The organism is Bacillus sp. AR4-2 (assembly GCF_008274865.1).
Taxonomy (GTDB): domain Bacteria; phylum Bacillota; class Bacilli; order Bacillales; family Bacillaceae_G; genus Bacillus_A; species Bacillus_A cereus.
Map to the genome: position 1 here is coordinate 1,073,000 of NZ_CP031062.1, position 922,746 is coordinate 1,995,745.

Below are 922,746 nucleotides of genomic sequence, written 5' to 3' on the forward strand. Positions count from 1 at the left end.
TAGGGGAGGAGATGAGTGTGAACCCGTTTCAAGTGATGCGAGCTAGATATTTTTTAATTGTATTTGCACTATTAATTTTAATAGCGAGAAGTAGTGGCGATTTGCTAACAAGTATATTTCATATACAAAATTCTTCTTTTATAAATATTCTTATATTCTATATCCTTCCGATGGTATGGATTTCTTATGAGTATAGAAAGCACCACATTTCATTTTCATTATTTGTTAATAAAAATGAAACATTTAACTTGGTACAAGTTTTATACATTACGGTTATGTTATGCATGTTTAGTTACGGGTATCTTATTTTGTATATGTATAGTTTTGCATGGATTACACCGGACTTTATTATGAACGCCCTGCATGAACCAATTGTAGATAGTACTGGGGGATATGTATCTCAAGTCATTAGGGTCGTATTCATCGCACCAATTATCGGGGAATTTGTTTTTCGCGGATTTTTACTTCAACGTTTTGCAACAAAATGGGGAACGAGCATAGCGACCATCGTTGTAGCAATATTGTTTGCGTTGTTACATGTTGATTTCCTCGGTGCAGCCATATTCAGCATCGTATTGTCAATCGTATATATTCGTACGAAAAGTTTACTCATGCCAATTGCAATACATATGTTAAACAATGCATTTGTAATAGGTGCGTCTTTTCTAATAAGTAGAGAAAAAATTATGAGTTTTGCCGATTTCTCAAATTATACGACATTCTTTCCTGGACTTATTATTTTTATAACAGGATTAAACTTAGTACTTATCTTTTTATTTGTTAATCGCAAATATTGGAGTAAAGAAGTGCCGGTTATATATGCAGAGCAGGAAAAGAGCTTTTCAGATGTAGTCGGGAGTAAATAAGATGAAGAAGACGGTTGAAAAAATATTAAAAGACATTATAGATTCTACGTCTATTACAGATATGTGTGATAAAAGCGTTTGTCATTGGCTTCAACCTGTAGTAGATACGATTGTGTTTCCAGAGTATTACTTATTTTCTAGTACTCATTTAAAAGAAAATATTATTTCTCTTCTTATTGTGTTCGGGGTTTTACTAATATTTGGTCTAATTGTAGAAGAAATGATGAAGCGCATCTTCAGAAAGAATGAAGAGAAGTATATGTGGATTCATAAAGTATTCGAGAAAGTAATGGTGGCTTTCCTTTTGTTTTATGGTATAAAAACAATCATTTACTTTATAGCTTTGAAACATCATTAATTCGAAATTTGAAAGGGATGTATAAAATTATATGAATGAAACGATATCATCAAATAAGTTTTTTTATTTGATTTTACTTAGTCTAGTGTTAATAACGACAGTGAATGTTATTTTGCGCTGGGAGGAAGCTTATTTTTTCATGTATTTAGCGCTCCATTTGCTAGGGATTTTATGTATAAGTGGTGGAGTGGTTACTGAAAAAAAGAATGAAGAAAGCGTTAACTATATGTGTGTGATCGGTCTTGTTTTACTTTTAGCTGTACAAGGTATTATGAAATATAGTTCTTTCTCTTTACAAGATTTTAGTTTATTAATAGATGTACTTCCTTAAAGAGGCTTTTTATTTTATCTAAAAAGCAAGTAGGGTACGTGTTGGTTTGTAAGTGTGATCCTTATTACGGATTGTGAACCGAAGAAAGTGTTTAAAGATAGGTAAAACTCTTCTTATGTAGAAGAGTTTTTTTATGTAAATAAAAAGATCCAGAGCAATTCACATAATAAGCTTGTTCTAATTTAGCGTGTACGAACTTACAATAATAATAGACAGGCAGCATAGAGGAGGGAATAGCGTGAGGAAGGTTATCGGTTGGTCGCTTTTTTTGTACGTTGGATTTGCGTTACTTATATATTGGTATTTATTTGGATGGAATCATGAACTTATTCCGGACATGTATAAGGGAACGAGTGCAGATCCAGAAACGTTTATGAGTACGAGAGAGCTTACGCTAAGCCAAGATTATTCGCGCGTGAAAAATTTACTATACTTTTTAGCGACGCCTCTTGAATGGATTATTTTATTATTTGTACTTGTGCTAGGTATTTCAAGAAAGTTTGAGAAATGGTCGAAGGAAACGACTAAAATAAGTGTTTTGCAAGTTGCGATTTATTTCTTTTATTTATCATTACTGACAACAGTGCTTGCCTTACCGATGCAATGGATTGGCCGGAAAGTGTCCGTTGATTACGGCATTTCAACACAAAGTACACAAAGCTGGATAAAAGATCATGTTATCGGTTTTTGGGAAAGTTATGCGACTATGTTAATCGTAGTTACCGTTCTATTATGGCTTATCCGTAAATTTCCGAAGAGATGGTGGCTCGCAGGATGGGCGCTCTCTGTTCCATTTACAATCTTTTTAACATTCATACAGCCTGTCGTTATTGATCCACTGTATAACGACTTCTCGACGCTGAAAAATAAAGAATTAGAAACGAAAATTTTAGCGATAGCAGACAAAGCGGACATTCCTGCTAAACACGTATATGAAGTAAATATGTCAGAAAAAACGAATGCATTAAATGCTTACGTAACAGGAATTGGCCCTAACGCCCGTATTGTAATGTGGGATACAACACTTAAGCAGTTAAAAGATAAAGAGATTTTATTTATCATGGCCCATGAAATGGGGCATTATGTTATGAAACATATATATTTTGGCGTTGCAAGTTATGTATTGCTATCGTTTATAGGTATGTTTTTAATTAGTCGTATTATAAATATGTGTATTCGCAAATGGGGAGATACATTGCAAATTTCAAAAGTAGCATGTTTCTCCATTTTACCTTTATTTTTCTTAATTTCTTCTGTCCTCTCTTTTGCAGCACAACCAGCAACAAACTACGTTTCACGTATAGAAGAAAGAGCGGCAGATCAATATGCTTTAAATATGACGAAGGATGGGAAATCTGGTGTGAAAACTTTTCAATATTTATCAAAAACAAGTTTAAGCCAAGTAAATCCGCCTGCGTTAGTAAAATTTTTCTTATACACGCACCCACCAATTTTTGAAAGAATTCATACGTTTGAACAATATGAGAAACAAAGAAAAAAGGAGTAGCTATTATGCTACTTTTTTTTATAGAGATATAAGTTTCATATTGGGAATATTTATCATTGCTTTTTATTGCGATTTTGTAAATAATAAGCTATAAAATTCTAAAAATCTATATATAAAGGAATAAAGGTGAAAAAATGTATTTTTTACAAAATTTAAAAGTGAAATATAAATTATTAGCGCTTATTTCATTAGCAGTTTTAGGTATGGTAATTATAAGCAGTGTAGCAATTAGTTCTATTAATAAGATTAAGCATGATACAGAGGTTGTAGTAGATGATTATCAATATTCTGCAATTTTATTAGAAGGAATGCTTCGCACACAAAATTCACTAGAATATAACCTACTAGAATTAATTACGGTATCACAAAATGAAGTGGCAAATAAAGAGGGAATAATTGATAATATTGAAAAGGATCTTAAAAAATATGATTCTTTATTAAAAGAATATGATGATGGTTTTAATTTAAGTAAGCAAGAGGATGAACTGTTTCAGAAGATGAAGAAATCTTTGCCAAGTTATAAAGATACATATAAAAAATTATTTGAAAAGGCAAAGGCAACAAACGAGCCACAAATGGTAAATGAATTTCAGAAGGAATTAAAACCGAAGGGAATAGAGTTAGCCGGTTATGCAGTGGATCTAGAATCGTATGTTTCAAATTTAGCTGACCAAGTATTTAAAGATTCTCAAAAAATGATTGATCGTTCCGTTATTACCTTTATCATTCTTGTAGTAGTTACTACAATCGTTATATGTATAGTAAGTTATATTATTAGCAAGCTTATAGTTGCTCCTTTACAAACGGTTAGTCGTATGATGGAAAGAGCGAAAGAAGGAGATTTAACCGTACATGGTGATTATAATGCTAAAGATGAATTAGGTGTATTAGTAAGTAATTTTAACGAGATGATTGCAGGGCTAAGAACAAATATGCAAGAAGTAGAGAATAATATTCAGCTTTTATTTCAACATGCAGACGGAGTAGTATCTGCATCAGAAGTATCTAGTAGTGCAGCAAAGAAAATCACTATGGATATTGAAGAAGTTGCAAATGGTGCAGAGAGTCAAATGCAAGCAATGGAACAAACTGCGGGTGCGATGGAAGAGTTGACACAAGGAATGCAGAGTATAGTCAATACATCGTCCTCTGTAAATGAATTATCTGCTCAATCAGCATTAGATGCAGAGAATGGTAACAAATTAATGAAACAAATGATTCAACAGATGGATACAATCCAAAATTCGGTACATAGTGGTGTGAAACAAGTAGAGACTATGAAAGAACAATCAGAAGAAATTGTTAAAATCATTGATGTTATGCAAGGTATTACCTCCCAGATTAACTTATTAGCATTAAACGCCGCAATTGAGGCTGCACGTGCTGGTGAAAGTGGTAGAGGATTTGCAATTGTGGCAGATGAAGTGCGGAAATTAGCAGAACAATCTAGTGATTCTGCAAAACAAATTGAGAATCTTATTACTCAAGTTATGGGAACAACGAACCATACGGTACATATGATGGGGAAGGTAGATAATGAGGTACAGGCAGGTACACAAGTAGTAATGCATACAGAAAAAGTATTTGGAACAATTACAGAAAAAGTACAACAAGTATCTGAGCAAATTCAAACGGTATCTATGTCTACAGATGAAATTGCAGCGAGTAGTGAGGAAATCTCGGCTTCTGCAGAAGACATGGCTCAAATTTCCCAAAGATCATCTGACCGAACTGATAGGGTAAAAGAGTCTATTCAACAGCAAGAAAAATCTGTTCAAGAGATTTCGGTTTCAATTGAACATATGCATAACGCAGCAGGAAAACTAAAACAAATAGTTGCCCAATTTACTCTTCAAAAGTAGTAGCATATTTGAGTGTTAATAAAGATAAAAAAATCATCCTCTTTTAAGAAAAAAGGATGATTTTTTTATCCCGCTATTTGCTGGGCAGTAAGACCTCCACCTCAAAATTCAGCGAAAGCGAGTTATCAGTGAAGGGGAATGCTACCTCTGAAATATAAACCATGAATATAGTAGCCTCCACTAGGTATCTCCTTTAGGTGCCAATAAAGGGAAGTTATAAAGTGAAAAGGAGTTTATAAAGAGATTGTAGAATGTTTTAGTATATAACACCTTAGATGTGACAACTTCCTTTTTGAAAAAGAAAGAAGGGAGTATAAAGCAGAAAGGTAGTGGAAATATTTCTTCTAGAAGATTTACATTTTATCTTACATTCACCAAAAAATAATACTCCTGAAACAATGAAGTTCATTTTATTTGAATGAAATAGGGAGAGAGGACAATGAAGAAAAAAATATTGGGTGTAATGATGATTGCGACAATGGCAGGAGGTATATTTGCAGGGACGAATGTGACGCCTGTAAAAGCAGAAGAGTATCCACAAATGATTGTGTTTGAAGATGTTCCATACGGATTTTGGGCATATGATGCTATTATGGACTTAGCATATCATAAAATTATATTAGGGTATGGAAACGGGAAGTATGGTGTTGGCGATCTTATAACACGTGAACAAGTAGCTGGGACTATTTACAGAACACTTGAGATAAAAGAAGAAGGGCCAGTAGCGAATCCATATAAAGATGTTTCTGATAGTACAACCACTTTTAAAAAGGAAATTTTGGCGTTAACAAAACGTGGTGTTTTTTCAGGGGATGGCCAAGGGAATTTTAGGCCGAAAGCACCAATCTCTAGAGCGGAAATGGCTGTCATTTTAAAACGAGCATTTCATTTTGAAACGAAACAAAAACATACATTTAAAGATATTCCAAAAGGCCACTGGGCAGAAGATGCAATTAGTGCGTTACAATCTAATAATGTTGTGAGAGGAACTGGGAATGACATGTATGAATTAAATCGCCCTGTACCTAGAGAACAATATGCTCAGTTTATTAATAATGCGATTATTAATTATCATTTGAAAGAGGATTGGAAGTAGAGTGAAATATGAAAGCACAAATAGAAATATTTGTGCTTTTTTGTTTGTTTAAAAAAGAATTATTATTCTCATTTATGTATTTTTATGGTTATACACAAGCTTTATAATCAACCCGATGAAAAAGACATGATGTGTAATATGATTCACAAAACCGTCACGAAATGTGTCGAAAAATATATTGTCACTATACCATTTATTCTGTATATTTTTAAAAAAACATATACATATTGGGGAGATAATTTGATGAGCAAAAAATTATTAAAAACAGCTACAGCATTAACAATTATGGGTGGGGTGTTATTCTCAGCAGAGAGTAACAGTGTAAAAGCGGAAAGTGCACCGTTGCAAAAAACAAATACAATTGTATTTAAAGATGTACCAAAAGGACATTGGGCATATGAGGCAATTCATGAATTAGCGGAACAAGAAATTATTTTAGGATATGGCGATGGAATATTCGGTTTTGGGGATAATGTAACACGTGAGCAAGTTGCAGCTTTAATTTACCGTGTGTTTGATATGGAAGAACAAGATGAATATGAAAACCCATATGAAGATATTGATGAAAATTCAACAAGCTTTATCGAGGAGATATTGGCTTTAACGGAAATGGGAATTTTCCAGGGAGACGAGAATGGAAACTTTAGACCGAAGGCGACGTTAACGCGTGCAGAAATGGCACAAGTTCTTACGAATGCTTTTGACTTACAGGCAAAGGGATCTCATAACTTTAATGATGTTTCAGCAAATTCATGGGCAACGAATGCAATTAGTGCAGTACAAACAAATGGTATTACAATGGGAATCGGAGAAGGTAAATTCGGTCCGTCTATGAAGGTAACGAGAGAACAATACGCACAGTTTTTACATAGAGCAATATTGCATGATATGGAACAAGGGCAGTAATAAAGTTTAACTAGTCAAAGTGAAATTTAAAAATAATACAAAAAGGTCGTTGTTGTATAACAGCGGCCTTTTTTGTATGAAATAAAGCGCGAAAGAATGGCGTTTTGAAAAAAATGAAATGAATTTTCAAAAAAAAACTTCCTTTTCTGAAGATTTGTTATATAATATAAAACATGAAATCAAATCTGTTATAAAACAGTTTAAGAAGGGGATGCTAATATGTCGACGCAAACTTCACGGGTTACATTGCCCGGAGAAATGTTACCAGCGTACAACGAAATATTGACACCTGAGGTGCTTAGTTTTTTGAAGGAACTACATGAGAATTTTAATGAGCGCCGCATAGAACTTTTACAAAAACGTGTAGAAAAACAAAAGAGAATTGATGCAGGGGAGTTTCCGAAGTTTCTAGAAGAAACAAAACACATACGTGAAGCGGATTGGACAATTGCCAAGCTGCCAAAAGACTTAGAGGATCGCCGCGTAGAGATTACTGGACCGGTAGATAGAAAGATGGTCATTAACGCTTTAAATTCAGGAGCGCATCTTTTTATGGCGGATTTTGAAGATTCGAATTCACCAACTTGGGAAAACGCAGTTGAAGGGCAAATCAATTTACGAGATGCAGTAAAGGGAACGATTTCACATAAAAATGATAAAGGGAAAGAATATAGATTAAATGAGAAAACAGCTGTACTCATTGTACGTCCAAGAGGATGGCATTTAGAGGAAAAGCATATGCAAGTTGATGGGAAAAATATGTCGGGTAGTTTAGTAGATTTCGGCTTGTATTTTTTCCATAATGCGAAAGCTCTTTTAGCAAAAGGGAGCGGCCCATACTTTTACTTACCGAAAATGGAAAGTTATTTAGAAGCGAGATTATGGAATGATGTATTCGTATTTGCTCAAAAATATATCGGCATTCCAAATGGAACGATTAAAGCAACTGTGTTACTAGAAACGATTCACGCTTCGTTTGAAATGGATGAAATTTTATATGAGCTAAAAGATCATTCTGCTGGCTTAAATTGCGGAAGATGGGATTATATTTTTAGCTTTTTAAAGAGTTTCCGTAATCATAATAAATTCTTACTACCAGATAGAGCACAAGTCACGATGACGGCGCCATTTATGCGTTCGTATTCTTTGAAAGTAATTCAAACATGTCACCGCCGTAATGCACCAGCAATTGGAGGAATGGCGGCACAAATTCCGATTAAAAATAATCCAGAAGCAAATGAAGCAGCTTTTGAAAAAGTGCGTGCTGATAAGGAACGCGAAGCTTTAGACGGTCATGACGGGACTTGGGTTGCCCACCCTGGACTTGTACCGGTTGCAATGGAAGTGTTTAATCACATTATGAAAACACCAAATCAAATTTTTAGAAGACGTGAAGAAATATGTGTAACAGAAAACGATTTACTAGAGGTACCGGTGGGAACGATTACAGAAGAGGGCCTTCGCATGAATATTAGCGTAGGTATTCAATATATTGCATCTTGGTTAAGCGGACGGGGAGCAGCACCCATTTATAACTTAATGGAAGATGCGGCAACAGCTGAAATTTCAAGAGCACAAGTATGGCAATGGATTCGTCATGAAGGTGGAAAACTAAATGATGGTCGTAATATTACGCTTGAATTAATGGAAGAGCTAAAAGAAGAAGAATTAGCAAAAATAGAAAGAGAGATTGGTAAGGAAGCCTTTAAGAAAGGGAGATTCCAAGAGGCGACAACGTTGTTTACAAATCTCGTTCGAAATGATGAATTCGTACCATTTTTAACATTACCGGGTTATGAAATTTTATAAAAAATGAAAAGGGGATGGAACAAATGAAAAACGAAAGAATCGAGAAGTTACAAGAAAGCTGGGAATTAGATGAGCGTTGGAAAGGGATCACACGTCCATATTCGGCAGAAGATGTAATTCGCCTGCGCGGGTCAATTGATATTGAACATACGTTAGCGCGTCGTGGTGCTGAGAAGCTTTGGACATCGCTTCATACAGAAGACTATATTAACGCACTTGGCGCATTAACAGGAAACCAAGCGATGCAACAAGTAAAAGCTGGGTTAAAAGCGATTTACTTAAGTGGTTGGCAAGTAGCAGCTGATGCAAACCTTTCTGGGCATATGTATCCAGACCAAAGTTTATATCCAGCGAACAGCGTACCTGCTGTAGTAAAACGAATTAATCAAACGCTTCAACGTGCGGATCAAATTCAGCATATGGAAGGAAGTGATGATACAGACTATTTCGTACCGATTGTAGCAGATGCAGAAGCTGGATTTGGTGGGCAATTAAATGTATTCGAACTGATGAAAGGTATGATTGAAGCAGGTGCATCAGGTGTGCATTTTGAAGATCAATTATCTTCAGAGAAAAAATGTGGCCATTTAGGCGGAAAAGTACTACTACCAACGCAAACAGCAGTACGCAATTTAATTTCTGCACGCCTTGCAGCAGATGTAATGGGAGTGCCGACAATTATCGTTGCAAGAACAGATGCGGATGCAGCTGATTTAATTACGAGCGATATCGATCCTGTTGATAAAGCATTTATTACAGGAGAAAGAACACCAGAAGGGTTTTACCGTACGAATGCAGGTCTTGATCAAGCAATTGCGCGCGGTTTAGCGTATGCACCGTACGCAGACCTCGTTTGGTGTGAAACGTCAGAACCAAATTTAGAAGATGCAAAACGATTTGCGGACGCAATTCATAAGGAGCATCCAGGGAAGCTACTTGCATATAACTGCTCACCTTCATTCAACTGGAAACAAAAACTAGATGAAAAAACAATTGCAAGCTTCCAAAAGGAAATCGCATCTTACGGTTACAAGTTCCAATTCGTAACACTTGCTGGATTCCATTCATTAAATTACGGTATGTTTGAACTAGCACGTGGCTATAAAGAGCGCGGCATGGCAGCATACTCTGAACTACAACAAGCAGAATTCGCAGCTGAAAAACATGGCTACTCTGCAACACGTCATCAACGCGAAGTAGGAACAGGTTACTTTGATGAAGTGGCACAAGTGATTACAGGTGGAACTTCATCAACGACAGCGTTAAAAGGATCTACAGAAGAAGCACAGTTTACGAAATAAAAGGAAAGGGCACCTTTTTGAAAGGTGCCCCTTGTTATTTTCTAAACGATTCGAAAAGAAATATCGATTTATCGGAAAAAAAACGATACTAACTTTTCTTTATTACTAAATCAACTCCACTCAGCTCTATGATCGCGAATAAACTTCATATCTTTCTTGTAATGCTCTAGATGTCCTTCATCAATCATTCTTTGGAAATTCAAGTCGCCTTCTTGTGCTTTTCGTTTCATATATGTACATAACCCTTCTAATCGAAGCAACACCATTCCTAAGTAATCTTCATCCATATTTTTACCATAGGACTGAACGAACAATTTGACTCTCTCTTTAATACGATCTGCATGTTGCGGTGAATCATAATGAACGGCTTCACCGGATTCTGTATAATATACTCTACTTAAAGGCACACAAGTATAAAGTGTATAAGCGATATCCCATAGTCTTGGGCCAGGAGCAGCAACATCGAAATCAATAATCCCTACTGGCTTCTCATTATTAAAAATAATGTTATATATGGCAAAATCATTATGGCATAAAACCTCAATGTTATTTGGCGTATGATCCATCGGTTTCCAATCATCTAATAAAGGAAAATCACTTACAGCATCATGGTAAAGGCGGAGCATCATTGCGATTTCTTTTAATACATCATTAGATCGCATATATTCTTTTAAAGGATAATTGCCAGCTTCTCCTTCAATAAAGGATAAAATCTCTCTATCCTTTTCATCTACACCTAAAAACTTTGGAGCATAATGAAATCCTTTGTTTTCTAAATGTTGCAATAGCTTATGAATCTTTTCACTGCCTGGCTTTAACTCTCGCCGAACAGTATTTTCAGAACGATATACGCTTGAGACGTTTCCCCCTGTTAGCCTTTCTTCTTTAGCGTAGTTTGACATGTGAAAATTCCCCCTGTAATTAAAAAATCCAATTCCAAATAGTGAATAGACCAACAATGGCAGAAAAGAGAAGGGAAGCAAGCAATGCTAGACAGCCAAAAGGGACTAGCTTATCTTGCCATGTTTCTTTATACTCATAAATTAACTCCTCTGCTACTTTCTTCTGCACTGAAGATAAAGGTTGCTCTTTATACAAACTTTTTATATGGTTAGAATCGCCTTTAAACTTTAAAGCACGTGCAATATGATGAGGACTATTTCCCATTGATTTTTCAAATAATAAACATGATTCATGCATAATGTCTGTTTTATGCTCCTCTAGATACCAGTAACGTCCAGCCATTTCTGGATATTGTAATGTATAATAAATATCTCCGAGTTGTTTTCGAAGATGTAATTCATTTGGGTATGTAAAGATGAGGCCATGCAATCTATCTCTTGCTTTTCCAAGATTATTATTTTCAATATCCTCTTCAATTCTTTTTAATGTTTTTCTAGAAATTTTATTGGTCATAAACTCCCCCTTATTTAGAATAGAGATAAGTATATTTTATAAGAAATACTAAAAATTAGAAATTCTATTTTCGAAAAAGATTGTACATTTTATTTTAATGTGCTATGATGATGTCAGTTGAATAGTTAAATTAAGCAATCCATATGTTATCAAGTGCTGGAAACGAACGAGAAAAAGTATGTGAGAACTAGTTTATGTTTCGTATTTGATAATGTGTGGATTCTTTTTTTAGACAGGAAGACTAAAAAATTTAAAATTTGTATTTTCTTAGGAGGAAATAATTATGGCAGTAACAGGACAAGTAAAATGGTTTAACAACGAAAAAGGTTTCGGTTTCATCGAAGTTCCAGGCGAAAACGACGTATTCGTACACTTCTCAGCAATCGAAACTGACGGTTTCAAATCTTTAGAAGAAGGTCAAAAAGTTAGCTTCGAAATCGAAGACGGTAACCGTGGACCTCAAGCTAAAAACGTAATCAAACTATAATTTTATAGTTGATGATGGAAAAAAGGATGGCTAATGCCATCCTTTTTTTGTTGTGGGGAAAGTTTTTTCAGAGCCTGTTTTTATATCTAAATCTCTTTTTCTATGTTACAACGGGTGAAAAATTATCTGGAATGCGTATTAGTTTCTGTAGAAGAATTAGTTCAGCAAGAGCATTTGCTGCGTATGATAGTAAATAACTATAAATTTGTATTCTCTATTGAAATAGGGGAATCTTTTCCAGATAGACCTTGAGTAACATCTTTTTTGTTAGCATTGTTGTTGGAATTTTGTACGTTTTGAGATGATGTTTCTAACAGTTGTTCTTGTTCCTTACTAGGGGTATTCAGAGCATCTGAGGGAATGCTATTAACCTGCTGATTTAATGGATTTTCTTTATCCATAGTATACAACTCCTTTTTAGAATTCGATAAAAAGCAATGTAATTATAAATAGCTACTTATATATATTGTGTTTTTGAATGACATTATATACAAAACTTATATTACAAAGTTAACTAATTAACGAATTGTTAGTGATGGATAAAGATGTACAAATTTGAAGTGTTTAATAAAAATTAAAAGCGGGTAACAAGTAATACTCTTTCTCATGTTTTATATAAGGATCATATTACAAATCAAAAAAGATGTAGAGAACCTTGGAAGAAAATATAGTCGTTTTTTAGGGGGAAGAATAAATAAAATGATACTACGAATGTAAAAAGGCATTCCATAAAGGAAGGCCTTTTATTGTTCTTGTCCTGATTTTTTCTTCTCACGTTTTTTACATTCTGGACATTTTGATTTACGAAACGGTTTGGCAAAGAATAGCAGAATGAAAAATAAACCGAATATAATACTAGCTGAGTTTTTCACGATAATGACGCTGCTATTTTTCATTTGAATCGATGGTTGGATCTCTTTTTCTTCCATAGTGGCCCTCCATATATTGGATTTACATTTTAATTATAGCAAAGTTAATTGTTTTCATGATGTGAAAATAGGAAGGGATAATAAATATTTATAGGTAGTATAAATGCTGTTTTTATAACTTTAAAATTAAATCATTACTATATCGTGATTTTTTTATTTAACAAATGTTTGATAAATGATAAAAAATTGTAAAAAAGCGGAACTTGTAAGCTATTTCCTTTTCATAGATGCTAAAATTATATATGCAGCTGCTAATATAAATGGAAAAAAGGAGATAATGGAGTATGGAAAGTAAAGTGGAACGCTATGTCGAAAATTATGTTGTAACGAAAAATACGATGGCCTTACTTCCTGTTATTCTAAGTGAAAAGAAAATTGTTACGCGAGTCGTTGAAATGAATGATTCTTTTTTCGTATTTCAAAAACCTCTAGATATTATAGAAAGAAGTTGCCGCAAGCATGGCTCTAGTTTCTTAGGCAGAAAAGAAGGAACGAAAGAGTTAACTCATATTACACATAAAGCACCGATTGCGATTAGTCCAGCAGATCAACTTTATTTTTTCCCTACCTATTCTTACTCTAGAAAAGAGTGCGCTTGGTTGTCTCATTTTTATATTGAAAGTAATAAAGAATTAGAAGATGGAAATCTTATTATTAGATTTATAAATGGCTTTGCTGTGAAATTAGAAATATCAAAAACTAGTTTTGAAAATCAACAAAATCGTACAGCGAAATTACGTACTGAATATGAAGATCGTAGGAAAAAACAAGGGAATCCTTGTTTTAAAGAGGTCGATAAAAAAGAGGAATCAACATTAAGACCCGCTTATGAGAAGGTGTATTTTGTGAAGGAAGGCGAAGTGTGAAAGGATGGGGGAATCCCCATTCTTTTTTTGTTTGTCAGTCAGTCTTTGTAGATAAGGCGATATATTAGAAAAAACGAGTTGTAATTGATATATTTAGAAAATCACCAGTATAATTTCATTTACCGATAAAAACCGAAAAACAATCTAAATAACAAAACGAACGACACGTCCTGTCGAATATTGATAGATTATCATAGCTAAATAATGAAGGAATTCTTATGAAAGATATGGAAACTTTAATAAATACATCTCCATATGTCGTATCTACCATTTCCTCTTTCATATAAGCAATGATACAGTAGGGATAGTATTTAGAGTAAAGGGGTAAAGTGTAGAATGGATTTTCAGACAATCAAAGAGTATTTTTCACCAGAAAATATGGATCATATTGTTGAGAGTTATAAAGCGTTCGGACCACTTCTTGGTATTGGTTTACCGATGATAGAGGCGTTGATTCCAGCATTACCGCTTATCGTATTTGTACTGGCGAATGCTGTTGCATTTGGCTTTTGGCTCGGTTTTCTTTATTCATGGCTTGGATCAGTAATGGGTGCATTACTTGTCTTTTTCATCATCCGCCATTTTGGTCGCAGTCGTTTCTTTTCGTTTGTAAATAAGCATGAGAGAGTACGAAAAGCAATGGGGTGGATTGAAAGGAAAGGATTCGCACCGATTTTTGTTATATTTTGTTTTCCGTTTACACCGTCAGCGCTCATAAATGTTGTCGCTGGTTTATCCCGAATTAGTGTAAAACAGTTTGGTCTAGCGTTAGCATTCGGAAAACTTGTGATGATTTTTATTTTAACGTATATCGGTCATGATTTAATGTCATTTATTCATAATCCGGTGAAATCAGTTATTGTAGCGATTGGTATTTTTATTTTATGGTATGTCGGTAAGAAAATCGAAGTAAAGTTAGAACTACATTAAGAATAGTCTTCTTTGTAAAGGAAAGCTTCAGTATTAAAGGATAAGGGGAGAAGCAGATGAAGAAAACTTTGAAAAAAGAAGGCATGGAGTGGATACGAACAATTTTAATTGGTGTATTATTAGCTGTATTTTTTCGAACGTTTTTCTTTTCGACGTATGTTGTAGAGGGGAAGTCAATGATGCCGACATTGCAAGATGGCAATATGCTAGTTGTAAATAAGGTGAGTTATCAAGTTGGGGACTTGAACAGATTTGACGTTGTGGTATTTCATGCGAATAAAAAAGAGGACTATGTAAAGCGGATTATCGGTTTACCTGGAGATCATATTGAATATAAGCAGGATAAGTTATATATAAACGGTCAATTTATTGATGAGCCGTATTTAGAGAAGTATAAGAAAGAGATAAACGGAAGGCAACTAACAGGTGACTTTACATTAGAAGAGTTAACGAAAGAAAAACTGGTGCCACCTGGGTTTATTTTTGTAGTAGGTGATAACCGGCTCGGGAGCTGGGATAGTAGACACTTTGGCTTTGTAAAAGCTGATACAGTCGTCGGTAAAGTTGATTTGCGATATTGGCCAATTCAAGAGGTGCAAACGAATTTTTCAAAAGGTTGATATAATAGATAAAAGTATAGAAAAAGGCAAACAACTCAGTTTGTCTTTTTTCGTGTCCTATAATACAATTATAGTAGCAAACTAACGTTCGTTATGTAAGTGAAAGGTGGGGTTACATGTCACTTCGATTTGTGATTGGTAGAGCGGGAAGTGGAAAAAGTACACTTTGTTTACGCGAAGTGCAAGAAGAGTTAAAACAATGCCCGAGAGGGAAAACAATATTATATCTTGTGCCAGAACAGATGACATTCCAGACGCAGCAGGCGTTAATTGGAAGTGAGGATGTAAGAGGTTCTATTCGGGCACAAGTTTTTAGTTTTTCACGATTAGCGTGGAAGGTACTGCAAGAAGTTGGCGGAGCGAGTCGTCTTCATATTGATGAAGCTGGTGTACATATGTTACTCCGTAAAATTGTAGAGTCTCGTAAAGATGGATTATCGGTGTTCCAAAAAGCAGCGGAGCAAAACGGTTTCTTTGAACATCTTGGCAGTATGATTGCAGAGTTTAAACGTTACAATGTAACGCCATCTAACGTATATGAAATGTGGCAACAATTAGATGCGCATAGTAGCAGTGCCGAACAAAAGTTACTAGCGAATAAAGTGTATGATTTACAGCTATTATACGATGATTTTGAACGTGCTTTAATTGGAAAATACTTAGATTCAGAAGACTACCTGCAATTGCTAGTGGAAAAGCTTCCGCAGTCTGAATATGTAAATGGTGCGGAAATTTATATAGATGGATTTCATTCATTCTCCCCGCAAGAGTTAGAGATTGTAAGACAGCTTATGATTTGCGGAGCGAGAGTTACAATCACGTTAACGATAGATGAAAAAACGTTAGCGCAGCCAGTAAATGAACTCGATTTATTTTATGAAACGACGTTAACGTATGAAAAAATAAAACAAGTAGCGCGTGAAGAGAAAATAGAAATTGAAAAAACAATTCCACTTATGGAACAGCCGCGTTTTCATTCTCCGGCATTAGCGCATTTAGAAGCTCATTATGAAGCGCGTCCGAATGAAAAATTTAACGGTGAAGCGAGTGTAACGATTAGTACAGCTGCGAATTTACGAGCGGAGGTAGAAGGTGTTGCGCGTGAAATTCGTAAACTTGTTGCGAATGAAAAATATCGTTACCGGGATATTGCAGTGCTTCTTCGTAATGGGGAAAGTTATTACGATGTGATGCGAACGTTATTTACAGATTATAATATCCCGCACTTCATCGATGAAAAGCGCCCGATGTCACACCACCCATTAGTAGAATGTATTCGTTCTGCACTCGAGATTATTAGTGGGAATTGGCGTTATGATGCGGTGTTCCGTTGCGTGAAAACAGAGCTTTTATATCCATTAGACGTAAGAAAAGAAACGATGCGTGAAGAAATGGATGAATTTGAAAATTACTGTTTAGCGTACGGTGTACAAGGAAAGAGATGGACTTCAGAGGATCCATGGATGTATCGCCGTTATCGTTCTCTTGATGATACGAACGGGATGATCACAGACAGTGAACGTGAAATGGAAGAGAAAATAAATAGGTTACGTGACGTTGTAAGAACACCTGTTATTCGCATGCAAAAAAGGTTAAAGCGTGCAGGAACAGTTATGCAAATGTGTGAAGCAGTTTACTTATTTTTAGAAGAACTGGATGTTCCGAAAAAACTAGAAGAATTACGTATACGTGCAGAAGAAAGTGGAGATTTCTTATTTGCGACAGATCATGAACAAGTATGGGAAGAAGTAATGAGCCTTCTTGATACGTTTGTAGAGATGCTTGGTGAAGAGAAAATGTCTCTTTCTATGTTTACGGACGTTATGTCGACTGGTCTTGAGGCGCTTCAATTTGCTAACATTCCGCCGTCATTAGACCAAGTGTTAATTGCTAATATTGATCACTCCAGGTTATCTGATGTGAAAGCAACGTTTATTATAGGTGTAAATGAGGGTGTTATTCCAGCAGCACCTATGGACGAAGGTATGCTTTCTGATGAAGAAAGAGAAGTTCTTGGTGCAGCAGGGATTGAATTAGCGCCAACGACGAGACAAAATTTGTTAGAAGAACAGTTCGTTATGTATCAAATGGTAACGAGAGCATCTGAGAAGCTATACATTTCATGCCCGCTTGCAGATGAAGAAGGAAAGACGTTACTTGCGTCTAGCTTTATTAAGAAAATAAAAAGAATGTTCCCTAATGTGAAAGATTCATTTATTACGAATGATGTAAACGATTTATCACGTTCAGAACAAATTTCATACGTAGCAACGCCAGAAGTAACGTTATCTTACGTTATGCAGCAACTACAAACGTGGAAGCGATACGGATTTGAAGGGAATTTAGACTTTTGGTGGGACGTATATAATTTCTACGTAACTTCAGATGAATGGAAACAAAAAAGCAGCCGCGTCTTATCAAGTTTATTCTATCGAAATCGTGCGAAGAAACTAAGTACAGCAGTAAGTAGAGATTTATACGGAGATATAATTAAAGGAAGTGTCTCTCGTATGGAACTATTTAACCGTTGTGCATACGCTCATTTTGCGCAGCACGGTTTATCGCTTAGAGAGCGTGATATTTTCAAGCTTGATGCGCCAGACATCGGCGAATTATTCCATGCGGCATTAAAGAAAATTGCGGACAAGTTATTGCGTGAAAACCGTACTTGGGCGGATTTATCCATAAAAGAGTGTGAGCATCTTTCTGTTTTAGTAATAGAAGAAATCGCACCGTTATTACAACGACAAATTTTATTAAGTTCAAACCGTCATTTCTATTTAAAACAAAAACTACAACAAATCATTTTCCGTACTTCAATCATTCTTCGTGAACATGCGAAGTCAAGCGGATTCGTACCAGTTGATTTAGAAGTGCCGTTCGGTATGGGTGGTACAGGATCACTTCCGCCGATGGAATTCTCATTACCAAATGGTGTGAAGATGGAAGTAGTCGGCCGTATTGACCGTGTTGATAAGGCAGAAGATGAAAACGGGACGTTCTTACGTATTATTGATTATAAATCAAGTTCAAAAGCGTTAGATTTAACGGAAGTGTATTACGGATTAGCACTTCAAATGTTAACGTATTTAGATGTCGTTACTTCGAATGCACAGACGTGGATGAAAAAAGGCCACGCAGCATCACCAGCTGGTGTATTGTATTTCCATATTCATAACCCAATCGTTGAGATGAAAGGTGACGCATCTGAAGCTGAAATTGAAAAAGAAATTTTAAAGAAATTTAAAATGAAAGGACTCGTATTAGGAGATGCTGACGTTGTTCGTTTAATGGATAACAAACTTTCAACAGGGAGCTCAGATATTATTTCTGCTGGCCTGAAAAAAGACGGTAGCTTTAGTGCGCGTTCAAGTATTGCAAGTGAGCAAGAGTTTAACGTACTGCAAAAATATGTACACCATACGTTTGAAAATATCGGAAAAGATATTACAGAAGGTGTTATCGATATTGCTCCTTATAAAATGGGAAATAAAGCAGCATGTACGTTCTGTAACTTCAAATCTGTTTGTCAATTTGATGAGTCACTTGAAGATAATCAGTTCCGATCGTTAAAAGATATGAAAGATAGCGAAGCAATGGAGAAAATAAGAGAGGAGGTTGGCGGAGAATGATAGAAAATTGGCCTGAAAAACCAGAAGGTAGTCAATGGACAGATGACCAGTGGAAAGCTGTTGTAGCGAATGGACGTGATATTTTAGTTGCGGCTGCAGCTGGGTCAGGGAAAACAGCAGTATTAGTTGAACGTATTATTAAAAAGATTATTAATGAAGAGAATCCAGTCGATGTCGACCGCCTGCTCGTTGTAACATTTACGAATGCAGCGGCGCAAGAGATGAAAAACCGAATCGGGGAAGCGTTAGAAAAGGTATTAATTGATGAACCAGGCTCTCAACACGTAAGAAAGCAGCTGAGCCTATTAAATAAAGCTTCCATTTCAACAATTCACTCATTCTGTTTACAAGTAATTAGAGGATATTACTACATGCTTGATGTTGATCCTCGTTTCCGTATTGCTAATCAAACAGAAAATGAATTGTTAAAAGAAGAAGTGCTAGATGATATATTAGAAGAAGAGTACGGAATCGAAGATAATACAATCTTCTTTGAACTTGTTGATCGTTATACGAGTGACCGTAGTGATGATGACTTACAACGTATGATTTTAGCGCTTCATACAGAGTCAAGAGCGCATCCAAATCCGGAAAAATGGCTTGATAAATTAGTAGAAGCATATGACGTAGAAGGAAAGACAATTGAAGATTTAGTATATGCTTCTTATTTATTAGAAGATGTGAAATTCCAGCTTGAAACAGCGGAACAGCATATTCGTAAGGCAACTGAACTCGCAATGCTTCCTGACGGTCCAGCGCCTCGCATTGAAACCCTGCAAGCAGATGTAGCTTTACTTGGAACGCTATCATCAGCTGCTCAGGAGTCGTGGACAAGTTTGTATGAAGCGATGCAAAACGTATCGTGGCAAACGTTAAAGCGTATTAAGAAAAGTGATTACAATGAAGATGTTGTAAAACAAGTAGACTCTCTTCGTAATAAAGCGAAAGATGAAGTGAAGAAATTACAAGAAGAGTTATTTAGCCGCAAACCTGAAAGTTTCTTACGAGATTTTCAAGATATGCACCCAGTATTAGAAAAGCTTGTTCAACTTGTAAAAGTATTTACAGAGCGTTTCCAAGCGATGAAGAGAGATAAAGGAATGGTCGATTTCACAGATTTAGAGCATTTTTGTTTACAAATTTTAAGTGAACAAAGTGAAAATGGTGAAATGAATCCGTCAGCAGTGGCGCTCCAATATCGTAATAAATTTGCTGAAGTATTAGTCGATGAATATCAAGACACGAACTTTGTACAGGAATCCATTATTAAATTCGTAACGAAAGATTCTGAGAGTGAAGGAAACTTGTTCATGGTTGGTGACGTAAAGCAGTCGATTTATCGTTTCCGACTAGCCGAGCCAGGACTATTCCTAGGAAAATATAAACGCTTCACACAAGAAGGATTGGGCGGCGGAATGAAGATTGACTTAGCGAAAAACTTCCGTAGTCGTCATGAAGTACTAGCAGGTACGAACTTTATCTTCAAACAAATTATGGGTGAAGAAGTCGGAGAAATCGACTACGATGCAGACGCTGAATTAAAGTTAGGTGCTACCTATCCAGAAGGTGAAGATGTAGCGGCAGAACTACTGTGCATTCAGCAAACGGAAGAAGAAGTAATAGACGGAGAAGAAGGTGCAGAAGTCGAAAAAGCACAGCTTGAAGCTCGTCTTATGGCGCAGCGCATTAAAGCGATGGTGGATTCCGGTTATGAAGTGTATGACCGTAAAAATGATAGTATGCGTCCGGTACAATACCGCGACTTCGTTATTTTACTTCGCTCCATGCCGTGGGCCCCGCAAATTATGGAAGAGTTAAAATTACAAGGAATTCCAGTATACGCTGACCTTGCGACTGGTTACTTTGAAGCGACGGAAGTAAATATTATGATGAACGTATTCCGCGTTATTGATAATCCGATGCAAGATATTCCGCTTGCAGCTGTACTTCGTTCTCCAATCGTTGGATTGAGCGATGAAGAACTTGCAACGCTTCGTGCTCATGGAAAGAAAGGCTCGTTTTATGAAGTAATGAGCTCATTCTTAAAAGGGGCACCACTTGAAGAGGAGCAAGAACTTCATGATAAATTAGAGTGGTTTTATAACTTACTGCAAGGATGGCGTGAATTTGCACGTCAACAATCACTTTCTGATTTAATTTGGAAAGTGTACGGTGAGACAGGTTATTACGACTTCGTTGGCGGTTTACCAGCTGGAAAGCAAAGGCAGGCAAACTTACGCGTACTATATGACCGCGCAAGACAATACGAAGCAACATCATTTAGAGGATTATTCCGCTTCTTACGTTTTATTGAACGTATTTTAGAACGCGGTGATGACATGGGTACGGCGAGGGCCCTCGGTGAACAAGAAGACGTTGTTCGCATTATGACGATTCATAAAAGTAAAGGGTTAGAGTTCCCGGTTGTATTTGTAGCTGGACTCGGTCGTCGTTTTAATACACAAGACTTAATGAAACGTTTCTTATTGCATAAAGATTTCGGTTTCGGTTCGCAATTTATCGATCCGCGTAAACGAATTAAATATACAACATTATCACAGCTTGCGATTAAGCGTAAAATGAAAATGGAATTAATTGCGGAAGAAATGCGCGTACTATACGTAGCGTTGACGCGCGCGAAAGAGAAGTTAATTTTAATCGGAACAGTTAAGGATGCAAATAAGGAAATGGAAAAATGGCTTGATGCGAGGGAACATAGTGAATGGTTATTACCAGATCACATACGTGCCGGGGCGTCTTGTTATTTAGACTGGATTGCACCTTCATTATATAGACACCGTGATAGTGAAATGCTTCTTGAATTAGGACAAGGAAGTATTCCAGATGAAATTTACGGGTATGACACTAGCTGGAAAGTAGAAGTTGTGGACGGTAATACGCTACTTGCACCAGAGCCAGTTCAAGAAGAGAAACAAGAATTGTTAGAAGCGCTTCGTGAGAAAAAGGCTGTGCCGTTAGAAAGTGAACGAAAAGATGAAGTGTACGATAGATTAATGTGGAAGTACGGATATGAGGAAGCAACATCTCACCGTGCGAAGCAATCTGTTACAGAAATAAAGAGAAATTATCAATCAGAAGATGGTAGTGATAACGCCTTTATTAAAAAACTACGTGCACCAATTAAAACACGTCCGCGCTTTATGGAGAAAAAAGGGTTAACGTACGCAGAGCGCGGAACAGCAGTCCATGCCGTTATGCAGCATGTTGATTTGAAGAAGCCGATTACGGTTGAAGTTCTTCAAGAGCAAATTGCTGGAATGGTAAATAAGGAATTATTAACATTCGAGCAGGCGGAAGAAATAGCGATTGAAAAAGTAATTTCATTCTTTGACAGTGACTTAGGTAAAAGGGTATTAGCGGCGAAAAGTGTTGAGCGTGAAGTTCCATTTACGATGATGCTTGCAGCAGAAGAAGCATATCAAGATTGGCAAGGGAATAGCGGGGAATCGATTCTTGTCCAAGGGGTTATCGACTGCATGATTGAAGAGGAAGATGGCATTACGTTAATCGACTTCAAAACAGATACGATTGAAGGGAAATTTCCAGGCGGATTCGAACAAGCGAAACCAATTTTAGAAGATCGATATAAAGTGCAGCTTTCGTTATATGCAAAAGCACTGGAGAAAAGCTTACAACATCCTGTAAAAGAGAAATGTTTATACTTCTTTGATGGGAATCACGTTGTAAATATTGAAGAATAGAGGGGCTTGAAAATGGTAACGGAAAAAACGTTAAGAACTTGTGAACAGGGACACGAGTACTATAAAAGTAGCGATTGTCCAACTTGCCCAGTCTGTGAGAAAGAGAGAAAACCAAAAGAAGGTTTTCTCTCTCTTCTTTCAGCGCCAGCAAGAAGGGCATTAGAACACCATGGAATTCAAACTGTAGAAGAACTCTCAAAATATAGTGAAAAAGAAATATTAAAACTGCATGGTATGGGACCTGCGTCTTTGCCGAAGCTTAGGAGGGCTTTGGAGGAGAGCGGGTTATCATTTAAATAAAATGAAATAGTGCCTCTTCACTACTTACTTGTTTATACCACTATTTGTGGACAGTAAAGTTCTTGCTTATTAAAATTTTATTTTAATAATTTTGAATTAGATAAAAGAAAAAAGTAGGAGAATATCTCCTACTTTTTTTACGCTGTTCCAATCTGATCTTGATCTGCCACATCAGAATCAAATGTATTCGTTGCACTAACACCGTTAAACGTATTCACGACAAACCCAACATTGGAAGCTCCAGATCCGTTATAGGCTTTCGTGTTTTCTTTCGGAGATACGTTATAAAAATCTCCTAAGTTGAAAGAGCCGTTACTGTTTTGCACGACGAGATTTCCTACAACCGAAGGCATACCATCCACCTACTTTACTAAGCTTTTTAATTACTATATGAATTATTGTGCGGAAGGTTCATCCGTAATATATTGGCGGATTTGTATAATACGAGAGTTATTAAAACCATAATCAACATTTCCAATTTGAAAGCAACCAGAGTTTAAAAGTGTGCGTAATTCAACGTTATTAACTTCAATAAAAGGGCATTCATTTACAATGTTTAATTTTACATCTGTCGTTCGTTTTGGAATTGTAATGTGTTCATCTGTAAAGATTTCAAAAGCATCAAAGCGACCTTCTCCCCGTATATAAAAAGGAATTTCACGGTGGACGGCAATAGCTCTACTTTTTAATTCCATTTGGTTTGCATCTCCAACTTGAAATACACCAGCAATCCCTAAAGAAATAATAGAAACATTTTGGACAATAGACACATGATGCAACATAATTTCTCAGTCTCCTTAACCTGGAGTAGGAGGGACATCTGTTACTAATGGTACAAATGGACCCTCTGTAACTGTTTCAAATGGTGTATCGAGAATAGAAGATAGAATGAGGAGATTTGCATCTCCAATTAAAAAGAGTGCGGACGACGATACACCGTTCATTTTAATCTGTCCGACTTTTAACTCACGGTTTACAACGTTAAGGTTCATACATACTTACTCCTTTCGGAAATTTCCCGGTATGTGCTGAATAAAGGAGAGAAAGGCTTTGTCAATATCTTGTTTCATTGCCTGAATAATGATATCTCGTAAATAATCTGGATCTGTTGAAATACCTTCATATGATTGCGCTTGTGATAAATAATAAGGGAGTCGATGCTCCATCTGTTTTTTTATGTCATCCACCATCATTTGTCGATACATTTCATCAAGCGGTGTTCGCTCTTCTTGTTCAAAATGGAGAATACGATTATATGCTTCTTCATCTAAGTATCGATGCATTTCTTGGAGGATACCTTGATAAAAGTCTGGGTTTGTTTCAGTTTCAGGGTTTACCTTCAATGTTTCTGTATCCACTTGAAAATCTTCAATTTGTTGTCCTTTTGCTGAAAATGGGTTTAAACCAATATTTAAAGTACCATTTAAATTTTCGACTTTTAATTGATCGAATTTGTATTCCACTTTTCCTACAGAAGAGGAGGGGCGATTTTTTAATTCGTTAAGCTCTTCTTGGAGTTGGCGCACTTGATCTTCTAAATTCAGGATGGCTGCTTGTTGTGTTTGAAGAGCTTGTTGAAGTTGGTGTAAGTAAGTATATATATCTTGATTCATTTGTGAAACCTCCTTTTCAATAGGGAGGGTAAAAATATTCCTGCTATATATTTATGACAAGGATGTCTTAAGAAGAACTAGTTGATGGTTTGATAGAAATAATTTGTCCTTTCGCCTGTAATGGGCGAAGCGGCTCCGTAAATCCGCCCGTATTTGAAAATTTAGATAGGGCTTTAATACTTCCGGCAGTACCAATTTGGAACACAGAAGAGGTTGTAATGCTATCAATTTTAATACTGTTGATGATGATACTTTGGTTTACATAAAAATTCAATGCAATTGCCTCCTTTAAGTTGAGCCAATTATCGCTTGATCGATTACATCTGAATCGTTGACAGTCGTTGCACTTTGATAATTGTAGACAGAAACATTGTCTCCAACGTTGAAAGAGCCGGCCCCGGCGAAAGCACGTGAGTAACTAATAGGCCTAATCGCAAATACATCTCCAATATGAAAAATACCACTTGATCCAATATTGACGATACGAATATGTCCGACCATAGCTGGCATACAAAACACCCTTCGTTTTTAAAATTTTCTTTTCTACTATTGTATGGGCGTTTTCAATAAAATGTGTGTTTTTTTGAAATAAAAGACACACACACGCTATTGCGTGTGTGTGTCGAGTGTTTGATTTGGGTGAAAATCCGTATGTACATGCCAAATTACATTTAAGAGCCTGTCCAGTTCTTGGCTACAATCCACTGTTTTTTGAGAAGTCATTCCATAGCGTTCAGCAAAATAAATCATTTTTTCACGTTTTTTTTCAATCGCTTGCTCAAACATTGAAATCGGCTCCATCTCTAAATGAAATTTTTAGTATATATGTAGTACATATTATACAAAAACTCCATAAAAAAGAAATACCTTCGCTAAAAAAAGTAAAATTTCTACATTTTATGCCAAATATAAAGGCGTAACGAATAGGGTATGAGAAGAATATTGTAAAAATTAGCGTGCATGAGAAGGTTTTTTTCTTGCGGATGCGAATACAATTAAAGGGTATGAGTTTTAGGATGGAGAGTGGAAATATTGCGTTTTGTAACGGCGAAGAAAGAAGAAAAGGTATTTGTAGGTATTGTAGATGAAGAAGAAGAAAAGGTATTACACTTAAGAGAAGCGCAAAGACAAAAAGGGGAAAAGGTTACAATCCCTATTACAATGTTAGAGTGTATTGAAAGAGGGACTGAATGCTTTGAGAAAGTATGTGAAATTGTAAATTGGGCAAAAGAGAACGGGGAAGCGGCGTATTATCCGTTAACAGAGGTGAAAATATTAGCGCCGATTCCAAGGCCAAGAAAGAATATTTTGTGCGTTGGAAAAAACTATCGTGAGCATGCGGTAGAAATGGGCGGAGTAGAGTCTATTCCAGAAAATATAATGATCTTTACGAAAGCACCAACAACAGTTATTGGCATAAATGAGCAAATTAATGGTCACCCTCATGCAACGGACGAACTAGATTACGAAGGAGAATTAGCTATCATTATTGGTAAGCGAGGGAAACAAATAAAAAAAGAAAAAGCGCTTGAGCATGTTTTTGGTTATACGATTATCAATGATGTAACAGCTCGAGACATTCAAAGAAAACATAAACAGTTTTTCCTTGGGAAAAGCTTCGATACATTTTGTCCGATGGGACCGTATTTAATTCATAAATCGGTGGTTAATGAGCCGAATGCATTACACATTGAAACGATAGTAAATGGAGAAGTAAGGCAAACTTCTAACACAAATAAAATGATTTTTTCAATAGAAGAAATTATTTCAACGATAAGTAAAGGAATGACTTTAGAACCAGGCGATATTATCGCAACAGGAACGCCGGCTGGTGTCGGAAAAGGTTTTACACCACCGAAGTTTTTACATGCTGGTGATGAAGTGGTCATTACAGTAGAAGGAATTGGTACTTTACGAAATGTAGTGAAATAAAGAAAAGAGCTATCTTGTTAAAAGATAGCTCTTTTTTATGGCCTTGGGTTATAGAGGTAATCGATAACGGCAAAAGTGTAAAGACCAATGAATGCAAGTGTACAAATGCCAAATAGTATAACCGTAAGTGCGCTTTTTTCTCGTCCAAAACCAATGATAGTAAGAATAACAGCAGTCCAAAATGATGCTTTCAGTAGTGTGAGTGTAGTAGGAGTTGAGTAATGAAGCCATGTTGTGGAAAGTAGGAAACCAAAGAATGTAACTAAAATAAAAGCTGTAGCTAAATAGTTAATATGTTTACCATATCTTAATAGCATGTCGCACCTCCTTTACGATTTTAAAATACAGAAAATTACAATTTCATCTTAATATAAATGAATATAAAAAGAAAGAGGTTGTCCCAACATGTCGGACAACCTCTCTATCATTACGATAATACAGCTTTAATTTTTTGGAATGCCCACTCTAAATCTTCTTCAGAGATTACTAGAGGTGGTGCGATACGAATTACATTTTCGTGTGTTTCTTTACATAGTAGACCAGCTGCTTTTAGTTGTTCACAGTAAGGACGAGCTGGCTCGTTTAATTCGATACCGATGAATAAACCTTTACCACGAACTTCAGTGATCATTGGGTTATCAATCTCTTTTAATTGCCCAACTAATTTTTCACCTAATTGAAGAGAACGCTCTGTTAATTTTTCTTCTTCTAACACTTCAAGAGCCGCGATAGAAACAGCACATGCAAGTGGATTACCACCGAATGTAGAACCGTGAGAACCTGGCTCAAATACACCTAAAATGTCGCGGTTTGCTGCTACGCAAGAGATCGGGAACACACCGCCGCCAAGTGCTTTACCAAGTATGTACATGTCAGGAGTTACATTGTCCCAGTCACAAGCAAATACTTTACCAGTACGGCCTAAGCCAGTTTGGATTTCATCTGCTACAAATAAAACGTTTTCTTTTTTACATACTTCAAAAGCTTCTTTTAAGTAACCAGCTGGTGGGATATTAATTCCTGCTTCACCTTGAATTGGCTCTAAAATGAATGCTGCTGTGTTTGGTGTAATTGCAGCTTTTAATGCTTCTAAATCACCGTAAGGAATTACAACGATGCCAGGAAGCATTGGACCGAATCCACGCTTGTACTCTTCATTTGAAGACATAGAAACAGAACCCATTGTACGTCCGTGGAAGTTATCTTCACAAACGATGATTTCAGCACGGTTTGCTTCTACTTTCTTCACATCATAAGCCCAGCGACGAACTGTTTTAATTGCAGTTTCAACAGCTTCAGCACCTGTATTCATTGGAAGTACCATTTCTTTATTAGTTAGTTTCGCAACTTTTTCGTACCAAGGACCTAATTGATCGCTATGGAAAGCACGAGAAGTTAACGTAACACGATTAGCTTGGTCAATTAAAGCGTTAATAATTTTCGGGTGACGATGACCTTGGTTTACTGCAGAATATGCACTTAATAAGTCCATATAGCGGTTTCCTTCAGGATCTTCTACCCAAACACCTTCTGCTTTAGAAATAACGATTGGAAGTGGGTGATAGTTATTTGCTCCGTATGTGTCTGTAAGTTCGATAATATCCTTAGTTTGAATCATGATTGTTCCCCCTTTTGTTATTACAAGAAGTTTGTAAATACTCTAAATATTATAGCATTTAAATGTAAAAAAGCGAAACATTTCCTGAAAATAAATGAACATGTTATCATATAGAGTGAAAAAGTGTGAAAAGAGGAGGTAAGGGATACGATGGTACATATGCATATTACAGCATGGGCGTTAGGTTTAATTTTATTCTTCGTTGCGTATTCACTTTATTCAGCAGGAAGAAAAGGGAAAGGTGTACATATGGGGCTTCGCCTAATGTATATCATTATTATTGTGACAGGCTTCATGTTGTACATGAGTATTGTGAAGACAGCAACAGGTAGCATGCACATGTGGTATGGCTTAAAAATGTTAGCTGGTATTTTAGTTATCGGTGGAATGGAAATGGTTCTTGTGAAAATGAGCAAAAACAAACCAACAGGGGCGGTTTGGGGCTTATTTATTGTTGCGCTAGTAGCAGTATTTTACCTTGGGCTGAAATTACCGATTGGCTGGAAAGTATTCTAATAAAAAATAAAGCCACCTTATAATCTCAAAGACTTGGGAGATTATAAGGTGGTTTTTTACTTTATCCCGTAAACATCAGATTGGTGAAGGCTAATAATCAGTGGGCTACCCCACTGATTAAAGTTTCACTTTATGTCGCATCGATATGCAACTCTTCTCCATTTACTTTCGTAAAACGGAACATATTTTTATTTGACGTAGTGTGACGGACGAAATGGTGCTGCAGTGTACAGATCATTTCTTCGTTATCAAACAAAAGAATATTTACTCCTTCGCGTGACTCCTCTTGCGGTAAGAAAGATAAATAATTATGACAATACATGCAATCATATAAAGAGTAGTGAAGTGATTGCAATGATTCGGTTAATAATGTGAAGACAGAGTCAGGTAATTCCTCCAGCCATTCATTATAGCTAAGAAGTAACTTTTTTCGAATACGTATCATTTCACCATTTTGCAAATGGTGTTGCTCGTTGGCGATTTGTAATACATCTTGTTCATAGAAACGGGCTGGTAGCCAATTGTTATTATACAAAATTTCAAACCCATCTTCGGCAATATCTTCTAATAAAAACGCTTCATCATTTTCATCATCAAAGAATACCCACTCATTGTTTATATATTCTACATTACCGACTGTATGAGCACGGGGCTGATTATATAAAATATGTTTACGTTGTATCATACACGATTTCTCCTTTATGAAAAGTAGTTATTCCTGTTATAGACAGTTCGTGCATTCTTTATAACTAGACACATATAGACATAGGTGGGCATACAATAAAACACGTTTTACTGAGTGAAAATGCTATTCCATATGTGGATAGTAGGTTATCGTCAAGTTTTTCATTTTTTTGATCCGCACTCTTAGGGTGGGGATTACTGCACGTTCAAGAAAAGAAATAAGATGGAAGGATGATTTATATGTGCGGGATTACAGGATGGGTGGATTATAAACGCTCATTAGAAGGAGAAAGAGATGTCGTTACGAAGATGGCTGAGACGTTAGCGAAACGGGGGCCGGATGATAATAAAGTTTGGATTAAAGGAAATGTCGCATTTGGGCATAAGCGGTTAATCGTTGTGGATCCTGAGGGCGGTAAACAGCCGATGACTTGTTTAAAAGATGAAACGAATTACGCCATTTGCTATAACGGTGAACTTTATAACACAGAAGACATTCGAAAGGAATTATTAAGAAGAGGATATACGTTCAAAGGTCATTCTGATACAGAAGTATTATTAGCTTCTTATATTGAATGGAAAGAAGAATGTGTCGATCATTTAAACGGTATATATGCGTTTGCAGTATGGGACGAACAGAAAGAACAAGTATTTATTGCGAGAGATCGATTAGGTGTAAAGCCACTTTTTTATAAATATGATAGCGGACGCTTACTATTTGGTTCGGAGTTAAAAGCGATATTGTCGCATCCAGATGTGAAGGCGGAAGTAACGTTAGAAGGATTATCAGAAATATTCGGGCTCGGACCGTCAAGAACGCCTGGCCACGGTATTTATGCTGGTATAAAAGAATTGCGTCCAGGTCATGCGATGACATTTTCAAAGAACGGTTTATGTATATGGAGATATTGGAATGTAGAAAGTAAAAAACATGAAGACTCTTTTGAAGAAACAGTACAGAAAACGCGCTTTTTATTACAAGATGCTATTACAAGACAGCTTGTTTCTGATGTACCACTATGTACTTTTTTATCGGGTGGTGTAGATTCGAGCGCTATTACAGCTATTGCAGCGAAAGAATATGAGAGATCGGGAAAAGGGCAATTACACACGTATTCTATTGATTACGAAGATAATGACAAATACTTTAAAGCGAATGCATTCCAGCCGAATTCAGATGCTCCGTTTATTAATTTAATGACTGAGACATTTCAAACAACCCATCATCGCTGCGTCATTTCGAATGAAAAATTAGCAGAGTATTTAACTGAAGCAGTACTCGTTCGTGATTTGCCTGGTATGGCAGATATCGATTCGTCATTATTATGGTTTTGCCGAGAAATTAAACAAGATTTTGTCGTTGGCTTATCTGGAGAATGTGCAGATGAAATATTTGGTGGATATCCGTGGTTTTATAGAGAAGATGATTTACAATCGAGTGCATTTCCGTGGATGCGTTCTACAGAGGCACGTGAACAACTTCTAAAAAAAGAATGGAGAAATAAATTAAATTTACAACAATATGTACAAAGGCGCTATGAAGAGTCGATTCAAGAAGTTCCTATTTTAGAGGGGGAAAGTCCGCTAGAAGCAAAAAGACGCCAATTATTTTATTTAAATATGGTATGGTTTATGACAACATTATTAGACAGAAAAGACCGCATGAGTATGGGAGCGAGCTTAGAAGTACGTGTTCCATTTGCAGATCATCGTCTTGTCGAATATGCGTGGAATATTCCTTGGGAAATGAAAATGTATAAAAACCGCGAAAAAGGTCTATTACGTAAAGCGTTAGAAGGTGTACTTCCACATGACATCTTATATAGAAAGAAGAGTCCTTATCCGAAAACGCACAATCCGCACTATACAAAAGCAGTAACAGTATGGCTTCAAAATCTATTAACGGATAAAGGTTCAATTTTACACGAACTGTTTGATAAAGAGCAGTTGAGCGGATTAATTCAGTCTGGCGGCAGTGCATTTCAAACACCATGGTTTGGTCAATTGATGACTGGGCCACAGCTTTTAGCTCATTTAGCACAAATTCATGTTTGGTTTAAAGAATATGGGGTAAATATTAAGGAATAAGGGAAAAGCGGCTTACAATTATGTAAGTCGCTTTTTATTAAAGAAATTGTCATATAAAATTCAAAATCATCTTATAAATAATACTTAATTAGAATTATTATTTTGACGTACTTATTATTACTTGTTATAATTGGAAACAAACGTTCTGAAAAAGATTCTCATTTATAAAATTGAGGTGTTATATAGATGACAAAGAAAAGAATAGGTTTACTCGTAATGGCGTATGGAACACCAGAATCATTAGACGATGTAGAGGCATATTATACACATATCCGTCACGGGCGTACACCATCAGAAGAAGCGCTTGAAGATTTAATTGGGCGCTATAAAGCGATTGGTGGAATTTCACCGCTTGCAAAAATTACGAAAGAACAGGCGCATAAATTAACAGATTCAATGAATAACATATTTACAGAGTATGAATTTACTTGTTACTTAGGTTTAAAACATATTGCACCATTTATAGAAGATGCTGTAGAAGAAATGAAGCGTGATGGGATCGAGCAAGCGATTAGTATCGTATTAGCGCCGCATTACTCTACATTTAGCATTAAAGCGTATAATGACCGTGCTATTCGTCTTTCAAAAGAAATCGGTGGTCCTGTTATTGAACCAATTGAACAATGGTATGATGAACCGAAATTTATTTCGTATTGGGCAGACCAAATAAAAGAGACGTTTACAGAAATTGATAATAAAGAGAAAGCAGTCGTAATTTTTTCAGCGCATAGTTTGCCAGAAAAAATTATTGCAGCAGGAGACCCTTATGTAGAACAACTAAAGCATACGGCAGATTTAATTGCAGAAGCTGCAAATATTCAAAACTATACAATCGGTTGGCAAAGTGCTGGGAATACTCCAGATCCGTGGATTGGTCCAGATGTGCAAGATTTAACGAAAGATTTATATGAAGAGCATGGGTACGAATCTTTCATATATTGCCCAGTTGGTTTTGTAGCGGAGCATTTAGAAGTTTTATATGACAACGATTATGAATGTAAAGTTGTAACTGATGGATTAAATGCCAAATATTTTAGACCAAATATGCCGAATGCACAATCAGCATTTATCGACTGTTTGGCTGAAATTGTTTCCAAAAAAGTGAAGGAAATAGTTGACAAAGATTTAGTTTTGAATAATAATTAATTTATAATAATTTTAAATAAATAATAATTACTAAGAAATAAAGAGGAGGATCCCCCTAGATGAATCCAAATAATCGCTTAACAACAAACCAAGGTGCTCCAGTTGGAGACAACCAAAATTCTCGTACAGCTGGTCGTCGTGGACCAGTATTATTAGAAGACTATCATTTAGTAGAAAAACTTGCACACTTTGATCGTGAACGTATTCCAGAGCGCGTTGTGCATGCACGTGGTGCAGGTGCTCACGGTGTATTCGTAACGAAAAATAGTATGAAGCAATATACGAAAGCGGCATTTTTACAAAATGAAGGAACTGAAACGCCTGTATTTGTTCGTTTTTCAACGGTTATTCATGGTCAAGGTTCTCCTGAAACAGCACGTGACCCACGTGGGTTCGCTGTTAAATTTTATACAGAAGAAGGAAACTACGATATCGTAGGTAATCATTTACCAGTTTTCTTCATTCGTGATGCAATTAAATTCCCAGATATGGTACATTCCTTAAAACCAGCACCTGATACGAATATTCAAACGCCAGATCGTTATTGGGATTTCATGACGTTAAGTCCAGAATCTACACATATGATGACATGGGTATTTTCTGATTACGGTACACCAGCAAGCTATCGTGAAATGGAGGGTTTTGGCGTCCATTCATTTAAATGGATTAATGAAGAAGGTAAAATTGTTTATATAAAATACCACTGGAAACCACAGCAAGGTGTACGTAACCTAAATGCGAAAGAAGTGCAAGAAGTACAAGGGAAAGACTTCAATCATGCAACTCGTGACTTGTTCGATGCAATCGAAAAAGGAAATCACCCAAAATGGGATTTACACGTACAAGTTATGCAATTAGATGAAATGGACTCTTTAGACTTTGATCCACTAGATCCAACGAAAGTGTGGCCAGAAGATCGCTTCCCATTAATGGAAGTAGGGACAATGACGTTAAATCGTAATCCGAAAAACTTCTTTGCAGAAGTAGAACAAGTAGCGTTCTCTCCAAGTGCAACTGTAAATGGTATTGAGCCATCGGAAGATAAATTATTACAAGGTCGTTTATTCTCTTACCCAGATACACAACGTTATCGTCTTGGGGCAAATTACTTACAAATTCCTGTAAACTGCCCATACGCAGCTGTTCATAACCAACAACGTGATGGTGCGATGCAAGTAAATCAAAACCCATCTACAATCAACTACGAACCGAGCCGTCATGCTGAAAATCCAGTTGAAGACCCAGCTTACCGCGATTCAACTATGAAAGTAGAAGGCTATGTATCTCGTGAAAAAATTGAGAAACCAAATGACTTTAAACAAGCAGGTGAGCGTTACCGTTCATTCTCTAAAGAAGAGCAAGATAACTTAATTGCAAACTTAACAAATGACTTGAAAGACGTAAATGAACGCACAAAATTATTAGCTGTTTGTAACTTCTTCCGTGCAGATCAAGAATACGGTATGCGTTTAGCGCAGGCATTAAATGTTGATATTACGCAATATGTAGGAAATGCTCCGAAATAAATAGGAAAAGACGACCGGGCTTCGGTCGTCTTTTTTGTATAAAGTTATGTGGGGTATTTCGCATGTAAAACATGTCGGAATTTGTTGGTAAATCGATATCTTGTGTCGAAACGTTGATATATTGAAAGAAACAATCGATATATTTGAAAAATCGTTGATATATCCAAAAAACCGTTAATATATTTCCGGTTATACTAGGTGGGGTATGTTGCCCGGTGTGCAAAAAAGAGATGCAATCTATCATCCATAGATTGCATCTCTTTTTTAGTTCACTCGCTCAGTATACTCATAAGCTTTCTCCCCATGCATCGAAATATCAAGTCCCATATGTTCCTCGTGCTCATCTACCCGGACAGGGAGGAAGAAGTTGATTGCTTTAATAATGGCATACGTCATTATAATTGTGAACGCATATGTTGCGCCGATCGCTACAAGTTGTTTCAACAGCAGCGAGGCGTTTCCGTAAAATAATCCGTTAGCGCCATCGCCGTTTACGGCAGTAGTTGCAAATAATCCTGTCGCAATACCGCCCCAAGTTCCACCGATGCCGTGACATCCGAATGCATCGAGTGTATCGTCGTATCCGAATTTTGTTTTTAAGAAAAAGACCGCTCCGAAGCATAATACGCCGCCAATTGCTCCGATAAGAAGAGCTGAGAAAGGTGTAACGAACCCGCAAGCTGGTGTAATAGCGACTAGACCGGAAACGGCGCCACAAGCAGCTCCCATCGCAGTCGGTTTTGATTGGAAGAACCACTCTGAAAGCATCCAAGTTAATGCTGAGGCAGCAGCAGCTATATTTGTATTAATAAATGCAGTTAAAGCTACATCATTTAAAGATAATGCGCTTCCGACGTTAAAACCGAACCAGCCAAACCATAATAAGCCTGCGCCTAACATTGTAAATGGCAAATGGTGAGGAGAAGAACCATTTATGTTTTTTCGTTTTCCAAGGAAAATAGCTAATACAAGACCAGCAACTCCGGAAGTGATGTGAACGACGTTTCCGCCAGCGAAGTCTAGTGCACCAAGTTCCCTTAGCCACCCGCCGACGCCCCATACCCAATGAGCGACAGGATTGTAAACAATCGTTGTCCATAGAAGGATAAAAATAAGAAAGGCAGAAAATCGCATTCTTTCAGCAAATGCACCTGAAATTAAAGCTGGAGTTAAAATGGCGAACATGAGTTGAAACATCATGAATAAATTGTGAGGAATAGTAGATGAGTAGTCTGGATTTGGTGCGTAGGTAACTCCGTTTAGACCGAACCAATCAAGTGTACCGATAAGCCCGTGCCAATCTGGTCCGAATGATAAAGAATAGCCGATAACAATCCATTGAATCGAAACGATAGCCATTGCACTATAACTATGCATCGTTGTACTGAGTACATTTTTGCTGCGAACCATACCTCCATAAAAAAGTGCCAATCCTGGTGTCATCAACATGACCATTACTGTTGTCACAAACATAAAAACTGTATCTCCCATATTCATGATCTCTCCTCCTGTAATGTTAGAAAAAATAACATCATTTTGTTATGTTTCATATCATATTCGAAATGGAACTAAAAATCAACTAAAAATTCAGAAAAATATATACACGATGTTAGAAAATGTAACATGGATTATTTTGTGAGGATTGAAATCGACATATGCGTTTCGCTTGGATAATTGGTATAATATTCTTACAATTAAAAAATTGGGGGATGCGTGTGGGAAAAATACGGACTAGGAAACTATTCATTTGTTTTTGCTTAGCTTTTGTTTTGTTTGTACCAATACATACTTTTGCAGACGAAAAAAGAGAGTGGCGAGATGAAGTTATATACTCCATTATGATTGATCGCTTCAATAATGGAGAACCGAAAAATGACAAACAATTAGAAGTTGGTAATTTAGAAGGGTATCAAGGCGGGGATATAAGAGGAATTATAAAAAGGTTGGATTACATAAAAGAAATGGGTTTTACTACCGTTATGCTTTCGCCACTTTTTGAAAGTGGAAAGTACGATGGATTAGACGTGCGAAATTTTAAAAAGGTAAATGAACATTTCGGGACAGAAAATGATGTGAAAGAACTTGTAAAAGAAGTTCATGCAAAAGGAATGAAAGTTGTATTTCAATTTCCGCTTGGAGAAAACGAACAACAGGTAATTGACGCAATGAAATGGTGGATAAAAGAAGTTGATTTAGACGGAAGTTATGTTATACATAGTGAAAAAAAGCCGCGTTCCTTTTGGGATAACGCGCAAAAAGATATGCAAGTGATAAAGAAAGGTTTTCGTATTATGACAAAGGAGGATAGCGAATACAACGAAAAAATAGTAGAATCGTTTTCCAAAGCGGATGTATCGGTGAAATCGTTATACGATGTGAGTAAAAAAGAAGGGGAATTTGTTACGTTTTTAGATGATCAAGAAACAAAAAGATATGCGCGTATTGCAAAAGAAAATATGTATTATCCGCCATCACGTTTAAAACTGGCGCTTACTTATTTGTTAACATCACCTGGAATTCCGAATTTTTATTACGGAACTGAAATTGCATTAGATGGAGGAAGTGTACCCGATAATAGACGATTAATGGATTTTAAGTCAGACGAAAAATTTATGCAGCACATAACAAAACTAGGTGAACTTAGGCAGGCGAGACCGTCTTTACGACGCGGTACGTTTGAGCTTCTGTATGATAAGAGCGGGATGAGCATACTAAAACGAAAATATAAAGATGAAGTAACTTTAGTAGCAATTAATAATACGAAAGAAACACAAAAAGTCTCCTTACCTGCAAGTGCAATTGGTGAAAAACAAGAGTTAAGAGGATTGTTGCAGGATGAAATTATAAGAGAGGAAAACGGAAAATTTTATCTCGTTTTAAAGCGTGAAGAATCAAACGTGTATAAAGTTAACGGAGAAACAGGTGTGAATTGGTTATTTATCTCCTTAATCGTTGGTGTGAATGTATTATTTATTGCGTTTTTAATTGCAGTTAAAAGGAAACGTAGATGAGATGAGAAGTTACTCACTCTATGTTCATGTCTTCTTATTGGATTTGTAAGTTTGTTCGGTGGGGCCAGGTTAGGGAGAAAGTCTTCTTCCTAGCCTGTTTTTGTGTCCATACGGATAGAGAAAGACCTTTGAAACGAACAATAATTGCAACTATATTAATTTTACATTACATTAAAAGTTAGAGAATACTCTTATACTAATATAGTGCTAAATAGTAGGTGGAAAAATGGAGTTTTACGATTTGGGTATTACCATTAAAGAGCTTAGAATTAAAAAAAATATATCACAATCCGAATTATGTCATGGAATATGTTCACAAAGTCAAATTAGCAAAATAGAAAAAGGTGTGATTTATCCGTCTAGTATATTATTATATCAATTATCAGAAAGACTTGGTATTGACCCAAATAATATATTTGCATTAACTCAAAACAAAAAATTTAAATATATAGAAAATGTAAAATGTGTAATAAAAGATTGCTTAAAGCAAAAACAATATAATGAACTTTATGAAATCGTGAAAAAAGAGAAAGATGAAAAGAATTTCCAGGCAAAAGAAGATAAACAATTTCTCCTATGGCATGAAGCAATTGCTATATTTGAGGTGAACAGATCCATAAAAACTGCTTTAAAGCTTTTAAATAATGCATTAAAACTAACTTTAACCAATGTTGATTTTTTATCAGAAAGAGAAATAGATATTATGCAGACAATGTCTATATTTTATGCGGAAAATAAAGAATATGATAAAAGTATTACTATATTAAGAAGGTGTTTAACTAATTTTAATAAGTTAGATTTCCCGAGAGATAAAGCGATTAAATTAAAAATCATTTTTAATTTAGCGAAATGTTTAGGTATGACCTATCAATATGAAGAGGCGGTAAAATACATTGATAAAGGAATCAAATTAGCTATTAATCTAAATACTTTATACTTATTAGGTGAACTTTACTATTTAAAGGGATGGAATTTATTAAGATTTAAACAACAGAATGAAGAAGATATTGCAAATAACATGAAAAAAGCATTATTTATATTTGAACTAACAGAAAAAGAAAATCTGATAAGAATGGTTAAAGAAAAATATTTTGAAAACCAAACTGAAAAACCCCACTTATAATTCATTTGGAAATCACTTGAAATATAATAAAACCTACAGGGAAAATCCCTGTAGGTTCTAAACTTCTAAACTTTCTTCTAAAATATTAAGTGTTTAATATAAATTTTTGAATAAGAGTTTACTTAGTGTACTTTTTATTTTGAAGTCTGCATCTTTATTAACCATTTATGCTTCTTTTTAACTCCATCCAAATATAATTAAAATTAAGATGTTTCAAGTCGGAGGAAGGCACTTTGAGGTGTCTTTTTTTTATGACCTTTATCATTAACTATTTAATGTTTTTTTAAATGATTACATGACATAGTTTTTTTGTACCAAGCTTTGTTGATACAGTTAGACTTATCCGTTAGTGTATTTGTATTATTAGAACATCCTACAGTATTTAGGGAGAATGTGGCCAATAAAAACCATAATATTAATTTCTTCAAATAACCACTTCTAACTCTTTTTTAATTAACATTTTTTAAAATACTTATTAATTTTACATTACATTAAAGGTTGGAAAATATTCTTATACTCATAAATTGTTACGTTTCGGCGAGGAGAGGAATTATGAGTTATAGCAATTTTTAAGATGACTTTGGCCTAGGATGTAATTGCTAAGAAAAGTAATTCAAATCGAAGGGAAAACGTCTTAAGGTGTCTTTTCCTTATTTTCAATTTACTTAGCGATTTTTACCGCACATACCCTTTTTTCTATGGTTTGTTCTTGTAATATTGTCTCTACAAGACAAAAAGAAAACTCCTCTAATTAAGAGGAGTTTTCTTTTTAGCGGTAGTTAATGAACTGTACGTCGATTGGTAAATCAGCGCTACGAACAGCTGCGATTACGGCTTGTAAGTCATCACGGCTTTTTGCTGTAACACGTACTTGATCATCTTGTACTTGTGTTTTTACTTTTAATTTCATTTCTTTAATGATGTTGTTAATTTTTTTCGCGTTATCTTTATCGATACCTTGTTGAAGTGTTGCGCGTTGGCGAACAGTGTTGCCAGTTGCAGCTTCAACTTTTCCGTAATCTAAGTTCTTAATTGGAACGTTACGTTTTACAAGTTTAGAGATAAGAACGTCTTTTACTTGCTCTAATTTAAACTCGTCATCAGAAGTTAAAACAAGTACTTCTTTTTCTAATTTAATATCACTTTTACTTCCTTTAAAGTCATATCGGTTTTGGATTTCTTTTAATGCGATATTAATTGCGTTTGTTACTTCAGGTAATTCTACTTTCGAAACGATGTCAAAAGAACTATCTTTTGCCATAGTTAGCACCTCCAAATAAATTTCTAATCTTGTTATGTACTGTACATACTAAAGTATAGCTGAAAACGAGTCTAGACTTAAGTGTTTTCGTACTTATATTCATGTAACCTCATTTTATTATAGTGAATTTTGGGCAGTTGGACAAATACAGGAAAAATCATGTTATAATTAACTTTTGTTTGGAATGATAAAAAAGATAATTTTATATATATAGAAGGGAATTAAAAAATATGTATTTGCAAATAGGATCGATTGAACAGGTAACTGTTTTACGCGAAACGGAAATCGGATATATGGTTGGGAATGAAGAAGAAGAAATTTTCCTACATAAAAACGAAGTAGCTGGAGAAATTGAAGAAGGCGATACGATTGATGTATTCTTATACCTTGATCACCAAAATCGTATTTCAGCAACAATGAAGGAACCAATTATTACAACTTATGATTGGAACTGGGTAAAGGTTGTAGAAGTTATTCCTAGTTTAGGTGTGTTTGTTGATATTGGTGTGTCAAAAGATATACTAATTCCAGCTGATGAGTTCCCGATTTATATGCCGGTATGGCCAGAAGTAGGCGACGAATTATATTGTACGTTAAAATTAACGAATCGTGATCGTTTAATCGCTCTTCCAGCGAGAGACAGTGATATGCAAGAAATTATCGTAGATGCAACGCCATCTATGCGTAATAAAAATGTAAATGGACGTGTATATCGTTCGCTTCAAGTAGGTTCATTCGTTTTAACAGATGAACATTTCCGTGCTTTCTTACACCATACAGAAAGAAAAGAACAAGTCCGCATCGGTCAGCGTGTAACAGGACGTATTATTGACGTCAAAGATGACGGTACAATTAACATTTCACTTCTTCCTCGTAAAGAAGAAGGAATGGAAGACGATGCTGCAGTAATTTATGCATATATGGAAGAACGAGGCGGAGCAATGCCGTTTTGGGATAAGAGCCATCCAGAAGATATTAAAGAACGCTTTAACATGAGTAAAGCTGCATTTAAGCGCGCACTTGGTAAGTTGATGAAAGAAGAAAAGGTTTACCAAGAAGAAGGTTGGACTTACTTTAAGAAATAAGATGAAAGATTAAAAAGCACACCCTTATCTAAAAAGATAAGGGTGTGCTTTTTTTAATTTCCTTGCGGAGAAACAAGAGTAAACGTATCTTTCAAATCACTATCATTTATTTTAATATTTGCCTTTTTTAATTCCTCTTGTAACAATTTTTTGCTGAATACAGGATCAGCAGTACGTTCTTCCTCTAAGTTTTTGCGAATAGAGTCTTTCACTTCATCATAAGGCTTTAAAGCTTTTTTATCAGTTAATTTAATAACGTGATAACCGTTTGATGATTTTACGGGATTGCTAATTTGTCCAACATTTAGTTTGTAGGCAGCCGTTTCGAATTCAGGAGCCATTGTACCTGAATTGAAGTATCCAAGGTCTCCGCCTTTATCTTTTGATAGTAGATCTTGTGATTCTTGTTTTGCTAATTCTTCAAATGAAGCACCAGCATCTAGTTTACTCTTTATTTCTTTCGCTTCATTTTCGTCACTTACTAAAATGTGACTCGCTTTAATTTCTGGCTTATAGTGGTCTTTTATGTCTTTTTCTGTAATGCTTTTCTTAATCGCTTCATTCATAGCAAGTTTGAACTTAATTTGATTTTTGAAGTCCTCTTCATCTTTTAAACCATAATTTTCTAATACTTTTTTGAATTGATCTCCATATTGTTTTTTTACTTTTTCTACTTCTTTATTTACCTCTTCATCAGGTACTTTATATTTTTTTGTGATGACGTCTTGTGCCATCATTTCGTATAGCATGTCTTTTCCGTAACGATCTTTCAATTGTTTTTCGAAGTTATCCTTTGTAATGGTCGAGTCTGTTGCTGTAGCGACTGTAGCTGAGCCATTCTTTTGTCCGCAAGCAGATAGCATCAATATACTTATTAGTGCAGTAATAATGAAAATATGTTTCCCTCTCATGCCAACACCTCATCCGAATATGTTATCGCTATTGTAGAATATAGAAGTGAACATGAAGTGAATTTTTAATGTTTTTTTCCTTTAAAATGTAAAAAAGTACATCAACATAATTGTTGATGTACGATGGAATCAAAGGTGATCGGTCTTTTTAGAATATGCACGTTTACCTTGCTGAATATTTTTTTGCTCTTGCTCATTTTTTTGTGTGCGTTTTGCGTTATTATCGCGTGCTTTTTTGTCGTTATCACTCGTATGTGGCATATGTATCAACTCCATTTCTAAACGTTGTACGTTTATCATTTCCTTTTTCGTAAAGACTATGTATAGCGGTGCATTTATGAAGGGTAAAGGTGGATTCGAAATGGATTTGAAGTTGAATTATACTGAACTTATAAAGAAGTTAATCGTTGTAATCATCGCAGGTTTATTAAATGCGATTGGGATGAATTTATTTTTAACGCCAGCAAAAGTGTATGCGAGCGGCTTTGCTGGATTGTCTCAATTATTATCACAAATATTAGGTGATTTTTTATCGATTCACATATCTACGGGAGTATTGTTTAGCTTATTTAATATTCCTGTCGTTATTTTAGCGTGGAAAAAGGTTGGAAAGGCCTTCACCTTTTTCAGTTTTCTTTGTGTTATATTTATGACTTTGTTTCTAGAAGTCATCCCTGTTAGAGCGGTTTCGAATGATATCATATTAAATGCGATTTTTGGCGGGATTATTTCGGCGATTGGAGTAGGGATTGCTTTAAAGTGGGGTGCTTCTACAGGTGGATTAGATATTATCGCCATGATTTTATCAAAAATAAAAGATAAGCCTGTCGGTACATACTTTTTCTTTTTTAATGCAATTATCATTATCGCTGCTGGCTATGTATATGGATGGGAAAAAGCGTTATATACGTTAGTGACTTTATATGTATCAACGAGAATTATTGATGCAATTCATACTCGTCATGTAAAGATTACAGCATTAATTGTTACGAAGAATGGGGCAGATGTAAGAAAGGCGATTCACTCGCGATTAGTAAGAGGGATTACAACGATACCAGCAACAGGTGCTTATACGAATGAAAATAAAGAAATGTTAATGATGGTTATTACTCGTTATGAGTTATACGAATTAGAGAGGATTATTAAACAAGTGGACCCAGGTGCATTTACAAATATACTGCAAACAGTTGGGGTGTTCGGATTGTTTCGGAAAGATTAAAGAGGACCGAAGTTGGTCCTCTTTTTTAATGTAAATTCGTAATGTTTTGCAATTGCTCTTGCATTTCACGGAGCTGAACTTTTTCAGCAGTTGAAGAGTTTGCGTAAGCGGATTGCAAAGCATTTTTTGCTCTATACACGAGATCTTGTTGCTCAGTACCGCTTGAACAAGATACGGCATTTTCAACAGCATCTCTAGCTTGTTGGAATAGTAAGTTCCCCATTTAAACCCCTCCAAAAGAAGAGTTACTTCTTGCTTTTTCTGCCTCAGCTAATGTACCTCTGTACGGGAATCTTGCATCATGCTTCATAACAGCATCGGCTCCTTGTTGGATAAAACGTTTTGATTTGTTCTTTTTACCCATTCGAAAAACCCCCTTTATTTAGCTGAAAACAATCGACGCAATGTCTCATGCGTCTACTTATAGTATGGACATTTGGCAGGAAACTATAAGTAGGAAATTTTTAGATTACAACCCAAGAACCTCTTCTAAATATAAAGCAATACCATCTTCTTCGTTCGTTAACGTCGTATGGTTTGCGAGTGATTTTAATTCAGGGATGGCATTTCCCATTGCGATGCCGTGACCAGCAAATTCAATCATTTCAAAATCATTATCTTCATCACCGAAAGCGATAATTCGCTCTTGTGGAATGTTGTAATGACTAGAAATTTTTTGTAATCCAACTGCTTTATTTAATCCGCTTTTCACAATTTCAATAATCGGCCAAGGTGCGCCCCATTTTCTATGGTCGATTACTTCCGCATGCATATCGGTTAAATGTTGACGAATTGCAGTAGAATGCTCGTCATGGGCGTCAATTAATAAGCAAGTTGGATGATCGTTTAAAATATTTAATAAGTCTCCCGTAAAAATCTTAGGAGAGCCGAATTCGAAAATATGTTTTTTATCTTCATCAATTTCACGAACATACACATCGTCCATTACTTCCGCGTATATATTTTTTACGCCAAAATCAAAGCAAGCTCGGACAATTTCTTGTGCTGTTGCTAGCTCAAGAGGAGAGTGATGTGTTCCCCAGTTTGAATCAAGAGGATGATGTACGTAAGCGCCGTTAAAGTTTACGATAGGTGTGTTAAGATCAAGTTCTTTATAGTAATCATAACTAGCACGGAATGGACGTCCTGTTGAAATAACGACAATATGTCCCTGTTCCTTTGCTTTTGCAATTGTATGTTTCGTTCGAGTGGAAATTATTTTGTTGTCTGTTAATAAAGTGCCGTCTAAGTCTAATGCGATTAAATGTTGTTTGTTCATAATTTCACCTCTTATAATAATTTTTTTGTATCTATCTGTATTTCCGTTTTTAATATGCAGAAATAAGAGGTTAGACTCGGTGGAATCACCATAGATGGAAATTTCACTATATATCCATCTTACGTCTCAAAGTGCTGTGGTGTCTACTATTTATCGTTGGAAATTAAGAAAAGTCAACATCTTTTTAGAAAGTTCAAACAATGTTTCTTTCATTATGTACAAATTGTGAAAAGGGTTACATTGCTCGTGTGATGAGGCATATAATGAACATGTAATCTTCTCGTATATGTTTGACTCTCCTTTGAAACTAGCCTAGAGTAGGTTGGTTTCTTTTTTTTTCTACAAGTAGGAAAGAAATCCCTGCTTACGCTTGTGTCATTCATATATATGTACAAGAATGAGATGTAGTACTGTTTCCTAAACATGACAGAAAAGCTTTCTTTTAAAATGGATATACTAATGAGGCAAGACGTCATGGAAGGAGAATGAAGATGGGACAAAATCGCAGGTTTCGTTCTGGACAAAAAGCGCCGAATGATGGCATTTACGTAGAAATTGGTGAAACGGGAAGTATGGTGAAAGATCCGCAAATGGTGAAATTAACTGCCGGTGAAAAGTTTCCGGATAACACGAATCATAACCGCCAGTGGACATATAAAAGAAAACCGTAACAGAAGCCGCAATCATTATTGCGGCTTTTTTGTCGTTACACATTGTAATTTCATTTACCGTATTTTTTAGCGGTATAATGAATGCTCTCTTTTTCTTTTTCAAATAATAAGTTTGAAAATACATAGGCAAAATTATTGTATAAAAAAGTCAGTTGGCGTATAATCAAATCAAAGGTCAAAGAAAGTCAAACTTTTGGAGGGCTGTAAAGATGGACTTAAATCAAATGACAACAAAAACACAAGAGGCGATTATGAGTGCCCAATCTTTAGCGGTATCTCATCATCACCAAGAGGTGGATACTATTCATCTATTATTTGCATTATTAGAAGAGCAAGATGGGTTAGCGGTACGTATATTTCAAAAAATGAATGTTGATATAGAAGCATTAAAGCAAGGTGCTGAAAGTTTAATTAAAAAGAAACCTTCTGTAACGGGGAGCGGTGCAGAAGTTGGAAAATTGTATGTAACGAGCGCTCTGCAACAACTGCTTGTAAGAGCAGGGAAAGAAGCAGAAAAACTGCAGGATGATTACATTTCAGTAGAACATGTATTGCTTGCTTTTTCTGAAGAAAAAGGCGATATAAATCAATTATTTACAAGATTGCATATTACGAAAGATAACTTATTACAGTCTTTAATGACAGTTCGGGGGAATCAAAGAGTGACGAGTCAAAATCCAGAAGCAACTTATGAAGCGTTAGAAAAATATGGTCGTGATTTAGTGGCGGAAGTGAGAGCAGGGAAAATTGATCCTGTAATCGGCCGTGATAGTGAAATACGACGTGTAATCCGTATTCTTTCACGTAAAACGAAAAACAATCCGGTTTTAATTGGGGAGCCAGGTGTTGGTAAAACAGCAATCGTTGAAGGGCTAGCCCAGCGTATTGTGAAAAAGGATGTACCTGAAGGATTGAAAGATAGAACGATTTTTGCGTTAGATATGAGTGCACTCGTAGCTGGTGCGAAATTCCGTGGTGAGTTCGAAGAGCGTCTGCAAGCTGTATTAAATGAAATTAAAAAGAGTGAAGGACGCATTTTATTATTCATTGATGAACTTCATACAATAGTTGGAGCTGGTAAAACAGAAGGAGCCATGGATGCAGGAAATATGTTAAAACCGATGCTTGCACGTGGTGAACTGCATTGTATTGGAGCCACAACACTAGATGAATATCGCAAATATATTGAGAAAGATCCAGCGCTAGAAAGACGTTTCCAACAAGTATTAGCAGAAGAGCCAACTGTTGAAGATACGATTTCCATTTTACGTGGATTAAAAGAACGCTTTGAAATTTATCACGGTGTAAATATTCATGACCGTGCGATTGTAGCAGCATCTGTTTTATCAGATCGATATATTTCAGATCGCTTCTTACCAGATAAAGCAATTGATCTTGTTGACGAAGCGTGTGCAACAATTCGTACAGAAATTGATTCTATGCCAACAGAATTAGATGAAGTAACGCGCCGCATTATGCAGCTGGAAATTGAAGAAGCGGCTCTTGGGAAAGAAACGGATCGTGGTAGCCAAGAGCGTCTAAAAACATTGCAACGTGAATTATCGGATTTAAAAGAAGTTGCCAGTGGCATGAGAGCGAAATGGGAGAAAGAAAAAGAAGACATTCACAAAGTTCGTGACTTACGTGAGCATTTAGAACGTTTGCGTCGTGAATTAGAAGAAGCAGAAGGCAATTACGATTTAAATAAAGCAGCCGAACTTCGTCACGGGAAAATTCCCGCAATTGAAAAAGAGTTAAAAGAAGCGGAAGAAATGGGCGCGCATAATAAACAAGAAAATCGTTTATTACGTGAGGAAGTAAGTGAAGAAGAAATTGCAGATATTGTTTCACGCTGGACTGGTATTCCTGTTGCGAAACTCGTGGAAGGTGAACGCGAGAAATTATTACGCTTAGAGCAAATCCTATCAGAGCGTGTCATCGGACAAGAGGAAGCAGTAAGCTTAGTGTCAGACGCAGTTCTTCGTGCTCGCGCTGGTATTAAAGATCCGAACCGCCCGATTGGTTCTTTCATCTTCTTAGGGCCAACAGGTGTTGGTAAAACAGAACTTGCAAAAACGTTAGCCCAGTCTTTATTCGATAGTGAAGAGCAAATGATTCGCATTGACATGTCTGAGTATATGGAAAAACACGCCGTGTCTCGCTTAATTGGTGCACCTCCTGGATATGTAGGATATGAAGAAGGCGGTCAATTAACAGAAGCGGTAAGACGTAAACCATATTCCGTTGTTTTATTAGATGAAATTGAAAAAGCACATCCAGAAGTATTCAACATTTTATTACAAATGTTAGATGATGGACGCATTACAGATTCGCAAGGTCGTACAGTGGACTTTAAAAATACAGTTATTATTATGACTTCAAATATTGGATCTGCTCATTTACTAGATGGATTAGAAGAAGATGGTTCGATTAAAGAGGAATCAAGAGACCTTGTAATGGGGCAATTAAGAGGACATTTCCGCCCTGAATTTTTAAACCGTGTGGATGAAATTATTTTATTCAAACCTCTTACAACGAATGAAATTAAAGGCATTGTTGATAAAATTGTAAAAGAACTACAAGGTCGTCTAGCTGACCGTCACATTACAGTAGAATTAACAGATGCAGCAAAAGAATTTGTTGTGGAAGCCGGTTTCGACCCAATGTACGGAGCTCGTCCATTAAAACGATACGTACAGCGTCAAGTGGAAACGAAATTAGCACGAGAATTAATTGCAGGAACAATTACTGATAATAGTCACGTAGTTGTTGATGTAGAAAATAACGAATTAGTCGTTCATGTGAAATAAAAATAAAAAAGAGTTCGGATAAAATCCGGACTCTTTTTTTAGTGTTGTTCTACTGGCTCGTTTGGAATTGCAGCTGAAATTGCTAGTACTAACACAGCAAGAACAACTGAGAAAATAGACGCTTGGTTAAAGTCGTATGTACCGCCAGTCATAGAGCCGATTACATAGCTCATCATATGTACAAGTAAGAACGACCAAATTAATGCCCAAATGAAACGCATATTTTACACCTCTATTCGTTCAATCTGTCCTTATTGTAACACAATTGAAAAAAGAATATAGAAAAATATTTGTAGATTTTTCAACGCAAATTTGCATTCCGTTCATACATTATAAAAGAGTACTTTTATATGTTTAGAAAATAAGGCGGGGGAAAAATGAGTATTACGGAACGTTTTTTTTACTTAGAAAAAGAACCATGTGTCATTTATTTACCGGAGAAGCCAAATGGATTTTCTGTTATGCTCCTCGGTGATTATAACTACTTTATTGAGAATGGTACAAGTTTATGGACACAACATGCGGGTAAATCTTATTTTTTACATGGTCTTATTGAACAAGGCTACACGGTCTTTTCCTCTAATTTATACGGAAGACATTGGGGAAACGATCAATCTGTTCGTCTGGCAAAACGTTTATATGATGTTGTTTTGAGAAAAGAGACGTTAAATGCGAAAATGCACATTATGGCAGATGGTATGGGAGCGCTTGTAGCACTTGAAATGATGAACAAATATCCTGAATGTATTCGTTCTGTTGTTATGCTAAATCCGTGTTTAGATTTACCGGAATATGTAAGTTTTGAGAAAGAGCATAAATTTTTTTACAAGAGACTCGTGAAGGAATTAAGTTTGGCGTATGATGCCAAAGAAGAAGAATTAGAATCAAAAATAAATAAGAAATCATTTACGCTTCTTCCATCTTGTGTACCTGTTAAAATTTTCGTATCAACACAAGAAAAAAGAGGAAGAAAACAGCAGTTGCGTAGATATGAGAAAATGAGGCAACTAAATCAATGTGATACTTCTGTCTTGTTCCATCTGCAAGATGTGAAATATAAAATGGTTAGGCAAACGACTGATTTCTTTAAAAAATATGAAGAAGAATTATGAAGCTCCCATATACATAAATGAGGAGCTATTTGTTTCAGAGGGAAAGGGTTGGTGGTATGGAACGCGTGCTGATAATAGGTGCACTTACGTTTGTAGGTTATCACCTTGTAAATAAAATGATTGCAGAAGAAGTGGAAGTCTATGGTCTTGATTTTGATGAATTCGATAGTATGACGAAAATTAATGAAGAGAAGTTATTATTAATTGGGCGAAATGCGTTATTTACGTATTATTCGATAAGAGATGAAGATGGATGGAGATCGGTTGAGGAAGAGAGATTCGATACTGTTTATTTTTGCTTATATGAGCCAAATCAGCAAAGTGGATTTCGGAATGAAAGAGTCATATTACAATATTTAAAGCGAATTATAAGAATGTGTGAAGAACAAAAAGTGAAGTTAAATTTAATTTCTTCTATTGAAGTAGGCAGTACAGATGAATCCGAAAATAAGCGCCTATTTTTGAAAGTAGAAGAAGGATTGAAAAAAGGGAATTTACAATATAGTGTATTTCGAGTTCCAACATTATATGGACCGTGGCAACCGTCCTTTATGATGTTTCATCAGCTGATTTTATCAGAATTAGGTGAAAAAGAGTGCCGTTGTACGATTGAGGAAAAGGGGAATGATTTACTTTACGTTGAAGATGTATGTGAATACTTATGGGAAAATGGAACGAACGGGGCGCAGCTTGGTATATACAATTTACTTAGTGGTAAACAGTCATTATGGGAAAAAGGTATGAATCTTTTACGCGCGGATGATAAAGTAAATAAAAATAATAACGAAGTAAGAGATGAGGCTATCGAGGTAATTTCAATAAAAAGAAATACTCCGTTAGAATACGGTTTAAATAAACAACTGGCACACATGAAAAAATATAAAGAGTTATACGAAGGGTAGTACGCGTGTTACACTATTGTATGTGAAAGTTTTAATGGAGAGGAAGAGCATAATATGAACGAAAAAAGCATGCAGTTTTTACAAATCGCAATGAAGCATTTACCGGAAGCAAAGGCAATTTTAGATGATAATGGAATTGCACTTGATATGGAGAAGGCACAGCCGGTGTTAGAGTTGTTAATGAAAGTTATGAACGAAGCTTATGAGCTTGGGAAAGCAGATAAAGAATAAAAAGAATAAAAAGCATCTTCTTAAGATGGAAGAGAGGCCCGAACCGTGGATAGAAGCGGTCAGGGCCTTTTTTATTCTCGCCTGGGGGGGAAAACCAGAGATATGAAGAGGATAAAGGAAAAGTAGTGAGGAGAACTCTCTAGTTTAGAAGGAAAGCAGATAAAGAATAAAAAGCATCTTTTTAAGATGGAAGAGAGGCCCGAACCGTGGATAGAAGCGGTTTGAGTCTTTTTATATTTTAGAGGTATGTTTCTGTTTCTTTTAATGAAAAATAACGTGAATAATGCGTTAGCTTTCTGTTTTATGCGAAATATATTCTAGACAAAAATACATTTATGTTTTAAAATTAGTACCAAGTCATAATATTTGATATAAAACGGAGGGCTGCGATGTGAACGTGGGCATTTTAGGGATCGGAAGATATGTGCCAGAAAAAGTAGTCACAAATCACGATTTAGAGAAAATAATGGAAACATCCGATGAATGGATTCGTACGAGAACGGGAATTGCAGAAAGACGCATTGCCGATGATACAATAGATACTTCATATATGGCCGTAGAGGCTTCTAAAAAAGCACTTGAAGATGCAGGAATTAGCGGAGAGGATATCGATCTTATTTTAGTAGCAACAGTAACACCAGATCGTGCTTTTCCAGCAGTTGCTTGTGTAATTCAAGAAGCAATAGGAGCGAAACATGCAGCTGCAATGGATTTAAGTGCAGCATGTGCCGGTTTTATGTACGGAATGATTACAGCGCAGCAATTTATTCAAACAGGAACGTATAAAAATGTATTAGTAGTTGGTAGTGATAAACTATCTAAAATTGTAGACTGGAACGATCGAAATACAGCAGTACTATTTGGAGACGGAGCCGGTGCTGTCGTAATGGGAGCTGTTTCAGAAGGTAAAGGCGTTCTATCTTTTGAATTAGGAGCAGACGGAAGTGGCGGCAAGCACCTTTATCAAGACGAGTATGTTATGATGAATGGCAGAGAAGTGTTTAAATTTGCCGTTCGTCAACTTGGTGATTCTTGTCTTCGCGTTTTAGATAAAGCTGGTCTTACGAAGGAAGATGTGGATTTCTTAGTACCGCATCAAGCAAACATTCGTATTATGGAATCTGCAAGAGAGAGGTTAAATTTACCACAAGAAAAAATGAGTATGACGATTGAGAAGTTCGGTAATACATCAGCTTCTTCCATTCCGATTGCAATGGTAGAGGAATTGCAAAACGGACGTATTCAAGACGGTGATTTAATTATACTTGTTGGTTTTGGCGGCGGATTAACATGGGGAGCAGTTGCTCTTCGTTGGGGTAAATAAGGACTGAGAGAAAAAAGGAGTGTATTTTGTATGGAAAAAAAGAGGGTCGTAATTACAGGACTAGGAGCTGTTACACCGGTCGGTACAGATGTTGAAACAGCGTGGGAAAACATTAAAAAGGGTGTATCTGGAATCGGGCGACTTACAAGAATTGATCCAGAACTATTTCCAGCAAAAGTAGCAGCGGAAATTAACGACTTTGAAGTCGAGAAATATATTGATAAAAAAGAAGCGCGCCGTATGGATCGCTTTACACAATATGCAGTAGCAGCAGCGAAAATGGCAGTTGCAGATGCAAAGCTTGAAATTACAGAAGAAAACGGACCTCGAATTGGTGTATGGATTGGATCTGGTATTGGCGGTATGGAAACATACGAAGAACAATTTAAGATTTTTACTGAGAAAGGCCCACGCCGCGTGAGCCCATTCTTCGTGCCGATGATGATTCCAGATATGGCAGCAGGTCAAGTATCAATCGCAACAGGAGCAAAAGGAATTAACACTTGTTCTGTAACGGCTTGTGCATCTGGTGCAAACTCAATTGGTGATGCATTTAAAGCAATTCAGCGTGGTGATGCTGATGCAATGATTACAGGCGGAGCAGAAGCGCCGCTAACAAGTATGGCATTCGCAGGATTTAGCTCAGCAAAAGCATTAACATTTAATGAAGACCCAGCAACGGCTTGCCGTCCATTTGATAAAAACCGTAGCGGTTTCGTAATGGGTGAAGGTTCAGGTATTCTAATTCTTGAAGAATTAGAGCATGCATTAGCACGCGGTGCTCACATTTACGCGGAAATTGCTGGTTATGGTGCAACTGGAGATGCATTCCATATTACAATGCCTGCTCCTGGTGGGGAAGGCGGAGTGCGTGCAATGCGTCAAGCTTTAGCTGATGCAGGCCTACAGCCAGAAGATATTGATTACATTAATGCGCACGGTACAAGTACGGATGCGAATGAAAAATATGAAACGATGGCAATTAAAGAAACTTTCGGCGAGCACGCGTATAAAGTAGCAATTAGCTCAACGAAATCAATGACAGGTCACTTATTAGGAGCAGCTGGTGCTGTTGAAGCGATTTTCTCTATTAAATCAATTACAGACGGAGTAATTCCTCCAACAATTAACTATGAGACACCAGATCCAGAATGTGACTTAGATTACGTACCAAATCAAGCGAGACACCAAGAAGTAAATGCAGTATTAAGTAACTCATTAGGATTCGGTGGTCATAACGCAGTGTTAGTATTTAAATCGTATAAATAATCGATGAAATAAGGAGTTTTTTCGCAATAGATTGCGAAAAAACTCCTTATTTATTTTTACGCCTTTTTCTCCTGTAGCATATACATAAGAAAAAGGAGGGATAAAGATGGGGATTGTTGAAACAGCTGAATGGCTACATTTATATTATGGACGGCCAGAAAAACTTTGTGAGAAATTTACGAAGTATATTCCGTTGCCAAAAGAAAGGTTGTATCGCTTTTTAATTTCAAAAGGGATGTATCGCCCGATCATGCGCGGAGAAAAGGAAATTAAAGAATTAGAGGAAAAGGAAATTTGGAAAGAATTGAGCCTGGAGTATGATAAACTGAAAAATTGGTTAAAAGGTCCAGATGTCCCTGTCTTTATTTTATTATCAGATTCCTATAATCGAACTGTACAAGAAGAGTATAACGGTAGGGCTGGATTATCTATGCGTCATGTTATTTTCTTATTCGTATGTGGGCGGAATTCGGTAGAAGAATTAAAAGTGTTATTGGCGCATGAATATCATCACATATGCAGGTTACATCAAATTGAGACGAAAGAAACAGAATATACATTACTTGATACGATGATTATGGAAGGGCTAGCGGAACAAGCAGTAACAGAAAGGTATACAGAAAAAAACAATGCACCGTGGACGGCGTATCTTTCAAAAGAAGAGGCTGTTTATTATTGGAAAAATGTTGTACATGAAAGAATAAGTATAAAACGAGGAACAAGGGAACATGACATCTTATTAAATGGCTTTCACTCTTATCCGAAGATGCTTGGCTATGCGCTTGGATTTCATATTGTCAAAGATTGTGTAACTTTGGAAGGAGAAGATACACTTTCTTTATTATCTATAGATGCAAAAGAAATATTGAATAAAGCAAGGACATTTCATATATAAAAAACAGGAGTTCTATTTCCTGTTTTTTTAGTATTAATAGAAGAAAAAATAATAATTAGAATATATTTCCTCAAGTGGAATAAAGTTAAGCAAAAATGAACATAATGATTGGTACAAACAGTAGTGAAGTGAGGGGTAGTGAATGTTATATCTACATGATGTATGGGTAAATTGGTTTGAAGGTGAAGAGAATGGGTATAACGTTTGTCATTTTTACGAATGGCGGAAAGATGATACGATTGAGCTATTAGATCAAGTGCCATTATTAAAAGTAGATGCCACATTATATCATTACATCGAGAACGAATTGTTAGAGCTTCCGCAAAAAATGCTGGAAGACGTACATCATAAGGCTTATATTCGTAAAAATCATGAACGTTTGCAGCAAGAGTATTGCTTTGTTGTTACAGATGGAAAAGGAATTATTGCGATTGACACAATTGGTTACAATGTACCAATTCGCAAAAGTAGACTTATACCACGCCAAGAGCAGATGGTATATGAGATGGTAGAAAACGTACAAGCAGAAAAGTATGAGTTCCAAGTAGAAGAAACAGAAAAAGAACATCATATTTTATCACCATCGCCTTTCATTATGAATGGCTTGACTCGTAAAGAAAGACAGCTAAAACAATTATTATTTATGGCGTTAGATCAATTACATACAACGAAAAACACAGCAGAAATTCGCTATTGGTTCACAGAGTGGGATCCATCAGCATATGGAATGGTTCAACATATGGAATTTGAAGATATTTGGGCTAAGCTGTATGATGAAGCGAAAACAGGCTGGTCTGATAAGCACGAACAATTATGCGAGCGTCTCGTAAAAGGACAGCCATTTTTTGAAAAGTTATGGGAAATGGAAAATGAGCAAAAGGTAAATTAAAAAACCGCCAATTGGCGGTTTTTTAATTTTGTAGTAATCTAGCTCCGGCAGCAAGAATGTTCGGTGGCTTCGCGCCTTCCTGCGAGGCAAAAAGCGCCTCTACGTCAGGAGCTCCATCCCCCTCACATTCTAAACGAGCCGCCTCCGCTTTTTGTAGAAATCCAGCTCCGGCAGCAAGCTCTTCGTGTCTAAGAACCTTTCGCATAAGAAGACAAAAAGCGTCTTCTATGCGAAAGAACCTTAGCCAGTCAGAGCTGAACGAGCTGCCTCCGCTTTATATGTTACCTACGTTTTCTGCTTAGTCCCATTGCGTTTTCTACTTTGCGTAGTTGTTTGAATGCGACGCGGTTTGCTTTTTCTGCACCTTTGTCTAGGATTTCGTCTAGTTCTGGTGAGTTGATTAGTTCGTTATATTTGTCTTGAATTGGACGAATAGCTTCTACGACTACTTGCGCTAGGTCGCCTTTGAAGTCGCCGTATCCTTTTCCTTCGTACATTGCTTCGATTTCTTCAACTGTTTTTCCAGAGAATGAAGAGTAGATTGTTAATAAATTAGAGATACCAGGTTTGTTTTCCTTATCAAATTTCACAATACCTTCAGAGTCAGTTACAGCACTCTTAATTTTCTTTTCAATTGTTTTTGGCTCATCAAGCATACTAATCATTGATTTTGGATTCGGATCAGATTTACTCATTTTTTTCGTAGGCTCTGTTAATGACATAACGCGAGCTCCTACTTTTGGAATGCGAATTTCAGGCATTGTGAAGATTTCGCGGTAACGTTTGTTGAAACGCTCTGCTAAGTCACGTGTTAATTCGATATGTTGCTTTTGGTCATCACCAACCGGCACGATTTCAGTGTTGTAAAGTAAAATATCAGCAGCCATTAATGGTGGATACGTAAGTAATCCAGCTGGAACTGAATCTCTACCAGAAGCTTTATCTTTATATTGCGTCATACGTTCTAATTCTCCAACGTAAGCAACAGATTGCATGATCCATCCTAGTTGAGCGTGTGCTGGTACTTCTGATTGTACAAATAAAGTAGCTTTTTCAGGATCGATGCCGCATGCTACATAAAGTGCAGCAAGACTGCGGATGTTTTTACGAAGCCCGACGGGATCTTGAGGTACTGTAATCGCATGTTGGTTTACAATACAGAAATAACAGTCGTGTTCATTTTGAAGCTCTGTAAACTGCTTCATTGCTCCTAAATAGTTTCCAAGTGTAATCGTTCCACTTGGTTGAATACCAGAAAAGATAACTGACATAAGTAATTCCTCCTAAAATAGAATGCGTGATGTGGGGAAGAGAAGGCAAACAAAAAAGCCCATTCATCCCAAAAAACTATAGGGACGAATGGACCGTGGTACCACCCTAATTATTTCACTACTGTGAAATCTCTCTAATCCATAATAACGTTTGGATATAACGCCAAAGCCTACTACTTTCGGTTCGGTTTGGTGCTCAAAAGCCCATTCCATACTGTACAATTACTTGTTCACACCAACCACAAGCTCTCTGAAATTGCCTCAATATGTACTCTTCTTTATCATCGCATACATATAAATTTATTTATTGTTACTTGAGCTCTTTTAATATGAAAGAACTAAAGTTTTATAACAAAATGTTTTGCTGATTATTATATCATATGGGATAGTGTTTGCAAACTACATCAAAATAGTAAAGCTAATGAGGGTCGAGAACAACCCAAGGAAGATACCTGTAATACAAATTGGATATGTCCATTTGAATGAATATGTTTTATAAATACGTTCTTTCTTATCTGTAGGTTCCTCGACTTCTTCAATTAAAGAGTCAATCTTTTTGTTCGTACCAAATACTCTTTGGAATGCGTAAATGGTTACATTGAAAAAACCATTTTGAAATATGTATAAAAAACCGCCGATAAGAATAAAAAACAGTGCAATATAAAACAAAATGTTGACAAAGTTCAACAAAAATTGAGATGAAATGAGGAATGCACCAATACTAGAAGCAATCATCGCTATAAAAATTAGTATACAAGTATGAAAAAAAACTTTATTCAAAATATTCCCCTCCGTCAAAATATTACTAGAATTATTATACTATAAAAGCTATAATAAGTACTAGGATTAATTTTTTGAAAATTATACGCAATTAAAGGTCTGATTTTAAGATGATGGTAGCAATGTTAATGTATCCCTTTACGAAAAATTAAAAATATAAATATTTTATTAAAAATTTTAACAAAAAAACAAAAAACTATATTCACAATTGTTATATTATATGTATAATGAAAATTGTAGAAACTTGGAGATTATTCTTTCAATTCTACTTTTTAACAAGTGAGGGTACAGGAAGTGCAATTAGGGGAGGCAACACAACATGAAGAAAAAGATACCGTTATTACTTGCATCAACTTTAACTGCAAGTATGTTGCTTAGCGCGTGTAGCTACCAAAAAGATGACGCAAAAGCAAAAGGGAAAGAGAACGCTACGAGTAGTAGTAACGGAAAACAGATTCTTAATTTAACAGAGTTATCTGAAATTCCGTCAATGGATGCATCATTAGCATCTGATTCTTCATCTTCTACAGCATTAAATAATACGATGGAAGGTTTATATCGTATTGGCAAAGATCAAAAGAGAATGCCTGGAGTTGCAGAAGATGTCGAAAAGCTAGATGATGGGAAGAAATACATATTTAAATTAAGAAAAGATGCGAAATGGTCGAATGGGGAACCTGTAACAGCTAAAGATTTTGTGTATTCATGGAAAAGAGCAGTAAATCCAGATACAAAAGCAACGTATTCGTACATTATGTTCGATATTAAAAATGCAGAGAAAATTCATAAAAAAGAATTACCTGCTGACCAATTAGGTGTAAAAGCGATTGATGATTATACATTAGAAGTAGAATTAGACAATCCCGTTCCTTACTTTATCGATTTAACAGTTTATCCAGTATTTTACCCACTAAATGAAAACTTTGTAAAAGCACAAGGTGATAAATTTGGTTTAGAGGCAAATACAACATTATATAACGGTCCATTCGTTATGAGTGATTGGAAACATGAACAAAGTTTCCAATTCAAGAAGAATCCTTCATATTGGGATAATAAAACGGTTAAAATCGAAGAAATCAACTTTAATATTGTAAAAAATACAGCAACTGATGTAAATTTATATGAGACAAACGCGATTGACCGAGCGGCTTTAACGTCTGAATTTGTTGATAAGTTTAGAAAAAGTCCAGAGTTCCAAACAAGAAAAGAAGCAGGGGTTGCTTACTTAAGATTTAATCAAAGTAATCAGTACTTAAGTAATAAAAACTTAAGAAAAGCAATTTCAATGTCCTTTGACCGTGATAACATTGCAAAAGTTATTTTAAATAACGGTGCAATTGGAGCTTACGGATTTGTTGGAAAAGATTTCGCTGAAGGTCCGAATAAAAAAGATTTCCGAGCTGAAAATGGAAAGCTAGTTGAAACAAATCCAAAAGAAGCGAAAAAGCTTTGGGAAACAGCGAAGAAAGAGCTTGGAACTGATAAAATCGAACTAGAATTCTTAAACTTTGATAATGAAGATGCTAAAAAGGTTGGGGAATTCTTAAAAGGTGAGATGGAAAAGAACTTACCAGGTTTATCAATTAAAATTAAACAGCAACCATTCGCACAAAAAAATAAATTAGAAGATTCTCAGCAATATGATATTGCGTTTGGTATTTGGGGACCAGATTTCCCAGATCCAATCTCATATTTAGATATGTTTGTTACGAATGGTTCTCAAAATAAAACAGGGTATTCTAATCAGAAATATGATGAGTTAATCCTAAAAGCTAAAACAGATACAAAAGATTTACAAGCTCGCTGGGACAACCTTCTAGAAGTAGAGAAGATGTTAATTAAAGAGGATGCAGTTATCACTCCAATCTTCCAAAAAGGTTCAGCGTATGTAGTAAAAGGTGCCGTAAAAGATATTATCCCAATTAACTATGGTGGTAAATTAACTTACAAATGGGCATCTGTTGAACAAAAATAATCTTTTTTTCCATCGTTTACAAGGGTATATGCCTATGATGGGCATATGCTCTTATTTTAAAAAAATAAAAGTAAGAATATTTTAAACTATCTTATTGCTTTTGAGAAAAACGGGGAGGTGCTTGATATGGGACGTTATGTATTAAAACGTTTCGTGTACATGGCTTTGACATTATTTTTAATTACTACAATGACTTTCTTTTTGATGAAATTACTTCCGGGTTCTCCGCTTAAAAACCAGGAGAAGCTATCACCGGCACAAAAAGAAATCATTCTTGAAAAATACGGATTGAATGATCCGGTACCAGTTCAATACGCACGTTACTTAGGTAACCTAGCAAAAGGTGATTTAGGGGTATCATTCCAATATGATAACCGCCCAGTAACAGACATGATTGTGGATCGTATTGGACCATCAGCCCAATTAGGTTTACAAGCGATTATATTAGGAACATTTATCGGTTTAATTTTAGGTATTGTTGCCGCACTTCGTAATAATACGTGGGTAGATTATAGTGCAACAGTTATTTCGGTACTCGGAATGTCGGTACCATCATTCGTATTCGCCGCATTACTGCAATATTTCGTAGGGGTAAAACTTGGCTGGTTCCCAGTAGCATTCTGGAAAGGACCAGAGTTTACTGTAATGCCTACAATTGCATTATCGATGGGAGTTATTGCAACAATCGCACGTTTCTCTCGTGCAGAATTAATTGAAGTTATGCAAGCCGATTACATTTTAACAGCGAAAGCGAAAGGAATTAGCCAAGGCGTTATCATTGTCAAACATGCACTTCGTAACGCGTTAATTCCAGTTGTAACAATTTTAGGACCAATGGTTGCGGCATTAATTACAGGAACACTTGTTATCGAGCAAATTTATGCTGTACCAGGACTTGGGGAACAATTCGTTAAATCGATTACTTTAAATGACTATACAGTTATTATGGGAACTACGATTTTCTATAGTGCAATCTTCATTTTAGTTATTTTCATTGTCGATATTTTATACGGAATTATTGATCCTCGTATTCGTTTAGCGGGAGGGAAAAAATGATGAAAGATGTACAAAAATTATCTCCAGATTTATTTCAACAAGCCAATCAAAATAATGTTGATAATGAAGTCATTGCCCGTCCAAGCCTAACGTTTTGGCAAGATGTAAGAAGACGTTTATTCCAACATAAAGGTGCGATGCTTGGCCTTGTATTATTAGTTATCATTGCACTATTAGCGATTTTTGGACCGATGGTAAGTAAACACTCGTATAAAGAGCAAGATTTAGGTCGAGCGAAATTACCACCAAAAATTCCAGTTATTGAAAATGTTCATTGGTTACCATTTGACGGTACAGATCAATATGGTGTTGACCAATATGAAAAACGTGATATTAAAGAGTACTTCTGGTTTGGTACAGATGATCTTGGCCGTGACTTATGGACAAGAACATGGGAAGGTACACGCGTATCATTATATATCGCTCTTTTAGCAGCAGCAATTGACTTAGTAATTGGGGTTGCATACGGAGGTATTTCAGCATTCTACGGCGGTAGAGTAGATAACATTATGCAACGTATTATGGAGATTATTAACGGTATTCCATACTTAATCATCGTTATTTTAATGGTAATCATTATGGGATCTGGTATTTGGTCAATTACACTCGCGATGGCGATTACAGGTTGGATAGGGATGTCGCGTATTGTTCGTGGACAAATCTTAAAGTTAAAAAACCAAGAATATGTATTAGCATCTCGTACATTAGGTGCAACAAATACACAATTAATTGTGAAACATTTAATTCCAAACGTAATGGGACCTATTATCGTAATGACAATGTTTACAATTCCATCAGCGGTGTTTGGTGAAGCGTTCTTAAGTTTCATCGGTTTAGGAATTCAGCCGCCATTTGCGTCACTAGGTTCTCTTGTAAATGATGGTTATAAATCTATTCAAACGTATCCGCATATGATGTTCATCCCTGCGGTTGTCATCAGTATATTAATTTTAGCGTTTAACTTAATGGCAGACGGATTACGCGACGCGTTAGATCCAAAAATGCGTAAGTAAAAGAGGGGAGAGGCAAAGATGAAAACATTGTTAGAGGTAAAAGATTTACAAGTCTCCTTTGATACACATGCAGGTGAAGTACAAGCTGTACGCGGCGTTACTTTTGATTTGAAAAAAGGAGAAACATTGGCGATTGTAGGAGAATCTGGTTCAGGGAAATCAGTTACTTCTAAAGCGTTAATGGGATTAATTCCGAATCCTCCTGGACGCATTAAAAATGGTGAAATCGTATTTGAAGGTCGTGACTTAACGAAATTAACAGAAAAAGAAATGCAGCAAGTACGCGGTAAAGATATCGCGATGATTTTCCAAGATCCAATGACATCATTAAACCCAACGATGACAATTGGAAATCAAATTATGGAAGGTCTAATTAAACACCAAGGGATGAGTAAAGCAGATGCACGTAAAGTTGCTTTAGAATTAATTGACCTTGTAGGTATTCCAAATCCAGAAGCTCGTTTAAAACAATATCCTCACCAATTCTCAGGTGGTATGAGACAGCGTGTAGTTATTGCGATGGCGTTAGCTTGTAACCCGAAATTATTAATTGCCGATGAGCCGACAACAGCGCTAGACGTTACGATTCAGGCGCAAATTTTAGAACTTATGAAAGACATTCAGCAAAAAACAGAAGCAGCAATCATTTTCATTACGCATGACTTAGGTGTAGTAGCAAACGTTGCGGACCGAGTGGCAGTTATGTACGCTGGTAAAGTTGTTGAAATTGGAACTGTAGATGAAATTTTCTACAATCCGAAACATCCATATACTTGGGGTTTAATCGCATCTATGCCAAGTTTAGATGGTTCAGAAGAAGAGTTATATGCAATCCCTGGAACGCCTCCAGATTTATTGAAGCCGCCAAAGGGAGATGCTTTTGCACCACGTAACCCGCAGGCACTGAAAATTGATTTTGAAATGGACCCACCTTTATTTAAAGTAAGTGATACGCACTATGCGGCAACTTGGTTACTTCACGAGCAAGCTCCAGAAGTAAAACCGCCAGCAGTCGTTGAAAAACGCATTCTTCAAATGAAAGCAGGTGAACAACATGACTAAACAACGTGAGAAATTAATTGAAGTAAAAAATGTAAAGCAGCACTTCGACGTGAGTGGTGGTGTTGTCAAAGCGGTTAATGATATTTCATTTGATATTTACCGCGGAGAAACATTTGGTCTTGTAGGAGAATCAGGTTGTGGTAAATCGACAACTGGAAGAACGATTATTCGTTTATATGATGCAACTGCTGGTGAAGTATTGTTCGATGGTGAAAACGTACATGGTAAGAAATCACGCGCAGAACTGAAGAAATTCAACCGTAAAATGCAAATGATTTTCCAAGATCCATACGCATCATTAAATCCTCGTATGACAGTAGGGGATATTATCGCAGAAGGTATTGATATTCACGGATTAGCGAAAAGTAAAAAAGAGCGCATGGACCGTGTTCATGAACTATTAAACACAGTTGGTTTAAATAAAGAGCACGCAAACCGTTTCCCACACGAATTCTCAGGTGGACAACGTCAGCGTATCGGTATCGCTCGAGCGCTTGCTGTAGACCCAGAATTTATCATTGCCGATGAGCCGATCTCAGCACTTGACGTATCGATTCAGGCGCAAGTTGTAAACTTACTGAAAAAGTTACAAAAAGAAAAAGGTTTAACATACTTATTCATCGCCCATGATTTATCAATGGTAAAATACATTAGTGATCGTATTGGTGTAATGTACCGTGGCCAAATCGTTGAGTTAACAACAAGTGATGAATTATATGCGAATCCAATTCATCCATATACGAAATCACTATTATCAGCGATTCCACTTCCAGATCCAGATTATGAGCGCAATCGTAAACGTATCGTATATGATCCATCACAGCATAATTATGGTAGTGAAGCACCAACAATGCGTGAAATTCGCCCAGGACATTTCGTACTATGTTCGGAAGCGGAGTACAAGAAATATAAAGAGATTTATCAATAAGAAAAAGAGCCATTCTTCTGTTATGGAAGGATGGCTCTTTTTCTACTATATAAAAGAATTGTATACATTTGTCGGTCAGTCGATATATTTAAAGAATCGCCGATATAAATCTCATGTATCATTAGTGATATCCATATGCAAAATTACTGAACTTGAACAGAAACATTCTCCTCTTGTTCTTCAGGTTTAACAAGTGCATAACGCTCCCATGCTCTACTTTTCCAGCGGAAGAACATAATAATGGCACGTGTCCATTCGTCGATGGCGATTGCTAGCCAAATACCAACGAGCCCCATATCTAAATGAAAGGCGAAAAAGTAACCTAGTGGTAAACTCATTAACACCATAGAGAATGCACCGATTAAAACAGGATATTTTGCATCACCAGCTGCACGAAGCGAATTAATGATGACGATGTTCATCGTACGTCCCGTTTCAAGTAGTACACTTAGTAAAAGAACACTTGCGCCTAACCCGATAATGTACGGATTATCTGTAAACAGTCCCATTAATTGTGTACGGAATGTAATAACGAGAGCGACCATACATAAAGTTACACCAATCGCCCATTTTACACTTTTCCACAAGCGTTCGTATGCTTCATCTTTTTCGCCACCACCAACGAGGCGGCCAATAATAATGGCTGTTCCCATACCAATTGCAATAGCGAATAAATAAGTGAACATAGAAATGTTCGTAGCGTATTGTCTAGCCGCTAACGATTCCGTTCCTAAATATGTTGCATAGTATAAGAAGACAATTTGACAAGCTTGATACATAACTTGCTCAAAAGCAGATGGAATCCCGATTTTTAAAATTTTCCCGATATATTCTTTTGATAAGGTAAAATAATATTGTAATTTTACACGATATTCCATAACGCGGTATAGTAACCAGAAGAAAACAATAAGTGCTATAAGTCGGCTGACAGCAGAAGAAATGGCAGCCCCTTGTACACCGAGCTCAGGGAAACCAAATTTCCCGAAAATGAGTACGTAGTTTCCAGCGATATGAATCATATTCATTCCGAGTGAAATAAACATCGCTTGCTTTGTAAAACCGTGTACACGGATAATTGCGGCTAATGAGTTAATAATAGCTTGTAGGAAGATGGCTCCTCCGACGATAGATAAGTAGTTTTGCGCATACGTTAGTACATCGCCTTGTAAGTTCATTGCGAGCATCATATGTTTCGAAAATAAAAGAAAACCAGCGCTTATAACGAGCCCAACTATTAAATTTAATGTGACGGCTAATGCTGATATTTTAGATGCTTCCATAAAGCGTTTGGAACCGAGGTATTGAGATACGACGATAGCTGCGCCGTTCCCGATGACTTCTAGTACCAAAATAGCGATATGGAGGTATTGATTCGCTGCACCAACCCCAGATACAGCATCGTCTGATAATGCACTTAACATGAAAGTATCAGCGATCCCCATTAACATAAAAAGAAAAACTTCTAGAAAAATAGGCCATGTTAATAAGAATAAACTTAATTTCTCAGTAGGCCCGTTTTTTGCCTGAATTGCTGCCATGTCCGTCCCCTCTTTACCGATATCTATTTTTAGCAAAATGTATCGTAACATACTTTCTTAACCTTTGCACTCATTTTAGCCTACATATTTTTATTATGAAGAGAGTGCTATTTTATGATAAAAACAAAAGGATAATTATACATAAAGTATTATGAGATATAAAATTCATTTTTCTCTGATAATTTAGAAAAGTATAAAAATGTTGTTTTTAACACTTTAGTAAGAATAATCAGCAATATGAAACGTTTACAAAGATTTATTTTTTAACAGGAAATTTTAATGAAATAGAAATATAAATATACAAAAAATATATTTGTGTGTATAATATGAATTATTAGAACATATATATATTTCTTTCTGTTTGAAAATGAAAGGGCTAACATTTTTGTGGAGGGTGGAAGTATGAAAAAAAAGATGCCAGTTTTTGTAGTATCAACAGTAGCAATGAGCATGATGTTAGGGGCATGTAGCTACCAAAAAGATGAACCGCAAGCGAACGCAAAAGGGGATAGCGGGAAAAGCGGTGCGAAGCAAGTTATTAACTTAATTGAAACGCAAGAAATTCCAACGATGGATCCAGCGTTATCAGCTGATGCAGTTTCTTCAAGAGTAATGGGTAATACGATGGAAGGCTTATACAGTTTAGGAAAAGATGATAAGCTAGTTCCTGGTGTAGCGAAGGAATTCCAAAAATCAGAAGATGGTAAAAAATATACATTTAAATTACGTGAAGACGCAAAATGGTCAAATGGTGATCCTGTGACGGCAAAAGATTTCGTATACGCATGGCAAAGAGCGATTAACCCAGATACAGCTGCGAAATCAGCGTACATTATGTATGATATAAAAAATGCAGAGAAAATTAATAAAAAAGAGATGAGTCCGGATCAATTAGGGGTAAAGGCGATTGATGATTATACATTAGAAGTGGAATTAGATAATTCAATTCCATACCTTGTAGATTTAATGGTATATCCAATCTTCTATCCTGTGAATGAAAAGTTTGTGAAAGAGCAAGGTACGAAGTTTGGTTTGGAAGCGAATACAACGCTTTATAACGGACCATTTACATTAAGTGATTGGCAACATGAACGTAGCTTTAAAATGACAAAGAGCGCGTCATATTGGGACAATAAAGAAGTGAAGATTGAAGAAGTAAACTTTAATATTGTAAAAGATACATCTACGCCAATTAACTTATATGAAACAAATGCAATTGATCGAGCGTCGTTATTAGCGGAGTTTATTGATAAATATAAAGGAAAACCAGATTTCCAAACAGTAGAAGATACATCTGTATTCTTCCTTCGTTTAAATCAAAAAGATCCAGCTTTAGCAAATAAAAATATTCGTAAAGCAATTTCACTTGCTTTTGACCGTAAGCCATTCGTGGATACATTATTAAATAACGGTTCTAAGCCAGCAACAGGATTAATTCCTGATAACTTCATTAAAGGACCAGATAAAAAAGATTTCCGTGCTGTAAACGGGGATATTGTAAAACCAAACGTGAAAGAAGCGAAGAAATATTGGGAAGCTGGTAAAAAAGAACTTGGTAAAAATGAAATCGAATTAGAATTATTAAATGAAGATGTAGAGTTATCAAAGAAAACTGGTGAATATTTAAAAGGTGAATTAGAAAAGAATTTACCAGGTTTAACAGTAAAAATTAAACAACAACCATTCGCACAAAAACTAAAATTAGAAGATGCGGGCGATTATGTCATGTCATTCTCTGGATGGAGTGCGGACTTCCCAGATCCAATTACATATCTTGATATGTTTGTAACAGATGGGTCACAAAATAAGATGAAGTACTCTAATCCAAAATACGATGAAATCATTATGAAGGCGAAAAAAGATGGAAGCGATGTAAATGCTCGTTGGAAGAACTTATTAGAAGCAGAAAAAATGTTACTTGATGATGCTGCGATCGTTCCAGTATATCAACGTGGTAGAGCATATTTACAAAGAGATTCAATTAAAAATATGTATAACCATAAATATGGCGGCGATTTAAGCTTTAAATGGGCGTCAGTAGAGAAATAAGAAAAAAAGCAGGCGATCGCCTGCTTTTTTTTAATACGTTCGTTTCTTATAAATGCCTTTTCCGCCAACTTGGTTCCAGCCAGATTGTACACCCAAACTTTTGTTAACAAACTTCATTTTTTCTTTTCCACCAAAGAGCTTTTCGCCGATGCTATTTGTAATGACACCAATCAATGCTGTTATTCCGATGATGAGGGCAGCAACCGTAATAAAATCAATAAAAAAAGCAATCATTTGAAAACTCCCCCTTTGCCTGTCTGTATGTTTATTGTATGAGATAAAAAATGAAAAAGAAAGAAATGTCAGAAAAATATTTAATTTACTTTAGAAATCGTGTAGACAGGAGGGAGGATATTTGTTAAAATAAGAACAAACGTTCCTTTTTATTCTCATTTGTATAGTCTTACATTTCTTAATTGATTTATCAAGAAAAAGTAAGAAAACGTTCTCTTTTTCATAGGGAAGATTATAGATAAATAACTATATATTATATGAAAAATCTATGAGAAGTGAGTAGTAAAAGGATTGAAAGTTATTGTTAAAGTACAGCTGAAGTGAGCGTAATCATGTTACATAGCAGTGAAATGCACGGAAGAGTTTTCTCAACTAGCAGGAAATTTACTGTATATTTCTTGCAAAATCTATTGTATAATGATTATAGAAGTTACTTATTAAAAGTAATTGTTGTTTATTATAAGTTGTTGCTTACATGAAATGCGATTTTTGTACTTTTCAATAAGACAAGTTATCGCGAAAAATTGCTGAAGTTAGAAATTAAAACTGTATTTAGTACAGAATTTGTACTCTTTAAGGAGAGTGAGCTTTGTATGGTAACATTATATAGTTCTCCAAGCTGTACGTCTTGTAGAAAGGCGAAATTATGGCTAGAGGAAAATCATATTCCCTATACAGAACGTAATATTTTCTCAGATCCATTAACGATTGAGGAAATTAAAGAGATTTTACGTATGACAGAAAGCGGAACGGATGAGATTATTTCTACTCGTTCGAAAGTTTTCCAAGAATTGAATGTAAACTTAGAGTCTTTACCACTTCAAGATTTATATAAGATGATTCGTGACTATCCAGGGATTTTACGTCGTCCAATTATGATTGACGAGAAACGCCTTCAAGTTGGTTACAACGAAGACGAAATTCGTCGTTTCTTACCACGTACAGTAAGAACGTTCCAATTACGTGAAGCACAACGTCTTGTAAATTAATTATAATAATATGAAAACCTTCTACCTATTATATAGTAGAAGGTTTTTTTTAATGTTTCACATTGCGTAATCGAACTTGTTGTACGATAAAGCCGATGCATAAAATAGTGAAAATGAACAAATAAGGAATGCTTGTAGTGAAACTTGGATTGTTATGAAAAAAGGTTGCAAGTCTGTCTTCATGTGTAACCATTTTTCCTGCAGTATAGGCAAGAATCGCTGCCCCGCAATAAATGAGGAATGGAAATCGTTCCATAAGTATTAAAATAAGTTTGCTGCCCCAAATAATAATCGGGATAGAAATGAGTAAGCCGATTATGACGAGTAAAAATCTCCCGTGAGCTGCACCTGCAATGGCAATAACATTATCAAACCCCATAACGAGATCCGCGAAAACAATTGTCCGCACAGCTTGAAATAAAGTTGTTTTTCCTTGAATAGAAGAAAGATCGTTGCTATTATCGGTTAATAAATTGACTGCAATTAATGTAAGTAAAACCCCGCCAATCAATTGTAGAAATGGAATGTCGAGTAAATAGACAGCTAGTATAGTAAGGATGATTCTTAGTACAATCGCTAAAAGAGTACCGATCAAAATAGCCTTATTTCGTTTCGATTCAGGTAAATTTCGGCTAGCTAGTGCGATGACGATTGCATTGTCACCACCTAATACAACATCGATACCGACAATCATTAGTACGGATGTTAAAAACTCTAAGTCCATTCGTCTGCCTCCATTTATGATGTTTTAATAAGCGAACTATATGTATGTGATGAAGAAAGTTGTTGTTAAATAATCTCTTCTAATAGAAGTTTCACTTTATTACAGTGTACGGGGGAATGTGGAAATGTATGTCCAAATTTTTTGTAAGTAAGAAATCGCTATAATAATATATTTATGTAGTTTATCGAGGAAAGATAGGCATATAACTATTTTTGTAAAATAAATCGATTTTATTTCCATTCTGGAGAATCTTATCATAAAATGAGAGTACAAGGATCTATTGATTTGTCATATGAGTGGGGAATCCCTTCATAACAATTCTAAGCAGGAAGGGAGAGTTGTATTTTGGATATTGAAAGAATTAATGATCATACGATGAAATTTTTTATTACGTACATTGATATAGAGGATAGAGGATTTAATCGTGAAGAAATTTGGTATGATCGCGAACGAAGTGAAGAGCTCTTTTGGGAGATGATGGACGAAGCTCGTGATCATGACGATTTCTTTATTGATGGACCGTTATGGATTCAAGTGCAAGCAGTCGATAAAGGGATTGAAGTACTTGTCACGAAAGCAGAGCTTTCAAAGGACGGACAAAAGCTGGAACTACCGATAGGGGTAGACAAAATTATAGATATTCCTCTAGATGAAGGCATCGAATCATTATTCCAACAAGAATTAGTCGAAGAGGTAGAAGAACAAACAGGAACAAACTTTAATGAAGATGGTACGTTTGGCTTTTTAATTAAATTTAATGATTTTGAAGATGTCATTTCATTAAGTCATCGTCTTATCTTTGAAGATATAAAAGATGAGCTGTATTCATTTGAGGACCGCTATTATGTATATGTGGAATTCGATGAAGTGCTACATGATGAAGAAGAAATCGATCGTATTTTAAGTATTATTTTAGAATATGGAGAAGAATCAACTTTAACAATTCATCGTGTAAGTGAGTATGGAAAACAAATTGTGAAAGAGCATGCGCTTGAAACGATTCGCAATAATTTTCCTGCTAAAACGTAGGCCGATTTCTGTAGTATGAAATCGGCTTTTTATATGAAGAATAGGAAAGCTTTCTTAGTTAGGAGGTAAGAGATGAAAAATACGTTAAAGCTGATTTTCTTTATACTGCTATTGTTCGCATTATTTGTTTCGTTACGTATGTTTATTGATGTAGCATTTTATTCAGATGTGATTGGGATAAAAGATGTTTCGATTTTAGGTATTATTAGTATTTTATTTACAGTATCTGCGTTTTTAATTGGTTGCGTTATTTTCTTAGAAAATCGACATCCATCTAAAACACTTACATGGTTAATTGTTTTAGGGATTTTTCCGGTATTTGGTTTCTTTGCTTATTTATTATTTGGACAAAATTTTCGAAGAAAAAGAATGTTCCAAAAGAAGGCGTTACTTGATGAACAGGCGTTTTTACAATATAAAGGGCATGAAGATTACGAAGAACGAATTTTACGCAATCATAAGCATCAAGAACTGTTATTTCGTTTAGCGGATCGATTAGGAGCTTTAAATATTTCATTTCAAACTGAAACGAGGACATTAACAAATGGAGATGAAACGTTTCGGGCTATTTTAAATGGGTTAAAACGAGCGAAACATCACATTCATATGGAATATTACATTGTGCGTGATGATAAATTAGGAACAGAAATTAAAGATATTTTAATACAAAAATCGAAAGAAGGCGTTGTTGTTCGCTTTTTATATGATGCGGTTGGAAGTTTTAAGTTATCGAAATCGTATATTGAAGAATTAAACGATGCAGGTGTAGAAATGATTCCATTCTTTCCTGTGCGCTTTCCGATTTTAAACGATAAGATTAATTATCGAAATCATAGGAAAATTGTTGTGATTGATGGGAACGAAGGGTTTGTAGGCGGATTAAATATCGGTGATGAGTATTTAGGGAAAAATAAATATTTTGGCTTTTGGCGAGATACGCATTTGTATTTACGTGGTGAAGCGGTTCAAAGTTTACAACTTATTTTCCTTCAAGACTGGTTTTATATGACTGGAGAGGCTGTGCTAGCCCCTGAATATTTACAAGCAAAAGCAGTTGAGGGTGATCATTGGGGAGGAGTGCAGCTAGTTGCAGGTGGCCCCGATAATAAGTGGGAAACGATTAAGCATTTATATTTCGCAATGATCGCTTCTGCTCGGAAATCAATTTGGATTGCAACGCCGTATTTTATTCCGGATGATGATATTTTATCCGCATTAAAGGTTGCTGCACTTGCTGGTATTGATGTTCGTTTATTAATGCCGAGTAAACCGGATAAGCGTACTGTCTTTTACGCATCGAGATCGTACTTCCCAGAGCTTTTAGATGCAGGAGTAAAGATATATGAATACGAAAAAGGTTTTCTTCATAGTAAAATTGTCATCGTTGATTCTGATTTAGCTTCAATTGGGACAGCTAATATGGATATGAGAAGTTTTCATTTGAATTTTGAAGTAAATGCCTTTTTATATGATACAGATAGCATTCGAAAACTTGTTCAAGACTTTAAAGATGATTTAGAAGAATCAAGTGAAATTCATGGTGATCATTTTCATAAAAGACGTCTTCATAGACGAATTGTTGAATCAACGTACCGATTATTATCACCTTTATTATAAAAAGAGATGTCCGAAATTGGGACATCTCTTTTTTAAAAGGAATTTGTAACAAATTGTAGAATATAAGGAGCTGAAAGGGTGTGATTACGATATTTATCGCTAAAAGAGAAAACGGTGAAAAAATTCATTTACTCTATAATTGTAATGAAGAGCTTTTGCGCCGTATGCGTCAACAAGAACGATTCTTTTGTGTAGCTTGCGGAAAGGAAGTGCAAATGAAATTAGGGAAACAAAAAAGTTGGCATTTTGCTCATAAAAAAGTGGATTCATGTCTTGCCTTTTATGAAGCGGAATCAAAGTATCATATGCATGGTAAAGAATTGTTATATAGATGGTTCAAACGTCAAAACTTTCAGGTGGATATAGAGTACTACCTCCCAGAAATTAAGCAACGACCAGATGTTTTTGTAGAGAGGGCGGGTAGAAAAATTGCAATTGAATACCAATGTGCAAACCTCGCTATAGAGCAGCTGTACAAAAGAACATATTCGTATTGGCAAGCTGGTATACAGGTCATTTGGATCGTTGGTGGAAATCAATTGAAAAAGCAATCTGCATATTGGATGAAATTTTCCTCACTTATGGCTTTCTCCTTACAATCTTATCCTCAGCCACTTCTTATTTTCTTCTGTCCGAAACAAAAATCATTTATGAAATGTGCATTTGTCACTCCCTTTTCTACAAATGTTTTTTTCTCACATACTATATATTTACCAACTGATGCGACTACTTTTGAAATGCTTTTTTCTCCTGTTCCTTTCGGGAAAGAAAGATTGGGTGAAGAGTGGAAGAAGAGAAAGAAAAACTTTCGCCAAAATGCCTTACCGATTTGGAATTATAATTATAAGTCATTATTACGCCTCTTATATCAATTTAAATGTACCCCAGCGAGCTTTCCTTCTGAAATTGGTGTTCCACTCCCTTCTGCATTTGCTTTTCAAACAAACCCATTTATATGGCAAGCTTTTCTATATATGAAGTGTATAGGGGAGCTTGCAGTGGGAGAGTGTATTTCTCTTCAATACGTGTGTAGTTATGTAAAAAGGTATACGAAAAGGCGGATACTTCCGTACTTTTCGCAGCACATATGGAAAATGGCAGTTACTGAATATATGACATTTTTATGCTATATAGGTGTTTTACGTAAAGTGGGAACTTATACGTACCGAAAAATAAGGGATGCCGTGATGTTAAAAACAGAGGAGGAAATTATGAAACATGATGAGATTTGCTTAATACATGCGCTATCTTTATTTGAGGCAAATTTTAACATGAGAGGAGGAAAAGCGGATATAATAAAGAATGATTGTGAAGGAATTACATAAGAAAAAAACGAATTGTACTTAAGTAGAGATATTTAAAGGAGGGCTTAAAGAATGTCTGAACAAAACAAAGCGAAAGCATTACCAGATCGCAACGAGATTGAAGAAGCAAGTACGTGGCGATTAGAAGATATTTTCCAAACGGATGCAGAATGGGAAAAAGAATTCCAAGCTATTAAAGAGCTATTACCGAAGTTAACTGAATTTAAAGGGAAACTTGGTGACTCTGCGGACAATTTACTTGAGGCATTGCAATATGAAGATGAAATATCAATGCGATTAGGTAAGTTATATACATATGCTCATATGCGTTACGATCAAGATACAACAAACTCTGTATATCAAGCATTAAATGATCGTGCAACAAATTTATATTCACAAGTATCTAGTAGCACAGCGTATATTGTGCCTGAAATTTTATCGATTTCAGAAGATACATTGCAAACATTCTTGAAGGAAAATAGAGATTTAAGTGTATATGAACATGCATTAGAAGAAATTACACGTCAACGCCCGCACGTATTATCAGAAGCTGAGGAAGCTTTATTAGCGGAAGCATCTGAAGTAATGAGTTCATCAAGCAATACATTTGGTATGTTGAATAACGCGGATTTAAAATTCCCATCTATTAAAGGGGAAGACGGAGAAGAAATAGAAATTACACATGGCCGTTACATTCAGTTCTTAGAAAGTGATGATCCTCGTGTTCGCAAAGATGCATTTAAAGCTGTATATGAAACGTACGGAAAATTTAAAAACACATTCGCAAGTACGTTAAGCGGAGCAGTAAAACGTAATAATTTCAATGCGCGTGTTCGTAAATATGATTCTGCTCGCCAAGCTGCACTGAGCAATAATAATATTCCGGAAGCAGTATACGATCAACTCGTTGAAACAGTAAATGACAACTTACATTTATTACACCGTTACATCGATATTCGTAAGCGTGCACTAGGACTTGATGAGCTTCATATGTATGATTTATATACACCACTTGTACCAGAAGTGAAAATGAATGTGAAATACGAAGAAGCGCAAGACCTTTTATTAAAATCTTTAAACGTACTTGGTGATGAATATGTTGATATTTTGAAAGAGGCATATGAAAATCGCTGGGTAGATGTGTATGAGAATAAAGGAAAACGAAGCGGGGCATATTCATCTGGTGCATATGGAACAAATCCGTATATTTTAATGAACTGGCATGATAATGTAAATAATTTATTTACACTTGCTCATGAGTTTGGTCATTCGGTGCATAGTTACTATACAAGAAAAACACAACCGCACGTATATGGTGATTATTCCATCTTCGTAGCAGAAGTGGCATCTACTTGTAATGAAGCACTTCTAAATGATTATTTATTAAAAACGACAGAAGATAAGAAAGAGCGTCTATATTTATTAAATCATTATTTAGAAGGGTTCCGTGGTACTGTATTCCGTCAAACGATGTTTGCAGAGTTTGAACATATTATTCATAAGAAAGTACAAGAAGGACATGCTGTTACGCCAGACATGTTAACGGAAATTTACTATGATTTAAATAAGAAATATTTCGGTGACGCTTTAGTAATCGACGAAGAGATTGGTTTAGAATGGTCTCGTATCCCACACTTCTACTACAACTATTACGTATATCAATACGCAACAGGATTTAGTGCTGCGACAGCTCTATCTAAACAGATTTTAGAAGAAGGACAACCAGCAGTAGAACGTTATATTAATGAGTTCTTAAAAGCAGGAAGCTCTGATTATCCAATTGAAGTGCTGAAAAAAGCAGGAGTAGATATGGCATCTCCTGAACCAGTAAAAGAGGCGCTACAAGTATTTGAAGAGAAATTAAATGAATTAGAAGCATTATTATTTGAAGAAAAGTAATGAAAAAAGACGAGGGATTGTATCCTCGTCTTTTTGTTGAATAGATTCAATGTCGATATTTGTCGGAGAGAAAGGTGAATTTCTTTGTTTTTCTAACTGAAAGGATAGTTTTACGACTGATTTTTAAAATTAAAACCCTTTGAATCGTTTTTTATAATTGAAATAAGAGAGAGTGATAACGATGATTCCGAATAAAAGAGGTAAGGCAATAATTTTAGGAAAAGCTTGTAGTAGAGAGAGGATGTACAAGAAAAAAGAAACGATGACAGCTAGAAAGAGAAGAGCAATATAAGATTTTTTCATAAATAAACCCCCTAAATGACCTTTTTTATAGCTTATTCAAAAATGAAAACGTTTAGAATGTGACAAAAGTGTGAAATTCGACAAAAGGGGTTGTCATCTGACGTCGAATCTTGTAATATAATAAGCGTGAACGAATTCACATACAAACATATACCCCTTTGTTTGAACGTGAAAATTTCTCCCATCCCCTTTAATATTTTTATAAGCCGTAAAGAAAAAGACCTGGTGTTTACACCAGGTCTTTTTCTTTTGCTATCCATTTCCAATAACGTTCGCATTTTACTTCTATCATTTGTACTTTTCGTTTCAGTTGTAATTTTTTTAGTTCGCGTTCAATTTCTTGTTGCGGACAATCATAAATAAATGCTACTTCTTTTGAAGATATAAATTGTGTTGCTTCTAGTAACACTTCTAAAGGTGGTAATGGTTCTGGCTCAATTTCACATTTTACAAGTTCTTTCAATAATTGTACGTATACATCGTAGGAATAATTTCCAGCGATTTTAATACCTTCTTCATCTGAGTTCGCATGAAAAAAGACGAGGGAAGGTATTTCTGTAATATGCATTTCATTTGTGAATTTCAAGTCACATTGGAAAGCTTTTTTTGCACTAGCAGAATGTAGATCTTTTTTAAATTCTTCTACATCAATATTGCTATCTTTCGCACATGCAAGTAATAGTTCGCAGTCAGGGTTTGATACATTTTCAAGGAAAATGTATTCTTGGAGTTTTCGCAAAAACTTCGAACCTGCTTTTCGGCCTTGCAACTCCGCTGCCTTAATTGCCATCGAAACTAAATATGGTGTTGACGATGCTTCTTGCATATGTACCTTTCCATCACATGAAAAACCTTGTAAACTGGTTGTCTTTTCCCACACAAATCGAATATTAGCAGGTTTATTCCATTTGTGTGAGGAAGCGTTCGTTCCATCCACTTTTCCTGTTACGATATGACGAATAGAGAAGTATTTCCCGTATTCAAGCCATAGTTTAATAATAAAAGGCTCAATTTCCCAGCAATCTTTACAAAGTGGATCAATAAATAAATATGCTTCTACAGACTTATGCTCGCATGCGGAAGGAGATGGCATATTTATATGCTTTGCTTCCTGCTTATCCATTACACTTCACCTGTTTCGTTTGGAGTATTAACCATATGCTGAGCGGTTAATGCTAAACGTTCAAAAACAAACTCTCTTATATGACCATGAACTCCAGTATCATCCATTGCTTGCTCCATACATGATAGCCAAGCCTCTGCTCGTTTTGGAGTAATCTCAAACGGAAGGTGGCGTGCCCTTAACATAGGATGACCATGTTCTTCAGTGTACAAATTAGGACCACCTAAATATTGTGTTAAAAATTGCTTCTGCTTCCTAGCGGTTTCTGTTAAATCTTCCGGGAAGATGGGAGATAAGTCAGGGTGTTTACTGACATAGGAATAAAATGTATCTACTAATATTGCAATGCATTGTTCACCGCCAATTGCTTCAAATGGTGTCATCGGTTGCTTGCTCATCCTTTATAAACTCCTTTTTCCATGAAATGTATATCTATTGTAGCAATGAAATGTTCGAGAGGGCAAATAAACAGCTTTCTCAAAGATTCTTTGCTTATTCTACGGGTGTAAACTTTTTTAGTGAGATGTATCCACTAGTGAAACATATTCACTAGTGGAATTTTCACTTTAGCGTGCTTTTTTTTGTTTGGCAAGGAAAAAGCGTTTTACTTTGTTATTTGTATGGCGAACAGGTATGTTATGTTGCGTTAATAAATGAATAAATGCAGCTTTTCCTGTTTCTTCATCTTGCACTTCAAATTCAATTTCATAATCATCGTGATTGTAATAGAAACTATGATCAAAGACAAGCGTTCCGCCTTTAAATAATGTTTCTGCTCTTTCTGTTGTTAAACTACCCATATATGTTAAAGCAGAAACAGGAATTTGTAATTTGTGTAATTGATCTACTACTGCTCCTTGAATGATTGTGTTTGTTTCCATCATCATTTTTGCTTCGTCTTCTGTTACGACTTGATGCGTTTCTAATAAACCGATTTCTGCAGGTTGTTTCAACGTTAACGTATAAGTTTCTCCTTTATGACGAATACGAAGTGCAGAGCCAGCTTCTTTTAACGAGAAGTCAGGTGTTTCAAAGTAGTGATTCACTTGTTTTGTAAATGCTTCAATAGAAAACGATTTACATAATGTATCGAATTCTTCTTTTGTAACGATATTTTTGAATTCAATTTCAATTTCTTGTGTCATTGTATAATCTCCTTTTGAAAAATAATTCTTTACACATTATCGCTTTTTCATAAATTTGGTTCAATGTTTTATTTGTTTGCGTCCATGTTATGATACAATAATACTGTTAAGTAAGACAGGAAGTTGAGATGGAGGAGTTAGAGCATGCAAAATAAAATCCAAGTTAAGAGCGTAGAAAAGAGAGAGAATGCTCTTATTTTTTGTGCGGAAAATAGTGAAATAGAGGTAAAGGAGTTAAGTGCGCGTAATCACGTACTTGTAGACTCAGACAATTTATCATTTTTATATATCTTAGAAAATGAATCATCTTTCATTTATGTAAGTATTCCGCACACATGCTGGGAAGCAATGCATGAAGCGATGAATAACGATGTGGTTATGTTCGTTCGCGTGAATGACATTGAAATGGAATTAGAAGGATTAAAAGAAGAAGTAGAATATTTAGTTGAAAATATTGAAGGTAATGCAAATTACGGAGAAGAATTAGTAACTGCTGTAGAAAAAGTATTTCTATAAGCAAATGGATTGATTTTGGTGGTGGTTGAAATGAATCGAAATTGGGAAGAATTTTTAGCACCTTACCACCAAGCGGTGGCAGAGCTAAAAGTGAAACTAAAAGGAATGCGTACTCAATTTGCAATGTTAACAGAGCATTCTCCAATTGAGTTTGTAACAGGAAGGGTAAAGTCGGTTGCAAGTATTATTGATAAAGCGGAGAAGAGAAATGTACCGCTAGACCGATTGAGAGAAGATATGCAGGATATTGCTGGGCTTAGAATGATGTGTCAATTTGTTGATGAGATTAAGCCTGTTGTAGAATATCTTCGAAAACGAAATGACTTTGAAATCGTGGAAGAACGTGATTATGTCACGCAAAAGAAAGATAGCGGTTATCGTTCTTATCATGTTGTCATTAGTTATCCTGTTCAAACGATTCAAGGTGAACAAAAAGTATTGGTAGAAATCCAAATACGCACGCTAGCAATGAACTTTTGGGCAACAATTGAGCATTCTTTAAATTATAAATATAGTGGACGTTTTCCTGAAGATATTAAAATACGATTGCAACGTGCAGCTGAAGCGGCGTTTTTATTAGATGAAGAAATGTCTTCTATTCGTCTTGAAATTCAAGAAGCGCAAAAGGCTTTTTCAAGAAAGCAAGAAACGAAAGATTCCGAATCATAAACTAAAGGGTGTTGGGCGATGAAATTTACAATTATGTCAAAGGGAGATCAATCATCAGATACACTGGCAAGCACGATGAAAGAGTACTTGCTAGATTTTGGATTTATAATGGATGAAAAGGAACCCGATATTGTAATTTCTGTTGGGGGAGATGGAACGCTTTTATATGCGTTTCATCGTTATTATAATCGATTGGATGAAACAGCATTTGTTGGTGTACATACAGGACATCTAGGTTTCTATGCAGATTGGTTACCGACAGAAGTAGAGAAATTAGTAATTGCGATTGCGAAAACACCATTCCAAGTGGTGGAATATCCGCTTTTAGAAGTTATTATTCGCTATGTGAATGGAAGTAAAGAGTCACAGTATTTAGCGATGAATGAGGCGACTGTAAAAAGTGCAGAAGGTACATTAGTAACAGAAGTAGAAATACGCGGAGAATATTTTGAAACATTCCGCGGAGATGGCCTTTGTATCTCTACTCCTTCAGGAAGTACCGCGTATAATAAAGCGCTTGGCGGAGCAATTATTCACCCATCTATTGAAGCGATTCAAATTGCAGAAATGGCGTCCATTAACAATCGTGTATTTCGTACTGTAGGATCGCCACTCGTATTGCCGAAGCATCATACATGTGTGTTAAAGCCAGCTGCAGGAATGAACTTACAAATTACAGTGGATCATTTAACGATGGTTCATCAAGATGTGAAATCAATCCAGTATCGCGTCGCAAACGAGAAAGTACGATTTGTTCGTTTCCGCCCATTCCCGTTCTGGAAACGAGTTCGTGACTCGTTTGTTGCAGATAAATAGAAAGGGTTATATATTTGAACAGATTTACATTGAAATGGGATATAGGGCCGGCTGAAGAGGGAACTTTAGTTAGGGAATTTTTGAAAACGAAAGGTATTTCTAAAGCCGCTTTAACGGATATAAAGTTTCATGGCGGAGCAATTGAAGTAAATGGTCAACATGCGAGTGTTCGTCATCAGTTGCGTGCTGGTGAAGAATTACGTGTCTTTTTTCCAGTGGAGGAAAGAAGTGAAGGGATGATGGCAGAAGATATTCCTTTATGCATTATATATGAAGATGACGCGGTTCTTATCATTAATAAAGAGGCGAATATGTCAACGATTCCGTCTAGAGAACATCCGGCAGGAAGTGTTGCCAATGCGCTGTTATCTCATTATGATAAGCAGCATCTTGCAAGTACAGTGCACATCGTAACACGTTTAGATCGTGATACTTCGGGGCTTATGCTTATTGCAAAAAATCGTTTCGTGCATCATCTTTTATCGAAGCAGCATCAACAAAAAGCTGTGAAACGAACGTATGAAGCAATTGTTCACGGAAAGATTGTAGAACGAGAAGGAATGATTGATGCACCAATTGGTCGAAAATCTGATAGCATTATTGAGCGAACGGTTTGTGAGGATGGACAAAGGGCAGTTACTCATTTTAAAGTAATTGATAGTACATATCATAAGACACATGTAGCGCTTGAGCTTGAGACAGGAAGAACGCATCAAATTCGTGTGCATATGGCTCATATAGGATATCCATTACTTGGTGATAGCTTATATGGAGGGAGAAGGGATGAAATGAAACGGCAAGCACTTCATAGTAAATCTTTGACGTTTTATCATCCTATTTTAGAGAAAGAGATGTCTTTCACTATAAAGCTTCCAAGCGATATGCAAGAAGTGTTGCGGCATACTTAAAAAGGGAACAAAATTCTTATATTATAAAGAATTTTGTTCCCTTTTTTCTTAGCGGAATAATATTAAAATTTGGTTTTCACCCGTACGCTTTATAACGAAAAATCCACTTTCGGCTTTTGTAGCAATGCCATTGTCATTTGGAAGACAAAATCCATGTGCTTCGCAAGTGCCGTCATCACGTACTAACATTTGTCCAATTAATCCGACAGGAAGCCACTCGTCGCGATCTTTTCTTGCTACATATTTGCGAGTTGGATCCCATTCTGTATTTAAAAGAGGTTGTATTTCTTCGGTTTCCGTCCATACATATTGGCGTTTTCCAAAGTTATCTGTTTTATAACGTTTTTCCCAACTTAAAGCCCCGCTATTTCCTATAAGTGCAGGGGTTGCACTAGATATTCCTAAAATGAACGAGTCGTGTGAAGTAGCTATCCGAATTTTTTCTTCGCTACTAAATGTAACGAAATAACCGACATCAATAGGTTTATGATCTTCGGTTTCAAACATTTGTGCAAAATCCGTTCCACTTGCATTGTAAGACGCACCCTCAATGTACATTTCTCCATTATGGGCAAGCCATTTAGCCCCGATATTATGGTCGGTGTCGCTTACACCATTTGCAATAAACCAAGAATAAGCTTCTTCTGCAGTGCCGAAGCGCCCCATAATATGGCTACCTGCAAAATGAGCTGTTGATGTATGATGACCTTCCGCATGAGAAGAGGATCCGTTAGCGATAGTTGCGGTTCCTTCTGCGTGTGCTGCTTCGCCTAAAGCAATCGTCTGTTTCCCCTCTGCATGAGAATAAGCTCCGCCTGCTGTCGTTTCACTTCCCTCACTATGGGAACTATGTCCGGTTGCTTTTGAGTTTGATCCCTCTGCATGAGAGAAAGAACCTTTTGCGTGTGTTAATAAGCCTTCCGCATGTGCTGCCATGCCCTCCGCATGAGAGTGAAGCCCTTCCGCATATGCATATCGGCCGCCCCTTTTAACTTTTGTATTTTCAGGTGTAGGTGTCTCAATTATGAGTGGTTTTTCAGTTTGTATATCATTCGATGAAGCCAATGCCTCTTTTATTTTTTTTACTTTGTTTATAATAGCAGCTGGAATTTCTGGTTCCACTTTTTTATTTATTGCTACAGAAATATTTTCTTCCGTCTTTTCTTCTGTTTGATTAGAATGTATTACCTGTTCATCTTGATTTGAGAGCTGTTTATTTTTTTGTTGCATCTTTATTTTTCTGCGATCGATTATGCGGCTCATCACAGCATTTTCTAAAGAGACATATGTTGGTTTTACTTTGCTTTTTTTTGATGACTCTTGTTCTTCCAGTTCTTCTATCGCTGCAGCCCGAATACTACACCAGTTGTTAATTCCGTACATGGGCAGATATAAAGGGGGAAATTTTCTTTTTTGTTTAGAAGATTTTTTCTTCATTCTGTCACCTCCTGCGACATTATATGTAGTGTAATTAAAAAAAGATGCACTTTATTGCATCTTTTTTTAATTACTTTATCTAGTTTTATATGAGATCTGCCTAAATAATACGGTAATCTTTCGCTAAGTAAGGTAGTTATGAAATTGGACGGAATTTCTCAGCGACAAAAGGTAAAGAAGAAGGAACAGAGATAGTCTCCATTTCAGGATAACGTAATCCGGTTAATTTGCCACCAAATACAGCACCAGTATCAATATTGACTGTCTGATTGACGAATCGAGGTTCTGCTACTGGTGTATGTCCATATACAATCCAAGCATGCCCCTTGTACTCTTGCGCCCAATCGCGACGGACAGGTGAGCCATCGGCATGCTTTTCTCCTGTAATATCGCCATATAATACAAAGGTTTGTACTTTTTTATCTCGTCTTCCTATGTAATCTTGCCGAATCCCAGCGTGACATACGATTACTCTTTTTTCATCTAGTATGTGGTAGAGCGGTGATTGTTCATAAAGAGTGATAAACTTTTCTTTTATAACGTTTTGCTTATGAGAAGGAAGTGCCTCATATTCAGCAACAGTTGTTTCAAGTCCGTGAGCGACTGTTACATTACGCCCAAGGAAAAATCGATATAGTTTATTACAGTGATTTCCAGGAGCGTAATAAGCTTCTTTTTTATGTATGACAAGTTCCCATACAATTTCAATCATACGTAATGAATGAGGACCACGGTCTGTAATATCGCCAACGAATGCAAGTTTACGTTGGTCAGGGTGAACCGGTAGACCGCTACTCCAGTTATATCCTAGCTTCTCTGTTAAATTTTGAAACTCTTGGAAGCATCCATGAATATCTCCTATAATGTCATATTTCATATTTAAACCTCCATCGTATTTTTCATTAGTATATCTAAAAAAGGATAGAGATAAAAATATAGCATTTTTGTGTTGTTCATTTAAACATAAAGATTTTCGTTCTTGAGCGAACATTTAAAATGAATCCAATCGCAATCATGTATGTAAGCAGTGAACTTCCTCCGTAACTCATAAGAGGTAATGTTATCCCTGTAATGGGAAGTAATCCGATTGTCATCCCGATATTTTGGAATACTTGGAAAGTAAACATTCCGATTGTACCAGCGCAAATGTAACTACCGAAAGGGTCATTACTTTCTAAAGCAATATGGATCATTCGAAAAATGAGTAAGAAAAAAAGAGAAATAATGACACTTGCGCCTAGAAATCCAAATTGTTCAGCGACATTAGTGAAAATAAAATCTGTATGTGGTTCTGGAAAATATACTTGTCCATTTTCCCACCCTTTTCCTTGCATTTCTCCGGATCCAGTCGCTAAGAATGCTTGTCTTAATTGATAGCCTTGTGCATCATATTTGTAAGGTGCTAACCATCCGTAGAAGCGATTTAATTGATATTCTTTTAAAATGTGTGCTTTAAAGAAATCTGTGTGAGTAAAAAAAATATATATTAATGTAGATCCAGCAACGAAAGTACCTGAAACTAATCCAAAAATAAAACGCCATCGGATGCCAGAAACTAGTATCATTGCTGCAAGCATCGCTGAAATGACCATTGTGTTTCCTAAATCTGGTTCTTTTGCAATAAGTAGTAGTGGTGGCAAGCTTGTCGCAAATATTTTTCCAAGTAGTAAAAAATCGTCATGTATCGTTTGGGAAAAATATTTCTCATTATGATTTGCTATAATTCTTCCAATGACGATAATTAAAAACAATTTCATAATTTCAGAAGGCTGAAAATTTCCAATGCCTGGGAGCCTGTACCAAGCGGTAGCGCCTTTAATTGTAACGGCACCTGGTACTTGAAGTTCTAGTCCAATAAGTAGTACCATTGCAAAGCTATACAAATACCAAGCAATTTTTTGATAACGATCGAAATCGATAATCATAATAACACCAATGGCTATAAATCCAATGAAGTACCATTGGATTTGCTTTAGTACAAAATTGACGTTTTGTAAAAATGGCGGTAAAGAGGCTTGCGCACTTGCAATAGCACAACAACTAACAATCCCAATGGCAAATAAAATAAATAGTAATACGTAGTCTATTTGATATTGAGAATTTGGATCTTTCAATGTAGGTATTCCTTTCTACTGCTCTTTATAGTAATGGATTTTATCCCGCATTAATGGGCAGTAAGACCCCCACCTCAAAATTCAGCGAAAGCGAAGAAGTTAGGTGGGGGATCAACTGCCCGTAAAAGCCCGATTGGTGAGAGCTGATTAAAGTTTCACTTTATAGTATGAGAAAGAATGTATGAACTATACGAATGATTCACATATAGTCCATACACTTTTAATTTTGCAGAGTAGTTTAATTGTTTAGCTCTTTAATAATTATATCCAAACAATGGGAGAGACGTACATGTGCGTCAGGAAAAATATCTAGTTGATGAAGATAGTATTTTAAGGAACTTTTACACCATTGGTAAGCACTAAGTAGAGCTGCTCTATAGTCCGTAGTATTTTGTAAAAAGCCATATTCTTTTGCTGTTATAACAAGGTGTGTGAAATCTTCACAACCTTGAAGGAGCTTATTGTGTATTTGTTGTCCAGCATGGTAGCGAAATTGACTTAAAGGCTCAGAAATGTATATTGCATTTCCTTTAGAAAGTAAAGAAATCCATGAGGCCATATCAACACTACAAGAATATTGTCGCTCTTTAAGGGTGCCAAAAGGTTCAGTGAGCAATTCCTTTCGGAACAAAGTAGTTGTAGGCTCACCGATAATGTTGTGTCCGCCCTTTAACATCCAATTACCTAAAAATATCCCGTTTAATGGGGTGTCTTCACTATATAACCTTTGTGTTGGATGGGAATCACCTATTAGATTTCCATGATCATCAATGCGTACTCGATAAGAAGTAACAAGAGCAAGATTTTTATTGGGATCTTGCTCAAAATAGGTCATCATTTTTTGTATTTTATGCTTATAAAACACGTCATCGTCCATTAAAAAATTTATATACTCACCATTTGATTTTTCTATGAGCATAAGGTCATTGTGAAATTGTCCTAGAGTAGGGGTATTTCGAATGTATGTTATATTTTTATAATTTGGTAAGTATTGTTCGCGTATTAAAGTTGCTGTTTCATCATTTGTGCTGTCATCTCCAATGATGATTTCAATATTAGAATAAGTTTGTGCCAATGCACTTTCTAGAGCAATTTTGAAATAATGAGGCCGATTATAAGTAGGAATAAGGATGGAAACGAGAGGTAGATTTTTTTCATTCATCATACATAACTTCCTTTCAGAAGCTTTTTTTTGTAAGAACAATATCTTGGTAACTTGTATATTCATGTCTGCCGCACCATAAACCGTAATGCGGCTTATTGATTATTTCTAGGCCGTACTTATTCAATAGATTGCAAATATCTGTCTCAGGATAAGCAACTGCGAAATTCGGAATATCTTTATTTACAACGTAGCAATTTTCGATTCGATGATAAAAACCTAATGTACTTTGTCCTGCATTTAAATAATAGGACGATTCAGGATTTATAAGAAAGAATGTAATGAAACATCTCCCGTCTTTTTTTAATACACGTACAATTTCAGATACGTAATGTTCTAATTCTTTTGGAAGAAGATGCGTAAATACAGAAGTTAAAAAGATAAAATCGAATGTCCCGTCTTCATAGGGAAAACGATATTGAGAGGCATCTTCTTTTCCTTCTGGATTATAGAATTGATTGTATATGTCAACATGTTCAAAGTGAAAATTATTACGCATAGTTGAAATGTTATTTTGACACCAAGCAATTCCATCTTTAAACAAATCAAATCCATAATACGCCCCATCATCATTTAAGTAATTCAATAATGGTACAGCCATTCGGCCGACGCCGCAGCCTACATCTAATACTTTTTCATTTGGTTTTAAAGCGCCAATTTGAATAAAATGCTTTAGGAACTCTTTTCCAACTCTTTTGAAGTCGCCACCTACATATTGGACGAGTTCAGGAGGGGGGAGTAAAGTCATTTCTTTGTTAATTTCGCTCATGAGTATACCCCTTTCTTGTATGAGAAGATGCAGTAAATCTATTAATAAAATTTTCAATTTGTAGTGAGAGAACACAGGAAAACAATTGTTATATGTAGGGAGATTCCGAAAAAGAATACTTAATTGGATTAGAAGTAAGAGAAGAATGAGTGAAAATGGAATCTCCTATAGATTAAATCTTTTTTATTCTTTTCTCCAATAAACGCCAAATACATCAATTTTAGTAATAGGGGCTTTTAAATTTCGTTGGTTTCTAAAGTCTGTCACAGCCTCAGCGCATGGCGGTAGCCCGTAGTCATCGATAATTATATAGCCACCTTTAGAAACTTTATCATATAAGTTCACGAGACCATCCATTGTGGATTCGTACATATCACCATCAAGCCGTGCAATTGCAATTTTTTCGATTGGTGCTGTTGGTAAAGTATCTTTAAACCAGCCTTTTAAAAATTTCACTTGATCATTTAGCAAATCATATTTTTTGAAATTCTCTTGTACTTGTTCTAAAGAGACGCGTAAGTAATCGAATGTGTGTAAATAATCACCGTAATCTTTTGGATATTGTTCTAGATTCGGTGCTGGCAAACCTTCAAATGAATCTGCAACCCACACATTACGATTCGTAATGTTGTTTGCTTGTAAAAAACCATTCATAAAAATGCATGAACCTCCGCGCCATACACCTGTTTCAATAAAATCACCTTCTATATTTTCACGAACAACGGTTTCCATCGCCTCTTGTAATTGGTTCATACGTTCTCGACCAATCATACTATGTGCTGCTCTTGGCCAATCCATTCCATCATGGCGTTCACTTTTTGAAACATTTGGTTTTACAATTTTTAAGTTATGGTTTTCAGCATATTGCTTAATGAATAAAGGGAGGGGGACTGTAACTGGCTCGAATTCTAGTTCTTTCGAAATATGTAGAGATGCGGGTAAGTATGCCTCATATTCTAACCATATTTCAAATAAAATGGTCTTCTTTAGCAATTCGAGATAAAGCTGAACAGCAGATTTACTTTCCATATTTGTGCCTCCTGCAAAATGTCATACAACAATATGATTATGTAGATAGCGAATGTTTCATGATTGAATTTGAAATTGAAAAAGCAGTAAAACTGATATCAGTTTTACTGCTAAGTAAAAAATTAAGCGATTTTTTCAATAATAATAGATGCATTTGTACCAACAGCTAATGATAGCCCAAGCCCTGTAACGATTACTTCAACTAATGATGGAGTTGTCGTAATTTGCGTAATTGCTTGAACAACGATAGGTGCTCCAACTGAGATTAAAGTGGCCCCAGTACCTGGAACAGATACCCCATTTACTTGGATTGTAAGTCCTCCTAATAGACTTACTGCTGCAGTGTATACGATAACGGTAATTTTATAGAATCCAGTTTGACTAATTACAAAAGTATCAGGATCTAATTGAGAAATTGCTGTACCAAACTGAGATCCAACAGTATTAAATGGTACTGGAGCATTAAGTCCAATATCCAAAGAAATCCCAGCGGAGTTAAATGCATACAATCCTGCTGGAAGTCCTAGTCCGGATGGTCCAGTCGGTCCAGTCGGTCCAGTAGCCCCAGTCGGCCCCGTAGGTCCAGTAGCTCCAGTGTCACCAGTCGGCCCCGTAGGTCCAGTAGCCCCAGTGTCACCAGTCGGCCCCGTAGGTCCAGTAGCCCCAGTGTCACCAGTCGGCCCCGTAGGTCCAGTAGCTCCAGTGTCACCAGTCGGCCCCGTAGGTCCAGTAGCCCCAGTGTCACCAGTCGGCCCCGTAGGTCCAGTAGTCCCAGTGCCACCCGTAGGTCCAGTAGGTCCAGTTGGCCCCGTAGGTCCAGTAGGTCCAGTTGGCCCGGTAGGTACAGTCGGCCCCGTAGGTCCAGTAGGTCCAGTCGGCCCGGTCGGCCCAGTCGGAAGGGTAAACGGTGGTATCGGTGGTAATGTAGGTCCTACAAGATTAGGGTCAAATGCACTAGCTGATAAAGATTCATCGGGATTTAATCCATTTGAATAATTATTATTTGACATAAATTCACCTCCATAAAGCGTTCATTATATAGTAGATGCAAAACCGAAAGAAAATGACACGGACATTTGAATTATTGAAAAGAAATCTTAAACTACTTGAACAATTTAAAAAAATGGAAAGTTTAGTATATGTATAACATATGATTGATTTGGAAGAGGGTGATTATGTTGAACAAGCAAGGAATTACAATTAGTTTATGTATGATTGTTCGAGATGAGGAGGAGACAATAGCCCGTTGTTTAGACACAGTTGAAAAAATTGTGGATGAAATTATAGTGGTTGATACAGGCTCCGTCGATCGAACGAAAGAAATCGTAGAGAAATACACTTCTAACATATATGATTTCCAGTGGATTGATGATTTTGCAGCAGCAAGAAATTTTTCTTTTTCAAAAGCGACGCAAGAGTATATATTGTGGCTAGATGCAGATGACGTATTATTAGAAGATGCTCAAGAAGCATTGAAACTTTTAAAAAGAGAATTAGATCCTAAAATTGATGCTGTTTCGATGCCTTATCATCTTGCGATGGATTCTAACGGGAAACCTTTATATTGTACAAAAAGAAATCGACTTGTAAAGCGTGAAAAACAATTCCAATGGTTTGGAAAGGTTCATGAGTATTTAGCTATTTCTGGTGAGGTTTTTAGTAGTAATGTTGCTATTACACATAAAAAAGAAAAAAAAGTAACAAATCGTAATTTGAAAATTTTTCAAAATACTGTAGCGGCAGGTGAAGAATTAAGTCCGAGAGATTTATTTTATTACGCAAATGAATCTACGGATAACCAAAAATATGATGATGCAGTTCTTCTATATGAAACATTTCTTAATCAAGACGAAGGATGGTATGAAGAGAAAATTTATGCATGTGGTAAGTTAGGAGATTGCTATGCAAAGCTCGGAATGTGGGAGAAGGCAATCGAATCTTGTGTGAAGTCGTTTCGGTATGGCGTCCCTAGAGGAGAGAATTGTACAAGAATAGGATATATATATATGGAACAAGAAAAATATAATGAAGCGATATTTTGGTTTAAACTTGCAACGGAAGTACCAATGGCAACGGAGAGTCCTTTCCATAGTCCAGCTAGCTACACATGGCTACCCTATTTACAAATGTGTATTTGTTATAGCAGGTTAGGGGAGCAGGATAAAGCGTATTATTACAATGAATTAGCAGCTTCTTATGTTCCGAATAATGCTGCAATTGAATATAACCGTAAATATTTTCGGGGAGTTTTTGATAAACCATATAAAGTGTAATAGGTTTCGTTTTTTAGAAATGATGTATCGTTATTCTAACTCTAATAGATTGGTTATATATTAGAGTATCAGTAACGTAACCAATATAAATAAAAGGTTTTATACTACTATTTGTGGGCTAATAATCAGTGGGGGATGAACAAAATCTGCACTTTATAGAATTCATATGAGATTTATATTTCTAATTCAATTTGCATAAGGAGTGTGTGAAATGAGTCGCGAAAAAAGTTCTTTATATGAAGAAAAATCCGAGCATTATTATAATGCAGCGAATCCGAATTTATTAAAGCATATAAAAAAGGAATGGAAAGAAGTTCTTGATATTGGTTGCTCGAGCGGTGTATTGGGAGCAGCTATTAAAGAAAACGGTACACGTGTATCAGGAATTGAGGCATTTCCAGAGGCGGCAGAAAAAGCGAAGGAAAGACTAGATCATGTTATTTTAGGGGATATAGAAAAAATAGATCTTCCTTATGAGGAGGGGCAATTTGATTGCGTCATATTTGGGGATGTATTAGAGCATTTATTTAATCCATGGGCTGTAATAGAAAAAGTAAAGCCATATATAAAGCAAAATGGTGTGATTTTAGCAAGTATACCAAACGTTGCTCATATTTCAGTATTAGCTCCCTTGCTTGCTGGAAATTGGACGTATACAGAATATGGTTTATTAGATAAAACACATATTCGTTTCTTTACATTCAATGAAATGCTAAGAATGTTTTTAAAAGCAGGATATTCAATTAGTAAAGTAGATCGTGTATATGTTGATCATAAAATGTATGAGCCGCTTATTGAGGAGTTATATGGAATTTGTAAAAAATATCGTCTTGGAAGTGGCTTCATGGCTGAGACAGTTGTATTTCAGTATATTATTGAAGCTGAAAAATCACAATTATGAGTGCTGCAGACAAAACAATATTATTTGTTACATGTATAAATGATCGGAAATTGTATGCAAACTGCGTGCGACATATATTGCAATTGTTAGTACCGCCAGGATATATTGTCCAATTTATGCCGATTCGAAATGCGAAAAGTATGACGAGTGGATACAATCAAGCCATTTCGCATCCAGCAAAGTATAAAGTGTATATACATCAAGATGTTTTTATTATAAATAGAGCCTTTTTATACGGATTACTTCAATTATTTGAGGAACATGAACATCTTGGTATGATTGGGATGGTTGGAGCGCAATATGTTCCTCCAACTGGTGTATGGAACGAAGGGCGTGGAATTGTAGGAAAGGTCATTGGTTATATGAATGATTTGTTTTATATGGCAAGTTTAGAACAACCGTATCATGAATCAAAAACATTTATTCCTGTAGAATGTATTGATGGTTTATTAATGGCGACACAATATGATGTTCCGTGGCGAGAAGACTTATTTGACGGATTTGATTTTTATGATGTATCTCAATCGTTTGAATTTAAAAAAGCAGGATATACAGTTGGTGTACCTGTACAGCGCGATGCTTGGTGTATCCATTATCATTTTGATGTGAATATGACGAACTATGAAAAGTATCGAAAAATATTTGTGGAACACTATATGTCAGATATAAATAAGGAAGAATAAAAGGGGGGACAAAAATGAAAGATCATACAATATTAGTCGTTGTTTGTGTAAATAATGAGGAGCTTTTCAAACAATGTGAGAGCCAAATAAGAAACATTTTTGTTCCCCCTGGTTATGTCGTACAAATTTTTCCGATACGAGATGCACAAAGTATGGCGAGTGCATACAACCGAGCCCTTTCATATCCAGCGAAATACAAAGTGTATATACATCAAGATACATATCTTATTAATCGAGACATGTTTTCTACACTTATATCTCTTTTTAAAGAAAATGAAAAGCTTGGTTTAATAGGAGTCGCTGGAGCTCAGTTTTTACCGAATAACGGGATATGGTGGGAAGGAAAAAATTTAGTAGGGAAAGTGATTGAGTATAGAAGACGGAATTATCAATTATTAAATTTAGATCAGGTTTTTTATGGTAATCAACCATTTTTGTCAGTTCAGGCAATTGATGGTTTATTCATGGCAACGCAGTATGATATTCCGTGGCGAGAAGATTTGTTTCAAGGGTTTCACTTTTATGATGTGTCACAGTCTTTAGAGTTTCAAAGGGCTGGTTATTTAATCGGTATCCCAAATCAAGCAAATTTATGGTGTATTCATTACAACGGGGATGAGTTTGATGCGGATACATATGAGAAGTATCGGAAAGTGTTTGTAGAACATTACAAAGATATATTATCTCCATCATAAAGGAGAGATGCAAAGTGAAAGGAATTATTTTAGCAGGTGGTACTGGATCGAGATTATATCCAATAACGAAAGTAACGAATAAACATTTACTTCCTGTTGGTCGGTATCCAATGATTTATCATGCGGTATATAAGCTAAAACAATGCGATATTACAGATATTATGATTATTACAGGTAAAGAGCATATGGGGGATGTTGTTAGCTTTTTAGGGAGTGGTCATGAATTTGGAGTGTCCTTTACGTATCGTGTGCAAGATAAAGCGGGCGGGATCGCACAGGCGTTAGGGCTTTGTGAAGATTTCGTCGGGAATGATCGTATGGTAGTTATATTAGGTGATAATATTTTTTCAGATGATATTCTTCCGTATGTTGAAGAGTTTGCAAATCAAAAAGAAGGTGCGAAAGTGCTATTGCAATCTGTAGAAGATCCCGAAAGATTTGGCGTAGCACATATTCAAAACCGAAAAATAGTTGAAATTGAAGAAAAGCCGAAAGAGCCGAAAAGTTCTTATGCGGTTACGGGAATTTATTTGTATGATTCGAAAGTCTTTTCTTATATTAAAGAATTAAAACCTTCTGCACGGGGAGAACTTGAAATTACAGATATAAATAATTGGTATTTAAAACGAGGGGTACTTACTTATAATGAAATGAACGGCTGGTGGACTGATGCGGGAACTCATGCTTCGCTTCAAAAGGCGAATACGTTAGCGCGTGATATTAATTTTGGGAAACAGTTTAACGGAGAATAGGTGAGAATATGAAAGTTGTAGAAACAAATTTTACCGATGCAAAATTGTTAGAACCGAGGTTGTTTGGAGACGAGCGTGGCTTTTTTTCAGAGAGTTATAATAAGCAGGTGCTAGAAACATTAGGGATAACGTATTCATTTGTACAGGATAACGTATCTTATTCGGCTAAGGCAGGAACGATTCGGGGACTACACTTTCAAAAAAAACCGAAAGCACAAACGAAACTCATTCAAGTTATGCAAGGGGCAATTTATGATGTTATCGTTGATTTACGAAAAAAATCACCAACATTTAAACAATGGAAAGGATATATTTTAAGTGGAGATAACCATCGGCAATTACTAGTGCCAAAAGGGTTTGCGCATGGATTTTGCACGCTTGTTCCGCATACTATCGTTATGTATAAAGTAGATGAATATTATAGCGCAGAGCATGACTCAGGATTACTTTGGAAAGATAAAGATTTAGCAATTCCTTGGCCAGTAACCGATCCTATATTGTCCGATAAGGATCAGATATTACCATTATTAGAGGAATATGAAGATAGTTTTTAAGTAGGAGCGTTGTTTATGAATATATTAGTAACAGGTGGGGCTGGATTTATTGGAAGTAATTTCGTTCATTACATGCTACAAAGTTATGAAACATATAAAATTATTAATTACGATGCATTAACATATAGCGGGAATTTAAATAACGTAAAATCTCTTCAGGATCACCCGAATTACTTTTTTGTAAAGGGAGAAATTCAAAATGGAGAGCTATTAGAACACGTTATAAAAGAGCGGGACGTACAAGTGATTGTAAATTTTGCAGCTGAATCACATGTGGACCGTAGTATTGAAAATCCGATTCCTTTTTATGATACAAATGTAATTGGGACGGTCACTTTATTAGAACTAGTTAAAAAATATTCGCATATAAAACTTGTGCAAGTATCAACGGATGAAGTGTATGGCTCTTTAGGAAAAACAGGGAAGTTCACAGAGAAAACGCCGTTAGCTCCAAATAGTCCATATTCTTCAAGTAAGGCGAGCGCGGACATGATAGCTCTATCTTACTATAAAACATATCAATTACCGGTTATAGTAACGCGTTGTTCTAACAATTATGGACCGTACCAGTATCCTGAAAAATTAATTCCATTAATGGTTACGAATGCACTAGAAGGAAAAAAACTACCGTTATATGGTGATGGTTTAAATGTAAGAGATTGGTTACATGTAACGGATCATTGCAGTGCGATTGACGTTGTTTTGCATAAGGGACGTGTCGGAGAAGTATATAATATAGGTGGAAATAATGAAAAAACAAATGTAGAAGTTGTGGAACAAATTATTACTCTTTTAGGAAAAACAAAAAAAGACATTGAATATGTTACAGATCGTTTAGGGCACGATCGTCGTTATGCGATTGATGCAGAGAAAATGAAGAATGAATTTGATTGGGAACCGAAATATACGTTTGAACAAGGATTACAAGAGACGGTGAAATGGTATGAAAAGAATAAGGAATGGTGGAAACCACTAAAAGACCAGTAAGGGGCATGTTAAATGAAAGAGAGGGTTATCATAACAGGAGCAAACGGTCAATTAGGAAAGCAACTATTTGAAGAGTTAGACTCTGAAGAATATGATATATATCCATTTGATAAAAAGTTATTAGATGTGACAAATATATCCCGAATACAACAAGTGGTACAAGAAATAAAACCACATATAATTATTCATTGTGCTGCCTATACGAAAGTAGATCATGCGGAGAAAGAACAGGATCTTGCATATAGAATAAATGCAATCGGAGCTCGAAATGTAGCGGTTGCTTCACAATTAGTAGGGGCGAAGCTAGTTTATATTAGTACTGATTATGTATTTCAAGGCGCCAGACCAGATGGATACGACGAATTTCATAGTCCAGCACCGATAAATATATATGGGGCCTCTAAGTATGCGGGGGAGCAGTTCGTCAAAGAGTTACATAATAAATATTTTATCGTTCGCACATCGTGGCTATATGGTAAATATGGGAATAATTTTGTGAAAACGATGATGCGATTAGGAAAAGAAAGAGATGAAATATCTGTTGTAGCGGATCAAGTTGGCTCTCCTACGTATGTGGCGGATTTGAATATGGTTATTAATAAGCTCATTCATACTTCTTTATACGGTACATACCACGTATCAAACAGAGGCTCATGCTCTTGGTTTGAATTTGCACAAAAGATATTTTCGTACGCCAATATGAAAGTGCATGTATTACCTGTTTCAACGGAAGAATTCGGGGCTGCGGCTGCGAGGCCCAAATATTCTATTTTTCAACATAACATGCTAAGATTAAATGGTTTTTCACAAATGCCGTCTTGGGAAGAAGGATTAGAGCGGTTTTTTATAGAAACCAAAAGTCATTAACAAATTTCTGTTAATGACTTTTTTGTTTGCCTTTAAGCGGTTTTATGGTACTATAATTATAGTATCAGGTACTAATGACAAGTATAAGTATTTCTGGGAGGATATATCATGGAACTATTACAAGGGAAAACATTTGTTGTTATGGGCGTTGCGAACCAAAGAAGTATTGCATGGGGAATAGCTCGCTCTTTGCATAATGCAGGTGCAAAATTAATATTCACATATGCAGGAGAACGTTTAGAAAGAAACGTTCGTGAATTAGCGGACACATTAGAAGGACAAGAATCACTTGTATTACCTTGTGATGTAACGAATGATGAGGAACTTACAGCTTGCTTTGAAACAATTAAACAAGAAGTAGGTACTATTCACGGTGTAGCACATTGTATTGCTTTTGCAAATCGCGATGACTTAAAAGGTGAATTTGTAGATACTTCTCGCGATGGATTTTTACTTGCACAAAATATTAGTGCATTCTCTTTAACAGCTGTAGCAAGAGAAGCAAAAAAAGTAATGACAGAAGGCGGAAATATTTTAACGTTAACATACCTTGGCGGCGAGCGCGTTGTGAAAAATTATAACGTTATGGGTGTTGCGAAAGCTTCATTAGAAGCGAGCGTGAAATATTTAGCGAACGATTTAGGTCAACACGGTATTCGTGTTAACGCTATTTCTGCAGGACCAATTCGTACGTTATCTGCAAAAGGTGTAGGCGATTTCAACTCAATCTTAAGAGAAATTGAGGAGCGCGCACCACTTCGTCGCACAACAACGCAAGAAGAAGTTGGCGATACAGCAGTATTCCTATTCAGTGATTTAGCTCGAGGTGTAACAGGAGAAAACATTCACGTTGATTCAGGGTATCATATCCTAGGATAAATATAATATTAAATTTTAAAGGACAATCTCTAAATGATGAGATTGTCCTTTTTATTTGTTCTGAGAAAGAACGATTTTTAACGAAAGTTCTTATCAGGTGATGAATATAACTATAATAGTACACGATTTATTTAGCTACGTATGGAAGTGGGAGGGACGAGTGTGAAGAATAAAAATAAAAGTTCAACAGTTGGAAAACCGTTGTTATATATCACGCAAGTAAGTTTAGAACTTGCTGCACCGAAAATAAAAAGGATTATCCTGACAAACTTTGAAAATGAAGATCAAAAAGAGAAAAGTAATAGACAAGAAAATATTGTAAGTAGTGCTGTGGAAGAGGTAATAGAACAAGAACAACAAGAAGAGCAGCAAGTGGAAGAAAAAATAGAAGAAAAAGAAGAACACGCAGAACAAGAAGAGCAAGAAGAGCAAGAACCAGAACCAGTAAGAACTGTCCCGTATAATAAATCATTTAAGGATATGAATAATGATGAAAAAATTCATTTTTTACTAAACCGCCCTCATTACATTCCGAAAGTAAGGTGCAGAATAAAAACAGCTACAGTCTCATATGTTGGATCGATCATATCGTATCGAAATGGCATTGTATCTATTATGCCGCAAAATAGTATGAGAGATATTAGGCTGTCTATAGATGATATCCAATCGATTAGTATGGCCGGTTTTTAAATATGTAAAGGTGGTAGAAAGCTTCTACCACCCCAATAGTTTTTTAGTTTACTTTACGATAGAAACGTCGCGTAAGCATTGAATCGCACAGAAACAGCTTAAATCAACAGTAATGCAAGTAGTTGTAGATATTAATCTTGCATTTGGTACAGCTAAAAACGTACAAATTGGATCGTCACCAGGTGGTACCGGAGAACTGTCACCTAAAACTACAGTTAATACACGTAGTACAGCACAGCTATCGTCATCTACACTTTCCACACGGAAAATTGGAGAACGGCAGCTAGTAAGGCTTGATGATGGTGCAAATGCTTCAAAAGGTTCTCCAGTTTTTGTGTATAAAATAAAAGGGCGTGTATTAGCTACTGATGCAGTATTGTGTGCACCTAAGAATGGGATTTCACAACCAGATCCACATGTTGTTGTAGAACAATCTTGTAATTCATTGATGAATTTTACAACGTCAACTACACAATGAGAAGAGCCATGGTGTTTATTTTCGTTACAACTCATTAATGTCACTCCTTATCTTCTTGTTTGTATTTACATTAATAAGATATTGGAGTCGAGGAGATTTGGTCACAATCTCAAGACCTTTTTTTTTAAATAGGCGAAAGAGGATAAGGGAAGGTGGAATCATGCTGTTTACAAGCTGGCTTTTATTTTTTATTTTTGCGTTAGCTGCTTTTAGGCTCACTCGTTTAATTGTTTATGATAAAATTACAGCCTTTTTGCGAAGACCATTTATTGATGAATTAGAGATTACGGAGCCGGATGGAAGTGTATCAACGTTTACAAAAGTGAAAGGTAAAGGATTAAGAAAGTGGATTGGCGAATTGTTAAGCTGTTATTGGTGTACAGGTGTATGGGTTAGTGCTTTTTTATTAGTCTTATATAATTGGATTCCTATCGTTGCAGAACCGTTACTTGCATTATTAGCCATTGCAGGAGCAGCAGCAATCATTGAAACGATTACAGGATATTTTATGGGAGAATAATATATTTTCATAATAAGAGAAAAAGCGGAGTTTAAAAGAATGAGGGAACGGAAATAAAGAGTTGTTCATATAGTAAATAGACAGAATTGACAGTAGAGGAGATGTTTGCTGTGAGCAATAATCCAAGGCAAAATTCATATGACCTGCAGCAGTGGTATCATATACAGCAACAACACCAAGCACAACAACAGGCATATCAAGAACAATTACAACAACAAGGATTTGTGAAGAAAAAGGGATGCAATTGTGGGAAAAAGAAGAACACAATAAAACAATATGAAGAATGAAACACTCATGCTACTGTGAGTGTTTTTTATTATATATAAAAAGCGGTATTTCTGTATTAGAAATACCGCTTTTTACTAGCTAATTTGTGCAACTGTTAATGCTGCAGCACGAATGTCTACAGTTCCAATTAACTGAACTGGCACAATTTGAATTAAGTCACCAGGATTTAAGTTAATAAGAATAACACCGCTGGATACGTCTACTTCACCAGTACCAATAACGTTAGAACGAACTGCTGTACCTGATCCAGGAATAATATTAGCTGGTGTATTTAATGATAAGAAGAAACGACCAGCTTCTGGTGCAACAGGTGAGTTATCAAGACTAATTGTTAATGTATAACTGATTTGATAAATACCAGCTCGTAGAATTCGAATGCCATCTCCGACACTTACTGTATCATTTATTACAGGAACAGTAATATTTGGGTTTGGACTTACGCTAGGTAATAATAGTGGTGTAAATAGTGAAGCAAACTGAGGTGCAGACGCGTTGAAAGCAAAACCAAAGGCAGGTAGTGTACTAGCTGGCTTCGCCTCGCAATCGATTTTAGTAAATTCGCAATCAGAAGAGAACATGTTTTTCACTCCTTTATCTGTTTCTACTTTCAGTTAATGAAAAGGACAGGTTCTATGTTCTAGACAAGTTCCCAATTTTAAGAAATTTACATAAGAATACTCTTTAAGCATGGATTGGGTGGCAGAATTATCTGCCACCCAATCCATGCTTAACTCATTATTTAGTTTTAAATAGAAACATCGCGTAAGCATTGAATAGCGCAGAAGCAACTTAAATCAACAGTAATGCAAGTGGAGGTTGATATTAGTCTTGCATTTGGTACAGCTAAAAACGTACAGATTGGGTCGTCACCAGGTGGTACAGCGGTACCATCACCTAAAACTACAGTTAATACACGCAATACAGCACAGTCATCATCATCTATACTTTCTACGCGGAAAATGGGAGAACGGCAGCTAGTAAGGCTTGAAGATGGTGCAAATGCTTCAAAAGGTTCTCCAGTTTTTGTGTATAAAATAAAAGGACGTGTATTCGCTACTGATGCATTGTTATGTGCACCTAAAAATGGAACTTCGCAACCAGATCCACATGTTGTCGTTGCACATTCTTGTAGTTCATGTATAAAACGAACAACATTCGATACACAGTTGAAATCACACTCATGTTGATGATCTTCATTACAATTGCAGCTCATTATGTTCACTCCTTCTCGTGAGTTCTGACATACACTATTACAATATGAGTGGAATATGGCTGATATTACGTTAATTCTCACGATAAAAACAAGGAATTTATATAGGAGGGATGTACATAACGTGATATAAAAAAAGACATCCTTATTTAGTGGATGTCTTTTCAGGTAAATCTTTTCGCACAGTATATAAAAAACGAGATATATCTAATTTCTTTCCTCTGAAAAATTGCGGAGAAGAAATATAAAGTTCTTCTTTCGCACGTGTAATGGCGACATACAGTAATCGGCGTTCTTCTTCTAACGCTTCAGAAGTTTCCGTAACACGATCATTTGCATCTTTTAAAGAAGAAGTATGAGGCAGGATTCCATCACTTGCTCCAAGTAAAAAGACACATGGAAATTCAAGGCCTTTTGCGTTATGGATTGACATAAGTGAAACGGCATCTTTTTGCGGCATTGTTTTTAATGCTTCCATTTCTTTTTGACCTTGAATCGCCTCGTCGATAAATTGTAAATAAGCTGGAATATCGGTGAAACGAGTTGCAGACTCCATTAATTCTTCCAACATTTCTTCTTGTATGTCTTTATGCATCGTAAAGGAAGAACGATCGTTACTTTGTAAGTACTCTAAATATTTTCCTTTACCATGAATGATTTCTTTTAATGCTTTTTTCGGTTCTAATTCTTTAATAAACTTAATAAAATCGATGCGCTCATTTACCTTTTTCACTTGAAAAGGTTTTAAGCTTGGATTTAATAGTAAGAAATGAAGAAGAGAAGGGAAGCGTCCCTCACCATATTTCCATTGTTCACGTTCAATAAATGAAATACAATCATCACGTCCGATATACATCGTCGGCAATATGTTTGAAAGTGATTCTAGTCGAAACGGCTCAATCACGAGTCTTAAATGATCTAATACAGGCTTGATTAAAGAATGTTCATAAAATGATTGGCTCGCCCCGTGTTTAATAAACGGGATTTTATGAATGGTAAGCTGATCAAGTAACGAACGACTTACAGAATGTGTGCGATACAGTAAACAAAAATCTTTAAAGTTACGTTCACCACTCTCTACTTTTTCTTGAATAAGCTGCAAAATTTGATTTGCTTCGTCAAGAGTCGTAGCAGGTCTTGCATAAAAAGGTTGTACACCTTCCTCACGAACAGAGTATAGCTCTTTATCAAAACGTTCTTGATTTAATTTTATAACTTCATTTCCAAGCCCGACGATAAAGGGATTGGATCGATAATTCGTATTTAGTGCAATGATTGTTGTGTTATCAAATTCTTTGGGAAAAGATAAAATAATTTGGTGACTTGCTCCTCGCCAGCCGTATATCGCCTGGTCGTCATCACCTGCGATAAATAAATTATTTCTTGGCGTGGCTAACAATTTTACGATTTCATATTGTGCATACGATGTATCTTGAAACTCATCTACTTCAATGTAGTGAAACCGTTGTTGTAATTGAGTTAGTAAAGGAGCATTATTTTCTAACATATAATATGTTTCCAATAAGATGTCATCGAAATCAATATAATTGTATCTTTGTTTTACCTCTTCAAAACGTTCGTATACTTCTTTAAATTCTTGTTCGACTGGTGTTTTCGCTTTTACATCTTTCGGACGATTTAATTTGTTTTTCTCAAGTGAAATCATCGCGAGCATCGTTTCCGCATCATAATCGTCTTTTAAACGCAATTCTTTTAAGATTTTCTTTATCATAATTTGTTTATGTTTTTCATTTGCTAAAATTTGCTGATTATACCCTTGGCTACGAAGCAATTTTAAGAAAACAGAGTGGAATGTACCAGCAACTACGTAGCTACTTGCTGCATGATTCATGCCTGGTAACTTCGCAACACGACTTCGTATTTCTTCAGCTGCTTTTTGTGTAAATGTAAGTAATAAAATATTTCGTGGATGAACTTGTTTTACATTTACTAAATAACCAACGCGAGTTGTTAAAACAGATGTTTTCCCGCTTCCGGCACCAGCTAGTGTAAGAACAGGACCTTCTGTTGTGCGCACGGCTTCTAATTGTTTTTCGTTTAAAAAAACATTTTGTTGTTCAAGAGCGCGGAAATAAGCCGCATCTACATCTTCTTCCATAATTAAATGGGTAGATGTTTTCGGAATATGATATGTCGCACGCGGAATATCAGCGTGTGTTAACGATTTTTGTGAAAATTTTTCTTGTGTCATATGTTCACCTTCAAAACTATAGCATCAACATTTAACTTTAGCGGAAGAAAAAGAAAATAGCAATGTAAAAAAACAGGAGGGGTCACCTCCTGCTTTCAAATTACAATTCTTTTATCATTACGACGTGCGGGATATTTGCTTCCATAAATACATCAGAACTTGTTACATATCCAAGTTTTTTATAGAAATCTTCAGCATGTGTTTGAGCGTGAAGTTTCAATTTTGGTAGCGAATTTTCTTTTGCATACGCTTCAAGCGAATCCATAACAATTTTTCCAATCCCTTTTTTGCGATGGGAATTTAGCACGCAAATGCGTTCCATTTTTCCTATACCATCAAGGATGCGAAAACGTCCAGCACCAACTGGAACATCATTGTCATATATAACAACGTGTGTTGAAGTTTCTTCAAACTCATCGTACTCTTCTTCAGCAGAGACACGTTGTTCATTTACAAACACTTGTTTACGTACAGAGAATGCATCTCTTAGTTGTTCGTCCGTTTGTACAATCTGTGCATGCAAATTAGTTGTTCCCCTTTCCAAGACGGAATGTTTCGTGTACAGTCCATGTTCCATTTTCTAATTGATATAGAAGATGGAAACGATCAATTGGTTGTTCATAATAGAAATCTTTCATACGTAGTCGGCCCAATACATCAGCATGCTCTGCGTCTGATAAGCCTTGTCCGATTGTTAAATGAGGTACGAAAGCATATTCGCGTTCTTGCGTGAATAACCCGCCATGCATTTCTTCATTTAAGAAAGTAAGTTCAGGTGTTTTTTCTACTTTAAAGTAAAGGACGTTATTAACAGGTGCGAATGAACCAACTTTCCCAACATGAAGGGTGAAAGGGTTCGTTTTACTTGCGATTGTATGTAACTCGTTTACAATCGACTCTAATTGTTCATCTTGCGCCTCAAAGGGTGTTTTCAATGTAATATGTGGCGGAACTAATGCGTAGTGCGGGTCATAACGTTTACGCAATCCGTTCGCTTTATCTTGAATCATTTTAGATGGAAAAATTACAATGCCTAATTTCATGTTCCAATTCCTCCCTTTGTAAGTCTAGTTAGATTTTGAGATAAATAAATCTCTTTATCTATTATATCAAATTATTCTGAATACTGCTCTCTATTATTTCATTGATAGAATATGAGAGAAGGCTTTCGGTAAATCAGTCTGCCAATATTTCCAAGTATGATTGCCTCCAAATTCCTCGTAATGCGTGATGAAGTTTCTATCTGTAAGAAGCGTATTTAACTCACGGTTCGGCCCTACGAAATCAGATACTTGTCCATCAGTACGCTTTACAGCCGTTTCTTCTGTACCGATGACGTGATACAGTTCTAACGCCTGTGGATCTTTGAATTCTTTTGCTAAGTTCATCACTGTCTCATCCACAAATGGTGATTGCATAACGACTTTACCGAATGTATGCGGATACATAAGTGCAGTCATAAAGGAAACTGTTCCGCCAAGAGAATCACCAATTAAAACACGACCTTTTCCCATTTGATACGTTGGATAATTTTCATCAATATATGGTGCAAGTTCATGAGCAAGGAAACGAATATATGCAGCATTTTTCACTTCATTTGGGAAATATTTTTCTTTACGATCATGTACATTTTTATATGGAATACCGACAATAATTGTACGGTCAATTTCTTCGGTTTCACGAAGGCGCTCAATTACACGGTGCGCTTTACCGAGCTGAAAATAATCTCTACCATCTTGTGCAATTACAACTGTATGTTTGTGCAGTGGTGTGTAATTTACTGGTAAATAAACGAGAAGTGTAACATCTTCTTGAAGTGATGCGCTATAAAATGAAATTTCTTCAATTCTCCCTATTGTTTGACTCATGTAGATCCCCCTAAATAAAAATTTACTGTAACGATTGTAAGAGCGACGCTTGTAGTGAAAAGGAAAGAAATATTCACTAATTGGTGCCTTAATTTCTATTTTACCATAATGGTACGAAGAATCTAAAAAATTAGTATTTAAGTTATGAAAGAAAACGGATATAATGAAGTGGGATTTTTGACAGGTGAGAGGGGAGACAGGATTTGAAACAAGAAAAATCAATCGCACTACCATTGGCTATTTCTATAATTGCCATTTCCTTTGCAGCAGTTTTTGTAAAGATGTCCTCAGCACCATCTTCAATATTAAGTATGTACCGCTTATGGATTATCGTACTTATTATGCTGCCTATCGTATGGAAAAAAAGAGAGGAATTTAATAGGATTCAAATGAAAGATTGGGGCTTTTTAATTGGATCTGGTTTCTTTTTAGCACTTCATTTTCTTTTATGGTTTGAATCTTTAAAGCATACAACAGTTGCTAGTTCAACAATTATTTTGGCGCTTCAACCAATCGTATCTTTAGTTGGAGGTTTTTTTCTATTTAAAGAAAGAACAACATATTCAGCCATTGCAACGATGGGAATCGCTATTTTAGGAGTAATGTGCATTGGTTGGGGAGATTTAGGTTTAAGTAAGCAAGCAATTTATGGTGACATATTATCCTTTCTAAGTGTAATAGCGGTTGTCGGTTATTTATTTATCGGGCAAACGACAGTGAAGAAAGTATCGCACTGGATTTATAGCTTTACAGTCTTTGCGTTCGCAGGTCTTTTTATGGGGATTTATAATGTCATATTACAAGTACCCTTTACAGGTTATACGAAGTGGGATTGGACTGTTTTTCTTTTACTTGCGGTTGTGCCGACAGTGTCACATGTAATTAATAACTGGCTATTAAATTATGTAAATGCAACGACAATTTCAATGAGTATTTTAGGAGAACCTGTTGGAGCATCTATACTTGCGTTCTTCTTACTTGGAGAAAAATTAAATGCAATGCAAATTATCGGTAGCATGCTCGTATTGTTTGGTGTATCTGTTTTCTTACTACAGCAACAAAAGCGAACAGCAAAAAATGTCGTAAACGAGCCGGTGTATACACAGGAATTATAGTGTTAGGGGAGAAAAGAGAAGTTGTGATACTTCTCTTTTTGTTTTATAGAAATACGGGTGTAGAAGGGGGAGGAAAATGGAAGAGATATTAAAGAAGTATATGAATGGATTTACAACACTAAGTGAAGAAGAGCAGCAAATGATCCTCAGTGAATTACAAATTGAAGAATATAAAAAAGGAACAGTGCTCCTAAGACAAGGAAATGTTCCGTTAAAATGTTATTTTGTATTAAAAGGATGCGTTAGGCAACATAGTATAGATGAAGCAGGGAAAGAAGTTACATCAAATTTTTATACAGAAGAACAGGCAATTTCGAATTTTTATACAGAAGAACAGGCAATTTCGAATTTCAACCATCATAAACAAGATAAATCTTCATCATATACGTTAACGTGTTTAGAAGATTGTACTGTAGTTGTTGGTGATCTACATAGTGAAAAGGACATGTATAATAAGTATTCACAATTAGAAGAAATGACGCGTAAAATGATCGAGTACAATTTCGGTGAAGTACAAGATGAACTTGCTGTATTTATCTCATCGACACCAGAAGAGCGATATAAAACATTGTTACGAAAACGCCCGTATTTAATTCATCGCGTTCCACAATATCAGCTAGCAAGCTATCTTGGCATGACACCAGAATCATTAAGTAGAATTAAGAAACGGCTTAATTAGAGTGTTTACCACCTTTCAATAATAGCCATATCGCAAGTCCTAATTCACCTGCAATCATAGGTAATTGGAATAGTGATTGTATGATTGAAATCATTGTATCGTATTGTGTAAACATTGTATTCATGACGTGAATTAGCATATAACCGGTAGCAGCAATGAACAGCAGTATACTAATAAACTTTGGTATCTGTTTAGAGAGAAAAGCTACATAGCCTAAAACGAAAAGATGCAATCCAAAAATGATCAGTCCTACAGACCGAATGTATTCGAATGCACTGAGAAACAACATTGTATATGTTTCTGGATTTGCAATTGTATTTTTTGAAAGCAATAATGCCAATATTAGATTGAATATAGCAATCCCAAGTATAGCTGTATACATAAGACGAAGTAAAGCGGCTAGTAATGAGAGGCTAGTATGAATTGGTTTTAGAAAGAAATAAAGAGCCCACGCGGCGACAATATCAGTGATAAAAATGATAATCCACCCAAAAACTTCCGCTTTGAAAAGTGAATTTGAAGTTTGGATATTATGGAATGTTGTACTCGCATCTCCTTGTATAACGAGATTTCCATGAACAAAACCGTAAGAAAAAAATGCAATGAATGCCATAACAAGAAGAGATGTGCTAGCAAATAAGGCGTACTTTCGTTCAGTCATAATACGTCCTCCTTTTCTAATATTGTTTTCATTGTAATAGGGAAGAGGAGGAGATTCATTGACTTAAATCAAGAGAGGGAAAGTTTAGTGGAATTTCCATCAAAAAAAGATGTATGGTTATATCCAAGTTTTTTATTAATCTTGTAAAAAGTAAAAACTCAAATATTGAAATCAAGTAAAAGAGTGGCTATGAAGCCACTCTTTTACTTTGGATTTGTCATATAAGGTTGTACATGAATGACACATAGGTCACGAAATTTGCCTTCAGCAGTTGTGACAATTACGACTGCTTTACCTGCACTTTTTCCAGTAATCGTCACGGTGTCACCTTTTGGATATATGGTGATGATATCAGAATTCATATTTGACCAAATAAGCTCTTTATTCGTTGCTTGTATTGGTAAAATGGAAGCTGATAACACAATGTTTTGTCCTGTTTTTATTTTTAATTTATGTTTTTCCATATGAACACCGATGACTGAAATAACAGAAGGAGCAATTGAAATTTTAGGCGGGTTAGGTTGCATGTTTAAACAAGACGCAGAAGTATTTGTGATAGGTGAAAATTTTCGTGTTTGTTGTTGCTGGAAAGCTGCTAACATGTTGGAGTCCCCTTTCTGTATAAGTGCTGATACTCATACTATAAAGGAGTAGTGTTATGTTAAATTTAACGAAACATAAAGAATTTGTTAAATTTGATAAGAAGATTGTCGAACTGTAAAAAATCTCTGCTGTTATGATAACAGCAGAGATTTTTTATAAATTATGACGATGTTGTTTTTCGAAATCCTCAAATTGCTCTTCAACTTCTTTTGAAGGTTGTGTTAGTAAACTAACAATTACGATGGCTAGTAAACTAATAGCGAAACCAGGAATCATTTCATATAAGAAATCTTTTAAGAATTTGAATTGAGTCCATATAATAACAGTAGCGGCACCAGAAATCATACCGGCAAGTGCGCCCCATTTCGTCATACGTTTCCAATATAAGCTTAATAAAATAGCAGGTCCAAATGAAGAACCGAACCCAGCCCAAGCGTATCCAACAAGAGCTAAAATTGTATCATTTTGTTTAAACGCTAAAGCGCATCCAACTAATGCAATAACAAGTACAGCCATACGACCGACAAATACAAGCTCTTTATCAGAGGCAGAGCGTTTAAAGAATGTACGATATAAGTCTTCCGTTACTGCACTTGAAGTAACAAGTAACTGAGATGAGATTGTACTCATAATCGCTGCTAAAATAGCGGCTAATAAGAATCCAGTAATAAGTGGATGGAATAAAATTTTTCCTAGTTCAAGGAAAATTGTTTCTGGGTTAGATAATGTTAACTCTTGTTGTGAATAGTAAGCAATACCGATAAGACCAGTAAACATAGCTCCGACAACAGAGAAAATCATCCAGCTCATACCAATTCTTCGTGCGCTTTTCAGTTCTTTTACGGACGAAATCGCCATAAAGCGTACGATAATATGAGGTTGTCCAACATAACCAAGCCCCCATGCGAATAAAGAAATCATTCCTAAAGTAGAGGCCCCTTTAAAAATATCTAAACGTGTTGGATCTACAGAGCGGATTGTATCAAATGCAGGTCCAAGTCCATTCGAATTCATAATTGTTACGATAGGAACAAGAATAAGAGCAACTACCATAATGATTCCTTGCACGAAGTCTGTCCAACTTACTGCTAAGAAACCACCAAATAATGTGTAAGCGACAACAACGCCAGCTACAATGAATAATCCAACATGATAGTTCATGCCAAATGAATTTTCAAATAATACAGCGCCTGAAACTAATCCTGAAGCTACATAGAAAGTAAAGAAAATCATAATAACAAGTCCAGATACTAAACGTAGCATATGAGATTTGTCGTGGAAACGGTGTTCCAAAAATTCTGGGATAGTAATAGAGTTATTTGCAATTTCTGAGTAGGTACGTAAGCGAGGAGCGACATAAAGCCAGTTTGCGTATGCGCCTAGTGTTAGGCCGATCGCAATCCAACTACTACTTAATCCAACGCTAAACATTGCACCGGGTAACCCCATTAAAAGCCAACCACTCATATCGGATGCTCCAGCACTTAATGCTGTTACTGCGGGGCCTAGTGTACGCCCGCCAAGCATATAATCTGTTAAGTTGGACGTTCGTTTATAGGCGAAATAGCCAATGACTAACATCCCGAGCATGTAAATTGAGATAGAAGTTAAAGTTAACATCTGCGTACTCATGTAGTTCCCCTTCCTTTTGTCATGTCTTTTGATGCGTTATGCATATTTATCCCGCATAAACGGGCAGTAAAACTCCCACCTTAAAATTGGCTGGGCAAGGAAATTAGGTGGGAGATCAACTGCCCGTAAATGCCCGATTGGTTCAACTAATAATCAGTGGGGAGAACAAAACCCTCACTGATTAAAGTTTCACTTTATAATCTATCATGATTATTCTGAAAAATCCATATAGAAATACGAATTTTCAGAAATGTAAGCGTTTTTTGATGTCATTTTACTTTTTTAATATATAATATTCATACAAAAAACCTTATTTTTAATAGAGTATTTATTATATTTACATAAAAAGAGGTTGTTTTGTCAATATAATATTGAAAGGAAAGAAAAATAAAATTTTTGGAAAAGTATTGACTTGTGAAAAAAGTTAGGTCTATAATGAGTGCAACTTAAAAAAATGCAAGCGTTGATGAAGAAGAGTACACATGATGAACATGTCAGAGAGCTGATGGTTGGTGCGAATCAGTATGGAATTGATGTGGAATGGGCTTCGGAGCTTCCAAACCGAAACGAAAGAAGTAGGCTTTGGCGACATGATCTCATCGATACAAGAGACACGTATTGTTTTTGATACGGTAAAGTGCGTTACATTTGTAACGAATTAAGGTGGCACCACGGGAGTACCCGTCCTTTCTATAGGATGAGTACTCCCTTTTTGTGTATAAAAAATTAAATAAGTGAAATCGTTTAAGTAAGAAGAGTACGTATATTGGAGACGTTACAGAGAGCCGGGAATAGGTGGGAGCCCGGTACGGTGCCATATACGGAATGGGCTTACGAGAGGTATGCTGAACAATTATTTTCAGTAGGCAACCCGGGTTCCGCCGTTACAAGGATAAGGTATAAATTTTGTACCTGAACAAAGCGGGATGCTTTTGCATCCAACACGAGGTGGTACCGCGGTATATTTATCGTCCTCTACATATTTTCGATATGTAGAGGACTTTTTTATTTTTCAGGGCGAGGTGAAGGACATGATGACGAAAGAAGAATTTATAAAACAAAAAAGAGAGAGAAAGACATTTTTAGTAATCACTGAAGAAGAAGGAGATAGCATTACGCCAATTTCTTTATATAGACGTATGAAAGGGAAGAAGAAATTCTTATTAGAAAGTTCACAGCTTCATCAAGATAAAGGGCGTTATTCTTACTTAGGATGTAATCCTTATGGAGAAGTGAAAAGCGTTGGTACGGAAGTGGAACGAACGATTTACGGCCGGTCAGAAAAGTTGCAAAGTAACGTACTTCAAGTGTTAGAAGAAGTGATCGCGTCAGCTCAAGTAGAGAGTCCATTTCCATTTTGCGGGGGAGCAGTTGGTTATATTGGATATGACGTCATTCGGCAGTATGAAAACATTGGAGCGGATTTACACGACCCATTAAATATTCCGGAAGTACACCTTTTACTATATCGTGAGTTTATCGTTTACGATCATTTACGCCAAAAGTTGTCGTTTGTATATGTATGCAGGCAAGATGATTCAGCAGATTATGAAGAAGTATACGAAAGGCTGCGAGTATACAAAGAGGAAGTGCTACAAGGAGAAGAAGCTGAAGTAAATGCAATACAATCCACATTATCATTTACTTCTTCTATAACGGAAAAAGAGTTTTGTGAGATGGTAGAAATTGCGAAAGAATATATAAGAGCGGGAGACATATTCCAAGTCGTACTATCACAGCGTTTACAAAGTGAATGTATTGGGGATCCATTCGGGTTATACCGAAAACTTCGAATTGCAAATCCATCACCATATATGTTCTATATCGATTTTCAAGATTATGTTGTACTCGGTTCTTCGCCGGAAAGTTTACTATCGGTAAGGGAGGATAAAGTGATGACGAATCCAATTGCTGGTACAAGGCCGAGGGGGAAAACGAAGAGGGAAGACGAGGAAATCGCAAAAGAACTGTTAGGCAATGAGAAAGAGCGAGCAGAGCATATGATGCTTGTAGATCTTGGGCGAAACGATATTGGTAGAGTGAGCGAAATCGGCTCGGTTACGATAGATAAATATATGAAAGTAGAAAAATACTCTCACGTTATGCACATTGTATCTGAAGTTTACGGAACATTGCGAAAACAAATGGGCGGATTTGATGCGTTAGCGTATTGCTTACCAGCAGGGACGGTTTCTGGAGCTCCGAAAATTAGAGCGATGGAAATTATAAATGAACTAGAGAATGAAAAAAGAAATGTATACGCTGGTGCAGTTGGATACGTTAGTTTTTCAGGAAATCTTGATATGGCGCTCGCCATTCGAACGATGGTCGTAAAGGATGAAAAAGCATACGTTCAGGCAGGAGCAGGAGTCGTTTACGATTCAGATCCAGTAGCTGAATATGAAGAAACATTAAATAAAGCGAGAGCGCTTTTGGAGGTAATGAAATGATTGTACTTATCGATAATTACGATTCGTTCACATATAACCTGTATCAACTGTTAGGCGAACATGAAGAAGAAATTGTAGTTGTAAGAAATGATGAAATAACGATAGAACAGTTAGAAGAGATGAATCCAAGAGGAATTGTACTTTCACCAGGACCAGGAAAACCAGAGGATGCTGGCATTTGTATCGATGTCATCCGTCATTTTTATAAGAACGTTCCTATATTAGGGATTTGCCTTGGCCACCAAGCGATTATAGCTGCATTTGGAGGAGACATTGTTAGAGCAGAACGTATTAAACATGGAAAAACATCGCGTGTGAAACATAACGGAACGTCAATCTTTTCATACGCTACACAGCCGCTAACGGCAATGCGCTATCATTCCCTTGTTGCAGAGCAAACGAGCTTGCCAAAGTGTTTTGACATATTAGCGACAGCGATGGACGACGGAGAAATAATGGCAGTCCGTCACAATTATTATCCGCTCTTCGGATTACAGTTTCATCCGGAATCAATCGCAACAGAAGAAGGCGGAAAGTTAATACGTGCCTTTTTAACAGAAGTAAAAGAGGAGGAAAGAGTATGAATAACTATCTTCGTAAATTAGTTGAGGGTCAACATTTAACAGAAGAGGAAATGTATAAAGCAGGATTACTTTTATTAAGTGAAAACATATTAGAAAGTGAAATTGCAGCTTTCTTAGTCTTACTGAAAGCGAAAGGTGAAACTGCAGAAGAAATATACGGTCTCGTTCGAGCTCTTCGCGAAAAGGCATTGCCGTTTTCGAACCATATACAAGGAGCAATGGACAATTGCGGGACGGGTGGTGACGGTGCTCAAACGTTTAATATTAGCACAACATCAGCATTCGTACTGGCAGGAGCAGGTGTAAAGGTTGCAAAACATGGTAATCGTGCTGTTTCTAGTAAAACAGGAAGTGCAGACTTATTAGAAGAACTAGGTGTAAATATTAGTAGTACGCCAAACGAAATTGATTATTTACTAGAGCATGTGGGCATTGCATTTTTATTTGCACCAGTGATGCATCCAGCACTAAGGCGCATTATGAAAATAAGAAAAGAGTTAAACGTGCCGACGATCTTTAATTTAATTGGTCCTTTAACAAATCCAGTGAATTTAGAAACACAATTTGTCGGTATTTATAAACGAGATATGTTATTACCAGTTGCAGAAGTATTACAAAAGTTAGGCCGGAAACAAGCGCTTGTCGTAAATGGAAGTGGTTTTTTAGATGAAGCGTCATTACAAGGGGAAAATCACGTAGTCCTTTTAAAAGATAATGAAATAGTAGAAATGAGTATTGATCCAGAAAAGTATGGTTTTTCAAGAGTGAAAAATGAAGAAATTAGAGGGGGGAATTCAAAAGAAAATGCAAAGATTACGCTTGAAGTATTGAGCGGAGAAAAGAGTGTTTATCGTGATACAGTTTTATTAAATGCAGGTCTAGCTCTTTTCGCAAATGGAAAAACGGAAACGATTGAAGAAGGAATTAAACTCGCGGCACATAGCATTGACTCTGGAAAAGCATTAACCAAATTAAACTTATTAATTGCAGCAAGCAACGAAAAATTAGAAAGGGTGAACTAAAGTGGGGACGATTTTAGATAAAATTGTAGAACAGAAGAAAAAGGAAGTTGCGGAGTTATATGAAATATATACACCAGTAAAAACAAAAAGAAAGGCACATTCACTTGTAGAAGCGTTACAGCAGTTTACTGTCATTGCAGAAGTAAAGCGAGCATCACCATCAAAAGGAGATATCAATTTACACGTTGACGTACGAAAACAAGTGGGAACATATGAGAAATGTGGTGCAGGAGCAGTTTCTGTTTTAACAGATGGCCAATTTTTTAAAGGATCGTTTCACGATTTACAAACAGCAAGAGAAGAAAGTAACATTCCGCTTTTATGTAAAGATTTCATAATCGATAAGATTCAAATCGATAGAGCGTATGAAGCGGGAGCAGATATTATTTTACTAATTGTAGCAGCGTTAACGAAAGAGAAGTTAAAAGAGTTGTATAGCTACGTGTTAGAAAAAGGATTGGAAGCGATTGTTGAAGTTCATGATGAACAGGAATTAGAAACTGCGATTGTATTAAATCCGCACGTTATTGGCATTAATAATCGTAATTTAAAAACGTTCGAAGTAGATTTAAGCCAAACGGAAAAGCTTGGAAAAAGATTGAATGAGGAGAAACTACTTTGGATTAGTGAAAGTGGCATTCATTCAAAAGAAGATATTATTCGTGTTAAAAGAGCTGGGGCCAAAGGTGTATTAGTTGGAGAGGCGCTTATGACATCATCTTCTATTAGTAGTTTTTTTGAAGATTGTAAGGTGAATATATGAAAGTGAAAATTTGCGGCATCACTGATGTGGAAACAGCGAAAAGTGCGTGCGAATACGGCGCAGATGCACTCGGATTTGTTTTTGCAGAAAGTAAACGGAAAATCACTCCAAAGAGAGCGAAAGAAATCATTCAGGAGCTTCCAGCCAACGTGTTAAAAATTGGTGTTTTCGTAAATGAATCAGTAGAAGTGATCCGGAAAATTGCAGATGAGTGTGGGTTAACACATGTACAACTACATGGGGATGAAGACAATCATCAAATTAGAAGATTGAATATTCCGTCTATAAAGTCGCTAGGAGTAACTTCAGAGAGTGATATGAAAAACGCTCAAAGGTATGAAACGGATTATATATTATTTGATAGCCCGAAAGAAAAGTTTCATGGAGGAAATGGAAAGACATTTTCATGGGAACTACTTGGGCATATGCCAAAAGAATTGCGAAAGAAAACGATATTAGCTGGTGGATTAAACGCTCTTAATATAGAAGAAGCAATTCGAACTGTTCGGCCTTATATGGTCGATGTGAGCAGCGGAGTAGAGACAGAAGGAAAGAAAGATGTAGAGAAAATAAAACAATTTATTATAAAAGCAAAGGAGTGTTCCAAATGAACTACGCATATCCAGATGAAAAAGGACATTACGGTATATACGGAGGACGATACGTTCCAGAAACGTTAATGCAATCTGTACTAGAACTAGAAGAAGCATATAAAGAAGCGATGCAAGATGAAGCATTTCAAAAGGAATTAAATCATTATTTAAAAACGTACGTCGGAAGAGAAACACCGCTTTATTTCGCTGAAAATCTGACGAAGTATTGCGGAGGTGCAAAGATTTATTTAAAACGTGAAGATTTGAACCATACAGGAGCTCATAAAATTAACAATACAATCGGTCAGGCACTACTTGCAGTGCGAATGGGCAAGAAAAAAGTTGTCGCTGAAACAGGAGCTGGACAACACGGAGTTGCAACAGCTACTGTATGTGCTCTTCTCGGATTAGAATGTGTCATTTTTATGGGAGAAGAAGATGTAAGACGTCAAAAATTAAATGTGTTCCGAATGGAATTACTCGGAGCGAAAGTAGAAAGTGTAGCGGCAGGTAGTGGTACATTAAAAGATGCGGTAAACGAGGCGCTTCGTTACTGGGTTTCACATGTGCATGATACGCACTACATTATGGGATCTGTTCTCGGACCACATCCATTCCCGCAAATTGTACGTGATTTCCAAAGTGTAATTGGAAATGAAACGAAAAAACAATATGAGGCGTTAGAAGGAAAGTTACCAGAAGCAGTCGTTGCTTGTATTGGCGGTGGCAGTAATGCGATGGGAATGTTTTATCCATTTGTACATGATGAAGAAGTTGCTCTTTACGGCGTAGAAGCAGCTGGAAAAGGCGTTCATACAGAAAAGCATGCAGCAACTTTAACGAAAGGAAGCGTTGGCGTTCTCCACGGATCAATGATGTATCTTCTGCAAAACGAAGAAGGACAAATTCAAGAAGCACACTCTATTTCAGCAGGACTTGATTATCCAGGTGTTGGTCCAGAACATAGCTTGCTAAAAGATATTGGCCGCGTTTCTTATCATTCGATAACAGACGAAGAAGCATTAGAAGCATTTCAATTATTAACGAAAAAAGAAGGCATTATCCCGGCGTTAGAAAGCTCGCATGCTGTCGCATACGCATTAAAATTAGCGCCGCAAATGAAGAAAGATGAAGGGCTTGTCATTTGTTTATCTGGCCGCGGTGATAAAGATGTAGAGAGTATAAAACGTTATATGGAAGAGGTGTAAAAAATGGGAGTAGAAAAAATTAAAGCAGCGTTTGAAAATGGCAAGAAAGCATTTATTCCGTACGTAATGGGCGGAGATGGTGGCCTTGAAAAATTAAAAGAAAGAATTCGTTTTCTTGATGAAGCAGGAGCAAGCATCGTTGAAATTGGTATCCCGTTTTCAGATCCAGTCGCAGATGGCCCAACGATTCAAAGAGCAGGGAAACGAGCGCTAGATAGCGGCGTAACATTAAAAGGCATTTTTCAAGCGTTAGCAGATGTAAGGAAAGAAGTACAAATGCCTTTTGTTCTTATGACATATTTAAATCCGGTACTTGCATTCGGAAAAGAGAGATTCATTGAGAACTGTATAGAAGCAGGTGTAGACGGCATCATCGTTCCAGACTTACCGTATGAAGAACAAAATATTATTGCGTCGTTACTTCGAGAGGTAAACATTGCGCTCATTCCACTCGTTACCGTAACGAGTCCTATTGAAAGAATTGAAAAAATTACGAGTGAATCAGAAGGGTTCGTTTATGCTGTTACAGTAGCGGGCGTAACGGGAGTACGTCAAAACTTTAAAGAGGAGATTCATAGTTACTTAGAAAAAGTAAAATCACACGTCAACTTACCAGTAGTCGCTGGATTCGGCATCTCAACAAAAGAACATGTAGAAGAAATGGTTACAATATGCGACGGAGTTGTCGTTGGAAGTAAGATCATTGAGCTTTTAGAAAATGAAAAGCGAGAAGAAATATGTGAATTAATATATGCAACAAAACAAAAAGAAGAGGCGTAGTCTCTTCTTTTTGTTTTGCGTAATAAATGTTAAAATATACAGAAAATACATATAATTCAGAGGGGGAGAAGGCATGCTAAGACGTAAATTACTATATCTATTTTTAACTGTACCATTATACGCTTGGCTTATTAGCATGACGAAAATAGAGTTAATGGCTCTATTTTTAGGGTATGTATTTATCTTTTCCAACTTAAATCGCATTCAAGAACAGTCTATTTTAGAAATATGTCTATTTTCGATTAGTATAGAATTATTTAGTATCGTTTCGATTGTATTATTAAACGAATTATTTCTACGGATTCATTCATTTACATTAATGAAATTTTGGAATATTATATTGCAAGCAATATGTACTTACATTGTGTTTGTTGTGTTGAAAGAAATAGTCGGAAAGCAGACAGTTTTTCAGGATAATAGAAAATGGGAGTGAATGAAAAGGAGCCGTTTGGTTCCTTTTTTGAATCTGTTGTAAAAACAATTGAAAATTATAGCATCTGTTATATAATAGTTAAAAATTGTATTTTAAAAGAAATGAGATGATAACATGGCCATATTGTTGGCACTTATCCCAATTATGATGATTTTCATTTGTTTATTTTTATTTAAACAAACGTCATTAAGGTCCTCGTTAATTTCTTATGCTGTGTCTGTTGGAATCGTTTTACTCTCGCCAACGTTTCAATTAGGGATAAGTGAAACTGTGCACGCAACGATTAAAGGATGGTTAATTTGTTTTATTGTCGGATACGTTTTATTTTTCGGTATTTTTTTATTTCACCTCATGAACAAAATGGGGTACATCGACCAAGTAGCACGTTTTCTAGAAGCAGTTACTCAGGATCGTTTATTACAAATGCTTCTTATGTGCTTTGGTATTTGCCCACTAATTGAATCGGTAAGTGGATTCGGTATTGGCTTCATGGTTGCAGCACCTATTTTTCTTTCATTAGGTTATAAACCGTTCCAAGCTGTACTGCTCTCATTTATCGGCTTATTAGCTAGTTCATGGGGGGCAATGGCAACGGGTACGATTATCGGTTCCCAGCTTATCAATATGCCGCTTACAATACTTGGTACAAATACAGCGCTATTAAGTATCCCGATGTTTGCTTATTTCGTCATTCTTTCTTTACATGTTGTTGGCGGTTGGCAGGCAGTTATTGAAAAGTGGAAGGAAGGATTCGGTTTCTTTCTATTATTTTCTCTCGGAATCTATCTTTCTAACGCATACGTAAGCGTGGAACTAGCAGGTATATTAAGTTCTATCGTTACGATTACATTTGGCTTTCTTATCATTAAATTAAAAGGAAAAAGTGGGCAAAATCTTATAACAGAACATGCGGCTGCAACGGAGAGAGAAGTATCCATTATAAAAATTATTAGCCCTTATATATTTCTAACAGTTTGTATTTTACTTTCTCGCCTCGTTCCTGCATTACATGACTTGTTCAGATCATATGCAGTCCTTGATTTGAAATCATACTCTTACAAATTAGAAATGCTGTATTCACCAGGATTTTGGCTCGGTATGACTTGCTTATTTACTATTATTTTCTTCCGCATCCCGTCTAATATTATTAAACAATCACTCTCACAAACGATTAAACAATGGATTCCTTTTGCGATTACGACGACAATGTTTATCGCCATTTCAGAACTCATGGGTGCATCAGGCATGCATTCATTACTCGCAAAGACAGCTGGTGATACATTTGGAACCTTTTTCGTTTTCGTTGCTCCGTTTATTGGCGCTATTGGTGGATTTTTAACAGGTAGTAACGCAGGATCAAATGCAATGTTTATAAAACTCCAAATGCAAACCGCACAAAACGTAGCACTCCCGTGGCAATATGTCACAACCCTTCAAAACACTGCATCATCAGTAGCGACAATCGCTTGTCCATCACGGATTACATTAGGTGCTTACTTATGTAATATCCCTTACCGTGAAAATGAACTATTAAAGAAGACGACGTTAATGATCTTTGGTGCGGTTTTACTTGTAGTGGTAGAGGTTATTGTTTGGTATATGTTGAGAAATTAAAAATCCTCCTAACATAGGAGGATTTTTTTTATGAGTGGATAATGATTTAAATATGAATAGCTGCTACTAAATGAATAGGAGATGAAATGTATGCCCCTAAAAAACTACGGTGTGTTAAAAGGTACAGTTATACAATCAAAGATTGGAAAAGGGAAAACACCTCATTATCAAGTTCATTTACAGGGCGAGACAGGAGTAGATTATCGTATTGCAATTAACGTAAAATCGCAAAGTTATCCGTCGGAAGTTTTATATTTTGCGAGTAACAATATTAGGTCAGAGGAGATTCATATTTTACCGACATTACCATTCGGTTTTACAGAAATAAAAAACAATGAACCGAAAGTAGCTTTAGATTATGTAAGAGGAAATTTATTTGACTCAAAACAAATGATTCCTTTGCCTCCCGAAAAAGCAGGAGCAGATAATGATTTAAATGAAAAAATAGAACGTTATATAAAACGAGCGATAGAAGAAAAAGCAATTATTTACGCATTTGGCGAAAGATGGGGACCAGAAGAAAATACACCAGATTCCTATTTTCATTTCAAACCAGGAAACGGTATACATGATATTCACATGAATCAAGGGAATGTAGAAAAATGGCAAGGTGATGATGGCATATGGCAAGACGGAGGAATACTCATTCACTTCGAGAAGGAAGAAGAATGGATTGGTATCTTTCTTGCATTCCAATCACAGTCATGGTGTACCGATGAAGAGGGGCATGCTCGTGTTCCGGTTGAGCATTGTGATTATAAGGGGAATAATTAATAAGAAGAGGGCGTTCAAAAAGAACGCCCTCTTCTTATTTTATAAAACCCAAAACTTACAAGTGTAGAAATACAAGAGAAAAGCAGTGCTACACTAGAAAACGCAATGAGATACATATTATATTTCATAACCTGTCCAAGTAGCTGGTTACTGTCGTATTGAAACAGTCCCGCGATGATGTTGAATAAAAATAAAACGATAAACATGACGATAACTCCGTCTATTGATCCTTTAATGTCTGGTTTACTTAAAGCGATATGTGCGGAAATGCAAATGGCGATAAATAAAAATAACCAAAAGGAAGGATTCAATAAATTACCGATTGTAAATAAGCTTTTCAATAATACAAACGTCGACAAGAGCATGTTTTGGATCATTTCTATATTAATAGAGGTAGAAGCAATCGTTTTTTCGAGAGTTGTATTAAATAAAAAATATGATTCTGGTACGAAATAGCGCATTAAAAGGATTAGTGCAGTAATACCAGAAATAATAGGCCCAATGCCGATGAAGAAATTCCCAATCCGTTGATACACACTTTTTTGATTGTATTGATGTTGTACGTAACCTAAAGCCCCTTGACTTGTATCTGTCGGGAAGAACTGCGTTGCTACAATCTTATGACGGAACAGCACGCACATAATGGCATGTCCAAGTTCGTGAATCGGAACACCGATCCAAGCCGTTAATAGGAATCCTTTTCTTCCAAAAGCTCTCGACCAATACATGCGTGTGAGAGATTCTAAATAGCCTAATAGAAATCCAATTACAATGATAACGCCAATTAAAGATAATAATTGGATTACGCTTGTAAGGAGTATTTGAAAAATTGAGTTTACCAATTCCATTGCCAGTCATCCAATCTGTTAAAAATATTATTTATTCTGTTTCATAATAGCATTTTTTTTCAAGATTACTAGCACATATATTTTCTTTCGGAAGAAGGATTTCAGAATCTTTTTCTTGTAGTCATGTTTTATGTCCAAAGTCATATATTGAACTTGTAACACCCTATATGGTATATGCTTAAGGAGGGATAAGAGAATGAAATGTCCGTCATGTCATACAGAAAATGCAGCGGAGGCAAAGTTTTGCGGGAATTGTGGACATTCGTTAACGGAAGAAGTAGTGGCAAGTAGTGGCCAAGAAGAAGGGCCGGAACAAGCACGTGCGGCACAAGCAAAGGAAGCTCGGCCAAATGAAACGGTAGAGCAAGCGAAGCGGTTCGCGAGCGGCTATTTTCATTTTTTTAAACATGCATTACAAGCACCGACAGCGATTATGAAAAGCGGCGCTATTGAAGTGCGAAATGGAATTGTAAGTCTTGTTCTTATTTGTTTTTTAGGAGCATGTATTTTTTATAGAATGATGAGTGCAGCATCAGCAGTTACGAGAACATTTGCACCAGATATATCTACTCCCACGTTTTTTGGAGAATCTATAACGGTCTTTTTCTTTTTATTAATTTTAACTTTATTTGTCGGATTTATTATTTTTGTAAGTGGCAAGATGATGAAATCATCTTTTTCGTTTCTTGAAGTATTTGGTATATGGGGAACGATAGCGACGCCGGCTATTGTCATATTAGTCCTTTCTTTTCTTTTTAGTTTCTTATTAATCTTTTTCTTACCTATATTATTATCCGTAGCTGCAACTTATATAGGGATTAGTATAACTGTAGCCGTATTAAAGCTAGACAATGGCGGATTAGATCTCGTTTACACACTTATTATTGCAAATGTTTTAATTGGAATTGCAACGTTCATTGTACTTTGGTCTTACATTAGCACGATAATTCAAGCCTTAACACAGGGAATAACTGGCTTCTAATGAAAAGGTGGTTGACTGAATGAATGTATGTACAAAGTGCGGAGTTCAGTTTGAAGATGGTTTGCAATTTTGTCAAAACTGCGGGTCGAAGAGGGGACGTCCTGTAGTAAAGAAGAACATGAGCGGTGGTGCAAAAGTTGGCATTACACTGTTAGCGCTATTTGTTATAGTGATTATTGGATTGTATTTGTACGGATCGTCGTATTATACGCAGCTGGCACAAGTAGACCGGATGATTACGATTTTACAAGAGAGGGACGGAGAGAAATTAGCTGAGATCGTTACGGCAGATGATCCATCGGTTATGATAACGAGAGAGAGTGTAACGCCTCTATTTTCATATATAAAAGAAAATCCATCTTACGTAAATGAATTAAAAGAATATTTGAGACAAGGTGAAAAACAACGGGACGGAATAGAAAGAGCTGATTTTTCATTAACGAAAGACGGAAAGTATTTTTTTATATTTGATCGGTATAAATTGAAAGCGAAGACGTACTATACAACTTTGCTTACAAATGAAAAAGGCGTATCGTTAAAAATGAACGGAAAAGAAATTGATAAGACAGATGACAAAAAGTTTGAGAAGCAATATGGGCCATTTCTTCCGGGAAATCAAGTGTTTCAATCAGATTATAAAAATGACTATGTAAAATTATCTCGTGAGGAAAAGGTTGTACTTATGAAACAAAGCCAAAATAACGTAACGATAGATTTAACGTTGCAAGGTCAATATATTACAGTTCAAACGAACGCGCCTGGTGCAACATTGTACGTAAATCAAAAACCGGTTACAGCGCTGGCAGGAGAAGAAATTACATGGGGGCCAGTAGCGACTGATGGAAGTGCGACGATTTATTTAGAACGAAATGGAGAAAGCGGACGGGAAACGACACAAGTAGAGACGGTAACGGCACTTTCGTCTTATAATCTTCCATTCCAAAAGAAAAGTACAGAAAAAACAGTTGTTTATAATGTTACTCCAACGCCTGCGACTGGGTATGTATATAATGGTTTCATCTTTCCTGATAGTGATATTCGAAAATTAACGAGCGCAGATTTAACATATTTATCGAAAGAGCAGTTGAAAATTGCTAGAAATGAAATATATGCAAGGCATGGACATATTTTTCAAACGAAAGATATGCAAGCGTATTTTGCAAAACAGTCTTGGTATAGAGAAAATCCTTACTTTACAGGAACGTTAACAGATATCGAAACTTATAATATTGAACTAATCAAATCAAGAGAATAGAACACATGAAAAAAGTACAGTGCATAACTGTACCTTTTTATGGTTTTTTATCTGAACCAGGATCCCTTGAGAAAAAGATATGAAAGAGAAATGTGACTTTACTTGCTCCTCCTGATGTACTTGCTTGCACATCAGATAAACCATTAGATGTTAAAACACCTTCAGAATGAGGGGGTACGACTATTTTGAGATTATCATCTGATTCTGATGATGCAGTAACTGTTATTGTATCATCAGATAAGTTCAAAATTTTTACAGTGCCGATTGGTAAGATGGACTTGCCAGCGTGTGATGCTGAAGCGAAGCGAGAGCCTTTCCAAATCGTTTGTGGGAAAGTCTCATCATTAGATAACCAAGCACGAGCACTATAGATGGTTGCGTTAATAGAGAATTCTTGATCAAGCGACAAGGCGGGTTTTGGTTCTTTCGGTTCCTCTGGAGTTTGAGCGAGAAGGCCGGCGCACATGTATGTTTCACCTACTTTCAATTGTTACTGTTATAGCATATTAAACATATTGTTTATAAGACACGACAGTTACCTATTCAAGCATAGGTTTGTGCACAAAATTTGAAGATGAAATTCTCTTTCTTTACAATGGAAGTAGGTGTTATTTCTATAAAATATGGAAAACGTAAAGAGTATGTAAAAAAGAAGGAGTGGTAAAGTGAACTATGTCATTATTGGCGGAGATGCAGCTGGTATGAGTGCAGCGATGCAAATTGTTAGAAACGATGAAAATGCAAATGTTGTAACTTTAGAAAAAGGTGAAATTTATTCATACGCTCAGTGTGGATTACCGTATGTCATTAGTGGTGCTATCGCTTCAACTGAAAAGTTAATCGCGCGTAACGTAAAGACGTTTCGTGAGAAATATGGAATTGATGCGAAAGTGCGTCATGAAGTAACGAAAGTAGATACGGAAAAGAAAATGGTGTACGCAGAGCATACGAAGACGAAAGATGTCTTTGAATTTCCGTACGATCGATTATTAATTGCGACTGGAGTGCGTCCTGTTATGCCAGAATGGGAAGGACGGGAATTACAAGGCGTTCATCTTTTAAAAACAATTCCTGATGCTGAGCGCATATTAAAAACGCTAGAAACGAATAAAGTTGAAGATGTAACGATTATTGGCGGTGGTGCCATTGGACTTGAGATGGCAGAAACATTCGTCGAACTTGGTAAGAAAGTAAGAATGATTGAGCGAAATGATCATATCGGTACGATTTATGATGCAGATATGGCAGAGTACATACATAAAGAAGCAGATAAACATCATATTGAAATTTTAACGAATGAAAATGTAAAAGCATTCAAAGGGAATGAACGAGTAGAAGCAGTTGAAACGGATAAAGGTACGTATAAAGCGGATCTTGTTTTAGTATCTGTCGGAGTGAAGCCAAATACTGATTTTCTTGAAGGGACAAATATACGTAAGAATCATAAAGGGGCAATTGAAGTAAATGCATATATGCAAACGAATGTGCAAGACGTATATGCAGCTGGTGATTGCGCAACACATTACCACGTTATAAAGGAAATTCATGATCATATCCCGCTCGGAACGACTGCCAATAAACAAGGGCGACTTGCTGGACTGAACATGCTGGATAAACGAAGAGCCTTTAAAGGTACGTTAGGTACAGGTATTATTAAATTTATGGATTTGACGCTTGCAAGAACAGGATTAAATGAAAAAGAAGCGAAAGGGCTACACATCCCGTATAAAACAGTTAAAGTAGATTCTACAAATATGGCGGGCTATTATCCAAATGCAAAACCACTTTACTTGAAATTACTATATCGATCCGATACGAAACAATTATTGGGCGGGCAAGTAATTGGAGAAGAAGGCGTAGATAAACGGATTGATGTGATTGCAATGGCACTTTTCAATAAAATGAGTATTCACGATTTAGAAGATGTCGACTTAAGTTATGCACCACCATATAACAGCGTTTGGGACCCAATTCAGCAAGCGGCAAGGAGAGCGGAATAGCACTTTTTAAAGTGCTATTTTTTTTACAATGAGGGAGTAAATAAAGTTTCACTTTATTTTGAATATACCCTTTCCCCTTGAAAACATATTACGTATCGCTTATATTTTCATATAGTATTTATTTTTTAAACGAAGCAATGAATGAACCAGGGGGCGCAGTATGGCAATTAACATGAAAACAATCGAAGAATGGATTGCTGAATCAAATGCAAGACATGAAGAAGACTTTGGACACGTTGTGGAAGAAATGAAAGAAGTATGTGTCGGACTTGATAACGCGACATTAATTTATACGAAAAATGTATTTTGTTTCGGTAAAAAAGTAGAAGTATTTTTCTTCTTCCAAGACCATGTCGTGATTGGACAAGAAAAAGACGAATATATTGAGATTGAAAAATTAAAGTATGATGACATTACAAATAGTAACTTAAAAACAAATGACAAAAATACTACGTTAGAATTAAAGTTTGCTAACGGACAATCTATCAATTTAGATAGTTTAAATGATAACTACGGTACGAAAAATTGGTTATTTGCTAGACAAATTAAGAGTATTTTTAAGTTAATCTAGTAAAAAAGCACGCCGATAGACGGCGTGCTTCTAACAATGCAAAGCCCCTTTTAACCAATTCCGCGCTCGATATGCCCCAACTGGAACTTGAATAAGAGATGTTTCATTCCCAGCATCTATTCCGTACAATTGATCACATGAATTTGTATCAAAACTAAGTAAAGGATGCCCGCCCATCCCCATCGCGGTCGCTGCAAAAACGAGTTTATGAACGAGTATACCTGCTTCCATTTGATGAATACGGTACCCTCTATAGCCTAATGCATTTGTATAATAATCTTTCTTTCCGACTACATGTAGGCAAAGTGGTACTTGAAAAAGGTTTACGTTATCCATCGTCATACTAGATTGAAGGAGATAACGAAGGTCTCCATATCGAATTGGTTGTATGGAATGTGTTTTACTGTTATAAGCGTAAGCTCCGTTTTCAATATTTTTCACGTTATAAAAACATCCATATAAGGAGACGCGTGTATTTTTATTTGTATACTTACCGTCAAGGTCGTTGTAATAGGGGAAGGAGAGGCTCGCTTCTTGTAGTAAAGTAGCGAGCTCGGCTGTATCCCATTTCGTTAAAGTAAAGTCAGCATCAGGGGAATACCGTTTTCTGCAAAGTTGCAAGAAATCATAAGATAAACGCTCTACTTTCGGCAGTTGTACAGCGTGCTCATGATGTTGATAGTGCTCTTCATGAGCAAGTGTTTGGAAGTGTGCTGTCGATTCGATTATAGAAGCCTCATTTATTTTTGTTATCATCGGATATTCATCTACATGTTTTGAGCGAACGAAATGTTCATGTGCGAGCGGCGGAATTTGTTGCAACAACTCATGAGAAGTAACTGTTTTATTTTCACGGTAATCATTGTGAAACCAATTAGTTTCTGGCTCTGTACTTAAAGGAATAACGGCATACACACTTTCTTCACCTTCTGACAATCCGAGTAAATGGTTCAGTGCACGGTCTAGAAATTGAAAGTATACGCCGTTCGTATAACCGAACTGATTTGCACATTCTAGTAATTGTCCAATGAGAACCCCGCTATCTAATCCTTGAAGTCGATATGAAAAGTTATTGTATTTAAAGAAGTTTTTCCAAAACATAGTGGATACGAATGCAGCACCGAAACAATCCTGTATGTTACAGCGATTACCGAGTGCGTCTGCTAAATAAGAATCGAAATTTCCTTCGCGAAGTAAAATAAGTCGGTGATGCGCGGCGTCATAATGGTAAATGCCGTCTGGATAATCGTCAATCTTTAAATAGATATACAATTCATTCGGGTATAAGGCACCGCCTGAAGGAATGGATCTACGTAATACATTTCTCTCGCTATTTAGCTGACATAATTGTGTTACACCAAATGAATACCAAAGGTAGTAACCAATCTCATTTAGAGTAGGTGTAGTAGAAGAGTTCGATAAAGATAACGGGATTTCTAAGGAGAGCGGGATGGTAGGTACATTTCGATATAATTTATAAGGAAGCGGTGCGTCTTTCCAGTCCACCTCATGATTTGGCATAATTTCATCGATAGAGAAATGGAGATGATGTAAAAAAGTATCTAGCTGCATGAAATCCCTCCTTTACTATGGAAACGGATGTGGATGTGGATTTAATCTTTCATTTGTTAAAGGTTCGTCTGTATATCCAAGTGTCATCGGTACGGTATATACCCGGTCCAGTCCTGTAACCCGAGTAAGATGGTGTCCGAACGTCATCGGTAACATACCTGGAATAATAACTTTTACACAGTGTAGTCCGTTCTTTTCTATAAGGGGAACGGTTTGATCTACAACGATTACTTCAAGGTCAGATTGATGCAAACGATTTAAAAGTTGGTGGAGATCGGATGTTAAATCCATATCAAATGATTGTGATACATTCATTTCTTGGAACGTTTGCACCGGTGCATCTTCTCGTAAAAGGAAGTGAAGACGTTCTTCCGTTTCTTTCAATCCGTACAGCATACTATGGTCTTCCATTTTATTAACGAAATAAGGATCTTGTAAGCACTTTTCGTAGTATTCTCTTTTGTGCTCGAGCTCATCGTCTGTTATAAGTAACATGCCTGCTATTTCTTGAATAGCGCTTTTTAAGGCTCGAATAGGATCTAAATGAGCGCCTCCCGCACAAACAACGTTCATTCCATTTTCACGCGTATTTTTTGCAATTACCCATAAGCTCGGGATGCCGTGTTCCATCGTCGCGTTAAAAGCGTGTAATTCATATCCGGTAATCGTACGTAACCGCTGGATCATTAATTGTAATTCTGTATCATTTGCTGAATTAAGATCAAGGCGGGGAAGAGGTAATTCGGCATACCAAGTGAGTAAGAAGGCATCACGCTCTACAATTTCTAAAATGCCGTGAAAAATCGCTTCTTCTAAACTACCGCCAATTGCACATCCATTTGATGTTTCATACACGAAAGCGTCTCGATGACCGAGGCTATAATAAGCAATTGATTCAGGAACTAAAAGCGGTCTGTTTTGTGATAAAGAATATCCCCATACCCAGTTTTGCTCATAATCAGGATCAAACGGTTTAAATGGAAAATTATCACGATTGTAATGTTCATTTGTATGTACACCGAGCGAGAGGGGATTTAGTGCATGTTCCTCTAAATCATGAAAACTACCATGCACATTTGTCTTTTTCCCGCGAGGCGACATACCGCAATATCGTTCTAAACCTTCTAAAATAGCAGTTGCTTCACTCACTGCAAATGAATGGGTTCGGCCTGCAACACCTTCATTTCCAAACATCAATGGCATGTTTATAATGACGTCAGCGAATGGTAATACAGAATGCTGCATTTTGCCGTTCAACATACCGACCCGATAATCTAAATAGTCTCTCGTTAAAAATGTGTTTAATTCATGAATGGAACGGCAGCGATACGTTTCGGTGCTTACTTTTAAACTCGGTTGTAAAGAAACTTCCGCCGCATCCGCAGTATCATCAGGTAAATTACTACATACAGGACAGAGAGGATCTGGAAGAAAAGAATGCCGCGTACATTGTAATGTTTGTAAGTTTAGTAAAATAAGTTCATTTTCTAAAGAAGAATGGTTATGAGTTAATATTTTTTCTGTTTCTGCGCAAATAAGATGGCACATTTGTAACATTCCATTTTGGGTGGCACGTACATCACGCCTCGTTACATTATCTGCTTTAAAGGCATATTTCCGCTGTAGTTCCCACATTTCTTTTTGATCAAAGCCAGCGATAAAACGGCGTCCATCAGAACAATGGGAACATCCGGGCGTAAGAGGATGAATGTAAGGACCGATAATACCTTCGCCAAATGAAGTAAAACCACGTAACCACGGAATATGATTTGACCGAAAAATTAGCTCAGCGTCATGATGAATAGTAGAAGGAGATCCGTCATGTAATACGAGAGCGAGATGAATATTTTCAGGAAGTTCTTCTGTAAGGGTATGCTGACGAATGATGGAATATTGTTTGCATAATTGATCATGTACATAGTCTGCAAGAAGGCCATCCCCTATAAGTAATATATTTTGAGTCATAGACCGTCCTCCTTTGCAATTAATACCCCATACACACCGTCTAAGTTTTCTTTCAAAAATGGTTCGATTGCTAAATCAAACACGAAGGGATAAAAATTATGTTCTTCTAAATGCTGTAAGGCAAGCTGTAAAGATTGCACACTTGGAATTTCTTCTTCCGCTTGTATTTCCACTCTAAAAGAATCCGTGTCATATAAAATAATAGATGATTCAGGCAAGATATTAGCTCTGTAAGGAGTCTCTTCACTTTGAATGTGGAGCAGTGATAGTTGTAGTGCGCTTCGTAACGCTAACGTCATATTAATATTAGATGCACCGTACCATCTATCATTTATACCAATCCAAATGACTGGAAAACTGAGAATCTCTTCACTCATTGCAATTTTAGGTGTTTCATGAATTGTAGCAAGAGCATCGTAATAAAATCTACAATGTTTATCGTGAATATCAGTTAAATCAATCGTTGTAAGTTCTTCTAGCATATGTGACTGCCGCTCATACAGTTTATTGTTTAAATGTTGTTGTAGTGCCCGGTAAAATCCTTCTGTCATCGTTTCTCCAGCACCGATACCGATATCGTTATGTTCAGGAATAAGGCGGTGAATGATTTCTGCTACATATGTTTCAATTCCTGTTAAACCGGCTTCTCGGCGTGCTTCATTATGAGTCAATCCACTGCAAGTCATAAGAGGCAGAAGGGGAGCTGGGCCATCTGATAGTGGAGTGGCTACTTGAATATAGCACTGTGATAACGGTAATTGATATGAATCTTGTTCATCCCATACATGGAATATACCGGCTTCTTTAGAAGTTAATGAGTCGAAAAAGCGGAATACATCAGTTGAAGTATGTTGGTTCGACCGATGCTCAAGTTTTTCAGAAAGATTTTCTATCGTATCAATTGTAAAACTTTCATCAGTTGCAAGAGGGTGTTTTATAAAAGGATGCCACGTTCCTTCAAGTGTTTCATAGTTTAATAAAAAGAATTGTGATTCTTTTTCACGATATGAATCATCCGCGACATGTTTAAACAATTCAAAAACGATTACATTTGCTAACATGGCAGATGTAATTGGTGAGAAGGAATCCGATGAATTTTCATTTTGCAAAGTCGTTTCATGTAGCCGATGCCATGCGGATTCCCAGCACTCATCACGATTTTCTGTTACGACAGGTCCAGCTATACCGAGTGTTGATAAACAAATAGCTGGTATGAAATTCTTTTTCGTTTCTCTACAAATAGTGTGAACTGTTTTTAAACCGTCAATGTCTCCGTTTTGAGAAACATATAAAATCCAATCAAAAGGTTCGAATACTTCATGCAAGGGACGGTCAATTGTAGTATCGATTTCTTGAAGGAGTACACTGTTATCAACTTCATATGCACGTTCTATTAGCTCATGTATTCTGTCATAGTTTGTTTCATCCCGATCTGTAACGAGGTAATGAAATGTAGGTAAACCAGATTCTAATAAAGAAGAAACTAAGGAAGTGAGCATATCCCCAGAACCAAGTACAAGGACATTTGCTCCGCGGTACGTTTCGAATTTTAAAGCACCTGAATGAGAATCGGCTTCTAAAAATTCAATTTGCGAAGCATATCTGTCGAGTAATGTACTGTTTAATTCATGAGGTGCATCTTGATTTGCATCACGAACGAAACCATTTTCATATAAAATCTCTCCAATTTCAAATACACGGTTTTGATAGGGGAGAGGGAGGCCATCGGTTATTTCGGCTAAAGAATAATTCCCGTTAAACATTGGCATTAATTTTTCAATCCATTCATAAATTCCATCACCGTCCATACGAAATGAACTGGCGTTATTTCGAAAATAGACACCCCCGTTTGAATCGGGGAGGAAGAAAGTATCCTTATTTACTTTAAGTTTTGCATGAATTGGAAGGTTATTCATTTTAATCCTCCTTACGTTTAGGCATACATTATTACTTTATGTCATGAAATTTGTCCCGTATGAACACAATAAAAAAAGGCTGTAGAATGAATCATTCTACAGCCTTTAATAGATTTTTAATCTATCAACCTTCTAATAATAATGACTTTGGATCTTCAAGCATATCTTTAACAGCAACAAGGAAGCTAACTGCTTCTTTACCATCAACAATACGGTGATCGTAAGATAAAGCAATGTACATCATTGGGCGGTTTTCCATACGCTCGTTATCAATTGCAACTGGGCGTACTTGGATTTTATGCATTCCTAAAATACCAACTTGAGGGCTATTTAGGATCGGTGTTGACATTAGAGAACCGAATACACCACCGTTTGTAATTGTAAATGTACCACCTTGTAGTTCTTTTAATGAAAGTTTGTTATCGCGTGCTTTTTTACCTAATTCACGAATTTCGCTTTCGATTTCAGCGAAGTTTAATTGGTTAGCATCGCGTACAACTGGAACAACTAATCCATCTGGAGCTGCTACTGCAATACCGATATCATAGAATTTTTTAATGATAAGCTCGTCACCTTGAATTTCAGCATTTAATAATGGGAATTGTTTTAATGCTGCAACAACTGCTTTTGTGAAGAATGACATGAAGCCAAGACGTACATCATGTTTTTTCTCGAAAGCATCTTTGCGTTCTTTACGTAATTCCATGATCGCACTCATATCAACTTCGTTAAATGTTGTTAACATTGCAGATGTTTGTTGAACTTCTACAAGACGTTTTGCAATTGTTTGACGGCGGCGGGACATTTTCACGCGCTCAACTGGTTTTTCGAATTCCGTTTTTGCAACTGGAGCAGGAGCTGGACTCTTTGGAGCAGCTGGTGCTTCTTTTGGTGCTGCAGCATGAGCTTGTACATCATGTGGTCTCACGCGTCCAAGTGGATCTGTACTACGTACGTCGTTTAAGTCGATTCCTAATTCACGAGCCATCTTTCTAGCAGCTGGTGATGCGATAGGACGGTTTGTATTTGGTAACCCTTGTAGTGTTGCAGTTTGCTCAGCACTTGGTGCCGCAGCTTTCGGTGCTTCAGCTGTTTCTTGTTTTGGTTGCTCAGCCACTGGTGCAGGTGTACTTACTGCAACTGGTGCTCCATTAGCATCTAAAATTGCGATAGTTGCGCCAACTTCAACTGTATCCCCAGGTTCGCCTAGTAACTTCGATACAATACCTGAATCTTCTGCAATGATTTCTACATTGACTTTATCAGTTTCAAGCTCAACAACGCTGCCACCTTTCTCAACTTTGTCGCCTACGTTGATAAGCCATTGTGAAATAGTTCCTTCAGTAATAGATTCTGCAAGCTCAGGTACTTTAATTTCGATCATTTTAAATGTCCTCCCCTTATTTGCCTAACGGTGTGTTTTTTCTTCTTTTGTCTTCGGTAATCTCCATTTGTTAGCCTGGCCTTGGGCAGAATATCTGCCCAAGGAACAAGCTAGAAACCTTCATTGTTACTTTTTAGTTGCTATAAACTTCAATTTCTTGTTTATCTTGACGGAAGTTATACTTCACATCTAAAGCATGTGCAACAATTAGTTCTTGCTCAGCTTTGTGAGCGAATGGATCGCCGCCAGATGGACTAGAGCGATCAGGACGTCCAATGTAGCCTGTTTTCACTTTATCTCCAGCAAGTTCGAACAGAATTGGAGCCATGTAATGCCATGCACCCATATTACGAGGTTCTTCTTGAACCCAAATGATTTCTTCTAAGTTTTTAAAGCGTTTAATAATAGATTGAACTTTCTCAGCAGGGAATGGGTACAATTGCTCAATACGAACGACATGAACTTCGTCTAAGTTGTACTCATGTTTACCAGACTCGATTTCTGCTGCTAAGTCAATCGCCATTTTACCTGTGCTTAAAACAAGACGTTTTACTTTATTTGGTTTCATGCCAAGGTTTTCTTGTTCTAAAGCAGGTTGGAAACGTCCTTCGCTTAACTGACTAGCAGTTGAAAGCGTAAGTGGGTGACGTAATAAACTCTTCGGCGTCATCAATACTAATGGTCGAACAGCTTCTGTTCCTAAGATAGATGCTTGACGACGCAGGATATGGAAGTATTGTGCCGCACTCGTTAAGTTTGCAACTGTCCAGTTATTCTCAGCAGCTAACTGTAAGAAACGCTCTGGACGTGCACTAGAGTGCTCTGGTCCTTGACCTTCATAACCGTGTGGTAATAGGAGAACTAAGCCAGATTTTTGACCCCATTTTGCTCTTCCAGCTGAAACATATTGATCAAATAATGCTTGCGCAGTATTTGAGAAGTCACCATATTGCGCTTCCCACATAACAAGAGTTTCTGGAGCGAATACGTTATAACCATATTCGTAACCAACAACAGCGGCCTCTGATAACGGACTGTTATGAACAGAGAACGATGCATTAATGTTTGGTAAGCGATGCAATGGTGAATATGTTTCGTTTGTATCAGTATCGTGTAATACGATATGACGGTGTGCGAATGTACCACGCTGTGAATCTTGACCAGTTAAACGAATTGGCGTACCTTCTTGTAAAATAGAAGCGAATGCTAACGATTCAGCAAGTGCCCATTCAATTTTACCATTTTCTTCAAGAGCATCTTTACGGCGCTCAAGAATTTTCTTCACTTTCGGATATACGTTAAAGCCTTCTGGCCAAGATAGTAGACCTTCATTAATTGCACGAAGTGAGTCAAGCTCAACACCAGTATCAATTGGCTGAATACCTTTTGCAACAACATCTGGCACTTTAACGTGAATTGTTGCGTCGCTCGTATCAGCTGGTGGTACTTGTGCATAGTCAGATTTTAATTGCTCTTGTATAAACTGTGTAATTGTTTCAATTTCATCTGCATTTAGAACACCAGCAGCTTGTAATTGATCTGCATAAATTGCCCTTACAGTTGGATGGTTTTTAATTTTTTTGTACACTTGTGGTTGCGTAACTGCTGGATCATCCATTTCGTTATGACCGTAGCGGCGGTAACCAATTAAATCGATTAAGAAATCTTTTTTGAACAACATGCGATATTGAATTGCAAGGTTAGCAGCTGCAAGACAAGCTTCCGGATCATCAGCGTTCACGTGAACAATCGGAATATCGAAACCTTTTGCAAGGTCACTAGAATATTTCGTAGAACGAGAATCATAGCTGTCAGTCGTAAAACCAACTGCATTGTTTGCGATAACATGAATCGTTCCGCCTGTTTGATACGCGTTCAATCTGCTTAAGTTGAGTGTCTCAGATACAATACCTTGACCAGGGAATGCAGCATCACCATGAACTAAAATTACGAATGATTTTGAAGTATCTTGATCTGGAAGACCAGATTTTTTACGATTCTCTTGAGCAGCACGTGCGAAACCTTCTACTACAGGATTCACGAACTCAAGATGACTCGGGTTATTTGCTAATGTCACGCGAGTGCTAACTTCTTCGTTACTAACGACTTGTTCTCTACCTAGGTGGTATTTCACATCGCCAGTCCAGCCAGAATTAGCCACTGCGCCTTCTATTTTAGCATGTTTGAACTCAGCAAACATGTGGCTATATGGTTTTTCTAATACGTGAGCAAGTACGCTTAGGCGACCGCGGTGAGCCATACCAATCATGACATCCTCTACGCCGTTCTTAGCACCTTCTAGAACAATTTCATCTAAAACAGGTACAAGCATATCAACGCCCTCGATAGAGAAACGTTTTTGCCCAACGAATGTTTTATGCAAGAATTGCTCGAAACCTTCAACAGCTGTTAAACGTTTTAAAAGAGCAGTTCGTTTTTTATTTGATAGTGGTTGACGCAATGAATTTGATTCCACCATTTGATGCAACCACGCGCGTTCTTCACTATCTTGTATATGAGAAAATTCATAAGCTAAAGATTTTGTATAAACGTCTTTTAATCTATGAATTACATCAAGTGCAGTGTGAATACCTTCTGGTGCATCTTGCCATACTGTTTTCGCTGGAATCGCTTTCAAGTCAGCATCGCTCAGTTCGCTCATTGCTTTCTCAAGAAGAGATTGTCCATTTGCAGCATCTTCCATCGGGTTGATGTGAGCCAACGTGTGCCCGAAAGAACGAATCTGCTCAACTAGTTGAACGACTTTAAGAATTTTTTCAATGTTACCTGTGTTTTGAGGAGAAAAATGTGTTGCTGTGTTGTCCCCTGTTACGACATCATCTTGAAACGAAGGAGCTCCAAAAATTTCAAAAAGCTCTTGTAATTCCGGATCAACAGAACCTGCTCCAGTTACGTAAAGATCATACTGTTCAATAACATAACCAAGGTTCGGACCGTGGAACTTGGCCCAAGGGTTTGTCGTTGTATTCTTCCTCGTCATTTGTTTAAACCTCCCAATGCATATAATCCTTTTCCATACAAAGGTGCATTTTGCTCTTTTTCAATAAGTAATGAATCAATAATCAATGTAAATGTTTTCTTTACTCTTATGTTATTACAATAATTTACATAATACCAAACACTATTACTTATCTGTTTTGTAAAAAAACATTCACAATAACTTATCACCCAAGTTAATCTTTCATGTTATAAAGTAATTTTACAGAAAAATGGGGTGGATATATTTGGTATGCCTATACTAATAGCTATAATTGTTGCATTTAAATATAGGTATAATAGTTAGAATGTTTCGATAAAATCAGTTTGAATTATGTATATTGAAATAATAAGCGCTTTCATAGATATTATACAACAATATAACGGAATATAGTATAAAAAATAAAAAATTATGAATTTATCGTAAACTTTATTTAGATAGTGTTAAATATTGAAAGGAAAGTGAAGGATTTCTACAAAAAAAGTTGCTAAACATAAAAAATGCTCCATAAACAGTTAGTTTCTATAAATATGACGAAAAACACCGTAAAACAAATAACGTATTTCGTGAAATAAAGAAATAAATGAAATATTTTAAAAGGATAAAACAAATATGGAGATATTAAATTTTAAAAAAAGAAGTGAGGAGATATAGTAACAGTTATTTACAGTGTTCCGTGTTTCGCTTCAAAATAGACGTGCTGAAATTGAAAAAAGTTTCTTCTATATAAATAGCGTGAATAATAATCAAAATATATGTAAAGGGAACTTGACGTAAAGTTTCCTTTACATATATACTCGGTATATGGAAGGAGGGAGAAATTTCCTTGGAAAATAAAATGGTCGAATACCGAAAAAAATTTGGACTATCTCAAGAAAAGTTGGCTGAGAAACTTGGAGTTTCCAGACAAACCATTATCTCAATTGAAAAAGGGAAATACGATCCATCACTTCCGCTAGCATTTGAAATAGCGAAAACATTTCAGACAACGATAGAACATGTATTTATTTATGAAGGAAAAGAAGAGGGGGAATAGGGATGAATTATTCACAAAAGTACTTTGTAATTATGGGGATTATTTTTCTATTTATGAGTGGATTTATGATATTAACAGGTATAATGACGCATTCTGCACCGCCAACCATAACGTATCCATTGCTTGGGATGATGATTATGAGTTTCTGTCTAAGCTACTTGCACCCGCAATTTAAAGAAAAAGACGAGCGAATGAAACTTATTCGTTATAAGGGAATGTTTGTAACCTTTTTTGCATTAACGGCATATTATCTTCTTTTCTCTATCGGCTTAAACTTAAAAATACTTACACTTTCTGCTACTGAATTATTAAATATACTTATGGCACTTACGATGAGTACAGTTTTTATCTCATTTGTTGTTTTATCAAAAAGATATTAAGATGGAAGAGAGAAAGGAAGATTAACATATGCAAATGATGTATGCTTTGGGCATTGGGCTTGTATTATTTTTAGCCGTATTCTTATTTATTCGTAAAGACGTTCAAGGCGGGACGTTAACGAAACGAGGATTTTATAAATTAATCGCCTGTTTAGTTGTTATGCTTATAGCGATTATTGTAATGATTGTTTTAATAAGTCAGTCACTATAGAATGTAAAAACGGAACCTTACTTCGGTAAGGTTTTTTTATATTATTCAACCTAAAAAATACCATTAAATCCATTTACTATAAATAACTTATATTATATAATCCAATGAAATGATAGATAAGGAGTGTAGTATATGAATAAAAAAACTATCTTCTATTTATTAACTTGTCTACTACTTGTAGCTAGTACTACTTATATAATATGTAACAAAAGAGAACAAGTGCCACCTATATTAGTATGGGACGAACAAGAATATTATGTTACGAATGAACCTGCCAAAGTAGAAGAAGTTGGGCGAAAACTTGGCGAAGTAACAAGGGAAATTAAAACAAGTAAAAAACCTACTAAAAATAGAGAATCTAATACATTACAAGAGAAAACAGAAGTATTCACAATGATTGAGGAAGAAAAAAGTGAATATCCGCCTTTAATCATAAAGGAAGCTTATAGTGATGAATATAGGGTAGTGAGGCCGATGTCGAAGCAGGTATTGTGATGAAAAGGAGAATCTTTTGTAGACAGTAATTTAGTATTCGTGGTCGTTAAGAAAAATATTTGTCTTTTCCTCCTATCGGTGCCGTTTACATTTTGATGAATAGAGGAGCAATGCAAAAGAGAGATTTCATTTTATATTTATTATTTACTGCTATTAATATATCGCTTTGGTTATCGTTTATGATTTTTGATTGGAGTATGTGGATGGTAGTAGGGCATTATTTGTTTGGAGCAGTTGTTATTGTTTTTTCGAATATGAATAAGAGCTAAGCCAGCAACCTTAAAGTTGCTGGTTTTTATTTTGCTATTTATAATGAAGAAACAAATTTTTAATAGAGAGTAGTGGGCGTTATGAGATGGAAAGAGGGAACGTTTGAAAAAATAGACACGAATGACTCATCTGTTGAGCAACTTATAAACACGTTTAAGGAACAAAACTTAATTGGTGGAACAATAATAAGCTGTTTTAAAGTGCATAACGAAAATTTTTTTAAAGAAATACCACATTCGAAAGATGGACATGAGCACTTCTTTAGAAGAATCTTCAACTCTTTAGACATAATCAATAACTTAGAAGAGTTAAAAATACATACATCAGACAAATATAAGTTTCGTTTTAAAGAGCAGCTGGCAGTTATGCTTGATGGTAGCATTGCTGCGCAAATTTTGTGGGGCGGAGCATATGAAGAGTTTAAGGAACGACCAGTTATCGCAAAACAATTAGCAGTCAATGTATGTCAATATATGTTCCAAGATCGATACGAAGATATTAAAGTGTTCGAAAGCTATCGCCCTTGGACAGATTGGTTTTACGATGTTGCGTGGGATGTTACTTGGATGGTGTTAGATAGTAGGGAACAGAAAATGTGGTTCATTTGTGCTACGGATACAGATTGATAGAAGAGGGTCTTGTAGGAATGCTGCAAGGCCCTTTATCTTTTGGGAATTAATAGAAAACGAATCATATAAATGCTATACTAAAAAATGTTTGTAATGTCAGTTTCATAATATTGTATGATGCTGACTTACTAGAAAAGATAAGAGGAGAATGAGCGTGCAAAAGATAAAGAAATTATTGCTATTAATGATGGTAGTAGGATTAACAGCAGGTGTTTTAGCAGGGTGTGCAAATCCCAAAGATACTACAGAAGAATTTTTAACAGCGATACAAAAAGGTGATGTAGAAAAGGCTCGTACATTTGTTGAGAGTGACAAGGAATTTAATAAGCTAAATGAAAAAACAGATGATGCTGAGGCAAAAGCAATGCTAAGTGCAATTACAAAGAACTTTAAATTTGAAAAGATAGAAGAAGTATCGAAAAAGGATGACAAAGCAGAAGTGAAAGTGAAAATTACATCTGCTGATCTATCCGTTGCTGTAACAAAAGCAGTGGGAGAAGTTATGCCAATGGCGTTCGCTAGTGCCTTTAGTGAAGACAAAGAACAATCTGAAAAAGCTATCGAAAAAACAATGACCTCAACTATCGTCAAAAACTTAGCAGATAAAGATGCAGCAATGGCAACTCGCGAAGTTACCTTGAACTTAAAGAAAGACAAAGATGGTGACTATAAAATCGTTGCTGACGATAACTTGAAAGAAGTATTGTTTGCCAATGCAAAGTCTTTGGAGAAGATGTTTGGTGGGAAGTAATTGAATGAGATAAAAAGAGACACCATATCACGTAGAAGGTTGATATGATGTCTCTTTTTTATATGACCCCGGAGAGGCTCGAACTCACGACCTTCACCCTGTCAAGGTGGCGCTCTCCCTGCTGAGCTACGGGATCCCAACTATAAATGTTACCAACAGCAATGTGTTTTCATTTCATTCGTGTAATCGGAGGATTTGTATAATCTGTTGAATATTGTAACATTTGATGTATTTCTATAATAGCAACAAACTTTAATAGTGTAAAGATTTAATTTTCTGAATATTATCATTCCAATTTGTATATAAAAAATAAGCCCCGAAGAGCTTATTTCAATAATAATAATAATAATAATAATATCACCGCAATTATCAATGATATCATCAAAAATACAAGTATAAATAATGGAGCTCGTTCATGAGCTATCTTCCTGTAAGTGTCATTGAAGCTGTATAAATTGTATCTACAGAACCGTCAGCATTTGTAATTTTAACTTTGTAACGATATTCCCCGTTTTCTGAAAGTTGTCCACCCCAACCAGTTGTATTGTAAAATTCTTCGTTTGTTCCAGCTGGTAATTCGGAGCCGAAATTGAAGTCAGTTTCATAGTAACCCCAGCCACTTGCCCATTTCTTTTCAATAGTTACACGATAGCGCACATCTTCAGCTCTATCATTTGTGATTTTTGCAATCATATTTTGGCCGTAGCTGTACTCTGTAGCGTGTACTTGAACTGTAACACCGTTCAACGTTTCGCTAGGACCACAAATATAACGACAGAACTCGCTTGCTCCGTCAGCATGTGCTTTTGGTGTTTCAATGTTCATAACCGTTAAACCGCCTAAAGCTAATGCGCCAGTTAATAATACTTTACTAAATGCCTTCACTTGAAATTCCCCCTAAGTATATTCTCAATTCGTTCGATAGGCGTCACATTAAATAGTTTTATAAGATTAATCTAATCGAACACTTTTTTCCTCGAGTGCATTCGCTATGAATCTTTCATCTTGTAGTAATCTAATCCCTACATAAAATTTCATAGTTTTGATTTCATATATGTATCATGATTTACATAGAACAAATCTGTTAATACGTTTTGGTTATTTGCTTATCCCACTACTCTTTATTACCTTTTATTGGTAAAATGTTGGTTTTATTATATACCATTATTATCTATTTACAAGAGAAAACAATACTGTATGCAAAAATGCATAATAAAAAACACTACTTGTATTCTGAATTACAGAATACAAGTAGTGTTGGGTTTCAATTAATATTTAATTGGAACCTAATGCTAATTTTTTATGTTTAACAGTATACATATATCACTGTTTTTTTAGTCATAATTGATAAAATTTGTTCAGGGGACGCTCTTCCTGTTGAGCTATGGGATCTTTAAAAGGGAAAGTATAAGCGATTATGAGAGTAATGTATGAAGGGATAATGATGAGAAGCGAATTTAGTAGAAAGTAGTCTTTGGATGTAGAGGTTATATTATTTCCGATACCAATCCAAAGGACCTTCATCACTCAAATCAACAAGAAAAGGGAACAAGAAGTGTAAAGGTAAGCTTATAAGTTCTGGCATAGCGTTCACTGTTTTCTTTGATAGATATTGCCTCCCAAAACAATACGGACAATCTTTTTCAAATGTCACGAGTATTGACCATACATCTTTTACTTTCCACTTCGTTTTACAATACGTACAACGCGCCATTGAGTTCCTCCTCAGTTTAAGGTGTTTTCTAATATATTCTACTTTATTGTACGAAAGTCATTTGAATTTGATGTGGTAAAATGCAAAACAAGCCTAACCTCGTTCTACATTCAGGGAGGGGTTAAGCTTGTTTTAATTCCGTTCAATGTCTCTTTGTATCAGGCTGTTTATACATTGCCTAGATAGCTTCGTGTTAAATTCGGGAGAATAATTTTTCCATCTTTACTGTATTTTTCGAATAGCTCTGATAGGAGAAAAATAAAGTTTTTATACTGTTCGTCATTTTCTTTCGGAGCATAAGATGCTGATAAATTCCTTCCCAAAAACCCTTCATAATCAAAAAGTAAATCATTTTGATATTCTTTAAAATCATACTTTCCATCTTTAAAAAAGTTGTTAAATACTTCTGGAGTTTCATCTATTCCACCGCTAAAGCCTTTAAAGTTTGGACAGGTTTTCTGGCAAATTTCTGCATTCTCTTTAATAAGTGGACTAGTTAAATCTCTACTATTCCAAACAAGTGCAACATTTGCTTTTTGTTTTAAAATTCGTTGGCATTCGATTTTGAAAGCCTCTTTATCAAACCAATGAAATGCTTGGGCAACAGTTACTAAATCTACACTATTTTCTTTTAAAGTGGTATTTTCAGCAGTTGCTTTTATGGATTGAAAACGAGAATATAGTTTTAATGATTGCTCAGCCATCTTTCTCATATCATCATTTGGCTCAACTCCAATAACATGTAAACCACTTTCAAGCAGCTGGTGGCTAAATATCCCCGTACCTGAACCAATATCAGCCACAATCCGATTCCCTTTCAGTTGGTTAGCTGAAAGCAAGTAATCAATATATTCATTAGGATAACTAGGGCGATATTTTGCATATATATCGGCCCTGTCAGTAAAATTTTCTGTTGTTTTCACAGTACTACCTTCTTTCTTACGATATGATGTACAGAAATAGAAATTAAATATGAATTCAGGCATCAGTCTTTAAGTCTACAACTTAAGAATCCAGCTAAATAGAGGGCCTCAGTTTCTTTATTCAAATATCCTTTATCCGTTTAGTATACTATTTTAGATAATATCTTCCAAAAGACTAGAATGGCTTACTCAATTATGTTTTAAAGTGTATATTTTTATGGATTTATTTAATAATTTATGAGCGATTGTATGTCGTATTACGTTTACGTAGGTAAGAGATTTTCATTTTTGCTATTTAAATTGGCCAATATATCCTTTTTACAATTTACTGAAAATCATGTATAACAGAGATACATGATTATTTTATCTCGCTATTTGCGGGCAGTAAGATCCCTTACCTCGAAATTCAGCAAAAGTAAAGAAGTTAGGTTCGGGTTGGAATGCCCGTAAAAGTCCGATTCGTGAGGGTTGATGAAAGTTTCACTTTATAAATATTCAGAAGTAGAGGGAGAAAAGTTGTAATGGTAAGAAAAACGTTCAAGATGCGCGTGTCTAAAAATAGAACGATTTCGATTAATGGATCGATTCTTGATGTGGATGTTACACATGATGAATTTTTACAAGAGTTTGTTGAGTGGGTCGATTCTAAAGGTTGGTCGTTTATGGGAATAACAGATGAGATTACGCCCGAGGAAGCTAGTCAAAAGTTAATAGATTCGTTGATTGATGAGAAGGATAAGAAAGAGTAATTCCTTCTTATTTTTATTGTATATTTATGTTCTTTATCGTAAAAGTATGATATAGTAAAAAATAGTGAAATTTCTTCCAATATAATACAAATTACATATGATTGGTAGATTTATTATTTTGTTAAGGAGTAAATGGAAAAGGGAGAGTCATATGGTAAATTTTAAGAAAATTTTGGTTTTTATTACAGTTATTTGTTCGTTTTTTTTGACGCCCATAACATTGCGTGCTGAGACGAATATTGGAGTAAATCCAGAACAAGTTGCACCACCACCTGCGGAAGGACCGAATGTTTTTAGTCAGTTTGCAACGACAATTGATGCGAAAACAGGAGATGTTTTGTATGATAAAAACGCATATCACCGAGCATATCCTGCTAGTACGACGAAGGTGTTAACAGCGATTTTACTCATGGAGCATACAAAGCCAGAGGATCAATTTACATTTTCACAATTAGCATTAGATCAAGAGAAGAGTAATTATCAAATTGAGTTTCAACCTGGAGAGACAATTAATAGAAATACTGCGCTTATGATTTTAATGGTGCTGAGTGCGAATGATGTGTCGTATGCGATTGCGGAGCGGATTGGCGGGAGTGTTGAGAATTTCGCTAATATGATGAATGAGAAAGCGAAGCAATTAGGGGCGAAAGATAGCCACTTTGTAACACCGAATGGATTACATGATCCGAACCATTATACGACGCCGTATGATATGGCTATGATTACGAAGGGTGTGCAAAAGTATCCTGAAATTTTACAAGCGATGAATACGAAAAGAACGACAGTTACGACGTCTATGCAGACGGTGTCTATTTTTAATAAATCTAATTTTTTTGAAAATCCATATAGCATTGGCGGTAAAACAGGGTTTACGAATGAAGCGCGTAATACACTTGTTTTATTAAATGAGAAAGATGGAAATCGTATTATAAGCGTAGTAATGGCTTCTCAAAGACCTGAAATTTATGAAGATTTGAAGCAGATGGCGGACTATTCTTTCGGTCAATTTACGAAGCAAATGGTGCTTGATAAACATAATTGGCATCAAAAAACAACATATTTAAATAAAGATGTTAATTCTGAGTTGGAACAAAGTGCAGAGCTTATGCTTAAGAAAGATGAAGGGAAAAATGTGAAAACTATTTTCCGGGCGGCTTCATTAGATAAAGAATCTTTATATCATAAAGGAATACATCGTGGTGAGGTAGTTGGTGCAGTTGATATTACGAAAAATAATCAAACAATTGCGACGGTAAATGTTCTTTCAACAGAAGATGTCACTTTTGCGATGCCTAAAAAAGATACAACTATGCCTGAAGTAAAAGACTCAAATATGAAAGTAATAAGTGTTGGGATAGGTGCGATTGTATTATTTGGAGCAATTTTATATGTAGTGTTGCGCCGAAATACAAAAGGAATGAAATCAGAAGGTAAATAAATTACTAATAAAAAGACTGTGTAAAATTTTGGAACAGTCTTTTTTATATATCTTAAATAACTAATAATTGTAAATTTTCTTATTGCAATAACTTAAAGTTCGTTATATCATTTACTTGTGTTCTTGTTAAAGAACGCAATGGATATTGCATACTTCAAATAATATAAAACAACGGAGAGGGAGAGAGACGATGAAATTAATATGGAAGATAATTAGCAACGCGATCTCATTTGTTTTATTTGCATTGATGGTTTTTTTAGCTTTTGTAGTTATTTCTTCAAAAGCAAGCGGTGGTGATCCGACAGTGATGGGATATCAATTTAAGAGCGTTCTTTCAGGATCAATGGAGCCGACGTTTTTAACAGGATCAATCATTGCAATAGAACCAAACAAAGATGGTTCTAAATATCAAAAAGGTGATGTTATTACCTTTAAAGAGAAAGATCAAAAAATTATCACTCACCGTATTATCGGTGTGAAAGATACAAATGGAAAAGTAATGTATGAAACAAAAGGGGATAACAACAACGGACCAGATTTAGAGCCAGTACTTGCAGAAAATGTAGTTGGAAAGTATGCAGATATTACAGTTCCATATGTTGGTTATTTACTGAATTATGCGAATTCGAAAGCAGGAGCAGCATTACTTCTTATTATTCCAGGAGTCTTTTTGCTTGGTTATTCCGCTATTTCTATTTTTGGTGCTATTCGTAGCATTGACGGAGAAAAGAAAGATAAAAAAGTAGAACAATCCGTCTAGTTCGTTTGGTTATACTTTCCGTTTAGGAAGTTAACAAATATATATTAAGGGGATATGGACATGACTTTAAAGAAAAAATTAGGAATGGGTATTACATCAGCAGTATTAGGAGCAGCTTTAGTTGGTGGAGGAACATTTGCATTTTTCAGTGATAAAGAAGTGTCAAACAATACATTTGCGGCTGGAACACTGGATTTAGCATTAAATCCATCAACAGTTGTTAACGTATCGAATTTAAAGCCTGGGGATACAATTGAAAAAGAATTTAAACTAGAAAATAAAGGCTCTTTAGATATTAAAAAGGTTCTACTGAAAACAGATTATAATGTAGAAGATGTAAAGAAAGATAATAAAGATGATTTTGGTAAACATATTAAAGTAACATTCTTAAAAAATGTAGATAAGCATGAGACAATTGTGAAACAAACTACTTTAGATAAATTAAAAGGTGACACACTTACAGCTGTAGATAATGATTTATCGGCTTGGTTCTGGGATGAAAAAGGTATTTCAGCAGGTAAATCTGATAAATTCAAAGTGAAATTTGAGTTCGTTGATAATGGAAAAGATCAAAATCAATTCCAAGGCGATAAGTTACAATTAAATTGGACGTTTGATGCACAACAAACAGCAGGTGAAGAAAGATAATAATAAAAAGGGCTATCACATGGATAGCCCTTTTTCTATTTTTCTAGTATTTGTCTATCAATTTTAATAGTTCTTTACTATAATATAGATAATGTTCTGTATAAAGAACGTAATGTTCGATGGGAGAGATTAAGATGCTGAAAAGACCGCGTAATTTTAAAAAGATGCTTATATTGCCGTGTATGTGTTCTATTACGTTTTATTTAGGATCTCAAATTATGACGCATACAGAAGCGGCGTTCATTCATGAAACGAAAGTAGAAGCGACGCTTTCTACAGCAATTATATTTCCGAAAACAGTTAATACGTTAAAAGAGCAATCTGAGAAACATAAACAGTTTATTGAGCGTGAGTATGGAACGATGAAGGGGAAATCGAAAGCAACTTCTATTGAAGAAATAAAACAGGCGATTTCTGTATGGCAACAAGGGCGTGAGAAAATTGTTGCTGAGAAGGAAGCTCTGCAAAATGTATATACTGAAATAGAAGCTCCTTACAATCAAATACAAGAAGAATTAAAGGTAAATAAAGATGAGTCGATGCAGCAAGTGTCCATATATGTAAATGAAGGCTTTCGCAGTATCAAAGAGAAGCGTGACTATATTGAGAAAGAAATTAGCTTGAAAGCTATTGATGAGCAAATTCAGGCTCTTCAGCAACAATTAAACGTTGCAATTGAAGCGGAAGGACAAAAGAAAGTAGAAGAACAAAAGAAAGCCGAAGAACAAAAGAAAGTAGAAGAACAAAAGAAAGCCGAAGAACAGAAGAAAGTAGAAGAACAGAAAAAAGTAGAAGAACAGAAAAAAGTAGAAGAACAGAAAAAAGTAGAAGAACAGAAAAAAGTAGAAGAGCAAAAGAAAGCGGAAGAACAGAAAAAGCTAGAAGAGCAGAAGAAAGCGGAGGAACTGCTTTAGTGAAACAGCTAGAAAACAAGAATGTGGTGTAAGAGAGAGTGAACGAATAAGCAAGACTAGTAATATTTATACGAGTGTGAGGGAACGTTAGCCCTCACCTCTTTGTTTTTCTTTTTTCTTCTAGTATTAAATGATTTGAGTGTGAAAAAAGTTATAAATTATCATCATTTTTTTCTGAAAAGTCTAAATAATATTGAGAAATAAAAATAACTGAAAATATTAATAAATATGTGTTGTGTTTATATAGGGTTGTTCGTTATAATGAACATAAGGTTTTTAAAAAAGAACACATATTAGCTAAGCTAATATAGTTTTCTTTACATCTCTTATTGAAAAATAAGTGATAAAAATATAAAAAAAAGCTAGGGGGAATTGATTGTGAGTCTGAAAAAGAAATTAGGTATGGGAGTTGCATCAGCAGCATTGGGGTTAGCTTTAATTGGTGGAGGAACATTTGCATTCTTTAGCGATAAAGAAGTATCAAACAATACATTTGCAGCTGGGACGTTAGACCTTACATTAAACCCTAAGACGCTTGTAGATATTAAAGATTTAAAACCAGGGGATTCTGTTAAGAAAGAGTTCTTATTACAAAACAGCGGTTCGTTAACTATTAAAGATGTTAAATTAGCAACAAAGTATACTGTTAAAGATGCAAAAGGTGATAATGCTGGTGAAGACTTTGGTAAGCACGTTAAAGTAAAATTCCTTTGGAACTGGGATAAACAAAGTGAGCCTGTATACGAAACAACTTTAGCAGACTTACAAAAAGTTGATCCAGATCTTTTAGCTAAAGACATCTTTGCTCCTGAGTGGGGAGAAAAGGGTGGATTAGCAGCTGGTACAGAGGATTATCTATGGGTACAATTTGAATTTGTAGATAATGGAAAAGATCAAAATATCTTCCAAGGTGATACATTGAATTTAGAATGGACATTCAATGCTAACCAAGAAGCTGGGGAAGAAAAATAATAAAAAAGCGGGTATCCCCCGCTTTTTTTATAAAGAAAAAGAAGTGCTACTTGTAAGCACTTCTTTCTATTTATTATTTTGCTTCCACTTTGTAAATTCAAGAAATTCACGAAATTGTTCTTTGGAGACACCAGAATTCATTGCATCTTTAACGAGTTGTGTCCATTCGGAGTCTAGGTTAGTTTCCTTTGTTGTTTCATCATGAAGTAAAGTATCAACTGGAATTTGTAGAACTGCTGCGATCTTTTCAAGAAACTGAATGGAAGGGTTTTTTTGTAAATTTCGTTCTATAGAACTAATGTAAGATTTAGCAACGCCAGCTTTTTCGGCAAGTTCAGTTAATGAAATCCCTTTTTGTAAACGAAGGCGTTTTATACGTTCTCCAATCATATTTGCGCACCTTTCTATCAATATGTAGTTGTCTTATGATGTCATTATTATAACATAAACTTCGTTAAAAAGAACAAACCTATTGAGCCTGACTGGATGGCTTCATACGTTGGAAAAATTGCTCGATGTCTTGCATGGCGATACCAGCATCTAGAGCTTCAAGTATTAAATCAATCCATTCTTGATCCAGTGCGTCTGTCTTATCTTTGTACAAATGTAATTCCTCCCTAATTATCGGTCATAATTGCTGCTACAGAATACATGATAATGCAATTGGATTTTGTGTTTTATATAGTGAATTATCAAATATTGTGTAGATGAAACAAAGATAAAATCCCCATTAAACTCCCTCTATGGAAATTATAAATTGTTCGATAAAAACTTTCAATATTTTCAGAAAACATTGTTGAATTGTGATATATTCGTATGCTAACTATGAAATTTTTACAAATATATTAAAAATATTACATAATATGACTAAATATTGAAAAAATATTGAATTTTTAATAAAATTCAATTTGTAATACATATTATTTATTAGGGGAGGAAATAAGGGATGAACAAGAAACCGTTCAAAGTTTTGTCATCAATCGCTTTAACAGCTGTATTAGGCCTTTCATTCGGGGCTGGCACTCAATCTGCATATGCTGAAACGCCTGCGAATAAAACGGCTACGAGCCCAGTTGATGATCACTTAATTCCGGAAGAACGTTTAGCAGATGCGCTAAAAAAACGTGGGGTAATTGATTCGTCAGCTTCAGAGAAAGAAACAAAGAAAGCTGTCGAAAAGTATGTAGAGAACAAAAAGGGTGAAAATCCTGGGAAAGAAGTACCGAATGGGGATCAACTTACGAAAGAAGCATCTGATTTTTTAAAGAAAGTGAAAGATGCGAAAGCAGACACGAAAGAAAAATTAGATAACCCTGCAACAGGAACACCTGCAGCGACAGGCCCAGTTAAAGGCGGTCTAAATGGTAAAGTACCAACTTCTCCAGCGAAACAAAAAGACTATAACGGTGAAGTTCGTAAAGATAAAGTACTCGTTTTACTTGTAGAGTACGCTGACTTTAAACATAATAATATCGACAAAGAGCCTGGATATATGTATTCTAACGATTTTAATAAAGAACATTATGAAAAAATGTTATTCGGCAACGAGCCGTTTACATTAGATGATGGAAGTAAAATTGAAACGTTTAAACAATATTACGAAGAGCAATCTGGTGGTAGTTACACAGTGGACGGAACAGTTACAAAATGGTTAACAGTTCCTGGTAAAGCTGCTGATTACGGTGCAGATGCTGCTAGCGGCGGTCATGATAATAAAGGACCAAAAGGCCCACGTGATTTAGTAAAAGATGCATTAAAAGCAGCTGTAGATAGCGGTCTTGATCTATCAGAGTTTGATCAATTTGATCAATATGATGTAAATGGTGATGGAAATAAAAATCAACCGGATGGTTTAATTGATCACTTAATGATTATTCATGCAGGTGTTGGACAAGAAGCAGGTGGGGGTAAATTAGGTGATGATGCAATTTGGTCACATCGCTGGACAGTTGGACCAAAACCATTCGCAATTGAAGGTACACAAGCGAAAGTTCCATATTGGGGTGGAAAGATGGCAGCGTTCGACTACACAATTGAACCAGAAGATGGAGCAGTTGGTGTATTCGCGCATGAATATGGTCATGATTTAGGTTTACCAGATGAGTATGATACACAATATAGCGGTGCTGGTGAGCCAATTCAAGCTTGGTCTATCATGAGTGGCGGAAGCTGGGCTGGTAAAATTGCAGGTACAACACCAACGAGCTTATCACCACAAAATAAAGAGTTTTTCCAAAAAACAATCGGTGGTAACTGGGCAAATATCGTAGAAGTAGATTACGAGAAATTAAATAAAGGTATCGGCCTAGCAACATATTTAGACCAAAGTGTTACGAAATCTAACCGTCCAGGTATGATTCGTGTTAACTTACCAGACAAAGATATAAAAACAATTGAACCGGCATTCGGAAAACAGTATTACTACAGCACAAAAGGTGATGATCTTCATACGAAGATGGAAACACCACTGTTCGATTTAACAAATGCAACGACTGCAAAATTTGACTTCAAATCATTATATGAAATTGAAGCAGAGTATGATTTCCTTGAAGTACACGCTGTAACGGAAGATGGTCAACAAACGTTAATTGAAAGACTTGGTGAGAAAGCAAATAGTGGAAATGCAGATTCGACAAATGGAAAATGGATTGACAAATCATATGATTTAAGCCAGTTCAAAGGTAAGAAAGTAAAATTAACATTTGATTACATTACTGATGGTGGTTTAGCATTAAATGGTTTCTTACTTGATAATGCTTCATTAACAGTAGATGATAAAGTAGTATTCTCTGATGACGCAGAAGGTACGCCACAATTCAAATTAGATGGTTTTGCTGTTTCTAACGGAACAGAGAAGAAAAGCCATAACTACTATGTTGAGTGGAGAAACTATGCTGGTTCAGATAACGCGTTAAAATTTGCACGTGGTCCAGTATATAACGCTGGTATGGTCGTATGGTATGCAGATTCAGCTTATACAGATAACTGGGTTGGTGTACATCCAGGACACGGTTTCCTAGGTGTAGTTGATTCTCATCCAGAAGCAATTGTAGGAACTTTAAATGGTAAACCGACAGTGGAAAGTAGTACACGATTCCAAATCGCAGATGCGGCGTTCTCATTTGATAAAACGCCAGCTTGGAAAGTCGTATCTCCAACGCGTGGAACGTATACGTATGATGGTTTAGCAGGTGTACCGAAGTTTGATGATTCTAAAACGTATATTAATCAACAGATTCCAGATGCAGGACGTATTTTACCGAAGCTTGGTCTGAAGTTTGAAGTAGTAGGACAAGCTGATGATAATTCTGCAGGTGCTGTTCGTTTATATCGTTAATACTGTAAAACTACCGAGAGATTTTCTTTCGGTAGTTTTTTTGTGAGCAATGAATTTTATATAGCTGAAAAAGTCATATATAATGTAACCTTAAGAATAGAAATTTGTTATATATGAAGTCTATATAAATAATGAAAGAATTGGATAAAAATAGTGGGAGAAGGTGAGTGAATGAGTATTTCCTCTATTGTAAGTAGGCAAAAGGAATATTTTTTAAAAGGGCATACGAGAAGCATCGAAATGCGAAAGAATAATTTGAAGAAGCTTTATGAAGGCATTCAGCATTTTGAAGAAGAAATATTTCAGGCATTGAAATTAGATTTAAATAAGTCAGTTCACGAGTCGTTTACAACGGAAGTTGGATATGTATTAAAAGAAATTTCCTTTCAATTGAAACATATTTCATCGTGGAGTAAACCGAAACGAGTTCGAACAGCACTTACTCATTTGGGATCAAAAGGAAAAGTAGTGCCAGAACCGTATGGTGTGACGCTTATTATTGCACCGTGGAACTATCCTTTTCAATTAGCAATTGCACCACTTGTAGGAGCACTGGCAGCTGGAAATACAATCGTTTTAAAGCCGTCAGAGTTAACACCAAGCGTTTCAAAAGTGCTTAAGAGAATGTTAGATGAATTATTCCCAGAAGAGCTTGTAGCGGTAGTAGAAGGTGGCGTTGAAGAGAGTACATCTTTGCTGAGGGAACCGTTTGATTATATTTTCTTTACTGGTAGTGTTGGCGTTGGAAAAGTTGTAATGGAAGCAGCAGCGAAGCAGTTGACGCCGCTCACTTTAGAACTTGGCGGGAAAAGTCCTTGTATTGTACATAAAGATGCAAAGATAGAGATGACAGCAAGAAGAATTGTTTGGGGTAAGTTTTTAAATGCGGGGCAGACGTGTGTAGCGCCTGATTATATGTATGTGCATTCTTCCGTGAAAGAAAAGCTAATTGAGGCACTGCGACATGAAATTATAGAGCAGTATAGTAAAGAACCTTTGCAAAATGAAAATTATGTGCGTATTGTAAGTGAGCGCCATTTCGAACGATTATGTGGATTTTTACAAGATGGTCAAGTCGTAATTGGTGGAAACTATAAGAAAGATACATTACATATTGAACCGACAGTACTAGCGGATATTACATGGAAAGATACTGTTATGGAAGATGAAATTTTTGGTCCGATTTTACCAATCATAGAGTACGACAACATAGAAGATGTAATTGGCACAATCCAGCAACATCCGAAGCCGTTAGCGTTATATGTATTTTCTGAAGATAAAGAAGTACAAAAGAAAGTGACGAGTAATATTTCATATGGTGGAGGCTGTATTAATGATGTTGTCTATCATCTTGCCACGCCATATTTACCTTTTGGGGGTGTTGGAAGTAGTGGATTAGGGGGTTATCATGGGAAAGAAAGTTTTCGGACTTTTTCACATTATAAAAGCATTTTAGCCCAATCTACAGCATTCGACATGAAAATTCGTTACTCTTCTACAAAAAGTGCTTTAAAATTCATACGAAAGTTGTTAAAATGATGATGGTGTTTATCAGTAGGCGTAGCCGTATGATAATAGCCCCTTCGCAATGGAAGGGGTTTTTCTGTTCGACGTTATGTATCATGCGAAAATGAATCAAACATACTACATAAAGAATAGAAACGAACGCTTGTTAAATAACCATTTTTGTTTGGATCGAAACAAAAAATAGTCTATAGAACATAAATATTTATTCATGAATATAAAAATTTAAAATTTAAGGTAGATAGGACGGGAAAATGAAAAAGATTATTAAAGTTGAAGCAGTTGAAAAACATTTTGGAAATCAAGTGATTATCCCACCTCTTTCTTTAGATATTAAAGAGGGAGAGTTTTTAACAATTTTAGGGCCGAGTGGCTGCGGGAAAACGACTTTACTTCGTATGATCGCAGGATTTGAAACTCCAACTAAAGGGAATCTTTTATTAGATGATGAAAGAATTAACGATTTGCCGCCATATAAGCGTCATATGAACCTAGTGTTCCAACATTACGCACTATTCCCACATATGACAGTAGAGAAGAATATTTGTTTTGGTATGAAAATGCAGAAAGTATCAGCAGCAGAGCAGAAAGAGCGTGCTGAAGAGGCAATGCGTTTAACGCAGTTACTTGAGTTCCGTAATCGTAAACCTGCGAAGCTTTCTGGTGGACAACAGCAGCGTGTTGCAATTGCAAGAGCGATTGTAAATAATCCGCGTGTATTACTATTAGATGAGCCACTTGGAGCGCTTGACTTTAAGTTACGAAAAGACTTGCAACGTGAATTGAAAAACTTACAACGTAATTTAGGAATTACGTTCATATACGTAACGCACGATCAAGAAGAAGCAATGAGCATGAGCGATCGTATTGTCGTTATGAATAAAGGACATATCGAACAAATCGGAACGCCGAAAGAAATTTATAATAAGCCGAAAACATTGTTCGTTGCGACATTCATCGGTGAAAATAATATTGTGAAGAACGGGGAAGGCTATGTAGCAATTCGCCCTGAAAATGTAAAAGTACGTTCGGTTGAAGAACCAATTTTAAAAGAATACCATCTTGGACATATTGAAGATATTGAGTTTGTCGGAAATATGGAGAAGCTTTATGTACGTGATGAGAAAACATCAGAATTACTAATGGCATATCAAACTGCTGAAGAGGCAGCGCAGTGGAGCATTGGAGATAATGTATATGTAGGCTGGGAGCAAGAGGACGAGGTGACCTTAAATTGAAAAAAGGGAAATTACTCGCACTACCTACAGTCGCGTGGCTGTTAATTTTCTTCCTAATCCCGCTCGTATTCGTATTAGGATTCGCCTTCATGCAGCGCGGAGCTTACGGGACAGTAGAAATGCAATTTACGCTGGAGAATATATCCCGTGTATTTGATCCATTGTACTTAGGAACGTTATGGGAAACTGTTAAGATCGCAGTTATTACAACAGTAATATGTTTATTAATTGGTTATCCGTTTGCGTATACAATTACAATTGTTGACCGCAAATACCGCTCTATTCTTTTATTATTGGCAACGATCCCGTTTTGGATTAACTTTCTTGTTCGTTCATACGCATGGATTGTTATTTTACGTTCACAAGGTCTTGTGAATACGTTGTTATTAAAGCTTGGCATTATTAGTGAACCGTTAAATTTATTATATAATACTCCTTCTGTAATACTCGGAATGGTCTATTCTTTATTACCATTTATGATTTTACCAGTGTATGCAGCAATTGAGCAGCTGGATAAGCGTAAGCTAGAAGCGGCTTATGATTTAGGAGCAACACCAATAAAGGCATTTTGGAATATAACAGTGCCGATGACGATGTCAGGAATTGCGACTGGTTCTATTTTAGTATTCGTTTCTTCTATCGGAATGTTTGTTGTATCAGACGTGATGGGCGGATCGAAAGTAGCATTAATCGGAAACGTTATTCAAAATCAATTCTTAGGTGCACGTGACTGGCCGTTTGGATCTGCGTTATCGATTATCGTTGTTCTATTCTCTGTTCTGTTAATTTACTTATATTATCGTGCAACGAAAGTATATAAATATAATGAGAACGGAGGGGAATAGGCAAAGATGAAGAAGTTTTTAGTTTCTTATTCTTGGTTAATTTTGTTATTCTTGTATTTTCCAATGATGGTTTTAATGGTCTATTCTTTCAACGACTCTCGCATTAATGCGGAGTGGGAAGGTTTTACATTCCATTGGTATACAGATTTATTTCAAAAACAAGATGTTATTGATGCATTTGTAAATAGTATTACGATTGCAGTTATAACAACGATTGTGACAACGGTACTTGGTGTATTCTTTGCAATTGCTTTACATCGTTATAAATATCGTTTCGAAGGGGCTATTAATGGCCTTGTATATTTACCAATTTTAATTCCTGATATTTTAATGGGATTATCTTTACTAATTCTTTTCAGTCAGTTAGGAATGGAACTTGGACAAACAACGATTATTATTGCACATATTACATTTAGTATTTCGTTTGTTGTTGTTATTTTAGCTGCGCGTCTTTCAAGTATGGGACGTGACTTAGAAGAAGCTGCAAATGATCTAGGAGCAACACCTTGGCAAACGTTTCGTTATGTAACGTTCCCAGCAATTGCACCGGGAGTTATTTCGGCAGCATTATTAACATTCACATTATCAATTGATGATTTTGTAATTAGTTTCTTCGTATCAGGACCAGGATCAACAACATTGCCACTATACATTTACAGTATGGTTAAGCGCGGAGTATCACCAGAAATTAATGCTCTTTCTACAATTTTAATTGTTGCTATCGTAGGATTAATGGTTCTATCTGAAATCTTCCGGAACAAAGGTGCAGATGGTGAAGAAAACTCTGGAGGACACCTTCCTTTATAATACGAACGATATAGAAAGTACAAGGGGGTAATAAACCGATGAAATTAATGAAAAGAATAGCTGGCGCAGCAATTAGCTTTAGCCTTGTTGCTGGTGTGCTTGCTGGTTGTGGTGAAAAGAAAGAAGAATTAAATATTTATAGTTGGGCTGACAATTTTGATGAGCAAGTGCTAAAAGATTTTGAAAAGAAGTATAATGTGAAAATTAACTATGACAAGTACGCAAGTAATGAAGAAATGCTTGCGAAATTACAAGCTGGTGGCGCAAAGTATGACTTAATTCAGCCGTCGGATTACATGGTTAAAACAATGGCGAAAATGGACTTATTAGCTCCGTTAGATAAAAAGAATATCCCGAATATCGAAAATATGGTTTCTAATTTTAAAACACCTGCGTTTGATCCAGAGAATAAATATTCTTTAGTGTACACTTGGGGTGTAACAGGGATTGCATACAATAAAAAGTATGTAAAAGAAGCGCCTACAAGCTGGGCGGACTTATGGAATGAGAAATATAAAGGACATGTAACGTTACTGAACGATTCTCGTGAAGTATTAGGAGTGGGTCTTAAGAAGCACGGGTTCTCAAACAGTACGAAAGACGATGCACAATTAAAGACAGCAGCAGATGATTTAAAGAAGCTGCTTCCAAACTTATTAGCATTTGATACAGATAACATTAAACAAAAATTCATTACAGAAGATGCTTGGATCGGAACAGTTTGGTCTGGAGATGCAGCATTTATCGCAAAAGATAATAAAGATGTAGAATATGTTGTACCAAAAGAAGGCGGCACAATTTGGGCTGATACGTTAGCAATTCCAAAAGGTGCAAAACATAAAGAGCTTGCTGAGAAATTTATGAACTACTTACTAGATGAAAAAGTAAGTGTGAAAAACTACGAGTCAATTGGTTACAGTAATCCAAATGAAAAAGCTCATCCTCTTCATAGTAAAGAATACCGTGATAATCACATGATTTTCTTAACGAAAGAAGAGTTAGATCGTACAGAATGGCTTGTTGATGTAGACGATAAGTTAAAAGACTATGATCGTTACTGGACAGAGCTAAAAACAAAAGGTAAATAAGCAAGGAAATGCGGTTTCTAAAGTAGAAATCGCATTTTTTCATAGTAGGAGGAAATCGTTTGAAGAAGAAGTTACATCAGTATGAGGTAATGTGTATCGGTTTGTTATTTGCTGTATTTGGTATTGTTGCTTGGCGCGTACATGCAGGTGGCGTTACAGTGATGGATACATATGTCCGTGGATTAGTAAGAGGGCTACAAACGGAAAGTTCTCTTACATTTTTCTCGTACTTTACAAAATTGGGATCAGCAATTGGGATAGTCGCTACGCTCGTTATAAGTTTGCTTGTTTTTTGGAAGAAGCGTTATTATGCTGCGATGATTGTATATCCAATGGGAATTTTAATAACACATCTTGTGAATAAAGGGATAAAAGAGATTGTAAAGAGAGAACGTCCGTCATTAAATGAAGCGCTAGATGCACTTGGATATAGTTTTCCTAGTGGACATGCAATGTTATCGATTATGACATTTGGATTTCTTACTTATATCATTGCTGCTAATTTGAAAAGCGTAGCTGGGAAATGTGTCACAACGATTTTGATGGGTATAGTAATTCTATCGATTGGATTAAGTAGAGTCATTTTAAATGTACATTACCCAACTGATATTTTAGCTGGTTACTGCGTAGGTGGTATTTTGTTAATTATCGCGATTTACTACCATCGTTTACTTACTGAGAGATTAGGGCTTAATAAAGAGAGATAGAAAAACGTCTGGAAAAACTATTATTATAGTTTTTCCAGACGTTTTTTGTTTATATCAAGATGTGATACAGTATAAGTGACAATTGAATTATGTAAAGTAGGTGAAAATGTGTGAAGACAAATGTACATAAAGTTGATAAGTGGGGGAAGTTAGGAGCCTTTTTGTATCAGTTTCGTTATACAGTAATTGTAGCGTTACTGTTGCTCGCAATCGCACTTGGGATTTTTGCTCCAAAGCTACCGGGAGTATTAGGTGGTGACGGTTTCCAAACGGAAGGCGACTATCAAAAAACGAAAGAAATTTTAGATAAAGATTTTAAGAAGTCTCAAGATACGCTGCTGCTCGTTTTTGAGAAAAATAAAGATGCTTCGCATGAGGAATTTAAAAAGCGAATAAATGAAATTGTAAAGAATGTTCAAGAGAAAGAGAACTATGAATCTTTCCATCACCCAATCCAAAATAAAGAAATGCTACAAGATGACATCGGCTATGCGACAATTTTATTTTCCGGGAAAACAAATAAGGAACGAATGGAAAAGACATTACAATTTGCTGATGAGATTGAGAAAGAAAGTAATATAGCATTAAAAGTAACACCTACAGGGTTTCCGAAAATTAATAAAGAGATTAATGAAAGAACGCAAAATGATTTAAAAGTAGCAGAGATGATTGGATTACCAATTGCGTTTCTTGTATTACTATTTTCGTTTGGTAGTCTTTTGGCATCAATTTTACCGATTTTGAATGGGGCGCTTAGTGTTATTAGTACGATGGGTATATTGTATTTCATCGGTGTTGATAAAGAACTATCTATTTTCGTGTTAAACGTTGCACCGATGATTGGACTTGCATTATCTATTGATTTTGCGCTATTATTTGTGAACCGTTTTCGAGAGGAAGTTGCTAAACGAACGGTAAAAGAAGCGATAGCAATTACATATCAAACGGCAGGACGTGCGATTGTATTTTCAGGATTATGCGTATTTGTTGGGTTATCCGGTTTGTTTTTCTTTAAGATAGATTATATTCAATCTGTCGCGATTAGCGGAATGATTGTTGTCATTATGAGTATTTTATTCTCACTCACACTTCTTCCAGCACTATTATCGTTAATCGGTAAAAGAATATTAAAAAAGAATCAAGTAGCACATACGCCGGCAAAAGCATGGCGTAAATTTGCACGATTTGTGATGAAACATCCAATTGCAATGATTATTGTTGTTACAACATTTATTGTTATTTGCTTATTACCGTTACGTACAGCTAATTTGCAGTTCCCTGGTGTTGAAGCTTTACCTGAAAAGAGTGATACAAGGATTGCATATGAAAAGTATGAAGAAGCATTTAATGAAACTGTCAAAACACACGCTGATGTTACATTAGTTGTAGAGACGAAAAAAGATATGAAAGAAAAAGAAAGTCTACAAAAGATAGAAGAAGTCGTTCAAAAGTTAAAAGATGATAAGAAAGTACATGAAGTAAGAAGTTTATACGACGGGTTAACTGGAATGAAAGCAGATCAAGTTGTTGGAATGTTGCAGTCGCCAGAATCAGCGAAACTAACTCCTGTATTTGAAGCATACACGCAAGGGAATAAGACGACGATAGAAATCTTTTTGAAAACAAAACCACGTACAGAGACTGCAAAACAGTGGGTACGTGACTTTAAAAAGAACTATAAAGAAACGGATGTTACGTATTATCTAGGCGGAATGACGACGTTTCAACAAGAATTAGAAGATGAAATTAAAGATAAAGTTGTAATTGGTATGTCTGTTATATTTGGATCGACCTTTGTTATATTATTATTTGCATTCCGATCTATACTCATTCCAATTAAGGCAATTGTTATGAATATACTTAGTTTAAGTGCAACCATTGGAATTGTTGTTTGGTTATTTGAAGGTGGTCATTTCGGTTTAGAAGCAAGTCCGGTTCTGTTTGTCTTACCAATCTTCATTTTTGGCCTCGTATTTGGGCTTAGTATGGATTATGAAGTATTTCTTATTTCACGTATTCATGAGCTCTATGAAGAAACAGGAGATAACGATCAAGCAACGTTAGAAGGGCTCGTTTCAACAAGTAGAATTATTACATCAGCTGCTTTAATAATGATTGTTGTAACTGGTGCATTCGCATTTACTGATATTTTACCAGTAAAGCAGATGGGTCTTGGCGTTGCATTAGCAATATTTCTTGATGCAACAATTATTCGTCTTATGCTCGTACCAAGCTTAATGAAGTTATTTGGAGACTGGAACTGGTGGTTACCATTTCGAAAAAAAAGAGAAAAAGCATCATAAAAAATGCTCATCAATATGATGAGCATTTTTTATGAATAGCAAAGCCTACATTTTGCAAATAGTATGTGATAAGAACATTACATAATAAGTAGGTGAAGGCAATGTTTCGTTATTTTAAGTTTAAGTTAAATGATACAGTACAGTTTGCCGAGAACGATGGGCATATGTATCGCATTGTCGGTTATCGGTTAGAAAAAGGGTTTTATCCAAAAGATGAATGGACTCATATCATTTATGAACTACTTAGAGAATTTGACGGGTATACGATGGATGCAGAAGAGGAAGAACTTGTAAAGGTCGTTCAAGTAGAGGATGAGTATTACAAAATACAAGAAGTATCAGGTTATCGCTATCCAGTAAAAATGAAACAAAAACAACAAGTGATGAAAATAGAAAAGATGGACGATTTATTAGATGCTTACAATGATTATAAAAGGTTGGCGGATTTCTTTAAAGATTTATCGTATGAACAAAAAGCTGAAGAAGTATTGTTAGAAATGAAAAGACTTAGAGCTTGAGGGGCAGTCTATTATAAGACTGTCCTCTATTTTTGACGGTGCATCAAAGTGTGTTTTCCGTTACAATGAGAGAATCAATAGAAATAAGGTGATAAACAGTATGGAAACAAAGAAAAAGGGTGAATGGTGTGAAATTACCGTTCCAGCTAAATGGAATGGTATAAGTATTGAATCGGTATTAAAAGTAGAATGGGAAATACCGAAAAAGCTATTACATCAGCTTCGTATGGAAAAAGGTGTTACGGTTAACGGGGAACAAAGAAGATGGAATGAGCTTTTAAAAGAGAACGATAAGTTACAAGTCCATATGTTTGCTGAGGAAGAGTACGGTGTAGATCCAGAATATGGTGAATTACATGTAGTATACGAAGATGATCACGTACTGATCGTAAATAAACCAGAGCAAATGGACACGCACCCTGCTGAAAAAGGTGGAACCGGGACGCTTGCAAATCTTGTTGCTTTTCATTTTCAAATGCAAGGTTTAGAGACGAAGGTGCGTCATATTCATCGTTTAGATAAAGATACGACAGGTGGTGTCGTGTTTGCTAAGCATAGAATTGCTGGTTCAATTATGGATCGCTTATTAATGGAAAGAAAAATTAAAAGAACGTACGTAGCGCTCGTTGAAGGGAAAGTAAAGAAGAAAAAAGGAAAGATTGATGCTGCTATCGGAAGGGATCGCCATCATGCTACAAGGCGTCGTATTTCTCCAAAAGGTGACCAAGCTATCACATATTATAAAGTAGAAAAGTATTTTAAGAAGCAAAACACGACTTTCGTAACGTTACAATTAGAAACGGGTAGAACACATCAAATTCGTGTTCATATGAGTCATAATGGTAATCCATTAGTTGGGGATGTATTATATGGTGGACAAACAAAATATATGTCCAGTCAGGCATTGCATGCGATGAAGATAAATTTCTTGCATCCAATTACGAAAGAAGCGATTGAAGTTGATGTGCCGTTTCCTACAAAGTTAAATAATAAAATAAAAGAATTTCAAAAAGAAAATGCGTAAAGTATAAGTTTTAACTTGAAAAAAGTAGATTTTTGCAGGGATTTCTCTAAAAGAAGCGAAGCCGTTAAGAGAAAAGAGAGGTGAGAATCACTTGATTAAATATAAGTATGTACTGGGAATATTTTTCGCTTGTCTTTTACTTACTCTATTTCTCTATCCCTATTTACCAAATCGTATGGCAGTACATTGGAATGTAAATGGTCAGCCAAACGAGTTTATGAGTAAACAAGTCGTTGTAGCATTTATTCCCTGTTTTATTATTTTTTCATATGGATTTTTGTATATTATTTCACATAATATATTTAAGTTTAATGAAAGAGAGCATGGTATTATAGGCGGATTTATAAAGAAAATTACGTTATTTATGTTGTTTATTCATACGCTTATCCTCTTTATTAATTTTGGGGATTTGATATCCTTTCAAACAGGATTAACGATTGGGATTAGTATGTTTCTTTTTATGCTGAGTAAAGAATTTAAGAAAATAAAAGGCAAAGAAAAAGAAAAAGATCCAATTAAATTACAAAAAATTTGTTTAGTGAGTAGACGGATTTTTCAAGTGATGGCATGCGGCATATTGTTTTCATTGTTTTTGAACTTAGAGTGGGGATTTTATGTATTGCTTAGTGTAATAAGCTGTGGATCTATGTTGTTTATGTTATATATTTTCTATTCATACATAATAGAAAGCTATGAAACTTAAAAAAGAGTCTTCTCATTATGAGAAGACTCTTTTAATCTATTTACTTCGTAATAAATTGTTGTGTCCAGTAGTTGCCGCTTTCTACATAACCAACACCGATGTGAGTGAAGCCGTTATTTAAGATGTTTGCACGGTGTCCAGCGCTGTTCATCCAAGCTTGTACTACTTCTTCAGGTGTACGTTGACCTTGAGCGATGTTTTCACCTGCAGATGTATAAGAAATACCAAATTTCTTCATCATGTCAAACGGAGACCCGTATGTAGGGCTGTTATGATCAAAGTAGTTGTTTTTTTGCATATCTTCAGACTTAATACGTGCTACTTTGCTTAATTCAGTATCGATTTTTAGTGCTGGTAAGCCTTGTTTTGCACGCTCAGCGTTTGTTAATTCAACAACACGTTGTTCAAACTCGCTTAAAGATTTTGCTTCTTCAGCAGGCTTTTGCTCAGCTGGTTTTTGCTCAGCTGGTTTTTGAGTATTGTTGTTTTCAGCAGGCTTTTGAGCTTCTGGTTTTTGAACTTCTTCAGCAGGCTTTTGCTCGGCAGGTTTTTGCTCAACTGGCTTTTGAGTTTCTGGCTTAGCTGTTGGTTGCTCAGTTACAACATTTTCAGTAGGTTGTTGACCAGGAATGAAGCAGTTTGGTTGGAAGTTTCCTTGTTGCCATTGTGCTAATGATTCAACTCCCATAGATTGTAAGAATGCTTGTAATTCTTGTTGGCTCATTTGTTTCATCATTACTTTTGAATGCTGAATATTTTGAACCTTTACGTTAGATGGTTGTACTGTTGCAGCTTGTGCATCTAGAGAAGATACTCCTAAAGTAAGAGCTGTTGCAGCAGCTACAGATAATAAAACACGCTTTTTCATGATGTGTGTCCCCCTATATAAAGTTTTAATTTGTTTTCACACGATTTGTTTTTGACAGCCTGTCTGACTGACAAATTCATCGTAGCATACAATTTGCGAGAAAAAAGATGGAAAAAAATTCATAGACTTTAAAATTACCTAATTTATCCTAAGAGAAGAAGGGGGTAAAAATAAGAGAAATATAGAGTATAAAAGGAATTTATAGTGTTTTTATACTTGGTTTTAAGAGGGGATTTTTGGATAAAGTTACCTAAATAGAAAATGAAGAATCCTATTGTATCAATGGTTTGAACGATTTTTAGAGGAATATAATGGATTGATTTTTACAAAACTGTAATGTTTCTGTTGTTCTTTTTTATAATAAAGTAACATATTTTTAATGTTGTAGCAGACAAAAAAGCGGCTATCTCTTTACATAGACGAAGGAGATAGCCGTTTTCCTATTATTACGTATGTTACGAGTTATTACGAGTTAGTTTCAATTGCTTCTAATAATAAATCCACAATGTGAATTCCTCTCATTTTATGAGAAAGCCCTTCTCGCTCAATGCCCAATTTCATTTGTAATAAACAACCTGGATTTGCAGTAACAATGGTTGCTGCTTCTGTTTCATGCACACGGTCCATTTTGTAATCTAGAAATTCCATTGATAACTCTGAATGAACAATATTGTAAATACCAGCAGAGCCACAGCAGCGGTCGGCATCTTTCATTTCTCGATATGTTGCACCTTGGATAGCCTCTAGTAACATACGAGGTTCAGAAGATGTGCGCATAACATTGCGTAAATGACAAGAGTCTTGATACGTAATAACCTGCGGCGTGAGTCGTAAGTCAGTTCGCTTATGGAAGTCTAGTTCTACTAGTATAGCAGTAATATCTTTAATTTTAGAAACAAACTGCTTAGCACGTTCAGCCCAATCCGGATCATCCTTTAAAAGATAATCATAGTCTACAAGATAAGCCCCGCAACCACCTGCATTCGTAATAATATAGTCGATGTTTAAATTTTCGAATGCTTTTATATTTCGCTTTGCTAATTCTTTTGCTCCACTCTTTTCACCAGCATGTCCATGCAATGCACCGCAGCAACTTTGTGTTTTCGGAATAACGATATCACAACCAGCTAATTGAAGAAGTTTCATCGTTGCATTATTTGTTTCTAAAAACATCGTATCCATTAAGCAGCCTGTAAAGAATGCAACTTGTTTTTTCTTTGTACTTTCTGCAGGTAAAAATGAAGGACGATCTTTCATCGCTTTCATTTTAGGGACTTTTGGTAAAACGAGATCCATCGTTGCAAGGGTTTCAGGGAATAACTTCATAATCCCTGTTTTATGTGTTAGCGTTTGTAAACCAGAACGTTGATAAAATCCGATTAGTCCAGTTAATGTTCTCATTCGATTTTGATGGGGGAATAATCCTTCAAAAACGACTTTTCGAACAGCTTTCACTGGCACTGAGAATTTTTTATTTTGATTAATAATATCACGAGCTTCTTCTAATAAATGTCCATAATTTACACCAGATGGACAAACAGGCTCACAAGCACGGCAACCAAGACAAACGTTTAATGTATTTTCAACATCTTCATCTGGTTCGATTAAACCATCAACGACTGCTTTCATTAATGCAATACGTCCGCGCGGTGAATGTGACTCTTTATATCCGGATTGAATGTAGGTAGGACAAGTAGGTAAACAAAAACCGCATCGCATACAGTTTAGTAATTCATCTTCACTTAATCGTTCTTTAAATTCTTTTTGAATATTTTCTTTATTTAATGTGGTCATCGCTCAACCACCACTCTTTTTCGAGTGTCTTTCGCGAACATTTTTCCAGGATTCATAATGTTATTTGGATCGAAAGCTTGCTTTATTCCTTGCATAGCTGCAATACCTTCTTTACCTAATTTCATTTCTAAATATGGAGCTTTCATTGCACCAACACCATGTTCACCAGTAATTGTGCCACCAAGTTCAATTGCTTTCGCAAATATTTCAGCAAAAGCTTGCTCAGCTCGGTGCATCTCTTCTGCATTACGAGCGTCTGTCATACAAGTTGGATGTAAATTACCATCACCAGCATGTCCAAACGTACAAATAGGAATATTATATTTTTTTGCAATGGCATTAATAGCTTCAACCATCGGAGCGATTTGTGAACGTGGTACAGTCGCATCTTCTAATATTGTAGTAGGTTTTAATCGTGCGAGCGCTGATAGAGCACTACGGCGAGCGGTACGAAGCGCATCTGCTTCTGTTTCACCTTTTGCAACGCGAACATCAACCGCATTCATAGAGTGACAAACGTTAGCCATTTTTTCAATATCTCGATTGACTACTTCGGGCGGACCGTCTTGTTCGATTAATAAAATTGCTTTTACATCTGTAGGTAAACCGATTTGTGCAAACGCTTCTACTACTTCAATTGTCGGTTGGTCTAAAAACTCCAGTGTTGCTGGAATGATTTTATTTGCAATAATAGAAGAAACAGCACGTGCAGCTTCATTAATATCTTCATATAGTGCAAGCATTGTTTTCTTTGTTTCAGGCATAGGAACAAGTTTTAATATAGCTTCTGTTACCACGCCAAGTGTTCCTTCAGAACCGATAAATAAACGAGTTAAATCGTAACCAGCTACATCTTTTGCTAATTTACCACCAGTGCGAATAATATCGCCATTTGGTAAGACAAGTTCAAGCCCCATTACATAATCACGTGTTACGCCATATTTCAAACCGCGTAATCCACCTGAGTTTTCATTAATATTACCGCCGATTGTAGAAATTTTCATCGAGCTTGGATCTGGTGGATAAAATAAACCTTTTTCTTCTACCGCTTTAATAATATCAAGTGTAATGACACCAGCTTGTACAGTAATTGTTAAGTTTTCTTCATCAATTTCTAAAATATTGTTCATATGGCGGAAAATAAGGACGATACCGCCTTCAAGTGGACATGTTCCTGCGCAAAGGTTTGTTCCAGACCCGCGCACATACACAGGGATTTTGTGAGTGTTACATACTTTTAACACTTCAGCTACTTCATTTGTATTACGAGGAGCAATGACTGCATCAGGCATTGCTTGGAAGTTTGGAGTGGCATCATAACTATAAGTTAAACGCCCCATATTGGATGTATCTACATTATCTTCGCCAACAATAGATACGAATGAATGAATAATTTGCTTTTCTAACATTGGAAATCCCCCTCAAACTGTTAACGTGTTTAGTTATAATAAACAACGTGGTAACAGTGCTTTCATTATAATGATAAAAAAGTCGAGGGATTCTTTCTATGTATAATCATCTAAAGATTAATCTGTTTTATCATTCTTTTTTGTATAATTATCTAATAGGAGAAGTGCGAAGTACAAAACGTTTAAGTCTTTGAATTGTTTTGGATCAAGTCCTGTATGTTCTTCAATCTTTTTTAGCCTGTAATGTAATGTGTTAATGTGTATATGTAATTGTTTAGCCGTCTGTTTATAAGATTGGTTATAATCGACAAATAAGCGTAAAGTTTGCATAAGCTCAGGAAATGATAATAAGTTTTCGATGGTACGCTCTAGAAATTGTTCACGCGTTTCGACAGAAATATCTTGTAAACACATTTCTAAACGTAAATCTTCATTAAATACAATTTTTTTCGTCTCCAATGATACAGAAAGAGCGCGTAATGCTTGTTCGTAACATATGCTCATATTGTTTGGGGTAACTGTTTGTCCAATCCCTATATATAAAGGAATAGAAAATAAAGTTTCGCAGTCTTGTTTTAACCGTTTTAAAAATTGATAAGTTTGTTCTTTGGAGCTCATCGCTGTAAATAAAATAAAACGATCATTTCCCCAGCGAACAAATAGATGCTCTTTTGTTAAAATATTACGTATGTGTTGCCATATTTTACGCTGGAGCATCGTGTCATTTTTGCCAATAGAAAACAAAATAAGTTGTTTTTTCTTATATAAATCAATGCCAAGTGTTTTGGCGCGATCAAGAAAACTTGGAGACCACTCTGTATTTTGAAGCCAATCAAAGACAAAAGCTTCATAAGAACGGTGCTCAAGTTCTAGTTGCTCTAAAAAGTAGTTTTCATGAATTAATAATTCGGTCATCTTACGCAATATTTCTCCGTAGCGTGAAATATTTTCAGGTTCTCCTGTAATTCCAATGACACCAATTACTTCATCATGAAATAATAAAGGAAGATTCATCCCAGCCTTTACACCTTGCAATCGCCTTTCATCTTCTTTTGTAATGATGACGGTTTTCTTTTGTTTGGCACAGCGGAGTGCACCTTCATGAAATTGACCAATTCTTTCTGTATCTGTACTTGCGATAATAACGCCTTCTATATTAATGATAATAATATTTTCTGTAATTAGTCTGCGTACTTCTCGTACAATTTTATTCGCTAAATCAGGAAATAGCATAATTGACACACCTCAAATTCTATTTGTTGTACATTATATATGTAAATTGAGTAAGAAAGGGAAATTTCACACTTTCCACACATTTATTTGTTATTTTACAATTATAACGAAATCATCCGAAGATGGAGGGAATCTTTTGAGAAAGTATGTTTTTCTTCTCTGTTTTTTATTTCTACTAGTAGGGTGTCAAGGAAGTTCATATACACCAATTGCTAAAGATAAAAATGTTATTATAACTACGAATATAAAAGAAGGCAGCATTAGTTTTATTGATAAAAAAGATAAAAAGTTAATTACGACATGGGAACTAAATGAGCCAATGGCCGGAATCACACTGCTTCCAAATGGCGATGAAATACTTGTATACGGTAAGCAATTAGAATATATGTATGTATATTCACTAGCGGAAGGAAGGCAAGTGGGAAAATATAAAACTGGAAAGGGCATTGTAAATGTGGTCGTATCAGCAGATAAAAAACAATTATTTGCTGCTGATCAAAATGTTCAAAAGGTAAGGTTCTTTACGATAAATGGGAAAGAGACAGGAAATGTTTCAACAGGAAAAGGGCCTATAACGATGGTAGAGTATCAGAATCGGTTATCTGTACTAAACTTTTATGATACGAAACTAACGACAATTGATACGAAGAAAAAAGAAGTTATTCAATCCTTTATGATTCCGCCAGCATCAACAGGAGCGACGATTAGTCCTGATGGGAAAGAAATATGGATTGGCGGACATGGTGATGGAAATCAAGTAAATGAGAAAGTGTTAGTGTATTCTTTACAGAGTGGAGAAATGGTGCGTTCTTTACACGCTCCATTTATGCCTGTGAATATAACGAGGGATAGTAAGTACGTATATGCACTCAGTCATGGGTCGAATACACTTAGAAAGTTTGATATTAGAACATATAAAGAAATAGCTTCTGTAGAAGTAGGGTCGAATCCATTTGCATTTTTTGAGAGCGGAGCAGAAGGGTATGTAGCCAGTTATGATAGTGATGAAGTGTGCGTTATAGATATGAAGAATTTGAAAATAAAACAAACAATTAAAGTCGGAAAAGGACCGTTTCAACTCATAGAGAGGGAAGGGAAGGACAATGAATAAATATAGAGTGCTAGTTGTAGATGATGAAAGTGATATGAGACAGCTTGTTGGAATGTATTTGGATAACTTTGGATATGAGTGGGGAGAAGCTGAGAATGGAAAAGAGGCTCTTAAAAAACTAGAAACGGATCATTATGATTTCGTTGTATTAGATATAATGATGCCAGAAATGGATGGACTTTCAGTTTGTAAAGAAATTAGAAAAACGTCAGATGTGCCGATTATATTTTTAACGGCAAAAGGTGAAGAGTGGAATAGGGTGAACGGCTTACGTATGGGAGCAGATGACTATATTGTAAAACCGTTTAGTCCTGGTGAATTGGTTGCCCGTATGGAAGCTGTGCTAAGAAGATATACAAAGCAAGAACAGCAAGAAGAGATTCAATTTGGACCAATTCTTATCAATGAAAAAAGTAGACGAATAGAGGCGGATGGTGAGTCGATTTCTCTTACTGTAAAAGAGTTTGATTTATTATATTTTCTTTGCCAACATACAGGACAAGTATTTAGCCGGGAGCAATTACTTGAAAAGGTATGGGGATATGATTATGCCGGAAGTACAAGAACGGTAGATACGCATGTGAAAACGATGCGCTTGAAGCTTGGAGAAAGTGGAAACTACATTCAAACTGTTTGGGGTGTAGGCTATAAATTTGAGGTGTAACGTATGTTTACGATGGTACAAAAACTTTGGCTTACAGTAGTATGTGCAGTATGTGTAACAGTGTCCTTTCTTTATTTCGTATCTTTATACTCGTATGAAAAATTATACGTTGATAATTTAAAAGCTTCGTTAGTAATGGAAGGAAAAAGTCTTGCTGCTCAATATGATAAGCGTGAAGGAATATCAACTTTTGAAGAGAAAGTAAGATCGTTTGATCAAATATCTAGTTCAGACGTTATTTTCGTGTCTAATCCGCGTGATTTAAGCGCATGTTTGCCTTTTGATGTGCATCATCATTCTCTTATAAGTGAAGGAGATAGGCAAACGCTATTAGACGGGAAAACTGTGACAAAAATAGGATATGAAGAACATTTTGACCGTAATATTATGGGGGTTGTCATCCCTGTATTGGAAAATAAAAAATTAGTCGGAATTGTCTATTCGTATATTCCTTTAAAAAGTATAAAAGATTTAATCTATGATATGGGTCTTATTTTAGCACCGTTAGCAATTGCTATGATTTTAATTACGATATGGGTTGGAAGGAAAATTATAATTGCAATTACGAAGCCACTTTCGCAAATGGAGCGGGTTGCAAATCATTTGGCTACGGGAGATTTTTCGGAGCGGATTACAGTTTCTTCAGAGGATGAAATTGGACGATTAGGAAAAGCATTTAATAAAATGGCAAATTCATTAGAAACAGAAGATGTAAAGCGTAAGGAATTTTTAGCAAATGTTTCGCATGAACTTAGAACACCACTTAGTTATATAAAAGGGTATAGCGAGGCTATTTTAGATGGTGTTGCAAAGGGACCGCAGCAGGAAAAAGTAACGCAGCTAATTCATAAAGAAGCAGGTCGTATGCAGCGTCTCGTTCATGACTTGTTAGACTTAGCACAATTAGAAGGTGAGCACTTTCCGTTAAAGAAGCAACCTATCGTTTTTTCACAGCTGATTGAAGACGTATTAGATACGTATGAGATTAAGTTTATAGAAAAGGAAATTCATATTTCAACTAATTTAAATCCAGAGGTCATTGTCATGATTGATGAAGATCGTATGCAACAAGTGCTTCATAATGTGTTAGATAATGCGATACGGTATACAAATCAAAAAGGAAATATCGTTATAACTTTAGAGCAAATCGATGATTACTGTGAATTAAAAATAAAAGATACAGGAATTGGTATTGATATAGAACATTTGGAGAATCTTGGAGAACGCTTTTACCGAGTTGATAAAGCGAGAAGTCGTCAACACGGTGGAACAGGTTTAGGCCTTGCTATTGTGAAACAAATTGTTCATATACATGGTGGACAGTGGAAAATTGAAAGTGAAAAAGATAAGGGAACAACGGTTATTATTAAACTGAATGTACAGGATGAGGGGAGCATGTTCTAATTTTTAGGACATGTTCTTTATATTGAAGAAAATATTTATCCCGCTATTCGCCGGGCAGTAAGACCCTCACCTCAAAATTCAACGGAAGCAAAGAAGTTAGGTGGAGGCCCTGCTGCCCGTAAAAGTCCGATTCGTGAGGGCTAATAATCAGTGGGCGATGAACAAAACCCCCACTGATTAAAGTTTCACTTTATACGTAAAAATATAAATTAATATGTAATAAATATCGAAAATTTGACTATTTTATGAACAAAACATTTGTACTTCTTATCAATTCGGTCTAAAATAGTTATGATGCAAAGTTCTTATAAATCGTTTCAATTGTTGTTTGGAAGATACTGAGGTGATTTAACTGGAGTACAAATCTATTAAACCGAAAAAAATTTACGAAGAAGTATCTGAAGCTATTTTAACAATGATTAAAAATGGTACGTTAAAACCTGGTGACAAACTACTCCCTGTGCATCAATTAGCTGAGCAGTTTCAAGTTGGCAGATCTGCTGTTCGTGAAGCGCTAAGTGCGCTAAGAGCGATGGGCTTAATTGAGATGAAACAAGGAGAAGGTACATATGTGAAGAACTTCGATTCTTCTTCATTAACGAAATCATTAAACAATAGATTATTAATGAAGAAAGAAGATATTTTGAATTTATTAGAAGTACGAAAGGTGCTTGAAGTGGGGGCAGTTCGAGTAGCGGCGGCAAAACGTACGGAAGATAATTTACAAAATATGAAACATTGGTTAGATGAAATGGCAAAGAGCATTGGAGATGAAAAGGCTGGCGAAAAAGCCGATTTTCAATTTCATATGGGAATTGCAGAGTCTTCGCATAATAACATTTTGCTTGAACTCATGAATCATGTTTCAGAGATGATTGCTGAAACAATTGGTGAATCAAGACGCATTATTTTATATGGTGAACAAACGACATCAGAACGACTTATAGAAGAGCATCAAGTTATATATGATGCGGTGTTAAAACAAGATGTAGAATTAGCGCAGCAAGCAATGCTAGATCATTTAACAAATGTAGAACATATTGTCACAGGTAAAAACGATATAAATTCGTAATTTAATCTTTTAAAAATTTAATTTTCTGATAAAATAGAGAAAGATTAAGTAAGCGTTTTCTTTAGAAGAGGGAGAGGATAGGCCACGGTTGAGCCTATTTCTTCTCTACTAAGTCATCTGATGACCATATGTTTGTTGGTGAAGTTGTAAAAAGGGGGAGTAATAGTTATGAAAGTTACTTTATTTGTTACTTGTTTAGTCGATATGTTTGAAACAAATGTCGGCAAAGCAACAGTTGAAGTGTTGGAGCGTTTAGGTTGTGAAATTGAATTTCCAGAAGCACAAGTTTGTTGTGGGCAGCCTGCTTATAATAGCGGCCATGTAGAAGCAGCAAAAGAAGCGATGAAACATATGATTGAAACTTTCGAAGATGCAGAATATATCGTTACGCCATCTGGTTCTTGTGCGACAATGTTTCATGAGTATCCGCATGTTTTCAAAGATGATCCAAAGTGGGCTAAACGTGCACAAAAAGTTGCTGATAAAACTTATGAATTTACACAGTTTATTGTAGATGTTTTAAAAGTTACAGATGTTGGTGCAAGTTTACCAGGGATAGCTACTATTCATAAATCATGTCATATGACGCGTATGCTTGGAGTAAAAGAAGCACCAGGAATTTTATTATCAAATGTAAAAGGATTAACTGTGAGAGATTTGCCAAACGTGCAAAATTGTTGCGGGTTTGGGGGAACGTTTTCAGTTAAGATGACTCCAATTTCTGAGCAAATGGTAGACGAAAAAGTAGATAGTGTCATGGAAACAGGTGCAGATTATTTAATCGGTGCAGATTGTGGGTGTTTGTTAAACATTGGCGGACGTATTGAGCGTTTAGGAAAAGAAGTAAAAGTAATGCATATTGCTGAGGTACTGAATAGTCGCTCATGAAGGGGGAACATAAGCTATGTCTATGAAAATCAGTGAGAAAAAATTTAATGATCGCGTTGGTGATGGAATTCAAGATTCGTTTATGCGCGGAGCAGTATCTTCTGCACAAACGCGTTTATATACGAATCGCTTAAAAGCTGCAGATGAATTAGGAAACTGGGAAGAGTGGCGTGAACTAGGTGAACAAATTCGTCAACATACGTTAGAAAATCTGGATTATTACTTAATGCAGTTAAGTGAAAATGTATCAAAAAGAGGCGGACACGTGTACTTTGCGAAGACGAAAGAGGAAGCTGCAAAGTATATTCAAGACGTTGCCAAAAAGAAACAAGCGAAAAAAGTAGTAAAATCAAAGTCGATGGTAACAGAAGAAATTAGTATGAACCATGCGCTTGAAGAGATTGGCTGTGAAGTGTTAGAGAGTGACTTAGGAGAGTATATCTTGCAAGTAGATAACGATCCACCTTCACATATTATTGCACCTGCACTTCATAAAAATAGAACGCAAATTCGCGATGTATTTAAAGAAAAGCTAGGCTATGAAAATTCTGATGACCCATATGAAATGACAAAGTTTGTTCGTAAACAACTTCGTGAGAAATTTATGGATGCAGAAATTGGTGTAACTGGTTGTAACTTTGCTGTTGCAAATACTGGATCTCTTTGTTTAGTAACGAATGAAGGTAATGCAGATCTTGTTATGTCAATTCCTAAAACACAAATTGCGGTAATGGGTATGGAACGTATGGTTCCGACAATGGAAGAATTAGATGTTTTAGTTGGTTTACTATGTCGTAGTGCAGTAGGTCAAAAATTAACAAGTTATGTAACAGTAGCAGGACCAATTCAAGAAGAGGAAGTTGATGGACCTGAAGAATTCCATTTAGTGGTTGTTGATAATGGTCGCTCTCAAATTCTTGGATCTGAATTCCGTTCCGTATTACAATGTATTCGTTGCGCTGCTTGTGTTAACGTATGTCCTGTATATCGTCACGTTGGTGGACATTCATATGGATCGATTTACTCAGGACCAATCGGTGCGGTATTAACACCGCTTCTAGGTGGATATGATGATTACAAAGAGCTTCCTTATGCATCTAGTTTATGCGGAGCATGTACAGAAGCTTGTCCAGTAAAAATTCCATTGCATGATTTATTATTAAAACATCGTCAAGTCATCGTTGAGCAAGAAGGTCGTGCACCACTTGCAGAAAAACTAGCGATGAAAATGTTTAGTATGGGTGCTTCTTCAGCTGCTTTATATAAAATGGGTTCAAAAATGGCACCAGCGGCAATGAGTCCATTTACATCTGGTAATCGTGTATCAAAAGGTGTTGGACCACTTAAAAACTGGACGGATATTCGTGAATTCCCAGCTCCAAGTAAAGAACGATTCCGTGATTGGTATAAAGATCATAAGAAAGGCGGGGATAAATAATGACAGGATTAATTCAAAACCGTGATGCCTTTCTAGATAACATTGCAAAAGAACTTGGGCGCGCACGTAAAACAGAAGGTGTAGAGCGTCCAGTATGGAAAAGTAATGTGAATATAGAAACGTTAAAAGATTATTCACAAGAAGAATTACTAGAAGTGTTTAAAAAGCAATGTACAAACATTCATACAACTGTAGTAGAAACGACAAATGACCGTTTAGGTGAAGACCTTCAAAAAGTAATCATGGAAAACGGCGGGGGACCTATTTTATTATCAGCAGATGATCGTTTTGATGCATATGGTTTAACATCTTTATTTAAAGAAGAACTTCCAAAGCGAGACGTTGAAGTAAACGTATGGGATCCAGAGAGAAAAGACGAAAATATGCGTTTAGCTGAAAAAGCGAATATTGGTATTGCATTTAGTGATTATACATTAGCCGAATCTGGTACAATTGTTGTACAAAGTCATAAAGGGCAGGGACGTTCTTTACACTTTTTACCGACTGTATATTTTGCTATTATTCCACGTGAAACACTTGTGCCTCGTATTACACAAGCAGTTCAGGATATGAACTCACGCGTAGAAAATGGGGAGACAGCGGCATCTTGTATTAACTTTATTACAGGGCCAAGTAACTCGGCTGACATTGAGATGAATCTTGTTGTCGGAGTACATGGACCATTAAAAGCAGTATATTTCATCGTATAAAAGAGGGGAAAGCAGGCCGGAAAATGGCCTGCTTTTTTAGTAGAATAAAGGATAATATGAAGTAGAAGTTCTCTCCTTTTTTTGCTATGTTTTTTTGGAAAGGAGAGGAAGGGATGTTCACTTATTTATATGCACTGTTAGCAGGGATGGTGTTTGGTTCTTTTTTTATGTTAGTTGCGGTGAGGGTTCCATTAGGTGCGTCTATTATTACCCCGCGTTCACATTGTTATTATTGCAAATATGTGCTAAGGCCAAAAGAACTAATCCCCATCATTTCATTTTATATACAAAGAGGCTGTTGTACGAATTGTAAGAGGAAAATTCCAATTATATATGTAGCATTTGAATGTATAACAGGAAGTATATTTCTTCTTACCGTGTATATGATTGGAATAGAACGAGAACTTATTATCATTTTATCCCTTTTTTCGCTACTTCTTATTATTTCAGTTACAGATTACTTATATATGTTAATTCCTGATTGTATTTTAATTTCGTTTGCCGTTTTACTCATTCTCGAAAGTATTTTTGTACAATTAGTTACTTGGACAGATAGTATAGTTGGTAGTGGTGTTATATTCCTTTTGTTATATTGCATGCAAAAGATATATCCAGAAGGGCTTGGCGGAGGAGATATAAAACTACTTTCGTTACTTGGTTTTATAGTAGGAGTGAAGGGAGTTTTTATCGTTTTATTTTTAGCATCTTGTTTTAGTCTTTGTTTTTTCGGGATTGGTATCGTATTAAAACGTATAGAAGTAGGAAAGCCAATTCCATTTGGTCCTTTTATTAGTCTTGGGGCAATGTGTTATGTATTGGCCGCATATTCAAATTAGAGAGGGAGTCAAAAATGAACGTATATATGGATGATCAAAGAAGTTGCCCGTTCGGGTATGTGTCCGCAACTACGGTAGAATGTGCCTTGCAAATGGTTCGGAATTATGATGTGAATATTCTTTCCCTTGATTTTAATATGGGGTGGAGAGCAAAAAATGGACTAGATTTTGTAGAAGCTTTTTGTACAGAGGGATTATATGTGAATGAAATTCACCTTCATACGAATGATGTCATCGGTATGCACAAGATGAAACAGAGAATGGATAAGGGAAAAGAAGAAGGAGAAATTAATCCTCACCTTGTTGTTAAATACGTGGGAAGCTAAAAACTCCAAAGTAAAACTTTGGAGTTTTTAATGTTTCATATGTGCTTGTAAAGGAATAATCTCTTCTTGTTGAGCTGCTGCGATTTCAGTTTCTTCCTGTTGAACTTCAGGTGTTTTCTTTGTTAAGTAGTGGTATACCATACCGACAAATACTGATCCGCCAATAATGTTACCGATTGTAACAGGAATTAAGTTATGAATAGCACCTGAAAAAGAAATTGTCTCAGGATGCGGTGAAACTAAAGATAAAGCAAAGAGTGATAAGTTTGCAATACTATGTTCGTAACCAGATAAGAAGAATGTGAAAACAAGTAGCATCATGACTATTATTTTTGCTGTGTCACCTTTAACCTGAGAAGGTAAGAAACAAGCAAGACATACGAGCCAGTTACATAAAATGGCTTTAAAGAATAACTGCATTGTAGGTGTGTTCATCTTTCCTTCAACGACTTTACTCATTAAGTGACCGTGATCAATTGCTTCAAAAATTCCAGTTGCGTAAAATAGTAAGGCAAAGAATAACGCGCCGGCTAAGTTACCTGCATAACAAGCAACCCAGTTACGTAGTGTATCAGAAATCGTTGTTTCTTTTCTTAAAGTTGCTACAGTAAAGTACATTGTGTTCCCAGTAAACAATTCAGCACCGCCATATATAATAAGTACGAGAGCAATCCCGAAAAACATAGAAGCAGCTAAATAAGTTGCTGGTGAATCTGCAATGTGAAAAAAGTTACCTAATTTAAAACATAGTACAATAATAAAACCGATATAAATACCCGCAAGTGCAGCACGAATGAAATATTGCATTGGGTTTGTATCTAGTATTTTCTTTTTGCTTTTAGCCAGTTTGACAACATAATCTAGTCCTTGTTCTAGCATGAGTAATACGCTCCTTTAGTAAATCTTCTATAAATACTCCTTATATGAATAAAGTACATGGAATTGTTCTCACTTTCAATAAGTTTGTGCAATGTTTCACAAAAAGGACATACATACATTAAGAAAACGTTTACAAAAGGTAGTATAATGGAATTTTTTCTGGACATTGGGAGGAAGAAAGAAAAAGAAAAAGCGCTGTAATTACAGCGCTTTTTCGTCTAAATTCTTTTCTACTTTTACTTCTACTTCTTTTGAGAAGAACCAACCACCAACTGCGATTCCGACTAATACAATCCAGAATGTAAGCTTCCACGGAGTGGATTCTGGGAATGAATGTGGAATTACATTTAATGCAGGGTGTGCTAATGTATAAACTGCTAGCTTCACACCAACCCAACCTACAATTAAGAATGCTGCGGTTTCAAGTCCTGGTTTACGTTTTAAGATTTGTACGAAAGCAGTTGCTGCAAATCGCATAATGATTAATCCGATAAGTCCACCTACAAAGATAACAACGAATTGCCCAGTATCAAGACTACCAATTGTACCTAATCCTGTTTTTGGTAAAGTCATTGCTAGTGCAACAGCAGCTAAAATTGAATCAACTGCGAAGGCGATATCAGCAACCTCAACTTTAAATACAGTCCACCAAAAGTTCTCTTGTTTTTTCTTTGCTTCTTTTTCTTCTGTTTCTTCATCTGTGTTCTTTTTAACATATGTTTTAAATAAGTGATTACCAGCGATAAACATAAGGTAGATGGCACCGATTGCTTGCACTTGCCATACATCGACTAAGAACGAAATCATAAATAACGATCCAAATCGGAAAACAAATGCCCCCGCTAATCCATAAAATAGTGCTTTCTTTCTTTTTTCTTCTGGTAAATGTTTTACCATAATTGCAAGAACAAGAGCGTTATCAGCCGCTAAAATCCCTTCAAGTGCAATTAGGATGAGTAATACCCAACCATACTCCAATAATAATGATACATCCATGTACATTCTCCTCTCATTTCTATAAGTTCTAAATAAGTGAAGAATTTCCCCACTATTTAGTTTCCCCATACTCCTGCCTATTAACTTTGGGAGAATCTGGAAGTGAATGCAAAAAAGACCTCTGCCGTTAATAGGCAAAGGTCTTGCTAGACATATGTAATAAAAAATGCCAACAAAGCCGGAAGAACTAAGTTCTACGTAATGACGACTTTGTTTCCAAGAAATATTCTTGGACGCTACTCCCCTTTGGAGATATGTTATTGTATTCTCATTATATGGATAATTTATACGGTTGTCAACCTGTTAAAATATCTTCATTCGGATATTTTATTTTCAGGTTCTTTTTACGAGCAAATGAAAAAGCCAATGTTAAAGGACCCATTTTCCCGAAAAACATCATAAAGATAATAATAGCTTTTCCGATTATAGTTAAGTGGGGTGTTAAATTCATACTGAGGCCAACAGTCCCAAATGCTGAAAATACTTCGAAAGCACTCATCAATAGAGGAACTCGCTCAGTAATACTCAAAATTAAAATAGCAAAAAAGATAAATGAAATTGAAATAATAGTAATGGTTAATGATTTGACAATGAGAGTATCTTTAATGGATTTTTTAAATACGACAATATCCTCTTGTTGTTGTAAAAATTTAAATACGCCAAAAAATATGATTAAAAATGTTGTTAACTTAATCCCACCACCAGTTGAAGCGCTACCAGCACCAATAAACATAAGGAGCATCATTAATAGAAGAGAAGGTTTTGACAATGTAGAAATATCAACTGTATTAAACCCGGCAGTTCGCGTTGAAATTGCTTGGAAATAAGAGGCTAATCCTTCTTCAAATGGGGTAAAACCTCTCATAGAAAGGGAGTTATGGAACTCGAATATAAAAATAAAAAGGGTAGCAATAATGTTGACGATTAGAGTAGAAGAGAGCATAAGTTTTGAATGTAGTGTAAGGTTTTTAAAGTTTTTCTTTCTTTTTATGTCTACGATTACTGTAAAACCAATTCCACCTAAAATGATGAGAGAGGAAATGACGAGATTGACAAGAATGCTATGAGAATGGGACATTAAATTATCGCTCCACACAGAAAAGCCAGCATTGTTAAAGGCTGAGATTGAATGGAAAAAACTATAATAGATCCCTTTCATAACCCCATATTTTGGTACCCATTCAAAAGAAAGAATTATAGTAGCGATACATTCGACTGTAAAAGAGAATAAAAATAATGCTTTGGCAAGACGGATGATGCCGCCGATATTCGTTTGATTTAATGCTTGTTGCAGTAAAATCCGATTTTGAAGACCGATTTTTCTTCCGAGCATAATCGCAATTAAGACAGCAAAGCTCATAATGCCAAGCCCGCCAACTTGTATAAGCGTTAAAATGACACATTGTCCAAACAAAGTAAATACTTTTCCAGTATCTACAACACCAAGCCCAGTAACAGTACAAGCGGAAACGGTTGTAAATAAGGCATCGAGCCATGAAATGGACGTTGTCGTAGCAATGGGTAGTTTTAATAAACATGTGCCGACAACTGATAATACAAGAAAAGACAAAGTAAGAACGCGGGGAGGGCTCATGCTAATATTAATCCGTTTCATTTCACATATCGCTCCTTTCGTTTTGCTTTGATTAGTATGTGAAAAAGCACCATTATGTATGTTGAAAATAGAAAGAGGCAGAGAATATCTGCCTCTAAGCCATATGTTATATTATTATCCACGTAATTGTTGTTGAGCTAAAGCAACAAGACGTTTTGTTACTTCACCGCCAACTGAACCGTTAGAACGAGATGCTGTATTAGATCCTAAACTTACACCAAATTCTTGTGCAATTTCATATTTAAATTGTTCAAGTGCTTGTTCTGCACCTGGAACTAATAATTTGTTTGTTTTTACCATGTTGATACACATCCTTATGAGTAGTCCAGTTCAGCTAAGTTCTTATCTAAACTGGTAACGTTATTTTATGTGGAAACGACGTACTCATACGCGGAAGTAATCGGTGCGATTAGAAGTTCTTGGATAGAAAAAAGAGTAGCAAATTTGCTACTCTTTTTTTAGTATTGTCGCTGTTCCTTCCACGACAATATCATCTGATTGATTATATATGTTTGTTTGCAGCGTAATGATTTTTTTATCATCACGCTTCTTAATAACCTCTGCCACAACGCGAAGTGTATCACCGATTTTGACAGGGGCACGGAATGAAACATTTTGGGATAAATAAATCGTATTTTTGCCTGGGAGTTTCGTTCCAAGGATGGTAGAAATAAAACTCGAAACGAGCATACCGTGAGCAATACGTTCTTTAAACATTGTCGTTTTTGCAAAAGAATCTAAAATGTGAATAGGATTCACATCCCCAGTCAATTTTGCAAAATTGATAACATCTTCATCTGTAATTGTTTTTGTAAGGGATGCTTGATCACCGACTTGAATCTCATCATAACGAAGCTCCGGAACAGTTTGTGCTTCTTGAAATGGATTCATTTTGTCCTCCTTCTTTTCCATATCGAAAAATGTTAGCCATCTTGATGTAGTAGGAGGAAGAAAGAGTTTTGTTTGTGCTGCGGTTAGCTCCCACATTTTTCTTACTTGATGGAAGTAAATAGATTTTTTGAGTTTTCCTCGAACTTTTTTGCGAGTTCCAACTGTTTTGACTTGAACTCTTCCAAAAAACCCTCTAACTGTTTTTGAGCCTCTTCACGTTGTAATTGTTGTTGCTCAATAAATTGTTTTGTTGTTTCTTCAAATTGGCCGCTTGTTTGGGTAAGAATTGACAATGATGTTTTTGTAGGAGAAACAGTAAGCTGATGCATATGAGCAGAAAGTTCCTTCCATTTGTCCTGCCACTCGTTAATTTGATCATTTAAGGAGTTTCCAGTTAATTGTTTCACGTAATCTGTATATTGGTTATTGAACTGAGCAGTGAGTTGTTGTAGTTCTTTTTCTAGTTCATCTACTCCTGATGTTAATTTATGCAAAGCGTCTTGTTGTTGTTTTAATGTTTCTAAAGTAAGTTGCTCTAATTGCTTCCCAGCTGAAGAGAAAAGGGAAAGTGATTGAGACCAGTTTTTCCAAAATGCATCGACTAATTCGTATGGTTTAGTTTCCATTGTTTGACCCCCAAATGTTTTTTTGCATATTGTGAACGCAGATTACTCTGCTGTACCACCAGGTGAAGATGAAGAATCCGTTTCATCCTTTTCTGGAGAAGTAGAAAATGGAAAGAATGCATTGGTGTATAACGTGAAAAACGTTCGCAACATATTTTGATAATGTTCAAAAGAAGTCGCACATGTTGTTAAATATTGCTCTCCATATTCAGTTAAAGAATAAATTCTTTTTGCCGGCCCTCCATCGCTTGTATCCCAAGTAGAAGAAATAAGGTTTTCTTTTTCTAATTTGCGTAGTGTTCTATAAACATTACCTTGGTCAACAGAAGAAAAGCCGATATCCATTAGCATTTGAATAAGTTTGTAACCATGAAGACTCCAGTCTTTTAGACAGAGAAGTAAGAAGGGAACTAAGAAGTTTTTTGGCATGGAGTTTGGTTGTTTCGCTTGGTTGCTCTCCAAACTTTCGCGTTGTTCTGGTTCATTTTGTAGCATGATTGTGCATCACCTCATGAATCAGTTAGATGGAATTTTTTGCTTATAAGTGCAATTTACACCTATCTGTTTTTAAAGTCAACACATTTGTTAGAAAATAGAAAAAAATAAAATATAGACTTGAAGTTTTATTCAGAATATTAGAAAATAGTGAATAGGTTGAATTGTTTCAAAAACGAAAAAGGGAGTGTAGGTAAAGTGATTGATCAAAAATTCGATCCACTACAAGCATGGAAAAATGCTTATGAACAAACCGAAACATTTTGGGGAAAAGCGCTCAATGAAACAATTAAAACAGAAGAATATTCTGCTTGGATGGGCAGCGTTCTAGATTTGAATTTGTTTTATCAAAAAGCATTAAATGATACGACAAAAAACTATTTAGAACAAGTAAATGTGCCGACGAAAGAGGATATCGCAAGAGTGGCTACGCTTGTTATTAACTTAGAAAATAAAGTAGATAACATTGAGGAGTTTCTAGAGGAGAAAGTAGATTCTTTAGGGCAAGCTCCTACATTAAAGCGTGATGTAACGAAAGTAAAACAAGATATTCGTACGCTTGAAACAAAAGTAGATCAAATTTTAGAATTGCTAGAAAAGCAAAATGCAGTACTAGCTAAACTACAAGTACCTGTAAAAGAAGAGGTAAAGCCTGCGAATAAACCAGAAAATAAAAAATGATAAAAGCGCTTGTTTATAACAGATAAAAGAGAGAGGGAGAATCTCTTTTCACGTATAAACAGCGAAACATAATTATATATGGACTCTATAGTATGAGTACCAAAATGATTCATAACACTCGTTCACAAATTCATTTAAGGGGGAAAAGAAATGGTTCAATTAAATGGAAAAGTAGCAATCGTAACAGGTGGAGCAAAAGGAATTGGAAAAGCAATTACAGTAGCATTAGCACAAGAGGGAGCGAAAGTAGTTATTAACTATAATAGCAGTAAAGAAGCAGCTGAAAATTTAGTAAATGAATTAGGAAAAGACGGACATGACGTTTATGCAGTGCAAGCGGATGTTTCTAAAGTAGAAGATGCAAACCGACTTGTAGAAGAAGCTGTGAATCATTTTGGTAAAGTTGATATTCTTGTTAATAATGCTGGTATTACAAGAGACCGTACATTCAAAAAGTTAAATCGTGAAGATTGGGAGCGCGTAATTGACGTGAATTTAAGCAGCGTATTTAATACGACAAGTGCGGTTCTTCCATACATAACGGAAGCAGAAGAAGGAAGAATTATTAGCATTTCTTCTATTATTGGTCAAGCAGGTGGATTTGGCCAAACAAACTACTCAGCAGCAAAAGCGGGGATGTTAGGATTTACAAAATCATTAGCGTTAGAACTTGCAAAAACAAATGTCACTGTAAATGCTATTTGCCCAGGATTTATTGATACTGAAATGGTAGCAGAAGTACCAGAAGAAGTACGTCAAAAAATCGTTGCAAAAATCCCGAAAAAACGTTTTGGTCAAGCTGATGAAATTGCAAAAGGTGTAGTATACCTATGCCGTGACGGTGCGTATATCACAGGTCAACAATTAAACATTAACGGCGGATTATATATGTAATGAAGTAAGAAAAAAGTGCATATCCATAGCAGGAATGCACTTCTTTTTTTTAAGAAGGAAATCGACCAAAAAGGAGATAGAAAAATGACTACATTCGCAACAGAATGGGAAAAGCAATTAGAGCTATACCCAGAAGAGTACCGAAAAGCATACCGCCGAGTGAAAAGGGCGAGTGAAATTTTATTACGTGAACCAGAGCCGCAAGTCGGATTAACGCCGAAAGAGGTTATTTGGACGAAGAATAAGACGAAGCTTTATCGCTACATTCCAAAACAAGAAAAAACACAAAGAGTTCCAATTCTGTTAATATATGCTCTTATTAATAAACCATATATTATGGATTTAACTCCTGGAAATAGTTTAGTGGAATATCTAGTGGATCGTGGTTTTGATGTATATATGCTTGATTGGGGCACATTTGGTTTAGAAGATAGTCATTTGAAATTTGATGATTTCGTGTTTGATTATATTGCAAAAGCAGTAAAAAAAGTAATGCGAACTGCAAAATCGGACGAGATTTCTTTACTTGGTTATTGCATGGGTGGAACGCTAACTTCTATTTATGCAGCGCTTCATCCGCACATGCCAATTCGTAATTTAATTTTCATGACAAGTCCTTTTGATTTCTCTGAAACAGGATTGTATGGTCCTTTATTAGATGAGAAATACTTCAATTTAGATAAAGCGGTTGATACATTTGGAAATATTCCGCCAGAAATGATTGATTTCGGAAACAAAATGTTAAAGCCAATTACGAACTTTGTTGGTCCATATGTTGCTCTAGTAGATCGTTCAGAGAATGAACGCTTCGTCGAAAGCTGGAGATTGGTTCAAAAGTGGGTTGGTGATGGTATTCCGTTCCCAGGTGAATCATACAGACAGTGGATTCGTGATTTTTATCAAAATAATAAATTGGTTAAGGGTGAACTCGTTATTCGCGGACAAAAGGTAGATCTTGCAAATATTAAGGCGAATGTCTTAAATATTTCCGGGAAACGTGATCATATCGCTTTGCCATGTCAAGTAGAAGCATTACTAGACCATATTTCTAGCACAGATAAACAATATGTATGTTTACCGACAGGGCATATGTCTATCGTTTACGGTGGAACAGCTGTAAAACAAACATATCCGACGATTGGAAATTGGCTTGAAGAGCGTTCTAATTAAAAATAAAAAATCCAACTAGCCTATGTTAGTTGGATTTTTTTATGAAAAATAACAAAACATAGAAAGGAGAAATTTATATTTTAGGAGTATAATTATGAAACTTATGATGGGTAAGTTGTTTTGGAATACAGGAGTTTCTGTACCTTGTTATCCACTGTTAGAAAATGATATGATATGTGATGTGCTCGTAGTCGGAAGTGGCGAAGCCGGTGCTCATATAGCGCATTCGTTAGCGAAAATTGGCATGAGTGTTACACTTATTGAAAAAAGAGTAATTGCATGTGGTAGCACAGCTGCTAATACAGGTTTACTACAATTTCTTCATGATAAATCGTTAACCTCTCTTATCCATACATTGGGTAAAGAAAAAGGGGTACGAGCATATAAGCTTTGTTATGAAGCGCTAAGAACAATGGAAGAGGTTATACCGACTCTTGATATTAATCCCCATTTTATTCCGCGAAATAGTTTATATTATGCAAGTAAAAGTGAGGATGTCTCATTTTTACAAGAGGAATATAATACGTTACAGAATTATGGATTTCCAGTTGAATATTTTACAGAAGCTGATATTAAGAAACGTTATCCTTTCATAAAACAAGCGGCATTATATACACACGGTGATGCCGAGGTGAATCCGTATTTATTAGCGCACAGTCTTTTGCATAAAGCAAATCAAATGGGAGCTAATATATATGAACATACAGAGGAAATACATATAAAAAAACGCAAAAATGATTTAATTTGTTACACGAAAACAGGAAATCAAATTGTAGCAAAGAATATTATTATGGCGACAGGTTATGAAGCGCTTTTTGGAAAGAAAGAAAGAAAAAATACAACAGTAGACACCTCTTATGCAATTGTAACAAATGAAATAGATCAGTTTGAAGGCTGGCATGAGCGATCGTTAATTTGGGAAACGGCACGGCCCTACTTATATTTTCGAACGTATCGAAACCGCATTATTGTAGGCGGATTAGATGAAGCGCTGCAAATTCAAACAATTGGTGATACGAAATTATTGCATAAGCGTGATATCCTTATTAATATTGTAAAAGAGATGTTCCCGCAGTATAAAAATATACAGGCAGACTACTATTGGGCAGCCGCATTTGGTGGTACTCATGATGGTCTCCCCATTTTAAAAGAAGACGAAAAGATACATAATTTGTTTTACGCATTGCCGTATGGAGGTAATGGAACTGTATATGGAATGGTCTTTGCTAAATTATTTGAGCAGTTATTTACAAATAAAGAAAGTAAAGATTTTTCTTTATTTAATCGATAGAAAAAAGGTAGCGAAGTGATGGAATGAGAGATATAAAAAAGTTTTTACAAAAATTACGTCCTGTACAACTCATCGTCTTGTTTTATTTATTAGCGGTAGTTGTATCGGTGATATTGCTTAGTTTACCGTTTGTTACGAAGCCTGGTGTGAAATGGACATTTATAGATGCGCTTTTTACATCGGTTAGTGCGGTAAGCGTTACGGGACTGTCTGTTATTACGATTTCAGATACGTTTACTACAGCAGGAATTATTGTTTTAGCCCTTATTCTACAATTAGGCGGCTTAGGAATTATGGCGCTTGGTACATTTGTTTGGATCATTACGGGGAAAAAGATTGGTTTGCAAAGAAGAAGATTAATTATGGCAGACCATAATCAAGGGAATTTATCGGGTCTTGTAGAATTGATGCGTTCTATTTTGATTGTAATTATTTCAATAGAACTTATTGGAGCAATCCTATTAGGTACAAGATTTTTACTTTACTTTCCGACTTGGCAAGAAGCTTATTTTCACGGTTTCTTTGCAGCTGTTAGTGCGACTACGAACGGCGGATTTGATTTAACAGGACAATCATTAATTCCGTATAAAAAAGATTATATTGTTCAAATGATTCATATGTTACTAATTATTTTGGGAGCGATTGGTTTCCCTGTGCTAATGGAAGTGAAACAATTCCTTAGTAAAAGGAGACAACAATTATTCCGTTTTTCATTATTTACAAAATTGACGACAACAACATTTTTTGCACTCGTTGTTGTTGGTACAATTATGATTTTTTTACTGGAGAGAAATCATTTTTTAGTAGGAAAGTCATGGCATGAAACTGTCTTTTATACATTATTCCAATCTGTGACGACGCGAAGTGGTGGACTTGCTACGATGGATATACGTGAATTGTCACAACCGACGCTTTTATTTATGAGTATATTAATGTTTATAGGGGCATCTCCAAGTTCGGTTGGGGGCGGAATACGTACAACAACATTTGCTGTTAGTATATTGTCACTATACACCTTTGCAAGGGGCGGTAGAACAGTTAGAGTCTTCAAACGTCAGCTACATGAAGAGGATGTACTGAAAGCATCTGTCGTTATGACGATGGGGATTTTGTTATGTGCTACTGCGCTATTCATTTTATCTATTACGGAAAATGTACCGCTTATGAGCTTAATTGTTGAAGTTTGTTCGGCTTTCGGAACGACGGGACTATCAACAGGTGTTACGCCTGATTTAACAACTGTTGGGAAACTTGTACTTATTGTGCTTATGTTTATCGGACGCGTTGGCATTTTAACATTTATTTTAGCTAGTGGTGGAAGGGAACAACCACCTCGCTATAAATACCCGAAAGAGCGGATTATTATTGGATAGTATGAAACCATTCTACCTACGTTAGGTAGAATGGTTTTTTAGTCGTTAATGCCAAATTGTGGATGCATAAAAGCTTCATTTTTATTATCCGCTTCGTTTTTTAGCAATTCTTGATTTTCTTCTGAAATCCAGCCAATATCATTTGTAGGATGGATCCACTCATCGCCAGCCATAATGGCAGGATCTACTTCATCACTCCAATTGTTAAGCGGACTGTTCTCGGAATTATATTTACTGTCTCCAATTACAACATCATATTGATTCACAAAAGGTTGTTGCATCGTTTTTCCTGTTCCTTTAAAAGATGGAAAATTCATTTGATGCGGGAGCGTTTCGTCTAAAATCGGTGATTGAATCTTTTCTTTTTTCTTCAAAATCATCGCTCCTTTTTATAATGGTTTCTTCATATGTAGTATTTCCATCGAACGCCTCTTATGTACTTGTTAACACTTGCCAGTAATAATTATTTTAAGTTGTTTCAAAATAGAGTAGAAAGTGATTTCTTGAGAGCAGGTGAATGTATTGGTAAAAAGAAAAGTGAAACAAAATGCGGCAATCAATAATAATAAAACTCCGAAAGAAAGCTTACCAGATGCAGAATTTGCATTAGAGTATGAAGGAGAAAATAGCGCAAAGTATGCTAATCGTAATTCAAAAAAAGGGAAACAAAAATGAGGCGTTTTTTACAAACGCCTCATTTTTTTGTGGGATTATAAAGGTTTTTTTAATTATTTGTAAATTTAGTGTTTTCTATTAGCAGAAAAATGCGAAAAAACATAGAAGTAGCAACGTATTACACAAAAACAAACAACAAACAAAAGATTAATGTTGGTTTAATACTGCTTTTACACTAGTTGTTTATATTTGAGTTGTACATAAGATTTGTAAAAGGAGAGAGAAACAGTGAAAAAAACAATCTTTAAAGCTGTAGCGACTGGAATGGTATTTTCGTTATTAATGGGGTGTGGTGCAAAGAAAGAAGAAAGTGCTGGAGCGAAAGTGAAAGATGACAAATTATCTGGATCATTAACTGTTTACACAGCCATTGAAGAAGAGCTTGTACCAATTTATCTTGATTCCTTTAAAAAGAAATATCCTGATGTGAAATTGAACATTGTACGTGATTCAACAGGAGTTATTACTGCGAAATTACTAGCTGAAGGGAAAAATACACAAGCAGATGTTGTATGGGGAACTGCGGCATCAAGTCTATTAGCTTTAGATAAAAAAGATATGTTAAAAGGATACTCTCCAAAAGGAGCAGATCGTGTTCTTCCACAATTTAAAGATGATAAGCAACCTGAAAAATGGGTAGGAAATACTGCATTTATGACGGGGATTGCTGTAAATAAAGAAGAGTTAAAGAAGAAAAATTTACCGATGCCAGAATCATATGAAGATTTAACGAAACCAGAGTATAAAGGAACACTTGTTATGCCACATCCAGCATCATCTGGAACAGGATTTTTAACAGTTTCTGCATGGCTACAAATTATGGGTGAAGATAAAGGCTGGGATTACATGAAGAAACTTCATGATAATATGGCAAGTTATACGCATTCAGGTTCAAAACCAGCGAAATTAGCAGGAGCAGGTGAATATCCAGTCGGTGTATCAATGGTTTATAGTGCTTTAAAAGAGAAACAAAAAGGTGCACCAGTTGAAGTTGTACTGCCGAAAGAAGGATTAGGATGGGAAGTAGAAGCGAACGCACTTATTAAGAAAGATAATGCGAAAAATGATAAATTAGCGCAAGCATTTTTAGATTGGGCAATTACTGATGATGTAATGAAGTTATACTTTGAGAAAAATGGATTTGCGACAATTAAAAATGACTATAAACTTCCAGAGGGATTCCCGAAAGATGTTACGGAAAAATTATATAAAAAGAATGACTTTAAATGGGCAGCAGAAAATCGTGACAAAATTTTAGAAAAATGGGAAAAAGAGTTTGGCCAAAAAGCAGAACCGAAAAAGTAAGTGAGTGGGAGAGAGAAAAATGAGCGAATATTTATCAATTCAACACATTCAAAAACAGTTTGATGCATTTACAGCGTTAAAAGATATTTCTTTTACTGTGAAAAAAAATGAGTTTGTTTGTTTATTAGGCCCAAGTGGCTGTGGGAAAACGACGTTGCTTCGCATTTTAGCGGGACTAGAGGAACCAACGACTGGCAGTATAGCTGTGAATGGAAAAGATATTACAGCATTGCCTCCTGGAAAGAGAAACTTCGGAATGGTTTTCCAATCGTATGCTTTATTTCCGAATTTAACAGCACTTGAAAATATTGAATACGGCTTAAAGACAAAAAAATATGGGAAAGCAGAAGTGAAAGAGAAAGCGCTAGATGCGTTAAAACTTGTAGATTTGCTGAATGTAAAAGATAAATATCCTGCTCAAATGTCTGGTGGACAACAGCAGCGAGTAGCACTTGCACGTGCGCTCGCTCTGTCTCCAGATATTTTGTTACTCGATGAGCCGTTATCAGCTTTAGATGCAAAAGTGCGTGAAAAATTACGTAGGGAAATGCGTGATTTGCAAGAGAAAATAGGAGTAACGACGATTATGGTAACGCATGATCAAGAAGAGGCATTAACGATGGCTGATAAAATTGTTGTAATGAATCATGCGGAAATTATGCAGATTGGAACACCAGAGGAGATTTATCAAAGACCAGCCAATCCGTTTGTGGCAGATTTTATTGGTTCTATTAATTTCTTTTCGAAAAATAACGAAGAACATGCAATTCGTCCTGAACATGTAACAATTGTACAAAAGGACGGTATTAAATCAGTTGTGGAAAGTATGGAATTTCGCGGATCTGTATATCGGACGGAAGTGCGAGTCTTAGAAGAAAACACACACCTTTATAATGAGAAAATTGTAGTGGATATATTAGCATCAGAAGTAGAAGCAACGGCTATTAGAAAAGGAAAGCCGATTCAAATCTCTTTCTCAGAAAATCATATGTTGTCATATGGAAAGAAGGTCATTGTATAGATGGAGATGTTAGAAAACTATAAGGTAGAAAGTACGAAAAAAAAGATTAAGAGAAGTATAGGGAAAGAGGAATGGATCCAAAGGCTCGTAATTATCGGTATGATTTTTTCTTTCCTTATCATACTTGTATTACCGCTATTACAACTATTTACACAAGCTTTTTATAATAAAGATGGAGTTTTCGTTGGTTTATCGAATTTCAGTAAATATTTCACAACACCAACTTTAGTTCAGTCTTTACAAAATACAGTATGGATTTCGGGCGCAACAACAATTATTTCAGTTGCAATCGCATTCGTTTACGCATATGCAATTGCCCGTACGAATGTTTTTGGAAAGCGTGTATTTCAGTATGTAGCGTTATTACCATTGTTTGCACCAACGATGATGCACGGTATAGCACTTACATATTTATTTGGTAATCAAGGGCTAGTAACGAAAGGAATGTTTGGTTTATTTGAAGGTATACAAATCCCTTTATATGGACCAGTAGGAATTGTAATAGCTGAAGTTATGTATACATTTCCGCAAGCCTTTCTCATATTGCTAATTGCCTTTCAAGGATCTGATTATCGTTTATATGAAGCTTCTAATATGTTAGGAGCCAGTAAAACAAAGCAATTTTTCACGGTTACTTTACCTAGTGTAAAGTACGGATTAATTAGTGCAATGTTTGTTGTGTTTACACTTAGTTTTACTGATTTTGGGGCACCAAAAATTGTTGGTGGGCAATATAATGTGCTTGCTACTGACGTATACAAACAAGTAATTGGACAGCAAAATATGCCGATGGGTGCAACTGTCGGAATGATTTTATTAATCCCAGCTATATTCGCATTTGTAGTTGATCGTATTACGCAAAGAAAGCAGGCGAATTTCTTATCTTCAAAAGCAGTACCATACAGAATAATAGCTAATAAGAAAAGAGATGTAATCTCATTCATATATTGTAGTGTGATTACCCTTATGATCATTCTATTATTTGTTGCAGTTGGTATTGCTGCAAGTGTGAAAGTATGGCCATATAATATGAGTTTTACATTTGAGCATTTTAATTTTTCAAGTTTAACAGGAGATGGACTTGAAGCATTTAAAAATAGCGTAATTGTTTCAGCAGTTACAGCAGTTATTGGGGCGATCTTAACATTTGTATTCGCATATGCAATTGAGAAAATAGACCAGCTACAATTTTTTAGAAAAACAGGTTACTTTTTCTCTATAGTGCCGTTAGCGATACCAGGTTTAGTACTCGGATTAGGATATGTCTTTTTCTTTAGTCAACCAACGATTCAAATTCTTGGACTATCAGTAACGAATCCGTTTCATTCTTTATACGGAACAATCGCTGTATTAGTACTAGTAAATATCATTCATTTTTATTCTGTAACATTTGTCACGGCAACGACTGCCTTAAAGAAATTAGACCGAGAGTTTGAGCTTGTTTCGCAGTCGATGGGTATTCCGTTTTATAAAACATTCTTCCGAGTAACAGTACCAATGTGTTTACCAGCAATTTTAGAAATGGTAATGTACTACTTCGTAAATTCAATGGTAACTGTATCGGCAGTTGTGTTCCTATATGCAGCTGATTTTAAACTAGCTGCCGTATCAATCGTAAATATGGATGATGCAGGAAATGTAGCGCCAGCAGCTGCAATGAGTGTACTTATTGTTGTTACAAATATTGTAGTGAGAGTTGTATATGAATGGGGAACGAAAGCACTTCGTAACCGAACTTCACAATGGCAAAAAAGATAAGTAAGAAGGGTGATGGACAGAATGAAAATTGAAGCAGTTATTTTTGATTGGGCAGGTACGACGGTTGATTACGGATGTTTTGCACCGCTAGAAGTATTCATGAAGATTTTTCAAAAACGCGGCGTTGAAATTACAGCAGAAGAAGCACGTAAGCCAATGGGATTATTAAAAATAGATCATGTAAGGGCACTAACAGAAATGCCTCGTATTGCGGATGAGTGGAAGCGTGTCTTCGGTCAATTACCAACAGAAGCAGACATTCATGAGATGTATGAAGAGTTTGAAGAAATTCTCTTTTCTATTTTACCAAGTTATGCTACGCCGATTGATGGGGTAAAAGAAGTAATCGCTTCTTTACGTGAGAGAGGCATTAAAATCGGTTCAACAACGGGCTATACGAGAGAAATGATGGGAATTGTAGCAAAGGAAGCAGCGTTACAAGGATATAAACCTGATTTTCTTGTTACGCCAGATGATGTTCCAGCAGGCCGTCCATATCCATGGATGTGCTATAAAAATGCAATGGAACTTGGTGTGTATCCGATGAACCATATGATAAAAGTAGGGGACACAGTATCAGATATGAAAGAAGGTAGAAATGCTGGAATGTGGACAGTTGGTGTAATTCTTGGAAGTAGTGAGCTTGGTTTAACGGAAGAGGAAGTGGAGAGTATGGATTCGGTAGAGCTTCGTGAAAAAATAGAAATAGTTCGTAATCGGTTTGTTGAAAATGGGGCTCATTTTACGATTGAAACGATGCAGGAGCTCGAAAACGTAATGGAACATATCGAGAAACAAGAACTTATTATTTCATAAAAGGGGCACGGGATCATGAATGAAAATCACTACTTATTATTAACACCAGGACCATTAACGACAACAAAATCAGTAAAAGAAGTTATGCTATACGATTGGTGTACGTGGGATGATGAATATAATACGATGGTGCAAGAAGTAAGAGCTAAACTTGTATCGTTAGCGACGAAGGAAGAAGAGAAATATACAACAGTGTTAATGCAAGGAAGCGGTACGTTTTCAGTTGAAGCAGTAATTGGTTCTGTTATTCCGGCAAATGGGAAGCTTCTCGTTTGTACAAATGGTGCGTACGGTAAGCGAATTGTGCAAATGGCAGAGATGTTACAGATTGATGTAGTGATCAGTCAAACAGAAGAGTGGGAACCTACTAATATTGTAGAAGTAGAAAAGTTATTGCAAGAAGATAAAGAGATTACGCATATTGCAGTTGTTCATTGTGAAACAACGACAGGAATTATAAATCCAATTGTAGATGTATGTAAATTAGGACAACAGTATGGAAAGGTTACAATTGTTGATGCGATGAGTAGTTTCGGCGGGATTGAAATAGACATTGCTGATTTACAAATTGATTTTTTAATTAGTAGTGCAAATAAGTGTATTCAAGGGGTTCCTGGATTCGGATTTGTAATCGCAAAACGTGATGAATTATTGAAGTGTAAAGGGCAAGGACGCTCTTTATCTCTTGATTTATATGATCAGTGGGAAACGATGGAAAAACAAAATGGGAAATGGCGTTTTACTTCACCTACACATGTTGTACATGCTTTTTATCAAGCGCTACTTGAGCTAGAAAAAGAAGGTGGAGTAAGAGCGCGTTACAATCGATATTACAACAATCAAAAACTACTAGTGAATAGAATGGGAGAAATCGGATTTAAGCCACTAGTAGATAAGAAATATCAATCTCCTATTATTACATCTTTCATTTATCCAAAAGAGGGGTTTGAGTTTCAACAGTTATATAATGAATTAAAGCGTTATGGATTTGTTATTTACCCTGGGAAAATTTCGAAAGTAGATACGTTCCGCATTGGAAATATCGGTGATGTACATGAAGAAGATATTAATCGCTTAGTTGATTGTATTGCTAAAGGAGCTGTTATTGGGTGAAAGTATTTTGCTTAGGTGGAGCAGGTAAAATTTGTCGTGAAGCTATTTTGGATTTAGTTCAATTTTCATCTTTTGAGACGATTACTGTAGCCGATTTTAACGAGGAAGAGGGCCGTAAAGTAGTAGAATGGCTCAACGATCCTCGTGTTGATTTTGTAAAAGTAGATGTAACGAATCACGAGGATACGGTTGCAAAAATGAAAGGTTATGACATTGTAATGGACGGTACGACGATAAAGCTAAACGGATTGTCGACTCGCTGTATTGCAGAAGCAGGCTGTCACGGTGTGAACTTAAATGGATTTGGTGAAGAAAATGAATCGCATGCTATATTTGTTCAAAATGAAAAAACATGTTTACCTGGATTTGGCATGACGCCAGGTGTAACGCAAATGATGGCAATGCATGCAGCAAATCAACTGGATACTGTAGAGTCCGTCCGTGTAAGTCACGGTTCGTATCGTCCGATTGCTTTTTCTGCTTCAATTACAGAGACAACGACATATGAATATGATCCACATTTATCATCGCGTATAGTGTATGAAGATGGTGAATTTAAGCAAGTACTTCCGTTTGCGCGTCCGAGAGAAATAGAATTGCCAGCGCCTTATGGTAAGGCAACACAGTATATCATTCCGCATTCTGAAACGATTACGTTAGCAAAGGCACTAGAAAATAAAGGTGTCAAACTGATAGAGACGAGAGGAACTTGGCCAAAGCAAAATATGCAACTTGTACGTGCTTTATATGATTACGGCATATTGCGTAATGATCAGATTGAAATAAACGGGAAAGAAATAGGAATTATGGATTGTATTTCGCAGTATTTATTGCAATCGAAAGAAGGTCAAGAAACAGAGCTTTATGGTTATGCACTTCATGTAGAAGTAATAGGTATGAAAAATAATGAGAAGCAAAGACATGTGTTATATCATACACATCCGTTATCTGATGGTTCTGTTGTAGGATGGGAAAAATTAAGAGCGTATACGAGAAACGTCGGTATTCCATTTGGGGTTGCTACAGAGTTAATTGCAAATGGAAATGTAAATAGGGTGGGTGTTGTTACGCCTGAAGAAGCCTTTGAAAATCCACAATTGATTTTTGATGAGCTAGCAAAGCGCGGTATTCATATTCATGAAGAAGTTTCTACTTATAAAGAAAATTATAACTTTGTATAAGTAAGGAAGTTTATAAGGGAGATATAAATGAGGTGAAGCTATGTCTGTAGTAGGAGAAGAAAGAAAGCGAACCATTCTTGAAAAGGTAGAATTTAAAGGGAAAGTAAAGGTCTCAGAATTAGCGAGAGAATTTGCTGTATCAACAGAAACGATTCGTCGATATTTAGAAGAATTAGATCGTGAAAAGAAGCTGAAAAAAGTGTATGGTGGAGCTGTTCAACTTCCAGGCGCTGGAGTAGAGGCACCAATGTTAGAAAGAGAAATGCTACATATAGAAGAGAAGAAAAGAATTGGTTATAAAGCAGCGACATTTGTAGAAGATGGTGATGTCATTGCAATTGATGATGGAAGTACACCGCTTCAGATGGTTCCATACCTTGTTCATCGTAAGAACTTAACAATTGTAACAAGTTCATTTCCAGTCGCAACACAATTAATTTCTTCTATTAATAAAAAGATGTTTCATGGTGAAGTTTTATTTATAGGTGGAAAAGTATCTCCAAAGCATTCGCGTGTATCAGGGTCTATTTCTCAGCAAGTCATACAGCAATTCCATTTTCATAAAGCGTTTGTTTCGATTGATGGGTTATTACCTAGTTTTGGAGTTTCCAGCTTTGAATTAGAGAAAGCGGAATTGTCAGAGGCGATGATGAAATTAGCTGAGAAAACATATATTTTATGTGATCATACGAAGGTAGGCGTGAAAGGGAATTATCGTATAGCAGCAATTTCGCGTATTCAACACGTAATTTGTGATAAAAAAATGCCATATAGCTTTGAAGAAGAACTTATGAAGCATAATATTCAGTGGACAGTTTGTTAAATACAGTGAAAGCACATAAACTCCCACCTAATTTTTAGGAGGGAGTTTTATTATCTGTAAATCGTAAAATAAAAGATTTGCAGTTATGCAAAAAGTGGACACATTTTCTCACCTCTTTCATATAATTTACCAATACAAAAAAAGTTGGTCGAAGGAAAGAAGGGAGAACATGTCAGAACGAATATATAATAAACTTGTATTGTACGCGAATATTTTGCAAAAAATAGGTGTCATCAATGAGAAGGAAAAAAGTGAAATTCTTCATACGATAGGTAAAAAAGCCCTTTGAATAAAGGGCTTTTTTATTTTGTACCTTTAAAAATATAAATTTAATGTAATATTCTCATTGACAATGATAATGAGATTCATTATCATTTATTTGTGATTAATTGATAAATATTATCAATTGTGAAAATTATATATGATAGGGGATATTATTTTGAAAAAAAATTATATGAAGGCGCTAGTAGTAGCGACAACATTAGCGATTCCATTTGCTACGTACTCTACTCCAGCATTAGCGGCATTAAAAGTTGAAGCAAATCAATCGGTAGCAGCAGCGAGTGATCGCACGTATGATACTGAGATTAAAATATATAAGGACCAAAAAGATGAGCCATCTATGGTTTCTCAATATATAAAAGATCCTAAAGTAACGATTGCAGCTGGCAAAAAAATTGTCACTGTAACAATGCAAGATAGCGATTATTTTCAATATCTTAGAATAGAAGATAAAAACCAGCCTGGTGTATTTCATGATGTGAAGGTTTTGTCAGAAGATAAGAGGAAGAATGGAACGAAGGTAGTTCAATTTGAAATTGGCGAGTTTGAGAAGAAGCACAATATGCAAATGCATATACTTATTCCAGCTATTGGATATGATCACAAATATCAAGTTCAATTTGAAATTAAAGATCCAACTGTAGGTAACAAAGAAACAGAGAAACCAGATGATAACTCTAATTCAGGAAATACGGAAACGGATAATCCAGTTGATAATCAAAATATGATAACAGATAACAAATTAAGAGAGCTTGTTAATAAAAAAGTATTTAATAGAAAAGATTTAAATACACCAATTACGAAAGAAGATTTATTACAAGTAAAGGATTTGTTTTTAAATACAAATGAGATACTTGATTATAGTGCATTAAAATATATGCCAAATTTAAAATCTTTAACAGTTGCGAATGCGAAGATAAAGGATCCGTCGTTCTTTGCGAACTTAAAGCAATTAAATCATTTAGCTTTGCGTGGTAATGAATTTGCAGATGTAATGCCACTTGTTAAGATGGATAATTTAGAATCCCTTGATTTAAGTAATAATAAAATTACAAACGTTGCACCACTAACTGAAATGAAAAATGTAAAAAGTTTATTTCTATCAGGCAACCAAATAGAAGATGTAACAGCATTAGCGAAAATGGAACAACTAGATTACTTGAATTTAGCAAATAATAAAATTACGAACGTTGCTCCATTAAGCAATTTGAAAAATGTAACATACTTAACTTTAGCAGGTAATCAAATTGAAGATATTAAACCGCTTTATACGTTACCGTTAAAAGATTTAGTATTAACACGTAATAAAGTGAAAGATTTATCAGGCATTGATCAATTGAATCAATTACAAGAGCTATGGATAGGGAAAAATGAAATAACAGATGTTACTCCTCTAAGTAAGATGACACAGTTGAAAATTTTAAACTTACCCAACAACGAGTTAAAAGATATTACTCCATTATCAAGTTTAGTAAACTTACAAAAGCTTGATTTAGAAGCGAATTATATTTCAGACTTATCACCAGTTAGTAATTTAAAAAAATTAGTATTTCTAAGTTTTGTTGCAAATGAAATCCGTGATGTCCGACCAGTTATAGAACTAAGTAAGACGGCTTATATTAATGTCCAAAATCAAAAAGTATTTTTAGAGGAAACAGAAGTAAATAAAGAAGTAAAAGTACCTATATATGAAAAAGATGGTGAGATTTCTACGAAAATCCGTCTGAAGAGCGATAATGGTACGTATAGTAATGGTGTAGTGAAATGGAGTACACCAGGTGAGAAAGTATATGAATTTGGTGTGAAAGATCCATTCGCGGATACAGGAATCTTCTTTACAGGATCTGTTATTCAAAATGTAGTAGAAAGTAAAGACGGTAATACATCTAAAGAAGATGAGAAAACAGAAGTGGTAGAATTTAAAGATGTACCAAAGGGACATTGGTCAGAAGAAGCAATTAATTACTTAGCGAAAGAAAAATTATTTATAGGCTATGGAAATGGTGAATTTGGATTTGGTGATAACATTACTCGTGGACAAGTAGCACTTCTAATACAAAGATATTTAAAATTAGAAAATAATCTAGAACAAAAAACGGCATTTACAGATACGAAAGGAAATATGTATGAAACGGCTATTGATGCAGTGGTTCAAGCTGGAATTATGACAGGCTATGGAAATGGTATGTTCCGTCCGGATGGAGTATTAACTCGATATGAAATGTCAGTAGTACTACAAAGAGTATTTCAGTTAAAAGAAAATGAAAATAGTGCAGAGAATTTTAAAGATGTACCAAATGGCCATTGGGCGAAAGGATATGTGAAAGCTTTAGTGGATAATAAAATATCAAAAGGCGACGGGGAAGGGAATTTTTTAGGAGATAATTTCGTAACACGTGAACAATACGCACAGTTTTTGTATAATGCAATAAAGAAATAAAGTGAAACTTTATTCAGTGGGGGTTTTGTTCATTCCCCACTGATTAGTAGCCCTCACCAATCGGGCTGCCCGTTAATGCGGAATAAAAAATGAGGAAAATACGCTATTCTTTAATTAAAGAATAGCGTATTTTTTATGTGCAAAATGAAATAGGAAATAGATAGGAGTATAGACATATGAATAGCCTATTTTAAAGAAGAACCACGAAACTATATTGACAAAAAAGCGTTCTCATGTGATAATTCAATTAAATTTTTAGAATAATCAAAAAATATTCCTTTTACATAGAAAGGATTCGAACCTTATATGAATATTATGCCGGGGGTGACGAAATGTTATTTTTTCTGAAGAAATGGAATGAATTAAAAGATGTGAAATCTGAATTGGCACTTCGTGATTGGTTTTATGGTACCAAAATTAGCTTATCGCTATGTACGTCAAAAGAGCCGTTAACATTTTTAGTAAATGTTGAGGGAAGAGATAAAGGGCTATTTTCGGAAGAAGATTTTATTGTCGTAAATTGCATGTGCGAGTCAGTATTTGAAAATGAAGAAAAACCAGCTGCAGAGTCATTTATGCATGCGGATATTTATAAAAAAAGTAGTGCAGGATGTATTTTACAAGTGCAGACTGTAGATAGTCATTTAATATCAGAGTTATATGGGGAAGAAGGAGAAGTAACGTTCGATAAACGCAGTGTGGAGCGTGTTTTCGGAAAAGAAGGTATAACAGAAATGACAATTCCAATTGTAGAAGATGAAAAAAAATTCGCTGATTTATTAGAAAGCAATGTTCCGAATTTCATTGAAGGTGGAGGAGTAGTTCTTGTTCATAATTACGGCATGATTGTGTGGGGAAAAACGCCAGAAGAAGCGAAAAAATGGCTAGAGGGTATAGAATATTTAATGAACTATCATGTAAAGTTATTAATGATTAAGGGTGCAAGGAGCTCTGTTATATAAAAATGGATGTGATATGGATACAAGTTAATAAACAAATGAAAGCGTTTTAAAAATAATTTCACTCATAAAATATAGGTCTCCTTATTATATATAGATTACATGTTGACATGTAAGGAGGAACATATTTTGCGAGTTAAATATCATTTTCTGCCAAAGCAGCAAGTAACATTTTGCAAGATAAATGATTCTGGTGAAGAGGCACTGCAAATGATGAACGAAACGGGATTTCGAGCCATCCCGGTATTAGCAGAAGATGAGAAGAAATTCACGGGGATTATTTATAAAGTAGATTTATTAGAAAAAAAATGCAGTAGCGGATTAGAGCATGTAAGTGCAGGGGATATGCTTGATGATTCCAATGCATTTATTTTTGAAAAGGATTCATTCTTCAGAGCTTTTTATGTAATTCGTCGGCTTCCGTTTTTAGCCGTGCTAAATGATTATAATGAATTTGTCGGTATGTTAACGCATTCGAATATATTTGATGTTATTGAAGATTCATTTGGTATGCGAACAGGTGGTTATATATTAACAATTGCAACACAAGATTGTAAGGGAACGATTAAAGAGCTTGGGACATTGTTAAAAGCATATAATATCGGTGGCCTATTTACGTTAGATAACGGTGATCAATATATCCGCCGCGTTATTGTAAATATATCAGATGAGTTAGATGAAACAAGATTAAAGCAATTAATCGGAAAAATAGAGAAAAAAGGATTCAGAGTGAGTCATGTAGATTATATTTAAGTTAAAAAAAGTACCTATCTGTTATATATAGATAGGTACTTTTTTGTCCCGCCATTTGTGGGCAGTAAAATCCGAGCCTCAAAATTCAGCGCAAGTAAAGAAGTTAAGTGGGGGGACGGATTGCCCATAAAAGCCCAATTGGTGAGGGCTGATTATATGTGAGTAATGAACTTTATTTTGAAACAGGAGGCGGGGATAATGCTAGATCAGATAAGAAAATAAAGTCTGCATGCTCACGAATTTTAGGGATAGAAGTTTCAATAACGCGTGATGTAATTTCACCTGGAGGGCCCACATGCCCGATAGCTACCATAATAGGTTTTTCTTGAATTTTTTTGATGAGTAATTGGGCTTGTTTTGAAATATGTCCTGCTGTATACACATCATCAAAAAATAGTTGGTTTTCAATAATAGGAACTCCTAATTCTTTTCCGATTTTTGGGACGACACTATTAGGATTCGTTTTACTATCTAAGTAAAATAAACCGTGTTTTTTACAAGCAGCAAGTATAAGGCGAACAATTCTTTCATCCGCTGTTACTTTTGACCCCATATGATTGTTCATTCCAATTGCATGCGGTACTTCTTGAATCGCTTGTTCAAGTCGGTTGTTTATTTCTTCATCGCTTAAATCAGTTGTAATTGCTTTCGGCCCAAGCCATTCTTTTTTACCTTTTATAGGTTCCATTGGCATATGTATAATAACTTCATGGCCTTTCTTATGGGCAGCTATTGCATCTTCTTTTGTGGAAGGAAGAAAAGGCATAACAGCAACAGTGAGTGGAATGGGAAGTGATAACATTTGATTAGTCCCCTTCATATTATTTCCGAAATCATCAATGACAATAGCAACTTTATTCGTATGAGCATTTGCTTGAATAGGAAATAAGAAGGACGGTAAAAACAAAACAATGATGAATAATGCAATCGTATATTTTCGCATATAAATATTTCCTTTCTATTGTTATCCCGCTATTTGTGGGGAGTAAGACTCCCACCTCAACATTGGGCTGGATAGGTGGGAGACCCACTGCCTATAAACGCCCGATTGGTGAATGCTAATAATCAGTGGGGGCTGAACAAAAAACACTGATTAAAGTTTCACTTTATCAATCATCATTATGTTTTGCTTTTTTATATAAATTAAACAAAAAATGTCGAAGAAAAGTAGATGGAAAATTAAGAATCCCCGGTTTACGTAGCATTTATAAAAAAACAAGATGAAAAAAATGTCTATTATTGCGAATGTATTTACAAAGATAGAATAATTTGTAATAATTCTCAAAGTGAGGGTAAAGATTTGTAAATTACAGGGAGAAAATGTTAAATTTTCTGATTCTTCAAATTTGCATATGATTAAGTAGTTAAAAAAGTCAATGGAGAAGTGAAGTTAAGAGCATGGAAGTATAATAAGGGGGATATGGATGTTTACTGTAAAAAGGAAGTACACATTAGAAAAGCTTTCACGTGATATTCATATGAAACGTGAAGAAATGATTCAACTAGGATTAACAAGTGGGCTAAATAGTAGGGAGACAATTCAAGTTAGTCAAGAATTGGACAAGCTTATTTTACAATATCAATGTTATAAAGAAAAACAAACACCGAAATGGTTTTCAATTATAAAAATACCTATTTTCCAAATCGGGTATGAAGGAAAATCAAATAATTTTTGGCGAATGCTTGTGGCTGGTTTTATGAAATAAGTATAATTACCCTTATAGGATAAGGATAATTATACTATGTGTAACGGAATTTCGATATGAACTGTTGTTCCTTCGTTTTCTGTACTGTCAATAAAAATATGCCCATTATACATCTCTACAATTCGTTTACATATGACAAGTCCAAGACCTGTTCCAGTATCTTTATTAGTAAAGAACGGATGAAAGAGGTGTTTTTGAATATGTTGCGGAATCCCTTTTCCAGTATCTATAATCTGCAATTGTGCGTGTGTTTCATTGTTTTTTACTACAATGGTTAGTGTATCACTAGAAGTCATGGCCTCAATTGCATTTTTTGTAATGTTTAAAACCACTTGTTTCATATGGTCTTTCGAACAACGGATATGAACAGGATGGTCTGGCAAATGTAAATGGAATACAATGTTATGTAAATTCGCCTCAGATTGAATAATTAATGCTACCTCATTTAGAATTGTTCTTACATCATACGTTTGTTCGATGATGGCGGTTGGCTTTCCGAGAATAAGAAATTCACTTACAATTTCATTGATTCGCTCTATTTCTTGTTCAATTACGGAAAAGTAGAACTGATCTTGCTCATCTTTATATTTCTCTTTTAATAGAGCGACGAGCCCTTTAATTCCAGTAAGAGGATTACGGATTTCGTGTGCTGTACTCGCTGCAAAAGTTCCAACTAATTCAATTTTCTGTAGTTCATTTTGTTGTCTTTCAAGTTTTGTTTGCCGTTTTAACAAAATATATTGAGCAAGTAAAAATAAAATAGACATTAAAAATAAAGTAGCTATACACTCTATTGTAACCCACTGGTATAAGGTTTTTTGATGAATAGTTAATGGAGAAACAGAGACCTTCCAATTTAATCTTTGGAGTGGGGTAGTAAGCATATTAGAATGCGTATCACTTGTGTCGTTATTATCATCGGTTAGAAAAACTACATCATGTTTATCAGTTACCTCAAAATGGTATTGTGGTTTAATGGCATTTAAAGAAGATGAAATGTAATCAAAGCGTAAACTAGCTAATAATAATCCTGAGAGCTCCTTCTGTTTATTAAATATGGGGGCAGCAATTATAATAGCTTTATGTCCAAGAACGCGATCAGTAATGACTGATGATACAGTGGTTTTTTTAGTTTGGAGCGCGTCTTGAATATATTTACGGTCTGAAACATCTATAGGCTTTGATTCATCTTCAGATGCGATTGTAATGACTCCTTCTGGTGTAGCGTAATATAGACCAGAAAAGCGTGCATCGTTTCCATCTGTATCATGTACAATTTGTTTAATGCCATTTATATTACCAGTCTCGGTGCCTACAACTTTTGCAAGCATGTCTAAAGCAGAAATTGCTTCACCAAGATGATGATCCAAATAATCTCTATATAAAAAGAGAACTGTATGAGCAGATAATTTGTTTTCCTGTTTCATTTTATATGTATGATACGAATAAAATGTAGCACCAATCCCTATTGTCGGTAGGATAACAAGCAATATATATACAATTATGCTTTGGAATTTGACTTTCAAATGTGGTACTCCTTCTTTTTTTATTATCATTATATATAAACTATGTTAAAATTGTCATGTTTTTATTCAAGAATGATTCTTAATATATTAGGGGAGAGGAAATGGATGAGTGAATGCTCATTCGGAATTCACATGAAGTATGAAGTGGCATTTTCTTTTTATTGCTGAGAATTTAAGTGAAGGGTTGAAAGTTGTATGACATCAAATAATGAACGAGAAGATATTTCTCAATCTTTAAAAGTATTTATTGCATTATCTCGTGTACATCGTTCTGTTATGGATACTACAAATAAATCTATACAAAGTAACGGATTAAATCCAACTGAATTTGCTGTATTAGAACTGCTATATCATAAAGGCGGTCAACCACTTCAGCAAATTGGTGAGCGTATTTTAATAGCTAGTGGCAGCATTACATATGTTGTAGATAAGCTGGAGAAAAAGGGATTAGTAAAGAGAATTCCATGTCCGAATGACAGACGTGTTATTTACGCGCAATTAACTGAGTCTGGCGAGAACTTTATTGCTTCTATTTTTCCGGGGCATGAGAAAGTTATACATCAGTCTTTTGAAATGTTAACGAAAGATGAAAAAGATGAATTACTTGATTTATTAAAAAAAATTGGGAAGTATGAAAAATAATATGTTCCAAAGGAGCTTTGGATAAATAAATCCAAGGCTTTTTTATTTGTAATGAACTCAGGGCAGTCACTGCCGAAATTTGTTGAAAATTAAGAGGGAATTCAAGAATACGTATTGAATTATAATAAAGGTATGTAATGGAGAGGAGGCTCGTTCATGTCATTTAAAGACTATGAATATAAACGCCCAAATATTGAAGAGTTAAAAGAGAAATTTACTGTTGCTTTAGAGAAGTTTGATAACGCAAAAACTGTAGAAGAACAAAAACAAGTCATTCATTCAATTAATGAGATTCGCAACGATTTTGGTACAATGGGAAACCTTTGTTACATTCGCCATTCTGTTGATACGACGGATACTTTTTATAAGGAGGAGCAGGATTTCTTTGATGAATTCTCTCCAGTTGTACAAGGATATGGTACAAAATATTATAAGGCACTCATTAATTCTCCATTTCGTGAAGAATTAGAGGCGTATTATGGAAAACAATTATTTGCTCTAGCAGAATGTGATTTAAAAACATATTCAGATGAAGTCGTGAAAGATTTACAATTAGAAAATAAATTATCATCGCAATATACACAGTTATTAGCATCTGCAAAAATTGACTTTGCTGGAGAAGAAAGAACGTTATCGCAACTGATTCCGTTTATGCAAGGAAAAGAAAGAAGCGAACGTAAAGCAGCAAGTGAAGCATACTACGGATTTTTAGCTGGAAATGAGGAAGAACTAGATCGTATTTATGATGAGCTTGTTAAAGTGAGAACGAAAATCGCAAAATCTTTAGGTTTCAAAAACTTTGTTGAACTTGGATATGCAAGAATGTACCGTACAGATTATAATGCGGAGATGGTGGCTAATTACCGTCAGCAAGTGCTAGATTATATCGTTCCCGTTACAACGGAATTAAGAAAGCGACAACAAGCACGTATCGGTGTAGAGAAGTTAGCTTATTACGACGAAAACTTTGAGTTTGCTACAGGTAACCCAACTCCAAAAGGAGATGCGGATTGGATTGTTGATCATGGAAAGACAATGTATAAAGAGTTATCGGCTGAAACAGATGAATTTTTCAATTTCATGCTAGATAATGATTTATTAGATTTAGTTGCGAAAAAAGGAAAAGCTGGTGGCGGATATTGTACATATATTGAGAATTATAAAGCGCCATTTATTTTCTCAAACTTCAATGGAACATCTGGTGACATTGATGTATTAACACATGAAGCAGGTCATGCCTTCCAAGTATATGAAAGTCGTAAATTTGAAATTCCAGAATATAATTGGCCAACATATGAGGCGTGTGAAATCCACTCTATGAGTATGGAATTCTTTACATGGCCATGGATGAAGCTATTCTTTGAAGAAGATGCAGATAAATATTACTTCTCTCACTTAAGTTCAGCACTTCTGTTTTTACCTTATGGTGTATCTGTTGATGAATATCAACATTATGTATATGAAAATCCTGAAGCATCACCTGAAGAGCGTAAGACAGCATGGCGTAACATAGAGAAGAAATATTTACCACATCGTGATTATGAGGAGAATGATTATTTAGAGCGCGGTGGTTTTTGGCAACGTCAAGGGCATATTTATAGCTCACCGTTCTATTATATTGATTACACGCTTGCTCAAATTTGTGCGCTACAATTTTGGAAACGTGCAAGAGATAATAGACAAGAGGCGTGGGAAGATTATGTGAATCTGTGCCAACAAGGTGGAAGTAAATCGTTCTTAGAATTAGTAGAGGTTGCAAATTTAACATCACCATTTGCTGAAGGCTGTGTGAAAAGTGTTATTACAGAAATTGAAGCATGGTTACATGCGATTGACGACACAAAATTGTAAAAAACATGCGCTTTTTTCACATGTTTAACATCGACATAATGGGAAAATGATGAGATAATAAAAGAAAATTCAGAATACTGAAGGGGTGTTTCTAATAAGGAGCACCTCTTTTCACCAACAAAAGGGGGGAACAAGTATGCTTCAATCTAATATGGATGTAAGTTTAGAAAGTTTAGTAAACTCATTACAGGCTACTCGAAGCACGCTATTATCAGAAATTGAAATGTTAAATGACACAGAAGTGAATGTAAAGCCACGCCGTGATAAATGGAGTATTATTCAAATTTTACACCACTTGCATTTAGTTGAACAATCTGTCACGTCTGCCCTTGTATATGCTTTACAAAAAAATGAAAGAAACATGACTCCATTTAAAGACCTCCAACTTACGCTTAATCGCACACATAAACGAGAAGCTCCTCAGCAAATGCAACCAACAGAAACTTTAATGAAAAAACAGCAAGGAATTCAATTACTAGAACATTCACGCCAAGAACTATTACACGCGCTTCATAGTGTTATAGATGAAAAAGATTTATTTGAAAATGGATTAAAGCATCCTGTTTTTAATGATCTGAATTTGTATCAATGGGTTCAATTTCTTGATTTGCATGAACAAAGACATCTTACGCAGTTAAAAGAGGCGAAACATGCAATTTTGCAACGCTAAAGTGGAAGAAGTGGGAAACCACTTCTTTTTTGATACGTGCATAGTTTTCTTTCTTATTTTGGAATACTACATGGAGAAAGAAAAGAAGGAGTTGAAAAAACATGTCTAAGAAGAAGCGAGAAGAAGAGCGCGCCTGGAAAGCACGTAAAGAAAATCAACAACCGCACGGAAAAGTGAAAGCTTTTGCTGAATTAGTTGAAGGAACAGAAAAAACGTGATGAGTATTTCATCACGTTTTTTGTATGAGTGGAAAAGTTAATAAAAAGGTTGTACCGATTCCTTTTTCACTTATAATATCAATTTTTCCATTCATAGCTTGAACAACACTGAATACGACCATCATTCCAAGTCCAGTACCTTTTTCTTTCGTTGAATAAAAGGGCGAACCAAGACGTTTTACTTGTTCTGAATCCATACCGACTCCTGTATCTTTTATATATAACTGAATATGCTTATGATCAGGAACTAATGTGAAATAAAGATCACCGCCTTTTGGCATAGCCTCAATGCAATTTTTTAAAATATTTAATAAACATTGATTTAGTTTTTGCTTTTCTCCAGCGATAAAAAAAGAAGTGCTTTGCTTTATATAATGAGTACGTACATTTGTTAAATTAGCAAGCGGTGTAATTAACGACAATGCATGTAGTAATTCTTCTTCTAACTGTAATGTTTGTTCTTTTTCAATGCTTGGTTTAGCAAAGGTTAAATAATCTGTAAGAACATGATTTGCTTGTTCGATGCCATTAATGGCAATGTCGATATATAATTTTCGTTCCTGCTCAGTGCATGTATCTGATTGTAACAGTTGTAAAAAACCTTTCGTTGAAGTTAATGGATTGCGAATTTCATGAGAGATAGACGCTGCCATTTCACCAATTAAATGAAACTTTTCAGCATTTATAAGTTCGTTTTGGAGACGAACTTGAGTTTGTAATATGTGTAGTAAATATAAAATTAGAATCGTACCAAGCATTGAACATAATTCATACACAATAATATGCGGTATATAATCAGTCTTATTTGTAACCTTTGAAAGGAAGAAGGGTATCCAACTAAATCCGTATGTGAGACTGTAGATAATAGCAAGTGTTATTTTTATACGATTAGAAGTTCGATTGAAAAATTTATATGTTAATAATAGAACAATAAATAGAAGAACAGAACCGATAAGAGATGGGAAAACACCTATCCCACCTAATAATAAGCGATATATGTTTAATACAACTAAGATAGAACCACCAGCAATAGGCCCTCCCGTTAATGTACCGACAATTAATACAATATGGCGCATATCAAATTGAAAACCATTATTTGTTTTTGCTGCAAATGTAATACAGAGTACGGTAGCAAGGCAACAGAGTACAATGAATATAGCTGAATTTAATTTAGGAGAGCGTTTCCCTTTTTGATTCCAAAATAAATGATATACGAGCATTGTAATCAGGATGAATAATATATTTAAAAAGAGATAAATAATAAAGGGTTTCAGTGGGATGCCTCCTCTCTTCTTATATTAAATTAATCATACTATAAAATGAAAGAAATGAAATAATAAATAGCTGAAAAATCAGAAATTTTTACGCTAGTATACAATATGTTACAATAAGCTGTGTCAATGAAAGAAGAAATTCCGTGCACCGCGCGGGAGAGGTTCGCGAACTCCCTCTATAAAAAACTATGGAAACAACAATATCCTTAGGTATTGTTTTGTTTTTTTATTGTGACAGTTCAAGAACGTTCTTTCTTCTTATTTATAGTAGAGAAGGAGAATGAGTGAAATGAAAAAAGAAAAAGCAGTTGTTGTTTTTAGTGGAGGACAAGATAGTACGACATGTTTATTTTGGGCAATAGAGCAGTTTGCAGAGGTAGAAGCTGTAACGTTTAATTACAATCAACGTCATAAGCTAGAAATTGATTGTGCAGCGGAAATTGCAAAAGAACTAGGAATAAAGCATACGGTACTAGATATGAGTCTGTTAAATCAACTTGCTCCAAATGCTTTAACGAGAACGGATATGGAGATTACACATGAAGAAGGTGAATTGCCATCGACATTTGTAGATGGACGAAATTTACTCTTCTTATCATTTGCTGCTGTATTAGCAAAACAAGTTGGAGCACGTCATATTGTAACGGGTGTATGTGAAACTGATTTCAGTGGTTATCCAGACTGCCGTGACGTGTTTGTGAAATCGTTAAATGTTACTTTAAATTTATCTATGGATTACCCGTTTGTCATTCACACGCCACTTATGTGGATTGATAAGGCTGAAACATGGAAATTATCAGATGAACTTGGAGCATTTGAGTTTGTTCGAGAAAAAACATTAACATGTTATAACGGAATCATTGGTGATGGTTGCGGTGAATGTCCAGCATGTCAACTTCGTAAAGCAGGATTAGATACGTACCTACAAGAACGCGAAGGAGCGAACAACTAATGGATAACTTTTTTGGATTTCGCATCGTAGAGAATTTGCAAAAAATGGACAAGGATATTCAGCGTAAACAACTCAAATACCATAATAAAAGAGTAATGGTCAGCAAGGAATTTACATTTGATGCAGCACACCATTTACACTGTTATGAAGGGAAATGTAAAAACTTACATGGTCACACATATAAAGTTGTATTTGGAATTAGTGGATATGTAAATGAAATAGGTCTTGCAATTGACTTTGGAGATATAAAAGAAATTTGGAAGAATGAAATAGAAATTTATCTAGATCATCGTTATTTAAACGAAACGTTACCTGCAATGAATACGACTGCTGAAAATATGGTCGTTTGGATTTATGAAAAGATGGCAGAAGCACTAACAAAAGAGAATCGAGTGAACGAATATAAAGGAGCTCGCGTTGAATTTGTTCGTCTATTTGAGACGCCGACTAGTTATGCGGAAGTAAGACGGGAGTGGATGCTTGATGAGTAAAATCCCTGTCTTAGAAATATTCGGTCCGACTATTCAAGGTGAAGGAATGGTTGTAGGGCAAAAGACAATGTTTATCCGTACAGCTGGTTGTGATTATAGCTGTGCTTGGTGTGATTCTGCTTTTACGTGGGATGGATCAGCTAAAGATCAAATTAGACAGATGACACCAGAAGATATTTGGGATGAGCTTGTTGCAATTGGAGGAGAAAATTTTTCTCATGTTACGATTTCAGGTGGAAATCCGGCATTACTGAAAAATATTGAGTTTCTTCTTTCTATATTAAAAGAAAATGGAATGCGAACGGCAATTGAAACGCAAGGGAGTAAATGGCAAGATTGGTTACTTCAAATTGATGAGATAACAATTTCTCCAAAACCACCAAGTTCAACGATGAAAACAGATTTTCAGAGGTTAGATGCTATTATTCAGAAACTAGCAGGAAAAGATATTAGTTTAAAAGTAGTAGTATTCGATGATCATGATTTTGAATATGCAGTTAAGATGCACGAACGTTATCCAAAGGTACCATTTTTCTTACAAGTAGGAAACGATGATACAAAAACAGTGGATGATGCGATGCTTATAAAAAAATTATTAGATAAGTATGAATGGCTGATTGATAAAGCTGTAAATTGTAAAGAGATGAATGATGCAAAAGTATTGCCTCAGCTTCATGCGTTAGTATGGGGAAATAAGCGCGGCGTATAACGAGAAGGGATGTTTAAAATGACAGGAAGATTAGATGAAGATTTAAAAGATGTAACATTACTAGGGAATCAAAATACAAAATATTTATTTGAATATAGCCCAGAAATATTAGAGGTATTTGATAATAATCATCCAAACCGTGATTATTTTGTAAAATTCAATTGTCCTGAATTTACAAGTTTATGCCCGAAAACAGGACAACCAGATTTTGCAACAATTTATATTAGCTATATTCCAGAGCAAAAAATGGTAGAGAGTAAATCTTTAAAGTTGTATTTATTTAGTTTCCGCAATCATGGTGATTTCCATGAAGATTGCATGAACGTTATTATGAACGATTTAATTAAATTAATGGATCCACGTTATATTGAGGTATGGGGGAAATTCACACCACGTGGTGGTATTTCAATTGATCCATACTGCAACTACGGGCGCCCAGGGACGAAGTATGAACAAATGGCTGATTACCGCATGATGAACCACGATCTATATCCGGAAACAATTGATAATCGTTAATAGAAAGAAAGGGCCTGTATAGTATACAGGCCCTTTCTTTCTATTATATTATGCATTTTGATTAATGACAGTATAGTTTTTATGACTTACAACTGTAAGAGGTTCCATATCTAGTTCTCTAAAATTCTTCATAATTGTTATATCAACAATAACAGAGTTTTGATTTACTTTTTGAACACGGCCTTGCATTCCACCTTTAAATTCGATGATATCTCCAGTTTCTGCGATCTGCATAAGCAACTCTCCTTGTTACAGTTTTCCCAAAAAAAGAATAAATTTGGGTTTTTTTATTTCCTCCTATTTTGAACCATATTTCCTACTTTGTAAATGTTTCCAAAGTAAAAATTCGAAAAATATTCACTTTTTGTAAGAAAATATGTAGAAAATCCATGTTTTTTGAAAAAAATAGCAAAAATGCGAGAATCTTTATATCGAGGTATAATGAAAAAGTAGAATAACCTGCTGAAGTGGGAGAAATTAGAGGCGGTAAAATGATGTTTGAATTTGTGGGGAGTGTTATAGCTTTAATTTTATTTTTATTTTCTTATATGCATTTAAAAAAGATTCGTCAATATGATACGAGTACATATTTTGATGGGATGGATGGTATCCATGCTTCGATAAGACATGATAATGGTGGGGAGATGTAAAGGTATATAACTTTATTTTCTTGCGTGGTATGATGTTTAGAACTAGTGCATAATAGAGTTCATAAGTGATGAATGGAGAGTGAAAAGAATGAAGATTTCTTTTATTCGTCATGGTCGCTTAGATTGTACTATAGAACCAATGACGGTTACATCCTTTCATGAATGGATAAAAGGATATGACTTACATACTATAACAGAAAAACAACCTATACCATTGGAAACAAGAGAAGCGGTTGAAGTAGCGAAATTGATTGTAACGAGTGATCAAAAGTGTGCTGTACAGTCAGCAGCTGAATTAATGGATTCTTTATGTTTTATACAAAATTCTCTTTTTAGGGAAGTGGCAGTTCCGGCGAGCTTTTATGCGCCAAAATGGTTGAAGTGTAAACTTAACGTATGGATGTGTATTGGACGAGCATTATGGATACTTGGTTACCATAAAAATGTTGAATCTTATAAGGAAGTAAGAGAGAGGGCAAGGCAAGCAGCTTACGTATTACATCGTTATGCTCTCGTACATGGAAGTATTGCTCTTGTAGGTCATAATTATTTTAATTCGATGATTGGAACGGAGCTGAGGGCAATGGGATGGTCTGGTTCGCCTATTTTGCATAGAAAGCCATGGGGATGTACAACATATACGTTTCACGAGGCGATGGATGGAAATATATTAAATACGAATTTAACATAAAAGCACACGATTTATATAAATCGTGTGCTTTCTTTTTAAGATACAGAAATTTTGACGTTTAATGGTTTTACGAGATGAGCATAAGGTTCGCCTACTAGCATAACAATTTCATCTTTTTTATAACCTAACTTTTCGTATAGTGAATAGGCGCGTGTGTTTTCTAAATTAACAAGTAAAGCGATTTTTTCATGCCCTTTTTCAGTTGCATAGATTTCGGCAGCTTCAATTAATTTAGAACCGATACCTTTTCCGCCGTGTGCACTTGAAACTGATAGTGTATCAATGTAATACTCATCAAGCTCAGCTTCTTTTTCTAACGTAATTGATTCATCTTTATGTAATTCTCTTAAGTGATGTACAATTGGTGCGTCAAGCTGTGTTGCTTCACTACCGTGATAAGCGACAATAACTCCAACTGCACTCTCGTCTTGTTCATAGACAAAACAGTTTTCGTAGCTCAGACGGTTATTTTCTTTTGAGAACCATGTCTCAAGTCCTAGTAATACTTCTGCTTCATCTGTGCTACCTGTGATTTTTTCAGCAATTTCATGCAGAGCATTACACAATAAAGGAGCTATTGCCATTGCATCTGTCTTTTTTGCTTTCCGAATCATAGTATCCCTCCTAGTTCTATTTGTATATTGTAGCATAGTGGTATGGAACTTTGCATAATTGAATGCCGAAATGTTTGATATAGAGAAGTAGCTATGTTAGTATATGATATTTAGTGGACATATAGTAAAACGATATTGTTTGCGAAATAACGAAAATAAAATCATGGCATAACAACGAGATAAAGTGAAACGTTAATCAGTAAGATTTTTTGTTCATTCCACGACTGATTAGTAGTCAACACCAATCGCACTACCTGCAAATAGCGGGATAAATTTACAGTTGTTGACCTATAGAATATACGATAAAATAAAATATTGCAGAGAGGTGAAATACATGGATAAAGAATTAGCAAATACAATTTTAGATCAGCTAAAAAATGGTGAAATAAAGGAGTATGTTGTTACGAAAGATGTATTTTATACGTTCAGAGAAGTTGTTGTAAATAGAGAAGACTTTAAGCATTTCATTGGTAACGCACAGCGAGGCGGGCAAGTGATTTATACATATTCAGAAACGCCACGTTCATAAAGGGGAATTTTGATCAGCAGGGCATCTCTCACTGATTAGTAGCCTTTCACCAATCGGACGTTTAATGCGGGATAAATAAAAGATAAAGGAGAGGGGAATTATGGGCGATTTTAAACAAGGCATTTTACCACATTGGGATTATATGTGGAAAGATAGAGCCGGCAATCGATTTATGGGAATGGTTATGTATCCAGAGAAACGAAAATGTTCAGCAAAAATGCTTCAGAAAATAAAAAGAGCATATGAAGAAGCAGTAGAAATTAAAGTAACTGTACAAGTTCGACATACATATCAGTACGTAGAAGGAATGATTGTATACTTTGATGAAGAGGCTCCGGTATGTACAATGATTGATAAAGATGAAAATCCGCATCATATATTTATAAAAGATATTTTGCGCATTGAGCACTCTGAATAAACTTTTCATAAATAAATTGAAGTTCCATAATAATAATCTTTTTCTATAATAGTTATCTTTTAGTATGTAACGAGAAACGAAAGTATATGTATAATATATTTAATAAGGTAAATTTGATAAATGTAATCGTTTTTTAGAGCAGATTATAGTTTCATATCTGTTCTTTTTTGCGTGATGCTGGAGAAATATATTTCTTCAGCATCTACCGTTTTATGACAAAATATATTGTTAACTTTTTTAAAAATAAGGTTAAATTCGTTGACAACTTTTTTGAAAAGCACTTTATTGACATGAGTTTTAGAATGTTGTTTCATAGTCATTGTATTGAAAAAAAACGGCTATCATGTCGAAAAGTAAAAGTTAAAAAAAGAAAGAATTTATACATATATCTTGTGTCTTATTTTGAAACGTAATACAATATATAGAGAAATCAAGAACAACATATAGAGAATATAGATTTGAGAGGGAGGGTCGGAAATGTTAGTTGCATATGATTCTATGACAGGAAACGTGAAGCGTTTCATTCACAAATTAAATATGCCGGCCGTTCAAATTGATGAAGATCTAGTAATAGATGAAGACTTTATTCTTATTACGTATACAACAGGTTTTGGCAATGTACCAGAACGTGTTTTAGACTTTTTAGAGCGCAATAATGAAAAATTAAAAGGCGTATCTGCAAGCGGCAATCGTAACTGGGGAGACATGTTCGGTGCAAGTGCTGACAAGATTTCTACTAAATATGAAGTGCCTATTGTATCAAAATTTGAGTTATCTGGAACAAATAACGATGTAGAATATTTTAAGGAAAGGGTGCGGGAGATTGCGACACATTGAACTGAATAATGAAATCACGCAAATGCAGGACGGTTTTTATCAGCTTCATAAAGATAAAGAGGCATTAGAAGTCTTTATGGAAGAAGCTAGAGAGAATACCGTTCCTTTTAATAGCGTGGCAGAGCGAATGGAGTATATGAAAGAACATGATTACTATTACAACGTTCTGGACGAGTATAGCTTGGAGGAAGTAGAGGAAGTATATAACATCGCTTATGGTGAAAACTTCGAGTTCCAATCTTATATGGCAGCATCTAAGTTCTACAAAGATTATGCGTTAAAAACGAATGATCAAAAACAATACTTAGAAAGCTATGAAGATCGTGTAGCAATTGTTTCATTATACTTAGGACGCGGTGATGTTTCGAAGGCAAGACAATTCGCAAGCATGATTGTAAAACAAAACTACCAACCAGCGACACCAACCTTTTTAAATGCGGGAAGAAGCAGAAGAGGAGAAATGGTGTCTTGTTTCTTGTTAGAGATGGACGATAGCTTAAATTCGATCGGCTTTAACATTAATACTGCGATGCAATTATCGAAAATCGGCGGGGGAGTAGCTTTAAACTTATCTAAGCTACGCGCACGCGGTGAGCAAATTAAAGGTATCGACAACGCTGCAAGTGGCGTAGTACCTGTTATGAAATTGCTTGAAGATTCGTTTTCATATGCGAATCAGCTTGGCCAACGAAAAGGTGCCGGTGCAGTATATTTAAACATTTTCCATTGGGATATTATTGAATTCCTTGATACAAAAAAAATAAATGCCGATGAGAAGAGCCGTATTCAGTCTCTATCAATCGGAATTATCGTTCCAAGTAAGTTCTTTGAGCTTGCTGAGAAAAACGAACCTTTCCATGTTTTCGCGCCTTATACGGTTTATAAAGAATATGGCAAGCATTTAGATGATATTGACATTGATGAAATGTACGATGAATTAATGAGCAATCCGAAAGTGAAGAAGAAGCCACTAGATATTAGTGCACGTGATATGCTTATTAAAATCGCTATGATTCAGCTTGAGTCTGGTTACCCATACTTAATGTTTAAATCAAATGCAAATAATCAACATCCATTGAAGGATATTGGAACTGTGAAGATGTCGAACTTATGTACAGAAATCTTCCAGCTTCAAGAAACTTCAGAAATAAATGATTACGGTACAGATGACATTATCCGTCGTGATATTAACTGTAACTTAGGATCGTTAAATATCGTAAACGTAATGGAAAATAAAGAAATTCGTGAAGCAGTTCATGCGGGAATGGAAGCTTTAACAGCTGTTTCTGATATGACGATTATTCCGAATGCACCAACTGTGAAAAAAGCAAATGACGAGCTTCATTCAGTTGGACTTGGAGCAATGAACTTACACGGATATTTAGCAAAAAATAAAATCGCTTATGAAAGTGCAGAAGCGAAAGAATTCGCTCGTACATTCTTTATGATGTTAAATTACTACTCTATTGAGAAAAGTATGGAAATCGCTACAGAAAAAGGCGAGACATTTAAGGACTTCGATAAATCTGATTATGCGAATGGCACATACTTCGAAAAGTATGAAACGACAGATTACAGCCCAGTAACTGAAAAAGTTCAGCAACTATTTGAAGGAATTCATATTCCAACAAAAGAAGATTGGACAAGTTTAAAAGAGCAAGTACAGAAGAATGGTTTATACAACTCATATCGTCTTGCCATTGCTCCAACACAATCAATCAGTTACGTTCAAAATGCAACTTCAAGCGTAATGCCGATCGTAAGTCAAATCGAATCAAGAACATATGCGAATGCGACAACATATTATCCAATGCCGTATTTATCAAAAGATACGTTCTGGTACTATAAATCTTCTTACGATATGAATCAGTTTAAATTAATTGATTTAATCGCAGAAATTCAAGAACATATTGACCAAGGAATTAGTACAATTCTTTACGTTAATAGTGATATTTCAACACGTGAATTAGCACGTTACTACATCTATGCACATAAAAAAGGCTTAAAGAGTCTGTATTATACGAGAACACGTAAATTAAGCGTGGAAGAGTGTGTGGCTTGTACCGTTTAATATAAAAAGTGAGACATGATGAGCAGGGTTTTCTGAACCCTGCTCATGCTTAGTTATCATATTTAGAGAAGGGGCGATTTAATGCGTGCGGTAAACTGGAACAAAAAAGAAGATGATTTTAGTTTAATGTTTTGGAAGCAAAACATCGCTCAGTTTTGGACAGAAGAAGAAATTGCGGTTTCGTCTGACAAAAATACTTGGGTGCAATTATCGAAAGAAGAGCAAATTGCTTATAAGCGTGTATTAGGTGGTTTAACACTTTTAGATACGAAACAAGGTGGCGAAGGAATGCCACTTGTACTGGTTCATCTTGAAAATTTACAAGCGAAAAGTGTATTAGCTTTCATGGGAGCTATGGAAGAAGTACATGCGAAAAGTTATAGTCACATTTTCACAACATTAGCTACAGAAGAAGAGATTGATGATATTTTTGACTGGGTAGACAATCATCCGTTACTTGAGAAAAAAGCTGGTATTATTACTAGTTACTATCGTCGTTTATTAAAGCCTGAAGTAACAAAAAAAGAGTTATACATGGCAATGGTAGCAAGTGTGTTCTTAGAAAGTTACTTATTCTATAGCGGATTCTTCTATCCACTTTACTTAGCTGGTCAAGGAAAACTAACAGCAAGTGGTGAGATTATCAACTTGATAATTCGTGATGAGTCAATTCACGGCGTATTCGTCGGTATTTTAGCACAACAAATCTTCGCAGAACTTTCTGCAGAAGAGCAACAAGAAGTGCAAAAAGAAACACAAGATTTATTAATGGAACTATATGAAATTGAAATGGCCTATACAGAAGAAATTTACACTTCTATCGGTCTTGTAGAAGATGTAAATCGTTTCGTTCGTTACAATGCGAATAAAGGGCTTATGAACTTAGGACTTGAGCCGAAGTTTGAAGAAGAAGAAATTAACCCAATCGTTTTAAATGGTTTACGTACAGATACGAAAAACCATGATTTCTTCTCTGTAAAAGGAAATGGTTACGTAAAAGCAACGAACGTTGAAAAGTTAGCTGACGATGACTTCGTGTTTAACTTTTAATATAGGATTATAAAGAAAAACTGTCTTATTCATTGATAAGACAGTTTTTCTTTATAATTTTGTTTACATAACACTATTATTTTTGTATAGCGATTTATATTTGGGACGTTCTATTCGTTTAACGGATAGAACTTTTTTGTAATTAAATGGGTATTTACAAACCTTTTGTATCGGTGTATTATTTAACTAGTACACCGATACAAAAGGAGGGAAGAAATGAAAATAGAGTTTTCTCCAAATACACCAATTTACATTCAGGTAATGGAATACATAAAAAAAGAGATCGTAACAGGACATTTATTACCTGGTGATAAAATTCCCTCTGTCCGTGAATTAGCGAGTGAATTACAAGTGAATCCAAATACGATTCAGCGTACATTTCAAGAGCTAGAACGGGATGGAGTTGTTGTCACACGTAGAGGAATGGGACGGTATGTAACGAATGAAGGGGAGAAAATTATGGAGCTGCGAAAAGAGATGGCGAAAGAATTACTTCATTCTTTTATAGATGGAATGGACAATTTAGGTTTTTCAGAAGAAGAAATTCTTACAATTCTTCGTTCTTCATTACATGATAAGAGGGAGGAGAGCCAATGACAGAGCTATTGAAAATAGAAAACTTATGGAAGAGATACGGATTAAAAGCAGTGATCCGTGAATTAAACATAGAGATTACGGAAGGGAAAATCGTTGGGCTTGTTGGAGATAACGGGAGCGGGAAAACGACGTTATTGAAAATGATTGCAGGCTTGCAACACCCTTCTGAAGGTAGTATTACAATAGACGGTAAAAAGGTAGGGTTACAGACGAAAGAAATTGTTTCATTTATGTCCGATAAGCCAATCTTTGATGATTGGATGACTGTAAAAAACGCTTTATTTTTCTATCGAGATTTTTATAAAGACTTCGATATTCAAAAAGCGGTAGATACGATTGCAGAATTTAAAATACCGTTAGAAGAAAAAATTACAGCATTGTCAAAAGGTATGGTTGAGAAGTTGCAGATTATTTTAACGTTTTCTCGAAAAGCGAAGCTATATGTACTGGATGAGCCATTGGGCGGGATTGATCCTCTTTCTAGAGAACATGTATTGGATCTAATTCTACAGTTCTATAGGGAAGATTGTACGATATTAATTTCCACTCACTTAATAAATGAAATTGAAAATATTTTTGATGAAGTGATCTTTTTAAAAGATGGAGAAATGGTTCTATATGAAAATGTAGAAGAAATTCGTTTTCAGAGAGGAAAAGCAGTTCATGAATTGTTTAAGGAGGTGTTTAGTAAGTGAAGTCAGTACTTTCCTATTTATGGAATGTAAATAAGAAAAGATATATTGTTACTTTTTTATTCTTTGTGCTAATTGAAGCTGTGTTATTTTCACAAATGATTGTAAGAAAAAGTGATGCGGCTATCAGTAGACAAGAGGGTATATTTGGAATCATTATGATTATATTTTTCTTTTATATTGTTTATATGTTTATACAAACAATGAAATCATATTCACGCTTACTAACTAATCCAATGTTACGACTTACAGCAATATCTGGGAAACAATATGTAATTTCTATGCTTATTTTCTCATTTATCGCAATGGCTATATGGTATGGGATATGTGGAATTCTTTTCTACGTAAGTTATGTATTAGCTTTTCCTACGACTTCTGTATATGTAGAAGCAAAAGAGATTATGCAAGTAGGCATAATTAATAATTTAATATATACGATAAGCGATTTATTTGAGTTTTTGTTTAGTGTTTTACAAATCATATTGGTAATTACTCTAGTAAAGTTACTTACGAAAAAGAAAAAGGCGCAAAATATACTAATCGTTATTATTTTTCTAGTAATAAATATCGCGATTACTTTAGCGACAACCTTGCTAGGAAAATTAGCTCCAGCTTTCCAAGTATTGCGAAGAGTAGAATATCATAGTGAAAGCAAGAGTCTGTTTATTAATATGTTTCAAGAAAATGGATTTAACATTTTTAATATAAGTTTCATGGTAATGGTTAGTGCTCTAATAATATATGTAATTGCTTATATTATCGATAAAAAACTAGAAGTCTAAAGGAGGAATCAGCATTGGGAAACGTAGTAGTAAAGTTAGAGAATGTTCGAAAAAAGATTGGTGGAACGGAAATTATTCGTGGTTTATCATTTGAGGTTCGTGAAGGAGAAGTATACGGATTCCTTGGACCGAACGGTAGCGGTAAGACGACGACGATCCGTATGATGACAGGTCTTATTTCAATGACAGAGGGCGATATTACAATTTGTGGACATAGTATTCGCTCGGAGCGTGAAAAGGCACTAGAGCAAATTGGAGCGATTGTAGAAAATCCTGAACTATATGATTATATGACAGGAATGCAAAACTTAAAGCATTTTGCGAACATGGCCATTACACCAATTAGTAAAGAGCGCATTGCTGAGATTGTAAAGCTTGTTGAGTTAGAGCATGCGATTCATAAAAAGGTGAAAACATATTCACTTGGTATGAAACAACGTTTAGGAATTGCACAGGCATTACTTCATCAGCCGAAAATCTTAATTTTAGATGAGCCGACAAATGGATTAGATCCAGCTGGTATTCGCCAAATTCGTGATTATTTACAACGTTTAGCGAAAGAAGAGAATATTGCTGTAATCGTATCAAGTCACTTATTGAGTGAAATTGAATTAATGTGTGATCGCGTCGTTATTATTAAACAAGGTGAGTTTGTACAAGAGTACAACTTACATGAAAAAGTGAAACATGATGAGGCAGTCGTTGTAGCGTTTGAAGTAGATGAAGTTCAGAAAGCGAATGAAATCATTAAAGGTAAAGCAAAAGGGAATGTAATTGTAGCATCTGTAACAAAAGACAACATTCCGCAACTTGTAAAAAAACTTGTTCATGCTGATGTGCTTGTATACGGAGTTACTGTTCAAAATAAAACGTTAGAGGATGAGTTCTTAGCGATTACTGGGGGAGTGAAAGCGTAATGTTTAAATTAATTCAAAATGAATTTTTAAAGTTGCATGCGAAAAAAGGTATGTATATTTTAATTGGTGTCATTGCTTTATTGGAGATTTTAGGAGCAGTAGTACTGGCGAAATGGGGTGAAGCTGGTAGTTTAAATGGATCTTACTTAGATTTTGTAAGTTCAGATATCGGCTTAATTATGATATTCGCAACGATTTTTGGAATTACAACAGCTTCGCGTACAATTACAGATGAATTCCAAAAAGGAACGATTAAACAATTATTAATTCGTCCAAGAAAACGAATGACAGTTTTATTTTCTAAATATATTACAGTGTTATTAACGATGTTATTTATTGTATTTGCTAGTACGTTAATTGCTATGATTATTGGATTAATTGTAATGGACGGTAGTAAAACTGAATTAACGTTAGGAATTGTTTTAAAAACAATATTATATCAGCTGCTATCACCATTTTTCTTTGCAACACTTGCATTTTTCTTAGCAAACGTATTTAGAAAATCTGTATTACCATTAATTATTACGATGTTCCTATTCTTCTTACAAGGTGCAATTAACATGGTATTAATAATGTTTGCAAAAGGTGTAGCGAAGTTTGTAGTATTCAACCATTTGGATTTAAGAGCTTACGATAGTAATAAATTAATCAATGGTGGAATGGAACCAACATTTACAGAATTTACGTTTACAACTTCATTATTACTTGTAGCTGCATACTTTGTTGTGTTACTTGTAGCATCAAGTGCATTATTCCAAAAACGTGACGTATTATAATAAAAGAAATCCCCGCTTGTAAAAACGGGGATTTTTATTACATAAATTTCACTTGGATTGCAACTTGAAGAACAGCGATATGGTATTTTAAGAGCTATGCTGTTTGAAATGATTTGAGAAAAATAGGAAGGATTTCAACTATATTCATATTATAATTTAGTTATCCTGCTATTTATAGGGAAAGGATTGCCTATAAAGTACTGATTAAAGTTTTATTTTATTTTTACTATCTTTGGGGGTGTTCTATATGCACTATGCATTTTCACGTATAAGGCTACGTAGCTTTTTTGGATGGATGATTATAGGGGTGTTCCTTATAATGATACCATTAGGTCTAGCAAATGTTTCTGAGAATACGATGGAGGTTATTTCACAAATAACTGTATTTTTTGTATTTCCGTTACTTTGGCTATACGTAAAAACAAATAAAAATAATGTTGTATTTAACAGTTTTTTTGATAAGCCAGGGCGTTTATCTTGGGGATTAATTGTATTAGCAACGATAATGGGGATGATTTTTTCAGTTGGCATATCTCAGATTCAATTTTACATATTAGCACATACGTTACCGAATTTCTTAGTTACTATGCTAGAAGACGGAAATGTTATTAATACGAGTAACGTATATATGACGATATTTACTTTCATTTCAGCATGTGTGTTAGCACCTATTATGGAAGAGGTTATTTTTAGGGGATTTTTCTTACAGCGGATGGCTCATAAATGGGGAATTAAAAAAGCTGTAATTATATCTTCAATTATTTTTGGCCTAGGACATTTTGATGTTATTGGTGCGTTCATGTTTGGTGTCGTTATGTGTCTTTTATACATAAAGACAAAAAATATATGGACGAATATAGCTGTGCACGCTCTAAATAATTTGATTGCAACAAGTATGCAATTTTTCGGTGGAGAAGAAAGTGGTACAATCTCAATTACTGAATTACAAGCGCAAAGTAATTTATGGATTGGTATCGGTCTTACAGTTGTTGGATTACTATGGTTAATTCCGTATGTTTGGAAACAATGGCGTACAGTAAAAGAAGTTGGCGTGCCACCAGTACGTTTTATAAATGAGCAAAAAGTAGTGAATTCATCACAAGAAAATGAAGTGTATAGTCAAGTGATCGTAACCGATAGATTGATGGCCATAGAGTTACCAGATGAGGCTGTAAATAAGCTTCGGTTAGAAGAAAATGATTATGTAACAGTAGCTGTAGAAGAAGATAAAATCGTTATAAAGAAAGCACATAATAGATAATTAAAAAGTAGCTCTTAGGAGCTACTTTTTAATTTGTAATAATTTCTACACGAAAATTATTACCATTCTTTACATATTTAATATCTGTAACAGTGCGGACTGTCTTTAAAATCTCCACTTTTTCACCAATTCGCGGGATGGTCGGAACATTGTCCCAAATACCAAGCAAGTCATCTAATTGTGCCGTTTTTTCATAAAACCAGATTTTCAATGTAAAGCCCCTTTCTTGAATTTTATGTATTTTAATACATAATATATTATTTTTATTCTTATTGTAAGGGGTTTTTTTATAATTTATGAATAAAAATAAATTAATCTTCTGGGAAGATATGTTCTATATCAGGAGTAAGAGATACTTCTGATAATACGATATGAGAAACTGTCGTTGCATATGAAGAAACATCATTGATAAATTCTTCAAGTTCAACGAGTGAAGGAACAGAAATTTTTACAATGTAGCATAAGCTTCCTGTCACTCGGTAACAAAAACTTGCAGATGGATAAGACTGAATAAACTGTTGCATACGTGTTGTATCACCATTTTTTAAAGTGATTTCTAAAATACAATCTAAAACTAGTCCTGCTTTTTTATAGTCGATATCGATTGTATATTTTTGAATAACGCCTTCACTTTCAAGTTTACGAACACGTTCTGCAGTAGACGGAGCAGATAAGTTTACTCGTTTCGCCAATTCACGCATAGAAAGGCGACTATCATTATATAATTCATTTAAAATTTTTCGATCAACACGGTCTAGTTGCATTTGTAAATATACCTCCAGTAAAATAATGATTTTTGTAAAGGAAAAATATAAATTAAGATTCATATGAAATGTAAAGTGAACGTTATTTATTTTACAATAAAACAGAAGGAAATAGGAGGGAAAATGATGGAGAGAATTTCATTATCAAATGTAGGAGATACAAAGTTTCAAAAGTTATTAGGGCATAATTCGGATATATTACACTCGTGGAGTAAGTTAGAAGATACACTGTACAATAAAGGAACTCTTTCAGCAGAGTTGAAGGAGCAAGTGAGAAGAACATTAGCGTATGGGAATGAATGTCCGTACTGTATGGCAAAGGGAAGACCTGATGATGTGCAAAAGGCAGAGGAGATTGGTGTAGCCGTTACTTTTGCGCATACATTTGTTCATAACCGAAAAGCAATAGATGATACTATGTTTCACGTATTAAAACAATATTGGACAGAAAAAGAAATTGTAGAGCTTTGCGCCTATGTTTGCTTTATTACTGCGTCACAACAACTTGGTTTTCTATTTCAATTACAGCCAAATTAAGGGGGAAATGATGACAAATCAAATAGCACTTATCATAATCGATGTACAAAAGGCATTTCAATTACCAGATTGGGGCGAGAGAAATAATATTTTTGCTGAAGAAAACATGAGAATTTTGTTAGAAGAATGGAGAAAAAGGGAACGACCAGTTTTTCATATTCAACATGTAAATAAAGAAAATGCTCAGTCAATGTTTTATGAGAGAGCGGAAACGGTAAACTTTAAAGAAGAAGTGCAACCACTACTTGGTGAAGTGGTTATTCAGAAATTCGTTAACAGCGCGTTCATTGGGACAAATTTAGAAGAGCAATTAAGAAAGAACAAATGTAATGCAGTAGTGGTTGTAGGATTAACGACAAATCATTGCGTGGAAACTACGACACGAATGGCAGGGAATTTAGGATTTACAACATATTTAGTGAGTGATGCAACGGCTACTTTTAACCGTATAGGTTTAGATGGTAAAGAGTATAGTGCAGAAGATATTCACAATATGACACTTGTAAATTTACATGAAGAGTTTGCTACGATTGTGACGACAAAAGAAGTGTTAAAATTATTTTAAGAAAATAATTGCGAATTATGTAGAAAAAAATAAGAATATTTCGTATAATCTAAGTACAATCATTTTGAAAATAGGGGTGGCATCATATGGAGCAAATTTCAGTAAAGAAATTAGAAGAGGTACTTGTTGTAGCAGGGGATGATAAACAGAAGCAAAAGGAATTTTATGAATTGCTCTTATCTACTGAGTTTTATGTTGCTGGTTCACTAGAAGCAGAGGACGGGGCAACAGAAGGAATACTTCGTTTGCGTCATTTCCAAGGAGAAGGTAGATGGATCGTTCCGTTCTTTACACAAATGGAATTTGTAAAAGATGTGTTGCCAGAAGGAACGCCCCTTATTACGATACGTGGGAAAGAGTTATTTGGTAGCATTGAGAAAGATGCTACAGCTGTATTAAATGTTGGCACTGATATAAGTAAAACATTTATTCCAGAAGAAATTGCAGATATCGCATCTGGACGAATTTTTAATTATTATAAGTAAAAGTAAAAGTAAAAGTAAAAGTAAAAGTAAAAGTAAAAGGAAAAGCGTAATCGCTTTTCCTTTTACTTTTTAATTTGAATATGAAGTGGCTATACCAGAAGAAATAGAGACTGTTTTATTATTCGTGTTTATTGTCGCTGTAGCTCCAAGTGGAATACCGATGTTTGGACTTATATGTCCAATTGGTAAATCGAATAGGACAGGTATATGATATGGCGCGAAATATTCATATAATATTGTTTGCAATGATTGAGATGGCTTTGAAGGAGTGCAGTCGTGACAACTTGTGAAAATAACGCCCCTGCATTTATTAAACTTTCCAGATAAAAGTAGCTGATTTAACATACGGTCAATGCGGTACGGTTCTTCACCAATGTCTTCAAGTAATAAAAGTGTATTGTCCGTATTTATCTCGTAGGGCGAGCCAATTATACTTGCTAACACAGCTAAATTTCCTCCAACTAACGTACTTGTAACTGTACTGTGGGAGCTAGGTACGATACATTCTGATGCAAATAAAATGGTTGAATACGGATGGAATAGCTGATTAAAAGAGGATAAAGATAGGGAATCAATACCTTTTCCTAGTTCTTCAATCATCGGACCATGAAATGTTATAAGCTTTGCATAACGTGAAACAGCAGTATGTAAAGCTGTAATATCGCTATATCCCCAAAAGATTTTTGGATTCTGCCTAATAACTTCATATTGAATGTGAGAAAGAAGACGAGCACTTCCATAACCACCTCGTGCACAAAAAATTGCCTTCACTTCATTATTTGTAAATGCTTCATGTATATCGTCAAGCCGAACTTGATCACTTCCGGCTAAAAATCCATATTTCTCGTAAACACTCTTCCCGATTATTACGGATAACCCCATCTCTTGTAATACATTCACACCTTTTAATACATTGTCGATTGTAGGTGGACCAGATGGTGCAATAATCATTACTGTATCACTTTGTTTTAATGCATTTGGATAAATCATTAAGCTCAGCCTCCTTCTCTTTCAATATATTCGCTTCATATGAAGTTCAACCCTTGCAAAAGCAGGGGAAAGCTTATCAAATAAAGAAGATATAAGGAAAATAGGAGGGAAAATGATGTTTACAAGTCGAGTAACAGACATATTAAAAATTGAGTATCCTGTTGTTCAAGCCGGTATGGCAGGCGCGATTACGACGCCAGAACTCGTTGCAGCAGTAAGTAATAGCGGAGGATTAGGGACGCTTGGGGCGGGCTATATGAGCCCAGAACAAATTGGTGAAGCGATTTATAGAATAAGAGAACTAACAGATAAGCCTTTCGGTGTTAATTTACTTGTAACGAAAGAGATAGAAATAGAAGAAGAGAAGGTAGATGAGGCGAAAGTATTACTAAGCGGAGTGAATAGAGAATTAGGTATAGAAGTAGAAGGAACGTTAAAGCTTCCAAAAAGCTATAAGGAACAATTACAAGTGCTATTAGATGAAAAAGTACCGGTCGTTAGCTTTGCATTTCAAACGTTAGAAAAAGAAGAAATAAATGATTTAAAAAGAAGTGGAATAAAAGTTATCGGAACAGCTACCCATGTGAAGGAAGCGAAAGTACTTGCTGAGCTAGGAGTAGATATTATTATTGGGCAAGGTAGCGAAGCAGGAGGGCATAGAGGAACGTTTATTGGGAAAGAACGAGATGCTATGATTGGTACGTTTGCGTTAATACCTCAGTTAGTAGGGGCTGTTCCGCATATCCCAATTGTCGCAGCAGGTGGTGTAATGAACGGACAAGGGCTTGTTGCGGCATTGGCACTAGGAGCAGAAGGTGTTCAAATGGGATCAGCCTTTTTAACAAGTGAAGAGAGTATTACGCACGATGTGTATAAAGAAGCGGTTTTACATAGTACAGATACGAGCACAACTGTAACTCGTGCGTTTTCCGGGAAATATGCACGCGGTATTCGGAATGAATTTATAGAGAGACATGAAGGAAAAGAAGAAGGGCTTCCGGTATATCCAGTGCAAAACGTATTAACTTCTAAAATACGCCAAGAGGCAGCGAAGCAAAATAAGGAAGAATATATGTCACTTTGGGCAGGGCAGGCAGCATCATTGGCACGAATCGAATCAGCTCAGCATGTAGTGGAGCGAGTTATGAAAGAAGCGGCGAATGCAATCGAGCAATTACAAAATATATACAAAAAGACCACTTGAGTAATTCAAGCGGTCTTTTCGTTAGTTTGCTTTATAAAATTGTTGGATGGCTTCGTCGATGTAAACCCAGCCTTTCCAACCTAAGTGCATATGATCTTTTAAGAAGTATTTATCGTATTCATGATTTGAGAAGTCGGCAATTGGATAACCAGCTTTTTCAATTTGCTCATGAACTTTCTTATAGTATGCTTCGCGGCGTTCTTTCGGGAAGCCAGCGTAGTCGTACCAAGGACCTTTGACAGGAACAGAAATGAAGAGTGGTTTTGCACCAGATTGTTTTAATAAATCAAGTACAATTTGTAAATCTTCATATTCTGGCGATTGGTCATAAGCATCATTTTTTAAGTAACCTTCACGTTGCTTTAATTTTTTCTTAATTTTGCTATTGAAGTAACCATCTTCGATACCATATTCATTAGATCTAGATTCTGCTGCACCTGTTTGATCCGCATGTTTACGAGCCTCTTCCCAGTTCATTTGTTTTAATGAAGAATCGAGCTTCTCTTTGTGCGGTTTAATATTAAACATAGCTGTAAATAAATCTTTACGATCTAAAATGTTACGGTAAATATAAGCGAAAGGTTTAGCAGCAAGTGCTTTTACTTTATACTTCGTATCATCATAAGCGATACCTTCAAGCGAAATTTTTAATAAAGTTTCTTTTTTTACAATCTCAAAGTTTAATAAACGCTTTGCAATTTGTTTTTTCATTTCAGGTTTTAAATCATTGTTGAAAATGAAGTGGTAACCTTGTTGTTTTGAAAAGTTAGGTGCAAAGTGCGTTTCGTCAATACCTTGTGGTACAAACCATTGCGGAGAAAGAACGAATACCATTTTCTTATCTTTCAATTGATCCATTGTAGATGCGAAGTTTAATACATGTACAAGGTCTTGTGTTCCGCCGCGTCCAAGAAGGAATGGCGTAAATCCTTCAGGCTTTACTTTAAAATAATTAGATGGATGGAAAGCATCCATACGTGCGAATTCCGATGAACCGTACATCGGAAGATATTTTGGATCTGCTAACATCTTTTGCTGTAAAATCATACTTTGAATTTTTTCTTCTTTTAAAGAAGTAGCAGCTTGTTCTACTTTTTCATCACTTAAAAGTGGAAGTAGGAAGCGCGTTGGAATAAGTAAGAATACAGCAAAAAGGGCCAATGCTAAAAGCATCGGACCAAATTTTGCTTTGTTCATCGGATTTCTTCCAACTTTTTAATAACCATGTTTGGTGTAGCCCACTCGTCACGGTCAAAATCAGAAATAGAAACTTCAATATCTAAACGCTCTTGGAATTCAACTAATAAAGATACTACAGCGAAAGAATCAAGGATACCTTCTTCAAATAATTGAACATCTAAGTTTTCTTTCACAATATCGTTTTCACATACTTCTTCTAAAATATCTAATACTTGCTCTTTGAATTCTGCCATTTTTAAAATCTCCTTTATATCCGAAATTATTATATGTGCAACTTCTTAATGGAATAAGAAGGGTGCATTAAAAGTATCTGTTAAGGTGTCCAGAGAAGATTAGGAAACCGAAACATACAACGTGGAACGTAATTACAATCGCAAGGATGTGTGTAAATTTATTGTTTGGCCAAAACTTATGCTTCTTGTTTTTTCGTTCGAAAATATCGAATAAAATAAACAGTGCGGCATGGTATAGACCATAAATAACATACTGCGCAACAGCGCTTCCTTGGATGTGCCAAATTCCCATAATGAAGAAGTTTAAAAATGCCCCGATATACGAAATAGTGTAACGGTTCTTAATTAACTTTTTCTTCGTTGCAAAAAAGACGAAACGCATGTAAATAAAATCACGGAACCAGAATGATAAACTCATGTGCCAGCGGTTCCAGAAGTCTTTAATATTACGACTAAGGAATGGCTTATTGAAGTTTTCTGGCGTTTTAATTCCCATCATGTAACTTACACCAATTACAAAAGAGCTATAACCAGCAAAATCAAAGAATAGATATAAGCTATAGCTATACATGTAAATCATATTTGAAAATATTGTATCGTGTTGAGCGAATGCTGGATCCATACAATATTGCTTTATTAAGTAAGCAATAATAAATTTATACAAGAAACCTTGGAAAATACGATTTAGTCCTGTATATAGTAAATTTTGATATTCTTCAGCGCTAGGTGGCTTTTGAATATCTTTTTGGAATCTTCGGTAACGATCGATAGGTCCTGTTGAAATCGCAGGGAAGAATAAAACGAATTCCCAGAAGTTAAAGAAAGAAAGCTCTTTAATTAAACCATCACGAACTTCAAATACCATTTGAACTGCTCTGAATGTTACGTAAGATATACCTAGGAAAACAACAAGTTTTAACTCAGGTAAAAACGATGCAAACGGCGCGATTTTTGCCAAAATAAGAGGCAAAATCGATAAAATAACAGCTATGCAAAATGTGAATGTACTATTATTTTGTTTTCTTAAAATTAAATAGCCTTTAATAAGGACATATTGCCAAATAATAAATGCAGCTAGCATCATTGCTTGCTTTGGTTTATCTGAGAAGATAATAGCAAGCATGACTAATGTTAAAACGGCATTATATTTGCGCAACATTTTACCTTTTAATCCAGCTATGATAGTAGGTATTAATAAAATGCCCACTATAGCGAAAAAATAAAATGATCCATATGCGGTCATGCTGTAACCTCACTCAATAATTTTTTGCGATCTACCTTTCCATTTGGTGTCATTGGAATAGAAGATTGATACATGAATTTACGTGGAATCATGTAGTTTGGTAATCGCTCATTGAGTTCTTTTTTGATTGCAGATGTTAATTTGAATTCTTTTTCAAACGAATGCTCCCCAGGAACAACAACCGCTAATAAATAATCGTATTTCTCACCTTTTTTAATTGGAACGATAACTGCTCCTTCTACGTAAGAACACGCACGAAGGTGATGCTCAATTTCTTCTAATTCCATTCGATAACCATGCAGCTTAATTTGGAAATCAAGACGACCATTATAGAATAGAAGACCATTTTCAACATAGCCAGCATCGCCTGTTTTATAGGCGCGCTCACCGTCAATCATAGTAAATGCTTTTTCTGTTAATTCAGGGCTTCCTAAATATCCAACGCTTACGCTTGGACCGACAATTACGATTTCACCTTTTTCACCATCAGGTGCGATCGTGCCATCTTCTTTCATAATAAGAAGGCGACAGTCTGATTTACAATAGCCAACTGGAAGTGATTTGTATTGATCAAGCACTTCTTCTGTAACGTGAATACCTGTTACAGCGACAGTAGCTTCTGTTGGACCATACGTATTCATAATTGTTGCTTTAGGGAAACGCTCAATTAATTTTCTAGCTACTTCATTTGGTAACACTTCACCGCAGAATAAGAATGTTTTCATGTTCGGTAGCATACTCTCAGAGAAAGATGCTTCCATTAAACACATTTCAGCGAAAGAAGGTGTGGAAGTCCATACTTGAATATCCGATTGCTCTAAAGAAGCAAACAAGTCTTTTGGACGCGCAATCATATCTTTATCGATTGCCCAAAGTGTACCACCTGTTACTAATGATGGGTAAATATCCATTACAGATAAATCAAATGAGAAAGGTGCTTGGTTTAAGAATACTTGCCCTGTTTGTAAGTTGAAATCTTCTACAGCCCATTTTGTAAAGCTAACAAGGCAGTTATAAGTAATCTGAACCCCTTTCGGATTACCTGTGCTTCCTGATGTGTAAATAATGTAGAAGTTCTCATCACCTTTTACCGCATGTTCAGGATTTGGAGTGTTCCCTTTATGAGTAAAGAAAATATCTTTTAAGTTGTCTTCACTTACGATGCGAACTGGTAAATCAGTTACAGTTACTGCTGTTGCCGATAAAAGTAATTTCGCACCAGAATTTTCAGCAATACGTTGTACACGATCAGCTGGGATAGATAAATCTACAGGAATGTAAGCATGTCCAGCTTTTACACATCCTAAAAAGTTAATAATCATTTCAGGTTGCATATGGCCATACACCATAATTGGTGAACGATCGTCTGGATACTCAGAAGAAATCCAATGTGCCAACGCATCAGAATCTTCCTTTAATTGTTTGTACGTAATTTTCGCATCTCGCCAAACAAAAGCGGTTTGATCAGGCGTTTCTGCAGCCCACTTTTCAATTTGTTCTAATAACTTCATAACGTTCCCACCCTAGAATTCATTGTAAATAAATGTACTTGTGTTTGTATCATGGAATCCATACAACCAAAGTAATGCAAATAAAATTGCAAGATAATAAACCGTCTTTGCAACCCATTGTGTGAGTGGTCGAGACCATATCTCTTTTAATCTTTCCATGTCTTTCCCTCTCTTAATGAAATAATAGCTCTTTGTAGGTATCATGTCCTACATTATTGTGAAAAAAACAAAATCCCACATTTTAGGTAAAAATAAGTCAAAAGGCTCTTTTTTGATATTAGCACTAAATACTAAAAAAGAAAATCCCTAACTTAGCAATTATATTACATTCAGCATGAATTTGTAATGGGTTTGACATGTAAATAGAAAGTGGATTGTGTGAATACATAAAAGTGGACTATAAGAATACGTAAAAATACAGTGTTTGTTTTTATTAATCATTTAAGACGGAGTAAACTTTTAAATTTCTAGTTCTTTTGAAAAGGAGGAAATTATCATGAATAGAGTGTGGAAGAATCTAATTTCGGAAGAAAATATCGTGAAATGGAGAAGGCATTTCCATAAGTATCCGGAATTATCATTTCATGAAAAAGAAACTTCGCAATTTATATATGATACATTATGCTCATTTTCTTCTTTTGAAGTAACGAGACCGACGAAGTATAGTGTACTAGCAATTAAAAGAGGTGTGAAGCAAGGGAAAGTAATTGCGATTCGAGCTGATATAGACGCTTTGCCAATTCAAGAGGAGACAAGTAAATCTTATACATCTGTGAATAAAGGAATGATGCATGCATGTGGGCACGATGCTCACGCAGCTATTTTATTAAGTACAGCAGAGGTGTTATCAAATATAAAGGAAGATTTTGCAGGTGAGATTCGTCTATTCTTTCAGCACGCAGAAGAGGTGTATCCCGGTGGGGGACAAGAAATGGTTGAGGCAGGTGTAATGGACGGTGTTGATTATGTAATAGGTTTACATGTTATGTCAGGACTTGAGAGTGGAAAGATAGGAATTGCATATGGACCGATGATGGCAGCTCCAGACGTATTTACAGTTGAGATTCAAGGCAAAGGAGGACATGCGGCGCGACCAGAAGAAACGATAGATCCTATTGCTATCGGAGCACAGATTATTACAAATCTACAACATATCGTATCAAGAAATACAAGTGCTTTTATGCAAAGGGTTGTTTCAGTTACACAATTTCATGGGGGAACGGCTGACAATATTATTCCTAGTACAGCAACTTTAATGGGAACTGTTCGTTCATTTAATCAAGCATTGAGGGTGGAAGCAGAAGGGAAAATCGAGAAAATTGTGAAAGGAATTACAGAAGCACATGGAGGATCGTATACATATACGTATCGATATGGATATGATCCGGTTATTAATGATGAATATATTACGAAAATAGTAGAAGAAAGTGCACTACATTTGTTTGGGAATGAGCGTGTTGTGAAGCTTGAACCTTCTATGGGTGGAGAAGATTTTTCAGCATATTTAAGAAAAGCACCTGGTTGTTTCATTAAATTAGGAACAGGTAATGAAAATATATATACTTGTTATCCACATCATCATCCGAAATTTGACGTGGATGAATCAGCATTAATTTGTGGAGTGGAGCTATTTTTAGAGACGACTATAAGATTACTAAAATTATAGAAAAACAAAAAAAGGCAACTGCACTCTATTGCAGTTGCTTTTATTTCTTTCCGTCAGAGAGGGCTGAGAAAGAACTATGCTCATTCATAGTATATGAATAGCTAACGGACAAGCTTGTACATTTTAATCATTTTTTTTAAAATAGTTATTGACATTGATAATCAATGTCAATTAATCTAAATATAGTTGAAATTGATAATTATTATCAATAGGATGGATGCGACATGTTAATGAGAAAGAATTTTCACCTTCTGCGGAGGGGATTAAAAGATAAAAATAAAGATGTTGATCAGCATATGGAATGGCAAAGAAATGTAATTCGGTCTGAATATGTAGATGAGAAGAAGAGCATTCAAACAGAAAAAGAGATACAAAGTAAAGGGAGAGGTTCAGTTGAGTAAGTTAGTAATGATTTTTGCAAGTATGAGTGGAAATACAGAGGAAATGGCTGACCATATTGCCGGCGTAATTCGTGAAACAGAAAATGAAATTGAAGTTATTGATATTATGGATTCACCAGAAGCTTCTATATTAGAACAGTATGATGGAATTATTTTAGGTGCATACACTTGGGGAGATGGCGATCTTCCTGATGATTTCTTAGATTTTTATGATGCAATGGATTCTATTGATTTAACTGGGAAAAAAGCGGCAGTATTCGGATCATGTGATTCGGCTTATCCGAAATACGGAGTGGCAGTTGACATTTTAATAGAAAAGCTACAAGAGCGCGGGGCAGCAGTTGTGTTAGAAGGACTAAAAGTAGAATTAACGCCAGAAGATGAAGATGTAGAAAAATGTTTACAGTTTGGAGCTGAATTTGTAAAACACCTTTCTTAATGGCAGAAGGGAGATGAAGAGCAAGTGCATGAGAAAATCTCAATCAAAACGATGACAGATTATCATTTGTATGATTTTATGCGTTGTCCGCATAAATTTTATTTTCGTCACATAAAAAGAAGAGAACCTTCTTCATTTGAATGGCAACAAATAGCACAAATGATTGTCAATCAAATTATTAACGAGTATTACACGCTACCTGCGGGTCAACAAACGAAAATTGTACTTTTAATATTAATAGAAAAGTATTGGAAAAAAGTAAGGATTAATATGTTTGCTTCGAAGACGGAATACTATATTGTATTAGCGAAGCTAACGGATCACTTATTACAGTTCGTTGAAAAGGATGATAGTCAGACACCACCATTGTTTTTATACGAGAAGTTTCAAACATATATGGAAGAGTTAGGTGTCCACATGTCATTGACATTTGAAGTTGGTGAGTGGAGTGCTGAGTCGTTTGTAATTAAAAAGTATGTTGTCGATGCAGATGAGGAAATGCTTGCTCTTTGTCAGAAGCTAATGACAGTATTCAGTTATAAAGCTTTCGGAGTTCTTCCAGGAAAAATTGAAGTTATTAATTTAATAGAAGGAACTAAGTATGAGTACATTCCGAAACAGGAAGATATTATAACTGGAATGGCTGATTTATCTAGAATGAAAGAAATGTTAGAGCAACCTGAGCATTATACAGAGCGTCATTTTCGTTCTGAGTGTATAAGTTGTGCGTTTCGTAGTGAATGCCAAGGGGAAGAAGTAAAGACAGAAGCGAAACAGAAGAAAAATATAGTTCATTAAAGGATGCAACTTTGCATCCTTTTTTGTTATTGACATGAAAAGCTTTTCATCATTTACGGTATATTTGTAGCAGATTTTAATAAAGTGAAACTTTAATCAGTGGGGGTTTTGTCAATCACCCACTGATTATCAGCCCTCATTAATCGGGCTACCCACAAATCAGAATAAAGGGAGGAATAATCAATGAAAGATGAAACAAAAGTATTTCAATGGTTAAAAGAACAAAATGCTCCTTTTGAAATTCAACTGCAAATTTTACAGGCGTTTCAATTGTATAAAGTTATTGTTGAAATGGATAAAAAGTTAATGATGTATGAGGAGAGAGTATATAGGGAGAGAATGTAATCTCATCCCTGTAATATCGTTTTTAGCTGTTCTGTGCCTGTAATGAATTCGAGTTCATTCTCTGACTCAAAATTATAAATAATATTATGTAGTAAAGGACTGTATTGATAAAAGGTAGTAATACGATGAATGAGTAATGGATCATGATGAGAAATAAGTGTACTGTACTGTTCATATACAGATGTAGTAAACTCATGTCCGAAATCATAATATAGTCCTGCAAAATCAAAAGCAGGATCGCCAATTTGCGCATCACCAAAATCGATAACACCTGAAATGCTTTTGTTATGCTTGTTAAATAAAATGTGATGATGAGTAAAATCAGCGTGAATGATTGTGTTTTGAAAAGTGGATGTAGCTAAACATGCAAAGAAATTTTCAAATAAGCGATTTAAGGCTAGTTTCTGTAATGAAGTAAGGCTAGTAGTGAGATATTGGTTTAATTTTGTTTGTAGCTCTTTCCAGTAGGTACATGTTTTTTCAATAGGGAAACATAGCGTTGTAACTTGGTGTAAAGGAATACTATGTAGTACCGCAAGGAAAGTAGCTAATTGTGTAATAATTGCTTTCAGCTTTGGATCCTCCAGCGTGGCAACTGTTTCTGTTTTTAATGGTTCACCATGAATGAGAGTATAGTAACTACAAAGAGGAACCTCATCAGATTCATTTTTATAAATTAGGTGATATTGTGGAACTTCGATTTCTTGTAGTGATTGAGTGAGAATTGCGCATAGTTCTTTTTCTAACGGAATTCGCATCGCATATTCCTGTTTTCGCGGGAAACGAAACAGTAGCTCATCATTTACTATAACTGCTACATTATCCCATCCTTCTTCATTTTGTTTATATGAATGTATAGAAAGATTAGGCAAAGCTTCTTTTATATAATGTTTGTAAGAGTCCATAATTGTTCCTCGTTTCTGAGTTAAGTTATTCTATTTTATGATATCAGAATTTTCTTTCTATATGTTAAAATATATCTATTATTATGAAGAAGGGCGGGAGTATTACGAAAAAAAGACTGTTAATCATTTCTCTATGTATCGCTTTTGTATTGTTTTGGTCATATAAAGAGGAGGTTTTTGCTACCTTTAAACCGATTGATCAGTACGAGTTAAATAAGGAGTTAAAGAACAAAAGTATAGAAAACTTAACTCATAATGAAATGAAAAAGGTAGGAGAGCATTTTGTGACCGAGCAACTATCAGTGTTTGGGTCTACTAATAAAGAAGATGTGAAACGAAAAGGTGAAGAACTATTTTTAAATAGAGGGTATGAACAATTAATGGGAAATTATTATCCAAATCGTTTTCAAGATTTAGAGTATAAATTTACAAACGAGGAGATACGTGAAGAGACCAATGAGAGTTTTCTTTATCAAGCTGTAGCGTACGTTGCGGGTACTGAAAATGGTAAGAGTAAGAGAAGCGAAATGAAATTGAATTATGAAGTGAAAATTGTAAAGGTTAATAATATATTTATGGTGCTAGAACAAAAGCAGCGCGTACAATAAAGGAAATTCATTGCTCAATAGAACATTTGAGGGTGTATTACTTAATGCGGAATAAAAAGACCCTTAAGGAATAAAGGGCCTTTAAAGATTTTCATTTTGTTGACCAAGTTCTTTTTGAGCAATATATAAATTCCCTTGCTCGACTTGTTTAAGAGTATGAACAGAATCTCCTGCATATCCTTTTTGTGTTTTAACAGTTCTTTTTGAACGATTGGAATCTTGTTTCTTCATATAATAGGCCACCTTTCATCAAAAATAAACGAAAATGATAAGTATGAGTAATACAGCAGCGAAAATGGTAATGCCCATTAAAAACGAAGTGTTTTTATATTTAGGTGGCTTATGTACATCTTGCCGATATCCAGGTGAAATTTCAGGGGCAAATTCTTCATCGAATGATTGCTTTTTTTCTTTGTCGTCCATATGTACCCACCTTTCTTTTTCATTATATTATACGTTACAAGAAAAAATATGCATAAAGAAAACAGCCGCTTTATTATTAGCGGCTGTTTTGTGTTGTATATTTTCGTTGTACTTGAAAGAGACGGATAAGTAGGAAGGCAGCGCCAAATGCTAGACCGATAATAAGACCGATCCAATAGCCTTTCGCGGCCCATTCTGTATACGTCGCTAATATGTAACCTAGTGGTAGACCTATTATCCAATAAGCAATTAAAGTCATAATTAGAGCAACATTTACATCTTTATAACCACGCAAAGCTCCTTGTACAGGGGTTGCAATTGCATCTGAAATTTGAAATAAAATTGCAAAGATAAGAAATTCTTTTGCTAAATGATGAACTTTTGCATCTGTCGTATAAATAGAAGCAATTTGATCATCAAAGAAGTAGAGAAGAATCGAATATAATAAAGCAAAGGCAAGGGCTAATCCAATTCCAATCAGTCCGTATTGTTTTGCATTATCGTAACGTTTTGCTCCAACTTCGAATCCAACCGCAATAGTCATTGCCATTGCTAAACTTAGCGGAGTCATATATAACAAGGAAGCAAAGTTCATAGCTGCTTGGTGAGCTGCAATAGTTGTCGTACTAAAATTACTCATCATGAGCGTTACCGCAGCGAAAATACTCGTTTCAAAAAAGATAGCAAATCCGATAGGGACGCCAAGTTTTAAGAATGCTATCCAACTCGAAAGAGAAGGTCGGTATAATTGTTTGAAAATGTTGAAAGAGGCAAAAGGCTCTTTCGTCTGAATAATAATGACTGTAATAATTAAAATGCACCAATATGTTGCAGTGGAAGCAATTGCTGCTCCGACACCACCGAGCTTTGGGAAACCGAAGTTACCAAAAATTAATAGGTAATTTAATATTACATTAATTGGTAATGATAATAATGTAATAATCATCGTTGTTCGAGTTTTTCCTAATGCATCAATAAATCCACGTAAAACAGTGTAAGTGAATAAAGGTATAATTCCTATTGCGATAATACTTAAAAATTGCGCTGCAATACGTTCCACAGGTTCTTCTAAGCGCATGCCATTTAAAATAGGTGAAACGACGAAAAAACCGATGAGGATAACAACGAAGCTAGCACAAATTGCTAAATAAACTGCTTGTATGACAACGTGGGGAACGTCCTCTTTTTTCTTGGATCCAACGAGCTGTGCAACAATGGGAGTAGTAGCCATTAAAATTCCTGTTAACCCCGTACTAACTGGAATCCATATACTTGTTCCAATTGCCACACCTGCTAAATCAGTTGGACTTGCATGTCCTGACATCGTTGTATCAAAAAAACTCATCGCAAATAATGACATTTGCGTTACGAAAATCGGAAAAAATAGTAATACAAATTGCTTTAACTTTTGTGAGAATGGAGTAGTTTCTTTCATAAAATCCCCTTTCCGTATAAAAAAACAAACTCTTACTATCATACAATTTAATCAAAGATTAGAAAAGAAATACGCGCCTATAACATATGAAGCCAATAAAAAAAGGATGCACTTTGAAAAGGGATAAGGTATTATGATAAGGTGTGAAAAAATTACATATTATTTGTTATTAAGGAGGCACTACTTGTGGCTGATTGGTTAATTGGTTTAATCATGGGTGCTGTTGAAGGGTTAACAGAGTTTCTACCAGTATCATCAACAGGACATATGATTTTAACAGGACATTTAATTGGATTTGACGATGAGAGAGCGAAAGTTTTTGAAGTTGTTATCCAATTGGGATCGATTTTAGCAGTTGTTGTTATATTTTGGAAGCGTCTATGGTCGTTAGTTGGAATAGGTAAAGTAACAGACGGACCATCGTTAAATTTATTACATATTATTATCGGGATGATTCCTGCCGGGGTACTTGGCGTATTATTCCATAGCACTATTAAAGAGGTTTTATTTGGTCCAGGACCAGTTGTTATTAGCTTAGTAGCCGGTGGTATTTTAATGATTGTTGCTGAGAAGTTTTCGAAACCAAGTACAGCAAGAACGTTAGATGAAATCACATATAAACAGGCATTTACAATTGGAATGTTCCAATGTTTAGCTCTTTGGCCAGGATTTTCTCGTTCTGGTTCTACAATAAGTGGTGGTTTATTAGCTCGCGTGTCGCATACAGCGGCAGCTGAATATACGTTCATTTTAGCGGTACCGATGATGGTAGCTGCAAGTGGCTTAGATTTAATTAAAAGCTGGGATGTATTAAGCTCAGCAGATATAACGCTATTTGTAACAGGATTTGTAACTGCATTCGTTGTTGCGATGCTTGCAATTGTTTCATTCTTGAAATTATTATCTCGTGTAAAACTAACACCGTTCGCTTATTATCGTTTCATTTTAGCTGCGGTATTCTATTTCTTCATTATGTAATAAAAAAACCTGCCGAGCTCGGCAGGTTTTTATTTTACTACTTTTTCCATCATGTTTTCCATTACATGTTCCCAAAGAGAAGTATCATCAGCTAATGTAGCACGGAAATTAGCATACATTTCTTTTTGTTTTTCTTCGAAAGTTGGATCTTCTTTTTCAGGTAATGTAGCGCGCATTGAAGTTACTAATTCTTGTACTTTTGGAGCGCGTGGTCCCCAAACAGCTTGTTCATTTCCATCTTTATCAATGAAAATAAAGATTGGAATCGCACGTGCTGTTCCATTTGTTAAATATTGATCCATTAATTCTAAGTTTTCATCGCGAATTAATAAACTCATATCAATATTTGCAACTTCAGAAATTCGTTTCATAACAGGTACGCATAAAAGAGCATCGCCACACCAATCAGCAGTTAATACGATAACACGCCAGCCATCATTTTGACGTTCTTCTAATACAGGAAGTAATTCATTTGGAATTAAAAAATTATTGTAAATGTGTAGTAGCTCGTATTGGTTTACTTGCATTTCATTCACATATGTATCAAAGGACATACCTTTATCAGCCCATTGTTGTAAGTTCATAATTAACACCTCTTTAGTAAGATTTGCTTTCATTGTACCAATTTTTATATAGAAAAGCTTGTATTCTTACTCTTTCTTGTCACTTAATAATTTATTTAATAGAAAAAAGAATAGTACGACACATAATTCAGTTAAGTTGGACATTTGTACGCTTTCTATCCAATCATCAGCAGTATGAATGACGAACCAATCTAGTGTAATTTCAATGAATGAGAAAAGAGTGAGAGAAATCCAATTTGACATGTTTTGAGTCAATGGATATAGCAGCGCTTTGAAGAAACTGAAAATAAATAATGTAATACCATCTAAGAAAGTGATTAATAAAAAAAGAGAAGTAAAGCAGTACGTGAACTATACGCTATACCTGTAATTTGAAAGATTCCTACATATACAAAAAATATAAATGTAAAAACTATAATGAGAAAAAGAGCAATAATACTAATGATAATTGTTTTATCTTTTAGGCTGAGATTTGAGAACCTATCCTCCTCATGCATTAAAATACCCCTTTTTCTGGAAGTTGACTTCATTTTATCATGAAATACATATTAAAAAACTACGAATTATGGGAAAATAAGGTGACAAAAAGTAAGATTTCATGTAAAATTATTAATAAGGTTTTTATTTAACTAAATGAAATAAAAGGAGCTGTCAATGTTGTCTCAAAATCGAGAGCAATTAATGGAAGAACTATCGACAAATGTGTTTGCTATGTTTCGCACGTTGCGTAATGATATCGGAAAAATATTTGGTGGTTACATACCGTGGAATGAATTCATCGTCCTAAGAATATTAAATCGTACGAATAAAGAAATGGTATCGCGTGTAGCAAATGAATTAAATGTGTCGAATAGTCATATTACAGCTGTTACAGAAAAATTAATTAATAAGGGTTTTGTAACTCGTTCACGTTCTACATCAGATCGCCGAGTTGTGTATTTAGAGATTACAGAACAAGGGAAAGATTTAGTTGCGAAAATGGAAGATGCGAAAAAACAATATTTACAAGAAAGATTCTCTGCACTTTCAGAAGATGAAATGAATGTAATGATTTCAATTTCCAAAAAACTTATTTAAGTGATTATAAACAAGAAAACGCTTACGTGATAAAATAGAAGGTCTTCCTTATAGATGGGAGATCTTCTTTCGTGTGTAATAGATGTTAATAAATAAAATGTGTATGAAAAAAGATAGAGCGCCATACTACTAATACAAGGAAGGAGGGAGAAATATGACGAATCGTAACGGTAGTAAAGGGAGCGGTAATCAAGGATCACCAAAGTCCGGCCAGTTTAATCAGGAATTTAGCACTGAATTTGAAACTGGTAATGATAATAAAGGGAAAGAATATCGTTCTAAAAAAGGGAGTAAATCAAAAAAGGAGTGAAATAATTCACTCCTTTTTTGATTTACGATGCTGCCGATTGATCCGTATTATATTTTTCTTCTGATTTTGCGACAATCATTGCGCAAATTGCATCACCAGAAATGTTTACAGCTGTTCTAGACATATCTAGAATACGGTCAATACCGATAATTAAAGCGATACCTTCTACTGGTAGATTTACTTGATTTAAAACCATTGTAAGCATTACAAGTCCAACACCAGGTACACCAGCAGTACCGATACTAGCTAGTACAGCAGTTAATACGACCATAGCTAATTGCGGTAATGTAAGTTCAACTCCGTATACTTGAGCGATAAATACAGTGGCTACTCCTTGCATAATGGCAGTACCATCCATATTAATAGTTGCCCCTAGTGGTTGTACAAATGAGCTTATCGCTTTTGGAACGCCAAGCTTATCTTGTGCTGTTTTCATTGCAAATGGAAGCGATGCATTAGAGCTAGATGTACTGAATCCAATTGCCATTACTGGTCCGAAATGTTTAAAGAAACGAACAATACTTTCTTTTGCTAATACCTTTAATAAGCCGCCATATACAAAGACCCCGTGAATAATGAGTACTAACATAACGACAATCATATACTTGAACATCGCAGCGACGCCTGCAAGCCCCATTTTACCAACGGATGAAGCGAGCAAACCGAATGTTCCAATTGGGGCTAATTTCATAACGAGATTAACAAGATACATCATTAATTCGTTGCCCTGTTCAAGTAATGAATGGATACCTTGAACTCGTTTTCCTAAAATAGCTATACCGAGTCCAATCAATACGGCAAAGGCAATGATTTGTAACATGTTTCCGTCAGCCATCGCTTTTGCTGGGTTATCTGGTACGATATTTAGCAATGTGTCGACGAAAGATGTTTCAGTTTTTGCACCTTCATACTTAAGACCTTCTGTTTTAAAATTACCGCCAGCTCCTGGTTTTATAATAAGTGCAAATGTAACCGCTATAGAGATGGCAACCGCAGTTGTTACGAGAAAGAATGAAATTGATTTTAAACCGATTCTTCCAAGTTGTTTCGGATCTCCAAGGCCGGCAGCACCAAGTACGATAGAAATGAACACAACAGGAACAACTAGCATTTTAATAAGTCGAATAAACAATTGACCAATTGGGTTGAACACATATTGATTTAGTGGCTCAAAGATAGATGGAGCAGCTAAATTTAGAGTGAGTCCAACAACTAGACCTAGAAATAATGCGATTAAGATTGCTTTTGTTTGTTTCAATAAAATCCCCCCTTTTGTTTTTGCGAAATTTCTTTCTAACAGTAATTATACCGAAAAAATACCTAATTTGACAATATTTTCTGAATTTTTTCATTTTTGTTTAAGTGTAGATAGACCGATTTTGTGTTTGGAAAATAAAATAGACCATCACATAGGATGGTCAAGGGAAGGGGACAATTTATGTCAATTTAATTAGGGATGGAAGTTGCTTTAAGACACTGGGGAATGCCTTATAAATTAGGGAGGAACAACTTCGATACATATACTATAAAAGATAGGTGTGACTCTCATGTGAACATAGGGTGAAAGAGAGGGGGAGTTTTAAATAAAAGATAGAAAGACAAAAAAATAAGACCATCATATATAAGATGGTCAAGGAAGGGGACAATTTATGTCAATTTAATTAGGGATGGAAGCTGTTCAAAGACACTGGGGAATGTCTTATAAATTAGGGAGGAACAACTTCGATACATATACTATAAAAGGTAGATGTGACCTCTGTGTGAACATAGAGTGAAAGAGAGGGGGAGTTTTAAATAAAAGATAGAAAGACAAAAAAATAAGACCATCATATATAAGATGGTCAAGGAAGGGGACAATTTATGTCAATTTAATTAGGGATGGAAGCTGTTCAAAGACACTGGGGAATGTCTTATAAATTAGGGAGGAACAACTTCGATACATATACTATAAAAGGTGGATGTGACCTCTGTGTGAATATAGAGTGAAAGAGAGAGGGAGTTTTAAATAAAATGAAAATTTAATGAGTGTTTTTTGTTCATCCCCTGTTGATTATTAGCCTTAACCAATCGGGCGTTTATTGCCCACAAATAGCGGAATAAAAGATAGAGAAAACAAAAAAATAAGACCATCATATATAAGATGGTCAAGGAAGGGGACAATTTATGTCAATTTAATTAGGGATGGAAGCTATTCAAAGACACTGGGGAATGTCTTATAAATTAGGGAGGAACAGCTTCGATACATATACTATAAAAGGTGGATGTGACCTCTATGTGAACATAGAGTGAAAGATATGGGGATTTGAAAAATAGTACATATGAAATTGTTATTGCTAGCAATATTGAGTTAGGATATAGAGTTTTCCCAGCATAAAACGAAAAGGAATCTGAATATAAATAAAAGTTGTAATCTATGAAAAAAAGGATTATGCTCAACTATATTATGAGAATATAAGGTTTGTCCCAATTATTTAAGGGCTTTTAAAAAGCTTTTTATTGTATGAGGGGAAAGCTTCACTTTAATAAGGGAGTTAGTGATATGGACGTAACAAAAAAACAAGGGCTGTATAATCGTCTTATACGATTAAACCCACCACAAATATTAGCATTAGGCTTTTTCTGCTTAATTGTGGTTGGCGGTTTGTTATTAAAATTACCATTCGCAACGAAAGTACATATTAGTTGGGTAGATGCTTTCTTTACAGCAACGTCAGCAGCGACCGTAACTGGTTTGGGAGTAGTGGATACAGCAAGTACATTTACGATGTTTGGCGAAATTGTTATTATGTTTTTAATTCAAACAGGTGGTCTAGGTCTTATGACAATTGCCATTTTAATTGTTTGGGTACTAGGTAAAAAAATCGGATTACGCCATCGTTTATTAATTGGAGAAGCATTTAATCAAACAAATATAGGTGGTCTTGTAAAATTAGTAAAGCGTGTCTTTATATTTTCGATTTGTATTGAACTTATTGGGGTCATCTTTTTATCGTTTCGCTTTATTCCAGAGTTTGGTTTTGGAAAAGGTTTATATTATAGTATTTTTCATGTAATTGCATCTTATAATAATGCAGGATTTGCTTTATGGCCAGATAATTTAACAAGATATGTAGGGGATCCCATTATTAATATTGGGATTTGCTCTTTAATTGTAATTGGGGGACTCGGTTTTACCGTATTAATTGATATATGGTATAGCCGCAGTTTTCGAAAATTATCACTTCACTCAAAAATAATGATTATTGGAACAGTAGTGCTAAATGTTATAGCAATGATTGTAATTTTTGTATTGGAATATAATAATGTGAAGACGTTAGGGAATTTATCTTTAAATGAAAAACTATGGGCTTCCTTCTTTCAAGGTATTACTCCGCGGACAGCTGGATTTAATACGGTTGACTATGGAGGTATGGAAGAATCATCTATATTATTTACGATGATTTTAATGTTTATTGGTGCAGGAAGTGTATCGACAGGTGGAGGAATTAAATTAACGACGTTTGTTATCTTAATTACATCTGTCCTTTCTTTCTTTAGAAAAAAGGAGGAAATTGTTTTATTTCAGCGTACAATTAAAATGTCGACAGTAACGAGGGCCTTAGCGATTGCTGTTGCCAGTCAAATACTTATTTTAGCAGCGGTATTCATATTAATGCTTACAGAAAACTTCAGCTTTATTCAATTATTATTTGAGACAATATCAGCGTTTGGCACAGTCGGATTAACGATGGGAATTACTGCAAAGCTATCGGCATTCGGAAAATGTATTATTATGTTTGTTATGTTCTGCGGATTAATTGGACCATTAACACTTGTGTTCTCTTTAGCGCGACCAGCAAAACAAAAAATAAAATATCCATCGGAAGATGTGTTTACAGGATAAGGTATCCCGCGTTAAGCGAGATACCTTTTTCTTTTTTAGAACAGGGAGAACAATAGACCAATAAGTGCTACTCGGAATAAAATTGCGATAAGTGCAGCAATTCCACCGACAACTGCAGCGATACCGCCAGTTACAGTAGCTCCGCGATTATAAGCGTAAATACCGAGTAAAACAGAAACAAGACCAAATAGTGTTGGAAATGTAAATAGCGATAAGATAGATAGCGCAAGAGCGATAAAACCAGCAGTTGATCCAGCAGCGGACGATTTTACAACATCTGTATCGTCTTTATCATCGTAATCATAATCAATGCGTTGTGGTGCAACCTCAGCGGCGTACTCTTCTTTATAGTCACTATAATCACTATCTATTCTATCTTTTCTTTTATAATCATCAAATTTCTCAGTCAAAGTCATGACTCCTTTCATAACAAGGTTCAATAGTAGTATGTATCTCTTTTTCTTTTTTATCCCGCTATTTGTGGGAGTCGAGAAACGTGCACATCCCACTGATTAAAGTTTCACTATACCGGAGCATGTACAGGGAGTAGTATCTTTTAAAAGGAGGAAAATGTTTTCTTGAAATAGGAAAAGTTAGTATGACTTCCTCTATTTTGGAAAATATAAAAAGGAATAATGAGGAAAGGGTGCAATACATAATGGAACATCCAATTGAAAATTTAATGAAAACGGCAATGACAAATTTAAAAGAGATGGTAGATGTAAATACAATTGTTGGGAGCCCGGTTTCAACAGCTGACGGAAATGTAGTATTAACAGTATCTCAAGTGGCTTTTGGTTTTGGAGCTGGTGGAAGTGATTTTAAAGGGGATTTCATTACTGAAAAACATAACGGTGGGCAAAATCAGCATAAAGAGAACAAACAAGGGCATCCATTTGGAGGAGGAAGCGGGGCTGGGGTTTCCATTAGTCCAGTAGCTTTTTTAGTAGTTGGTTCTAATGGGGTGCAAGTATTACATCTCAACAGCAGTACACATTTAATTGAAAAGGCTTTAAATACTGTACCAAGCACTGTAGATAAATTTGTGAATGGTCGTCAAAAGTGAACTTGCATTTTTTAGGAATTATGATATATTAGAAAAAGTGCGCTTTAGGATGATCGGAATAATTGAAATGTAAATATATATGATGTGTGGAATAAGGGAGAGGAATTTATGATTAATATCAAAAACTTAGTAGTTGGCTTATTTATGTTAGTAAGCGGCTTTGTTGTATATGTAATAAAAGAAAAAGCTCCATTCTAAAACAGACAAACCGTTAATGTCTGTTTTTAATTTGCGGAAAAAAGTTGACAAGTTATTGTATTGGTGTTAGAATTTTAATTCGTGTCTCGGTTACAGCTAGTGTAAAGTAAATATCTCTTATGAATGCAATACGAAAAGTTTGCGAAAGATCGGGTAATTTTATCAACAACTTTTGTGAACAAACCCTATAAATTGTATTTGCAAGCTATATATGTATACTAGTGAATCAAGGAGCGGTCAGTGGAACCGTAATGATGAGAGAGAGGTAGGGCTTTCATCCAGTATATGTTACTTTCCCGTTAGGTGAATATAAAAAAGAGGACTCCTTTTAAAAGGAGTCCTCTTTCATTTTTTAAGTGCGACTTTCAACTTGTTGACAAATTTCATCCGTTGTTAAACCGTGAGCTGTAATGACTGAGCCTTTAATTGATGTATCTGCAATGCCCATCACATTAGAATCTTGCCCGGTTACAACGCAACAATCACACCCTTGTGCATCCTGTTCTGAGTTAAGTGTAACAACTTCATGACCTTGTTGCTGAAGAGCTTGTTGAACGTCTGTTAATGAGTTTTCAACGCCAATTCTAGCCATAATTCTCACCTCCTACCATCTAATTGCTAGTATGCTCAAGTTCACTGCATTTATGAAAAGACGGTAGGAAGTAAATCTTTGTTTAGTCGTTATATACGCCAGTAAGCATTTGACTAACGAATTGATCGTTTAATGTATCTTGGGCAGAAGAAGTATTTGAATGGATGTCGATTGAAGCAATAAAATGATTATGTTCTTGCGTATTTGGTTCTACCTCTACGTAATTATCGAATTTACAAAAACCTTTCGTATCCATTAGATCAAATAATTGCAGCATTTCTACTACCTCTTGTCTCGTTCCTTTAATTTGTACACACGCCATATTTATTTCCTCCTTCATTTTGACAAATTGTTTTTTAAAAATAGGATTATGATTACGAAATGAAAAATATGAATGTTATTTTTAGACAGCGCTATTTTTGTTATTTTCCCTCTTTTTCAGCAAAAGTCGTTATATATTTCCGGATTTATAAAATAGGACGTCCGTTTATTGAATACAATAGATTCGTATCAATTGATGAAAATCCTTCTTTTAAACAAATATTTTTTTAGTGGAAATTGGCGAAAAAAATTTTTTGACTTTTTGTAAACGTTAACAATGTTGTTAAATCAGTATAAGTAAAGAAGTACGTATGATTAAAAATTATAAATTTTCTAAAAATTCACTTGATTTATTTAGAAAGGAGAGTAAACTAGGAAACAATAAAAAATTCATAGAACATAGGAGGCGCTTCTAGTGAATGAGCAATGGATTTTCTTAAATGGAGAATTTGTTCCAAAAGATGAGGCAAAAGTTTCAGTATATGATCATGGCTATTTATATGGTGATGGAGTGTTTGAAGGAATTAGAGTTTATAGCGGTAATGTTTTCCGTTTGAGAGAGCATCTTGTCCGGTTGTATGAATCAGCAAAATCAATCCTTTTAGAAATTCCATATTCATTAGATGAAGTAACAAATATTGTTGTTGAGACGATTCGACAAAATAAATTATCTAATGGATACATTCGCCTTGTTGTATCAAGAGGAGCAGGAAATCTTGGATTGGATCCCGATTCATGTAAGAAGCCGAATGTAGTAGTAATTGCAGAACAATTATCTTTATTCCCACAAGAATATTATGAGAAAGGGATTCCAGTTGTAACAGTTGCAACGCGCCGAAATCGTCCCGATGTTTTATCCCCTCAAGTAAAATCTTTAAATTACTTAAACAATATTTTAGTTCGTATTGAAGCGAAATTAGCTGGAGTACAAGAAGCGCTTATGTTAAATGATCAAGGATATGTAGCTGAAGGATCAGGAGATAACGTGTTTATTGTTAAAGGAAATAAATTAATTACACCACCAAGTTCTGCTGGAGCGTTAGAAGGTATTACACGAAACGCCATTTTAGAAATCGGCGAAAAACTTGGGTATGACGTAAGAGAAGAGTTATTTACAAGACATGATGTATATGTAGCTGATGAAGTGTTTTTAACAGGAACAGCTGCTGAAGTGATTGCTGTTACGACAGTAGATGGTAGAACGATTGGCTTAGGGCAAACAGGTCCACATACGAACCGTTTATTAGAAGAGTTTCGTAAGTTAGTTGTAGAAGATGGAGAGAAAATTTACGAAGAAAATAAAGTTGGATAACAACTTTTTTAACATAAGAAAGCGTTGATAGGGAGGAGTAGTTGATTGTGAAGCCTCACAGAGAGTCGGTGGTTGCTGAAAACCGATGGTTCACGTCGACGAACATCGCCCTTGAGTGCTAAGCTAAAGCATTTGTCTAGGCTTAGACGGTAGCTCCGTTATTAGCTAGATCCATTTATGGATCACTGAGGCAAGAGTATTCTTGCAAAGAAGGGTGGTACCGCGAAATCTTTCGTCCCTTCAGCACATAGCTGGAGTGTGGACGTAGGATTTTTTTATTGTATAAAAGGTTGAAAAAGGGGGCTTATAAGAACAATGTCTTCAAAAACGGAAGAGAAACTGGAAACTGGTGCACAGCTATTGTTAGAAGCGCTAGAAAAGGAAGGCGTAGAAGTGATTTTCGGTTATCCGGGTGGTGCCGTTTTACCTCTCTATGATGCATTGTATGATTGTGAAATTCCGCATATTTTAACAAGGCATGAGCAAGGGGCAATTCACGCTGCTGAAGGGTATGCCAGAATTACAGGGAATCCAGGGGTTGTAATTGCAACGAGTGGACCAGGTGCTACAAATGTAATTACGGGTCTAGCTGATGCGATGATTGATTCATTGCCACTTGTAGTATTTACAGGCCAAGTAGCAACAACGTTAATTGGGAGCGATGCTTTTCAAGAGGCAGATATTATGGGACTTACGATGCCAGTGACAAAACATAACTATCAAGTGCGAAAGGCCTCAGATTTACCTCGAATTATTAAAGAAGCATTTCATATTGCTAAAACAGGAAGACCAGGACCAGTCGTTATTGACCTTCCGAAAGATATGGTAGTCGAGAAAGGTGAGCGATGTAGCAATGTACAAATGGATTTACCAGGATATAACCCTAATTATGAACCGAATCTACTTCAAATAAACAAATTACTCAAAGTAATTGAAACCGCAAAAAAACCGTTAATTTTAGCTGGAGCGGGTATATTGCATGCGAAAGCTTCGAAAGAATTGACAAGTTTTGCTCGTAAATATGAAATCCCTGTTGTGCATACATTACTTGGACTTGGTGGTTTTCCACCAGATGATGAACTATTTCTAGGGATGGGGGGAATGCACGGTTCTTATACAGCCAATATGGCATTATATGAATGCGACTTACTCATTAATATAGGCGCGAGATTTGATGATCGTCTTACTGGAAATTTAGCTTTTTTTGCTAAAGGGGCGACTGTTGCACATATCGATATTGATCCAGCAGAAATCGGGAAAAATGTGCCAACAGAGATTCCTATTGTTGCAAGTGCTAAGCAGGCGTTAGAAGTATTGCTTCAATCAGAAGGAAAGAAAGAAAATCATCATGAATGGCTCTTTTTATTAAAGAATAGAAAAGAAAAATATCCATTCTCTTATAAAAGAAATTCTGAAAGTATTAAACCTCAATATGCGATTGATATGCTATATGAAATTACGAAGGGAGAAGCGATTGTAACAACAGACGTTGGGCAACACCAAATGTGGGCAGCGCAATATTATCCACTGAAAAATCCAGATAAATGGGTAACTTCTGGTGGATTAGGAACGATGGGGTTCGGATTTCCAGCAGCAATCGGTGCGCAAATTGCAAAGCCTGAAGAATTAGTTATTGCAATTGTTGGTGATGCTGGGTTTCAAATGACTCTGCAAGAATTAAGTGTATTAAAAGAACACGCTTTACCCGTTAAAGTATTTATTTTAAATAATGAAGCTTTAGGAATGGTAAGACAATGGCAAGATGAATTTTACAATCAAAGATATTCACATTCTTTATTACCATGCCAACCAGATTTCGTCGCTCTTGCAAATGCATATGGCATAAAAGGTGTTCGTATTGACGATCCACTTCTTGCAAAGAAGCAAATCCAGCATGCGATCGAATTACAAGAGCCAGTCGTAATTGATTGTCGTGTACTTCAATCAGAGAAGGTTATGCCGATGGTTGCGCCAGGAAAAGGTGTTCACCAAATGGAGGGAGTGGAAAAAGGGTGAAGAGAATTGTTACAGCGACAGTTCGAAATCAAAGTGGTGTGTTAAACCGAATTACAGGGGTTATGACACGAAGACATTTTAATATTGAAAGTATTTCAGTAGGTCATACAGAATCATCAGATATATCGCGAATGACGATTGTTGTACACGTTGAAAGTGAACAGCAAGTGGAGCAGTTAATTAAACAACTGCATAAGCAAATTGATGTTCTGAAAGTATCAGATATTACAGAAGAAGCGATGATTGCTAGAGAGCTTGCTCTTATTAAAGTAGCAACTTCTGTAGCGAGGGCAGAATTATATAGTTTAATTGAACCGTTTCGAGCCGCTGTAATAGATGTTGGGAAGGATTCCATAGTTGTGCAAGTAACAGGTACGCAAGATAAAGTAGAAGCGTTAATTGAATTACTTCGTCCATACGGTTTGAAAGAAATTGCTAGAACAGGTGTAACAGCATTTACACGTAGTATGAAAAAACAAGATAAGCAAGTTATGTTAATTCAATAATCATTTAAATATAGGGGGAAATGAAAATGGCAAAAGTTTATTATGAGAAAGATGTAACAGTAAATGTATTAAAGGAAAAGAAAGTAGCAATCATCGGATATGGCTCGCAAGGTCATGCGCATGCGCAAAATTTACGTGATAACGGATTTGATGTAGTAGTAGGTTTAAGAAAAGGTAAGTCTTGGGATAAAGCGAATGAAGATGGGTTTTCTGTATATACAGTAGCAGAAGCTGCGGAAAAAGCTGATGTAGTAATGATTCTATTGCCTGATGAATTACAACCAGAAGTATATGAAGCTGAAATTGCGCCAAATTTACAGGCTGGAAACTCTCTCGTGTTCGCACATGGATTTAATGTTCACTTTGATCAAGTAAAACCACCAGCTAATGTAGATGTATTTCTAGTAGCGCCAAAAGGACCAGGGCATCTCGTACGCCGTACGTTCGCCGAGGGCGGGGCTGTTCCTGCATTATTTGCAGTATATCAAGATGCAACAGGAGTTGCGACTGAAAAAGCACTTTCTTATGCTGACGGAATTGGAGCAACGAGAGCTGGTGTACTAGAAACGACGTTTAAAGAAGAAACAGAAACAGATTTGTTTGGAGAGCAAGCTGTACTTTGCGGCGGAGTGACTGCACTTGTAAAAGCAGGGTTTGAAACGTTAGTTGATGCGGGATATCAGCCTGAACTTGCATATTTTGAATGTTTACATGAATTGAAGCTAATCGTTGACCTTATGTACGAAGGTGGACTTGAAAATATGAGATATTCAGTTTCAGATACAGCGCAGTGGGGAGACTTCGTATCAGGACCACGCGTTGTGACTGAAGATACGAAGAAAGCGATGGGGGCAGTATTAGCAGAAATTCAAGATGGTACATTTGCAAGAGGGTGGATTGCAGAACATAAAGCAGGAAGACCAAATTTCCATGCGACAAATGAGAAAGAGAATAAACATGAAATCGAAGTAGTTGGACGTAAATTACGTGAAATGATGCCTTTCGTACAGCCGCGAGTAAAGGTAGGGGTTAAATAATATGAAGCAGGTTTTGTTCATGGATACAACGCTTCGTGATGGCGAACAATCACCAGGAGTAAATTTAAATGAACAAGAGAAATTACAAATTGCTAGGCAATTAGAGAGGCTTGGTATTCATGTAATGGAAGCTGGATTCGCGGCAGCTTCCGAAGGCGACTTCCAATCGGTAAAACGTATTGCGAATACAATTCAAAATGCTACGGTTATGAGTTTAGCTAGAGCGAAAGAAAGTGACATTCGAAGAGCATATGAAGCTGTGAAAGGCGCTGTATCTCCTCGTCTACACGTATTTCTAGCTACGAGTGATATTCATATGAAATATAAACTTTGTATGTCAAAAGAAGATGTGTTAAATAGTATTCATCGCTCGGTTACGCTCGGAAAATCATTATTTCCGACAGTACAATTTTCTGCAGAAGATGCGACAAGAACATCGAGAGCATTTTTAGCTGAAGCAGTAGAAATTGCGATTCGAGCAGGAGCGAATGTAATTAATATTCCGGATACAGTTGGATATACAAATCCGGAAGAGTATTATTCTCTTTTTAAATACTTACAAGAATCCGTTCCATCATATGAAAAAGCGATTTTTTCTTGTCATTGTCACGATGATCTTGGTATGGCAGTAGCAAATTCGTTAGCTGCGGTTGAAGGGGGAGCATTGCAAGTAGAAGGAACGATTAATGGCATTGGAGAAAGAGCAGGGAATGCAGCGTTAGAAGAAGTTGCGGTAGCTCTTCATATTAGAAAAGATTTTTATAAAGCAGAGCCTTCGATGACTTTAAAAGAAATTAAGGCGACGAGTATATTAGTAAGCAGGTTAACGGGTATGGTTGTACCGAAAAATAAAGCAATCGTTGGAGCGAATGCATTTGCTCATGAATCGGGCATCCACCAAGACGGGGTTTTAAAAGAAGTAACAACTTATGAAATTATCGAACCAGCGCTTATAGGAGAATCTCAAAATCTCTTTGTACTTGGGAAACACTCTGGCCGTCATGCGTTTACAGAAAAAATGAAAGAGCTTGGTTATGAATTTACAAATGAAGAGCGAGATGCGGCATTCGAAGCATTTAAAAAATTGGCTGATCGTAAAAAGGAAATTACTGAAGAAGATTTACGCGCACTTATGCTTGGTGAAGCAGCATTTGCAGCTCAGCAATATAACATTACGCAATTACAAGTGCATTTCGTATCAAATAGTACACAATGCGCAACAGTTGTGTTGAAGGATGAGGAAGGAAATGTATATGAAGATGCAGCCACTGGTTCTGGTAGTATTGAAGCGATATACAATGCGATTCAAAGAATTTTAGGATTAGAATGTGAATTGGCAGATTATCGCATACAATCTATTACACAAGGTCAAGATGCACTTGCTCACGTTCATGTTGAATTAAAAGAAGGTAGTCACCAAATATCAGGTTTCGGAGTTGCGCAAGACGTATTGGAAGCGTCGGCGAGAGCTTATGTCCATGCAGCAGGGAAATTAAAATCTCTTATAGCGCTTGTGAAATAAATAATTGATAGGTGAGAGAAGCTTTCCTCACCTATCAAATTAAAGTTCTGAAAATTCGGTTAAAAGGAGTGTTAAAAATGGAAAAACGTATCGTTTGTTTAGCTGGTGATGGTGTCGGTCCAGAAGTAATGGAGAGTGCGAAGGAAGTATTGCATATGGTAGAAAGGCTATATGGACATCATTTTCATTTGCAAGATGAGTACTTTGGTGGTGTTGCTATCGATTTAACTGGGCAACCATTACCACAGCGAACACTTGCCGCCTGTTTAGCGAGTGATGCGGTTTTACTTGGAGCAGTAGGTGGACCAAGGTGGGATAGTGCGAAAGAAAGGCCTGAGAAAGGATTATTAGCATTAAGAAAAGGACTCGGTGTATTTGCGAATGTTCGCCCTGTAACGGTAGAAAGTGCAACTGCACATTTATCACCATTAAAAAACGCTGATGAAATTGATTTCGTTGTCGTTCGTGAATTAACAGGCGGAATTTATTTTTCTTATCCGAAAGAGCGAACGGAAGAAGTGGCGACAGATACACTTACGTATCATCGCCATGAAATTGAACGTATCGTTTCGTATGCTTTTCAATTAGCAAATAAGCGGAAGAAAAAAGTAACATCTATTGATAAAGCGAATGTTTTAGAGTCTAGTAAATTATGGAGAACTGTGACAGAAGAAGTAGCACTTCGCTACCCAAATGTGGAAGTAGAACACATTTTAGTAGATGCAGCAGCTATGGAATTAATTCGGAATCCAGGAAGATTTGACGTTATTGTAACGGAAAATTTATTTGGTGATATTTTAAGTGATGAGGCTTCAGTATTAGCTGGATCATTAGGAATGCTTCCATCAGCAAGTCACGCTGAAAAGGGACCTTCATTATACGAGCCTATTCACGGATCAGCACCGGATATTGCGGGGAAAAATAAGGCGAATCCAATTGCGATGATGCGTTCTGTTGCAATGATGCTTGGGCAATCGTTCGGATTAACGAGAGAAGGATATGCAATTGAAGAAGCAGTTTCTGCAGTCCTTAAATCAGGGAAATGTACAGCAGATATCGGGGGGACTGAAACGACAACTTCATTTACAAAGGCAGTTATTCAAGAAATGGAAGAGCAAGCGTTAGTAGGGAGAGGGAGATAATGGGAAAAAGGTTACTAGATAAGCTTTGGGAAAGACATGTAGTTGCGACTAATGAAAATGGATTGGATTTATTATATATCGATCTACATCTTGTTCATGAAGTAACGTCACCGCAAGCCTTTGAAGGCTTGCGGCTTACAAATCGAACAGTCCGCAGACCAGATTTAACATTTGCAACGATGGATCATAATATTCCAACGAAAGATGTTTGGAATATTACCGACCGCATTGCGAAGCAGCAACTAGATACACTTCGGCAAAACTGTAAACAATTTCAGGTGCCATTAGCGGATATCGGAGATGAAGAGCAAGGGATCGTTCATGTAATAGGACCAGAACTTGGACTCACACAGCCAGGAAAAACGATTGTTTGTGGTGATAGTCATACAGCAACACACGGTGCTTTTGGCGCACTAGCGTTTGGTATTGGTACGAGTGAAGTGGAACATGTATTGGCAACGCAAACGTTATGGCAACGAAAGCCGAAAGCGATGGGCATTGAGTTAAAAGGGAAGTTACCGCAAGGTGTCTATGCGAAAGATATTATTTTACACCTTCTTTCAAAGTACGGAGTAGCAGTTGGAACAGGTTACGTAATGGAATTTTATGGAGAGGCCATTCATGCTATGGATATGGAAGAGAGGATGACGCTTTGCAATATGGCAATTGAAGGGGGAGCAAAGGCTGGCATTATTGCACCAGATGAAAAAACGTTTGCTTACGTAAAAGGGCGTAAATATGCACCGAAAGACTATGAATCTATTAAGAAAAAATGGTCAGAACTTTATACAGATTTAGATGCAGTTTATGATTTACATATTCTAGTAGATGTTACGGATTTAGCGCCGTACGTTACGTGGGGAACAAATCCTAGTATGGGTGTTCGGATCGATGAGAAATTGCCAGAAAAGCATGATGCAAATGATGAAAGAGCGTTTTCTTATATGGGATTGAGTCCCGGACAAAGTACGTATGACATTCCAGTTCAACATGTTTTCATTGGATCTTGTACAAATTCCAGGCTTTCTGACTTAGAAATTGCTGCATCTGTCGTGAAAGGTAAAAAAGTAAAAGAAGGTGTGCGAGCACTTGTTGTACCTGGATCTCAAAGGGTAAGAGAAGCAGCGATGCATAAAGGATTACATCGCATATTTGAAGAAGCTGGATTTGAATGGAGAGAGCCCGGATGCTCAATGTGTCTAGGTATGAATCCAGATCAAGTGCCTGAAGGAGAACATTGTGCCTCTACGTCCAATCGCAATTTTGAAGGAAGACAAGGAAAGGGAGCACGAACGCATTTAGTTAGCCCGGCAATGGCGGCAGCGGCTGCGTTATATGGTCATTTTGTTGATATTAGAAAGGAGAGTTATGATGGAGCCATTTCGTATTCATAAAGGTACTGCCGCAGTACTGATGAATGATAACATTGATACAGATCAAATTATTCCGAAGCAATATTTAAAGAGAATTGAAAGAACTGGGTTTGGGAAGTTTTTATTTGATGAGTGGCGATATGATAATAATCGCCAAGAAAACCCTAATTTCCCGCTTAATGCACAAGAAAGAAAAGGAGCCAGCATATTAATCACAGGTGATAATTTTGGATGTGGCTCGTCAAGAGAACATGCTCCATGGGCACTTGCTGATTATGGTTTCCGCGTTATTATCGCTGGAGGATTTGCCGATATCTTTTATATGAATTGTATGAAGAATGGCATGTTACCGATTGTAATGGATAAAGATATGCGTGAACAACTTGCTAAAACAGATGCGAGGGAACAAATTACAGTTGATTTAGAAAATGAAATAATGACAACGAATACGCATAGATTCCATTTTACGATCGAGAAAATGTGGAAAGAGAAGTTATTAAATGGTTTAGATGAAATTAGTATTACAATGCAATATGAACAAGAAATAAAAGAGTATGAAAGAAAAGTGGCTTTACATTAAAAAAAATGACGGAATATTAAAAATGTATTTACATTCAAAATTAACTGTTATATACTATGTGAAAATCAGAGGAGAAAGGGAGTAAGTATTATGAATATCGTGCAATCTATTACAATGCTTACACAACTACATCATCATACATGAAACCCTTGAACCTAGCGTGAAAACGTGTAGGTACAAGGGTTATTCCCGTTGTACCTACACTCTACTGAAGAGCCTTGTAGGTATTTTGTCTACAAGGCTCTTTTTATTTTCGGCTTAGGGGAATGAAATAGGCATACATTAGAAGGGGAAAGGTGTGAAAATTTAGATGACAAAATGGAAACGAGCAAACCCGAATGGAACGAGAGATTATTTATTCGAAGAATGTACGTTAATTGAAGAAGTAGAACAAAAATTAAGGCTTACTTTTTTAGAGAGAGGTTATGAGGAAATAAGAACACCTACAATTGAATTTTATGATGTTTTTGCATTTCAAAATAGACCGATAGATGAAGAGAAGATGTATAAATTTTTTGATGAAAAGGGAAGGATTATCGTTTTACGTCCAGATATGACAATTCCTTTAGCGAGAGTTATTGGAACACAGAGATGGGATACGCCACTTAAAGTGACGTATAGCGGGAATGTATTTCGAGCGAATGAATCCCATTCTGGAAAATATAATGAAATCGTACAAAGTGGTATTGAAGTTATCGGGATTGATAATGTAAGAGCTGAAATTGAATGTGTAATAAGTGTCATTCAAGCACTTCAAAAGTTGAAGGTGCAATCTTTTACAATTGAGATTGGGCAAGTACAGTTATATAAATGTATTGTAAAAAAACTCTCCATCCAGGATGAAGAAGAAAGGGTACTTAGAACGTATATAGAAAGTAAAAATTATGCAGCCCTCTCAAATTTTATCGGAGAAAAGAAATTAGATCGATGCGATGAGACAGTAAGATTACTTGAGAAATTGCCAAGGCTATTTGGAAATTTAGAAGTTATTGAGGAAGCAGAAAAGCTTGCTTCAAGTAATGAAATGAAAATGGCAATTGCAAGAGTAAAAGAAATGTATGAAACAATTGAAATGTTAGGATATGGTTCTTACATATCAATTGATTTGGGCATGATTCAACACTTAGATTACTATACGGGTGTTATTTTCAAAGGATATATATATGAAATTGGAGAAGAAATCGTTAGTGGCGGAAGGTACGATGAGCTAATTGGGAATTTTGGAGAAATGCTGCCAGCTGTTGGACTCGCGGTACAAGTAAATCAAATTGTGAAGGCGCTGCAAGAGCAGCAAGAACCATATGAACGAAATCAAATTGATATTGTGATTCATTATGAGTTAAATAGATTAGCGGAAGCAGAAAGGCTACGAAATTTACTTCGAAAGGATGGGAAAAATGCTTGGTTATCTCTATTCTCTAATTTAAGCGATACCTTTCAATTTGCAAGAAAAAATAAAATAGGAACGGTCGTTGAGGCAAAGAATGAATACTTAGTGGAATATGTATGGAATGAGAAATGGGTAGTCCAGAAAGAAGGAGAGGCTTCATGCGTAACATTCAAATTGCGTTAACGAAAGGAAGATTAGAAAAACATGTCATTCCACTTTTTGAGCAGATTGGAATTGATTGTTCCGAGCTCAAAAATAAAGGTCGGAAGCTTGTATTTCAAAGTAAAAATACAAATGTTTCATTTATTTTAGTAAAAGCGATTGATGTTGCTACTTATGTAGAACATGGGGTAGCTGATATTGGCATCGTTGGAAAAGATATTTTAATGGAAAACGAGAAAGATATTTATGAAATGCTGGATTTAGGAGTGGGGATTTGTAAGTTTTGTGTTGCTTCTATTCCTACGTATAATCCGAAGAGTTACCGGAAGAAAAGAATCGCTACGAAATACCCCCATATTACTTCTACTTATTATCATGATAAGGGAGAGGATGTAGAAATTATTAAGATAGAAGGTTCTGTAGAAATCGCTCCTCTTCTTGGATTGGCAGATGCGATTGTAGATATTGTTGAAACAGGAAAAACATTACAAGAGAATGGACTCATTGTATTTGAGGAAATGTACTTTATATCGGCTCGGATGATTGTAAATAAGGCAGCCTTAAAAACTAAAAAAGACGAAATATTCAGCATTATAAATATGATGGAGCAAGAAATCTTATCAAGGAAATAGGAGGATTTAAAATGGAAATCATTTATGAAGAATTTAAGGAGGCATTATCTAAAATAAAAGTGCTAAGAGAAAACGCTAATATAATAGAAGAAACTGTTCAAAGAAGTGTAAGAGAAATCATTAGACATGTAAGGGAAGGGAAAGATGAGGCTTTATCTTTCTATACAAAAAAGTTTGATGGTGTAGAGATGAAAGATTTTCGTGTAAGTGAAGAAGAAATACAGCAAGCGAGTATGTTTGTAGAGAATTCATTTTTAGAAGCTTTAAAAGAGGCGAAGAAAAACGTTGTTTCGTATCACGAAAAGCAAAAGAAGCACTCAATATTCGATTGTGAAAGTAAAGGGATAATTAGAGGGCAACTCATTCGGCCGTTAGAAAATGTAGGTGTATATGTACCGGGTGGGACAGCCTCATATCCTTCTTCAGTATTAATGAATGTATTGCCGGCGAAACTCGCAGGTGTGAAAAAGATTGTAATGGTAACACCGCCGAGGAAAGGAGGAATTGATCCGCATATATTAGCTGCTGCAGATCTTGCGGGAGTAGATGAAATTTATACGATAGGTGGCGCACAAGCAATTGCTGCTTTAGCATACGGGACGGAATCGATTCCGAAAGTGGATAAAATAGTTGGACCGGGAAATTTGTACGTCGCTCTAGCGAAACGAGAAGTATACGGAATAGTAAATATCGATATGATTGCTGGTCCATCAGAAATTGTAGTTGTCGCGGATGAAACAGGTAATGCAAAATATATCGCAGCGGATTTATTATCGCAAGCAGAGCATGATGAGAGAGCAACGGCGATTTGTATTACAACGAATATAGAACTAGCTAAAGAAGTAGAAAAAGAGGTAGAAAGACAGTTAGAAACGTTACCAAGAAGTGAAATTGCACGTGAATCAATAAATAGAAATGGAGCCATCTTTATCGTTCCTTCTTTAGAGGAGGCGCTAAAGTTATCAAATGAAATTGCTCCAGAACATTTAGAGTTACATATAAAAGAACCGATGAATGCTCTAGATTATGTGAAACATGCAGGTTCTATTTTCCTTGGGTCATATGCACCTGAACCGCTCGGGGATTATTTAGCGGGACCGAATCATGTATTACCAACGAGCGGAACGGCAAGATTTTTTTCTCCGTTATCAGTCGATGATTTCGTGAAAAAATCAAGTTTTATTTCTTATACGGAGGAAGCATTAAAAAATGTACAGCATCATATTGTAGAGCTTGCAAATAAAGAAGGGTTACATGCACATGCGAGAGCAATCCAAATAAGGTTTGAGGAGGAACAATAATGCGTCAGTCCAGTCAAGTACGTGAGACGACAGAAACAAAAATTAAATTAAGTTTGCAGCTTGATGAAAGTACAAATGTATCTATTCAAACGAGGGTTGGTTTTTTCGATCATATGCTTACTTTATTTGCTAGACATGGAAGATTTGGATTGCAAGTTGAAGCAGAAGGTGATGTATTTGTCGATGCACATCACACCGTTGAAGATGTTGGAATTGTACTCGGAAATTGCTTGAAAGAAGCATTGCAAAACAAAGAGGGAATTAATCGTTACGGTTCTGCGTATGTACCGATGGATGAATCTTTAGGATTTGTCGCAATTGATATAAGTGGACGCTCATATTGTGTATTTCAAGGGGAATTAACAAATCCGAAGCTTGGGGATTTTGATACAGAATTGACGGAAGAATTTTTTAGAGCAGTTGCACATGCTGCCAATATTACATTACATGCGCGCGTTCTATACGGAAGTAATACGCATCACAAAATTGAAGCATTATTTAAAGCTTTTGGTAGAGCGCTTAGAGAAGCGGTCGAAAAAAATGCCAACATTACTGGTGTAAATTCAACGAAAGGGATGTTGTAATTGATTGCCATTATAGATTATGGAATGGGGAATATTCGCAGTGTAGAGCAAGCATTAAAATATATTGGCGCAGAGTACATTGTAACGAGTAATAAAAAAGAGATATTGAGAAGCGATGGCGTGATTTTACCGGGAGTAGGTGCATTTCCGAAAGCGATGGACGTATTAGAAGAAAGAGATTTAGTGTGTGTACTAAAAGAGGTTTGTGATATAGGAAAACCACTCCTCGGTATATGTTTGGGCATGCAGCTTTTATTTGAACGAAGTGAGGAACTAAAAGATTGTAGCGGGTTAGGTTTACTACCAGGGGAAATTCGTAAGTTAAAAGTTTCGTATAAAATTCCTCATATGGGATGGAATGAATTAAGGAAGGAAAGAGAATTTCCGCTTTGGAATGGATTAGTGGATGGTTCTTTCGTGTATTATGTTCACTCATATTACGCGGATTGTCCAGATGAAATTGTATGCGGAGTAAGTGATTATGGAATGCAAGTACCAGGGTTTGTAGCGAAAGGAAATGTATTTGGTGCACAGTTTCATCCAGAAAAAAGTGGTGAAATTGGCATGCAAATATTAAAAAATTTTCAAGGGGTGGTAGAAGCATGGAAATCTTCCCAGCTATCGATTTAAAAGAAGGACGATGCGTTAGACTTTATCAAGGAGAGTTTAGTAAAGAAACGGTGATGAATGAAGATCCGGTAGCGCAGGCAATCATATTTGAAAAGCTTGGAGCGGAAATACTACACATTGTTGATTTAGACGGTGCAATTGCTGGCGAGTCGTTAAATTTGCCCGTCATTGAAAAAATCTGCAAGGCGGTACGTATTCCTGTGCAAGTGGGAGGAGGAATTCGTTCACTTGTAGCGGTGGAGAAGTTATTGTCAGTAGGTGTAGAAAAAGTGATTTTAGGAACAGCAGCTCTTTATGATAAGTCATTTTTAGAGGAAGCAGTTCGTCTATATAAAGAGAAAATCATTGTTGGAATTGATGCGAAAAATGGTTTCGTAGCAACGAGAGGTTGGCTTGATCTGTCTGAAATTTCTTATATTAGTTTAGCGAAACAAATGGAAAGTTTAGGTGTTCAAACGATTGTGTTTACAGACATTTCGAAAGACGGGACGCTTGCAGGGCCAAATTTTGAACAATTGGCGTTACTTCAAAAAAGTGTGGGCATTCGTCTCATTGCCTCTGGAGGAGTGGCATCTATTCAAGATGTGAAAAAGTTAAATGATATGAATATATATGGTGTCATAATTGGAAAGGCGCTTTACGAGAAAACGATTGATTTAGAAGAAGTGTTACAGGTAACGAAGTTATGTTAGCGAAACGAATTATTCCATGTCTAGATGTGAAAGAAGGGCGAGTCGTAAAGGGTGTAAATTTTATAGGATTACAAGATGTCGGTGATCCGGTTGAAATAGCTGAAGCATATAACGTGGCAGGGGCAGATGAAATCGTATTTTTAGATATTACAGCGACTCATGAAGGAAGAAAAACGATTATAGATGTTGTAGAAAAAACAGCAGCTAAAGTATTTATTCCTCTTACGGTTGGCGGGGGGATTTCAAGTGTGAAAGATATGTACAATTTACTAAGAGCTGGAGCAGACAAAGTTTCAATAAACTCAGCGGCAGTGCGAAACCCGAAGCTAATAGAAGAGGGCGCAGAACACTTTGGATCACAGTGTATTGTCGTGGCAATTGACGCTAGAAAAGTAGCAGAAGATAAATGGAACGTATACGTCAACGGCGGAAGAGTTGACACAGGAATGGATGCCATAGAATGGGCGAATCGTGTTGTTAAACTTGGGGCAGGTGAAATTTTGTTAACGAGTATGGATGCAGATGGAACGAAAAGCGGATATGACCTTCGTTTAACAGAAGAAATTTCAAAAAGTGTTTCTATTCCAGTCATCGCATCAGGGGGCTGTGGTCATACGGATCATATTATAGAAGTTTTTCAAAAGACAACAGTTGATGCAGCGTTAGCGGCATCCATCTTTCATTATGGTGAGGCGACAGTGCATAGTGTAAAGCGAAAATTAAGAGATGCAAATATTGAGGTGCGGTTATGAAACCTAATTTTTCAAAAGGATTAATACCGGCAATTGTCATCGAAGAAGGTACGAAAGACGTTTTAATGCTAGCTTATATGAATGAAGAAGCATATGAAAAAACGTTAGAGACGAAAAGAACATGGTTTTATTCTCGTTCGAGGCAGTCGTTATGGAATAAGGGGGAAACATCAGGGAATGTTCAATATGTGCAATCTTTATATTTAGATTGTGATCAAGATTCAATTGTTGTGAATGTGAAACAAGTAGGACCTGCTTGTCATACGGGAGAGAAGACATGTTTTCACTATCAAATTATATAGGGGGATACATATGGAAAATGCCTTTAAGTTGCTGTATAAAACAATTGAAGAACGAAAGGGAAGCCCACTTCCTGAATCGTATACAAATTATTTATTTTCAAAAGGAGAAGATAAAATTTTAAAGAAGATTGGTGAAGAGTGTGCTGAAGTAATTATCGCATGTAAAAATAATGATAAAGAAGAAGTAGTGAAAGAAATGGTTGATGTATTTTATCACTGTTTCGTTTTATTAGCTGAAAAAAATATTGCATTGGAAGATGTCATGCGAGAGGTGAAAGAACGAAATGGAAAGCTTTCGAGAGTTGGGGATAGAAGGGAAATAGATACATTATAAGGGGGAATGTATATGAAAGTAGATTATCATCTTCACTTAGAAGAAGGACCGTATTCAATAGGATGGCTTGCTAAAATAAATGAAGCGTTGGAATGTTATGAACCGCTTCAAGAAAGACATTCTATTGATTGGCTTATGAAAACACAAGAGCGTTTGCAAAAGCGTGTGAAGGAAGGGCCATTTACAACAGAATGGATAGATCTATATTTAGAAGAAGCTGTACGAAAAGGAATAAAAGAAGTGGGAATTGTTGATCATCTATATCGTTTTCATGAAGCAAAAGGATATTATGAAAAATATGTAGATATTAGTGATTCTAAGCTCGGTCGTATACAGAAAGAATGGTTGGATCAAGTAAGGGTAGTTTCACTGTATGATTTTACAAAGGCAATTGAAGAGGCGAAAGAACGATGGGGGAAAAGAGGTGTCACACTTAAACTTGGAATTGAAGCGGATTATTTTATTGGTTGTGAAGGAGAGTTAAAAGAATTATTAGCGCTAGGAGACTTTGATTATGTAATTGGTTCCGTTCATTTTCTAAATGGCTGGGGATTTGATAATCCAGATACGAAAGAATATTTTGAGGTGCATGACCTACGCGCATTATATGATATGTTTTTTAAAACAGTTGAGAGTGCGATTCGTACCGAGTTATTTGATATTATCGCTCATCTTGATAATATAAAGGTATTTAATTATCGATTGGATGAGAATGAACAGCTTTCTTATTATGAGGAAATCGCCTGTGCGTTAGTAGAAACGAATACGGCAACGGAAATAAATGCAGGATTATACTATCGTTATCCTGTTCGTGAAATGTGCCCAAGTCCACTATATTTACAAGTATTAGCTAAGTATGGTGTTCCAATTACGATTTCTTCGGATGCCCATTACCCAAATGATTTAGGGAATTATGTACAAGAAAATGTACAAACATTACGAGCTCACGGTGTTACTCAGGTTGCAACATTTACGAAGCGAGCAAGAGTAATGAGGTCGCTTGAAGAAGAAGTAACAAATTCAAAATGAAACGCAATTTTTTGATGAAAACGGTCCTTTTTGTTCAAAATAAGAAAGAATGAAAAGGAGGGTAAGAAATGGCGAAACAACAAAATAAACAAAATGTACAAGGTGCACAGCAACAAGCTTATACTTCTGAAACGAATGCTGCATCTCAATCGGTTATTGAGGAGCAAATTAGCGATACGGTTGCAGAAGGAACTATTGATGTGAAGCTCGGAAAAGAATCGCAGGAAAAAGCGTAAGAAAAGGGGAGAGTTGCATCTCCTCTTTTTTCATGGAAAAGTGTCGATTTTCAAAACTATAATCAAATTCCTTGGTTTTTATATGTGGATTTCTTACAATGAAATATAAGAGATGTCTTATTTTCTATAGAAGAGGTGTTAGTAGTGGCAAAAATATTAGTAGCGGGAAAAATTCCGGAAATTGGATTAGAACTATTAAAAGATCATAATGTAGAAATGTACAATAAAGAGGAGTTAATTTCTATAGATGAATTAACAGAGCGTGTAAAAGATAAAGATGCATTGTTAAGTTTACTTTCGACAAAGGTGCCAAAAGAAGTTATTGATGCAGCGCCTCATTTAAAGATTGTTGCAAACTATGGTGCTGGTTACGACAATATTGATTACACGTATGCGGGCGAAAAAGGAATTGCAGTTACGAATACACCGAAAGTATCAACGGAAGCGACTGCAGAATTAACATTTGCACTTCTTTTAGCAGCGGCGCGTAGAATTCCTGAAGGGGATACGTTATGTCGTACGACTGGATTTAACGGATGGGCACCGTTATTTTTCTTAGGACGAGAAGTTCATGGTAAGACAATCGGAATTATAGGTCTTGGAGAAATTGGGAAGGCTGTTGCAAAACGTGCGAAAGCATTTGGAATGGATGTTTTATATACAGGGCCAAATCGTAAGCTTGAAGCTGAAAGTGAACTGGGAGCAACGTATGTGACGTTGGAAGAATTATTACAAACAGCAGACTTTATTACAATTAACTGTGCTTATAATCCAAAATTACATCATATGATTGATGAAGAGCAGTTTAAAATGATGAAGAAAACAGCGTATATTGTAAATGCTTCACGTGGACCAATTATGAATGAAGCAGCACTTGCTCATGCATTAAAAACAAATGAAATTGAAGGAGCAGCTCTTGACGTGTTTGAATTTGAACCGAAAATTACAGAAGAGCTAAAAGAATTAAAGAATGTAGTACTTGCTCCACATGTAGGGAATGCAACATTTGAAACTCGTGATGCGATGGCTGAAATGGCTGTCAGAAATATTTTAGCTGTATTAAACGGCGAAGAGCCAGTAACACCTGTAAATCAAAAGGTATTAGTTACAAAATAAAAAGAAACCTTCCGGACTTGGAAGGTTTTCTTATTTTTCTTTATTCGCTTTTTTAGACGGTCTTTGTCTAATGAATTGAGATAACATGTACAAAATATATAGTGGAATGGCAATGAATAAGAAAACAGAAAAATTTCCAAATCCTGTTTGATACATTGTAATAATGATTCCAACTAAAAATAGTGTAATAATGATGCTATATCGTGGAATTGGTACATCTTTTAAACTTGGGATACGAATGCGGCTCACCATTAAAAATGCGAACGTTACAAATACGGTAATAAGAACGATTTTTGGAATGGTATGTGAAAATAATGTTAAGAAAGCAACAAGCCCTCCCGCTGCTGTAATCGGTACTCCAGTGAAATATTTCATTGAAGTAGAAGATGGTGTTACATTAAATCGTGCTAAACGATATGCTCCGAAAAGAGGGAATAATCCCGCTATGTATAATCCGATGATTCCGTAGTTTGAGAAAGATGTGTAATACATTAAAACAGCTGGTGCTGCACCAAATGTTACGACATCTGCAAGCGAGTCGAGCTCTTTTCCCATTTGTGAATCAACACGTAATAAACGAGCAACACGACCATCAAGACTATCTAACATCATCCCGATAAGTACTAAAATAGCAGCTGATTTATAATATCCTAAAGATGCATAGCCGATTGATAAAAATCCGCTATATAAATTTCCGAGCGTAAATAAGTTTGGAATAGCTGCTCTATACAAAATCTGATCCCTTGCTTTCTGTAATAAATTCTTAATTAGTGTATGAAAGTTTACTTATTTTATCATACCATAAATTTATTCCTCATACGAAAGAAATTACCAATTTGTGAAAGATTTCATAGAAGGATGGTTTGAAAATTAAGTGAAAATAAAAAGAGGAAGCAACTTGTATAAAGTTGCTTCCTTTACTATTCAAATTTCGTTGTCATCGTTCCAGTTTTATATCGATTATTAGGATCGAAGCGTAATAAATCTCCATAAATTAATTTGTCGGAGAATTTTAATTCTGTTTTTGCTTTTTCAATATACGGCTGACATAGCGTCATGTCAGCTTCTTCACCCGTACTTCTTTTGTAGCACATATTTTTTGTATAAACATACTCTTCAGAAACAAAGCTACCATCACGCATTACCATAAGCGGGTCTTTCTCTTTAATAAATAAGTCAGTTCCAAATTCAACGGATTTATTTGTTTTAATACCAAGTAAATGAAGGAGCGTTGGCTTAATATCAATTTGACCGGATACTTTAGAAACAACTTTTCCTTCTTGGCCAGGCACATGAATAATAAGAGGAACTCGTTGTAATTGCATAGAATCGAATGGTGTAATAGTATCTTTTCCTAGGAACTGTGCCATAGCTGTGTTATGGTTTTCGGAAATACCGTAATGATCACCATAAATGACAATAACGGAATTATCATATAATCCTTCTTCTTTTAATTGTTGAATAAATAATTTAAGAGCTTCATCTGTGTAACGAACAGTTGGGAAGTAGCGGTTTACAACACCACTTTCCGAGTTGAATTCATCAACATATTGATCTTCCGGATTTAGAAGAAACGGAAAATGATTTGTTAATGTAATAAATTTTGTATAGAACGGTTGCGGTAAAGATTTTAACTTTGGAATAGATTGTTCAAAGAACTCTTTATCTTTTAATCCCCAACCGACAGACATTTGCTCCGTTCCTGCGTAATCATTTAAATTAAAATAACGATCATATCCAAGCGCAGGATACATTACATCCCGATTCCAAAACGTTTTATCGTTTGAATGGAAGACGGCAGAAGAATATCCGTATTTCTTTAATTGTTCTGGTGTCGCTGTGTATTCATTTGTTGCATGAGTAAAGAATACAGAACCACGATCTAGCGGATAAAGTGAGTTTTCAACGATAAATTCAGCATCAGAAGTTTTGCCTTGTCCAGTTTGATGATAGAAGTTATCGAAATAGAAACTATCCTTAATAAATTCATTTAAAAATGGTGTAATTTCTTTTCCATTTATTTTTTTATTAATAACAAAGTTTTGTGTAGATTCCATTGAAATTAAAATTACATTTTTACCTTTTGCAGCTCCAAATAAGTTTTTATCAACTTGTTTGTCTTTTGAGTCTGTATAGTTTTTAATTTCAGAAAACCCATCCCCACTTGCAAATACACGCTCAGCTGAAGACTTGGATTGAAGCGTAATATCAAATAGATGGTATGTGTATAAACCTAAATTCTTCACGACAGTTTGACGGTCAAATGAGCGCGAGAACATTTGTGGTTTATAAATAACTGATACAACAATTTGTAGTGCTAATAAAGCTGTTACACCGCTAAAGAAAGTTCGCTTCTCTGAGCGGGAAAGTGGTGTTTTGTCGCCAAATGATGGGAATTTACGTGAAATAAACATTAAAATAATTGCATCTGCAAATAAAAGTAATGTTTTGTACGTAAAGAGTTCTTTTATACTTGTCCCTAAATCAGCCATATTGTTTGTTTGGAATAAAACCGGGAAAGTAACGAAATCGTTATAGAACCCATAAAACATTGCGTTTCCAAATAAAATAAATGACAGTATAAAACTGATTCCAATTATAATTCGGTTTCGGTGCTTAGATGCAAGTAAAGCTAAGCCGAAAAATAAAAGTAACGCAGCTAGTGGATTGATAAAAAGCATGAATTCTTCAAAGAAATTATCAATTTTAATATCAAATGCTAGCTTGTACACAATATATGTTTTAATCCATAGTAAAACGACTGCAACGAGTGCAAATCGCAGTTTTGGAAACAGATGTTGTAGCATAATATACTCCTCTCCTAAAAAGCATGACAGTTCTTGTGAGTCAGTTTGCTTAACGACTCATTTTATATATACGAACAGTCCTTTGTTATTATGATTATTATACTATGAGTATCATTATACGAAAATAAAAGAAGGTTGTGGGCTTTTTTATAATAATCGAGTAGAAAAAGAGTGGTGGGAGACAATAAAACAGAATTTCTATGTATGATAATTATCGTACGCAGAAAGAATCGCGTGATTATACGGAGGTTATAATGCGAAAATTATTATATTTTATAGCATGCAGTAGTGTTATACTTTTTACTTCACCGAGTGTGTCGGTAGCCCAATATGATGCACCTCTTATGGAAGATGCACTTTATTCTGTTTTATTTCCAAAAATAAATAAAGCAATTGAAAAACAATATGGAAGTTTGAAACCTTATCAATGTCCTAAAATTATTAGTTTAAAAAAAGTGTATAGCGGTACATATTTATTTCAAGCAAGTATTGAAGTGACAAAGTATGAACGTGTTGCTGGGAAAATTGCTCCACCATTTGAGAAGGTAACGATTACATTTAATAACGAAGAAGGCGAATGGGAAGTGACAAAGATTTCAGTAAAGCGCTTACCAAATGATACGAAACTAAACTGTAAAAAAACAATATAAAAAATTGTTTGACAAATAAAATGGTCCTTTGGTATTGTTAATAGCAACAATTAGATGTTTGAAAATTAAATAGACTTACCTCATCTACTCTCAAAGGTAGAGGCCGCGATAGGAAAGAGTAAGCTATGGGAGATTTAATGGAATCTGTGATCATAGGTTGAAAGGGACTATTGCCGAAATATAAGAATAACCATCTTATTCATATATTGGGACTGCATTGAATAAATGTAGTACTGTCATAAGATTTATTTTATGGAGAGCTATTTGGAGATGTTGATGCGGTTTCTTATTTTGAGGAGATAACAACTCGTTTATTTTTTCAATATATATTTTTCCTAATAAGAAACGCGTGTGAACATTGTTCCGCGCGTTTTTTGTCTATCTAAAAGCGTGCTGCAATGAATAGAAGATTGGGGTTATGAGTTTTAGAGGAAATAAGGGAGGAATTTAAATGTATTTACACGGCACAAGCCGAATTAATGGGCAAGGACACTTAGAAATTGGAGGGTGCGATACGACGCAGCTAGCAAAGCAATACGGAACACCACTTTATGTATACGATGAAGAGTCTATTCGAGGAAAATGTCGAGCATTTCATCGTGCTTTTAAAGAAAGTGGTTTCTCTTATCAAGTAGCATATGCAAGCAAGGCGTTCTTGTGCATGGAGATGTGCCGAGTAGCTCGTGAAGAGAGTATGTCATTAGACGTTGTTTCTGGGGGAGAATTATATACTGCGCTCCAAGCAGGATTTCCGGCATCACGTATTCATTTTCATGGAAATAATAAAACAGAAGAAGAAATAGTGATGGCTCTTCAGGCGAATATCGGTTGTTTTGTCGTAGATAATTTCTTTGAATTAGAAGTTTTACACGATTTAGCGATGCAACATGGGAAATTTGTGAACATATTAATTCGTGTAACGCCTGGAGTAGAGGCGCACACACATGAATATATTACAACAGGTCAAGATGATTCGAAATTTGGATTTGGTGTTTCAAACGGTCAAGCGATGCAGGCAATTGGATTTGCTTTACAAAAATCAAATTATAATGTGCTAGGGATCCATTCACATATTGGGTCGCAAATATTTGAAACAGCTGGTTTTGTTCGAGCAATTGAAGTTCTTCGCCAATTTTTAGAAGAAGTGAGAGAGCAAACAAACTATGTAGTAAAAGTGTTAAATGTAGGCGGGGGATTTGGAATACGTTACACAGAGTCAGATACACCATTAACTCTTGAGACATATGTGCGAGCTGTAACAAGTGCAGTGAGAGAACAATTTACTGTATGTGAATATCCATTGCCAGAAATATGGATTGAGCCAGGCCGTAGCATTGTAGGTGATGCTGGGACAACAATTTATACAGTTGGATCTGTGAAAGATATTCCTGGTATTCGGAAATATGTATCAGTCGATGGTGGAATGACAGATAATTTAAGACCTGCTTTATATAGTGCGCGTTATGAAGCGATGTTAGCGAATCGAGGGAATGATGAGAATGAGGAACTCGTTTCGATTGCTGGGAAATGCTGTGAGAGTGGAGATATGTTGATTTGGGATATTCATTTACCGAAAGTCGCTGCTTCTGATTTACTAGCAGTTTCCTGTACAGGAGCATACGGGTACTCGATGGCGAATAATTACAATCGGATTCGAAGACCAGCCGTTGTCTTTGCAAAAGGCGGAACATCGCAAGTAGTTGTGGAACGCGAAACATATGAAAATATTATTGGGAACGATCGCATACGTATTAAAGAGCTTGTCTAAATAGGAAAAGGAGTTGTTCGAATGGACAATTCCTTTTTTATAAAATAAAATAATTAAAATATATCGGAAAACTAGGATTGAAAAAAATCAGAATTGTGATAAAATACAAATACAAAGCTTATCAAGAGAAGCGGAGGGAACTGGCCCGAAGAAGCTCGGCAACCTGCTTATAGAAAGCAAGGTGCTAAATCCAGCAAAATGGGATCCATTTTGAAAGATAAGGTAAAATATATTACCGAACAGTCTTTTCGAAATGGGAAAGATTTTTTTTATGAATAAAAAGGGGGGCTGTTCGCGTGAGTGTACGGGAACATTTTGATGAAGTATCCGAGAAGATTGAAGCGATGCTTGCTGATATGAAATATGGTTCAATTACAATTGTTGTGCAAGATGGAAAAGTAATTCAGTTAGAGAAAAGTGAAAAAGTACGTTTAAAGTGAAAAGCGCTGACTAGAAAAACTAGAGGCGGTTTTAACCTATTTTCATTAGGTTAAAACCGTCTTTTTGCTTTTACAGGGGGAAAAAACATGTTGACGTATGAAACGTGGGAAGAAAATGTTGTTTCGTTTTCGGAAGAAGATGAAACAAAAGGTGCGTTATCAGTATTAAATTGGGCTTATAAAGAATATAAAGATGAGGTTGTCTACGCATGTAGCTTTGGGGTGGAAGGTATGGTATTGCTGCACATTATAAACCAAGTAAATCCATCTGCTAAAGTTGTATTTTTGGATACAAATGTTCATTTTCAAGAAACGTATGAATTAATTCGAAAAGTGCGGGAACGATTTCCTTCATTGAATATTATAGAAAAACAGCCAGAACTTACACTTGATGAACAGGCGAAGTTGCATGGTGAAAAACTGTGGGAGAGCAATCCGAATCTTTGTTGTAAGATTAGAAAAATTTTACCTTTAGAAAAATCATTAGTCGTGGAAAAAGCATGGATATCGGGCTTAAGAAGGGAACAATCAGAAACACGTAAGCATACAAAGTTTATAAATCAAGATCATCGTTTTCAATCTATTAAAGTTTGTCCACTCATTCATTGGACGTGGAAAGAAGTTTGGCGATATGTATACAAACATAGCTTGCCGTATAACCCGTTGCATGATGTTGGCTATCCAAGTATTGGGTGTGAGAAATGTACGTTACCTGTAGGGGATGGTGGCGATTCAAGAGATGGTAGATGGGCTGGAAAAGTGAAAACTGAATGTGGTCTTCATTACCAATAAGATGAATCTTGAAATAAAGCTAAGAGAGGATATAGAAAAATGAGCATAGTAAACGAATTAGTAAACCGTATAGATGAGACATATGATGTATCACAAATTGAAAAAGAAATTAAATTAGACAATATTGCGTTAAGTGATTTAGAACTATTGGCGACAGGTGGATATAGCCCCCTTACTGGTTTTTTAGGGAAGGAAGATTATGATTCTGTTGTAGAAACGCTTCGTTTAGCAAATGGTAGTGTGTGGAGTATACCGATTACATTACCGGTAACAGAAAAAGTCGCAGAAAGCCTGAAGGCTGGAGAGGAAGTAAAGCTTGTCAACAATGGAAATATATACGGTGTCATTCAAATAGAAGATATTTTTGTACCAGATAAAGAAAAAGAAGCGTTACTTGTATATAAAACAACGGATGAGGCTCATCCAGGAGTGAAAAAATTATATGAACGACCAAACGTTTACGTTGGAGGAACTATTATTCTAACAAAACGCTTTGAAAATAATCAATTTCCTTCTTATCATTTAGACCCAATTGAAACGAGGGAAGCATTTAAAAAACGTGGGTGGAAAACAGTGGTCGGATTTCAAACGAGAAACCCGGTACATCGTGCCCATGAGTATATTCAAAAATCTGCTCTTGAAATTGTAGATGGTCTCTTTTTAAATCCGCTCGTTGGAGAAACGAAATCGGATGATATTCCTGCTGATGTAAGAATGGAAAGCTATGAAGTACTTCTTCAAAACTATTATCCGAAAAATCGTGTCTTTTTAAGTGTATTTCCTGCTGCCATGCGTTACGCAGGACCAAGGGAAGCGATATTTCATGCGTTAGTAAGAAAGAATTTTGGATGTACCCACTTTATAGTAGGGCGTGATCATGCTGGAGTAGGAGATTATTACGGAACGTATGAAGCGCAAGAAATCTTCACAAATTTTACGATAGAAGAGTTAGGAATTACACCACTATTCTTTGAGCATAGTTTTTACTGCACGAAATGTGAAGCGATGGCTTCAACGAAAACATGTCCGCACGGAAAAGAAGATCATGTTATTTTATCGGGTACGAAAGTAAGAGAATTATTAAGAAACGGTGAGATTCCGCCAAGTACATTTAGTCGTAAAGAAGTAGTGGAAGTGCTAATTAAAGGCTTGAAAAAAGAAGTAGTAACAGAATAGGGAGAGAACGAGATGGATACGAATATTACTTGGCATACAGCTTCGGTTTCAAAAGATGAGAGAAGAGTGAAGAATGGACATCATAGTTTTGTAATTTGGTTTACTGGTTTATCAGCTTCGGGTAAATCTACAGTAGCGAATGCGGTCGCTCGTAAACTGTTTGAAAAGAATATTGGAAATTATGTGCTGGATGGGGATAACATTCGCCACGGTTTAAATAAAGACTTAGGATTTTCTGAAAGTGATCGCATGGAAAATATAAGACGTATTGGCGAAGTGGCAAAGTTATTTGTAGACCAAGGAGCAGTTGTCCTTACAGCATTTATTTCACCATTTCGAGTAGACCGCAAACAAGTAAGAGATTTATTAGCGGCAGATGAATTTATTGAAATTTTTGTGAAGTGTCCGATTGAAGAGTGTGAGAAACGTGATCCGAAAGGACTTTATAAAAAGGCAAGAAAAGGTGATATTAAGGATTTCACAGGTATTGATTCGCCTTATGAAGAGCCAGAGCAGGCGGAATTAATTGTAGAAACGCACAAATATTCTATTGAAGAATGTGCAGAACAAATCGTGAAGTACTTACAAGAGCGTAGTTTTATATAGGGGGATAAACAATGAGTTATGAAAAAGTATGGGCTAACAATGAAAAATTAAATCAGACCGAGAAAAATAAATTAGAAAAAGATGGCTTAGAAATTTTTAATGATATTCCTTACTATGCGGAAAATGGTTTCGAATCTATTCCGAAAGAAGAGTGGGATGCCTTTAAATGGGCAGGCTTGTATTTACAAAGACCGAAAGAAGCTGGTTATTTTATGATGCGGGTAAATATTCCGTCAGGGATTATTACAAATGCACAGGCAGAAGTACTTGCTTCTATCGCTGAAGATTATGGACGTAATGTAATAGATATTACGACGAGACAGGCGATTCAGTTTCACTGGTTAGAAATTCAGCAAATTCCAGATATTTTTAAAAGATTAGCAAGAGTTGGGTTATCTTCAGCGGGGGCTTGTGGTGATATAACGCGGAATATTACAGGTAATCCGCTTGCTGGTATTGATGCAAATGAACTATTCGATACAACGCATATTGTAAAAGAAGTATATGATTACTTCCAACATAATGAAGAGTTTTCTAACTTGCCACGTAAATTTAAAATGTCTATTAGTTCTAATATTTATAATTCAGCAAACGCAGAAATTAACTGTGTTGCATTTACGCCTGCAACGAAAGAAATAGATGGTGAGAAAAAAGTTGGTTTTCATATAAAAGTAGGTGGAGGATTATCAGCTCGACCGTATTTAGCTGATGAATTAGATGTATTCGTTTTACCAGAAGAAGTGAAGGCGGTGGCGATTGCGATTGCTACTATATTCCGTGATTTTGGATATCGTGAAAAACGTCATTTAGCTCGGTTGAAATTTCTTGTTGCGGACTGGGGAGCAGAGAAATTTAAAGAGAAACTAATAGAGTATACAGGGCCTTTACAAAGTAAAGGGGAAAGTGCACTCAAAGGATGGAATGCAGGCTATTTTTATGGTGTTCAAGACCAAAAACAAAAGGGATTAAAATATGTAGGTTTTAATGTACCGGTAGGTCGTTTACATGCAGAAGAAATGTTTGAGATTGCAAGAATCGCAAAGCAATATGGAAATGGACAAATTCGTACATGTAACTCGCAAAACTTCATTATTCCGAACGTTCCTCCAGAAAATGTAAAAGGATTACTTAGTGAACCGCTGTTTGAAGCGATATCTGCTAGCCCGAAATCATTTATTGGTCATGCGGTTTCATGTACCGGTATTGAATATTGTAATCTTGCACTAGTAGAAACGAAAGAAAGATTACGAAAAATTGCAGAATACTTAGATACACAAATTGCACTCGATGTTCCAGTTCGAATTCATATGGTAGGCTGCCCGAATTCATGTGGTCAACGTCAAATTGCTGACATTGGGTTACAAGGGGTGAAAATGAAAACGAAGGAAAAAGGTATTGTTGAAGCGTTTGAAATATACGTAGGTGGAACATTGTTAGATGGCGGTGCCTACAATCAAAAGTTAAAAGGAAAAATAGATGGCGAGGATCTACCTGATGTACTCGCATCATTTATAAGTTATTTCAAAGAGAATAAATTACCAGCCGAAACATTTTATGATTTTGTAGGTCGTGTTGGTGTAGATACATTACAAATAGCGTTAAATAACGTGCTAGAAGAAGTAATAGCGTCTTAGGAGGGACGATATGGATTTATATCGATTTGAAGCTGTGTTAGTAAATAGTATTGTTCCGATTGTTGTTGTTGCTCAAAGTGAAGAACAGGCATTTAAGCTTGCGGAGATTGAGCTTGAAAAGCATTTTTTACCGTTGCCAGAGGTAAAAGAGATTTCTTTGTTTGAAAAAAAGAAGATTCGAAAAGGTGGGGCATTTGTTATCCATGAGTAGAGATCAGTAATACGAAAAAATAAAAACTTCCATTCTTATATACGAATGGAAGTTTCATTTTAATAGAAGAAATGAGGAGAGATGATGGGAAAGGTTTATATTGTTGGAGCGGGTCCTGGCGATCCAGATTTAATTACTGTTAAAGGGTTGAAATGTATTGAGAAGGCAGATGTTATTTTATACGACCGACTTGTGAATAAAGAGCTGCTTTCATACGCAAAGCCTGACGCGGATTTAATTTATTGCGGAAAACTCCCGAATTATCACACGATGAAGCAAGAGACAATTAACACGTTTCTTATTAAGTATGCGAAAAAAGGAAAAGTTGTAACGAGGCTTAAGGGCGGCGATCCATTTGTGTTTGGTAGAGGGGGAGAAGAAGCTGAAGCATTAGCAAAGCAAGGTGTACCATTTGAAATCATTCCTGGTATTTCAGCTGGAATAGCTGCTCCTGCTTATGCGGGCATTCCAGTGACGCACCGTGATGCAAGTGCAAGTTTTGCTATTGTGACTGGGCATAGGAAAGAAGGTGCTGAAGAAGAAGTGAAATGGGAAAGTTTAGCGAAAGGTGTAGAGACTTTAGCGGTATATATGGGGGTTAGTAATTTGCCCTACATATGTGAGCAACTTATGAAGCATGGAAAAGATAAAAGTACGCTAGCTGCTATTATTGAGCAGGGGACGACGTCTATGCAACGCACAGTTGTTGGAACGTTAGGGACAATTGTAGATGTTGCGAAAAAAGAGCAAATTCAAAATCCGAGTATGATTGTAATTGGAGAGGTTGTCCGTTTTAGAGAAAAAATTCATTGGTTTGAGAAGCAGACAGAAAATGCTTATCAAGTAAGTGGAGTGTTGTAAAATGAAAGCCGTCTTATATATATGTCATGGAAGTCGTTTGAAGACAGCGAAAGAAGAGGCGATTCAATTTATTACATCATGCATGAGCCGTATAGAAGCGACTATTCAAGAAGTTTGTTTTTTAGAGTTAGCGAATCCTTCTATTGAAGATGGTTTTCGTACATGTGTGAAGCGTGGGGCCACTGAGATTATTGCTATCCCTGTTTTTTTATTAGCGGCAGGTCATGTAAAAAAAGATATCCCTTTTGAATTGGAAAAGTTAACTAATCAATTTTCGGATGTTAAAGTGACCTATGGTAATCCGTTTGGTGTATCAGAAACACTTGTTAAATCGGTGTATAGCGGAAGTGGCATCGAACAGGAAGATAAAAATGAAGTGACGTTACTTCTTGTTGCAAGAGGGAGCAGTGATCCTGAAGTATTAAGAGATATAAACTGGATTGCTTCTTTATTTCAAACAAAAGAGAAGGTTAAAAAAGTAGAAGTTTGTTATTTAGCGGCTGCAGAGCCAAAATTTGAGGAGAAGTTAAAGGAAGTTGTAGAACGAAAAGAAAAGAACATCGTTGTACTGCCTTACTTGTTATTTACAGGTTTACTTATGAAACATATTGAGAAAGAAGTGCGCCAATATGAAGTGGAAGAGATAAAAATCAGTCCATATTTAGGGAAGAATGAAGCGTTTCAAGATATGTTAATTCAGAAAACGACGGAGTTATTGAAAGGAGATCAGTATGTATCCACTTACAGTGCGAGTTAATGAGAAACGCGTTGTTGTTATTGGCGGGGGAAAAGTTGCAGGATTTAAAATTATTCCTTTACTCAAACAGGGTGCGGATATAGTTGTGATAAGTCCAGAATTAGATGCGAATTTAGTAAAACTTGTGGAAGAAAAGAAAATTCGTTGGTATCAAAGAGAATATGAAAAAAGTGATATTAAAAGTGCTTTTTTAGTTGTTGCAGCGAGTAGTGATTCAATATTAAATGAACAAGTTGCTGAAGATGCCGCTGAGAATCAATTAGTAAATATTATTACAAATCCGGAAAGTGGTAATGTTCATTTTCCGGCAGCGATTCATCGTGGTTTACTTAATATAGCAGTTTCTACTGGGGGAGCGAGCCCGAAGCTCGCAAAAAAAATTCGAGATGATATTGCAAATAAATATGATGAGACATATGAATCGTATTTAGATTTTTTATATGAAGTAAGGTTGAAGTTAAAAGATTTACAGTTAGAAAAGAGGGAACGAAATATATTGCTCCAAGAAGTGTTGAAATCAGTATATGTGCAAAATGAGGGGAAAAGAGAAAGTTTTTTACGTGAGTTAGAGGAAAAGGTTTTAAAATAATAAAAGATAAAGTGCGCTTTACAAATATAAAAATATAATTTATAATCACAAGTAACTTCAATAGATGAAATCGATGAGCAAGAAGAGTACGTATATTTGATGCGTTCAGAGAGCTGGGGTTAGGTGGGAGCCCGGTACGATAAAATATACAGAATGGGCTTGCGAGAGGTATGTTGAACATTGTAGTAGGCAACCCGGGTTCCGCCGTTAAAAGGATAGAGTATCGGAATTATTCCTGTACTTGAACAAGTGGGATTTATCAATCCAATTGAGGTGGTACCACGGTATTTACATTACATATATCGTCCTCTACATGCATATTTGCGTGTAGGGGACTTTTTTATTTTCTAAAGGAGGTGTGCGAGTATGAAATGAAAGTGTATAATTAACAAAAGTTTAAATATTCAGAAAAGGAGAAATTATGATGAAAGAAACACAGCAATGGACGTCGAAAATAGGCTTTGTACTCGCAGCAGCCGGAGCCGCAGTAGGTCTTGGTGCGATATGGAAATTTCCATATGTTGCAGGTAATGGCGGGGGAGGCGCATTCTTCCTTGTATTTTTACTATTAACTTTATTTATAGGTATGCCTCTTTTAATAGCGGAGTTTGTTATTGGACGTAGCACGCAAAAAGAGGCCGTTACAGCTTATAAAGTACTAGTGCCAAATAGCAAAGTATATCCTTGGATTGGTCGTATGGGAGTTGTTACTTGTTTTAGTGTACTATCTTTTTATAGTGTTGTAGGTGGATGGATTTTACTTTATTTATATTATAGTGTGACAGGAAGTTTCTGGAATGGAGCAGCTGATTATGGACAATTGTTCGGTGAAACGATTTCAAATCCGTTAAGTGCGATTGGAGCACAATTTATCTTTATGCTTTGTACAATTTTTGTCGTAAGTAAAGGTGTAGAGAAAGGTATAGAAAAGGCAAGTAAGTACATGATGCCGCTATTATTTATTTTATTTATTGCGATTATTGTTCGTGCGTTAACACTCGATGGTGCTTTTGCTGGAGTAGAGTTCTTCTTAAAGCCAGATTTTTCAAAGCTTACAGCAGATACGATTTTATACGCGATGGGACAATCTTTCTTCTCACTAACAGTAGGTGCCTCAGTAATGGTCACGTATAGTTCGTATTTAAAGAAAGAGGAACATTTAGCGAAATCAGCAACATCTATTGTAAGTTTAACTGTTTTTGTTACAGTACTTGCAGGATTAGCAATTTTCCCAGCGATTTTCGCATTAGGAGTAAAACCAACTGAAGGACCAGGATTACTGTTTATCGTCCTTCCAGCAGTATTTGCAAAAATACCATTTGGTCAATTTTTCTTTATTATGTTTTTAATTTTATTCTTCTTTGCGACTTTAACATCAGCAATTTCAATGCTTGAAATTGTAGTAGCATCTGTTGCGAAAGGTAATGAGAAGAAGCGTCCGTCAGCATCATTATTAATTGGTATTCTTATTTTTGCAGTCGGTATTCCATCAGCGTTATCATTTGGGATTATGAGTGACGTGAAAATATTTGGGAAAACGTTCTTTGATTTAGTCGACTTTTCGGTAAGTAACGTATTGCTACCGTTAGGAGTACTAGCTATTTCATTATTTGTACCAAATAAAATGAGTAAAGAATTGTTGATGAAAGAATTAGAAGTGACGGAAACGAAAGGGAAAACGTTATTTAACATTTGGTTCTTCTTACTTCGTTATGTTATTCCGGTAACTGTAATAATTGTATTTTTAAATGCGATAGGTGTATTTAAAATGTTTGCATAAAAAAAAGGCGGGGATCTCCCGTCTTTTTTTATGTTGATGAATGTAATAGACGATTATACGCTTTATAGGCTGTGGTGACTGCGAGGAATGAACCGATTAAAAATAAAACTGAGCCGCCAAATGTAAATATTCGGCCAATATACGTTCCTCTAGCTTCTTCTATTTTTTGTTGTAATTGCGTATTCATATGGATCACCTCGTCAACTATAGGCATTTAGTTATAGTCTATGTAGAACGCCTATATTGTGTGAAGTGTAAATGAAAAACCTCGGTAGGCACCGAGGTTTTTTATAATCCGATATAAGGAGATGGGTCAACTGCGTTTGTCTTGCCGACATTCCATTCTCCAAGATGAAGTTCGAAGTGTAAATGTTGTCCGTATGATTGGCCCGTATTCCCCATAAATCCAAGCTGATCGCCTTGTTTTACAGTTTGTCCATTCGATACAGAACGACTATTCATATGAGCATATACTGTCGTATATGTTTTTCCGTTTATACGGTGAGATAAATACACTACGTTTCCGTAACTAGATGATAATTCTGAGCGAATAACAACGCCATCTGCAGCAGCGATAATTGGAACCGTTCCCGAAGCAGCGATGTCAATTCCTTTATGGTTATCTAAAGAACGTACACCAAATCCGGAAGTTTTTGATCCAGCTGCTGGTTTGATAAAACCACCGATATTTGTATCATGTGGTGTTGGGGCCGCTTGAGCAGATTTAGTAGCTTGTTGTTTGCGAGCCTCTTCTGCCTGGCGGGCTTCTTCCGCTTTACGAGCTTCTTCCGCCCGTTTTTCTTCTTCAATTGCTTTTTGAACAGCTTGACGTTGATTTTCTAAAATGCCCTTGGATTCTTCTAATCCTTCAATCTCTGAATCTACTTTTGCTACTTTCGTATGTAGATCGTTAATAAGAGTTTGTTGCTGCTGTTGATTATTTTGTAATTCTTGTTGTTTTTGTTCTAGTTTTTGTTCAGAGTCTTTCAGTTGTTGTTCTTTTTTCTCAACAGCCTCTTTTTCTGTCGTTACAGCATTTTGATCAGATGTTTGTTTTTTTACAATATCTGTATCGTTGTTTAATATTAAACTTACGGAGTACATATTATCAACAAGATCAGCAATGTTTGTAGAGTTTGTTAATACTTCTGTAATGATATTTGTACGCGGTTTTTCTTGCATAGATTGTAATCGTTGTTTAATAACTTCCTGACGTGTATCTATGTTTGTTTGTAATTGTTCTATATGTTTCTTTTTGTCAGTAATTACTTGTTGTGTTTTGCTAATTTCTTTTTTTGTATCGTTTAATTCAGTCTCATTTTTATTAATGGAAGTAGTTAATTCATCGATTTTCTTCTGTAATTCTTGAATTTCTTTTTCTATTTGTTCTTTCTCGACTGATTTATTTTGTAAGTCACTTTGTTTGCCTTCTAATTCAGATTGAATGTTAGATAATTTATCTTGATTCGTTTCAGCGTATACGGGTGAAAGTAACGGGGAAGCAAAAATCGTTCCTGCTGCTAAAACGCTAAACGCTGCAAATTTCTTTTTCATTGTTGTCTGACTCCTTTCCCTATGAATGTTATATATCATAAGAAGAAGGGTGTCTATCGTTGTAATCATAATGTAAAGAAAATTTTATAAAATTGCTAAGTTTTGTCGGAATTTATCATTTTTCAACTGTAATTGTCATAGTGCTTACATTTTATTCATATGTGTAACAAAGGTAAATTTTGGGATTTATCTGTGGAATGAAGGAGGAAAGTAATCGTTTTTATGAGGTGAAATATTACTTGGAAAGCTAATAAAACACTAGTAAGGAATCGTTCTCATGTTAGGTTTTCTAACATGGGTCTGCTTTTTGTCAAGAAAATTATTTGTGTTCGGGCAAAGTTATTTTGTTGTCAGATTTAAATTTTTGATTTATGATTTTTAACAGGGACAAAATGTAGTGAATTGTCGAATAATATGTAATACTCTTAATTTCTTAGTTTTATAGAGATAGAATGAGAGATAGAGTGACACATCGAAGAGGGGGTTACAACAAATATGAAAAGAATAGGACTTGCATGGCAAATATTAATAGGACTTGCGCTTGGTATTGCGGTTGGTGCGATTTTCTTTGATAATCCAGCTGTTGTGAAGTACTTACAACCAATTGGTGATATTTTCATCCGATTAATTAAAATGATCGTTGTACCGATTGTTGTAGCAAGTATTGTTGTTGGGGTTGCTGGTGTTGGCGATGTTAAAAAACTAGGTCGACTAGGCGGAAAAACAATTCTTTACTTTGAAATTATTACAACAATTGCAATTATTGTTGGTCTATTAATAGCGAATATTTTCCAACCAGGAAAAGGCGTAAATATGGAGCAGTTAACAAAGACAGATATTTCGAAATATACACATACGACAGAGCAAGTACAAAGTCATTCATTTGCAGATACATTTGTAAATATTGTTCCAACGAACATTATGAAGTCGTTAGCTGACGGAGATATGCTTGCTATTATCTTCTTCTCTGTACTATTTGGTTTAGGTGTAGCAGCGATTGGTGAAAGAGGAAGACCAGTTCTTCAATTTTTCCAAGGTGTAGCTGATGCAATGTTTTACGTAACAAACCAAGTTATGAAATTTGCACCATTTGGTGTGTTTGCACTAATTGGTGTTACAGTTTCTACATTTGGTCTTGCTTCATTAATTCCGTTAGGGAAATTACTAATTGTCGTATATGGAGCAATGATTTTCTTCGTCGTAGTTGTCTTAGGACTTACAGCGAAAATATTTGGAATTAACATTTTCCAATTCTTTAAGATTTTAAAAGACGAGCTGATCTTAGCGTATTCTACAGCAAGCTCAGAAACAGTTTTACCAAAAATCATGGAGAAAATGGAGAAATTCGGTTGCCCGAAAGCAATTACATCTTTCGTTATTCCGACAGGTTATTCATTTAACTTAGATGGATCAACTTTATATCAAGCAATTGCGGCTATTTTCTTAGCGCAAATGTACGGTATTGATTTATCTATTACACAACAAATTACATTGTTGCTTGTATTAATGGTTACATCAAAAGGTATCGCAGGTGTACCGGGCGTATCATTCGTTGTATTATTAGCGACACTTGGTACAGTAGGTATTCCACCTGAAGGCTTAGCGTTCATTGCTGGTATTGACCGTATTTTAGATATGGCTCGTACAGCAGTTAACGTTGTAGGAAACTCTTTAGCAGCTGTAGTTATGTCTAAGTGGGAAGGTCAATATGACGCTGAAAAAGGACAAGCTTATTTAAAAGAGATTTCTGAAAAGGGTCAAGCGGCTTAATTATAATATGAACAAGCTCTCACATAATATGTGGGAGCTTTTCTGTATATGGAAGAGGAGCAGACATAATGAAACGAAAATATGGTGACGGTTCTTCGTGGAAGAGACTAATAGAAAAGAGTTATACGGTTAAGCAAGTGGAAGAGGGAATGCTCGGAATACTGGATATAAAAAAGGTGAGAGAGCCTAGTTGTAAAGAATATGATGGTAAAGAAATTTGTATTGCAAGTGATGGGTATACGTGGGTTCAATATTTCATTAATGGAAAGAACTTTGCGATTACAGCTATGTTAGATGATAGGCACAATTTAGTGCAATATTATATTGATGTGACGAAAGAATATGAAATAGACGATCGTGGTTTACCGTATTTTGATGATTTATATTTAGATGTAGTATTATTACCCAGCGGTAAGGTGTATATATTAGATGAAGAAGAGCTAGAGGATGCTTATAAAAGTGGCGATGTCACGAAGGAAGAGTATGAGTTAGCTTGGTACACTACGAAATGGATATTAGCAGCAATAAAAAATAGTGAATTTTATTGGATTTCAATATTGGAAGAAGAAATCGAAAAGTTAAAATGATTGTTGTATTCGAATTTTTGTATAATTACCAAAAAAATCTATACAAAAAATAATTGACTTTTGTTTTGTAAGCGAGTAAAGTTAGGGAAGAAATTATATTAAAAAATAAATATGAAACCTTCTTATAAAGAGAGGCGGAGGGACTGGCCCTACGATGCCTCGGCAGCGGACTCGATTTCAGAGTGCTGTGCCAAATCCAGCAAGCATGTGCTTGAAAGATGAGAAGAGCGTTTCTTATAGATGTATAAGACCTCTTCTCATCGGAAGAGGTCTTTTGTTATTCATTAGAAAAAGGTTGAAACTAGGGAGAGATGGTACTTTGAAAGAAACGAGAGGAAATGGTTTAGCTTTATTACCACTTGGGATATTTTTGGCGCTATTTATTGGTTCTGGAATTATTACAGGTGATTTCTATAAATTGCCGATACTTGTAGCGATTTCAATTGCTGTAGGAGTCGCTTTAGTGATGAATCGTAAAGAAAGTTTTAATGTGAAAGTAGAGCGGTTCGCTAAAGGTGCAGGAAATCCGGATATCATGATTATGGTATTAATTTTTGTGCTTGCAGGTGCATTTTCTGAAACTGCTAAAGGAATGGGCGGAGTAGACTCAACTGTTAATTTAGCGTTAACTATTTTACCGCCAGGATTTATCGTAGCTGGAATCTTTGTTATTGGTGCATTTATTTCATTAGCGATGGGAACTTCAATGGGAACAATTGCAGCATTAGCGCCGATTGCTGTAGGTATTAGTGGTCAAACCGATATCTCAATTGCGCTTGCAATGGCTACTGTTGTTGGCGGAGCGATGTTTGGTGATAATTTATCATTTATTTCAGATACAACAATCGCAGCTGTTCGTTCACAAGGAACAGAAATGAAAGATAAGTTTAAAACGAACTTTTTAATTGTGTTACCAGCGGCTATTATTACAATTGTACTATTAGTAATAGTTACTTCAGGAAGTGACACGCAGATTAAAGCACATAGCTTTGATTGGATAAAGATTTTACCGTACGCAGGAGTACTTATTACAGCGCTACTTGGCTGGAATGTACTTATTGTATTAACTGGTGGAACTGTACTATCTGGTGTTATCGGCCTTATAGATGGAAGTTACACGTTAGAAAGTTTCTTTAAAAGTGTAACGACTGGAATGGGCGGTATGATGGAGTTAGTATTACTTGCTATATTAATTGGCGGTATGGTTGAATTAATCCAATATAATGGTGGTATTCAATATTTAATGAATGTATTAACACGTAATATTCGTTCGAAAAAAGGAGCGGAATTTGGTATTGCTGGTTTAGTGAGTATGACGAATATGTGTACAGCGAATAATACGATTTCAATTATCTTTACAGGCCCGCTTGCAAAAAATATTGCAGATCAATATGAAATAGACCCTCGTAAATCAGCGAGTGTATTAGATCTTTTCTCATGTTGTGTGCAAGGATTAATTCCGTACGGTGCCCAAATGTTAACGGCAGCAGGATTTGCAGCGTTATCTCCGGTTGAATTGTTGCCATATGCATTTTATCCAATCTTAGTTGGAGTATGTGGGATTGCTTCTATTTTAATTGGGTTTCCAAGGTTTTCGAAAGTAGCTGAGAAAAAAGAGTATCATAAAACAGCTTAATTTAATATGAATGTTAGTAATTAAAAAACGTGCAGAGGATAGACTCTGCACGTTTTTTTGCGTAAAGGGCTGAATATGACTCGGTCTTAAGTCTGAGTTAAAAACGGTTCTTAAGCTCGTTATGGAAAGATGAAAAAATAGTTAAGATAAGAGTATCAAATCGAAGGGAGGCAAGCACAAGATGAAACAATTTCTAGCGTTTATCGCAGCCGGTATTTTGGCTTTAATTGCTCTTGGTAGTCTTGCTGGTATTGTAGGATTTGCAATCGGAGCAGGAGTTGTATATTGGAGCTATAAATCATTTGTGCGAGCTAAATCATTTTTTGGAAAGTTAGCTTGGGGGATTGTTGGTTTAATCGGTTTATCCATTGCACTTTCTCATTCGCCAGCATTAATCGGTATCGCTGCTTTAGTGGTTTTATACTACGGATACCGTGAGTGGAAAAAAGAAAAAGATGTAGTTGTTGAATCTGCTCCAGAAAGTTCTAAACCATATAGCAACTTTGAAGATGAGTGGAACAAATTAATGAAAAACTAAAACAATAAATCAAATTATAAAAAAAGTAGAAGAGAGGAAGATTTATAATGAAACAATCTTTATTCGGACGTGTACGCGATGCAATTTTAGCTGATTTTCATAACGTGTTAGATGAGAAGGAAAGAAAAAATCCAATTGCGATGTTAAACCAATATTTACGTGATAGTGAGCGTGAAATAACAAAAATTGAGAAGTTAATTGAGCGTCATAAAACATTAAAATCTAACTTTGCTCGTGAGCTTGAGCAAGCACGTTATTTCGTTAATAAAAGATCAAAGCAAGCTATCATTGCTCAAGAAGCAGGCGAATTGCAATTGCACGAACGTGCGTTAGAAGAGGTAGCTTATTATGAAGGTCAAGTAACTCGATTAGAAGAAATGTATGCAGGTGTTGTAGAGCAAATTGATGAGTTAGAGCGTCGTCTTTCTGAAATGAAAAATAAATTAAAAGAAATGCACGCAAAGCGTATGGAACTAATGGCACGTGAAAATATGGCACATGCAAATCGTCGTATGAATACTGCGATGCATAAAATGGATGAAAATCATCCGTTCTTACGATTTGAAGAAATTGAAGATCACATTCGTGACTTAGAAACTCGTATGAATGAAGAGCATGAGCGTGATACATTTGATATGAAAATTGCAAAACTTGAGCGTGAAATGAAAGAAAAGAATGATGTATCGTTAACGAAAGAGTTAACAAAATAATAGTAGTATATTATAAAACAGGCTTATGATATAGTGATAGGAGAAAAGGTGTTGGAAAGCAATGCCTTTTCTTCTATGTATATGTGACAAGAAGGGGGGAGCTGAAATGAAGAAACATTTTTCAAAGACACAATTAATGGGGATGCTCCTCATCATATTTGGATTCGGTCTTTTTCTTGATATGATACTTGGACATTTTGAACCAGGTGGTCTCATTTTTGCATTTATTATGCTTATGTTTGGAAGGCATTATCGTAAAAAGAATCGTTATGTACGGGGAAATGTATTTTTATTTGTTGGTGGTATCGTATTTTTATTTTTCTTATTTTCATCAGCAGCATTTGTTCTTGTCGTATTTGCTTGTTTAGCTTTAATTGGTTATCAATTGATTCAACAAGGGCATCAGCAAAAAGCAATGAAGGTTGAAATTAAAGAAAAAGGGATTATAGACGAAGAGAAGCAAATATATCGTACAGAAACATATTTGAAAAATATGTTTGTAGGCAATGTGCGAATGATGGATCATATTTATGAACTTGAGGATATTAATGTTCAATATGGTGCTTGTGATGTGGAAATAGATTTAACAACTGCTATGATTCCAGAAGGGGAAACGGTAATTGTTATTCGGGGTGTCGTTGGTAATATTCGTTTATATGTGCCGTATGATATTGAACTTTCTTTAAATCATTCTGTTATTGTCGGACGTGTGCTCTTGCCAGGTCATGAAGAGACAGGGTTTAACCGCAATGTTACATTTAGAACAGAGCAGTATAAAGAGGCTCCTCGACGTATTAAAATTATTTCTTCGCTTGTCGTAGGCGACACGGAAGTGAGGAAAGTATAATGAAGAAACAAAAAAATATTTCGTGGATGTATATTCGTTATTCTATGTTGTCCTCTGTTAGTATCGCACTCATTTGTACAATTGTATATGTATGGAAAAGCGAGCAACAAGTGTATGATTTATTATGGAAGGAATCCATCGCTTCTGTTCCAATTGGCTTGTTTATTATGACTACAAGTTTACTTATCGGGGGAATTGTAGGATATGCAATCGGTTATTATATAGAGCAGCGTATACAAGGATTAAATACTTTTCTATTTGAAGTAGAGCGAGGGAATTTTCCGAGCGATGTTTCGTTTACTGCAGATGATGAATTTCATGAAGTGGAACGAAAAGTAATCGTTCTGGCTCGTCGATTAGAGGAGCAAGCTGGACTCTTTCAAAAAGTAACGAATGAACGAGCTCATTGGAATGAAGAGATGAGACAAGAAGCGATTTCTCAAGAAAGGCATCGTTTAGCAAGGGAGTTGCATGATTCAGTAAGTCAGCAGCTTTTCGCAATGTCGATGATGATGTCAGCGATTAATGAACAAATAACTGAATTTCCAGATGTGACAAAAAAACAATTGCAACTTGTTGAAAATATGGTTGTAAATGCTCAATCAGAAATGAGAGCATTGCTCCTTCATTTACGTCCTGTACAATTGGAAGGTAAGAAACTGACAGAAGGTATAGAGGAATTATTAACGGAATTATCGCGAAAACAACATATGAAAATTGAATGGCTTATTGAGCCAATAGAATTAAAAAAAGGTGTAGAAGATCATTTATTCCGTATTGTGCAAGAAGCGCTATCAAACACGTTGCGACACGCGAAGGCAAAGAAAACAGAAGTGCGCCTTCGAAAAATTGATCAATATGCGATTTTAAAAATCATTGATGACGGCGTTGGGTTTGAAGTAGGGGTTAATAAGGCTGGTTCATATGGCCTAAGATCGATGCAAGAGCGTGTTCATGAAATTGGTGGGACACTTAAGGTACTTAGTTTCCCGGCCAAAGGTACACAAATAGAAGTAAAAGTACCGATTATGATTGAGAGAGGGGGAGAAGTATGATAAAAGTATTGCTTGTCGATGATCATGAAATGGTTCGTATGGGTGTATCGGCATATTTATCGACACAGCCAGATATTGAAGTAGTAGGGGAAGCTGAGAATGGAAGAAAAGGATCAGAATTAGCATTGCAATTAAGGCCGGATATTATTTTAATGGACCTTGTTATGGATGAGATGGATGGTGTCGAAGCAACACGTGCTATTATTCAAGAATGGCCAGAAGCAAAAATTGTAGTTGTAACAAGCTTTTTAGATGACGAAAAATTGTATCCTGTTATTGAGGCTGGGGCGACCAGTTACTTATTAAAAACATCAAGAGCAAGTGATATTGCTGATGCTGTACGAGCTACTTATGATGGAGAAACAGTATTAGAGCCGAAAGTTACCGGGAAAATGATGTCCCGTATGCGTCAAAAGAAAGAGCAACCTTTGCATGATGATTTAACGGAAAGAGAGTTTGAGATTTTGTTATTAATTGCAGAGGGAAAAAGTAATCAAGAGATTGCGGACGAGTTATTTATTGCACTGAAAACGGTAAAGACACATGTGAGTAATATATTAAATAAATTGAATGTAAGTGACCGTACTCAGGCGGTTATTTATGCATTTAGGCATCAATTAACGAAGTGATAAAGTGAAACTTTAATCAGTGGGGAGGTTGTTCCTCTCCCACTGATTATCAGCCCTCACCAATCGGACTTTTACGGGCAGTTAATGCGGGATAAAGTAAAACTTTAATTGGCGGGGAATTCCTCGCTGATTATTGGCTCGATACAATATAGATTTGGCGTTAAAACAATTGAATGTTTTTATTGACGACAAATAATGTAAGCGTTATCATTGAGGTGTTAACAGTACATATAAAGGGGAGAATGTATATGTTAGTTCAAACTATATTCGGAATGGATAAGTCTAAAAAATTAGGGGATTATGTGAACGCATTACAAGCGCTTTGTGAACAATATAATGTTGAAACAGATAAAATTGCGATTATTGAGGCAACAGAGGAATACTATTTATTTTTAGTAAAGCAAGAAGAGCGCTATGATGTTGTCAAGGTAGAAACAGTTGATACGAATATTGAATATTATACGAAGGCTTATAAAATAAGCAGTTTTAATCATGCTGCGTATCAAATGTAAAAAAACTCCCTTTTGGGAGTTTTTTTAGGAGGCTTTTACTTCGTGAGATTCGGTTACTAATGGAACTTTTTTCGTACCGCTTAACTTAGCCATTGCAAGACCAATAAGACCTCCTACTAATGCTGGTATTAGCCAGCCGATTCCTTCATTATATAAAGGGATAAATTCAAAATATGGTGTGATAAATGAAACTGAAATACCACCTTGTTTTAATCCATCAAATACGCTCACTACAGCTGCTCCAATTAAAGCACCTACATAAACAGAGCGATATCCACCGAAGTATTTATGAAGTAATGATAGTAGTACGAGTACAATCGCAATTGGATACACAACAAGTAGAATTGGAACAGAGATTGCGATAATTTTCGTTAAACCTAAGTTGGCAACTAGTAATCCTAATGCGCAAATGATACTCGCGAACGTTTTGTATGAAAATGTAGTCAATAATGTTGAAAAATATTGGCTGCACGCAGATACGAGTCCAACGCATGTCGTTAAACAAGCGAGTGTAACGATAAGAGATAATAGGAGCAAACCGTATGGACCGAATAATTGTTGTACGATAACAGTAAGTAGCTGTCCGCCATTTTTTGCATATCCGAGCGAGACGCTAGTTGCCCCAAGCCAGCCGAGTGCACCGTATACAAGTACGAGCCCTGTAGCGGCAATAAGCCCTGCTTTTGCTGTGGCGATGGCAATGGACTTACGATCATTCACACCTTTAGAGCGAATTGCATTTACAACGATAATTCCGAATGCAAGTGCTGAAATAGTGTCCATTGTTAAGTAGCCTTCCATAAAGCCTTTGAAGATTGGAGAAGTTTGATACTCTTGCATTGCTGGTCCTGATTGCCCAAGTGGTGTAAATACACTTTTAACAAACAATAAGAAAATAGAGAGTAATAAAATAGGTGTTAATACATTTCCAATACGATCAACAAGTTTAGATGGATTCAAACTGAGCCAAAATACGATAGTAAAGAAGATGATTGTATATACAAATAGCACTAGGCTGCTAGAGCGGATTGTTTCTGGTAAGAAAGAACTAACACCCATTTCATAAGCGACATTTGCAACACGTGGGATGCCCATAGATGGACCGATAGCAATGTATACAATTACTGTAAAGAAAATTCCGAATAATGGATGAACATGACTTGCAAGTTGCTGCATTCCATTTCCAGATAGAGAAATTGCGATAACAGTTAGTAGTGGTAAGCCAACTCCTGTTAGTAAAAATCCAATCATTGCTGGCCAAAAGTTTTCACCTGCATTTTGGCCAAGCATGGGAGGGAAAATTAAATTACCTGCCCCAAAAAATAAAGAAAATAGCATAAGACCCGTGAAAAAAATATGTTTTTTTGATACAGTGTTCATTGTTTTTCCTCCTTTTTTAAATTCATTTGTAAGAACACAAAAAACTCGTCCCTAAAGAAAGGGACGAGTTATATTTACCCGCGATACCACCCTAATTTACACATGTAGAAATAAATCTATATGTATACGGCTTTGCAACGTACAACATGATACGTGTTCCTTGTAACGGGGGACGGCCGGTAAGAACTTACTGTAACATTCGGTTCTACTTCTCGGAGATGATTTTCGGTTACGCGCTGAACGTTGGCTTTCAGCAAATCGCCAACTCTCTGGGGAACAGTTCTATAACGTACTCGTTCTCGTCAATGAATTTTTATTCAAGTATTCTGACAGTATTGTTGCATGTTTTTTTTAGAAAGTCAATATGTTTTTTGAAAGATATATTTATATACGGAAATATCGAAAGTGATATTCGTTGTTGTAAAGGAAATGATGAATTGTAAAATGGGAGTGAAAATTTGCGGAGAATTGTAAATTTTATAGAGAAAATTGATATTTATAGGAGTGAAGAAGGGATTGTTTGAATTTATAGAGAATAATACAACAATCCACTTGCTGGAAAGAACAAACCAAAAGAGGTGACTGAAATGCTTGCGATGGGAGTATTATTTGGCATTATTGCTATAATTGGTTTTATGTGGTTATATTATTCGCGTTCGTTTAAACAAGCAGAAGTTTTACTCTTTCAAAAAGGTAGTTTATTGACAAATCAGTCTAGATATTTAGTATGTCCGAAGTGTGGAAGTGCACAGGCCAGAAGTGGAGGATATCAAGAGTGTTGCAAAATTAGATTATGAAAGAAAGGAAGCCTCACATTATTTTGTGAGGCTTCCTTCCTTACAACTTCATGGCGCTCCAAATTGTCCATCGATCTCTTTCAATAATAGGAGAGACGTTTTGTAATGCGGTCTGTATATGTTGTAGAAGTTGAGAAAGTTCATCATCTGTTAACTCATATAGAATAGATCGACCTGTTCGAGGAGATAAATCTTGCAATAATGCTTCTACAGAATCATGTATTTTTCGTATTTCCCATTGTGTTTGTGTGGGAAGTACATGAAAAGAATGTTTTTGTAATTCTGTCTGTATAGTGTTGGTTTTTGGACGTCTTTTTGACTCTATTTCAATAAGTTTTGGAAATAGAGAGAAAAAATATCCGCGAATGTGTTCGGGACTTCCTGGAATTGTACAATCTTCAATTGTTCGATCTTGTAAAATAAGTACACCGTTTTTATTTAATATACGAGAAGCTTCACGTAAAAATGTAGGAATGTCTTGTAAATGATGAATAACTGCACGCGAAATAACTATGTCGAATGTTTCATTAGGGTATGGGATATTATGTGCATCACCGTGGATGAATGAAATGTTTGAAAAGTTGTTACAATTTTCTTTTGCAGCTTGTAATATTTCTTTTGAAAAATCAAGTCCCACAACATTTTTGGCTCCCATAAGAGCGAGTTCTTTCGTATAAATCCCACCACCACAGCCGATATCAATTATTTGCTTGTTTTGTATTTCTGTAATGTTTTTTACCATTTCAGCCCAAGAAATATGAGCGTTTCTTGTTGCATATGTGTACTTATTATTTTCATCATGAAAATTAATGGACATGATAAAGACCTCCTTTCAATGATTAGTATAGCGTATTTAATAGGATGTCACGTTTTTGTTTTATGTATGAAGATTATAAGGATTTCTTATCGTAAGAGGAGGATTAATTTGAAAGGGAAATATGTATTGGTGTTGTTGTTTGTTATGTTACTAGCAGCTTGTGGTCAAGTTGAGCCGAAAAAAGAAACAAAAAAAGTAGAAGAGACGGTGAATGAAGTGAAAGAAACAATAGGGGTAACCGTTATACAAAAAAAACATAAAGAGAAAAAGTTGCAGGAATCAGAAGCGAAGTTAGTAATAGACATTTTGAATAAAGCTGAGAAACAAGAAATAACAGGAAGCTTCGGTGAACCTGAATATGAAATACAAATTAGTAGAGATGGGAAAAAAGAAACTTATTATGCATGGTTAAGGGGAGAAGATAGACGAGGATGGGTGCAATATAAGAAAGCTATGTATATGTTGAATGAAAAAGATACGGAAAAGCTTTTGGATATATTTCCAAATGTCTCAGAACAAAAAGAAGATGAGATGCAGGTAAGCCCTTTAACGGAAGTAACAAAAAAAGATTTGCAGATTACCGCGTTTCATATTAAAACAGGCGATCAAAACGTGAATTATACGGTACGGTATACGATTTCACAATCACTATACAATAAGTTAGTGAAGGAGCAAGAATATTATTTGCAACTCAATTTTCCAGAAAAAGTTCAAAAATTAATTGGAGCAAAAGAGAGTGAAATGATTTTAGGTGAAAAAGTAAAGGAAGGGTATAAGCAATATGAATTACATGCTACTGTTCCGATAAAAAGCGCTTCAGAATCACAATTAAAATCATTAGAAACATATTACGAAAATTATGATTTGAAAATATTAAACAGTGAAAAAGAAAAAATAGGTGTGTTTCAAAATATAATTCAGATTGTTAAAGATTATGGTGAAAAAATGAATTTTCAAAGATAAAGTGAGACTTTAATTAGCCCTTACGGATTGGAATGAATGTAAACTCGTCAAATCTATATGGCCTTTCCTAGGAAATGATAATAGAGAGGGGAAAGCACCCCTCTCTATTACTTTGCTTTTGTAGATGGCTCATTCATTGATTTTCGTGTAATAAGAAAAGAAATCATAAGAGCGGAAAGGATGACAAGGGCAATAAATACGTGATTGGGCAACAAATCTAATAATAATACGTAACTAACGGTATAAAAAATAAGAGTTGAAGCTAAAAACGATAGAGCACCTATTATAAGAGATTGTAAATTCATTTGTGTACACCTCCTTTTATTTATATTTTTGGCTGAAAATGGATTATATAAACATTATTTCTAACAATAGAAAAAAATATGTCATAATAGAGAAAAGAACAAGCTTTGATGAATGATATGATTCATTAAGGAGAGATAAAGGAGAGGAATATGAAAAATAATAAAAAAGGATTATGGGGAATTATTGTTGCGATAGGTCTATTTTTACTGTCTAAGTTAAAGTGGGTATTTGCAATTTTTAAATTAGCAAAGTTTTCAACGGTATTTAGTATGTTTCTATCGCTTGGCGCATACGCAGTTCTATATGGTTGGAAATTTGGAGTAGCGCTCATTTATTTGTTGTTTGTTCATGAAATGGGCCATTTATGGGCTGCGAAAAGAAAGGGGATCCCGACATCGCCAGCAATCTTTATTCCATTTATGGGGGCCCTTATTGGAATGAAAGAGGTGCCGAAAAATGCGAAAGATGAAGCTTACATTGCCTATATGGGGCCGCTTTTCGGACTTCTGTCATTTTTACCGGCGATACCGCTTTATATAATGACGAAAGAGCCATTTTGGGCGCTTGTTATTTTGCTTGGAAGTATGATTAATTTCTTTAATTTAATTCCCGTTTCGCCGCTAGATGGTGGGAGAATTATTTCAGTTGTCAGTACTAAAATTTGGGGAGCAGGCCTTATTTTATTACTTGGCTATTCAATTTACTTTAAAAGTATTTTGGGAGGATTTATTGTTATTATCGGTTGTATGGAGTTATATAGAGTAATAAAGAGAGATGAGCCGATTAAGGAATTAGGGCATAAAATTGATGGGATGAAAGAATATGTTACTAGGCTTGAAGAGGAATTAAAAGAAACGGGTGCTGTACATCGGACTATATACGTGATGCATCATGAGATGAATGCATTAAGACAAAGAGAACGGGAAAAAGAGTTACAAATAGGTGAACTTCAAAAAATGGAAGTGTTAGAGTATCTTTTACCGAAGTTCGAACCGTTAGATTATGTTCCATATGAAGATGAAAAAGATGAGTATACAATTCACATAAGGGAAGCATTTGAAGCGTCAGAAAGAAAATTAAATGAATGGAAAACAGAAAAGGAACAACAAGAAAACTATTATAAAGTGGATGCGAAAACGAAATGGACAGTATTTGCTTGTTATATCGGATTAATGGCTATACTCGGTTACACAGCTTATGAAGGATATATTGTTTTACAAGAACATTTGCCAACGAGAAATGTATAGAAAAATATTGTCGAAATGATAGGAAGAATTTATACAGGAATTATATTTCTACGAGAGAAAGTTACAAGTATAGTCATACATTGTAATATTTTTAGTAGAGAAGGAGTTCTGTATATGAAGAAATTGTTAAGTGTATTCGGGATTATTATCGTGATGATCATTGCGAGTTATAGTCTTATGAAAGTGCTGTTACATTATGCGAATAAGCCTGCTGAGGTAAATACAATAGCTCAAATAGAAGATGTGCAAGAAGAGACAAAAGTGCTAAATTTTATTCGAATGACACATGAAAGCTATAATAATTTCTTAAATTACGGTAAAGCAGAGAATTATACAGACGGGGATTGGAATCAATTTAAGCAATGGTTTCAACAACAAGAATCATCGTTAAAAAATATACATACAGAAATAAAGAATGAAAAAATAAAACGCGATGTAAATAGAAGCTATGAAATTGTAAAAAAAGGTGTGGAACTTCAAAATATTGAGTATGTAGTGTATGCCCACCGTGTATATCATGACTTGGATATTATCGTAAATAAATATAGAGGTGAAACGAATATCTGGGGATATACGGAGTTTGGCGATGGGAAAGATATAAAAGTAATTGAACAAGCTATACAAACAAAATAATAAGCTAGCTAGAATTCTAGTTAGCTTATTTTCTTTTGTAAATATAATGTTCATATATTATTCACAAAAACACCGTGTTAATAGTGATTAAAATCACAATCTGCATTATAAGATTCAGTTAAACTAAAAACAGTTAAGGAAATAGAGGAGTGGGATACAATGTTAAGTGCAAAAACAATTGAAATCGTAAAGTCAACAGTACCATTATTACAAGAAAAAGGCGTTGAAATTACAACGAGATTTTATGAAATTTTATTTTCGGAACATCCGGAGTTATTGAATATTTTCAACCATACAAATCAGAAAAAGGGAAGACAACAACAAGCGTTAGCGAATGCTGTTTATGCAGCTGCAACGTACATTGATAATTTAGAAGCTATTATTCCAGTTGTAAAACAAATTGGTCATAAGCATAGAAGTTTAGGTATTAAAGCAGAGCATTACCCGATTGTAGGTACATGTTTACTACGTGCCATTAAAGAGATCGCAGGTGCACCTGATGAAGTTTTAAATGCATGGGGAGAAGCATATGGTGTCATTGCTGATGCATTCATTAGCATTGAAGCAGAGATGTATGAAGAAGCTGCACATAAAGAAGGTGGATGGAAAGACTTCCGCAACTTTGTGATTGTTAAAAAAGTGAAGGAAAGCGATGTTATTACGTCATTTTATTTGAAACCTGAAGATGGAGGGAAAGTTTCTTCATTCATCCCAGGTCAATATGTAACGATTCAAATCAATATTGAAGGTGAGACATATACACATAATCGTCAATATAGTTTATCCGATGCTCCTGGGAAAGAATATTATCGTATTAGTGTAAAAAAAGAAAAAGGTGTAGATACACCAGACGGTAAAGTGTCTAATTACTTACATGAACATGTAAAAGAAGGAGATGTTTTACCAGTAAGTGCACCAGCGGGAGATTTCGTGTTAAATATGGATTCAACATTACCAGTTGTACTAATTAGTGGTGGAGTAGGGATTACACCGATGATGAGTATGTTAAATACGTTAATTGAACAAGATTCAAAACGTAATGTATATTTTGTTCATGCAGCAATAAATAGTAATACACATGCAATGAAAGAACACGTTAAGACAGTAGAAAATGAATATGAACAAGTTAAAGCATATACTTGTTATTCTGCACCGACTGAAAAAGATTTAGAAATGAAGAACTTTGATAAAGAAGGTTTCATTGAAAGTGAATGGTTAAAAACTATTATTCCGACAACTGAAGCAGAGTTTTATTTCTGTGGTCCAGTAGCATTTATGAAGCATATAAATGCTGCACTAACTGATTTAAGTGTGAAACAAGAGCATATTCATTATGAATTTTTCGGCCCAGCAACAAGCTTACAATAAGCAAAAAAACGAGGTATTTATTTTACCTCGTTTTTTATTTGTTCTCGTAATAAACGGTTTACTGTTTCACGACGTATACCTATCAGTTGACCAATTTCGGTTTGTGTTAATATTTCATATATAGGAATGTCACCTAAATATAGGGTGAACCATTCTTGTAAACGATGAAGACGTTCTTTCGGAGAGACGGTTGTCAATTGATCAATTCGTTGTTGCATCATTCTTAATTTAGATTGCAATTGCATAGCGATGTTAGCATACGATTCGGGATTTGCTTGAAGTCTCTCGTACCATTCACTACTAGTGATCGGTTCCACTTCTGTTTTTATTAAAGCGATAGCTGTACCGTGATATTCTTTCGGTGAAATTAAAGAATGATGAGGTATCGTTTCACCTGGAACGATAATGTTGAATAAAAATGGTGTTCCGTCTTCTTCTAGCCGAACTACTTTTAATAAGCCTGTTTTTATAAAGTATAAAGGACCGTCCTCGCCTTGACGGAATAGTACATCTCCTTTGTGTAGAATCAATGTTAGCCCCCCATTAATATGTTTCTATTTCTTCTATTTTAGCGTATATGTATATAGACAATATGCTATTTCAACAGCAATTTCATTGACGAAATGTATGCTATTACAGTAGTATACTATTTAGTGTGTAATAGTACTAGCAATGAATACGCTGTAGGGGGTTTAGTATATTGTTAGATGCGATGAGAATGACGGATATGAGAATTCCGGCGAATGCTATCATTCATGTAGAAGAGATGAAAGGTGGAGTCGTTTTATCCGTTGAAGTAGACGGCCAAATTATTTATACGATGGCTTATGATGAAGAAACAGATAGCTATGCTGAATTATATGATCGAAACGATAAGAGGGCGTGCCAAGTACATGAAGACTTCATGGGGTGGTCACTTCTTCATTAAAAAAGATGTCAATATGACATCTTTTTTTATTAAATCGATAGAATATACAAAGAAATGAAATATAAGGATAAAATTTGTAATAATTGATTTTGCATTGTTAGCACTCTGTAACTGCAAGTGAACTATTTTTTCGCTATCATAAAGATAACAGTCGCAGTTATAGGAGTGGTCAACTTGAAGAAAGTACATATTTCAAATTATATGTTATTATGTGTTTGTTTAATTTTATTTGTTCTCCTCGGAGGATTTTTATATTCATGTGTATAAGAAAAACGCATTCTAAAAAGAATACGTTATAAAAGGGAAATAATGATTAATCTAGTTCCAAGAATAATCAACGTAATACGTAATAAATTAATTACGGCGTTACCACTTAGTTTTGTATTAATGTAAGCCCCGATTTTTCCGCCAATCCATGCACCCGGAATCAGGATTAATGCATAAATCCAGCTGACATTTCCAAGTGAGATGTGAGTTGCAGAACTTACAATTGCTGATAGAAATACGATGAACATTGAAGTTGCTACTGCAATATGTGCTGGGAATGCAAAAAGAAGCATCATTGCTGGAACAAGTAAGGCACCGCCACCAATTCCAAATAATCCAGATATAAACCCAACTATAAAGGCGATAAAGATAGCAAGAAACGGTGGGAATTGGTAGTGTACAGTATTTCCGTCATTATCTGTAAAAGAACGCTTAATTACAGACGTATTTGAGAGGGAAAGAGGTTTTAATTTGTCTCGAAGCATAAGTAGAATTGAGACGAATATAAGGAAAATCCCAAAGTATAAAGAAAATGTGTCTTGGTTTAAAAATTTATTTGCCCATGATCCGATAATACCACCAGGGCCGCTTCCGATAAATAAAATAAGTCCACTTTTATAATCTACTCGCTTATGCTTCATGTAAGTAAGGGTGGAAGATAGTCCTGTGAAAACGACTGTTACCATAGAAGTCCCTACTGCAAGTTGTGGTGATAAACTGTGTAATCCAATTAATAACGGAACAATAATAATTCCGCCTCCAAGCCCAACTAGGCTGCCGACTGTTCCGGCGATTAGTCCGATGAAAAGTAACATGATGTATTCCAAAATTGCCAACTCCTCTAAATAACTTATCCACCAATTATTATACACGCTTTTTAATGAGAAATAGGCTTGTTCACAAAAAAGTCGTCTTCCTAGAAAAATAAGGAAGACGACTTTTGATTAGAAAACAAAATGTAATAGGTAGTAAAACAGAGCAGCTAAAGAAGCTGAAATAGGAAGTGTAATAACCCATGTAATTAACATGCGTTTTGCAGTTCCCCATTTTACCCCTTTCACACGGTGAGAAGCACCAACCCCTAAAATAGAAGAAGAGATAACGTGCGTCGTACTAACCGGTAAGTGAATGAATGTTGCACCGAAAATAACAAGTGATGATGATAAATCGGCAGCTACACCATTTACAGGACGAATTTTCATAATTTGTCCACCGACAGTTTTAATAATTTTCCATCCGCCGACAGAAGTACCAAGCCCCATTGCGATAGCACAAGATAATTGTACCCAGAACGGGATATCGCTAGAAGTATGATAGTTATTAGCCATAAGAGCCATCGTAATGATTCCCATTGCTTTTTGTGCATCATTCGTACCGTGTGTGTAGGCTTGTAATGCTGCAGTGAAAATCTGGAATATACGGAAGTTCTTATTCGTTTTTGTTAAGTTAAAGTTTTTAAATACTACTTTAAAAATACTGTATACGGTATAACCAATAACGAAAGCGATAATCGGTGAAATGATTAAAGCTTCAATAATTTTAATAAATCCTTTAAGATTTAGCGAGCTAATCCCAGCGGCCGCAATTGCTGCACCTGCGATTGAGCCGATAATTGCATGCGAAGAACTACTTGGAATACCGTAGTACCAAGTAATTAAGTTCCAAGCTATCGCCGCAAGCAAAGCAGCTAAAATTACAAGAGAACCATTTTGTAAGGCGAATGGATCAACGATATCTTTTGTAATCGTTTTTGCTACACCTGTAAATGTCATTGCGCCTAAAAAGTTCATAATAGCCGCCATAATAATGGCATGTCTAGGCTTTAGAGCTTTCGTTGAAACAGCCGTTGCAATAGCGTTTGCTGTATCGTGAAATCCATTGATAAAGTCAAAAGCTAAAGCGCAAATGACTACTAAAACGGTTAGTATCAAGAGTGTATCCATGATCAAACTCCTTACGCGTTCTTCATAATAATTGTTTCTAATACGTTTGCAACGCTTTGACAGCTATCAGCTACTTCTTCAAGCTCTTCGTAAATCTCTTTAAATTGAATAATCTTAATCGGATCTTTTTCACGAGAGAATAAGTTCTTAATCGCATGACGGCGAATATCATCACACTGTGATTCATAATCCTTAATCTTAATCGCATTTGTACGAATGTCGACTAATTTTTTGTTAGACATTAATTCAACAGAGTTTGCAATCTCAATCGCACATTGATTAATTGCTTCTACGAATTTAATCATGTATTCATCAGCTTCTGTAATAGAATACATTTCGAACAGACCAGCACTGTGATCTAATCCGTCTAATACATCATCCATACTCATTGCAAGTTGTAGGATGTCCTCACGCTCAATCGGAGTGATAAACGCTTTGTTTAACTCCATAATGATTTCGTGAATAAATGAGTCACCTTTTGACTCATACTCTTTCATGCGCATAGAAAACTCTTTTAAATCGCTAGCATTTTTAATTTTATACTCCACGAAAAACTGCGCGCCTTCTTTTAAATTTTCGGAAACATTCATTAACATTTCAGAAAATTTATCTTTTTTTGATTTAAAGACCATTATTGTTACCCCCACAAAAGTAATATATGTAAAATATATTGGCTAATCAATTCTAACAAAAAACTGTCGTTTTTTAAAACATTTTATCGAAAAGTTTACAAAAACTTAACATAACTCTCGTTGTTCTATTAATAATATTAATATCCAATAGTGAATATCTTACTTGTAGAATGTCCTTTTCTTGCAAAAAGTATGAATGCAAAAGAAAAGCTTTACACTATAGGAATGACTACGTTATTATAATAAATTTAAAAGGCGGTATATTCTTCCTTTTAAAAAGAAGAGTGTAAATAAATGAAGGAAGTGAACGAATGAAATTGAAGAACACTCATTTTAAAAAAATGCTTGAGTGGTTCAATAAGAGGAAGAAACTTCGTAATTCATTAATTGTATTGGGAAGTGTATTCGTTACTCTATTTATTGCTGTAAATATAATAATTTCCATTCAAGACATATCTGAATTAAAACAAGCTGTTCCACAACCGACTTTAATTTATGATGCAAATAATGAGGTCGCAACTAAATTAGCTTCTTCGAAAACAGAAGGCGTTAAAAGAAAAGATATTCCTGATATTATGGTTCAGGCAATTGTTGCAGTAGAAGATAAGGAATTTTTTAACCATCATGGTATTTATTATAGTGGAATTATAAGTGCGGTTTTTAAAAATATTACAGCAGGAGAAGTTGTAGCTGGGGGAAGTACAATTACACAGCAGCTTGCGAAGAATGTATTTCTGACACAAGATCGTACATTTTCTCGTAAAATAAAGGAATACTTTTTAACAAAAAAAATAGAACGTACTTATACAAAAGATGAAATTATTGAAATGTATATGAATCAAATTTATTTTGGGGAAGGTGCTTGGGGGATAAAGAGGGCAGCTAAATCTTATTTTGATAAAGAGGTAAAAGATTTATCAATTTCAGAAGCTGCAACGATTGCGGGATTAATTAAAGCGCCGTCTGCGTATTCGCCTTATAAAAACTTTAATAAATCAATTGAACGACGTAATGTCGTATTAAGTTTAATGAAAGAGCAAGGGTATATTTCTGACGAACAGTATAATAAAGAAAAAGAGTCAGGCCTTGTATTAAAACGTGGGGTTGATGATAAATACAAAGGTAAATACTCCCAATATGTAGACTATATAGTTAGGGAAGCGATGGATAAGTATGAATTAACACAAAATGAAATTTTAGCAGGTGGTTATCGTATTTATACAGAGCTTGACCCGAAAAAGCAACAAGCTGTAGAAGATGTTGTGAATAATGATAGTTATTTCAAAGATAGTGGCTCAGATCAACTTATGCAAACGGGTGTAGTCCTTATAAATCCCAAAACAGGCGGTGTTCCAGCTTTAGTTGGTGGTAGAGGACCATATCAGTTTTTACAATTTAATCATGCTACGCAATTAAAAAGACAACCAGGTTCAACGTTAAAGCCTCTAGCTGTATATGTACCCGCTTTAGAACAAGGGTATGAAGTATACGATATATTAAAGGATGAACCATTTCATATTAAAGAATATGAACCGAAAAATAGTGATCAGGCTTTTCATGGTAATGTGACAATGTATGAAGCGGTAGCAAAGTCGTATAATGTTTCCGCTGTGTGGCTATTAGAACAAATAGGATTAGATAAAGGATTGAAATCTTTAGAGCGATTTGGTATTCCATTAGTACCAGAAGACCGTACGTATCCAATTGCTTTAGGTGGGATGCATGTAGGGACATCACCATTTGTAATGGCCCAAGCATATAGTACATTTGCTAATGATGGGGTTCAAGTAGAGGCTCATGCAATTAGAGAAGTTCAAAATGCTGAAGGAGAAATAATAGGGAAATGGTATAAGAAAGAGACACGAGTGACGAGTGAGAAAATTGCTCAAAAGATGACGTATTTATTAAAAGGTGTTGTAGAAAAGGGAACAGGTGGAAAAGCGAAAGTTACTAATGTTGATACAGCAGGAAAGACAGGGACTACTCAACTTGTAAATGGTCCGAGCGTAGGGGCAAAGGACTCGTGGTTTGTAGGATACACACCAGATTTAGTAGGTGCGATTTGGGTAGGATATGACAAAACAGATAGCGAGCATTATGTTCCAGGTGGTAGTCAAATTACAACGACGATGTTCCGGGATATCATGAAAAAAGCAAATGCAAACCCAGCCCAAAAAGCGTTCCAATTGTCGTTAATATCTGAAGCGGACTATAAAAAACAATTGCAAACAATTGAAGAAGAAAAGCGAAGAAAAGAAGAAGAAAAGAAAAGGCAAGAAGAAGAACAACAAAGGAAAAAAGAACAGCAAGAGTGGTTTAATAAAGTGAAAGAGTGGATTCCATCATTATGGTAAAAAAAGAGGCGAATTTCGTTATTCGCCTCTTTCTCATGTGAAAAATAAAGTTTGCTCATAATTTGTGAGGTAAATGCTACTATTCATTAAGAGTAATGTTCGTACTGCCAAAGGATTGGGAATCGTATGTGATGATTATTGTTCCTTTACTAATCGGTTCGTATAGTAATTCTTCTTCATAACTACCATTATTTTCATTATGGATAGACAGCGTGATTTCATCAATTCCTTTATTTGTATATTGATTTTTAATCGTTTCAGCAATTTGAAGTAGAGTTTCGTAACTAGGAGCTTCCGTAATAAGCATTCCTTTTATAACTTTTTTTTCATTATTTGTGGAATTGGAATAAAGGATGTTGTTTTGTTTCGTATACAAAAGTGTGTATGGAACTGTTTTTCTCTCTGCTTTTGAAATAGTGGAATATTTTAGAGTTAAAAAAAATCCTACACATAAAATAATGCATATCATAAGAGCAATCCAAATGCGTATCGGTGACATAACTCTCATTTTTCATCCCTCTTTCATATCTTTGACTTCATTATTTATCATACAAAATGAGGATTAAGATAGAGTAAATTTGAGGTAAAGAAACGTAAAGAAGGAGCACTTATCCTCCCAAACAAGTGCTCCTTTTTATTAAAAGAGAGATTTAATAGTCAATCAAAATCACATCTATTACTTATAAATGTGCTTAGTCCTCCCAAAATATTTTCGGAAATTGTGGTTAGTAAATTCGGAAGACAGATAGTGTCGCAGTTGTATCGCCCGCAGGTCCTTGTTGAGGCCCTTGAGCACCAGTAGTCCCCGTAGTTCCTCCGCCTAGGCAACCAGATCCATATTGAACTAGAATAGCTTGACCAAGAGTTTGAAGAAGTCTAACAAATTCTGTAAGTTCTGACTTGGGGATGTTAATATGGCTACATGCTCTTACTTCGCAACAATCATTACCATAAAATACTTTTCCTTTATTTTTATTGTTCATCTTTTCATTCTTTTCTTTCATAGAATCATTAGTCATTACTATATATTAAAATGAAATTTATACTAAATTCGTGATGGACAAACTACCATTTCTAAAAAAATAAGAAATTGGCCCACCTAGAAAGAAATAAGTAAGATATAGAGAAAGGTTTATATAATGTAAAGAAGAAAAGTGCAACATAAAAAACTACATGCTAATTGTTGGGAGTGTTTAACAATTGGCATGTAGTTCGTGGATTAGTCCTTTATTTACATTGATTTAATTTTTCAAGGGTTGTTTTAGGTAAGATTGGAATAGAAATAGTGAAAGTTGTACCGTTTGAAGCACTAGTCATTTTGAGCGTGCCGTTATGATTTTGGATGATTTTTTTTGTTACTGACAAGCCTAGTCCTGTTCCCGAATCCTTCGTTGAGAAGAATGGATCAAAGATATATTCTTGAATAGCTGGAGGAATACCAATTCCATTATCTGTGAAAGTAATCCGAACGAAGTTATCAAGGCGATAACTAGTAATTTGAATAGAAAGAGGTTTGTCGCCTTGAGCATCGACGGCATTTTGAAATAGATTTAAAAACACTTGAACAAGTTCATGTCGATCAATATTGACTAAAATATCATCTAATTCATTAGAGAAGTTATAATCAATTGAAATATTATGCAAGGAAACTTCACTAACTAGTAACTGTTGAATATAGTCACGTAAAAATGTATTAATGGGAAACGGTTCTCTTGTAAATTCCCGTGTTTTTGAAATGGCTAAAAATTTTGTAATAATATTATTTGCACGATCTAATTCAGGGATAAGCAAATTTTTAAATAACTCTTTATTTGATGGAGAAACGCTTTCTTGTAAAAATTGTAAGTATCCTCGTACTGTTGTAAGAGGATTTCGTACTTCGTGTGCAATTCCAGCTGCGATTCGCCCTGCTAACGAAAACTTCTCTGCATCACGTTCTGTATTTAAATAATGAAAGACACTAATAACTCTAAAAATCTCCCCGTTATAATCACGAATAATTCGGTTATTTATAATGCCATAGTTTTTGTCTAAAACTTCTTCATTATATATTTCTGTTCCCGTTTTTAATGTTTCAATCGCTTTAATTTTTTCTTCCGGCAAGTTTAGTAATTGTTGAATCGGTTTTCCGATAATATCATTTCGTATTACACCGAAATCATCTGCAGCAACTTGATTACATAAAGTAATATTCCCTTTACTATCGACAAAGGTTACATGATGTGAAAAGGCATCAAAAATATGTACAAAGTGTTTTTCGAGTTGTTCAAATAAAAATAATGAATCACAAGTAAGTTGAAAATGAGCCTCTTTATTTTCTTTTGGTATTTCTTGAATGGAATGGGTTGTTCTAGTTTTCTTTATTCGTAAACCAATATGTGGATTTTTGTATGTGAAATGATGTGGTAATTGATTCACAAGTTCTTCATAAAAACGTACTTTATTTTCTAGTTCTTCAATTCGTTTTTCATGAGATACAGTAGCATCGTTTGGAAGCATAAATAAATAACCCCTCATTTTAAAAATTCTTCCATATAGTATATCATATTTTTATAAGGATACTCTTAAAGAAAAGGCTACATGATGCAAAGTGTTTGGAAAGTGAATAGAAGATGAAGTTAAAAAGGGAGGGGTATATGTGCTGTTTATTGGAGTGACAGGATGGGGAGATCATGATTCTTTATACATAAATCCCTATGAAAATAGAAATAAATTACGAACATACAGCGAGTATTTTCCTATAGTAGAAGTGGATAGCTCATTTTATGCGATGCAACCTGCACGAAACTATACAAAATGGGCAATGGAAACACCGAAAGATTTTTCTTTTATCGTAAAAGCATATCAAGGAATGACAGGACATATGAAAGGTGAAATTCCTTTTTCTACGTTCGATGAGATGTTTGATGTATATAAACAATCTATTCTTCCTTTAATTGAAGCTGGTAAATTAAAAACGATTTTATTTCAATATCCACCATGGTTTGATTGTAAAAAGAAAAATGTAGATTTTCTCCGATATACAAAAGAAAAAATGGAAGGTTTGCCGTGTGCGATAGAATTTCGAAATCAAACATGGTTTTATCCAAAAATGAGAGATAAGACGTTACAGTTCCTAGAGCTGGAGAAATGGATTCATACAATTTGTGATGAGCCACAGGCAGGGATGGGTTCAGTACCGCTTGTATTAGAAGTAACGAATGCAGAGATGGTGTTAATACGTTTTCATGGCCGGAATGTTCATGGCTGGCTTGATAAAGGGGAAAATTGGAGAGCGGTGCGTTGCTTATATCGCTACAACAATAAAGAATTAGAAGAATGGGTAGAAAGACTAGAACAATTAAAAAAGAAGACAAAGGATATATACGTACTGTTTAACAACAATTCAGGTGGGGATGCAGCAGATAATGCGAAACAGCTTATGAAAATGATGAACATTACATATGGTGAGCCAAAGCCTGAGCAATTAAATTTGTTTGAGTGATAATAAACAAGAAAGGCAATGTACAAACAGGGGGAATGTACATTGCCTTTCTATATGAAAAAGAGGGGTAACAATGTTACTGAGCGTTTGGTTGATTCATCAATTGTTGGCTTCGTAATAAATGATAATGGTTATCATTATCATTGTCAATGGTTTTCCGAAAAATAAATAAAAAACTTTTTATATTTTAAATAGAGATAAAAAAAGAACAGCAATTAATGCTGTTCTTTTCCATTGACGAATTGTTGTAAATCAAAAGGAGTTATCGCTTGGATAAATTCTTTTGAGATAAGTGTTTGAACGAGAGTGCTCTCAGAGATAGAAGCACCTGTTTTCTTTTCATAAGCTTGTTTTAATAAATCAAGTTTTTCAGCCGTTTCTTTCGGTAATTCAATTGTTAAAGTGTTCATAATTTCTCCCCCTTACTATTAGAGTACCACTACAGTATAGGAGAGACAAGAAAAGAGAATATGAAATATAAAAAAGGTTACCAAATTTTCAAATGGTAACCTTTTTTATGTATAAGAGTTATTAAGCAATACCGATATACTTTAAAGTTTTTGATGGAGTACTGTGATCAAAGAAGTGTTGTAAAAACGCAATATCAACACCTGATTTGTATGCACAATAACCCCAAGTTTTTCGAAGTGTATGTGAGCTAATCCCTTCTAATCCAACTTCTTTTGCAGCTTTGTTTAAAATGTACCATGCATGTTGTCTCGTAATAGATTTTGTTCCTTTTTGAGATTTTAGCAATGGTTCATTACGTTTCCAAGTTTTACGTTCTTTCATGTAGTCTTCGATTGCGTGCTGTAAGTCTTCATTTACAGCAAACCATTTATGTTTCTTCACTTTTTCATTGTAAAATAAAATGGAATGGCGTACATTTTCATTTTCATCGATTACATCACTAACTTTTAATTGTAAGATTTCACTTACTTTTAAGCCAGAATTTACAGCTAATACGAATAATAAGCCATCACGTTTCGAAGATTGTAAAAGTATATTTTTGATAGTTTCTAATTGTTTTTCATTTTGAATAGGTTGTCCTGCTTGTTTCATTTCACGCACTCTCCTCTTTTATATGTGTAAAGGAAAGGATTAACTTGTTTCTTACTATAAAGGGAGAGTGTGAATTTCATGTGAACTCCTAGTGAAATTAAGACAAATTATTTGACTTCTTTTACTTTTTGTAAATTGAAATAGAATACAACACTGTTAGTCGTATTATACACACCATACTCGGCATGATGGAGGTCTAAAATGTTTTTTACAATAGATAATCCGAGACCGGTACCTCCAGTGTGACGGCTACGCGATGCATCTAGACGATAGAAGCGATCCCAAATTTTTTCAAGACTTTCTTCAGGGATAGGGTTTCCTGTATTCTCGATTTCGACTTTTACGGTATCTTCTGCTTCTATAATGGAGACTTGTATTTTTTCTCCCTCTGGCGTATAACGGATTGCATTACTTAGTAAGTTCACAACTACTTGCTCAATGCGACTGCGATTTGCTTTAACAAGTATAGAAGAGTCTGCATCGATGTTCACTTGTAAATGTTTTTCTTCCATGCTAAATAATAATTTTGTGTAGACTTGTTGCGTTAATTCACCGATTGAGAACGTCGTCATATCTAGTTTGTAAGTACCAGATTCCAACTTTGCTAATTCTAACATTTCAACAATCAGCCTGTTCATATTTTCTGTTTCTTCTAAAATAACATCAGTATAATACGAAGTATCCTTACTAACACCATCTTTAATTCCTTCTGCAAAACTTCTAATTACACTTAGCGGTGTTTTTAATTCGTGTGATACGCCAGAAATGAATTCTTTTCTTGTTTTTTCTAATTGACGTTCACGTTCAATATCTTGTTGTAACTTTGTATTAGCAACATTTAATCGATCGATTCGATCTTTTAAATTTACAGATAATGTATTGATACTGCCAGAAAGCCCGCCAATTTCATCGTCAGCTGTAACGGGTAATTTCTCGCTGAAATCAAAATTAGCCATTTTTTTTGTAACACGATTTATTTTAATTAATGGCTTAACAATGATTTTTGAGTAGTAGAAGGATAACAAAATAATTACGAGAAACACGATGATTAAGGCATAGACATAATAATCTTTTAAAACGAGCATCGCTTCATTAACAGGCTGCAAAGATGCTATCGCAAAAGCGTATTCTGTAATCCTTCCATTTTCTATAATCGGTTTTACAAAGATACTATTTTTTATATTTTCTCCGCCATCTAATATGAAAGTACTTAATTGGTTCGAGTTAGAAGTTCCCTCTCTAATCATATCTGCAAAATATTGAACGGCTTGTAATGTTTCAATATCATTTGCAAGACGAACCTCCGCTTTGGATGGGAGCTGTAACTTAGTTATAACACCTGTAAAGACAATTCGAGTTGTAGATTTGTATCGGCTTGCAAGTCTGTTCTTAGAAGGGTTACCATTAATTGACTGAAAATCCGAATAGAAATGTTCGTTCTGCCATTGATTATAATTCGTTCCTAATTTTTGTGGTGTGATTATATTATTCTCTTGTACGACTCCATCAACATTGATTATTACATCTTTTTTTAAACCTAAATTTTCGAATTTATTATATTCTTCTGGTGTTAAAAGATTATTGAGTGGAATGGAATACTGTTTATTATTGTTGGGATTAAATACATCGATATAGTAATTGTTATCACTTTTAATAATACCGTTAGAATCCAAAAACTGCATATCGGCATTTGTTTTATCATGAAATTCTTGTTTTAGTTTTCTAACCTGCTCATAACTTTTATCACTTTTATCATAATTATCTACGAATTTTTCAAAAGCAGTTTGGACTGTTTTTACTTTCTTATTAATATAAAATTTCTCTAAAAATAGAGATTGTCCTAGGAAAAAAAGTAGGAATATGATTGTAAATAAAGTGGATGTTAATAAAAATAGTTTAAAGACGATACTTCTGTTTTTCACTGCGTCACCTCTTATGAGAAATACTGTAAATGATTTCTTTATCCCGCTTTAACGGGCAATAAGACTCCCACTTCAAAATTCGGCGAATACAAGGGAGTTAGGCGGGAGATCAATTGCCCGTAAAATCCGATTGGTTCAACTAATAATCAGTGGGGGATGGAAAAAACCTCCACTGATTAAAGTTTCACTTCATTATAACAAACGTTACAAGAAAGTAGAGGGGAGAAATCTGTCTCTTTATAAAGTAGTTATTTATAAAAAGTCACATAAAAAGAACTCGCCAGACGTATGACAAGTTCTTTAGTGTATTATTGTTGAATTGCTGCATCTAAAGAGATTTCAATCATTTCGTTAAATGTAGTTTGACGCTCTTCAGATGTTGTTTCTTCGCCAGTGAAGATGTGATCGCTAACTGTTAATACAGATAATGCATTTACACCGTATTTCGCTGCTAATGTGTAAAGAGCAGTTGTTTCCATTTCTACTGCTAATACACCGTAATCTCCAAGTTTTTTAACCATGTCCATGCTTTCACGATAAAACACATCTGCTGTTAAAACGTTACCGACACGAACGTGTAATCCTTTTTCAGTTCCAGCATCATAAGCTTTCTTTAAAAGGTCAAAGTTTGCAGCTGGTGCAAAATCAAATCCTGGGAATGTTAAACGGTTCATATTAGAATCAGTACAAGCCGTCATTGCGATAATAACATCACGAACTTTTACATCTTTTTGAATTGCACCGCAAGTTCCAACGCGAATTAAATTTTTAACTCCGTAGCTTTGGATTAATTCGTTTACATAAATAGAAATAGAAGGAACACCCATACCTGTACCTTGAACAGATACACGTTTTCCTTTATAAGTTCCAGTGAAACCTAACATACCACGCACATTATTATAGCAAGTAACGTCCTCTAGAAATGTTTCAGCGATATATTTTGCACGTAATGGATCACCAGGTAATAGAATAGATTCAGCGATTTCGCCTTGTTTTGCTTCGATATGTACACTCATAAAAAAGTCCTCCTTATAATGTATTGATAGAAATCAATATCATTTGCATTATACACTACGAATCCTTTCAATTAAAATCTTTTTATTATTTGTAATATGTACAAAATAGGAGGATTTCATAAATCATAATCTAGAATATATATCTTAAGAAGTTTTGTATGAATAGAGACAATAAAAATGGTAGGTGATGTTTTGAAAAATCTTGTCATTGGGCTTATTGCGTTAGTACTTATTGTGGCAGGAGGATTTTACATAAAAAAATATCAAGAAAACGAAGAGACTGTAGGAGATGTTCAGGAAGTAAAGTGGGATGTTTCAAATGGAAAGGGAAATGAGAAAGTAGATATTGTATTTCAGTTGTTAAACAACAAGAATAATGAAATTCGTGGTGTAAATGATCAAATGCGGGCAGTGATTGTAGATGGACAGTTAAAAAACATACAACAAATTAAACCCACATTTGCAGGGAACGGGTCATATAAGTTATCTTCCAAAATAGCGAAAGACGAAGAATATACAATATTTTTATACGAAGACAAAAATAAGTCCGTAGAGTCATTCGCTAGGAAGAATTTTGGTAGAACGAAAGAGGAGAACAATAAGAAAAAAGTGAAATTTCCAATCGACAGTGTACTTACAAAAAAAATAGGAGAGTATGAAGTTTCTCTTTTATTTGGCGCATTACATCCGAATGAACCAGTTACGTTAACATTTCAGTTTCAAGCGAAAAAGGGTGAAAAATTGAAATTGCATTCAGAGAGAGGAGAAGTAGAGTCACTCTATATAGTGGATGAAACGAAGGAGAATTTTTTATACGCTATGCCTGTAGATACGGATGAGCAATTACAATACCGAATTACATTTCCTGCCGAGGGCACGTATAAAATGTGGGGGAATTTCTATATAAATGGTAAGAAGTATGAAAAAGAATTTATTGTACAAGTTCAAAAAAGAAAAAACAGCTAAGAATTTAGCTGTTTTTTCTTTTTCCTATTAATTTTGTTACAGAGAGCATTGTAATTGGTAAAGAATGATTCTTCCTAAATGCTAAATATTTACCGCTCCATGCTGGTTTATATTTTTCTTTAAAATGTCGTAATCCGCTGAAACTATACGTATAACGAACGTTATTAAAGATTGCAGCAGCCACTCGTTCAGACCAGAAAGACTGTGTGGATAAACCAACATTTGAAAGTGGTGCCATACCGATATTAAAGGAGTGGTATTCATTTTCTTTTGCCCACTGGAATAAGTGGATGAAAATTGCGTCCATAATGCCGCTAGGCGCATCTGGATAATATCGCATTAAATCGACAGATAATGATCCGTTTTGATATACAGGCATGAATGTTGTGAATGCAATAATTTTTCCATCCGCATCAGATAATGTTGCGATAGGAGCGCGACTAATATATTCACGATCGAAGTATCCGAGTGAAAAACCTTTCTCTTTTTTTCCACCAAGCCATGCATCTGAAACTTTTCTTAACTCTTCATATAATTCGTCGGAGAAAGGTGGCTCATGAATAGAGAATGTATAGCCTTCTCTTTCAAAACGGTTGAAAGTAGCTCGCATGCCAGCGCGTTTCTTTCCTGTTATTGTAAAGGTATTTAAATCAACAACAGCTTCTTCACCAAGCTTAAAGAAGTTATAACCAAAATCGTGGTATAAACTCATCCATTTACTTTCAATTTGATAGAATACACAAATGTATCCAAATCGATCAGCCTCAGCTAAAAACTCTTGCAATACAGTACGATAGGAGGAAGGGGCCCCAATTGGATCACCCAGTACAATAAGTCGTTTTCCAGTTATTGAGAAGAGAATGAGTGCTTTTCCATCACTACTGAAAAAGAACTGTTTATCTCCTAAAAAACCTAAATGACTAAGTACATTTCCACCATGTTCATCTAAGAAGTTTTGTAATCGTTTATCATTAGCTGGTTGCCCGGGAAATTCATTTCGATAACGATTTGCAATGAGTGAACCAATTAGTAAAAAAGTAGGAACAAAAAAGGCAGCTGCTAATGCACTTCGTTTTACTTGTGTAATATTACGAACGACAAAATCAGGTTTGAAAGCTTCTTTTGCACCTGCAAATAAAATACCTAAGTTTTTATATAAATATAACGTTACAAGTAGGAATATAAAAACTTTTACGATATCGGAAAGTGAGACTTCCATTTTCTCACGTACAAACCTTTTACGAAGCATATACAATACAGCGAGTACGATTAATAAAATAAAAGTTTCTTCAACATCAATTCCTTTTAGTGTGTTAAAAATAGCCGCTCCAATTAAAGAAACAATCGTCATATAATAAGAACGTTTTGTTCCGTAATATATCCCCCGCGAAAGAATGAGGAGGAGAATACCGAATGTTAGCGATAAGCTAAAAGAAAATTGAATAAGATGTTTTGGAGCTAGAATATGTAAGGCGTGTGCCCGATTTATACTTGTCGGTAGAATGGTTGATAAAATAACCATTAAGCCAGCAAATACTGTTAAAGCAGCAGATGCCCAAGAACCTAACTTTCCTAGAAAGTCACGCTGCAAAGTCCATATAACACCAGTTGTCTCTAATGCAGGCGCAATAAAAGGTTTATCTTCAAACTTTTTAATGGCTACTCCTGTCATTTCAAAAGCTGCAAAAATGAGACCAAGGCAGAAGGGCAAGATGTAATAGACGAGACGATATAATAACATAGCAGGGAGTAAAACACCTGTATCGATGCCGTATTGCCCAAGCCCAGTTAAGAAGACAAGATCAAATGATCCAAGGCCACCAGGAACAAGACTAACGACACCAGCTAAAGCAGCAATAACATATACGCCTAAAAACTTTTGGAATTCGATTTCAATGCCAAATAATAGTAATATGACGTACATAACAATACCAGCAGATACCCATTCGACTAATGAAACTAATGAGTATAAAACAGTTGGGTTTTTCTCCTCTTCTTCTTGTTCCTCTGTTTGCGTCGCTTTTCTATTTTTTAATTTAGAAAATCCGATATATATAGGGACGAAAAGAGCGAAGAAGATAAGAACAGGCCATAGCCATGGTTTTTCATGCAAAATAAATCTCGTGTCTAATATTCCGATAAGACCAAGAAATGAAAGAATGGCTAATCCATTAATAAAGGCAGTTGTCATCCAAGCGATACTTTTAATAAGTTTTCCATTTTCTTTTATATATGGACGATAAAGCATTGTGCGTACGCCGGCTCCAACAAGACCACCAAACCCGATAAATCCATTTAAAGTATTAGCAATCCACGAGATACGGAAAATCTTTTGGACAGGAATATCAGCTTTTAAGTAACGAAGCATAACATAGTCATAAAAGAACATTGTTGATACAGCGAATGCACCAAGTGTAATTGCTAAAAAGACTCCTCCAGTTGGAATGTTTTTAATTGTATCAATCGCTTCTAAAAAAGAAATGCCCGCTAATTCTTTTTTTGCTTGAAAGAATACAATTGTTAATACAACAAATGGGAAGATAATTTTCCCGATTTGTAAGAAACGTTTCCATGAAAACGACATAAATACAACTCTCCTTGTATAAGAAAACTGAGACAATAATATTATTATGACAAACTTCAAGAAAAATAAAAAGGTAAAATCCTGTATAGGCGAGCTATTTTTTATATAGGTATATTTAAAAGAATATTTCGTTTATCGGAAAATTAAGTTAGAATAAAATGACAGAAAGGGGAGGGGAGTATATGATTATAAAAGGTTACGTAGGATATGAGTTAGAAAAAGCGAAACCTAATACATCAGAGGATTTTTTTAACAGATCTGAAGTGACATATATATTAAATGGTAAAGAGAAAACTTTTTCGGTTTTATACGTTCGATATTTTGAAGAAGTTTTACAAGAAATTACTCCTTTTGAAGGAAATCCAGTGTATAAAGTAGAAGAACAAAACATATATTTGCGCGATATTGTAGCGATATGTTGTTTAATGAAAGATAAGGAGCTTCGTGCGCAAAAACGTTTGTATTTAAATAATATGGAAGAATTTCAACAATATTTTGATGAGGGAACGGTGTCGAAAGTACAAGAAATATTGGCTGAATTACATAAAAATAAAAGAGTAGAAATAGCGTGAAATGGCAAAGGAGAGAGAAAAAATGTCTAATTTGATGGTTGAAAATCAAACAGAACAAGTTTCTATATTTTTAGAAGATGCTATTAATTTGATAACCAATTATGTAAATTATCATACGTTACCTTCTTTATTAGAGGAAACACCAGCAGGGAATGAGCGATATTATAAAGGGTTATTAGCATCAATGAGACGACTTCTCGTTTTTTGCGAAGAAGGACAGGATGCATGTTTTGTTTTGTTGAATAGCCAGCCATTTCGAAAAACAGCAGCTGAAAAAATTTTATATAAGATTTACCATCAAGTAATTGCAGAGTTTTTTTCACCGAAGAGTGATCATTGGTATGAAAATAGTCGGTCTGCATATACAGGGAAAAATTCTATCGTTTTTCAACAAACACCACCTGCATCTTTAGAGCAAGTGATGAAGAGTTTAGAAGGTAAATTTCAATTGATGCGTGAAGAACTAGAATATTATGAGACGGATTATCAGACAAAGATGTTACACAAATATTGATTGAGGAAAAGAAGCTAAGGTGACTTAGCTTCTTTTCCTTTTGTACAGTTATATAAGGGATTTTCATTGAATATAGTTAAGTGGATAGCATTAGGGAGGTGCAACATGAATCAGCAAGGTGTATTTACAGATTACTTTCATGAAGTAGAAAATTGGTGTGAAAGTGTTCTTCACGTATTAGATAGTCGCGCAATGGAAGTGTATGATGTCCATATGCTTGCTTATAAAATTCAGACGTTATTAGAGCGTATGAAAGAGCATGAGTATGAAACAGATGCAGAGTTTATGTATGAAATAAGCGATGATGTAGAACATATTCAGCATCACTTGCAGGAAGTATTTATGCAAGAAGAAGAGGAATATGAATTATATGAAAGAGGGGATAGTGAACGAGCTGTCCCAATTGGAGGACATACACTCCCGCCATTACCTTATCCATATAATGCGTTAGAACCGTATATTTCTAAAGAGATTATGATGTTACATCATGATAAACATCATCGGAGTTACGTGGAAGGATTAAATAAAGCAGAGAAGATGATGGAAGAAGCGAGAAAAACAAATAAATTTGATTTAATTAAGCATTGGGAAAGGGAAGCGGCTTTTCATGGGTCAGGTCATTACTTACACACGATATTTTGGAATAACATGAAAAAAGACGGTGGTGGAAGTCCAAGAGGAACTTTTTCACAACAAATTGAACAAGATTTTGGGAGCTTTTTACGTTTCCAAAAACATTTTACAGAAGCAGCCTCTAAAGTAGAAGGTTCAGGCTGGGCAATTCTCGTTTGGGTACCCCGGTCTGGAAGGTTAGAAATTTTGCAAAGTACACTTCATCAATTATTTACACAATGGGATACGATACCGCTCCTTGTACTAGATGTCTGGGAACATGCGTATTATTTACAATACCAAAATCGAAAAGATGAATATATTAAAAACTGGTGGAATGTTGTAAATTGGCCTGATGTAGAAAAAAGGTTTGAAACTGCGAAACAAATTGAATGGACACCATATTAGACGCAAATTCTCTGCGTCTTTTTTAATGGAAGTAGAAGGAAGATTTCGTTCATATTTTAAAAGGCCAAGCATACACTTGTACAAAAAGTGCCAAAAGGACGTGGGGGGAAATATGAGACGAATTTGTGTAATCATTACGCTTCTTATGATGTATGCAAGCGTTATGCCGATTCCTACATATGCAAAGATGAACAGCAATGTTAGTGCTCGAAATGCTGTATTAATGGAGCAACAGTCTGGTCGTGTATTATACGGAAAGGCAGAACATGAGCCTCAAAAAATTGCTAGTATAACAAAAATTATGACCGCCTTATTAGCTGCTGAATCAGGGAAGATGAAAGAAATGGTATCAGTTAGTAATGAAGCGGTGAGGGTGGAAGGATCGGCAATCTATTTAAAGCCTGGACAAAAAGTGAAGTTAGAAGATTTAGTATACGGACTCATGCTTAGATCTGGTAATGACGCAGCGCAAGTAATTGCTGAAAGTGTGGGTGGGAGTATAGATGGATTCGTATATTTAATGAATCAAAAAGCGAAAGAAATTGGAATGAAAGATACGCACTTCTCAAACCCTCATGGCTTAGATGGAGATGGATCACATTATTCGTCGGCTTACGATATGGCATTATTAACGAAATATGCAATGGGAAACGAGACATTTAAGAAAATCTTTGGAACCAAAACATATAAATCAGATTCTTGGGATTACCCATGGAAAAATAAACATAAGCTGGTAACGTCTTATTATGAATTTGCAACAGGGGGAAAAACAGGCTTTACGAAGAAAGCTGGGCGAACGCTTGTTACAACGGCATCAAAAGGTGGACTAGATTTAATTGTCGTAACTTTGAGTGCCTCTAGTGATTGGGATGATCATATGAATTTGTTTGATAAAGGTTTTGACCGTTTCAAACAAACGAAAGTTTTAGGACAAGGAGCAATTGCTGAAATAAATGAAAAGAAGTATGCCAACCATGTTTATACGAAAAATAGTTTTTCGGTACCGTTAACTGAAGAAGAAAAAAAGAACGTAGTATTAAAAGTTGAACTCGATAAAAGTACAAAACTTACGGATGGAGTAAAGGTTGGGAAGACAGACATTTATGTTGGTAATGAAAAAGTTGGAGAACGGAATTTATTTTATAGTAAACGAAAGTTAGTAGCTACAACGGGACTTTACTGGAATAATGTGAAAGAAATTTTTTCTTACATGATAGGTGTTGGGAACGATGGTTAATCTCGTATGGGTAGCGATGGCTGTCATTGGGATTGTATACGCCATGATAAATGGAACGATGGAAGAAGTGAATAAAGCTGTATTTGACGGAGCAAAAGATGCGGTAACGATTTGTATAGGACTTATTAGTGTTTTAGTATTTTGGCTCGGTTTAATGAAAATTGCAGAGGAAGCCGGATTGTTAAAAAAATTAGTTACACTTTTTATGCCGATAGTAAAAAGGTTGTTTCCAGAAATACCAAAGGATCATCCGTCTATGGGATTTATTCTATCAAATATGATGGCAAACTTTTTTGGTCTAGGTAATGCAGCGACCCCTCTTGGTATTAAAGCGATGGAACAACTGAAAGAGTTAAATGGAGGAAAGGATTCGGCGAGCCGTTCTATGGTGACGTTTCTAGCATTAAATACATCAGCTATTACATTAATTCCTACGACAGTCATTTCCATTCGAATGACGTATGAATCAGCGAATCCTACTGAAATTGTTGGGGTAACATTTATTGCACAAGTACTTTCTATGATTGGGGCAATTTGGATTGACCGCTATTTTTACCGAAGAAGGAGTAGAAAGGGGCGGAAAAAATGAGCATTGTAAATACAATTTCCTTATGGGTAATCCCTTGTGTAATTGGTTTTATCCTTTTATATGGCACAATAAAGAAAGTGCCGACGTATGAATCGTTCGTTGAGGGAGGAAAAGAAGGGATTCAAATTGCAATTTCCATCTTACCGTTTATGGTTGGAATGCTTGTGTCTATTTCTATATTCCGGTCTTCAGGTGCGTTAGATGCAATGATATCGGTAATGAAGCCAATGTTAGATTTGATCCATGTTCCAGCAGAAATTGTACCCTTAGCACTTATACGCCCTATTTCAGGATCTGCTGGTTTAAGTATTACGACCGATTTAATTGCAACATATGGGCCAGATTCGTTTATTGGGAGATTGGCTTCTACGATGCAAGGGAGCACAGATACGACTTTCTATATTTTAACTGTATATTTTGGAGCGGTTGGGATTAGAAAAATGGGGGATGCACTAAAAGTAGGGCTTTTTGCAGATTTAATCGGGATTATATGCTCAATTGTGTTCGTTTCTTTATTGTTTCAGTAATACTATTCATTTTTTACGCTATTTCGCTTATAATACGTATACGACCACTATTAAGGTGTAGCTTAATAGTGGTTTTTTTATGTGGTATTTTTGACAAAATGATGAACTTTTATTGTGAGAAATATGAAAAATATGGACAATAATAAAGGGTAAAAACATGATTTGACCTTTATATGTTTATTATCATCGCTATGTTGTTTAAGTAAGATGAAGCGAATAGCCGTAAAGCGTATGCGGTTGCCAAGTCTTTCTAATGTAAGGTAAGATAAATTCGAGGTGAAAAAAAGAAATGGAACGATTACAAAAAGTGATTGCGCAAGCAGGTATTGCATCGAGAAGAAAGGCTGAGGAATTAATTCAGCAAGGAAAAGTGAAAGTTAATGGAAAAATAGTGAAAGAGTTAGGGACAAAAGTAACTCCTCAAGATAAAGTAGAAGTAAATAATATCCCTCTTGAAAAAGAAGAACCTGTTTATTTTTTACTATATAAACCAACTGGCGTAATTTCAAGTGTATCAGACGATAAAGGAAGAAGTGTTGTAACGGACTTTTTCCCGGAAATTACACAACGTTTATTCCCAATCGGACGCTTAGATTATGATACGTCTGGCGTATTATTAATGACAAACGATGGGGACTTCGCAAACGTATTAATGCATCCTAGATATAAAGTTGAAAAAACATATGTTGCAAAAATAAAAGGGCCATTAACAGGTGAGAAAATTCGCATGTTAGAACGCGGTGTTACGTTAGAAGACGGTAAAACAGCACCAGCACGTGTGAAAATTATTTCTTGGGACAAGCGTAAAGAGATGGCTATTGTACAATTAACAATTCATGAAGGACGTAATCGTCAAGTACGTCGTATGTTTGAAGCGTTAGACTGTAAAGTAGTGAAATTAAAACGTGAACGTTATGCTTTCTTAGAAGTAGGAAGCCTGCGACCTGGTGATGCGAGAGAATTGACACCACATGAGGTGAAACAATTACGCGCGCTTGCTTCTACAAAGCCAAGATAAGCTATAGAGTTAAAAATTCACCAGTGGAGTGCTCTGCTGGTGATTTATTCAATACAACATTTACAGAAGATAATACATAACACTTGCCGAGGAGAGGAGAGGTAATATGAAGAAAAATCGCTTATTATTTCGCGTTATTATTCTACTCATTTTATGTGGTGCTGTAGGATTTACCCTTTATCAAGGATTCTTTGCTAATAAAGAGAAAATGCAAATCGGAAAAGAAGCACCTAACTTTATTGTGACGGATTTAGAAGGAAAGAAAATTGAACTAAAAGATTTAAAGGGAAAAGGTGTATTTTTAAACTTTTGGGGCACGTGGTGTAAACCTTGTGAAAAAGAAATGCCTTATATGAATGAATTATATCCAAAGTATAAAGAAAAAGGCGTTGAAATCATAGCGTTAGATGCAGATGAAACGGATATTGCAGTAAAGAACTTTGTGAACCAATATGGTTTGAAATTCCCAGTTGCCATTGATAAAGGACAAAAGATTATAGGAACATATGGAGTAGGTCCTTTACCGACAAGCTTTTTGATTGATAAAGATGGAAAAGTAGTGGAGCAAATTATAGGGGAACAAACGAAAGAACAGTTAGAAGGGTATTTAAAGAAAATTACTCCGTAATAAAGAAAGCCTTTACATAAGGGGTGCGTGTTTATAGTGCCTCTGGTTTAAAAATTCTGAGTATTGCGGTAACTTGAGGTTAGAATATACAATAGTACATATAGATACAGGGGCGGTGAGAGTGTTGAAAGAAATTAAATGTGAATGTGGACATGTTAATCCGATAGGAACCGTTTTTTGTGAAGCTTGCGGGAAACCATTTGAAAGCAATGAAAATGCAAAACTATTGGATATGCGCTATGAGGGGAGTGCACGGAGATCTCTCACGCAGACAAAAACGATAGTCGATAAAATTTGGAGCTTTTTCTCTTCTGTAAAAGTAGGTGTATGGCTAATCGTAATAACTTTAGCTGCATCAGCGATAGGAACTATTTTTCCGCAAGAAATGTACATAACTCCAGGTATTGCACCAGCTGAATATTATAAACAAGAATACGGATTTTTAGGACAATTATACTATCAATTAGGGTTTAATAATTTATACGGTTCATGGTGGTATATGATTTTGATTGCTTCTATCGGTATTTCACTTGTGATATGTAGTTTAGACCGCGTTATTCCACTTTATAAAGCTTTAAAAAAGCAAGGCGTAAAAAGACATCCTAGTTTTTTAAAGAGACAGAGATTATATGGGACTGGTACACCGCAAGAAGGTGACCTGGAAAGAGTGCAAGAGAATTTAAAGAAAAGAAACTATAACGTGAAAGTGGAAGACGGAAACGTTTTAGCAGAAAAGGGACGCTTCTCGCGTTGGGGTCCATATGTAAATCATATCGGTCTTATTATCTTTTTATTCGGTGCGATGCTTCGTTTTTTACCGAGTATGTACGTAGACGAAGTACTTTGGTTACGTGACGGTGAAACGAAAGAAATACCAGGGACGGATGGACAATACTACTTAAAAAACGAGAAATTTATAAAAGAAGTTTATGATAAAAGTAAGGACAAGGAAGTTTTTGATGAAGCGATTGATCGTGTAGGCGATAAAATGATTGCGAAAAACTTCCAAACGAATGCCGTATTATATAAAGCGGTAGGAGAAAATATAGCAGGACAAAAACCGAAATTAGAAAAAGTAAAAGAAGCGGAAATTCGAGTGAATGAACCACTGAAATTTGATCAATTTGCAGTGTATCAAGTGGATTATAAAGAAAGTGAATTTAAAAGTATGTCCTTTAACTTGCAAAATAAAGAAAATAATCAAAAGTGGGGACCAATTAAAGTAGATTTAACGAATCCTAAGGAAAAATATGATTTAGGAAATGGTTATTCTCTAGAACTATTAAGCTATTTTCCTGATTTTTATTTTGATGAGAATGGAAAACCAAATACAAAAACGAAATTACCAAACAATCCTGCATTTGTATTTAAAATGTTTACACCTGAAACACCAGATGGTGAAGTGAGTTTTGTTGGTATTCAGCAAAATATAGAACCAGATGGAAACAACAAATATAAAATGTCGTTTGCAGGTGTTGAAATGCAAAATGCAACAGCACTTACTGTAAGAAAAGATTTAACGCTTTGGATTCTCGGCATTGGAGGATTTATATTTATGGTTGGTGTCATTCAAGGTATGTATTGGAATCATCGCCGTATTTGGATACAACGTGTTAATGATGAATGGTGGATTGCAGGGCATACAAATAAAAATTGGTTCGGTTTAAAGAAAGATATTGAAAGAGTACTAGAAGGTACAGCAATTCCACAGCCAAATGATAAAGTAATTGATAAAAAAATTAGTTAAGGTGGGGAAACGATATGGTGCAAATAAGTAGTAACTTTCTCTTTACCGCATTTATTTTATATTTAATTGCCACTCTATTTTTCGGGGGAGCAATTAAAGAAAAGGGTCATAAATGGGCAAATGTAGGAATAACGATTACAATTTTAGGGTTTATTGCACAAACAGTATATTTTGTTACAAGGTGGATTGCATCAGGACATGCGCCAGTTAGTAACTTTTTTGAATTCGGTACATTTTTCGGCATGATGCTTGTAGGAGCATTTATTGTCATGTATTTTATGTACCGTGTAAGCATAATCGGACTATTTGCATTACCAGTTGCGCTTTTATTAATTGCCTATGCAAGTATGTTTCCGAGGGAAATATCTCCGCTTATTCCATCTTTAAAAAGTAATTGGTTACATATTCACGTGACGACGGCAGCAGCAGGACAAGCCATTTTAGCGATTAGTTTTATTACAGGTGTTATGTATTTATTGAAAAATGTAGATCAATCGACGAGAAGTAAACGTACATTTTGGCTAGAGACGGTAGTATTTACACTTGTTTGTACAGTTGGATTTATTGGAGTAACAACGGTATTTTCTAGTATGAAATATGAAGCGAAGTTTCAATGGATTGATAAAAATGAACAACAAGTGGAAATGAAATACAATCTTCCGGCTTTAGTTGGACCGCACGAAGGGAAGTTACTGACAGAAAATAAATTAGAACCGGCAGTTGAAGTTCCAGCGATTGTAAATGCGAAAAAATTAAATACTGTTATTTGGTCAGTGTTAGTTGGAACATTACTGTATATTGTATTAAGACTTGTTTTACGGAAGCGAGTATCGGCGGCACTTCAGCCGTTAGTAAAGAATACGAATAGTGATTTACTAGATGAAATCGGATATCGATCTATTGCAATTGGATTCCCAGTGTTCACATTAGGTGCATTAATTTTTGCGATGATTTGGGCACAAATAGCGTGGACACGTTTTTGGGGTTGGGATCCAAAAGAGGTTTGGGCACTTATCACTTGGCTCTTTTATGCGGCAGTATTACATTTACGCCTATCAAAAGGATGGCATGGAGAGAAGTCAGCTTGGCTTGCAGTAATTGGTTTTGCAATCATTATGTTTAACTTTATTGTAGTAAACTTAATTATTGCCGGTTTACATTCATATGCATAGAGAAATAAAATAGGGGAGTGCATGTCACTTTCCTATTTTATTTTTGTCAACTTTTCTTCTTTTTTGAGAAAAACATGACAAAGTAGCGGTTGATTTTGTAAAATGATGTCGAGGACATTATATGCTGTTCAAAAAAAATACATAGTTTTGGAAAAAAATTGAACAAAATTTATTATTCTTGTGAAGCATAATATGGGAAGTGAAACATTTAGAAGATTGCTTAAATAAACGAGAATAGCGCAACATAATAGTTAAAGAAGGGTAGGTGTGAACCGCTGAGGTGAGAGTGCGCAGCGGGTAGAGATGGAAAATGAATCAAGAATTTTAATTGTAGATGATGAGGATCGTATTCGTCGTTTATTGAAAATGTACTTAGAAAGAGAACAATATACGATTGAAGAAGCAGATAATGGTGATACAGCTTTAGAAATGGCGTTGCAAAATGATTACGATTTAATCTTATTAGATCTTATGATGCCTGGTAAAGATGGCATTGAAGTATGTAAAGGGGTTCGTGAGAAGAAAGCGACACCAATTATTATGCTGACAGCAAAAGGTGAAGAAGTAAATAGAGTACAAGGATTTGAAGTTGGAACAGATGATTATATTGTAAAGCCATTTAGTCCACGTGAGGTCGTACTACGTGTGAAAGCGGTATTACGTCGTGCTGTACCAACAACATTCTTTACACAAGATACAACGACAAAAGATGTTACTGTATTCCCGCACTTAACAATTGATAACGATGCACACCGTGTTACTGCAGATGGTAATGAAGTAAACTTAACGCCGAAAGAATATGAGTTACTATTATTTTTAGCGAAAGCTCCTGATAAAGTATTCGATCGTGAGCAACTGTTAAAAGAAGTATGGCAATATGAATTCTTCGGAGATTTACGTACAGTTGATACACATGTAAAGCGTTTACGTGAGAAGTTAAGCAAAAAATCACCAGATGCAGCGAAAATGATCGTTACTGTTTGGGGTGTAGGTTACAAATTTGAGGTTGTGAACGACTGATGCTTTGGAGAAGTGTAGTAGGGAAGTTATGGATGACCATATTACTTCTCGTTTCGTTTGTTCTTGGATTTGTTGCGATTTTACTTTCACAGTTTTTTAGAACGTATTATGTTGATATGAGTGAAGCTAGGCTTCAAAAAGTTGCAACAAGTGTTTCAGAGTTAATTGAAGAAGGTGCCGATGTAAAAACGATTGAGAATATCGCTTACAAATTCTCTGACCCACTCTCAAGGATTATTATTGTAGAAGATGGTAAAGAAATCTCTTCTTCACCGAAACAAGAAGGGTTAGTCACTCTTACAATGGATGACTTAAAAGAAGATAAAGAATTAGCGGCTGTGTTTACAGACAAAAAAGAAATTAAGAATAATATTAGAAAAGCGTCTAATAGTAGGAAGAATAAAAACACCGAAAATGATATTATGATCGTCGGAAAACCAGTGCAATCAAAAAATCAAAGTGCAGTGTTCGTATATGAATCTTTACAAGTACCGATACAAGGTATGGAAAGAACAACTGATTTTATTTTCTTATCGGCTGGAATTGCGATTATATTAACAACTTTCTTTGCGTTCTTCTTATCTACTCGGATTACAGCACCGCTTCGTAAAATGCGTGAGGTTGCTTTTGAAGTGTCACGTGGGAAGTTTGATGCAAAGGCTCCTATGGTATCTCAGGATGAGATTGGTGAGCTTGCAACGGCCTTAAATCAAATGGGAAAACAGTTGAAGTTTAATATGAACGCCTTGCAACAAGAAAAAGAGCAGTTAGCAAGTATTTTGAGTAGTATGGCAGATGGGGTTATTACGTTAAATCAAGAAGGTGAAGTCGTTGTAATCAATCCGCCGGCCGAACATTTCTTACAAGTTTGGCAAGAAGAAAAAGAGATAGAGTTAAGTAAAAAATTACCTTCTGAACTTGTGGAATTATTCCATCTCGTTGTAGAAAGCGAACAACAACAAGTTGTTGAAATTAATTTACAAAAAGGAAACTATGTAGTTCTTATGACGCCGCTTTACAATCAAACGAAAATTCGTGGAGCTGTAGCAGTGCTGCGAGATATGACGGAAGAACGTCGTCTTGAAAAGATGCGTCAAGATTTTATTGCGAATGTATCACATGAACTTCGTACACCAATGGTCATGCTGCAAGGGTATAGTGAAGCGATTTTAGATGATATTGTGCAAACGAAAGAGGAAATAGATGAGTTTGTTCAAATTATTTATGATGAATCTGTTCGTTTAGGTAAACTTGTAAATGAATTGTTAGATTTAGCTCGTATGGAAAGCGGTCATGTAGAGTTACATATTGGTGAAGTGGATATACATCCGTTTGTTGAAAAAATTGGTCGTAAATTCCAAGGGATTGCAAAGGATAAAGAGGTCGCGTTAACGGTTGATTTCAAAGATCCAATTGAACAATACCCGTTTGATGCAGATCGTATGGAACAAGTATTGACGAATTTAATTGATAACGCAATACGTCATACGAATGCAGGCGGACATGTAACGCTTGTAATTGATACGAAAAATAACGGTCTTATTTTTGAAGTACAAGATTCGGGTGCAGGCATTCCAGAAGAAGATATTCCATTTTTATTTGATCGTTTCTATAAAGCTGATAAAGCAAGAACACGTGGGAAAAAGGGTGGAACAGGACTCGGGCTTGCGATTGCGAAAAATATTGTTCAAGGCCATGATGGTAAAATTTCTGTATCAAGTGTTGTTGGAGAAGGAACTACATTCTCTGTATATTTACCGAATCGTATAATTTAGATATGCGTTTTTAAAGTTGATAATGAATAAAGTTCTGCTGTTTTTTATTTTTTTGTAAACTCAATTAAATAAAGAATGGTAGAACTTTTTTCTATGTTGCTCGAATAAAGAATAACAAGAGAGGTGCTGTGAAGAAATGAAATTATATACAAAAACAGGAGATAAAGGAACGACAAGTGTAATAGGTGGCAGGGTTGATAAAGATGATATCCGTGTGGAAGCGTATGGAACAATAGACGAGGCAAATTCTCATATTGGATATGCAATGACTAAGCTTCAAGGTGGGGCTTTTATAGATATTTACAATGAGCTCGAAAATATTCAACATGAACTATTTGATTGTGGAGGAGACTTGGCAATAGTGGAACAAAAAATTCCTTATAAAGTGACAATTGAGATGGTTGAAAGTTTAGAAAGAAAGATTGATTTATATATAGAAGAAGCCCCGCCACTAGAACGCTTTATTTTGCCAGGTGGTAGCGAGGCGGCGGCTACTATTCATATTGCACGTACTGTTGTAAGGAGAGCAGAACGCTCTATAGTATCATTGCAAAAAGAAGTGAAAATAAATGAAGTTGTATTAAAGTATGTAAATAGATTATCTGATTATTTGTTTGCGATAGCTCGAGTAATAAATGCCCGATTACAAGTGAAAGATGTGGAGTATAACCGTAGTGCATTAGTTTTTCTTGATAAAAAAGAGAAGGAAGTGGAGTAATTCACTTTCTTTTTTTGTATACTTTTTTCTGTAATATACCAAAATAGAGAAGGTATGGTGGTAATTAGAAAACGGAGGATGTATATGAAAGTTTTAAAATGCGGTGTCATGTTATTGAGTATACTGTTTGTATCTCAATTACATGTTTATGCAGAAGAAAATCGATGGACATGGCCTGTTGAAGGTCAGATAAGTGATTATTTTGGGACAAGGCATGGAAAACACTATGGTATTGATGTAGCTGCGCCGATTGGAACGCCTGTGGCAGCTATCCAAGATGGTAAGGTAACGAGGTCTTATTATTCAAGTAGTTATGGAAATGTTGTATTTATTAAACACGGAGAATATGAGGCTGTATATGCACATTTAAATAAGAGATATGTGAATCAAGGAGATTATATTTCCAAAGGAGAAAAAATTGGAGAAGTAGGGAACACGGGAGAATCGCGAGGTGCGCACTTACATCTAGAACTTCATCAAGGAAGATGGACGATGGCGAAAAAGAATGCGATGAACCCATTGCTTGTTTTAAGTGAACAAAGAAATGAAGTTGTTTCTTCGTCATTATATGTCGTACAAAAAGGCGATACTTTAGTTAGTATTGCACGGAAATTTAGTATGACACTTAAGGAAATTAAAGAAAAAAATGGATTGCAGCAAGAGCTAATTTATCCTAATCAACAATTATATGTTAAGTAAAGGAAACGCCTCAAAAATTAAACTTTGAACAAATTTATGTTCTTCTTAAATAAGATTCAATGTAAATGAAATTATATGGGCGCTTTTGCTAGAACTATTGAGTGAATCAGAGCATCTATATCTAAAAGAAAACCGTCCCAAAATTTATTTTGGGACGGCTTCTTTTACCAAAAAATAAAGACACATATAAATCCAGAAATAGCTAAATAGCTATATAAGTAAAAAACTTTTGTTCTTGTTTTCTCTTTTGTTCGAAACAGTACGATAGTCGGTTCAATTAAACCGATTGTCAAACAAAGTAGGCCAAGAAGCATACAACCAATCGAAATAGAATACAGGGCGATTTGTGGTGCTTGAAATGGAATCATCCATTTTAATAAAAATGCAATAAGTGCAGTGTAACAAATACTACCGATGTATTTATTCAGTGGTGTATTAGAACGAAAACCAGGAAGTTTTTTTAAGAAAGAGCGGGAAACAACTTCTGTTTGTAAAGATGTATGCTCTTCAATAATTTTTTGAGCTTCTTTTCCTTTTTGAAAAAGAGATAAGATCCAATTTCGCTCACCCTGAAAAATAAATTGAGAAGTTGTCAAATAGTGATCAATCTTCACTTTATTCCAACTCTTCCACGGATGACGCTCACACAATTTTAATTTACTTTCTGTTTTTTTATCATACTGATAAATACTGATGCCATCTTCATCGAAAGTAGCATAGTATGTCTCGTTTGAGAATGTGCCTAAATCAATTGGGCAGTAGAAAAGTAATTCTTTTTTTAAGTAAAAGTATTCTTTTCTTAAGTTTTTTTTCATTGCTTCTCGAATAGAATGTCTCTTGTCTTTTTTCATGACATTTCCTCCATAACTCAGAAAATGTTCTTATCTTAACAATTCAATATCTTATCACTTTTAATTATATATGACTAGGTAATTCAAAAGAGAAATGCCGAATAATAAAAAATATGGATTGTATTGTAAAATATCTCGCAATTTATTTTTTTGTTACGAAAAATAAATAACTAATTTTAAATAAGTTACAATTTTTTAGTTCACAATGTTATGAGGTTGTTGTATAATGAAGGGGAAAATAGAATATCGGTCTATCTTCGGGGCAGGGTGAAAATCCCGACCGGCGGTGATGAACTATTTATGATTTTGTTCTAAGCCCGCGAGCCGTTAAGGCAGGATTTGGTGTGATTCCAAAGCCGACAGTATAGTCTGGATGGGAGAAGATGGAGGTTCAAGCGTTCAAAAAAGATATGGATTTGAACGTCTGTTTGATGTGCCTTAAATTCTCCCTTTGTGTAAAACACAAAGGGTTTTTTCGTTCTATGAAAAAATAGGCATAGCAGAACCTTTCCACTTTCCATGAGATGATCGATGGAAAAGGAGAGAGAAAGATGAAACAAAAAAACAGTGTAGTGCAGATGGTGAGTGTAGCGATGCTAAGTAGTATTGCATATTTACTAATGATGTTGGATTTCCCGTTCCCAGGGCTTCCGCCATTTTTGAAAATTGATTTTAGTGATGTACCAGCTCTAATTGCGGCAATTATCTTTGGACCAGTAGCAGGAGTGATTGTAGAGGCGATAAAGAACATTTTACATTACGGGATTCAAGGAAGTCTAACGGGAGTACCAGTTGGAGAAATTGCAAACTTTATTGCAGGATGTTTATTTATTGGGCCAGCAGCTTTCTTATTTAGAAAGTATCGTACTGTGAAGAGTTTAACTACAGGATTAATGCTAGGGACAATTACAATGGCACTTATTATGAGTGTATTAAACTACATCATCATATTCCCGGCGTACACTTGGTTTTTAAATTCACCAGCTATGTCTAGCGAAGCTATAAAAACAACGGTTGTAACGGCAATCTTACCATTTAATTTAATTAAAGGGATTGTTGTAACAATTGTATTTGTAGCATTATTCTCACGCCTGAAAGTATGGGTGTTTGCAAAAATGAAAAATGCATAATATATACTAAAACCATTAGTAGTGTGAAACTACTAATGGTTTTTTATTAAGGAAAATAAAGTTTAGATACAAAAAATGCCCCTCATCAATATGAGGGGCATTTTTTGAAGTTAATAAAAGACTATTCGAATTTTAAAGCGTCTCCGTCGAATGATTCGTCAGCAACTTTAATTGAGTCAGTTGGACAGCCTTCGAATGCATCCATCATATCTTCAATTAATACATCTGGAATTTCAACGATACCTTGGTTATCATCTAATGTTACAAATGCAATACCTTCATCATCATAGTCATAAATGTCTGGTGCAGCAGCGCCACAAGCACCACATGCAATACAAGTATCTTTATCAACGATTGTATATTTTGCCATCTTTTTTCCCTCCTGATAATATGTATGTGAAAAGCTCGCCATAAAAATTATAACCTTATTGTAAAACGGTTTGTAAAACTTTTCAACATAAAATTATAATGATAATGCTTATCAATTAGAGTGTCAACTTATTTTTGAATTATGTCATAAGATTTTCAAAATACGTAAATATGATTTCGTTTGATACAATAGAATATATACAAGTATATAGTTCTTATATGATAAGTTTAATGAGCGACAGTAGATAGTGTAATTGTACTGAAAAGAATGAAGTTAAGATTGGAAGGTGGAAGCGGTCATGCAAATACAATATACTTTGTTGCATTGTTTAAAACAATTGAATGGTGAAAGAACCGTTTCTTCTATTTATTATTTACTAAAGGGCAAACGTTCTTCGCAAACTTTACAAGATGGAAATATGTTCCGAATTTCTTTTTTGTTCGGAATATATAAATCATTAAATAGAAATGACTATGATGGTGAAGTTGCAAAGTTGTTGCAAGCGGATTTTATTCAAGAAATACATGAAAATACATATGTGTTAACACCTACGGGTAAAATGCAGTTACATAAATGGGAGGAAGTTTATGCTTTTCCGGCGCATTTGCATGGTCTACATTATGGTGAATTAGGTGAAACATTTTGGAAAAGATTATCATTAATTATTCAAACCATATCAAATTTACAACAGAATAATACGAGGTTTATTCCAATTCAGCAAGATACAGAAATAATGATGTGGGTGAAACGTTTTCTAACAGGAAGGCCATATAAGAGAAGTGAGTTGGCGAGAAAACTATGGACGGAAGTACATAATCTTTTAGAAAAGAGTAATGCGATAGAAGCGACGATTGTAACATATCGATTAACAGGTTATGAACGCATTGGTTGTACATTGCAACAATTAGCAGAAATTACGAAACAAGATATATTCAGGGTGTATTTTTTATTTTGGGGTACAATACATTTCTTTATACAAGAAGTTCGTGATAAAGAAAATGAATTTCCACTATTAGCTGAAATTATATCTTATCCAAATGAGAGAGCTGAATTATTTAGTTTATCCACGAAAAAAACATATAATTTTTGGAGACAAGGACGTTCTTTAGAAGAAATAGCGACGATTCGGAATTTAAAGGTTGCAACGATAGAAGATCATTTTGTTGAAATTGCTTTGCGAGAAAAAGATTTTTCTATTGAAATGTTTATGGAAAAAGAAAAGATAGACAAAGTAATAAAAGTAATTGAAGCATTGCAAACGCGGAAGTTACGTGTTTTGAAACAAGCGGTTGGAGAAGATATCTCTTATTTTGAAGTTCGTCTTGTATTAGCGCGGATGGAGGGTGTAAATGAAACTTGAAGAATATTTATATAAGTGGTTTGGATATTCTGAATTTCGTCCAGGTCAAAAAGGAGTAATTACAGATTTATTAGAAGGAAAAGATGTGATAGCAATGCTTCCGACTGGAAGAGGGAAATCTATGTGCTATCAGTTTCCGGGGCTTATGCGAGAAGGAACAGTGCTTGTTGTATCACCGTTATTATCTTTAATGGAAGATCAAGTGACACAATTAAAGTATGTTGTGAAAAACCGAGTGATAGCATTTAATAGTTTTCGGACATTAAATGAAAAAAGAGAAGCGATGAAAAAATTATCTTCATATAAATTTATTTTTGTTTCACCAGAGATGTTGCAGTCGGAGTTATTAATTAGGGAATTGAAGAAAATTCATATTTCATTATTTGTTGTTGATGAGGCTCATTGTATTTCTCAATGGGGTTATGATTTTAGACCGGACTATAAAAAACTAAATGTAGTTATTGAAAATATTGGTTCTCCTACAGTATTAGCATTGACAGCCACAGCGACAAAAGGGGTACTGCAGGATATCGCAGATAGTTTAAATTTAAAGGATGCCGCGGAACATGTATACTCTATTGATCGTCCTAATATTGCAATGGATGTGCAATTTGTAGAGACGATAGAAGAAAAGAAAGAGGCGCTTTTAGAGCAGGTGATGTATTTACAAGGGCCGGGGATTGTATATTGCTCAAGTAGAGCGTGGACAGAAAGGTTAACGGAATACTTGAGAGGGAAAGGTGTTACTGGTGTAGCTTTTTATCATGGTGGTATGGAACATGAAGAGCGTATGTTAATTCAACAGCAGTTTATGAACGATCAATTGCAACTTGTAATATGCACAAGTGCATTTGGTATGGGGGTAAATAAGGCGAATACGCGATATATTATTCATTTTCATTATCCAACTAATATAGCCTCTTACTTACAAGAAATCGGAAGAGCTGGAAGAGATGGCGAACCGAGTATAGCTATTTTATTATGTAGTCCGTTGGATCATGATTTACCAATTTCAATCATTGAGGATGAATTGCCAAGTAAGTCACAAATACAATTTTTATTTTCTTTACTACAAGAAAGAATGTTTCAAACGAAGGAATTACCAATAGAAGATGTAGAAGAAATTTGTTATAATGCAGCAAGATTTAATGAGCAATATTGGCGTTTCGTTCGTTATCATCTCGAACAGGTTGGAATTATACAACAACGAAGATTATTATTAGAAGGTTTGTCAGATGAAATCATGAACCGATTAATAGCTGAAGTAGAAATAAGGTTGCGTAATAAATATAGTGAGCTAGAAAATATGAAGTCATGGATACAAGTTAAAGGGTGTAGACGTGAATATGTGCTGCAACAGTTCGGTTATAGGAAAGAGCAAGAGTTAATTAATTGCTGCGATTATTGCGGTATTACCAAAGAAGATTATAAAAAAAGACGAGCGCAACAATCGGATTTCGACTATAATTGGGAAACAGAGTTACAAAAGCTTTTCGGCCTAGAAAAGATGGGGGAATGATGAACATTCAAAGGCATAATGTTGAAGATATGAGTCCGCAGGAAATAAGGCTGAATCTATATATAACACAGTTAATTATTATCGGTATTGGCTGTTTACTGGCATATATATTATTTCAAGATGTAAAAGAAGTCTTTAATTTATGGAAATGGGAACCAGTATCTATACTTATTATAGGTGGTTTGTTAGCGATTGGTATTGTGTTATTAGATTATGTTGCAATGCGAGTGTTTCCGGAGTCTTGGTTTGATGATGGTGGTATTAACGATAAGATGTTTCGAGGAATGTCCGTTCTACACTTACTCGTTATTACGTTCTTGATTGGTTTTGCAGAAGAATTTTTATTTAGAGGTGTAGTACAGACTCATTTTGGAATTGTAATTGCGAGCTTCGTATTTGCAGTGTTACATATTCGTTATATAACAAAGCCATTTTTGTTTTGTTTCGTCTGTTTCATTAGTTTTGTCTTTGGTTATGTATTTGAATGGACAGGAAATTTGTTTATAACAATCTTTGCACACTTTCTTGTTGATTTTATAATGGGACTCCAATTAAGAAAATAAATGGAAGGTGGTGGTGAACAACATGAGGAAACGAATTCCTGATTTTGAAGAGGAATTAGAAGTTGAGCGAGTGGAAGAAAAAGAAAGTTTACCGCCGCGTAGTGAAATTCATAGAAATAAAGAGAAAAAACAAAAGTTTAAAATAAATCACATTTTCGTCCGGGTTTTAACATTTCTATTCATTCTGCTGCCGATTAGTATTTTGTGGTACACGGATAAATATATTCAGGTGAAGGGTGATAGTAATAATGCTGGAAAAAGTGCGTTTGAAGTAATCTTCTTTGATTCAGCTAAATCTGAGTCGCAGAAACATTCTGAAAAAGTAATAACGCATACTGTGAAAGAGGGAGAAACTTTAGAAAGTATAGCGAAGCAATATTTTTCAGATGGAAATGGAATTGAAGTAATTAAAAAGTATAATAACTTGCAAGAAGATGAAGTGAGTGCGGGTCAAGAATTAAAAATTCCGATAAAAGATAAGTCCACAAAGCAAGAAAGCTAGCGAGTTAAGCGATCACAGTTTGTTATAAAAGCCTAGGATTATCTTTATGAGGAGGGAGTCAAAAATATGATATGGATTATATTATTCAGTACTCTCATAGGCATGGGGATTTTATTACTTTTTGTGATGTATAAAGAAGCGATGCGTAATACGGTGTTGGAACATACTTTAGTATTTAAAGAATTTCCGAAAAGTTTTCAAAAAGTAAATGTGTTTTTTATTTCTGATATTCATAGAAGGGTCATTTCGAATTTGTTAATTGAACAAGTAAAAGGAAAAGTAGATCTCGTAATTATCGGAGGAGATTTAGCAGAGAAAGGTGTCTCTTTATCAAAAATCTCTGCGAATATTCAAAAGTTAAGAGAGATAGGTCCTGTATATTTTGTGTGGGGAAACAATGATTATGAGATAGAATATCATGAATTAGATGCGTTATTATTAGAAAATAACGTAAAAGTTTTAGATAATACAAGAGTGGTATTTGAGTCTGAATTAGGAGAGAAAATTTGTTTGCTCGGTATAGATGATGTTGGATTGCACCGTGATCGTCTAGATTTGGCATTGGCGGATTGTAAAGAAGATGGTTTTCGTATCCTAGTTAGTCACAACCCTGATATAATAAAAAAAATGTCTGGAAATGAACAGATTTCACTTGTGTTAAGTGGACATACGCATGGAGGACAAATCCGATTATTCCCATCTAAAAAATATTTAAAAGGTGGCGTATATAACCATTTGAATACGATTCTCTTTGTTAGTAATGGGTATGGAACAACATTGATACCACTTCGTTTCCGAGCACCTGCTCAAACACATATCATTACATTGTGCGGAGGGAAATGATGCCAACTCTTAGTGGGAAATATAATATAAAAGCCGTTTCGAATATAATTGGAGTTCAGCCGAGTACGCTTCGTGCATGGGAAAGACGATATCAAATTATTGCCCCAAAGCGGAATCAAGCTGGGCATCGCTTATATACAGAAGAGCATATTCAAATTTTAAAATGGTTAATGGAAAAAGTTTCTTCCGGTATGATGATTGGACAAGCAGTTCAGTTATTAGAAGAGAATCGTTTGCAGAGTACAGTTCAAAAAGAGATACATTTCGATAAAGAAGTTGTTTTAGTGGACGATTTGCTACAAGCTTTGTTAAAATTTGATGAAATTACAATTGCTGCATTATTAAACGAAGCTTTTAGTATATATTCAACAGAAAAGGTTGTTGCCAGTATCGTTCTTCGAGTGACAGACAAATTATTAACGTCAAAAAATAATAATGAGATTTCAATGGTGCAATTTCAATATGCACTATCATTTTTACAAACGCGTCTAGGGATGGTGTATCACAATGCCTCAATGTTTTCCTCTTTACACAAAGTTATTGTGTTAGAAAAGGATGCATTGAAAGGATTTATTTTTTCAACTTATTTACGCTTAAAAGGATATGAGGCGATATATATTAGGACAAGCTTAGCTGAAGATGGTATGTTATCAGCGGTAGAGGAAATACAGCCGAAATATGTATTTATATCTTTTGCTGACGAACAAGAAATGAAAAAGACGATGAACTTTATAAATGTATTACAAGAAAAAAGGGAATCTCTTTCTGTTGGATTTATCGGAAAGCTAGGCGTTCTAAACCAGTTGGACATTGAAACAATCTTAATTGGTGATACGAAAGAAGAATGGGATGGATGGTTAAAAATGTCGGAATAGTTGTTCGAAAAGAACCATCTATTTTCTATTTCATATAATAAAAATTAGATGCATTGGTTACGTAGGGAGGGTATGAGATGAGGCTGGAACGATTAAATTACAATAAGATAAAAATTTTTCTAACATTTGATGATTTATCTGAACGAGGATTAACGAAAGAAGATTTATGGAGAAATGCACCGAAAGTACAGCAATTATTTCGTGATATGATGCAAGAAGCAAACAAGGAATTAGGGTTTGAAGCAGATGGTCCGATTGCAGTTGAAGTGTTTTCTCTACAAGCACAAGGGATGGTTGTAATTGTAACGAAAGAAAATCAAGAAATGGATACAGATGATGAGTTCCGTGACGAGTTTATTGAAATGCAAGTGACTCTAGATGAAAGTGAGCATATATTATATGAGTTTGCTACTCTAGATGACGTAATTAACCTGTCGAATCGCTTATATAACCTTGGTGTAACTGGCGGAAAGCTATATACGTGGGATGAGCGCTTCTATCTTTGGGTGGAAGAAGAGGAACAAATTCAATTGTTAAAGGCGGATTTTATAGCTATTTTAGCGGAATACGGTAATCCGTCTACAGCAACCATTTATCGCATCATGGAGTACGGTAAAGAATTAATGGATGTTAACGCGATAGAACAAATACACAATTACTTTGTGAAAAAACAAAACCTCAGCTAATACAACATAGCTGAGGTTTTGTTTTTATTTGGAGAAGGGAAGGGATGATTGTAAATACTCGAACATACTTTTTGAAAATAAAATATGCAGTTTTATGGGAGTGTGGTTGATGAAAATAAAAAATATTTAAATATTTAAGTATTTTACTTTTCTAAAAGTAATAAAAGGACTATAATAATAGTGAAAACGCTTGCAACAGAAAATAGTTTGTATATATTTGTTAGCGTTTTCTATTGCATTCCAAATTTAAGGGTGTATACTAGGCAATGAAGGTTTACTAAACAAGTGAAATTACAGGGGGTTTACTTACTATGGTAGCCGAAAAGGGAACTCAAACAAAAACACAACAACAAAGGGAACAACATTTTGAACTATTGAATTCAACACAAATTGTTATTAGTGAAGCGTTAGAAAAATTGGGTTATCCAAACGAAGTATATGAATTATTAAAAGAACCAATTCGTATGATGACAGTGAAAATACCAGTTCGTATGGATGACGGGACTGTTAAAATATTTACAGGATATCGTGCGCAACATAATGATGCTGTTGGTCCAACGAAAGGTGGAATTCGCTTCCATCCGAATGTAACAGAAAATGAAGTGAAAGCACTTTCAATCTGGATGAGTTTAAAATGTGGTATTGTTGATTTACCATATGGTGGAGGTAAGGGTGGAATTATCTGTGATCCACGTGAAATGTCATTCCGTGAGTTAGAAAGATTAAGCCGCGGTTATGTACGAGCAATTAGCCAAATCGTAGGTCCGACGAAAGATATTCCAGCTCCAGATGTATTCACAAACTCTCAAATTATGGCGTGGATGATGGATGAGTATAGCCGTATTGATGAGTTTAATTCACCAGGATTTATTACAGGTAAACCGCTTGTATTAGGTGGATCACATGGACGTGAAACAGCAACAGCGAAAGGTGTAACAATTTGTATTCGCGAAGCTGCTAAAAAACGTGGCATTGATATTAAGGGTGCACGCGTTGTTGTTCAAGGATTCGGTAATGCTGGTAGCTTCTTAGCTAAATTTATGCATGATGCAGGTGCGAAAGTTATTGCAATCTCAGATGCTTACGGCGCGTTACATGATCCAAACGGATTAGATATTGATTATTTATTAGACCGTCGTGATAGCTTCGGTACAGTAACAAAGCTATTTAACAATACAATTTCAAACAAAGAATTGTTAGAACTTGATTGCGATATTTTAGTACCAGCTGCAATTGAGAACCAAATTACAGAAGAAAATGCTAATGATATTAAAGCAAAAATCGTTGTTGAAGCTGCAAATGGTCCAACAACATTAGAAGCGACTAAAATTTTAACAGATCGCGGAATTTTGCTTGTTCCAGACGTGTTAGCAAGTGCTGGTGGTGTAACAGTATCTTACTTTGAGTGGGTACAAAACAACCAAGGTTACTACTGGACTGAAGAAGAAGTAGAACAACGTTTAGAAAAAGTAATGGTAAGATCATTTGATTCTATTTATGAAACAGCACAAGTTCGTAAAGTGAACATGCGCTTAGCGGCGTACATGGTTGGTGTTCGTAAAATGGCTGAAGCAAGCCGCTTCAGAGGTTGGGTATAAAATATTATATCTTGAGAAAACGTGATTTCCTTTCGAGGGAATCACGTTTTTTTGTTGAAGTATTAAATGAGGTGTTGTATATGGAGAATGAAATGCTGGAACGAGTAGAACAATTAGAAGAGAAGGTTAAGAGGTTAGAGGGAGAACTTGCAAGAACGATGAAAGCTCGAAAAATAAGTACCGTTCGGATGTTCGGGGAAGGGCTACTGTTTTTGGTATTTGGTGTGGTTGTAGTAGGGCCGATTATTGCCGTTGTAATCTCGATTTTTACTTGGCTTGCTGAAAAATAAAATAAAATAAAAATAAAAAGAACGCTTGTTCTATACGAACAAACGTGCTATACTCTCCTTAGATAAACAAAACGGAAATGATTTTAAGGAGAGATAAATGATGAAAATGACAGTAGACCAAAGATTTATGATGCCAGCAGATGTTGTAGAGCGAGTGGAAGTATTACGAAACAAACAAAGCAAGCGTGGCACATTATTACAATCGGTAAATAAATTTTTCGGTTTAGATACGAAAGAAGATTGTGTTTGGTTTTACGGTTTTTATGGAGTGGCTGTAAGTATCTTGTTGTTTATGGTGTTCACTTCAAATATTTTCGATTTTCTCTTCGCGTAAGAAATATGCGATAAGGACATTGCTACCGAATACATATATAAGGAAGTAAGGTAATCTTCTAGAGCGGGAGTTGGTAGCAATGGCGATGTTTCCTATAGAGCGCAACTATATTGGATATGGAAGTTCACGACCGGGGATTCCTCTGACTAAAGTGAGATTTATTGTAAGCCATGATACGGGGAATCCTGGAAGCAATGCGATAGGGAATCGAGATTACTTTAATGAATTACAACCGAAAGCTTCGGCGCATACATTTATAGATGATAAAACAATATTGGAGATTATTCCTATAAATGAAGTTGCGTATCATGTTCGATATGGTGTGCCGACGGATAATGACTTATATGGCTATGACGCGAATAAGGCGGCCATTGGAGTGGAACTTTGTTATGGTGGTGATGTTAACTTTTGGGAAGCATATAATCGTTTTACATGGTATCATGCGTATTTATGCCAAAACTTTGGCTTAAATCCGAAAAAAGATATCGTGTCACATAAAACGCTTGATCCAGCTAGAAAGATTGATCCTGAGAATGTATTAGGGAAACAAGGTATTAAATTTCAGCAGTTTTTAGCAGATGTCTATCGGATGTACGTTTCGTTTAGATGACAAATATATGAAAAATGAATACAATAAAGATAGGTGCCTACTGCTGTAAGTAGGTTTTTTCTTGTTTTTATAAATAGTGTATTGGTAGAAGACTAGGAGTGGACGAGTATGCAGAAAGAAACAGTTATTATAATCGGAGGCGGTCCGTGCGGATTAGCGGCTGCAATTTCGTTGCAAAAGGTAGGGATAAATCCGTTAGTAATTGAAAAAGGAAACATTGTAAATGCCATTTATAATTATCCAACTCATCAAACATTTTTCTCTTCTAGTGAAAAATTAGAAATTGGTGATGTAGCTTTTATTACAGAAAATCGTAAGCCAGTTCGAAATCAAGCGCTTGCGTATTATCGTGAAGTAGTAAGACGTAAATCTGTACGTGTAAATGCTTTTGAGCGAGTGGAGAAAGTTCAAAAAGATGGAGAAGTTTTTCAGGTTGAGACGACAAAGCGTGACGGAAGTAAGGAAATATATATAGCGAAATATATTGTTGTAGCAACTGGATATTATGATAATCCAAATTATATGAATGTTCCAGGTGAGGAATTGAAGAAAGTAGCTCACTATTTTAAAGAGGGGCATCCTTATTTTGATCGAGATGTAGTAGTTATAGGTGGGAAAAACTCGAGTGTAGATGCCGCGTTAGAACTTGTTAAATCTGGTGCACGTGTAACGGTAATGTATCGTGGAAGTGAGTATTCACCAAGCATAAAGCCTTGGATTTTGCCGGAATTTGAGGCGTTAGTACGAAATGGTACAATTCAAATGCATTTTGGGGCTCATGTGAAAGAAATTACTGAGCATACATTAACGTTTACAGTTGATGGTGAAGCTCTTACAATCAAAAACGATTTTGTATTTGCGATGACTGGTTATCATCCTGATCATAGCTTCTTAACGAAGATGGGTGTTCAGATTGATGAAGAAACAGGACGTCCAATTTATACAGAGGATAGAATGGAAACGAATGCTGAAAATATTTTCATTGCAGGTGTCATTGCTGCTGGAAATAATGCAAATGAAATATTTATCGAGAACGGAAGATTTCATGGAGATGCGATTGCGCAGACCATTGCATCAAGAGAAAAATAAAAAGGAGCTGTCGGGAAAACCTCGACAGCTCCTTTTTATTCGTGCATAAACATATTTTGAATGGATTCATGAGAATTTGTATTCTCTAATGCAACAAGTAATTTAATGCGTGCTTTTTGTGCATTTAAGCCGTATGTGAATACAATGCCCATATCTTTTAAGTGTTTACCGCCACCTTCATACGAATATACGTCTTGAACGATACCGTTGAAACAGCGAGAAACTAATACGACAGGAATACCTCTATTTAATAATCTTTCTAGACTAGGTAGTGTTCTTGGAGGGAGATTACCTTGTCCAAGAGCTTCGATAACAATGCCGTCTACAGGAAGATTTTCGATTGCTGCTAATAATGTATCATCCATGCCAGCATATGCTTTTAGAACAACTACATTTTTAGACACTTTGTTTATCGTATATGTTTCGTGATGTACTAAAGCGTGATGGAAGACAACGCCGCGTTTTGTTACCATTCCAATTGGTCCGTATTGTGGGCTTTGGAATGTTGCAACATTACTTGTATGTGTTTTCGTTACATTTGTAGCGCAATGAATTTCGTCGTTTAATACGACTAAAACACCTTTTTCTGCAGCTTCATCACAACTAGCAACTTTTACAGCTGATAAGAAGTTATATAGACCATCAGCACCTAACTCATTGCTAGAGCGCATTGCACCTGTCACTACGATCGGAATAGTTGCTTGTACTGTTAAATCTAAGAAATAAGCTGTTTCTTCTAATGTATCCGTGCCATGCGTAATGACTACGCCATGAATGTTGTCTTGTTTTACTCTTTCATCAATGATGACTTGTAATTGTAACATTTCGCTCGGTGTCATATGAGGAGATGGTAGGTGGAACACATCTTCAACGATTAAATCAACATCGCCTTCTAAATCAGGAATGAATTTTAAAAGAGGATTTTTTTCACCTGGTTGTACGACCCCAGTTTCTTTATCTTCCTCCATTGCAATTGTTCCACCTGTGTGTAAAACTAGGATTCTTTTCAATGCTTATACCCCTTTCAAGTAAAAAAATACATTTAGAACATAACATGTTTTGAGTAAATTCGACAATGGAAATGTATAAAAGTATGCCTCGAAAATGACAATAAAATTAACTGCTATATGTACGATGTATAAAATTATGAAACGAAATGTGCAAATATAGTATAGGAGGGAAGAATTCCGGTGAAAAAGATGGAGAGAATTTTTATTCGTATATTAATAATACAATTCATTTGTCTTTCTATTGTGCAATTGTTATTTATACATAAGTCATCAGTGAAATATTTATCTAAAATTGTTTATTATGAGGGTGTCATGGTAAAAAACAAAGTGGAAATCTTGCAGGTGAATAGGTAGTTTTCATTTTCTTCTATGAAGGATTATGCTACAATAATTGAGGATTTAATGACGTGAAGCAAATGAGAAGAAGCAGGGTGAACACCTGCTTTTCGTTTTGTTTTATAAGTGAAAAAATGAGGTGTTACAATGGATAAACGAATTTCAATTGCTATAGATGGTCCAGCAGCTGCTGGGAAAAGTACAGTGGCAAAAGTTGTTGCGAAGGAACTTTCTTACGTTTATATTGATACAGGCGCAATGTACCGTACGCTTACATATGCAGCCCTTGAACAAAAAGTAGACATTGAAAATGAAGAGCAGTTAATGGAAGTTGTAAAGAATGTAAATATTGAGTTTCAGCAAGGAGAAAATACACAGCTTGTATTTTTAAATGGACAAGATGTTTCTGAAGTAATTCGTACACCTGATGTGACGAATCGAGTATCTATTGTAGCGAAACATCGCCTTGTTCGTGAAGAAATGGTACGTCGTCAGCAAGAGTTAGCGAAAAAAGGCGGCGTTGTAATGGACGGCCGTGATATTGGTACACATGTATTACCGGATGCTGAAGTGAAAATCTTTATGCTTGCTTCTGTTGAAGAAAGAGCGGAAAGAAGACATTTAGAAAATTTAAATAAAGGTTTCGATTCTAATTTAGAGCAGCTAAAAGAAGAAATTGCTCAGCGTGATAAATTAGATTCAGAACGCGAAGTTTCTCCACTAAAAAAGGCTGATGATGCATTGGAATTAGATACGACTTCTTTATCAATTGAAGAAGTTGTCCAAAAAATTATGAGCATTGTTTCTGGAGTGTTTGCGAAATAAAGAAAGGGGATAGTCCTCTTTCTTTTTTTGTTTAAATAGAAATGTAAAGGATACGTGAATTGTGAGTCTCTTTCCTTGACAAATGAGCTGATTTGTAAGAAGTTAGTTAAAGAGGAATGAAACTGTCAGAATATATTCGCTATTATATTTCAAAACATACTTTTTTCAAGCTGGTTTTGCTGTATACTATTTATATAGGTTTAATATATTTTCTTGTGAATGTTATTGAAAAAGAGTATGTGATGAGAAATTCTTAAACATGCAAATGAAAACTTTGTTTTCATTTCGTATATACATAAAAAATGCTTTGTCAATTCTGTAGGGAGGTATTTCCATGGTAGAGAAAATGAATGAAGAAGTTATGGATTCAAAAGAATTACAAGTTGGTGACGTTGTTACAGGTTCTGTAACGAAGGTTGAAGAGAAACAAGTGCTTGTAAATGTTGGATACAAAACAGATGGCGTAATTCCAATTAGTGAATTAGCTAACGTTCATATTGAAAAAGCAAGCGATGTTGTAGAATTAGATCAAACACTAGAGTTGAAAATTATTAAATTAGAAGAAGATGATCTTGTCTTATCTAAACGTGCTGTTGATGCAGAAAAAGCATGGGTAGAACTACAAGAGAAATTTACTTCTGGTCATGTATTTGATGTTACTGTAAAAGATATTGTGAATGGCGGATTAGTTGTGGACCTTGGTGTTCGCGGTTTTATTCCAGCTTCACTTGTAGAAGTACATTATGTAGAAGACTTTACTGACTATAAAGGTAAAACATTAGCGGTGAAAATTGTTGAATTAGACCGTGAAAAAAATCGTGTAATCCTTTCGCATAAAGCGGTAGTAGAATTAGAACTAGATTCTAAGAAAAAAGAAGCAATTTCTTCATTAAAAGAAGGGGACGTTGTTGAAGGAACAGTACAACGATTAACTGACTTTGGCGCATTCGTTAACGTTGGTGGAGTGGACGGTTTAGTTCACATTTCACAAATTTCACACGAACGTGTAGAGCAACCTTCTGAAGTGTTAGAGCAAGGTCAAAAGGTTAAGGTAAAGGTGTTATCTGTTGATGCTGATACACAACGTATTTCTTTATCAATTAAAGCAGCTCAACCAGGACCTTGGGAAAACGTTGCTGGCGAAATAAAAGCTGGAGATATTCGTGAGGGAGTAGTAAAACGCCTTGTTACATTTGGTGCATTCGTTGAGATTTTACCGGGCGTTGAAGGGCTTGTACACGTATCTCAAATTGCAAATCGTCACGTGAAAAATCCGAATGAAGTATTGGAAATGGGACAAGAAGTAAAAGTGAAAGTACTTGAAGTTCACGTAGCAGAGAAACGTATTTCTTTAAGTATAAAAGAAGCGCTTGAGGAAAATAATGTAACTGAAGATTATAGTCAGTATGAGCCAAATGCTGATTCTGCTACTTTCCAATTAAGTGATATTATTGGTGAACAACTGAAAAAATTAAAGAAATAATGAGGGGTACAAGTGGTAAGGGCAAAACGTAAATTAGATCATATTGAATACGCTCTTTCTACTGGTCAGTCTCGTACGCATGGCTTTCATGATATTGATTTTGTGCATCAAAGCTTGCCAAATTCAAATTATGACACAATAACATGTGAAACAAAAATCGGCGAACTTTCACTAAGTTCGCCGATTTTTATCAATGCGATGACTGGTGGTGGAGGAGAGAAAACGTTACATATTAATGAGCAATTAGCATACGTAGCGAAACATCATAACCTTGCTATGGCTGTAGGTTCGCAAATGGCGGCGTTAAAAGATGAAAGTGAAGCTGCTTCTTATAAGGTGATTAGAAAGGTAAACCCAAATGGTATTTTCTTTGCTAATTTAGGTAGTGAGGCAACTATCGAGCAGGCAGAGCGCGCCGTTGATATGATTGAAGCGAATGCATTACAAATTCATTTAAATGTCATACAAGAGTTAACGATGCCAGAAGGAGACCGTGATTTTACTGGAGTACTTCAGCGCATTGAGAAAATTGTTTTAAATAGTAAAGTTCCTATCATTGTAAAAGAAGTTGGATTTGGGATGAGTAAGGAAACAATGCAACAGTTAGTGAACGTAGGTGTAACAGCAATTGATATTGGTGGGCAAGGTGGTACGAATTTTGCTGCTGTTGAAAACGAAAGAAGACAGCGAATGCTTTCTTATTTTAATAACTGGGGCATACAAACAGCAACCTCGATTATTGAAGCAACCTCTACAAATAATAACCTCTCTTTTATTGCATCTGGGGGTATACAAACAGCGCTTGACGTAGCGAAAGCAATCGCATTAGGGGCGAATACAACTGCGTTTGCTGGTTATTTTTTACGTATTTTAATGCAAGATGGTATCGAGAAGTTAGTAGATGAAATTGAGCTTCTACATACAGATTTGAAATTTATAATGACAGCTCTTGGTGCGAAGACGATAGAAGAGTTGCAATCTGTACCTCTTGTTGTAAAGGGTGAAACATATCATTGGTTAATGCAGCGTGGTATTGATACTGCGCATTATAGTAGGAGATAAAAAATCAACCATTCGGTTGATTTTTTTTTGTTCTATTCTTTTTCGTAATATAAAGTGGAGAATGGAATTAGCATTATATAAAAATATCATTTCGTAAAAATTGTAATTGAAAAAGGGTTGAAAAATGTAGATGGTGTGTTGTCGAATTACTGGAGAGAACTTAATTTTTAATGGGAATAGGTGAAGGTAAAAAGAAGTAATGGGAGGATATAGTGCGCGAAATATTATTTCAATATAAATAGAAATCATTAAACTGATTATGTAAAAGACGGTTTCGTACAATATAGAAACCGTCTTTTTGTATTAATTAGTGCTGGTTTTGTTTTCGAGCCTGTTCTGGTGTATCAAGTCCAGTTGCACCTGGATATTGTAGTGATTGATCACGATCGGATTCAACGCGGCGTGATTCTCGTAGTTTTCGTTCTTGGCGATCTTTACCCATAATGAATAACACCTCCTTGTTAAAAGTGTTGCTGTTATAAGAAAAAACTATGCGTAAATAAAGTGGATTAACTTTCATAAAAAGTTCCCATAATGGAAAACATAGGAGGTGAAGTTGATGGATGGAAGTACTTTTTATTTTGTAGCTTGGATAGGGTGGATCATTGTAACCTTTTTTATGAAAAAGGACCCTATCCGGTGGAAGTTAGGCGCTTGTATACTGATTTTTATAATTTGCTCTCCGTTACATGTAACGATTGCCTCATTCGTGGTATCAGTAAATGCTCTTTTACTTTGTATTATTTCTTTTATAGGGATCACGCTATATTCTGTCTGGAAAAAAGTGTATAGCTTACTTTCGGCACTTATTATTGCAATGTTATATACAAGTTTTCATCTGTTAGAAATATATGATCCGATTTGGATTGTGGTGGATAGAGTGTTTCTGCTAAGTAGTGCTCTTGTGTATGCATCGGTGTTATTGCATGGGGATCGCATATTACGATTATGTTCTCTATATGTAGGGATGTTACAAGGAGAGCTGCTAGTGACATTTATTTTTAGGAAATTGAATTTTCCATATGATTACGGTAGTTTAGCATTTTTTGATATCGTCGCCATTTCTACATTATTCATGGCAATATTGTTTTGGATTGCAAAAGCATCAGTATACATGGAACGGTTTAAGAGAAAAACACGTAAAAGAAAGGCGAGGGTAATACATGACTGAATATACACCAGCCATTTTATGCGGCGTAATAGCGGGGACAGTTACAAGGGTGCTAATGCTTCGGACGGATACGCGGCAATATCCGACGAGGCTACATGGGAAAATTATTCATATTGCAATGGGGTTAATTGCAGCTGCTTTAGGAGCGATTGCAATCCCGTCTATTTTGAAAAAAGATTTTTCTGCCATTACATTTCTTACATTAGCAGCGACACAATTTCGTGATGTACGTAATATGGAAAGAAATACGCTTCAACAATTAGATGGGTATGAGCTCGTACCGCGTGGAAATACATACATTGAAGGAATTGCATTGGTTTTTGAAAGTCGCAACTATTTGGCAATGTTAACGTCGTTTGCAACGACGTTTGCGTATATAGGATTCCGTTCATGGATTGCAGGAGTAATTATGGCTATAATCGCATTTTTTATCGCGAAAAAATTAATGTCTGGTAAAAGGCTACATGATCTTGTTGAAATTGAGCACGTTCCGCTTCGTTTTGAAGGAGCAGGGCTTTATATTGACAATATTTACATTATGAATATTGGATTGCCAGCAAGACAAGAAGAAATTATGAAATATGGTATGGGTTTTATTTTAAAGCCGAAATCAATTGATGCGATGGTTACAATCTCAAATTTAGGGCAACGACAAGCTATTTTACACGATGTTTCAGTAGCGTTAGGGATTTATAGAGATTCTGGTACACCAGCGCTTGTACCGTTAGCAAAGCGTGATTTAGAGGATGGCAGGGTTGGGATTTTTGTCCTGCCGCAAGATCAAGATGCAGAGAAAGCGATAGGTGTCATAGGAAATGTACCAACGTTAGAAAGTGCTGTCCATATGTCATCGGAAGCCCCAAAAGGAAGGGGAGATAAGAGATGATGTTAGAAAGTGTTATTCTGGCAGTTATAACAACGACTCCAGAAAAATTTGCAGGTGGTGCTCCTTTATTCGTTTGCGAATCGACGGAGGAACTAGAATTTGTTGCAAATAATTTAGAAGCAATTTTAGATGGTATTGCACATCGCTTACAAGAGAATGTATATATTATTGTGAAACATTAGCAACGTGTGTTATAATGTAAGGTGTTTTGATACGTTGAGAAATATTCTGGAATGCAAATCCCTTCTTGCACAAAGAAGGGTTTTTTACATAATAAACAGAAGCAAGTTGAAAGGATGAAAGTATATGCCGAAACCAGTAATAGCGATAGTAGGTCGCCCGAACGTAGGGAAATCTACTATTTTCAATAGAATTGTTGGAGAAAGAGTTTCAATCGTAGAAGATATTCCAGGTGTAACGCGCGATCGTATTTATAGCGCTGGAGAATGGTTAAATCATGAATTTAACATTATTGATACGGGCGGAATTGATATTGGAGACGAGCCGTTTTTGACACAAATTCGTCAACAAGCTGAAGTAGCAATTGATGAAGCGGATGTTATCATTTTTATGACAAACGGTCGTGACGGTGTAACAGCAGCTGATGAAGAAGTTGCAAAAATTTTATATCGTTCAAATAAACCGGTTGTACTTGCAGTAAATAAAGTGGACAATCCGGAAATGCGCAGTGACATTTATGACTTTTATGCATTAGGATTTGGCGAACCATTCCCAATTTCAGGTACACACGGATTAGGGTTAGGTGACTTACTAGACGAAGCTGCACAACATTTTCCAAAGATTGAAGAAGACGGATATGATGAAGACACAATTCGTTTCTCTTTAATTGGACGTCCAAACGTAGGGAAATCATCACTTGTAAATGCTCTTCTTGGTCAAGAGCGTGTAATTGTTAGTAATGTAGCAGGAACAACTCGTGATGCTGTCGATACACCATATAGTAAAGATGGAAAAGATTATGTAATTATTGATACAGCTGGTATGCGTAAAAAAGGAAAAGTGTATGAAAGTACAGAAAAATATAGTGTACTTCGTGCGCTAAGAGCGATTGAACGTTCTGACGTTGTTTTAGTCGTTTTAGATGGTGAAGAAGGAATTATTGAGCAAGATAAAAAAATCGCTGGATATGCTCATGATTCAGGGCGAGCTGTTGTTATCGTTGTAAATAAATGGGATGCAGTGAAAAAAGACGAAAAAACAATGAAAGCATTTGAAGAAAATATCCGTGCTCATTTCCAATTCTTAGAATACGCACCAATTGTGTTCTTATCTGCAAAAACGAGAAAACGTACACAAACATTAATACCGGTTATCGATGAGGTAAATGAAAGTCATAGTATCCGTATTCAAACGAACGTATTAAACGATGTAATTATGGATGCGGTAGCGATGAATCCGACGCCAACTCATAATGGTAGCCGTCTGAAAATTTTCTATGCAACACAAGTTGCGGTAAAACCACCGACATTTGTTGTGTTTGTAAACGATCCAGAATTATTGCACTTCTCATATGAGCGTTTCTTAAAGAATCGCTTACGTGAATCATTTGGCTTCGTAGGAACGCCGATTCACATTATCGCTAGAGCAAGAGACTAATGGAGAGGATGTGATTTTATGACAAAAATCACAGTAGTAGGAGCAGGTAGCTGGGGAACAGCGTTAGCGATGGTATTAGCTGACAATGGACATGATGTACGTATTTGGGGAAATCGCCCAGAACTTATGGATGAAATTAATACGAAACATGAGAATAGTCGATATCTCCCAGGCATTACATTGCCAAGCACAATCGTAGCCTACTCTTCTTTAGAAGAAGCATTAGTAGATGTAAATACAGTACTGCTAGTAGTACCAACGAAAGCGTACAGAGATGTATTACAAGAGATGAAAGAAATTGTTACTGAACCAATTACTTGGATTCATGCGAGCAAAGGAATTGAACCTGGTACGTCAAAACGTATTTCGGAAGTGATTGAGGAAGAAATTCCAGAGCACTTAATTAAAGATGTTGTTGTACTGTCTGGACCGAGTCATGCTGAAGAAGTCGGTTTACGACAAGCGACAACAGTTACGTCTGCAGCAAAGCGTATGGAAGCGGCTGAGGAAGTACAAGATTTATTTATGAATAGTTATTTTCGTGTATACACAAATCCAGATATCGTTGGAGTTGAACTTGGTGGTGCGTTAAAAAATATTATCGCATTAGCTGCTGGTATAACTGATGGTCTTGGATTAGGTGATAATGCAAAGGCGGCATTGATGACACGTGGTTTAACAGAGATTGCTCGTTTAGGAAGAAAAATGGGCGGGAATCCGTTAACGTTTGCTGGTCTAACTGGTATGGGAGACTTAATTGTAACTTGTACAAGTGTTCATAGCCGAAATTGGCGCGCTGGAAATATGCTTGGAAAAGGACACTCTTTAGAAGAAGTGTTAGAAAGCATGGGTATGGTTGTGGAAGGTGTAAGAACAACGAAAGCTGCTCATGAATTGGCAGAGAAAATGGAAGTTGAAATGCCGATTACAGCTGCTTTATATGACGTGCTGTTCAATGGGAATAACGTAAAAGATGCAGTAGGCTCATTGATGGGACGTGTTCGAAAACATGAAGTGGAAGCTATACCTGATTTACTGTAAAGAAAAGCGACAGAAGTACATTTGTACTTCTGTCGCTTTTTTATTTTTTGGGTCTTTTCACCATTTTTTCATTTTTGCATAGGATGAAGAGTAACTTGAGGAGAGGGTGAAAAGAATGGATAATAATATTTTTAATAATATTGAGAAGGAAGCGAAAGTAAATAAAGAGGATATTTTTAAATTAGCATCATCCGTGCAAAATGCGAATTTACGTGATGAAACTGTACTTCGTCAATTAATTCATCAAGTGGCTCTTATGGCGGGACGTGAAGTGCCGAAAGAGCAAGAGGATCAAATTGTAAAAGCGATTATTAATAATAATATGCCAACAGATTTTGGCTCGTTAAGCAAAATGTTTAAAAAATAAATTATGAGAAACAAAGAGTTTGGAGATTGCATATGATAGCCATGAAAGAATGGGAATAGAGCTGTTTTTGGGCATATTTGGTCAACCGAAGCGAGAGATACAATCGCTTCGGTTTTATTTTTGCCTAGATTGGTGAGAAATGCTGGAAAACCTATTGATTAAAGTTACATACTCGCGATTTGTAGTAAAATGTTCTTTTTGTATTTGTTTAAAGATTTTAATTTGTTAAAATAGTATAAAAATAGATTAATAAAAAGGGGTGTGTATATGTCAGAAGGGCTTATGAAAATGTGGTTGGCTTTAGGGGCAATTGGATTTATGTTTTTTGCAGTAAGTTTTATTTTATTAAGTAGACATAGAATAAAGAATAAATTTTTGAAAGGGATTACAGCGTTAGTAGCGTACACCCTTATGATTGTGTCAGGAATTGTTATTTTTCTTGTTGTATTTAGTGGACCTGTACAGCAGTAAATGGAATGGTCTCGAAAATACTACATACGGAGCAAATTAGATTAGTATGAAAAGGTGATGCTAGTGAAAAAATTCCATATTATTTTAATATTTTGTTGTATGAGCCTTTTAACGGGGTGTCTGTATCCGAAAGAAAATATGAAGCAAAATGCGGTTCCTTATGAAGATCAGCTACAGGTTGTTCAAAAAGCTGTTGTGACATTTAAGGAGCAAAATGATGGGATATTGCCAATTAAGACGAGGGATATGAGTACACCTATTTATCAAAAGTATCCAATCGATTTTCAACAGATTGCCCCGCGTTACATACAAGAAGCGCCAGGGAATGCGTATGAAAGTGGAGGAGTATATCAATACGTATTAATAGACGTTGAAACAAATCCGACAGTAAAGTTAATTGATGTTAGGATGGCTGAACAAATTCAGGAACTATCTTTAAAGCTTAGGATGTATCGTGATGAACATCAATATCCACCTTTTAAAAAAGTAATTTCAGATGGTGTATATGAATTGGATTTCAAAAAACTAGGATATAAAGATGTGCCACAAGTGACAAGTCCATATTCTGGTAAAGGACTTCCTTTTGTAATTAATGAAAAAGGAGAAGTTTTTGTTGATTATAGAATCGACTTATATGACGCTTTGAAAAAAAATGAAGGGCAGTTTACAGAGGGAGAAGATATTCGAAATATACTTTCGAAAGGTTCCCCGTTTGTACCAGCTTATTCTTTACCGTACACAGTAAAGGACGGAGAACCAATTTTTTTAAAATGATAAGTCATGAACCTTTCTTTTAGTGAATAAGTTCTAGAAGAAAGGTTTTTTATGTTATACAACTTACGATGCAAACAAAAGATATTTTTTAATAGTCATATGAAATTGGACAAAATTATATGATATATTGTCCGAACTTCTAGAATACCATTATATTATATCAGATATTATAGGCAACGTTAGAGAAGGTATTAGTTGACTATAAACGCGGAATTATTCCCAAAAATTTTGAGGGAGGGAATCACTTGGAAAAGGTAGATATTTTTAAAGATATTGCAGAACGAACAGGCGGTGATATTTATTTTGGAGTTGTAGGAGCTGTTCGAACAGGGAAATCAACATTCATTAAAAAATTTATGGAACTTGTAGTTATTCCAAATATTGAGAATGAGTCTGACCGTCAAAGAGCGCAGGATGAATTGCCTCAAAGTGCTGCTGGTCGTACAATTATGACGACGGAACCGAAGTTTGTTCCAAACCAAGCGGTTTCTATCGAAGTAGATGAAGGACTTGAAGTGAATATTCGATTAGTAGATTGTGTTGGATATACGGTTCCTGGAGCGAAGGGCTATGAAGATGAGAATGGCCCGCGTATGATTAATACCCCTTGGTATGAAGAACCTATTCCATTCCATGAAGCTGCAGAAATCGGCACGCGTAAAGTAATTCAAGAACATTCAACAATTGGTGTTGTAATTACAACAGATGGAACAATTGGTGAAATTCCAAGAAGAGATTATATAGAGGCAGAAGAACGCGTTGTAAATGAGTTGAAAGAAGTAGGAAAACCTTTCATTATGATAATTAATACGGTACAGCCGTATCATCCAGATACAGAGCAATTACGCCAAAGTTTATCAGAAGAATATGATATCCCGGTTATTGCAATGAGTGTGGAGAGTTTAAGAGAAACAGATGTATATAATGTACTTCGTGAAGCGCTATTTGAATTCCCTGTATTAGAAGTGAATGTGAACCTTCCGAGTTGGGTAATGGTGCTAAATGAAGGGCATTGGTTGCGTCAAAGTTATCAAGAAGCAGTTCAAGAGACTGTGAAGGATATAAAACGTCTTCGTGATGTGGATCGCGTTGTTTGGCAGTTTAGTCAATATGAATTTATTGATCGAGCGAGCCTAGCTGGCATTGATATGGGGCAAGGTGTGGCGGAGATTGATTTATATGCGCCAGATGAATTATATGATCAGATTTTAAAAGAAGTAGTAGGAGTAGAAATTCGAGGGAAAGATCATTTATTAAAGCTTATGCTCGATTTATCTCATGCGAAAATAGAGTACGATCAAGTGGCGGATGCACTGCGTATGGTTAAGCAAACAGGATATGGTGTAGCAGCACCTGCATTAGCGGATATGAGCTTAGATGAGCCAGAAATTATTCGTCACGGTTCAAGGTTTGGTGTGAAGTTAAAAGCGGTAGCGCCATCTATTCATATGATTAAAGTAGATGTAGAGTCAACGTTTGAGCCGATTATTGGTACTGAAAAGCAAAGTGAAGAATTAGTTCGTTATTTAATGCAAGATTTTGAAGATGACCCGTTATCAATTTGGAATTCTGATATATTTGGACGTTCACTTAGCTCGATTGTTCGAGAAGGAATTCAGGCGAAATTATCTTTAATGCCAGAAAATGCTAGATATAAATTAAAAGAAACGCTAGAAAGAATTATTAATGAAGGATCTGGCGGATTAATTGCGATTATACTATAAGAAAAAATCCCTCTCATTGTAGAGGGATTTTTTGTTTTTTTTTATTATAAAATAGAAAAATAAACAGTCATTATCTAATACATTGTTGTAAATTGTCAAGTTTCATCAGATTTTCACATTTTAAGAGTAACAATTTCCTTAAAAATATTGAATTATAAAGGAGAATCGTATAATATAGGCGTTGATAATGATTTATCTACATCTTTGTAGTATAGAATTTGCAAAAATTGCCTACAAATGAAAGTAAGACTCATTTTATGATCATTATACAGTCTTATCTTTGGGAGGAGGTGAATGGCATGAACAAGACAGATTTAATCAATGCTGTTGCAGAAGCAAGTTCCCTTTCTAAAAAGGACGCAACAAAAGCAGTAGACGCTGTTTTTGATTCTATCTTAGAAGCTTTAAAACAAGGTGATAAAGTACAACTGATCGGATTCGGTAACTTCGAAGTTCGTGAGCGTGCGGCTCGTAAAGGTCGTAACCCACAAACAGGTGAGGAGATTGAAATCGCTGCAAGTAAAGTACCTGCATTCAAACCTGGTAAAGCGTTAAAAGATGCGGTTAAATAATCCTTACATATTAACAGGGAAGAAGAGTTTCCTTTTTGGGAACTCTTCTTTTTGCTTTTAAAAACATAAATATGCTAGAATGTGTTCGTATCACTTTTAGGTTTTCGGGAGGGCTAGCGGATGGCAAAAGTTAATTTAGAACAAATTGAACATGCAGTACGCCTTATTTTAGAGGCGATTGGGGATGACCCAAATCGTGAGGGAGTACTTGATACACCAAAGCGTGTTGCAAAAATGTACGCAGAAGTGTTCTCAGGTATGCATGAAGATCCGAAAGAGCATTTGCATAAAGTATTCGGAGAAGATCACGAAGAGCTTGTACTAGTAAAAGATATACCATTTTATTCGATGTGTGAGCATCATTTAGTACCATTCTATGGAGTTGCTCACGTTGCATATATTCCGCAAGGTGGAAAGGTAACAGGGTTAAGTAAATTAGCTCGTACCGTAGATACAATTGCACGTCGCCCACAACTGCAAGAACGTATTACATCAACAGTAGCGAACTCTATTATGGAAGTACTAGAGCCTCATGGTGTAATGGTAGTAGTAGAAGCAGAACATATGTGTATGACGATGCGTGGTGTGAAAAAACCAGGTGCGAAAACAGTAACGACAGCAGTGCGTGGTGTGCTTGAAAATGATGCTGCAGCGCGCAGTGAAATTTTATCGTTTATTAAAACGAAGTAAAGAAAAGCGGGAAACTGCTTTTCTTTTTTTTTTTTTTAGTAAATAAATGATATAGTTTTAACTAGACAGAGTGAGATTAGAAAGATTGCTTACATGAATGGTAGGTGTAGCCAAGTTTTGGTTATAGAAAATAGAGTGTATGTGTTATAATAAGTTTTATGAATTAGAAAACAAGGGTGATTTTTTGTGTGTGACATCTACGGAGGGTATGCGGGTATAAAAGAAAAATTGATGGAGAAATTACGCCATCCTTATTTTATAAACTATATTGAAGAACCATTTATTGATGAAGAAAAGATAGCATTGTTATATGGTGCTTTAAAGAGTGCAAACTTACATATAGAACAAATTGAGCATTACGTAGTAACAATTATGCTTGTACAAATTGCGCTTGATACGCATGAAAGGGTATCGAATAAAGCAGGCGAGGAAGAGATTGGATTCCATAAATGTCGTCAATTAACAGTACTTGCAGGCGATTACTATAGTGGACTATATTATTATTTATTGTCTATGAATCGTGATATTGTTTTAATTCGTGCACTTGCTGAAGGAATTAAAGAGATAAATGAACACAAAATTATGTTATACCAAAAAGCGCATGAAACGACGGATGACATAATGAAAAGCATAGTAACGATTGAGTCTGCGCTCCTTCAAAAAACATGTGATCATTTTCAGTTATCACATTGGAAACCATTTATCACATACGTATTAGGTGGAAATCGCCTTCAAAAAGAAATTCAATTGTATGCTGATAAGCAACATTCACCTGTTTTTCAAGCTATGCAAGATGCTTTAGGGGATAAAGCAGAAGTAGTGATTAATGGTTGGATGAAGGAATTGAGAAAGAAAGAAAAACAATTTTTAGAAAATCACACAGACATAAATGAAATAAATTCTGTGTTAAGGAATAAATAGAAGACATAAGCAATTTTACATTGGAAGAAGGTACGAGCATGCAACAATCAAAAGAAGAAAGAGTACATGACGTATTTGAAAAGATTTCTGATAAATACGATGTGATGAATTCTGTAATTAGTTTTCAAAGACATAAAGCGTGGCGGAAAGAAACGATGCGAATTATGGATGTACAACCAGGCAGTCAAGCGCTTGATGTATGCTGTGGAACCGCAGATTGGACAATTGCGCTAGCTGGAGCCGTAGGTGAGCAAGGAAAGGTTGTTGGCTTAGACTTCAGTGAAAATATGTTATCTGTCGGTAAGCAAAAGGTAGAGGCGTTACAATTAAAACAAGTAGAACTTCTACATGGGAATGCAATGGAACTTCCGTTTGAAGATAATACGTTTGATTATGTGACGATTGGGTTTGGTTTACGTAACGTACCGGATTATATGCACGTATTAAAAGAAATGACGCGTGTAGTAAAACCAGGTGGAAAAGTAATCTGTTTAGAAACATCTCAACCAACAATGATTGGTTTTCGACAAGGGTATATTTTATACTTTAAATATATCATGCCATTATTTGGAAAGATGTTTGCGAAAAGTTATAAAGAATATTCATGGCTTCAAGAATCTGCTAGTACGTTCCCAGGGATGAAAGAATTGGCTCAAATGTTTGAGCAAGCTGGACTTGAACGTGTGCAAGTGAAACCATTTACTTTTGGGGTAGCAGCAATGCATTTAGGTATTAAACCAGAATCAAAATAGAAAAAAGAAGTTTTAGGTTAAGGTGAACAATATGAAGTTACAACTTATGTACTCTTTTTTACGATCGGATATTAATGTGATAGAAAAAGAATTAAAAAAGACAGTCGCTTCTGAACAGCCATTAGTAGAAGAGGCAGCATTACAGCTGATTGAAGCTGGTGGGAAACGAATTCGTCCTGTATTTGTGTTGCTTGCAGGGAAATTTGGAGATTATAAGTTAGATGCGATTAAGCATGTTGCTGTTGCGTTAGAACTTATTCATATGGCTTCTCTTGTTCACGATGATGTTATTGATGCTGCATTTTTACGACGCGGCAGTGCGACTGTGAATGCGAAATGGGGAGATCGTATTGCGATGTATACAGGGGACTATCTGTTCGCTAAGTCTCTTGAATGTATAACCAATATCGAAATTCCAGAGGCACATCAAGCGTTATCACATACTATTTTAGAAGTCTGTAAAGGTGAAATTGAACAAATTAAAGATAAATACAATTATGACCAAAATTTAAGAACGTATTTAAGAAGAATAAAGCGAAAAACAGCATTATTAATTGCCGCGAGTTGTCAATTGGGAGCGATTGCTGCTGGTGCTAATCGTGATACGGTAAATCGTCTATTTTGGTATGGGTATTTTGTAGGAATGTCTTATCAAATTATTGATGACATTTTAGACTTCGTTTCTACAGAAGAGAAACTTGGAAAACCTGCTGGTGGAGATTTACTACAAGGGAATATTACACTTCCTGCTTTATATGCGATGGAAGATCCCGTACTTCGTCAGAAAATCACATCTGTACATGAAAATTCAACAGCAAGTGAAATGCAAGAAATTATTGATGCTGTAAAAAATAGTACAGCAATTGATCAAGCATTTGCGTTTAGTGAACGTTATTTACATAAAGCTTTAGAAATAATAAAACCACTCCCACGTGGAAAAGCAAAGTACGCATTACAAAATGTTGCAAAGTATATTGGAAAACGAAAATTTTAAGGTTTATTCTAAAAAATAAAATAATCTCTCTATTTCAAAACTATTGCACAATTGTGATAAGGGTGATAATATGTGTGTGGGGATATACAATTACATACATAATTCAGAAGTGGAGAGATTTTTTATGGAAAAAACATTTCTAATGGTAAAACCAGACGGTGTACAACGTGCCTTCATTGGGGAAATTGTAGCTCGTTTTGAGAAAAAAGGCTTTCAATTAGTTGGTGCAAAATTAATGCAAGTCACTCCAGAAATTGCTGGACAACACTACGCTGAGCATAAGGAAAAACCTTTCTTTGGTGAGTTAGTAGACTTTATTACATCTGGACCTGTATTCGCAATGGTATGGCAAGGTGAAGGTGTAGTAGATACAGCTCGTAACATGATGGGGAAAACAAGACCACATGAAGCAGCTCCTGGAACAATTCGTGGAGATTTCGGTGTAACTGTTGCGAAAAACATTATCCATGGTTCTGATTCTTTAGAAAGCGCAGAGCGCGAGATTGCTATTTTCTTTAAAGAAGAAGAATTAGTTGACTACTCAAAATTAATGAATGAATGGATTTACTAATTATTTTGAAATAATTTGTAAACGCTTTAATCACTGTGATAATAGTAAAAAGTGCAAGGAGAATAGGGGTATTCTTCTTGCACTTTTTTTATTTTCAGTTAGTTACGAAGTTTGAACTGTTATGATATATTGATATTTAAATTAGGACTATCGGAAATATAGAATAAGAAAATGGTCGATTTATGATATAATTTCTTTAATATTTTTAGAATGATAAAAGTTAATATAGTGAGATAAATACATATACGAAAAGAGGAATAACGTATGCGATATATTACAGCTGGTGAATCTCATGGTCCACAACTTACAACGATTATAGAAGGTGTTCCGGCAGGATTGTCTTTAGTAGCAGATGATATAAACGAAGAGTTAGCTAGAAGGCAAAAGGGATATGGGCGCGGTAGACGCATGCAAATTGAAACGGATCAAGTGCAAATTTTAAGTGGTGTTAGACATGGAGAAACATTAGGTTCCCCTATTGCACTTGTTGTTGAAAATCGTGATTTTGCACACTGGACAAAAATTATGGGGGCGGAGCCTTTAACTGAGCAAGAAGAAAAAGAGATGAAAAGGAAAGTGACAAAACCAAGGCCTGGGCATGCTGATTTAAATGGTGCGATTAAATATGGTCATAGAGATATGAGGAATGTACTGGAACGTTCGTCAGCGCGCGAAACGACGGTGCGTGTTGCTGCTGGTGCGGTTGCTAAAAAGGTGTTAGCAGAACTTGGTATTAAAGTAGCGGGCCATGTAATTGAAATTGGCGGTGTACAAGCTAAGGAGATTACGTATAGTTCAATTGAAGAATTAAAGAGTATTACCGAAGCATCTCCTGTACGTTGCTTAGATGACGAAGCTGGTAACCAAATGATGAAAGCGATTGATGATGCGAAAGCAAATGGTGATTCAATTGGTGGAATCGTTGAAGTAATTGTGGAAGGGATGCCAATTGGAGTAGGTAGCTACGTGCATTATGATCGAAAACTGGATGCGAAATTAGCAGCTGCAATTATGAGTATTAATGCTTTTAAAGGTGTCGAGATTGGAATTGGTTTTGAAGCAGCGCATAGACCAGGAAGTGAAGTTCATGATGAAATTCTGTGGAATGAGGAGCATGGATATACACGAAGAACAAATAATGCAGGGGGATTAGAAGGCGGTATGACGACTGGAATGCCAATTGTTGTGCGCGGTGTGATGAAACCGATACCTACACTTTATAAACCTCTTCAAAGTGTAGATATTGATACGAAAGAGTCTTTTACAGCGAGCATTGAACGTTCAGATAGTTGTGCAGTGCCAGCAGCTAGTGTCGTTGCAGAAGCGGTTGTGGCTTGGGAATTAGCGACAGCTTTAATAGAACAATTCGGATTAGATCGTATGGAACTAATTCGTGAAAATATTGAGAAACATAATGAATATGCGAGGGGATTTTAATGGGAAACATACATATTCAAACGAAATCAAAAGAATATGATGTACATGTTGGTAAAGAAGTGTTGTCAAACTTAACAACGATCGTTCAAAATATGCAGCCAGCGGTATCTAACGTAATGATTATTTCAGATGAAGCTGTTGCATCACTACATTTACAGACAGTTATCGATGCATTACAAGTAGAGCAGCACGTGTTTTCGTTTGTTGTACCAAGTGGCGAAAAAGAGAAGTCTTTCGAAAATTTCTATGCGGCTCATACGTCAGCTCTTGAAAATAAATTAGATAGAAATTCTTTAATTCTTGCACTTGGAGGCGGAATGATTGGAGATTTAGCTGGTTTTGTTGCTGCATCGTTTATGCGTGGTATTCGCTTTGTGCAGGTTCCGACAACTTTATTAGCGCACGATAGCGCAGTGGGTGGGAAAGTAGCGATTAACCATCCGTTAGGTAAAAATATGATTGGTGCATTCCATCAGCCAGAAGCAGTTGTATATCATACACCTTTTTTACAGTCTCTTCCTGAAAAAGAGTGGCGTTCAGGTTATGCAGAGGTGATAAAGCATGCTCTTATCGGTGATGTGGAGCTATACCATTGGTTAAAAGAAGAAGTACAAACATTAGCGGATCTTCATGATGGGAAGTTAATCCATATATTAACGAAGGCGATTCCTGTAAAGGCAAATGTTGTGTCACAAGATGAAACAGAGAAGGGTGTACGTGCTCATTTGAATTTTGGACATACGTTAGGACATGCTCTTGAAAAAGAGCTAGGGTATGGAAATATTACTCACGGTGACGGTGTAGCGGTTGGAATGTTATTCGCCATATTTTTAAGTGAGCAAGTGTACAAGGTTGATCTTGCTTATGAAGATATGAAGCAGTGGTTCTTGAAATACGGCTATCCAAAAATGCCAAGCGATTTGAATGTAGAGCGCCTCGTTCAATTGATGAAACAAGATAAGAAAGCAAATGCAGGAGCAATTCATATGGTGCTTATGCAGGAATATGGGGTAGTGAATGTCGTATCTATTTCAGATGAGACTGTTCATATTGCGTTAGAGGCATTTCAAAAAGATATGGTTTAAAATGATAGCGAAGTGCTGTGAAGTGCTCATTTAGAGGTATTCTCGTAATAGTGATGGTTATGACAAAAGATTACAGTAAGGGGCTATAACCGTATTGTAATCAAATTGAATGAAATGACTGGGGGAAGAAAAATGAGAGTGAAAGAGCAATTGTTAACTTTGAGAGCGTATGTGCCTGGGAAAAACATTGAAGAAGTAAAAAGAGAATATGGTTTATCAAAAATTGTGAAATTAGCATCCAATGAAAATCCATTCGGTTGCTCAGCACGTGTGACAGAAGCATTAACTTCTTTAGCGAGCCAATATGCCCTTTATCCAGATGGATATGCCTTTGAACTTCGGACAAAAGTAGCGGAACATTTAGGTGTAAAAGCAGAACAACTACTATTTGGTAGTGGATTAGATGAAGTCATTCAAATGATTAGCCGAGCGTTACTACATGAAGGAACAAACGTTGTAATGGCGAATCCTACGTTTTCACAATATCATCACCATGCTGTTATTGAAGGAGCAGAAGTTCGTGAAGTATCACTTAAAGATGGTATTCACGATTTAGATGCAATGCTAGAGCAAGTAGATGAGAAAACGAAAATTGTATGGATTTGTAATCCGAATAATCCAACAGGTACATATGTTGAGAAACAAAAATTACTTTCATTTTTAGAATCAGTTCCTAAGTCGGCTCTCGTTATTATGGACGAAGCATATTATGAATACGCGGAAGCAGAAGACTATCCGCAAACATTACCACTTCTTGAAAAGTATGAAAATCTTATGGTTTTACGCACGTTTTCAAAAGCATATGGTTTAGCTGCTTTTCGTATCGGATATGCGATTGGGGATGCGAAGTTAATCGGACAGCTAGAAGTAGCTAGGTTACCATTCAATACATCAACTGTAGCCCAATCTGTAGCACTTGCTGCATTAGAAGATCAAGCCTTTTTACAAGATTGTGTGCAAAAGAATGCTGAAGGTTTAAATCAGTATTATGCATTTTGTAAAGAATATAACGTATTCTATTATCCATCTCAAACAAATTTCATTTTCTTAAAACTCGGTATACCAGGTAATGAAGCTTTCGAACGATTAATGAAAAAAGGATATATCGTTCGTTCTGGTGCTGCATTTGGTATCGATGATGGTATTCGTATTACTGTCGGTTTGAAGGAAGAAAATGATGAAATTATAGAGTTACTGAAAGAACTTGTAAATGAGCAAGTACAGAAAGAAGAAACATATTCTTAAGAGATTGTGAAGGCTCCTATTATAGGAGCCTTTTTTATCGCATTCAAAATAAAGGTTGAAGACTGCTAATTAAGTTATTCTGTAAACCACGGTTTGTATGGCTTGATAATTAGTGAGAGAAGTTATTTGCACGGTCATAAAAGAAAGCGGTACAATAGAAGATGATGATAAGGTATCGGTGTCATATCCGAACCTTTTGAACAATTAACTACTCTGTAGGAAGAAGTATAAGAAGAAGCATGCTCATTCTAAAGGTTGCGTTCTAACAGTGAGTTGCTTATGATAAATGAACAGAAGAGAATATTTTTTAGAATTAAAGGAGACGTTTATGCAAAAGTTTGAACAAGCTGTTTCATATATTGAAAATGGTGAAGCGGAAAAAGGATTACAATTATTAAAAGAACAATTAAAAATTGCGAATGATGAAGAGAAGTATGATATCGCTCGTTACTATCATACACTTGGATTTACAGATGAGGCATTAGCAATTACTGAAGACTTACGTTTACTGTATCCAGAAGAAAGTGAATTCACTGTATTTTTAGCAGAATTATATATTGATCTAGATAAAGAAGATGAAGCGATTGAAGTGCTTCATGATATTCCAGAAAATGACGATTTATATGTTCAATCGTTATTACTTGTTGCAGATTTATTCCAAATGCAAGGTTTTGATGATGTAGCAGAGCAAAAACTATTAAAGGCGAAAGAAATGATGCCTGATGAACCTGTTATTACGTTTGGGTTAGCAGAATTATATAGTAGTAAAGGTGAAGAACAAAAGGCAATTACTTATTATGAATCGCTATTAGCGGAACATAAAGTAATGGGTGGGGTTGTGATCGCACTTCGCCTCGCAGAAACGTTAAGCGCGATCGGAAACTGGGAAGAAGCGATTTCTTATTATGAAGCAGGCCTAGAGGAACAAAAAGATATTCACTCATTATTTGGATATGCCTTCACATTATACCAAGGTGAAGAATATCAGAGAGCAATCGGTGCTTGGCAAGAACTAAAAGAATTAGACCCTGAGTACGCATCACTGTACATGTATTTAGCGAAAAGCTATGAAAAAGAGGGAATGCTTCAAGAAAGCTATGAAACGCTTCATGAAGGAATTAAAGTAGATGAGCTTTCAGTTCCATTTTATGTAGAGTTAGCGAACATTGCGGCGAAATTAGGAAAAATAGTAGAAGCAGAGGAAGTTCTTCAAAAAGCGCTTGAGTTAGATCCAGGGCATTTAGGTGCAACATTAAAATATGCATATATCTTAAAAGAACAAGAAAAGTACGAAGAGTTAATTGCAATTGTAGAGCGTGCTATTGATAGTGGAGAACCAGATACACAACTACTTTGGGATCTTGCGTATGCAAAAAAACAATTAGAAATGTATTCGGATGCATTAAAACACTATGAAAGTGCATATACTTCTTTTAAGAATCATCCAGACTTCTTAGAAGAGTACGGTTATTTCTTATTGGAAGAAGGAAAACGAAAAGAGGCGAAAGAAGTATTTACCCAGTTATTACAACTAGACCCGACACAAATTCATATTGAAGAGTTGTTATATAATTTAGAGGATTTTTCATAAGTTGGAAGGAAACTGAATGCCGCTTCTTGAATCTAAAAAGAAAAGAGAAAGACAGAGGAGGGACTTAATTGCTATGAATACCCCTGTTTCTGTAAACGAGAAGAAGGATTTTGTAAAATGGTTTTTGAATAATTACCAACTGAAACAGCGTGAATGTGTATGGATTCTGAATTATTTAATGAGTCACGACCAATTGATGCATAAAGTCCACTTCGTAGAGCATGCAAAATATTGTCCGCGTGGCTTAGTGATGTCAGCGAATTGTGTGAAAGACACACCGTTTCACTTTTTTAAACAAAATGTTATGACAACAGATGCTGAAAAATCGTTTCATGATATTCGTTTAAATCGAGATGAGGATATTTATATTCAACTCAACTTTAAATCATCGTTTCAAAATGCGAATTATGTAGCTGTATTAGAAGAAAACCCATATCTACCAAAGCATATTGAAGTAAATGAAAAAGATCGTTTACTTGCAGAAAGGTTTTTGGAAGAAAGTGTATTTTCGTTTAGGAGAGAACGCCTTTTGAAACAAATTGATGAAGCGTTAGATAAGCAAGATAAGGAAGCGTTTCATAGATTAACGGCAGAGTTAAAAACTTTATAGAATTTATTTGGATTAATAAATTTTTACAAATTTCAGACTTTCATCAAGAAAAACTACCTATATTGGGTAGTTTTTCTTTTTTTACCTCTTTTAGTATGGTTTAATATATATAAAGTGAAAGTTCTGTCATTTGTAAGTGAAGGAGGGAAGGAATTTGAAGTGGATTGTAAAAGATGTGGAACAGTTTGAGCAAGCAAGAGAGTATGTTGATACAGGAGTAATACCGCTGTTATCAATTTCGGCAGCAAAAGAAATGAAAATGGTTGTAGAACAAGGTGAATTTATCGAATTGTTGAGCACGGAATTGGAAAGAGAGTATAAGGGAAGAGTGCTTTTACTGCCTGCGTTTACGTATTTGGTAGAAAGTCAAAAGAATGAAAAAGGTCGTTTGCAAGAATGGACAAATCATTTACGAAGTGAAGGTTTTAAGCATATTGCTTATGTTACAAGTGATTTTTCATGGAAAGAGGATATGCAAGAGTTACAGGGAGATTTGTTTTGGTTTCCTTCATTAGCATTAGAACAATTTAGTGATCAAGCAAAAAGAGAAGTTATTCATGCACATATAAAAAATATAATGGTGATGTTGGAAGAGAAATGGGGAAACTCATAATAAACAGAAAGTTCTTATTATTATGAGTAGTATGATATTGACCTGTGCATGAGCGTATTATATCATGATAGTGTCCTAGTTTTTATTTTTTATATAATTTATCACGAGGGGACAATTTCTGATAGAGGGGGGAAATTTTCGTGAGCGAGAAAGAACATCGCGTGTCAAGAAGACAATTTTTAAATTACACACTCACAGGGGTAGGAGGCTTTATGGCTGCCGGTATTTTAATGCCGATGACGCGATTTGCGCTTGATCCGGTGTTAAGAAAAGAAGCGGGAACAGATATGGTTGCTGTTGCGCAAGTAAAGGATATTACAACAGAGCCGAAGCGTTTCGATTTTAAAGTGAAGCAGGTTGATGGTTGGTACAAGTCTGAAGAACCAAAATCAGCTTGGGTTCATAAAGATGAAAGCGGAGACATTGTTGCGTTCTCTCCAGTATGTAAACATTTAGGATGTACAGTTAACTGGAATTCGGACAAAGCACATCCGAATCAATTCTTTTGCCCATGTCACGGGGGTCGTTATACAAAAGATGGGATTAACATTAAAGGTACGCCACCCCTTGCTCCGCTTGATGTGTACGAGTCTAAAGTGAAAGATGGAACGCTGTATCTAGGAAAAGCGAAGCCAAGAGGGGGTGCAAAGTAGATGTTAAATAAAATTTATGATTGGGTGGATGAAAGATTAGATATTACACCAATATGGCGTGATATCGCTGATCATGAAGTACCTGAACATGTAAACCCGGCACATCACTTTTCTGCATTCGTCTATTGCTTTGGAGGACTTACCTTTTTCGTTACTGTAATTCAAATTTTATCTGGAATGTTTTTGACGATGTATTATGTGCCTGATATTAAAAATGCTTGGGAATCAGTTTACTATTTACAGAATGAAGTTGCTTATGGGCAAATTGTTCGTGGTATGCACCACTGGGGTGCTAGTCTCGTAATTGTAATGATGTTTTTACATACACTCAGAGTTTTCTTCCAAGGTGCGTATAAAAAGCCCCGTGAGTTAAACTGGATTGTTGGTGTTCTTATTTTCTTTGTTATGTTAGGTCTTGGTTTTACCGGATATTTATTACCGTGGGATATGAAAGCTTTATTTGCTACAAAAGTAGGGATTCAAATTGCAGAGCAAACACCGCTCATTGGTCCTTATATTAAAACATTACTCGCTGGTCATTCCGAAATTGTTGGCGCTCAAACATTAACTCGCTTCTTTGCTATTCACGTCTTCTTCTTACCAGCAGCACTTCTAGGTTTAATGGCCTTCCACTTCATCATGATTCGCAAACAAGGTATTTCCGGTCCACTATAAGAGATTGCTAAATTAAAGGGGAAAGAACTAAAGGAGGGAGATTATGCATCGCGGCAAAGGGATGAAGTTTGTAGGAGATTCTCGGGTACCAGTAGCTCGGAAACCAAATATTCCAAAAGACTATTCTGAATACCCAGGGAAAACAGAAGCATTTTGGCCGAACTTCTTGTTAAAAGAATGGATGGTTGGTGCAGTTTTTTTAATCGGTTATTTATGTTTAACAGTGGCGCATCCGTCGCCGCTTGAGAGAATGGCGGACCCAACAGATGCTGGATATATACCACTTCCAGATTGGTATTTCTTATTCTTGTATCAGTTATTAAAGTATTCGTATGCTTCCGGTTCATTTACTGTAATTGGAGCATTTATTATGCCAGGGATTGCGTTTGGAGCATTACTGTTAGCTCCATTTCTTGATCGAGGTCCAGAAAGACGTCCATTGAAGCGTCCTGTGGCAACTGGATTTATGCTTTTAGCAATTGCATCGATTATCTTTTTAACTTGGGAATCTGTAGCACACCACGACTGGGAAGCTGCAAAAAAACAAGGAGCAATTGTAAAAACAGCGCCAGTTGATAAAAATGATGATGGCTATAAATTAATGCAAAAAAATACTTGTTTAACATGTCATGGTGACAATTTACAAGGCGGGGCAGCAGCACCGGCACTGCAAAACTTAACTTTAAAGCCAGAAGAAATTGCTAAAATTGCGAAAGAGGGAAAAGGTTCAATGCCTAAAGGTGTATTTAAAGGTACGGATGAGGAACTGAAGAAGCTTTCGGAATTCGTTGCAAAGTATAATAAAAAATAATAAAAAAGCTGACTACAAAATTTGTAGTCAGCTTTTTTATTTAGTTGGATGAAGTTTGTTATAATAGAGTAGGATTTAGTGAATGAATTACTTTGCTTGAAAGGTGTTGGACATACGGATTGGTGTACTTGTATGCAATGTTAAGACAACGCTCGGTATTATTATTTTTATTAATTGTTAACTTATTAGGTACAATTTATGGATTTATATGGTACGGAAATCAATTGAAAGAAACGTCACCTATATTTTGGCCGTTTGTACCAGATAGTCCTATGGCGACTCTCTTTTTTGTCTTTGTTTTAATTGCTTTTTTGGCAAAGAGAAACTGGGGATTAATAGAAGCGTTAGCGATTGTAACTTTAATAAAATATGGTATTTGGGCTGTTGTTGTAAACGCGATTATGATTTACGTAAAAGGGCCTATAGGCCTTATGGGCTACATGTTAATGCTTTCGCACTTCGCGATGGCAATACAAGGATTTTTATATGCTCCATTCTATCGTATAAAAAAATGGCATTTTATAGTAGCAGCTGTGTGGACGTTGCATAACGATGCAATTGATTATTTATTTTGGCAAATGCCGCGATATGGAATTATGCATTTGTTTGTAGAGGAAATTGGTTATTTTACGTTTTGGTTAAGTATTGCTGTACTATGTATTACATATTATTGTTGCTTACGTGAGCAAAGAAAACAATTTTCTTTATGATGGTTAGAACATTTAGGGGGAGAACATGGAGAAAAATAAGAGTGGTACAAAAATATTGGATCGATTGATTACTTTAGTTGTTTCATATAGCATAGCATTTTCTATTTTTGCACTAGCAACAACGGCAGTTGTGTATGGAAAATGGTTGTATTATTTTGAAATTGATTTTTTAAATATTCCTGATTTAGCGGATATGACGAAGGATGAAATTAAAAGAAATTACGATGTGCTTATTACATATTTATCCCCGTTTTATGACGGAGCATTACATTTGCCCACATTAGATATGTCCACAAATGGCCGTATTCATTTTGTAGATGTTAAAAATATTTTAGTAAAGATTCAATATGTGATGTATGCGACAATTATGATTGCAGTGATAGGCGGAATTTATTTATTAAAAAAGAAAAATGAAAAGTTTTTACTGCACGGATCGATTTTAACAATCATTTTTCCGATAGCGCTTATGTTACCAATTGCTATTAATTTTGAAAAGAGTTTTGTATTATTCCATAAACTTTTATTTAGTAATGATTATTGGGTTTTTGATCCTGAAAAGGATCCGATTATATTAATGTTACCAGAAGAGTTCTTTATGCATGCTGCGTGTGCTATTTTATTATTCATTTTAGGTGGGAGTATACTTTGTTACAGCTTATATAGATATCTTGTAAAAAAGAAAAGGATGTCACAGAAAAAATTCTCTGCTTAAAGAGAATTTTTTTCTTTGTAAAACGATAATATATTTTTCGGTCTAGTTCTGTTCTATTCTTGTCCAAATTAACATATTTTGTACTAGTAGTTAAGGGGGGACCGGGATGAAGAGAACATTAATTGGATTGATAGCATTTCTAATTATAATGTTTCCGTTACGTATATATGCTGAAGAGTGGAATGAGCTAACAGGGTTGTTAGACGACTCGTTACAGTTAGTGAAGCGTAATGAAGATGAAAAAGCGGTACAAGTATTACAACATTTCTCGGAGCAGTTTTTAATAAAGGGGAATGAAAAGAAGCAGGAAGTAACACCAGATCAAGTTAGAGTTATTTCTTTAGCTTACGATAAGGCGCAACAATCGCTCTCTGAAGAAGGTTTAGGTAAGCAAGCTAAAATTGATAATGTGCTGGCATTACAACTTGCTGTTGATGCACAAGTATCGAAATATCAACCACTTTGGATGGAAAGAGAAAGGAAAGTAATGGATGCCTTTTCTCAAATGGAAAAAGCGATGGAAAAAGAAGATGCTGGGCAGTTTCAACAAACGTTAAATACGTTTTTAAATGAATTCAATATTATTTATCCAAGCTTAATGATTGCTTTGCCAGAAAACGAGGTCCAGCGTGTAAATGTTCATTTATCTTATTTAGATGAATTTCGTAACGTTATGTTAAAAACGAAAGGCGGCCAAATGCAATTAGGGATTATTAAAGGGGATTTGCAAAAGATATTTCACACAGTAAAAAAAGATGAAATTGCACCCTCTCTCATTTGGTTTATGACAATTACTGGGGGACTTATTTTATTCACATTAACTTATGTTGGATGGAGAAAGTATAAAGGAGAGAGAGAAAAAAGAAAAAGTAATGTACATTCTAAAAATAGATAATGCAATAAATAAAGATATGGATTGTAAGGTTTATTCATTGACAATAGTGGCAGAAGAAAATAGAATGAGAAGTACTATAATTAAAACTTCAATGGAGGTTCATGATGTTTTATTTAATTTACTTCGCGATCATAATGATCATACCGTTGTATGCACAGTCAAGAGTACGTAGTGCCTATAGCAAGTATTCACAAGTTTATTCAACATCAGGTATGACAGGAGCGGAAGTGGCTCGAAAAATTTTAGATGAAAATGGATTATACAACGTAGCTGTAGAAGAAACACCAGGTCATTTATCAGACCATTATGATCCAACCGCTAAGACGGTTCGATTATCAACGGATAACTATTATGGACATTCAGTTGCTGGTACAGCAGTTGCAGCACACGAAGTAGGACACGCAATTCAAGATGCACAAGATTATAACTTTATGCGTATTCGTCATTCGTTAGTTCCTGTGGCTAATTTTGGATCGAATATATCATGGGTATTTATTATGATTGGTATATTTGCGACAATGTCAAAACTATTGTTATTAGGTATCATTTTAATGGCAGCAGGTGTTGTGTTCCAGCTCGTTACATTGCCAGTTGAGTTTGATGCGTCAAAGCGCGCAATGCAACAAATTGAAGCGTTAGGTATTGTATCAACAGATGAATATGGGCAAGCTCGTAAAGTATTAAATGCGGCAGCATTAACATATGTAGCAGCTGCAGCTGTAGCTGTATTTGAATTATTACGTCTCGTATTAATGTATACTGGTATGCAGCGTAGCGACGACTAAAGACTATCAATTTTGATAGTCTTTTTTTGTTGTGTGGATTGAATTATATAATGTATTGCAAATAGAAATAATAGAAGTAATGCGGAAAGGTGGTGGGGGAAATGAAATATCCAGACCATTTAGTAAAACAAGTGCAAAAGCGTAGTGCTCCTTATCAACTAGAAGGTTTTTTAAGTGGACAAGGTCCTGAAAATCCCAAATTTATGTTGTTAGGAGAAGCACCTGGTGAAACAGAAATTCATAATGGGATTCCGTTTAGCGGGAGGGCGGGAAAACAATTAATGGTTTTTTTAGAGCGTATTCACGTTACAAGGGAAGAAGTATATATTACGAGCGCTGTTCGGAGTAGACCTTATAAATGGCGAGAGAAAAAAGAACGAAATGGTGAAATCATACAAAAAAAGTATAATAGAACGCCAAATCAGGGAGAAATAGTTGCCCATGCGCCTTTGTTAGATTATGAATTAGAGAAAATACATCCGAAGCTTATTGTCACGCTTGGAAATATCGGTCTTCAACGTTTAACAGGAAAAAATAAAAAAATCACAGATGTACACGGGCAATTATTAAAACAGCCCATTCAAAAATTAAAGGATATGCAAAGTGCAGAGTTTACATGGTCAGAGAAAGAATATCATGTTTTTCCGACTTTTCATCCAGCTTCCATTTTTTATAATCGGAGTTTATTGGAGCTTATTCATGAGGATTTTGAGAAGCTTAAAAGACTTGTAATAAAAAACTAGAAAAGCTAAGGCGCTTTTCTAGTTACATTTAATTATGTAAAGGGTTTTTATTTTCATCTAACGTAAATCCTTCACCAACTACATCATGTACATCACTTACAGCGACAAAAGCATGAGGATCTACAGAAGTAATGATATTCTTTAATTTCACGATTTCATTTTTAGCAACAACGCAATACAATACATTACGTTCCACTTTTGTATACGATCCAACAGCTTTTAAAAAGGTTGCTCCGCGCTCCATTTCAGATAAAATTTTGGCAGCAATTTCATCGTTTTTCTCTGAGATAATAGTCGCTCCTTTGGCAGCATAAGCTCCTTCTTGCATAAAATCAATGACTTTAGCACCGATAAAAACAGCAACTAGCGTATACATGCCCTCGCGGTATGATAAATATGTAAGAATAGAGACGACGATAACGACAGCATCAAACATAAACATTGTTTTCCCCATACTCCAGCCAACATATTTGTGCGCTAGTCGTGCGATAATATCTACACCGCCAGTAGTCCCGCCATATTTAAATATTATTCCAAGGCCGATACCGATAAATGCCCCGGCGAATAAAGCTGCGAGTGTCATATCATTTTGCAAGTTTAAATGTAAGTTGAGTACTTCGTAACGCTGGAAAATCCATAGAAATAAAGATACGCTAAAGGTTCCAATTAATGTATATAAAAATGTCGTTCTGCCAAGTAACCTCCAGCCAATAAAAAATATAGGGATATTTAAAATTAAGTTTGAGTAGGAAGGATCAAACTTAAATAAAAAATACAATAATAGTGTAATACCAGTAAACCCACCCTCTGCAAGGTGGTTTTCAATATTGATATTGACAATACCGAAAGAAAATATAGCGGAACCAATTAAAATAAAAATAATATTTCGCATCTTCAATTTTGATGTCATATAGAAATCCCCCTAATTATGTAATGATTGCATTGCTCCGCTGAAACGGTAAAACATAATAATAAGTAATTTCTAGTTGCTAGTGAAAATAGTAAGAACCTGATTGATGTGGACTGATTTTTTGTGAAAAGTGCAAAAGAAAGTTTCACTTTATCCCGCTCTAAAGGCTGATAGGAGATGAAGCAAAGAAGAGGGGCAAACCAGCCGTAGGAACCCAATTGGTGTGGGCTGATCTTTTGCAAAAATCGCAAAAGAAGTTTCACTTTACCCCGTACCAACGGCTGTTAGGAGATAAAGCTCTGAAGAAAGGCGAACCAGCCGTAGGAACCCGATTAGTTCAACTAATCTTTTGCAAAAAAATCGCAAAAGAAGTTTCACTTTATTATAGTCTATCCAAAAATGGGTCGCAAATAGGTGTTTGGCGGGGAATAATATTTGTCAAATCGCGATGAATTGGCTAACATGAAAGAGGAAGGATTAGAGGTGAATAGTATGGAAGCAAAAACGATGAAAGATATGCAGAAAGAAGTAGATGCATATATTGGTCAGTTTAAAGAAGGTTATTTCAGTCCGCTTGCAATGATGGCTCGTTTAACGGAAGAAATGGGAGAGCTTGCAAGAGAGGTAAATCATTATTATGGCGAGAAACCGAAGAAAACAACTGAAAAAGAAAGAAGTATTGAAGAAGAGCTTGGAGATGTATTATTTGTTATGATTTGTATGGCAAATAGTTTAAATATTGATTTAGAGACAGCACATAACATTGTAATGAATAAATTTAATACACGTGATAAAGATCGCTGGACACGTATTGATGAGGGAGAGAAAGAATAATGAAAGAAATTAAAGTAATTATCGCCGGACCAAGAGGACGTATGGGACATGAAGCAGTCCTTCTTATGGAAAGAACGGAACATTTTAATTTAGTAGCAGCAGTGGATTATAAGCATGGTGGTGAGAAGATTTCTGATTTACCTGGCATGCCAGCATTACATGCGCCGATTTACGCTGATTTACATACTTGTTTAGATGAAGTAGAAGCAGATGTGTTGTTAGATTTAACAACACCAGAAGTGGGGAAACAACACGTTACACTTGCAGTTGAGCGTGGACTTCGTTCGGTTATTGGTACAACTGGATTTACAGAAGAAGAATTGGCACGTTTAACAGAGAATGCAAAAGAAAAAGCAGTAGGAACAATTATTGCTCCAAACTTTGCAATTGGTGCAGTTCTTATGATGAAATTCTCACAAATGGCAGCGAAATATTTCCAAGATGTTGAGGTAATTGAATTACATCATGATCAAAAATTAGACGCACCATCTGGTACAGCTGTAAAAACGGTAGAGTTAATTCGTCAAAATCGTGAATCAAAGCAGCAAGGTCATCCAAATGAAGTAGAGCAACTAGCAGGTGCACGAGGTGCAAATGTAGACGGTATTCACATTCATAGTGTACGTTTGCCAGGGCTTATTGCACACCAAGAAGTAATGTTTGGTGGAGATGGACAAATGTTAACAGTTCGTCATGATTCATTCAATCGTGCATCATTTATGTCAGGTGTAAAACTATCAATTGAGACAGTAATGAACCTTGATCATCTTGTGTACGGTTTAGAAAATATTATCGACTAAAGGGGAGACAACGGATGAAAATTGCCTTAATCGCACATGACAAAAAGAAAAATGATATGGTTTCGTTTGCATACGCATATAAACCAATTTTTGAACAACATGAATTATTTGCAACAGGAACGACAGGGCTTCGCATTATGGAAGCGACTGGATTAGTTGTAACAAGATATCAATCTGGCCCTCTTGGTGGAGATCAAGAAATTGGTGCAATGATTGCAAAGAACGATTTAGATATGGTGATTTTCTTCCGCGATCCATTAACAGCACAGCCGCATGAACCGGATGTGAATGCATTACTTCGTTTATGTGATGTATATGCGATTCCACTTGCAACGAATATGGCAAGTGCTGAAATGTTAATGCACGCATTAGAGCGAGGAGATTTAGATTATCGTAAGTTAAGAAAATGAGGGGAACAATTATGAGTGGATTACATATATTAGCGTTTGGTGCTCATGCCGATGATGTTGAAATCGGCATGGCTGGTACCATCGCTAAATATACAAAGCAAGGGTATGAAGTAGGTATTTGTGATTTAACAGAAGCTGATCTTTCTTCAAATGGAACGATAGAGTTGAGAAAAGAAGAAGCGAAGGTCGCAGCTCGTATAATGGGAGTAAAAACGAGGCTGAATTTAGCGATGCCAGACCGTGGTTTGTATATGAAAGAAGAGTATATACGTGAAATTGTCAAGGTGATCCGTACATATAAACCAAAACTAGTTTTTGCGCCGTACTATGAAGATCGCCATCCAGATCATGCAAATTGTGCAAAGCTTGTGGAAGAGGCTATTTTTTCAGCAGGAATCCGTAAATATATGCCGGAACTTTCACCACATCGTGTGGAGTCTTTTTATAATTATATGATTAATGGTTTTCATAAACCGAATTTTTGTATAGATATAAGTGAGTACCTCTCTATAAAGGTGGAAGCATTAGAAGCGTATGAAAGTCAGTTTTCAACAGGGAGTGATGGTGTTAAGACACCGTTAACAGAAGGTTACGTTGAAACTGTGATTGCTCGTGAGAAGATGTTTGGAAAAGAAGTTGGAGTCTTGTATGCCGAGGGATTTATGAGTAAGAAACCGGTTTTATTACATGCTGATTTATTAGGGGGATGTAAATGAAATTAAAAATAGGTATTACATGTTATCCTTCTGTAGGTGGTTCTGGAGTTGTTGGAACAGAATTAGGAAAGCAATTGGCGGAACGTGGGCATGAAATTCACTTTATTACATCGGGTTTACCATTCCGGTTAAATAAAGTATATCCAAACATTTATTTTCATGAAGTGACGGTAAATCAATACTCTGTATTTCAATATCCACCATACGATTTAGCGTTAGCAAGTAAAATGGCCGAGGTTGCACAAAGAGAAAACTTAGACATTTTACATGTGCATTACGCAATACCACATGCAATTTGTGCATATTTAGCAAAACAAATGATCGGAGAGCGTATTAAAATTGTTACAACCTTACATGGAACAGATATTACTGTGTTAGGTTCCGACCCTTCGTTAAATAATTTAATTCGTTTTGGTATTGAGCAATCGGATGTTGTTACTGCTGTCTCGCATTCATTAATTAACGAAACACATGAGCTTGTAAAACCAAGTAAAGAAATTCAAACAGTATATAACTTTATAGACGAACGTGTATATTTCAAGCGTAATATGTCTCAATTAAAGAAAGAATATGGTATAAGTGAGAGTGAAAAAGTACTTATTCATATTTCGAATTTCCGTAAAGTGAAACGTGTGCAGGATGTTGTTCACGCATTTGCTAAAATTGTTAAAGAAGTAGATGCGAAGTTGCTTCTTGTTGGAGACGGACCAGAATTCTGTACGATTTTACAGATAGTGAAGAATTTACATATTGAAGATCGCGTTTTATTCCTAGGGAAGCAAGATAATGTTGCAGAACTACTTGCGATGAGTGATTTAATGTTGCTTCTATCAGAGAAGGAAAGTTTTGGTCTTGTTTTATTAGAAGCAATGGCGTGTGGTGTACCTTGTATCGGAACGCGGGTTGGAGGTATTCCAGAGGTTATTCAACACGGGGAAACAGGATATTTATGTGAAGTTGGCGATACAACAGGAGTGGCAAATCAAGCTATTCAGCTATTAAAGGACGAGGAACTTCACCGTAATATGGGAGAACGAGCAAGAGAAAGTGTTTATGAGCAATTTCGCTCAGAAAAAATTGTTTCACAATATGAAACGATTTACTATGACGTACTAAGGGATGACAAAAATGGAAAGATTTAAAAAAGCTAGTTCTATTATTGAGACATTAAAGCAACAAGGACATGAGGCTTATTTTGTTGGTGGGAGCGTACGAGATCTTATTATCGATAGGCCGATTGGAGATATTGATATTGCGACATCTGCTCTACCAGAAGAAGTGATGGCTATATTCCCAAGAAATGTTCCTGTTGGTCTTGAGCATGGAACTGTAATTGTTGTAGAAAATGGTGAGCCCTATGAGGTAACTACTTTTCGAACAGAAAGCGAATATGAAGATTTTCGAAGACCTAGTAGTGTTCAATTTGTTCGTTCATTAGAAGAGGATTTAAAACGTCGTGATTTCACGATGAATGCAATTGCTATGACAGAAGAAGGCAAAATGGTCGATTTATTTGCTGGACAGGAAGCCATTCAACAGAGAGAAATTGTGACAGTTGGAAATGCTGCGGATCGTTTTCAAGAAGATGCCCTGCGAATGATGCGTGGTATTCGGTTTGTAAGCACGTTAGGTTTTTCATTAGAAATGAAAACGAAGCAAGCGATTGAAACGTATGGGCATTTGCTAGAACATATAGCAATTGAGCGTATTACAGTAGAGTTTGAGAAACTGTTAACTGGTACATATTGTGTGAAAGGTCTCAAAGAATTAGTAGAGACGAAGCTATTTTCTCATTTGCCATATTTACAAATGTCAGAAGAGAGACTGTTAAAAGCTACGCAGTATAAATGGGATTCTTTCGAAACGGATATTGAGGCGTGGGCATTTTTCTTATATTGTATCGGAGAAGAACATCCATCTGTCTTTTTACGTCAATGGAAGTTTTCGAATAAAAAAATAAAAGATATTGTTGCAGTTTTATTGACAATCCGTACTAGAAAGGAGAAGGATTGGGATACAGTCCTTCTTTATAAAACGGGAATTCATATCGCTGAAATGGCAGAGAGAGTATATGAAGCGATGATTGAACGCTATGACCCTACATCTGTTGAACGAGTACAATCAATGTTTCATGCATTGCCAATCCAGGAGCGTCAAGAAATGAATGTGACTGGTAATGATTTATTAAACTGGGCAAACAAAAAGCCTGGTCCGTGGGTTGCTGAGATGCTTCAGAAAATCGAAGAAGCAATCGTACAAGGAAACGTAGTTAATGAGAAAGAGCGTATAAGGGAGTGGCTACAAGGATGCAATCTACTATAAGAAAGCAGTTATTGCAAGTTTTTTCTGAAGCGGATGGCGAGTTTGTATCCGGCCAAACAATTAGTGATAAACTTGGTTGTTCAAGAACTGCTGTGTGGAAACATATGGAGGATCTGCGGAGTGAGGGATATGAACTTGAAGCTGTGCGTCGATTAGGTTACCGAATTGCAAGTAAGCCAGACAAAGTGACCGCTAATGAAATTCAGTTAGGGCTACAAACGAAGCGGATTGGTAGAACAGTGTATTTTGAAGAAACTGTTGAATCAACGCAGCACATTGCAGCAAAACTTGCTTATGAAGGTGCAGAAGAAGGAACTGTCGTTGTAGCAGAAGAACAAACAGCGGGAAGAGGTCGTTTAAGCAGAAAATGGCATTCACCGAAAGGAACAGGGATTTGGATGAGTATTATTTTACGCCCATCAATCCCAGTTCATCATGCACCGCAACTTACTTTGTTAGCGGCCGTTAGTGTTGCACAGGCAATTGAAAAATGCACGGGTGTAAACGTAGGAATAAAATGGCCAAATGATATTTTAATTCAAGGTAAAAAGGCTGTAGGTATATTAACAGAAATGCAAGCGGATCCTGATAAAATTAATGCTGTCATTATGGGCATTGGTATTAATGCGAATCAAAAGCAAGAACATTTTGATGAAGAAATTCAGCACATTGCTACTTCATTAGCGATTGAATCAGGTAAGCCGATTGTTCGTGCAGAACTTATGCAACAAATCTATTTACAACTAGAAAAATTATATGAAGAGTATTTACAAAATGGTTTCTCTGTCATTAAAATTCTTTGGGAAAGTTACGCTGTGAGCATCGGGAAAGAAATTACCGCTCGAACGATGAGAGAGACAATTACGGGGTTAGCAAAAGGAATCACAGAGGATGGTGTATTACTTCTGGAGGATCATGAGGGGAAAGTACATCATATTCATTCTGCAGATATTGAAATTAAGTAAAAGAAGTTCCTCTTTTGGAACTTCTTTTTATTTCAATAGTTTTGAGTTGAATTTGTAACATGATAATAAATTTTTTTCATATTTAAAGTTCATTTCAAAATATCTTCCGTCGAGTTGGCAGGGCATGTTATTTGACGATTACTTTGCCTGCCATTCCTTTAAGAAGATGGTATCGACATATTAATTCATATGTACCAGTATTTTTAGGTTTCACGGTAATATTCTTTTCTTTTCCTGACTCGATTACGACGTCAATGCCGAGTTTTTTCACTGTAAAGGTGTGCTCGTTTTTACCTTTATTTTTCAATAGTAATGTTGTTGATCCTTCAAGCGGAATCGTGATAACATTTGGATTAAAGTAATCATCATTTAGTTCAACCTCAATCACTTTCGTTAAATCGGTGGGGGGTGTTACGACAGTAACTGAGGCAAATACATGGGAGGATCCTAAAGACATCCACCATACAATCATTACAAGCAAACTGCTGAATCGAAATAACCACCTGTTCATAGACATCCGCAATTCTCCTTTGTTAAGTACTTTCCTCAATTAACCTGCATCATTAGTTTAAGAGTTATACTATACAGTTAAATGGATTACAGAAAAAATTAACTTGGACTTTTTTAGCATGCGTTGAAAAAACATGTATCTTTTCAGGATTGAATTCTCCATAAAAACTGTATAGCATATATACTCTCGTGTTAAATTTCATATACCGTAATAAGAATAAAAAATTATTTTTTCAAAAAAATGTAGTAATTCCTTTTTGTAGTTTGCTATAATTAGTTCGAATGTGGGCAGTATCAGAGCGAACTGCACCATGATTCGAAGTCATACGAAAAATAATAACTTGGATTCTGCCTTGATCCAATAACGGACTGGGACAGAGGGATGAATAATGCCGACTAACACACAACCCTTCTGCCCTTTTATGGTCAGAGGGGTTTTTTATATGATTTCGGCCATCTCCTCTCTCCTGCATAAAGGAGGAGTAGTTTTTGAAAACAAAAACAGATTTTTTGAAGATGAAAGAGCAAGGTGAGCCGATTACAATGCTAACGGCGTATGATTATCCATCTGCTAAATTAGCAGAAGAAGCTGAAGTTGATATGATTCTAGTTGGAGATTCTCTTGGAATGGTTGTACTCGGATACGATTCAACAGTACCTGTAACAGTAGAGGATATGATTCATCATACGAAAGCTGTACGCCGTGGAGCGAAAGAGACGTTTATTGTAACTGATATGCCATTTATGTCGTATCACGTATCATTACAAGAAACGATGGTGAATGCACGTCGCATCGTTCAAGAGAGCGGGGCACACGCACTGAAGGTAGAAGGTGCTGGAGAAGTTATATCGACGATTCAATATTTGACGAACGCAGGAATTCCTGTTGTAGCGCATTTAGGTTTAACCCCTCAATCTGTAGGAGTGTTGGGTGGATATAAAGTGCAAGGAAAAGATGCGGAGAGTGCAAAAAAATTAATAGAAGATGCAAAGAAATGTGAAGAAGCTGGTGCAATAGCGCTTGTGTTAGAATGTGTACCAATGCAGTTAGCAGAACTTATTTCAGAGCAACTAACAATACCAACAATTGGGATTGGTGCAGGACAAAAAGTAGATGGGCAAGTGCTTGTTTATCATGATCTTATCTCATACGGCGTAAATCGTGTTCCGAAATTTGTGAAGCAATATACGTCTGTTCAAGAGGAGATTGTGCGTGGGATTTCACAATATGTTACTGAAGTAAAGACAAGGCAATTTCCTGAAGAAAAACATTCGTTCACAATGAAAGAGGAAGAATGCTTAGCGTTATACGGAGGAAAACAATAATGAAAATCGTAACTACAGTGCAAGAGATGCAGCAAATTACAAGCGAACTTCGTGCAAGTGGAAAGAGTATTGGTTTTGTTCCAACAATGGGTTATTTACATGAAGGCCATGCTACTTTATTACGTAAGGCAAGAGAAGAAAATGAAATTGTAGTTTTAAGTGTATTTGTAAACCCACTACAATTCGGCCCAAATGAAGATTTAGATCGATATCCTCGTGATATTGATAGAGATGAAAATGTAGCAAAAGAAAACGGTGTAGATTATTTATTTTATCCGAGTGTAGAAGAAATGTATCCAGCAGAACAAACAACAACAGTAGAAGTTGTGAAGCGCACGGACGTATTATGCGGTCAACAAAGACCTGGTCATTTCGCTGGTGTTGCAACTGTACTGATGAAACTATTTAATATTACGGTGCCAACACGTGCTTATTTCGGTATGAAAGATGCTCAACAAGTTGCAGTAATTGAAGGATTTGTAACTGATTTCAATATTCCAGTTACAATCGTACCAGTTGATATTGTAAGGGAAGAAGATGGTTTAGCGAAAAGTTCTCGTAACGTGTACCTATCACAAGATGAACGTGAAGAGGCTCTTCATTTATACCGCAGCCTATGTATAGCGAAAGAAAGAATTGAGGCAGGTGAACGTAATCCGGAAATCATTACAAATCTTGTGAAAGATTATATTGAGACGCATACGAAAGGCACTGTAGATTATGCGGATTTATATGCATATCCGTCATTAACAATGGTAGAGAAAGTCGAAGGAAGAATCATTTTAGCTATTGCAGTTAAGTTTGAAAATGTAAGATTAATTGACAATATAACATTAACGGTTAAATAAGGGGGAGCATCTATGTTTCGCACAATGATGAGAGCAAAGTTACATCGTGCAACTGTAACGGAGGCAAATTTAAATTATGTAGGTAGTATTACAATTGATGAAGACTTAATGGATGCAGTAAATATTGTAGAAAACGAAAAAGTCCAAATTGTAAATAATAATAATGGTGCTCGCTTAGAGACATACGTTATTAAAGGGGAACGCGGTAGTGGTGTTGTTTGTTTAAACGGTGCTGCGGCAAGACTTGTACAACCAGGGGACAAAGTAATTATTATTTGTTATGGGCTAGTTACGGAAGAAGAGATTCATACACAAGAACCAAAAATTGCAGTACTAGACGATAATAATCAAATTATTGAAATGTTAGGTGCTGAAAAAGCGGGTACGATATTATAAGTAGAAAAGCTATCTCCATTGCGGAGATAGCTTTTTTGTGCATCTTTTCATTAAGATGAGATAAAACGTGGTATAGTAACATTATATAAATTATTGTTGTTTGAAAGGTAAGAAATTGAGGTGTTACATATATGAGTAAGCGTTATGTCGTTGTTGATTTAGAGACGACAGGGAACTCCTGGAAAGATGGGAAGGATAAAATTACCCAAATTGCAGCTGTTGTAGTAGAAGATGGAGAGATATTGGAGATTTTTTCGTCTTTTGTTAACCCAAAGAGAGAGATCCCACCATTTATTACAGAATTAACAGGGATTGATGAAAGTCTTGTAAAACAAGCCCCGTTATTTCAAGATGTAGCCCCGATGATTGTTGAGCTATTACAAGGTGCGGCTTTCGTTGCGCATAATGTTCACTTTGATTGGAATTTTTTAAATGAAGAATTAAGGCAAGCTGGATATACAGAAATACATTGTCCGAAAATCGACACGGTTGAATTGGCTCAAATTCTTTTGCCGACAGCCGATAGTTATAAATTACGTGATTTAGCTAAGAAACATGAACTAGAGCACGATCAACCACATCGTGCGGATAGTGATGCTCTTGTAACAGCGGAATTATTTTTACAATTTTTAAATGAAATTGAAAAGTTACCACTTGTCACGTTGCAATCGCTTTATGAATTAAGTGATGTGTTCCAAAGCGATATAGCTGATGTGCTTTCTGAAAATATTTTAAAGAAAGTAATGCACGGTAAAGAAGATATAACGGAGTATGAAATACATCGAAATATTGCGCTGAAAAAGCGGAACTATTCCTTAAAGCTTGGAGAAACGTGTTCATCAAAGTTTGATGCTTTCTTGAATAAAACGATGGATAAATTGGAATCACATATGCCAAAGTTTGAAAGAAGAGAAAGTCAACAACTGATGATGAAAGAGATATATACGGCGTTAAGAGATTCTCGTTTTTCACTAATTGAAGCCGGTACAGGAACAGGAAAGACTCTCGCTTATTTGCTTCCTAGTCTTTATTTTGCAAAGAGAAAAGAAGAACCTGTCATTATAAGTACACAAACGGTACAACTCCAACAACAAATATTAGAAAAAGAAATTCCGTTATTACAAAAAATAATGCCATTTTCATTTGAGGCAGCTCTTCTAAAAGGAAGAAAGCATTATTTATGCTTACATAAATTTGAGTATGCTTTGCAAGAGGAAGAAAAAAATTATGATATGGCACTTACAAAGGCGAAGATTTTAGTTTGGCTATTGCAAACTGAAACAGGTGATCGAGACGAATTAAATATTCCTGAGGGCGGAAAGTTACTTTGGAATCGTATTTGTAGCGATGCGTATAGTCCAGGCGGTATGCAAAGTAATTGGTTTAGTCGTTGTTTTTACCAGCGAGCGAAGAATAAAGCTTTATTTGCAGATATCGTTATTACAAATCATGCGTTATTATTTCAAGATTTTTCAAGTGAAGAACCGTTGTTCGCTTCATGCGAACATATTATTTTTGATGAAGCTCACCATATTGAAGAAGCCGCGAGTAGAACATTGGGTGAACAGTTCTCTTGTATGTATTTTCAATTGGTTATATCTCGTCTTGGGACACTAGAAACAGAAGATGTACTCTCCAAAGTATATAAAATGATGAAAAAATCAGAGCAAGCATCTCGTTCAACTTTCCGTATGATAAGTTATAGTTTGAAGGAACTTAAGTTTGATGCGGATGAACTCTTCCAAATGTTACGTACTTTTATATTTAAACAAACAAAGCAAGAGCAAGGAACGAATAATATGCCGCTCATCTATAGGTATAACGCAGAACTAGAAAAAGGTAAGTTGTGGGATAGTATCGTCGAATTAACAAATCGTTTTATATATGAATTAAGAAGGGTAGTAACTGCTCTTGAGAAGCAAGTGGATATATTGCAAAGTAAGTTAGAATGGGAGATGCATGTTGTAACAGGTGAATTTATGCATTTAATTGAGTTGCTGAGAAAGATGGCAGAATCATTACAGTTACTCGTATTAGAAAAGAATTCGTATGTAACTTGGATGGAGACTGAAACGAAAGGGACGATTCATTCAACAGTTCTATATGCACAGCCTGTTCATATTGGTGAAAGATTTGCTGATGAATTTTTAACAGAAAAAAAGAGTGTTATTTTTACATCCGCAACACTAACAGTTAACGATACGTTTGATTATATAAAAGAGGAACTTGGTTTACATGATTTCGCTCCAAATACTTTAAAGGTTCCGTCGCCATTTCGTTATGATGAACAGATGAAATTAATGGTGTCAACGGATGTACCTTTTATTAAGCAAGTAAGTAATGAGCGATATATTGAATCTGTATCGGAACATATTGCAAAGATAGCGAAAGCCACAAAAGGCAGAATGCTCGTTTTATTCACTTCGTATGAAATGTTAAAAGAAGCGTATGCGAATTTAAAAAATAATGATGAATTAGAGGGGTATTTATTACTGACCCAAAGTGTGAATAATAGAAGTCGAAGCCGCTTAATTCGAAAGTTTCAAGAATTCGACAAATCAATTTTATTAGGGACGAGCAGTTTCTGGGAAGGAATAGATATTCCAGGAGATGCCTTAAGTTGTCTTGTTATAGTCCGTCTACCATTTACACCTCCTCATCAGCCGATGATGGAAGCGAAAGGTGAGTGGCTAAAAAATCAAGGTGAAGATGTATTTGCTAAATTAGCGCTTCCACAAGCAATATTACGTTTCAAACAAGGATTCGGCCGCTTAATTCGAACGAATACAGATACAGGAACGGTAGTAGTGTTAGATCGTCGTTTGACGAGTTCTTCCTATGGAAAACGATTTCTACAATCGATTCCTAACGTACCTCTTTATGAAGGACCATTAGAAGAATTGTTAGTACAATTAGAAGAACCACCAAATGAATAAAAATGGAAGAAAAATACGCCTGAAGTACTTATAAACTTCAGGCGTAAAAAATGTGGGTAGGAGGAATTTTATTTTTCTTACTTCTTGTATACAAAATGTGTTGGTTTTCGACTTGAAACCTTTTTTTGCTGTACATGTCCTGCTATAATAGATGGGTGATGAAGCAGGGGTTGTAAAGAATGTACTCTTATTGTAACCGCATTGCGTTCTTCTATAATTAGAAATTTTTGTGTAACGGAGGAGTTTTTTCATGGAGAAGAAAATCGAAGTACTATCAACGACGCGTATTAAATATTCGTCGGATTTGTATAAAATTGTTGATAGTTTAAATCGTACGTTAAAAGAGCAGGACCTCATGTTCGGACTAGCATTAGACGAAAAAGATAAAGAAACAGCTGTATTTACGATTTACAGAACGTAGTGATACAATGAAAAAGTGGATCTTTGCAATCATTATTGTTATCGTTGCTAGCGGAATATATGGGGCGTATGTTTATAATAAAGCGATGGGAAAGAAAATTCCAAAAGAGTCGAAATTTGTAGAAATTGCTAAAGAAAAAGCAAAGCTTACAAAGGTGAAATCTGTTGATTATTACAACGGAAAATCTGCATATATAGTCGTGCAAGGTACAGATGAAAAGGGAGAACAACTTATCGTTTGGGTGCCTGAGAAAAAAGGGGATACTGTAGTAAGGAAAAAGAGCGAAGGTATTTCTGAAAAAGAGGCTATACAAAGAACAATAGAGCAAGTCGGCAATGAAAGTAAGGAATCAAAAAGTAAGCCGAAAGAGATTATGAAAGTGAAATTAGGCTTTGAAAATGATGTACCACTATGGGAAGTTACATATATTGATGATGACAATCGTTATAGTTATTACTATCTTGAATTTAAAGATGGAAAATTTTTAAGACGATATAGCATTGAAAAATAGATGTAGGGGGAACTACAAATGAAATTAGCAAAGCGAGTAGCTGCTTTAACACCGTCTTCAACTTTAGAAATTACAGCAAAGGCACAAGCATTAAAAGCAGAGGGTCATGATGTAATTGCATTAGGGGCAGGGGAACCTGACTTTAATACACCAGAGCATATTATGGATGCTGCACATAAAGCGATGTTAGAAGGGCATACGAAGTATACACCAACAGGTGGATTACAATCGTTAAAACAAGAAATTGTGAAGAAATTTACTCGCGATCAAGGTATTGCGTATGATCCATCTGAAATTATTGTATGTAATGGTGCAAAGCATGCATTGTATACATTATTCCAAGTATTACTTGATGAAGGAGATGAAGTTATCATCCCAACTCCTTACTGGGTAAGCTATCCAGAGCAGGTAAAGCTTGCTGGCGGTAAGCCGGTTTATGTAGAAGGTTTAGAAGACAATGAGTACAAAATTACAGCAAAGCAGCTGCGTGAGGCAATTACAGAGAAAACGAAAGCAGTTATTATTAATTCACCGAGCAATCCAACAGGAATGATTTATAGCAAAGAAGAATTACAACAGCTTGGAGAAGTATGTTTAGAACATGATATTTTAATCGTTTCTGATGAAATTTATGAAAAATTAATTTATGGTGGCGTAGAATATACTTCAATTGCCCAGCTTTCTAATGCATTAAAAGAACAAACACTTATTATTAATGGTGTATCTAAATCTCATTCTATGACAGGATGGCGTATTGGATATGCTGCAGGAAATAAGCAGCTTATTAAAGCGATGACGAACTTAGCGAGTCATAGTACGTCAAACCCTACTTCAATCGCTCAATACGGCGCAATTGCGGCATATGTAGGCTCACAAGAACCTGTGGAAACAATGCGTCAAGCCTTTGAAGAGAGATTAAACATTATTTATGATAAATTAATTCAAATCCCTGGCTTTACTTGCATTAAACCGCAAGGTGCATTTTACTTATTCCCTAACGTAAAAGAAGCTGTAGCTTTATCAGGATATGCAACAGTTGATGATTGGGCAAAAGCTCTATTAGAAGAGGAAAAAGTGGCTCTTGTACCAGGTACAGGATTTGGTGCTCCAAATAATGTTCGCTTATCATATGCGACATCTCTTGAACAAGTAGAGAAAGCATTAGAGCGTATCCATACATTTATGAAAAGTAAAGTGCAAGCTTAATTTTATATTTCATTCATGTAATATAAAAAACCTCCCCATTAATAGGGAGGTTTTTTTGAAGAATTGTGGCAAAAAGAAATAGCTAAAGGTGTGTTATACTAGAGAGCGAGGTGTTTGGTGATGAAAAAGAAAATGATGTTACAGTGGTTTGAGCAGGGAAGCATTGCAATTCCAAAATTACTTATGATGCATTATAAAAAATTAGGTTTAAATGAGACGGAATTTATGGTCGTACTTCATGTACACACATTTTTAGAATCAGGTAATTCGTTTCCGACTCCTTCAGAGATTTCTGAACGGATGACGATAACGGAAATGAAATGTATGGAAGTAATTCAAGCATTGATTCAAAAAGGGTTTTTATCACTAGAAGGTGGACAAAGATCAGAAGCGATGATGTGCGAAAGTTATTCTTTACAACCGTTATGGGAAAAAATATTACATTTCTTAATGGATGAATCGATAGAGGAAGAGCAAAAAGAAAAAAAACAGCTGCAAGTAAATTTATATACAGTATTTGAAAAAGAATTTGGAAGACCACTTTCGCCGTTCGAATGTGAAACGTTAGGAATGTGGGAGGACCAAGATCAACATCATCCCAATTTAATTCAAGCGGCTCTTAGAGAAGCTGTAATGAGTGGAAAACTAAATTTCCGATATATTGATCGTATTTTATTTGAATGGAAAAAGAATGGAATTAAAACGGTAGATCAGGCTCAAAATCAAGGTCAAAAATTTAGAGCGAATCAACAAAGAGCACAACAAATGACAAAACAAGAGACGAAATTTACTGGAAAAGTGCCTTTTTATAATTGGTTGGAGCAGTAATATAGGAGGAAGTATATGTTAAATAAAACGCAAATTCGCTATTGTTTAGACACAATGGCGGATATGTATCCAGAAGCACATTGTGAATTAATTCATGAGAATCCTTTTGAATTAGTAATCGCGGTAGCACTATCTGCACAATGTACAGATGCACTTGTAAATAAAGTGACGAAAAATTTATTTCAAAAATATAAAACACCAGAAGATTATTTAAGTGTATCTTTGGAAGAGTTACAACAAGATATACGTTCTATTGGGTTGTATAGAAATAAAGCAAAAAACATTCAAAAATTGTGTCAGATGTTGCTGGATGATTACAATGGAAAAGTTCCAGAAGACCGTGACGAGTTGACGAAATTACCAGGAGTAGGGAGAAAAACAGCAAATGTAGTTGTTTCGGTAGCGTATGGCATCCCGGCAATTGCTGTTGATACGCATGTAGAAAGAGTGAGCAAACGGTTAGCGATTTGTAGATGGAAAGATTCGGTGTTAGAAGTAGAAAAAACATTAATGAAGAAAGTACCGATGGATGAGTGGGGAGTTACACATCATCGTATGATTTTCTTTGGACGTTATCACTGTAAAGCACAACGACCGCAATGTGAGGAGTGCAGACTGTTAGAAGTATGTCGTGAAGGAAAGAAGCGAATGAAGGTGAAATAAAGGATGGAGCGAGTTATAGAAATACCGAAAGAATTTCACTGTTTACCATTTTTTAAAGAAAGTGTAAATTTAGTTAAGTATCATACAGACAATTCTTTTGAAGAGATAATACAAAATACTTACTTTATATTTGATATTGAAAGACAGTATGAGCCGTGGAAGGAAATTGAAAACAGCATTCCAGCGATGTTGAATGTATGGAAAAATAAGCATGAAGACATTGCTATACTGTTTCGAAATAGAAATAAGCAAGAGGCTGAGGGACCAATGATTCTTTTTGCAGCTCACTTGTTATCGGTTGTCTATTGGCTAAATGAACAACCTGTTCATAGTTTGAATGAAATGCAAATAAATACGAATAAATTAAAAGTGCAACCTGTTAATTTTATGGAAAGATATTCATTCATTATAAAGAAACCGAGTAATTATCATTCTTATATTCAATTAGCGCAGTTGTATATCGAAATAGAAAAGCTGTATGTAAAGAAAATGATAACAAAAAAGAAGTCCGCTTCTCGTTAAGAGAAACGGACTTCTTTTTTGTATATTAGGACTCTGTTGTAACAACAGCACCGTCTGCGTGAGGTGTATCTCCTCCGGTATTTTGGTGTTGCTGTTCTTGTTGTTTCTTAGCCTCTTCTTCAGCTTTTTTCTTGGCCTCTTCTTCAGCTTTCTTCTTAGCTTCTTCTTCAGCTTTTTTCTTAGCTTCTTCTTCAGCTTTTCTTCTAGCTTCCTCATCAGCTTTCTTTTGAGCTTCTTCTTGCTGTTTACGTTGTTGTTCTTGCTGTTGTTCTTGTTGTTTCTTAGCCTCTTCTTCAGCCTTTTTCTTAGCTTCGTCTTGTTTTACTTTATCTTCATTAGCCTTTTTCTGGGCTTCTTCATCAGCTTTTTTCTTAGCTTCTTCATCGGCCTTTTTCTTAGCCTCTTCTTCAGCTTTTTTCGCATCTGGAGTTCCGCCAGGCGCAGTGAAGGATGCACCAACTGCTGGGCTTGTTCCAGTGCCTTTTTTCGCTACTACAGAGAAGCTGTAAGTAACACCTGGTTTAATACCACCAAGAGTAGCTGTCGTACCACTTATTGATAGGCTACCACTTGAACCATCAGTTGCTTTATAGCTGGCTGCATATGCATCGACTTCTGCTGGTCCAGACCAGTTTAGTGTAACTGTGCTAGCGCCATCAAAAGTGACATTCAGACCACTAGGGGCATCTACTTTAATTTGTTTAATTGCATCTTTTTTCGCACCTTTTACGTATAATTCTCCGTTTATTTCTTGTACAGAAGAAGGACGTTCAAAGCGTGATTTATCTGTAGCGAATTTGCTCATCATTACTTGGAACATTTGCTGTGCAATTTTAGTATAACGATCACTAATGTAGTTTTCTGGACCATTCTTTACGTAACCCGTCCATACAGCCATCGTATATTGTGGTGTATATCCAGCGAACCAGCTATCCCTGTTTGCATCAGCTGGAATGCCGTATTTCTTTAAATCTTTTGCATCAAAGTTTTGCGTTCCAGTTTTACCCGCTACGTCAACACCTGAAACATATGCTGTTGGTCCTGTACCACCAGAACCAGGTTTTACTACGTCACGAAGAACGTCAGTTACCATGTAAGCTGTATAGTCTTGCATAGCGCGTTGTTCTTTCGGTTTAAAGCTTTTCTTTTTCCCGTCCGGGAAGGTTACTTCTTTTACGAAATGTGGTTTATTATAGTTACCACCATTACCGAAGGTTGCATATGCACCTGCTACTGCTAATGGAGAACTATCGTTACTACCAATTGCAGTAGATTCATGTACTCCATTTTCAAATGTCATGCCTAAACCTTCAGCAAACTCTTTTGATTTATTAAGTCCAACTGTTTGAGCTGTCTTTAAAGCCGGGATGTTTAATGACTTCTTCAATGCTTCACGAAGTGAAACGTCACCTTTAAAACTCCCTGTAGCATTTTTAATCTTTGTGCCATCCGAATAAGTATATTCAGAGTCATTTAATTGATGGTAAGTAGACCATTGAAGATTCTCAATCGCTGGACCGTAGTCGAAAATTGGTTTCATTGTTGAACCAACTTGGCGTTTTAAATCAGTTGCCATATTATGACCTTTGAAAGTGGACTTATTTTCTTTACGTCCAGCACCAATTGCTCGAACTTCTCCAGATTGTGTATCCATAAATACGAATGATCCTTGGAATTGATCGTTTGGATACTTAATAAGATTACCATCCATAATTTTTTCAGCGTAATCTTGAGCATCTTGATCAAGTGTTGTATGAATCGTTAAACCATCTGAACCGATATTTACATCAGGATATTCTTTTTCAACTTCTTTTACAACCGCATCTAAAAATGCTTGATACTTCATCTCAGTTACTTCTGAAGACGGTTGAAGGCCCTCAGTTACTGGGATCTTAACGGCGTTATTCATTTCTTCTTTTGTTATATAACCATGTCGATTCATTAATGATAATACGACATTACGACGATTTGTTGCTCGTTCAACATTTTCCTTTTTTGTTGGATCATAAATGTTTGGACCTTGGGGTAAACCAGCGAGCATAGCAGCTTCATGTAATTGCAAGTCTTTTAAATCTTTACCATAATATTTTTGCGCTGCTGTCGCAATACCGTATGAACGGTTACCCAAATTAATCTTATTTAAGTACATTTCTAAAATCTCATGTTTAGAGTATTGTTGCTCTAATTTGTAAGATAAGTACCATTCTTGTACTTTTCTTTTAGCAGTTTTGTCCATCGTTAGAAAGTAGTTTTTAACGACTTGCTGTGTAATCGTACTACCACCTTGGGAACCGAAACCACCAGTGACATTTTCCATAACTGCTTTTGTAGTTCGTTTAAAATCAATTCCATTATGATCATAGAAACGCGAATCCTCAGTTGCAAGGAATGCATTTTCAACTACTTTTGGAATTTGATCATAAGTAACGTGTGTTCGTTTTTCAGCACCGTATTCATAGAAGAAATTCCCGTTTTTATCAAGAAACTTTGTTGATAAAGGATTAACAAGTTTGGCTTTGTCTAATTTTGGAGCATCCTTTACCATAACAAAGAAAGCGGAAACGCCGGCTACAAGACCAACGATACCAAGAAGTAGACAACCTATAAGAAATTTCTTGAAAAAGGAGCCTTTTTTCTTTGGTTTTTCTTCTTTATGTGTTTTTTTTTCTTGATTTTTCACATGATTTCGTTCTGTACGAGAACGATAATTATCTGACATTATACTTTCTCCTACCTTTCATTCTCTCCCCCAAAAGTCGAAAAAAGAGCCTTAGTGATGACTCTATCACGAAAAATAAACCATGTCTAGTACACGGATATAGTCAATCCGAGGGTGATAACCGCATGATAATAAGGATCCATGCTCTTCTATTTCTTCTTTCGTAATCGACTTGCGTCCACCAGTATTTTGACGATTCCAAAATGCAATAATATGTTTTGCATCTAGTAAATAAAATTCATCAAAAAGTGTAAATTTAATAATAACAAATGCAATTCCATTATGAGCAACCACTTGCTTCATATGTTCAATTTGATGAAGGTGGAAGTTTTGAAGTGGGAAACTAGTTTTATTTTTTGTTTCCTTTGCTTCAAAATCGATGTATTTCCCTTTGTATACACCGTTGTAATCTGTTGTAGAAGGTTGTTTAAAATACGCTTCTTTTACCACTGCAGCACTTCGAGCGGGGTAATCTACTTTTACAATTTGAAGAGGTGTAGGCTTTTTATGTACACATGCAATATTATGGGTTAAGTAATATTGATTTGTTTCATTCAATTCCTCTTCAAGGGACATACCTCTATTACTATAAGTATGTGTTTTTATAGGTGTTTTTTGAGGTTGTGAAGCTTGATTATACCTTTTTCCATTTGGGTAACGAATGGTCATAGTGTGTCCACCCCCAACTTGCTAAGAATTACTTACAAAGGTGATTATATCAAAAAATGAAAAAAGATGTGACCTTTTTGATGAAAGGTATGATGACTTATTTATGTTTACATGGAATGATTATATGAAAATGAAACAAAATCGAGAAAAAAATTTTTGTACAGAGGAAGAAAAAGCAATCGTTCACAATATTAAAAAGAAAACAGAAATAGCTAATGTGGACAATATTTCTCGGACACAATCTTATCAAGAATATTATGTAAGAAATAGTGAAATCAGGTGGGCCTTTTTAGCGAGTATGGTTTCGAGAAATGCGGGCTGGAATATGACTGATTTAGAAGGGAGATATTATGCTACTGTTTTACCTAGAACGGTAAAAAAACATTTATTTATTCTGTACGAACAGGCTAATTGGATTATTTTTTTAGATGCATTTCCTCAGCTATTATTGTATGAGGAAAGTAAGAAGAGACGTGCACCTCTCTTTCATTTGTTGCAATATTTCAACGTATCAATTTTTATGGAAAAAGAATGGTTACTTTTCTGGGAAAGAAGAGATATGAATAGGCTTATGACAGCGCTTATTATAAATGAACAAAATAAAATTCAAAAACCAGTCATTGAGAACACATATTTTAAAAAACATGTATTCCATACTGCACTTTTTAAAGTGCAAGAAAGACTTCATATTAGTGCAGTTATCTTCCCAACAATTGAAGGGAGAATGTATGGATTTTCGGTTTATCAATTTGAAACGTTACAACAGCGTATAGAACTAGGAAAAAAATTAGCATGGTTATTGTTTCATCCAATTTATAATGGTTCGTTTTATAAGTTTGCATTGCAAACTACACATACTGGGTCTAGAGAAGATTATGAAGTTTACGCAAAGGAAACTCGAAAGTCTTATACGCCAACACTTAGAGATATTTATCCTGTTATTTTACATGAAGAAATAAAAATGAGAGATTGGTTTTGTGCAAATATGAAAATGAATGTGCTATTTGTACCTGAAGAACCTAAAGGGGAAGTTAATATAACAGAATGGTATAGAAGAAAGAGAGAACAAATCTATAGGCTATCTATCGCAAATCGTTTTGCTAAAAGGATGGATGAGTTCATGATATAATAAAAAAGAAGTCCCGTCTTCCATTTTGAAGACGGGACTTCTTAATTTGAAACAATCCTGCTATGTGTGCTACAACTTTAATCTCAAAACGTAATGCTAGTAGGAGATTAAGGGTGACTTGAAATTTAACTGTTCGTAATAAAGTCTCGCTTTATGTAGCAGGGAAGTTTGGACCATCTAGCTTTGGATTGCCAGTCTCGGGTTTATTTTGTTGTTTGTTTTGGTTTTTCTTTTTTTCATTTTTGTTCTTTGCCATTGTAATACACCTCCTTTTTGTATTGTTACCATTTCTATAAATGACATACGAAATGATTTCTTTGACGAATAACAACTAGTTTTGTCATGTGGGCAGGAGTGGTGAATCATTCGGCGAAATTACATGACAAAGGAAAAGCAAAGAAGGAGGCGTTTTGTATATGGCGATGGTTCAGAAGGAAGATGTAATGAAAAAAATGGATCAAATGTTAAGTTCTCTCGATTTGCTGGAAATGAATATAGGGATTAGAATGAATCATGCATTAAAGGATGCGAGTGAAAAAATATGCAATAAGATAGAAATAACAGAAATGCATATTGAACATATGGAAAATAAATTAGTGCATCACGAAGAGAAAGGGAATTGGGTAAAGACATTTCAAAACGTCGTAGTGAGTGCATAATAAGGTGGGAAAGAAATGAAGAATGAAGCATTAATACAGTCTTCAGAAAAACTCATGCAGTATAATAATGAAGCGAATGTAAAAAAGAGAGAACTAACCGAATACGACTTTTATAAGGATATGAAACCGTTTGTAGATATGGTAGATGAGGAATTAAAGAAGTGGAAAGAATTAGCTTATAAGTGGATTAAAGAAGAAAAGCCAAAATATATACATGTACAGCAAATTGATCAAGTATATGATAATTTACAAACGAATGTGTTGCAATGCTTTGTAAATAAAGGTAAAGGTAAACGATTCTTTGAAACACACCAAGCCATTTCGTATACTTTGCAAAATATAGTTGAGCAATGTAAATAACAAGAGGGAGAGCCCTCTTGTTATTTTTATGCTTCTGTCATTGTTGTAGGTTTTGTTGCGCCGTTTATTTCTAATTCTTTTATTAATGTTCGATAATCTGATATGCATATTTTTCCTTCGAGATACCAATGTCTCGCAAAGTCTAATAATTCATTTGCATTCTCTGTGCAATACCCCTTTTTTTGAGAAAACGCTTGTTTTAAATCCCCTAATACCATGTTGATTCCTCCCCCATGAGAATCTTCTTCTTTATTATCATAGCATGGAAGGGTTTTCTTTTTTAATTTTTTAAAAATTTAAACTTCCGACAAAAATAGACAGATACTCCATCACACATATTATTTTATAGGTACATATTATATATGTAGAAACTTATGTGAAGGAGGAGAGAATGCATGTTTCAACAACCTAACTTATATCAGCAAACGAATCCATATGCACAGCAAAATATGTACCAATATAATACGGATACATATTTACGGTATAATATGTATCCTTTCGAGCCTTATTATGGAAATCAAAATTATTATCAACCGTTTGAAGTGTCCTTTATGAATCAAGCTCAACAACCACAACAGCAGCAACCTTATGTGAATCAAGCTCAACAACCACAACAGCAGCAACCTTATGTGAATCAAGCTCAACAATCACAAGCTCAGCAACCATACATGAATCAACCACAGCAGCAGCCTTATATGAATTCGCAATATTATATGCCACCACCATCGCCGTATGCTAATCAACAAGCGATGTTTTATCCACCAAAACAACCGTACCCGACGCAGGGTAAGCAAAAGCAACAACAGCCAAGTCAGTTTTCTAGTTTTGTTTCTCAATTTAAAACATCAGATGGTAACTATGATGTAAATAAAATGATGAATACAGCTGGACAAATGATGAATGCGATGAATCAAGTGACAGGTATTGTAAAGCAAGTTGGAGGCTTTTTTGGTAAGTGATGTTGAAGGATTGTCTATAAAAACAATGTAAATGAAATAAAGGACTAGACAAATTTCCTTGTAATAAATGGGTATATATAACAAACGGCTTTCTCTCTTTTCTCATACTGTAAAGTGTAATCAGATTTTTTTAACGAGAGAGGAGAGAAAAAACTATGCATCATTGTCATCCTTGCTTTGGAGGGCATAAGCCTACAGGACCTATTTGTACGACTGCTCCTGTCATTCATCCGACGAAACAATGCGTAACACACTCTTTTTCAACAACGGTGGTGCCACACATTTTCCCAACACATACAACACATGTACATCATCAACAAATTAAAAACCAAAACTTCTTCCCGCAAACAAATTCAAATGTAAATGTTGTGGACCCAATCGACCCAGGATTCGGTGGCGGATGTGGACCGTGTGGCCATGGTCATCATCATCATCATCACCACGGTCATCAAATATCTCCATTTGGGCCAGGACCGAATGTATCACCGTTTGGACCAGGACCAAATGTATCACCGTTTTTACCAAACAATGTATCACCAGTAGGTCCAAATATCGGACCAAACGTTGGTGGAATATTTAAAAAGTAAATGATATGTTAGAACTAGCGAAATGCTAGTTCTTTTTTTGTAATTGGAGTGTTGATATGAAAGTTATTGCAGTAACAGGATATAAGCCATTTGAACTTGGAATATTTAAAAATGATCATCCAGGAGTGGAGTGTATAAAGAAAGCATTACACCGTAAATTAATCACTTTTGTAGAAGATGGTTTAGAATGGGTTATAATAAGCGGCCAATTAGGTGTAGAATTATGGGCTGCTGAAGTTGTTTTTGAAATGCAAGTAGAATATCCTGATTTAAAATTAGCGGTATTCACTCCGTTTTTAGAACAAGAAGAAAATTGGAAAGAAGATAATCGTGAATATTACGAATTTATTCTTTCTCAAGCAGACCATGTTGATAGTATCACGAAACGGAAGTATGAAAGCCCAGAGCAATTTAAATTAAAAAATCAATTTTTTATTGAAAAAAGTGATGCGCTTTTAGCGGTATACGATGAAGAAAAACCAGGAAGTCCCAAATATATTGTAGAATCAGCAAAGAAAAAAGGGGAAATAGAAAATTATCACAGTTATTTCATTCTTTTTTCTGATTTACAAGATATAATAGAAGAGGAACAGTGGAATAATGCAGAGTAATATGTAATATAGTACTCGTATATATGATTGACAAAAAGCATTGTTTCTGAAAAAATTTAGTTAATGAAAGTTTTGGTAAAAATTTGAGGTGAAGAAAATGATTTCGGATAAAATTAAATTAACAGCGAAAGATATTTTAGAAAAAGAATTTAAAACAGGTATGAGAGGTTATCAGCAAGAAGAAGTAGACAAGTTTCTTGATATGATCATTAAAGACTATGAAGCTTTCCACAAAGAGTTTGAGCAATTAAAGCAACAAAATGCTCGTTTAAAGCGTGAATTAGAGGAACAAAAATTAGCAGTAACGCAAGTTCCACAACAACCTGTACAAACACCAGTTGCACAACCGGTTTATAACAACACGAATACGGATATTTTAAAACGCTTATCTAACTTAGAAAAAGCTGTATTTGGAAGTAAGTTATACGAATGATGTAAGGTGGGAAAAGGTTTAAGCATTTTACATAGAAAAAAACGTTGCAAAATCTTTTTGTTTCCACTATACTAATGGATGTCATAACGTTTGGGTAATCGCTGCAACGCCAACGTTGTAGAGGAAAGTCCATGCTCGCACGGCCTGAGATGGCTGTAGTGTTCGTGCCTAGCCAATTCATAAGCTAGGGTATTCTGGCTGTAAGGCTGGTTTAACGGCAGGGAAAAAACCTAAGTCCTTTCGGATATGGTTTGACTACCTTTAAAGTGCCACAGTGACGAAGTCCTTGAAGAAATGATAGGAGTGGAACGAGGTAAACCCCACGAGCGAGAAACCCAAATAATGGTAGGGGAATCTTTTCCAAGGAAATGAACGACGGGAAAGGACAGGTTTTATAACCTGTAGATAGATGATTGCCACCGGAGTACGAGGCGTGGGCCGTTTGTAGTACAAAGGAACAGAACATGGCTTACAGAACGTTATGAACCAACTATGAAATAACTCAGCTCTCCTTTGTTAGAGGAGGGCTTTTTATTTGTATGAAGTTATAAAGTATGAGTTAAAATGGTTAATGAGAAAATTTTTCGTAAAATGTAATAATTAATAGGACCAATTGCTATTAATTATTGTTTGAATATACATAAGAGGTGAATGCAAATGGGAAAAGTTACTTTAATTGCAACAGCGGCAATGGGTATTGAAGCGTTAGTTGCCCGAGAAGTTCGCGATCTTGGTTATGAATGTCAAGTAGAAAACAGCAAAGTAACATTTGAAGCAGATGAAAAGGCGATTTGTCGTACGAACTTATGGTTACGTACTGCGGACCGTGTAAAAATTAAAGTTGGCGAATTTAAAGCAACGACATTTGATGAGCTATTTGAAAAAACGAAAGCATTAAACTGGGGAGATTATATTCCAGAGAATGGTGAATTCCCTGTTATCGGTAAATCTTTAAAATCTGAATTATTCAGTGTTTCGGATTGCCAACGTATCGTTAAAAAAGCTGTCGTTGAAAAATTAAAAACAACATATAAACGTACAACTTGGTTTGAAGAAGATGGTCCGTTATTCCGTATCGAGATTGCAATGCTCAAGGATATTGCAACATTAACAATTGATGCGAGCGGTGTTGGGCTTCATAAACGTGGATACCGTATGGATCAAGGGGAAGCTCCGTTAAAAGAAACATTAGCTGCGTCTTTAATTAAATTAACAAACTGGAAGCCAGATCGTCCATTTGTTGATCCATTCTGTGGATCAGGTACAATTCCGATTGAAGCAGCATTAATTGGACAAAACATTGCACCAGGATTTAACCGTGGTTTCGCATCTGACGAGTGGGGCTGGGTAGGTAAACAAAACTGGCGTGAAGCTCGTCAAGAAGCTGAAGATTTAGCGAACTATGATCAACGATTACAAATCATTGGATCAGATATTGATCATCGTATGATTCGAGTTGCTCAAGATAACGCAGAAGAAGTAGGCTTAGGCGATTTAATTACATTTAAACAAATGCAAGTAAAAGATTTCACAACAAAAGAGGATTATGGCTACGTTGTAACGAATCCTCCATACGGAGAACGTTTAAGTGAAAAAGCACTCGTTGAACAACTGTATAAAGAAATGGGACAAGTATTCCGCCCATTAGATACATGGTCAGCGTATGTATTAACAAGCTACGAAGCATTTGAGAAGTGTTACGGAAAAGATGCGTCGAAGAAGCGTAAACTGTTTAACGGATTTATCCGTACAGATTACTACCAATACTTCGGAAAACGTCCACCGCGTAATTCATAGTATAAAACTCCTCCAGCGCGCATATACTGGCTATTATGTAATGCGTAAAGGAGGAAGTCATATGGATAATTTTCAATTATCAATGATTCAAAAAGCTATTCACCGTACGTATGATGAGCTCGGAAAAGAAGTGGATAGTCAAGGTGCGATTGTAGATGAAATACAAAAAGCACAAGAAGAATATTTGTCAGCTCTTTCACATGAAACAGCGATTGATAAACGGTATTTAAAGTCATTAATATAGAAGAAAATTTTCCTTTTTCGAAAGGAAAATTTTTTTTCGTGAATTTCTATGTATTGCAACAGGGGAAAGTGGCTGCACACATATGCGTAGCAGTTGCTATTATCTTTTTATAGAAAAACTTTTTGGTTGGAGGCTAAGGATGTTTACTGAGAAGAGATTACCATTTGAAGTAGGAAAACAAGATAATTTTTATGATAAGTTGAATGAGTGGATTGGAGATGTGTTTTACGACATCCTTCCGGAAAAAGGCTTTGAAGAGCGTGATGAACAAATTTTTATGGCGTTTCAGTTAGAACGCGCTTTCCAAGAAAAGAAAGTTATGTTCGCAGAAGCTGGTGTAGGAACAGGGAAAACAATTGTATATCTTCTATATGCAATTTGTTACGCGCGTTATACTGGGAAACCAGCTATTATTGCTTGTGCAGATGAAACGTTAATTGAGCAGCTTGTGAAAGAAGAAGGGGACATCGCTAAGTTATCTGAAGCATTAGGGCTATCTGTTGATGTAAGGCTTGCAAAATCAATGGATAATTATTTATGCTTACGTAAACTTGAAGATGTTATGAGTGGACGAGCTCCAGAAGTAATTGAAGACGTATATTACGAGTTACCACAGTTTGTATTTGATCATGGTACGATGCAAAACTTTACTCACTATGGTGACAGAAAAGAATTTCCACTTTTAAATGACGAAGAATGGTCAAAAGTAAATTGGGATTACTTCCAAGATTGCTTTACTTGTGATTCTCGTCATCGTTGTGGACAAACTCTTTCTCGTGAACATTATCGTAAAGCAGCAGATTTAATTATTTGTTCTCAAGATTTCTATATGGATCATATTTGGACGTACGATGCTCGTAAGCGTGAAGGGCAAATTCCATTATTACCAGAAAGTAGCTGCGTTGTATTCGATGAAGGACATCTTGTAGAATATGCAGCTCAAAAAGCTTTAACATACCGTTTAAAGCAAACGATGATGGAGCAACTATTAACGAGATTGCTACAAAACGATATTCGTGAGGAGTTTGCACATTTAGTAGAAGAAACAATTTGGCAAACTGAACGATTCTTTGATGTGTTACAAGAGCATAAAAAGGAAATTGCCGGTTCTGATCGTCTAGAAATTACTGTGACAGAAAAAGTAACAGCTGAAGCGAAACGACTTTATGCAAAAATCGGTGAAGTTGGAGATGCATTAGTATTCGAAAGTGAAATGCATACAGTAAACACGTATGATTTAAATATTGTTGATGAGCATTTAGATGTATTAGAACATTCACTTCGTCTGTTCATGCACGAGAAAAATGTAATTACTTGGGGTGAAGAAGGTGATGGTGCCTTCACGTTAGTTATTATGCCGCGTGCAGTTGAAGAAGTGTTACAAGAGAAAGTATTCTCGAAGAAAATACCGTATATTTTCTCTTCTGCGACATTATCGAACAACGATTCATTCGCTTTCACAGCTAATAGCCTAGGGGTAAAAGATTACTTGTCATTCTCAGTTGCTTCACCGTTTGATTACGAAGAGCAAATGACAGTAAACTTACTATCACATACGAAAGAAAATGAATGGGAAAGAAAGTGTCAATATACACTTGAAAATATACAAAAAACAAATGGACGTACGCTTGTATTATTCCGTACAACGCAAGAGCTTGCAGCGTTCAAAGAGTATGTAAGTAAAGAGCAAATGTCGGTTCCGTTCTTATATGAAGGAGATCAGGAAATTAGCCAGCTCGTTTCTCGTTTCCAAAATGAAGAAGAGACTGTACTTTGTGCGGTTCATTTATGGGAAGGTTTAGATATTCCTGGTTCATCATTATCGCACGTTATTATTTGGTCTTTACCATTCCCTCCAAACGATCCTGTGTTTGAAGCGAAACGTAAGCACGTAAATGATCCATTCTGGGATGTAGATGTACCATATATGATTTTACGACTTCGTCAAGGAATTGGGCGTTTAATTCGTACAAGTGAAGATAAAGGTGCTATATCAATTTTCTTATCTGATTCAGAAGATGAGAAAGTAGTTGCAGCTGTGAAAAATGTACTGCCAGTAGAAGGTAAAGAATTATAAGGAGAAAGCTTGGCGCTTGCCAAGCTTTTTTTCTATTATAAAAGGAATTTATGTTTCTGTGTCGAATTAAATTTGAGGTAGAAAAAGGAGGCTTTTATACGATGACAGTTGCTACATATGAAGTAGAAAAACAATTTTTAACATACGTGAAGAAGATACAAAATTACGGAGAAGCATTAAGTTTAATGTTTTGGGATTTAAGAACAGGTGCACCAAAAAAAGGTGTAGATCAGCGTTCAGAAGTAATTGGTATGCTTTCGTCAGAAGTGTTTGCTATGTCGACTTCAGATGAGATGGGAAACTATTTAACAGAGCTTGAAGCTTTAATACGTGAAGATAAACTTTCTGAAACAACGAAGAAAATGGTTGAAGAGTGTCGGAAAGAATATGATAGAAATAAAAAAATTCCACAAGCTGAATATGAGGCTTATGTGAAATTAGAAGCGAAAGCAGAGAGTGTGTGGGAAGAAGCTCGTGAAAAATCTGATTTCGAAATGTTCCGCCCATACTTAGAAAAAATTGTTGAATTTAAAAAGAAATTTATTACATATTGGGGTTATGAAACATATAAATATAATACATTATTAGACATGTATGAGCCAGGTATTACAGTAGAAGTTTTAGATCACGTATTTGGTCAACTTCGTGAGCGCATCGTGCCGCTTGTAAAAGAAATCTCTGAGTCTAAAAAAGGATTAAAAACAAGTGCTTTATCGGAACAATTTTCAAAAGAAAAACAAAAGAACTTTACATTAGAACTATTAAAGCAATTGAATTATGACTTTGAAGCAGGTCGTCTTGATGAAACAGTGCATCCTTTCGAAATTACATTAAATAGAGGGGATGTTCGTATTACGACACGCTATGATGAAAAAGATTTTCGTATGGCTGTTTTTGGAACGATCCATGAATGTGGTCATGCAGTATATGAACAAAATATTGCAGAACAATTTGAAGGTACACCACTTTGCAGTGGTACATCTATGGGTATTCACGAATCACAATCATTATTCTTTGAGAACTTTATCGGCCGTAATAAATCATTCTGGAAGAAAAATTATGATTTATTAAAAGAGTATAGCGATGGTCAATTTGATGATATGTCAGTCGATGAATTTTATGATGCAATTAATGAATCGAAGCCGTCATTCATTCGTATAGAAGCAGATGAGCTTACATACCCGCTTCATGTTATGGTGCGTTATGAATTAGAGAAAGAATTATTTGATGGTACATTACAAGTGAAGGACTTACCAGCAGCTTGGAATGATAAGATGGAAGCATATTTAGGAATTCGTCCGGAAAATGATGCGCAAGGTGTATTGCAAGATGTTCACTGGGCTGGTGGCTCATTTGGATACTTCCCATCTTATGCACTTGGTTATATGTATGCAGCGCAATTTAAGCAAAGAATGTTAAAAGACATTCCGAACTTTGATGCATTATTAGAAGAAGGAAACGTAACACCAATTCGTGAATGGTTAACAGAAAACATTCACCAATACGGTAAAACGAAAAAGCCACTTGAAATTTTAGAAGATGTAACAGGTGAAGGCTTAAATGCAAACTACTTAGCCGATTATTTAGAAGCGAAATATAAAGAGATTTATGAGTTGTAAAAAAAGAGCTGCTTAATTGCAGCTCTTTTTTAAAGGGGGATGGGAGAATGGACTATACATATAAAGTAATGACGCAAGAAGAAGCAGAAGAAATTGCATACAACTGGCATTATGAAGGGAAATATTCCTTTTACGATATAGAGGCAGATGAAGAAGATTTAGCTGAATTTTTACATGATGAAAGTAGAGGGGATCATACATTTTCTGTGAAGGAAAATGGCACTCTCATTGGTTATTTTACTGTTTGTAAAATAAATGACGGAACGGTTGATATTGGTCTTGGAATGAGACCTAATATAACTGGGAACGGATTTGGTTTACAGTTCTTAAACGCTATACTAGCTTTTAGTAAAGAAAAATATGGATGCAAGTATATAACACTATCAGTAGCTATATTTAATGAGAGAGCGATTAAAGTGTATAAAAGGGCAGGGTTTGAAGTAGTTGGAACGTTTATACAGAAAACAAATGGTAGTTGTTTTGAGTTTTTGAAAATGAATTATATATGTAAAAATGATTAAAAAACAGAAGAATCTCCTTCTGTTTTTTTATGCAGAAATAAATCATACTTTTTGTAATTGGAAGTTTTGAAATTTTGGAAGAGGATGTGTATGATTGAAGTTTAATAGTAAATAGCAAGTTTAGTAAGGAGAGACAGCATGAGTATAATTAAAACGAAAAATGAAATAGAGTTAATGCATGAATCTGGAAAATTACTTGCTTCATGTCATAGAGAAATTGCGAAGATGATGAAACCAGGTATTACTACAAAAGAAATTAATACGTTTGTTGAAGCATATTTAGAACAGCATGGTGCAACGTCTGAGCAGAAAGGGTACAACGGATATCCATATGCGATATGTGCATCTGTAAACGATGAAATGTGTCATGCGTTTCCGGCCGATGTTCCTTTAACTGAGGGTGATATTGTAACAATTGACACGGTAGTAAACTTAAATGGGGGTCTTTCAGATTCTGCTTGGACGTATAGAGTTGGAAAAGTTTCTGATGAAGCAGAAAAGTTGTTGTTAGTAGCTGAGAATGCTTTGTATAAAGGAATTGACCAGGCGATAATCGATAACCATGTAGGAGATATTGGCTATGCAATTGAAAGTTATGTAACAAATGAAGGTTTTTCTGTTGCAAGAGACTTTACGGGACATGGAATCGGTAAAGAGATTCATGAAGAACCAGCAATTTTTCATTTTGGGAAACAAGGACAAGGACCTCAGTTACAAGAAGGAATGGTAATTACAATTGAACCGATTGTAAATATAGGTATGCGATATTCTAAAGTAGATTTAAATGGGTGGACTGCACGAACGATGGACAGGAAATTATCAGCTCAATATGAGCATACAATTGCGATTACAAAAGATGGGCCAATCATTTTAACGAAGTTGTAATTGGAAATGAAAGAGTTTGCAAAACTCGAACAAAAATAGTAGTTTTTAAAAATTTGTACGTGTTTTTTCGATAAATGCTTTTCAAAGCATAAAAAGTACGTTATAATCCTTCTATAAAATAAATAGTTAGCTACACTCATATAATCGCGGGGATATGGCCTGCAAGTTTCTACCGAAGTACCGTAAATACTTTGACTATGAGTGAGGACGAATATAATTGCTTGTTTAGCATTCTTTTTTTGCGAAACTCCAAAAGCGCGTCTCTCACTTGTAACGAGTGGTGGCGGCTTTTGGAGTTTTTTTATTGCATAAGAGGGGGAACAAACATGAAAGTATTACAAGAAAAGATTTTGAACGAAGGAAAGGTTTTATCTGGTGACGTATTAAAGGTAGATGCTTTTTTAAATCATCAAATTGATCCAGTACTTATGCAAGAAATCGGAAAAGAATTTGCTAAACGTTTTAAAGAAGAGAACATTACAAAAATCGTGACGATTGAATCTTCAGGCATTGCACCAGCAGTTATGGCTGCATTAGAGCTTGGTGTAAAAGTAATTTTTGCACGAAAACGTAAATCGTTAACGTTACAAGATAATATGTACGTTGCAAACGTATATTCATTTACAAAACAAGAAACAAATGAAATTTCATTATCTCGAAATCATATCGATGAAAATGATCGTGTATTAATCATCGATGACTTTTTAGCAAACGGTCAGGCTGCTTTAGGTTTAATGAGTTTAGTAGAGCAAGCTGGAGCGAGTATTGCAGGAATTGGAATTGTTATTGAAAAAGCATTTCAAGATGGAGGAAAGAAGCTTCGTGAACAAGGCGTTCGTGTTGAATCACTAGCAGAAATTGCATCACTTGATAACGGCACAGTTACATTTGTACAGCAAGAAACTGCGGAGGTGAAATAAACGATGAAGCAGCATCCATTTAAAATTGCATCGCTTGGTATGCAGCATATGCTTGCAATGTATGCTGGAGCAATTATCGTTCCGCTTATTGTGGGCGGTGGACTTGGTTTAAATCAAAAAGAGTTAACATATTTAGTCTCAATTGATTTATTAATGTGCGGCGTTGCGACAATTTTACAAGCATTATCAAATCGCTTTTTCGGTATAGGACTTCCCGTTGTACTTGGTTGTACATTTACAGCCGTTGGACCGATGATTGCGATTGGAAAACAATACGGTGTGTCTTCAATTTATGGAGCAATTATTGCTGCTGGGTTATTCGTTGTTATTTTTGCGAAATTATTTGGAAAACTCGTAAAACTGTTTCCACCTGTTGTAACAGGATCTGTCGTTACAGTAATTGGAGTTACACTTGTTCCAGCTGCTATTAATGATATGGCTGGCGGAGTAGGAAGTAAAGATTTCGGAAGTCTTGAAAACTTAGCGTTAGCATTTGGAGTGTTATTATTTATCATTATTATGTATCGTTTCTTTGATGGATTTATCCGTTCCATTTCTATTCTATTAGGTTTGTTGTTCGGTACTATCGTTGCAGCGTTTATGGGGAAAGTAAGTTTGCAAGCGGTTGGAGAGGCGGATTGGTTCCACGGTATTCAACCATTTTACTTTGGTACACCAACATTTGAATTAACACCAATTATTACGATGATTCTCGTTGCCTGTGTAGGGATTGTAGAAGCAACGGGTGTATACTTTGCATTATCTGATATTTGCAATAAAAAAATCGGTGAAAAAGAATTAACAAAAGGCTATCGCGCAGAAGGATTAGCGATGGTGTTAGGTGGCATTTTCAACGCGTTCCCATATACAACATACTCTCAAAACGTAGGACTTGTTCAATTAACTGGAGTAAGAAATCGCGTTATTATTTATACTTGCGGTGGTATGTTAATCGTACTTGGTTTCATTCCTAAAATCGCAGCTATTACAACAATTATTCCGAAATCAGTACTGGGCGGTGCGATGTTAGCGATGTTCGGTATGGTTATGGCATATGGTATTAAAATGTTAAGTAGCGTTGACTTCGGAAGACAAGAAAACTTATTAATCGTTGCATGTTCTGTCGGAATTGGGCTTGGCGTAACAGTCGTTCCTACATTATTTTCACAACTTCCAGAAAGCATTCGTATTTTAACAGATAACGGAATTGTACTTGGAAGTGCGTCAGCAGTACTTTTAAATATCGTATTTAATATGGTGCCGCAGCGCAAAGTGAAAGTAGAAGAAGAGCCAGTATCTATACAAAATGCAGTAAGAGAAGCGTAAAAAAGCAAGGTCTCGTTATGAGACCTTGCTTTTCTTTTTAAGTGGCATCATTTTCCCGTAAGTACCAAGACGCCAAATGTACTCAAGTGGCCCGTATTGGTAATGTGAAAGCCACCAGCGGCTAATAAAGATTTGTAACGTGTAGAAACTAATGCAGAATATTGGTCCAACCCATAATGGAGCAGGATAATAATTTTTAAGTAATAGACCAAATACAAGTAATGTAACAATTGTATGCGAGATGTAATTTGTTAATGCCATTCGTCCAACGTATTGGAATGGACGTAATAACGTTTGCCATTTTTCTTTTTGTAATAAACGCATTAGAGTGAAAATGTAGAATATGAATAACGTTTTTCCGCTAAACATTGTAAAGACCTGCATATAAATTGGTTCATAAAATGGTTTTGATAAGAAGTAACGGACCATGAAGAACCACATTGGTAATGTTAAAAGGAACATAATAATTTGCCATTTTTTAAGCTTTGGATCTAACTCTTTCGTGCGGCGGAAAATATCCTTTTTGCCGGCGTATAAACCAAGTAAAAATAGCCCAACTGTTTCTGGAAGCATAAGTAAATTTAATCCAATTCCATCAGCGTAAAATGCATGGAAACGATTTTGTATTTGTGACAGCCAGTCTTCTAATGGCATGATAGGTAAGGAAAAACCTAGCTCTTCCTTTGGTACCAATGCAACCGTAATACCAGCCATTAGCATAATGAATTGAAAAATACTCAATAAAACGATAGCCCATATTAAAATAGTACGAGGTTCTCTCTTATAAAATAAAAATAAGAAAAATCCAGCAATCGCATAAGTATGTAAAATGTCTCCGTCCCATAAAAGAACGTAATGTAAGAAACCGAATAATAATAAAATAAGTAAGCGGCGAACAAATAAAATTTTTGGATGATCTGTTTTCGCTTCAGCACGACTCATAAAAATATAAAAACCTAATCCGAATAAAAACGAAAAAATTGTATAAAATTTCGTTTGAATAAACATATCGTAAAATAGGCGAATGTAGCTGTCTATCCCTTCGTAAATTCCTGAAAGATCACGTGAGTCAACCCCGGCGATAACAGGCCAATTCACAAGAAAAATACCTAGTACAGCTATTCCTCTAATAATATCAATGGAGTGTATCCTCTCGCCTTGTGTGAGATTTTGTGTCATTTTTTTCCTCCTTGTTAAGTAATTCCCTTTTATTATACAAAATGTAAGATGGAGGGGATAGGGGATATTTCCATTTTTTTAAACTGTTAAGTTATGTAGGATGAGATATAATAAGAGTGCACAACAAGTTTTAACCTTTTTCAAAACAGGCAGTAAAGCTCCTTCTTATAAGGAGCTTTCTTTATGAAAAGTGTTGATAATGATTCTCTTTAATGATAAACTGTATTTAAAAGTGATAATCATTATCAAAAAAGGTTGGTGCGTAAGTATGGTATATGCATTAGTAGCAGGTACAGTCGCTGTATATGCAGTTATTGCGAAGTATGTTTTAAATGGAGTAGGAACAGCAAAATGAGTGATATGACATAAAATCCCTTTCATTTGTAAAAAGAATGAAAGGGATTTTTTATTTTTAATGAGAATATGCTGAAAATTTAGTATGATAGTAAAGTGAAACTGTAATCAATGGGTAGGTGTAACTCTCACTGGTTATGAACTCGCAAATAGCGGGGAAAAGTATATACATCTTGGATAAAGGGGAACAAGGGGATGACAAACATAGTACAGACAAACGGTATGAAAAAACTTGTTTGTTTTTATGAAGAGTGGCAAAAACACGGCGATGCAGAGAATAGTTTAAAGTTGTTTGAGGTAATTCAAAAATATAAACAAGAACAGCTTATGATAGCGTTCTGCGGTCACTTCTCTGCAGGGAAATCAACGATGATGAATCATCTATATAAAGCGCAGTTGTTACCGACAAGTCCAATTCCGACAAGCGCTAACGTTGTCAAAATTGAAAAAGGAATGGATCGTGTTGTTGTAACGGTTAAATCTGGAGAGCAGTACGAATATGACGGTGCATATTCAGCAGAAGAATTAAAACAAATTTGTAAAGACGGCGATGAAGTAATTGGTGTTCATATTTATCGAAACGACGCGCCGATTCCTGAAGGGGTTATGTTAGTTGATACACCAGGGATTGATTCAACAGATGATGCCCATCAATTAGCGACAGAGTCGACACTTCATCTGGCAGATGTCATTTTTTATATGATGGATTATAATCACGTCCAATCGGAAGTGAATTTACAATTTGTTAAAGAATTGAAACAACGTAATAAAACGGTTTATCTCGTTGTAAATCAAATAGATAAACATAAAGAAAATGAATTATCGTTTGAGAATTATAAAGATAGTGTAAAACAATCATTCTCTAACTGGGATATTGAAGTAGATGGTGTTTATTATACGTCATTACGAATGATGAACCATCCACATAATGAAATTAGAAGCTTAGAAGCGTTAATTACTTCTATTATGAAAGAAAAAGAGCAGTATGTAAGGACTGGAATGGAGCGAGAAACAGAATATTTAATGGGGGAACATTTCTCGTTTATTGTTTCTGAAAATGAAAAAGCTCTTTTGAAATATGAGGAAGAGTTAGCATCACCACTTTCTATTTCAGAGGTAGTTGAAAAGAAGGAAGAGTTAACGGAAGCGAAAAATCGTGAGGCAAGTAAAGAATCTCATGTGAGAAACGAATTTATAAAAGGTTTACAAGCTATATTAGATAACGCTTATTTAATGCCATTTGAAATGAGAGAATTGGCAAATGCATATTTAGAAACGAAATTAACAAAATTTAAGGTCGGTTTGCTATTTTCGAAAGGAAAGACGGAGCAAGAAAAACAAAGACGTGTAGAGGCGTTTTATTCTGCCCTTCAAAAAATTGTTGAAACGCAGCTTGATTTTCATGTGAAGGAATTTATTGTAGCCTTCTTAAAAGAAGAAGGATTGTTCACGGAGGAAATTGGGAAAGACATATATGGGTTAGAAATTGCTTTCGGACCAGAAATGTTGGCCGAAGTAATTAAACAAGGTGCAGGTTTCACAGGTGATTACTTACTTCTTTATACAGCGGATGTAGCGAATGAACTGAAGAAACGTTATTTTATAAAAGCACAGCAAATTTTTGATAAAAGTGCGGTCGTTTTGAAGCAAAAGGTAAGGGAAGCAGTTGCTCGTATTGAAGAAGAGATTGAAACATATACGATGTTGCAAACGGCGAAAGAAACACAATTACAATACAGTAACAATTTGGAGGCATATGAAGACTATTTACGAAATGTTTGGCACGATCATGTTGCTACGCCTGAAGGGTTGCAAATAGATGAGATATTGCAAAGGGAGGCACAAATTGTTAGTGAGAAATTTACACTACAAGAGCAGGAAATCGTAAACAATAACGTAGCGGTTCATGAAGAAGAGCTGAAAGGAACGGTGGCTTTAAATATTCAGCGGATATTAGAGAAAGTGAAAAAAGCTGAAACGATATTAGAGCCATTGCCAGCGCTGAAACATGTACAGCAAGAGGTAATAGAGAAAAGAAGACGTGTGGAAACAAAACAATTTACAGTAGCGTTATTCGGAGCATTTAGTGCTGGAAAATCATCATTTGCCAATGCCTTACTCGGTGAGAAAGTACTTCCTGTATCACCAAACCCGACGACGGCAACGATTAATCAAATTTTGCCGGTTACAGAGGGAAAACCACACGGAACAGTAATTGTTCAGTTTAAATCAAAGCAAGCGTTATTAGAAGATATGAAAGCTGTTTATAAGCTGTTTCATTATGAGATTGCTACGTTAGATGAAGCGTTAGCACAAATTGATAAAGTTATGAAATATCCTTCACCAACTGGGAAGCAAAAAACAACATTTAGCTTTTTACGAGCGGTACAAAAAGGGTATGATGCAGTTTCTACTGATTTAGGAGAACGAGTACAAGTTACATTAGAAGAGTTCTCTGATTATGTAGCGAATGAAGAGAAATCATGCTTCGTTGAGTATATGGAACTTTATTATGATTGTGCTTTAACAAGGCAGGGAATAGCGCTTGTAGACACACCTGGAGCGGATTCTATTAATGCTCGCCATACGGATGTTGCATTCCAGTATATTAAAAACGCAGATGCTATTTTATTTGTAACATATTATAACCATGTATTCTCTCGTGCTGACCGTGAATTTTTAATTCAGCTTGGTCGTGTAAAGGATACTTTTGCCCTTGATAAAATGTTCTTCTTAATTAATGCGGCGGATTTAGCAGAGTCTGAAGAAGAACTTGAAATGGTAAAAGGTTATATCGCAGATCAGCTGCTGCAATACGGTATTAGAAATCCGCGTTTATTTGCAATTTCAAGTTTATGTGCGCTTGAAGAGAAACAAGGAAAGAATGTTGAAAAAGAGAAGTATGGTATTTTACAAAACTCTGGGATTACGAAGTTTGAGGAATCATTTACGTCCTTTATGATGAGAGATTTAATGCTTGTTTCTGTGCATGCTCTATATGGTGCTTTGCAAGGGGCAGATCAGCTTTTAGTAAACATGATAAAGGGTGCAAAACAGGGGAATGAAGAGAAAGAGAAGCAAACGAAAAAATATGAAGCAGAGCGTGATCAACTACTTCATATCATTTCATCATATAGTGTACTTGCTGAAGAACAGGCGATGCAAAATGAAGTGAAAGAGTTGCTTTATTACGTGCAACAGCGTCTATTCCTACGCTATAACGATGTGTTTACTGAATTTATTAATCCGGCGTCACTTCGAACGGATGGAAATGTGAAAACACAATTGCAACAGTGTGTTATGGAATTAGTAGCATTTATTCAGCATGATTTATTGCAAGAAATGCGTGCGACATCATTACGCCTTGAAAAATGGATAGATGAAGCGATGAAGCGTGCAAAGGACGAAATTGTAGTGAACTGTAAAGTAGAAAATGAATCAATTTCTATGAATGGAACAGTGGAGTATGAATATAAAGATATTACACATAAAGAACCGTTTCCTTCAGTTGAAATAAAAGATTTCAAAAAAGCATTGGCACATTTTAAAAATGAGAAAAGCTTTTTTGAAAAGAATGACAAAGCTTTTATGCAAGAAGACGCTAAATCTGTATTAGAACCGCTCGTATCAAACTATGTAGCTGATGAAAAAGATTTATTTGTTCATCATTATAAGCAAGAGTGGGATATGAAGTGGAACTTATTCCAAAAAGTGATGCAGCAAGATGTGATGAACTATTATGAAAGTATATTGTTTGCATTGGCTGAAACGATTGATGTATCTCTATATGAACAAAGTAAAGAACAATTGCAAAAGCAGTTAGTAGAGATTGAAAAAGAAATTTATGTTATATAGTCGTTAGGAGAAAAAGATTCGTTCAATTTTCTTTTGCAGTACAGTATCTAAAGATTTTACAAATCCAGCAAATTCATCGGTAGAAATCATATGAGTAAGAACGAGTCGTCTGCCATCTGGTGTTTCACCGCATAAGACGAATGAAGAAAATTCATATGTTTTGTTTTCAACTACTAATTTTGGATAGGAATACGTGTCGCTTTTCTTCTTCTTTCCATCAATAGAGATGACGTTGCATTTTTTCTCATTGTTGTCCATGGTGAATCCCTCCTTTCTATTACTTATGGTAGACAAGGAGGGTTTAGAACAATAGAGAAGGGGGAATTTTTTATGTCTGTTGTAATAGAACGTATTCCAAAAGAGGCTATACCGAAGTCTCTATTGTTACTTGCTGATCCAAGTGAACGGCAAATAGCTACGTATGTACAAAGAGGATTAACATACGTAGCTAAGCAGGGGGGGAGCGTTATCGGTGTATATGTTCTTTTGGAAACAAGGCCAAAGACGATGGAAATCATGAATATTGCGGTTGCAGAGCATTTGCAAGGAAAAGGGATTGGGAAGAAGCTATTAAGGCATGCTGTAGAAACTGCTAAAGGATACGGTATGTCAAAACTTGAAGTTGGTACAGGCAATTCTAGTGTTTCACAACTTGCTTTATATCAAAAATGTGGATTTCGTATTTTTTCTATTGATTTTGATTACTTTTCGAAGCATTATGAAGAAGAGATTATTGAAAATGGGATTGTATGTCGTGATATGATCCGGCTTGCAATGGAATTGAATAAAAACGTATAACTATTTAGGGGGAAGAGAAGATGGAAGTACATAAAGCAATTACAGCACATTCTCGTAAACAAAATGAAAGTGTAAAAGCATGTTTACAATTAGATGCACAGCGTGAAGCAGCTATTGAAGCTGCCGTATCTCTTGCGTCAAATGGGAAAGAATTTTCGGTTGATGTCATTAATGTTGTAACGAAGCAAATTAATGATCTTGCAAAAAATGGTGTTACCTTGCAGCGTAAATATGTTACAGAAGAAATGGTTATGGAGTATGTAAGTCGTTTGAAAGAGAAAGAAGGTCGTTAAAGATGATAGTTACAGTCGAATGGTTACGTGAGCATATAGAAGATGAGAATGTCCGTATAATCGATTGTCGTTTTGATTTAGCGAATCCTAATTGGGGTAGAGAAAAGTATGAAGAAGGACATATTCCTCATGCGTTATATTTTGATTTGAATTTAGATTTATCAAGTCCTATAGCAGAACATGGTGGCCGCCATCCTTTACCAAATATTGAGGAGTTTGCAGACAAGCTTTCGGAGGCTGGTATTGATGAGCATACGACAGTAATTGCGTATGACAGTCAAGCCGGTGCAAATGCTGCTCGTTTATGGTGGTTATGTAACTATGTAGGACATGAGAAAGTATATATATTAGATGGTGGTTTCCCGGCTTGGAAAGAGAATGGACTACCGACAACAGCGGAAATTCCTGTTGCTATACGAAAAACATTTAAAGCTAATATACAAGATCATATGCTTGTAACGATGGAAACGGTCAGAGAGAATATCCGTGCAGGTGCGGATGTTACATTAATTGATTCAAGAGAGCCGAAACGTTATGCTGGTGTAGAGGAACTTGTCGATCATAAAGCAGGACATATTCCAACAGCGGTAAACCATTTCTGGAAGGATGGAATGTTGCAATCAGGACAATTTAAGAATGAAGCTGGGCAACAAGAACGATTCCAAAATCTGTCGAAAGATAAGGAAACAATTGTATATTGTGGTTCTGGTGTTACGGCATGTCCAAATATCGTTGCATTAAAATTGGCTGGATTCCAAAATGTAAAATTGTATGCAGGTAGCTGGAGTGATTGGATTTCTTATCCAGAAAATCAAATTGCAAAAGAAGAAGATTAATCACTTGCATGCAAAAATAATTTGTATTAAAATAAGGTCACAAGCAAGAGATTGCTCGAAAAACTTTGTATTTTACACATTAGAAACAATGTGATAATATAACGACAAGTAAATAATACATCCTGCGGTGTGCGCAACTTATTTATGTCTAAAACCGATGTTAGTTATACGGAAGCTCAATATTTAGCGACCATCATCAAGCCTTCCTTGTGGAGGAAGATGTACGGTAACTGTGAGGGCATCCACCTGCGAGTAGCGGGTTTTTGGACATTTACGAGGAGCGGCACGTGCGGGGGTCTTATTTCAACTAACCTTATATAAAATTCCTACGGTGTACGTAGCTTATGCATGTCTTAAACCAATAAGTTTAATATGGAAGTTCAATATTTAAATGTAGCTAACATGCCATCTTTTTAAGAAGGAAGTTACAAACATTTGTGAGAGCATCCACCTGTGAGAGCAGGTTTATGGACATCTAGAGAGAACGGCATATGTGGGGCTATATAAAAACCTTACGTTTTATACGTAAGGTTTTTTTGTTGCATAGATATATCAATATTATCTTGATTCACCTGTGAAGTTTCCGTAATAAATGTAGCACTTTCTGTCTTCATCAATCTCTCTTGAATCTAAGGAGAACTCCATAGACATGCCGTCTCGCTGAATATATATAATATCTGAATGAAGAGATGGTAAAATTTCTTCATAGTTCCATACATCTTGACTATCTACTATGTTTGAACTCGTTTCACTTAGTTCTCTAATTTCAAAACCGATGTAGGAGTATGTAGGGTCTGAAGGGTCATTTGTGAAAACTTCTTTTTGAATATAAATAACTGCTGTTCCGTCTGGATCAACCGAAGTTGCAGTAACAACATAAGTATTCTTCTCTTTAATAAAATATTCACAAGTCATGCGTGCGATAATTTCAGAATTAGAAATATTGGCGTAGTTCCATAAAGCAGGATACCCTTTCGTTTCATCATTAAGTCGATATTCTAAGCGCATTTAATCCCTCTTCTTCCTTTTTCTTCTACTTTATCATGCCATCCTATATAATAGGAATAGAATTTAAAAAGGGGAGTGCGAAGGTGACAAAAACGAAATGGCTAGTAGGTGGTGTCGTAACGTCTTTAATGACTGGCACTTTATTTGGTTGCGCACAAGATCTTCCCCCAAAACCGAATGATAATAGTTGTTCTGATTGGGATTGGGATGATGAACTTGGGGTATGGCAGTGTGATGATAGTAGTTCAGGTTATCGTGGGCATTACTTCTATGGTGGACGATACTATCAAAATAAATCCACTTTTAAAAATTCATCGGCGTTTAAATCGTATCAATCGTCTGCTGAATTTAAAGGTGGAATTGGAAGCGGTTCAAAGGGAGGATTTGGGGGCTAAAATATGTCGCAATACATAAGGGATAGAAAAGAATTTTATTTAAAATATCCGAATTTTTGGTCGGATTTATATGAATGTGAGTATAGTTTGTTTCATGTTTTTTCTATAACAAATCAGACTTTGGAACAAGTACACTTAGCGACTGAACGAATGGGTAAAATATTTTTTAAGACTGCTAGACTTTTGCGAAATTTAAGTGACGAACAGCTTCTTGAGCTTGGTTTTCCTCCTGCGAGCTTATCATTCATTAGAATGAAAGGGCTTTATCCTGAATCTGTAATTTCGCGATTTGATTTTGCCGTAACAGAGGATAACCAAATCAAAATGCTTGAGTTTAATAGTGATACACCAACTTTTATTATGGAATGCTTTCAAATGAATGGGAAAGTATGTGGAAATCTAGGCTATGATGATCCAAACTCGGATCAAGAACGATTGCTATCTTCTGGTGTAACGAAAGCAGTAATGGAAGCGACAAAGGGATTAGATAATCCAAATGTTGTTTTTACAGCACATCATGAACATATCGAGGATTGGAATACCACTATGTATTTAAGTCAGCTATGCCATGTTGAAAATAAAGTAGTGCCAATGTCAGAACTTAGAATTACAAAGGATGCTCTAGTCGATAAAGATGGGGCGAAGATTGATGTTTTATATCGCCAAACATATCCGATAGAAGATTTAATTGAGGATCAAGATCCTGAAACAGGAGATTTGGTAGGTGTGGAATTGTTACAACTTGTAAAAGCCGGAAAGCTTTTTATAATAAATCCTTTGTCAGCATTTTTACTTCAGCCAAAATCAATTCAGTGTCTTATTTGGGGGTTAGCAGAAGAAGAGGCCTTTTATACAAATGAGGAACAACAGTGGATTAAAGAATATATGTTACCTACATATTTAGAACCAGATTTATTTTTAGGAAAAGGTTCTTTCGTTCAAAAACCTTCATTTGGGAGAGAAGGAGATACAATTACGATTCGCGATAAAGACGAAAATATTATGCTTCAAAATGCACACCAAACATATAAAACGTCACTGCCGATATTTCAAAAGTATATCGAACTGCCAGTCGTATCCTTGGAAACAGAAAAAGGGATCGAGAAACTGTCATATGTGTTTGGTTCGTTTTTAATTGCTGGAAAAGCGAGTAGTATCGGTATTCGCGCGGGAGAAAAGATTACAGGAAATGAATCGTACTATTTACCGGTAGGTATAAAAAGGAGGGGAAAAAATGATTAATTTTTTATTATATTTAGTAGTAACACTCGGCCTTTTATGTATAGGTCTGTTCTTGATGGAAGTGACAACGAAAGTAAAGGAATTTAAGTTAATGGCTCAAGGAAATAAGGCGGTAAGCTATGTGCTTGGAGGACGATTACTTGGGTTAGCTGTTGTTTTATATTCGACAGCAGCTAATTCAATTTCACTTCTTGATATGATTTCGTGGGGAGCAGTTGGGATTTTGGCTCAAATTATCGTCTTTTATTTAGCTGAGTGGCTTACACCACGCTTTAATATAAACAAAAGTCTCGAAGAAGATAATCAAGCAGTCGGTCTTTTTCTTATGTTTTTATCAATTTCAATTGGGATTGTAATTGCTGGTTGTATAACTTATTAAAAACTTTACGTTTAAACGTAAAGTTTTTTATTTTATCCCGTAAAAGCCCGATTGGTGAGGGCTGATTAAAGTTTCACTTTATATATGTTAGTTTGCCATACCTTTTGAAAAAATTGTAGGCTACGGTTGACATCTATTTTAAATAAGAGTAACATTTTCAATGTAATGAAAATAAGTCTCTGTTAGGTGAGGCTCCTGTATAGAGAAATGCTACTGCCCAAAAATGTCGAGAGACGCCAATGGGTCAACAGGAATGATCGAATTAAGGTTTTTCTTAACGTAGCTGGTAATGTACCTATGCTATACAGTGCTAAAACTCGGTGAGGGAGAGGTCCGTAGATTTCTAATTATATTAGAAATCGTTTATTTGTGTATGTAATGGCCGCTACTCTCTTAAGGGTAGGGGCCTTTTTTGTTACCAAGCTATGAGTAATTTCATAGTATAAACTATAAAATTAAACGAGGAGGTGAGGAGCATGTCAAATTCTGACTCGGTTCCGTTACCCATATACTTCAAATCAAAAATATATGATGTAGGCAGGAAACGATTTGTTCCTCCCTCTATATTTATCATAATGTAGCGTTTATAAAACGCGAGACACTTTCACAGTAAAGTGGATAAATTGAGAAACAAAGCGTTTCTTCCTATGTTGTAAAGGAGGAGACGATAATATGTTATATGCAAACAAAACTGTGGGTAACACGTCATATAAACTAAGTAAAAAATCAATAAAAGAACAAACAATGCTCCAAAAAAATAAAGATTTATTAATTGAAATTGCAACAAGAGATGTAAAATCTGTATTTGCATATTTTAAAACAACAAGAGACGGACTATCAATGAAAGAGGCACAAAAACGTATTCAAGTATATGGCCGAAATGAACTAACTTCAAAAAGAGCACTTCTCGCAGAAGTAATGATGAAGCTTGGTGGCATGATTCCAGGTTTTTCAAAACAACGTGTGTGTGATGAATTACAACGTGAAACGATTACTGTATCTAGAGTAGAATGTTCTAGTAGTACAGGGCTAAATAGTGAACTGAAAATGATGGAGATACCAGTGCAAGAACTTGTACCTGGAGATATAATTTTTCTTTCGGCTGGAGATGCTGTGCCGGCTGATGTACGTATTATTTATGCAGATGATTTATTAGTGAATGAGTCTGTGTTAACGGGAAACGAAGCGAATATAGAGAAGTTTGAAAGCTGCTATCACCTTGAACGTAAACGATTTATTCCATTAAAACGGATGAAAGATTATAATCCACTTGAGCTTGAAAATGTATGTTTTAAAGGTTCACATATCGTTAGTGGAAATGCAAAGGCTGTCGTTGTTTCTACTGGAAAAAATACGTATTCAGGCATATTGCATACTTGTTGTAGTAGAACGTCTTAATGTGTTAATGGTGCTAAATATACAAAAACAATGTATAATAGACAAAGTTGAGCAAAAACGTAGAATGGTAATCTATTTATATAACCTTACGTGATAACGTAAGGTTATTATTTTTTTAATAGGAGAGGAATTATGAAAAAAGTATTATTAGTTGATGGTATGGCACTATTATTTCGTGCTTTTTACGCAACAAGTGTCTACGGACAATTTATGAAACGACAAGATGGAACCCCTACGAACGGGATTCATGGTTATATGAAACACTTATTAACAGCTACGCAAGCGATCGAACCAACACATATCGTTACATGCTGGGATATGGGAAGTACGACATTTAGAACAGAATCGTTCTCGAATTATAAAGCAAATCGTGCAGCGCCACCAGAAGAATTAATTCCTCAATTCGATTTAGTGCAAGAAATGACTGCGAAATTATCCATTCCAGTTATCGGTATGAAAGGCTACGAAGCCGATGATTGTATCGGTACGCTTGCAAAACAATATTGCAATGAAGCTGAAGTTTATATTTTAACTGGTGATACAGATTTACTTCAACTTGTTGATAAGAACGTTACAGTTATGCTTCTGCGTAAAGGAATTGGAAATTACGAATATTACACACCGGAGAAAATCATGGAAGAAAAAGGTGTAGAGCCGTGGCAAATCGTCCATGCAAAAGCTTTCATGGGAGATACAAGTGATAATTATCCAGGTGTAAAAGGTATCGGTGAAAAAACAGCGTATAAGCTTATTCAAGAGCACGGAACAGTATCCGCTGTACTAGAAAATGTAGAATCATTAACAAAAGCGCAGCGTACGAAGATTGAAAGTGATTTAGAGAACTTAAATATTTCGTTGCAATTAGCACAAATTCACTGTGAAGTTCCAATTTCATGTTTACTAGAAGAGGGATTACACACAATGGATGAAGAAAAACTTAGATTTGTTTGTGAAGAAATGAATTGGGGAAGACCTGAAATATTAATAAATATGCTATAAATAGTTTGGAAAGAGGGATGTTGCATAAGTCGAACTTTGACTTGGTGACACCTTCTTTTTGTTTTTGTAAACAGTATGATAGTAAATAAAATTATGTCGAACTCAATTTTAAATATATAAATGTTTCGACAAGATATAATGATAAAAGTTGATGAAAATAGTGATTTTTGTAATGAAGTGAATTAATTTCAACATAGTTTTAGAGAGTCTTTTTTTCGTGTTCACAAAGTTGTCAGAAAATAAACGAGATTTTCATATGAAGTTCAAATAGAATTCACAACAATCAATTATTATAAGAACACACAGATAATTCTTTATCTTTTATATAAATCATCCCCCAAGGAGGACAATGAAAATGAGAAAAAAAGTGAGAAAATCTTTTAAACAATTATTAATTGAAAATAAACAATCACTATTAAATAATAAAGAAAATATGAAAGAAATTGAAGAGAGAATTGAGAAACGACATGTAGCATATAGTGGTGCCAGTAATTAAATAAAATAAAAAAGATAGCCTATATAGGCTATCTTTTTTATTTTATATTGAAAAAACGCTATTCAGCTCTTTAATTTTGTAAATATGCAAGATATTTTTATAGCGTTTTTCTATCAATATTACTCATTTTTCGAGGTTGAAATTGGTATATACCAATTTTGGGGATTTTCTATTCAAAATATTACAAAAAATGTTACAATACACTCAAATTTATACTATAAAATCATTTTAATATGAAAAATTGGAATGAAAAGAAAGGAGAGGAATATGAATAAAGATGTCGCTTTGAAATGATTATTATCATTTCATTAGGAGTTGATGTAAAAAGATGAAAAGATACGAAGAATTGGACTCTATAAGAGGGATTTCTTCATTAGTAGTAATGATTGGTCATCATTTAATGATTTTTTCAGCATTTCAAAATTACAGTTATGAAGATAATAAACCATTTGTTGTGTATCTATTAAAAGAAACGCCTGCTCGTCTAATTTTTAGTAGTGGTAACGAATCAGTTATTATCTTTTTTGTTTTGAGCGGATTTGTTTTGTATGAATCTATTCAAAAAAACTATAGTAGCTATGGGTCATACCTTTTAAAACGTATATGCAGAATATATATTCCTTATATTGTGGCAATAATTATAGCTATTGTATGCCAGATTACAATTAGTGAATATGGTATTTCTTATTTAAGTGAATGGTTTAATCGCTCATGGACGATTGAAAGTTCTTCAAGCTTAATCGCACAACATATTTTATTGGTTGGGAAATATAATACAGATGCATATAACGGTGTGATTTGGTCACTTGTCCATGAAATGCGAATATCAATAATTTTCCCGTTAATTTTGATGATTTGCTTACGAAAAACGTTAAGGTGTTCATTACTATTATTGTTTAGTTTTAGTATATGTTCTGTCGTAATATTATTTTTGTTTCGCTCGGGCTTAACATTAACAAGCTATGCATTAACATTGCATTACACAGTGCTGTTTTTACTAGGAGCACTAGTTGCGAAGTATAAAAATAATTTAATAGTTTTTTATAGTAATTGTACTAAAAACACGAAAATTGCATGGTTTTTATTTGCGAGTTTACTTTTTATGTATGAAGGGCTTATTGGAGAAATGAAAGTGCTCAATAATTTTATATTTCGAGACTACGTAGTGGCGATAAGTGCATGTTTATTGGTCATATTAAGTTTGTCAATATCAACTTTGTCGTCCTTGCTACATAATAAATATTTGTTATATTTGGGGAAGATTTCTTACAGTCTTTATTTATACCATATTATATCGTTGTTTTCCCTTATATACATGCTCCATGAAATATTACCGTTGCCTATTATTTTAATTTTTTCACTTGTTTTTTCGTTTATACTTGCAATGCTTTCGTATGTATATGTAGAAAAATTTGCATTCGGAGTCGGAAAGTATGTAACAAAACAAGTGGATAGAAGAGAGAAAGGGTTATCTGTAAAGAGTGAATTGCAGGATGTTATTCAGAAAAGGGCGGTGAAATAATTGAAGCAAGAAATGAGTATAAAAGATTTTCAACAATTACTGAAAAGAAGATTCGTAACGATTATTTTAACGATGTGTTGTTTAACCGCTTCTTTAGTTCTTATCTCTATGTATGTTTTAAAGCCGTCATATCAATATTCAACGCAAATTCTTGTTGGGAATTTAGATGAGTTTAATAAGGAAAATTCAACAAATAAAACACAAGAGAATAAGCAACTAGTAACATCGTATGTTGATATTTTAAAAAGCCCATTAATTATTTCAACAGTCAAAAAAACTTTGAAATTAGAGCAATCAAGTTATGAATTAGCACAAAAAATATCGGTTGTGAATACGGACAACTCACAAATTGTAACTGTTACAGTAAAAGATTCCAATCCGAAAATCGTGAAAGACATTGTAAAGACATTGGCAGAGCAATCACAAAAAAGCTTTCAACAGTACACAAATGTACAAGGGGTGAAAGTATTAACTGATCCTGAGTTACAGGAACAGGCTGAAAAATTGTTTCCGAAATTTCAACTGATCATTCCTATTTCTTTAATTGTTAGTTTTTTTGTTGGGATAGGTTTAGCTGTATTTCGAGATTATTTTGATGAACGTATATACACGGAACAGGATTTAGAGAAAATAACAACAGTCTCTGTTATTGGTCACATAAATATGAAACCAAATAGAAAAAAGAAACCTACAGAGGTTGATAAAAAATCATCTATATATCGAGGTGAACATGTCGATGTTTAGGACAAAGAAGCAGCTGCCATTCAATTTGCATGATGATCTGATGAAAGAGCAGTTTTATACGGTGTATCACGAGCTGAAAAAATCCGGAAAACAACTGTTCACAGTTAGTTCAACGAAGGACAGAGGTGTTGTTGCCTCGCTTATAGTAAATATGGGTCTAGTATTTGCGGAAATGAAAAAAAAGGTGTTACTTATTGATGTGAATTTTTCTGACCCTAAACTACATGTATTATTACAAAGTGATCACATGATAACAGTAAACGATATAATAAGCTCTTCCTCCTGCAATTATGAATCTTTTTCTAGTAATTTGTCTAAATACTTATATTGTATTCCTGCAAAAAAAACAGTACATACAGGGACGCCCTTAGTTGCTATGGATGAATTTGATAATGCGATTGCTAAGTGGAAAGAAGATTTTGATTACATTTTCGTTTATTCTTCTGAAGTATTTGAGCTTCCTGCTACGCACATTATTGCAGGGAAATGCGATGGAGTGGTTTTAGCAGTTAAAAAGCGAAAAGATTCACTACGTACAGTGCAAAAAGTAATAGCGGATATAAATAGGAAAGAATGTGAATTAATAGGTATAATTTTATATTCTTGAATGTGGGGGTAACGATCCATGATTCGTGAAACAAATCAAGCCAAGTTGTATACGATTCCGGCTCAAGAAAAGCCTAGCATATTGAATCGAAGTGTAAAACGCTTGTTTGATATTATATTTTCAATCATATTGTTACTATTAACAATACCAATTATGTTGTTCTTTTGTATTATGATTACCTTAGAAACATCAGGGGCTCCAATATACTTTCAAGAACGTTTAGGTATAAACGGGAAGAAGTTTAATGTATTTAAATTAAGGTCGATGGTAAAGGATGCTGAAATGAACGGACCACAATGGGCAAAAGAACATGATCAAAGAATTACAAAAGTTGGATTGTTTATAAGAAAAACGAGAATTGATGAATTACCGCAACTTTTAAACATTTTAAGAGGAGATATGTCTTTTGTAGGCCCTAGACCAGAGAGAGAGTTTTTTTATAATGAGTTTGATGCGTATATTCCAGAATTTAAGGAACGTTTAATAGTAAAACCAGGATTAACAGGATGGGCACAAATAAATGGAGGGTATAATCTTGATCCAAAGGAAAAGTTGAGGCTGGACATGGAGTATATTGAAATGAAAACATTTCGGATGGACATCCGTATTTTATGTAAAACCGTTTTAATTGTATTGAACGGTAATGGTGCAAGATAAATATATATGTAAACAAACAACATATGTAAGTAGGTTACTTGCAAAGGAGAACTTGTATGGGTAGATCTATTCTAAACAATATTATCCATCTATTTTATAGTACGATTTTAGCTAACCTTCTTCAGGCCGTCAGTTTAATTGTTTTAGCAAACTTTTTTAACGCACAACATTATGGGATGTTTAGTGTTGCCATAGCAGTGACGTTTGTTATGTTATTCTTTACAGACTTAGGACTTAGTAATACGTTTCTTCGAGAAGGGGCAAAGGATGGAGCAGATTTAGAGCAGATTTTATCATCGTATATAAAAATAAGGATGATTCTACTTATTTTTATTTCTATCATCGGTTATATTGCTATTCATTATATGTATGCGGATAAAAATTTAATTTATATGATGATAAACGTAATGTTTTTCATGTTAATAGGATTAACTTGGCAAAACATAGGAATTGCCTATTTTCAACTGACGGAACGTATGAAGTATATAGCGCTCATAAAAGTTGTATCAGCATCAGTTGTCATTATAATTACATGTTTTTGTATTTTCGGAGAGTTACCGGTGTATGTAACGGCTCGTTTATATGCTTTTGGGTATATGATCGGTGGTTTATTTAGTATATATATCATGAGAAGAAAGACGAAAATGAATATGAAAGTCGTAATTCATAAAGCGTTATTTTGGCAATTAACTCCCTTTATTATTAGCGGTTTTTTAATAATGAGTACGCCACAATTAGCACCTATCTTGCTCAACTATACATTGCCATTAAGTATGGTAGGTGTTTTTGCAGTGGCGTACCGGATGCCGGCAGCTTTATATCAAGTACCAGGGGTAATTGCAGGTGCGTTTTTTCCGGTGCTCTTTAAGCATTATAACCAGAATAATTTAGAAGAGCATACGAAATTAAATTTGCTTCAAATTAAATCAATGGCGATTGTAGGAATATGTATGACGATCGGTTTATATCATTTAGCACCATACTTTATTTCTATATTTTTTCATGAGGAATGGAGCAATGCAGTAGAACCACTCCGAATATTATCATTTCTTATTGTGCTACAAAGTTTAAATATTGCTATTGCTGACGGTTTAACGACGAGTGGATGTCAAAATAAGAGAACTGTTGTGCAGTGTGTAGCATTGGTGATAGGTGGGGTTATGCTGTATAGCTTTAGTAGTCTTGGTGGAGTGATAGGAGCGGCATACGCTATGGTTTTATTTGAAATAGTCGCTTTAGTGGGATATATAGCAGTGAGTGTAGTGAAGAAAAAAATTGTATTCCAAATTGTAATACCGTATACAATTTATTTTGGTGTAACCTTTATTGGAGTGCAATATATATTGCATACATATCATTTAATTGCGCTTGTTCTTAATATACTAATTGTACTAGCTGCCATATTCCTATATGATTATGAGCTAAAAAAACTTCTTCTTTCTTTTATAAGAAAAATACGCAAAAAGGATTATATTACGAAACAGGGGATATAGCCTATGGAAAATAATATGAAAGTATCGATGGGATGGATTATTCTTCTAATATTATTTGTTATGTTAAGTAAATACAATTTATATATTGGATTTTCATTGAAGATATATATGATTTTTTTAGTCATATATTTTTGTTTAACAATTAAAGACTTTCATATTCAAAAATTATATTTTCATGAAGTTATATTTTTACTGTTTTATTTCATTTATTGTTTAAGTGGAATTCTTTCTATGTATTTAAATGCTAGTATTCGTATGATTTTTGGCGTGCTACTCGTTTTAGGATGCTATTTTATAATGAGGAATTTATTGGGGAATACGGAAATAGTGGTACTTGAATCATCTATTGCTTATGTAGGAGTAGTATTTAATGTTGTAAGTCTAATACTCTATATAATCGGTTTACAATACTTTAGTTTATACGGTGGAGAAGAGAGAGAAATTTTTGCTGGTTTATTAGTTGATAGAGGATATCCACGGTTAATTGGATTGCTAGATGATCCTAACATCTTTATTTTCTATAATACAATATTTTTTATGTACTATATGACGAATTTACAAAATATCACTAACATTCTAGGGTTAATTTTATGTGTTACGACGAGTTTATTAACCTTTTCAAGGGGTGGTATACTAGCGCTTGTGCTTGTCGTTTTTGTATATATATGTATGTCTAGTTTCGCTAAAAAAATAAAAATAATTATAAGTTTAGTATTGTTTAGTGTAGTTATTTTTAGTTTATCAAATAGTGTAATGGGGGGGCAATTAGATGACATATTAAATAAACGAATTTCTGATTTTTCCCATGATAATGGAAGTGGTAGATTTACATTATGGGAAGCTGCTTTTAAATATTATTTATCCAATCCATATATCGGAATCGGTGCTTTTAACTTTTCGAATTATTATGAGTATCAATTTAATGAAAAATTATATGTACACAATACATTTTTAGAAATCTTGTCTGAATCGGGTACAATTGGTTTTCTTCTATATAGCGCGTTTTTATTCATATTAATGTTCAAGCTAGCGCAGCATACTTTGTTTTGTGAAAAACCATATCTTCTATTGACTATGATTGCATTTATATTTCAGATGATGTCATTGTCACTCATTATTAACGAAGCATTCTTTTTATTTTTAGCAGTTGTTGTGAAGTATATTTCAATATATGAAGGAAGGGGAAAGATAGATGGTAAAATGTCTATCAGCACATAACGAGCCGCCTTATGTTTCTGTAATAACACCTTCTTATAATAGTATACGATTTATAGGTGAGACAATTTTATCTGTACAGAATCAATCGTATGAAAACTGGGAAATGCTTATCGTTGATGACGGTTCAACCGACCAATCTGCCACAAAAATTAAAGATATAATAGAAGGAGACTCACGTATTAGGTTATTATCATTAAAACAAAATGTTGGTGCTGCTAAAGCTCGGAATTTAGCGATCCAAGAGGCAAGAGGAAGGTACATTGCCTTTTTAGATAGCGATGATATATGGTTGCCGCATAAATTGAAGACACAATTGTTATTTATGGAAGAAATGAATATTGCTTTTTCATATGCGTCGTATAGTTTAATTGATGAAAACGGTAATGAATTAAATCGTGAAGTGAGTGCACCAAAATCTGTTGACTATCATTATTTAGTAGGAAATACAATTATCGGTTGTTTAACAGTGATGATTGATCGTGAAAAAATTCCATATGTCGAAATGCCTAGTATACAGCCGGAAGATACAGCGTTATGGCTGAACTTATTACATGAAGGGTATGAAGCAAAAGGTATACAGCAAGTGTTAGCAAAATATAGAATTGTTACAAATTCTGTTTCTAGAAATAAAATTAGAGCAGCTTTCCGGTATTGGAAATTGTTAAGGGAACAAGAACGACTGAATTCGGTGCAAATTTTTTACTATTTTAGTAAGTATGCTTATCATGCTTATAAAAAAAATAAAATCAATGTAGTTGGGAAGACGCAATTATGAATATACTGTTGATGACAGATAAATTGATAACTGGCGGAGCCGAGAGCTATTTCTGTAAATTGGAAAGTAATTTGCGTTATGATGATTTTAAGATTTATACAGCTGCAGGTGATGGAGAACTATATGAATCTCTTACTAGAAAAGAAAATTTTATATTACTTAGTCGATGGAATCATTTGAGAAATATTTATTATTTACGAAACGAAATTTGTAAACGAAAGATAGAACTTATTCATGCAAATAGTTTGCGAATGGTATTATATGCTTTTCTACTTCAAAAGTTTATTAAAAAAAAGATGAAAATTGTTTATACGAAACATAATGTAACGATATTAGAAAAAAAAATGCCAACGCTTTTTCGTTATTTCATGAATAAATATGTGAACAATATTATTACAGTAAGTGAGTTTGAAAAGAATAATTTAATTTCAATTCATGTAGCAGAAGAAAAAATAAATACAATTTATAACGGTGTCGATATTGAAAAGTTTTTATTCCAGCAGAAAAAGAAAGAATCTACATATAAAATAGGGATATTAGCTAGATTATCCAAAGAGAAAAACCATCAACTATTTGTCAAAATTGCAAATGTGTTGAAAAAGAGAAATGATTTTATGTTTTATATTGCTGGTGATGGACCAGAGAAAGAATCGATTATGAAAGAAATAGAAAAATATGGATTACAGCAAAGGGTGAAGATGCTAGGGAATATTTCAGAGCCGCATGAGTTTATAGGGAATATGGATGCTTTACTTTTATTATCTTTTCGTGAAGTGTTTCCAATGGTAGTAATTGAAGCGATGGCTACAGGGACACCAATTGTTTCAATAGATGTTGGTGGAATACATGAAGCGGTAATAGATGGAGAATCAGGTGTTTTAATATCTGAATATTGTGAATCTGAATTCGCAAGTGCACTTGAAGAACTACAAGGGGATGAACAAAGGGTAAATGATATTAGATTGAAAGCACGAGAGAAAGCAGTGAGGTATTTCTCGTTAGCTAAAATGATAGAGGAAACGAAAAATATATATGAGTTAAACAAATGACCGGGTAGGTTGTTTGTTTTTTTTATTATAGAAACTTTTAAGAGAGAACTCACATATTATATGAAAAAAGGTAATATGAGGAGTGAATTTATTTTGTCAGAATATATTTCTTCCCAAGAAGATTGTGCGCCAGAAAGTAGCGTTCACATTGATTGTTTTGGCGCAGTTCCAAACTCGGGAAATGATAGCTCATTAGCAATTCAGCAAGCTATTGATTATTGTGTAGCGAATCGAATTTCGACGGTTAGAATTACAGGGGTAAATACGTACAAAATTGTAAAGCCGATTGTTATTAAATCAAACGTAAGATTAGAGTTAGATCCTACCGTAACGCTGCAAATTGATGGGGATTTTAATGCATTTGAGCTACAAAGTAACGCTTCGATAGTTGGTGGTACTATTCAAGTTATAAATACATTGTTTCAATCTGCTGTTATTTATGTTTCTGGTTCACAACAAATCGAAGTACCTAATCAATCTGTTATATCAAATATAAATATAATAAATACAACTTCATCGTATAAAGGAAAAGCTATACATTTTTATTGTCAAAAGGCATGGGATTATATTAGTTTCTTTCAAGTTAAATTTATTCAAATTAAAAACTTTCAAACTGCAATATATTTGAAAACAGAGTATATAGATGATATCAATACACCTTGCTGGATTAACGCTAATGTATTTCAATCTATATTTATTGATGGATGTGTGTATGGGATTGAAGTAGATGGAAATAGTGATTTGCCAAATGAAAGTTCAGGAAATACGTTTCATGATATTCAAGTGCAATGTAGACAACAAACGAAAAAAGTAATTCGTTGTTCAGGTGCGTATAATACATTTGATTGTATGATTTGGGATACGTACCGGATGAGTAGTGAACAGATTGTCATTGAATTTTCTTCTAATTCGCATCGTAACTACCTTTTTTCAAATTTACTTTCTACAACTATTGTAGATAAAGGACAATACAATGTTTGTAAGTCTACCTATGAAGAATCTCTTCGAATTCAGTTACCGATTACGTTAAATAAACCACATTTAATAGGGAATCAAGATGATATTTTAGTAAATGCTCAGCAGAAGTATACGATTAAGCAAGTAAGTGGGAAAGTGCCTTACGGGGGGAATCTCGCAAATTGCTTTAATTTAATAGATGAACAAAGTGTAAACTATATTGACGTTCCAGATAGTAATCCAGTTGTAATTGAACTGGATTTTACGAAAAAACCAATACAAATGTTAAATTGTTTTGGAATGTATTTTGGGTGGGGAGAGAGCCCAAAGAAAATTAAAATTGAATATGCATTAAGCGCAACTGGAAGTTGGGTTATCGCGTTGGATGTTCCATTAAATGTTGGCGATACAATTATATCGAATATGAAGGCGAGTCAGTTATATAAAGTTAGAATTACATTAAGTGGTTATTCTCAAGATCATAAACGTTTTCGAATTAATCGTATCTTTGCAAGATCTTCTATGGAAAATGGGAGTGCTTGGTTAGCGACAACTGGCGGAAGAATGTTTGGAGATATTGAAATAGAGGCAAGTAAAGGTATAATCATGAAGACTGCTAGTGGAGTGAAATGGAAAGTTACTATTAATGAAGCTGGCCAACTTATTACGACTAAAATAACTTGAGATGGTGTGTAATCGTATATCTTTGGACGAGTTACAACGTAGTGGGATATAGGTAATGAAAAAGAGATTGTAATTTGGTTTCAACCAAACTACAATCTCTTTTTTGTTTCAATTACTTCCACCAAATCCAAGTCCAAAGGTAATTTCGCACATTTCGAGGAGTAATGCGAATGAAGCGTTCACCGTCAAAGAAGCAATTTAAATTTGGAAGTGCTTCATCTGGATTTTCTGGAACAAAGGTGACGATGTTTTCGTTACTTGTAACGGTTACTGTAATTGGTGGGTCGGTAGGCGAGACTTGAAGTTGTAATGAAATATTGGCCGTATTTTTAAATGGATTATTAACAGGTGGGCTTATCACTTGTACTGTGAATAACACGATAATTGTTTCGTTTGGTTCCAAATTAGTAGCGACCAGGAAACCGATATTCGGATTCGCTAGTGGAGAGCGTTCACCGTTAATAAAGACAGTGCCATTTATAAAGTGTAAACCTGCTGGAATAGTATCTTGTAAAGAAATATTTGAGATTGAAATTTTGGAAGTATTTGTAATACGTGCCGTGTAATCAAAATATTGATTTAAATAAGCTGAGCTGACGGAAGCATTTTTCGTGACTGTTGCAGTTATAAATTGAATTGGTATACGAACAATATTTGAATTAACAATGAAAGTAATAATTGGATCCTGTGGTGTCAATTGAAAGGCAGCGGTAACTGTTGCAGAATTTATAATTGTACTGTTTGAAGGAATAGAAGTTACGAGAACTTGAAATGTTATAATTGCTACTGAATCTGCAGGTAAAGAGCCGATATTAATACCGGTGTCTGGACGAATATTTGGAACGGGAGTACCGTTAATTGTTACACTGTTTTCTATAAATGTTGTACCAGCTGGAATTGTGTCTATAACGGAAGTGCTGATTGTCGGAATTGGGGAGTGATTAAATACCGCTAATGTGAATGTAATGATATCTCCTATAACGACAATAGATTTGTCAGCTGTTTTTTCAATGTCAACCATCGGATCAACGACTGTCGTTGTAACGGTATTTGTTTGCTTTGTAATCGTAATAGGTGGTTGGATTGGACCGACAATAGGCGTATAGGAAATAGTAGCATCGTTATTGATTGTAGATTGAAGAGTAGAAGAGGAAATTGTCACTTGGAATGTAATAATAACAGATTCATTTGGAGCAAGATTTCCTAACGTAATACCATTTTCCGGATTCGCATTAGGTTGATTGATTCCGTTAATCGTAACACTACCAATAACAAATGTCGTATCTGCTGGTGCTGTGTCTACTAAAAGAAGGTCTTCGATAATGATATTACCATTATTAGTAATCGTGATGGTATACGTTAAAGTTTGACCGGGTAAGGCACTTGTGAAATCAACAGCTTTTATCGCAATGACATTATCATTTTGGACAGTAGTTGTGACGGTGTTTGTTGTAGTCGTATTTGTAACAGGTACGTTATTTGGGTTGACTATATAGTTAAAAGTAGTAATTGCGTTGTTGTTTAGTTCATTTGGTGTTGGAATAGAAGTCACAGTTACTTGGAATGAAACGATAGCATCTCGACCAATAGTTATAGTACCAATTGGTATGCCGCTTACTGGATTCACTCCTGGAAGAGTTTCTCCGTTTACAATGACGCTATTTTCTATAAACGTAGTACCTTGAGGAATAATATCTTGAATGATTACATCATTTACTGCAACATTACCGGTTTGATTTAGTGTAATCGTATACGTTAACGTATCACCAACCGTTGCAAATGCAAGGTCAACAGCTTTATTACTATTCAAATTTGCGTGATTAATTTCTGTTGCGGCAGCTGATGAAATAATAGTTTCGGTAATAGGTGGTCGATCTGGTACCGTGTATTCATATTCAATTGTACTCGTGTTAGAGATTGGATTTGTTTGTGGAATCGAAGTAACCCGTACTTGGAATAGAATGGTTGCTGTCGTATTAGGTGGAATAGTATCAATTTGTATACCGTTAAGAGGGTTGTCATTTGGCCGAGCGTTGCCGTTCACAATAACACTATTCTCTATAAAGCTCGTATTTGCCGGGATAATATCTGTAACAAGAATGTTTTCGACTTGTATATTTCCGTTATTTATGATGGAAATTGTATAAGGGATGATAGTTTGTAAGTCAGCATATTGGATAGGTGTTGTTTTTGTCGCAATTACATTAGCGGAAATAACTTCAGTGAAGGTAATATTGCTAGTCGATATTTGTTCTTCCGTGTTTATTGTATAACGAGAAGTTGATTGATTTTGAACATGACCGCTAGCAGGAAGAGCTACGACGGTAACAGAAAATGTGACTGGGATAGAAATGTTAGGAGCAATCGTTCCTACAAGTATACCTACACTTGGATTGGCGTTAAGCTGAGGAATGTTATTTACTAAAACGCTACCGTCAATAAAGGTTGTTCCATCAGGTATATTGTCTGTAAATACAACAGCAGTGGCATCCGTATTCCCTGTATTCGTTAAAGTTGTTGTATAAGTTAAAATGTCACCAATCGTTACAGAGGTTAAATCAACGGTTTTAAGTGAAACGATATCAGCATCATTAATTTGAACGAAAGTAGTATTGGAAGTAGTAGATTTTTGAATTGGTGCAAAGTCAGGATTGAAAATAAAGTCGTAGACGATGTTTGCAGTATTAGGTGTTGGATTTACAGTAGGTAAATTCGTAACGGAAACTTGGAATGTTATTGTAGTCATTTGACCTGCTGCGACATTAGGAATGGAAAAGCCGATATTCGGATCTGCTGCAGGAAGTACAGTATTATTAACTATTACACTTCCTGGAATAAATACTGTTCCATCCGCTATAGTATCTGTAAAAAAGATGGAGTTAGTTGTAGCCGATCCATTATTTTGAATGAATACTGTATATTCAATGGTTTCATCAATAGTAGCTAATACAGTATTAGCAGATTTTGTAGTAATAAGAATAGCATCAATAAATTGTATGTTTGTAGCATTGGAAGAGGTCGTTTCTGAAATTGGTGGTGTGCTTGGGTCTGGTCGATACTCATAGTGAATGACGGCGATATTATTAATGTTATTTTGTGGCGGTATAGAGACTACGCTTACTTGGAACGTAACAATAATCGTATTATTTGGAAGAATTATATCAAGGTTGATACCGGTAATTGGATTTTCGTTAGGTCTTGGTACGCCATCTACAAGAATGCTATTTGGAACGAATATGGTGCCAGAAGCAATTGCGTCAAGTAGGAGAGTGTTTGTAATAGGTATTGTACCGGCGTTTGTAACTGCGACTGTATATGTGATGATTTGACCGATACGTGTAATGGATCTGTTAGCGGATTTAATTGCACTAACATTTGCCGTTCGCACTTCAGTATTTACTGCATTTGATAACGATCTACGCTGAATAATTGGAGAACTAGGATCAATTTGGTATTCGTACGAAGTGTCTGAAATATTAATGACTGTATTGCCCTCTGGTATATTTGTAAGTTGTACTTGGAATGAAATAGTGACTGTTTCATTTGGTTGTATCGTGCCGAGAGTTACTCCGTTTTCAGGATTCACGCCAGGCTGAATTACATTATTTATTGCTAAGCTATCTTCAATGAATATAGTACCTTCTGGAATGGTATCAATGAACACGATATTGTTAGCCGGAACGGTTCCTATATTTTGAAGTGTATTTGTGTAGGTAATCATTTGCCCGATTGATACGAAGTTTACATCCGCACTTTTAACAGAAATAATATTTGCATTTTGAAGTGATGTTGTAACAATGTTAGAATTTGCAGAGCGATTTACTGGTGGGGCTGTAGGAATACTTACATATTGGTAAGTTGCTGAAGATTGATTTACAATTTCAGTTTCATTCGGTGGATTATTTGTTTGCACTTGAAATAGTATCGTTTTGGAACTGTTTGCTGGAATTGTTCCAATCGGTATTCCGTTTTCAGGATTTACACCTAGCTGAAGGACACCGTTAATTGTGACACTATCGGGAACGAATGTAGTCCCAGCTGGAATAGAATCTGTGAAATTAATATTTATTGCGTCAACATTACCGACATTTTTCACTTCAGAAATATAAAGGATAGTTCCACCGATATCTACAGTTGTTGGATTGGATGTTTTTGTAATTGCCAATTGTGCTTGCACGAAATTTGTAATGACGATATTACTAGTAGATGTTTCAGTAATAGGCGGTTGCCCTGGGTTTGGTTGGATTGTATATGTTGTATTGGATTGATTTGCAATCGATTCTTGGGAGAATGAATCGTTAATAAGAATTTGGAACGAAATAAGGTGAGTAGCGTTTGCTGCTAAAGTAGGTAAAGTAACACCTACATTTGGATTGGCATCAAGTATAGTTGTTCCGTTAAGTGTAAAACTATTTTCTACGAATGTAGTATCTTGAGGGATCGTATCTGAAAATATGAGATTCGTAGCTGGAATATTTCCTGTATTTTCTAGTGTTATTGTGTAAGTCAAAATATCACCTGTTGTTGCTTGTTGTGCATTGACTGCTTTTAAAGAAAGGATAGTCGCATCCGAAATTTGTGTGAAAGCAGGATTAGACGTAATTGTTCGAGAGATGATAGGAGCAGTTGGATCGGCGATAAAAGTATAGTCAATACGGGCTGTATTAGAAATTGGGTTTACGCTTGGAATAGATTGAACGATAACCTGGAATGTTACAGTGACGTTTTCTGACGGTGCGATGGAGTTTAATGGTATTCCTGCGTTAGGATCGGCACCTGAAACGGAAACGCTATTAATAGTTACGCTATTCGAAATAAATGCAGTTCCTTCTGGGACCAAATCTGTTAAAGTAACTGTATTTGCAGTAGTATTCCCGTTGTTTTGAATGACTACGGTGTAAGTGATTGTACCGTCAGTAGATTGTACGGGAGAATCTGTACTTTTAATTACGGATAACGATGCATCAACAACAGCTGTATTAACCGTATTAGACGAGGATGTTGCTGTAACAGGAGGTTGACTTGGATCGACAATATACGTGTAACTTGTAAGTGCTTGATTTATAATTGCTCCTTGCGGTGGAATAGAACTTGCAAGAAATTGGAACGTAATAGTAGCGGAATCACCTGGTGCGATAATACCAACGGGAATACCGAGAGTTGGACTTGCATCTGGAAGTGAAATCCCGTTGAGCGTAACACTATTTGGAACAAATAATGCTCCTTCAGGAACTCCGTTAATGAGTAATACAGAGTTTGCAGGGAAGTTTCCAGTATTCATTAATGTTGCTGTATACGTAATTACATCCCCGATAGACACAATTGAACGATTTGCTTGTAAAACAGTTGTAACAGTCGCGTTATTAATTTTTGTTGAAGCGCTATTAGAATTTATCGTGCCTGTAACAGGAGGAGAGGCCGGATCAACGATGAATGTGTATTGAATAGATGCTACGTTTGTAATCGGATTTGAAGGTGGAGTTGATGTAACTATGACTTGGAAAGTAACGGTTAAGGAACTACCTGCGCTAATTGTTCCGATATTCACTCCGTTATTTGGATTTGCACCTGGAATGGTACTTCCATTTACAGCAAAACTATTTTCAACAAAGGTTGTTCCTGCTGGAACTGGGTCTGAGAAATTTACATTCGTAGCGTTTGTATTGCCGCTATTTTGAATCAAAACTGTATAAGTGATCGTATCTCCAATATTTGCAAAGGCTGTATTAGCAGTTTTTACAGCTGAAAGTATTGCTGTATTAATAGAAGTAACGAAGACATTCGTTTCCACATTGCCAGGCTGAGCCAGTAATGCATTGCCTACGTTATATTGGAAGTTAACAAATCCTAAGTTTTGGAGTTCAGGTGTGAACGTTGTTGGATTACTTACGATTTGTACTTGGAATATGATTGTAACAGTTTGATTTGGATTGATTGTATTTATGCCAACACCGTTAATAATCGAAGCGGATGGTAATGGAGTGCCATCAACAATAACTGATCCTGCAACAAATTGTGTCCACGATGGTAAAGGGTCTGAGAATATAGCGTTGTTAGCAGGAATATTGCCTGTGTTCGTAATAGTCGTTGTATACGTAATCGTATCACCAATCGTTGCAAAAGTTTTATCTCCTATTTTAATAGTATTTAAAATAGCACTTTCAATTTTTGTTGTAACGTTGTTAGAAATAATATTTTTTGAAACTGGAGGATTAGCTGGATTAACGATATGTTGAAAGCTAACGCTAGCTTGATTAGTAATTGGATTTATAGGCGGAATTTCATTGGCGATAATGTTAAATGCTACGATGACAGATTCGTTTGGCGCGATATCACCGATTGGAACGCCTGTAATGATATCTGCATTTGGGATGCTAGTTCCGTTCAGTGTAAAGCTATTCGGTTCAAAGGAAGTTCCGTCTGGAATAAGGTCGGTAAAAATAACATTTGTTGCACTCACATTTCCGCTATTTGTAATTGTAACGGTGTAGGTAATATCCTGCCCGATATCTACCGTAGATACATTTGAATTTTTTTGTGCAGTAAGGATAGCGCTATTAATTTGTGTTGTCGTTGTATTAGATTGATTAGAAGTTGTAATAGGTGGCTGGCTAGGATCAACGACATAATGATATGTGGTAGAAGCAGAGTTAGAAATGGGATTAAGTGTTGGAAGTGTAATAACAGTTGCTTGGAATGTAACGATTGCCGTATTACCACCATTAATGGAACCAATATTTACACCAGTTGATAAATCGGCGTTTGGAATGGTTTGCCCATTAGCTGTGAAACTATTTGGAACGAAACTTAAATTGCTATCAAGAATATCGATAATAGTTACATCAGTTGCGGTCACATTCCCGGTATTAGGAAGGTTAAGTGTAAATGTTATTGTATTACCAACATCCGCAAAAGTAAGATTTGCTGTTTTGGTGCTAATAATAGTTGCGTTGTTTATTTGAAGGAGTGTAGTGTTGGAAGTAGCTGCACTTGAAACGGGAGGATTAACAGGATCAACAGTAAATTCATACGTCGTTGATGCTGTATTTGGTACTGGGTTACTAGGGGGAATGCTGTTCACTGTAACTTGAAAGACGATACTATATATTTCGTTTGGTGGAAGTGTTGCAAGTAATACACCTGTATTTGGATCCGCGTTAGGTTGTAAAACGCCATCGACAGTTAATGTGTTAGGAACAAATGTGAGTCCACTTGGTAATGTATCTGTGAATACAATATTAGTTGCATCGGTATTGCCTACATTGGTAATAGAAGTAGTATAAAAAGCAGTTTGCCCGATATCTGCAAAGGATACACTTTCATTTTTCGTCATAGACAATATTGCTTCGTTAATTTGGGTTGAAACAGGATTACTAATTGAAGTTTCTGCATCAGGTGGTGAGACTAATTGATACGATGTTGATGAGAAATTTACAATTGGGTTTTGGTTTGGTAATGATGTTACAGTAACTTGGAACGAAACTGTTACTGTAGTCTCGGCTGTTATTGTCCCAATATTCACACCGTTCGATGGATCCGCCCCACTTTGAGGAACTCCGTTAATAGAAAATGTGTTTGCAATAAATGTAGTGACGCTTGGCACTGTATCTGTAAATATAACATTTTGTGCAGATGAGTTTCCATTGTTTGTTAAAATGACAGTATAAGTGAGTGTGTCTCCAATACGACTAAAGGATTTATCGACTTGTTTTAATGAAAGAATGTTAGCTGTATTAATCGTAGTAAACATTGTGTTTGAAGTAACGTTTCTTGAAACAATCGGTGCATTTGGATCAGCGATAAATGTGTAAGAAGCAGTAGCGGAATTGGCTACAGGATTTTGGTTTGGTGTAGAAGTAGCAGTAACTTGAAATGTGATAGATATTGAGTTGTTAGGAGCAATTGATCCGATTGTTATACCTGTATTAGGATCGAGTCCGATGTGTGTACTGCCATTGATTGTGACACTATTCGGAATGAACGTTGTGCCGTCTGGAATAAGATCAGTGAAAGTAATATTCGTTGCATTTGTATTGCCATTATTCGTTAAAATGGTTGTATAGGTAATGGTATCACCTAGTGTAACAATTGTTTGATCGACCGATTTTGCCATCGTTATCATAGCATCTAGTACCGGGTTTGTAACGATATTCGTTGAAGTAGAAGTTGTAATAGGAGTTCCGTTTGGATCGACAGAATAAGAATATAAAATTGTGTCATTACCCATAATTGAACTTGAAGGGGGAACAGAAAGAACATTTGCTTGGAAAGTAACGGTTACTGTTTCACCAGGAGCGATATTTGGTATAGTTACTCCAAGTGCTGGTTGCGCACCAGATTGCTGAACCCCATTTATTTTGACTGAGTTTGGTATAAAGGTAGTGTTAGCTGGAATTGCGCTCGTGAACGTTATATTCGTTGCAGTCGTATTTCCTGTATTTGTAATAGTTGTTGTATACGTAATCGTATCTCCAACAGAAATGATAGATTTATCAACGCTTTTTTGGGTCGTTAATATTGCACTATTAATTGTTGTTGAAACAGCATTAGATACGTTCGTTTGTGTTACGGCAGGTTGGCTAGGATCAACTACATGTGCAAATTGTACAGAACTAAAATTAGAAATTGGATTTATACTTGGAATGTTTGTAACAAGTACGTTGAGAGTAATCACGGCCGTTCCATTTGGGTTTATATTTCCAATCTGAATCCCGTTAGATGGATTTCCGATTTGCTGTGTACCAGAATTGTTTGTAAGAGTGCCAGATATGAATGTCGTCCCATCAGGTAAAGTATCCGTGAAAATTATATTTTGTGAAGTGACATTTCCAGGGTTACTTAATGTAATTGTATAAGAAATTGTATCACCAATCGTTGCGAAAGTTTTATCTACAGATTTGATTGCCACAATTTCTCCAGAATTTATTTGTGTCGAAACAGAATTAGATGTCGTATTTCGTGAAACAAGTGGTAAATTAGGTCCTGTCATAAATTTATAATCAATAGAAGCGCCGTTTACAACCGGTGAGTTTGGTCCGCCTGGTCCAATTGTGAAAATTGGATTTGGAATGCTAACTACTTGCACACGGAAGGTAACGTTTATAAAATCTCCGGCAATAATATCCCCAATCGGTATCCCATTCGCTGGATTTACTCCAGGTAATAAAACTCCGCCTACTCGAACGCTATCTTCTATAAATACTGCGTTATTTGGAATCGGATCTGTAAAAATGATATTCGTAGCAGTTGTGTTCCCTACATTTTCTAATAAAACTGTATATGTTAAAAATGAATTTCCAGGTGCAATGTCAGAAAATAGTCGATCCACACTTTTCGTTGCTTGAATAATCGCTTCGTTAATTTGAACTAAAGTTGGATTACTTGTAGCTGTTTCTGTCACCGGGGGCTGGGTAGGATCAACAATGATCGAGTATGTCGTGCTAGACTGGTTCAAAGTTGGGTTTGTAACTGGTATTGAGCCAACGATAGCTTGAAAGCTAATTGTTGTCGTTCCTCCAACTGGAATTGAGTCTAAAGAAATCCCGCTATCTGGTCTAAATCCAAGTTGTGGGATGGTATTAATTTGTACGCTATCAGGAACGAATGAAAGTTCAGGTGGTAATATATCGATAAAAACAGGTGTGTTTGCGGCAGTATTTCCGCTATTGGTGAGGGTAGTTGTATACGTAATTGTATCTCCAACAGCAACAAAAGCACTGCTTGCAGTTTTTGTTGCGATAACAGAAGCAGTATTTACTTGTGTAAAGGTTTTATTAGATTGAACTGTTCGTGAAACTGGCGGTTCATTTATATCTACAATAAAGCTATATTGAAGCGATGATTTATTCGGGATTGGATTAGGGTTTGGAAGTGTTGTAATGTTTACTTGAAAACTGAGTGTAGCAGATGCATTTGAATTCAAGTTACCAATATTGATACCGTTTTGTGGATTTGCATTCGGAACGGTTACACCATTTATCTTAAAGCTATTTGGGATAAAGGTAGTACCGTTTGGAATTGTATCAGTAAAAATAATGTTGTTCGCAGTAGTATTTCCGTTGTTTGTAACAGCTGAAGTGAATGTAATTGTATCACCAATTGTAGCGAAAGTTGTACTAGCGCTTTTATTTATTACTAAAGTAGCGTCAATAATTGGTGTAACTGTTGTATTTGTTACGGTGCTACCAACAGCAGGAGATTGGTTTGGATTTACGGTATATTCATAATTTACAAGAGCATTATTTGTTAATGTGCCACTAGGTGGTATCGCTAAAATTTGTGCTTGAAAAGTAATGAATACAGTATCTCCTGGCGAAATATCTGCCAAGTGAACACCAAGTGATGGATCTAATCCTGGTTGTGGAATATTATTGATCGTTACGGAGTTTTGGATAAATGAAGCTCCTGCACCAAGCCCATCCGTTAAAACAGTTGCACTAGCAGGGGTATTACCTGTATTTGTTACTGCAATCGTATAAGTAACGATATCTCCAATTGCAGCATTCGGTGTGTTCACTGATTTTGTAGCGATAATCGTAGCGTTATTAATTTGAGTTGTTATTACGTTACTTAACGTATTGGCGGATGCTGGAGGTAAGTTAGGGTCTATGACGTACTGGTACGTTGTATTGCTTTGGTTCGGGATTGGATTTGGGTTCGGTATAGAATTTACTTGTACTTGGAACGAGATGATCGTATTTGCATTCTGATTTATTGGATCGATTGCAATTCCGCTTGCTGGATTGACATTAGGCAGTGTATTCCCATTTACAGTAACACTATTAGGAATAAACGATGTTCCGTTTGGAATTACATCTGTAAATATTACATTTGATGCAAGTGTGTTCCCGTTATTCGTTAAAGTAGTCGTGTACGTAATAATATCATTTACGTTAGCAAACTGTTTATTTGCAGATTTAGTAGCGGCAATTGAGGCGTTATTAATAGTTGTCTGTACAGTGTTAGAAGCAACCATCTGCATCACAGCAGGTTTGGATGGATCATACGTATATTGGAATGTTGTGCCTGATTGATTTGTAATTGGGTTTACAGCAGGGATAGTTGGTACAAAAACTTGAAATGCAACGGTGCGTGATGAATTCGCTCCTATCGTACCAATTGAAATGCCGGTGGCAGGATTTGCGTTAGCTACAGGGACATTATTAATCGTTACAGTATTAGGAATGAAGAGGGTACCCGCTGGAATGATATCTGTAAACGTTACATTAGCAGCAGGGATATTCCCGTTATTTGTTAAAATAGTTGCATATAGTATGACATCACCGACATCAGCGAAGTTTGTACTCGTTAGTTTTGTAGCAACGATATTAGCAGTATTAATTTGTGTAGTTACTATATTACTAGCAGCGTTTCTAACGAGAGCAGGTAAATTTGGATCAGCGATAAAGCTATATTGAAGTGAAGCGCTGTTTTGAATTGGGTTTGGTGAAGGTAGCCCATTTGCACTTATTTGAAAAACAATCGTTGCAAAACCACCTGAAGGAATGGAGCCGACTTGAAGACCGGTACTAGGGTCTGCACCTTGTTGTAAAGTACCACCTATAAAAATACTATTTGGTACGATAGTGGAGCCATTAGGGATTATATCGGTAACAATAACATTATTTGCTGTAGTATTGCCAAGATTAGCTAAAGAAATTGTATATGTGATTGGTTGCCCGACATCGGCGATAGTTAAATCTACTTCTTTGACAATCACTACATTTGCTAAATTAATTTGTGTACTTACAGTGTTACTTACAGATGTTTCTATAGTTGGTGGATCGCCCGGATTTAGAATAAAGCTATACTGTGTACTAGATGAATTTAATGTCGGGTTTTGTGTTGGTAAAGAGGTGACGGTTACTTGATAAGAGACAGTAAGTGAGCCATTAGCAGCAATGGAAGGTAGTGGAACACCTATATTTGGATCTGCGTTATTTTGGAGTACACCATTAATAAGAAAAGTGTTTGGAATAAAGGTAGTACCGTCTGGATTCGTATCTACGAAAGTAGGACTATCAGCAGTAACACTTCCTGCATTCGTCAAAGTAACAGTATAAGTTAATGTATCCCCTACGGTAGCGAACGCTCGATCCACTGTTTTGGCTGAAATGACATTTGCATCGTTTACTTGAGTAAATGTAGTAGTTGAAGTAGTGTTCTTACTTACAGGTGAAGCGTTTGGATCAACGATAAAGTTATAGGAAATGGAAGCGCTATTTGAAATAGGGTTTGGATTTGGAATGCTAGTTATTACTACTTGGAATGAAGCTGTAATTGTAGTATTAGCATTGATGCTACCAATATTGATGCTAGCTGGTGTTGCGCCTGGCTGAGTAACACCGTTAACTATAACGCTGTTTGGTACAAAGGCGGTTCCATTCGCAACTGAATCGGATAGTAATACATTGTTCGCTGCAACATTCCCATCGTTCGTAAGAGCGAAGGTGTAAGTTAATACATCGCCAACTTCCGCAAACGTTTTATCTACAGATTTATTAGCACGGAGATTTGCTAGTCTAATTGTTGATGCAACAGAATTAGAATTTGCTGTTTTTGAAGTCGGTGGCAAACTTGGATTTACAGTATATAGATAAGAAGCGAAGACGTTATTAATGATAGGATTTTGGGTCGTAATATTGATGACTGTTACTTGGAAAGAAAGGGTAACAGTAGCCCCACCAGGGATTGTGCCGATAGGTAAAGCAACGAGAGAATCTACATTTTGTAAAACTCCGTTTAGTGTTACAGTACCAGGAGTCAATATCGTTCCGTTTGGAAGTGGATCTGTTAGTTGCACGTTATTAGCGGCTGTATTTCCACTGTTTGTAATAAGGATTGTATAACTGATTGTTTCACCAATTGTAGCAAATTGTTTATTTGTTGATTTTGTTAATGTTACATTCGCATTGTTAATTTGAGTGGAAACGAGATTCGAAGAAATATTTTTTGTAACAGGTGATTGGCTAGGATTGACAGTATATTGATAAGAAGCGCTTGATCCGTTAGATACGAAATTTGACGTGGGTATTGTGTTTACTACTACTTGAAATGCAACATTTTTTGTTGTGCTGCTTGTTATGGATCCAATGTTCACGCCGGTAGCGGGATTTGCGCCCACTTGTGTCGTGCCATCTATTGTTAAACTGTTTAGAACGAAAGTTGTTCCAGTAGGGATGACATCTGTAAAAATAACATTGTTCGCATTTGTATTACCTGTACCTGTAAAGGAAACGGTGTACGTTAGTGTATCACCAATATCTGCAAAATTTTTATCTACTGCTTTCGTCATTGTTACAGTAGCATTATTCACTTGAGTGGAGACAATATTTGTCGTATCAGTCCCACTTACTGCTGGTTGATTAGGTACAGGAATGTATTGATATGTTGTTGTTCCACTATTTAATATTGGGTTTGTTTGAGGGATAGAAGGAACGAGCACTTGGAATGAAATAGTAGTAGTGGAATTTGCGGCAATTGAACCAATTGTTATACCATTAGCGGGATTTGCGCCAGCTTGAGTAACTCCGTTCACAGTTACACTCCCTGGAATGAAAGTAGTCCCGCTAGGAATCGGATCCGTATATATCACATTCGTTGCAGCGATATTTCCTATATTAGCTAAGGCAATACTGTAAGTTAATGTTTCACCAATATCGGTAAAAAGTTTGTTAACTGATTTTGTTCCATTAATATCTGCAAGGTTAATTTGTGTTCCAGCAGAGTTACTTGTTGCAAGACCGTTAAAGGTTGTTCCTCCGGCAATTGGTGTATATTGAAATGTAATATTAGCAGTGTTAGAGATAGGGTTTTGACTTGGGAGAGAAACGACAGTTGCTTGGAAAGTTACTGTACGAGAAGCACCATTATTAATTGTTCCAAGAGATATACCAGCCGCAGGATTTACATTTGTTTTTGGTACGTTATCTACTGTTACAGTGCCAGGGATAAAAGAAGTACCGCTAGGGAGACTATCTATAAAAATAGCGTTATTGGCAGGAAGAAGCCCGGTGTTAGGGATAGTAACTGTATAAGTGAGAATATCTCCAATTGCAGCAACACTTTTATTTACGTTTTTCGTTGCTTGTATATTTGGGGAGTTTATATTAATTTGTAAGCCGACTGTATTTAACATATATGCATCTCCGTTAGTAGTTAAACGGATTGCGGCGGATACTTGTGAGTTTGTTAAATAAGGAGAAATATCAATGGAAGTAATGTCCCAGCCCTGTCTTCCTGCGGAGATGTTTGTACTTGTAGAAGCACTTTGATTTCGCGTTCCAAATGTCCCTGTTGTATCTAAGTTTCCTGCAGCATTATTAACTTGAGAACCGAAAAAATTATTTATAGCATTGTTTGGTCCAGATAAAGCATTTAATGAACTGAAATTTGGTCCAAATAAAGCTTGATCCCCGGTTAAATCTGCATCTCCTTCGGTAGAACTTAAAAATAATCTCCCGCTTACTGGTCCTCCTGAAGGTGTTAAAAATCCAGAAACAGATACATCGGCACTACCAGTTTCTGCAGAAACACGGTTACCAGCTACATAAATGGTTAAGTTTCTTGCTGGCAATGTCCCGTTTTGATAAGCAACGATAAGCGTCCATCCAGCCGAATTAATTGTTCCATTAGAAGCATCTATAGGATCTACAAGTCCAGGAACCGCTCCTGTAGTATAGGAACCAGCACCTCCCGCTTGAATAAGAGTTGTTACGTCTGCTGAACGAGTGTAAAAGCCAAATGTAATAGAGTTTGAAACGAAAGTTTGATTTGAAGCCGTAACAGCTGAAGGAGTAATCGAGTATGTTGAAACAGGTGTTGTAAAAGAAACTGGGTTTCCTAATACACTTGTAATGTTTTGATCACGAGATAAATAGTTTCCACCCCAAACGAGTTCTGCGTAAAGAATAGTACTACCAGCAGGGATATTTAAAATAGCGGTAGAACTATTTTGTGTATAGTTTAATGTTGTACCAGCAGGAAAAGTAGTTACTTGTAAAGCAGTATTCGTAGTTGCGAATGCACCAATTGCCCCGATTGTACCAGCACGGTTTTGATTGCTGATTTTACTTAAGCCTAAAGTATTACCTGTAATAGCGAGTGCGCCGTTAGTGGTGGTAGAAAATCGATTCGTAATGGGCATGTTGTCACCTCATTTACAATATAGTCTTGGTCAAAATAACATATGTGTGTGACAAATAAAGCGAAACATGTACAAGTTGATTTCGTAATAATGATTTAAATGTCTAGATAAGGGGATGGAGTATGATTGAATTGGAAATTAGAGTGGAGCGTCTTCGGAAAGAGCAAATAAGCGACATTGTAGCGCTATCTTCTTATATTGGTTGGGATTATAACAGAGAAGAAATTGAGACTATTTTTAACGCAGGGATTGTATACGGTGTTTGGAATGAGAAAGAGGAACTAATTGCTAGCGCGGCAATAATATTATATGGGGAGAAATTAGCATCTATCGGAATGGTGATTGTACATCCAGATTATAAGGGGAGAGGGATTGGAAAGATAATAACGGAAGCGTGCGTTAAAAGCGTATCAGCTCATACTCCAATTATGCTTATTGCTACGGATGAAGGGAAACCTTTATATGAAAAGTTAGGATTTAGGGCAGTAAGTTATGTTTCTAAATACATATGTAACTCATACAATGCGAAAGAGTATTGTGCAAGAAATGAAGATTATGTGATGAATTATGAAGAGGGTGATTTAGAAGAAATAATAAAAATAGATGAATATGCGTTTGGAACAAATAGAAAAGAGTTTTTAAAGAAAAGAATTATGCAAAGTGAACAGTGTATCGTTGTAAAGGACAAGGAACAAAATGTATTAGGTTACGGTTTAAGCATACAAACACCAGAAAATAAGATAATAGGGCCGGTTGTTGCTAAAAATGATGAGATGGCAATGAGAATTGTACATGATTTAGCAAAAGGGCATAATGGTAAATTAAGAATTGATGTACTAGAAGGAAAGAAAGATTTCATGAAAGTATTAGAGATTGCTGGTTTTAAAAAGGTGAATACACCACCAATTATGATGAAAAATAGCGGTCAATTATTAAAAAGGGATAATGAGTTATATAGCATTGCAGCACAAATTTTTGGGTGAAAAAGAATCCTTCTGAATGAAGGATTCTTTTTCGCTAATCACGATATTGATCATGAGTCGGCTGAAAGAGGTCTTCCTCGATATCTCTCACCATAGAAAAATGATCAACGTTATAATGACCGTGTAAAGTTTTATTGTGATGACCAATAATTTGTTCTGCAGACAATACATTAGAATCAGTTGTTGAATGACCGTTTTTAATTAATGTAACGTCAAATCCTTGTACAGTTGCTGCTCTAACTGCAGTGTCAATGCAATGTTCTGTTTTACATCCGCCTATAACAATATGATTAATGTTTTCTTCTTTTAAAAGTTCAAGTAAAGAAGTGCCGTAGAATGAATTGGTTGCTGCTTTATTAATAAAGATTGCAGACTGAGGTATTTGAATTTGATTATGTACTTCAAATCCTTCGCCACTACCAGAAGCAACATCGATATCTCTTACGAAAACAATAAGGGCATTTGAATCTATTGCTTTCTGCAGGGCTATATTTAGTGTAGATAATAGCTCAGTTTTACGAAAAACTTCATTTTCTTGCTTATTTCCATCAATTAATTCTTGCTGAGCGTCGATAATTAATAGTGCTTGTTTCATCGTGTCTCCCCTTTAATATGAAATAAGTTCCACTGTACATATTCCTTCAGATTGTTAGAAAATCCTCCATTGTAAGCGAAGTAGAAGATTGATTTACAAAGTTGTTAAAGAAATTTCATTCTCATAGCGTGTAAAAACATGTATGATAGGAGATGGAGAATTTTTGAGTAGGTGGGAATAACATGCAAACAGTAGAAGATTATCTTTCATTCTTACATACGAAAGGATTTAAATTATCAGAGGAAGCACAAGGGTTTATTATGTTTGGACAAGGATATACTGGTGCGTCTGATGGGATTGTGAACGCAGCAATAGAAGCCACAATTAAACATCAATTGCAGTTTGATGGTAGTTATTTCGTTGCGTTATTAGAACGATTGAAAGAGGAAGAAATTACAGATAAAAAAAGCGCTAAGGCTTTTATGCGGAAGTTACAAGCGTAACTTCACGCAGCCTGCGCTTCTTTTTTTGTTTTGGAAGGTAATTCAACAAAAATCATGCCTAGAAAAATACATAGACATCCGATAATAGCAGAAATAGAAAGTTGTTCATTTGCAACGAGAACGCCTGTTAATGCAGCAAAAACGGGCTCCATTGCGAAAATAATTGCTACCCTCGTTGGAGAAGTGTGTTTTTGTGCCGATGTTTGAATGAAAAAAGCAATAGATGTTGCAAACAGGGCAGTTAGAAAGAGTGCGAATATAAAGGATTGATTCGTCCATAGTGATACTGAAAATAACTTTTCCCAATCTTCAAACAAAAAAGCGCAAATAGAAGAAAATATACCAACAGCTAATACTTGAGATGTGCTTAATAATAAAGGTGATATTTTTTTAGAAAAGAAGCCGTTAATAAGAATATGGGCAGCGAAAGCGACTGCACAACCAAGAACAAGTATATCTCCTATATTTAATTGGAAAGAATCAGCAGCTGTTAATAAGTACAAACCTGTTGTAGCTACAGCAATACCAAGTACGATGAAAATGGTGGCTTTTTGTTTTAAAAAGATAAATGATAAGATTGGGACCATAACAATGCTTAGCCCAGTTAAGAAACCTGCTTTTGAAGAAGTTGTATAAAGTAAGCCAAATGTTTGTAATAAATAGCCGACAAATAAGAAGAACCCAACCATTAATCCAGCTAAACTACTATGTTTTAATTCTTGTTTTGAAGTTTTCTGTGAAAAAATAATTTGAACGAATAATAAAATAATTCCAGCGAATAAAAAGCGAATACCATTAAACGTAAATGGACCAACGAAAGACATAGCGTTTTGAACGACAACAAACGTAGCTCCCCAAATAAAAGAGACAAATAATAAAGCTAGAGGAGCAATCCACTCTTTTTTCACACTCATACCCCCGTTAATTTTGTAAGATAGCTTTTCTAGCTAATTCATCAGCTACTTTATTTTGACTACTTGGAATCCACTTAATAAAAAAGAGATCGAAGTTTTTTATGTACTGTAGTGCTTCATCTAAAAGAGGTACAAATATTGTATTTTTTGCGTATTCCTTTTCAACAGCCCGCTCAACAAGCTGCGAATCTGTACGAAAAGAGACAGTGCTATAATTATGCTCAATGCAATATTTTAATGCTAGAAGTAAAGCGCGGTATTCTGCTTCATGATTGGACATTGTTCCAAGTGGTACTGATAATTGTACAGGCGGCTGAACGCCTTTAATAAACACTCCTGCACCAGAAGGACCAGGATTTCCTTTTGATGCACCATCAATATATACTTCAATCAAAATGAGAAACCTCCAAATTATAAGATTATCCCCTACTTAAATATTTTTTTGAAGTAGGGGATAGAGTAGTTATCCGATTGTGATGCTGTAACGACATGTAAATGTTTCATTCGCTTGTAAAGATTGAATTCCCTTTTTGTCCTTTAAATCTTTTGCTGGATTTACTTCATCAGCGATTCCATACCAAGGTTCAATACATAAGAAAGGTGCGTTATTCCCTGGTGTCCATACGCCGACAAAGGGAAATCCATCAAATTCTACTTTTACAAATTTATTATGTTTATGAGAACGAATCGAAATTTCATTCGTATTCATATGTTCAAAAATAAGCGCATCATTTTTGAATAAATCATATGTAAGTGGCAATTCAGTCGTATTTTCAGCGATTAATTGCTTTTTGTTTGAAAGATAAGGTCCTTCTAATACGCTTGTTTCTAAGCGTTCCAAACCATTAAACGATAAGTGATAATCTGTAAATGATTCACCGTCCAATAAAGGGAAGTTGAATCCAGGGTGTGCTCCAATTGAGAAGAACATCTCTTTTGAAGTAGGATTGTTTACTTCATATGTTACATGAACACTTTGTCCATCTAGCTCATAAGAAACGAGTAATTCGAATTCGTATGGGTATTTTTTTAATGTTTCTTCATTACTAGTAACGGTATAAGTGATCTTTGTTTCGCTTTGTTCTTTCACAGAGAAAGTAAGATCACGGGCGAAACCGTGTTGTGTTAATGAATATGGTTTACCGTCTACGTAGTATGTATTATCTACTAATCGACCGACAATTGGGAACAAAATTGGTGCACGGCGTCCCCAATAAGTAGAATCACCTTGCCATAAATATTCTATGTTGTCTTCTTTTAAGCGAACGCTCTGTAATTCTGCACCTTTGTCAGAAATGGAAACGATCACTTTTTCATTTTGAATTGTTGCTGTCATGAAGTGAAACCTCCTAAATCTTTCATATGTTTTATTATACGTTGTCTAAAAGAAAAAAGGTAGTTCACGATAGGAATCTATTGACGAAAGAGGGGCTACCACGTAAAATATAATCTTGTTGCTTAAAAAACGAATAACGTGGTTCGAAACCATCCCACGTAAAAAAACTAAGGAGATTTTGTCATGAATATTAGAACATTAGTCGGTAATGGTATTTTAGCGGCATTATATATTGCTGTTTCTATGCTTATTCAGCCATTTGGCTTTACGAATGTACAGTTTCGTATTTCAGAGATGTTTAATCATCTCGTTGTATTTAACAAGAAAGCAATTTACGGAATTGTATTAGGTGTATTTTTAACGAATCTCTTTTTCTCACCTATGATCGCTTATGATTTAGTATTTGGAGTAGGTCAATCTATTCTTGCATTAGTTGCAACGATTATTTCTATGCGGTTTATTAAAGTTGTTTGGGCTCGTATGATTTTTAATACAGTTATCTTTACGATTACAATGTTTATGATTGCAATTGAACTTCATCTTGCATTTGATCTACCATTTATGTGGACTTGGTTAACATGTGCAGCAGGTGAATTCGTAGTAATGGCGATCGGTATGCCTGTAATGTACTGGATTAATAAGCGAGTACAATTTGAAAGATTTATGTAATAGATGAAAGAGCTATTCCTATGGGATAGCTCTTTTTGTATGTAATCATATTGAATATTATGCTGTGACTCTAGATAAAATATAATAAAATAAAGTGAGGCTTTCATTAGCTGGCTACATATAAGAAGTCTTATATAAGGGGAATGTAGTATGAAATATAAAATTCATTGGTTGTATAAAACGAAGCGCGGGTTGCAGACGGAATTAACAACAGAGTATATGAGCATAGAAGAAGTACTTCAATTTGCAGAGGATTTTGAGAAAACAGGAAGAGTAAAAGAATTTTCATTTTATGATGAAATGGACGCAGAATGGTCATTAAAAGAGATGAAAAAGTTAAGTAAGCAAGTAGAGGAAGAGCCCCAAGAAATACTCGTTTATTTTGATGGTGGGTATGATGTGCAAACGAAAGAAGCTGGCGTTGGTATATGTGTGTACTATAAAAAAGGAAATAAAAACTACCGAATTCGCCGCAACGCATATATAGAAGGTATATATGATAATAATGAAGCGGAATATGCATCACTATTATATAGTATGAATATACTCGAGGAATTAGGGATTAAGTATGAAGCAGTTACACTCCGCGGGGATTCTCAAGTCGTATTGCAACAATTGGCCGGGGAATGGCCTTGCTATGATGAACATTTAAATCATTATTTAGACCAAATTGAACAAAAAGCGAAGCAAATGAAATTAAAACTTATATGTGAGCCGATATCTAGAAAACAAAATAAAGAAGCACATCAATTAGCTACGCAAGCATTGGAAGGAACAGTTATTGATAGTCATAAAGAAATAACTGAATAGAGAGGTGCAAAGGTGGATAAAAAGCAACTCATTACAGAGGTAAATGACTTATTAGAAACGTATTGTGAAGGCTGTTTTTTGCGAGAACATAATCGAAAGACAAATAGTAAATATTATGCTCATTCATTTTGTATAAGGCAATGTACAGTTGGAGAAACATTGAAAAAGTATGGGGACCAGTTGTCATGAAAAACATCCAGAGAAAATTCTCTGGATGTTTTTTAGTGTCTTGCTTCGTTTAGTTGATGCTCACATTTATTTAATTTCTTTTCCTCATTCATTAAAAATGGTTCATCTAAATCAGTTGCAACAGATTTCATAATTTCAAGCTGAGAGCGAGCTGCTTCTACAGCAGTAGTAGCATGCTCTAATGTATCTGGATCCATTGAAATTGTTGCTGATCCTACCATTTTTTGTGCTGTTTCTACACGGAATTTCACTTCTTCAAAATCATTTACTTCTGATCCCATTAATAATTCCTCCTTTGTATAGTGCGCATTTCACATAGTTTTTGCTCTGTAAAACGGAAATATACAAAGGAATAACAAAGGAGGTTACCAAGTAAGGTAACCTCCTGTTATATGTTGGATTAAAGTTTTACTACGTTAGCAGCTTGAGGTCCGCGGTTACCTTCAGTAATGTCGAAAGATACTTCTTGACCTTCTTCTAAAGCTTTGTAGCCGTCGCCTTGAATAGCAGAGAAATGTACGAATACATCGTCAGCGCCTTCCATTTCGATAAATCCAAAACCTTTTTCGTTGTTAAACCATTTTACTTTTCCTTGCATGTTACAATTCCTCCTAAAAGCGTTTACTATTTTCATTTAGTGAAATTCATTTTAAAAAAATAATATAAACTAAAAATGCTATATTCTTGAATATTCTGCTAAATGATTAATTTAAATATACACGAATTGGGAGAATTTAGTCAAGTAAGCGATTTTATTTTTTTGTATTTTTAAATAATTTTTCAGTCAAATTTTTAAATAGGTATAGGACAGGCTGAGTATGTAATATTCTTAATTGAATGCTATACATAATGAGGTGAAAGAATGAATAAGTCTTACTTATTAGATAATGAAGGAATGAGAACGAGAACCGACATACCGGATTGGGTTGCAAAAGAATTTGAGATTTTTTCAAATGTTGTGTTAGAACCAACTTTTCCATGTTATTTCGGTTTAACAGCTTTGAAAAAGAATGAACTTCGTTATTCATTTCTTTCTCATAATGATTGGAGTCATTTACCACATACAATGTTATCTTTTTTAGAGTTAATGAAAGAGAGGCCGATTGTAAGAAGGGGCTTTTTCCTTTTTGTAGAACCGGAATGTGAAGAACAGCCACTCGAATATTACCGTGATTCCTTTTGGAAAGTGTTACAGTATTTACATGAAAACGATAATCAAGCATGGCCAAAGCAAATTCCTGAAGATCCAGACCATTATTTATGGGAATTTTCATTTGGTGGTGAGCCAATATTCGCATTTGGAAATGCGCCAGCTTATAAACAACGAAAAACTAGACATTTAGGGAATTCTCTCGTTATTGGGTTTCAGCCACGCACTATTTTTGATGGATTAGAGGGAGATCGTCCTAAAGGAGCATATTCAAGACAAATGGTTCGTGAGCGAGTTGAAAAGTGGGATCAATTGCCGAAACATCCTAACATTAGTCATTATGGTGACCCAGAGCATCGTGAATGGAAACAATATTTCATAGGAGACGATGTAGAGCCAATAAAAGGGAAATGTCCTTTTCTTCATAGGATAGAAAAGTAAGAGCCCTCACCTAGATGGCTCTTTTGTATATTTTGGATAAAAAAGGGTATTTTATTATGAAAGCTAGTCTATTTTTTCAAATTACATCATTAACTAGTAGTAAAGAGAGTAGAAAGGATAGAGCGATGTTTGGAGCAATTATACAGCAAATCGTATTAGGTATATCATTAGCTGCGCCAGTAGGGCCGATTAATATTGAAATGTTAAAACGAGGAATTGAACGTGGGTTTTGGCACGCTTGGGTTGTTGGAATTGGTGGAATGACTGCAGATGTTTTATTTATGCTTCTCATTTATTTCGGTTTATCTTCTGTGTTTATGTATACATATGTACAAGCCTTCATGTATTGCACGGGTTTTTTCTTGTTATTTTATTTAGGATTTCAAAGTGTAAAACAAGGAATTTTCGACTCGAATATGGAATATAAAAAAGAAGAGGTAGGTGGCCTTAAGCAATCGTTTATGGCAGGATTTTTAATTGCGATATCCAATCCATTAAATCTTGTTTTTTGGTTTGGTATATACGGAAGTACACTTAGCTCATTACTTACGAAGGTAACGAAACAAGAAGCTTTTTTGTACAGTCTTTGCATTATTGTTGGTATTATTTTATGGAATTTAAATATTGCTTTTTCTGTACATTTTGGAAGAACTTTATTAAAACCAAAAGCGCTTGGCTACATAACAGCCGGAGCAGGTATTATTCTAGTAGGATATTCTATCCATTTTGCATACAAAGCTTTACAGTTGTTCACATAAGATTGAAGGGGAGATTTTTATGTATCGAACCACTATTGACGGAAAAGAAATCATTATTACGTTAGCACCAAAAATCAGAAAAGAAATTACTGATAGAAATCCACTATATGAAGCGGTATTTCATAATGCAGCAAGATTACTACAAACAACGCAACCAACGTTTGCGGTAAATCATGAAATATTTGGGCTTATCATTGGAGAGGTACAAAGAGGAGAAGTAACAGTGTTTGCGGTGGAACATATTATTCCGAAGCAAAATATATTTGGACCGAACAATTTTTTCTCGACAATAGAGCAACAGGCAAATTTGTAAAGCTTATAGAATAAGATATAGAAAAGAAATAGTCGTAACGATATGTTGCGACTGTTTTTTTTGAAAAGGGGGAAGGAAGATGAAGAGAGTGGGGAAAGAGTTCTTTTTACAACATGATATCGTTATTATGTATAGTATTTTATTTGTTTTTATCATTATTTTAAAAATGCAATTTTTCACATGGTTTGGTTTGTTAGCATGTTTGTTTGGGATTATTTTTTATACGCTAAACGAATATATGACACACCGGTTTTTATTTCACTTAAAACCACCTAAAAACGTATTTTTATTAAAAATGCTAAGAAGATTACATTATGACCATCATGTATATCCAGATGATTTAAAACTTTTATTTTTGCCTGTATGGTTTAGTATACCGAGCTTTACTATATATTTACTTATATCATACGCGATAACAAAAAGTGTTACTATTACACTTTCATTCGGAATTGGAATGATTATTATGCTTCTCGTTTATGAATGGAAACATTATATTGCACATAAGCCAATTCGTCCCGTTACTAAGTTTGGAAGATGGCTAAAAAAACAACATATATTACACCATTATAAAAATGAAAAGTTTTGGTTTGGTGTTTCAAATCCAGTATTTGATTTCATATTTGGAACGCTTAAAGATGGAAAAGATGTTGAATTAAGTGAAACGGCTCGTAATTTAGAAAAAGAGAAAAAAACAGAAGTGGTGCGATAAGCACTACTTTTTTATTCTATTTTAATGAGTATGAAAGCTTCACTGGTGCGTAAACTTTATGTTGAAAAAGTATATTAAAAACTTAGGGAAAAATGCCGAAAAATGTCTATCAAAAAATCTTTGCATGAATGCATGGATTGTCTAAAATGAATATAAGTTTCTGAATATTTATAAAATTTAGTCTTTAGGTATGCAAGGGGGAAGTGTATTTCAAGTAAGAGAGGGGATCGGTTAATGAAACGAGACGATACGTCAGCACGTAAGTTGCAAAATGAGGTGAATTATACAGAGGTCGTTCAGTCGGAAGAATTTCAATTGTTATTAAATACGAAAAAGAAGTTTATCATTCCAATGAGTATTTTCTTTTTTAGTTTTTTTATCGCATTACCTATTCTAACATCGTATTCAAAGGTGCTTAATACACCTGCATTTGGAGACGTTACATGGGCGTGGGTATTTGCTTTTTCCCAATTTATCATGACATGGGCACTATGTATGATTTACAGCAAAAAAGCAGAATCATTTGATGAAATCTCCCGAAAAATTCTGCAAGATATGAAAAAAGGGAGGGGCTGAACTTGAATACTACTGCATTTGCACTATTTTTAATTATTGTTCTTGGTACGCTCGTCATAACCTATTTTGCATCAAAAAAAACGAAAAATGCGAGTGAATTTTATACGGCTGGAGGGGGATTAACTGGTTGGCAAAATGGTCTGGCCATTGCTGGAGATTACATGTCTGCTGCTTCATTTCTCGGTATAGCTGGAGCAATCGCATTAACTGGGTTTGATGGATTCTTTTATAGTATCGGTTTTTTAGTTGCTTATTTAGTTGTACTATATCTTGTTGCAGAACCGCTTAGAAATTTAGGAAAGTACACTTTGGCGGATATGATTGCAGCACGCTTTGATGCGAAAAAAGTTCGCGGAGTTGCAGCTCTTAATACGATGACGATTTCTATCTTTTATATGATTGCACAATTAGTTGGCGCGGGTGCACTTATTAAGTTATTATTAGGGATTGAATATACGACATCTGTATTAATCGTTGGAACACTTATGACGGTGTATGTTATTTTTGGTGGTATGACAGCAACGAGCTGGGTACAAATTGTAAAGGCTGTATTACTTATGGCTGGTACGTTTATTATTTCTGTTATCGTTTTCGCAAAATTCAACTTCAGCGTGACTGAAATGTTCGCTCAAATGAAAACAGCTACCCCTTTAAAAGATTCATTTTTAAATCCAGGTGTAAAGTATAAGGATGGTCTTGATACACTGTCTTTAAATTTAGGACTAGTACTTGGTACAGCTGGATTACCACATATACTTGTCCGCTTTTTTACAGTACGTGATGCAAAAACTGCACGTCAATCTGTCGTATATGCGACGTGGTTAATTGGTGCATTTTATATTATGACGATTTTCTTAGGATTTGGTGCGGCAGCGTTTGTAGGAAATGAAGCGATTATTAAAGCGAACCCAGCTGGTAATATGGCGGCACCTTTATTAGCCAAAGCGTTAGGTGGAGACTTCTTATTTGCTTTCGTATCAGCAATTGCTTTTGCAACGATTTTGGCTGTAGTGGCAGGTCTTGTATTAACAGCAGCATCAGCATTCGCTCATGATTTTTATAATGAAATCATTCGCAGAGGGAAATCAACGGAAAAAGAGCAAGTATCTATGGCTCGTTATGCATCTATTGGAGTAGCGATACTATCTATCATACTTGCATTATTTGCCCAAACATTAAACGTAGCATTTTTAGTATCATTAGCATTTGCAGTTGCAGCGAGTGCAAATCTACCAGTGATTTTATTTACAATATATTGGAAGCGTTTTAATACAACGGGTGCTATTTCTGGTATGATTGTGGGTCTCGTATCAGCTATTGTTCTCGTAGCGTTGAGTCCGAATGTTTGGAACCCTGTAGCTGGAAAAGCTATTTTTGTTGGGGAAGCGATATTTCCATATACGACACCAGGAATTATTTCAATTCCGCTCGGATTTCTTGCAGCATATTTAGGAACTGTTTTATCTAGTAAGAAAGAAGATGCAGCGAAATTTGATGAAATTCTCGTAAAATCTAATACTGGTCACGGTATTAGTGATGTGTCTTCACATTAAATAAAAGAGGAGCTTTTCAATAGATAAGAAAAGCTCTTTTTTCTTTTGTCATTTTCTTGTAAATATTACTGATTTGTAAGTAGGATTTGTCTTAATTTTGTGGAATGAAAATAGCAGGGAGAAATTTAAGTCATCATGGCACCAGCGCAGCTTTTGTGAAAAATAAGTTGTTATGGAAGGTGGAAGTAATGATGAAAACGAAGCAAACTGATGAATTATTAGCAAAAGATGAGCAATATGTTTGGCACGGAATGCGTCCCTTTAGTCCAAATAGTACAATGGTAGGGGCAAAAGCTGAAGGGTGCTGGGTTGAAGATATACAAGGAAAAAGATATTTAGATGGTATGAGTGGCCTTTGGTGTGTCAATAGTGGATATGGAAGAAAGGAGCTCGCAGAAGCGGCTTATAAGCAATTACAAACATTATCATACTTTCCAATGTCACAATCCCATGAGCCAGCTATAAAGCTTGCTGAAAAGTTAAATGAGTGGCTTGGGGGAGAGTATGTTATTTTCTTCTCAAATAGTGGTTCAGAAGCGAACGAAACTGCTTTTAAAATAGCAAGACAATACTATGCTCAAAAAGGTGAACCACATCGTTATAAATTTATGTCACGTTATCGTGGGTATCATGGGAATACAATGGCGACAATGGCAGCGACGGGACAAGCGCAGCGTAGATATCAATATGAACCGTTTGCTTCAGGTTTTTTACACGTAACACCACCGGATTGTTACCGTATGCCTGGGATTGAAGGGCAGCATATTTATGATGTAGAATGTGTGAAAGAAGTCGATCGTGTTATGACGTGGGAATTAAGTGAAACAATTGCCGCTTTTATTATGGAACCAATTATTACAGGCGGGGGCATATTAATGCCACCACAAGACTATATGAAAGCTGTTCATGAGACGTGTCAAAAACACGGTGCCTTGCTTATTAGTGATGAAGTAATTTGCGGTTTCGGTCGTACAGGAAAAGCATTTGGGTTTATGAATTATGATGTGAAGCCAGATATTATTACAATGGCAAAGGGCATTACGAGCGCATATTTACCATTATCTGCAACAGCTGTGAAAAAAGAAATATATGAGGCTTTTAAAGGTAAAGGAGAATATGAATTCTTCCGCCATATTAATACATTTGGTGGAAATCCAGCAGCTTGTGCATTAGCGCTTAAAAACTTAGAGATTATGGAAAATGAAAATTTAATCGAGCGATCTGCGCAAATGGGTTCCCTTTTATTAGAGCAACTAAAAGATGAAATTGGGGAACATCCGCTTGTTGGGAATATTAGAGGAAAAGGCCTATTAGTTGGAATTGAATTAGTAAATGATAAAGAGACGAAAGAGCCAATTGATAACGACAAAATTGCAAGTGTTGTAAATGCTTGTAAAGAAAAGGGCTTAATTATAGGACGCAATGGTATGACAACAGCAGGGTATAATAACGTCTTAACATTAGCACCGCCGCTTATTATTTCAAGTGAAGAAATTGCCTTTGTTGTTGGAACGTTGAAGACGGCGATGGAACGTATTTAATAAATAGAGAGAGGAGCGAGCTTTAATATAAGGCTCGCTTTTGTTTAGTAGGAGGGGACTTTTAATGGATAAATATGATCCGAACAAACATTATCACATCGGATATTATGAAGACGGATATAATTTAGAAGTGACGGCGTACAAAAGAATAAATGAACCAGTTTGGGATGCTTATCTTCCGCACTATGAGGCAGACAATTTTTATAAGAAAGTGGAGGAAATGAAACTGGGTGAATATATAGATGATTATGGTATTAAGGTGTATTCATTTAGTAATGATATCAATGATGAAGAAGCACGAACTATTTTTGAAAAATGGTTAAAAAAGAACGAGATTGTTTAAAGATAAAACAAAAAGGAGATTGCTATCTTATAAAATAGCAATCTCCTTTTATTATAGTAAACTTATTTACTTGCTTTCATTGCTTTATCTTTTGCACCAAAAGTGTATTTTAACATTGGTGGTGTAATCATTGTAGTTAAAATAACGACAATAACGATTGCTGTAAAGTAATCTTGTGCCAATAGACCTGAAGAAAGTCCTGTTCCTGCAATGATAAGTGCAACTTCACCACGAGAAACCATTCCAGCGCCGATAATTGCAGAAGACTTAGCGTCAAATCCAGTCATTCGTGCACCGAATCCACAGCCGATTAATTTCGTTAATACAGCGATAACAGTTAATGCTAAGATGAACCAAATTTGATTGCCGATACCGTCAAATGTAATATTCATACCGATACTAACGAAGAATACTGGAACGAACATAGCGTAAGCAATGGGTTCTACTTTCTTTTCTACTTCATGTTTGTAGTTTGTTTGAGAAATTGCAATACCAGCAGCGAAAGCACCGATAATACCAGCAATTCCTAATAATTCGCCGAAATATGCGAATGAGAAACAGATGATAAGGGCCGCGCTCACGATAGACTCAGATACGCGCAGTGGTGATAACCAGCGCATAATCGCAGGAACACCTTTCCATCCGATTAAAATAATAGAAGCGAAGAATACTACTTTCTTCAAGATAACCATTGTTAAGTTAACATCATCAGTACCTAAGAAGCTCATTGCAAATGCTAATAAAATAACGACAAGAATGTCATCAAATACAGCTGCGCCTAGCATAGTTGTACTTTCACGTGTTTTCATCTTTCCTAAATCGCGAAGTGTTTGAACGGAAATACTAACACTTGTCGCACATAAAAGTAATCCTAAGAATACAGCGTTTCCTTGTTCCATTCCCATAATAAGGCCGGAAACGTAACCACCTACGAATGGAAGAATGATACCTCCGAGTGCAACTGCTAAAGAAGAATTACGATTTGCGTTTAATTCTTCTAAGTCTGTTTCAAGTCCAGCCATAAACATTAAGAGAATAACCCCGACATTACTTAATTGAGTTAGAAGCTCTGAATTTTCAATCCAACCTAATACAGCTGGACCGATAACGATACCGACAATTAATTTACCTAGTACAGAAGGTTGACCTAATCTAACACTAAGATCACCAGCAAGCTTTGTACTTAATAAAATAAGTGCAATTTGAAAGAAAAATTCGAATTCCATCTGATCCTCTCCTCGTCATTTTTAATTTTATCATACGATTTCTCGGAATTTGCCTAATGAAAATATGTAAAACCCATTAAACAAAAGGGTCTGATTACAAGTTCTTTTGAACTCGTAATTTGAACCTGTAATTAATATATAATAGATTTTATAAAAAATCAATGAAAAAATGGGAGCTTTTTGAGGAAGAAGCTGTCTTATTGGGATATAGGTGTAAGAGTAGTGTGTGAATTTTATATGTATAAAATAGTATGAAGTCCTTTTCCATTACAAATAATAAATTCTACATACTATTTCACGAACTATAACTGTGAAAGGGAGGATTTATAATTTGAAGGCATTAAAAAATAACTTGTCTATTGTTGCTTTAGGTGGAGTAAATGAAATAGGAAAAAATATGTATGCTATCCAATATGAAAATGATATTGTCGTCATTGATTGTGGATCTAAATTTCCAGATGAAAGTTTATTAGGGATTGATTTAATAATTCCAGATGTCACATATTTGCAAGAAAATAAAGAAAAAATTCGCGGTTTAATAGTAACGCACGGGCATGAGGACCATATTGGCGGAATACCATATTTTTTAAAACAACTAAATGTACCAATCTATGCAACAAAGTTAACGTTAGGTTTAATTGAAATTAAATTAAAGGAACACAATCTTCAAAATGATACGGAATTAATCGTTATTCATTCAGAATCAGAAATTGATTGTGGTTCTATTAAGGCAACTTTTTTTAAAACGAACCACAGTATTCCGGATTGTCTCGGTATTGTTTTTCATACACCAGAAGGTACTGTAGTACATACAGGTGATTTTAAATTTGATTTAACACCAGTAAATAATCAACATCCTGATATTCATAAAATGGCTAAAATAGGAAGTGAAGGTGTACTAGCTTTATTATCTGAAAGCACAAATGCAGAACGTCCAGGTTTTACTCCATCAGAAAGGTCAGTAGGAGAACGGATAGAGGAAATATTTATGAAAGCAAATAGAAAAGTAATTATTTCTACGTTTGCTTCTAATGTGAATCGTGTTCAGCAAATAGTTGAAGCATGTATAAAAACAAATCGAAAACTAGCTTTGCTAGGGAGAAGTATGGTAAATGTAGTAGAGGTTGCTCTAGAGAAAGGTTATTTACATATTCCAGAAGGTATGTTGATTGAAGCAAATGAGGTAAATCGTTTAGATCCAAAGCAGGTTGCAATACTTTGTACAGGAAGTCAAGGAGAACCAATGGCAGCTTTAGCGCGTTTAGCTAGTGGAAACTATAGACAAGTGGATATTTTACCAGAAGATACGGTTATTATAGCCGCGACCCCTATCCCAGGAAATGAACGTAACGTTTCTCGAATTATCGATAATTTATTTGCATTAGGAGCAAAGGTGATTTACGGATCAGGTAGTTCTACTGGAGTGCATGTATCCGGTCATGCATATCAAGAAGAGTTGAAGTTAATGCTTACATTAATGAAGCCAAAATATTTTATTCCAATTCATGGAGAGTTTAGAATGCTACATCATCATAGTTTGTTAGCAGAATCAATTGGTATTGAAAAGGAAAATATCTTTATCGTACGTAATGGAGATGTTGTAGATATAAGTAATGAAGTGGCAATTCAATCTAGAAGAATACAGGCAGGAAATATATATGTAGATGGATTAGGAATTGGAGATGTTGGAAATGCATTATTACGTGATCGTAAACAACTTTCAGAAGATGGAATGCTCGTTATAGTTATTACTTTTAATAAAGTGGATGGAGAAATAATTTCAGGTCCAGATATTATTTCTCGTGGATTTGTCTATGTCCGTGATTCAGAAGAATTTCTAAGAGAATTAAATAAATTAGCTGTTATTACGATTAATAATTTAAAGAAAGAGAATGTGAATAGCTGGGGTATTTTGAAAAGGGAGGTAAGAGAAGCATTAGGGAAGTATATATATACAAATACAAAACGAAAGCCGATGATTCTTCCTATAATAATAGAGGTTTAATAGTAAAAAAGAATTCTCGTATGGGAATTCTTTTTTGTTTTGAAGAGAAAATGAACATATAATGAAATAAATAGAAATGGAAGGAAATAAAAGATGTTATTAAATAAACGTTTTACAATTGGAGAAATGGCGAAAATGCATAATATCGCAGAATCTACATTAAGGTATTATGATGAAAAAGGAATTTTTCATCCGTCCATTGTGGATCCTCAAACGAATTATCGTTATTATACAATCGATCAATTTTCACTGTTAGATACGATTAAATTTTTACGCCAGTTAAATATTCCGTTAAAGGAAATTAAGAAATATATTGATGAAAGAAATCCAGCATACGCAATCAATTTACTGGAAAAACAACAAGAGATGATGCTGAAGAAACAAAGAGAAATTGAGTATGCTTTGGCGAAAATGGAGCATAGAATTCATTTAATTAAGAAAGCAACAAAAGCAAAAGCTGAACAAATGGTAATTAAAGAGATTCCGCAGCGAAAAATTACAGCAATTGCGGTTGCTCCAAATACGACGGATGATATGTTTGAGTACTACATCCATTCGTTACAAAAAAATATGAGGCAAATGGATGATAGTTTATTTTCTGGAGATATTGGTGTAACTGTTGCGAAAAAAGGATTAATGCAAAATGAGTTTCAAGCATATAGCAGTGTATTTATTCTTTTGGATTATATGCCGTATGAAGTGCATACTTCAGATGAAATTAAAGAAGGTTTATATGCTTGCTCTTATCATCATGGACCGTATGAAGAAACAGATGCAACGTACAAGGAGTTACTTACATACATTGATAAAGAAGGTTACGAAGTACATGGAGATTCGATTGAGATTGGATTGATTGATTGGTCTGTAACAGAAAATCCAGAGGAGCAAGTAACAGAAATTCAAATTCCTGTAGTGAAAAAATAAGATGAAAACCTTTGAATTGATTACAAATTTTCATTCATTAGTATAAGTCAGTTACCTGTTTTTTAATTCTCTCTTGACCTTCAAGTTACTTGAAGGTTTAAACTAAGAAAAGAGAGTTGAAAAAAAGGAGCATATTAGAGTATGGAAGCAACAGAAAAATTAAGAGAAAAACCGATAAAAAGCTTATTTATTTCTTATTTAATACCAGCCGTTCTTGGAATGGTATTAATGTCAGTGAATATTGTAATTGACGCGGTCATGATTAGTAGAGGAGTTGGGGCGAACGGTTTAGCAGGAGTGAACGTGGCTATTCCAGCATTTTCGATTTTCTTCTCTATTTCATTATGGATCGGAATGGGCGGGGCAACGTTATACTCCATTGCATTAGGCGAAAATAAACGAGAAAGAGCAAGGTCTATTTTTACTCAATCCATGACGGTAGCAGTTGTTATCGTAGGGATTTTAGCAGCGATTTGCTTATGGAGAATAGAAGATTTAGCATATTTATTTGGTGCAAATGAAGTGATTCTACCATATGCGTTAGACTATTTACACGTATTATTAACATTTGGAATGATATACGTTTTAGAAAATATTTTAAGTACATTCATACGAAATGATGGAAATCCTAATTTAGCAATGGCTGGTCTTGTTGTAACAGCTGTATTAAATATAGTGTTTGACTATATCTTTATTTTTATCTTTGGATGGGGCGTAACAGGTGCTGCTTCAGCGACTATTCTTTCGGCAGCGATTGGTTTCCTTGTATTATTAACTCATTTCTTTAGAAAAAGTAGTATTTTAAAGTGGACGAAATTCCATTTTGAATGGGATACTGTCAAACAAATTATGGTGATTGGTTTCCCAAGTTTTACAGCAGAAAGTACGGTTGCAATCGTAACGATTGGTTTTAATATCGCATTCGTCCAATATGCAGGAGAAGTAGGAGTAGCTTCCTATGCGATGGTGAATAGTATTCATGCAATGACATTACTATTATTCTTTGGTGTTGGAGCAGCATTACAGCCAATTGCTAGTTTCCATTATGGGGCAAATTTATCAGAGAGACTTCGTGAAGGATTGAAGTTTGCTGTGAAAATTGCAGTTGTCCTCGGAGGCATTGCGATAATTGTCGGATTATTCTTCGGGAAATATATCATTGGTTTATTTGATGTTCAATCTCCAGAATTATTGGAGTTAACCTTAACAGGTATTAGCTTATTCTTTATCCAATACGTATTTTTAGGTTATAACATTGTGTATGGAGAGTATTTCCAATCAGTGCGACAAACGAAGAAATCAGTACTTATTATAATGAGCCGAGGATTACTATTTATTATTCCATTGTTATGGATTATGCCGAAATTATTTGGTATAAATGGAATTTGGCTCGTTATGCCAGTTGCTGAAGTAATGACAGCAATTATCGTATTTACGATGAATCGCATGAAACATCCTGTGCCATTAAATATGGCAGGAGAGAAAGAAGCGATATGATGAAGAAAATCCCCTTAAGCAATTAAGGGGATTTTTTATTCCTTTAAACTAATCGCAAAAGATCCATCTGTTTCTTGAACAGAAGCAAAGGCAACGTTTTTAATATTTGTAATTCCTTTTTCTTTTAATTCTTTATATAACCATTTTTCATCTTTATGTATTAACTTTAAGTTATCGTATTGAATTTGTGAATCGACGATAAGTGCAATTGGTAATCCAGCATACTTAACTTCTATGTTTAAATCTTTTGGAGTTAATGGTACAAGTTCTCTTTTTGGTAAAATACTAATAGCGCCGTTCGCTTCTAAAATAGCGTATTCAATTTCATGAACACTTGGATATCCTGCAACGCGAAGATTAGAAAGTAGTTCTGCAATGGGGTATCTACTTTTTTGTAAGTTCTCAAAAATAATATCACCATGTTTAATTAAAATGATAGGGTGTCCAAGAATAAAACGATTTAGTTTGTTGAATAGGCTTAATTTTGTAAGAAGTAAATGTAAACATGTGATAACAACCATACCGAGAAATGCTTGTAAAGCACCAGAGACGGGTATGGCCTGGAAAGCTAAATAAGATAAAAAGATTATAGCCCCAAAATCATGAGGAGTTAGTTGTGCTAATGCGGATTTACCGAGTAACTTAAGCGATAGTAAAAATAAGATAAAAAAGAACGACACGTTACATAAAAAGAGAAGCAATAGAGACACTCCTTCGTGTAAAGTTGTACTTACTATTCCCGAAAGTAATATAAATATTACCTTTCAGAGGATAAATTAGGGTTTATTGGAATCTGTCTGTATACAAACAAATAAATGGATATTATCATGAAGGAAGTAAAAGAAAATAGGAGTATATGAATATGAGAAAGAAGAAAATAATGAAGGGTATTTTAGTTGTTATAATGATTTGCGCCGTGTATGCGGGGTTTTTACAATATCACATTTATAAGCATGGGCATATGAATGCAACCTACGATGCTGATTACATAATTGTACTAGGATCGAAAGTAAATGGGACGAAACCATCTTATTCATTGCAATATCGTATTGATAAAGCAGCTGAATATTTAAAATCACATGAGAAAACAATCGCTATCGTATCTGGAGGACAAGGAAAAGGCGAAGACATTTCAGAAGCATTAGCAATGAAACAAGGACTAATAAAACAAAATATCGCAGAAGACCGCATTATAATGGAGGACAAATCTACGAGTACAGATGAGAATATTACATTCTCAAAACCGTTAATTCCAGCCGGTATGAAAAAAGGTATGATCGTAACAAACGATTTTCACATGTTTAGAGCGAAAAAAATAGCGGCCAAACAAGGTTTACAATTAGAAGGTCTTCCGGCAAAAACACCGAAACCAATCATCATTCCATCGAATATACGAGAATATTTAGCAATTACACAGTATTGGTTTATGAATCGAATATAGTGAAAGTGATCCCGTCTGAAACTTCAGGCGGGATTTAGTTTGAGGAAAATCTTACAAATATGTCACGTTCGTGAAAGGTAAAGCGATAGTTTCTAGAATGATTTCCTGACATAATGAAGGTAACAAAAACTATTTAGAGGTGAATCGGATGAAAGGAAATAATATTTTATCTTCGTTATGTTACTTTAGTATCTTTTTTGCACCATTTTTACTACCAATTATCGTGTACTTTGTTGCAGAAGATGAAGTGAAGTATCACGCGAAAAAAGCATTTTGGTCACATGTTTTCCCATACGCAATCTTATTTGGAGGACTAGCAGTATCAGGCATGTACGGTTTAGGTTTCAATCAATCTGACGGTGCTGGAATTGGAATGGCTATCACATATGCAGTGTTCATTCTTGTAGGAATTTACTACTTCATTTGGAATATCGTAAAAGGTATTAAAGTTTTGAAAACGGCGTAATAAGATAAGTATAATTTCATTTACCGTATCGATAAACGTTTTAAAAAAGAGTAATTCAAAAAGAATTGCTCTTTTTGTGCTTATAAGTTGTGAAAATTGAAAAAGATATGTTAATTTTTCATTATGAAGAGAAAAAAGGAGTGATTTTCATGAATGAGATCATACATAAGATGGAGCAACATGTTTCAGTTCGTAAATATAAAGAAGAATCAATTCCGAAAGATGTAGTAGAAAAGATGGTGCACGCTGCGCAACATGCAGCTTCATCACATTTTGTACAGGCGTATTCTGTTATATATGTAACAGATCAGGAATTAAAGGCTAAACTAGCAGAGCTATCCGGAAATCGTCATGTGAAGGACTGTGCAGCATTTTTTGTTTGTTGTGCAGATTTAAAACGACTTGAAATTGCATGTAAAAAACATAGTACAGAGATAAAGCATGAGGGAGTAGAAGACTTTATCGTTGCGACGGTAGATGCTTCGCTTTTTGCGCAAAACTTAGCACTAACAGCAGAATCGCTAGGATACGGTATTTGTTATATTGGTGGTATTCGTAATAATCCGAGAGAAGTGAGTGAACTGCTTCATTTACCTGATAAAGTATATCCTGTATTCGGAATGACAGTCGGCGTACCAGATGAAGATCATGGAGTGAAACCACGTTTACCAGTAGCAGCAATCCTTCATGAAAATGGATATGATGAAAAGAAATATGATGAATTATTAAATGAATATGATGAAACGATGAGCGCGTATTATAAAGAAAGATCATCAAACAAGAAAAACGTAACATGGACGGAATCAATGAGTTCGTTTATGTCTAAAGAAAAAAGAATGCATATGAAAGAGTTCTTAAGTGAAAAAGGATTAAATAAGAAGTGAGTAAAGAGGCAAACCTGTGATGTAGGTTTGTCTTTTTGGGAAGGAGAAATACCTAAGGCCAGAAAGTTGTTTATTCTTTCTGAACTTAGGTATTTTGTTTGTTATCATATACATAGAAATAAAAATTAATAATTTTTTACAAAAGTGATAGAAAATGAGAATGAAATGCCAATAGTAAGTAAAAGCGGCATAATAGCCGCTGTTTATCGTTTTATTTAGTATTTGATTTGAAATGTTTATCTTATGAAAGAAAGATTATTGCTAATTGTAAACTGTCAATAAAGTTATTTAAGTTTTGATATGGAATACCCTGCCGGAAAATACAGCAATAATTTTGTTTGAACATATCTGTTATGGCACAAACTAAAGCACCTTTTATAACAAATGCAAACTTTCAATAAGAAGATATATACCTGTGCAGCTCAAAAGAATATACGTAAATATTTTAAAAATTCGTTGATTAAGCCATTTGAAAATAATTTGACCTATAAACAAACCTGAAAATACAATTGGAATGGCATAAAAACTTGATTCCCAAATGGTTTTGTTTGTGCCAGTAAAGAGTATTTGGGTTACTAGACTAATGAAATATATAAACAGATAAAAAGCTAATGTAGTTGCTCTTAACTTCTCTTTTTCAGTATTAGTTCCTGTAAAATAAAGTAACAGGGGAGGACCTGGCATACCGATACTTGTCGTTAAAAGACCAGATAATCCGCCAACTATGAAATCTCTAGATTGTGTTGATCTAACCTTAACGTTGCATATTAGCAACAATGTTAATAGTAAGAGTAGGATGCTAACTGCTAATTTAAAAGTGTTTATGTTAACGGAAATGAAAATTAAAATGCCAAAAGGAACACCAACTATACTTCCAAAAATAAACCTTTTCAGTAGAACAAAATCAACGTCCATTCTTATTTTCCAAATGAGTGAAATGGAGATAATTAAAGATAAAATAATATTTATTTGTATAGCTTCTTGTGGTAGAAATAACATAAGTAAGAAAGGGGTTGCCATTATGGAAAAGCCAAAACCTGTACTTGCTTGCAAAATAGAAGCCACTAATATAATACATATGAAAATGAATGTGATACCCAAAACAGCCCTCCTATTTAATCAAGTTTAACTAGTTAAAGTCTATTATTTAAGTGCAATATTTCACAAACTTATTTGTATTTTAACATAAATATCTAGTTTTTCTCAAATAGTGTTGCCATATAAGGCTCTTTAACTAAAAAATCTGACTTGTATTTTTAAACAATTTTATTATGGGGAAACAAATAATGAGTGGGATCAAAATGTATTGATTATCATTAAATTATTCACTGAGATCCCCGCGGTAAAACAAGAACAGCCATATAAAACTTACAAAAATACAGCATGTAGCTAATAAACAGCCAATCATTTGAGGAGAAAGAATTTCTAACAGCCCTCCTGTAAAAAACATCGATAACTGAATAAGAGATCCGTAAATAGAATAATGGAATGAAAAAACTTTACCTATCATATTTTCGTGTGTGTAAGTTTGAAGTAATGTCGTATCAAGTGGAACGATAATTCCTCCTGCTATACGCATACAGAATAAAGTAATGATACCGATAATAAGTTGATCGGATAGAATGAATCCGAGAAAGAAAATTCCTTGTAATAAGTAGGCCCAACCGAATACTTTTTTCATTTTTTCTTTATTATGGGATATATAAAGATTAACGAGAAGGCTTCCTATCATAAGCCCAGCCCCTTGAACCGTATATAAAATCCCAATGTTCGTATGGAAAATTTTTTCGGCATAGATCGTTAGAAGTAGTTGATAAGCGCCTCCAATAATCCCCCATGAAATGCCGACAAGAATTAATGTTAAAATGATTTTTGTTTGTAATATGTATGTATAACCACCTTTTATATCAGTGAAAAATGCTTTGTTCTTGTTACAAGTATCATGAGCAGGAATACTCATGTTATAAATAAAATAGGCTGAAAGAAAGTATGATAGGCTATTTACTAAAAAAGCGAACTCAATATGTAAAGATTGTGCAATTACTCCGCCCAAAGAAGCCCCCATAATAGACATAAAACCATTAATTGTACTAGAAAGAGAGTTAGCAGTTACGAAATGATTTTGGTGTACGATGTTTTTTAGGGTTGCTTGTTTAGCCGGTTCAAATAAACAAGAAAGTACAGATAAACATATATTAGCAATGAAAATAATCTCAATTTTATAGCCTGCGAGTAAGTATGTAAGGACTAGAATTCCCCGTGTAATATCGGTAAAAATCATAATATTCTTTTTAGAGAAACGATCTACAATTCCGCCTATGAATGGACTAAGAAGAAGCTGTGGTAAACTTTTACTTATAAAAGTAAGTGCGATCATAAACGGCGATTCCGTTATGCTGTAGACAAATGTTAATAAAGCTACCGTATGGAACCAATCCCCAAGTACACTTAATGTTTGCCCATAAAATAGTTTATTGAAGTTTTTATTTGTTTTAAGAAGTGTGGAATAAGAAACTGACATAAATAGATTAATCCTTATGTATTGATGATGCTTGAACTTGTTTTTTCCATTCGCTTACATGCACTTTCTCCTCTGTAGGAAGTCCAACAGGTAATTGTGCTTCGTAAAGACCTTTAATCATTGTAATCCTCCTTAGTAAAATGTTTCTTCCTCCATATTAAACGATATTTTATTAGTTGAAATCGCAAATAAGAGGGATATAAATTCATACGAAAGTATGAAAAAAAACAGCTCATATTTGAGCTGTTTTTCTATAGTTTTTCGTTCATTTTTCAAGGATAGGATATATTAATATCCGTATCCGCCGCCACCCCAACAGCTACATCCGATGATGATTAGAAGGATGAATAGTACGATAAGCAAAGCAAATCCACCGCCGAAACCAGCGCAACTTCCACCATAACTCATATGTTTTCCTCCTTTTTAGTAAGTTAATCTATATGGTTCATGGACTACTATATACAGTATGTTTTTTGTATAGAAAACGAGCCAGTCTCATTTATAATTAGACAAATGCCTGTAGATTCATTAGGATTGCATGTTAGTGATTTGTAAATAAACCTTTACGTAATTCATAATTTAGGCATAAAAAATAAAAAATTGTAAAAAAAACCATTTTCTTATTTTTTTATGAGAGAATATGTACTATAATTTTACAAGTAATATTATGGGAAAAGGGAGTTTTAGTATAGAGATGGAGATGGGACAATTAAAAAATAAAATAGAAAACAAAAAGAAAGAGTTAATTCAACTTGTTGCGAGACACGGATTGGATCATGATAAAGTTTTGTTATTTAGTCGTGATTTAGATATACTTATTAATAAGTTTATGAACATAAAAGACAAAGTGCATAAATGAAATTTATAGTTTTTTATATTAAGATGTTTCACAGGAAGGAGAGGAAAGTAATTGGAACATTTACAGGAAGAATTGTATAAACAAATAAAAGAAGAAAAAGGTACAGTTACAATTTTCTTAAAGAGTGGCGTTAGAATAGTAGGAGAAATTGTTGGAGTGGATAAATTTACAGTTTTAATCTTAGTGGATGGAAAACAACAGCTTATTTATAAGCAGGCTATATCAACAATAATGAAATAAGACACTCTTGTTGAGTGTCTTATTTCATTATTGCTTGCATGCCTCAACATCAATGCCAGCAGCAATTAACTTCTTTTCTCCATCTTGTTCAATAATTTTTTGTAATTTAGATAGGAAAGAATCAAAGTTTGTATGCTTTGCTACTTGGAACGTCATTTTATGTTCAATTGGTAGCCACGTATCAATATCAGCTTCGTTATGCTGGATTTTCACCTCAAGTTTATCGAGTGCATTAGCAACTTGTGCTTCGTACGTTTCTTTCGCTTCAAACTCCATCCATAAGTCATATAATTCCTCGCCGAGAGAACCTGTTAACGTTTGTTTAATATTTAAAATAGCCTCCAGTTCATTTTTTTGTTTTTGTAGCTGTAATTCATGACTATTCATTGTATCAAATGCAGGGATATCACCAGCTTCGGCTTCGACTAGGTCGTGAATAATAACCATTTTAAGTAATTTCTCAATATTTACTTTTTGATCCAAATAAGGTTCAACTAAAATGGCCATTAGAGACATACGCCATGTATGTTCGGCAACACTTTCTTGACGTCCGTTGGAAAGCCAGCTATGTCGCATTTCATATTTTAGTTTTTCTGCTAATGCAATGACTTGTAAAATGTTGTGTTCCATCGTGATCCTCCTCATTTATTCATAATATAATTCTAATATAGAAATGAAATGTGTCAATTTCATGAGTATATTGCGATAAACAGATGATAAGCGTATAATACATGTTATATGTGAAAACGTATTATTAAAATAAAAAAATGTTATATAAAAATGGAAAGGAAAGGGCAGAAATATGGGAGAGAAAAATCAAGTATTAGCTAGACCACAAAGAAGAAAAAGGAAGTTTGATATTTCTAGCCCAGTGGGCATTATAGTAGGTTTCATTATAGTGATAGCGGCAATTATGCTTGGCGGCGGTGGAATAAAAGCTTTCAAAAACTTTTTAGATGTTTCATCTATTTTAATTGTCATAGGGGGAACAACAGCGACAATTGTTGTGGCATATCGATTTGGAGAAATAAAAAAATATACGAAAAGCATTTTTACTGTTTTACATAGAAGAGAAGAAGATTTAGAACAGTTAACGGATTTGTTTGTCGATTTTTCGAAAAAGTCCAAAAAGAACGGCTTGCTTTCTTTAGAGGTAGATGGAGAGCAAGTAGACAATCCTTTTATTCAAAAAGGAATTCGATTAATGTTAAGCGGTTACGATGAAGATGAATTAAAAGAAGTGTTATTGAAAGATATTGAAACGGAAGTGTATGAGTTAAGAAAAGGAGCAGCATTATTAGATAAAATTGGTGATTTTGCTCCAGCTTGGGGAATGATTGGTACGTTAATTGGTCTTATCATTATGCTCCAAAACTTACAAGATACATCGCAAATTGGTACAGGGATGGCAGTTGCGATGTTAACGACATTATATGGGTCTGTACTTGCAAATATGATTGCAATCCCTCTTGCGGAAAAAGTATATCGTGGTATTGAAGATTTATATACAGAGAAGAAGTTTGTAATAGAAGCAATTTCAGAATTGTATCGTGGACAAATCCCTTCTAAATTAAAGTTGAAACTGGATACATACGTATACGAAACAAAGGTAAGAAAGGTAAAAGGAGCAGCCTAATATTTCAAGGAGTGGTATGATGAGTAAAGGACCGCAAAAGGGATCGCCTCGTTGGATGACGACTTTTACAGATTTAACGATGTTATTATTAACTTTCTTTGTATTACTAGTTGCTACATCAAAGCAAGATGCAGTAAAATTGTCAAAGATGCTTGAAAAGTTTAGTGATACGGGGCAAGTAGATGCAAAAGTAATGGAAAATACAATACCAGATATTTCACATGAAAAAAATGATGAAAAAATGATCTCAAAAAAGAGAATGGATGAATTATATAAGAAGTTGAAAGCGTATATAGATAATAACGGTATTAGTCAAGTGAATGTATATCGAGAGGATACAGGGGTAAGCGTCGTTATAGTAGATAATTTAATATTTGATACAGGCGATGCAAACGTTAAGCCCGAAGCGAAAGGGATAATAAGTCAATTAGTTGGATTTTTTCAATCCGTACCTAACCCAATTGTTGTAGAGGGACATACAGATAGTAGACCTATTCATAACGAGAAATTCCCTTCTAATTGGGAGTTATCTTCAGCACGAGCGGCAAATATGATTCACCATTTAATTGAAGTGTATAATGTGGATGATAAAAGGCTAGCTGCGGTAGGATATGCAGACACAAAGCCGATTGTACCAAATGATTCACCGCAAAACTGGGAAAAAAACCGTCGCGTTGTTATTTATATAAAAGAGTAGTATATTATTATTTTAATAATAAAATAATAAAAATACGAAAATTCTTTTAAAAAAATATTAAATTTTATCATTTTATTTTGTATAATGAGTGAGAATGATAAGGTGAAATATTAAGATATATTTATACATAGAAGGAGAGAATTAAAAAGAATGGCACATAAAATTTTAGTAGTAGACGATGCGATGTTTATGCGAACGATGATTAAAAACTTATTAAAAAGTAATGCTGACTTTGAAGTTATCGGCGAAGCAGAGAATGGGATAGAAGCGATTCAAAAGTATAAAGAACTTCAACCTGATATTGTAACATTAGATATTACTATGCCAGAAATGGACGGGCTTGAAGCATTAAAAGAAATTATTAAAATTGATTCAAGTGCAAAGGTTGTTATTTGTTCTGCAATGGGACAACAAGGTATGGTATTAGATGCAATTAAGGGCGGGGCAAAAGACTTTATTGTAAAGCCATTCCAAGCCGATCGTGTAATTGAAGCTTTAACAAAAGTAGCAAATAGTTAATATAGAAGGGGTGCCACAAGGAATCAAAACAGTGATAGCAGATCGACGTGTGGCCCCCTTTTTTCTCATTATAAAACACTAAATTGTTATACATAAATGAAATGTTTGTTAGACAGGTAGGGGATAAAAATGCAAACAGATCTATTAAATATATTTTTCGAAGAGTCAGAAGAACATTTACAGTCGCTAAATGAAAATGTGCTAGTGTTAGAGCAAAATCCTGCTGATATGGATGTTGTGGGAGAAATATTCCGCTCCGCTCATACATTCAAAGGTATGTCTGCGAGTATGGAATTTACGGAGATGGCTGATTTAACGCATAAGATGGAAAATGTGTTAGATGAAATTCGTCATGGAAATATAGTTGTAAATGCGGATATTATTGATGTGATTTTTGAGTGCATTGATAATTTGGAGAAGATGGTTGCAGATGTGCAACAAGGTGGAATGGGCAATATTGATGTAGCCTCAACTAAACAGAAATTAGAAGCGTTATTGAACGGCAATGTAGAAACTCCTACGGAACATATAGAGCAAAATCATATAGACAACGATGATGCAGTTTCGCATGAAGTGCATATAACAGTTGAACAGCAAGCAATTTTAAAAGCAGTACGTGCCATTATGTGTATTGAAGCATTGCAAAATGTAGGGAATATACAAAAAACAGCTCCGAGTATTGAAGAAATTGAAGCAGATGCTTTCGGATTTGAATTTACAGTATTTATGGATACGGATTGTAGTATAGAAGAATTGAAACAAGTAGTACTTCATGTTTCTGAAATTGAGAAAGTGGAAGTAAAGCAAGGAGAACCTATATCGAAGGAAGTAGCTTCTAAAAAAGTCGTTACACAAGAAGTTGTGCAAGTAGAAGAAAAGCTACAACCAGCTGTGGCTACGCAGGTAGAATCACCAATAGAGGCAACGAATCAACCTTCAAGTGCTATGCCAGCTAAAAGTACTACAAAAACGAAAAATGCTAAAGTGGAGAATCGTTCAATTCGTGTTCAATTAGAGAAAATCGAAAGATTAATGAATATGTTTGAAGAAAGTGTAATTGAACGTGGGCGCATTGATGAATTGGCTCAAACGATTCAAAACAAGGAGCTAATTGAACATTTAAATCGATTAGGCGATATTTCAAAAGATATTCAAAATGTACTATTAAATATGCGTATGGTGCCGATTGAAACTGTGTTCAATCGTTTCCCGCGTATGGTACGTATGTTAGCGAAAGATTTAGGGAAAAAAATCGATTTACAAATTACAGGTGAAGATACTGAAGTAGATAAAATTGTTATTGATGAAATCGGTGATCCGCTCGTTCATTTAATTCGAAATGCAATCGATCACGGTGTTGAAACTGTTGAAAAACGACGTGATGCAGGTAAAAATGAGACAGGTACGATTAAATTAGAAGCCTTTCATAGTGGAAATCATGTCGTTATTCAAATTACGGATGATGGAAACGGTATTAATAAAGGGAAAGTATTAGAAAAAGCGATTAAAAATGGCGTTGTAACTGAAGCAGATGCGAATAGATTAACAGATCGTGAAGTGTTTGATCTTATTTTCCAACCAGGATTTAGTACAGCTGAAGTTGTATCAGATCTTTCTGGACGCGGTGTCGGATTAGATGTTGTAAAACATACGATTCATAGTTTAGGTGGACATTTAATTATTGATTCTGAGGAAGGAAAGGGAAGTACATTTAGAATTGAACTTCCATTAACGTTGTCTATTATTCAATCTATGCTTGTTCAAACGAATGATAAGCGTTATGCTTTACCTCTTGGAAATATCGTTGAAGCAATTCGAATTAAGAGAGAAGACATCCAATCCTTACAAGGGAAAGATGTGTTAAATTATCGTAATCAAATTATTGAAGTGAAACATTTAAGTACTGTATTTGGTGAAAAAACAGTAGATGAGGCGTTTGCGTCATATGATGGTCAAATGGTTCCTGTGTTAATTGTTCGTAATACACATCGCAGCTATGGACTTATTGTAAACACAATTATCGGTCAAAGAGAAATAGTCTTAAAGTCATTAGGTGACTTCTTTGCAGAGAGTTCTAACTATTTCTCTGGTGCGACGATTCTCGGTGATGGACGAGTGGTCCTCATTTTAAACCCAGAAGGTTTATAATAGGAATGAAGGAAAGCTCCCCACTTGTATACAATTGGGGAGCTTTTTGGCTAATTGCTACGAATCTAATAATGGGATACATAGTAACGTTTTATACTAATGAGTTTGCTAAAATAAAATAAGAGTTTATATTATTTGATAGAAAAACAGAAATGAGGAGGCAGGGAAAATGCCTGAGCAACACACAAAAGGGGATACGAGCACGATTGTGCTAGAAAAAGAAAATGAGCATTTAACGCCTCAAGAATGCGATATTCTTGGCGAAATTGCAAATATATCATTTGGTTCAGCTTCGACTGTATTATCAACAATTTTAAATAGGCAAGTAAGCATTACTGCTCCTCGCATAGAGTTGGTAGATTTATATGATTCAAGAGATGTCGAAGTTCCACATGTTGTATTAAACATTCATTTTACAAAAGGATTGGATATGGAAAACCTTCTTGTCCTTAAGCAAGATGTTGCATTATCGATTGCTGATTTAATGATGATGGGAACAGGTGAAGTGGAGGACGGAAAAGAACTTGGTGAATTAGAGCTAAGTGCTGTACAAGAAGCGATGAATCAAATGATGGGATTCGCAGCTACATCTATGTCGGAATTCTTCCAAGATACAGTAGATATGTCTCCGCCGACGATTAAAGTTGTAAAGTTATCAGAAGAAATGGAGAAAATCTCTGAAATCGATGGGAATCATACGATTGTTAAAGTGTCGTTTGATTTAAAGATAGATAATCTTGTAAACTCTAAACTTGTACAAATTGTTTCAGTTGAGCATGCGAAACAAATGGTAAATAAATTAATGCAATTATCTGGTGAAGTAGAAGAAACAGTCGAACCAGCAGAAGTAGTGGAAACTGAGATTGTAGAAGAACAAGTTGAAAAAGAGCATTTAACACAAGAAGAGAAAGATGTGCTTGGTGAAATTGCAAATATTTCAATTGGTTCCGCTTCAACAGTATTGTCAACGCTTTTAAATCAGCCAGTTACAATTAGTACACCAAATGTGGAAGCAATCAATGTTCGTCATTATGATGGTGTACCAGTACCATTTGTTATTTTAAATGTCGACTTTGTTGAAGGGCTAAAGAATGAGAATGTATTCGTATTTACGAAAGATGTCGCCTTAACAATGGTAGATTTAATGATGATGGGAACAGGAGAAGTTGACCCAGAAAAAGAGCTTACTGAATTAGAACTGAGCGGTATTAAAGAAATTATGAACCAAATGATGGGGCATGCTGCTACGGCGATGTCAGAAATGTTCCAAGAAAAAATGGACATGACGCCGCCAAATGTTAAATTTGTAACGTTAAAAGAAGAAATGGAATATTTGGGAGAGTCAATGGAAGTGGACGAACTCGTTCAAATTACGTTCAATCTTGAAATTGGCGATCTGCTTCAATCGAAAATGTATCAAATTTTGCCAATTTCTGAAGCGAAAGAAATGGTAAGGCGACTTCTGTATCCAATGGTGGAAGAAGAAGAGATTGCCACAGAAGAAATTGAAGAAGAAAAAATTGTAGAACCAGTTGTGCAACCTATTGAATTTAAAGAAGTAAAACAAATGGAACCAGTATATATGGACACGTCCATTCTACAAAATGTAGAAATGAACGTGAAATTTGTATTTGGAAGTACAGTGAAAACGATTCAAGATATATTAAGTTTACAAGAAAATGAAGCAGTTGTGCTAGATGAGGATATTGATGAACCAATTCGTATTTATGTAAATGATGTATTAGTGGCGTATGGTGAACTTGTAAATGTAGATGGATTTTTCGGAGTAAAAGTGACGAAATCACTATAAGGCATTGAAATAGGAGTTTGAACTAGTAGATGAAAAACGTAAAGTTTTTTCTAATGAGTTGGCTATGCATACATGTGTGCTTGTTCTTCCCCTTGCAAAGTCAGGCTGAGGAACAAATTGAGTCAGATCAAAAAATAAATGAAGTGAATGTACAAGAAGAAAATAAGGAATCTCAAGAATCTTCAGAGCAAGTGGAAACGAAACAAGATGAAGAGAAACAAAAAGAAGCAGAACAAGAAGTAGAACAACAAGAAGTAGTAAATAAACAATTGAATGAAAGAAAGATAGAAACAGAACAGGGAATTATTACAGTAAATAAGCAGGAGCTTAAAGTTGGTGAAGAAGTGCGAATTGCTGTAGAACCAAATGGGAAAAACATTCAAAGTATGAAAGGTATATTGCAGTTACAAAAAAATGGCGAGCAATATGCGCAAGAAAGAATACTATCTTTTGAGTATGATGAAGAAACGAAGAGCTGGGTTGCTAACTATAAAGCAGAGGATTTTGATTTGCAAGGTGATTGGAATCTTCAGCTCGTTCAAAGTTACAAAGAGAATGAGAAAGAAGAAATCGTAAAAAATGAAGTGAAAGTCCCGCTCATTCGTATTAAAAATGAAACGCCAACTATAGATAAAGAATTGCCAAAGTTACAGAAAGTTACTATTGATGAAGTAAAAGAGAACTTAGTTGAACGAAAACAGGGAGATTCTATACATATACGAGTAAAAGCGTCAGATATAGAATCGGTTGTAAAAGAAGTGCGCGTTACATTGAAAGGGAAAGAAAATAAAGAGCTTTCGTTTTTATTAGACTACAACAAGCATGATATGGATTGGCAAAAAGTATTTGAAATAACAGAAGCATTGCCGGCTGGGCCATACGAATTACTTGTAGAGATAATAGATACAGCAGGTAATAAACTTGTTGAAGAAAGTGAATATACCATTTCTGTTTTGGCGCCAAAAAACGAAGATGATAAAAAGATAGAAGAGAAAGAGAAAGAAGAGAAATTAGATAATAAACTAGAAAATGAATTAGAAGATAAGAAAGAAAATGAGAAGCAAGAAGATTTGAAAATCAAAACCCCGCTTCTAGAAGAAAAATTGCCGGTTGTTCAAATTCCGAAGCAAGATGAGAAAGTAAATAAGTTTATAAAAGAACCGTTGAAAGAGAAAGAGGAATTTACTTACGTTATAAAAGAGCCGTTCGAAGACAACAAGGAAGTACATAAGGCGAAGGACCAAAAAGAGAAAAATAACAAACAAGTTGTCTCTAAAAAGAAAGAACAAAAAGAAGAATCGAAAGACAAGAAAGAAGAAAAAGGTGAACAGGGAGTACAAGCTTCGGATGTATTTACTATCATGTCAGGTTTGTTCGTACTGTTTTTAGTTTTAAAGAGTAATAAAGAATGGGGCTAATTATTTCATAGTAGTGGAGGCGCTTAAATGGAGATTAAACGTACGACAATTGAAGATAAGACGCTACAACCATTAAAACAGCCTGCAGCTATTTCGGAACATGAAATCCAGAAAGAACGAAAGCGTAGCAATTTAGTGTTTACTGGACAGTCTAAAATTATTTCGAAAAATAATGAAATAGGTATTTTACTTGCAAGTTTAAGTGATGGAAAGATTATGAAGGAAATGCTTTCTAAAGAGATGGATACAGTGTTACAACTTTTTAAAAAGCTACACACGTTATCTGGAGAAGGTAAGCAAACAGAAAAAATATTTGAACAAGTAATTAGAAGCCTACAAGGGCTTGTTAAGCAGGCGCATATAAAAGAACTTCCTTTGTTAGATGGAACATATGATTTCGCTGAAGTACAACTATCATTTGGTAGAAAAGTACATATTCCTTTACTAGATGTGAGTGCACTTATCTCTAGAGTGGAAAGTGATTCTTCAGAAGGAAATATAAATTTGATGGTAACGGTTATTACTGCGTATATAACGAAATTATCTAACGAAACAATTTTAATTAGCGTTACAGACCGCATTGCTAAAGATCGGGATGTAAGTGTATGGAGAGCGCTTGCGGAAATGAACATGACACAATTATCACAGGCATTGAAACAAACGATGCAAGAACATAAATGGTCTATGACGTTTCTTTTTCTCTTTATATGGATTGTCGGTATTATTTTAATTCGAGTTATGTAAAAAGGTCGTCACTCCATTGTGACGACCTTTTTTATATTTTTTCGTAGAAGAATGTATCAAATCGCTGAAGATTGTAACGTTCGGGTGTTAAAATTTGTTCCGTACTACCAACAAATAGTACACCGCCTTTTCGTAAAGAACGACTAAATTTTTCGTAAAGTTTTACTCTTGCTTCTTCTGTGAAATATATCATTACATTGCGACAAATAATCAAATCATAATTTGTATCGAATGACTGCATTAAAAGGTCATGTTGTTTGAACGTAACGTTTTGTTTAATGTTTTGATGCAATGAATATAGATCATTCTCTTTTGTGAAATGACGTTCTTTCAAATCATTAGGTAATTCCTTCAGAGAACGTTCTGTATATTGACCGCGTTTTGCGGTTTCTAAAATATGAAAATCAAGATCTGTTGCTTGAATTTCAAAACGGAATGGAGCTAGATGCTTTGATAAAATTAAAGAGAGTGTATACGGTTCTTCACCAGCAGCGCAAGCGGCACTCCATACCTTTAATTTTCCGCTATTTTGTTCGAGTAATTTTGGTAGTGCTTTCGACTCTAAAGTTTGCCATCGTTCTTTATTTCTAAAAAACTCTGAAACGTTAATTGTAATATAGTCAATAAAATTTAAAAATAAATTTTGATCAGCACGTAATTTGTTTAAAAAATTAGTGTAGTTTTCAAAGCCTTTTCTCGAAATGAAAGCATCGATTCTACGGCGCATTCTATCTTGCTTATACGAAGCGATATCCATATTGAATTGTTGTTTAAAACTCGCGATAAAATGATCATAATCTTGTTCAATTATCATATTTACAATGGGCACAATAATGATATTGTGCCTCCCCCTTTACATCATACGAATTTTTTGTTCAAAGCTTTTTTTCATTTGCTTTTCATGTAATCCTGGTAAATCATAAATGACAGCATCAATACCTGCTTCTTTTGCAACATCGACAGGGATGACAGATGTATGTTTGTCCCCATTATAAAAACAGAGAACTAAATCAGTGTCTTCAATAATTTGTTTAACAAAAAACATATAATCTGATCGGTAAATGGAGTCAGAAGGATGATCAAAAGCAACATATTCGGCTCCGTGTTTTTTTAAGTAATCAACGACTTCTTGAAATTCATCTGTAATTGCTTGCAATGGTTGCAGCGTGTAAAGGCATAAATTTTGAGCGAGTCTTTCATTCTCAACGAAAAAACGAAGAACCTCATTTTCAATAGATTTATAACATAATATGTAAATTTTATGTTTGTGAGCATAGTCAGTTAAAAATTTTTTAATTTCTTCTTGATCTAATGCTGTTAATTGATTTGAACCACAAAGGAAAATATTCATAGAATTGTGCCACCTCATGCTAAATTGTAACATATCTTTTATAAAAAATAACTGCAAAATATTACTGTTCAGAGTATAATTATAAATAACTGGATTTTACGATTAAGTTTAGGAAGAAATAAAAAAATAAATAGGTGATATATATGCTACGTTCTATCTCGCATAATCCAATTTTATCGCATATACCGCCTGCTACTCAAATGCCGAAAGAAGCAAATGTCAGAACAGGACTTGCATTTTCGGATAATTTGCATGCAGATCCGAAAAAAGATAAATTACTAGAACAAATGGAAGCGTTTGTCGATAATATTGGAGAAATTAAAGAGAAAATTGAAATGGAATTAACGCTTGATAATGTAATGGAATACAAAAATACAGTAAAATCATTTTTGAATTTTTACGTTGATAATGTATTGCAGTATAAAGATGTCATGTCTCGTCACCCACGTTACGGATATTCACAGAAAATGACAATTGTGAAACAGGCAGAAATGGGATTGAATGAATTAGAAGATGTGATGAATTTAATTAACACGAAAACAGGACATTTAGAAATGTTAAATCAAATTGGAGAGATCCATGGTTTAATTGTGAATTTAGTCTTGTAAAAGGAAGGAAGCTATATGCACATACAATTATATGAAAAACTCGTTATTATTCAAAAAGCGTATGAAAATATTCAAGCGCTTGGAGAGCAAATATATGAGAATTTAAAAAATAAAAATGTAAATGCAGTTCAAAAGTTGCAAGTAGAGCAATTGCAGTACATTGATGGTTTAAAAGGGTTATCAAGCTCATTTGAAGAAATGGTTGTTCAGTTCTGTAAAGAACAAGGAGTTGAATCGTTTCGTGTAAGTGCGTTATTTTCGTATTTTTCTCAAGAAGAAATTGAAAAAATGAAAGAATTACAAAAAAACGTAACTGGATTAGAAGAGAATGTAAAAATGATTCTTTTGAAAAATCAATATTACTTAAACGTACTATTAAAAACTACAGAAAGTATTGTGGATTCTGTTTCTGAATATAATTTAGAGCGAAACAATAATTCGCAAATCTTTATGAACGAACTATTGTAAAGGAGAAGTGAAGCTTTATGAGATTATCTGATTATAATACACCGCTATCGGGCATGTTAGCGGCTCAAATGGGGTTACAAACAACGAAACAAAACTTGTCTAACATTCATACACCGGGTTATGTGCGTCAAATGGTGAATTACGGATCTGTTGGAGCAAGCAATGGTCACACGCCAGAACAGAGAATTGGTTACGGTGTACAAACGCTAGGTGTTGACCGTATTACTGATGAGGTAAAGACGAAGCAGTTTAATGATCAATTATCTCAACTCTCTTACTATAACTACATGAATTCGACTTTATCACGTGTAGAGTCTATGGTTGGAACGACAGGAAAGAATTCATTATCTAGTTTAATGGACGGTTTCTTTAATGCCTTTCGTGAAGTGGCAAAAAATCCAGAACAACCAAACTACTACGATACATTAATTTCTGAAACTGGGAAGTTCACAAGTCAAGTGAATCGTCTTGCGAAAAACTTAGATACAGTGGAAGCACAGACAGCAGAAGATATTGAGGCGCATGTTAATGAATTTAATCGTCTTGCTGCTAGTTTAGCAGAAGCGAATCATAAAATTGGACAAGCAGGTACACAAGTGCCGAATCAACTTTTAGACGAAAGAGATCGCATCGTTACAGAGATGTCTAAGTATGCAAACATCGAAGTATCTTATGAATCTATGAATCCTAATATCGCGAGTGTTAGAATGAATGGTATTTTAACAGTAAATGGACAAGATACATATCCACTTCAATTAAATAAAGAAAAAGACCCAATGTCAGTTGAGATTTACGGTTCAGAAATCTCTGTAACTAGCGGGGCGATAAAATCAGCGATTGATACGAAAGCGAAGATTGTTGATTATAAAAAAAATCTCGAAGACTTAATGAGTTCGATGAAAAATCAAGTGAATACAGTGATGGGAAAAGATTTCTTCGTTGGAGATTATGCGAAAGAGATGAAGTTAAATCCAGAATTCCAAAAAGATGTTTCGAAAATGAAAATGTCTGCTGAAACAGCAAATAAACTAGCAGCAGTTACAGATGACGATTATAAAGAAGGTCTTTCTTATAAACAAGCATTAGACCAATTTATAGTTCGTGTTGCATCTGATAAAAGTGCAGTAAATGGTTATCAAAAAATTCATGGCGACTTACTAGAAGGTATTCAACAAGAAAAAATGAGCGTTGAAGGTGTAAATATGGAAGAGGAAATGGTAAATTTAATGGCCTTCCAAAAATATTTCGTCGCAAACTCTAAAGCTATTACTACGATGAATGAAGTGTTTGATAGTCTATTTTCGATTATTCGATAAGTGATAATAATTGATTGGAAATATATAAGGAGGAGATAGAAATGAGAGTATCTACATTTCAAAATGCAAACTGGGCAAAGAATCAGTTAATGGATTTGAATGTGCAACAACAATACCATAGAAACCAAGTAACTTCAGGGAAGAAAAATCTTCTTATGAGTGAAGATCCACTTGCAGCGAGTAAATCATTTGCGATTCAACATTCATTGGCGAATATTGAACAAATGCAAAAAGATTTAGCTGACTCAAAAAATGTATTAACACAAACTGAGAATACTTTACAAGGTATTTTTAAATCTTTAACGAGAGCAGATCAATTAACGGTACAGGCATTAAATGAGCCAAATGGTGAAAAAGAATTGAAAGCCATCGGTGCAGAGATTGATCAAATTTTAAAACAAGTTGTATATTTAGCGAATACGAAAGAGCAAGGTCGTTATATTTTCGGTGGTGATAGTGCAGAAAAGTCACCATTTACAGAAGATGGTACGTACCAGGGCGGAAAAAATGATGTGAACTGGCAACTAAATGATGGTTATGAATTAAAAGCATTCCGTAATGGAGAAGCATTGTTATCCCCGGTAATAAAAACGTTAAAACAGATGAGCGAAGCGATGCAAAAAGGTGACCAAAAAGCGTTACAACCGTTATTAGGAGAAAACAAGAAAAACTTAGATGGCATCATTAACCGTACGACTGAAGTTGGTTCAACAATGAACACAATGGAGACGTTTAAAACAATTTTAAGTGAGCAAAACTTAGCGCTTCAAGAAAACCGTAAAGAAATTGAGGATGTTGATTTAGCGGTCGCAATTTCTGACTTGGCATATATAAATGCAACATATGAAGCGACGCTTAAAGCGGTTAGTACGATGAGTAAAACGAGTATTTTAGACTACATGTAATCTATAAGGAGTGAGAAAAATGGCAGGAACAACGATGACAGGTATTGGTGGTAGACAACAAATTTGGAACCTCGGAAATAATATGATCGATACTTCTAACTTCGTCGAATTAGAAATGAATGCTTTAGATATGAGAAAAACACCATATACGAAAGAAAAGAATGACCTTACAAATGATAAATTATTATATACAAGTTTAAAATCAGAATTTAGTTCTTTCACACAAACGTTTAAAAACTTAGCGGCTTTTAAAGGGAATGAGAAAAAAGTAACGACAACACAAGACGGTTATATTAATGTAAAAGCAGATGGTGGTGCGATTGCAGGAACTTTTAATATGACAATTACACAGCTCGCGCAACGTCATCAAATAGCTTCTAATGAAATTAAAGATATAAATGCGAAACTTCCTAAAGATGAAACATTAAAACTAGGCGATAAAGAACTAAAAGTAACAACTGATATGACATATAAAGATTTAATTAACAAAATTAATGATGGAGATTATGGTGTATCAGCTTATACACTTGGAAATAAAATTTTCATGACCTCTAAAAAAGAAGGGGCAATGAATGAAATTAAATTAGAAAAGACACCGCCTAATGTACTTACAGATTTGTTTTATACGAAAGTGGAAGGTACAGATGAGAATAATCAACCTACGACAGAAATGAAATTAAATACTATTAACGAAGCGCTAGATGCAAAATATAGTATTAATGGTGTTGAGGGAAAAAGTGATAGTAATACAATTGAAGCATTACCAGGTGTGAAAATTGAGCTATTGAAAGTAACGGAATCAAAGGTGGAAAATAAACCAGAAGATGGAACAGGTACAAATGCAGATCAAAAAGCAAAAGGTATAGATCTAAAATTTACAGTAAATGACTCAAACGTAACAGACGCATCGAATGTTATTAAAAAAATGGTAGCTGATTATAATAAAGCTGTTTCTACAGTAGATATCTTTGCTGGAAAAGGTGGAGCTTTCCAAGGTCAAGCTATTATGCAAAGTGTACGTCAGGCAATGAACAATGTCGTAACATTTTCTCAAGATGGTAATTATTTATTCACATTTGGTATTCAATTAAAGCAAGATGGAACGATGGAAGTTAATGATGAAAAATTAACACAAGCATTAAAAGAAAAACCCGATGCAGCGAAGCAATTTTTCTTTAGTTCTAACGGTTTAGGAAAAATGATGGAAGAACCGCTTGATAAACTATTCGGTGATAAAGGTGTAGTCGGCGAGAGAGTTAAAAACATTGATTCACGTGTAAGTGATTTAGATAAAAAGATTAAAGATATTGAGACGCAAAACTTGCAAAAGCAAGATGAAATCGTGAAGAAGTATCAAAAGCTAGAGAGTACATTGGCGGCGCTTGATAGCCAACTCAAAACAATTAAAGCAATGACAAAACAAAAAAGTGATGATTAATGAAAGTTGAGGAAGTGATCGTATGCAAGCATGGCAACGTTATATGCAAAATGATATTATGACGAGTAATCCGATTAAAAATACAATTTTTATTTATGAAAGATGTATTGTAGAGTTTCGTAATTTAGAAGAACTTTTACATACTTTTAAACTACAAGAAGGGGACGCACTTCTTGAAAAATTAGAACGTATTTTTGAAGAACTAAAGCTTCAATTAAATCCTGAAATTACGAAAGATTTATATGATAGTCTCTATGGTTTATATGATTGGATTAGCATTCAAATTCAAACGATGAAAGTAACGCGTGAAGCGAAAGATATTGATGCAATTGTGAAAGTGTTACAAGATTTAATAGACGGTTACCGCGGAGCACTTGAAAATGAACAATGATATTTATCGGACGTTTGTCAGCTGTTTTAATGAAATCGGTGAATTGCAAGTGTCAGACAGAGAGTTTGCTGAGAAGAGTGAGATGTTAAATCGCTGGATGATGACATTGGATGAAGAAACGCGTGCACAAGCTGCAGCAGAAGTAAGCCCGTTCATTATTAAGGCAGCACAGCATATTCGGGATAAGCAAAAGATTTTGGAAGAAATGATTATGACAAATGATGGGCGAATGAAGGCTAATTCATTTTACGGTAAATATTAATAATAACGTCTGGAAACAGGTTCCCCTTTTAAAAGGGGGTCTATTCCTTCGTTTACATAAAGAACCCGCTGATTGAGGTTTCATTTTATGACTGTGATGAAATAATAATTGTAATCTAAATAATAGAAAAATGGACTTTAGTTTATATATTGAAATGTTCTATAGATTACCGTGTGTATACAGTTTTTTGCATTCTTTTTTATATTTTTATATTTTTCTAAAGACAACAATGAAAAAATGGAATAAAATATGTAAGGGTACATAATAGTAAATATTTTAATAAATGCATATAAGAAAATAAATAATGAAGTGAAACTTCTATCAGTGGATCATTAAGTTAGAAAAGGAAGGGTGTGGAATATGCCAGATTTAGTGAGTGATGTAAGCCATTATATGAATTATTTAGTGACGAAACGAAATACGGTTTCTAGTAATATTGCAAATGCGAATACACCTGGCTATAAAGCACAAGATGTAACATTTGCTGAGCAGATGAATAAAAGTAGTGCATTATATAAAAACAATGCGGCTGATTTAAAGAGCAATCCAGATTTATATCAAACGAATGAAATGCACTTGCCGACAGTAAATACGAAAAATACATATGCAAAGATTCAAACAAAATCAATGCAAACGAATAAAGACGGAAATAGTGTGGATGTAACGACAGAAATGCTAGATTTAATGAAAGCAAATCAGTTATACGGTATTTCAATTAATGCAATTAATACACAATATGCAATTAACCAAGCGGCACGCGGACGTTAAAAGTAGAAGGAGAGACAACGGATGTTTCAGGCAATTAATGCAAGTGGCTCAGGGCTAACAACAGCGAGAAAGTGGATGGAAGTTACTTCTAACAATATTGTAAATGCAAATACGACGGCGGCTCCGGGGGCAGATTTATATGAGCGTCGTAGTGTGGTGCTAGAATCAAACAATAGTTTTGCAAGTATGCTAGATGGGGCTCCTACTAACGGAGTAAAAATAAAAAGTATTGAAGCAGACAAAACGGAAAATTTAGTGTATGATCCGACGCATCCGCACGCAAATGAAGAAGGATATGTACGTTATCCCAATATTGATGTAACTGCTGAAATGACGAATGTAATGGTTGCTCAAAAAATGTATGAAGCGAATACGAGTGTATTAAATGCGAATAAAAAAATGCTTGATAAAGATTTAGAAATCGGCCGAGGATAAGGGGGAAAATCGTAATATGAAAATTCAACCAATGTTACATACACAACCATTTGGAGCAATTCAGTCAATTGGTGCACCGAAAACTTCTCAAACATCTGTAGTTGAGGGGAAAAAGTTTATTGATTTATTGGAAGATATGAATCAAACGCAAAACAATGCACAAACAGCAGTATATGATTTACTAACTAAAGGGGTAGGAGAAACACATGACGTTTTAATTCAGCAAAAGAAAGCTGAGTCTCAAATGAAAACGGCTGCTCTCGTACGTGATAATCTTATTGAAAATTATAAGTCACTAATTAATATGCAAATTTAGGAAAGTGGACGGGTGTGTTTAAATGGAAAAGATGAAAAATGTTATCCAATCGTTAAAAACGTGGCATAAGTTAGTAATCGGTGCTGCGCTTTTAGCGATTGTAACAGGAGCGCTTTTATACTTCACCTTGCCAGATAAATATGTTGTTGTATATCAAAATTTAAATGATGCAGATAAACAAGAGATTACAGCAGAATTATCGAAGTTAGGTGTCGATTACCAATTAGCGGCCGATGGTTCAATTCGTGTGCAAAAGAATGATGCTCCATGGGTTCGAAAAGAAATGAATGGGATGGGCTTACCGTTTAATTCGAAAAGCGGTGAAGAAATTTTATTAGAAAGCTCTCTCGGTTCAAGTGAACAAGATAAAAAAATGAAGCAAATTGTCGGTACGAAGAAGCAATTGGAACAAGATATTGTAAGAAACTTTGCGACAGTTGAAACGGCAAATGTTCAAATTACATTGCCTGAAAAAGAGACAATTTTTGATGAAGAAAAAGCGAAAGGAACAGCGGCGATTACGGTTGGAGTGAAACGTGGACAATTGTTAACGGCTGATCAAGTTGCAGGTATACAGCAAATGATTAGTGCAGCGGTTCCTGGTGTGAAAGCAGAAGAAGTAAGTGTTATTGATAGTAAAAAAGGTGTTATCTCAAAAGGAGCAGATGAAGCACATTCTAGTAGTTCCTCTTCTTATGAGAAAGAAGTAGAGATGCAGCACCAACTTGAAGGTAAATTAAAGCAAGATATTGATGCAACGTTAATGACGATGTTTAAACCGAATGAATATAAAGTGAATACGAAAGTATCTGTAAACTACGATGAAGTTACACGTCAGTCAGAGAAGTATGGTGATAAAGGTGTACTTCGTAGTAAACAAGAGCAAGAAGAAAGCTCTACTGCGCAAGAAGGGGCAGATACGAAGCAAGGTGCTGGTATTACAGCGAACGGTGAAGTGCCAAACTACGGTACGAACAATAATCAAAATGGTAAAGTTGTCTACGATAATAAAAATGGCAACAAAATCGAAAACTATGAAATAGATAAAACAGTTGAAACAATTAAGAAACACCCAGAATTAACGAAAACAAATGTTGTTGTATGGGTAGATAATGATACGTTAGTAAAACGAAGAATTGATATGACTACTTTCAAAGAAGCAATTGGAACAGCGGCAGGACTTCAAGCTGATCCGAACGGTAACTTTATAAATGGTCAAGTTAACGTTGTAACTGTTCAGTTCGATCAGCCGAAAGCTGAAAAAGAGAAAGAGCCAGAAAAAAGTGGTATGAACTGGTGGTTATTCGGTGGAATTACAGCTGGCTTATTAGCAATCGGTGGTCTAGTATGGTTCTTATTAGCAAGACGTAAGAGAAAGAAAGAAGAAGAGGAATATGAAGAATACTTAGCAGAAGATGAAATTGCTGCAAGTAATGAAAGTATCTTGGAAATTCCTGAAGAAAAAATAGTGCCAGAGCCAAAACCTGAACCAGAAGAACCGAAAGAACCAACGTTAGATGAACAAGTGCAGGATGCTACGAAAGAACATGTAGAAGGTACTGCAAAAGTAATTAAAAAATGGTTAAACGGACAGTAAGGGAGGAACAACGATGTTAGATGAAATCTCCTCCAAAGAAAAAGCTGCCATCCTCATTCGTACATTAGACGAAGGGGTGGCAGCAAAAGTCATTGAATATATGACAGCTGAGGAAAAAGAAGTATTACTTCGTGAAATTGCGAAGTTTCGTGTATATAAACCAGAAACGTTAGAGAATGTACTAGGAGAGTTCTTATATGAACTAAATGTAAAAGAATTGAACTTAGTCACTCCAGATAAAGAGTATATTCGTCGTATATTTAAAAACATGCCAGAAGACGAACTGGAAAAATTATTGGAAGACCTTTGGTATAACAAAGATAATCCATTTGAATTCTTAAATTCACTTACAGATTTAGAACCACTTCTTACAGTGCTTAATGATGAGTCACCACAAACAATTGCAATTATCGCTTCTTATATTAAACCGCAACTTGCGTCTCAATTAATTGAGAGATTGCCAGATCATAAGCGAGTAGAAACGGTAATGGGTATTGCGAAACTAGAACAAGTTGATGGTGAATTAATTAATCAAATTGGTGAGTTGTTAAAAACGAAATTAAATAATATGGCATTTAGTGCAATTAATAAAACTGATGGCTTGAAAACAATCGTAAACATTTTAAATAATGTTTCACGAGGTGTTGAAAAAACAGTCTTTCAAAAACTGGATGAAGTCGATTATGAGTTATCTGAGAAAATTAAAGAAAATATGTTTGTCTTTGAAGACTTACTTGGTCTTGAAGATCTTGCGCTTCGCCGTGTATTAGAAGAAATTACAGATAACGGTGTTCTTGCGAAAGCACTTAAAATTGCAAAAGAAGAAATTAAAGAGAAATTATTTACATGTATGTCTTCAAACCGTAAAGAGATGATTCTAGAAGAATTAGATGGCTTAGGACCGCTTAAGATGACGGATGCTGAAAAAGCGCAGCAAACGATCACTGGTACAGTGAAAAAGCTAGAGAAAGAAGGAAGAATTATCGTTCAAAGAGGTGAAGAGGATGTCCTTATTTAAAAACAGAATTCCGAAGAATTCTGTTTCTTTTTCTGAAGAAACGTATGAATTACAATTTCCAAAACCAGCTTCAGTCCAAATAGAAGAGGAAGAATTACAAGCAGATCATGCAGAGCTTCGCGCCCAGCAAGAATCATTACATATGGAAATGAATCAGCTAAGGCAAGAGCAGCAAATGCTAGAACGAGAGCGTCAGCAGTTATTACAAGATAAAGAACAATTTCAAATGCATATTCATGAACAAATGGAACAGATGGAAGCAGCGCGTGTGCAGTTTCAAAAAGAACAACAAGAAATAGCATATGAATGGACAGAGTTATTATGGGATCAATCATTTCATTTAGCAGAAAAAATCGTGAATCAAGCGGTAGATTCACGATTGCTTGATGTGCTACCTATTTTAACTGGCATCGTGCAAACATTGCCAACTTCGTTTGAAAAATTAATCATTACAGTACATCCAGAAACGTTTGAACGTATTCAAGAAGAGAAGGAGAATACGAAAGAATATTGGTTACTACAATTAGTAGAATGGAAATATGATTTCTCCCTGCAGTTTGGTGAATTTGTTCTGGAAGAAGAGAAAGAGTTCTTTGAATTTAAATTTGCACCTATATTTGCGAAACTTCGTCAGAAATGGGAAGAAGAGAAGTTATTTGAGGAGCAAAATGTATGAGCCGCCTGTTAATGAATGAGAACGAAAAATGGAATAAGTTCATTGAAACACCGCTGTATACGAAAGTAGGCAAAGTTCATAGTGTACAAGAACAGTTTTTCGTAGCAAAAGGGCCGAAAGCGAAGATCGGAGATGTTTGCTTCGTTGGAGAACATAACGTCTTATGTGAAGTGATTGCCATTGAAAAAGAAAATAATATGCTACTTCCATTTGAACAGACAGAAAAAGTATGTTATGGAGATTCAGTGACACTAGTTTCAGAAGATGTTGTTGTACCACGTGGTAATCACTTGCTGGGAAAAGTGTTAAGTGCAAATGGTAAAGTGTTAAATGAGGAAGCTGAAAACATTCCATTACAGAAAATAAAACTAGATGCACCGCCTATACATGCATTTGAACGTGAAGAGATTACCGATGTATTTGAAACAGGAATAAAATCAATTGATTCTATGCTAACAATTGGTATCGGTCAAAAGATTGGTATTTTTGCTGGGTCAGGTGTTGGTAAATCAACTTTACTTGGAATGATAGCAAAAAATGCAAAAGCTGATATAAACGTTATTAGTTTAGTAGGAGAACGTGGCCGGGAAGTAAAAGACTTTATTCGAAAAGAGTTAGGCGAGGAAGGGATGCGAAAAAGCGTCGTTGTTGCAGCGACGTCAGATGAAAGTCACCTTATGCAACTTCGTGCAGCGAAACTCGCAACGTCTATTGCTGAATACTTCCGTGATCAAGGCAATAACGTATTACTTATGATGGACTCTGTTACTCGTTTTGCCGATGCACGAAGAAGTGTTGATATTGCTGTTAAAGAGTTACCGATTGGTGGTAAAACACTGTTAATGGAAAGTTATATGAAGAAGTTGTTAGAGCGGTCTGGAAAAACACAAAAGGGATCTATAACAGGTATTTATACGGTACTTGTTGATGGGGATGATTTAAATGGTCCTGTACCAGATTTAGCACGTGGTATTTTAGATGGACATATCGTATTAAAGCGTGAGCTTGCAACGCTTAGTCATTATCCTGCAATTTCAGTATTAGATTCAGTAAGTAGGATTATGGAAGAAATCGTTTCACCACATCATTGGCAACTTGCAAATGAAATGAGAAAGATTTTATCAATTTATAAAGAAAATGAATTGTATTTTAAGTTAGGAACGATTCAAGAAAATGAAGAAAATGCTTATATTTTTGAATGTAAAAATAAAGTAGAAGGCATAAATACATTTTTAAAGCAAGGCCGATCGGATAGTTTCCCATTTGATGATATCGTTGAAGCGATACACCATATAGTATAAGGCCTCTGCCCAAGAGGTCTTATTTTTTTGTTTTTTAATATTTCACAGATTTTTTTGGAAAAAAACTATATAATAGAAAAAGAGAACGTTATAATAGGAAGGGGCTATGAAAACAGGTGGATAAACAGCAGTACGACACAATAAAATTGCAAATAAATCAAGAAAAAGAGCATATTTTAAAAGAAGTGTATGAATTAACAGCTGAAAAAAGAAAAATAGAACAAAAAAAAGAATATGATTTATATGTTGTGAAATCGCGTAGTAAAGTCGTACAAACTGGGCAACGTATTATGGCTGGCATGCTTTCTTCACATACGTTTTCACCTGAAAGAATAGAAGAATGGAATCGAAAAATTAAAAAAACAGAAGGTTTTATTCAAAAAAATGAAAGCCTTTTAGAGCAAGTAAAAGAAAAAGAACGTGTCATTGATGAGATGTATCAAGAAGATTGCAGAAAGCTTGCGAAAGCACAAGAAAAGCTGGAAGAAAAAATGCTTCTGGATTTGAAAATGTGTATGAATGGATGAGGTGAATGTAGTGATACAGTCTGTATTACCGGTGCAACAAAGTTTACCTCCGCAAAAAGAAAAAGGGCTAGAAGTACAATCGAAAAATGAAGATTCTTCATTCGATCGTACGATGAGAATCGAAAATAAAAAGCAGCCGAAAACGGAGAAAACGAAACGAGAAGAAGCACCAAAAGAAGAGAAAAAAGAATATAACCTTTCTAAACCATCGGTAACGAAAGAAGAACCAATTGTAAAGAAAGAAGAAAAAAAAGAGACAGAACAGTTGTTATTAGCTGTATCTGAGCAAATGGTTGCAATTGAGCAATTACGTGTGCAGCCGGAATTGTTATATCAATACATACAAAAAATACAAGAGCTATATAAAGAATATGGCAATATTAAACTTAATGAATTACCTGCAGCTGAATTACAACAATTACAAGAACTTCTTTCAAATATGAATATCAAAAATGCTATATGTTTAGAAGATACAATGCAAATGGTATTAGACAAAATGAAGATGCCAGAGCAAACGATGCAAGCATTGAAGGTTGTAGAAACAGAAACTTGTAATATTGCAAAGGAACAAGAAGAGTCTAAAGAGGTAGATCTTCCGAAACTTGAGAGCGATGATGCAAAGGTAGAGTTGCCAGAAGTTGATGCATTAAACGATTCGAGCTCTGCAGGTGCAGAATTATTAAATAAAACGACGAGTACCGAACAAGTAGGGAAATCAAATAGTGGTGCTGAGAAAGTTTCATTACCTGACTTAGGAAAGAAAATGGAAGCGCAAGTAGAAGCGCTGCAAAAATTTGTAGTGAAACAAGAACGTGTTTTATTCCAGTTAAATCCAGAAAAACTTGGTACATTAACAGTGTTTATGAAAAAACACGGAGATCAAATTGACGTTCACGTAGAAATGGAAAAACACGATGCGAAAAAACGTGTTGAAATCATTTTTGATGAATTGAGATTAAAGTTAAAAGAAAAAGAAATCAATATTCAAATTAGCTATTCAGATAAAGATGAAAATCGTAAAGAACAGCGAGAACAAGAGCAAAGGCAAAAACAAAAATTAGCAAATACAAATCATGAAAAACAACAATCAACAGAATTTGCGGGATTATTGGAGGAATAAAGCGTGCCAACAGTTGGATTAAATACAACGAGTACAAATCATATTCCGTTACAAGCAGGAGCGCAAAAAAGTAATGTACCTGTTAATGGTGTACAATCGCCAGTGCAACAAAGTAATGGAGTTTCGGCAGGAGCGCAAAAGACTCCTGGGGTAATGGGGAAAGATGATTTCCTAAAATTATTTTTATCAAGTTTCCAACATCAAGATCCATTTAATGCGATGGATATGAATCAAATGATGAATCAGACAGCGCAGCTATCTCTTATGGAACAAGTACAGAATATGACGAAAGCAGTAGATAAGCTGCAATCAACGATGTATTCAACAGCACTTGATGGTGGAATGAAGTTTTTAGGGAAATACGTAAGAGGTGTTGACGGCGAAGGAAACAAAGTAACTGGTCAAGTAGAGACAGTTCGCCTTGCAGAAAATAACGATGTGCAGCTCGTTATTAATAATAAAGTTGTATCTCTTCGTTTCGTTGAGAGAGTGTCTGATAAACCGATTGGAGAAACGAATCCAGAAGACGCAAAGAAAGACGATCAAAAAGTAACTGAAGAAGTAAAAACTACAAATTCATAAGGAGTGTCCATACGTTATGATTAAAGCGTTATATACAAGTATTACAGGAATGAATGCAACACAAAATGCATTAAGTGTAACTTCAAATAATATTGCCAATGCACAAACAGTAGGTTATAAAAAACAAAAAGCAATGTTTGATGATTTACTATATAACAATTCGATTGGTGCAAAAGGTGACGGTAAATACGCCGGAACAAATCCGAAAAGTATTGGTAACGGTGTGAAAATGAGTGGTACGGTTACGGATTATAGTGATGGTACAATTACGTTAACAGGTGGTAAAACACAAGCGGCAATGGAAGGTAATGGTTTCTTCGTTGTAGGTGATTCAAAAGGCGGAAATATGGAATTTACTCGTAAAGGTACGTTTGGGATATCTTCAGATTACTATATTACGAATACTGAAGGTCAATACGTATTTGCATACCCTGCAAATGAGGCAACTGGTGAAGTTGATTTATCTGGAATTCCAGGACCGTTGCAAATTCCAATGGGAACAGCAATTGGTGGTATTCGAACATCGAAAGGGACAATTAAAGGGAATATTCCAACTGGTGAAAAACAAATTACACAAGATTTACCTGTATATGATAATGCGGGGAATACATGGACAATGCGTGTAGAGTTTAAACAAACGAGTGAACATAACTATACATATAAAGTACAAATGCGTAATGACTCGAAAAAAGAAACAGAGTTTAAGGATGTTCCAGGTGCAGGTGGTAATATGACATTTGATGCTGTCGGAAATCCAAATCCGAAAGAGCAAGGAGCCAATATTCCATTTGACGGTGGCTCTATAAGATTAGACTTAAGTCATTTAACAAATCATCCAACAGATAAAACATTATCAGTAACAGACGTAGATGGTAGAGCAGCAGCGACGGTTAAAGATTGCTTCATTGCTGACGGTGGATATGTGATGGTAAAATATTCTGATGGAAGTATGAAATCTGCAGGCCAATTAGCTGTTGCGATGTTCCCGAACGAAGGTGGACTAATGAAAACAGGTAATGGTAACTATACAGCGACGAATACAACAGGTATTTTAGCTCTTGGTACATCTGGTCAAAACGGTGCAGGTAAAGTACGCGGGGGTGCACAAGAAGGTGCTAACGTAGATTTATCTGTAGAATTCGTAGACTTAATGTTATACCAACGCGGATTCCAAGGAAATGCGAAAGTAATTAAAGTTTCAGATGAAGTATTAAATGAAGTTGTAAACTTAATTCGATAATATATCGCATGGAAAAAATGTAATGGAGTAGAAAGGGTTTTTTATTCGTATGACAAGACAAGAGCGAATTTTACAATTGCCTTTTTTCGAAAATAAACGTGAACTTGCCGAGCAAGTATTAAAAATAGAACGAGAAGAGCATGTATATTTACCAGATCAATTTGAAATTAAGCAAGTGCCTCCGTATTCATTTGGTGAAAAACAAGCAATCATTGGCCGTATCCATGAGTTTTATTTCATAAGTGTTGGTAGCGATACTGTTTGGAAGTATCAACTGTTTAAGGATGAGATGAAGTGTCGTGAGTTTTTTGTTATGTTGCCAAATATTACGGATCAGCAGATAGCGTTTTGGTTTAATAACATAGAGTTATTGAAAGGTTCTTAAAAGCACTTTTTAGGTTTTGAGAGAGGACCTGGCGATGTTTTGGAGCGGTTAGTGCCTAATAGAGTCCCGACCGATGTGTAAGACCAGAGATATGTAGCGTTACTAGAGTAGTGTGGTAGTGTAAGAAGTGGTAATATAAAATAGTTTTAAGTTAATTTAAGGTAGTTGTATATACAATTAGACTGAATTTCTATAAAAGGAGAGGTGAGGAGGATGGCGCAAAATAAGTATCGCGTTACATTCATTTCGCCGAGTGAGGTTGAGCAGCGGACTGTAATGGCGGCGAATAGTTTGCCAGATTTAATTCGTAAAGTAGAAAGTATTATCGCAGATCCAAACGGTTATTTTGTGAATGATAAAAAAAATAATTGTTATTTTAAAGTGATTAAAGAAAATGTTACGTTTATTCAATATGAGTTACTATTTTCGGATAAGGAAATTCATATTGAAAAATTAAAACATATAGCACCGGTAGTATTAAAGCGATTATTCGAAAAAATAAATGACCCGGAATTATATGCACTTGCGCTACTTGATGTTGATATAGCAACGAAAGAATATGTGCTAGCAGAAATGAATTCTGAACTGAGAATAAGAGTAGAGACAGAGCTTTCGAAAAAATGGGAAGCAATGCCGACGGAAATTGTAGGTGCACAAGAAGTTTTATTAGAGGCACTTGCTTCGTTTATACAAGATTAATTGTTTTTTTATAAAATGAATCGTTCGACTATCTATATTTTTTATATAGGTAGTTGACTTTTTCTCTTTTATAAAGCTTAATAATTAGATATACGGAATTAATGGAAGGGGAGCGACACCTTTATGTCACAAGCACAAAGTATTTTATTAGAAAGCGGAACAAATGAATTAGAGATTGTTACGTACACTGTTGGTGAAAACCTATTTAGTATTAATGTAATGAAAGTACGTGAAATCATTAATCCATTCCCTGTTACAACTGTGCCAGAATCTCATCATGCAGTTGAAGGTGTTGTTCAAGTACGTGGTGAAATTTTACCTGTTATTAACTTAGCGATGGCTCTTAATTTAAAGTCAACAAAGCCACTTGATCAAACGAAATTTATCATCTCAGAATTAAACCAAATGAAAGTTATTTTCCGCGTTGATGAAGTGCATCGTATTCAACGTATTTCATGGGAACAAATTGATGAACCAGCTTCATTATCTATGGGACTAGAAGAAACGACATCTGGTATTGTAAAACTAGATGGAAAAATCATCTTACTATTAGATTATGAAAAAATTGTATGTGAAATTAGCGGCACTGGTTATGACAATAAATCAATTGCAGGATTAGAACAAAAAACAGATCGAGCTGAAAAAGTAATTTACATTGCAGAAGATTCAGCGATGCTTCGCCAAATATTAGAAGAAACATTATCATCAGCTGGATATACAAAAATGAACTTCTTCAGCAATGGTGCAGAAGCGTTAGCGCAAATTGAAAAATTAGCGAAAGAGCAAGGCGAAAAAATGTTTGAGCATATTCACTTGCTAATTACGGATATTGAAATGCCAAAAATGGATGGACATCATTTAACGAAAGTGGTTAAGGATAGTGAAGTAATGAATCGTTTACCAGTCATTATTTTCTCTTCATTAATTACAAATGAATTATTCCATAAAGGTGAAGCTGTAGGAGCAAATGCTCAAGTAAGTAAGCCGGATATTCAAGAGCTAATTGGTTTAGTTGATAAGTTAGTGCTTTAAAAGCTTGTATTTAGCCGAAATAGAAGCTCTAGCCAAGTGTTGAGCGGTTAGTGCTTAATAGAGCCCTATGCGATTGAGACCAGAGATATGAAGTAGAAGAGCTGGTGTATAACATTTTTCTATTTGGTAGGAATAGAGGAACTACATATGTAAGGAAGTTTTCAGTGCTTAATAGAGTCTTATGTGATGTGGGTTCAGAGGTATGAAGTAGTTTTAAGTAAGAAGAAGTGAGACTTCGATTGAGGGTTTGAAGACTGGGTTTATAACTCTATTCTGTTAGAGAGAGGAAGGAATTAGCCAATGCTACATATGGCTAATTCCTTTTTATTTTTAGTATTCTATACTTTAAGCTGGTAGAAAAATGAAAGGTTTCTGGGGTGTTTGGTGCTGTATGTATGGAAATTCTTCATTTGAAGATTTTTGATTTGAAAATATAAGAGAATGTATTTTCGATGGTTATTTTAGTAATATTTCGTGGTAACGCAAATTTTTTCGGTGAAAAAATATTCAAAATACCATATAATATAATTAAATGTAATTAATATGCAATTTTACATATTAATAAAAAAACATTTTCCAAATTTTTATACTTTCTATACATTTTTTGTATGTTAATTATTTGACAGATAATTTCGAACTGTTATAATATGGATATGTAAAAATTGCTATTTTCTTAAAAGACATGGAAGTCAGATGAGAATTGTGAAAGGATGAGGGGGAGTGGCACAGATTATGTATCACCACACAGCAATTAATGTATTAGGTCTTTTACAAAACATGTCAAATAATAAAATGAACGATATGCAACTAGAAGCGGAATTTAAAAAAATAGAAAAAGAATTCCAAGTAAAGTATGAAGAGTTAGTTGATTTACATAATAGAATGGTATTATTTCAAATAGATATAGAAAAAAATGGCGGGATGCGAGCATATGAAAAATCAGCAATTACATGGCTGAAGTCTGAACTAGAGCTACTGTATGAAGTGTATCAATTTTGTCAACGTCACGGTTTAAACATTTTAAATATTTCAAAATACGTAAGTAAAAATGAACTAAATCTTTTTCCAAAAACAGAAAGTCAATTGCAAAATACGTATTACAAATTAAAAAAACGTGAAATACCGTTTGAAAATATTGAAAAACAAAAACCAGGACGAAAGCGAAAATATATACCAGTAAAAGAGACAATCGTTGCAAGAAAACAAGAAAACGAGTACGAATTAAAAGAAGAAATCCAGCATAAAGAGGATGAAAAAAATCTTGTAACAGTTATATCTGGTATTGTTGATAACTTTGAAACAATTAATCAATGTAGTGAAAGGAAAGAAGACGAACTACATCAGTTTATGGAAGGTATTTATAAGCTTTCTAGCATGGCAGCAGGGCGTTCTAGAGAAGCAAAGAACACACGTAGTCTAGAAGATGAATTGCAGTCGTTACAACTAGAAAATGAAAGGCTAAAACGAGAGAAAGAAGAGCTTGTACAAGATATTAAAGGTATGACGCAGCTTTTAATTCATTTCATTACAAGTTCTGATATCGATCAAATTCGTAAATTACCAACTTTCGTACAAGATTGTAAAATGGAATTACATAAACTTGGGCTATATAATGCACAAGACGGAAAAATGAAAATAATGGTTGACCGTAGCGGACAAGTTATGACGGTAACACAGTAATAAAATTTGGGTACAAAATAAAAGGGAGATACATAGTTTATATGTATTTCCCTTTTGTTTTGTATGGAATCGTTCCAAAGATGGAAGATTAATTTTTATGATTGTAGTAGTTTAGAGACCATTTGCGGAATTTGGTTCGCTTGTGAAACCATACTAAGTGCAACTTCAGTCAATAATTTGAACTTTAAAAAATCACTCATCTCCTGCGCCATGTCTGCATCTTCAATTAGAGATGCAGCATCTGTTAACGCCATACTTTGATTATTTAAATTTTCAATATTAAACTGTAAACGATTTATCATTGCACCAAGGTCGGCACCATGAAGTGACACACTTTGCAAAGCATCTTCAATTTTAAGAATCGCCTCTCTTGCTTCTTGTTCTTTTGAAATCTTGATGTCATGTTGTGTAGGGGAAGGGGGAATATGTTTCATCATATTTATTGTATGACCGATATCGTCTAATGTAATAGGGCGGTTTTGACCGTCAAATACGGATAAATCATTAAACTCAGTCGTCTCGCCAATATAGCCAATTTTTTCTGTTAAAGACTGAAACTCTTTATTCAGCAAATGACGGTTTTTATTTGAATTTGTACCATTTGAGGATTGAACGGCTAAATCACGCATACGCTGTAAAATATTTGTCACAGTTTGAAGGGCAGCTTCGGCCGTGCGAAGCATCGATATTGCATCCTCATTATTACGAATCGCCACGCGCATACCACTTGCTCGCGTGTGCATACGAGTCACAATTGCAATATTAGCGGGATTATCCGAAGCGTTGTTCAACTTCTTACCAGTCGCCAAATGCTCCATCGCCACATTCATATGCTTCTCATTCTCATACAACGACTGCCTAGCATTCATACTTAAAACATTCGTACCAATACGCATAATAGACACCCCTTATAGATTGATATAGTTAGTGTTCTAAAGTTAATAAAAGGTCATGAAAAGATAAAAAGGCTTATGCTTATTTGCTATTTGTGTTTTAGCATAAGAGGGGATCAAGATAAGCACTAACCGCTTCTATGCACCGCAGATGCTCTCTTCCACATAAAAAGAAAAAAAGAAAGCTTTTATAAATAATCTATCTATATAGAAAAAATAAACCTCTCTGCAAGCAGAGAGGTTTATTCAGGAAACTAACTCAAATGGCTTATTGTAATAATTTAGAAACCATTTGTGGAGTTTGGTTTGCTTGAGAAAGCATGCTGATACCAGCTTCGTTCAAGATTTTGAACTTAGTCATCTCAGACATTTCTTTCGCCATGTCAGCGTCTTCGATTTGAGAAGCAGCTGAAGCCATAGAAGAAGATTGGCTCTTTAGGTTGTTTACGTTAAAGTCAAGACGGTTTAATGTAGCACCTAGAGTTGCACGATTAGATGCAATGTTTTCTAGTGCAGAGTCAATTGCAGCGACAGCAGCATTAGGGTTAGCAATATTTACTTTTGTTTTATCAAACGCAGCGCCTAAAGCTTTAGCAGCAGTAGCTTTAGCAGTATCTGTATCAGCAGCATCATTGTAATCTTTTAACTTGTCAGTAATAGCTTTAGCATCTTCTGCAGACATAGATCCTTTAACTTTATCGAACTCCTTCATAACAGCATCAACTTCTGTTTGGATAGCAGCTTTGTCAGTAGTAGTTGTTGTTTTAAGTGCATTAAATTTGTCAGCAACAGCATCAACTGTTTTTTGTGCTGCGCCACCAATTGTTAGTTTATCAATTTTTAATGAATCTGTAGAAACATTTGCTAATTTAATATCAATTTTCTTACCTTCATCAGCGTTATCTAATGTTTGAATTGCAATAGTTTCATTAGAACCATCTAATAATTTTTTATCATTGAATTCAGTGTTTGTAGAGATGTAGTTGATTTGCTCTTTTAGTGCTCCGAACTCTTTATCTAGAGCTGCTTGGTTCTCAGATGTATTTGTACCATTTGCAGATTGGTTTGCAAGGTCACGCATACGAAGTAAGATGTTAGATACTGAGTTCATTGCTGAATCAGCTGTACGGATTAATGAAATACCGTCTTGCGTGTTGTTAGCTGCTACTCCTAATCCGCTTTCACGAGCACGCATACGAGTTGCGATTGCAAGACCTGCTGCATCGTCAGAAGCGTTGTTGATACGTTTACCGCTTGATAAACGGTCCATAGCGTTGCTCATTTTAGCTTGGTTTTGGCGCATGTACTCTTGAGTACGCATGCTGTTAATGTTTGTATTAATTCTCATGTTAAGAAACCCCCATTTTTTTATATTGACTTTTCTGCAAATTGAAAAACGGTAATATGCGAAAAAATCAATTTCGAGATTTATTGTAATCCCTGTCATAGCGGGTGTCAACTAAAAATTCGAATTAATAAATATAAAAAAATAACAGTTTAACAATATATTCATTTTTTTATTACATAATTATTAAAAGGATTATTGCAAACTTTAAAAAAAAACTCTAATATTAGATTATCTTTGTTTACCGAAAAGGTGATATTATGATAGTTGGAAATATAGTAAAAGAAGTGCTTGCATATAAGAAAGGGCAAATTCAGCAAAAGCTAAGTAGTCCACAAGCATTTGTTAGTAGTCGTTTTCAAGAGAAGTTGCAGAGTGAACCTGCGAAGGAGACGAAGGCTACTACGCAGCCGGCAAAAGTAGAAGATATGAGTCAGCCGGTACAATCTACGAAAATAGAAGCGGTTGTTAATAAACCGGCAGAAACTATTAATAAAGTAGAGGAAGCGAGTAAGCTTGAAGAAAAGGCTGAAACGAAGAAAGCAGATGAAGTGCAAGTTGCGCAAAAAGAGTTTGAACGACGTTTCCCAGAAACGAAAAATGAGGCCGCAGATACGTGGGAATTAACGAAGAAGTATAATATTCAAAAAATACGTTCTTCCAATGAAGGCAAGTATGAGGATATTATTGATCGAGTAAGTCGTACATATGGAATTCCCAAAACGTTAATTCAAAAAATGATTGAAGTAGAGTCTAATTTTAATCCGAAAACGGTGTCACATGCCGGTGCGATGGGACTTATGCAGCTTATGCCAGCAAATGTGAAGGAGATGGGTGTGAAGAATCCCTTTTCACCAGCTGAAAGTATTGAAGGTGGCGTGAAAGAGTTAAGCGATTATTTAAAGAAAAATAACGGCGACTTAGTATTGGCACTTGCTTCTTATAATGCTGGCCCTGGGAATGTGAGAAAGTACGGAGGCGTACCGCCATTTAAAGAAACGCAAGGATATATTAAAAAAATATTAAATATCGACGTTTCAAAATAAGAAGTTTCATATATAGAGAGAACATGAAATTTTCGTGAACATGATATGGGAGTTGGCTAGATTTGAAATTACAAGATGATATTCCGTTAACAATTTATTTTGAAATCGGAAATACGAAAAAGAAAATTGAAGATCTGCTTCATATTACGAAAGGTACATTGTATCGTCTTGAAAATTCAACGAAAAATACGGTGCGTCTTATGCTTGAGAATGAAGAGATTGGAACCGGAAAGATTTTGACGAAGAATGGGAAGATGTACGTTGAAATCGTTGAATTGAAAAGGTAGGGAAGGGGATTGTCATGAGTGGCGAAAAATTAAGCCAAGAGCAAATTGATGCCCTGCTGAAGGCGGTAAATGAAGGCGAGGAAATGCCAGCTTTCGCACAAGAAGCAGGAAAGCAAGAGAAATTTCAAGAGTATGATTTTAATAGACCAGAGAAGTTCGGTGTTGAGCATTTACGTAGTTTGCAAGCGATTGCTTCTACGTTTGGAAAACAGACGTCACAGACGTTATCAGCGCGTATGCGTATTCCAATTGAACTAGAGCCTTCAACAGTTGAGCAAGTTCCATTTACGAGTGAGTATGTGGAGAAAATGCCGAAAGATTATTATTTATATTGCGTAATTGATCTCGGTTTACCAGAGCTTGGAGAAATTGTTATTGAGATTGATTTAGCATTTGTTATTTATATTCATGAATGTTGGCTTGGCGGAGATAGTAAGCGTAACTTTACGATGCGCAGACCGTTAACAGCATTTGAGTTTTTAACGCTTGATAATATATTCTTGCTTCTTTGTAAAAATTTAGAGCAATCATTTGAAAGTGTTGTTGCGATTGAACCGAAATTTGTAACGACGGAAACAGATCCGAATGCATTAAAGATTACGACAGCGAGTGATATCATTTCATTACTTAACGTAAATATGAAAACAGATTTTTGGAATACGACGGTGCGTATCGGAATTCCATTCTTATCTGTTGAAGAAATTATGGATAAGTTAACGTCTGAAAATATTGTCGAACATTCTTCAGACAAGCGTAAAAAGTATACGTCTGAAGTGGAAATGAAAGTAAATCAAGTGTACAAACCTGTTCACGTTGCAATTGGTGAGCAGAAAATGACAATGAGTGAGATTGAACAAATTGAAGAAGGCGATATTATTCCGCTTCATACGAAAGTTTCGGATGAATTACTTGGTTATGTAGATGGAAAGCATAAATTTAATTGTTTTATTGGAAAAGATGGAACGCGTAAGGCGCTCCTATTTAAAAGTTTTGTAGAGTAGGAGGATCCATATGAAGCATGAAGTATCTCCCGTGTCATTAATGGGATTAGAAGATTTTGCAGGAAAGCGAAATGAAGCAGGTAAAGCACATATTGATACTGTTTCAGATATTTCGATTGAACTTGGTGTAAAGCTTGGAAAGTCATCTATTACACTTGGTGATGTAAAGCAGTTAAAAGTTGGCGATGTTCTTGAAGTAGAGAAAAACTTAGGACATAAAGTAGATGTGTATTTAAGTAATATGAAAGTCGGCATCGGTGAAGCAATCGTAATGGACGAGAAATTCGGTATTATCATTTCTGAAATTGAAGCTGATAAGAAACAAGCGGCGCTTATGAAAGCGCAAAGTCAAATGCAAGATAAAGAGTAGAGGAGGAGTCATATGTCGTATATGACGACCTTATTTCAAGTCGTTTTACTGTTTGGTGCGCTCGGCTACGGTGCATATTATATGACGAAAAAGACGCGCAAACAGCAGTTTTTTAAGCAGGGTGAAAATGGCCATATACAAGTAAAAGACGGCGTTTATTTAAATCATCAAACGAGTGCCTTTTTATTTGAAGTGGACGGAAAGCAAGTGTTCACTGTTATTAGTAATAACGGTGTGCAGTCTGTGCAATTAACCGGAACAGGAAATCAGTTTCAACAAGCACTAGAAGACGCGGTGAAGAGTGAAACGAAAAAAGTAGAGGATCCATCATGAGAATAAAGAAACAGTTATCATTATTAGTCGTTATTTTCGTATTTTCTATCGTTTTTTCAATTATTTTTGTAAATCCAGCGTATGCAGCCCCGAACGGTTTTATTAATTTCGAAAATGGAAAAGAGTTTACGAGTAATTCAAGTGTACAACTATTTGCGCTCGTTACCCTTTTATCATTATCTTCTTCTATCGTTCTATTATTTACACATTTTACTTATTTTATGATCGTTCTAGGGATTACACGCCAAGGACTTGGGGTAATGAATTTACCACCAAACCAAGTGCTTGTTGGACTTGCATTATTTTTATCACTCTTTACGATGCAGCCTGTACTCGGGCAACTGAAGAGTGATGTGTGGGATCCGATGACGAAAGAGAAAATAACAGTAAGTCAAGCTGCGGAAACGACAGCTCCTATTATGAAAGAATATATGTCAAAGCATACGTATAAGCATGATTTAAAAATGATGCTGAAAGTACGCGGAGAAGAGTTGCCGAAAGATTTGAAAGATCTTTCACTATTTACGCTCGTACCATCCTTTACGTTAACGCAAATTCAAAAAGGTTTACTGACAGGGATGTTCATTTATTTAGCGTTTGTATTTATAGATTTGATTATTAGTACACTTTTAATGTACCTCGGGATGATGATGGTACCGCCGATGATTTTAAGTTTACCGTTTAAAATACTCGTTTTCGTATATTTAGGTGGATATACAAAAATCGTCGACATTATGTTTAAAACGGTCGCCTGAAGCGTTTGATGCTATGTGATAGGAGTCATATAAATGAATACGTCACCAATTATAGATATTTTTCAAACCTTTTTTTATAAAGGGGTTATGATTTTAATGCCGGTTGCCGGCGTAAGTATGATTGTCGTTATTATCATCGCTGTCATTATGGCGATGATGCAAATTCAAGAGCAAACGCTGACGTTTTTACCGAAAATGGCGAGTATTGTCCTCGTTATTATCATTTTAGGTCCGTGGATGTTCCAAGAGTTAACGACACTTATTTTAGATTTATTTGATAAAATCCCATCGCTATTGCGTTCGTACTAAGATAGGTGAACTGAAATGAATATGGAATTATGGGCGGCAACGTTTTTTGCGTTTTGCCGCATTACTTCATTTTTATATTTTTTACCGTTTTTCTCAGGACGATCCATTCCAGCAATGGCGAAGGTTACAGTTGGACTTGCTCTTTCAATTACAGTGGCTGATCAAGTGGATGTCTCTCACATCAAGACAGTTTGGGACGTTGCAGCTTATGCAGGAACGCAAATTGTAATTGGATTATCACTTTCAAAAATCGTAGAAATGCTGTGGAACATTCCAAAAATGGCCGGGCATATTTTAGACTTTGATATTGGTTTATCACAAGCAAGTTTGTTTGATGTAAATGCAGGCTCACAGTCTACTTTACTATCAACAATTTTTGATATATTTTTTCTCCTTATTTTTATTTCACTTGGCGGCATTAATTATTTCGTTGCCACGATTTTAAAGTCGTTTCAATATACAGAGGCGATTTCAAAATTGCTGACGACTAGTTTTTTAGATAGTCTACTCGCAACGCTATTATTTGCGATCACATCAGCGGTTGAAATTGCTCTTCCGCTTATGGGAAGTTTATTCATCATTAACTTTGTTCTAATTTTAATTGCAAAAAACGCTCCGCAATTAAACGTTTTTATGAATGCATACGTAATTAAAATTACATGTGGTATTTTGTTTATTGCGATGAGTGTACCAATGCTCGGTTATGTTTTTAAAAATATGACGAATGTATTACTTGAAGAGTATACGAAACTATTTAACTTTTTCTTAACGAAGTAGGGGGACGCGCATGGCAAAGGATAATAAAACAGAAAAGGCCACCCCGCAGAAGCGTAAAAAATCGCGTGAAGAAGGGAATATTGCCCGGAGTAAAGATTTAAATAATTTATTTTCCATTCTCGTATTAGCAGTTGTCGTTTATTTCTTCGGAGATTGGCTAGGGTATGAGATTGCAAATTCCGTAGCGGTGCTGTTTGATCAAATTGGAAAAAATACAGATTCAACCGAGTATTTTTATTTAATGGGGATTTTATTACTGAAAGTATCGGCTCCGATATTAATACTCGTATACGCTTTTCATTTATTCAATTATATGATTCAAGTTGGCTTCCTATTTTCTTCTAAAGTCATTAAACCGAAAGCGTCACGTATTAATCCGAAAAACTATTTTACGAGACTGTTTAGTCGTAAAAGTTTAGTAGATATTTTGAAATCACTATTTTATATGGGATTAATCGGTTACGTCGCTTACGTTCTCTTTAAAAAGAATTTAGAGAAAATTGTCAGTATGATTGGATTTAACTGGACTGCATCACTTACTGAAATTATTAGGGAAATTAAATTTATTTTCTTAGCAATTTTAATTATTTTAATCGTTCTTTCTATTATTGATTTTATTTATCAAAAATGGGAGTACGAACAAGATATTAAGATGAAAAAAGAAGAAGTGAAACAAGAGCATAAAGATAATGAAGGGGACCCGCAAGTAAAAGGGAAACGAAAAAACTTTATGCATGCAATCTTGCAAGGAACAATTGCGAAGAAGATGGATGGCGCAACATTTATTGTAAACAACCCGACTCATATTTCGGTCGTACTTCGTTACAATAAACACGTTGATGCAGCACCAATTGTCGTTGCAAAAGGGGAAGATGAGCTCGCGTTATATATACGAACGCTTGCCCGTGAACAAGAAATACCAATGGTGGAAAACCGTCCGCTTGCTCGTTCTTTATATTATCAAGTCGAGGAAGATGAGACGATTCCAGAAGATTTATATGTAGCTGTAATTGAAGTTATGCGCTATTTAATTCAGACGAATGAACTTGAAGTATAATAGCGCGTTTGGAGGAGATCTCTTTGTTTAAGATAGATTCTGCAAGAACCTATTTTTCTATCTTTTTAGCAGCGTCATTCGTAGTGGCGCTCTTAATTCCACTTCCACCATTTATACTTGATATTATTATCGTTTTTCTACTAAGTATGTCAGTGCTTATTTATATGCGAGCGACAAGTATTAACGAGTGGGATGAATTAAAGTCATTTCCAACGATGCTGTTATTAATCGGGATTTTCCGCGTATCGATTAACGTTTCGACGACGCGAGCGATTTTGACAGATGGAAATGCTGGTCATGTTATTGAAGAGTTCGGTCAGTTCGTAATTGGCGGAAACTTATTAATTGGTATCGTTATTTTTACAGTATTAATCATATTCCAGTTTATCGTTGCAAACGGTGCGTCTCGTACAGCTGAAGTAGCAGCTCGTTTTACACTTGATTCTTTACCAGGGAAACAAATGTCTATCGATGCTGATTTAAACCAGCGTATTATTTCAGAAAAAGATGCACAAGCAAAACGAAAGAAATTAAATATGGAAACAGAGTTTTACGGGGCGATGGATGGTGCCGGAAAGTTCATTAAAGGGGACGTTATTTTCGGGATTGTCATTTTATTCGTAAACATTATTTTCGGTTTAATTGTCGGAATGATGCAGCAAGGGATGAGCTTTGCGGATGCGGCTCTTCATTATACACAGTTAACTGTCGGTGACGGAATCGTAAACCAAATCGGTTCGTTAATGCTTGCAATTTCAACAGGTATTATCGTAACGCGTGTATTTGACGGTTCACCGGATACAGTAACAGAAGGTATCTTTAAAGAGTTATTAGCGCATGAAGTCGTTGTATATGCGCTCGGTGGTTTATTTATCGCAATGGGTATTTTTACTCCGCTACCGTTTCTACCATTCGCACTCGTTGGCGGAACGATTATCTTCTTAGGTATTCGTAATAAAAATCGAATAAAGAAAGAAAAAGAAGACGAGCTTCAAAAAGAAATAGAAATGATTCAAGGCGAAGATGAGCAACTGCAACAAGTGGAAGATTCATTTGGAGTATTTACGGATAAATATCCAATTATAGTAGAACTCGGTTTAGATTTAGCAGCACTTGTAAAGCAGAAAATTAACGGGGAAACAGCGCGTGATAAAGTTGTTCTTATGAGGAAGTCAATTATTACTGACCTTGGTATTAACGTTCCTGGAATTAACTTTAAAGATAATACGAGCTTTAGGCCACGCGGACGTTACATTATTCGAATTAAAGGTGCGAAGGCGGCTGAAGGTGTTTTAAAATCAGGTTATTTATTAGCACTGAAAACACCAAACGTAATGGCTGATTTAGATGCAGAGCCAGCGAAAGATCCAATTTTCGGTGAAGATGGATATTGGATTTTAGAGCATATGGTGCAAGATGCACAAATGAAAGGCTATCAAGTTTTAGAGCCACTTAGCATATTAATTACACATTTAGATGTTGTCGTTAGACGTAATCTTCATGAATTAATTCAGCGCCAACATGTAAAAGACTTAATTAACTCGCTTGAAAATGATAATGGCGTTCTATTAGAAGAGATTAAGAAAAAAGAAATTGATTTATCACTTGTTCAAAATGTTATTAAACAACTTCTAAAAGAAGGTATTTCTATTCGTGATTTACCAACAATTATTGAAGGTATTATTGACGGCAAAGAAATTTATCAAAACCACGTGGATGGTGTAACATCATTTGTTCGTGAATGTATTTCAAAAGTTATTTGTGAAAATGCGAAAAATCCGGACGGAAAAATATATGCAGCGCTCTTCTCTGATTCAATCGAGTTAGATGCGGATGTTGTGAATAATTCATATCAAGGTTACTTATTAAACTGGGATTTAGATTTAGAAACACGTGTCGTTGAGCAAGTGCAGCGCGTCTTTAAGCAAGCACGTTTAATGGGAAGAGAACCAGTGTTATTAACACGTAGAAAAGATTTTAGATTTGCGATTGTAAGACTGCTAGAACGTTATCAAGTGGAAGCACAAGTACTTTGTATTAGTGAATTAGCACCAGAAATTGTTGTGGATCAAATTGCCTATATTGAATAGTAGGGGGTGAAGTAATGGAAAGTACAGAAAAGAAAGAAGCGTTAATGCGAATAAAAGCAGCTTCGAAAAATGAATTGTATCGAAAGTTATTTGACCAATATGGTACAGATTATTATTATGTTGTCGATGAAAGTGTAAAACGAAATATACCGTTTTTTTGGAAAAAGGATTATGAAATGTTAGTTGCTTTTCCAGAAGAAAAACAGGAAGAAGTGAATGAAGGTACAGCTCAATTTCATGAACAGTTAATGGATGTTGTGAATGATCCTTCAGAACAAATTGTGAAGGCGAATGGAATTCAATCAGTACTGCACAATTTAGAAAACGTAACGACTTCTATGTCATACGCGGCGATGCAAACAGGAAATAGTGAAGAATGGGCAAGAAAAAAAGAGAAACTATTAAAGCTGTTTGAAAAAGGAATCGTCGTTGTGAAACCGATGAAAGAAACGGAAGTAACGAAAGTAACGAAAAAGAAAAAAGTTGTGAAACAAGTCGTTCCAGTAAAGAAAGAAGAAGTAGTTCCAAAGAAAGAAAATCAAGAATCTGTACCGTTTATTATTCAAAAAGTAATTCGGATGCTAGAACAAAACGATGTGGAACAATATTTCATTCATGCATATGCTGAAAAGTTAAAAATAAAGTTTGAAAATGCAACGATGATTACGGAAGAAGAAGTTATCAGGTACATATTGGAAGATATGAAATCTCATTTCAATACGGAAAACGTCTTTGAAAAAGAAGTACAAACAATTGCATTAATCGGTCCAACTGGCGTTGGTAAAACGACGACACTCGCGAAAATGGCATGGCAATTTCACGGTAAGAAAAAAACAGTTGGTTTTATAACGACAGATCATTCGCGCATAGGAACAGTACAGCAATTGCAAGATAACGTAAAGACAATTGGATCTGAAGTAATTGCTGTGCGTGATGAAGCTGCAATGACAAGAGCGCTTACGTATTTTAAAGAAGAAGCACGCGTCGATTATATTTTAATTGATACAGCCGGAAAAAATTATCGTACGTCAGAAACAGTGGAAGAAATGATTGAAACGATGGGACAAGTAGAACCAGATTATATTTGTTTAACGTTATCAGCTTCTATGAAAAGTAAAGATATGATTGAAATCATTACAAACTTTAAAGATATTCATATAGATGGTATTGTGTTTACGAAATTTGATGAAACAGCAAGTAGTGGCGAATTGTTGAAAATTCCAGCGGTATCATCAGCTCCTATTGTATTAATGACAGATGGCCAAGACATAAAGAAAAATATACATATCGCTACAGCTGAACATTTAGCAAAACAAATGTTACAAACATCGTAGAAAAGAGGTGAAGAATAAGGCGCTTGCCTTATTCAAACGAATATGAACGGTCTTTATATAGGTTCTATGGGCATGATGAATTACATGCAGCGCATTAATGTTCATTCGAATAACGTTGCAAATGCTCAAACGACAGGATTTAAAGCAGAAAATATGACGTCTAAAGTATTTGATGTACAAGACACATATCGTCGCGGAGATGGGGCGGTAACAAATATCGGTTCGGTCGATTACGCTGTAGTACCAGCTGCAACGCATGTGAATTTAGTACAAGGAAATATACAAATGACAAATAGCGCTACAGATTTCTTTTTAGATGACGGCGCGGCCGGCACAACATCATTTTTCGTTACTTCTAAAAATGATGAAACGTTTTTAACGAGAGATGGTAGTTTCACATTAAATAGTGATCGTTATTTACAAACGTCATCTGGTGCTTTCGTAATGGGAGAGAATAATGAGCGTATTCGTATTCCAGAAGGAGCAAAGGTTGCTGTACAAGCAGACGGTACATTATATGATGAAGTAACACAAAATAATATTGCTCGTTTGCAAACAAAAACAGTAGATACCGAAACGAATGCTCGTCTTGTGCAAAGAGAGAACAAAAGCTTTACACTAGCAGAAGGAAACATTGCTAATTTACCGAACGGAACAGGAATAGTAAAAAATCATATGCTAGAAAATTCAAATGTAGATATGACGAAAGAGATGGCCGATCTTATGACAGATCAAAAGATGATTCAAGCATCACAGCGCGTTATGACTTCATTTGATAAAATTTATGAAAAAGAAGCGAATGAAATATTGAGATAGTGGACTCCTAATAAAGGAGTCTTTTATTAATTTTAAATTTCAGAATTATCATTTGACTTTAAGGAGCTTCTTTTTTATATTAGTAGGTATAACTATAACTACTAAAGAGGTGAGAGTATGACAACGGCATTATATTTAGAAGATGCATACAAAACGAGTTGCGAAACAGAAGTGATAAAAGTAGAAGGGAATAAAGTATTTGTAAAGGAAACAGTTTTTTATCCAACTGGTGGAGGGCAAGAATGTGATACGGGTGTCATTGTACAAGATGGGTCTGTATTTGAAGTTGAAAAAGTAAAGAAGGAGCAAGGAGAAATAGTTCACTATATAAAAGATGAAGCTCAAGTAAAATTAGGTCCAGTTAAATTAGAGATAAATTGGGAAAGACGTCATAATTTAATGCGTCATCACTCTTTACTGCATCTTATCGGAGCTGTTGTTTATGAAAAGTATGGAGCTCTATGCACCGGAAATCAAATTTATCCTGATAAAGCACGTATCGATTTTAATGAGTTACAAGAGTTATCGAGCGTGGAAGTAGAAGAAATTGTTGAGGAAGTGAATAAACTTATTAAGCAAAATAAAGAAATTTCCACTCGTTATATGAGCCGCGAAGAAGCAGAAAATGCTGTAGGAATGATTAAAACAGCAATAAATCTCCTGCCAACTACCATCCAAGAAATCCGCATTGTTACAATTGAAAATTTAGACGAACAAGCTTGTGGAGGCACACATGTGAAAAATACGAGTGAAATAGGAACACTTGTTATTGATAAAGTAAAAAGTAAAGGGAAGCAAAATCGTCGTTTTGAAGTAAGGGCGATTTAGATTGTGAGGGGTTACCGATGGATGAAATTATAAAGGAGTTACAAAAGTTAGGATTTTCCCAGTATGAATGTAAAGCGTATATTGGACTACTAAAACATTCCCCAGTAACAGGCTATGAAGTGAGTAAACAAACAGGAGTACCTCGTTCTATGATTTACGAGGTACTCGGTAAGTTAATGGATAAAGGAGCGGTGCACATTGTACCTTCTGAACCAGTGAAATATGTACCAGTACCAGCTACGGAATTAATGAATCGAATGCGAAAAGACTTTGAAAAGTCCTTTGAGTTTTTAGACCAGAAATTAAATCATTTAGAACAAGAAAGACAGATTGATGTAATTTCGCATATTCGCTCAAATGATCGTGTTTTAAAAGAGATATGCAATATAATTAATAGGGCAAAGGAAGAGTTATGGATTTCTGTATGGGAAGATCAAGTGCATGAAATTGAGCCATACATTCATCAAAAGGAAGAGGAAGGCGTGAATATATTCTCAATCTTATTTGGAGCTCCAGAAACAAAAATAGGAGCGACATTTCACCATAATTATATGACGCCCCACGTTGTTGAAAAGAGAATGGGTGGTCATTTAACTGTTATTGCTCGTGATGGAGAGGAAGTATTAATTGCGAACTTTTCAAATAATAGCACTTCATGGGCCGTTACAACGTATGACCCAGCGCTAGTTCTCGTTGCTACAGAGTATGTGCGGCACGATATTATGGTTGAAGAAATCACAAAGGAATTTGGAGCTGATAAGTTAGATACGTTATGGCGTGAAAATATAGATTTAGTTCATGTCGTAACAGGAAAACGAACTTTAGAAGGAATGGAGGATGATAGAGATGAGTAAAGCTCAGGCACATGTAGCTTTGCAGAGCGATGATACATTTCAGCAAGGAGTAAAAGATTGTTTACCAACTGTATTTGGTTATTTGAGCATCGGTATAGCAGCTGGTGTAATTGCAAAAACAGCAGGTTTTTCTATCATTGAAATTGCATTTATGTCCACTTTAATTTATGCAGGTTCTGCCCAATTTATATTAGCTGGTATGTATGCAGCCGGTGCTCCTGCTTCCGCAATTATTTTTACTGTATTTTTTGTTAATTTACGCCATTTATTAATGAGTGCTGCCCTCGCACCGCACTTTATGAAACTACCTCTATTAAAAAACGTCATTATCGGTTCTCAAATTACAGATGAAACTTTCGGCGTTGCAGTGCAGCATGCAGCGCAAAAAGGATATTTAGGCGAAAGATGGATGATTGGGCTAAATGTAACGGCTTATTTAAACTGGATTCTTGCTACTATTATTGGCGGGCTATTTGGTGAGTGGATACCAGACCCGCATACATATGGGATGGATTATGCATTACCAGCGATGTTTATCGGGTTATTTGTACTTCAGCTCATAAGTAGTAAACCAAAGCTAGCAATTCATTTAAGTGTTGCAATTGTAGCGATTATTATCGCATACGTTTCACACCTATTTATGCCAGATAGTATAGCGGTTATTATCGCAACATTACTAGCTGCGACGATTGGAGTGGTGATTGAAAAATGGAAATGAGATTAGATGTATTATTACTTTTACTAGCAGCAGGAGCTGTTACACTCGTGCCACGTATTTTACCTCTACTCGTATTTAGCAAACTACAAATTCCTGACTGGGGTTTAAAATGGTTAAATTACATACCAATTGCAATATTAGCAGCACTTTTAGCACAAGTATTATTTATGCATGAGACGGTGCAATGGGATTACCTGATCGCAGCAATTCCAACATTTCTTGTAGCCATATATACTCGTAGTTTATTAGGTACAGTATTAACAGGAGTGGTTGTGATTATTTTGTTACGTTTCTTTTTCTAAAAAGGATTCAGCTCATATAATAGCGAAAAGTGTAATAACATGAAAAATATAGGGGTGGTGTTATGATACTTTTAACGATAGGAGCAATTTTGTTAACGTTGTTTATTTTCTTTATTATCGGTTTCGTTACGTTTATGATGTTTGTTGATAAGGCGACACCTCAAATATATTATACACCTTGTGAATCAGTGACAGTGAAAACTAAAGGTAAACATAGAAGGAAGAAAAGTTGAAAGTTGGCTTTTCTTCCTTCTTCTATTACATCCCCGAAAGAACTAACAACAACAGCCCAAATAGAAAACTAATAAAGGAAAGAAAACCAATACATATCGAGAACACACGATTATTTCTCCATTCGTGCCAAAAAGCGATAAATCCTAAAATACAAAGGAAAAACCAAATGGGCAGGAATATGAACTCGCTAACTTTCTCGGGGAGTAACGAATAAAAAGTTGTTACATATAAGATCCAATTTGTAAAAAATAAAATGCAAATGATAATAGATTGTAAGTAGGGGCGGTTGAAAAATATCCCTTTTTTTACGGTTTTAAAAATGATAGTTAGCGCTGAGATAAAGGCAATGAGTATGAAAACAAGTAAGAGTAATGTCAGCGTCATTTTGAGTCTCCTTTATAAGATTGTTCTTATCACGCATGGGCAGTAAGACCCACATCTTAAAACTCAACGTAAGAAAAGAGATTAGGTGGGGGATGAACCCCCCCCACTGATTGAAGTTTCACTTTACAAGAAATGAATCTATTAAATGGTATGCTTGTTTTGTAGAGTGCCAGTTATATTTTTTAGTGTACGGATTTAGAAATCCATGTTCACCGTGTAGTTGTTTTATTTCTAATAAAGGATTATTTTGTTGTTGCAATGTTTGAATTAAAGAGGATACTGAAAAACTAGCTTCTTTTTCAGGGAATATAAGTAGTGTAGCGCATGTAGGCTTTATGTGAACATAGTCGCGTATACGAGAACCGTAACATCCGATAATAAAATTTATTTTCGGATTGTTACTACATAGCCATGAGATGGTAGCTCCAACACTAAAGCCGATAAGTCCAATATGTGTATAACTACTAGAAAGATGAGAAATGAATTCTTCAATTTGCTTTTTTCCATAATCAAATCCAATATGATTTACAAAATGTTCATATGCTTTTTCTTCATCACGATAATGAAATGCATGTTGCGATTGTAGAAGATTAGGACAGAATACGTCTATATGAGATGAAGTAAAGTGGTTGGTAACGTGATGCATATGGTCGTTCACACCATATATTTCATGAACAGCAATGAGAGCTACTTTTTTCTTCATAGTTATAAAGTACCTCTATGAAACTTAAATTCTTTCTCAACAAGGCAGATACGCAGGTGGAAGTTTTCATACCATTGCTCACGACCTCTTTTTTTCGCTTCTTTATGTAAGGTGTTCTTTTTCCAATTTTCAATCGCATCAAGTGATTCCCAATAAGAAATTGTGATTCCGAGTCCAGAATTACCTCGTGCACTTTCTACACCTAAAAATCCAGGTTGTTGCTTTGCAAGTTTCTCCATTTCTTCGGCAACGGTATTATAGTCAGTTGTATTATTTGATAAATTAGAAGTGAATATAACTGCATAATAAGGCTGGTTTTTTTCTAAATTAGATGCCATTATTTTTCCTCCTTAATGTATAGTACGAATAATTAATCCATAGTTTGTATTTTAGCAGGTCACAAAAAGAAAAGAAGTAGAAAATTCTTATTTTTTCAGCTCATGTAAAATAAAGAGTTGAAGAAATTTATAATAAGTAATCTGAAAGAAGAAAAATGCCACTTCAAAAGAGAAGTGGCATTTCTTATATTTCCTCTAAGCTATTAACTGGAACAGTTAATTCGCGTCCTGGGTTTTTTACTTCATATATGCGGGCGGTTTCATTGCTTTCATCGACGTGTTGAATCATAACAGGCATGCCTTGAAAATTGACATTGGCTTGTTCTGCTGACATAGAAAGCTCTATTGCACGTTGTATATTCATTTATATTCCTCCCATCATTATTATCTTTGCTAAAAAAGAGGAATAATATACCATTTAGAGACATTCTTAAAGTTTTTGTATTATTTGTAATGTTTCTTTAATAAATGAAGAAAAGATGGAATCAGGATAACCATCTATCGTTTGAACTGCTTCTTTTGCTTCTTTCAGAGCAGCTGGTTTATCTTGAAGTTTTATATGACACAGGGCACGATATGATCCAGCTGTTAATAACCATGACTGATCAAGTGGATGACTCATATAATCTGGAATATTAGCACGTTTTAATGTTTCCAAAGCTTCCTTGTAACGTTTTAAACCATACAGAGATTTTCCTTTTTCAAGATAATACAATCCATCTGCTTGAAAAATCGGTACATCTTTTAGTTTTTCTCGGAATTGTTCTAAATGTTCTAACGCAATTGTATATTCATTCGTAACGGTATTGTAGTAATAAGCTTTTAATATATCTATATTTGCAGCGGATAGAGTATCTTCTGTAAAAATGGCAAATTGCTCCGATTTTTTTATGTAATATAAATACTGTTCTTTATCAGCTGTAATGACTTTTTGATAAGATAAAATACGGTAAAATTCATCTGTTTTATAATACACTTGATGTTTTTTTGAAAATGCAAGTGCATCTAAAATGATTTTTTCACATTTTTCATAATTACCGTATGCGAGTAAAATAATTGCTTCTTTTAAATATAATTGTATATGTGTAATAAGATCCATTTCTAAATTCTTCGTTTTATATTCATCGCGAATTTTGGTAATCAACTGTAAACATTCTTTATATTTTTTCCGTTTGTAGAGCATATAGTAAAACAGTAGTTTCGTTTCAGTGCTTTCTCGATATAAAGTATATTTTTCAAATATAGAAACAGCAGTTTCAACGTAATATTCAATATGATAATCGTTCATAATAGTTGCTCCTGTTAGGAACTGTTTATATAAGCGAGCTGTATTTAAAGTAGAAGGTAGCTCTGTTTGAACGATAGGTAGTAAAGTCTTGTATACTTCATCGCATTTATTTGCCTTTATTAGTTGCTCCATTTTTTGAATGAGTTCTACAATTTCTCCTTCATCTTCTTCTAATAAAAAGCTCGTTTCACATTCAAGTTTTTCCGCAATATATTGTAATGTTTTCATAGAAGGTGTAGCTTTTCCATTTTCAATTTGACTAAGCATACTTTTTGTCAGTTCCGAACCTGCCAGTGCTGTTTGCGTAAGCTTTTTTTCTTTTCGTAATGCTTTAATTTTTTCGCCGAGAGTTGCCATATTGTTGCTCCTTTATATTTAAAAAGTTTAATTGTATTTAACTTTTTGTTGTGAAAATTGGAAAGTTGATTATATAATAAGTTTAACACAATTTAACTTTTAAGGGGAGAGAGTCAAAAATGGAAGATATAAGTATAGGACAACATGATTCAAGAATGAAGATTGCAACGAGAAATATCATTTTAATGATGATTGGAAAAATGACGTCTTTATTAGGCGCAGGTATTTATACGTTCGCAATGGGGTTATATGTATTAAAGACTACTGGTTCAGGGATGGGGTTTGCAACTACGCTCGTTTGCGGATCACTTCCAAGGATGATCTGTGGCCCAATTGCTGGTGCTGTAGCAGACCGTGTGAATCGAAAATGGCTTGTCATTGGTACTGATTTATTAAGTAGTTTAACGATGCTTAGTATGTTTATTCTTGCTACTATATTTGGACCATCACTTCTTTTTATTTATATTTCAGCAGCATTATTATCAATTTGTGCAAGTTTTTATTCTGTTGCATTAACTTCGTCTATTCCGAGTTTAGTAGATGAAGGACGTATTCAAAAAGCGAGTGCTTTAAATCAAACGGCGGCTTCTTTATCAAATATTTTAGGACCGATTATTGGCGGAGTTGTATATGGTTTCTTTTCAATTAAATCGTTTTTCCTATTAAATAGTATTACGTTCTTTTTAGCGGTTATTTTGCAATTATTTATCGTATTTGATTTATATAAAAAAGAAGTGGCTGAGAGTACAGAGCATTTCTTGACGAGTATAAAAGAAGGTTTTTTATATGTAAAAAGACAACATGAAATATATGGTTTAATGAAAATAGCATTGTGGGTAAACTTTTTTGCGTGTGGTCTAACAGTTGCACTTCCTTACATTATCGTCCATACATTGCATTTATCTTCAAAGCAACTCGGTACTGTAGAAGGAATGTTAGCAGTCGGGATGCTAATGGGAGCGATTGCTTTATCAGTGCGTAAAGAAGTGAATACTCCGTTTCGTTCTATTTATACTGGACTGTTTTTGTTTGCAGGTTTAAGTTTATGTACAGTCTTTCCGTTGTTAGTTATCATTCCAAAAGTAGCAAGTTTTATTTACTATATTGCTTTTATGATGTTAACTGGTATAGCAATTATGATTGTAAACATTCCAATGCAAGTACATATGCAAAAAACGACAGATCCGAGCTACCTAGGGCGTGTGTTTGGCCTACTTGAAACAATTGCGACTGCAATCGCACCACTTGGTATGATTGTATATGGACTACTATTAGATATGTTGCCAACTAGCATTGTTATGATGACAATAGGCGGAGGTTTATTGTTAGTTGTATTAGTTGGAGTAAAGCAACATATGGTGAAAAAACAAGTAGATGTGTCCGCTTAAAAATAAGAAAATAATGAAAATTCGACTTATCATTATAAAAATGACCGAATTAGTATTTTAGTTTTTGAAACTCTTTTTCATGTATGTTAAAGTAAAGTGAGCTTGCAAAGAAAAGGAGACAACAGCATGAAAAAATTTAGTTTTGTTATGCTTTTTCTATTAGTCGTAATGGCTGGATGTAGCAATTATGACACATATATTGAAACAGGTATGCAATCATTGAAAGATGAAAAGTATAGTGATGCAACAATGTGGTTCGAAAAAGCAGAAAAAGAGAAATCAGGAAACGAAGCGAAATCATATAAAGAAGTTGCTGAGAAAATGGATCACGGAGCAACAGCATTAAAAGACGGTAAGTATTTAGAAGCGAAAGACATTGCAAATGAAGTGTTACAAAAGAAAAAAGATGATGAACTTGAAAAAGCTGTAACATCAAATGCAGAGAATATGCTTCAAAAAGCAAAAGATGTGGAAGAGAAAGTAAATGAAAGAGTGGCAAAGCGTAGAAAGGTAGAAGAAGAAGGGATCGATAAAATTATTAAAGCTGTCGATAGTATAGATGAAGTGAAAGAAAAAGAGAAGAAAGTATCAGAAGCATTAGATAAGGCTGAAGAGGCGCAAGCAAAAATTGAGGCAAAGAAAAATAAATAGATTTATAGTTTAAAAGGCTGTCGTGCATAACGACAGCCTTTTAATTTTTTGTTGCAAATGAAGTGATGCTCTGTAGTAAAAAAGAAATGATTTTCGAATTCCATCTGTCCTCATGATGAATCGTATAAATATTACGCTGAAATTCAAATTCAGGGATTGGTATATAGCATAGCTCATTTCGTTGTATTTCTTGCTCGATAGCAAGTTTAGAAATAAAGGCAATTCCATTACCATATTTTAAAATTTGTTTCATCGTTTCTAATGAGTCTAATTCAATTTCAGATTGGAATGTAATGTTGTGCGCCAACGTCCATTGTGTAAGTAAATCTCTCGTTGTAGATGGATTACGATGCAATAGTATGCGTTCCTTTTCGATATTTTGTAACGATACATTGTCTTTCTTTGAAAAATGATGTTCTTTGGAAAAGGCAAGAACAAGTGTATCGGGCATTATATTCGTTTGTTTTAAAAGAGGTTCATCAAATGGAGCAGCGGAAATTATCCCAAGATCGATTTCGTGATTTTGTAGCATCATTCGAATTTCAGGGGCTGTTTTCACTAGTAGCGTTATTTTTATATTGGGAAATTCGCATTGAAATTGATGAACGACTTCTGGCAAAAGATAAGTCGCTGGTACATAACTAGCGCCGATTGTTATAGCACCTTTATGAAAATCTTTAAACTCTTGCGTGACACGTCTAGCTTCTTTCATAAGCGCATCTATTTTACAAGCATAATGGTGCAAAGCCTCACCAGCCTCTGTTAAGAAATACCTTCCAGAACGTAATTCGAATAAAGATACACCGAGTTCTTCTTCTAAGCTTTTTATATGAAATGTAATAGTTGGTTGTTTAACGCCAAGTTTTTCTGCAACGATTGTAAGCTTTTTGTATTTCTTAATAAGTACTACAATTTCTAATTTTAAGAGATTCATTATGAATTGCCGCCTTTTTTATTTTAACTATAGAAAAAATCTATAGAAATAAATAGTTTATTAGAAGTTTTTTAATTTAATCTTTACAGTACATTAACATTCAGTATAAATCTTCCATATAGAATGAAAGCAGGTTAAGAATGAGGGGAGACAGGTGAAACGGTGGATATTAAAATTAGTGGATTAGAAAAGACATTTGGAAAAACACAGGCGTTAAAGCCGTTGCAGATTGTAATGAAACAAGGGGAATTCACTACACTTTTAGGACCTTCGGGATGTGGGAAAACGACTTTACTTAGAATGATAGCAGGACTTGAAGAACCGGATAAGGGAGAAATATATTTTGGAGACCAGTGCATGTATTCTGCTACAAAAAAGATAAAGACATCTCCTCATGAACGGAATATCGGTATGGTATTTCAAGATTTTGCTTTATGGCCGCACATGACTGTTTTTGAAAATGTTGCATTTGGTTTAAGAGCTACAAAGCAAACGAATCATTTAAGAGAAAAAGTAGAAGATGCGATAAAGCGAGTTCGCCTGCAAGGTATGGAGAAACGGTATCCACACGAACTTTCTGGTGGACAGCAACAACGTGTCGCATTCGCTAGAGCAATTGTAACAAAACCTCATTTTATTTTGTTTGATGAACCGCTAAGTGCACTCGATGCAATTTTGCGAGAAGAAATGAGAATAGAGCTTATGGATATCGTTCATTCCATTGGTTTAACTGCACTGTATGTCACTCACGATCAAACAGAAGCAATGTCAATGTCAGACCAAATTATTGTCATGAAACAAGGAGAAGTATTACAAAAAGGAACACCGGAAGATATTTATGTGAAACCGTCTCATGAATTTGTTGCCAAATTTGTTGGTAAGGCGAATTGGCTTGTAGAGGGTGAAAAAATGATTCGTCCAGAGCATGTGAGTTGGACAAAAAATGATGTGTGCGAAATGTATACAGGTGAAATTCAGCACGTTACATATGTAGGAGAACGGTATGAAATAAAAGTAAACATGGGGGCACTCGGAATATGGACAGCTTATCACAATAGTAAATTAAGCATCGGTAAACCAGTATCGTTATATGTGCCAAAAAAATGTATTCATCATATAGGGGGAGAATCGTATGAAGAAATTCAGTTCGCTTAAGTCTTTATTTGTATGTACTTTATTATTTTCGGCTGTAGTAACAGGGTGTAGTTCAAAGACAGGCAATGCAGATGCAAAAAGTAAAAATACGACTGAAAAGAAAATTGTTGTATATAGTGCAGGGCCAAAAGGGTTAGCAGAAAAAATTCAAAAAGACTTTGAAAAGAAAACTGGTATAAAGGTGGAAATGTTTCAAGGGACAACTGGTAAAATTTTAGCGAGAATGGAAGCTGAAAAGAAAAATCCAGTCGTTGATGTAGTCGTACTTGCATCATTACCAGCGATGGAAGGATTAAAGAAAGAGGGTCAAACGTTAGCTTATAAAGAAGCGAAACAAGCTGATAAGCTGCGTTCTGAATGGTCAGATGATAAAGGACATTATTTCGGGTATAGTGCTTCAGCATTAGGGATTGTGTACAATACAAAAAATGTGAAGACAGCGCCTGAAGATTGGAGCGATATAACGAAAGGAGAATGGAAAGGGAAAGTGAATCTTCCAGATCCAGCACTTTCAGGTTCAGCTTTAGATTTTGTAACAGGATACGTGAAAAAGAATGGACAAGATGGATGGAATTTATTTGAGCAGCTTAAGAAAAATGAAGTTACAGTAGCAGGAGCAAACCAGGAAGCGTTAGACCCAGTTGTAACAGGTGCGAAAGATATGGTCATTGCGGGTGTTGATTATATGACGTATAGCGCAAAAGCAAAGGGTGAACCTGTTGATATCGTATATCCAAAGAGCGGAACAGTTATTAGTCCGCGTGCAGCGGGGATTATGAAGGATAGTAAAAATGTTGAAGGTGCAAAAGAGTTTATTGATTATTTATTATCCGATGATGTACAAAAACAAGTTTCTAAAGCGTATTTATTGCCTGGTAGAACAGATATAAAAGCTGAAAATAGACCAAATGTAGAAGAGATTCCAGTATTAAATATTGATTGGAAAACAGTTGAGAAAGAGCAAGATAAAATAGGAAAACAATTTAAGAAAGTATTTCAATAAGATGGTGATTCCATGGTAAATCGATTCGTATCAGTAAGACAAGTTGGAATGACGGTAGCGTTATTACTTGTGGCGATGTTAATCGTCATTCCACTTTTTCTTATTTTATTTTCTAGTGTATATGAAAATAGCAGTTGGAATTTTTTAAAGCCTTTTGAAGTGATGCAGAGTGATGGATTAGCGGGGATTTTTCTAAATTCGATGCTTCTAGGTGTACTCGTTGTAATAGGAGCTACAATATTTGCATTTCCATTGGCGTTTATTATGAGCAAAACAGATGTAGGAAAGTATAGTAAGTTAGATATTGTTTTTATGATTCCATTTATGACACCGCCGTATATTGGATCGATGGGTTGGATTTTGTTCATGCAACCTAACGGATATTTTGAACAATTTTTCCCGATGCTAAAGACAGTTTCATCATCGTTTTTTAGTTTAGGAGGTATGGTATTAATTATGAGTCTGCATTTATTCCCATTCCTTTATTTCATGCTGAAAAACACGTTACTTCAGATTGGGAGTAGTAAAGAAGAAGCTGCAGCAGTTCATGGGGGAAGTTTTTTCTATCGTTTAAGAAAAATAATATTGCCGTTATTAGTATCAAGTTATGTAATGGGGGCTTTACTCATTTTCGTAAAGACGATTGCTGAATTTGGAACACCGGCTACATTTGGACGTAGAATAGGATTCCACGTGTTAACATCAGAAATTCATAAATTTATTTCGAGTTGGCCTATTGATTTTAGTAGTGCAACAGCATTATCTTCTTTATTACTTAGTGCTTGTATGCTCATTTGGTATATGCAAAATGTATTGAATCGAAAGTATTCATATGCAATGGTTAGTGGAAAAGGTGTGAAATCTAAAAGATATACTTTGTCTATATTTACGCGCGTTGTAGCATGGATGTATGTAATTGGTTTATTAATCGTATCAATTGGAATTCCATACTTTTCTATACTTATTGCTTCTTTGTCAAAATTAAGAAGCGGCGTTTTACATGTAAATAACTTTACAACAAGCCATTATGAGGCATTGTTTACAATGGGATCTCCAGGATTAGAGGCTTTATGGAATAGTTTTCTTTTTTCACTCGTAACAGCGATTATTGCGGTAATGATTGGAGTCTTTTTGGCACTTATGATTCGAAAGGGGAAAAAAACCTCTGAAAAATGGCTTGATATGTGCGGTATGTTACCGAATATGGTACCAGGAATTGTGATGGTTGTAGGTCTTATTCTATTTTGGAATTCACCATATATGCCTATGTCAATTTATAATACACCAATCATGGTTATCATAACGTATGTTGTTCTGTTTTTACCTTACACGGTGCAATATGTAAAATCATCACTCGGACAAATTGATGATTCTCTCATGCAGGCAGGAAGTGTTTTTTCTGGAAATTATATTTATATTTTTAGAAAAATAATATTGCCTCTTATTATCCCAGGTATTCTTGCTGGATGGGCGATGACATTTACAATTTCGATAAGAGAGTTAGTAGCATCGCTTCTCGTATTACCTCCATCAGTAGAAACGTCAGCAACGTTTATTTTTGCCCAATTTGAACAGGGTGAAGTATCTATAGGCATGGCGATGGCTGTTGTTTCTGTTGGACTTACAACAATGTGCTTATTATTGCTGCAACATATGGAGCAAAAGCGAAAAGGGGTAGCATGATGAGGGTAGAAGTATGGGGAGGAGCAGGAGAGTACGGTCGCTCCTGCTATTTTGTAAAAAATAAAGAGACGAAAATAGTATTTGATTGTGGTATTAATCGATCTTATGAGGATGGTTATCCAAAAATAGAGAGAGAAGCTGCTCCATTTTTAGATGCGATATTTTTATCACATATTCATGAAGATCATACGATGGGTTTACCTTTATTAGCGAAGTATGGATATAAGAAAAAAATTTGGACGACTCGTTATACGAAGGAGCAACTGCCGTTATATTATGAAAAATGGAGAAACTATAATGTGATGCAAGGGTGGAATTTACCTTATAGCGACCAACACATAAAAGATTTAAATTATGTATGTATTGATGAGATTAGCAATCCAAATGAATGGGTACAAATTACTCCTACATTGCGGTTTCAATGGGGATATAGTGGGCATGTATTAGGAGCTGTTTGGTTTTTAGTTGATATGTGTAATACATACGTATTTTATTCAGGCGACTATTCAGCAGAGTCTAATATACTACGAGCTAATTTACCTGAGAAATTGGGCCACAATATAAAAGTTGCAATTGTAGATGCCGCTTATCACACAGAGGATGTTTCGCAAAATGAAAGATTAGACGATCTATGTGCAGAAATTGAACGAGTTATGCAAAATAAAGGAATAGCATTATTACCGCTGCCACAACTTGGTAGGGCACAAGATATAGTATTGTATTTATATGAACGATATAAAGAATTTCCGCTTATAGTAGATAAAGAAATTTTGGCTGGGTTTGAAGAGATGTTCGTATATAAAGATTGGATAAAAAATAATGAAGAACTTAAATGGGTTATGGAGAGTTTAAAAAGAAACATAATAGTGATGGATAATGATATTAATATGCAAAATAGTTACGGAATAGTTGTAATGAGTGATGCGAATATGCAAACGAAACGAGCGCAGTTATATTATGAACAACTTCGGAATGAAAAACGGAATGCCGTTATTTTTACTGGGCATATTGCGAAAGGGAGTTTTGCAGAAAAAGTTATGAAAGAGCATGTAAGGAATACATGTAGGGTGAATCGAGTTGTGTATAAAGTTCACCAAAGTATAAGAGACGTTAAAGAGATGTTAAATACATTATTACCAGAACATACGGTGCTAGTGCACGCTTTGAAAGAGGATACGGATCGATTACAACAAAAGCTAAGTACAGCAGGATATGAAAATGTATATTCACTTGCAATGGAACGTGTAGAAGTCATTTGAAATGTAAAGGGGATAGGTATATGAAAAAAGTATTTGTATTCGTAAGTATTTTCTTTTGTTGTTTCCTTTATAACGTTAAGGAAGGATTTGCCGCTAGTCCAATGACACCTAGTTTTGAAGTGAAGTTATTATTAAAGCCAGAACAAGTACTAGGTCCTAACAAAGAGATGAAGCAAGATGTACTAGAGCATTTCCAGGCTGGTACAAATTATGAAAGAATACAAGTACAGTTTTTAGATACGGCAAATAAAAATTTAAGTAATGAGGGCTGGTTTGCTAGAATACGAAAGAAAGAATTTAGTAAAGATTTTGAGCTAACATATAAAAAAAGATACCCTATTCAAAACGGTGTAATTCAAGATGCACTAGAATTGGCTAAAAAAGATGGATTTGATAGTAAAACTGATAATTATGAGGCAGAAATAGACTGGGGATTTGAGAAGAAAACGTTAAGTATTTCAAATAAGAAAAGTTACAGTGCGAAAGGATATGGAGTACTTGATTTACCAAACGAAAAAGCTGCTCAAAACATGTTAATAGAAAAATTACCAGGGAAAATGAACAAATGGTTGTATACAAATTGGGGAGAAGAGATGTTAAAGAATTCCCGTATTTATGGTCCTGTATTAATGAAGCGATATACAGGAGATTTTGAAAACATAAAAGCAAATATTGAAATTTGGCCATTAAGTAATACTGGGAAATTAGAAGATGACTTCGTAATAGAAGTGTCATTTAAAACAAATGAAGAAAGTATTGCGACAAAACAAAGGGAATTATTAATAGCGAGTTTAGAGAAAAAAGGCTGGTTGTTACCGAAAGATAGTTTAAAGACAGAGCTTATTTTTCAGTAAATAGTAAAAAGGAATCCATATGCCATGGATTCCTTTTTTAAATATATGAGTATTAAGCTAAATCAGCTGACACGAACATATCACTATTTTGAAGGTTTTTAGAGCGTAAACTATAAGCAACGATCTTCTTTTTATATTGCTTTACAACATCAACATGCTCTTCATGACTATAAATATAAAATGTAAAATCTTTTTTGCCACGTTTTGCATTAATAATTAAAGGAGTACCCTCATTATGTGGTGGTGCATAATAGCGATCTAAAAATAAACCTTCGTTAAAATCATGAATAATTTTTGATTTCTGTTCGCCTTCTACGTTATTTCCGTGAATTGTAATAGTCACATTCTCTTCTTCAAGTTGTGGATGTGTTTCGTACTTGCTAATAATGGATTCAATAACAGTGTTAGGAAGGCTAGAAACGATAATTTTAAATGCTCCAAATACAACTAACATTACAATAAACCAAGTCGTCATAGTATATCATCCCCTTTATTCTATTTAATAATATAACTCATATGGTAATAGTACATATGGTGAAGTTTTGTATAATTTGTGAAAAATATGCCATTTTCACGAACGAAATGTTAGAAAAATCAATTTTGTTACAAAAAGTTGAAATCGAAGTATTTTAAAAGAAAAAGGTTTATAATAAAAATATAACTAATAACCACATTACTAATTATAAGGAAGTGTAACTATGAGTACTGTAGCAATCGTATATGGTATTATTCTTTCCACAATTATTGTTTTGTTTTTTGTTGGGGTTTCACGTTATATTCATAAATGGAAAGAAGGCGTTGCGAAATTAAATCACATTGAAGAAGAACTTAGTGATTTAATGTTACATCATGGTAAGTAAACATTTATTTTTTAACTAAACAATGTGAAGGATATCACAAAACATGCTTTCCTAATGAAGGCATGTTTTTTTGTTGTTTAAGAAAAAAAGTATTTTTGTATAAATAATCTAATTATTACTTAAAAAGGGAAATTTATTTAGTATAATATATAATATGTTTATTTTAGGGGGAGTATCATGAGGGGATTAAAAGTTGTTGGAATTATAGCTGGAATTACTATAGTAGGCTGTATAGCTTTCTTTTCAGTGAAGGAATATGTCAATTCCAAAGAAGACTCTAATTATGTGCTAAATTATATAAAAGAACATAAGGATGATAAAACAACTTCTTTAATTGTTAAAAGAAATGGTGAAACATTGACATCAATAAATGAAAAAGAAAAACTACCGCTAGCAAGTATGTCGAAAATCGTTATAGCAATTGAATATGCTAAGCAAGTAGCTGAAGGGAAAATAAGAAAAGACGAGCAAATTTCATTGAAAGAATTAGAAAAATACTATGTGAAAAATACTGATGGTGGTGCACACCCTGCATGGCTAGATGATGTAAAAGTTAAAGAGTTAGTGAAGGGTGGTCAAACTTCTTTAGAAGAAGTAGTGAAAGGAATGATCCATTATAGTTCGAATGCGAATGCATCATATTTATTAGACAAGCTTGGAGCAGCGCGGATAAATGAAAGTTTGAAAGAGTTAGGCTTAAATAGTCACGATGAATTTTATCCAACGTATACAGGGGCATTATATATGAGGGGCTATGTTGAAAAAGAACTGCATATTCCTCAAAATAAAGCATTGGACAAGCTACGTAATATGTCTAATGATGAATATGTTAAGCATGTATGGCAAATACATGAATGGATGAAAGACGAGAAAGAATGGACAAAACGCGAGATATCTTTAAAAGCCGATATGGACTTTCAGCGTATTTGGTCAGATCGGTTTATAGGTGCAAATGCGAAGGATTACATGAGTTTACTGGAAAAGATAAATAGCAGAAATTATTTTACACCACAAATGCAAGGTGAGATTGAGAATATATTTAAAGGAACCGTAGGAGAGGGTATGTTCGAATTTGCTGGACAGAAAGGTGGTTCTACGGCATTTGTATTAACAAATAGTTTCTATGGTACTGATAAAAAAGGGAATAAGATTGAGATTGTCTTTATGATGAACAATTTGAGTGAAAAAGCATTTGAAAAACTTCTAAGTAATATGGATTACTTTATTCGAGATATTGTCATAAGTGAGGAATTCAGAAATAAATTATAATGAAATAATTTTATTATGTAAACAAAAGAGCGCTTATGCAAAGTGCTCTTTTGTAATACAGGATTTTCCAATCTTATTATTGAATATAAATTGAAAATAAGAAAGGAGGTTGAAAAATGACAACAATATATTTCGTTCGCCATGCCCATTCTACATATACAAAAGAAGAACGGGAACGACCTTTATCTGAAAAAGGGCACTGTGATGCAGAGAATGTAACACATTTATTAAAAGATAAACATATTGATGTTGTTATTTCTAGTCCGTACAAAAGAGCAATCCAAACTGTACAAGGAATTGCGAATACATATAAATTATCAATACAAACAGAAGAAGATTTGCGTGAAAGATTATTGAGCACAGAGCCAGTATCAAATTTTAATGATGCTATGCAGAATGTGTGGGAAGATTGGAGTTTTGCATACGAAGGCGGAGAATCGAATGATATCGCACAAAGGCGCGCTGTAATATGTATGCAAAATATATTAAAACAATATGAAGGTAAGAATATTGTAATAGGTGCGCATGGGAATATTATGGTATTACTCATGAATTATTTTAATTCGAAATATGATTTTGAGTTTTGGAAAACACTTCATATGCCTGATGTGTATAAATTAAATTTTGATAAAAATCGTTTCATTTCTGCTGAAAGAATAGAGAAAACAGGTCATCGGTTAAATATTTTGTAAAAGTTTATCAAAAAAAGAGGAAAGAGAGAAGTTATTGTAGAAGTATGACTTTGTAACATAAAAAATATATGTTAAAGGAGGCTGTTTACATGTTTGAGAAAGAGAAAGAAGGGCTTATTGAAGTTCAAAACGTATATGAAATTGCACCAGAAGATGGAACAATCATTGGTATGGCAACGGAAGAAGAAATGGAAATTGCTGCTGAACTAGAGTTACAGTACTATGCCCATTCTCGTTTGTTAGAAGCAAATATTCAGTTAGACGGTTCCTCCTACAAAGAGTTACTTCAGGAGTTCCAGGAGTACGAAAGAAAATCAATGAGCTTTTGGCGAGCGATACATAAACGTTTAGCTGTGCCATGGGCGTGGGTACTACGTATTGATGTTGCGAATGGCCCTATATATGTAAGTAATGGAAGTTCATATTACGAAGAAATCGATGATGAAGAAGATTATGAATAGATAAGTAAGGAAGCAGCTTTAGTTGCTTCCTTTTTTTATTTATAGAGATTGAACAGCCTCAATAATAATATCAGGCCGATCAATTTCGATTCCGTGACCAGCATGTTCGGCAAGTATATATTGGCTATGTATGGAGAGTTGTAATTGTTCATGGATCAGTTCTTGCCACATTGATTCAAGTTGTGTCGCTTCCTCTTTTGGCATGCCACCCTCAGTCAACTGAGTAATAGAATAATGAGGATCTCTACCGATAACGATTAATGGTATTTCTAATGTTTTATATAGCTCCTTTATTGAGCGAGCACAATTTTTCCACTCATATAGTTCAGAAGCTGTTGCTTTATATAACAGAGGAGAGGTAGAAAATTCAATGTACTGTCTTGATTGGTTAGCGAGTATAGATTTTAGTTTATTAGAAAGCATGTCTACATCCATTTTGGAGTATGTATTATATTTTTTAAGCCACATATCATCCGAGTCAGTTTGATCAGAAATTGGTAAATGAAGTTCATCTAAACGGTGTAAGTTCATCGAAGTAGAATCAACTAAAATAAGTGCTTGCAGCTTATCTTCATGTAACATCGCAAAATGTTGTGCACATAAGCCTCCGTAGGAATGCCCGATGAGAATGATTGGCCCGTGAATATCTAGTTTTTGTAGTAATATATGAAGTTCTTTTGTAACTTTCCTTATTGTACGTGGCTGATTTCCTAGCTCACTTTTCCCGTAACCTGGGCGATGGTATGAAACAACTGTAAAGTGCTTTGAAAGCTTTTCTATAATAGGAAACCAATCATAAAATGAGCAACTCATTCCGGTTTGAATGACTACAGTTTGTTTACCACCTCCTTTTATATGTACTTCTATATTTTGCCCCATTATTTCTACAAATTTATGAATGTTAATTCCTCCTAAGCTTGAAATAATTTTTGACAAGCAAAAACGATACACCAAACACCTATACCGAGTAGGACAGATGTACTAAGTGTAAATGAATTTTTTAAACCAATATAGACAATAAATAATAGTAGTGCTGATGCGGGGAATCCATATAATACCCCTAAAGCAAATTGACTCAATTCTTGTTTATTCCCGCCTTCGAATGAAATCCAAAATAGACTAAGTAAACTCACGAGAGGAAGGGCAGCAATAAAGCCACCTATCGTACTGTAGTGTTTAGCGACTTCAGTGATAACGCCGATAATAAGTGCCGAAACGATTACTTTAACGAGGAAATGCATATTTTGCCTCCTTCGCTAATAAGGAAAATGCTTTTTCAATTAATTGTTGTTCTTCTTTTGATAACTGTGATTCTAATATTTTTATCTTTTCTTTATCTAGTAAAGTATGTTTTTCTAATACTTCAATTCCTTCAATTGTTAATGTAAGGTTTACCACTCTTTCATCTTTTTTATTTCTCTCTTTAACGATGAAACCCTTTTGAATAAGGCGTTTTATATGTTCAGATGCTGTGTTATGAGAAAGACTAAGCTCAGTAGCGACTTTTCCAATTGTTATATCTTTCTCACGAGAAACGATTTGTAAAATACGAATTGCTTGGTGGGAAAGGTTGTCCTCGTATTCGTATCGTAAGTGATAATAAATGCTCTCCCAATGTTGATTAATGTTGTTCATAATAATAAATCTCCTTTTTATATCGTATAGTAAGATATATTCGTCATTTTAGAAATAAAACCCTTTTATTTGGATAAAAAATGTTGAAAAAGTTTATTTTTATTGAAATATAAGGTAATCTATGTGTAAAGGTATACATTTAGCAAGAGAGAGGATGATAGCTGTGAATACATTCAAATGGATTAGTCATGAACAGATGTATGTAGATGAAATACATGTTGAAAAATGTGGTCCTCTTTCAGTCGGCGTATATGGGGGAAATCAAGAGAGTGATGCATATGAACGAGGAGATGCGGTGCTGGCTTGGTGGGATCCTGAATTACAATTTGAATTTGTTATGATTTTTGATACACATCACAAAACAAAAAATATAGATTATATAATAGAAGCGATTTCGGAAAGAAAAGAAAAACTAAAAGAGTTATTCTCATATCCAATACATTTAGCTTTCCATCATACACATATGTACTTATTAGCGTTATTTACAGATGAGTTATTTATTAAAAAGTGTGATCAAGATGATGAGGAACTCGCTTGCTTAATTTGTTTACGAAAAGGCGAATTTTTATATTGGTTATCAGTTGGTGATTGTTTCGCATATTTATTCCATTCTGAGAAAACGAAAAATGGAAAAGGACGATTAAATAAACGGAAAAATTACGAATATATTGGCAGGAAAAATATTTTTGCAGCAAATACACCTTGCTTTACGTCAGGTGTAAGAGGATTAGAAAAAGGAATGAATCACATTGTAATGGCAACGGACGGTATTTTAGAGTGTGATAAACGAAGGTTTGATGATGATCAATCTTTAGTAGAAATATTACATGACGGGAATAGCTTGCAGATTGAGCCAGTATTAACAAATGTACTGCAGTGGAAAGGTAGAGATTGTGCCACGATTATTGGGTGGTCTATTGATACTGATAATAAACAATGTGCTAATTAATATAAAAGGAGTTCAAGGCTTTTATCCTTGAACTCCTTTTTGTTAAGCAATATGAATATGATATGTTTTTAACCATTCATTTACTTGTAGCATATACTCCATGGCACTTCTTGCCTCAAAATTGTTAATCTCTTTATTACTTTGATCAGCAATTGAAAGTAAGATGGAATGGTTAATAAGTGAGAAAATAGGATTGTTTTTATTGCTACACATATCAAGTGTTAAATTACGGATTGTTTGTAAGTAGTGTGGATCTTGTGAAGTTGGATAAGCGCTTTTTCTTCTATTACGTACATCGTCAGGTAAAGCTGGTTGTAGTGCTCTACGTAAAATGCCTTTTTCAATATTATCAATACTTTTTATGTTGAAAGGAACATTCCATAAATATTCAACTAATCTATAATCGCAAAACGGTACACGAACTTCAAATCCAACAGCCATACTCATACGATCTTTACGGTCAAGTAAGAAAGGAAGGAATCTTGTTAAAAATAAATAAAACATTTGGCGTTGTTTCGCGGATTTTTTACTTTCCCCTTCAAGAGTAGGTACTTCAAGTATCGCTTCTTGGAATCGTGTATCAATATAGTTTTCTAGATTACATTGGTTACTTACTTCATTTAGTAGAAGAGGAGATGTATTTTTCCAATTTGTTAGCCAAGGAAACTTATCTACATATAGTAATTCTTCTTGATGAAACCAAGGGTATCCACCGAATACTTCATCAGCCGATTCACCGGATAAAGCTACGGTCGCATCTTTTTTCATTTCGCAAAATAGTAAATATAGTGAAGTTTCCATTTCACCAGCACTCGGTAAATCTTTCGCATGAAGGGGAATGAATAAGTGATTTGCTAATTCTTCAGCATTCACAATAATATCATGATGCGCTGTCCCTACATGTTCAGAAACGCGTTTTACCCAAGGAGCGTCTAAACCAGTGCGAGCAAATGTCAGCTCGAAATCTTTTGCACTATTTACAAAGTCAACGGAATACGTATGAAGTGTTTTATTTTCCGCAGCAAATTCTTTACCCGCAAGTGCAGTAATACCGCTAGAGTCTAATCCGCCTGATAACATACAAACGAGAGGAACATCGGCAATTAATTGTCTTTTTACTGTATCTTGTAAAATAGATAAAATATGCGAAGATGTATCTTCTATAGAGTCTGTATGGAACTTACTTTCTAAATTCCAATACTTCGTAACTACTTTTTTATGACGTGTAAACGTTATACAATGTCCAGCACGCACTTCTTGAATATGTTTAAAGACGCCACATCCAGGAGTTCGAAATAAGCCTAATCCAAATATTTCATTTATGCCATCCGCATCAATTTCAGCAGGAACAGATGGATGCGCTAATAACGCTTTTATTTCAGATCCGAAAATAATGCTGTCATTTCTTTCTGTGTAAAAGAGTGGTTTTACACCTAAATGATCACGCGCTAAAAATAATTGTTGCTTCTGATCATCCCATAAGGCGAAAGCGAAAATTCCGTTTAAATGTTGTACGCAGTCTTCTTTCCATTCTAGATAAGCATGTAGTAACACTTCTGTATCTGAATGGGTTTCAAATGCATGCCCACATTTTTGAAGCTGCTCTTTAAGTTCACGGAAATTATAAATTTCTCCATTATAAGTAAGAGCATACGTATAATCACCAGCACGGAATGTCTTCGGCTGTGTACCGCCTTCTGGATCAATTACAATTAAACGCCGGTGTGCAAAGGCCGCATGAGGTGAAAACCAAAATCCTTCAGCATCTGGACCACGATGCTGAATACTATTTGCCATCTTTTTTAAAATAACATGTTGATTTGAAAGGTCTTCCTTCCAATCTACCCAACCTGTAATTCCACACATACACATCTCATCTCCTAAATTAAAATAGTAGATTAACGAAATAAAATGTACATCAAGTTAAAAAATGACTATATAAATAGTGTACTACATGAATTAAATTACAGACTTGAGAAAATTTTCTTTGAACGCATAGTTATGTGAGACAATGGCTAAGGGAAAGTATTCCATTACATACAAAAAATAAAAAAGATGAGAGAAAAAATTTTTTCAGACGTTATATAGGATGTAAAAGCTTTTACAAAACAATAAGGGGAATCGCTACATGAAATCAAATGAGAAAAATTTTATAAAAAGATTACAGCGGCAAAAAGAAGACGCGTTAGAATTTGTTGTCGATACATACTTACCACTCATAAAGGGGATCACGCATAAAGTTCTACTCCCAATTCAAAATGATGGACTCATAGAGGAATGTATAAACGATATATTTCTTTCCATTTGGAATAACGCAAATAAATTTCATGGAGAGCCGAGTGATTTTAAAAAGTGGATTGCAGCGATTGCGAAGTTTAAAGCAATTGATTATTACCGGAAATCGACTAAAACAGTAGAAATCATTTCAGATGAGTTTCATATCAGTACAGAAAAATCAGCAGAAGACGAATTAATCGTTATGGAAGATAGGGAAGAATTATTGAAGCTCATTAATCAATTAGAACCGCTAGATCAAAAGGTGTTCATTATGAAATATTTACTTGGTATGAAGACAGAGGAAATAGGTGGCAAGTTAGGATTAACTCGGGCAGCAATTGATAATCGAGTGTACCGGGGGAAAAAGAAACTACAACAAAATGCTACGAATATTAGTTTTGGAGGTAGTGCAATATGAAAGACATTTATGAACTATTAAATGATATTGATATAGATGAAAAAGAACTAGAAGAAATTGAGGCTTCTGAAATTGAAAAGGAAAAAGTAAAACGAAATGTAAAACAATCGATACGTACGAAGAAAAAGATGAAAAGTTGGAAAAAAGGTGTCGCTGCTGCATCTATTTTAGTAGGATTATCAGTTGCAACTCTTGGTATCGGTTTTCCTACATATGCTGGAGGGTTGCCAATTGTAGGTGACATATTCCGATTTTTAGATAATGGTAGAACGGGGTTATATGAAAATTATAAAGAGTTTTCGACTGAATTGAATATGACGAGAGAGAGTAATGGGGTTAAGGTTACCATTAATGATGTAATTTCTGATGGCAGAACATTATCTATAACGTATTCACTGGAAAGTGAGCAGGACTTAGGGGAGGATCCTATCATATTAGGTGGATTGGATATAATGGACGCTCATGGTAGTTCAGGCAGTGGTAAAATGACTAAAGTTACTGAAAAAAAGTATGTAGGTATGGTAACAACGACGCATCATGATAGCAATAAAAAGGACAAAGTAAACTTTAGATGGAATATAGAGAGAATAGAGATACCAGATAGGAAAAAATCAATACAAGGTAATTGGAATTTCGCGTTAACTGTAAAATCAGTGGATAGTAAAGAGAGAACAATTGGTGGGAGTTCGGAAAAAGAAGGTATAAAAGCAAATATGGAAAAGGTCGCAATATCGCCAGTTTCATTTATTCTTTATTACAATCAAGAGGTTTCTAAGGGCGCGAGGAAAGAATGGGATAGTGTAGATGTTGAATTGACGGTTAAGGATGATTTAGGGAATATTTATTCGGGTGAAGGAAATGGGGGAAGTGGCAACGATCCTTACAATATCCATTGGAGTGCCACCTTCCAAAAATTAAACGAAAATGCAACAAAGCTTATCGTTACACCTCGCGTGCACTTGCGAGTACATACACCTGAAAATCATGGTGGAGTAGAGTATGTGAATGGGAAAGAGAAGAAAATAGAAGTGCCGAAAAAAGAAGCGAAGAGTAAAGATATTGTATTAGATGATATTGTCATTGATTTAAAGAAATAAAAGAGAGACTGCCTAAAATCATTTAGGCAGTCTTTTTTCGTTAAGAACTAGTAACGAGCAATGCATGCGGATGCTGCGTTTTATATTCATCTTTCCACGGAATGTTTAGTTGTTCCCACGATTCGCCGCTATCATTGGATTGAAAGACGCCATTGTTATTTAACGTGTAAAACGTATGTGGTTCTACCTTGTTTGTAGCAAACATCGAAATGACTGTACCGATTGCAGATGGTAGTCCTTGTTGTACTTGCTGGAACGGAGTATCTTTCGTTTTTCGATAAATATAAGATTCATAAGGGATACGATGATGAGCGAGATCAGCACTTGGCGCGGCAGAAACGAGAATCGTATCACAATCAGCTGGATCAATTGCCATGCTGTATAAATAATGATGTTCAAGTCCTTCACTACATGAGATCCAGCTGTTTCCATTGTTATAACTTTCAAGATATGCACGATCAGGTCCGCCCATAAATCCGTCACCACATGATGCATAAAGGCGATTTGGTGCTTCAGGGTGCATAAGCAATTGATGTGCATCGATAGGGGCACCGAATTTTTTATCAATCCATGTATGCCCTTTATCGTTACTTTGAATAACAGCACCAGCTTCGATTGAAACGTGTATTGTATTAGGGTTGTTTGGGTCAACTGTAATCCAGCGTACGTGATGGGTAAAAGGTCTAGGCGGGAAAGCCCACGTATAAGAAGATAATAATGATTTCATATTTTTAAGTTCAGTCCACGTTTCACCACCATTTTCAGAGCGAAATAAAGCGCTCGGTTCTGTGCCGACATAAACGACACCATATCCGTTAACTTGTTCATTTGAGCTTATTGTTATGGAAGTGATAGAGGAGTGCAAAATACCATCTTCTTTAAGGAAATCAAAGTAACGATAAGAATCTCCAATGGGTCTCCATGAATCCCCGCTATCGTCGCTTAACCATAGACCTCGTCCAAATGTTCCGCAATATACACGGTTTGGGCGGAACGGATCAACAGCGATACAGGTAGGTTGCATATTTTGTAAGTGGTAAGTCGTTTCATAGTTATCATATTGTTCTTTCACTACAACAAGTTCACGTTCCATACAGAGAAATAAACGTTTCATTTTAGTAACCTCCTTAAAAATGCTTTCATTAGTAAACAATATGAAAATAAAAAAGAAGTAGTCTGGTTTTTATTTGAGAAAAAGGGATTATCTAAAAAGTAGCGAAGTGTGTATACAGAGGAAGCGGGCGTTTACAATCAGTCGATTCGGGATAAAGATGGGGAGTTTGTTTCATACTAACATACAGATATTGTACTTAAAGGAGTATAAGTATGGGACATTCGCATGATCATGGTCATTCAAAAAATAAAAAGGCATTACTAATTGCCTTCCTACTAACAACAAGTTTTATGATTGCAGAAGTTGTTGGTGGATTTGTAACAAATAGCTTAGCACTACTATCTGACGCGGGGCATATGCTAAGTGATGCAGTATCTTTAGCTTTAAGTTTACTTGCGTTTAAGCTCGGAGAAAAAACAGCAACAACTGCGAAAACATACGGGTATAAGCGGGTCGAAATGTTAGCAGCATTATGTAACGGTGTCGTTCTTATTGTCATTTCGGTATACATTTTTATTGAAGCAATCCGTCGTTTTAAAGAACCAGTTGAGATTGCTAGTAATGGGATGCTCATTATTGCAGTCCTTGGTCTGCTTATTAATATTTTATCAGCTTGGATATTAATGAGAGGCGGAGATGTGAAAGGTAATTTGAATTTAAGAAGTGCTTTCCTGCACGTACTAGGCGATCTATTGGGTTCCGTCGGAGCGATCATTGCTGCGTTACTTATTAAATTTTTCGGATGGACTGCTGCAGATGCGATTGCTAGTATTCTTGTGTCTATTTTAGTCATTATTAGTGGATGGCGTGTAACACGTGATACGATTCATATATTAATGGAAGGTGCACCACAGCACATAAATGTTGAAGAGGTAAAAAGTACGTTATTAAATATTCCGATTGTCAAAGAAGTTCATGAGTTGCACATATGGTCTGTCACATCAGATTTTCAAGTATTAACATGTCATCTTATTATTAAAGGGAATGAAACGCAAAGTGTATTAAAAAAGGCTACGTATGTATTAAAGGAGAAATTTCATGTAGAACATGTCACCATTCAAGTAGAAATAGATGGTGAATTTCATCACGATGAGACAACTTGCAAAGTATGAAAGAAAAAGGATAAGAAAAAGTGTCATAACATTTTTCGCACGGCATACATATATATAATGTGGCCACAAATACTTTGCAAGGTAAATATTTCATGAAATTACTTTACTTATAAAGAGTCATCTTTTATAATCAAAAGTGGTAATTGATAAAGATTATCATTTTCAATGATCGTAGAAAGGAGTTTTTTAAAAGATGAGTAGTCAACTCCGTTTTGCTGTTGAAAATCGTAAGAGGCATTTAATTGATGAGTTAATTGGAGCAGGTGTGTTTAAGATTCGCGACCGACAATTATACGAGCTGTCTTTAGAGGAATTGGAAAAAGAGTACGAATATATGGAAGATTATGCAAATGTTCAGGCATAGCTATATAGATTAGTCAAAGGAGAGCTGGTTACGATTTTGTGTAACCAGCTCTCCTTTTATTTCGTAGAAATTATTTTTTGTATTTCTTTCATGGGACGGAGCCAGTTTTGGGTCATTATTTGTTCCATTTGTTTTTCGTCCTGCTTCTGTAATGCTTGAATGATAGAGTGATGTTCTTCAATAGATTGACTTGCTGGAACAAAGTTTTGGAAAAACAAATATTCAAGACGTAAAACGTGAAGTTGCATATTTTCTAAAAAGGGTTCAATATATTGGTTTTTAGCAATAGAAGAAATTGTATTGTGGAATTGTATATCTAATTCTAAAGCTTGTTTTGCGTTTTTTTTCTCTATAGAGTGCTGAAAATGATCATTTATTTCAGAAAGTAGTTGAATATCAGCGTCTGTAATGTTTTGAAGAGCTTGCTTTCCTATAATAGAGTGAAGACCAGCCATCGTTTCATAAATGATAGATACGTCGTCTAACTTAATAGGAGCAATTTTTGTTTTTTGCCCTGGTACCATTTCCACTAATCCAGAAAGCTCTAATATTTGAAGTGCTTCTCTTACAGGTGTTCTGCTTACTCCTAGTGCCTCAGCCAATTCTCCATCATTAATTTTTTCATTGGGCCTCAGTACACCTTCAATAATCCAATTTTGTAGTTGATTTAAAACGAGTGATTTTGCTGAAATTCTTCCTGGTTTTTTATAATTTTGAGGGACAGGCATAGTGAATTCAATCCTTTCAATGTATATTTTCCTTTTTTGCATGAACAAGCTTTAATTTTTGTTTCCCTTCATCCGGCTTTTGGCTTAAGATGAGCACCATTACAATGACACAAAAAGCGCCTAATAACTGAAAAGATTGAAATGGCACGTGCAATATAAGTACAGAAGAAATAATAGCTGCGAGTGGTTCTGTGCAACCAAATAATGTTGTTTCTTTCGGAGTCAGGTATCGTATGCTGTCTAAGTATAAATAAAAGGCAATAAGTGTCCCGAAAATGACGACAAATGTGATGAGCGGTAGGGTACTTAGTTTTACATATTTCATAGTTGATAATAAAATGAATTCGTTTGTAGAAATAAAGTGTACAATCGTTACACCAATACCCCCAATAATCATGCCCCATCCAACGATAACGGAGGAAGACCATTTTTCTAACAATTCCTTTGAATATAAACTATAAAAAGCGAGAGATAATCCAGATAAAATCCCCAAAATAATAGCTGGTGTAGAAACAGCCAAGTTATGAACAGACCCGTTTGTTAGTAAGAGAAAAGTGCCTACTAATGAAAGGGTAATTGAAATGAAATCAATTTTTGATGGACGAACGTTCCATTTGAAAAGTAAGTATACAGTGATGAATATAGGAGCTAAATATTGTAATAATGTTGCCACGGCAGCATTTCCTTCTTTAATTGAAGCGAAATACGTATACTGTACAGCAAGCATACCGAATAGACCAAACAAAATCATTTTAATAGCATCAGATTTTTGTTTCCAAATGCCAAATATCTCTTTTTTTCTCGTTCCGAATGAGGAAATAATGAGCAAAATAATTCCAGATATAAGTAAACGGATCGTAACTAACCATTCGGTTGAAACATTGTCATATTGAAAAAGTTGTTGTGCAGCTGTACCAGACAAGCCCCATAAACAAGCACCGATTATGACCATTATAATTCCTTTTAATCGATTTGAATCCATATGATCTAAAATTCTCCTTTCTAAAAATACAAATTGAATACAATATGCAATATATCACAGAATGACTCGTTAATAAACTGAAATTTCTAATTTTATTTTTTTTATGTATAGTAAAATATTGTAGAGGAGGGGGAGGATATGTTAGCTGGATTTTTAGTTTGTTTATTTGTTGGGTTACTTATCATTTTTTTAGGGTATCAAATACATGTGAAAAAGAGGGTGTTTTTGTTAGCAGGATATCAAGAAGAAACGTTTGTTGGAGATAAAAATAAATTAGCGAAGCTTTCAGGAGCATTTTCTTATATAGTTGGAGTTGCTACTATAATATTACCGCTTGGCTTAGAAAAAATAGGTAATGTAGTTGGTATCGTATATGCTATATTAATTGTTTTAGGTACAATTGTATTCATAATTAAAGCAAACTTATTAAATAAGAGTACTATAAAGTAAAAAAGGCTTCATTCTACTGAAGCCTTTTATTAATTGTTATGAAGTATAAGTAAAAGCTGGAATAGGATCAACAAATATATCCCAATCTTGTTTCATTTCTTTCTCTGTTAATAGACAACTATCTAATGATTGTTCAATTAAAGAACGGTTCATATCAATTCCGATAAATACGAGTTCGGTTATTCGATCTCCATATTGCTTATCCCAGTTTTTCAATACTTCTGGTTCTTCTGTAATCATTTGATTTCTTTCAGTTTCAGATAATGCCGCTATCCACTCACCGGCTCCTTGAATTGTAATAGAGGAACCTGCTTGAGATAGAAGCCCTATCATATTATTACGAGATGCCAGCCAGAAGAATCCTTTCGCTCTTACAACATCTAAAGGCCATCTTTCTAGCCAATTCATAAGGCGCTCGGGATGGAAAGGATATTTGCGGCGGTAAACAAAGGAATTGATACCGTATTCTTCCGTTTCCGGTGTATGATGGTCACTATTTAATTCTTGTATCCAGCCGGCCGATTGACTGGCTTCTTCATAATTAAATAGATTTGTGTTTAAAATTTCTTGTAATGGTACTTTGCTAAACGAAGATTCAAGAACTTTTGCATTAGGATTTAATTTTTTTAGTAAATGATGAAGCTCTATCACATCTTCTTTTTCTAGCAAATCTATCTTATTAAGAATAATTACGTTTGCAAATTCAATTTGATCTATTAATAAATCAATAACTTCTCGGGTATCATTCTCATCGATTGCTTGTTTTCGGTCTAATAAACTTTCTCCATCTGCAAAATCATCCCAAAATCTATTTGCATCTACAACTGTAACCATCGTATCGAGGCGACAATTTTTCGTTAAATCAATGTTAAGGACTTCGTCTGTATAAGTAAACGTTTGAGCAACTGGAATAGGCTCACTTATACCAGAAGATTCAATAATAATATAGTCAATATCACCATTTTCCACAAGACGATTCACTTCTATCATTAAATCTTCTCGTAGTGTACAACAAATACAGCCATTTTGAATCTCTACTAGTTTTTCCTCCGTACGTGAAAAACAATCCTTTTTTATAAGAGATGCATCAATGTTTACTTCGCTCATATCATTAACGATAACAGCTACTTTTAAGTTATTCTTATTAGTCAAAATGTGATGTAGTAAGGTAGTTTTTCCAGATCCTAAAAAACCACTTAATACAGTGATAGGTACTTTTTTCATGAAATGATCTCTCCTTTAAATCGTAATGATTACGTTTTATATTAAACGATAGGAAAAGAAAAATCAATAATAAATCATAATGATTACGATTTAAGAATAGAAATAGACTATAAAATTTGTGCTGTAGTATGAAGCATTTGGACAAGCACATGTTTACATGTAAATAAAATGGAGGCGAGAAGCTTGGTCTTTAATAGAGTTTCAAAAGAATTAGTAGGCATAGCTCTTATCGCTATGTTTCTCTTTTTATTATTTTTTGTAGATTTTACAAGTCTAGTAAATTTGCACACAAATATACCGCAGGAATGGCTGAATGTGAATACGGTATTTTTAAGTATCATTTTTGAAGCAATACCTTTTATTTTATTAGGGGTAATTGTTTCTTCATGTATTCAAGTGTTTGTGACGGAAGATATGATTCAAAAAGTAATGCCGAAATCTCCAATTGTTGCAATGATTCCAGCAGTATTTGTGGGAGTTCTTTTTCCAATGTGTGAATGTGTCATTATACCAATTGTAAGAAGGCTCATTCAAAAGGGGCTACCACTTCATGTAGGCATTGTTATTTTATTGAGTGCACCCATTATGAATCCAGTTGTTCTTTTATCTACTGTATATGCGTTTCCAAAAAATGATTACGTTGTATATGCACGCTTTGGGATAACAATTCTAGTTGCTCTATTCATAGGTCTAATTGTGTATTATTGCTATCGCGAAAGAAATGTTTTAAAAGACGTAGAGGTTTCAGTTCAAATAAGCAAAAAAAAGAGTTGGAAAGATGTTATGAATCACACTGTAGATGAGTTTTTTGATACTGGTAAGTATTTATTGATTGGTGCTTTTTTAGCAAGTGTATTTCAAACGTTTTTTGATCGGAATGTACTGGATGCAGTAGCACATAACGAAGTAATTGCTCCCATTATTATGATGGGGTTTGGTTATGTTTTATCAATTTGCTCTGCAGCCGATGCTTTTATAGCTGCGTCTTTTGGACATGTTTTCTCGATAAAGGCACTTCTCGCATTTCTTGTGTTTGGGCCTATGCTTGATATGAAAAATACGTTAATGCTATTTGCGTATTTTCAAAAAAGATTTGTATTCTTTTTGATGGGAATTGTCATTGTATCTGTGTATACCATCCTGCAAATCATAATGTTATAGGAGGTGAGAAAGAATGGAGAAAGAGGAGCAGAAGGCATATCATCGCTATATTCGTGGCATTATTTTAATTGGTTTAGCAATGCTCTTATTTAAACTACTTGTAACAGGGAATATTTATAATTTTATCGCTCCAAAAATGATCAAATTTACGTATATAGCTTTTGTAGTAATTTTAATTTTTGGTACTGTGCAAGTTTTGGGAGATGGAAGAGAAAAACAGCATGATTATAATTGTTGTAAACATCATACAACATCAAAATCAGGGATAAAAAGTTTCTTTGTATATGTTTTATTTGTTGTTCCGATAGTTAGTGCTTTTCTCTTTGGAAGTGTAACAATTGATGGAAGTTTAGCAGGAAAAAGGGGTATGAATCAAAGTGTACAGGCGAGAAGTCTGGAAAGAAACGAAAAAGAGGGGAAACAGGTTAAGTTTGATGAGCGAGAAGTATTAGTTGATTCAGAAGAAACATCAAATTTAGCAACGACTTATAAAACGGAAGAGCAAGTAGTAAAAAGTATGTTAGGACAGCGTAAACTACAAGTAAAGGATAAGGATTATGTTCAAACAATGAATGTAATTGGTCAAAATGTTAATTGGTTTAAAGGGAAAGAAATTACATTCTTAGGGTTTATATATAAGGATAAAGATGTGACGGGGAATAAAGCAGTAGTGGCTCGATATGGCATAACTTGTTGTATTGCGGATGCATCAGTCTGGGGGATGATTGTTACCGGGAAAAATATTGAAAAAATTCCAGAAGAAACATGGGTAAAAATAACAGGATTATTAGATGAAACGACATATAGAGGAACAGTCTTTCCACTTGTAAAAGTAAACAAAATCGAGAAAATTAATAAGCCAACTGACCCATATGTATATGATGCTTTACCTCAATAGAAAAGAATAAATTCTTCATATTTTCATGAAATAGAATCATAATCAAGGCGATAAAAAAATAAAGATAAGAGTAATTTGGTTTGTTAAAAATATGTGCAGAAGGAGTTATGCGATGAACTGGGTTACTCATAAACCATCATTTGAATTTGAAACATTTAGTCCTATTATTCGGTCACAATCTGCGTGGAGTGGACATTTAGATTTTGCATATGACTTAGTACGATTTGAAAAACCAGAAACTTTAGTTGAGTTAGGTACACATTTAGGAGCTTCCTTTTTTAGTTTTTGTCAGGGAGTAAAAGATGGAGGGTTATCGACTAAATGCTTTGCAGTAGATACTTGGGCTGGAGATGGGCATACAGGTCCATATGGAGAAGGGGTTTTTCAAATAGTAGAAAAAGTAGTGAGCGATAACTACCTTAATATAGGAAATTTAATTCGATCTACTTTTGATGATGCTGTAGACCGGTTTCAAGATGAAACGATAAATCTTTTGCATATTGATGGCTATCATACGTATGAAGCTGTTTCTCACGATTATAATACATGGCTACCGAAAGTCGCGAAAAACGGTATTGTATTATTTCATGATATTGAAGTTAGAAGTAGTGATTTCGGCGTATATAAGTTTTGGGATGAGGTAAAAGCGAAGTACCCTCATTTTCAATTTGCGCATTCATATGGACTGGGAGTGTTATTTCCGAAGGGTTGTAGTGATAAGTTTGAGGAAATACTTAAAAATAAAGAAGAAATACAAAATATGTATAAATAAAGATAGGGCATACATCATTTTTATGATGTGTGCCCTATTTTTTATGTAGAAAATAATGGTGTGAATTAAAAAGCGAAGATAGTTGTAAAAAGTTTTATTGCAGCAAATATTAAAAAAGTTAGTATGGGATTTTTCTTTGTAAATAAAGTGAAGCTTTAATACGTTCATATCAATTCGGAATTTTACAGTAGTTAATTTCTTACCTAAGTGCTTTGCACTTACTGAATTTTGAGACGGGGGTCTTATTGGCCGAAAATATTGGGATAAATAAAAATACAACATTTTTTATATTTTTCATTGCGAAAAACGTAATCTACTTTTACAATAGAAAGGGTTGTGAATATATTATACTGGAAAAATAAATCGAAATAATATGAAAATTTTGTTTTGTCTTCGCTAATTGTATATTACATACATGTAAGACGACATACGTCATGTTATCGACTTGTAAGGAGAGAAAAAAATGAAAAGTGTAAGATTACCATCGATGCTAGAAATCATAGTTCTTTTATTACTATTTCTTGCTGTTGTCTTTTCCTTCCAAACGATTTTTGATCTCCCAATTCAATTAGCGCTATTTATTTCATGGTTTTTAGTAATTGCGCTTGGATTAAGATTAGGATTTCGTTATCAAGAATTGCAAGATGCAATTACGAAAGGGATTTCTAACGGATTAGAAGCGATACTGATTTTAGTTGCAGTAGGTGCTTTAATTGGAACATGGATTGCTGGTGGGGTAGTACCAACATTAATCTATTATGGATTAGAATTTATTCACCCTAGCATATTCCTATTAGCAACATTAATTATTTGTTCTATAACTTCTATCGCAACAGGAACGTCTTGGGGAACAGTGGGAACAGCAGGTATTGCTATGATGGCGATTGGTGAAGGACTTGGTTTACCACTTCCGCTTGTTGCTGGTGCAGTTCTTTCAGGAGCTTATTTCGGCGACAAATTATCACCACTTTCTGATAGCACAGTTCTTGCAGCTTCTATGGCGAAAGTAGATGTTATTGCTCACGTTCGAGCTATGCTCGTATTAGATGTTCCAGCTTATATTATTACTAGTATTATGTTTACTGTAGCTGGTTGGATGTATGGCGGCGATAATGTAGATTTGAATCGAGTAGAATTTTTAAAAGAAGCTTTATTAAAGCAATTTGATATTAAAATATGGATGCTTGTTCCGGCGGTCATTGTTATCGTTCTATTAGCGATGAAGAAACCGTCTATGCCAACAATTGCAATGGGAGCTTTAATTGGTGCAATTTGGGCAACCCTTTTCCAAGGGATGAACTTTGGAGAGGCGATTGGAACAGCTTATAACGGATTCTCAATTCAATCTGGTGTTGAGTTTGTTGACAAGTTATTAAACCGTGGTGGAATTAACGGCATGCTTGGCTCAGTAGCCGTTATTATTTTCGGTTTAGGATTTGGTGGATTACTTGAAAAACTAGGTGTTTTAAAAGTAATCGTATCAAAATTTGAGAAGAAATTAAATTCTGCAGGTAATGTAACATTGTCTACATTAATCGTGGCATTCTTAGCTAATATATTTGGTTGTGCGATGTATGTATCACTAATTTTAACACCAAAAATTATGGAAGATAGCTATGATAAATTAAAAATAGACCGTCGTGTATTAGCGCGTAACTCAGAAGTAGGTGGAACGTTAACTTCAGGTATGGTTCCATGGTCTGATAATGGTATTTTTATGGCTGGTATTTTAGGTGTAGCAACGTTCTCATACGTTCCGTTTATGTGGTTAAGCTTCGTATCGTTAATTTTAGCAGTTATTTACGGATATACAGGCAAATTCATCTGGTATGTAGATGATGCAGATAAAGGAAAGCAAGCATCATAAAATAAAAATCACCTTCTACAATATGTAGAAGGTGATTTTTTTATTTTTTAATAGCATTTGCTGAAGTTATTTCATTCTCATATTTAGCAATTTTTTGTTGTATCTTTTTTAAGTTTTTTTCAGTGTCTTGAATGAGCTGTAAGACATTGGTCTCCTGTTGTTTCATTAATTCTAACCTTTGAAGGATGGTAGATTCTCCTTCCATAGACCAGTCGATAAATTGTTTTATTTTTTGAATTGGCATACCAGTGTTTTTTAAACACAAAATCATCTCTAAATATTTCAGTGCTTCTTCATCAAAAACTCGATCTCCTTTTTCGTTTCTTTGCAGAAAAGGAAACAGTCCTTGTTTATCGTAATAACGTATTTGAGAAATAGTTAAGTGTTGCATTTTGGCGACTTGCCCAATTGTATAATACATATCATTCATCCTTTTATTACCAAGGTATAATGCCATCTTTGTTAAGTATTTTACCATTATAGTTTGTTTCACTTAATGCATATTTAATAATAATTTTAGCACTTTCAGTGGTTGTATGGCCACCGGGGGAATTTCCATTAAGATCCGTAGTTGTAAAACCAGGAGTTACCCCAAATACTTCTGGACCGTTAGTGGCAAATTCTTTACTAAAAGCTAATGTTAAAGCATTAATAGCTGTTTTTGAAGAATTATATCCTAGTGTATTAATTGGATGTGTTTCACCATTAGCAAACATTGTTAGTGAGGCCATGTCAGTTGTTACATTTATTATTTTACTGTTGCTTGAATTCTTTAATAATGGCAAAAAGGCTTGCATCATTTGGAAAGTTCCAAAAAAATTAACTTCAAATCCTTGGCGTAAAGTTTCAATATTTAATTCACTAGGTAGCATATTGAAGTCTAGCGCTATGCCTGCATTATTAATTAATAAATGTAAGTGATCAGTCGTTTCGTAAATTTTCTTTGTTGCTTCTTGAATGGATTGTGAATTTGAAATATCTACTTGAATATAGGAAACGTTTGAAACATTTAAAGATTCTACGGCTTGTTGTCCAAGTTGTTCATTACGAGCACCTAAAAATACGTGATAATCTTTTTCTGCTAATTGACGAACAAGTTCATATCCAATTCCTTTATTCGCACCTGTTATAAAAGCATATTTTTTCATATTGAATTCCTCCAGTAATGTTATAGTAGGTTACAATGGAAAGGATACAGCCTAAACTTAAGTTTAGGTCAAGAGGAATTTTTTTAAATAAATATAGAATATCTATATATAAGAGTGAGAATTCTTATCATTTAAGAGAAAGTCTGTTATTATAAGAGATGTAGGTATTATATTTTCAAGGGGATGAAAACATGGAGTACAGAATTGAAAGAGATACATTAGGAGAAATAAAAGTTCCAGCTGATAAATTATGGGCAGCACAAACACAACGTAGTAAAGAAAACTTTCCAATTGGAACAGAGCAAATGCCGCTTGAAATTGTAAAAGCATTTGCAATTTTAAAGAAGAGTGCAGCACTTACCAATCAAAAATTAGGAAAGCTATCAGAAGAAAAAGCAGAAGCAATTGTTGCAGCAGCTGACGAAGTCATTGCAGGGAAATGGAATGAACATTTTCCGCTTGTCGTATGGCAAACAGGTAGTGGTACACAGTCAAACATGAATGTGAATGAAGTAATTGCAAATCGTGGGGATCAAATTTTGAAAGAGAAGGGATCTGAGGTACATATTCATCCGAATGATGATGTGAACATGTCACAAAGTTCAAATGATACATTTCCAACGGCGCTTCATGTAGCTTGTGTAATCGCAGTAGAAAATCACGTATTACCAGCAATTACGAAATTAAAAGAAACTTTAGCAGAAAAAGTAACTGCATTTGAACATATTATAAAAATTGGTCGTACACATTTACAAGATGCAACGCCGTTAACTTTAGGGCAAGAAATTAGCGGATGGCACCGTATGCTTGAAAAAACAGAGCGTATGATTGCAGAGAGTAATACATATATGAAAGAGTTAGCAATTGGTGGAACTGCGGTTGGAACAGGTATCAATGCTCATCCTAAATTTGGTGAGATGGTATCAGAGGAAATTAGTCAATTTACAGGTAAACAATTTGTTTCTGCACCAAATAAGTTCCATGCATTAACGAGCCATGATGAAGTTGTATATACTCACGGTGCATTAAAAGCATTAGCTGCAGATTTAATGAAGATCGCTAACGATGTACGTTGGCTTGCAAGTGGTCCACGTAGTGGTCTTGGAGAAATTATTATTCCAGCAAATGAACCGGGAAGCTCTATTATGCCAGGGAAAGTAAATCCAACGCAAAGTGAAGCATTAACGATGGTTGTAGCGCAAGTGATGGGGAATGATGCAACAATCGGATTTGCTGCGAGCCAAGGTAACTTTGAGTTAAATGTATTTAAACCTGTTATTGCCTATAACTTCTTACAATCAGCTCACTTATTAGCGGATGCAATTGTTTCGTTTAATGACAATTGTGCAGTTGGTATTGAAGCAGATGAAGAAGTAATTAATGAAAATGTGAATCGTTCACTAATGCTTGTAACAGCGCTAAACCCACATATCGGATATGAAAATGCAGCGAAAATTGCGAAGCATGCTCATAAAGAAGGGTTAACTTTAAAAGAAGCAGCATTGCAATCTGGGCTACTAACAGAAGAGCAATTTGATGAAATTGTAGATCCAAAGAAAATGATTGCTCCAAAAGAGTAATAGAGAAAGCCAAGGTTCTTAGTATAGAATCTTGGCTTTTTTGATGTTCATTTTTATGTTTCATCTACTTGCAATACTACAAGCTTCAAAATATATTATTTGTTAGCAGGCGTATTCATTACTTTCATCTGTGGGCAGTTCTCTTTTAAGAGTGAAATGAATTTTTCTTCTTCTAGTGGTACGAAAGTGGTCACTGAGTCAAATAAATTGTAATGGATTTCTAATTGTTGTCTAGTCCATTTTTTTGAATGAAGTTTTTTACCAGAGTATTTAACGTGACGAATATCTTCAAATGGAATTTCAGTATGAAAAATGAAACCGTGTTTTACAACAAGAGATGATTCCGTTATGTTGTAGTGAGAGAAATAGAATGAAGAAAGATTCACGATGTTTAATAGCATCATGAGGGTGAAAAAAATAGAATTTTCATTTTGGAAGAATAGCGAAATGAAAAAAATAATTATAAATAATGTAATGAAAATGACGTGGAATGGATTTTTTTTCGCTTTAAACTTCAAGTTAGTCACCTCAGTATACTTGTCCTTTAACTAAATTAAATCATAACATTGTGATAAAACGTATGAATATGCAGAATTGCATATTCATACGTTTTATTATTCATGTAAAATTTCTTGATGGGATAAATTCAAAAGAAGTTTTGTAATAGTGGAGTGGCATAAAGTGACTTACAAGAATAGAAAGATAGCGTTAGTCATAATTAGTTGTATGATGATTATGAGTAGTTGTGCTAATAAATTTGTTGAAGATAGAAATCGAAAGCATACATTTGTACAAGCAAGTAAGGTTTTAGTAGAGACTGTAAATAGAATATATAAAGTGAAACGTTAATCAGTGGGAGGCTTACTGCCCGGTAAATAGCGGGATAAAAAGTAAAAGGTGTTTTCTTATACGGAAACATCTTTTTTGTAGTTAAAATTGAATACTGAAGTTTTGGAATGAGTGAATACCGGTTTCATATTCACTAATCGCATATGTATTCTTTGCAATTTACTTAACGGTAAACCATAGGTCTTGAAGAATATTCATGTTCTATTTTACATCCTATAAAATGAATTTGTATAAACATATTCGCTTTTCGTTGTATTAAATCCTTTCGATAGATGTTTTTATAAAAGTTTATAAAATGGGCAAACGAAACGTTGAAATGTTTGTTTGTGTTGTGATAAGATGATGAAGTGATAATAAACGATATAGTGATTTGTTTGGTTTTTAAATAAACATTTTGAAGGAGTGTTTAGTATGAGCGATATTTCAGAGAAGTTTTGGGATGCGTCAATAGAGGAATTAAAGAAAGGGTATGTGTTTGATGAAGAAAAAGAGGGGTACATTTGCTTAGCTTGTGGTGAAACATTTATTAAAGGTGTTATTTATCAAGATAATCAAGTTTTGTATGAAGCAGAGAAGTTCGTCCAATTGCATATTCAAAATGAGCATACGTCTATGTTTGATTATTTGCTAAATATGGATAAGAAATTTACTGGATTAACGGATTTACAAAAGAAAATGGTTCAGTTTTTCTATACGGGACTGAATGATAAAGAAATTGTAAAAGAGTTGGATGGCGGGAGTACATCAACAATTCGTAATCATCGATTTACACTGCGAGAGAAAATGAAGCAAGCAAAAGTATTTTTAGCGCTAATGGAATTATCAGAAGAAAAATCAAAAGTACAAACGAAATTTGTGCCAATTCATAGAACAGCAACGATGGTGGATGATCGATACAATATTACGGAAGAAGAAAATAATGAAGTATTAAAAGCTCATTTTCCAGAAGGATTGGATGGACCTCTCTCTAAATTTCCGAAGAAACAAAAGCGTAAATTAATTATATTGCGCCATTTAGTGAAGAAGTTTGATAGTAATAAAAAGTATACTGAAAAAGAAGTAAATACAGTGATAGAAAATGTATACCCTGATTTCGTAACTTTAAGAAGATATTTAATCGAATATGGATTTTTAGATCGAACAGCCGATGGAAGTCAATATTGGGTGAAGTTATAATCATACGAAAAGAAAATGAATAGAAGCACAGTATTATAACAACTATACAAAGAGATAGAGATTGAAAATAGATTTTTTATAAAAGGAGAAATGACATTTGAAACCACCTGCAGATAACAATAAAGAAGGTGCGGAGTCACATAAGTTGGAAAGTGAGAGTAAACCGATTTGGAAATCGATGTCGATGTTTTTAGTACCGTTATTATTAAGTAATGTACTACAATCGGTTGGACAATTATTTGGTATGGTAGTAGTAGGAAGATGGCTTGGAGTTAATGATTTAGCGGCTATATCAGCATTCTTCCCATTATTTTTCTTGCTCGTTTCATTTGTAATTGGTATAGGTTCAGGAAGCTCTATTTTAATTGGTCAGGCGTTTGGTGCTAAAAACGAAGATCGTTTAAAAGCTATCGTTGGTACGACGCTGACATTTACCTTTATTATTGGAGTTGTGTTGGCGATAATAGGCAGTATTTTTGCGATGGATATTATGCGTCTAATGGGAACGCCAGAAAATATCATTGAAATAAGTGTACATTATGCACGGATTTTATTTATATCGATGCCAGTATTATTTTTATATTTCGCATATACAACATTTATGAGAGGTACAGGAGATTCTAAAACGCCATTTTACTTTTTAATTGTAAGTACAGGGCTAAATATGATTTTATTACCAGTTCTTATTTTTGGATGGTTAGGGGCTCCGAAATTAGATGTGTATGGAGCAGCCTATGCCTCTGTTATATCTACAGTTATTACGTTTATTGTCATGCTTGTGTATTTAAAGAAGAAAAATCACCCATTACAACTAGATGGAACGGTTAGAAAATACCTTCGAATGGATGGGGAGTTATTAAAGCTATTACTAAGGCTCGGTATTCCAGCGAGTATTAATATGATATTAGTTTCATTATCTGAAATTGCCGTAATCGCATTTGTAAATCGTTACGGTTCGGATGCAACAGCTGCTTACGGCGTTGTGAATCAAGTTGCAAGTTATGTACAAATGCCAGCAGTTAGCCTTGGTATTACAGTTTCTATTTTTGCGGCACAATCGATTGGTGCGAATCAATTTGATAGATTGCAAAAAGTTGTGAAGGCCGGAATTATTATGAACTACGTCATCGGTGGTGTGTTAATATCTCTTATTTACTTATTCTCAAGAGACATTTTATCACTATTTTTAACGAGTCAAACTACAATTGAAATTGCTCATAGCTTAGTTATGATTACGTTATGGAGTTATTTAATTTTCGGTCATGCACAAATTATTAGTGCGACAATGCGAGCGAGCGGTACAGTACTTTGGCCAACTGTTATTGGAGTTGTTTCAATTTGGCTTGTAGAAGTACCCGTAGCATATTATCTTTCTTACCATACAAGTCTTGGAATAGAAGGCATTTGGATCGGGTATCCAGCAGCATTTATTGTCAGCTTACTATTGCAGTATGCATATTATAAGCTTTCATGGCAAAAGAAACGAATTACACGATTAGTTAGTTAAATAGAAAAATGTCCCTAAGTTATTAGACTTAGGGACATTTTTTCGTAAGTGCAGGTTTACAAATAGCTTTTTAAAGTTATATCAAAATGTTGTCTAATGAGTGTTTTATCACTCATATAAAACTCCCATGCTTTTTCCGATTCACCGATAATCTCAAAGGATTCCTCTGTAATATATAAAGCGCAATTATCCTCCAGTGCAATTCCTTCTATATTCCCTTGATGATTTTGTAAAAAGGAATGGAAGGCGTTCATTCTGTTTAATTGATTATAATGTGGACAGAATCTTTTATTAACAATTCCCCAACCGTTACTCTCTATATAACCAGAACCCTCATAATCTGATCGGATACTAGACGTGAACCAACACATAGCACCAGCGCTATAACCAGCAATAAGTGTTCCTTGTTGCAGAGCCAATAATAATTTTTCATCGAGTCTATGTTCTTTCCATTGCGTAAGCATGTGAATATAGTTCCCGCCACCTAGATAAATTAAATCGGCTGAATGAATCATCTCGTCTATTTCATACTTAGAAGGTGAATCTGTTGTAATGCGTAAAATTTGTACTTCACAATGTAATTGTTTTTCAAACGTGTCTAAAAATAATTTTATATAGCTTTCATCATCATGACTAGCCGTTGGAATAAACAATATTTTTGGGTACTGTTTATTTGTTAATTCTATAAGGCGTTCATTAATAGGCAAGTGATTTGAATCTTGTAAATCACCGCCACCAATGACAGCTAATTTCATAGTAAAGCACCACCTAATTATTTTTGTTATATAGAAATTCGATAGAAGAGAGTTACATTCCTTCCGTAATGTAATCAATAATTAGAAAATGTAGCTTAAGTATATCGGAATAGTAAAGAAACTACTGACTATATATACCAATGCATTAGAAACCATACATTGATATATAATATTTCATACTAATGTTTCAAAATATGGAAAAAATATGTTTAAATAGATATAATGACGTATTGATTCATATTGAATTTATACTTATATTTTAAAAGGGTATCGGAAATAATAGCGATTTTTTAAAACAGTTTTTACTTTTAATAGGAAGTTGTATTACAATATGTTAAAATTATTTCAATATATTTATTTAATATGAAATACAAAGAAGGAGCGTGAAAAAAGTGGATTTTCGATTTGAATTTACAACGAAGCTGAAAGAATACTTAGACGATGAGAAGGATGAAAAAATAATAAAAGATGGACACAGAGATGTAATTTTTCACTATTTATATGCGTTAGAGACTGAAATTGGCGTTGTTAAAAATCCTAATTTTACTTTTTTTGCATCAGGAAGACGTTCACATATAGTGTTAGAAAACGTTGAATTTAAAACAGAAGTAAATGTAAAAAGTAATATAATTGAAATTACAAAAATAGTGGATAATGTAGCTATTCCGTTAGATACTATCGTAGCGAAAGATCGGGAATTATTTGCACTTGGACGTAATGAGAAGTTTAGTGTACAAATATTAGAGCAGTATCTTTTTGATACATTTGGAGAAAAATTAGGTTTAAAATGAATGGAATAGCCTATGTATTTATGGGTAGTTAATTTTCATATATATCATTTACGTTTGACCTTTCATTTAATTTATACTACAATTCGTAGTGTGAAAGGAGTTGTACAATGTTTACTCAAAACTATAAGTTAAATGAGCACGGGTTAAATCATTTCTTTGGACCGCTTGAAGCGAAAATTATGGAGATTGTTTGGTCTAGCGATGGTATTACTATTAAAGAAGTGCAGCAGAAATTAAGTGAAGAATCACCTGTGAATTTTAACACTGTTATGACAGTTATGAACAGGTTAGTAGAGAAATTACACTTAGAAAAACAGACTGTGAAAAGAAGTGGTATATATCGTGCTGTACAAACAAAAGAAGAATTCTTATCCAATCAAACGAAGAAAATGACACAGGAATTGATGGGGGAATTTGGAGATTTAGTTGTAAATCATATGTTAGATGAGTTAGAGCAGGCTGATCCGACTTTAATAAAAAAGTTAGAAGACAAATTGAGTCAGTTAAAAAGAGAGGATTAATGAAATGAAATGGCAAATGCGTAAAATCGTATTGTTAGCAGTAATTGTTAGTATCCTCTTTTTCAGTATGTTAGTGTATTACGTTACATATCCATTTCTGTTTCAAAATAAAATGTTCCTTCTTTCAAATTTTTGCTTGTTCCAGTTAGAAAAACATATGAAAGAATTATCGCTGATTCGTATTATAATCGCTGGATTATTATTACTTACTGTATTAATCGTGTGCAAAAGAATTTGGCGACAATTTTTCTATAGTAAAAAATTACAAAAAGTACTTATCCCTTTCGTCCGAAAAAGAAAACAAATATATATATTGCCGACTACGGAAGTTGCGGCATTTACAATTGGGCTATTTCGTCCGAAAGTTGTCATGTCGGAAGGGTTGCTTCAAACATTTTCAAATGAAGAAATTGATGCGATTATTTTCCATGAAGAATATCATCAAAAGAATTGGGATCCGCTAAAATTATTTTGTTTTACGCTATTAGCAGAAGGAATGATGTACATACCGATATTAAAAGGGTTGTTACAGCGATATCATACGTATCAGGAGCTAGCTGCTGATAAATATGCGATGCAAAAAATGGAATCTTCATTTGAGTTAGGTAGCGCGTTATTAAAATTAATTAAAATAAAGACAATGGAAAATCGATGTGTTACAGCTTCATTTGCAAAAACAGCAATAAATTTACGAATCGAGCAAGTGTTAAATGAAAAGGTTGTTAAGCTTACTATTCCGTTACATACGAATTCGGTATATGTAACAGTAGGTTTATTCTGTATGTCGGTTGTACTTATTGTCGGAGAGTGCATATAGCCTCTTTTTTTAAGAATAAACACTACTCATTGTAGTGTTTTAGGGGGAATAAAATGAATGCAGCAGATTTAACAATTTGGCTTGTGGCTGGGGCGGGAGTATTGTCATTTATATCACCGTGCTCTTTACCGCTATATCCATCTTATTTATCTTATATTACAGGTGTGTCTATTCAAGATTTAAAAGAAAATCGTGGGATTATGCAAAAATCAGCGATTATACATACAGTATTTTTTATGATCGGATTTTCGGTTATATTTTACGCGTTAGGTTTATCGGTAAGTTGGATTGGAATAACATTTTCATCTAACCAAAAATTGATTCAACAAATTGGTGGGATTTTTATTGTTTTAATGGGGCTATTTATGACGGGCTTGTTTCAGCCTAAGTGGCTTATGGCAGAGAAAAAGGTGCAGTATAGAAGTAAATCGACTGGATATATTCGCTCGATTTTAGTCGGTATGACATATGCAGCAGGTTGGACGCCATGTGTTGGACCGATATTTTCAGCTGTACTCATGCTTGGCGCGACGAATCCTGAAGGGGCGCTTCTTTATATTACAGCGTATACTCTTGGGTTTGCGGTTCCATTTTTCGTGATGGCATTCTTTATTGGGAAGGTAAAATGGATTGTTACATATGCCAATGTCATGATGAAAATTGGCGGTGGAATGATGATTGTAACAGGTATTTTATTGTATACAAATCAAATGACGAAAATTACAGCATTCTTTATTCGTCTATTCGGTGGATTTACAGGTTTTTAAAAATGAGGAGGAAGAAAAGTGAAGAAACTAATTGCTATTATACTAGTAGGTGCTCTCGCTTGGGCGGGGGTTAACTTTTATAATTCAAAGAAAGAAGAAAAGGAAAGAAAAGCAAAGCAAGCAGAGTTACAAGAGAAAGAAGTATTACCACAAGTAGGTTTTAAAGCACCTGGCATCACATTAAAAGGATTAGACGGAAAGTTGCAGTCGTTAAATGATGCCAAGGGAAAACCATATATTATTAATTTTTGGGCATCATGGTGTGGGCCGTGTGAAATGGAGGCACCTGACTTAGTTCATATGTATGATAAATATAAAAAGGATGTTGAAATTTTTGCGGTGAATGCAACTGTTAGTGACCCAGTACAAGAAGCAAGCGCATTTGCTAATCGCTATGGATTTGAGTTTCCGGTTCTACTAGATATGGACGGAGTAGCTGGACTAGATTATAAAGTATTCTCTTTACCGACGACATTTTTTGTTAATAAGGATGGAATTATAGTAGATCATGTACGAGGTGTATTGCCACCAGATCAATTAGAAAAGAAATTTAAGAAATTGATTGAGAGCTAAAAGGGGATTTCGTGATGATGGAGTGGATCGTGAGATTACAACCCGTATCTCTTATAATTGGAAGTCTATTTGGATTTATGTTGATGAAACGAAAGATGAGGCATCAAAATGTATCATATGAAAAAATGATGGATGCCGTAACAAATGCGTTTCTTATCATCGTATTTGTATGGAAGTTTGCACCAGCAATTTTAAATCCTGTATGGGCTTTTGGATCGCCAGTGCAAGCAATATTAGCTGTTGGAAGTATGCAACATATTGTAGTAGGATGCGTAATTGCTAGTGTATACATTGTTTGGAAAAGTAAAAAGGAAGAATTTTCGCTTCGTATTTTACTTGATGTACTGCCTTTTGGATTGTGTGTGAGCATTATCTTTTATTTTCTATTTCATCATGAAGTAGGTGCACAAACGACACTACCATGGGGAATGAAAATATATGAATCTAAACTATTATATCACCCTATTTTCGTATACGAGATCATCCTTGCTCTTTGTATAATGGGCTTGTTATGGATGAAAAATGAAAGGCTCGGAAATGGAAGGAATATAAGTATTTTTCTAATTGTTGAGGGGTTTGCTCATATTATTATTTCGCTTGTTAGTGAACAAAATTCGGTTCTGTTTGGTCTATCAGCACAGCAAATAATGAGCTTTTGTATTATTAGTTTAGGGATTTTGTTGGTGCCTAAAAAATAAAAAATAGCCATTAACGGATATTCCCCGTACATGGCTATTTTTTTATTACATATATTAAAAAATCGGCGGAGTAACAGAAAATAAGACTACCGCATTTTTCTCAAAATGATTCACCCATTTATGCTTTAAATAAGCAGGTATTTTTACACTGTCACCAGTTTCTAATACGTATTCTTCCTCATTTAAATATAATGTGATTTTCCCTTCTAAGACAAATGCTAATTCTTCTCCTTTATGTTCTAGCAGATTTTCTGATGAAGCTGTATTAGGCGGGACGGTCATAATTGCTGTTGCTAAATTTCCAGTGAAATCAGGTGAAAGCATTTCATATGATAAATTATCGATAATCATTTTCTTTCGTTTATGGGAACGTACAATTAAATCGTCTGTATTTGTATCTTCAAGTAAAAAGCTAAATGTTGGCACATCAAGAGCTTTAGCAAGCACTTTTAATGTTTGAATAGAAGGGTTAGCGGACCCACGTTCAATTTGACTTAACATAGATGGTGTAATATTGGCCATCTTTGCTAGTTCTTTACTAGTTAAACCTTTTTCTTTTCTTTGTTTTTCAATTTTTTTACCAATATCTATATTTTCCATAATGAAAATCTCCTTAAGGGTTATTAAATTATATTTAAATAAATTAAATTAAAATTAACTAAAGTGAACGATTTGTGTTAAACTATATTAAAATTAATTTAATTATAATTTATTATATGGTGAGCTACAAGGATATAAGGAGGAAACAAAATGAAAGAAATAGGGGCATTACAAGCAGAATACCCATTAGTGAATAAACTTATTGCAACAGAAGAAGTATTTTGGATAAACCCACACATAGAAAAGTATGAAAGGGCAATAGAAGATTCACCACTTAATGAAGAGAATGTAAAAGAGGCGGAAGAGAGATTAAAGCGTTTTGCACCATATATTGCGAAAGTTTTTCCTGAAACGAAAGGGACGAACGGCATAATCGAATCACCTTTAGTAAAAATACCTTCTATGAAAGAAGCTTTAGAGACAACTTACAAGCAACCTATTTTAGGAGAATTATTATTAAAATGTGATAGTCATCTTCCGATATCAGGATCAATTAAAGCTAGGGGCGGCATTTATGAAGTGTTGAAACATGCTGAACAACTAGCATTGCAGCACGGTATGTTAACAGAAGAAGATGATTATTCCATTTTAGATAGTGATACATGTAGAGAGTTTTTTGCCAAATATTCAATTGCAGTAGGTTCTACAGGGAATTTAGGACTTAGCATAGGGATTATGAGTGCGAATCTAGGTTTTAATGTAACTGTTCATATGTCAGCAGACGCAAAAGAATGGAAAAAAGATTTATTAAGAAGTAAAGGTGTAAACGTTATTGAATATGAAGATGATTATAGTAAAGCAGTAGAAGAAGGAAGAAGACAAGCGGATGCGGATCCTAGCTGTTATTTTGTAGACGATGAAAACTCACATGATTTATTTTTAGGATACGCAGTAGCAGCATCACGATTACAAAAGCAATTAGAAGAGTTAGAGGTTATAGTAGATAAAGACCATCCTTTATTTGTTTACCTTCCGTGCGGAGTAGGAGGAGGACCGGGTGGAGTAGCATTCGGTTTAAAGTTATTGTATAAAGACAATGTTCATTGTTTCTTTGCAGAGCCTACGCACTCTCCATGTATGTTACTCGGCTTAATGACAGGCCTTCATGACAAAATTGCCGTTCAAGATATCGGAATTGATAATGTAACGGATGCGGATGGACTTGCGGTAGGAAGGCCATCTGGATTTGTCGGGAAAACGATGGAACCATTTTTGAGTGGGAATTACACAGTAAGCGATGAAGAGTTATATAGATTGTTAAAAGAACTAGCTGATACGGAGAATATTTATTTAGAGCCTTCTGCACTAGCAGGTATGATAGGGCCAGTGAAAGTATGTAAAGAAGATGAGTATTTACAAAAGCAACAGTTAACAGAGAAGGTGAAAAAAGGTACTCATATTGTGTGGGGAACGGGTGGAAGTATGGTTCCAAAAGATGTAATGAATGAATATTATAGGAAAGGTTTGGAATTAACGGTATAAGAAAAATGAGGCTAGTTGTAGCCTCATTTTTTCATGTACATAAAAATCTTTGTTATTTTCACAATAGTTCTTTATAGTATATATAAAGGATAACTAATATTGAATAAATACAACAAAAAGCTTTATTTTACATAATAAGAGGATGTGTATACGATGTCATTACAGACTAAATATATAGCGGGTATTTCGCTTGGGGTTATGGGTGTAGGCTTTGCGGCTTCTATCCCTTTTCAAGGAACGATAGCTGGAGAGATTATACAAGGGGGATTTGAAGCTGGGTTAGTTGGCGGGCTTGCAGATTGGTTCGCAGTTACAGCATTATTCCGTCACCCGATGGGAATTCCAATTCCGCATACAGCTTTGTTACCTAAAAACCGTAAACGAGTAACGAAAGGGCTCATCAATACGTTAGAAAATGAGTGGCTAACGAAAGAAAGTATTACGAATAAAGTAAAAGAAATGCAGCTAGCACAAATGGTGCTACAAATTGCAGAGAGAGAAATACAGTCTGATGCTGTGAAAAAAGGCATTGTAACGATTGCTGAGAAGGCGATTGTTTCAATCGATACAGAAAAATTAGCGGTTATTATTGAAAAAGAATTAAAGACGTATTTACATACAATTAATACAAGTAACATCTTACAAGTGCTTGTTGATCAATTAGTTGTGCAAGAATATGATGAGAAGACACTTGATTACATTTTAGTAAAAGTGAAAGATTGGACAGCGCAAGATGAAGCACGCTACCAGCTTGGAAGTTTAGGTATGAAGGCGATGGAAAATATAAAAGTGGATGGATTCTTACAGTTTACATTGAAATCGTTTATGAATATTGTAGATGAAGATAAAATTGGCGGCATTTTGCAGAAGTTTATTATTAGCAATATTAACAGCTTACAAGATGCAGATAATAGCACGAGACAACTTATATTAGCGAAAATTCGTCAAGAAATTATAAATGTAAAAGAAAATGAAGCGTTACTACAAGAATTAGAAAATTGGAAAGAAAAATGGATTGCCAATTGGAATGCTACTGACAAAATAAAAGAGATGCTAGAGCAAGTACAGCAAAGAGCAGTTGCTTTTGTAAATAATGAAGAATTTGCTGATAAATATGTTATTCCATTTTTACAAAAACAAATGAATAAAATAAAAGAAGATGAACAGACAGTTCAAAAAATAGAAGATTGGTTACAAAAACAAGTTGTAAGTCTTGTTGAGAAGAACCATTCGAAAATTGGTAAGCTTGTACAAGAAAACCTTGATAAGTTAGATGATAAGACGTTAATCGAAATGATTGAAAATAACGTCGGTAAAGATTTACAGTGGATCCGAGTAAACGGGGCTGTTTGCGGATTTATGATTGGATTAGTGTTAGAAGGAATTAAAGCGATTATATGAGAAAAACCTTCCGCAATTGCGGAAGGTTTTTTATTTTTCGAGAACACTCATATTCAAATTATAAGCTTTCTCAATATTTAACTTGTACGTCCCATTTCCAGTTTTAATCGAATTTTTATACCAATGTTCTTGGTTGTTTAATTCTGGATGTTCTTCTGAAGAAGTATTTTCGTTTTTCGTTAAATCTTCTACTTGTTCCCAAGGTGTACTTCCATGTGTTTCTTTTTGATTCGTTACTGCTGTTAAAGATATATCACTTTCTTTTGCAAGATGGACAGACACTCTTGAGCTTTCCTGTACAAACCAATTATTTTGTAATTGACCTGGATAAAGAGATAGTTCGTTATTTGAAGCGCGGATTTCCACATTTTTATTTTGCGGAAGAACAAGCGTTGGTTTCACCTGTGGTGCTGAATTAAATAACGTATGCTGAACAGGTAATGATTTTAAAGTGATATACATCGTTTCTCCAGCCGTTTGAACTGAAAGGAAATCATCTCGTTTTAAATTGAGTTTTTCATTTGCTTTCGTTGTCATTTCATAAGTTCCCAAAAGATGAATTTGATTTGTATTATTTCCCTCTATCGTTAGAGGTTGATGTCCTGCATCTACTACGATTTTTTTGATAGATTCAGGTATATCAAATTGTCCGTCTGGAATATTACTCGTTTGCCTCGTTGTGTTAATAGAGTGACGAACTTCTTCTAGTAATCCAGTTGATAATAAACAGTAAAAAGCAATTCCGACGCTTCCTAAAACGCCGATAAAGAAAATACTAAAAATATCATATTTAATAAATGATTGTTCCTTCTTAGAAAATAGAAGATATAGTAAAACTTCGGCTCCAAGTATGATAAGTAAAACTGGCCACCATGCAGTTAGTGTATCTAATACTTGAATTCCTTTTACGACTGAAAATAGTAAAAAGCATCCTAACGATATAATAGAAAGCCCCATTGAGAATGTTCCAACACGCCAAGTCCTCATTCGCTTGTCCCACCTTTGTTTTCTTTATTTCCAAGTAACAATTTAAAGCCGCCGCCAATTAAAAGGAGCGCAACGATAGATGTTTGGAAATAGCGATAATATAGTTCACTAAGATGAATATTAAATATAGTTGCAAAATAATCATTCAAAATAGGAAGGACTGTTTGATTTAATAAATAATAACCACCGAGTGTAATTAATCCGATACCGATCCATCTTTGATGATTTATAAAATAATCGATAATGGGTTCGTCTTGAACTCGTTCTTTTCCGTATTTTGCTGTTTGCTGTAACGCATCAAAAAAGCTATAGAACCAAATGATTGGTACTAAAAACAAAAATGCAGAAAGTCTTAATAAGTCGAGTAAATAAATAGATAGTAAGAAGGCTGCCATAAGCTGAAGACCACGGCGTTGTAAGCCTAAATACATATGACCTGCTCCAGGGAACATCGCTAAAATAGAAGCAAATGTTTTACTTTTCTTTCCCTGCTCTCGATGTTCTTCAAAATCTTCGAAAATAGTACGGTCAATTAATTGCTCGTCGCGTTCTTTTTTCTGTAGTTGCTGAACAACGTCAAAGAAATTATAAATCCATAAAACAGGTAACGTAATAAGGAAGATAAGGAAACTTCCTTGAGATGTTAATAAAGTCACAAATATAATCATGCTGCCTAAGCCAGCGCAAGCGACTAAAAACGTAAGACCGCGTTGCATAAGTCCTAATTGGAAATGGCCAAGTCCAGGGATGATAGATAGGAGAATGATATAAAATCGTTCGCTCTCTTTAGAGGAATTTATCAATTCTCCAGCTTCTTGTTTTTTCGTTTGTTTTATAATGGTGATAACTAAATCTAGTAAGTTAATTGCCCATAGAACGGCTAGTAAAAATAGAGAAAGAAAAGCAATATCACGTTCTCTTACTACTATTGTACAAAATACTGCAAAGGAGAATAGAAATAAAGATCCTCCGCTATATAAAATAAACCGTCCTAGCTTTTTTAAGTATAAATGTCCAAGCCCAGGAATTAGCCCTAATACAAGTGCTAAAAAGGGATTTTTATTCATGCTTTGAACCTCCGTTCTTTTTGGATGTGTCTACCGATTTGTTTACAATTTGTTGTGAAATAGAAGACTCGTTATGTTTTGAAGATTTCTCGAAATTTGATGTCGCTGTAAAAATATATTGGAATAAACCACTTACCATAAAAATAATTGTAGCCGCAGTCGCAATTATGTAGTGAATGATTGTGCGCTTTAGTGAGTTTGTTTTTATATTTTTATTAGACTGTAGTGTTTCAAAATTAATTTGCGTCATAACTTCGTTCGTAAATGAATCATCATTTATCATTGGAAGGTTTTCATGTTGTTCATCAATACTTTCCATATAAAGTGCTAAACAATCATCACATTCATAAAGATGTTCTTCCATAGATTCACGTTCATTGCTTTCTATAAAATCTAATGTATAATTGCGCCAATCTTCTTTTGAATAATGCATCATAGAAACTCTTCCTCCTTCCAATGTTTTTTAATCCATTTTCGTGCCCGATACAGTTTCATTTCGACTGTTTTTACTTCGATGTTTTCCTGCAAAGCAATTTCTTGATAACTTTTTTCTTCTAAGTAATGTGCGAGAACGACGTCACGGTAATTTTCAGGAAGTTCTCTCAGTTTTTGAGCAATGAGTAATTTTTGCTCTTTCGTCAATAGTAAAGCTTCAATGTTATGAGAGGATTTTATATTTTCCTCTGTTTCTTTACATAAGGAGAGTTCTTCGTTTTCTCTAGCTTTCTTTCTCTTATAATCAATAGCGTGATTGGTGGCAATACGTGCCATCCACGTTTTTAATCCGCGAAATTGATAATTTGGGAGAGAGGTGTGAATTTTTACGAATACTTCTTGTGTAACATCTTTCGCATCTTCTTCATGTCTTAAAATAGAAAAGATAACTTGAAAAATATAATGACGATATGTTTGTACAAGGATACGAAAAGCATGCTCGCTTCCTTGCTTTGCTTTTTCAATTAATTGTTTTTCCTCAATCGGTCTCTCCCTCCTTTTTGACGCATTCTATTATATAGACGTAAAGAATGATAAGTCACCCTACACATATTGTAAAAAAAGAATAATATATTTTTTGCAGGAGAGCTAGATGAAAAAAGGTGTGAAAAAATGGTAAAGAGAAGTATATAATGAGCAAGTAGGAAATGTTACGGGAAGAAAGGATGTGAATGTTAGTAGGGGAAGGGCCATACTAACAAACATGAAAATTAAAATATTAATAGCGGATGATAACTCTTTTATTAGAGAAGGCATGAAAATTATTTTAAATACATACGAAGAGTTCGAAGTGGTAGATACTGTAAATGATGGGGAAGAAGCTGTAGCATATTGTAAAAAGCATGAAGTTGATATTGCTCTTTTAGATGTTCGTATGCCAAATATGAACGGTGTAGAGGCGACGAAGTTCATTTGTGAAGAGACGAAAACAAAACTGCTTATTTTAACGACGTTTGATGATGATGAGTATATTTTGGATGCAGTAAAAAACGGAGCGAAAGGTTATTTATTAAAAAATAACGATCCGGAGCGTATTCGTGATGCGATAAAAGGAGTATATAACGGTCAAACTGTTATGCAAGATGTTGTCCTCGATAAAATTAAGTCTAATTTAATGGAAAGTAAAGAGGAAGAATGTAAAATTGATAAGAGCCTTTTCACAGAAAGGGAGCTTAGTATTATCGCATTAATTGCAAAAGGTTTCTCAAATAAAGAAATTTCGAAACAGCTTTTTATATCTGAGGGAACAATTGCAAATTATATTACGTCAGTTTTAGGGAAAACTGGACTTGAACATCGCACACAAATTGCGATTTATTACTTAACAGGGAAAGTAGATTAATGATATGGAGTTTTGGTTAACTGTAAGTAAATTAATTGTCTTTTTATATATTGTGTTTAGTTATATTTACGCAAATGTAGCAAATTTACCATGGGTTATATTTACATTACTTATTTCCCTCTCTGTAAACGTAATGATTTCTATATTTAAAAAAGATATGTATAAAAAAATATTAATCTGTATGTCCATTGGCATAGTTATGTTATTTACATGGAGGGTTCATCCATTTTTTATTTTGTTTTTACCTTTGAACTTATACGAAATTACATTCCATTACATAGAAAAGAATTGGCCACGCTTTGTCGTTATGATGCTCCCAATTACGATTGCAGATGAAAGTATTCGAATGACTTATGGATTAATTGTTGCATTTTCTTTTCTCGTTTTAACTATGGCAGATCGATATATATCGCGTGTAGTAAAGCTTGAATTGCAAAATGATAAGATGCGAAAAGATATGCAACGACTTACGAAAAGCTTACATGAAAATAAAGAGTACATAAGACAATCTGAATACACATTTAAGCTAGAAGAGAGAAATCGGTTATCGCAAGAAATTCATGATAAAATTGGTCACTCGATGACGGGTGCACTTATTCAAATGGAAGCAGCAAAAAGGTTAATGGAAATAGATAAAGAAAAATCTGCGGAGTTATTACAAAATGCAATTCACATTTCAAAAGATGGAATTGAAAGTATTCGCATTACATTAAAAAATATGAAGCCACCAACTGAGCAAATTGGTATTCATCGTATGAAATTATTCATAGAGGAATTTGCCGGTAAGAATGATGTGAATATTCCTTTTGTATACAAAGGGAACTTAGATATGATTTCTCCCATTCAGTGGAAAATTATCGGTGAGAATGTTACAGAAGCACTAACAAATGCAATGAAATATGCTGATGCGACAGTTATTTCTATAGATATTCATGTGCTTAACAAGATGGTTAAGGTGCAAGTGAAGGATAACGGGAAAGGCGCAGCTTTTGTTAAGAAAGGTCTCGGTATTATGGGGATGGAGGAGCGAACAGCATCAGTAAACGGAAAAATTATTGTAGATGGAACAAGTGGTTTTTCAGTGACAATGTTGTTTCCGATATAAGAGAATGGGATGAAGATGAACCATCTCATATGAAAAAAGTGAATATTCTCATGTGAAAAGAATGAATTTCTGCACTGAGCAGGTTCATTTTTTTTGTTTATAATAACAGCAGAGAAACCGAAATAGGGGTGAAATGATGAATACATTAGAAATTAAAAATTTAACGAAAAAATTTGGTGATTTCATCGCAGTTGATAATATGTCTTTATCTATTAAAGAAGGAGAAATATTTGGCTTTTTAGGATCGAATGGTGCTGGTAAGAGTACGACAATTAATATGATTGCTGGTTTGTTAAGAAGTAATGAAGGCGAAATTAGCATACTAGGGAAAAATATAAAGAAACATAATCGATTTGCAAAGATGAATATTGGTATTGTTCCGCAAGATATTGCGATTTATGAAGAGTTAACTGCTTATGAAAATGTGAAGTTCTTTGCTGGATTGTACGGATTAAGAGGGGCCGAACTAAGAGCGAGAGTAGAGGAAGCACTTCAATTTGTAGGACTTAGTGATAAACAGAAAAGTTATCCGAAAAACTTTTCTGGCGGGATGAAAAGAAGATTGAATATTGCTTGTGCAATTGCACATAGACCGAAGTTAATTATTATGGATGAACCGACAGTTGGAATTGATCCACAGTCAAGAAACTATATTCTTCAGTCTGTCCGGAAGTTAAATGAAATGGGAAGCACTATTATTTATACGAGTCACTACATGGAAGAGGTAGAAGAGATTTGTACGAAAATAGCGATAGTAGATCACGGTAAAGTAATTGCAGAAGGTACGAAAGAACAGTTAAAAGCAATTATTACTGACACGAAAGATATTTGGATTGAAGTGAAATCGGTAGAGAATTTAGATGTAGAAAAATTAAAAGAGATAAACGGTGTGAAAGCAGTTCAAATTGAAGAAAACGTAATTAAAGTGAATTCTGATGCGGGATTAAATAATTTAAATAAAATCATTCAACACTGTATCAATCATGATATTGAAATTCGTTCATTAGAGGAGCAGGCTCCCAACTTAGAAACAGTATTCCTTACATTGACGGGAAGAAACTTACGAGATAAATAAAAAGTAAATGAAGAAAAGGTAAAGGGAGGTTCATCAATTGAACATCTTCAATATTGCAATTATGCATATTAAAAGAGATTTCAGAGATGTAAGAACTTTAGTTTTTATGTTAGCATTTCCGATTGTGCTTATGCTTGTGTTAGGAACAGCGTTAACCAACGCATTTAATAGTGATAGTCATTCGATTAAAGATATACAAGTGCTATATAAAGATGAAGCGAGTAGCACGTTTTCTCAATCATTTGAAGCATTTACGAAAGAAGTGGATAAATCAGGTATTCATTTTAAAAAAGCTTCCGGCAGTATAGATGGGAAAGAAGAAGTGAAGCAAAATAAATATGCCGCTTATGTAGAGTTAAATAAAGATGGTGCAAAATTTTATGGGAGTGACAAAAGTAGTATTGAGGGAAGTATTGTGGAAGGAATGCTTACAACATTTGTTGATAAGTACAATGTAGCGGTCGAAGTTGCAAAAGTAGATCCTACTAAGGTTAGTACGGTTATTTCAAACGGAAATCATAATGATTATATAAAAGAAACATCTTTACAAGCTGCGAAAAAACCAGGTTCTATGGATTACTATGCGGTTGTAATGACAACGATGATTGCACTATATGCTGCGATGGGAGCGAGTTCTTTAATTCGAGGAGAACGAATACGTAAAACAGGAGATCGTCTCATTGCTGCACCTATAAGTAAAGCTGAAATATTCATTGGAAAAGTACTTGGTAGCCTAGTAGCAAATGCCCTGTGCATATTACTCGTCATGTTATTTAGTAAATTTGTTTTTCAAGCGAATTGGGGCGACCATCTTGGAATCATATTTCTTATTTTATTAACACAAGTCTTTCTAGCAATTAGCTTCGGTTTAGGAATCGGATATATCACGAAAACAGCTGAAGCGTCTAGGGCAATTATTATGGTTGTTGTGCAATTAGCTTCTATTTTTGGAGGTGCATATTTCGTAGTAGAAGAAAATTTCGTTACGAATTTATCGCCATTAACTTGGGCAAATACAGCTGTTATGAAAATTATTTATGCAAATGATGTAGGGGCAGCACTACCAGTCATTTCTTTAAACATTGGAATTTCAGCACTCTTTTTATTAATTGCAATTATTGCATTACGTAGACGGGAGGGGCTATAGTATGAAGGATATTTTATGGCTCATACAAAAAACGTTATCTGTGCTTTTGAAAAATAAAAAAAGTTTACTCATTATAATTAGCTTGCCGATAATAGGGACGCTCATTTCCTTCTCGATATACGGAAATGCAGGGCAAGGAACGTTAAATATCGGGATTGTAAATAAAGAAAATGAGCCAATAGCAAATGATACGATAAAGTTTTTAGAAGGATTAAATCATGTGAATGTGAGTAAGGTTAAGGAGTCTGAAGTAGAAGATAAACTCACTTCCAAAAAACTTGATGGAGTTATTATATTAGATTCTGGTTTTTCAAAAAGTGTTCGAGAAGGGAAACCAGAGCATATTGAAATTTCATCGATTAAAGGTGATCAAGTAACAGGATTTATAAAATCATATTTATATAATTATATTGATAATATAGCAGCTATTAGTAAAGTAGCAGGAACAGATCAAAGTACATTCGACAATATGTACGCAGGGTATCAAAAAAGTTCATTTAAAATGAAAACGGAGACGCTAGAAGATACTTCGAAAAATAAAGATATGACAAATCAAACGATGGGTTACCTTATTATGTTTATGCTGTTTTCAGCAGCGAACTTATCAGGTCATATTTTAAAAGAAAAAGAGAATAGAACGTACTTTAGACTATTATCAACGCCGATAGATGGGAAGAAGTTCATATTATCTAATGTCGGGGTAAATATGATAATACTAACAGTACAAATTTTGATTACAATCCTATTCCTAACGAATGTTTTTCATACGAATATCAATATGCCTTTCATAGTGATGATGGGCGTACTAATGCTATTTGCATTAATCGCAATTGGAATATCATTAGTCCTTGTAGCTTTTTCGAAAAACTCAGCATCGGCAAATGCGATGCAAAACATGGTCATTGTACCAACATGCTTACTAGCGGGTTGTTATTTCCCATATGACATTATGCCAAGTGCAGTACAAAAAGTAGCTAATTTTCTTCCGCAGCGCTGGTTGTTAGATACGATATCAAAACTTCAGCAGGGAATACCATTCTCGGAGTTATATTTAAACATTTTAATTTTATTCGCTTTCGCAATTGCATTCTTCTTAATTGCTATTTATAAGTTTGGAAGAAATAATGATGCGAGAAATTTTGTTTAATGTGAAAAGGTGTGGCTTAATGCCATACCTTTTTTTGAAATTTAGAGTATCTTTTGTAGTATAGGAATGCTTTTGTAGAGCACTTCGTTATGTGAAGCATGCAAAACATATTTATTTCCCTCTAGAAGAAAAGCGCTATGTAGAACAGCGTTACCGTCACCATGTTTTGTAAGTAAATCACCGACGACTTTGCCGTCTGTCCATTTCAGTTTGGAATGTGAAGGGACGACTTGTAAATATTGAATTGTTTCCTCTCCATCTCCGGCAATGAGGGTCGTTTCAATATTTCTTTTTTGTATAATAAATCTATTTTCATTTAATGTATCGAGGAAAGGGTTTTTCGTTTTCATCTTACTATAAGGAAGAAATGTAATAGAAGAGCCGGATCTTATAAATAATTTCCGTAATCTTTACAAGGAATAACATCTTGTAATCCTGGAAAGTAAATGTGTATCGCCTCAACTTTATTCATTTTATGTAAGATGCTTAAGTAACAAATATATTGTTCCACATAAAAATGAACGATATTTATTTTAGAAGAGGCATGGATAGGGAGAGTACCTCCAGTCCAATAACTATAATTTGGTGAAGATCCAGCGTTTGGTGTGCAGAGTATTATAAGCTGATTTACATCATTTTTATATGTTGCACTTTGAACGTAAGAACGTCCAAGAAGGCCGCCCATACTATGACAAATTAGATTTAGTTTATCGCAACCTGTAATCTTTTTAGCATAAGCAATCGTTTGTAATAAATATTTTTGTGTAGAAAAAACAATACGCTGCCGCCAGTCATAAAAACAGATGAACAAATCTTTATTTCGTTCGTACCCCATACTTTCTAGCATCATGATGAATGGTTCGTAAACAAATGCAGAAAGTCCAAAACTCCAATTACCAGTGCCGGGAATAATAATATTGCTCATTGAACCGAAAAGACCTGGGATAAAAACAATAGGAGTTTTCCCTTTTCTCATATTCGTATCTCCTTTAACTGTTTAGTATCAATAAAAATAAGAAATACATTTCGTATGAAAACATATTTAAATGAAACACTACGAAATAGTAAGGAATATGATTGGAAGGAAACCAAAATGATTAAAAAAATATTAAGAGTTACTTCTATTATTATTGCTATTTTCGTTTTTATTTTAATTTGGATGCATATCGATGTTACCTTAGGTAGGAAAATGGAAGCCGGGAAAAACATGCCGACAGAGTATGCGCCTCATTATAGTGACTTTCAATTATATGTAGAAGGGAAGTCTTTTTATAAACAATTATTTACTGATATAAGAGAAGCGAAAAGCTCCATCTACACTTATTTCTTCATTTTGTCGGATGATAAAAGTAGTCATACTTTTTTAAACTTATTAAAAGAGAAGGCAAAAGAAGGAGTAAACGTCTATTTATCAGTTGATCGCATTAATGATTTATCATTTGAAAGAAAGGTGATAAATGAATTGCGGAAAAGTGGTGTACATTTTACATATAGTAGAAAACCTACATTGCCATTCGGATTTTATTCACTTCACCATCGTAATCATCGCCGTATTACGACGATTGATGGGGAGATTGGCTATACAGGCGGATTTAATATAGGAGATGAGTACTTAGGGAAAGATAAGCGATTTGGATATTGGCGTGATTATCATGTACGACTTAAAGGAGAAGGAGCAAAAGATTTAGAACAGCAATTCGCTTTAGACTGGAAACGAGATACGAAAGAAGAGATAAAGAGAAGTACGAATAAAGCTAGTAAAGGGAATACATTACATACTATGACTAGTTACAATGGGCATTACGTTGCTGAAAAATATATAGAGCTCATAAAACAAGCTCAGCACTCCATTGTAATTGCAACGCCGTATTTTATAGCAAAAAATAAAGAGTCCATGAATGCTTTAATCGCAGCACAAAAGCGTGGTGTTACAGTAAAAATACTTTGGTCATATAAACCAGATCTACCTCTTATAAAAGAAGCGGCGTATCCATACATACGTCAAGCTGTTAATAATGGGATTACTGTATATGGGTATAAAAAAGGAATGTTCCATGGCAAATTAATGCTTATTGATAATGAATTAACCGTTATTGGTACAACAAACTTTACTTCGCGTAGCTTCAATATAAATGATGAAATGAATTTTTATATTTATGGTGGTCCTATTGTAGGACAAGTTAATAAGGCGTTAACAGAGGATTTTCATGATTCGAAAGAAATGACGAAAGAGTTTTTTGAAAAGTTATCTTTTTGGGAGCGTTGTAAGGAGAAAGTGGCGGGATTGGTTGACTTCTATTTGTGATGATGAATTAGGAAAGGGTGCCTACAAAAGACACCCTTTTTTGGTGGGAAATCATTATTTTTCATGCACCAACATCGTAACATCATCATTAATCAACGTCCCCACATGTTCGCCTAAACATATTTTTTTCATGACTCCAGGCTCATCAAAGTTAAAGACATGTGCTGGTAAATTGTAGTCCCGGGCAAGCAGTAATGCCGCTTGATCCATAACTTGTATATTTTGTCTAACGACATCATTATAGTTTAGTTTGCTGTACATTTTTGCTGATTTGTTATGCTTCGGATCACTTGTAAAAACGCCATCGACACCCTGTTTTGCGACTAATATGGCATCACTATTCATTTCAATGGCTCTTTGTACACTTGGATAATCTGTCGTCACGAACGGTTGCCCGTTTCCGCCTCCAAAGATAACGATATAACCGTTATCTAAATGGTGGACTGCACGCAAGCGAATGTATGGTTCAGCTACTGCATTAAATGGAATGGACGTCATAACGCGTACTTCTCTATTTGTTTTACTTGTTAAAACACCGCGAAGCATTAAGCTGTTAATAATTGTACCTAACGTACCGATATTATCAGCTTCTACGCGATCGATTCCCCATTCTTCAGCTAGATGCCCCCTAAAAATGTTACCGCCACCAATGACGATGGATACTTCGATACCTAAATCAACAATGGATAAAATTTCGTTTGCGATATGTTCTAATCGTTTGGAGTTAAAGCTATTTCCAGTTTGATCGGCAAGTGCACCGCCGCTTAATTTAATTAAGACACGTTTATATGGTCTCATAACAATTCCCCCTATATAGATCGCAATAAAAAAGGAACAAAGGCGAATGCCTTTGTTCCTTTTTAAGAAAATGAAAAAGAAAAGAAGAAGATAGGACGAAGTGCTTTGTATAGTTTTTCATAACATCCACTCCTTTTCATTTTGATTTGTTTTAAGTATATATCTTTTTGATTATACGAAACAATCTGATTACTTATCAAGTTTATTTTATCGTTTTTTAACAAAATGGTGTCAATGAAAAAAAGAAGAAAAATATTTGAATTTTTTGTGACGAACTTGTAGGTTTTTGTATGATTTTGTAGGTTCGCTTATAAGATGTGTGAGTAGCTTTTATAAATTCAAATTGAAAGCGTTCGCATGAAGGGGATGAACATAAATGAAAAAATTCGGATTGGCAACACAAATTTTTGTCGCGCTTGTTTTAGGGATTGTAGTAGGGGCAGTCTTTTATGGCAATAAAACGGCGATTTCTTATATCACACCAATTGGGGATATATTTATTCACTTAATTAAAATGATTGTAGTACCAATTGTTATTTCAGCATTAATTGTTGCAGTAGCTGGTGTAGGAGATATGAAGAAGCTTGGGAAACTGGGTGGTAAGACAATTCTTTATTTCGAAATTATTACGACGATTGCTATTTTAATGGGATTACTTGCAGCGAATATATTCCAACCAGGTACTGGTGTTGATATGAGTAATTTACAGCAAAGTGATATTTCTTCTTATAAACAAACTGCAGATGCAACAGAGAAGAAAGGTTTTGCTGAGACAATTGTTCACATTGTACCGAAAAACGTATTTGAATCGATTGCACAAGGTGACCTATTACCGATTATATTCTTCTCAGTACTATTCGGCTTAGGAGTTGCAGCAATTGGAGAAAAAGGAAAGCCAGTCTTTAACTTCTTTGAAGGTGTACTCGAAGCCATGTTTTGGGTTACAAATCAAGTTATGAAATTTGCACCATTTGGTGTATTCGCATTAATTGCCGTTACGGTTGCAAAATTTGGTGTAGCAACATTACTTCCGCTAGGAAAACTAGTGCTAGCTGTATACGTAACTGTTATACTATTCGTTGTGATTGTATTAGGTATTAATGCACGAATGGTTGGAGTAAACATTTTTACATTAATGAAAATTTTAAAAGAAGAACTGATTCTTTCGTTTACGACAGCAAGTTCAGAAGCTGTTTTACCTAATATAATGAGAAAAATGGAAGAGTTCGGTTGTCCAAAGGCAGTTGCCTCTTTCGTAATTCCGACAGGTTATACATTTAACTTGACTGGATCGGCTATTTATCAAGCGTTAGCGGCATTATTTGTTGCACAAATGTACGGTGTGCACATGTCACTAACGGAGCAAATAACGTTATTATTCGTTCTCATGTTAACATCCAAAGGTATGGCGGGAGTTCCAGGTGCATCGTTCGTTGTTGTATTAGCAACGTTAGGTTCGATGGGGCTACCACTAGAAGGTATCGCGTTAATTGCGGGAATTGACCGCATTTTAGATATGATTCGCTCATCTGTCAATGTATTAGGAAATGCATTAGCGGCCATTGTTATGTCGAAGTGGGAAGGCGAATTCGATAATGAGAAAGCAAAACAATATGTAGAAACAGTCAAAGAAACAAAAGCAGCATAAGAAATCGTTAAGGAGTGAATAATCATGGCAACATTAACTGAAGTTAAAAATGGTGTTCGAATTGAAAAAGATTTTTTAGGTGAAAAAGAAGTACCAAACTATGCATACTACGGCGTACAAACAATGCGTGCAGTTGAAAACTTCCCAATTACAGGATACAAAATCCATGAAGGCTTAATTAGAGCGTTCGCAATTGTAAAAAAAGCAGCAGCGCTTGCGAATACAGATGTAGGAAGATTGGAATTGAACAAGGGCGGTGCGATCGCAGAGGCTGCTCAAGAAATTCTTGATGGAAAATGGCATGATCATTTCATCGTAGATCCAATCCAAGGCGGAGCGGGTACTTCAATGAACATGAATGCAAATGAAGTCATTGCCAATCGTGCGCTTGAATTATTAGGGATGGAAAAGGGAGATTATCATTATATTAGTCCAAATAGTCATGTAAACATGGCGCAATCAACAAACGATGCATTCCCAACGGCGATTCATATCGCAACATTAAATGCATTAGAAGGCTTATTACAAACGATGGGTTATATGCATGATGTATTTGAATTAAAAGCAGAACAGTTTGACCATGTTATTAAAATGGGTCGTACACATTTACAAGATGCTGTGCCAATCCGTCTTGGACAAGAATTTAAAGCATACTCTCGCGTACTTGAACGTGATATGAAACGAATTCAACAATCGCGTCAACATTTATATGAAGTAAATATGGGGGCAACTGCAGTTGGTACAGGCTTAAATGCAGATCCAGAATATATTGAAGCAGTTGTAAAACATTTAGCTGCAATTAGTGAATTACCGCTTGTTGGTGCAGAAGATTTAGTAGATGCGACACAAAATACGGATGCTTATACTGAAGTATCTGCAGCGCTTAAAGTATGTATGATGAATATGTCTAAAATTGCAAATGACCTTCGCTTAATGGCATCAGGTCCACGTGTTGGTTTAGCGGAAATTATGTTACCAGCTCGTCAACCAGGTTCTTCTATTATGCCAGGGAAAGTAAACCCTGTTATGCCAGAAGTTATTAATCAAATTGCGTTCCAAGTAATAGGTAATGATCATACAATTTGCCTTGCTTCAGAAGCAGGACAATTAGAATTAAACGTGATGGAACCAGTACTTGTTTTCAACTTACTGCAATCGATTAGCATTATGAATAACGGTTTCCGTGCCTTTACAGATAATTGCTTAAAAGGAATTGAAGCGAATGAAGATCGCTTAAAAGAGTATGTTGAGAAAAGTGTAGGAATTATTACAGCCGTGAACCCTCATATCGGTTATGAAGCAGCAGCTCGCGTTGCGAAAGAAGCAATTGCAACAGGCCAATCCGTTCGAGAACTTTGTGTGAAAAATGGTGTATTGTCACAAGAAGACTTAGAGTTAATTCTAGATCCATTCGAGATGACACACCCAGGGATTGCAGGAGCAACTCTTTTAAAGAAAAATTAAAAGAAGAGGGGGACAATCCCCTCTTTTTTGTTTACAATATAGAAATGCTATATATGAATAGAGGTAGGGATGTTATGAGCAAGTTTACAGTAGCTTCTAATGGTGCATTAGAAACAACATTAAGAGGAGCAGAAGTATTATCAACACCACTTTTAAATAAAGGGGTAGCTTTCACACAAAATGAAAGAGAAGAGTTAGGTTTAAAAGGGTTATTACCGCCAGCGGTTTTAACGTTAGAAGAACAGGCACGCCGAGCATACGAACAATTTAGTTCTCAGCCGGATGATTTATTAAAGAATGTATACTTAACTGCGTTACATGATCGAAATGAAGTATTATTTTATCGTATATTAACAGATCATTTACGTGAAATGTTACCGATTGTATATACACCAACTGTCGGTGTAGCAATTCAAAGATATAGTCATGAATATCGTAAACCACGTGGTGTTTATTTATCAATTAACGATCCATCAGGTATCGAAGAAGCATTCACGAATATCGGTGCAACAGCTGAGAACATTGATTTAGTCGTTGTAACAGATGGAGAAGGCATATTAGGAATTGGTGACTGGGGCGTTGGTGGTATTAACATCGCAATCGGAAAATTAGCTGTTTACACTGCTGCAGTTGGAATCGATCCTAGTCGTGTATTACCGGTAATTTTAGATGTAGGTACAAACCGTGAGGAGCTATTAAACAATCCATTTTATATTGGAAATCGTCACCCTCGTATAACAGGTGAAGCTTACGATGAATTTATTGATACGTTTGTACAAGCGGTAAACAAACAATTCCCGAAAGCACTTTTACATTGGGAAGACTTTAGCTCTCGTAACGCACGAAAAATTTTAGATAAATACCGTCATGACGTTTGTACGTTTAATGATGATATTCAAGGTACAGGTGCAGTTTCACTTGCGGCAGTATTATCGGCAGTGAAAGCTTCTGGTGTACCGCTAAGTGAACACCGCGTTGTTGTATTTGGTGCTGGTACGGCTGGAATCGGTATCGCAGATCAAGTTAGAGATGCGATGGTCCGCGTAGGCGTATCTGAAGAAGAATCATATAAGCGTTTCTGGTGTATTGATCGTAACGGGTTAGTTACAGATAATATGGAAGATCTTCTTGATTTCCAAATTCCGTACGCAAGAAAAGAAGCAGAAGTAAGTGAGTGGAAAGAAAATGATGTGATCGGACTTGCTGAAGTTGTGAAACATGTAAAACCGACAATTTTAATTGGTACATCTACTGTTGCAGGTGCATTTAAAGAAGAGATTATTAAAGAAATGGCTTCTCACGTAGAAAGACCAATCATTTTACCAATGTCGAATCCAACGCCACTTGCTGAAGCAAAACCAGCAGATTTAATCGAGTGGACAGAAGGAAGAGCGTTAGTTGCAACAGGAAGTCCATTTGAACCAGTTACATATAACGGTGTAACGTATGTGATTGGACAATCAAATAATGCACTTATTTTCCCAGGGCTTGGTCTTGGAACAATTGTAGTACGAGCAAGCGTCATGACGGATGGAATGTTCGCAGCGGCTGCTGAAGCAGTTGCAAGTATGGTAGATACAAGTCAGCCAGGAGCACCTATTTTACCAGAGGTCGAAGAATTACGTAATATCTCAGAAATGGTTGCAATTGAAGTAGCGAAAGTTGCAGTTGCAGAAGGTGTTGCAAGAGTGAACTTAAGTGATAACGATATCAAGATGGCAGTGCAAGAAGCAATGTGGAAGCCAGAGTATCGCCAAATAAAAGCGGTAGAAAAGGTTAGAATATAGAAAAAAAGCCCGTTTATAACAATAAGCGGGCTTTCACTTTTACTACTGAAAAAAAGTATAGGAAGTGTCACCTTTGAATTGGAATCAATTATGGAAGAAAGATATGTCCCTTTTAATTATATTAATGGTCGTTGTTCCGATTGCTGGGGAGCTGAACTTTCATCCCTTTAATGATACGTTTCGAGTTAGCTTCGGTACACCGCTATTCTTCTTTTTATTATTATTTTTAAGAAGAGTACCAGCAGGAGTTGCAGGTATTCTTGTTGGTATATCTGTAGTCTTATTCCGAGTATGTCTTGACTGGATCATGCAAGGTTCATTTCATATGACAGAATCATTTTATTTGCGTTATCCTGTGTTCTTCTATTATTTTATTTATGGCAGTTTTTTTTCGCTTTGTAGGGTAAATAAGTTCCATCAGAAACCAATCATTATTGGATGCCTTGGAATTTCAATTGAAATTGTTGCAAGTATGTCAGAACTTGCGTTTTATCACATGTTAGTACTAGGTACAACAATAACGATTTCTGAAGTGAATAAACTTATTATTATTGCTATTTTTCGTAGTTTCTTTGCACTTGGTTTTTTAAATATGATGAATTTATATGAAACGAAATTAAAAGAATCGCAAGTTCGAAAAGAAAATGAAAATATGTTAATGCATCTTTCTAATTTATATGTGGAATCTGTTCATTTGAAAAAGACGTTACAAAATGCGGAGTTAATTACACAAGAAGCATATCAACTATATCGAAATTTACAAGTAAGCGCTGATTCAAGTAGTAAAACAGCGTTGAAAATAGCGGGGGAAGTGCATGAAATAAAAAAGGATAATCAAAGGATATTTGCAGGATTATCTAAACTGTTATTAGATAAAAATGTGGCTGAATATGTAGAAGGACATGAGTTAGCAGAGATGATTGTTAGAATAAACGAGAAGTATGCTGAAATGCTAGAAAAGGATATACGTTTTTCTAAACATATAGAAGGTGAGCATGCTGCATACCACGTGTATACAGTGCTATCAATTTTTAATAACTTAGTTGCAAATGCAGTTGAAGCAATTGAAGATAAAGGTTTCGTTATTATTAAGCTATATAAAAGAAATCAGCATATATTTTTTGAAGTAATTGACGATGGGCCTGGTATTACACAAAAGTATAAGAAATTAGTATTTAAGCCAGGATTTACTTCCAAGTATGATCAAACGGGAACACCGTCAACTGGTATTGGGCTTTCTTACATAAATGAAATGGTAACAGAGCTAGGCGGAGAAGTGAAATTAGAAGACCGAGAAAATAAAAGAGGATGTAAGTTTATCGTTTGTTTACCAGAGGATAGTTTAAAGCAGGAAGGGGAATAGATTTGTTTTATTATATCGTAGACGATGATGAAGTTTTCCGTTCGATGCTTTCGCAAATTATTGAAGATGGAGATCTTGGAGAAGTAATTGGTGAGGCGGATGACGGAGCTTTTATTGAAGCGGATCAACTAAATTTTAAAAAAGTAGATATTTTATTTATTGATTTGTTGATGCCGATGAGGGACGGAATTGAAACAGTTCGTCACATTGCGTCAACTTTCACGGGGAAAATCATTATGATTTCTCAAGTGGAATCGAAGCAGCTTATAGGTGAGGCATATACACTTGGTGTAGAATATTATATTACAAAACCATTAAACAAAATCGAAGTTGTATCTGTTGTACGCAAAGTGATGGAGCGTATTAGATTGGAGCGTTCTATACACGATATTCAAAAATCATTGAATAACGTGTTTCAGTGGGAAAAACCGCAATTGCGTACTGAACCAGTGCAAGAAGGAAAAAAGATAGGGGATTTAGGGCGCTTTTTACTATCAGAACTCGGTATTGCGGGAGAGAATGGAAGTAAAGATTTACTTAGTATGCTGGAATATTTATATGGTCAAGAAAAGGCACAGACATTTGAGTTTGGCTTTCCTGCGTTAAAAGAAATTTTTCATCATATTACGATAAGGAAATTAGGGGATCTAGCTTTAGAGGCGGATATTGATAAAGAAAAAAAAGCGTCTGAACAAAGAGTACGTCGAGCTATTTATCAGTCGTTAAATCATTTGGCTTCTTTAGGATTAACAGACTTTTCAAATCCAAAATTTGAAACCTATGCTCCAAAATTTTTCGATTTTACCGTAGTTAGAAAACGGATGACAGAAATGACGAAAGATGAACTCGCATCTTCTGGTCATACGCGAATTAATACGAAGAAGTTTATTCAAGTATTGTATTTTGAGGCGAAGAGGTTGATGGAGATAGAGTGAAGAAGATGCTTATAAATAAGCATCTTCTTTTGTTAAATCAACATTTTATATTTTCTCGTGGAGCATGTAAAATGTTAAGTAAGAGAAAATGGTTTTATATTAAGGAAGTGTCAAAGCGATGAGTTTCACATTGAATAAATCGATTATTAAAGAAGTGTGCGGAGATACCTCATATAAAAGAGGTGAAGCCTATTATAAATCAAATAAAGTGATAATAGATCATTACGATGAAAATAAAGAAATTTGTGAGGCGACAGTAAAAGGGAACGAGGATTTCCATGTTACAGTAGCAAAAGCCAAAAAGGGTGATGTTGTTGCAAAATGTAGTTGTCCTTCATTAGCGTCTTTTCAAACGTACTGTCAACATGTTGCAGCAGTATTAATACAAATAAACTATAATCAACAAACAGGTGGAATGAGCTCCACTAGTAACAGAAATGATCAATTGACAAGTGGTATGTTTCAGCTGTTTGCAGACAAACCACTGAGGCCAAAAAGTAAACAACACCGTTTTGATACACGTGAAATATTAGATATTGAGTTTATATGTACACCAGTTGCTACGAGAAGTGGTGGGGCTCTTCTTGGGATTCAATTGAAACTTGCCAAAGTGTATTTCATAAATCATATTAGAGAATTTCTTTCTAAGGTGGAGAAAAGAGAGTCTTTTCATTGTTCAAATGAATTTACATATACACCAGATGTACATAGTTTTAAACAAGAAACGGATGCAATTATTCAGCAGCTCATTAAAATGTATCATAACGAAAAAATGTATGAAGATACGCTAGAAGTACATGCGAAACAAGATGAAAGTATGATATTTATACCACCAGCTTCATGGAAAGATATGCTCTTTTCACTTTCTAAAGCTGAATATGTACAGCTGAAACAAAATGAACAACTGTTTCAGGGATTACAAGTTTCAAAAGGGTTGTTGCCGTTACACTTTGAATTTACGAAGGGAAATAATGGCGGATTTACACTTCATATAGATGGTTTAAATCGTGTACAAGTTATGGATATGTATAACAATGCACTTTACGATGGGAAATTATATCACTTACACATTGAAGATTGTATGCGACTTATTGAATTACAAAAGATGATGAGTCGCTCAAATAGTAATCAGTTTTATATTCCAGAAAGTAAGATGGAACATTTCGTCGCGAAAGTTGTACCAGGATTAATGAAGCTCGGAACTGTACACATTGATGAAGTAATATCGGATCGTGTTGAAACACCTTCGCTAAAAGCGAAATTGTATTTAGACCGCGTGAAAAATCGCTTATTAGCAGGTCTTGAATTTCACTATGGGAACGTCATGATTAATCCGCTAGAAGAGGATGGACAGCCGTCTGTTTTTAATCGTGATGAGAAAAAGGAAAAAGAGATTTTAGACATTATGAGTGAAAGTGCTTTTGCAAAAACAGAAGGCGGTTACTTTATGCATAATGAAGAAGCTGAGTATAACTTTTTATATCACGTTGTGCCAACATTAAAAGGTTTAGTTGATATTTATGCGACAACAGCAATCAAATTGCGAATTAGTAAAGGGGATGCAGTTCCTCTTATTAGAGTGAGAAGAAAAGAAAGAATTGATTGGTTGTCATTTCGTTTTGATATAAAAGGAATACCAGAAGCAGAAATTAAAGGTGTATTAGCGGCCCTTGAAGAGAAACGTAAATATTATCGATTGGCGAATGGTTCGTTTTTATCACTAGAGAGTAAAGAGTTTAATGAAATTAATCGGTTTATAAAAGAATCAGGTATTCGGAAAGAATTTTTACATGGAGAAGAGGTAAATGTTCCGCTTATTCGAAGTGTAAAATGGATGAACGGACTTCATGAAGGCAATGTTTTAAGTTTGGATGATTCTGTTCAAGAGTTAGTAGAAAACATTCAAAACCCGAAAAAATTAAAGTTTGCTGTGCCAAATACTTTAAATGCAGAAATGAGAAAGTATCAAGTATATGGGTTCGAATGGATGAAAACACTTGCTCATTACCGTTTTGGAGGTATTTTAGCAGATGATATGGGACTTGGAAAAACGTTGCAAAGCATTGCTTTTATAGATTCTGTTTTGACTGAGATTCGAGAAAAGAAACTGCCAATATTAGTCGTTTCACCATCATCTCTTGTTTATAATTGGTTTAGTGAATTGAAAAAATTCGCCCCGCATATTAGAGCAGTTATTGCAGATGGAAACCAAGCAGAGCGCCGGAAAATTTTGAAAGATATAACGGAATTTGATGTCGTAATCACGTCATATCCATTACTGAGAAGAGATATAAGATTATATGCAAGACCATTTCATACACTATTTCTTGATGAAGCACAGGCGTTTAAAAACCCTACAACGCAAACGGCAAGAGCTGTGAAAACAATTCAAGCTGAATACCGTTTCGGACTAACTGGTACACCTGTAGAAAATTCATTAGAAGAGCTATGGTCTATCTTCCATGTCGTCTTCCCGGAATTATTACCAGGAAGAAAAGAGTTCGGTGATTTAAGGCGTGAAGATATAGCGAAGCGAGTGAAACCATTCGTATTAAGACGATTAAAAGGGGACGTATTAAATGAGTTGCCAGAGAAAATAGAGCACTTACAATCATCGGAGTTATTACCCGATCAAAAGAGTCTCTATGCTGCTTATTTAGCGAAGTTAAGGGAAGAAACGTTAAAGCATTTAGACAAAGACACGTTACGTAAAAATAAAATTAGAATTTTAGCTGGTTTAACGAGATTGCGACAAATTTGTTGTCATCCCGCTTTATTTGTTGATGATTACAAAGGAAGTTCAGCTAAATTTGAACAACTGTTAGAGATTTTAGAGGAATGTAGAAGTACAGGGAAGAGAATATTAATTTTTTCTCAATTTACGAAGATGCTTTCCATTATTGGTCGTGAGTTAAATCGACAAGCAATTCCATACTTTTATTTAGACGGGAGTACACCAGCGCAGGATCGTGTAGAGCTGTGCGATCGGTTTAACGAAGGAGAAGGAGATCTATTTCTCATTTCTTTAAAAGCTGGTGGTACCGGACTTAATTTAACTGGTGCAGATACAGTAATATTATATGATTTATGGTGGAATCCAGCTGTTGAACAACAAGCGGCCGATAGGGCGTATCGAATGGGACAAAAAAATACAGTGCAAGTTATAAAGCTAGTAGCTCAGGGAACAATTGAGGAGAAAATGCATGAACTGCAAGAAAGTAAGAAAAATTTAATCGCTGAAGTGATTGAGCCGGGAGAAGAGAAATTGTCCTCAATCACAGAGGAAGAAATTCGAGATATTTTAATGATTTAATATAAAAAAGCTATGCCTTCAAATTTATGAGGGCATAGCTTTTTTGTTGTAATAATTATATTTTGTTTTGTACAAAGTAAAGAAATCAAATGTTATTTAAATTACTTCTTTGTACCTTTACTTTTGTATGGTTTGGCAGCTGCCTTTTTCTTTGCACTTGATTGCCAACGGTTCCATCCTTTACTTCCTGTACCTTGTCCTACACCTTTTTTCGGTTTTGCTTTCGTTTTACTCATATGATCACTCCGTTATATAAAAATCTTATTTGATAATAGTCAATGATTTAGAAAATACTCTTTATAAATGACTATGATTGCTTTAAGTAAAAATAAACTGCTTGAATGCTATAGTATAACATGAATTTGCAAGTAAACTGAAAGGAATTATAAAGAAAATGAAAATAATAAGAAATACTGCAGATTCTATATTCCGAACGATCACATTAATTGTTGTGTATACGTTAGTTTCGGTCAGTGAAATATTTTTTGGATTGACGAGGCAGAAAAAGTAAAGATGTTAAATTAACAACAATCAATAAAGCCGTAAAATAAAGAATTGAAAAATATTTTAAAACTTTTTGTTGACTTTCTTTATTTTTTGTATAGAATAATCATTAATAAAATGTTTCAGAGATGTGACAACAAAACGACTATGAAAGGACGAGTAGTAGTAGGACGTAGTTTAAGCGAGTCAGGGGTGGTGTGAGCCTGATACGAAGCCTATTATGAAGAACCTCCTGGAGTTGCTAACCGAAATCCTTTATAGGAAAGTAGACTTAGCCGGGAACTTCGCCGTTACAAGAAGAACAGTATCGAGATATTTCATCTCCGTATTGTATAAGTGAGCAACCTCTGTTGCTAATTTGGGTGGTACCGCGGAACCAAAGCCTTTCGTCCCAGTTTTTTGGGAAAGAAGGGCTTTTTTTGTTGGCTTCTTTTCACAACATCCAAACATTTTAGGAGGAAACCACCATGTATCAATCATTAATGACAGTAAGAGAGACTCAAATTGCAATTAAGGAAGTTAAAACATTTTTCGAGGACCAATTAGCAAAACGCCTTGAACTATTCCGCGTATCTGCACCATTATTCGTAACGAAAAAATCAGGATTAAACGATCACCTAAACGGTGTAGAACGTCCAATTGAATTTGATATGTTACATTCAGGAGAAGAATTAGAAATTGTTCATTCACTAGCGAAATGGAAACGATTTGCATTACATGAATACGGATATGAAGCTGGTGAAGGTTTATATACAAACATGAACGCGATTCGTCGTGATGAAGAACTTGATGCAACGCATTCCATTTATGTTGACCAATGGGATTGGGAAAAAATCGTTCAAAAAGAATGGCGTACTGTCGAATACTTACAAAAAACAGTACAAACAATTTATGGAATATTCAAAGATTTAGAAGATCACTTATTTGAAAAATATCCGTTCCTTGGAAAGTATTTACCGGAAGAAATTGTTTTCGTTACTTCTCAAGAATTAGAAGATAAATATCCAGAATTAACACCGAAAGATCGTGAACATGCAATTGCAAAAGAACACGGTGCAGTCTTCATTATCGGAATTGGTGATGCACTTCGTTCAGGTGAAAAGCATGACGGACGCGCAGCTGATTATGACGATTGGAAATTAAATGGTGACATTTTATTCTGGCACCCAGTACTACAATCTTCATTTGAGTTATCATCAATGGGAATTCGTGTTGATAGTAAATCACTTGATGAGCAGTTAACGAAAACTGGTGAAGACTTCAAACGTGAGTATGATTTCCATAAAGGTATACTAGAAGACGTACTACCATTAACAATCGGCGGTGGCATTGGACAATCAAGAATGTGCATGTACTTCTTACGTAAAGCACATATCGGTGAAGTTCAATCTTCTGTATGGCCTGACGATTTACGTGCAGCTTGCAAGAAAGAAAACATTCATCTGTTTTAATAGAAGTGAGGGAATAGCTTAAATATAGAGCTATTCCCTCTTTTTTATAAAACATTACTTATTTATTACCGAGTTCTTCCGCTAAACCGATTAAAATTCCTTCGACTCCACGAATGTAGCAGAGACGATACGAGTTCTGGTACTGAACTACTTCGCCAACGAGCTCTGCACCATGCTTAGTGAGTCTCGATACCATTTCGTCAATATCCTCGACAGTGAACATGACGCGTAGATAACCGAGGGCGTTTACAGGAGCTTTTCGGTGATCTGCTATAGTAGGAGGGGTGAGAAATCGCGAAAGTTCAATTCGGCTGTGGCCATCTGGAGTGACCATCATAGCGATTTCTACGCACTGAGAACCGAGTCCAGTTACGCGACCAGCCCATTCACCTTCGACATTTGCTCGACCTTCGAGATTCAAGCCAATCTCCTCAAAGAAAGAGATTGCGTTATCAAGGGATTCTACAACGATGCTGACATTGTCCATTCGTAGTAATTTGTTTTTTGCCATAGTCTTATCTCCTTATGTATAAAAGTTTATTATTTAATTATCCTCATAATTATACTACTAAGTAGTTACAAATTCCTTTCAGTCAAAAACACCTTGTCACAGTATAGGAAAATGTGACAAGGTGTTTTTTAATATATCATATAGCATCTTGTTAACGAATAGCTTTTTATTTAATAGGAAGGAAGTAGATTAATATGTTTTTTTTATAAGCGTTACTAAACATATCAAATTAGCTCATTTGCACGAAAGGCTCAATTTTCGCCATAAATGATTGATGCAGCGCCTCAACGCCTGTTACTAAATGAAGGCGGTCAATAACGACAGACACTTTAATTTCTGATGTACTTACCATTTTAATATGAATATCTTCTTCTTTTAAAGTAGTGAACATATTTGCAGCGACACCTGGGTTAGATACCATGCCAGATCCTACGATTGATACTTTTGCTAAGTGATTTTCATGTTCTACAGATTCATAGTGAAGAGTTTCTTGATTTTGTTCCAAAACTTCTAAAGTTTCTCTTAAATCATTCGAGTGAATGGAGAAGGAGAGATGTACAGTTCCTTCATTTGTAATACTTTGAATGATGATATCTACATTAATGTGTGCTGCTGCTAATGTAGAGAAAACTGTTGAAAGTGAACCTTGTTCTAATCCTTTCACTGTGATGCGTGTAATATTATCTTCAAATGCAATACCTTTAACGATTGATTGTTGTTCCATGTTACATTCTCCTTTTACAATTGTTCCGTTTTCTTGTTCCATACTTGAGCGAACTTCTAAAACTACGTTATGATTTTTAGCAAACTCAACGGCGCGCGGGTGTAATACGCCAGCACCGAGATTAGCAAGCTCTAACATTTCGTCATAAGAAATTTCGTCTAATTTGTAAGCATCTTTTACAACTCGTGGGTCCGTCGTATATACGCCTGTAACATCCGTATAAATATCACATTTTTTTGCTTTAAGTGCAGCGGCTAGTGCGACAGCGGTCGTATCAGAGCCACCACGGCCAAGCGTTGTAATTTCATTTTCTACACTTATACCTTGGAAACCAGCTACGATAACAATCGTACCTTCAGCAAGATAAGATTGAATACGATCTGTATGAATGTCAGTAATCCGTGCGCTACTATGTACAGATTCTGTCGTAATACCTGCTTGCCACCCTGTTAATGAAATTGCATGATAGCCTTTTGCTTGCAGTGCCATTGTTAATAATGAAATAGTTACTTGTTCTCCTGTAGATAGAAGCATATCCATTTCACGTTTACTTGGATTTTCTGTGATAGCGTTAGCGAGTGCGACAAGTTCATCTGTGCTTTTTCCCATTGCTGAAACGACAGAGACAATGCTATGACCTCGTTCATATTCTTCAATAATTAAATTTGCTACATGTTGAATGCGTTCGACGCTTCCGACAGAAGTGCCACCGAATTTTTGAACAATTGTTTCCATTACAGATTCCTTCTTTCGTCTATTTTTAAGAATGGATTAGGAAATATATAAATCCCAATACTCCTGTAGTTACCAGAAAGACAAACAAAAAACACCATCTCAAATAAGTGAGGATGGTGCTGTTACAGGAAAAGGGAAACAGAAAACGGAGCTAATAAAAAAACCGCCAAAAAAGGAATATCATAAAAAATGATATCTCTTTTTTGTAGATAGCTCTTCATACGTACACGTTTGTACATATGACAGTTCTGTTTCTATTCGAAAACAGCCCCAATCGATAAATGCAGAGAAATTTATCAATTTCGGCAATACTTCCTTTTATCTAACTTCATAGACATCTCTGTGTCTCCATTAGAATACTCATAAGTATCGCAACCTCTATCTCACGTTTTAGGCGAGAGTGTTTGATTTATGAAGTTGTTGGTAACATTTGTTTTATAATAATTTAAATTTTTCGGGGAATCAAGTGTTTTATATATATTTTAAAAATTCTTTCTTTTTTGGGGAAGTTTGTGAAAAATGTAGCAAAATAAATTCATTGCATGTACATTAAACTTATAGTGCATAGGAGGTGGGGAGAATGAAAAGGAAACAGCCTATTTATGTTGCGACAAAAATGAACACGACGATGGAAAAATTATGGGAATATACGCAAGAACCACATATACATACAGAGTGGGATGCTCGCTTTACTGAAATTTCGTATTTAGAGAAAAAAGAAGGAGAACCACAGAAGTTTTTGTATAAAACAAAGATTGGATTTGGGCTTGAAATAGCTGGAGAAGGGGAATCAATAGGTGAAATAAGAAAAGAAACTGGTGAAAGAATTTCTTCTTTAAAATTTTGGACGGATAATACATTATCTCTTATTCAAATAGGACGTGGTTATTGGAAGTATACGCCAAATAAAGAATACATCCATTTTGAGACACAATATGATTATGATACAAGATTTGGTCGTATAGGGAATGTAATAGATTGCTATATGTTTCGGCCGTTATTAGGTTGGGCGACTGCTTGGAGTTTTGATGCTTTAAAATTATGGTTAGAAAAGGGGCTTCATCCTAGGTTACTAATTAGAAGAACAATGACGTATTGGCTCGTATGTTTTTTATTTGCTTTTGTATGGATATATCAAGGGATAGTGCCAAAACTACTGTTTACTCATTTAGAAGAAGTAAAGATGCTTTCTGTATTAATCGGTTCAAATGAAAGTAGTATATGTATACTTAAAATAATTGGGATGTTAGAAATAATTTTCGGTGTCGTATGGCTGTTGCCAATAATAAAACGAAAATTATTTATACTGCATATTATTGTATTACTAGTTTTAACGTTAGCAGCAGGATTTACGAATATTGCAAGCTTTACAGGGCCGTTTAATCCGATTACATTAAATGTTCTTCTAATGGGGTTATCAATTGTCGGTTATATAAATAGTTTCGATTTACCAAGCGCGAAAAATTGCAAGAGGGCGAGAAAGGGATAAGTGTATGGCTAATATGTATGAACGATTATTAGGGGATACCTATAAAAATCTTCATCCTGAATTGCAGAAGCGTTATGCGATTACAGAAGAGAATAGTTTTACAGGGGAAGGAAAGATGGATGAAATTTACGGTGGCTCTTTTTTCGTGAAATTTATATTGAAAATTACATCGAAGTTTCGAATGTTTTTCTCGGAACGAGGAGAGGAAATTCCATTTACGATACAAAACATAGCTGAGCGAGATGAATATGGACGAGAATTAGTAAGGTGGAACCGTACTTTTTATTTCCATAATAAGAAAAGATATTTTAATGCAGTTATGCAATTGGATGGAAACGAAAATGAAATTGTAGATTATTTTGGTGAACCACATTTACTCGTTTCTACACTGCATTTTCATATCGATGAGTTAGGGGCAATGCATATTTCTTCAAAGAAACAATGGTTTTATATGTTTGGAAGAAAAATGCCGTTACCAAAATTTTTGTATGGTGAGGCAAAAATTGTTGAAAGTTATGATGAAACACTTCAGTGTTTTCGAATTCATGTACAAGTACGAAACCCGTTAATTGGTTCGCTTTTTTCATATAAGGGAACATTTGTGGAAAGGGAATAAACGATATGAAAAATATAATATTTGGGCTTGCTTGTTATGTTATTTTTCTAATATGTGAGTGGTCAAATATAAATCCTGTTGAAGCAATTATATTATTATCTGTTTTATTATTTATACCAATGTCACTTTGTATTATTGATAAAAGAAAAAGAGATGGATCGCAATTATTATTTTATAAATCCGTATCATTTTTATATCCAATCGCAGCAATTTGTACAATGCTAGCTTTCGTCACAAATCAATATGTATTTGCGCTAGTTTGGTTTGTATATACAGGAATTGTTGCGTTATTTGGTGTAAGTAGATTGCTAGAAAGAGGATGGAAGCCGTTAGAAGAGATCGCCATAGATAGTGCGTTTATTTATTTGTTTTTAGGTGGTTTTTGGTTTTCTGCTTCAGTAGCAAAACTTTCAATTATGCATTTTAGCTCTGACATTGTTTTACTCACAGCTGCACATTTTCATTATTCGGCGTTTCTATTGCCATTATCAGCTGGTTTAATAGGGAGAAAAAGAGAAAAAAGAAGTAAAGTGTATGATGTTATTATGTTTATCATCATGATTTCACCTATGACAGTTGCAATAGGAATTACATACTCAAGAATATTTGAATTTTTTGCAGTGTTCCTATATTTATGTGCAATTTATGGGTATGGATTTTACGTTTGGAGAGCAAAATTTAATGCTATCAGTGCAAAGATTCTTCTAATCGTTTCGTCTAGTACACTCATGGTTACAATTATGTTCTCACTTATATATTCATACGGAAATTTGAAGCATGTAATGACGATTACAATTGCTCAAATGGTTTGGATTCATGGTGTTGTCAATGGAATTGGAGTAGCGTTACCGGCATTTATCGGCTGGGTGATTGAAAAGAGTGTTCCGAATTATAAATACTATGGGAAACCAATGAGTAAGTTAAGAGGAAATGTGGCAATTGGTGAGGCTTATTTATATAGCAGCAATTTAGTAGACAGTAAGGAATACAACGGTTTAGTCGATAAAGTAAATGACTTTCATAGTGAGGCATTTGATGTGACGAAGGTTCCTTTAAGTATGATTCATTTTTATGAAAATACAGCAGAGTATGAATTGCAATCAAATATTAAATGGACTCATTGGTTCCGTCCGTTCGCACTTTGCTATGAGAAAATGAGCAAGCATGTAGGACAAATACATTTAGGGATGGGCGGCAATTGGGAAACGATGCATGGCTCTATCATTGGTGTAATGGATGAGGAAGATGGAAGAGAGAATGTAAGGGCTTGGATAAGGAAAAATGAAGCAGGTGAATCTATTTTTGTAGCTCTTTATTCAAAGCATACAAATAAGAATGAGACATATATGAATATCGCCTTACCTTTACCTTATTCGAATATGACTGGTATTTTGAAACTATATAATGATAGTCATGATTTAATCATTACTAGTAAGTTAAGAGAAAATGGTCAGGGAGATGAGGGGATTTATTTACATACTCGGTTCTTAACAATCCGTTTACCATTAGCAGAGACTTTTATTATAAAAGAGCGCACGGATCACATACTAGAAGCTAATCATAGAATGTGGATATTTGGAGTTAAGTTTTTAGAAATTGATTATAAGATTAAGAAAGTAGAGGAGAAGTAAGAAAAGCTTGGAGAGATTCCAAGCTTTTTTACGTATGTGTAATTGTTATAGCAACTTGTTTATCTAGCTCATTATCCCAAATACGTTGAATTTCAAAAGTGCCTGTTTCAAAAAATAATGGGAATCTTTCTTTAAACCAAGTTTGCATAGGTAGCTTTAGTGCTGTATTGATTGGTATCCATAATAATTCACCCTCAGGAGGATTCAAAAGAAGTTCACCTTCAAATGAGTCTGTCCAATAGTTAAATACCATATATCGAACATTACCTTTCGGATTGACATATTCATCTAATCCTTTAAAAGTTAAATTGGAAACAAGTAATCCAGTTTCTTCTTTTACTTCTCTTATAGCGGCTTGAACGATACTTTCGGGGAAATCTACTTTGCCGCCAGGAGCGATGTAGCCAGGGAAACCTCGATGGCTGGGGCGTTTTATGAGTAAAATTTCATTGTTACGTTGGATCATACACATTGTATAGATCTGATGTTCGATGTTATGTGAATTTGGAGGCATAATGATGTATTCTCCTTTATATTCTTTTGATAATTTTACCATAACATAATTGTTTCTTATATAATTAGAAATGGAATGTTATAAATTTTCAGTTATATATTATAAATTCTATAGTCATTCGAAAAGAGGGGAGAGACATGCAAGGAGAAATACAAAAGGAGAAAAGTTTAGGTTATATTGGAAAATTATTATTACCAGTTAAAGTATCAACGCACTTTAAGTTTTTATGGATTGGACAATTACTCTCGGCCTTAGGTAGTTCGATAACTATGGTCATACTTCCGGTTGTTGTGTATTCATTAACTGGTTCAACAGTTGTAATGGGGATGACGATGGCAATGTACATGCTACCTAATATTCTTGCTTTACCGTTTGCGGGTTTAATTGTAGACCGAATTGATCGGGTTAGGTTAATGTTATTTACGGATATAATCCGCTGTATATTAATGCTATTACTTGCATCGCTTATATTTATGGATTTATTAACAATTACGATTTTATATATTCTCGTTGCCATATACGGACTTATGGAAGGGATATTCCAACCAGCATATTCTGCTGTAAGGGCGAAAGTATTCGTCCCTGAAATTCGTAATGCAGCTAACGCACTCACTCAAATGAGTAATCAAGGTATACGATTAATTGGGCCAGCACTTGGTGGGTTAATCGTATCGGTTGCATCTGCAGGGATAGGTTTCGGACTAGATGCAGCAACGTACTTATTATCATTTTTATGTTTATTATTTTTAAAAGAAATTAAGTTTAAAAAAGTAAAACCCATTGAAAAGAGTAAGCTTAATTACAAACAAGAGTTTATGGAAGGTGTTTTAGTTTTAAAAAGTCATCCGTGGCTGTGGATTACAATTTTAGTTTTTTCTTTTATAAATATTTGTTATGCCGGCATTATCGTCGTATTAATTCCATGGTTATTTAATGTTCATCATCATTTTGAAGCTTACGTGTATGGACTTGGCATGGCCTTTTCTGGTGGTGGTGCTGTAATTGCCGCATTAATATTTGGTGGGAAAGAGCTGTGGCATAAGAGAGGATTACTGGCTTATGGAGGTGTTTTAATGAGTGGCATTGCTTTATTAATTATGCCATTCATTTCTTGGGCACCCGCTTTAATATTCTTAATGGCAATTGAAGGATTTGGCATGATGATATTTGGACTCATTTGGGAAACGAGTTTACAGGAGCTTGTACCAGAAGAAGCATTCGGAAGAGTGGCAAGCCTTGATATGTTGGGTTCTTTTGCTTTATTGCCATTAGGATACGTAGTTGTAGGCTGGTTAGCTACTGTCATAGGTGGCGAGATAACTATTATAACACTAGCTAGTTTAGTAATTTTAACAATTGGAATCGCATTGTCTGTACCGAGTATTCGTCGATTTAATTGATTATATGGGAAAATAGGGCTAGACCTATATAGAAAATAACTTAGCATATAATCAATTAGTATTAATAAAACATCTTTGTAATGAAAAACCGGCCGTACATATTTGGCACAAAAAGATTAGTATGGAAGCAACAAAATTAGAAATCACAAAAGAAGTGACGGAAGCGATACAAGCAGGTTTCAAAAATGAAGAATAAGCCCTAAAGAAATTAGGACTTATTCTTCATTAAATACAAATGTTTGTTTCATTTTTTTACCTTCATTTACCGGATGGCCGTTATAAGAGAAATTCTTTTCTTCCCAAGTGATCACAACTTTAAAATTATGACTATTAAAGTCTAATGGGAATACCATGTAGTCAAAGCTTGTATGACTTTTAGAAATATTTTCATTAGGTGTAGTAGGTTTAAAGGTAGCTTTAGAGGTAGGGTTGTTATCAAGTATTTCCACAGATACATTTGATACATCATGACCGATGTTTTTTACGAGTAAACTATACGTATCAAATACACCTTGTTTTGGCTGAATTGCTTGCTTGTTTGAGTTATGAGATTTATCAATTTCGACATACCATTGTTTAGACTTTGACGCAATCGGTAGTGACTGAAATGTGTAAGCATTAGCTTGCATTGGTAGTGCTAAACATATAAGCGTAAAGAGAGTTAATATTTTTCGTTTCATTTTTTAGAGCTCCCATTCTTTAATGGATTTACTTGTTATTATCTTCTTTTTACGAGTGAATATACCATATAATGTAAAGTGGGTATTGTGAGTAGTGAATTAATATCTTATTCACTACTCTTATAGCTGGCATCATTACGTATGTAGTAAGAAAGAATAAATTTATTTTTTCTTTCTATACTTAGATTGCCGCTCTTTTTAAAAGGGCTATTTTTACGTTTTAATAAAAAGAATTTCCTAAGAGTTCCGTATAAATTATTTATTTTAATGTAGTTAAATGTGCTTATATATGTGAAATTAGAGAAGGAAGCTGTGTAGAGATGTTTCTACACAGCTTTTTAGGATATGAAAAAATTCCCAAAAATATATTAAAATAACATTGTCATACAACAAGGGGGATTTGTTTTATGGAAAATGGACATCTTGCTAAAGTAGACTTAACGAAAAAAATTGAATCAAAATCTAAGTACAACAAGAAACTCGAAAAATATCAAAGGCGCTTATTAGCATTACAGCAAATTTTGAAAGAAGAAAAAATCGCGGTTATGCTTGTTATGGAAGGATGGGATGCGGCTGGTAAAGGTGGGGCAATTAAGCGGGTGACGGAACATCTTGACCCGCGTGGGTTCCAAGTAAATCCAATTGGAGCGCCTGCACCTCATGAAAAACGTTACCATTATTTGCAACGTTTCTGGCGCAAAATTCCACAGTACGGGCAAATCACCATTTTTGATCGCTCATGGTACGGTCGTGTGTTAGTTGAGCGTGTTGAAGGATTTGCTACAAAGGAAGAGTGGATGAGAGCATATGATGAGATTAATGATTTTGAAAAACTACTAACAGATGACCATTACATAATAGGGAAGTTCTTCTACCATATAAGTAAAGAGGAACAGTTAAAGAGATTTAAAGATAGAGAGAAAAATCCTTTAAAAAGGTGGAAAATTACAGACGAAGATTGGCGTAATCGTGAAAAATGGGATGAATATGTTGAAGCAATGGAAGACATGTTTGAAAGAACAAGTAAGCCAAATGCGAAGTGGCATATTATTGAAAGTAACGATAAATTGTATGCCCGTGTGAAAACGTTAAAAATCATTATTTCATTCATAGAGGATTATTTCTTAGAACATGGTATAGAATTGCCTTCTTATTATTATGAAATGAAAGAGGATATTGAAGTTTTGCAAGATGTAGGTGTGAAAGAGTAAATAAGAAAATGGCCCTGTGAATTGGTAAAACCAAATTATGGGGCTTTTTTATTTAGAAACATTTTACAATTAACAGAATAAGGTATATAATCAATAATCATATTAACATTGTTAATATGATTATTGATTATATAATATGTGGGGGTTTTACTTTGAAGGGAAGAGATGTTGTTTTAGGTTTATTAATGGAAAAGGAATTGTCTGGTTACGATATTAAAATTGTGTTTGAAGACGTATTTACTCATTTTTTTGATGGAAGTTTTGGAATGATTTATCCAACGTTACGACAATTGGAGAATGAGGGGAAAATAAAAAAAGAGGTTGTCATGCAAGAGGGGAAACCGAATAAGAAAATGTATTTTATTACAGATGAAGGACGTGAAGAGTTTTATCAATACATGCAGACGCCTGTAGAGAAGGATGTTTTACGTTCGGATTTTTTAATGAGAATGTATTTTGGTAACTATAGTGATGATGTGACAATAAAAAAATGGATTAAAGATGAAATTGAAAGAAAAGAAGCGTACATTGCAGATCTTCGATTGAAATATGAAAAGTGGAGAGTAGGTATTACTTTCGTCGAAGAAATTTCACTAGATGTAGGTATTGCATCGTATAGTGCACAAGTGGAGACTTTGAAGAGAAAATTAGAAGAGTTAGAGGCAAAAGAAAACAATAAAACAGAAGAATGAAAAACGCATTCACAATAAATAAAGGGGTATATAAAGATGGAGCAATCAAAGGGTATTAAGATTGTCTTTTTAATGTGTCTAGGTATCTTTCTTTGTATGATTGATACGACAATTATGAATATAGCTTTACCGGCAATACAATCGAGTGTAAATACTTCATTAGAAAAGATGTCTTGGGTATTAAATGTTTATACAATGACGATTGCAGTACTTGCCATTCCGTTAGGGCGGATAGCTGATATTTTTGGAAAAGCAAAGATGTATATTTTTGGTCTGGTGATTTTTGGTGGTGGATCGGTACTTTGCGCTTTTGCTAATACAGGTGATTTTCTTATTTTTTCTCGTTTTATACAAAGTATTGGGGCAGCGATTTTATTTCCAACAAGTATGGTAATTGGTGTATCAGCTATGCCATTAGCTAAGAGGCATGTTGCGCTTGCAATTTTAGGAGTAACACAAGGATTGTCAGCTGCTATGGGACCAGTAATAGGTGGAATTATTACGCAAAATTTAGGATGGAGATGGGTGTTCTTCGTTAATGTTCCGGTTTGTATAATAGGAATCGTGTTATGTTGCATCATGCTACAAATAAAAAATGAAGAACGTATTATCTCAAAAATAGATTGGATAGGACTACTATTAAGTAGCACAGCAATTTTTTCATTTACTCTCATATTAGTAAAAGGTAATACATGGGGATGGCAAAGTCATATTGCTTTGTCTTGTTATGCAATTAGCACTATTTCTCTTATTCTATTTGTTTTAGTAGAACGAAAGATTCATAATCCAATGGTGAATTTAAAGTTATTTCAAGATCGAATGTTTGTTGGAGCGTCTATCGTTGTTATATTAAGTAATTTATTTTTAATTGGAGTTACTGTATTGCTTCCAACGTTCTTGACGAAACTACAAGGTCGAACGGAAATTGAAGCGGCTTTTTTAGTGACACCTATTTCAGCAATGATATTTTTTGTCTCACCAGTTGCAGCAACTTTAATTAAAAAACTCGGAAAAGTAACTATTATTTTGTCAGGATTTCTTATTATGGGGCTTTCCTACTATTGGTTGCAGATGATTGATGTTCATTCAACAAATATAGAAATTATTATTCCATGTATGATATTAGGTGTTGGATATGGTTTAGTAGTGGGGCCAATTACAGTTTTAAGTGCTTCTTCGTTTGAAGGAGAATTGTTAACTGCTTCTCAAAGTGTTGTGTCAATGTTACGACAAGTCGGAATTGTATTGGCAGTCGCAATATTTGTCTCTAACTTAACTCACAATTTAACTGTAAATAAAGAAAAAGTATATCGTTATGCAGAAGAAAAGGTGCGTACTATTCATGTGAATAGTACTGAGCAAACTGAAATTTTACAAATGACTAAAGAGAAAATAGAGAATCAAAGTTTAGAGTCGAATATAAATAAGAAACAAAATGCAATGACAATGGGATTAAGTAAAGAGAAAAAGGAAGAATTGATTCGCGACAAGACGGATGAAAGATTAAGAGAAGTTCCAGTAGAATATAGAGATGTAAAAAGAGAAGAAGTTATGAGGCAAGTGACAAAAGAAGTTGAAAAACAAGAGGAAAGTATAAAGAAAGAGGTACTCACATTTTCAAATGATGTGAACCATTATGCCAAGAATCAGATGGCTATGAGTTTTACAGATTTATATAAAGCAAGTGTGCCAATTATTTTAATTTGTGCTTTCGTAAGTTTGTTGTTTTGGGAGGGAAAGCTTTGAGTAAAAAGAGAAGGGGAAGATTAGTAGAAGAAGCGTAAAGAAAAACAGGCTGCTATTAGCCTGTTTCCCTTACGTTAGTATGAAAAGTCTGGATTTAATTCTTTAAATTTATGACTATAATGCCTTTTATTATTAAAACCAACAAAATCAATTCCGAAGCAAGATTCTAAATTTCCATCTACAATCGTAGAATCCACGAAGCTTAAATGTTTTAATTTTGGTAGTTCTTTAATGAATTGTAGATTTCGTATGTTACCACAACTTGATAAGATGAGAGTTTCTAATTCCGTTAAATAGCGCAAATATTCGTGGTTTTTAAGCTTACTGCAATGATTGAATTCGATGTGTTTTAAAGTTGAAGCATTGTTTTCAATTTCATCAATATGCTCTAAATGTCTTAAATAATTGAGTTCTAAATGCTTTAATTTAGGGAATGATCTACATCCTTTTAATGAACTAATATTCCCTTGTGTAATGCTTAGTTTTTCGATTTTTTGCAAAGAAATTAATTCTTCAAGGTTCTTTTGTTTCGGTTTGTATTTCCAAATGTATAGTTCTTTTAAGTTAGGACAAGATTCGAAGCCCTTAATGTTTTTATTACACTGTATGTGAAGTTCCTCTAAATTTGTAAAGCTTTCTAGCTCTGTTAAGTTTAGTGGAACTTGTGGTTCTTCTAGTGATAAAGATTTTAAGTTTTTTAATTTATATAGGGCTGAATAATCAGTAATATATGTACTACTAATGTGTAAGCTTTCAATTTGTGGACAGCGTTCGAGAAAATTAATATGGTGCAAACTATACCTAAGATCATTAATGTAAACACCCGTAAAGTTGTTTGTATTAATGAAGTTTACGTACTCATCCAGTCTGTTTTCATGGATTTGTACTGTGCCATCCATAACTAAAAAGTTTTGTGGTTTCTTTTTGATAGATATTTGTAAAGGATTCATGTATTGAAATATTTCTGTTTTATTTTCTAAAATAGTTTTAACACTTGTTTTGACGGTTGGAACATTATCTCTTTCTTTGTAAGCTATTAAAGTTGGCTTTATTTCTGACGGATCTGCTAATAAAATTTTTGGATCCATTTCATGTAGTACATCTTCATTTGAAGATATACAGCTAACCATTGCATCCAGTGCGATTAAACTTAAGGGGTGTCCTTTTGTTAGCCAAGATTTAATTCGTTTCCAAGTTAGTTGTGATACTGCAGCTAATCGCGCCCAATCGCTATGAAATGATGCTGCATGTTCCTCTATCCAATCTAATGTTTCTGGGGATTGAAAAGAATGCAGACAAATGAAGGAAGTGGTCGGAAGCGCACTTTTTAATACTGTTTTTAGTCTTTCTATTACTAAAGGAAAGGCTTCTTCAAATGGTAAACAGTAAGCTGCAGCGTGAGAAAGAGGTGCAAGTAAATCTTCATCAAATTCTTCCCACAGTTTTCTTATCCAATCTGAGGCGAATTCTCCTAATACACATATAACAATCTCAAGTAATCTAGTTTTAATTACACCATTCATTGTGTTTGAAAAGCGATTTATAACAGCATCTAATACTTCGTTTTGATCGTACCTATTAAGAGCTTCAATTTCTGCTTCTTGAAGAAACCATCTAGTCATGGTGTAATCAAGTAATTCCTCTAAACTAGAACGAACTTCTTCTAAAGTGGGCACGGGTGTAAGGTTCTGCTCATTCATCTCTAATTTTGGTTGCTTCGCTTCGCCATCTTCTTCATAAAAACTATCGTGCAAATAATACTTGTAAGGTGAGTGAATCATTACAAGGTGGTACCATTCTTTAGGATGTAAAGATAACGAAATAAGACGTTCATGACATTGGTTACATAATTTGTAAGGTTGATTTGCTTCATCGGATTCTTCTATTTTATATACTGGATCATGTTTGCAAGCTTCACATAATTCTACTGTTTTTTTCATTGTTTCCTCCTTGCCTATTGTGAATAGTAGTATTTTTAATATAGCATGGGATGAGTCGAGTATGATTAGAAAGTTTTTTAGAATGAAAGGGATGAATGGAAAATGCCATTGAATATGTAACGTTAAACATAGTACATTAACAAGAGGGATTAATTTTAAAAGGAGGATGGGGAATTGCTAGATAAGGCAGGGGCTTTAATAGATAATCATGTATACACAGAAGAAGAGCAACAAAAACTATACAAACGAACGTTAATAATCGTTAGCATTTCACAAATGTTTGGCGGTGCAGGACTAGCTGCTGGTATTACAGTGGGAGCACTTCTTGCGCAGCAAATGCTTGGAACAGATGCATTTGCAGGATTACCAACTGCTATGTTTACATTGGGATCAGCATTAGCAGCTTTCATAGTAGGGAAGCTTTCGCAACGATATGGACGCCGGATAGGTCTTGCAACAGGGTTTATAGTAGGTGGATTTGGAGCAATTGGTGTTGTAATGGCAGCTTTAACAAATAGTATTATTCTTTTACTTATTTCTTTACTTATATATGGTGCCGGTACAGCGACGAATCTACAAGCTCGTTATGCAGGTACAGATTTAGCAGATAAGAAGCAGAGAGCAACGGCTGTTAGTATTACGATGGTAATGACGACTTTCGGTGCAGTTGCAGGACCAAATTTAGTAGGGATAATGGGAAGTTTTGCTCATTCAATTGGAGTTCCTAAGCTTGCAGGTCCGTTCATACTATCGGCAGCAGCATTTATACTGGCGGGTCTAGTTCTTTTTGTTATGCTTCGTCCAGATCCTTTGATTATTGCTAACATAATAGAAAGATATAAACAGGAACATACATATAAAGGACAACCAATAACAGAAGAAGCGAAAGAAAATAAACGAGGTATTACAGTTGGAGCAATCGTAATGATACTTACGCAAATCGTGATGGTTGCGATTATGACGATGACGCCAGTTCATATGGGACACCACGGTCACGGTTTAAGTGCAGTAGGACTTGTGATAGGTTTTCATGTAGGTGCAATGTATCTTCCATCTCTCGTTACAGGAATGTTAATTGATAAAATTGGCCGAACTACAATGAGCATAGCTGGTGGAGTGATTTTACTTGCAGCGGGTGTCATAGCTGCGATAGCGCCAAGTGATTCTTTATTATTGTTAATCGTTTCTCTGTCTTTACTTGGGCTAGGATGGAACCTCGGATTGATAAGTGGTACAGCGCAAATCGTTGATTCCACAACACCGTCTACACGTGCTAAAACACAAGGGAAAATAGATGTTTTTATTGCGTTAGCTGGAGCTTCTGGTGGAGCAATGTCAGGTATGGTAGTAGCGAATTCAAGTTATGCGGCATTGTCATTGGCTGGAGGCGTGTTAGCGTTATTACTTATTCCTGTTGTGATATGGTCTCGAAAAGGGGCAAGAAATTAAATGAAAAAGAGGTTCTAGTTACTGACTAGAACCTCTTTTTATACACTTAAATTAAATTCCACTCTACAATAAGTCCTAAATGCGTAAGTCCGCCACCAAATCCGTATAGTAAAAGTGTGTCTCCGTTATTTAACCTTCCTTCTTTTATAGCTAAATTTAAAGCGAGTGGAATGGTGACTGAAGAGGTATTCCCCATATATTCCACGCTCGTTAATGTTTTTTGTATTGGAATTTGAGATTTTTCGCAAATAGATTCAATCATTCGTAAGTTAGCGCTGTGGGGTATGAACCAGTCTATATCATCTACTTGCATATTTGCGGTATGTATTAAATCTTTTATGCCTTTTGGCACTGTACGTGTTGCCCATTTATATACTTCTCTTCCATTTTGAACGATTTTTTCATTTGTTTGCAGTGATGTGCCATTCATAGTAGTAGATAAGTTTGTTCTATATAGATGAATGCCGCCATCACCGTTTGTTCCCATGTGAGCAGCGATAAAGCTTGGGGTGTCTTCATTTCTTTCTAATAAAATAGCTCCAGCACCATCACCGAATAAAATACAGGTCGTTCTATCGCTATAATTAGTAACTTTAGATAATGTCTCTGTCGCTACGACAAGTACTTTTTCATGTGATCCAGAAGTGATTAAGCTATTACCGACGTGTAGTCCATATGTAAAACCAGCACAAGTTGCATTTAAATCAAAAGCTAGTGTATGAGGTGTGTTGAAGTATTGTTGTATTTGGCAAGCAACACTAGGGAAAACGTAATCAGCAGTAGTAGTAGCGACAATGATACAGTCGACATCTTCTAAGTTTTTCTTATATGTTGTACATAAATTTTTAATTGCTTTAATGGCTAAGTTTGAGGAGTATTCTTCGTCACTAGCGATTCTTCTTTCCTTTATTCCTGTTCTTTGTACAATCCATTCATCATTCGTATGGACCATCTTTTCTAAATCGTTATTAGACAATATTTGATCTGGAACATAAGTACCAATTGCAGTAATACGAGATTTAGAATGCATAGGAACATCTCCTAACTTTTATTTTTTATAACCTGATACTAATATTAGGTTATAAAAATGTCAATAAAGATTTTTGTTGTATTAAAACGATAATACTTAACTTACTATGAAGGAATTTGGCGAGTGCTGTAAAAATAATATACGAGAAGTTTCTAAATTTGATAATTGCTTTTGTTATTTTTATTGTGAGAAAAACTCGCAAAAAATGACGATTAAAGTAAAAATATAACGATTTTCTTTCGTGTGATATAGGTTGTTAAACCTTGTGAAAGCGAATTACTTATGCTACACTTTATGTAACTTAAAATGAACGGAGGGGCTTCCTTTGATCTTAATCAGATTACGTCTCAATACTTTGTGCCAATAATTGAATAGCGCTCAAAGGCTCTGTCTGTGTACAGAGTGAACGGGATTGGTCTGCCTATTTTAAAGGAACCCTTTATTAAGCTTATATGTGAAAAAGAGGGAGGGACGAATACGCCCTCTTTTTGTTTTGCCTTTATAAATAGAATGGGATTGTATAGGTGAACGCTTATTGTGGATACGTATACAATCTTGGGACTTTTTGACTATAAAATAGGATGAAAGCATAGCTTTCTTCTATTTCTTTGGTGAACCCTTATCCGTTTACGAAAACACAGGCAGCGACCTGTGTTTTTTATTTTACGTAATCGAAATGGAGGAATAAATATATGGAAGAAGTATTACAAAGAGCAGTTTTAGTTGGAGTAAATGTAGGTAATGAAGATGATTTTGCGTATTCGATGGAAGAGTTAACAAATCTTGCGGAAGCCTGCGATGTAGAGGTAATTGGGCAAGTAACGCAAAATTTACAACGAGTAAATCCGTCGCATTATATCGGAAAAGGAAAGATTGAAGAAGTAGCAGCGTATGTACGCGAAATAGATGCGAATATGGTCATCTTTAATGATGAATTATCTCCTTCACAAATTCGAAATTTAGAAGAGGATTTAGATTGTAAGGTAATTGATCGTACCATTTTAATTTTAGATATTTTTGCGCAACGTGCGAAAACGAAAGAAGCACAGCTACAAGTAGAAGTAGCACATCTTCAGTACATGATGCCTCGTTTAATCGGTCTTCGTGAATCGTTAGGAAGACAGAGCGGCGGCGTTGGTACGAAAAATAAAGGTGTCGGTGAGAAAAAGTTAGAGTTAGATCGTCGTAAAATTGAAGAACAAATTTCAGTTTTAAATAAAGATTTAGAAGCGCTCGTTGCCCAGCGTCAAACACAGCGAAAGCAACGTAAGAAAAATGAAATACCTGTTGTAGCATTAGTAGGTTATACGAATGCAGGAAAGTCAACGACGATGAATGCAATGCTTGAAATTTATAATGGTACAGAAGAAAAGCAAGTATTTGAAAAAGATATGTTATTTGCGACGTTAGAAACATCTGTACGAAATATTGATTTGCCAGATAATAAATCATTTTTATTAACAGATACAGTTGGATTTGTAAGTAAATTACCACATCATCTTGTGAAGGCGTTCCGTTCAACGTTAGAAGAAGTAGCGGAAGCAGATTTACTTATTCACGTCGTAGATTACGCAAATCCAAATTATGAACAATTAATTGATATTACAAATGAAACGTTAAAGAAAATTGGAGTAGAAAATATTCCAACGATCTATGCTTATAACAAATCAGATATGGTGGATGTTGAAATTCCGAAAGTACAAGAAGACCGCGTGTATTTATCTGCGAAGAAACATGTTGGAATGGAAGAGCTTGTAGAAATGATTCGTTCCCATATTTATAAAGAATATACGAAATGTGAAATGTTAATTCCGTATGATCAAGGACAGGTAGTTTCGTATTTCAATAATCATGCGCACGTTTTATCAACGAGTTATGAAAATGAAGGTACGAAACTAGAAGTGGAATGTAAGACGAGCGATTACGAGAAGTATAAGCGTTTTGCAATTTAATGTAAGAGGCAACCCAGTTTGTGATTGGGTTGCCTTTTTCTATAATGTTTTACTGCTGAAAGTTACAAGGATGCAAGTCAATGATGGGAGTTAAGTTATATTTCTGGAAAAAGAAATGAAAGCAGTATAGAATAGAAATGTTTCAAAAGTCAGAATTTATTACACCTACTGTAATAAATATATTTTTTGTACAGAAAGGAGCGATTCACATATGCAGGCAGTTTCGCAAAAAAACACAGTAGAAACACCGACAATATATCGAATATTATTTGCGATTAGCTTTGGACATTTTTTAAATGATTCGATGCAAGCAGTTGTGCCGGCGTTGTTTCCTATTTTGGAAAAAACGATGAATTTATCCTATATGCAAGTAGGGTGGATTGCGTTTGCGTTAAATATGACGTCATCGATTATGCAACCGGTGTTTGGTATGTATTCAGATAAGAAGCCGTCACCATTTTTATTACCACTCGGCATGTTTTCAAGTATGCTTGGAATGATTGGACTCGCGTTTGCACCAAACTTTATTATTGTTATTATTTCTGTTTTATTTATTGGTTTAGGTTCCGCAGTCTTTCATCCAGAAGGCGCTCGTGTTGCGTATATGGCGGCAGGTGCAAAACGAGGGTTAGCGCAAGCGATTTATCAAGTTGGGGGAAACACGGGGAATTCTTTAGCTCCTATTTTTACAGCGCTAATTTTCGTTCCACTCGGTCAAATTGGTTCATTGGGTTTTACAGCATTTGCAGCAGTAGGAATTGCATTATTAAATTTCGTATCGAATTGGTACAAAAATGAATTAGCAACCGGTGCTGTAAGAAGGAAGAAGAGGGCTGCACTTGAGGCGGAAAATGCAATTGTAAGTACACACATTAAATTCGTTATTATACTTCTTGTTTTTCTTACTTTTGTACGCTCTTGGTACGGTGCTGGTATCGGGAATTTCTATCAATTTTACTTAATAGAGCATTACGGTTTATCTATAAAAAATGCCCAGTATTTCGTATTCGCATTTATGATTGCTGGTGTGTTAGGCACTTTCTTCGGAGGACCGTTAGCAGATCGATTTGGTAAGAAAAATATCATCGTATTTTCAATGTTAGGTTCAGCGCCACTTGCACTGTTATTACCACATGTCTCACTTGTGTGGGTCGTACCGTTATTTTTATGTATCGGTTTTATTAGTTCAAGTAGTTTTAGTGTAATTGTTGTATATGCACAAGAGCTTGTGCCTGGAAAAGTGGGAATGGTGTCAGGATTAATCGTAGGTCTTGCATTTGGACTTGGAGCATTAGGTGCTGTAGTTCTTGGGAAATTAGCAGATGTATATAGCCTGCAATTTATTATGCTATTATGTAGTTGTCTACCATTAATTGGACTCACTTCATGGTTACTGCCAAGTGATAAGAAAACGATAGAATAGGGGATGCGCTATGAAATTGTGTGAAAACGTTACGGAATTAATAGGAGATACACCTGTCGTCCGATTATCTAAATTTATTCCGGAAGACGCAGCAGATGTGTATGTGAAACTAGAAATGTTTAATCCATCGCGCAGTGTGAAAGACCGTGCTGCTTATAATTTACTTCACGTTGCAGAAGAGAATGGTCTCATCAAACCAGGAGATACAATTATTGAACCGACAAGCGGGAATACAGGGATTGGTTTAGCGATGAATGCAGCAGCTAAAGGGTATAAAGCGATTTTAATTATGCCAGATAATATGTCAAAAGAGCGTATTAATTTATTGAAAGCATACGGAGCAGAAGTAGTTTTAACACCAGCAGAACAAAGAATGCCAGGAGCAATTGCGAAGGCGTTAGAACTGCAAAAACAAATACCGAATAGTTTTATCCCGCAACAATTTGAAAATCCAGCTAATCCGAATATTCACCGTTATACGACTGCACTTGAAATTTACGAACAAATGGATGGAGAGCTTGATGCTTTTGTTGCAACGGCAGGAACAGGCGGAACGATTACAGGGACTGGTGAAACGTTAAAAGAGAAATTGCCAAACTTATATATTGCAGTAGTGGAACCGAAAGGATCTCCCGTTTTATCCGGTGGTGTACCAGGTCCTCATAAACTAGTAGGAACAAGCCCAGGATTTATTCCGAAAAACTTAAATACAGAAGTGTATAACGAAATTATTCAAATTGCAGATGAAGAGGCTTTAACGACAATGAGAAACTTAGCTAGACAAGAAGGATTATTAGTTGGGCCATCTTCTGGAGCATCTGTTTACGCTGCAATCATGATAGCGAAAAGCCTAGGCGTTGGTAAAAAAGTTTTATGTATTGCGCCTGATACAGGTGAACGTTATTTGAGCATGGGGTTATTTGAATAAAAAGGATAGAAACACCTTAATAGTGAATAGCTGCTATTAAGGTGTTTGTTTTATGGAATGAAGAGGGGGAGAAGAACAATGAAACTATTAAAACCAATCCATGAATATAGTGAGCATATTACGGCGTATAGACGAGCGTTTTTACACTCAGGGGAACAACCACATGGAAGTAGTTCTTTACAAAACTTTGATTCTCTTGATGAATGGTTTGAAAAAGTGAGTAAACAAGAACTAGGAGAAAACTTACTAGCTAATCGAGTGCCATCTAGTCAGTTTTTAAGTTTTGAAAAAGGGGAACTTATAGGTTTTGTGAATATTAGACATAGATTAAATCCAGAATTATTACGGGAAAGTGGTCATATTGGATATAGTGTCCATCCGAATAAACGTCGCCACGGTTACGCTACGAAACAACTACAACTTGCATTAGCTGAAGCGCAAAAATTAGGATTGCAGAAAGTATTAATAACTTGCGATAAATCCAATATCGGTTCTGCTAAAACGATTCAAAAGGTTGGAGGTGTGTTAGAAAATGAAGTAGTTTCTTCTCGTACTGGTGAAGTTATTCAGCGCTATTGGATAGAAATATGATTAAGTAGGAATTTGAAAAGGTAATGCAAGCTGTAATATCGAAATAGATAAATGAAATATAGGGGATTACTGCAATTTTAGGGGGAAATGAAATGGGATTAAAAGAGAAAGCGATAGAGATGTCAGAGATTTATAGGGAAAATCCGAAAGTAGAAGCTATTATTTTAGCGGGTTCAGTAGCTAGAAGGCTTGAAGATGAACATTCAGATATAGAATTACATATTTTATGGTCAACACCGCCGGAAGATGAGGATCGTAGGGCCCCTATTTATCATATTGCTGGGAAAATATTATCGTATCATCCGTATGAGGAAGAAGAATGGTCGGAAACGTATTTAACGAAAGAGGGAATTAAATTAGAGATTAGTAACTTTTTAACAGAGACAGTAGAGAAAGTGATTTCGGATGTGGTGGATCAATATGATATAAGTTATGAAAAACAATGTATTGTATCATCCATTCATGATGGTGTTAGTTTGTATGGAGAAGGGAAAGTGAATGAATTAAAAGAAAAAGTAGCGGCATATCCAGATGAACTAGCAAAACGGATGATTTCAGAAAATCTATGGTTAAGTAATCGTTGGCACAATCGAAAGGCGCTTTTAAAACGGAAAGATTGGCTTATGCTTTATGACGTTATTTGCGAAGTACAAAGGAACATATTCGGTGTTTTATTTGGTTTGAATAAAATGTACGTACATCATCCAGCGTTTAAATGGATGCCTAATAATGTGGAACGAATGACTATTAAACCTGAAAAATTATATGAACGTATGGCGGACACATTAATAGGGAATCCAGAAAAAAGTGTGCAGGAGTTAGAGTTGCTAATAGAAGAAGTGTTGCAACAAGTTCATACATACGCGCCAGGAGTAAATGTGGATGAGCAAGAAAAATCTATTTTTTATTTTGTGAAATAGAAAATAGTAATAAGGGGGAAGTTATGGGGTTTTTTAATAGGTTTTTTAAAAAAGTTGAAAAAGTAAATGAGCAAGAAGCTACTCTTCATGAATTAAGTGAAGAATTGTATGTTGAATCACCGGTAGAGGAAGCGACTAGTTACTGGGTATCAATGGCACAAAATATAATTGTTAATGCTGTAAAAGCGGCTGACAATGATGTGGAACGTGCCTTCGTGTTATTGAATTTGAAGAAAGGTGAGGCTTCATTTGATATTTTTTATCAAATAAATGGGCAATTGTATTTCTGGGATCAGCTAGAAAATGAGACGATAAGAAATAGAATTCAGAACGAGTTGTTACCGCAAGCTCCAGAAGTTTCAAATGCAGTAAATGAGCAATTTCGTGGAGCTGATCACCCTATAATTTCGTTCGCACAATTGCAGTTTGAATGGGAAACGAAAGCCTGGTTCTCACATATAATTTGGGAAGATAGCCTTGCTGCTCAATTGCCCAAAACTCAAATTCTAAATGAATGGTTTCGTGTAATTAAAGAAGAAACGAAAAATAGACCACTGGATAGTGATGCGAAATTTTCTTGGTATCCATCAAACTCTTAAAAAATGAATACAGAGAGACAGGTTATGTTTCTAAATGATTTGTATTATTGAATAAGTATCAATAATACGTAATTCTTTTTCTATTGCCTGTTAGAATTCGTTATGTACTAAGCTACTTGTTTTCTAAACTAAAACTTATATTTCGAATTTTCAAATAGATTGTAATACATAAAAATTCGAAATATAAGTTGACACTATTTTTAATGTGTGATAAAAATGATAGTAATCAATTCGGAAAATAATATTTGGGCAATGAAAGGGTATAGTAGTGAATATCTCCCTATTTCAGAGAGCTGATGGTTGGTGTGAATCAGTATATAGATTATTCATGAAGTTCGTCCTGGAGCATCTTTCATAAATCTCATATTTTGAGGAAATGAAAGACGGTAGTTTATACCGTTATCAAATAAAGTGGTGAAGATTTTTTCACAACTAGGGTGGTACCGCGATATTTATCGTCCCTACGTATTTACGTAGGGACGTTTTTTATTTAGGTCCTAACTTTGGTGTGGCTTCATAACTAGGGTGGTACCGCGATATTTTATCGTCCCTACGTTTTTGCGTAGGGGCGTTTTTATTTAGGTGGTTTCTTAGTGTTCTTCACAACTAGGGTGGTACCGCGATAATTTTGTCGTCCCTACGTATTTACGTAGGGGCGTTTTTTTATTATTAGGGAGGAAGTGAACGTATTAGAAAAGAGTATTGATAGAACAATATAAATACCGAATTGTAACAAAGAAAAAGAGATAGAGAGGAGATTAACAAATGAATTCACAGCAATGGACATCGAAATTAGGTTTCGTATTAGCTGCAGCAGGTTCGGCAATTGGTCTTGGGGCGATTTGGAAATTCCCATATATGGCCGGCATTGGAGGAGGCGGAGCGTTCTTCCTAATTTTCATCGGTTTCACATTATTAATTGGTTTACCGCTATTATTAGCTGAATTTGTTATTGGAAGAAGTACACAAAAAGAGGCTGTCGATGCATATAGAGAGATTGCTCCTAAAACGTTATGGCCTTGGTTAGGTAAATTAGGAATTGTAACATGTTTCATATTACTTTCTTTCTACAGTGTTGTAGGAGGCTGGATTTTATTATATTTATGGAATGCAATTACAGGTAGACTATGGGAAGGAAATGGAGCATACGAAGCTACGTTTGGTGAAATCATTTCCAATCCATATTTAGCAGTTGGATCACAGCTATTATTCATCCTTATTACTATTTTCATCGTAAGTAAAGGTGTACAAAATGGTGTTGAAAAAGTAAATAAATATTTCATGCCAGCATTATTCGTTTTATTCTTTGTATTAATCGTTCGTGCACTTACATTAGATGGTGCTGGAGAAGGCGTTCGTTTCTTCTTACAACCTGATTTCTCACATGTAACATCAGAAGTTATATTATACGCAATGGGGCAATCGTTCTTCTCATTATCTGTCGGGGTAGCCGTTATGGTAACGTATAGCTCATACTTACCGAAAGAAGAAAGCTTACCACGTTCAGCATTTTCTATCGTAGCCTTAACTCTTGTTATTACATTACTTGCAGGACTTGCAATTTTCCCAGTTGTGTTCGCATTTGGAATGGAACCATCTCAAGGGCCGGGACTATTATTTATCGTGTTGCCAGCTATTTTCAGTAAAATGGCGTTCGGAAAATTATTCTTCATTGTTTTCTTATTACTATTCTTCTTCGCTACGATTACATCAGCAATTTCGATGTTAGAAATTAGTGTTGCATCGTTAACATCAAAAGGTAAAGGGAAACGTGAAAAAATGGCCTTAATCGTAGGGTTATTAATCTTCGTTGTTGGGGTACCATCAGCATTATCATTCGGTATATTAAGTGATCTGAAGATTTTCGGGAAGACAGTCTTTGATTTAGCGGACTATGCAGTAAGTAACGTATTAATGCCACTTGGTGTATTATTAGTTTCTATCTTTGTTCCTTTAAAAATGAAGAAAGATGTATTAATGAAAGAGCTAGGTGTAAGTAAAAATAAAGGTTATAAACTATTCGTATTATGGTTATTCTTACTTCGTTATATCGCACCAATTGCGATTATTATCGTATTCTTAAATGTACTTGGCATTATATAAAAAGAAAGGTAGCGTATCATACAAAGATACGCTACCTTTTTATTTTGCTCTTTTTTGCAATTCATTTACTGTTACGAACTGATAGCCCTTCTTAGATAAAGAATCTAAAATACCTTCAATCGTTTGTAAATTTTCATTAGACTCATCATACATAGAGTGCAGTAAAATGATAGAACCTGGTTTTACATTTTTATTAACGTATTTAATTTTATCAGCCGCAGATTTATAAAAAGTATCGGGCTCAAGATCCCATGTGATTGTTTCGATATTGTTTTTATTTAAATAATATGGCAGCCCTATTAACTTCTTACCGTTAGGGGGCCTAAAATCAATTTCGCCTGTAAATCCTGTTTGGCGGATTAATGAATTCGTTTTTTCTATTTCACCTTTAATAAAAGAAGGTGTTTTGAAAACCATTCTATTATGAGAATATGTATGGTTTCCAAGTTGGTGCCCAGATTGCGCGATAGCTTCACCTAACGATAGATTTTTCTCTAATTCATTTCCAATTAAAAAGAAAGTAGCTTTAGCGTTGTATTTATCTAGTAGCGGTAATATTTGTTTTACATTGTTAGTAGGGCCATCATCAAAAGTTAAAGCGATCACTTTTTCATTTGTTTCTACACGTTGTGTTAAATATCCAAATAATTGAAAGCTTCTTGCGTTCATCAATTTGTATGTTCCGAATAATGCCGTGATAATAAAGAATAGTGTAACGATTGTAATGATAATTTTTTTCTTCATAATGTAACCTCACAATGATTTTTGATTCAATTAAAAAGTATTATATCAAACTAAGTAATTTCGTGCTTTAAGAAGGGTGTGGATGCAAGGAGAAGGAATTTATCATATAATAAAATACAAAAGGTATATTAGGAGGTGTTTATATGGCGATTATAATTCAATTGCCAGACACTGCAACGTCTCATGCAAAGCCAAGTATGGAAATGGCGATACTTTGCGTGAGGTAGACAAGTAATATACAATCGCCTATATGAGCTCGTATCATTTTTTATATTTGGCTTTGCACCTTATTGAAATGAACCATAAAAAATAAGGGGCGAGCAGAAATGAAATACGTAAAAGCTAATGCTGTTTTACCGGAGAGTTTAATTACTGAAATTCAAAAGTATATACAAGGTGAAACAATTTACATTCCGAAACAAGAAACGAAACATTATAAATGGGGTACACGATCTGGCGGAAGAAAACAACTAGATGAAAGAAATAAAGCAATTAAAGAAGCTTTTAAAAGTGGGATTGCTATTCATCAACTTGCAGAAGAATATTTTCTTTCTGGGGAAACGATTAAAAAGATTGTGTATTCTAAATAAGAGGAAAAGAGTCTGATTCATATATTACTTTGAATCAGACTCTTTTTGTTTTATATGTATTGGATATATGAGGTGTGAATGGGCATGATAATAGAAAAAATGTGCCGTTTTTTTATTAAATGGTATACAGAGCATTTGAAAAGTAGAAAGGTGAACATATATGAATCATATTGGACAAATAACGATAGAGCTTTTAGTTGGTTTTTTTGTTCTATTAATTGCTACAAAAATATTAGGGAAAACACAAATATCTCAGCTAACGCCATTTGATTTTATTTCTGCAATCGTCCTAGGTGAGCTCGTTGGAAATTCAATATATGATCCTAAAATTAAAGTATGGTCTATTTTATATTCAGTATTTGTTTGGGTAATTTTAATTTATACTATAGAAGTGATAACACAAAAAGTAAGAGGAACAAGAAGGTTTTTTGAAGGATATCCTTCAATTATTATTCGTAATGGAAAGATTGATCGTGAACAATTAAGCGTAAATCATTTGGATATAAACCAATTACAACAAATGCTTAGGCAACAAAAAGATATATTTTCAATCCGAGAAGTTGAATATATGATATTGGAACCGAACGGAAACATAAGCGTTCTGAAAAAAAGTAAATACGAATCTCCTACTATAAATGATTTAAGTTTAAAACATAAGCCTGTATACTTACCAATTTCATTAATTAGTGATGGAAAAGTAGTTAAGGATAATTTGAGGGAAGCGGGATTTGATGAAGGATGGCTTTATAAACAAATAAAGCAAAAAGGAATTACTAAATTTGAAGACGTATTATATGCGGAATGGAAAACAGATGATGGCTTCTTTTGTCAGGAAATGCAGCGGTAGAGAATAAGTGATATATGTAATGTTTGTTTCTAAGTTATCTTTTACATATCAAAAAACGTAATCATTGTATACAATAAAACTAGATCAACAATTTGTATGGAGTGATAAAGATGGAAGCGTTTATTAGAAGTGATCAATATAATTTTATAAAATCACAAGCTTATATTTTAGCAAACGGGCATGCAACGGCAAATGATAGAGGTGTAATTCAAGCGTTAAAATCGCTTGCGATTGAAAAGATAATACATGTATTTGAGAATTTAACGGATGAACAGAAAGAGTTAATTGATACGGTATTAACAGTTCAAAATAGAGAAGATGCAGAATCATTTTTAATGAAAATAAATCCGTATGTAATTCCGTTTCAAGAAGTTACAGCACAAACATTAAAAAAATTATTTCCTAAAGCGAAAAAGTTAAAACTTCCTGATATGGAAGAAATGGATATGAAAGAAATATCTTATTTAAGCTGGATTGATAAGGGGTCAAGCAGGAAATTTATTATAGCGAAAAATGATAAAAATAAATTTGTTGGTCTGCAAGGAACGTTCCAAAGTTTAAATAAAAAAAGCATTTGTTCGTTATGTCATGGACATGAAGAAGTAGGAATGTTTTTAGTTGAAATTAAAGGCGATGTACCAGGAACTTTCGTTAAAAAGGGAAACTACATTTGCAAAGATGGTGTAGCTTGCAATCAGAATATGAAATCGCTAGATAAATTACATGATTTTATTGAGCGATTGAAGAAATAAAATGGAAGACCTCTAGTGCTTGAACTGGAGGTCTTTTATTTTAAAAATGGTAATAGATTTCCTTTTTGGAAGATATAATTTATAAATAAAACATAAGAGAGGTGAAGTATTGTTTAAAAATTTTTTGATTTTGTTACAGGATGTTTTACTTGTATGTATCGTTCTCTATATAACGTACACAAATTCTTTTAGTTTTGGACAGATGTTAGTAATTTCAATTGCAATCGGAATTATTGGTGGTCTTGCTATTAGAATTTGTAAGGATGTATTCACGTATATAAGGTGGACAATTAAACAAAGAAAAACTTGAATATCTTTAATAGTTATTAGGAGGGAATGAAATGACTAAGAAAAAGAATAGAGTGAAAAACGAGATAGTACTTTGGTCACTAACAGCAATTGTTCTATTAATTGTATGGTACTTTTATCAAAAATAAAAACGCATCGTACTAAAAAAGCACGATGCGTTTTTATTATTTTTTTTGCCAATTTTCTTTTATAAAGTCTTCACGCCCAGATTCTTTTTGCTCAGTAGCATATTTATCTGGATTCTTTTTATAGAAATGTTGGTGGTATTCCTCTGCTTCGTAAAAAGGTGCAGCAGGACGAATTTCAGTCACGATTGGATCTTTAAACATACCGCTTTCTGCAAGAGCTTGTTTTGATTTTTCAGCAAGCCCTTTTTGTGTTTCGTTATGGTAAAAAATAGCGGTACGATAAGATGGACCACGGTCAAAAAATTGTCCGCCATCGTCAGTTGGATCGATTTGTGGCCAATATAAGTCTAGTAATTTCTGATAAGGAAAAATAGAAGGATCGAATGTAATTTGAACAACTTCTAAATGTCCAGATGTTCCAGCTTTTACTTGTTCATATGTTGGATTTTCTACATGACCTCCTGCATAGCCAGAAAGTACTTTATGAATACCAGGAAGTTCATCAAATGGTTTTACCATGCACCAAAAGCAACCGCCTGCGAAGGTTGCGAGTTCGTATGTTTTTTCGGACATTGCTGTAATCCTCCTAAATGTATATGTTTTATATAGTATTATATAAATTGTTTTATTGCGCAATAAAAAAGATTTGAAAATATATGTTTTTTATAAACAAGATCCTCCGCTCACATCAATTAATTGTCCAGTAACCCAGCGGCTATCTGGAGAAGCAAGGAATGCAGCAGTATCGGCAATGTCTTCTACTTCACCTAAGCGATTGAAAGCGGAAATAGTAGTAGCGTACTGCTTCATCATTGGGTCGCTCAAGAGTTCTGCGTTCATATCTGTTTTAATAAATCCTGGAAGTATTGCATTCACCGTTATTCCTCGTGCTCCAAGCTGTTTTGCTAGCGTAAAAGTCATTGTATTAATAGCGCCTTTCGTCATACTATATGCAACAAAATCAGGTAAAGAAATGCGGGTGGCAGCGGATGAAATATTAATAATTCGGCTATTGTCACGTAAACGTGGTAGTGCTAGTTGAATGATAAAGAATGGAGCTTTTGCATTTACTGAAACCATTCTATCAAAAAATTGTTCAGTCGTTTCTTCAATAAAAGCACCAGGACCAATGCCAGCATTGTTTATTAAAATATCAAATTGTGTTTCACCAGTGCGCATTTGTAATTCAGTATCTAAAGCGTTATAAAGGTTTTCTACACCGTGTAAGGATTCTAAATTTGCGCCGATAGAAAAAGCTTGGCCACCATCTGATCGAATTTCATGAACAGTTTCTTCAGCGTCATCTTTTCGATTACCGTAATGAACAGCAACCAATGCACCGTCATTTGCTAAACGTTTAGCGATTGCTCGTCCAATTCCTCGGCTTGCTCCTGTAACTAACGCTACTTTCCCTTTTAACATAGTTTCCTCATCTCCTCATAAACTTTATAAGTTTTTCTTTATGTAGTAATGCAAACATACTTAAGTAATATATGAGTGTATGTAAGTAATGCATTCCAATTTTGATTTGAGAAAAAATAAATAGAATGAATTTTGATTTTTTTGAAAAAACATGTTGACAAGGAAAAGAACAACGTCCTATAATACGTGTAACAAATAAAAGTTAATTAAGAATTTTCTAACTTTATATGTTGTATATGCAAAGAAGAGGAAAGTAGATGATTATGATCGTTTCAGAGAGCTACTCCAAGGCTGTGAGGGTAGTAACAATCGAATCATTGAAGATCACCTCGGAGCATCGCTTGCGAAAGGGAAACTGAGTAGAGGGCGGCGGCATCGTCTCCGGTAAAAGGACGGAGGTCTGATTGGACCTACAAAGCTTATATTTCGTGAGAAGTATAAGGAAGCTGAGTGGTAACGCGAAACTCTCGCCTCAGCAATCAAAGCTACTAAATTGTAGTAGTTGATTGCTGAGGCGAGAGTTTTTATTTTTAAAAATAGAAGAAGAGAATGCGTAGAAGAGGAGAGTAAATGATAAAGATTGTTTCAGAGAGCTGCCCCGAGGCTGTGAGGGTGGTAACAATTCAATCATTGAAAATCACCTTGGAGCACTACTTTTGAAAACTAGTAAAAAGTAGCGGGGTTGTTCCCGATAGAAAAACAAAAGTCTAATTGGACTTGCAGAGCTTATATTTCGTGAGAAGTATAAGGAAGCTGAGTGGTACCACGATTCCCTCGTCTCAGCAATGGATTGCTACAAGTATGTAAGTAATCGATTGTTGAGACGAGTATATTTTTAAGGGTTATATACTGAATATTCTGTTAAAAATACTCATCTCAGCAATCGATGTAGAAATAGATTGCAAAAAATAGAGAAAAAAAGAGGAGCGATGTGAGATGGGAAACCAGTACATTTACATGAATGGGGAATTTGTAGAAAAAGAAAAGGCAGTTGTTTCAGTGTATGATCATGGTTTTTTATACGGAGACGGTGTATTTGAAGGGATTCGTAGTTACGGAGGAAATGTATTTTGTTTAAAAGAACATGTGAAACGATTATATGAATCAGCGAAATCTATTTTACTAACAATTCCAATAACGGTAGAAGAAATGGAAGAAGCAGTTTTACATACACTCCAAAAAAATGAATACGCTGATGCTTACATTCGCTTAATTGTCTCAAGAGGAAAAGGTGACTTAGGGCTCGATCCGAGAAGTTGTGTGAAGCCGAGCGTAATTATCATTGCAGAACAATTAAAGTTATTCCCACAAGAATTTTATGATAATGGGCTAAGCGTTGTATCTGTTGCATCAAGACGTAATACGCCAGACGCGTTAGATCCACGTATTAAGTCAATGAATTATTTAAATAACGTACTTGTAAAAATTGAAGCAGCACAAGCAGGAGTGTTAGAGGCTCTTATGTTAAATCAACAAGGATATGTTTGTGAAGGTTCTGGCGATAATGTTTTCGTTGTGAAAGATGGAAAAGTGCTAACCCCGCCATCCTATTTAGGAGCATTAGAAGGTATTACGAGAAATAGTGTTATCGAGCTATGTGAACGACTGAATATTCCGTGTGAGGAAAGACCATTCACTCGCCATGATGTATATGTAGCGGATGAAGTATTTTTAACAGGAACAGCAGCGGAGTTAATTCCAGTTGTAAAAGTTGATTCGAGAGAAATTGGAGATGGGAAACCAGGAAGTGTAACGAAACAATTGACCGAAGAATTTAAAAAATTAACGAGAGAAAGAGGAGTACGTGTTCCTGGGCTGACGGAAAGCTTAGCATAAATAAGGAGAGGAGTTAATGGAAATGAAGCAGCAGTATACAGCGTATGAGAAGTTACAGTATGAAGAAATGACAGGCGCTGGGCACGTGATTCAATGTTTGAAGAAATTGGGTGTAACGACCGTTTTCGGCTATCCAGGCGGAGCGATTTTACCAGTATACGATGCGTTATACGAAAGTGGTTTGAAACATGTTTTAACTCGTCATGAGCAAGCTGCCATTCATGCGGCTGAAGGATATGCGAGAGCTTCTGGAAAGGTCGGGGTAGTCTTTGCTACCTCTGGCCCAGGGGCGACAAATTTAGTTACGGGCTTAGCAGACGCTTATATGGATTCGATTCCTTTAGTTGTCATTACCGGTCAAGTTGCGACGCCTTTAATTGGTAAAGATGGATTTCAAGAAGCGGATGTTGTCGGAATTACAGTACCTGTTACGAAGCATAATTACCAAGTTCGTGATGTAAATCATGTATCACAAGTTGTGCAAGAAGCTTTTTACATCGCCAAAAGCGGACGACCGGGACCAGTATTAATCGATATTCCAAAAGATGTTCAAAATGCAAAAGTCACCAGTTTCTTTAATGAAGAAGTTGATATTCCAGGGTACAAACCAGAACTTGTACCAGACAGCATGAAACTTAGAGAGGTGGCTAAAGCAATTTCAAAATCAAAGCGTCCACTTCTTTATATTGGAGGAGGTGTCATTCATTCAGGTGGATCCGATGAACTCTTCGAATTCGCAAGGGAGAACCGTATTCCAGTCGTTTCAACTTTAATGGGACTTGGTGCATATCCACCGGGAGATCCATTGTTTCTAGGGATGCTTGGTATGCATGGGACATACGCTGCTAATATGGCGGTAACAGAATGTGATTTATTACTTGCATTAGGTGTTCGCTTCGATGATCGTGTAACAGGAAAATTAGAACTTTTTTCTCCGCACTCGAAAAAAGTACATATTGATATTGATCCTTCTGAGTTTCATAAAAATATAACTGTAGAGCATCCGATTGTTGGTGATGTGAAAAAAGCGTTACACATGTTGTTACATATGTCTATTTATACCCAAACAGACGAATGGCTTCAGAAAGTAAAGGCATGGAAAGAAGAATATCCACTTTCTTATAAGCAAAAAGAATCTGAGTTAAAACCACAGCATGTGATCAACTTAGTAAGTGAATTAACGAATGGTGAAGCGATTGTCACAACAGAAGTAGGACAGCATCAAATGTGGGCTGCTCACTTCTATAAAGCAAGAAAACCTCGGACGTTCCTTACTTCTGGAGGATTAGGAACGATGGGGTTTGGTTTTCCAGCAGCAATCGGTGCTCAGCTAGCTAAAAAAGAAGAACTTGTTATTTGTATTGCAGGTGATGCTTCTTTTCAAATGAACATTCAAGAACTACAAACAATTGCTGAAAATAATATCCCTGTAAAAGTATTTATCATAAATAACAAATTTTTAGGGATGGTAAGGCAATGGCAAGAAATGTTTTATGAAAATCGTTTATTAGAGTCAAAAATTGGATCACCAGATTTTGTGAAAGTAGCAGAAGCTTATGGAGTAAAGGGATTAAGAGCAACAAATTCAACCGAGGCGAAACAAGTGATGTTAGAAGCATTTGCTCACGAAGGTCCTGTCGTAGTTGATTTTTGTGTAGAAGAAGGTGAAAACGTATTTCCGATGGTTCCGCCAAACAAAGGAAATAACGAAATGATTATGAAGAGGTGGGAAGAATGAGTCATACTTTTTCACTCGTTATTCATAACGAGCCAAGTGTCTTATTACGTATAAGTGGGATTTTTGCTCGACGTGGTTATTATATTTCTTCTTTACATTTAAACGAAAGAGATACTAGTGGTGTTTCTGAAATGAAACTCACAGCAGTTTGTACTGAAAATGAAGCGACATTACTTGTTAGTCAGTTGAAAAAATTAATTGATGTTCTGCAAGTAAATAAATTATAAGGAGTGTATGGAATATGAAAACATATTATGAAAAAGATGCAAATGTAGAGTTATTACAAGGGAAAACTGTTGCAGTAGTTGGTTATGGATCACAAGGGCATGCGCAAGCACAAAATTTACGTGATTCTGGTGTAGAAGTAGTAGTTGGTGTTCGTCCTGGTAAGTCGTATGAAGTAGCGAAAGCGGATGGGTTTGAAGTAATGTCTGTTTCAGAAGCGGTTCGAACCGCACAAGTTGTACAAATGTTATTGCCAGATGAACAGCAAGCACATGTATATAAATCAGAAGTAGAAGAGAATCTCCGTGAAGGACAAATGTTACTTTTCTCACATGGATTTAACATTCACTTCGGCCAAATTAATCCGCCAAGTTACGTAGATGTAGCAATGGTTGCGCCAAAAAGTCCAGGTCATCTCGTTCGCCGTGTATATCAAGAAGGAAATGGTGTTCCGGCATTAGTCGCAGTGCATCAAGATGCGACGGGAACAGCGCTACATGTAGCATTAGCGTATGCAAAAGGTGTAGGTTGTACACGGGCGGGTGTAATTGAAACGACATTCCAAGAAGAAACCGAAACGGATTTATTCGGTGAGCAAGCTGTACTTTGCGGCGGGGTAACTGCACTTGTGAAGGCCGGGTTCGAAACGTTAACGGAAGGTGGATATCGCCCTGAAATTGCATACTTTGAATGTTTGCATGAATTAAAGCTAATTGTTGACTTAATGTACGAAGGTGGATTAACGAATATGCGCCATTCTATTTCAGATACGGCAGAGTTTGGAGATTATGTAACAGGATCGAGAATTGTTACAGATGAAACGAAGAAGGAAATGAAGCGTGTTTTGACAGAAATTCAGCAAGGTGAATTTGCGAAGAAATGGATTTTAGAAAATCAAGCAGGGCGTCCGACGTATAACGCAATGAAAAAAGCAGAGCAAAATCATCAATTAGAAAAAGTGGGAGCAGAGCTTCGTGAAATGATGAGTTGGATTCATGCACCGAAAGAATTAGTAAAGAAATAGAGTAAGAGAGTATAAATGAAAAATATGTAAGAGGGGATTTGACAAGATGAGAAGTGACATGATTAAAAAAGGTTTTGATAAAGCGCCGCACCGTAGTTTATTAAAAGCAACTGGTTTGAAAGATGAAGATTTTGATAAACCTTTTATAGCGATTTGTAATTCTTTTATTGAAATTATTCCAGGGCATAAACACTTGAACGAGTTTGGGAAACTTGTAAAAGAGGCAGTTCGTGCGGCAGGTATGGTACCATTCGAATTCAATACAATTGGAGTTGACGATGGTATTGCGATGGGGCATATTGGTATGCGTTATTCTCTTCCGAGTCGTGAAATAATTGCAGATTCAGTAGAAACGGTTGTAAATGCACACTGGTTTGACGGCATGATTTGTATCCCAAACTGTGACAAAATTACACCAGGTATGATGATGGCTGCACTACGTATTAATATTCCGACTGTGTTTGTTTCAGGCGGCCCGATGGCAGCAGGAAAAACATCTAAAGGAGAAGTTGTTGATCTGAGTTCCGTTTTTGAAGGAGTAGGAGCTTATCAATCTGGGAAAATTTCAGAAGAAGAATTAAAAGATATTGAAGATCATGGCTGTCCATCTTGTGGATCTTGTTCGGGTATGTTTACCGCGAACTCTATGAATTGTTTATGTGAAGTGTTAGGTTTAGCTCTTCCTGGTAACGGGAGTATTTTAGCAATTGATCCAAGACGTGAAGAGTTAATTAAACAAGCAGCAGAGAAATTGAAAATTTTAATTGAAAGAGATATTAAACCAAGAGACATTGTAACGGAAGAAGCAATTGATGATGCGTTTGCGCTTGATATGGCGATGGGCGGTTCAACAAATACAGTGTTGCATACATTGGCGCTCGCGCAAGAGGCTGGATTAGATTACGATATGAACCGTATTGATGCCGTTTCAAGACGTGTACCACATTTATGTAAAGTAAGCCCTGCTTCCAATTGGCATATGGAAGATATTGATCGTGCGGGCGGGATTAGTGCAATTTTGAAAGAGATGAGCCGGAAAGAAGGAGTACTTCATCTTGATCGAATAACTGCTACGGGGCAAACATTAAGAGAAAATATTGCTGAGGCAGAGATTAAAGATAAGGAAGTTATTCACTCTCTTGAAAACCCTCATAGTGAGGAAGGAGGATTGCGTATATTAAAAGGCAACCTTGCGAAAGATGGAGCGGTTATTAAAAGCGGTGCAACAGAGGTAAAGCGTTTTGAAGGACCTTGCGTTATTTTTAATTCACAAGATGAGGCACTTGCTGGCATTATGCTTGGGAAAGTGAAAAAAGGAGATGTAGTTGTCATTCGTTATGAAGGACCAAGAGGTGGCCCTGGTATGCCAGAAATGTTAGCACCAACATCAGCAATTGCTGGAATGGGATTAGGTGCTGAGGTTGCATTATTAACGGATGGACGTTTCTCTGGAGCTTCACGTGGAATTTCAGTAGGACATATTTCACCAGAAGCAGCAGCGGGCGGGATGATTGCACTTCTTGAACAAGGGGATATTGTATGTATTGATGTTGAAGAACGTTTGTTAGAAGTAAGAGTGAGTGATGAGGAATTAGAAAAGCGTAAAAAAGAATGGAAACGACCAGAACCGAAAGTGAAAACTGGCTGGCTTGGACGTTATGCACAAATGGTAACATCGGCGAATACAGGGGCTGTTCTGAAAATCCCAAATTTTGATTGAGCCAATTTAAAAGAGATAAGGATGATATATAATGGTGCAAAAGGTAAAGGAGAGAGTGAAAATTGAAGATATCTTAATGGCTCATAATTGCATGAAAGATATCGTTATTAAAACACCGTTACAACGTGATACAGTTTTATCTGAGAAATATGATTGTGACGTTTATGTAAAACGAGAAGACTTACAATTAATTCGCTCTTTCAAAATTCGTGGTGCATACAATTTGATTCAAAGTTTACCGAAAGAAAAGTTACAAAACGGTGTTGTTTGTGCAAGTGCTGGTAATCATGCGCAAGGAGTTGCTTATACATGTAATTTATTGAAGATTCCGTCGAAAATATTTATGCCCACAACAACACCGAAACAAAAAGTATCACAAGTACAATTTTTCGGTGGTGATTTCGCAGAGATTGTATTAGTTGGTGATACATTCGATAGCTCTTTCCAAGAAGCACAGTGTTATTGTGAAGAAAATAGAATGACATTTGTTCATCCGTTTGATGATCCGTATGTCGTTGCTGGTCAAGGGACAGTGGCAGTTGAAATTATGCATGATATGGAGAAACCGGTTGATTATATCTTTACAGCAATCGGTGGTGGTGGATTAGCATCAGGTGTTGGTACATATGTAAAAGGTGTTAGTCCTACTACAAAGGTTATTGGTGTAGAACCGATGGGAGCTGCATCTATGAAAGAGGCTTTTCTTCAAAATGATAATGTCGCATTAGAGAAAATAGATAGTTTTGTTGATGGGGCAGCGGTTAAAAAGGTAGGAAAGTTAACTTTTGAAACTTGTAAAGATGTAATTGATGACATTGTTTTAGTACCAGAGGGAAAAGTTTGTACGACGATTTTAGAACTGTATAAGAAAAATGCGATTGTAGCTGAACCGGCTGGTGCACTCTCTATTGCAGCACTTGATTTATACAGGGATGAAATAAAAGGTAAAACAGTTGTATGTACGCTAAGTGGTGGAAATAATGATATTGATAGAATGCAAGAAATGAAAGAGCGTTCGCTCATTTATGAAGGACTGAAACATTACTTTATCATTGAATTTCCGCAACGTTCAGGTGCGCTAAGAGAATTTCTTGATAAAGGATTAGGACCAGAAGATGACATTACGCGCTTTGAGTATATTAAGAAACATAATAAAGAAAATGGTCCAGCATTAGTCGGAGTAGAATTAAAACATAAAGAAGATTATGAGCAATTAATTACTCGCTTTAAAGAAAATAATATTCAATTTATGGAGCTTAATAAAAACCCTGTTTTGTTTGATTTGCTTATTTAATAGAAGGGAAGAGTTAGCATCTAAATAAAAAAGATAGATACAAGCGAGGAAATATAGTGCTTGTTCTATCTTTTTTATAGTTAAACTAGAACATAAAAGTAGAACTGCTATAGACATTTTATAAATATTCTCTAACAAACTTACATTTTCTAATAAGTCTTTCAGCATGTTTATCACCTATTCTGTAAAGTATATTACAGAGAAATAGATCTTGAACTGTCTAGTTTCGTTTGTTTTTTATTTTCCCTGTATCATCAATTTCTACATCAGTTGAAATTGTTTGTAAATATTGAAGAGCTTTTTTCTTTTCTTCCTCATTTACAGGGGAAACTTGGTTGTTGCGAATGATATAAGGATTGAATGACATTTGGACATCCTTTCCTTTAAAAGTTAAAGTTAATACGCCAGTTTCAGCGCTTTTCCCATTCACATAACTCGGGAATAAAAAGTTACCTAATGAGTAAGCGATAGGAACTTTATTATAATACTCAAATCCTTGTAACCAATGTGGGTGACTCCCGACAATCGCGTTAGCTCCTGCTTCAACCATTTTAGGTACATATTGCTTTTGGTATTCTACCGGACGGTTTGATTTTTCAACGCCCCAATGCATATAGACGATTAAATAGTCTGCATCTTTCTTTTGTTCTTTAATTGTTTTTGTTACAAGATTTAAATCATAGCCATTCGCAACGCCAGGTTTATTTTCACCAGCTACCCAATTAGAATCAGGCATAAATCGAACGAAGGAAAGAAATTTAAATTTTTTCCCTTTTACGGTCATTTCTCGTGCTGTATATGCATCTTTCGCATTTTTTCCAGCTCCAGTGTAAGGGAACTTTAATTTTTCTACGTGAGAAATCGTATCTAATAATCCATCTTGCCCATAATCAAGTGTGTGGTTATTCCCAATATTTACGATGTCATATCCAGTGTTTTTAATAGCTTGTAGTGTAGATGGATCACTTTTAATCCAAAACAGTTGTCCAGGTGCTTTCTTTTCTTTCGTTGTAAATGCCGACTCTAAATTCACAAAAGAAATATCAGCTTTTTTTATTTCTTCTTTTACATGTTGGAATGGGTAATCAGCCCCATTCTTTTCGATTATAGGACGTAATTGCCAATCAAACATTGTATCACCAGAGAAGGTGAGTGTGATTTCTTGGTCTTCTATTTTCTTTTCGCTTTTTGAAGCGGTTTTACTAGATTTGTTTTGTAAATCGGGTTTGTCTTTTGCTTTTGAAATAAAAGAGTAATTGATTAATAAAACAATCGGTGTAATGAAAAAGGCTATTAACAAAAATCGTTTTAGTAAAGTTTTCATGTATACCTTCCCTTTTAATATTATCCCGCAATTAAATTAACACTGAATCTATTAAAGGTAATTAAAGTTACAAAAAATAGCGGGTTATGCAGTGGAAAACATTTGTTAATATTCTCAATATTAAGTTAACATATAGATGACCTGTAAATCAATGTATAAACCAAAATATAGAAATAAAGAATTCGAAGGGTGAAGAATGAGAAATGGTTATATTAGGAGCAGTTGTAAATGGAATTTGTATTATATTTGGTACTTTACTTGGTAAATTATTTAGTAGGATTCCAGAAAGTATGAAAGGGACGATAATGCACGCAATCGGTTTAGCGGTTACTGTGCTTGGGCTTCAAATGGCATTAAAAAGTGAAAACTTTCTTGTTGTCATACTGAGTTTAGTGATTGGTACGGTAATTGGAGAATGGTTACAATTAGAAGAAAAGTTAAAACATTTAGGGGATTGGCTAGAAAATAAAGTTGGATCGAAAGGGAAAGGTAGCATATCAGAAGGTTTTGTAACAGCTACTTTAATTTTTGCAATTGGCGCGATGGGGATACTTGGTGCACTTGACAGTGGGATTCGCGGAAATCATGATATTTTATTTACAAAGGCGATTATCGATGGATTTATTTCTATTATATTAACGACAACTCTAGGAATTGGCGTAGTATTTTCGGCGATTCCAGTTGTTTTATATGAAGGTGGTATTGCAGTTTTTGCAACACAAATTAATAGTTTTGTCCCGAAAGAATTAATGAACCAATTTATAGTGGAGATGACGGCTACGGGCGGTATTATGATATCTGCTATTGGATTGAACTTGCTTAGTATTATTAAAATCAAGGTGGCAAATTTACTTCCAGGTATATTGGTAGTGGGTGTAATTGTTTCAATTATTTATGGTTACGGTTTGTTAGTAAATTAGTAGAGGATGGAAACACATATGGAGGAATTTCAATTTACAAAACGTGTGCATAAAATATTGGAGATTGCAGCAAAAGAGAGTGAGTATAACATAATTCACCCAGTCCATCTGTTTATAGGTATGTGTAAAGAAGGTACAGGAGTTTGCGCTGAGTTATTTATGTATTTGTTTCACAAAGTCGGTCCAGATTTTTTAGAAAAACTTTCGTTACGAAAACAATTCGATTTACATAATCAAGAGTATAAAAAAATAGGGCAATATAAACTATCTTATAAGGCGATAGAAATTTTACAAATAGCGAAGAAACGTATGGAACGCTTTCAGCAAGTAGTAGTAAATGAAGGACATGTTATGTATGCATTATTTCGTGTAGATACAAATATTGGTGGATTTATACATACACAAATGCAAAAAGATATATTACGTATTACAGCTGCACCGAGAGACTTAGCGGTTGATTTAAATCGTTTTAAAGCTATTTATAATACATTATTTTGTCATGTAAGAAGAGTTAGTCCTTCTGATTTTGATAAGTTATCACGATTTGTAGTGGATGAATTTGGTGAACGGTGGTTACAGTCGATTGATTATGGATTTCGGACATATAACGAAAAGTTACCTATCTATATTGCACAGCAGGAGGAAGTAATAGTTGGTTTCGCCTGTTACGATGTAGTGAGAGGAAAGAAAGGCTTGTTTGGTCCAATGGGCATAGCGAAACAAAATCGTGTGAAAGGTGTAGGAAAAGAATTATTGCATCATTGTTTATATAATATGAAGCAAGATGGATATGAATATGCGATTATTGGACAAGCAGGTCCCATTGAGTTTTACGAGAGAAATTGTAATGCTCGTTTAATACCGATAGATAATAAGTAACCAACTTCATATAGAGGAGTTGGTTTTATTATGAAAATGATGTAGAGATGTAGTGGTTTTTACTAGAAAATAGCGGGTTTTGTAGTAAATCTTGCATATAAAGCAAATTACTAAACTTTTTACAAGAAAGGGTGTAGAATGGGTATCTAAAGAAAGAAGGTGTGAAAATGGCCAGCTGGAAACGGAATTTAATGATTTGTTGGCTAGGTTGTTTTACCACTGCAGCCGGTATGAGTTTAGTAATTCCTTTCTTATCTTTTTATATTGAGGAATTAGGAGTAACTGGCACTTCAAGCATTGCACAGTGGTCGGGACTTGCATTTGGTGTAACATTTTTAATGGGTGCGATCGTATCGCCAATATGGGGAAAGCTTGGTGATATACATGGACGGAAATTGATGCTTATTCGTGCTAGCCTCGGTATGGCGATTATTATGACGCTTATGGGGTTTGTAACGGATGTGTATCAACTAGTCGCACTAAGATTTTTAATGGGAGCAGTATCTGGTTTCCTTTCAACAGCGATGACATTTATTGCAGCAGAAACTCCGAAAGAACATTCAGGTTGGGCGATTTCCACAATTTCAACTGGTGGTGTGAGCGGTTCGTTACTTGGCCCGTTACTTGGAGGTTATTTGTCTGAGTTAATTGGAATGCGTCATGTCTTTCTTGTTACAGGAGCTTTTTTATTCCTTTCCTTTCTCATCGTTTTTTTCTTCTTGCATGAAGAAAATCACTCTGCTCAAGCAAAAAAAACACAGCCGAAAAAAGTATGGACGATGGTCCCAGCGAAGCATTTAATTATTAGTTTATTTGTAACAACATTTATTATTCAACTTGCTAATATGTCAGTTCAACCAATTGTTACATTGTACGTGAAAAATTTAGTAGGTCCTCATACTGCACATATTGAAACAATTGCGGGTGCAGTTATGTCAGCGACAGGATTAGCCGTTATTTTGGCAGCACCAAGACTAGGAAGATTATCAGATCATATCGGTCCTCAAAAAACGTTAGTTGTAGCGTTGTTTGCAGCTGGAATTATTTTTATCCCGCAAGCATTTGTAACCTCAGCTTGGCAACTATTAATTCTTCGATTTTTATTAGGTATCGCACAAGCAGGATTATTGCCTTCCGTACAAACTCTACTAAAACAACATACACCAACCCATGTTACGGGACGAATATTTGGATATAATCAGTCGTTTCAGTTTTTAGGAAATATGATTGGGCCAGTGCTCGGGGGACAAATTGCAGCGCATGCAGGCTTCCAATATGTTTTCCTCTCTACATCATCACTATTATTTATTGCGTGTATTTGGGTTTATTTTCATAATAAGAACGAAGAAGTATCAGAGAAACAACGTTTGGAAGTTAGTTAACTAAGTGAATGAAAAAGAAAAAGGATGAAGCAACATGTGCTTCATCCTTTTTCTTTAAAATCGAAGACAAAGATAACTTAATGTACCAAGCTCGTAACTACGGTGAATGACTTCACCGCTATTTTCACTACTTCCCATAGCGATAAATAAAGGAACAAAATGTTCTGCTCTTGGTACTGCTAATTGTGCATGAGGAGCATTTTTCTCCCAATTAAACAATGAATCTTTATCGTTATTCTGCATATGTTTAATAATCCAATCATCAAATTCAATTGCCCATTTTTCAGGTGTAGTTTGATTCCATTTCAGTGCTCGTAAATTATGAACGGTAACGCCACTCCCGATTACTAAAATATCTTCTTGTCCGAGTCCTTTAAGTGCTTCTCCAATTTCAAATTGTTCTTTTGCAGAAAGGAATGGATTGACTGATATTTGCACGACAGGAATATTTGCTTCTGGATACATGCGGTGCAGGAGTGTCCATGAACCATGATCTAAACCTCTCGTCATATTATGATGGACTGAAATACCTTTGTTCTTAAATTTTGTTTCTAAAATAGATGCAATATGAGAAGAGCCTTTCGCACGATATTTGATTTCGTATAACTCAGGGGGAAAACCTCCAAAATCATAAATTGTTTCATACTCGTTATCTGATGAGGAAATCGTTAATACTTCACTTTCCCAGTGAGCAGTGAAAATAACAATTGCTTTCGGTTTATATGTTTCTCCAAGTATTTTTAAAAATCGTGTATAGTCTGTATCTTGAATAGCGAGCATAGGCGAACCATGTGCTAAAAATAATGATGGCATCATAATAGTAGAAACCTCCTAAAAATTATATAATTACTTTATGTAAGTAACTATATAATTTTATTTTGAATTCGTCAAGAGATTAGTTTAAAAGCAAGTCTGAAAAATACATCATTTGTCATAATGAAAGCAATTACATATAATATAAAATAAGAAAAGTGAATGGATATTCATTTTCTTAAAGCTATACATAATAGAGTTGGGGGCTGACGAAATGAATGTACAGGAAAGTTTCGTTACGGCATTGGATGGATCGGAAATTTATTTGCGTAAATGGTTACCAGAAGGAGATCCGAGAGGAATTATTCAAATTGCACATGGCATGACAGAGCATGCAGGGGTGTATACAGAATTTGTAGATGCTTTATTGGAAGCAGGGTATGGTGTTTATGCGCATGATCATAAAGGACATGGGAAAACAGTAAAAAAAGAAGAAGATTATGGTCATTTTGAACCAAATATAGGGTGGAATCAAGTTGTATCGGATGTTATCTTTGTTTCAGAAAGGATAAAAGAAGAGCAGTCAAGTCCTTTGTTTTTACTTGGACATAGTATGGGTTCTTTTTTATCAAGACGTGCTGTACAACTTAGGGGTGAACTATACGATGGATTTCTGATTTCAGGAACAGGTGGAAATCCAGGGCTTTTAGGAGCTATTGGTCATAAAGTAGCAACAATCGAAATGAAATTGCGCGGGGCAAAAACGAAAAGTCCAATGTTAAACTTTTTATCTTTTGGAAACTTCAATTCGAACTTTAAGCCAAATCGTACAAAATTTGATTGGTTATCTTCAGATAATAATCAAGTTGATAAATATATTGCGGATCCGTTATGTGGTTTCATTTGTACGACGAGTTTTTACCGAGAATTATTTTCTGGAGTATTAGAAGTAAATAAACTAGAAGAATACAAGAAGACGCCAAAGAATCTTCCAATACATATATTCTCTGGTGATCGTGATCCTGTTGGCGATATGGGGAAAGGTGTAAAAGAAGTATATGAAAACTATAAAAAATGTGGTGTGAAAGACGTGACACTACGTTTATATGAAAATGGTAGACATGAAATGTTTCATGAAGTAAATAAGGATGAAGTATTTAAAGATTTAATTTCGTGGTTAGATGCGCATAATAAATGAGAAAGATAATCCCAAACTGTTTGTAATTTGGGATTATTTATTATACAGAAATAGGGGCAATAAATTCTTAAATTCACTTTACTTAATAAAAAATAAATCTTATTCTATAGTCGTTCAAAAAATAAAGAAATATTGTATGAGAGGAAACCTCACTTTTCTGAAGTGAGGTTTTTTGTAGTAACGAAGTAATAGTGAATAAAACTAATTTTAAAAGTAACCTAAAATCAAACTTTTTATAAAGCAACAGATGCTCGTTCATAATAGTAGTATAATAGTGAATGAGGTGTTAATAGAATGGAAGATAGAACATTAGGTTTATTACTAGATGTTGTTGGGGAATTATTTTCAGATGAAATTTCAATTGCTGTTTCGAATACGAAAGAATATATTTACTATCGGCCAAGTAAACGAATTGATTTAAAGATTAGTGTCGGGGATCCTATAAAGGAAGGAACGATTGCTCATAAAGCGATGGTGATGAATCAAAAAACATCTGAGTTTATGAATCGGGATGTTTTTGGTATTCCTTATCATGGAATGGCTGTACCATTTTCAAACAATGGAAAGCTTGAAGGGTGCGTAACGGCAATTTATCCAGCTTTAACGGATGGAAAGTCAGTCGTTACTTTAAAAACAACAGACGGCTGGATTCCGGTTCCTTTTTCAAAGGTTATGTATTTAGAGGCTAAAGATAAAAAGACGTACGTGAATTCAGAAGAGTTATCAGGAACACATAAATACTCTCTGCAAGAATTCGAATACTTGCTTCCGAAAGATTCATTTATTAGATGTCACCGTTCGTTTATTGTAAATGTTAATCATATTAAAGCGATTTATCCTGATACCCATTCTACTTTTGTACTTTCGATGGATAATGGTGAGAGAGTACCAGTTAGTCAATCATACGCTAGTTATTTCCGTAAGCTTCTAGGATTCTAAATTTTTCTGCTTTAGAACCTAGATTTGCTGTTCTGTCTGAATTTTCGGCATTGTATACTAAAATCCCTATTTTGATAGTGTTAATGTGTAAAATAATTATGAATATTCAATGAGAGAGGGATTACATATGGAGAATAATTTAGATAGAATCAGAGATCAACGTCTAAAAGATCGGGTAGTTACACCTGAAGAAGCAGCCTCCTGGATTCAAAGTGGAATGACTTTAGGCTTAAGTGGGTTTACACGTGCAGGTGATGTAAAAGCAGTCCCATTTGCGCTTGTAAACCGAGTTAAGAATGATAAATCTTTTAAAGTAAATGTTTATACTGGGGCTTCTTTAGGCTCGGATGTAGACAAATTATTTGCTGAGGCAGGAATTTTAGGGAAAAGATTACCTTTCCAAGCTGACGCGACTATGCGAAAAGGAATTAATAACGGAGACTTTTTATTTGTGGATCAACACTTGTCTCATACAGCAGAGTTACTCCGCGCTGACGTTCTGGATATAGATTTCGCTATTTTGGAAGCGGTTGCGATTACAGAGGACGGAATGATTATTCCAACCACTTCAATTGGAAATTCCTTAGCGTTTTCCTTAAATGCTAAGTCTATTATTATTGAAATGAATATGGCTCAATCCGCGCAATTAGAGGGGCTACATGATCTATATGAACCAGGTAAACAAGGGGAGAGGCTTCCAATTCCGCTTGTGAAAACAGATGACCGAATTGGAACAATCGGTATTCCAATTGATCCTGAAAAAGTAAAGGGAATTGTGTTTACGAATCAATTGGATTCGCCATCGACAATTGTTCCTCCGGATGAAGAAACTGTTATTATGGCACAGCATTTAATAGAATTCCTTCGAGAAGAAGTTAAAGTAGGCCGATTAACAAATCGTTTAGCGCCGTTACAATCAGGAATTGGTTCAGTGGCTAACGCCGTATTGCATGGAATGTTAGATTCAGAATTTGAAGATTTAGAAGTATATTCCGAGGTTTTACAAGATGCAGTTTTTGATCTTATGGATGCTGGAAAAGTCAATTTTGCTTCTTGTTGTTCTATCACGCTTTCTGAAGAGAAAATGCAACAAGTATTTTCTAACTTTGAAAAATATCGTGACAAATTAATGATGCGTCCGCAAGAGATTTCCAATCATCCTGAAATCATTCGTCGCCTTGGATTAATCTCAATTAATACTGCATTAGAATTAGATATATACGGAAATGTTAACTCTACTCACGTTTTAGGTACAAAAATGATGAATGGTATTGGTGGGTCTGGTGATTTTGCAAGAAATGCACGCTTAGCTATCTTTGTTACTAAATCGATTGCGAAAGGTGGTAACATTTCAAGTATTGTTCCTTTCGTTTCTCATGTAGACCATACTGAACATGATGTAGATGTTATCGTCACTGAACAGGGGTATGCCGACTTAAGGGGACTTGCGCCAAGAGAAAGAGTGGAACTTATTATTGAGAATTGCGCACATCCAATGTATCGTGATCAACTACGTGCTTATTACGAAGAAGCAAAAACAAGAGGTGGACAAACTCCTCATATTTTAGAAAAAGCTTTTTCTTGGCATACGAATTATGCTAAAAATGGAACAATGCTTGAAGCGGTAGTAGAAACTGTATAGGTTTGTATCGTACAAAATAGTAAAATGAATGAGTGAGTTTGAAGATTAAATTTTAGAAAAAGAGAACGCCAACTTTTAGGGATGGCGTTCTTTTTCTTTAAAAAAATTGTTGAAAATTGTACTGGTTATAATAAAGATTTATAAAAATAATCTCTAATTTATGAAAATAAAAGGTTTTTTGAAGTGCTTTCCGAATCAATTTAGTAGTTTACATATCGAAGGTGAGGAAAAAGAATCATGAAGATAAGAGAAGCGTTATTAAGTGAAGCAAATGAATTAAGTGAACTCGCACTACAATCAAAAGCAACGTGGGATTATAGTGAAGAATTCATACTTGCTTGTAAGGAAGATTTAACAATTACAGAAGAATACATAAAAAATAATTTTGTATATGTTTTAGAAAACGATAATGCGAAGATTGGTTTTTTCTCATTTTTACGTAATGATAAAGCTCTCGATTTCTTGTACATTCATCCTGATTACAAAGGAAAAGGTTACGGGAAAATACTTTGGGAGTATGTAATAGAAAAAGCCAATGAACTAGGATTAAAAAGTTTTACGATTGATAGTGATCCGAATGCAAAAGGATATTACTTGAAAATGGGAGCACAGTTAATAGGAGAGACACCATCAACTGTCTTTAAGGGTCGTGTACTGCCTCTTTTGAAATATGATGTGTAAAACTATTAATAGTAGGGGAAGATTAGAATGGGTGATGTAAAGGAAAAAAGAATATATGAAGCACTAATAAAATCGTGGTCGATTGAAACAAGTTCAAAGTGGATAATTGAAAACCCAGCAAAGGGACAATGTGGTGTTACAGCTCTTGTCGTTCAAGACATATATGGAGGAGAAATTAAAAAGACAAAAGTAAGAGAGGTATGGCACTTTTATAACTTTATAGATGGGCAGAGATTTGATTTTACAGAGACTCAATTCAATGGGAAATTGAATTATATGGATGAAAAGTCAAATCGGGAAGAAGCATTTGCAGATACAAATGAAAAACAATATAGCATTTTGAAGGGAAAAATAACGAAAGAATTAAAATTATCTTTTGACTCTTAATCTTTAATAAGTTACTATAATGGTGGTAACTTATTAAAGGGAACTTCATAGAGTTGAAAGGGGAAATACTTTTGAAAACAACTTATGTAAACGCTACAATTGTAACGATGAATGAACAAAACGAAGTGATAGAAAATGGATATATCATTGTAGAAAATGATCAAATTATAGATGTAAAGAGCGGAGAATTCGCTAATGATTTTGAAGTAGATGAAGTAATTGACATGAAAGGAAAGTGGGTTTTACCAGGGCTTGTAAATACACATACACACGTTGTAATGAGTCTCCTAAGAGGTATTGGCGATGATATGTTATTACAGCCGTGGCTTGAGACGAGAATTTGGCCACTGGAAAGTCAATTTACTCCCCAAATTGCGGTCGCTAGTACGGAATTAGGATTACTTGAGATGGTGAAAAGTGGTACAACATCATTCTCTGACATGTTTAATCCAATTGGAGTAGATCAAGACGCAATTATGGAAACGGTATCAAGGAGCGGGATGCGAGCTGCTGTTTCAAGGACTTTATTTAGCTTCGGAACGAAAGACGATGAAAAGAAAGCGATTGAAGAAGCTGAGAAATATGTGAAGCGTTACTATAACGAAAGTGGCATGTTAACTACGATGGTTGCACCACATAGTCCATATACATGTAGTACAGAATTGTTAGAAGAGTGCGCACGGATTGCAGTAGAGAATCAAACAATGGTTCATATCCACCTTTCTGAAACAGAGCGTGAAGTACGTGATATTGAAGCACAGTACGGAAAACGTCCAGTAGAATATGCAGCGAGCTGCGGATTGTTTAAACGCCCAACAGTTATTGCACACGGTGTAGTATTAAATGATGATGAGCGTGCATTTTTAGCAGAACATGATGTTCGAGTAGCACATAACCCAAATAGTAATTTAAAACTAGGTTCTGGTATAGCGAATGTAAAAGCGATGCTAGAAGCAGGAATAAAAGTAGGAATTGCAACAGATAGTGTTGCATCTAACAATAATTTAGACATGTTTGAAGAAATGCGCATAGCGACTTTATTACAAAAAGGTATTCACCAAGATGCAACAGCATTACCAGTTGAAACAGCTCTTACACTTGCGACTAAAGGGGCTGCTGAAGTAATCGGGATGAAACAAACAGGGTCACTAGAAGCTGGTAAGTGTGCTGATTTTATTACGATTGACCCGTCTAATAAGCCGCATTTACAACCAGCGGATGAAGTGTTATCACACCTTGTATATGCTGCTAGTGGAAAAGATATAAGCGATGTAATTATTAACGGAAAACGTGTCGTTTGGAATGGCGAATGTAAAACGTTAGATGAAGAGCGTATTATATTTGAAGCAAGTCGTTATAAACGAGGTCTGCAAAGATAGATAATTATGTGGCAGTTGAAAAAGCTATCCTTTTAAAAGGATAGCTTTTTTCTTGAACGAATAAATATTCAAAAGAATGTCGCATCTTTCTGTTAGTATTTCTGCTATAATATATTACGCTTTATAATATTTTATATTTAAGGAGAACAACTCATGAAGCGAAAAAAGAGCCATTTAATGGTAATGGCACTTGTTACATCTTTATTATTAACAGCTTGTAATAATAAAGCGGATAAAAGTGACATAGAGGTTAAAAAACAAGTGTTAAATGTAACAGTATCAGAAGAAATTCCTTCTCTGGACACTGTGAAAACAACAGATGGTACATCAGCACACATTATGCAGAATATATTTGAAGGGTTATATGTATTAAACGATCAAGATCAGCCTACTCCAGCCATAGCAAAATCGTTTAAAAGAAGTGAAGATGGTAAGAAATATACATTTGACTTGCGTAAAGATGCAAAATGGTCAAATGGGGATAATGTAACAGCAAATGATTTTATATTTGCTTGGAAACGTGCAATTAACCCTGAAACAGCCTCTCAATATGCGTCCATGCTCTTTTATGTAAAAAATGCGAAAGAGATCAATAAGGGAACAATGCCTCTTGATGCACTTGGGGTTAAAGCGATAAATAATTATACGTTAGAAGTTGAACTCGAACAGCCAGTTCCGTATTTTTTACAGTTGTTAGCACTACCTATATACTTACCACAGCATGAATCATTTTTGAAAGAACAAGGAAACAATTATGCATTGGAACCTAGTAATCTCATATATAACGGTCCATTTGTATTAGAAAAATGGAAGCATGAACAAGAGTTTCAATTAAAGAAAAATACTACATATTGGGATCGAAAGAAAGTGAAATTAGATGAAATAAACTTTCATATCCTAAAGGATACAATGACAGCTGTAAATTTATATGAAGCCGGAGATTTGGATCGAGTACCTATTAATTCGCAAGTTGTAGACAAGTATAAAGGGAATAAGGAATTACATATGTCGAGTGATCCTGGAATTGCTATGCTTCGTTTTAATGAAAAAAATAACGCGTTAGCAAATAAAAAGGTGCGTCAATCTATTTCATTAGCGTTAAATAAAGATGATTTCGTTGCTCACTTTATTAATAACGGAGCAAAACCTGCAAGTGGACTTGTACCAGTTGGTCATGTAAATGAAGTGACTGGTAAAGATTTTAGAAAAGAAAATGGAGATATTTCCTCATATGATTTGCAAAATGCGAAAAAACTTTGGGAAGAAGCGAAAAAAGAGCTTGGGGTAGAACAAGTAAACCTAGGGTTCTTAACGTTCGAACAAGATAACGCAATACGTATGGCAGAATATATAAAAGGTGATTTAGAGAAGAATTTGCAAGGACTCGCGATACAAATTAAACAACAGCCATTTAAGCAAAAATTACAGTTAGAACAAATAGGTGATTACGATATAACTATGGCAAATTGGGGACCTGACTATAAAGACCCAATTAGTTATTTAGAGTTATTTACGACAGGGAATCCGAATAATAAAATGAATTATTCTAATGTTCGTTACGATGAATTAATAAAGAAAGCGAAAACGGATTTTGTACTAGATACGGAAAAACGATGGGAAGCGTTGCGAGAAGCCGAGCAGGTATTATTAGAAGATGCTGCGGTGGCGCCGCTTTATCATATTGGCTCAGCATATGTACAAAAGGATTATGTAAAAGGAATTGAAAAGCATCAATTTGGTGGTATTTATACTTATAAGAATGCTTATATTGCTAATGAATAAATACAAAAAACCTTACTTTTTAAAAGTAAGGTTTTTTACACATAAATTCTATTAAACTGATTTTAATAAAGTGTAAAAATTCGTATCATATGGGATATCATCTTGATACATATAATTTTTTAGAACGCCTTCTTTTTCAAAACCTAATTTTAATAGTACTTTATTGGAAGCTTCATTTTCAAGAAATACAATTGCTCCAATCCGCTTTAAATGAATCGTATGGAAACCGTATGATATAACCTCAGAAACAGCTTCAGTCGCATATCCTTTTCCCCAGTGTTCAGGCAAAAAGGCATAACTTATATTGGCTCGTTTATGCTCAGAAGACCAATCGTGAAAACCAATGGTACCGATGAGTTCTTTCTTGTCTTTTAATTCGATTCCCCATTTTATACCGCTTCTTGCATTGTAACTCAACTTAAAGTTATGAATGATTTGTTTCACTTGATCAACATCTTGTAACGGTTTTTGGCCATAATAGCGCAGTACATTGGTATTAGAAAAGCATTGTAGTATACGCGGTGCATCTTCTTCGGTAAGTTCTCTTAAAATAAGTCTTTCAGTTTTTAATAAAGGAAACATATTTTCGCTCCTTTGCACATGAAAATAGAATGTATTTGTTATTATATAATTTAATCTGAAAATAAAGATTATTCAAGGTGTAAGGGTAGATTTGATTTATGATAAACTTAGATGTGGAATATATTTCAAAAAAGAGGTTTGGAAATGGAAAAAAATTCGATATTAATTGTAGATGACGATAAAGATATTATTCAATTTATTAATGTGAATTTAAAACAAGAAGGTTTTAAAGTTTTTAGTGCTCATAACGGAGAAGAGGCTTTAGAAATAATAAATAATAACAGTATTCAACTTGCTATTTTGGATATTATGATGCCTCAAATGGATGGTATAGAACTTTGTAGAAGGATTAGAGAGAAACATAGTTTACCAATTATGTTTTTAAGCGCGAAATCATCGGATGTAGATAAGGTAATTGGATTTAGTACTGGGGCAGATGATTATATTGTGAAGCCGTTCAGTACAATTGAATTTATAGCAAGAGTGAAAGCTCAATTAAGAAGGTATACATATTTCAATCAAAATGCTCCCCAAGTAATGGAAAAGAAAATAAATATTAGAGGTTTAGAAATAGATGAAGTGTCGAGAACAGTAATGTTATATGGAGAGAGAATCAATCTTACGAAAACTGAATATGATATTTTACACTTAATGGCAGCTGCAAGGAATCGTGTGTTCACAATTGAAGAAATATATGAGAGCGTTTGGAACGAAAGAGCCTATGAAAGTAATAATACAGTAATGGTTCATATTGCAAGATTGAGAAATAAAATTGAAGAGAATCCAAAAGAACCGAAGTTTATACAAAATGTTTGGGGAGTCGGATATAAAATTGAAGATTAAATCATTACAAGGCATTAGAGCTAAGTTTTTTATCGCATTCATATGTAGCATCTTGTTAGCGACTGTAAGTATAATAGTGTTTCAAATTTTGGTTGGAAATATATATAGTCAGGTTAATGTTTTAGAGGAAAAATATTCATTTTTATATTTTATAGTTTTTTTGATTTTTACTACAACATACTTTGCATTAATGACAAAAACACTGATGAAAAGGTTATCTCAAATTAACAAGAACGTGAAGGAAATAAGTGACGGTAATTTTGAAATACATATACCTATTTTGAAAAATGACGAGATTGGTGAACTAGCGGCAAATGTTAATAGAATGGCGAAAAGTTTAAAAGAGTCTATCGAGAATGAAAAAAAATCACAGGAAATGAAAAATGAAATGATTAGTAATATTTCTCATGACTTACGAACGCCAGTAACATCTTTAATCGGTTATGCGGACCTGTTAGGAAATAAACTTCATTCGAATGGAGAAGAATGTGAACAGTATGTAAGTATATTAAAGCGAAAAAGTTATGAATTAAAAAATCAAGTAGATGATTTATTAGAATACTGTCAAATAAATTATAGAGAGATTGAATTACATAAAGATGAAGTAGATATGAAAGCATTAATTGAACAAATCATGATTGACTTTGTACCACAATTAGATGATGCCAATATGAGCTTTTATATTAAAAGTGATGAAGTGCTACATGTAGAAGTTGATGTGACACTTATAGTGAGACTATTTGAAAATGTAATAGGTAATAGTATTATGTACGGGAGAGATGGAAAGGGAATTGCAATTGAAATTTTCAATAAAACAATGAATGTTGAAGTAGAAATTAAAAATTTTGGACAATGTATTCCGAAAGAGGACCTTCCTTACATTTTTGAGAAGTTTTATCGTAGTGAAAAATCACGTAGTTCTCATACGGGCGGTAAAGGAATAGGACTTGCAATTTCAAAAAGTATAGCCGAGCTCCATCAAGGGGATATCACTGTACGTAGTAATGATAAAGAAACAGTTTTTACTGTGAAATTACCGCAGTATAAAAAAGTAAGAAAGTCGTAAGTATTTCTTTTATATGTCGTAATTTTTACTTTGTATCATTGAGAAAAAGGATATGAGAGTAGGGATGCGACATGTGGAAGAAATTTTTATTAGTAATTATAGTTTCTTTTTTAATTATAAGTTGGATCTTAGTTTATGTAGCTAATGGTGTTACATCAGTCTTTGTTTGGTGGAGTATACAGGCTTTTAGTGTAATTTCCGTTTTTCTCTTAATAGGATCAATAATAATATTTTTTTGGAAAGGCATTTTTAGAAAGCGGATAGATAGAACGCTATTTTTAATCATTCTGTTTTCTATAATTGGAGCTTGGCCTTTCGGTTGGTTTGCTAATATAGGTAGAATTGCTTACCCAGCAGATATACAATCTATGAGTCCTAAAGTAGTAGTTCGTCTTCCTTTGAAGGAACGAGCATTAATCGGTTGGGGTGGTGATCGGTTAGAAACGAACTATCACGTTATAAAACCAAATGAAAGGTGGGCATATGATATTCTCATTCCACCTGCTGAAGTGAAAAGTAGTAAGTTAGAGGATTACGGAATATATGGAGCAAAAGTAATGGCGCCAGCTTCTGGGACGGTTGTATCAATTAATAATAATGAACAAGATTTAGTTCCGGGATCGGATAATTTTCAGTCAATGGCTGGTAATCATATTTATTTACGACTAGATGAAACGGGCACATTTTTGTTCCTTGGTCATTTAAAGAAAGGCTCAATTAAAGTAAAAGAAGGGCAACGTGTAAATGAAGGGGATATTCTTGCGCAAGTTGGTAACTCAGGAAGTTCAAGTGAGCCGCATTTACATATTCATCATCAAAGGCAAGATCCGTCCAAAGTAAGTATGTTTTTTGCGGAAGGATTGCCACTTTACTTTCGAACTGAAAATGGTGTGATGATGCCGGAAAGAGGGGCATACATAAGTGGTAACTAGAAGAAAATCATTTCATCCAAAAAGGGTATTCCAAATTAAAATTGGAATACCCTTTTTCATTACCCTACAAATGTTTGATACAGTAAGAAGATATTTAAAACGATAACGAGAGCAGCAATTATCCATGCGATAAATGTTGTTATGCGGTGGTTAACGAGTGCACCCATAATCTTTTTATTACTTGTAAACATAATAAGTGGCACTAATGCAAATGCAATACCGAATGATAAGACGACTTGGCTCATGACTAGAGCGTATGTTGGATTTACACCTAAAGCGATAATTACTAGTGGTGGAATCATTGTAATAAATCGGCGTAAATATAACGGAATATGCATGCGAATGAAACCTTGCATAATAATATCACCCGACATTGTACCGACAGAAGAGCTAGATAGTCCTGCTGATAAAAGTCCAATCCCAAATAATGCAGCCGATACAGGACCTACTAAATTGGTAAATTGAGTGTAAGCAACATCTAAATCTTCAACGTGCAAGCCATTTTTAAAAAATAGTGCAGCTGCTACAATTAACATACTTGCATTAATTGCTCCAGCAATAACCATTGCAATAATAATATCGATAAATTCGAAACGAAAAATCTTTTTCTTTTGTTCGTCAGTTGTTCCGACCACACGGCGTTGTGTTAATGCAGAATGCAAGTATATTGCATGCGGCATAACTGTCGCACCTAAAATCCCTGCTGCAAGTAATATACTGTCTACACCTTGGAATTTTGGAATAAATAGTCCTGAAAGAAGGGGACTTAATTCTGGTTTTGCATAAAAAACTTGAATCCCAAAAGCAATTACTACAATGAAAATCATTCCTGTAATAATAGCTTCTAGTGGACGAAATCCTCTACGTTGAAATTCAAGGATAATAAATGATCCGGCTGCTGTAATTAAAGCGGCAGGTAGCATGGGGATTCCAAATAGTAAGTAAAGCCCCAATGCAGCTCCAATAAATTCCGCTAAATCTGTAGCCATAATAACTAGTTCACCTTGTATCCATAAGCCGATAGACACAGGCTTTGGAAAGTTTTCACGAGCTATTTCGGGTAAATTGTTTCCTGTAGCAATTCCTAATTTAGCCGATAAAGTTTGGATTAATACAGCCATTAAGTTAGAAGCGAGTATAACCCATAATAGTAAATATCCATATTGTGAACCAGCTGCGATATTTGTAGCAAAGTTGCCAGGATCAATATAAGCAACGGACGCGATAAAAGCGGGCCCTAAAAATGGTAACAGTCTTTTCCAGCCTTTTGTTTCTCCACTTAAAGCTAAGTGAGCTGATTGTACGGTTGTACTTTCAGAAGGGAGATGTTCATCTTTTGTTATATCTTTATTCATAGTAGTTTTCCCCTTTAAAATGTTAACTTGATGAAATTATTGTATTTATTCTTACTCATTATTTCAATACATTTAAATATGTTATATGATAATTTCATTTGAACACGAAAGTTTCCTTAATGCAAATTATATGCCTTTATGCAATGGATGGTGTGATAACGTAAAATAAATTGGGAGTTTATGGTGTGATGACGTGGGGAAACATAATAAATTAAAGGGTCAATTTTGAAATTTATGTGAACATAAAGCCGATAATCCAGCATATTAATTGATGGAATTGCATTTGTATGATATATAATATATTGGGATTACAACATAACCATAGTGTTTTGATGTGTAATCTTGTTTTTTATTTTTGTTAACTGATAGAAAATAGTATAAAGAAAAGAAAATGGGATTCATTTTCTTATTATATATGTTTTGATATGAACGTTAACTTATACATGATTTTAAAAATTAGATAGGTGGTAGAAATACATTGGCAACTACAAAACCATACAGAGTATTACTATATTACATGTACACAACAATTGAAAACCCAGAAGAATTCGCGGCAGAGCATTTAGAATTTTGTAATTCACTTGAATTAAAAGGAAGAATTCTTGTAGCGAAAGAAGGTATTAACGGAACTTGTTCAGGAACTGTAGAACAAACAGAGAAATACATGGAAGCAATGAACAATGATCCACGTTTTGACGGTATTGTATTTAAAATAGATGAAGCTGATGGTCATGCATTCAAGAAAATGCACGTGCGTCCTCGTCCAGAGTTAGTTACACTTCGTCTAGAAGATGACATTAACCCACACGAAATAACTGGCAAGTATTTAGAACCAAAAGATTTTTATGAAGCAATGAAACAAGAAGATACAGTTATCATTGATGCACGAAATGATTATGAGTTTGATTTAGGTCACTTCAAAGGTGCGATTAAACCTGATATCGAATCATTCCGTGAATTACCAGATTGGATTCGTGAAAATAAAGAAGTACTTGAAGGTAAAAAGATTTTAACTTATTGTACAGGCGGAATTCGTTGTGAGAAGTTTTCTGGTTGGTTAGTTCGTGAAGGCTATGAAGATGTAAGTCAGCTTCACGGCGGAATTGTAACGTACGGAAAAGACCCAGAGGTACAAGGTGAGCTTTGGGATGGACAATGTTACGTGTTCGATGAGCGTATTGCTGTACCAGTAAACCAAAAAGAACATGTTATCGTTGGTAAAGACCACTTTACAGGTGAACCTTGTGAGCGCTATGTAAACTGTTCAAATCCAGAATGTAATAAGAAAATTTTATGTTCTGAAGAAAACGAAGCGAAATATTTACGTGCATGTTCTCATGAATGTCGTGTAAGTCCACGTAACCGCTACGTAATACAACATGAATTAACGGAAGAGCAAGTAGCTGCTGCATTAGAGCAAATCGAAGCAGGGAAGTAAACTGAATTCGTATAATAAAAGGGGTACTCCAAGTTTAATTTTGGAGCACCCTTTTTTTATTATCCGGTCCTGTTATTTGTCGGTTTTTGTCGGTAAATCGATATATTAAAAAAATCGCTGATATATTTCGAGTTGCGCCGATATAATGGGAAAATCGCTGATAAAAATTCACTTACTGCAGCGGGCAAAGAATTTGAAAATAATCTTCTTTAATTTTTATCTTCTTTCTCTTTAACGGCAGAAAGTACAGTTTGTTTTACCCAAGCTTTTCTTCGTTTATGTTGTAGACCCCATTGGTATAAACTTTGGGCTCCTAAAATAAGTGAAATGACAATGCCGCTAATCGCAATTAATAGAGCGAAAAATTCAAGAGGTGACGATATTTTGTTTGAATCGGTGTTTCTTAAAAGGTCAATCATAGTAAACCCTAACATTTGGCCCACTACAGAGTAGAGCGTTAAAATTAATAATAAAAGGCTATCTTTTTTAGAGGCGACATTTTCTTGATATTTAAACAAACTATCAAGATTTTGTTTCGCGTTCGAGTATAGAACCTCAATATTAAAAAGTTTTCTTAAGCGGAAGAAAATATCTTCACTCTGTGATTGGGATACTAATTCTAAAGAAAAATAATTAGCAGTGAACGAATTGATCGAATAAATTAATTTCTCTATTTCATTAGTATCTTGTTCAATATTTAGCTCAGCATAGGCGTTCGCCATTTTTAATAAAACAATTTTATGGAATAGGTTTAATAATAAAGCGTAATAAAATTCCCCGTACATTTGACTAGCAAGTTTAGCGATTTCGCGTTCTCCTTCATTTGTTACACATGTAAAAATATGTTCTTCCATTATGAAATAACGATTTGGAGCCCATCTCTGGTAAGCGTGTTTTTTTAAATAGTCATGAATGTAAGGAAGGTTATTTGCACTCACATATGGCTTACCATCACTTGTTAATCCGGAAAGACTAGAAGTACGATAAACATCCACTTCATTAAGTTCCATACCTTCTTTTAGTGACAATAAAGTTTGGACGTACATTCTTTGGTCTTCGAAGAAAGGGAAGGTTTGAAAGTATGAACTTCTTAATCTCTTCTTTTCAAAGAAATCAGTTACACCATGAAATAAATAACCAAAAATGAATTTTTCAACTTGGGAATACTTTTTTCCGTTACATTCAATACAAATAGTCTCATTTGTATCATTTTTAGTTTCAAGTACACGGAAGCGAGCAGCGAATTCGATTGCTTCAGATAAAGTCATGTTTGGAGCAGTGTTTACTTCTGTTCGAATTGTTAAGAAGCCAAGTTCATAAGGACAAAGTGTTACATCAATAGAGTGTATCTTGAATGGGATTGAAATAAGGTTTGTTGTTAAATGTCCAGTTAAGTTAAGGTCCTTTGAATAACGTTGCAAGCCCTTTTGATGCTCTGAGTGAGGAAAGAGAATTTTATTGGTAAATGAAAGATAGTATGCTTCCATATTTTGATGTGAAACTTTAAACTCCCCATAATATGTATTTTCATCATCGAGATGATCGAGCCGAAAAGGACGAAAATCGTTTTTTTGTAAGAAAGGGAACATATTTTGTTCATATCCAGTTTTAAAAGAAAACGGGAATATAAATTGAAATATAGCTGTTGCTACATCTTTTTCCTCAATTGCTTGTATTGCCTCCATCTACATTGTTTCCTTTCCGTATATGCTATAGAAACAACATGCCCAAATTTATTTGAAAATAACCACTGTTTTATACCCGATTGAGAGTGAAAATTCAGCTTATTTAGCAGAGGACATGTATAATGTTATGTATACTAAAAGTTATAAAATTTTATTTTGAAAAGGGGGATGCTGTATGCGGATTTTAGTATTAGGCGCTGGTGGAGTCGGAGGATTTTTTGGTGGCAGATTAGTCGAAAAGGGAGAAGATGTTACATTTCTTGTTCGTAGTAAACGGAAAAAACAATTAGAGGAAAGAGGACTTGTAATCCGAAGTGTTAACGGGGATTTTTCCTTTCAACCGAAATTAATAACGAAAGAAGAGAGAACTTCTCCATTTGATGTCATTTTATTTTCAACAAAAGCGTATCACTTAAACGAGGCAATTCAAGATTTGAAGCCGTTTGTTGGCGAAAATACTGTAATCATTCCATTGTTAAATGGTATCGCTCATTTATCGCTATTACAAAAAGAATTCGGCGAAGAAAAAGTAATTGGCGGTTTATGCTTTATCGAGACGACGTTAAACGATCAAGGAGAAATTGTACAAACTAGCGCTGCCAACAGACTTGTGTTTGGAGAAATTAAGTCTCAAAATTCAGAGAGAGTAAAGCATATTTCTAAAGCATTTGCAGGTACGAAATCTAGTTTTGTTTTAAGTGAAAATATTACGCAAGATATGTGGCATAAATATTTATTTATTACTGTAATGTCCGGTGTGACAACGTTAATGCGTGCACCAATTGGACCAATCCGTGAAAGTGAAGGCGGCCGTGATTTTATCCGTAATGTATTTGAGGAATCTGTACAAATCATGAGAGTATTAGGAGCTCCCGTAAAGGAAAATATTGCCGAGGAACATATGAAAACAATTGATAAAATTTCGTATGATATGAAGTCATCAATGCAACGTGATATGGAAAAGGGTTCGTTTATTGAAGGGAAGCACTTGCAAGGATATTTACTGGATGTAGCAGAGCAATTTTCTATAGCGGCACCATTATTAGGCACTATATATCAAAATTTAAAGGTGTATGAAGAGATGACCTTTAACAGATCTGTAATAGAATTAGATGTATGAAAAAATAAAAAAGATAGCAATATATAAGTGTATTGCTATCTTTTTTATTTTTTTTGTATGACAAATTATTTATTTCTTTTCGTTCTATCTGTCAAATTTATTTCCTGTTCACGTTTACCATATAACTGATTAATTTCATTTGCTACTGCATCTAAATATGAATCGGAAAAAATAGGCTTCTTTTCTTTAGACATATGGGTCTCCTTTGCGGATTTTTTAGTATTCATTATGTATATTTCTCAGTGGGTTATGCACAATCATTTTAATTTTTTTCTTATTAAAAATTTTTGTTTACTTTTTGAAAATAAAGGAGTATTATAATCCACAGTTTCAATTTTCTAAATCGCTGAAACCGCATGGTACGGGGGACCCGTTTTTACGGATTAGTACATAATCCGATGGGGTGAATCCTTAAAAAAGGTAGGGCTACTCATAGGCCCGAATCCGACAGCTAACCTCGTAAGCGTTATATTGAGAAGGAAGGTGGAGCTTGTGCGACAAAAAAAATAATGTCTACAAGTCTATTTCGCTATGGCTTGTAGACATTTTTTGTTTTCTGAGGAAATAGTTTACTGGCTGTAACAAGCAGAAAAGTTCGTACAAAATTATTGGAGAGTGGACAGCATTGGTTTCATCTATTAAAAGATTTTTAATTGGAAGACCGTTAAAATCAACGGAGCTTGGAGAACAAAAGCTTAATAAAACGAAAGCTTTAGCTATTTTATCTTCTGACGCATTGTCATCAGTTGCTTACGGTCCAGAGCAAATTTTAATTGCTTTAGCAGGTGTTGGAGCGATCGCTTATTGGTATTCCATTCCGATCGCTGTTGGGGTATTAGTATTATTGACAGCCCTTATTTTATCTTATCGTCAAATTATTTTTGCTTATCCGCATGGCGGGGGAGCGTATGTTGTATCAAAAGAAAATTTAGGGATGAATCCAGGCTTAATTGCTGGAGGATCTTTATTAGTTGACTATATTTTAACTGTTGCGGTAAGTGTGTCCGCTGGTACAGATGCAATCACGTCTGCGTTTCCTAGCTTACATGCACACAACGTAATTATTGCGGTTATATTTGTTATATTAATTACGATATTAAATTTAAGGGGAGTAACGGAATCAGCTTCCGTTTTAGCATATCCTGTTTATTTATTCGTTTTAGCACTATTTATATTAATTGGTGTGGGCATATATAATATTTTAACTGGTCATGTTTCACCCACTTTACATGCGCCGATTGGTACACCAGTTGCAGGGATTAGTTTATTTTTATTACTAAGAGCATTTGCATCAGGTAGTTCTGCTTTAACAGGTGTTGAAGCAATTTCAAATGCAATTCCGAACTTTAAAGATCCTGCGCCAAACAATGCTGCAAAAACATTGCTTGCAATGGGTGCATTACTTGCTGTGTTATTTTCAGGAATTGTATTTTTAGCTTATTATTACGGAGTGACTCCGAGTAAAGAAGTAACAGTTGTTTCTCAAATTGCTGAACAAACATTTGGACGTAATTTCATGTACTATTTCATACAAGGTACAACAGCTTTAATATTAATTCTCGCTGCTAATACAGGTTATTCTGCATTTCCTTTATTAGCGGTTAACCTTGCAAAAGATAAATTCATACCGAGAATGTTTACGATTAGAGGAGACCGTCTAGGTTACTCAAACGGTATTATTATACTTGGAGTTGCTTCGATTATTTTAATTGTAGCTTTCCAAGGACAAACAGAACATTTAATTCCACTATATGCAGTAGGTGTATTTATTCCATTTACACTTTCTCAAACAGGGATGGTATTAAAATGGCTTCGCGAAAAGCCTGAAGGATGGGCTTTAAGATTAACGGTTAATTTAATTGGTGCAGTTATTAGTTTTATCGTAATGAGCATGTTCTTTTTAACTAAATTTGCACAAGTTTGGTCGATTCTTATTTTCTTACCAGTTATTATCTTCTTATTCCATCGAATTAAGAAGCATTATGATGCAGTGGGTGATCAATTAAGTTTAAAAACTTGCGAACCTCTTATTCCAATTGAGGGGAATGTAATTGTCGTTCCTGTAGCAGGTATGACCCATGTAGTAGAAAATTCATTGAACTATGCGAAATCCCTTTCGGCAGATCAAGTTATCGCAGTATATGTTGCTTTTGACAGAGAAGAGGAAAAGAAATTTGAAGAGAAATGGAAGAAGTGGCAACCTGAAGTAAGGCTTGTTACATTACATTCTCATTATAGAAGTATTATTCAGCCGCTAACGAAGTTTATCGATACAGTGCAATATAAGGCGAGTGAATCGAATTACCGTGTTACGGTCGTTATACCACAGTTTATTCCGAAAAAAGGTTGGCATAACATTCTTCATAATCAATCCAGTTTACTCATACGTGCGTATTTACTTTATAAAAGAAATGTTGTTATTACGACAGTTCCATATCATTTGAAAAAATAAGAAGATTTTTAAGGATAGCTTTGTGAAAATGAAGCTATCCTTTTTGTGTATATGCTATGCATAATTGCATATGGGCTTAAAAATTATACCGATATAATTTAATTGGTTATTTGAAAGTAGTGTTTTCTGTTGTGATATGTAGATATTTCAATCGATAAAGCGAATCGGATTATATTTTGAAATAAGGACATGAAAGCTTGAAAATAAAGGGAATGAAAATACTTCTTTACGATATATAAACAGCTGTGTTTAAATGACCTTACAGTACAAAACTTATATGAAAACAAAACGGGATTTCATATTTACTTACGTTATTAAGTTTAAAATGAATAATATTTTTATGTAATATATTCACTGTATCGATGTGGAAAATGAGGGTCGATAGAAAATTTATGCAACGTTATTCATACTAAGCACATATGAAAAGTTTTATAACAATAAGTAAGTACTGTAGCAATAACAGTTGGGAGAGATGGTTCGTACGTCAATCACGGTGAGTACGTCCTCTAGTTTAACCATCTTAAATTATATGCAAGAAAATAGAATAATAAAATGCGATAGTAATAGTTGCTAATACATAGGAGGAGTTAAAGTGAAAAAAACTTTAATTACAGGGTTATTGGTTACAGCAGTATCTACGAATTGCTTCATTCCTGTAAGCGCTTACGCTAAGGAGGGGCAAACGGAAGTGAAAACAGTATATGCGCAAAATGTAATTGCTCCAAATACATTATCCAACTCAATTAGAATGTTAGGATCACAATCACCGCTTATTCAAGCATACGGATTAATTATTTTGCAACAGCCAGACATTAAGGTAAATGCGATGAGTAGCTTAACGAATCATCAAAAGTTTGCAAAGGCGAATGTACGAGAGTGGATTGATGAATATAATCCGAAGCTAATTGACTTAAATCAAGAGATGATGAGATACAGCAATAGATTTAATAGCTATTATAGTAAGCTCTATGAACTAGCAGGAAACGTAAATGAAGATCAGCAAGCAAAATCAGATTTTATGAGTGCATATGGAAAATTACAATTGCAAGTACAGAGCATCCAAGAGAGTATGGAGCAAGATTTATTAGAGTTAAATCGATTTAAAACAGTATTAGATAAAGATAGTAACAACTTATCAATTAAAGCCGATGAAGCAATAAAAACACTGCAAGGATCAAGCGGAGATATTGTGAAATTAAGAGAAGATATTAAAAGGATTCAAGGGGAAATTCAAGCTGAACTAACTACTATTTTGAATAGACCTCAAGAAATCATTAAAGGTTCTATTAATATCGGTAAACAAGTATTTACAATCACAAATCAAACTGCACAAACGAAAACAATCGATTTTGTTTCTATCGGTACTTTAAGTAATGAAATTGTAAATGCCGCAGATAGTCAAACGAGGGAAGCAGCTCTTCGCATTCAACAAAAGCAAAAAGAGTTATTGCCACTTATTCAAAAGTTATCACAAACTGAAGCAGAAGCGACTCAAATTACATTCGTTGAAGATCAAGTAAATAGCTTTACAGAATTAATTGATCGTCAAATTACAACTTTAGAAACGTTATTAACGGATTGGAAAGTTTTAAATAATAATATGATCCAAATTCAAACAAATGTTGAAGAAGGCACGTATACAGACAGTAGTTTACTTCAAAAACATTTCAATCAAATTAAAAAAGTAAGTGATGAAATGAATAAGCAAACAAATCAATTTGAAGATTACGTTACAAACGTTGAAGTACATTAAACAGAAAAATAATTAGCGATATAGGGAGAGAAGAAAAATGACAAAAAAACCTTATAAAGTAATGGCTCTATCAGCACTGATGGCAGTATTTGCAGCAGGAAATATTATGCCGGCTCATACGTATGCAGCTGAAAGTACAGTGAAACAAGCTCAAGTTCATGCGGTAGCAAAAGCTTATAATGACTATGAAGAATATTCATTAGGACCAGAAGGCTTGAAAGATGCAATGGAAAGAACAGGTTCAAATGCTTTAGTAATGGATCTGTATGCTTTAACAATTATTAAACAAGGTAATGTTAACTTTGGAAATGTATCGACTGTTGATGCAGCTTTAAAAGGAAAAGTGATTCAGCATCAAGATACAGCTAGAGGAAATGCGAAGCAATGGTTAGATGTATTAAAGCCACAGCTTATTTCAACGAATCAAAACATCATTAACTACAATACCAAATTCCAAAACTATTATGATACTTTAGTTGCTGCGGTAGATGCAAAAGATAAAGCGACTCTTACGAAAGGCCTAACTAGATTATCAAGTAGTATTAATGAAAATAAAGCGCAAGTGGATCAGTTAGTAGAAGACTTAAAGAAATTCCGAAATAAAATGACGTCAGATACGCAAAACTTCAAGGGTGATGCAAATCAAATTACATCTATATTAGCTAGTCAAGATGCAGGGATTCCCCTTCTGCAAAATCAAATTACAACGTACAATGAAGCAATTAGTAAATATAATGCAATTATTATCGGTTCATCTGTTGCGACAGCTCTAGGACCAATTGCAATTATTGGTGGTGCAGTAGTTATTGCTACGGGCGCAGGAACACCGCTAGGAGTCGCATTAATTGCAGGTGGTGCAGCAGCTGTAGGCGGTGGTACAGCTGGTATCGTATTGGCGAAGAAAGAACTTGACAATGCACAAGCTGAAATTCAAAAAATAACTGGACAAATTACAACTGCTCAATTAGAAGTAGCTGGGTTAACGAACATTAAAACACAAACTGAGTATTTAACAAATACGATTGATACTGCAATTACAGCGTTGCAAAACATTTCAAACCAATGGTATACAATGGGATCAAAATACAATTCTTTACTTCAAAATGTGGATTCAATTAGTCCAAACGATCTTGTTTTCATTAAAGAAGATTTAAACATTGCGAAAGATAGCTGGAAAAACATTAAAGACTATGCAGAAAAGATTTATGCTGAAGATATTAAAGTAGTAGATACGAAAAAAGCATAATCGAATACGAATCGTTAGGGCGTTAAGTGTTGATGAATGATTTGAAGCTCCTGTTCAGTTGTGAGCAGGAGCTTTTGATATCCTTATAAAGAGAATAGGTGAAAAATATGCAGAAACGATTTTATAAAAAATGTCTTTTAGCGGTAATGATTGCTGGGGTGGCAACGAGTAACGCATTTCCTTTGCATCCTTTTGCAGCAGAACAAAATGTAACGGTGCTACAAGAAAATGTGAAAAACTATTCTCTTGGACCAGCAGGATTCCAAGATGTAATGGCACAAACGACATCAAGCATATTTGCAATGGATTCATATGCAAAATTAATTCAAAATCAACAAGAGACGGATTTAAGTAAAATAAGTTCGATTAATAGTGAATTTAAAGGGAATATGATTCAGCATCAAAGAGATGCAAAAATTAATGCAGCATATTGGTTAAATAATATGAAGCCTCAAATTATGAAAACAGATCAAAATATTATAAATTACAATAATACTTTTCAATCGTATTATAATGACATGTTAATAGCGATTGATCAAAAGGATAGCGGGAAATTAAAAGCGGATTTAGAAAAGTTGTATGCGGATATTGTAAAGAATCAAAATGAGGTAGATGGATTATTAGGAAATTTGAAAGCTTTTCGCGATAGAATGGCGAAAGATACAAATAGTTTCAAAGAGGATACAAATCAGTTAACATCGATATTGGCAAGTACGAATGCTGGTATTCCAGCTCTAGAGCAACAAATAAATACATATAACGATTCGATTAAAAAGAGTAATGATATGGTCATTGCTGGTGGCGTACTTTGCGTAGCTCTAATAACATGTCTTGCTGGCGGGCCGATGATTGCGGTTGCGAAAAAAGATATCGCAAATGCAGAAAGAGAAATCGCCAATTTAAAAGATAGAATTTCAGGAGCACAAGCAGAAGTCGTAATTTTGACTGATGTAAAAAATAAAACAACAAACATGACAGAAACAATTGATGCAGCAATTACAGCACTACAAAACATATCAAATCAATGGTATACAGTAGGTGCAAAATATAATAATTTACTACAAAACGTAAAAGGAATTAGTCCGGAAGAGTTTACGTTTATAAAAGAAGATTTACATACAGCGAAAGATAGCTGGAAAGATGTAAAGGATTATACAGAAAAATTACATGAAGGTGTGGCAAAGTAAACAGTGGACTAGTTCTGCTGTTTATTTTTTTATCCTGTTTTTTGTGAGAGTTGAGCTTGCAATTATATATAAGTTTGTCATGTATTTTTATATTTTTTATAAATTCTAAAAGAACATTCCCTATTGTTGGTATGATAGACAGAAACTGTTTTTTTTGGAACAGGAGACAATAAATAGGGAAAATAACATTAGGATTATTAGTTATATTTCTATTTATAATTATGTATATGTCTTTAGTAGGAGATGAGAATAAGGGTTCCTTAACTCCTAATCTGATTTCAAAGGTAAAATATTTAGAAACTGATTCTGTTGCTGGAGGTACATTTAGAGATTATGGTCAAGAAGCAGAAGCAGTGTTTGAAAAATTAAGTAGTCAGAAAAATGTTGAAACAAAAAAAGATTTTTGAGGAAGAAATTTTTGAAGAATCATTATAGACTTTTACTTTATTGGTATTAACTAAAACTTATTCACTTAATTTCCTATCAGAAATTATAAAGTGAAAACAGAACATGAAATACGCAAAAAATATCACAGGACAGATTCTCAAAATATTTCAAAATCCACCCTGTGATCATATACTCATTTACAAGTGAAAATAATTAATACCCTAAAATATCTACTTCAGCTGCTGAAGCAAATCCATTTTGTCCTTTCGTTACTTCCACTTTTACATACTTTGCAGTAACTGGGGTAAATGTTGCCGTTTTCTTATCACTATTATTTTCCCATGTTCCTGATGATATTTTGTCATACGTAATGCCGTCTACACTCGTATAAATATTGTAAGTTAAAATACGGCCATTTTCTGACCAATCTTGCCTTGGAAGATATGACAATTGTGAAATGGTACGTGTATCACCAAGTTCTAGTGTCAAATTGTAAGGATATTGATTTGGTGTCCAAGTACTATGCCAAAATGTATCGGTTTTTCCATCTATCGCCTTACTAGCTGAGCCCGTTGATTCCTCACTATTTGCACTTGCCTTCATTATTTTTTTTGACAATACAGCAAGTGGTTTAACAGGTTTAGCATCCGTCGCTTCCCATATAGGTGCAATTAATGTTGGGGTGTTTAAAGCTTCTACTTTTTGTCTCGTTTCTTGTGTTGCTTTCAATCCCCATTTATCAAAGAATGGCAGTACATTTTGTTTTGCTATTTTTGATGTATTGTAAATAAATGCCTGTATTTTATCCTCGTCTGTTTTGGGAAGTTGATCTTCAGGTATCTCACGATATAATTTGTGGAGATTTGGATAAAAATCATCCCCATATGCCAAATGAAGTTGCCAAAGCATAACAAGTTTTACAAACAGGTCGTCAATATTTTTATATTCTTTATTTGTTTGTTTTAAATACGTAAAAGCTCTATTATAATCTCCCTCTGTATCTAAACGTGTTGGTATATTTGGGTATATTTTCTTGAATGCAGCTAATGAATATAGATTATTAGTTACTTCACCCATACCTCTTAAATCATTCCACGTCCATGGATATTGTTGTCGTGCATGTCCCGCTTCGTGCATTTGTCCCCATCCAAACTCATTTACATTTAAAGTACTTTTGATAGCTTCACCAGCAGTCGTAAAGACGGCTCCATCCCAACTTGCATACATGCCCCAACTTTGTGCGTTAGGATTTTCTACAAAGGCCCAAATACGACGAGTTGAACGATGTAAAGGATTAGGATCCGTTTCAGATTGCCCTGCTAACTTGTCTTGTGCTCGAATCATATCATCATATTTATTTAATAGGGGCACAGGATCTTGATTTACAATATATTTATTGGCACTATCACGAGTTACAGTTAGTACGGCTCGTTCTGATTTCAATTGTACTGCATGTGCATTTGGAAAGTTGTTCATCATGGCAATCCAGTCTGCTTTTGTGTGTTTTCCTAATACAAAGAAAGGAATAGGACTACCGCCTTGCGTTACTTGCACCTTAACTGTTCCTGTGCTTTGAAAATTATCTAACCCTAATACGCCGCCGTTTGGTGAAGAGATAGTATTAGAGCCTGGAGAAAGATCAATTTCTTTTCCCCATTCTTTATCATATTGATGTGTCCCAATAATGGCTCTAATCTTTTGCGTTCCTGATACTGTAATTGTAACCTGTTCATTAGGTTTCACATATATGCCTGTTGGCATATAATTTTTTTGCTCACCTCTTTTTTCTCTTTTTGCTTCATCCCAAAAACTTCCTGTACCTGGCAGGTCAAACTCTCTTTGTTCAAATTGAGTTGCAGTTTGTGCAGTTTCAGCATGTACATCTAAATTGTTTGACATAATAGGTGTAAATAATGTGGTTGCTAAAATAGCGGATGTTGCAAACACCTTTATAGTTTTTTGTAATCTACAATTTTTTCTGCTGTTCATATAGATCAGTCCTTTCGTTCAAATTCATTAATTACTTACATACGAAATATCAGCTTTTTCATTAATGCCGAAAGTAGATTTTTTGAATTCGCACTTATTAAAAAATGTTGATGATATTTTTAGATGAGTAAAAAAAGCATAGTAACATTTCAAGTTCTATTCCTGATTAATTTAGAAACACATTACCTTCATTGATTTTTTTAATCACTCCTCCAAGTAAACATTTAAGATAAATGTCCTATCTTAAAGCTCCTTTCCTAATTTTGGGATTACGAATTAAGTATAATTCAAAAATAAAGTTATACAATTGAGAAAAATTAAAATGTTAAAAATTTACACTCTCGCAAAATTTTTAACATTTACTAAAAAATATTTGTTATAGAGAGGAGATTCATATACCCATCAAGCTAAACTTTTGAAATATCCCCAAAACTAAAATTCTATCTCTTCATAATTATTCATAAAAATCCGGTTCAGTTTTCCCGTTTTATGGCAACAATTAAACTCTTAACTTGATGGGCATGTGGTGTTACCTCTAGGAGATATCTTCATCTAGATAGGATAATATAAACATGAAAAAAGATTGGTAAAGTGGAAACATGTTTGTTTATTGGCAAAATGAATAAAAAGATAGCCCTCTTGCAGATAAATGTAGGGGGGTATTTTTGAGCGGTAATTTCGTATCCATGTGTGCGTAAAAATCTTTTCGTTATCGCTCCCTTTGATAGAATCCATGTTCATATAGTTTTTTTACCGAATTTTTTAAAAATTAAATTTTACGACTTGATAATTCGTTTAAAATGATTTAATCTTATGTCAAATGATATATTTATCTATCAAAAATACTTTTGTAAAGATAAAGGAGTGATTGAGAATGTTAAACGCCCCATTGATGGTAAGCCTTTAGGTGCAGCAGCATTGAAAAGATTGGGAAGAAATGAGTGAGCTTTCACAATAAAGAACTCTATAATTTGATGTAGTGTTTGATACCTTTGATTAGATTTTTTGAAAAACAAACCAATATTAATTGAATCAAAGTTTAGAAAGTATGGTATGAAAGCAGGTTAGTGAGGGGAATTCAAAACCAATTTGATAAAAGCGAGGTAAATAATATGACTTTTGAAGAAAAATTACAAGCATATGCAGAACTTACGGTGAAAATCGGTGTTAATATTCAACCAGGGCAATACTTATTAGTCAATACATCAGTAGATGCATTGGATTTCGCCCGTATAGTTGTCAAAGAGGCTTATAAGGCTGGGGCAGGGCGTGTTCATGTTAATTTTTCGGATGAAGAAATGGAACGTGCTTACTTTGATTATGCCTCAGATGAAGAATTTAATCGCTTCCCAGAGTGGATAGTCAAAATGAATGATGAGCTGATCGAACGTAAAGGAGCACTATTAATGATAGATGCTACAGATCCTGATAAATTTACAGGTATTTCATCTGAGCGTCTAGCTACCTATCAAAAGGTAGCAGGAGCTGCTCTGAGAAACAATCGCAACGCCGTAATGAAGGATTCAATAGCTTGGTCGATGGTAGCAGTTCCTTCACCAAAGTGGGCATCGAAGGTGTTCCCGGATTTAGCAGCTGAGGATCAAGTACCAGCATTATGGGAGGCTATTTTTAAAGCTGTTCGTATTGGTGAAGGCAGTGCTATTGAAAAATGGCGTGAACATGTAACAAATTTAGAATCTCGTGCGGTCCTACTGAACAATAAAAAATATATGAAGCTTCACTATACAGCGCCAGGTACTGATTTAACAATTGCATTAGCACCACAGTATAAATGGATTACTGGAGGTGGTAAAACTCCTGATGATACTATCTTCATGGCTAATATGCCGACAGAAGAGGTTTATACGTTACCGATGAAACAAGGTGTAAATGGCTATGTAAGCAATACAAAACCATTAGTTTATCAAGGAAATATTATCGATGGCTTTAAACTGACATTTGAAGAAGGAAAAATTGTTAAAGCAGAAGCACAGGTAGGACATGAATTATTACAGGAGCTTATTAATGTGGATGAAGGCTCTTGCTATTTAGGTGAAGTAGCACTTGTACCACATGAATCACCAATTTCAGCATCGGGAATTTTATATTTTAATACATTGTTTGATGAAAATGCATCGAACCATTTAGCGATTGGTAAAGCTTATCCAACTTGCTTAGAGGATGGAAGAGATTTAGAAAACGATCAGCTTGAAACGTTAGGGGCAAATATTTCAGTAACACATGAGGACTTTATGATTGGCAGCAGTGAGATGGACATTGACGGTATTCTACCAGATGGAACTGTAGAACCAATTTTCCGTAAAGGTAGCTGGGCATTTTAAGTTTTTAATTTGAATAAAGGAGTAGAATGAATGAAACGGTTACTAAGCATAATTGGTGCAACTATATAGGTGTTTCATCTGCTTTTGCTTAGGCTGAAAACTACCTCTTTAATTAGAAGTAAAATGCATGCAAAGGAGATAGGCCAATGAATTTCTGGGAAGTTCTTTTGATAGTAGTGAATTTTAGTCTATTGAGTTGGATACTGTTAATAGGCAGAGAAACGAAAAAGTGGTCTAAATTAGCTACTTTGATTGCCGTTGTAATGGTTACAGTTCAGTTATTGGCAGAAGGTTTTAGGTGGCAGATGATTCCGGCATATGTATCCCCAGTTATCTTAATTTTATGCTATTTATTAACTGGGCGGAAAAAGGGCTTTAGAAGTTCGGGTATATTCATAGTTAAGACTTCGTTACTATGTATCTATTTGTCTGTAGCAGTTGCGCTACCCTTACTTATGCCAGTATTTTCATTTGAAGAACCAACTGGTCCACATAGGGTCGGTACGAAGCTATATCATTGGGTTGATCATCAGAGAAATGAACCATATTCGAAAAATCCAAACGATCGGCGCGAACTGATGGTGCAAATTTGGTATCCTGCAGCTGAAAAAAGCAAGGGGGATCGAGAACCTTATATTCGTAACATAAATGAGCTCTCCAAGGGATTGGAAAAAACATTGTCCATTCCTGCATTTGCATTCAGCCACATGGAATTGGTAAAGTCTCATTCGTTTATGGATTTACAACTCTCAGACTCAGAGAATCACTATCCCATATTACTTTTCTCTCATGGTTTTAATGGTTTTCGTAATCAAAACACGTTTCAAGTTGAGGAGTTGGCTAGTCAAGGGTACATTGTTCTAAGTATCGATCATACCTTTGATGCTGCAGCTACCGTCTTTCCAGATGGTCGAACTGCTTACGTACAGCCCATCAATTTAACTGATGAAGGGGATAGCCACATAAAATTATGGGAGGAAGATGTCAGCTTTGTCCTTAGTCAGATAGAGAAACTTAACCAAAATGATGAGACCGGCTTCTTTACAGGAAGACTGGATACATCGCGAATTGGAATGTTTGGCCACTCTTACGGTGGAGCTACCGCAGCACAAATACTTGCAAAAGATTCTCGTGTCAAAGCAGCTATCAATATGGATGGTACATTGTATGGTGAAATCTTGCCTGAAAGTGGCATTGGAAAACCATTTCTGCTCATGAATGCAGAAGAGCCTGATGAAGCAGATCCCTTTGAAGTGAGGGAGCGATACGGACGCGGGTTAGCTGGCGGTGGTATGTCAATGGTCATTCCTCATACGGATCATACAAGCTTTACCGATTTACATTTGTTCTCACCTCTGTTGCAGAGCCCAGGTGAAAATCCAAAGGAAGTTCATCGTATTATTAACGAATTCAGCCTGGCATTTTTTGACCAGTATGTAAAACAGAAGGATGACGGCTCAACCCTTAAAAGGCTGATAACCCAATACCCGGAAGTGAATTTTAAAATAAACCGATAACTTTATGCAGAAAGTAACTCGTACCATTTCCTTTGGCTCTTGTATTTATTACATTAAAGAATTTAATTTCTTCATCGTTATCTAAATAATGAAATGCTAAAAATGAAACATTCAAAGTACTATCAGTTTCAGGAATATAATTCTTTTTGAAAAGCTACATTCAGCAGCTGGACACTTTATTTGAGATTGTTTATTATAATATCAAATGATATATTTATCTATCAAAAATGACGACTTTATACAGAAAAAGGGAGAGATTGACGATGAAGAAAGACTTGTCAGCGTTGAAGGAAGCGAGATTTAATGCAATTCTTGATTCAGCTACTATATTGCTTGTTGAAAATCCTACTGCTTCGATGAATGAAATTGCGGAATATGCGGGAATTGGAATTGCTACACTCCATCGCTACGTCGAAAGCAGGGAGAAATTGATGCTGTTCTTGGGCCATCGGGCTATACAACTGGTAAGTGATACTGTAAACCAGATTCCACTGGATGAGGAAAGAAGCGAAAACTATATCCCGGAACTTATTGAAGCGTTAATCCCTTTAGGTGACAAAATCTATTTTCTAGGTCATGATGCATCTGTATTTAACAACAAAGAATTAGGTGAAGCAGAAGAGAAGCTGAGGGAACCCTTAAGACGCGTTATTGAATTGCTACAACAAAGAGGTTACTTTCAGCAAACAGTTAGCAGTGAATGGATTTTGAATACGCTTTATGCTCTGCTTTTCCATACCTGGGAACAGGTACATGAAGGAAATGTGGCTAAAAAATCTGCTGCAGAGCTTGTTTTAAATACATTTTATTATGGTTTCAAAGCTAAGGATGAATTGAGAGGGAAGTGAACTGATTCAAATCCATGATAATTAATATTAATAATATAGAAAGTGAAAAGGAGCAATAGGATAATGAATAAAATCTCTATTGTAAAGGCTGTTCATCAATCCATGGTCGGCGCCCAGCTAAATGTAATGGCATTGGAATACATGGCGTTTCCACTTGCAGGATCTGAGGAGGAGAACACAGTCGATTGGACATTTTGTAAGCTATGGCGGCAGGAGAACAACCGTTTTAGTCATCAATACGCCTATGAAGCTCAAATGGACGGGAAAACTTTAGGGATGATTACTTGCTATCCCATACCCGTTTTAAATCGTCTTACCTGGCCCACTTTTAAACAGCTGCTTTCGTTCCGAAAGCTGGGGTTTGTTGTTTATAACATTCTGAATATCAAAATGCTTTATTCCATGTTTACCTTGAAGGAGGGAGAAGATGACGAGTTTCACGTCGGAACAATTGCCTTACTGCCCGAAAGTCGAGGACTAGGGATAGGTACCAGATTACTTGAGTTTGCAGAGGAGCAAGCTTCGCTGCAAGGCTTTTCAAAATGCTCTCTGACAGTAAAGAAAGAGAACCAACTTGCCATTAAATTGTATCAGAGGATAGGCTACCAGATTACAGGTGAAATCAATAAACCAAAGTTATCGTTGTACAGAATGGTCAAAAACGTAGAAACTTACAACCGTTTATAAAAAAGTTGTACAGTATTAGGGTAACGCCACATGCCCATAAACTTAAGGATTCAAAATTACCCCAAAGCGAAAAAATGGACATTTTGTACAAGTTAACACAAAATTTTTAGCTTGATAGTGATGGGATGGGGCCTCTATATAAAAAAACACAGTTTACACTCAAACTGTGTTTTTTCGACGTACAATGATTTATTAATATCTCTTTTTATTTACTTATATACGTACAGCTGTACCACTGACAGCAACCATTAACATTCCATCACGAACAACTTCGTAATCTACGTCAATGCCAACGATAGCGTTCGCACCTTTTTGTTTTGCAAGTTCTTTCATTTCGTCCATCGCAATATCACGGGCTTCTTTTAGCTTACTTTCATAAGCACCAGCACGGCCACCGACAACATCACGAACGGAGGCGAATACATCGCGTACAATGTTTGCACCCATAATAGCTTCACCATTTACAATATCAATATACTCAATAATCTCTTTACCTTGAATTCCAGAAGTCGTTGTTACAATCATGACTGACACTCTCCTAATATATTATAATTTTTGATTAGCTTTCTTATGCCATAGAAAAAGTAGTTCTGATGCCAAAAATGCTTGATAGAAACATAGAATATTTTTGGCATCAGAAACAAGTCTGGTTTCTTACAGAATGAAACCAAGGCAATTGTTTAACATATGTATCGCTATAACATATGCAATGGATCTTTTAGAAATAAGATAAGCCGCAGTAAGTATCAACGATCCAGGTAAATAAATAGCAATATCCGCAAGTTGGTTCGTATGAAGAAGTGTAAAAATCATAATCGAAATGATAGATGCAATAGCAGTACCAATATGGTAAGAAAAACGATTTATTAATATGTGGCGAAACACAATTTCTTCAAGTATTGGACCCAGAATACCAAATACAAGCAATGTAAATACAAGAGGTACCTTTGTACCCGTTTCAAGGAGCTGCTCTTGGTTCTCTGGTTGACCAGTTGCTAGAAAATGCATAACACACTGTTCCACAATTAACGTAAATAAAACTACCATAGGAATACTTACTATTTTCAAAATTGTCTTCTCTTTAAAATAAGTAAAACTTTCAATAATTTCTTTCCTAAAGCAAATGATTCCTACAATAGCAGGTACAGTAAAACCGATGGCACTAAGAACAAATTCTGATTCAACTAAATTGACATTAGCTAAAAGTGATATGCCAAATAGTATGTACAAGCCAATTTGAAATGGTACAAACAGTGTAAAGATTATTAGCATAATGATTTCTTTTTTATTCATTTTTATAAAGTTCACTGTATTGCCCCCATAATTAAATTACCTATAATTTTTGATTTTTCTTTCTGCATAACGCTCTCCTTCTAAATATATTTATATAAGATTCTAAACCGGACGGTTCGGTCTGAATCGAAATCTAATGATACTACAAGTTTCTAGTTTTTTAAACCCTTTTTATAAAGTATTAACAAAATCAAAATGGAAAAAAGCAAATATATTTATATTTCAGTTGCTTTGTTACAATTTAATTCCAGTAATCATTAATGGTTAATCTTTTATAGAATGAAGTGAAAGTGGGAGTAGTTCAAACACTTTAGCTAAACATATTAATAAAAATTATATATAATAATCATATGTCTATACGTTAAAATTAACTATATATTTTTACACCTCTACGATTTTAGGTAAAATTAGTTGTATAATATGACTGAATTAAACAATCGGTCATGTTATTTTGACAGAAAATTCACTTAAGTTATATGGATAATATAATTTGATTAACTTCTTTTCAAATTGTATTGTTTGAGGTTTCCATAAGATAGGGATTGATAAGATATTTCTGTTCCAAACTTATTTATACTTACAAAAAAATTAAGAAAATAGAGGGTAAACATTACCTAGAATATTAGGATCGTTTTCATTAGGAGGATTACAAAGCATGACTAAAGTTGATAAGGTAAAAGAAAAAATTATTGAAACATCTTTATATTTATTTAATACTAATGGGATAACTCGCACATCCATTCAGGATATAATGACAGCTACTGAGTTACCTAAAGGATCTATTTATCGTAGATTTAAAAGTAAAGAAGAAATTGTCCTTGCTGCCTACGACAAAAGTGGTGAGATTATGTGGAGTCATTTTCATAAAGCAATGGAAAATAAAAAGAATGCAATCGATAAAATCCTTGCAATATTCCTTGTATATCAAGATGCAGCTAATAATCCTCCTATTGCTGGAGGCTGTCCATTACTTAATAGCGCAATCGAAAGTACTGGAGTATTTCCAGAATTACAAAAAGCAGCAGCAAAAGGTTATGATGATACAGTAATGTTAATGGCTTCTCTCATAAAGGAAGGAATAGAGAAACAAGAACTTAAAGAAGATATAGACATTATATCGCTCGCTTCTTTTCTTGCATCTTCAATGGAGGGAGCTATTATGGCAAGTCGAGTATCTAACGATAATATACACCATCATTATTTTATTGAACAAATAAAACATCATCTTTTCACTTATTCTAAATAAGTGAGAACTTGCATTGTTTCCATCCAATTTTTATAAAGTTAAATTGAATACATACCCCTTATAAACAGTATCTTCTGTTTATAAGGGGTATTTGAATAGTTTTTAGCAAAGGTAGTCTTTAGATGATGTTTCATGTTTCTTATTGAACGATTTCATTATATATAATAAGCGTAATAGAAGTTCAGTTAAATAAAATTCAGTAGTCGAATTTTTTTGCATAAAGCTGTATAATGCTTGTAACGAAAGGGAAATACAGGAAGGGATTTGTAATGAGTTACTATGGAAAAAGATAAACAACAATTAAGCGTTGAAGTTGCAAGATTATATTATCAATCAGATTATAGTCAGCAAGAAATTGCTAATAAATTAAATATTTCAAGACCGACGATTTCTAGATTGTTAAAGTACGCGAAAGAAAAAGGGTTTGTTCAAATTAGCATCGCTGATCCATTTGCTGATTTAGATAACGTCGGGAATTTACTGAAAGAAAAGTACAACTTGTTAGAGGCACATGTGGTATTTTCTCCAGTGCCGGAATATGCAACGATTACAGAGTATATAAGTAAATATGCTGCTGAGTATATGGAAAAGACGGTTAAAAACGGTGATATTGTTGGTGTAAGCTGGGGCATGACTATGTATGAAATCGCTAGAAAAATCGTACCGCAACATGTAAAAGGGGTAGAGGTTGTCCAGCTAAAAGGTGGTATTAGTCATTCAAGTGTAAATACATATGCGAATGAGACGATAGCTTTATTTGCAGATGCTTTTCAAACGACGCCAAGAAATCTACCTCTTCCGGTTATATTTGATAATGCAGTGACAAAAGAATTAGTGGAGCAGGATCGACATATTCATCACATTATCGAAATGGGAAAACAAGCGAATATTGCAATTTTCACTGTAGGAACAGTGCGAGACGAAGCGCTATTATTCCGATTAGGTTATTTCGATAAGGATGAAACAAATTTACTCAAAAAACAATCGGTCGGTGACATTTGTTCACGTTTCTTTGATGGAGACGGAAATATTAGTAGTGAAGAAATCAATAAGCGTACCATTGGAATTGAGTTAGAGGAACTGAAATTAAAGAAACGCTCTATTTTAGTTGCAGGTGGTAATAGAAAAATAAAAGCAATTGATGGTGCGTTACGTGGCGGGTATGCAAATGTATTAATTATCGATCAGCATACAGCAAAAGAATTGTTACATTATCAAAAAGATTAGAAATAAAGGGCGTTCTCAAGATGTTAATTTTGAGAATGCCTTTTATTTTGTTATGTATGAATGATAGGAGTCTTTTTTGAACACAAATTGCCTTTTTAAAAATAATTATGGATATGGAGATACATACTACCATTGTTAACATAAAAATTTTGATTATATATCTGAAGTGTTCTTTGTTAGAATGCGCTTTATTTGCTACAAGAAAATTACTTTTAAAAAAGAATGAACAAAATTTCAAAAGTATATTTACATTTGTTCAACTAAGAGTTAGAATGAAGTTGTTAAAAGATATGAGGAGTGAAGATAATGAACATTGCAAAGTTAATTGACCATACAATTTTAAAAGCTAATTCTACAAAAGAAGATGTTATGAAAGTAATCGAAGAAGCAAAGGAATATAAATTCGCTTCTGTTTGTATTAACCCAACATGGGTAAAATTAGCGGCTGATGAACTAGCTGGACATGATGTAGATGTTTGTACTGTAATCGGTTTCCCATTAGGAGCAAGCACGACTGAAACAAAAGCATTTGAAACAAAAGATGCTATTGCAAAAGGTGCAACTGAAGTTGATATGGTAATCAACGTAGGCGCTTTAAAAGATGGTGACAACGAACTTGTTGAAAAAGACATTTATGAAGTAGTACAAGCAGCAAAAGGAAAAGCTCTTGTAAAAGTAATCATTGAAACTTGTCTATTAACAGATGAAGAGAAAGTACGTGCTTGTGAATTATCAGTAAAAGCTGGTGCTGATTTCGTAAAAACTTCAACTGGATTCTCAACTGGCGGAGCAACTGCTGAAGATATCGCATTAATGCGTAAAACAGTAGGACCAAACGTTGGTGTAAAAGCATCTGGCGGTGTTCGTACACGTGAAGATGCAGACAAAATGGTAGCTGCTGGAGCTTCTCGCGTTGGAGCAAGTGCTAGTGTTGCAATCGTATTAAATGATGCAAAAGGTGCTACAGATAACTACTAATCGATAAAAGATTAAAGCAATAGATATACATTTAAAGTATATCTATTGCTTTAATAATTGAAAGAAATGTAAGCGGATACGAATGGGAGGAAACGGCTTATGAAATACTTAATCGGTGTTTTTGGCCTCGTATTGATTTTAGGTATCGCTTGGCTTGCTAGTAATGATAGAAAGAAAGTCAAATATCGCCCAATCATAACGATGGTTATATTACAATTCATTTTGGGGTTTCTATTATTAAATACAAGTGTAGGGAATATATTAATAAGCGGAATAGCAGATGGTTTTGGAGAGCTATTAAAATATGCTGCTGACGGTGTGAATTTCGTATTTGGTGGATTAGTAAATCAAAAAGAGTTTTCGTTCTTTTTAAGTGTATTAATGCCAATCGTATTTATATCAGCCTTAATAGGTATTTTGCAACATATTAAAGTATTACCTATTATTGTGAAATCTATCGGTCTAGCATTAAGTAAAGTAAATGGAATGGGGAAACTAGAATCATATAACGCTGTGGCATCAGCGATTTTAGGACAATCGGAAGTATTTATTTCAGTTAAGAAACAACTAGGGTTATTGCCAGAGAAAAGAATGTATACATTATGTGCATCAGCAATGTCTACAGTTTCTATGTCTATCGTTGGATCATATATGGTGTTATTAAAACCACAATATGTTGTAACCGCTTTAGTGCTTAACTTATTCGGTGGCTTCATCATTGCTTCTATCATTAACCCGTATGAAGTTACTGAGGAAGAAGATATGTTAGAAGTACAAGAAGAAGAGAAAAAGACTTTCTTTGAAGTATTAGGGGAATACATTATTGATGGATTTAAAGTTGCGATTACAGTAGCAGCTATGTTAGTCGGTTTCGTTGCTCTTATCGCATTCATTAATGCAGTATTTAAAGGTGTAATCGGTATTTCATTCCAAGAAATTCTTGGTTATGCATTTGCACCATTTGCATTTATTATGGGTGTACCTTGGCATGAAGCAGTTAATGCCGGAAATATTATGGCAACAAAATTAGTATCAAATGAATTTGTCGCTATGACAGATTTAGCACAAGGAAACTTTAATTTCTCAGATAGAACGACAGCGATTATCTCTGTATTCTTAGTTTCATTTGCAAACTTCTCTTCAATTGGGATTATTGCAGGGGCAGTTAAGAGTTTAAATGAAAAGCAAGGGAATGTAGTCGCAAGATTTGGTTTGAAATTACTATTCGGTGCAACATTAGTAAGTTTCTTATCAGCAACAATCGTTGGCTTACTATTTTAATAGATTCATATAATATAAAAAGGAATGGTGATTGTAATGAGAATGGTAGATATTATTGCAAAAAAACGTGACGGCAAAGAATTAACGACTGAAGAAATCAAATTCTTTATTAATGGATATACAGATGGAAGTATTCCTGATTATCAAGTGAGTGCGCTTGCAATGGCAATCTTCTTTAAAGATATGACAGATCGCGAACGTGCAGATTTAACGATGGCGATGGTTGAGTCTGGAGAAACGATCGACTTATCAGCAATTGAAGGAATTAAAGTAGACAAACATTCAACTGGCGGTGTTGGTGATACAACAACATTAGTATTAGGACCATTAGTAGCTGCTTTAGATGTACCAGTAGCAAAAATGTCTGGTCGTGGTTTAGGACATACGGGCGGAACAATTGATAAATTAGAAGCGGTAGAAGGATTCCACGTTGAAATTACGAAAGAGCAGTTCATTGATATTGTAAACCGTGACAAAGTAGCTGTTATTGGACAAACAGGAAACTTAACACCTGCCGATAAAAAGATTTATGCATTACGCGACGTAACCGGAACGGTTAACTCAATTCCTTTAATCGCAAGTTCAATTATGAGTAAAAAAATTGCAGCTGGTGCTGACGCAATCGTACTTGATGTAAAAACAGGTGCTGGCGCATTTATGAAAACAGAAGAAGATGCAAAAGAATTAGCACATGCAATGGTACGTATCGGAAATAATGTAGGACGTCAAACTATGGCTGTTATTTCAGATATGTCACAACCTCTTGGATTTGCGATTGGTAATGCTCTAGAAGTGAAAGAAGCGATTGATACGTTAAAAGGTGAAGGTCCAGAAGATTTAACAGAATTAGTACTTGTATTAGGAAGTCAAATGGTTGTACTTGCGAAAAAAGCAAATACGTTAGAAGAAGCTCGTGAAATGCTAATTGAAGTGATGAAAAACGGAAAAGCAATTGAGAAATTTAAAGAGTTCTTAAGTAATCAAGGCGGAGATAGCTCAATTGTAGACAATCCAGAAAAAATGCCACAAGCTAAGTATGTAATTGATGTACCTGCAAAAACTTCAGGTGTTATTTCTAACATTGTTGCAGATGAGATTGGTATTGCAGCTATGTTACTTGGTGCAGGTCGTGCAACGAAGGAAGATGAAATCGATTTAGCAGTAGGATTAATGTTACGTAAAAAAGTTGGCGATGCAGTAAAAGAAGGCGAGCCATTCGTAACAATCTACGCAAATCGTGAAAATGTAGAAGATGTAAAAGCAAAAATTTATGAGAACATCTCTATTGCTGAAACAGCAGTGGCTCCTAAATTAGTTCATACAGTTATTACTGACTAATCATCATTTCATTTACTTTAAGGGGGAAATAATATGGATAAGAAAAAATATATTGAAGAAGCAAACAAGATGTTATCGAAAGCGTATATTCCGTATTCTAAATTTCCTGTTGGCGCAGCGTTAGTTACGAAAGAAGGGAAAATCTATACTGGTTGTAATATAGAAAATGCTTCTTACGGTTTATGTAACTGTGCAGAAAGAACAGCAATATTTAAGGCAGTATCAGAAGGTGAGCGCGATTTTAGTTATTTAGTTATTACAGGAGAAACTGATGGATCTATTTCACCATGTGGTGCGTGTAGACAAGTAATTGCTGAATTCTGTGATCCGAAAATGCCTGTATTATTAACGAATGTAAAAGGTGATGAAAAAGAAGTGACTGTTGAGCAATTACTTCCAGGTGCTTTCACAATAGAAGATTTAAAATAAGTTGAAAAGTGAACTGCACCTCCAGTTGTTAGACACGCATAACAATTGGAGGTGCAGTTTTTTTACTTTATATTGCGGTGAATTATTTACTGATATTTTGTCCCCTTTTTCATCAATTTATTATTTTACCACATGTGAAATTTTAAAAATTAAATATTAATGTAGTGTAAGTACAATATAAATTCCCAATTAATATTAAAAGATGATAGGCTATTTTTATAATTGAATTACCTTTCGTACTCTAAAAAACACCCTACCAACAAAGGTTCTCTATCAATATAAAAATCTATACTAATATGGTATAAATTTCATGCTCTATTAAGTATAGAAGGGGTTTATACGATGGGACAATTTCAAAGTAATTTTCAAAGCGCTACACAAATCGCAACGCAAATGAGGGCAGCTTCAGATACAATCCAAAGCGCAACAAATCGTTCTATAAAAAAGGCGACACGTACTACGCTTTCAGTTAATTCAAAAGCACAAGAAGCGAACCAACAAGTTTTAGATTTGACGAAACAATTATCCACCGCCTTTCAACAAGCGGTCGATAACATTCATTCGGTAGCCAAAGAGTTTGAGAGAATGGATCACGAGCTTCACAATACTTTCCGCTAATATGACCACCTTCGTAAAGATAAAACGGTAGGAGGGAAAAAATGGATCGAGATATCAAAAACCAAATTAAACAGTTAAATCAAAAATTACGAAGTGTATTTGAAGAACAGGACCGAAATTAATCCGCGCTTCGAACTCAGGAACAAGCGGAAGCTGATTTTCACGAATTGAAAAATCGAAGCAACCGCTTATTTAACCGTATTTTAGAAACTTGGCACAACGATAAAGAGTTATCTCATTTCTTTATAAATATCCGTCAAGAAGCACAACACATTGAGCGAAAACTTACATTGAATGCAAAAGATTGGAGTACATGGCCGGGGCACCCTAAATACGGTAATGTTCCGGAAATTATAAGACTAGAAATGTTAGAACGTGAAGCAGTGGCTAGAGAAGCTTTGAAAAAATCAATAAAAGAGAGGTTACAATCCATTGAAAACAATAGTTAAAAATATAGGTGGTAAAAAGATAATAGCTACAGCAGAAGAACATTTAGGCCCCCAGATAGAAAAGTTATTGTATTTGCTAACTAAAGTAGAAGATAACAAATTAGTTGATAGATTTTCTATGCAAGTTGGTTGGTCTATTTTTGTTCTATCCAAACGTGAAGATGGGTATCATATTATTGCCCCAGATTATACAAAAAATCCATTTAAGGATACTACAGATGATCTAACAATTGCTTTATGGGTGCAATTAGAACAAGTACATTGTTTACGTCAGTTAAATATTGACGGTGAAACAATAAAGTTTAGCGATAAAATAGTGACTTCAAAAAATGTGTTACAACTAGATGAGGTTTATTTACAAAGAGCTAGGGATTGTGACAAAGGTGATTCTGGTTGGTATATCGGTCCTGTCGATGAAACAGAAGAAACTGACGGTGAATTAGAAGCATATTACGCATATCAGCTACTAAAAATTAGACCTTCAATTATTCAAGTTTTAGCCTTACCTTATGAATATCTGGTAGTTTTTGAGAAAGATAAAATCAAAGCCATTTTAGATGATAATGATGTCGATGTTTGGAATGGAGTTACAAACTAAGATTAGTTAAGTTCTAAAATAATTGAGAGGGCTTAACCGCATGAACTCAAAAATCCCGGAAATTTTAGGAATATTAGACGGTTATGAGAAAAGGGTAATTTTAGTAATTATAGAAACTGAAGCAATGGTTTAAATTAAGCTAGAAACTTACAGGATGGAAAATAATCAATAATGAATAAATTATAAAAGAGCATCCCACCATTAAAAACTGAACTGCACCCCAATTGTTAGACACAGTCTAACAATTGGGGTGCAGTTTTTCTATGGTTAAATTCACAACTGATGAAAAAATATACATCGTTCAACGTTATTTGAACGGAAATGAAAGTTACCGAGAAATTAGTAAAGCTATTGGTATAAGAGACACCGTAATTTTGAAATGGGTAAACCAATATAAACAAAATGGCTTTTTATTTGAAAATAGGATGTAATATTTTATTCATATTCCGTTCATAAACTTTCCGTAAAATGATTGCAGCGAATATAGAAAGTTTACAACAGGAGGAATAGAATGAAGAAATTATATAATGCGGCATTTATTTACTTAATTATTGGTTTATTATCAGGTGTATTTGCAAGAGAGTATACGAAAGCACAAGGAATTAAAGGATCCACAATGTTGCAATTAGTGCATACACATGTATTAGTGCTCGGTTTTGTATTCTTTTTAATTGCTTTAGCTTTATGTAAAGTGTTTCATGTACAAGAAACAAAGAGCTTTTGTGCATGGTTTGTTGTTTATAATGTAGGAGTAATCTTTACTATTGCTACAATGCTATGGAGAGGTCTTCTACAAGTAAATGGAACTGACTTTTACGGTTTAAGCCATATGGCTGGATTAGGTCATGTTATTATAAGTATCGGGCTCGTTTGGTTTATGATTTTGCTAAAAAAGTCATTTAAATAGATAGGAGTGGAAAGTATGATAGCACTTTTATCAAGTGTCGTAGCAGTTTGTATGGCTGTTGGGGTAATGTTTCTACGTTTTAAAGCAGCGAAAAAGCCGGTAACGAAAAAGAAAATTATATTGCCGCCAATTTTTATGAGTACAGGCGGGATGATGTACTTTTTACCAGAGTTTCGATTAACATCGTTAGAAATAGTCGAGGCAATTAGTATAGGGCTTATCTTTTCTATTTTTCTTATTAAAACAACTAAGTTCGAAATAAAAGGCGAACATATATTTATGAAACCGTCAAAAGCATTCATATTTATTTTAGTAGGCTTATTAGCTGTACGCGTGGCATTAAAGTCATATTTAAGCCAATCAATTGATTTGGCAGAGTTAAGCGGAATGTTTTTCTTACTTGCATTTGCGATGATTGTGTCGTGGAGAATTGCGATGTATCGCTCGTTTACTAAATTAGAAAAGACAATAAACAGAGCTGGAATTTCTATATAGGAAATCCAGCTCTGTTTATGTTTTATTAAAATTCTTTAGCGCGGAACTCATTTGCTTAATTTTAAACGTATTTGAGCATCTTGTAATGCGGCTGGTGTAACGTTAAGACCATTTTGATCAATAATTTTTGTGTTTAATAAAATGGAATCTAAGCTTCCACGAAATGTTTGTGTATAGTTTTGACGCAACATTTGTTGTTCTTGTTTTTCATCAACTGTTAATCCAGTTGCTTTTTCTTTTTTGGACAATTCGTTAATACGGAATAAAATATTTTTCATTTGTTTCACCTCTAGTTAGATTTAATTACATTAGCTACTTACTAATGTATAGTTATTTTAACCTATCTTTTAATAAGTGTCAATGTCTATAAAATGCCTTGTTTTGTAAGTGTATGGGGTGAGAGAGAATGTAAATGACTACTAATACTTGAAATAGAAAAGATGTTAATATACAATACCGTAGTAGGGTATAAAGTTGTTGTTTTACATTATGAAAGAAATGAGCACAAAGGAGTATGTAATAATGAATGCAGTAATTTCAAAGAAAGAAACAATCATCTCATATACGATTGCTATTTTATTTATTTTAGCCATGGTAACAGCGGGTGTGTTATTAAATGATCCGGAAGTTATTCTGCCGGAAATAGCAGCGATGGCAATTGCTTTATGGGCGTATCGTGAGCCAGGATGGTTAAGGCAACCAGAAAAAATCTTCATTGCACCTTCAATAACAGCTGTGATTGGTTTTATGGTGAATCAAATGGATATTGCTTATTTAGGGAAAGTAAGTTTAACGCTTGTATTCATGATGCTTTTTTTACGTGTAATTCAATCCAATTTAGCACCATCTATTGCGACAGGTTTATTACCATTAGTAACAAATGCGACGGAATGGTCATTTGTTATCGCGGTATTCGCTTTAACATTTATTTTAATGGTTGGTGTTCTTATATTTAAATTGAATAACGGTATTAAGCGAAAAGTGCAAATACAGTATAAATATATGACTGTATTTCTCATACTAAATTTCGTATGGATTAGTTTATGTTGGATAACTGGTTATGAACAATTAGCAGTTATTCCACCAATATTAGTTGTTGTATATGAATCACTTCAAAAGCCGATGTACAATGAAAAAATGGCTTTTAAACAAATAGTAGTATTAACTACATCTGCAACTGTTGGAACAATATTGTACTTTGCGATTGATTCATGGATTGTAGTCACTTTATTAAATATGATATTAATGCTTATTTTATTAAAAATTGTTGGTGTACGTATTCCAGCAGTGTATGCATTTCCATTATTGCCGCTCGTATTTCCAGATGGAATGATAAAGATGTTACCAGTAGCTTCATTTGTTGCGGGAGTATTTTTATTTGGTGCAGTACTACTGTATAAAAAGTGGGAGATGAAGCAAAAGGGCATGGCAATGTAGATAGAGTAAAGATAGCTTTTAATTAGTAAAATAAATAGACGCCTGTGAGTGTCTATTTATTTTATGAAAAATTTAGTTTAATTCATTTAAGTAATGAACAAGTTCCGATGCTTTAGAGAAAAATGGAGAATGATCAGCTTCTAAAGTAATAATTTTCTTGCAAGGTGTTTCTGTATTCATTCGGCGCTGAAAATCAATTGGAATCGCTCTATCTAGAGTCGTTTCAATATAAATGCGATCTATGGCTCCAAAGTTTTCTTCAGATATTTTCAGCTCTTGTTGGAAGGGTCCTAGTGGTTGAGGACGCATTTGATTAAAAGATGCTTCTTTAATAGAACCGTCTTCTGTAGCATTTAAAAATGTTTGTTCAATTAGATTAGGTATAAGTTCAGCAGTCAAGTCATTTTCATTTATAGTGAATTGCGGGCCATCTTCTCCGTCTAATTTACTACCAAGACTTTCTCCGTTTTGTGGTAAAAAGGCACAAAGATATACTAATTTATCGATTTTATTTGGTATAAGTTCAGCAGTTTGAGTAATAACGATTCCACCCATACTATGTCCAACAAGAATAACCTTTTCATTTTGTTGATTTATATTAGCTGTTACTGCATCAACATAGGAATCTAACGTTATATTTTGTGAAGGAGTTGTATCTTTCCCACTTCCAGGTAAGTCTAGTGTAATAACAGTGTGACCTAAAGCCTCTAGTTGAGGTTTTACTAATTCCCATGCCCATTCACCTTGCCATGCTCCATGTACTAAAATGTAAGTACTCATTTAATCAACACTCCTCTAGGGTATATAAGTTTCATCTATTTGTAATATTGATGATGTATACTCAGTGTAAATGAAGTGGTTTCATAAATATAATGAAGGTTATTTATAGATGATATAAATATATTTTATATAAGGAGAACAGAATGAATGTTTTTGATTTTAAAGTCTTTACATATGTGGCTCGTTTAAATAGTATTAGTCTGGCAGCAAAGGAATTACATATGACACAGCCAGCAATAACCCATATTATTAACAAATTAGAGAAACGATATGCTATAACGTTATTTGATCGCTCTAGACAAGGAACGATTCTAACTGAAAATGGCAAAGAATTTTTAGTTGGTGTGAATCGACTTCTAATGGAGTATGAAAAACTTGAGGAAACAGCTTTCCAGTTGAAAAATAAAAGCTTGTATAAAATTGTACTAGCTACGTATCCTTCCGTTACTGTATATTGTTTGGCGGAGTGTATTCAACTAGGGAATATTGATCATAGTCAATATGTACTTGCAGTTCGAGAAGGAAGCTATCAAGAAGTGTTAGATTGGCTATCATCAGGTAGTGCAGATTTTTCTATTTCTATAAAAGAAAATTTAATACAAGGATTTCATTATGATGTCATTGGTGAAGATCCGTATGTTACGGTTTCTTCAAAAAAAGTTCCGCCTAACCTTACTATTAATGATATAAAAAATTATCCTTTTATTATGCCGCTTTCTGGTTGCAAAGAAGTGCTCGAACCGTATTTGATGAAAAATGAAATAACAGTTAATAAAGTGATGGAGTCAGAATCAATTAGTTCAGCATTAGCACTTACTATACAAGTTAATGGCATAACAATCGTTCCGTTATCAGGACTACATAAGCAAATTATTCATGACTTCATTGTACAGCCGATAGAAATTACAATTCCACGACAACTTATTATGCAATGGTCACCTAAAAAAGAGAATGACCCGCTGTTTCTCGCGTTTGTTAAGAACTTATTAGCTCAACTACAGCAAAAGAAAAAATGAATATAATATTACAAAAGATAAGCTCATTTCACTAGAGCTTATCTTTTGTATGTATTACCAATAAAGAGCAGTATCATAAAATCCGATTAAAATAAGGAGAAAACCAGCTATACGCTGAATGCTATTTCCTATTTTCCTGCTCTTCTTTAGTAATGCCCCGTTTAATCCCAGATATGAGATGAAGGACATTAATACGACGATAGGAAGAGCAGTTCCTATCGAAAAGAACGTTGGAAACAAGTACCCGTAATTAAATGATAAAGATAAAGGGATTAACGTTCCAAAAAATAGAACGAACATAGTCGGACAAAAAGCTAAGGAAAAGAAGAATCCGAGTAAAAATGAACCAACTTCATTTTGATTTCGTATAAATTTAATCGAGAAGAAATATCTTCTTTTTATAATACCTGACAACAGTAGCCCCATTAAAATTAATAGAGGTCCCATCATTTTTCGTAACCATGGAAAATACAAAGTCAATATTTGCTGAATCTCTTTTCCTAAAAACCATACTAATAGTCCAAGCGTCGTAAAAGCCATTATTTTTCCTAAAATGAATAAAAGTATATGTTTCCATACATGTTCCTTTTGTAAAGATTGGTTGCTATAAAGTGTAATAGCACTAATGTTTCCTGTTAATTGGCAAGGAGCAAGGGTACCTACTATGCCTAATAAAAACGAAAATAAAAGAGGTACAGATTTCGTAGCATTCGCGGCATCCATTAAAGGAGACATGAGTTGATAGCTCCATTCACTAATTGTTGAAAACACGTTATATTCACCCTTCTACTTAAATTGGAATGTTCCTTCATTAGCAATCTGCTTCCACGTATTACCCTCATCCGTAGAAAGGAACACATTTGCTTTCATTGTAGCAAATACAATTTCAGCTGAATTTTGAGGGTTTTGTGATATATACATAATTGTATCTTTAGGATCTAAAGGTGGAATTTGTATGTTTGTCTCCTCATTTGTAGCAATGGATTTCTTCGTTACGATTTGCTTATTGATAGGCGCGTAAATAACATCTTCATTACTTAATGTAATTGCGGTCGATTCAAGTGATTTAGCGAATATTTCAAACGTATTTCCGTAATCTGTAGATAAGTAAACACCGTCTTTGGCACTTACTGCGACTACACTAGATTGATTCGGATGTACGGAAAAGGAATGAATCGTACTTGAAAGACCTTTTAACTTACTATTTTCCCAATCTTGTCCGTTGTTCGTACTGAAATAAAAACCTTGTTGTAATTTAGAATTTGGACGCTCATTGTATAAATAAATTGCTTCTGTATTATATCCGATAGCAAGGTTATGAAAATCAGATTCTCCGTAAAATGCTAGCTTTTCAAGAGTATTACCACCATCAGAACTTTTCAATAATCCTAAAGGGTTTTTTAAATTTGCACCTGGTTCAGGGTGACCGCTGGCAAAGAATCCGTTCTTCGTTGCCTGAAATCCCATATAATCATGTAGCTCAGTCTTAGTTTCAAACCATTTGCCATCTTGATAAACTTTTATCCCGCTATGAGTGGCAATAGAAACACCTAGCATATTTCCTGCATAGCCAATTCCATGAATGTGCTCGATTTTTCCAGATGTAATTTCTTTATAGAAGTCTTGCGGATTCGTATTTGCTGTTTTTGTATTTTTTGGTTGAGATTGCGCCGTTCCTTTCTTCACTGGTGCTGTTTCGACGTTGCTAGAACATCCTGAAATTATTAATAAAGAAGTAATTGCTAACCCTGTTGCTACATAATGTTTCAAATTTGTAGGCCCCTTTCCTATATACGTGATTTTAAGTATATGGAATAAATGTCAAGAAATTGTGGAGTGGTATGCATAATTTAGCGTGGAAGGGACCTTAGTAATGAAAATTCTCCTTTGGCTATGAGTACTATTAATTGACGAAAAATTATAACAATAATAGAATGAATTGTATTGATGATTAGTTTCACAAGCATACATAGAACACTAGGGGGATTATTATGAAATCAACATTTTTTGCTCAAAATAGAGAACGATTAGCAAACACATTACCAGAGGGATCTATTACGATATTATTTGCGGGACAAGCACCGCATATGTCAGCTGATGCACATTATAAATTTGTACCGAATCGTAATTTTTACTACTTAACGGGAATCGATGAACCAAATGTTATTTTTATGCTGAAAAAGGTTGGAAGTAGTGTTGAAGAAACACTTTTCATTGAAAAGTCAGATCCAGTAATGGAAAAATGGGTCGGTAAAACAGTTTCTAACGAAGAAGCAGAGAAAATTTCAGGTATAAAGAAAGTTGTATATTTAGATAGCTTTGAAAAGACAATGTCAAATATACTTTTTACAGAAAATGCGAAGCATCTATATTTAGATATAGAACGTCGTGATTGGAATGGTACGGAGACAAAAACATTAGCATTTGCTAAACATGTAAGAGAAAAATACCCACACGTAACAATTGGTAATGTATATCCGAACATTTGTGAATTACGAGTATTTAAAACAGAGGAAGAAATTGAAATTATTAAAGAAGCGATTGCTGTAACGAAAGATGGTATTTACAATGTGTTAAAAAATGTAAAAGCAGGCATGATGGAGTATGAATTAGAAGCTCAATTTGATTTTACACTGAAATCATCTGGCATTAAGCACCATGCGTTCAATACAATTTTGGCGAGTGGGAAAAATGCTACAGTTCTTCATTATGAAGATAATGATGCACAAATTCAAAATGGTGACTTAGTATTACTAGATTTAGGTGCTCAAAAAGACTACTATAACGCTGATATTAGTTATACATTCCCGGCAAATGGAACATTCTCTAGTCGTCAAAAACAAATTTATAATATTGTATTAAAAGCATTAAAAGAAACAACAGCACTTATTACGCCAGGATTAAAGTTCGCTGCATTAAATGAGCATACAAAAAAAGTACTGGCAGAAGAGTGTAAAGCAATTGGTTTAATTCAAGAAGATGAAGAGTTATCAAAATACTATTATCATGGTGTCAGCCATTTCCTTGGTTTAGATACACATGATGTAGGAACATATAAAGATAGAGTGTTAGAAGAAGGTATGGTTATAACAATTGAACCTGGTCTTTATATTGAAGGAGAATCAATTGGAATTCGTATTGAAGATGACATTCTTGTAACGAAAGACGGGTATGAAAACTTGTCAAAAGATATCATTAGGGAAGTTGAAGAAATTGAAGAATTTATGAGTGTAAATAATGAACATGTAAAAGGAAACCAAGCTGTAGTTAAATAATAAAAGAGTCATCACTAATTTATTTGAACTTTATCTCGAATCGTGGACAATTAAAAAATCCATGATTCGGGATAGGGTTCTTTTCTTCGAAATACTAATCTTTAATTATTAATCCTAATAAAGTAGCAAACTGAACAGCTTGATATGTTGATACTTTACATCCTCTTAAATCGTTCACTGAAACTGTAAGTGTATCAAAGGTAGAAGAACTAATATCTATCCCCTTCAGTGATGTCTGATCAAAATTAGCTTCATCAAGACTACATAATTGGAATTCAACTTTTTTAAGTTTACAGTCAAAAAAATCTGCATTATTTAATGAAGTTTCATTGAAGATGATTTTTTCTAGTTTGGAATTTCCAAATGCCGCTAAATTCAAAATTGAATTCTCAAATTTAACATTTCCTAAGCTAGATTCTGTGAAATTTACTCCGATTAATTTACTGTTTTTAAATTCGACTCTGTGAACAGAAGAATTGCTTAAATTAACATTTGATAGATCACAGTTTTCAAAACAAACATCTGTAATATCAATATTGCTAAAGTCTGTATTAGTAAACTTACAGTTTTTTATCACCGCATCATATAATCGCACTCTATCTACAGATTCATTTTCGAAAGTGGAGTCTATAATTTCACACACTTCCAATGTTGGATCTTCTTCATAAAAAATATCTTGAAAATTCTTTGAAGATAACTCTGGTGAAATTTTTGGTCTATCAATTTTCATCGTATATCAATCCTCTTCTATTTGATATATTTGTGTAATTTGAGTCCATTGTTTCCTTGTGAGGAACATTAGTTCTTATTATACAAAAATCTAAGTTCTTTTGTGAAGAGCATTTTAGCTACATTTTTCTTATTTAATAATAGCAGTGTTATTGTTTCTTAAGAAATAACGTCAAAATAAATATGAGAACGGCTAATATAGTCGCTACAAGGGAAGTATTTTATACTTTTAAAATATTCGCCTCTTGTAATGTCTCCGCTTTTAGTAATCTTCCAATTAGCTTACGTATTATCTAATTACATCTCCTTATTTTCTTGAAAATCAAGTTCTATAATGATTTTGAAAAAGAAAAAGGAGGGATTTTCCATGAAGCGATTTGTATTAACAGCTGTTACGGTCTCTGTAATATTTTTAATTGCTGCATGTTCTTTGGCCACAAATACAACAAATGATCATAAAAATATGAAAGATAAAAAAACAATACAGGCTGAAACAGCTACAAAACCATTGAAGGTTGAAAAAGGACCAGAAGTTACTTTAGTAGCGAAAGAAGAAAAGCAAAAGTTAGGTAACGGTGTTATTGTTCCAGTCTGGACATTTAATGGCTCATCACCTGGTCCAGAAATTCGGGTGAAAAAAGGTGAAAAGGTGAAAGTGACATTAAAAAATGAATTATCTGCACCAGTATCTATTCATTGGCATGGATATCCTGTCCCAAATAACATGGATGGAATTCCAGGCGTGACACAAGATGCAGTTGAACCAGGAAAAAGTTTCACTTACGAATTTGAAGCGAACGTACCAGGAACGTACTGGTATCACTCGCATCAAGATTCTGTAAATCAATTAGATAGAGGTTTGTATGGAGCGCTCATTGTAGAAGATACAAAGGAAAAATATGATAAAGATTACACATTAATGTTGGATGAATGGGTTACAGATAAAGAAGAAATGAATAAGCAGTTAAAAGAAATGACAAAAGGGCAAATAGGTAATAAATCTAAAGGTAATGAAAATGAGGAAAAGAATGATGATAAGAACGGCATGGCTCATTCTGGTATGGACATGGGCAGTGATCAAAAAGACTCTGGCAATATGGCGGGAATGGACCATGGAAATATGAAGATGGAAGGTCATGATATGAGTATGTATGATTTATTCACAATCAATGGAAAAAGCGGTGATTTAGTAGTGCCATTGAAAGTGAATAAGGGAGATAAAGTTCGTCTTCGACTCGTTAATGCTGGTTATCTATCACATGATATACATGTTCACGGTCATGATATAAAAGTAATTGCGACAGATGGTCAACCAATAAATGATCCAAAAGTTATAAAGGATAAAGTAATTTCAATCGCACCGGGTGAACGTTATGATATTGAATTTACTGCTAATAAAACTGGGAAATGGTATGTTGAAGACCATTCGAAAAATAAAGGTGCAAAAGGAATGAAAGCTGTTATTGAATATGATGGCAGCAAAGAGATGAAAGATAAAGCAGACGAAAAAGAAAAATTACCGAAAGTAGATATCATGAAATATGGTACTAAAAAATTAGGAAGTTTCCCGTTAAATCAAGAGTATACTGCCACATATAATATGGACTTAAATACGCAAATGAATGGAAATGAAATGGTATATACAATTAACGGAAAGGTATTTCCGGATATTGACCCAATTCAAGTAAAAAAGGGTGATTTAGTAAAAGTGAAGTTGGTAAATCGTTCTAAAATGGATGATCACCCAATGCATCTACATGGTCATTTCTTCCAGGTGTTGAGTAAAGATGGAAAACCGATAGAAGGTTCTCCGATTGTTAAAGACACATTGAATTTGAGGCCAGGAGAAGAATATGAAGTAGCCTTTGTAGCAGACAATCCTGGTGAGTGGATGTTCCACTGTCACGACCTACATCATGCTTCAGCAGGGATGGTAACGGAAGTGAACTATACAGATTATGAATCTGGTTATGTTCCAAACCCTAATATTCCTAATAAACCAGAATAATGTGAAAATCATGTAGTTTATTAATGATGAAAGCAGTTATCTTAATAGGTTGCTGCTTTTATATGTCATGTTGTGAATTGGGAATATTATTTTTATAAAAGTTTAGATAATACGAGAAGGTTATCCTGTAGAAAGAGTTTACAAGGTGAGAATGTTTCTTGTTATTTAAGAATTAAATAACATGGTGGTTTTTGATTAGAAGTGGATAAATTTATTGTATTATATTGTAGTTCCACAAGATTGAATACTTATATTTGACCTTTCTTTTATTTTATACTACAATTCGTAGTGTGAAAGGAGAAGTCAGATATTCAAGCAAAATTATGAGTTAAATGAAGAAGGATTCAATTATGATTTTTTTATTTTTGTAGTATTAATTATAGGTGATTATTTTTTCGGTATTTTTTTGGTAATTAAAACTACATTGTGTAGTGTTCGATTGAAAGAATGAGAGGATTTTCAGAGTGTTATGAATTTAAATTTCTTTTATTACTAGATATAGATTATTGTGAATGATTAGAAATTTAATATGGGAAGTAAAAGAATAATTTTGCTGAATGGTTTAAGTGGGAAAAATATAATGATACTTGAATGTGTTTATAGGAAGGTGTTTTGTACTTATGAAAAAGATTTTAGCTAGTGTAGCAGTAGCTTCTGTTACAGGAAGTGTATTTATTAGTACTGCTCAAGCAAAAAATACTGTTATACCAAAAGACACGAAGCATGAGCAAACGACTGATGTAGTAAAATATGAAAATCAAGTAACAGTAAATACAAATGCTCTACGTGTCCGCACACAACCAAATATGTCTAGTGCAATAATGGGACGCGTGTATGAAGGAGAAGTTTTACAAGTTATTGGAGAAGAAAACAGTTGGCTGAAAATTAATCATAAAGGAAAAACTGGCTATGTAAGTAGTGAATTTGTTTCGGGAAATAATGTATCAGCGAAGACAAATGTAAGCATGAGTCGTAGTAAAACTGTAACTGCTAATGTATTACGTGTTCGCACACAGCCAAATACGTCTAGTGCAATAATGGGGCGCGTATATGAAGGGAAAGCTTTACAAGTTATTGGAGAAGAAAACGGTTGGTTAAAAATTAATCATAATGGAGAAGTAGGTTATGTAAGCAGTCAATTTGTAATAGACGGTAGTTCAAATGGAAGCGACAATAACAATGGAAAAGTTCAAGTAGCGAGTGGCAATTACAAAGTTAACGTATCTTCTCTCCGCGTACGTACAGGTCCAAGTACTTCCCATGCAATTTTAGGCTCTATACATAAAGGACAAGTTGTTCAAGTAACTGGTGAAATTCAAGATTGGGTCAAAATTAACTATAGTGGACAAACTGCTTATATTAGTAAAGATTATATTTCAAAGAGTGGTTCTAATGCAAATGTAGACCAAACAAATGAACAACAAAAGAATGTTACGGTTCAAACTGACGGCACATACATTGTAAACGCTACTTCTTTACGTGTTCGCACGGGCCCTGCTACTTACCATAGTGTAATTGGTGGTGTATTAAACGGACGAATATTGCAAGTAACTGGCGTTGAAAATGGCTGGTTGAAAATTAATCATAATGGAAGAACTGGTTATGTAAGTAGTGAATATGTAAAATTCGTTAAAGGAGGTACACCATCAAAACCTGAAACTAGTAATCTATCTACTGGGGCAACAGTTGGTGACTACTATGTTAACGTAAACGTGTTAAATGTAAGAAACGGCGCTGGTACAAATCATGGTGTAATTGGTGCATTATCAAAAGGAATAAAAGTACAGGTTCTATTTGAACAAAATGGCTGGTTGAAAATTAATTACAACGGTAAAAACGGTTATGTATCAAGTGAATTTTTATCAAAAACAAGTGAGACTGATGCAGAGAAGCGGCGGCAATCCCAAGAGGTAAATAAAACAAATGACTTTATTCAACCAGCTGCAGGAAGATATACTTCTAGATTTGAGAAACGTGGTGGGAAAATGCATCATGGATTAGATATTGCTGCTTCAGGAACAGTGTCGGTTGTTGCTGCCGCAGAGGGGGTAATCACTCGCTCTTATTATTCTACAAGCTATGGTAATGTTGTGTTTATTTCTCACAATATTAACGGACAAACATATATGACTGTATATGCTCATTTAAAGAGTCGTCCTGTTTCTGCTGGTCAAAAAGTGAAGCAAGGACAACAAATTGGCATAATGGGGAATACAGGACAATCTGAAGGACAGCACTTACATTTTGAAATCCATAAAGGTGAATGGAATGCAAAGAAGAGCAATGCTATGGATCCAAAAATATATATTGGTTAATTGAAAATTTATCCCGCATTAACGGGCAGTAAGCCCCACGTCTCAAAATTCAGCGAAAGCGAAGAAGTTAGGTTGGGGATCAACTGCCCGTAAAAGCCCGATTGGTGAAGGCTGATAATCAGTGGGGATGAACAAAACCCCTACTGATTAAAGTTTCGCTTTATTATTTCAACCTGGAATAGTATATTTTCTCAAGCAAAGAGAATTTCATAGATTTAGAAGTTTTGAACTAACAATTCAAAGTGTTTTTATCTTTGTCTGTTAAGAAATAAAAATAATGAAATCGATCCCCTCTACTATGATGAAATAGTAGAGGGGATCGATTATAGTTGTTAATGTTTATGTTGTTCTTCTGTGGAAGAGGTGGGCGGGATATGCTCTGGGAACGTTACAAATATAGTCAGGATAATTACTACACCAATTGAGAGTAATAATGGAAAACGTCGCTGAATAACAGCAGAAAAACTTTCTGATAAAAACTGAATCATACATGACATAGTTATTGTTATAGTTATAGTAAGTAAAAGGCTAATGAACAATATACTATGAGCTTGTTGAGCATTTAACATTTCTGTAATCATTGCTCCCATCATACTTGCCATTAATCCAGAAAACATTCCTTCTAAAGCAGTATATAGGTGAAAACGTAGACCCACTAAAAAACCGATAAAACCACTAATTAAAATAGCAAGTAAAGTAGAATATAGTAATTCCCCCTTAAAGAGAATGCCTAAATAAAAACCAATACTTAAACCGATACTCATACTAAAAGACATAATAAATACCATATACTCCATTAGGGTACCCTTACGTTTAGAAATATTGGATGTAATAAGAATTGAGGTACAGCAAAGTGTTAAGGTAGTTAACGTATAAGCAAACATTATGATACCTCCTTGTCCTATCGTTCATTTCATCATATGTGTACTTATGATAATTTATATCTGCATATTATCTGCACAATTTCATAGATGTAAGCAAAGGAACGCTTGATTTTTTAGGGCGTCTTTTTTAATTGTAAGCATGTGAAAGAAATTGTTATATTATGAGTTTCTATTGTGAAGCCATAAAGAATAAGCGTATAATATTATAGGTCTCCCATTTGCGAGACAAACCGCGAATGATAAATAAGATTGTTGTTTTATCATCGCTTCTAAACATATAGACAATGAAAGTAACACTGGAATACAGATAGGGAGTTATAAAATGAAATTAATTATTGCCGAGAAACCAGATCAAGGGTTGGCTCTTGTTTCACAGTTTAAATATCGCCGGAAAGATGGATATTTAGAAGTAGAAGCGAATGAGTTATTTCCAAATGGAGCGTACTGTACATGGGCAATTGGTCATTTGACGCAGTTATGTAATCCAGAGCATTATCACGCAGAGTGGAAAAAATGGTCACTTGATACGTTACCGATGATTCCTGAACGATTTCAATTTGAAGTAACAAAGTCAAAGTATAAGCAATTTAACGTTGTGAAACAGCTGTTACATAATCCACAGGTAACAGAAATCATTCACGCAGGAGATGCTGGGCGTGAAGGGGAACTGATCGTACGAAATATTATTAATCTTTGTAACGTGCAAAAGCCGATGAAACGTCTATGGATTTCATCTTTAACGAAGCAAGCTATTTACCAAGGATTTAAAAATCTACTTGATGAATCAGATACAATTAATACGTATTACGAAGCATACACAAGATCTTGCGCTGACTGGGTTGTTGGTATGAATGCATCACGTGTCTTTAGTATTTTGTTAAAGAAAAAAGGAATGAATGATGTATTTTCTGCTGGTCGTGTCCAAACACCAACGTTAGCATTGATTGTAAAGCGAGAGAAAGAAATTGAAAACTTTAAGTCAGAGCCTTTCTGGGAAGTGTTTGCAACCTTTAATATAGAAGGAAAGAAATATGACGGGAAATGGGAAAAGGATAATGAATCCCGCTTAAAAGACCCTGATATGGCGAATAAAATTGCGGCATTTTGCCAAGGGAAACCGGCTGTTGTGAAGGAAATGAAAACGGAGCGTAAAGAGTTTCAGCCGCCGCTTTTATTTAACTTATCATCACTGCAAGCAACGGCAAATAAAGCCTTTAAGTTTTCACCGAAAAAGACGCTTGATATAACGCAAGCACTATATCAAAAAGGGATTGTTTCTTATCCACGTTCAGATTCTAACTATGTTACACAAGGAGAAGCAGCGACGTTCCCTGATATTTTACAGAAGTTAAGTCAGTTTGATGAATATAAAGGCTTATTACCGGCTCCGGTTGAATCCATTATGAATAACAAGCGTTATGTAAATGAAAAGAAAGTAACAGATCACTACGCAATTATTCCGACAGAGCAAGTTACAAACCCAAGCAGACTATCAGGTGATGAAAAGAAAATATACGATATGATCGTAAGAAGGCTTATTGCAGCTCATTATGAAGTTGCAATCTTTGACTATACAACAATCATTACGCTTGTAGATGAACGTGCTGAATTCATTTCAAAAGGAAAACAGCAAATTCAAGAAGGTTGGCGTAAAGTTATTTTCCAAGACGATAAAGATGACGAAACCATTCTTCCAATTGTAGCTGAAGGCGAAGAAGGAAAAGTTGTAAAGGTGAAAGTGAAAGAAGGAAAAACACAGCCACCGAAGCGCTATACAGAAGGACAACTTATTACGTTAATGAAAACAGCTGGTAAGTATTTAGAGAATGAAGAGCTGGAGAAAGTATTAAAGAAAACAGAAGGTTTAGGTACGGAAGCGACTCGCGCAGGTATTATTACGATGCTGAAAGACCGTAAGTATATAGATGTAAAGAAAAACCAAGTGTATGCAACTGATAAAGGAAAAGTATTAATTACCGCAATTGGTGACAAAATACTAGCTTCACCAGAAATGACTGCGAAATGGGAACAACGTCTTGCGGAAATTGGTGAAGGTACAGCTTCACCAGCTACATTTATGGAACAGACGAAAAAGCTATCAGCTAAAATTATTGAAGATGCAGTGGAAATGTCAGAGAAATGGGACTTTACTGGATTGCATGTTGAATCGATTGAGCGAAAAGGATCGAAATTTACAACAGGTAAAAAGGTTGGTAGCTGTAAAAAATGTGATGGCGATGTAATTGATAAGTCAACGTTTTACGGCTGTTCTAATTACAACACGACACAATGTGACTTTACCATCTCGAAGAAAATATTAAGTAAAACAATTTCGCAAAAGAATATGACAAAGCTATTAAAAGGTGAAAAGACCGATTTAATTAAAGGCTTTAAAAAGGGCGAGAAAACATTTGATGCGAAGTTAGAGTGGAAAGATAATAAGATTAATTTTGTGTTTGAGAATTAAGTTGTTTTAACAAATAAAAATATGATAATTAAAAAATATCCTATAGAATAGACGCTTAAAAAAGTCTATTCTATAGGATATTTTTTTGAATAAGTAGTACTATATATTTTTGTTTGAAATGAAATATACAATAAAAAAATCTTTATAATTGATAATTATTTATTGTAAAACAATAAATTGTGTATTAAAATCATTATCATAATAAATCAGTGAGATGCTTTTTATAGAAAGGTAACAAAGCTGTTTTTTATTAGAGGAGGTAAAATTATGAACAATCAAAATTTGATTATCGAAAATATGGATAACCCTCATGAGTTGGAGAAGATGTATAGAAAAGATCCGAAAGCTTTTAAAAAATCATTCTCACAAGCATGGGACCAAAAACCTGATTCTCAGGTTCTAGCTGCTTGGTATGAAAGGTTGCATTTCAAGGAGAAGGTAAATAAAGAAAAAACATCTTTGTTTCAAAATGGTTTCTTATTCATGGGCCTTTTAGCTATTTTGGCCGGCATAAGCACTAGAATCATTTTCCACTTTGTTGAGCAGGAAGCAATTGCTCCAATTAATTTGGCTTTTGGTGTAATTCCCTTTATTGCTGCTTATTTTGTTTACAATAATACTCCGAAAAAAAGTATTATTTATTCCCTTGCAGCGTTGTTCCTAATTTCCGGGTATTATCTTAATACGTTGCCAGTAAATTATAAAGACAGTACCATACTTGCGTATTTACATCTTCCTATATTTTTATGGGGCTTAGTAGGGCTTGCATTTACAGGAAATGAATATTCAAAAGGCAGTACAAGATTAGCCTATATTAAATTTAATTTAGAATATTGTCTTCTCTACGGGAGCATGGCAGTGAGCGGAATGATACTTGCGGTATTCACCATGCGTTTATTTAGCTTTGTTGACTTAGATATAGGAGAATTCTATTTTAGTAATGTTGTTTTATTTGGAGCAGCGGCTCTCGCTATTGTGACTGCATACTTAGTATCAATGAATCTTAAGCTTGCTAAAAATATTACACCATACATATCTAAAATTTTTAGTCCTCTCGTCCTGATTACCTTGCTTATCTATCTTATAACGGTAATTTGGGTCGGAAAAAATCCATTCTTGGATCGCAATTTCCTAATGGCCTTCAACGGAATACTGCTTGGCGTATTGGCTGTTACTATATTTTCTATCGTTGAGAGTGACTCGGACGAGAAAAAGAACATTTCAGATTATATAAATTTTTCCTTAATTGTTCTGGCGCTTATTATTGACACTGTCGCATTGTCAGCCATAGTATTCAGACTTTCTTCTTACGGGATTACACCTAATAGACTTGCTGTTTTAGGTGTAAACATACTGGTCTGGGCAAATTTAATTTGGATTATGTTTTCCTATATGCGTTTCTTGCAAAATAAATCAGGACCAAAAGCTATCCAAGATGCCGTTACGAAGTATTTGCCAATATACGGACTTTGGGCAGCTTTCGTTATATTTACGTTTCCTATCATTTTTAATTAGAAAGGATCTGTTAATGTAACGAAAAGTTAATTCTCTATAACATATAAAATTTTTAGAGCCGATCAATTTATAATTGGTATTATTACGTTTGTAGTTTCGGTAATTTCATTTGTATTGATAAATAAGAAGTAAGTGTTGTATGTAATCTTTCCATAATAAAAAACGTCCCAAAATGGGACGTTTTTTATTATGCATATTGCCGTTTTTTCTTAATAAGCAACAAAACTTGTGACACACAAGCTAGTACCGGTAACTCAATCAATGGTCCAATAACGAGTGCAAGTGCGATAAGAGGTTCGTCTGGAAAAGCGGTCACAGCGATAGCGAGTGCAACAGGTGAGTTTCTTGCTAACGTTGTTAAGCTTAGACTTACTGTATCTTTGTAAGATAAATGCATCATGCGCCCGATAAATTGTCCTAGTAAAAAATTAATGATGAAGAACAATAGAACAGGAACGAGTAATAATAAAACGACATTCATATTTTGCAGTAAATATTTACCTTGTGATGCAAACATCGCTACTATTGCTAAACTTAAAAATATAATTTGAGCAGAGCTGAAAAACGGAATGAGTTTATTCTCGAGAGTTTCAGCTTTTTTCATTTTATTCATAATGAACTTTGTAGCGTGTGCAAGTATAAATGGTAAGACGATTACGATAACAATACTTTCTACTAAAACAGAAATCGCTACAGTTTTCATGACACCAGCAAATAAAAATAAATAAATGGGAAGGAGCAGTACTTGCAAAATTAAATTTACAGGTAAAATTGCAGTAGAAAGTGCTACATTACCTTTCGCTATTTCAGTAAAGATTAAGTACCAATCTGTACATGGAGTAACCATTAACATTATAAATCCAACCCAAAGTGCTGGATGATCGGAAAGAAATAGTGCTCCTAACCCCCAAGCGAGTAAAGGTGTCCATAAGAAGTTAATAGTAAGACTTGTTCCAGCAAATTTTAAATTGCGAAATCCGTTTTTTATTTCTTTTAATGGAATGCTGAGGAATAATCCATATAGCATGAAAAATAAGAAGGGGACAATAAATTTGTCTGAATACGTATGTATCATATTAAATTGTCCGAGTACGATGCCGCATGTAACAGCAAAAAGAATAATAAAAGTTTGAATCTTTTCTATAGTGCTCATGAATAAATCCTTTCTATATATGAATTTTCCTCTCAAAGTTTATTATACAAGTAATAAAGATGTATTTGGTGTTCAATTGTATTTTAGTTAATATTTTTAAATTGAGATTTTATTTTTTATTAAAAGTTACTTGACTAAAGTAAGTGACTATATTACAATCACTTACATAAGGTAATTAAATAACAAAAAGTTGTGATAGCGTAACTTAAGGTATCTATTGGAACTTTTTCTTAGAATAAGAATTTTTATGATGATGAATAATGAATATGAAAAGAAAGATTAGGTGAAGAAAATGGGACTATTTAGCTCATTATTTGGTAAAAAAGAAGAAAATACGAATGTAGAGGGGAATAAAAAAATGTCAAAAGTATTATTTGTAAAAGCAAACGATCGTCCAGCGGAGCAAGCAGTTAGTTCAAAAATGTATGAAACATTTGTAAGTACTTATAAAGAAGCAAATCCAAATACAGAAATTACGGAATTAGATTTATTTGCATTAGATCTTCCTTATTACGGAAATATCGCGATTTCAGGTGGATATAAACGTAGCCAAGGCATGGAGTTAACTGCTGAAGAAGAGAAGGCAGTTGCTACAGTAGATCAATATTTAAATCAGTTTTTAGAAGCTGATAAGGTTGTATTTGCATTCCCATTATGGAACTTTACAGTACCAGCGCCATTAATCACATATATTTCATACTTATCTCAAGCTGGAAAAACGTTTAAATATACAGCAAATGGCCCAGAAGGTTTAGTTGGTGGTAAAAAAGTAGTTGTGTTAGGTGCTCGTGGTTCAGATTACTCTTCAGAGCAAATGGCTCCTATGGAAATGGCAGTTAATTACGTAACAACGGTACTTGGATTCTGGGGAATTACAAATCCAGAGACAGTTGTAATTGAAGGACACAATCAATATCCAGATCGTTCACAACAAATTGTTGAAGAAGGTCTAGAAAACGTTAAAAAAGTAGCAGCAAAATTTTAATTCATGATAGTAAATGGAAAAACCAACATGGATGACCATGTTGGTTTTTTAGTCTATTTTTCATGTTAAAAAATGTATATTTATAAAATAAAAGAAAAGTTCGAAAATAGTATTGCAAAATATTATATAGCAAACTATAATGAGTTCAAGAATAGTTGATACTTAAATTAAATATTCAGAAAATTCAATTAGTTAAAATTGGAAAATGAGATAAGGAAACTTGAATGGGGGTTATATTATGGCGAATAAAGTACCGTTTTCGTTCATAGTAGTTATTGGATTAATGTTATTTGCACTATTTTTTGGAGCGGGAAATTTAATTTTCCCAGCGATGCTTGGTCAATCAGCAGGAGAGAATGTATGGATTGCTAACGCTGGATTTTTAGTAACTGGTGTTGGATTACCATTACTAGGTGTGCTAGCATTTGGTTTTTCAGGTAAAGATGATTTGCAGTCGTTAGCTAGTCGTGCTCACCCAGTGTTTGGGATTGTGTTTACAACAGTTTTATACTTAGCGATTGGTCCGTTATTTGCAATACCGAGAACAGGAAATGTTTCTTATGAAATTGGTCTTAAGCCGTTTATGCCAGAGGGAGTAGGTTCTACACCTTTAATTCTTTTCACAATTATATTCTTTAGCATCACTTGTTTTTTTTCGCTAAATCCCGCGAAAATTGTCGATATTGTTGGAAAAATTTTAACGCCAATTAAGTTGACTTTCATCGGTATTTTAGTAATCGTTGCTTTTATACATCCGATTGGAGATATGCAAGCACCAGTGGAAGCTTATACATCACATGCATTCTTTAAAGGATTCCAAGAAGGATACTTAACGATGGATACGCTCGCATCATTCGTATTCGGGATTATCATCATCAATGCTATTAAAGAAAAAGGTGCGAAAACGAAAACACAAATTATGGTCGTTTGTGCAAAAGCGACAATTATTGCAGCATCTATTTTAGCAATTATCTATACAGCACTTTCTTATATGGGTGCTTCAAGTGTTGCAAAGCTTGGACATTTAGAGAACGGCGGAGAAGTATTAGCGAAAGTTTCTAACTACTATTTCGGATCATATGGCGGAGTATTATTAGGATTAATGATTACAGTAGCTTGTTTAACAACTAGTGTGGGACTTGTATCAGCATGTTCTTCATTCTTCCATAAGTTATTCCCAAATGTTCCTTACAAAGCAATTGCAATCACGCTATGTGTATTTAGTGCAATTGTTGCAAATGTAGGATTAACACAGTTAATCGCAGTTTCTGTTCCAGTATTAACAGCAATTTATCCACTAGCAATCGTATTGATTTTCTTAACATTCTTCCATTCATTATTCAAAGGAAGAGCTGAAGTTTATCAAGTGAGCTTAATCGTAACATTTATCATCAGCTTATTCGATGGATTAAGTGCAGCTGGAGTTAACATTGAAGTAGTAAGCCAAGTGTTCACTAAATTCCTTCCGATGCAGGAAGTAGGATTAGGCTGGATCTTCCCAGCGATTATCGGTGGATTTATCGGATATGGACTTAGTATTTTAAAAGTGAAAAACCAAGTTCAACCAGCAACTAGAGCGGATAAGAAAATAGGTTAAATAAAAAAAGTTATAGAACTTGTTTCTATAGCTTTTTTTGTTACTATTAATAATGAGAAAAAATAAAGTAGTAGGGGAAATAAAATGAAAAAAACAATTGATCATATCGGAATCGCAGTTCGTGATATAGATAGTACGATACGTTTTTATGAACAGGTTCTATCAGGAGAATTAATAGATCGTTACGTAAGTGAAGCTCCTGGTGTGGAAAGTGAAGTAGCCATTCTTGAAGTGGCTGGAGATAGAATTGAATTACTTGCACCGACGAATAATACGACATCTCCAATTGCCCGTTTTATTAAACAAAAAGGTAAAGGTGTTCATCACGTTGCGTATCGTGTCGATGATTTAGATGTGGCTCTAGAAGAGTTAAAAGAACAAGGTATTCGGACATTAGAGCATACACTACGCATTAATAAGCACGGTAGAAGGTTAATTTATCTTAACCCAGCGGATACAGAAGGAACGATTATCGAGTATTGTGATTATCCGGAAGAGAAATAGAAGAGGGATATTTTTTTAAAGGTGTTACGTAATAACGTAATACCTTTTTATTTATGTATTTCACATTTTCTTCACAAATGATTCACGATAACTTTTCTTCTTTGATAACTTACATAAATATATTTTATGATATAATAACAATCGGCTTTAAAAATGTAAGTTGTATCTATCATGATAGTTACTATTATATTAGAAGTTTAGAGGTGGAAGAGAAATAAGAATTATACTTTATAGAAGTTTATATTTAACCAGGTTAATATTTCGCCCGAGAATCAAACTTTGGAAGTTAAAGGAATGAAAATAGAGCGATGAGGAAGAAAGAAGTGAAATGAGTGTGAAAGTAATGAGAAGATTAGGGACATGGTTATTACTTGCATGTGTGCTTATCATATTGATACCGAAAAGTGCATCTGCTCATGCGTACGTTGTGAAATCAAACCCTATGGAAAATGAAACGTTGAAGAGAGCACCATCTGTTGTAAAAATTGAATTCGATGAGGACATACAAGTTTCACGTTTTAATACATTGTACGTGAGAGATACATCAGGTAAAAGGGTCGATTTAAAAGATGCTCATATTGATAAAAAAAATAAAAAACTATTAGAAGCCGGATTAAAAGAAAACCTCAAAAATGGTCTCTACTCTATTCAGTGGAAAGCTATTTCAGCTGATGGACATCCAATTCAAGGGGTTATTCCATTCCGTATTGGATTAGCAGAAGCGGGAACAGACGATGTACAAGTGGAAGAGATGGGGTATGTCCCGCAAATCGATATGATTATGGAACGTGGAATTTTATATGCGAGTTTCTCGCTATTTTTAGGAGTTCTCTTCTTTAATCTTATTATGTATAAAGGGAATGCAACCTCGGTTCGATCAAGGAGTAAGAACATAATATGGATCTCCTTATTTGGGATATTTATTAGCTTGTTATTCAACCTACCATTGCAAGCGAAAATAAATGCTGATGTTTCATGGCTAGAAGCATTCAATCCTTTACTATTAAAAGAAACATTACAGCTTTCTGTTTTTGGTTATGTATGGATTACTCAAATGGTTCTCATTAGTACGCTTATAATTGTTACGTATTTTGCGGTGAAGCATGAGAAGTTTTCGTCGTTTAAAGTATGGAGTATTCCAATACTATTGTTTATAGGGTTACTTGTTATGAAAGCCTTTAATAGTCACGCATACGGTTTAAAGTTTAAAGACATTGCTGTCGTTATGGATTTTCTACATTTATTCGCAGCTTCATTATGGGTTGGTGGTTTATCATCTATTATTCTTCTTTTACGTAAAGAGGATAACAAGTGGCATATGTATTGGGATATGATTAAGCGTTTTTCACCGTGGGCAACAGGTGCTGTTATCGTGATTTTAATAACAGGCCTTTTTAACAGTACATTTGTTATTCCAACAATCCACTCGTTATTTGATACGAAGTATGGATTGGCTTTATTAACAAAGATACTTTTATTCATTTTCATGGGGATATTGGGAATTATTCATTATATGAAAGGGAGAATGCGAGCGCAGCAAGGATTAGGTGCTACGGTGAAAGTAGAGTTTATCATTGGAATTATCATTTTCGTAATCGTAGCTTTTATGACAAACGTACAAACACCACCGATGCCTCCTACTGGACCTTTTACAGAGAGTAAACAATTAGATAATGGATATGAAATGACGCTAAATGTAAGTCCTAATAGAGTAGGACAAAATATATTCCATATTACTTTAAATGATGAGAACGGACAACCCGTTACTGATATGGAACAAATTATATTAACGACTCAATCGTTAGATATGAATATGGGAAAAGGATCATTTAAAGTTTCGGCAGTTTCACCGGGAGAATATGAAGCAGAAGGTATGTATATTAACATGACAGGAAACTGGAATATACAAGTACATGGATTAACGAAATCGCTTGATAGCTTCGATACGGATTATAAATTTATTGTAGGTGGCAGATAAAGTGAAACTTTAAGCAGCCCTCATCAATTGGGCTACCCGGCGAATAGCGGGATAAAGAGTAGGTATAGATAAAAAGGAGCTAATTGAAAATGAAACGCATAAAAAAATTAGGAACAACAATGATCGCAACAGTAATTGCAATGGGAATGTTTTCGTTACCTGTTAGTGCGCACGTTACTGTGAAGCCAGCAACTTCTGACATCGGTTCTTGGGAGACTTACACGATAAAAGTACCAGTTGAAAAGAATATAGCAACAACAAAAGTTACACTGAAAATACCGTCTGGTGTGGAATTCCAACAGTATGAACCAGTGCCAGGGTGGAAAATGGAAGAGCAAAAAGATAATGCCGGAAAAGTGAAAACTGTAGTATGGGAAGCAATAGGAGAAGGGATTTTACCCGGTCAGTTCCAACGATTTACTTTCGTCGCTAAAAATCCGGATAAAGAACAAAAAATAGCTTGGGATGCATATCAACAATATAAAGACGGAGAAATTGTTGAATGGACAGGCGATGAGAAAGCTGAAAAACCGCATTCACTTACTACAATTGCAAAAGGTACGTCATTAACAGGAGAACATGGTGAAGTATCTAATGTAGAAAAGAATGAAGGTACTAGTAATATGCAATTGATAGCGATTGTTTTATCTATTTTGGCAATTGTATCTTCGGTAGGTGCGTGTGTTTTTGTAGTGCGTCGTAAAAAATAAGATATAAAAAAGAGCCTACAAATAGTAGGCTCTTTCTCATATTTATTTCACTTCAACCTGCTGCCTTACAGCAAGTGTTTTCGGTTTTATATTTACAAAACAAATGCTCACAACAATAAATAATAGGCCAATAAATAAGCTCATTGTAATGGCTTCATGTAAGAAGATTGAACTTACAATAATAGCGATAAGGGGAATAAGGAATGTATAAGCCCCTACTTTACTCGCTTCACCAGCTCCAACGAGTGTGAAGTATGCAAGCCACCCCATTGCAATAACAAAGAATGAAATAAAGAGTAGTACACTAACAAATGGCATACTCCAAGCAATACTAGACCAACTTTCAAATTCTGAGCCAAATCCGATTAAACAAAGACCACCAATAAGAAGCTGAATTGTTACCATCCAAATGGCATTCACACGGTGACCAGTTTTCTTAATAAATACTGTTCCAAGTGCCCAGCCAATCGCACATCCTAATGCAAGAAGAATGCCAATGACAGAAATATGTCCAGTTAAACTACTAGAGCTAATAACACCTACACCAATAAATCCGAGTACAAGCCCGAAAATTTTTAAACCGTACATTGCTTCTTCAAGCCATATCCATGAGAAAATACCAAGTAAAACAGGTTGTAAAAATACGATAGCGGAAAATAGACCAGCAGGCATATATTGAAGGCCGACAGTTTGTAATCCGTAAAATATAATGATGTTAAGTAAGGAAGAAATAACGTATAAATGCCACGTTTCTTTTAAATGTAACTCTTTGTATTTCGGTAATGCGAACAGAAGTAAAATGAATCCTCCAATTAAAGTTCGAACGCCTGCAAATAAAACAGGTGGTGTATAATGCAGGGCAAACTTTGATAAAGGCCAATTGATTCCCCACATGAAAACGAGAAAGGTAAGGATGATGGCCGTCTTAGTTCGAGAAAGCTGTGTCACTGAAAGACCTCCTTGTTGTTATTCATTTCACTATGATATGATATCGACTGTAATAAATAAAATGAATCTTTTTTATGAGGAGTATAAGTGATTAGTTATGACCATTACACAACTGCAAGTATTAATAAAAACTGTTGATTTAGGTAGTTTTACGAAGGCTGCCAGGGTGTTAAATATGACGCAGCCAGCTGTTAGTCATGCGATTTCAAGTATTGAGTCAGAGTTAGGAGTTACTATTCTTATACGTGATAAACGAAAAGGGCTACTCGTTACGGATGTAGGAAATAGGATTCTTGTACATATTAGAGAGATTTTGAACGGTGTAGCGAAGATTGAACAAGAAGTTGCGATGGAGAAAGGACACGAAGTGGGGACGATTCGAATTGGGAGTTTTCCGAGTGCTTCTGCACATTTCTTACCGAAAATGATAAACCATTTTAAGGAGAAGTATCCGAGCTTAGAGGTCGTTCTTTGCGAAGGAACAATTAAAGAAGTTGAAGATTGGTTAATATCGAGGGTTGTTGATATAGGAATTGTTATTCTGCCTAATAAAGAGATGGAGATTGTCCCGTTAACGAAGGGGAAAATGGTTGCTATCTTAAGAGAGGATCATCCTCTTTGTAAGAAGGACTCTATTACAATTCGTGATTTGGAGAATGAACCGATCATATTATGTAAGGGCGGATACGAACCACCCATCATTGATATGTTTAAACAAGCCAACGTACCACTTCGGGCTGAGTATGTAATTTCTACCGTTACTACAGCTTTAAATATGATTCAAGAAGGATTAGGCATTGCAATATTAGCTGAATTATCTTTAACGAATTTACCACATAATGTGCAAACGAGAGAATTGGAACCGCAAGTATGGAGAGAAATTGCTTTAGCTGTTCCTTCATTAAAGGATTCTTCAATCGCTGTACAGCTATTTATTGAAGAATTTCAAGCGCTATTTGCAGAATAAAAAGGGGTGTCTCATATATCATAATGGGGCACTTTTTAATTTGCTTATAAAAAATCTATGAAAAGGATTGACTTATTTTTTAGTTGTAACTATAATGATTACATCGAGGTGGTGATTACGATGAAAATTAGTAGCCGCTTTTCCATAGCTGTTCATATTTTATCTATTTTGAAAAACAATCCATCTTCACTTTGTACTTCAGACTATATGGCTGAAAGTGTAAATACGAATCCGGTAGTCATTCGTAAAATGATGTCGTACTTGAAACAAGCTGGCTTTGTTTACGTAAATCGTGGACCGGGTGGCGCGGGATTACTAAAGGATTTACATGAAATCACATTGTTAGATGTGTATCATGCAGTGAACGTAGTCGAAGAAGACAAGCTATTTCATATTCACGAGCAACCGAATCCAGATTGTCCAATTGGGGCGAATATTCAAGCGGTGTTAGAAATTATTTTAATTCAAGCGCAATCCGCGATGGAAGAAGTTTTGAGAAATATTACGATGGGGCAGTTGTTTGAAACTTTGCAAGAAAAAATGAATGTTTAAATAATATTTATATTTTTTTATCATCAATGTAACTGGTTTGATTACAACGATAAGGTAAGGTGTAAAAGTTATGACTGTAAAAATGAAAGTATACTCAGATTTTATATGTCCGTTTTGTTTTTTAGCAAAAGGTCCATTAGATGAGGTAGCGAAAGAGAAAGATGTAGAGATTGAATGGATGCCATTTGAATTACGTCCAAGTCCATATTCAAAAATAGATCCATGGAATGAACCAGAAAAATTAGGTTCATGGGATGCTTTCATTCTTCCGACAGCGAAGAAGTTAGGAATTGATATGCGCTTGCCACGTGTTTCACCACATCCATATACACATTTAGCTTTCGAAGGATGTCAATTTGCAAAAGAACGTGGACTAGGTAATGAGTATCATCACCGCGTATTCACAGCATTTTTCCAAGAAGAGCAAAACATTGAAGATATTGATGTGTTAACAAAATTAGCGGTAGAAATAGGACTTCCTGAGGCGGAATTTAAAGATGCTTTAGTAACTCGTAAATATAAAGAAAAGCATCAAGAAGCAATTCAACACGCATATGATGAAGCGAATATTATGGCTGTTCCAACTGTCATGATTGGAGATGAAGTCATTCAAGGGCTTGCTAGTAAAGAAACACTAGAAAGGGTCATTGATAAAGAAATTGAAAAGGATAAAACAAATTCATTTGAAGGTATGCAATGTAATACCGATGGATATTGCTAATTCGCTTGTTATGAAATAACAAAATAAATTATAAAACAAACATTTGGAGGAATTAAAATGTCAGCAACTACAACAAACTTAAAAGAAGCAATCGTGAACCGCCGTTCAATTCGTAAAGTAACAAAAAATGATGCAATTACAAAAGAAAGAATTGAAGAAGTGTTAAAAACAGCTTTACACGCACCAACATCTTTCAATATGCAAAGTGGTCGTATGGTTGTATTAATGGATGGAGAGCATGAAAAGTTTTGGGATATCGTTAAAGAAACACTAAGAGCACGCGTACCAGCAGAAAACTTTGAAGCGACTGTAGAAAGACTAAAAGGCTTCCATGCAGGTGTAGGAACAGTTCTATTCTTTGAAGATCAAGCAACTGTAGAAAAAATGCAAGAAAATGCCCCATTATACAAAGATCAGTTTCCATTCTGGTCTCATCAAGGAAATGCGATGTTACAACATACTGTGTGGATGCTATTATCTGCTGAAGGAATTGGGGCGTCATTACAACATTACAACCCAATCGTAGATGCTGAAGTGAAAGAAACTTGGAACATTCCGGCAGAGTGGAGCTTAGTAGGTCAAATGCCATTTGGTGAACCAAACGAACAACCAGCAGAAAGAACGTTCTTGCCTACTGAAGATGTAGTGAAATTTTATTAAGAAATACAATATGTAACGAGAAGGAAGCTGTGCTTAAAAACAGCTTCCTTTTTTGTAGTGGTGTTAATTTATGCGCATTTAGGGAAGAAATATAAGAAATAATACGGTGAGAAGGGAATTAGAAAAATGAATGATGAGAAAAAATATACAGTGGTAGGTACTGATGTTGAGGAAGTAAAGCGTTTAAATAAAAATTCAGGGTTAACGTATAATCAAGTGAAAGAAATGTTAGCAAAGCAAATGCAAAAAAAGAAGTAATTAGATTGAAATCTTTCATTTTTTCATTTAGCATTTTGATTGGAGAGAGTTAAGTAAAAGGTAACTCTCTTTTTTGTATAGCTAAGCATCTTATAGAGTGGAGGAAGCAACATGAAGAAATGGGTAAAGGTAACGCTGTCTATCACTGGAGGCATTGTCTTATTAGCGTGTGCCGGCGGATATTACGTGTATAAAAATTATTTTCCAAAGGAACCTGAGCGTATTGTATATGATAAAGAAAGAGTGCTACAACCGATACATAATCAGCTTAAAGGAATCAATATAGAAAATGTAAAGATAAAAGAAAAAGAAGTCGTAAATGCGACTATAGATGAGCTTCAAAAAATGATTGATGATGGAAAGTTGTCATATGAAGAATTAACGAGTATTTATCTCTTTAGAATACAAGAACATGATCAAAATGGAATAACATTAAATTCTGTTACAGAGATAAATCCTAATGCGATGGAAGAAGCAAGAAAGTTAGATCAAGAGCGGGGGAGAAACAAAAAGTCGAATTTATATGGTATTCCTGTCGTTGTAAAAGATAATGTACAGACGGAAAAAGTGATGCCGACTAGTGCAGGAACTTATGTATTAAAAGATTGGATTGCAGATCAAGACGCAACAATTGTGAAGCAGTTGAAAGAAGAAGGAGCATTTGTTTTAGGAAAAGCGAATATGTCTGAGTGGGCGAACTATTTATCTTTTACAATGCCAAGCGGGTATAGCGGGAAGAAAGGACAAAATTTAAATCCGTACGGTCCGATTACATTCGATACTTCAGGATCAAGTTCAGGATCGGCTACAGTAGTTGCAGCAGATTTTGCGCCGCTTGCAATTGGAACAGAAACGACGGGATCGATTGTTGCACCAGCGGCGCAGCAATCAGTAGTTGGGTTACGTCCATCTTTAGGTATGGTAAGTAGAACAGGAATTATTCCATTAGCTGAAACTCTTGATACAGCAGGACCTATGGCAAGAACAGTAAAAGATGCAGCAACGCTATTTAATGTAATGATAGGTTATGATGAAAAAGATGTTATGACAGAAAAAATGAAAGATAAAGAAAGGATTGATTATACAAAGGATTTATCAATAGATGGATTAAAAGGGAAAAAGATAGGGCTTCTTTTTTCTGTAGACCAACAAGATGAAAATAGAAAAGCAGTAGCAGAAAAAATTAGAAAAGACCTTCAAGATGCAGGTGCGATATTAACTGATAATATCCAGTTAAGTGCTGAGGGTGTAGATAATTTGCAAACATTAGAATATGAGTTCAAGCATAATGTAAACGACTATCTTTCACAGCAAAAGAATGTACCGGTAAAATCGTTAGAAGAGATTATAGCGTTTAATAAAAAGGATAGTAAAAGACGAATAAAATACGGACAAACATTAATTGAAGGGTCTGAAAAATCTGCTATAACGAAAGAAGAGTTTGAAAACGTAGTGCAAACGAGTCAAGAAAATGCAAGAAAAGAGCTAGATAGGTATTTAGTAGAAAAAGGTTTGGATGCTCTAGTTATGATTAATAACGATGAAGTCCTTCTATCAGCTGTAGCTGGTTATCCGGAATTAGCGGTTCCTGCTGGATATGATAAAAATGGAGAACCAATCGGTGTAGTGTTTGTAGGGAAACAGTTTGGTGAAAAAGAGCTTTTCAATATTGGATATGCGTATGAACAGCAGTCTAAAAATAGAAAATCACCTAGTTTATAAAAGATTATATGAAAAATAACTGGAATCCACCGAAATTATGTTGGTGGATTCCAGTTAAACGAATCTAACAATATGAAAAGAAAAAAAGGATTCTTCTCAATTAGTAAGAAAGATTGTCTATAGGAGTTCATAAAATGTAATATATTCAATTTCCATCCATTGAAGGGGGAGGTTAATTCTTAATGAATGAAGTAAAGAGTTTTTTTCGAAGTAGAGGGTTTCAACGGTTTCTCGTTTTAATAATAGTAGCGCTTGTATTATACGCATTAAAAAGTATGATTAATTTAATATTAATTACGTTTATACTGACGTTTTTAATGGATCGATTTCAACGTTTTATTTCAAGAAAATTGAAAGTAAACCGGAAAATTGTTATTGCATGTTTATATATAATACTAGTTTCCTTTATAGGCACAACATTATATAAATATTTACCTGTGCTGACGATACAAATTTCACAATTAATTTATCAATTTAAACTGTTTTTTCAAAATCCACCTGATAATGAAATCGTTAAATATGCACTTTCGACAATTAATGGGATGGAAGTATCAAAATATATAGAACAAGGTGTAGACGTCATATATCAATCAATAGCAAATATAGGGAAGGTAAGTTTACAAATATTATTATCTCTAATTTTAAGCTTATTTTTCTTATTAGAAAAAGAGCGTATTATTACATTTACATCTAAGTTTAAAGATAGTAAGTTAAAAATCTTTTATGAGGAAATTGCATATTTTGGTGAAAGATTTGCAAGATCGTTCGGCAAAGTAATTGAGGCTCAGTTTTTAATTGCCGTTGTAAATTGTATTCTTACTGTCATTGCATTAATCGTTTTAGGATTTCCACAGCTACTTGTATTAGCTGTTATGATTTTCTTACTAGGGTTGATTCCTGTTGCAGGTGTGATTATTTCTTTGTTTCCACTTTGTATCATTGCTTACAACGTAGGCGGAGTTATGTACGTAGTATACATACTCGTATTCATAACAGTAATCCATGCTCTTGAAAGTTATTTTTTAAATCCGAAGTTTATGTCTGCAAAAACAAATTTACCAATATTCTACACATTTATGATTCTTATCTTCTCAGAGCATTTCCTCGGAATATGGGGGCTTATTATCGGGATACCAATCTTTATCTTTTTATTAGATGTACTTGATATAAATAATGAGGATGCGACTAAAAAATAAGAAATGATAGAAAATCACTAAAAAGTCATAGGAGATAATGAAAATAAAAAGCAATCCAAAATAAATTGGATTGCTTTTTATCTTAATTAAAGAACCGGAGCCATTGTTTCTTTCAATACTTGAACAGAGTGGTCGAATTTTAATTCTTCATCTTCACTTAATTCAACCTCTAAAATTTCACGAACACCGCCGCGATTTAAAACAGCAGGTACCCCGATATAAACATCTTTTTGACCGTATTGACCTTCTAAGTAAGCTGATACAGTTAATACACTATTTTCGTCGTTTAAAATTGCTTTTGTAACACGTAGAAGTGACATACCGATACCATAATAAGTTGCGCCTTTACGCTCAATAATATGGTAAGCTGCATCACGGACGTTTATGAAAATTTTGTCTAAATCTTCTTGATTATACGTGTTGTCTTTTTCAAGCAGTGTTTGTAGTTTTTGGATACCAACGGAAACATGGCTCCAAACTGGAAGTTCAGTATCGCCGTGTTCTCCGATAATATAAGCGTGAATGTTGTGTGGACCAATATCGAAGTACTCACCTAACATATAGCGGAAACGAGCAGAATCAAGCGTTGTACCAGAACCGATTACACGTTCTTTCGGTAAACCAGATTCTTTCCAAGTTACGTAAGTTAAAATATCTACAGGGTTTGTTGCGATTAAGAAGATGCCATCAAATCCGCTATCCATAATACTGCGAACGATTTGTTTGAAGATTTTAGCGTTTTTCTCAACTAAATCTAAACGTGTTTCGCCTGGTTTTTGTGGTAATCCAGCTGTAATAACTACAAGGTCAGCATCTTTACAATCTTCGTAGCTGCCTTTCCATACTCTAGTTGGAGCTGGTGCGAATGGAACAGCATGACTTAAGTCCATTGCTTCCCCTTCAGCTTTTGCCTCATTTACATCGACTAAAACAAATTCTTCAGCTACAGCCTGGTTAATCATGCAGTAAGCATAACTACATCCAACTGCTCCTGTTCCTACTAATACAACACGGTTAATACCTTTTTTCATTTCAAAATTCCTCGCAATTTCATTGATTTTATTATGTAAGATAATACGTCTTACTTCTATAGAGTCATATCTAGTTTATTACATTTTATAAAAGATATTCAAGTATTTGAAAATGTATCCGTGCAAATCAGCGAACAAAACATAGGAATTCAGTGAACCGAATATAATTCAGTAAAATCCTTTGTAAAAGGGGAAATGGCATGGGGAATCCATTAGCAATGGAAGAAATGCTTCATATTATTCATGCAGGGCTTGTTAAAAAGAATAACCCAAAACGGATTACGATTGCAGGTGCAGGGATTTCTGGATTAGTTGCAGGTTCTTTATTAAAAGAGGCTGGGCACGAAGTAACGATTATAGAAGCAAATAACAGAATAGGTGGCAGAGTGTATACGATTCGGGAACCATTTAGTGTGGGTTTATATTTTAATGCGGGCCCGATGAGAATCCCTGACACCCATAAGTTAACCTTAGCGTATATTCATAAATTTAAACTACCTTTAAACCTTTTTATAAATAAAACTTTTGCAGATATCATTTATACGAATAACATTCAAACGAGATTGAATGTGTTTGAAAATGATCCAAGTGTACTTGAATATCCGGTTTTGGATAAAGAAAGAGGAAAAACGGCAGAAGAGCTAATGATTGAAGTATTAGAACCAATACTAAATTACATTAAGAAGGATCCTGATAAAAACTGGCTTATCGTTGAAAAAAAGTATAAAACGTATTCGCTTGGTTCATTTTTAATGGAGTATTATTCAGATGGTGCGATAGATATGATTGGGGTACTTCTTGATATGGAAGCTTATATGGGAATGTCCTTAATTGAAGTATTACGTGAAATGATTTTCTTTACTTCAACAACGAAATATTATGAAATAACTGGTGGAATGGATAAGTTATCGAATGCATTCTTACCACAATTAAGGGAACATATTTTAATGCCGTATAAGGTTGATAAAATTATACAAGAAGATAATAAAGTAATGTTACAAGGAAATCATGAACAAACGTTAGAGCAATTTACAATAACAAGTGATTTTGCTATTATTACAATTCCATTTTCAGCGTTAAGATTTGTAGAAGTTCAGCCATACTATTTATTCTCTTATTTTAAAAAAAGAGCAATTCGTGAATTAAATTATATTGCTGCAACTAAAATTGCAATAGAGTTTAAAAGTAGATTTTGGGAGAAAGCGGGACAGTGTGGCGGTAAATCTATTACTGATTTACCGATACGGTTTACATACTATCCGAGTTATGGCATTCATACTCCAGGACCAGCTATCGTTATAGCAAGTTATACGTGGGCAGATGAGGCGTTAACATGGGATAGTCTCCCGCAAAGAGATCGTATTCGTTACGCATTAAAAAATTTAGCGGAAATATACGGTGACATCGTCTATAGTGAGTTTGTCACTGGAACATCTTTTAGCTGGAGTAAAAATCCGTATTCTTGCGGTGCATTTACAGCTTTCGAACCAGGCCAAGAGCTCGAGTTATTTCCGTATATTACACCACCATCTGGAAAAGTACATTTTGCAGGAGAGCATACGACATTAACACATGGATGGATGCAAGGGGCAATCGAGTCTGGAGTTAGAGTTGCATATGAAGTAAATGAACAGTGAATCTCTTATATTTACAAATGGTCATTCTTTTAATAAAATGATAAATATAAATCGTAATTATTACGCTTTGAATACATTTGAAGTAAAGAAATGGATGGTCGGTTGAATGAATAAAGTGGAGATTCATATATTAGGTGGTTTTTTAGGTAGTGGAAAATCAACATTATTACAAAATTTATTGTTAGCAGAGAAAAAGAAGAATAGAAAAGTTGCAGTATTAATGAATGAAATTGGTGAATACTCAGTAGATACAGATATTATTGGAAAAGAGAATGTTTTAAGAGAACTTCTTAAAGGATGTATTTGTTGTACGTTAAAAGAAGAGCTTGAAATACAATTACATTCGTTATACCAACAAGAAAGACCAGATGTAATTTATATAGAAACGACAGGTGTTGCGCATCCAATTGAAGTGTTAGACGCGTGTGTCTCGCCAATTTTAGCTCCTTTTCTGGAAGTGAAATCAATTGTAGTCGTTTTAGATGCAGTAAGGTGGTTAAATCGAAGTATATTAAGTGCAAATGTACAACAGCTATTGCATGAGCAACTGAAATTTGGTAGTCACATTCTTGTTAATAAAGCAGATTTACTAACAGATGAAGATAAGAATACAGTATTTGAAGAAGTAAAGGCAATAAATGATCATGCGAAAATGTATGAGACAAAGTATTGTAATATATCTTTAAAAGATATAGAAGAAGCAGAATTTCCAAATGATGAGGAACACGAGACACTACATGTCAAACAGCATTTACATATACAAACAATGACATATCAATTTACGAAACCGATTGATCAAGACAAATTATATGAATGGCTTTCGAATTTACCAGATAGTATTTATCGAGTGAAAGGTTTTGTGAAATTCCATGGAGATAAATACCCTCACCTATTCCAATATTCGTTCGGAGTACCAACTTTATTAGAACAAGACTTCGGTTTCCCGACAAACTTAGTAGTAATAGGAGAAGGACTAGATAAGAAACAATTGGCTGAAGGGTTAGAGAAAGTAGAACTTAACTCTAATTAAGGGGAAAAGACTAACTTAAAAATAAGTTAGTCTTTTTGTATGGTCATTACTGAAATGAAACAGTATTTTCAATTGGATTGCAGAATATATATTGATTGTATGTCCGTTTCCATTACATAGGAAGGTGATTATATATTTGTGCCGAATGTAGAGGGTACTACAAGAGTTTTCCATTATCTATCGAATTAGTTAGTCATGATTACGGACAGGGGATTTTGGCGTGTTTGATTCTATCAGAAAGTAAAGTATGGGGAGGATCACAATGTCGATGAAAAAACGTAAGTGGCTAAAAACAATGTTTACTGGTTGTGTTTTAGGTTCATTATTAATAACGGCAGCTTGTTCAGGAAAGAAAACAAGTACAGAGGATGAAAAAACGATTAAGGTAGGAGTCCTTGCTTCTTTAACAGGACCGCTAGAATCGTATGGAAAACAAACAGTGAACGGATTTGAATTAGGGTTAGATTATGCAACTGGTGGAACTGGGAAAGTAGATGGGAAAAAGATTAAGTTTGTTGTAGAAGATACAGAAACGAAAGCGGATGTAGCAGTTAAAAAAGCTACGAAGTTATTAGAAGAAGAGAAAGTTGATTTTTTAGTTGGATCGTCTAGTTCAAGTGATACGTTAGCGGTTTTACCACTGGCTGAAGAATATGAAAAGATTATGGTTGTAGAACCGGCAGTTGCGGATAGTATTACCGGGAAGAACTGGAATAAATATATTTTTAGAACTGGAAGAAGTTCCTCACAAGATGCGATTGCAGGAGCAGCAGCAATTGCGAAAAAAGATGTAAAGATTGCAACATTTGCCCCAGATAACGCTTTTGGTCGTGAAGGGATTGCTGCATTTAAAGCGGGTGCGAAAAAATTAGGTGCGAACATTGTGAATGAGCAATACGCGGATACAAATTCAACAGATTTTACAGCGAATATTCAAAATATCATTAGTTCAAAACCAGATTATTTATTTATCGTTTGGGCAGGGGCAAATTCACCTTGGAAACAGTTGAAAGATATGAATGTGGAAGCGCAAGGTATTAAAATTTCTACAGGTGCGCCAGATATACCAGCATTAAAAACAATGGATGCATTAGTAGGTATGCAAGGTTTTTCTGTATATTATCACACACTTCCAAAAAATAAAGTGAATGATTGGCTAGTTGAAGAGCATAAAAAACGTTTTAATGGTGCAGTGCCAGATTTGTTTACAGCGGGAGGAATGTCAGCAGCAATTTCTATTGTAGAAGCCTTAAAGAAAACAAAAGGTGATACAGATGTAGATACCTTGATTAAGAAAATGGAAGGAATGGAATTTGATACACCGAAAGGAAAGATGAAGTTTAGAGAGAAGGACCACCAAGCGATGCAGACACTGTATTCTATCACATTGAAAAAGCAAGACGGTGTTGATTATCCGGTGCCAGTGTTAGAGCGAGAATTAACGATGAAAGAAACAGAACCACCAGTTCAAAATAAATAGACTGAATTTTCTGTTGTTTTTGTATAAAGAGGGGGACCCTCTTTATACATATTTCTTTCATACTCACGGCTTTAAAGGGAGGGATTTCGTGACACATTTGCTAGAGACGAAAAATCTTAGTGTATCTTTTGGTGAACATCAAGTTATTAAAGATGTAAATTTAACTGTCCAAAAAGGAAAGCTCATTTCTATTATTGGGCCAAATGGTGCGGGGAAGACAACGTTATTTAATTTACTAAGTGGACAGATTTCACCCACAACAGGTGAAGTGTATTTTAAAGGGCAAGATATTACAAAACTATCGATTTCAGATCGAACACGCTTAGGAATCGGTCGCTCTTTTCAGCTTACAAACATATTCCCAGAATTAACGGTACTTGAAAATGTCCGTTTAAGTGTTCAATCATTCGTACAAGATTACTATAGTTTTTTCCCGAGTTCAGCAAAATTAAAGCAACAAGTTGGAGAGGCGAGACGTTTCTTAAAAACAGTATTACTTCATGAGAAAGAGAACGTATTAGCGAAAGATTTGGCACATGGAGAGAAAAGGAAGCTAGAACTTGCGATGTTATTAGCTTTAAAAACGGATGTGTTATTACTTGATGAGCCGACGGCAGGTATTTCGGTTGAGGAAGTCCCTGCTATATTACAAGTGATTGAAAATATTAAGAAACATCCAGAGAGCACAATTGTACTTATCGAACACAAAATGGATATGATACTAGGTTTGTCAGATCATCTTATCGTTTTATTTCATGGAGAGTTATTGGCTGAAGGATTGCCAGAAGAAATTATGAAAGATGAGCGTGTACAAAGTGCTTATTTAGGGGGATTATATAGTGGCACTATTACAAGTGAATAATATAGAAACGTATTTAGATCAGTTTCATATTTTGCAAGGAGTATCTCTTGCTGTTGAGAAAGGGACGATTACTGTACTGTTTGGTAGAAATGGGGCAGGGAAAACAACGACATTACGTTCAGTGATGGGGTTTCACCGCATTGCAGATGGTGAAATTTATTATGATAGTGCAAAAGTGAGTGGATTACCTACACATTTAATTTCAAGGAAAGGAATAGGGTATGTACCAGAAAATCAAGGTATTTTTCATGATTTGACAGTAGAAGAAACTTTCGCTCTTGCTAGGGGAAAAGGTGAGGAAGTAGAAGGAAAAATAGAGTGGATGCTGGAACTATTTCCGGATTTAAAGCAGTTTTGGAATAAGAAAAGTGGGCTCTTGAGCGGAGGGCAAAAGCAAATGTTGGCTATTTCAAGAGCGTTTATTAATAGTGATGGATTATTACTTATTGATGAACCGAGCAAAGGGCTATCCCCGATAATGGTGGAGAAATTAATGGTAGCTATTTTGAAGATGAAAGAGAAAACAACAGTTTTACTTGTTGAGCAAAATTTTATGATGGCCAGTCAAATTGGCGATTATTTTTACATTATGGATAACGGACGAATTGTTCATAACGGTTTTATGAATGAATTAAAAAAGGATAAGGAAATGTGTCATAAATATTTAGGAATCTCTTAACATGAATCCGAGGTGAAAAGGATGGATGTGTTAATCAATTTATTTGTAAATGGGATTTCAACAGGGATGCTCATTTTTTTGTTAGCATCAGGTCTTTCACTTATTTTCGGTCTAATGAGCGTTTTAAACTTTGCACACGGTGGTTTATTTGCATGGGGAGCATTTACAGGTGTTTGGTTATTTAATATGACAGGAAGTTATATATTAGCTTTAGTTGGAGCAGTAGCCATGGGAATGTTCCTAGGATTTATTTTAGAAAGGTTTCTTATTAGACCGGTATATGGAAACCATGTTCGACAGCTGCTCGTTACGCTTGGAGGAATGCTCGTTCTTAGTGAGTGTATTAAAATATTTTGGGGGCCAAACCCTATTAGTGCAAAATTACCGTTATGGTTACAAGGAAGTTTTACATTCGGAGGTATTATATTAATTAAATATCGTCTATTCGTTATTTTAATTGGGATAATTATTTACATTGCACTACTACTATTACTCAAAAAGACGAAGATAGGTCTTATGATCCGTGCAGGTGTAATGGATAAAGAAATGGTTCAAGCGCTTGGTATTAATGTAAAAGCGATATTTTCTTTCGTCTTTTTATTAGGGGCAGGGATGGCAGCTTTGGGAGGATTCTTATTAGCACCGTATTCGGGCGTTATTTTCGCCGAGATGGGCATGCAGTATGCAATTTTAGCTTTTATAGTAGTAATTATCGGTGGATTAGGAAGCGTTCAAGGTTCAGCTATTGCTTCTTTAATTGTCGGATTAGCTGGTGCTTTTACAGCGTATTTTATACCAGATTTATCACTTGCAATTAATATGTTAATGTTACTATTTTTCTTAATAGTGAAGCCAACTGGACTTGTTGGTGAAAAGGGGTGAAATGGTGAACAACACATCGGACCGAATTAAAGTATACTTCGGAGTATGTATGCTCATTTGTTTAAGTGTATTTCCGTTCGTAAATGATTCACGGAGCCTGTTAATTTTGTTCACTCAAATCTTCATCTTTGCTATTTTTGCAATGAGTTTTGATGTATTGCTTGGGTATACAGGAATTGTATCGTTCGGTCATTGTATGTTCTTTGGGATAGGAGCATATGGGGTAGCGCTTTTATTTGATCGACAAGGCGTATCAATAACGAACTTTTTAATTGGAATAGTAGCTGCAATTATCGTTTCAGCAATCGTTAGTTATATAATTGGTTTGCTTTCTTTACGATTGAAAAGTCATTTTTATGCAATGTTAACACTTGCTATTTCACAGTTATTTTTCGTACTTGCTGAAAAATGGCGTGGGCTTACTCACGGAGGAGATGGTTTTACATTTGGTGTACCAGACGTATTCCGTGATCGTTTTACGTTTTATTATGTAACACTTATATGTTTACTTATCATTTTTGTTCTGTTACGTCTTTTCACCAAATCTTCTATTGGAAAAGTATTAAAGGCAATTTCCCAAAATGAGCAACGTGTTGAAGCACTAGGATATAAAGTGCTTCATTATAAAATTATTGCTAGCATTGTTGCAGGAGTAGTAGCTGCGATTAGCGGTGGTTTATTTGTTATCACATTGCGTTTTGTTAATACGACTGTATTTTCAATTGAAATGACATTAAATGCATTATTGATGACGATGATTGGTGGGGTTGGCACGTTAATTGGAGCAATTGCAGGAGCTGGAATTATTGAATCTCTAAAATATTATTTATCAGAACTAGCTACAGAGTATCCGATCTTTGAACGATGGACGATTATTCTTGGTTTATTGTACATTATCGTATTGCTAGTTTTCCCGAAAGGATTAGTTGGCACGGTTAAGGGACTGAAGAATATGAAACGGAATAAGAAGGAGAAAAGTGCAGAAGTGGAGCAAAATGTGTGAAAAATCAATTGTATAGAATATGAAAATCCCTCTTTTAGATTCATAAAGGAGGGATTTTTTATTAACCAAATAGTTCATCAGGGATTTGTTTGAAAGAGTTTTGATTTGTAAAAAAATGAACAGCTAATTTCTCAACTGGAACATCTTCAATTGGTACCAATTTATCATTTTTAATCGGCAAAAAGGCTATCCCTTTTCCGTCCTGAATAAACTCTTCCATAAGCGAATAAGAATCTAATTGTTGAAGTTGACGCTGAGATAAATTATTTTCTTTTAGAAATTGTATCGTCTTATTTCTAAAAGGGCACTTTTTGTCATTACTAACGAAGAAGAGTTCCTTTGAATAGTCAATGATACATTTTTCTTGATCTTTTAGTAAGCCTATAGAAATTGAAGTAGTAAATACTTTTTTAAAACCTGCACCAGAATCATCCTCATAAGTGATGACCATATCAACTTTTTGTTGCTGCAGTAATTTTGGCAAATGACTACTATTTTCTACATATATTTGATAATTCATGAAATTTTCTTTAATACGCTTACTTAAATAATTAGTCAAAATCGATTGTGACGTCGCGATTATATAAGAAGACCCACTTGTTTTAATTTTATCTTTCGCTTCTTCTAATAGAGTTAATATTTGATTCGTGTAATCTAATAAAATGTCACCAGAAGGTAATAAGGAAACGCCTTTGTTATCTCTATGTAGTAAGGGCGTTTCTAATTCTTGTTCTAATTTTTTGATTCTTTCAGTTACGTTCGGTTGAACATAACCTAACTCTTTAGCAGCTTTACTAATAGAACCCTCACTGGCTACAGTTTTGAATATAATAAGATCATTTATTTCCATATATCTCAGCCCCTTATGCACTATCATTATAAATGATACCAAACATAATTTATACCTATTTTACGTTAGCTACTTATCGATTTATCATAATGTATATAAGATTGAAAGCGAGTGATAAACATGATTGGAATGCAATATAAGGTCATTTTGCCAAAGGATTATGACATGGAAATTATTAAGAAAAGGGTAAAGGATAATGGTTATAAAACTGATGGTTTCCAAGCACTAAATTTTAAAGCTTATTTAATTACGGAAACGGAGAAAGACGGGAATTTTTATAACTGCTATGCACCTTTATATATTTGGGATGGTCATGAAGGGATGAATAAATTTATATTTGAAGGGTACTACGATAATATTTTACAATCTTTTGGATGGCAACAAATACATATAGGTGTTCCATTAGTTGTTAATCTAAGTGATGGATTTAAGAAAAGTAGATATGTTGTTGAATATGCAGGAAGTATTTCTCAAAGTAAAACGCTGATTGGGACTCAATTAAACACGATGAATGAAAATGTACAAAACAATGAAAAGTGTTTAGGGAATATAATCGTTTATAATCCGGATAAATGGGGATATAGTAGGTTTGAGTTTTATGAAGAGAAGCCTGAAATTGTAGTGAATAAGGGTGTTACAGTATATGAGATTTTACACATTTCACGATGAAATTTTGTTGTATATTAAAAATAAGAAAAGGAATGAAAGTCTATGCCTTTTGTGAAGATTTATTATCCTGAAAACATATTAAATGAAGAAGAGTTGGAAAAAATGGGGGAATGTATCCATCTTTCATTAATTGAACATTTTAACATCCCTGAAAATGATTATTTTCAAATGTTCTTACCTTATCAACAAAACAAATTTTTATATAATCCATATTATTTGTTGGAAAGAGGAGAAAAGAGAACAGAGAATATGATTTATGTTTCTATTACATGTGGACCGGGAAGAACGGTGCAACAGAAAAAAGATTTGTATCAATCGGTATCCTTGAAGATTACGGAATATTCCGATGTTAAAACTTCGGATATTTTTATTACAATAAATGAGACAGCTGCTGAAAACTGGTCATTTGGTCAAGGAATAGCACAAATGGTGAAAATAAAGGGAGAAAAAATGAAAAATGAACTTATTGAAGTACATATTAAAAAGAAAATGAGAGAAATGGCACCTGCATTTGCTCATTATAGTGAAAAGATATTATTTGAGGAAGTGTGGCGGGATGCCACTTTAACATTAAGGGAAAGAAGTTTGTGTACTGTGTCAGCACTAATCAGTCTCGGTAATACAGAACAATTACAATTTCATCTGAAGCTAGCTAAACAAAATGGGATTAAGGAGAATGAATTGGTTGCATTAATAACACATATGGCTTTTTACGTTGGTTGGCCAAAAGCTATGTCAGCTTTAAATATAGTAATGAATGAAATGAAAAGCTAAGAATAATGAAAAGTAAGAATTCATGTTTATATGAATTCTTACTTTTCATTATTTATGCAATACTCTATCGCTATATTTATTACATTTTCTCTTGCTTTTTTATCACTTGCGTAGTAAAGTGATAGTAAGATTCACGATAGGAAGTGATCAAACATGCGTGATAATACGATAGGATCATTAATATGGTTACGTTTAATACGATTTACGAACCAAAGTAATCAAATGTCAAATGAGTTTTTAAAACGTTTTGATTTAACGACAGCTCAATTTGATGTGCTTTTGCAAATACGTACGTATCAACCACTAACACAAATGGAGTTAGCTGAAAAGGTAACTGTTACACAAGGTGGCATTTCTCGAATGTTAACTCGTCTTGAAAAAGAAGGATATATTGTACGAAAACAAGATTGGAAAACGAAAACAATTAGTCTTACAGAGCAAGGAGAAGCAGCTTTAGAGAGAGCATTGCCAGAACAACTTGCATTTCAATCTTCGTTTTTTGATGATGTATTAAATGAAGAAGAGCAGAAAATATTATATGAGCTGATGACGAAAGTTCATAAGCATAGTGAAAAAAAAGAATTACCGCAAGAGTAATTTTTTTTACACCATCAATTGACTAATCAAGTGATGGTGTAGGTAATACGGAGATAAACTTGACTTACCAACGTTTTTAGAAAAAAACTAATACTACTTTATTAAAGGGGAGAGTAACTATGGAAAAATACCGTATAGATACAAGAAAAGGAATTGAGTTTGGATTATATTCAATTGGTGATCATGTTTTAAATCCACATAATGGGGAGAAAATTACGCCAGAAAAAAGAATTCATGAACTAATTGAAACAGCTAAGTTAGCAGATGAGGTAGGGCTTGATGTGTTTGCTGTAGGTGAAAGTCATCAAACGCATTTTACAACGCAAGCTCATACAGTTATTTTAGGTGCGGTCGCGCAAGCTACGAAAAATATAAAAATTGCAAGTTCCGCAACGATATTAAGTACATCTGACCCAGTTCGAGTATATGAGGATTTCGCTACCATTGACTTGATTTCTAATGGTCGTGCTGAAATCGTAGCTGGTCGTGGATCTCGTATTGGAGGATATAGTTTACTTGGTTATGACGTGAATGATTATGAAGAATTATTTGAAGAGAAGATGGATCTTTTATTAAAAATTAATAACGAGGAACATGTAACATGGAATGGACAGTTCAGAGCACCACTCGCACATGCATCGGTGATTCCAAGAGCGAAAAATAATAACTTACCAATTTGGCGTGCAGTTGGAGGTCCACCAGCTAGTGCAATTAAAGCAGGACGTGCAGGTGTGCCAATGATGATAACAACACTTGGTGGTCCAGCAATTAACTTTAAAGTGTCAGTAGATGCTTACCGCGAGGCTGCTCAGCAAAGCGGATTTGATCCAGCTAGTTTACCAGTTGCGACAACGAGTTTATTTTATACGGCAAAAAATTCACAAGATGCACTTAGTGAATATTACCCTCACATTAATGCTGGTATGCTTACACTGCGCGGTGATGGGTATCCGAAACAGCAATTTACAAATGCAATAGATTACCGTGATGCTTTAATGGTTGGTAGCCCACAACAAATCATTGAGAAAATGCTTTACCAATATGAATTGTTTGGCCAACAACGCTTTATGGCACAAATTGATTTTGGCGGTGTACCATTTGATAAAATTGAGAAAAATATTGAATTCATTGCTACTGAAATTTTACCAGCCGTTAGAAAACATACAGCAAAATAAATAAAAAAACTGAGAGTTTAATCGACTCTCAGTTTTTTTATTTGTTCTGGAAAAATGACAAAAAAATGAACTTTTAGTCGAGGAAGAGGGAAGTTATTTTCTATTTTTGAATAACATTATTTCGAGTTTGAATTTTGAAAATACATTTTTCTCTTGACAAAAAATAAGCATTTATCGTGGGTGCTTTCGAGGACATTTTTCCGAGTAAAAGTCAAGCGTATGAAGAAAAAACGATTGTTTTATAGATATAAAAGTAAGAAGTATATTGAAAAAACACATTTTGCTAATGAGAAAAATCTGATTCAAAAAAATGACAAAAGACATATTTCAGACAAAATGATGTCAATAATACGTCAAAAATAACCTGAATTTACTATGCAGGTATATTATACAATTCGATTAACGAATAAAACACTACAGAAATAGTGAAAAGGTAAAAAATAGCATTACAATAGTTTGAAAAACTGAAACTTCATATTTTTCGACAATACATACAAAATGTTTTTGTCTTTTCGTATTTCTTAATAATTGAGTTTGATAAGATTGCTCAATTAACTTTTATTATAAAAACTATGAAGGAAGTGATTTTAGTATGGAAACGCTCGAATTGGCACGAATACAGTTCGCATCAACAACGATTTTCCATTACTTTTTTGTTCCGCTGTCAATTGGTTTAGCTTTTATTATTGCGATCATGCAAACGTTGTATGTGGTAAAAGGGCAAGAGGTATATAAGAAGATGGCAAAGTTTTGGACGCAATTATTCCTTATTAACTTTGCAGTAGGTGTAGTAACAGGTATTTTACAAGAATTTCAGTTTGGTATGAACTGGTCAACGTATTCACGTTTTGTAGGTGATGTATTTGGTCCCTCGCTTGCAATTGAAGGATTACTGGCATTTTTCATTGAGTCTACATTCCTAGGTTTATGGGTATTCGGTGAGGACAAATTACCGAAGCGAATTCACTTAATGTGTATTTGGCTCCTTTCAATTGGAACGATGTTATCAGCATTCTGGATTTTAACTGCAAGTGCATTTATGCAGTCACCTGTCGGGTATGAAATGGCAGCTGATGGTCGTGCGCAAATGAATGATTTCTTAGCCATTATTCAAAACCCACAACTATGGGTACAATTCCCGCATACAATTACAGCGGCAATTGCAACAGGTGCATTCTTTATTGCTGGTGTAAGTGCATGGAAAATTACAAAAGGACAAGAAACTGTAGTATTTAAAAAATCTTTCCGAATTTCTATCATTGTTGGAACAATTACAACGGCGCTTGTATTGTTCTTTGGTCATGCACAAGCGCAACAATTAATTAAGACACATCCAATGAAGATGGCGGCAGCTGAAGCGCTATGGAATACAAGTGAGGATCCAGCACCATTTACAGTATTTTCGAAAATTGATACAGAGAAGAAAGAAAATTCGTTTGAAATTCAAATCCCTTATATGCTAAGTCTATTATCGTATGATAAGTTTAGCGGTCAAGTTGAAGGGATGAATCAAATTCAAAAACAATATGAGGAAAAATATGGACCTGGAGATTATATTCCTCCAGTGCATACAATGTTTTGGAGTTTTAGAGCGATGGTAATGAGTGGAACATTCATGCTTCTTCTAGGAGCTTACGGATGGTTCTTATCAAGAAAAGATCGTTTAGCTGAAAAAACGTGGTATTTAAAATTAATGGTGTATGCAATTTCTCTTCCATTCATCGGTAATACAGTAGGGTGGATTATGACTGAAATGGGTCGTCAACCTTGGGTAGTATTTGGGGTAATGAAAACAGAAGATGCTGTATCACCAAATGTAACATTCGGTGAAGTATTATTCTCACTTATTTCATTCACATCAATGTATTTAATTATGGGTGGAATTTGTGTGTACTTATTTGTTCGTACCATTAAGGGCCATACGAATAAGAAAACGAAAAAGGATTATCAAAGCCATGATCCATTTGATAAGGAGGAAGAGTATGTTATCTCTTAATGAGTTGTGGTTTTTAGTTATTGCAATCTTGTTTGTTGGATTCTTCGTACTGGAAGGTTTCGATTTTGGTGTAGGAATGGTTTCGAGGTTTTTAGGAAAGAATGATTTTGAAAAACGAGTTTACTTAAATACAATAGGACCGTTCTGGCACGCGAATGAAGTATGGCTTGTTTGTGCTGGTGGAGCCATGTTTGCGGCATTTCCGCACTGGTATGCAACTTTATTTAGTGGTTTTTATATTCCATTTGTATTTATGCTTCTTGCTTTAATTTTAAGAGGTGTTTCCTTTAAATTTCGTGCGAAAATAGATAATCATAAATGGAAGAGTGCATGGGATTGGGGGATGTTTATTGGAAGTATGTTACCTCCTATCCTTTGGGGAGTTGCGATTGCAAACTTTATGGTAGGTGTACCTATTGATGAGAGTAAAAATGTTGTAGGTGGATTCTTGCAATTACTTCATCCATTTGCGTTACTTGGAGGAGTAATGTTTCTCCTACTATGTATTGTTCACGGATTACAATTTCTTACGATACGTACAACTGGTAAATTGAGAGAACGTGCACGAATTGCTGCAATAAAAATTGCACCATTTTCATTAATTACACTTCTTGTTTTTGCTGGTGTGGGGTTATGGAAAACCGACATTTTCACTGCTCATGGAACAGAATGGATTATGGTACCAATCGGAGCTTTTGTAGCACTATTAGTGTCCACTTTATTAAATAAAAGAAGAAGAGATGGTTGGGCTTTCTTTATGACGAGTTTAACAATCATTTTACTAAGTGCGAGTGTATTTATCGGTATGTTCCCACGTGTTATGATTAGCTCTTTAGGAGCAATGAATGATTTGACAATTTACAACGCAGCATCAGGAGCTTATGCATTAAAACTTATGACTTACTTTGCGATTGCTATTTTGCCTTTCGTTATCGGAAGTCAAATATGGAGTTATTATGTATTTAGACAACCTGTTAAGTCAGACAACGATTTGGAGTACTAATGAAAAGAAAAAGAGGACTTCCGTCTTATCCCGGTAGCCGTATTTTATATGTAGCGTTAACGATTATTAGTATTTTAGAAGCTTTTAGTATTATTGCGCAAACAATCTTTTTAGCACGAGCTATTACGTTTTTATTTCATGGAGAGACAGTACAAACAATATTAAGTGAAGTTGTGTATTTTGGTATCGCGTTTGCAGCGCGTAACATAGTAGTTCGAACATCACAAATATTAGTGGAACGTTTTGCTGAAAAAACAGGGTCGTTACTAAGAAAACAATTGATAGAGGCATATTTCACATTAGGTCCAAGGTATGTTCAAACTGTTGGAACTGGTCATCTGGTTACCTTATCAATTGAGGGGATTGAGAAATTTAAAACATATATTGAATTAACGATTCCTAAAATGATTAGAAGTAGTATCGTTCCAGGTCTAATTGTACTATATGTTTTTACGCTAGATATTGAGTCTGGAATCATTTTAGTTGTAACGATTCCTATCGTGATCATATTTATGATTCTTCTCGGATTAGCAGCGCAAAAAATGGCAGATAGTCAGTATGAGATATATCGTGTACTTTCGAATCATTTTGTAGATACGTTAAAAGGTTTAGAAACATTAAAGTATTTAGGAAAAAGTGAACAGCACGAAGGAAAGATTGAAAAAGTAAGTAAAAGATATAGAAAAGCAACGATGCGTACTTTGCGAGTTGCTTTTCTTTCTTCTTTTGCATTAGATTTTTTTACGAGTTTATCAATTGCGTTTGTGGCAGTTGGATTAGGGATACGTTTAATAGATGGAACGATTATACTATTACCAGCTCTTACAATTTTGATTTTAGCTCCGGAATATTTTCTGCCGATTAAACAAGTGGGAGCAAATTATCATGCGACATTAGATGGACAAATTGCGATGGAGCAAATAGAAGAGATTTTGCAACAACAAAAAGGAATACAAAAGAAAGATTTAAATGAAGATATAGTATGGAATGCCTCTAGTAGCTTGAAATTACAAGATATCAAAGTTAATAATACTGAATCTGAAAAGGCTATATTAGAAGGAATTAATTTTACTTGGGAAGGTAACGGTGCTATTGGTGTTATTGGTGAAAGTGGTGCAGGGAAATCGACGTTAATCGACGTATTAGCAGGTTTTTTATCTCCTTCGAGTGGAAAGATGTTAGTAAATGGTCTAGAAGTTGATGGATCTACTCGTGAAGATTGGCAAAAAAATATTGCTTATATTCCGCAGCAACCTTATATTTTTCCGCTTTCATTAAAGGATAACATTCGTTTTTATGAAACAAATGCAACAGATGAAGAAGTTGAAAGAGTTATTAATGAAGTCGGCCTTCGTTCACTCGTTACATCACTTCCAAATGGGATACACGAAAGAATTGGAGAAGGTGGACGTATGCTAAGTGGCGGACAAGAACAGCGTGTTGCTATGGCGCGTGCGCTTTTAAGTAAAAAACCAATCATTTTATTAGATGAGCCTACGGCACATCTTGATATTGAAACCGAATTTGAAATAAAGCAAGCGATGTTACGTTTATTTAATGGAAAGTTAGTATTTTTAGCAACTCACCGTCTACATTGGATGAAACAAATGGACCATATCCTTATTTTAAATAAAGGGGAAATGAAAGAAAGTGGGACGTATGAAGAACTTTTAGAGAATGAGACATTACATTTTCATAGGGAAGAGAGGGGAGAGAAATGAGTAACTGGGTTAAACCTTATATAAAACAAAATAAAGGTAGAATGACTTTAACTATTTTCCTTGGTCTTCTTGGAGTTAGTTCAGGAGCGATGTTACTTTTTATTTCAGGTTATTTGATCTCAAAATCTGCCCTTAGACCAGAAAATGTAATGGCTGTATATGTTCCTATTGTTGCAACAAGAGCGTTTAGTATAGGGCAAGCTGTATTTCATTATATAGAGCGCCTAGTCGGGCATGATGTCGTACTACGTATATTAGAAAAAATGAGAACGAGGCTATATAGAATAGTAGAACCACAGGCGTTATTTTTCCGTTCTCGATTTCAAACGGGTGATATGTTAGGAGTGTTATCCGAAGATATAGAGCATTTGCAAAACCTATATTTACGTACAATATTTCCTAGCATATTAGCGTTAGTTGTTTATAGTATCTTCGTACTTGTTATCGGTGCATTTGATTTTGTTTTTGCACTTATTGTAGGTTGTATGTTAGCTATTATCGTTTTTCTTCTTCCGTTTGTATCATTACTTTTGATGAAGAAACATCATGTTACTTTAAAGCAAGGAAGAAACAGTTTGTATCAACAACTGACAGATGCTGTTTTTGGATTATCTGATTGGCAGGCAAGTGGTCGTAAAGATGAATTTATTAATGAGTATGTAAAACAAAATGATCAGTTGTTAAAAATCGAAAAGAGAGTGAAACGCTGGTATCATATTCGGGACAGTATCATTCAATTAGTAGTAGGTATTGTAGTTATTTCGATGATCATATGGACTGGGAATGAAGCGGCAAGTGAACAAATTGCTCCTACAGTTATCGCAGCTTTCGTATTAATGACTTTATCTGTAACGAACGCGCTTATTCCTATTGTAGATGCCATCGATCGAATACCGTCGTATGTAGAATCTACCCATCGTCTTAATGGCGTAGAAAGTAATAGTGTTTTACATGATGAAACGGATTTGCATGGAGAGAAAGATTATATTGAACCAAAACATGTAGATATTGAACTGAATCACGTATCGTATAGTTATCCAGATAGTAATGAGATTGTATTAAAAGATGTATCATTACAAATAAAAGCAGGGAAGAAAATTGCTATTTTAGGGAGAAGTGGGACAGGGAAATCTACTTTACTAAAATTGTTAACAGGGGCGTTAAGCCCAGTAAATGGCCAAGTTGTCTTGAATGGTGAAAGAGCTCATACGAATCTTTTATCTAAATATATTTCTGTATTAAATCAAAAGCCGCATTTGTTTGATACGACAATTGGAAATAATGTACGAATTGGCAAACCAGAGGCGACGGATGAAGAGATATGGAAAGCTTTAGAGAAAGCACAATTAGCTTCACATGTTACTTCTCTTCCGGACGGATTACAAACAAAAATGCATGAAATGGGAAAGCGGTTTTCTGGTGGGGAAAGACAAAGGGTTGCTTTTGCTAGAACTCTAATGCAAGAAACACCAATTATTGTACTTGATGAACCGACTATCGGTTTAGATCCAAAAACAGAATTGTCTTTAATTGAAACAATGTTTTCTGCAACGGAAGAAAAGACGGTTATTTGGATTACGCACCATCTTGTAGGAATAGAACATGTAGATGAAGTTATATTCCTTGATCGTGGCCAAATTGTCATGCAAGGTAGTCATAAACAACTTCTGAAAGAAAATGAAAAGTATCGTAAACTTTATGAGTTAGATAAAGGAATATAATTTGAATAAGCAATAATTGTAAAAATAGCTACGCCTAATGGTGGAGCTATTTTTTTGTTAGATTGCAGGTGTATATGATTGTTACGAATTAAAAATGAATTTCATATTATACATATAATGGAGGGGATGTGCATGAAGGAGCAATATAAAATCATTGTTTTAAGTGATGAATTATCAGGGGAGAGGATTCGAAATACGTTAGACAAAAATAAATGTAAAACAATAGTTCATGTTGTAGACGTTTCAGATGTTGTTCGTATAGAAAGTTCTTTTCAATATATAGTCATTTGGAGAGGGGACGCAGAAAAACTTACAAATGACTTGATAAATAGGGGCGTGCAAAGTTCAAAAATTATTAATTTAACAAAATACATGTATGAATGGAAGGATAAATTAATTTCTATCTATCAAATAAATCCGGATCTTATGTCTTTATACATTTCTATGAAAAAAGCAAAGAGTGATCCGACGTATGAATTGTTTGCTACCGGTTTGTCTTATCCACATTGTGGCATAAGTACGGAGCTTCTCTCAAAAAAGTCAATAAAATTAACACTTCCATCGCAAGATCTATACTATGATTATTTAATAGCGTCACAACTTTTATCAAACAATCATTCATTTCAATATTGTTTAATAGGAATAGCCTATTTCTCGTTTTACTTTGATATGTCGTTATCATCTGAATCATATAGAATTCACAAAGTATATTATCCATTGTTTCAAGATGGTCATCATACTGTAGTTCACTCTCCTCTACCCACTGATGGATTCTCACATCTAAATACTCCGAAACCACTTCTTTCTATTTTTAATTTGCATTTTGAATATATTTTATTAGACGAACTAAAAGATGAATCATTGATACTGCCTTGGATAAATGCTGAATGGAATACTACTTCTCTTCATATTCCTTTTGAAGAACACGGGAAAATAAGAGCAGCTTCACATGCTAAATTGGCGTATCCTCATACTTTAGTTGAAAATAAAATGATTTTTAAGAAATATTTAGAATTACTGTTGAAAAATGATATAAAGCCATTAATTGTTGTGTTCCCTGTTACTTCACATTATTTCAATTGTAGTAGTAAGAAATTAAAAGAAGATTTTTATAAAGTTATAAATGATTTTCAAACTCAATATTCTTTTCAAATTATAGATCTATTTGATTCACCATTATTTTGTGATGAAGATTTTTATGATAGTGATCATATGAATAAAAAAGGTGCAAATAAAATGTCCGCGTTATTAAATATGTTTATTTAGGAACGAAAAGTATGATATTTTGTTTCATGTTTGCATAAAAGTATATAGGCTCCATACAGTTAAAGTAATGTGATTTTTGTGTCGCGTATATAAATAATATGCGAAGAGGTGAGAGAGTTAAAATGAGAACTCGTATTGAAAGAAATGAAGAGGTGGTAGAGCAACTTCCGTTGGTAAGTGTATTAATTCCTACGTACAATCGTCCTCTTTACTTTGAAAAGGCGTTATGTAGTGTGTTAGAACAAACGTACCCTAATATAGAAATTATAGTTGGAGATGACAGCACGAATGATGAAACAGAAAAAGTGTTACAAAAATACTTATGTGATCATTCAAATATTATTTATATAAAAAATAGATCAACTCTCGGACAATTTGAAAATGCGCTAATGTTATTTAATGAAGCGAACGGTGAATATATAAATTTTTTAATGGATGATGATGTATTTCATGTGAATAAAATTGAAAAAATGATGAAGTATTTTTTCAATGATTTAGATAATGAAATTAAGCTTGTAACATCTCATCGTCAAGTCATTGATGATAAAGGGAAAGAGCTACGACATATTTATTCGACTGTCCGTTTATTTGAAGAAGATACGATTATAGAGGGAACAGAATTAGGAAATAAGGTAATTGTGGATCAAAAAAATTATATTGGAGAACCGACAACAGTTTTATTTCGTAAAAATGATTTACAAGAACCATATGGAATTTTTGATAAGAGGCGGTATTTATGTAACGTAGATATAGCTTCATGGTTATCTTTATTAAGTAAAGGAAAAGCAGTATATATAGCAGAAACGCTTAGTTACTTTCGATTACATCCAGATCAACAGTTAAATGAATCTAATAAAATGATGGATGGGTTAGAAGATTTTTCACACAGTATTATAGCAGGAGAACAATATGGTTTCTTATCCACCGAAAAAGAGTTAGACAAAGCAATAACTAATTTTCTAGATTATGCAAGAAGGATAGTTCCATCATCAATATTATATACATTAGACTATTACCAAAAAATTAGAGCGAAGAAAATAAACATAGAAAAGAAAAAACAACATATAAATAATAATTCTTCATTACCGAAAGTAAGTATACTTATTCCTGCATACAATAGACCTTATTACTTGGAATTAGCACTCAACAGCGCTTTGAATCAAACATATGAAAATATTGAAATTATTATTTCTGACGATAGTACAAATAATGAAGTCAATGCTATGATTCAACCGTACTTACGTGAATATGAGTGTATTACATATGTTAAAAATGAAACGCCGTTAGTTGCTGAAAACTTTAATAAGTGTGTAGAACTTGCAAATGGGGACTATATAAACTTTTTATTAGATGATGATTTATTTCATCATGAAAAGATCGAGAGAATGATGAAATACTTTTTGACGTTAGAAAATATTTCATTTGTGACGTCATATCGTGAACTGATTGATGAGAATGGAGAGATATTACCACCTTCAACATTAAATATGAAAATCGCGAAAGAAACTACACTTTTTGAAGGAAAAGAATTAGGGAATTATATGTTAAAAAACTTGAAAAATGTAGTTGGTGAGCCGACAACTGTTTTGTTTAATCGGGATTTGTTTGACGGGAAGTTTGGATATTTTAAAGGAAAGGCTTATTCCGCTATTAATGACATTGCAACTTGGCTAGATATGATGAGGAAAGGAAAAGTAGTTTATATACATGAACCTCTTAGTTATTTTAGACAACATAGTGGACAAAATCAAAAACAAATGCATTTTATTTTAATGACAATTGAAGAGTGGATTGAATTAATTATAGATGCATATAATAGTGGGTTTTTAAGCTCCGAAAGTGAGTATAAAGAGAGTTTATCTTATTGTTTAGAAAATGCGGGATTTATAGTTAAGGATGCAGTAAGAAATGGCGAACTAGATCAAATTTATAATGAAAAGATAAAAAAAGGCTTAAATAAGTTAGTTGCTCATATGTTCGAGAAAGAATCTTGTTATTGTCAATATTGTAATCAACAATTTGAAAAATTTTCACCTTGGCCAGCACATTATGATTTTCCGAAATATAAATTTGAAATGTGGAATAAAGATACAGGGATATGTCCAGTTTGTAATTCGATGGATCGTGAAAGATTGTACCGTGCGTACATTGAAACGGAAACGGACTTGTTAAATAGAAACTATACAATGCTTCATATTGCACCTGAAGCGAAGTTAAGAGATTGGTTTAACGAGTATAAAAATATTACGTATGTATGTGGTGACTTAGAACCAAAGGATCCATTAATGAAGGAAATTGATGTTACAAGGATTACATATGATAGTAATACTTTTGATGTAATAGTATGTAGCCATGTGTTAGAACACGTTCCTGATGATGACAAAGCAATGCGAGAGTTATATAGAGTGTTAAAGCCAAATGGATGGGGAATTATTCAAGTACCGATCGTAATGAATGTAGATTTTATTATAGAGAATGAATTAATTGTAACACCACAATTGAGGAAATTAGCTTTTGGTCAAGAAGATCATGTGAGAATTTACAATCAATCGGGATTTATTCAACGATTAATGAATGCAGGATTTAAGGTAGAATTATATAACATAGCGGAAAAACAAGGAATGAAAAGTGCTAGGAAATTTGGATTATCTGAAACAGATATGCTCTATATTGTCCGAAAATGATAGGAAGGAATAGATAGATATGGAGAATATTCCTTTTTTACGTGCTTCAACTGTACCTGTAAGTGAGTATTTGGACGAATTGAAGGAAATTGATACATCTCACATATATACGAATTATGGACCTATAAATCAACGTTTTGAGGAAACAATTATGTCGTCATTTTTTCAAAACAGGGGAGCTGTTACAACAGTAGCAAACGCAACGTTAGGGTTAATGGCGGCTATTCAACTAAAGAAAAGAAGAAAGGGAAAGTATGCTCTCATGCCTAGCTTTACATTCCCTGCGACTGCCTTAGCCGCTATTTGGTGTGGATTGGAACCGTACTTTATTGATATTTCAATAGATGATTGGTATATGGATAAAACCGTACTTTTGGATAAAATAGAAGAATTAAAAGAAGAGGTTGCGATTGTTATCCCGTACGCCACTTTTGGATCATGGATGAACTTAGAAAAATATGAAGAATTAGAGAAGAAGGGGATTCCGGTTGTCGTAGATGCGGCGCCGGGATTTGGTTTAATGAATGGAGGGATGCATTACGGTCAAGATTTTAGTGGAATGATCGTATATAGCTTTCATGCAACAAAGCCTTTCGGAATTGGTGAAGGAGGGCTCATATATAGTAAAAACGAAGAAGATATACAACGTATTAAAAGAATGGGGAATTTCGGATTTGATAAAAATCGTGAATGCACGATGATGGGGTTTAATTGTAAAATGTCTGAATACGCAGCCGCTATTGGGATTGCGACTATAAAAAAGTGGGATCAAAAATTAAAAGAACGCAGCCGTATTTCTGAATGGTATAAACAGTTGTTACAAAATACTGGGTTAATGAAAAAAGGGTGGAAAGTCCAAAAGACAGAAGCGGTTATTCACCAATTTATGCCTATCATTTGTCCAGAAGAAGTTCGCAACATACAAGTAATAGAAGAACTGAAAAAACAGAAAATAGAAGCTAGATTATACTTTTCACCATCTTGCCACCAACAAGTTCTTTTTAAAAACTATAAGTCTACAGATTTAACAAAGACGAATAAAATAGCAAAACGAATCGTAAGTTTACCTTTATGGGAAGGAATGACGAAAGAACTAGTAGAGCAAATTGTAATTTGTTTAGAGCAGAAGGTGGTGTCGGTAGATGAATAGTTTTTATAGTCAAGAAGAACTAAAGAAAGTTGGATTTTTATCTGTTGGGAAAAATGTATTGGTTAGTAAAAAAGCAAGTATATATAATCCGAGTGCTATATCAGTTGGCAATCATGTAAGAATTGATGATTTTTGCATTTTAAGTGGTAAAATCACAATTGGAAGTTATTCGCACATATCAGCGTATACAGCGTTATATGGAGGGGAAGTTGGGATTGAAATGCATGATTTTGCAAACATCTCAGCTAAAACAATCGTATATGCAGTACTTGATGATTTCAGTGGAAATACATTAATGGGTCCAACCGTCCCGAATCAATATAGGAATGTGAAAGCAGAAAAAGTTATTTTAAAAAAACATGTGATTATTGGTGCTAATTCTATTATTTTTCCAAATGTAACGGTAGGAGAAGGTACGGCAGTCGGTGCGATGAGTATGGTAAAAGAGAGTTTAGATGATTGGTATATTTACGCTGGAGTTCCCGTAAGAAAAGTAAAACCTCGTCAAAAAAAGATGCTAGAGTTAGAAATTGATTTTTTTAAAAGCATTCATTCTTAACAAAAAAGAATGAATGTTTTTTATTTTTATCTCGCTATTTGCCGGGCAGTAAGACCCTACCTCAAAATTCAGCGGAAGTAAAGAAGTTAGGTGGGGATCGGGCTGATAGCCAGTGGGGGATGAACAAAATCCTCACTGATTAAACTTTCACTTTATCCCGCTATTTGCCGATAAAGATTCGACTGGTGAGGGCTAATTAAAGTTTCACTTTATGATAGAGCAGAGAGTATCTTAACTTATTGTGTTTTAAATTTTGCTGACCAAGGCAATACTGAGCCATAGTGAATGTAAAGTTGGAGGGCGAGCGTATATGTTTGATGAGGATGGGATTGTTTTAATTATGGAACCAGCTGATGAAAGAAACTTGAGGAGATTTATTTTTTCAGTGCCAAAGTCAGTGTATGAAAAGAAGGGGCTTACATTACACTATGGAACAGCTATAGGACAAGGATATATGGATATAATTGAAGATATTATAAGCGTACATATAGAAATAGATGTTGTAACGATAATAGGGCATGTAAGAGGATAAATAGCTATTTGAAAAAGGTTATAAACAATTTAGCTAGAAGTTATGTATAGAGAAAATTACAGACAATGATAAAGACGAAGGGGGTCTAAAATGAAAATAAAATCAATTTTATTAGTATTTATAGTTTCAATTGGTTTAATGGGATGTTCAATAGTGGAAGAAGGAAAGAACTCCATAGATTATGCTCAAAAGGCGACAGACTATGTAAATGAAATAAGTGCATTTGCAAATGATGCGCCAGCATTAGCAGAAAAGGCCGTTAATGATAGCGAGGCTCGAAAAGAATTAGAAACGAAGCTTAGTGAAATTAAACAAGATATACCCGCATTCAATGAATTAACGCCACCTGATGTAGCAAAGGATCTTCATCAACAAATCGTCGGATATAATGAAAAGTTAAATACGTTAATTGATACGGCGATGACAAAGATAGAAGAAGGGAAAGTGGATGTAGAGCAATTTAAAAACTCTGAGCTTATGCAGACGGTAGATCAAGTTCGAGATTTGAAAGATAAAGTACAAAATTTAGGTCAATAGTAAAAAGCTCCGTTTGTGATAAACGGAGCTTTTTACTATTGGATACAATAAACGATTACACCAACGATAATAATCATGTTGCCGATGAGTTTACGTTTCGTTATTTTTTCTCCCAGGAAATACCAACCGAAAATTAATATGATGATATAACTTAAGGATTCTAATGCTGATGCTTGTTTTAATGCCATACCCTTCATGGCGATAACATTTAATCCGGCGTTAATTACAAATAAAGAGTAGCCGATAATAACATAAGGATTCACATATTCTTTTATTCTAGAATCGTATTGTTGCAAAGTAGCTTTTTTTAATAATATTTGTGAGTAATTAGCTAAAATTATCCCGAAAATAAATAATAACATATAACTATTCATCTTTTGTCACCACCACAATTCCGACAATAATAATAGCTGCACCAAGTAAATGATTCCACTGAATCGTATCTCCAAATAGAAATACTGACCAAAGCATTGACCACAGTATAATAATTCCGCGATGTGAATATGCTTTTGAAATTTCGAAATGTTTAATTACTTGTTGCCATAAAATTGCATATCCGAATAAAAGTATAACTAGTCCGAAATAAGCAATAAAAAATGAGATGGAAGCAATGGGGAATTTAGCTGCCCATTTCATGTAAACCATAATGATAGAATATATCAAAAAAGCTACATGTAAAAATACGTAATTTTTAATAGTTGGTTTCATTTATTCACTCTCTTTTGCATATAAATATATATTTATACCTAATTTTTCTAATGATAGATATTGGAACGTATTTTGTTTAATCTTTCACATTCCAAATTATATAGTATCATGGCTTTTATTGTAAAACAATAGAAGCTATGCATTCATTTTTTCCAAGGTTCTACAATATGTATCGTTTTATTTGTTGCATCCAACTCTACTTGAACACCGATAGGCATGGTAATCATGGGATGTGTATGACAACAATCGAAGTCAGCTAGAAAAGGAATTCTTTGATTTTGAAGTACTTCTAATAGTATTTCAAAAGGTTTTCGATTTGTACCACAATCATCAAAATGCTCATGTTTTCCAAGAATGATACCTGAAATTTTATCGAATACACCGTTAATTTTAAGTAATGAAAAGCTTCTTTCAATAGTAGCTGCATCTTTTGAACTGTCCTCAATGAAGAGAATGTCGCCTTCTTGAATATGTGGCATATAGGGGCTACCCCAAATTCCTTGTATCGTGTTTAAATTCCCGCCAATAATACGCCCAGTAGCTTTTCCATCAATTACTGAAATCCAATCGTTTGGACGAAGTTCTTTCTCCTTCGTCTTTTCTTCCCAATTAATAAATTCATCTGACCAAAATAATGGTTGTTTTATATGATAAGGAAGAGAATGATCATGTAGTAAAGTTTCAGCAAAATATTTGTATGTGCAATCAACAAAAGGTTTAAATTCGCCAAAGGAAGGGACGAGAGCTGGTCCATAAAATGTAGGGATTCCTGTTTTGGCGTAAATTGCTAGTAATAAAGCAGTTGCATCTGAATACCCAATCATTATTTTAGGGTTCTTTAGAAAAGCATCATAATCAATATAAGGTAATATTGAATTTGAATTCATCCCACCAATTGTTGACATAATACAAGAAATATTAGGATTTCTTATTAAGACATTTAGCTCCTCAGCACGCTCTTGTATACTACCAGAACGATAAAAATCATATCGACCTGTTAATGAACCTTCTAATATATGAAACCCTTTCTGTTGTAAGTAAGATTTTGCTCGTTCAAATCTTTTTGGAGAAGTGTAGGTTACTGGTGAAGAAGGGGAGTAGATCCCAATTGTGTCTCCGTATTTTAATGATTTTGGAAGTAGCATTTGTATGAATCCCTTCTATTAAATAGTTTATCTCGCTATTTGACGGGTAGCCCGATTGGGGGGCTGATTAAAGTTTCGCTTTATTTACGAGATTTTATTATTGAATATTCTTACGTTTCAACATTGTAAGTTTAACATAAATAAATTAAAATAATCATTGCTGTATATGAATAAATATACCTTTTACCTTGACTATATAAAGGAATTGTTGATAAGGTTAAATGTGAGTGTATAAAAGGTTTGCTAAAGGAGTTTTGAAATGAATCGGTTAAAATGGGGAAGGATGACAGTCCTATTAGTCATTATTTTAGGGATATGTTGGTTCTTATTCCAAGGAAATCAAAAGAGCGTAGCGAATGTAGAGGGACAACCTTTGCAAGTGGCAGAACTACCTAAAGCAGGATTTACTGAAAAAGTAGTCCCGCCAAAGTACATCCCACCAGAAATTAACGCAAAAGCAGCTATGATTATCGATGCGAGTGATGGAGATATTATTTATCAATATAATGAAAATGAAGCTTTTGCACCAGCTAGTATGTCTAAGATGATGACAGCGTATCTCCTACTAGAGAGTATACATAACGGGAAAGTTCGCTGGGAAGATCCAGTGAAAATGAGTGCGAAGGCGGCACAAACAGAGGGAGCGAGAATCCCAGTACAAGTTAATGACACATTAACTGTTAAAGATTTATATCATGCATTAATGATTGAGTCAGCTAATAATGCAGCTGTGGCTTTAGCAGAACATATGGCAAAATCGGAGAAAGATTTCGTTCAGCTTATGGATGCAAAAGCGAAACAGTTAAAAATGTCGGAACATGCTAAATTTGCAAATGCTTCTGGATTACAAGAGCCAGATGGAAGTGAAACAAAAATGACGGCTGGTGATGTAGCACAATTGGCGTATCATCTTATAAAAGATTATCCGGAAATATTAGAAGTGACTCACTTACGTCAAAGTCAGCTAGCATTTAATAATATTAATGTTATAAGCACAAACGACATGTTAAATAAAAATAATAAAAGTTTATATATAGAAGGAATAGACGGACTAAAGACTGGATTTACAGATAGTGCAGGATACTGTTTTACTGGGACTGCAAAGCAAGGTGATAATCGAATTATTACAGTGGTCATGGGGACATCAAGTAAAACAAAACGTTTTACAGAGACAAATAAGTTAATGTCGTATGCATTTGGATTAGTTAATTAAGTAAGTAAAATACGAATCTAGATCGCTACATAAGTAAGACTGTTTGTTGTTACTAATTTTAGATAACAACAAACAGTCTTTTTATTTTTATTTTAAAAAGGAAAAAGCTTCTAAATATAAGTGTTATTATTTGAGTTTGTTTGTTGCTGTGATATTATAAAGTTATAAGCTTATTAATAATAAGTTTGAGGGGCGTAATATGATATATACATATGAAATAGCCTCAATTGAAAATTGGAGGGAATTATGATGGCAAAAGATTTTTACTCAGCAATTGAAGACAGAAGATCTATTTATGCAATTAGTAAAGAGCAAGTAGTTTCTGATGAGAAAATTCAAGAAGTGATTTATCATGCTGTAAAACATACACCTTCAGCTTTTAATTCTCAAAGTGCTCGCGTTGTTGTTTTATTAGGAGAACAACATGATAAATTATGGGATATTACGAAAGAAACGTTACGAAAAATTGTACCTGAAAATAACTTTGCACCTACTGAAGAAAAAATGAATGCATTTAAAAGTGGTTATGGAACGGTTTTATATTTTGAAGACAGTGAAGTAGTGGAAAGCCTTCAAGCTAACTTTGCATTATATAAAGATAATTTCCCAACTTGGTCTCAGCAATCATCAGGAATGTTACAATTTGCAATTTGGACAGCTTTAGAAATTGAAGGGTTTGGTGCTACGTTACAGCATTACAATCCGCTAATTGATGAAGAAGTGAGAAAAGAGTGGGATGTTCCAGAGAATTGGAAACTTATTGCGCAAATGCCATTTGGTAAACCGGTAGTACATGCTGGTGAAAAAGAATTCCAACCGCTAGAGGACCGTGTGAAAATTTATAAATAATTTAAAAAGGTGAACAGGAATATAACCTGTTCACCTTTTTTTATACGTAATAAGGGTTTTTTTGTCCGGCATTTTTCATCTGATTTTTTAATTCGTTTTTACGTGTTTCAATAGCTGATACTTTTTGTAATGTTATCATTGAAACGAATTGAATAAAAGCATAGTATAGCTCTATGTTTTTTTGTATTGGATCATCTATTATATTTCTCACAAATATGCCTCCTCTTTTTATTCCAATAAAACTCCGCATTAATGGGCAGCCCGAGTGGTGAGGGTTAATAATTAGCGGAGGATGTATAAAACCCTTCCTGATTAAAGTTTCATTTTATAAGGGAATGAAACTTTAATCAATTCGCTAAAATTCTTGTTTATTAAGATATGTATATAATACTATAAATATCCTATAAATTCCATTATAAGAAAAAGAGAACAGTTGATATAGTGTGTGTTTTCTTTAAAGGAGAAATGGCTTTTGTGAAATAAATCTTACAATTCGTCAAATTATTTCAAAATTGTAGATAGTATAGAAATTTAGTTTTCTAAAAATATTATACTATTGATAAATAGAGTGATTTTTGTCATGATGAAAGTATACTTCATGTAAGGAGCTTTATAAGGAAATACATACTTGAGTTTGTATTAGGTTAATAGAATTTTTTATAATAGATAGAAAAGGGATATTTTATATTAAAATATTAAATGGAATGTCGAATTTTCATGCGATATATAAGAAATTTGAAAAAACCATTGCAAAAACACTGTGTTTAATGATAAAGTTCACATGAAGTTCACACGGATTTCACTTTGTTCATTTAAAATGAACTCTGTGTGAAAAATAAAACTCTTGCTAAAAAATGGAACTGGATGAATATTTTACTTTGATAATATTGTAAAGTATTAAAGTTTTAGTTTTTTTTAAGAGGATAGTAGGGAAAGGAAGTAAAGACAACTTATGAAAAAAGTAATTGCAGGTTTAGCAGCAGCTTCTGTAGCTGGCGTTGCAGTTCCAGGAATGGATTCTGCTCATGCACAAGTTTCAAATGAAGCGCTAAAAGAAATTAATGGACAAACTCAAACTCAAACTCAAACTCAAACTCAAACGACTGTAACTGAAACAAAAACTGTAGAAACAACTTCTGAATTAAAATACACAGTAACTGCTGATGTATTAAATGTTCGTTCAGGTGCTGGTACAGGACATAACGTTATTTCTAAAGTAAAATCAGGCCAAGTGCTACAAGTAGTTGGACAAGAAAATGGTTGGTTCAAAGTAAACGTAAATGGTCAAACAGGTTATGTAAGTGGTGACTTCGTAACGACTGGTGGCAAAACAGGAACGACTGTTCAACAAGGAACAGGTACTTACACAGTAAACGTTTCTTCACTTAACGTACGTACAGGCCCAAGTACATCTCATACAGTATTAGGTTCTGTAAACAAAGGTAAAACAGTACAAGTTGTAGGTGAAGTACAAGATTGGTTTAAAATCAACTTCAATGGTGGAACTGGATACGTAAGCAAAGACTTCGTAACAAAAGGTGGTTCTGCTGTATCTAACGAAACACAACAACCAACTACAAACAACAATACTACAACAGTTCAAACTGGTGGTTCTTATGTTGTTAACACTGGTGCTTTAAAAGTACGTACAGGCCCAGCTACATACAACGCTGTAATCGGTGGAGTAACAAATGGTAAAGTATTAAACGTTACTGGTGCTGAAAATGGTTGGTACAAAATTAACCATAACGGCCGCACAGGTTACGTAAGTGCAGACTTCGTTAAGTTTGTAAAAGGCGGAGTAAACAACGTTACAAATAACAATAATGTTACAAATAACGTTCAACAACCAGGTAAAGACGTACAAAAACCAACAACAGGTGGAGATACATCTTCAATCGCTGGATTCGCTAGATCTTTAAATGGTTCACCATACAGAACTGCTGGTACAACACCTGCTGGTTTTGACTGCAGTGGATTCATTCACTACGTATTAAATCAAACTGGTCATAAAGGCGCTCGTCAAACAGTTGCTGGATACTGGAGCTCTAAAACAAAAACTAGCAATCCACAACCAGGTGATTTAGTATACTTCCAAAATACTTATAAATCAGGTCCTTCTCACATGGGTGTTTACTTAGGAAACGGTCAGTTCATTAGTGCAGAAACAGATGCAACTGGTGTACGTATTAGTTCTGTAAGTAACTCTTACTGGAGCAAGCACCTATTAGGTTACACAAAAGCATACTAAGAAAAAGTAGTTTTATATACTTTTCGTATAGAGAAAAGGCTTTCCAAGGAAACTTGGGAAGCCTTTTTATAGTTGAATAAATTGGAAGTTTAATAGTTTTTATTTTAACTTTCCATTTAAAAATCGATCATATAAGTCATGGAAATAGTTAGGACGAAATAAGTTCGCTGCATGTCCCGCTAACGGTATTTCCTTATATAGAACGTTAGGCAAAATAGATTTCAAATCAAATAGACAAGATTTATAGAGATGATCATGCTCTCCCATTACCCATAGTATAGGGTGAGGAAGTGATTTTAATTTAGATTTTAAATCGAATTCTAACCGATGTCGTAATGACTGGGCAATTATGGATGAATGTAATTGTAATCCGAAACGGTAGTAAATATTTCTTGAAATGACTGCGAACGGATTTGCTTTTAATATACCGCTTGGAAAAATAGTATTTGCGTATTGAGAGAGCCATTTAGAGTATTCATCTCCTCGCTTCTCCCAAAAATTTTGAAATACATTATATAAACGAGAAGGGTTATTGTAATGTCCTCCAATATGACAAATACTTAATACTTTTTCTGGATGCATTTGTGCAAAAATTGTAGAGATGTAACAGCCGTAACTTAGCGCACAAATATGTGCTTTTTTAATACCTTCTTGCTCATATAAGTTTAATAATTGATCTACGAGGCGCTGTAATGAAAAGTCGATTGCTTCTCCTTTATCATCACCGTGACCTAATAAGTCATAAGTTATAATGTTGTAGGAGGAAGAAAAACGTTTTTGTTCCTTTTTGAAGGCGCGACGATTGCCAACTAATCCATGAATAAAAATAATTGTTTCCTTTTCAGAATGTATATTTGTTTGCAAAAAGGATACTCCTTTCACTAACTGGAGATTTATATCGTGTTGTAAATTATTTATCTATAATTTACATAGAATAATATTAAGTACCAGGTAATAATATCAGATGTTTATATCTGTTGTAAAGATGAGTTTTTATGTATATTTTGTAAAAATAGAAAAAGTGTGTTTACATTCAGTTTACATTTGTATCGTATTCTAATTTTAGAAAGAACAGTTTTGTTTACCACGAGGAGATGAACAGGAATGGAAGTTAGAAATGAAATGAAGAAAAAAGGGAGTTGGAGGAAGTTTTTACGCCTTATTCAAGATACAAATCCTCCGAAAGGAATTTTAGTTTTTGCGTTATTAATGAGTTTGCTTTCTACGGGAGCGAGTTTATTTATTCCTATGCTGACAAAAGGATTAGTAGATAATTTTTCGCTTTCTTCAATTAGTGCAGGACAAATTGTTGGATTAGTTGCTTTCTTTGTAATGCAAACTATTGCGGCAGGGTTGTCTATATATTTACTAAATTATATTGGGCAGAAGATTGTAGCGGGACTAAGAGAACGTTTGTGGAAAAAGGTACTTATCTTGCCGGTATCTTATTACGATCAAAATAGAACAGGTGATACAATTAGCCGTATGACGAATGATACAGGTGTAGTGAAAACGTTAATTTCTGAGCATTTGTCAAACTTATTAACAGGCGGTATTTCAATTGTTGGATCGTTAATTGTATTATTTGTTTTAGATTGGAAAATGACTGCGTTACTTTTAACGGTTATTCCGTTGTCTGTATTAATTTTAGTTCCACTTGGACGAAAAATGTATAAGATTTCAAAAGCGCTTCAAGATGAAACGGCATCTTTTACAAGTGTGTTAACGCAAGTGTTATCAGAAATTCGTTTAGTGAAATCTTCAAATACAGAAAAAAGAGAATATGAAACGGGTAATACAGGTATACAAAAGTTATTACAATTTGGTTTGAAAGAAGGAAAAGTGCAAGCATTAATTTCGCCAGTTATGTCGTTTGTTTTAATGGCACTACTTGTTATTATCGTAGGATATGGCGGGATGCGAGTTTCTAGCGGTGCATTAACAACCGGTGAACTTGTAGCGTTTATTTTGTATTTAGTTCAAATTGTAATGCCAATGAGTCAATTATCTATGTTCTTTACACAATTCCAAAAGGCAATTGGTGCAACGGAAAGAATTAGTACGATTTTAGAATATGAAGTAGAAGATCATGAAACTGGTGTGAAAGTGACAAATGCTAAGCAACCGATCGTTCTTGAAAATGTACATTTTGAGTATAACGAAGAAGAGCAAGTTTTGAAAAATATTGATTTCACAATTGAATCTGGAAAAGTGACAGCGATTGTAGGACCAAGTGGTAGTGGGAAAACAACGTTATTCTCATTACTGGAACGTTTTTATGAGCCAACTAGTGGCGCCATTAAATTAGGGGAAGAATCAATTACGAGTTATTCATTACAGTCATGGCGACGTCAAATCGGTTACGTATCACAAGATAGTCCGTTAATTGATGGAACAATTCGTGATAATATTTGTTATGGCGTCGAGGGCGAAGTAACGGATGAAGAAATTGAAAAAGTAGCAGCAATGGCATATGTTGATGCATTTATTCATGACTTACCAAACGGTTATGCAACAGAAGTTGGAGAACGCGGTGTGAAGCTTTCTGGGGGGCAAAGACAGCGAATTGCTATTGCCCGAGCGTTACTTCGAAATCCGCAAATTCTTATGCTCGATGAGGCAACTTCAAGCTTAGATAGTAAATCTGAGTCTGTCGTTCAAAAAGCATTAAATAACTTAATGAAAGGCAGAACAACATTAGTGATTGCACATAGACTTTCTACTGTTGTAGATGCAGATAAAATTATCTTTATTGAAAAAGGGAATCTTACAGGTAGTGGTACGCATGATGAATTATTACAGACGCATGATATGTATCGTGAGTTTGCAACGCAGCAATTGAAAATTAAAGAGGGTGCATTATAAAATGAATCATCAGTGGGATTTTACTCCACTGATGATTCATTTTTAAAAAATATATTAGATGCTAAGTAGAAAGGAAATGGTTCCTTTGATACCTAAAATTTTAATAGTAGACGACGATCCACACATTAGAGAACTCGTTTCTGTATTTTTAGAACGAGAAGGTTTTCAAACATATGAGGCAATTGATGGAGTAGATGCACTTCAGAAAATGGATGACGTAAAAGTCGATATGGTTATTCTTGATATCATGATGCCAAATATGGATGGATTTGATGTATGTTTTGAATTAAGAAAATACTATGATATCCCGGTTCTGATGCTAACTGCAAAAGGAGAAACATCACAAAAAGTAAAAGGATTTCACCTTGGGACAGATGATTATCTTGTAAAACCATTTGATCCTATAGAACTAGTAGTGAGAGTAAAGGCATTATTGAAACGTTACCAAATTACAGTTTCGCAATCGATTCAAGTTGGAAATGTATTATTAAATCGTAAAACATTCGAAGTTACATCTGGAGAACAAACGGTTACGTTACCGTTAAAAGAATTTGAGCTGCTCTTTACTTTAGGGTCTAAATCGGGAAGAACTTGTTCGAGAGAGCAATTAATTGAAGAAATATGGGGATATGATTTTGAAGGGAATGAACGTACACTAGACGTTCATATTAATCGGTTACGTGAGAAGTTTCAAGAAGAGCAGTCGAAATTTAGTATTAAAACAATAAGAGGATTAGGGTATCGCTTAGAGGTAAGTAAATGAGAAAAAGAAAACGAATGAGTAAGTTGAAGATGCTGAAAGTATTTGGAGCGGTATTAGCGCTCTTTTCTTTTCTTACTATCATTTGGTCTATCGCATTTTATGTAGCAACTAGTATATTGAATGCTTTTGACGTAAACGTATCGCCGTTTGTTGCCTTTCTAATTAGTGATATGGTCGGTTTTGTATTTATTATTCTTATTTGGACATTGATTGGAATATTAATGAGGCCAAAACGAGAGGCAATGATTTGGACTATTATTGAACCGATACAAAAAATTGCAAAAGGAGACTTCTCCGTAAAAATAAGAAATGAAGAAAAGTATGATGGTGAAATTGGCGTGCTCGTAAAAAGTATAAATGATATGACAGATGAACTGAATACGATGGAGAAAATGAGACAAGAGTTTGTATCGAATGTTTCTCATGAAATACAGTCACCGTTAACTTCTATAAAAGGATTTGCTAGAGCACTACAAGACGATAATCTTTCTGAGGAAAAAAGAAAGCATTATCTTACCATTATTGAAACTGAAACAACGAGATTATCTAAACTAAGTCAAAATTTACTAAAGCTAACTCTTTTAGAATCAGAGGAGTATACACCAGAAAGAGTGAGCTATCGATTAGATCAACAATTAAAGCAAATTGTGTTAAATAGTGAACCACTCTGGGCTGAAAAAGAAATTGAGTTAGAACTAGATTTAGAAAAAGTATATGTTATTGCTGACCAAGAAAGTATGAGTCAAGTGTGGATTAATTTAATTCATAATAGTATTAAATTTACTCCAAGCGGTGGTACGATTACTATTCAGTTAAAGGAACATGAGACAGTAGTGGAAGTGCGTATCCATGATTCAGGAATTGGTATATTAGAAGAACAGAAACAACATATTTTTGAGCGTTTTTATAAAGCGGATTCTTCACGAAATCGTGCCTATGGAGGAAGTGGCTTAGGTTTAGCTATTGTAAAGAAAGTACTCGACCTTCATCAAGGAGAGATAAAAGTGGAGAGTGAGGAAGGAAAAGGTACTGAATTTATTGTGCGTATTCCTAATTATGAAGAAAAATAGTGTAGTGATAAAGAACCATTTTTTATTTCATACGCAGACACTCTCTTATGAGGAGGGTGTCTTTATTTTGCATGAATAATGATAAATACGTGTAATGAATGCATAGTAATTTTCTACAGTTACCTACAAGTAACCTACGCACATGAAAGTGCATCATTGCCTTTTTACATAAACATAGATACAATTTTAATATAATACATAACTGAGATGATTAAGGAGTGTTATACTTGGCAGAATTATTACAAGGTAAAAATGCTTTAATTACAGGAGCAGGTAGAGGGATTGGTCGCGCTGTAGCAATCGCATTAGCGAAAGAAGGCGTAAATGTAGGCTTATTAGCTCGTTCAGAAGAAAACTTAAAAGCTGTAGCGAAAGAAGTAGAAGCAGAAGGTGTAAAAGCTGTTATTGCAACTGCTGATGTTTCTTCATACGAAGAAGTAACAACTGCGATTGAAACGTTAAAAAATGGTTTAGGATCTATCGATATTTTAATTAATAACGCTGGTATTTCTAAATTCGGTAAGTTTTTAGAACTAGACGTTGCTGATTGGGAAAAAATCATTCAAGTAAACTTAATGGGTGTATACTATGCAACTCGTGCAGCTTTACCGAGCATGATTGAACAACAATCTGGTGATATCATTAACATTTCATCTACAGCAGGACAAAAAGGTGCACCTGTAACAAGTGCATATAGTGCTTCTAAATTTGGTGTCCTTGGCTTAACAGAATCGTTAGCGATGGAAGTTCGCAAACATAACATTCGTGTAACAGCTTTAACTCCAAGTACAGTAGCAACTGATATGGCTGTAGATTTAGGATTAACTGATGGAAACCCTGATAAAGTAATGCAAGCAGAAGATATTGCAGAATTTATCGTAGCGCAGCTGAAATTAAATAAACGTACATTTATTAAATCTGCTGGGCTTTGGTCTACTAATCCATAGGAATTAAATTTAACTTTAAAAGAAGGGATATCTATTCTGTAAGGGGTAGATGTCCCTTCTTTATTTTTTGTATTCGAGACAGAATTTTCGGTATAATTAAAAGTGAATGGTAGAAAGCATTGGGAAATTGAAAGGGATGGCAGTTGTAAAAGAGTGATGTAAGGAGGAAAAAGGATGAAAAAGAAGTTTCAAAAATTATAACATGTATCGTGTATAACGAGATTAGCTCGTGGACCTCCAATATACATAACACTATATTATATATTAAAAAATTGGAGGATATAAGTAGATGAGAACTGAAAAAGAAATGTTAGACGTAATTATAAATATAGCAAAAGAGGATGAAAGAATTCGAGCAGTTATCATGAATGGATCGCGTGTAAATCCAAATGTGAAAAGAGATTGTTTTCAAGACTATGATATTATGTATGTTGTAAATGATATACAATCTTTTACGTCTAATCATAATTGGGTTCATAGATTTGGAGAAATAATGATAGTACAAATGCCAGAAGAAATGTCGTTAGTTCAACCAGATGAAGATGGGAAGTTTCCGTATTTAATGCAGTTCATGGATGGGAATCGGATTGATTTAACGCTAGTTCCAGTTGAGTTAATAAAAAAGTTCGTTGGACAAGATAGTTTAAGTAAACTGCTTCTTGATAAAGATAATTGTATGGAAGGATTCCCGCCAGCAAGCGATAAGGATTACTTAATAAAAAAGCCTACAGAAAAAGAGTTTTTGGATTGCTGTAATGAATTTTGGTGGTGTAGTACAAATGTGGCAAAAGGGTTATGGAGAGAGGAACTTTCTTATGCAAAAGGAATGCTTGAAGGACCAGTGCGAGATATGTTCATTGTAATGCTAGAATGGCATATTGGTATGAAAACAGACTTTACAGTTAATACAGGGAAGTTTGGAAAGCATTTCGAGCAATATATTGAAGAAGATATGTGGGAGCAATTTAAAAGGACATTTTCTAATGCTGAATATGAAAACATATGGGAGTCATTCTTTGTCATGAGTGATTTATTTAGGGAAGTGGCGAACGAAATCGCTAACACGTATGAATATCAATATCCGCAAGATGAGGATGATAAAGTGACGAACTATTTAAAACATGTGAAAGCTTTGCCAAAAGATAGTACATCAATTTATTAATAATATAAAGTAGTAAGACTGTCCTAATTAAGGACAGTCTTATTTTTGTTTATGAATAACAATTTCTCTAACAAAGTGCAGATGAATCACATATGAAAATTTAGGGAGGTTTTTTATCATGTATTATTTTTATTCGCCACAAATGTTTGCTCCATATCAATGGGGACTAGAACGAGATGTTTCGTATGCTTATATGCCATATAATTCATTTTATTATGGAGACTATATAAACTCATTGCCATACGCATATATCCCTCAAAATTATGAAGTACAAATGAAAGCATATGATCGTGGATCGTGGACACCATTTTCATGGGTTGAAAAATATGCGTACGCATTTTCAGGACCGTATAATAAAGCGGAAGTCGCTCTTACATTTGATGATGGACCAGATTTAGAATTCACGCCAAAAATATTAGATAAGTTAAAACAACATAATGTAAAAGCTACTTTTTTCTTACTTGGTGAAAACGCAGAAAAATTTCCGAACGTAGTAAAGCGTATTGCAAATGAAGGGCATGTAATTGGTAATCATACGTACAGTCATCCGAATTTAGCGAAAGTAAATGACGTTGAGTACCGTAATCAAATTATAAAAACGGAAGAAATATTAAAACGTTTAGCCGGCTATGCCCCTAAATTTATACGTCCACCGTATGGTGAAATACTTGAAAATCAATTGAATTGGGCAACTGAGCAAAATTTTATGATTGTACAGTGGAGTGTTGATACAGTTGATTGGAAAGGTGTAAGTGCCGATACGATTACAAATAATGTGTTAGGGAATTCATTTCCAGGTAGTGTCATACTGCAGCATTCTACTCCAGGTGGGCATTTACAAGGATCTGTTGATGCACTAGACAAAATCATTCCGCAGTTAAAAACGAAAGGGGCACGTTTTGTAACACTTCCAAGTATGTTCCAGACATCGAAAGAAAGAAAGTGAATGTGTTATAAATTGGAAAAATAAAGGTTGTGTCGTATAATGAAAGTGTAAGTTAGTGGGGTATAATTGATTGATGCACTCGTAAACATAGGAATAAGCATATTGATTGGTATTATTTTTATACTTGCGGCAATTATTCTTCAAAAAAATCCACCGACCGATATTAATGCGGCATATGGTTATCGTACGAAACGATCTATGAAAAATAAGGAATTATGGGATGCGGGTAACAGGTATAGTGTAGAAGTGATGAAGCAAAACGGATTTATCATGATGTTAATTGGAAGTGTTATTAGTATACTGTTTAGATATCCACATACAATAATAGCGATTATGGTGGTTATGGTATTGTTAATCATTCGCTTATTTATACGAGTAGAGAACAGATTAAAGACAATTGAACAATGATGATAAGGAAAATAGGACTCTCAGTCAATGATAGATAGGAGTCCTATTATATTTACAAACTATTATTTTTTAGTAGTTCTTTTCCTTGTGCAACAACAAATTCATAGTATGCAAGATCATACGGATAAATATCTTCAAATGTTATCGTAATCGGTTTATTGTTTAAGACTGAAATTGTTTTTAAAGATGAAATCTCTCCATTTAATAGTTGTAGAAAAGAAGTTGCATGTACTTTCATCACATCGTCTACTTCTTCACCTGGTGCGAATGGAAGTGGATTGATGACATTGTGAAAATACATATGACAAAATTCACGATCAGTAAGATTTGAAATTTCATAGTCTATTTTAAAGATTCCTTTGTATACTAAATCAGTAGTTTGAAAGGAAAGCCCCAATTCTTCTTCGATTTCACGAAGACCACCAATTTGTACATCTTCATCATGCATAATATGTCCAGCTGAAGTAATATCCCATATACATGGAGCTTCTTTTTTATTTTTAGAGCGTAACTGGAAATATAAGAATATATCTTTAGCATCTTTTTCTACAAACCAACAGTGAAATGTTTCGTGCCAATCACCGTCACGATGCACTTCATCGCGTAATTTCTTCCCAAGTGTATTTCTTTCATAATCAAATATTGTTAACCACTCTGTCATTTTAATTCCCCTTTCTGCAAATTTTATTATACAATATTCGTATTGAATTTTGGGAAAATAAAGAAAAAGGGGCGATTATAAGTGGAGATAGAGCGTATGGAAATAAAATCGATTATTTCAACAGAGGAAGAGTTACGAAAAATATTGGGGCAACCAAGTGAGCGAGCATTGAAAAAAGTTATTTCATCATTAGACCACCATTGTGTAGATTTCCTTTCTAAATCTCCTTTTCTAGTATTATCTACTGCAAATAAGTTGGGGGAGTGTGACGCCTCGCCGAGAGGAGACGCACCTGGATTTGTATACGTACTCAATAATAATAAAATTATCATTCCAGAAAGACCAGGAAATCGTCGTATAGACTCCATTTTGAATATTATTTCAAATCCACGTGTAGGACTAATCTTTTTTATTCCAGGTCTTGGGGAGACACTCAGAATAAATGGCCGAGCATATATTACAAACGACGAAGAAATTTTGAAAGAAATGCAGGCGAATGGACGCAATCCGTTACTTGGAATTGTTGTTGAAATAGAAGAGTGTTACATTCATTGTGCAAAAGCGTTTATTCGTTCTAAGATGTGGGAATCAGAATCTTGGTTAAATAAAAAAGAGTTACCTTCAGCAGCAAAAATGTTGCTGGAGCATGCGAAAGTGAATACTTCAGAAGAAGATGTTGCACGTTCTTTAGAAGAAAGTTATACAAAAAGATTGTATTGAAAATTTTATTGATATAGTTTTGTAAGGTGGGTATGTACGGGTTTTAGAATGGGGAATTTATCCCGCATTAACGGGCAGTAAGATTCCTACCTCAAAATTCAGCGAAAACAAAGAAGTTAGGTGGGGATAAACAAAATCCCCACTGATTAAAGTTTCACTTTATATATGAACCGTTGATTTATAAACTGGAGAAATGACAAAATAGGTAAATTGAGTGGCAGTTGCATAATGTTATTGTGAAATATAATAAAAAATTATTTTGAAAATAGTTAGTAAAAATAGGCTTGCTTTTTAAAAAGTTGATAACTATAATAAGTTAACAAATAGACATGAACGAAAAAGTAATGATAAGGACACGAAATCATTTTTACGGTTTACAGAGAGGGAAGTCAAGGGTGTGAGCTTCCTAACACGAGAAATGGTTTTACCACCTTTGAACTTCAATAGTGAACGAGTAATCTAGTAATTATTGGCGGTATCAGCCGTTATCTGAACTTGAGCAATCTAGGAGGAGGTACGTCTAGATTGGAACAAGGGTGGAACCACGAAAACACATTCGTCCCTTTCCTAGGGAAGAATGTGTTTTTTTTATAGTGTTATAGATTGAAAATTTAAAATAATTAAAAATATTATTGATTTTGTTTTTTATGCGAGTATAATGAGTTAACAAATAAACATGAACGAAAAAAGTAACGATAAGGACACGAAATCATTTTTACGGTTTACAGAGAGGGAAGCCAAGGGTGTGAGCTTCCTAACACGAGAAATGATTTTACCACCTTTGAACTTCAATAGTGAACGAGTAATCTAGTAATTATTGACGGTATCAGCCGTTATCTGAACTTGAGCAATCTAGGAGGAGGTACGTCTAGATTGGAACAAGGGTGGAACCACGAAAACACATTCGTCCCTTTCCTAGGGAAGAGTGTGTTTTTTTATTACTTTGAAAGGAGGTGCGGTAATATGAAACGATTTATAAGTACGGAAATAACCACCACCTGCATGACAAAAAAGCAGAGTAAGGTGATTTATAGATGTAACAATTAAACTTTTAGGAGGAGATTAGAAGATGAATAACGTTATAAATGTTGGGGTATTAGGTTTAGGTACGGTCGGAAGTGGTGTTGTTCATATTTTGAAAGAACATTATAAAAAAATCGCACTTGATACAGGATACGAAGTGAAAGTGAAAACAGTCGTTGTACGTGATTTGGAAAAAGAACGCGATGTTTGTATTGATGGAATTGCAGTAACAAGTCATGCAGATGAAGTTCTAAATGATTCAAATATTGATATTGTAGTAGAGGTAATGGGTGGAATTGAAGAAGCAAAGCAGCATATTGTTAAGGCTTTACGAAATAAAAAGCATGTCGTAACAGCAAATAAAGATTTAATGGCTGTATATGGTGCAGAGCTTCTTCAACTGGCGAACGATAATGATTGTGATTTATGTTACGAAGCGAGTGTAGCGGGCGGTATTCCAGTGTTAAGAGGACTAACTGATGGGCTAGCATCAGATCAAATTGAAAAAATAATGGGAATTGTAAATGGTACAACAAATTATATGTTAACAAAAATGAGTCAAAATGGATGGTCTTATGAAGAGGCTTTACAGGAAGCACAAAAATTAGGCTTTGCAGAATCGGATCCGACAGCAGATGTAGATGGACTAGATGCGGCAAGAAAAGTAGCAATTCTTGCAAACTTAGGTTTTTCGATGAATGTTTCATTAGATGATGTGCAAGTAAGAGGGATTCGAAAGGTCGAAAAAGAAGATTTACAAATGGCTGAAAAGTTAGGATTTATTATGAAGTTAATTGGTAAGGCTGAAAAACAAGGACCAGCCATTCATTTAAGTGTAGAACCGACGCTTTTACCGAGCCAGCATCCATTATCAAATGTGAATAATGAATTTAATGCGGTGTATGTCCATGGCCAAGCGGTAGGAGAAGTAATGTTTTATGGACCCGGAGCTGGGAAGTTACCGACTGGTTCTGCTGTAGTAAGTGATATTATTTCAATCGTTAAAAATATGAATCAAGTTCCGAAAAATAAAAGTGCGTTAAAAGAACCAGTTCCTTATGAATTACAAGGTGATGAAGAAGTAGTTTCGAAATATTTCTTACGTATTTCATTACGAGATGAGCCTGGGATGTTACAAAAAATAACAGAATGTTTCGTTAATTATTCTGTAAGTTTAAAAGAGGTTATTCAATTACCTTTAAACCGTGAACTGGCAGAAGTCGTTGTTGTGACACATCGAACTTCCAAGTATCAATTTGAACGAGTTTTAGAAGCGATAGAAGCTGTCGCAAGTGAAATAAACAGTTACTACATTATTGAGGAGGAAAAACAATATGTATAAAGGACTATTAAAACAGTATGCGTCTTATTTACCAGTGAATGAAAATACACCTGATGTCAGCTTAATGGAAGGAAACACGCCACTTATTCCATTATTAAATATATCAAAACAATTAGGGATTCAGCTATACGGTAAGTACGAAGGAGCGAATCCGACAGGTTCTTTTAAAGATCGTGGTATGGTCATGGCAGTTGCTAAGGCGAAAGAAGAAGGTTCAGAAGCAATCATTTGTGCATCAACAGGTAATACATCAGCATCAGCTGCAGCATATGCGGCACGTCTTGGGATGAAATGCATTATCGTAATACCAGAAGGAAAGATTGCACATGGAAAATTAGCGCAAGCGGTCGCTTATGGAGCTGAAATTATTTCAATAGAAGGGAATTTCGATGATGCACTTAAGGCTGTAAGAAATATTGCTGCAGAAGAGCCGATTACGTTAGTAAATTCAGTGAATCCTTATCGAATTGAAGGGCAGAAAACGGCAGCATTTGAAATTTGTGACCAATTGCAAAATGCACCAGATGTTCTAGCTATCCCTGTTGGGAACGCAGGAAATATTACAGCATATTGGAAAGGTTTCTGTGAATATGAGAAAGAAAAAGGTTATAAGAAGCCAAGAATCCATGGTTTTGAAGCGGAAGGAGCAGCTGCAATTGTAAAAGGGCATGTAATTGAAGAACCTGAAACAATTGCAACAGCGATTCGCATAGGTAACCCAGCAAGTTGGTCGTATGCAGTAGAGGCTGCCGAGCAGTCTCGTGGTGAAATAGATATGGTATCAGATGAAGAAATTTTACATGCGTATAGGTTATTAGCAAAAACTGAAGGAGTTTTCGCTGAACCAGGATCAAATGCTTCATTAGCCGGCGTAATTAAACATGTTGAATCTGGAAAAATCAAAAAGGGAGAAACAGTTGTTGCAGTATTAACTGGAAATGGTTTGAAGGATCCTGATATCGCTATTTCTTCAAATCAACTAGACATCGCAAGTGTGTCAAATGATATAGAACAAATTAAAGATCATATTAAAGGGGTGATTATGTCGTGATACCATTTAGCGTTCGTGTCCCTGCTAGTACGGCGAATGTTGGTCCTGGATTTGATTCAGTTGGAATAGCTTTGTCATTGTATTTAGATGTGGTGGTTAAAGAAAAAGCTGATAAATGGCAAGTGATCCATTCCTTTGAAGAATCAATTCCGACAGACGATAAAAATTTAATCGTTAGCACGGCATGTAAAGTATGTCCTTCTATATCATCCCATATAATAGAAGTTACTAGTAATATCCCATTAACGAGAGGGCTAGGAAGTAGTGCATCAGCGATTGTAGCTGGGATAGAGCTTGCGAATCAACTAGGCAATTTGAACTTAACTGCTGATCAAAAAGTTCAAATTGCTACAAATTTTGAAGGACATCCTGATAATGTTGCTGCTTCTATATTAGGTGGAACTGTAATTGGAGCACTTGATGGAAAGGATGTTTCCGTCGTAAGAATTGAGAGCAAGGAATTGGGTGTAATTTCTCTCATTCCGAATGCAGAATTAAATACAGATGAAAGTCGATCTGTATTACCAAAGATGTTTCCGTTTCATGAGGCAGTTAAAGCTAGTGCGATAAGTAACGTATTAGTAGCTGCATTATGTCAAAAGCGGTGGGAAGTTGTAGGTGAAATGATGGAGAGAGACCATTTTCACGAACCATATCGTTTAGAACTCGTACCATTATTACCATCTATTCGTAAATGCGCAAAAGAATTTGGTGCGTACGGCACAGCACTTAGCGGTGCGGGGCCATCTATTTTTATATTAACGCCATATGAGAAGCGTCAAGAAATCACTGAGCAATTAGCGAGAGTATTTACAGATATGAAAGTATGTGAGCTTGAAATCGACCATAAAGGTATTATTGTAAATAAGGAAGAGCATATTGGATCGTAAAGAAAGCTGGCATGGCTAGCTTTCTTTACGTTGCAAACCTATTTTAAATTAGGTTTTTTCGGAAAAAATATAAAACAAATGTTGATTTTGAATAATGTAAGTAAAGAGTGCATTCATTTTGGAGGTGATTAAATGAATAAAGAGTCACCAGAAGAAAAAAGAGAGCGTATGAGACAAAGTGAATTAAAAAGTAATCCTACGGGTTCTTTACGTGACGGACTCAATAGAGCGGAAACGGGTAGTCCAGTTGATATAACAGGCGGTATGAATTGGAAAGGTACAGGAATAATCATTTTAGTACTACTTTTAGGATACATTGTATACACTTATTTTTTCAGTTGAAGAATGCTTGTTAAAATTTTGATTTGTTTAGTTTCATAATTGTTGAGAAAAAATGCAGTTACTGTATTACATATCTTCTAAGCGAATTATAGTTGTTCATATCAACTTTTAATACTCCAAACAGAGCTAGCAAAATGCTAGCTCTATTATCTTTTGCCACATTCCTGTAACAAAGCATCTGTATATTCATTGGTGGAGGTGCAGAGGATGAAAAAAATGATAGCGATATGTCTTCTTACAACTATGTCGTTTTCAACTTTAGTCGGTTGTGACGTAAAAGGTAGTAATGCTGTACAAGAGTCTAAAATAAAGAAAGCGACGTATAAAGATTTTACTTATGATGTAAATCCAGAAACATTCACATTAACTGTAGAACATGAGGGGGTAAAGGAACAGGCATCACAACCCCTACCGAAAATGAAGGTATCGAATGTAAAAAAAGAAAAGGATCGTACATCGTGGGAATATCCAGATCAAAAAGTAAAAATAAAATTAGAAAAGAAAAAAGACCACTTAAACATTGAAGTGGAATCGACTGGTGCAGAAAGCTTTACATGGCCGAAAGTAGAAGCTGAAAATTATACACTTCCATTATGGGAGGGTAAGCAAATTCCGAGCAATGATGAGAATTGGAAGAAGTTTTTAAAGGATGATGCATATTCATTTGCTGAATCATTTTCTATGAAGTTTTTCGCATTAAATGGTTCGAAATATTCAATTGTATATATTGCAACGAATATGTTTAATAATGAATTGAAATTTCATTCGGATCCGAAAATAGGATTTGATTTTACACATGAATTTCCGAGCATAAATAAAAATAAAACATATGGATTTCAATTATATGTGACAAATAATGATGCGGTAAGCATTACTAAACTGTATAAGGATGATATTGTTCGAAAAGGTGAATTTAAAACATTACAAGAAAAGGCTAGAAAAAATAAAGAAATCGAAAAGTTATATGGAGCGGCGCATTTTTATTTTTGGAATCAAAATGGTTTATCAGAAAGTAATATAAATTGGTCAAAACTAAGAGAGCAAATAAATAGCCCGCTGTTTAGTCATATAAAAGAACTTATTCAAAAGAATAGTTCAGAGCCTGGGGAACTGAATGTATTAGATCAAGTAAGTAAACAAGATTTTATTGATAAGTATCAAAAAAATGTTATTTTACGTTATATAAACGAAGTGTTATCTATGAAGGAATTTTATAAAGAGGATATTTTTCAAAACGTTAATCAGGAAGCTAGTGTGCTATTAAAGAAAGGTGTAGGTCACTTAACGAATACAGAATCGTATAGCTTAAATAAGCATTTATTAAAGTCGCTACTTGGTGATGCGGTTGAAGAGGTAAGTAAATGGGGTAATGCAGATGGAACGGACATACTAAAGGAAATGAAAGAGGCAGGAATAGAAAAAGCATGGATTGGTCTGCCGAACTGGGAACAAGGATTTATGCAACCTAATTTCGTAACAAAAGCTAAGGAAATGGGGTATTTAGTTGGTCCGTATGATTCATATCATTCCATTCACGAAAAAAGTGATAAAAATTGGAACACAGCATCCTTTAATGACCCATCATTATACGAAGAGGCTACTGTAACGAAGAAAAACGGAGAAAAGGTGCAAGGCTTTTTAGGTAGAGGTCGCAAATTAAACCCGACTTTATCGCTGCCTAGTGTAAAGGAACGCATGAATGATATATTACAAAATGGTCCTAAATATAATTCATGGTTTATTGATTGTGATGCGACAGGTGAAATTTACGATGACTATTCAGCGAAACATATAACGACGCAAGAGCAAGATTTAAAAGCACGTTTAAAACGAATGGACTACATTGCGCAAGAAAAGGGTATGGTCGTTGGTTCTGAAGGCGGAAATGATTTTGCTAGTAGTACGATTGCATTTGCACACGGAATTGAAACACCTGTTATTAAATGGGACGATGAAGATATGCGGAAAAATAAAACAAGTCCGTATTATGTCGGTGGATATTGGTCACCAAATCAAAATGTGCCTGAAAAATATGCAAAACAAGTACCATTGAAAGAAGAATATAAACAAGTATATTTAAACCCAGTATATTCGGTACCATTATATAAATTAGTATACAATGATTCCGTTATTACAACGCATCATTGGGAATGGGGAAGTTTAAAGGTAAAAGATGAAGTTGGAAATCGAATGCTGTCTGAATTATTGTATAATGTTCCTCCGTTGTACCATTTAGATGAAGTAGAGTGGAATAAGCATAAAAAAGAAATTACAGAGCATCTAAAAGTTTGGAATGAAGTTCATGAAAAAGCAGTAAAAGAAGAGATGACGAATTTTGCGTATTTGTCAGAAGATAAGCTAGTACAATCTGTTTCTTATGGAAAAGATATTAAAATCATTGTGAACTTCTCAAATGAAGACATGGAAATAGAAAAAACGAAAATAAAAGCAAAGTCGGCTTACATTGATAATCAGGGGAAGAAAAGTGTGTATACGCCGTTTGAGAAATAATAAAGTTAAATATACTGTATTCATAGAGATTTTATAATTAGCTGGATTCTTTATTCATATCGTTTGTTAGGAAAAAGACATTCTAATTTAAAATGAAAGAGTTAATAAATTTGTAAATCCGCATGTTGCGAAGTGCTAAATTTTTGAAATTGGTAAATAGTGACTTGCCAAAAATAAGTACGAGAGTATAATGTGAAATGGAATACGTATTGGGTTTAAGTAGTAACCTTACAAAATTGTAAGGTTAGTGAAAGGAAATTCAATATGAAGATAAATAGACTTACATTATACTTGGTAAAGAGAAAGAGAGGCGAATGGGTATGAGCTCTGAATTAGAACAAAATACGAGAAGTAATAAAAAGCGTTCTAAAAGAAAGTCAATAAAATGGTTCATATTAATTCCATTTTTCCTACTTATTTTTGGAGGAGTAGGATATGGTTCGTTTATATATAATAAAGCAAAAGCTGTTGTAAATGATGCGTATGCAAAAATTGATAAGTCATCAAAGCGTGATAAAGAAGTCGAACCTTTAAAGGATAATATTTCAATATTAATCATGGGTGTAGATGGAAGTGAAATGAGAAAAAGCCAATATGGCGAAGCAGTTCGAACAGATGCACTTTTATTAGCAACAATTAATAAAGATGATAAGTCTGTTAAGCTAGTAAGTATCCCACGTGATTCACGTGTTTACATTCCAACTAGAAAAAAATTAGATAAAATTACTCATGCTCACGTATTTGGTGGCGTAGAAAGTACACGCGATACGGTGGAAAGATTTTTAAATGTACCTGTTGATTATTATGTGAAGTTTAACTTTGAATCATTCGTACAAATTGTCGATTCAATTGGTGGTATTGATATTGATGTCCCAGTTACTTTCACTGAACAAGATAGTAAAGACCAGGCTGGTATGATCCATTTAGAAAAAGGTTACCAACATTTAAATGGAGAACAAGCACTTGCACTTGCAAGAACGCGTAAAATTGATAGTGACGCAATGCGTGGACAGAGACAGCAACTTGTAATAGAAGCAATTGCTAAAAAAGCGATGTCTGTTCAATCAATTAGCAAAATGGGCTCTTTACTGGATGCGGTTGATAAAAATATGAAAACGAACTTAACATTTGACGATATGCTGGCCATTACAAAAAATATGGCAGGATCTAATTTGGAAATGGAAAAAATGCAAATAGAAGGTACAGATAAACGTATCGGTGGTATTTATTATTACATTCCAAATGAAAAAAATGTAAAAGATATTTCAAAAAAATTAAATGATCATTTAGGTGTAACGCCAAAATCAGTCCGAAACGAATAATAAAAAAAGATTGGCTTTTGCCAATCTTTTTTTTTGGAATGTATTTGTAACTTTTCTGTAACGATTTTTTAGTTTAGAAAAATTATACTCATATGTATGAGTATAATGGATAGGTAAAAAAGTAAAAGGACATATTCAAAATTTGTGGTAAGGAAAGATATCATATGCAGAAATGGTTAAGCATGATGGGAATTATCTTTATATTGACTGGATGTAAAATGTCTGAAGCTCCAACAAGTCTAATGGAAGCTCCTACAAATGAAAAATGGATTAATGAATTAAAGGAACAAATTGATAAAGATTTACCTGTTAATTATCGCTTACTTACTCCAATGTCTAACAAAGATAAACAGATGATTTGGTCAATGAATTTTAAACAAGATAATAAGAAAGAAGCCATCTTATTTTATAAATTGCCGAATGAAGATCATAGCGTATATTTAGCCGTATATGAAGAAATCGGAAATGGCTGGAGAATAAAGTCCACACATAAATTTGATGGTGGAGATGTAGATATCGTTGAAGTCGGTGATTTTACAGGGAACGGGAAGAGAGAGTTGTTAATCGGAATCTCTGTAAATCGTGAATCGTTAGAACATGTTATGTATGTTTTTTCGGAAGAAAATGAAGAGATGAAGGAAATATATAATCGAAGTTATACGAAGTTATTCATAGAGGATCTAAATGAAAATGGACTGAAAGATATAAGCCTTGTTACATTTGAAAAAGATGAGAAGCTGACAGTTGAGTTCATGGAACAATTTAAGACTTTATCTGAAGTGTCATACGATCCATTTATAAATAGTATTCAAAGAATACAAATGGGTCGTATATCTAAATCACTAAAGGCGGTAGTAATTGATGCAGGAGTTGGCGCTCATTCAGGTATAACTTATGTAGCAAAATTTGATCAGGATCATTATGAAGTATTACCTATAGGTGGGAAAGAAGATTTATTTAATGAATATGTTGTAGAAAGTAAAGATGTTAATGAAGATGGCATTATTGAATTTGTTCGTACTGTACGTCCAAAAGGTTGGGAGGATAAATCACATGGTGATAGTCCGCTTTTTGAACGTTACATACAGTGGAGTGAATCTGGAATTAAACCAATTGAAGAACGATATATAGATATAGAAAAAGGGTATTATGTGAAAATTCCTAAAGAGTTAATAGGGAAAATTACAATACCAGATCAGCAAAAAGAATCAAATTCTCAAAAGTTTTTGGATACAAGAACAAATAAAATATGGCTTGAAGTTCATATTTTTAAGCGGAAAGAATGGTTCAATATAAAAGGCTACAGCGCAGCAATTAAAACGGCTTCTCACGTATATGCAGTACCGAAGCAATCGGAATTTGAAAAAGTGAAAGCATATATAAAACCGCTAGCGGATTATCAACAAGAGTAGGAGGTGGGAATTATGTCAAAAATTTTAGTTTTAGAAGATGAATTAACGATCCGTAGCTTTATTGTTTTAAATTTAAAACGTGCTGGATTTTATGTAATAGAAGCTACTACTGGAGAAGAAGCATTACAGATTTTGAGTGAGCAAACTGTTGATATAGCACTGCTGGATGTAATGTTACCGGGGATTGATGGTTTAGAAGTTTGTAAGGCTATCAGGAAAGAAAATAAAAAAATGGGTATTATTATGTTAACCGCACGTGTACAAGATGAAGATAAGGTGCAAGGACTAGGAATAGGTGCAGATGATTATATTGCAAAACCGTTTAGTCCAGTAGTATTAACTGCACGTATACAGTCTTTATTAAGAAGAATAGAAGTACATGAAGAAAAAACGAATATTGTTACGTCAGGTCCATTTTCGTTAAATATTATAGAAGAAAGATTGTATAAAGATGGACAATTAGTCGATTTAACACCTACAGAGTATATGATATTACAGTATTTAATGAATCAGGCTTCAAAGCCAGTTTCGCGTGATGAAATTTTAAATATGATTTGGGGAACCAATTACGTAGGTGAGACGAAAGTAGTAGATGTAAATATGAGACGGTTACGTCAAAAGATAGAATGTAATCCATCAGAACCTGAATTTATTCTTACGGTGTGGGGAAAAGGATATGTGTGGAAGGAAAGTATGAGATGAAACGGAAAGTGACTTTATATTTTATGACGGTCATTACACTTATGCTTGTATTATTTGAAGTTGTATTTTCAGTCTCAATTTATCGATACTATTATAATGGTATTGTGCAATATATAGAGTCTCATGCGAAAACGAGTACACGTTTTTTTTCAGAATACAATTCACTATACTTTATTCGATTACAAGAATATAGTGGTGACATAATTAGTAGCTTTCAATTAGAAGGAACAGAATTACAGTTAATTGATCGTCACGGCTCGGTTATACAATCTTCAAGTGGTGAAAAGGTAGAAGGTAAAGTGAATATTCCACAATCATTATTAGAAGGTGAAATGTATAATCAAGTTACTACGAAAGGTAATAAAAAACAACTAGAGGTGCTAAGCCCACTTATACATCAAGGACAAACTATTGGTGTTTTAAAATATACGACTGTTTTAACAAATGTAAATAAAAAGATTATTGAAATTATTACGTTTACTATTTCTGTAGGTATTGTTATTTCGGGAGTCGCCTTCTTAATTAGTAGACGTTTGGCAAATTCATTTGTTGAGCCAATTGAATCCATTATTCAAGCCTCTTCACAAATTGCAGAAGGCACATTAAAGCAAAAAATTAAAGAAGATTATCCTGGAGAATTAGGTGAATTGGCACATAGTTTAAATTATATGGCCTATAAAATAGATAAGGCTGAGCAGATGAAAAATGAATTCATTGCTTCTATTTCGCACGAAATACGAACGCCTTTAACAGGAATTAAAGGTTGGAGTGAGACGTTAAAAACAGTAGATCATTTAACAGAAGAAGAAATAAAGCAAGGTATGGGCATTATTTCAGGTGAGACAGATAGATTGATTCATTTAGTAGAAGAATTGCTAGATTTTTCAAGATTACAATCAAATCATTTTAATTTATATAAACAAAAGGTGCAGTTGTACGATATACTAGAGGAGACGATTTGGCAATTAACTCCTAAATCGGAAGAGAAGGAAATTCAATTTATTACTACTATAGACCGAATTGAATTGATGGGAGATCGAAATAGGTTAAAGCAAGTTTTCTTGAATATTGTTCAAAATGCAATTAAGTATTCACATAAAAAAAGTACAATACACATTGAAGCGACTAAAATAGAAGGACAAGCAGTGATTAAGGTAAGAGACGAAGGGATTGGAATTGCTAAAGAACATTTACCATATATTGAGCAATCATTTTACCAAATTAATAATCATGCTGCAGGTGCAGGTATTGGTTTAGCTATCGTTAAAAAAATGGTAGAGCTTCATGGCGGTGTGCTTAGTGTTACAAGCAAAGAAGGAATAGGAACAACAATTTTGATAAAACTCCCATTATAATACAAATAAAATCTATTTATATGGTGAAATAAAAATAAATAGATGTATAATTATATTGGGCGATTTATATATAAGATTAATAGGGAGAGGAATTCGATAGAATGGAAAAAGCTTTAAAAATTAAACAAATAGTAGTCGTTTTAATAGCGATTGCCGCAGTAGCTATTGGGTATTACATGTTTCAATCAATTACTTCACCAGCAAAAGCTGTTGCGAAACAAGAAAATGTAGTGCAGCTTGCAAGTGAACAGCCGAAAGTTGAAATGAATAAAACGGCACCAAGTCGTTTTAATGGAAAAGAAAGAAAAGTTGCTTATCTTACATTTGACGATGGGCCAGGGAAATATACGGCTGAATTATTAAATACGCTAAAACAACATGATGCGAAGGCGACGTTCTTTTTAATTGGAGCGAATGTAAAAGAATTTCCTGATTTAGTGAAACGTGAAAATGCTGAGGGTCATTATGTAGGCATGCATAGTATGACACATAATTTCGCAAAGTTATATAAAAATGGCGAGTATGTAAATGAGATGAAAGAAGATCAAGGTTTAATCGCTAATATTATTGGGAAATCACCTAAATTAACACGTCCTCCATATGGTTCGATGCCTGGATTGAATGAAGGTCTTCGAAATAAAGTGGTAGAAGGCGGATTTAAAGTATGGGATTGGACAATTGATTCATTAGATTGGAGATACAATAAAATGCCAGTTGATGCAGCTGCAGCACAAATTGCTCAAAACGTATTAACAAACGCAACAAAACCACAAGAAGTAATTTTAATGCATGATATTCACCCGCAATCAGTTGCTGCTGTGCCAGCAATTTTAAAGGGGCTAAAAGAAAAAGGTTATGAGTTTGAAGCTTATCATGAAGAGAGTCACTTCCCAGTGAACTTCTGGCATGATAACCGTATGTAATGGAGGAATGAACGTTGAAGTATGGAAAAGTAGCAGTAGTTGGAGCATTATCAGTAGGACTTTTAACAGGTTGTTTCGGTGAAAAGCCAGAAGAAAATCTATATACAGCTTTTGAAACAGCAGCAACACAAGAAAAATCTTTAGTGGATGAAGCAAAAAAATTAGAGCAGTTAGAGAAACAAGGGCAAGAATTATATGCTCAAATTTTGCAAGAAGGTAAAGATCATAATGAAGCAGTTGTGAAGAAAATAGAGCAAGCTACTGCAAATGTAGATGATCGTGAAAAAGTATTGAAAAGTGAGAAAGAAATGCTAGAAAAAGCACAGAAGGAAACGAAATCTGTTCAAAGTAATATAGAGAAGATTGAAGATAAGAAGTTACAAAAACAAGCAAAAGCAGTAGAAGAGTCGTATAAGAATCGTTATGATGCATTCCAAAAGATGAATGAAAATTACACGAAAGTGTTAGCAACTGAAAAAGAACTGTATGAAAAATTAAAAGTAAAAGAAACGAAATTAAAAGAAATCGGTGAAAAAGTTAAAACTGTTAATGAATTAAATGTGGAAGCACAAAAGTCGAAAGAGCAGTTTAACAAATTTACAAAAGAGTATAATGACAGTAAATTAGCATTCTACAAAGGTGCAGAAATTAAGATTAAAGATCAGAAATAAAGAAGAATCTAAAGTGTAATAAAAAGCCGGAGAAACATCGTTATAAATGTTTTTTCGGTTTTTTACGTTAAATGAATAGAAAAGACTGGAATTGATATCATAAAAGAGTTATAGTGAGTTATTCTAAGGGAAACATTGTAAAGTAAGGAGAATAGGAATATGTCATATGAATTTTTACTCAAATTAGGTTTAGCACTCTTTTTAGGATTATTCATCGGGATAGATAGGCAGCTAAAGAATAAACCACTTGGTGTGAAAACAAGTATGGTTATTTCTGTAGCAAGTTGTTTAATTACGATGGTTTCAATTGAATCTGTGCATGTATATTCTGTTCCAGGACATACAAATATGGATCCGATGCGACTGGCCGCTCAAATTGTTAGTGGAATTGGTTTTCTTGGCGCAGGTGTCATTTTACGAAGAAGTAATGACGTTATTTCTGGATTAACAACAGCTTCTATGGTGTGGGCTGCTTCAGCTTTAGGAATCGCAATTGGTGCGGGATTTTATTTACAAGCGACAGTTGCTATGGTTTTAATTATTTTAGCGATTAATGTACTTCCGCAACTTGTGAAAATTGCAGGACCGTATTCATTAAGACAAAAGGATTTATCTATAAAAATTACTGTTAAAGAGCATCATGAGTTAGATGGTATATTTAAGCAAATTAAAAATTTAGGCATGCATGTGAAACGCGTGAAAATTAAAGATATAGATAGTGGAGCATTTCAGCAACTAGAGATGGTTATTTTAGCTCCAGAAGATTTATATACAACAGAATTATATAGTTCCCTGAAAGAGATTGATCGAGTAGTTTCAGTTGAAGTGGAAAGTAGATAATTGTGATAAAAAAGAGTGAAGTGAATTCACTCTTTTTTATTTGGATTTTTAAGGAATGAAATTGATATAATGATGAGTAATAAAGGGGGAGAAATGATGGGAATACATATTAGAAGAGCAATAAAGGATGATATACAAGGTATAGCAAAGGTGCATGTCGATAGTTGGAAAGCAACGTATAAAGGGATATTTGCTGACGAAATTCTAGATAATATAGCATATGAGAAACGAGAAAAACAATGGGAAGATATTTTTCAAAAAGAAGGTAATCATCAATTTAGATTTGTAGCAGAGAATTTAAATGGAGAAATAGTTGGATTCATCGATGGGGGGATAGAAAGAACTGATACATATAATTGTGATGGAGAATTATATGCAATCTACCTTTTACAAGAGTATCAAGGAATGAAAATAGGACAAAAGTTATTTCAAGCGTTACTATCAGAATGTGTAAAGAATGATATGCAATCACTTTTAGTTTGGGTTGTTACGAATAATCCTTCTAAAAAGTTTTATGAAAAATTTAACCCTGAAAAAATTGATACGAAATTTTTAGAGAGAGTAAGGGTAGAAGAAACAGCGTATTGTTGGAGAGATTTAAATTTGTTACAAAAACAAACAGCTATATAGATTTATACATATAATAATATTATGTAAATATATCATAGGGAAAGGTATACCTCATTTGGTGTACCTTTTTATTAATCCATCAAAAAATGGATTAATAAAAAATAGTAGGTAATTAGTTTGAAAGCAAGAAATTTTCTAGTGTACTTTTAACTAGATTAAAGAAAAGAAAGAAAAAAATAAAAATTTAATTTGATAAAAAAATTCTGAAATATACTCTTGAATTGAATATCGTTATCAATTAGAATCATAATTGATAACGATGTTCAATTATCAATTGTAATATGAAATTCTCATAGCGTTAATATAAAGAGGAGGACCAACATGCAGCATGCGAAACAAATCGCAGAACATGCAACATTACAAAGCTTTTTAAACTGTTATTTAAGAGAAACAGGGAGTGGAGAATGGATTACAGAGGATGAAAGAATGAAGAGTATCTTCAGTAATACGTTGAATAGAGATACAGTCCCCACATATTTATGTTGTCGGCTATCGGCACAGAACGTTACTTTGTATGGAGAAGTTATATATAAATCATCAACAGATCGCCATTTGTTTGGAGAACAATTTTATTATCAAATTGGAGATAGTCATTCTGTTATTACAGCAGATTATGTTACAGTTATTACATTTTTAATAAAAGAGATGTCTATCAACTACGGAGAAGGAACGAATCCTGCGGAACTTATGCTTCGAGTTATCCGTAGTTGTCAAAATATTGAGGAATTTACAAAAGAGAGAATAGAAGATACATCCGCATTATACGGTTTTCATACAACTTTTATAGAAGCGGAGCAGTCTTTATTATTTGGGCATTTAACTCATCCTACACCAAAGAGTAGACAGGGGATATTGGATTGGAAAAGTGCAATGTATTCTCCAGAATTAAAAGGAGAATGTCAGCTTCATTATTTTCGGGCACATAAAAGTATAGTAAATGAAAAATCATTATTATCAGATTCTACAACAATGATTATAAAAGAAGAATTAAGTAATGATGAGATGGTTAGTAAGGAATTTATAGCGAAGTACTGTAAGGAAGATCAATATGCATTAATTCCAATTCATCCGCTTCAGGCAGAATGGCTCTTGCATCAAGCTTACGTACAAGATTTGATAGTTCAAGAATTGCTTGAGTATATTGGTCCTGTAGGTAAGTATTATATGGCAACATCATCACTAAGGACGCTATATCATCCCAATTCGAAGTATATGCTTAAGTTTTCATTTCCGGTGAAAGTAACGAATTCAATGCGTATTAATAAACTGAAAGAACTTGAGAGTGGTCTTGAAGGGAAGGAAATGTTAAATACGGCTATTGGTGAAGTACGAGAAAGATTTCCAGGATTTGATTTTATTTGTGATCCAGCCTTTATTACATTAAATTATGGAACACAAGAATCTGGATTTGAAGTGATTATTCGTGAGAATCCTTTTTATAGTGAACATGCAAACGACGCAACATTAATTGCTGGGCTAGTTCAAGACGCTATACCTGGGGAGCGTACGCGGTTATCGAATATTATTCATCGCCTAGCAGATTTAGAAAGTAAAAGCTGTGAAGAAGTAAGCTTAGAGTGGTTTAGACGATATATGAATATTTCTTTAAAGCCAATGGTATGGATGTATTTACAGTATGGTGTTGCATTAGAAGCTCATCAGCAAAATAGCGTTGTTCAGCTAAAAGATGGTTATCCGATCAAATATTATTTCCGTGATAATCAAGGATTTTATTTCTGTAACTCAATGAAAGAGATGCTTAATAATGAATTAGCTGGTATTGGAGAACGTACAGGAAATTTATATGACGACTATATTGTGGATGAGAGATTTCGTTACTACTTAATTTTCAATCATATGTTTGGCCTCATTAATGGTTTTGGCACAGCAGGATTAATTAAGGAGGAAATTCTTCTCTCGGAATTAAGGTCTGTACTTGAATCATTTCTTCCATATAACCGGGAACCTTCTACATTTTTAAGAGAATTATTGGACGAAGATAAGTTAGCGTGTAAAGCAAATTTACTAACGAGATTTTTCGATGTCGATGAGTTAAGTAATCCATTGGAGCAAGCTATTTATGTGCAAGTACATAATCCACTCGTTAGAGAAGTGGCTGTTCGTTCATAAATAACGTTAAAATTTCACGTAATACAAATAATGGTATTTTGTCATAAGGTGGAGGGTTTTATGAGAGTGGACATGTATCATACGAAAGTATTGAAGGCGCTCGAATCAGAAGATTACATTTCAGTACGAAGAAGAGTGCTACGTCAATTAGTAGAATCGTTAATTTATGAGGGGATTATTACACCGGTTCGCATAGAAAAAGAAGAACAACTTCTTTTTCTAATACAAGGACTTGATGAAGAAGACAAAAGTGTCACGTACAAATGCTATGGCAGGGAACGGATGACATTTGGACGTATTTCGTTAGACTCATTAATAGTAAGAGTTCAAGATGAACAGCAAGAAATACAGTCTGTCTCGCAATTTCTAGAAGAAGTTTTTCGGGTTACTAGTGTAGAACAAGCTAAATTAGATTCTTTTATGCACGAATTAGAACAAACAATATTTAAAGACACGATTGCACAATATGAAAGAAATAATAAGAAAGAATATACTCAAAAATCTTACGATGAGTTTGAAAGCCAATTAATAGATGGCCATCCATACCATCCTAGTTATAAAGCACGTGTTGGATTTCAATATCGTGACAATTTTCAATATGGTTATGAATTTATGCAGCCAATAAAACTCATATGGATTGCAGCACATAAGAATTATGCGACTGTAGGTTATGAGAATGAAGTGATGTATAACAACCTTTTAAAAGAGGAGATTGGCGATCGTAAATTAGAAGAGTTTATGGAACGAATTCGTAATAAGGGATGTAATCCAAAACAGTACGTGTTTATACCTGTTCACCCATGGCAGTGGGAGAATTTCATCATTTCAAATTATGCGGATCATATACAGGGTAAATTTATTATTTATTTAGGAACATCAGAGGACGATTATTGCGCGCAACAGTCAATGAGAACGTTAAGAAATATTACGAGTCCAAAGAAACCGTACGTTAAATTATCGATGAATTTACTCAACACTTCAACACTTCGTACGCTGAAACCATACTCTGTTGTGAGTGCACCAGTAATATCAAATTGGTTAAATGATGTTGTAAGTAATGACGCCTATTTAATGGATGAAGCACGTTTAATCTTGTTAAGTGAGTTTTCAAGTGTAACGTATGACACGAATAAGAAAGCTATATATGGTTCATTAGGATGTATTTGGCGCGAAAGCGTTCATAAGTATTTAGATGCACAAGAGGATGCAATTCCTTTTAATGGTTTATACGCTAAAGAGAAAGATGGTACACCAATTATTGATGTGTGGTTGAATAAATATGGAATGAAGGATTGGCTACAATTACTTATTCAAAAAGCGATAATACCAGTTATACATCTTGTTGTAGAGCATGGCATCGCACTGGAATCACATGGACAAAATATGATTCTAGTCCATAAAGAAGGGGTGCCTGTTCGTATTGCGTTAAAGGATTTTCATGAAGGGCTTGAGTTTTATCGTCCATATTTGAAAGAAGTTGACAAATGTCCCGACTTTACTAAAATGCATAAAACATATGCGAATGGAAAAATGAATGATTTCTTTGAAATGGATGGCATTGAATGTTTGCAAGAGATGGTGTTAGATGCACTATTCCTGTTTAATTTAGGAGAATTAGCATTCGTACTTGCGGATGAATATGGATTGAAAGAAGAACATTTTTGGATGATGGTTGTTGAAGAAATTGAAGATCATTTAAGAATATATCCACATTTGAAAGGTAGATTTAAAAATATTCAATTATATGCACCTACATTCTATGCTGAACAATTAACGAAACGTCGATTATATATGGATGTGGAATCGCTTGTTCATGAAGTTCCAAATCCATTGTATAGAGTAAGAAAACTTATGAAACAAAAATCAATTGTTACAGGGGGAAATTATGCTAATCGTTAATAAACAAGAGTATAGCAAAAGTGATTTTAATTTGAGATTACAAGTTTATGAGGAATTGGAACAATTTCAAGAAGCAGAAGGAAATAGATTTGCACTTTGTCTGAAAGATCCATTCGATATTATTACGCTTGTGTTTTTCTTAAAAGAAAAGAAATCATCAGTATTACTTATACATGAAGATACGCCAAAAGAAACGGTTATTGAAATGGCAAAGCGTGCAAATTGTGTAGGAGTTTTATATGGAGAATATGGCGATTTTACAAAATTAGAAGTAGGGAACTTTTTACTAGAAGAGCCTTCTTTATTGCAATATAGTTCGGGAACTACGGGAGAACCGAAACTGATTCGTAGAGCATGGACGGAAGTTGATACAGAAATTACTGCCTATAATGAAGCTTTAAACTGTGAAGTAGATGAAGTGTCAATCGTTATGGCTCCTGTTTCACATTCATACGGACTAATATGTGGTACGTTATCAGCAATTACGAGGGGGAGCAAGCCTGTAATCATTACGAACAAAAATCCTAAATTCGCATTAAATATAGTTCGCAATACAGAAAAACATATCATATATGCAGTACCACTTATGTTACACATTATGGGGAGTTTTCCATTAGGAACGTTCCAGTTTCATAAAATTATGACATCAGGATCGCCTTTGCCAGAAGCACTATTTTATAAACTAAAAGAAATGACAACATATATGATGCAGCAATACGGTTGTTCTGAAGCAGGTTGTATTAGTATATGTCATGATATGAAAAGCCATTTAGATTTAGGAAACCCTCTACCTCATGCAAGTATTAGCATAGGTTCAGATGAAAATGCACCGGAAGAAATTGTCGTGAAAATGAATGATAAGGAAATTTTCACGAAAGATTTAGGTTATAAATCTGAGCGTGGCATTCATTTTATGGGGCGTATGGACGATGTAATTAATGTTTCAGGATTAAAAGTCTTTCCTATAGAGGTAGAAGAAACGATGCTTCGATTGGAAGGTGTGCAAGAGGCAATTGTATATCGAGGGAAACATCCTGTGATGGGCGAAATAGTTAAAGCGAAAGTGATCTCTCATGTTGATCCAGTGAAAATAAGAGAATGGTGTATTCAGCACTTACCTTCTTATAAAGTTCCGTATGAAATTGAAAGTGTAAATGAAATTCCTAAAAATAAAACTGGAAAAGTAAGTAGAAAGTTACTAGAGATGGGAGAGGTTACAACATGAGACGGGAAGCGTTAAAGAATGCCGTGTTAAAAATTATGATAGAAAAAATGGAACTGAAAAATGTAACGCATTTAGAAGAAACGATGCGCTTAAATCAAGATTTATATATAGATTCGGTAATGATGTTACAGCTTATTGTATACATAGAAATGGATGTAAAGCTATGCGTTCCAGAGGATGAGGTAGATCCAAAGGCATTTCTTACTGTAGGATCTTTGCTTGATTTTATGGAGGAGTTAGAGCCGTTACAGGAAGTAAATGTGAATAACTAACCTTTAGGAAAGTGGATGAGAGTATGACTTCAATTAAAGTGCACTGTTTAGTGAGTTGTTTTTGTGAAATTATAAAAAGGCGTAGCGACATTGATTTTCGTCCATTTTATTTTGGACTATGGGATGGAGATTTTGATATAACAGAAGGCGGAATTATTTCATATCACTCTGAAAACATTAACCATGATCATTATTTACTTTGGTTTGAAAAATTGTACGGTATTAAAGTAAACGAATGGTATGATCATGCAAAAGATAAAGATAGCAATGTAGAAACGTTTTTAGAATTAGTAGAAAACAAGCCGGAAAATCGTTATGTCATTGTAATGGTTGATATGTCTCTATTACCAGAGAGGGAAAATAAATTTCATCAAAAACCGTTTCCACATTATTTAATGATATCAAAAACAGAGAAAGAAGAAGAGTGGTTCATGCTAGATCCTGATTTTCGTTGGGAAGGAAATATGGAAAGAGAAAAAGTACTTCACTCTATTCAAGATAACCCATTTGGTGGAGGGTATTTCATTGATATAGAAGGAATTGGGGAGCCAACGCAAGAAACAGTAGCTAGTTATTTCACAGAAACATTCAAAAAGAACGACAATGAACTGACTATGGAACTGAAAAAATTAATTGTAAAAATGGCAAATGAGGAAGAAGGATATGCGCTTTCTGGACTTGTAGCAGCAGTAAAACAAATACCAGTACTTGCAATTCGTAAATATAGTTATGAGCATGCCTTTGCATACTTCCGTGAAACGTTGCAATATTCGGAGCAAGAATTTGATTATTGGTGTGATCGGGTAGAGGATATTGTACAAGGATTTACAAATGTACAGTATCGTGCAATTAAAATGGCAATGACGAATAATAAAGGTATGCTAGTATCGATTATTGAAAAACTGGATGAAATGAATGCAATTGAACTGCAGATTAAGAAGGAATTAGAGAGACAGTTTCTATCATGGAAAGGTATGAAAACAAATCAATCTGTCGCAACTCTTTAATAAGCTAACTGAATTTAAGATAGGGGAGTTTAATGCTATGAAATATTCGCTATGTACCATTTCATTTCGTCATCAATTAATTTCATTTACTGATATTGTTCAATTTGCATATGAAAACGGTTTTGAAGGAATTGAATTGTGGGGGACACATGCACAAAATTTATATATACAAGAACGCGAAACGACAGAACGAGAATTGACTTTTCTAAAGGATAAAAACTTAGAAATTACGATGATAAGTGATTACTTAGATATATCATTATCAGTAGATTTTGAAAAAACGATAGAGAAAAGTGAACAACTTGTAGTACTAGCTAATTGGTTTAATACGAATAAAATTCGCACGTTTGCTGGGCAAAAAGGGAGCAAGGACTTCTCGGAACAAGAGAGAAAAGAGTATGTGAAGCGAATACGTAAGATTTGTGATGTGTTTGCTCAGCACAATATGTATGTGCTGTTAGAAACACATCCCAATACACTAACGGACACATTGCCTTCTACTATAGAACTATTAGAAGAAGTAAATCATCCGAATTTAAAAATAAATCTTGATTTTCTTCATATATGGGAGTCTGGCGCAGATCCAATAGACAGTTTCCATCGATTAAAGCCGTGGACACTACATTACCATTTTAAGAATATATCTTCAGCGGATTATTTGCATGTGTTTGAACCTAACAATGTATATGCTGCAGCAGGAAGTCGTATTGGTATGGTTCCGTTATTTGAAGGTATTGTAAATTATGATGAGATTATTCAGGAAGTGAGAGGTACGGATCTTTTTGCTTCCTTAGAATGGTTTGGACATAATGCAAAAGAGATATTAAAAGAAGAAATGAAAGTATTAATAAATAGAAAATTAGAAGTAGTAACTTCGTAATGTGAAATGATGTGAGAGTCTCGTTTTAGAGGCTCTTTTTTTATGGTAAAAAATAACCAAAAATTTCCATGTATTTTAATTTGAATTTAACACAATTTATATATAAATAAGGAGGTGATTGGTAATGGCTAGAAATCGTAATTCTAATCAATTAGCATCACATGGAGCACAAGCAGCTTTAGATCAAATGAAATATGAAATTGCACAAGAGTTTGGTGTACAACTTGGCGCTGATACTTCTTCACGTGCAAACGGTTCTGTAGGCGGTGAAATTACAAAACGCCTTGTAGCGATGGCAGAACAACAACTTGGTGGCGGATATACTCGCTAATTGTAGAAGGTTATAGGAGAAAGGAAGGATTCTTCCTTTCTTTTTTTTTCAATTAATTGGTATGGATATATTGTGAACTGGATTCAAAGAATAGGAATAATACTATAATTTCCCCAATTTCTTTTGTTGTGAATGGGAAGTAGTAAAGATGTAATAGCCCTGGTGGAATGAAAAGTTACGTTCCAGCGGGGCTATTATATGGTAAGAAATATATGATGAAAGGTTTCGAAGCCAACATGTTAAAAAAAGAAAACTGTTGTTTAATTGCGCTTGCATCAGTTCCACTTGTTATGACATTAGGGAATTCAATGCTCATCCCAATTCTGCCGACTATTGAAAAGAAATTACATATTTCATCGTTTCAAGTATCCATGATTATTACAATTTACTCTATCGTAGCCATTCTACTTATACCGATTGCTGGTTATTTATCAGATAGATGGGGACGAAAGATGGTAATGGTTCCGAGTTTGCTGATTGCAGCTATAGGAGGAGCGATAACTGGTTGGGTATCTTGGAAAGTTGATAATCCCTACAATTGGATATTGATTGGTAGAGCGATTCAAGGTATTGGTGCTGCTGGTGCAATGCCAGTTGTTATACCGTGTGTTGGTGATTTATACAAAGACGAAAAACAAGTTAGTACAGGTTTAGGAATCATAGAAACATCCAATACATTTGGGAAAGTGCTGAGCCCTATTTTAGGGTCTGCTCTTGCTGCCGTTGTATGGTTCTTACCATTTTGGGCGATTCCAATTTTATGCGTAGTATCAATTGTTTTATTACTTGTTTTAGTAAAGGCAAAGAAACAAGAAGGAGAAGTACCACCACTTAAAGAGTTTATAAAATCTATTCTGTCTACGTTTCGAGAAAAAGGAAGATGGTTAATTGCCATTTTTGCATTAGGTGCAATTATTATGCTTATTTTATTCGGAATTCTCTTTTATTTGTCGACTATACTGGAATCAAAGTATGACATTCATGGTATATGGAAAGGGTGTGTGCTTGCTATCCCGTTACTTGTACTGTCACTTAGTTCATATATGGCCGGTAAAAAAATTGGAGATAATCAAAATGTTATGAAGAAGTGTATCTATATTGGTTTTTTAATGGCAGCTGCATCAGTCATCATTCCTTTATTTATAAAAGGGATTTATTTACTACTTCTTTGTCTCGTTATTATGGGGATAGGGATTGGTATGGCACTCCCATGTTTAGATGCCCTCATTACACAAGGAATTGAAAAGGAGCAAAGGGGAACAGTTACGTCATTTTACAGTTCAATGCGATTTATCGGTGTAGCAGCTGGACCACCTTTATATTCTTTTTTCATGAAAGGGGCGGACCATGAAGTGTTTTATTTGACAAGTATTTTCGCTGCCATTGGTGCTGTCATAGCAATCATTTGGATTAAACCAGCAAAGGATGCAAAGACGTTAAAACAGAAACCAGAGCCTACTTCATAATTTGTAAGAGAATTGCATGATGTTTTGAGTAACATGCAATTCTCTTTCGTTCATTAAGAATAAATAACTTGTTTTAACATATAAAGCGCGACACCCCATATGATGAGACCAGAAAATTTATTTAATAATAAAATTGTCTTTCCGGTTGAGTCTAGTCTTTTTAGAAATTTCCCCGCTAACGCTAAGCTTATAAACCAAATCCAAGAAACGATAATAGTTGCAAGTGTGAAAGCCCATTTTTCACTTCCTATGTATTGAATAGAATTTGTTCCAATTACACCGATTGTGTCTAAAATAGCATGTGGATTTAATAACGAAACGGATGCTGCGAAAAGGATTTGCTTTTTTAAGGGCATACTTTTTTCTTGTTTTACATCGTTGGAAGGGTTACTTCTCCAAATAACAAAGCCCATGTATAGGAGAAAGAAAAATCCAATTATATATAACGAGTTAGTTAGCCAAGAAAAAGTAAGGAGTACAAGGGAGACACCTTGCACTGCAATCAATATGAGTAACGTATCACATATAGAGGCAGTTAATACTACAGGGGCTGCCCTCCAAATGTTTGGTTGGCTCGCACCTTGGTTAAAGACAAAAACATTTTGTACACCTAATGGAATGATAAGTCCAAATGCAAGAATGATACCATGAATAATTGCTTCACTCATCATATTACCTCCTATTTTAATTTATTATGATAGTGTATATTGTATAGAAGAAATGAAAATTTGTATCCATCCATATGGTTGGGGAGGTTACCAACCAAAAAGAATATAAGGTGATATAATGGAAAGATTCGTTTGGAAACCGAATATGTCTCTAGCGACTCCTCTGTATAAACAAATAGAAACGTATATAAAAGAAAGGATCGTTAATGGAGAATGGACCGTTGGAACGAAATTACCTTCACAAAGAGATTTGGCACATACATTTGGTGTGAATCGAAGCACAATTGTAATGGCTTTCGATGAACTAGTTGCAAAGGGATACATAGAAGGGAATGGCAGGAAAGGAACAATTGTTGTAAATAATAATGAGAATGCTTCAACTTACGCACCCCCGCCTAATTGGCAGTCTTATGTAGAAACAGGACTTCATTATCCGAATCTCCCAGCTATTCAGGAGATTAATCAAGCTGAATTTTATCCACATGTAATTCGATTAGGAACAGGTGAGCTCGCGCCGAGTCTCTTACCTGAGAAAAAGATGAAAGAAATTATGAATAAGCTTTTAAAGTCAAATGTGACGCTTGGGTATGAAGAGCCGAAAGGAAATTTTTATTTAAGGGAAAAGATTTCCGAATACTTAAAGGGGCATGGTATATGTGTATCTCCTGACTCTATATTAATTGTTTCAGGAGCAATTCAAGCGCTACAACTTATCTCTATGGGGCTTCTTCCAAAAGGGGCATCCATCTTATTAGAAAAACCATCCTATTTATATTCGCTTAATGTTTTTCAATCCGCAGGAATGCGTTTCATTGGAATACCAATGGATGAGAACGGTTTAAATACATCATATATTACAAAATATAAGAAGCAATTTAATGCATCTATTTTATATACAATCCCGTCTTTTCATAATCCAACGAACTTTAGTATGAATGCGAAGAGACGAATAGAAGTGATGGAAATATGTAATGAAATTGGATTACCTATTATAGAGGACGCAGTGTATCAAGACTTATGGTTTGATGCACCTTGTTCGAAACCTTTAAAAGCCTATGATAAAAATGGAATCGTACTACATATTGCAAGCATGTCCAAAGTAATTAGTCCAGGGTTAAGAATTGGATGGATTGTTGGACCTGAGCCAGTAATTCAAAGATTGTCAGACATAAAAATGCAAACAGATTATGGTTCAAGCACTATATCCCAGCAAATTGCAGCAGAGTGGTTTACAAATGGTCTATATGATGAGCATTTGCGCTTTGTAAGAAGTGAATTGAAAAAACGAAGAGATTTTATGTTACTAATGTTAGATAAATATCTTCGTGAAATAGCAACTTGGCATGAACCAACAGGGGGATTTTATATATGGGTACATATAAAAGTAACCATTTCATATCGCAGTTTATTTGATAATGCTCTGCAAGAAAAGGTTTTATTAAACCCAGGTACTTTATATGATAGAAGTGCAAATCAATTTTTGCGCCTATCGTATTCATACGCAACGTTAGAAGAAATTGAAATAGGTATAAAAAAACTTGCACAACTAATGAAAAAGTAAGAGGAGAAAGTAATGAAACAATATGTAATTTGCCAAATGATCAATGGAGAAAAATATTTAGCTGCTTATGCGGAGACGAAGCAAGAAGCGATTGAAAAAGCAGAACTGTTAGGATTAAGAACGGGAAATCGTTACATAGTTATTACTGCAGAGGAAGCCGAAGGGTTAACGTATCCTTAAACAATGTACGAGATTATATAATAATAAATAAGTCTAGTAATATAAGAAATTACTAGACTTATTTATTATTAAGTTGTTAAACGTTCTCGTATTTATACGCAAAGTAATAATATTATGAGTCAAGTTGACGAAAAAATCGATTTGTCTTTCGGTCTTGATTTCCTTTTCTATATTCATCGATATATTGCCTAAAGTTCCAAGCTTGTAAAAATTTATTAGCAGAGTTATAACCAGAATTGTAAAGCCATTCTTTTTCTTCCTTTGTCAGTTCAAAATTAGTACTTGTAATCGTTCCTGTTGGAATTGTAATCGTTCTTGCTTTTGATTCCTTATCTAAATGACGTAAATCATGAGCTTGCATCATTGTTTTAAATAGTCCTTTGAACATGGAAATAGGCTCGTTATAGTGAGCAGGATCAGCTTGAATCTCATCTTTTACAAAATGAAATCCGAAAGTCGGCCAGCGAGGAGTGGTAGGTGAATCGAAGATCCAAATTGGATAATTACTTAGAATTCCTCCATCAACCATATAACAAGGCTGCTTCCATTTTGGAGTTCTCCATTTTACGGGTTCAAAGAAGAAGGGGATTGTACTACTCATTCTTACCGCTTTAGCGATAGAGAAGCGATAATTTAAAAATCCGTAGTTTGGTAAGTCGTCAGGAAAGACAACCATTTTACCATTACTAATATCAGAAGCGATGATTTTGAGTTTGTTTAGATCCGGTAAATCAGTAAATAAATGAACACCTTTTTTTCGAAGTAATTCTTCAATCCATTCTTCTATAAATACATTAGAGTATATACCTAGAGTAGTCCATGCACTTAGTCCTTTTCCGATAAAGGGGATTTTGTCAATAAAGGTTTTCTTCGTAAATTTGTTATAATCGATATCAGTTATAATCGTTTTTAGCTCTGAACAAGAATATCCTGCCGCTACAAGTGCCGCGATAATTGCACCAGCTGATGTTCCAGCTACACGTTCCCATTCATAACCTTTTTCGGCTAATGCGCAAATTGCTCCAACATGTGCAATACCGCGTACACCGCCTCCTTCAAAAACACCATCGATCTTCATTAAACATACTTCCTTTCAAATAAAAGATTTGGAAATGGCAAAAAAGCACGTATTGTACGTGCTTTTTTACAATGGTTTTTAAGTTTACTAGCAGCCTACAAAGCCGCCCCAACAGCTAGCTCCGATGATGATTAGAAGGATGAATAAAACGATTAATAAAGCGAAACCTCCGTAACCACAACCACCACAGCTACCGCCGTAACCGTAACCGCCGCAACTATATCCGTAACCCATGTGGAATTCCTCCTTATATTAAAAATAAAAATGAACGAGGGGAAAATGTACTGGAAGAACTAAAGAACTATCGTGTTTGTAGGAACAATGTATAGTATGCTTTTTTAAACTTGTTCGCGTACGAAGGATAAGCCCGTTTTTGGGAGGCTTGTTGATTTTGTAAAGAATGAAGTATAATCTTTGTACTATGATATAAATAAGTATGTAAATGTAAGGAGAATTTATGAATAAAAAAATTGAAGTATTAATTGATAAATATGAACTAACACACTTGAAAGAAGAACTTATTAATACTGTATTTCCTTGTATAAAAGTTGTGCCAAAGCAGCAGGGAACTGTTGCGATAGGTAGTTCGAAAATGGGAGGAGTTCCTGATCTACCAGCTTTATTTGAATATCCAAAGCATAAAGGAAATCCACTACAATTTATCGCGCAATTTAACTTAAGTGATTTACAAAACGTTGGTATGAATCACAATCTTCCTAAGACGGGGATACTGTATTTCTTTTGCATTGAAAATTATTTTGAAGAAAATGTGAATCTAACAGAAGCTGGGCGTGTACTTTATTATGATGTTCCTGTAGAGCAATTACGAAGAGAAAATGAAATACAAGCGAAATATAACCAGTGTGCAATTACTTTTGAACTGACATACAAATTACCAGAACTTTTCATTGAAGATGAGGCTGATTCAGATCGTTTCTTGCAATTACTTGAAGAGCTAATTCCAGATAACTACGATAACCATCAAATGTTTGGTGAGCCATTCTCTGTACAAGAAGAAGTGTTATATGAGACAGGAGAATATATGGGAGTAGACCCGCAGCAAATGACTCTTTTATTCCAAATTGATTCAGATCATAAAAATTGTAATATGGTTTGGGGAGAACTAGGGATGCTATATTTCTGTATTAGTAATGAAGATTTGAAAAATCAACGTTTTGAAAATACATGCTGTGTATTACAAACATGCTAATGAAAAAAGGTTGTTCTTTTAAAAAGAACAACCTTTTTATGTGAATTAGTTAATATGCATAATCTCATATGACCTATACGAAAAAGTATTGTATACTCTGAAACTATACGATACTTTTTCGTATAGTTATAGAATATAAGGAGTGACAAGATGGGAAAGACAAGTAAGTATGTGACAGCTGCCGCACTTTGTTCAACTATAGTAATGGGAGGCTTGCAAGCGTCATCTGTATCTTATGCAGCTACAAATCCGACTACAGTGACAGCACAATCAGATGTAAAGTTATTAGATGATTTCAGAAAAGAATTAAAAAAACAGATTGATAATCGAGAAGAAAATATTACAATCACATATAAAACAAAAGATAGAAATGCTAGAAATATTATGGATCAATTGTATGGTGAGTTTAATAAAATTGTAGATGCTGATGAGTATGTAAAATATAATGTAGCGTCTACTAGATATTCTATTAAAGGAATGCCAGGGGACTATACGTTTACACTGCAAGTAAAATACCGTGAATCAAAAGAACAAACTCAATATGTAAAAGCTCAGGCGAAATCAATTGTTGGATCAATTGTAAAACCAGGGATGGATGAGCATGAGAAAGTAAAAGCTATTCACGATTACGTTGTTAAGCATGTGTCTTATGATACGTCTTATCAAGCGTATACAGCATATGAAGCATTAGCGAATCGTTCTGCCGTTTGCCAAGGATATACATTATTAACGTATGAGTTGTTAAAAGAGGCAGGTATTCAAAACCATATTGTAACAGGCACAGGAAACGGACAAGCTCACGCGTGGAATTTAGTGAACATTGAAAACAAATGGTATCACCTAGATACTACATTTGATGATCCAGTACCAGATAAAGCAGGGCGTGTAACTTACTCATATTTTAACATGTCTGACGAACAGTTAAGTAAAGATCACGACTGGGATCGTAGTAAATATCCAGCAGCAACTACAAGTTATTTTGGTGAATTAACAAACAAAATAAAAGCTGGTAGCTCAAAAACTGTCGTGTATGAGCAGATGTTAAAAGAAACAAATTTACAATACTTATCTGCAGAATACGGAGCAGAAAATTATAATGAATTTAAGCAAAAGTTGCAGCAACAGTTTGCAGCCAAACCAGAAAAAGTAGAAGTGCGATATAAGCAGTCCATGGATGGGACGATGCAAGATATAAAGAAAGTATTAAATGAAATAAATTGGCCAAAAGGTGCAAAGCGTGTGTCTTATCAAGTAGCGCCTTATAGTGCATTGGCGGGTTATTCATTAGCGACAATTACATTTACGTATTAAGCAATGGGAAAAAGCACCTGTAAAAGGTGCTTTTTTTATTTATTGATTGATTACTTTTGAATATTAAGAATTATGTGATGAAATAAAAGGATAAGGATGTGAATGTGGAATGAACTTGTTCGAAAGCGATATTTTTACATTGATATATACTTGTTTAGTAATCGGACTTATCGTTTTGTTTTTCATATCATTTACTTTGTTTATTAGAAGAGTATTACAAAGCAGTGCTGCAAAGAAACACCACGTGATTAATATGAACCAGAAGCTAGATCGAATCATTGAATTGCTTGAAAAAGATAAGAAATAGCGATAGAAGAGGTATGAAAAGGGGAATGAGAATGGCGAATTATATAAAAGAATTACGTGAAAAAGTAGGACATGATTATGTTTTCTTAAACTTTGCCGGTGGTTGTGTATTTAATAAAGAAGGAGAAGTATTACTGCAAAAAAGAGGAGACTTTAACGCTTGGGGCTTTCCAGGTGGTGCAATGGAGATAGGAGAATCAGCTGCGGAAACTGCAATCCGGGAAATAAAAGAAGAAACCGGGTATGATGTAGAAATAAATGAGCTTATTGGAGTGTATACAAAATATTTTCAATCATATCCAAATGGAGACAAGGCCCAGTCAATTGTGATGTTCTTTTCATTCTCAATAGTTGGAGGTGACAAAAAAGTAGATGGTGATGAAACGTTGGATTTGAAGTTTTTCCCGTTAGACGACATGCCACCGTTATTTTGTAAACAACATGAAGATTGCCTGCAAGATTTATTGGAGAAAAGAGTAGGGGTATATCGTTAACATATAAAAAAGAAGCTAAATGAAGATTAGCTTCTTTTTTATGTTTAATTTATTTCCACCAATCATCAAACATTGACGCTGGTACTTGTCTTTTATGCTCACTCACTGTGTAACGTTTTTCAATTTTCTCTGCAACGTCAGCTGGAACTGCTTTACCTTCTAAATAATCATCTAATTGATCATAAGTAATACCTAACTCTGTTTCATCAGCTTGACCTGGTTTTTCATCTAATAAATCAGCTGTTGGCATTTTTAAGTACAGTCGCTCGTCTGCGCCTAACTCTTGTAATAATGCACGTCCTTGGCGCTTCGTTAATCCCGTTAATGGTAATAAATCTGCACCACCATCTCCGAATTTTGTAAAGAACCCTGTTACAGCTTCTGCAGCGTGATCTGTTCCGATAACAAGTAGCCCTTTTTGTCCACCAATTGCATATTGAGTAACCATACGGATACGTGCTTTCACGTTACCTTTATTGAAATCTGTTAATGATTCACCCAATAAGTTTTCATATTGATTTGAAAAAGCATCAACAGTTGAAGCAATATCAAATGCAACAGATTGATCTGCTTGAATGAATTGTAATGCTAATTGTGCATCATCTTCATCTTTTTGTACTTTATAAGGAAGACGCACGGCGATAAACGTTGCATTACCACCTTCGTTACGAATTTCTTCAACTGCAAGTTGTGCTAAGCGTCCTGCTAATGTAGAGTCTTGTCCGCCGCTAATACCAAGTACAAATCCTTTTGCACCTGTTTTTTTTACATAATCCTTTAGGAAATCAACTCGTTTACGAATTTCAACTTTTGGATCAATTACAGGCTGAACATGTAATGCTTTCATAATCTGTTCTTGTAATGTCATTATGTTTTCCTCCTATTCATATTAAAGCGGTAAATAAGTTTATATGTATAATGGTACATACTTCTATCCTTTATTATTTCGCAAAACTAACGAATATACAATAGGATGTGTGTATGAATATGAATGTAGTCATTATAAATAAAGTGCTACGTATAAGCAATTTTTTTAAACCTTTCAAAAATGTAAGGTTTTTGTCATTTGAATCGATGGAAGGTATTTCCGCACTTTACTAATATAAAAACATAGATAGTAGAAGGGCGGAGAAGTAATATGAACATTAGAGAACTAGCATATCGGAATGTAACCCGAAATAGACGGACATACTCAGCCTATTTTTTGAGTAGTGCATTTGCAATTATGGCCTTTTTTGTGTATTCATTTTTTGCGTTTCATCCGGCATTAAGTGCAGGAGAATTAGGTCAGTACGTATTCGTAAGTATGTCTTTTGCACAGTCTATTATTTACTTATTTACATTCTTCTTTATTTTATATTCGATGGGAATGTTTTTAAAAACGAGAAAGCGTGAACTAGGAATTTTAATGATGCTAGGTATGACGAAATATCAATTAAAGCGTCTGATCTTTTTTGAAAATATTATGATTGGAATAGGGGCAATTATTTTTGGTATTCTTTCAGGTATGTTATTTTCAGGGGTATTACTATTTGTCGCTCCGATGATATTGAAACTAGATATCTCCTTATCCTATTACATACCGATGAAAGCAATTGTTGTAACGGGTATTATGTTTTTTATTTTATTTATGATCATATCATTGTTTAGTGCAGGAATGATTCGTAAAAATAAGATTATGAAGTTGTTTAGAGGATCAGCAGAGGCGAAACCGGAACCGAAAGCATCAATCATTTCTTCAATATTAGCAGTAGTATTGCTTAGTGCTGGCTATGTAGGAGCTCTTCTATCACATGGAGCAATGGTATTTATTATGATGATTCCTGTTACAACGGTAGTTATTATCGGGACGTATTTGTTGTACAAGCAGCTGAGTGTCTTTATTATTCGATTATGTAAAAAAAGTAAACGTTTCTATTGGACACAGACTAATATTATTACGTTATCAGATTTAGCGTATCGTATGAGAGATAACGCAAGAATGTTCTTTATTGTAACCATTATTTCTACTGTAGCATTTTCCGCAATAGGGACATTAGTAGGCTTCGCATCCATGACGAAAGGTATAATGGAGAGACCAATTGCGTTTCATTACCATTCTAAGCAAGGGAATAGTAACGAATCACAACATATACAAATGATTGACAAAGGATTAAAGAAACATAATATAGCAGCTTCAAAAACTAATATTTCGACAAAGAAAACGGAGGAACAGTCGTTAAGAAGCGCCACTTTTATAAAAGAATCAGATTATAAGGAATATGCAAAGTTAACAGAAGAACCATTTAATACTGTAGCAAATAAAGAGGTTGTATTTTTGTCAGCTGATATACCAGGGCCAGCGATGAAAGAAAGAAAAGAAATTACTTTACCCAATATGAATGAAAGTTTAAAGGTGAAAAAAGTTACTTCATCTTCATTGGGGAAAATATTAAGAGGAAATGTTTATGTAATCTCTAATAATCAATATGATTCATTACAAGATGGATTTATAGAGACAAAAGATTATATGTATAAAACTGAAAGAACGAAAGATGAGATTGAAATTGGTAAAGAGCTTACGCATCAAATTAAACCGTATCAAGAACAGTCAACGTTTAGTGCGGAAGAGTACGAACAAAACCAAAGTTTACAAATTGCAGGACCGATTTTATTTGTAGGTTTCTTTATTGGTATAGTATTTTTCGTTTGCGCAGGAAGTTTCCTTTACTTCCGTTTATTCTCCGATTTGGAGGATGATGTTCGCTTGTTCGAAATGATTCGAAAAGTTGGATTGACGAGTAGGGAATTATCGAAGGTAGTTACAATTCGATTGGCGCTTTTATTCTTCGTTCCAATTGGTGTTGCAACATTACATGGGGCAGTAGCCTTAACGGCGTTAGGGCAAATGTTTGAGTACTCATTGTTTAAAGAAAATACAGTTGTATTAAGTATTTTCATAGGTATTCAAGTTGTATACTTCTTACTTATAAGATCCCGTTATGTAAAACAATTGAAAGAGAGATTATGTATGCATTAAATGTGTTTTTTTAACTCGAGTACAAAATTTTCTAAAAAGAGGCAAGTATTGCCAAAAAGTGATAAAATGGAAAAAGCGAGGTGAAAAAAATTAATAGAGAGAAAGGGGGGAGAAATATGAAAGCAACAGGAGTTATTCGAAAAGTAGACGAATTAGGACGAATTGTTATCCCTAAAGAATTACGCGATGTATTGGGAATACAAATCAAATCACCGCTTGAAATTTTTGTAGAAGCAGATAAAATCATTTTACAAAAATATCAACCTTACAATGCTTGCCAAATCACAGGTGATGTTTCAGAGCAGAACATATCATTAGCAAATGGAAATATTACTGTTGGGATAGAGGGAGCGGAATATTTAGTAAAAGAAATAGAAAAGTTTTTAAACAAGAGTGAGGTTTAGTCTTAATTTATATTATTTTTCAAATTACATATCATTCTTTTAAAAGACTGTAAGAGGACCATTAATTGGTCCTTTTATTTTGGTTATTAGTTGAATGACCCAGGCTGTTATTTCCTATAAATCATAGGGGAAATACAAAAGTAGTATAGAGTTAGTAAATGATGTTGAGAAATATTTGAAAAGAAGGAAAACAAAAAGAATAAAACGAATGTTACATTTACACGTATTCAAAAGTGGTCTGAAATGAAAATAATACATTTTCAGGAGGGATTACGATGAGTAGTACAGTGAATAAACAAAAAGGTATACAATTGATTCCATTTACCGTAAATAAGGTTGTAGAACAAGTAAATGAAATTCCACCAGGTGTACAACTGATTCACGCTCCGCAAGTATGGGAAAAGAGTGTGAAGGGGCAAGATGTAGTCGTTGCCGTATTAGATACAGGGTGTGATACTAATCATATAGATTTAAAAGATCGTATTATCGGCGGAAGAAATTTCACAAAAGATTATGAAGCTGATCCAAATGTGTATCTTGATAATAACGGACATGGTACTCATGTCGCGGGGACGATTGCAGCAACTGAAAATGGTGTCGGTGTATTAGGAGTTGCACCGCTTGCTAAAATGTTAGTATTAAAAGTTTTAGCGGGAGATGGTTCTGGAAGTTACGAGCAAATTATTGAGGCAATTCATTATGCTGTAAATTGGAGAGGGCCGAATCAAGAGAAAGTGAGAATTATTTCAATGTCACTTGGTGGTCCGCAAGATGTTTCAGAATTACATGAAGCAATTCAAAAGGCGGTAAAGCAGGATGTTCTCGTTGTATGTGCTGCTGGGAATAATGGAGATTGTAATGATAATACAGAGGAACTAGATTACCCAGGTGCTTACTCGGAAGTAATTGAAGTCGGCGCTGTCAATTTAGAACGGAAAATCACATGTTTTAGTAATTCAAATCAAGAAATTGATCTAGTAGCGCCAGGTGATGAAATATTATCTACGTATCCAGATGGGAAATATGCAGTGTTAAGTGGAACTTCCATGGCGACGCCGCATGTTGCTGGAGCGCTTGCCTTGCTCATTAAACAGTGTGAGAAAGAATACGGTCGAAAGTTATCAGAGCCGGAAATATATGCACAACTTATTAAAAGAACTGTACCTTTAGGGTATGAACGTACATCCGAAGGTAATGGATTATTAGATTTATTAAAAGAATAGAGAATACTAAAAAAACATTTCATATTCATATGAAATGTTTTTTTAGTATGGTTCTGTCGCATATAATACTTCCCTATTTAAAGAGTCTTATTTTTGTTGAATACTTTTTCTTTGTTTTATTTTTTGTGACAGGAATTTTGTTTGTATTAATGATGAGGCACTTACAAAACATATCTAGTGCAGCAAGAGGAACAGGAGCCGCGCTTGCAAATGCTTCTATGTATATTGGTCAAATGATTGGTGCGGCAATAGCAGGAATGTTATTTGCAGTATCTCACAATTTTATACTTATAGGTAGTTTTACTGCTTTACTATATATAGGAGCTTTATTTTTGTTTAGAAAAAGTGAAAAACTTACTGAAAGTAGTGAAACAGGAATTGCATCATAAAGCTTGTATAAATATTTCGCAAATCAGAATTAATAAGAGTGTGAATACATGAATGTGCTTTTAATTAAAGTAGTTACTAAAAGTATAGAAATAGTAGAAGAAATGTATTGTAACAAAGTTATGAGGAATCAAAAAATAAAAATCCCTATAAAGATAGGGATTTATATATCGGCATATAGTTCCTTGGAAAAGGATATACTTAGTTTAGCATATCGGACTACTTATATTTGTGAAATAGATGTGAAAGTAATGTGAAAAATGCCGAAGGAAAAAACTATTTAAATAGAGGGCAATTTAGATGGGGATATGGATTTTACATAAATGTTGTGTTATATTTCTACTTATCTGTTAATAATTACATATTTTAATTTTATTAGGGATAAAAGGGAGAGGTTTAAATGCAATGGTATTTGAAAGCTCTAAAGAATTATGGGAATTTTAGTGGTAGAGCTACGCGAAAAGAGTACTGGATTTTTAGTTTATCCAATATCGTAATTTTTTGGCTACTGTTATTTTTATCATCATTTTCAGAGGTGTTAGTTGCTATTATTGCGTTGCTATTTATGTTAGTAATGATTATACCAAGTTTTTCGGTTGGTGCACGACGATTACATGATATTGGGAAAACGGGATGGTGGCAACTATTAAATTTTGTACCGTTTGGTAGCGTTGTTTTACTTGTATTTTTTATCATTGAAAGTGAAGAAAATGACAATCAATACGGACCAAATCCGCATTCAGATTTAAAAGAAGCGATTTAATAAACTTATTTAGTTTGTAGCATTACTAGTTCAATTATTTTATCTATTATTAAAATGGTTTGCGTGGGCTAATATTATTAGGTTGATCTTTAGGTCTAGATGACTTTTGAAACTGTAAAAATGGAAAGATAAAGGCGGAGAGAATATAGCATGGAAAGAAAAAAATTCTAAATAAAAAGCACTGTTTTAGCTAATGTAGCTAAAACAGTGCTTTTCTCTTTGATTGAACAGTTGCAGCATTTTCATCATGTATACCTGCATCTTTAATAATTCGTTGTTTTGCTTTATTTAATAGATGGTTTACTGCTTCACCAAAATAGTTAGCTTCGCTTTTTGTGCGGGCTTCTCGTAAACATTTATAGTTTTCTAGCAGTTCCTCTTTTTCGGAGTTTGTTAAGAAATCTTCTATTTTCTTTTTTGTCATACGAAACACCCTTTCTCCTGACAAACGACGCAATAGAAAATATTTATTTCTCATTATAACAATAATTTTAAAAGAAAGTATACACTAACGTCGCAATAATTTGTCAATTTCTTGAATCTTCTCATCAGCTTTCCCAATTTGCGTATTTTTAGCCTGTTCGCCACCAAGAGCTTGATGTAGTAAGAAAGTTTGGCCAGAAATAGCAGTTACAATGGATACTTTTATAATTTCTTTTATCGCGGTGACATCGAATAAAACGAGCCCAAGAAGTGCGGCTAGGCTACCAGTAAAAATATCAGTTAAAAATCCAAAATGAAAAAATGTTTTCAAACGGCGTGGAAGCAATAACTTACCTTGGTTATTGATTAGATGGGAAACGAAGCCGGTAATGCCACCAACGAGAACAGCGGTTAGCCATTGATACATTTCCATCGAATCCACTCCTTTTAGTGAATAAGATTCGATTATTTTATATTGATTCCTTTTAATATTTCATATAAGCATATTGAGAAAGTTTGTTTGGGTATATTTTGTATTCAATTTAATTATAACAGAAAATTTCGAAAGGTTTCAGTCTATTATATGAATCATTTTTACAATAATATGAATGCAGAAAGGGGTGCGTGATATGAAGATAGATTATCGAATAAGAAGTGTAGATGGTTATACAAAAAATATAGGGGAATTAGTAAGCATGCTGGAGCATACGAGAGCTGTAACATTAGGCGAAGTAAAAAATTTATCAGTTGAGCAATTAGATTTAATTATGCAGAGCAGCGGAAATTCAATTGGCGCCTTATTAAAGCATATAGCAGCTATTGAAAAAGTTCATCAGCTTATTTCATTTCAAAATCGTGACTTTACAAAAGAAGAATTAGAAATATGGGAAGATGCACTGTATTTAGGGGAAGCGGGTAGAGCGATCCGTGGGCATGAAATACAGTATTATGTACAACTTCTACAAAGTGTTCGAGAAGAATCTCTGAAGTATTTAAGTGAACAAGGTAATGAGTGGCTCATGTCAGAAAGAAAGTGGCCTAACGGTGTAATATATAACCAGCACTATCTTTGGTTTCATGTGCTAGAAGATGAAATTAGTCACCGAGGACAAATTAGAATGCTCAAAAACAAGTTGTTTGAAAATTACGTTAAATGATGTAGCTTTTTATAGGAGAATTCCATATAATGAGGGTAATTAAAATAAGAACGGGGTGATGTATTATGGCGAAAATAACTTATATGAATAATAAACCAAATACAAAGGTGGATGGAAAGGGCGAAACGATATAAGTGAGCGCACTATCCTTCCACTTAGCTTACACTAGGGAGGATATCAATTTGAATCAAAATATTTTAGAATCGTATGGCTGGGATTCTTTTTTTGAGGAACAAGCTGTAGAGAACTTTGAAGTAGGGCGTATTTTACTTGAGCATAAGCATATATATCGAATTATTTGTAATGATGGTGAATATATGGCAGAACTGTCTGGGAAGTTTCGGCATGAAGCAGTTACGAAAGGCGATTATCCAGCAGTTGGTGATTGGGTGTATATAAAGAAAATAGAAGATGAAAAGAAAGCGATTATTCATCGTATTTTCCAGCGAAGAAGCTCTTTCTCAAGACAAGAGGCTGGAACAAGAACAGAAGAACAGATTATAGCAGCAAATGTAGATTATTTATTTTTAGTGAATGCACTTAATCATGATTTTAATGTTAGAAGGATGGAACGTTATTTATTATTAGCGTATGAAAGTGGCGCTATGCCAGTTATTGTTTTAACAAAGAGTAGTATATGTAATGATATAGAACAAAAAATTGTAGAAACGGAAGCTATAGCAATTGGTGTTCCTATTTTTGTTGTTGATAGTTTAGAGCATACAGGTATTGATTCGTTGAAACAATTCGTTTCTTCAGGGAAAACAATTGCTTTAGTTGGGTCATCAGGGGTAGGAAAGTCAACTTTGTTAAATGCGCTAATAGGAATTGAGGTAGCAAAAACGGGAGATATACGTGAGGAGGATAGTAGGGGAAGGCATACGACAACGCATCGAGAGTTATTTCAATTGCCAAGTGGCGCTCTCGTAATTGATACTCCCGGTATGAGGGAATTGCAACTTTGGGAAGGAAGCGAAGCGATTCAAACAACATTCTCTGATATTGAAGAACTTGCGACAACATGCCGTTTCCGTGATTGTAAGCATGAGAATGAACCAGGGTGCGCGGTGTATAGTGCAATTGAAAACGGACTTATTACGATAGATCGTTTGAAAAGCTATAAAAAATTACAAAGAGAACTGGCGTATTTTATAAGAAAACAAGATGCAATCCTTGCCAGAGCAGAGCGTGATAAGTGGAAAAAACTTTCTAAACAACATAAAAAAATGTAAAAACCAAAGGGTGCCCCTTTGGTTTTTTCTATTTGTAAATTTTATAATAATATTATTTATATATATAGACAAAGGGAAATTAATTGTTTAAACTTTACAAAGTATTCATCATAATAGGTTATGAAAATAATAATTAGGGATTGGGAAATATTCATAATTAACTCAATTTAACTTTTAAATTTGAAAATTAGGAGGTTCATAATGGGTAAACTATTAAATTTGTTTCGTGATATGAAAGTAGCAAAAAAGCTATTAATTTCATTCTTTGTAATTTTAATTGCGGCTGTGTCTATTATCGGAGGCATGTCTTATCAAACAGCCAAAAAGAATTTTGAATCGCAAATTAAGAGTAGTGCCAACGACAATATAAAAATACTGGATAATTTAATCAATCAAATGATTGATGCAAAATTTAATGATGTGAATAATTTTGCACGGGTGATTCAGGGGAATATGTATCAAGGAGATAATCAGGATGAATTAAGAAAAATGTTATCTCAATATATAAATTTAAATAAAGATATTGAACAAGTATATGTTGCCGGAAATGATAAAAAATTTGTACAAGAACCAAATATACAAATGGCAGCAGACTATGATCCAACAGAGCGTTCTTGGTATAAAGATGCGGTTGCAAAACAAGGTGGTATTGTTGTTACTGAGCCATATAAGGCAAAAGGAAATGGACATATTGTCGTAACAATCGCAAAACAAACAGAAGATAAAAATGGAGTTGTTGCGCTAGATTTAAGTTTAGATAATTTATTAAAAACATCAAAGTTAATTAATATTGGTAAAAAAGGATATGCCTTCATTTTAGATGGAAAGCAAAAAATAATTGCTCATCCACAAGAAAAATCAGGGGAAAAAGCGGCTGATTCTTGGGCAAAGAAAATTTATGAAGATAATCACGGTGCTTTTTCATATTCTTATGGCGGTAGTGAAAAGAATATGGTATTTGCTACAAATGTAAAAACAGGTTGGAAAATTGGTGGGACGATGTACTCAAGTGAAGTAATTGAAGCTGCTCAACCTGTATTTTATAATATGTTAATTGTTATGCTTATCTCATTAGTAGTAGGCGGGGCACTTATTTATTTTGTAACACTTTCAATTACGAAGCCTTTAAAGAGATTAGTTGTTACCTCTAAAGAAATAAGCGAAGGGGATTTAACGCAAACAATTGAAATTCATTCTAATGATGAAATCGGCCAACTTGCTAAAGGTTTTAATGAGATGACGAATTCGTTACGGACGTTAATTGGAAGAATTAACGATTCAGCTGGGCATGTTGCAGCGGCATCAGAAGAGCTAACTGCAAGTGTAAGGCAAGCGAGTGAAGCGACTGAGCAAATCACAATCGCAATGGATGAAATATCAAGTGGGGCAACGACGCAAACAACAAGCGTAGAAAATGGCGCTATGTTACTGTTTGATGTAACGGAAGGAATTCAACATGTAGCAAATAGTTCATCATCTATTAATACGGCTTCTGCACATACTCGTGAAAAAGCAGAAGATGGTGGGAAACTAGTAGGAAGAACAGTAAACCAGATGCAGTCTATTGCAGAATCGGTTTCACAATCAGATGCAGTTATACAATTACTAAATAATAAATCAAAACAAATTGGTGATATTTTAGAAGTAATTCAAAATATTGCAGATCAAACAAACCTTCTAGCTCTAAATGCGGCGATTGAAGCCGCAAGAGCCGGTGAGCATGGAAGAGGTTTCGCAATTGTTGCAGATGAAGTGCGTAAATTGGCAGAGCAGTCTAGCGTATCTTCTAGTGAAATTAGTAAATTAATATGTGAAATACAAGATGATATGGGTAAGACAGTCAAATCTATGAATCATGTAAATGAGGAAGTTCAATCTGGACTTGTTATCGCAAATGAAACGAAGCAAAACTTTGCTGAAATCTTACAATCTACAAATGAAATAGCTAATCAAATTAAGACGATGGTTGAAACGGCTAATGGAATGTCAAAAGGGGCAAATGAAGTATCTATTTCGGTAGGACAAATTGCAATGACAGCACAAAATAATGCGACAAGCACACAAAATGTTGCGGCTTCAGCTGAAGAACAGCTAGCTTCGATGGAGGAAATTGGATCTGCAGCAGGCACGTTATCTCAAATGGCTGAAGAGTTGCAAGGACTAATTGACAGATTTAAAGTTTAATAGAGAACAGACTATCCCCTAGTAGCATTATGCCAATAGAGGGTAGTCTGTTTTATTGTGTAAAATCAAATGGAGATGTAAACTTCCTTTATGACGTTTAAAATGGTATTTTGCATAATGTTTGTCGAAAAATAGAGGTATTTGTTAGCTTTGTGTATAATTATTAACGTATAGAATACAAATAAAAGGAGAGTATTATGGGAGTGTATTGGGGGACAAAAAGACATTCTTGGCTTAGTTACGTCTCATTTTGGCTAAGTATTTCATTTTTTATTGTTTTTCTAATTGAAGTGTTTATATTAAAAACACTTTCGAATAGCTCGGTGCAAATTGTTAAATATTTTTATTTTATATTTGTACCAGTAAATATTTTTCTTAGTTTAAAGTTACTATTTAAGAAGAATGAAAAGAAAGCGTTACCTATTTTTAGTTTCATTGTCTCATTATTATTTGCAATTTTAATAATCGTATTAGTTTTAGCAGCTATAGGGAAGGTCTTTTGAGGGGAGTGGTATAAGTCACTCTCCTTTTTTATTTGTGGTAGTCTTACTATATGTAAAAGTGTGAATGCTGTGAACTAATAAAAGCAGAGAGTAGACAATATTTGCATGGATTAAAGTCTGTCGTTATTTGAACTTGTAAGAGTGTATGGAGTAATGAGGTAATATACATAATAATGGAGATAGAATTAGTTATTTTATAAGTATGTATGAAGCAAATGAATACGGTAAGAACGTTGATATATGGTACAATAGCTATGGATAGTGATAGAGATAAAGGGTATATAAAATACTCATCGTTTTTTAGTAAGAGAGGGGTTATCTTATGCTATACGAGGATTTGGAGACATTATTTCAAACAGCTCCGAAAGAAGATAGAGGCGGATGGAAATATATAATCCAAGAACAAAATAATACATTTAAAATTGTTGATGAAATACTGAAAAATCAAATGAGTGTCGAATTATATTTTAATGAATACGATGAGGTGAAAATCACTTTATATAAAGATGGAATTCCCATTACGACTATGCAAAGAATTGCGATTTCAAAAGTTGAATTAGACGAAGATGAAGAAGGTATTCACTTTGTTTTAGAGCGCATGCCTAGTCGAATGATTCGGTTGCAGTTAAAGCCATATTTAGCATTAGAAATGGGACCGTATTGGGAAGTATGTGATGATTGTGAATGAGCATAAAAAAGCATCCAATAACATGGATGCTTTTTTATGTTTTTTGAAGTTGTTTAAACGCAATGATTGGCAGTATAACAATACTTACCCATCCGATGATAGGATATAGAATGTGAAGTAAGTCACTGTAACCGATGTAGCTAAAGCAATAACTAATTAGTAAAATGAAGAAAATAATATTGTTATTTTTCCACCCAGTAATAGATTGCATCTGTTTTGTCATTCCGAACACATTACCAACTAAAGTTGTGAAAACTTCACCGAAAATAATGAGAACGAAAAAGAAGTGAAAAGTTGCATTAAATCTTCTTATGACTTCAGCCATTGGGATGTTATATTGGTAAAATTGATCGACTGATAAGATTGCTAAATGGCTGCATAATAAAATTAAAGAAAGTCCAGCACCACCTAAAATCCCACCCCAAAAAATAGCTTTTCGATCCTTTACTTCACTGGCTAATGGGACGAGAACACTTTGGGCGAGAGAAAGATTTAAGGCGACATATGTAATAGGGCTAGTAATCCATTTCATATTCCAGCTCTCTGCAGGAATAGTGTTGTTAATAGGAGTTGTACCGTGAAAAAAGGTTGTAATAGCAAGTCCGATAATAAAAATCATCATAATAGGTACGACAAGTGTATTTACTTCAAAAACACCTTGTAATCCGCGGCTACTTATAATGAGACAAGCGATAACTGTAATAAGAATACCGAGTTGTCTTGGTAAGCGAAGTTGCTCTTCAAATACTGCACCAGCCCCTGATAACATAACGCTCGTTACGCCGAATAAAACGAGTAATAATAATGTGTTTACAACATTCCCAAATACATCCCCAAATAAATATTTGTTAAATTCTTGCGCTGAAAATGCCCCGATTTGTGATGAAAGTAACATCATCTTTGTGCCAAGCCAAATAAAAAAAAATCCACTTACACATATGCCAATTGTCCCGTATAATCCATTCACTGTGAAAAATTCAACAATTTCTCGTCCAGTAGCAAATCCAGCTCCAACGACAGTTCCGATATAAGTAGCGGCTACTTTCTTTGCTACTTGCCATTGTTGATTGTCCATGTTATCCCTCTTTCTACTATGATGAGCTTGATGTACTATTATGCATATGTATGAGCTTGGACAATTAGACGTATGAAGTGTTTGAAAAAATACATGAATTTAATGATATTAGGGAAGCATTAAAGGTGTTAAAACTTTGTTACATATAAGCCAATTGTTCGAAAGGAAAGGGAATGTATGGTAAAATGTAATTAGGTTATTAAAAGATAAACATTACAAAATGATAAGAGGAGTGATTGTATGAGTACGAAAACAAATGTTGTTGAAGTATTAAACAAGCAGGTAGCAAACTGGAATGTGTTATATGTGAAACTACATAATTATCACTGGTATGTGACAGGGCCACACTTCTTTACATTACATGAGAAATTTGAAGAGTTTTATAATGAGGCTGGAACGTATATTGATGAGTTAGCAGAACGTATTTTAGCTTTAGAAGGTAAACCATTAGCGACAATGAAAGAATATCTCGCAACATCTAGTGTCAGCGAAGGGACAAGCAAAGAATCTGCAGAAGAAATGGTGCAAACATTAGTGAATGATTATTCTGCACTTATTCAAGAATTAAAAGAAGGTATGGAAGTTGCAGGTGAAGCTGGCGATGAAACATCAGCTGACATGCTGTTAGCAATTCATACAACATTAGAACAGCATGTATGGATGCTAAGTGCATTCTTAAAATAACGATAAATATAATAGAAACCCATTGAAAAATTATTTCAATGGGTTTTTTTATGATTTTTCAGTTTTCTTTTATGCTATAATATAGTAAAAAGGAGGCGATGCGATGTTTCGCTTTTTCAGAACTGGAAAAGAAGAGCGGGAAATTACGAAAGATGAATTAGAACAAGCGATGGCTCAGTTTTTAGAAACGAATGCTAATATCGTTTATACAGTATTAGTAAATGAAGATTATACAGTAAATTATGATTTGTTAAAACCGTATTTACCTGCATTTCCAACAAATGATTTTCTCATAACGAAGGAAACGCTTGAGGTATTTGAACATACAGCAGAAAATTTAAGCCTAGTGAAAGAAATTGATGTCGTACAAAAAGCAGTAGACCAATACGTAACAGAAAAAGAAATGTTCCCAATTGTTGAAGGTAGCGAAGATCGCCTCATATGCGGAATGAAGCTAGGACCTTACTTAAATCGTAACTTAAAAAGAGACTTATATATTTCAGAAAAACATTATTTAGTTTCAAGTAAACCAGATAGAAAAAAACAAAAGAGCGGGTAGATGTAATGAAAACAACAATACATATATTGTTGTCTTTTTTTGTTTGTTAAAATATTGATTTTTCAGTCTATTATTATTTATACTAAATGTATTGGACAGGGAAGAGTAACTATTAAGCATCATTTTGAGAATAAGGTATTGTTAGCGTGGATTATACAAAGTGGTATAAAGATTCGCAAAAAATATTATAAAAGGTTTCGGGGGAATTGGTACATGAAAAATAGCATGACTTACATTCAATTATTAAATGAAACGTTACGTTGTTATGCAAATAAAGGAAGTTTTGAAGCGTACAATTATATAATGGAAAACGCTACAGGTGTAATAGGGAATGAGGCGCAAATATATAATTTTAAGTATGCACTCGCAAGTGCATCGGGACTTGAAAAAGAAGCATTACATTTAATGAGAGAGGCCATTATAGAAAAGGGATTCTGGTATGGAAATGAGTATTTAATTTCCGACGAAGATTTAAAATCACTACATAAATTTGAAGAATTTCATACAATGGTGCAATTATGTAAAGAAAGAGAAGAATTAGCACATAAAAAGGAAAGACCAGATGTGAAATATATATACAGCAAGAAAGAGGGAAATCTACTACTTACATTGCACGGTGACCAAGAAAATATACAAATAGTAGAACCATATTGGAAATCTGTGTTGACACAAGATTATATGTTAGCTTTACCACAGTCTTCACAAATTGAGTTTTCAGATGGATTTGTTTGGGATGATATAGAGAGAGGGAAAGAGGAATTAAAAGAGCATTACAATAAGTTTATAGAAAATCATACAGTAGAAAGTGTAATCATTGGTGGTTTTTCTGCAGGGGCGAGAGTAGCTTTATATACGATTTTACAACAAGATATAAATGTAGATGGTTTTGTTTTTATGGCACCATGGCTTCCCGAGATTGAAGAATGGGATGAGTTGTTAAGAGTGCTGCAGGATAAACATATAAAAGGATATATAGTATGCGGGGATCAAGATGAAGATTGTTTCGAATCCACGCAGCAATTTGTACAACTATTAAGAGAGAAGAATATAGAACATAAGTATAAAGTTGTGCCTGACTTAGATCATGATTATCCTATTAACTTTGAAGAGCTATTAAAAGAAGCTATTGAATATATAGGAAATGAAAACAATAAGTAGTAAGAAAAAGAGATGCATCACATGTGATGCATCTCTTTTTAGAATTATAAATTAAAAGCATTTGCTAATAAGCGATAAGACTTTAATTTATGTTCAAATTGATGAGTAATCGTGACAATCATAAATTCGTCAGTATTGTATGCTTTGCTTAAGTTTATTATTTTTTCTTTTACAGAAGACGGATCACCAACAATCATACGTTGACGATTTTCTTTTATACGGAATAAATCATAAGCGCTGTATGAATAATTTTGAGCAGTTTCAATAGAAGGTGTACCAGTAGTTCGTTTTCCTTGCTCTAATAATAAGATTGATAAATCTAAACTAGAAGCAATTTTTTCCGCTTCTTCATTTGTTTCTCCGCATATAACAAAGATGGCAACGATTGAATTAGGCTTATCTCCTAAAAATGAAGGCTGATATTGTTCTTGGTAAGCCCTCATAACTTCAGGGCCTCCGAAGCCGTTAATAAATTGTGCAAATGCGAAAGAAGCTCCGTTGTTTGCAGCAATTTTAGCGCTCTCTCCGCTAGAACCGAGCATCCACATTTCAGGAGACGTTGGGATAACTGGAGTGGCTTTTAAGTTTGCATAGTGATGGTTTTCTGGTACTTGATCATGTAAGTACATTGCAACGTCTGCAATTTGTTCTGGATATTGATCAAGTGAGACCATTTTCCCTTCTTGAAGTGCGCGAGTTGCTATTGGCATACCACCAGGAGCTCTACCAACACCGAGATCGATGCGGTTCGGATACAATGCTTCTAGAACACGGAAATTCTCAGCAACTTTATATGGGCTATAATGCGGTAACATAACACCACCTGAACCGACTCTAATACGGTCCGTTTTTGCGGCAATATGAGAAATAAGTATTTCTGGACTTGAACCAGCTAAGCTTACGGAATTATGATGTTCGGATACCCAAAAACGTGTGAATCCGAGTTTTTCAACTTCTTGTGCAAGCGTAACTGTATGTGAAAAAGCCTGGGATACTGTGCTACCATCTGAAATAGGTGATTGGTCTAATACACTTAACTTGATCATAGAATATACCTCTCAATCTTAATGTACATCCTATTATATATTTACTTATGAAAAATGCGTAGTGAAATGCTCAAAATGAAAAGCGGATAATCTTATTTCCGCTTTTAACGAGAAAATCCGCGTTCATAATGATTCATTTCGACTAGATTTAAAATATATTCATAGTTGTCAATTTCACGTTTTAGTTGTTCACGTTCTTTTTCAGATAGTGTCATATTGCTAAGTTTTTTACATAAGTTTTGTTTCTTTAATTCTAAATATTTTTTTGTAGCATCATAGTCATAGGTATGTTTCATTTTTAACCACTCCTTCTTTGTAGTTGCTATATTATACGAAGTATAAAGAAAAGTGAGATCTGTCTCTTATGTACTTTTAGTGAATATTCAAATTGCAATGGTGTTATGTTTATGGGGATGTATGAATAAAATGCACTAAACCACTAACGTCCATTTGATGAAGTAAGGGGTGGAATTGTGCAGAAAGATATAATGTATAACACTGAAATGGATGAAGCGTTAAAAGTTATAGATAAAGGATTGAAGAAGACGATAAGCCCAAAACAAATTATTGTAGTGGGAGCTGGTATGGCTGGGTTAGTTTCAGCTTCTTTATTAAAGGCTGCAGGACATGATGTGAAAATTTTTGAAGCAAATAACCGGGTAGGTGGCCGTATAGAAACGGTTAGAATGGAAGATACCGGATTATATTTAGATGTTGGAGCAATGAGGATTCCATATTCGCATACATTAACGATGACATATATAAGAAAATTTGGGCTACAGGTGAGACCTTTTATTAATAGAAATGAGACGGATATTATATACGTAAATGGACGGAAAACGACGTTAAAACAATATGAAAAAGATCCAAGTATTCTAAGATATCCTGTGGAAATGAATGAAGTTGGAAAAACGTCAGAAGAATTATTATTGTTAGCGGTACAGCCCATTATAAATTTTATAAAAAAGAACCCAGAAAAAAATTGGGACGTTGTAGTAAAGGATTTTGGAAGATACTCTACTGGGCAATTTTTAAAGTATCATCCTTATCAGTATAATACTTACTTTTCGCCAGTAACAATTGAGATGATTGGTGTTCTATTAGATTTAGAAGGTTTTTTGGAACGATCGTTTGTAGAGACTTTACGCTTTCTATACATTATGCAAGAGGAGAGCGGATTTTGTGAAATTGTGGGCGGGAACGATAGATTGCCAAAGTCATTTTTACCGCAATTAGAAGAGAATATTATATATAATCAAAAATTAATGAAGCTACATCAACACGATAATGGTGTGACAGCTTTCTATCGGAACGAGGAAACTTTTGAATATAGTAGTATTACAGGAGATTTAGTTATTGTTACCATTCCGTTTTCGACAATGCGTTTTGTAGAAGTAGATCCGTTTGATTCTATATCTCATGAAAAATGGAAAGCAATTCGTGAATTACATTATATGCCTGCGACGAAAATAGGAATTCAATTTAAAAGCCGATTTTGGGAAGAACAAGGACAATTAGGCGGCAGAATTATAACAGATTTGCCAATTCGTTATGCCTATTATCCAAGCTATGGAATTGGGGAGAAAGGACCGGCTATGATGTTAGGTAGCTATACATGGTCTTATGACGCATTGTTATGGGATGGTTTATCAAAAGGTGATCGTATTTATTACGCATTACACAACTTAGCAACAATATTAGGTGGTCAAGTGTATGATGAGTTCATATCTGGAATATCAAAAAGCTGGACATTGGATCCGTATGCGCTTGGAGGATTTGCACTTTTTCAAGCAGGTCAAGAATCTGAGTTGCAACCAGCGATTGTCAAACCAGAGGGGAGAATATTCTTCGCTGGAGATCATACAACGCTATATCACGGATGGATTCAAGGTGCGATTGAATCTGGAATTCGTGTAGCGGTGGAAGTGAATGAGTAAAAGGTTTTCAATTCAGAAAATTCTTTACTATATAACTTGAGATGGATATTATTATATATAAAAGAAATATAGGGAGTGTTTACAGTGAATCCGTTATTATTCGATTTTCCTTCTGAATTTTATACTGACAGGCTTTTTATTCGAATGCCGAAACCAGGAGATGGTAAAGTTGTATATGATGCAATTCAGGCTTCAATAGAAGAACTAAAACCTTGGATGGTGTTTGCACAAAAAGAGCAAACAGAGCAAGAAGTAGAAGAAAGTATTAGAAAATCACATATTCAATTTTTGCAACGTGAGGATTTAAGATTACTAGTATTTTCGAAAGAAACAGGTGAATTTATTGCTTCAGCCGGATTACATCGTATTAATTGGGATATACCTCAATTTGAAATCGGATATTGGATTGATACAAGGTTTAGCGGAAAAGGCTATATGGTAGAGGCTGCGAAAGGTATAACGGATTACGCTTTTTCTGAATTGAAAGCAAACCGTGTAGAAATTCGTTGTGATTCTTTAAATAAGAAGAGTAGAGCGATACCTGAGAAATTAGGTTTTAAGTTAGAAGGTACGTTAGAAAGTGCGAGTGTTGCGGTAGATGGAAACGGATTAAGGGATATGTGTGTATTTGCCATGACTAGAAATACATATGAAAAAGAAGAGCTGTAAGAAAATAGCTCTTCTTTTTATGCATTATGGTACAGGATGTCCATTAGAGCTTTCGAAAATTGTAAACCATTGTTGACGGTCTAAGTTAACTTTTGTAGCAAGAGCGGCAGTTTTTACGCGATCTAATTTACCAGAGCCAACGATTGGCATCATATTAGCTGGATGAGCAAGTAACCAAGCATACATAACCGTATCGATATTAGAAACACCTAGCTCAGTAGCAACTTTTTGCACAGTTTCGCGTACACGTACAGCACGTTCTGATTGACCAGTAAAGATCTCACCACCAGCAAGAGGTGACCAAATCATTGGATTGATTCGTTTTTCTTGGCATAAGTCAATTGTTCCTTTTTCAAAATGCTCAAGCTGCAATGCAGAAACTTCAATTTGGTTCGTAATAAGTGGAAAATCTAAGTACGAATTTAACATATTAAATTGTGAAGGTAAGAAGTTAGATACACCGAAGTGACGAACTTTTCCTTCTTGTTTTAATTGTGAAAAGGCTTTTGCCACTTCATTTGGATCCATAAAAGGATCGGGACGATGAATAAGTAATACGTCAATATAATCTGTATGTAAATTTTTAAGTGATGCTTCTACACTTTGTATAATATGCTCTGTACTAGTATTGTAGTGAGCAACATATCGTTCTGGAAATTTCGGTGATGGGGGAGCGATTCCACACTTTGTAATAATTTGCATGTTTTCTCGTAAGGAAGGCTTTAATTGTAAAGCTTCGCCAAATAACCCTTCACACGTATATGCGCCGTAAATATCAGCGTGATCAAAAGTAGTAATTCCCATATCCATACAATCTTCAATGAAAGAAAGTAATTCTTGTTTTGTCATATTCCATTCTGCTAAACGCCAAAATCCTTGAATAATACGAGAAAATTCTAGCGTTTCAGCCATTTGAACTCGCTCCATTATAAGTACCCCCTTGATGAATAATAATGTTTTGAAAAGGCTTTCTTACTACATATTATTATATAGTTAATTAGGTGTACAGACAATAAATATGTTTTGCTATAAAAACGATTTTTTCTATCATGCCTTTCGAGAGGACTCCCATCTCTAAACGTAAATGAAGGTGGTGAGGTGAATCGAAAGAAATATTTTATTTTTGAGAAAAAACGGAAACATATGTTCTTTTTTGCTATAATATCCTTAACAAGAAGGTGAATAAAATGGCAAAAGAAAATCCATCAAACTATAAAACTCTTCAAATCTGGATAAAAAAAGGGCATCGTATGTATTCTTATTTTCAAGAATGTTGTCATAACGCTAAGAATATGTACAACACCACAAACTTTTATATACGCCAGGTGTACACTGGATTAACACAAGAAAAAGAGTTGCAGCCTTTGCAAAAAGAAGTTCTGGATAATATTCATAAAAATATTGGGAAGATGAATGACACACAACGTCTTGCCTATCGGAAGAAATTGGAGAAAGAGAAAGTAAAGCCTAAAGAAGAACAGAAAGAGATTACATGTAATTTGTTTTCAGAACCTAATTTTGAAAAACCTTATGTAGATTACAACTTTCTAGATGCACTATTTAAGGCTATGATTCAAAATGATTATCGAGCTTTGCCTACGCAATGTAGCCAGTCCATCATGAAAGGTTTGTTCCAAAATTGGAAATCTTTTTTTGCTAGTTTAAAAGACTATAAAAAGAATCCAAACAAATATGATGGAATGCCTAGGATTCCAAAGTATATTCGTTCTTCTGAAAAAGAGATTCTGTATACAAACCAAGATTGCATCATTAAAAACGGTAGATTTTTAAAGTTTCCAAAGACGAAATTGCAATTAAATATTGGGAAACTAGGTTTCACTGAAGGTAAACTGAAACAAGTTCGTGTGATTCCAAAATACAATGAATATGTAGTGGAATTGGTAATTGATGTTCCTTCTGAACAACAAATGATTGAAGAGAATGCTCGTTATATGAGTATTGATTTAGGGATTGATAACCTTGCAACCATCGTAACAAACACAGGTATGAAACCTGTCCTTGTTAAGGGCAAACATGTCAAAAGCATAAATCAATATTACAACAAAATGAAGAGTCATTTTACAAGCATTCTTAGAAATGGAAAACAAACGAATGAAGGACCTTTTACTTCTAAAAGGATAGAAAAACTTCATCAAAAACGTTACTTGAAAATAAAAGACGTCTTCCATAAAGTTAGTCACCACATCGTAAAACTAGCTCAAGAAGAAGAAGTTTGTAAAATCGTTATTGGTCAAAACAAAAGTTGGAAACAAGAAACGAATATGGGAAAAAGAAATAACCAATCGTTTTGTCATATCCCACATAATTTACTGATTCAAATGATTACATACAAAGCAAATGCTGTAGGCATTCAAGTTGTTGTAACTGAAGAATCATATACATCGAAAGCAAGTTTTCTGGATAACGACTTCATTCCAACGTATGGAGAAAATGACCAAAATACAACTTTTTCAGGAAAACGAATAAAGCGCGGTATATATCGTTCAGCAAATAAAACTTTAATTAATGCAGATGTAAATGCTGCGGCTAACATTTTACGAAAAGTAATTCCAAATGCATGGACAAATGGGATAGAGGGGTTAGGCGTGAAACAGCTCGCTAATGTGTTAACTCCCCTGACGTTAATCGTCCGTTAGGTCGAAACGTTAGAAACCCCCACTTCAAACTTTGTTAAGTGGGGGAGTGTTCATATGTTATAATGTAGAAACATATAGCTATAAGGAGATGTACGAAATGATTCCAGTAACAATATTAACTGGTTTTCTTGGATCGGGGAAAACGACATTATTAAATCGTATTTTATCAGAAAATCACGGTAAGAAATTAGCGGTGATTGTAAATGAAATAGGGAAAATTGGCATTGATAATCAGTTGATTATGAATGTGGAAGAAGAAATTATGGAAATGACAAATGGCTGTTTATGCTGTACTGTACGTGAAGACTTACTTGTTGCTTTAAAACAGTTATTGGACGTAAAAGCAGAAGGGAAAATGGATTTTGATGGTTTAGTAATTGAAACGACTGGCCTTGCAAATCCAGGCCCGATTATTCAAACATTCTTTTTAGATCCAGTCATCCAATCTGCTTACCAAATTAACGGTGTTGTAACGGTGGTAGATAGTTATCATATACATAAACATTTTGAAAAAGGATTAGAAGCAAAAGAGCAAATTGCGTTTGCTGATGTTGTTTTAGTAAATAAATTAGATTTAATTGAAGAGAATGAGAAAGAAAATCTCTTGCATGAAATTCAAGGAATTAACCCGACTGCAAAGTTAATTGAGGCGACTAACTGTGAGGTAGATATACCATCTTTATTACAAATCCAAACGTTTAAAACGAAAGATACGTTGCAAATTTACCCTCATAAAGAACATAACCACTTAGAAGGTGTGAAATCATTTGTATTACGTGAAGAACGTCCGCTGGATTTACAAAAGCTTAATGAGTGGATGTCAGCTGTCGTGCAAGAGCTAGGGGAATATTTATATCGTTACAAAGGAATTTTATCGATAGACGGAGTAGATAAACGTATCGTTTTCCAAGGTGTACATACGTTATTTGCTGCTTCGTACGATAGAGAGTGGCAAGAGGGCGAAGAGCGAGTAAGTGAAGTAGTTTTTATCGGAAGAGATATTAATAAAGAGTGGTTCCAAGAACATTTCGAGGAGTGTGTGAAATAAGTCTGCGTAAATTGTAGGCTTATTTTTTATGAGCATTCTATTAGATTGCAAAACAGAATTAAATAAGGGAAAGAAACTAAAAATTGATGACTGTATAATAAAAAGCCTGTTTTCACAGGCTTGTATTTTCGTCTATTAGTAACTCCATTACAACACCTACAACTGGACCTTCATCATCAATATCCCCATTTAAGCGGAAACCAAATGATTCATACAGTCCCATTGCAAGTTTGTTGTCTGGATGTAAACTTAAGTAAATTATTTTACATTCAAATTTTTCTTGTAAGAATTGAATAAGTAAGCGAAGGAAACGTTTTGCGTATCCTTTTCCTTGATATTGTTGGTCAATCATAAAGCGATCGAGCCATACACTTTTATGTTTTACTGAATACCATCCATACATTGCGTATCCTACAAGTGTTTCGCCATCATATAAACCTACTGACGTTCCGTTTCCTTCATATAATGATTCTGCTAAAGAAAACGCGTTACTTTCAATAAATTGTTGCTGATCTTTTGCGACGTCTAAAGCAACTACTGAACGCCAATTTTTTGCTGTTACTTCACAAATGTGAAGATTCATAATTCCAACTCACCTTCTAAATTAATATAGCTTTCAAGCTAATATGGATAATTTTACTTGTTATTTTGGTCAAGTCAAGGATAAATACATAAAAAGGCAGCTGAATAACAGATTCAGCTGCCTAGAAAATATAATGGATTAGTTTGTTGCTTCTTTCAATGTATTTACGTTTTCTTCCATTAAAGTGAAGTAATCTTTATTATTTTTTGCATCATCTTCAGAAATAGTAGCTAAGTGATTTAAGCGTAAAACTTTTGTACCAGTTTCTTTTTGAATTACGGATGCTACTTTTGGAGTAGAGAACGTTTCGAATAAAATATATTTTAGATTATGTTCTTTTACTGTTTTTGTAATGTCAGCAAGCTGCTTTTGAGATGGTTCATCAGAAGCTGAAATTCCAGCGATAGGAATTTGTTTTAGGCCGTATCGTTGTTCCCAGTAACCATAGGCAGCATGAGAAACTAAAATTTCTTTCGTTTTTGCGTTCGCTACAGCTGCCTTAAATCCATCGTCTAAATCAGTAAATTTAGTTTGAAGTGCTGCAAAGTTTTTTTCGAATTCTTTTTTATGTTCAGGTTGTAATTCTACAAGTGCATTTTTAATTTTTTCTGCTTGTTTCATTGCTAGAGTAGGATCTAACCAAACATGTGGGTCTTTATCGTGATGATGTTCATCTTCTTTATGGCCATCTCCATGATCATGATGCTCTTCTTCAGTAGAAGCACGAAGCTCAATACCTTTAGATGCATTTACAATTTTAACATTTTCTTTTTGTAATGTTTTTTCCATTTTTTCAGCAAATGGTTCTAATTCAGCGCCGTTATAAACAAATAAATCGGCTTTTGCAACTTGTACTGTTTGTTTTTGACTTGGTTCAAATGTATGTGAATCTGCACCAGGTGGGTAAATTGCTTCAACATTTACATAGTCGCCACCAATTTTCTTTGCGAAATCAGCAAGTGGGAAAATCGTTGTATAAACTGTTAGCTTTCCATCTTTCTTGGCATTACTTTCTTTTTTATTTGAGCAGCCAGCGAAAATTAAGGTAAAAATAAGTAAGAATGAAAATATAGTCAATCTTTTAGGCATGAAGTTCTCCTCTTTTCTTTTTTACGGATATATTTTCCCCAATTATAGAAGAAAAATATCATTTTAATACAAAACGGAATAATTACGTTTTAGTTTGCGAACTTAGTATAATACATCTTTAATAAAGTTGCAATAAATAATAATCATTCCGATTTGTTTTTGTTATAAAGTTGTCAAATATAGGTGTATTATTTTTGCAAATGCATGCATATGTGACAACGCTGTTTTCATATATTGAAAAGGAGGTAAAGAGGGGGATGAGCGCTTGGGTTACTTAATGGAAGCTATTTTATTAATATTAGCGGTAGTATTGCCATTATCTTTCGTATTAATTTTTTTAAGAAGATTAATAAGTAATTTAGGGGACGCTACAACAATAACGAAATTACAAGAGAGAAATGAGAAAAAAGAGTGAGTAAAGCACTATGCGTACGCATAGTGTTTTACTTGTGGTAAAATAAGAGCAGGAAACTCCTAAAGGTTGTATTTTACTGAAGGAGAGAAAAGTAAAATAAGAGGTATATGTATATATGAATAAGCGAACAGCGTTAATACTTGGTGCAAGTGGTTTAGTTGGACAAGAGATAACGCGTCTATTACTTGAATCAGATTACTACGATTCGGTTACTATTTTTGTAAGAGAGCCAATGCAATTGCAACATGAGAAGTTACAGCAGAAACAAGTTGATTTTTCGGTATTAGAGGAATATAAAGAGTTCTTTGCTGTGGATGATGTTTTTAGTTGCTTAGGAACAACAATAAAAAAAGCAAAAACAAAAGCAAATTTTAAAAAAGTAGATTATGAATATACGTTACGAGCTGCTTGTTTAGCTGAAAAACAAGGGGTACAAAATTTCCTTGTCGTGTCTTCTATGGGAGCGAATCCTAAATCATTTTTCTTTTATTCACAAGTGAAAGGGAAAATGGAAGAAGAATTGCAAAAGTTAGTGATCGGTGGTATTCACATTTTTAGACCATCATTATTAGTAGGAAATCGACAAGAATTTCGTTTCGGCGAACAAATGGCTGAAAAGTTATCTCGTATTATTCCTTTTATCTTTAAAGGGGCTTTCAAAAAGTATAAACCAATTTCAGCTAAAGATGTGGCGAAAGGGATGTATATAACCGCGCTGCGAGAAGAATCGGGTATCCATACTTATAATTCAAATGAAATTACAACGATAGAATAAATAAAACCGAGAAGAATGACTTCTCGGTTTTATTTATTCGTATGAATTTTCCCTGGCGCTCGCTTGTATTGATATGGTTCTTGCAATTCAAAGCCAAGTTCATTGGCCGCTATTCTCGGGAAGTACGGATTGCGAAGTAACTCACGTCCGATGAAAATTAAATCAGCTTCGTTATTGTTTAAAATTTGCTCTGCTTGTACTCCGGTCGTAATTAATCCAACTGCACCAGTTGCAATGTTAGCATGCTCTTTAATATGTTTAGCATATTGTACTTGATACCCAGGATAAACATCGATGTGTGCAGGGACAACAGCTCCAGAGCTACAATCGATTAAATCTACTCCTTGTTCTTTCATCCATTTTGTATACTGAACATAATCTTGAACTGTTAACCCTTCAGGATGATAATCATTTGCTGAAATACGGACAAATAACGGTCCGTTCCAAACTTCATTTATCGAGTCAATGATTTCGCGTAAGAAACGATAGCAGTTTTCAGGTGAGCCGCCGTATTCATCCGTCCGTTTATTAGTAAGTGGTGATAGGAATTCATTGATAAGGTAACCGTGAGCGCCATGTATTTCAATAACATCAAATCCAGCTTGTTTTGATCGTACTGCAGCTTGCTGAAAAGCTAATACAGTATTTTTAATTTGGTGTTTGCTCATTTCTATTGGCATTTTCATTGTTTCATTAAATGGAATGGCTGAAGGAGCTAACGCATCTGTTTCTAATTCTGCTTTTCTTCCGGCGTGAGCGAGTTGAATGGCAGCTTTTGCGCCGTTATCATGTATAAAAGTAGTCGTTTTATGTAAGCCTTCAATTAGGTTGTCATCCCAAATACCTAAGTCTTTGTTAGAAATTCGTCCTTCAGCTAACACCGCAGTTGCTTCAACCATAACTAAACCTACTTGGCCAGCAGCGCGAGTTCCATAATGAATGAGATGAAAATTCGTAACGCTGCCATCCTCATTCCCCGAGGAATACATACACATAGGCGACATAACGATACGATTTTTTAGTGTAACGTTCTTAATTGTATAAGGTGAAAAAAGCTTGGAATTCATCAAATAGCCTCCTTGATTGAATTTTCTTATATTTTACCATTCTCTTTTTTGTTTCTCTAATAAAACGCTTATACGAAAAATTTTGTATATTCGTGTTACAATGACTAATATGAACTGAATTGGAGGATGGCATATGTACCAGGCTTATTATGAAAGCGAATTAGGTTTGCTTGAAATTACAGCGAATCAAGAAGGAATTACGTCTGTTATATTTGTTGATGAACGACAAGAAGAAAATAAAAATGAAATGATAGAACAATGTATAAATGAGTTAGATGAATATTTTAAAGGGAAAAGAAAAGAGTTTACGGTCCCGCTGTCTGCGGAGGGAACAGCATTTCAAAAAAATGTATGGGATGCACTTTATACTATTCCATACGGCGTAAGTGCTTCATATTTAGATATTGCAGAGAAAGTTGGAAATATAAAAGCTGTACGGGCAATAGGAGGGGCAAATAGTCGGAATCCAATTTCAATAATTGTTCCATGTCACCGTGTAATAGGAAAGAGTGGAAAGCTTGTTGGATATGCTGGTGGTTTATGGAGGAAAGAGTGGTTATTAAAACACGAAGGTATTTTGAAATGACGTATGGATGGGAAGAGGGATTGTTTTGAAATGTATAAATTGTGGGCAACCTTGCGAGGAGGAACAGTTAAATTGTGCAAGTTGTCAGCGAAACTTGGATAATGAACAAGAGGAAGGTAGCTCGTTAATAGATAAAGAACTGGAAGTATATGTAGGGAGACAATATCCGTATTACAAAAGGAAATGGGATCTTGAGAATAAGCGGATTGCTAGGTGGAGCTGGAATGGTTGGGCTGCTATTTTCAATATAGGCTGGCTAGGATATCGTAAGTATTATGTACCAGCTGCTTTATTTATGTTGTTATTAGTAGCGTGTGATGCATTTTCGTATTATATGGGATTTAATGTAGCGTTGCCAATCATTAATATGGTGCCTCTAACGTTTTTATTACTCATTTTTATTCTGTTTGGAATGGGGATTTTTGCAAATGGATTATACTATCAATTTGCGGAAAGACGTATATACCGAATAAAAGCAAGAGAAATAAAAGATAAATCAGTTGAAAACTATCTAATCAATGATAGCGGCGGAACGAGCAAAATGGGAGCGACAATTGTTACTATTTTAGCAGTTGCTAGCATATTTTTTAGTCATTTCTTTTTTCCGACTGATCGAGACGTTATTCAAAAGGTTCGTACAAGCTCGCTTTATGAATATCCTTTCTTTTCAATAGGTGAATCTTTCGAAAATTATTTTCAAAATTCAGGTTGGATATATTATCGTGGAACGGAAGGGTTAGAATTAGTAGAATTCCAAGGATATAACACCGGAACGCCAAGACAAAAGGTGAAGATTCAATTTGTTGTCGATTATAAATTAGGTGAAGTGGAACCATACTCACTTATGGTTAATGGTGAATCTAAAACTGAAGAAGAGTTTTTGAAGCTGATGGAAGAAATATTTAAAGTTCAAAATCCATTTGATATAGAGGATGGATTACAAGTAAATGCTATTCAAGAAAGCGGCTGGAAAGAAATTTCCGATCGCTTTTTTCTATGTTTGTTAAAATAAATATTTAAAATAATCAGAATCTTTTGTATAATGAAATATATTATATAGGATTTAACTTATACATATAGATTGGGGGAAGGAAGAATGAAGAGAAAGACAACAACAATTGCTGCACTTGCGTTAACGACAAGTGTATTGGTTGCAGGATGTGGGAATGGTGAGAAGGCTTCGACAACGAAGAAAGAATCGAATAAGGGAATGGCCGATAAACAAGTTTTAAATTTGCTAGAAACAGCTGAAATTCCTTCAATGGATACATCTAAATCAACGGATTCTGTATCTTTCCGTGTATTTGTAAATGCAATGGAAGGTTTATATCGTCTAGATAAAGATAATAAACCAACACCAGGTATGGCAAAAGATGTGAAGATTAGTGAAGATAAAAAGACATATACATTTGAATTACGTGATGCGAAATGGTCAAATGGTGATCCAGTTCGAGCACAAGATTTTGTATATGCATGGCAACGTACATTAGATAAAGCATTAGCGGCAGAATATGCATTCATTTTATTTGATGTGAAAAATGCACAGAAAGTAAATAAAGGTGAATTACCAGTAGATCAATTGGGTGTTAAAGCGAAGGATGATAAAACGTTGGTAGTAGAATTAGAGCAACCAGCACCTTATTTTCTTGAGCTTACGTCGTTCCCTACATTTTTCCCATTAAATGAAAAATATGTGAAAGAGCAAGGAGATAAATACGGATTAGAAGCAGATAAATTAGTATATAATGGACCATTTACAATGAGTCAATGGAAACATGAACAAAATTATCAGTTGAAGAAAAATCCTAATTATTGGGATAAAGATACTGTAAAATTAGACGAAATTAATGTAAGTATTGTGAAGGAAACAAGCACGGGAGTAAATTTATATGATAGTGATCAAGCAGATCGAGTTATTTTAACTTCTGAATTTGTTGATAAATATAAAAAGAATAAGCCAGATGAATTTAAAACGAAGTTAGATCCACGCATATATTTCTTACGTTTTAACCAAAAAAATGCAACATTTAAAAACCAAAAAGTACGTGAAGCAATTGATTTAGCATACGATAAAAAAGGAATTGCTGATGTCATTTTAAATGACGGTTCATTGCCAGCATATTTCTTAGTACCTGAAAAATTCACGACAGGTCCGGATGGAAAAGATTTCCGCTCTGTAAATAAAAACTTCCGTGATAGTAAAGATAATGCAGAGAAAGCAAAAAAATTATGGGAAGAAGCGAAGAAAGAGCTTGGTCAAGATACAATTACGGTTGAATTACTAAACGATGATAACGGTAGCCGGAAAAAAGTAGGCGACTTTATTAAGGAAGAACTAGAGAAAAACTTGCCTGGTATTAAAGTAAATTTGAAACAGCAACCATACAAGCAGAAGCTAGATTTAGAAAAGAAATTCCAATACGAATTCTCATTATCTGCATGGAGCCCTGATTATCCGGATCCAATGACTTATATTGATATGTTTGTTACTGGAAGCTCATTTAATGAAATGGATTATTCTAATCCGAAGTATGATGATTTAGTAGCGAAATCAAAAGGAGAGCTATTAAAAGATGATAAAGCACGCTGGAATGCACTTGCGGAAGCTGAAAAAATCTTAATTGGTCAAGACGCAGCAATTTCTCCTACGTACCAACAAAGTACAGCTTATTTAGAGAAGCCGTTTGTAAAAGGCATTGCTAACCATACGTTTGGCGGGGACTTCAGTTATAAATGGGCATATATTACAAAAAAATAGTATAATGAAAGGTGAGTGAATTTTCGCTCATCTTTTATTTGTATAAGGAGGAATTATAGTTGTTAAGGGGAATCAATCATATTTGTTTTTCGGTATCTAATTTAGAAAACTCTATTATGTTTTATGAAAAAGTATTAGAAGGAGAATTATTAGTTAAAGGAAGAAAATTGGCTTATTTTAACATATGTGGAGTATGGATAGCGCTTAATGAAGAGACGCATATTTCGAGAAATGAGATTCATCAATCTTATACGCACATTGCATTTTCTGTTGAACAAGAAGACTTTAAATGTCTAATACAGCGATTAGAAGAAAATGATGTTCATATTTTACAAGGAAGAGAACGTGATGTAAGAGATTGCGAATCTATATACTTTGTTGATCCTGACGGTCATAAATTTGAGTTTCACTCAGGGACACTGCAAGACCGTTTAAATTATTATAGAGATGAGAAACCTCATATGACATTTTATTAGGGAGGGATAGCATTTGCATGCACTTGTAATTGGTGGAACAGGAATGCTAAAGAAAGTTTCTATGTGGTTTTGTGAGAAAGGATTTTATGTTTCTATTATCGGGCGAGATGAAGTGAAATTAGAAAATGTTAAGCGAATGAGTTCTGCACCAGAAAATATTACATGCCTTTCGTTAGATTATCATAATGATGAAGATGTAAAGCTAGCTATTAAAAGTACAATTGAGAAAAATGGCCCAATCACATTAGTTGTTGCATGGGTACACACAAGTGCAAAGCATGTACTATCAAATATTTGTAAAGAACTAGATTTGTCGTCTAAAACATATAGTTTATTTCATATTTTAGGTAGTAAAGCATCACGTATGCCTGCACAAAAAATAGGGAGTACGCGATGTATTTATCATAGAATTATTTTAGGTTTTATTTTAGAAGATACATATGGAAGATGGCTTACTCATGAAGAGATAGCTGATGGAGTTATAAAAGGGATTGAAAGTAAACGAGCGGAGTGGATTGTAGGGAGAGTTGAACCGTGGGAATTACGACCAACATGGTGAGGGGGAGTAAGAAATGAAAACAACTATATATGTAACAAGGCATGGTGAAACAGAGTGGAATGTAGCGAAGCGAATGCAGGGACGGAAAAATTCTGCTTTAACTGAAAATGGTATAGTTCAGGCGAAACAATTAGGGAATCGAATGAAAGATTTACCAATCCATGCGATCTATAGTAGTCCGAGCGAAAGAACACTTCATACGGCAGAGTTAATAAAGGGGGAACGTGATATACCCATTATAGCGGATGAGCATTTCTATGAAATCAACATGGGTATATGGGAAGGACAAACAATCGCGGATATAGAAAACCAATTTCCAGAAGAAGTGCATCTGTTTTGGAATGAGCCACATCTTTTTCAGTCAACATCAGGCGAAAATTTTGAGGCCGTTTATGAAAGAGTAATTGAAGGGATGCAGCTTCTTTTAGAGAAGCATAAAGGACAAAACATATTGATTGTTTCTCATGCGGCAGCAGCAAAATTACTTGTAGGGCATTTCGCGGGAATTGAAATAGAAAATGTGTGGGATGATCCATTTATGCATAGTGCCAGTTTGAGCATAATAGAATTTGAAGAGGGTATTGGTAAAGTGAAACAATTTGCAGATATAAGTCACTTTCAATAAATGTAAAAAAGGCCGCAAAACGGCCTTTTTTGGGTGGTATAAAAACTAGCAGTTACGTTTTTTATACCAGAAGTGATCGAATTTCTTATTTTTGCAAGATGGGAATTTATGTCCGCCTTTGCAATCATTCCATTTGTGTCCGCTATCGTGACAGTCTTTACCATGATCACATGAATCATCGCAAGAGTGACCGTGTCTGTTAGGGAAGAATTCGCATTTTTTACAGAAACTTCGTTTTGTCCAGAAAAATTTCTTTTCAAAGCGTATGCATTTTGTAATGAATGTACAATGTTTTCTGCGAGTACGTTTTGTAACTAATACGCATTCTTTTCTACGCGTTACTTTCGTAACGAACGTCCATTTTTGAACACGTACACGTGTACATTTCGTAACAAATGTCCATTTTTTTACGTGCGTACATTTTGTAACGAACGTACAATGTTTCACGCGAGTACATCTTGTTCTTGGACATTTACCCCCAGTTGTACATTTACATCCAGTTGTACAATGATGATGAGTGAATTTATCATCATCGCATTCAAAAGTACTTGGATCTTGGTGTAAGAAATCCTCCATCCCAGCACTTTTGATTTCTTCAACAGCTTTTCTAATATCACGTTTCATAGAAATCCTCCTTATCATGTATTAAAGTGAAAAGGTATTCTTTTTCCTTAACATGATATGTATGTAGGCATCTTTCTGAACAGGACAAGAGTGTAATTTTATATAAATAGATGATTGCGGATGTATGGACAAGACAAGGCGCATACATTGAATGAAGAGAACTGAGAAGGGATGAGAAAACATGCTGCCTTCATATGATTTTTTTGTTCATCCAATGTACTTAGTGGAATTGAAAAAGGACATTTGGTCAGATAGTCCAGTGCCAGCAAAATTAACTTATGGAAAAAAGAAGTATGATATTGATATCGTATACCGAGGAGCTCATATTCGCGAATTTGAGAAAAAGTCTTATCATGTTATGTTTTATAAGCCTAAAAAATTTCAAGGTGCGAAAGAGTTTCATTTGAATTCGGAGTTTATGGATCCGTCTCTCATACGAAATAAATTATCTTTAGATTTTTTTCATGATATTGGTGTACTTTCGCCAAAATCACAACATGTATTTATAAAAATTAATGGTCAAATTCAAGGTGTGTATTTACAGTTAGAATCGGTTGATGAAAATTTTTTGAAAAATAGAGGATTACCGAGTGGTTCTATTTATTATGCGATAGATGATGATGCGAATTTTTCATTAATGAGTGAACGAGATAAAGATGTTAAGACAGAGCTCTTTGCGGGTTATGAATTTAAATATTCGAATAAAAATAGTGAAGAACAACTGAGTGAATTTGTATTTCAAGCGAATACTTTGACGAGGGAAGCCTATGAAAAAGAAATTGGGAAGTTTCTACATGTAGATAAATATTTACGATGGTTAGCAGGAGTTATTTTTACGCAAAACTTTGATGGTTTCGTTCATAACTATGCACTATATCATAACGATGAAACAAATTTATTTGAAGTTATACCGTGGGATTATGATGCGACTTGGGGGCGAGATGTACAAGGGAGACCACTTAATCATGAATATATTCGCATTCAAGGGTATAATACGTTAAGTGCAAGATTGCTAGACATACCTGTATTTAGAAAGCAGTATCGAAGTATTTTGGAAGAAATATTAGAAAATCAATTCACAGTTTCGTTTATGAGGCCGAAAGTAGAAGGGTTGTGTGAATTGATTCGCCCATATTTACTACAAGATCCATACATGAAAGAAAAATTAGAAACATTTGATCAAGAGGCTGATATGATTTATGAATATATAAATAAAAGAAGAAAGTATATACAAGACCACTTACATGAATTAGATTAATTTTGAAAGAGATTGAAACGTTATCAATCTCTTTTTTTTGTATAATAAAGATGTATCAATAAAAATGAAGTAATATATTTGATAGAGAATGGGGATGCGGATATATGACGATTAAATGGATTGATTGGGTAAAACAAATACAATCTATAGCTCAAGCGGGTTTAACGTATTCTAAGGATGTGTATGATATTGAGCGTTTCCAGCAATTACGAGATATTTCTATTTCAATGATGTCACATTACACGAAAACAGATTGGGAAGTCGTAGAGAAATTATTTGCACGTGAGACAGGCTATCAAACACCTAAAGTTGATATAAGAGCGGTTGTTTTTCAAAATGAAAAGTTATTATTTGTGAAAGAAAAAAGCGATGGGAAATGGGCATTGCCAGGTGGATGGGCTGATGTCGGTTATACGCCAACCGAAGTTGCAGCAAAAGAGGTTTTCGAAGAGACTGGTTATGAGGTAGATCATTTTAAGTTACTAGCTATATTTGATAAAGAAAAACATCAACCCTCTCCATCGGCGACGCATGTATATAAGATTTTCATTGGATGCGAGATTATTGGTGGAGAAAAGAAAACTAGTATTGAAACAGAAGAGGTGGAGTTTTTTGGTGAAAATGAATTGCCTAATTTATCAATTGCTAGAAATACAGAAGACCAAATTAAAGAGATGTTTGCCTACATGAAGGACCCGCAGAAAGAGAAATTAATAGATTAATCCTGCTTGAATTGTACATATTGTTAAAATGAAGATATTGGCAGATTGCAGCCTTTATGTAATAATGGGATGGTATGTGAAGAAAAAAGGAGATAAAAAAGAACATGTTAGCAAACATAATAGATCAGTTATTGCAATTTTTTGCAAGCTTAGGTTACTTTGGAGTAGCTCTTGCTTTAATGATTGAAGTAATCCCGAGTGAAATTGTACTTTCGTATGCTGGCTTTTTAGTAGCGAATGGTAAAATTAGTTTTGTGGGTGCAGTTATCGCCGGAACGATTGGTGGTACTTTAGCGCAAATCTTTTTATACTGGCTTGGATATTACGGAGGGCGTCCGGTTGTAGAGAAATATGGGAAATATCTACTTATTAATAAACATCATTTAGACATAGCGGAAGGTTGGTTTAAGCGTTATGGAGCAGGCGTAATATTTTCTGCGCGCTTTATCCCAGTAGTACGTCATGCGATCTCTATTCCAGCAGGGCTAGCTAAGATGCCATTAAAACTATTTACACTTTATACGGTTGTAGCGATCATTCCATGGTCAATTCTATTTATATACTTAGGTGAAAAACTTGGTGGGAATTGGCGACAAATTAAAGAGTATGCATCTGATTACACACATTACATAATTATAGGAGCTGTTCTTTTTATTGCTCTATACTTTGGTTTAAAGTATTTCAAAAAGAAAAAAGCAGCGCGTTAAAGTCAATGATTTTTCATTGGCTTTTTTTGTTTGTTTCGGTTCTAAAGAAAAGGAGTTGTCCATAATGTGTAATAATAAAGCGTAGCGGAGGAATGTGATGAAAGGGTCACCGTTTATACGTGGAACGATATTTTTAACGATGGCAACGATGATATCAAAAATGTTAGGGTTTATATATGTTATACCATTTACAGCGATGGTCGGTACGAGTGGTTACGTTCTATACACATATGCATATCGTCCTTATACCATCATGCTCAGTATAGCAACAATGGGATTACCGCTAGCTGTTTCAAAGATGGTATCAAAATATGATCAACTGAATGATTATCATACGGTTAAGAGAGTGTTGAAAAGTGGAATCGTGTTTATGTTTATAATGGGAGTCATTTCGTGTTTTACGTTATATATGCTAGCTCCGCATTTAGCTAAACTTGTCATCGATGGGAATGATCAAACGGGGAATAGTGTAGGAGCGGTTACTACTAATATTCGAATTGTAAGTTTTGCGTTAATACTTGTGCCAGTAATGAGTTTATTAAGGGGCTTCTTTCAAGGATTCCAATCGATGGGGCCTTCTGCATTAAGTGTAGTTGTAGAGCAATTTTTTCGGGTTTTAACCATTTTAATAGGAAGCTTTGTCGTTTTATATGTTTTAAAAGCTTCTGTTTCGCTAGCAGTTGGTATTTCAACGTTCGGTGCATTTATGGGAGCTGTAGGTGGATTAACTGTTTTAAGTGCGTATTATATAAGAAGGAGAAGGCACTTAAAGAAAAAAGAGATGGAAAGTATACCACAAACAACGAAATCTTTTTTCTCATTGTATAAGGAGCTCTTTACATATTCTATTCCTTTTGTTGTGGTGGGCTTAGCAATTCCGTTGTATCAGACGATTGATACATTTACAATTAATAAACTACTTATACAAATAGGGTATATGCAAGGAGAAGCGGAAAAAATTAATGCGATAATTGGTCTTGTTCAAATGGTTGTGCTTATCCCGGTATCCGTTGCGACAGCTTTTAGTATGTCTCTCGTACCAGAGATGACGAAAGCTTACACAGCAGGAAATACCAAGCTATTGTACAAACATTTTACGAGAACAAATGTATTAGTAGTAGCAATTACGGTACCGGCGGCAATTGGAATGATGGTGTTAGCCAAACCTGTATATACTCTTTTATTCGGTGCTGGAAATGATCCAGAGATGGGGAGAATCATTTTACAGTATTATGCTCCTGCTTGCATACTATTTTCTCTTTTTACAGTAACGGCTGCTATGCTACAAGGAATCAATCAACAGCAGAAGACGGTGCTAGGACTAGTGATTGGAATTATTGTGAAGATAGTTTTAAATATTGTATTGCTTCCGTATTTCGATTATGTAAGTTTTATCATTTCAACATACGCGGGCTATACGATTTCAGTCGGGTTTAACTTGTGGATGCTTTCTAAATATGTTATAAAGGCAACATAAGCTTTTAAGGCAGAGAGCACTCTGTCTTTTTCTATGTTTATCCCGCTTTAACGGGCAGTGAGACCCTCACCTCAAAATTCAGCGAAAAAAAGAAGTTTGGTTGGGGGCGGATAACCCGTAAAAGCCCGATTTGTAAGGGCTAATAATTGGTGAGGATGAAGCCCCCCACTGATTAAAGTTTCACTTTATAATATTTTTCTTATAAAAACGTTTTCAAAATAATTTTTCTATTGAAATTTAAACGTATGTTTCATATGCTGAGAATGGCGGTTTAAAAACTGTGATTTAAGAGAGGTAGATTCCTACATGTAAAAAGAATCGGGGTGATAGTATGTTAAATATATATTTAACAGACCGAAACGGAAAACTACAAGAGATTGAGGAAATGCAAAAGGGGTGCTGGATTAATGTACTTCATCCAACAGAAGAAGAAATTCAATATCTAGTACAAACTTTAAATGTAGACTTAGATTTCATTAAAGACCCTTTGGATGATGAAGAACGCTCTCGTATTGAAAAGGAAGACAATAATACTTTAATTATCGTGGATATTCCGACAGTTAGACATGATGAAGAAGGAAATTCGATTTATGACACGATTCCAATAGGTATGATTGTGATGCCGGATTGTTTTGTTACAATCTGCTTAGAAGAGAATCCAATTTTTGAACGTTTTATTAATCAACGTATTAAAGAATTTTATACGTTTAAGAAGACGCGCTTTGCACTTCAGCTCTTATATACGATTTCTACTTATTATTTAAGATACTTAAAGCAAATAAATCGAAAAACAATTGATTTAGAGCATCAATTAAATCAGTCAATGAAAAATAAAGAGATTTTCACATTGTTAGGCCTTGAGAAAAGTTTAGTATACTTTACAACGTCATTAAAGGCTAATAAAATTGTAATTCAAAAGTTAATGCGTAATAGTACATTTTTAAAAATGTATGAAGACGATCAAGATTTATTAGAAGATGTATTAATTGAAAATAAACAGGCTATTGAAATGGCGGAAATATATAGTCACATTTTAAGTGGAATGATGAATACTTTTAGCTCCGTTATATCAAATAATTTAAATAGTGTTATGAAACTGTTAACGTCAATTACGATCATTTTATCTTTACCGACGATGGTTTCTAGTTTCTTTGGAATGAACGTAAAGGTTCCGTTTGAAGGGGAAGCCCACGGTTTTGTAATTGTACTCATCATATGTGTAACACTATCTTTCACGTTAGCTTTTGTTTTTTGGAAGAAACGTTACTTTTAACGATAAGAAAGCTGCTCTAGCATAGTTATATAACTACGCTAGAGCAGCTTTTTTGCTATGAAATCTCAAATTTTGAATAGAATATAACTTGTACAATGTAATGTATATAAAGGGTATGTATGCCATATAAACCTTGTTCAATTAATGAAATGGGGTTAAAATTACATATTGTTAATGAAAAGTTGGAGGAAATACATCATGGAATTGTTTCAATTACCGAAAGCATTCCTGCAAATGAATACAATTTTTATCTCCATATTGATCGAAGCACTTCCTTTCGTGCTCATTGGTGTATTTATTTCAGGATTCATTCAAATGTTCGTGACAGAAGATATGGTGGCAAAATGGATGCCGAAGAACCGATTTCTGTCTGTTTTATTAGCTACTTTTTTAGGTATGTTGTTTCCAGGTTGTGAATGTGGAATTGTTCCGATTGTAAGACGATTAATTGGAAAAGGCGTTCCACCATACGCAGGGATTGCATTTATGTTAACTGGACCTATTATTAATCCAGTTGTATTATTTGCTACTTATGTTGCCTTTGGGAGTAGTATGCACATGGTATGGTATCGTTCTATTGTAGCGATTATCGTAGCCATTATCGTTGGAATTATATTATCCTTTATGTTTAAAGAACATCAATTAAGAGATGATCACTTCCCAGAAGTGAATAATAAGCGTCCACTGCGTAAAAAAATGTGGGATGTATGTACACACGCTGTTGAGGAATTCTTCTCAATGGGAAAATATTTAGTACTAGGTGCGTTAATTGCAGCAGCGGTACAAACGTTTGTACAAACTTCAACACTTCTTGCTATTGGACAAGGTCCGTTTTCTTCATCAGCTGTTATGATGGGACTTGCTTATATATTATCACTTTGTTCAGAGGCAGATGCATTTATCGCTTCTTCGTTCCAAAGTACGTTTTCAACAGCTTCACTTGTCGCGTTCCTCGTTTACGGACCGATGGTGGATATTAAAAATATGTTTATGATGCTTGCGACATTTAAAACTAAATTTGTAATTGTTGTTATAGTTACAGTTACTCTTGTTGTTTATGCAAGCTCACTACTCATTTATGCGATGGGGTGGTAGGTTATGTTTCGAGCATATATATTATTAGGTTTTACAATATTAATTGCGCAGCTTCATATTTCCGGTAACATTACGAAGTATATCAATATGAAGTATGCCTATTTATCAACAACAGCAGCAATTATTTTAGGTTTCTTAACGATTATACAAATTATCGTCGTTTTCCAAAAAGAGCACCAAAAGGAAAAAGAGAAAAATGATTGCAGTTGTGACCATAGCCATTGCGGGCATGATCATTCAAAAGATGAGAATACATGGTGGAAAAAAGCATTTTCGTACTCCTTGTTTTGTTTTCCAATTATCTCAGGGTTATTTTTCCCAATTGCGACGTTAGATTCGGATATTGTTAAAGCGAAAGGATTTCACTTTCCTGTTGCACAAGCAGAAAGTAAGGATCCATTTATGACAAGACAATTTCTAAGACCTGATACGAGCATTTATTACGGGAAAGAAGGATACCGTGGTGTAATGGAAAAAGGGAAGAAAGAGTTTGTTACGAAAGACAATATTAATTTGAAAGATGAAGACTTCCTAAAGGGTATGGAAACAATTTATAATTATCCTGGCGAGTTTACTGGGAAAAAATTATCTTTTAAAGGGTTTGTTTTTAGGGATGATTCTTCTAAAAAAGAACAATACTTCTTATTCCGTTTCGGTATTATACATTGCGTAGCAGATTCTGGTGTGTATGGTATGTTAGTGAAAAAGCCAGAAGGCGTAGAGTGGAATAATGATGACTGGATTCAAGTAGAAGGAGAGATAACTACTGAGTTTTATCAGCCGTTTCATGCGAATATTCCTGTATTAGAAGTAACAAAATGGAATAAAGTTGAACAGCCGAAAGAACAATATGTATTTAGAGGAGCCGATTGATAAAATCGGTTCTTTTTTGTGGACTAAAAGTTCTGAATGTTGTTAATATTAAACGTGTAGTTCATTTAGTATAGTGATTATTGAAATATTAGGGATAAATCATTAAAGGGGTGATAACAATGACAGAAGTAAAGGGGAAAACAGCCAATGAGTCAAGGGTGTTCAAAACGAGCCGAGTATTCCCAACAGATTTAAATGATCATAATACGCTATTTGGTGGGAAGATATTAGCGGAGATGGATATGGTTGCTTCTATTTCAGCATCCAGACATTCGAGAAAGGAATGTGTCACAGCATCTATGGACTGGGTCGATTTCTTACATCCTGTTCGTTCTTCAGATTGTGTTAGTTATGAATCTTTCGTAATTTGGACGGGAAGAACTTCGATGGAAGTGTTTGTGAAGGTAGTAGCTGAAGATTTAATTTCAGGTGAGAAGCGTATAGCGGCAACGTCATTCGTTACTTTTGTGGCACTTAGTAAGGAAAATAATCCAGTTCCAGTACCGCGTGTTATCCCTGAAACAGAAGAAGAGAAAGAATTACATCGTATTGCTGTGTTACGTGCAGAACAGCGTCATATACGTAAGGCAGAGAGTAAGAAAGTAGCCACATTGTTAACCTTTTGAGATGAATATTTAGCCATTTAAGTTACTATAGCAGTCGGAAATGGTTTTAAAATGAAAAGCGGACACCTAAAAATAGGTGTCCGCTTTTATAGTTTTTTCATCCACATATCATATGACAGTAGCTACTTAGCAGAAGCAAGCAGCACCGACGATGATTAAGAGGATAAATAATACGACTAATAGCGCAAATCCATTACCATGTGCGAAGCCCATTGTTATTTCCTCCTTTTATTTTAAGATACAACATACAATATGCAAATGAGCTATTGTTTGATATGGACATATATCATGCAATGACATATTTTCTTGAATGATAATGTAATAAAAAAGGGAAGATATAGAAATAACAGTAAGTGGAGAAAGGAATTTATCCATGAAGCACTTTTTCGCTATAATCCTTTGTTTAATAGGTGTATTCATTTGGATGAACATCGATGTGGAAATGGGGAAGGAAATGGCTAGTGAATATGAATTAGGACAAGTTCGATTAGGTGAATTTCAATTATATACGAACGGTGAAGAGTTATATAGAAAATTATTTGAGGATATAAACGATGCAGAAAAGTATATATATATCCATTTTTATATTGTAGGAAAAGATGAAATAAGCCAAGAGTTTTTACAGTTATTAGAGAAAAAAGCATCTAGCGGAGTAGAAGTGAAATTGTCAGTCGATCGGATAGGTGGATATAAGCTGAAGAAAAAGGTAATTAGCCGATTAAAGGAAAACGGTGTGAAGTTTACATTTAGTAAAAAACCGAAACTGAAAAATGTGTTCTATTCTTTGCATCAACGGAATCATAGACGTATTGTTACGATAGATGGAAAGGTATCATACGTCGGTGGTTTTAATATCGGAAAGGAGTACCTTGGACAAAATCCAAAGTTTGGGCCATGGCGTGATTATCACGTGCGCATCCATGGTGAGGGTGCAGCGGATATGGAAAGAAAGTTCGCCGAAGATTGGAAAGAAGATACAGGAGAAAAAATGCCTATACATGAAAGTATACCTACATTAGGGAATGTGAAATATCAATATTTATTTTCAAATGGAAAAGGCTTATGGGAAAAATATGGGGCACTTTTAAAAAAGGCTAAAAAGTCTTTAATTATCGCTACACCATATTTTGTACCAAGTAAAGAAATGGTGAAAGAGTTAAAAGCTGCATTAAATCGTGGTGTTAATGTGAAAATTCTCGTGCCATTTAAAAGTGATGCCATATTGTTAAAACAAGCTGCCTATCCATATTTGAAAGATATGTTACATGCTGGAGCGGAGATTTATCAATATCGAAATGGATTTTTTCATGGGAAAGTAACAATTATTGATGGAGAAATTGTTGATATTGGGACAGCGAATTTTGATAATAGAAGTTTTTATTTAAATTGTGAGTCTAACTGTATCATATATGATAAAACAGTTGTTGATGAAGTATGGAGTCGATTACAGGTAGACTTTCATAAATCAAAACGATTTTCTGAAGAAGATTTTGAGAAAATTAGTAGATGGGATTGGTTTTTAGCGAGAATAGCGAATGTTTTAGCATCATATTTATAGTATATGGACAAAAGAGAAGGGAGGCGCTTTAATGGACTGTATGAAAGAATTAATGAAATATAGTTATATGCTAATATACAAGGTTGGAGAGTATGCTGGAAAGGTCAGAGACGAAGAATTAAAAAATCTATTACAGCACCATTTACCATATATGTTACAAGCATATAATGAACAAGTAAATTTTCAAGAAGGAGAGAATGTGCAGCATATAACCTGTGAAACAATGGAGTTTGATTTGCATGAAATGGGAAAGGAAACAGTTAGTAAATATACAGGGGATATTCATATTGCAACCAGTTATATTGCGCATTTGAAACGATTAGCTTTAAAGTTTGCTCAAGTTGCAGTGGAAGTTGCTAACCCAGAGTTTCGCTCATTTTTGGAAAATTGTTTCCTGAAAATGAACCGTTACGCTTATAGTGTGTGGCAATATGTTATGAAGAAGGAATATAAGATTACACATCTATATGAAAATGAAAAGTTTGCATGAGAAACTAAGGCGAAATGGTATGCGCCTTAGTTTTTTTTACGTCTATTGAGAGAAAAAACTAGTTTTATTGTGTATCGATTGGAAATGAAATATATAAATTAAAATTAGGTTTTGTTATCGGAAAATTTACAAAAATTTACCGTATATTTACTGTTTTTCAATCTCTCCTTTAAAAATAGAGAGTAATATGAGGTTGTACATATTCTATCACAAGGAGGAAACGCAAATGAACAAATGGGTTAAATCATTAACTGCTATGGCACTTGCAAGTTCTTTATTAATGGTAGGTTGTAGTAAAGGTGAGGACAAGAAGAAAGAAGACGATACAACAACACAACAAGAGGACAAAAAGGATAAAGAAACAAGCGGAACCGAGAAGTCTACTGATTCTAAAGAAAAGAAATAAAGTAATAATAAAGCTTCCTCTTATATATGAGGAAGTTTTTTTGTTGTAAATTGACTGAGATTATTGAAAAATAGAAAGAGAATGAAAGAGGGGGAAAACAAATGAAAGTATGTATATTGGGAGCAACAGGACGAGTAGGTTCAAACATAATTAATTTAGCATTAAAGGATTCAGCTGAAGTGACTGCATTAGCGCGTGATTTAAATAGAATAGAAATACAACATGAAAGGTTAAGAGTGATAGAAGGGAATGTATTGAACGAAAATGATATAAAGAAAGCGATAGAAGGAAGTGATATAGTAATTAGTGCACTTGGAACGGATCAAAATGGAACATTAGCGAAGAGTATGCCACAAATTATAAAGAAAATGGAAGAAGATGGGGTTCGTAGGATCATAACAATAGGAACAGCTGGTATTTTACAAGCAAGAACAGATCTAAATTTATATCGTTTTCAATCAACGGAATCAAAAAGGAAAACGACAACGGCAGCGGAAGATCATTTGGCTGCATATAAGGTACTAAGTAATAGTAATAATTTATGTTGGACAGTTGTTTGTCCGACACATTTAATAGATGGTGAGGCGACAGAGGTATATCGAACTGAAAAAGATATATTGCCAGAGGGTGGATCAAAAATTACAGTGGGTGATACAGCACACTTTGCATGGGATCTATGTAAGAAAAATATATATGAAAATAGTCGAGTAGGTATTGCATATTAAAAAACCATCCCGAAGTCGGGATGGTTAAAAGATGATATAACACAAGAAGATGATAATCATAATGATTTGGAGAATTGCTTTCGCTACTGTACTGCTTAAAAAACCAACTACAGTAGCGACTCCAACTAGAAAAGCATCTTTTGGCGATTTTTTATGTACTAGTTCTGTTATAAATACTGATAAGAACGGTATGATAATAAGTCCGAATGGTGGGAAGAAGAACGAGCCGACAATGATAGAAATCATTCCGACACGTTCACCCCATTTAGAACTACCGTATTTTTTTAAGAAATATCCATTTGCAATAAAATCAGCAACGAAAATGAAAAGAGTGAAAATGACTTGAATAATCCAAAAAGAAGTTGTTAATTCGCCTCCATTTATACCGAAATGGTAAATCAAATATCCAGCCCAGACAGCTAGTATGCCAGGGATAATTGGATAAATAAAGGCGAGAAATGAAACAACGAAACAGGCAATGATACAAATTGTTAATAAAACAGTCACTTTATAGCTCCTTTTTAATATCTAGTTTATGTACAGCAACTTTTTTGACTTGATGTCCATCAAGTTCTAATACTTTAAATTGAAAACCAGCGTATTCAATGGAATAGCCAGCTTCAATATTTAAGTCAACTGCTTGAGAGAGAAGCCATCCTCCGATTGTATCTAAATCACTATCATCAATATGTAGGCCAAACATATCATTTACTTCAGAAATAAGCACCTTTCCATCTAAAACAGTAAGCTTAGGTGTACGCTTTTCAATCATAGGTGATTCATCAGCATCGAATTCATCTTGAATTTCTCCAATGATTTCTTCAAGAATATCTTCCATCGTTAAAAGTCCGGCAGTACCACCATATTCATCCATAACGATTGCCATCTGAACGCGATTTTTTTGAAGGTGGACTAACGTTTTACGAATTGGAACTGTTTCAAATACAGTTAGAACAGGATGTATATAAGATTCAAGTGGTTTATAAATACCTTTCGTTTGATCATGGAATACTTCTTTCGTATTGATTATCCCAATGATATCATCTTTATCTTTTTCAATGATTGGATAGCGTGTATATTTTTCAGTAGCGACGATATCCATATTTTCTTCTAACGTATTTTCAGTAGACAAGCAAATCATTTCGGTACGAGGAACCATAATTTCTTTCGCAACTCGATCATCAAATTCAAAAATGTTATTTACATATTTATATTCGGTTTGGTTTATTTCACCGCTTTTAAAACTTTCACCTAAAATGAGTCGCAATTCCTCTTCAGAATGAGCAAGTTCACTTTCCTTCGCAGGTTCTAATCCGAGTAGTTTTGTGAAAAATATAGCTGTACTATTGAGTAGCCAAATGAATGGATACATAATTTTATCAAATAAAATAAGCGGTCTTGCAAATTTGAGTGTGATTGCTTCTGCTTTTTGAATTGCGAAAGACTTTGGAACTAATTCACCTAATACAACGTGGAAAAATGTAATAACACTAAAAGCAATAACAAAAGATAAAGTGTTAGCCATTGTTCCAGTAATATTAATTTTTTCAAAGAGCGGTCGTAGTATATGTTCCACAGTCGGTTCACCAAGCCAACCAAGCCCTAAAGAAGTGATTGTAATTCCGAGCTGACAAGCTGATAAATAAACATCTAAATTAGATAGGACGCTTCTTGCAGCTAAAGCTTGTTTATTACCTTCATTTGCAAGTTGGTCAATTCGACTTTTTCGTACTTTTACAACAGCGAATTCTGATGCAACGAAAAAGCCAGAAATAAGAATAAGTACAAAGATGAGAAAAATATTTAATATGTCCAAGCGTGTTCTCCATTCCAAGGTCTGGAATAAAGATGTCACCTCCTGCAATTATGTTATACTTTTATAATAAATCCAAATGAAAAGAATAGTCAAAGGAAAAGGGTAAATATTGGTATGTTTCTGTAATAGTTTTTGAATTTGCTGTTATTTTGTCCGCTATACAAAAGGAATAACCCCCTACTTTTAGATTATAGAGGGTTATTTTAAATTAAGGTTTTGGAACACTTCTCGTTAAAGTGTATGACTGTTGCTTGGAGTAGTTTGTGGTCCATAGTGTTTGAAGGAAAGAAAGTATGCTATATGGGATATAGAGTAGTAATAAGCCGATTGTAACAATTATAGGTGAATTTCCGCCAAATTGAACGATAAATTGTAACAGTCCATTTGCATGAAAAACGCATTCCATAAAAACGAATGAAAGAATAATGGAACCTAAAATTGATTTATGATTTGAAGTAAGCGCTAAAAACAATGTGTCTACAAGAAAAGAATCATGTTTTATTTCATATTCATTTGTGTTTTTTAAGAAAGGAATCCATTTTTTTACTGCTTGCATAACGATAATCATGGAAGTACTACATACGATGATAAATGATGAGTAGTAAGGAAGGTTTATAAATTGTGCGATGTATAGAAGTAGTAATAAGACTGAACATTGTAATACTACAGTGCAAAAAGAGTAAGGTATCCATTTCAATACAGTAGTAAACTTTTTAAACGAGTTAGGTACTTTGAAAAATAAATGGCCGATACCCAAACTTATGAAAAATCCGATCGCAAGGGTAAAAGTAAAACGAACAATCGATATAAAATATATTTCCCATATGTAAGGGAATAATGGTGTTGAATGATTAGAAGTATGTATCATTTGGTTTGCTGAGAAAAAGATAGATTCATGCATCCAATCAACCTTTGGAATTGATATAGAAGAAAGCTGTGCGAAGTTTTGAAAAATGCTAATAAATCCATTTTGATAAGAGTAATTGTGTGTAATAAAAAGAGCTGGAATAGGACTTATGGCAAAAATAAAAATAACACCAATTATAAATTTACATATATGTGAGCGTAATAAGGACATATAACCACCTACTCTTAGAATATTCAGAAAATTCTTATTCTTATTTTAGCTTTTTTTGAAAGAAGTTACAATATATTTTTCATTTAGTAATTCAGAGAGAAGATTTGATAGCAAAAATATACAAGTGAAGGATTCATGAATAAATTATGACAAGAAAATGAATAATTTTCAGAAAAATAAAATAAATTATTTATTTTTTTCTGAAAATATAATATAGTTATGGCACAGAAAGTATTTTAACATAAGGAGGCTTTTTATGAGGATTAAAGGGAATTACGTGCCGAAAAGGGAAGTTTTACTGTGCTCAAGTTCGATTACGATTGGGGAAGCGTTAGAGCATTTAAATAAAACGGGGTATCGTTGTGTACCAGTTTTAGATGAAAAAAAAGAGAAATTTTTAGGGAATATATATAAAGTAGATATTTTAGAATATAAAGGATCACTTGATGAGAGTGTAATACAATTATTAAACGATAAAGAAGGATTTGTGAGAGAAGATTCATCTTTCTTTAAAGTATTTTTTACAATAAAAAAATTGCCTTATTTATCAGTAGTTGATGAAAAAGGGGTTTTCCTTGGAATTTTAACGCATAAAAAAGTTTTTGAGTTATTAGAGGATGCATGGGGCGTTCACTCTAGTAAATACTCTGTCATGATTGGAACGCAAGACTATAATGGAGCAATCCAAAAATTATCGACAGTTTTAAAGAAATACACTGGTATTCAAAGTTTGATGACTTTTGATAATGATGCCTTATTAGTTCGTAGAATTATGTTTACATTAGGAGAAGAGTTTAACGACGGTGAATTAGAGACATTATTGAAAGATTTAGAAGATCACGGATTTAGAGTTGTGTATGTGGAAGAGATGAAAAATCCACGTGAAGTTGAAACGATAGAGTAACATACAAAAGCCATCTAATTATATTATTAGATGGCTTTTGTATGTTACGTGTATAAAGTTATTTGAAAATAACAATTGAATAATAGGTGAGATTGTAACAATATTTGTGTAAGAGAATAAAAAATGTAGATAATTTCGATTTTCAAAAAAATCAATTTGAAAATATGTTTTTATTTTGCAACTAAATATGTTACTATATGTGTGATAAAAACAAAGAGGTCTGACATCTACACTCCACGTAATAACACTCTAATGATTTGAAAATTCAAAAAAATCAAAATTCAAAATAATAATTGTATTAATGATTAGAGTAAAAATAAGGGGAATGGAGAAATTATGGAGAAAGACACTGCTTTGTAAGGGGCATATTTTATCATCTTGAGCAGAGAGGAGGATGCATAGCATATTGTAAAATATAGAGATAAACAATGAAAAAGTGCTATGCAAATGAAGAGCATGAAGGGACGTTTAAGGCCAGGTGATACGGTAGCAATTGGTTTAATGCTATTTGCATTATTTTTAGGAGCAGGAAATTTAATTTTTCCGCCAGTTTTAGGTCAACAAGCAGGAGAGAATGTTTGGATTGCTACAATAGGATTCCTTGTAACGGGAGTCGGATTACCCCTACTAGCTGTAACAGCTGTCGCGTTTGTAGAGGGGGACTTGAAAGCGCTATCTTCTAGAGTCCACCCTATATTTGCGTTTATTTTCCCATTGATTAGTTATTTAGCAATTGGACCATTTTTCGCGATTCCTCGTACTGGAGCTGTTTCGTTTGAAATGGGTATGAAGCCGTTTTTATCAGAGGCAATGGTTTCAGAGTGGTACATGCTATTTCTTTTCACGATAGTTTTCTTCGGAATAACGTGGTATTTATCATTAAATCCATCTAAATTAGTGGATTGGTTCGGAAAGTTTCTTACACCATTATTAGTATTAATTGTCGCTGTTATTGTCGGAAAGGCAATTATTGATCCAATTGGAGAGCCAGCTGCGCCGTTAGCTGCTTACAAAGAAAATGCTTTCTTTGGTGGATTTATTCAAGGATATTTAACGATGGATGCAATTAGCGCGCTTGTATTCGGAATTGTCGTTGTACAAGTTATCCGCTCTAAAGGGATAAAAGAGAGTAGTCAAATTGCAAAAATAACAGTAGTATCAGGTATTATTGCTGTACTTGGTTTAACGTTAATTTATTTATCACTTGCTTATCTTGGTTCAACAAGTACATCACTTGGTATCTCAGAAAACGGTGGCCTTATTTTAACGAATGTTGTAAATGAGCTATATGGGACGAGTGGTAAAATTTTATTAGGGCTTGTTATTATACTCGCTTGTTTAACAACTTCTGTTGGGTTAACATCTGCGTGTGCAGGTTTCTTTACAAACTTATTCCCAAAACTTTCGCATAAAACGATTGTAACAATGGTATGTGTATTTAGTTTAATTGTATCTAACCTAGGTTTAACACAATTAATCGCAGTAACATTACCTGTGTTAATGATCATTTATCCAGTTGCAATTGTATTAATCGTACTTTCGTATTTCCATAAGTGGATTGGGAAGCGTAATACAATTTATATTGGAGCTATTTTAGGTGCATTGTTAATTAGTTTCTTTAACGGTTTAGAAAGTGCGAAAATTAAAATTGACGCGATTTCTAATGTACTACAAATGTTACCGTTATATAACGAAGGAATCGGATGGTTAATTCCATCATGTATTGGCGGGATTCTCGGTTTCTTCTTCTATAAATCAAATGAATCAAGTGAATTACAAAAGAAAGGTGCTTAGGCACCTTTCTTTTTTTGAAGGGGATTTTTGTATTTTGTCTAAGTAATAATTGGGGGGAATGATAAATGGCTAATTTTGAAGATTTTTTAAATTTGGATTTGAGAATTGGAACTGTAATACATGCAGAGGAATTTAAAGAAGCGAGAGTACCAGCGATTAAACTAGCAATAGATTTTGGAGAAATCGGGATAAAGCAGTCAAGTGCTCAAATTACGAAAAGGTATATTCCAGAAGATTTAATCGGTCAACAAATCGTTGCTGTTGTAAACTTTCCACCAAAGCGTGTAGCTGGATTCAAATCAGAAGTGCTTGTGCTTGGTGGTGTTCCTGAAGCTGATGATGTTGTGTTACTTCAGCCTAATATGGAATTGCCAAATGGAACAAAAATTAGCTAGGGTGAAGGTAGGGGCTAATATGGATATCGGACGAGAATATTTGCAATGTGCGATTTCGAACTTTAAAGCAACAAAGAAACAAGGGGAACGGGCACTTTCTCAATTATCATATGAACAAATACAATGGTTTTCTCATGAAGAAACAAATAGTATAGCGATTATTATTAAGCATCTGCACGGTAATATGCGTTCTAGATGGACGGATTTTTTAACGTCTGATGGTGAAAAAACAGATCGTAATCGAGATGGTGAATTTGAAGGATGCTATCATTCAAAAGAAGAAACCCTTATAGCTTGGCAAGAAGGATGGAAATATGTTTTTAATACGATGAATACTTTAACGCCGGAACACTTATTGAAGACGGTATACATTCGCGGTGAAGCACATACTGTCATGCAAGCAATTGAAAGGCAAATTTCTCATTATGCATTGCATATTGGTCAGATTATTTACATTGGGAAGATGTTAAAAGAAAATGAGTGGGAATGTTTAAGTATTCCGAGAGGTCAGTCTGCGCGTTATGTAGAGAAAAAACGTTCAACATAATAATAAGAAAGAAACCGATAAAAAATAGGAAAAAAGAAAGTCAGCCAAATAATAGATGGTTCTGTAATCATAAGAATACTGCCAAAAATAAGTCCATATATAATAAGAAAGAAATTGAAAAGTGTATTCACAGGGAGAAATCGTGAGATAAACACTTGCTGTCGTTTAAAACAATCACTGTGAAATAAATAAAAGCGGAAGTACCATGTGGCTGTAATAAGGTCTTTCTTTCTCACAATTCTTTTTTTGCATGTATGACAGATAAATGGTGGTTGCATTTCATTACGCTCCATTTTTTATTTTCATAATAATGTGAGACAAAAGTAGGTACAAAGTGTATGTTCCTATATACGCTCCTGCAATAAGGAAAAATGGATTCAGTAAAATTCCATGAATGCTCGTCATGAAAACTAAATCTTGTATTAAAACATCGTATATATTAATGGAAATAATTGTACCAAGTACATATAGTGCCAAGTACGCAGAAATATGTAGCACAATAGAGATTTTTGGTTGCTTAGCGGACAAATAAAAAATGAATGATAGAGCGATTGGTAATATTCCTATTAATAGCTTCAATTCATTTCACCTCATTAACAATATAGCCGAAATTTTAACGGTCTATTCTCTAGGGCTTGTACATAACTTGAAATAGAGAGGTGATAGTATGAATCGGGGCTTTTTTTTTATGAAGTTTACAAATATGCGTAAGTTAGTTTTATTTGTTATTACTACAGTGCTAGCGACTTTTTTTCTTATTAGTCTGATGGTAACCTCTATGAAAGAGACAAAGTCAACGTATTTATATAATTGGTTAAATGAGTTATCGATGAATGGTTACATGTATGTACTTGGAAAAGAGAATCATTATTTTACACAGGAGTATCGAAATTTGAATCAAGATTTTTCAATTTCTTCTTTTCTCTTTTCTATGGCTACAAATATTCGCTTTAATGATGTACGCAGTTTTGTCGGGAAAGAGCTCCCGGGATTTGGTAAGTACGATACAGAAATTGTTATTGCGGGTGAGGGTACAAATTATTCTAACTTACCGATAGAGTCGAGTGTTCCTCTTGAAGAAGTAGTGAAGGAACGGACTAGTGGAACTGGACAAGCACCTAAACAAGATACGAATAAAGAGAAAAAACAGCCGTCCCAAACGACTGGGAAGAGACAAGTTGCGTTTATTTATCATACACATAGCTGGGAATCTTATTTACCTTTACTTAACTTAACGAATGACCCGAATCCGAATAAAGCAACGAGTTCTGTGTCGAATATTTCTATATTAGGAGATCGTTTCCGTGAACAACTAGAAGGTGAAGGGATTGGAGCTACTAACGATAAGAGTGATGTTGGTCAAAAGTTAATAAGTAAAGGTTTAAACAGTAATAGTTCGTATAAAATGTCACGAGAAATTGTGCAGCAAGCTATGGCTGGAAATAAAGATCTTCAATACTTTTTTGATTTGCATCGTGATAGTGCCCGAAAGAATGTAACGACAAAAACAATTGGAGATAAATCATATGCAAAGCTTGCATTTGTAGTAGGGAAAGGAAATAAAAACTATGAAAAAAACTTACAATTAGCGACAGCTTTACATGAGGCGATTAATAAGAAATATCCAGGAGTGAGCCGTGGGGTCATTCAAAAAGGGTTCCAGACAGGAAATGGAATCTATAATCAAGACCTATCAGGACAAGCGATATTAATAGAAGTTGGCGGTGTAGATAATACAGAGGAAGAATTGAATCGATCAATTGATGCACTTGCTAAAGCATTTGGTGAATATTTTTGGCAGGCAGAAAAAGTGAATGGATAAAGTGAAATTTAAATTGGTGAGAGACCTCACCTGATGAGGAGGAATTCACAGTATTTTTGAAAAAACGTAAGTGTAATGCTTGCGTTTTTTCTTTGTAATGATGAGACGTCACAGAATAGACATAATTTGTCGTTGTTATAGTAATATCGAAATTTGTCAATTTATAGCAGGAGATTTACAAAGGGATTTTCAGGAAAGTAGAGAAAATCTTTTTATAAGGAAAACTTTTTATGATGAAACTGGTAGGGTGATTGAAGTGATTAGGGAGATCGAAATAGAAGATGCATCATCATTTTTGCAATTAAGTAAGCAATTAGATGAAGGAACGAAGTTTATGTTATATGAACCAGGAGAAAGAAAAACTACAGCTGAGCAACAAGAAAAAATGATCCATCGCTTTATAGAAAATGAATATGCAACAATATTTGTAGCAGTTGAAGATGAGAGGATAGTAGGTTTTATATTAGTGAATGGAAATAACATTCAAAGAAAGAGGCATGTGGCAACCATTGTAATTGGTATTTTACAAGAGTATAACGGGCGAGGTATTGGGACGAGATTGTTTAAAGAGGTTGAGAAGTGGGCAAAATTACATGATGTATGGCGTTTAGAATTAACAGTAATGGCCCACAATACAAGAGCTCAGGCACTATATAAAAAAGCTGGATTTGAGAAAGAAGGTGTCAAAAAAGCTGCTCTTATTATCGATGGAAAGGGCATCGATGAGTATGAAATGGCCAAATTATTAAAATAAGAGGTCGTTATATGAAAAAAAGATGGGCACTACTTGGTATTGTAGCTGCAATAATTATTATTGGAGTAGCAGGAATCAATTATAAAATGTATAAGGATAAGCAGGCGCGGGAAGTAAGTGTAAATAGCATATTTCCGAAAGCGAAAGAAACGATTGCTAATATGGATGGGGATATTGCGGTAATTAATAATCCGAATTCAATGCTTGTACTTGTAAATAAAAGTAGGCGTTTACCAGATGGGTATAGACCGCCAGATTTAGTTATTCCGAAAGTGCGCTACTCTAGTGAAGGGGATCAAGAAAAGAAAAAGATGAGAAAAGAGGCAGCGAGGGCGCTTGAGGATATGTTTCAGCAGGCTGACAACGAGCGTATTTTTCTTTTTGCAGTTTCTGGATTTAGATCTTTTGATCGACAAAAAGCATTAAATACGATGTATAAAAAACAAGACGGGGAAGCAAAAACAGCAATGTCTAGCGCGGTTCCTGGCACAAGTGAGCATCAAACTGGACTAGCTATGGATATTACGTCTCAATCTGCTAAATTTCAGTTAGAGACAGTTTTTGGGGAAACGAAAGAAGGTCAGTGGCTTTCTGAAAATGCCCATAAATTTGGTTTTGTGGTTCGATACACAAAAGCGAAAGAAACGATTACGGGCTATCGGTATGAACCATGGCACGTAAGGTATGTGGGAAATCCACAAGCTACATATTTGTATGATAATCAACTGACACTTGAAGAAGTAACAGAGTGAACAATTGAGGGGAGAGACGTACAATGACGATGTTATATAAGAAAAAAGTACATGCATATATTACAAGAGAACAAGAGGGGGTTATGCAATTACTTGTTTTTAAACATCGTGATATACATGAAGCTGGTATTCAAGTGCCAGGGGGAACGGTTGATGAAGGTGAAACGTTAGAAGCTGCTATATTGCGTGAAGTACAGGAAGAATCCGGATTGCGTCATTTATGCATAGAGCGTTTTTTAGCAGATTACATTATACATATGAAAGAAAAACAGGAGTATGAAAAACGCCACTTTTTCCATGTAACTTTACTAACAGATGTAAAGGATACTTGGGAACATATTGTAAGTGCTGGTGAGGAAGATAAAGGATTAGTATTTTGCTACGAATGGGTTGATATTGCAAAATGCCCTGAATTAGCTGGAAAACAAGGTGAGTTTTTACATTTATTAGATGAAGTATACGCACAGTAATGTAAGAGTCTGAAGCGAAGGTTAATCCGTTTCAGACTTTTTTTATTTTTCGGGAAATTAAAGGTGTTTAAATAAGGATATTGAATTTCTTTAAAGGGATATTAATTTAGGATGTGTTGAGATGAAAAATTGAAAAAGTAAGGGGTATATGCTAAAAAAGTTCATATAAGGGAGAATATAAATGGAAATTCAGTTTAATCCAATCTTAAAAAAGGAATTAACAATTCAAGATATTCAAAATGAAATGGAATCTGGAAAGCTAACTTCAAAAGAGCTAGTGATGTATTATCTCTATAGAATCGCAAAGTATGATCAAGACGGGCCGAAAATTAATTCAATTTTAGAAATCAATCCAGATGCTATTTTTATTGCAGAAGCGTTAGATTATGAAAGAAAGACAAACGGCGTAAGGGGACCATTGCATGGAATACCTGTTTTGCTTAAGGATAATATTGAAACGAATGACTTCATGCATACAAGTGCAGGTACAATAGCTCTAGAACAAAATATAAGCAGTGAAGATGCATTTCTCGTTACTAAACTGCGAGAAGCAGGGGCAGTGATAATAGGAAAAACGAATATGACAGAATTAGCAAATGCAATGTCTTTTGAAATGTGGGCTGGATATAGTGCAAGAGGTGGTCAAACAATCAATCCATATGGAACGGGCAAGGATCATATGTTTGTTGGCGGATCTAGTACAGGATCTGCAATAGCAGTTGCTGCTAACTTTACAGTAGTATCTGTTGGGACAGAAACCGATGCTTCTATTGTGAGCCCCGCTGTTCAAAATTCTGTAGTAGGTATTAAACCGACTGTCGGTTTAATTAGTCGTAGAGGAATTATTCCATTTACTTATTCGCAAGATACAGCTGGACCATTTGCTAGAACGGTAACCGATGCTGCTATTTTGCTAGGAAGTTTAACTGGAGTGGATGAGAAAGATGTAGTTACTCACAAAAGTGACGGTAGGGCATATCGGGATTATACATCTTACCTTGATGCAAATGGTTTAAATGGAGCGAAGATTGGTGTGTTTAACGATGCACCAAAAGATTATTACGAAAATGGTGAGTATGATGAAATCTTGTTTAAGGAAACGATCCAAGTATTACGTAATGAAGGAGCGACAGTAGTAGAAAATATTGATATTCCTTCTTTTCATAGAGAATGGAGCTGGGGAGTTCCGCTTTATGAGCTGAAGCATAGTTTAGATAACTATCTTTCTAAATTACCTTCTACTATCCCGGTACATTCTATTTCGGAGTTAATGGAGTTTAATAAAAACATAGCAGAAAGAGCTTTAAAATATGGACAAACTAAGTTAGAGGGAAGAAAAGATTTTCCTAATACGTTACGAAATCCAGAATATTTAAATGCGAGATTAGAAGATATATATTTTTCTCAAGAACAAGGCATTGATTTTGCATTGGAAAAATATAATCTTGATGCGATACTGTTTCCTTCCTATATAGGTTCTACTATATGTGCGAAAGCGGGTTATCCGTCTATAGCAATACCGGCAGGGTATATGGAAAGCGGGAGGCCTTTTGGAATTACCATTGCAAGCACTGCCTTTAGTGAAGGGATATTAATTAAATTAGCTTATGCTTTTGAACAAGCGACAAAGCATAGAAAAATCCCCAACTTATCATGAATAGAATAAACAAAGAGGACAGGAATCCCTGTCCTCTTTGTTTTAGTGATTAAATTGAAATATCGTTCTGCTCTGTCTTATGATATTTTAATAAACTAAAAGATAAACAAGCGGAACATAAAATAAGAATAGAAGCGATGATATAAATTGTACGAACACCGAACATATCAGTAATAATGCCAATGATAAGCATAGATAGTCCAGAGGCTGTTGAAAGAAGTGCGCCATGTGCTGTATACATTTTTGATAATAAAGAAGGGGCGACACTTGATTGTAAAACAGTCGTTTGGGAAATATCTCTAATTTGATAACATGGTCCCATTAGAACACATAGAAAAAGCGCAATAAATCCGCTGCTTGTCATACCATATAAAAATGTAAGAATGCTAAATATAAGAGAGCTAATCGACATAGATCGTATTAAATTGTTTTGAATATAGGAACTCATTTTCCATGCTAATAGACCACCGATTAACGTGCCAACATAATAACTTGTATTAATATATCCCCACCATTCTTCGCCCTTATGAAGGATAGTCGTAACGTATGCCATCGTAATAGCGCCAATCCATATTGTCCCTGCGAAAGTTTCGATTAAGTCCATATATGTAACGGTACGGAGAGAAGGATTTTGAAATAGGAGTTTCCAACCTTCCAATAAAACAGTACTTTTGGAAGCGGGAGAATCTGCTATTCTTTCAGTATGTATGGAACGTAATGAAAAATGTAATGCAATGCATCCGAAAATCATTAAAATGTTATTAATCATGATTGTAGAAGTAGCGCCAATGAGAAGAACGACAATACTCGTAAATGAATAAGCAACGGCTTGCACAATTTGTGTTGAAAAGGAAAAGATACTATTTACTTTTACTAATTTTTCTTTCGGTGTAAGGCGCGGAAGAATACCGTATAATAATGGAGCACTCCACCCGCTACATAATGAAATGACAAAAATAAAAGTTAATAGAGCTATAATGTTTGTGGATAAGACCGGGAACCAAATCATTAATAATAGTAAAAAGACTGTTTTCAACCATTGGAGCGTATATAACAGCGTATAAGATGGAAAACGATTTATTATAAGTGGTGCAGAGATGTTAGCAATTAGATTTGTGATAACTTGTAATAATGGAAAAAGAGCAGTAATAGTAGCTGATTTAGTTGCTATATAAATATGAGTTGTAATAATCATTACATATACGATGTCAGCGAGAGTAATGCATATTTTGGAACCTAAATAGTAGATTAGTGACAGGTTTCTCAATAAGAATATCACCTCTATAAAAAATAGTATTTAGTAATTGTAATAATTGTAATTTAAAAATTAAAATTTTTAAAGAATTTAATTTTTTGTCACTTTTTGAAAGGGATTTTCATGTATAATGAAGAATATATTGATATAGTATTATATTAATGATCATTGTAACGGTGAATATGTACAATAGCTTGTAGCAAACGCCCAAGTGTAAGAAAGGGCGGATAAACCATTCTTTTCTTCATATACATATAGAAAATGAGAAAGAAAGTGAGGGTTGCATATGGCTGCTTGGGTAATTTGGTTTATAATAGCTGGTATTTTATTTATCGCGGAAATGTTGTCGATTACATTTTACATGCTTTGGCTTGGAATTGGAGCTGTTGTCGGAGGTCTTATTGCTTTGTTTGCTCCTGATACACTACTGTTACAAGTTACTGTTGGTGCAATTGTAAGTTTAACTTTGACATTCTTTACGAAAAGAATTTCAAAAAACTTTCGAGAAGCAAAAGGTTTTACTGATACAGTAGATATGCTTGTTGGTAAAAGAGGGATTGTTATGCAAGCGATTACAAATGAAGCGAATGGTATTGTGAAGGTGGATGGAGATACTTGGACAGCTATTGCAGATTCTTCAATTGATGCTGGAGAAAAAGTCGTTGTTATAAAGAGGCATAGTACTATATTACAAGTGAAAAAGGAGAGTGAATAAATATGGTAGCATTAACGTTAACGATTATATTCGCACTAATTGTAGTTACATTTATCGCATTAACAATTAAAATTATTCCTCAGCAAAAAGTTGGGGTTGTTGAAAGATTTGGTAAGTTTCAACGTATAATGCACCCAGGGTTAAATATTTTAATACCAATTGTAGATCGTGTTCGTGTATATCATGACTTACGCATTCAACAAACGAATGTACCACCGCAAAAGGTAATTACGAAAGATAATGTTCAAGTAGAGATTGATACAATTATTTTCTATCAAATTGTTGAACCAGAACTTGCGACATATGGTATTTCAAACTATGAATATGGTGTTCGTAATATTACTTCAGCAACGATGCGTCAAATCATCGGCAAAATGGAACTGGATGAAACGTTATCTGGTCGTGAAAAAATTTCAACAGAAATCCGTTTAGCGCTTGATGAAGCAACAGAAAAATGGGGCGTACGTATTGAACGTGTCGAAGTTGTTGATATTAACCCGCCAAAAGATGTGCAAGCATCAATGGAAAAACAAATGAAGGCTGAGCGTAATAAACGTGCGATTATTTTAGAAGCTGAAGCAGCAAAACAAGATAAAGTCCTTCGCGCTGAAGGGGAAAAGCAAAGTAAAATCTTGATGGCTGAAGGGGATAAAGAAGCGCGTATTCGCGAAGCTGAAGGTATAAAAGAAGCAAAAGAATTAGAAGCACAAGGGGAAGCACGAGCAATTGAAGAAATTGCAAAAGCAGAACAAAATCGTATTGAATTGCTTCGTGAAGCAAATTTGGATGAGCGTATACTTGCTTACAAATCATTTGAATCATTAGCTGAAGTTGCAAAAGGACCAGCAAATAAAGTCTTTATTCCGTCTAATGCAATTGAAACACTTGGTACTCTTGGGGCAATTGGAGAAATATTTAAAGAAAAACAAGCGAAGAAACTACTTTCAAATGATACAGGAAAAGAACAATAAAAGTGAGGAAGAGAAATGGTATACCATTTCTCTTTTTTTGTGCGTATATTCTGAAAAGCTTGTACATATCCATGTATAAAGAAGGTGATGCAGTGAAAAAGTATGCAACTCGAATACATGGGAAGAAACTGATTTCGTTACTCCTTTTATATGCGCTAATAGTAATTATGATAGCGTCGATTTTGACGTCATTTTTACATACAATGAAATCGAATTATGCAAATCAATGGTTTGGAAAAGTATCGATGCAAGGTTTTGTTCAAATGATAGAAAGTGAGAATCGCTATTACGGATTTGATTATTTTAAGAAGAATAAAAGAGAGTCAGTTGGGAATTTAATGTTCTCTATCGCGACAGATTTGAAAATTAAAGATTTAAGAACATTCGTCGGTAAAGAAGTACCTGGTATGTCAAAGTATTATTCTAATATTATCGTAGCTGGGGAAGGGACAAACTTGACGAATATCCCAAATGAATCTAGTGTACCGATTGAAGAAGTAACGAAAGAACGGGAAATAGCAAAAGATAAAGTTACAGAAGCGGAAAAGAATAATCCGGTTCAGAAAAAGAACGGAGCGAAAAAAGGTGAAAGTGCAGTATATATTTATCATACACATAGCTGGGAATCCTTCTTTCCATTATTACCAGGGGCAACTGATCCATCTAGCCCAGATGTAAATGTGTCTTTACTAGGGAAACGTATGAAAGAGCAACTTGAAGGACAAGGAATTCCGGTAGTTCATGATAAAACGAATATGGGTGATTTATTAGCGAGTAAAAAGTGGGTATGGTATCAGTCATATAAAGCGTCTCATGAATATGTAAAAGAAGCATTAGCACAAAATAATAAAATTGCGTTTCCGATAGATATACACCGTGACGATCAGCGTAAGAAAGTAACAACAAAAGTAATTAACGGAAAATCGTATGCAAGATTATATTTTATAATTGGGATGGAAAATGAAGGCCGTGCTGAAAATGAAAAAATTGCAAGAGCGATCAATAGTTATTTAGATGAAAACTATTACGGATTAAGTAGAGGGATTTTTCCAAAGTATAAAAAAGATGGAAATGGCGTTTATAACCAAGATTTATCGAAAAATGCGATGTTAATTGAAGTTGGTGGTGTTGATAATACGTTAGATGAATTATATAACACAATTGATGTGTTAACAGAAGCGTTTAGTAAATATTATTGGAATGATGCGGAAAAAGTGAATGGATGAGGGACGGGAGACCGTTCCTTTTTTATTTTGGAATCTTAAAATGTGATATAATGGAATTTTATGAATATTAAATAAAGGGAGAGAGAAACATGCAAATACTACTAATACGCCACGGAGAATCAGAAGCTGATATTTTACATGTGCATGAAGGTCGAGCTGATTTTGAGTTAACTGACAAAGGGAGACAACAAGTACAAAGACTTGTACAGAAAGTGAAAAAAGATTTTTCACCAGATTTCATTTGGGCAAGCACATTAAAACGCGCTCGTGAAACGGGTGAAACATTAGCAGAAGCAATTGGTTGTCCAATTCAATTAGAAGAGGAATTAATGGAGTTTAATAATGGAGTGCAAGCAGGCTTATCATTTGAAGAAGCAAAGAAATATCCAGAGCCAAAGTTTCTTCATGATCGTTTTGAAAACGGGGAATCGTTTATTGAGTTTCGAATGAGAATAGAAGGAATCTTTTCTAAAATCTTGACAGAGAATACATATGACCGAATTGCAATTGTTGCCCATGGAGGCGTAATTAATAGTCTATTACGTGCATTTTTCAAAATGTCAATTTCAATGGACTACTATTTCAAAATGGGAGATACGGGAATAAGTTTAATTGAAATTGAGGGTGAACAAAAAACGGTGCATTTCATTAATGATACGAATCATTTGGACGGGATGTAAAGACTTATGTACAAAGTTGTATTTTTCGATGTTGACGGTACGTTATTAAGTGAGATTGATAGAAGCATGCACGAAAGTACAAAAGAAGCGGTACAAAGATTAATAGATAAAGGAATTCACGTAGTTGTTACAACTGGAAGACCATATAGTTTATGCTCACAATTTAAGGAACTAGGTATAAATACGTTTATTTCAGCAAATGGTGCACATATAAAATGTGGGAAAGAAGTTATACATAAATCAGTACTTTCAAGCGAAATCGTTCATGATATTTCAAATTTTGCTGAATTACATGGTCACAGTGTTTCTTACTTTACAGAAGAATTTGCAATGAATAATATTGCTTCCAAAGATGAACGTGTCATGCGAGCGTTAAATGAAACTTTAAATTTAGAGCAGTATCCTGACAAAGTTAGAAACTTATCAGATGAAATGTATTGCATATGTCTGTATGCTGATGACACAGAAGCTCAAAAATTCATTGAAAGATATCCAGCACTTACGTTTGAGCGTTTTCATGGTTACGTTATAAATGTATTGGAAGATAGTAAAGTATCGAAGCTAACTGCAATTCAAAAAGTATTGGAACATTTAAATATTAGTAAATCAGAAGCCATTGCCTTTGGCGATGGTGGAAATGATATTGAAATGTTGCAGTATGTAGGATTAGGAGTTGCGATGGGAAATGGTGGAGAGGAGTTGAAGAGAAGGGCTGATTTCCTTACAACGAAGGCGAGTGAAGGCGGAATTTCTTATGCGTTAAAGAAGTTGCGCATTATTTAAAACTAATAGTTAGTCAGTGTGAAAAATCCTGTTTTAATAATGGCTTTTGTTAATATGTATACTGTTTTAGGGAATTATTTGAGCTCTCCTACTTACAATTTAACTGCAGAACAAATCCTTTATTTTCGCTTAGCAGGGCTGTTTGGTATGTTGCTGTCACCACTTGCAGGTCGTTTAACAAAGAGGTTTGAAGTAAGGAAAGTTCTTCAAGGAGGATTGTTGATTGCTATTTTTAGTCTAAGTTCAATGGGCTTTGTTTCATATCTATCTCTACTTGTAATGATGAGTGTCTGTTTTGTAATAGGTATTGCTATATCCGTTCCGTCTTTAGTTTCTCTTGTAGGTCAATTAGGAGGGAAAGCAAGGGGAATAGCAGTATCTATTTATACTTTTATTTTATTTTTAGGTACTAGTATAGGACCTATCATTTCTATTTATCTTATGAAAATAGGCGGTTATGCTCAAACATTTATTTTATTAGGAATGATACTTTTTATTGGTTTTGTAGCTTCTCTATTTATAATTAATGAATGAGTGGAAAATCACTCAAATAAAGGAATGCGAGGATCTTTCATATGCTCGCATAATAAAATATGAATTTGTCCACGATGATGATAAAAGTGTGCAACGATTTCAAGTAACCATTCAAAGCGCGAATAAGAAATACCCCAATAGGCAGTCATAACTTCTGCTAATTCTATTTGGGAGTAGGAAAGAAATGTTTTAGAGAGAAGGTTGTATCCTTCAATCATCGTTTGTTGCATGTGAGCAACTGTTACGGGCGTATGTTCTATATAAAAGGTATGTAATTCTTTTTCTGAAATACCATTTAAAATGAGTAAATCAGCATGACAAATAAGAGAAAGATGTGCACACATTTCAAATAATGATCGTTTTGAGTGAATCGGTTGTATTTTTAAATCGTTTTCACTATATTGGTTAAGCATATAAATAGAAGTATCAATAGCAACTTTTAGTTGATGCAATGCAGATTGAACAAACATTGTAATTCTCCTCGTCTCCGTATATAATAGTTTCTTGAGGATATTATATCATACTCAAAATTCCGAAAATTCTAGTAGTTTGACTAGCATAATGAAAAGTATTATATTGTAAAAGGTCATATGAAACGTGAAATAGAATGGAATGCAATTATTGAGTTAGGAGTTAGACCAATGAGTTTGAAATATGGAAGAGATACAATTGTAGAAATTGACTTAAATGCTGTAAAACATAATGTAAAAGAATTTAAAAAACATGTAAATGATGAAGAAATTAAGATGATGGCTGCTGTAAAAGCGAATGGGTATGGCCATGGGGCAGTTGAAGTTGCCAAAGCTGCAATTGAAGCTGGGATACATCAACTTGCAGTTGCATTTGTAGATGAAGCAATAGAATTAAGAGAAGCAGGAATTACTGTGCCGATTTTAATTTTAGGATACACACCAGTAGCGGCTGTAGAAGATGTAATTCAATATGACGTTATGATGACTGTTTATAGAGTAGAAGATTTACATGGTATAAATGAAATTGCAAACCGTCTTCAAAAGAAAGTACAAATTCAAGTGAAAATTGATACAGGAATGAGTCGTATCGGTTTACAAGAAGAAGAAGTTAAACCATTTTTAGAAGAATTAAACCGTATGGAGTATGTAGAGGTAGTAGGGATATTTACGCATTACTCTACGGCAGATGAAATCGATAAATCATATACGAATATGCAAACAAGTTTATTTGAAAAGGCTGTTAATACAGCGAAAGAATTAGGAATTCAAATACCATATATTCATAGTTCAAATAGTGCGGGATCAATGGAATTAAGTAACACATTTCAAAATATGGTACGCGTTGGAATAGGCGTGTACGGTATGTATCCGTCAAAAGAAGTGGATCATTCAGTCGTTTCTTTACAGCCTGCGTTGTCGTTAAAATCAAAAGTAGCTCATATTAAACATGCGAAGAAGAATCGTGGTGTAAGTTATGGGAATACGTATGTAACAACTGGTGAAGAATGGATTGCGACTGTACCAATTGGTTATGCTGATGGTTATAACCGTCAATTATCTAATAAAGGCTATGCGTTAATTAACGGGGTTCGAGTACCTGTTATTGGCCGTGTTTGTATGGATCAGTTAATGTTGGATGTTTCAAAAGCGATGCCAGTACAAGTAGGAGACGAAGTAGTATTCTACGGTAAACAAGGTGAAGAAAATATCGCAGTAGAAGAAATAGCGGATATGTTAGGTACAATAAACTATGAAGTTACATGTATGCTAGATAGAAGAATTCCGCGTGTCTATAAAGAAAATGACGAAACAACTGCAGTTGTAAATATATTAAGAAAAAACTGAATCATTTCGATTCAGTTTTTTTATTCATATCAAATGCGAATATACCCTCGTTATGTAATACGGAGTAAACTTTGTGAAACACACTTTTTAGTTCATCTAAATTAAACTATCACCGGCAGAGATGACCAGTCCCGCAACAAAGATCTAATATACGAGAGTAGGGAAGAGCATCTTGTAAAACGAGGCTGGGTAGGAGTGTTAAACAAAATGTCTCCAATGTTTATTATAGATGTTTGCTAAAATATCATAATTAGAATAAATTGTTTTTTTAACATATGTATTCACCTAAAAATTCATTAAATTATAATAGTCATGCCTCGTTTTAATTTCAAAACCACATTGTGTATATAGTTTTAAAGCGTGGATATTTTTCGTTTCGACGTCTAACTCAATTGTTGAAACTCCTTCTGTAATAAGGGTATGTACTATATTACAAAGAATATCTTTTCCGTATCCTTTACCTTGATAAGAAGGATGAACGGCGAATCCTGATAGTGTAGTAGATTGCTCTTGTTTAGAAACTGTAATTGTTCCTATCACTTTTTCAGCAATAAGGGCACTGTAAACTTGATGGGAAGATGAATTCATCATTTTTTGTAACCATGTAGCCGTATTTTCTACTGAATCACCAAAAGCTTTACTAGAAATTTTAATAAGGTCAAGAAGTGATTCTGAAGGTGCAAGAGTAAGCTGTATATTATTATCTGTTGTTTTTTGAATTTCGTTTGTTTTGAACGCCATACTATATTCACTATATAAATATGGTAACTTCATATGTTTTACAAATGCATTCCCAGAAATAGAATCCCCATTAATAATAAGAAGAGCTTCATCTGTCGCTCTATTTTGTATTTCTTTCATTGCAGTTTGTAAAAGGATAGTTCCGAAATGTTGTTTTCTAAAATGAGGATGTACAAAGCCTATTAGTTCAAGCTTTGTTGGTCTTTCGAAATCATACATATTTAAAGCGCCAATTAATTGAGTACCGTTATAAAGAAGAAAAACGTTTATATAATCTTCATTTCGATTTTTTAAAAAGTTGATATGTAAATCTGAAGAGTAATCAAGATTATCTTGTTGTCCGCAAATATAAGCTAAATCCTTCATTTGCTGTATTTCACTTTCTGTTACAGAACGCTTTTTCTGAATATCCATTGTATACTCCCTCTCATTTGTATTTAAAAATAGGATGGGTGACTTAACCATTTCTTTAATTCCACATTACCTTGCACAGATAACAGTCGGTATAAATAACGATAAGGCTGTCTATATTCTTCTAAGTGAGGAATAGACATAATTGTTTCGTAACCACTTTTAAAGGCATGTGCTTCTTTTTCGGTAAGTACATATTCTAGTCCGATAAAATCAAACTCTCGCGGAGCAACAGCGTAAGCTTCAGTATCTACTAAACCCGTAATAGTTGTACCGTCAGATAAAAATTGAGTAGGATCCATATCAATTAAGACGAGTGTAGATTCCTTTGGTACGGACAGGGAAGAAAGTTGTGATTCAAAGGTAGGGAATGCATTTTTTATGCTTTCATCATCGGAATAAAACATATTCACAAGCTCTTTACTCACGTTTAAAATATGTGATTGGAATTCATCTAGTGGAACTTGGAACGTGCCAGACGGATTTCCTATGAAATCGGCTTTGAATTTATGTATTTCTGCAAGTCCTTTTCCTAGGCTGAATAAAATAGAATCTGGTTGCTCGATAAAAGATTGAACTGTGTTACCTACTAACTTTTCGACCACCACAAATTCACGGCTATTTAAAACATGTTTTTCTAATATTGTTGGGATAGGAAGATTCGTATGTTCTTGCAGCAATGTATGTACAGTTTCTAAATGATGGACGTTCCTTGGATCAATTCCAAATAGATTTTTACATCCCCACCAAAAATCATTATTTGGTTCTTCATTCATTTTAGAAGCACGAACGATAACTTCTGTATCTTCTGTTTGAACGAGAAAAACATCACTTGCATGATCTTCATAACCTGGGTGCAAGGCTTGAACGGATAGAATAGGTGAATTGAATAGTTGTTGTAACATGAAAAGACTCCTTTTTCTGTAAATTCCATAAATTCATTATATAACAGATGATGAGTTATGAGGATAAAGATAAAAAGATTGAAAGCATACTTACATTTATAGTGAAAACTCATTAAAAATATTATATTTCTCTATTTTTGTATGAATTGTCTAAAAATAATGGTGGTAATACTTGAATGTAAGACTCGTATCTTTAAATCTATGAAGAGTAAAAGTAAAATTAAGCATTCATTTATAAGATTGTGAATCACAATAATGTAGACTATAGAAAATATTTCTCAATAATAAAATGAAGAGAAAAGCATGAAGAAGTAGAATGCATTCATTTATAATAGACTTAAATTAATTAATATAATTAATTGTTAATTTTATTATATTAATTGGATAGGAGAGAATGTTATGGCAAATGTACTCGTAATAAATTTTCCTGGGGAAGGTCATATTAATCCGACTTTAGCTATTGTAAGTGAGTTAATTCAGCGAGGGGAAACAGTTGTTTCTTATTGTATTGAAGATTATAGAAAGAAGGTTGAAGCAACAGGTGCGGAATTCCGAGTGTTTGAGAATTTTCTCTCTCAAATTAATATTATGGAACGAGTAAATGAAGGTGGGAGCCCTTTGACGATGCTATCTCATATGATTGAAGCATCAGAGCGTATTGTTACTCAAATTGTAGAAGAAACAAAAGAGGAAAAATACGATTATTTAATATATGATAATCATTTTCCAGTAGGACGTATTATAGCGAATATTTTACACTTACCAAGTGTTTCATCCTGTACAACGTTTGCTGTTAATCAGTACATTAATTTTCATGATGAGCAAGAATCGAGACAAGTAGATGAAATGGATCCATTATATCAATCTTGTTTAGCGGGAATGGAAAGATGGAATAAGCAGTATGGAATGAAATGTAATAGTATGTATGATATTATGAACCATCCTGGTGATATTACGATTGTATATACTTCAAAAGAATATCAGCCACGTTCAGAGGTATTTGATGAATCGTATAAATTTGTAGGTCCATCAATTGCTACTCGAAAAGAAGTGGGGAGTTTTCCTACCGAAGATTTAAAAAATGAAAAAGTGATTTTCATTTCTATGGGAACAGTTTTTAATGAACAACCTGCTTTGTATGAAAAATGTTTTGAAGCTTTTAAAGATGTTGATGCGACAGTCGTATTAGTCGTTGGTAAGAAGATAAATATAAGTCAATTTGAAAATATCCCGAAAAACTTTAAGTTGTATAATTATGTCCCGCAATTAGAAGTTTTACAGCATGCTGATGTATTCGTGACACATGGTGGTATGAATAGTTCGAGTGAAGCGTTATATTACGGTGTTCCATTAGTTGTAATTCCGGTAACAGGAGATCAGCCATTCGTTGCAAAACGATTGACTGAAGTAGGGGCAGGAATAAGACTTAATCGCAACGAGTTAACTTCTGAATTGTTACGTGAGGCTGTAAAGAAAGTAATGGATGATGTGACGTTTAAGGAGAATAGTCGTAAAGTGGGAGAGTCGCTTAGAAATGCCGGTGGATATCAAAGGGCAGTTGAGGAAATATTCAAATTAAAAATGAAGCCGTACGTAAAGATTAAATAGATGTTAAAAACACACTTACTTTTAATTTGTAAGTGTGTTTTTAGTATTACGCGTTACATGTGTTACATAAAAATAGCGATAAAGGAGAAACTTTTCTGTATATAAATCGATACCTTTGAATTAGTAGTAAAATTACGTTAAAATAATACTAAGAAAATATATAAGTTTTGGGGGTAATGAATGAAGAAAGTATTTGAATACGTATTATTAACAATTGGCTCAATTATAGTAGCAGGTTCATTAGAGCTTATTTTAGCACCTAATGGATTAGTAGATGGCGGGGTAACGGCTATTGCTATTATGGCAAATAAAGTCGCAGGATTGCCGCTTTATGGTGTGTTCTTAGGAATTAATATCCCAATTTTATTATTTACTGCAAAAGTAATGGGAAAGAAATTTTTTATCCGTACATCTTATGCGAATGTAGTTACAACACTCGGATTAATTTATTTAAAACCATTTCCAGCAATTACGACTTCTGAGTTATTAATTGTACTTTATGGTGGAGTACTGTTTGGAATTGGTGTTGGGATTGTTGTTAAAATGGGTGGAGCAATTGACGGTTCGGAAATGTTGGCAGTTTGGATGAATAAACACTTTAATGTACCGATTAGTACATTTTTACTTGCAGTAAATGCAGTTATTTTCATTTTTGTTGCCATTTTATTTTCAATCGAACAAGCGATGTTCTCGTTAGCAATTTTCTATATTGTTACGAAGATGATTGATTTTATACTAGATGGTATTAATCAAGGTAAGAGCGTTATGATTATTTCTGGTAAGAATAAAGAAATAGGCGATTTACTTATGAAAGAATTGCAACTATCTGTTACGTATCTACATGGAGAAGGTGGTTTTTTAGGGGAGCATAAGAGAATCATTTATTGCATTACAAACCGATTCATTTATCCGAAAATGAAAGATCTCGTTCTCTCTGTAGATCCAACCGCTATAATTGAAGCTTCCTATTCAACAGAAACGACTGGTGTGAAACGTCCGGGAAGGAAAGTTAGGTCAGGTGAATAACTAGAAGAAGGCTGTCCAAAAAGTTATTTTGGAACAGCCTTCTTTTTTATTTTGTTGAATTGTTAACATGTTACAAGTTAAACCCAATGTTAACAAGTTTCCTTGCAACTAGGAAACCAAGCGTCTTTCAATAATATAGCCAACGTTTCAATTTTATTTTCCGGAATACTACCAAAGCCGAGTAATACGTATGATTCCTTACGTAAATCATTCACGAAATCATATGGAGAAAGTGGGTATAATTTAACGCTTTGTTTTTTAGCGGATTCAATCAGTTCATTTTCATTCATACTGTTATTTACACATAAAACAATATGAAGTCCGGACTGTTCGCCAAGAATTTGAACATTAGCCCCCATTTCTTTCGTAATGGATTTTACTAACGTATGATGTTTTCTTTTATATAGTGTACGACTCCGATTAAGGTGACGTTCCCAATTCCCGTTTTGTATAAAGTTAGCAAAAGCAAGTTGTTGTATTGTAGAGACTGTTTGTTTGAAAATTCCATGCAGTTCTTGATATGTTTTTAAAAGATGTGGTGGTAAAACAACATATCCCATTCGTAAAGAAGGTAAAAAAGATTTTGAGAAAGTTCCCATATAAATAACGCGTTCATTTGAATCAAGACTTTGTAAAGAAGGAATCGGCTTACCAGCGTAGCGAAACTCTCCGTCATAGTCATCTTCAATAATGTATCCATTGCAATCATTAGCCCACTTTAACAATTCTAATCTTCTAGATAAAGGCATAATAATCCCGAGTGGAAATTGGTGTGATGGTGTAACGTATGCGACATTGGAATTTGTATTGTATAAACTAGAAATATCAATCCCTTTTTCATCCAATAGTATGGGATGAATTTGTCTATCACAGCTTTTAATAATTGCGTGTATACGGTGAAATCCAGGGTTTTCAATGCCGTATTCTTTTGTAGGGCCAAGCAGTTGAAGTAGTAGCCAGAGAAGTGGCTGTGTTCCGGCGCCGATCACAATTTGATCAGGTGAAGAATGTACACCGCGAGAATGATATAAATATGTTGATATATGCTCTCGAAGAGCGAATTCACCTTGAGGATCTTCTTTGGCAAATAGTGCATTTTCGTATGTAAGTATGGATTCTTGTAATGCTCGTTTCCAATTTGTAATCGGAAATGCATTTTGATCAATAAGCCCTTGGCTACAATCATATTCAAATTTTTCTTCTATCAAATTGTTCGTCTTCTTTGCTGCATTTCGTTTTTTATTTGGGATAACGTCAATATCGAAATTTGCTACAAAAATACCACGTTTCGGTTTACTTTCTGCATAACCTTCAGCTAATAACTGTTGATAAGCTGATTCAACAGTAATGCGGCTAATATTAAGTTGTGATGCTAAATTTCTGTGTGAGGGTAGACGTGTGCCAACAGAAATAGTCCCTTGTATAATTTCAGCTTTTATATATTCGTAAATTTGCAAGTAAATAGGTGTGTTACTTTGTAATTGCAATGGGATAATAAAATCCATATAAAACTCTCCTTTAAAACTGGCCTTATAAAAAACACTTAAACTGCCACTTAAGTAAAGGGCAGTTTCTTTCTATAATAATGATATAACATTTAGAAAATTATTTAAATAGTTAAGGGAGAGTTAAAAATGAATGTTAAAGAAGTAGTAACAGAAGAGCAATTACATGAAGTATTACCTGTTTTACAGCAATTAAGAACGAAACTTTCAAAAGAGGAAACAAGCTCTTTATTTCGAAATATGAAAGAAGAAAATTATAAACTATTTTCGCTGCGTAATGAGGATGGTGAAGTTGTTAGCCTTGCAGGTGTAGCAATTTGTACGAACTTTTATAATAAGAAACACGTTTTCGTATATGACCTTGTAACAGCAGAAGCACATCGTTCAAAAAGACATGGGAAAGTATTACTTTCGTATATAGAGAACTGGGGAAAGGAAAACGAATGTGAGTCTATCGTCCTCACGTCAGCATTTTCAAGAATTGATGCTCATCGTTTTTATGAAAGAGAAGGGTATGATAAGGTGAGTTATTCTTTTCATAAAGAATTATAAAAAATAAGAAGAAGTTGTCCCGCAAAAGTTGGGAACAGCTTCTTCTTATTTTTTAAGTTATTATTAAACCGTAAATAGGTTGTAAGTTATGGTATATGTATTTGAAAAGGTTATATAGTGTATTTTGTCGAATTGTTTTAATTTAATAAAGAGAATGATTGGAGCGCTTATACTTGAAAAAAATAAAGAAACTATCAATCCCTAATGATGCTAGAGTTATCGTCATATCTGATATTCATGGAGAATTAAATCTTTTAAAAGAAGCACTACATAAAGTTAACTTTAAAGATGAAGATTATTTAATTATTAATGGAGATCTTTGCGAGAAAGGACGAGATAGCGTAGGCGTAGTAAACTACGTTATGAATCTTGTAAAGAACAATTCAAAGGTTCACGTTGTTGAAGGGAATTGTGAAGTTATAGTTGATGCTCTTCTAAATGAAAATCCTGATCTTATTAATTATTTATGTATGAGAAAGCACTCGATTTTTAATGAATGGCTAGAGCAATTGGGTTTTTCAGTTCATGAGGGCACTTCAATTCGTGAAGTGAAAGAAGCATTGTTAAGTGAATTTTCACAAGAACTATATTGGCTAACAGAGTTGCCAACAGCGATTGAAACAGAAGATTATATTTTTGTGCATGCCGGTCTAGAAGATAGAGTAGATTGGAAACAAACTGAGCGCAAAAATGCGATAGCAATGCCACAGTTTTTTAATAAATCACATAAAGCAAATAAGTATGTAATAGTTGGTCATTGGCCTGTCGTGAACTATTCTGAAGAAGCACCGTCTAACAATCCAGTTATTGATAAGGAGAAAAAAATTATTGCAATTGATGGAGGAAATGCAATTAAAGAAGCAGGGCAATTAAACGTATTTATTATTCAGAGGAAACAAACGGGCGATACGTTTTCTTATACATATGTAGACTATTTTCCGGAGTATGAAGTAATAGCGGATTTTAATGCGAATTCAGAAATGCAGGGCGGAGTGACATATCCGTATTATTACATAGAGCCTATCCAGAAGATGCAAGATTACACCGTATGTAAACAAAAGGAAACGAATAATTTACTCACTGTAAAAAATGAATATATGAAACAACTTGAGTCAGGTGAATATACAGTGAAAACCGATATTTCTTGTGCGCAAATAAGCGTTAGGAAGGGAGATATCGTTTCTCTCATTGATGATAGCTGTTCAGGATATGATTTAATTAAAAAAGATGGCGTAGAGGGTTGGATAGGGAAAGGGATTTTAGTTGAGATAGAAAAAGTGAAAAATAAAACATTAAGCTGAAATAGGAGGGATATAACCTCCTATTTTTTTTAAGGAGTAGATTGCTTGCTGTCTTTAATAAGTAAATAAATCGTACTCGGCAGAATGATAAGCGTCATTCCTAAAAGAATTGCTAGTATAGCATAACCTCTATAGGGAGCAGAAACGATAAAAGGAAGTATCGCTAAAAAAATACCTGCTATCATCATTGAAATACTACTAATATTTGAAGCTCTTTTTTCAAGGTGCTTATCATTCCATTCTAATGAAACGGTTGATTTAGTCGTATCAATTTTGGAACTGAAATAACCTATTAATATAAATAAAAGCCCTAATGCTAAAAATATGAAATGATCAAGAGGAAGTGAAAAGCCAAGAGCGATGAGGGCGATGACAATATCGACAAAAAATAAGAATAGTAACATTGTGTTGCCGATCCAATGGAGAAATTTCTGGTTACTCGCTGCTTTAGATAAAGCTAAAAATACAAAGAATAAGAAGGAACATATAATTATATTTACGATTACAAAAGTGCTTTTATCCATTGTTGATGTAGGCGTTCCATTGAAGTCCCATTTCGTAACAATATTTGATGGTAAGAAGAAATATAGAATAATATTTGTCGTAATAATAGTGAGAAATATAGCAATACTAAATCGATTATTCACTAAATCACCAGCTTTCTAAATCAATAATTGGTATCTAATAACAAAATTATACAATATAATAAATGATATTAGTTTTGATTTTTCTGAAAAAATATTATAATTATATATGAAATAAAGAGGAATGCAGGAGGGAATTATGCAAAACGTTGTATTAAAGGGGAAGAAAGTTACAATTCGTACAATAGAAGAATCGGATATAAAAACATTATGGAATATCATATTTAAAGAAGAAAGCCCAGAATGGAAGAAATGGGATGCGCCATATTTCCCGTTCTCAATGCAAGAATACTCTTCCTATAAAGAGAAGATGCAAACTCGTTTGCAAGAAGAACCACTGTCAAATTTAATTATAGAAAATAACGGTCAAATTATAGGGACGGTCGGATTTTATTGGGAGCATAAACCGACGCGTTGGTTGGAGATGGGAATTGTTATTTATAATCCAACTTACTGGAATGGTGGCTACGGTACAGAAGCGTTAACGTTATATCGAGATTTATTATTTGAAAAGATGGAAATTGGTAGAGTAGGGCTCACGACTTGGTCTGGTAATGAACGAATGATGAAAGTAGCGGAGAAAATAGGAATGAGCTTAGAAGGTAGAATGCGAAAGTGTCGTTATTATAACGGAACATACTATGATTCTATTCGAATGGGCATGATTCGTGAAGAATGGGAAGCGCTATGTGTAACGAAGGGGTGAGAAAGATTGTACGCTATTATTGCTACATTTGATGGTGTGTTTACTAATAAAATTACAGAACTGCAAAATGAATTAACAAATGTAATTGGAACAAATCAATTAGCTGGAGTAGAACCTCATATAACGATTGCGGATTATAATGAGTTAGATGTTCATTTGTATACGGAGAAACTAGGGGAGTTTGTAGCTATTCAAGAAAATATAGACGCAGTAACTTTTCCTTCTGTTGGAATTTTTCCTACTAATGGAACGGTCTTTCTAGCGCCGACCGTTACCGATGAATTGTTAAAACTTCATTATTCTTATCATGATTATTTTAAAACTTTTCATGACAACCCAAATTCATATTACGTACCGGGAAAATGGGTTCCGCATTGTACAATTGCAAATAGATTACATACAAAGCAGTTTTTAAGTGTAATGGAATATATTTATGGAAAGTTTAATTTTGCAACAGCTTCAATTGAGAAATTAAAATTAATTAAGGTGAATTATGAAAATGGTTTTGCCGTTTCTTCTAGTATATTAGCAGAATATAATTTAAAGAGAATGGAGACATCGAGATGACATATATAATTAGAGAAATGAAGCAAGAAGACATTCACGCTGTACAATCAGTAGCAAAAATAGCTTGGCATGATACATATGAAGGCATTATTCCGAGAGAAATTCAAGATAGTTTTTTAGACGAGGCATATTCTGATGAAAAAATGAAATATCGTCTTAAAAATACACATTTATTCGTTGCGGAAGAAGAGGGTGAAGTAATAGGGTTTGCGAACTTTTCACCTGTTAGACTACAAAACGAAGCGGAATTAGGTGCGATTTATTTGTTACCAGATCAGCAAGGAAAAGGGATCGGAAGTGCTTTATTACAAAAAGGAATTAAAGCATTAAATGGGATACGGAAATTGTACATACATGTAGAAGCAGCAAATGAAAAAGGAAAACGCTTTTATGAAGCGAAAGGTTTTGCTGAATTAGAGCAATTTGAAGAAGACTTTGAAGGACATATGATGCAGACAGTAAGGATGGTTTTATACGTATAAGGAGAACTAGTAATGAAAATTTTTGATTTTAGTGAAAAAGTAGGAAAGCACCTATCAGTATTTCAATCTAATTTCATCATGTCGAAAATATTAAACCATCGAGGAAATATACATATCGGTGCTATGCATTTACACGAGAATGGAATCATCGGTAATCATGAAGCAGTTGTATCTCAACTGCTTCTTATTGTGGACGGGACAGGATATGTATGTGGAGTAAATAAAGAAAAGATAAAGATAGAGGCGGGACAAGCTGTGTTTTGGGAAAAGGGAGAGCTCCATGAAACAAGTACAGAACACGGATTAACGGCAATTGTTATGGAAGCGGAGAATCTTGAACAAGCGATAGTAATGCCTATTATTCAAGGGGAGTTGTGAAAAATGATAATTAAGGCGAATCAAGAAGATACCAATGAAATATTAAAATATGCGGCTCAATCGCTTTTTGAAGGGACGAGAGGCAATTGTCAATTAAGTACCAAGAAAGCAATTGAGATTACAAAGCCGATTGTAGAAAAAGGAGCATACTATTTAATTATTAAAGAAGAAAATAAAGTAATGGGATGGATATTAATAGGGGAAAATACAGACTATTTTTCTCGTGAAAAACTTGGATTTATATATGAATTGTACGTTTTCCCCAAATATCGCGGGAGAGGATTATCGCGAGAACTGATGGAAGCTGGTATTAAGGAATTAAAGGAGAAGTATTCAGAAATTCGGTTGAATGTATTTGCTGGGAATTTTGCAAAAGAGATGTACGAAGAGTTTGGGTTTGTTGAAAGGCAGGTAATTATGACTTTGAAGTGAGTATTATAGTCTGAATGGGAGGAAAATAATGATTTAGTGGCTACTTTATCGCTGGGATTTAAAGTGAATAAGTCCTTATAAATATATAAAATAGATGGTTTGCCTTTATTTTATAGTAGATTTATAGAGTGTGCTTAAAAAACAAATAAATTAGTATTATACAATATATCGTTATTATAGTAAAAGAGAAATTTTGGAAAAATATCATTTTTTTGTTTAGAAATTTTTAAATTATTGATATAATCAATTTGTAGAATTGATTATTGGTTAATTTTACTATTTTTTAATTTTAAGGGGGATTTAATAATGGCAGGACAAATTCGTATGTCACCAGAGGAGCTTAAATCGAAAGCGACTCGATATGGACAAGGTGCAAATCAAATTGAGGACATTTTACGTCAACTACAAAACTTACAAAATGAATTAAGAGGAGAATGGGAAGGTCGTGCTTTCGAAGGTTTTGACCAACAGTTCAATCAATTAAAGCCAAAAGTACAAAACTTCGCACAGCTATTACAAGAAATTAATATGCAGCTTAATAAAACTGCAGAAGCTGTTGCTAGACATGACGAAGATCTTTCTCGTAATTTCGGTCTACAATAAGACAGATAAAAAGAAATATATAATTTAGCCATGCAACCATACGTTGTATGGCTAAATTACTTTAAAACTAGAGTAAGATACGAAGTCTTTCATTAGATAGACTCGCAGTCGCAGGAGTGATAAGTAGTGAAAAAGTTCAAATGGAGCATCTTGTTGTTTATTATTTTAGCTCTTGTACTATCAACAGGGGTCTCCTATTTAGCATTAAATCAAAATGTTAAGAAAGCTAATGAGAATACTACACCAAAAATGACAGTTGCGTTGGTAAATGAAGATCAGGGTACTGTATTTGAGGGTAATAAAATAGCGTTTGGAGATCAATTTGTTAAAAATGTAAATAAAAATACGAAACAAGAATGGTACGTAGTTAGTCGCGGGGTAGCAGAAAATGGATTGAAAAATAATAATTACAATATGATGATTGTTATTCCAAATGATTTTTCTAGGAAAGCAGTTGCGATTGATTCAGAGATTCCGGAGAAATTAACGTTAAACTACAAAGTAAATGCAACTGGGAATAAGGATTTGAAAGCTGAGGCAGAAAATACAGCTTCTGTTATTTTAGAAGATTTCAATAAGCAAATAATCGACGTTTATTTTGCGAGTATTATCGGTAAGCTACAAGGTGCACAAGATAATATAGGTAAAATAATTGAAAAAGGAAACGTTCAAACAACTATGTATAAAAAAGATATACATAGTCCGTTAGCGAATTACACAAATCAATTTAAAACAGTACAAGATTATACAGGTGTTTCTGTTAATAGTTTCAAAGGATTTCAGGATGTTTTAAAAGGTTTCGGTCAAGCGTTAGATGAAGGGAATAAATCTAACAGTACGTACTTAGATGGTTTTAATAACTTTCAAAAAATGCAAACTGATAACAATTTGTTAGCCAATAATTTCACAAATCAATTCAATCAATATATGAATGATATGAATACAGGCGATGCTTTAAAGCAATTAAGTGCATTGGAATCCGCTAATAAAATTATTTCAAATCAATTTACGTTTTCAGAGAAAGAACCAAATATTTTAACTGATGCTTCAGCAATTCAAAAATATTTAGCAGATGTAAAAAAACAAGTGTCTGAATATGATACAGAACTTGCAGGGAAGTTAGAAAGTGATATTCAAGAGACGGTAATTAAGAAATTAAAGCAATCTATGTCGAATGATGGAAAGCAAGAAATCTTCATAAATACATTAATGAAACAACCAGATGCTCGAATAAAGAAACAAATCGAGAATTTAATTGCGAAATTACCTAGTTTAAACATGGAAGAAATCGGTCAAAGTGATTTGCCAGATACAACGAAATTACAACTGCAAAATGTAATTCAATTTACAAAAAAATATAATAAAGAAAATAATTTTTATTATGATCCTGTAAATAAAATATCTTTAGGAAACGCAATTAAAGAAGTAAAGGATAGACTTTATACAGAGGGAATTACATTTAGTGATACTGCTAAAGTAATTAAAATGGAATCTCCGCAAATTTTGAAGATAAAGATTCCAGAAGAATTTAAACTAGATGGAAGTACAGGATTCTTACATATTGATGATGTGGATCGTACAAGTGACTTTCTTCAAAGCGAAGCAGGAGAAATTACAATAGCTCCTCGTAATGAAGGGGATATAAAGATTAGCTTGGATGTGAAGTTAAAAGATCCAAACATCAATATAGATGTTTTCTCTCCTGTAACATGGCAGTGGGAATTGAGTGGGACTCATACAAAAGAAACTAGTCCTGAAAAAGAAAAACCTAACAAAGAAGATAAAGGAACACAAACGGAAAATAGCAAGGTGGAAAATGTGGTTCATAAATCACAGTATGGCATAATGCCGTTAGTACACAATGCTAAAACGCCTATTATTCAAAAAACAGAACAGAGTAATAATGGTGACAGTGTCAAGCCTGATGCAGGAGGAAAACCTGATACGGGAGGAAATCCAGACACAGGAGGAAAACCTGATACAGGAGGAAAACCTGATACGGGAGGAAAACCTGATACAGGAGGAAAACCTGATACGGGAGGAAAACCTGATACAGGAGGAAAACCTGATACAGGAGGAAATCCAGACACAGGGGGGAAACCTGATACAGGAGGAAATCCAGACACAGGAGGGAAACCTGATACAGGAGGAAAACCTGATACAGGAGGAAATCCAGATACAGGAGGGAAACCTGATACAGGAGGAAATCCAGACACAGGAGGGAAACCTGATACAGGAGGAAATCCAGACACGGGAGGAAACCCTGATACAGGAGAGAAACCTGATACAGGAGAAAAACCTGATACAGGAGAGAAGCCAGACACTGGGACAGATAACGGTAGCAATTCAAAAATTATTGAAAGTACAACGAATCAAGTTATACATCAAAAAACAGAAAAAATACCAGATATTACTTCTAGTGTATTAATAAAAGAAGCAGTAGATACAGTCGAAAGTTATCAAGGTTTAATGAGCCTTTACGAAATGTATTATGGGATTGATTTAAGAACGAAAGATGTAGGTCCTAAGTTAGAAGAGGGAAGTTTAGATGCAATTGCGACGGATCAATCTTTGTACTACGTATTAAATAAACAAAGCTTAATTGATTTAATTTCAAATCTTGTTTCATCAAGTATTACTACAGAAATAAAGCAAGATATGTCAGGTTTAAAACAAAAAATAAACTCTTATCAACAATCTATTACTAGTGCGGATCAAAATTCTATGCTACTAGCGGAGAAATTAAATGGAACGACGCAACAAGCAACTAGTATGAATGAAAATTTAGGAGAGTATTTAAAAGGTTTAGCGAAATGGCGTGAGAATAGCTTAAAGCTAGTTGAAGAGCAGCAAGTATTAACAACAAATCATGCTGGTGAGCAAACAGCTATTTTATCGTTAGATTCTGGTATTAAATCATTAATGATGCAAAGTCAGTCATTGGTCGAAAGTTCGAAGCATAGTTTAGCAACTTCAGACGATGTATATAAAACATTTGATCAAATCAATGGACAAGCAAAAGAAATTCAAGACAGCGGAACGACAATTGTTTCAAAAGCTGATTTATTACTAAACGACTTTACGAAGAAAATGGAAGATGATAAATCATTCTCCAAAAACTTTACGAAAATTTTAGCGAATAGTCGTATTGGAGATCGTCAAAATGAAATGCTATATGACTTTTTAGCTAGTCCAGTTCAAAAGCAAAATGATGGAGTAATTGTAGCAGGTAATGCTTTTACACCGTACTTAATTGTATTAACTTGTTTCATTGTTGCATTATTTACAGCATACGCAATTGCGAATCAAGAAAAGAAACGAATGCAATCAGATCATTTTGAAGAGAAATTCTCATTAATTGATATGAATGTACCAACTACAGTAGTAGCTTTCGGTATATCAATTGTGGAAGGGATTAGTATAGGTATCATTTCTGGGCGTCTTTTAAAGTTCGGTCAGGATCAAAGTTTACTATGGATTGCGTTCATCACATTTATTATGATGGCGTTTGTATTGGTCTCAACCTACTTATTACGACAAATAAAAATGGTAGGTATGTTTATACTATTAGTATTTTTAAGCATGTACCTATTTTTAACTGAGGCAGTTGGAAGTAAAGTAGATCAAATGTCCTCTGTCGGAAAGATACGTCAATTCTCACCGCTTCAGTATATAGAAAGTTTTCTAAATGATTTTATTAGTGGTAAAGATACTGGGAAAGTTATTTTTGTCGTATTGTTTGTAATTGCCATTATTGGATTGGTTAGTAATCTATTTGTATGGCATAAGAAATGGGAGGAAAAAGAAGTAAATGATCAAACAATGGAGCATAGTGGCTAAGTTATCATTTCTCTCTATCCTTTTACTGTTTGTCGCGCTACCGATAAGGAGCGCGGCTGACAGTTATCTTGGTGATGATGGGAAGATTAAGTTTAAAGTGGATCGACTTGAAGAAAGCGACCAAGAAAAAAATAAAAAGGAACATAAGGAAACAGAATTAGATAAAGCATCGATTGAATTATTTAACAAAGATATAGAAGAAGAAATTGAGAAAAAGAAAAAGAAAGAACAAAAAGATATGGAAGCTTTGCGAGATTCTCTTTTTATAAAACAAAAAGAGAATAATAGTGTTAAAGATACGAAAAATAGTTTGTTTAGCAGTGAATACATTGTCAGAAAAAGTGCAGATGAAGTAGCAAGTAATGAAACAATGAATGAAGAGCCAATTAGTATAACAATAATATTATTATTTGGCGGTGGCATTCTACTTATTTGCATCGGTATTTATACGGTTCTTCGTAAAAGTTGGAGGTAAAGCGATGGCAATACAAACACATATCAATGTGACAGTAGATTTTAGTAAATGGAATGGAAATACATATGATTTGCGTATTCCGAATCATCAATCTATTAAATATTTATTGAAAAACTTATTAGATACGCTAAAGATTGATAATCATGAAGGTTCGCATTTTGTGATTAAAGTGAAAAATAAGTCAATTGTTTTAACAGATAATGATCGTTTAATTGATCACCAAATAACAGATGGAGATATTTTGCAAGTTTTATAAAGAATATTTTTTACTTTTAGTTATTTGAAAATAAGTTATTACGGGTTATAAAGAAAAGGAGAAGAGGATAAACATGACGGAAAAAATAATTCAAATTGATGCAATGAACTATCAATTTCAAATAGAAAAAGAAAATTGGAAATTGGAGATGACCAAATCTCAAACACGTATAAAAGACTTCCGTCAATTCGATATAATTACGGGCGTATCATCTGAATTTGTACCATTAACAATAGAAGAAACGGATGATATGTTTACGTTTCTATATCAAGTAGATAAAAAATTATATAAGTGGGACGATCTTAGCCGTTTTAGAAGAAATGAGAAATTAAGACTACTTCGGAATGTTGCGCAGTTTCGTAAATATTTAAATAAACGAATCACGTTCTTTTTACATCCAGACAATATAGTTTTTAATGCTAATTTAATACCAAGTATTATACATAGAGGAATTCGAGATATTGTTCCGCCAACCCCGTTATTAGAAGAGCAGTTTTTAACACAATATAAGTGTCTAATTATTGCTTTATTCTCCCAAAAACATAACTTTGATGATTTGTATGCTGGGTTACTAAAAGATGCAAAAGAAACAACATTTGAACAGACCGTTGCTCAAATGGAAAGCTTAGATGCATTACTGCAGTTTCTTGATGACAGCTTTGAGAAGGAACAAACAAAAACAGAAAAAAATATGCAGTTAGTACCTAAAAAAAGCTATAAATCATTTAAATACTTAGCTTTTTCCTTCATAGCGGCGACAGTTATTTTAGCTGCTCCTTTAATATATTTCACTTTTATAAAATTTCCTTATCAAAATAAATTGTTAGAAGCAAATGCAAGTTTCATAGCAACTGATTATGACAAAGTCATTACGCAATTGAATGAGGAGGAGTTTGAATCATTACCGATTGCATCTAAATATGAGTTAGCATTTGCATACATTACAGCTGAAAAACTAGGTGAAGCTCAAAAGAAATCGATTATGAAAAACATTAGTTTGAAAAGTGATGAAAAGTATTTGCTGTATTGGATGTATAACGGAAAAGGTAATTTTGATAAATCATTAGATTTAGCTAAGACACTTGATGATCCTCAGCTTATTATGTACGGCCTTGTTAAACAAATTGAATCACTGAAAAATAATCCAGATTTATCAGGGGAAGAACGTGATCAAAAGTTAAAAACATATGAGCAACAATTAGATGAATATAAAAAGAAATATGGCAATTCATCAAGCGATAAAAATTTGTCGGACACAGAGAAAAAAGAGTAAGCACTTGATGAGACAGTTGAAAAGGAGCAGTGAACACGGATGGAGCAACTATTAGTATTGACTTATGGAGACAAAATATATAAGTGCACATTACATCCAAATGAGCAATCAATAGTGTCGATTGGAAAAGAGTGGACAAATGATATTACGAATCCAAGTTTAGAACAAGAAGTAGAGTTAAAGTGGAATAATGAAGTAAATGCTTGGATGGTACAGGATCAATTAATAGAATTTAATAAGGAAATTGAGATTGGGAAAACAAGAGATGTGAGCTTGAAAATCTTTATATCTATTGTTGGCACAACTAGAGTGTTTGATATCGGAACGAAACATTCTCTTACAGTGAGTCAAAACGATTACGATGATATTTCTATTACCGAGACTAGTGTAGATTTAATGCTATCTCGCGAAACGTTGTACGATTCTTTTAAAGTGAACGTGTATGGCGGGGATGTATTTCATAATTATACGAAGTTAAAAGATAGCGTTATGTTGGAATCAGGAGACGTATTATATTTTGATGGTATTTTATTGGAGATTGGTAGTGAAGACATTCAAGTACTTTCTTCAGAAGATAAAGTGAAATCTGAGTTACCTATTTTAGTAGAATCAGAAACGAATTATCAAAGTGGTTATCCAGACTATCATCGTTCACCACGTATTATTTACCGTGAACCAGAAGAGAAAATGACAATTGCAAAGCCTTCAAGTATGCCATCAAAACCAACGGAGCATTTAGCAAGGATCATTGCACCTTCACTTGTCATGATTGTCGTAACTGTATTACTTGCTATTTTCATGAAATATGGAATGTTTATTATCGCATCGATTGCGATGACATTAGTAACAATCATTGTTTCTGTCACATCGTATATTAAAAATTTGAAGCAATATAAAGTCGACATTGTTGAACGAGATAAAAGCTATAGAGAGTATATAAAACAAAAAACGAAAGATTTACATGCAGAAAGTGAAAAACAGCGTCACGCATTACATTATCACAATCCAAATGTAGAAGTAATACGTAATATGGCAGTTCAAGTAAATCCTAGAATTTATGAAAAAACAATGTTACATCATGATTTCTTAACATTTAGCGTTGGAACAGGACAAGCTAATACGAGTTTTGAAATTCAATTTAATGAAGAAGAATTTAGTCAAACGAAAGATGAATTAATCGATATAGCACGTGAACTAAGACAGCGTTATCTATCATTGGAAGATGTACCAGTTGTAACAGATTTAATGAATGGACCAGTCGGTTATATTGGCCAACGCTCTTTAGTGTTAGAGCAATTACAATTATTAGTTGCACAAACGGCTTTATTCCATAGTTATTATGACTTGCAGTTTATTACTATTTTTCCGGAAGAAGAAAAAGAAAAATGGGATTGGATGCGTTGGTTACCTCATGGAAGTGTTCGCGATATAAATGTACGTGGATTTGTATACCATGATCGTAGCCGTGATCAAGTGTTAAATAGTTTGTATCAAATATTGAAAGAACGAAAATTAAAACTAGATGAAAAAAGTTCTACTAATGAAAAAATGTACTTTGCACCGCACTATGTCGTTCTCATTACAGATGAAAAACTAATATTAGACCATGTTGTTATGGAATTCTTTAATGATGATCCGAGTCAATTAGGTGTATCACTTGTATTTGTACAAGATGTTATGCAAAGTTTACCGGAGCATGTGAAAACGGTAATAGATATAAGAGATGCAAAACAAGGGAACATCATCTTAGAGCAAGGAGAGCTTGTTAACCGTCAATTTAAACTAAATCACGTACCGAAAGGGTTCAATTTAGAAGATATTTCACGGGCATTAGCACCATTAAATCATTTGCAAAACTTAAAAAATAGTATTCCAGAAAGCGTAACATTTTTAGAAATGTACGGCGTTGAAAAAGTAAAAGAACTGAATATCACAAGTCGTTGGGAGAAAAATGCAGCGCATAAATCTTTAGCTGTACCACTTGGATTACGTGGGAAAGAAGATATCGTAAACTTAAACTTACACGAAAAAGCACACGGACCACACGGATTAATAGCAGGTACAACCGGTTCAGGTAAATCAGAAATTATACAATCGTACATTTTATCTCTAGCAGTTAATTTCCATCCGTACGAAGTAGCCTTTTTACTAATTGACTATAAAGGCGGCGGTATGGCGAATTTATTCAAAAACTTACCGCATTTATTAGGAACAATTACGAACTTAGATGGAGCACAAAGTATGAGAGCGCTCGCATCAATTAAAGCTGAATTACAGAAAAGACAACGATTATTTGGTGAAAATGATGTAAACCATATTAATCAGTATCAAAAACTGTATAAAGAAGGCTTAGTAAGTGAGCCGATGCCGCATCTATTTTTAATTAGTGATGAATTCGCGGAATTGAAGTCAGAACAACCAGAATTTATGAAAGAGTTAGTTTCAACAGCGCGTATCGGTCGTTCACTCGGAATTCATTTAATATTAGCTACGCAAAAACCGAGTGGTGTTGTAGATGATCAAATTTGGAGTAACTCGAAATTCAAACTAGCACTAAAAGTTCAAAATACGTCAGATAGTAATGAAATTTTAAAAACGCCAGATGCTGCTGAAATTACATTACCAGGACGTGCTTATTTACAAGTTGGGAATAATGAAATTTATGAACTATTCCAATCAGCTTGGAGCGGAGCAGACTATGTAGAAAATAAAGAGGATAAAGAACATTTAGACGCAACAATCTATGCAATAAATGATCTAGGACAATATGAAATATTAAGTGAAGACTTAAGTGGACTTGGTAGCAGTAAAGAAGTAATAAGCGTACCATCTGAACTGGATGCTGTTATTGACTACATTCACGATTACGCAGAAATAAATGAAATTGAAGCGTTAGCTAGACCGTGGTTACCACCACTTCCAGAAAGCGTATATTTACAAGACTTACACGCTATTCAGTTCAAAGAAGCATGGACGAAAGAAAAGAAACCATTACAAGCAACAATTGGTCTACTAGATCAGCCTGAATTACAATCACAAACACCATTAACACTAGATATTAGTAAAGACGGACACGTAGCGGTCTTCTCAAGTCCAGGCTACGGAAAATCAACATTCTTACAATCAGTCATTATGGATGTAGCTCGTCAGCATAGTCCGGAGCGTTTGCATGTGTATTTAGTGGACCTTGGAACAAATGGTCTTCTACCTTTAAAAGGATTACCTCATGTAGCGGATACGATTACGATTGATGAATCTGAAAAATGTTTAAAGTTTGTTGAAAGATTAACTCAAGAAATGAAAAATCGTAAACGATTATTAAGTGAATATGACGTTGCAAATATTGAAATGTATGAAAAGGCAAGTGGGAAAGAAATACCACATATTATTATTGCGATCGACAATTATGATGCAGTAAAAGAAGCGAAGTTCTATGAAAGCTTTGAAATGCTAATTATGCAAATTGTCCGAGATGGTGCAAGTTTAGGAATTCATACCTTAATTAGTGCAGGGCGACAAAATGCACTTAGAATTCAATTGTACAATAATATTAAAATTCAAACTTGCCTATATATGATTGATCAAAGTGAAGTAGCTAGTATTGTAGGGAGATCTGATATAAAAGTGGAAGAAACAGCAGGAAGAGCGTTAATAAAACTAGAATCTCCTACATTATTCCAGGTTGCATTACCTACGAAAGCAGAAGATGAATTACAGCAAATTCAATTATTACAACAAGAAGCAAATGATATGGACCGAGAATGGGATGGAGAACGTCCGAAGGCAATTCCAATGATGCCAGAAATTATTGATATTGCTACTTATCGTAAAAATAAAGACGTTACAAAAGCCCTACAAGCAGCAAGAATTCCAATGGGGCTTGATTTTGCAAACGTAGAAGTTGTAGCTCATGATATTGCAGGGAATGATCATTTAATGATTTATAGTGTAGATGATAGTATGAGAAAACAAATTGTATCTAGCATCCTATCTCAATTGAATAAAGATTATTTTGAAAGTGTGACGTTAGTGGATACAGCAGAGTATAGTTTCGTTCAATATAAAGATAATGTGACGCACTACATTGTAGACGAAAATGAAATCAATATGCATGCGAAGTATTGGATGGAAGTAATTCGTGAACGAGCTCTTGAATTAGCACAAGCAAGACAAGAAGGTAGAGAAATTCCTGCATTCACAAAACAACTCATTATCATGACAAATGTTGAAGAGTTTAGTAAATTTGTTTATTTAGAAATGGAAGATGCAGCAACTTTAATTGATCTATCTCGTACAGTGGGCATTTACTTTGTATTAGCAGGTCACCACGACTACATGGACCGAAATCGTGAAGCTCTACCTATGAAAATGAGAAGTAAGCTAACAGCAGCAATTATCGCAATGCCATTAAATGATCAAAGTATCTTCAACATAAAATATATAAGCAACGAAGCACCATTAGGTAAAGATGAAGTGTATTACTATCAAAAAGGGAACATAATGAAACTAAAAATGCCTAGAGTAACTAACGAGGTGACAGTATGAAATTAAAGAAGAAAGCTAAGGTGATGATAGTCGTGTCAATAGTGGCAAGTTTATTAAGTGGGTGTGGTTTTGGAGAGACAAAGATAGAGTATGAGAGATTAGTAAAGGCGTTGGATGAAGGGGATATGAAGACTGTTATGTCTGCTAGTGATGATGGGTATGCGTATGTGAAAGAAGAGGTTAGCGATAGTACTTATGAAGAAAAAGAAGACGGTGAACATAGTAGGATAATATATCAAACAACTCATGGAGTATATAATGTGAAAGATAAAGATTTATATGGGGAAACAACTCAAAAGGTTGCTACTGATATAAAAAATGACAAAAACGTTGGTGACAATCAAAATTACAAAAAAGAAACTGTTTATAGTACAATTTTAAAAAATGAAAAATCCCGTTTAATACCCCAGAATCAAGGCATAGATATTTCATATGTAAAATTAATATTTGGAGGGTTAAACGGACTGAGTAAATTGAAGCCAAGTGAGGATAAAAAAAGATTTAGTGAACCGAGCATAATAAGCTATAATTTAACGGAATTACAGTTTAAAAGCATAATTAATGATAAGTTAAATTTAAAATATGATAAATTTGATTCTGCAGTATTAATGATTGAATTTAATACACCTAATGATGCAAAAGAAAATAATATGAGAATAATGGAAATTACTATTTCGGTAAATTATGAAGAAAAACAAGAGAATAAAATTATAAAGCGAAATCAAGAAATTTCGACATATTATCATGCTAGGGAAGAAAATAATCAAAATTCCAAAAAAGAATATATAGATTATGAAAAGGAGTATATAAATCAGCAATAATTTATATTAGGAGGAGTTTAATGTGGGGAGAGAAATGAAAAATGAAGAGGACTTTAAAATAGATAGCGATGTAGGTAAGCTGAGGTTAGCTGGTAGAGATATTTATCAATATAATGGGAAAGAGAAAATATATAGTAATTCAAATGAAAAGACAAATCAGAGGGAATTAGAGAAAAATTTTAATGCTGAGCTTATAGCTGATGATGATAACCATCCAACATCAGGGTTTGGAGCATATGCCTTACGAAGTAAAGATACGGATGAGATTTTCATAGTATACGTTGGAACTCAACCGAATCAGGTAGGCGATTTAGCAACCGATGGAGCAATTGGGCTACATAATTTAACTAATTCACCTATATTGGGGTCATTAGCGGAATTTCAGTATAGTCAAGCAGAAAAATTTTATGAAAAAGTCAAGGCGAAGAATAAAGGAAAGAAGATAACTTTACTAGGGCACTCCTTAGGTGGCGGAGCAGCGAATACAGTTGCATTAAGACATCAAGAAGATAATATAAACGTATTAGCTTTAAATCCTGCGCCTGTTTTAAATAAAGATGTGGTTAAGTACGGATACGGGACCAATATGAAAAATTGCCGCAGTCTTATAAATGAATATGATCCTTTGTATGGCGCCATTAAGGCCGCAGATTTTGTAATACCTGGACAGGTTTATAAAATGGAAAATGGGGAAGGGCATTCTTTTTTATATGATCCAAAATTTTATTCTAGGAATGGGAATGTAGCAATAGATAAATTGAAAAAGGTTAGCGAAACAGGATTTGATTGGAAATTTGGTTTTTTAGAAATATCAGAATCTGCTGGGGACCTATATAAAGGAATCACTGGAAAAAAAACATTAAGTACAACAGAAGAAGTTGTAGTGGATTTAGTGGTAAATGGAACCCCAGTCAGTGCAATTCTAGTTGCAATAACAGTAGTGGGAGATACTAGTGCTCTAGCAACAAAAATAGCAAGTATAGGTGTAGAAACAGGAAAAAAAGCTTTGAAATTTAGTAAGGAAGTTATACAAGAAGTTAGAAATCAGGTGAATGCGGCTGTGGATTGGATAGAGAATAAATTAGCAAAATGTAAGGAAAAGGTACTTGAAGTGTTAGAATCAGTATTTAACGCAGCTGTAGATTTTTTAGTAGGATGCATCATTCTTTATTTATCCCGTGATGAAATTATAGCAATTGCAAAAGAAGTAGCATCTTCTCTTGTTCAAGATATTTTAGATGTATTTAAAGGTGACTTTGAAATTGATACAAATATTGCTTCAATTGCTGGAGATTATGTAAGAAGCCATCGCCAATCATTATTAAACTATTTTATGAATGATGGTAGTAGAGGGTTAAATCGTTCATTATTAGTAGAGATTTCTAGAGATGTGAACGAACTTTCAAATGATTTAAAAGAGTTAAGTCAAGATGTAACAGATGCGGTAATTTCTATGATAGCAAAAGATGAAGAGTTAGCTTCAGTTTCTTATTATTGATAAATGTTAAGGAAGGGGGTATGAGGATGGATTTACATATGATAATGTCGAGGGTTCATAGTACATTTCCGGACAGTGGTGGGCGAGATCAAATTATTAATGTTGTTATGCAACTTGAAAAAGCAGCTGTATCTTTGACCGGAGATATTAGAAGATTAGAAAATAGTATTGATAATAGTTTGCAAGGTAAAACACGTGATGCTTTTATTGATCGTATCCGCCAATTAGAAAAAAGGCGACAAAAAATAGAAGAGAAAATTATCGTGTTAAAAGGATCGGTGAATTAATATGAAAGATTATATGGAGAAAGTTTTGCCTTTAGGAAGTGTAGTGAGGTTGAGTACTGAGGAAGAAAAAGATGTAGAGTATGTAATTACTACAAGAGGAATACTTCTCGATGAAGACACTTTCTATGACTATGGTGGGGTATTACACCCAGTAGGTTTGACGGGAGAGACATATAAATTATTCAATGACTTTGATATATCAGAAGTGAAATTTGAAGGGTATAAAAATTCTATTGAAGGAAATTTTGCTCATAATTTTAAAATATGGCGAAATGAATTTGTAAAAACGATAAAGAACAAGGCTGAAAATAATAAGTAACAATTATTAATAAAACAAAGGCTATAATATATTTGGAAATAAATAGACTTTCCTCTTCCAAAATGGAAAGAGGAAAGTCTATTTTTGATTGAATAAGAATCTAAATATCTAATATTACGTGGGAACAATATGAAAAAGAGCGCCAAGAATTTATAGCGAATAGAAAAAGAATAAGAGAAAAAGAGCAAAAGCTGAAATAATATTTGTAAATAATAGTCATAGACTGTTTTTTATGGTGAAAATCTATCTGTGAAGAAATAAATCATTTTATACTGTACGATGAAAATGGGGATATTTCGGTATTTTTATAGTTAGGAAAAAGTTATTCTAAAAGGAGTATGTTGGGTGAATCATAGACGCAAGAAAAAGAAACCGAAACAAATAAGAAAAGAATCTGTTCAGATAAAATCGATAGTAGAAGAAAAACCGCTAAAGAAGAGTAGCAACAAGTTGGTCGATATTCTCCTAGGTATTCTTCTTTTTCCAATTCTTATATGGGCTGTCTTGGAAGGTTGTACAACACAAGTAAGCAAAGGGAAGACTTTCCTTATTATCGTTTTCTTTCTCTTAATTGCAATAGGGTTATCTATGATAGGAAACAAATAAGGGGGAGTTCAGATGTTTAAGAAGAAGGAGAAAAAAAACATTTACGTTAGATTGGTAAACACACAAGGGGAAATCATTCGAGAGTTTAATTGTACAGAAAAAGACTTGCGAAAAGTAAAAGAAAATGGTACTGAAATTCGTTTGGTTGGAGATAACTCATATGAGATGGTAGCAACCGATGAACAACTAGAAAAACTAGCAAGAGCTGAAGCAGAAATCGAAGCGGAAGTTAAGGCATGGGAAGATGCTTTAAATGAGAGTTTGGATGAACGCGAAGAAAGAGAAGCGAGACAGAAGGAATTGAAAGAAAAGAATAAATGGAGTACAAAGAAGAAAGTAATCGTATTTGGACTGATATTCTTTGTATTTATTGGATTACCTATTATCGAAGGGTATCAAAATAGTAAACTAGTTGAAGAAGGTACATCATTACATGCAGAAATTGTAGGTAGGCATGTAGAGAAGGAATTCATGTTTACACACCCCACATTAGTAGTTGAGGTAGATGGTAAAAAGCATAATGTATGGGTAAGTGAAGAGACATATAACGGAGCAGAGTGGTTAGGTAGACTAAAAGTCATCAAAACAAAAGATGGTAAAGTTGAGAAAGACCCGAGATATGAGGGTGAAGACTTAATTACGAGTTATTAAGCAGTAGGTTTTTAATGTTTGCTCCTCAAATTAAACAACATTATTATTTGCAAAAATCGAATCCATTAAAATAAAAAACAAATTTTAAATAACTGTAATAACCTCCTAGCATATTGTCGATGGGAGGTTATCACCTTTCTGAAGATAAAATTAAAGAGCTATATTATCTCGATACAATTGTGATGACAGTAACGTTTTTACTAAGTGAGTGGAGTTTCAGGGAGTATGAGGGATATGCTTAAGTGAAAGAGAGAAGAATATTTAGAGCTTTTGAGGAGAAAGAAGGCTATTTGAACTATCAAAAGCATTCTGATTATGTACGGTAATTAATGTAGAGATAATATTATCTGAATATAGTTACACAAAGATGAATGTATTTAAAAAGTTAGGAATGTAATGGGATGTTATTGAATGAAAATTATTTAAGCTGTATAGAGGTGAAACGTCAGGGTGTGGAATATAAAAGAAGAAGATTTAGATAAGTTTAGGATGACATGTAATGATCGTTTAAGTCCTGAGGGTGCTACAGGATTTATGTTTGGAGGAATACTTTATAGTTCAATAGCCGTCTTTTCTATTATTGTATCAGGTGATTGGGATTACTGTATGGTTCTCCTTAATATAGGAATTGTTAAGCTGGAAGTGTTGTTATATGCTCTGCAAGTAATTTTTTTCATTTTATATTTATTTCCAAAAGCTCAATTTAAATTTCAAAAGCTACAAACACTTGTCGTATTATTATACGCACTTCAAATGGCTACTATATTACTTACAGTTTTAGTTGTTTCTGAAATAGCTAATAATTCAATGGATCGTATTACGTTGAATTATGTATGTTTGCTATATTTAGGAGCAGTAATTTTTCATATTGTAACAACAATAGATACATTTAAATTGGCAAGTGAAGGTGCGTTTAGTATGGATGAAAGATCCGTATCCTTTTTTAGTAAAACAAAAGGAACTATGATGAAAGTTGCTTCAATATACGCATTAATCATTCTTATTTTGATTTATTTTCATAATGATTATGCGTTTGATACTTTTATTGGATATGTAATAGGAACTGTTTTAATGTATACGATAGCCATAGGAGCAGCTGAATTTCAGCTATTAGCATATTGCAGATTTAAATTTCCATCATTTAATAAAACGTGGGAGCAACATAAAAGAGAGACTCCAAGATATCGAAAGAAAAATAAAAAAGGTAAATCGAAACGTAAGGCATAAAAAAAGTGCGTATTGTACGTTTTGATGATAGAAAAGTAATTATTTACAGGAGAGTATTTTCACTTCTAAAAGAAAATTTAATTATGTAAGGTGATTAAAGTGATTAGAAGGTTATCTGATCGAAAATGTAGAGTGGGTAGTGTGATGATGAAATGAACAAAAAAAGTGTTTCTAAAATAATTCCGATCATAATAGCAATCAGCCTACTACAAGCATGTAGTTTTTTTGAAGAAAAGATAGAGTATGAGCCATTTGTTAAGGCATTGGATGAAGGTGACATGAAAAAGGTTATGTCTGCGAGTGATGATGGGTATGCTTTTGTGGCACAAAGAGGCATATATAGTACATATGAACAAAAAGAAGATGGAGAGCATAGAAAAACAATCTACCAAACTTCGACAGGCGTATATAATATAAAAGATAAAAGTTTATATGGGAATACAACACAAGAAATTACCTCAGAAGTAGATAATAAAAATTATAAAGAAGAAGTTAATTATAGTACAAATATTATGTATAAAAATGAAAAGGTGCAAAGTCCGGATTCAAATCTAGATGTTTCATATGTGAACTTAATTGTAGATCGTTTAAAAGGGATAGGGAAACTAAAGATGAAGCCCGGGGATGATATAAAAAAGTTTGATCAGCCTAGTACTGTTGGATATAAACTAAATGAATTAGAGTTTCAGAGTATCGTTAATGATAAGTTGAAAATACAATATGATGAGTATGATGGTGGATCGATTGTACTGCATATTGATTCTAAAAATGGTTCAAAGCAGATATTGGAAGTAAGTATTGTAATAAATTATAAGAAAAGAAATGATGAAGGCAAGTTAGTGAAATACATATCACAAATACATACATCTTTTGATAGTCACCAAGGCAATAACCAAGATGCGAAACAGGAATATATTGATTTTAAAGCACAGTATAATAAGAAGCAGTAATATTAAGAAGGGCATTTGCACGTAAAGATAATAGCGACATAGGTGTGATAAATATTTCATAAATATAGTGGAAAGAATTTGAGGATAAACGCCCCAATTGCTGGAGTAGATGCAACAATTGGGGCGTTTATCTATCTAAAATTAGCTTGAATACATGACATGTTTTAGTTAGGGGCATGGCTTTACAAGTAGTTTCTTCATAATAACGGTGTGGGGTTTTTGTGTAATCAGCTTTTATTGCTAAGTTACAACTATTTTCGTTTATAGAGTATCTCTTATTATCGATACATCGTCCACATTCCAATGTCTTTAAATCCTAGTCGTTTATAAATTCGTCCAGCAGCTGGATTGTTATAAAATAAACAAAGTGTTCGGCCTTCTTTCGTAAAGTCTTGGATCATTTTTTGTAATATGAGTGAAGCGTAACCATTTCCGCGATAATTCGGGTGTGTACATACACCAACTACCATAGCAGATAATGAATTTTCAGCGGAAGTAGAGGCGGATGCGATGATCACGCCATCTTTTTCAATATAGTATGTGCGTCCTGTATTTGTTTCGATAGCCTGCCTTAATATTTTCTCTGATTCATTGGTAGTCGGAAATTCAGCAATGTCACTTCGTAATTTCATAATTCGTTCTATATCATCGAGTGAGGCAAGTTTAATTGTTTCATGAATTGGTGTGCTAGGTAAGTTGTTGTCATTTAGACATTCGCAAAAATACATTTCATTTTTAGTACCTAGTTGTATATTTGAAGCAGTTTCAAATTGTTCTACGATAGTTGACTTACCAGAGAGTTTAAGCGGCTTATATGTGGAAAGAAGTGCCTCATAATCAGTGGTAATAAATTCTTCTTTACTATAGGGTATAAATGAATCGTGGAATCGGAGTAGAATTGATTTTAATGTTCCATTCTCTTTAAATACTCCCCATAATTCTTGAAAATCTGTGTCATAACCGAAAGCTTCAATATCTCCAATAATAAACAAGTTAAGGGCTGCTTCTTCTTTTAGATAAGCGAATACTTGTTCATGATCTTTCTTTGTTAATTTTCGCATCATAACGAATCGACCTCTTTTTTTATTTTTCTAAATATTACAACTTAAGTTTTTTGAAATCAATATAAAATTTTATGTTTAGTTCACAAACTTTCGGAAAAACTAGGAAAGATATGACAAAGGAGGTTATGAACGGTGGATCATCCAATTCAAGGGTTAATGAAAGCAGCAATGGAAAATTTAAAAGAAATGGTCGATGTAAATACGATTGTTGGAGAGCCTGTTCAAACGGCTGACGGTGGTGTAGTGTTAACGGTTTCTAAAGTAGCGTTCGGTTTTGGAGCAGGAGGTTCTGATTTCCAAACGAATGATGGACAAAGAGCGAACGGTAACCCTGCATTTGGTGGCGGTAGCGCGGGTGGTGTTTCGATTACACCAGTAGCATTTCTTGTGGTGAATAAAGATGGAGTAAATATTCTACATCTACAAAATGCGACACATTTAGCAGAAAAAATGATTGAATTAGCTCCACAAACAATTGATAAAATTCAATCGATGTTCCAAAAAGAAGAAAAGAAAGAGGGAAATCATCATCCTCAAAACCCTGATGAAATCCTTTAAAAACGCCTGCTTATGAGCAGGCGTTTTTTCTTGTAATCACTATGTAATAAAACACATGAAATTGTAAATAGTTTTTGAAGTTTTTTCTATGTTTCTAAAATTTTTCATGTTAAAATATGCTATAGAATTGAAACATATAAAACGAAGGTGGCTAGGTGCTTTGTCTGGAGGATCTGACCAAGTAAAGAATATGATATATATTAATGGTAATCGTCGAGGTCATTGTTTTATTACATCAGGAATTACGTTTAAAGAGTTTGCGAGTAACATCCCTTCACCGCTTCATCAAGTGTTGCTTTTGAAGCACAACTTTGAATGGACGGATTTTCATTATCATACTTTATTTGAATATGTTGAGGAAGAAAATATACATAAGTTAATTCAAGCAGAGATTGATGAATTTGATGAATTTTGTTGGGTAGATTTTGATGATGCAAGCGATTTAGATGAATTAGAGCCGAAAGAAATTGCAGAATTATTATATTTGGCTCACAAAAAAGAACCACTTGCAAGAACATTCTTTCCGCTGTTGAAAAATAGATTTGTTTATTTTTCACATGATGACGGATGGTACAACAAAGTGTATTATCGTAGAATTGCTGATTTTGTAGGAATGTTAAGTAAAGTCATTCCGTATAAACTCGGTGCTTTCGGTAAGAAACGTTTTTCTTTCTTCCAAAAATCAAAAATTTTCCCAGCGATTTCAAAAGAATTGATTATGGGACTTATTCCACTAATGGAAGATGGTCTTTACATAGATTTAGCAGGGAAGATTGAGTCAAGAAGAGGTCTTGAAATTCCGGTATATGTAGTTGGTTCGTATGAAAGTACGGATGAGGTGTTAGATAATATCGATGAATTGAAAGAGGAAGCAACAGAAACAGGTTGGCTCATTTTTGATAAGAAAGAACAAGAGTGGCAATGGGTTGTTGACTAAGAAAACTTGGCGTATGAAGTCAAGTTTTCTTGTCATTTGAAAGGAGTACAAATGAAGAAATATTATACAATTGTGGGTATTATAAGTATTATTCTCGTGGCAATATTACTTATAACTTGTCCGAAAGAATCAGATTTTAAAGTGTATGTACAGGATAAGTATGCGTTGAATTGTAATGAGAGTAGTTTTGAATGCACGCAAAATGTAGATGGTAAAAAAGAAAAACTACAATTTGAAAGTACAGATGCACGAAATGGTGTATTCTTTATGACTGTAAAGCAAACATTTAAAACAGAAGCTGGTGTTTCAAAAGAATATAGCGGAGTAGGAATGTTTGGTACATTTCTTTTTGTTTCAGAGAAGACTTTCTAGTAATAGAAGGTCTTTTTTTTATGCTTATGTTCATATAGATGAAGTAAGACAAGCATAGGAGGGGTATTGATGAAGAACACATGTATTGTTTGTGGCGGTGAGGAGTTTTTTTCCTCAACGTTATATGCACGTACGAAACAAGATTGGGCATATGCACCAAACATGTATCGATTTGAAAAAGTATTTATTGAGCATCGAGATGAAGAAAATTATCCAGTGTTTCAAGAAATTACAGCGAAACATTGTTGTGGATGCGGCCATATTATGTTGTATCATGAATGAACACACCAAGTATGACTTGGTGTGTTTTTTTAAAACGCTGACAAAGCAAGCGGATAAAGTAAAGTAAATAAAACAGAAAAACTACCAAAACCAATGGCTGTATATCCAAGTGTTCTTGCTCCGAAATTGACAGCTAATAGGCCAACTAAAATTGCTAGGGAGCCGAGCGTAACTGGATAAAAAGCAATGGAGAATAACGAAAGAAATAAAGCGACATAGCCTACCATTGCACCGGTATTTGTACCTTCTATCTCATTTGCAATTTCTTTACGCTTATGTCTAATTGGAATGCCAGCTGGTGATATTTCAGCTGCATACTCTTCGTTTTTTTCACCACTTTTAAAATGATGATTTCTTTTTCTTCGCATGTACATCCCTCTCTTTCAATTGGGTGTACCTATAGTATCTTTCATAAAGAGAAGAACATGAGTATGAGTTAAACCCAAGTAAAGCAAAAAATGGAGAATACGTATTCCATCGTTAACATATCCATCTCCTATTGAAGATAAAGTGAGGGATTTTTTCCATCACGACTGATTATCAGCCAGCAACAATTGGATTTTTATGAGCAGTTCTCTCCCATTAACTGGTCCGCATCCATTGAATTTTGAGGTAGGTGTCTTACTGCAAGCGGGATAAAACAGGAATTTTGGAAAATGATGTAGAATGAAATGAGTGATAAAGCGTGAAGGTAGGGGAATGTATGACGAAATTTAATTGGCATGAATCAGCAGAAAAGAAATGGGATAGTAGCGCAGAGTTTTGGAATCAAAATAGTCAAGAGATGTGGGACAGTGGTAGCAGAAGTACAATTATTCCGTTTTTTGAACAATACGTAAAGAAAGAAGCACAAGTGCTCGATGTTGGTTGTGGTGATGGGTACGGTACATATAAATTAAGTAGCGCAGGCTATAAAGCAGTGGGAGTAGATTTATCGGAAGTGATGATTCAAAAAGGTAAGGAGCGCGGAGAAGGACCGAATTTATCTTTTATAAAAGGCGATCTTTCTGCATTACCATTTGAAAATGAGCAATTTGAATCAATTATGGCAATTAATTCTTTAGAATGGACGGAAGAGCCATTACGAGCGTTAAATGAAATAAAGCGTGTGTTAAAGAAAGATGGATATGCATGTATTGCAATTTTAGGACCGACAGCAAAGCCACGAGAGAACAGTTATCCTCGCTTGTATGGAAAAGACGTTGTTTGTAATACGATGATGCCTTGGGAATTTGAACAGTTAGCGAAAGAACAAGGTTTTAAAGTTATAGATGGCATCGGCGTATATAAGCGCGGAGTAAATGAGAAGATGTTAGGTCAACTACCTACAGAGTTACAACAATCGTTAACATTCTTATGGGTATTTATGTTAAAAAACGTATAAAGAAATGAAAGAATTTTTAGGAGGTAAATAAGTGCAGAAAATACAAAAAACTGATACAATATCATCAGAACCAATTAAAGGGGGACTAGGGTATATGACAACTACTACAACAGTGAAATCCGATATTGAAATCGCACAAGAAGCGAGTATGAAGAAGATTCAAGAAATTGCAGCTGATTTAAATATTTTAGAAGATGAATTAGAGCCATACGGACATTATAAAGGTAAGTTATCTCTTGATATTTTTAAGCGCTTACAAGATGAGGAAGACGGTAAAGTTGTTTTAGTAACAGCGATTAACCCAACTCCAGCTGGAGAAGGTAAATCAACAGTAACAGTTGGTTTAGGTCAAGCTTTTAACAAAATTGGTAAGAAAACAGTAATTGCACTTCGCGAACCATCTCTTGGACCAACGATGGGATTAAAAGGCGGAGCAGCAGGTGGCGGTTTTTCACAAGTCGTACCAATGGAAGACATTAACCTTCACTTTACTGGAGATATCCATGCGATCACAACTGCCAATAACGCATTAGCAGCGTTTATTGATAATCATATCCAACAAGGAAACACACTTGGAATTGATACGCGTAAAATCGTTTGGAAACGCTGTGTTGACTTAAATGATCGTGCCCTTCGTAACGTAGTAATTGGTCTTGGTGGACCTGTACAAGGTGTACCACGTGAAGACGGTTTTGACATTACAGTAGCATCTGAAATTATGGCCGTGTTCTGCCTTGCAACAGATATTCAAGACTTAAAAGCGCGTCTATCTCGCATCGTAGTTGCTTATAACTTTGCAAATCAACCTGTAACGGTTAAAGATTTAGGTGTAGAAGGTGCGTTAACACTATTATTAAAAGACGCATTAAAGCCGAACTTAGTACAAACGTTAGAAAATACACCAGCTATCATTCATGGCGGACCATTTGCGAATATCGCTCACGGTTGTAACAGTGTTATCGCTACAACAATGGCAGCAAAATTAGGTGATTATGTTATTACAGAGGCTGGATTCGGTGCTGATTTAGGCGCTGAGAAGTTTTTAGATATTAAAGCTCGTGCAGCTGGCATTAAACCAGAAGCAGTTGTTATTGTTGCGACGATTCGTGCGCTTAAAATGCATGGCGGCGTTGCAAAAGATCAATTAAAAGAAGAAAATGTAGATGCATTAGCAAAAGGTATGGAAAACTTACAGAAGCATGTTGAAACAATTCAAAGCTTTGGAGTGCCTTTCGTAATTGCAATTAATAAATTCATTACAGATACAGATGCAGAAGTTACATACTTACAAGAGTGGTGTAATGAGCGTGGCTATGCAGTATCCTTAACAGAAGTTTGGGAGAAAGGTGGCCAAGGCGGAGTTGACCTTGCTGAAAAAGTACTAAAAGAAATCGAAAAAGGTGAAAACAACTACGCACCACTTTATGAATTAGAATTACCATTAGAAGAAAAAATTCGTACAATTGCTCAAAAAGTATATGGCGCAAAAGATATTGAATTTGCTCCGAAAGCACGTAAGCAATTAGCTCAATATGAAGGAGAAGGTTGGAGTAATCTACCAGTTTGTATGGCGAAAACACAATACTCTCTTTCTGACGATGCAACAAAATTAGGTCGTCCATCTGACTTTATCGTCACAATTCGTGAGTTAAAACCATCTATCGGTGCAGGCTTTATCGTTGCGTTAACAGGTACAATGTTAACAATGCCAGGTCTTCCAAAACAGCCAGCAGCACTTCAAATGGATGTAAATGAAGATGGAAAAGCAGTAGGTTTATTCTAAAAGGTTGTAATTCATCTCGTTTATCTGTAAACTATATATACATCAAGTGGCGCCTTTCCATCGAAAGGCGCCTGTTTTTTGGAGGAAATTATGTTTGATCCAACTGCTTTTGACAATTTAAAAGTAATCGTAGAAGGTGCTGTGTATGATTTTGATCTACATGGAGATATTCTTGTAACAGATCGAAAAGATATGATGGATCTTGCTTCATTAAGTCGTATATATCATATCTCATTTCAATTAACAGAACCGTTTGAACCATTAGTAGAAGCAACATTTTCATTATCTGTGGATGCAAAGAACTTGTCTGGTGAAATACTAGAAGTGCCTCAGTTTACACCAGGTTGTGAAATGAAGCTAGCATTTTCATTCCCGTTAGAACAACCAGAAGTAAAATGCGAAGAAATTGAAACATTAATGCGTTCTATATGGGGAAAAGAAAGAATGATTATGCAGAAAGTTTCATACGAATATAATAAGCAAGCGATTTCATATCATAATAAGGTAGAGGTTCTATTTCAAAAAGCGATTACAGAAGACCATGTTGATGATTTAATAGCTGTTATTTCACACATGATAGAAACGGTGCGAACAATACAGCATTTTCTTCAAAAATAGAGATAAAGGAGAAAAACAAATGATAAAAGATATGCAACCATTTTTACAACAAGCTTGGGAGAAGGCTGGTTTTAAAGAGTTAACTGAAATTCAAAAACAAGCGATTCCAACTATTTTAGAAGGACAAGACGTTATAGCTGAATCTCCAACTGGAACAGGAAAAACATTAGCGTACTTATTACCCCTTTTACATAAAATTAATCCTGAAGTAAAACAGCCACAAGTTGTTGTTTTAGCGCCAACACGTGAACTTGTAATGCAAATTCATGAAGAGGTTCAAAAGTTTACAGCAGGAACTGAAATTTCAGGTGCATCTTTAATTGGTGGTGCAGATATTAAGCGCCAAGTTGAAAAATTAAAGAAACACCCAAGAGTAATTGTCGGTTCACCAGGCCGTATTTTAGAATTAATTCGTATGAAAAAGCTAAAAATGCATGAAGTAAAAACAATTGTATTTGATGAGTTTGATCAAATTGTAAAGCAAAAAATGATGGGCGCAGTGCAAGATGTAATTAAATCAACGATGCGCGATCGTCAATTAGTATTCTTCTCGGCGACAATGACAAAAGCGGCAGAAGATGCGGCACGTGATTTAGCAGTGGAACCACAATTAGTACGTGTAACACGTGCAGAATCAAAAAGCTTAGTTGAGCATACGTATATCATTTGTGAGCGACGCGAAAAAAATGATTACGTAAGAAGAATTATGCATATGGGCGATGTAAAAGCAGTTGCGTTCTTAAACGACCCATTCCGTTTAGATGAAATTACTGAGAAATTGAAATTCCGTAAAATGAAAGCAGCAGCTCTTCATGCAGAAGCAAGTAAACAAGAGCGTGAAGCGACAATGCGTGCTTTCCGCGGAGGGAAATTAGAAATTCTACTTGCTACTGATATTGCAGCACGCGGTATCGATATTGACGATTTAACACACGTAATTCATTTAGAGTTACCAGACACAGTAGACCAATATATTCACCGCTCAGGACGTACTGGACGTATGGGTAAAGAAGGAACTGTCGTGTCTCTTGTAACACCACAAGAAGAGCGTAAATTACTACAATTTGCGAAAAAACTAGGCATCGTATTTACGAAGCAAGAAATGTTCAAGGGATCATTTGTAGAAACGAAACCGAAAGCACCAAAGAAAAAGAAACCAGCATTTACTGGGAAGAAAAAGCCTAGATAAATGATAGGGAAGGCGTAACTATTTGTAGTTACGTCTTTTTTGTTTGTAAACAAGCGATAATGGGAATTGTATTAGTGTTTTTAATGTGCCTATCATATATATGCTTCTACTGGGAGTATCGAAAAAAGGGTAGTTTATTTATTTGGTTTATACGAGGAAATAATATAAAAAAAGTCGAATATTAAACTGACACGAAATAATAAAAAGAAGGTACACATATGGATAGGAAATTAGGAATGTTTTTAAATACGAAACATATTGAAGTAAACGAAGGAATACAAAAAGCAAGGGAATGGGATTTAGAATATATTCAATTATATGCTATGAATCCGACTTTCAACTTAGCTAACATCTCAAAGATACAATGGAATACATTAAAAGAAAACTTATCTTTTAATGAGATTCAAGTCCCATCATTAGCAATTAGCTTCGGAGAAAATGGAATAATAGGAACTGAAGCTGAATGTGTAATAGAGAGTTTTAAATATATTACTGATAAAGGGTTAGGGTTAGGAGCTAACGTAGTAACAGCCCATATTGGGAAAATCCCTGAAGATGAAAATAGTGAGTACTATGATAAAATGCTACGTGTTTGTTATGAGATAGGGGAATTAGCGTTCAAATTTGGAGGATTCTTCGCCATTGAGACGGGATCTGAAAAAGCAATAGTATTAAAACGATTTTTAGAAACTGCAAACTCGAAAGGACTAGCTGTTAACTTTGACCCAGCAAATTTAATAAGTGATGTAAATGAAAATCCGGGAGAAGGTTTATTACTATTAAAAGATTATATAGTACAAACTCATATTAAAGATTGTAAAGAAGTGAAAAGTGATCGTTCAACTAAGTATATAGAAGTCGCAGCAGGGAATGGTGAAGTAGATTTCGATATATTCTTCAAAGTATTAGATAAAATTGGATTCGACGGATATAACATGATTGAAAGAAATGATTATTTTGATGAACTGGATGGGATGAGTCAGTCGATAAATTTTGCAAAGAAGTACATACCAACTCAAAAGGAATAACGATAGCATCTATAGAAAGTTACATAGAATATAAAAACAATAGGAGGAATACAAATGATTCATAAGGTCGGACAAATTATGTTATATGTAAATAATCAAGATGAGGCAGTAAATTTTTGGACGGAAAAGGTAGGGTTTCATGTAGTTGCAGAGGAAGATAATAAGCAAGGAATGAGATGGATTGAAATCGCTCCGAAAAGCGGTGCGGAAACGAGCATTATATTACATAATAAAGAAGTTATTTCGAAAATGAGCCCAGAATTGAATCTTGATACACCGTCTTTAATGTTCTTCTCAGAAAATCTTGATCAACTATATACAGATTTAACAAATAAAAATGTTACTGTTGGAGAAATGGTAACTATGCCTTCTGGTAAAGTGTTTAACTTTGCTGATAGCGAAGGGAATTATTTTGCGGTTATGGAGAAGAACCAATAATAATATTGCTATGTGAAAATCCCCCTCAAATATATTTGAAGGGGATTAAATTTTTGAAGTGGATTTTTCATTAGAGAGTTGTTTAATAAAAAATACTCCTTTTTCAATAGCTGTCTCAATATAGCCAACAATTTGGTCAAACGTAAATACTTGTAAGTCTTCATGCAAGTGTTGCTTTGGATATAACATATCTTCAAAAAGATACTTTCGAAATTCTAAAACGTTTTCTTTAGAAACCTCTTCAATATCCACAATGTGAGCCTCTTGATTGAGAAGAGAGAAAAGCTGTTGTTCTTGATCGTAATGATGAAGCAACTTTGCATTTAACAATTTAAAATCGTTATAGTACAGGGGTGCGATCGTTTCGTCATTCTCTATTCTATTTTTTAGCCAAGGTAGAAAAAATCCACTTAGCCAATTATCATCGGCAATGAGGTGGGTATAATAGCCTAAAATAAATGGGGAATCTATATGTGATTCATATTTATGAAAAAATGAATCATAATCTATTCTTCTCGTATAGTTGTTCGTTGTACCGTCATAAAAATGTGAGGTTCCTTTTTCTTTTTTTGAATGAACAGCATCAGGGGCTACAGCTCCAAGTAAGAAAGAAGTCTTATCGTGAATAGATAGTTTCTCAGCAATACCGTTAGCGATAATAACATGCATAATTCGTGATCCCATGAATGCCACCTCTGTTTCCAGTATTCATTTCAGGAAGAGGACTGAACAGTTAGTATTACTTTCCCTGTACTTTTTCTACTTTCGACCCATTCATGTGCTTTCCCTGCATCTTGAAGTGGAAAAGATTTCGTAGCCTTAATTTGTAAACGTCCGTCACGCAAATAACGGAAAACTTCATTTGCAGTTTCTTGGAGCAGTTCAGGACGCTTTTTTCGTGTGGTTCCAAAGCTAAAACCGAGTATAGAGCGGCAACTTGCATGTAAATCTTTCGTTTGAAAGTTACCAATTTCACCGCTAGCATTACCGAAATGAACGAGGCGACCGTAAAAAGCAAGGCAGTTTAAACTTCTTTCAGAAACAGTTCCAGAAATAGAGTCCAAAATAATATTCACTCCTTCTCCGTTTGTCAGCTCATTGACTTTCTCTACAAAATCTTCAGTTTGATGACAAATAACATAATCAGCTCCAGCATCTAAAGCGATTTTTCTTTTCGTTTCACTTCCGATAGTACCGATAACTGTTCTAGCCCCTAATAGTTTTGCAAATTGAATTGCGGTAGTACCAATCCCGCCAGCAGCTGCATGAATGAGTACAGATTCACCTTTTTGAATCCTTGCAACATTTGCGAGTAAATTATAGCTTGTAAAAGATACGATCGGACAAGCGGCTGCAGTGTGAAAGTCAACTTCATGGGGTAATACGAAAGTAAGATTTTCATTTGCAACAACGTATTCTGCGTAAGATCCATTTTGAGGAAAAGCAATGACACGTTGTCCAGGGTGAATATTTTTCACATGAGAACCGACACGTTCTACAATACCAGTGGCATCTATACCTGGAATAAAAGGTAGTGCTTTATTTCCTTTTTTACCATAACGTGATTTAATATCAGCGAAATTTACACTAGTAGCAACTACGCGAATTAAAACTTGATCTTCTGAAATAGCCGGTATATCAAAATCTGTATATTTCATCACTTCAGGACCACCGAACGACGTTACAACGATAGCTTTCATTATATGTCCTCCTAAATTTGACTATATAAATTATTTTAAATCTTTATCAGAAATTGGAAAATTATATAATAGTTATGTGTGGTTATAAGTGAAGCTTATGAACTCAGTGGATCATTATATTAATTTATATAAAAAACTTTTTCGGAAAAATCGAACGAAATATGAATTACCTGCCAATATATAGTGTAAGACAAAGGAGGGCTGGAATATGAAGGATGAAATAGATTACGCACATTTAATTCAATTAACTTTATCAGGCAATAAAGAAGCGTATAGCGAATTGTATGATGTAACGATTCAAGAAGTATATAAAACAGCACATTTTTTAATTGAAGATAAAACGGATGTAGATGATGTCGTTCAAGAAGTATACATACAGCTATATGAATCGCTTCGTAAATATGATAGCGAGAAGCCATTTCGCCCTTGGCTAATTGGGCTTGCGATTAAACAAATTCATTCTTATAGAAGAAAGAGGTGGATGCGACTACGAATTATAAAAAAAGCAGAAGAGCAAAGAAAGCCAGTGCAAATTGATTTTTCTAACGATGTTGTAAGTAAAATATCAAACCAAAAACTAATCGAACTCATTCATAAATTACCGTATAAATTGAAACAAGTTATTATCTTAAGATACTTACACGATTATTCACAAGAAGAAGTAGCACAAATATTACATATTCCAATCGGTACAGTGAAATCTAGAATTCATGCGGCATTAAAGAAACTACGTCAAAAAGAGCAAGTAGAAGAAATTTTTTTAGGAGAGGTAGGGAATGTGAAATGAGTTTAGATTGTAGAGTTAGGGAATCTATACAAGAAGAAGCAAAGGGTATTGTTGCCCCGCCGGATTTAAAAGAAAAAGTAATCGTGCAAATAAAAATGAAGCACGGCGAGAGTAAGAGGAAGAAACGCCTTATCGCAGGAGTACTTGCAGCAGCTCTTTTAATCCCGACGACAGGTTTTGCGTATCAATCTATTATGGCGGATGGTATATATGGATCTTTTGAGAATTTAAAAAAACATGCCGGAGCAATGACATTAGAAACGTATATGCGTTTTAATGCAAAATTATCAGAAGCGAAAGATGAAATGGGTGCAAAGGAATATGAAGAGTTTACAAAAGAACTGAAAAAATTAACTAATGCAAAGCTTGCGTACGGAGATTCAAACGGTAATATTGATTATGATGAATTATCACCAGGAAAAAGAGCAGAAATGAAAAAGGTAAGTATGAGCCTTCAACCATACTTTGATAAACTAAATGGTCATAAATCTAGTAAAGAGATATTAACAAAAGAAGAGTTTGATCGCTATGTGGAAGCTTTAATGACATATGAAATAGTACAAGTGAAGACAAAATCAACTGGTGGAATGAAAGTAGAAGAAGTACCTGAGGCGTACAAAGAAAGATTTATTAAAGCAGAGCAGTTTATGGAGTATGTAAATGAAAAGGTGCGATAAGTAAAAAGCTCAAAGCTTTAGCTTCGAGCTTTTTTTATTGAAAGAAAATAAAGTATTCAATTATATTTTTTCATCGTTGCATGATCCTTTTGTATAAAACAATCTAAAAGGGAATAACCAGCTATTAAACTAATAATCGTAACAAAAGTTGTATTTATTAGAATAATATTAACTAAATAAGGTAGGTATTCGGCAAGTGGTGAAAAGAGTAGTGCTGGGGAAAAGGAAATGAATAGTGTAGGCACTGTAATAGCAATAAATTTATCCGGTTGAAAGCTCCAGTTTTGTTTACTCGTTTCGCGATTAATAGATTGAAGGAATCGTAATAAAATGCCAACTATAAGAGGGAAGAGTGTAAAGTAGAATAATCTTGGATAAACGTTAAAGTTCACTTGTGCATCTGTATCTAAATAAAATTGAATTTTTACTCCTACAAATAATAATAAGACGATAAATAATGTGAAGCAGAGGTATAGCATCAATTTTTGCATTATATTCCACCATCCTTTACTCAAAATATATTCAAAAAAAGAAGAGATATACAATAACTACTGTTGTATATCTCTTCTTTTACTGTTAGTTAATAGTGGAGTTTGCTTTTTCTTGCTTCGTGAAATAATCAATAATACCCATTGCGCTAATTTCTATATCTAAATGTAAAATATTATAAACGGAATGATCTGATGGAACGTTTAACTTTGTAAGATGAGAAGAGATTTTATCCATTAACAAAGTTTGTAAAGCTTTAGTCGCTTCATCGAAATCATTATACTTTTCAAAGACTTCCTTACCAGTCTGAACGAAAATAGGTAGCCAATGTTCCAGTTGATTATATACTTCTGTAACATTGGATGATGCACCATAATGCCCGAAATAAATAGTATCTACATCCATACTTTGAATGTGATTTTTAGAAGCAATCATCGCATCTGGTTGAAATTGTGAAGGGGACGTTGATGGTAGATACAGTTCTACACCAAGGTCTGCGAGTTCTCTATAATAAATTCCAATTGTATCGCCAGTAAAAATCCCGTTTGTTAATGAATCGTGAATGCTAATATGGTGCTTCGCATGTCCTGGTGTATCATAAAATGTAAGGGTGCGGTCTTTTGCAATTTTTAACGTATCACCATGTTGTACAATATGAACACGTTCTTCTTCAATTGGAAGAATTGGGTCAAAGAGTTTATCGAAATCTTCTTTGTAGACAGCTTTTGCACCTAAAATAAGTTTTGTTGGATCAATCATATGACGAGCACCACGAGAATGCACATATAACGTAGCATTTGGACACTGTTCCATCATTAAACCAGCAGCCCCGGCGTGATCTAAATGAACATGTGTAACGATAATGTTTTTTACATCGTATAAATCAATATGTAATTGTTGTAAGCCATCTAAAATATACGGAAGAGAAGGGGCTGCACAAGTTTCAATTAAAGTAATATCGTCACCTAATAAAACGTACGTACCAGTTCGTTCATTGTGTTGTAAATCAAAATCATCAATAAGATATAGGTGTGAAGATAATTGCTCTACTTTTTTCATAGTTACCACTCCTTATATACTGCATGTTTTTATTATACGCTAAAATAGAAAAAAGGCAGAAAACGAAGCTCGTCTTCTGCCTTTTTGTAATATTATTATTTCGTTTGTTGTTTATTAATAGACATAATGAACAGTCCAACAATCCCGCCTACTAATGGAAGCATAATCTCTCCTGCTAAATTAAAGTAGGAGCTTAAGAATAAACCATTTACATCGATTACCCAGCCAGTAACATACAATAACATCATATATAGTACGAAATAAAACTCGCGATTTGAAATCGTTTCATGTTGTGCAGTTTTCATAATGAACACCATCCTTTTCTTTTATAATGGAATATAAACTGTCACATTTTGTTCACATTTCAATTGTAAAACTTTCCATCATAAAAGTCTAGTGGTATGTGTCGAATTTTGAATGGAAATAAAGCGCTATCATTATAGCTTATAAGTACGTAATAAGAGCTGTATATTCACGAATGTAGTATAGTATAAACATAGAATGATAGTGAAGAGAGGGGCAAAGACAATGACAGTTTATGATTTTTCAGCTAAAACAATTACAGGTGAAGAAAAATCGTTAAAAGATTACAAAGGAAAAGCACTTCTTATTGTCAATGTAGCTAGCAAATGTGGTTTCACACCACAATATAAAGGATTACAAGAGGTATATGATAAATATAAAGACCAAGGACTCGAAATACTCGGATTTCCTTGTAACCAATTCGGGGGACAAGAACCAGGTACAGAAGCGGACATTACTAGTTTTTGTGAATTAAACTACGGTGTAAACTTCCCAATGTTTGCAAAGGTGGATGTGAAAGGTGATAAGGCTCATCCTTTATATACATACATGACAGAACAAGCACCAGGTTTACTCGGTATGAAAGCAGTGAAATGGAATTTTACGAAGTTTTTAATCGGAAAAGACGGGAAAGTAGTAGGGCGTTTTGCGCCGCAGACGAAGCCGGTAGATTTAGAAGTTGAGATTGAGAAGGTACTTGGAGAATAATTAGGAGTTTCACTTTATTAAAAAACGTCTCAAAGAACAATGTAGTTCTTTGAGACGTTTTCTTTAAACTCACATTTTCAAGATTAAATAACTGTATCAAAGCCATCTGATTTAGGTAGAGAAGCTGCTTTTTTCATAAGCACTTCCCATAAGTGTACAGATTTCTTCCATTCTTCTGCAGCCTGCTCCTGTTTATACATAGCGTTCTCATAACTGGCAGTAAGTTGTTGCATATCGGCCGAGTTGTAAAGTGTATCGATATGGAGAGCGTATTCGCGGAATGTTTGACTTTCACTCCGTGGTATGCCAATTCTCGCAAATTGTTTTAAAAGTGCACCGTAAGCTTTTTGATAAACAGCATCATTTTTTCGGTATTTATAGAAATGAATAATAAGAAATGTCATCCATTTCATTCTAGTGGTGAAGAGAATGTATCCTATAATACTAATTAGTATCGTAGAGAGGAATACGTACCACCAAGAAAAACTAGTTTTAGAATTTGTGACCTTTTTAGTAGAAGCTTCTTCTGTATTTTCTATTAAACTTTTAAGTTTTGCTTCATTATTTCGTTGTTGTATTTGCTCGTTATTAGAATTATTTGCTTCGCTATTTTGTGAAATAGGAGCAGGCGTATTATTTATAAAATTATAGGGATTGGTAAATCCTTTTGTTGGTTCGAATGGAATCCATCCGTATCCTGGGAAATATACTTCGACCCAAGAGTGTGCGTTATCGTTCGTGATTGTATAAACATCCGCACCTTCTGCAGAGGCAAGTGTATTGTCAAGAGTTCCTTCTGTATAGCCTTTTACCCAGCGAGCAGGAATCCCGGCAGAACGAAGTAGTACAATCATAGACGTCGAAAAATTATTACAGTAGCCGCTTTTTGTATCGAAAAGGAATTGATCTACATAATCTTGGCTTTTGGCAGGGAATAAGACATTCGTTGATTCGTATGTAAAAGAGTTGTCTGTGAAGTAATTTTCAATAGCTAATACTTTATCATATCGGTTGTCTTTATCATTTGTAAGATTGACAGCCAAGTCTTTTACGCGCTGTGGTAATGACTCGGGAAGTTGTGTGTACTTTGTCATAAAATAAGGGTTTGTTTCTTGACCTTCATTTGTTTTTACAGCTTTCAAGTTTTCTATGGAAAACTCAGGAATCTCATATGTTACTTTATACGAATGTAAAGTAGTAGAAGAGTCTTCATTCATTGTATAAATTTTTTCTGAAAACGGGTCAACACTGTATGATACATCAGAAGAAGCCTCAACTGATACTAATCCTGCTGGATAGGTAAGGTGAGGGTAACTTTTTTGCATGGTAATTGTTGCCTCAGTCGTTTCCGTTTTTGTATTTTGTTCGTACCAGCTTACGACGTCGTTTTTATTTTTAAAAGAAATCTTTTTCGGATTTTCAGAAATTTCCCAGCCTTTTCCTGTATAGAAATCTTTTGTTTCTACTCTCCAATAGTGTTTGTTTTGCGTTCGTGCTGTGAAAACAATTGTAGGATCCGCCTTAAAAGGACCACCTAATCGCGAGTCATCTAAACCATACCCAATTGTAGAAACTTTTTGTTCTTTACTTGCCTCAGATGTGTTGAATTTTAAAAAATCCATTGGGTTTGGCCATTGAGGGCCAAATTTTGGAGCAAAGTATGCGATGGTTGCTAAGAATACAATAAATATTGTAAGTGGTCTAAGTAATTTTGAGATTTCCCTAGCATAATTTTGTAAGTGTTCACGCTCTTTTATTCGTTCTACTTGAAGAAGACTAAGCATAAAAAATCCGATGACAACAGTTCGAATAATAGCGTAGTTTGCATTGTATAAATGTAAGTTATGAAAAGTTGCGATATAAATAATAGTCAATACAAGAAATAGAAACCCACGTTTTTTATGAATAATCCAAAATGAAGTGAAAGAACTCAAAAACCAAAATGAGAGAAAAAATAAAACCGTCGGAAAAACTGGAGAAATATCTAGTAAATTCCCTTGGAAAAATAGGGAGGAATTTCGAGACATATCAGAAAAGAATGTTGTTAGCCAAGATGGATTTATAAAAGCATTTTTATAATATAGGGAATGAATGATAAATAGGACTGTGACAATTTTTATTGGAATCTGCCACCTCGTTTGAAAAAAAGAGAGAGCGAAGCAAATTCCTATAAATGTTACGAAAATATCTAATCTACCTACATTTGTAATACCTATAAGAGGTCTTAGCCATTCTAGTAAAAGAAGAAATACACATGCATGCATAAAGAATCTGTTCGTATCCCACTTGTATTTTGTTTGTAATGTTATCATTTGCTCACCTCAAAAAACACGTTTGTATACCGGTTTTCATAAACCGTGTTTACAAATATTTGTCGTTTTTTTAGAGTTTCTAGTATACTGATTTCTCGGTGTGAAAGTTGATTCGCTTTTTCTTTCACGACAAAAACCATACATTTTCTATTTTTTATAGCAGCACAATCAGCCGCCTTTTGAATATCGGGAGAAAGATTACTGGTCACGAGTATAACCGTGACGGGCTCATAAATTTTTCTTAGTTCCATGTCTACACTCTGGGAGAGCGGGAATACACTGTCTGCTTGCACTTTTGCTAAATGACAAAGGATTTGTTGTAACTGCGTATCTCCATTGTCTAAAGGGAAAATAGTTTGTTCTTTTCCGATAGACACGAATGATGCTGGTGAATTTTGTTTCAAGACAGCCCTTACGATAGAGGCAGTAAATGTGACGACTGATTCGAATAGAGGAGACTCGGTTCTGTCTATGAATATCATGACATTATGGCTGCGCTGTTGTTCAAACTCTTTTGTCATAATATTGTTTGTTCGTGCAGTTGCTTTCCAATCAATCCATGAAAAGCGATCACCAGGTTTATAGTCTCTGACACCGACAGAGATTGTAGAGTCTTTTGCTGAATTTATATTTGCTGAAAGCGCTCCTTGTTCGAAATGATTTTCCAATTGTCGATATGCTATATCTACATACTGGGGATAGACTAAAAATGTATCTGGAACTGAAAAAGTTACTTCTTTCTCTATCATGCCGAATAAATCGCCAGTTTTGACACGAACGCTTGAAAAAGTGTGCTCGCCTCTAGGGATTGTGTCAATAACATATTGAAACGAAATATTTCGTTTCAATCCTGGGAAGAGTACTACCTTATTCATCTTTGTTTGTTTACAACTTATAAATTGTGGTGGCAGTTCATCTTCTATAACTAAATAAAGTAAGGGAAAAGGAAATTTTCTTTTTATTGTAATCGTGCTTACAAATTGTTCTCCTACTACATATCCATTCTGGTTTGTTATTCGCTTTACTTCAGCGTCCCGTAAAGCGTAGAAGGGGAGTAGTAGCGAATAAAGAGCAATGGGAATTATGCTGTAAAACAAAAACCAACTGACAAACCCGCCTTGAAACATAGCGTACATAAATGTTAAGACTAGGCATAAAGGGAGTAGCAATAACTTCATAACGTGATATAGCGCTCGCAGCATTCGTTTCATCAAGGGTTCATCGTCCTTTGAGTAGGCACGGTAGTTCGTGCAACGATTTTTGCGATAACTTGTTCGCCAGTTATTCCTTCAAATTTTGCTTCCATTTTTAGAATGAGTCTATGTGCTAAAACGTAAGGAGCTAAAAATTTAACATCGTCTGGAATAACATAATTCCTGCCATGGATAAATGCATAAGCTTGTGAAGCTTTCATTAAAGCAATCGAGCCACGTGGACTTGCACCTAACTGTATAGAACTGTACGTACGAGTCTGATTAACAAGCTTTACAATGTAATGCTTAATTGCTTTGTCCATACTTACTACCCGTACGCTTTGTTGTAAATAAAGTAAATCTTCTATTGTAGTAATGGTTTGTAATTGAGAGAGTGGATTTGTTTTTTCCATCCGGTTTAAAATTTCAAATTCTTCCTCTGGTGTAGGATATCCCATTTTTAGTTTCAATAAGAAACGATCGAGCTGAGCTTCTGGTAGAGAATATGTTCCTTCATATTCGACTGGATTTTGTGTAGCCATGACAAAGAACGGCTTTGGTAAAGGTCTTGTAATGCCATCTATTGTAATATTGCCTTCTTCCATACATTCAAGTAAAGCAGATTGTGTCTTTGGAGATGTACGATTAATTTCATCAGCAAGTACAAAATTCCCCATAATTGGTCCAGGCTTGAACTCAAATTGGAGCTCTTTCGGATTATAAATAGAAACTCCTGTTACATCTGACGGCAATAAATCAGGTGTAAATTGAATTCGCTTATAATCAGCATCAATGGATTTAGAAAGAGCACGTACTAGCATTGTTTTTCCGACACCAGGAACATCTTCTAATAGCACATGACCTTCAGCTAAGAGAGCTGTCAAAGCTAAGATCGTTTCTTTTCGTTTTCCGACCATTATTTTTTCAATATTATTGATTATTTTTTCTACAGTGGGATGTAATGAATCAAGCTGGGGCATCGTAATCCTCCTAATGTTATTATCGTTTTCTAATCAATTTAGTGGACATATTTCTAATTCTATATGTAGATAGTAAAACTTCTACCTTGAATTCTGAGAATATTCAGATTATTTATTTCGATTACATCTAGTATAATTGTTTCCGTAACTAAGGGCAATACAGTAAATAATGATTTGTAGTTTTATGTAAAATAAGACTCGATATAAAATAATAACATTGGGAAAAATATTTTTACATACAATTTATACTCTTTTCCTTATGGCAGTTTTGAAATAATATCAAAACTCTTTTTCTTTTGCAAAATAGTCGATACCCCAAAATACCATTCTCCTAATAATTAAGATTAACCATAATCTTCACAACGGAACACAAGATTTTCTCACAAACTTATTTTCTACTGAATTTTTGACAATCTCTTGAACTGTGCGAAATGTCACATCTGTATTTTACAACCTCTCTTATAGTAAGGGTATGTAAGAGAGACGTATTAAAGGAGTGAACAGTATGAAGAAAAAACCTTCAGCACTAATGAGACGTTTAAAATATTTTTCACCAATAGATCGTTATAACGATAATCATACACAAGAAACATATGAAGATCGCGAATGGGAAAATGTGTACAGAAAGCGTTGGCAGCATGATAAAGTAATTCGTTCTACACACGGCGTGAACTGTACTGGTTCATGTAGCTGGAATATATATGTGAAAGATGGAATTGTGACGTGGGAAGGGCAAGAGCTTAACTATCCAACGACAGGTCCTGATATGCCAGATTTTGAACCGCGAGGATGCCCACGTGGAGCCAGTTTTTCTTGGTACATTTATAGTCCACTTCGTGTGAAATATCCGTATGTACGTGGTGTTCTTTGGAGTATGTGGCAAGAGGAACTACAAAATAACGAGTCACCACTAGATGCTTGGAAAAGTATTGTGGAAAACCCTGAAAAAGCACGTAAGTATAAGCAGGCGCGTGGTAAAGGTGGATTTATTCGTGCGAATTGGGATGAAGTATTACAACTCGTTTCAGCTTCTCTACTTTATACAGTAATTAAATACGGGCCAGATCGAAATGTTGGCTTTTCACCAATTCCAGCTATGTCGATGTTAAGTCATGCTGCAGGCAGCCGCTTTATGCAACTTATGGGTGGACCAATGCTTAGTTTCTATGATTGGTACGCAGATTTACCACCAGCTTCTCCGCAAATTTGGGGCGATCAAACAGATGTACCAGAAAGTAGTGACTGGTATAACTCTGGTTACATTATGACATGGGGTTCAAATGTACCGATGACGAGAACACCAGATGCTCACTTTTTAGCAGAGGTTCGATATAAAGGAACGAAAGTCGTTTCTGTCAGTCCTGACTTCGCTGAATCTACAAAGTTTGCGGATGATTGGATTAGTGTGAAACAAGGTACAGATGGTGCACTTGCGATGGCAATGGGGCATGTGATTTTACAAGAGTTTTACGTAGATAATCAAGTGGAATATTTCACAAAGTATGCGAAGCAATATACTGATTTTCCTTTCTTTGTCACATTGAAACAAAAAGGAGATCAATTCGTTGCTGATCGTTTCTTAAACGCTGCTGATATTGGACGCGAAACGAAGTTAGGAGAATGGAAACCTGTTCTTTGGAACGAGAACACGAATGATTTTGCAACACCTCATGGCACAATGGGCTCACGTTGGGATAACGAAAAGAAATGGAACTTGCGTTTAGAAGATGAAGAAACAGGTGAAAAGATTGATCCACGTCTTTCTTTACTTGGAATGGAAGAATCGATTGGAACTGTACAAATTCCGTACTTCTCTGATGATGGAAACAAAGTATTAGAACGTACAATTCCAGTGAAAAAGGTTATGACAGAAGAAGGCGAAGTGTTCGTTACAACTGTATACGACTTAACGTTAGCAAATTACGGTGTGAACCGAGGGCTTGGCGGACAAGAGCCGAAAGACTTCAATGATGACGTTCCGTTTACACCTGCATGGCAAGAGAAAATGACAGGAGTAAAACGTGAGCTTATTATTCAAATCGCTCGTGAGTTCGCACAAAATGCTGTTGATACGAACGGTCGCTCAATGATTATTGTCGGAGCTGGTATTAACCATTGGTTTAACTCTGATACGATTTATCGCGCCGTTTTAAATCTTGTACTTCTCGTTGGGGCACAAGGTGTAAACGGCGGTGGCTGGGCGCATTACGTTGGGCAAGAAAAATTACGACCAGCAGAAGGATGGCAAACAATCGCGATGGCAAAAGATTGGCAAGGGCCACCAAAATTACAAAATGGTACATCTTTCTTCTATTTCGTAACAGATCAATGGCGCTATGAAGATACACCAGTTGGACATTTAGCATCACCAGTGGAAGGAAACTCTCGTTATCAACATCACGGTGATTACAATGTATTAGCAGCACGACTCGGCTGGTTACCTTCTTATCCTACATTTGAGAAAAATGGAATTGAACTATATAAAGAAGCTGTTGCTGCTGGTGCAACAACACAAGAAGAAATCGGAAAATACGTTGCACAAAAACTAAAAGAAAAAGAACTGAAATTTGCAATTGAAGATCCAGATAACAAAAATAACTTCCCGCGCAACTTATTCGTATGGCGTGCGAACTTAATTTCAAGTTCCGGTAAAGGGCACGAATATTTCTTAAAACATTTACTAGGTACAACAAACGGATTAATGAATGACGATAGTGATTCATTACGACCAGAAGAAATTAAGTGGCATGAAGAAGCGCCAGAAGGGAAGCTTGATTTACTCATTAATTTAGATTTCCGTATGGCTGGAACAGCACTGTATTCTGATATTGTATTACCAGCTTCAACTTGGTACGAAAAACATGATTTAAGTAGTACAGATATGCATCCATTTGTGCATCCTTTTAATCCAGCAATCGGTTCACCGTGGGAAGCACGCTCTGACTGGGATATTTTCACTTCACTTTCTAAAGCTGTGTCAGATTTAGCGAAGAAAATTGATCTTGAACCAATGAAAGAAGTTGTTGCAACACCACTTCTTCATGATACACCGCAAGAATTAGCGCAACCACTTGGCAAGATTAAAGATTGGAGTAAAGGTGAATGTGAACCAATCCCGGGTAAAACGATGCCACAAATTCATGTTGTTGAAAGGGATTATAAAACGATTTATGACAAAATGACAGCACTTGGACCAAATGCCGGAAAACAACCGATTGGTACGAAAGGGATCTCTTGGTCAGCTGAAAAAGAGTATGAGCAATTAAAGAGCAAATTAGGAGTTGTTCGAACGGATACTATTGCGAAAGGTTGCCCAGACATAAAAGAAGCAATCAATGCTGCTGAAGCGGTATTAACGCTTTCTTCTACAACAAACGGTCATATGGCAGTAAAAGCATGGGAAGCACTTGAAAAACAAACAGATCTAAAATTACGTGATTTAGCAGAAGAACGTGAAGAAGAATGCTTTACATTCGAACAAATTACAGCACAACCGAAAACAGTAATTACTTCTCCGGCCTTTACAGGTTCAGAAAAAGGTGGACGACGTTACTCACCGTTTACAACAAATGTGGAACGTCTTATTCCTTGGAGAACGATAACTGGTCGACAATCTTTCTACTTAGACCATGACATGATGAAAGAATTTGGTGAAACGATGGCAACATTTAAACCAATTCTGCAACATAAACCGTTCCGTAAGTCACGCCCTGAAGTAGAAGGGAAAGAGATTACACTAAACTATTTAACACCGCATAATAAGTGGTCGATTCATAGTATGTATTTCGATTCATTACCGATGTTAACGCTGTTTAGAGGTGGTCCAACTGTTTGGATGAATAAAGAGGACGCTGCAGAAGCTGGCGTTGCTGATAATGATTGGATCGAGTGCTTTAACCGTAACGGTGTTGTCGTAGCGCGTGCTGTTGTAACGCACCGTATACCGAGGGGAATGGCATTTATGCACCATGCGCAAGATCGCCACATTAACGTGCCTGGTACGAAATTAACAAGCACCCGTGGGGGAACGCATAATAGTCCAACCCGTATCCATGTTAAACCAACACATATGATTGGTGGATATGGCCAATTAAGCTATGGATTTAACTATTATGGTCCGACTGGGAACCAGCGCGATTTAAACGTTATAATTCGCAAACTGAAGGAGGTAGATTGGCTTGAAGATTAAAGCACAAGTCGGAATGGTAATGAACCTAGATAAATGCATCGGCTGCCATACTTGTAGCGTAACGTGCAAAAACACCTGGACAAATCGTCCAGGTGCTGAATATATGTATTTCAATAACGTAGAAACAAAACCTGGAATTGGTTATCCGAAACAATGGGAAGATCAGGATAAATATAAAGGCGGCTGGGAATTGAAAAATGGTGAAATTCAGCTGAAATCTGGTTCGAAAATGAAGCGTCTTATGAACATTTTCCACAATCCAGATCAACCAACAATTGATGATTACTTTGAACCTTGGAATTATGATTATGAAACATTAACAAATAGCCCACAGCGTAAGCATCAACCAGTTGCTCGTCCGAAATCAGCAATTACAGGCGAATTTATCGACAAAATTGAATGGGGTCCAAACTGGGAGGACGATTTAGCAGGCGGACATATAACAGGATTGCAAGATCCGAACGTAAAGAAAATGGAAGAAGAAATTAAAACTGATTTTGAAAACGTCTTTATGATGTATTTACCACGCATATGCGAACATTGTATGAATCCATCGTGCGTATCATCTTGTCCATCTGGTGCAATGTATAAACGTGAAGAAGACGGGATTGTACTTGTGGATCAAAATGCATGTCGTGCTTGGAGATTCTGCGTATCATCTTGCCCATATAAAAAAGTGTATTTTAACTGGCAAACGAATAAAGCTGAAAAATGTACAATGTGCTTCCCACGTATTGAAGCTGGTATGCCAACAATTTGTTCAGAAACATGTGTAGGACGTATCAGGTATATTGGGGTAATGCTATATGACGCTGATAAAGTAAAAGAAGCAGCTTCTGTTGAAGACGAAAAAGATTTATATGAATCTCAGCTTACTGTTTTCCTAGATCCAAATGATCCAGAAATAGCAGCTGAAGCGAAAAAACAAGGCATTCCTGAAGAATGGATTAAAGCGGCACAACAGTCACCAATCTATAAAATGATTATCGATTGGAAAATTGCTCTGCCTCTTCATCCAGAGTATCGTACAATGCCGATGGTTTGGTATATTCCGCCGCTTAGCCCAATTATGAATATGGTGGAAGGGAAAGGCAGTAACTGGCAAGCAGAAGAGATTTTCCCTGCTATCGATAATATGCGTATTCCAATTCAATATTTAGCGAATTTACTCACTGCAGGAGATGAATCACACATTCGTCTTACATTAAAGAAAATGGCTGTTATGCGAACGCATATGAGAGCGCTGCAAATTAATAAAGAGCCAAATGAAGCTGTATTAAAAGAACTTGGTTTAACAAAACAGGATGTAGAAGATATGTATCGTCTTCTTGCTATTGCGAAATATAAAGATCGCTTCGTCATTCCAGGCACTCACCGTGAACAAGTGGCAGATTTATATAGCGAACAAGGAAGCTGTGGTTTATCATTCGCAGGTGGTCCAGGCTCTTGTATGACAATTTCTTAAATAAAGGAGGCAGAAAATGATGAAACAAAGTTTACAAACTGCTTTTTCTTGTTCTTCTTTTCTTCTCTCCTATCCTGACCTAGGGTGGAGAGAAGCTGTAACTGAATTGCAAGAAGAGATTGAAACGATAGAAAAGGAAGAAGTTAAAGCATCACTTACAGCCTTTATAAAGCAAGCGCTAAATAAAACGAATGATCAACTCATTGATAGTTACGTATATACATTCGATTTTGGTAAGAAAACAAATATGTATCTTACTTATATGAACACTGGTGAACAAAGAGAAAGAGGTATTGAATTACTGGAGTTAAAACAGCATTATAAAAAATCTGGTTTTGAAGTAACAGATAAAGAACTACCTGATTATTTACCGCTATTGCTTGAGTTTTTTGCAAATGCAAATGAGATAGACATTGAACCAATTATGAGTAAATACAAGGAGAACATCCAAGCATTACACGTTCAGTTAAAAGAAGCAGGTAGTATGTATGAACCGATTCTTGCGGCTGTTCTACTCGCTATCGATACATGGGGTGTACAGACAAATTAGAAAGGAGAGTTGTTAAAATGATGGATCAATTTCTATGGGTATTGTTTCCCTATATCATTTTTGCAATCTTTATCGGTGGACATATTTTTAGATACAACTATGATCAATTTGGATGGACATCAAAATCTAGTGAACTATTAGAAAAGAAAATGCTCCGAGTCGGAAGTCTATTATTCCACTTTGGGATTATGTTCGTAATTGGCGGTCATGTTATGGGGATATTAATTCCAGAATCTGTATACCGTTCGATAGGTATTTCTGAGCATACGTATCACATAATGGCAATTAGTTTCGGGCTTCCGACAGGTGTTGCTTCTATCATCGGTTTAATTATATTAACTTACCGCCGCGTAACTGTAAAACGTATCATTGCAACGAGTACAAAGGGAGATTATATTGCGCTTATTTTATTACTTATCGTAATGTTAGCAGGAATTTCTTCAACATTTTTAAATATCGATTCAAAAGGATTTGATTATCGTACAACAATTGGCCCTTGGTTCCGAAGTCTCTTTATTTTCCAACCGAAAGTTGAATATATGATGGAAGTACCAGTATGGTTTAAAATTCATATTCTTGCAGGGATGGGTTTATTCGCAGTATGGCCATTTACAAGACTAGTACATGTATTTAGTGCCCCAATTAAATATGTAAGCCGTAGTTATGTAATTTACAGAAGACGTATTCCTAATGAGTTGAAAAAATAATACTGCTGTAAACGGATAGGAGCTAATGGTTAAAACGAAACGAGGTCTAATATGGAAGGCCTCGTTTTTGTTTACATAGGGAATAACCGTTAATAAATAGCTTAAATTGAAAAAAGATTAGCATCTAAATAAGATGCTAATCAATGCTACAAACAGAAGCAGAGCAATCTTCACAAGCAATTTCACATTTTAAAAATTGTAAATCGTGGATTGTAATCTTTCCTTTATGAATTGAAATTGTACCTTGCTTTTTTAATTCATTTAACATTCGATTTACACTTTCACGTGAAGTTGCACAGAAATTAGCAAGTTCTTGATTTGTTAATGGTAAATCGATGAGAATCCCATTTTCTTTTAATATACCGTAACTATTTGTCATTCGTATAAGGGTAGAATACAGGGCACCTTTTTTACCGTGTAATACTAAATCTCGGAACTTCGTTTGCATTCTTCTTAAATGTTCACTAATCCATTTCATAAATTCAAATACGAGTGCAGGTTTTTGGAGTAATGCTTTTTCTAACGCTTCACGCTTTATAACGCCTACTTCCACATCCTCAAGACATTTTGAATTTAATAAGTATTTCGCATTGTCCGTGAACAATGTTAATTCTCCAATAATGTCATATTCTGAACAAATTCGAAGTGTTAATTCTTGTCCGTCAGCACTTAGTTTACTAATTTGTACTTTTCCTGAGTGGATGATATAGAGCTCTGTTGCCTCCATACCTTCTTGAAAAATAAAACTACCTTTTTTAATTTGCATTTTATATTCAACAGATGCAAGTAATTCTTTTAAATCTTGAGATAATGTCATACTGTTTGCCACAGTGATCACCTTTCTTCTTATAAGCAATACATTTCCTATTTTGAGTGTAAGTATGATGAAAATGCAAGAGCTATTTTAAAAATGAATTGAAATTTCAATGACCGTAAGGGGAAGAGATTTTCAGTTTTTAGTTTGAAAAATTCAATAGACAAAGTGGATGAGAGTAAAGATGTGAACAAAATTCGAACGGATTTGTGAAAAGTTTTTGAATGGGGAAAGTGATGTGAGAAAAGTCACATTGAATATGTAGCTTCTTTTTTATAATAAAGGCAAATAAAAAAATGAAAGCTTACTAAGGATTGCAGCAGAAAAGAAGGGATAGAGATGCACGAGAACATGAAAGATTCTTTAAAGCGGCCACTTCAAGATTTACGTATTTCAGTTATTGATCGTTGTAATTTTAGGTGTACATACTGTATGCCTGCTGAAGTGTTCGGACCTGATTACGCTTTTTTAAAGGAAGAGCTTTTATTAACGTTCGATGAAATAGAAAGGTTAGCGAGATTATTTATAAGTATGGGAGTTAATAAAATTAGGCTTACTGGCGGTGAACCTTTATTGCGTAAAGACTTACCGAAGTTAATTGGAAGACTTGCAAAGCTAGAAGGCTTAAAAGATATTGGGCTCACAACAAACGGAATTCATTTAGCAAAACAAGCTAAGGCGCTAAAAGAAGCAGGATTAAAGCGTGTGAATATTAGTTTAGATGCAATAGAGGATCATGTCTTCCAAAAAATTAATGGAAGAAATGTAAGTACGAAACCTGTACTGAAAGGAATTGAAGCAGCGAAGGAAGCTGGATTAGAAGTAAAGGTAAATATGGTCGTAAAAAAAGGGATGAATGATAGTCAAATTCTTCCTATGGTTCGTTATTTTAAAGAACAAGAAATACAGTTACGTTTCATTGAGTTTATGGATGTAGGCAGTACGAACGGATGGAACTTTGAGCAAGTCGTTACGAAGAAACAATTAATAGAGAAAATTAATCGTGTATATCCAATTGAACCTGTTAAACCTCGTTACTTTGGAGAAGTTGCGAAATTGTATCGATATGTAGGGAGTAATGCAGAAGTGGGATTTATTACTTCTGTTTCTGAGTCATTTTGTTCTTCTTGTACGAGAGCACGTATTTCGGCAGATGGTAAGTTTTTTACGTGCCTATTTGGAGAAAAAGGAACGGATTTGCGAACGCTTCTTCGAGAAAATATTTCTGATGCCTCACTATTAAAAATTTTACAACATACATGGCGATATAGAACAGATCAATATTCAGATGAAAGAACGGCGGAAAGTACAAATAAATGTCAAAAAGTTGAAATGTCTTACATTGGTGGATAGCGAAAGGAGGATTCTTTATGCAAGAGCGATATTCAAGGCAAGTGTTGTTTTCTAGAATTGGTGAAATGGGACAAAGGAAAATAAGAAAGAAACATGTGCTCTTAATTGGTGCAGGTGCACTAGGGGCTGCGAATGCAGAAGCACTCGCTAGGATGGGAATTGGGAAATTGACAATTGCCGATCGTGACTATGTCGAATGGAGTAATTTACAACGGCAACAGTTATATACAGAAGAAGATGCAAAACAATGCAAACCAAAAGCAATTGCAGCGGCACAACATGTAAGAAAGATTAATTCTGAAGTGGAAATTGTACCAGTTGTAATGGATGTCACAATGCAAGAAATAGAAGAGTTAACAAAAGAAGTGGATCTCATTATAGATGCCACTGACAACTTCGATACGCGCCTACTTATAAATGATATTTCACAAAAAGAAAATATACCTTGGATATACGGTGGATGCGTTGGAAGTTACGGTGTAACGTATACAATTCTTCCAGGAAAAACACCATGTTTTCGCTGCTTAATGGATCATCCGATGGGCGGTGCAACATGTGATACAGCGGGAATTATTCAGCCAGCTGTACAGATGGTTGTTGCTCACCAAGTGACAGAAGCAATGAAAATATTGGTGGGTGATTTCGATGCGCTACGAGGAACAATGTTATCATTTGATATTTGGAACAATCAATTTCTCTCATTAAAAGTAAATAAGCAGAAAAAAAGTACATGTCCATCTTGCGGAAATACACGTACGTATCCAAGTTTAACATTTGATGCACAGATGAAAACGGAAGTGCTATGTGGACGGAATACGGTTCAAATCCGTCTAGGGATAAAACGCGTTCTTCATTTAGAGGAAGTTCAAAAACGATTACAAAAAAGTGTACATGTCCAAAAAACACCTTACTTACTATCATTTGTAATTGATGAATATCGTTTCGTTTTATTTACAGACGGTAGGGCATTTATTCATGGGACAAATGATGTGAAAATAGCAAAACGATTATACGCCAAGTATATAGGATGAACAGAAAAATCGTTTTTTCCTTATTAAAACGAGGTGAAAAAGAATGTTAGATAAACGTATACCAATTCCAGTAGCAGAAGCAGTTGCTCGTGTAATGAAATATGCCTACCAAGGTGAAATGGAAAAGGTTTCTCTTATAGAAAGCTACGGTAGAACGCTTGGAAAAGATGTTATTGCAGATCATGATGTCCCGCATTTTGATCGCTCTCCGTACGACGGGTTTGCGATTCGAGCAGAAGATACGAAAGAAGCAAGTAGTAGTAACCCTATTCAGTTTGAAGTGATTGGTGAAATTGGAGCAGGGGTTGTTTTTACAGAAGAAGTGAAAGCATTTCAAGCTGTCCGTATTATGACAGGAGCCGCAATTCCGAGAGGGTGTAATGCGGTTGTTATGTTAGAACTAACGGAAGGATTTGAAGAAAACGAAAAGATTTATATGGTATTAAAACGCTCTTTCTCTTCTGGCGATAACATTTCTTTTAAAGGAGAAGATGTAAACCAAAATAGCATTCTTGTGAAAAAAGGGACTGTTATTAATCCTGGAGTAGCAGCGCTTCTTGCTACGTTTGGTTATAGTTCCGTACATGTTATAAAACAGCCGGTTATTGGAATTGTAACGACAGGAAGCGAACTGCTTGAAGTACATGAACAATTAAAGCCAGGGAAGATTCGAAATAGTAACTCTTATATGATTGCTGCTCAAATTGAACGAGCCGGCGGAGTTGTACAGTATTATGGGCAATTCGCTGACGATTTAGAGACGTGTTATAACACTGTAAAAAAAGCGATGAAAGAAGTCGATATTTTAATTACAACTGGTGGCGTTTCAGTAGGGGACTATGATTATTTACCGGCTATTTATGAGAAATTACAAGCAAATGTACTTTTCAACAAAATAGCGATGCGACCAGGAAGTGTGACAACTGTAGCTGAGGTAGAAGGAAAACTACTATTTGGTTTATCTGGTAATCCTTCAGCTTGTTATGTCGGGTGTGAATTATATGTTCGACCAGTCATTGGAACATACTTGCATAGGAAAGATCCACACGTATATCGTACAGAGGCAATTTTACAGAAAGACTTCCCGAAAGCAAATCCGTTTACTCGATTTGTAAGAGGGCGAGTAGAAATTATAGATGGTCAATTACAAGTTACACCAGTTGGCTTAGATAAATCTAGCGCAATTTCTTCACTTGCAGAAGCGAATGCATTTATCGTTCTACCAGGGGGAACGAGAGGATTTGAAGCTGGAATTACTGTTTCGGTACTGTTATTAGAATCAAACAACGGAAGTGAGTGGCCGTGGGAAGAACCACTTCGATCATACAAATAATAGAAAAATAGATTACTAACTTATACAAAGATAAGAGGTGCAAAATGATACAAACGTATTATGAAGTAATTGATACACCTATTTCAATTGAGGAAGTTACAAACAAAGTAATTCGTCGTGAGTGTGGTGCAGTTACTACTTTTATTGGTACTGTTAGAGAATTTACGAAAGGGCGTCGTACGCTACATTTAGAGTATGTAGCTTATAAGACAATGGCGGAGAAACAGCTTGAGAGAATTAGCATTGAAGTAGGAGAGAAGTGGCCGGGGACATATGTCGCTATTACACATCGCATTGGTACATTACAAATTTCTGATCTTGCTGTCGTTGTCGCTGTGTCTACACCACATCGGAAAGCGGCCTATGAGGCGAATGAATATATTATGGAGCGTATAAAACAAATTGTTCCTATTTGGAAAAAAGAGTTTTGGGAAGATGGAGAGTCGTGGATAGGTGATCAGTTAGAGAAAACAGCATATGGTAATGGCGAGCCTGGAAAGGAGATGAGAATATGATTGAAGTACTATTATTTGCACATTTGCAAGAAGGAGCAAGTAAGCCGGCTTTGTATATAGACTATGAAAATATTATGGTTGCGGAATTAAAGGAAGTCCTCACTAAGAAATACAACATAGCAATTTCAAACGAGATTATGGTCGCGATAAATGAAGAATACGCAAATGAGGATGACATCATCCAAATTGGTGATGTCGTAGCAATGATTCCGCCAGTAAGTGGTGGTTGATTCTTTTCAGCCTAATGATGTTAGGACGTGATTGGGCTGGAGAGAATGAATTTAACTATGCATACATAGGAGGGAACAGGATGAAAAGTCCTAATTTTCAATTAAGTTTACAAACTTCTAATCTAATTATCGGTTTTATGGTATGGGTCATTTTATCATCATTAATGCCTTATATTAAAGCGGATATTCCATTAACTGCGGGACAAATTTCTATGGTCACAGCAGTACCTGTTATTTTAGGCTCTGTTCTTCGCATTCCAATTGGTTATTGGACAAATCGTTTCGGAGCAAGAAAATTATTCTATATTAGTTTTATTCTATTATTATTTCCTGTCTTTTATATTAGTGTTGCTAATTCTATGATGGATTTAATTATTGGTGGATTATTTGTAGGAATTGGTGGAGCTGTATTCTCTGTAGGAGTAACCTCTTTACCAAAATACTTTCCGAAAGAGAGTCACGGTTTTGTAAATGGTATTTACGGTGTCGGTAACGCCGGAACAGCAATTACTTCGTTTTTAGCACCTGTCATTGCAACTTCAGTTGGCTGGAGAACGACAGTACAATGTTATTTAGTTTTACTTGCAGCGTTTGCACTTATGAACTTTTTATTAGGTGATCGTAAAGAGAAAAAAGTGAGTACACCACTAATGGAACAAATAAAAGGTGTATATAAAAATGAGAAACTTTGGTTTTTATGTATCTTTTACTTTTTAACTTTCGGATCATTTGTCGCATTTACCGTATACTTACCAAACTTTTTAGTATCTCATTTCGGATTAGAGAAAGTAGATGCTGGTATGCGGACAGCCGGATTCATCGTACTCGCAACAATTATGCGTCCGATTGGTGGGTGGCTCGGTGATAAGTTTAATCCATTTAAAATATTAATCTTCGTATTTATCGGTTTAACACTATCAGGTATTATTTTATCATTTATGCCTAGTATGAACGTGTATACATTTGGTTGCTTACTAGTCGCATTTTGTGCAGGGATTGGTAATGGTACAATCTTCAAACTCGTTCCAATGTATTTCTCAGAACAAGCTGGTATTGTAAATGGTCTCGTATCAGCTTTAGGTGGACTAGGAGGATTCTTCCCACCGCTAATTTTAACATTACTATTCCAATTAACAGGTCATTATGCAATTGGATTTATGGCGCTATCAGAAGTCGCACTTGCTTGTTTAATCATTACAGTATGGATGTATAGCCAAGAGAAATTGTTAGTGATGTTAAAGAATCATTAATAAGGAAAAAGAACCATCCCAAAGTATATTGGGATGGTTCTTTTAGTAATAGGCTTCAACATGTTTTTATTGCTATCTCAACAAACGCTCGTTTTCTAAAAGAATGTGCTTTTAAAATGAAAAACAGAAGGTTTATGGAATTTTATTTTAAAATATAGAAGTCAAAAGTTATTCAATTAAAGGGTAGATTAGTGAAGGAAATCTTAAATATATTCTAAAGATCGAACTCATTTTTAGAATGCAAATATTTAATTGAATCGGGATGTTTAGATGAAAAAAATATAAGTCCACTCAAGATAAACAAGTATCAGGTGTGTTAGGTGGTTTAAGCGACAAGTATGGGATTGATGTAAGTATTGTTCGCATAGTAACTGCAGTATCAGATTTTTTTAGGGCCAAATTTTTTGGTAAGGCTAACGGATATTGTGAAAAAAGTACTACACTAAAGAATACAGTTTAGTTCGATAAGATAAAATTATGAATTTGTATAAATAATCCATAATTTTCTTTATGAGTTATATTTGATATGTTAAAGAAAAGAGAGGGAAATGAAATAAGAATTTTTGATGAGCATTTTCATATTATCGATTTCAGTTTTCTGATTATTGAGAACTAAGGGTGTTTTCCGATGAATGAAATGTGTCCACATTTAGTAAAGCGTTTAATCCAACTAAAATATATTTAGAATGAGGTTTTAAATGTTTGTATTTATTATATTAGACGTAATATTACCGATATTAATATTGATGCTAATTGGTGCAATTTTACAAATAAAGTTCCAATTTAACTTAAAGCAGCTTTCTACACTTATTACTTATTGCTTAATGCCAGCGGCGGTATTTGTGAATATATATGATATTCGTATAGAAACAGGTTTGTTACTCCAGATAATATACTATTTAATGCTTTATAGTCTCAGTCTGATCATAGTAAGTCATTTCATTTCAAAAACATTAAAGTTAGAAAAAGGAGAAAGTGCAGCTCTAAAAAATAGCATTTCGTTAATGAATTCTGGTAATTATGGGTTACCAGTAAGTCAATTGATTTTCAGTCACAATCCAGTGGGGGTTTCCATTCAAATTTTTATTGTGATTTTCCAGAATCTTTTAACTTATTCATATGGGATATATAACTTACTATCAGCAACAAAAACAATCGGAGGTATTATTCAATCATTTCTAAGACTGCCTGTATTTCATGCGCTCGTATTAGGGGTTCTCTTTCAATCTTTTAAAATTCAAATACCTAATTCTATCTTGCTACCTCTTAATCAGCTTGCGAATGGTTTTGTTGCAATAGCACTCATATTGCTAGGGGCACAATTATCTAACATTAAACTTAATTTTTTCCATCGAGTCATAACATGGGCTTTAATTGGAAGGTTACTGATGGGACCATTATTAGCACTTGTCATAATATACATACTAAACATCGATGGTATTGTTGCACAATCATTATTTATTGCAAGTTCTTTTCCTACTTCAAGAAATACATCAACCATTGCTATGGAATATCAAATAGAGCCTGAATTACATGCACAAATCGTTTTATTTTCAACACTTTTCAGCATTATTACAGTAACTGTCGTTATTTATTTGTCATATATTTTGTTTTGAATATACGTGTTAAAACGAATAGGTTTGAGGCGGTAAATGATGGCGGAAATCCCATAGATATGAGAAGAAAACAGTCTATGATATATTGGGTATCGTTTACAATTGTACCATGTCTGATAATCAAGTAGCTTAATTCAAAAAAAGGAAACTCCTTGCGGGTGATTTCGTATGAAAATCTTTAAAGCATCTACATATAGACTTGCGAAAAAAGATACAATTTCGCTTATAATTGACGTTACATGAGCTTAGTTTGATAGCGGTGGGGTGGGAGTGTCAAGTAAGAATTTTTTCTTTATTGATTTTATGCGGTTTTTTCGCAAAATTGTAACTAAGGGGGATTCCAAGTTGAGTAAACAGAATATCAGCACAACAGTTTCAGGAGATATAATTGTTACCCATCTAGTTGGCAATATAAAAACAGATGATGTGTATGAATGGTTTAATGGTTTTGAGCAGGTTTGTCAGCAATTCATTTCTGAAGGGCGGAAATACAAATTGTTGGTGGATAGAAAAGGATACACGCCAAATCATTTTTCTGTTCAAAAAGTATGGAAAGAGAAGTTCTTCAATGAAATCATTTTGAATCACAGTAAGGCAATTGCATTTCTCCTTGAAGAGGGGGAGATAATGGATTATTTACAACAATCTAATACGAAAGAATCTGTGAGATTTTTTGATGATTATGAACAAGCGCTAATTTGGTTGAATGAATATCCAATATAAAACCTGTATTGAAGCAGTTGCTCTCAAGCAACTGCTTTTTTGTCCGTAATTGTTGCCGTTATTTTTCTTCACAGATTCTTGTCCAATTGTTTGTCTGATCCTAACAAACGAAACTAAAGCAAAAAGAACAAACGCCTCTAAAAAACGTTTGTTCACAGTTAATTCCTATTTTAGCTAAGTGATAGATTACATTTTATGAGTACGAGAAAGTCTTTTTATAAGTTTAGGAAGGACAGAAGTTAATTCCTGTTTCATACGCTTCGTAAACGATGGGGCCTTACCTGAAGTCGAAATAGTGACAACATATTCATCATTTCGAATGACACCAGGTGTGTGAAACGATGATGCTGTACCATCACTTACAACGTTAACCCACTGGAAATCATGAGCGGCCTGTTTGACCATCATATTTACAGCATGTTGATTTGTAGCTGCATAAATTAGATGAGCATCTTTAATATCATCATTACTAAAAGTTTTTTGCTTCCAAGTAATATAAGAAAGTTCCTTCATTTCCTCGCAAATTTCTGGGCTGACAACAGTGACGAAAGCGCCTGTATCTTTTAATCCAGACGCTTTTCGATATGCAATTTTACCTCCACCAATGATAATGACAACTTTATTTTGTAGATTAAACATAAGAGGGTACATGTTATACATATATGCATTCCTCCATTCGTTCTAATAATGTTAGTTTCATATATGTATCAAACTGAAGACAGTTACAGGGCGTAACATGATTATATTTTTTTGTATGCAATTTAATTTTTTGAAGTAATAATCCGGTAAAGAGAAGGTACGGCATGACATATACATGGGACGCAGTCGATGTTATAGCCTTGAGCTCAGCAGCAAAAGAGGGAGTTCCTTTCGTTAAAAAGGAACAGGATACTGGCATACCAAGTTTTCGTTCGACAGCTGCTCCGATTTGTTGTAATTCATGTATCGGTTGTGGATCACTACTGCCTCGCCCTACGAGTAAAATACTACTATTTTGCATTGGTATAGCTTCACGTATTCTTTTCACTACAAGTTCCACCATATGTGGATGTGTACTAAAAGGAGGTACAACTGAAAATGTTATTTGTGGATATTTCTTTTGTAGTTGTTCTATTTCAAAAGGAATATCACGTTTATAGTGAGCTGCTGCAAATAATAAAACAGGTACAATCATTATTTCAGTTACTCCCTCTATTATCGTTTCTGTAACTGCATCCGAAATAGTAGGTGTCGTTAGTTCTAGAAAAGCTATTTTTTGAATTCTTTCGTTTCGCTCTTTCATAACAGATTGAATAAATTGAATGAATTGTTCATTACCTTCTTGTAGCTGGCTCCCATGTCCAACATATACAATTCCTTTCATTGTCTCACCATGTCTTTCTTCATAAGAGTTTCTTGTAATTGATGATCTACGTTATGAAACCCAACTTTATTTGCATAGTGTAAAGTTGGAACGTCGGTATACGAGAATGGGAGAGTAAGAATATTGATAAAGCCAAGGCGTTTTATTTCTGCTAGAAACGTATCAATAGAAGCACGACCTTCAAATACAATGCTATCCCATGAGAATTCAGAAAGAATACGTGAATGAATTTCATCGAAGCGATGATCAATTGTGTACTCATGAGTCATCATATAGGAACCAGCACCAATTTTTTCTTGAATAACAGCAATTCGGTTAATGTTTCGTCCTAAATAAATCGTTGAATTCGAAGAAAATTGCGCAGGTTTACTGAACAATCCATATTGCATGAGCTTTTCTTGAATAGAAAGGTTCATATACTGAAGTTCTGCCTGTAAGGAACGAATATCTTTATGATATTTACTGCATGATTGCATTAAGATGTCTACACTGTCAGCGGAACAAAATACAAGACGATCAACGTTAAAAATCTTATTGATTTGTTCAGAGGTTAATGTGTATTCTTTCTTTTTGAAAGTTGGAATTTGATATATTTCTGCACCGGACTCTTGTAACTTTTGCTTTATTGCGCTTTTTTTATTTGTTGCAGCTGCAAATAAAACTTTCTTGCCGTGCAATGGTTTACGTTCTTTCCAAGAGATTTGATTCCGCAAAGTAACAACATCACCAACAATTGTCATAGAAGGATTAGAAATATTTTCGTTTTTGACAATAGAAACAATGGTAGACAGTGTCCCTGTGACAACGCGCTGTTTACCAGTTGTACCCCATTCAATGACTGCTACTGGCGTATCTTCTTTTTTTCCTGCTTGTAGTAAGTTGTTACAAATTATAGGTAAGTTTTTTATACCCATGTAGTAGGCAATCGTGTCGCTATTGTGAGATGAATTATATTTTCCATGATCGGTTAAGGGACCTTTTGCATGTCCGGTTAATAAAGTGACACTATTACTGTAGTCACGGTGAGTGAGGGGAATACCTGCATAGCTACTAGCGGCGATGCTAGATGTAATGCCTGGTACAATTTCATATGGAATATTTGCTGCTGCTAAAGTTTCTGCTTCTTCACCAACACGGCCAAAAATAGATGGATCTCCGCCTTTTAATCGGACAACAATTTTGCCCTCTTTCGCAAATTGAAGAAGGTGTGCGTTAATTATTTCTTGACGCATAATATGATTCTTTGGCATTTTTCCGCAATACATAAGTTCACATGTTTGTTTTGTATAGCTAAGAAAGAAAGGGTTTAGTAAACGGTCATATAAAACAATATCTGCACGTTTTAAACACTCTATCGCTTTTTTTGTAATAAGCCCTTCATCACCTGGTCCTGCACCAACTAAATATACATATCCGTTCATAATTGCACCTCATCAATTTTTATTTAAAAGGAAGCCAGAGGAGGCTTCCTTTCGAAAATTACATGTATAAATAAATGTCACCGTCAATAACTTCTACTTCGTATGTTTGAATACAGCCGTCATCAGGTTTTTGAACTTCACCTGTTAGTAGTGAGATTTTCCAATCATGCAGTGGACAAAAGACGAATTCTCCAGACACAATCCCTTCTGCTAACGGTCCGTTTTTATGAGGACAACGATTTTCTACAGCTCGAATATCGCCATTTGAAAGGCGGAATAGGGCGATAGACATACCTTTCATTTGCACTTCTTTACCGATTTGAATAGCAAGATCTTCCGCACGCATAACTTTTATTTTTTCTTTCGTTTGTATCATTTAGATCACAGCTCCTTATTTCACAGTTTCTACTTCATACATCGCTTTTAATGATTTCGTTTCTAGTGCTTGTCCCCATGCTTCCGTATATGTTCTACGAGCTGTTTGGAAACGTTCATTTAACGTAGTAACCATACTTGCATCTTGTAGTATTTCTTTTATATGATCGAAGCCTAAACGTTCTGTCCAGTAGGCGGTACGCTCTCCGTAAATACCAGTTTCACGATAATATTGCATGTAAGCTGCAGCGATGCGAAGGACATCATCTTCAGTAGGGACAATCATTACAAAATCAGCTTCACGTACTTCTGTACCACCATTTCCGCCAATATAAAGTTGATATCCATTTTCGACACAAACAACGCCAAAATCTTTCGTCAGTACTTCCGCACAGTTACGCGGACAACCGGTTACACCCATTTTCATTTTATGAGGTGTATCTACCATTTCTAATGATTGTTCAAGCAACATACCAAGTCCTAATGAATCTTTCGTACCGAAACGGCAAAAACGAGAGCCAACACATGATTTTACATTACGAAGAGACTTTGAATACGCATATCCAGAAGTCATATTTAAGTCAGCCCATACGTTAGGTAAATCTTGTTTCTTGACACCGTATAAGCCAATTCGGCTTGCACCGGTAATTTTCACAAGTGGAACATCATACTTTTTCGCAACTTCAGCAATTTTCATTAAATCATCAGCTGTTGTAACGCCTCCGTACATACGTGGAATAACAGAGAATGTACCATCGTGCTGGATGTTACCATTCATTCTTTCATTAACGAAACGGGACGATTTATCATCTTCATATTCTTCTGGAATCGCCATACGTAAATAGTAGTTTAAAGCAGGGCGGCATTTCGAACAGCCGTCTTCATGTGCAAAACCAAGAACATTTCGTACTTCTTTTGGAGATTTTAAGCCTTTCTCGTGAATGGCCGCTACGACTTCATCACGGGATAAAGGTGTACATCCACACATACCGGCAGATTGCGCTGAGGCATCAAAAGCATCTCCAAGTGTATGAGATAAAACTTGTTCCACAAGTGGACGACATTTACCACAAGAACCTGCGGCTTTCGTACAGCCTTTAACTTCTTCAAAAGTCGTTAACTCTTGTTCTAAAATGGCGTGAACGATTGTTCCTTTCGTAACACCATTACATCCGCAAATTGTGTCATTCGCACTCATAGTAGCAACGTCAAGTTCACATTCTTCACCAGCTTTGTGAAGAAGAGAAGCGGCTGTATATTCTTGTATATCTTCTTCTTTCTTTAACATGCTAAAGAGGCGTGTACCGTCAGCTGTATCACCGTATAAAACGATACCGACGACTTTATTATCACGAATTAATACTTTTTTATAGGAACGTTTACATTCATTAAAGATGGATATTGCTTTCGTTTGATCATCTTCATAAATTTGGCCAGCAGAGAATAAATCACAACCAGCAACTTTTAATTGTGTACCGACGATACTGCCCGAATATCCATCAGTTTGTAAATTTGTTATATGTTTTGCTAATATCGCACCTTGTTCATAAAGAGGAGCAACAAGTCCATATGCGATACCGTCATGCTCTGCACATTCTCCAACTGCATAAATGGACTCATCATTTGTTAGCATATAGTCATTGACTACAATACCGCGATTTACAATTAGACCAGCATCTTTTGCTATTTGCGTATTTGGGCGTATTCCGACAGCCATTACGATTAAATCACAATCTACAACTTCACCGTCTTCAAATTGAATGCCCTCAACATGGTCTGTACCAAGAATTTTTACAGTTTTCTTTTCCATTAAAAACTTCATGCCTTGTGCTTCTAAATCTTCACGCAGAAGAGCAGCTGCTTTCGTATCTAGTTGTTGCTCCATTAAGCTAGGCATTAAATGAACAACATGTACGTCCATTCCTAAATCAATTAGACCTCGTGCTGCTTCTAAACCGAGTAAACCGCCACCAATAACAACGGCCTTTTTCTTTTCTTTAGCGGTATCTATCATAAATTGTGTATCTTCAATAGTTCGAAATCCTGTTACACCAGAAAGTGCGGAACCTTCAACAGGTAAAATAAAAGCACTAGAACCTGTTGCGATAATGAGCTTGTCGTATGTAAGAGTACGCTTCTTTTCTGTAATAATAATTTTTTCTTCTCGGTTAATACTTTGAACTCTTTCATTCGTATACAAAGTTATTTCGTTTTCTTCATACCAACTGTATTCATTCATAATGATATCTTGCATATTTGTTTTGCCTTGTAAAACATGAGAGAGCATAATACGGTTGTAGTTTGGATGCGGTTCATCTCCAAAAATAGTAATCTCATATGAATCACTATCATGTTTTAAGATTTCTTCCATACAGCGAATGCCAGCCATACCATTTCCGATCATAACTAAACGTTTTTTCATTTTCGTTTCCCCTTTTTATGTGAAATGTTGAACAAAGGATTATATTTTTATTATAGAAAATCAAATAAGGGGGAGATGTGATATTTATCACATTTTTATAATGATTCACAAATTGTTAAAATTCGGATTTATTCGAGAGGGATGTGTATAGTCTTTACCAAATGAAAGAGCAGGACATAAGTATGTATACTCATGTCCTGCTCTTTATTTATGCTCTCGTAATGGCACATGGAAATAAAATATTATTTTCTAAATGAATGTGCTCAAATAAATCAGACTCTAGCGCTTCAAGACGTTGGTAAACAAGTCGATAAGTACCGCAAGCACCTTCTGGAGGAGTAAAGTCATTTGTCACTTTACGAAGTTCTTTTATAATATTTCCAGCATGATTGTGCTCATTTTCTAGTTCATTTACTACTTTACGTAACTTAGTATAGTTTTCATTAGTTGGATTTTGTTCAAATTCTAAAATTAATGGAAAATCTTCCATTTCTTCTTTAATTAAATGCTGTTCTAATTCCATTTTAAGTTCATGAAATAGCTTATGAATTTGAGCTAAATGAGGCTGACTTGCCCCATGAACACGTAATACTTTTGTCACATATGGACTTAACTGTGGTAATTCTTCATTTAAATAGCGGTGATGCTTATTTATAACATAATCAATCAATTCACGATAAGAAGCATTTTTCCAATCAATTTTCGATTCATTTAATCGTTTCGTATTATGATAAAGCGTATTTAACTCTGTAAGCACTTCAGTAGCTGATAAATTTCTTTCATGAATTGCATCAATAAGTGGCTTATTACCGCCACAACAAAAATCTATTCTATATGATTTAAAAAGATCACTAGCTTTCGGAAATTGTGTAACAATCTCACCAACAATTGAAGTTTCAGTAAATGTATGTTCCATATGAATGCCTCCATAAAGTTTTAATGTAATATCTGAATTAAAAATAGCGATAAATGAAAAACAATGTGGTGATTGAAATCACTTATAATGTGTCAATTTTGAGGATAATAAGATGAGTTTTATAAAAGGAAGAGGGGGAGGGGGAATTCGTCATAATAGTTTCTGATAATAAAAAAGAAGCTTACTAGAAGCTTCTTTTTTACTACTATTTTTCACATGCAACTCCATCGCCATCACGATCAAGATGTGAGTCATAACCTGGTTGTCCTTTATATAGAGGAGCTTTCCCGGCAGCTCTAACTGCGGCACAATTTTTGTAATATGCACTACTAGTATTTCCTGAAGCAGGTTGTGTTTGAGCTTGCTGTGCTTTTTGCTCTTCTTGTTGTTTACGAGCTTGTTCATCAGCCTGACGTTTTTGCTCTTCTTGTTGTTTACGAGCTTGTTCATCAGCCTGACGTTTTTGCTCTTCTTGTTGTTTACGAGCTTGTTCATCAGCCTGACGTTTTTCATCCTCTTGCTTACGAGCTTGTTCATCAGCCTGACGTTTTTCATCCTCTTGCTTACGAGCTTGTTCTTCGGCTAGACGCTTCTCATCTTCTTGCTTTTGAGTTTTTTCGTCCGCCTCTTTCTTTTCTAGCTCTTTTTTCTGTTCGCTATCTTTTGGCTCTTCATTATTAGAGGCAACTTTTGTACTAGTTGCTGTCGTTTTTTCAGAAGAAGGATCTGAAATACCTGATAGCGCAACAAAAATGACAAATAATACGGCTGTAATAATAAATTGTTTTTTCGCTACACCTGTTTTCTTAATAACAGATAAGATTGCTAGAACAAGGAAGAATATAAATAGAATGAAACTTAAAGTAGAAAAAAACTCGACGACGGGGTGTTCCGATTTTGTTGTACCGGCCGTTATTAATATAATAGAAATCATAAAAAGAATAACGGTAGGACGTCCATATTGTTTTGCTTTTCCATTTTTCTTAAAGAGTGAAATGATACATAAGATTAAAAGAATAAAAGCAATAAAAAATAAAGCTGCACCAATATTACTTGAAATCGACATTTTCATACCTCCATTTGTAAGATTCTTCTTATTGATTATATAGGAATTTATTGGATATTACACGTTTTGTATAAATTTAGAAAATTAATATTTTTAATAGACTTATAAACATTTATTTTATATATAAGGAAAAATGGATATATTTCCTATTACTTTTTGAAAGAGATTTCATAAATTATAGTATATCGATTGAAAGGAGGAGATTTGAATGGAATTTCAATTGTTGGTAACTTGTATATTACAAGAAGGTAATGCTTACTTTTTAGTAACGAAGGTAGATGATGTTATTACGTTAAAAGTACCGATTACTGCGGGAGTAGCAGGTTTATTTTTAGCTTTAGGTGTACCAAGATGTTCTTAATTTAAATCTCTATAGTAGAAGGGGAAGGGACATGCCTTCCTTTTCTACTATTACATAATATAATTATGTAAACTTAAATATCATATTTGTGATAGCACGTTTGAAATGGACATGCATATACTATAATGTTTCATTGGATGTTAGCGGTGAAAGGTAGTTTTAATAAGTGCATCCAGTGATGTTGTTAAGCTATGAAAATAAAAGAGGTGCTATTATATATGAAAAGAAAAACATTGGATATTCCAGTTATATTGCGAAGAGAGTGGTTTTTAATAGAGTTAGCTCATTTAACGAAAAAATATGGAATTGAAATTGCAACTAGCAAAATGGATGCTGCACCGTTTTTAAGAGATCAAGTTACGGAGTCAAAGATAGGGGAAGGGCTACAATATGATAAATATGATGATGAATATATAATTGAAAATTAAAGGGTAACAACAAAATTAAATTAATTTATAACAAAGTATAAAATAAAGCAGATTCTAAATATAGAATCTGCTTTATTATGAAATACTTGTAGTCAACTAACCTCTTTCTAGTGTTTTTCCTACATATTTCTCTTGCGTTATTCCAAAAGATTCACGAAGAATGCGAGCATAATCTTTAGATTCTATTGGTCGTTTATTTTTAGTGCCTTTAAAGGTTTCTGTATAATTTTTATTTGTTAATGATATGTGACCATAAGTAGTTAATTTACAAGTGATAGCCCCTTTATTAAAAGGAGATTCTTTATGCTCTACAATCACTTTTTGAATGTTATTCACTTTTTTCTCATCTATTGGATCTACAGTGAAAGCATAGCCTATTTTCCATTCGTTTGAAGGTTCAGATTGTAAGAAACTTGTAGATTCCCCGTTAGCTCCTTTTCTCATTTCTAAAATATGCGTACCTTTTCGAGTATTTCGCTTACGAATTCGATATTCTCCTGTTTGAGAGGAGATGACTTCTCCGTTAAAAGAGACTGGATGTAAAGGGAGATGAGATGCAAAACCTGCATCCACAACATAATCTTTATCCTCATGACTTAATATGATAATGACATGACCATCATCGGGTTTCCATTTATTATCGTACAGATCATAAACAGTACCGGCTACTTTGTATACTTGAAACCCACAATCAATTAAAAAATAATACAATAAGGAGTTTAATTCATAACAAAGTCCACCTCGTTTTTGAATAAGTAACTTTTCTATTAAGTTATCTTTTGAGATATTTTTAATAGTACCAGCCATAATATCAAGATTTTCATAGGGGAGAATCATTCCCATTTTTAAGAGAATTTCATCTAAATCATCAAATGTTATTTCTTTTGCAGGAATTTTTAAGCGTTTAAAAAACTCCTTTTGTAAATTGGTCATCATAAAGTATTCTCCTTTCTTTTTACAGAATTTTCTTCTGCTCACCGATAGGTTAGTACTTCTAAAAAGTTAATTCAAGTGCGCGGAAATTATCATAATATATGTTTCTGGAAATGTGATTTTCTATTCTGAAATTTCAGTTTAATTTTTAATCGTAGGAAAGTCTTATAATATAAGCTCCTTTAAAATTAGTTTGTATTTAATGAAAAGAAAGTACATATCTTTATTATATTTTTAAATAACTAACTAGTAATAAAATGTTTTTTCACTAAAATTTTTTCAAGATTTGTATGCTTTATATAAACAATATTGATTTAAAAAATATCTGGATGTAGCTAAGTAAACAATTATTGAGAAACTTTTTTGTCGTATTCTATCAAAAGGAAGAGGTAGAAACAAAGAGAATAACGAGAGTTAAGAAAGAGGGTATACAACTAGTAACCTTCTAAAAATAGGGCTAACATCTTTTTAAAATAAAAGATTAGCTATTATTAAGGAAGGGAAAATATAAAATATTATAAAGAACACCTTCTTTCAAAAAAATAGGGGGAGTAATATGCGACTGATGAGAAGATGTGTGGCCTTACTAATTGTATTTTTTATCATGGCTCCAACGATTAGCACAAATGTACAGGCAGAAGTTGTAAAAGAGCTTGGAAAGGGGTTTCCTGATACAGAAGTATTCACACCTGGAGAATGGTTTTTAGGCCAAAAACCTGCTAATTATGATGAGAATAAACCGCCAATTCTCTTTGTACAAGGAAGAAATGGTAATGCTGATAGTTGGTATGGAAAGACAGTATATCATGATATAAATGATATGTATGATTATGCTTTAAAAGCAGGCTATCAAACAGTGTTTATACAATTGTATGATGCAGCGGGGAAAGGTTCGGCTAGTCAGTGGGATAACGGAAAATTGTTGGCACAAAAACTTGAAGAAATATATAATCATTTCGGTAAGAAAGTTAATATTGTAGCGCATAGTAAAGGTGGAATTGATACACAAGCTGCATTAGTTGAATATGGTGCGAATCGATTTGTTGGAAATGTTATTACACTTGCTACACCGCATCATGGCTCAAATTTAGCAGATTTGTCATATAGTTGGTGGGCAGGGTGGCTTGCTTCTATATTAGGTCAAAAAGATGATGGTACGTATTCGTTACAAATAGGTGAAATGGCAAAGTTTCGTTCAATAATAGATAACAACCCAGCAGCTAAATTAAACCGTTACTATACGGCTACTGGGACTAGCTGGGGACCAACATTTTCTGCATTATCTATGGGCGGGTTATATTTATCATCGTACGGTTCAAATGATGGACTAGTAAATGAATGGAGTGCGAAGCTATCGTACGGTACACATTTATTTACAGATTCCAGATTTGATCATGACAATATAAGAAAAGGATCAGCTGTTTTTGCACGAATTGAACCATATTTACGTACGACAAATGTGGGGTTACCAGCTTTAGTAGCATCCAGCACTAGTTCAAATGAAAATCTAGAACAATTAAATACAACTTCAAATCAAAATATTTTAGGAGGCGAATTACCACAAAATCAGTGGATAGAGCAAAGTATTTCTGTTGATAAAAAGGCTGAAGGAATAGTTTCTGTACTAACTGCTTCTTCTGATGTAGAAGTACAAATGGTATCTCCAAAAGGAGAAATCTATGCAAACAAAGATAGCGCTATAACTACTGGTGAAGGCGAATCTTTCTTTAATGGGGCGACAATTAGAACATTTAAGTTTGATAAATTGGAAGTAGGCGAATGGAAAATCAAAATGATGGCGAAGCAGTCGAAAGATGCATATTTAGTTGTAAGCGATTACAATAATAGCGCGCCATTTGTTCTTCAAATGCCTACAAAAGTTAAAGTAAATAAACCTGAGTATAAACTGAAAAAATCACCAGTGGCACCTGAAATGAAAGGGGATCTTTCCATAACAGTAAGAGTCGTTAATAAAGAAGGTAAGTTAGTCTCTGAATTTAATGAATTACAAAATGTTAATACGAATACATTTACAGGTGCTTTGAAAGATATAAAACAACCGGGAGTATATAACGTTACGATGGATATAAAAGGGATGAATAAAGAAGGAAAACCATATAATCGTACGATTGTTAAGTCGGTTTATGTAGAGAAATAAGGAAGAATAAATAAGCATAATATAAAAGTGCAGAAATCTTGTGTTAGAAAGAATTCTGCACTTTTTTTGCGTGATGAAAGATAATAAAAGTCGAAGAAAACTGTTATTCAATAAAAAAAGATGCTGAAATAGCATCTGAATGTAAAGAAATAATATTAACTTAGTTTTGTAACTGTTAATTCAACTGAATTTATACCATTGTCACAAGTTACAATACTTTGACGATTAAAGCCACTATTATTTCTAAGTTGAAGAGTTGAATTAGCTGGCACTGTAACAATCGTTTCGCCAATGAGTTGAAGACATTCGTTATTTGATGAAGTATTCATTTGAATAGCGAAGTCACCTTGACTATTAGCAAGTGGATTGTTATTTAAAAATATAGTTATGACTGGGATATGTGGAAATACAGGATTTAAAGTAGTATTAATACTGGAAATGAACGAAACTCTATAATCACCAGCTTGTCTAAATTGTATAGTAGTAGGGTTTAGTAAGGAAACGCCTCCTGCTAAAGGTCCAACGTGATTAAATGGAAAAGGATCGCCAAAAGGAACAGTTATAAATTCAGTTTGCCAAAAAGTTCCGTATGCAGGACAGCTTCGTTTATGTGAATGGTCACATGAACATTTTTTATTTGAACTGGAAGAAGATTTGCATGAGCATTTTTTATACGAGTTTGAAGAATGATAGTATGAACCCAATATATTACCTCCTATTCTTAATAAATTTAAACCACATAGTAGTTTATGAAGATGAATCAAAATTGGCGTGTATGCTTGTACTATAAAAGGAGATAGATGTGGAATATAAAGTGGTCAAATGATGAAATGTAGTATTTGGGTATTACCTGTAACACCTTTTGAAGATGATAAGGTTCATAATTTGATAGAAAAATAAATGGAATTTCTAAATAGATTGAAGTAACGAGGAAACGTTTATCCCGCTATTTTTCGAGCAGTAAGACTCCCATCTCAAAATTCAGCGAAAGCAAAGAAGTTAGGTGGGGGATGAATTAAACCCCCACTCATTAAAATTTCAATTTACTATATTTATTTAGTCTGACAAAACAGCAATATTATCTTTAGCTGTATGGATGTTATCATTTGGTGAAGTTATGACATTTAACTGTATGTATATTAGGTTATTCAGTTTATTTTTTTATTTGCGTAGCTGAGCAGGAAGAAGTCAGAAAATATAGAATAATGTACATATGAAGCATCGTTTGTTTTTGGTGTGAATAGTAATTAAAGATACGCTAAAATATTTAAAATTGTAACGAAAGAGAGATTAAATAATAGAGGGAGCAACTTACATGGAAAATATATTAAAGGTATCTTCAAAATCAAGCCCAAATTCAGTCGCGGGTGCAATAGCGGGTGTACTAAGAACAAGTGGTAATGTGGAAATTCAAGCGATTGGGGCTGGAGCTATAAATCAAGCGATTAAAGCAATTGCGATTGCAAGAGGGTTCGTCGCTCCAAGTGGTATTGACTTAGCCTTCGTACCAGCATTTCAAGAGATTTCTATCAATAATGAAGAAAGAACAGCGATTAAATTAATTGTAGGTCCTAGAAAGAAAAGGTCTTAGTAGAAGAGAGTGTTACTATAAGGGGAAAAGACCAATAGACTTCCCATGTTAGATACGTTATTTTATGTAACCGATCCTTGGGTGTGGACACGGCATTATGCCGGACGCATGTCTGTTAATTTCTCCTTAAATTTAGCGTGTGTTCTAGATACTTAAAAATGCCAAATCCTTTGTGATATAAGGGATTTGGTATTTTTGATGTTTTTAAAAATAAACAACCCTAAAACTGCTCATTTAGAAGATTTAGTTTTAGTAGCGGCCATTGAACGTTTTTATGATAGTTTACCTGATAAATAGAAGAGTTTACCAATGAAAAGTAACTGGGGGATTCAAAAAATGAATCAAACTATTTTAGAGAAAGTCCTAAAGATTTAGCTATTTCTCTTTCTTTAGAGGCGAGTGAGTTGTTGGAGAATTTTCAGTGGAAAAGCAGTGAGGAAGCTGTAGAAACAAAAAAAGAAGACATGAAAGATGAGTTGGCAGATCAATTGGATATTGACTTAGAAGAGATTATTATAAACAAAATAGAAAAAATAATAAAAAATATCCAGTAGAGAAATCTCGAGACTCTAAAAAGAAATATAATGAAATTTAAAAAAGGTGGAATTAAATATGTTATATCTTTTTACTGCAAGTAATGATAGTGCTATAAAAAATTTGGAAGCTACTATTGAAAAAACATATCCTATTTCTACATGTTTAGCAGATTTAGATGCCGATACAGTAACTAAACTTAAAGATAATGAATTACATGAGAATGTATGTATGTGGGGAGCAACTCCTGGTTCTTCAAATGTTGATAGATGGGAAAAGTTAAAAGAGGGTGACGGGATTTTAGCATATTCTAAAGGGGAATTTAAGTTTTTCGGGACAATTTTTGCTAAGACTCATAACCCAGATGTGGCTAGAAAAATTTAGAAAACAAACGATAATGATGAAACTTGGGAATACATCTATTTTATTAAGGACCTAAAACCTGTAAACATTAAAGCAATCGAATTCGCAGCTTTCTTTGGCTACAAATTGAACCATACACCACAAGGATTTACTAATATTGATTCGGATTTTAGTAAAGTAAAGATTGCAGAAGAAGAGAAATCGGAAAATCGAAAAAAAACTAAAATGGAATCTGGTAGGGAAGTATGGCCTCGTGATCCGAAAAAAGCTAAACAAGCTATTAAACAGGCAGAATTTAAATGTGAAATAGATGACACACATGAAACATTTGTATCGGAAGCCAGCCGAAAAAATTATATGGAGGCCCATCATCTAATACCGTTAAGAATGCAACATGATTTTGAAAATAGTTTAGATGTTGTTGGAAGTATAGTTAGTATATGTCCGAACTGTCATAGGTTGATTCATTATGGAAGAGACAAAGATAAGAAAAAAGTTTTAGAACTTCTCTTTGAATAAAGAAAAGATTCTTTGAAGAAGTTCGGTATTGAGGTATTTCTCAAAGAGCTATTTGGATACTATGGAATTCTAAAATAAGAATATTCATAGCTATAGGGAAGGTAGAATGTTTCATACTTAAACATAGGTATTATTGTGATGGAAATTTAAATTTCGTCTTTTGAAAGTATCAATAATTTGTATTATTTTTATAGGGTTATATATTTTTCTTTTGCTCTGCTGTATAGCAGAGCTCTTTTTTTGTCGTACAAAAGCCACTTCAGTCCTGTCGGGCGGCTTCTTTTAATTTATATTCACCAATTCATCAAACTTAAACTTAGTATTCAAACCAAAAGCATCTGTACAATATATAGTTTTCGTCATCGGTTCAATATGTAATACATTTATGTACATGTCTTGCACCATTCCATCACGATAGTATGAGATATGTATTTCTTCTTCCTCGTGAAAAGATTGCATTAACGCTCTTTCTATTCGTTCCATAGTATCTTGTGTTAAAAAAGGTTTAGGTACTTTATATTGTTCCTCAAACATTCTATGTATTTCCTCGTATTGCTCCGGTATTGAAGCAAACGGATTCCATTTCACCATACCTCTTCCACGTACTACAGGAAAGCCGTTATATTCCATGATGTAATACCTCACTTTTGTTTTTTTAACTCCACTACAAACAAACGTGTGTTCTTTTTTGGGTTTGAAAAGGGACCATTTTGTTAACATGAATATTCAAAAATAATTTTTTCAAGTTAGAATATTCAAAAACTTATTTATGCAAACAAGCATGTCATGATAACATTTAACAAAAGGGGGTAGAAGTAGATGAGTGTTGACATTATTTCTAAAGAAGAAATCACAAAATTATTAAACGACTGGTATCAAGCTATGATTTCACAACGTGTATTACAGTCTCAGAAAATAAAAGAAGATATTGCAAATAAAATCAATAATATTAAGGAAGACCAAACAATATTAGTCTACTACGCTTTATTGAATGCACGGTATAAACTGCTAATTCGGGATATGGATAGTACAAAAGATATTCTGGACAAAATCGAGCCTTTACCAGAGTCTACAGAAACATTTTTAGAGTACTATCATCATTTATTTAAAGCAATTTACGCTATTAATAAAGCAAACCATAGTGAAGCAAGAATGCAATTTGAAAAAGCTGAAACGTTTTTAGAGTACATGCATGATGAAATTGAAAAAGCTGAATTTAATTATTGGCTTGCAGTCCATTACTATCACGTATTAAAACCGATCCTAGCAGTTCAATTTGCTACAAAGGCGAATGAAGTATTTTCAATTAGTCCAGGGTATGAATTAAAAACTGCAGCATGCTTAAATACTTTAGGAATGGCACACATTCGACTAAATGAATTCGAAAGTGCAGAGGAATATTTACTTTCAGCACTAGGTACCTTCCAAAAATCTAATGATGAACTTCTTATTAAACGAGTTAAGCATAATTTAGGACTTTTATACGCAAGTCAAAACATGCCAGAGTTAGCAATTAAACACTTAGAGGATTCATTAGAAAATAACGCTAAAACTATGTTTCTTTTAGCAAGAGAACATTTTAAGTTAGGTTATAGTCATATCGCTAATGAATATATTGAGAATGGCTATAAGATTAGCGACTTATGTTATCGTCATCATTTCCGAATTTTAAAAGCAGTACATAACTATGTACCGCAAGAAGAATTAGAAAATGTGGTTATAGAAGGTATTTCGTATTTTGAAAAAGAAGAATTATATGATTGGTTAAAAGAATATGCTTCTCTTTTAGGTGAAATATTCTATGGTTCAGAAAATCATAGAAAAGCAAGCAAGTATTTGCACATCGCTTTAGATGCAGACAAAAAGAGCATAGAAAGAAGGGCGCTAAAATGAAAAAAGCAATCTTATTAATGATGATGTTATCCGCTGTTTTTACTTTTGGTCTTACTAATGCAAAAGACATACCACAAAACGAAGCAATTGAAGTGTTTATGGATCATGGAGAACATATTTAAAACCTAAGGAAGAGGGCGCTTATAGTGTCCTCTTTTTAATATCTATTATTTATATGATGAGGTTGCAGGTACGTCTTTTGGTTATTGTTTGATAAACGTAAGATGTTTCTAAAAATGTGTATACAAAGGTGTATTTTTGTACTGTATATGTTCACGTACTATATAAAAAAGTATGAAAATCTATAAAAATAATTATTTCAATAAAATTTGTTTTAGATATTAAAAAGTGCCAAAACCCTTGTGGTATAAGGGGTTTGGCACTTTTGTGTTTTTTATATTTTATCAAATAAACAACCCTAAAACTGCTCATTCTTCTCCCAAGATTCAACGATATAATGTGCAATCGTCGGATTGAAGCCTTTACCAACTAAAAACATAATCGCAGCAACTTCTGTTAATGCGTGTTCGTGTGATGTATGTTTTGCTTCATTTAAACCGTAATCTACCCATGGTTTTACGAAATCTAGTACAGGTTTCTTGAAAGGTAAAAATTGTGTACCGACAACTTGTTGAATTTGTTGTTGTGTTGGTTCAGTAATTGGTCCAGGTGGTAAGATTTGTGGTTGTGTAATGTCTAGTGTTGGTCCGGGCGGTAAAATTTGTGGTTGTGTTGGATCTATTGTTGGTGGTTTAGGTGGTGAGACACGTGCGTCGTAGTTTGGTTGATACATTTGTTGTTGATATTGCGGTTGTTGCGGCTGAGTTGTGTATGGGTTTTGTGGTGCTACATATGGATTTTGTGGATATTGTTGTTCTTGGTTTTGTGGTGCTACATATGGATTTTGTGGATATTGTTGTTCTTGGTTTTGTGGTGCTACATATGGATTTTGTGGATATTGTTGTTCTTGGTTTTGTGGTGCTACATATGGATTTTGTGGATATTGTTGTTCTTGGTTTTGTGGTATTACATATGGATTTTGAGGATATCGCTGTTCTTGATTTTGTGGTGCTGCATATGGATTTTGAGGATATTCATAATTTGGACGTGTGTCATATGGATTTTGTTGAAATTCAGTTTCTTGGTTTTGCGTTGTTGCATATGGGTTTTCGTCATGTTGTTGCTCTTGCTGTTGTAACTCTTGTTCTTCGTATTGTTCTGTGTATCTCTGTTCTTGTTGTTGAGGATACAATGGTTGCCTTGGATAAGGCGGTTGATTATTATAGAACATGTTTATTCCTCCTTCATGATGATGCCTACCACCTAGTGTATGGGCGGACAAGAAAATATGTGATGAAAAAATGCGGGCGTGTTACAATAAGTAACTGGGTGAAGATAAAATGACAAAACAAGAAAAAATTCAAAAAACAATTACTTTTGTAAAACATATTTTAGAAAAAGATGCGAGTGGGCATGATTGGTATCATATTGAACGTGTACATAAAATGGCGATTTCTTTATCTGAGCAAGAAGGTGGAAATCGTTTTATAATTGAAATGGCAGCATTACTTCACGATGTGGCAGATGAAAAGCTAAATGAAAGTGAAGAAGCAGGAATGAAAAAAGTTTCTGATTGGTTAGAAGAGCTACGTGTTGAAGAAGAGGAAAGTAAACATATTCTTCATATCATCGCCAATATGTCTTATAAAGGTGGCCATGGCGGCAAAGTAGAGTCACTTGAAGGGAAAATTGTTCAAGATGCGGATCGTTTAGATGCTCTTGGTGCAATAGGAATTGCTCGTACATTTGCATATGGCGGGGCGAAAGGGAGATTAATGTATGACCCAACTATTCCGCCGCGTGAAGAAATGACGAAAGAAGAGTATAGAAAAAATAATGATCCATCTTTAAATCATTTTTATGAAAAACTTTTGAAATTAAAAGATTTAATGAATACGAATGCAGCAAAACAAGAGGCTGAAATTCGTCATCTTTATATGGAACAGTTTATTGAACAATTTATGAAAGAGTGGAATGCACAAATATGAAAATGTTAACTGTGGAGAACTTATCAAAATCATATGGAGAAAAGCCGTTATTTGATGGATTATCATGTAGTATTACAGAAGGACAACGTGTCGGAATTATTGGTGTAAACGGAACTGGTAAATCGACATTATTAAAAATTATTGCGGGATTAGAAACTCCTGATACAGGTGATATGACGCATTCACGTGGGTATACAATTAGTTATTTATCACAGCAACCAGAGTTTGATGAAAAACTGACAGTATTAGAGCAAGTGTTCCATGGCGATACACCTTTAATTCGTCTTCTTCGTGATTATGAAAAAGCACTATTAAATATTGAAAAAGATCCAAGTAATGAAAAAGTACAGGAACAATTATTTGCAGTGCAGCAACGTATGGATGCAATGAGTGCATGGGAAGCAAATGCAAATGCGAAATCTCTTTTAACGAAATTAGGAATTACGGACTTCACTGCAATTGTTGGGAATTTATCTGGTGGACAGAAAAAACGTATCGCAATGGCACAATGTTTTATTGAAACACCGGATTTATTAATTTTAGACGAGCCTACGAACCATCTTGACCACGAGACAGTTGAATGGTTAGAAGAATATTTAGCGAGATATACAGGTTCGGTATTACTTGTAACCCATGATCGTTATTTCTTAGATCGTGTGACGAATCGTATTTTTGAATTAGATAATGGTAAACTATATAGCTACGAAGGAAACTATAGTACATTTTTAGAAGCGAAAGCACTTCGTGAAGAGCAAGAATTGGCACAAGAATCGAAACGCCAAAATTTATATCGTCGTGAACTTGCTTGGATTCGTCGTGGTGCAAAAGCCCGTTCTACGAAACAAAAGGCGCGTATTCAGCGTTTTGATGAGCTAAAGGCACAAGAAGGACCAGCTGCAAAACAGTCAGTTGATATTGCACTAAGCGGAAGTCGTCTAGGAAAGAAAGTACTTGAGTTAAAAGATGTAACGAAAAAATTTGGCGATAAGACGGTATTACATAATTTTAATCATATTGTGAAACCGGGTGATCGTATCGGAATTATTGGGGCGAATGGAAGCGGGAAATCTTCCCTATTAAATATGCTTGCAGGTAAGTTATCTCCTGATAGTGGTGAAGTGGAAGTAGGACAAACTGTAAAAGTTGCTTATTATACGCAAGAAAATGAAGAGATGAATTTAAATCAGCGTATGATTGAATACATTAAAGAGATTGCAGAAGTTATTCATACGACAGATGGAAAAGTAATTGGTGCATCTCAAATGTTAGAACGTTTCTTATTCCCGACTCATTCACATGGTACACCGCTTGGTAAACTATCTGGTGGTGAAAGAAGACGTTTATATTTATTACGTATTTTAATGGGAGAACCAAACGTACTTTTACTTGATGAACCTACGAATGATCTAGATACACAAACATTAACAGTACTAGAAGATTATTTAGAAGATTTCCCAGGTGTCGTTTTAACTGTATCGCATGATCGTTACTTCTTAGATAAAGTAGTAGATGAACTGTTCATCTTTACTGGCGGAGGCGAAGTGCGTGAGTTTCTAGGTAGTTATACAGATTATTTAAAAATGGAAAAAACGAGAGAACTTATGGAGAAAGCGGAAGTTCAAAAAGAGAAAAAAGTTGTAGAAGAAGCGCCAAAACAACAACGTAAACGTAAACTTTCATACAATGAACAGCGTGAATGGGAAACGATTGAAGATACAATTGCCGAACTTGAAGAGAAAATTGAGTCAATTGGAGAAGAACTTGCGAAAGTTGGATCTGACTTCACAAAGGCACAAGAATTATCTGAAGCACAGCAGAAAACAGAAGAAGAGCTAGAAAAAAAGATGGAAAGATGGAGTGAACTATCAGACATCGTTGAAGGATTAAAATAAAAACAAGCTGCATATATTGAAAAGTAAAGAGAAAAACTTTACACTATTGGTAGAACCTATTTTAGGAGGGAAAAAATGAGAACATCTAATCCAATGTTGAAAAAAGAGGCATTCCGTAAAGAGGGAGCAAGTGCTTCTGCGATGACGATTGGCGGAACAGTAGGCAAAACGTTCATTATGCTTATCTTGCTACTTGCAACGTCTGTCTATTCATACATACAGATGATGCAGGGGACGATGAAGATGCCAGTATTAATTGGTGCTTTAATCGTTGCGGCAATCATCGCATTTGCGTCTATGTTCTTCCCACGTATTTCACCTTTTGGTGCACCAATCTATGCAGCGGTAGAAGGGGTTGTGTTAGGAAGTATTTCAGCAGTTTATACAATGAAATTTGGCGATTCTATCGTTTTAAATGCTGTATTACTAACAATCTCAATTCTATTTGCAATGTTAGTGTTATATGCAACACGCGTAGTAAAAGTAACGGATAAATTCCGTACAGGCGTGATGGCAGCAACACTTGGAATTATGGTTATGTATTTAGTCGTATTCCTACTAAATATGTTTGGTGTAACTGTTCCATACATTCACCAAGGTGGTACAATCGGTATTATTATTAGTGCAGTTGTTATTGTAGTTGCTGCATTAAACTTATTACTAGATTTCGATTTAATCGAAAATGGTGTACGTAGTCAAGCTCCGAAATATATGGAGTGGTATACTGCGATGGGACTAATGCTTACATTAGTATGGTTATACTTAGAAATTCTTCGTTTCGTTTCTTACTTTACGAAAAATGACTAATAAAAAAATCCTGCATGAAAAATGCAGGATTTTTTTATTTTCAAAGATATATTGAATGTATGGTATAATATGGATGATAGCAACTTGAAGTGAAGGAGATGGAATATGATGAAAGAGAAGAAGGGGATTATGAAAAAACTATTTTCTAAAAGTTTTTTCATAGAACTAGATGAAGCTTTAACGTATCCATCATCAAAAGTTATTACTTCAGCGATTGAAGGATATGCAGCTGAATGCAATGAAAGACTAAAATTTGAGAGTAAAGTTAAACCGATTACTTTCTACTTAGAAAATGCAATGTATCGTGCTGAAATAAAGATGGCTCGCGGAGGATATTACATATCTTGTACTGAAGTGTAATAAATTTTGAAACCATACATGTTTGAACTATGTATGGTTTCTTTTTTTGTTTTGTAAGGTCTAAAATAATACTTTTTACTTACGGATATATCATTTTGTGCTTTTTACCATTCAAACATTTCTCCTTACAATGAAGAAAAACATGTGAGGTGGTATAACTTATGATGAATCGAGTTGTATTAATCGGTAGATTGACAAAGGAGCCAGAATTATACTACACAAAACAAGGCGTTGCTTATGCACGAATATGTGTTGCGGTGAATAGAGGATTTCGAAATAGTTTAGGTGAACAACAAGTCGATTTTATTAATTGTGTCGTTTGGCGCAAATCGGCTGAGAATGTAACTGAATATTGTAAGAAGGGATCACTCGTTGGGATTACAGGGCGTATTCAGACTAGTAATTACGATGATGAACAAGGCAAGAGAATATATAGAACTGAAGTTGTGATTGAGAGTATTACCTTTTTGGAGAGAAGGCGGGAGGGGGCATCGTAATAAAAGGTGATTTGAAGTAATAGCTTCGGAAAAAATTGTGGAAAGTATTTTAATAAACTTAAAGAGGGGATACCGCCAGCTTTTTTGAAAAAACAAGTAAAGAGTATACAAAATTTTATAACGTTTTTTGGCTAATCCAGTAACAAACGAGAACCGTAAAACCCATCACAGGATAGGAATGTATAAAAAGATGAATCGAGTGATAGAAAATAAAAAAGGGATTCCTTCTGAGAGTAAGGAATCCTCCTTTTTGTTGCTACCGATAATAGGACGTTATGTTAATTAGAAATGTATACGATATTCATAAAATCCGAACTGTTCAATTTGTTTAAAAAAACTATAGTTGAAATTCTTTCTTTATAATTTCAGCTACTTCTGTAGCATTTAAATTTGTATTATTGATCCTTATATAATTTTTTTCTGTAATTTCTCCTTCTCTTGAATTTAATCTAAAATTTTCAAATGTGCTTAATAAATTTTGTTCAGATTGTTCAATCTTTCTTTTCGTTGGCTTATGTTCAAGTCGATGAGGTGTTTTATTTCGTTGAAGTCTTTCTTCTACATCAGCTTCTAATTCAACAAAATAAATATCAACCCCTTGGGAACGAAAAATATTACATATACTTTCAATATCATCCCAATCTTTCTTTTCATTAAACGCCCATACGTATGTAAAAATCATTCCATAATGTTCACTCTTTGAAAATGATTGAAATATTTCCTTTCGAAAAAGATGTGTTAATCGCCACATTTCCGAAGAGAATCCATACAATGGCTCCAATAAATCAATTGTCATATGGTTATGAAATAATTTTAAATCAGTCATCTTTGCTAGTTCTTGTCCAACTGTCATTTTCCCAACTGCTTGTGGCCCAAATATCAAAACAAACTTTTTCATCGAATTCCCTCCAAAAAATAATAAGACATTAATTACAAAATAAGAGATTCTGTAAATGTATCACAATCAAAATATTTTGTAGAATCTATATACTTTTCTGCCTTTTGTATTTATAAAAATAGTTGTCTTCCAATAACGAAAATTATGTAAATAAGCTATCCATATGGATAGCTTAATATATTTTTTTGCTTAGCGTGTGTTTTTTTTTTATACTGGTGGTACCTCAAGAAATGGATAAAAAATAAAAATCATCGGAAACGAAAGCTTTTAAAATCCCGTTCCTAATTTAAAATGTAAAAAGAATGAAATAGTATGGTAGCGGGAAGAAAGTAGTAAAATTAAGCATCCCAGTAGGAGTATAGAGTGATAACATGTTACAATACAGCTAAGAACACGCAATAAAGGAGAGTTTTTTACGTGAAGATTAAAGCAATTGAACCGACGCCAAGTCCAAATACAATGAAAGTTATTTTGAATGAAGTATTACCATCAGGAGCACGTAATAATTATACAAATGAAAATAAAGAACAAGCACCAATGCAAGTGCAAGAAATTTTGAAAATTGAAGGCATTAAAGGTGTATATCATGTAGCCGACTTTTTAGCAGTGGAGCGAAATGCGAAGTATGACTGGAAAGTTTTATTACAACAAGTTCGTGCTGTTTTCGGCGAAGAAGTATTGGAAGAAAGTGAAGAACAACAACTGTCTCATTTTGGAGAAGTGAAAGTGTTTGTTCAAATGTTTTTTACAATTCCAATGCAAGTAAAGTTAACAGATGGAACATCGGAAGAACGTGTTGGCTTACCAGATCGTTTTAAAGAATCAATTATGAAAGTGCAAATGTCTGCACCAAACGTTGTAAAAGAGCGTAAATGGGTAGAACAAAGTACACGTTACGGTAATTTTGAAGAAATTGGGAAAGAAGTAGTGGAAGAGATTGTTGCTGCTTATTCAGAAGAACGTGTAAATGAAACGGTTAAAGAATTATTAAATCAAGCAGGTGCTGTTGAAGTAACGATTCAAAAGCGTGAGCCATATAAAGTAACAGAAGAGATGATGAAAGATTCTGACTGGAAAAATCGTTTTGCAGCATTAGAACAAATGGATCCTACTGAAGAAGATATTCCAGTGTTGAAGATGGCGTTAGATGATGAAAAAGTTTCAATACGCCGTTTAGCAACAGCTTATTTAGGTATGGTAAAAGGTGATGAAGTATTACCGTTATTATATAAAGCTTTGTTAGATCGCTCTGTAAGTGTTCGCCGTACTGCAGGAGATTGTTTATCAGATGTAGGTGATCCGGCAGCGATGTTCGTTATGATTAAATCTCTGAAAGATCCAAGTAAATTAGTACGCTGGCGTGCAGCGATGTTTTTATTTGAACTTGGAGATGAAAGTGCGATTCCAGCATTAAAAGCAGCGCAAGATGATCCAGAGTTTGAAGTAGCGATGCAAGCACGTCTAGCATTAGAGCGTATTGAAGGCGGAGAAGAAGCAAAAGGTTCTGTATGGAAACAAATGACGGAGTCTCGTAAAGGGGAATAATGTATGATTGTTTTCTATGATAGTTGGTGTCCGATGTGTACGGCCGTTGCAGAACGTACGAAAAAATTAGATAAAAAGGGTAAGATGAAATTTGTTTCATTTCGAAATGAAGATGTAGTTGAGAAGTATGAGCTTTCTCAAGAACTACAAAGTAAGATGGAACAAAGACTGTATATTTTTAAAAATAATAAGTGGTATGACGGTATTCAGAGCATAGATGTATTAGCAAAGGCCGTTCCATCTTATTGGTTTGCAGTTCCTTTTATAAAGCTATCTATCGTACTTGGTTTTGGAAGTAAAGTATACGATTATATCGCTAATAATAGAAAACTTGTTCCAGTGGGACATTGCCGCGATGGGGTTTGTGAAATCCCTACAAAAAAATGAAATCATCGTTATCTTTCTTTTGCACCTATTAATAGAGCGTGATATGATGAATTTGGAATGAAAGTTGAAGGAGAGATTACAAGATGTCAAATGCTTATGAAGAATACATGCGCCAAATGGTAATCCCAATGCGCCAAGAGTTAGTGCGTTCTGGGTTTGAAGAGTTAACTACAGAAGAAGCTGTAACAGAATTTATGGAAAATACATCAGGTACAACTTTAGTAGTTGTAAACTCTGTTTGTGGTTGTGCAGCTGGTTTAGCACGTCCATCAGCAGGTCAAGCGGTTGTTCGTGCTGAAAAACAACCTGATCATCTTGTAACTGTATTCGCAGGTCAAGATAAAGATGCTACTGCAAAAATGCGTGAATACTTCGGAGAAATTCCTCCATCTTCACCATCTATGGCATTATTAAAAGGAAAAGAAGTTGTTCACTTCATTCACCGTCATGAAATTGAAGGTGCAACTATGGACGAAATTATTACGAACTTAGAACAAGCTTTCGAAAAGAATTGCTAAAGAAGGGGGAGAGTAAATCTCCCTCTTTTCTTTATATAGAGGTGAAACAATGATCGTAACAACAGCAGGAAGAACGAACAAAGAAATGACAGATTATGCAAACGAGGTAGCAGCAGAATTAAATGCTTCTTTCGTTAAACGTAATGACATACCGGTACATAAGCTACATGAGCAGTATGAACAAGATGTGCTTGTCGTAGGGAAGAACCGATTAGCTATTTATCCAAAAGGTACGGAAGAATCGTTTTTCTTTCATCCGAACTCAGCGATGTTTCGTGTGAAAAGGTTAATGCGTGGAGAACACGATCCGTTTGTACAAGCCACGCAATTAGAGAGAGGAATGACAGTGTTAGATTGTACGCTCGGGATGGCATCAGATAGTATTGTAGCTAGTTATGTTGTTGGGGAAAGCGGAAAAGTAACAGGACTTGAAGGCAATGAGTATATGGCTTATATTATGGAAAATGGTTTGAAAACATGGTCTTCATCTGTTTCTGAAATTGATGAAGCAATGCAAAGAATCCAAGTAAAGCAAACGGAGCATTTTTCATTTTTAGCGCAATGTGAAGACAATAGTTACGATGTCGTTTACCTTGATCCGATGTTTGAAGAAACTGTCATAGAATCCGATGGAATTAAAGGATTAAAACACTTCGCTTTGTATCATGATATTACTGACGAAACAATTGCGGAGGCAAAACGAGTGGCGAGAAAACGTGTCGTTTTAAAAGATCATTTTCGTAGTTCTAGATTTGAAAAACACAATTTTTATGTATACAAAAGAAAAAGTGCTAAGTTTCACTTTGGTGTAATTGACCCTTGCTAATTGTTTGAAAAGATGTATAATAAGCAATAATTAATTAAATATACTGTCTGTGATGAAGAGAGTAGTCTTTTTTAGAAGGAAAGCGAGCTAGGGATGGTGTGAGCCTAGTACGGAAGAAAAAGATGAAGCGCACTTCGGAGATGCTTCTTGAACGAATAGTAGAGAAAGCCGAGGCCCCCTGTCCTCGTTATAAACGGGAAAGTGGTTCGTAACGAACAACAAGGGTGGTACCACGGGTTAAAACTCGTCTCTTTTTTAGAGACGAGTTTTTTGTGTTTTAAAAAATAAGGAGGTTGTATCATGGATTATAAAATGCAGTTTGCGGAAAGTTTATCTAATATTTTCACGAATGAATTAACGCAAAAACAAATTTTAGATTTAATTGAAACACCGAAACAAGATGAATTTGGAGATGCAGCGTTCCCATGCTTTTCATTAGCGAAGCAATATAAAAAAGCACCAGCTCTTATCGCAAAGGAAGTTGCTGAGAAATTCAATGATCCGTTTTTTACGAAAGTAGAAGCCGTTGGTCCTTATGTAAATGTATTTTTCAATCGTGAAACTGTAAGTGATGCAGTATTAAAAACAGTTTTAGCGGAGAAAGAAGAGTTCGGTCAAAACCACTTTGGCTGTGAAAAAACAGTAGTAATTGATTATTCCTCTCCTAATATCGCGAAACCTTTTTCGATGGGGCATTTACGTTCTACAATGATAGGAAATTCGCTGAAACATATCGCTGAAAAATGTGGCTATGAAGTTGTAGGGATTAATTATATAGGAGATTGGGGAACACAGTTTGGAAAGTTAATTACGGCTTATAAAAAATGGGGAAATGAAGCAGTAGTTAAAGAAGATCCAATACGTGAGCTATTTAAGTTATATGTCCAATTCCATGAAGAGGTAAAAGACGACGAAGAACTAGAAGAAGAAGGACGTGCTTGGTTTAAGAAACTAGAAGAAGGTGATGAAGAAGCGGTAGAACTTTGGAATTGGTTTCGTCATGAGTCCCTTAAAGAATTTTCTCGCATTTATGAACTTCTCGGCGTAGAATTTACTAATTTTCAGGGAGAAGCATTTTATAATAATTTAATGGAAGATTTTATTGGGATTTTAGAAGAACATGAGTTGCTTGAACAATCAGAAGGTGCATTAGTCGTTAATTTAGAAGAAGAAGGAATGCCGCCTTGTTTAATTAGAAAATCAGATGGTGCGACGATTTATGCAACGCGTGACTTAACGGCAGCTTTATATCGTCAAAACACTTATGGGTTTGATAAAGCGCTATATGTTGTTGGTCCAGAACAAAGCTTACATTTCAATCAATTTTTCACCGTATTAAAAAAACTTGGCTATACTTGGGTTGATGGTATGGAACACGTACCGTTTGGCTTCATTTTAAAAGATGGTAAGAAAATGTCGACACGTAAAGGAAGAGTTATTTTACTTGAAGAAGTACTCGACGAAGCAATCGAACTTGCAAAACAAAATATTGAAGAGAAAAATCCAAACTTAAAACAGAAAGAAGAAGTAGCAAAGCAAGTCGGTGTTGGTGCAGTCATCTTCCACGATTTAAAAAATGAGCGTATGCATAATATCGAATTCTCATTAGAAAATATGCTGAAATTTGAAGGAGAAACAGGACCTTACGTACAGTACACACATGCACGTGCTTGTT

946 protein-coding genes, 1 tRNA gene, 3 other RNA genes, 16 pseudogenes, 11 riboswitches and 12 other annotated features (1 of these 989 running past the window's edge) are annotated in these 922,746 nt (G+C 34.9%); of the genes and pseudogenes, 708 read left to right on the top strand and 258 right to left on the bottom strand.

The features are described from left to right. The first annotated feature begins 17 nt into the window (after window positions 1-17). The 10 genes and pseudogenes from DN399_RS05605 (at window position 18) to aceA (ending at window position 10,036) form a co-directional block, all read left to right on the top strand. Complete coding sequence (locus DN399_RS05605; protein ID WP_001067985.1) at window positions 18-866, top strand: CPBP family intramembrane glutamic endopeptidase; 849 nt, start codon at window positions 18-20, stop codon at window positions 864-866. A gap of 1 nt (window position 867) precedes the next feature. Beyond that, entirely contained in the window at window positions 868-1,224 is a 357-nt protein-coding gene (locus DN399_RS05610; protein ID WP_000754334.1) for a hypothetical protein, read from the top strand. A gap of 31 nt (window positions 1,225-1,255) precedes the next feature. Next, entirely contained in the window at window positions 1,256-1,555 is a 300-nt protein-coding gene (locus DN399_RS05615; protein ID WP_001006050.1) for a DUF2101 family protein, read from the top strand. A gap of 238 nt (window positions 1,556-1,793) precedes the next feature. After that, complete coding sequence (locus tag DN399_RS05620) at window positions 1,794-3,062, top strand: M48 family metallopeptidase (RefSeq protein ID WP_006924931.1); 1,269 nt, start codon at window positions 1,794-1,796, stop codon at window positions 3,060-3,062. A gap of 134 nt (window positions 3,063-3,196) precedes the next feature. After that, window positions 3,197-3,976: pseudogene (locus DN399_RS28705) on the top strand (MCP four helix bundle domain-containing protein); the annotation flags it as partial. A gap of 156 nt (window positions 3,977-4,132) precedes the next feature. Beyond that, a complete protein-coding gene (locus tag DN399_RS28710; RefSeq protein ID WP_406940645.1) occupies window positions 4,133-4,924 on the top strand; it encodes a methyl-accepting chemotaxis protein in 792 nt (263 codons plus the stop codon). A 439-nt stretch (window positions 4,925-5,363) separates the two neighbouring features. Continuing rightward, window positions 5,364-6,020, top strand: a complete 657-nt coding sequence (locus tag DN399_RS05630; protein WP_000727102.1) for an S-layer homology domain-containing protein — start codon at window positions 5,364-5,366, stop codon at window positions 6,018-6,020. Window positions 6,021-6,158: 138 nt separating this feature from the next. Then, window positions 6,159-6,926: an S-layer homology domain-containing protein gene (locus tag DN399_RS05635; RefSeq protein WP_140159276.1), complete on the top strand. Its 768-nt coding sequence runs from the start codon at window positions 6,159-6,161 to the stop codon at window positions 6,924-6,926. Between the two features lie 219 nt (window positions 6,927-7,145). Further along, window positions 7,146-8,735, top strand: a complete 1,590-nt coding sequence (gene aceB, locus DN399_RS05640; protein ID WP_086389258.1) for a malate synthase A — start codon at window positions 7,146-7,148, stop codon at window positions 8,733-8,735. Window positions 8,736-8,758: 23 nt separating this feature from the next. Further along, complete coding sequence (gene aceA / locus DN399_RS05645) at window positions 8,759-10,036, top strand: isocitrate lyase (protein WP_000787346.1); 1,278 nt, start codon at window positions 8,759-8,761, stop codon at window positions 10,034-10,036. 110 nt (window positions 10,037-10,146) lie between these two features. On the opposite strand, the gene DN399_RS05650 is transcribed toward aceA, so the two are convergent. After that, window positions 10,147-10,938, bottom strand: coding sequence for a phosphotransferase (locus DN399_RS05650; protein WP_149149401.1), 792 nt, complete (start codon window positions 10,936-10,938; stop codon window positions 10,147-10,149). Between the two features lie 19 nt (window positions 10,939-10,957). Further along, complete coding sequence (locus tag DN399_RS05655) at window positions 10,958-11,452, bottom strand: DUF6584 family protein (RefSeq protein ID WP_049108549.1); 495 nt, start codon at window positions 11,450-11,452, stop codon at window positions 10,958-10,960. Window positions 11,453-11,735: 283 nt separating this feature from the next. Between DN399_RS05655 and cspA the strand changes: the two genes are divergently transcribed. Further along, the gene (gene cspA / locus DN399_RS05660) at window positions 11,736-11,939 is read left to right on the top strand and encodes an RNA chaperone/antiterminator CspA (RefSeq protein ID WP_000301518.1); all 204 of its coding nucleotides are present in this window, start codon (window positions 11,736-11,738) and stop codon (window positions 11,937-11,939) included. 197 nt (window positions 11,940-12,136) lie between these two features. On the opposite strand, the gene DN399_RS05665 is transcribed toward cspA, so the two are convergent. Further along, window positions 12,137-12,340, bottom strand: a complete 204-nt coding sequence (locus DN399_RS05665; RefSeq protein WP_000356924.1) for a hypothetical protein — start codon at window positions 12,338-12,340, stop codon at window positions 12,137-12,139. A 342-nt stretch (window positions 12,341-12,682) separates the two neighbouring features. After that, window positions 12,683-12,868 carry a hypothetical protein gene (locus DN399_RS05670; protein ID WP_000391373.1) on the bottom strand — a complete coding sequence of 62 codons (186 nt, stop codon included), beginning with the start codon at window positions 12,866-12,868 and terminating at the stop codon, window positions 12,683-12,685. Window positions 12,869-13,152: 284 nt separating this feature from the next. Between DN399_RS05670 and DN399_RS05675 the strand changes: the two genes are divergently transcribed. From DN399_RS05675 to DN399_RS05700, 6 genes are all read left to right on the top strand, one after another. Then, window positions 13,153-13,734, top strand: a complete 582-nt coding sequence (locus DN399_RS05675; protein WP_000444439.1) for a competence protein ComK — start codon at window positions 13,153-13,155, stop codon at window positions 13,732-13,734. 336 nt (window positions 13,735-14,070) lie between these two features. Next, complete coding sequence (locus DN399_RS05680) at window positions 14,071-14,664, top strand: TVP38/TMEM64 family protein (protein WP_000347517.1); 594 nt, start codon at window positions 14,071-14,073, stop codon at window positions 14,662-14,664. Window positions 14,665-14,720: 56 nt separating this feature from the next. Further along, window positions 14,721-15,284, top strand: coding sequence for a signal peptidase I (gene lepB / locus DN399_RS05685; protein WP_000751919.1), 564 nt, complete (start codon window positions 14,721-14,723; stop codon window positions 15,282-15,284). Window positions 15,285-15,400: 116 nt separating this feature from the next. Continuing rightward, on the top strand, window positions 15,401-18,916 hold the full coding sequence (gene addB / locus DN399_RS05690; RefSeq protein ID WP_149149402.1) for a helicase-exonuclease AddAB subunit AddB: 3,516 nt from the start codon (window positions 15,401-15,403) through the stop codon (window positions 18,914-18,916). Next, window positions 18,913-22,638, top strand: coding sequence for a helicase-exonuclease AddAB subunit AddA (addA, locus tag DN399_RS05695; protein ID WP_000572259.1), 3,726 nt, complete (start codon window positions 18,913-18,915; stop codon window positions 22,636-22,638). The genes addB and addA overlap by 4 nt, the downstream gene beginning before the upstream one ends. Before the next feature lie 12 nt (window positions 22,639-22,650). Next, complete coding sequence (locus DN399_RS05700) at window positions 22,651-22,938, top strand: RNA polymerase alpha subunit C-terminal domain-containing protein (protein ID WP_000255727.1); 288 nt, start codon at window positions 22,651-22,653, stop codon at window positions 22,936-22,938. Between the two features lie 137 nt (window positions 22,939-23,075). Here DN399_RS05700 and gerPF read toward each other — a convergent pair whose 3' ends face one another. The 7 genes from gerPF to DN399_RS05735 form a co-directional block, all read right to left on the bottom strand. Continuing rightward, on the bottom strand, window positions 23,076-23,291 hold the full coding sequence (gerPF, locus tag DN399_RS05705; RefSeq protein WP_001141566.1) for a spore germination protein GerPF: 216 nt from the start codon (window positions 23,289-23,291) through the stop codon (window positions 23,076-23,078). A gap of 42 nt (window positions 23,292-23,333) precedes the next feature. Beyond that, on the bottom strand, window positions 23,334-23,720 hold the full coding sequence (locus tag DN399_RS05710) for a spore germination protein GerPE (protein ID WP_000902322.1): 387 nt from the start codon (window positions 23,718-23,720) through the stop codon (window positions 23,334-23,336). Between the two features lie 15 nt (window positions 23,721-23,735). Beyond that, window positions 23,736-23,930 carry a spore germination protein GerPD gene (gene gerPD / locus DN399_RS05715; RefSeq protein WP_001052807.1) on the bottom strand — a complete coding sequence of 65 codons (195 nt, stop codon included), beginning with the start codon at window positions 23,928-23,930 and terminating at the stop codon, window positions 23,736-23,738. A gap of 6 nt (window positions 23,931-23,936) precedes the next feature. Continuing rightward, window positions 23,937-24,551, bottom strand: coding sequence for a spore germination protein GerPC (gene gerPC, locus DN399_RS05720; RefSeq protein ID WP_001070760.1), 615 nt, complete (start codon window positions 24,549-24,551; stop codon window positions 23,937-23,939). 67 nt (window positions 24,552-24,618) lie between these two features. Further along, window positions 24,619-24,825 (bottom strand): spore germination protein GerPB, encoded by a 207-nt coding sequence (gerPB, locus tag DN399_RS05725; protein WP_001012508.1) that lies wholly within the window; start codon window positions 24,823-24,825, stop codon window positions 24,619-24,621. Window positions 24,826-24,839: 14 nt separating this feature from the next. Next, on the bottom strand, window positions 24,840-25,061 hold the full coding sequence (gerPA, locus tag DN399_RS05730; protein ID WP_001111187.1) for a spore germination protein GerPA: 222 nt from the start codon (window positions 25,059-25,061) through the stop codon (window positions 24,840-24,842). Between the two features lie 96 nt (window positions 25,062-25,157). After that, complete coding sequence (locus DN399_RS05735; protein ID WP_000462845.1) at window positions 25,158-25,337, bottom strand: aspartyl-phosphate phosphatase Spo0E family protein; 180 nt, start codon at window positions 25,335-25,337, stop codon at window positions 25,158-25,160. Window positions 25,338-25,583: 246 nt separating this feature from the next. Between DN399_RS05735 and DN399_RS05740 the strand changes: the two genes are divergently transcribed. Then, window positions 25,584-26,483 (top strand): fumarylacetoacetate hydrolase family protein, encoded by a 900-nt coding sequence (locus DN399_RS05740; protein ID WP_179953526.1) that lies wholly within the window; start codon window positions 25,584-25,586, stop codon window positions 26,481-26,483. Between the two features lie 35 nt (window positions 26,484-26,518). On the opposite strand, the gene DN399_RS05745 is transcribed toward DN399_RS05740, so the two are convergent. Beyond that, complete coding sequence (locus DN399_RS05745; protein WP_000926857.1) at window positions 26,519-26,800, bottom strand: hypothetical protein; 282 nt, start codon at window positions 26,798-26,800, stop codon at window positions 26,519-26,521. A 110-nt stretch (window positions 26,801-26,910) separates the two neighbouring features. Beyond that, window positions 26,911-28,101 carry an ornithine aminotransferase gene (rocD, locus tag DN399_RS05750; RefSeq protein ID WP_000616658.1) on the bottom strand — a complete coding sequence of 397 codons (1,191 nt, stop codon included), beginning with the start codon at window positions 28,099-28,101 and terminating at the stop codon, window positions 26,911-26,913. A 150-nt stretch (window positions 28,102-28,251) separates the two neighbouring features. Between rocD and DN399_RS05755 the strand changes: the two genes are divergently transcribed. Next, complete coding sequence (locus tag DN399_RS05755) at window positions 28,252-28,617, top strand: YisL family protein (RefSeq protein ID WP_000233494.1); 366 nt, start codon at window positions 28,252-28,254, stop codon at window positions 28,615-28,617. 130 nt (window positions 28,618-28,747) lie between these two features. Here the strand turns inward: DN399_RS05755 and DN399_RS05760 are convergent, their stop codons facing one another. Then, window positions 28,748-29,302, bottom strand: coding sequence for a DUF2777 domain-containing protein (locus tag DN399_RS05760; protein WP_000616046.1), 555 nt, complete (start codon window positions 29,300-29,302; stop codon window positions 28,748-28,750). Window positions 29,303-29,541: 239 nt separating this feature from the next. Between DN399_RS05760 and asnB (DN399_RS05765) the strand changes: the two genes are divergently transcribed. The 3 genes from asnB (DN399_RS05765) (at window position 29,542) to katB (ending at window position 34,061) form a co-directional block, all read left to right on the top strand. Beyond that, window positions 29,542-31,389, top strand: a complete 1,848-nt coding sequence (gene asnB / locus DN399_RS05765) for an asparagine synthase (glutamine-hydrolyzing) (protein ID WP_149149403.1) — start codon at window positions 29,542-29,544, stop codon at window positions 31,387-31,389. A gap of 186 nt (window positions 31,390-31,575) precedes the next feature. Next, a complete protein-coding gene (hemH, locus tag DN399_RS05770) occupies window positions 31,576-32,535 on the top strand; it encodes a ferrochelatase (RefSeq protein WP_049108553.1) in 960 nt (319 codons plus the stop codon). Between the two features lie 59 nt (window positions 32,536-32,594). Continuing rightward, window positions 32,595-34,061: a catalase KatB gene (gene katB / locus DN399_RS05775; protein WP_001069179.1), complete on the top strand. Its 1,467-nt coding sequence runs from the start codon at window positions 32,595-32,597 to the stop codon at window positions 34,059-34,061. A 264-nt stretch (window positions 34,062-34,325) separates the two neighbouring features. Here the strand turns inward: katB and DN399_RS05780 are convergent, their stop codons facing one another. Further along, the gene (locus tag DN399_RS05780; protein ID WP_001055855.1) at window positions 34,326-35,558 is read right to left on the bottom strand and encodes an ammonium transporter; all 1,233 of its coding nucleotides are present in this window, start codon (window positions 35,556-35,558) and stop codon (window positions 34,326-34,328) included. Window positions 35,559-35,716: 158 nt separating this feature from the next. On the opposite strand from DN399_RS05780, the gene DN399_RS05785 reads away from it, so the two are divergent. Together DN399_RS05785 and DN399_RS05790 are read left to right on the top strand one after the other, a co-directional pair. Further along, entirely contained in the window at window positions 35,717-37,072 is a 1,356-nt protein-coding gene (locus DN399_RS05785; RefSeq protein ID WP_049108555.1) for an alpha-amylase family glycosyl hydrolase, read from the top strand. A gap of 226 nt (window positions 37,073-37,298) precedes the next feature. Beyond that, the gene (locus DN399_RS05790; RefSeq protein ID WP_049108556.1) at window positions 37,299-38,195 is read left to right on the top strand and encodes a helix-turn-helix domain-containing protein; all 897 of its coding nucleotides are present in this window, start codon (window positions 37,299-37,301) and stop codon (window positions 38,193-38,195) included. Between the two features lie 769 nt (window positions 38,196-38,964). Here DN399_RS05790 and DN399_RS05800 read toward each other — a convergent pair. Then, window positions 38,965-39,456, bottom strand: a complete 492-nt coding sequence (locus tag DN399_RS05800) for a YajQ family cyclic di-GMP-binding protein (RefSeq protein ID WP_001040149.1) — start codon at window positions 39,454-39,456, stop codon at window positions 38,965-38,967. A 230-nt stretch (window positions 39,457-39,686) separates the two neighbouring features. Here DN399_RS05800 and DN399_RS05805 point away from each other — a divergent pair, with 230 nt between their 5' ends. Further along, the gene (locus DN399_RS05805; protein WP_000281262.1) at window positions 39,687-40,541 is read left to right on the top strand and encodes a CvfB family protein; all 855 of its coding nucleotides are present in this window, start codon (window positions 39,687-39,689) and stop codon (window positions 40,539-40,541) included. Between the two features lie 53 nt (window positions 40,542-40,594). On the opposite strand, the gene prsA is transcribed toward DN399_RS05805, so the two are convergent. Both prsA and DN399_RS05815 read right to left on the bottom strand, forming a co-directional pair. Continuing rightward, window positions 40,595-41,452, bottom strand: coding sequence for a peptidylprolyl isomerase PrsA (prsA, locus tag DN399_RS05810; protein WP_001214211.1), 858 nt, complete (start codon window positions 41,450-41,452; stop codon window positions 40,595-40,597). A 129-nt stretch (window positions 41,453-41,581) separates the two neighbouring features. Then, window positions 41,582-41,713 carry a DUF3941 domain-containing protein gene (locus DN399_RS05815; protein ID WP_001120851.1) on the bottom strand — a complete coding sequence of 44 codons (132 nt, stop codon included), beginning with the start codon at window positions 41,711-41,713 and terminating at the stop codon, window positions 41,582-41,584. A gap of 100 nt (window positions 41,714-41,813) precedes the next feature. Here DN399_RS05815 and DN399_RS05820 point away from each other — a divergent pair, with 100 nt between their 5' ends. Beyond that, on the top strand, window positions 41,814-42,671 hold the full coding sequence (locus tag DN399_RS05820; protein ID WP_000364444.1) for a YitT family protein: 858 nt from the start codon (window positions 41,814-41,816) through the stop codon (window positions 42,669-42,671). A gap of 25 nt (window positions 42,672-42,696) precedes the next feature. Here the strand turns inward: DN399_RS05820 and DN399_RS05825 are convergent, their stop codons facing one another. The 3 genes from DN399_RS05825 to DN399_RS05835 all read right to left on the bottom strand — a co-directional run bounded on the left by DN399_RS05825 (window position 42,697) and on the right by DN399_RS05835 (window position 43,950). Further along, the gene (locus DN399_RS05825; protein ID WP_000527407.1) at window positions 42,697-42,894 is read right to left on the bottom strand and encodes a DUF3813 domain-containing protein; all 198 of its coding nucleotides are present in this window, start codon (window positions 42,892-42,894) and stop codon (window positions 42,697-42,699) included. Next, window positions 42,895-43,035: a hypothetical protein gene (locus tag DN399_RS05830; RefSeq protein ID WP_000516816.1), complete on the bottom strand. Its 141-nt coding sequence runs from the start codon at window positions 43,033-43,035 to the stop codon at window positions 42,895-42,897. It abuts the gene before it with no gap. Window positions 43,036-43,140: 105 nt separating this feature from the next. Continuing rightward, window positions 43,141-43,950, bottom strand: a complete 810-nt coding sequence (locus tag DN399_RS05835; RefSeq protein WP_001041232.1) for a Cof-type HAD-IIB family hydrolase — start codon at window positions 43,948-43,950, stop codon at window positions 43,141-43,143. Window positions 43,951-44,441: 491 nt separating this feature from the next. Between DN399_RS05835 and DN399_RS05840 the strand changes: the two genes are divergently transcribed. Then, window positions 44,442-44,621 (top strand): YjzC family protein, encoded by a 180-nt coding sequence (locus DN399_RS05840; RefSeq protein WP_000531421.1) that lies wholly within the window; start codon window positions 44,442-44,444, stop codon window positions 44,619-44,621. Window positions 44,622-44,830: 209 nt separating this feature from the next. Beyond that, window positions 44,831-47,431 carry an ATP-dependent chaperone ClpB gene (clpB, locus tag DN399_RS05845; RefSeq protein ID WP_016122101.1) on the top strand — a complete coding sequence of 867 codons (2,601 nt, stop codon included), beginning with the start codon at window positions 44,831-44,833 and terminating at the stop codon, window positions 47,429-47,431. A gap of 38 nt (window positions 47,432-47,469) precedes the next feature. Here clpB and DN399_RS05850 read toward each other — a convergent pair whose 3' ends face one another. Further along, window positions 47,470-47,652 carry a YjzD family protein gene (locus DN399_RS05850; protein WP_001211116.1) on the bottom strand — a complete coding sequence of 61 codons (183 nt, stop codon included), beginning with the start codon at window positions 47,650-47,652 and terminating at the stop codon, window positions 47,470-47,472. Between the two features lie 156 nt (window positions 47,653-47,808). On the opposite strand from DN399_RS05850, the gene DN399_RS05855 reads away from it, so the two are divergent. From DN399_RS05855 to DN399_RS05885, 7 genes are all read left to right on the top strand, one after another. Beyond that, a complete protein-coding gene (locus DN399_RS05855) occupies window positions 47,809-48,543 on the top strand; it encodes a lipase family protein (RefSeq protein WP_000028691.1) in 735 nt (244 codons plus the stop codon). 29 nt (window positions 48,544-48,572) lie between these two features. After that, the gene (locus DN399_RS05860) at window positions 48,573-49,445 is read left to right on the top strand and encodes an NAD-dependent epimerase/dehydratase family protein (RefSeq protein WP_006921015.1); all 873 of its coding nucleotides are present in this window, start codon (window positions 48,573-48,575) and stop codon (window positions 49,443-49,445) included. 54 nt (window positions 49,446-49,499) lie between these two features. After that, entirely contained in the window at window positions 49,500-49,676 is a 177-nt protein-coding gene (locus tag DN399_RS05865) for a ComZ family protein (RefSeq protein WP_001986215.1), read from the top strand. Between the two features lie 391 nt (window positions 49,677-50,067). Continuing rightward, on the top strand, window positions 50,068-51,000 hold the full coding sequence (gene fabH / locus DN399_RS05870; protein ID WP_001100547.1) for a beta-ketoacyl-ACP synthase III: 933 nt from the start codon (window positions 50,068-50,070) through the stop codon (window positions 50,998-51,000). 30 nt (window positions 51,001-51,030) lie between these two features. After that, window positions 51,031-52,269: a beta-ketoacyl-ACP synthase II gene (gene fabF / locus DN399_RS05875; RefSeq protein WP_000412656.1), complete on the top strand. Its 1,239-nt coding sequence runs from the start codon at window positions 51,031-51,033 to the stop codon at window positions 52,267-52,269. Window positions 52,270-52,375: 106 nt separating this feature from the next. Then, window positions 52,376-53,164, top strand: coding sequence for a DUF2268 domain-containing putative Zn-dependent protease (locus DN399_RS05880; protein ID WP_049108559.1), 789 nt, complete (start codon window positions 52,376-52,378; stop codon window positions 53,162-53,164). 142 nt (window positions 53,165-53,306) lie between these two features. Beyond that, window positions 53,307-54,053, top strand: a complete 747-nt coding sequence (locus DN399_RS05885) for a YjbA family protein (protein ID WP_000966127.1) — start codon at window positions 53,307-53,309, stop codon at window positions 54,051-54,053. A 22-nt stretch (window positions 54,054-54,075) separates the two neighbouring features. Here DN399_RS05885 and DN399_RS05890 read toward each other — a convergent pair whose 3' ends face one another. The 3 genes from DN399_RS05890 to DN399_RS05900 form a co-directional block, all read right to left on the bottom strand. Next, the gene (locus DN399_RS05890) at window positions 54,076-54,258 is read right to left on the bottom strand and encodes a hypothetical protein (RefSeq protein ID WP_001233404.1); all 183 of its coding nucleotides are present in this window, start codon (window positions 54,256-54,258) and stop codon (window positions 54,076-54,078) included. Between the two features lie 76 nt (window positions 54,259-54,334). Continuing rightward, on the bottom strand, window positions 54,335-55,324 hold the full coding sequence (trpS, locus tag DN399_RS05895; protein ID WP_000110982.1) for a tryptophan--tRNA ligase: 990 nt from the start codon (window positions 55,322-55,324) through the stop codon (window positions 54,335-54,337). A gap of 77 nt (window positions 55,325-55,401) precedes the next feature. Beyond that, window positions 55,402-55,618, bottom strand: a binding site (T-box leader). A gap of 105 nt (window positions 55,619-55,723) precedes the next feature. Then, window positions 55,724-56,104: a DUF3899 domain-containing protein gene (locus tag DN399_RS05900; RefSeq protein ID WP_001044997.1), complete on the bottom strand. Its 381-nt coding sequence runs from the start codon at window positions 56,102-56,104 to the stop codon at window positions 55,724-55,726. Between the two features lie 319 nt (window positions 56,105-56,423). Here DN399_RS05900 and DN399_RS05910 point away from each other — a divergent pair, with 319 nt between their 5' ends. The 5 genes from DN399_RS05910 to DN399_RS05930 all read left to right on the top strand — a co-directional run bounded on the left by DN399_RS05910 (window position 56,424) and on the right by DN399_RS05930 (window position 62,138). Further along, entirely contained in the window at window positions 56,424-58,079 is a 1,656-nt protein-coding gene (locus DN399_RS05910) for a peptide ABC transporter substrate-binding protein (RefSeq protein WP_000727217.1), read from the top strand. A gap of 126 nt (window positions 58,080-58,205) precedes the next feature. Beyond that, a complete protein-coding gene (gene opp3b, locus DN399_RS05915) occupies window positions 58,206-59,135 on the top strand; it encodes an oligopeptide ABC transporter permease (RefSeq protein WP_000534172.1) in 930 nt (309 codons plus the stop codon). After that, entirely contained in the window at window positions 59,132-60,148 is a 1,017-nt protein-coding gene (opp3C, locus tag DN399_RS05920; protein ID WP_000974106.1) for an oligopeptide ABC transporter permease, read from the top strand. Before opp3b ends, opp3C begins: the two co-directional genes overlap by 4 nt. Before the next feature lie 18 nt (window positions 60,149-60,166). Beyond that, window positions 60,167-61,210 carry an ABC transporter ATP-binding protein gene (locus DN399_RS05925; protein ID WP_000854346.1) on the top strand — a complete coding sequence of 348 codons (1,044 nt, stop codon included), beginning with the start codon at window positions 60,167-60,169 and terminating at the stop codon, window positions 61,208-61,210. Beyond that, entirely contained in the window at window positions 61,203-62,138 is a 936-nt protein-coding gene (locus DN399_RS05930; RefSeq protein WP_000166348.1) for an ABC transporter ATP-binding protein, read from the top strand. Before DN399_RS05925 ends, DN399_RS05930 begins: the two co-directional genes overlap by 8 nt. 143 nt (window positions 62,139-62,281) lie before the next feature. Here the strand turns inward: DN399_RS05930 and DN399_RS05935 are convergent, their stop codons facing one another. Then, a complete protein-coding gene (locus DN399_RS05935; RefSeq protein ID WP_002164600.1) occupies window positions 62,282-63,727 on the bottom strand; it encodes an MATE family efflux transporter in 1,446 nt (481 codons plus the stop codon). A gap of 351 nt (window positions 63,728-64,078) precedes the next feature. Here DN399_RS05935 and DN399_RS05940 point away from each other — a divergent pair, with 351 nt between their 5' ends. Next, window positions 64,079-65,725 carry a peptide ABC transporter substrate-binding protein gene (locus DN399_RS05940; protein ID WP_000728609.1) on the top strand — a complete coding sequence of 549 codons (1,647 nt, stop codon included), beginning with the start codon at window positions 64,079-64,081 and terminating at the stop codon, window positions 65,723-65,725. Between the two features lie 30 nt (window positions 65,726-65,755). Here the strand turns inward: DN399_RS05940 and DN399_RS05945 are convergent, their stop codons facing one another. Continuing rightward, window positions 65,756-65,959: a hypothetical protein gene (locus DN399_RS05945; protein WP_000559972.1), complete on the bottom strand. Its 204-nt coding sequence runs from the start codon at window positions 65,957-65,959 to the stop codon at window positions 65,756-65,758. 593 nt (window positions 65,960-66,552) lie between these two features. Here DN399_RS05945 and spx point away from each other — a divergent pair. Further along, window positions 66,553-66,948: a transcriptional regulator Spx gene (gene spx, locus DN399_RS05950; RefSeq protein ID WP_000258267.1), complete on the top strand. Its 396-nt coding sequence runs from the start codon at window positions 66,553-66,555 to the stop codon at window positions 66,946-66,948. Window positions 66,949-66,997: 49 nt separating this feature from the next. Here spx and DN399_RS05955 read toward each other — a convergent pair whose 3' ends face one another. After that, on the bottom strand, window positions 66,998-67,672 hold the full coding sequence (locus DN399_RS05955; RefSeq protein ID WP_000362607.1) for a TerC family protein: 675 nt from the start codon (window positions 67,670-67,672) through the stop codon (window positions 66,998-67,000). Window positions 67,673-68,017: 345 nt separating this feature from the next. Here DN399_RS05955 and mecA point away from each other — a divergent pair, with 345 nt between their 5' ends. The 4 genes from mecA (at window position 68,018) to pepF (ending at window position 73,521) form a co-directional block, all read left to right on the top strand. Further along, on the top strand, window positions 68,018-68,701 hold the full coding sequence (gene mecA / locus DN399_RS05960) for an adaptor protein MecA (protein ID WP_000350713.1): 684 nt from the start codon (window positions 68,018-68,020) through the stop codon (window positions 68,699-68,701). A gap of 72 nt (window positions 68,702-68,773) precedes the next feature. Further along, window positions 68,774-70,318, top strand: a complete 1,545-nt coding sequence (locus DN399_RS05965; RefSeq protein ID WP_000799194.1) for a cardiolipin synthase — start codon at window positions 68,774-68,776, stop codon at window positions 70,316-70,318. An 80-nt stretch (window positions 70,319-70,398) separates the two neighbouring features. After that, window positions 70,399-71,643 (top strand): competence protein CoiA, encoded by a 1,245-nt coding sequence (locus tag DN399_RS05970; RefSeq protein ID WP_000628315.1) that lies wholly within the window; start codon window positions 70,399-70,401, stop codon window positions 71,641-71,643. A 51-nt stretch (window positions 71,644-71,694) separates the two neighbouring features. Beyond that, a complete protein-coding gene (pepF, locus tag DN399_RS05975) occupies window positions 71,695-73,521 on the top strand; it encodes an oligoendopeptidase F (protein WP_000003348.1) in 1,827 nt (608 codons plus the stop codon). Between the two features lie 129 nt (window positions 73,522-73,650). On the opposite strand, the gene DN399_RS27995 is transcribed toward pepF, so the two are convergent. From DN399_RS27995 to DN399_RS05990, 4 genes are all read right to left on the bottom strand, one after another. Beyond that, window positions 73,651-73,824 (bottom strand): hypothetical protein, encoded by a 174-nt coding sequence (locus DN399_RS27995; RefSeq protein ID WP_000750355.1) that lies wholly within the window; start codon window positions 73,822-73,824, stop codon window positions 73,651-73,653. A gap of 229 nt (window positions 73,825-74,053) precedes the next feature. Continuing rightward, window positions 74,054-74,947 carry a ClpXP adapter SpxH family protein gene (locus tag DN399_RS05980; RefSeq protein WP_000360645.1) on the bottom strand — a complete coding sequence of 298 codons (894 nt, stop codon included), beginning with the start codon at window positions 74,945-74,947 and terminating at the stop codon, window positions 74,054-74,056. Next, window positions 74,947-75,345 carry a globin domain-containing protein gene (locus tag DN399_RS05985; protein ID WP_000043386.1) on the bottom strand — a complete coding sequence of 133 codons (399 nt, stop codon included), beginning with the start codon at window positions 75,343-75,345 and terminating at the stop codon, window positions 74,947-74,949. The genes DN399_RS05980 and DN399_RS05985 overlap by 1 nt, the downstream gene beginning before the upstream one ends. Before the next feature lie 168 nt (window positions 75,346-75,513). Then, complete coding sequence (locus DN399_RS05990) at window positions 75,514-76,092, bottom strand: CYTH domain-containing protein (RefSeq protein WP_000191121.1); 579 nt, start codon at window positions 76,090-76,092, stop codon at window positions 75,514-75,516. 144 nt (window positions 76,093-76,236) lie between these two features. On the opposite strand from DN399_RS05990, the gene DN399_RS05995 reads away from it, so the two are divergent. Genes DN399_RS05995 through DN399_RS06010 form a run of 4 tightly spaced genes read left to right on the top strand, consistent with a single transcriptional unit; the run spans window position 76,237 to window position 79,001 of the window. Then, a complete protein-coding gene (locus DN399_RS05995; protein WP_001180003.1) occupies window positions 76,237-76,608 on the top strand; it encodes a UPF0738 family protein in 372 nt (123 codons plus the stop codon). 30 nt (window positions 76,609-76,638) lie between these two features. Beyond that, window positions 76,639-77,277, top strand: a complete 639-nt coding sequence (gene yjbM, locus DN399_RS06000; protein WP_001081482.1) for a GTP diphosphokinase — start codon at window positions 76,639-76,641, stop codon at window positions 77,275-77,277. 18 nt (window positions 77,278-77,295) lie between these two features. Next, window positions 77,296-78,093 (top strand): NAD kinase, encoded by a 798-nt coding sequence (locus tag DN399_RS06005; protein WP_000673190.1) that lies wholly within the window; start codon window positions 77,296-77,298, stop codon window positions 78,091-78,093. Window positions 78,094-78,107: 14 nt separating this feature from the next. Further along, entirely contained in the window at window positions 78,108-79,001 is an 894-nt protein-coding gene (locus DN399_RS06010; protein ID WP_016122104.1) for an RluA family pseudouridine synthase, read from the top strand. A 48-nt stretch (window positions 79,002-79,049) separates the two neighbouring features. Here the strand turns inward: DN399_RS06010 and DN399_RS06015 are convergent, their stop codons facing one another. The 7 genes from DN399_RS06015 to DN399_RS06045 form a co-directional block, all read right to left on the bottom strand. After that, entirely contained in the window at window positions 79,050-80,438 is a 1,389-nt protein-coding gene (locus DN399_RS06015; RefSeq protein WP_016122105.1) for a peptidase G2 autoproteolytic cleavage domain-containing protein, read from the bottom strand. Window positions 80,439-80,574: 136 nt separating this feature from the next. Beyond that, a complete protein-coding gene (gene prpE, locus DN399_RS06020) occupies window positions 80,575-81,315 on the bottom strand; it encodes a bis(5'-nucleosyl)-tetraphosphatase PrpE (RefSeq protein ID WP_149149404.1) in 741 nt (246 codons plus the stop codon). Between the two features lie 76 nt (window positions 81,316-81,391). Next, window positions 81,392-82,552, bottom strand: coding sequence for an FtsW/RodA/SpoVE family cell cycle protein (locus DN399_RS06025; protein WP_000654702.1), 1,161 nt, complete (start codon window positions 82,550-82,552; stop codon window positions 81,392-81,394). Between the two features lie 238 nt (window positions 82,553-82,790). After that, a complete protein-coding gene (locus tag DN399_RS06030) occupies window positions 82,791-83,717 on the bottom strand; it encodes a glycosyltransferase family 2 protein (RefSeq protein WP_012593172.1) in 927 nt (308 codons plus the stop codon). Between the two features lie 13 nt (window positions 83,718-83,730). Beyond that, complete coding sequence (locus DN399_RS06035; RefSeq protein WP_001289841.1) at window positions 83,731-84,483, bottom strand: class I SAM-dependent methyltransferase; 753 nt, start codon at window positions 84,481-84,483, stop codon at window positions 83,731-83,733. 183 nt (window positions 84,484-84,666) lie between these two features. Then, window positions 84,667-85,512: a TylF/MycF family methyltransferase gene (locus DN399_RS06040; protein WP_000444386.1), complete on the bottom strand. Its 846-nt coding sequence runs from the start codon at window positions 85,510-85,512 to the stop codon at window positions 84,667-84,669. A 122-nt stretch (window positions 85,513-85,634) separates the two neighbouring features. Beyond that, window positions 85,635-86,522 carry a BclA C-terminal domain-containing protein gene (locus DN399_RS06045; protein WP_000069728.1) on the bottom strand — a complete coding sequence of 296 codons (888 nt, stop codon included), beginning with the start codon at window positions 86,520-86,522 and terminating at the stop codon, window positions 85,635-85,637. 165 nt (window positions 86,523-86,687) lie between these two features. Between DN399_RS06045 and DN399_RS06050 the strand changes: the two genes are divergently transcribed. The 10 genes from DN399_RS06050 to DN399_RS06095 all read left to right on the top strand — a co-directional run bounded on the left by DN399_RS06050 (window position 86,688) and on the right by DN399_RS06095 (window position 94,793). Beyond that, on the top strand, window positions 86,688-87,785 hold the full coding sequence (locus tag DN399_RS06050; protein WP_000932908.1) for a glycosyltransferase: 1,098 nt from the start codon (window positions 86,688-86,690) through the stop codon (window positions 87,783-87,785). 211 nt (window positions 87,786-87,996) lie between these two features. Beyond that, on the top strand, window positions 87,997-88,686 hold the full coding sequence (locus DN399_RS06055) for a class I SAM-dependent methyltransferase (RefSeq protein WP_149149405.1): 690 nt from the start codon (window positions 87,997-87,999) through the stop codon (window positions 88,684-88,686). Next, complete coding sequence (locus tag DN399_RS06060; protein WP_001271180.1) at window positions 88,683-89,369, top strand: glycosyltransferase family protein; 687 nt, start codon at window positions 88,683-88,685, stop codon at window positions 89,367-89,369. Before DN399_RS06055 ends, DN399_RS06060 begins: the two co-directional genes overlap by 4 nt. A gap of 14 nt (window positions 89,370-89,383) precedes the next feature. Then, complete coding sequence (locus DN399_RS06065) at window positions 89,384-90,064, top strand: glycosyltransferase family protein (protein ID WP_000651527.1); 681 nt, start codon at window positions 89,384-89,386, stop codon at window positions 90,062-90,064. A 14-nt stretch (window positions 90,065-90,078) separates the two neighbouring features. Continuing rightward, window positions 90,079-90,816, top strand: coding sequence for a sugar phosphate nucleotidyltransferase (locus DN399_RS06070; RefSeq protein WP_000676157.1), 738 nt, complete (start codon window positions 90,079-90,081; stop codon window positions 90,814-90,816). A gap of 8 nt (window positions 90,817-90,824) precedes the next feature. After that, window positions 90,825-91,370: a dTDP-4-dehydrorhamnose 3,5-epimerase gene (rfbC, locus tag DN399_RS06075; protein WP_149149406.1), complete on the top strand. Its 546-nt coding sequence runs from the start codon at window positions 90,825-90,827 to the stop codon at window positions 91,368-91,370. A 15-nt stretch (window positions 91,371-91,385) separates the two neighbouring features. Next, window positions 91,386-92,357: a dTDP-glucose 4,6-dehydratase gene (gene rfbB / locus DN399_RS06080; protein WP_001024166.1), complete on the top strand. Its 972-nt coding sequence runs from the start codon at window positions 91,386-91,388 to the stop codon at window positions 92,355-92,357. Between the two features lie 12 nt (window positions 92,358-92,369). Further along, window positions 92,370-93,224, top strand: a complete 855-nt coding sequence (rfbD, locus tag DN399_RS06085) for a dTDP-4-dehydrorhamnose reductase (protein WP_000664652.1) — start codon at window positions 92,370-92,372, stop codon at window positions 93,222-93,224. 108 nt (window positions 93,225-93,332) lie between these two features. Next, the gene (gene fabI, locus DN399_RS06090; protein WP_000421886.1) at window positions 93,333-94,103 is read left to right on the top strand and encodes an enoyl-ACP reductase FabI; all 771 of its coding nucleotides are present in this window, start codon (window positions 93,333-93,335) and stop codon (window positions 94,101-94,103) included. A 141-nt stretch (window positions 94,104-94,244) separates the two neighbouring features. Next, window positions 94,245-94,793 carry a spore coat CotO family protein gene (locus tag DN399_RS06095; RefSeq protein WP_002023550.1) on the top strand — a complete coding sequence of 183 codons (549 nt, stop codon included), beginning with the start codon at window positions 94,245-94,247 and terminating at the stop codon, window positions 94,791-94,793. Window positions 94,794-94,841: 48 nt separating this feature from the next. Here the strand turns inward: DN399_RS06095 and exsY are convergent, their stop codons facing one another. Then, complete coding sequence (exsY, locus tag DN399_RS06100) at window positions 94,842-95,306, bottom strand: exosporium assembly protein ExsY (protein WP_001277744.1); 465 nt, start codon at window positions 95,304-95,306, stop codon at window positions 94,842-94,844. 125 nt (window positions 95,307-95,431) lie between these two features. Between exsY and DN399_RS06105 the strand changes: the two genes are divergently transcribed. After that, window positions 95,432-95,791 (top strand): DUF1360 domain-containing protein, encoded by a 360-nt coding sequence (locus DN399_RS06105; RefSeq protein WP_000899662.1) that lies wholly within the window; start codon window positions 95,432-95,434, stop codon window positions 95,789-95,791. A gap of 101 nt (window positions 95,792-95,892) precedes the next feature. Then, a complete protein-coding gene (locus tag DN399_RS06110) occupies window positions 95,893-96,078 on the top strand; it encodes a hypothetical protein (protein WP_029948404.1) in 186 nt (61 codons plus the stop codon). A gap of 75 nt (window positions 96,079-96,153) precedes the next feature. Here DN399_RS06110 and exsF read toward each other — a convergent pair whose 3' ends face one another. The 6 genes from exsF to DN399_RS06140 form a co-directional block, all read right to left on the bottom strand. Then, the gene (gene exsF, locus DN399_RS06115; protein WP_000492939.1) at window positions 96,154-96,657 is read right to left on the bottom strand and encodes an exosporium protein ExsF; all 504 of its coding nucleotides are present in this window, start codon (window positions 96,655-96,657) and stop codon (window positions 96,154-96,156) included. A 167-nt stretch (window positions 96,658-96,824) separates the two neighbouring features. After that, window positions 96,825-97,292, bottom strand: coding sequence for a spore coat protein CotY (cotY, locus tag DN399_RS06120; RefSeq protein WP_001277719.1), 468 nt, complete (start codon window positions 97,290-97,292; stop codon window positions 96,825-96,827). Between the two features lie 142 nt (window positions 97,293-97,434). Then, window positions 97,435-99,501, bottom strand: coding sequence for an ATP-dependent helicase (locus DN399_RS06125; RefSeq protein WP_000191204.1), 2,067 nt, complete (start codon window positions 99,499-99,501; stop codon window positions 97,435-97,437). A gap of 100 nt (window positions 99,502-99,601) precedes the next feature. Next, window positions 99,602-100,024, bottom strand: coding sequence for a GNAT family N-acetyltransferase (locus DN399_RS06130; RefSeq protein WP_000543295.1), 423 nt, complete (start codon window positions 100,022-100,024; stop codon window positions 99,602-99,604). Between the two features lies 1 nt (window position 100,025). Further along, a complete protein-coding gene (locus DN399_RS06135) occupies window positions 100,026-100,544 on the bottom strand; it encodes a YjcG family protein (protein WP_000765862.1) in 519 nt (172 codons plus the stop codon). A 93-nt stretch (window positions 100,545-100,637) separates the two neighbouring features. Further along, window positions 100,638-101,369, bottom strand: coding sequence for an alpha/beta hydrolase (locus DN399_RS06140; RefSeq protein WP_000084014.1), 732 nt, complete (start codon window positions 101,367-101,369; stop codon window positions 100,638-100,640). A gap of 203 nt (window positions 101,370-101,572) precedes the next feature. Between DN399_RS06140 and DN399_RS06145 the strand changes: the two genes are divergently transcribed. Together DN399_RS06145 and DN399_RS06150 are read left to right on the top strand one after the other, a co-directional pair. After that, the gene (locus DN399_RS06145; protein WP_000806939.1) at window positions 101,573-102,484 is read left to right on the top strand and encodes a DMT family transporter; all 912 of its coding nucleotides are present in this window, start codon (window positions 101,573-101,575) and stop codon (window positions 102,482-102,484) included. A gap of 76 nt (window positions 102,485-102,560) precedes the next feature. Further along, window positions 102,561-103,163, top strand: a complete 603-nt coding sequence (locus DN399_RS06150; RefSeq protein WP_149149407.1) for a Crp/Fnr family transcriptional regulator — start codon at window positions 102,561-102,563, stop codon at window positions 103,161-103,163. Here the strand turns inward: DN399_RS06150 and DN399_RS06155 are convergent. The 3 genes from DN399_RS06155 to putP form a co-directional block, all read right to left on the bottom strand. Continuing rightward, complete coding sequence (locus DN399_RS06155; protein WP_149149408.1) at window positions 103,156-103,824, bottom strand: DUF4386 domain-containing protein; 669 nt, start codon at window positions 103,822-103,824, stop codon at window positions 103,156-103,158. The genes DN399_RS06150 and DN399_RS06155 overlap by 8 nt on opposite strands. 203 nt (window positions 103,825-104,027) lie before the next feature. Beyond that, on the bottom strand, window positions 104,028-104,426 hold the full coding sequence (locus DN399_RS06160; RefSeq protein ID WP_000878734.1) for an Ig-like domain-containing protein: 399 nt from the start codon (window positions 104,424-104,426) through the stop codon (window positions 104,028-104,030). A gap of 154 nt (window positions 104,427-104,580) precedes the next feature. Further along, window positions 104,581-106,059 carry a sodium/proline symporter PutP gene (putP, locus tag DN399_RS06165; RefSeq protein ID WP_000107210.1) on the bottom strand — a complete coding sequence of 493 codons (1,479 nt, stop codon included), beginning with the start codon at window positions 106,057-106,059 and terminating at the stop codon, window positions 104,581-104,583. Window positions 106,060-106,513: 454 nt separating this feature from the next. Further along, window positions 106,514-106,751 (top strand) — a binding site (T-box leader). A gap of 42 nt (window positions 106,752-106,793) precedes the next feature. Continuing rightward, window positions 106,794-107,038: a binding site (T-box leader), on the top strand. Between the two features lie 52 nt (window positions 107,039-107,090). On the opposite strand from putP, the gene trpE reads away from it, so the two are divergent. From trpE to DN399_RS06215, 10 genes are all read left to right on the top strand, one after another. Next, complete coding sequence (gene trpE, locus DN399_RS06170; protein ID WP_149149409.1) at window positions 107,091-108,509, top strand: anthranilate synthase component I; 1,419 nt, start codon at window positions 107,091-107,093, stop codon at window positions 108,507-108,509. Continuing rightward, entirely contained in the window at window positions 108,506-109,093 is a 588-nt protein-coding gene (locus DN399_RS06175; RefSeq protein WP_016109556.1) for an aminodeoxychorismate/anthranilate synthase component II, read from the top strand. The genes trpE and DN399_RS06175 overlap by 4 nt, the downstream gene beginning before the upstream one ends. Next, a complete protein-coding gene (trpD, locus tag DN399_RS06180; protein ID WP_001067365.1) occupies window positions 109,090-110,115 on the top strand; it encodes an anthranilate phosphoribosyltransferase in 1,026 nt (341 codons plus the stop codon). The genes DN399_RS06175 and trpD overlap by 4 nt, the downstream gene beginning before the upstream one ends. A 1-nt stretch (window position 110,116) precedes the next feature. After that, complete coding sequence (gene trpC / locus DN399_RS06185; RefSeq protein ID WP_098218388.1) at window positions 110,117-110,878, top strand: indole-3-glycerol phosphate synthase TrpC; 762 nt, start codon at window positions 110,117-110,119, stop codon at window positions 110,876-110,878. Next, window positions 110,875-111,489 (top strand): phosphoribosylanthranilate isomerase, encoded by a 615-nt coding sequence (locus tag DN399_RS06190; RefSeq protein WP_000865147.1) that lies wholly within the window; start codon window positions 110,875-110,877, stop codon window positions 111,487-111,489. The genes trpC and DN399_RS06190 overlap by 4 nt, the downstream gene beginning before the upstream one ends. Next, window positions 111,486-112,679: a tryptophan synthase subunit beta gene (gene trpB, locus DN399_RS06195; RefSeq protein ID WP_001105016.1), complete on the top strand. Its 1,194-nt coding sequence runs from the start codon at window positions 111,486-111,488 to the stop codon at window positions 112,677-112,679. Before DN399_RS06190 ends, trpB begins: the two co-directional genes overlap by 4 nt. A gap of 3 nt (window positions 112,680-112,682) precedes the next feature. Continuing rightward, on the top strand, window positions 112,683-113,459 hold the full coding sequence (gene trpA, locus DN399_RS06200) for a tryptophan synthase subunit alpha (protein WP_086389272.1): 777 nt from the start codon (window positions 112,683-112,685) through the stop codon (window positions 113,457-113,459). A gap of 73 nt (window positions 113,460-113,532) precedes the next feature. After that, entirely contained in the window at window positions 113,533-113,892 is a 360-nt protein-coding gene (locus DN399_RS06205) for a DUF4029 domain-containing protein (RefSeq protein ID WP_000946131.1), read from the top strand. A 114-nt stretch (window positions 113,893-114,006) separates the two neighbouring features. Continuing rightward, window positions 114,007-115,506 (top strand): L-lactate permease, encoded by a 1,500-nt coding sequence (locus tag DN399_RS06210; RefSeq protein ID WP_149149410.1) that lies wholly within the window; start codon window positions 114,007-114,009, stop codon window positions 115,504-115,506. Between the two features lie 90 nt (window positions 115,507-115,596). Beyond that, complete coding sequence (locus tag DN399_RS06215; RefSeq protein ID WP_149149411.1) at window positions 115,597-116,280, top strand: DUF2278 family protein; 684 nt, start codon at window positions 115,597-115,599, stop codon at window positions 116,278-116,280. A 14-nt stretch (window positions 116,281-116,294) separates the two neighbouring features. On the opposite strand, the gene DN399_RS06220 is transcribed toward DN399_RS06215, so the two are convergent. Next, complete coding sequence (locus DN399_RS06220; protein ID WP_000424525.1) at window positions 116,295-117,128, bottom strand: hypothetical protein; 834 nt, start codon at window positions 117,126-117,128, stop codon at window positions 116,295-116,297. A gap of 196 nt (window positions 117,129-117,324) precedes the next feature. Between DN399_RS06220 and DN399_RS06225 the strand changes: the two genes are divergently transcribed. Continuing rightward, on the top strand, window positions 117,325-118,110 hold the full coding sequence (locus DN399_RS06225) for a zinc ribbon domain-containing protein (RefSeq protein WP_086389273.1): 786 nt from the start codon (window positions 117,325-117,327) through the stop codon (window positions 118,108-118,110). A 19-nt stretch (window positions 118,111-118,129) separates the two neighbouring features. Further along, window positions 118,130-119,365, top strand: a complete 1,236-nt coding sequence (locus tag DN399_RS06230) for a TcaA 3rd/4th domain-containing protein (RefSeq protein ID WP_149149412.1) — start codon at window positions 118,130-118,132, stop codon at window positions 119,363-119,365. A 37-nt stretch (window positions 119,366-119,402) separates the two neighbouring features. Here the strand turns inward: DN399_RS06230 and DN399_RS06235 are convergent, their stop codons facing one another. Next, on the bottom strand, window positions 119,403-119,831 hold the full coding sequence (locus DN399_RS06235) for a hypothetical protein (RefSeq protein ID WP_000332414.1): 429 nt from the start codon (window positions 119,829-119,831) through the stop codon (window positions 119,403-119,405). Window positions 119,832-120,030: 199 nt separating this feature from the next. Here DN399_RS06235 and DN399_RS06240 point away from each other — a divergent pair, with 199 nt between their 5' ends. Together DN399_RS06240 and DN399_RS06245 are read left to right on the top strand one after the other, a co-directional pair. Then, window positions 120,031-121,365 (top strand): CoA-disulfide reductase, encoded by a 1,335-nt coding sequence (locus DN399_RS06240; RefSeq protein WP_001110231.1) that lies wholly within the window; start codon window positions 120,031-120,033, stop codon window positions 121,363-121,365. Between the two features lie 160 nt (window positions 121,366-121,525). Further along, window positions 121,526-121,936, top strand: a complete 411-nt coding sequence (locus DN399_RS06245; protein ID WP_000996781.1) for a DUF3908 family protein — start codon at window positions 121,526-121,528, stop codon at window positions 121,934-121,936. A gap of 30 nt (window positions 121,937-121,966) precedes the next feature. On the opposite strand, the gene DN399_RS06250 is transcribed toward DN399_RS06245, so the two are convergent. The 5 genes from DN399_RS06250 to odhA form a co-directional block, all read right to left on the bottom strand. After that, complete coding sequence (locus DN399_RS06250; protein ID WP_016122120.1) at window positions 121,967-123,508, bottom strand: SagB family peptide dehydrogenase; 1,542 nt, start codon at window positions 123,506-123,508, stop codon at window positions 121,967-121,969. A 15-nt stretch (window positions 123,509-123,523) separates the two neighbouring features. Beyond that, complete coding sequence (locus DN399_RS06255) at window positions 123,524-125,473, bottom strand: TOMM precursor leader peptide-binding protein (protein ID WP_006916766.1); 1,950 nt, start codon at window positions 125,471-125,473, stop codon at window positions 123,524-123,526. Further along, on the bottom strand, window positions 125,470-127,389 hold the full coding sequence (locus tag DN399_RS06260) for a putative thiazole-containing bacteriocin maturation protein (RefSeq protein WP_061113637.1): 1,920 nt from the start codon (window positions 127,387-127,389) through the stop codon (window positions 125,470-125,472). The genes DN399_RS06255 and DN399_RS06260 overlap by 4 nt, the downstream gene beginning before the upstream one ends. Window positions 127,390-127,513: 124 nt before the next feature. Then, window positions 127,514-128,773 carry a 2-oxoglutarate dehydrogenase complex dihydrolipoyllysine-residue succinyltransferase gene (gene odhB / locus DN399_RS06265; RefSeq protein ID WP_000569922.1) on the bottom strand — a complete coding sequence of 420 codons (1,260 nt, stop codon included), beginning with the start codon at window positions 128,771-128,773 and terminating at the stop codon, window positions 127,514-127,516. Window positions 128,774-128,906: 133 nt separating this feature from the next. Further along, complete coding sequence (gene odhA, locus DN399_RS06270; RefSeq protein ID WP_016122123.1) at window positions 128,907-131,774, bottom strand: 2-oxoglutarate dehydrogenase E1 component; 2,868 nt, start codon at window positions 131,772-131,774, stop codon at window positions 128,907-128,909. 823 nt (window positions 131,775-132,597) lie between these two features. Here odhA and DN399_RS06275 point away from each other — a divergent pair. From DN399_RS06275 to DN399_RS06300, 7 genes and pseudogenes are all read left to right on the top strand, one after another. Beyond that, window positions 132,598-132,807: a helix-turn-helix transcriptional regulator gene (locus DN399_RS06275; RefSeq protein ID WP_000428506.1), complete on the top strand. Its 210-nt coding sequence runs from the start codon at window positions 132,598-132,600 to the stop codon at window positions 132,805-132,807. 2 nt (window positions 132,808-132,809) lie between these two features. Continuing rightward, entirely contained in the window at window positions 132,810-133,187 is a 378-nt protein-coding gene (locus DN399_RS06280; protein ID WP_086411859.1) for a permease, read from the top strand. Between the two features lie 28 nt (window positions 133,188-133,215). Further along, window positions 133,216-133,398, top strand: a complete 183-nt coding sequence (locus DN399_RS06285; protein WP_149149413.1) for a DUF3976 domain-containing protein — start codon at window positions 133,216-133,218, stop codon at window positions 133,396-133,398. A 132-nt stretch (window positions 133,399-133,530) separates the two neighbouring features. Beyond that, complete coding sequence (locus tag DN399_RS06290; protein ID WP_001036583.1) at window positions 133,531-133,893, top strand: hypothetical protein; 363 nt, start codon at window positions 133,531-133,533, stop codon at window positions 133,891-133,893. Between the two features lie 55 nt (window positions 133,894-133,948). Beyond that, window positions 133,949-134,162 (top strand): annotated as a pseudogene (locus tag DN399_RS28000) (hypothetical protein). Between the two features lie 81 nt (window positions 134,163-134,243). Then, a complete protein-coding gene (locus DN399_RS06295) occupies window positions 134,244-134,789 on the top strand; it encodes a hypothetical protein (protein ID WP_149149414.1) in 546 nt (181 codons plus the stop codon). 157 nt (window positions 134,790-134,946) lie between these two features. Continuing rightward, entirely contained in the window at window positions 134,947-135,543 is a 597-nt protein-coding gene (locus tag DN399_RS06300; protein ID WP_001169481.1) for a DUF4878 domain-containing protein, read from the top strand. 63 nt (window positions 135,544-135,606) lie between these two features. On the opposite strand, the gene DN399_RS06305 is transcribed toward DN399_RS06300, so the two are convergent. From DN399_RS06305 to DN399_RS06320, 4 genes are all read right to left on the bottom strand, one after another. Continuing rightward, a tRNA-Val gene (locus tag DN399_RS06305) sits at window positions 135,607-135,679 on the bottom strand. A gap of 284 nt (window positions 135,680-135,963) precedes the next feature. Further along, window positions 135,964-136,428, bottom strand: a complete 465-nt coding sequence (locus DN399_RS06310; protein ID WP_025709883.1) for a hypothetical protein — start codon at window positions 136,426-136,428, stop codon at window positions 135,964-135,966. Window positions 136,429-137,035: 607 nt separating this feature from the next. Beyond that, window positions 137,036-137,257: a hypothetical protein gene (locus tag DN399_RS06315; protein WP_000090221.1), complete on the bottom strand. Its 222-nt coding sequence runs from the start codon at window positions 137,255-137,257 to the stop codon at window positions 137,036-137,038. Between the two features lie 167 nt (window positions 137,258-137,424). After that, on the bottom strand, window positions 137,425-138,180 hold the full coding sequence (locus DN399_RS06320) for a class I SAM-dependent methyltransferase (RefSeq protein WP_000858661.1): 756 nt from the start codon (window positions 138,178-138,180) through the stop codon (window positions 137,425-137,427). 521 nt (window positions 138,181-138,701) lie between these two features. Here DN399_RS06320 and DN399_RS06325 point away from each other — a divergent pair. The 6 genes from DN399_RS06325 to calY all read left to right on the top strand — a co-directional run bounded on the left by DN399_RS06325 (window position 138,702) and on the right by calY (window position 143,661). Further along, a complete protein-coding gene (locus DN399_RS06325) occupies window positions 138,702-138,929 on the top strand; it encodes a hypothetical protein (protein WP_000251856.1) in 228 nt (75 codons plus the stop codon). Window positions 138,930-139,080: 151 nt separating this feature from the next. Next, on the top strand, window positions 139,081-140,367 hold the full coding sequence (locus DN399_RS06330; RefSeq protein ID WP_069604300.1) for a D-alanyl-D-alanine carboxypeptidase family protein: 1,287 nt from the start codon (window positions 139,081-139,083) through the stop codon (window positions 140,365-140,367). 190 nt (window positions 140,368-140,557) lie between these two features. After that, window positions 140,558-141,127, top strand: coding sequence for a signal peptidase I SipW (gene sipW, locus DN399_RS06335; protein ID WP_000767792.1), 570 nt, complete (start codon window positions 140,558-140,560; stop codon window positions 141,125-141,127). A 60-nt stretch (window positions 141,128-141,187) separates the two neighbouring features. Then, window positions 141,188-141,775 carry a CalY family protein gene (locus DN399_RS06340; RefSeq protein ID WP_000172852.1) on the top strand — a complete coding sequence of 196 codons (588 nt, stop codon included), beginning with the start codon at window positions 141,188-141,190 and terminating at the stop codon, window positions 141,773-141,775. 134 nt (window positions 141,776-141,909) lie between these two features. Beyond that, a complete protein-coding gene (locus tag DN399_RS06345) occupies window positions 141,910-142,689 on the top strand; it encodes a DUF4047 domain-containing protein (RefSeq protein ID WP_025709887.1) in 780 nt (259 codons plus the stop codon). A 378-nt stretch (window positions 142,690-143,067) separates the two neighbouring features. Then, the gene (gene calY, locus DN399_RS06350; RefSeq protein ID WP_000053714.1) at window positions 143,068-143,661 is read left to right on the top strand and encodes a biofilm matrix protein CalY; all 594 of its coding nucleotides are present in this window, start codon (window positions 143,068-143,070) and stop codon (window positions 143,659-143,661) included. Window positions 143,662-143,727: 66 nt separating this feature from the next. On the opposite strand, the gene DN399_RS06355 is transcribed toward calY, so the two are convergent. Beyond that, window positions 143,728-144,051: a helix-turn-helix domain-containing protein gene (locus DN399_RS06355; protein ID WP_000578884.1), complete on the bottom strand. Its 324-nt coding sequence runs from the start codon at window positions 144,049-144,051 to the stop codon at window positions 143,728-143,730. A gap of 79 nt (window positions 144,052-144,130) precedes the next feature. Then, window positions 144,131-144,265: an anti-repressor SinI family protein gene (locus DN399_RS06360; protein ID WP_000276219.1), complete on the bottom strand. Its 135-nt coding sequence runs from the start codon at window positions 144,263-144,265 to the stop codon at window positions 144,131-144,133. Between the two features lie 342 nt (window positions 144,266-144,607). Here DN399_RS06360 and inhA1 point away from each other — a divergent pair, with 342 nt between their 5' ends. From inhA1 to DN399_RS06415, 11 genes are all read left to right on the top strand, one after another. Beyond that, the gene (gene inhA1, locus DN399_RS06365) at window positions 144,608-146,998 is read left to right on the top strand and encodes a M6 family metalloprotease immune inhibitor InhA1 (protein ID WP_001035937.1); all 2,391 of its coding nucleotides are present in this window, start codon (window positions 144,608-144,610) and stop codon (window positions 146,996-146,998) included. Window positions 146,999-147,169: 171 nt separating this feature from the next. Next, on the top strand, window positions 147,170-148,537 hold the full coding sequence (locus DN399_RS06370) for an aldehyde dehydrogenase (protein WP_000028370.1): 1,368 nt from the start codon (window positions 147,170-147,172) through the stop codon (window positions 148,535-148,537). Window positions 148,538-148,776: 239 nt separating this feature from the next. Then, window positions 148,777-149,760, top strand: coding sequence for a spermidine/putrescine ABC transporter ATP-binding protein PotA (gene potA / locus DN399_RS06375; protein WP_000720333.1), 984 nt, complete (start codon window positions 148,777-148,779; stop codon window positions 149,758-149,760). Next, complete coding sequence (potB, locus tag DN399_RS06380) at window positions 149,757-150,605, top strand: spermidine/putrescine ABC transporter permease PotB (RefSeq protein ID WP_000715500.1); 849 nt, start codon at window positions 149,757-149,759, stop codon at window positions 150,603-150,605. The genes potA and potB overlap by 4 nt, the downstream gene beginning before the upstream one ends. A gap of 6 nt (window positions 150,606-150,611) precedes the next feature. Further along, a complete protein-coding gene (gene potC, locus DN399_RS06385) occupies window positions 150,612-151,412 on the top strand; it encodes a spermidine/putrescine ABC transporter permease PotC (protein ID WP_000714192.1) in 801 nt (266 codons plus the stop codon). 38 nt (window positions 151,413-151,450) lie between these two features. Further along, window positions 151,451-152,500: a spermidine/putrescine ABC transporter substrate-binding protein PotD gene (gene potD / locus DN399_RS06390; protein WP_000772485.1), complete on the top strand. Its 1,050-nt coding sequence runs from the start codon at window positions 151,451-151,453 to the stop codon at window positions 152,498-152,500. A 59-nt stretch (window positions 152,501-152,559) separates the two neighbouring features. After that, window positions 152,560-153,207 carry a phosphatase PAP2 family protein gene (locus DN399_RS06395; protein ID WP_000727792.1) on the top strand — a complete coding sequence of 216 codons (648 nt, stop codon included), beginning with the start codon at window positions 152,560-152,562 and terminating at the stop codon, window positions 153,205-153,207. 110 nt (window positions 153,208-153,317) lie between these two features. After that, complete coding sequence (locus tag DN399_RS06400; RefSeq protein ID WP_149149415.1) at window positions 153,318-155,510, top strand: MMPL family transporter; 2,193 nt, start codon at window positions 153,318-153,320, stop codon at window positions 155,508-155,510. A 101-nt stretch (window positions 155,511-155,611) separates the two neighbouring features. Further along, complete coding sequence (locus DN399_RS06405; RefSeq protein WP_000490301.1) at window positions 155,612-156,028, top strand: hypothetical protein; 417 nt, start codon at window positions 155,612-155,614, stop codon at window positions 156,026-156,028. A gap of 100 nt (window positions 156,029-156,128) precedes the next feature. Continuing rightward, window positions 156,129-157,052, top strand: a complete 924-nt coding sequence (locus tag DN399_RS06410) for an RluA family pseudouridine synthase (protein WP_149149416.1) — start codon at window positions 156,129-156,131, stop codon at window positions 157,050-157,052. A 91-nt stretch (window positions 157,053-157,143) separates the two neighbouring features. Beyond that, window positions 157,144-157,755 carry a DUF1648 domain-containing protein gene (locus DN399_RS06415; RefSeq protein WP_006917704.1) on the top strand — a complete coding sequence of 204 codons (612 nt, stop codon included), beginning with the start codon at window positions 157,144-157,146 and terminating at the stop codon, window positions 157,753-157,755. Window positions 157,756-157,795: 40 nt separating this feature from the next. Here the strand turns inward: DN399_RS06415 and DN399_RS06420 are convergent, their stop codons facing one another. The 4 genes from DN399_RS06420 to DN399_RS06435 all read right to left on the bottom strand — a co-directional run bounded on the left by DN399_RS06420 (window position 157,796) and on the right by DN399_RS06435 (window position 163,068). Beyond that, the gene (locus DN399_RS06420; protein WP_000747596.1) at window positions 157,796-158,623 is read right to left on the bottom strand and encodes a CAP domain-containing protein; all 828 of its coding nucleotides are present in this window, start codon (window positions 158,621-158,623) and stop codon (window positions 157,796-157,798) included. A gap of 465 nt (window positions 158,624-159,088) precedes the next feature. Next, window positions 159,089-160,417: a (Fe-S)-binding protein gene (locus DN399_RS06425; protein WP_006917711.1), complete on the bottom strand. Its 1,329-nt coding sequence runs from the start codon at window positions 160,415-160,417 to the stop codon at window positions 159,089-159,091. Then, the gene (gene glcD, locus DN399_RS06430; protein WP_000890752.1) at window positions 160,414-161,826 is read right to left on the bottom strand and encodes a glycolate oxidase subunit GlcD; all 1,413 of its coding nucleotides are present in this window, start codon (window positions 161,824-161,826) and stop codon (window positions 160,414-160,416) included. Before glcD ends, DN399_RS06425 begins: the two co-directional genes overlap by 4 nt. 117 nt (window positions 161,827-161,943) lie before the next feature. Beyond that, the gene (locus DN399_RS06435) at window positions 161,944-163,068 is read right to left on the bottom strand and encodes a CdaR family transcriptional regulator (RefSeq protein ID WP_002023601.1); all 1,125 of its coding nucleotides are present in this window, start codon (window positions 163,066-163,068) and stop codon (window positions 161,944-161,946) included. 127 nt (window positions 163,069-163,195) lie between these two features. On the opposite strand from DN399_RS06435, the gene DN399_RS06440 reads away from it, so the two are divergent. The 9 genes from DN399_RS06440 to DN399_RS06480 all read left to right on the top strand — a co-directional run bounded on the left by DN399_RS06440 (window position 163,196) and on the right by DN399_RS06480 (window position 171,508). Then, window positions 163,196-164,170: a YncE family protein gene (locus tag DN399_RS06440; protein WP_001234152.1), complete on the top strand. Its 975-nt coding sequence runs from the start codon at window positions 163,196-163,198 to the stop codon at window positions 164,168-164,170. Beyond that, window positions 164,163-164,834 carry a response regulator transcription factor gene (locus DN399_RS06445; protein ID WP_001046397.1) on the top strand — a complete coding sequence of 224 codons (672 nt, stop codon included), beginning with the start codon at window positions 164,163-164,165 and terminating at the stop codon, window positions 164,832-164,834. The genes DN399_RS06440 and DN399_RS06445 overlap by 8 nt, the downstream gene beginning before the upstream one ends. Before the next feature lie 3 nt (window positions 164,835-164,837). Next, entirely contained in the window at window positions 164,838-166,238 is a 1,401-nt protein-coding gene (locus DN399_RS06450) for a sensor histidine kinase (protein WP_000494796.1), read from the top strand. 382 nt (window positions 166,239-166,620) lie between these two features. Continuing rightward, window positions 166,621-167,310: a FadR/GntR family transcriptional regulator gene (locus DN399_RS06455; protein ID WP_254904515.1), complete on the top strand. Its 690-nt coding sequence runs from the start codon at window positions 166,621-166,623 to the stop codon at window positions 167,308-167,310. A gap of 168 nt (window positions 167,311-167,478) precedes the next feature. Continuing rightward, a complete protein-coding gene (locus DN399_RS06460) occupies window positions 167,479-168,198 on the top strand; it encodes a (Fe-S)-binding protein (protein ID WP_000869148.1) in 720 nt (239 codons plus the stop codon). A 16-nt stretch (window positions 168,199-168,214) separates the two neighbouring features. Next, a complete protein-coding gene (locus tag DN399_RS06465) occupies window positions 168,215-169,636 on the top strand; it encodes a LutB/LldF family L-lactate oxidation iron-sulfur protein (protein ID WP_000061930.1) in 1,422 nt (473 codons plus the stop codon). Beyond that, window positions 169,636-170,346, top strand: coding sequence for a LutC/YkgG family protein (locus DN399_RS06470; RefSeq protein ID WP_000147187.1), 711 nt, complete (start codon window positions 169,636-169,638; stop codon window positions 170,344-170,346). The genes DN399_RS06465 and DN399_RS06470 overlap by 1 nt, the downstream gene beginning before the upstream one ends. Before the next feature lie 113 nt (window positions 170,347-170,459). Next, entirely contained in the window at window positions 170,460-171,182 is a 723-nt protein-coding gene (locus DN399_RS06475; protein WP_000495725.1) for a prepilin peptidase, read from the top strand. Window positions 171,183-171,196: 14 nt separating this feature from the next. Beyond that, on the top strand, window positions 171,197-171,508 hold the full coding sequence (locus DN399_RS06480; RefSeq protein ID WP_001103771.1) for a cyclic-phosphate processing receiver domain-containing protein: 312 nt from the start codon (window positions 171,197-171,199) through the stop codon (window positions 171,506-171,508). Window positions 171,509-171,535: 27 nt separating this feature from the next. Here the strand turns inward: DN399_RS06480 and DN399_RS06485 are convergent, their stop codons facing one another. The 7 genes from DN399_RS06485 to phaQ all read right to left on the bottom strand — a co-directional run bounded on the left by DN399_RS06485 (window position 171,536) and on the right by phaQ (window position 177,010). Beyond that, window positions 171,536-172,387 carry a formate/nitrite transporter family protein gene (locus DN399_RS06485; RefSeq protein WP_000893026.1) on the bottom strand — a complete coding sequence of 284 codons (852 nt, stop codon included), beginning with the start codon at window positions 172,385-172,387 and terminating at the stop codon, window positions 171,536-171,538. A gap of 201 nt (window positions 172,388-172,588) precedes the next feature. Then, window positions 172,589-173,383 carry a TerC family protein gene (locus tag DN399_RS06490; protein WP_000383326.1) on the bottom strand — a complete coding sequence of 265 codons (795 nt, stop codon included), beginning with the start codon at window positions 173,381-173,383 and terminating at the stop codon, window positions 172,589-172,591. Between the two features lie 82 nt (window positions 173,384-173,465). Beyond that, window positions 173,466-173,640: riboswitch (yybP-ykoY riboswitch) on the bottom strand. A 38-nt stretch (window positions 173,641-173,678) separates the two neighbouring features. Next, window positions 173,679-174,998, bottom strand: a complete 1,320-nt coding sequence (locus DN399_RS06495; RefSeq protein ID WP_000822361.1) for a TrkH family potassium uptake protein — start codon at window positions 174,996-174,998, stop codon at window positions 173,679-173,681. Between the two features lie 114 nt (window positions 174,999-175,112). Further along, a complete protein-coding gene (locus tag DN399_RS06500) occupies window positions 175,113-175,298 on the bottom strand; it encodes an alpha/beta-type small acid-soluble spore protein (RefSeq protein ID WP_000241212.1) in 186 nt (61 codons plus the stop codon). Window positions 175,299-175,445: 147 nt separating this feature from the next. Next, window positions 175,446-175,889 carry a MaoC family dehydratase gene (locus tag DN399_RS06505; protein ID WP_001067916.1) on the bottom strand — a complete coding sequence of 148 codons (444 nt, stop codon included), beginning with the start codon at window positions 175,887-175,889 and terminating at the stop codon, window positions 175,446-175,448. Window positions 175,890-175,990: 101 nt separating this feature from the next. After that, entirely contained in the window at window positions 175,991-176,515 is a 525-nt protein-coding gene (phaP, locus tag DN399_RS06510; protein ID WP_000448594.1) for a polyhydroxyalkanoic acid inclusion protein PhaP, read from the bottom strand. 42 nt (window positions 176,516-176,557) lie between these two features. After that, window positions 176,558-177,010, bottom strand: coding sequence for a poly-beta-hydroxybutyrate-responsive repressor (phaQ, locus tag DN399_RS06515; RefSeq protein ID WP_000939956.1), 453 nt, complete (start codon window positions 177,008-177,010; stop codon window positions 176,558-176,560). Between the two features lie 198 nt (window positions 177,011-177,208). Between phaQ and phaR the strand changes: the two genes are divergently transcribed. From phaR to DN399_RS06540, 5 genes are all read left to right on the top strand, one after another. Then, entirely contained in the window at window positions 177,209-177,691 is a 483-nt protein-coding gene (gene phaR, locus DN399_RS06520; RefSeq protein ID WP_000566942.1) for a polyhydroxyalkanoic acid synthase subunit PhaR, read from the top strand. A 150-nt stretch (window positions 177,692-177,841) separates the two neighbouring features. Further along, the gene (locus DN399_RS06525) at window positions 177,842-178,585 is read left to right on the top strand and encodes an acetoacetyl-CoA reductase (protein WP_000250407.1); all 744 of its coding nucleotides are present in this window, start codon (window positions 177,842-177,844) and stop codon (window positions 178,583-178,585) included. 84 nt (window positions 178,586-178,669) lie between these two features. After that, window positions 178,670-179,755 (top strand): class III poly(R)-hydroxyalkanoic acid synthase subunit PhaC, encoded by a 1,086-nt coding sequence (gene phaC, locus DN399_RS06530; RefSeq protein ID WP_000206336.1) that lies wholly within the window; start codon window positions 178,670-178,672, stop codon window positions 179,753-179,755. Window positions 179,756-179,849: 94 nt separating this feature from the next. Further along, the gene (locus DN399_RS06535; protein WP_006917741.1) at window positions 179,850-181,046 is read left to right on the top strand and encodes an NAD(P)/FAD-dependent oxidoreductase; all 1,197 of its coding nucleotides are present in this window, start codon (window positions 179,850-179,852) and stop codon (window positions 181,044-181,046) included. Between the two features lie 23 nt (window positions 181,047-181,069). Further along, complete coding sequence (locus tag DN399_RS06540) at window positions 181,070-182,419, top strand: TrkH family potassium uptake protein (protein WP_001204707.1); 1,350 nt, start codon at window positions 181,070-181,072, stop codon at window positions 182,417-182,419. Between the two features lie 38 nt (window positions 182,420-182,457). On the opposite strand, the gene DN399_RS06545 is transcribed toward DN399_RS06540, so the two are convergent. Continuing rightward, the gene (locus tag DN399_RS06545) at window positions 182,458-182,793 is read right to left on the bottom strand and encodes a DUF3905 domain-containing protein (protein ID WP_000726024.1); all 336 of its coding nucleotides are present in this window, start codon (window positions 182,791-182,793) and stop codon (window positions 182,458-182,460) included. A gap of 148 nt (window positions 182,794-182,941) precedes the next feature. Between DN399_RS06545 and DN399_RS28005 the strand changes: the two genes are divergently transcribed. The 11 genes from DN399_RS28005 (at window position 182,942) to cbpA (DN399_RS06600) (ending at window position 195,545) form a co-directional block, all read left to right on the top strand. Beyond that, entirely contained in the window at window positions 182,942-183,094 is a 153-nt protein-coding gene (locus DN399_RS28005; RefSeq protein WP_000240799.1) for a hypothetical protein, read from the top strand. Window positions 183,095-183,322: 228 nt separating this feature from the next. Continuing rightward, window positions 183,323-184,399: a putative 2-aminoethylphosphonate ABC transporter substrate-binding protein gene (locus DN399_RS06555; protein ID WP_000750893.1), complete on the top strand. Its 1,077-nt coding sequence runs from the start codon at window positions 183,323-183,325 to the stop codon at window positions 184,397-184,399. Window positions 184,400-184,418: 19 nt separating this feature from the next. Then, window positions 184,419-185,420 (top strand): putative 2-aminoethylphosphonate ABC transporter ATP-binding protein, encoded by a 1,002-nt coding sequence (locus DN399_RS06560; RefSeq protein ID WP_000006189.1) that lies wholly within the window; start codon window positions 184,419-184,421, stop codon window positions 185,418-185,420. Continuing rightward, window positions 185,421-187,178 carry a putative 2-aminoethylphosphonate ABC transporter permease subunit gene (locus DN399_RS06565; protein ID WP_006917744.1) on the top strand — a complete coding sequence of 586 codons (1,758 nt, stop codon included), beginning with the start codon at window positions 185,421-185,423 and terminating at the stop codon, window positions 187,176-187,178. Window positions 187,179-187,199: 21 nt separating this feature from the next. Continuing rightward, entirely contained in the window at window positions 187,200-187,994 is a 795-nt protein-coding gene (gene phnX / locus DN399_RS06570; protein WP_016122152.1) for a phosphonoacetaldehyde hydrolase, read from the top strand. 15 nt (window positions 187,995-188,009) lie between these two features. After that, on the top strand, window positions 188,010-189,107 hold the full coding sequence (phnW, locus tag DN399_RS06575) for a 2-aminoethylphosphonate--pyruvate transaminase (RefSeq protein ID WP_001004774.1): 1,098 nt from the start codon (window positions 188,010-188,012) through the stop codon (window positions 189,105-189,107). Further along, window positions 189,104-190,288, top strand: coding sequence for a saccharopine dehydrogenase family protein (locus DN399_RS06580; RefSeq protein WP_000862165.1), 1,185 nt, complete (start codon window positions 189,104-189,106; stop codon window positions 190,286-190,288). Before phnW ends, DN399_RS06580 begins: the two co-directional genes overlap by 4 nt. Window positions 190,289-190,328: 40 nt before the next feature. After that, the gene (locus DN399_RS06585; RefSeq protein ID WP_149149417.1) at window positions 190,329-191,111 is read left to right on the top strand and encodes a DeoR/GlpR family DNA-binding transcription regulator; all 783 of its coding nucleotides are present in this window, start codon (window positions 190,329-190,331) and stop codon (window positions 191,109-191,111) included. 421 nt (window positions 191,112-191,532) lie between these two features. Next, window positions 191,533-193,833: an NEAT domain-containing leucine-rich repeat protein gene (locus DN399_RS06590; RefSeq protein ID WP_016122153.1), complete on the top strand. Its 2,301-nt coding sequence runs from the start codon at window positions 191,533-191,535 to the stop codon at window positions 193,831-193,833. A gap of 332 nt (window positions 193,834-194,165) precedes the next feature. Then, the gene (locus tag DN399_RS06595; RefSeq protein ID WP_000896006.1) at window positions 194,166-194,795 is read left to right on the top strand and encodes a class II aldolase/adducin family protein; all 630 of its coding nucleotides are present in this window, start codon (window positions 194,166-194,168) and stop codon (window positions 194,793-194,795) included. 126 nt (window positions 194,796-194,921) lie between these two features. Then, window positions 194,922-195,545: a cyclic di-AMP binding protein CbpA gene (cbpA, locus tag DN399_RS06600; RefSeq protein ID WP_149149418.1), complete on the top strand. Its 624-nt coding sequence runs from the start codon at window positions 194,922-194,924 to the stop codon at window positions 195,543-195,545. Between the two features lie 172 nt (window positions 195,546-195,717). On the opposite strand, the gene DN399_RS06605 is transcribed toward cbpA (DN399_RS06600), so the two are convergent. Continuing rightward, on the bottom strand, window positions 195,718-196,488 hold the full coding sequence (locus tag DN399_RS06605) for a divergent polysaccharide deacetylase family protein (RefSeq protein ID WP_001234107.1): 771 nt from the start codon (window positions 196,486-196,488) through the stop codon (window positions 195,718-195,720). Between the two features lie 481 nt (window positions 196,489-196,969). On the opposite strand from DN399_RS06605, the gene DN399_RS06610 reads away from it, so the two are divergent. Then, on the top strand, window positions 196,970-197,251 hold the full coding sequence (locus DN399_RS06610; RefSeq protein WP_000495536.1) for an aspartyl-phosphate phosphatase Spo0E family protein: 282 nt from the start codon (window positions 196,970-196,972) through the stop codon (window positions 197,249-197,251). Between the two features lie 29 nt (window positions 197,252-197,280). Here DN399_RS06610 and DN399_RS06615 read toward each other — a convergent pair whose 3' ends face one another. Further along, complete coding sequence (locus DN399_RS06615) at window positions 197,281-198,777, bottom strand: DUF3149 domain-containing protein (protein WP_149149419.1); 1,497 nt, start codon at window positions 198,775-198,777, stop codon at window positions 197,281-197,283. Window positions 198,778-198,972: 195 nt separating this feature from the next. Here DN399_RS06615 and DN399_RS06620 point away from each other — a divergent pair, with 195 nt between their 5' ends. The 4 genes from DN399_RS06620 (at window position 198,973) to DN399_RS28315 (ending at window position 202,158) form a co-directional block, all read left to right on the top strand. Beyond that, window positions 198,973-199,419, top strand: a complete 447-nt coding sequence (locus DN399_RS06620) for a MarR family winged helix-turn-helix transcriptional regulator (RefSeq protein ID WP_000203336.1) — start codon at window positions 198,973-198,975, stop codon at window positions 199,417-199,419. 156 nt (window positions 199,420-199,575) lie between these two features. Further along, the gene (locus tag DN399_RS06625; RefSeq protein ID WP_000008577.1) at window positions 199,576-201,270 is read left to right on the top strand and encodes a M3 family oligoendopeptidase; all 1,695 of its coding nucleotides are present in this window, start codon (window positions 199,576-199,578) and stop codon (window positions 201,268-201,270) included. Between the two features lie 136 nt (window positions 201,271-201,406). Continuing rightward, window positions 201,407-201,940, top strand: a complete 534-nt coding sequence (locus DN399_RS06630; protein WP_000941962.1) for a DinB family protein — start codon at window positions 201,407-201,409, stop codon at window positions 201,938-201,940. Between the two features lie 101 nt (window positions 201,941-202,041). Next, window positions 202,042-202,158, top strand: coding sequence for a DUF6254 family protein (locus DN399_RS28315; RefSeq protein WP_000038355.1), 117 nt, complete (start codon window positions 202,042-202,044; stop codon window positions 202,156-202,158). Window positions 202,159-202,169: 11 nt separating this feature from the next. On the opposite strand, the gene kinB is transcribed toward DN399_RS28315, so the two are convergent. Then, a complete protein-coding gene (gene kinB / locus DN399_RS06635; protein ID WP_000964151.1) occupies window positions 202,170-203,378 on the bottom strand; it encodes a sporulation sensor histidine kinase KinB in 1,209 nt (402 codons plus the stop codon). A 206-nt stretch (window positions 203,379-203,584) separates the two neighbouring features. Continuing rightward, a riboswitch (PreQ1 riboswitch) is annotated at window positions 203,585-203,628 on the top strand. 93 nt (window positions 203,629-203,721) lie between these two features. On the opposite strand from kinB, the gene queC reads away from it, so the two are divergent. From queC to queF, 4 genes are read left to right on the top strand one after another with little or no spacing between them, the layout of a single operon-like run. Further along, entirely contained in the window at window positions 203,722-204,384 is a 663-nt protein-coding gene (gene queC / locus DN399_RS06640; protein WP_000711595.1) for a 7-cyano-7-deazaguanine synthase QueC, read from the top strand. Next, the gene (gene queD, locus DN399_RS06645; RefSeq protein ID WP_000368414.1) at window positions 204,384-204,875 is read left to right on the top strand and encodes a 6-carboxytetrahydropterin synthase QueD; all 492 of its coding nucleotides are present in this window, start codon (window positions 204,384-204,386) and stop codon (window positions 204,873-204,875) included. Before queC ends, queD begins: the two co-directional genes overlap by 1 nt. Next, window positions 204,868-205,584, top strand: coding sequence for a 7-carboxy-7-deazaguanine synthase QueE (queE, locus tag DN399_RS06650; protein WP_000036294.1), 717 nt, complete (start codon window positions 204,868-204,870; stop codon window positions 205,582-205,584). Before queD ends, queE begins: the two co-directional genes overlap by 8 nt. 18 nt (window positions 205,585-205,602) lie before the next feature. After that, window positions 205,603-206,100 carry a preQ(1) synthase gene (gene queF, locus DN399_RS06655; protein WP_001986050.1) on the top strand — a complete coding sequence of 166 codons (498 nt, stop codon included), beginning with the start codon at window positions 205,603-205,605 and terminating at the stop codon, window positions 206,098-206,100. Between the two features lie 48 nt (window positions 206,101-206,148). Here the strand turns inward: queF and DN399_RS06660 are convergent, their stop codons facing one another. After that, window positions 206,149-206,334: a YkvS family protein gene (locus DN399_RS06660; protein WP_001165082.1), complete on the bottom strand. Its 186-nt coding sequence runs from the start codon at window positions 206,332-206,334 to the stop codon at window positions 206,149-206,151. Between the two features lie 260 nt (window positions 206,335-206,594). Here DN399_RS06660 and DN399_RS28010 point away from each other — a divergent pair, with 260 nt between their 5' ends. Together DN399_RS28010 and DN399_RS06665 are read left to right on the top strand one after the other, a co-directional pair. Then, the gene (locus DN399_RS28010) at window positions 206,595-206,750 is read left to right on the top strand and encodes a hypothetical protein (RefSeq protein ID WP_016122155.1); all 156 of its coding nucleotides are present in this window, start codon (window positions 206,595-206,597) and stop codon (window positions 206,748-206,750) included. A gap of 88 nt (window positions 206,751-206,838) precedes the next feature. Then, window positions 206,839-207,441: a hypothetical protein gene (locus DN399_RS06665; RefSeq protein WP_000703102.1), complete on the top strand. Its 603-nt coding sequence runs from the start codon at window positions 206,839-206,841 to the stop codon at window positions 207,439-207,441. A 35-nt stretch (window positions 207,442-207,476) separates the two neighbouring features. Here DN399_RS06665 and DN399_RS06670 read toward each other — a convergent pair whose 3' ends face one another. After that, complete coding sequence (locus tag DN399_RS06670; RefSeq protein WP_149149420.1) at window positions 207,477-208,055, bottom strand: GNAT family N-acetyltransferase; 579 nt, start codon at window positions 208,053-208,055, stop codon at window positions 207,477-207,479. A gap of 334 nt (window positions 208,056-208,389) precedes the next feature. Here DN399_RS06670 and DN399_RS06675 point away from each other — a divergent pair, with 334 nt between their 5' ends. The 11 genes from DN399_RS06675 (at window position 208,390) to DN399_RS06730 (ending at window position 217,985) form a co-directional block, all read left to right on the top strand. Then, a complete protein-coding gene (locus tag DN399_RS06675) occupies window positions 208,390-208,584 on the top strand; it encodes a hypothetical protein (RefSeq protein WP_000356684.1) in 195 nt (64 codons plus the stop codon). A gap of 100 nt (window positions 208,585-208,684) precedes the next feature. Next, window positions 208,685-209,002, top strand: coding sequence for a hypothetical protein (locus DN399_RS06680; protein ID WP_149149421.1), 318 nt, complete (start codon window positions 208,685-208,687; stop codon window positions 209,000-209,002). 477 nt (window positions 209,003-209,479) lie between these two features. Further along, window positions 209,480-209,839 (top strand): class Ib ribonucleoside-diphosphate reductase assembly flavoprotein NrdI, encoded by a 360-nt coding sequence (gene nrdI / locus DN399_RS06690; protein WP_000959447.1) that lies wholly within the window; start codon window positions 209,480-209,482, stop codon window positions 209,837-209,839. After that, window positions 209,826-211,910 (top strand): class 1b ribonucleoside-diphosphate reductase subunit alpha, encoded by a 2,085-nt coding sequence (nrdE, locus tag DN399_RS06695; protein WP_001215839.1) that lies wholly within the window; start codon window positions 209,826-209,828, stop codon window positions 211,908-211,910. Before nrdI ends, nrdE begins: the two co-directional genes overlap by 14 nt. An 81-nt stretch (window positions 211,911-211,991) precedes the next feature. After that, window positions 211,992-212,960, top strand: a complete 969-nt coding sequence (gene nrdF / locus DN399_RS06700) for a class 1b ribonucleoside-diphosphate reductase subunit beta (RefSeq protein WP_001203028.1) — start codon at window positions 211,992-211,994, stop codon at window positions 212,958-212,960. A gap of 216 nt (window positions 212,961-213,176) precedes the next feature. Next, window positions 213,177-213,557: a GntR family transcriptional regulator gene (locus DN399_RS06705; RefSeq protein WP_000687512.1), complete on the top strand. Its 381-nt coding sequence runs from the start codon at window positions 213,177-213,179 to the stop codon at window positions 213,555-213,557. Continuing rightward, complete coding sequence (locus DN399_RS06710) at window positions 213,554-214,252, top strand: ABC transporter ATP-binding protein (protein ID WP_000137745.1); 699 nt, start codon at window positions 213,554-213,556, stop codon at window positions 214,250-214,252. Before DN399_RS06705 ends, DN399_RS06710 begins: the two co-directional genes overlap by 4 nt. Further along, window positions 214,249-215,031 (top strand): hypothetical protein, encoded by a 783-nt coding sequence (locus DN399_RS06715; protein ID WP_000843921.1) that lies wholly within the window; start codon window positions 214,249-214,251, stop codon window positions 215,029-215,031. The genes DN399_RS06710 and DN399_RS06715 overlap by 4 nt, the downstream gene beginning before the upstream one ends. A 14-nt stretch (window positions 215,032-215,045) precedes the next feature. After that, entirely contained in the window at window positions 215,046-215,948 is a 903-nt protein-coding gene (locus DN399_RS06720) for an ABC transporter ATP-binding protein (protein WP_000528788.1), read from the top strand. Further along, window positions 215,948-216,724 carry an ABC transporter permease gene (locus DN399_RS06725; protein ID WP_000475435.1) on the top strand — a complete coding sequence of 259 codons (777 nt, stop codon included), beginning with the start codon at window positions 215,948-215,950 and terminating at the stop codon, window positions 216,722-216,724. Before DN399_RS06720 ends, DN399_RS06725 begins: the two co-directional genes overlap by 1 nt. A gap of 247 nt (window positions 216,725-216,971) precedes the next feature. Next, window positions 216,972-217,985, top strand: coding sequence for a CPBP family intramembrane glutamic endopeptidase (locus DN399_RS06730; RefSeq protein ID WP_000558812.1), 1,014 nt, complete (start codon window positions 216,972-216,974; stop codon window positions 217,983-217,985). Between the two features lie 28 nt (window positions 217,986-218,013). Here DN399_RS06730 and DN399_RS06735 read toward each other — a convergent pair whose 3' ends face one another. Together DN399_RS06735 and DN399_RS06740 are read right to left on the bottom strand one after the other, a co-directional pair. Further along, complete coding sequence (locus DN399_RS06735; RefSeq protein WP_000707107.1) at window positions 218,014-218,196, bottom strand: DUF3913 family protein; 183 nt, start codon at window positions 218,194-218,196, stop codon at window positions 218,014-218,016. Window positions 218,197-218,296: 100 nt separating this feature from the next. Continuing rightward, window positions 218,297-218,749: an Lrp/AsnC family transcriptional regulator gene (locus tag DN399_RS06740; protein ID WP_001175498.1), complete on the bottom strand. Its 453-nt coding sequence runs from the start codon at window positions 218,747-218,749 to the stop codon at window positions 218,297-218,299. 123 nt (window positions 218,750-218,872) lie between these two features. Between DN399_RS06740 and DN399_RS06745 the strand changes: the two genes are divergently transcribed. The 3 genes from DN399_RS06745 to DN399_RS06755 all read left to right on the top strand — a co-directional run bounded on the left by DN399_RS06745 (window position 218,873) and on the right by DN399_RS06755 (window position 220,336). Beyond that, entirely contained in the window at window positions 218,873-219,286 is a 414-nt protein-coding gene (locus DN399_RS06745) for a carboxymuconolactone decarboxylase family protein (protein WP_012593181.1), read from the top strand. Between the two features lie 10 nt (window positions 219,287-219,296). Then, window positions 219,297-219,851, top strand: coding sequence for a cysteine hydrolase family protein (locus DN399_RS06750; RefSeq protein ID WP_000184429.1), 555 nt, complete (start codon window positions 219,297-219,299; stop codon window positions 219,849-219,851). An 86-nt stretch (window positions 219,852-219,937) separates the two neighbouring features. Beyond that, window positions 219,938-220,336, top strand: coding sequence for an SseB family protein (locus DN399_RS06755; RefSeq protein WP_000435265.1), 399 nt, complete (start codon window positions 219,938-219,940; stop codon window positions 220,334-220,336). A gap of 69 nt (window positions 220,337-220,405) precedes the next feature. Here the strand turns inward: DN399_RS06755 and DN399_RS06760 are convergent, their stop codons facing one another. Then, window positions 220,406-221,326, bottom strand: coding sequence for a S66 peptidase family protein (locus DN399_RS06760; RefSeq protein ID WP_149149422.1), 921 nt, complete (start codon window positions 221,324-221,326; stop codon window positions 220,406-220,408). Between the two features lie 115 nt (window positions 221,327-221,441). Between DN399_RS06760 and DN399_RS06765 the strand changes: the two genes are divergently transcribed. Further along, window positions 221,442-222,530, top strand: a complete 1,089-nt coding sequence (locus DN399_RS06765) for an NAD(P)H-dependent flavin oxidoreductase (protein WP_086389290.1) — start codon at window positions 221,442-221,444, stop codon at window positions 222,528-222,530. A 21-nt stretch (window positions 222,531-222,551) separates the two neighbouring features. Here DN399_RS06765 and dltD read toward each other — a convergent pair whose 3' ends face one another. From dltD to DN399_RS06790, 5 genes are all read right to left on the bottom strand, one after another. Next, window positions 222,552-223,727, bottom strand: coding sequence for a D-alanyl-lipoteichoic acid biosynthesis protein DltD (gene dltD / locus DN399_RS06770; protein WP_001030273.1), 1,176 nt, complete (start codon window positions 223,725-223,727; stop codon window positions 222,552-222,554). Further along, on the bottom strand, window positions 223,724-223,963 hold the full coding sequence (gene dltC, locus DN399_RS06775) for a D-alanine--poly(phosphoribitol) ligase subunit DltC (RefSeq protein WP_000807310.1): 240 nt from the start codon (window positions 223,961-223,963) through the stop codon (window positions 223,724-223,726). Before dltC ends, dltD begins: the two co-directional genes overlap by 4 nt. 67 nt (window positions 223,964-224,030) lie before the next feature. Beyond that, window positions 224,031-225,206, bottom strand: coding sequence for a D-alanyl-lipoteichoic acid biosynthesis protein DltB (dltB, locus tag DN399_RS06780; RefSeq protein WP_000127958.1), 1,176 nt, complete (start codon window positions 225,204-225,206; stop codon window positions 224,031-224,033). Beyond that, on the bottom strand, window positions 225,203-226,717 hold the full coding sequence (dltA, locus tag DN399_RS06785; protein WP_000770505.1) for a D-alanine--poly(phosphoribitol) ligase subunit DltA: 1,515 nt from the start codon (window positions 226,715-226,717) through the stop codon (window positions 225,203-225,205). Before dltA ends, dltB begins: the two co-directional genes overlap by 4 nt. A 12-nt stretch (window positions 226,718-226,729) precedes the next feature. Continuing rightward, window positions 226,730-226,876: a teichoic acid D-Ala incorporation-associated protein DltX gene (locus DN399_RS06790; protein ID WP_000440293.1), complete on the bottom strand. Its 147-nt coding sequence runs from the start codon at window positions 226,874-226,876 to the stop codon at window positions 226,730-226,732. A 337-nt stretch (window positions 226,877-227,213) separates the two neighbouring features. On the opposite strand from DN399_RS06790, the gene amaA reads away from it, so the two are divergent. The 5 genes from amaA (at window position 227,214) to DN399_RS28020 (ending at window position 230,366) form a co-directional block, all read left to right on the top strand. Further along, the gene (amaA, locus tag DN399_RS06795) at window positions 227,214-228,383 is read left to right on the top strand and encodes an N-acyl-aliphatic-L-amino acid amidohydrolase (protein WP_006928846.1); all 1,170 of its coding nucleotides are present in this window, start codon (window positions 227,214-227,216) and stop codon (window positions 228,381-228,383) included. A 224-nt stretch (window positions 228,384-228,607) separates the two neighbouring features. Further along, window positions 228,608-228,784, top strand: a complete 177-nt coding sequence (locus tag DN399_RS28015) for a hypothetical protein (protein ID WP_000929023.1) — start codon at window positions 228,608-228,610, stop codon at window positions 228,782-228,784. Further along, the gene (locus DN399_RS06800) at window positions 228,777-229,223 is read left to right on the top strand and encodes a flavodoxin (RefSeq protein ID WP_000041153.1); all 447 of its coding nucleotides are present in this window, start codon (window positions 228,777-228,779) and stop codon (window positions 229,221-229,223) included. The genes DN399_RS28015 and DN399_RS06800 overlap by 8 nt, the downstream gene beginning before the upstream one ends. A 24-nt stretch (window positions 229,224-229,247) precedes the next feature. Continuing rightward, the gene (locus tag DN399_RS06805; RefSeq protein ID WP_000544574.1) at window positions 229,248-230,021 is read left to right on the top strand and encodes a hypothetical protein; all 774 of its coding nucleotides are present in this window, start codon (window positions 229,248-229,250) and stop codon (window positions 230,019-230,021) included. A 183-nt stretch (window positions 230,022-230,204) separates the two neighbouring features. Next, the gene (locus DN399_RS28020; RefSeq protein ID WP_000651086.1) at window positions 230,205-230,366 is read left to right on the top strand and encodes a hypothetical protein; all 162 of its coding nucleotides are present in this window, start codon (window positions 230,205-230,207) and stop codon (window positions 230,364-230,366) included. Between the two features lie 2 nt (window positions 230,367-230,368). Here DN399_RS28020 and DN399_RS06810 read toward each other — a convergent pair whose 3' ends face one another. Then, window positions 230,369-231,271 carry an aminoglycoside phosphotransferase family protein gene (locus DN399_RS06810; protein WP_000378982.1) on the bottom strand — a complete coding sequence of 301 codons (903 nt, stop codon included), beginning with the start codon at window positions 231,269-231,271 and terminating at the stop codon, window positions 230,369-230,371. An 83-nt stretch (window positions 231,272-231,354) separates the two neighbouring features. On the opposite strand from DN399_RS06810, the gene DN399_RS06815 reads away from it, so the two are divergent. Continuing rightward, on the top strand, window positions 231,355-231,879 hold the full coding sequence (locus tag DN399_RS06815) for a hypothetical protein (RefSeq protein WP_000715254.1): 525 nt from the start codon (window positions 231,355-231,357) through the stop codon (window positions 231,877-231,879). An 81-nt stretch (window positions 231,880-231,960) separates the two neighbouring features. Here DN399_RS06815 and DN399_RS28025 read toward each other — a convergent pair whose 3' ends face one another. From DN399_RS28025 to DN399_RS06825, 3 genes are all read right to left on the bottom strand, one after another. Further along, window positions 231,961-232,110: a hypothetical protein gene (locus tag DN399_RS28025; protein ID WP_000743742.1), complete on the bottom strand. Its 150-nt coding sequence runs from the start codon at window positions 232,108-232,110 to the stop codon at window positions 231,961-231,963. Window positions 232,111-232,128: 18 nt separating this feature from the next. After that, window positions 232,129-232,302: a hypothetical protein gene (locus DN399_RS06820; RefSeq protein ID WP_000341062.1), complete on the bottom strand. Its 174-nt coding sequence runs from the start codon at window positions 232,300-232,302 to the stop codon at window positions 232,129-232,131. Window positions 232,303-232,378: 76 nt separating this feature from the next. Continuing rightward, the gene (locus DN399_RS06825; protein WP_149149423.1) at window positions 232,379-233,737 is read right to left on the bottom strand and encodes an MATE family efflux transporter; all 1,359 of its coding nucleotides are present in this window, start codon (window positions 233,735-233,737) and stop codon (window positions 232,379-232,381) included. Window positions 233,738-233,923: 186 nt separating this feature from the next. Between DN399_RS06825 and uppP the strand changes: the two genes are divergently transcribed. Then, window positions 233,924-234,715: a bacitracin resistance undecaprenyl-diphosphatase gene (uppP, locus tag DN399_RS06830; RefSeq protein WP_000796256.1), complete on the top strand. Its 792-nt coding sequence runs from the start codon at window positions 233,924-233,926 to the stop codon at window positions 234,713-234,715. 29 nt (window positions 234,716-234,744) lie between these two features. Here the strand turns inward: uppP and DN399_RS06835 are convergent, their stop codons facing one another. Both DN399_RS06835 and DN399_RS06840 read right to left on the bottom strand, forming a co-directional pair. Continuing rightward, a complete protein-coding gene (locus DN399_RS06835) occupies window positions 234,745-235,332 on the bottom strand; it encodes a thioredoxin family protein (protein ID WP_002023667.1) in 588 nt (195 codons plus the stop codon). 33 nt (window positions 235,333-235,365) lie between these two features. Beyond that, window positions 235,366-235,796 (bottom strand): annotated as a pseudogene (locus DN399_RS06840) (regulatory YrvL family protein). 160 nt (window positions 235,797-235,956) lie between these two features. Here DN399_RS06840 and DN399_RS06845 point away from each other — a divergent pair. Next, window positions 235,957-236,376: a MarR family winged helix-turn-helix transcriptional regulator gene (locus DN399_RS06845; protein ID WP_000081432.1), complete on the top strand. Its 420-nt coding sequence runs from the start codon at window positions 235,957-235,959 to the stop codon at window positions 236,374-236,376. A gap of 154 nt (window positions 236,377-236,530) precedes the next feature. After that, a complete protein-coding gene (locus DN399_RS06850) occupies window positions 236,531-236,686 on the top strand; it encodes a hypothetical protein (RefSeq protein WP_000184928.1) in 156 nt (51 codons plus the stop codon). Window positions 236,687-236,708: 22 nt separating this feature from the next. Here the strand turns inward: DN399_RS06850 and DN399_RS06855 are convergent, their stop codons facing one another. Continuing rightward, entirely contained in the window at window positions 236,709-237,944 is a 1,236-nt protein-coding gene (locus tag DN399_RS06855; RefSeq protein WP_000814809.1) for a dicarboxylate/amino acid:cation symporter, read from the bottom strand. 1,281 nt (window positions 237,945-239,225) lie between these two features. Here DN399_RS06855 and DN399_RS06860 point away from each other — a divergent pair. Continuing rightward, on the top strand, window positions 239,226-240,569 hold the full coding sequence (locus DN399_RS06860; protein WP_000383526.1) for a TrkH family potassium uptake protein: 1,344 nt from the start codon (window positions 239,226-239,228) through the stop codon (window positions 240,567-240,569). Between the two features lie 35 nt (window positions 240,570-240,604). On the opposite strand, the gene DN399_RS06865 is transcribed toward DN399_RS06860, so the two are convergent. After that, on the bottom strand, window positions 240,605-240,979 hold the full coding sequence (locus tag DN399_RS06865; protein WP_179953527.1) for an imidazole glycerol phosphate synthase: 375 nt from the start codon (window positions 240,977-240,979) through the stop codon (window positions 240,605-240,607). Window positions 240,980-241,167: 188 nt separating this feature from the next. Here DN399_RS06865 and ytfJ (DN399_RS06870) point away from each other — a divergent pair, with 188 nt between their 5' ends. After that, window positions 241,168-241,635, top strand: coding sequence for a GerW family sporulation protein (gene ytfJ / locus DN399_RS06870; protein ID WP_000204234.1), 468 nt, complete (start codon window positions 241,168-241,170; stop codon window positions 241,633-241,635). Between the two features lie 108 nt (window positions 241,636-241,743). Continuing rightward, complete coding sequence (locus DN399_RS06875; protein WP_000608227.1) at window positions 241,744-241,833, top strand: hypothetical protein; 90 nt, start codon at window positions 241,744-241,746, stop codon at window positions 241,831-241,833. 352 nt (window positions 241,834-242,185) lie between these two features. Here the strand turns inward: DN399_RS06875 and DN399_RS06880 are convergent, their stop codons facing one another. After that, complete coding sequence (locus tag DN399_RS06880) at window positions 242,186-242,425, bottom strand: YkuS family protein (protein ID WP_000101022.1); 240 nt, start codon at window positions 242,423-242,425, stop codon at window positions 242,186-242,188. Between the two features lie 82 nt (window positions 242,426-242,507). After that, a complete protein-coding gene (locus tag DN399_RS06885) occupies window positions 242,508-242,747 on the bottom strand; it encodes a DUF3911 family protein (RefSeq protein WP_000752514.1) in 240 nt (79 codons plus the stop codon). Window positions 242,748-243,161: 414 nt separating this feature from the next. Here DN399_RS06885 and ilvE (DN399_RS06890) point away from each other — a divergent pair, with 414 nt between their 5' ends. The 20 genes from ilvE (DN399_RS06890) (at window position 243,162) to DN399_RS06985 (ending at window position 261,394) form a co-directional block, all read left to right on the top strand. Then, window positions 243,162-244,058: a branched-chain-amino-acid transaminase gene (gene ilvE, locus DN399_RS06890; RefSeq protein WP_001005486.1), complete on the top strand. Its 897-nt coding sequence runs from the start codon at window positions 243,162-243,164 to the stop codon at window positions 244,056-244,058. A gap of 15 nt (window positions 244,059-244,073) precedes the next feature. Next, window positions 244,074-244,301, top strand: a binding site (T-box leader). Between the two features lie 72 nt (window positions 244,302-244,373). Further along, window positions 244,374-246,074, top strand: coding sequence for an acetolactate synthase large subunit (gene ilvB, locus DN399_RS06895; RefSeq protein ID WP_000095876.1), 1,701 nt, complete (start codon window positions 244,374-244,376; stop codon window positions 246,072-246,074). Beyond that, window positions 246,071-246,580, top strand: a complete 510-nt coding sequence (gene ilvN / locus DN399_RS06900; protein ID WP_000822952.1) for an acetolactate synthase small subunit — start codon at window positions 246,071-246,073, stop codon at window positions 246,578-246,580. Before ilvB (DN399_RS06895) ends, ilvN begins: the two co-directional genes overlap by 4 nt. 26 nt (window positions 246,581-246,606) lie before the next feature. Beyond that, entirely contained in the window at window positions 246,607-247,617 is a 1,011-nt protein-coding gene (gene ilvC / locus DN399_RS06905; RefSeq protein WP_001151741.1) for a ketol-acid reductoisomerase, read from the top strand. A gap of 1 nt (window position 247,618) precedes the next feature. Then, a complete protein-coding gene (gene leuA, locus DN399_RS06910; RefSeq protein ID WP_000815753.1) occupies window positions 247,619-249,139 on the top strand; it encodes a 2-isopropylmalate synthase in 1,521 nt (506 codons plus the stop codon). Between the two features lie 77 nt (window positions 249,140-249,216). Beyond that, window positions 249,217-250,281 carry a 3-isopropylmalate dehydrogenase gene (gene leuB / locus DN399_RS06915; RefSeq protein ID WP_000415384.1) on the top strand — a complete coding sequence of 355 codons (1,065 nt, stop codon included), beginning with the start codon at window positions 249,217-249,219 and terminating at the stop codon, window positions 250,279-250,281. After that, window positions 250,281-251,675 (top strand): 3-isopropylmalate dehydratase large subunit, encoded by a 1,395-nt coding sequence (gene leuC, locus DN399_RS06920; protein WP_000518111.1) that lies wholly within the window; start codon window positions 250,281-250,283, stop codon window positions 251,673-251,675. Before leuB ends, leuC begins: the two co-directional genes overlap by 1 nt. Continuing rightward, on the top strand, window positions 251,653-252,234 hold the full coding sequence (gene leuD / locus DN399_RS06925; RefSeq protein ID WP_000433189.1) for a 3-isopropylmalate dehydratase small subunit: 582 nt from the start codon (window positions 251,653-251,655) through the stop codon (window positions 252,232-252,234). The genes leuC and leuD overlap by 23 nt, the downstream gene beginning before the upstream one ends. A 310-nt stretch (window positions 252,235-252,544) precedes the next feature. After that, a complete protein-coding gene (locus DN399_RS06930; RefSeq protein ID WP_000170296.1) occupies window positions 252,545-253,807 on the top strand; it encodes an ATP phosphoribosyltransferase regulatory subunit in 1,263 nt (420 codons plus the stop codon). Beyond that, on the top strand, window positions 253,783-254,418 hold the full coding sequence (gene hisG / locus DN399_RS06935; protein WP_001244488.1) for an ATP phosphoribosyltransferase: 636 nt from the start codon (window positions 253,783-253,785) through the stop codon (window positions 254,416-254,418). The genes DN399_RS06930 and hisG overlap by 25 nt, the downstream gene beginning before the upstream one ends. 11 nt (window positions 254,419-254,429) lie before the next feature. After that, window positions 254,430-255,719 carry a histidinol dehydrogenase gene (gene hisD, locus DN399_RS06940; protein WP_000402930.1) on the top strand — a complete coding sequence of 430 codons (1,290 nt, stop codon included), beginning with the start codon at window positions 254,430-254,432 and terminating at the stop codon, window positions 255,717-255,719. Next, complete coding sequence (hisB, locus tag DN399_RS06945; RefSeq protein WP_001249960.1) at window positions 255,719-256,303, top strand: imidazoleglycerol-phosphate dehydratase HisB; 585 nt, start codon at window positions 255,719-255,721, stop codon at window positions 256,301-256,303. Before hisD ends, hisB begins: the two co-directional genes overlap by 1 nt. Further along, window positions 256,304-256,933: an imidazole glycerol phosphate synthase subunit HisH gene (gene hisH / locus DN399_RS06950; RefSeq protein ID WP_000560361.1), complete on the top strand. Its 630-nt coding sequence runs from the start codon at window positions 256,304-256,306 to the stop codon at window positions 256,931-256,933. After that, complete coding sequence (gene hisA / locus DN399_RS06955; protein WP_000402296.1) at window positions 256,906-257,625, top strand: 1-(5-phosphoribosyl)-5-[(5-phosphoribosylamino)methylideneamino]imidazole-4-carboxamide isomerase; 720 nt, start codon at window positions 256,906-256,908, stop codon at window positions 257,623-257,625. Before hisH ends, hisA begins: the two co-directional genes overlap by 28 nt. After that, the gene (gene hisF, locus DN399_RS06960) at window positions 257,619-258,377 is read left to right on the top strand and encodes an imidazole glycerol phosphate synthase subunit HisF (RefSeq protein ID WP_000880112.1); all 759 of its coding nucleotides are present in this window, start codon (window positions 257,619-257,621) and stop codon (window positions 258,375-258,377) included. The genes hisA and hisF overlap by 7 nt, the downstream gene beginning before the upstream one ends. Next, window positions 258,374-258,679: a phosphoribosyl-AMP cyclohydrolase gene (gene hisI, locus DN399_RS06965; RefSeq protein ID WP_000803955.1), complete on the top strand. Its 306-nt coding sequence runs from the start codon at window positions 258,374-258,376 to the stop codon at window positions 258,677-258,679. Before hisF ends, hisI begins: the two co-directional genes overlap by 4 nt. 10 nt (window positions 258,680-258,689) lie before the next feature. Beyond that, on the top strand, window positions 258,690-259,013 hold the full coding sequence (hisE, locus tag DN399_RS06970) for a phosphoribosyl-ATP diphosphatase (protein ID WP_000426358.1): 324 nt from the start codon (window positions 258,690-258,692) through the stop codon (window positions 259,011-259,013). A gap of 12 nt (window positions 259,014-259,025) precedes the next feature. Beyond that, the gene (locus DN399_RS06975; RefSeq protein WP_000861838.1) at window positions 259,026-260,042 is read left to right on the top strand and encodes a histidinol phosphate phosphatase domain-containing protein; all 1,017 of its coding nucleotides are present in this window, start codon (window positions 259,026-259,028) and stop codon (window positions 260,040-260,042) included. 68 nt (window positions 260,043-260,110) lie between these two features. Beyond that, window positions 260,111-260,278: a YozQ family protein gene (locus DN399_RS06980; protein ID WP_001118878.1), complete on the top strand. Its 168-nt coding sequence runs from the start codon at window positions 260,111-260,113 to the stop codon at window positions 260,276-260,278. Between the two features lie 144 nt (window positions 260,279-260,422). Then, window positions 260,423-261,394 carry an NAD(P)-dependent oxidoreductase gene (locus DN399_RS06985; protein WP_001062858.1) on the top strand — a complete coding sequence of 324 codons (972 nt, stop codon included), beginning with the start codon at window positions 260,423-260,425 and terminating at the stop codon, window positions 261,392-261,394. A gap of 30 nt (window positions 261,395-261,424) precedes the next feature. On the opposite strand, the gene pssA is transcribed toward DN399_RS06985, so the two are convergent. Next, a complete protein-coding gene (gene pssA / locus DN399_RS06990; protein ID WP_000285417.1) occupies window positions 261,425-262,126 on the bottom strand; it encodes a CDP-diacylglycerol--serine O-phosphatidyltransferase in 702 nt (233 codons plus the stop codon). 188 nt (window positions 262,127-262,314) lie between these two features. Further along, the gene (locus DN399_RS06995; RefSeq protein WP_000939079.1) at window positions 262,315-264,201 is read right to left on the bottom strand and encodes an LTA synthase family protein; all 1,887 of its coding nucleotides are present in this window, start codon (window positions 264,199-264,201) and stop codon (window positions 262,315-262,317) included. 254 nt (window positions 264,202-264,455) lie between these two features. Between DN399_RS06995 and DN399_RS07000 the strand changes: the two genes are divergently transcribed. The 12 genes from DN399_RS07000 to DN399_RS07055 all read left to right on the top strand — a co-directional run bounded on the left by DN399_RS07000 (window position 264,456) and on the right by DN399_RS07055 (window position 275,465). Continuing rightward, a complete protein-coding gene (locus tag DN399_RS07000) occupies window positions 264,456-264,851 on the top strand; it encodes a DUF3888 domain-containing protein (RefSeq protein ID WP_001228823.1) in 396 nt (131 codons plus the stop codon). An 89-nt stretch (window positions 264,852-264,940) separates the two neighbouring features. Beyond that, a riboswitch (Lysine riboswitch) is annotated at window positions 264,941-265,122 on the top strand. A 180-nt stretch (window positions 265,123-265,302) separates the two neighbouring features. Next, complete coding sequence (lysA, locus tag DN399_RS07005) at window positions 265,303-266,619, top strand: diaminopimelate decarboxylase (RefSeq protein ID WP_000280676.1); 1,317 nt, start codon at window positions 265,303-265,305, stop codon at window positions 266,617-266,619. 115 nt (window positions 266,620-266,734) lie between these two features. Further along, window positions 266,735-266,843: riboswitch (SAM riboswitch) on the top strand. A gap of 72 nt (window positions 266,844-266,915) precedes the next feature. Beyond that, window positions 266,916-267,059: a YezD family protein gene (locus tag DN399_RS07010; protein WP_000116158.1), complete on the top strand. Its 144-nt coding sequence runs from the start codon at window positions 266,916-266,918 to the stop codon at window positions 267,057-267,059. A gap of 87 nt (window positions 267,060-267,146) precedes the next feature. Further along, window positions 267,147-267,851, top strand: coding sequence for a phosphoadenylyl-sulfate reductase (locus DN399_RS07015; protein ID WP_000959022.1), 705 nt, complete (start codon window positions 267,147-267,149; stop codon window positions 267,849-267,851). 39 nt (window positions 267,852-267,890) lie between these two features. Continuing rightward, window positions 267,891-269,027 carry a sulfate adenylyltransferase gene (gene sat / locus DN399_RS07020; protein ID WP_000029491.1) on the top strand — a complete coding sequence of 379 codons (1,137 nt, stop codon included), beginning with the start codon at window positions 267,891-267,893 and terminating at the stop codon, window positions 269,025-269,027. Window positions 269,028-269,039: 12 nt separating this feature from the next. Beyond that, window positions 269,040-269,633, top strand: coding sequence for an adenylyl-sulfate kinase (gene cysC, locus DN399_RS07025; protein WP_000380499.1), 594 nt, complete (start codon window positions 269,040-269,042; stop codon window positions 269,631-269,633). Between the two features lie 11 nt (window positions 269,634-269,644). Continuing rightward, window positions 269,645-271,267 (top strand): nitrite/sulfite reductase, encoded by a 1,623-nt coding sequence (locus DN399_RS07030; protein WP_000119621.1) that lies wholly within the window; start codon window positions 269,645-269,647, stop codon window positions 271,265-271,267. A gap of 10 nt (window positions 271,268-271,277) precedes the next feature. After that, complete coding sequence (locus tag DN399_RS07035) at window positions 271,278-271,478, top strand: DUF3906 family protein (protein WP_000366914.1); 201 nt, start codon at window positions 271,278-271,280, stop codon at window positions 271,476-271,478. Window positions 271,479-271,562: 84 nt separating this feature from the next. Further along, window positions 271,563-272,339, top strand: a complete 777-nt coding sequence (gene cobA / locus DN399_RS07040) for a uroporphyrinogen-III C-methyltransferase (protein WP_000521261.1) — start codon at window positions 271,563-271,565, stop codon at window positions 272,337-272,339. A 1-nt stretch (window position 272,340) separates the two neighbouring features. Further along, entirely contained in the window at window positions 272,341-273,096 is a 756-nt protein-coding gene (locus DN399_RS07045) for a sirohydrochlorin chelatase (RefSeq protein WP_000648887.1), read from the top strand. Then, complete coding sequence (locus DN399_RS07050; protein WP_000283353.1) at window positions 273,071-273,685, top strand: NAD(P)-binding protein; 615 nt, start codon at window positions 273,071-273,073, stop codon at window positions 273,683-273,685. The genes DN399_RS07045 and DN399_RS07050 overlap by 26 nt, the downstream gene beginning before the upstream one ends. A gap of 64 nt (window positions 273,686-273,749) precedes the next feature. After that, window positions 273,750-273,998: a binding site (T-box leader), on the top strand. A 111-nt stretch (window positions 273,999-274,109) separates the two neighbouring features. Continuing rightward, window positions 274,110-275,465 carry a sodium-dependent transporter gene (locus DN399_RS07055; protein ID WP_000665440.1) on the top strand — a complete coding sequence of 452 codons (1,356 nt, stop codon included), beginning with the start codon at window positions 274,110-274,112 and terminating at the stop codon, window positions 275,463-275,465. A 28-nt stretch (window positions 275,466-275,493) separates the two neighbouring features. On the opposite strand, the gene DN399_RS28030 is transcribed toward DN399_RS07055, so the two are convergent. Further along, the gene (locus DN399_RS28030) at window positions 275,494-275,652 is read right to left on the bottom strand and encodes a hypothetical protein (protein ID WP_001096006.1); all 159 of its coding nucleotides are present in this window, start codon (window positions 275,650-275,652) and stop codon (window positions 275,494-275,496) included. 101 nt (window positions 275,653-275,753) lie between these two features. Then, complete coding sequence (locus DN399_RS07060; RefSeq protein ID WP_000726086.1) at window positions 275,754-277,019, bottom strand: murein hydrolase activator EnvC family protein; 1,266 nt, start codon at window positions 277,017-277,019, stop codon at window positions 275,754-275,756. A 495-nt stretch (window positions 277,020-277,514) separates the two neighbouring features. Between DN399_RS07060 and gltP the strand changes: the two genes are divergently transcribed. The 9 genes from gltP to DN399_RS07105 all read left to right on the top strand — a co-directional run bounded on the left by gltP (window position 277,515) and on the right by DN399_RS07105 (window position 285,303). Beyond that, window positions 277,515-278,789 carry a glutamate/aspartate:proton symporter GltP gene (gltP, locus tag DN399_RS07065; protein ID WP_000821130.1) on the top strand — a complete coding sequence of 425 codons (1,275 nt, stop codon included), beginning with the start codon at window positions 277,515-277,517 and terminating at the stop codon, window positions 278,787-278,789. Window positions 278,790-278,857: 68 nt separating this feature from the next. Further along, window positions 278,858-279,376, top strand: a complete 519-nt coding sequence (locus tag DN399_RS07070; RefSeq protein WP_000824668.1) for a ribonuclease FAU-1 family protein — start codon at window positions 278,858-278,860, stop codon at window positions 279,374-279,376. A 119-nt stretch (window positions 279,377-279,495) separates the two neighbouring features. Then, window positions 279,496-279,601: riboswitch (SAM riboswitch) on the top strand. A 94-nt stretch (window positions 279,602-279,695) separates the two neighbouring features. Next, complete coding sequence (locus tag DN399_RS07075; protein WP_000665494.1) at window positions 279,696-281,012, top strand: Na+/H+ antiporter NhaC family protein; 1,317 nt, start codon at window positions 279,696-279,698, stop codon at window positions 281,010-281,012. Between the two features lie 181 nt (window positions 281,013-281,193). Then, window positions 281,194-281,550 (top strand): lmo0954 family membrane protein, encoded by a 357-nt coding sequence (locus tag DN399_RS07080; protein ID WP_000808640.1) that lies wholly within the window; start codon window positions 281,194-281,196, stop codon window positions 281,548-281,550. Window positions 281,551-281,597: 47 nt separating this feature from the next. After that, window positions 281,598-282,260, top strand: a complete 663-nt coding sequence (locus tag DN399_RS07085) for a PspA/IM30 family protein (protein ID WP_086385525.1) — start codon at window positions 281,598-281,600, stop codon at window positions 282,258-282,260. A 106-nt stretch (window positions 282,261-282,366) separates the two neighbouring features. Then, on the top strand, window positions 282,367-283,107 hold the full coding sequence (gene liaF, locus DN399_RS07090) for a cell wall-active antibiotics response protein LiaF (protein WP_000716095.1): 741 nt from the start codon (window positions 282,367-282,369) through the stop codon (window positions 283,105-283,107). After that, complete coding sequence (locus DN399_RS07095; protein WP_000744326.1) at window positions 283,107-284,162, top strand: sensor histidine kinase; 1,056 nt, start codon at window positions 283,107-283,109, stop codon at window positions 284,160-284,162. The genes liaF and DN399_RS07095 overlap by 1 nt, the downstream gene beginning before the upstream one ends. Continuing rightward, window positions 284,159-284,791 (top strand): response regulator, encoded by a 633-nt coding sequence (locus tag DN399_RS07100; RefSeq protein WP_000598707.1) that lies wholly within the window; start codon window positions 284,159-284,161, stop codon window positions 284,789-284,791. Before DN399_RS07095 ends, DN399_RS07100 begins: the two co-directional genes overlap by 4 nt. A gap of 173 nt (window positions 284,792-284,964) precedes the next feature. Further along, a complete protein-coding gene (locus DN399_RS07105) occupies window positions 284,965-285,303 on the top strand; it encodes a DUF3922 domain-containing protein (RefSeq protein WP_002025529.1) in 339 nt (112 codons plus the stop codon). A 24-nt stretch (window positions 285,304-285,327) separates the two neighbouring features. Here DN399_RS07105 and brnQ3 read toward each other — a convergent pair whose 3' ends face one another. Next, complete coding sequence (gene brnQ3 / locus DN399_RS07110) at window positions 285,328-286,683, bottom strand: branched-chain amino acid transport system II carrier protein BrnQ3 (RefSeq protein ID WP_016122166.1); 1,356 nt, start codon at window positions 286,681-286,683, stop codon at window positions 285,328-285,330. A gap of 56 nt (window positions 286,684-286,739) precedes the next feature. Next, window positions 286,740-286,998 (bottom strand) — a binding site (T-box leader). Between the two features lie 272 nt (window positions 286,999-287,270). On the opposite strand from brnQ3, the gene DN399_RS07115 reads away from it, so the two are divergent. Beyond that, entirely contained in the window at window positions 287,271-287,480 is a 210-nt protein-coding gene (locus DN399_RS07115; RefSeq protein ID WP_000880630.1) for a hypothetical protein, read from the top strand. Between the two features lie 40 nt (window positions 287,481-287,520). Here the strand turns inward: DN399_RS07115 and DN399_RS07120 are convergent, their stop codons facing one another. Then, entirely contained in the window at window positions 287,521-288,297 is a 777-nt protein-coding gene (locus DN399_RS07120) for a class I SAM-dependent methyltransferase (RefSeq protein WP_149149424.1), read from the bottom strand. A gap of 108 nt (window positions 288,298-288,405) precedes the next feature. Between DN399_RS07120 and DN399_RS07125 the strand changes: the two genes are divergently transcribed. Continuing rightward, window positions 288,406-289,260, top strand: a complete 855-nt coding sequence (locus DN399_RS07125) for a YhfM domain-containing protein (RefSeq protein WP_000677063.1) — start codon at window positions 288,406-288,408, stop codon at window positions 289,258-289,260. A gap of 107 nt (window positions 289,261-289,367) precedes the next feature. Here DN399_RS07125 and DN399_RS07130 read toward each other — a convergent pair whose 3' ends face one another. Further along, a complete protein-coding gene (locus DN399_RS07130) occupies window positions 289,368-289,565 on the bottom strand; it encodes a hypothetical protein (RefSeq protein ID WP_001053357.1) in 198 nt (65 codons plus the stop codon). Between the two features lie 150 nt (window positions 289,566-289,715). On the opposite strand from DN399_RS07130, the gene DN399_RS07135 reads away from it, so the two are divergent. From DN399_RS07135 to hmpA, 3 genes are all read left to right on the top strand, one after another. Beyond that, complete coding sequence (locus DN399_RS07135; protein ID WP_000794499.1) at window positions 289,716-290,813, top strand: site-2 protease family protein; 1,098 nt, start codon at window positions 289,716-289,718, stop codon at window positions 290,811-290,813. Window positions 290,814-290,927: 114 nt separating this feature from the next. Next, window positions 290,928-291,446: a hypothetical protein gene (locus tag DN399_RS07140; RefSeq protein WP_000735526.1), complete on the top strand. Its 519-nt coding sequence runs from the start codon at window positions 290,928-290,930 to the stop codon at window positions 291,444-291,446. A 159-nt stretch (window positions 291,447-291,605) separates the two neighbouring features. Next, window positions 291,606-292,814 carry an NO-inducible flavohemoprotein gene (hmpA, locus tag DN399_RS07145; RefSeq protein WP_000947317.1) on the top strand — a complete coding sequence of 403 codons (1,209 nt, stop codon included), beginning with the start codon at window positions 291,606-291,608 and terminating at the stop codon, window positions 292,812-292,814. Between the two features lie 17 nt (window positions 292,815-292,831). Here the strand turns inward: hmpA and DN399_RS07150 are convergent, their stop codons facing one another. After that, window positions 292,832-293,344 (bottom strand): Crp/Fnr family transcriptional regulator, encoded by a 513-nt coding sequence (locus tag DN399_RS07150; protein WP_000600585.1) that lies wholly within the window; start codon window positions 293,342-293,344, stop codon window positions 292,832-292,834. 170 nt (window positions 293,345-293,514) lie between these two features. On the opposite strand from DN399_RS07150, the gene DN399_RS07155 reads away from it, so the two are divergent. Next, the gene (locus DN399_RS07155; protein WP_000883009.1) at window positions 293,515-293,742 is read left to right on the top strand and encodes a hypothetical protein; all 228 of its coding nucleotides are present in this window, start codon (window positions 293,515-293,517) and stop codon (window positions 293,740-293,742) included. Window positions 293,743-294,035: 293 nt separating this feature from the next. Here DN399_RS07155 and DN399_RS07160 read toward each other — a convergent pair whose 3' ends face one another. The 3 genes from DN399_RS07160 to DN399_RS07170 form a co-directional block, all read right to left on the bottom strand. Beyond that, window positions 294,036-294,836 carry a sulfite exporter TauE/SafE family protein gene (locus tag DN399_RS07160; RefSeq protein ID WP_000455762.1) on the bottom strand — a complete coding sequence of 267 codons (801 nt, stop codon included), beginning with the start codon at window positions 294,834-294,836 and terminating at the stop codon, window positions 294,036-294,038. A 117-nt stretch (window positions 294,837-294,953) separates the two neighbouring features. After that, on the bottom strand, window positions 294,954-295,952 hold the full coding sequence (locus DN399_RS07165) for an inorganic phosphate transporter (protein ID WP_000380273.1): 999 nt from the start codon (window positions 295,950-295,952) through the stop codon (window positions 294,954-294,956). Between the two features lie 11 nt (window positions 295,953-295,963). Next, the gene (locus DN399_RS07170; protein ID WP_000231449.1) at window positions 295,964-296,584 is read right to left on the bottom strand and encodes a DUF47 domain-containing protein; all 621 of its coding nucleotides are present in this window, start codon (window positions 296,582-296,584) and stop codon (window positions 295,964-295,966) included. A 311-nt stretch (window positions 296,585-296,895) separates the two neighbouring features. Here DN399_RS07170 and DN399_RS07175 point away from each other — a divergent pair, with 311 nt between their 5' ends. Continuing rightward, a complete protein-coding gene (locus DN399_RS07175) occupies window positions 296,896-298,938 on the top strand; it encodes a transglycosylase domain-containing protein (protein WP_086385526.1) in 2,043 nt (680 codons plus the stop codon). A gap of 79 nt (window positions 298,939-299,017) precedes the next feature. On the opposite strand, the gene DN399_RS07180 is transcribed toward DN399_RS07175, so the two are convergent. The 3 genes from DN399_RS07180 to DN399_RS07190 all read right to left on the bottom strand — a co-directional run bounded on the left by DN399_RS07180 (window position 299,018) and on the right by DN399_RS07190 (window position 301,437). Then, complete coding sequence (locus DN399_RS07180) at window positions 299,018-299,446, bottom strand: hypothetical protein (RefSeq protein WP_006915455.1); 429 nt, start codon at window positions 299,444-299,446, stop codon at window positions 299,018-299,020. A 217-nt stretch (window positions 299,447-299,663) separates the two neighbouring features. Then, on the bottom strand, window positions 299,664-299,942 hold the full coding sequence (locus DN399_RS07185; RefSeq protein WP_002182597.1) for a hypothetical protein: 279 nt from the start codon (window positions 299,940-299,942) through the stop codon (window positions 299,664-299,666). Between the two features lie 223 nt (window positions 299,943-300,165). Continuing rightward, entirely contained in the window at window positions 300,166-301,437 is a 1,272-nt protein-coding gene (locus tag DN399_RS07190) for an ATP-binding protein (RefSeq protein WP_000937247.1), read from the bottom strand. A 139-nt stretch (window positions 301,438-301,576) separates the two neighbouring features. Between DN399_RS07190 and DN399_RS07195 the strand changes: the two genes are divergently transcribed. After that, entirely contained in the window at window positions 301,577-302,422 is an 846-nt protein-coding gene (locus tag DN399_RS07195; RefSeq protein WP_149149425.1) for a DUF72 domain-containing protein, read from the top strand. A 215-nt stretch (window positions 302,423-302,637) separates the two neighbouring features. Here DN399_RS07195 and DN399_RS07200 read toward each other — a convergent pair whose 3' ends face one another. The 4 genes from DN399_RS07200 to deoD form a co-directional block, all read right to left on the bottom strand. Next, window positions 302,638-302,832, bottom strand: coding sequence for a DUF3924 domain-containing protein (locus tag DN399_RS07200; protein ID WP_001094860.1), 195 nt, complete (start codon window positions 302,830-302,832; stop codon window positions 302,638-302,640). Window positions 302,833-302,953: 121 nt separating this feature from the next. Continuing rightward, window positions 302,954-303,484 (bottom strand): tyrosine-type recombinase/integrase, encoded by a 531-nt coding sequence (locus tag DN399_RS07205; protein WP_000806236.1) that lies wholly within the window; start codon window positions 303,482-303,484, stop codon window positions 302,954-302,956. Between the two features lie 107 nt (window positions 303,485-303,591). Beyond that, entirely contained in the window at window positions 303,592-305,406 is a 1,815-nt protein-coding gene (locus DN399_RS07210) for a sensor histidine kinase (RefSeq protein ID WP_000797518.1), read from the bottom strand. A 308-nt stretch (window positions 305,407-305,714) separates the two neighbouring features. Next, window positions 305,715-306,422 (bottom strand): purine-nucleoside phosphorylase, encoded by a 708-nt coding sequence (gene deoD, locus DN399_RS07220; RefSeq protein ID WP_006924467.1) that lies wholly within the window; start codon window positions 306,420-306,422, stop codon window positions 305,715-305,717. A gap of 177 nt (window positions 306,423-306,599) precedes the next feature. Between deoD and DN399_RS07225 the strand changes: the two genes are divergently transcribed. Next, a complete protein-coding gene (locus tag DN399_RS07225) occupies window positions 306,600-307,388 on the top strand; it encodes a hypothetical protein (RefSeq protein ID WP_000232610.1) in 789 nt (262 codons plus the stop codon). Window positions 307,389-307,392: 4 nt separating this feature from the next. Here DN399_RS07225 and mprF read toward each other — a convergent pair whose 3' ends face one another. Next, on the bottom strand, window positions 307,393-309,972 hold the full coding sequence (gene mprF / locus DN399_RS07230) for a bifunctional lysylphosphatidylglycerol flippase/synthetase MprF (RefSeq protein WP_000010845.1): 2,580 nt from the start codon (window positions 309,970-309,972) through the stop codon (window positions 307,393-307,395). A gap of 182 nt (window positions 309,973-310,154) precedes the next feature. Here mprF and DN399_RS07235 point away from each other — a divergent pair, with 182 nt between their 5' ends. The 14 genes from DN399_RS07235 to DN399_RS07300 all read left to right on the top strand — a co-directional run bounded on the left by DN399_RS07235 (window position 310,155) and on the right by DN399_RS07300 (window position 323,208). Further along, a complete protein-coding gene (locus tag DN399_RS07235; protein ID WP_000584362.1) occupies window positions 310,155-310,544 on the top strand; it encodes a hypothetical protein in 390 nt (129 codons plus the stop codon). Between the two features lie 22 nt (window positions 310,545-310,566). After that, window positions 310,567-311,058, top strand: a complete 492-nt coding sequence (locus tag DN399_RS07240; RefSeq protein ID WP_000067557.1) for a YpuI family protein — start codon at window positions 310,567-310,569, stop codon at window positions 311,056-311,058. A 105-nt stretch (window positions 311,059-311,163) separates the two neighbouring features. Then, a complete protein-coding gene (locus DN399_RS07245) occupies window positions 311,164-312,078 on the top strand; it encodes a superoxide dismutase (RefSeq protein WP_001075741.1) in 915 nt (304 codons plus the stop codon). A 112-nt stretch (window positions 312,079-312,190) separates the two neighbouring features. Next, window positions 312,191-313,315: a D-alanyl-D-alanine carboxypeptidase DacB gene (dacB, locus tag DN399_RS07250; protein WP_001252638.1), complete on the top strand. Its 1,125-nt coding sequence runs from the start codon at window positions 312,191-312,193 to the stop codon at window positions 313,313-313,315. Beyond that, complete coding sequence (spmA, locus tag DN399_RS07255; protein WP_000247811.1) at window positions 313,308-313,904, top strand: spore maturation protein SpmA; 597 nt, start codon at window positions 313,308-313,310, stop codon at window positions 313,902-313,904. The genes dacB and spmA overlap by 8 nt, the downstream gene beginning before the upstream one ends. Beyond that, window positions 313,901-314,431, top strand: coding sequence for a spore maturation protein SpmB (gene spmB, locus DN399_RS07260; protein ID WP_000029514.1), 531 nt, complete (start codon window positions 313,901-313,903; stop codon window positions 314,429-314,431). Before spmA ends, spmB begins: the two co-directional genes overlap by 4 nt. A 289-nt stretch (window positions 314,432-314,720) precedes the next feature. Continuing rightward, a complete protein-coding gene (rluB, locus tag DN399_RS07265; RefSeq protein WP_000440556.1) occupies window positions 314,721-315,449 on the top strand; it encodes a 23S rRNA pseudouridine(2605) synthase RluB in 729 nt (242 codons plus the stop codon). 106 nt (window positions 315,450-315,555) lie between these two features. Next, a complete protein-coding gene (resA, locus tag DN399_RS07270; RefSeq protein ID WP_000742192.1) occupies window positions 315,556-316,077 on the top strand; it encodes a thiol-disulfide oxidoreductase ResA in 522 nt (173 codons plus the stop codon). A 121-nt stretch (window positions 316,078-316,198) separates the two neighbouring features. Further along, complete coding sequence (resB, locus tag DN399_RS07275; protein WP_149149426.1) at window positions 316,199-317,824, top strand: cytochrome c biogenesis protein ResB; 1,626 nt, start codon at window positions 316,199-316,201, stop codon at window positions 317,822-317,824. Between the two features lie 14 nt (window positions 317,825-317,838). Beyond that, window positions 317,839-318,996 (top strand): cytochrome c biogenesis protein ResC, encoded by a 1,158-nt coding sequence (resC, locus tag DN399_RS07280; protein WP_000250083.1) that lies wholly within the window; start codon window positions 317,839-317,841, stop codon window positions 318,994-318,996. Between the two features lie 303 nt (window positions 318,997-319,299). Next, on the top strand, window positions 319,300-320,016 hold the full coding sequence (gene resD, locus DN399_RS07285) for a DNA-binding response regulator ResD (RefSeq protein ID WP_000426861.1): 717 nt from the start codon (window positions 319,300-319,302) through the stop codon (window positions 320,014-320,016). Further along, a complete protein-coding gene (gene resE / locus DN399_RS07290; RefSeq protein WP_000964673.1) occupies window positions 320,016-321,791 on the top strand; it encodes a sensor histidine kinase ResE in 1,776 nt (591 codons plus the stop codon). Before resD ends, resE begins: the two co-directional genes overlap by 1 nt. A gap of 136 nt (window positions 321,792-321,927) precedes the next feature. Next, window positions 321,928-322,509 (top strand): cob(I)yrinic acid a,c-diamide adenosyltransferase, encoded by a 582-nt coding sequence (locus tag DN399_RS07295; RefSeq protein ID WP_149149427.1) that lies wholly within the window; start codon window positions 321,928-321,930, stop codon window positions 322,507-322,509. Between the two features lie 84 nt (window positions 322,510-322,593). Further along, window positions 322,594-323,208: a peptidoglycan DD-metalloendopeptidase family protein gene (locus tag DN399_RS07300; RefSeq protein ID WP_000866119.1), complete on the top strand. Its 615-nt coding sequence runs from the start codon at window positions 322,594-322,596 to the stop codon at window positions 323,206-323,208. A 164-nt stretch (window positions 323,209-323,372) separates the two neighbouring features. On the opposite strand, the gene DN399_RS07305 is transcribed toward DN399_RS07300, so the two are convergent. After that, entirely contained in the window at window positions 323,373-324,059 is a 687-nt protein-coding gene (locus DN399_RS07305; RefSeq protein ID WP_000710837.1) for a hypothetical protein, read from the bottom strand. A gap of 249 nt (window positions 324,060-324,308) precedes the next feature. Next, window positions 324,309-324,448, top strand: a riboswitch (FMN riboswitch). A 162-nt stretch (window positions 324,449-324,610) separates the two neighbouring features. On the opposite strand from DN399_RS07305, the gene DN399_RS07310 reads away from it, so the two are divergent. Further along, a complete protein-coding gene (locus DN399_RS07310; protein WP_000810855.1) occupies window positions 324,611-325,189 on the top strand; it encodes an ECF transporter S component in 579 nt (192 codons plus the stop codon). Between the two features lie 121 nt (window positions 325,190-325,310). Here the strand turns inward: DN399_RS07310 and DN399_RS07315 are convergent, their stop codons facing one another. After that, window positions 325,311-325,559: a ferredoxin gene (locus DN399_RS07315; protein WP_001151993.1), complete on the bottom strand. Its 249-nt coding sequence runs from the start codon at window positions 325,557-325,559 to the stop codon at window positions 325,311-325,313. 298 nt (window positions 325,560-325,857) lie between these two features. Between DN399_RS07315 and DN399_RS07320 the strand changes: the two genes are divergently transcribed. From DN399_RS07320 to DN399_RS07375, 12 genes are all read left to right on the top strand, one after another. Beyond that, window positions 325,858-326,919, top strand: a complete 1,062-nt coding sequence (locus DN399_RS07320; protein ID WP_001167004.1) for a YpbB family protein — start codon at window positions 325,858-325,860, stop codon at window positions 326,917-326,919. Next, window positions 326,909-328,438, top strand: a complete 1,530-nt coding sequence (gene recQ, locus DN399_RS07325; RefSeq protein WP_006924450.1) for an ATP-dependent DNA helicase RecQ — start codon at window positions 326,909-326,911, stop codon at window positions 328,436-328,438. Before DN399_RS07320 ends, recQ begins: the two co-directional genes overlap by 11 nt. Further along, window positions 328,438-329,001, top strand: a complete 564-nt coding sequence (locus tag DN399_RS07330) for a CPBP family intramembrane glutamic endopeptidase (protein ID WP_001025780.1) — start codon at window positions 328,438-328,440, stop codon at window positions 328,999-329,001. The genes recQ and DN399_RS07330 overlap by 1 nt, the downstream gene beginning before the upstream one ends. Before the next feature lie 22 nt (window positions 329,002-329,023). After that, window positions 329,024-329,503: a LysM peptidoglycan-binding domain-containing protein gene (locus tag DN399_RS07335; RefSeq protein ID WP_001231553.1), complete on the top strand. Its 480-nt coding sequence runs from the start codon at window positions 329,024-329,026 to the stop codon at window positions 329,501-329,503. A 66-nt stretch (window positions 329,504-329,569) separates the two neighbouring features. Continuing rightward, window positions 329,570-330,346 (top strand): metallophosphoesterase, encoded by a 777-nt coding sequence (locus tag DN399_RS07340; RefSeq protein ID WP_000637791.1) that lies wholly within the window; start codon window positions 329,570-329,572, stop codon window positions 330,344-330,346. Then, window positions 330,346-331,221 carry a MerR family transcriptional regulator gene (locus tag DN399_RS07345; protein ID WP_025709291.1) on the top strand — a complete coding sequence of 292 codons (876 nt, stop codon included), beginning with the start codon at window positions 330,346-330,348 and terminating at the stop codon, window positions 331,219-331,221. The genes DN399_RS07340 and DN399_RS07345 overlap by 1 nt, the downstream gene beginning before the upstream one ends. 77 nt (window positions 331,222-331,298) lie before the next feature. Continuing rightward, the gene (locus DN399_RS07350) at window positions 331,299-331,907 is read left to right on the top strand and encodes a genetic competence negative regulator (protein WP_001235402.1); all 609 of its coding nucleotides are present in this window, start codon (window positions 331,299-331,301) and stop codon (window positions 331,905-331,907) included. Between the two features lie 311 nt (window positions 331,908-332,218). Beyond that, a complete protein-coding gene (gene gudB / locus DN399_RS07355) occupies window positions 332,219-333,505 on the top strand; it encodes an NAD-specific glutamate dehydrogenase (RefSeq protein WP_000225173.1) in 1,287 nt (428 codons plus the stop codon). Window positions 333,506-333,585: 80 nt separating this feature from the next. Beyond that, a complete protein-coding gene (locus tag DN399_RS07360) occupies window positions 333,586-333,795 on the top strand; it encodes a hypothetical protein (protein WP_000426763.1) in 210 nt (69 codons plus the stop codon). 97 nt (window positions 333,796-333,892) lie between these two features. Next, complete coding sequence (locus DN399_RS07365) at window positions 333,893-334,129, top strand: DUF3961 domain-containing protein (protein ID WP_001983018.1); 237 nt, start codon at window positions 333,893-333,895, stop codon at window positions 334,127-334,129. Window positions 334,130-334,208: 79 nt separating this feature from the next. After that, the gene (locus DN399_RS07370; protein ID WP_001240655.1) at window positions 334,209-334,739 is read left to right on the top strand and encodes a peptidoglycan recognition protein family protein; all 531 of its coding nucleotides are present in this window, start codon (window positions 334,209-334,211) and stop codon (window positions 334,737-334,739) included. Between the two features lie 108 nt (window positions 334,740-334,847). Then, complete coding sequence (locus DN399_RS07375; protein WP_086389311.1) at window positions 334,848-335,828, top strand: YpdA family putative bacillithiol disulfide reductase; 981 nt, start codon at window positions 334,848-334,850, stop codon at window positions 335,826-335,828. 35 nt (window positions 335,829-335,863) lie between these two features. Here DN399_RS07375 and ansA read toward each other — a convergent pair whose 3' ends face one another. Beyond that, window positions 335,864-336,838: an asparaginase gene (gene ansA, locus DN399_RS07380; RefSeq protein ID WP_000822010.1), complete on the bottom strand. Its 975-nt coding sequence runs from the start codon at window positions 336,836-336,838 to the stop codon at window positions 335,864-335,866. A gap of 180 nt (window positions 336,839-337,018) precedes the next feature. Between ansA and DN399_RS28035 the strand changes: the two genes are divergently transcribed. The 4 genes from DN399_RS28035 (at window position 337,019) to DN399_RS07395 (ending at window position 340,544) form a co-directional block, all read left to right on the top strand. Continuing rightward, window positions 337,019-337,192 carry a YpfB family protein gene (locus DN399_RS28035; protein WP_000738054.1) on the top strand — a complete coding sequence of 58 codons (174 nt, stop codon included), beginning with the start codon at window positions 337,019-337,021 and terminating at the stop codon, window positions 337,190-337,192. 129 nt (window positions 337,193-337,321) lie between these two features. After that, window positions 337,322-337,999 carry a (d)CMP kinase gene (gene cmk, locus DN399_RS07385; RefSeq protein WP_000361252.1) on the top strand — a complete coding sequence of 226 codons (678 nt, stop codon included), beginning with the start codon at window positions 337,322-337,324 and terminating at the stop codon, window positions 337,997-337,999. Window positions 338,000-338,333: 334 nt separating this feature from the next. Next, window positions 338,334-339,482, top strand: a complete 1,149-nt coding sequence (gene rpsA / locus DN399_RS07390) for a 30S ribosomal protein S1 (RefSeq protein WP_000229559.1) — start codon at window positions 338,334-338,336, stop codon at window positions 339,480-339,482. A gap of 12 nt (window positions 339,483-339,494) precedes the next feature. Continuing rightward, window positions 339,495-340,544 (top strand): type 2 isopentenyl-diphosphate Delta-isomerase, encoded by a 1,050-nt coding sequence (locus DN399_RS07395; protein WP_000251036.1) that lies wholly within the window; start codon window positions 339,495-339,497, stop codon window positions 340,542-340,544. A gap of 307 nt (window positions 340,545-340,851) precedes the next feature. Here the strand turns inward: DN399_RS07395 and DN399_RS07400 are convergent, their stop codons facing one another. After that, window positions 340,852-340,986 (bottom strand): YpzI family protein, encoded by a 135-nt coding sequence (locus DN399_RS07400; protein WP_000513900.1) that lies wholly within the window; start codon window positions 340,984-340,986, stop codon window positions 340,852-340,854. A 117-nt stretch (window positions 340,987-341,103) separates the two neighbouring features. On the opposite strand from DN399_RS07400, the gene DN399_RS07405 reads away from it, so the two are divergent. From DN399_RS07405 to DN399_RS07545, 29 genes are all read left to right on the top strand, one after another. Then, on the top strand, window positions 341,104-341,715 hold the full coding sequence (locus DN399_RS07405) for a YphA family membrane protein (protein ID WP_006924441.1): 612 nt from the start codon (window positions 341,104-341,106) through the stop codon (window positions 341,713-341,715). After that, window positions 341,708-342,601, top strand: coding sequence for a YIEGIA family protein (locus tag DN399_RS07410; RefSeq protein ID WP_000141596.1), 894 nt, complete (start codon window positions 341,708-341,710; stop codon window positions 342,599-342,601). Before DN399_RS07405 ends, DN399_RS07410 begins: the two co-directional genes overlap by 8 nt. After that, complete coding sequence (locus DN399_RS07415) at window positions 342,598-342,783, top strand: capping complex subunit for YIEGIA (RefSeq protein WP_000979059.1); 186 nt, start codon at window positions 342,598-342,600, stop codon at window positions 342,781-342,783. The genes DN399_RS07410 and DN399_RS07415 overlap by 4 nt, the downstream gene beginning before the upstream one ends. Before the next feature lie 124 nt (window positions 342,784-342,907). Next, a complete protein-coding gene (gene der / locus DN399_RS07420; protein ID WP_001125893.1) occupies window positions 342,908-344,218 on the top strand; it encodes a ribosome biogenesis GTPase Der in 1,311 nt (436 codons plus the stop codon). A gap of 18 nt (window positions 344,219-344,236) precedes the next feature. Continuing rightward, complete coding sequence (locus DN399_RS07425) at window positions 344,237-345,259, top strand: NAD(P)H-dependent glycerol-3-phosphate dehydrogenase (protein WP_000161763.1); 1,023 nt, start codon at window positions 344,237-344,239, stop codon at window positions 345,257-345,259. A gap of 115 nt (window positions 345,260-345,374) precedes the next feature. Then, window positions 345,375-345,626: a stage VI sporulation protein F gene (locus tag DN399_RS07430; protein ID WP_000369754.1), complete on the top strand. Its 252-nt coding sequence runs from the start codon at window positions 345,375-345,377 to the stop codon at window positions 345,624-345,626. Window positions 345,627-345,893: 267 nt separating this feature from the next. Next, the gene (locus DN399_RS07435; protein WP_001289008.1) at window positions 345,894-346,097 is read left to right on the top strand and encodes a DUF2768 domain-containing protein; all 204 of its coding nucleotides are present in this window, start codon (window positions 345,894-345,896) and stop codon (window positions 346,095-346,097) included. A gap of 63 nt (window positions 346,098-346,160) precedes the next feature. Further along, the gene (locus DN399_RS07440; RefSeq protein ID WP_000713407.1) at window positions 346,161-346,871 is read left to right on the top strand and encodes a hypothetical protein; all 711 of its coding nucleotides are present in this window, start codon (window positions 346,161-346,163) and stop codon (window positions 346,869-346,871) included. Between the two features lie 245 nt (window positions 346,872-347,116). Beyond that, window positions 347,117-348,595 carry a stage IV sporulation protein A gene (spoIVA, locus tag DN399_RS07445; protein WP_000416519.1) on the top strand — a complete coding sequence of 493 codons (1,479 nt, stop codon included), beginning with the start codon at window positions 347,117-347,119 and terminating at the stop codon, window positions 348,593-348,595. A gap of 299 nt (window positions 348,596-348,894) precedes the next feature. Continuing rightward, a complete protein-coding gene (locus tag DN399_RS07450) occupies window positions 348,895-349,167 on the top strand; it encodes an HU family DNA-binding protein (RefSeq protein WP_001043860.1) in 273 nt (90 codons plus the stop codon). Between the two features lie 120 nt (window positions 349,168-349,287). Next, window positions 349,288-349,857, top strand: coding sequence for a GTP cyclohydrolase I FolE (gene folE, locus DN399_RS07455; RefSeq protein ID WP_001151482.1), 570 nt, complete (start codon window positions 349,288-349,290; stop codon window positions 349,855-349,857). Window positions 349,858-350,043: 186 nt separating this feature from the next. Continuing rightward, on the top strand, window positions 350,044-350,778 hold the full coding sequence (locus DN399_RS07460) for a heptaprenyl diphosphate synthase component 1 (RefSeq protein ID WP_000332854.1): 735 nt from the start codon (window positions 350,044-350,046) through the stop codon (window positions 350,776-350,778). Window positions 350,779-350,816: 38 nt separating this feature from the next. Further along, a complete protein-coding gene (gene menG / locus DN399_RS07465) occupies window positions 350,817-351,530 on the top strand; it encodes a 2-heptaprenyl-1,4-naphthoquinone methyltransferase (protein WP_001187674.1) in 714 nt (237 codons plus the stop codon). 31 nt (window positions 351,531-351,561) lie between these two features. Continuing rightward, window positions 351,562-352,524 (top strand): heptaprenyl diphosphate synthase component II, encoded by a 963-nt coding sequence (hepT, locus tag DN399_RS07470; RefSeq protein ID WP_000776077.1) that lies wholly within the window; start codon window positions 351,562-351,564, stop codon window positions 352,522-352,524. A 124-nt stretch (window positions 352,525-352,648) separates the two neighbouring features. After that, window positions 352,649-353,095 carry a nucleoside-diphosphate kinase gene (ndk, locus tag DN399_RS07475; protein WP_000415883.1) on the top strand — a complete coding sequence of 149 codons (447 nt, stop codon included), beginning with the start codon at window positions 352,649-352,651 and terminating at the stop codon, window positions 353,093-353,095. 264 nt (window positions 353,096-353,359) lie between these two features. Continuing rightward, a complete protein-coding gene (aroC, locus tag DN399_RS07480) occupies window positions 353,360-354,532 on the top strand; it encodes a chorismate synthase (protein WP_149149428.1) in 1,173 nt (390 codons plus the stop codon). Continuing rightward, a complete protein-coding gene (aroB, locus tag DN399_RS07485; protein ID WP_074618955.1) occupies window positions 354,532-355,617 on the top strand; it encodes a 3-dehydroquinate synthase in 1,086 nt (361 codons plus the stop codon). The genes aroC and aroB overlap by 1 nt, the downstream gene beginning before the upstream one ends. Window positions 355,618-355,749: 132 nt before the next feature. Continuing rightward, window positions 355,750-356,862, top strand: coding sequence for a histidinol-phosphate transaminase (hisC, locus tag DN399_RS07490; protein ID WP_001264023.1), 1,113 nt, complete (start codon window positions 355,750-355,752; stop codon window positions 356,860-356,862). Between the two features lie 328 nt (window positions 356,863-357,190). Beyond that, window positions 357,191-358,453, top strand: a complete 1,263-nt coding sequence (locus DN399_RS07495) for a tetratricopeptide repeat protein (RefSeq protein WP_001168671.1) — start codon at window positions 357,191-357,193, stop codon at window positions 358,451-358,453. Between the two features lie 73 nt (window positions 358,454-358,526). After that, window positions 358,527-359,063 (top strand): ReoY family proteolytic degradation factor, encoded by a 537-nt coding sequence (locus tag DN399_RS07500; protein WP_001095925.1) that lies wholly within the window; start codon window positions 358,527-358,529, stop codon window positions 359,061-359,063. A gap of 154 nt (window positions 359,064-359,217) precedes the next feature. Continuing rightward, window positions 359,218-359,676 carry a YpiF family protein gene (locus DN399_RS07505; protein ID WP_000871313.1) on the top strand — a complete coding sequence of 153 codons (459 nt, stop codon included), beginning with the start codon at window positions 359,218-359,220 and terminating at the stop codon, window positions 359,674-359,676. A 140-nt stretch (window positions 359,677-359,816) separates the two neighbouring features. Then, on the top strand, window positions 359,817-360,329 hold the full coding sequence (qcrA, locus tag DN399_RS07510) for a menaquinol-cytochrome c reductase iron-sulfur subunit (protein ID WP_001290418.1): 513 nt from the start codon (window positions 359,817-359,819) through the stop codon (window positions 360,327-360,329). After that, window positions 360,330-361,004, top strand: coding sequence for a menaquinol-cytochrome c reductase cytochrome b subunit (gene qcrB / locus DN399_RS07515; RefSeq protein ID WP_000932700.1), 675 nt, complete (start codon window positions 360,330-360,332; stop codon window positions 361,002-361,004). Window positions 361,005-361,047: 43 nt separating this feature from the next. Beyond that, a complete protein-coding gene (gene qcrC / locus DN399_RS07520; RefSeq protein ID WP_000554603.1) occupies window positions 361,048-361,815 on the top strand; it encodes a menaquinol-cytochrome c reductase cytochrome b/c subunit in 768 nt (255 codons plus the stop codon). Window positions 361,816-361,934: 119 nt separating this feature from the next. Beyond that, window positions 361,935-362,525: a lipoprotein heptaprenylglyceryl N-acetyltransferase LhaT gene (gene lhaT / locus DN399_RS07525; protein WP_025709269.1), complete on the top strand. Its 591-nt coding sequence runs from the start codon at window positions 361,935-361,937 to the stop codon at window positions 362,523-362,525. A 25-nt stretch (window positions 362,526-362,550) separates the two neighbouring features. Continuing rightward, the gene (lit, locus tag DN399_RS07530) at window positions 362,551-363,237 is read left to right on the top strand and encodes a lipoprotein intramolecular transacylase Lit (RefSeq protein ID WP_000414378.1); all 687 of its coding nucleotides are present in this window, start codon (window positions 362,551-362,553) and stop codon (window positions 363,235-363,237) included. Window positions 363,238-363,343: 106 nt separating this feature from the next. Then, on the top strand, window positions 363,344-364,132 hold the full coding sequence (gene ypjB, locus DN399_RS07535) for a sporulation protein YpjB (protein ID WP_000831584.1): 789 nt from the start codon (window positions 363,344-363,346) through the stop codon (window positions 364,130-364,132). Window positions 364,133-364,233: 101 nt separating this feature from the next. After that, entirely contained in the window at window positions 364,234-364,917 is a 684-nt protein-coding gene (locus tag DN399_RS07540; RefSeq protein ID WP_011109966.1) for a zinc metallopeptidase, read from the top strand. 101 nt (window positions 364,918-365,018) lie between these two features. Beyond that, entirely contained in the window at window positions 365,019-365,660 is a 642-nt protein-coding gene (locus DN399_RS07545; protein ID WP_000876878.1) for a uracil-DNA glycosylase, read from the top strand. Window positions 365,661-365,688: 28 nt separating this feature from the next. On the opposite strand, the gene DN399_RS07550 is transcribed toward DN399_RS07545, so the two are convergent. After that, window positions 365,689-366,570, bottom strand: a complete 882-nt coding sequence (locus DN399_RS07550; protein ID WP_000202121.1) for a YitT family protein — start codon at window positions 366,568-366,570, stop codon at window positions 365,689-365,691. Between the two features lie 492 nt (window positions 366,571-367,062). Here DN399_RS07550 and DN399_RS07560 point away from each other — a divergent pair, with 492 nt between their 5' ends. From DN399_RS07560 to DN399_RS07590, 7 genes are read left to right on the top strand one after another with little or no spacing between them, the layout of a single operon-like run. Then, complete coding sequence (locus tag DN399_RS07560; protein ID WP_002108639.1) at window positions 367,063-367,404, top strand: nucleotide pyrophosphohydrolase; 342 nt, start codon at window positions 367,063-367,065, stop codon at window positions 367,402-367,404. Further along, a complete protein-coding gene (dapB, locus tag DN399_RS07565) occupies window positions 367,404-368,204 on the top strand; it encodes a dihydrodipicolinate reductase (protein WP_000658810.1) in 801 nt (266 codons plus the stop codon). The genes DN399_RS07560 and dapB overlap by 1 nt, the downstream gene beginning before the upstream one ends. Window positions 368,205-368,218: 14 nt before the next feature. Beyond that, entirely contained in the window at window positions 368,219-368,614 is a 396-nt protein-coding gene (mgsA, locus tag DN399_RS07570; RefSeq protein WP_000684765.1) for a methylglyoxal synthase, read from the top strand. A gap of 11 nt (window positions 368,615-368,625) precedes the next feature. Beyond that, window positions 368,626-369,330: a bacillithiol biosynthesis deacetylase BshB1 gene (bshB1, locus tag DN399_RS07575; RefSeq protein ID WP_000015673.1), complete on the top strand. Its 705-nt coding sequence runs from the start codon at window positions 368,626-368,628 to the stop codon at window positions 369,328-369,330. Then, a complete protein-coding gene (gene bshA / locus DN399_RS07580; protein WP_000768304.1) occupies window positions 369,327-370,472 on the top strand; it encodes an N-acetyl-alpha-D-glucosaminyl L-malate synthase BshA in 1,146 nt (381 codons plus the stop codon). The genes bshB1 and bshA overlap by 4 nt, the downstream gene beginning before the upstream one ends. After that, the gene (locus DN399_RS07585; RefSeq protein ID WP_000439321.1) at window positions 370,459-371,652 is read left to right on the top strand and encodes a CCA tRNA nucleotidyltransferase; all 1,194 of its coding nucleotides are present in this window, start codon (window positions 370,459-370,461) and stop codon (window positions 371,650-371,652) included. The genes bshA and DN399_RS07585 overlap by 14 nt, the downstream gene beginning before the upstream one ends. Further along, a complete protein-coding gene (locus tag DN399_RS07590) occupies window positions 371,637-372,617 on the top strand; it encodes a biotin--[acetyl-CoA-carboxylase] ligase (protein ID WP_001192063.1) in 981 nt (326 codons plus the stop codon). The genes DN399_RS07585 and DN399_RS07590 overlap by 16 nt, the downstream gene beginning before the upstream one ends. A gap of 127 nt (window positions 372,618-372,744) precedes the next feature. Here the strand turns inward: DN399_RS07590 and DN399_RS07595 are convergent, their stop codons facing one another. Then, complete coding sequence (locus DN399_RS07595) at window positions 372,745-373,134, bottom strand: cupredoxin domain-containing protein (RefSeq protein WP_000062388.1); 390 nt, start codon at window positions 373,132-373,134, stop codon at window positions 372,745-372,747. A gap of 482 nt (window positions 373,135-373,616) precedes the next feature. On the opposite strand from DN399_RS07595, the gene panB reads away from it, so the two are divergent. The 10 genes from panB (at window position 373,617) to DN399_RS07645 (ending at window position 382,784) form a co-directional block, all read left to right on the top strand. Next, window positions 373,617-374,453 (top strand): 3-methyl-2-oxobutanoate hydroxymethyltransferase, encoded by an 837-nt coding sequence (gene panB, locus DN399_RS07600; protein WP_000851108.1) that lies wholly within the window; start codon window positions 373,617-373,619, stop codon window positions 374,451-374,453. Next, window positions 374,453-375,301, top strand: a complete 849-nt coding sequence (gene panC, locus DN399_RS07605) for a pantoate--beta-alanine ligase (RefSeq protein ID WP_000707025.1) — start codon at window positions 374,453-374,455, stop codon at window positions 375,299-375,301. Before panB ends, panC begins: the two co-directional genes overlap by 1 nt. 12 nt (window positions 375,302-375,313) lie before the next feature. Continuing rightward, a complete protein-coding gene (gene panD, locus DN399_RS07610) occupies window positions 375,314-375,697 on the top strand; it encodes an aspartate 1-decarboxylase (protein ID WP_000490184.1) in 384 nt (127 codons plus the stop codon). A gap of 131 nt (window positions 375,698-375,828) precedes the next feature. Then, window positions 375,829-378,633, top strand: coding sequence for an ATP-dependent DNA helicase DinG (gene dinG, locus DN399_RS07615; protein ID WP_149149429.1), 2,805 nt, complete (start codon window positions 375,829-375,831; stop codon window positions 378,631-378,633). A 250-nt stretch (window positions 378,634-378,883) separates the two neighbouring features. Beyond that, a complete protein-coding gene (locus DN399_RS07620) occupies window positions 378,884-379,054 on the top strand; it encodes a YpmA family protein (protein ID WP_000412179.1) in 171 nt (56 codons plus the stop codon). 7 nt (window positions 379,055-379,061) lie between these two features. After that, window positions 379,062-379,565 carry a cell wall elongation regulator TseB-like domain-containing protein gene (locus DN399_RS07625; RefSeq protein ID WP_000758739.1) on the top strand — a complete coding sequence of 168 codons (504 nt, stop codon included), beginning with the start codon at window positions 379,062-379,064 and terminating at the stop codon, window positions 379,563-379,565. Window positions 379,566-379,583: 18 nt separating this feature from the next. After that, window positions 379,584-380,771, top strand: coding sequence for an aspartate transaminase AspB (gene aspB / locus DN399_RS07630; RefSeq protein ID WP_149149430.1), 1,188 nt, complete (start codon window positions 379,584-379,586; stop codon window positions 380,769-380,771). A 120-nt stretch (window positions 380,772-380,891) separates the two neighbouring features. Further along, window positions 380,892-381,599 carry a DNA replication protein DnaD gene (gene dnaD / locus DN399_RS07635; protein ID WP_000728542.1) on the top strand — a complete coding sequence of 236 codons (708 nt, stop codon included), beginning with the start codon at window positions 380,892-380,894 and terminating at the stop codon, window positions 381,597-381,599. 15 nt (window positions 381,600-381,614) lie between these two features. After that, complete coding sequence (gene nth, locus DN399_RS07640; protein ID WP_000933030.1) at window positions 381,615-382,262, top strand: endonuclease III; 648 nt, start codon at window positions 381,615-381,617, stop codon at window positions 382,260-382,262. 3 nt (window positions 382,263-382,265) lie between these two features. Further along, complete coding sequence (locus DN399_RS07645) at window positions 382,266-382,784, top strand: YpoC family protein (protein WP_016122187.1); 519 nt, start codon at window positions 382,266-382,268, stop codon at window positions 382,782-382,784. Window positions 382,785-382,809: 25 nt separating this feature from the next. Here DN399_RS07645 and DN399_RS07650 read toward each other — a convergent pair whose 3' ends face one another. Both DN399_RS07650 and recU read right to left on the bottom strand, forming a co-directional pair. After that, window positions 382,810-385,503 carry a PBP1A family penicillin-binding protein gene (locus DN399_RS07650; protein WP_016122188.1) on the bottom strand — a complete coding sequence of 898 codons (2,694 nt, stop codon included), beginning with the start codon at window positions 385,501-385,503 and terminating at the stop codon, window positions 382,810-382,812. Between the two features lie 66 nt (window positions 385,504-385,569). Beyond that, window positions 385,570-386,172 carry a Holliday junction resolvase RecU gene (gene recU / locus DN399_RS07655; protein ID WP_000155598.1) on the bottom strand — a complete coding sequence of 201 codons (603 nt, stop codon included), beginning with the start codon at window positions 386,170-386,172 and terminating at the stop codon, window positions 385,570-385,572. A 103-nt stretch (window positions 386,173-386,275) separates the two neighbouring features. On the opposite strand from recU, the gene DN399_RS07660 reads away from it, so the two are divergent. Then, the gene (locus tag DN399_RS07660; RefSeq protein ID WP_000495661.1) at window positions 386,276-387,301 is read left to right on the top strand and encodes a DUF2515 domain-containing protein; all 1,026 of its coding nucleotides are present in this window, start codon (window positions 386,276-386,278) and stop codon (window positions 387,299-387,301) included. Window positions 387,302-387,452: 151 nt separating this feature from the next. Here the strand turns inward: DN399_RS07660 and DN399_RS28600 are convergent, their stop codons facing one another. Further along, window positions 387,453-387,632, bottom strand: a complete 180-nt coding sequence (locus DN399_RS28600) for a hypothetical protein (protein ID WP_001987054.1) — start codon at window positions 387,630-387,632, stop codon at window positions 387,453-387,455. Between the two features lie 85 nt (window positions 387,633-387,717). Between DN399_RS28600 and DN399_RS07665 the strand changes: the two genes are divergently transcribed. Both DN399_RS07665 and DN399_RS07670 read left to right on the top strand, forming a co-directional pair. Then, window positions 387,718-387,960, top strand: a complete 243-nt coding sequence (locus tag DN399_RS07665; protein ID WP_001252036.1) for a hypothetical protein — start codon at window positions 387,718-387,720, stop codon at window positions 387,958-387,960. Between the two features lie 15 nt (window positions 387,961-387,975). Continuing rightward, window positions 387,976-388,320, top strand: a complete 345-nt coding sequence (locus DN399_RS07670) for a YppE family protein (protein WP_000786939.1) — start codon at window positions 387,976-387,978, stop codon at window positions 388,318-388,320. A 26-nt stretch (window positions 388,321-388,346) separates the two neighbouring features. On the opposite strand, the gene DN399_RS07675 is transcribed toward DN399_RS07670, so the two are convergent. Further along, entirely contained in the window at window positions 388,347-388,538 is a 192-nt protein-coding gene (locus DN399_RS07675; protein WP_000242652.1) for a YppF family protein, read from the bottom strand. Window positions 388,539-388,715: 177 nt separating this feature from the next. On the opposite strand from DN399_RS07675, the gene DN399_RS07680 reads away from it, so the two are divergent. The 13 genes from DN399_RS07680 to pbuX all read left to right on the top strand — a co-directional run bounded on the left by DN399_RS07680 (window position 388,716) and on the right by pbuX (window position 400,299). After that, window positions 388,716-389,279 carry a YppG family protein gene (locus DN399_RS07680; protein ID WP_016122190.1) on the top strand — a complete coding sequence of 188 codons (564 nt, stop codon included), beginning with the start codon at window positions 388,716-388,718 and terminating at the stop codon, window positions 389,277-389,279. 155 nt (window positions 389,280-389,434) lie between these two features. Next, window positions 389,435-389,866 (top strand): CotD family spore coat protein, encoded by a 432-nt coding sequence (locus DN399_RS07685; protein WP_000546272.1) that lies wholly within the window; start codon window positions 389,435-389,437, stop codon window positions 389,864-389,866. A 56-nt stretch (window positions 389,867-389,922) separates the two neighbouring features. Further along, window positions 389,923-390,477 (top strand): SLOG family protein, encoded by a 555-nt coding sequence (locus DN399_RS07690; protein ID WP_000862908.1) that lies wholly within the window; start codon window positions 389,923-389,925, stop codon window positions 390,475-390,477. Window positions 390,478-390,574: 97 nt separating this feature from the next. Further along, window positions 390,575-390,910, top strand: a complete 336-nt coding sequence (gene gpsB, locus DN399_RS07695) for a cell division regulator GpsB (RefSeq protein ID WP_000622431.1) — start codon at window positions 390,575-390,577, stop codon at window positions 390,908-390,910. Between the two features lie 86 nt (window positions 390,911-390,996). After that, window positions 390,997-391,387, top strand: an RNA gene (gene rnpB / locus DN399_RS07700) — RNase P RNA component class B. 180 nt (window positions 391,388-391,567) lie between these two features. After that, window positions 391,568-392,707, top strand: a complete 1,140-nt coding sequence (locus DN399_RS07705; RefSeq protein WP_000521224.1) for a THUMP domain-containing class I SAM-dependent RNA methyltransferase — start codon at window positions 391,568-391,570, stop codon at window positions 392,705-392,707. Window positions 392,708-392,768: 61 nt separating this feature from the next. Next, window positions 392,769-392,951, top strand: coding sequence for a DUF3921 domain-containing protein (locus DN399_RS07710; protein WP_000368570.1), 183 nt, complete (start codon window positions 392,769-392,771; stop codon window positions 392,949-392,951). Window positions 392,952-393,090: 139 nt separating this feature from the next. Then, a complete protein-coding gene (locus DN399_RS07715; protein WP_149149431.1) occupies window positions 393,091-395,028 on the top strand; it encodes an ATP-dependent DNA helicase in 1,938 nt (645 codons plus the stop codon). Between the two features lie 101 nt (window positions 395,029-395,129). After that, window positions 395,130-396,647, top strand: coding sequence for a carboxypeptidase (gene ypwA, locus DN399_RS07720; protein ID WP_000215074.1), 1,518 nt, complete (start codon window positions 395,130-395,132; stop codon window positions 396,645-396,647). Between the two features lie 47 nt (window positions 396,648-396,694). Next, entirely contained in the window at window positions 396,695-397,168 is a 474-nt protein-coding gene (locus DN399_RS07725) for a GNAT family N-acetyltransferase (RefSeq protein WP_149149432.1), read from the top strand. A gap of 138 nt (window positions 397,169-397,306) precedes the next feature. Next, window positions 397,307-398,053: a type I methionyl aminopeptidase gene (locus DN399_RS07730; protein ID WP_000022486.1), complete on the top strand. Its 747-nt coding sequence runs from the start codon at window positions 397,307-397,309 to the stop codon at window positions 398,051-398,053. Window positions 398,054-398,169: 116 nt separating this feature from the next. Then, window positions 398,170-398,271: riboswitch (purine riboswitch) on the top strand. A 108-nt stretch (window positions 398,272-398,379) separates the two neighbouring features. Further along, window positions 398,380-398,973: a xanthine phosphoribosyltransferase gene (locus DN399_RS07740; RefSeq protein ID WP_000866483.1), complete on the top strand. Its 594-nt coding sequence runs from the start codon at window positions 398,380-398,382 to the stop codon at window positions 398,971-398,973. Window positions 398,974-398,976: 3 nt separating this feature from the next. Beyond that, window positions 398,977-400,299, top strand: coding sequence for a xanthine permease PbuX (gene pbuX, locus DN399_RS07745; RefSeq protein WP_149149433.1), 1,323 nt, complete (start codon window positions 398,977-398,979; stop codon window positions 400,297-400,299). Window positions 400,300-400,314: 15 nt separating this feature from the next. Here the strand turns inward: pbuX and DN399_RS07750 are convergent, their stop codons facing one another. Then, complete coding sequence (locus tag DN399_RS07750) at window positions 400,315-401,478, bottom strand: DUF418 domain-containing protein (RefSeq protein WP_049108376.1); 1,164 nt, start codon at window positions 401,476-401,478, stop codon at window positions 400,315-400,317. 199 nt (window positions 401,479-401,677) lie between these two features. On the opposite strand from DN399_RS07750, the gene DN399_RS28040 reads away from it, so the two are divergent. After that, window positions 401,678-401,833, top strand: coding sequence for a hypothetical protein (locus DN399_RS28040; protein ID WP_179953528.1), 156 nt, complete (start codon window positions 401,678-401,680; stop codon window positions 401,831-401,833). 194 nt (window positions 401,834-402,027) lie between these two features. Next, window positions 402,028-405,687 (top strand): dynamin family protein, encoded by a 3,660-nt coding sequence (locus tag DN399_RS07755; protein ID WP_149149434.1) that lies wholly within the window; start codon window positions 402,028-402,030, stop codon window positions 405,685-405,687. A gap of 3 nt (window positions 405,688-405,690) precedes the next feature. Here DN399_RS07755 and DN399_RS07760 read toward each other — a convergent pair whose 3' ends face one another. Next, window positions 405,691-405,945, bottom strand: coding sequence for a DUF3931 domain-containing protein (locus DN399_RS07760; protein ID WP_000369740.1), 255 nt, complete (start codon window positions 405,943-405,945; stop codon window positions 405,691-405,693). A gap of 72 nt (window positions 405,946-406,017) precedes the next feature. Here DN399_RS07760 and DN399_RS07765 point away from each other — a divergent pair, with 72 nt between their 5' ends. The 5 genes from DN399_RS07765 (at window position 406,018) to ssrS (DN399_RS07785) (ending at window position 408,118) form a co-directional block, all read left to right on the top strand. Continuing rightward, on the top strand, window positions 406,018-406,485 hold the full coding sequence (locus DN399_RS07765) for a GNAT family N-acetyltransferase (protein WP_000117689.1): 468 nt from the start codon (window positions 406,018-406,020) through the stop codon (window positions 406,483-406,485). 20 nt (window positions 406,486-406,505) lie between these two features. Further along, a complete protein-coding gene (locus DN399_RS07770) occupies window positions 406,506-406,778 on the top strand; it encodes a YpbS family protein (protein WP_000451818.1) in 273 nt (90 codons plus the stop codon). A gap of 2 nt (window positions 406,779-406,780) precedes the next feature. Beyond that, a complete protein-coding gene (locus DN399_RS07775) occupies window positions 406,781-407,614 on the top strand; it encodes a sulfurtransferase (protein WP_000637556.1) in 834 nt (277 codons plus the stop codon). Between the two features lie 116 nt (window positions 407,615-407,730). Then, window positions 407,731-407,913, top strand: a non-coding RNA gene (gene ssrS, locus DN399_RS07780) — 6S RNA. 21 nt (window positions 407,914-407,934) lie between these two features. Further along, window positions 407,935-408,118, top strand: a non-coding RNA gene (ssrS, locus tag DN399_RS07785) — 6S RNA. Window positions 408,119-408,172: 54 nt separating this feature from the next. Here ssrS (DN399_RS07785) and DN399_RS07790 read toward each other — a convergent pair. After that, window positions 408,173-408,622, bottom strand: a complete 450-nt coding sequence (locus DN399_RS07790; protein ID WP_001235526.1) for a hypothetical protein — start codon at window positions 408,620-408,622, stop codon at window positions 408,173-408,175. 83 nt (window positions 408,623-408,705) lie between these two features. Here DN399_RS07790 and DN399_RS07795 point away from each other — a divergent pair, with 83 nt between their 5' ends. The 15 genes from DN399_RS07795 (at window position 408,706) to DN399_RS07870 (ending at window position 423,237) form a co-directional block, all read left to right on the top strand. After that, window positions 408,706-409,017 (top strand): hypothetical protein, encoded by a 312-nt coding sequence (locus DN399_RS07795; RefSeq protein ID WP_000169030.1) that lies wholly within the window; start codon window positions 408,706-408,708, stop codon window positions 409,015-409,017. A gap of 3 nt (window positions 409,018-409,020) precedes the next feature. Continuing rightward, a complete protein-coding gene (locus tag DN399_RS07800; protein ID WP_139849131.1) occupies window positions 409,021-410,259 on the top strand; it encodes a glutathionylspermidine synthase family protein in 1,239 nt (412 codons plus the stop codon). Beyond that, complete coding sequence (locus DN399_RS07805; RefSeq protein ID WP_000606868.1) at window positions 410,252-410,638, top strand: DUF350 domain-containing protein; 387 nt, start codon at window positions 410,252-410,254, stop codon at window positions 410,636-410,638. Before DN399_RS07800 ends, DN399_RS07805 begins: the two co-directional genes overlap by 8 nt. 171 nt (window positions 410,639-410,809) lie before the next feature. Further along, a riboswitch (M-box (ykoK) riboswitch) is annotated at window positions 410,810-410,975 on the top strand. 335 nt (window positions 410,976-411,310) lie between these two features. Continuing rightward, window positions 411,311-412,036: a P-type ATPase actuator domain-containing protein gene (locus DN399_RS07815; RefSeq protein ID WP_000964947.1), complete on the top strand. Its 726-nt coding sequence runs from the start codon at window positions 411,311-411,313 to the stop codon at window positions 412,034-412,036. Between the two features lie 132 nt (window positions 412,037-412,168). Beyond that, on the top strand, window positions 412,169-413,035 hold the full coding sequence (locus DN399_RS07820; RefSeq protein ID WP_000757069.1) for a 5'-3' exonuclease: 867 nt from the start codon (window positions 412,169-412,171) through the stop codon (window positions 413,033-413,035). A gap of 355 nt (window positions 413,036-413,390) precedes the next feature. Further along, window positions 413,391-413,531, top strand: a complete 141-nt coding sequence (locus tag DN399_RS07825) for an FbpB family small basic protein (protein ID WP_001228048.1) — start codon at window positions 413,391-413,393, stop codon at window positions 413,529-413,531. Between the two features lie 328 nt (window positions 413,532-413,859). Then, a complete protein-coding gene (locus DN399_RS07830) occupies window positions 413,860-415,053 on the top strand; it encodes an acyltransferase family protein (RefSeq protein ID WP_088363425.1) in 1,194 nt (397 codons plus the stop codon). Further along, window positions 415,054-415,797, top strand: coding sequence for a YveK family protein (locus DN399_RS07835; protein ID WP_149149435.1), 744 nt, complete (start codon window positions 415,054-415,056; stop codon window positions 415,795-415,797). After that, the gene (locus DN399_RS07840; protein ID WP_149149436.1) at window positions 415,784-416,404 is read left to right on the top strand and encodes a CpsD/CapB family tyrosine-protein kinase; all 621 of its coding nucleotides are present in this window, start codon (window positions 415,784-415,786) and stop codon (window positions 416,402-416,404) included. Before DN399_RS07835 ends, DN399_RS07840 begins: the two co-directional genes overlap by 14 nt. Window positions 416,405-416,422: 18 nt before the next feature. Beyond that, window positions 416,423-417,061 (top strand): sugar transferase, encoded by a 639-nt coding sequence (locus DN399_RS07845; protein WP_000617648.1) that lies wholly within the window; start codon window positions 416,423-416,425, stop codon window positions 417,059-417,061. A 56-nt stretch (window positions 417,062-417,117) separates the two neighbouring features. Further along, window positions 417,118-418,554 (top strand): oligosaccharide flippase family protein, encoded by a 1,437-nt coding sequence (locus tag DN399_RS07850; protein WP_006928695.1) that lies wholly within the window; start codon window positions 417,118-417,120, stop codon window positions 418,552-418,554. Between the two features lie 3 nt (window positions 418,555-418,557). Beyond that, window positions 418,558-419,772 carry an O-antigen ligase family protein gene (locus DN399_RS07855; RefSeq protein WP_149149437.1) on the top strand — a complete coding sequence of 405 codons (1,215 nt, stop codon included), beginning with the start codon at window positions 418,558-418,560 and terminating at the stop codon, window positions 419,770-419,772. Then, complete coding sequence (locus DN399_RS07860; protein ID WP_000237682.1) at window positions 419,747-420,547, top strand: glycosyltransferase family 2 protein; 801 nt, start codon at window positions 419,747-419,749, stop codon at window positions 420,545-420,547. The genes DN399_RS07855 and DN399_RS07860 overlap by 26 nt, the downstream gene beginning before the upstream one ends. Next, window positions 420,544-421,596 carry a glycosyltransferase family 4 protein gene (locus tag DN399_RS07865; RefSeq protein WP_149149438.1) on the top strand — a complete coding sequence of 351 codons (1,053 nt, stop codon included), beginning with the start codon at window positions 420,544-420,546 and terminating at the stop codon, window positions 421,594-421,596. Before DN399_RS07860 ends, DN399_RS07865 begins: the two co-directional genes overlap by 4 nt. A 93-nt stretch (window positions 421,597-421,689) precedes the next feature. Continuing rightward, window positions 421,690-423,237, top strand: coding sequence for a glycoside hydrolase family protein (locus tag DN399_RS07870; RefSeq protein WP_140421636.1), 1,548 nt, complete (start codon window positions 421,690-421,692; stop codon window positions 423,235-423,237). 112 nt (window positions 423,238-423,349) lie between these two features. Here the strand turns inward: DN399_RS07870 and DN399_RS07875 are convergent, their stop codons facing one another. Then, a complete protein-coding gene (locus tag DN399_RS07875; protein ID WP_149149439.1) occupies window positions 423,350-438,382 on the bottom strand; it encodes a DUF7507 domain-containing protein in 15,033 nt (5,010 codons plus the stop codon). 122 nt (window positions 438,383-438,504) lie between these two features. On the opposite strand from DN399_RS07875, the gene DN399_RS07880 reads away from it, so the two are divergent. After that, complete coding sequence (locus DN399_RS07880; RefSeq protein WP_149149440.1) at window positions 438,505-439,365, top strand: GNAT family N-acetyltransferase; 861 nt, start codon at window positions 438,505-438,507, stop codon at window positions 439,363-439,365. Between the two features lie 34 nt (window positions 439,366-439,399). Here DN399_RS07880 and DN399_RS07885 read toward each other — a convergent pair whose 3' ends face one another. Continuing rightward, window positions 439,400-439,960: a cysteine hydrolase family protein gene (locus tag DN399_RS07885; RefSeq protein WP_149149441.1), complete on the bottom strand. Its 561-nt coding sequence runs from the start codon at window positions 439,958-439,960 to the stop codon at window positions 439,400-439,402. 182 nt (window positions 439,961-440,142) lie between these two features. On the opposite strand from DN399_RS07885, the gene DN399_RS07890 reads away from it, so the two are divergent. Beyond that, window positions 440,143-440,403, top strand: a complete 261-nt coding sequence (locus DN399_RS07890; protein ID WP_001195212.1) for a DUF6123 family protein — start codon at window positions 440,143-440,145, stop codon at window positions 440,401-440,403. Between the two features lie 2 nt (window positions 440,404-440,405). Here the strand turns inward: DN399_RS07890 and DN399_RS07895 are convergent, their stop codons facing one another. The 3 genes from DN399_RS07895 to DN399_RS07905 all read right to left on the bottom strand — a co-directional run bounded on the left by DN399_RS07895 (window position 440,406) and on the right by DN399_RS07905 (window position 442,653). Then, complete coding sequence (locus tag DN399_RS07895) at window positions 440,406-441,311, bottom strand: DMT family transporter (protein ID WP_149149442.1); 906 nt, start codon at window positions 441,309-441,311, stop codon at window positions 440,406-440,408. Between the two features lie 13 nt (window positions 441,312-441,324). Continuing rightward, entirely contained in the window at window positions 441,325-441,711 is a 387-nt protein-coding gene (locus DN399_RS07900) for a reverse transcriptase-like protein (protein ID WP_088363496.1), read from the bottom strand. Window positions 441,712-441,780: 69 nt separating this feature from the next. Continuing rightward, window positions 441,781-442,653, bottom strand: coding sequence for an aldose 1-epimerase family protein (locus DN399_RS07905; protein ID WP_149149443.1), 873 nt, complete (start codon window positions 442,651-442,653; stop codon window positions 441,781-441,783). 132 nt (window positions 442,654-442,785) lie between these two features. Beyond that, window positions 442,786-442,830, top strand: a riboswitch (PreQ1 riboswitch). Window positions 442,831-442,836: 6 nt separating this feature from the next. On the opposite strand from DN399_RS07905, the gene DN399_RS07910 reads away from it, so the two are divergent. The 3 genes from DN399_RS07910 to DN399_RS07920 all read left to right on the top strand — a co-directional run bounded on the left by DN399_RS07910 (window position 442,837) and on the right by DN399_RS07920 (window position 444,321). Then, window positions 442,837-443,322 (top strand): QueT transporter family protein, encoded by a 486-nt coding sequence (locus tag DN399_RS07910; protein ID WP_149149444.1) that lies wholly within the window; start codon window positions 442,837-442,839, stop codon window positions 443,320-443,322. 150 nt (window positions 443,323-443,472) lie between these two features. Next, window positions 443,473-444,132 (top strand): ribonuclease H family protein, encoded by a 660-nt coding sequence (locus DN399_RS07915; protein WP_149149445.1) that lies wholly within the window; start codon window positions 443,473-443,475, stop codon window positions 444,130-444,132. Window positions 444,133-444,144: 12 nt separating this feature from the next. Then, entirely contained in the window at window positions 444,145-444,321 is a 177-nt protein-coding gene (locus DN399_RS07920; protein ID WP_002023738.1) for a zinc-finger domain-containing protein, read from the top strand. Window positions 444,322-444,353: 32 nt separating this feature from the next. Here DN399_RS07920 and DN399_RS07925 read toward each other — a convergent pair whose 3' ends face one another. Together DN399_RS07925 and cspB are read right to left on the bottom strand one after the other, a co-directional pair. After that, window positions 444,354-444,602, bottom strand: a complete 249-nt coding sequence (locus DN399_RS07925; RefSeq protein WP_000534392.1) for a DUF2564 family protein — start codon at window positions 444,600-444,602, stop codon at window positions 444,354-444,356. A 119-nt stretch (window positions 444,603-444,721) separates the two neighbouring features. Then, window positions 444,722-444,919, bottom strand: a complete 198-nt coding sequence (gene cspB / locus DN399_RS07930) for a cold shock-like protein CspB (protein ID WP_001161731.1) — start codon at window positions 444,917-444,919, stop codon at window positions 444,722-444,724. Window positions 444,920-445,183: 264 nt separating this feature from the next. Here cspB and DN399_RS07935 point away from each other — a divergent pair, with 264 nt between their 5' ends. From DN399_RS07935 to DN399_RS07970, 8 genes are all read left to right on the top strand, one after another. After that, a complete protein-coding gene (locus tag DN399_RS07935; protein ID WP_001043767.1) occupies window positions 445,184-445,912 on the top strand; it encodes a YqcI/YcgG family protein in 729 nt (242 codons plus the stop codon). Window positions 445,913-445,926: 14 nt separating this feature from the next. After that, entirely contained in the window at window positions 445,927-446,670 is a 744-nt protein-coding gene (locus tag DN399_RS07940) for a LysE family transporter (RefSeq protein ID WP_001196841.1), read from the top strand. A 19-nt stretch (window positions 446,671-446,689) separates the two neighbouring features. Continuing rightward, a complete protein-coding gene (locus DN399_RS07945) occupies window positions 446,690-446,983 on the top strand; it encodes a hypothetical protein (RefSeq protein ID WP_000286369.1) in 294 nt (97 codons plus the stop codon). A 79-nt stretch (window positions 446,984-447,062) separates the two neighbouring features. Next, complete coding sequence (locus DN399_RS07950) at window positions 447,063-447,692, top strand: sterol desaturase family protein (RefSeq protein ID WP_000832148.1); 630 nt, start codon at window positions 447,063-447,065, stop codon at window positions 447,690-447,692. Window positions 447,693-447,926: 234 nt separating this feature from the next. Further along, window positions 447,927-448,268, top strand: coding sequence for a DUF485 domain-containing protein (locus DN399_RS07955; protein WP_025709227.1), 342 nt, complete (start codon window positions 447,927-447,929; stop codon window positions 448,266-448,268). A gap of 2 nt (window positions 448,269-448,270) precedes the next feature. Next, window positions 448,271-449,821: a solute symporter family protein gene (locus DN399_RS07960; RefSeq protein ID WP_001098243.1), complete on the top strand. Its 1,551-nt coding sequence runs from the start codon at window positions 448,271-448,273 to the stop codon at window positions 449,819-449,821. A gap of 191 nt (window positions 449,822-450,012) precedes the next feature. Beyond that, window positions 450,013-451,362, top strand: coding sequence for an aspartate aminotransferase family protein (locus DN399_RS07965; protein WP_000850964.1), 1,350 nt, complete (start codon window positions 450,013-450,015; stop codon window positions 451,360-451,362). Between the two features lie 64 nt (window positions 451,363-451,426). Beyond that, entirely contained in the window at window positions 451,427-451,705 is a 279-nt protein-coding gene (locus tag DN399_RS07970; RefSeq protein WP_149149446.1) for a DUF3986 family protein, read from the top strand. A gap of 62 nt (window positions 451,706-451,767) precedes the next feature. Here the strand turns inward: DN399_RS07970 and DN399_RS07975 are convergent, their stop codons facing one another. Further along, complete coding sequence (locus tag DN399_RS07975) at window positions 451,768-452,931, bottom strand: cation:proton antiporter (RefSeq protein ID WP_000393889.1); 1,164 nt, start codon at window positions 452,929-452,931, stop codon at window positions 451,768-451,770. A gap of 331 nt (window positions 452,932-453,262) precedes the next feature. On the opposite strand from DN399_RS07975, the gene DN399_RS07980 reads away from it, so the two are divergent. From DN399_RS07980 to DN399_RS07990, 3 genes are all read left to right on the top strand, one after another. Continuing rightward, complete coding sequence (locus tag DN399_RS07980) at window positions 453,263-454,936, top strand: ribonuclease J (protein ID WP_000645618.1); 1,674 nt, start codon at window positions 453,263-453,265, stop codon at window positions 454,934-454,936. 93 nt (window positions 454,937-455,029) lie between these two features. Next, window positions 455,030-455,860 (top strand): MerR family transcriptional regulator, encoded by an 831-nt coding sequence (locus DN399_RS07985; RefSeq protein WP_149149447.1) that lies wholly within the window; start codon window positions 455,030-455,032, stop codon window positions 455,858-455,860. Window positions 455,861-456,001: 141 nt separating this feature from the next. Beyond that, a complete protein-coding gene (locus tag DN399_RS07990; RefSeq protein ID WP_000388389.1) occupies window positions 456,002-457,357 on the top strand; it encodes an MATE family efflux transporter in 1,356 nt (451 codons plus the stop codon). A 35-nt stretch (window positions 457,358-457,392) separates the two neighbouring features. On the opposite strand, the gene DN399_RS07995 is transcribed toward DN399_RS07990, so the two are convergent. Then, entirely contained in the window at window positions 457,393-458,058 is a 666-nt protein-coding gene (locus tag DN399_RS07995; protein ID WP_000923924.1) for a DUF421 domain-containing protein, read from the bottom strand. A gap of 161 nt (window positions 458,059-458,219) precedes the next feature. Here DN399_RS07995 and DN399_RS08000 point away from each other — a divergent pair, with 161 nt between their 5' ends. The 3 genes from DN399_RS08000 (at window position 458,220) to nfsA (ending at window position 460,148) form a co-directional block, all read left to right on the top strand. Then, on the top strand, window positions 458,220-458,798 hold the full coding sequence (locus DN399_RS08000; protein WP_149149448.1) for a YdcF family protein: 579 nt from the start codon (window positions 458,220-458,222) through the stop codon (window positions 458,796-458,798). 148 nt (window positions 458,799-458,946) lie between these two features. Beyond that, window positions 458,947-459,264 (top strand): magnetosome magnetite crystal formation protein family, encoded by a 318-nt coding sequence (locus DN399_RS08005; protein ID WP_000678055.1) that lies wholly within the window; start codon window positions 458,947-458,949, stop codon window positions 459,262-459,264. 149 nt (window positions 459,265-459,413) lie between these two features. Next, window positions 459,414-460,148 (top strand): oxygen-insensitive NADPH nitroreductase, encoded by a 735-nt coding sequence (nfsA, locus tag DN399_RS08010; RefSeq protein WP_149149449.1) that lies wholly within the window; start codon window positions 459,414-459,416, stop codon window positions 460,146-460,148. Window positions 460,149-460,523: 375 nt separating this feature from the next. On the opposite strand, the gene DN399_RS08015 is transcribed toward nfsA, so the two are convergent. The 3 genes from DN399_RS08015 to DN399_RS08025 form a co-directional block, all read right to left on the bottom strand. Further along, window positions 460,524-461,249, bottom strand: a complete 726-nt coding sequence (locus DN399_RS08015) for a sulfite exporter TauE/SafE family protein (RefSeq protein WP_076876097.1) — start codon at window positions 461,247-461,249, stop codon at window positions 460,524-460,526. Between the two features lie 220 nt (window positions 461,250-461,469). Next, on the bottom strand, window positions 461,470-462,669 hold the full coding sequence (locus DN399_RS08020; RefSeq protein ID WP_149149450.1) for an MFS transporter: 1,200 nt from the start codon (window positions 462,667-462,669) through the stop codon (window positions 461,470-461,472). Window positions 462,670-462,957: 288 nt separating this feature from the next. Beyond that, a complete protein-coding gene (locus DN399_RS08025; protein ID WP_000120179.1) occupies window positions 462,958-463,077 on the bottom strand; it encodes a YjcZ family sporulation protein in 120 nt (39 codons plus the stop codon). Window positions 463,078-463,309: 232 nt separating this feature from the next. Between DN399_RS08025 and DN399_RS08030 the strand changes: the two genes are divergently transcribed. Beyond that, window positions 463,310-463,528: an aspartyl-phosphate phosphatase Spo0E family protein gene (locus DN399_RS08030; protein ID WP_000291688.1), complete on the top strand. Its 219-nt coding sequence runs from the start codon at window positions 463,310-463,312 to the stop codon at window positions 463,526-463,528. A 51-nt stretch (window positions 463,529-463,579) separates the two neighbouring features. Then, complete coding sequence (gene hfq, locus DN399_RS08035; protein ID WP_025688342.1) at window positions 463,580-463,768, top strand: RNA chaperone Hfq; 189 nt, start codon at window positions 463,580-463,582, stop codon at window positions 463,766-463,768. Between the two features lie 27 nt (window positions 463,769-463,795). Here the strand turns inward: hfq and DN399_RS08040 are convergent, their stop codons facing one another. Further along, window positions 463,796-464,398: an HD domain-containing protein gene (locus DN399_RS08040; protein ID WP_025688340.1), complete on the bottom strand. Its 603-nt coding sequence runs from the start codon at window positions 464,396-464,398 to the stop codon at window positions 463,796-463,798. Window positions 464,399-464,570: 172 nt separating this feature from the next. On the opposite strand from DN399_RS08040, the gene DN399_RS08045 reads away from it, so the two are divergent. The 7 genes from DN399_RS08045 to DN399_RS08075 all read left to right on the top strand — a co-directional run bounded on the left by DN399_RS08045 (window position 464,571) and on the right by DN399_RS08075 (window position 472,740). After that, window positions 464,571-465,404 carry a flagellar motor protein MotP gene (locus tag DN399_RS08045; protein WP_149149451.1) on the top strand — a complete coding sequence of 278 codons (834 nt, stop codon included), beginning with the start codon at window positions 464,571-464,573 and terminating at the stop codon, window positions 465,402-465,404. Between the two features lie 19 nt (window positions 465,405-465,423). Further along, complete coding sequence (locus DN399_RS08050) at window positions 465,424-466,101, top strand: OmpA family protein (RefSeq protein ID WP_149149452.1); 678 nt, start codon at window positions 465,424-465,426, stop codon at window positions 466,099-466,101. A 150-nt stretch (window positions 466,102-466,251) separates the two neighbouring features. Beyond that, complete coding sequence (locus tag DN399_RS08055; RefSeq protein WP_046392536.1) at window positions 466,252-466,620, top strand: response regulator; 369 nt, start codon at window positions 466,252-466,254, stop codon at window positions 466,618-466,620. Between the two features lie 129 nt (window positions 466,621-466,749). Then, window positions 466,750-468,768, top strand: a complete 2,019-nt coding sequence (locus tag DN399_RS08060; protein ID WP_001192608.1) for a chemotaxis protein CheA — start codon at window positions 466,750-466,752, stop codon at window positions 468,766-468,768. A gap of 169 nt (window positions 468,769-468,937) precedes the next feature. Beyond that, entirely contained in the window at window positions 468,938-470,578 is a 1,641-nt protein-coding gene (locus DN399_RS08065) for a flagellar motor switch protein (RefSeq protein WP_086409068.1), read from the top strand. Between the two features lie 29 nt (window positions 470,579-470,607). Further along, on the top strand, window positions 470,608-471,996 hold the full coding sequence (locus DN399_RS08070) for a transglycosylase (protein WP_149149453.1): 1,389 nt from the start codon (window positions 470,608-470,610) through the stop codon (window positions 471,994-471,996). 27 nt (window positions 471,997-472,023) lie between these two features. Then, entirely contained in the window at window positions 472,024-472,740 is a 717-nt protein-coding gene (locus DN399_RS08075; RefSeq protein ID WP_069604187.1) for a hypothetical protein, read from the top strand. A gap of 31 nt (window positions 472,741-472,771) precedes the next feature. On the opposite strand, the gene cheR is transcribed toward DN399_RS08075, so the two are convergent. Continuing rightward, window positions 472,772-473,554 carry a protein-glutamate O-methyltransferase CheR gene (gene cheR, locus DN399_RS08080; protein WP_044783890.1) on the bottom strand — a complete coding sequence of 261 codons (783 nt, stop codon included), beginning with the start codon at window positions 473,552-473,554 and terminating at the stop codon, window positions 472,772-472,774. Between the two features lie 39 nt (window positions 473,555-473,593). Then, a complete protein-coding gene (locus DN399_RS08085; RefSeq protein WP_001020110.1) occupies window positions 473,594-474,091 on the bottom strand; it encodes a flagellar motor switch protein FliG in 498 nt (165 codons plus the stop codon). A gap of 143 nt (window positions 474,092-474,234) precedes the next feature. Here DN399_RS08085 and DN399_RS08090 point away from each other — a divergent pair, with 143 nt between their 5' ends. From DN399_RS08090 to DN399_RS08195, 22 genes are all read left to right on the top strand, one after another. Beyond that, window positions 474,235-474,699, top strand: coding sequence for a YaaR family protein (locus DN399_RS08090; protein ID WP_000946323.1), 465 nt, complete (start codon window positions 474,235-474,237; stop codon window positions 474,697-474,699). A 15-nt stretch (window positions 474,700-474,714) separates the two neighbouring features. Further along, window positions 474,715-475,167, top strand: a complete 453-nt coding sequence (locus DN399_RS08095; protein ID WP_149149454.1) for a hypothetical protein — start codon at window positions 474,715-474,717, stop codon at window positions 475,165-475,167. Between the two features lie 17 nt (window positions 475,168-475,184). Next, complete coding sequence (gene flgK, locus DN399_RS08100; protein ID WP_001239711.1) at window positions 475,185-476,483, top strand: flagellar hook-associated protein FlgK; 1,299 nt, start codon at window positions 475,185-475,187, stop codon at window positions 476,481-476,483. Between the two features lie 41 nt (window positions 476,484-476,524). After that, window positions 476,525-477,388, top strand: a complete 864-nt coding sequence (locus DN399_RS08105; protein WP_001266403.1) for a flagellar hook-associated protein 3 — start codon at window positions 476,525-476,527, stop codon at window positions 477,386-477,388. A 19-nt stretch (window positions 477,389-477,407) separates the two neighbouring features. Next, on the top strand, window positions 477,408-478,826 hold the full coding sequence (locus DN399_RS08110) for a flagellar hook-associated protein 2 (RefSeq protein ID WP_149149455.1): 1,419 nt from the start codon (window positions 477,408-477,410) through the stop codon (window positions 478,824-478,826). 22 nt (window positions 478,827-478,848) lie between these two features. Then, entirely contained in the window at window positions 478,849-479,217 is a 369-nt protein-coding gene (locus DN399_RS08115) for a flagellar export chaperone FliS (RefSeq protein ID WP_001149516.1), read from the top strand. Next, window positions 479,207-479,479 (top strand): flagellar biosynthesis protein FlgG, encoded by a 273-nt coding sequence (locus DN399_RS08120; RefSeq protein ID WP_149149456.1) that lies wholly within the window; start codon window positions 479,207-479,209, stop codon window positions 479,477-479,479. Before DN399_RS08115 ends, DN399_RS08120 begins: the two co-directional genes overlap by 11 nt. 360 nt (window positions 479,480-479,839) lie before the next feature. Next, window positions 479,840-480,247 (top strand): flagellar basal body rod protein FlgB, encoded by a 408-nt coding sequence (flgB, locus tag DN399_RS08125; RefSeq protein WP_001113108.1) that lies wholly within the window; start codon window positions 479,840-479,842, stop codon window positions 480,245-480,247. A gap of 21 nt (window positions 480,248-480,268) precedes the next feature. Beyond that, complete coding sequence (gene flgC, locus DN399_RS08130; protein ID WP_000484680.1) at window positions 480,269-480,682, top strand: flagellar basal body rod protein FlgC; 414 nt, start codon at window positions 480,269-480,271, stop codon at window positions 480,680-480,682. 16 nt (window positions 480,683-480,698) lie between these two features. Beyond that, entirely contained in the window at window positions 480,699-480,998 is a 300-nt protein-coding gene (gene fliE / locus DN399_RS08135; protein WP_000701672.1) for a flagellar hook-basal body complex protein FliE, read from the top strand. A gap of 22 nt (window positions 480,999-481,020) precedes the next feature. Further along, a complete protein-coding gene (locus tag DN399_RS08140) occupies window positions 481,021-482,595 on the top strand; it encodes a flagellar M-ring protein FliF C-terminal domain-containing protein (RefSeq protein WP_000413931.1) in 1,575 nt (524 codons plus the stop codon). Window positions 482,596-482,608: 13 nt separating this feature from the next. Further along, on the top strand, window positions 482,609-483,613 hold the full coding sequence (fliG, locus tag DN399_RS08145; RefSeq protein ID WP_000883356.1) for a flagellar motor switch protein FliG: 1,005 nt from the start codon (window positions 482,609-482,611) through the stop codon (window positions 483,611-483,613). Then, on the top strand, window positions 483,600-484,289 hold the full coding sequence (locus DN399_RS08150; protein WP_000051695.1) for a FliH/SctL family protein: 690 nt from the start codon (window positions 483,600-483,602) through the stop codon (window positions 484,287-484,289). The genes fliG and DN399_RS08150 overlap by 14 nt, the downstream gene beginning before the upstream one ends. Beyond that, entirely contained in the window at window positions 484,286-485,590 is a 1,305-nt protein-coding gene (locus tag DN399_RS08155) for a flagellar protein export ATPase FliI (RefSeq protein WP_149149457.1), read from the top strand. The genes DN399_RS08150 and DN399_RS08155 overlap by 4 nt, the downstream gene beginning before the upstream one ends. 116 nt (window positions 485,591-485,706) lie before the next feature. Continuing rightward, window positions 485,707-486,117 (top strand): hypothetical protein, encoded by a 411-nt coding sequence (locus DN399_RS08160; protein WP_000360859.1) that lies wholly within the window; start codon window positions 485,707-485,709, stop codon window positions 486,115-486,117. 10 nt (window positions 486,118-486,127) lie between these two features. Continuing rightward, entirely contained in the window at window positions 486,128-487,237 is a 1,110-nt protein-coding gene (locus tag DN399_RS08165; RefSeq protein WP_149149458.1) for a flagellar hook-length control protein FliK, read from the top strand. A gap of 3 nt (window positions 487,238-487,240) precedes the next feature. Beyond that, a complete protein-coding gene (locus tag DN399_RS08170; protein ID WP_001143463.1) occupies window positions 487,241-487,819 on the top strand; it encodes a flagellar hook assembly protein FlgD in 579 nt (192 codons plus the stop codon). 16 nt (window positions 487,820-487,835) lie between these two features. After that, window positions 487,836-489,059, top strand: coding sequence for a flagellar hook protein FlgE (locus DN399_RS08175; protein ID WP_149149459.1), 1,224 nt, complete (start codon window positions 487,836-487,838; stop codon window positions 489,057-489,059). A gap of 49 nt (window positions 489,060-489,108) precedes the next feature. Further along, window positions 489,109-489,444, top strand: a complete 336-nt coding sequence (locus tag DN399_RS08180) for a DUF3964 family protein (RefSeq protein WP_000198169.1) — start codon at window positions 489,109-489,111, stop codon at window positions 489,442-489,444. Between the two features lie 213 nt (window positions 489,445-489,657). Next, window positions 489,658-490,143, top strand: coding sequence for a hypothetical protein (locus DN399_RS08185; RefSeq protein WP_000068301.1), 486 nt, complete (start codon window positions 489,658-489,660; stop codon window positions 490,141-490,143). Window positions 490,144-490,266: 123 nt separating this feature from the next. Beyond that, on the top strand, window positions 490,267-491,175 hold the full coding sequence (locus DN399_RS08190) for a chemotaxis protein (protein ID WP_000075943.1): 909 nt from the start codon (window positions 490,267-490,269) through the stop codon (window positions 491,173-491,175). A gap of 732 nt (window positions 491,176-491,907) precedes the next feature. Continuing rightward, on the top strand, window positions 491,908-492,855 hold the full coding sequence (locus tag DN399_RS08195; RefSeq protein ID WP_025967100.1) for a DNA-binding domain-containing protein: 948 nt from the start codon (window positions 491,908-491,910) through the stop codon (window positions 492,853-492,855). A gap of 95 nt (window positions 492,856-492,950) precedes the next feature. Here the strand turns inward: DN399_RS08195 and DN399_RS08200 are convergent, their stop codons facing one another. Together DN399_RS08200 and DN399_RS08205 are read right to left on the bottom strand one after the other, a co-directional pair. Next, window positions 492,951-493,751: a flagellin N-terminal helical domain-containing protein gene (locus DN399_RS08200; protein ID WP_149149460.1), complete on the bottom strand. Its 801-nt coding sequence runs from the start codon at window positions 493,749-493,751 to the stop codon at window positions 492,951-492,953. A 265-nt stretch (window positions 493,752-494,016) separates the two neighbouring features. After that, window positions 494,017-495,096: a flagellin N-terminal helical domain-containing protein gene (locus DN399_RS08205; protein ID WP_149149461.1), complete on the bottom strand. Its 1,080-nt coding sequence runs from the start codon at window positions 495,094-495,096 to the stop codon at window positions 494,017-494,019. Window positions 495,097-495,353: 257 nt separating this feature from the next. Here DN399_RS08205 and DN399_RS08210 point away from each other — a divergent pair, with 257 nt between their 5' ends. From DN399_RS08210 to DN399_RS08290, 17 genes are all read left to right on the top strand, one after another. After that, entirely contained in the window at window positions 495,354-496,139 is a 786-nt protein-coding gene (locus DN399_RS08210; RefSeq protein WP_149149462.1) for a lytic transglycosylase domain-containing protein, read from the top strand. A 62-nt stretch (window positions 496,140-496,201) separates the two neighbouring features. Then, window positions 496,202-496,426 (top strand): flagellar motor switch protein FliN, encoded by a 225-nt coding sequence (locus DN399_RS08215; RefSeq protein WP_000775712.1) that lies wholly within the window; start codon window positions 496,202-496,204, stop codon window positions 496,424-496,426. A 14-nt stretch (window positions 496,427-496,440) separates the two neighbouring features. After that, the gene (fliM, locus tag DN399_RS08220) at window positions 496,441-497,427 is read left to right on the top strand and encodes a flagellar motor switch protein FliM (protein ID WP_000012356.1); all 987 of its coding nucleotides are present in this window, start codon (window positions 496,441-496,443) and stop codon (window positions 497,425-497,427) included. Window positions 497,428-497,437: 10 nt separating this feature from the next. Beyond that, window positions 497,438-497,797, top strand: coding sequence for a flagellar motor switch protein FliN (gene fliN, locus DN399_RS08225; protein ID WP_000680010.1), 360 nt, complete (start codon window positions 497,438-497,440; stop codon window positions 497,795-497,797). A 12-nt stretch (window positions 497,798-497,809) separates the two neighbouring features. Then, window positions 497,810-498,130, top strand: coding sequence for a hypothetical protein (locus DN399_RS08230; protein WP_000121176.1), 321 nt, complete (start codon window positions 497,810-497,812; stop codon window positions 498,128-498,130). Beyond that, window positions 498,127-498,885: a flagellar type III secretion system pore protein FliP gene (locus tag DN399_RS08235; RefSeq protein WP_071714490.1), complete on the top strand. Its 759-nt coding sequence runs from the start codon at window positions 498,127-498,129 to the stop codon at window positions 498,883-498,885. Before DN399_RS08230 ends, DN399_RS08235 begins: the two co-directional genes overlap by 4 nt. 33 nt (window positions 498,886-498,918) lie before the next feature. Continuing rightward, on the top strand, window positions 498,919-499,194 hold the full coding sequence (locus DN399_RS08240) for a flagellar biosynthetic protein FliQ (protein ID WP_001098085.1): 276 nt from the start codon (window positions 498,919-498,921) through the stop codon (window positions 499,192-499,194). Window positions 499,195-499,209: 15 nt separating this feature from the next. Next, on the top strand, window positions 499,210-499,971 hold the full coding sequence (locus DN399_RS08245) for a flagellar biosynthetic protein FliR (RefSeq protein WP_149149463.1): 762 nt from the start codon (window positions 499,210-499,212) through the stop codon (window positions 499,969-499,971). A gap of 10 nt (window positions 499,972-499,981) precedes the next feature. Beyond that, window positions 499,982-501,028 carry a flagellar type III secretion system protein FlhB gene (flhB, locus tag DN399_RS08250; protein ID WP_001030111.1) on the top strand — a complete coding sequence of 349 codons (1,047 nt, stop codon included), beginning with the start codon at window positions 499,982-499,984 and terminating at the stop codon, window positions 501,026-501,028. A 23-nt stretch (window positions 501,029-501,051) separates the two neighbouring features. Further along, complete coding sequence (gene flhA, locus DN399_RS08255) at window positions 501,052-503,118, top strand: flagellar biosynthesis protein FlhA (RefSeq protein ID WP_000472534.1); 2,067 nt, start codon at window positions 501,052-501,054, stop codon at window positions 503,116-503,118. Window positions 503,119-503,132: 14 nt separating this feature from the next. Then, window positions 503,133-504,452, top strand: coding sequence for a flagellar biosynthesis GTPase FlhF (gene flhF, locus DN399_RS08260; RefSeq protein WP_000446174.1), 1,320 nt, complete (start codon window positions 503,133-503,135; stop codon window positions 504,450-504,452). A 42-nt stretch (window positions 504,453-504,494) separates the two neighbouring features. Next, window positions 504,495-505,268 (top strand): flagellar basal-body rod protein FlgG, encoded by a 774-nt coding sequence (locus DN399_RS08265; RefSeq protein ID WP_149149464.1) that lies wholly within the window; start codon window positions 504,495-504,497, stop codon window positions 505,266-505,268. Between the two features lie 117 nt (window positions 505,269-505,385). After that, window positions 505,386-506,096, top strand: a complete 711-nt coding sequence (locus DN399_RS08270; protein WP_000205380.1) for an alanyl-tRNA editing protein — start codon at window positions 505,386-505,388, stop codon at window positions 506,094-506,096. Between the two features lie 17 nt (window positions 506,097-506,113). Beyond that, window positions 506,114-506,950, top strand: coding sequence for a TrmB family transcriptional regulator (locus DN399_RS08275; protein ID WP_149149465.1), 837 nt, complete (start codon window positions 506,114-506,116; stop codon window positions 506,948-506,950). Beyond that, the gene (locus DN399_RS08280) at window positions 506,943-507,668 is read left to right on the top strand and encodes an AzlC family ABC transporter permease (protein ID WP_149149466.1); all 726 of its coding nucleotides are present in this window, start codon (window positions 506,943-506,945) and stop codon (window positions 507,666-507,668) included. Before DN399_RS08275 ends, DN399_RS08280 begins: the two co-directional genes overlap by 8 nt. Then, complete coding sequence (locus tag DN399_RS08285; RefSeq protein ID WP_000425946.1) at window positions 507,659-507,970, top strand: AzlD domain-containing protein; 312 nt, start codon at window positions 507,659-507,661, stop codon at window positions 507,968-507,970. Before DN399_RS08280 ends, DN399_RS08285 begins: the two co-directional genes overlap by 10 nt. Before the next feature lie 62 nt (window positions 507,971-508,032). Further along, complete coding sequence (locus DN399_RS08290; protein ID WP_000602244.1) at window positions 508,033-508,203, top strand: DUF3951 domain-containing protein; 171 nt, start codon at window positions 508,033-508,035, stop codon at window positions 508,201-508,203. 25 nt (window positions 508,204-508,228) lie between these two features. On the opposite strand, the gene DN399_RS08295 is transcribed toward DN399_RS08290, so the two are convergent. The 5 genes from DN399_RS08295 to DN399_RS08315 all read right to left on the bottom strand — a co-directional run bounded on the left by DN399_RS08295 (window position 508,229) and on the right by DN399_RS08315 (window position 511,274). Continuing rightward, entirely contained in the window at window positions 508,229-508,588 is a 360-nt protein-coding gene (locus DN399_RS08295) for a hypothetical protein (protein ID WP_080469764.1), read from the bottom strand. A 118-nt stretch (window positions 508,589-508,706) separates the two neighbouring features. Continuing rightward, entirely contained in the window at window positions 508,707-509,291 is a 585-nt protein-coding gene (locus DN399_RS08300) for a dienelactone hydrolase family protein (protein WP_078994765.1), read from the bottom strand. A gap of 2 nt (window positions 509,292-509,293) precedes the next feature. Then, entirely contained in the window at window positions 509,294-509,629 is a 336-nt protein-coding gene (locus DN399_RS08305; protein ID WP_000157887.1) for an antibiotic biosynthesis monooxygenase family protein, read from the bottom strand. Window positions 509,630-509,813: 184 nt separating this feature from the next. Further along, window positions 509,814-509,993: an H-type small acid-soluble spore protein gene (locus tag DN399_RS08310; RefSeq protein WP_001025731.1), complete on the bottom strand. Its 180-nt coding sequence runs from the start codon at window positions 509,991-509,993 to the stop codon at window positions 509,814-509,816. A gap of 66 nt (window positions 509,994-510,059) precedes the next feature. Beyond that, on the bottom strand, window positions 510,060-511,274 hold the full coding sequence (locus DN399_RS08315; protein ID WP_149149467.1) for a helix-turn-helix domain-containing protein: 1,215 nt from the start codon (window positions 511,272-511,274) through the stop codon (window positions 510,060-510,062). Between the two features lie 119 nt (window positions 511,275-511,393). Here DN399_RS08315 and DN399_RS08320 point away from each other — a divergent pair, with 119 nt between their 5' ends. Both DN399_RS08320 and DN399_RS08325 read left to right on the top strand, forming a co-directional pair. Next, on the top strand, window positions 511,394-512,662 hold the full coding sequence (locus DN399_RS08320; RefSeq protein ID WP_000389504.1) for an MFS transporter: 1,269 nt from the start codon (window positions 511,394-511,396) through the stop codon (window positions 512,660-512,662). Window positions 512,663-512,788: 126 nt separating this feature from the next. After that, window positions 512,789-513,313, top strand: coding sequence for a COG3014 family protein (locus DN399_RS08325; RefSeq protein WP_149149468.1), 525 nt, complete (start codon window positions 512,789-512,791; stop codon window positions 513,311-513,313). A 40-nt stretch (window positions 513,314-513,353) separates the two neighbouring features. Here DN399_RS08325 and DN399_RS08330 read toward each other — a convergent pair whose 3' ends face one another. Beyond that, a complete protein-coding gene (locus tag DN399_RS08330; RefSeq protein ID WP_001050611.1) occupies window positions 513,354-514,247 on the bottom strand; it encodes a LysR family transcriptional regulator in 894 nt (297 codons plus the stop codon). A gap of 162 nt (window positions 514,248-514,409) precedes the next feature. On the opposite strand from DN399_RS08330, the gene DN399_RS08335 reads away from it, so the two are divergent. From DN399_RS08335 to DN399_RS08355, 5 genes are read left to right on the top strand one after another with little or no spacing between them, the layout of a single operon-like run. Next, complete coding sequence (locus DN399_RS08335) at window positions 514,410-515,402, top strand: ABC transporter ATP-binding protein (RefSeq protein ID WP_149149469.1); 993 nt, start codon at window positions 514,410-514,412, stop codon at window positions 515,400-515,402. Further along, entirely contained in the window at window positions 515,380-516,405 is a 1,026-nt protein-coding gene (locus tag DN399_RS08340) for an ABC transporter substrate-binding protein (RefSeq protein ID WP_149149470.1), read from the top strand. Before DN399_RS08335 ends, DN399_RS08340 begins: the two co-directional genes overlap by 23 nt. 12 nt (window positions 516,406-516,417) lie before the next feature. Then, complete coding sequence (locus DN399_RS08345; RefSeq protein ID WP_149149471.1) at window positions 516,418-518,088, top strand: ABC transporter permease; 1,671 nt, start codon at window positions 516,418-516,420, stop codon at window positions 518,086-518,088. Beyond that, window positions 518,085-519,347 carry an MBL fold metallo-hydrolase gene (locus DN399_RS08350; RefSeq protein WP_149149472.1) on the top strand — a complete coding sequence of 421 codons (1,263 nt, stop codon included), beginning with the start codon at window positions 518,085-518,087 and terminating at the stop codon, window positions 519,345-519,347. The genes DN399_RS08345 and DN399_RS08350 overlap by 4 nt, the downstream gene beginning before the upstream one ends. A 20-nt stretch (window positions 519,348-519,367) precedes the next feature. Continuing rightward, entirely contained in the window at window positions 519,368-520,201 is an 834-nt protein-coding gene (locus DN399_RS08355; RefSeq protein ID WP_149149473.1) for a hypothetical protein, read from the top strand. 52 nt (window positions 520,202-520,253) lie between these two features. On the opposite strand, the gene DN399_RS08360 is transcribed toward DN399_RS08355, so the two are convergent. Further along, window positions 520,254-520,676 (bottom strand): YfmQ family protein, encoded by a 423-nt coding sequence (locus DN399_RS08360; protein ID WP_149149474.1) that lies wholly within the window; start codon window positions 520,674-520,676, stop codon window positions 520,254-520,256. A 41-nt stretch (window positions 520,677-520,717) separates the two neighbouring features. On the opposite strand from DN399_RS08360, the gene DN399_RS08365 reads away from it, so the two are divergent. The 5 genes from DN399_RS08365 to DN399_RS08385 all read left to right on the top strand — a co-directional run bounded on the left by DN399_RS08365 (window position 520,718) and on the right by DN399_RS08385 (window position 523,483). Then, window positions 520,718-520,834, top strand: a complete 117-nt coding sequence (locus DN399_RS08365) for a hypothetical protein (RefSeq protein ID WP_001987133.1) — start codon at window positions 520,718-520,720, stop codon at window positions 520,832-520,834. A gap of 65 nt (window positions 520,835-520,899) precedes the next feature. Further along, on the top strand, window positions 520,900-521,061 hold the full coding sequence (locus DN399_RS08370; protein ID WP_000108701.1) for a hypothetical protein: 162 nt from the start codon (window positions 520,900-520,902) through the stop codon (window positions 521,059-521,061). 177 nt (window positions 521,062-521,238) lie between these two features. Beyond that, the gene (locus DN399_RS08375; protein WP_062922227.1) at window positions 521,239-522,330 is read left to right on the top strand and encodes a serine hydrolase; all 1,092 of its coding nucleotides are present in this window, start codon (window positions 521,239-521,241) and stop codon (window positions 522,328-522,330) included. Window positions 522,331-522,446: 116 nt separating this feature from the next. After that, window positions 522,447-523,022 carry a histidine phosphatase family protein gene (locus tag DN399_RS08380; protein ID WP_149149475.1) on the top strand — a complete coding sequence of 192 codons (576 nt, stop codon included), beginning with the start codon at window positions 522,447-522,449 and terminating at the stop codon, window positions 523,020-523,022. An 89-nt stretch (window positions 523,023-523,111) separates the two neighbouring features. Then, entirely contained in the window at window positions 523,112-523,483 is a 372-nt protein-coding gene (locus DN399_RS08385) for a hypothetical protein (protein WP_000461779.1), read from the top strand. A 39-nt stretch (window positions 523,484-523,522) separates the two neighbouring features. Here DN399_RS08385 and DN399_RS08390 read toward each other — a convergent pair whose 3' ends face one another. Genes DN399_RS08390 through DN399_RS08400 form a run of 3 tightly spaced genes read right to left on the bottom strand, consistent with a single transcriptional unit; the run spans window position 523,523 to window position 525,118 of the window. Next, window positions 523,523-524,434, bottom strand: coding sequence for an alpha/beta fold hydrolase (locus tag DN399_RS08390; protein ID WP_149149476.1), 912 nt, complete (start codon window positions 524,432-524,434; stop codon window positions 523,523-523,525). After that, a complete protein-coding gene (locus DN399_RS08395; protein ID WP_000545640.1) occupies window positions 524,395-524,724 on the bottom strand; it encodes a DUF3147 family protein in 330 nt (109 codons plus the stop codon). Before DN399_RS08395 ends, DN399_RS08390 begins: the two co-directional genes overlap by 40 nt. After that, a complete protein-coding gene (locus DN399_RS08400; protein WP_001059785.1) occupies window positions 524,708-525,118 on the bottom strand; it encodes a MarR family winged helix-turn-helix transcriptional regulator in 411 nt (136 codons plus the stop codon). The genes DN399_RS08395 and DN399_RS08400 overlap by 17 nt, the downstream gene beginning before the upstream one ends. A gap of 121 nt (window positions 525,119-525,239) precedes the next feature. On the opposite strand from DN399_RS08400, the gene DN399_RS08405 reads away from it, so the two are divergent. After that, complete coding sequence (locus tag DN399_RS08405; RefSeq protein WP_002040904.1) at window positions 525,240-526,067, top strand: PP2C family serine/threonine-protein phosphatase; 828 nt, start codon at window positions 525,240-525,242, stop codon at window positions 526,065-526,067. A 42-nt stretch (window positions 526,068-526,109) separates the two neighbouring features. Here DN399_RS08405 and asnB (DN399_RS08410) read toward each other — a convergent pair whose 3' ends face one another. Continuing rightward, the gene (gene asnB, locus DN399_RS08410) at window positions 526,110-527,933 is read right to left on the bottom strand and encodes an asparagine synthase (glutamine-hydrolyzing) (RefSeq protein ID WP_149149477.1); all 1,824 of its coding nucleotides are present in this window, start codon (window positions 527,931-527,933) and stop codon (window positions 526,110-526,112) included. Between the two features lie 262 nt (window positions 527,934-528,195). Between asnB (DN399_RS08410) and DN399_RS08415 the strand changes: the two genes are divergently transcribed. Both DN399_RS08415 and DN399_RS08420 read left to right on the top strand, forming a co-directional pair. Continuing rightward, window positions 528,196-528,762, top strand: coding sequence for a sigma-70 family RNA polymerase sigma factor (locus DN399_RS08415; RefSeq protein ID WP_046392557.1), 567 nt, complete (start codon window positions 528,196-528,198; stop codon window positions 528,760-528,762). After that, window positions 528,759-529,859, top strand: coding sequence for a DUF4179 domain-containing protein (locus DN399_RS08420; RefSeq protein WP_149149478.1), 1,101 nt, complete (start codon window positions 528,759-528,761; stop codon window positions 529,857-529,859). Before DN399_RS08415 ends, DN399_RS08420 begins: the two co-directional genes overlap by 4 nt. A 40-nt stretch (window positions 529,860-529,899) precedes the next feature. Here the strand turns inward: DN399_RS08420 and DN399_RS08425 are convergent, their stop codons facing one another. After that, window positions 529,900-530,973: a WD40/YVTN/BNR-like repeat-containing protein gene (locus DN399_RS08425; RefSeq protein ID WP_149149479.1), complete on the bottom strand. Its 1,074-nt coding sequence runs from the start codon at window positions 530,971-530,973 to the stop codon at window positions 529,900-529,902. 212 nt (window positions 530,974-531,185) lie between these two features. Here DN399_RS08425 and DN399_RS08430 point away from each other — a divergent pair, with 212 nt between their 5' ends. Next, on the top strand, window positions 531,186-532,085 hold the full coding sequence (locus DN399_RS08430) for a cation diffusion facilitator family transporter (protein WP_149149480.1): 900 nt from the start codon (window positions 531,186-531,188) through the stop codon (window positions 532,083-532,085). Between the two features lie 193 nt (window positions 532,086-532,278). Next, window positions 532,279-532,449 carry a Fur-regulated basic protein FbpA gene (fbpA, locus tag DN399_RS08435; protein ID WP_149149481.1) on the top strand — a complete coding sequence of 57 codons (171 nt, stop codon included), beginning with the start codon at window positions 532,279-532,281 and terminating at the stop codon, window positions 532,447-532,449. A gap of 56 nt (window positions 532,450-532,505) precedes the next feature. Here fbpA and DN399_RS08440 read toward each other — a convergent pair whose 3' ends face one another. Continuing rightward, window positions 532,506-533,177, bottom strand: coding sequence for a GntR family transcriptional regulator (locus DN399_RS08440; RefSeq protein WP_149149482.1), 672 nt, complete (start codon window positions 533,175-533,177; stop codon window positions 532,506-532,508). A 16-nt stretch (window positions 533,178-533,193) separates the two neighbouring features. Continuing rightward, a complete protein-coding gene (locus tag DN399_RS08445; RefSeq protein WP_149149483.1) occupies window positions 533,194-534,159 on the bottom strand; it encodes a DMT family transporter in 966 nt (321 codons plus the stop codon). 138 nt (window positions 534,160-534,297) lie between these two features. On the opposite strand from DN399_RS08445, the gene DN399_RS08450 reads away from it, so the two are divergent. Continuing rightward, entirely contained in the window at window positions 534,298-534,609 is a 312-nt protein-coding gene (locus DN399_RS08450; RefSeq protein WP_098876179.1) for a DUF3784 domain-containing protein, read from the top strand. Window positions 534,610-534,645: 36 nt separating this feature from the next. On the opposite strand, the gene DN399_RS08455 is transcribed toward DN399_RS08450, so the two are convergent. Beyond that, complete coding sequence (locus tag DN399_RS08455) at window positions 534,646-535,833, bottom strand: GTP-binding protein (protein WP_149149484.1); 1,188 nt, start codon at window positions 535,831-535,833, stop codon at window positions 534,646-534,648. Between the two features lie 168 nt (window positions 535,834-536,001). Here DN399_RS08455 and DN399_RS08465 point away from each other — a divergent pair, with 168 nt between their 5' ends. From DN399_RS08465 to nhaC, 4 genes are all read left to right on the top strand, one after another. Then, a complete protein-coding gene (locus DN399_RS08465; protein WP_179953529.1) occupies window positions 536,002-536,994 on the top strand; it encodes a permease in 993 nt (330 codons plus the stop codon). Between the two features lie 13 nt (window positions 536,995-537,007). After that, the gene (locus DN399_RS08470; protein ID WP_149149486.1) at window positions 537,008-537,892 is read left to right on the top strand and encodes a TIGR03943 family putative permease subunit; all 885 of its coding nucleotides are present in this window, start codon (window positions 537,008-537,010) and stop codon (window positions 537,890-537,892) included. A gap of 112 nt (window positions 537,893-538,004) precedes the next feature. Then, window positions 538,005-538,664, top strand: coding sequence for a class I SAM-dependent methyltransferase (locus DN399_RS08475; RefSeq protein WP_001104673.1), 660 nt, complete (start codon window positions 538,005-538,007; stop codon window positions 538,662-538,664). Window positions 538,665-539,127: 463 nt separating this feature from the next. Beyond that, on the top strand, window positions 539,128-540,531 hold the full coding sequence (gene nhaC, locus DN399_RS08480; protein ID WP_000843992.1) for a Na+/H+ antiporter NhaC: 1,404 nt from the start codon (window positions 539,128-539,130) through the stop codon (window positions 540,529-540,531). A 40-nt stretch (window positions 540,532-540,571) separates the two neighbouring features. Here the strand turns inward: nhaC and DN399_RS08485 are convergent, their stop codons facing one another. Further along, on the bottom strand, window positions 540,572-540,952 hold the full coding sequence (locus DN399_RS08485) for a MerR family transcriptional regulator (protein WP_000291861.1): 381 nt from the start codon (window positions 540,950-540,952) through the stop codon (window positions 540,572-540,574). A 16-nt stretch (window positions 540,953-540,968) separates the two neighbouring features. Further along, window positions 540,969-541,679, bottom strand: a complete 711-nt coding sequence (locus tag DN399_RS08490) for an SDR family NAD(P)-dependent oxidoreductase (protein WP_000759549.1) — start codon at window positions 541,677-541,679, stop codon at window positions 540,969-540,971. 191 nt (window positions 541,680-541,870) lie between these two features. Here DN399_RS08490 and fumC point away from each other — a divergent pair, with 191 nt between their 5' ends. Continuing rightward, entirely contained in the window at window positions 541,871-543,259 is a 1,389-nt protein-coding gene (gene fumC, locus DN399_RS08495) for a class II fumarate hydratase (RefSeq protein ID WP_149149487.1), read from the top strand. 95 nt (window positions 543,260-543,354) lie between these two features. Here the strand turns inward: fumC and DN399_RS08500 are convergent, their stop codons facing one another. Beyond that, complete coding sequence (locus DN399_RS08500) at window positions 543,355-543,777, bottom strand: PH domain-containing protein (RefSeq protein ID WP_000669066.1); 423 nt, start codon at window positions 543,775-543,777, stop codon at window positions 543,355-543,357. A gap of 163 nt (window positions 543,778-543,940) precedes the next feature. Between DN399_RS08500 and DN399_RS28045 the strand changes: the two genes are divergently transcribed. From DN399_RS28045 to DN399_RS08510, 3 genes are all read left to right on the top strand, one after another. Further along, the gene (locus tag DN399_RS28045) at window positions 543,941-544,108 is read left to right on the top strand and encodes a hypothetical protein (RefSeq protein ID WP_000221433.1); all 168 of its coding nucleotides are present in this window, start codon (window positions 543,941-543,943) and stop codon (window positions 544,106-544,108) included. Between the two features lie 411 nt (window positions 544,109-544,519). Next, a complete protein-coding gene (locus DN399_RS08505; RefSeq protein WP_001280279.1) occupies window positions 544,520-545,284 on the top strand; it encodes a DUF2087 domain-containing protein in 765 nt (254 codons plus the stop codon). Window positions 545,285-545,381: 97 nt separating this feature from the next. Continuing rightward, window positions 545,382-546,791 carry an MATE family efflux transporter gene (locus DN399_RS08510; protein ID WP_000804129.1) on the top strand — a complete coding sequence of 470 codons (1,410 nt, stop codon included), beginning with the start codon at window positions 545,382-545,384 and terminating at the stop codon, window positions 546,789-546,791. 56 nt (window positions 546,792-546,847) lie between these two features. On the opposite strand, the gene DN399_RS08515 is transcribed toward DN399_RS08510, so the two are convergent. After that, on the bottom strand, window positions 546,848-547,546 hold the full coding sequence (locus DN399_RS08515) for a peptidase E (RefSeq protein WP_000762111.1): 699 nt from the start codon (window positions 547,544-547,546) through the stop codon (window positions 546,848-546,850). Window positions 547,547-547,938: 392 nt separating this feature from the next. On the opposite strand from DN399_RS08515, the gene DN399_RS08520 reads away from it, so the two are divergent. The 6 genes from DN399_RS08520 (at window position 547,939) to DN399_RS08545 (ending at window position 551,713) form a co-directional block, all read left to right on the top strand. Beyond that, a complete protein-coding gene (locus DN399_RS08520) occupies window positions 547,939-548,337 on the top strand; it encodes a DUF3942 family protein (protein ID WP_000347525.1) in 399 nt (132 codons plus the stop codon). 107 nt (window positions 548,338-548,444) lie between these two features. Next, window positions 548,445-548,858 (top strand): BlaI/MecI/CopY family transcriptional regulator, encoded by a 414-nt coding sequence (locus DN399_RS08525; protein WP_000495053.1) that lies wholly within the window; start codon window positions 548,445-548,447, stop codon window positions 548,856-548,858. Window positions 548,859-548,862: 4 nt separating this feature from the next. Then, entirely contained in the window at window positions 548,863-549,675 is an 813-nt protein-coding gene (locus tag DN399_RS08530; protein WP_016122256.1) for a M56 family metallopeptidase, read from the top strand. A gap of 53 nt (window positions 549,676-549,728) precedes the next feature. Next, complete coding sequence (gene ccdA / locus DN399_RS08535; RefSeq protein ID WP_000990443.1) at window positions 549,729-550,442, top strand: cytochrome c-type biogenesis protein CcdA; 714 nt, start codon at window positions 549,729-549,731, stop codon at window positions 550,440-550,442. Window positions 550,443-550,460: 18 nt separating this feature from the next. Next, window positions 550,461-551,015, top strand: a complete 555-nt coding sequence (locus DN399_RS08540) for a TlpA family protein disulfide reductase (RefSeq protein ID WP_000733174.1) — start codon at window positions 550,461-550,463, stop codon at window positions 551,013-551,015. Window positions 551,016-551,032: 17 nt separating this feature from the next. Further along, window positions 551,033-551,713: a prolipoprotein diacylglyceryl transferase family protein gene (locus tag DN399_RS08545; protein ID WP_025689552.1), complete on the top strand. Its 681-nt coding sequence runs from the start codon at window positions 551,033-551,035 to the stop codon at window positions 551,711-551,713. A 54-nt stretch (window positions 551,714-551,767) separates the two neighbouring features. On the opposite strand, the gene DN399_RS08550 is transcribed toward DN399_RS08545, so the two are convergent. After that, on the bottom strand, window positions 551,768-552,313 hold the full coding sequence (locus DN399_RS08550; protein WP_149149488.1) for a helix-turn-helix domain-containing protein: 546 nt from the start codon (window positions 552,311-552,313) through the stop codon (window positions 551,768-551,770). A 150-nt stretch (window positions 552,314-552,463) separates the two neighbouring features. Between DN399_RS08550 and DN399_RS08555 the strand changes: the two genes are divergently transcribed. Together DN399_RS08555 and DN399_RS08560 are read left to right on the top strand one after the other, a co-directional pair. Beyond that, window positions 552,464-553,795, top strand: a complete 1,332-nt coding sequence (locus DN399_RS08555; RefSeq protein ID WP_149149489.1) for a D-serine ammonia-lyase — start codon at window positions 552,464-552,466, stop codon at window positions 553,793-553,795. A 153-nt stretch (window positions 553,796-553,948) separates the two neighbouring features. Then, window positions 553,949-555,196, top strand: a complete 1,248-nt coding sequence (locus DN399_RS08560) for a DUF445 domain-containing protein (protein ID WP_000058294.1) — start codon at window positions 553,949-553,951, stop codon at window positions 555,194-555,196. 30 nt (window positions 555,197-555,226) lie between these two features. Here DN399_RS08560 and exsE read toward each other — a convergent pair whose 3' ends face one another. The 4 genes from exsE to DN399_RS08580 are packed head-to-tail and all read right to left on the bottom strand — an operon-like array spanning window position 555,227 to window position 558,228. Beyond that, the gene (gene exsE / locus DN399_RS08565; protein ID WP_001261426.1) at window positions 555,227-556,183 is read right to left on the bottom strand and encodes an exosporium protein ExsE; all 957 of its coding nucleotides are present in this window, start codon (window positions 556,181-556,183) and stop codon (window positions 555,227-555,229) included. Next, window positions 556,180-557,250, bottom strand: a complete 1,071-nt coding sequence (locus DN399_RS08570; RefSeq protein WP_149149490.1) for a hypothetical protein — start codon at window positions 557,248-557,250, stop codon at window positions 556,180-556,182. The genes exsE and DN399_RS08570 overlap by 4 nt, the downstream gene beginning before the upstream one ends. Beyond that, window positions 557,243-557,686: a hypothetical protein gene (locus tag DN399_RS08575; RefSeq protein WP_000972345.1), complete on the bottom strand. Its 444-nt coding sequence runs from the start codon at window positions 557,684-557,686 to the stop codon at window positions 557,243-557,245. The genes DN399_RS08570 and DN399_RS08575 overlap by 8 nt, the downstream gene beginning before the upstream one ends. Further along, window positions 557,683-558,228 (bottom strand): RNA polymerase sigma factor, encoded by a 546-nt coding sequence (locus DN399_RS08580; RefSeq protein ID WP_306418681.1) that lies wholly within the window; start codon window positions 558,226-558,228, stop codon window positions 557,683-557,685. The genes DN399_RS08575 and DN399_RS08580 overlap by 4 nt, the downstream gene beginning before the upstream one ends. Before the next feature lie 220 nt (window positions 558,229-558,448). Between DN399_RS08580 and DN399_RS08590 the strand changes: the two genes are divergently transcribed. The 5 genes from DN399_RS08590 (at window position 558,449) to DN399_RS08610 (ending at window position 563,561) form a co-directional block, all read left to right on the top strand. Then, window positions 558,449-559,087: a response regulator transcription factor gene (locus DN399_RS08590; RefSeq protein ID WP_149149491.1), complete on the top strand. Its 639-nt coding sequence runs from the start codon at window positions 558,449-558,451 to the stop codon at window positions 559,085-559,087. Window positions 559,088-559,091: 4 nt separating this feature from the next. After that, window positions 559,092-560,192, top strand: a complete 1,101-nt coding sequence (locus DN399_RS08595; protein ID WP_149149492.1) for a sensor histidine kinase — start codon at window positions 559,092-559,094, stop codon at window positions 560,190-560,192. Between the two features lie 136 nt (window positions 560,193-560,328). Continuing rightward, window positions 560,329-561,267, top strand: a complete 939-nt coding sequence (locus tag DN399_RS08600; protein WP_006915053.1) for an ABC transporter ATP-binding protein — start codon at window positions 560,329-560,331, stop codon at window positions 561,265-561,267. Between the two features lie 37 nt (window positions 561,268-561,304). Beyond that, complete coding sequence (locus tag DN399_RS08605) at window positions 561,305-562,414, top strand: ABC transporter permease (RefSeq protein ID WP_001020156.1); 1,110 nt, start codon at window positions 561,305-561,307, stop codon at window positions 562,412-562,414. Window position 562,415: 1 nt separating this feature from the next. After that, window positions 562,416-563,561 carry an ABC transporter permease gene (locus DN399_RS08610; protein WP_149149493.1) on the top strand — a complete coding sequence of 382 codons (1,146 nt, stop codon included), beginning with the start codon at window positions 562,416-562,418 and terminating at the stop codon, window positions 563,559-563,561. 41 nt (window positions 563,562-563,602) lie between these two features. Here the strand turns inward: DN399_RS08610 and DN399_RS08615 are convergent. Next, window positions 563,603-564,537, bottom strand: a pseudogene (locus DN399_RS08615) (esterase/lipase family protein). 117 nt (window positions 564,538-564,654) lie between these two features. On the opposite strand from DN399_RS08615, the gene cls (DN399_RS08620) reads away from it, so the two are divergent. Beyond that, window positions 564,655-565,866 (top strand): cardiolipin synthase, encoded by a 1,212-nt coding sequence (gene cls, locus DN399_RS08620; RefSeq protein WP_016122263.1) that lies wholly within the window; start codon window positions 564,655-564,657, stop codon window positions 565,864-565,866. Window positions 565,867-565,920: 54 nt separating this feature from the next. On the opposite strand, the gene pyrH is transcribed toward cls (DN399_RS08620), so the two are convergent. Beyond that, window positions 565,921-566,664, bottom strand: a complete 744-nt coding sequence (gene pyrH, locus DN399_RS08625) for a UMP kinase (RefSeq protein WP_001248059.1) — start codon at window positions 566,662-566,664, stop codon at window positions 565,921-565,923. A gap of 376 nt (window positions 566,665-567,040) precedes the next feature. On the opposite strand from pyrH, the gene DN399_RS08630 reads away from it, so the two are divergent. From DN399_RS08630 to DN399_RS08655, 6 genes are all read left to right on the top strand, one after another. Continuing rightward, window positions 567,041-568,312 carry a cation:dicarboxylate symporter family transporter gene (locus tag DN399_RS08630; RefSeq protein ID WP_000713293.1) on the top strand — a complete coding sequence of 424 codons (1,272 nt, stop codon included), beginning with the start codon at window positions 567,041-567,043 and terminating at the stop codon, window positions 568,310-568,312. Between the two features lie 24 nt (window positions 568,313-568,336). Continuing rightward, on the top strand, window positions 568,337-569,776 hold the full coding sequence (aspA, locus tag DN399_RS08635; protein ID WP_000224194.1) for an aspartate ammonia-lyase: 1,440 nt from the start codon (window positions 568,337-568,339) through the stop codon (window positions 569,774-569,776). A gap of 74 nt (window positions 569,777-569,850) precedes the next feature. Beyond that, window positions 569,851-571,563: an oxaloacetate-decarboxylating malate dehydrogenase gene (gene malS, locus DN399_RS08640; RefSeq protein ID WP_002023847.1), complete on the top strand. Its 1,713-nt coding sequence runs from the start codon at window positions 569,851-569,853 to the stop codon at window positions 571,561-571,563. A 64-nt stretch (window positions 571,564-571,627) separates the two neighbouring features. Next, entirely contained in the window at window positions 571,628-572,926 is a 1,299-nt protein-coding gene (locus tag DN399_RS08645) for a sensor histidine kinase (protein ID WP_002023846.1), read from the top strand. 2 nt (window positions 572,927-572,928) lie between these two features. Continuing rightward, window positions 572,929-573,861 (top strand): response regulator, encoded by a 933-nt coding sequence (locus tag DN399_RS08650; RefSeq protein WP_049107159.1) that lies wholly within the window; start codon window positions 572,929-572,931, stop codon window positions 573,859-573,861. Window positions 573,862-573,979: 118 nt separating this feature from the next. Continuing rightward, window positions 573,980-577,174 carry a DEAD/DEAH box helicase gene (locus tag DN399_RS08655; protein WP_049107158.1) on the top strand — a complete coding sequence of 1,065 codons (3,195 nt, stop codon included), beginning with the start codon at window positions 573,980-573,982 and terminating at the stop codon, window positions 577,172-577,174. A 101-nt stretch (window positions 577,175-577,275) separates the two neighbouring features. On the opposite strand, the gene DN399_RS08660 is transcribed toward DN399_RS08655, so the two are convergent. Further along, window positions 577,276-577,410 carry a DUF3934 domain-containing protein gene (locus DN399_RS08660; protein ID WP_000047588.1) on the bottom strand — a complete coding sequence of 45 codons (135 nt, stop codon included), beginning with the start codon at window positions 577,408-577,410 and terminating at the stop codon, window positions 577,276-577,278. Between the two features lie 406 nt (window positions 577,411-577,816). Then, window positions 577,817-578,075: a binding site (T-box leader), on the top strand. Between the two features lie 70 nt (window positions 578,076-578,145). Between DN399_RS08660 and asnA the strand changes: the two genes are divergently transcribed. Continuing rightward, the gene (gene asnA / locus DN399_RS08665) at window positions 578,146-579,129 is read left to right on the top strand and encodes an aspartate--ammonia ligase (protein WP_000284916.1); all 984 of its coding nucleotides are present in this window, start codon (window positions 578,146-578,148) and stop codon (window positions 579,127-579,129) included. A 58-nt stretch (window positions 579,130-579,187) separates the two neighbouring features. On the opposite strand, the gene DN399_RS08670 is transcribed toward asnA, so the two are convergent. After that, on the bottom strand, window positions 579,188-579,640 hold the full coding sequence (locus tag DN399_RS08670) for a VOC family protein (protein ID WP_049107152.1): 453 nt from the start codon (window positions 579,638-579,640) through the stop codon (window positions 579,188-579,190). Window positions 579,641-579,869: 229 nt separating this feature from the next. Beyond that, the gene (locus tag DN399_RS08675; protein WP_049107151.1) at window positions 579,870-581,099 is read right to left on the bottom strand and encodes an aspartate kinase; all 1,230 of its coding nucleotides are present in this window, start codon (window positions 581,097-581,099) and stop codon (window positions 579,870-579,872) included. 202 nt (window positions 581,100-581,301) lie between these two features. Continuing rightward, a riboswitch (Lysine riboswitch) is annotated at window positions 581,302-581,488 on the bottom strand. A gap of 191 nt (window positions 581,489-581,679) precedes the next feature. Between DN399_RS08675 and DN399_RS08685 the strand changes: the two genes are divergently transcribed. The 3 genes from DN399_RS08685 to DN399_RS08695 are packed head-to-tail and all read left to right on the top strand — an operon-like array spanning window position 581,680 to window position 584,835. Continuing rightward, window positions 581,680-582,588, top strand: a complete 909-nt coding sequence (locus DN399_RS08685) for a DoxX-like family protein (protein WP_049107148.1) — start codon at window positions 581,680-581,682, stop codon at window positions 582,586-582,588. Window positions 582,589-582,592: 4 nt separating this feature from the next. Beyond that, complete coding sequence (locus DN399_RS08690) at window positions 582,593-583,204, top strand: DUF4166 domain-containing protein (RefSeq protein WP_049107146.1); 612 nt, start codon at window positions 582,593-582,595, stop codon at window positions 583,202-583,204. Between the two features lie 5 nt (window positions 583,205-583,209). Further along, window positions 583,210-584,835, top strand: coding sequence for a YndJ family protein (locus DN399_RS08695; protein ID WP_149149494.1), 1,626 nt, complete (start codon window positions 583,210-583,212; stop codon window positions 584,833-584,835). A gap of 28 nt (window positions 584,836-584,863) precedes the next feature. Here DN399_RS08695 and DN399_RS08700 read toward each other — a convergent pair whose 3' ends face one another. Next, window positions 584,864-585,349: an 8-oxo-dGTP diphosphatase gene (locus tag DN399_RS08700; RefSeq protein ID WP_049107141.1), complete on the bottom strand. Its 486-nt coding sequence runs from the start codon at window positions 585,347-585,349 to the stop codon at window positions 584,864-584,866. A gap of 137 nt (window positions 585,350-585,486) precedes the next feature. Here DN399_RS08700 and DN399_RS08705 point away from each other — a divergent pair, with 137 nt between their 5' ends. Further along, complete coding sequence (locus DN399_RS08705) at window positions 585,487-586,749, top strand: MFS transporter (RefSeq protein ID WP_001161164.1); 1,263 nt, start codon at window positions 585,487-585,489, stop codon at window positions 586,747-586,749. A 215-nt stretch (window positions 586,750-586,964) separates the two neighbouring features. Here the strand turns inward: DN399_RS08705 and DN399_RS08710 are convergent, their stop codons facing one another. Continuing rightward, window positions 586,965-587,429, bottom strand: coding sequence for a hypothetical protein (locus DN399_RS08710; RefSeq protein WP_049107139.1), 465 nt, complete (start codon window positions 587,427-587,429; stop codon window positions 586,965-586,967). A 407-nt stretch (window positions 587,430-587,836) separates the two neighbouring features. Here DN399_RS08710 and DN399_RS08715 point away from each other — a divergent pair, with 407 nt between their 5' ends. From DN399_RS08715 to DN399_RS08725, 3 genes and pseudogenes are all read left to right on the top strand, one after another. Continuing rightward, window positions 587,837-588,640 (top strand): polyphosphate kinase 2 family protein, encoded by an 804-nt coding sequence (locus DN399_RS08715; protein ID WP_016082097.1) that lies wholly within the window; start codon window positions 587,837-587,839, stop codon window positions 588,638-588,640. Between the two features lie 152 nt (window positions 588,641-588,792). Further along, window positions 588,793-589,332 (top strand): PadR family transcriptional regulator, encoded by a 540-nt coding sequence (locus tag DN399_RS08720; RefSeq protein WP_006916931.1) that lies wholly within the window; start codon window positions 588,793-588,795, stop codon window positions 589,330-589,332. 36 nt (window positions 589,333-589,368) lie between these two features. Beyond that, window positions 589,369-591,116, top strand: a pseudogene (locus tag DN399_RS08725) (MDR family MFS transporter). 36 nt (window positions 591,117-591,152) lie between these two features. On the opposite strand, the gene DN399_RS08730 reads toward DN399_RS08725, so the two are convergent. Then, window positions 591,153-593,018, bottom strand: coding sequence for a leucine-rich repeat domain-containing protein (locus DN399_RS08730; RefSeq protein ID WP_149149496.1), 1,866 nt, complete (start codon window positions 593,016-593,018; stop codon window positions 591,153-591,155). A 174-nt stretch (window positions 593,019-593,192) separates the two neighbouring features. On the opposite strand from DN399_RS08730, the gene DN399_RS08735 reads away from it, so the two are divergent. Beyond that, the gene (locus DN399_RS08735; RefSeq protein WP_149149497.1) at window positions 593,193-594,467 is read left to right on the top strand and encodes an MFS transporter; all 1,275 of its coding nucleotides are present in this window, start codon (window positions 593,193-593,195) and stop codon (window positions 594,465-594,467) included. Between the two features lie 46 nt (window positions 594,468-594,513). Here DN399_RS08735 and DN399_RS08740 read toward each other — a convergent pair whose 3' ends face one another. Beyond that, window positions 594,514-595,497 (bottom strand): ketoacyl-ACP synthase III, encoded by a 984-nt coding sequence (locus tag DN399_RS08740; RefSeq protein WP_149149498.1) that lies wholly within the window; start codon window positions 595,495-595,497, stop codon window positions 594,514-594,516. 692 nt (window positions 595,498-596,189) lie between these two features. On the opposite strand from DN399_RS08740, the gene hflX reads away from it, so the two are divergent. The 7 genes from hflX (at window position 596,190) to DN399_RS08775 (ending at window position 604,013) form a co-directional block, all read left to right on the top strand. Further along, window positions 596,190-597,449 (top strand): GTPase HflX, encoded by a 1,260-nt coding sequence (hflX, locus tag DN399_RS08745; RefSeq protein WP_000393291.1) that lies wholly within the window; start codon window positions 596,190-596,192, stop codon window positions 597,447-597,449. Between the two features lie 211 nt (window positions 597,450-597,660). Further along, the gene (locus DN399_RS08750) at window positions 597,661-598,872 is read left to right on the top strand and encodes an MFS transporter (protein WP_149149499.1); all 1,212 of its coding nucleotides are present in this window, start codon (window positions 597,661-597,663) and stop codon (window positions 598,870-598,872) included. A gap of 10 nt (window positions 598,873-598,882) precedes the next feature. Then, a complete protein-coding gene (cysK, locus tag DN399_RS08755) occupies window positions 598,883-599,800 on the top strand; it encodes a cysteine synthase A (RefSeq protein WP_149149500.1) in 918 nt (305 codons plus the stop codon). 78 nt (window positions 599,801-599,878) lie between these two features. Further along, the gene (locus tag DN399_RS08760; protein WP_061113559.1) at window positions 599,879-600,391 is read left to right on the top strand and encodes a GNAT family N-acetyltransferase; all 513 of its coding nucleotides are present in this window, start codon (window positions 599,879-599,881) and stop codon (window positions 600,389-600,391) included. Between the two features lie 92 nt (window positions 600,392-600,483). Beyond that, window positions 600,484-601,311, top strand: a complete 828-nt coding sequence (locus tag DN399_RS08765) for a DUF4037 domain-containing protein (protein WP_149149501.1) — start codon at window positions 600,484-600,486, stop codon at window positions 601,309-601,311. A 23-nt stretch (window positions 601,312-601,334) separates the two neighbouring features. After that, window positions 601,335-601,910 carry a hypothetical protein gene (locus tag DN399_RS08770; RefSeq protein ID WP_000505545.1) on the top strand — a complete coding sequence of 192 codons (576 nt, stop codon included), beginning with the start codon at window positions 601,335-601,337 and terminating at the stop codon, window positions 601,908-601,910. Between the two features lie 243 nt (window positions 601,911-602,153). Continuing rightward, window positions 602,154-602,376: a binding site (T-box leader), on the top strand. Window positions 602,377-602,675: 299 nt separating this feature from the next. Then, complete coding sequence (locus tag DN399_RS08775) at window positions 602,676-604,013, top strand: sodium-dependent transporter (RefSeq protein ID WP_001088187.1); 1,338 nt, start codon at window positions 602,676-602,678, stop codon at window positions 604,011-604,013. 39 nt (window positions 604,014-604,052) lie between these two features. Here DN399_RS08775 and DN399_RS08780 read toward each other — a convergent pair whose 3' ends face one another. Next, on the bottom strand, window positions 604,053-604,757 hold the full coding sequence (locus DN399_RS08780) for a polysaccharide deacetylase family protein (protein WP_061113561.1): 705 nt from the start codon (window positions 604,755-604,757) through the stop codon (window positions 604,053-604,055). Window positions 604,758-605,083: 326 nt separating this feature from the next. Here DN399_RS08780 and DN399_RS08785 point away from each other — a divergent pair, with 326 nt between their 5' ends. The 4 genes from DN399_RS08785 (at window position 605,084) to DN399_RS08800 (ending at window position 607,256) form a co-directional block, all read left to right on the top strand. Continuing rightward, complete coding sequence (locus tag DN399_RS08785) at window positions 605,084-605,347, top strand: CD3324 family protein (protein WP_000878325.1); 264 nt, start codon at window positions 605,084-605,086, stop codon at window positions 605,345-605,347. A gap of 160 nt (window positions 605,348-605,507) precedes the next feature. Then, a complete protein-coding gene (locus DN399_RS08790) occupies window positions 605,508-606,194 on the top strand; it encodes a DUF421 domain-containing protein (RefSeq protein WP_001015543.1) in 687 nt (228 codons plus the stop codon). A 110-nt stretch (window positions 606,195-606,304) separates the two neighbouring features. Next, the gene (locus DN399_RS08795) at window positions 606,305-606,946 is read left to right on the top strand and encodes a FusB/FusC family EF-G-binding protein (protein WP_000387072.1); all 642 of its coding nucleotides are present in this window, start codon (window positions 606,305-606,307) and stop codon (window positions 606,944-606,946) included. Window positions 606,947-607,055: 109 nt separating this feature from the next. Further along, window positions 607,056-607,256 (top strand): hypothetical protein, encoded by a 201-nt coding sequence (locus DN399_RS08800; RefSeq protein ID WP_149149502.1) that lies wholly within the window; start codon window positions 607,056-607,058, stop codon window positions 607,254-607,256. A 163-nt stretch (window positions 607,257-607,419) separates the two neighbouring features. Here DN399_RS08800 and msrA read toward each other — a convergent pair whose 3' ends face one another. Both msrA and DN399_RS08810 read right to left on the bottom strand, forming a co-directional pair. Then, complete coding sequence (msrA, locus tag DN399_RS08805) at window positions 607,420-607,956, bottom strand: peptide-methionine (S)-S-oxide reductase MsrA (RefSeq protein WP_065223437.1); 537 nt, start codon at window positions 607,954-607,956, stop codon at window positions 607,420-607,422. 90 nt (window positions 607,957-608,046) lie between these two features. Continuing rightward, window positions 608,047-608,805, bottom strand: a complete 759-nt coding sequence (locus tag DN399_RS08810) for an SDR family oxidoreductase (protein ID WP_065228619.1) — start codon at window positions 608,803-608,805, stop codon at window positions 608,047-608,049. A 545-nt stretch (window positions 608,806-609,350) separates the two neighbouring features. Beyond that, window positions 609,351-609,590: a binding site (T-box leader), on the top strand. A gap of 151 nt (window positions 609,591-609,741) precedes the next feature. On the opposite strand from DN399_RS08810, the gene ilvE (DN399_RS08815) reads away from it, so the two are divergent. From ilvE (DN399_RS08815) to ilvA, 6 genes are read left to right on the top strand one after another with little or no spacing between them, the layout of a single operon-like run. Then, window positions 609,742-610,641, top strand: a complete 900-nt coding sequence (gene ilvE / locus DN399_RS08815; RefSeq protein WP_149149503.1) for a branched-chain-amino-acid transaminase — start codon at window positions 609,742-609,744, stop codon at window positions 610,639-610,641. A 22-nt stretch (window positions 610,642-610,663) separates the two neighbouring features. Next, on the top strand, window positions 610,664-612,379 hold the full coding sequence (gene ilvB, locus DN399_RS08820; protein ID WP_149150110.1) for an acetolactate synthase large subunit: 1,716 nt from the start codon (window positions 610,664-610,666) through the stop codon (window positions 612,377-612,379). Further along, complete coding sequence (locus tag DN399_RS08825; protein WP_000019916.1) at window positions 612,376-612,606, top strand: ACT domain-containing protein; 231 nt, start codon at window positions 612,376-612,378, stop codon at window positions 612,604-612,606. Before ilvB (DN399_RS08820) ends, DN399_RS08825 begins: the two co-directional genes overlap by 4 nt. A gap of 14 nt (window positions 612,607-612,620) precedes the next feature. Beyond that, window positions 612,621-613,628, top strand: coding sequence for a ketol-acid reductoisomerase (gene ilvC, locus DN399_RS08830; protein ID WP_149149504.1), 1,008 nt, complete (start codon window positions 612,621-612,623; stop codon window positions 613,626-613,628). 46 nt (window positions 613,629-613,674) lie between these two features. Further along, window positions 613,675-615,348: a dihydroxy-acid dehydratase gene (ilvD, locus tag DN399_RS08835; RefSeq protein WP_001255815.1), complete on the top strand. Its 1,674-nt coding sequence runs from the start codon at window positions 613,675-613,677 to the stop codon at window positions 615,346-615,348. 31 nt (window positions 615,349-615,379) lie between these two features. After that, the gene (gene ilvA / locus DN399_RS08840; protein WP_000250323.1) at window positions 615,380-616,642 is read left to right on the top strand and encodes a threonine ammonia-lyase IlvA; all 1,263 of its coding nucleotides are present in this window, start codon (window positions 615,380-615,382) and stop codon (window positions 616,640-616,642) included. Here the strand turns inward: ilvA and DN399_RS28605 are convergent. Together DN399_RS28605 and DN399_RS08850 are read right to left on the bottom strand one after the other, a co-directional pair. Further along, window positions 616,562-616,810: a hypothetical protein gene (locus DN399_RS28605; RefSeq protein ID WP_016122285.1), complete on the bottom strand. Its 249-nt coding sequence runs from the start codon at window positions 616,808-616,810 to the stop codon at window positions 616,562-616,564. The two genes, ilvA and DN399_RS28605, sit on opposite strands and share 81 nt — an antisense overlap. Window positions 616,811-616,862: 52 nt before the next feature. Further along, window positions 616,863-617,966 carry a CapA family protein gene (locus DN399_RS08850; RefSeq protein ID WP_006918222.1) on the bottom strand — a complete coding sequence of 368 codons (1,104 nt, stop codon included), beginning with the start codon at window positions 617,964-617,966 and terminating at the stop codon, window positions 616,863-616,865. Between the two features lie 203 nt (window positions 617,967-618,169). Here DN399_RS08850 and DN399_RS08855 point away from each other — a divergent pair, with 203 nt between their 5' ends. From DN399_RS08855 to DN399_RS08865, 3 genes are all read left to right on the top strand, one after another. Beyond that, window positions 618,170-618,886, top strand: a complete 717-nt coding sequence (locus tag DN399_RS08855) for a DUF554 domain-containing protein (protein ID WP_000236030.1) — start codon at window positions 618,170-618,172, stop codon at window positions 618,884-618,886. A gap of 18 nt (window positions 618,887-618,904) precedes the next feature. Then, complete coding sequence (locus DN399_RS08860) at window positions 618,905-619,765, top strand: GNAT family N-acetyltransferase (protein ID WP_103597463.1); 861 nt, start codon at window positions 618,905-618,907, stop codon at window positions 619,763-619,765. Between the two features lie 167 nt (window positions 619,766-619,932). After that, the gene (locus DN399_RS08865; RefSeq protein ID WP_000179302.1) at window positions 619,933-621,147 is read left to right on the top strand and encodes a multidrug efflux MFS transporter; all 1,215 of its coding nucleotides are present in this window, start codon (window positions 619,933-619,935) and stop codon (window positions 621,145-621,147) included. Window positions 621,148-621,201: 54 nt separating this feature from the next. On the opposite strand, the gene DN399_RS08870 is transcribed toward DN399_RS08865, so the two are convergent. Further along, window positions 621,202-621,963, bottom strand: a complete 762-nt coding sequence (locus DN399_RS08870; RefSeq protein ID WP_046392611.1) for a DODA-type extradiol aromatic ring-opening family dioxygenase — start codon at window positions 621,961-621,963, stop codon at window positions 621,202-621,204. 211 nt (window positions 621,964-622,174) lie between these two features. Between DN399_RS08870 and DN399_RS08875 the strand changes: the two genes are divergently transcribed. The 7 genes from DN399_RS08875 to DN399_RS08905 all read left to right on the top strand — a co-directional run bounded on the left by DN399_RS08875 (window position 622,175) and on the right by DN399_RS08905 (window position 629,908). Then, window positions 622,175-623,098: an alpha/beta hydrolase gene (locus DN399_RS08875; RefSeq protein WP_001102583.1), complete on the top strand. Its 924-nt coding sequence runs from the start codon at window positions 622,175-622,177 to the stop codon at window positions 623,096-623,098. Window positions 623,099-623,392: 294 nt separating this feature from the next. Further along, entirely contained in the window at window positions 623,393-624,037 is a 645-nt protein-coding gene (locus tag DN399_RS08880) for a LytTR family DNA-binding domain-containing protein (RefSeq protein WP_000390211.1), read from the top strand. A 127-nt stretch (window positions 624,038-624,164) separates the two neighbouring features. Then, window positions 624,165-625,679, top strand: coding sequence for a succinyl-CoA:acetate CoA-transferase ScpC (locus DN399_RS08885; RefSeq protein ID WP_086391755.1), 1,515 nt, complete (start codon window positions 624,165-624,167; stop codon window positions 625,677-625,679). Window positions 625,680-625,916: 237 nt separating this feature from the next. Continuing rightward, complete coding sequence (locus DN399_RS08890) at window positions 625,917-626,360, top strand: GNAT family N-acetyltransferase (RefSeq protein ID WP_000701909.1); 444 nt, start codon at window positions 625,917-625,919, stop codon at window positions 626,358-626,360. 27 nt (window positions 626,361-626,387) lie between these two features. Then, a complete protein-coding gene (locus tag DN399_RS08895; protein WP_149149505.1) occupies window positions 626,388-626,747 on the top strand; it encodes a YunG family protein in 360 nt (119 codons plus the stop codon). 53 nt (window positions 626,748-626,800) lie between these two features. Next, window positions 626,801-628,126, top strand: a complete 1,326-nt coding sequence (locus DN399_RS08900) for a bifunctional S-methyl-5'-thioadenosine deaminase/S-adenosylhomocysteine deaminase (protein ID WP_002023818.1) — start codon at window positions 626,801-626,803, stop codon at window positions 628,124-628,126. Window positions 628,127-628,279: 153 nt separating this feature from the next. After that, window positions 628,280-629,908, top strand: a complete 1,629-nt coding sequence (locus DN399_RS08905; RefSeq protein ID WP_000823500.1) for a peptide ABC transporter substrate-binding protein — start codon at window positions 628,280-628,282, stop codon at window positions 629,906-629,908. A 51-nt stretch (window positions 629,909-629,959) separates the two neighbouring features. On the opposite strand, the gene DN399_RS08910 is transcribed toward DN399_RS08905, so the two are convergent. Beyond that, on the bottom strand, window positions 629,960-630,490 hold the full coding sequence (locus DN399_RS08910; RefSeq protein ID WP_149149506.1) for a GNAT family N-acetyltransferase: 531 nt from the start codon (window positions 630,488-630,490) through the stop codon (window positions 629,960-629,962). Window positions 630,491-630,634: 144 nt separating this feature from the next. Between DN399_RS08910 and DN399_RS08915 the strand changes: the two genes are divergently transcribed. The 3 genes from DN399_RS08915 (at window position 630,635) to DN399_RS08925 (ending at window position 633,331) form a co-directional block, all read left to right on the top strand. After that, window positions 630,635-631,333: a response regulator transcription factor gene (locus DN399_RS08915; RefSeq protein ID WP_000414517.1), complete on the top strand. Its 699-nt coding sequence runs from the start codon at window positions 630,635-630,637 to the stop codon at window positions 631,331-631,333. Continuing rightward, entirely contained in the window at window positions 631,299-632,399 is a 1,101-nt protein-coding gene (locus tag DN399_RS08920; protein ID WP_164876547.1) for a sensor histidine kinase, read from the top strand. Before DN399_RS08915 ends, DN399_RS08920 begins: the two co-directional genes overlap by 35 nt. Window positions 632,400-632,470: 71 nt before the next feature. Further along, window positions 632,471-633,331 (top strand): M23 family metallopeptidase, encoded by an 861-nt coding sequence (locus tag DN399_RS08925; RefSeq protein ID WP_033691928.1) that lies wholly within the window; start codon window positions 632,471-632,473, stop codon window positions 633,329-633,331. Between the two features lie 59 nt (window positions 633,332-633,390). Here DN399_RS08925 and DN399_RS08930 read toward each other — a convergent pair whose 3' ends face one another. Continuing rightward, window positions 633,391-634,686 (bottom strand): Nramp family divalent metal transporter, encoded by a 1,296-nt coding sequence (locus DN399_RS08930; protein WP_001030679.1) that lies wholly within the window; start codon window positions 634,684-634,686, stop codon window positions 633,391-633,393. Between the two features lie 478 nt (window positions 634,687-635,164). Here DN399_RS08930 and trhO point away from each other — a divergent pair, with 478 nt between their 5' ends. After that, window positions 635,165-636,124, top strand: a complete 960-nt coding sequence (gene trhO, locus DN399_RS08935; RefSeq protein ID WP_000246231.1) for an oxygen-dependent tRNA uridine(34) hydroxylase TrhO — start codon at window positions 635,165-635,167, stop codon at window positions 636,122-636,124. A gap of 209 nt (window positions 636,125-636,333) precedes the next feature. Here the strand turns inward: trhO and DN399_RS08940 are convergent, their stop codons facing one another. Beyond that, on the bottom strand, window positions 636,334-637,809 hold the full coding sequence (locus DN399_RS08940; protein WP_000387426.1) for a hypothetical protein: 1,476 nt from the start codon (window positions 637,807-637,809) through the stop codon (window positions 636,334-636,336). A gap of 175 nt (window positions 637,810-637,984) precedes the next feature. Here DN399_RS08940 and panE point away from each other — a divergent pair, with 175 nt between their 5' ends. Continuing rightward, on the top strand, window positions 637,985-638,929 hold the full coding sequence (panE, locus tag DN399_RS08945) for a 2-dehydropantoate 2-reductase (protein WP_088362309.1): 945 nt from the start codon (window positions 637,985-637,987) through the stop codon (window positions 638,927-638,929). A gap of 65 nt (window positions 638,930-638,994) precedes the next feature. Here panE and DN399_RS28320 read toward each other — a convergent pair whose 3' ends face one another. Beyond that, window positions 638,995-639,123: a hypothetical protein gene (locus DN399_RS28320; RefSeq protein ID WP_000031873.1), complete on the bottom strand. Its 129-nt coding sequence runs from the start codon at window positions 639,121-639,123 to the stop codon at window positions 638,995-638,997. Between the two features lie 140 nt (window positions 639,124-639,263). After that, a riboswitch (cyclic di-AMP (ydaO/yuaA leader) is annotated at window positions 639,264-639,410 on the top strand. A 144-nt stretch (window positions 639,411-639,554) separates the two neighbouring features. On the opposite strand from DN399_RS28320, the gene DN399_RS08950 reads away from it, so the two are divergent. The 5 genes from DN399_RS08950 to DN399_RS08970 all read left to right on the top strand — a co-directional run bounded on the left by DN399_RS08950 (window position 639,555) and on the right by DN399_RS08970 (window position 645,974). Next, window positions 639,555-641,381, top strand: a complete 1,827-nt coding sequence (locus DN399_RS08950) for an APC family permease (RefSeq protein ID WP_000254887.1) — start codon at window positions 639,555-639,557, stop codon at window positions 641,379-641,381. 592 nt (window positions 641,382-641,973) lie between these two features. After that, window positions 641,974-643,134, top strand: coding sequence for a non-hemolytic enterotoxin NHE subunit A (gene nheA, locus DN399_RS08955; protein ID WP_049107657.1), 1,161 nt, complete (start codon window positions 641,974-641,976; stop codon window positions 643,132-643,134). Between the two features lie 37 nt (window positions 643,135-643,171). Then, complete coding sequence (gene nheB / locus DN399_RS08960; RefSeq protein ID WP_149149507.1) at window positions 643,172-644,380, top strand: non-hemolytic enterotoxin NHE subunit B; 1,209 nt, start codon at window positions 643,172-643,174, stop codon at window positions 644,378-644,380. A gap of 107 nt (window positions 644,381-644,487) precedes the next feature. Beyond that, window positions 644,488-645,567, top strand: a complete 1,080-nt coding sequence (gene nheC / locus DN399_RS08965) for a non-hemolytic enterotoxin NHE subunit C (RefSeq protein WP_001171992.1) — start codon at window positions 644,488-644,490, stop codon at window positions 645,565-645,567. A 227-nt stretch (window positions 645,568-645,794) separates the two neighbouring features. After that, window positions 645,795-645,974 (top strand): hypothetical protein, encoded by a 180-nt coding sequence (locus DN399_RS08970; protein WP_000060531.1) that lies wholly within the window; start codon window positions 645,795-645,797, stop codon window positions 645,972-645,974. A 193-nt stretch (window positions 645,975-646,167) separates the two neighbouring features. On the opposite strand, the gene DN399_RS08975 is transcribed toward DN399_RS08970, so the two are convergent. After that, the gene (locus tag DN399_RS08975; protein ID WP_006919968.1) at window positions 646,168-647,943 is read right to left on the bottom strand and encodes a M60 family metallopeptidase; all 1,776 of its coding nucleotides are present in this window, start codon (window positions 647,941-647,943) and stop codon (window positions 646,168-646,170) included. Between the two features lie 1,112 nt (window positions 647,944-649,055). On the opposite strand from DN399_RS08975, the gene DN399_RS08980 reads away from it, so the two are divergent. From DN399_RS08980 to DN399_RS08995, 4 genes are all read left to right on the top strand, one after another. Next, window positions 649,056-650,285, top strand: coding sequence for an aminopeptidase (locus DN399_RS08980; RefSeq protein WP_149149508.1), 1,230 nt, complete (start codon window positions 649,056-649,058; stop codon window positions 650,283-650,285). 146 nt (window positions 650,286-650,431) lie between these two features. After that, entirely contained in the window at window positions 650,432-651,802 is a 1,371-nt protein-coding gene (locus DN399_RS08985; RefSeq protein ID WP_006919965.1) for an alpha/beta hydrolase family protein, read from the top strand. A gap of 263 nt (window positions 651,803-652,065) precedes the next feature. After that, a complete protein-coding gene (locus DN399_RS08990) occupies window positions 652,066-652,650 on the top strand; it encodes a TetR/AcrR family transcriptional regulator (RefSeq protein WP_000710981.1) in 585 nt (194 codons plus the stop codon). Between the two features lie 63 nt (window positions 652,651-652,713). After that, entirely contained in the window at window positions 652,714-653,337 is a 624-nt protein-coding gene (locus DN399_RS08995; protein ID WP_149149509.1) for a GNAT family N-acetyltransferase, read from the top strand. A 213-nt stretch (window positions 653,338-653,550) separates the two neighbouring features. On the opposite strand, the gene DN399_RS09005 is transcribed toward DN399_RS08995, so the two are convergent. Both DN399_RS09005 and DN399_RS09010 read right to left on the bottom strand, forming a co-directional pair. Then, window positions 653,551-653,862 (bottom strand): heavy metal-binding domain-containing protein, encoded by a 312-nt coding sequence (locus tag DN399_RS09005; protein WP_000637514.1) that lies wholly within the window; start codon window positions 653,860-653,862, stop codon window positions 653,551-653,553. 129 nt (window positions 653,863-653,991) lie between these two features. Then, window positions 653,992-654,645 (bottom strand): CPBP family intramembrane glutamic endopeptidase, encoded by a 654-nt coding sequence (locus DN399_RS09010; protein WP_049107648.1) that lies wholly within the window; start codon window positions 654,643-654,645, stop codon window positions 653,992-653,994. Window positions 654,646-655,285: 640 nt separating this feature from the next. Here DN399_RS09010 and DN399_RS09015 point away from each other — a divergent pair. From DN399_RS09015 to DN399_RS09070, 12 genes and pseudogenes are all read left to right on the top strand, one after another. Continuing rightward, on the top strand, window positions 655,286-655,876 hold the full coding sequence (locus DN399_RS09015; RefSeq protein WP_000169644.1) for a TetR/AcrR family transcriptional regulator: 591 nt from the start codon (window positions 655,286-655,288) through the stop codon (window positions 655,874-655,876). 279 nt (window positions 655,877-656,155) lie between these two features. Further along, entirely contained in the window at window positions 656,156-657,103 is a 948-nt protein-coding gene (locus DN399_RS09020; RefSeq protein WP_000409780.1) for a DNA-binding transcriptional repressor DeoR, read from the top strand. A 306-nt stretch (window positions 657,104-657,409) separates the two neighbouring features. Next, window positions 657,410-658,081, top strand: coding sequence for a deoxyribose-phosphate aldolase (gene deoC / locus DN399_RS09025; RefSeq protein ID WP_001017433.1), 672 nt, complete (start codon window positions 657,410-657,412; stop codon window positions 658,079-658,081). Window positions 658,082-658,180: 99 nt separating this feature from the next. Next, the gene (locus tag DN399_RS09030; protein ID WP_000876188.1) at window positions 658,181-659,362 is read left to right on the top strand and encodes a NupC/NupG family nucleoside CNT transporter; all 1,182 of its coding nucleotides are present in this window, start codon (window positions 658,181-658,183) and stop codon (window positions 659,360-659,362) included. A gap of 36 nt (window positions 659,363-659,398) precedes the next feature. After that, window positions 659,399-660,700, top strand: coding sequence for a pyrimidine-nucleoside phosphorylase (locus DN399_RS09035; protein ID WP_025710128.1), 1,302 nt, complete (start codon window positions 659,399-659,401; stop codon window positions 660,698-660,700). A 33-nt stretch (window positions 660,701-660,733) separates the two neighbouring features. Further along, a complete protein-coding gene (locus DN399_RS09040; protein ID WP_049107647.1) occupies window positions 660,734-661,129 on the top strand; it encodes a cytidine deaminase in 396 nt (131 codons plus the stop codon). 342 nt (window positions 661,130-661,471) lie between these two features. Further along, window positions 661,472-661,747 carry a TIGR04197 family type VII secretion effector gene (locus tag DN399_RS09045; RefSeq protein WP_016122301.1) on the top strand — a complete coding sequence of 92 codons (276 nt, stop codon included), beginning with the start codon at window positions 661,472-661,474 and terminating at the stop codon, window positions 661,745-661,747. Between the two features lie 41 nt (window positions 661,748-661,788). Next, window positions 661,789-662,052: pseudogene (locus DN399_RS28325) on the top strand (DUF3958 family protein); the annotation flags it as partial. A gap of 127 nt (window positions 662,053-662,179) precedes the next feature. Next, window positions 662,180-662,794: an immunity protein Imm33 domain-containing protein gene (locus tag DN399_RS09055; protein ID WP_000849724.1), complete on the top strand. Its 615-nt coding sequence runs from the start codon at window positions 662,180-662,182 to the stop codon at window positions 662,792-662,794. 263 nt (window positions 662,795-663,057) lie between these two features. After that, window positions 663,058-663,201, top strand: a pseudogene (locus DN399_RS09060) (transposase); the annotation flags it as partial. A 104-nt stretch (window positions 663,202-663,305) separates the two neighbouring features. Next, a complete protein-coding gene (locus DN399_RS09065; RefSeq protein ID WP_000737876.1) occupies window positions 663,306-663,701 on the top strand; it encodes a DUF2871 domain-containing protein in 396 nt (131 codons plus the stop codon). A 15-nt stretch (window positions 663,702-663,716) separates the two neighbouring features. Beyond that, window positions 663,717-664,196 carry a CcdC family protein gene (locus tag DN399_RS09070; protein WP_000561076.1) on the top strand — a complete coding sequence of 160 codons (480 nt, stop codon included), beginning with the start codon at window positions 663,717-663,719 and terminating at the stop codon, window positions 664,194-664,196. 47 nt (window positions 664,197-664,243) lie between these two features. Here the strand turns inward: DN399_RS09070 and DN399_RS09075 are convergent, their stop codons facing one another. Further along, a complete protein-coding gene (locus tag DN399_RS09075) occupies window positions 664,244-664,474 on the bottom strand; it encodes a DUF896 domain-containing protein (RefSeq protein WP_049107646.1) in 231 nt (76 codons plus the stop codon). 244 nt (window positions 664,475-664,718) lie between these two features. On the opposite strand from DN399_RS09075, the gene DN399_RS09080 reads away from it, so the two are divergent. Continuing rightward, window positions 664,719-665,633 (top strand): membrane protein, encoded by a 915-nt coding sequence (locus DN399_RS09080; RefSeq protein WP_000994724.1) that lies wholly within the window; start codon window positions 664,719-664,721, stop codon window positions 665,631-665,633. A gap of 72 nt (window positions 665,634-665,705) precedes the next feature. Here DN399_RS09080 and DN399_RS09085 read toward each other — a convergent pair whose 3' ends face one another. After that, window positions 665,706-666,413: an alpha/beta fold hydrolase gene (locus DN399_RS09085; RefSeq protein WP_000109163.1), complete on the bottom strand. Its 708-nt coding sequence runs from the start codon at window positions 666,411-666,413 to the stop codon at window positions 665,706-665,708. Between the two features lie 143 nt (window positions 666,414-666,556). Here DN399_RS09085 and DN399_RS09090 point away from each other — a divergent pair, with 143 nt between their 5' ends. Continuing rightward, window positions 666,557-667,429 carry a LysR family transcriptional regulator gene (locus DN399_RS09090; protein ID WP_049107644.1) on the top strand — a complete coding sequence of 291 codons (873 nt, stop codon included), beginning with the start codon at window positions 666,557-666,559 and terminating at the stop codon, window positions 667,427-667,429. A 54-nt stretch (window positions 667,430-667,483) separates the two neighbouring features. On the opposite strand, the gene DN399_RS09095 is transcribed toward DN399_RS09090, so the two are convergent. Together DN399_RS09095 and DN399_RS09100 are read right to left on the bottom strand one after the other, a co-directional pair. Beyond that, complete coding sequence (locus DN399_RS09095; RefSeq protein WP_000493100.1) at window positions 667,484-668,200, bottom strand: urease accessory protein UreH domain-containing protein; 717 nt, start codon at window positions 668,198-668,200, stop codon at window positions 667,484-667,486. A gap of 15 nt (window positions 668,201-668,215) precedes the next feature. Next, a complete protein-coding gene (locus DN399_RS09100) occupies window positions 668,216-669,199 on the bottom strand; it encodes a F510_1955 family glycosylhydrolase (RefSeq protein ID WP_000683847.1) in 984 nt (327 codons plus the stop codon). A gap of 221 nt (window positions 669,200-669,420) precedes the next feature. Between DN399_RS09100 and DN399_RS09105 the strand changes: the two genes are divergently transcribed. Then, window positions 669,421-670,704 carry an aminopeptidase P family protein gene (locus DN399_RS09105; RefSeq protein WP_049107643.1) on the top strand — a complete coding sequence of 428 codons (1,284 nt, stop codon included), beginning with the start codon at window positions 669,421-669,423 and terminating at the stop codon, window positions 670,702-670,704. A gap of 94 nt (window positions 670,705-670,798) precedes the next feature. On the opposite strand, the gene DN399_RS09110 is transcribed toward DN399_RS09105, so the two are convergent. Next, window positions 670,799-671,434 (bottom strand): pentapeptide repeat-containing protein, encoded by a 636-nt coding sequence (locus tag DN399_RS09110; RefSeq protein WP_000687270.1) that lies wholly within the window; start codon window positions 671,432-671,434, stop codon window positions 670,799-670,801. 366 nt (window positions 671,435-671,800) lie between these two features. Here DN399_RS09110 and DN399_RS09115 point away from each other — a divergent pair, with 366 nt between their 5' ends. Further along, the gene (locus tag DN399_RS09115) at window positions 671,801-673,441 is read left to right on the top strand and encodes a multicopper oxidase family protein (RefSeq protein WP_016122305.1); all 1,641 of its coding nucleotides are present in this window, start codon (window positions 671,801-671,803) and stop codon (window positions 673,439-673,441) included. 620 nt (window positions 673,442-674,061) lie between these two features. Further along, window positions 674,062-675,756: an SH3 domain-containing protein gene (locus DN399_RS09120; protein ID WP_149149510.1), complete on the top strand. Its 1,695-nt coding sequence runs from the start codon at window positions 674,062-674,064 to the stop codon at window positions 675,754-675,756. 332 nt (window positions 675,757-676,088) lie between these two features. On the opposite strand, the gene DN399_RS09130 is transcribed toward DN399_RS09120, so the two are convergent. Further along, the gene (locus tag DN399_RS09130; protein ID WP_149149511.1) at window positions 676,089-676,640 is read right to left on the bottom strand and encodes a hypothetical protein; all 552 of its coding nucleotides are present in this window, start codon (window positions 676,638-676,640) and stop codon (window positions 676,089-676,091) included. Between the two features lie 322 nt (window positions 676,641-676,962). On the opposite strand from DN399_RS09130, the gene topB reads away from it, so the two are divergent. After that, window positions 676,963-679,107 carry a DNA topoisomerase III gene (gene topB, locus DN399_RS09140; protein WP_000766734.1) on the top strand — a complete coding sequence of 715 codons (2,145 nt, stop codon included), beginning with the start codon at window positions 676,963-676,965 and terminating at the stop codon, window positions 679,105-679,107. 267 nt (window positions 679,108-679,374) lie between these two features. Next, window positions 679,375-680,622, top strand: coding sequence for a DUF4153 domain-containing protein (locus DN399_RS09145; protein ID WP_149149512.1), 1,248 nt, complete (start codon window positions 679,375-679,377; stop codon window positions 680,620-680,622). A 187-nt stretch (window positions 680,623-680,809) separates the two neighbouring features. Here DN399_RS09145 and DN399_RS09150 read toward each other — a convergent pair whose 3' ends face one another. Next, window positions 680,810-681,775, bottom strand: a complete 966-nt coding sequence (locus tag DN399_RS09150; RefSeq protein WP_006922051.1) for an arsenic resistance protein — start codon at window positions 681,773-681,775, stop codon at window positions 680,810-680,812. 292 nt (window positions 681,776-682,067) lie between these two features. On the opposite strand from DN399_RS09150, the gene DN399_RS09155 reads away from it, so the two are divergent. From DN399_RS09155 to DN399_RS09175, 5 genes are all read left to right on the top strand, one after another. Next, window positions 682,068-682,760, top strand: a complete 693-nt coding sequence (locus tag DN399_RS09155; protein WP_000522528.1) for an FMN-dependent NADH-azoreductase — start codon at window positions 682,068-682,070, stop codon at window positions 682,758-682,760. Window positions 682,761-682,998: 238 nt separating this feature from the next. Beyond that, window positions 682,999-684,357: a branched-chain amino acid transport system II carrier protein gene (gene brnQ / locus DN399_RS09160; RefSeq protein ID WP_001284786.1), complete on the top strand. Its 1,359-nt coding sequence runs from the start codon at window positions 682,999-683,001 to the stop codon at window positions 684,355-684,357. 84 nt (window positions 684,358-684,441) lie between these two features. Further along, window positions 684,442-684,861: a VOC family protein gene (locus tag DN399_RS09165; RefSeq protein WP_000750854.1), complete on the top strand. Its 420-nt coding sequence runs from the start codon at window positions 684,442-684,444 to the stop codon at window positions 684,859-684,861. A 328-nt stretch (window positions 684,862-685,189) separates the two neighbouring features. Then, window positions 685,190-686,839, top strand: a complete 1,650-nt coding sequence (locus DN399_RS09170) for a copper resistance CopC/CopD family protein (protein ID WP_149149513.1) — start codon at window positions 685,190-685,192, stop codon at window positions 686,837-686,839. Window positions 686,840-686,928: 89 nt separating this feature from the next. Continuing rightward, window positions 686,929-687,549 carry a YcnI family copper-binding membrane protein gene (locus tag DN399_RS09175; protein WP_000821416.1) on the top strand — a complete coding sequence of 207 codons (621 nt, stop codon included), beginning with the start codon at window positions 686,929-686,931 and terminating at the stop codon, window positions 687,547-687,549. A 42-nt stretch (window positions 687,550-687,591) separates the two neighbouring features. Here DN399_RS09175 and DN399_RS09180 read toward each other — a convergent pair whose 3' ends face one another. Further along, the gene (locus tag DN399_RS09180; RefSeq protein ID WP_000192791.1) at window positions 687,592-688,497 is read right to left on the bottom strand and encodes a DMT family transporter; all 906 of its coding nucleotides are present in this window, start codon (window positions 688,495-688,497) and stop codon (window positions 687,592-687,594) included. A gap of 97 nt (window positions 688,498-688,594) precedes the next feature. Here DN399_RS09180 and DN399_RS09185 point away from each other — a divergent pair, with 97 nt between their 5' ends. The 7 genes from DN399_RS09185 (at window position 688,595) to DN399_RS09210 (ending at window position 694,573) form a co-directional block, all read left to right on the top strand. Beyond that, window positions 688,595-689,464 carry a LysR family transcriptional regulator gene (locus DN399_RS09185; protein ID WP_016122323.1) on the top strand — a complete coding sequence of 290 codons (870 nt, stop codon included), beginning with the start codon at window positions 688,595-688,597 and terminating at the stop codon, window positions 689,462-689,464. 120 nt (window positions 689,465-689,584) lie between these two features. Next, window positions 689,585-690,016 (top strand): Rrf2 family transcriptional regulator, encoded by a 432-nt coding sequence (locus DN399_RS09190; protein WP_042515328.1) that lies wholly within the window; start codon window positions 689,585-689,587, stop codon window positions 690,014-690,016. A 70-nt stretch (window positions 690,017-690,086) separates the two neighbouring features. After that, window positions 690,087-690,737 carry a DsbA family oxidoreductase gene (locus DN399_RS09195; protein ID WP_006922059.1) on the top strand — a complete coding sequence of 217 codons (651 nt, stop codon included), beginning with the start codon at window positions 690,087-690,089 and terminating at the stop codon, window positions 690,735-690,737. A gap of 57 nt (window positions 690,738-690,794) precedes the next feature. Next, window positions 690,795-691,397 carry a nitroreductase family protein gene (locus DN399_RS09200; RefSeq protein ID WP_001277021.1) on the top strand — a complete coding sequence of 201 codons (603 nt, stop codon included), beginning with the start codon at window positions 690,795-690,797 and terminating at the stop codon, window positions 691,395-691,397. A 126-nt stretch (window positions 691,398-691,523) separates the two neighbouring features. Next, complete coding sequence (locus DN399_RS28330) at window positions 691,524-691,655, top strand: hypothetical protein (protein WP_000997344.1); 132 nt, start codon at window positions 691,524-691,526, stop codon at window positions 691,653-691,655. 111 nt (window positions 691,656-691,766) lie between these two features. Then, window positions 691,767-693,377: an amidase family protein gene (locus DN399_RS09205; RefSeq protein WP_000759465.1), complete on the top strand. Its 1,611-nt coding sequence runs from the start codon at window positions 691,767-691,769 to the stop codon at window positions 693,375-693,377. Window positions 693,378-693,559: 182 nt separating this feature from the next. After that, complete coding sequence (locus DN399_RS09210) at window positions 693,560-694,573, top strand: AI-2E family transporter (RefSeq protein ID WP_001006597.1); 1,014 nt, start codon at window positions 693,560-693,562, stop codon at window positions 694,571-694,573. A gap of 86 nt (window positions 694,574-694,659) precedes the next feature. Here the strand turns inward: DN399_RS09210 and DN399_RS09215 are convergent, their stop codons facing one another. Further along, window positions 694,660-695,604, bottom strand: coding sequence for an L-lactate dehydrogenase (locus DN399_RS09215; RefSeq protein ID WP_000715321.1), 945 nt, complete (start codon window positions 695,602-695,604; stop codon window positions 694,660-694,662). 200 nt (window positions 695,605-695,804) lie between these two features. On the opposite strand from DN399_RS09215, the gene DN399_RS09220 reads away from it, so the two are divergent. The 7 genes from DN399_RS09220 to DN399_RS09255 all read left to right on the top strand — a co-directional run bounded on the left by DN399_RS09220 (window position 695,805) and on the right by DN399_RS09255 (window position 703,177). After that, on the top strand, window positions 695,805-697,241 hold the full coding sequence (locus DN399_RS09220; RefSeq protein WP_000528002.1) for a flavin monoamine oxidase family protein: 1,437 nt from the start codon (window positions 695,805-695,807) through the stop codon (window positions 697,239-697,241). 106 nt (window positions 697,242-697,347) lie between these two features. Then, window positions 697,348-698,271: a CobW family GTP-binding protein gene (locus DN399_RS09230; protein ID WP_001044939.1), complete on the top strand. Its 924-nt coding sequence runs from the start codon at window positions 697,348-697,350 to the stop codon at window positions 698,269-698,271. Between the two features lie 262 nt (window positions 698,272-698,533). Continuing rightward, entirely contained in the window at window positions 698,534-699,751 is a 1,218-nt protein-coding gene (locus DN399_RS09235; protein WP_000061996.1) for a substrate-binding domain-containing protein, read from the top strand. An 88-nt stretch (window positions 699,752-699,839) separates the two neighbouring features. Beyond that, a complete protein-coding gene (locus DN399_RS09240; protein WP_000149338.1) occupies window positions 699,840-700,613 on the top strand; it encodes an ABC transporter ATP-binding protein in 774 nt (257 codons plus the stop codon). Further along, window positions 700,591-701,292: an ABC transporter ATP-binding protein gene (locus tag DN399_RS09245; RefSeq protein WP_001196696.1), complete on the top strand. Its 702-nt coding sequence runs from the start codon at window positions 700,591-700,593 to the stop codon at window positions 701,290-701,292. The genes DN399_RS09240 and DN399_RS09245 overlap by 23 nt, the downstream gene beginning before the upstream one ends. A 21-nt stretch (window positions 701,293-701,313) precedes the next feature. Then, the gene (locus DN399_RS09250) at window positions 701,314-702,174 is read left to right on the top strand and encodes a branched-chain amino acid ABC transporter permease (protein ID WP_000382787.1); all 861 of its coding nucleotides are present in this window, start codon (window positions 701,314-701,316) and stop codon (window positions 702,172-702,174) included. Between the two features lie 49 nt (window positions 702,175-702,223). Further along, complete coding sequence (locus DN399_RS09255; RefSeq protein ID WP_002040965.1) at window positions 702,224-703,177, top strand: branched-chain amino acid ABC transporter permease; 954 nt, start codon at window positions 702,224-702,226, stop codon at window positions 703,175-703,177. Window positions 703,178-703,238: 61 nt separating this feature from the next. On the opposite strand, the gene DN399_RS09260 is transcribed toward DN399_RS09255, so the two are convergent. Next, on the bottom strand, window positions 703,239-704,027 hold the full coding sequence (locus DN399_RS09260; protein WP_000405005.1) for a LysR family transcriptional regulator: 789 nt from the start codon (window positions 704,025-704,027) through the stop codon (window positions 703,239-703,241). Window positions 704,028-704,147: 120 nt separating this feature from the next. On the opposite strand from DN399_RS09260, the gene DN399_RS09265 reads away from it, so the two are divergent. The 15 genes and pseudogenes from DN399_RS09265 to DN399_RS09330 all read left to right on the top strand — a co-directional run bounded on the left by DN399_RS09265 (window position 704,148) and on the right by DN399_RS09330 (window position 720,411). Further along, window positions 704,148-704,696: a DUF4865 family protein gene (locus DN399_RS09265; RefSeq protein WP_000579890.1), complete on the top strand. Its 549-nt coding sequence runs from the start codon at window positions 704,148-704,150 to the stop codon at window positions 704,694-704,696. A 42-nt stretch (window positions 704,697-704,738) separates the two neighbouring features. Further along, window positions 704,739-705,143 (top strand): annotated as a pseudogene (locus DN399_RS28335) (tautomerase family protein); the annotation flags it as partial. A 3-nt stretch (window positions 705,144-705,146) separates the two neighbouring features. Beyond that, entirely contained in the window at window positions 705,147-705,470 is a 324-nt protein-coding gene (locus DN399_RS28340; protein WP_000787196.1) for a carboxymuconolactone decarboxylase family protein, read from the top strand. Window positions 705,471-705,623: 153 nt separating this feature from the next. Continuing rightward, window positions 705,624-706,067 (top strand): MarR family winged helix-turn-helix transcriptional regulator, encoded by a 444-nt coding sequence (locus DN399_RS09275; protein ID WP_001205523.1) that lies wholly within the window; start codon window positions 705,624-705,626, stop codon window positions 706,065-706,067. Between the two features lie 119 nt (window positions 706,068-706,186). Then, window positions 706,187-707,242: an LLM class flavin-dependent oxidoreductase gene (locus tag DN399_RS09280; RefSeq protein ID WP_006921908.1), complete on the top strand. Its 1,056-nt coding sequence runs from the start codon at window positions 706,187-706,189 to the stop codon at window positions 707,240-707,242. A 592-nt stretch (window positions 707,243-707,834) separates the two neighbouring features. Next, entirely contained in the window at window positions 707,835-709,238 is a 1,404-nt protein-coding gene (cydA, locus tag DN399_RS09285; RefSeq protein ID WP_000448870.1) for a cytochrome ubiquinol oxidase subunit I, read from the top strand. Further along, window positions 709,225-710,241: a cytochrome d ubiquinol oxidase subunit II gene (cydB, locus tag DN399_RS09290; RefSeq protein ID WP_000950083.1), complete on the top strand. Its 1,017-nt coding sequence runs from the start codon at window positions 709,225-709,227 to the stop codon at window positions 710,239-710,241. The genes cydA and cydB overlap by 14 nt, the downstream gene beginning before the upstream one ends. Further along, on the top strand, window positions 710,241-711,962 hold the full coding sequence (cydD, locus tag DN399_RS09295; protein ID WP_000824036.1) for a thiol reductant ABC exporter subunit CydD: 1,722 nt from the start codon (window positions 710,241-710,243) through the stop codon (window positions 711,960-711,962). Before cydB ends, cydD begins: the two co-directional genes overlap by 1 nt. Continuing rightward, window positions 711,959-713,683, top strand: coding sequence for a thiol reductant ABC exporter subunit CydC (cydC, locus tag DN399_RS09300; RefSeq protein ID WP_006921899.1), 1,725 nt, complete (start codon window positions 711,959-711,961; stop codon window positions 713,681-713,683). The genes cydD and cydC overlap by 4 nt, the downstream gene beginning before the upstream one ends. Window positions 713,684-713,815: 132 nt before the next feature. After that, the gene (locus DN399_RS09305) at window positions 713,816-714,949 is read left to right on the top strand and encodes a hypothetical protein (protein ID WP_049107608.1); all 1,134 of its coding nucleotides are present in this window, start codon (window positions 713,816-713,818) and stop codon (window positions 714,947-714,949) included. 122 nt (window positions 714,950-715,071) lie between these two features. Then, window positions 715,072-717,633 carry a glycosyltransferase gene (locus DN399_RS09310; protein ID WP_049107609.1) on the top strand — a complete coding sequence of 854 codons (2,562 nt, stop codon included), beginning with the start codon at window positions 715,072-715,074 and terminating at the stop codon, window positions 717,631-717,633. 19 nt (window positions 717,634-717,652) lie between these two features. Continuing rightward, complete coding sequence (locus tag DN399_RS09315; RefSeq protein WP_049107610.1) at window positions 717,653-718,783, top strand: DegT/DnrJ/EryC1/StrS aminotransferase family protein; 1,131 nt, start codon at window positions 717,653-717,655, stop codon at window positions 718,781-718,783. Further along, on the top strand, window positions 718,776-719,342 hold the full coding sequence (locus tag DN399_RS09320) for an acyltransferase (protein WP_049107611.1): 567 nt from the start codon (window positions 718,776-718,778) through the stop codon (window positions 719,340-719,342). Before DN399_RS09315 ends, DN399_RS09320 begins: the two co-directional genes overlap by 8 nt. Window positions 719,343-719,652: 310 nt before the next feature. Continuing rightward, window positions 719,653-719,874: a hypothetical protein gene (locus tag DN399_RS09325; protein WP_000459099.1), complete on the top strand. Its 222-nt coding sequence runs from the start codon at window positions 719,653-719,655 to the stop codon at window positions 719,872-719,874. A 90-nt stretch (window positions 719,875-719,964) separates the two neighbouring features. Continuing rightward, a complete protein-coding gene (locus DN399_RS09330; RefSeq protein WP_000695203.1) occupies window positions 719,965-720,411 on the top strand; it encodes a DUF6376 family protein in 447 nt (148 codons plus the stop codon). 35 nt (window positions 720,412-720,446) lie between these two features. On the opposite strand, the gene DN399_RS09335 is transcribed toward DN399_RS09330, so the two are convergent. The 3 genes from DN399_RS09335 to DN399_RS09345 form a co-directional block, all read right to left on the bottom strand. Continuing rightward, on the bottom strand, window positions 720,447-720,785 hold the full coding sequence (locus tag DN399_RS09335) for an EamA family transporter (RefSeq protein ID WP_001089868.1): 339 nt from the start codon (window positions 720,783-720,785) through the stop codon (window positions 720,447-720,449). Further along, the gene (locus tag DN399_RS09340; RefSeq protein WP_049107612.1) at window positions 720,778-721,119 is read right to left on the bottom strand and encodes an EamA family transporter; all 342 of its coding nucleotides are present in this window, start codon (window positions 721,117-721,119) and stop codon (window positions 720,778-720,780) included. The genes DN399_RS09335 and DN399_RS09340 overlap by 8 nt, the downstream gene beginning before the upstream one ends. Window positions 721,120-721,262: 143 nt before the next feature. Beyond that, window positions 721,263-722,264 (bottom strand): S66 family peptidase, encoded by a 1,002-nt coding sequence (locus tag DN399_RS09345; RefSeq protein ID WP_049107613.1) that lies wholly within the window; start codon window positions 722,262-722,264, stop codon window positions 721,263-721,265. Window positions 722,265-722,523: 259 nt separating this feature from the next. Between DN399_RS09345 and DN399_RS09350 the strand changes: the two genes are divergently transcribed. After that, window positions 722,524-723,477, top strand: coding sequence for a D-alanyl-D-alanine carboxypeptidase family protein (locus tag DN399_RS09350; RefSeq protein WP_001080877.1), 954 nt, complete (start codon window positions 722,524-722,526; stop codon window positions 723,475-723,477). Between the two features lie 246 nt (window positions 723,478-723,723). After that, window positions 723,724-724,326 (top strand): nitroreductase family protein, encoded by a 603-nt coding sequence (locus DN399_RS09355; RefSeq protein ID WP_001987122.1) that lies wholly within the window; start codon window positions 723,724-723,726, stop codon window positions 724,324-724,326. A 40-nt stretch (window positions 724,327-724,366) separates the two neighbouring features. Here the strand turns inward: DN399_RS09355 and DN399_RS09360 are convergent, their stop codons facing one another. Continuing rightward, window positions 724,367-724,537, bottom strand: a complete 171-nt coding sequence (locus DN399_RS09360; protein WP_001244279.1) for a hypothetical protein — start codon at window positions 724,535-724,537, stop codon at window positions 724,367-724,369. A gap of 741 nt (window positions 724,538-725,278) precedes the next feature. On the opposite strand from DN399_RS09360, the gene entFM reads away from it, so the two are divergent. After that, on the top strand, window positions 725,279-726,577 hold the full coding sequence (gene entFM / locus DN399_RS09365) for an enterotoxin EntFM (RefSeq protein WP_000755496.1): 1,299 nt from the start codon (window positions 725,279-725,281) through the stop codon (window positions 726,575-726,577). Window positions 726,578-726,676: 99 nt separating this feature from the next. On the opposite strand, the gene DN399_RS09370 is transcribed toward entFM, so the two are convergent. Next, window positions 726,677-727,441: an alpha/beta fold hydrolase gene (locus DN399_RS09370; protein WP_001194309.1), complete on the bottom strand. Its 765-nt coding sequence runs from the start codon at window positions 727,439-727,441 to the stop codon at window positions 726,677-726,679. Window positions 727,442-727,681: 240 nt separating this feature from the next. Here DN399_RS09370 and DN399_RS09375 point away from each other — a divergent pair, with 240 nt between their 5' ends. The 7 genes from DN399_RS09375 to DN399_RS09405 all read left to right on the top strand — a co-directional run bounded on the left by DN399_RS09375 (window position 727,682) and on the right by DN399_RS09405 (window position 734,738). Beyond that, a complete protein-coding gene (locus tag DN399_RS09375) occupies window positions 727,682-729,442 on the top strand; it encodes an ABC transporter ATP-binding protein (RefSeq protein WP_049107614.1) in 1,761 nt (586 codons plus the stop codon). A gap of 85 nt (window positions 729,443-729,527) precedes the next feature. Next, window positions 729,528-730,205 (top strand): envelope stress response regulator transcription factor HitR, encoded by a 678-nt coding sequence (hitR, locus tag DN399_RS09380; protein ID WP_000612414.1) that lies wholly within the window; start codon window positions 729,528-729,530, stop codon window positions 730,203-730,205. Then, on the top strand, window positions 730,202-731,275 hold the full coding sequence (gene hitS / locus DN399_RS09385) for an envelope stress sensor histidine kinase HitS (RefSeq protein WP_049107615.1): 1,074 nt from the start codon (window positions 730,202-730,204) through the stop codon (window positions 731,273-731,275). The genes hitR and hitS overlap by 4 nt, the downstream gene beginning before the upstream one ends. Window positions 731,276-731,502: 227 nt before the next feature. Continuing rightward, complete coding sequence (locus tag DN399_RS09390) at window positions 731,503-732,222, top strand: 3-ketoacyl-ACP reductase (RefSeq protein ID WP_000818985.1); 720 nt, start codon at window positions 731,503-731,505, stop codon at window positions 732,220-732,222. A gap of 289 nt (window positions 732,223-732,511) precedes the next feature. Beyond that, window positions 732,512-733,384, top strand: a complete 873-nt coding sequence (locus DN399_RS09395) for an aminoglycoside 6-adenylyltransferase (RefSeq protein ID WP_001258539.1) — start codon at window positions 732,512-732,514, stop codon at window positions 733,382-733,384. A 118-nt stretch (window positions 733,385-733,502) separates the two neighbouring features. Beyond that, a complete protein-coding gene (locus DN399_RS09400; RefSeq protein WP_000291222.1) occupies window positions 733,503-734,330 on the top strand; it encodes a peptidoglycan-N-acetylglucosamine deacetylase in 828 nt (275 codons plus the stop codon). 66 nt (window positions 734,331-734,396) lie between these two features. Continuing rightward, entirely contained in the window at window positions 734,397-734,738 is a 342-nt protein-coding gene (locus tag DN399_RS09405) for an SdpI family protein (RefSeq protein ID WP_000564329.1), read from the top strand. Between the two features lie 52 nt (window positions 734,739-734,790). On the opposite strand, the gene DN399_RS09410 is transcribed toward DN399_RS09405, so the two are convergent. Continuing rightward, window positions 734,791-735,399, bottom strand: a complete 609-nt coding sequence (locus tag DN399_RS09410) for an NUDIX hydrolase (protein WP_049107617.1) — start codon at window positions 735,397-735,399, stop codon at window positions 734,791-734,793. A gap of 81 nt (window positions 735,400-735,480) precedes the next feature. On the opposite strand from DN399_RS09410, the gene DN399_RS09415 reads away from it, so the two are divergent. The 22 genes from DN399_RS09415 (at window position 735,481) to bcbE (ending at window position 760,343) form a co-directional block, all read left to right on the top strand. Then, window positions 735,481-736,119 carry a pyridoxamine 5'-phosphate oxidase family protein gene (locus tag DN399_RS09415; protein WP_000402142.1) on the top strand — a complete coding sequence of 213 codons (639 nt, stop codon included), beginning with the start codon at window positions 735,481-735,483 and terminating at the stop codon, window positions 736,117-736,119. Between the two features lie 335 nt (window positions 736,120-736,454). Continuing rightward, window positions 736,455-736,686: a binding site (T-box leader), on the top strand. Between the two features lie 116 nt (window positions 736,687-736,802). Further along, window positions 736,803-737,034, top strand: a binding site (T-box leader). A 154-nt stretch (window positions 737,035-737,188) separates the two neighbouring features. After that, window positions 737,189-738,484 (top strand): homoserine dehydrogenase, encoded by a 1,296-nt coding sequence (locus tag DN399_RS09420; RefSeq protein ID WP_001066898.1) that lies wholly within the window; start codon window positions 737,189-737,191, stop codon window positions 738,482-738,484. Continuing rightward, the gene (gene thrC, locus DN399_RS09425; RefSeq protein WP_000276438.1) at window positions 738,477-739,535 is read left to right on the top strand and encodes a threonine synthase; all 1,059 of its coding nucleotides are present in this window, start codon (window positions 738,477-738,479) and stop codon (window positions 739,533-739,535) included. Before DN399_RS09420 ends, thrC begins: the two co-directional genes overlap by 8 nt. Then, window positions 739,532-740,425, top strand: a complete 894-nt coding sequence (thrB, locus tag DN399_RS09430) for a homoserine kinase (RefSeq protein WP_049107618.1) — start codon at window positions 739,532-739,534, stop codon at window positions 740,423-740,425. Before thrC ends, thrB begins: the two co-directional genes overlap by 4 nt. A 132-nt stretch (window positions 740,426-740,557) precedes the next feature. Then, a complete protein-coding gene (locus DN399_RS09435) occupies window positions 740,558-740,767 on the top strand; it encodes a DUF6366 family protein (RefSeq protein ID WP_049107619.1) in 210 nt (69 codons plus the stop codon). A gap of 207 nt (window positions 740,768-740,974) precedes the next feature. After that, entirely contained in the window at window positions 740,975-743,278 is a 2,304-nt protein-coding gene (locus DN399_RS09440; RefSeq protein WP_049107620.1) for a glycoside hydrolase, read from the top strand. Between the two features lie 320 nt (window positions 743,279-743,598). After that, window positions 743,599-744,600, top strand: a complete 1,002-nt coding sequence (locus tag DN399_RS09445) for an LCP family protein (protein WP_001987131.1) — start codon at window positions 743,599-743,601, stop codon at window positions 744,598-744,600. A 164-nt stretch (window positions 744,601-744,764) separates the two neighbouring features. Beyond that, window positions 744,765-746,012, top strand: coding sequence for a hypothetical protein (locus DN399_RS09450; RefSeq protein WP_001174867.1), 1,248 nt, complete (start codon window positions 744,765-744,767; stop codon window positions 746,010-746,012). A gap of 12 nt (window positions 746,013-746,024) precedes the next feature. Beyond that, window positions 746,025-746,714, top strand: a complete 690-nt coding sequence (locus tag DN399_RS09455) for a response regulator transcription factor (RefSeq protein ID WP_000036071.1) — start codon at window positions 746,025-746,027, stop codon at window positions 746,712-746,714. After that, a complete protein-coding gene (locus DN399_RS09460; protein ID WP_000824532.1) occupies window positions 746,711-748,069 on the top strand; it encodes a sensor histidine kinase in 1,359 nt (452 codons plus the stop codon). Before DN399_RS09455 ends, DN399_RS09460 begins: the two co-directional genes overlap by 4 nt. Window positions 748,070-748,170: 101 nt before the next feature. Then, the gene (locus tag DN399_RS09465; protein WP_000409484.1) at window positions 748,171-748,992 is read left to right on the top strand and encodes a peptidoglycan-N-acetylglucosamine deacetylase; all 822 of its coding nucleotides are present in this window, start codon (window positions 748,171-748,173) and stop codon (window positions 748,990-748,992) included. Window positions 748,993-749,006: 14 nt separating this feature from the next. After that, a complete protein-coding gene (locus DN399_RS09470) occupies window positions 749,007-749,663 on the top strand; it encodes a YkyA family protein (RefSeq protein WP_000873566.1) in 657 nt (218 codons plus the stop codon). A 159-nt stretch (window positions 749,664-749,822) separates the two neighbouring features. Next, window positions 749,823-750,503 carry an MgtC/SapB family protein gene (locus DN399_RS09475; RefSeq protein WP_000119510.1) on the top strand — a complete coding sequence of 227 codons (681 nt, stop codon included), beginning with the start codon at window positions 749,823-749,825 and terminating at the stop codon, window positions 750,501-750,503. A gap of 93 nt (window positions 750,504-750,596) precedes the next feature. After that, window positions 750,597-751,133, top strand: a complete 537-nt coding sequence (locus DN399_RS09480) for a GNAT family N-acetyltransferase (protein WP_012593210.1) — start codon at window positions 750,597-750,599, stop codon at window positions 751,131-751,133. A 321-nt stretch (window positions 751,134-751,454) separates the two neighbouring features. Beyond that, window positions 751,455-753,263 carry an IucA/IucC family protein gene (locus DN399_RS09485; protein ID WP_001163343.1) on the top strand — a complete coding sequence of 603 codons (1,809 nt, stop codon included), beginning with the start codon at window positions 751,455-751,457 and terminating at the stop codon, window positions 753,261-753,263. Window positions 753,264-753,323: 60 nt separating this feature from the next. Further along, a complete protein-coding gene (locus tag DN399_RS09490) occupies window positions 753,324-755,162 on the top strand; it encodes an IucA/IucC family protein (protein ID WP_149149514.1) in 1,839 nt (612 codons plus the stop codon). Further along, window positions 755,149-756,387, top strand: coding sequence for an AMP-binding protein (locus DN399_RS09495; protein WP_149149515.1), 1,239 nt, complete (start codon window positions 755,149-755,151; stop codon window positions 756,385-756,387). Before DN399_RS09490 ends, DN399_RS09495 begins: the two co-directional genes overlap by 14 nt. Continuing rightward, window positions 756,384-756,659: a petrobactin biosynthesis protein AsbD gene (gene asbD, locus DN399_RS09500; RefSeq protein WP_001250560.1), complete on the top strand. Its 276-nt coding sequence runs from the start codon at window positions 756,384-756,386 to the stop codon at window positions 756,657-756,659. Before DN399_RS09495 ends, asbD begins: the two co-directional genes overlap by 4 nt. Window positions 756,660-756,682: 23 nt before the next feature. Then, window positions 756,683-757,666, top strand: a complete 984-nt coding sequence (locus DN399_RS09505; RefSeq protein ID WP_149149516.1) for a DUF6005 family protein — start codon at window positions 756,683-756,685, stop codon at window positions 757,664-757,666. Between the two features lie 37 nt (window positions 757,667-757,703). Beyond that, a complete protein-coding gene (locus DN399_RS09510) occupies window positions 757,704-758,546 on the top strand; it encodes a sugar phosphate isomerase/epimerase family protein (protein ID WP_006917207.1) in 843 nt (280 codons plus the stop codon). 124 nt (window positions 758,547-758,670) lie between these two features. Next, a complete protein-coding gene (locus DN399_RS09515; protein ID WP_000113545.1) occupies window positions 758,671-758,877 on the top strand; it encodes an alpha/beta-type small acid-soluble spore protein in 207 nt (68 codons plus the stop codon). 236 nt (window positions 758,878-759,113) lie between these two features. Further along, on the top strand, window positions 759,114-760,343 hold the full coding sequence (gene bcbE / locus DN399_RS09520) for a bacillibactin exporter BcbE (RefSeq protein ID WP_033687723.1): 1,230 nt from the start codon (window positions 759,114-759,116) through the stop codon (window positions 760,341-760,343). Window positions 760,344-760,396: 53 nt separating this feature from the next. Here bcbE and DN399_RS09525 read toward each other — a convergent pair whose 3' ends face one another. Next, the gene (locus tag DN399_RS09525; protein WP_001287303.1) at window positions 760,397-761,011 is read right to left on the bottom strand and encodes a LysE/ArgO family amino acid transporter; all 615 of its coding nucleotides are present in this window, start codon (window positions 761,009-761,011) and stop codon (window positions 760,397-760,399) included. Between the two features lie 118 nt (window positions 761,012-761,129). On the opposite strand from DN399_RS09525, the gene DN399_RS09530 reads away from it, so the two are divergent. Both DN399_RS09530 and DN399_RS09535 read left to right on the top strand, forming a co-directional pair. After that, entirely contained in the window at window positions 761,130-762,572 is a 1,443-nt protein-coding gene (locus DN399_RS09530; protein WP_149149517.1) for an aminotransferase-like domain-containing protein, read from the top strand. Between the two features lie 12 nt (window positions 762,573-762,584). Next, window positions 762,585-762,752, top strand: coding sequence for a DUF3933 family protein (locus DN399_RS09535; protein ID WP_000816389.1), 168 nt, complete (start codon window positions 762,585-762,587; stop codon window positions 762,750-762,752). A 112-nt stretch (window positions 762,753-762,864) separates the two neighbouring features. Here the strand turns inward: DN399_RS09535 and DN399_RS09540 are convergent, their stop codons facing one another. Both DN399_RS09540 and DN399_RS09545 read right to left on the bottom strand, forming a co-directional pair. Then, on the bottom strand, window positions 762,865-763,830 hold the full coding sequence (locus DN399_RS09540) for a patatin-like phospholipase family protein (protein WP_000686794.1): 966 nt from the start codon (window positions 763,828-763,830) through the stop codon (window positions 762,865-762,867). 87 nt (window positions 763,831-763,917) lie between these two features. Continuing rightward, a complete protein-coding gene (locus DN399_RS09545) occupies window positions 763,918-764,064 on the bottom strand; it encodes a YjcZ family sporulation protein (protein ID WP_000540425.1) in 147 nt (48 codons plus the stop codon). 223 nt (window positions 764,065-764,287) lie between these two features. Here DN399_RS09545 and DN399_RS09550 point away from each other — a divergent pair, with 223 nt between their 5' ends. From DN399_RS09550 to DN399_RS09565, 4 genes are all read left to right on the top strand, one after another. Further along, entirely contained in the window at window positions 764,288-765,040 is a 753-nt protein-coding gene (locus tag DN399_RS09550; RefSeq protein WP_069604269.1) for a YwqG family protein, read from the top strand. Between the two features lie 150 nt (window positions 765,041-765,190). After that, window positions 765,191-766,351 (top strand): transglutaminase domain-containing protein, encoded by a 1,161-nt coding sequence (locus tag DN399_RS09555; RefSeq protein ID WP_000520862.1) that lies wholly within the window; start codon window positions 765,191-765,193, stop codon window positions 766,349-766,351. 109 nt (window positions 766,352-766,460) lie between these two features. Beyond that, complete coding sequence (locus DN399_RS09560; RefSeq protein ID WP_001048091.1) at window positions 766,461-766,658, top strand: DUF4083 domain-containing protein; 198 nt, start codon at window positions 766,461-766,463, stop codon at window positions 766,656-766,658. Between the two features lie 31 nt (window positions 766,659-766,689). Next, complete coding sequence (locus DN399_RS09565) at window positions 766,690-767,151, top strand: NUDIX hydrolase (protein ID WP_000024999.1); 462 nt, start codon at window positions 766,690-766,692, stop codon at window positions 767,149-767,151. 49 nt (window positions 767,152-767,200) lie between these two features. Here DN399_RS09565 and nadE read toward each other — a convergent pair whose 3' ends face one another. Continuing rightward, the gene (gene nadE, locus DN399_RS09570; RefSeq protein ID WP_000174901.1) at window positions 767,201-768,019 is read right to left on the bottom strand and encodes an NAD(+) synthase; all 819 of its coding nucleotides are present in this window, start codon (window positions 768,017-768,019) and stop codon (window positions 767,201-767,203) included. Between the two features lie 270 nt (window positions 768,020-768,289). Between nadE and DN399_RS09575 the strand changes: the two genes are divergently transcribed. The 6 genes and pseudogenes from DN399_RS09575 (at window position 768,290) to DN399_RS09600 (ending at window position 772,947) form a co-directional block, all read left to right on the top strand. Next, window positions 768,290-770,170, top strand: coding sequence for an FtsX-like permease family protein (locus DN399_RS09575; protein WP_006929553.1), 1,881 nt, complete (start codon window positions 768,290-768,292; stop codon window positions 770,168-770,170). A 116-nt stretch (window positions 770,171-770,286) separates the two neighbouring features. Continuing rightward, entirely contained in the window at window positions 770,287-770,574 is a 288-nt protein-coding gene (locus DN399_RS09580) for an AbrB/MazE/SpoVT family DNA-binding domain-containing protein (RefSeq protein ID WP_000648324.1), read from the top strand. 275 nt (window positions 770,575-770,849) lie between these two features. Continuing rightward, window positions 770,850-771,797, top strand: coding sequence for a serine protease (locus tag DN399_RS09585; RefSeq protein WP_149149518.1), 948 nt, complete (start codon window positions 770,850-770,852; stop codon window positions 771,795-771,797). A 68-nt stretch (window positions 771,798-771,865) separates the two neighbouring features. Further along, a pseudogene (locus DN399_RS09590) lies at window positions 771,866-772,186 on the top strand (MFS transporter permease); the annotation flags it as partial. A 48-nt stretch (window positions 772,187-772,234) separates the two neighbouring features. Then, window positions 772,235-772,441, top strand: a complete 207-nt coding sequence (locus DN399_RS28610) for a hypothetical protein (RefSeq protein WP_001101741.1) — start codon at window positions 772,235-772,237, stop codon at window positions 772,439-772,441. 143 nt (window positions 772,442-772,584) lie between these two features. After that, on the top strand, window positions 772,585-772,947 hold the full coding sequence (locus DN399_RS09600) for a DUF805 domain-containing protein (RefSeq protein ID WP_001198796.1): 363 nt from the start codon (window positions 772,585-772,587) through the stop codon (window positions 772,945-772,947). Between the two features lie 199 nt (window positions 772,948-773,146). Here the strand turns inward: DN399_RS09600 and DN399_RS09605 are convergent, their stop codons facing one another. Together DN399_RS09605 and DN399_RS09610 are read right to left on the bottom strand one after the other, a co-directional pair. Beyond that, complete coding sequence (locus DN399_RS09605) at window positions 773,147-773,371, bottom strand: hypothetical protein (protein ID WP_000162602.1); 225 nt, start codon at window positions 773,369-773,371, stop codon at window positions 773,147-773,149. Window positions 773,372-773,455: 84 nt separating this feature from the next. Beyond that, the gene (locus tag DN399_RS09610; protein ID WP_000426317.1) at window positions 773,456-773,803 is read right to left on the bottom strand and encodes a DUF4257 domain-containing protein; all 348 of its coding nucleotides are present in this window, start codon (window positions 773,801-773,803) and stop codon (window positions 773,456-773,458) included. 196 nt (window positions 773,804-773,999) lie between these two features. On the opposite strand from DN399_RS09610, the gene DN399_RS09615 reads away from it, so the two are divergent. The 6 genes and pseudogenes from DN399_RS09615 (at window position 774,000) to DN399_RS09635 (ending at window position 779,134) form a co-directional block, all read left to right on the top strand. Next, window positions 774,000-774,527, top strand: coding sequence for a DinB family protein (locus DN399_RS09615; RefSeq protein WP_086388639.1), 528 nt, complete (start codon window positions 774,000-774,002; stop codon window positions 774,525-774,527). Between the two features lie 182 nt (window positions 774,528-774,709). Then, on the top strand, window positions 774,710-775,759 hold the full coding sequence (rsgA, locus tag DN399_RS09620) for a ribosome small subunit-dependent GTPase A (RefSeq protein WP_001073088.1): 1,050 nt from the start codon (window positions 774,710-774,712) through the stop codon (window positions 775,757-775,759). 303 nt (window positions 775,760-776,062) lie between these two features. Further along, window positions 776,063-777,001: pseudogene (locus DN399_RS28715) on the top strand (HAMP domain-containing protein); the annotation flags it as partial. Between the two features lie 123 nt (window positions 777,002-777,124). Further along, a complete protein-coding gene (locus DN399_RS28720) occupies window positions 777,125-777,943 on the top strand; it encodes a methyl-accepting chemotaxis protein (RefSeq protein ID WP_406741423.1) in 819 nt (272 codons plus the stop codon). Between the two features lie 197 nt (window positions 777,944-778,140). After that, window positions 778,141-778,446, top strand: a complete 306-nt coding sequence (locus DN399_RS09630) for a hypothetical protein (protein ID WP_000539569.1) — start codon at window positions 778,141-778,143, stop codon at window positions 778,444-778,446. 322 nt (window positions 778,447-778,768) lie between these two features. After that, window positions 778,769-779,134 (top strand): DUF3979 family protein, encoded by a 366-nt coding sequence (locus DN399_RS09635; RefSeq protein ID WP_000965067.1) that lies wholly within the window; start codon window positions 778,769-778,771, stop codon window positions 779,132-779,134. Window positions 779,135-779,168: 34 nt separating this feature from the next. Here DN399_RS09635 and DN399_RS09640 read toward each other — a convergent pair whose 3' ends face one another. Next, the gene (locus DN399_RS09640; protein ID WP_000370210.1) at window positions 779,169-780,209 is read right to left on the bottom strand and encodes a YkvI family membrane protein; all 1,041 of its coding nucleotides are present in this window, start codon (window positions 780,207-780,209) and stop codon (window positions 779,169-779,171) included. Window positions 780,210-780,449: 240 nt separating this feature from the next. Here DN399_RS09640 and DN399_RS09645 point away from each other — a divergent pair, with 240 nt between their 5' ends. The 3 genes from DN399_RS09645 (at window position 780,450) to DN399_RS09655 (ending at window position 782,610) form a co-directional block, all read left to right on the top strand. Next, window positions 780,450-780,893, top strand: a complete 444-nt coding sequence (locus DN399_RS09645) for a Dps family protein (RefSeq protein WP_000105199.1) — start codon at window positions 780,450-780,452, stop codon at window positions 780,891-780,893. Between the two features lie 103 nt (window positions 780,894-780,996). Next, window positions 780,997-781,452, top strand: coding sequence for a DUF3939 domain-containing protein (locus tag DN399_RS09650; protein WP_149149519.1), 456 nt, complete (start codon window positions 780,997-780,999; stop codon window positions 781,450-781,452). A gap of 213 nt (window positions 781,453-781,665) precedes the next feature. Then, a complete protein-coding gene (locus tag DN399_RS09655; RefSeq protein WP_000798313.1) occupies window positions 781,666-782,610 on the top strand; it encodes an alpha/beta hydrolase in 945 nt (314 codons plus the stop codon). A 44-nt stretch (window positions 782,611-782,654) separates the two neighbouring features. On the opposite strand, the gene DN399_RS09660 is transcribed toward DN399_RS09655, so the two are convergent. Together DN399_RS09660 and DN399_RS09665 are read right to left on the bottom strand one after the other, a co-directional pair. After that, a complete protein-coding gene (locus DN399_RS09660) occupies window positions 782,655-783,656 on the bottom strand; it encodes an LLM class flavin-dependent oxidoreductase (RefSeq protein ID WP_076876556.1) in 1,002 nt (333 codons plus the stop codon). Window positions 783,657-783,760: 104 nt separating this feature from the next. Then, window positions 783,761-783,952, bottom strand: coding sequence for a DUF3896 family protein (locus DN399_RS09665; protein WP_076876555.1), 192 nt, complete (start codon window positions 783,950-783,952; stop codon window positions 783,761-783,763). Window positions 783,953-784,129: 177 nt separating this feature from the next. Between DN399_RS09665 and DN399_RS09670 the strand changes: the two genes are divergently transcribed. After that, window positions 784,130-785,593 (top strand): flavin monoamine oxidase family protein, encoded by a 1,464-nt coding sequence (locus DN399_RS09670; protein WP_149149520.1) that lies wholly within the window; start codon window positions 784,130-784,132, stop codon window positions 785,591-785,593. Window positions 785,594-785,677: 84 nt separating this feature from the next. Beyond that, window positions 785,678-786,262, top strand: a complete 585-nt coding sequence (locus DN399_RS09675) for a GNAT family N-acetyltransferase (RefSeq protein WP_001068736.1) — start codon at window positions 785,678-785,680, stop codon at window positions 786,260-786,262. A 24-nt stretch (window positions 786,263-786,286) separates the two neighbouring features. Here the strand turns inward: DN399_RS09675 and DN399_RS09680 are convergent, their stop codons facing one another. Then, window positions 786,287-787,189, bottom strand: coding sequence for an aldo/keto reductase (locus DN399_RS09680; RefSeq protein WP_049107628.1), 903 nt, complete (start codon window positions 787,187-787,189; stop codon window positions 786,287-786,289). Window positions 787,190-787,449: 260 nt separating this feature from the next. On the opposite strand from DN399_RS09680, the gene DN399_RS09685 reads away from it, so the two are divergent. Together DN399_RS09685 and DN399_RS09690 are read left to right on the top strand one after the other, a co-directional pair. After that, a complete protein-coding gene (locus DN399_RS09685) occupies window positions 787,450-788,919 on the top strand; it encodes an RNA-guided endonuclease InsQ/TnpB family protein (RefSeq protein ID WP_049107629.1) in 1,470 nt (489 codons plus the stop codon). 97 nt (window positions 788,920-789,016) lie between these two features. Beyond that, window positions 789,017-789,967 carry a CobW family GTP-binding protein gene (locus tag DN399_RS09690; protein WP_000613418.1) on the top strand — a complete coding sequence of 317 codons (951 nt, stop codon included), beginning with the start codon at window positions 789,017-789,019 and terminating at the stop codon, window positions 789,965-789,967. A 112-nt stretch (window positions 789,968-790,079) separates the two neighbouring features. Here DN399_RS09690 and DN399_RS09695 read toward each other — a convergent pair whose 3' ends face one another. Both DN399_RS09695 and DN399_RS09700 read right to left on the bottom strand, forming a co-directional pair. After that, window positions 790,080-790,550: a GNAT family N-acetyltransferase gene (locus DN399_RS09695; protein WP_001048677.1), complete on the bottom strand. Its 471-nt coding sequence runs from the start codon at window positions 790,548-790,550 to the stop codon at window positions 790,080-790,082. 138 nt (window positions 790,551-790,688) lie between these two features. After that, the gene (locus tag DN399_RS09700; protein WP_001126148.1) at window positions 790,689-791,639 is read right to left on the bottom strand and encodes a metal ABC transporter substrate-binding protein; all 951 of its coding nucleotides are present in this window, start codon (window positions 791,637-791,639) and stop codon (window positions 790,689-790,691) included. Between the two features lie 265 nt (window positions 791,640-791,904). Here DN399_RS09700 and DN399_RS28050 point away from each other — a divergent pair, with 265 nt between their 5' ends. Both DN399_RS28050 and DN399_RS09705 read left to right on the top strand, forming a co-directional pair. After that, window positions 791,905-792,054 (top strand): hypothetical protein, encoded by a 150-nt coding sequence (locus DN399_RS28050; protein WP_000540933.1) that lies wholly within the window; start codon window positions 791,905-791,907, stop codon window positions 792,052-792,054. A gap of 115 nt (window positions 792,055-792,169) precedes the next feature. Then, window positions 792,170-792,829, top strand: coding sequence for an oxidoreductase (locus DN399_RS09705; protein ID WP_001042735.1), 660 nt, complete (start codon window positions 792,170-792,172; stop codon window positions 792,827-792,829). Between the two features lie 29 nt (window positions 792,830-792,858). Here DN399_RS09705 and namA read toward each other — a convergent pair whose 3' ends face one another. After that, the gene (gene namA / locus DN399_RS09710; protein WP_076876562.1) at window positions 792,859-793,896 is read right to left on the bottom strand and encodes an NADPH dehydrogenase NamA; all 1,038 of its coding nucleotides are present in this window, start codon (window positions 793,894-793,896) and stop codon (window positions 792,859-792,861) included. A 133-nt stretch (window positions 793,897-794,029) separates the two neighbouring features. Here namA and DN399_RS09715 point away from each other — a divergent pair, with 133 nt between their 5' ends. The 6 genes from DN399_RS09715 (at window position 794,030) to DN399_RS09740 (ending at window position 798,900) form a co-directional block, all read left to right on the top strand. Further along, entirely contained in the window at window positions 794,030-794,482 is a 453-nt protein-coding gene (locus tag DN399_RS09715) for a methylated-DNA--[protein]-cysteine S-methyltransferase (RefSeq protein WP_000283907.1), read from the top strand. Window positions 794,483-794,489: 7 nt separating this feature from the next. Then, a complete protein-coding gene (locus DN399_RS09720; protein WP_002023926.1) occupies window positions 794,490-795,494 on the top strand; it encodes a DUF2628 domain-containing protein in 1,005 nt (334 codons plus the stop codon). Window positions 795,495-795,578: 84 nt separating this feature from the next. Further along, window positions 795,579-797,240: a peptide ABC transporter substrate-binding protein gene (locus tag DN399_RS09725; protein ID WP_149149521.1), complete on the top strand. Its 1,662-nt coding sequence runs from the start codon at window positions 795,579-795,581 to the stop codon at window positions 797,238-797,240. 59 nt (window positions 797,241-797,299) lie between these two features. Further along, window positions 797,300-797,716 (top strand): FosBx1 family fosfomycin resistance bacillithiol transferase, encoded by a 417-nt coding sequence (fosB, locus tag DN399_RS09730; RefSeq protein ID WP_000943774.1) that lies wholly within the window; start codon window positions 797,300-797,302, stop codon window positions 797,714-797,716. A 13-nt stretch (window positions 797,717-797,729) separates the two neighbouring features. After that, window positions 797,730-798,275, top strand: coding sequence for a short-chain dehydrogenase (locus DN399_RS09735; protein WP_000543106.1), 546 nt, complete (start codon window positions 797,730-797,732; stop codon window positions 798,273-798,275). 13 nt (window positions 798,276-798,288) lie between these two features. Then, window positions 798,289-798,900 carry a phosphoserine phosphatase 1 gene (locus DN399_RS09740; RefSeq protein WP_000858832.1) on the top strand — a complete coding sequence of 204 codons (612 nt, stop codon included), beginning with the start codon at window positions 798,289-798,291 and terminating at the stop codon, window positions 798,898-798,900. Window positions 798,901-798,945: 45 nt separating this feature from the next. Here the strand turns inward: DN399_RS09740 and exsB are convergent, their stop codons facing one another. Then, on the bottom strand, window positions 798,946-799,524 hold the full coding sequence (gene exsB / locus DN399_RS09745) for an exosporium protein ExsB (RefSeq protein ID WP_000817498.1): 579 nt from the start codon (window positions 799,522-799,524) through the stop codon (window positions 798,946-798,948). Window positions 799,525-799,705: 181 nt separating this feature from the next. Between exsB and cotH the strand changes: the two genes are divergently transcribed. From cotH to DN399_RS09785, 8 genes are all read left to right on the top strand, one after another. After that, window positions 799,706-800,782 carry a spore coat protein CotH gene (gene cotH, locus DN399_RS09750; protein ID WP_000938001.1) on the top strand — a complete coding sequence of 359 codons (1,077 nt, stop codon included), beginning with the start codon at window positions 799,706-799,708 and terminating at the stop codon, window positions 800,780-800,782. Window positions 800,783-800,886: 104 nt separating this feature from the next. Then, window positions 800,887-801,504, top strand: a complete 618-nt coding sequence (locus DN399_RS09755) for an NUDIX hydrolase N-terminal domain-containing protein (RefSeq protein ID WP_000153583.1) — start codon at window positions 800,887-800,889, stop codon at window positions 801,502-801,504. 104 nt (window positions 801,505-801,608) lie between these two features. Continuing rightward, entirely contained in the window at window positions 801,609-802,211 is a 603-nt protein-coding gene (gene uptA, locus DN399_RS09760) for an undecaprenyl phosphate transporter UptA (RefSeq protein ID WP_000880691.1), read from the top strand. A gap of 97 nt (window positions 802,212-802,308) precedes the next feature. Beyond that, window positions 802,309-803,688 carry a putative polysaccharide biosynthesis protein gene (locus tag DN399_RS09765; RefSeq protein ID WP_000678845.1) on the top strand — a complete coding sequence of 460 codons (1,380 nt, stop codon included), beginning with the start codon at window positions 802,309-802,311 and terminating at the stop codon, window positions 803,686-803,688. 331 nt (window positions 803,689-804,019) lie between these two features. After that, the gene (locus tag DN399_RS09770) at window positions 804,020-804,961 is read left to right on the top strand and encodes a magnesium transporter CorA family protein (protein WP_000932389.1); all 942 of its coding nucleotides are present in this window, start codon (window positions 804,020-804,022) and stop codon (window positions 804,959-804,961) included. A 198-nt stretch (window positions 804,962-805,159) separates the two neighbouring features. Next, window positions 805,160-806,056 (top strand): permease, encoded by an 897-nt coding sequence (locus tag DN399_RS09775; protein ID WP_000418716.1) that lies wholly within the window; start codon window positions 805,160-805,162, stop codon window positions 806,054-806,056. 3 nt (window positions 806,057-806,059) lie between these two features. Continuing rightward, complete coding sequence (locus tag DN399_RS09780; RefSeq protein ID WP_000488043.1) at window positions 806,060-806,929, top strand: TIGR03943 family putative permease subunit; 870 nt, start codon at window positions 806,060-806,062, stop codon at window positions 806,927-806,929. A 119-nt stretch (window positions 806,930-807,048) separates the two neighbouring features. After that, window positions 807,049-807,555, top strand: coding sequence for an acyl-CoA thioesterase (locus DN399_RS09785; protein ID WP_000141164.1), 507 nt, complete (start codon window positions 807,049-807,051; stop codon window positions 807,553-807,555). A gap of 126 nt (window positions 807,556-807,681) precedes the next feature. Here the strand turns inward: DN399_RS09785 and DN399_RS09790 are convergent, their stop codons facing one another. Continuing rightward, window positions 807,682-807,768 carry a YjcZ family sporulation protein gene (locus tag DN399_RS09790; RefSeq protein ID WP_000505094.1) on the bottom strand — a complete coding sequence of 29 codons (87 nt, stop codon included), beginning with the start codon at window positions 807,766-807,768 and terminating at the stop codon, window positions 807,682-807,684. Between the two features lie 160 nt (window positions 807,769-807,928). On the opposite strand from DN399_RS09790, the gene cls (DN399_RS09795) reads away from it, so the two are divergent. The 4 genes from cls (DN399_RS09795) (at window position 807,929) to DN399_RS09810 (ending at window position 810,734) form a co-directional block, all read left to right on the top strand. Next, complete coding sequence (cls, locus tag DN399_RS09795) at window positions 807,929-809,113, top strand: cardiolipin synthase (protein ID WP_002023919.1); 1,185 nt, start codon at window positions 807,929-807,931, stop codon at window positions 809,111-809,113. A gap of 31 nt (window positions 809,114-809,144) precedes the next feature. Beyond that, a complete protein-coding gene (locus DN399_RS09800; RefSeq protein WP_000340527.1) occupies window positions 809,145-809,603 on the top strand; it encodes a spore coat protein in 459 nt (152 codons plus the stop codon). A gap of 226 nt (window positions 809,604-809,829) precedes the next feature. Continuing rightward, entirely contained in the window at window positions 809,830-810,009 is a 180-nt protein-coding gene (locus tag DN399_RS09805) for a hypothetical protein (protein WP_001045960.1), read from the top strand. A 101-nt stretch (window positions 810,010-810,110) separates the two neighbouring features. Next, complete coding sequence (locus tag DN399_RS09810; protein ID WP_000861645.1) at window positions 810,111-810,734, top strand: NAD(P)-dependent oxidoreductase; 624 nt, start codon at window positions 810,111-810,113, stop codon at window positions 810,732-810,734. A gap of 24 nt (window positions 810,735-810,758) precedes the next feature. Here the strand turns inward: DN399_RS09810 and DN399_RS09815 are convergent, their stop codons facing one another. From DN399_RS09815 to DN399_RS09825, 3 genes are all read right to left on the bottom strand, one after another. Continuing rightward, on the bottom strand, window positions 810,759-811,241 hold the full coding sequence (locus DN399_RS09815; RefSeq protein ID WP_000217339.1) for a DUF456 domain-containing protein: 483 nt from the start codon (window positions 811,239-811,241) through the stop codon (window positions 810,759-810,761). Between the two features lies 1 nt (window position 811,242). Continuing rightward, window positions 811,243-812,550: a hemolysin family protein gene (locus DN399_RS09820; RefSeq protein ID WP_144608265.1), complete on the bottom strand. Its 1,308-nt coding sequence runs from the start codon at window positions 812,548-812,550 to the stop codon at window positions 811,243-811,245. Between the two features lie 208 nt (window positions 812,551-812,758). Then, complete coding sequence (locus DN399_RS09825) at window positions 812,759-813,628, bottom strand: hypothetical protein (protein ID WP_000055265.1); 870 nt, start codon at window positions 813,626-813,628, stop codon at window positions 812,759-812,761. Window positions 813,629-813,884: 256 nt separating this feature from the next. Here DN399_RS09825 and cbpA (DN399_RS09830) point away from each other — a divergent pair, with 256 nt between their 5' ends. From cbpA (DN399_RS09830) to DN399_RS09845, 4 genes are all read left to right on the top strand, one after another. Next, window positions 813,885-814,532: a cyclic di-AMP binding protein CbpA gene (gene cbpA / locus DN399_RS09830; RefSeq protein ID WP_001220526.1), complete on the top strand. Its 648-nt coding sequence runs from the start codon at window positions 813,885-813,887 to the stop codon at window positions 814,530-814,532. 456 nt (window positions 814,533-814,988) lie between these two features. After that, window positions 814,989-816,326, top strand: coding sequence for a branched-chain amino acid transport system II carrier protein BrnQ4 (gene brnQ4 / locus DN399_RS09835; protein ID WP_011110049.1), 1,338 nt, complete (start codon window positions 814,989-814,991; stop codon window positions 816,324-816,326). Between the two features lie 65 nt (window positions 816,327-816,391). Further along, window positions 816,392-816,721 (top strand): chaperone CsaA, encoded by a 330-nt coding sequence (gene csaA, locus DN399_RS09840; RefSeq protein WP_001263013.1) that lies wholly within the window; start codon window positions 816,392-816,394, stop codon window positions 816,719-816,721. Further along, window positions 816,702-817,268: a DUF1572 domain-containing protein gene (locus tag DN399_RS09845; protein WP_048535521.1), complete on the top strand. Its 567-nt coding sequence runs from the start codon at window positions 816,702-816,704 to the stop codon at window positions 817,266-817,268. The genes csaA and DN399_RS09845 overlap by 20 nt, the downstream gene beginning before the upstream one ends. On the opposite strand, the gene DN399_RS09850 is transcribed toward DN399_RS09845, so the two are convergent. Together DN399_RS09850 and DN399_RS09855 are read right to left on the bottom strand one after the other, a co-directional pair. After that, the gene (locus DN399_RS09850) at window positions 817,241-817,546 is read right to left on the bottom strand and encodes a hypothetical protein (RefSeq protein ID WP_002164560.1); all 306 of its coding nucleotides are present in this window, start codon (window positions 817,544-817,546) and stop codon (window positions 817,241-817,243) included. The genes DN399_RS09845 and DN399_RS09850 overlap by 28 nt on opposite strands. Window positions 817,547-817,550: 4 nt before the next feature. Then, a complete protein-coding gene (locus DN399_RS09855; RefSeq protein WP_000770738.1) occupies window positions 817,551-817,847 on the bottom strand; it encodes a hypothetical protein in 297 nt (98 codons plus the stop codon). Window positions 817,848-817,935: 88 nt separating this feature from the next. Here DN399_RS09855 and spoIIP (DN399_RS09860) point away from each other — a divergent pair, with 88 nt between their 5' ends. The 5 genes from spoIIP (DN399_RS09860) to DN399_RS09880 all read left to right on the top strand — a co-directional run bounded on the left by spoIIP (DN399_RS09860) (window position 817,936) and on the right by DN399_RS09880 (window position 822,723). Continuing rightward, complete coding sequence (gene spoIIP, locus DN399_RS09860) at window positions 817,936-819,090, top strand: stage II sporulation protein P (protein WP_001079278.1); 1,155 nt, start codon at window positions 817,936-817,938, stop codon at window positions 819,088-819,090. A gap of 256 nt (window positions 819,091-819,346) precedes the next feature. After that, entirely contained in the window at window positions 819,347-819,844 is a 498-nt protein-coding gene (locus DN399_RS09865; RefSeq protein WP_149149522.1) for a GNAT family N-acetyltransferase, read from the top strand. An 11-nt stretch (window positions 819,845-819,855) separates the two neighbouring features. Continuing rightward, on the top strand, window positions 819,856-820,596 hold the full coding sequence (locus tag DN399_RS09870) for a M15 family metallopeptidase (RefSeq protein WP_000747647.1): 741 nt from the start codon (window positions 819,856-819,858) through the stop codon (window positions 820,594-820,596). Window positions 820,597-820,619: 23 nt separating this feature from the next. After that, on the top strand, window positions 820,620-821,066 hold the full coding sequence (locus tag DN399_RS09875) for an NUDIX hydrolase (protein ID WP_000178293.1): 447 nt from the start codon (window positions 820,620-820,622) through the stop codon (window positions 821,064-821,066). A gap of 181 nt (window positions 821,067-821,247) precedes the next feature. Next, complete coding sequence (locus DN399_RS09880) at window positions 821,248-822,723, top strand: amidase family protein (RefSeq protein ID WP_149149523.1); 1,476 nt, start codon at window positions 821,248-821,250, stop codon at window positions 822,721-822,723. Between the two features lie 49 nt (window positions 822,724-822,772). Here DN399_RS09880 and DN399_RS09885 read toward each other — a convergent pair whose 3' ends face one another. Beyond that, window positions 822,773-823,990, bottom strand: coding sequence for an MFS transporter (locus tag DN399_RS09885; protein WP_113304843.1), 1,218 nt, complete (start codon window positions 823,988-823,990; stop codon window positions 822,773-822,775). Between the two features lie 274 nt (window positions 823,991-824,264). Here DN399_RS09885 and DN399_RS09890 point away from each other — a divergent pair, with 274 nt between their 5' ends. The 6 genes and pseudogenes from DN399_RS09890 to DN399_RS09915 all read left to right on the top strand — a co-directional run. Beyond that, window positions 824,265-824,693 carry an NfeD family protein gene (locus DN399_RS09890; RefSeq protein WP_113304844.1) on the top strand — a complete coding sequence of 143 codons (429 nt, stop codon included), beginning with the start codon at window positions 824,265-824,267 and terminating at the stop codon, window positions 824,691-824,693. 2 nt (window positions 824,694-824,695) lie between these two features. Continuing rightward, entirely contained in the window at window positions 824,696-825,664 is a 969-nt protein-coding gene (locus DN399_RS09895) for an SPFH domain-containing protein (RefSeq protein ID WP_000226251.1), read from the top strand. A 20-nt stretch (window positions 825,665-825,684) separates the two neighbouring features. Continuing rightward, a complete protein-coding gene (gene spoIIP, locus DN399_RS09900; protein ID WP_306426789.1) occupies window positions 825,685-826,890 on the top strand; it encodes a stage II sporulation protein P in 1,206 nt (401 codons plus the stop codon). Window positions 826,891-826,979: 89 nt separating this feature from the next. Next, complete coding sequence (locus DN399_RS09905; protein ID WP_086388644.1) at window positions 826,980-827,570, top strand: histidine phosphatase family protein; 591 nt, start codon at window positions 826,980-826,982, stop codon at window positions 827,568-827,570. A gap of 6 nt (window positions 827,571-827,576) precedes the next feature. Beyond that, window positions 827,577-828,353: a Cof-type HAD-IIB family hydrolase gene (locus DN399_RS09910; RefSeq protein ID WP_000278974.1), complete on the top strand. Its 777-nt coding sequence runs from the start codon at window positions 827,577-827,579 to the stop codon at window positions 828,351-828,353. Window positions 828,354-828,383: 30 nt separating this feature from the next. Next, window positions 828,384-828,887, top strand: a pseudogene (locus DN399_RS09915) (MFS transporter); the annotation flags it as partial. An 8-nt stretch (window positions 828,888-828,895) separates the two neighbouring features. Here the strand turns inward: DN399_RS09915 and DN399_RS09920 are convergent. Beyond that, window positions 828,896-829,357 carry a DinB family protein gene (locus tag DN399_RS09920; protein ID WP_000498002.1) on the bottom strand — a complete coding sequence of 154 codons (462 nt, stop codon included), beginning with the start codon at window positions 829,355-829,357 and terminating at the stop codon, window positions 828,896-828,898. Window positions 829,358-829,528: 171 nt separating this feature from the next. On the opposite strand from DN399_RS09920, the gene alr reads away from it, so the two are divergent. Next, window positions 829,529-830,704 (top strand): alanine racemase, encoded by a 1,176-nt coding sequence (alr, locus tag DN399_RS09925; protein WP_002182683.1) that lies wholly within the window; start codon window positions 829,529-829,531, stop codon window positions 830,702-830,704. A 22-nt stretch (window positions 830,705-830,726) separates the two neighbouring features. On the opposite strand, the pseudogene DN399_RS28345 reads toward alr, so the two are convergent. From DN399_RS28345 to DN399_RS09940, 3 genes and pseudogenes are all read right to left on the bottom strand, one after another. Further along, window positions 830,727-830,989 (bottom strand): annotated as a pseudogene (locus DN399_RS28345) (class I SAM-dependent methyltransferase); the annotation flags it as partial. Continuing rightward, window positions 830,990-831,859: a GNAT family N-acetyltransferase gene (locus DN399_RS09935; RefSeq protein ID WP_086388647.1), complete on the bottom strand. Its 870-nt coding sequence runs from the start codon at window positions 831,857-831,859 to the stop codon at window positions 830,990-830,992. A 23-nt stretch (window positions 831,860-831,882) separates the two neighbouring features. Further along, window positions 831,883-832,761 carry a hypothetical protein gene (locus tag DN399_RS09940; protein ID WP_006923785.1) on the bottom strand — a complete coding sequence of 293 codons (879 nt, stop codon included), beginning with the start codon at window positions 832,759-832,761 and terminating at the stop codon, window positions 831,883-831,885. A 399-nt stretch (window positions 832,762-833,160) separates the two neighbouring features. Here DN399_RS09940 and DN399_RS09945 point away from each other — a divergent pair, with 399 nt between their 5' ends. Both DN399_RS09945 and DN399_RS09950 read left to right on the top strand, forming a co-directional pair. Beyond that, the gene (locus DN399_RS09945; RefSeq protein ID WP_149149524.1) at window positions 833,161-834,369 is read left to right on the top strand and encodes a macrolide family glycosyltransferase; all 1,209 of its coding nucleotides are present in this window, start codon (window positions 833,161-833,163) and stop codon (window positions 834,367-834,369) included. 180 nt (window positions 834,370-834,549) lie between these two features. Further along, window positions 834,550-835,395 carry a YitT family protein gene (locus tag DN399_RS09950; RefSeq protein WP_000755127.1) on the top strand — a complete coding sequence of 282 codons (846 nt, stop codon included), beginning with the start codon at window positions 834,550-834,552 and terminating at the stop codon, window positions 835,393-835,395. Window positions 835,396-835,484: 89 nt separating this feature from the next. Here DN399_RS09950 and pdxR read toward each other — a convergent pair whose 3' ends face one another. Further along, window positions 835,485-836,900 (bottom strand): MocR-like pyridoxine biosynthesis transcription factor PdxR, encoded by a 1,416-nt coding sequence (gene pdxR / locus DN399_RS09955; protein ID WP_048558200.1) that lies wholly within the window; start codon window positions 836,898-836,900, stop codon window positions 835,485-835,487. Window positions 836,901-837,029: 129 nt separating this feature from the next. On the opposite strand from pdxR, the gene DN399_RS09960 reads away from it, so the two are divergent. Beyond that, on the top strand, window positions 837,030-837,452 hold the full coding sequence (locus DN399_RS09960) for a GNAT family N-acetyltransferase (protein WP_001101118.1): 423 nt from the start codon (window positions 837,030-837,032) through the stop codon (window positions 837,450-837,452). Window positions 837,453-837,625: 173 nt separating this feature from the next. Continuing rightward, the gene (locus DN399_RS09965; protein WP_149149525.1) at window positions 837,626-838,753 is read left to right on the top strand and encodes a metallophosphoesterase; all 1,128 of its coding nucleotides are present in this window, start codon (window positions 837,626-837,628) and stop codon (window positions 838,751-838,753) included. Between the two features lie 29 nt (window positions 838,754-838,782). Here DN399_RS09965 and DN399_RS09970 read toward each other — a convergent pair whose 3' ends face one another. Then, a complete protein-coding gene (locus DN399_RS09970; RefSeq protein ID WP_149149526.1) occupies window positions 838,783-839,400 on the bottom strand; it encodes a DUF1648 domain-containing protein in 618 nt (205 codons plus the stop codon). A 136-nt stretch (window positions 839,401-839,536) separates the two neighbouring features. On the opposite strand from DN399_RS09970, the gene DN399_RS09975 reads away from it, so the two are divergent. The 20 genes and pseudogenes from DN399_RS09975 to DN399_RS10065 all read left to right on the top strand — a co-directional run bounded on the left by DN399_RS09975 (window position 839,537) and on the right by DN399_RS10065 (window position 859,313). Further along, window positions 839,537-840,103 carry a GNAT family N-acetyltransferase gene (locus DN399_RS09975; RefSeq protein ID WP_001181857.1) on the top strand — a complete coding sequence of 189 codons (567 nt, stop codon included), beginning with the start codon at window positions 839,537-839,539 and terminating at the stop codon, window positions 840,101-840,103. Window positions 840,104-840,109: 6 nt separating this feature from the next. Continuing rightward, window positions 840,110-840,670, top strand: coding sequence for a 2'-5' RNA ligase family protein (locus DN399_RS09980; RefSeq protein WP_006923797.1), 561 nt, complete (start codon window positions 840,110-840,112; stop codon window positions 840,668-840,670). Next, window positions 840,667-841,152, top strand: a complete 486-nt coding sequence (locus tag DN399_RS09985; protein ID WP_000221048.1) for a GNAT family N-acetyltransferase — start codon at window positions 840,667-840,669, stop codon at window positions 841,150-841,152. The genes DN399_RS09980 and DN399_RS09985 overlap by 4 nt, the downstream gene beginning before the upstream one ends. Before the next feature lie 12 nt (window positions 841,153-841,164). Beyond that, a complete protein-coding gene (locus DN399_RS09990) occupies window positions 841,165-841,530 on the top strand; it encodes a cupin domain-containing protein (RefSeq protein WP_000688074.1) in 366 nt (121 codons plus the stop codon). A gap of 3 nt (window positions 841,531-841,533) precedes the next feature. Next, complete coding sequence (locus DN399_RS09995) at window positions 841,534-841,962, top strand: GNAT family N-acetyltransferase (RefSeq protein WP_000584245.1); 429 nt, start codon at window positions 841,534-841,536, stop codon at window positions 841,960-841,962. Window positions 841,963-842,268: 306 nt separating this feature from the next. Next, entirely contained in the window at window positions 842,269-842,565 is a 297-nt protein-coding gene (locus tag DN399_RS10000; protein ID WP_000918601.1) for a WXG100 family type VII secretion target, read from the top strand. A gap of 126 nt (window positions 842,566-842,691) precedes the next feature. Then, complete coding sequence (gene esaA / locus DN399_RS10005) at window positions 842,692-846,405, top strand: type VII secretion protein EsaA (protein WP_255478108.1); 3,714 nt, start codon at window positions 842,692-842,694, stop codon at window positions 846,403-846,405. After that, window positions 846,377-846,880: a type VII secretion protein EssA gene (essA, locus tag DN399_RS10010; protein WP_000595653.1), complete on the top strand. Its 504-nt coding sequence runs from the start codon at window positions 846,377-846,379 to the stop codon at window positions 846,878-846,880. Before esaA ends, essA begins: the two co-directional genes overlap by 29 nt. 4 nt (window positions 846,881-846,884) lie before the next feature. Then, window positions 846,885-847,136, top strand: coding sequence for an EsaB/YukD family protein (locus tag DN399_RS10015; RefSeq protein WP_001007571.1), 252 nt, complete (start codon window positions 846,885-846,887; stop codon window positions 847,134-847,136). A gap of 73 nt (window positions 847,137-847,209) precedes the next feature. Then, complete coding sequence (gene essB, locus DN399_RS10020) at window positions 847,210-848,409, top strand: type VII secretion protein EssB (RefSeq protein ID WP_001990259.1); 1,200 nt, start codon at window positions 847,210-847,212, stop codon at window positions 848,407-848,409. A gap of 39 nt (window positions 848,410-848,448) precedes the next feature. After that, window positions 848,449-848,733, top strand: a pseudogene (locus DN399_RS28725) (FtsK/SpoIIIE N-terminal domain-containing protein); the annotation flags it as partial. Further along, window positions 848,725-852,954: pseudogene (gene essC / locus DN399_RS10025) on the top strand (type VII secretion protein EssC); the annotation flags it as partial. The pseudogenes DN399_RS28725 and essC, both read left to right, overlap by 9 nt. Continuing rightward, window positions 852,951-853,775 carry a DUF3952 domain-containing protein gene (locus DN399_RS10030; RefSeq protein WP_000768475.1) on the top strand — a complete coding sequence of 275 codons (825 nt, stop codon included), beginning with the start codon at window positions 852,951-852,953 and terminating at the stop codon, window positions 853,773-853,775. The pseudogene essC and the gene DN399_RS10030, both read left to right, overlap by 4 nt. A gap of 34 nt (window positions 853,776-853,809) precedes the next feature. After that, a complete protein-coding gene (locus DN399_RS10035) occupies window positions 853,810-855,273 on the top strand; it encodes a lipase family protein (RefSeq protein WP_033689279.1) in 1,464 nt (487 codons plus the stop codon). Window positions 855,274-855,299: 26 nt separating this feature from the next. Then, on the top strand, window positions 855,300-855,560 hold the full coding sequence (locus tag DN399_RS10040; protein ID WP_000363090.1) for a hypothetical protein: 261 nt from the start codon (window positions 855,300-855,302) through the stop codon (window positions 855,558-855,560). Window position 855,561: 1 nt separating this feature from the next. After that, window positions 855,562-855,879 (top strand): DUF4176 domain-containing protein, encoded by a 318-nt coding sequence (locus DN399_RS10045; protein WP_000656388.1) that lies wholly within the window; start codon window positions 855,562-855,564, stop codon window positions 855,877-855,879. Between the two features lie 345 nt (window positions 855,880-856,224). Continuing rightward, window positions 856,225-856,485, top strand: coding sequence for a hypothetical protein (locus DN399_RS10050; RefSeq protein ID WP_001016553.1), 261 nt, complete (start codon window positions 856,225-856,227; stop codon window positions 856,483-856,485). 12 nt (window positions 856,486-856,497) lie between these two features. Further along, a complete protein-coding gene (locus DN399_RS10055) occupies window positions 856,498-857,136 on the top strand; it encodes a hypothetical protein (RefSeq protein WP_000473569.1) in 639 nt (212 codons plus the stop codon). Between the two features lie 450 nt (window positions 857,137-857,586). Beyond that, complete coding sequence (locus DN399_RS10060; RefSeq protein WP_000267127.1) at window positions 857,587-858,363, top strand: hypothetical protein; 777 nt, start codon at window positions 857,587-857,589, stop codon at window positions 858,361-858,363. A gap of 176 nt (window positions 858,364-858,539) precedes the next feature. Continuing rightward, on the top strand, window positions 858,540-859,313 hold the full coding sequence (locus tag DN399_RS10065) for a DUF3952 domain-containing protein (protein ID WP_142338789.1): 774 nt from the start codon (window positions 858,540-858,542) through the stop codon (window positions 859,311-859,313). Window positions 859,314-859,591: 278 nt separating this feature from the next. Here DN399_RS10065 and DN399_RS10070 read toward each other — a convergent pair whose 3' ends face one another. Beyond that, complete coding sequence (locus DN399_RS10070) at window positions 859,592-860,377, bottom strand: GNAT family N-acetyltransferase (RefSeq protein WP_000984760.1); 786 nt, start codon at window positions 860,375-860,377, stop codon at window positions 859,592-859,594. A 132-nt stretch (window positions 860,378-860,509) separates the two neighbouring features. Here DN399_RS10070 and ytfJ (DN399_RS10075) point away from each other — a divergent pair, with 132 nt between their 5' ends. The 4 genes from ytfJ (DN399_RS10075) (at window position 860,510) to DN399_RS10090 (ending at window position 862,526) form a co-directional block, all read left to right on the top strand. After that, entirely contained in the window at window positions 860,510-860,935 is a 426-nt protein-coding gene (gene ytfJ / locus DN399_RS10075; protein ID WP_000349991.1) for a GerW family sporulation protein, read from the top strand. Between the two features lie 160 nt (window positions 860,936-861,095). Then, window positions 861,096-861,872: an oxalate:formate antiporter gene (locus DN399_RS10080; RefSeq protein ID WP_000014087.1), complete on the top strand. Its 777-nt coding sequence runs from the start codon at window positions 861,096-861,098 to the stop codon at window positions 861,870-861,872. Window positions 861,873-861,923: 51 nt separating this feature from the next. Further along, window positions 861,924-862,244, top strand: coding sequence for a hypothetical protein (locus DN399_RS10085; RefSeq protein WP_000761174.1), 321 nt, complete (start codon window positions 861,924-861,926; stop codon window positions 862,242-862,244). 69 nt (window positions 862,245-862,313) lie between these two features. Next, complete coding sequence (locus DN399_RS10090; RefSeq protein ID WP_000798747.1) at window positions 862,314-862,526, top strand: hypothetical protein; 213 nt, start codon at window positions 862,314-862,316, stop codon at window positions 862,524-862,526. Between the two features lie 29 nt (window positions 862,527-862,555). Here the strand turns inward: DN399_RS10090 and DN399_RS10095 are convergent, their stop codons facing one another. After that, window positions 862,556-862,894 carry a hypothetical protein gene (locus DN399_RS10095; protein ID WP_001253201.1) on the bottom strand — a complete coding sequence of 113 codons (339 nt, stop codon included), beginning with the start codon at window positions 862,892-862,894 and terminating at the stop codon, window positions 862,556-862,558. A gap of 335 nt (window positions 862,895-863,229) precedes the next feature. Between DN399_RS10095 and DN399_RS10100 the strand changes: the two genes are divergently transcribed. The 6 genes from DN399_RS10100 to DN399_RS10125 all read left to right on the top strand — a co-directional run bounded on the left by DN399_RS10100 (window position 863,230) and on the right by DN399_RS10125 (window position 868,966). Continuing rightward, window positions 863,230-863,910, top strand: a complete 681-nt coding sequence (locus DN399_RS10100; RefSeq protein WP_000160049.1) for a class I SAM-dependent methyltransferase — start codon at window positions 863,230-863,232, stop codon at window positions 863,908-863,910. Between the two features lie 94 nt (window positions 863,911-864,004). Further along, window positions 864,005-865,693 (top strand): formate--tetrahydrofolate ligase, encoded by a 1,689-nt coding sequence (locus DN399_RS10105; protein ID WP_013141915.1) that lies wholly within the window; start codon window positions 864,005-864,007, stop codon window positions 865,691-865,693. A gap of 90 nt (window positions 865,694-865,783) precedes the next feature. Continuing rightward, window positions 865,784-866,311, top strand: coding sequence for a hypothetical protein (locus DN399_RS10110; protein ID WP_000460219.1), 528 nt, complete (start codon window positions 865,784-865,786; stop codon window positions 866,309-866,311). A gap of 19 nt (window positions 866,312-866,330) precedes the next feature. Further along, window positions 866,331-867,500, top strand: coding sequence for a DEAD/DEAH box helicase (locus tag DN399_RS10115; RefSeq protein WP_000588613.1), 1,170 nt, complete (start codon window positions 866,331-866,333; stop codon window positions 867,498-867,500). Window positions 867,501-867,718: 218 nt separating this feature from the next. After that, the gene (locus tag DN399_RS10120; protein WP_049107450.1) at window positions 867,719-868,528 is read left to right on the top strand and encodes a sugar phosphate isomerase/epimerase family protein; all 810 of its coding nucleotides are present in this window, start codon (window positions 867,719-867,721) and stop codon (window positions 868,526-868,528) included. A 54-nt stretch (window positions 868,529-868,582) separates the two neighbouring features. Then, on the top strand, window positions 868,583-868,966 hold the full coding sequence (locus DN399_RS10125) for a VOC family protein (protein ID WP_000581462.1): 384 nt from the start codon (window positions 868,583-868,585) through the stop codon (window positions 868,964-868,966). A gap of 45 nt (window positions 868,967-869,011) precedes the next feature. Here DN399_RS10125 and DN399_RS10130 read toward each other — a convergent pair whose 3' ends face one another. Both DN399_RS10130 and DN399_RS10135 read right to left on the bottom strand, forming a co-directional pair. Beyond that, a complete protein-coding gene (locus DN399_RS10130; protein ID WP_006922477.1) occupies window positions 869,012-869,650 on the bottom strand; it encodes a zinc dependent phospholipase C family protein in 639 nt (212 codons plus the stop codon). 29 nt (window positions 869,651-869,679) lie between these two features. Further along, window positions 869,680-870,666: a quinone oxidoreductase family protein gene (locus tag DN399_RS10135; protein ID WP_000644623.1), complete on the bottom strand. Its 987-nt coding sequence runs from the start codon at window positions 870,664-870,666 to the stop codon at window positions 869,680-869,682. A 208-nt stretch (window positions 870,667-870,874) separates the two neighbouring features. On the opposite strand from DN399_RS10135, the gene DN399_RS10140 reads away from it, so the two are divergent. Together DN399_RS10140 and DN399_RS10145 are read left to right on the top strand one after the other, a co-directional pair. Beyond that, entirely contained in the window at window positions 870,875-871,453 is a 579-nt protein-coding gene (locus DN399_RS10140; protein WP_000650920.1) for a sigma-70 family RNA polymerase sigma factor, read from the top strand. Continuing rightward, window positions 871,450-872,130: a DUF3600 domain-containing protein gene (locus tag DN399_RS10145; RefSeq protein WP_000050669.1), complete on the top strand. Its 681-nt coding sequence runs from the start codon at window positions 871,450-871,452 to the stop codon at window positions 872,128-872,130. Before DN399_RS10140 ends, DN399_RS10145 begins: the two co-directional genes overlap by 4 nt. A 56-nt stretch (window positions 872,131-872,186) precedes the next feature. On the opposite strand, the gene DN399_RS10150 is transcribed toward DN399_RS10145, so the two are convergent. The 3 genes from DN399_RS10150 to DN399_RS10160 all read right to left on the bottom strand — a co-directional run bounded on the left by DN399_RS10150 (window position 872,187) and on the right by DN399_RS10160 (window position 873,983). Continuing rightward, a complete protein-coding gene (locus DN399_RS10150; protein WP_001170913.1) occupies window positions 872,187-872,621 on the bottom strand; it encodes a hypothetical protein in 435 nt (144 codons plus the stop codon). Window positions 872,622-872,706: 85 nt separating this feature from the next. Further along, on the bottom strand, window positions 872,707-873,678 hold the full coding sequence (locus DN399_RS10155; protein WP_049107451.1) for an MBL fold metallo-hydrolase: 972 nt from the start codon (window positions 873,676-873,678) through the stop codon (window positions 872,707-872,709). Window positions 873,679-873,773: 95 nt separating this feature from the next. Further along, on the bottom strand, window positions 873,774-873,983 hold the full coding sequence (locus tag DN399_RS10160; protein WP_000844984.1) for a DUF3925 domain-containing protein: 210 nt from the start codon (window positions 873,981-873,983) through the stop codon (window positions 873,774-873,776). Between the two features lie 223 nt (window positions 873,984-874,206). Here DN399_RS10160 and bsaA point away from each other — a divergent pair, with 223 nt between their 5' ends. Continuing rightward, on the top strand, window positions 874,207-874,689 hold the full coding sequence (bsaA, locus tag DN399_RS10165) for a glutathione peroxidase (RefSeq protein WP_000219440.1): 483 nt from the start codon (window positions 874,207-874,209) through the stop codon (window positions 874,687-874,689). A gap of 83 nt (window positions 874,690-874,772) precedes the next feature. Here bsaA and DN399_RS10170 read toward each other — a convergent pair whose 3' ends face one another. The 3 genes from DN399_RS10170 to DN399_RS10180 are packed head-to-tail and all read right to left on the bottom strand — an operon-like array spanning window position 874,773 to window position 879,174. Beyond that, window positions 874,773-877,001 (bottom strand): transglutaminase TgpA family protein, encoded by a 2,229-nt coding sequence (locus tag DN399_RS10170; RefSeq protein WP_149149528.1) that lies wholly within the window; start codon window positions 876,999-877,001, stop codon window positions 874,773-874,775. Then, window positions 876,998-878,212, bottom strand: coding sequence for a DUF58 domain-containing protein (locus DN399_RS10175; RefSeq protein ID WP_086411521.1), 1,215 nt, complete (start codon window positions 878,210-878,212; stop codon window positions 876,998-877,000). The genes DN399_RS10170 and DN399_RS10175 overlap by 4 nt, the downstream gene beginning before the upstream one ends. Continuing rightward, window positions 878,212-879,174 carry an AAA family ATPase gene (locus DN399_RS10180; RefSeq protein WP_001135805.1) on the bottom strand — a complete coding sequence of 321 codons (963 nt, stop codon included), beginning with the start codon at window positions 879,172-879,174 and terminating at the stop codon, window positions 878,212-878,214. The genes DN399_RS10175 and DN399_RS10180 overlap by 1 nt, the downstream gene beginning before the upstream one ends. A 505-nt stretch (window positions 879,175-879,679) precedes the next feature. On the opposite strand from DN399_RS10180, the gene DN399_RS10185 reads away from it, so the two are divergent. Genes DN399_RS10185 through narI form a run of 4 tightly spaced genes read left to right on the top strand, consistent with a single transcriptional unit; the run spans window position 879,680 to window position 886,085 of the window. Further along, window positions 879,680-883,363, top strand: a complete 3,684-nt coding sequence (locus DN399_RS10185; protein WP_149149529.1) for a nitrate reductase subunit alpha — start codon at window positions 879,680-879,682, stop codon at window positions 883,361-883,363. Continuing rightward, window positions 883,353-884,828 carry a nitrate reductase subunit beta gene (gene narH, locus DN399_RS10190; RefSeq protein ID WP_000692658.1) on the top strand — a complete coding sequence of 492 codons (1,476 nt, stop codon included), beginning with the start codon at window positions 883,353-883,355 and terminating at the stop codon, window positions 884,826-884,828. Before DN399_RS10185 ends, narH begins: the two co-directional genes overlap by 11 nt. 19 nt (window positions 884,829-884,847) lie before the next feature. Continuing rightward, window positions 884,848-885,378: a nitrate reductase molybdenum cofactor assembly chaperone gene (gene narJ / locus DN399_RS10195; RefSeq protein ID WP_149150112.1), complete on the top strand. Its 531-nt coding sequence runs from the start codon at window positions 884,848-884,850 to the stop codon at window positions 885,376-885,378. 17 nt (window positions 885,379-885,395) lie between these two features. After that, window positions 885,396-886,085 (top strand): respiratory nitrate reductase subunit gamma, encoded by a 690-nt coding sequence (gene narI, locus DN399_RS10200; protein ID WP_149149530.1) that lies wholly within the window; start codon window positions 885,396-885,398, stop codon window positions 886,083-886,085. Between the two features lie 136 nt (window positions 886,086-886,221). On the opposite strand, the gene DN399_RS10205 is transcribed toward narI, so the two are convergent. Continuing rightward, complete coding sequence (locus DN399_RS10205) at window positions 886,222-886,914, bottom strand: Crp/Fnr family transcriptional regulator (protein ID WP_000013865.1); 693 nt, start codon at window positions 886,912-886,914, stop codon at window positions 886,222-886,224. Window positions 886,915-887,238: 324 nt separating this feature from the next. On the opposite strand from DN399_RS10205, the gene moaA reads away from it, so the two are divergent. The 9 genes and pseudogenes from moaA to DN399_RS10250 all read left to right on the top strand — a co-directional run bounded on the left by moaA (window position 887,239) and on the right by DN399_RS10250 (window position 894,950). Further along, window positions 887,239-888,252 (top strand): GTP 3',8-cyclase MoaA, encoded by a 1,014-nt coding sequence (gene moaA / locus DN399_RS10210; RefSeq protein WP_000545015.1) that lies wholly within the window; start codon window positions 887,239-887,241, stop codon window positions 888,250-888,252. Between the two features lie 17 nt (window positions 888,253-888,269). After that, window positions 888,270-889,283, top strand: coding sequence for a molybdopterin-synthase adenylyltransferase MoeB (locus DN399_RS10215; RefSeq protein ID WP_001158159.1), 1,014 nt, complete (start codon window positions 888,270-888,272; stop codon window positions 889,281-889,283). A 43-nt stretch (window positions 889,284-889,326) separates the two neighbouring features. After that, complete coding sequence (locus DN399_RS10220; RefSeq protein ID WP_000884822.1) at window positions 889,327-890,616, top strand: molybdopterin molybdotransferase MoeA; 1,290 nt, start codon at window positions 889,327-889,329, stop codon at window positions 890,614-890,616. Window positions 890,617-890,660: 44 nt separating this feature from the next. After that, window positions 890,661-891,131, top strand: coding sequence for a molybdenum cofactor biosynthesis protein MoaE (locus DN399_RS10225; protein ID WP_006922455.1), 471 nt, complete (start codon window positions 890,661-890,663; stop codon window positions 891,129-891,131). Continuing rightward, window positions 891,128-891,361: a molybdopterin converting factor subunit 1 gene (gene moaD, locus DN399_RS10230; protein ID WP_006922454.1), complete on the top strand. Its 234-nt coding sequence runs from the start codon at window positions 891,128-891,130 to the stop codon at window positions 891,359-891,361. The genes DN399_RS10225 and moaD overlap by 4 nt, the downstream gene beginning before the upstream one ends. 80 nt (window positions 891,362-891,441) lie before the next feature. Next, window positions 891,442-892,611, top strand: coding sequence for a nitrate transporter NarK (gene narK / locus DN399_RS10235; RefSeq protein WP_006922453.1), 1,170 nt, complete (start codon window positions 891,442-891,444; stop codon window positions 892,609-892,611). Between the two features lie 274 nt (window positions 892,612-892,885). Further along, window positions 892,886-893,014, top strand: a pseudogene (locus DN399_RS28350) (PspC domain-containing protein); the annotation flags it as partial. 295 nt (window positions 893,015-893,309) lie between these two features. After that, window positions 893,310-894,227, top strand: coding sequence for an AEC family transporter (locus DN399_RS10245; protein ID WP_149149531.1), 918 nt, complete (start codon window positions 893,310-893,312; stop codon window positions 894,225-894,227). 303 nt (window positions 894,228-894,530) lie between these two features. Continuing rightward, window positions 894,531-894,950, top strand: coding sequence for an STAS/SEC14 domain-containing protein (locus DN399_RS10250; protein ID WP_080120259.1), 420 nt, complete (start codon window positions 894,531-894,533; stop codon window positions 894,948-894,950). Window positions 894,951-895,136: 186 nt separating this feature from the next. On the opposite strand, the gene DN399_RS10260 is transcribed toward DN399_RS10250, so the two are convergent. The 7 genes from DN399_RS10260 to DN399_RS10290 form a co-directional block, all read right to left on the bottom strand. Further along, window positions 895,137-895,610, bottom strand: coding sequence for a precorrin-2 dehydrogenase (locus tag DN399_RS10260; RefSeq protein ID WP_139849470.1), 474 nt, complete (start codon window positions 895,608-895,610; stop codon window positions 895,137-895,139). Continuing rightward, window positions 895,603-896,313 (bottom strand): sirohydrochlorin chelatase, encoded by a 711-nt coding sequence (locus DN399_RS10265; protein ID WP_149149533.1) that lies wholly within the window; start codon window positions 896,311-896,313, stop codon window positions 895,603-895,605. Before DN399_RS10265 ends, DN399_RS10260 begins: the two co-directional genes overlap by 8 nt. Continuing rightward, on the bottom strand, window positions 896,310-897,734 hold the full coding sequence (locus DN399_RS10270) for a uroporphyrin-III C-methyltransferase (protein WP_149149534.1): 1,425 nt from the start codon (window positions 897,732-897,734) through the stop codon (window positions 896,310-896,312). The genes DN399_RS10265 and DN399_RS10270 overlap by 4 nt, the downstream gene beginning before the upstream one ends. Before the next feature lie 58 nt (window positions 897,735-897,792). Further along, on the bottom strand, window positions 897,793-898,110 hold the full coding sequence (gene nirD / locus DN399_RS10275; RefSeq protein ID WP_000616677.1) for a nitrite reductase small subunit NirD: 318 nt from the start codon (window positions 898,108-898,110) through the stop codon (window positions 897,793-897,795). A gap of 15 nt (window positions 898,111-898,125) precedes the next feature. Beyond that, window positions 898,126-900,531: an NADPH-nitrite reductase large subunit gene (nirB, locus tag DN399_RS10280; protein ID WP_006922444.1), complete on the bottom strand. Its 2,406-nt coding sequence runs from the start codon at window positions 900,529-900,531 to the stop codon at window positions 898,126-898,128. A 208-nt stretch (window positions 900,532-900,739) separates the two neighbouring features. Then, the gene (gene ric, locus DN399_RS10285; RefSeq protein ID WP_149149535.1) at window positions 900,740-901,447 is read right to left on the bottom strand and encodes an iron-sulfur cluster repair di-iron protein; all 708 of its coding nucleotides are present in this window, start codon (window positions 901,445-901,447) and stop codon (window positions 900,740-900,742) included. Between the two features lie 205 nt (window positions 901,448-901,652). Further along, window positions 901,653-902,513 carry an excalibur calcium-binding domain-containing protein gene (locus DN399_RS10290; RefSeq protein WP_149149536.1) on the bottom strand — a complete coding sequence of 287 codons (861 nt, stop codon included), beginning with the start codon at window positions 902,511-902,513 and terminating at the stop codon, window positions 901,653-901,655. Window positions 902,514-902,721: 208 nt separating this feature from the next. On the opposite strand from DN399_RS10290, the gene exsG reads away from it, so the two are divergent. Next, entirely contained in the window at window positions 902,722-902,874 is a 153-nt protein-coding gene (gene exsG / locus DN399_RS10295; RefSeq protein ID WP_000395679.1) for an exosporium protein ExsG, read from the top strand. A 218-nt stretch (window positions 902,875-903,092) separates the two neighbouring features. Then, window positions 903,093-903,302 carry a hypothetical protein gene (locus DN399_RS10300; RefSeq protein ID WP_140159249.1) on the top strand — a complete coding sequence of 70 codons (210 nt, stop codon included), beginning with the start codon at window positions 903,093-903,095 and terminating at the stop codon, window positions 903,300-903,302. Between the two features lie 96 nt (window positions 903,303-903,398). Here DN399_RS10300 and DN399_RS10305 read toward each other — a convergent pair whose 3' ends face one another. Beyond that, window positions 903,399-904,238, bottom strand: coding sequence for an arylamine N-acetyltransferase family protein (locus DN399_RS10305; RefSeq protein ID WP_086389027.1), 840 nt, complete (start codon window positions 904,236-904,238; stop codon window positions 903,399-903,401). A 553-nt stretch (window positions 904,239-904,791) separates the two neighbouring features. Between DN399_RS10305 and DN399_RS10310 the strand changes: the two genes are divergently transcribed. Next, window positions 904,792-906,393, top strand: coding sequence for an esterase/lipase family protein (locus DN399_RS10310; protein WP_048567931.1), 1,602 nt, complete (start codon window positions 904,792-904,794; stop codon window positions 906,391-906,393). Between the two features lie 155 nt (window positions 906,394-906,548). Here the strand turns inward: DN399_RS10310 and DN399_RS10315 are convergent, their stop codons facing one another. Continuing rightward, the gene (locus DN399_RS10315) at window positions 906,549-907,097 is read right to left on the bottom strand and encodes a hypothetical protein (RefSeq protein ID WP_016122400.1); all 549 of its coding nucleotides are present in this window, start codon (window positions 907,095-907,097) and stop codon (window positions 906,549-906,551) included. Window positions 907,098-907,708: 611 nt separating this feature from the next. Here DN399_RS10315 and DN399_RS10320 point away from each other — a divergent pair. The 4 genes and pseudogenes from DN399_RS10320 to DN399_RS10335 all read left to right on the top strand — a co-directional run bounded on the left by DN399_RS10320 (window position 907,709) and on the right by DN399_RS10335 (window position 909,400). After that, entirely contained in the window at window positions 907,709-907,984 is a 276-nt protein-coding gene (locus DN399_RS10320) for a stage V sporulation protein S (RefSeq protein ID WP_000427801.1), read from the top strand. A gap of 320 nt (window positions 907,985-908,304) precedes the next feature. Continuing rightward, window positions 908,305-908,579: pseudogene (locus tag DN399_RS10325) on the top strand (MazG-like family protein). A 17-nt stretch (window positions 908,580-908,596) separates the two neighbouring features. Beyond that, the gene (locus DN399_RS10330) at window positions 908,597-908,902 is read left to right on the top strand and encodes a hypothetical protein (RefSeq protein ID WP_000966113.1); all 306 of its coding nucleotides are present in this window, start codon (window positions 908,597-908,599) and stop codon (window positions 908,900-908,902) included. Window positions 908,903-909,007: 105 nt separating this feature from the next. Further along, complete coding sequence (locus DN399_RS10335; RefSeq protein WP_016122401.1) at window positions 909,008-909,400, top strand: HNH endonuclease; 393 nt, start codon at window positions 909,008-909,010, stop codon at window positions 909,398-909,400. Window positions 909,401-909,682: 282 nt separating this feature from the next. Here DN399_RS10335 and DN399_RS10340 read toward each other — a convergent pair whose 3' ends face one another. Next, on the bottom strand, window positions 909,683-910,030 hold the full coding sequence (locus DN399_RS10340; RefSeq protein ID WP_000456182.1) for a YolD-like family protein: 348 nt from the start codon (window positions 910,028-910,030) through the stop codon (window positions 909,683-909,685). A 189-nt stretch (window positions 910,031-910,219) separates the two neighbouring features. On the opposite strand from DN399_RS10340, the gene DN399_RS10345 reads away from it, so the two are divergent. Together DN399_RS10345 and DN399_RS10350 are read left to right on the top strand one after the other, a co-directional pair. After that, window positions 910,220-911,293, top strand: coding sequence for a response regulator aspartate phosphatase (locus tag DN399_RS10345; protein WP_086389029.1), 1,074 nt, complete (start codon window positions 910,220-910,222; stop codon window positions 911,291-911,293). Further along, a complete protein-coding gene (locus DN399_RS10350; RefSeq protein ID WP_000709201.1) occupies window positions 911,290-911,415 on the top strand; it encodes an aspartate phosphatase in 126 nt (41 codons plus the stop codon). The genes DN399_RS10345 and DN399_RS10350 overlap by 4 nt, the downstream gene beginning before the upstream one ends. 296 nt (window positions 911,416-911,711) lie before the next feature. Here the strand turns inward: DN399_RS10350 and DN399_RS10355 are convergent, their stop codons facing one another. After that, window positions 911,712-912,584, bottom strand: a complete 873-nt coding sequence (locus tag DN399_RS10355) for a hypothetical protein (protein WP_149149537.1) — start codon at window positions 912,582-912,584, stop codon at window positions 911,712-911,714. 109 nt (window positions 912,585-912,693) lie between these two features. Between DN399_RS10355 and DN399_RS10360 the strand changes: the two genes are divergently transcribed. From DN399_RS10360 to DN399_RS10380, 5 genes are all read left to right on the top strand, one after another. Continuing rightward, window positions 912,694-913,341, top strand: a complete 648-nt coding sequence (locus DN399_RS10360) for an HD domain-containing protein (protein WP_149149538.1) — start codon at window positions 912,694-912,696, stop codon at window positions 913,339-913,341. Further along, on the top strand, window positions 913,338-915,233 hold the full coding sequence (locus DN399_RS10365; protein ID WP_149149539.1) for an ABC-F family ATP-binding cassette domain-containing protein: 1,896 nt from the start codon (window positions 913,338-913,340) through the stop codon (window positions 915,231-915,233). The genes DN399_RS10360 and DN399_RS10365 overlap by 4 nt, the downstream gene beginning before the upstream one ends. 75 nt (window positions 915,234-915,308) lie before the next feature. Next, window positions 915,309-916,040, top strand: coding sequence for a Bax inhibitor-1/YccA family protein (locus DN399_RS10370; protein WP_001260655.1), 732 nt, complete (start codon window positions 915,309-915,311; stop codon window positions 916,038-916,040). A 105-nt stretch (window positions 916,041-916,145) separates the two neighbouring features. Next, a complete protein-coding gene (locus DN399_RS10375; RefSeq protein ID WP_000975137.1) occupies window positions 916,146-916,400 on the top strand; it encodes a DUF4318 domain-containing protein in 255 nt (84 codons plus the stop codon). A 161-nt stretch (window positions 916,401-916,561) separates the two neighbouring features. Then, window positions 916,562-916,897 carry a single-stranded DNA-binding protein gene (locus DN399_RS10380; RefSeq protein ID WP_000982018.1) on the top strand — a complete coding sequence of 112 codons (336 nt, stop codon included), beginning with the start codon at window positions 916,562-916,564 and terminating at the stop codon, window positions 916,895-916,897. A gap of 337 nt (window positions 916,898-917,234) precedes the next feature. Here DN399_RS10380 and DN399_RS10385 read toward each other — a convergent pair whose 3' ends face one another. Then, on the bottom strand, window positions 917,235-917,795 hold the full coding sequence (locus DN399_RS10385) for an AAA family ATPase (protein ID WP_016122406.1): 561 nt from the start codon (window positions 917,793-917,795) through the stop codon (window positions 917,235-917,237). A gap of 417 nt (window positions 917,796-918,212) precedes the next feature. On the opposite strand from DN399_RS10385, the gene DN399_RS10390 reads away from it, so the two are divergent. The 5 genes from DN399_RS10390 to argS all read left to right on the top strand — a co-directional run. Then, window positions 918,213-919,340 (top strand): conserved virulence factor C family protein, encoded by a 1,128-nt coding sequence (locus DN399_RS10390; protein ID WP_000692566.1) that lies wholly within the window; start codon window positions 918,213-918,215, stop codon window positions 919,338-919,340. A 3-nt stretch (window positions 919,341-919,343) separates the two neighbouring features. Then, on the top strand, window positions 919,344-919,727 hold the full coding sequence (locus DN399_RS10395; protein WP_016122407.1) for a thiol-disulfide oxidoreductase DCC family protein: 384 nt from the start codon (window positions 919,344-919,346) through the stop codon (window positions 919,725-919,727). 83 nt (window positions 919,728-919,810) lie between these two features. Beyond that, window positions 919,811-920,245: a BrxA/BrxB family bacilliredoxin gene (locus DN399_RS10400; protein WP_000063706.1), complete on the top strand. Its 435-nt coding sequence runs from the start codon at window positions 919,811-919,813 to the stop codon at window positions 920,243-920,245. Between the two features lie 49 nt (window positions 920,246-920,294). Then, window positions 920,295-921,071, top strand: coding sequence for a class I SAM-dependent methyltransferase (locus DN399_RS10405; protein WP_000637459.1), 777 nt, complete (start codon window positions 920,295-920,297; stop codon window positions 921,069-921,071). 40 nt (window positions 921,072-921,111) lie between these two features. Further along, window positions 921,112-921,326, top strand: a binding site (T-box leader). A gap of 45 nt (window positions 921,327-921,371) precedes the next feature. Further along, window positions 921,372-922,746, top strand: partial view of an arginine--tRNA ligase gene (argS, locus tag DN399_RS10410; RefSeq protein WP_016122408.1) — the 5' portion only. 314 nt of this gene lie beyond the right edge of the window; only the first 1,375 of its 1,689 coding nucleotides appear in the window; its start codon is at window positions 921,372-921,374; its stop codon lies off the right edge, out of view.

Coding starts and splice junctions, on each gene's coding strand:
- DN399_RS05610 (WP_000754334.1), top strand. CDS start 868: ATGAAGAAGACGGTTGAAAAAATATTAAAAGACATTATAGATTCTACG.
- DN399_RS05615 (WP_001006050.1), top strand. CDS start 1,256: ATGAATGAAACGATATCATCAAATAAGTTTTTTTATTTGATTTTACTT.
- DN399_RS28710 (WP_406940645.1), top strand. CDS start 4,133: ATGCAAGCAATGGAACAAACTGCGGGTGCGATGGAAGAGTTGACACAA.
- DN399_RS05630 (WP_000727102.1), top strand. CDS start 5,364: ATGAAGAAAAAAATATTGGGTGTAATGATGATTGCGACAATGGCAGGA.
- DN399_RS05635 (WP_140159276.1), top strand. CDS start 6,159: ATGATTCACAAAACCGTCACGAAATGTGTCGAAAAATATATTGTCACT.
- aceB (WP_086389258.1), top strand. CDS start 7,146: ATGTCGACGCAAACTTCACGGGTTACATTGCCCGGAGAAATGTTACCA.
- aceA (WP_000787346.1), top strand. CDS start 8,759: ATGAAAAACGAAAGAATCGAGAAGTTACAAGAAAGCTGGGAATTAGAT.
- DN399_RS05650 (WP_149149401.1), bottom strand. CDS start 10,938: ATGTCAAACTACGCTAAAGAAGAAAGGCTAACAGGGGGAAACGTCTCA.
- DN399_RS05655 (WP_049108549.1), bottom strand. CDS start 11,452: ATGACCAATAAAATTTCTAGAAAAACATTAAAAAGAATTGAAGAGGAT.
- cspA (WP_000301518.1), top strand. CDS start 11,736: ATGGCAGTAACAGGACAAGTAAAATGGTTTAACAACGAAAAAGGTTTC.
- DN399_RS05665 (WP_000356924.1), bottom strand. CDS start 12,340: ATGGATAAAGAAAATCCATTAAATCAGCAGGTTAATAGCATTCCCTCA.
- DN399_RS05670 (WP_000391373.1), bottom strand. CDS start 12,868: ATGGAAGAAAAAGAGATCCAACCATCGATTCAAATGAAAAATAGCAGC.
- DN399_RS05675 (WP_000444439.1), top strand. CDS start 13,153: ATGGAAAGTAAAGTGGAACGCTATGTCGAAAATTATGTTGTAACGAAA.
- DN399_RS05680 (WP_000347517.1), top strand. CDS start 14,071: ATGGATTTTCAGACAATCAAAGAGTATTTTTCACCAGAAAATATGGAT.
- lepB (WP_000751919.1), top strand. CDS start 14,721: ATGAAGAAAACTTTGAAAAAAGAAGGCATGGAGTGGATACGAACAATT.
- addB (WP_149149402.1), top strand. CDS start 15,401: ATGTCACTTCGATTTGTGATTGGTAGAGCGGGAAGTGGAAAAAGTACA.
- addA (WP_000572259.1), top strand. CDS start 18,913: ATGATAGAAAATTGGCCTGAAAAACCAGAAGGTAGTCAATGGACAGAT.
- DN399_RS05700 (WP_000255727.1), top strand. CDS start 22,651: ATGGTAACGGAAAAAACGTTAAGAACTTGTGAACAGGGACACGAGTAC.
- gerPF (WP_001141566.1), bottom strand. CDS start 23,291: ATGCCTTCGGTTGTAGGAAATCTCGTCGTGCAAAACAGTAACGGCTCT.
- DN399_RS05710 (WP_000902322.1), bottom strand. CDS start 23,720: ATGTTGCATCATGTGTCTATTGTCCAAAATGTTTCTATTATTTCTTTA.
- gerPD (WP_001052807.1), bottom strand. CDS start 23,930: ATGAACCTTAACGTTGTAAACCGTGAGTTAAAAGTCGGACAGATTAAA.
- gerPC (WP_001070760.1), bottom strand. CDS start 24,551: ATGAATCAAGATATATATACTTACTTACACCAACTTCAACAAGCTCTT.
- gerPA (WP_001111187.1), bottom strand. CDS start 25,061: ATGCCAGCTATGGTCGGACATATTCGTATCGTCAATATTGGATCAAGT.
- DN399_RS05735 (WP_000462845.1), bottom strand. CDS start 25,337: ATGTTTGAGCAAGCGATTGAAAAAAAACGTGAAAAAATGATTTATTTT.
- DN399_RS05745 (WP_000926857.1), bottom strand. CDS start 26,800: ATGCTATTAAGATATGGTAAACATATTAACTATTTAGCTACAGCTTTT.
- rocD (WP_000616658.1), bottom strand. CDS start 28,101: ATGATTCAAACTAAGGATATTATCGAACTTACAGACACATACGGAGCA.
- DN399_RS05755 (WP_000233494.1), top strand. CDS start 28,252: ATGGTACATATGCATATTACAGCATGGGCGTTAGGTTTAATTTTATTC.
- DN399_RS05760 (WP_000616046.1), bottom strand. CDS start 29,302: ATGATACAACGTAAACATATTTTATATAATCAGCCCCGTGCTCATACA.
- asnB (WP_149149403.1), top strand. CDS start 29,542: ATGTGCGGGATTACAGGATGGGTGGATTATAAACGCTCATTAGAAGGA.
- hemH (WP_049108553.1), top strand. CDS start 31,576: ATGACAAAGAAAAGAATAGGTTTACTCGTAATGGCGTATGGAACACCA.
- katB (WP_001069179.1), top strand. CDS start 32,595: ATGAATCCAAATAATCGCTTAACAACAAACCAAGGTGCTCCAGTTGGA.
- DN399_RS05780 (WP_001055855.1), bottom strand. CDS start 35,558: ATGAATATGGGAGATACAGTTTTTATGTTTGTGACAACAGTAATGGTC.
- DN399_RS05785 (WP_049108555.1), top strand. CDS start 35,717: ATGCGTTTCGCTTGGATAATTGGTATAATATTCTTACAATTAAAAAAT.
- DN399_RS05790 (WP_049108556.1), top strand. CDS start 37,299: ATGGAGTTTTACGATTTGGGTATTACCATTAAAGAGCTTAGAATTAAA.
- DN399_RS05800 (WP_001040149.1), bottom strand. CDS start 39,456: ATGGCAAAAGATAGTTCTTTTGACATCGTTTCGAAAGTAGAATTACCT.
- DN399_RS05805 (WP_000281262.1), top strand. CDS start 39,687: ATGTATTTGCAAATAGGATCGATTGAACAGGTAACTGTTTTACGCGAA.
- prsA (WP_001214211.1), bottom strand. CDS start 41,452: ATGAGAGGGAAACATATTTTCATTATTACTGCACTAATAAGTATATTG.
- DN399_RS05815 (WP_001120851.1), bottom strand. CDS start 41,713: ATGCCACATACGAGTGATAACGACAAAAAAGCACGCGATAATAACGCA.
- DN399_RS05820 (WP_000364444.1), top strand. CDS start 41,814: ATGGATTTGAAGTTGAATTATACTGAACTTATAAAGAAGTTAATCGTT.
- DN399_RS05825 (WP_000527407.1), bottom strand. CDS start 42,894: ATGGGGAACTTACTATTCCAACAAGCTAGAGATGCTGTTGAAAATGCC.
- DN399_RS05830 (WP_000516816.1), bottom strand. CDS start 43,035: ATGGGTAAAAAGAACAAATCAAAACGTTTTATCCAACAAGGAGCCGAT.
- DN399_RS05835 (WP_001041232.1), bottom strand. CDS start 43,950: ATGAACAAACAACATTTAATCGCATTAGACTTAGACGGCACTTTATTA.
- DN399_RS05840 (WP_000531421.1), top strand. CDS start 44,442: ATGGGACAAAATCGCAGGTTTCGTTCTGGACAAAAAGCGCCGAATGAT.
- clpB (WP_016122101.1), top strand. CDS start 44,831: ATGGACTTAAATCAAATGACAACAAAAACACAAGAGGCGATTATGAGT.
- DN399_RS05850 (WP_001211116.1), bottom strand. CDS start 47,652: ATGCGTTTCATTTGGGCATTAATTTGGTCGTTCTTACTTGTACATATG.
- DN399_RS05855 (WP_000028691.1), top strand. CDS start 47,809: ATGAGTATTACGGAACGTTTTTTTTACTTAGAAAAAGAACCATGTGTC.
- DN399_RS05865 (WP_001986215.1), top strand. CDS start 49,500: ATGAACGAAAAAAGCATGCAGTTTTTACAAATCGCAATGAAGCATTTA.
- fabF (WP_000412656.1), top strand. CDS start 51,031: ATGGAAAAAAAGAGGGTCGTAATTACAGGACTAGGAGCTGTTACACCG.
- DN399_RS05880 (WP_049108559.1), top strand. CDS start 52,376: ATGGGGATTGTTGAAACAGCTGAATGGCTACATTTATATTATGGACGG.
- DN399_RS05885 (WP_000966127.1), top strand. CDS start 53,307: ATGTTATATCTACATGATGTATGGGTAAATTGGTTTGAAGGTGAAGAG.
- DN399_RS05890 (WP_001233404.1), bottom strand. CDS start 54,258: ATGCGAAAGGTTCTTAGACACGAAGAGCTTGCTGCCGGAGCTGGATTT.
- trpS (WP_000110982.1), bottom strand. CDS start 55,324: ATGTCAGTTATCTTTTCTGGTATTCAACCAAGTGGAACGATTACACTT.
- DN399_RS05910 (WP_000727217.1), top strand. CDS start 56,424: ATGAAGAAAAAGATACCGTTATTACTTGCATCAACTTTAACTGCAAGT.
- opp3b (WP_000534172.1), top strand. CDS start 58,206: ATGGGACGTTATGTATTAAAACGTTTCGTGTACATGGCTTTGACATTA.
- opp3C (WP_000974106.1), top strand. CDS start 59,132: ATGATGAAAGATGTACAAAAATTATCTCCAGATTTATTTCAACAAGCC.
- DN399_RS05925 (WP_000854346.1), top strand. CDS start 60,167: ATGAAAACATTGTTAGAGGTAAAAGATTTACAAGTCTCCTTTGATACA.
- DN399_RS05930 (WP_000166348.1), top strand. CDS start 61,203: ATGACTAAACAACGTGAGAAATTAATTGAAGTAAAAAATGTAAAGCAG.
- DN399_RS05935 (WP_002164600.1), bottom strand. CDS start 63,727: ATGTTACGATACATTTTGCTAAAAATAGATATCGGTAAAGAGGGGACG.
- DN399_RS05940 (WP_000728609.1), top strand. CDS start 64,079: ATGAAAAAAAAGATGCCAGTTTTTGTAGTATCAACAGTAGCAATGAGC.
- DN399_RS05945 (WP_000559972.1), bottom strand. CDS start 65,959: ATGATTGCTTTTTTTATTGATTTTATTACGGTTGCTGCCCTCATCATC.
- spx (WP_000258267.1), top strand. CDS start 66,553: ATGGTAACATTATATAGTTCTCCAAGCTGTACGTCTTGTAGAAAGGCG.
- DN399_RS05955 (WP_000362607.1), bottom strand. CDS start 67,672: ATGGACTTAGAGTTTTTAACATCCGTACTAATGATTGTCGGTATCGAT.
- DN399_RS05965 (WP_000799194.1), top strand. CDS start 68,774: ATGAAAAATACGTTAAAGCTGATTTTCTTTATACTGCTATTGTTCGCA.
- pepF (WP_000003348.1), top strand. CDS start 71,695: ATGTCTGAACAAAACAAAGCGAAAGCATTACCAGATCGCAACGAGATT.
- DN399_RS27995 (WP_000750355.1), bottom strand. CDS start 73,824: ATGAAAAAATCTTATATTGCTCTTCTCTTTCTAGCTGTCATCGTTTCT.
- DN399_RS05980 (WP_000360645.1), bottom strand. CDS start 74,947: ATGGATAAGCAGGAAGCAAAGCATATAAATATGCCATCTCCTTCCGCA.
- DN399_RS05985 (WP_000043386.1), bottom strand. CDS start 75,345: ATGAGCAAGCAACCGATGACACCATTTGAAGCAATTGGCGGTGAACAA.
- DN399_RS05990 (WP_000191121.1), bottom strand. CDS start 76,092: ATGACACAAGAAATTGAAATTGAATTCAAAAATATCGTTACAAAAGAA.
- DN399_RS05995 (WP_001180003.1), top strand. CDS start 76,237: ATGCAAAATAAAATCCAAGTTAAGAGCGTAGAAAAGAGAGAGAATGCT.
- yjbM (WP_001081482.1), top strand. CDS start 76,639: ATGAATCGAAATTGGGAAGAATTTTTAGCACCTTACCACCAAGCGGTG.
- DN399_RS06005 (WP_000673190.1), top strand. CDS start 77,296: ATGAAATTTACAATTATGTCAAAGGGAGATCAATCATCAGATACACTG.
- DN399_RS06015 (WP_016122105.1), bottom strand. CDS start 80,438: ATGAAGAAAAAATCTTCTAAACAAAAAAGAAAATTTCCCCCTTTATAT.
- prpE (WP_149149404.1), bottom strand. CDS start 81,315: ATGAAATATGACATTATAGGAGATATTCATGGATGCTTCCAAGAGTTT.
- DN399_RS06030 (WP_012593172.1), bottom strand. CDS start 83,717: ATGATGAATGAAAAAAATCTACCTCTCGTTTCCATCCTTATTCCTACT.
- DN399_RS06035 (WP_001289841.1), bottom strand. CDS start 84,483: ATGAGCGAAATTAACAAAGAAATGACTTTACTCCCCCCTCCTGAACTC.
- DN399_RS06040 (WP_000444386.1), bottom strand. CDS start 85,512: ATGGAAAGTAAATCTGCTGTTCAGCTTTATCTCGAATTGCTAAAGAAG.
- DN399_RS06045 (WP_000069728.1), bottom strand. CDS start 86,522: ATGTCAAATAATAATTATTCAAATGGATTAAATCCCGATGAATCTTTA.
- DN399_RS06050 (WP_000932908.1), top strand. CDS start 86,688: ATGTTGAACAAGCAAGGAATTACAATTAGTTTATGTATGATTGTTCGA.
- DN399_RS06055 (WP_149149405.1), top strand. CDS start 87,997: ATGAGTCGCGAAAAAAGTTCTTTATATGAAGAAAAATCCGAGCATTAT.
- DN399_RS06060 (WP_001271180.1), top strand. CDS start 88,683: ATGAGTGCTGCAGACAAAACAATATTATTTGTTACATGTATAAATGAT.
- DN399_RS06065 (WP_000651527.1), top strand. CDS start 89,384: ATGAAAGATCATACAATATTAGTCGTTGTTTGTGTAAATAATGAGGAG.
- rfbC (WP_149149406.1), top strand. CDS start 90,825: ATGAAAGTTGTAGAAACAAATTTTACCGATGCAAAATTGTTAGAACCG.
- rfbB (WP_001024166.1), top strand. CDS start 91,386: ATGAATATATTAGTAACAGGTGGGGCTGGATTTATTGGAAGTAATTTC.
- rfbD (WP_000664652.1), top strand. CDS start 92,370: ATGAAAGAGAGGGTTATCATAACAGGAGCAAACGGTCAATTAGGAAAG.
- fabI (WP_000421886.1), top strand. CDS start 93,333: ATGGAACTATTACAAGGGAAAACATTTGTTGTTATGGGCGTTGCGAAC.
- DN399_RS06095 (WP_002023550.1), top strand. CDS start 94,245: ATGGAAGTGGGAGGGACGAGTGTGAAGAATAAAAATAAAAGTTCAACA.
- exsY (WP_001277744.1), bottom strand. CDS start 95,306: ATGAGTTGTAACGAAAATAAACACCATGGCTCTTCTCATTGTGTAGTT.
- DN399_RS06105 (WP_000899662.1), top strand. CDS start 95,432: ATGCTGTTTACAAGCTGGCTTTTATTTTTTATTTTTGCGTTAGCTGCT.
- DN399_RS06110 (WP_029948404.1), top strand. CDS start 95,893: ATGTTTGCTGTGAGCAATAATCCAAGGCAAAATTCATATGACCTGCAG.
- exsF (WP_000492939.1), bottom strand. CDS start 96,657: ATGTTCTCTTCTGATTGCGAATTTACTAAAATCGATTGCGAGGCGAAG.
- cotY (WP_001277719.1), bottom strand. CDS start 97,292: ATGAGCTGCAATTGTAATGAAGATCATCAACATGAGTGTGATTTCAAC.
- DN399_RS06125 (WP_000191204.1), bottom strand. CDS start 99,501: ATGACACAAGAAAAATTTTCACAAAAATCGTTAACACACGCTGATATT.
- DN399_RS06135 (WP_000765862.1), bottom strand. CDS start 100,544: ATGAAATTAGGCATTGTAATTTTTCCATCTAAAATGATTCAAGATAAA.
- DN399_RS06140 (WP_000084014.1), bottom strand. CDS start 101,369: ATGAGTCAAACAATAGGGAGAATTGAAGAAATTTCATTTTATAGCGCA.
- DN399_RS06150 (WP_149149407.1), top strand. CDS start 102,561: ATGGAAGAGATATTAAAGAAGTATATGAATGGATTTACAACACTAAGT.
- DN399_RS06155 (WP_149149408.1), bottom strand. CDS start 103,824: ATGACTGAACGAAAGTACGCCTTATTTGCTAGCACATCTCTTCTTGTT.
- DN399_RS06160 (WP_000878734.1), bottom strand. CDS start 104,426: ATGTTAGCAGCTTTCCAGCAACAACAAACACGAAAATTTTCACCTATC.
- putP (WP_000107210.1), bottom strand. CDS start 106,059: ATGAGTACGCAGATGTTAACTTTAACTTCTATCTCAATTTACATGCTC.
- trpE (WP_149149409.1), top strand. CDS start 107,091: ATGATGACGAAAGAAGAATTTATAAAACAAAAAAGAGAGAGAAAGACA.
- DN399_RS06175 (WP_016109556.1), top strand. CDS start 108,506: ATGATTGTACTTATCGATAATTACGATTCGTTCACATATAACCTGTAT.
- trpD (WP_001067365.1), top strand. CDS start 109,090: ATGAATAACTATCTTCGTAAATTAGTTGAGGGTCAACATTTAACAGAA.
- DN399_RS06190 (WP_000865147.1), top strand. CDS start 110,875: ATGAAAGTGAAAATTTGCGGCATCACTGATGTGGAAACAGCGAAAAGT.
- trpB (WP_001105016.1), top strand. CDS start 111,486: ATGAACTACGCATATCCAGATGAAAAAGGACATTACGGTATATACGGA.
- trpA (WP_086389272.1), top strand. CDS start 112,683: ATGGGAGTAGAAAAAATTAAAGCAGCGTTTGAAAATGGCAAGAAAGCA.
- DN399_RS06205 (WP_000946131.1), top strand. CDS start 113,533: ATGCTAAGACGTAAATTACTATATCTATTTTTAACTGTACCATTATAC.
- DN399_RS06210 (WP_149149410.1), top strand. CDS start 114,007: ATGGCCATATTGTTGGCACTTATCCCAATTATGATGATTTTCATTTGT.
- DN399_RS06215 (WP_149149411.1), top strand. CDS start 115,597: ATGCCCCTAAAAAACTACGGTGTGTTAAAAGGTACAGTTATACAATCA.
- DN399_RS06220 (WP_000424525.1), bottom strand. CDS start 117,128: ATGGAATTGGTAAACTCAATTTTTCAAATACTCCTTACAAGCGTAATC.
- DN399_RS06225 (WP_086389273.1), top strand. CDS start 117,325: ATGAAATGTCCGTCATGTCATACAGAAAATGCAGCGGAGGCAAAGTTT.
- DN399_RS06230 (WP_149149412.1), top strand. CDS start 118,130: ATGAATGTATGTACAAAGTGCGGAGTTCAGTTTGAAGATGGTTTGCAA.
- DN399_RS06235 (WP_000332414.1), bottom strand. CDS start 119,831: ATGTGCGCCGGCCTTCTCGCTCAAACTCCAGAGGAACCGAAAGAACCA.
- DN399_RS06245 (WP_000996781.1), top strand. CDS start 121,526: ATGGCAATTAACATGAAAACAATCGAAGAATGGATTGCTGAATCAAAT.
- DN399_RS06250 (WP_016122120.1), bottom strand. CDS start 123,508: ATGCAGCTAGATACTTTTTTACATCATCTCCATTTCTCTATCGATGAA.
- DN399_RS06255 (WP_006916766.1), bottom strand. CDS start 125,473: ATGACTCAAAATATATTACTTATAGGGGATGGCCTTCTTGCAGACTAT.
- DN399_RS06260 (WP_061113637.1), bottom strand. CDS start 127,389: ATGAATAACCTTCCAATTCATGCAAAACTTAAAGTAAATAAGGATACT.
- odhB (WP_000569922.1), bottom strand. CDS start 128,773: ATGATCGAAATTAAAGTACCTGAGCTTGCAGAATCTATTACTGAAGGA.
- odhA (WP_016122123.1), bottom strand. CDS start 131,774: ATGACGAGGAAGAATACAACGACAAACCCTTGGGCCAAGTTCCACGGT.
- DN399_RS06280 (WP_086411859.1), top strand. CDS start 132,810: ATGAATTATTCACAAAAGTACTTTGTAATTATGGGGATTATTTTTCTA.
- DN399_RS06285 (WP_149149413.1), top strand. CDS start 133,216: ATGCAAATGATGTATGCTTTGGGCATTGGGCTTGTATTATTTTTAGCC.
- DN399_RS06290 (WP_001036583.1), top strand. CDS start 133,531: ATGAATAAAAAAACTATCTTCTATTTATTAACTTGTCTACTACTTGTA.
- DN399_RS06295 (WP_149149414.1), top strand. CDS start 134,244: ATGAGATGGAAAGAGGGAACGTTTGAAAAAATAGACACGAATGACTCA.
- DN399_RS06315 (WP_000090221.1), bottom strand. CDS start 137,257: ATGGCGCGTTGTACGTATTGTAAAACGAAGTGGAAAGTAAAAGATGTA.
- DN399_RS06325 (WP_000251856.1), top strand. CDS start 138,702: ATGGTAAGAAAAACGTTCAAGATGCGCGTGTCTAAAAATAGAACGATT.
- DN399_RS06330 (WP_069604300.1), top strand. CDS start 139,081: ATGGTAAATTTTAAGAAAATTTTGGTTTTTATTACAGTTATTTGTTCG.
- sipW (WP_000767792.1), top strand. CDS start 140,558: ATGAAATTAATATGGAAGATAATTAGCAACGCGATCTCATTTGTTTTA.
- DN399_RS06340 (WP_000172852.1), top strand. CDS start 141,188: ATGACTTTAAAGAAAAAATTAGGAATGGGTATTACATCAGCAGTATTA.
- DN399_RS06345 (WP_025709887.1), top strand. CDS start 141,910: ATGCTGAAAAGACCGCGTAATTTTAAAAAGATGCTTATATTGCCGTGT.
- DN399_RS06355 (WP_000578884.1), bottom strand. CDS start 144,051: ATGATTGGAGAACGTATAAAACGCCTTCGTTTACAAAAAGGGATTTCA.
- inhA1 (WP_001035937.1), top strand. CDS start 144,608: ATGAACAAGAAACCGTTCAAAGTTTTGTCATCAATCGCTTTAACAGCT.
- DN399_RS06370 (WP_000028370.1), top strand. CDS start 147,170: ATGAGTATTTCCTCTATTGTAAGTAGGCAAAAGGAATATTTTTTAAAA.
- potA (WP_000720333.1), top strand. CDS start 148,777: ATGAAAAAGATTATTAAAGTTGAAGCAGTTGAAAAACATTTTGGAAAT.
- potC (WP_000714192.1), top strand. CDS start 150,612: ATGAAGAAGTTTTTAGTTTCTTATTCTTGGTTAATTTTGTTATTCTTG.
- potD (WP_000772485.1), top strand. CDS start 151,451: ATGAAATTAATGAAAAGAATAGCTGGCGCAGCAATTAGCTTTAGCCTT.
- DN399_RS06405 (WP_000490301.1), top strand. CDS start 155,612: ATGTTTCGTTATTTTAAGTTTAAGTTAAATGATACAGTACAGTTTGCC.
- DN399_RS06410 (WP_149149416.1), top strand. CDS start 156,129: ATGGAAACAAAGAAAAAGGGTGAATGGTGTGAAATTACCGTTCCAGCT.
- DN399_RS06420 (WP_000747596.1), bottom strand. CDS start 158,623: ATGAAAAAGCGTGTTTTATTATCTGTAGCTGCTGCAACAGCTCTTACT.
- DN399_RS06425 (WP_006917711.1), bottom strand. CDS start 160,417: ATGACCACATTAAATAAAGAAAATATTCAAAAAGAATTTAAAGAACGA.
- glcD (WP_000890752.1), bottom strand. CDS start 161,826: ATGTTAGAAAAGCAAATTATTCATTCATTCGTATCTATTGTTGGCGAA.
- DN399_RS06445 (WP_001046397.1), top strand. CDS start 164,163: ATGAATAAATATAGAGTGCTAGTTGTAGATGATGAAAGTGATATGAGA.
- DN399_RS06450 (WP_000494796.1), top strand. CDS start 164,838: ATGTTTACGATGGTACAAAAACTTTGGCTTACAGTAGTATGTGCAGTA.
- DN399_RS06460 (WP_000869148.1), top strand. CDS start 167,479: ATGAAAGTTACTTTATTTGTTACTTGTTTAGTCGATATGTTTGAAACA.
- DN399_RS06465 (WP_000061930.1), top strand. CDS start 168,215: ATGTCTATGAAAATCAGTGAGAAAAAATTTAATGATCGCGTTGGTGAT.
- DN399_RS06470 (WP_000147187.1), top strand. CDS start 169,636: ATGACAGGATTAATTCAAAACCGTGATGCCTTTCTAGATAACATTGCA.
- DN399_RS06475 (WP_000495725.1), top strand. CDS start 170,460: ATGTTCACTTATTTATATGCACTGTTAGCAGGGATGGTGTTTGGTTCT.
- DN399_RS06480 (WP_001103771.1), top strand. CDS start 171,197: ATGAACGTATATATGGATGATCAAAGAAGTTGCCCGTTCGGGTATGTG.
- DN399_RS06485 (WP_000893026.1), bottom strand. CDS start 172,387: ATGCTAGAACAAGGACTAGATTATGTTGTCAAACTGGCTAAAAGCAAA.
- DN399_RS06490 (WP_000383326.1), bottom strand. CDS start 173,383: ATGGATGTATCATTATTATTGGAGTATGGTTGGGTATTACTCATCCTA.
- DN399_RS06495 (WP_000822361.1), bottom strand. CDS start 174,998: ATGAAACGGATTAATATTAGCATGAGCCCTCCCCGCGTTCTTACTTTG.
- DN399_RS06500 (WP_000241212.1), bottom strand. CDS start 175,298: ATGGTAAAAACAAACAAATTATTAGTTCCAGGTGCAGAACAAGCACTT.
- DN399_RS06505 (WP_001067916.1), bottom strand. CDS start 175,889: ATGAATCCATTTCAAGAAGCACAAACTGTTCCGGAGCTTCGTTATGAT.
- phaP (WP_000448594.1), bottom strand. CDS start 176,515: ATGGAAACTAAACCATACGAATTAGTCGATGCATTTTGGAAAAACTGG.
- phaQ (WP_000939956.1), bottom strand. CDS start 177,010: ATGCTACAAAATGAACCAGAACAACGCGAAAGTTTGGAGAGCAACCAA.
- DN399_RS06525 (WP_000250407.1), top strand. CDS start 177,842: ATGGTTCAATTAAATGGAAAAGTAGCAATCGTAACAGGTGGAGCAAAA.
- phaC (WP_000206336.1), top strand. CDS start 178,670: ATGACTACATTCGCAACAGAATGGGAAAAGCAATTAGAGCTATACCCA.
- DN399_RS06535 (WP_006917741.1), top strand. CDS start 179,850: ATGAAACTTATGATGGGTAAGTTGTTTTGGAATACAGGAGTTTCTGTA.
- DN399_RS06540 (WP_001204707.1), top strand. CDS start 181,070: ATGAGAGATATAAAAAAGTTTTTACAAAAATTACGTCCTGTACAACTC.
- DN399_RS06560 (WP_000006189.1), top strand. CDS start 184,419: ATGAGCGAATATTTATCAATTCAACACATTCAAAAACAGTTTGATGCA.
- DN399_RS06565 (WP_006917744.1), top strand. CDS start 185,421: ATGGAGATGTTAGAAAACTATAAGGTAGAAAGTACGAAAAAAAAGATT.
- phnX (WP_016122152.1), top strand. CDS start 187,200: ATGAAAATTGAAGCAGTTATTTTTGATTGGGCAGGTACGACGGTTGAT.
- phnW (WP_001004774.1), top strand. CDS start 188,010: ATGAATGAAAATCACTACTTATTATTAACACCAGGACCATTAACGACA.
- DN399_RS06585 (WP_149149417.1), top strand. CDS start 190,329: ATGTCTGTAGTAGGAGAAGAAAGAAAGCGAACCATTCTTGAAAAGGTA.
- DN399_RS06590 (WP_016122153.1), top strand. CDS start 191,533: ATGATAGGGGATATTATTTTGAAAAAAAATTATATGAAGGCGCTAGTA.
- DN399_RS06595 (WP_000896006.1), top strand. CDS start 194,166: ATGTTATTTTTTCTGAAGAAATGGAATGAATTAAAAGATGTGAAATCT.
- DN399_RS06605 (WP_001234107.1), bottom strand. CDS start 196,488: ATGCGAAAATATACGATTGCATTATTCATCATTGTTTTGTTTTTACCG.
- DN399_RS06610 (WP_000495536.1), top strand. CDS start 196,970: ATGTTTACTGTAAAAAGGAAGTACACATTAGAAAAGCTTTCACGTGAT.
- DN399_RS06620 (WP_000203336.1), top strand. CDS start 198,973: ATGACATCAAATAATGAACGAGAAGATATTTCTCAATCTTTAAAAGTA.
- DN399_RS06625 (WP_000008577.1), top strand. CDS start 199,576: ATGTCATTTAAAGACTATGAATATAAACGCCCAAATATTGAAGAGTTA.
- DN399_RS06630 (WP_000941962.1), top strand. CDS start 201,407: ATGCTTCAATCTAATATGGATGTAAGTTTAGAAAGTTTAGTAAACTCA.
- DN399_RS28315 (WP_000038355.1), top strand. CDS start 202,042: ATGTCTAAGAAGAAGCGAGAAGAAGAGCGCGCCTGGAAAGCACGTAAA.
- kinB (WP_000964151.1), bottom strand. CDS start 203,378: ATGCTCGTATATCATTTATTTTGGAATCAAAAAGGGAAACGCTCTCCT.
- queC (WP_000711595.1), top strand. CDS start 203,722: ATGAAAAAAGAAAAAGCAGTTGTTGTTTTTAGTGGAGGACAAGATAGT.
- queD (WP_000368414.1), top strand. CDS start 204,384: ATGGATAACTTTTTTGGATTTCGCATCGTAGAGAATTTGCAAAAAATG.
- queE (WP_000036294.1), top strand. CDS start 204,868: ATGAGTAAAATCCCTGTCTTAGAAATATTCGGTCCGACTATTCAAGGT.
- queF (WP_001986050.1), top strand. CDS start 205,603: ATGACAGGAAGATTAGATGAAGATTTAAAAGATGTAACATTACTAGGG.
- DN399_RS06660 (WP_001165082.1), bottom strand. CDS start 206,334: ATGCAGATCGCAGAAACTGGAGATATCATCGAATTTAAAGGTGGAATG.
- DN399_RS28010 (WP_016122155.1), top strand. CDS start 206,595: ATGTTTGAATTTGTGGGGAGTGTTATAGCTTTAATTTTATTTTTATTT.
- DN399_RS06665 (WP_000703102.1), top strand. CDS start 206,839: ATGAAGATTTCTTTTATTCGTCATGGTCGCTTAGATTGTACTATAGAA.
- DN399_RS06670 (WP_149149420.1), bottom strand. CDS start 208,055: ATGATTCGGAAAGCAAAAAAGACAGATGCAATGGCAATAGCTCCTTTA.
- DN399_RS06675 (WP_000356684.1), top strand. CDS start 208,390: ATGGATAAAGAATTAGCAAATACAATTTTAGATCAGCTAAAAAATGGT.
- DN399_RS06680 (WP_149149421.1), top strand. CDS start 208,685: ATGGGCGATTTTAAACAAGGCATTTTACCACATTGGGATTATATGTGG.
- nrdI (WP_000959447.1), top strand. CDS start 209,480: ATGTTAGTTGCATATGATTCTATGACAGGAAACGTGAAGCGTTTCATT.
- nrdF (WP_001203028.1), top strand. CDS start 211,992: ATGCGTGCGGTAAACTGGAACAAAAAAGAAGATGATTTTAGTTTAATG.
- DN399_RS06705 (WP_000687512.1), top strand. CDS start 213,177: ATGAAAATAGAGTTTTCTCCAAATACACCAATTTACATTCAGGTAATG.
- DN399_RS06710 (WP_000137745.1), top strand. CDS start 213,554: ATGACAGAGCTATTGAAAATAGAAAACTTATGGAAGAGATACGGATTA.
- DN399_RS06725 (WP_000475435.1), top strand. CDS start 215,948: ATGTTTAAATTAATTCAAAATGAATTTTTAAAGTTGCATGCGAAAAAA.
- DN399_RS06730 (WP_000558812.1), top strand. CDS start 216,972: ATGCACTATGCATTTTCACGTATAAGGCTACGTAGCTTTTTTGGATGG.
- DN399_RS06740 (WP_001175498.1), bottom strand. CDS start 218,749: ATGCAACTAGACCGTGTTGATCGAAAAATTTTAAATGAATTATATAAT.
- DN399_RS06745 (WP_012593181.1), top strand. CDS start 218,873: ATGATGGAGAGAATTTCATTATCAAATGTAGGAGATACAAAGTTTCAA.
- DN399_RS06750 (WP_000184429.1), top strand. CDS start 219,297: ATGACAAATCAAATAGCACTTATCATAATCGATGTACAAAAGGCATTT.
- DN399_RS06755 (WP_000435265.1), top strand. CDS start 219,938: ATGGAGCAAATTTCAGTAAAGAAATTAGAAGAGGTACTTGTTGTAGCA.
- DN399_RS06760 (WP_149149422.1), bottom strand. CDS start 221,326: ATGATTTATCCAAATGCATTAAAACAAAGTGATACAGTAATGATTATT.
- DN399_RS06765 (WP_086389290.1), top strand. CDS start 221,442: ATGTTTACAAGTCGAGTAACAGACATATTAAAAATTGAGTATCCTGTT.
- dltD (WP_001030273.1), bottom strand. CDS start 223,727: ATGAACAAAGCAAAATTTGGTCCGATGCTTTTAGCATTGGCCCTTTTT.
- dltC (WP_000807310.1), bottom strand. CDS start 223,963: ATGGCAGAATTCAAAGAGCAAGTATTAGATATTTTAGAAGAAGTATGT.
- dltB (WP_000127958.1), bottom strand. CDS start 225,206: ATGACCGCATATGGATCATTTTATTTTTTCGCTATAGTGGGCATTTTA.
- dltA (WP_000770505.1), bottom strand. CDS start 226,717: ATGAAGTTATTAGAACAAATTGAAAAGTGGGCTGCAGAAACGCCTGAT.
- DN399_RS06790 (WP_000440293.1), bottom strand. CDS start 226,876: ATGGAAAGATTAAAAGAGATATGGTCTCGACCACTCACACAATGGGTT.
- amaA (WP_006928846.1), top strand. CDS start 227,214: ATGAATAGAGTGTGGAAGAATCTAATTTCGGAAGAAAATATCGTGAAA.
- DN399_RS28015 (WP_000929023.1), top strand. CDS start 228,608: ATGTTAATGAGAAAGAATTTTCACCTTCTGCGGAGGGGATTAAAAGAT.
- DN399_RS28020 (WP_000651086.1), top strand. CDS start 230,205: ATGAAAGATGAAACAAAAGTATTTCAATGGTTAAAAGAACAAAATGCT.
- DN399_RS06810 (WP_000378982.1), bottom strand. CDS start 231,271: ATGGACTCTTACAAACATTATATAAAAGAAGCTTTGCCTAATCTTTCT.
- DN399_RS06815 (WP_000715254.1), top strand. CDS start 231,355: ATGAAGAAGGGCGGGAGTATTACGAAAAAAAGACTGTTAATCATTTCT.
- DN399_RS28025 (WP_000743742.1), bottom strand. CDS start 232,110: ATGAAGAAACAAGATTCCAATCGTTCAAAAAGAACTGTTAAAACACAA.
- DN399_RS06820 (WP_000341062.1), bottom strand. CDS start 232,302: ATGGACGACAAAGAAAAAAAGCAATCATTCGATGAAGAATTTGCCCCT.
- DN399_RS06825 (WP_149149423.1), bottom strand. CDS start 233,737: ATGAAAGAAACTACTCCATTCTCACAAAAGTTAAAGCAATTTGTATTA.
- DN399_RS06835 (WP_002023667.1), bottom strand. CDS start 235,332: ATGAAAGCAAATCTTACTAAAGAGGTGTTAATTATGAACTTACAACAA.
- DN399_RS06850 (WP_000184928.1), top strand. CDS start 236,531: ATGACGAATCGTAACGGTAGTAAAGGGAGCGGTAATCAAGGATCACCA.
- DN399_RS06860 (WP_000383526.1), top strand. CDS start 239,226: ATGGACGTAACAAAAAAACAAGGGCTGTATAATCGTCTTATACGATTA.
- ytfJ (WP_000204234.1), top strand. CDS start 241,168: ATGACTTCCTCTATTTTGGAAAATATAAAAAGGAATAATGAGGAAAGG.
- DN399_RS06875 (WP_000608227.1), top strand. CDS start 241,744: ATGATTAATATCAAAAACTTAGTAGTTGGCTTATTTATGTTAGTAAGC.
- DN399_RS06880 (WP_000101022.1), bottom strand. CDS start 242,425: ATGGCTAGAATTGGCGTTGAAAACTCATTAACAGACGTTCAACAAGCT.
- DN399_RS06885 (WP_000752514.1), bottom strand. CDS start 242,747: ATGGCGTGTGTACAAATTAAAGGAACGAGACAAGAGGTAGTAGAAATG.
- ilvB (WP_000095876.1), top strand. CDS start 244,374: ATGTCTTCAAAAACGGAAGAGAAACTGGAAACTGGTGCACAGCTATTG.
- ilvC (WP_001151741.1), top strand. CDS start 246,607: ATGGCAAAAGTTTATTATGAGAAAGATGTAACAGTAAATGTATTAAAG.
- leuA (WP_000815753.1), top strand. CDS start 247,619: ATGAAGCAGGTTTTGTTCATGGATACAACGCTTCGTGATGGCGAACAA.
- leuB (WP_000415384.1), top strand. CDS start 249,217: ATGGAAAAACGTATCGTTTGTTTAGCTGGTGATGGTGTCGGTCCAGAA.
- leuC (WP_000518111.1), top strand. CDS start 250,281: ATGGGAAAAAGGTTACTAGATAAGCTTTGGGAAAGACATGTAGTTGCG.
- leuD (WP_000433189.1), top strand. CDS start 251,653: ATGGAGCCATTTCGTATTCATAAAGGTACTGCCGCAGTACTGATGAAT.
- DN399_RS06930 (WP_000170296.1), top strand. CDS start 252,545: ATGACAAAATGGAAACGAGCAAACCCGAATGGAACGAGAGATTATTTA.
- hisG (WP_001244488.1), top strand. CDS start 253,783: ATGCGTAACATTCAAATTGCGTTAACGAAAGGAAGATTAGAAAAACAT.
- hisD (WP_000402930.1), top strand. CDS start 254,430: ATGGAAATCATTTATGAAGAATTTAAGGAGGCATTATCTAAAATAAAA.
- hisB (WP_001249960.1), top strand. CDS start 255,719: ATGCGTCAGTCCAGTCAAGTACGTGAGACGACAGAAACAAAAATTAAA.
- hisA (WP_000402296.1), top strand. CDS start 256,906: ATGGAAATCTTCCCAGCTATCGATTTAAAAGAAGGACGATGCGTTAGA.
- hisF (WP_000880112.1), top strand. CDS start 257,619: ATGTTAGCGAAACGAATTATTCCATGTCTAGATGTGAAAGAAGGGCGA.
- hisI (WP_000803955.1), top strand. CDS start 258,374: ATGAAACCTAATTTTTCAAAAGGATTAATACCGGCAATTGTCATCGAA.
- hisE (WP_000426358.1), top strand. CDS start 258,690: ATGGAAAATGCCTTTAAGTTGCTGTATAAAACAATTGAAGAACGAAAG.
- DN399_RS06975 (WP_000861838.1), top strand. CDS start 259,026: ATGAAAGTAGATTATCATCTTCACTTAGAAGAAGGACCGTATTCAATA.
- DN399_RS06980 (WP_001118878.1), top strand. CDS start 260,111: ATGGCGAAACAACAAAATAAACAAAATGTACAAGGTGCACAGCAACAA.
- DN399_RS06995 (WP_000939079.1), bottom strand. CDS start 264,201: ATGCTACAACATCTGTTTCCAAAACTGCGATTTGCACTCGTTGCAGTC.
- DN399_RS07000 (WP_001228823.1), top strand. CDS start 264,456: ATGCGAAAATTATTATATTTTATAGCATGCAGTAGTGTTATACTTTTT.
- lysA (WP_000280676.1), top strand. CDS start 265,303: ATGTATTTACACGGCACAAGCCGAATTAATGGGCAAGGACACTTAGAA.
- DN399_RS07015 (WP_000959022.1), top strand. CDS start 267,147: ATGTTGACGTATGAAACGTGGGAAGAAAATGTTGTTTCGTTTTCGGAA.
- sat (WP_000029491.1), top strand. CDS start 267,891: ATGAGCATAGTAAACGAATTAGTAAACCGTATAGATGAGACATATGAT.
- cysC (WP_000380499.1), top strand. CDS start 269,040: ATGGATACGAATATTACTTGGCATACAGCTTCGGTTTCAAAAGATGAG.
- DN399_RS07030 (WP_000119621.1), top strand. CDS start 269,645: ATGAGTTATGAAAAAGTATGGGCTAACAATGAAAAATTAAATCAGACC.
- DN399_RS07035 (WP_000366914.1), top strand. CDS start 271,278: ATGGATTTATATCGATTTGAAGCTGTGTTAGTAAATAGTATTGTTCCG.
- cobA (WP_000521261.1), top strand. CDS start 271,563: ATGGGAAAGGTTTATATTGTTGGAGCGGGTCCTGGCGATCCAGATTTA.
- DN399_RS07045 (WP_000648887.1), top strand. CDS start 272,341: ATGAAAGCCGTCTTATATATATGTCATGGAAGTCGTTTGAAGACAGCG.
- DN399_RS07050 (WP_000283353.1), top strand. CDS start 273,071: ATGTATCCACTTACAGTGCGAGTTAATGAGAAACGCGTTGTTGTTATT.
- DN399_RS07055 (WP_000665440.1), top strand. CDS start 274,110: ATGAAAGAAACACAGCAATGGACGTCGAAAATAGGCTTTGTACTCGCA.
- DN399_RS28030 (WP_001096006.1), bottom strand. CDS start 275,652: ATGAATACGCAATTACAACAAAAAATAGAAGAAGCTAGAGGAACGTAT.
- DN399_RS07060 (WP_000726086.1), bottom strand. CDS start 277,019: ATGAAAAAGAAATTTGCAGCGTTTAGCGTTTTAGCAGCAGGAACGATT.
- gltP (WP_000821130.1), top strand. CDS start 277,515: ATGAAAAGAATAGGACTTGCATGGCAAATATTAATAGGACTTGCGCTT.
- DN399_RS07070 (WP_000824668.1), top strand. CDS start 278,858: ATGAAACGAAAATATGGTGACGGTTCTTCGTGGAAGAGACTAATAGAA.
- DN399_RS07080 (WP_000808640.1), top strand. CDS start 281,194: ATGAAACAATTTCTAGCGTTTATCGCAGCCGGTATTTTGGCTTTAATT.
- DN399_RS07085 (WP_086385525.1), top strand. CDS start 281,598: ATGAAACAATCTTTATTCGGACGTGTACGCGATGCAATTTTAGCTGAT.
- liaF (WP_000716095.1), top strand. CDS start 282,367: ATGAAGAAACATTTTTCAAAGACACAATTAATGGGGATGCTCCTCATC.
- DN399_RS07095 (WP_000744326.1), top strand. CDS start 283,107: ATGAAGAAACAAAAAAATATTTCGTGGATGTATATTCGTTATTCTATG.
- DN399_RS07100 (WP_000598707.1), top strand. CDS start 284,159: ATGATAAAAGTATTGCTTGTCGATGATCATGAAATGGTTCGTATGGGT.
- DN399_RS07105 (WP_002025529.1), top strand. CDS start 284,965: ATGTTTTTATTGACGACAAATAATGTAAGCGTTATCATTGAGGTGTTA.
- brnQ3 (WP_016122166.1), bottom strand. CDS start 286,683: ATGAACACTGTATCAAAAAAACATATTTTTTTCACGGGTCTTATGCTA.
- DN399_RS07115 (WP_000880630.1), top strand. CDS start 287,271: ATGCTTGCGATGGGAGTATTATTTGGCATTATTGCTATAATTGGTTTT.
- DN399_RS07120 (WP_149149424.1), bottom strand. CDS start 288,297: ATGTCCATTAATTTTCATGATGAAAATAATAAGTACACATATGCAACA.
- DN399_RS07130 (WP_001053357.1), bottom strand. CDS start 289,565: ATGAATTTACAATCTCTTATAATAGGTGCTCTATCGTTTTTAGCTTCA.
- DN399_RS07135 (WP_000794499.1), top strand. CDS start 289,716: ATGAAAAATAATAAAAAAGGATTATGGGGAATTATTGTTGCGATAGGT.
- DN399_RS07140 (WP_000735526.1), top strand. CDS start 290,928: ATGAAGAAATTGTTAAGTGTATTCGGGATTATTATCGTGATGATCATT.
- hmpA (WP_000947317.1), top strand. CDS start 291,606: ATGTTAAGTGCAAAAACAATTGAAATCGTAAAGTCAACAGTACCATTA.
- DN399_RS07165 (WP_000380273.1), bottom strand. CDS start 295,952: ATGGATACACTCTTGATACTAACCGTTTTAGTAGTCATTTGCGCTTTA.
- DN399_RS07170 (WP_000231449.1), bottom strand. CDS start 296,584: ATGGTCTTTAAATCAAAAAAAGATAAATTTTCTGAAATGTTAATGAAT.
- DN399_RS07175 (WP_086385526.1), top strand. CDS start 296,896: ATGAAATTGAAGAACACTCATTTTAAAAAAATGCTTGAGTGGTTCAAT.
- DN399_RS07180 (WP_006915455.1), bottom strand. CDS start 299,446: ATGAGAGTTATGTCACCGATACGCATTTGGATTGCTCTTATGATATGC.
- DN399_RS07185 (WP_002182597.1), bottom strand. CDS start 299,942: ATGAAAGAAAAGAATGAAAAGATGAACAATAAAAATAAAGGAAAAGTA.
- DN399_RS07190 (WP_000937247.1), bottom strand. CDS start 301,437: ATGCTTCCAAACGATGCTACTGTATCTCATGAAAAACGAATTGAAGAA.
- DN399_RS07200 (WP_001094860.1), bottom strand. CDS start 302,832: ATGAACACTTTAACAATTGAATTACCGAAAGAAACGGCTGAAAAACTT.
- DN399_RS07205 (WP_000806236.1), bottom strand. CDS start 303,484: ATGAAACAAGCAGGACAACCTATTCAAAATGAAAAACAATTAGAAACT.
- deoD (WP_006924467.1), bottom strand. CDS start 306,422: ATGAGTGTACATATCGAAGCAAAACAAGGCGAAATCGCTGAATCTATT.
- DN399_RS07225 (WP_000232610.1), top strand. CDS start 306,600: ATGGTAGGTGATGTTTTGAAAAATCTTGTCATTGGGCTTATTGCGTTA.
- mprF (WP_000010845.1), bottom strand. CDS start 309,972: ATGTCGTTTTCATGGAAACGTTTCTTACAAATCGGGAAAATTATCTTC.
- DN399_RS07235 (WP_000584362.1), top strand. CDS start 310,155: ATGATTATAAAAGGTTACGTAGGATATGAGTTAGAAAAAGCGAAACCT.
- DN399_RS07240 (WP_000067557.1), top strand. CDS start 310,567: ATGTCTAATTTGATGGTTGAAAATCAAACAGAACAAGTTTCTATATTT.
- DN399_RS07245 (WP_001075741.1), top strand. CDS start 311,164: ATGAATCAGCAAGGTGTATTTACAGATTACTTTCATGAAGTAGAAAAT.
- dacB (WP_001252638.1), top strand. CDS start 312,191: ATGAGACGAATTTGTGTAATCATTACGCTTCTTATGATGTATGCAAGC.
- spmA (WP_000247811.1), top strand. CDS start 313,308: ATGGTTAATCTCGTATGGGTAGCGATGGCTGTCATTGGGATTGTATAC.
- spmB (WP_000029514.1), top strand. CDS start 313,901: ATGAGCATTGTAAATACAATTTCCTTATGGGTAATCCCTTGTGTAATT.
- rluB (WP_000440556.1), top strand. CDS start 314,721: ATGGAACGATTACAAAAAGTGATTGCGCAAGCAGGTATTGCATCGAGA.
- resA (WP_000742192.1), top strand. CDS start 315,556: ATGAAGAAAAATCGCTTATTATTTCGCGTTATTATTCTACTCATTTTA.
- resC (WP_000250083.1), top strand. CDS start 317,839: ATGGTGCAAATAAGTAGTAACTTTCTCTTTACCGCATTTATTTTATAT.
- resD (WP_000426861.1), top strand. CDS start 319,300: ATGGAAAATGAATCAAGAATTTTAATTGTAGATGATGAGGATCGTATT.
- resE (WP_000964673.1), top strand. CDS start 320,016: ATGCTTTGGAGAAGTGTAGTAGGGAAGTTATGGATGACCATATTACTT.
- DN399_RS07295 (WP_149149427.1), top strand. CDS start 321,928: ATGAAATTATATACAAAAACAGGAGATAAAGGAACGACAAGTGTAATA.
- DN399_RS07300 (WP_000866119.1), top strand. CDS start 322,594: ATGAAAGTTTTAAAATGCGGTGTCATGTTATTGAGTATACTGTTTGTA.
- DN399_RS07305 (WP_000710837.1), bottom strand. CDS start 324,059: ATGAAAAAAGACAAGAGACATTCTATTCGAGAAGCAATGAAAAAAAAC.
- DN399_RS07310 (WP_000810855.1), top strand. CDS start 324,611: ATGAAACAAAAAAACAGTGTAGTGCAGATGGTGAGTGTAGCGATGCTA.
- DN399_RS07315 (WP_001151993.1), bottom strand. CDS start 325,559: ATGGCAAAATATACAATCGTTGATAAAGATACTTGTATTGCATGTGGT.
- DN399_RS07320 (WP_001167004.1), top strand. CDS start 325,858: ATGCAAATACAATATACTTTGTTGCATTGTTTAAAACAATTGAATGGT.
- recQ (WP_006924450.1), top strand. CDS start 326,909: ATGAAACTTGAAGAATATTTATATAAGTGGTTTGGATATTCTGAATTT.
- DN399_RS07330 (WP_001025780.1), top strand. CDS start 328,438: ATGAACATTCAAAGGCATAATGTTGAAGATATGAGTCCGCAGGAAATA.
- DN399_RS07335 (WP_001231553.1), top strand. CDS start 329,024: ATGAGGAAACGAATTCCTGATTTTGAAGAGGAATTAGAAGTTGAGCGA.
- DN399_RS07340 (WP_000637791.1), top strand. CDS start 329,570: ATGATATGGATTATATTATTCAGTACTCTCATAGGCATGGGGATTTTA.
- DN399_RS07345 (WP_025709291.1), top strand. CDS start 330,346: ATGCCAACTCTTAGTGGGAAATATAATATAAAAGCCGTTTCGAATATA.
- DN399_RS07350 (WP_001235402.1), top strand. CDS start 331,299: ATGAGGCTGGAACGATTAAATTACAATAAGATAAAAATTTTTCTAACA.
- gudB (WP_000225173.1), top strand. CDS start 332,219: ATGGTAGCCGAAAAGGGAACTCAAACAAAAACACAACAACAAAGGGAA.
- DN399_RS07360 (WP_000426763.1), top strand. CDS start 333,586: ATGGAGAATGAAATGCTGGAACGAGTAGAACAATTAGAAGAGAAGGTT.
- DN399_RS07365 (WP_001983018.1), top strand. CDS start 333,893: ATGATGAAAATGACAGTAGACCAAAGATTTATGATGCCAGCAGATGTT.
- DN399_RS07370 (WP_001240655.1), top strand. CDS start 334,209: ATGGCGATGTTTCCTATAGAGCGCAACTATATTGGATATGGAAGTTCA.
- DN399_RS07375 (WP_086389311.1), top strand. CDS start 334,848: ATGCAGAAAGAAACAGTTATTATAATCGGAGGCGGTCCGTGCGGATTA.
- cmk (WP_000361252.1), top strand. CDS start 337,322: ATGGATAAACGAATTTCAATTGCTATAGATGGTCCAGCAGCTGCTGGG.
- rpsA (WP_000229559.1), top strand. CDS start 338,334: ATGGTAGAGAAAATGAATGAAGAAGTTATGGATTCAAAAGAATTACAA.
- DN399_RS07400 (WP_000513900.1), bottom strand. CDS start 340,986: ATGGGTAAAGATCGCCAAGAACGAAAACTACGAGAATCACGCCGCGTT.
- DN399_RS07405 (WP_006924441.1), top strand. CDS start 341,104: ATGGATGGAAGTACTTTTTATTTTGTAGCTTGGATAGGGTGGATCATT.
- DN399_RS07410 (WP_000141596.1), top strand. CDS start 341,708: ATGACTGAATATACACCAGCCATTTTATGCGGCGTAATAGCGGGGACA.
- DN399_RS07415 (WP_000979059.1), top strand. CDS start 342,598: ATGATGTTAGAAAGTGTTATTCTGGCAGTTATAACAACGACTCCAGAA.
- der (WP_001125893.1), top strand. CDS start 342,908: ATGCCGAAACCAGTAATAGCGATAGTAGGTCGCCCGAACGTAGGGAAA.
- DN399_RS07425 (WP_000161763.1), top strand. CDS start 344,237: ATGACAAAAATCACAGTAGTAGGAGCAGGTAGCTGGGGAACAGCGTTA.
- DN399_RS07430 (WP_000369754.1), top strand. CDS start 345,375: ATGGATAATAATATTTTTAATAATATTGAGAAGGAAGCGAAAGTAAAT.
- DN399_RS07435 (WP_001289008.1), top strand. CDS start 345,894: ATGTCAGAAGGGCTTATGAAAATGTGGTTGGCTTTAGGGGCAATTGGA.
- DN399_RS07450 (WP_001043860.1), top strand. CDS start 348,895: ATGAACAAGACAGATTTAATCAATGCTGTTGCAGAAGCAAGTTCCCTT.
- folE (WP_001151482.1), top strand. CDS start 349,288: ATGGCAAAAGTTAATTTAGAACAAATTGAACATGCAGTACGCCTTATT.
- menG (WP_001187674.1), top strand. CDS start 350,817: ATGCAACAATCAAAAGAAGAAAGAGTACATGACGTATTTGAAAAGATT.
- hepT (WP_000776077.1), top strand. CDS start 351,562: ATGAAGTTACAACTTATGTACTCTTTTTTACGATCGGATATTAATGTG.
- ndk (WP_000415883.1), top strand. CDS start 352,649: ATGGAAAAAACATTTCTAATGGTAAAACCAGACGGTGTACAACGTGCC.
- aroC (WP_149149428.1), top strand. CDS start 353,360: ATGCGATATATTACAGCTGGTGAATCTCATGGTCCACAACTTACAACG.
- aroB (WP_074618955.1), top strand. CDS start 354,532: ATGGGAAACATACATATTCAAACGAAATCAAAAGAATATGATGTACAT.
- hisC (WP_001264023.1), top strand. CDS start 355,750: ATGAGAGTGAAAGAGCAATTGTTAACTTTGAGAGCGTATGTGCCTGGG.
- DN399_RS07495 (WP_001168671.1), top strand. CDS start 357,191: ATGCAAAAGTTTGAACAAGCTGTTTCATATATTGAAAATGGTGAAGCG.
- DN399_RS07500 (WP_001095925.1), top strand. CDS start 358,527: ATGAATACCCCTGTTTCTGTAAACGAGAAGAAGGATTTTGTAAAATGG.
- qcrB (WP_000932700.1), top strand. CDS start 360,330: ATGTTAAATAAAATTTATGATTGGGTGGATGAAAGATTAGATATTACA.
- qcrC (WP_000554603.1), top strand. CDS start 361,048: ATGCATCGCGGCAAAGGGATGAAGTTTGTAGGAGATTCTCGGGTACCA.
- lit (WP_000414378.1), top strand. CDS start 362,551: ATGGAGAAAAATAAGAGTGGTACAAAAATATTGGATCGATTGATTACT.
- ypjB (WP_000831584.1), top strand. CDS start 363,344: ATGAAGAGAACATTAATTGGATTGATAGCATTTCTAATTATAATGTTT.
- DN399_RS07540 (WP_011109966.1), top strand. CDS start 364,234: ATGATGTTTTATTTAATTTACTTCGCGATCATAATGATCATACCGTTG.
- DN399_RS07545 (WP_000876878.1), top strand. CDS start 365,019: ATGAAATATCCAGACCATTTAGTAAAACAAGTGCAAAAGCGTAGTGCT.
- DN399_RS07550 (WP_000202121.1), bottom strand. CDS start 366,570: ATGACATCAAAATTGAAGATGCGAAATATTATTTTTATTTTAATTGGT.
- DN399_RS07560 (WP_002108639.1), top strand. CDS start 367,063: ATGGAAGCAAAAACGATGAAAGATATGCAGAAAGAAGTAGATGCATAT.
- dapB (WP_000658810.1), top strand. CDS start 367,404: ATGAAAGAAATTAAAGTAATTATCGCCGGACCAAGAGGACGTATGGGA.
- mgsA (WP_000684765.1), top strand. CDS start 368,219: ATGAAAATTGCCTTAATCGCACATGACAAAAAGAAAAATGATATGGTT.
- bshB1 (WP_000015673.1), top strand. CDS start 368,626: ATGAGTGGATTACATATATTAGCGTTTGGTGCTCATGCCGATGATGTT.
- bshA (WP_000768304.1), top strand. CDS start 369,327: ATGAAATTAAAAATAGGTATTACATGTTATCCTTCTGTAGGTGGTTCT.
- DN399_RS07585 (WP_000439321.1), top strand. CDS start 370,459: ATGGAAAGATTTAAAAAAGCTAGTTCTATTATTGAGACATTAAAGCAA.
- DN399_RS07590 (WP_001192063.1), top strand. CDS start 371,637: ATGCAATCTACTATAAGAAAGCAGTTATTGCAAGTTTTTTCTGAAGCG.
- DN399_RS07595 (WP_000062388.1), bottom strand. CDS start 373,134: ATGTCTATGAACAGGTGGTTATTTCGATTCAGCAGTTTGCTTGTAATG.
- panC (WP_000707025.1), top strand. CDS start 374,453: ATGAAAATCGTAACTACAGTGCAAGAGATGCAGCAAATTACAAGCGAA.
- panD (WP_000490184.1), top strand. CDS start 375,314: ATGTTTCGCACAATGATGAGAGCAAAGTTACATCGTGCAACTGTAACG.
- dinG (WP_149149429.1), top strand. CDS start 375,829: ATGAGTAAGCGTTATGTCGTTGTTGATTTAGAGACGACAGGGAACTCC.
- DN399_RS07620 (WP_000412179.1), top strand. CDS start 378,884: ATGGAGAAGAAAATCGAAGTACTATCAACGACGCGTATTAAATATTCG.
- DN399_RS07625 (WP_000758739.1), top strand. CDS start 379,062: ATGAAAAAGTGGATCTTTGCAATCATTATTGTTATCGTTGCTAGCGGA.
- aspB (WP_149149430.1), top strand. CDS start 379,584: ATGAAATTAGCAAAGCGAGTAGCTGCTTTAACACCGTCTTCAACTTTA.
- dnaD (WP_000728542.1), top strand. CDS start 380,892: ATGAAAAAGAAAATGATGTTACAGTGGTTTGAGCAGGGAAGCATTGCA.
- nth (WP_000933030.1), top strand. CDS start 381,615: ATGTTAAATAAAACGCAAATTCGCTATTGTTTAGACACAATGGCGGAT.
- DN399_RS07645 (WP_016122187.1), top strand. CDS start 382,266: ATGGAGCGAGTTATAGAAATACCGAAAGAATTTCACTGTTTACCATTT.
- DN399_RS07650 (WP_016122188.1), bottom strand. CDS start 385,503: ATGTCAGATAATTATCGTTCTCGTACAGAACGAAATCATGTGAAAAAT.
- recU (WP_000155598.1), bottom strand. CDS start 386,172: ATGACCATTCGTTACCCAAATGGAAAAAGGTATAATCAAGCTTCACAA.
- DN399_RS07660 (WP_000495661.1), top strand. CDS start 386,276: ATGTTTACATGGAATGATTATATGAAAATGAAACAAAATCGAGAAAAA.
- DN399_RS07665 (WP_001252036.1), top strand. CDS start 387,718: ATGGCGATGGTTCAGAAGGAAGATGTAATGAAAAAAATGGATCAAATG.
- DN399_RS07670 (WP_000786939.1), top strand. CDS start 387,976: ATGAAGAATGAAGCATTAATACAGTCTTCAGAAAAACTCATGCAGTAT.
- DN399_RS07675 (WP_000242652.1), bottom strand. CDS start 388,538: ATGGTATTAGGGGATTTAAAACAAGCGTTTTCTCAAAAAAAGGGGTAT.
- DN399_RS07680 (WP_016122190.1), top strand. CDS start 388,716: ATGTTTCAACAACCTAACTTATATCAGCAAACGAATCCATATGCACAG.
- DN399_RS07685 (WP_000546272.1), top strand. CDS start 389,435: ATGCATCATTGTCATCCTTGCTTTGGAGGGCATAAGCCTACAGGACCT.
- DN399_RS07690 (WP_000862908.1), top strand. CDS start 389,923: ATGAAAGTTATTGCAGTAACAGGATATAAGCCATTTGAACTTGGAATA.
- gpsB (WP_000622431.1), top strand. CDS start 390,575: ATGATTTCGGATAAAATTAAATTAACAGCGAAAGATATTTTAGAAAAA.
- DN399_RS07705 (WP_000521224.1), top strand. CDS start 391,568: ATGGGAAAAGTTACTTTAATTGCAACAGCGGCAATGGGTATTGAAGCG.
- DN399_RS07710 (WP_000368570.1), top strand. CDS start 392,769: ATGGATAATTTTCAATTATCAATGATTCAAAAAGCTATTCACCGTACG.
- DN399_RS07715 (WP_149149431.1), top strand. CDS start 393,091: ATGTTTACTGAGAAGAGATTACCATTTGAAGTAGGAAAACAAGATAAT.
- ypwA (WP_000215074.1), top strand. CDS start 395,130: ATGACAGTTGCTACATATGAAGTAGAAAAACAATTTTTAACATACGTG.
- DN399_RS07725 (WP_149149432.1), top strand. CDS start 396,695: ATGGACTATACATATAAAGTAATGACGCAAGAAGAAGCAGAAGAAATT.
- DN399_RS07730 (WP_000022486.1), top strand. CDS start 397,307: ATGAGTATAATTAAAACGAAAAATGAAATAGAGTTAATGCATGAATCT.
- DN399_RS07740 (WP_000866483.1), top strand. CDS start 398,380: ATGAAAGTATTACAAGAAAAGATTTTGAACGAAGGAAAGGTTTTATCT.
- pbuX (WP_149149433.1), top strand. CDS start 398,977: ATGAAGCAGCATCCATTTAAAATTGCATCGCTTGGTATGCAGCATATG.
- DN399_RS07750 (WP_049108376.1), bottom strand. CDS start 401,478: ATGACACAAAATCTCACACAAGGCGAGAGGATACACTCCATTGATATT.
- DN399_RS28040 (WP_179953528.1), top strand. CDS start 401,678: ATGATTCTCTTTAATGATAAACTGTATTTAAAAGTGATAATCATTATC.
- DN399_RS07755 (WP_149149434.1), top strand. CDS start 402,028: ATGACAAACATAGTACAGACAAACGGTATGAAAAAACTTGTTTGTTTT.
- DN399_RS07760 (WP_000369740.1), bottom strand. CDS start 405,945: ATGGACAACAATGAGAAAAAATGCAACGTCATCTCTATTGATGGAAAG.
- DN399_RS07765 (WP_000117689.1), top strand. CDS start 406,018: ATGTCTGTTGTAATAGAACGTATTCCAAAAGAGGCTATACCGAAGTCT.
- DN399_RS07770 (WP_000451818.1), top strand. CDS start 406,506: ATGGAAGTACATAAAGCAATTACAGCACATTCTCGTAAACAAAATGAA.
- DN399_RS07775 (WP_000637556.1), top strand. CDS start 406,781: ATGATAGTTACAGTCGAATGGTTACGTGAGCATATAGAAGATGAGAAT.
- DN399_RS07790 (WP_001235526.1), bottom strand. CDS start 408,622: ATGCGCTTAGAATATCGACTTAATGATGAAACGAAAGGGTATCCTGCT.
- DN399_RS07800 (WP_139849131.1), top strand. CDS start 409,021: ATGTCGCAATACATAAGGGATAGAAAAGAATTTTATTTAAAATATCCG.
- DN399_RS07805 (WP_000606868.1), top strand. CDS start 410,252: ATGATTAATTTTTTATTATATTTAGTAGTAACACTCGGCCTTTTATGT.
- DN399_RS07815 (WP_000964947.1), top strand. CDS start 411,311: ATGTTATATGCAAACAAAACTGTGGGTAACACGTCATATAAACTAAGT.
- DN399_RS07820 (WP_000757069.1), top strand. CDS start 412,169: ATGAAAAAAGTATTATTAGTTGATGGTATGGCACTATTATTTCGTGCT.
- DN399_RS07825 (WP_001228048.1), top strand. CDS start 413,391: ATGAGAAAAAAAGTGAGAAAATCTTTTAAACAATTATTAATTGAAAAT.
- DN399_RS07830 (WP_088363425.1), top strand. CDS start 413,860: ATGAAAAGATACGAAGAATTGGACTCTATAAGAGGGATTTCTTCATTA.
- DN399_RS07840 (WP_149149436.1), top strand. CDS start 415,784: ATGTCGATGTTTAGGACAAAGAAGCAGCTGCCATTCAATTTGCATGAT.
- DN399_RS07845 (WP_000617648.1), top strand. CDS start 416,423: ATGATTCGTGAAACAAATCAAGCCAAGTTGTATACGATTCCGGCTCAA.
- DN399_RS07850 (WP_006928695.1), top strand. CDS start 417,118: ATGGGTAGATCTATTCTAAACAATATTATCCATCTATTTTATAGTACG.
- DN399_RS07855 (WP_149149437.1), top strand. CDS start 418,558: ATGGAAAATAATATGAAAGTATCGATGGGATGGATTATTCTTCTAATA.
- DN399_RS07860 (WP_000237682.1), top strand. CDS start 419,747: ATGGTAAAATGTCTATCAGCACATAACGAGCCGCCTTATGTTTCTGTA.
- DN399_RS07865 (WP_149149438.1), top strand. CDS start 420,544: ATGAATATACTGTTGATGACAGATAAATTGATAACTGGCGGAGCCGAG.
- DN399_RS07875 (WP_149149439.1), bottom strand. CDS start 438,382: ATGCCCATTACGAATCGATTTTCTACCACCACTAACGGCGCACTCGCT.
- DN399_RS07880 (WP_149149440.1), top strand. CDS start 438,505: ATGATTGAATTGGAAATTAGAGTGGAGCGTCTTCGGAAAGAGCAAATA.
- DN399_RS07885 (WP_149149441.1), bottom strand. CDS start 439,960: ATGAAACAAGCACTATTAATTATCGACGCTCAGCAAGAATTAATTGAT.
- DN399_RS07890 (WP_001195212.1), top strand. CDS start 440,143: ATGCAAACAGTAGAAGATTATCTTTCATTCTTACATACGAAAGGATTT.
- DN399_RS07905 (WP_149149443.1), bottom strand. CDS start 442,653: ATGACAGCAACAATTCAAAATGAAAAAGTGATCGTTTCCATTTCTGAC.
- DN399_RS07910 (WP_149149444.1), top strand. CDS start 442,837: ATGAATATTAGAACATTAGTCGGTAATGGTATTTTAGCGGCATTATAT.
- DN399_RS07915 (WP_149149445.1), top strand. CDS start 443,473: ATGAAATATAAAATTCATTGGTTGTATAAAACGAAGCGCGGGTTGCAG.
- DN399_RS07925 (WP_000534392.1), bottom strand. CDS start 444,602: ATGGGATCAGAAGTAAATGATTTTGAAGAAGTGAAATTCCGTGTAGAA.
- cspB (WP_001161731.1), bottom strand. CDS start 444,919: ATGCAAGGAAAAGTAAAATGGTTTAACAACGAAAAAGGTTTTGGATTT.
- DN399_RS07935 (WP_001043767.1), top strand. CDS start 445,184: ATGAATAAGTCTTACTTATTAGATAATGAAGGAATGAGAACGAGAACC.
- DN399_RS07940 (WP_001196841.1), top strand. CDS start 445,927: ATGGCTCTTTTGTATATTTTGGATAAAAAAGGGTATTTTATTATGAAA.
- DN399_RS07945 (WP_000286369.1), top strand. CDS start 446,690: ATGTATCGAACCACTATTGACGGAAAAGAAATCATTATTACGTTAGCA.
- DN399_RS07950 (WP_000832148.1), top strand. CDS start 447,063: ATGAAGAGAGTGGGGAAAGAGTTCTTTTTACAACATGATATCGTTATT.
- DN399_RS07955 (WP_025709227.1), top strand. CDS start 447,927: ATGAAACGAGACGATACGTCAGCACGTAAGTTGCAAAATGAGGTGAAT.
- DN399_RS07965 (WP_000850964.1), top strand. CDS start 450,013: ATGAAAACGAAGCAAACTGATGAATTATTAGCAAAAGATGAGCAATAT.
- DN399_RS07970 (WP_149149446.1), top strand. CDS start 451,427: ATGGATAAATATGATCCGAACAAACATTATCACATCGGATATTATGAA.
- DN399_RS07975 (WP_000393889.1), bottom strand. CDS start 452,931: ATGGAATTCGAATTTTTCTTTCAAATTGCACTTATTTTATTAAGTACA.
- DN399_RS07985 (WP_149149447.1), top strand. CDS start 455,030: ATGTTATTAAATAAACGTTTTACAATTGGAGAAATGGCGAAAATGCAT.
- DN399_RS07990 (WP_000388389.1), top strand. CDS start 456,002: ATGGAAGCAACAGAAAAATTAAGAGAAAAACCGATAAAAAGCTTATTT.
- DN399_RS08000 (WP_149149448.1), top strand. CDS start 458,220: ATGAGAAAGAAGAAAATAATGAAGGGTATTTTAGTTGTTATAATGATT.
- DN399_RS08005 (WP_000678055.1), top strand. CDS start 458,947: ATGAAAGGAAATAATATTTTATCTTCGTTATGTTACTTTAGTATCTTT.
- nfsA (WP_149149449.1), top strand. CDS start 459,414: ATGAATGAGATCATACATAAGATGGAGCAACATGTTTCAGTTCGTAAA.
- DN399_RS08020 (WP_149149450.1), bottom strand. CDS start 462,669: ATGTCAGTTTCTTATTCCACACTTCTTAAAACAAATAAAAACTTCAAT.
- DN399_RS08025 (WP_000120179.1), bottom strand. CDS start 463,077: ATGAGTTATGGTGGAAGTTGCGCTGGTTTCGGCGGTGGATTTGCTTTG.
- DN399_RS08030 (WP_000291688.1), top strand. CDS start 463,310: ATGTACTATAATTTTACAAGTAATATTATGGGAAAAGGGAGTTTTAGT.
- DN399_RS08040 (WP_025688340.1), bottom strand. CDS start 464,398: ATGGAACACAACATTTTACAAGTCATTGCATTAGCAGAAAAACTAAAA.
- DN399_RS08045 (WP_149149451.1), top strand. CDS start 464,571: ATGGGAGAGAAAAATCAAGTATTAGCTAGACCACAAAGAAGAAAAAGG.
- DN399_RS08050 (WP_149149452.1), top strand. CDS start 465,424: ATGAGTAAAGGACCGCAAAAGGGATCGCCTCGTTGGATGACGACTTTT.
- DN399_RS08055 (WP_046392536.1), top strand. CDS start 466,252: ATGGCACATAAAATTTTAGTAGTAGACGATGCGATGTTTATGCGAACG.
- DN399_RS08060 (WP_001192608.1), top strand. CDS start 466,750: ATGCAAACAGATCTATTAAATATATTTTTCGAAGAGTCAGAAGAACAT.
- DN399_RS08065 (WP_086409068.1), top strand. CDS start 468,938: ATGCCTGAGCAACACACAAAAGGGGATACGAGCACGATTGTGCTAGAA.
- DN399_RS08070 (WP_149149453.1), top strand. CDS start 470,608: ATGAAAAACGTAAAGTTTTTTCTAATGAGTTGGCTATGCATACATGTG.
- DN399_RS08075 (WP_069604187.1), top strand. CDS start 472,024: ATGGAGATTAAACGTACGACAATTGAAGATAAGACGCTACAACCATTA.
- cheR (WP_044783890.1), bottom strand. CDS start 473,554: ATGATAATTGAACAAGATTATGATCATTTTATCGCGAGTTTTAAACAA.
- DN399_RS08085 (WP_001020110.1), bottom strand. CDS start 474,091: ATGAATATTTTCCTTTGTGGTTCAAATCAATTAACAGCATTAGATCAA.
- DN399_RS08090 (WP_000946323.1), top strand. CDS start 474,235: ATGCTACGTTCTATCTCGCATAATCCAATTTTATCGCATATACCGCCT.
- DN399_RS08095 (WP_149149454.1), top strand. CDS start 474,715: ATGCACATACAATTATATGAAAAACTCGTTATTATTCAAAAAGCGTAT.
- flgK (WP_001239711.1), top strand. CDS start 475,185: ATGAGATTATCTGATTATAATACACCGCTATCGGGCATGTTAGCGGCT.
- DN399_RS08105 (WP_001266403.1), top strand. CDS start 476,525: ATGAGAGTATCTACATTTCAAAATGCAAACTGGGCAAAGAATCAGTTA.
- DN399_RS08110 (WP_149149455.1), top strand. CDS start 477,408: ATGGCAGGAACAACGATGACAGGTATTGGTGGTAGACAACAAATTTGG.
- DN399_RS08115 (WP_001149516.1), top strand. CDS start 478,849: ATGCAAGCATGGCAACGTTATATGCAAAATGATATTATGACGAGTAAT.
- DN399_RS08120 (WP_149149456.1), top strand. CDS start 479,207: ATGAACAATGATATTTATCGGACGTTTGTCAGCTGTTTTAATGAAATC.
- flgB (WP_001113108.1), top strand. CDS start 479,840: ATGCCAGATTTAGTGAGTGATGTAAGCCATTATATGAATTATTTAGTG.
- flgC (WP_000484680.1), top strand. CDS start 480,269: ATGTTTCAGGCAATTAATGCAAGTGGCTCAGGGCTAACAACAGCGAGA.
- fliE (WP_000701672.1), top strand. CDS start 480,699: ATGAAAATTCAACCAATGTTACATACACAACCATTTGGAGCAATTCAG.
- DN399_RS08140 (WP_000413931.1), top strand. CDS start 481,021: ATGGAAAAGATGAAAAATGTTATCCAATCGTTAAAAACGTGGCATAAG.
- fliG (WP_000883356.1), top strand. CDS start 482,609: ATGTTAGATGAAATCTCCTCCAAAGAAAAAGCTGCCATCCTCATTCGT.
- DN399_RS08150 (WP_000051695.1), top strand. CDS start 483,600: ATGTCCTTATTTAAAAACAGAATTCCGAAGAATTCTGTTTCTTTTTCT.
- DN399_RS08155 (WP_149149457.1), top strand. CDS start 484,286: ATGAGCCGCCTGTTAATGAATGAGAACGAAAAATGGAATAAGTTCATT.
- DN399_RS08175 (WP_149149459.1), top strand. CDS start 487,836: ATGATTAAAGCGTTATATACAAGTATTACAGGAATGAATGCAACACAA.
- DN399_RS08180 (WP_000198169.1), top strand. CDS start 489,109: ATGACAAGACAAGAGCGAATTTTACAATTGCCTTTTTTCGAAAATAAA.
- DN399_RS08185 (WP_000068301.1), top strand. CDS start 489,658: ATGGCGCAAAATAAGTATCGCGTTACATTCATTTCGCCGAGTGAGGTT.
- DN399_RS08190 (WP_000075943.1), top strand. CDS start 490,267: ATGTCACAAGCACAAAGTATTTTATTAGAAAGCGGAACAAATGAATTA.
- DN399_RS08195 (WP_025967100.1), top strand. CDS start 491,908: ATGTATCACCACACAGCAATTAATGTATTAGGTCTTTTACAAAACATG.
- DN399_RS08200 (WP_149149460.1), bottom strand. CDS start 493,751: ATGCGTATTGGTACGAATGTTTTAAGTATGAATGCTAGGCAGTCGTTG.
- DN399_RS08205 (WP_149149461.1), bottom strand. CDS start 495,096: ATGAGAATTAATACAAACATTAACAGCATGCGTACTCAAGAGTACATG.
- DN399_RS08210 (WP_149149462.1), top strand. CDS start 495,354: ATGATAGTTGGAAATATAGTAAAAGAAGTGCTTGCATATAAGAAAGGG.
- fliM (WP_000012356.1), top strand. CDS start 496,441: ATGAGTGGCGAAAAATTAAGCCAAGAGCAAATTGATGCCCTGCTGAAG.
- fliN (WP_000680010.1), top strand. CDS start 497,438: ATGAAGCATGAAGTATCTCCCGTGTCATTAATGGGATTAGAAGATTTT.
- DN399_RS08230 (WP_000121176.1), top strand. CDS start 497,810: ATGTCGTATATGACGACCTTATTTCAAGTCGTTTTACTGTTTGGTGCG.
- DN399_RS08235 (WP_071714490.1), top strand. CDS start 498,127: ATGAGAATAAAGAAACAGTTATCATTATTAGTCGTTATTTTCGTATTT.
- DN399_RS08240 (WP_001098085.1), top strand. CDS start 498,919: ATGAATACGTCACCAATTATAGATATTTTTCAAACCTTTTTTTATAAA.
- DN399_RS08245 (WP_149149463.1), top strand. CDS start 499,210: ATGAATATGGAATTATGGGCGGCAACGTTTTTTGCGTTTTGCCGCATT.
- flhB (WP_001030111.1), top strand. CDS start 499,982: ATGGCAAAGGATAATAAAACAGAAAAGGCCACCCCGCAGAAGCGTAAA.
- flhF (WP_000446174.1), top strand. CDS start 503,133: ATGGAAAGTACAGAAAAGAAAGAAGCGTTAATGCGAATAAAAGCAGCT.
- DN399_RS08265 (WP_149149464.1), top strand. CDS start 504,495: ATGAACGGTCTTTATATAGGTTCTATGGGCATGATGAATTACATGCAG.
- DN399_RS08270 (WP_000205380.1), top strand. CDS start 505,386: ATGACAACGGCATTATATTTAGAAGATGCATACAAAACGAGTTGCGAA.
- DN399_RS08275 (WP_149149465.1), top strand. CDS start 506,114: ATGGATGAAATTATAAAGGAGTTACAAAAGTTAGGATTTTCCCAGTAT.
- DN399_RS08280 (WP_149149466.1), top strand. CDS start 506,943: ATGAGTAAAGCTCAGGCACATGTAGCTTTGCAGAGCGATGATACATTT.
- DN399_RS08285 (WP_000425946.1), top strand. CDS start 507,659: ATGGAAATGAGATTAGATGTATTATTACTTTTACTAGCAGCAGGAGCT.
- DN399_RS08290 (WP_000602244.1), top strand. CDS start 508,033: ATGATACTTTTAACGATAGGAGCAATTTTGTTAACGTTGTTTATTTTC.
- DN399_RS08295 (WP_080469764.1), bottom strand. CDS start 508,588: ATGACGCTGACATTACTCTTACTTGTTTTCATACTCATTGCCTTTATC.
- DN399_RS08300 (WP_078994765.1), bottom strand. CDS start 509,291: ATGAAGAAAAAAGTAGCTCTCATTGCTGTTCATGAAATATATGGTGTG.
- DN399_RS08305 (WP_000157887.1), bottom strand. CDS start 509,629: ATGGCATCTAATTTAGAAAAAAACCAGCCTTATTATGCAGTTATATTC.
- DN399_RS08310 (WP_001025731.1), bottom strand. CDS start 509,993: ATGAATATACAACGTGCAATAGAGCTTTCTATGTCAGCAGAACAAGCC.
- DN399_RS08315 (WP_149149467.1), bottom strand. CDS start 511,274: ATGGCAACTCTCGGCGAAAAAATTAAAGCATTACGAAAAGAAAAAAAG.
- DN399_RS08320 (WP_000389504.1), top strand. CDS start 511,394: ATGGAAGATATAAGTATAGGACAACATGATTCAAGAATGAAGATTGCA.
- DN399_RS08325 (WP_149149468.1), top strand. CDS start 512,789: ATGAAAAAATTTAGTTTTGTTATGCTTTTTCTATTAGTCGTAATGGCT.
- DN399_RS08330 (WP_001050611.1), bottom strand. CDS start 514,247: ATGAATCTCTTAAAATTAGAAATTGTAGTACTTATTAAGAAATACAAA.
- DN399_RS08340 (WP_149149470.1), top strand. CDS start 515,380: ATGAAGAAATTCAGTTCGCTTAAGTCTTTATTTGTATGTACTTTATTA.
- DN399_RS08345 (WP_149149471.1), top strand. CDS start 516,418: ATGGTAAATCGATTCGTATCAGTAAGACAAGTTGGAATGACGGTAGCG.
- DN399_RS08350 (WP_149149472.1), top strand. CDS start 518,085: ATGATGAGGGTAGAAGTATGGGGAGGAGCAGGAGAGTACGGTCGCTCC.
- DN399_RS08355 (WP_149149473.1), top strand. CDS start 519,368: ATGAAAAAAGTATTTGTATTCGTAAGTATTTTCTTTTGTTGTTTCCTT.
- DN399_RS08360 (WP_149149474.1), bottom strand. CDS start 520,676: ATGACGACTTGGTTTATTGTAATGTTAGTTGTATTTGGAGCATTTAAA.
- DN399_RS08365 (WP_001987133.1), top strand. CDS start 520,718: ATGGTAATAGTACATATGGTGAAGTTTTGTATAATTTGTGAAAAATAT.
- DN399_RS08370 (WP_000108701.1), top strand. CDS start 520,900: ATGAGTACTGTAGCAATCGTATATGGTATTATTCTTTCCACAATTATT.
- DN399_RS08375 (WP_062922227.1), top strand. CDS start 521,239: ATGAGGGGATTAAAAGTTGTTGGAATTATAGCTGGAATTACTATAGTA.
- DN399_RS08380 (WP_149149475.1), top strand. CDS start 522,447: ATGACAACAATATATTTCGTTCGCCATGCCCATTCTACATATACAAAA.
- DN399_RS08385 (WP_000461779.1), top strand. CDS start 523,112: ATGTTTGAGAAAGAGAAAGAAGGGCTTATTGAAGTTCAAAACGTATAT.
- DN399_RS08395 (WP_000545640.1), bottom strand. CDS start 524,724: ATGCATTTCCTCGTTAAAGTAATCGTTTCGGCACTTATTATCGGCGTT.
- DN399_RS08400 (WP_001059785.1), bottom strand. CDS start 525,118: ATGAACAACATTAATCAACATTGGGAGAGCATTTATTATCACTTACGA.
- DN399_RS08405 (WP_002040904.1), top strand. CDS start 525,240: ATGTGTAAAGGTATACATTTAGCAAGAGAGAGGATGATAGCTGTGAAT.
- asnB (WP_149149477.1), bottom strand. CDS start 527,933: ATGTGTGGAATTACAGGTTGGGTAGATTGGAAGGAAGACCTTTCAAAT.
- DN399_RS08415 (WP_046392557.1), top strand. CDS start 528,196: ATGAAATCAAATGAGAAAAATTTTATAAAAAGATTACAGCGGCAAAAA.
- DN399_RS08420 (WP_149149478.1), top strand. CDS start 528,759: ATGAAAGACATTTATGAACTATTAAATGATATTGATATAGATGAAAAA.
- DN399_RS08425 (WP_149149479.1), bottom strand. CDS start 530,973: ATGAAACGTTTATTTCTCTGTATGGAACGTGAACTTGTTGTAGTGAAA.
- DN399_RS08430 (WP_149149480.1), top strand. CDS start 531,186: ATGGGACATTCGCATGATCATGGTCATTCAAAAAATAAAAAGGCATTA.
- fbpA (WP_149149481.1), top strand. CDS start 532,279: ATGAGTAGTCAACTCCGTTTTGCTGTTGAAAATCGTAAGAGGCATTTA.
- DN399_RS08440 (WP_149149482.1), bottom strand. CDS start 533,177: ATGCCTGTCCCTCAAAATTATAAAAAACCAGGAAGAATTTCAGCAAAA.
- DN399_RS08445 (WP_149149483.1), bottom strand. CDS start 534,159: ATGGATTCAAATCGATTAAAAGGAATTATAATGGTCATAATCGGTGCT.
- DN399_RS08450 (WP_098876179.1), top strand. CDS start 534,298: ATGTTAGCTGGATTTTTAGTTTGTTTATTTGTTGGGTTACTTATCATT.
- DN399_RS08455 (WP_149149484.1), bottom strand. CDS start 535,833: ATGAAAAAAGTACCTATCACTGTATTAAGTGGTTTTTTAGGATCTGGA.
- DN399_RS08465 (WP_179953529.1), top strand. CDS start 536,002: ATGGAGGCGAGAAGCTTGGTCTTTAATAGAGTTTCAAAAGAATTAGTA.
- DN399_RS08470 (WP_149149486.1), top strand. CDS start 537,008: ATGGAGAAAGAGGAGCAGAAGGCATATCATCGCTATATTCGTGGCATT.
- DN399_RS08475 (WP_001104673.1), top strand. CDS start 538,005: ATGAACTGGGTTACTCATAAACCATCATTTGAATTTGAAACATTTAGT.
- nhaC (WP_000843992.1), top strand. CDS start 539,128: ATGAAAAGTGTAAGATTACCATCGATGCTAGAAATCATAGTTCTTTTA.
- DN399_RS08485 (WP_000291861.1), bottom strand. CDS start 540,952: ATGTATTATACAATTGGGCAAGTCGCCAAAATGCAACACTTAACTATT.
- DN399_RS08490 (WP_000759549.1), bottom strand. CDS start 541,679: ATGAAAAAATATGCTTTTATAACAGGTGCGAATAAAGGAATTGGATAT.
- fumC (WP_149149487.1), top strand. CDS start 541,871: ATGGAGTACAGAATTGAAAGAGATACATTAGGAGAAATAAAAGTTCCA.
- DN399_RS08505 (WP_001280279.1), top strand. CDS start 544,520: ATGAGCGATATTTCAGAGAAGTTTTGGGATGCGTCAATAGAGGAATTA.
- DN399_RS08515 (WP_000762111.1), bottom strand. CDS start 547,546: ATGAAATTAGCTGTCATTGGTGGCGGTGATTTACAAGATTCAAATCAC.
- DN399_RS08525 (WP_000495053.1), top strand. CDS start 548,445: ATGTTTACTCAAAACTATAAGTTAAATGAGCACGGGTTAAATCATTTC.
- DN399_RS08530 (WP_016122256.1), top strand. CDS start 548,863: ATGAAATGGCAAATGCGTAAAATCGTATTGTTAGCAGTAATTGTTAGT.
- ccdA (WP_000990443.1), top strand. CDS start 549,729: ATGAATGCAGCAGATTTAACAATTTGGCTTGTGGCTGGGGCGGGAGTA.
- DN399_RS08545 (WP_025689552.1), top strand. CDS start 551,033: ATGGAGTGGATCGTGAGATTACAACCCGTATCTCTTATAATTGGAAGT.
- DN399_RS08550 (WP_149149488.1), bottom strand. CDS start 552,313: ATGGAAAATATAGATATTGGTAAAAAAATTGAAAAACAAAGAAAAGAA.
- DN399_RS08555 (WP_149149489.1), top strand. CDS start 552,464: ATGAAAGAAATAGGGGCATTACAAGCAGAATACCCATTAGTGAATAAA.
- DN399_RS08560 (WP_000058294.1), top strand. CDS start 553,949: ATGTCATTACAGACTAAATATATAGCGGGTATTTCGCTTGGGGTTATG.
- exsE (WP_001261426.1), bottom strand. CDS start 556,183: ATGAGGACTTGGCGTGTTGGAACATTCTCAATGGGGCTTTCTATTATA.
- DN399_RS08570 (WP_149149490.1), bottom strand. CDS start 557,250: ATGAATAAAAATCCCTTTTTAGCACTTGTATTAGGGCTAATTCCTGGG.
- DN399_RS08575 (WP_000972345.1), bottom strand. CDS start 557,686: ATGATGCATTATTCAAAAGAAGATTGGCGCAATTATACATTAGATTTT.
- DN399_RS08590 (WP_149149491.1), top strand. CDS start 558,449: ATGAAAATTAAAATATTAATAGCGGATGATAACTCTTTTATTAGAGAA.
- DN399_RS08595 (WP_149149492.1), top strand. CDS start 559,092: ATGGAGTTTTGGTTAACTGTAAGTAAATTAATTGTCTTTTTATATATT.
- DN399_RS08600 (WP_006915053.1), top strand. CDS start 560,329: ATGAATACATTAGAAATTAAAAATTTAACGAAAAAATTTGGTGATTTC.
- DN399_RS08610 (WP_149149493.1), top strand. CDS start 562,416: ATGAAGGATATTTTATGGCTCATACAAAAAACGTTATCTGTGCTTTTG.
- cls (WP_016122263.1), top strand. CDS start 564,655: ATGATTAAAAAAATATTAAGAGTTACTTCTATTATTATTGCTATTTTC.
- pyrH (WP_001248059.1), bottom strand. CDS start 566,664: ATGAGACCATATAAACGTGTCTTAATTAAATTAAGCGGCGGTGCACTT.
- DN399_RS08630 (WP_000713293.1), top strand. CDS start 567,041: ATGAAAAAATTCGGATTGGCAACACAAATTTTTGTCGCGCTTGTTTTA.
- aspA (WP_000224194.1), top strand. CDS start 568,337: ATGGCAACATTAACTGAAGTTAAAAATGGTGTTCGAATTGAAAAAGAT.
- malS (WP_002023847.1), top strand. CDS start 569,851: ATGAGCAAGTTTACAGTAGCTTCTAATGGTGCATTAGAAACAACATTA.
- DN399_RS08655 (WP_049107158.1), top strand. CDS start 573,980: ATGAGTTTCACATTGAATAAATCGATTATTAAAGAAGTGTGCGGAGAT.
- DN399_RS08660 (WP_000047588.1), bottom strand. CDS start 577,410: ATGAGTAAAACGAAAGCAAAACCGAAAAAAGGTGTAGGACAAGGTACA.
- asnA (WP_000284916.1), top strand. CDS start 578,146: ATGTATCAATCATTAATGACAGTAAGAGAGACTCAAATTGCAATTAAG.
- DN399_RS08670 (WP_049107152.1), bottom strand. CDS start 579,640: ATGGCAAAAAACAAATTACTACGAATGGACAATGTCAGCATCGTTGTA.
- DN399_RS08675 (WP_049107151.1), bottom strand. CDS start 581,099: ATGGAAACAATTGTTCAAAAATTCGGTGGCACTTCTGTCGGAAGCGTC.
- DN399_RS08685 (WP_049107148.1), top strand. CDS start 581,680: ATGAAAAGGAAACAGCCTATTTATGTTGCGACAAAAATGAACACGACG.
- DN399_RS08690 (WP_049107146.1), top strand. CDS start 582,593: ATGGCTAATATGTATGAACGATTATTAGGGGATACCTATAAAAATCTT.
- DN399_RS08695 (WP_149149494.1), top strand. CDS start 583,210: ATGAAAAATATAATATTTGGGCTTGCTTGTTATGTTATTTTTCTAATA.
- DN399_RS08700 (WP_049107141.1), bottom strand. CDS start 585,349: ATGCCTCCAAATTCACATAACATCGAACATCAGATCTATACAATGTGT.
- DN399_RS08705 (WP_001161164.1), top strand. CDS start 585,487: ATGCAAGGAGAAATACAAAAGGAGAAAAGTTTAGGTTATATTGGAAAA.
- DN399_RS08710 (WP_049107139.1), bottom strand. CDS start 587,429: ATGAAACGAAAAATATTAACTCTCTTTACGCTTATATGTTTAGCACTA.
- DN399_RS08715 (WP_016082097.1), top strand. CDS start 587,837: ATGGAAAATGGACATCTTGCTAAAGTAGACTTAACGAAAAAAATTGAA.
- DN399_RS08730 (WP_149149496.1), bottom strand. CDS start 593,018: ATGAAAAAAACAGTAGAATTATGTGAAGCTTGCAAACATGATCCAGTA.
- DN399_RS08740 (WP_149149498.1), bottom strand. CDS start 595,497: ATGCATTCTAAATCTCGTATTACTGCAATTGGTACTTATGTTCCAGAT.
- hflX (WP_000393291.1), top strand. CDS start 596,190: ATGGAAGAAGTATTACAAAGAGCAGTTTTAGTTGGAGTAAATGTAGGT.
- DN399_RS08750 (WP_149149499.1), top strand. CDS start 597,661: ATGCAGGCAGTTTCGCAAAAAAACACAGTAGAAACACCGACAATATAT.
- cysK (WP_149149500.1), top strand. CDS start 598,883: ATGAAATTGTGTGAAAACGTTACGGAATTAATAGGAGATACACCTGTC.
- DN399_RS08760 (WP_061113559.1), top strand. CDS start 599,879: ATGAAACTATTAAAACCAATCCATGAATATAGTGAGCATATTACGGCG.
- DN399_RS08765 (WP_149149501.1), top strand. CDS start 600,484: ATGGGATTAAAAGAGAAAGCGATAGAGATGTCAGAGATTTATAGGGAA.
- DN399_RS08770 (WP_000505545.1), top strand. CDS start 601,335: ATGGGGTTTTTTAATAGGTTTTTTAAAAAAGTTGAAAAAGTAAATGAG.
- DN399_RS08775 (WP_001088187.1), top strand. CDS start 602,676: ATGAATTCACAGCAATGGACATCGAAATTAGGTTTCGTATTAGCTGCA.
- DN399_RS08780 (WP_061113561.1), bottom strand. CDS start 604,757: ATGAAGAAAAAAATTATCATTACAATCGTTACACTATTCTTTATTATC.
- DN399_RS08785 (WP_000878325.1), top strand. CDS start 605,084: ATGAAATACGTAAAAGCTAATGCTGTTTTACCGGAGAGTTTAATTACT.
- DN399_RS08790 (WP_001015543.1), top strand. CDS start 605,508: ATGAATCATATTGGACAAATAACGATAGAGCTTTTAGTTGGTTTTTTT.
- DN399_RS08795 (WP_000387072.1), top strand. CDS start 606,305: ATGGAAGCGTTTATTAGAAGTGATCAATATAATTTTATAAAATCACAA.
- msrA (WP_065223437.1), bottom strand. CDS start 607,956: ATGTCCGAAAAAACATACGAACTCGCAACCTTCGCAGGCGGTTGCTTT.
- DN399_RS08810 (WP_065228619.1), bottom strand. CDS start 608,805: ATGTTAAAAGGGAAAGTAGCGTTAGTTACAGGAGCAAGCCGAGGAATT.
- ilvE (WP_149149503.1), top strand. CDS start 609,742: ATGGGAAACCAGTACATTTACATGAATGGGGAATTTGTAGAAAAAGAA.
- ilvB (WP_149150110.1), top strand. CDS start 610,664: ATGAAGCAGCAGTATACAGCGTATGAGAAGTTACAGTATGAAGAAATG.
- DN399_RS08825 (WP_000019916.1), top strand. CDS start 612,376: ATGAGTCATACTTTTTCACTCGTTATTCATAACGAGCCAAGTGTCTTA.
- ilvC (WP_149149504.1), top strand. CDS start 612,621: ATGAAAACATATTATGAAAAAGATGCAAATGTAGAGTTATTACAAGGG.
- ilvD (WP_001255815.1), top strand. CDS start 613,675: ATGAGAAGTGACATGATTAAAAAAGGTTTTGATAAAGCGCCGCACCGT.
- ilvA (WP_000250323.1), top strand. CDS start 615,380: ATGGTGCAAAAGGTAAAGGAGAGAGTGAAAATTGAAGATATCTTAATG.
- DN399_RS28605 (WP_016122285.1), bottom strand. CDS start 616,810: ATGCTGAAAGACTTATTAGAAAATGTAAGTTTGTTAGAGAATATTTAT.
- DN399_RS08850 (WP_006918222.1), bottom strand. CDS start 617,966: ATGAAAACTTTACTAAAACGATTTTTGTTAATAGCCTTTTTCATTACA.
- DN399_RS08855 (WP_000236030.1), top strand. CDS start 618,170: ATGGTTATATTAGGAGCAGTTGTAAATGGAATTTGTATTATATTTGGT.
- DN399_RS08860 (WP_103597463.1), top strand. CDS start 618,905: ATGGAGGAATTTCAATTTACAAAACGTGTGCATAAAATATTGGAGATT.
- DN399_RS08865 (WP_000179302.1), top strand. CDS start 619,933: ATGGCCAGCTGGAAACGGAATTTAATGATTTGTTGGCTAGGTTGTTTT.
- DN399_RS08870 (WP_046392611.1), bottom strand. CDS start 621,963: ATGATGCCATCATTATTTTTAGCACATGGTTCGCCTATGCTCGCTATT.
- DN399_RS08875 (WP_001102583.1), top strand. CDS start 622,175: ATGAATGTACAGGAAAGTTTCGTTACGGCATTGGATGGATCGGAAATT.
- DN399_RS08880 (WP_000390211.1), top strand. CDS start 623,393: ATGGAAGATAGAACATTAGGTTTATTACTAGATGTTGTTGGGGAATTA.
- DN399_RS08885 (WP_086391755.1), top strand. CDS start 624,165: ATGGAGAATAATTTAGATAGAATCAGAGATCAACGTCTAAAAGATCGG.
- DN399_RS08890 (WP_000701909.1), top strand. CDS start 625,917: ATGAAGATAAGAGAAGCGTTATTAAGTGAAGCAAATGAATTAAGTGAA.
- DN399_RS08895 (WP_149149505.1), top strand. CDS start 626,388: ATGGGTGATGTAAAGGAAAAAAGAATATATGAAGCACTAATAAAATCG.
- DN399_RS08905 (WP_000823500.1), top strand. CDS start 628,280: ATGAAGCGAAAAAAGAGCCATTTAATGGTAATGGCACTTGTTACATCT.
- DN399_RS08910 (WP_149149506.1), bottom strand. CDS start 630,490: ATGTTTCCTTTATTAAAAACTGAAAGACTTATTTTAAGAGAACTTACC.
- DN399_RS08915 (WP_000414517.1), top strand. CDS start 630,635: ATGGAAAAAAATTCGATATTAATTGTAGATGACGATAAAGATATTATT.
- DN399_RS08920 (WP_164876547.1), top strand. CDS start 631,299: ATGTTTGGGGAGTCGGATATAAAATTGAAGATTAAATCATTACAAGGC.
- DN399_RS08925 (WP_033691928.1), top strand. CDS start 632,471: ATGTGGAAGAAATTTTTATTAGTAATTATAGTTTCTTTTTTAATTATA.
- DN399_RS08930 (WP_001030679.1), bottom strand. CDS start 634,686: ATGAATAAAGATATAACAAAAGATGAACATCTCCCTTCTGAAAGTACA.
- DN399_RS08940 (WP_000387426.1), bottom strand. CDS start 637,809: ATGGAGGCAATACAAGCAATTGAGGAAAAAGATGTAGCAACAGCTATA.
- panE (WP_088362309.1), top strand. CDS start 637,985: ATGCGGATTTTAGTATTAGGCGCTGGTGGAGTCGGAGGATTTTTTGGT.
- DN399_RS28320 (WP_000031873.1), bottom strand. CDS start 639,123: ATGTCTAAAGAAAAGAAGCCTATTTTTTCCGATTCATATTTAGATGCA.
- nheB (WP_149149507.1), top strand. CDS start 643,172: ATGACAAAAAAACCTTATAAAGTAATGGCTCTATCAGCACTGATGGCA.
- nheC (WP_001171992.1), top strand. CDS start 644,488: ATGCAGAAACGATTTTATAAAAAATGTCTTTTAGCGGTAATGATTGCT.
- DN399_RS08970 (WP_000060531.1), top strand. CDS start 645,795: ATGTCTTTAGTAGGAGATGAGAATAAGGGTTCCTTAACTCCTAATCTG.
- DN399_RS08975 (WP_006919968.1), bottom strand. CDS start 647,943: ATGAACAGCAGAAAAAATTGTAGATTACAAAAAACTATAAAGGTGTTT.
- DN399_RS08980 (WP_149149508.1), top strand. CDS start 649,056: ATGACTTTTGAAGAAAAATTACAAGCATATGCAGAACTTACGGTGAAA.
- DN399_RS08985 (WP_006919965.1), top strand. CDS start 650,432: ATGAATTTCTGGGAAGTTCTTTTGATAGTAGTGAATTTTAGTCTATTG.
- DN399_RS08990 (WP_000710981.1), top strand. CDS start 652,066: ATGAAGAAAGACTTGTCAGCGTTGAAGGAAGCGAGATTTAATGCAATT.
- DN399_RS08995 (WP_149149509.1), top strand. CDS start 652,714: ATGAATAAAATCTCTATTGTAAAGGCTGTTCATCAATCCATGGTCGGC.
- DN399_RS09005 (WP_000637514.1), bottom strand. CDS start 653,862: ATGATTGTAACAACGACTTCTGGAATTCAAGGTAAAGAGATTATTGAG.
- DN399_RS09015 (WP_000169644.1), top strand. CDS start 655,286: ATGACTAAAGTTGATAAGGTAAAAGAAAAAATTATTGAAACATCTTTA.
- DN399_RS09020 (WP_000409780.1), top strand. CDS start 656,156: ATGGAAAAAGATAAACAACAATTAAGCGTTGAAGTTGCAAGATTATAT.
- deoC (WP_001017433.1), top strand. CDS start 657,410: ATGAACATTGCAAAGTTAATTGACCATACAATTTTAAAAGCTAATTCT.
- DN399_RS09030 (WP_000876188.1), top strand. CDS start 658,181: ATGAAATACTTAATCGGTGTTTTTGGCCTCGTATTGATTTTAGGTATC.
- DN399_RS09035 (WP_025710128.1), top strand. CDS start 659,399: ATGAGAATGGTAGATATTATTGCAAAAAAACGTGACGGCAAAGAATTA.
- DN399_RS09040 (WP_049107647.1), top strand. CDS start 660,734: ATGGATAAGAAAAAATATATTGAAGAAGCAAACAAGATGTTATCGAAA.
- DN399_RS09045 (WP_016122301.1), top strand. CDS start 661,472: ATGGGACAATTTCAAAGTAATTTTCAAAGCGCTACACAAATCGCAACG.
- DN399_RS09065 (WP_000737876.1), top strand. CDS start 663,306: ATGAAGAAATTATATAATGCGGCATTTATTTACTTAATTATTGGTTTA.
- DN399_RS09070 (WP_000561076.1), top strand. CDS start 663,717: ATGATAGCACTTTTATCAAGTGTCGTAGCAGTTTGTATGGCTGTTGGG.
- DN399_RS09075 (WP_049107646.1), bottom strand. CDS start 664,474: ATGAAAAATATTTTATTCCGTATTAACGAATTGTCCAAAAAAGAAAAA.
- DN399_RS09080 (WP_000994724.1), top strand. CDS start 664,719: ATGAATGCAGTAATTTCAAAGAAAGAAACAATCATCTCATATACGATT.
- DN399_RS09085 (WP_000109163.1), bottom strand. CDS start 666,413: ATGAGTACTTACATTTTAGTACATGGAGCATGGCAAGGTGAATGGGCA.
- DN399_RS09090 (WP_049107644.1), top strand. CDS start 666,557: ATGAATGTTTTTGATTTTAAAGTCTTTACATATGTGGCTCGTTTAAAT.
- DN399_RS09105 (WP_049107643.1), top strand. CDS start 669,421: ATGAAATCAACATTTTTTGCTCAAAATAGAGAACGATTAGCAAACACA.
- DN399_RS09110 (WP_000687270.1), bottom strand. CDS start 671,434: ATGAAAATTGATAGACCAAAAATTTCACCAGAGTTATCTTCAAAGAAT.
- DN399_RS09115 (WP_016122305.1), top strand. CDS start 671,801: ATGAAGCGATTTGTATTAACAGCTGTTACGGTCTCTGTAATATTTTTA.
- DN399_RS09120 (WP_149149510.1), top strand. CDS start 674,062: ATGAAAAAGATTTTAGCTAGTGTAGCAGTAGCTTCTGTTACAGGAAGT.
- DN399_RS09130 (WP_149149511.1), bottom strand. CDS start 676,640: ATGTTTGCTTATACGTTAACTACCTTAACACTTTGCTGTACCTCAATT.
- topB (WP_000766734.1), top strand. CDS start 676,963: ATGAAATTAATTATTGCCGAGAAACCAGATCAAGGGTTGGCTCTTGTT.
- DN399_RS09145 (WP_149149512.1), top strand. CDS start 679,375: ATGAACAATCAAAATTTGATTATCGAAAATATGGATAACCCTCATGAG.
- DN399_RS09150 (WP_006922051.1), bottom strand. CDS start 681,775: ATGAGCACTATAGAAAAGATTCAAACTTTTATTATTCTTTTTGCTGTT.
- DN399_RS09155 (WP_000522528.1), top strand. CDS start 682,068: ATGGGACTATTTAGCTCATTATTTGGTAAAAAAGAAGAAAATACGAAT.
- brnQ (WP_001284786.1), top strand. CDS start 682,999: ATGGCGAATAAAGTACCGTTTTCGTTCATAGTAGTTATTGGATTAATG.
- DN399_RS09165 (WP_000750854.1), top strand. CDS start 684,442: ATGAAAAAAACAATTGATCATATCGGAATCGCAGTTCGTGATATAGAT.
- DN399_RS09170 (WP_149149513.1), top strand. CDS start 685,190: ATGAGTGTGAAAGTAATGAGAAGATTAGGGACATGGTTATTACTTGCA.
- DN399_RS09175 (WP_000821416.1), top strand. CDS start 686,929: ATGAAACGCATAAAAAAATTAGGAACAACAATGATCGCAACAGTAATT.
- DN399_RS09185 (WP_016122323.1), top strand. CDS start 688,595: ATGACCATTACACAACTGCAAGTATTAATAAAAACTGTTGATTTAGGT.
- DN399_RS09190 (WP_042515328.1), top strand. CDS start 689,585: ATGAAAATTAGTAGCCGCTTTTCCATAGCTGTTCATATTTTATCTATT.
- DN399_RS09195 (WP_006922059.1), top strand. CDS start 690,087: ATGACTGTAAAAATGAAAGTATACTCAGATTTTATATGTCCGTTTTGT.
- DN399_RS09200 (WP_001277021.1), top strand. CDS start 690,795: ATGTCAGCAACTACAACAAACTTAAAAGAAGCAATCGTGAACCGCCGT.
- DN399_RS28330 (WP_000997344.1), top strand. CDS start 691,524: ATGAATGATGAGAAAAAATATACAGTGGTAGGTACTGATGTTGAGGAA.
- DN399_RS09205 (WP_000759465.1), top strand. CDS start 691,767: ATGAAGAAATGGGTAAAGGTAACGCTGTCTATCACTGGAGGCATTGTC.
- DN399_RS09210 (WP_001006597.1), top strand. CDS start 693,560: ATGAATGAAGTAAAGAGTTTTTTTCGAAGTAGAGGGTTTCAACGGTTT.
- DN399_RS09215 (WP_000715321.1), bottom strand. CDS start 695,604: ATGAAAAAAGGTATTAACCGTGTTGTATTAGTAGGAACAGGAGCAGTT.
- DN399_RS09220 (WP_000528002.1), top strand. CDS start 695,805: ATGGGGAATCCATTAGCAATGGAAGAAATGCTTCATATTATTCATGCA.
- DN399_RS09230 (WP_001044939.1), top strand. CDS start 697,348: ATGAATAAAGTGGAGATTCATATATTAGGTGGTTTTTTAGGTAGTGGA.
- DN399_RS09235 (WP_000061996.1), top strand. CDS start 698,534: ATGTCGATGAAAAAACGTAAGTGGCTAAAAACAATGTTTACTGGTTGT.
- DN399_RS09250 (WP_000382787.1), top strand. CDS start 701,314: ATGGATGTGTTAATCAATTTATTTGTAAATGGGATTTCAACAGGGATG.
- DN399_RS09255 (WP_002040965.1), top strand. CDS start 702,224: ATGCTCATTTGTTTAAGTGTATTTCCGTTCGTAAATGATTCACGGAGC.
- DN399_RS09260 (WP_000405005.1), bottom strand. CDS start 704,027: ATGGAAATAAATGATCTTATTATATTCAAAACTGTAGCCAGTGAGGGT.
- DN399_RS09265 (WP_000579890.1), top strand. CDS start 704,148: ATGATTGGAATGCAATATAAGGTCATTTTGCCAAAGGATTATGACATG.
- DN399_RS28340 (WP_000787196.1), top strand. CDS start 705,147: ATGAAAAATGAACTTATTGAAGTACATATTAAAAAGAAAATGAGAGAA.
- DN399_RS09275 (WP_001205523.1), top strand. CDS start 705,624: ATGCGTGATAATACGATAGGATCATTAATATGGTTACGTTTAATACGA.
- DN399_RS09280 (WP_006921908.1), top strand. CDS start 706,187: ATGGAAAAATACCGTATAGATACAAGAAAAGGAATTGAGTTTGGATTA.
- cydA (WP_000448870.1), top strand. CDS start 707,835: ATGGAAACGCTCGAATTGGCACGAATACAGTTCGCATCAACAACGATT.
- cydB (WP_000950083.1), top strand. CDS start 709,225: ATGTTATCTCTTAATGAGTTGTGGTTTTTAGTTATTGCAATCTTGTTT.
- cydD (WP_000824036.1), top strand. CDS start 710,241: ATGAAAAGAAAAAGAGGACTTCCGTCTTATCCCGGTAGCCGTATTTTA.
- cydC (WP_006921899.1), top strand. CDS start 711,959: ATGAGTAACTGGGTTAAACCTTATATAAAACAAAATAAAGGTAGAATG.
- DN399_RS09305 (WP_049107608.1), top strand. CDS start 713,816: ATGAAGGAGCAATATAAAATCATTGTTTTAAGTGATGAATTATCAGGG.
- DN399_RS09310 (WP_049107609.1), top strand. CDS start 715,072: ATGAGAACTCGTATTGAAAGAAATGAAGAGGTGGTAGAGCAACTTCCG.
- DN399_RS09315 (WP_049107610.1), top strand. CDS start 717,653: ATGGAGAATATTCCTTTTTTACGTGCTTCAACTGTACCTGTAAGTGAG.
- DN399_RS09320 (WP_049107611.1), top strand. CDS start 718,776: ATGAATAGTTTTTATAGTCAAGAAGAACTAAAGAAAGTTGGATTTTTA.
- DN399_RS09325 (WP_000459099.1), top strand. CDS start 719,653: ATGTTTGATGAGGATGGGATTGTTTTAATTATGGAACCAGCTGATGAA.
- DN399_RS09330 (WP_000695203.1), top strand. CDS start 719,965: ATGAAAATAAAATCAATTTTATTAGTATTTATAGTTTCAATTGGTTTA.
- DN399_RS09335 (WP_001089868.1), bottom strand. CDS start 720,785: ATGAATAGTTATATGTTATTATTTATTTTCGGGATAATTTTAGCTAAT.
- DN399_RS09340 (WP_049107612.1), bottom strand. CDS start 721,119: ATGAAACCAACTATTAAAAATTACGTATTTTTACATGTAGCTTTTTTG.
- DN399_RS09345 (WP_049107613.1), bottom strand. CDS start 722,264: ATGCTACTTCCAAAATCATTAAAATACGGAGACACAATTGGGATCTAC.
- DN399_RS09350 (WP_001080877.1), top strand. CDS start 722,524: ATGAATCGGTTAAAATGGGGAAGGATGACAGTCCTATTAGTCATTATT.
- DN399_RS09355 (WP_001987122.1), top strand. CDS start 723,724: ATGATGGCAAAAGATTTTTACTCAGCAATTGAAGACAGAAGATCTATT.
- entFM (WP_000755496.1), top strand. CDS start 725,279: ATGAAAAAAGTAATTGCAGGTTTAGCAGCAGCTTCTGTAGCTGGCGTT.
- DN399_RS09375 (WP_049107614.1), top strand. CDS start 727,682: ATGGAAGTTAGAAATGAAATGAAGAAAAAAGGGAGTTGGAGGAAGTTT.
- hitS (WP_049107615.1), top strand. CDS start 730,202: ATGAGAAAAAGAAAACGAATGAGTAAGTTGAAGATGCTGAAAGTATTT.
- DN399_RS09395 (WP_001258539.1), top strand. CDS start 732,512: ATGAGAACTGAAAAAGAAATGTTAGACGTAATTATAAATATAGCAAAA.
- DN399_RS09400 (WP_000291222.1), top strand. CDS start 733,503: ATGTATTATTTTTATTCGCCACAAATGTTTGCTCCATATCAATGGGGA.
- DN399_RS09410 (WP_049107617.1), bottom strand. CDS start 735,399: ATGACAGAGTGGTTAACAATATTTGATTATGAAAGAAATACACTTGGG.
- DN399_RS09420 (WP_001066898.1), top strand. CDS start 737,189: ATGAATAACGTTATAAATGTTGGGGTATTAGGTTTAGGTACGGTCGGA.
- thrC (WP_000276438.1), top strand. CDS start 738,477: ATGTATAAAGGACTATTAAAACAGTATGCGTCTTATTTACCAGTGAAT.
- DN399_RS09435 (WP_049107619.1), top strand. CDS start 740,558: ATGAATAAAGAGTCACCAGAAGAAAAAAGAGAGCGTATGAGACAAAGT.
- DN399_RS09440 (WP_049107620.1), top strand. CDS start 740,975: ATGAAAAAAATGATAGCGATATGTCTTCTTACAACTATGTCGTTTTCA.
- DN399_RS09445 (WP_001987131.1), top strand. CDS start 743,599: ATGAGCTCTGAATTAGAACAAAATACGAGAAGTAATAAAAAGCGTTCT.
- DN399_RS09450 (WP_001174867.1), top strand. CDS start 744,765: ATGCAGAAATGGTTAAGCATGATGGGAATTATCTTTATATTGACTGGA.
- DN399_RS09455 (WP_000036071.1), top strand. CDS start 746,025: ATGTCAAAAATTTTAGTTTTAGAAGATGAATTAACGATCCGTAGCTTT.
- DN399_RS09460 (WP_000824532.1), top strand. CDS start 746,711: ATGAAACGGAAAGTGACTTTATATTTTATGACGGTCATTACACTTATG.
- DN399_RS09465 (WP_000409484.1), top strand. CDS start 748,171: ATGGAAAAAGCTTTAAAAATTAAACAAATAGTAGTCGTTTTAATAGCG.
- DN399_RS09475 (WP_000119510.1), top strand. CDS start 749,823: ATGTCATATGAATTTTTACTCAAATTAGGTTTAGCACTCTTTTTAGGA.
- DN399_RS09480 (WP_012593210.1), top strand. CDS start 750,597: ATGATGGGAATACATATTAGAAGAGCAATAAAGGATGATATACAAGGT.
- DN399_RS09485 (WP_001163343.1), top strand. CDS start 751,455: ATGCAGCATGCGAAACAAATCGCAGAACATGCAACATTACAAAGCTTT.
- DN399_RS09490 (WP_149149514.1), top strand. CDS start 753,324: ATGAGAGTGGACATGTATCATACGAAAGTATTGAAGGCGCTCGAATCA.
- DN399_RS09495 (WP_149149515.1), top strand. CDS start 755,149: ATGCTAATCGTTAATAAACAAGAGTATAGCAAAAGTGATTTTAATTTG.
- asbD (WP_001250560.1), top strand. CDS start 756,384: ATGAGACGGGAAGCGTTAAAGAATGCCGTGTTAAAAATTATGATAGAA.
- DN399_RS09505 (WP_149149516.1), top strand. CDS start 756,683: ATGACTTCAATTAAAGTGCACTGTTTAGTGAGTTGTTTTTGTGAAATT.
- DN399_RS09510 (WP_006917207.1), top strand. CDS start 757,704: ATGAAATATTCGCTATGTACCATTTCATTTCGTCATCAATTAATTTCA.
- DN399_RS09515 (WP_000113545.1), top strand. CDS start 758,671: ATGGCTAGAAATCGTAATTCTAATCAATTAGCATCACATGGAGCACAA.
- bcbE (WP_033687723.1), top strand. CDS start 759,114: ATGTTAAAAAAAGAAAACTGTTGTTTAATTGCGCTTGCATCAGTTCCA.
- DN399_RS09525 (WP_001287303.1), bottom strand. CDS start 761,011: ATGAGTGAAGCAATTATTCATGGTATCATTCTTGCATTTGGACTTATC.
- DN399_RS09530 (WP_149149517.1), top strand. CDS start 761,130: ATGGAAAGATTCGTTTGGAAACCGAATATGTCTCTAGCGACTCCTCTG.
- DN399_RS09535 (WP_000816389.1), top strand. CDS start 762,585: ATGAAACAATATGTAATTTGCCAAATGATCAATGGAGAAAAATATTTA.
- DN399_RS09540 (WP_000686794.1), bottom strand. CDS start 763,830: ATGAAGATCGATGGTGTTTTTGAAGGAGGCGGTGTACGCGGTATTGCA.
- DN399_RS09545 (WP_000540425.1), bottom strand. CDS start 764,064: ATGGGTTACGGATATAGTTGCGGCGGTTACGGTTACGGCGGTAGCTGT.
- DN399_RS09550 (WP_069604269.1), top strand. CDS start 764,288: ATGAATAAAAAAATTGAAGTATTAATTGATAAATATGAACTAACACAC.
- DN399_RS09555 (WP_000520862.1), top strand. CDS start 765,191: ATGGGAAAGACAAGTAAGTATGTGACAGCTGCCGCACTTTGTTCAACT.
- DN399_RS09560 (WP_001048091.1), top strand. CDS start 766,461: ATGAACTTGTTCGAAAGCGATATTTTTACATTGATATATACTTGTTTA.
- DN399_RS09565 (WP_000024999.1), top strand. CDS start 766,690: ATGGCGAATTATATAAAAGAATTACGTGAAAAAGTAGGACATGATTAT.
- nadE (WP_000174901.1), bottom strand. CDS start 768,019: ATGACATTACAAGAACAGATTATGAAAGCATTACATGTTCAGCCTGTA.
- DN399_RS09575 (WP_006929553.1), top strand. CDS start 768,290: ATGAACATTAGAGAACTAGCATATCGGAATGTAACCCGAAATAGACGG.
- DN399_RS09580 (WP_000648324.1), top strand. CDS start 770,287: ATGAAAGCAACAGGAGTTATTCGAAAAGTAGACGAATTAGGACGAATT.
- DN399_RS09585 (WP_149149518.1), top strand. CDS start 770,850: ATGAGTAGTACAGTGAATAAACAAAAAGGTATACAATTGATTCCATTT.
- DN399_RS28610 (WP_001101741.1), top strand. CDS start 772,235: ATGAATGTGCTTTTAATTAAAGTAGTTACTAAAAGTATAGAAATAGTA.
- DN399_RS09600 (WP_001198796.1), top strand. CDS start 772,585: ATGCAATGGTATTTGAAAGCTCTAAAGAATTATGGGAATTTTAGTGGT.
- DN399_RS09605 (WP_000162602.1), bottom strand. CDS start 773,371: ATGACAAAAAAGAAAATAGAAGATTTCTTAACAAACTCCGAAAAAGAG.
- DN399_RS09610 (WP_000426317.1), bottom strand. CDS start 773,803: ATGGAAATGTATCAATGGCTAACCGCTGTTCTCGTTGGTGGCATTACC.
- DN399_RS09615 (WP_086388639.1), top strand. CDS start 774,000: ATGAAGATAGATTATCGAATAAGAAGTGTAGATGGTTATACAAAAAAT.
- DN399_RS28720 (WP_406741423.1), top strand. CDS start 777,125: ATGGATGAAATATCAAGTGGGGCAACGACGCAAACAACAAGCGTAGAA.
- DN399_RS09630 (WP_000539569.1), top strand. CDS start 778,141: ATGGGAGTGTATTGGGGGACAAAAAGACATTCTTGGCTTAGTTACGTC.
- DN399_RS09635 (WP_000965067.1), top strand. CDS start 778,769: ATGCTATACGAGGATTTGGAGACATTATTTCAAACAGCTCCGAAAGAA.
- DN399_RS09640 (WP_000370210.1), bottom strand. CDS start 780,209: ATGGACAATCAACAATGGCAAGTAGCAAAGAAAGTAGCCGCTACTTAT.
- DN399_RS09645 (WP_000105199.1), top strand. CDS start 780,450: ATGAGTACGAAAACAAATGTTGTTGAAGTATTAAACAAGCAGGTAGCA.
- DN399_RS09650 (WP_149149519.1), top strand. CDS start 780,997: ATGTTTCGCTTTTTCAGAACTGGAAAAGAAGAGCGGGAAATTACGAAA.
- DN399_RS09655 (WP_000798313.1), top strand. CDS start 781,666: ATGAAAAATAGCATGACTTACATTCAATTATTAAATGAAACGTTACGT.
- DN399_RS09660 (WP_076876556.1), bottom strand. CDS start 783,656: ATGATCAAGTTAAGTGTATTAGACCAATCACCTATTTCAGATGGTAGC.
- DN399_RS09665 (WP_076876555.1), bottom strand. CDS start 783,952: ATGAAACATACCTATGACTATGATGCTACAAAAAAATATTTAGAATTA.
- DN399_RS09680 (WP_049107628.1), bottom strand. CDS start 787,189: ATGGAGCGAGTTCAAATGGCTGAAACGCTAGAATTTTCTCGTATTATT.
- DN399_RS09685 (WP_049107629.1), top strand. CDS start 787,450: ATGGCAAAAGAAAATCCATCAAACTATAAAACTCTTCAAATCTGGATA.
- DN399_RS09690 (WP_000613418.1), top strand. CDS start 789,017: ATGATTCCAGTAACAATATTAACTGGTTTTCTTGGATCGGGGAAAACG.
- DN399_RS09695 (WP_001048677.1), bottom strand. CDS start 790,550: ATGAATCTTCACATTTGTGAAGTAACAGCAAAAAATTGGCGTTCAGTA.
- DN399_RS09700 (WP_001126148.1), bottom strand. CDS start 791,639: ATGCCTAAAAGATTGACTATATTTTCATTCTTACTTATTTTTACCTTA.
- DN399_RS09705 (WP_001042735.1), top strand. CDS start 792,170: ATGAATAAGCGAACAGCGTTAATACTTGGTGCAAGTGGTTTAGTTGGA.
- namA (WP_076876562.1), bottom strand. CDS start 793,896: ATGAATTCCAAGCTTTTTTCACCTTATACAATTAAGAACGTTACACTA.
- DN399_RS09715 (WP_000283907.1), top strand. CDS start 794,030: ATGTACCAGGCTTATTATGAAAGCGAATTAGGTTTGCTTGAAATTACA.
- DN399_RS09720 (WP_002023926.1), top strand. CDS start 794,490: ATGGGAAGAGGGATTGTTTTGAAATGTATAAATTGTGGGCAACCTTGC.
- DN399_RS09725 (WP_149149521.1), top strand. CDS start 795,579: ATGAAGAGAAAGACAACAACAATTGCTGCACTTGCGTTAACGACAAGT.
- DN399_RS09740 (WP_000858832.1), top strand. CDS start 798,289: ATGAAAACAACTATATATGTAACAAGGCATGGTGAAACAGAGTGGAAT.
- exsB (WP_000817498.1), bottom strand. CDS start 799,524: ATGAAACGTGATATTAGAAAAGCTGTTGAAGAAATCAAAAGTGCTGGG.
- cotH (WP_000938001.1), top strand. CDS start 799,706: ATGCTGCCTTCATATGATTTTTTTGTTCATCCAATGTACTTAGTGGAA.
- DN399_RS09755 (WP_000153583.1), top strand. CDS start 800,887: ATGACGATTAAATGGATTGATTGGGTAAAACAAATACAATCTATAGCT.
- uptA (WP_000880691.1), top strand. CDS start 801,609: ATGTTAGCAAACATAATAGATCAGTTATTGCAATTTTTTGCAAGCTTA.
- DN399_RS09765 (WP_000678845.1), top strand. CDS start 802,309: ATGAAAGGGTCACCGTTTATACGTGGAACGATATTTTTAACGATGGCA.
- DN399_RS09770 (WP_000932389.1), top strand. CDS start 804,020: ATGTTAAATATATATTTAACAGACCGAAACGGAAAACTACAAGAGATT.
- DN399_RS09775 (WP_000418716.1), top strand. CDS start 805,160: ATGGAATTGTTTCAATTACCGAAAGCATTCCTGCAAATGAATACAATT.
- DN399_RS09780 (WP_000488043.1), top strand. CDS start 806,060: ATGTTTCGAGCATATATATTATTAGGTTTTACAATATTAATTGCGCAG.
- DN399_RS09785 (WP_000141164.1), top strand. CDS start 807,049: ATGACAGAAGTAAAGGGGAAAACAGCCAATGAGTCAAGGGTGTTCAAA.
- DN399_RS09790 (WP_000505094.1), bottom strand. CDS start 807,768: ATGGGCTTCGCACATGGTAATGGATTTGCGCTATTAGTCGTATTATTT.
- cls (WP_002023919.1), top strand. CDS start 807,929: ATGAAGCACTTTTTCGCTATAATCCTTTGTTTAATAGGTGTATTCATT.
- DN399_RS09800 (WP_000340527.1), top strand. CDS start 809,145: ATGGACTGTATGAAAGAATTAATGAAATATAGTTATATGCTAATATAC.
- DN399_RS09805 (WP_001045960.1), top strand. CDS start 809,830: ATGAACAAATGGGTTAAATCATTAACTGCTATGGCACTTGCAAGTTCT.
- DN399_RS09810 (WP_000861645.1), top strand. CDS start 810,111: ATGAAAGTATGTATATTGGGAGCAACAGGACGAGTAGGTTCAAACATA.
- DN399_RS09825 (WP_000055265.1), bottom strand. CDS start 813,628: ATGTCCTTATTACGCTCACATATATGTAAATTTATAATTGGTGTTATT.
- cbpA (WP_001220526.1), top strand. CDS start 813,885: ATGAGGATTAAAGGGAATTACGTGCCGAAAAGGGAAGTTTTACTGTGC.
- brnQ4 (WP_011110049.1), top strand. CDS start 814,989: ATGAAGGGACGTTTAAGGCCAGGTGATACGGTAGCAATTGGTTTAATG.
- csaA (WP_001263013.1), top strand. CDS start 816,392: ATGGCTAATTTTGAAGATTTTTTAAATTTGGATTTGAGAATTGGAACT.
- DN399_RS09845 (WP_048535521.1), top strand. CDS start 816,702: ATGGAACAAAAATTAGCTAGGGTGAAGGTAGGGGCTAATATGGATATC.
- DN399_RS09850 (WP_002164560.1), bottom strand. CDS start 817,546: ATGCAACCACCATTTATCTGTCATACATGCAAAAAAAGAATTGTGAGA.
- spoIIP (WP_001079278.1), top strand. CDS start 817,936: ATGAATCGGGGCTTTTTTTTTATGAAGTTTACAAATATGCGTAAGTTA.
- DN399_RS09870 (WP_000747647.1), top strand. CDS start 819,856: ATGAAAAAAAGATGGGCACTACTTGGTATTGTAGCTGCAATAATTATT.
- DN399_RS09875 (WP_000178293.1), top strand. CDS start 820,620: ATGACGATGTTATATAAGAAAAAAGTACATGCATATATTACAAGAGAA.
- DN399_RS09880 (WP_149149523.1), top strand. CDS start 821,248: ATGGAAATTCAGTTTAATCCAATCTTAAAAAAGGAATTAACAATTCAA.
- DN399_RS09890 (WP_113304844.1), top strand. CDS start 824,265: ATGGCTGCTTGGGTAATTTGGTTTATAATAGCTGGTATTTTATTTATC.
- DN399_RS09895 (WP_000226251.1), top strand. CDS start 824,696: ATGGTAGCATTAACGTTAACGATTATATTCGCACTAATTGTAGTTACA.
- DN399_RS09905 (WP_086388644.1), top strand. CDS start 826,980: ATGCAAATACTACTAATACGCCACGGAGAATCAGAAGCTGATATTTTA.
- DN399_RS09910 (WP_000278974.1), top strand. CDS start 827,577: ATGTACAAAGTTGTATTTTTCGATGTTGACGGTACGTTATTAAGTGAG.
- DN399_RS09920 (WP_000498002.1), bottom strand. CDS start 829,357: ATGTTTGTTCAATCTGCATTGCATCAACTAAAAGTTGCTATTGATACT.
- alr (WP_002182683.1), top strand. CDS start 829,529: ATGAGTTTGAAATATGGAAGAGATACAATTGTAGAAATTGACTTAAAT.
- DN399_RS09935 (WP_086388647.1), bottom strand. CDS start 831,859: ATGGATATTCAGAAAAAGCGTTCTGTAACAGAAAGTGAAATACAGCAA.
- DN399_RS09940 (WP_006923785.1), bottom strand. CDS start 832,761: ATGTTACAACAACTATTCAATTCACCTATTCTATCCGTTCAAGCCTTG.
- DN399_RS09945 (WP_149149524.1), top strand. CDS start 833,161: ATGGCAAATGTACTCGTAATAAATTTTCCTGGGGAAGGTCATATTAAT.
- DN399_RS09950 (WP_000755127.1), top strand. CDS start 834,550: ATGAAGAAAGTATTTGAATACGTATTATTAACAATTGGCTCAATTATA.
- pdxR (WP_048558200.1), bottom strand. CDS start 836,900: ATGGATTTTATTATCCCATTGCAATTACAAAGTAACACACCTATTTAC.
- DN399_RS09960 (WP_001101118.1), top strand. CDS start 837,030: ATGAATGTTAAAGAAGTAGTAACAGAAGAGCAATTACATGAAGTATTA.
- DN399_RS09975 (WP_001181857.1), top strand. CDS start 839,537: ATGCAAAACGTTGTATTAAAGGGGAAGAAAGTTACAATTCGTACAATA.
- DN399_RS09985 (WP_000221048.1), top strand. CDS start 840,667: ATGACATATATAATTAGAGAAATGAAGCAAGAAGACATTCACGCTGTA.
- DN399_RS09990 (WP_000688074.1), top strand. CDS start 841,165: ATGAAAATTTTTGATTTTAGTGAAAAAGTAGGAAAGCACCTATCAGTA.
- DN399_RS09995 (WP_000584245.1), top strand. CDS start 841,534: ATGATAATTAAGGCGAATCAAGAAGATACCAATGAAATATTAAAATAT.
- DN399_RS10000 (WP_000918601.1), top strand. CDS start 842,269: ATGGCAGGACAAATTCGTATGTCACCAGAGGAGCTTAAATCGAAAGCG.
- essA (WP_000595653.1), top strand. CDS start 846,377: ATGATCAAACAATGGAGCATAGTGGCTAAGTTATCATTTCTCTCTATC.
- DN399_RS10015 (WP_001007571.1), top strand. CDS start 846,885: ATGGCAATACAAACACATATCAATGTGACAGTAGATTTTAGTAAATGG.
- essB (WP_001990259.1), top strand. CDS start 847,210: ATGACGGAAAAAATAATTCAAATTGATGCAATGAACTATCAATTTCAA.
- DN399_RS10030 (WP_000768475.1), top strand. CDS start 852,951: ATGAAATTAAAGAAGAAAGCTAAGGTGATGATAGTCGTGTCAATAGTG.
- DN399_RS10035 (WP_033689279.1), top strand. CDS start 853,810: ATGAAAAATGAAGAGGACTTTAAAATAGATAGCGATGTAGGTAAGCTG.
- DN399_RS10040 (WP_000363090.1), top strand. CDS start 855,300: ATGGATTTACATATGATAATGTCGAGGGTTCATAGTACATTTCCGGAC.
- DN399_RS10045 (WP_000656388.1), top strand. CDS start 855,562: ATGAAAGATTATATGGAGAAAGTTTTGCCTTTAGGAAGTGTAGTGAGG.
- DN399_RS10055 (WP_000473569.1), top strand. CDS start 856,498: ATGTTTAAGAAGAAGGAGAAAAAAAACATTTACGTTAGATTGGTAAAC.
- DN399_RS10070 (WP_000984760.1), bottom strand. CDS start 860,377: ATGATGCGAAAATTAACAAAGAAAGATCATGAACAAGTATTCGCTTAT.
- DN399_RS10085 (WP_000761174.1), top strand. CDS start 861,924: ATGAAGAAATATTATACAATTGTGGGTATTATAAGTATTATTCTCGTG.
- DN399_RS10090 (WP_000798747.1), top strand. CDS start 862,314: ATGAAGAACACATGTATTGTTTGTGGCGGTGAGGAGTTTTTTTCCTCA.
- DN399_RS10095 (WP_001253201.1), bottom strand. CDS start 862,894: ATGCGAAGAAAAAGAAATCATCATTTTAAAAGTGGTGAAAAAAACGAA.
- DN399_RS10100 (WP_000160049.1), top strand. CDS start 863,230: ATGACGAAATTTAATTGGCATGAATCAGCAGAAAAGAAATGGGATAGT.
- DN399_RS10105 (WP_013141915.1), top strand. CDS start 864,005: ATGACAACTACTACAACAGTGAAATCCGATATTGAAATCGCACAAGAA.
- DN399_RS10110 (WP_000460219.1), top strand. CDS start 865,784: ATGTTTGATCCAACTGCTTTTGACAATTTAAAAGTAATCGTAGAAGGT.
- DN399_RS10115 (WP_000588613.1), top strand. CDS start 866,331: ATGATAAAAGATATGCAACCATTTTTACAACAAGCTTGGGAGAAGGCT.
- DN399_RS10120 (WP_049107450.1), top strand. CDS start 867,719: ATGGATAGGAAATTAGGAATGTTTTTAAATACGAAACATATTGAAGTA.
- DN399_RS10125 (WP_000581462.1), top strand. CDS start 868,583: ATGATTCATAAGGTCGGACAAATTATGTTATATGTAAATAATCAAGAT.
- DN399_RS10130 (WP_006922477.1), bottom strand. CDS start 869,650: ATGGGATCACGAATTATGCATGTTATTATCGCTAACGGTATTGCTGAG.
- DN399_RS10135 (WP_000644623.1), bottom strand. CDS start 870,666: ATGAAAGCTATCGTTGTAACGTCGTTCGGTGGTCCTGAAGTGATGAAA.
- DN399_RS10140 (WP_000650920.1), top strand. CDS start 870,875: ATGAAGGATGAAATAGATTACGCACATTTAATTCAATTAACTTTATCA.
- DN399_RS10145 (WP_000050669.1), top strand. CDS start 871,450: ATGAGTTTAGATTGTAGAGTTAGGGAATCTATACAAGAAGAAGCAAAG.
- DN399_RS10150 (WP_001170913.1), bottom strand. CDS start 872,621: ATGCAAAAATTGATGCTATACCTCTGCTTCACATTATTTATCGTCTTA.
- DN399_RS10155 (WP_049107451.1), bottom strand. CDS start 873,678: ATGAAAAAAGTAGAGCAATTATCTTCACACCTATATCTTATTGATGAT.
- DN399_RS10160 (WP_000844984.1), bottom strand. CDS start 873,983: ATGAAAACTGCACAACATGAAACGATTTCAAATCGCGAGTTTTATTTC.
- bsaA (WP_000219440.1), top strand. CDS start 874,207: ATGACAGTTTATGATTTTTCAGCTAAAACAATTACAGGTGAAGAAAAA.
- DN399_RS10170 (WP_149149528.1), bottom strand. CDS start 877,001: ATGATAACATTACAAACAAAATACAAGTGGGATACGAACAGATTCTTT.
- DN399_RS10175 (WP_086411521.1), bottom strand. CDS start 878,212: ATGAAACGAATGCTGCGAGCGCTATATCACGTTATGAAGTTATTGCTA.
- DN399_RS10180 (WP_001135805.1), bottom strand. CDS start 879,174: ATGCCCCAGCTTGATTCATTACATCCCACTGTAGAAAAAATAATCAAT.
- DN399_RS10185 (WP_149149529.1), top strand. CDS start 879,680: ATGAAGAAAAAACCTTCAGCACTAATGAGACGTTTAAAATATTTTTCA.
- narJ (WP_149150112.1), top strand. CDS start 884,848: ATGAAACAAAGTTTACAAACTGCTTTTTCTTGTTCTTCTTTTCTTCTC.
- narI (WP_149149530.1), top strand. CDS start 885,396: ATGATGGATCAATTTCTATGGGTATTGTTTCCCTATATCATTTTTGCA.
- moaA (WP_000545015.1), top strand. CDS start 887,239: ATGCACGAGAACATGAAAGATTCTTTAAAGCGGCCACTTCAAGATTTA.
- DN399_RS10215 (WP_001158159.1), top strand. CDS start 888,270: ATGCAAGAGCGATATTCAAGGCAAGTGTTGTTTTCTAGAATTGGTGAA.
- DN399_RS10220 (WP_000884822.1), top strand. CDS start 889,327: ATGTTAGATAAACGTATACCAATTCCAGTAGCAGAAGCAGTTGCTCGT.
- DN399_RS10225 (WP_006922455.1), top strand. CDS start 890,661: ATGATACAAACGTATTATGAAGTAATTGATACACCTATTTCAATTGAG.
- moaD (WP_006922454.1), top strand. CDS start 891,128: ATGATTGAAGTACTATTATTTGCACATTTGCAAGAAGGAGCAAGTAAG.
- narK (WP_006922453.1), top strand. CDS start 891,442: ATGAAAAGTCCTAATTTTCAATTAAGTTTACAAACTTCTAATCTAATT.
- DN399_RS10245 (WP_149149531.1), top strand. CDS start 893,310: ATGTTTGTATTTATTATATTAGACGTAATATTACCGATATTAATATTG.
- DN399_RS10250 (WP_080120259.1), top strand. CDS start 894,531: ATGCGGTTTTTTCGCAAAATTGTAACTAAGGGGGATTCCAAGTTGAGT.
- DN399_RS10260 (WP_139849470.1), bottom strand. CDS start 895,610: ATGTATAACATGTACCCTCTTATGTTTAATCTACAAAATAAAGTTGTC.
- DN399_RS10265 (WP_149149533.1), bottom strand. CDS start 896,313: ATGAAAGGAATTGTATATGTTGGACATGGGAGCCAGCTACAAGAAGGT.
- DN399_RS10270 (WP_149149534.1), bottom strand. CDS start 897,734: ATGAACGGATATGTATATTTAGTTGGTGCAGGACCAGGTGATGAAGGG.
- nirD (WP_000616677.1), bottom strand. CDS start 898,110: ATGATACAAACGAAAGAAAAAATAAAAGTTATGCGTGCGGAAGATCTT.
- nirB (WP_006922444.1), bottom strand. CDS start 900,531: ATGAAAAAACGTTTAGTTATGATCGGAAATGGTATGGCTGGCATTCGC.
- ric (WP_149149535.1), bottom strand. CDS start 901,447: ATGGAACATACATTTACTGAAACTTCAATTGTTGGTGAGATTGTTACA.
- DN399_RS10290 (WP_149149536.1), bottom strand. CDS start 902,513: ATGTCGATTTCAAGTAATATTGGTGCAGCTTTATTTTTTATTGCTTTT.
- exsG (WP_000395679.1), top strand. CDS start 902,722: ATGGAATTTCAATTGTTGGTAACTTGTATATTACAAGAAGGTAATGCT.
- DN399_RS10300 (WP_140159249.1), top strand. CDS start 903,093: ATGAAAAGAAAAACATTGGATATTCCAGTTATATTGCGAAGAGAGTGG.
- DN399_RS10305 (WP_086389027.1), bottom strand. CDS start 904,238: ATGATGACCAATTTACAAAAGGAGTTTTTTAAACGCTTAAAAATTCCT.
- DN399_RS10310 (WP_048567931.1), top strand. CDS start 904,792: ATGCGACTGATGAGAAGATGTGTGGCCTTACTAATTGTATTTTTTATC.
- DN399_RS10320 (WP_000427801.1), top strand. CDS start 907,709: ATGGAAAATATATTAAAGGTATCTTCAAAATCAAGCCCAAATTCAGTC.
- DN399_RS10330 (WP_000966113.1), top strand. CDS start 908,597: ATGTTATATCTTTTTACTGCAAGTAATGATAGTGCTATAAAAAATTTG.
- DN399_RS10340 (WP_000456182.1), bottom strand. CDS start 910,030: ATGGAATATAACGGCTTTCCTGTAGTACGTGGAAGAGGTATGGTGAAA.
- DN399_RS10345 (WP_086389029.1), top strand. CDS start 910,220: ATGAGTGTTGACATTATTTCTAAAGAAGAAATCACAAAATTATTAAAC.
- DN399_RS10350 (WP_000709201.1), top strand. CDS start 911,290: ATGAAAAAAGCAATCTTATTAATGATGATGTTATCCGCTGTTTTTACT.
- DN399_RS10355 (WP_149149537.1), bottom strand. CDS start 912,584: ATGTTCTATAATAATCAACCGCCTTATCCAAGGCAACCATTGTATCCT.
- DN399_RS10360 (WP_149149538.1), top strand. CDS start 912,694: ATGACAAAACAAGAAAAAATTCAAAAAACAATTACTTTTGTAAAACAT.
- DN399_RS10365 (WP_149149539.1), top strand. CDS start 913,338: ATGAAAATGTTAACTGTGGAGAACTTATCAAAATCATATGGAGAAAAG.
- DN399_RS10370 (WP_001260655.1), top strand. CDS start 915,309: ATGAGAACATCTAATCCAATGTTGAAAAAAGAGGCATTCCGTAAAGAG.
- DN399_RS10375 (WP_000975137.1), top strand. CDS start 916,146: ATGATGAAAGAGAAGAAGGGGATTATGAAAAAACTATTTTCTAAAAGT.
- DN399_RS10380 (WP_000982018.1), top strand. CDS start 916,562: ATGATGAATCGAGTTGTATTAATCGGTAGATTGACAAAGGAGCCAGAA.
- DN399_RS10385 (WP_016122406.1), bottom strand. CDS start 917,795: ATGAAAAAGTTTGTTTTGATATTTGGGCCACAAGCAGTTGGGAAAATG.
- DN399_RS10395 (WP_016122407.1), top strand. CDS start 919,344: ATGATTGTTTTCTATGATAGTTGGTGTCCGATGTGTACGGCCGTTGCA.
- DN399_RS10400 (WP_000063706.1), top strand. CDS start 919,811: ATGTCAAATGCTTATGAAGAATACATGCGCCAAATGGTAATCCCAATG.
- DN399_RS10405 (WP_000637459.1), top strand. CDS start 920,295: ATGATCGTAACAACAGCAGGAAGAACGAACAAAGAAATGACAGATTAT.